This is a genomic window from Niallia sp. WK069_GA_01, from assembly GCF_983173855.1.
On sequence record NZ_OZ470138.1, the window covers coordinates 1211098 to 2133843 of the forward strand.

Annotated in this window: 836 protein-coding genes, 24 tRNA genes, 3 rRNA genes, 1 other RNA gene, 13 pseudogenes, 6 riboswitches and 9 other annotated features (1 of these 892 only partly in view); of the genes and pseudogenes, 691 read left to right on the forward strand and 186 right to left on the reverse strand. The window is 35.2% G+C overall.

The window, feature by feature from the left end:
* Positions 1 to 410: the 5' portion of a sensor histidine kinase gene (locus AC5LWL_RS05800; RefSeq protein ID WP_493433438.1), read on the reverse strand. It extends 970 nt beyond the left edge of the window; the window shows 410 of its 1380 coding nt (coding positions 1-410); the start codon lies at positions 408 to 410; the stop codon falls past the left edge of the window.
* Between the two features lie 346 nt (positions 411 to 756).
* Complete coding sequence (locus AC5LWL_RS05805; protein WP_493433439.1) at positions 757 to 1344, reverse strand: YdhK family protein; 588 nt, start codon at positions 1342 to 1344, stop codon at positions 757 to 759.
* Positions 1345 to 1877: 533 nt separating this feature from the next.
* Between AC5LWL_RS05805 and AC5LWL_RS05810 the strand changes: the two genes are divergently transcribed.
* Entirely contained in the window at positions 1878 to 3125 is a 1248-nt protein-coding gene (locus AC5LWL_RS05810; protein ID WP_493433440.1) for a murein hydrolase activator EnvC family protein, read from the forward strand.
* A 90-nt stretch (positions 3126 to 3215) separates the two neighbouring features.
* Positions 3216 to 3425 carry a DUF2933 domain-containing protein gene (locus AC5LWL_RS05815; RefSeq protein ID WP_493433441.1) on the forward strand — a complete coding sequence of 70 codons (210 nt, stop codon included), beginning with the start codon at positions 3216 to 3218 and terminating at the stop codon, positions 3423 to 3425.
* Between the two features lie 569 nt (positions 3426 to 3994).
* On the opposite strand, the gene AC5LWL_RS05820 is transcribed toward AC5LWL_RS05815, so the two are convergent.
* The 3 genes from AC5LWL_RS05820 to AC5LWL_RS05830 form a co-directional block, all read right to left on the reverse strand.
* Entirely contained in the window at positions 3995 to 5137 is a 1143-nt protein-coding gene (locus AC5LWL_RS05820) for an IS110 family RNA-guided transposase (protein WP_493432573.1), read from the reverse strand.
* A gap of 681 nt (positions 5138 to 5818) precedes the next feature.
* The gene (locus tag AC5LWL_RS05825; RefSeq protein ID WP_493432573.1) at positions 5819 to 6961 is read right to left on the reverse strand and encodes an IS110 family RNA-guided transposase; all 1143 of its coding nucleotides are present in this window, start codon (positions 6959 to 6961) and stop codon (positions 5819 to 5821) included.
* Positions 6962 to 7395: 434 nt separating this feature from the next.
* Positions 7396 to 7692, reverse strand: coding sequence for an AbrB/MazE/SpoVT family DNA-binding domain-containing protein (locus AC5LWL_RS05830; protein ID WP_493433442.1), 297 nt, complete (start codon positions 7690 to 7692; stop codon positions 7396 to 7398).
* Between the two features lie 237 nt (positions 7693 to 7929).
* Here AC5LWL_RS05830 and AC5LWL_RS05835 point away from each other — a divergent pair, with 237 nt between their 5' ends.
* The 8 genes and pseudogenes from AC5LWL_RS05835 to AC5LWL_RS05870 all read left to right on the forward strand — a co-directional run bounded on the left by AC5LWL_RS05835 (position 7930) and on the right by AC5LWL_RS05870 (position 14905).
* Complete coding sequence (locus tag AC5LWL_RS05835; RefSeq protein ID WP_493433443.1) at positions 7930 to 8784, forward strand: C39 family peptidase; 855 nt, start codon at positions 7930 to 7932, stop codon at positions 8782 to 8784.
* Between the two features lie 32 nt (positions 8785 to 8816).
* Positions 8817 to 9545, forward strand: coding sequence for a methyl-accepting chemotaxis protein (locus AC5LWL_RS05840; protein WP_493433444.1), 729 nt, complete (start codon positions 8817 to 8819; stop codon positions 9543 to 9545).
* Positions 9539 to 9721: a methyl-accepting chemotaxis protein gene (locus AC5LWL_RS05845; RefSeq protein WP_493433445.1), complete on the forward strand. Its 183-nt coding sequence runs from the start codon at positions 9539 to 9541 to the stop codon at positions 9719 to 9721. The genes AC5LWL_RS05840 and AC5LWL_RS05845 overlap by 7 nt, the downstream gene beginning before the upstream one ends.
* Positions 9722 to 10175: 454 nt before the next feature.
* On the forward strand, positions 10176 to 11504 hold the full coding sequence (locus tag AC5LWL_RS05850) for an MATE family efflux transporter (RefSeq protein ID WP_493433446.1): 1329 nt from the start codon (positions 10176 to 10178) through the stop codon (positions 11502 to 11504).
* 262 nt (positions 11505 to 11766) lie between these two features.
* A complete protein-coding gene (locus tag AC5LWL_RS05855) occupies positions 11767 to 12231 on the forward strand; it encodes a putative iron-sulfur cluster-binding metallochaperone (RefSeq protein ID WP_493433447.1) in 465 nt (154 codons plus the stop codon).
* A 78-nt stretch (positions 12232 to 12309) separates the two neighbouring features.
* A pseudogene (locus AC5LWL_RS05860) lies at positions 12310 to 12486 on the forward strand (YmaF family protein); the annotation flags it as partial.
* A 195-nt stretch (positions 12487 to 12681) separates the two neighbouring features.
* Positions 12682 to 13551: a cation diffusion facilitator family transporter gene (locus tag AC5LWL_RS05865; RefSeq protein ID WP_493433448.1), complete on the forward strand. Its 870-nt coding sequence runs from the start codon at positions 12682 to 12684 to the stop codon at positions 13549 to 13551.
* 166 nt (positions 13552 to 13717) lie between these two features.
* Complete coding sequence (locus AC5LWL_RS05870) at positions 13718 to 14905, forward strand: aminotransferase-like domain-containing protein (protein ID WP_493433449.1); 1188 nt, start codon at positions 13718 to 13720, stop codon at positions 14903 to 14905.
* A 370-nt stretch (positions 14906 to 15275) separates the two neighbouring features.
* Here AC5LWL_RS05870 and AC5LWL_RS05875 read toward each other — a convergent pair whose 3' ends face one another.
* Positions 15276 to 15740 carry a MarR family transcriptional regulator gene (locus tag AC5LWL_RS05875; RefSeq protein ID WP_493433450.1) on the reverse strand — a complete coding sequence of 155 codons (465 nt, stop codon included), beginning with the start codon at positions 15738 to 15740 and terminating at the stop codon, positions 15276 to 15278.
* A 39-nt stretch (positions 15741 to 15779) separates the two neighbouring features.
* A complete protein-coding gene (locus tag AC5LWL_RS05880; RefSeq protein ID WP_493436549.1) occupies positions 15780 to 16982 on the reverse strand; it encodes an MFS transporter in 1203 nt (400 codons plus the stop codon).
* A 338-nt stretch (positions 16983 to 17320) separates the two neighbouring features.
* Between AC5LWL_RS05880 and AC5LWL_RS05885 the strand changes: the two genes are divergently transcribed.
* From AC5LWL_RS05885 to AC5LWL_RS05895, 3 genes are read left to right on the forward strand one after another with little or no spacing between them, the layout of a single operon-like run.
* A complete protein-coding gene (locus tag AC5LWL_RS05885) occupies positions 17321 to 17650 on the forward strand; it encodes a PadR family transcriptional regulator (RefSeq protein ID WP_493433451.1) in 330 nt (109 codons plus the stop codon).
* Positions 17647 to 18051, forward strand: a complete 405-nt coding sequence (locus tag AC5LWL_RS05890) for a permease prefix domain 1-containing protein (protein WP_493433452.1) — start codon at positions 17647 to 17649, stop codon at positions 18049 to 18051. The genes AC5LWL_RS05885 and AC5LWL_RS05890 overlap by 4 nt, the downstream gene beginning before the upstream one ends.
* Before the next feature lie 15 nt (positions 18052 to 18066).
* Positions 18067 to 18705: a hypothetical protein gene (locus AC5LWL_RS05895; RefSeq protein ID WP_493433453.1), complete on the forward strand. Its 639-nt coding sequence runs from the start codon at positions 18067 to 18069 to the stop codon at positions 18703 to 18705.
* A gap of 120 nt (positions 18706 to 18825) precedes the next feature.
* Here AC5LWL_RS05895 and AC5LWL_RS05900 read toward each other — a convergent pair whose 3' ends face one another.
* Positions 18826 to 19677, reverse strand: a complete 852-nt coding sequence (locus tag AC5LWL_RS05900) for a dimethylarginine dimethylaminohydrolase family protein (protein ID WP_493433454.1) — start codon at positions 19675 to 19677, stop codon at positions 18826 to 18828.
* A 65-nt stretch (positions 19678 to 19742) separates the two neighbouring features.
* Positions 19743 to 21164, reverse strand: coding sequence for an amino acid permease (locus AC5LWL_RS05905; RefSeq protein WP_493433455.1), 1422 nt, complete (start codon positions 21162 to 21164; stop codon positions 19743 to 19745).
* Positions 21165 to 22078: 914 nt separating this feature from the next.
* Here AC5LWL_RS05905 and AC5LWL_RS05910 point away from each other — a divergent pair.
* From AC5LWL_RS05910 to AC5LWL_RS05965, 12 genes and pseudogenes are all read left to right on the forward strand, one after another.
* Positions 22079 to 22891: a basic amino acid ABC transporter substrate-binding protein gene (locus AC5LWL_RS05910; protein ID WP_493433456.1), complete on the forward strand. Its 813-nt coding sequence runs from the start codon at positions 22079 to 22081 to the stop codon at positions 22889 to 22891.
* Between the two features lie 295 nt (positions 22892 to 23186).
* Positions 23187 to 24464 (forward strand): IS110 family RNA-guided transposase, encoded by a 1278-nt coding sequence (locus tag AC5LWL_RS05915; RefSeq protein ID WP_493432641.1) that lies wholly within the window; start codon positions 23187 to 23189, stop codon positions 24462 to 24464.
* A 388-nt stretch (positions 24465 to 24852) separates the two neighbouring features.
* A complete protein-coding gene (locus AC5LWL_RS05920; protein WP_493433457.1) occupies positions 24853 to 25509 on the forward strand; it encodes an amino acid ABC transporter permease in 657 nt (218 codons plus the stop codon).
* On the forward strand, positions 25506 to 26228 hold the full coding sequence (locus AC5LWL_RS05925) for an amino acid ABC transporter ATP-binding protein (RefSeq protein ID WP_493433458.1): 723 nt from the start codon (positions 25506 to 25508) through the stop codon (positions 26226 to 26228). The genes AC5LWL_RS05920 and AC5LWL_RS05925 overlap by 4 nt, the downstream gene beginning before the upstream one ends.
* Positions 26229 to 26654: 426 nt before the next feature.
* The gene (locus AC5LWL_RS05930) at positions 26655 to 28085 is read left to right on the forward strand and encodes an NAD-dependent succinate-semialdehyde dehydrogenase (RefSeq protein WP_493433459.1); all 1431 of its coding nucleotides are present in this window, start codon (positions 26655 to 26657) and stop codon (positions 28083 to 28085) included.
* A gap of 265 nt (positions 28086 to 28350) precedes the next feature.
* Positions 28351 to 28989 carry a GntR family transcriptional regulator gene (locus tag AC5LWL_RS05935; protein ID WP_493433460.1) on the forward strand — a complete coding sequence of 213 codons (639 nt, stop codon included), beginning with the start codon at positions 28351 to 28353 and terminating at the stop codon, positions 28987 to 28989.
* A gap of 17 nt (positions 28990 to 29006) precedes the next feature.
* On the forward strand, positions 29007 to 29963 hold the full coding sequence (locus AC5LWL_RS05940) for a D-2-hydroxyacid dehydrogenase (protein ID WP_493433461.1): 957 nt from the start codon (positions 29007 to 29009) through the stop codon (positions 29961 to 29963).
* Between the two features lie 15 nt (positions 29964 to 29978).
* Positions 29979 to 31646: a M20/M25/M40 family metallo-hydrolase gene (locus AC5LWL_RS05945; RefSeq protein WP_493433462.1), complete on the forward strand. Its 1668-nt coding sequence runs from the start codon at positions 29979 to 29981 to the stop codon at positions 31644 to 31646.
* Positions 31647 to 31667: 21 nt separating this feature from the next.
* Complete coding sequence (locus AC5LWL_RS05950; RefSeq protein WP_493433463.1) at positions 31668 to 32948, forward strand: aspartate aminotransferase family protein; 1281 nt, start codon at positions 31668 to 31670, stop codon at positions 32946 to 32948.
* Between the two features lie 469 nt (positions 32949 to 33417).
* A complete protein-coding gene (locus AC5LWL_RS05955) occupies positions 33418 to 34605 on the forward strand; it encodes an aminotransferase A (RefSeq protein WP_493433464.1) in 1188 nt (395 codons plus the stop codon).
* A 72-nt stretch (positions 34606 to 34677) separates the two neighbouring features.
* Positions 34678 to 34860 (forward strand): annotated as a pseudogene (locus AC5LWL_RS05960) (hypothetical protein); the annotation flags it as partial.
* 290 nt (positions 34861 to 35150) lie between these two features.
* Positions 35151 to 36341, forward strand: a complete 1191-nt coding sequence (locus tag AC5LWL_RS05965; protein WP_493433465.1) for an aminotransferase-like domain-containing protein — start codon at positions 35151 to 35153, stop codon at positions 36339 to 36341.
* 152 nt (positions 36342 to 36493) lie between these two features.
* Here the strand turns inward: AC5LWL_RS05965 and AC5LWL_RS05970 are convergent, their stop codons facing one another.
* On the reverse strand, positions 36494 to 37336 hold the full coding sequence (locus AC5LWL_RS05970; protein WP_493433466.1) for a TIGR03943 family putative permease subunit: 843 nt from the start codon (positions 37334 to 37336) through the stop codon (positions 36494 to 36496).
* Between the two features lie 12 nt (positions 37337 to 37348).
* On the reverse strand, positions 37349 to 38215 hold the full coding sequence (locus tag AC5LWL_RS05975) for a permease (RefSeq protein WP_493433467.1): 867 nt from the start codon (positions 38213 to 38215) through the stop codon (positions 37349 to 37351).
* Positions 38216 to 38577: 362 nt separating this feature from the next.
* On the opposite strand from AC5LWL_RS05975, the gene AC5LWL_RS05980 reads away from it, so the two are divergent.
* The 5 genes and pseudogenes from AC5LWL_RS05980 (at position 38578) to AC5LWL_RS06000 (ending at position 43047) form a co-directional block, all read left to right on the forward strand.
* Positions 38578 to 38784: a TOBE domain-containing protein gene (locus AC5LWL_RS05980; protein WP_493433468.1), complete on the forward strand. Its 207-nt coding sequence runs from the start codon at positions 38578 to 38580 to the stop codon at positions 38782 to 38784.
* Positions 38785 to 39226: 442 nt separating this feature from the next.
* Complete coding sequence (locus AC5LWL_RS05985) at positions 39227 to 40126, forward strand: SDR family oxidoreductase (RefSeq protein ID WP_493433469.1); 900 nt, start codon at positions 39227 to 39229, stop codon at positions 40124 to 40126.
* Between the two features lie 281 nt (positions 40127 to 40407).
* Positions 40408 to 40828: pseudogene (locus tag AC5LWL_RS05990) on the forward strand (IS607 family transposase).
* Positions 40776 to 41933 (forward strand): RNA-guided endonuclease InsQ/TnpB family protein, encoded by a 1158-nt coding sequence (locus tag AC5LWL_RS05995; protein WP_493433470.1) that lies wholly within the window; start codon positions 40776 to 40778, stop codon positions 41931 to 41933. The pseudogene AC5LWL_RS05990 and the gene AC5LWL_RS05995 overlap by 53 nt, the downstream one beginning before the upstream one ends.
* Before the next feature lie 151 nt (positions 41934 to 42084).
* Positions 42085 to 43047, forward strand: coding sequence for a 2-hydroxyacid dehydrogenase (locus tag AC5LWL_RS06000; RefSeq protein ID WP_493433471.1), 963 nt, complete (start codon positions 42085 to 42087; stop codon positions 43045 to 43047).
* Between the two features lie 58 nt (positions 43048 to 43105).
* Here AC5LWL_RS06000 and AC5LWL_RS06005 read toward each other — a convergent pair whose 3' ends face one another.
* The gene (locus AC5LWL_RS06005) at positions 43106 to 43243 is read right to left on the reverse strand and encodes a bacitracin ABC transporter ATP-binding protein (RefSeq protein ID WP_493433472.1); all 138 of its coding nucleotides are present in this window, start codon (positions 43241 to 43243) and stop codon (positions 43106 to 43108) included.
* 421 nt (positions 43244 to 43664) lie between these two features.
* On the opposite strand from AC5LWL_RS06005, the gene AC5LWL_RS06010 reads away from it, so the two are divergent.
* The 5 genes from AC5LWL_RS06010 (at position 43665) to AC5LWL_RS06030 (ending at position 48016) form a co-directional block, all read left to right on the forward strand.
* The gene (locus tag AC5LWL_RS06010) at positions 43665 to 44429 is read left to right on the forward strand and encodes a MerR family transcriptional regulator (protein WP_493433473.1); all 765 of its coding nucleotides are present in this window, start codon (positions 43665 to 43667) and stop codon (positions 44427 to 44429) included.
* A gap of 197 nt (positions 44430 to 44626) precedes the next feature.
* Positions 44627 to 44965, forward strand: coding sequence for a metal-sensitive transcriptional regulator (locus AC5LWL_RS06015; protein WP_493433474.1), 339 nt, complete (start codon positions 44627 to 44629; stop codon positions 44963 to 44965).
* 13 nt (positions 44966 to 44978) lie between these two features.
* Entirely contained in the window at positions 44979 to 45185 is a 207-nt protein-coding gene (gene copZ, locus AC5LWL_RS06020) for a copper chaperone CopZ (RefSeq protein ID WP_493433475.1), read from the forward strand.
* A gap of 119 nt (positions 45186 to 45304) precedes the next feature.
* Positions 45305 to 47749, forward strand: coding sequence for a heavy metal translocating P-type ATPase (locus tag AC5LWL_RS06025; protein WP_493433476.1), 2445 nt, complete (start codon positions 45305 to 45307; stop codon positions 47747 to 47749).
* 129 nt (positions 47750 to 47878) lie between these two features.
* Positions 47879 to 48016 (forward strand): hypothetical protein, encoded by a 138-nt coding sequence (locus AC5LWL_RS06030; RefSeq protein ID WP_493433477.1) that lies wholly within the window; start codon positions 47879 to 47881, stop codon positions 48014 to 48016.
* A gap of 122 nt (positions 48017 to 48138) precedes the next feature.
* Here AC5LWL_RS06030 and katA read toward each other — a convergent pair whose 3' ends face one another.
* Positions 48139 to 49593, reverse strand: coding sequence for a catalase KatA (katA, locus tag AC5LWL_RS06035; RefSeq protein WP_493433478.1), 1455 nt, complete (start codon positions 49591 to 49593; stop codon positions 48139 to 48141).
* Between the two features lie 699 nt (positions 49594 to 50292).
* Between katA and AC5LWL_RS06040 the strand changes: the two genes are divergently transcribed.
* The 3 genes from AC5LWL_RS06040 (at position 50293) to AC5LWL_RS06050 (ending at position 54339) form a co-directional block, all read left to right on the forward strand.
* Entirely contained in the window at positions 50293 to 50460 is a 168-nt protein-coding gene (locus tag AC5LWL_RS06040; protein WP_493433479.1) for a hypothetical protein, read from the forward strand.
* Between the two features lie 1372 nt (positions 50461 to 51832).
* Positions 51833 to 52339, forward strand: a complete 507-nt coding sequence (locus tag AC5LWL_RS06045; RefSeq protein ID WP_493436550.1) for a shikimate kinase — start codon at positions 51833 to 51835, stop codon at positions 52337 to 52339.
* A gap of 683 nt (positions 52340 to 53022) precedes the next feature.
* The gene (locus tag AC5LWL_RS06050) at positions 53023 to 54339 is read left to right on the forward strand and encodes an MFS transporter (protein WP_493433480.1); all 1317 of its coding nucleotides are present in this window, start codon (positions 53023 to 53025) and stop codon (positions 54337 to 54339) included.
* Between the two features lie 123 nt (positions 54340 to 54462).
* Here AC5LWL_RS06050 and AC5LWL_RS06055 read toward each other — a convergent pair whose 3' ends face one another.
* Complete coding sequence (locus AC5LWL_RS06055; protein WP_493433481.1) at positions 54463 to 55374, reverse strand: LysR family transcriptional regulator; 912 nt, start codon at positions 55372 to 55374, stop codon at positions 54463 to 54465.
* A 264-nt stretch (positions 55375 to 55638) separates the two neighbouring features.
* Here AC5LWL_RS06055 and AC5LWL_RS06060 point away from each other — a divergent pair, with 264 nt between their 5' ends.
* The 6 genes from AC5LWL_RS06060 (at position 55639) to AC5LWL_RS06085 (ending at position 64242) form a co-directional block, all read left to right on the forward strand.
* Complete coding sequence (locus AC5LWL_RS06060; RefSeq protein ID WP_493433482.1) at positions 55639 to 57630, forward strand: oxidoreductase; 1992 nt, start codon at positions 55639 to 55641, stop codon at positions 57628 to 57630.
* Between the two features lie 209 nt (positions 57631 to 57839).
* Complete coding sequence (locus AC5LWL_RS06065; protein WP_493433483.1) at positions 57840 to 58703, forward strand: shikimate dehydrogenase; 864 nt, start codon at positions 57840 to 57842, stop codon at positions 58701 to 58703.
* Positions 58704 to 58960: 257 nt separating this feature from the next.
* A complete protein-coding gene (locus AC5LWL_RS06070; RefSeq protein ID WP_493433484.1) occupies positions 58961 to 60190 on the forward strand; it encodes an MFS transporter in 1230 nt (409 codons plus the stop codon).
* Positions 60191 to 60495: 305 nt separating this feature from the next.
* On the forward strand, positions 60496 to 61260 hold the full coding sequence (gene aroD / locus AC5LWL_RS06075) for a type I 3-dehydroquinate dehydratase (protein ID WP_493433485.1): 765 nt from the start codon (positions 60496 to 60498) through the stop codon (positions 61258 to 61260).
* A 422-nt stretch (positions 61261 to 61682) separates the two neighbouring features.
* Positions 61683 to 63080 carry an aldehyde dehydrogenase gene (locus tag AC5LWL_RS06080; RefSeq protein ID WP_493433486.1) on the forward strand — a complete coding sequence of 466 codons (1398 nt, stop codon included), beginning with the start codon at positions 61683 to 61685 and terminating at the stop codon, positions 63078 to 63080.
* Between the two features lie 76 nt (positions 63081 to 63156).
* Positions 63157 to 64242 carry a nitric oxide synthase oxygenase gene (locus tag AC5LWL_RS06085; protein WP_493433487.1) on the forward strand — a complete coding sequence of 362 codons (1086 nt, stop codon included), beginning with the start codon at positions 63157 to 63159 and terminating at the stop codon, positions 64240 to 64242.
* An 82-nt stretch (positions 64243 to 64324) separates the two neighbouring features.
* Here AC5LWL_RS06085 and AC5LWL_RS06090 read toward each other — a convergent pair whose 3' ends face one another.
* The 3 genes from AC5LWL_RS06090 to AC5LWL_RS06100 all read right to left on the reverse strand — a co-directional run bounded on the left by AC5LWL_RS06090 (position 64325) and on the right by AC5LWL_RS06100 (position 68178).
* A complete protein-coding gene (locus tag AC5LWL_RS06090) occupies positions 64325 to 64867 on the reverse strand; it encodes a hypothetical protein (protein WP_493433488.1) in 543 nt (180 codons plus the stop codon).
* A 772-nt stretch (positions 64868 to 65639) separates the two neighbouring features.
* Complete coding sequence (locus AC5LWL_RS06095; protein ID WP_493433489.1) at positions 65640 to 66968, reverse strand: glycoside hydrolase family 68 protein; 1329 nt, start codon at positions 66966 to 66968, stop codon at positions 65640 to 65642.
* 583 nt (positions 66969 to 67551) lie between these two features.
* Entirely contained in the window at positions 67552 to 68178 is a 627-nt protein-coding gene (locus AC5LWL_RS06100; protein ID WP_493433490.1) for a DUF421 domain-containing protein, read from the reverse strand.
* A 382-nt stretch (positions 68179 to 68560) separates the two neighbouring features.
* Here AC5LWL_RS06100 and rpoN point away from each other — a divergent pair, with 382 nt between their 5' ends.
* From rpoN to AC5LWL_RS06115, 3 genes are all read left to right on the forward strand, one after another.
* Positions 68561 to 69898, forward strand: coding sequence for an RNA polymerase factor sigma-54 (rpoN, locus tag AC5LWL_RS06105; protein WP_493433491.1), 1338 nt, complete (start codon positions 68561 to 68563; stop codon positions 69896 to 69898).
* 262 nt (positions 69899 to 70160) lie between these two features.
* Positions 70161 to 70916: a DeoR/GlpR family DNA-binding transcription regulator gene (locus AC5LWL_RS06110; protein WP_493433492.1), complete on the forward strand. Its 756-nt coding sequence runs from the start codon at positions 70161 to 70163 to the stop codon at positions 70914 to 70916.
* A 319-nt stretch (positions 70917 to 71235) separates the two neighbouring features.
* Positions 71236 to 72072, forward strand: coding sequence for a Cof-type HAD-IIB family hydrolase (locus AC5LWL_RS06115; RefSeq protein ID WP_493433493.1), 837 nt, complete (start codon positions 71236 to 71238; stop codon positions 72070 to 72072).
* Positions 72073 to 72384: 312 nt separating this feature from the next.
* Here AC5LWL_RS06115 and manZ read toward each other — a convergent pair whose 3' ends face one another.
* From manZ to AC5LWL_RS06140, 5 genes are all read right to left on the reverse strand, one after another.
* Positions 72385 to 73254, reverse strand: coding sequence for a PTS mannose transporter subunit IID (manZ, locus tag AC5LWL_RS06120; protein WP_493433494.1), 870 nt, complete (start codon positions 73252 to 73254; stop codon positions 72385 to 72387).
* A gap of 175 nt (positions 73255 to 73429) precedes the next feature.
* On the reverse strand, positions 73430 to 74245 hold the full coding sequence (locus tag AC5LWL_RS06125; RefSeq protein ID WP_493433495.1) for a PTS mannose/fructose/sorbose transporter subunit IIC: 816 nt from the start codon (positions 74243 to 74245) through the stop codon (positions 73430 to 73432).
* 64 nt (positions 74246 to 74309) lie between these two features.
* Entirely contained in the window at positions 74310 to 74783 is a 474-nt protein-coding gene (locus tag AC5LWL_RS06130) for a mannose/fructose/sorbose PTS transporter subunit IIB (protein ID WP_493433496.1), read from the reverse strand.
* Positions 74780 to 75211: a PTS sugar transporter subunit IIA gene (locus tag AC5LWL_RS06135; RefSeq protein ID WP_493433497.1), complete on the reverse strand. Its 432-nt coding sequence runs from the start codon at positions 75209 to 75211 to the stop codon at positions 74780 to 74782. The genes AC5LWL_RS06130 and AC5LWL_RS06135 overlap by 4 nt, the downstream gene beginning before the upstream one ends.
* A gap of 308 nt (positions 75212 to 75519) precedes the next feature.
* Positions 75520 to 78339, reverse strand: a complete 2820-nt coding sequence (locus AC5LWL_RS06140) for a sigma-54-dependent transcriptional regulator (protein WP_493433498.1) — start codon at positions 78337 to 78339, stop codon at positions 75520 to 75522.
* Between the two features lie 517 nt (positions 78340 to 78856).
* Between AC5LWL_RS06140 and AC5LWL_RS06145 the strand changes: the two genes are divergently transcribed.
* The 3 genes from AC5LWL_RS06145 to AC5LWL_RS06155 all read left to right on the forward strand — a co-directional run bounded on the left by AC5LWL_RS06145 (position 78857) and on the right by AC5LWL_RS06155 (position 83173).
* Positions 78857 to 79267: a YidH family protein gene (locus AC5LWL_RS06145; RefSeq protein WP_493433499.1), complete on the forward strand. Its 411-nt coding sequence runs from the start codon at positions 78857 to 78859 to the stop codon at positions 79265 to 79267.
* A gap of 1740 nt (positions 79268 to 81007) precedes the next feature.
* Positions 81008 to 82174 (forward strand): 3D domain-containing protein, encoded by a 1167-nt coding sequence (locus AC5LWL_RS06150; RefSeq protein ID WP_493433500.1) that lies wholly within the window; start codon positions 81008 to 81010, stop codon positions 82172 to 82174.
* A gap of 351 nt (positions 82175 to 82525) precedes the next feature.
* Positions 82526 to 83173 carry a pentapeptide repeat-containing protein gene (locus AC5LWL_RS06155; RefSeq protein ID WP_493433501.1) on the forward strand — a complete coding sequence of 216 codons (648 nt, stop codon included), beginning with the start codon at positions 82526 to 82528 and terminating at the stop codon, positions 83171 to 83173.
* Positions 83174 to 84055: 882 nt separating this feature from the next.
* Here AC5LWL_RS06155 and AC5LWL_RS06160 read toward each other — a convergent pair.
* Entirely contained in the window at positions 84056 to 84484 is a 429-nt protein-coding gene (locus AC5LWL_RS06160; RefSeq protein WP_493436551.1) for a MarR family winged helix-turn-helix transcriptional regulator, read from the reverse strand.
* 121 nt (positions 84485 to 84605) lie between these two features.
* Between AC5LWL_RS06160 and AC5LWL_RS06165 the strand changes: the two genes are divergently transcribed.
* Complete coding sequence (locus tag AC5LWL_RS06165; protein ID WP_493433502.1) at positions 84606 to 85193, forward strand: NAD(P)H-dependent oxidoreductase; 588 nt, start codon at positions 84606 to 84608, stop codon at positions 85191 to 85193.
* 81 nt (positions 85194 to 85274) lie between these two features.
* On the opposite strand, the gene AC5LWL_RS06170 is transcribed toward AC5LWL_RS06165, so the two are convergent.
* Complete coding sequence (locus tag AC5LWL_RS06170) at positions 85275 to 85679, reverse strand: nuclear transport factor 2 family protein (protein WP_493433503.1); 405 nt, start codon at positions 85677 to 85679, stop codon at positions 85275 to 85277.
* Positions 85680 to 86037: 358 nt separating this feature from the next.
* On the opposite strand from AC5LWL_RS06170, the gene AC5LWL_RS06175 reads away from it, so the two are divergent.
* Both AC5LWL_RS06175 and AC5LWL_RS06180 read left to right on the forward strand, forming a co-directional pair.
* Positions 86038 to 87105 carry an iron-containing alcohol dehydrogenase family protein gene (locus AC5LWL_RS06175; protein ID WP_493433504.1) on the forward strand — a complete coding sequence of 356 codons (1068 nt, stop codon included), beginning with the start codon at positions 86038 to 86040 and terminating at the stop codon, positions 87103 to 87105.
* 365 nt (positions 87106 to 87470) lie between these two features.
* On the forward strand, positions 87471 to 88478 hold the full coding sequence (locus AC5LWL_RS06180; RefSeq protein WP_493433505.1) for an NAD(P)H-dependent flavin oxidoreductase: 1008 nt from the start codon (positions 87471 to 87473) through the stop codon (positions 88476 to 88478).
* 96 nt (positions 88479 to 88574) lie between these two features.
* Here AC5LWL_RS06180 and AC5LWL_RS06185 read toward each other — a convergent pair whose 3' ends face one another.
* Positions 88575 to 89003, reverse strand: coding sequence for a VOC family protein (locus tag AC5LWL_RS06185; RefSeq protein WP_493433506.1), 429 nt, complete (start codon positions 89001 to 89003; stop codon positions 88575 to 88577).
* Between the two features lie 426 nt (positions 89004 to 89429).
* Between AC5LWL_RS06185 and AC5LWL_RS06190 the strand changes: the two genes are divergently transcribed.
* Positions 89430 to 94739 (forward strand): 5'-nucleotidase C-terminal domain-containing protein, encoded by a 5310-nt coding sequence (locus AC5LWL_RS06190; protein ID WP_493433507.1) that lies wholly within the window; start codon positions 89430 to 89432, stop codon positions 94737 to 94739.
* Between the two features lie 6 nt (positions 94740 to 94745).
* Positions 94746 to 95324: a class D sortase, LPxTATN-specific gene (srtD, locus tag AC5LWL_RS06195; protein ID WP_493433508.1), complete on the forward strand. Its 579-nt coding sequence runs from the start codon at positions 94746 to 94748 to the stop codon at positions 95322 to 95324.
* 334 nt (positions 95325 to 95658) lie between these two features.
* Here srtD and AC5LWL_RS06200 read toward each other — a convergent pair whose 3' ends face one another.
* Positions 95659 to 96375: a 3-ketoacyl-ACP reductase gene (locus AC5LWL_RS06200; RefSeq protein WP_493433509.1), complete on the reverse strand. Its 717-nt coding sequence runs from the start codon at positions 96373 to 96375 to the stop codon at positions 95659 to 95661.
* Between the two features lie 418 nt (positions 96376 to 96793).
* On the opposite strand from AC5LWL_RS06200, the gene AC5LWL_RS06205 reads away from it, so the two are divergent.
* Positions 96794 to 97822: a LacI family DNA-binding transcriptional regulator gene (locus tag AC5LWL_RS06205; protein WP_493433510.1), complete on the forward strand. Its 1029-nt coding sequence runs from the start codon at positions 96794 to 96796 to the stop codon at positions 97820 to 97822.
* A 46-nt stretch (positions 97823 to 97868) separates the two neighbouring features.
* On the forward strand, positions 97869 to 99536 hold the full coding sequence (locus AC5LWL_RS06210) for an alpha-glucosidase (protein ID WP_493433511.1): 1668 nt from the start codon (positions 97869 to 97871) through the stop codon (positions 99534 to 99536).
* A gap of 386 nt (positions 99537 to 99922) precedes the next feature.
* Here AC5LWL_RS06210 and AC5LWL_RS06215 read toward each other — a convergent pair whose 3' ends face one another.
* A complete protein-coding gene (locus AC5LWL_RS06215) occupies positions 99923 to 100321 on the reverse strand; it encodes a hotdog fold thioesterase (RefSeq protein ID WP_493433512.1) in 399 nt (132 codons plus the stop codon).
* 291 nt (positions 100322 to 100612) lie between these two features.
* Between AC5LWL_RS06215 and AC5LWL_RS06220 the strand changes: the two genes are divergently transcribed.
* From AC5LWL_RS06220 to AC5LWL_RS06245, 6 genes are all read left to right on the forward strand, one after another.
* The gene (locus AC5LWL_RS06220; protein ID WP_493433513.1) at positions 100613 to 101089 is read left to right on the forward strand and encodes a MarR family winged helix-turn-helix transcriptional regulator; all 477 of its coding nucleotides are present in this window, start codon (positions 100613 to 100615) and stop codon (positions 101087 to 101089) included.
* On the forward strand, positions 101086 to 104211 hold the full coding sequence (locus AC5LWL_RS06225; RefSeq protein ID WP_493433514.1) for an MMPL family transporter: 3126 nt from the start codon (positions 101086 to 101088) through the stop codon (positions 104209 to 104211). Before AC5LWL_RS06220 ends, AC5LWL_RS06225 begins: the two co-directional genes overlap by 4 nt.
* An 847-nt stretch (positions 104212 to 105058) precedes the next feature.
* On the forward strand, positions 105059 to 106048 hold the full coding sequence (locus tag AC5LWL_RS06230; protein WP_493433515.1) for a glycosyltransferase family 2 protein: 990 nt from the start codon (positions 105059 to 105061) through the stop codon (positions 106046 to 106048).
* Positions 106048 to 106476, forward strand: a complete 429-nt coding sequence (locus tag AC5LWL_RS06235; RefSeq protein WP_493433516.1) for a GtrA family protein — start codon at positions 106048 to 106050, stop codon at positions 106474 to 106476. Before AC5LWL_RS06230 ends, AC5LWL_RS06235 begins: the two co-directional genes overlap by 1 nt.
* Positions 106473 to 108161 carry a DUF6044 family protein gene (locus AC5LWL_RS06240; protein ID WP_493433517.1) on the forward strand — a complete coding sequence of 563 codons (1689 nt, stop codon included), beginning with the start codon at positions 106473 to 106475 and terminating at the stop codon, positions 108159 to 108161. Before AC5LWL_RS06235 ends, AC5LWL_RS06240 begins: the two co-directional genes overlap by 4 nt.
* Positions 108162 to 108493: 332 nt before the next feature.
* Positions 108494 to 109522, forward strand: coding sequence for an AI-2E family transporter (locus AC5LWL_RS06245; RefSeq protein ID WP_493433518.1), 1029 nt, complete (start codon positions 108494 to 108496; stop codon positions 109520 to 109522).
* A 352-nt stretch (positions 109523 to 109874) separates the two neighbouring features.
* On the opposite strand, the gene AC5LWL_RS06250 is transcribed toward AC5LWL_RS06245, so the two are convergent.
* From AC5LWL_RS06250 to AC5LWL_RS06260, 3 genes are all read right to left on the reverse strand, one after another.
* Complete coding sequence (locus AC5LWL_RS06250) at positions 109875 to 110057, reverse strand: Spo0E family sporulation regulatory protein-aspartic acid phosphatase (protein ID WP_493433519.1); 183 nt, start codon at positions 110055 to 110057, stop codon at positions 109875 to 109877.
* A 461-nt stretch (positions 110058 to 110518) separates the two neighbouring features.
* Positions 110519 to 111088, reverse strand: a complete 570-nt coding sequence (locus tag AC5LWL_RS06255; protein WP_493433520.1) for a hypothetical protein — start codon at positions 111086 to 111088, stop codon at positions 110519 to 110521.
* 312 nt (positions 111089 to 111400) lie between these two features.
* Entirely contained in the window at positions 111401 to 112237 is an 837-nt protein-coding gene (locus tag AC5LWL_RS06260; protein ID WP_493433521.1) for an undecaprenyl-diphosphate phosphatase, read from the reverse strand.
* 319 nt (positions 112238 to 112556) lie between these two features.
* On the opposite strand from AC5LWL_RS06260, the gene AC5LWL_RS06265 reads away from it, so the two are divergent.
* Complete coding sequence (locus AC5LWL_RS06265) at positions 112557 to 113492, forward strand: carbohydrate kinase family protein (protein WP_493433522.1); 936 nt, start codon at positions 112557 to 112559, stop codon at positions 113490 to 113492.
* A gap of 142 nt (positions 113493 to 113634) precedes the next feature.
* On the opposite strand, the gene AC5LWL_RS06270 is transcribed toward AC5LWL_RS06265, so the two are convergent.
* Positions 113635 to 115008, reverse strand: a complete 1374-nt coding sequence (locus tag AC5LWL_RS06270; protein ID WP_493433523.1) for a methyl-accepting chemotaxis protein — start codon at positions 115006 to 115008, stop codon at positions 113635 to 113637.
* Between the two features lie 398 nt (positions 115009 to 115406).
* Here AC5LWL_RS06270 and AC5LWL_RS06275 point away from each other — a divergent pair, with 398 nt between their 5' ends.
* From AC5LWL_RS06275 to AC5LWL_RS06310, 8 genes are all read left to right on the forward strand, one after another.
* Positions 115407 to 116345, forward strand: a complete 939-nt coding sequence (locus AC5LWL_RS06275) for a phosphoglycerate dehydrogenase (protein WP_493433524.1) — start codon at positions 115407 to 115409, stop codon at positions 116343 to 116345.
* Positions 116346 to 116492: 147 nt separating this feature from the next.
* Complete coding sequence (locus AC5LWL_RS06280) at positions 116493 to 118559, forward strand: methyl-accepting chemotaxis protein (RefSeq protein ID WP_493433525.1); 2067 nt, start codon at positions 116493 to 116495, stop codon at positions 118557 to 118559.
* Between the two features lie 859 nt (positions 118560 to 119418).
* Positions 119419 to 119868, forward strand: a complete 450-nt coding sequence (locus tag AC5LWL_RS06285; RefSeq protein WP_493433526.1) for a MarR family winged helix-turn-helix transcriptional regulator — start codon at positions 119419 to 119421, stop codon at positions 119866 to 119868.
* 35 nt (positions 119869 to 119903) lie between these two features.
* Positions 119904 to 121631: an ABC transporter ATP-binding protein gene (locus AC5LWL_RS06290; RefSeq protein WP_493433527.1), complete on the forward strand. Its 1728-nt coding sequence runs from the start codon at positions 119904 to 119906 to the stop codon at positions 121629 to 121631.
* Positions 121628 to 123496, forward strand: a complete 1869-nt coding sequence (locus AC5LWL_RS06295) for an ABC transporter ATP-binding protein (protein WP_493433528.1) — start codon at positions 121628 to 121630, stop codon at positions 123494 to 123496. Before AC5LWL_RS06290 ends, AC5LWL_RS06295 begins: the two co-directional genes overlap by 4 nt.
* A gap of 352 nt (positions 123497 to 123848) precedes the next feature.
* A complete protein-coding gene (locus tag AC5LWL_RS06300; RefSeq protein WP_493433529.1) occupies positions 123849 to 124664 on the forward strand; it encodes an amino acid ABC transporter substrate-binding protein in 816 nt (271 codons plus the stop codon).
* On the forward strand, positions 124651 to 125352 hold the full coding sequence (locus AC5LWL_RS06305) for an amino acid ABC transporter permease (RefSeq protein ID WP_493436552.1): 702 nt from the start codon (positions 124651 to 124653) through the stop codon (positions 125350 to 125352). The genes AC5LWL_RS06300 and AC5LWL_RS06305 overlap by 14 nt, the downstream gene beginning before the upstream one ends.
* 56 nt (positions 125353 to 125408) lie before the next feature.
* A complete protein-coding gene (locus AC5LWL_RS06310; RefSeq protein ID WP_493433530.1) occupies positions 125409 to 126143 on the forward strand; it encodes an amino acid ABC transporter ATP-binding protein in 735 nt (244 codons plus the stop codon).
* A gap of 198 nt (positions 126144 to 126341) precedes the next feature.
* Here AC5LWL_RS06310 and AC5LWL_RS06315 read toward each other — a convergent pair whose 3' ends face one another.
* Complete coding sequence (locus tag AC5LWL_RS06315; protein WP_493433531.1) at positions 126342 to 126533, reverse strand: hypothetical protein; 192 nt, start codon at positions 126531 to 126533, stop codon at positions 126342 to 126344.
* 577 nt (positions 126534 to 127110) lie between these two features.
* Here AC5LWL_RS06315 and AC5LWL_RS06320 point away from each other — a divergent pair.
* From AC5LWL_RS06320 to AC5LWL_RS06330, 3 genes are all read left to right on the forward strand, one after another.
* A complete protein-coding gene (locus tag AC5LWL_RS06320; RefSeq protein WP_493433532.1) occupies positions 127111 to 128352 on the forward strand; it encodes a methyl-accepting chemotaxis protein in 1242 nt (413 codons plus the stop codon).
* A gap of 481 nt (positions 128353 to 128833) precedes the next feature.
* A complete protein-coding gene (gene rodA, locus AC5LWL_RS06325) occupies positions 128834 to 130000 on the forward strand; it encodes a rod shape-determining protein RodA (RefSeq protein WP_493433533.1) in 1167 nt (388 codons plus the stop codon).
* Between the two features lie 301 nt (positions 130001 to 130301).
* Complete coding sequence (locus tag AC5LWL_RS06330) at positions 130302 to 130550, forward strand: DUF2573 family protein (protein ID WP_493433534.1); 249 nt, start codon at positions 130302 to 130304, stop codon at positions 130548 to 130550.
* A 74-nt stretch (positions 130551 to 130624) separates the two neighbouring features.
* On the opposite strand, the gene AC5LWL_RS06335 is transcribed toward AC5LWL_RS06330, so the two are convergent.
* From AC5LWL_RS06335 to AC5LWL_RS06345, 3 genes are read right to left on the reverse strand one after another with little or no spacing between them, the layout of a single operon-like run.
* Positions 130625 to 130960, reverse strand: a complete 336-nt coding sequence (locus tag AC5LWL_RS06335; protein WP_493433535.1) for a spore coat protein — start codon at positions 130958 to 130960, stop codon at positions 130625 to 130627.
* 38 nt (positions 130961 to 130998) lie between these two features.
* On the reverse strand, positions 130999 to 131274 hold the full coding sequence (locus AC5LWL_RS06340) for a hypothetical protein (RefSeq protein ID WP_493433536.1): 276 nt from the start codon (positions 131272 to 131274) through the stop codon (positions 130999 to 131001).
* Positions 131275 to 131312: 38 nt separating this feature from the next.
* The gene (locus AC5LWL_RS06345; RefSeq protein WP_493436553.1) at positions 131313 to 131444 is read right to left on the reverse strand and encodes a YuzL family protein; all 132 of its coding nucleotides are present in this window, start codon (positions 131442 to 131444) and stop codon (positions 131313 to 131315) included.
* Positions 131445 to 131731: 287 nt separating this feature from the next.
* Between AC5LWL_RS06345 and AC5LWL_RS06350 the strand changes: the two genes are divergently transcribed.
* From AC5LWL_RS06350 to sufB, 17 genes are all read left to right on the forward strand, one after another.
* Positions 131732 to 134098: a 3-hydroxyacyl-CoA dehydrogenase/enoyl-CoA hydratase family protein gene (locus tag AC5LWL_RS06350; RefSeq protein ID WP_493433537.1), complete on the forward strand. Its 2367-nt coding sequence runs from the start codon at positions 131732 to 131734 to the stop codon at positions 134096 to 134098.
* Positions 134098 to 135873: an acyl-CoA dehydrogenase FadE gene (locus AC5LWL_RS06355; protein ID WP_493436554.1), complete on the forward strand. Its 1776-nt coding sequence runs from the start codon at positions 134098 to 134100 to the stop codon at positions 135871 to 135873. The genes AC5LWL_RS06350 and AC5LWL_RS06355 overlap by 1 nt, the downstream gene beginning before the upstream one ends.
* A gap of 1238 nt (positions 135874 to 137111) precedes the next feature.
* Positions 137112 to 137468, forward strand: a complete 357-nt coding sequence (locus AC5LWL_RS06360; protein ID WP_493433538.1) for an arsenate reductase family protein — start codon at positions 137112 to 137114, stop codon at positions 137466 to 137468.
* A 207-nt stretch (positions 137469 to 137675) separates the two neighbouring features.
* Positions 137676 to 138059 carry a glycine cleavage system protein GcvH gene (gcvH, locus tag AC5LWL_RS06365; protein ID WP_493433539.1) on the forward strand — a complete coding sequence of 128 codons (384 nt, stop codon included), beginning with the start codon at positions 137676 to 137678 and terminating at the stop codon, positions 138057 to 138059.
* Positions 138060 to 138224: 165 nt separating this feature from the next.
* Positions 138225 to 138572: a toprim domain-containing protein gene (locus tag AC5LWL_RS06370; protein WP_493433540.1), complete on the forward strand. Its 348-nt coding sequence runs from the start codon at positions 138225 to 138227 to the stop codon at positions 138570 to 138572.
* Between the two features lie 2 nt (positions 138573 to 138574).
* Positions 138575 to 138892 (forward strand): thioredoxin family protein, encoded by a 318-nt coding sequence (locus tag AC5LWL_RS06375; protein WP_493433541.1) that lies wholly within the window; start codon positions 138575 to 138577, stop codon positions 138890 to 138892.
* A 544-nt stretch (positions 138893 to 139436) separates the two neighbouring features.
* Positions 139437 to 139778 carry a hypothetical protein gene (locus tag AC5LWL_RS06380; RefSeq protein ID WP_493433542.1) on the forward strand — a complete coding sequence of 114 codons (342 nt, stop codon included), beginning with the start codon at positions 139437 to 139439 and terminating at the stop codon, positions 139776 to 139778.
* 114 nt (positions 139779 to 139892) lie between these two features.
* A riboswitch (SAM riboswitch) is annotated at positions 139893 to 139997 on the forward strand.
* Positions 139998 to 140102: 105 nt separating this feature from the next.
* On the forward strand, positions 140103 to 141413 hold the full coding sequence (locus tag AC5LWL_RS06385; RefSeq protein WP_493433543.1) for an O-acetylhomoserine aminocarboxypropyltransferase/cysteine synthase family protein: 1311 nt from the start codon (positions 140103 to 140105) through the stop codon (positions 141411 to 141413).
* Between the two features lie 158 nt (positions 141414 to 141571).
* Positions 141572 to 141678: riboswitch (SAM riboswitch) on the forward strand.
* A gap of 162 nt (positions 141679 to 141840) precedes the next feature.
* A complete protein-coding gene (locus AC5LWL_RS06390; protein ID WP_493433544.1) occupies positions 141841 to 142863 on the forward strand; it encodes a methionine ABC transporter ATP-binding protein in 1023 nt (340 codons plus the stop codon).
* Entirely contained in the window at positions 142860 to 143528 is a 669-nt protein-coding gene (locus AC5LWL_RS06395) for a methionine ABC transporter permease (RefSeq protein WP_493433545.1), read from the forward strand. Before AC5LWL_RS06390 ends, AC5LWL_RS06395 begins: the two co-directional genes overlap by 4 nt.
* A gap of 14 nt (positions 143529 to 143542) precedes the next feature.
* Positions 143543 to 144379, forward strand: a complete 837-nt coding sequence (locus AC5LWL_RS06400) for a MetQ/NlpA family ABC transporter substrate-binding protein (RefSeq protein WP_493433546.1) — start codon at positions 143543 to 143545, stop codon at positions 144377 to 144379.
* Between the two features lie 249 nt (positions 144380 to 144628).
* Positions 144629 to 144994: a carboxymuconolactone decarboxylase family protein gene (locus tag AC5LWL_RS06405; protein ID WP_493433547.1), complete on the forward strand. Its 366-nt coding sequence runs from the start codon at positions 144629 to 144631 to the stop codon at positions 144992 to 144994.
* Positions 144995 to 145412: 418 nt separating this feature from the next.
* Complete coding sequence (gene sufC, locus AC5LWL_RS06410; RefSeq protein ID WP_493433548.1) at positions 145413 to 146198, forward strand: Fe-S cluster assembly ATPase SufC; 786 nt, start codon at positions 145413 to 145415, stop codon at positions 146196 to 146198.
* 17 nt (positions 146199 to 146215) lie between these two features.
* The gene (gene sufD, locus AC5LWL_RS06415; protein ID WP_493433549.1) at positions 146216 to 147523 is read left to right on the forward strand and encodes a Fe-S cluster assembly protein SufD; all 1308 of its coding nucleotides are present in this window, start codon (positions 146216 to 146218) and stop codon (positions 147521 to 147523) included.
* Positions 147523 to 148752 (forward strand): cysteine desulfurase, encoded by a 1230-nt coding sequence (locus AC5LWL_RS06420; RefSeq protein ID WP_493433550.1) that lies wholly within the window; start codon positions 147523 to 147525, stop codon positions 148750 to 148752. Before sufD ends, AC5LWL_RS06420 begins: the two co-directional genes overlap by 1 nt.
* Positions 148742 to 149173 carry a Fe-S cluster assembly sulfur transfer protein SufU gene (gene sufU, locus AC5LWL_RS06425; RefSeq protein ID WP_493433551.1) on the forward strand — a complete coding sequence of 144 codons (432 nt, stop codon included), beginning with the start codon at positions 148742 to 148744 and terminating at the stop codon, positions 149171 to 149173. The genes AC5LWL_RS06420 and sufU overlap by 11 nt, the downstream gene beginning before the upstream one ends.
* Positions 149174 to 149240: 67 nt before the next feature.
* The gene (gene sufB, locus AC5LWL_RS06430; protein ID WP_493433552.1) at positions 149241 to 150638 is read left to right on the forward strand and encodes a Fe-S cluster assembly protein SufB; all 1398 of its coding nucleotides are present in this window, start codon (positions 149241 to 149243) and stop codon (positions 150636 to 150638) included.
* A gap of 38 nt (positions 150639 to 150676) precedes the next feature.
* Here the strand turns inward: sufB and AC5LWL_RS06435 are convergent, their stop codons facing one another.
* Positions 150677 to 150844 (reverse strand): hypothetical protein, encoded by a 168-nt coding sequence (locus AC5LWL_RS06435; protein WP_493433553.1) that lies wholly within the window; start codon positions 150842 to 150844, stop codon positions 150677 to 150679.
* 299 nt (positions 150845 to 151143) lie between these two features.
* Between AC5LWL_RS06435 and AC5LWL_RS06440 the strand changes: the two genes are divergently transcribed.
* From AC5LWL_RS06440 to yunB, 7 genes and pseudogenes are all read left to right on the forward strand, one after another.
* Complete coding sequence (locus tag AC5LWL_RS06440) at positions 151144 to 151680, forward strand: GrpB family protein (protein WP_493433554.1); 537 nt, start codon at positions 151144 to 151146, stop codon at positions 151678 to 151680.
* Between the two features lie 392 nt (positions 151681 to 152072).
* Positions 152073 to 152852 (forward strand): annotated as a pseudogene (locus tag AC5LWL_RS06445) (AraC family transcriptional regulator); the annotation flags it as partial.
* A gap of 340 nt (positions 152853 to 153192) precedes the next feature.
* Entirely contained in the window at positions 153193 to 154038 is an 846-nt protein-coding gene (locus AC5LWL_RS06450) for a DUF72 domain-containing protein (protein ID WP_493436555.1), read from the forward strand.
* A gap of 128 nt (positions 154039 to 154166) precedes the next feature.
* The gene (locus tag AC5LWL_RS06455) at positions 154167 to 155513 is read left to right on the forward strand and encodes a bifunctional metallophosphatase/5'-nucleotidase (protein ID WP_493433555.1); all 1347 of its coding nucleotides are present in this window, start codon (positions 154167 to 154169) and stop codon (positions 155511 to 155513) included.
* A 70-nt stretch (positions 155514 to 155583) separates the two neighbouring features.
* A complete protein-coding gene (locus AC5LWL_RS06460; RefSeq protein WP_493436556.1) occupies positions 155584 to 155886 on the forward strand; it encodes a YunC family protein in 303 nt (100 codons plus the stop codon).
* Between the two features lie 688 nt (positions 155887 to 156574).
* Complete coding sequence (locus tag AC5LWL_RS06465) at positions 156575 to 157663, forward strand: HD-GYP domain-containing protein (protein ID WP_493433556.1); 1089 nt, start codon at positions 156575 to 156577, stop codon at positions 157661 to 157663.
* Positions 157664 to 157736: 73 nt separating this feature from the next.
* Positions 157737 to 158486 carry a sporulation protein YunB gene (gene yunB, locus AC5LWL_RS06470; protein ID WP_493433557.1) on the forward strand — a complete coding sequence of 250 codons (750 nt, stop codon included), beginning with the start codon at positions 157737 to 157739 and terminating at the stop codon, positions 158484 to 158486.
* 286 nt (positions 158487 to 158772) lie between these two features.
* Here yunB and AC5LWL_RS06475 read toward each other — a convergent pair whose 3' ends face one another.
* Complete coding sequence (locus AC5LWL_RS06475; RefSeq protein WP_493433558.1) at positions 158773 to 159765, reverse strand: M23 family metallopeptidase; 993 nt, start codon at positions 159763 to 159765, stop codon at positions 158773 to 158775.
* Between the two features lie 314 nt (positions 159766 to 160079).
* Here AC5LWL_RS06475 and lipA point away from each other — a divergent pair, with 314 nt between their 5' ends.
* From lipA to AC5LWL_RS06500, 5 genes are all read left to right on the forward strand, one after another.
* The gene (gene lipA / locus AC5LWL_RS06480) at positions 160080 to 160994 is read left to right on the forward strand and encodes a lipoyl synthase (RefSeq protein ID WP_493433559.1); all 915 of its coding nucleotides are present in this window, start codon (positions 160080 to 160082) and stop codon (positions 160992 to 160994) included.
* A gap of 321 nt (positions 160995 to 161315) precedes the next feature.
* The gene (locus AC5LWL_RS06485; RefSeq protein ID WP_493433560.1) at positions 161316 to 161594 is read left to right on the forward strand and encodes a YutD family protein; all 279 of its coding nucleotides are present in this window, start codon (positions 161316 to 161318) and stop codon (positions 161592 to 161594) included.
* A 173-nt stretch (positions 161595 to 161767) separates the two neighbouring features.
* Complete coding sequence (locus AC5LWL_RS06490; RefSeq protein WP_493433561.1) at positions 161768 to 163063, forward strand: EAL domain-containing protein; 1296 nt, start codon at positions 161768 to 161770, stop codon at positions 163061 to 163063.
* A 30-nt stretch (positions 163064 to 163093) separates the two neighbouring features.
* Positions 163094 to 163531: a DUF86 domain-containing protein gene (locus AC5LWL_RS06495; RefSeq protein ID WP_493433562.1), complete on the forward strand. Its 438-nt coding sequence runs from the start codon at positions 163094 to 163096 to the stop codon at positions 163529 to 163531.
* 53 nt (positions 163532 to 163584) lie between these two features.
* Entirely contained in the window at positions 163585 to 164361 is a 777-nt protein-coding gene (locus AC5LWL_RS06500) for a TIGR01457 family HAD-type hydrolase (RefSeq protein WP_493433563.1), read from the forward strand.
* 361 nt (positions 164362 to 164722) lie between these two features.
* Here the strand turns inward: AC5LWL_RS06500 and AC5LWL_RS06505 are convergent, their stop codons facing one another.
* Complete coding sequence (locus AC5LWL_RS06505) at positions 164723 to 165214, reverse strand: phosphatidylglycerophosphatase A family protein (protein ID WP_493433564.1); 492 nt, start codon at positions 165212 to 165214, stop codon at positions 164723 to 164725.
* Positions 165215 to 165704: 490 nt separating this feature from the next.
* Here AC5LWL_RS06505 and yutH point away from each other — a divergent pair, with 490 nt between their 5' ends.
* The 4 genes from yutH (at position 165705) to thrB (ending at position 170311) form a co-directional block, all read left to right on the forward strand.
* The gene (gene yutH, locus AC5LWL_RS06510) at positions 165705 to 166712 is read left to right on the forward strand and encodes a spore coat putative kinase YutH (RefSeq protein WP_493433565.1); all 1008 of its coding nucleotides are present in this window, start codon (positions 165705 to 165707) and stop codon (positions 166710 to 166712) included.
* Positions 166713 to 167040: 328 nt separating this feature from the next.
* Positions 167041 to 168330 (forward strand): homoserine dehydrogenase, encoded by a 1290-nt coding sequence (locus tag AC5LWL_RS06515; RefSeq protein ID WP_493433566.1) that lies wholly within the window; start codon positions 167041 to 167043, stop codon positions 168328 to 168330.
* A complete protein-coding gene (gene thrC, locus AC5LWL_RS06520) occupies positions 168330 to 169391 on the forward strand; it encodes a threonine synthase (protein ID WP_493433567.1) in 1062 nt (353 codons plus the stop codon). The genes AC5LWL_RS06515 and thrC overlap by 1 nt, the downstream gene beginning before the upstream one ends.
* The gene (gene thrB, locus AC5LWL_RS06525) at positions 169388 to 170311 is read left to right on the forward strand and encodes a homoserine kinase (RefSeq protein WP_493433568.1); all 924 of its coding nucleotides are present in this window, start codon (positions 169388 to 169390) and stop codon (positions 170309 to 170311) included. The genes thrC and thrB overlap by 4 nt, the downstream gene beginning before the upstream one ends.
* A gap of 345 nt (positions 170312 to 170656) precedes the next feature.
* Here thrB and AC5LWL_RS06530 read toward each other — a convergent pair whose 3' ends face one another.
* Entirely contained in the window at positions 170657 to 170893 is a 237-nt protein-coding gene (locus AC5LWL_RS06530) for a NifU family protein (RefSeq protein ID WP_493433569.1), read from the reverse strand.
* Between the two features lie 1063 nt (positions 170894 to 171956).
* On the opposite strand from AC5LWL_RS06530, the gene AC5LWL_RS06535 reads away from it, so the two are divergent.
* Entirely contained in the window at positions 171957 to 172283 is a 327-nt protein-coding gene (locus AC5LWL_RS06535) for a YuzD family protein (protein ID WP_493436557.1), read from the forward strand.
* A 67-nt stretch (positions 172284 to 172350) separates the two neighbouring features.
* Here the strand turns inward: AC5LWL_RS06535 and AC5LWL_RS06540 are convergent, their stop codons facing one another.
* Entirely contained in the window at positions 172351 to 173427 is a 1077-nt protein-coding gene (locus tag AC5LWL_RS06540; RefSeq protein ID WP_493433570.1) for an NAD(P)/FAD-dependent oxidoreductase, read from the reverse strand.
* Between the two features lie 215 nt (positions 173428 to 173642).
* Between AC5LWL_RS06540 and AC5LWL_RS06545 the strand changes: the two genes are divergently transcribed.
* Positions 173643 to 173882, forward strand: coding sequence for a YuzB family protein (locus AC5LWL_RS06545; RefSeq protein WP_493433571.1), 240 nt, complete (start codon positions 173643 to 173645; stop codon positions 173880 to 173882).
* A gap of 103 nt (positions 173883 to 173985) precedes the next feature.
* On the opposite strand, the gene AC5LWL_RS06550 is transcribed toward AC5LWL_RS06545, so the two are convergent.
* Positions 173986 to 174666 carry a DUF2225 domain-containing protein gene (locus AC5LWL_RS06550; RefSeq protein WP_493433572.1) on the reverse strand — a complete coding sequence of 227 codons (681 nt, stop codon included), beginning with the start codon at positions 174664 to 174666 and terminating at the stop codon, positions 173986 to 173988.
* 240 nt (positions 174667 to 174906) lie between these two features.
* Here AC5LWL_RS06550 and AC5LWL_RS06555 point away from each other — a divergent pair, with 240 nt between their 5' ends.
* Positions 174907 to 175272: a HesB/IscA family protein gene (locus AC5LWL_RS06555; RefSeq protein ID WP_493433573.1), complete on the forward strand. Its 366-nt coding sequence runs from the start codon at positions 174907 to 174909 to the stop codon at positions 175270 to 175272.
* Positions 175273 to 176137: 865 nt separating this feature from the next.
* Here the strand turns inward: AC5LWL_RS06555 and AC5LWL_RS06560 are convergent.
* Complete coding sequence (locus AC5LWL_RS06560) at positions 176138 to 177133, reverse strand: NAD(P)/FAD-dependent oxidoreductase (protein ID WP_493433574.1); 996 nt, start codon at positions 177131 to 177133, stop codon at positions 176138 to 176140.
* 112 nt (positions 177134 to 177245) lie between these two features.
* Here AC5LWL_RS06560 and AC5LWL_RS06565 point away from each other — a divergent pair, with 112 nt between their 5' ends.
* A complete protein-coding gene (locus AC5LWL_RS06565) occupies positions 177246 to 177389 on the forward strand; it encodes a hypothetical protein (protein ID WP_493433575.1) in 144 nt (47 codons plus the stop codon).
* 120 nt (positions 177390 to 177509) lie between these two features.
* Positions 177510 to 178214 carry a stationary phase survival protein SpsC gene (spsC, locus tag AC5LWL_RS06570; protein ID WP_493433576.1) on the forward strand — a complete coding sequence of 235 codons (705 nt, stop codon included), beginning with the start codon at positions 177510 to 177512 and terminating at the stop codon, positions 178212 to 178214.
* 218 nt (positions 178215 to 178432) lie between these two features.
* Here the strand turns inward: spsC and AC5LWL_RS06575 are convergent, their stop codons facing one another.
* On the reverse strand, positions 178433 to 178909 hold the full coding sequence (locus tag AC5LWL_RS06575; protein WP_493433577.1) for a divergent PAP2 family protein: 477 nt from the start codon (positions 178907 to 178909) through the stop codon (positions 178433 to 178435).
* 584 nt (positions 178910 to 179493) lie between these two features.
* Between AC5LWL_RS06575 and AC5LWL_RS06580 the strand changes: the two genes are divergently transcribed.
* Entirely contained in the window at positions 179494 to 180999 is a 1506-nt protein-coding gene (locus AC5LWL_RS06580) for a leucyl aminopeptidase (protein WP_493433578.1), read from the forward strand.
* 191 nt (positions 181000 to 181190) lie between these two features.
* Here AC5LWL_RS06580 and AC5LWL_RS06585 read toward each other — a convergent pair whose 3' ends face one another.
* From AC5LWL_RS06585 to AC5LWL_RS06595, 3 genes are all read right to left on the reverse strand, one after another.
* Positions 181191 to 182210, reverse strand: a complete 1020-nt coding sequence (locus tag AC5LWL_RS06585) for an alpha/beta fold hydrolase (protein ID WP_493433579.1) — start codon at positions 182208 to 182210, stop codon at positions 181191 to 181193.
* Positions 182211 to 182708, reverse strand: coding sequence for a hypothetical protein (locus AC5LWL_RS06590; RefSeq protein ID WP_493433580.1), 498 nt, complete (start codon positions 182706 to 182708; stop codon positions 182211 to 182213).
* Positions 182709 to 182784: 76 nt separating this feature from the next.
* Entirely contained in the window at positions 182785 to 183552 is a 768-nt protein-coding gene (locus AC5LWL_RS06595; protein WP_493433581.1) for an SDR family oxidoreductase, read from the reverse strand.
* A 225-nt stretch (positions 183553 to 183777) separates the two neighbouring features.
* On the opposite strand from AC5LWL_RS06595, the gene AC5LWL_RS06600 reads away from it, so the two are divergent.
* Positions 183778 to 183978 carry a hypothetical protein gene (locus tag AC5LWL_RS06600; RefSeq protein ID WP_493433582.1) on the forward strand — a complete coding sequence of 67 codons (201 nt, stop codon included), beginning with the start codon at positions 183778 to 183780 and terminating at the stop codon, positions 183976 to 183978.
* A 250-nt stretch (positions 183979 to 184228) separates the two neighbouring features.
* Here the strand turns inward: AC5LWL_RS06600 and AC5LWL_RS06605 are convergent, their stop codons facing one another.
* Positions 184229 to 184612 carry a YuzC family spore coat inner layer protein gene (locus tag AC5LWL_RS06605; protein WP_493433583.1) on the reverse strand — a complete coding sequence of 128 codons (384 nt, stop codon included), beginning with the start codon at positions 184610 to 184612 and terminating at the stop codon, positions 184229 to 184231.
* A 212-nt stretch (positions 184613 to 184824) separates the two neighbouring features.
* Entirely contained in the window at positions 184825 to 185007 is a 183-nt protein-coding gene (locus AC5LWL_RS06610; RefSeq protein WP_493433584.1) for an asparagine synthase, read from the reverse strand.
* Between the two features lie 246 nt (positions 185008 to 185253).
* Between AC5LWL_RS06610 and AC5LWL_RS06615 the strand changes: the two genes are divergently transcribed.
* Positions 185254 to 185748: a DUF5366 family protein gene (locus AC5LWL_RS06615; protein ID WP_493433585.1), complete on the forward strand. Its 495-nt coding sequence runs from the start codon at positions 185254 to 185256 to the stop codon at positions 185746 to 185748.
* Between the two features lie 116 nt (positions 185749 to 185864).
* Here the strand turns inward: AC5LWL_RS06615 and AC5LWL_RS06620 are convergent, their stop codons facing one another.
* Positions 185865 to 187721, reverse strand: coding sequence for a transglycosylase domain-containing protein (locus tag AC5LWL_RS06620; protein ID WP_493433586.1), 1857 nt, complete (start codon positions 187719 to 187721; stop codon positions 185865 to 185867).
* A 253-nt stretch (positions 187722 to 187974) separates the two neighbouring features.
* On the opposite strand from AC5LWL_RS06620, the gene kapD reads away from it, so the two are divergent.
* A complete protein-coding gene (gene kapD / locus AC5LWL_RS06625; RefSeq protein ID WP_493433587.1) occupies positions 187975 to 188592 on the forward strand; it encodes a 3'-5' exonuclease KapD in 618 nt (205 codons plus the stop codon).
* A 121-nt stretch (positions 188593 to 188713) separates the two neighbouring features.
* On the opposite strand, the gene kapB is transcribed toward kapD, so the two are convergent.
* Positions 188714 to 189097, reverse strand: a complete 384-nt coding sequence (gene kapB, locus AC5LWL_RS06630; RefSeq protein WP_493433588.1) for a kinase-associated lipoprotein KapB — start codon at positions 189095 to 189097, stop codon at positions 188714 to 188716.
* Between the two features lie 124 nt (positions 189098 to 189221).
* Between kapB and AC5LWL_RS06635 the strand changes: the two genes are divergently transcribed.
* Together AC5LWL_RS06635 and AC5LWL_RS06640 are read left to right on the forward strand one after the other, a co-directional pair.
* The gene (locus AC5LWL_RS06635) at positions 189222 to 189734 is read left to right on the forward strand and encodes a superoxide dismutase family protein (protein ID WP_493433589.1); all 513 of its coding nucleotides are present in this window, start codon (positions 189222 to 189224) and stop codon (positions 189732 to 189734) included.
* A 66-nt stretch (positions 189735 to 189800) separates the two neighbouring features.
* On the forward strand, positions 189801 to 190082 hold the full coding sequence (locus AC5LWL_RS06640) for a hypothetical protein (protein ID WP_493433590.1): 282 nt from the start codon (positions 189801 to 189803) through the stop codon (positions 190080 to 190082).
* A gap of 343 nt (positions 190083 to 190425) precedes the next feature.
* Here AC5LWL_RS06640 and AC5LWL_RS06645 read toward each other — a convergent pair whose 3' ends face one another.
* The 3 genes from AC5LWL_RS06645 to AC5LWL_RS06655 form a co-directional block, all read right to left on the reverse strand.
* On the reverse strand, positions 190426 to 191697 hold the full coding sequence (locus tag AC5LWL_RS06645) for an Nramp family divalent metal transporter (RefSeq protein ID WP_493433591.1): 1272 nt from the start codon (positions 191695 to 191697) through the stop codon (positions 190426 to 190428).
* 293 nt (positions 191698 to 191990) lie between these two features.
* Positions 191991 to 193289 carry an MFS transporter gene (locus tag AC5LWL_RS06650; protein WP_493433592.1) on the reverse strand — a complete coding sequence of 433 codons (1299 nt, stop codon included), beginning with the start codon at positions 193287 to 193289 and terminating at the stop codon, positions 191991 to 191993.
* Positions 193290 to 194474: 1185 nt separating this feature from the next.
* Entirely contained in the window at positions 194475 to 195560 is a 1086-nt protein-coding gene (locus tag AC5LWL_RS06655) for an iron-containing alcohol dehydrogenase family protein (RefSeq protein WP_493433593.1), read from the reverse strand.
* 407 nt (positions 195561 to 195967) lie between these two features.
* Here AC5LWL_RS06655 and AC5LWL_RS06660 point away from each other — a divergent pair, with 407 nt between their 5' ends.
* From AC5LWL_RS06660 to yugI, 4 genes are all read left to right on the forward strand, one after another.
* Positions 195968 to 196228, forward strand: a complete 261-nt coding sequence (locus AC5LWL_RS06660) for a DUF1871 family protein (RefSeq protein ID WP_493433594.1) — start codon at positions 195968 to 195970, stop codon at positions 196226 to 196228.
* A 351-nt stretch (positions 196229 to 196579) separates the two neighbouring features.
* Positions 196580 to 197080 carry an Lrp/AsnC family transcriptional regulator gene (locus tag AC5LWL_RS06665; RefSeq protein ID WP_493433595.1) on the forward strand — a complete coding sequence of 167 codons (501 nt, stop codon included), beginning with the start codon at positions 196580 to 196582 and terminating at the stop codon, positions 197078 to 197080.
* Positions 197080 to 198261, forward strand: coding sequence for an aminotransferase (locus AC5LWL_RS06670; protein ID WP_493433596.1), 1182 nt, complete (start codon positions 197080 to 197082; stop codon positions 198259 to 198261). Before AC5LWL_RS06665 ends, AC5LWL_RS06670 begins: the two co-directional genes overlap by 1 nt.
* Positions 198262 to 198467: 206 nt before the next feature.
* A complete protein-coding gene (gene yugI / locus AC5LWL_RS06675) occupies positions 198468 to 198878 on the forward strand; it encodes a S1 domain-containing post-transcriptional regulator GSP13 (RefSeq protein ID WP_493433597.1) in 411 nt (136 codons plus the stop codon).
* A gap of 130 nt (positions 198879 to 199008) precedes the next feature.
* On the opposite strand, the gene AC5LWL_RS06680 is transcribed toward yugI, so the two are convergent.
* Positions 199009 to 199242, reverse strand: coding sequence for a DUF378 domain-containing protein (locus AC5LWL_RS06680; RefSeq protein WP_493433598.1), 234 nt, complete (start codon positions 199240 to 199242; stop codon positions 199009 to 199011).
* Positions 199243 to 199718: 476 nt separating this feature from the next.
* Here AC5LWL_RS06680 and AC5LWL_RS06685 point away from each other — a divergent pair, with 476 nt between their 5' ends.
* The 4 genes from AC5LWL_RS06685 to AC5LWL_RS06700 all read left to right on the forward strand — a co-directional run bounded on the left by AC5LWL_RS06685 (position 199719) and on the right by AC5LWL_RS06700 (position 203391).
* The gene (locus tag AC5LWL_RS06685) at positions 199719 to 200882 is read left to right on the forward strand and encodes an iron-containing alcohol dehydrogenase (protein ID WP_493433599.1); all 1164 of its coding nucleotides are present in this window, start codon (positions 199719 to 199721) and stop codon (positions 200880 to 200882) included.
* Between the two features lie 293 nt (positions 200883 to 201175).
* Positions 201176 to 202522, forward strand: a complete 1347-nt coding sequence (locus AC5LWL_RS06690; protein WP_493433600.1) for a glucose-6-phosphate isomerase — start codon at positions 201176 to 201178, stop codon at positions 202520 to 202522.
* A 144-nt stretch (positions 202523 to 202666) separates the two neighbouring features.
* Positions 202667 to 202816, forward strand: coding sequence for a hypothetical protein (locus AC5LWL_RS06695; RefSeq protein ID WP_493433601.1), 150 nt, complete (start codon positions 202667 to 202669; stop codon positions 202814 to 202816).
* A 173-nt stretch (positions 202817 to 202989) separates the two neighbouring features.
* A complete protein-coding gene (locus AC5LWL_RS06700) occupies positions 202990 to 203391 on the forward strand; it encodes a hypothetical protein (RefSeq protein WP_493433602.1) in 402 nt (133 codons plus the stop codon).
* Positions 203392 to 203963: 572 nt separating this feature from the next.
* Here the strand turns inward: AC5LWL_RS06700 and AC5LWL_RS06705 are convergent.
* Together AC5LWL_RS06705 and AC5LWL_RS06710 are read right to left on the reverse strand one after the other, a co-directional pair.
* Complete coding sequence (locus tag AC5LWL_RS06705; RefSeq protein WP_493433603.1) at positions 203964 to 204545, reverse strand: Ltp family lipoprotein; 582 nt, start codon at positions 204543 to 204545, stop codon at positions 203964 to 203966.
* 95 nt (positions 204546 to 204640) lie between these two features.
* Positions 204641 to 204844: a helix-turn-helix domain-containing protein gene (locus AC5LWL_RS06710; RefSeq protein ID WP_493433604.1), complete on the reverse strand. Its 204-nt coding sequence runs from the start codon at positions 204842 to 204844 to the stop codon at positions 204641 to 204643.
* A gap of 77 nt (positions 204845 to 204921) precedes the next feature.
* On the opposite strand from AC5LWL_RS06710, the gene AC5LWL_RS06715 reads away from it, so the two are divergent.
* The 5 genes and pseudogenes from AC5LWL_RS06715 (at position 204922) to AC5LWL_RS06735 (ending at position 207884) form a co-directional block, all read left to right on the forward strand.
* Complete coding sequence (locus tag AC5LWL_RS06715; protein WP_493433605.1) at positions 204922 to 205404, forward strand: ParM/StbA family protein; 483 nt, start codon at positions 204922 to 204924, stop codon at positions 205402 to 205404.
* Positions 205405 to 205766: 362 nt separating this feature from the next.
* Positions 205767 to 206138: a hypothetical protein gene (locus tag AC5LWL_RS06720; protein WP_493433606.1), complete on the forward strand. Its 372-nt coding sequence runs from the start codon at positions 205767 to 205769 to the stop codon at positions 206136 to 206138.
* 54 nt (positions 206139 to 206192) lie between these two features.
* Positions 206193 to 206780, forward strand: coding sequence for a hypothetical protein (locus AC5LWL_RS06725; RefSeq protein ID WP_493433607.1), 588 nt, complete (start codon positions 206193 to 206195; stop codon positions 206778 to 206780).
* A 127-nt stretch (positions 206781 to 206907) separates the two neighbouring features.
* Positions 206908 to 206994: pseudogene (locus AC5LWL_RS06730) on the forward strand (hypothetical protein); the annotation flags it as partial.
* 560 nt (positions 206995 to 207554) lie between these two features.
* The gene (locus tag AC5LWL_RS06735) at positions 207555 to 207884 is read left to right on the forward strand and encodes a four-helix bundle copper-binding protein (protein WP_493433608.1); all 330 of its coding nucleotides are present in this window, start codon (positions 207555 to 207557) and stop codon (positions 207882 to 207884) included.
* A gap of 63 nt (positions 207885 to 207947) precedes the next feature.
* Here the strand turns inward: AC5LWL_RS06735 and AC5LWL_RS06740 are convergent, their stop codons facing one another.
* Both AC5LWL_RS06740 and AC5LWL_RS06745 read right to left on the reverse strand, forming a co-directional pair.
* The gene (locus AC5LWL_RS06740) at positions 207948 to 208949 is read right to left on the reverse strand and encodes a potassium channel family protein (RefSeq protein ID WP_493433609.1); all 1002 of its coding nucleotides are present in this window, start codon (positions 208947 to 208949) and stop codon (positions 207948 to 207950) included.
* A gap of 230 nt (positions 208950 to 209179) precedes the next feature.
* A complete protein-coding gene (locus AC5LWL_RS06745; RefSeq protein WP_493433610.1) occupies positions 209180 to 210052 on the reverse strand; it encodes a TetR/AcrR family transcriptional regulator in 873 nt (290 codons plus the stop codon).
* A gap of 676 nt (positions 210053 to 210728) precedes the next feature.
* Here AC5LWL_RS06745 and AC5LWL_RS06750 point away from each other — a divergent pair.
* From AC5LWL_RS06750 to AC5LWL_RS06765, 4 genes are read left to right on the forward strand one after another with little or no spacing between them, the layout of a single operon-like run.
* Positions 210729 to 211469 (forward strand): GTP cyclohydrolase II, encoded by a 741-nt coding sequence (locus AC5LWL_RS06750; RefSeq protein ID WP_493433611.1) that lies wholly within the window; start codon positions 210729 to 210731, stop codon positions 211467 to 211469.
* Between the two features lie 12 nt (positions 211470 to 211481).
* Complete coding sequence (ribD, locus tag AC5LWL_RS06755) at positions 211482 to 212576, forward strand: bifunctional diaminohydroxyphosphoribosylaminopyrimidine deaminase/5-amino-6-(5-phosphoribosylamino)uracil reductase RibD (protein ID WP_493433612.1); 1095 nt, start codon at positions 211482 to 211484, stop codon at positions 212574 to 212576.
* A gap of 40 nt (positions 212577 to 212616) precedes the next feature.
* Entirely contained in the window at positions 212617 to 213708 is a 1092-nt protein-coding gene (locus tag AC5LWL_RS06760; protein WP_493433613.1) for an FAD-dependent monooxygenase, read from the forward strand.
* A 53-nt stretch (positions 213709 to 213761) separates the two neighbouring features.
* Positions 213762 to 214337, forward strand: a complete 576-nt coding sequence (locus tag AC5LWL_RS06765) for a 5' nucleotidase, NT5C type (RefSeq protein ID WP_493433614.1) — start codon at positions 213762 to 213764, stop codon at positions 214335 to 214337.
* 73 nt (positions 214338 to 214410) lie between these two features.
* On the opposite strand, the gene chrS is transcribed toward AC5LWL_RS06765, so the two are convergent.
* The 3 genes from chrS to chrB form a co-directional block, all read right to left on the reverse strand.
* The gene (gene chrS, locus AC5LWL_RS06770) at positions 214411 to 214887 is read right to left on the reverse strand and encodes a chromate efflux transcriptional regulator ChrS (RefSeq protein ID WP_493433615.1); all 477 of its coding nucleotides are present in this window, start codon (positions 214885 to 214887) and stop codon (positions 214411 to 214413) included.
* 142 nt (positions 214888 to 215029) lie between these two features.
* Positions 215030 to 215569 (reverse strand): chromate efflux transporter ChrA, encoded by a 540-nt coding sequence (gene chrA, locus AC5LWL_RS06775; protein ID WP_493433616.1) that lies wholly within the window; start codon positions 215567 to 215569, stop codon positions 215030 to 215032.
* A 3-nt stretch (positions 215570 to 215572) separates the two neighbouring features.
* Complete coding sequence (chrB, locus tag AC5LWL_RS06780; RefSeq protein ID WP_493433617.1) at positions 215573 to 216142, reverse strand: chromate efflux transporter ChrB; 570 nt, start codon at positions 216140 to 216142, stop codon at positions 215573 to 215575.
* A gap of 428 nt (positions 216143 to 216570) precedes the next feature.
* Between chrB and ade the strand changes: the two genes are divergently transcribed.
* Positions 216571 to 218301: an adenine deaminase gene (gene ade / locus AC5LWL_RS06785; RefSeq protein WP_493433618.1), complete on the forward strand. Its 1731-nt coding sequence runs from the start codon at positions 216571 to 216573 to the stop codon at positions 218299 to 218301.
* A gap of 648 nt (positions 218302 to 218949) precedes the next feature.
* Here the strand turns inward: ade and AC5LWL_RS06790 are convergent.
* Both AC5LWL_RS06790 and AC5LWL_RS06795 read right to left on the reverse strand, forming a co-directional pair.
* Positions 218950 to 219270, reverse strand: a complete 321-nt coding sequence (locus tag AC5LWL_RS06790) for an 8-amino-7-oxononanoate synthase (protein ID WP_493433619.1) — start codon at positions 219268 to 219270, stop codon at positions 218950 to 218952.
* A gap of 21 nt (positions 219271 to 219291) precedes the next feature.
* Entirely contained in the window at positions 219292 to 220212 is a 921-nt protein-coding gene (locus AC5LWL_RS06795; RefSeq protein WP_493433620.1) for an HD-GYP domain-containing protein, read from the reverse strand.
* Positions 220213 to 220577: 365 nt separating this feature from the next.
* Between AC5LWL_RS06795 and AC5LWL_RS06800 the strand changes: the two genes are divergently transcribed.
* Positions 220578 to 221174: a nitroreductase family protein gene (locus tag AC5LWL_RS06800; protein WP_493433621.1), complete on the forward strand. Its 597-nt coding sequence runs from the start codon at positions 220578 to 220580 to the stop codon at positions 221172 to 221174.
* A gap of 263 nt (positions 221175 to 221437) precedes the next feature.
* Positions 221438 to 222046 carry an alpha/beta hydrolase gene (locus AC5LWL_RS06805; protein WP_493433622.1) on the forward strand — a complete coding sequence of 203 codons (609 nt, stop codon included), beginning with the start codon at positions 221438 to 221440 and terminating at the stop codon, positions 222044 to 222046.
* A gap of 136 nt (positions 222047 to 222182) precedes the next feature.
* Here AC5LWL_RS06805 and gsiB read toward each other — a convergent pair whose 3' ends face one another.
* Positions 222183 to 222548, reverse strand: a complete 366-nt coding sequence (gene gsiB / locus AC5LWL_RS06810; RefSeq protein ID WP_493433623.1) for a glucose starvation-inducible protein GsiB — start codon at positions 222546 to 222548, stop codon at positions 222183 to 222185.
* A gap of 206 nt (positions 222549 to 222754) precedes the next feature.
* Between gsiB and AC5LWL_RS06815 the strand changes: the two genes are divergently transcribed.
* On the forward strand, positions 222755 to 223120 hold the full coding sequence (locus AC5LWL_RS06815) for a hypothetical protein (protein WP_493433624.1): 366 nt from the start codon (positions 222755 to 222757) through the stop codon (positions 223118 to 223120).
* A 94-nt stretch (positions 223121 to 223214) separates the two neighbouring features.
* Here AC5LWL_RS06815 and AC5LWL_RS06820 read toward each other — a convergent pair.
* Positions 223215 to 223762, reverse strand: a pseudogene (locus tag AC5LWL_RS06820) (histidine phosphatase family protein).
* Positions 223763 to 224097: 335 nt separating this feature from the next.
* Between AC5LWL_RS06820 and AC5LWL_RS06825 the strand changes: the two are divergent.
* The 10 genes from AC5LWL_RS06825 (at position 224098) to AC5LWL_RS06870 (ending at position 236455) form a co-directional block, all read left to right on the forward strand.
* A complete protein-coding gene (locus AC5LWL_RS06825) occupies positions 224098 to 225066 on the forward strand; it encodes a glycosyltransferase family 2 protein (RefSeq protein ID WP_493433625.1) in 969 nt (322 codons plus the stop codon).
* The gene (locus AC5LWL_RS06830) at positions 225063 to 225479 is read left to right on the forward strand and encodes a GtrA family protein (RefSeq protein WP_493433626.1); all 417 of its coding nucleotides are present in this window, start codon (positions 225063 to 225065) and stop codon (positions 225477 to 225479) included. The genes AC5LWL_RS06825 and AC5LWL_RS06830 overlap by 4 nt, the downstream gene beginning before the upstream one ends.
* A 7-nt stretch (positions 225480 to 225486) precedes the next feature.
* Positions 225487 to 227691 carry a glycosyltransferase family 39 protein gene (locus tag AC5LWL_RS06835; RefSeq protein WP_493433627.1) on the forward strand — a complete coding sequence of 735 codons (2205 nt, stop codon included), beginning with the start codon at positions 225487 to 225489 and terminating at the stop codon, positions 227689 to 227691.
* 449 nt (positions 227692 to 228140) lie between these two features.
* Entirely contained in the window at positions 228141 to 228812 is a 672-nt protein-coding gene (locus tag AC5LWL_RS06840) for a response regulator transcription factor (RefSeq protein ID WP_493433628.1), read from the forward strand.
* 11 nt (positions 228813 to 228823) lie between these two features.
* The gene (locus tag AC5LWL_RS06845; RefSeq protein WP_493433629.1) at positions 228824 to 230053 is read left to right on the forward strand and encodes a sensor histidine kinase; all 1230 of its coding nucleotides are present in this window, start codon (positions 228824 to 228826) and stop codon (positions 230051 to 230053) included.
* An 861-nt stretch (positions 230054 to 230914) separates the two neighbouring features.
* Positions 230915 to 231772, forward strand: coding sequence for an HAD family hydrolase (locus tag AC5LWL_RS06850; RefSeq protein WP_493433630.1), 858 nt, complete (start codon positions 230915 to 230917; stop codon positions 231770 to 231772).
* 209 nt (positions 231773 to 231981) lie between these two features.
* Positions 231982 to 232884, forward strand: coding sequence for an N-acetylmuramic acid 6-phosphate etherase (murQ, locus tag AC5LWL_RS06855; protein WP_493433631.1), 903 nt, complete (start codon positions 231982 to 231984; stop codon positions 232882 to 232884).
* Between the two features lie 19 nt (positions 232885 to 232903).
* Positions 232904 to 233761 carry a MurR/RpiR family transcriptional regulator gene (locus tag AC5LWL_RS06860; protein WP_493433632.1) on the forward strand — a complete coding sequence of 286 codons (858 nt, stop codon included), beginning with the start codon at positions 232904 to 232906 and terminating at the stop codon, positions 233759 to 233761.
* Positions 233762 to 234089: 328 nt separating this feature from the next.
* On the forward strand, positions 234090 to 235445 hold the full coding sequence (locus AC5LWL_RS06865) for a PTS transporter subunit EIIC (protein ID WP_493433633.1): 1356 nt from the start codon (positions 234090 to 234092) through the stop codon (positions 235443 to 235445).
* A complete protein-coding gene (locus AC5LWL_RS06870) occupies positions 235442 to 236455 on the forward strand; it encodes a MupG family TIM beta-alpha barrel fold protein (RefSeq protein ID WP_493433634.1) in 1014 nt (337 codons plus the stop codon). The genes AC5LWL_RS06865 and AC5LWL_RS06870 overlap by 4 nt, the downstream gene beginning before the upstream one ends.
* A 229-nt stretch (positions 236456 to 236684) precedes the next feature.
* On the opposite strand, the gene AC5LWL_RS06875 is transcribed toward AC5LWL_RS06870, so the two are convergent.
* Positions 236685 to 237428, reverse strand: a complete 744-nt coding sequence (locus AC5LWL_RS06875; protein WP_493433635.1) for an NADPH-dependent oxidoreductase — start codon at positions 237426 to 237428, stop codon at positions 236685 to 236687.
* 168 nt (positions 237429 to 237596) lie between these two features.
* Positions 237597 to 238379: an SDR family oxidoreductase gene (locus AC5LWL_RS06880; RefSeq protein WP_493433636.1), complete on the reverse strand. Its 783-nt coding sequence runs from the start codon at positions 238377 to 238379 to the stop codon at positions 237597 to 237599.
* Between the two features lie 170 nt (positions 238380 to 238549).
* Between AC5LWL_RS06880 and AC5LWL_RS06885 the strand changes: the two genes are divergently transcribed.
* Together AC5LWL_RS06885 and AC5LWL_RS06890 are read left to right on the forward strand one after the other, a co-directional pair.
* Positions 238550 to 239905, forward strand: coding sequence for a transposase (locus AC5LWL_RS06885; RefSeq protein WP_493432662.1), 1356 nt, complete (start codon positions 238550 to 238552; stop codon positions 239903 to 239905).
* Positions 239906 to 240237: 332 nt separating this feature from the next.
* On the forward strand, positions 240238 to 241233 hold the full coding sequence (locus AC5LWL_RS06890) for a zinc-dependent alcohol dehydrogenase family protein (RefSeq protein WP_493433637.1): 996 nt from the start codon (positions 240238 to 240240) through the stop codon (positions 241231 to 241233).
* A gap of 47 nt (positions 241234 to 241280) precedes the next feature.
* On the opposite strand, the gene AC5LWL_RS06895 is transcribed toward AC5LWL_RS06890, so the two are convergent.
* Positions 241281 to 242960: an Ig-like domain-containing protein gene (locus tag AC5LWL_RS06895; protein WP_493433638.1), complete on the reverse strand. Its 1680-nt coding sequence runs from the start codon at positions 242958 to 242960 to the stop codon at positions 241281 to 241283.
* A gap of 134 nt (positions 242961 to 243094) precedes the next feature.
* Positions 243095 to 243430: a FlxA-like family protein gene (locus tag AC5LWL_RS06900; RefSeq protein WP_493433639.1), complete on the reverse strand. Its 336-nt coding sequence runs from the start codon at positions 243428 to 243430 to the stop codon at positions 243095 to 243097.
* 132 nt (positions 243431 to 243562) lie between these two features.
* On the opposite strand from AC5LWL_RS06900, the gene AC5LWL_RS06905 reads away from it, so the two are divergent.
* Both AC5LWL_RS06905 and AC5LWL_RS06910 read left to right on the forward strand, forming a co-directional pair.
* On the forward strand, positions 243563 to 243796 hold the full coding sequence (locus AC5LWL_RS06905) for a small acid-soluble spore protein Tlp (RefSeq protein ID WP_493433640.1): 234 nt from the start codon (positions 243563 to 243565) through the stop codon (positions 243794 to 243796).
* 320 nt (positions 243797 to 244116) lie between these two features.
* Positions 244117 to 244317 carry a ChaB family protein gene (locus AC5LWL_RS06910; RefSeq protein WP_493436558.1) on the forward strand — a complete coding sequence of 67 codons (201 nt, stop codon included), beginning with the start codon at positions 244117 to 244119 and terminating at the stop codon, positions 244315 to 244317.
* Between the two features lie 72 nt (positions 244318 to 244389).
* Here the strand turns inward: AC5LWL_RS06910 and AC5LWL_RS06915 are convergent, their stop codons facing one another.
* From AC5LWL_RS06915 to AC5LWL_RS06935, 5 genes are all read right to left on the reverse strand, one after another.
* On the reverse strand, positions 244390 to 245166 hold the full coding sequence (locus tag AC5LWL_RS06915) for an SDR family NAD(P)-dependent oxidoreductase (RefSeq protein WP_493436559.1): 777 nt from the start codon (positions 245164 to 245166) through the stop codon (positions 244390 to 244392).
* 208 nt (positions 245167 to 245374) lie between these two features.
* Positions 245375 to 246514, reverse strand: coding sequence for a carboxynorspermidine decarboxylase (nspC, locus tag AC5LWL_RS06920; protein WP_493433641.1), 1140 nt, complete (start codon positions 246512 to 246514; stop codon positions 245375 to 245377).
* 10 nt (positions 246515 to 246524) lie between these two features.
* On the reverse strand, positions 246525 to 247724 hold the full coding sequence (locus AC5LWL_RS06925; protein WP_493433642.1) for a saccharopine dehydrogenase family protein: 1200 nt from the start codon (positions 247722 to 247724) through the stop codon (positions 246525 to 246527).
* A gap of 347 nt (positions 247725 to 248071) precedes the next feature.
* Positions 248072 to 248147 (reverse strand) — tRNA-Ala (locus AC5LWL_RS06930).
* A 129-nt stretch (positions 248148 to 248276) separates the two neighbouring features.
* Complete coding sequence (locus AC5LWL_RS06935; RefSeq protein ID WP_493433643.1) at positions 248277 to 248969, reverse strand: MgtC/SapB family protein; 693 nt, start codon at positions 248967 to 248969, stop codon at positions 248277 to 248279.
* Between the two features lie 1435 nt (positions 248970 to 250404).
* Here AC5LWL_RS06935 and AC5LWL_RS06940 point away from each other — a divergent pair.
* The 24 genes from AC5LWL_RS06940 (at position 250405) to AC5LWL_RS07055 (ending at position 257777) form a co-directional block, all read left to right on the forward strand.
* Positions 250405 to 251954 (forward strand): 16S ribosomal RNA (locus AC5LWL_RS06940).
* A gap of 495 nt (positions 251955 to 252449) precedes the next feature.
* Positions 252450 to 255386, forward strand: a 23S ribosomal RNA gene (locus tag AC5LWL_RS06945).
* Between the two features lie 161 nt (positions 255387 to 255547).
* Positions 255548 to 255664: ribosomal RNA gene (gene rrf / locus AC5LWL_RS06950) — 5S ribosomal RNA — on the forward strand.
* The 16S, 23S and 5S rRNA genes sit together here with 21 tRNA genes alongside, the layout of an rRNA operon.
* 8 nt (positions 255665 to 255672) lie before the next feature.
* A tRNA-Val gene (locus tag AC5LWL_RS06955) sits at positions 255673 to 255748 on the forward strand.
* A gap of 34 nt (positions 255749 to 255782) precedes the next feature.
* Positions 255783 to 255858, forward strand: a tRNA-Thr gene (locus AC5LWL_RS06960).
* Between the two features lie 9 nt (positions 255859 to 255867).
* Positions 255868 to 255943 (forward strand) — tRNA-Lys (locus AC5LWL_RS06965).
* A 14-nt stretch (positions 255944 to 255957) separates the two neighbouring features.
* Positions 255958 to 256039: transfer RNA gene (locus AC5LWL_RS06970), tRNA-Leu, on the forward strand.
* A 21-nt stretch (positions 256040 to 256060) separates the two neighbouring features.
* Positions 256061 to 256135: transfer RNA gene (locus AC5LWL_RS06975), tRNA-Gly, on the forward strand.
* A 9-nt stretch (positions 256136 to 256144) separates the two neighbouring features.
* Positions 256145 to 256233 (forward strand) — tRNA-Leu (locus AC5LWL_RS06980).
* Positions 256234 to 256247: 14 nt separating this feature from the next.
* Positions 256248 to 256324: transfer RNA gene (locus AC5LWL_RS06985), tRNA-Arg, on the forward strand.
* Between the two features lie 5 nt (positions 256325 to 256329).
* A tRNA-Pro gene (locus AC5LWL_RS06990) sits at positions 256330 to 256406 on the forward strand.
* Positions 256407 to 256422: 16 nt separating this feature from the next.
* Positions 256423 to 256498: transfer RNA gene (locus AC5LWL_RS06995), tRNA-Ala, on the forward strand.
* A 24-nt stretch (positions 256499 to 256522) separates the two neighbouring features.
* Positions 256523 to 256599, forward strand: a tRNA-Met gene (locus AC5LWL_RS07000).
* A 9-nt stretch (positions 256600 to 256608) separates the two neighbouring features.
* Positions 256609 to 256685 (forward strand) — tRNA-Ile (locus AC5LWL_RS07005).
* 8 nt (positions 256686 to 256693) lie between these two features.
* Positions 256694 to 256786, forward strand: a tRNA-Ser gene (locus AC5LWL_RS07010).
* 23 nt (positions 256787 to 256809) lie between these two features.
* Positions 256810 to 256883 (forward strand) — tRNA-Met (locus AC5LWL_RS07015).
* 3 nt (positions 256884 to 256886) lie between these two features.
* Positions 256887 to 256963, forward strand: a tRNA-Asp gene (locus tag AC5LWL_RS07020).
* Between the two features lie 155 nt (positions 256964 to 257118).
* Positions 257119 to 257194: transfer RNA gene (locus tag AC5LWL_RS07025), tRNA-Phe, on the forward strand.
* A gap of 37 nt (positions 257195 to 257231) precedes the next feature.
* Positions 257232 to 257307: transfer RNA gene (locus AC5LWL_RS07030), tRNA-His, on the forward strand.
* 15 nt (positions 257308 to 257322) lie between these two features.
* Positions 257323 to 257396, forward strand: a tRNA-Gly gene (locus AC5LWL_RS07035).
* A 13-nt stretch (positions 257397 to 257409) separates the two neighbouring features.
* Positions 257410 to 257486, forward strand: a tRNA-Ile gene (locus AC5LWL_RS07040).
* A gap of 28 nt (positions 257487 to 257514) precedes the next feature.
* Positions 257515 to 257589, forward strand: a tRNA-Asn gene (locus tag AC5LWL_RS07045).
* A gap of 10 nt (positions 257590 to 257599) precedes the next feature.
* Positions 257600 to 257690 (forward strand) — tRNA-Ser (locus AC5LWL_RS07050).
* A gap of 15 nt (positions 257691 to 257705) precedes the next feature.
* Positions 257706 to 257777 (forward strand) — tRNA-Glu (locus AC5LWL_RS07055).
* 529 nt (positions 257778 to 258306) lie between these two features.
* On the opposite strand, the gene AC5LWL_RS07060 is transcribed toward AC5LWL_RS07055, so the two are convergent.
* The gene (locus AC5LWL_RS07060) at positions 258307 to 258873 is read right to left on the reverse strand and encodes a DJ-1/PfpI family protein (RefSeq protein WP_493433644.1); all 567 of its coding nucleotides are present in this window, start codon (positions 258871 to 258873) and stop codon (positions 258307 to 258309) included.
* A gap of 194 nt (positions 258874 to 259067) precedes the next feature.
* Positions 259068 to 259283 (reverse strand): hypothetical protein, encoded by a 216-nt coding sequence (locus AC5LWL_RS07065; RefSeq protein ID WP_493433645.1) that lies wholly within the window; start codon positions 259281 to 259283, stop codon positions 259068 to 259070.
* A 312-nt stretch (positions 259284 to 259595) separates the two neighbouring features.
* Between AC5LWL_RS07065 and glgB the strand changes: the two genes are divergently transcribed.
* From glgB to AC5LWL_RS07090, 5 genes are read left to right on the forward strand one after another with little or no spacing between them, the layout of a single operon-like run.
* Positions 259596 to 261533, forward strand: a complete 1938-nt coding sequence (gene glgB, locus AC5LWL_RS07070) for a 1,4-alpha-glucan branching protein GlgB (RefSeq protein ID WP_493433646.1) — start codon at positions 259596 to 259598, stop codon at positions 261531 to 261533.
* Entirely contained in the window at positions 261481 to 262626 is a 1146-nt protein-coding gene (locus AC5LWL_RS07075; protein WP_493433647.1) for a glucose-1-phosphate adenylyltransferase, read from the forward strand. The genes glgB and AC5LWL_RS07075 overlap by 53 nt, the downstream gene beginning before the upstream one ends.
* A gap of 21 nt (positions 262627 to 262647) precedes the next feature.
* Positions 262648 to 263679: a GlgC family sugar phosphate nucleotidyltransferase gene (locus tag AC5LWL_RS07080; protein ID WP_493433648.1), complete on the forward strand. Its 1032-nt coding sequence runs from the start codon at positions 262648 to 262650 to the stop codon at positions 263677 to 263679.
* Positions 263676 to 265127, forward strand: coding sequence for a glycogen synthase GlgA (glgA, locus tag AC5LWL_RS07085; protein WP_493433649.1), 1452 nt, complete (start codon positions 263676 to 263678; stop codon positions 265125 to 265127). Before AC5LWL_RS07080 ends, glgA begins: the two co-directional genes overlap by 4 nt.
* Positions 265117 to 267519, forward strand: coding sequence for a glycogen/starch/alpha-glucan phosphorylase (locus AC5LWL_RS07090; RefSeq protein ID WP_493433650.1), 2403 nt, complete (start codon positions 265117 to 265119; stop codon positions 267517 to 267519). Before glgA ends, AC5LWL_RS07090 begins: the two co-directional genes overlap by 11 nt.
* 83 nt (positions 267520 to 267602) lie before the next feature.
* Here AC5LWL_RS07090 and AC5LWL_RS07095 read toward each other — a convergent pair whose 3' ends face one another.
* Positions 267603 to 268343, reverse strand: coding sequence for a TraR/DksA C4-type zinc finger protein (locus AC5LWL_RS07095; protein WP_493433651.1), 741 nt, complete (start codon positions 268341 to 268343; stop codon positions 267603 to 267605).
* Between the two features lie 385 nt (positions 268344 to 268728).
* Here AC5LWL_RS07095 and AC5LWL_RS07100 point away from each other — a divergent pair, with 385 nt between their 5' ends.
* The 6 genes from AC5LWL_RS07100 to AC5LWL_RS07125 all read left to right on the forward strand — a co-directional run bounded on the left by AC5LWL_RS07100 (position 268729) and on the right by AC5LWL_RS07125 (position 276366).
* Positions 268729 to 270105 (forward strand): isochorismate synthase, encoded by a 1377-nt coding sequence (locus AC5LWL_RS07100; protein ID WP_493433652.1) that lies wholly within the window; start codon positions 268729 to 268731, stop codon positions 270103 to 270105.
* The gene (gene menD, locus AC5LWL_RS07105) at positions 270102 to 271856 is read left to right on the forward strand and encodes a 2-succinyl-5-enolpyruvyl-6-hydroxy-3-cyclohexene-1-carboxylic-acid synthase (RefSeq protein WP_493433653.1); all 1755 of its coding nucleotides are present in this window, start codon (positions 270102 to 270104) and stop codon (positions 271854 to 271856) included. Before AC5LWL_RS07100 ends, menD begins: the two co-directional genes overlap by 4 nt.
* The gene (gene menH, locus AC5LWL_RS07110) at positions 271853 to 272662 is read left to right on the forward strand and encodes a 2-succinyl-6-hydroxy-2,4-cyclohexadiene-1-carboxylate synthase (protein WP_493433654.1); all 810 of its coding nucleotides are present in this window, start codon (positions 271853 to 271855) and stop codon (positions 272660 to 272662) included. Before menD ends, menH begins: the two co-directional genes overlap by 4 nt.
* Before the next feature lie 29 nt (positions 272663 to 272691).
* The gene (menB, locus tag AC5LWL_RS07115) at positions 272692 to 273510 is read left to right on the forward strand and encodes a 1,4-dihydroxy-2-naphthoyl-CoA synthase (RefSeq protein WP_493433655.1); all 819 of its coding nucleotides are present in this window, start codon (positions 272692 to 272694) and stop codon (positions 273508 to 273510) included.
* Between the two features lie 126 nt (positions 273511 to 273636).
* Positions 273637 to 275124, forward strand: coding sequence for an o-succinylbenzoate--CoA ligase (locus AC5LWL_RS07120; protein WP_493433656.1), 1488 nt, complete (start codon positions 273637 to 273639; stop codon positions 275122 to 275124).
* A gap of 42 nt (positions 275125 to 275166) precedes the next feature.
* Positions 275167 to 276366: an NAD(P)/FAD-dependent oxidoreductase gene (locus AC5LWL_RS07125; protein ID WP_493433657.1), complete on the forward strand. Its 1200-nt coding sequence runs from the start codon at positions 275167 to 275169 to the stop codon at positions 276364 to 276366.
* Positions 276367 to 276495: 129 nt separating this feature from the next.
* On the opposite strand, the gene AC5LWL_RS07130 is transcribed toward AC5LWL_RS07125, so the two are convergent.
* The 3 genes from AC5LWL_RS07130 to AC5LWL_RS07140 all read right to left on the reverse strand — a co-directional run bounded on the left by AC5LWL_RS07130 (position 276496) and on the right by AC5LWL_RS07140 (position 279312).
* On the reverse strand, positions 276496 to 276654 hold the full coding sequence (locus AC5LWL_RS07130; RefSeq protein WP_493433658.1) for a DUF1540 domain-containing protein: 159 nt from the start codon (positions 276652 to 276654) through the stop codon (positions 276496 to 276498).
* Positions 276655 to 276894: 240 nt separating this feature from the next.
* A complete protein-coding gene (locus AC5LWL_RS07135; RefSeq protein WP_493433659.1) occupies positions 276895 to 277938 on the reverse strand; it encodes a cytochrome d ubiquinol oxidase subunit II in 1044 nt (347 codons plus the stop codon).
* Positions 277939 to 277950: 12 nt separating this feature from the next.
* Positions 277951 to 279312, reverse strand: coding sequence for a cytochrome ubiquinol oxidase subunit I (locus tag AC5LWL_RS07140; RefSeq protein WP_493433660.1), 1362 nt, complete (start codon positions 279310 to 279312; stop codon positions 277951 to 277953).
* A 289-nt stretch (positions 279313 to 279601) separates the two neighbouring features.
* On the opposite strand from AC5LWL_RS07140, the gene AC5LWL_RS07145 reads away from it, so the two are divergent.
* A complete protein-coding gene (locus tag AC5LWL_RS07145) occupies positions 279602 to 280171 on the forward strand; it encodes a beta-class carbonic anhydrase (protein WP_493433661.1) in 570 nt (189 codons plus the stop codon).
* Positions 280172 to 280177: 6 nt separating this feature from the next.
* On the opposite strand, the gene yidD is transcribed toward AC5LWL_RS07145, so the two are convergent.
* Positions 280178 to 280423 (reverse strand): membrane protein insertion efficiency factor YidD, encoded by a 246-nt coding sequence (gene yidD / locus AC5LWL_RS07150; protein WP_493433662.1) that lies wholly within the window; start codon positions 280421 to 280423, stop codon positions 280178 to 280180.
* 318 nt (positions 280424 to 280741) lie between these two features.
* Here yidD and AC5LWL_RS07155 point away from each other — a divergent pair, with 318 nt between their 5' ends.
* Positions 280742 to 281215 (forward strand): S-ribosylhomocysteine lyase, encoded by a 474-nt coding sequence (locus tag AC5LWL_RS07155; protein ID WP_493433663.1) that lies wholly within the window; start codon positions 280742 to 280744, stop codon positions 281213 to 281215.
* Positions 281216 to 281336: 121 nt separating this feature from the next.
* On the opposite strand, the gene cls is transcribed toward AC5LWL_RS07155, so the two are convergent.
* Positions 281337 to 282791 carry a cardiolipin synthase gene (cls, locus tag AC5LWL_RS07160; protein ID WP_493433664.1) on the reverse strand — a complete coding sequence of 485 codons (1455 nt, stop codon included), beginning with the start codon at positions 282789 to 282791 and terminating at the stop codon, positions 281337 to 281339.
* Positions 282792 to 282986: 195 nt separating this feature from the next.
* On the opposite strand from cls, the gene AC5LWL_RS07165 reads away from it, so the two are divergent.
* Positions 282987 to 283754 (forward strand): sulfite exporter TauE/SafE family protein, encoded by a 768-nt coding sequence (locus tag AC5LWL_RS07165; RefSeq protein WP_493433665.1) that lies wholly within the window; start codon positions 282987 to 282989, stop codon positions 283752 to 283754.
* Between the two features lie 388 nt (positions 283755 to 284142).
* Here the strand turns inward: AC5LWL_RS07165 and AC5LWL_RS07170 are convergent, their stop codons facing one another.
* Positions 284143 to 284400: a DUF6154 family protein gene (locus tag AC5LWL_RS07170; RefSeq protein ID WP_493433666.1), complete on the reverse strand. Its 258-nt coding sequence runs from the start codon at positions 284398 to 284400 to the stop codon at positions 284143 to 284145.
* 321 nt (positions 284401 to 284721) lie between these two features.
* Between AC5LWL_RS07170 and ytkD the strand changes: the two genes are divergently transcribed.
* The 5 genes from ytkD to asnB all read left to right on the forward strand — a co-directional run bounded on the left by ytkD (position 284722) and on the right by asnB (position 290603).
* Positions 284722 to 285198 carry an RNA deprotection pyrophosphohydrolase gene (gene ytkD / locus AC5LWL_RS07175; RefSeq protein ID WP_493433667.1) on the forward strand — a complete coding sequence of 159 codons (477 nt, stop codon included), beginning with the start codon at positions 284722 to 284724 and terminating at the stop codon, positions 285196 to 285198.
* A gap of 192 nt (positions 285199 to 285390) precedes the next feature.
* Positions 285391 to 286167, forward strand: a complete 777-nt coding sequence (locus tag AC5LWL_RS07180; RefSeq protein WP_493433668.1) for an alpha/beta hydrolase family protein — start codon at positions 285391 to 285393, stop codon at positions 286165 to 286167.
* A 123-nt stretch (positions 286168 to 286290) separates the two neighbouring features.
* Positions 286291 to 286533, forward strand: a complete 243-nt coding sequence (locus AC5LWL_RS07185) for a DUF2584 domain-containing protein (RefSeq protein ID WP_493433669.1) — start codon at positions 286291 to 286293, stop codon at positions 286531 to 286533.
* A gap of 69 nt (positions 286534 to 286602) precedes the next feature.
* Positions 286603 to 286767: riboswitch (SAM riboswitch) on the forward strand.
* Positions 286768 to 287063: 296 nt separating this feature from the next.
* Positions 287064 to 288257 carry a methionine adenosyltransferase gene (metK, locus tag AC5LWL_RS07190; protein ID WP_493433670.1) on the forward strand — a complete coding sequence of 398 codons (1194 nt, stop codon included), beginning with the start codon at positions 287064 to 287066 and terminating at the stop codon, positions 288255 to 288257.
* A 441-nt stretch (positions 288258 to 288698) separates the two neighbouring features.
* Entirely contained in the window at positions 288699 to 290603 is a 1905-nt protein-coding gene (asnB, locus tag AC5LWL_RS07195) for an asparagine synthase (glutamine-hydrolyzing) (protein WP_493433671.1), read from the forward strand.
* On the opposite strand, the gene AC5LWL_RS07200 is transcribed toward asnB, so the two are convergent.
* Complete coding sequence (locus AC5LWL_RS07200; RefSeq protein ID WP_493433672.1) at positions 290600 to 291454, reverse strand: C39 family peptidase; 855 nt, start codon at positions 291452 to 291454, stop codon at positions 290600 to 290602. The genes asnB and AC5LWL_RS07200 overlap by 4 nt on opposite strands.
* 454 nt (positions 291455 to 291908) lie before the next feature.
* Here AC5LWL_RS07200 and AC5LWL_RS07205 point away from each other — a divergent pair, with 454 nt between their 5' ends.
* Together AC5LWL_RS07205 and AC5LWL_RS07210 are read left to right on the forward strand one after the other, a co-directional pair.
* Complete coding sequence (locus AC5LWL_RS07205; protein ID WP_493433673.1) at positions 291909 to 292712, forward strand: alpha/beta fold hydrolase; 804 nt, start codon at positions 291909 to 291911, stop codon at positions 292710 to 292712.
* Between the two features lie 14 nt (positions 292713 to 292726).
* Positions 292727 to 293821 (forward strand): tetraprenyl-beta-curcumene synthase family protein, encoded by a 1095-nt coding sequence (locus tag AC5LWL_RS07210; RefSeq protein ID WP_493433674.1) that lies wholly within the window; start codon positions 292727 to 292729, stop codon positions 293819 to 293821.
* Between the two features lie 91 nt (positions 293822 to 293912).
* On the opposite strand, the gene mnmM is transcribed toward AC5LWL_RS07210, so the two are convergent.
* Together mnmM and mnmL are read right to left on the reverse strand one after the other, a co-directional pair.
* Positions 293913 to 294485, reverse strand: a complete 573-nt coding sequence (mnmM, locus tag AC5LWL_RS07215) for a tRNA 5-(aminomethyl)-2-thiouridylate-methyltransferase MnmM (protein ID WP_493433675.1) — start codon at positions 294483 to 294485, stop codon at positions 293913 to 293915.
* A complete protein-coding gene (mnmL, locus tag AC5LWL_RS07220; protein ID WP_493433676.1) occupies positions 294482 to 295447 on the reverse strand; it encodes a tRNA modification radical SAM protein MnmL/YtqA in 966 nt (321 codons plus the stop codon). The genes mnmM and mnmL overlap by 4 nt, the downstream gene beginning before the upstream one ends.
* Before the next feature lie 205 nt (positions 295448 to 295652).
* Here mnmL and AC5LWL_RS07225 point away from each other — a divergent pair, with 205 nt between their 5' ends.
* The 9 genes from AC5LWL_RS07225 to AC5LWL_RS07265 all read left to right on the forward strand — a co-directional run bounded on the left by AC5LWL_RS07225 (position 295653) and on the right by AC5LWL_RS07265 (position 303068).
* Entirely contained in the window at positions 295653 to 295916 is a 264-nt protein-coding gene (locus tag AC5LWL_RS07225) for a YtzC family protein (RefSeq protein WP_493433677.1), read from the forward strand.
* 15 nt (positions 295917 to 295931) lie between these two features.
* Positions 295932 to 296102 carry a glycogen biosynthesis protein GlgD gene (locus AC5LWL_RS07230; RefSeq protein ID WP_493433678.1) on the forward strand — a complete coding sequence of 57 codons (171 nt, stop codon included), beginning with the start codon at positions 295932 to 295934 and terminating at the stop codon, positions 296100 to 296102.
* A gap of 463 nt (positions 296103 to 296565) precedes the next feature.
* Entirely contained in the window at positions 296566 to 297135 is a 570-nt protein-coding gene (locus tag AC5LWL_RS07235) for a histidine phosphatase family protein (RefSeq protein ID WP_493433679.1), read from the forward strand.
* A gap of 32 nt (positions 297136 to 297167) precedes the next feature.
* A complete protein-coding gene (locus tag AC5LWL_RS07240; protein WP_493433680.1) occupies positions 297168 to 298331 on the forward strand; it encodes an amidase in 1164 nt (387 codons plus the stop codon).
* A 181-nt stretch (positions 298332 to 298512) separates the two neighbouring features.
* Positions 298513 to 298739, forward strand: a binding site (T-box leader).
* 65 nt (positions 298740 to 298804) lie between these two features.
* The gene (gene leuS / locus AC5LWL_RS07245) at positions 298805 to 301225 is read left to right on the forward strand and encodes a leucine--tRNA ligase (protein ID WP_493433681.1); all 2421 of its coding nucleotides are present in this window, start codon (positions 298805 to 298807) and stop codon (positions 301223 to 301225) included.
* A gap of 180 nt (positions 301226 to 301405) precedes the next feature.
* Positions 301406 to 301711 (forward strand): rhodanese-like domain-containing protein, encoded by a 306-nt coding sequence (locus AC5LWL_RS07250; RefSeq protein ID WP_493433682.1) that lies wholly within the window; start codon positions 301406 to 301408, stop codon positions 301709 to 301711.
* Between the two features lie 135 nt (positions 301712 to 301846).
* On the forward strand, positions 301847 to 302302 hold the full coding sequence (locus AC5LWL_RS07255) for a hypothetical protein (RefSeq protein WP_493433683.1): 456 nt from the start codon (positions 301847 to 301849) through the stop codon (positions 302300 to 302302).
* 121 nt (positions 302303 to 302423) lie between these two features.
* The gene (locus AC5LWL_RS07260; RefSeq protein WP_493433684.1) at positions 302424 to 302822 is read left to right on the forward strand and encodes a hypothetical protein; all 399 of its coding nucleotides are present in this window, start codon (positions 302424 to 302426) and stop codon (positions 302820 to 302822) included.
* 63 nt (positions 302823 to 302885) lie between these two features.
* Positions 302886 to 303068 (forward strand): sporulation protein Cse60, encoded by a 183-nt coding sequence (locus tag AC5LWL_RS07265; protein WP_493433685.1) that lies wholly within the window; start codon positions 302886 to 302888, stop codon positions 303066 to 303068.
* 41 nt (positions 303069 to 303109) lie between these two features.
* On the opposite strand, the gene AC5LWL_RS07270 is transcribed toward AC5LWL_RS07265, so the two are convergent.
* Positions 303110 to 304384, reverse strand: a complete 1275-nt coding sequence (locus AC5LWL_RS07270; RefSeq protein WP_493433686.1) for a BaiN/RdsA family NAD(P)/FAD-dependent oxidoreductase — start codon at positions 304382 to 304384, stop codon at positions 303110 to 303112.
* Between the two features lie 450 nt (positions 304385 to 304834).
* On the opposite strand from AC5LWL_RS07270, the gene AC5LWL_RS07275 reads away from it, so the two are divergent.
* The 4 genes from AC5LWL_RS07275 to AC5LWL_RS07290 all read left to right on the forward strand — a co-directional run bounded on the left by AC5LWL_RS07275 (position 304835) and on the right by AC5LWL_RS07290 (position 310989).
* Positions 304835 to 306460 carry a putative polysaccharide biosynthesis protein gene (locus AC5LWL_RS07275; protein WP_493433687.1) on the forward strand — a complete coding sequence of 542 codons (1626 nt, stop codon included), beginning with the start codon at positions 304835 to 304837 and terminating at the stop codon, positions 306458 to 306460.
* A gap of 275 nt (positions 306461 to 306735) precedes the next feature.
* Complete coding sequence (locus AC5LWL_RS07280) at positions 306736 to 307455, forward strand: pseudouridine synthase (RefSeq protein WP_493436560.1); 720 nt, start codon at positions 306736 to 306738, stop codon at positions 307453 to 307455.
* Between the two features lie 954 nt (positions 307456 to 308409).
* Positions 308410 to 309738, forward strand: coding sequence for a group II intron reverse transcriptase/maturase (gene ltrA, locus AC5LWL_RS07285; protein WP_493433688.1), 1329 nt, complete (start codon positions 308410 to 308412; stop codon positions 309736 to 309738).
* Positions 309739 to 310146: 408 nt separating this feature from the next.
* Positions 310147 to 310989: a polysaccharide deacetylase family protein gene (locus tag AC5LWL_RS07290; protein WP_493433689.1), complete on the forward strand. Its 843-nt coding sequence runs from the start codon at positions 310147 to 310149 to the stop codon at positions 310987 to 310989.
* 312 nt (positions 310990 to 311301) lie between these two features.
* Here the strand turns inward: AC5LWL_RS07290 and AC5LWL_RS07295 are convergent, their stop codons facing one another.
* Entirely contained in the window at positions 311302 to 311523 is a 222-nt protein-coding gene (locus AC5LWL_RS07295; protein WP_016202849.1) for a DeoR family transcriptional regulator, read from the reverse strand.
* A gap of 418 nt (positions 311524 to 311941) precedes the next feature.
* Between AC5LWL_RS07295 and AC5LWL_RS07300 the strand changes: the two genes are divergently transcribed.
* On the forward strand, positions 311942 to 313201 hold the full coding sequence (locus AC5LWL_RS07300) for a M48 family metallopeptidase (RefSeq protein ID WP_493433690.1): 1260 nt from the start codon (positions 311942 to 311944) through the stop codon (positions 313199 to 313201).
* 65 nt (positions 313202 to 313266) lie between these two features.
* Here AC5LWL_RS07300 and AC5LWL_RS07305 read toward each other — a convergent pair whose 3' ends face one another.
* Complete coding sequence (locus AC5LWL_RS07305) at positions 313267 to 313716, reverse strand: NUDIX hydrolase (protein WP_493433691.1); 450 nt, start codon at positions 313714 to 313716, stop codon at positions 313267 to 313269.
* A 164-nt stretch (positions 313717 to 313880) separates the two neighbouring features.
* On the opposite strand from AC5LWL_RS07305, the gene AC5LWL_RS07310 reads away from it, so the two are divergent.
* From AC5LWL_RS07310 to dat, 4 genes are all read left to right on the forward strand, one after another.
* On the forward strand, positions 313881 to 314594 hold the full coding sequence (locus tag AC5LWL_RS07310) for an ABC transporter ATP-binding protein (RefSeq protein ID WP_493433692.1): 714 nt from the start codon (positions 313881 to 313883) through the stop codon (positions 314592 to 314594).
* Positions 314587 to 315738 carry an ABC transporter permease gene (locus tag AC5LWL_RS07315; protein ID WP_493433693.1) on the forward strand — a complete coding sequence of 384 codons (1152 nt, stop codon included), beginning with the start codon at positions 314587 to 314589 and terminating at the stop codon, positions 315736 to 315738. The genes AC5LWL_RS07310 and AC5LWL_RS07315 overlap by 8 nt, the downstream gene beginning before the upstream one ends.
* Positions 315739 to 315887: 149 nt before the next feature.
* A complete protein-coding gene (gene pepV / locus AC5LWL_RS07320) occupies positions 315888 to 317303 on the forward strand; it encodes a dipeptidase PepV (RefSeq protein WP_493433694.1) in 1416 nt (471 codons plus the stop codon).
* Positions 317304 to 317379: 76 nt separating this feature from the next.
* Positions 317380 to 318237, forward strand: a complete 858-nt coding sequence (dat, locus tag AC5LWL_RS07325) for a D-amino-acid transaminase (RefSeq protein ID WP_493433695.1) — start codon at positions 317380 to 317382, stop codon at positions 318235 to 318237.
* A 396-nt stretch (positions 318238 to 318633) separates the two neighbouring features.
* On the opposite strand, the gene AC5LWL_RS07330 is transcribed toward dat, so the two are convergent.
* Entirely contained in the window at positions 318634 to 319299 is a 666-nt protein-coding gene (locus AC5LWL_RS07330) for a vWA domain-containing protein (RefSeq protein WP_493433696.1), read from the reverse strand.
* Between the two features lie 116 nt (positions 319300 to 319415).
* Here AC5LWL_RS07330 and tnpA (AC5LWL_RS07335) point away from each other — a divergent pair, with 116 nt between their 5' ends.
* Positions 319416 to 319847, forward strand: a complete 432-nt coding sequence (gene tnpA, locus AC5LWL_RS07335; protein WP_493433697.1) for an IS200/IS605 family transposase — start codon at positions 319416 to 319418, stop codon at positions 319845 to 319847.
* Positions 319848 to 320343: 496 nt separating this feature from the next.
* On the opposite strand, the gene cysK is transcribed toward tnpA (AC5LWL_RS07335), so the two are convergent.
* Positions 320344 to 321270 (reverse strand): cysteine synthase A, encoded by a 927-nt coding sequence (cysK, locus tag AC5LWL_RS07340; RefSeq protein WP_493433698.1) that lies wholly within the window; start codon positions 321268 to 321270, stop codon positions 320344 to 320346.
* Positions 321271 to 321855: 585 nt separating this feature from the next.
* On the opposite strand from cysK, the gene thpR reads away from it, so the two are divergent.
* The 4 genes from thpR (at position 321856) to AC5LWL_RS07360 (ending at position 326853) form a co-directional block, all read left to right on the forward strand.
* Positions 321856 to 322416, forward strand: coding sequence for an RNA 2',3'-cyclic phosphodiesterase (gene thpR, locus AC5LWL_RS07345; protein ID WP_493433699.1), 561 nt, complete (start codon positions 321856 to 321858; stop codon positions 322414 to 322416).
* 32 nt (positions 322417 to 322448) lie between these two features.
* The gene (locus AC5LWL_RS07350; protein ID WP_493433700.1) at positions 322449 to 323432 is read left to right on the forward strand and encodes a nuclease-related domain-containing protein; all 984 of its coding nucleotides are present in this window, start codon (positions 322449 to 322451) and stop codon (positions 323430 to 323432) included.
* Between the two features lie 80 nt (positions 323433 to 323512).
* Complete coding sequence (gene pulA / locus AC5LWL_RS07355; RefSeq protein ID WP_493433701.1) at positions 323513 to 325657, forward strand: type I pullulanase; 2145 nt, start codon at positions 323513 to 323515, stop codon at positions 325655 to 325657.
* 422 nt (positions 325658 to 326079) lie between these two features.
* Positions 326080 to 326853 (forward strand): phosphotransferase, encoded by a 774-nt coding sequence (locus AC5LWL_RS07360; RefSeq protein ID WP_493433702.1) that lies wholly within the window; start codon positions 326080 to 326082, stop codon positions 326851 to 326853.
* Here the strand turns inward: AC5LWL_RS07360 and AC5LWL_RS07365 are convergent, their stop codons facing one another.
* Entirely contained in the window at positions 326854 to 327132 is a 279-nt protein-coding gene (locus AC5LWL_RS07365; protein WP_493433703.1) for a YtzH-like family protein, read from the reverse strand.
* A gap of 276 nt (positions 327133 to 327408) precedes the next feature.
* Here AC5LWL_RS07365 and trmB point away from each other — a divergent pair, with 276 nt between their 5' ends.
* Positions 327409 to 328047, forward strand: coding sequence for a tRNA (guanosine(46)-N7)-methyltransferase TrmB (gene trmB / locus AC5LWL_RS07370; RefSeq protein WP_493433704.1), 639 nt, complete (start codon positions 327409 to 327411; stop codon positions 328045 to 328047).
* 248 nt (positions 328048 to 328295) lie between these two features.
* On the opposite strand, the gene AC5LWL_RS07375 is transcribed toward trmB, so the two are convergent.
* The gene (locus AC5LWL_RS07375) at positions 328296 to 328613 is read right to left on the reverse strand and encodes a hypothetical protein (protein ID WP_493433705.1); all 318 of its coding nucleotides are present in this window, start codon (positions 328611 to 328613) and stop codon (positions 328296 to 328298) included.
* Positions 328614 to 328901: 288 nt separating this feature from the next.
* Here AC5LWL_RS07375 and AC5LWL_RS07380 point away from each other — a divergent pair, with 288 nt between their 5' ends.
* Positions 328902 to 329972 carry a M42 family metallopeptidase gene (locus AC5LWL_RS07380; protein ID WP_493433706.1) on the forward strand — a complete coding sequence of 357 codons (1071 nt, stop codon included), beginning with the start codon at positions 328902 to 328904 and terminating at the stop codon, positions 329970 to 329972.
* A 52-nt stretch (positions 329973 to 330024) separates the two neighbouring features.
* Entirely contained in the window at positions 330025 to 330543 is a 519-nt protein-coding gene (locus AC5LWL_RS07385) for a DUF84 family protein (RefSeq protein ID WP_493433707.1), read from the forward strand.
* A gap of 315 nt (positions 330544 to 330858) precedes the next feature.
* Here the strand turns inward: AC5LWL_RS07385 and AC5LWL_RS07390 are convergent, their stop codons facing one another.
* The gene (locus AC5LWL_RS07390) at positions 330859 to 332955 is read right to left on the reverse strand and encodes a methyl-accepting chemotaxis protein (RefSeq protein WP_493433708.1); all 2097 of its coding nucleotides are present in this window, start codon (positions 332953 to 332955) and stop codon (positions 330859 to 330861) included.
* 304 nt (positions 332956 to 333259) lie between these two features.
* Between AC5LWL_RS07390 and AC5LWL_RS07395 the strand changes: the two genes are divergently transcribed.
* The 4 genes from AC5LWL_RS07395 to murC all read left to right on the forward strand — a co-directional run bounded on the left by AC5LWL_RS07395 (position 333260) and on the right by murC (position 339492).
* A complete protein-coding gene (locus AC5LWL_RS07395; RefSeq protein WP_493433709.1) occupies positions 333260 to 333577 on the forward strand; it encodes a thioredoxin family protein in 318 nt (105 codons plus the stop codon).
* A gap of 562 nt (positions 333578 to 334139) precedes the next feature.
* Positions 334140 to 334934, forward strand: coding sequence for a DUF1444 domain-containing protein (locus AC5LWL_RS07400; RefSeq protein ID WP_493436561.1), 795 nt, complete (start codon positions 334140 to 334142; stop codon positions 334932 to 334934).
* Positions 334935 to 335257: 323 nt separating this feature from the next.
* Complete coding sequence (locus AC5LWL_RS07405) at positions 335258 to 337828, forward strand: DNA translocase FtsK (protein ID WP_493433710.1); 2571 nt, start codon at positions 335258 to 335260, stop codon at positions 337826 to 337828.
* Positions 337829 to 338193: 365 nt separating this feature from the next.
* Positions 338194 to 339492 carry a UDP-N-acetylmuramate--L-alanine ligase gene (gene murC / locus AC5LWL_RS07410; RefSeq protein WP_493433711.1) on the forward strand — a complete coding sequence of 433 codons (1299 nt, stop codon included), beginning with the start codon at positions 338194 to 338196 and terminating at the stop codon, positions 339490 to 339492.
* Between the two features lie 90 nt (positions 339493 to 339582).
* Here the strand turns inward: murC and AC5LWL_RS07415 are convergent, their stop codons facing one another.
* Positions 339583 to 340698, reverse strand: coding sequence for an aminopeptidase (locus AC5LWL_RS07415; RefSeq protein ID WP_493433712.1), 1116 nt, complete (start codon positions 340696 to 340698; stop codon positions 339583 to 339585).
* Between the two features lie 369 nt (positions 340699 to 341067).
* Between AC5LWL_RS07415 and AC5LWL_RS07420 the strand changes: the two genes are divergently transcribed.
* The 3 genes from AC5LWL_RS07420 (at position 341068) to ytxJ (ending at position 343185) form a co-directional block, all read left to right on the forward strand.
* Positions 341068 to 341511 carry a DUF948 domain-containing protein gene (locus AC5LWL_RS07420; RefSeq protein ID WP_493433713.1) on the forward strand — a complete coding sequence of 148 codons (444 nt, stop codon included), beginning with the start codon at positions 341068 to 341070 and terminating at the stop codon, positions 341509 to 341511.
* Positions 341512 to 341529: 18 nt separating this feature from the next.
* On the forward strand, positions 341530 to 342015 hold the full coding sequence (locus AC5LWL_RS07425) for a YtxH domain-containing protein (protein ID WP_493433714.1): 486 nt from the start codon (positions 341530 to 341532) through the stop codon (positions 342013 to 342015).
* Positions 342016 to 342849: 834 nt separating this feature from the next.
* Positions 342850 to 343185, forward strand: coding sequence for a bacillithiol system redox-active protein YtxJ (gene ytxJ, locus AC5LWL_RS07430; protein WP_493433715.1), 336 nt, complete (start codon positions 342850 to 342852; stop codon positions 343183 to 343185).
* A gap of 474 nt (positions 343186 to 343659) precedes the next feature.
* Here ytxJ and AC5LWL_RS07435 read toward each other — a convergent pair whose 3' ends face one another.
* Together AC5LWL_RS07435 and AC5LWL_RS07440 are read right to left on the reverse strand one after the other, a co-directional pair.
* Entirely contained in the window at positions 343660 to 344802 is a 1143-nt protein-coding gene (locus tag AC5LWL_RS07435) for an IS110 family RNA-guided transposase (RefSeq protein ID WP_493432573.1), read from the reverse strand.
* Between the two features lie 285 nt (positions 344803 to 345087).
* Positions 345088 to 347244 carry a cell division protein FtsA gene (locus AC5LWL_RS07440; protein WP_493433716.1) on the reverse strand — a complete coding sequence of 719 codons (2157 nt, stop codon included), beginning with the start codon at positions 347242 to 347244 and terminating at the stop codon, positions 345088 to 345090.
* Between the two features lie 253 nt (positions 347245 to 347497).
* Between AC5LWL_RS07440 and AC5LWL_RS07445 the strand changes: the two genes are divergently transcribed.
* The 3 genes from AC5LWL_RS07445 to ccpA all read left to right on the forward strand — a co-directional run bounded on the left by AC5LWL_RS07445 (position 347498) and on the right by ccpA (position 350063).
* The gene (locus AC5LWL_RS07445; protein ID WP_493433717.1) at positions 347498 to 348574 is read left to right on the forward strand and encodes a bifunctional 3-deoxy-7-phosphoheptulonate synthase/chorismate mutase; all 1077 of its coding nucleotides are present in this window, start codon (positions 347498 to 347500) and stop codon (positions 348572 to 348574) included.
* A gap of 128 nt (positions 348575 to 348702) precedes the next feature.
* Complete coding sequence (locus AC5LWL_RS07450) at positions 348703 to 348897, forward strand: hypothetical protein (protein ID WP_493433718.1); 195 nt, start codon at positions 348703 to 348705, stop codon at positions 348895 to 348897.
* Positions 348898 to 349064: 167 nt separating this feature from the next.
* Positions 349065 to 350063, forward strand: coding sequence for a catabolite control protein A (ccpA, locus tag AC5LWL_RS07455; protein WP_493433719.1), 999 nt, complete (start codon positions 349065 to 349067; stop codon positions 350061 to 350063).
* Between the two features lie 601 nt (positions 350064 to 350664).
* Here ccpA and AC5LWL_RS07460 read toward each other — a convergent pair.
* Positions 350665 to 353631 (reverse strand): transglycosylase domain-containing protein, encoded by a 2967-nt coding sequence (locus tag AC5LWL_RS07460; RefSeq protein WP_493433720.1) that lies wholly within the window; start codon positions 353629 to 353631, stop codon positions 350665 to 350667.
* A 127-nt stretch (positions 353632 to 353758) separates the two neighbouring features.
* Positions 353759 to 353977, forward strand: a binding site (T-box leader).
* Positions 353978 to 354087: 110 nt separating this feature from the next.
* On the opposite strand from AC5LWL_RS07460, the gene tyrS reads away from it, so the two are divergent.
* Positions 354088 to 355344: a tyrosine--tRNA ligase gene (gene tyrS / locus AC5LWL_RS07465; RefSeq protein ID WP_493433721.1), complete on the forward strand. Its 1257-nt coding sequence runs from the start codon at positions 354088 to 354090 to the stop codon at positions 355342 to 355344.
* Positions 355345 to 355691: 347 nt separating this feature from the next.
* Positions 355692 to 356131 (forward strand): annotated as a pseudogene (locus AC5LWL_RS07470) (ASCH domain-containing protein).
* A gap of 220 nt (positions 356132 to 356351) precedes the next feature.
* Here AC5LWL_RS07470 and rpsD read toward each other — a convergent pair.
* Positions 356352 to 356954 carry a 30S ribosomal protein S4 gene (rpsD, locus tag AC5LWL_RS07475; protein ID WP_493433722.1) on the reverse strand — a complete coding sequence of 201 codons (603 nt, stop codon included), beginning with the start codon at positions 356952 to 356954 and terminating at the stop codon, positions 356352 to 356354.
* A gap of 992 nt (positions 356955 to 357946) precedes the next feature.
* On the opposite strand from rpsD, the gene AC5LWL_RS07480 reads away from it, so the two are divergent.
* Complete coding sequence (locus AC5LWL_RS07480) at positions 357947 to 359827, forward strand: sensor domain-containing diguanylate cyclase (RefSeq protein WP_493433723.1); 1881 nt, start codon at positions 357947 to 357949, stop codon at positions 359825 to 359827.
* Between the two features lie 668 nt (positions 359828 to 360495).
* Here AC5LWL_RS07480 and AC5LWL_RS07485 read toward each other — a convergent pair.
* Positions 360496 to 360978: a GAF domain-containing protein gene (locus AC5LWL_RS07485; protein WP_493433724.1), complete on the reverse strand. Its 483-nt coding sequence runs from the start codon at positions 360976 to 360978 to the stop codon at positions 360496 to 360498.
* 459 nt (positions 360979 to 361437) lie between these two features.
* Here AC5LWL_RS07485 and refZ point away from each other — a divergent pair, with 459 nt between their 5' ends.
* Positions 361438 to 362061 carry a forespore capture DNA-binding protein RefZ gene (refZ, locus tag AC5LWL_RS07490; RefSeq protein ID WP_493433725.1) on the forward strand — a complete coding sequence of 208 codons (624 nt, stop codon included), beginning with the start codon at positions 361438 to 361440 and terminating at the stop codon, positions 362059 to 362061.
* Here the strand turns inward: refZ and hisJ are convergent.
* Positions 362047 to 362847, reverse strand: a complete 801-nt coding sequence (gene hisJ, locus AC5LWL_RS07495) for a histidinol-phosphatase HisJ (RefSeq protein WP_493436562.1) — start codon at positions 362845 to 362847, stop codon at positions 362047 to 362049. The two genes, refZ and hisJ, sit on opposite strands and share 15 nt — an antisense overlap.
* A 503-nt stretch (positions 362848 to 363350) precedes the next feature.
* Between hisJ and ezrA the strand changes: the two genes are divergently transcribed.
* From ezrA to AC5LWL_RS07655, 32 genes are all read left to right on the forward strand, one after another.
* Complete coding sequence (ezrA, locus tag AC5LWL_RS07500) at positions 363351 to 365063, forward strand: septation ring formation regulator EzrA (protein WP_493433726.1); 1713 nt, start codon at positions 363351 to 363353, stop codon at positions 365061 to 365063.
* 245 nt (positions 365064 to 365308) lie between these two features.
* Positions 365309 to 366451 carry a cysteine desulfurase family protein gene (locus AC5LWL_RS07505; RefSeq protein ID WP_493433727.1) on the forward strand — a complete coding sequence of 381 codons (1143 nt, stop codon included), beginning with the start codon at positions 365309 to 365311 and terminating at the stop codon, positions 366449 to 366451.
* Complete coding sequence (gene thiI, locus AC5LWL_RS07510; RefSeq protein WP_493433728.1) at positions 366452 to 367663, forward strand: tRNA uracil 4-sulfurtransferase ThiI; 1212 nt, start codon at positions 366452 to 366454, stop codon at positions 367661 to 367663.
* Positions 367664 to 367919: 256 nt separating this feature from the next.
* Entirely contained in the window at positions 367920 to 368120 is a 201-nt protein-coding gene (locus AC5LWL_RS07515) for an alpha/beta-type small acid-soluble spore protein (RefSeq protein ID WP_493433729.1), read from the forward strand.
* Between the two features lie 210 nt (positions 368121 to 368330).
* The gene (gene mbcS / locus AC5LWL_RS07520) at positions 368331 to 369905 is read left to right on the forward strand and encodes an acyl-CoA synthetase MbcS (protein ID WP_493433730.1); all 1575 of its coding nucleotides are present in this window, start codon (positions 368331 to 368333) and stop codon (positions 369903 to 369905) included.
* Positions 369906 to 370038: 133 nt separating this feature from the next.
* A complete protein-coding gene (locus tag AC5LWL_RS07525) occupies positions 370039 to 371652 on the forward strand; it encodes an amidohydrolase (protein ID WP_493433731.1) in 1614 nt (537 codons plus the stop codon).
* A gap of 137 nt (positions 371653 to 371789) precedes the next feature.
* Positions 371790 to 372722, forward strand: a complete 933-nt coding sequence (gene rarD / locus AC5LWL_RS07530; RefSeq protein WP_493433732.1) for an EamA family transporter RarD — start codon at positions 371790 to 371792, stop codon at positions 372720 to 372722.
* Between the two features lie 337 nt (positions 372723 to 373059).
* On the forward strand, positions 373060 to 374076 hold the full coding sequence (gene sppA, locus AC5LWL_RS07535) for a signal peptide peptidase SppA (protein WP_493433733.1): 1017 nt from the start codon (positions 373060 to 373062) through the stop codon (positions 374074 to 374076).
* Between the two features lie 149 nt (positions 374077 to 374225).
* The gene (locus AC5LWL_RS07540) at positions 374226 to 374636 is read left to right on the forward strand and encodes an RDD family protein (protein ID WP_493436563.1); all 411 of its coding nucleotides are present in this window, start codon (positions 374226 to 374228) and stop codon (positions 374634 to 374636) included.
* A 229-nt stretch (positions 374637 to 374865) separates the two neighbouring features.
* Positions 374866 to 375546 (forward strand): DUF2953 domain-containing protein, encoded by a 681-nt coding sequence (locus tag AC5LWL_RS07545; protein ID WP_493433734.1) that lies wholly within the window; start codon positions 374866 to 374868, stop codon positions 375544 to 375546.
* A gap of 26 nt (positions 375547 to 375572) precedes the next feature.
* A complete protein-coding gene (gene ytfJ / locus AC5LWL_RS07550) occupies positions 375573 to 376019 on the forward strand; it encodes a GerW family sporulation protein (protein WP_493433735.1) in 447 nt (148 codons plus the stop codon).
* A 289-nt stretch (positions 376020 to 376308) separates the two neighbouring features.
* Positions 376309 to 376809, forward strand: coding sequence for a thiol peroxidase (gene tpx, locus AC5LWL_RS07555; protein ID WP_493433736.1), 501 nt, complete (start codon positions 376309 to 376311; stop codon positions 376807 to 376809).
* Between the two features lie 421 nt (positions 376810 to 377230).
* Complete coding sequence (locus tag AC5LWL_RS07560) at positions 377231 to 378208, forward strand: class I SAM-dependent methyltransferase (protein ID WP_493433737.1); 978 nt, start codon at positions 377231 to 377233, stop codon at positions 378206 to 378208.
* 259 nt (positions 378209 to 378467) lie between these two features.
* Entirely contained in the window at positions 378468 to 379655 is a 1188-nt protein-coding gene (locus AC5LWL_RS07565) for an acetate kinase (RefSeq protein WP_493433738.1), read from the forward strand.
* A gap of 133 nt (positions 379656 to 379788) precedes the next feature.
* Positions 379789 to 380799 (forward strand): tyrosine-type recombinase/integrase, encoded by a 1011-nt coding sequence (locus AC5LWL_RS07570; protein WP_493436564.1) that lies wholly within the window; start codon positions 379789 to 379791, stop codon positions 380797 to 380799.
* Positions 380796 to 381074 (forward strand): hypothetical protein, encoded by a 279-nt coding sequence (locus AC5LWL_RS07575; RefSeq protein ID WP_493433739.1) that lies wholly within the window; start codon positions 380796 to 380798, stop codon positions 381072 to 381074. The genes AC5LWL_RS07570 and AC5LWL_RS07575 overlap by 4 nt, the downstream gene beginning before the upstream one ends.
* A gap of 1276 nt (positions 381075 to 382350) precedes the next feature.
* Positions 382351 to 382566: a BhlA/UviB family holin-like peptide gene (locus AC5LWL_RS07580; RefSeq protein WP_254415677.1), complete on the forward strand. Its 216-nt coding sequence runs from the start codon at positions 382351 to 382353 to the stop codon at positions 382564 to 382566.
* Entirely contained in the window at positions 382566 to 382913 is a 348-nt protein-coding gene (locus tag AC5LWL_RS07585; RefSeq protein ID WP_493433740.1) for a hypothetical protein, read from the forward strand. Before AC5LWL_RS07580 ends, AC5LWL_RS07585 begins: the two co-directional genes overlap by 1 nt.
* Before the next feature lie 13 nt (positions 382914 to 382926).
* Positions 382927 to 384192 (forward strand): GLUG motif-containing protein, encoded by a 1266-nt coding sequence (locus tag AC5LWL_RS07590; protein WP_493433741.1) that lies wholly within the window; start codon positions 382927 to 382929, stop codon positions 384190 to 384192.
* Positions 384192 to 384473 carry a hypothetical protein gene (locus tag AC5LWL_RS07595; protein WP_493433742.1) on the forward strand — a complete coding sequence of 94 codons (282 nt, stop codon included), beginning with the start codon at positions 384192 to 384194 and terminating at the stop codon, positions 384471 to 384473. Before AC5LWL_RS07590 ends, AC5LWL_RS07595 begins: the two co-directional genes overlap by 1 nt.
* Positions 384474 to 384491: 18 nt before the next feature.
* A complete protein-coding gene (locus tag AC5LWL_RS07600) occupies positions 384492 to 384920 on the forward strand; it encodes a hypothetical protein (protein WP_493433743.1) in 429 nt (142 codons plus the stop codon).
* Positions 384921 to 384962: 42 nt separating this feature from the next.
* Positions 384963 to 385832, forward strand: coding sequence for an SU10 major capsid protein (locus AC5LWL_RS07605; RefSeq protein WP_493433744.1), 870 nt, complete (start codon positions 384963 to 384965; stop codon positions 385830 to 385832).
* A gap of 74 nt (positions 385833 to 385906) precedes the next feature.
* Positions 385907 to 386080 carry a helix-turn-helix domain-containing protein gene (locus AC5LWL_RS07610; protein WP_493433745.1) on the forward strand — a complete coding sequence of 58 codons (174 nt, stop codon included), beginning with the start codon at positions 385907 to 385909 and terminating at the stop codon, positions 386078 to 386080.
* A gap of 240 nt (positions 386081 to 386320) precedes the next feature.
* Positions 386321 to 387148, forward strand: coding sequence for a hypothetical protein (locus AC5LWL_RS07615; RefSeq protein ID WP_493433746.1), 828 nt, complete (start codon positions 386321 to 386323; stop codon positions 387146 to 387148).
* 80 nt (positions 387149 to 387228) lie between these two features.
* Entirely contained in the window at positions 387229 to 387399 is a 171-nt protein-coding gene (locus AC5LWL_RS07620) for a hypothetical protein (RefSeq protein ID WP_493433747.1), read from the forward strand.
* 75 nt (positions 387400 to 387474) lie between these two features.
* Positions 387475 to 388431, forward strand: coding sequence for a hypothetical protein (locus tag AC5LWL_RS07625; RefSeq protein WP_493433748.1), 957 nt, complete (start codon positions 387475 to 387477; stop codon positions 388429 to 388431).
* Between the two features lie 348 nt (positions 388432 to 388779).
* The gene (locus AC5LWL_RS07630; RefSeq protein WP_493433749.1) at positions 388780 to 389034 is read left to right on the forward strand and encodes a hypothetical protein; all 255 of its coding nucleotides are present in this window, start codon (positions 388780 to 388782) and stop codon (positions 389032 to 389034) included.
* Positions 389034 to 389435 carry a hypothetical protein gene (locus tag AC5LWL_RS07635; protein WP_493433750.1) on the forward strand — a complete coding sequence of 134 codons (402 nt, stop codon included), beginning with the start codon at positions 389034 to 389036 and terminating at the stop codon, positions 389433 to 389435. Before AC5LWL_RS07630 ends, AC5LWL_RS07635 begins: the two co-directional genes overlap by 1 nt.
* Before the next feature lie 236 nt (positions 389436 to 389671).
* Entirely contained in the window at positions 389672 to 391336 is a 1665-nt protein-coding gene (locus AC5LWL_RS07640; protein ID WP_493433751.1) for a terminase large subunit domain-containing protein, read from the forward strand.
* A 78-nt stretch (positions 391337 to 391414) separates the two neighbouring features.
* Entirely contained in the window at positions 391415 to 392755 is a 1341-nt protein-coding gene (locus tag AC5LWL_RS07645; protein WP_493433752.1) for a phage portal protein, read from the forward strand.
* Positions 392756 to 393628: 873 nt separating this feature from the next.
* Positions 393629 to 393973 (forward strand): hypothetical protein, encoded by a 345-nt coding sequence (locus AC5LWL_RS07650; protein WP_493433753.1) that lies wholly within the window; start codon positions 393629 to 393631, stop codon positions 393971 to 393973.
* A gap of 15 nt (positions 393974 to 393988) precedes the next feature.
* The gene (locus tag AC5LWL_RS07655; protein ID WP_493433754.1) at positions 393989 to 394561 is read left to right on the forward strand and encodes a hypothetical protein; all 573 of its coding nucleotides are present in this window, start codon (positions 393989 to 393991) and stop codon (positions 394559 to 394561) included.
* Between the two features lie 453 nt (positions 394562 to 395014).
* Here AC5LWL_RS07655 and AC5LWL_RS07660 read toward each other — a convergent pair whose 3' ends face one another.
* Positions 395015 to 396157, reverse strand: coding sequence for an IS110 family RNA-guided transposase (locus AC5LWL_RS07660; RefSeq protein ID WP_493432573.1), 1143 nt, complete (start codon positions 396155 to 396157; stop codon positions 395015 to 395017).
* A gap of 469 nt (positions 396158 to 396626) precedes the next feature.
* Here AC5LWL_RS07660 and AC5LWL_RS07665 point away from each other — a divergent pair, with 469 nt between their 5' ends.
* The 5 genes from AC5LWL_RS07665 (at position 396627) to argH (ending at position 403433) form a co-directional block, all read left to right on the forward strand.
* Positions 396627 to 397439 carry an EcsC family protein gene (locus tag AC5LWL_RS07665; RefSeq protein ID WP_493433755.1) on the forward strand — a complete coding sequence of 271 codons (813 nt, stop codon included), beginning with the start codon at positions 396627 to 396629 and terminating at the stop codon, positions 397437 to 397439.
* 61 nt (positions 397440 to 397500) lie between these two features.
* On the forward strand, positions 397501 to 399783 hold the full coding sequence (gene helD / locus AC5LWL_RS07670) for an RNA polymerase recycling motor HelD (RefSeq protein WP_493433756.1): 2283 nt from the start codon (positions 397501 to 397503) through the stop codon (positions 399781 to 399783).
* 262 nt (positions 399784 to 400045) lie between these two features.
* Positions 400046 to 400555 carry a MogA/MoaB family molybdenum cofactor biosynthesis protein gene (locus AC5LWL_RS07675; RefSeq protein ID WP_493433757.1) on the forward strand — a complete coding sequence of 170 codons (510 nt, stop codon included), beginning with the start codon at positions 400046 to 400048 and terminating at the stop codon, positions 400553 to 400555.
* Between the two features lie 281 nt (positions 400556 to 400836).
* Entirely contained in the window at positions 400837 to 402045 is a 1209-nt protein-coding gene (locus AC5LWL_RS07680; RefSeq protein ID WP_493433758.1) for an argininosuccinate synthase, read from the forward strand.
* The gene (gene argH / locus AC5LWL_RS07685; RefSeq protein WP_493433759.1) at positions 402042 to 403433 is read left to right on the forward strand and encodes an argininosuccinate lyase; all 1392 of its coding nucleotides are present in this window, start codon (positions 402042 to 402044) and stop codon (positions 403431 to 403433) included. The genes AC5LWL_RS07680 and argH overlap by 4 nt, the downstream gene beginning before the upstream one ends.
* Before the next feature lie 203 nt (positions 403434 to 403636).
* On the opposite strand, the gene AC5LWL_RS07690 is transcribed toward argH, so the two are convergent.
* Complete coding sequence (locus AC5LWL_RS07690) at positions 403637 to 404083, reverse strand: universal stress protein (RefSeq protein ID WP_493433760.1); 447 nt, start codon at positions 404081 to 404083, stop codon at positions 403637 to 403639.
* A gap of 108 nt (positions 404084 to 404191) precedes the next feature.
* Here AC5LWL_RS07690 and AC5LWL_RS07695 point away from each other — a divergent pair, with 108 nt between their 5' ends.
* Positions 404192 to 404341, forward strand: coding sequence for a hypothetical protein (locus tag AC5LWL_RS07695; RefSeq protein WP_493433761.1), 150 nt, complete (start codon positions 404192 to 404194; stop codon positions 404339 to 404341).
* 562 nt (positions 404342 to 404903) lie between these two features.
* Here the strand turns inward: AC5LWL_RS07695 and AC5LWL_RS07700 are convergent.
* The gene (locus AC5LWL_RS07700) at positions 404904 to 406001 is read right to left on the reverse strand and encodes a M24 family metallopeptidase (protein ID WP_493433762.1); all 1098 of its coding nucleotides are present in this window, start codon (positions 405999 to 406001) and stop codon (positions 404904 to 404906) included.
* A 285-nt stretch (positions 406002 to 406286) separates the two neighbouring features.
* On the opposite strand from AC5LWL_RS07700, the gene AC5LWL_RS07705 reads away from it, so the two are divergent.
* The 3 genes from AC5LWL_RS07705 (at position 406287) to AC5LWL_RS07715 (ending at position 409480) form a co-directional block, all read left to right on the forward strand.
* Positions 406287 to 406532 carry a hypothetical protein gene (locus AC5LWL_RS07705; RefSeq protein ID WP_493433763.1) on the forward strand — a complete coding sequence of 82 codons (246 nt, stop codon included), beginning with the start codon at positions 406287 to 406289 and terminating at the stop codon, positions 406530 to 406532.
* A 616-nt stretch (positions 406533 to 407148) separates the two neighbouring features.
* Entirely contained in the window at positions 407149 to 408468 is a 1320-nt protein-coding gene (locus tag AC5LWL_RS07710; RefSeq protein ID WP_493433764.1) for a DRTGG domain-containing protein, read from the forward strand.
* 76 nt (positions 408469 to 408544) lie between these two features.
* Positions 408545 to 409480: a DHH family phosphoesterase gene (locus AC5LWL_RS07715; protein WP_493433765.1), complete on the forward strand. Its 936-nt coding sequence runs from the start codon at positions 408545 to 408547 to the stop codon at positions 409478 to 409480.
* Between the two features lie 355 nt (positions 409481 to 409835).
* Here the strand turns inward: AC5LWL_RS07715 and ytrI are convergent, their stop codons facing one another.
* The gene (gene ytrI / locus AC5LWL_RS07720) at positions 409836 to 410345 is read right to left on the reverse strand and encodes a sporulation membrane protein YtrI (protein ID WP_493433766.1); all 510 of its coding nucleotides are present in this window, start codon (positions 410343 to 410345) and stop codon (positions 409836 to 409838) included.
* A complete protein-coding gene (gene ytrH, locus AC5LWL_RS07725) occupies positions 410346 to 410681 on the reverse strand; it encodes a sporulation membrane protein YtrH (protein ID WP_493436565.1) in 336 nt (111 codons plus the stop codon).
* Between the two features lie 730 nt (positions 410682 to 411411).
* Here ytrH and dnaE point away from each other — a divergent pair.
* From dnaE to AC5LWL_RS07760, 7 genes are all read left to right on the forward strand, one after another.
* Positions 411412 to 414771 carry a DNA polymerase III subunit alpha gene (gene dnaE, locus AC5LWL_RS07730; RefSeq protein WP_493433767.1) on the forward strand — a complete coding sequence of 1120 codons (3360 nt, stop codon included), beginning with the start codon at positions 411412 to 411414 and terminating at the stop codon, positions 414769 to 414771.
* An 84-nt stretch (positions 414772 to 414855) separates the two neighbouring features.
* The gene (locus AC5LWL_RS07735; RefSeq protein WP_493433768.1) at positions 414856 to 415584 is read left to right on the forward strand and encodes a FadR/GntR family transcriptional regulator; all 729 of its coding nucleotides are present in this window, start codon (positions 414856 to 414858) and stop codon (positions 415582 to 415584) included.
* A gap of 169 nt (positions 415585 to 415753) precedes the next feature.
* A complete protein-coding gene (gene accD / locus AC5LWL_RS07740) occupies positions 415754 to 416623 on the forward strand; it encodes an acetyl-CoA carboxylase, carboxyltransferase subunit beta (protein ID WP_493433769.1) in 870 nt (289 codons plus the stop codon).
* Complete coding sequence (gene accA, locus AC5LWL_RS07745; RefSeq protein ID WP_493433770.1) at positions 416617 to 417570, forward strand: acetyl-CoA carboxylase carboxyl transferase subunit alpha; 954 nt, start codon at positions 416617 to 416619, stop codon at positions 417568 to 417570. The genes accD and accA overlap by 7 nt, the downstream gene beginning before the upstream one ends.
* 1067 nt (positions 417571 to 418637) lie before the next feature.
* Positions 418638 to 419597 carry a 6-phosphofructokinase gene (gene pfkA / locus AC5LWL_RS07750; protein WP_493436566.1) on the forward strand — a complete coding sequence of 320 codons (960 nt, stop codon included), beginning with the start codon at positions 418638 to 418640 and terminating at the stop codon, positions 419595 to 419597.
* Positions 419598 to 419720: 123 nt separating this feature from the next.
* Positions 419721 to 421481 (forward strand): pyruvate kinase, encoded by a 1761-nt coding sequence (gene pyk / locus AC5LWL_RS07755; RefSeq protein WP_493433771.1) that lies wholly within the window; start codon positions 419721 to 419723, stop codon positions 421479 to 421481.
* 219 nt (positions 421482 to 421700) lie between these two features.
* A complete protein-coding gene (locus AC5LWL_RS07760; RefSeq protein ID WP_493433772.1) occupies positions 421701 to 422090 on the forward strand; it encodes an FxsA family protein in 390 nt (129 codons plus the stop codon).
* Positions 422091 to 422145: 55 nt separating this feature from the next.
* On the opposite strand, the gene ytvI is transcribed toward AC5LWL_RS07760, so the two are convergent.
* Positions 422146 to 423273 carry a sporulation integral membrane protein YtvI gene (gene ytvI, locus AC5LWL_RS07765; protein ID WP_493433773.1) on the reverse strand — a complete coding sequence of 376 codons (1128 nt, stop codon included), beginning with the start codon at positions 423271 to 423273 and terminating at the stop codon, positions 422146 to 422148.
* 164 nt (positions 423274 to 423437) lie between these two features.
* Here ytvI and AC5LWL_RS07770 point away from each other — a divergent pair, with 164 nt between their 5' ends.
* From AC5LWL_RS07770 to AC5LWL_RS07830, 13 genes are all read left to right on the forward strand, one after another.
* The gene (locus tag AC5LWL_RS07770) at positions 423438 to 423899 is read left to right on the forward strand and encodes a DUF441 domain-containing protein (RefSeq protein ID WP_493433774.1); all 462 of its coding nucleotides are present in this window, start codon (positions 423438 to 423440) and stop codon (positions 423897 to 423899) included.
* A gap of 1025 nt (positions 423900 to 424924) precedes the next feature.
* Positions 424925 to 426043, forward strand: coding sequence for a citrate synthase (citZ, locus tag AC5LWL_RS07775; protein ID WP_493433775.1), 1119 nt, complete (start codon positions 424925 to 424927; stop codon positions 426041 to 426043).
* 230 nt (positions 426044 to 426273) lie between these two features.
* On the forward strand, positions 426274 to 427542 hold the full coding sequence (icd, locus tag AC5LWL_RS07780) for an NADP-dependent isocitrate dehydrogenase (protein ID WP_493433776.1): 1269 nt from the start codon (positions 426274 to 426276) through the stop codon (positions 427540 to 427542).
* A 391-nt stretch (positions 427543 to 427933) separates the two neighbouring features.
* Positions 427934 to 428644 (forward strand): winged helix-turn-helix domain-containing protein, encoded by a 711-nt coding sequence (locus AC5LWL_RS07785; RefSeq protein WP_493433777.1) that lies wholly within the window; start codon positions 427934 to 427936, stop codon positions 428642 to 428644.
* On the forward strand, positions 428645 to 430417 hold the full coding sequence (pnpS, locus tag AC5LWL_RS07790; RefSeq protein WP_493433778.1) for a two-component system histidine kinase PnpS: 1773 nt from the start codon (positions 428645 to 428647) through the stop codon (positions 430415 to 430417).
* A gap of 772 nt (positions 430418 to 431189) precedes the next feature.
* Positions 431190 to 433814: a DNA polymerase I gene (polA, locus tag AC5LWL_RS07795; protein ID WP_493433779.1), complete on the forward strand. Its 2625-nt coding sequence runs from the start codon at positions 431190 to 431192 to the stop codon at positions 433812 to 433814.
* A 20-nt stretch (positions 433815 to 433834) separates the two neighbouring features.
* A complete protein-coding gene (gene mutM, locus AC5LWL_RS07800; protein ID WP_493433780.1) occupies positions 433835 to 434659 on the forward strand; it encodes a DNA-formamidopyrimidine glycosylase in 825 nt (274 codons plus the stop codon).
* 173 nt (positions 434660 to 434832) lie between these two features.
* Positions 434833 to 435468, forward strand: coding sequence for a sporulation membrane protein YtaF (ytaF, locus tag AC5LWL_RS07805; RefSeq protein WP_493433781.1), 636 nt, complete (start codon positions 434833 to 434835; stop codon positions 435466 to 435468).
* Between the two features lie 305 nt (positions 435469 to 435773).
* The gene (coaE, locus tag AC5LWL_RS07810) at positions 435774 to 436373 is read left to right on the forward strand and encodes a dephospho-CoA kinase (RefSeq protein ID WP_493433782.1); all 600 of its coding nucleotides are present in this window, start codon (positions 435774 to 435776) and stop codon (positions 436371 to 436373) included.
* A gap of 552 nt (positions 436374 to 436925) precedes the next feature.
* Positions 436926 to 437381: a transcriptional regulator NrdR gene (nrdR, locus tag AC5LWL_RS07815; protein WP_493433783.1), complete on the forward strand. Its 456-nt coding sequence runs from the start codon at positions 436926 to 436928 to the stop codon at positions 437379 to 437381.
* A 277-nt stretch (positions 437382 to 437658) separates the two neighbouring features.
* A complete protein-coding gene (locus tag AC5LWL_RS07820) occupies positions 437659 to 439068 on the forward strand; it encodes a replication initiation and membrane attachment family protein (protein ID WP_493433784.1) in 1410 nt (469 codons plus the stop codon).
* Positions 439069 to 439083: 15 nt separating this feature from the next.
* Positions 439084 to 440013: a primosomal protein DnaI gene (gene dnaI / locus AC5LWL_RS07825; RefSeq protein WP_493433785.1), complete on the forward strand. Its 930-nt coding sequence runs from the start codon at positions 439084 to 439086 to the stop codon at positions 440011 to 440013.
* A 160-nt stretch (positions 440014 to 440173) separates the two neighbouring features.
* Positions 440174 to 441043 carry a putative sporulation protein YtxC gene (locus AC5LWL_RS07830; protein WP_493433786.1) on the forward strand — a complete coding sequence of 290 codons (870 nt, stop codon included), beginning with the start codon at positions 440174 to 440176 and terminating at the stop codon, positions 441041 to 441043.
* A gap of 714 nt (positions 441044 to 441757) precedes the next feature.
* On the opposite strand, the gene AC5LWL_RS07835 is transcribed toward AC5LWL_RS07830, so the two are convergent.
* Entirely contained in the window at positions 441758 to 442900 is a 1143-nt protein-coding gene (locus AC5LWL_RS07835) for an IS110 family RNA-guided transposase (protein WP_493432573.1), read from the reverse strand.
* A gap of 328 nt (positions 442901 to 443228) precedes the next feature.
* Between AC5LWL_RS07835 and thrS the strand changes: the two genes are divergently transcribed.
* The 7 genes from thrS to AC5LWL_RS07870 all read left to right on the forward strand — a co-directional run bounded on the left by thrS (position 443229) and on the right by AC5LWL_RS07870 (position 448750).
* Positions 443229 to 445160: a threonine--tRNA ligase gene (gene thrS / locus AC5LWL_RS07840; RefSeq protein ID WP_493433787.1), complete on the forward strand. Its 1932-nt coding sequence runs from the start codon at positions 443229 to 443231 to the stop codon at positions 445158 to 445160.
* A gap of 224 nt (positions 445161 to 445384) precedes the next feature.
* Positions 445385 to 445529 (forward strand) — a sequence feature (ribosomal protein L20 leader region).
* A 232-nt stretch (positions 445530 to 445761) separates the two neighbouring features.
* Positions 445762 to 446265, forward strand: a complete 504-nt coding sequence (gene infC / locus AC5LWL_RS07845; protein WP_493436567.1) for a translation initiation factor IF-3 — start codon at positions 445762 to 445764, stop codon at positions 446263 to 446265.
* Positions 446266 to 446281: 16 nt separating this feature from the next.
* Positions 446282 to 446482 (forward strand): 50S ribosomal protein L35, encoded by a 201-nt coding sequence (gene rpmI, locus AC5LWL_RS07850; RefSeq protein WP_493433788.1) that lies wholly within the window; start codon positions 446282 to 446284, stop codon positions 446480 to 446482.
* Positions 446483 to 446510: 28 nt separating this feature from the next.
* The gene (gene rplT / locus AC5LWL_RS07855; protein WP_493433789.1) at positions 446511 to 446867 is read left to right on the forward strand and encodes a 50S ribosomal protein L20; all 357 of its coding nucleotides are present in this window, start codon (positions 446511 to 446513) and stop codon (positions 446865 to 446867) included.
* A gap of 393 nt (positions 446868 to 447260) precedes the next feature.
* Positions 447261 to 447608: a VOC family protein gene (locus AC5LWL_RS07860; protein WP_493433790.1), complete on the forward strand. Its 348-nt coding sequence runs from the start codon at positions 447261 to 447263 to the stop codon at positions 447606 to 447608.
* A 212-nt stretch (positions 447609 to 447820) separates the two neighbouring features.
* Positions 447821 to 448099: a DUF1294 domain-containing protein gene (locus AC5LWL_RS07865; protein WP_493433791.1), complete on the forward strand. Its 279-nt coding sequence runs from the start codon at positions 447821 to 447823 to the stop codon at positions 448097 to 448099.
* Positions 448100 to 448162: 63 nt separating this feature from the next.
* Positions 448163 to 448750, forward strand: a complete 588-nt coding sequence (locus AC5LWL_RS07870) for a TVP38/TMEM64 family protein (protein ID WP_493433792.1) — start codon at positions 448163 to 448165, stop codon at positions 448748 to 448750.
* 504 nt (positions 448751 to 449254) lie between these two features.
* Here the strand turns inward: AC5LWL_RS07870 and AC5LWL_RS07875 are convergent.
* Together AC5LWL_RS07875 and AC5LWL_RS07880 are read right to left on the reverse strand one after the other, a co-directional pair.
* A complete protein-coding gene (locus AC5LWL_RS07875; protein ID WP_493432573.1) occupies positions 449255 to 450397 on the reverse strand; it encodes an IS110 family RNA-guided transposase in 1143 nt (380 codons plus the stop codon).
* An 830-nt stretch (positions 450398 to 451227) separates the two neighbouring features.
* Positions 451228 to 451587: a sigma-w pathway protein ysdB gene (locus tag AC5LWL_RS07880; protein ID WP_493433793.1), complete on the reverse strand. Its 360-nt coding sequence runs from the start codon at positions 451585 to 451587 to the stop codon at positions 451228 to 451230.
* Between the two features lie 226 nt (positions 451588 to 451813).
* Here AC5LWL_RS07880 and AC5LWL_RS07885 point away from each other — a divergent pair, with 226 nt between their 5' ends.
* Entirely contained in the window at positions 451814 to 452899 is a 1086-nt protein-coding gene (locus AC5LWL_RS07885) for a M42 family metallopeptidase (RefSeq protein WP_493433794.1), read from the forward strand.
* A 140-nt stretch (positions 452900 to 453039) separates the two neighbouring features.
* Here the strand turns inward: AC5LWL_RS07885 and AC5LWL_RS07890 are convergent, their stop codons facing one another.
* Together AC5LWL_RS07890 and sspI are read right to left on the reverse strand one after the other, a co-directional pair.
* Positions 453040 to 454161 carry an AI-2E family transporter gene (locus tag AC5LWL_RS07890; RefSeq protein WP_493433795.1) on the reverse strand — a complete coding sequence of 374 codons (1122 nt, stop codon included), beginning with the start codon at positions 454159 to 454161 and terminating at the stop codon, positions 453040 to 453042.
* Between the two features lie 276 nt (positions 454162 to 454437).
* Positions 454438 to 454644: a small acid-soluble spore protein SspI gene (gene sspI, locus AC5LWL_RS07895; RefSeq protein ID WP_493433796.1), complete on the reverse strand. Its 207-nt coding sequence runs from the start codon at positions 454642 to 454644 to the stop codon at positions 454438 to 454440.
* A 278-nt stretch (positions 454645 to 454922) separates the two neighbouring features.
* Here sspI and AC5LWL_RS07900 point away from each other — a divergent pair, with 278 nt between their 5' ends.
* On the forward strand, positions 454923 to 455672 hold the full coding sequence (locus tag AC5LWL_RS07900; protein WP_493433797.1) for a TrmH family RNA methyltransferase: 750 nt from the start codon (positions 454923 to 454925) through the stop codon (positions 455670 to 455672).
* Positions 455673 to 456196: 524 nt separating this feature from the next.
* Here the strand turns inward: AC5LWL_RS07900 and AC5LWL_RS07905 are convergent.
* Positions 456197 to 457339 (reverse strand): IS110 family RNA-guided transposase, encoded by a 1143-nt coding sequence (locus AC5LWL_RS07905; RefSeq protein ID WP_493432573.1) that lies wholly within the window; start codon positions 457337 to 457339, stop codon positions 456197 to 456199.
* Positions 457340 to 458297: 958 nt separating this feature from the next.
* Positions 458298 to 458547: a binding site (T-box leader), on the forward strand.
* Between the two features lie 84 nt (positions 458548 to 458631).
* On the opposite strand from AC5LWL_RS07905, the gene pheS reads away from it, so the two are divergent.
* The 14 genes from pheS (at position 458632) to AC5LWL_RS07975 (ending at position 478310) form a co-directional block, all read left to right on the forward strand.
* Positions 458632 to 459672 carry a phenylalanine--tRNA ligase subunit alpha gene (pheS, locus tag AC5LWL_RS07910; RefSeq protein ID WP_493433798.1) on the forward strand — a complete coding sequence of 347 codons (1041 nt, stop codon included), beginning with the start codon at positions 458632 to 458634 and terminating at the stop codon, positions 459670 to 459672.
* Positions 459673 to 459689: 17 nt separating this feature from the next.
* Complete coding sequence (pheT, locus tag AC5LWL_RS07915; RefSeq protein ID WP_493433799.1) at positions 459690 to 462110, forward strand: phenylalanine--tRNA ligase subunit beta; 2421 nt, start codon at positions 459690 to 459692, stop codon at positions 462108 to 462110.
* 336 nt (positions 462111 to 462446) lie between these two features.
* The gene (gene zapA, locus AC5LWL_RS07920; protein WP_493433800.1) at positions 462447 to 462713 is read left to right on the forward strand and encodes a cell division protein ZapA; all 267 of its coding nucleotides are present in this window, start codon (positions 462447 to 462449) and stop codon (positions 462711 to 462713) included.
* Between the two features lie 7 nt (positions 462714 to 462720).
* Complete coding sequence (locus AC5LWL_RS07925; protein WP_493433801.1) at positions 462721 to 463263, forward strand: CvpA family protein; 543 nt, start codon at positions 462721 to 462723, stop codon at positions 463261 to 463263.
* Positions 463264 to 463414: 151 nt separating this feature from the next.
* Positions 463415 to 465136 carry a DNA polymerase/3'-5' exonuclease PolX gene (gene polX, locus AC5LWL_RS07930; RefSeq protein ID WP_493433802.1) on the forward strand — a complete coding sequence of 574 codons (1722 nt, stop codon included), beginning with the start codon at positions 463415 to 463417 and terminating at the stop codon, positions 465134 to 465136.
* Positions 465137 to 465271: 135 nt separating this feature from the next.
* Positions 465272 to 467623 (forward strand): endonuclease MutS2, encoded by a 2352-nt coding sequence (locus tag AC5LWL_RS07935; protein ID WP_493433803.1) that lies wholly within the window; start codon positions 465272 to 465274, stop codon positions 467621 to 467623.
* A 49-nt stretch (positions 467624 to 467672) separates the two neighbouring features.
* Entirely contained in the window at positions 467673 to 468080 is a 408-nt protein-coding gene (locus AC5LWL_RS07940) for a DUF350 domain-containing protein (protein WP_493433804.1), read from the forward strand.
* Between the two features lie 361 nt (positions 468081 to 468441).
* Positions 468442 to 470151, forward strand: a complete 1710-nt coding sequence (locus AC5LWL_RS07945) for a long-chain-fatty-acid--CoA ligase (protein ID WP_493433805.1) — start codon at positions 468442 to 468444, stop codon at positions 470149 to 470151.
* The gene (locus AC5LWL_RS07950; protein WP_493433806.1) at positions 470152 to 470892 is read left to right on the forward strand and encodes an electron transfer flavoprotein subunit beta/FixA family protein; all 741 of its coding nucleotides are present in this window, start codon (positions 470152 to 470154) and stop codon (positions 470890 to 470892) included. It abuts the gene before it with no gap.
* 24 nt (positions 470893 to 470916) lie between these two features.
* A complete protein-coding gene (locus AC5LWL_RS07955) occupies positions 470917 to 471885 on the forward strand; it encodes an electron transfer flavoprotein subunit alpha/FixB family protein (protein ID WP_493433807.1) in 969 nt (322 codons plus the stop codon).
* Between the two features lie 168 nt (positions 471886 to 472053).
* Complete coding sequence (gene trxA / locus AC5LWL_RS07960; protein WP_493433808.1) at positions 472054 to 472368, forward strand: thioredoxin; 315 nt, start codon at positions 472054 to 472056, stop codon at positions 472366 to 472368.
* A 460-nt stretch (positions 472369 to 472828) separates the two neighbouring features.
* Positions 472829 to 474601, forward strand: coding sequence for an excinuclease ABC subunit UvrC (gene uvrC / locus AC5LWL_RS07965; RefSeq protein ID WP_493433809.1), 1773 nt, complete (start codon positions 472829 to 472831; stop codon positions 474599 to 474601).
* Between the two features lie 171 nt (positions 474602 to 474772).
* A riboswitch (Lysine riboswitch) is annotated at positions 474773 to 474953 on the forward strand.
* Between the two features lie 560 nt (positions 474954 to 475513).
* Positions 475514 to 476803: a group II intron reverse transcriptase/maturase gene (gene ltrA, locus AC5LWL_RS07970; protein WP_493433353.1), complete on the forward strand. Its 1290-nt coding sequence runs from the start codon at positions 475514 to 475516 to the stop codon at positions 476801 to 476803.
* A gap of 274 nt (positions 476804 to 477077) precedes the next feature.
* Positions 477078 to 478310, forward strand: coding sequence for an aspartate kinase (locus AC5LWL_RS07975; RefSeq protein ID WP_493433810.1), 1233 nt, complete (start codon positions 477078 to 477080; stop codon positions 478308 to 478310).
* A gap of 613 nt (positions 478311 to 478923) precedes the next feature.
* On the opposite strand, the gene AC5LWL_RS07980 is transcribed toward AC5LWL_RS07975, so the two are convergent.
* On the reverse strand, positions 478924 to 479379 hold the full coding sequence (locus AC5LWL_RS07980) for a YslB family protein (RefSeq protein WP_493433811.1): 456 nt from the start codon (positions 479377 to 479379) through the stop codon (positions 478924 to 478926).
* A gap of 1449 nt (positions 479380 to 480828) precedes the next feature.
* Here AC5LWL_RS07980 and AC5LWL_RS07985 point away from each other — a divergent pair.
* Genes AC5LWL_RS07985 through sdhB form a run of 3 tightly spaced genes read left to right on the forward strand, consistent with a single transcriptional unit; the run spans position 480829 to position 484001 of the window.
* Positions 480829 to 481437: a succinate dehydrogenase cytochrome b558 subunit gene (locus AC5LWL_RS07985; protein WP_493433812.1), complete on the forward strand. Its 609-nt coding sequence runs from the start codon at positions 480829 to 480831 to the stop codon at positions 481435 to 481437.
* Between the two features lie 39 nt (positions 481438 to 481476).
* Entirely contained in the window at positions 481477 to 483240 is a 1764-nt protein-coding gene (sdhA, locus tag AC5LWL_RS07990) for a succinate dehydrogenase flavoprotein subunit (RefSeq protein ID WP_493433813.1), read from the forward strand.
* Between the two features lie 2 nt (positions 483241 to 483242).
* The gene (gene sdhB, locus AC5LWL_RS07995) at positions 483243 to 484001 is read left to right on the forward strand and encodes a succinate dehydrogenase iron-sulfur subunit (RefSeq protein WP_493433814.1); all 759 of its coding nucleotides are present in this window, start codon (positions 483243 to 483245) and stop codon (positions 483999 to 484001) included.
* Between the two features lie 222 nt (positions 484002 to 484223).
* Here sdhB and AC5LWL_RS08000 read toward each other — a convergent pair whose 3' ends face one another.
* Complete coding sequence (locus tag AC5LWL_RS08000; protein ID WP_493433815.1) at positions 484224 to 484850, reverse strand: hypothetical protein; 627 nt, start codon at positions 484848 to 484850, stop codon at positions 484224 to 484226.
* Positions 484851 to 485533: 683 nt separating this feature from the next.
* A complete protein-coding gene (locus tag AC5LWL_RS08005; protein WP_493433816.1) occupies positions 485534 to 485821 on the reverse strand; it encodes a hypothetical protein in 288 nt (95 codons plus the stop codon).
* 386 nt (positions 485822 to 486207) lie between these two features.
* Between AC5LWL_RS08005 and AC5LWL_RS08010 the strand changes: the two genes are divergently transcribed.
* Positions 486208 to 486921, forward strand: coding sequence for a hypothetical protein (locus AC5LWL_RS08010; RefSeq protein ID WP_493433817.1), 714 nt, complete (start codon positions 486208 to 486210; stop codon positions 486919 to 486921).
* A 378-nt stretch (positions 486922 to 487299) separates the two neighbouring features.
* On the opposite strand, the gene AC5LWL_RS08015 is transcribed toward AC5LWL_RS08010, so the two are convergent.
* Positions 487300 to 488346 (reverse strand): LacI family DNA-binding transcriptional regulator, encoded by a 1047-nt coding sequence (locus AC5LWL_RS08015; protein ID WP_493433818.1) that lies wholly within the window; start codon positions 488344 to 488346, stop codon positions 487300 to 487302.
* 424 nt (positions 488347 to 488770) lie between these two features.
* Here AC5LWL_RS08015 and AC5LWL_RS08020 point away from each other — a divergent pair, with 424 nt between their 5' ends.
* The 10 genes from AC5LWL_RS08020 to AC5LWL_RS08065 all read left to right on the forward strand — a co-directional run bounded on the left by AC5LWL_RS08020 (position 488771) and on the right by AC5LWL_RS08065 (position 501455).
* Positions 488771 to 492577, forward strand: a complete 3807-nt coding sequence (locus AC5LWL_RS08020) for a GH32 C-terminal domain-containing protein (protein ID WP_493436568.1) — start codon at positions 488771 to 488773, stop codon at positions 492575 to 492577.
* 1250 nt (positions 492578 to 493827) lie between these two features.
* Positions 493828 to 494052, forward strand: a complete 225-nt coding sequence (gene gerE / locus AC5LWL_RS08025; RefSeq protein WP_016201768.1) for a spore germination transcription factor GerE — start codon at positions 493828 to 493830, stop codon at positions 494050 to 494052.
* 1086 nt (positions 494053 to 495138) lie between these two features.
* Positions 495139 to 495711, forward strand: coding sequence for a DUF421 domain-containing protein (locus AC5LWL_RS08030; protein ID WP_493433819.1), 573 nt, complete (start codon positions 495139 to 495141; stop codon positions 495709 to 495711).
* Positions 495712 to 496027: 316 nt separating this feature from the next.
* Positions 496028 to 496486, forward strand: a complete 459-nt coding sequence (locus tag AC5LWL_RS08035; RefSeq protein ID WP_493436569.1) for a MarR family winged helix-turn-helix transcriptional regulator — start codon at positions 496028 to 496030, stop codon at positions 496484 to 496486.
* A 10-nt stretch (positions 496487 to 496496) separates the two neighbouring features.
* A complete protein-coding gene (racE, locus tag AC5LWL_RS08040) occupies positions 496497 to 497294 on the forward strand; it encodes a glutamate racemase (RefSeq protein WP_493433820.1) in 798 nt (265 codons plus the stop codon).
* Positions 497295 to 497463: 169 nt separating this feature from the next.
* Entirely contained in the window at positions 497464 to 498528 is a 1065-nt protein-coding gene (locus AC5LWL_RS08045; RefSeq protein WP_493433821.1) for a GerMN domain-containing protein, read from the forward strand.
* A gap of 826 nt (positions 498529 to 499354) precedes the next feature.
* Positions 499355 to 500101, forward strand: coding sequence for a ribonuclease PH (rph, locus tag AC5LWL_RS08050; RefSeq protein ID WP_493433822.1), 747 nt, complete (start codon positions 499355 to 499357; stop codon positions 500099 to 500101).
* Positions 500102 to 500122: 21 nt separating this feature from the next.
* Positions 500123 to 500716: an XTP/dITP diphosphatase gene (locus AC5LWL_RS08055; protein ID WP_493433823.1), complete on the forward strand. Its 594-nt coding sequence runs from the start codon at positions 500123 to 500125 to the stop codon at positions 500714 to 500716.
* A 13-nt stretch (positions 500717 to 500729) separates the two neighbouring features.
* Entirely contained in the window at positions 500730 to 501242 is a 513-nt protein-coding gene (locus tag AC5LWL_RS08060; protein ID WP_493433824.1) for a metallophosphoesterase, read from the forward strand.
* Positions 501243 to 501381: 139 nt separating this feature from the next.
* Positions 501382 to 501455: transfer RNA gene (locus AC5LWL_RS08065), tRNA-Arg, on the forward strand.
* A gap of 111 nt (positions 501456 to 501566) precedes the next feature.
* Here the strand turns inward: AC5LWL_RS08065 and AC5LWL_RS08070 are convergent.
* Complete coding sequence (locus AC5LWL_RS08070) at positions 501567 to 501977, reverse strand: hypothetical protein (RefSeq protein WP_493433825.1); 411 nt, start codon at positions 501975 to 501977, stop codon at positions 501567 to 501569.
* An 823-nt stretch (positions 501978 to 502800) separates the two neighbouring features.
* Between AC5LWL_RS08070 and AC5LWL_RS08075 the strand changes: the two genes are divergently transcribed.
* The 3 genes from AC5LWL_RS08075 to AC5LWL_RS08085 all read left to right on the forward strand — a co-directional run bounded on the left by AC5LWL_RS08075 (position 502801) and on the right by AC5LWL_RS08085 (position 505061).
* Positions 502801 to 503328: an RNA polymerase sigma factor gene (locus AC5LWL_RS08075; protein ID WP_493433826.1), complete on the forward strand. Its 528-nt coding sequence runs from the start codon at positions 502801 to 502803 to the stop codon at positions 503326 to 503328.
* The gene (locus AC5LWL_RS08080) at positions 503312 to 504388 is read left to right on the forward strand and encodes a hypothetical protein (protein WP_493433827.1); all 1077 of its coding nucleotides are present in this window, start codon (positions 503312 to 503314) and stop codon (positions 504386 to 504388) included. Before AC5LWL_RS08075 ends, AC5LWL_RS08080 begins: the two co-directional genes overlap by 17 nt.
* Positions 504389 to 504482: 94 nt before the next feature.
* Positions 504483 to 505061: a recombinase family protein gene (locus tag AC5LWL_RS08085; protein WP_493433828.1), complete on the forward strand. Its 579-nt coding sequence runs from the start codon at positions 504483 to 504485 to the stop codon at positions 505059 to 505061.
* A 510-nt stretch (positions 505062 to 505571) separates the two neighbouring features.
* Here the strand turns inward: AC5LWL_RS08085 and AC5LWL_RS08090 are convergent.
* A complete protein-coding gene (locus tag AC5LWL_RS08090) occupies positions 505572 to 506093 on the reverse strand; it encodes a YflT domain-containing protein (RefSeq protein WP_493433829.1) in 522 nt (173 codons plus the stop codon).
* A gap of 455 nt (positions 506094 to 506548) precedes the next feature.
* Positions 506549 to 506632: riboswitch (cyclic di-GMP riboswitch) on the reverse strand.
* 244 nt (positions 506633 to 506876) lie between these two features.
* Here AC5LWL_RS08090 and AC5LWL_RS08095 point away from each other — a divergent pair.
* From AC5LWL_RS08095 to yihA, 16 genes are all read left to right on the forward strand, one after another.
* Complete coding sequence (locus AC5LWL_RS08095) at positions 506877 to 507905, forward strand: agmatine deiminase family protein (protein ID WP_493433830.1); 1029 nt, start codon at positions 506877 to 506879, stop codon at positions 507903 to 507905.
* Positions 507906 to 507926: 21 nt separating this feature from the next.
* Complete coding sequence (gene aguB, locus AC5LWL_RS08100; protein ID WP_493433831.1) at positions 507927 to 508805, forward strand: N-carbamoylputrescine amidase; 879 nt, start codon at positions 507927 to 507929, stop codon at positions 508803 to 508805.
* Between the two features lie 425 nt (positions 508806 to 509230).
* Positions 509231 to 509425 (forward strand): YolD-like family protein, encoded by a 195-nt coding sequence (locus AC5LWL_RS08105; RefSeq protein ID WP_493433832.1) that lies wholly within the window; start codon positions 509231 to 509233, stop codon positions 509423 to 509425.
* A gap of 730 nt (positions 509426 to 510155) precedes the next feature.
* Positions 510156 to 510409, forward strand: a binding site (T-box leader).
* Positions 510410 to 510551: 142 nt separating this feature from the next.
* Positions 510552 to 512267, forward strand: coding sequence for an acetolactate synthase large subunit (ilvB, locus tag AC5LWL_RS08110; protein ID WP_493433833.1), 1716 nt, complete (start codon positions 510552 to 510554; stop codon positions 512265 to 512267).
* On the forward strand, positions 512264 to 512782 hold the full coding sequence (gene ilvN / locus AC5LWL_RS08115; protein WP_493433834.1) for an acetolactate synthase small subunit: 519 nt from the start codon (positions 512264 to 512266) through the stop codon (positions 512780 to 512782). The genes ilvB and ilvN overlap by 4 nt, the downstream gene beginning before the upstream one ends.
* 53 nt (positions 512783 to 512835) lie before the next feature.
* The gene (gene ilvC, locus AC5LWL_RS08120) at positions 512836 to 513858 is read left to right on the forward strand and encodes a ketol-acid reductoisomerase (RefSeq protein ID WP_493433835.1); all 1023 of its coding nucleotides are present in this window, start codon (positions 512836 to 512838) and stop codon (positions 513856 to 513858) included.
* Positions 513845 to 515383, forward strand: a complete 1539-nt coding sequence (locus AC5LWL_RS08125; RefSeq protein ID WP_493433836.1) for a 2-isopropylmalate synthase — start codon at positions 513845 to 513847, stop codon at positions 515381 to 515383. The genes ilvC and AC5LWL_RS08125 overlap by 14 nt, the downstream gene beginning before the upstream one ends.
* Before the next feature lie 146 nt (positions 515384 to 515529).
* Positions 515530 to 516630 (forward strand): 3-isopropylmalate dehydrogenase, encoded by a 1101-nt coding sequence (gene leuB / locus AC5LWL_RS08130; RefSeq protein WP_493433837.1) that lies wholly within the window; start codon positions 515530 to 515532, stop codon positions 516628 to 516630.
* Between the two features lie 121 nt (positions 516631 to 516751).
* Complete coding sequence (gene leuC, locus AC5LWL_RS08135; protein WP_493433838.1) at positions 516752 to 518158, forward strand: 3-isopropylmalate dehydratase large subunit; 1407 nt, start codon at positions 516752 to 516754, stop codon at positions 518156 to 518158.
* Positions 518159 to 518201: 43 nt separating this feature from the next.
* Positions 518202 to 518801, forward strand: coding sequence for a 3-isopropylmalate dehydratase small subunit (gene leuD, locus AC5LWL_RS08140; RefSeq protein ID WP_493433839.1), 600 nt, complete (start codon positions 518202 to 518204; stop codon positions 518799 to 518801).
* 198 nt (positions 518802 to 518999) lie between these two features.
* Positions 519000 to 520028 (forward strand): tetratricopeptide repeat protein, encoded by a 1029-nt coding sequence (locus AC5LWL_RS08145; RefSeq protein WP_493433840.1) that lies wholly within the window; start codon positions 519000 to 519002, stop codon positions 520026 to 520028.
* 228 nt (positions 520029 to 520256) lie between these two features.
* Positions 520257 to 521543: a trigger factor gene (gene tig, locus AC5LWL_RS08150; RefSeq protein WP_493433841.1), complete on the forward strand. Its 1287-nt coding sequence runs from the start codon at positions 520257 to 520259 to the stop codon at positions 521541 to 521543.
* A gap of 354 nt (positions 521544 to 521897) precedes the next feature.
* Positions 521898 to 523163, forward strand: coding sequence for an ATP-dependent protease ATP-binding subunit ClpX (clpX, locus tag AC5LWL_RS08155; protein WP_493433842.1), 1266 nt, complete (start codon positions 521898 to 521900; stop codon positions 523161 to 523163).
* Positions 523164 to 524529: 1366 nt separating this feature from the next.
* Entirely contained in the window at positions 524530 to 526197 is a 1668-nt protein-coding gene (lonB, locus tag AC5LWL_RS08160) for an ATP-dependent protease LonB (RefSeq protein ID WP_493433843.1), read from the forward strand.
* Positions 526198 to 526978: 781 nt separating this feature from the next.
* Entirely contained in the window at positions 526979 to 529306 is a 2328-nt protein-coding gene (gene lon, locus AC5LWL_RS08165) for an endopeptidase La (protein ID WP_493433844.1), read from the forward strand.
* On the forward strand, positions 529303 to 529887 hold the full coding sequence (gene yihA, locus AC5LWL_RS08170) for a ribosome biogenesis GTP-binding protein YihA/YsxC (protein ID WP_493433845.1): 585 nt from the start codon (positions 529303 to 529305) through the stop codon (positions 529885 to 529887). The genes lon and yihA overlap by 4 nt, the downstream gene beginning before the upstream one ends.
* Before the next feature lie 223 nt (positions 529888 to 530110).
* On the opposite strand, the gene AC5LWL_RS08175 is transcribed toward yihA, so the two are convergent.
* A complete protein-coding gene (locus AC5LWL_RS08175) occupies positions 530111 to 530596 on the reverse strand; it encodes a LiaI-LiaF-like domain-containing protein (protein WP_493433846.1) in 486 nt (161 codons plus the stop codon).
* Between the two features lie 472 nt (positions 530597 to 531068).
* Entirely contained in the window at positions 531069 to 532292 is a 1224-nt protein-coding gene (locus tag AC5LWL_RS08180; protein WP_493433847.1) for an MFS transporter, read from the reverse strand.
* 801 nt (positions 532293 to 533093) lie between these two features.
* Here AC5LWL_RS08180 and hemA point away from each other — a divergent pair.
* The 8 genes from hemA (at position 533094) to ysxE (ending at position 542532) form a co-directional block, all read left to right on the forward strand.
* Positions 533094 to 534434 carry a glutamyl-tRNA reductase gene (gene hemA / locus AC5LWL_RS08185; RefSeq protein WP_493433848.1) on the forward strand — a complete coding sequence of 447 codons (1341 nt, stop codon included), beginning with the start codon at positions 533094 to 533096 and terminating at the stop codon, positions 534432 to 534434.
* Between the two features lie 75 nt (positions 534435 to 534509).
* Positions 534510 to 535334: a cytochrome c biogenesis protein gene (locus AC5LWL_RS08190; RefSeq protein WP_493433849.1), complete on the forward strand. Its 825-nt coding sequence runs from the start codon at positions 534510 to 534512 to the stop codon at positions 535332 to 535334.
* 162 nt (positions 535335 to 535496) lie between these two features.
* On the forward strand, positions 535497 to 536432 hold the full coding sequence (hemC, locus tag AC5LWL_RS08195) for a hydroxymethylbilane synthase (protein WP_493433850.1): 936 nt from the start codon (positions 535497 to 535499) through the stop codon (positions 536430 to 536432).
* Positions 536425 to 537195, forward strand: a complete 771-nt coding sequence (locus AC5LWL_RS08200; protein WP_493433851.1) for a uroporphyrinogen-III synthase — start codon at positions 536425 to 536427, stop codon at positions 537193 to 537195. The genes hemC and AC5LWL_RS08200 overlap by 8 nt, the downstream gene beginning before the upstream one ends.
* Positions 537196 to 537212: 17 nt before the next feature.
* Positions 537213 to 538184 carry a porphobilinogen synthase gene (gene hemB / locus AC5LWL_RS08205; RefSeq protein WP_493433852.1) on the forward strand — a complete coding sequence of 324 codons (972 nt, stop codon included), beginning with the start codon at positions 537213 to 537215 and terminating at the stop codon, positions 538182 to 538184.
* A 17-nt stretch (positions 538185 to 538201) separates the two neighbouring features.
* The gene (hemL, locus tag AC5LWL_RS08210; RefSeq protein ID WP_493433853.1) at positions 538202 to 539491 is read left to right on the forward strand and encodes a glutamate-1-semialdehyde 2,1-aminomutase; all 1290 of its coding nucleotides are present in this window, start codon (positions 538202 to 538204) and stop codon (positions 539489 to 539491) included.
* Between the two features lie 314 nt (positions 539492 to 539805).
* Positions 539806 to 541137: a LysM peptidoglycan-binding domain-containing protein gene (locus tag AC5LWL_RS08215; RefSeq protein ID WP_493433854.1), complete on the forward strand. Its 1332-nt coding sequence runs from the start codon at positions 539806 to 539808 to the stop codon at positions 541135 to 541137.
* Positions 541138 to 541482: 345 nt separating this feature from the next.
* Complete coding sequence (ysxE, locus tag AC5LWL_RS08220; RefSeq protein WP_493433855.1) at positions 541483 to 542532, forward strand: spore coat protein YsxE; 1050 nt, start codon at positions 541483 to 541485, stop codon at positions 542530 to 542532.
* An 81-nt stretch (positions 542533 to 542613) separates the two neighbouring features.
* On the opposite strand, the gene AC5LWL_RS08225 is transcribed toward ysxE, so the two are convergent.
* Positions 542614 to 542805, reverse strand: coding sequence for a YszA family small membrane protein (locus tag AC5LWL_RS08225; protein WP_493433856.1), 192 nt, complete (start codon positions 542803 to 542805; stop codon positions 542614 to 542616).
* A gap of 851 nt (positions 542806 to 543656) precedes the next feature.
* Positions 543657 to 543884: a binding site (T-box leader), on the forward strand.
* A gap of 72 nt (positions 543885 to 543956) precedes the next feature.
* On the opposite strand from AC5LWL_RS08225, the gene AC5LWL_RS08230 reads away from it, so the two are divergent.
* The 4 genes from AC5LWL_RS08230 to AC5LWL_RS08245 all read left to right on the forward strand — a co-directional run bounded on the left by AC5LWL_RS08230 (position 543957) and on the right by AC5LWL_RS08245 (position 553193).
* Positions 543957 to 546608: a valine--tRNA ligase gene (locus AC5LWL_RS08230; protein WP_493433857.1), complete on the forward strand. Its 2652-nt coding sequence runs from the start codon at positions 543957 to 543959 to the stop codon at positions 546606 to 546608.
* Between the two features lie 302 nt (positions 546609 to 546910).
* Positions 546911 to 548224, forward strand: coding sequence for a bifunctional folylpolyglutamate synthase/dihydrofolate synthase (locus AC5LWL_RS08235; protein ID WP_493433858.1), 1314 nt, complete (start codon positions 546911 to 546913; stop codon positions 548222 to 548224).
* Between the two features lie 201 nt (positions 548225 to 548425).
* Entirely contained in the window at positions 548426 to 550144 is a 1719-nt protein-coding gene (locus AC5LWL_RS08240; RefSeq protein WP_493433859.1) for a sensor domain-containing diguanylate cyclase, read from the forward strand.
* Positions 550145 to 550400: 256 nt separating this feature from the next.
* A complete protein-coding gene (locus tag AC5LWL_RS08245; protein ID WP_493433860.1) occupies positions 550401 to 553193 on the forward strand; it encodes a VWA domain-containing protein in 2793 nt (930 codons plus the stop codon).
* Between the two features lie 105 nt (positions 553194 to 553298).
* Here AC5LWL_RS08245 and AC5LWL_RS08250 read toward each other — a convergent pair whose 3' ends face one another.
* From AC5LWL_RS08250 to AC5LWL_RS08260, 3 genes are read right to left on the reverse strand one after another with little or no spacing between them, the layout of a single operon-like run.
* Positions 553299 to 555347, reverse strand: coding sequence for a hypothetical protein (locus tag AC5LWL_RS08250; protein WP_493433861.1), 2049 nt, complete (start codon positions 555345 to 555347; stop codon positions 553299 to 553301).
* A 10-nt stretch (positions 555348 to 555357) separates the two neighbouring features.
* Positions 555358 to 555933 carry a PilW family protein gene (locus AC5LWL_RS08255; protein WP_493433862.1) on the reverse strand — a complete coding sequence of 192 codons (576 nt, stop codon included), beginning with the start codon at positions 555931 to 555933 and terminating at the stop codon, positions 555358 to 555360.
* Positions 555917 to 556402, reverse strand: coding sequence for a type IV pilus modification PilV family protein (locus tag AC5LWL_RS08260; RefSeq protein ID WP_493433863.1), 486 nt, complete (start codon positions 556400 to 556402; stop codon positions 555917 to 555919). Before AC5LWL_RS08260 ends, AC5LWL_RS08255 begins: the two co-directional genes overlap by 17 nt.
* 155 nt (positions 556403 to 556557) lie before the next feature.
* Here AC5LWL_RS08260 and AC5LWL_RS08265 point away from each other — a divergent pair, with 155 nt between their 5' ends.
* From AC5LWL_RS08265 to AC5LWL_RS08300, 8 genes and pseudogenes are all read left to right on the forward strand, one after another.
* A complete protein-coding gene (locus tag AC5LWL_RS08265; RefSeq protein WP_493433864.1) occupies positions 556558 to 557952 on the forward strand; it encodes a hypothetical protein in 1395 nt (464 codons plus the stop codon).
* Between the two features lie 27 nt (positions 557953 to 557979).
* Positions 557980 to 558741: a PRC-barrel domain-containing protein gene (locus tag AC5LWL_RS08270; RefSeq protein ID WP_493433865.1), complete on the forward strand. Its 762-nt coding sequence runs from the start codon at positions 557980 to 557982 to the stop codon at positions 558739 to 558741.
* Positions 558742 to 558761: 20 nt separating this feature from the next.
* The gene (locus AC5LWL_RS08275) at positions 558762 to 560192 is read left to right on the forward strand and encodes a VanW family protein (RefSeq protein ID WP_493433866.1); all 1431 of its coding nucleotides are present in this window, start codon (positions 558762 to 558764) and stop codon (positions 560190 to 560192) included.
* A 23-nt stretch (positions 560193 to 560215) separates the two neighbouring features.
* The gene (locus AC5LWL_RS08280) at positions 560216 to 561877 is read left to right on the forward strand and encodes a GspE/PulE family protein (RefSeq protein ID WP_493433867.1); all 1662 of its coding nucleotides are present in this window, start codon (positions 560216 to 560218) and stop codon (positions 561875 to 561877) included.
* A gap of 12 nt (positions 561878 to 561889) precedes the next feature.
* Entirely contained in the window at positions 561890 to 562930 is a 1041-nt protein-coding gene (locus tag AC5LWL_RS08285; RefSeq protein WP_493433868.1) for a type IV pilus twitching motility protein PilT, read from the forward strand.
* 4 nt (positions 562931 to 562934) lie between these two features.
* The gene (locus tag AC5LWL_RS08290) at positions 562935 to 564140 is read left to right on the forward strand and encodes a type II secretion system F family protein (RefSeq protein ID WP_493433869.1); all 1206 of its coding nucleotides are present in this window, start codon (positions 562935 to 562937) and stop codon (positions 564138 to 564140) included.
* Between the two features lie 102 nt (positions 564141 to 564242).
* A complete protein-coding gene (locus AC5LWL_RS08295; protein WP_493433870.1) occupies positions 564243 to 564677 on the forward strand; it encodes a prepilin-type N-terminal cleavage/methylation domain-containing protein in 435 nt (144 codons plus the stop codon).
* 38 nt (positions 564678 to 564715) lie between these two features.
* Positions 564716 to 565315: pseudogene (locus AC5LWL_RS08300) on the forward strand (prepilin peptidase); the annotation flags it as partial.
* A gap of 188 nt (positions 565316 to 565503) precedes the next feature.
* Here AC5LWL_RS08300 and AC5LWL_RS08305 read toward each other — a convergent pair.
* A complete protein-coding gene (locus AC5LWL_RS08305; protein ID WP_493432573.1) occupies positions 565504 to 566646 on the reverse strand; it encodes an IS110 family RNA-guided transposase in 1143 nt (380 codons plus the stop codon).
* 272 nt (positions 566647 to 566918) lie between these two features.
* Here AC5LWL_RS08305 and AC5LWL_RS08310 point away from each other — a divergent pair, with 272 nt between their 5' ends.
* From AC5LWL_RS08310 to AC5LWL_RS08390, 17 genes are all read left to right on the forward strand, one after another.
* On the forward strand, positions 566919 to 567092 hold the full coding sequence (locus AC5LWL_RS08310) for a hypothetical protein (RefSeq protein ID WP_493433871.1): 174 nt from the start codon (positions 566919 to 566921) through the stop codon (positions 567090 to 567092).
* Positions 567093 to 567114: 22 nt separating this feature from the next.
* The gene (gene pilM / locus AC5LWL_RS08315; protein ID WP_493433872.1) at positions 567115 to 568101 is read left to right on the forward strand and encodes a type IV pilus biogenesis protein PilM; all 987 of its coding nucleotides are present in this window, start codon (positions 567115 to 567117) and stop codon (positions 568099 to 568101) included.
* Positions 568102 to 568103: 2 nt separating this feature from the next.
* Positions 568104 to 568772, forward strand: coding sequence for a fimbrial assembly protein (locus tag AC5LWL_RS08320; RefSeq protein WP_493433873.1), 669 nt, complete (start codon positions 568104 to 568106; stop codon positions 568770 to 568772).
* Entirely contained in the window at positions 568769 to 569539 is a 771-nt protein-coding gene (locus AC5LWL_RS08325) for a pilus assembly protein PilO (protein WP_493433874.1), read from the forward strand. Before AC5LWL_RS08320 ends, AC5LWL_RS08325 begins: the two co-directional genes overlap by 4 nt.
* Before the next feature lie 245 nt (positions 569540 to 569784).
* Positions 569785 to 570246 carry a type II secretion system protein gene (locus tag AC5LWL_RS08330; RefSeq protein ID WP_493433875.1) on the forward strand — a complete coding sequence of 154 codons (462 nt, stop codon included), beginning with the start codon at positions 569785 to 569787 and terminating at the stop codon, positions 570244 to 570246.
* A 101-nt stretch (positions 570247 to 570347) separates the two neighbouring features.
* On the forward strand, positions 570348 to 571433 hold the full coding sequence (locus AC5LWL_RS08335) for an SPOR domain-containing protein (protein WP_493433876.1): 1086 nt from the start codon (positions 570348 to 570350) through the stop codon (positions 571431 to 571433).
* A gap of 263 nt (positions 571434 to 571696) precedes the next feature.
* Entirely contained in the window at positions 571697 to 572278 is a 582-nt protein-coding gene (locus tag AC5LWL_RS08340) for a Maf family protein (protein ID WP_493433877.1), read from the forward strand.
* Positions 572279 to 572341: 63 nt separating this feature from the next.
* Positions 572342 to 573025: a RadC family protein gene (gene radC, locus AC5LWL_RS08345; RefSeq protein ID WP_493433878.1), complete on the forward strand. Its 684-nt coding sequence runs from the start codon at positions 572342 to 572344 to the stop codon at positions 573023 to 573025.
* Between the two features lie 482 nt (positions 573026 to 573507).
* Positions 573508 to 574530, forward strand: coding sequence for a rod shape-determining protein (locus AC5LWL_RS08350; protein ID WP_493433879.1), 1023 nt, complete (start codon positions 573508 to 573510; stop codon positions 574528 to 574530).
* Positions 574531 to 574561: 31 nt separating this feature from the next.
* A complete protein-coding gene (gene mreC, locus AC5LWL_RS08355; RefSeq protein ID WP_493433880.1) occupies positions 574562 to 575443 on the forward strand; it encodes a rod shape-determining protein MreC in 882 nt (293 codons plus the stop codon).
* A complete protein-coding gene (mreD, locus tag AC5LWL_RS08360) occupies positions 575440 to 575955 on the forward strand; it encodes a rod shape-determining protein MreD (RefSeq protein WP_493433881.1) in 516 nt (171 codons plus the stop codon). The genes mreC and mreD overlap by 4 nt, the downstream gene beginning before the upstream one ends.
* A 750-nt stretch (positions 575956 to 576705) precedes the next feature.
* Complete coding sequence (minC, locus tag AC5LWL_RS08365) at positions 576706 to 577383, forward strand: septum site-determining protein MinC (protein WP_493433882.1); 678 nt, start codon at positions 576706 to 576708, stop codon at positions 577381 to 577383.
* A 1-nt stretch (position 577384) separates the two neighbouring features.
* Complete coding sequence (gene minD, locus AC5LWL_RS08370) at positions 577385 to 578188, forward strand: septum site-determining protein MinD (RefSeq protein ID WP_493433883.1); 804 nt, start codon at positions 577385 to 577387, stop codon at positions 578186 to 578188.
* A gap of 285 nt (positions 578189 to 578473) precedes the next feature.
* Complete coding sequence (locus AC5LWL_RS08375) at positions 578474 to 579586, forward strand: IS110 family RNA-guided transposase (RefSeq protein WP_493432749.1); 1113 nt, start codon at positions 578474 to 578476, stop codon at positions 579584 to 579586.
* 734 nt (positions 579587 to 580320) lie between these two features.
* Positions 580321 to 581097, forward strand: a complete 777-nt coding sequence (locus tag AC5LWL_RS08380) for a peptidoglycan DD-metalloendopeptidase family protein (RefSeq protein ID WP_493433884.1) — start codon at positions 580321 to 580323, stop codon at positions 581095 to 581097.
* Positions 581090 to 581956: a M50 family metallopeptidase gene (locus tag AC5LWL_RS08385; protein ID WP_493433885.1), complete on the forward strand. Its 867-nt coding sequence runs from the start codon at positions 581090 to 581092 to the stop codon at positions 581954 to 581956. Before AC5LWL_RS08380 ends, AC5LWL_RS08385 begins: the two co-directional genes overlap by 8 nt.
* 387 nt (positions 581957 to 582343) lie before the next feature.
* On the forward strand, positions 582344 to 582901 hold the full coding sequence (locus AC5LWL_RS08390) for a tyrosine-type recombinase/integrase (protein ID WP_493433886.1): 558 nt from the start codon (positions 582344 to 582346) through the stop codon (positions 582899 to 582901).
* A gap of 36 nt (positions 582902 to 582937) precedes the next feature.
* On the opposite strand, the gene AC5LWL_RS08395 is transcribed toward AC5LWL_RS08390, so the two are convergent.
* Entirely contained in the window at positions 582938 to 583636 is a 699-nt protein-coding gene (locus AC5LWL_RS08395; RefSeq protein WP_493433887.1) for a universal stress protein, read from the reverse strand.
* A 177-nt stretch (positions 583637 to 583813) separates the two neighbouring features.
* Between AC5LWL_RS08395 and AC5LWL_RS08400 the strand changes: the two genes are divergently transcribed.
* From AC5LWL_RS08400 to pheA, 16 genes are all read left to right on the forward strand, one after another.
* A complete protein-coding gene (locus tag AC5LWL_RS08400; protein ID WP_493433888.1) occupies positions 583814 to 586231 on the forward strand; it encodes a Na+/H+ antiporter subunit A in 2418 nt (805 codons plus the stop codon).
* Positions 586215 to 586640 carry a Na(+)/H(+) antiporter subunit B gene (locus tag AC5LWL_RS08405; RefSeq protein WP_493433889.1) on the forward strand — a complete coding sequence of 142 codons (426 nt, stop codon included), beginning with the start codon at positions 586215 to 586217 and terminating at the stop codon, positions 586638 to 586640. Before AC5LWL_RS08400 ends, AC5LWL_RS08405 begins: the two co-directional genes overlap by 17 nt.
* Positions 586640 to 586978, forward strand: a complete 339-nt coding sequence (locus tag AC5LWL_RS08410; RefSeq protein ID WP_493433890.1) for a Na(+)/H(+) antiporter subunit C — start codon at positions 586640 to 586642, stop codon at positions 586976 to 586978. Before AC5LWL_RS08405 ends, AC5LWL_RS08410 begins: the two co-directional genes overlap by 1 nt.
* Positions 586971 to 588449, forward strand: a complete 1479-nt coding sequence (locus tag AC5LWL_RS08415) for a Na+/H+ antiporter subunit D (protein WP_493433891.1) — start codon at positions 586971 to 586973, stop codon at positions 588447 to 588449. The genes AC5LWL_RS08410 and AC5LWL_RS08415 overlap by 8 nt, the downstream gene beginning before the upstream one ends.
* Before the next feature lie 39 nt (positions 588450 to 588488).
* Positions 588489 to 588968: a Na+/H+ antiporter subunit E gene (locus AC5LWL_RS08420; RefSeq protein WP_493433892.1), complete on the forward strand. Its 480-nt coding sequence runs from the start codon at positions 588489 to 588491 to the stop codon at positions 588966 to 588968.
* The gene (locus AC5LWL_RS08425) at positions 588965 to 589240 is read left to right on the forward strand and encodes a Na(+)/H(+) antiporter subunit F1 (RefSeq protein ID WP_493433893.1); all 276 of its coding nucleotides are present in this window, start codon (positions 588965 to 588967) and stop codon (positions 589238 to 589240) included. The genes AC5LWL_RS08420 and AC5LWL_RS08425 overlap by 4 nt, the downstream gene beginning before the upstream one ends.
* Positions 589227 to 589598, forward strand: coding sequence for a monovalent cation/H(+) antiporter subunit G (gene mnhG, locus AC5LWL_RS08430; protein WP_493433894.1), 372 nt, complete (start codon positions 589227 to 589229; stop codon positions 589596 to 589598). The genes AC5LWL_RS08425 and mnhG overlap by 14 nt, the downstream gene beginning before the upstream one ends.
* Positions 589599 to 589760: 162 nt before the next feature.
* Positions 589761 to 590015 (forward strand): hypothetical protein, encoded by a 255-nt coding sequence (locus AC5LWL_RS08435; RefSeq protein WP_493433895.1) that lies wholly within the window; start codon positions 589761 to 589763, stop codon positions 590013 to 590015.
* A 212-nt stretch (positions 590016 to 590227) separates the two neighbouring features.
* A complete protein-coding gene (locus AC5LWL_RS08440; protein WP_493436570.1) occupies positions 590228 to 591655 on the forward strand; it encodes an Rne/Rng family ribonuclease in 1428 nt (475 codons plus the stop codon).
* A gap of 76 nt (positions 591656 to 591731) precedes the next feature.
* Positions 591732 to 591812: a sequence feature (ribosomal protein L21 leader region), on the forward strand.
* A gap of 15 nt (positions 591813 to 591827) precedes the next feature.
* Complete coding sequence (gene rplU, locus AC5LWL_RS08445) at positions 591828 to 592136, forward strand: 50S ribosomal protein L21 (RefSeq protein WP_493433896.1); 309 nt, start codon at positions 591828 to 591830, stop codon at positions 592134 to 592136.
* A gap of 12 nt (positions 592137 to 592148) precedes the next feature.
* Entirely contained in the window at positions 592149 to 592481 is a 333-nt protein-coding gene (locus AC5LWL_RS08450) for a ribosomal-processing cysteine protease Prp (RefSeq protein ID WP_493433897.1), read from the forward strand.
* A 16-nt stretch (positions 592482 to 592497) separates the two neighbouring features.
* A complete protein-coding gene (rpmA, locus tag AC5LWL_RS08455) occupies positions 592498 to 592788 on the forward strand; it encodes a 50S ribosomal protein L27 (protein WP_445490145.1) in 291 nt (96 codons plus the stop codon).
* A gap of 902 nt (positions 592789 to 593690) precedes the next feature.
* Positions 593691 to 594242: a Spo0B C-terminal domain-containing protein gene (locus AC5LWL_RS08460; protein ID WP_493433898.1), complete on the forward strand. Its 552-nt coding sequence runs from the start codon at positions 593691 to 593693 to the stop codon at positions 594240 to 594242.
* Positions 594243 to 594295: 53 nt separating this feature from the next.
* Complete coding sequence (gene obgE / locus AC5LWL_RS08465) at positions 594296 to 595585, forward strand: GTPase ObgE (protein WP_493433899.1); 1290 nt, start codon at positions 594296 to 594298, stop codon at positions 595583 to 595585.
* A 27-nt stretch (positions 595586 to 595612) separates the two neighbouring features.
* Positions 595613 to 596068 (forward strand): ACT domain-containing protein, encoded by a 456-nt coding sequence (locus AC5LWL_RS08470; RefSeq protein WP_493433900.1) that lies wholly within the window; start codon positions 595613 to 595615, stop codon positions 596066 to 596068.
* Between the two features lie 184 nt (positions 596069 to 596252).
* On the forward strand, positions 596253 to 597104 hold the full coding sequence (gene pheA / locus AC5LWL_RS08475) for a prephenate dehydratase (RefSeq protein ID WP_493433901.1): 852 nt from the start codon (positions 596253 to 596255) through the stop codon (positions 597102 to 597104).
* A 1315-nt stretch (positions 597105 to 598419) separates the two neighbouring features.
* On the opposite strand, the gene AC5LWL_RS08480 is transcribed toward pheA, so the two are convergent.
* Entirely contained in the window at positions 598420 to 598956 is a 537-nt protein-coding gene (locus AC5LWL_RS08480) for a transcription repressor NadR (protein WP_493433902.1), read from the reverse strand.
* A gap of 507 nt (positions 598957 to 599463) precedes the next feature.
* Between AC5LWL_RS08480 and safA the strand changes: the two genes are divergently transcribed.
* The 14 genes and pseudogenes from safA to AC5LWL_RS08550 all read left to right on the forward strand — a co-directional run bounded on the left by safA (position 599464) and on the right by AC5LWL_RS08550 (position 611570).
* Positions 599464 to 601305 (forward strand): SafA/ExsA family spore coat assembly protein, encoded by a 1842-nt coding sequence (gene safA, locus AC5LWL_RS08485; protein WP_493433903.1) that lies wholly within the window; start codon positions 599464 to 599466, stop codon positions 601303 to 601305.
* Positions 601280 to 602275 carry a phosphotransferase gene (locus AC5LWL_RS08490; RefSeq protein ID WP_493433904.1) on the forward strand — a complete coding sequence of 332 codons (996 nt, stop codon included), beginning with the start codon at positions 601280 to 601282 and terminating at the stop codon, positions 602273 to 602275. The genes safA and AC5LWL_RS08490 overlap by 26 nt, the downstream gene beginning before the upstream one ends.
* Positions 602276 to 602381: 106 nt before the next feature.
* Positions 602382 to 603038: a YhcN/YlaJ family sporulation lipoprotein gene (locus tag AC5LWL_RS08495; RefSeq protein ID WP_493433905.1), complete on the forward strand. Its 657-nt coding sequence runs from the start codon at positions 602382 to 602384 to the stop codon at positions 603036 to 603038.
* Positions 603039 to 603290: 252 nt separating this feature from the next.
* A complete protein-coding gene (locus AC5LWL_RS08500; RefSeq protein ID WP_493433906.1) occupies positions 603291 to 604229 on the forward strand; it encodes an NAD-dependent epimerase/dehydratase family protein in 939 nt (312 codons plus the stop codon).
* Between the two features lie 305 nt (positions 604230 to 604534).
* Positions 604535 to 605065 (forward strand): BofC C-terminal domain-containing protein, encoded by a 531-nt coding sequence (locus tag AC5LWL_RS08505; RefSeq protein WP_493433907.1) that lies wholly within the window; start codon positions 604535 to 604537, stop codon positions 605063 to 605065.
* A 563-nt stretch (positions 605066 to 605628) separates the two neighbouring features.
* Positions 605629 to 606147 carry a hypothetical protein gene (locus tag AC5LWL_RS08510; protein WP_493433908.1) on the forward strand — a complete coding sequence of 173 codons (519 nt, stop codon included), beginning with the start codon at positions 605629 to 605631 and terminating at the stop codon, positions 606145 to 606147.
* Positions 606148 to 606336: 189 nt separating this feature from the next.
* Positions 606337 to 607323 carry a hypothetical protein gene (locus tag AC5LWL_RS08515; protein WP_493433909.1) on the forward strand — a complete coding sequence of 329 codons (987 nt, stop codon included), beginning with the start codon at positions 606337 to 606339 and terminating at the stop codon, positions 607321 to 607323.
* 308 nt (positions 607324 to 607631) lie between these two features.
* Positions 607632 to 608180 (forward strand): annotated as a pseudogene (locus AC5LWL_RS08520) (hypothetical protein); the annotation flags it as partial.
* Positions 608181 to 608286: 106 nt separating this feature from the next.
* Positions 608287 to 608769, forward strand: coding sequence for an IS200/IS605 family transposase (gene tnpA, locus AC5LWL_RS08525; RefSeq protein ID WP_493433910.1), 483 nt, complete (start codon positions 608287 to 608289; stop codon positions 608767 to 608769).
* A 238-nt stretch (positions 608770 to 609007) separates the two neighbouring features.
* Positions 609008 to 609822: pseudogene (locus tag AC5LWL_RS08530) on the forward strand (RHS repeat-associated core domain-containing protein).
* Positions 609823 to 610338, forward strand: coding sequence for a hypothetical protein (locus AC5LWL_RS08535; RefSeq protein WP_493433911.1), 516 nt, complete (start codon positions 609823 to 609825; stop codon positions 610336 to 610338). It begins immediately after the preceding pseudogene.
* 45 nt (positions 610339 to 610383) lie between these two features.
* Positions 610384 to 610728 (forward strand): hypothetical protein, encoded by a 345-nt coding sequence (locus AC5LWL_RS08540; protein WP_493433912.1) that lies wholly within the window; start codon positions 610384 to 610386, stop codon positions 610726 to 610728.
* 165 nt (positions 610729 to 610893) lie between these two features.
* Complete coding sequence (locus AC5LWL_RS08545; protein ID WP_493433913.1) at positions 610894 to 611130, forward strand: hypothetical protein; 237 nt, start codon at positions 610894 to 610896, stop codon at positions 611128 to 611130.
* A 281-nt stretch (positions 611131 to 611411) separates the two neighbouring features.
* Positions 611412 to 611570, forward strand: coding sequence for a hypothetical protein (locus AC5LWL_RS08550; protein WP_493433914.1), 159 nt, complete (start codon positions 611412 to 611414; stop codon positions 611568 to 611570).
* A 19-nt stretch (positions 611571 to 611589) separates the two neighbouring features.
* Here the strand turns inward: AC5LWL_RS08550 and AC5LWL_RS08555 are convergent, their stop codons facing one another.
* Positions 611590 to 612237 carry a hypothetical protein gene (locus tag AC5LWL_RS08555; protein WP_493433915.1) on the reverse strand — a complete coding sequence of 216 codons (648 nt, stop codon included), beginning with the start codon at positions 612235 to 612237 and terminating at the stop codon, positions 611590 to 611592.
* A complete protein-coding gene (locus AC5LWL_RS08560) occupies positions 612230 to 612586 on the reverse strand; it encodes a PadR family transcriptional regulator (RefSeq protein ID WP_493433916.1) in 357 nt (118 codons plus the stop codon). Before AC5LWL_RS08560 ends, AC5LWL_RS08555 begins: the two co-directional genes overlap by 8 nt.
* Positions 612587 to 612736: 150 nt before the next feature.
* Here AC5LWL_RS08560 and tnpA (AC5LWL_RS08565) point away from each other — a divergent pair, with 150 nt between their 5' ends.
* From tnpA (AC5LWL_RS08565) to AC5LWL_RS08590, 6 genes are all read left to right on the forward strand, one after another.
* The gene (tnpA, locus tag AC5LWL_RS08565; RefSeq protein WP_493433917.1) at positions 612737 to 613168 is read left to right on the forward strand and encodes an IS200/IS605 family transposase; all 432 of its coding nucleotides are present in this window, start codon (positions 612737 to 612739) and stop codon (positions 613166 to 613168) included.
* 82 nt (positions 613169 to 613250) lie between these two features.
* On the forward strand, positions 613251 to 613535 hold the full coding sequence (locus tag AC5LWL_RS08570) for a hypothetical protein (RefSeq protein WP_493433918.1): 285 nt from the start codon (positions 613251 to 613253) through the stop codon (positions 613533 to 613535).
* Positions 613536 to 613639: 104 nt separating this feature from the next.
* Entirely contained in the window at positions 613640 to 613762 is a 123-nt protein-coding gene (locus AC5LWL_RS08575) for a hypothetical protein (protein ID WP_493433919.1), read from the forward strand.
* Positions 613763 to 613824: 62 nt separating this feature from the next.
* The gene (locus AC5LWL_RS08580) at positions 613825 to 614439 is read left to right on the forward strand and encodes a hypothetical protein (RefSeq protein ID WP_493433920.1); all 615 of its coding nucleotides are present in this window, start codon (positions 613825 to 613827) and stop codon (positions 614437 to 614439) included.
* A 333-nt stretch (positions 614440 to 614772) separates the two neighbouring features.
* Positions 614773 to 615606, forward strand: a complete 834-nt coding sequence (locus AC5LWL_RS08585) for a leucine-rich repeat domain-containing protein (RefSeq protein WP_493433921.1) — start codon at positions 614773 to 614775, stop codon at positions 615604 to 615606.
* Positions 615607 to 615876: 270 nt separating this feature from the next.
* Complete coding sequence (locus AC5LWL_RS08590; protein WP_493433922.1) at positions 615877 to 616011, forward strand: hypothetical protein; 135 nt, start codon at positions 615877 to 615879, stop codon at positions 616009 to 616011.
* Positions 616012 to 617039: 1028 nt separating this feature from the next.
* On the opposite strand, the gene AC5LWL_RS08595 is transcribed toward AC5LWL_RS08590, so the two are convergent.
* Together AC5LWL_RS08595 and AC5LWL_RS08600 are read right to left on the reverse strand one after the other, a co-directional pair.
* Positions 617040 to 617429, reverse strand: coding sequence for a type II toxin-antitoxin system death-on-curing family toxin (locus tag AC5LWL_RS08595; protein ID WP_493433923.1), 390 nt, complete (start codon positions 617427 to 617429; stop codon positions 617040 to 617042).
* Complete coding sequence (locus AC5LWL_RS08600; protein WP_493433924.1) at positions 617426 to 617563, reverse strand: hypothetical protein; 138 nt, start codon at positions 617561 to 617563, stop codon at positions 617426 to 617428. The genes AC5LWL_RS08595 and AC5LWL_RS08600 overlap by 4 nt, the downstream gene beginning before the upstream one ends.
* Before the next feature lie 537 nt (positions 617564 to 618100).
* On the opposite strand from AC5LWL_RS08600, the gene AC5LWL_RS08605 reads away from it, so the two are divergent.
* Complete coding sequence (locus AC5LWL_RS08605) at positions 618101 to 618436, forward strand: transposase (RefSeq protein ID WP_493433925.1); 336 nt, start codon at positions 618101 to 618103, stop codon at positions 618434 to 618436.
* Positions 618437 to 618623: 187 nt separating this feature from the next.
* Here the strand turns inward: AC5LWL_RS08605 and AC5LWL_RS08610 are convergent, their stop codons facing one another.
* Positions 618624 to 618779 carry a hypothetical protein gene (locus tag AC5LWL_RS08610; RefSeq protein WP_493433926.1) on the reverse strand — a complete coding sequence of 52 codons (156 nt, stop codon included), beginning with the start codon at positions 618777 to 618779 and terminating at the stop codon, positions 618624 to 618626.
* On the opposite strand from AC5LWL_RS08610, the gene AC5LWL_RS08615 reads away from it, so the two are divergent.
* From AC5LWL_RS08615 to yajC, 6 genes are all read left to right on the forward strand, one after another.
* On the forward strand, positions 618774 to 618980 hold the full coding sequence (locus AC5LWL_RS08615) for an ATP-binding protein (RefSeq protein ID WP_493433927.1): 207 nt from the start codon (positions 618774 to 618776) through the stop codon (positions 618978 to 618980). The two genes, AC5LWL_RS08610 and AC5LWL_RS08615, sit on opposite strands and share 6 nt — an antisense overlap.
* Positions 618981 to 619119: 139 nt before the next feature.
* Positions 619120 to 619728, forward strand: coding sequence for a Holliday junction branch migration protein RuvA (gene ruvA / locus AC5LWL_RS08620; protein WP_493433928.1), 609 nt, complete (start codon positions 619120 to 619122; stop codon positions 619726 to 619728).
* Positions 619729 to 619791: 63 nt separating this feature from the next.
* Entirely contained in the window at positions 619792 to 620793 is a 1002-nt protein-coding gene (ruvB, locus tag AC5LWL_RS08625) for a Holliday junction branch migration DNA helicase RuvB (RefSeq protein WP_493433929.1), read from the forward strand.
* A gap of 26 nt (positions 620794 to 620819) precedes the next feature.
* On the forward strand, positions 620820 to 621848 hold the full coding sequence (gene queA, locus AC5LWL_RS08630; RefSeq protein ID WP_493433930.1) for a tRNA preQ1(34) S-adenosylmethionine ribosyltransferase-isomerase QueA: 1029 nt from the start codon (positions 620820 to 620822) through the stop codon (positions 621846 to 621848).
* Positions 621849 to 622089: 241 nt separating this feature from the next.
* Positions 622090 to 623229, forward strand: coding sequence for a tRNA guanosine(34) transglycosylase Tgt (gene tgt / locus AC5LWL_RS08635; protein WP_493433931.1), 1140 nt, complete (start codon positions 622090 to 622092; stop codon positions 623227 to 623229).
* Between the two features lie 31 nt (positions 623230 to 623260).
* Positions 623261 to 623545 (forward strand): preprotein translocase subunit YajC, encoded by a 285-nt coding sequence (gene yajC, locus AC5LWL_RS08640; RefSeq protein ID WP_493433932.1) that lies wholly within the window; start codon positions 623261 to 623263, stop codon positions 623543 to 623545.
* Between the two features lie 242 nt (positions 623546 to 623787).
* Here yajC and AC5LWL_RS08645 read toward each other — a convergent pair whose 3' ends face one another.
* Together AC5LWL_RS08645 and spoVB are read right to left on the reverse strand one after the other, a co-directional pair.
* Positions 623788 to 624141, reverse strand: a complete 354-nt coding sequence (locus AC5LWL_RS08645) for a TIGR04086 family membrane protein (RefSeq protein WP_493433933.1) — start codon at positions 624139 to 624141, stop codon at positions 623788 to 623790.
* A gap of 451 nt (positions 624142 to 624592) precedes the next feature.
* Positions 624593 to 626137 carry a stage V sporulation protein B gene (gene spoVB / locus AC5LWL_RS08650; protein WP_493433934.1) on the reverse strand — a complete coding sequence of 515 codons (1545 nt, stop codon included), beginning with the start codon at positions 626135 to 626137 and terminating at the stop codon, positions 624593 to 624595.
* A gap of 290 nt (positions 626138 to 626427) precedes the next feature.
* On the opposite strand from spoVB, the gene AC5LWL_RS08655 reads away from it, so the two are divergent.
* Positions 626428 to 626727, forward strand: a complete 300-nt coding sequence (locus AC5LWL_RS08655; protein ID WP_493433935.1) for a post-transcriptional regulator — start codon at positions 626428 to 626430, stop codon at positions 626725 to 626727.
* A gap of 379 nt (positions 626728 to 627106) precedes the next feature.
* The gene (gene secDF, locus AC5LWL_RS08660) at positions 627107 to 629356 is read left to right on the forward strand and encodes a protein translocase subunit SecDF (RefSeq protein WP_493433936.1); all 2250 of its coding nucleotides are present in this window, start codon (positions 627107 to 627109) and stop codon (positions 629354 to 629356) included.
* 359 nt (positions 629357 to 629715) lie between these two features.
* Here the strand turns inward: secDF and AC5LWL_RS08665 are convergent, their stop codons facing one another.
* Complete coding sequence (locus AC5LWL_RS08665) at positions 629716 to 630912, reverse strand: IS256 family transposase (protein WP_031540362.1); 1197 nt, start codon at positions 630910 to 630912, stop codon at positions 629716 to 629718.
* 138 nt (positions 630913 to 631050) lie between these two features.
* Between AC5LWL_RS08665 and AC5LWL_RS08670 the strand changes: the two genes are divergently transcribed.
* The 7 genes from AC5LWL_RS08670 (at position 631051) to dtd (ending at position 640974) form a co-directional block, all read left to right on the forward strand.
* On the forward strand, positions 631051 to 631353 hold the full coding sequence (locus AC5LWL_RS08670; RefSeq protein WP_493433937.1) for a LapA family protein: 303 nt from the start codon (positions 631051 to 631053) through the stop codon (positions 631351 to 631353).
* An 899-nt stretch (positions 631354 to 632252) separates the two neighbouring features.
* On the forward strand, positions 632253 to 632567 hold the full coding sequence (locus AC5LWL_RS08675) for a hypothetical protein (RefSeq protein ID WP_493433938.1): 315 nt from the start codon (positions 632253 to 632255) through the stop codon (positions 632565 to 632567).
* A 673-nt stretch (positions 632568 to 633240) separates the two neighbouring features.
* Positions 633241 to 635133, forward strand: a complete 1893-nt coding sequence (gene ltrA / locus AC5LWL_RS08680) for a group II intron reverse transcriptase/maturase (protein ID WP_493433939.1) — start codon at positions 633241 to 633243, stop codon at positions 635131 to 635133.
* A gap of 116 nt (positions 635134 to 635249) precedes the next feature.
* Entirely contained in the window at positions 635250 to 637388 is a 2139-nt protein-coding gene (gene recJ, locus AC5LWL_RS08685; RefSeq protein ID WP_493433940.1) for a single-stranded-DNA-specific exonuclease RecJ, read from the forward strand.
* Entirely contained in the window at positions 637379 to 637891 is a 513-nt protein-coding gene (locus tag AC5LWL_RS08690) for an adenine phosphoribosyltransferase (RefSeq protein WP_493433941.1), read from the forward strand. Before recJ ends, AC5LWL_RS08690 begins: the two co-directional genes overlap by 10 nt.
* Positions 637892 to 638326: 435 nt before the next feature.
* Positions 638327 to 640522 (forward strand): RelA/SpoT family protein, encoded by a 2196-nt coding sequence (locus AC5LWL_RS08695; protein ID WP_493433942.1) that lies wholly within the window; start codon positions 638327 to 638329, stop codon positions 640520 to 640522.
* Between the two features lie 11 nt (positions 640523 to 640533).
* Complete coding sequence (dtd, locus tag AC5LWL_RS08700) at positions 640534 to 640974, forward strand: D-aminoacyl-tRNA deacylase (RefSeq protein ID WP_493433943.1); 441 nt, start codon at positions 640534 to 640536, stop codon at positions 640972 to 640974.
* A gap of 242 nt (positions 640975 to 641216) precedes the next feature.
* On the opposite strand, the gene AC5LWL_RS08705 is transcribed toward dtd, so the two are convergent.
* Both AC5LWL_RS08705 and AC5LWL_RS08710 read right to left on the reverse strand, forming a co-directional pair.
* A complete protein-coding gene (locus AC5LWL_RS08705; protein WP_493433944.1) occupies positions 641217 to 642101 on the reverse strand; it encodes an aldo/keto reductase in 885 nt (294 codons plus the stop codon).
* A gap of 308 nt (positions 642102 to 642409) precedes the next feature.
* A complete protein-coding gene (locus AC5LWL_RS08710) occupies positions 642410 to 643930 on the reverse strand; it encodes an N-acetylmuramoyl-L-alanine amidase family protein (RefSeq protein WP_493433945.1) in 1521 nt (506 codons plus the stop codon).
* A gap of 213 nt (positions 643931 to 644143) precedes the next feature.
* Between AC5LWL_RS08710 and AC5LWL_RS08715 the strand changes: the two genes are divergently transcribed.
* The 4 genes from AC5LWL_RS08715 (at position 644144) to AC5LWL_RS08730 (ending at position 649284) form a co-directional block, all read left to right on the forward strand.
* The gene (locus tag AC5LWL_RS08715) at positions 644144 to 644329 is read left to right on the forward strand and encodes a hypothetical protein (RefSeq protein ID WP_493433946.1); all 186 of its coding nucleotides are present in this window, start codon (positions 644144 to 644146) and stop codon (positions 644327 to 644329) included.
* A gap of 64 nt (positions 644330 to 644393) precedes the next feature.
* Positions 644394 to 644629, forward strand: a binding site (T-box leader).
* A 128-nt stretch (positions 644630 to 644757) separates the two neighbouring features.
* Positions 644758 to 646032: a histidine--tRNA ligase gene (gene hisS, locus AC5LWL_RS08720; RefSeq protein WP_493433947.1), complete on the forward strand. Its 1275-nt coding sequence runs from the start codon at positions 644758 to 644760 to the stop codon at positions 646030 to 646032.
* Between the two features lie 155 nt (positions 646033 to 646187).
* Positions 646188 to 647957 (forward strand): aspartate--tRNA ligase, encoded by a 1770-nt coding sequence (aspS, locus tag AC5LWL_RS08725; RefSeq protein WP_493433948.1) that lies wholly within the window; start codon positions 646188 to 646190, stop codon positions 647955 to 647957.
* A 706-nt stretch (positions 647958 to 648663) separates the two neighbouring features.
* The gene (locus tag AC5LWL_RS08730) at positions 648664 to 649284 is read left to right on the forward strand and encodes a hypothetical protein (RefSeq protein ID WP_493433949.1); all 621 of its coding nucleotides are present in this window, start codon (positions 648664 to 648666) and stop codon (positions 649282 to 649284) included.
* 412 nt (positions 649285 to 649696) lie between these two features.
* On the opposite strand, the gene AC5LWL_RS08735 is transcribed toward AC5LWL_RS08730, so the two are convergent.
* The gene (locus AC5LWL_RS08735) at positions 649697 to 650953 is read right to left on the reverse strand and encodes an ATP-binding protein (protein WP_493433950.1); all 1257 of its coding nucleotides are present in this window, start codon (positions 650951 to 650953) and stop codon (positions 649697 to 649699) included.
* A gap of 293 nt (positions 650954 to 651246) precedes the next feature.
* On the opposite strand from AC5LWL_RS08735, the gene AC5LWL_RS08740 reads away from it, so the two are divergent.
* The 8 genes and pseudogenes from AC5LWL_RS08740 (at position 651247) to AC5LWL_RS08775 (ending at position 657387) form a co-directional block, all read left to right on the forward strand.
* A complete protein-coding gene (locus tag AC5LWL_RS08740) occupies positions 651247 to 652014 on the forward strand; it encodes a tRNA threonylcarbamoyladenosine dehydratase (protein WP_493433951.1) in 768 nt (255 codons plus the stop codon).
* A gap of 454 nt (positions 652015 to 652468) precedes the next feature.
* Positions 652469 to 653233, forward strand: a complete 765-nt coding sequence (locus tag AC5LWL_RS08745) for a hypothetical protein (protein WP_493433952.1) — start codon at positions 652469 to 652471, stop codon at positions 653231 to 653233.
* A gap of 5 nt (positions 653234 to 653238) precedes the next feature.
* The gene (locus AC5LWL_RS08750) at positions 653239 to 653613 is read left to right on the forward strand and encodes a GntR family transcriptional regulator (RefSeq protein WP_493433953.1); all 375 of its coding nucleotides are present in this window, start codon (positions 653239 to 653241) and stop codon (positions 653611 to 653613) included.
* A gap of 3 nt (positions 653614 to 653616) precedes the next feature.
* The gene (locus AC5LWL_RS08755; protein ID WP_493433954.1) at positions 653617 to 654315 is read left to right on the forward strand and encodes an ABC transporter ATP-binding protein; all 699 of its coding nucleotides are present in this window, start codon (positions 653617 to 653619) and stop codon (positions 654313 to 654315) included.
* Between the two features lie 20 nt (positions 654316 to 654335).
* Positions 654336 to 655253: an ABC transporter ATP-binding protein gene (locus tag AC5LWL_RS08760; RefSeq protein WP_493433955.1), complete on the forward strand. Its 918-nt coding sequence runs from the start codon at positions 654336 to 654338 to the stop codon at positions 655251 to 655253.
* Positions 655254 to 656207: an ABC transporter permease gene (locus AC5LWL_RS08765; RefSeq protein WP_493433956.1), complete on the forward strand. Its 954-nt coding sequence runs from the start codon at positions 655254 to 655256 to the stop codon at positions 656205 to 656207. It abuts the gene before it with no gap.
* A 314-nt stretch (positions 656208 to 656521) separates the two neighbouring features.
* Positions 656522 to 656860: pseudogene (locus AC5LWL_RS08770) on the forward strand (hypothetical protein); the annotation flags it as partial.
* A 365-nt stretch (positions 656861 to 657225) separates the two neighbouring features.
* A complete protein-coding gene (locus tag AC5LWL_RS08775; RefSeq protein ID WP_493433957.1) occupies positions 657226 to 657387 on the forward strand; it encodes a hypothetical protein in 162 nt (53 codons plus the stop codon).
* A gap of 362 nt (positions 657388 to 657749) precedes the next feature.
* Here the strand turns inward: AC5LWL_RS08775 and AC5LWL_RS08780 are convergent, their stop codons facing one another.
* On the reverse strand, positions 657750 to 657980 hold the full coding sequence (locus AC5LWL_RS08780) for a hypothetical protein (protein WP_493433958.1): 231 nt from the start codon (positions 657978 to 657980) through the stop codon (positions 657750 to 657752).
* Positions 657981 to 658307: 327 nt separating this feature from the next.
* On the opposite strand from AC5LWL_RS08780, the gene AC5LWL_RS08785 reads away from it, so the two are divergent.
* The 25 genes from AC5LWL_RS08785 to AC5LWL_RS08905 all read left to right on the forward strand — a co-directional run bounded on the left by AC5LWL_RS08785 (position 658308) and on the right by AC5LWL_RS08905 (position 686506).
* Positions 658308 to 659594, forward strand: a complete 1287-nt coding sequence (locus tag AC5LWL_RS08785; protein WP_493433959.1) for a replication-associated recombination protein A — start codon at positions 658308 to 658310, stop codon at positions 659592 to 659594.
* A gap of 562 nt (positions 659595 to 660156) precedes the next feature.
* On the forward strand, positions 660157 to 661269 hold the full coding sequence (gene menC, locus AC5LWL_RS08790) for an o-succinylbenzoate synthase (protein WP_493433960.1): 1113 nt from the start codon (positions 660157 to 660159) through the stop codon (positions 661267 to 661269).
* A 30-nt stretch (positions 661270 to 661299) separates the two neighbouring features.
* Positions 661300 to 662100 carry a GNAT family N-acetyltransferase gene (locus AC5LWL_RS08795; RefSeq protein ID WP_493433961.1) on the forward strand — a complete coding sequence of 267 codons (801 nt, stop codon included), beginning with the start codon at positions 661300 to 661302 and terminating at the stop codon, positions 662098 to 662100.
* Positions 662093 to 663238, forward strand: coding sequence for a M20 peptidase aminoacylase family protein (locus AC5LWL_RS08800; protein WP_493433962.1), 1146 nt, complete (start codon positions 662093 to 662095; stop codon positions 663236 to 663238). Before AC5LWL_RS08795 ends, AC5LWL_RS08800 begins: the two co-directional genes overlap by 8 nt.
* A gap of 205 nt (positions 663239 to 663443) precedes the next feature.
* Positions 663444 to 663665: a hypothetical protein gene (locus AC5LWL_RS08805; protein ID WP_493433963.1), complete on the forward strand. Its 222-nt coding sequence runs from the start codon at positions 663444 to 663446 to the stop codon at positions 663663 to 663665.
* Between the two features lie 278 nt (positions 663666 to 663943).
* Positions 663944 to 664363, forward strand: coding sequence for a cysteine metabolism transcriptional regulator CymR (gene cymR / locus AC5LWL_RS08810; protein ID WP_493433964.1), 420 nt, complete (start codon positions 663944 to 663946; stop codon positions 664361 to 664363).
* A gap of 282 nt (positions 664364 to 664645) precedes the next feature.
* Positions 664646 to 665791, forward strand: coding sequence for a cysteine desulfurase family protein (locus AC5LWL_RS08815; RefSeq protein WP_493433965.1), 1146 nt, complete (start codon positions 664646 to 664648; stop codon positions 665789 to 665791).
* 226 nt (positions 665792 to 666017) lie between these two features.
* On the forward strand, positions 666018 to 667133 hold the full coding sequence (gene mnmA / locus AC5LWL_RS08820) for a tRNA 2-thiouridine(34) synthase MnmA (RefSeq protein ID WP_493433966.1): 1116 nt from the start codon (positions 666018 to 666020) through the stop codon (positions 667131 to 667133).
* A gap of 375 nt (positions 667134 to 667508) precedes the next feature.
* The gene (locus AC5LWL_RS08825; RefSeq protein WP_493433967.1) at positions 667509 to 668156 is read left to right on the forward strand and encodes a tetratricopeptide repeat protein; all 648 of its coding nucleotides are present in this window, start codon (positions 667509 to 667511) and stop codon (positions 668154 to 668156) included.
* A 375-nt stretch (positions 668157 to 668531) separates the two neighbouring features.
* On the forward strand, positions 668532 to 670970 hold the full coding sequence (recD2, locus tag AC5LWL_RS08830; RefSeq protein WP_493433968.1) for an SF1B family DNA helicase RecD2: 2439 nt from the start codon (positions 668532 to 668534) through the stop codon (positions 670968 to 670970).
* A 726-nt stretch (positions 670971 to 671696) separates the two neighbouring features.
* On the forward strand, positions 671697 to 671888 hold the full coding sequence (locus tag AC5LWL_RS08835) for a YrzR-like zinc ribbon domain (protein ID WP_493433969.1): 192 nt from the start codon (positions 671697 to 671699) through the stop codon (positions 671886 to 671888).
* 209 nt (positions 671889 to 672097) lie between these two features.
* A complete protein-coding gene (locus tag AC5LWL_RS08840) occupies positions 672098 to 672229 on the forward strand; it encodes a YrzQ family protein (protein WP_493433970.1) in 132 nt (43 codons plus the stop codon).
* Positions 672230 to 672550: 321 nt separating this feature from the next.
* Positions 672551 to 673624, forward strand: coding sequence for an AI-2E family transporter (locus tag AC5LWL_RS08845; RefSeq protein WP_493433971.1), 1074 nt, complete (start codon positions 672551 to 672553; stop codon positions 673622 to 673624).
* A 397-nt stretch (positions 673625 to 674021) separates the two neighbouring features.
* The gene (gene alaS, locus AC5LWL_RS08850; protein WP_493433972.1) at positions 674022 to 676655 is read left to right on the forward strand and encodes an alanine--tRNA ligase; all 2634 of its coding nucleotides are present in this window, start codon (positions 674022 to 674024) and stop codon (positions 676653 to 676655) included.
* Between the two features lie 184 nt (positions 676656 to 676839).
* On the forward strand, positions 676840 to 677106 hold the full coding sequence (locus AC5LWL_RS08855) for an IreB family regulatory phosphoprotein (RefSeq protein ID WP_493433973.1): 267 nt from the start codon (positions 676840 to 676842) through the stop codon (positions 677104 to 677106).
* A 4-nt stretch (positions 677107 to 677110) separates the two neighbouring features.
* Positions 677111 to 677527, forward strand: coding sequence for a Holliday junction resolvase RuvX (gene ruvX, locus AC5LWL_RS08860; RefSeq protein ID WP_493433974.1), 417 nt, complete (start codon positions 677111 to 677113; stop codon positions 677525 to 677527).
* Positions 677528 to 677540: 13 nt separating this feature from the next.
* A complete protein-coding gene (locus AC5LWL_RS08865) occupies positions 677541 to 677831 on the forward strand; it encodes a DUF1292 domain-containing protein (protein WP_493433975.1) in 291 nt (96 codons plus the stop codon).
* Positions 677832 to 678229: 398 nt separating this feature from the next.
* Positions 678230 to 679315: an endolytic transglycosylase MltG gene (gene mltG / locus AC5LWL_RS08870; RefSeq protein WP_493436571.1), complete on the forward strand. Its 1086-nt coding sequence runs from the start codon at positions 678230 to 678232 to the stop codon at positions 679313 to 679315.
* Between the two features lie 290 nt (positions 679316 to 679605).
* Positions 679606 to 680253 carry an O-methyltransferase gene (locus AC5LWL_RS08875; protein WP_493433976.1) on the forward strand — a complete coding sequence of 216 codons (648 nt, stop codon included), beginning with the start codon at positions 679606 to 679608 and terminating at the stop codon, positions 680251 to 680253.
* Positions 680250 to 681179 (forward strand): peptidase U32 family protein, encoded by a 930-nt coding sequence (locus tag AC5LWL_RS08880; RefSeq protein ID WP_493433977.1) that lies wholly within the window; start codon positions 680250 to 680252, stop codon positions 681177 to 681179. Before AC5LWL_RS08875 ends, AC5LWL_RS08880 begins: the two co-directional genes overlap by 4 nt.
* Positions 681180 to 681200: 21 nt before the next feature.
* A complete protein-coding gene (locus AC5LWL_RS08885; protein ID WP_493433978.1) occupies positions 681201 to 682469 on the forward strand; it encodes a peptidase U32 family protein in 1269 nt (422 codons plus the stop codon).
* Between the two features lie 4 nt (positions 682470 to 682473).
* Positions 682474 to 683109, forward strand: coding sequence for a uridine kinase (udk, locus tag AC5LWL_RS08890; protein WP_493433979.1), 636 nt, complete (start codon positions 682474 to 682476; stop codon positions 683107 to 683109).
* Positions 683110 to 683442: 333 nt separating this feature from the next.
* On the forward strand, positions 683443 to 683913 hold the full coding sequence (gene greA, locus AC5LWL_RS08895; protein ID WP_493436572.1) for a transcription elongation factor GreA: 471 nt from the start codon (positions 683443 to 683445) through the stop codon (positions 683911 to 683913).
* A gap of 56 nt (positions 683914 to 683969) precedes the next feature.
* Positions 683970 to 685742, forward strand: coding sequence for a peptidoglycan D,D-transpeptidase FtsI family protein (locus AC5LWL_RS08900; protein WP_493433980.1), 1773 nt, complete (start codon positions 683970 to 683972; stop codon positions 685740 to 685742).
* 113 nt (positions 685743 to 685855) lie between these two features.
* A complete protein-coding gene (locus AC5LWL_RS08905; protein WP_493433981.1) occupies positions 685856 to 686506 on the forward strand; it encodes a DUF1510 family protein in 651 nt (216 codons plus the stop codon).
* Between the two features lie 83 nt (positions 686507 to 686589).
* Here the strand turns inward: AC5LWL_RS08905 and AC5LWL_RS08910 are convergent, their stop codons facing one another.
* Positions 686590 to 686796 carry a DUF2536 family protein gene (locus AC5LWL_RS08910; protein ID WP_493433982.1) on the reverse strand — a complete coding sequence of 69 codons (207 nt, stop codon included), beginning with the start codon at positions 686794 to 686796 and terminating at the stop codon, positions 686590 to 686592.
* Between the two features lie 188 nt (positions 686797 to 686984).
* On the opposite strand from AC5LWL_RS08910, the gene AC5LWL_RS08915 reads away from it, so the two are divergent.
* The 10 genes from AC5LWL_RS08915 to AC5LWL_RS08960 all read left to right on the forward strand — a co-directional run bounded on the left by AC5LWL_RS08915 (position 686985) and on the right by AC5LWL_RS08960 (position 695242).
* Positions 686985 to 687620 (forward strand): class I SAM-dependent DNA methyltransferase, encoded by a 636-nt coding sequence (locus AC5LWL_RS08915; RefSeq protein WP_493433983.1) that lies wholly within the window; start codon positions 686985 to 686987, stop codon positions 687618 to 687620.
* A gap of 14 nt (positions 687621 to 687634) precedes the next feature.
* Positions 687635 to 688333 (forward strand): 5'-methylthioadenosine/S-adenosylhomocysteine nucleosidase, encoded by a 699-nt coding sequence (mtnN, locus tag AC5LWL_RS08920; RefSeq protein ID WP_493433984.1) that lies wholly within the window; start codon positions 687635 to 687637, stop codon positions 688331 to 688333.
* Between the two features lie 479 nt (positions 688334 to 688812).
* The gene (locus tag AC5LWL_RS08925) at positions 688813 to 689736 is read left to right on the forward strand and encodes a PLP-dependent cysteine synthase family protein (protein ID WP_493433985.1); all 924 of its coding nucleotides are present in this window, start codon (positions 688813 to 688815) and stop codon (positions 689734 to 689736) included.
* Position 689737: 1 nt separating this feature from the next.
* A complete protein-coding gene (locus tag AC5LWL_RS08930) occupies positions 689738 to 690871 on the forward strand; it encodes a bifunctional cystathionine gamma-lyase/homocysteine desulfhydrase (protein WP_493433986.1) in 1134 nt (377 codons plus the stop codon).
* 1239 nt (positions 690872 to 692110) lie between these two features.
* Complete coding sequence (locus tag AC5LWL_RS08935; RefSeq protein WP_493433987.1) at positions 692111 to 692356, forward strand: YrhC family protein; 246 nt, start codon at positions 692111 to 692113, stop codon at positions 692354 to 692356.
* A 184-nt stretch (positions 692357 to 692540) separates the two neighbouring features.
* Positions 692541 to 693371: an AraC family ligand binding domain-containing protein gene (locus AC5LWL_RS08940; RefSeq protein WP_493433988.1), complete on the forward strand. Its 831-nt coding sequence runs from the start codon at positions 692541 to 692543 to the stop codon at positions 693369 to 693371.
* Positions 693368 to 693790: a DUF2000 domain-containing protein gene (locus tag AC5LWL_RS08945; protein WP_493433989.1), complete on the forward strand. Its 423-nt coding sequence runs from the start codon at positions 693368 to 693370 to the stop codon at positions 693788 to 693790. The genes AC5LWL_RS08940 and AC5LWL_RS08945 overlap by 4 nt, the downstream gene beginning before the upstream one ends.
* A gap of 110 nt (positions 693791 to 693900) precedes the next feature.
* Positions 693901 to 694506, forward strand: coding sequence for a LysE family transporter (locus AC5LWL_RS08950; RefSeq protein WP_493436573.1), 606 nt, complete (start codon positions 693901 to 693903; stop codon positions 694504 to 694506).
* Positions 694507 to 694918: 412 nt separating this feature from the next.
* Positions 694919 to 695068 carry a YrzI family small protein gene (locus AC5LWL_RS08955; RefSeq protein ID WP_493433990.1) on the forward strand — a complete coding sequence of 50 codons (150 nt, stop codon included), beginning with the start codon at positions 694919 to 694921 and terminating at the stop codon, positions 695066 to 695068.
* A gap of 33 nt (positions 695069 to 695101) precedes the next feature.
* Positions 695102 to 695242 carry a YrzI family small protein gene (locus AC5LWL_RS08960; RefSeq protein WP_493433991.1) on the forward strand — a complete coding sequence of 47 codons (141 nt, stop codon included), beginning with the start codon at positions 695102 to 695104 and terminating at the stop codon, positions 695240 to 695242.
* Positions 695243 to 695548: 306 nt separating this feature from the next.
* On the opposite strand, the gene AC5LWL_RS08965 is transcribed toward AC5LWL_RS08960, so the two are convergent.
* Positions 695549 to 697486 carry a fructose-1,6-bisphosphatase gene (locus AC5LWL_RS08965; protein WP_493433992.1) on the reverse strand — a complete coding sequence of 646 codons (1938 nt, stop codon included), beginning with the start codon at positions 697484 to 697486 and terminating at the stop codon, positions 695549 to 695551.
* Positions 697487 to 697841: 355 nt separating this feature from the next.
* Between AC5LWL_RS08965 and sigK the strand changes: the two genes are divergently transcribed.
* Positions 697842 to 698558 (forward strand): RNA polymerase sporulation sigma factor SigK, encoded by a 717-nt coding sequence (gene sigK, locus AC5LWL_RS08970; protein ID WP_493433993.1) that lies wholly within the window; start codon positions 697842 to 697844, stop codon positions 698556 to 698558.
* Between the two features lie 99 nt (positions 698559 to 698657).
* Here sigK and AC5LWL_RS08975 read toward each other — a convergent pair whose 3' ends face one another.
* Complete coding sequence (locus tag AC5LWL_RS08975; RefSeq protein ID WP_493433994.1) at positions 698658 to 698975, reverse strand: hypothetical protein; 318 nt, start codon at positions 698973 to 698975, stop codon at positions 698658 to 698660.
* A gap of 244 nt (positions 698976 to 699219) precedes the next feature.
* On the opposite strand from AC5LWL_RS08975, the gene AC5LWL_RS08980 reads away from it, so the two are divergent.
* Together AC5LWL_RS08980 and AC5LWL_RS08985 are read left to right on the forward strand one after the other, a co-directional pair.
* Complete coding sequence (locus AC5LWL_RS08980) at positions 699220 to 699993, forward strand: N-acetylmuramoyl-L-alanine amidase (RefSeq protein WP_493433995.1); 774 nt, start codon at positions 699220 to 699222, stop codon at positions 699991 to 699993.
* A 243-nt stretch (positions 699994 to 700236) separates the two neighbouring features.
* Entirely contained in the window at positions 700237 to 700452 is a 216-nt protein-coding gene (locus tag AC5LWL_RS08985; protein WP_493433996.1) for a hypothetical protein, read from the forward strand.
* 773 nt (positions 700453 to 701225) lie between these two features.
* Here AC5LWL_RS08985 and AC5LWL_RS08990 read toward each other — a convergent pair.
* Positions 701226 to 701432: a DUF5316 family protein gene (locus AC5LWL_RS08990; protein ID WP_493433997.1), complete on the reverse strand. Its 207-nt coding sequence runs from the start codon at positions 701430 to 701432 to the stop codon at positions 701226 to 701228.
* A 252-nt stretch (positions 701433 to 701684) separates the two neighbouring features.
* Between AC5LWL_RS08990 and AC5LWL_RS08995 the strand changes: the two genes are divergently transcribed.
* Complete coding sequence (locus tag AC5LWL_RS08995) at positions 701685 to 703478, forward strand: M3 family oligoendopeptidase (RefSeq protein ID WP_493433998.1); 1794 nt, start codon at positions 701685 to 701687, stop codon at positions 703476 to 703478.
* Between the two features lie 87 nt (positions 703479 to 703565).
* Here AC5LWL_RS08995 and pssA read toward each other — a convergent pair whose 3' ends face one another.
* Positions 703566 to 704105 carry a CDP-diacylglycerol--serine O-phosphatidyltransferase gene (pssA, locus tag AC5LWL_RS09000; RefSeq protein ID WP_493433999.1) on the reverse strand — a complete coding sequence of 180 codons (540 nt, stop codon included), beginning with the start codon at positions 704103 to 704105 and terminating at the stop codon, positions 703566 to 703568.
* Between the two features lie 122 nt (positions 704106 to 704227).
* On the opposite strand from pssA, the gene AC5LWL_RS09005 reads away from it, so the two are divergent.
* Positions 704228 to 705052, forward strand: a complete 825-nt coding sequence (locus tag AC5LWL_RS09005; protein ID WP_493434000.1) for a phosphatidylserine decarboxylase — start codon at positions 704228 to 704230, stop codon at positions 705050 to 705052.
* Positions 705053 to 705479: 427 nt separating this feature from the next.
* Here AC5LWL_RS09005 and AC5LWL_RS09010 read toward each other — a convergent pair whose 3' ends face one another.
* Positions 705480 to 705620: a sporulation histidine kinase inhibitor Sda gene (locus tag AC5LWL_RS09010; RefSeq protein ID WP_016202937.1), complete on the reverse strand. Its 141-nt coding sequence runs from the start codon at positions 705618 to 705620 to the stop codon at positions 705480 to 705482.
* 590 nt (positions 705621 to 706210) lie between these two features.
* Here AC5LWL_RS09010 and AC5LWL_RS09015 point away from each other — a divergent pair.
* From AC5LWL_RS09015 to AC5LWL_RS09050, 8 genes are all read left to right on the forward strand, one after another.
* Positions 706211 to 706729, forward strand: a complete 519-nt coding sequence (locus tag AC5LWL_RS09015) for a YqeG family HAD IIIA-type phosphatase (protein ID WP_493436574.1) — start codon at positions 706211 to 706213, stop codon at positions 706727 to 706729.
* Positions 706730 to 707833, forward strand: coding sequence for a ribosome biogenesis GTPase YqeH (gene yqeH, locus AC5LWL_RS09020; protein ID WP_493434001.1), 1104 nt, complete (start codon positions 706730 to 706732; stop codon positions 707831 to 707833). It begins immediately after the preceding gene.
* 326 nt (positions 707834 to 708159) lie between these two features.
* Complete coding sequence (aroE, locus tag AC5LWL_RS09025) at positions 708160 to 708990, forward strand: shikimate dehydrogenase (protein ID WP_493434002.1); 831 nt, start codon at positions 708160 to 708162, stop codon at positions 708988 to 708990.
* A complete protein-coding gene (yhbY, locus tag AC5LWL_RS09030; protein ID WP_493434003.1) occupies positions 708991 to 709284 on the forward strand; it encodes a ribosome assembly RNA-binding protein YhbY in 294 nt (97 codons plus the stop codon). It abuts the gene before it with no gap.
* Between the two features lie 21 nt (positions 709285 to 709305).
* A complete protein-coding gene (locus tag AC5LWL_RS09035) occupies positions 709306 to 709878 on the forward strand; it encodes a nicotinate-nucleotide adenylyltransferase (RefSeq protein ID WP_493434004.1) in 573 nt (190 codons plus the stop codon).
* Positions 709868 to 710434: a bis(5'-nucleosyl)-tetraphosphatase (symmetrical) YqeK gene (gene yqeK, locus AC5LWL_RS09040; protein WP_493434005.1), complete on the forward strand. Its 567-nt coding sequence runs from the start codon at positions 709868 to 709870 to the stop codon at positions 710432 to 710434. The genes AC5LWL_RS09035 and yqeK overlap by 11 nt, the downstream gene beginning before the upstream one ends.
* A 4-nt stretch (positions 710435 to 710438) precedes the next feature.
* Positions 710439 to 710795, forward strand: coding sequence for a ribosome silencing factor (rsfS, locus tag AC5LWL_RS09045; protein WP_493434006.1), 357 nt, complete (start codon positions 710439 to 710441; stop codon positions 710793 to 710795).
* Positions 710792 to 711541, forward strand: a complete 750-nt coding sequence (locus AC5LWL_RS09050; RefSeq protein WP_493434007.1) for a class I SAM-dependent DNA methyltransferase — start codon at positions 710792 to 710794, stop codon at positions 711539 to 711541. Before rsfS ends, AC5LWL_RS09050 begins: the two co-directional genes overlap by 4 nt.
* Positions 711542 to 711796: 255 nt before the next feature.
* Here AC5LWL_RS09050 and AC5LWL_RS09055 read toward each other — a convergent pair whose 3' ends face one another.
* On the reverse strand, positions 711797 to 713263 hold the full coding sequence (locus AC5LWL_RS09055; RefSeq protein ID WP_493434008.1) for an IS1182 family transposase: 1467 nt from the start codon (positions 713261 to 713263) through the stop codon (positions 711797 to 711799).
* 326 nt (positions 713264 to 713589) lie between these two features.
* Positions 713590 to 714423, reverse strand: coding sequence for a late competence protein ComER (gene comER / locus AC5LWL_RS09060; protein WP_493434009.1), 834 nt, complete (start codon positions 714421 to 714423; stop codon positions 713590 to 713592).
* A gap of 89 nt (positions 714424 to 714512) precedes the next feature.
* Here comER and AC5LWL_RS09065 point away from each other — a divergent pair, with 89 nt between their 5' ends.
* The 4 genes from AC5LWL_RS09065 to holA all read left to right on the forward strand — a co-directional run bounded on the left by AC5LWL_RS09065 (position 714513) and on the right by holA (position 720645).
* Positions 714513 to 715151 (forward strand): helix-hairpin-helix domain-containing protein, encoded by a 639-nt coding sequence (locus AC5LWL_RS09065; RefSeq protein WP_493434010.1) that lies wholly within the window; start codon positions 714513 to 714515, stop codon positions 715149 to 715151.
* 522 nt (positions 715152 to 715673) lie between these two features.
* Positions 715674 to 716258: a ComE operon protein 2 gene (locus AC5LWL_RS09070; RefSeq protein WP_493434011.1), complete on the forward strand. Its 585-nt coding sequence runs from the start codon at positions 715674 to 715676 to the stop codon at positions 716256 to 716258.
* Positions 716259 to 716433: 175 nt separating this feature from the next.
* On the forward strand, positions 716434 to 718779 hold the full coding sequence (locus AC5LWL_RS09075) for a DNA internalization-related competence protein ComEC/Rec2 (protein WP_493434012.1): 2346 nt from the start codon (positions 716434 to 716436) through the stop codon (positions 718777 to 718779).
* 834 nt (positions 718780 to 719613) lie between these two features.
* A complete protein-coding gene (gene holA / locus AC5LWL_RS09080; protein WP_493434013.1) occupies positions 719614 to 720645 on the forward strand; it encodes a DNA polymerase III subunit delta in 1032 nt (343 codons plus the stop codon).
* Between the two features lie 112 nt (positions 720646 to 720757).
* On the opposite strand, the gene rpsT is transcribed toward holA, so the two are convergent.
* Complete coding sequence (gene rpsT / locus AC5LWL_RS09085) at positions 720758 to 721024, reverse strand: 30S ribosomal protein S20 (protein ID WP_493434014.1); 267 nt, start codon at positions 721022 to 721024, stop codon at positions 720758 to 720760.
* 517 nt (positions 721025 to 721541) lie between these two features.
* On the opposite strand from rpsT, the gene gpr reads away from it, so the two are divergent.
* On the forward strand, positions 721542 to 722663 hold the full coding sequence (gene gpr / locus AC5LWL_RS09090; protein ID WP_493434015.1) for a GPR endopeptidase: 1122 nt from the start codon (positions 721542 to 721544) through the stop codon (positions 722661 to 722663).
* Between the two features lie 381 nt (positions 722664 to 723044).
* Positions 723045 to 723404: a DUF3679 domain-containing protein gene (locus AC5LWL_RS09095; RefSeq protein ID WP_493434016.1), complete on the forward strand. Its 360-nt coding sequence runs from the start codon at positions 723045 to 723047 to the stop codon at positions 723402 to 723404.
* A 656-nt stretch (positions 723405 to 724060) separates the two neighbouring features.
* On the opposite strand, the gene AC5LWL_RS09100 is transcribed toward AC5LWL_RS09095, so the two are convergent.
* Positions 724061 to 725527 carry an IS1182 family transposase gene (locus AC5LWL_RS09100; RefSeq protein ID WP_493434008.1) on the reverse strand — a complete coding sequence of 489 codons (1467 nt, stop codon included), beginning with the start codon at positions 725525 to 725527 and terminating at the stop codon, positions 724061 to 724063.
* 451 nt (positions 725528 to 725978) lie between these two features.
* Here AC5LWL_RS09100 and lepA point away from each other — a divergent pair, with 451 nt between their 5' ends.
* The 10 genes from lepA to deoC all read left to right on the forward strand — a co-directional run bounded on the left by lepA (position 725979) and on the right by deoC (position 738609).
* Positions 725979 to 727814 (forward strand): translation elongation factor 4, encoded by a 1836-nt coding sequence (gene lepA, locus AC5LWL_RS09105; RefSeq protein ID WP_493434017.1) that lies wholly within the window; start codon positions 725979 to 725981, stop codon positions 727812 to 727814.
* Positions 727815 to 728098: 284 nt separating this feature from the next.
* On the forward strand, positions 728099 to 729241 hold the full coding sequence (gene hemW / locus AC5LWL_RS09110) for a radical SAM family heme chaperone HemW (protein ID WP_493434018.1): 1143 nt from the start codon (positions 728099 to 728101) through the stop codon (positions 729239 to 729241).
* Between the two features lie 175 nt (positions 729242 to 729416).
* The gene (hrcA, locus tag AC5LWL_RS09115) at positions 729417 to 730445 is read left to right on the forward strand and encodes a heat-inducible transcriptional repressor HrcA (RefSeq protein ID WP_493434019.1); all 1029 of its coding nucleotides are present in this window, start codon (positions 729417 to 729419) and stop codon (positions 730443 to 730445) included.
* A gap of 103 nt (positions 730446 to 730548) precedes the next feature.
* The gene (gene grpE / locus AC5LWL_RS09120) at positions 730549 to 731139 is read left to right on the forward strand and encodes a nucleotide exchange factor GrpE (protein WP_493434020.1); all 591 of its coding nucleotides are present in this window, start codon (positions 730549 to 730551) and stop codon (positions 731137 to 731139) included.
* A 36-nt stretch (positions 731140 to 731175) separates the two neighbouring features.
* Positions 731176 to 733005, forward strand: a complete 1830-nt coding sequence (gene dnaK / locus AC5LWL_RS09125) for a molecular chaperone DnaK (RefSeq protein WP_493434021.1) — start codon at positions 731176 to 731178, stop codon at positions 733003 to 733005.
* Positions 733006 to 733415: 410 nt separating this feature from the next.
* Positions 733416 to 734549 (forward strand): molecular chaperone DnaJ, encoded by a 1134-nt coding sequence (gene dnaJ / locus AC5LWL_RS09130; RefSeq protein ID WP_493434022.1) that lies wholly within the window; start codon positions 733416 to 733418, stop codon positions 734547 to 734549.
* A gap of 19 nt (positions 734550 to 734568) precedes the next feature.
* Positions 734569 to 735510: a 50S ribosomal protein L11 methyltransferase gene (gene prmA / locus AC5LWL_RS09135; RefSeq protein WP_493434023.1), complete on the forward strand. Its 942-nt coding sequence runs from the start codon at positions 734569 to 734571 to the stop codon at positions 735508 to 735510.
* A 193-nt stretch (positions 735511 to 735703) separates the two neighbouring features.
* Positions 735704 to 736447: a 16S rRNA (uracil(1498)-N(3))-methyltransferase gene (locus tag AC5LWL_RS09140; RefSeq protein ID WP_493434024.1), complete on the forward strand. Its 744-nt coding sequence runs from the start codon at positions 735704 to 735706 to the stop codon at positions 736445 to 736447.
* A gap of 6 nt (positions 736448 to 736453) precedes the next feature.
* Positions 736454 to 737803, forward strand: coding sequence for a tRNA (N(6)-L-threonylcarbamoyladenosine(37)-C(2))-methylthiotransferase MtaB (gene mtaB / locus AC5LWL_RS09145; RefSeq protein ID WP_493434025.1), 1350 nt, complete (start codon positions 736454 to 736456; stop codon positions 737801 to 737803).
* A 134-nt stretch (positions 737804 to 737937) separates the two neighbouring features.
* On the forward strand, positions 737938 to 738609 hold the full coding sequence (gene deoC, locus AC5LWL_RS09150) for a deoxyribose-phosphate aldolase (RefSeq protein ID WP_493434026.1): 672 nt from the start codon (positions 737938 to 737940) through the stop codon (positions 738607 to 738609).
* Between the two features lie 230 nt (positions 738610 to 738839).
* Here deoC and AC5LWL_RS09155 read toward each other — a convergent pair whose 3' ends face one another.
* On the reverse strand, positions 738840 to 739757 hold the full coding sequence (locus tag AC5LWL_RS09155) for a Na/Pi symporter (RefSeq protein WP_493434027.1): 918 nt from the start codon (positions 739755 to 739757) through the stop codon (positions 738840 to 738842).
* Positions 739758 to 740316: 559 nt separating this feature from the next.
* On the opposite strand from AC5LWL_RS09155, the gene rpsU reads away from it, so the two are divergent.
* From rpsU to AC5LWL_RS09280, 25 genes are all read left to right on the forward strand, one after another.
* Positions 740317 to 740490 carry a 30S ribosomal protein S21 gene (gene rpsU / locus AC5LWL_RS09160; RefSeq protein WP_003152957.1) on the forward strand — a complete coding sequence of 58 codons (174 nt, stop codon included), beginning with the start codon at positions 740317 to 740319 and terminating at the stop codon, positions 740488 to 740490.
* 15 nt (positions 740491 to 740505) lie between these two features.
* Positions 740506 to 740949: a GatB/YqeY domain-containing protein gene (locus AC5LWL_RS09165; RefSeq protein WP_493434028.1), complete on the forward strand. Its 444-nt coding sequence runs from the start codon at positions 740506 to 740508 to the stop codon at positions 740947 to 740949.
* A 320-nt stretch (positions 740950 to 741269) separates the two neighbouring features.
* The gene (locus AC5LWL_RS09170; protein ID WP_493434029.1) at positions 741270 to 742607 is read left to right on the forward strand and encodes an NfeD family protein; all 1338 of its coding nucleotides are present in this window, start codon (positions 741270 to 741272) and stop codon (positions 742605 to 742607) included.
* The gene (gene floA, locus AC5LWL_RS09175; RefSeq protein WP_493434030.1) at positions 742604 to 743596 is read left to right on the forward strand and encodes a flotillin-like protein FloA; all 993 of its coding nucleotides are present in this window, start codon (positions 742604 to 742606) and stop codon (positions 743594 to 743596) included. The genes AC5LWL_RS09170 and floA overlap by 4 nt, the downstream gene beginning before the upstream one ends.
* Positions 743597 to 743626: 30 nt before the next feature.
* A complete protein-coding gene (locus AC5LWL_RS09180) occupies positions 743627 to 744028 on the forward strand; it encodes a YqfB family membrane protein (RefSeq protein ID WP_493434031.1) in 402 nt (133 codons plus the stop codon).
* A gap of 135 nt (positions 744029 to 744163) precedes the next feature.
* Positions 744164 to 744448, forward strand: coding sequence for a sporulation protein YqfC (gene yqfC, locus AC5LWL_RS09185; protein ID WP_493434032.1), 285 nt, complete (start codon positions 744164 to 744166; stop codon positions 744446 to 744448).
* Positions 744449 to 744464: 16 nt separating this feature from the next.
* The gene (yqfD, locus tag AC5LWL_RS09190) at positions 744465 to 745658 is read left to right on the forward strand and encodes a sporulation protein YqfD (RefSeq protein ID WP_493434033.1); all 1194 of its coding nucleotides are present in this window, start codon (positions 744465 to 744467) and stop codon (positions 745656 to 745658) included.
* Positions 745655 to 746620 (forward strand): PhoH family protein, encoded by a 966-nt coding sequence (locus AC5LWL_RS09195; protein WP_493434034.1) that lies wholly within the window; start codon positions 745655 to 745657, stop codon positions 746618 to 746620. The genes yqfD and AC5LWL_RS09195 overlap by 4 nt, the downstream gene beginning before the upstream one ends.
* Before the next feature lie 246 nt (positions 746621 to 746866).
* On the forward strand, positions 746867 to 749053 hold the full coding sequence (locus AC5LWL_RS09200; RefSeq protein ID WP_493434035.1) for an HD family phosphohydrolase: 2187 nt from the start codon (positions 746867 to 746869) through the stop codon (positions 749051 to 749053).
* Between the two features lie 2 nt (positions 749054 to 749055).
* Entirely contained in the window at positions 749056 to 749526 is a 471-nt protein-coding gene (ybeY, locus tag AC5LWL_RS09205) for an rRNA maturation RNase YbeY (protein WP_493434036.1), read from the forward strand.
* The gene (locus AC5LWL_RS09210) at positions 749504 to 749890 is read left to right on the forward strand and encodes a diacylglycerol kinase family protein (RefSeq protein WP_493434037.1); all 387 of its coding nucleotides are present in this window, start codon (positions 749504 to 749506) and stop codon (positions 749888 to 749890) included. Before ybeY ends, AC5LWL_RS09210 begins: the two co-directional genes overlap by 23 nt.
* A 1175-nt stretch (positions 749891 to 751065) precedes the next feature.
* Positions 751066 to 751461, forward strand: a complete 396-nt coding sequence (locus tag AC5LWL_RS09215) for a cytidine deaminase (protein ID WP_493436575.1) — start codon at positions 751066 to 751068, stop codon at positions 751459 to 751461.
* Complete coding sequence (gene era, locus AC5LWL_RS09220) at positions 751448 to 752362, forward strand: GTPase Era (protein ID WP_493434038.1); 915 nt, start codon at positions 751448 to 751450, stop codon at positions 752360 to 752362. The genes AC5LWL_RS09215 and era overlap by 14 nt, the downstream gene beginning before the upstream one ends.
* Before the next feature lie 570 nt (positions 752363 to 752932).
* Complete coding sequence (locus AC5LWL_RS09225) at positions 752933 to 753076, forward strand: YqzL family protein (RefSeq protein ID WP_493434039.1); 144 nt, start codon at positions 752933 to 752935, stop codon at positions 753074 to 753076.
* A 248-nt stretch (positions 753077 to 753324) separates the two neighbouring features.
* On the forward strand, positions 753325 to 754080 hold the full coding sequence (recO, locus tag AC5LWL_RS09230; protein ID WP_493434040.1) for a DNA repair protein RecO: 756 nt from the start codon (positions 753325 to 753327) through the stop codon (positions 754078 to 754080).
* A gap of 45 nt (positions 754081 to 754125) precedes the next feature.
* Positions 754126 to 754299 (forward strand) — a binding site (T-box leader).
* A gap of 109 nt (positions 754300 to 754408) precedes the next feature.
* Positions 754409 to 755290, forward strand: a complete 882-nt coding sequence (gene glyQ / locus AC5LWL_RS09235) for a glycine--tRNA ligase subunit alpha (RefSeq protein ID WP_493434041.1) — start codon at positions 754409 to 754411, stop codon at positions 755288 to 755290.
* Between the two features lies 1 nt (position 755291).
* Entirely contained in the window at positions 755292 to 757358 is a 2067-nt protein-coding gene (glyS, locus tag AC5LWL_RS09240) for a glycine--tRNA ligase subunit beta (protein ID WP_493434042.1), read from the forward strand.
* A gap of 231 nt (positions 757359 to 757589) precedes the next feature.
* Positions 757590 to 758216, forward strand: coding sequence for a transcriptional regulator CcpN (ccpN, locus tag AC5LWL_RS09245; protein ID WP_493436576.1), 627 nt, complete (start codon positions 757590 to 757592; stop codon positions 758214 to 758216).
* 18 nt (positions 758217 to 758234) lie between these two features.
* Positions 758235 to 759059, forward strand: a complete 825-nt coding sequence (locus AC5LWL_RS09250; RefSeq protein ID WP_493434043.1) for a pyruvate, water dikinase regulatory protein — start codon at positions 758235 to 758237, stop codon at positions 759057 to 759059.
* A 582-nt stretch (positions 759060 to 759641) separates the two neighbouring features.
* The gene (locus tag AC5LWL_RS09255; RefSeq protein ID WP_493436577.1) at positions 759642 to 760034 is read left to right on the forward strand and encodes a YaiI/YqxD family protein; all 393 of its coding nucleotides are present in this window, start codon (positions 759642 to 759644) and stop codon (positions 760032 to 760034) included.
* Positions 760035 to 760091: 57 nt separating this feature from the next.
* Entirely contained in the window at positions 760092 to 761906 is a 1815-nt protein-coding gene (dnaG, locus tag AC5LWL_RS09260) for a DNA primase (RefSeq protein ID WP_493434044.1), read from the forward strand.
* A gap of 42 nt (positions 761907 to 761948) precedes the next feature.
* Positions 761949 to 763073, forward strand: a complete 1125-nt coding sequence (gene rpoD, locus AC5LWL_RS09265) for an RNA polymerase sigma factor RpoD (protein ID WP_493434045.1) — start codon at positions 761949 to 761951, stop codon at positions 763071 to 763073.
* 405 nt (positions 763074 to 763478) lie between these two features.
* Positions 763479 to 764006, forward strand: a complete 528-nt coding sequence (locus AC5LWL_RS09270) for a hypothetical protein (protein WP_493434046.1) — start codon at positions 763479 to 763481, stop codon at positions 764004 to 764006.
* A gap of 98 nt (positions 764007 to 764104) precedes the next feature.
* Positions 764105 to 764812 carry a tRNA (adenine(22)-N(1))-methyltransferase gene (locus tag AC5LWL_RS09275; RefSeq protein WP_493434047.1) on the forward strand — a complete coding sequence of 236 codons (708 nt, stop codon included), beginning with the start codon at positions 764105 to 764107 and terminating at the stop codon, positions 764810 to 764812.
* Positions 764809 to 765924, forward strand: a complete 1116-nt coding sequence (locus AC5LWL_RS09280) for a Nif3-like dinuclear metal center hexameric protein (RefSeq protein WP_493434048.1) — start codon at positions 764809 to 764811, stop codon at positions 765922 to 765924. The genes AC5LWL_RS09275 and AC5LWL_RS09280 overlap by 4 nt, the downstream gene beginning before the upstream one ends.
* A gap of 133 nt (positions 765925 to 766057) precedes the next feature.
* Here AC5LWL_RS09280 and AC5LWL_RS09285 read toward each other — a convergent pair whose 3' ends face one another.
* Together AC5LWL_RS09285 and vrrA are read right to left on the reverse strand one after the other, a co-directional pair.
* On the reverse strand, positions 766058 to 766996 hold the full coding sequence (locus AC5LWL_RS09285; protein WP_493434049.1) for a 4-hydroxy-3-methylbut-2-enyl diphosphate reductase: 939 nt from the start codon (positions 766994 to 766996) through the stop codon (positions 766058 to 766060).
* A 430-nt stretch (positions 766997 to 767426) separates the two neighbouring features.
* Entirely contained in the window at positions 767427 to 768005 is a 579-nt protein-coding gene (gene vrrA, locus AC5LWL_RS09290) for a VrrA/YqfQ family protein (RefSeq protein WP_493434050.1), read from the reverse strand.
* A 468-nt stretch (positions 768006 to 768473) separates the two neighbouring features.
* On the opposite strand from vrrA, the gene AC5LWL_RS09295 reads away from it, so the two are divergent.
* Both AC5LWL_RS09295 and AC5LWL_RS09300 read left to right on the forward strand, forming a co-directional pair.
* Complete coding sequence (locus AC5LWL_RS09295; protein WP_493434051.1) at positions 768474 to 769784, forward strand: DEAD/DEAH box helicase; 1311 nt, start codon at positions 768474 to 768476, stop codon at positions 769782 to 769784.
* A 111-nt stretch (positions 769785 to 769895) separates the two neighbouring features.
* Positions 769896 to 770789: a deoxyribonuclease IV gene (locus AC5LWL_RS09300; protein ID WP_493434052.1), complete on the forward strand. Its 894-nt coding sequence runs from the start codon at positions 769896 to 769898 to the stop codon at positions 770787 to 770789.
* 300 nt (positions 770790 to 771089) lie between these two features.
* On the opposite strand, the gene AC5LWL_RS09305 is transcribed toward AC5LWL_RS09300, so the two are convergent.
* Positions 771090 to 771344 carry a DUF2624 domain-containing protein gene (locus tag AC5LWL_RS09305; protein ID WP_493434053.1) on the reverse strand — a complete coding sequence of 85 codons (255 nt, stop codon included), beginning with the start codon at positions 771342 to 771344 and terminating at the stop codon, positions 771090 to 771092.
* Positions 771345 to 771730: 386 nt separating this feature from the next.
* Between AC5LWL_RS09305 and zur the strand changes: the two genes are divergently transcribed.
* Entirely contained in the window at positions 771731 to 772153 is a 423-nt protein-coding gene (gene zur, locus AC5LWL_RS09310) for a zinc uptake transcriptional repressor Zur (protein ID WP_493434054.1), read from the forward strand.
* 559 nt (positions 772154 to 772712) lie between these two features.
* On the opposite strand, the gene AC5LWL_RS09315 is transcribed toward zur, so the two are convergent.
* The gene (locus tag AC5LWL_RS09315; protein ID WP_493434055.1) at positions 772713 to 773300 is read right to left on the reverse strand and encodes a 5' nucleotidase, NT5C type; all 588 of its coding nucleotides are present in this window, start codon (positions 773298 to 773300) and stop codon (positions 772713 to 772715) included.
* 795 nt (positions 773301 to 774095) lie between these two features.
* Here AC5LWL_RS09315 and AC5LWL_RS09320 point away from each other — a divergent pair.
* The gene (locus tag AC5LWL_RS09320) at positions 774096 to 774440 is read left to right on the forward strand and encodes a DUF4190 domain-containing protein (RefSeq protein ID WP_493434056.1); all 345 of its coding nucleotides are present in this window, start codon (positions 774096 to 774098) and stop codon (positions 774438 to 774440) included.
* Positions 774441 to 774673: 233 nt separating this feature from the next.
* On the opposite strand, the gene ispG is transcribed toward AC5LWL_RS09320, so the two are convergent.
* Positions 774674 to 775792, reverse strand: a complete 1119-nt coding sequence (gene ispG, locus AC5LWL_RS09325) for a flavodoxin-dependent (E)-4-hydroxy-3-methylbut-2-enyl-diphosphate synthase (RefSeq protein WP_493434057.1) — start codon at positions 775790 to 775792, stop codon at positions 774674 to 774676.
* 204 nt (positions 775793 to 775996) lie between these two features.
* A complete protein-coding gene (locus AC5LWL_RS09330; RefSeq protein ID WP_493434058.1) occupies positions 775997 to 776320 on the reverse strand; it encodes a hypothetical protein in 324 nt (107 codons plus the stop codon).
* Between the two features lie 215 nt (positions 776321 to 776535).
* Between AC5LWL_RS09330 and AC5LWL_RS09335 the strand changes: the two genes are divergently transcribed.
* On the forward strand, positions 776536 to 778221 hold the full coding sequence (locus tag AC5LWL_RS09335) for a methyl-accepting chemotaxis protein (RefSeq protein ID WP_493434059.1): 1686 nt from the start codon (positions 776536 to 776538) through the stop codon (positions 778219 to 778221).
* Positions 778222 to 778347: 126 nt separating this feature from the next.
* Here AC5LWL_RS09335 and AC5LWL_RS09340 read toward each other — a convergent pair whose 3' ends face one another.
* Together AC5LWL_RS09340 and AC5LWL_RS09345 are read right to left on the reverse strand one after the other, a co-directional pair.
* Positions 778348 to 779226, reverse strand: coding sequence for an AraC family transcriptional regulator (locus AC5LWL_RS09340; RefSeq protein WP_493434060.1), 879 nt, complete (start codon positions 779224 to 779226; stop codon positions 778348 to 778350).
* Positions 779227 to 779531: 305 nt separating this feature from the next.
* Entirely contained in the window at positions 779532 to 780311 is a 780-nt protein-coding gene (locus AC5LWL_RS09345; RefSeq protein WP_493434061.1) for a DUF1189 domain-containing protein, read from the reverse strand.
* Between the two features lie 163 nt (positions 780312 to 780474).
* Between AC5LWL_RS09345 and AC5LWL_RS09350 the strand changes: the two genes are divergently transcribed.
* Entirely contained in the window at positions 780475 to 780957 is a 483-nt protein-coding gene (locus tag AC5LWL_RS09350) for a DUF456 domain-containing protein (RefSeq protein ID WP_493436578.1), read from the forward strand.
* 234 nt (positions 780958 to 781191) lie between these two features.
* On the opposite strand, the gene AC5LWL_RS09355 is transcribed toward AC5LWL_RS09350, so the two are convergent.
* Positions 781192 to 781887, reverse strand: a complete 696-nt coding sequence (locus AC5LWL_RS09355) for a Crp/Fnr family transcriptional regulator (protein ID WP_493434062.1) — start codon at positions 781885 to 781887, stop codon at positions 781192 to 781194.
* Between the two features lie 481 nt (positions 781888 to 782368).
* Between AC5LWL_RS09355 and AC5LWL_RS09360 the strand changes: the two genes are divergently transcribed.
* The 9 genes from AC5LWL_RS09360 (at position 782369) to phoU (ending at position 794595) form a co-directional block, all read left to right on the forward strand.
* Positions 782369 to 782977 (forward strand): superoxide dismutase, encoded by a 609-nt coding sequence (locus AC5LWL_RS09360; protein ID WP_493434063.1) that lies wholly within the window; start codon positions 782369 to 782371, stop codon positions 782975 to 782977.
* 221 nt (positions 782978 to 783198) lie between these two features.
* On the forward strand, positions 783199 to 784416 hold the full coding sequence (locus AC5LWL_RS09365) for an MFS transporter (RefSeq protein WP_493434064.1): 1218 nt from the start codon (positions 783199 to 783201) through the stop codon (positions 784414 to 784416).
* A gap of 1159 nt (positions 784417 to 785575) precedes the next feature.
* The gene (locus AC5LWL_RS09370) at positions 785576 to 787678 is read left to right on the forward strand and encodes a peptidoglycan D,D-transpeptidase FtsI family protein (RefSeq protein WP_493434065.1); all 2103 of its coding nucleotides are present in this window, start codon (positions 785576 to 785578) and stop codon (positions 787676 to 787678) included.
* A 222-nt stretch (positions 787679 to 787900) separates the two neighbouring features.
* Positions 787901 to 790000 (forward strand): peptidoglycan D,D-transpeptidase FtsI family protein, encoded by a 2100-nt coding sequence (locus AC5LWL_RS09375; protein ID WP_493434066.1) that lies wholly within the window; start codon positions 787901 to 787903, stop codon positions 789998 to 790000.
* Between the two features lie 208 nt (positions 790001 to 790208).
* Entirely contained in the window at positions 790209 to 791168 is a 960-nt protein-coding gene (locus AC5LWL_RS09380) for a PstS family phosphate ABC transporter substrate-binding protein (protein ID WP_493434067.1), read from the forward strand.
* Positions 791169 to 791238: 70 nt separating this feature from the next.
* Complete coding sequence (pstC, locus tag AC5LWL_RS09385; RefSeq protein ID WP_493434068.1) at positions 791239 to 792189, forward strand: phosphate ABC transporter permease subunit PstC; 951 nt, start codon at positions 791239 to 791241, stop codon at positions 792187 to 792189.
* Positions 792189 to 793067 carry a phosphate ABC transporter permease PstA gene (pstA, locus tag AC5LWL_RS09390; RefSeq protein WP_493434069.1) on the forward strand — a complete coding sequence of 293 codons (879 nt, stop codon included), beginning with the start codon at positions 792189 to 792191 and terminating at the stop codon, positions 793065 to 793067. Before pstC ends, pstA begins: the two co-directional genes overlap by 1 nt.
* An 81-nt stretch (positions 793068 to 793148) precedes the next feature.
* Complete coding sequence (gene pstB, locus AC5LWL_RS09395; protein WP_493436579.1) at positions 793149 to 793913, forward strand: phosphate ABC transporter ATP-binding protein PstB; 765 nt, start codon at positions 793149 to 793151, stop codon at positions 793911 to 793913.
* A 28-nt stretch (positions 793914 to 793941) separates the two neighbouring features.
* Entirely contained in the window at positions 793942 to 794595 is a 654-nt protein-coding gene (gene phoU / locus AC5LWL_RS09400; RefSeq protein WP_493434070.1) for a phosphate signaling complex protein PhoU, read from the forward strand.
* 329 nt (positions 794596 to 794924) lie between these two features.
* On the opposite strand, the gene AC5LWL_RS09405 is transcribed toward phoU, so the two are convergent.
* On the reverse strand, positions 794925 to 795395 hold the full coding sequence (locus AC5LWL_RS09405) for an aminodeoxychorismate lyase (protein WP_493434071.1): 471 nt from the start codon (positions 795393 to 795395) through the stop codon (positions 794925 to 794927).
* Positions 795388 to 795783 (reverse strand): hypothetical protein, encoded by a 396-nt coding sequence (locus AC5LWL_RS09410; RefSeq protein WP_493434072.1) that lies wholly within the window; start codon positions 795781 to 795783, stop codon positions 795388 to 795390. The genes AC5LWL_RS09405 and AC5LWL_RS09410 overlap by 8 nt, the downstream gene beginning before the upstream one ends.
* A 422-nt stretch (positions 795784 to 796205) precedes the next feature.
* Between AC5LWL_RS09410 and AC5LWL_RS09415 the strand changes: the two genes are divergently transcribed.
* The 6 genes from AC5LWL_RS09415 (at position 796206) to yqgO (ending at position 801360) form a co-directional block, all read left to right on the forward strand.
* Positions 796206 to 796901: a DUF4912 domain-containing protein gene (locus AC5LWL_RS09415; protein WP_493434073.1), complete on the forward strand. Its 696-nt coding sequence runs from the start codon at positions 796206 to 796208 to the stop codon at positions 796899 to 796901.
* The gene (locus tag AC5LWL_RS09420; RefSeq protein ID WP_493434074.1) at positions 796898 to 799351 is read left to right on the forward strand and encodes a glycosyltransferase family 4 protein; all 2454 of its coding nucleotides are present in this window, start codon (positions 796898 to 796900) and stop codon (positions 799349 to 799351) included. Before AC5LWL_RS09415 ends, AC5LWL_RS09420 begins: the two co-directional genes overlap by 4 nt.
* 76 nt (positions 799352 to 799427) lie before the next feature.
* The gene (locus AC5LWL_RS09425; protein WP_493434075.1) at positions 799428 to 800045 is read left to right on the forward strand and encodes a hypothetical protein; all 618 of its coding nucleotides are present in this window, start codon (positions 799428 to 799430) and stop codon (positions 800043 to 800045) included.
* Positions 800046 to 800122: 77 nt separating this feature from the next.
* Positions 800123 to 800272 carry a 50S ribosomal protein L33 gene (gene rpmG / locus AC5LWL_RS09430; protein ID WP_101175018.1) on the forward strand — a complete coding sequence of 50 codons (150 nt, stop codon included), beginning with the start codon at positions 800123 to 800125 and terminating at the stop codon, positions 800270 to 800272.
* Positions 800273 to 800500: 228 nt separating this feature from the next.
* The gene (locus AC5LWL_RS09435) at positions 800501 to 801073 is read left to right on the forward strand and encodes a 5-formyltetrahydrofolate cyclo-ligase (protein WP_493434076.1); all 573 of its coding nucleotides are present in this window, start codon (positions 800501 to 800503) and stop codon (positions 801071 to 801073) included.
* Between the two features lie 95 nt (positions 801074 to 801168).
* Positions 801169 to 801360, forward strand: coding sequence for a protein YqgO (yqgO, locus tag AC5LWL_RS09440; RefSeq protein WP_493434077.1), 192 nt, complete (start codon positions 801169 to 801171; stop codon positions 801358 to 801360).
* 272 nt (positions 801361 to 801632) lie between these two features.
* Here the strand turns inward: yqgO and AC5LWL_RS09445 are convergent, their stop codons facing one another.
* The gene (locus tag AC5LWL_RS09445) at positions 801633 to 802502 is read right to left on the reverse strand and encodes a hypothetical protein (protein ID WP_493434078.1); all 870 of its coding nucleotides are present in this window, start codon (positions 802500 to 802502) and stop codon (positions 801633 to 801635) included.
* A 302-nt stretch (positions 802503 to 802804) separates the two neighbouring features.
* On the opposite strand from AC5LWL_RS09445, the gene AC5LWL_RS09450 reads away from it, so the two are divergent.
* The 7 genes from AC5LWL_RS09450 to AC5LWL_RS09480 all read left to right on the forward strand — a co-directional run bounded on the left by AC5LWL_RS09450 (position 802805) and on the right by AC5LWL_RS09480 (position 810055).
* On the forward strand, positions 802805 to 803011 hold the full coding sequence (locus AC5LWL_RS09450; protein WP_493434079.1) for a YqgQ family protein: 207 nt from the start codon (positions 802805 to 802807) through the stop codon (positions 803009 to 803011).
* A 15-nt stretch (positions 803012 to 803026) separates the two neighbouring features.
* Positions 803027 to 804013: an ROK family glucokinase gene (locus AC5LWL_RS09455; RefSeq protein WP_493434080.1), complete on the forward strand. Its 987-nt coding sequence runs from the start codon at positions 803027 to 803029 to the stop codon at positions 804011 to 804013.
* Positions 804014 to 804478: 465 nt separating this feature from the next.
* Complete coding sequence (locus AC5LWL_RS09460) at positions 804479 to 806371, forward strand: LTA synthase family protein (RefSeq protein WP_493434081.1); 1893 nt, start codon at positions 804479 to 804481, stop codon at positions 806369 to 806371.
* Positions 806372 to 806493: 122 nt separating this feature from the next.
* Complete coding sequence (locus tag AC5LWL_RS09465) at positions 806494 to 807681, forward strand: M14 family metallopeptidase (protein WP_493436580.1); 1188 nt, start codon at positions 806494 to 806496, stop codon at positions 807679 to 807681.
* Between the two features lie 161 nt (positions 807682 to 807842).
* A complete protein-coding gene (locus AC5LWL_RS09470) occupies positions 807843 to 808970 on the forward strand; it encodes a YqgU-like beta propeller domain-containing protein (protein WP_493434082.1) in 1128 nt (375 codons plus the stop codon).
* Positions 808971 to 809075: 105 nt separating this feature from the next.
* Positions 809076 to 809393, forward strand: a complete 318-nt coding sequence (locus AC5LWL_RS09475; protein ID WP_493434083.1) for an MTH1187 family thiamine-binding protein — start codon at positions 809076 to 809078, stop codon at positions 809391 to 809393.
* A gap of 26 nt (positions 809394 to 809419) precedes the next feature.
* Positions 809420 to 810055 carry an MBL fold metallo-hydrolase gene (locus tag AC5LWL_RS09480; RefSeq protein ID WP_493434084.1) on the forward strand — a complete coding sequence of 212 codons (636 nt, stop codon included), beginning with the start codon at positions 809420 to 809422 and terminating at the stop codon, positions 810053 to 810055.
* Positions 810056 to 810210: 155 nt separating this feature from the next.
* Here the strand turns inward: AC5LWL_RS09480 and AC5LWL_RS09485 are convergent, their stop codons facing one another.
* Positions 810211 to 810906 (reverse strand): helix-turn-helix transcriptional regulator, encoded by a 696-nt coding sequence (locus AC5LWL_RS09485; RefSeq protein ID WP_493434085.1) that lies wholly within the window; start codon positions 810904 to 810906, stop codon positions 810211 to 810213.
* A 526-nt stretch (positions 810907 to 811432) separates the two neighbouring features.
* Positions 811433 to 811504: transfer RNA gene (locus AC5LWL_RS09490), tRNA-Gln, on the reverse strand.
* A gap of 270 nt (positions 811505 to 811774) precedes the next feature.
* Between AC5LWL_RS09490 and AC5LWL_RS09495 the strand changes: the two genes are divergently transcribed.
* The 3 genes from AC5LWL_RS09495 (at position 811775) to AC5LWL_RS09505 (ending at position 813630) form a co-directional block, all read left to right on the forward strand.
* Positions 811775 to 812242 carry a hypothetical protein gene (locus AC5LWL_RS09495; protein ID WP_493434086.1) on the forward strand — a complete coding sequence of 156 codons (468 nt, stop codon included), beginning with the start codon at positions 811775 to 811777 and terminating at the stop codon, positions 812240 to 812242.
* A 9-nt stretch (positions 812243 to 812251) separates the two neighbouring features.
* Positions 812252 to 812761 carry a hypothetical protein gene (locus AC5LWL_RS09500; RefSeq protein WP_493434087.1) on the forward strand — a complete coding sequence of 170 codons (510 nt, stop codon included), beginning with the start codon at positions 812252 to 812254 and terminating at the stop codon, positions 812759 to 812761.
* Between the two features lie 221 nt (positions 812762 to 812982).
* On the forward strand, positions 812983 to 813630 hold the full coding sequence (locus AC5LWL_RS09505) for an ATPase, T2SS/T4P/T4SS family (protein WP_493434088.1): 648 nt from the start codon (positions 812983 to 812985) through the stop codon (positions 813628 to 813630).
* Positions 813631 to 813693: 63 nt separating this feature from the next.
* On the opposite strand, the gene AC5LWL_RS09510 is transcribed toward AC5LWL_RS09505, so the two are convergent.
* Both AC5LWL_RS09510 and AC5LWL_RS09515 read right to left on the reverse strand, forming a co-directional pair.
* Positions 813694 to 814815, reverse strand: a complete 1122-nt coding sequence (locus AC5LWL_RS09510) for a site-specific integrase (protein ID WP_493434089.1) — start codon at positions 814813 to 814815, stop codon at positions 813694 to 813696.
* A gap of 275 nt (positions 814816 to 815090) precedes the next feature.
* The gene (locus AC5LWL_RS09515) at positions 815091 to 815429 is read right to left on the reverse strand and encodes a helix-turn-helix domain-containing protein (RefSeq protein ID WP_493434090.1); all 339 of its coding nucleotides are present in this window, start codon (positions 815427 to 815429) and stop codon (positions 815091 to 815093) included.
* A 207-nt stretch (positions 815430 to 815636) separates the two neighbouring features.
* Here AC5LWL_RS09515 and AC5LWL_RS09520 point away from each other — a divergent pair, with 207 nt between their 5' ends.
* The 21 genes from AC5LWL_RS09520 to AC5LWL_RS09620 all read left to right on the forward strand — a co-directional run bounded on the left by AC5LWL_RS09520 (position 815637) and on the right by AC5LWL_RS09620 (position 823248).
* Complete coding sequence (locus AC5LWL_RS09520; RefSeq protein ID WP_493434091.1) at positions 815637 to 815828, forward strand: helix-turn-helix transcriptional regulator; 192 nt, start codon at positions 815637 to 815639, stop codon at positions 815826 to 815828.
* Positions 815829 to 815863: 35 nt separating this feature from the next.
* On the forward strand, positions 815864 to 816049 hold the full coding sequence (locus AC5LWL_RS09525; protein WP_493434092.1) for a helix-turn-helix domain-containing protein: 186 nt from the start codon (positions 815864 to 815866) through the stop codon (positions 816047 to 816049).
* 1 nt (position 816050) lies between these two features.
* On the forward strand, positions 816051 to 816470 hold the full coding sequence (locus tag AC5LWL_RS09530; RefSeq protein WP_493434093.1) for an HNH endonuclease: 420 nt from the start codon (positions 816051 to 816053) through the stop codon (positions 816468 to 816470).
* A gap of 13 nt (positions 816471 to 816483) precedes the next feature.
* Positions 816484 to 816615 (forward strand): hypothetical protein, encoded by a 132-nt coding sequence (locus tag AC5LWL_RS09535; protein ID WP_493434094.1) that lies wholly within the window; start codon positions 816484 to 816486, stop codon positions 816613 to 816615.
* Between the two features lies 1 nt (position 816616).
* Positions 816617 to 816904 carry a hypothetical protein gene (locus AC5LWL_RS09540; protein WP_493434095.1) on the forward strand — a complete coding sequence of 96 codons (288 nt, stop codon included), beginning with the start codon at positions 816617 to 816619 and terminating at the stop codon, positions 816902 to 816904.
* The gene (locus tag AC5LWL_RS09545; RefSeq protein ID WP_493434096.1) at positions 816891 to 817097 is read left to right on the forward strand and encodes a hypothetical protein; all 207 of its coding nucleotides are present in this window, start codon (positions 816891 to 816893) and stop codon (positions 817095 to 817097) included. The genes AC5LWL_RS09540 and AC5LWL_RS09545 overlap by 14 nt, the downstream gene beginning before the upstream one ends.
* Positions 817094 to 817669: a host-nuclease inhibitor Gam family protein gene (locus tag AC5LWL_RS09550; RefSeq protein ID WP_493434097.1), complete on the forward strand. Its 576-nt coding sequence runs from the start codon at positions 817094 to 817096 to the stop codon at positions 817667 to 817669. The genes AC5LWL_RS09545 and AC5LWL_RS09550 overlap by 4 nt, the downstream gene beginning before the upstream one ends.
* A 76-nt stretch (positions 817670 to 817745) precedes the next feature.
* Positions 817746 to 818423: an ERF family protein gene (locus AC5LWL_RS09555; RefSeq protein ID WP_493434098.1), complete on the forward strand. Its 678-nt coding sequence runs from the start codon at positions 817746 to 817748 to the stop codon at positions 818421 to 818423.
* Between the two features lie 8 nt (positions 818424 to 818431).
* Positions 818432 to 818614 carry a hypothetical protein gene (locus AC5LWL_RS09560; RefSeq protein ID WP_493436698.1) on the forward strand — a complete coding sequence of 61 codons (183 nt, stop codon included), beginning with the start codon at positions 818432 to 818434 and terminating at the stop codon, positions 818612 to 818614.
* 39 nt (positions 818615 to 818653) lie between these two features.
* Positions 818654 to 818812: a hypothetical protein gene (locus AC5LWL_RS09565; RefSeq protein WP_493434099.1), complete on the forward strand. Its 159-nt coding sequence runs from the start codon at positions 818654 to 818656 to the stop codon at positions 818810 to 818812.
* Complete coding sequence (locus AC5LWL_RS09570; protein ID WP_493434100.1) at positions 818809 to 819105, forward strand: IDEAL domain-containing protein; 297 nt, start codon at positions 818809 to 818811, stop codon at positions 819103 to 819105. Before AC5LWL_RS09565 ends, AC5LWL_RS09570 begins: the two co-directional genes overlap by 4 nt.
* A complete protein-coding gene (locus AC5LWL_RS09575; RefSeq protein ID WP_493434101.1) occupies positions 819098 to 819475 on the forward strand; it encodes a zinc-finger-containing protein in 378 nt (125 codons plus the stop codon). The genes AC5LWL_RS09570 and AC5LWL_RS09575 overlap by 8 nt, the downstream gene beginning before the upstream one ends.
* 41 nt (positions 819476 to 819516) lie before the next feature.
* A complete protein-coding gene (locus AC5LWL_RS09580) occupies positions 819517 to 820179 on the forward strand; it encodes a hypothetical protein (RefSeq protein WP_493434102.1) in 663 nt (220 codons plus the stop codon).
* A gap of 75 nt (positions 820180 to 820254) precedes the next feature.
* Complete coding sequence (locus AC5LWL_RS09585) at positions 820255 to 820674, forward strand: SAM-dependent methyltransferase (protein WP_493436581.1); 420 nt, start codon at positions 820255 to 820257, stop codon at positions 820672 to 820674.
* Entirely contained in the window at positions 820650 to 820985 is a 336-nt protein-coding gene (locus AC5LWL_RS09590; protein ID WP_493434103.1) for a hypothetical protein, read from the forward strand. Before AC5LWL_RS09585 ends, AC5LWL_RS09590 begins: the two co-directional genes overlap by 25 nt.
* 380 nt (positions 820986 to 821365) lie before the next feature.
* On the forward strand, positions 821366 to 821737 hold the full coding sequence (locus AC5LWL_RS09595; protein WP_493434104.1) for a hypothetical protein: 372 nt from the start codon (positions 821366 to 821368) through the stop codon (positions 821735 to 821737).
* A 47-nt stretch (positions 821738 to 821784) separates the two neighbouring features.
* Complete coding sequence (locus AC5LWL_RS09600; protein WP_493434105.1) at positions 821785 to 821949, forward strand: hypothetical protein; 165 nt, start codon at positions 821785 to 821787, stop codon at positions 821947 to 821949.
* A 121-nt stretch (positions 821950 to 822070) separates the two neighbouring features.
* The gene (locus tag AC5LWL_RS09605) at positions 822071 to 822445 is read left to right on the forward strand and encodes a hypothetical protein (RefSeq protein ID WP_493434106.1); all 375 of its coding nucleotides are present in this window, start codon (positions 822071 to 822073) and stop codon (positions 822443 to 822445) included.
* Positions 822446 to 822685, forward strand: coding sequence for an ASCH/PUA domain-containing protein (locus AC5LWL_RS09610; protein WP_493434107.1), 240 nt, complete (start codon positions 822446 to 822448; stop codon positions 822683 to 822685). It abuts the gene before it with no gap.
* A gap of 47 nt (positions 822686 to 822732) precedes the next feature.
* On the forward strand, positions 822733 to 822876 hold the full coding sequence (locus AC5LWL_RS09615) for a DUF1256 domain-containing protein (protein WP_493436582.1): 144 nt from the start codon (positions 822733 to 822735) through the stop codon (positions 822874 to 822876).
* 111 nt (positions 822877 to 822987) lie between these two features.
* Positions 822988 to 823248, forward strand: a complete 261-nt coding sequence (locus tag AC5LWL_RS09620; protein WP_493434108.1) for a hypothetical protein — start codon at positions 822988 to 822990, stop codon at positions 823246 to 823248.
* A gap of 23 nt (positions 823249 to 823271) precedes the next feature.
* Here the strand turns inward: AC5LWL_RS09620 and AC5LWL_RS09625 are convergent, their stop codons facing one another.
* A complete protein-coding gene (locus tag AC5LWL_RS09625; protein WP_493434109.1) occupies positions 823272 to 823475 on the reverse strand; it encodes a hypothetical protein in 204 nt (67 codons plus the stop codon).
* 66 nt (positions 823476 to 823541) lie between these two features.
* Positions 823542 to 823772, reverse strand: a complete 231-nt coding sequence (locus AC5LWL_RS09630; RefSeq protein WP_493434110.1) for a helix-turn-helix domain-containing protein — start codon at positions 823770 to 823772, stop codon at positions 823542 to 823544.
* A gap of 204 nt (positions 823773 to 823976) precedes the next feature.
* On the opposite strand from AC5LWL_RS09630, the gene AC5LWL_RS09635 reads away from it, so the two are divergent.
* The 41 genes and pseudogenes from AC5LWL_RS09635 (at position 823977) to AC5LWL_RS09835 (ending at position 853869) form a co-directional block, all read left to right on the forward strand.
* Positions 823977 to 824195 (forward strand): helix-turn-helix domain-containing protein, encoded by a 219-nt coding sequence (locus tag AC5LWL_RS09635; RefSeq protein ID WP_493434111.1) that lies wholly within the window; start codon positions 823977 to 823979, stop codon positions 824193 to 824195.
* A gap of 87 nt (positions 824196 to 824282) precedes the next feature.
* Positions 824283 to 825017 (forward strand): BRO family protein, encoded by a 735-nt coding sequence (locus tag AC5LWL_RS09640; protein ID WP_493434112.1) that lies wholly within the window; start codon positions 824283 to 824285, stop codon positions 825015 to 825017.
* 129 nt (positions 825018 to 825146) lie between these two features.
* Positions 825147 to 825878: a DUF4373 domain-containing protein gene (locus AC5LWL_RS09645; protein WP_493434113.1), complete on the forward strand. Its 732-nt coding sequence runs from the start codon at positions 825147 to 825149 to the stop codon at positions 825876 to 825878.
* Positions 825847 to 826632, forward strand: coding sequence for a DnaA ATPase domain-containing protein (locus AC5LWL_RS09650; protein ID WP_493434114.1), 786 nt, complete (start codon positions 825847 to 825849; stop codon positions 826630 to 826632). Before AC5LWL_RS09645 ends, AC5LWL_RS09650 begins: the two co-directional genes overlap by 32 nt.
* The gene (locus tag AC5LWL_RS09655; RefSeq protein ID WP_493434115.1) at positions 826629 to 826940 is read left to right on the forward strand and encodes a hypothetical protein; all 312 of its coding nucleotides are present in this window, start codon (positions 826629 to 826631) and stop codon (positions 826938 to 826940) included. The genes AC5LWL_RS09650 and AC5LWL_RS09655 overlap by 4 nt, the downstream gene beginning before the upstream one ends.
* Positions 826941 to 827276: a hypothetical protein gene (locus AC5LWL_RS09660; RefSeq protein WP_493434116.1), complete on the forward strand. Its 336-nt coding sequence runs from the start codon at positions 826941 to 826943 to the stop codon at positions 827274 to 827276.
* Positions 827276 to 828127, forward strand: a complete 852-nt coding sequence (locus tag AC5LWL_RS09665) for a zinc-finger domain-containing protein (protein WP_493434117.1) — start codon at positions 827276 to 827278, stop codon at positions 828125 to 828127. The genes AC5LWL_RS09660 and AC5LWL_RS09665 overlap by 1 nt, the downstream gene beginning before the upstream one ends.
* The gene (locus tag AC5LWL_RS09670; protein ID WP_493434118.1) at positions 828118 to 828618 is read left to right on the forward strand and encodes an HNH endonuclease; all 501 of its coding nucleotides are present in this window, start codon (positions 828118 to 828120) and stop codon (positions 828616 to 828618) included. Before AC5LWL_RS09665 ends, AC5LWL_RS09670 begins: the two co-directional genes overlap by 10 nt.
* On the forward strand, positions 828605 to 829180 hold the full coding sequence (locus tag AC5LWL_RS09675; RefSeq protein ID WP_493434119.1) for an HNH endonuclease: 576 nt from the start codon (positions 828605 to 828607) through the stop codon (positions 829178 to 829180). Before AC5LWL_RS09670 ends, AC5LWL_RS09675 begins: the two co-directional genes overlap by 14 nt.
* Positions 829173 to 829343: a hypothetical protein gene (locus AC5LWL_RS09680; RefSeq protein ID WP_493434120.1), complete on the forward strand. Its 171-nt coding sequence runs from the start codon at positions 829173 to 829175 to the stop codon at positions 829341 to 829343. The genes AC5LWL_RS09675 and AC5LWL_RS09680 overlap by 8 nt, the downstream gene beginning before the upstream one ends.
* Positions 829344 to 829417: 74 nt before the next feature.
* Complete coding sequence (locus AC5LWL_RS09685; RefSeq protein ID WP_493434121.1) at positions 829418 to 829600, forward strand: hypothetical protein; 183 nt, start codon at positions 829418 to 829420, stop codon at positions 829598 to 829600.
* A complete protein-coding gene (gene ssb / locus AC5LWL_RS09690) occupies positions 829597 to 830052 on the forward strand; it encodes a single-stranded DNA-binding protein (RefSeq protein ID WP_493434122.1) in 456 nt (151 codons plus the stop codon). The genes AC5LWL_RS09685 and ssb overlap by 4 nt, the downstream gene beginning before the upstream one ends.
* Before the next feature lie 120 nt (positions 830053 to 830172).
* Positions 830173 to 830535: a nucleoside triphosphate pyrophosphohydrolase family protein gene (locus AC5LWL_RS09695; protein ID WP_493434123.1), complete on the forward strand. Its 363-nt coding sequence runs from the start codon at positions 830173 to 830175 to the stop codon at positions 830533 to 830535.
* Positions 830536 to 830661: 126 nt separating this feature from the next.
* Positions 830662 to 831039, forward strand: coding sequence for a DUF1064 domain-containing protein (locus AC5LWL_RS09700; RefSeq protein WP_493436583.1), 378 nt, complete (start codon positions 830662 to 830664; stop codon positions 831037 to 831039).
* On the forward strand, positions 831036 to 831524 hold the full coding sequence (locus AC5LWL_RS09705) for a hypothetical protein (protein WP_493434124.1): 489 nt from the start codon (positions 831036 to 831038) through the stop codon (positions 831522 to 831524). The genes AC5LWL_RS09700 and AC5LWL_RS09705 overlap by 4 nt, the downstream gene beginning before the upstream one ends.
* The gene (locus AC5LWL_RS09710) at positions 831525 to 831902 is read left to right on the forward strand and encodes a sigma-70 family RNA polymerase sigma factor (protein WP_493434125.1); all 378 of its coding nucleotides are present in this window, start codon (positions 831525 to 831527) and stop codon (positions 831900 to 831902) included.
* Between the two features lie 284 nt (positions 831903 to 832186).
* Positions 832187 to 832399 (forward strand): hypothetical protein, encoded by a 213-nt coding sequence (locus AC5LWL_RS09715; RefSeq protein WP_493434126.1) that lies wholly within the window; start codon positions 832187 to 832189, stop codon positions 832397 to 832399.
* A 16-nt stretch (positions 832400 to 832415) separates the two neighbouring features.
* The gene (locus tag AC5LWL_RS09720; protein WP_493434127.1) at positions 832416 to 832898 is read left to right on the forward strand and encodes a hypothetical protein; all 483 of its coding nucleotides are present in this window, start codon (positions 832416 to 832418) and stop codon (positions 832896 to 832898) included.
* Between the two features lie 35 nt (positions 832899 to 832933).
* Positions 832934 to 833317 carry a terminase small subunit gene (locus AC5LWL_RS09725; protein ID WP_493434128.1) on the forward strand — a complete coding sequence of 128 codons (384 nt, stop codon included), beginning with the start codon at positions 832934 to 832936 and terminating at the stop codon, positions 833315 to 833317.
* On the forward strand, positions 833314 to 834747 hold the full coding sequence (locus tag AC5LWL_RS09730; protein WP_493434129.1) for a phage terminase large subunit: 1434 nt from the start codon (positions 833314 to 833316) through the stop codon (positions 834745 to 834747). The genes AC5LWL_RS09725 and AC5LWL_RS09730 overlap by 4 nt, the downstream gene beginning before the upstream one ends.
* Positions 834747 to 835019, forward strand: coding sequence for a DUF2829 domain-containing protein (locus AC5LWL_RS09735; protein WP_493434130.1), 273 nt, complete (start codon positions 834747 to 834749; stop codon positions 835017 to 835019). Before AC5LWL_RS09730 ends, AC5LWL_RS09735 begins: the two co-directional genes overlap by 1 nt.
* A 28-nt stretch (positions 835020 to 835047) precedes the next feature.
* Positions 835048 to 835281 (forward strand): hypothetical protein, encoded by a 234-nt coding sequence (locus AC5LWL_RS09740; RefSeq protein WP_493434131.1) that lies wholly within the window; start codon positions 835048 to 835050, stop codon positions 835279 to 835281.
* Between the two features lie 5 nt (positions 835282 to 835286).
* Positions 835287 to 835523 (forward strand): hypothetical protein, encoded by a 237-nt coding sequence (locus AC5LWL_RS09745; RefSeq protein WP_493434132.1) that lies wholly within the window; start codon positions 835287 to 835289, stop codon positions 835521 to 835523.
* A 210-nt stretch (positions 835524 to 835733) separates the two neighbouring features.
* A complete protein-coding gene (locus AC5LWL_RS09750; protein WP_493434133.1) occupies positions 835734 to 837497 on the forward strand; it encodes a portal protein in 1764 nt (587 codons plus the stop codon).
* Between the two features lie 61 nt (positions 837498 to 837558).
* Positions 837559 to 838383, forward strand: a complete 825-nt coding sequence (locus AC5LWL_RS09755; protein WP_493434134.1) for a hypothetical protein — start codon at positions 837559 to 837561, stop codon at positions 838381 to 838383.
* Positions 838384 to 838394: 11 nt separating this feature from the next.
* Positions 838395 to 839243 (forward strand): Mu-like prophage major head subunit gpT family protein, encoded by an 849-nt coding sequence (locus AC5LWL_RS09760; RefSeq protein ID WP_493434135.1) that lies wholly within the window; start codon positions 838395 to 838397, stop codon positions 839241 to 839243.
* A 368-nt stretch (positions 839244 to 839611) separates the two neighbouring features.
* The gene (locus AC5LWL_RS09765) at positions 839612 to 840142 is read left to right on the forward strand and encodes a hypothetical protein (RefSeq protein ID WP_493434136.1); all 531 of its coding nucleotides are present in this window, start codon (positions 839612 to 839614) and stop codon (positions 840140 to 840142) included.
* Positions 840143 to 840156: 14 nt separating this feature from the next.
* On the forward strand, positions 840157 to 840285 hold the full coding sequence (locus tag AC5LWL_RS09770) for a hypothetical protein (protein WP_493434137.1): 129 nt from the start codon (positions 840157 to 840159) through the stop codon (positions 840283 to 840285).
* A 38-nt stretch (positions 840286 to 840323) separates the two neighbouring features.
* Complete coding sequence (locus AC5LWL_RS09775; protein WP_493434138.1) at positions 840324 to 840875, forward strand: phage adaptor protein; 552 nt, start codon at positions 840324 to 840326, stop codon at positions 840873 to 840875.
* A gap of 12 nt (positions 840876 to 840887) precedes the next feature.
* Positions 840888 to 841142: a hypothetical protein gene (locus AC5LWL_RS09780; protein WP_493434139.1), complete on the forward strand. Its 255-nt coding sequence runs from the start codon at positions 840888 to 840890 to the stop codon at positions 841140 to 841142.
* A gap of 2 nt (positions 841143 to 841144) precedes the next feature.
* The gene (locus tag AC5LWL_RS09785) at positions 841145 to 842092 is read left to right on the forward strand and encodes a glycerophosphodiester phosphodiesterase (protein ID WP_493434140.1); all 948 of its coding nucleotides are present in this window, start codon (positions 841145 to 841147) and stop codon (positions 842090 to 842092) included.
* An 11-nt stretch (positions 842093 to 842103) separates the two neighbouring features.
* Entirely contained in the window at positions 842104 to 842898 is a 795-nt protein-coding gene (locus AC5LWL_RS09790; protein ID WP_493434141.1) for a hypothetical protein, read from the forward strand.
* 10 nt (positions 842899 to 842908) lie between these two features.
* The gene (locus AC5LWL_RS09795; protein ID WP_493434142.1) at positions 842909 to 844693 is read left to right on the forward strand and encodes a hypothetical protein; all 1785 of its coding nucleotides are present in this window, start codon (positions 842909 to 842911) and stop codon (positions 844691 to 844693) included.
* Positions 844694 to 844703: 10 nt separating this feature from the next.
* The gene (locus AC5LWL_RS09800) at positions 844704 to 846515 is read left to right on the forward strand and encodes a glycoside hydrolase family 32 protein (RefSeq protein WP_493434143.1); all 1812 of its coding nucleotides are present in this window, start codon (positions 844704 to 844706) and stop codon (positions 846513 to 846515) included.
* Positions 846516 to 846517: 2 nt separating this feature from the next.
* Positions 846518 to 846703: pseudogene (locus AC5LWL_RS09805) on the forward strand (glucosaminidase domain-containing protein); the annotation flags it as partial.
* A gap of 468 nt (positions 846704 to 847171) precedes the next feature.
* The gene (locus AC5LWL_RS09810; protein ID WP_493434144.1) at positions 847172 to 848056 is read left to right on the forward strand and encodes a hypothetical protein; all 885 of its coding nucleotides are present in this window, start codon (positions 847172 to 847174) and stop codon (positions 848054 to 848056) included.
* A gap of 101 nt (positions 848057 to 848157) precedes the next feature.
* Positions 848158 to 848430, forward strand: a complete 273-nt coding sequence (locus tag AC5LWL_RS09815) for an aggregation-promoting factor C-terminal-like domain-containing protein (RefSeq protein ID WP_493436584.1) — start codon at positions 848158 to 848160, stop codon at positions 848428 to 848430.
* A gap of 25 nt (positions 848431 to 848455) precedes the next feature.
* Positions 848456 to 852493: an LPD38 domain-containing protein gene (locus tag AC5LWL_RS09820; protein ID WP_493434145.1), complete on the forward strand. Its 4038-nt coding sequence runs from the start codon at positions 848456 to 848458 to the stop codon at positions 852491 to 852493.
* A 4-nt stretch (positions 852494 to 852497) separates the two neighbouring features.
* Complete coding sequence (locus AC5LWL_RS09825; RefSeq protein ID WP_493434146.1) at positions 852498 to 852680, forward strand: hypothetical protein; 183 nt, start codon at positions 852498 to 852500, stop codon at positions 852678 to 852680.
* A 44-nt stretch (positions 852681 to 852724) separates the two neighbouring features.
* Entirely contained in the window at positions 852725 to 853153 is a 429-nt protein-coding gene (locus AC5LWL_RS09830) for a phage holin family protein (protein WP_493434147.1), read from the forward strand.
* The gene (locus AC5LWL_RS09835) at positions 853150 to 853869 is read left to right on the forward strand and encodes an N-acetylmuramoyl-L-alanine amidase (protein WP_493434148.1); all 720 of its coding nucleotides are present in this window, start codon (positions 853150 to 853152) and stop codon (positions 853867 to 853869) included. The genes AC5LWL_RS09830 and AC5LWL_RS09835 overlap by 4 nt, the downstream gene beginning before the upstream one ends.
* Positions 853870 to 853947: 78 nt before the next feature.
* Here the strand turns inward: AC5LWL_RS09835 and AC5LWL_RS09840 are convergent, their stop codons facing one another.
* Positions 853948 to 854151 (reverse strand): helix-turn-helix transcriptional regulator, encoded by a 204-nt coding sequence (locus AC5LWL_RS09840; protein WP_493434149.1) that lies wholly within the window; start codon positions 854149 to 854151, stop codon positions 853948 to 853950.
* 273 nt (positions 854152 to 854424) lie between these two features.
* Here AC5LWL_RS09840 and AC5LWL_RS09845 point away from each other — a divergent pair, with 273 nt between their 5' ends.
* From AC5LWL_RS09845 to AC5LWL_RS09895, 11 genes are all read left to right on the forward strand, one after another.
* Positions 854425 to 855720 (forward strand): FtsK/SpoIIIE domain-containing protein, encoded by a 1296-nt coding sequence (locus tag AC5LWL_RS09845; protein WP_493434150.1) that lies wholly within the window; start codon positions 854425 to 854427, stop codon positions 855718 to 855720.
* A 10-nt stretch (positions 855721 to 855730) separates the two neighbouring features.
* Positions 855731 to 856249, forward strand: a complete 519-nt coding sequence (locus AC5LWL_RS09850) for a replication-relaxation family protein (protein ID WP_493436585.1) — start codon at positions 855731 to 855733, stop codon at positions 856247 to 856249.
* 13 nt (positions 856250 to 856262) lie between these two features.
* Positions 856263 to 856685 carry a hypothetical protein gene (locus AC5LWL_RS09855; RefSeq protein ID WP_493434151.1) on the forward strand — a complete coding sequence of 141 codons (423 nt, stop codon included), beginning with the start codon at positions 856263 to 856265 and terminating at the stop codon, positions 856683 to 856685.
* A 187-nt stretch (positions 856686 to 856872) separates the two neighbouring features.
* Complete coding sequence (locus AC5LWL_RS09860) at positions 856873 to 857310, forward strand: ATPase, T2SS/T4P/T4SS family (RefSeq protein ID WP_493434152.1); 438 nt, start codon at positions 856873 to 856875, stop codon at positions 857308 to 857310.
* Positions 857297 to 858328: a competence type IV pilus assembly protein ComGB gene (comGB, locus tag AC5LWL_RS09865; protein WP_493434153.1), complete on the forward strand. Its 1032-nt coding sequence runs from the start codon at positions 857297 to 857299 to the stop codon at positions 858326 to 858328. Before AC5LWL_RS09860 ends, comGB begins: the two co-directional genes overlap by 14 nt.
* Positions 858329 to 858340: 12 nt before the next feature.
* On the forward strand, positions 858341 to 858652 hold the full coding sequence (gene comGC, locus AC5LWL_RS09870) for a competence type IV pilus major pilin ComGC (protein WP_493434154.1): 312 nt from the start codon (positions 858341 to 858343) through the stop codon (positions 858650 to 858652).
* Entirely contained in the window at positions 858649 to 859089 is a 441-nt protein-coding gene (comGD, locus tag AC5LWL_RS09875; protein WP_493434155.1) for a competence type IV pilus minor pilin ComGD, read from the forward strand. Before comGC ends, comGD begins: the two co-directional genes overlap by 4 nt.
* Positions 859073 to 859393 (forward strand): hypothetical protein, encoded by a 321-nt coding sequence (locus AC5LWL_RS09880; RefSeq protein ID WP_493434156.1) that lies wholly within the window; start codon positions 859073 to 859075, stop codon positions 859391 to 859393. The genes comGD and AC5LWL_RS09880 overlap by 17 nt, the downstream gene beginning before the upstream one ends.
* On the forward strand, positions 859344 to 859823 hold the full coding sequence (gene comGF / locus AC5LWL_RS09885; RefSeq protein WP_493434157.1) for a competence type IV pilus minor pilin ComGF: 480 nt from the start codon (positions 859344 to 859346) through the stop codon (positions 859821 to 859823). Before AC5LWL_RS09880 ends, comGF begins: the two co-directional genes overlap by 50 nt.
* The gene (gene comGG, locus AC5LWL_RS09890) at positions 859813 to 860199 is read left to right on the forward strand and encodes a competence type IV pilus minor pilin ComGG (RefSeq protein ID WP_493434158.1); all 387 of its coding nucleotides are present in this window, start codon (positions 859813 to 859815) and stop codon (positions 860197 to 860199) included. Before comGF ends, comGG begins: the two co-directional genes overlap by 11 nt.
* A 70-nt stretch (positions 860200 to 860269) precedes the next feature.
* Positions 860270 to 860452: a YqzE family protein gene (locus AC5LWL_RS09895; RefSeq protein ID WP_493434159.1), complete on the forward strand. Its 183-nt coding sequence runs from the start codon at positions 860270 to 860272 to the stop codon at positions 860450 to 860452.
* Positions 860453 to 860502: 50 nt separating this feature from the next.
* Here the strand turns inward: AC5LWL_RS09895 and AC5LWL_RS09900 are convergent, their stop codons facing one another.
* Together AC5LWL_RS09900 and AC5LWL_RS09905 are read right to left on the reverse strand one after the other, a co-directional pair.
* Positions 860503 to 861297: a YqhG family protein gene (locus tag AC5LWL_RS09900; protein WP_493434160.1), complete on the reverse strand. Its 795-nt coding sequence runs from the start codon at positions 861295 to 861297 to the stop codon at positions 860503 to 860505.
* Positions 861266 to 862969, reverse strand: a complete 1704-nt coding sequence (locus tag AC5LWL_RS09905; RefSeq protein WP_493434161.1) for a DEAD/DEAH box helicase — start codon at positions 862967 to 862969, stop codon at positions 861266 to 861268. Before AC5LWL_RS09905 ends, AC5LWL_RS09900 begins: the two co-directional genes overlap by 32 nt.
* A 383-nt stretch (positions 862970 to 863352) precedes the next feature.
* A riboswitch (glycine riboswitch) is annotated at positions 863353 to 863444 on the forward strand.
* 199 nt (positions 863445 to 863643) lie between these two features.
* Here AC5LWL_RS09905 and gcvT point away from each other — a divergent pair.
* From gcvT to gcvPB, 3 genes are read left to right on the forward strand one after another with little or no spacing between them, the layout of a single operon-like run.
* Complete coding sequence (gcvT, locus tag AC5LWL_RS09910; protein ID WP_493434162.1) at positions 863644 to 864750, forward strand: glycine cleavage system aminomethyltransferase GcvT; 1107 nt, start codon at positions 863644 to 863646, stop codon at positions 864748 to 864750.
* Positions 864751 to 864770: 20 nt separating this feature from the next.
* Complete coding sequence (gene gcvPA, locus AC5LWL_RS09915) at positions 864771 to 866117, forward strand: aminomethyl-transferring glycine dehydrogenase subunit GcvPA (RefSeq protein ID WP_493434163.1); 1347 nt, start codon at positions 864771 to 864773, stop codon at positions 866115 to 866117.
* Positions 866110 to 867570, forward strand: a complete 1461-nt coding sequence (gcvPB, locus tag AC5LWL_RS09920) for an aminomethyl-transferring glycine dehydrogenase subunit GcvPB (RefSeq protein ID WP_493434164.1) — start codon at positions 866110 to 866112, stop codon at positions 867568 to 867570. Before gcvPA ends, gcvPB begins: the two co-directional genes overlap by 8 nt.
* Before the next feature lie 315 nt (positions 867571 to 867885).
* Here gcvPB and AC5LWL_RS09925 read toward each other — a convergent pair whose 3' ends face one another.
* Positions 867886 to 868269 (reverse strand): rhodanese-like domain-containing protein, encoded by a 384-nt coding sequence (locus AC5LWL_RS09925; RefSeq protein WP_493434165.1) that lies wholly within the window; start codon positions 868267 to 868269, stop codon positions 867886 to 867888.
* Positions 868270 to 868677: 408 nt separating this feature from the next.
* On the opposite strand from AC5LWL_RS09925, the gene AC5LWL_RS09930 reads away from it, so the two are divergent.
* Together AC5LWL_RS09930 and AC5LWL_RS09935 are read left to right on the forward strand one after the other, a co-directional pair.
* Entirely contained in the window at positions 868678 to 870018 is a 1341-nt protein-coding gene (locus tag AC5LWL_RS09930) for a transposase family protein (protein WP_493432582.1), read from the forward strand.
* Between the two features lie 293 nt (positions 870019 to 870311).
* Positions 870312 to 871148 (forward strand): lipoate--protein ligase family protein, encoded by an 837-nt coding sequence (locus AC5LWL_RS09935; protein WP_493434166.1) that lies wholly within the window; start codon positions 870312 to 870314, stop codon positions 871146 to 871148.
* 830 nt (positions 871149 to 871978) lie between these two features.
* Here AC5LWL_RS09935 and AC5LWL_RS09940 read toward each other — a convergent pair.
* From AC5LWL_RS09940 to AC5LWL_RS09960, 5 genes and pseudogenes are all read right to left on the reverse strand, one after another.
* Positions 871979 to 873091, reverse strand: a complete 1113-nt coding sequence (locus AC5LWL_RS09940) for an IS110 family RNA-guided transposase (RefSeq protein ID WP_493432749.1) — start codon at positions 873089 to 873091, stop codon at positions 871979 to 871981.
* Positions 873092 to 873391: 300 nt separating this feature from the next.
* A pseudogene (locus AC5LWL_RS09945) lies at positions 873392 to 873697 on the reverse strand (DUF4180 domain-containing protein).
* 110 nt (positions 873698 to 873807) lie between these two features.
* Entirely contained in the window at positions 873808 to 873993 is a 186-nt protein-coding gene (locus AC5LWL_RS09950) for a hypothetical protein (protein ID WP_493434167.1), read from the reverse strand.
* Positions 873994 to 874040: 47 nt separating this feature from the next.
* A complete protein-coding gene (locus AC5LWL_RS09955) occupies positions 874041 to 874472 on the reverse strand; it encodes a hypothetical protein (RefSeq protein ID WP_493434168.1) in 432 nt (143 codons plus the stop codon).
* A complete protein-coding gene (locus AC5LWL_RS09960; protein WP_402821001.1) occupies positions 874469 to 874675 on the reverse strand; it encodes a helix-turn-helix transcriptional regulator in 207 nt (68 codons plus the stop codon). The genes AC5LWL_RS09955 and AC5LWL_RS09960 overlap by 4 nt, the downstream gene beginning before the upstream one ends.
* A 621-nt stretch (positions 874676 to 875296) precedes the next feature.
* On the opposite strand from AC5LWL_RS09960, the gene splB reads away from it, so the two are divergent.
* On the forward strand, positions 875297 to 876322 hold the full coding sequence (gene splB, locus AC5LWL_RS09965) for a spore photoproduct lyase (RefSeq protein WP_493434169.1): 1026 nt from the start codon (positions 875297 to 875299) through the stop codon (positions 876320 to 876322).
* A gap of 70 nt (positions 876323 to 876392) precedes the next feature.
* On the opposite strand, the gene ymaG is transcribed toward splB, so the two are convergent.
* On the reverse strand, positions 876393 to 876656 hold the full coding sequence (ymaG, locus tag AC5LWL_RS09970; RefSeq protein WP_493434170.1) for an inner spore coat protein YmaG: 264 nt from the start codon (positions 876654 to 876656) through the stop codon (positions 876393 to 876395).
* 163 nt (positions 876657 to 876819) lie between these two features.
* Between ymaG and AC5LWL_RS09975 the strand changes: the two genes are divergently transcribed.
* Entirely contained in the window at positions 876820 to 877698 is an 879-nt protein-coding gene (locus tag AC5LWL_RS09975) for a patatin-like phospholipase family protein (protein WP_493434171.1), read from the forward strand.
* Positions 877699 to 878211: 513 nt separating this feature from the next.
* On the opposite strand, the gene AC5LWL_RS09980 is transcribed toward AC5LWL_RS09975, so the two are convergent.
* Both AC5LWL_RS09980 and AC5LWL_RS09985 read right to left on the reverse strand, forming a co-directional pair.
* Positions 878212 to 878601 (reverse strand): SA1362 family protein, encoded by a 390-nt coding sequence (locus AC5LWL_RS09980; protein WP_493434172.1) that lies wholly within the window; start codon positions 878599 to 878601, stop codon positions 878212 to 878214.
* Between the two features lie 225 nt (positions 878602 to 878826).
* The gene (locus tag AC5LWL_RS09985; RefSeq protein ID WP_493434173.1) at positions 878827 to 879747 is read right to left on the reverse strand and encodes a DUF1385 domain-containing protein; all 921 of its coding nucleotides are present in this window, start codon (positions 879745 to 879747) and stop codon (positions 878827 to 878829) included.
* 348 nt (positions 879748 to 880095) lie between these two features.
* Here AC5LWL_RS09985 and AC5LWL_RS09990 point away from each other — a divergent pair, with 348 nt between their 5' ends.
* The 5 genes from AC5LWL_RS09990 (at position 880096) to ssrS (ending at position 884341) form a co-directional block, all read left to right on the forward strand.
* Positions 880096 to 880644, forward strand: a complete 549-nt coding sequence (locus AC5LWL_RS09990) for a YqhR family membrane protein (protein WP_493434174.1) — start codon at positions 880096 to 880098, stop codon at positions 880642 to 880644.
* Between the two features lie 139 nt (positions 880645 to 880783).
* Positions 880784 to 881845 (forward strand): M24 family metallopeptidase, encoded by a 1062-nt coding sequence (locus AC5LWL_RS09995; RefSeq protein ID WP_493434175.1) that lies wholly within the window; start codon positions 880784 to 880786, stop codon positions 881843 to 881845.
* A gap of 21 nt (positions 881846 to 881866) precedes the next feature.
* Positions 881867 to 882424 carry an elongation factor P gene (gene efp, locus AC5LWL_RS10000; protein WP_493434176.1) on the forward strand — a complete coding sequence of 186 codons (558 nt, stop codon included), beginning with the start codon at positions 881867 to 881869 and terminating at the stop codon, positions 882422 to 882424.
* A gap of 139 nt (positions 882425 to 882563) precedes the next feature.
* Positions 882564 to 883904, forward strand: a complete 1341-nt coding sequence (locus tag AC5LWL_RS10005; protein WP_493432582.1) for a transposase family protein — start codon at positions 882564 to 882566, stop codon at positions 883902 to 883904.
* 248 nt (positions 883905 to 884152) lie between these two features.
* Positions 884153 to 884341: non-coding RNA, 6S RNA (ssrS, locus tag AC5LWL_RS10010), on the forward strand.
* Positions 884342 to 884714: 373 nt separating this feature from the next.
* On the opposite strand, the gene AC5LWL_RS10015 is transcribed toward ssrS, so the two are convergent.
* A complete protein-coding gene (locus tag AC5LWL_RS10015; protein WP_493434177.1) occupies positions 884715 to 885434 on the reverse strand; it encodes a M23 family metallopeptidase in 720 nt (239 codons plus the stop codon).
* 182 nt (positions 885435 to 885616) lie between these two features.
* A complete protein-coding gene (locus AC5LWL_RS10020) occupies positions 885617 to 886984 on the reverse strand; it encodes an alkaline phosphatase (protein ID WP_493434178.1) in 1368 nt (455 codons plus the stop codon).
* A gap of 272 nt (positions 886985 to 887256) precedes the next feature.
* Here AC5LWL_RS10020 and spoIIIAA point away from each other — a divergent pair, with 272 nt between their 5' ends.
* The 20 genes from spoIIIAA (at position 887257) to spoIVB (ending at position 907395) form a co-directional block, all read left to right on the forward strand.
* The gene (gene spoIIIAA / locus AC5LWL_RS10025; protein ID WP_493434179.1) at positions 887257 to 888192 is read left to right on the forward strand and encodes a stage III sporulation protein AA; all 936 of its coding nucleotides are present in this window, start codon (positions 887257 to 887259) and stop codon (positions 888190 to 888192) included.
* Positions 888186 to 888701 (forward strand): stage III sporulation protein SpoIIIAB, encoded by a 516-nt coding sequence (spoIIIAB, locus tag AC5LWL_RS10030; protein WP_493434180.1) that lies wholly within the window; start codon positions 888186 to 888188, stop codon positions 888699 to 888701. The genes spoIIIAA and spoIIIAB overlap by 7 nt, the downstream gene beginning before the upstream one ends.
* Before the next feature lie 17 nt (positions 888702 to 888718).
* Positions 888719 to 888925 (forward strand): stage III sporulation protein AC, encoded by a 207-nt coding sequence (spoIIIAC, locus tag AC5LWL_RS10035; RefSeq protein ID WP_493434181.1) that lies wholly within the window; start codon positions 888719 to 888721, stop codon positions 888923 to 888925.
* A gap of 8 nt (positions 888926 to 888933) precedes the next feature.
* Positions 888934 to 889329, forward strand: a complete 396-nt coding sequence (gene spoIIIAD / locus AC5LWL_RS10040) for a stage III sporulation protein AD (RefSeq protein WP_493436586.1) — start codon at positions 888934 to 888936, stop codon at positions 889327 to 889329.
* Positions 889330 to 889413: 84 nt separating this feature from the next.
* The gene (spoIIIAE, locus tag AC5LWL_RS10045) at positions 889414 to 890622 is read left to right on the forward strand and encodes a stage III sporulation protein AE (RefSeq protein ID WP_493434182.1); all 1209 of its coding nucleotides are present in this window, start codon (positions 889414 to 889416) and stop codon (positions 890620 to 890622) included.
* Between the two features lie 16 nt (positions 890623 to 890638).
* Positions 890639 to 891271: a stage III sporulation protein AF gene (spoIIIAF, locus tag AC5LWL_RS10050; RefSeq protein ID WP_493434183.1), complete on the forward strand. Its 633-nt coding sequence runs from the start codon at positions 890639 to 890641 to the stop codon at positions 891269 to 891271.
* Positions 891264 to 891923 carry a stage III sporulation protein AG gene (spoIIIAG, locus tag AC5LWL_RS10055; protein WP_493434184.1) on the forward strand — a complete coding sequence of 220 codons (660 nt, stop codon included), beginning with the start codon at positions 891264 to 891266 and terminating at the stop codon, positions 891921 to 891923. The genes spoIIIAF and spoIIIAG overlap by 8 nt, the downstream gene beginning before the upstream one ends.
* Positions 891924 to 891938: 15 nt before the next feature.
* Positions 891939 to 892526, forward strand: coding sequence for a SpoIIIAH-like family protein (locus AC5LWL_RS10060; RefSeq protein ID WP_493434185.1), 588 nt, complete (start codon positions 891939 to 891941; stop codon positions 892524 to 892526).
* 1390 nt (positions 892527 to 893916) lie between these two features.
* Entirely contained in the window at positions 893917 to 894393 is a 477-nt protein-coding gene (gene accB / locus AC5LWL_RS10065) for an acetyl-CoA carboxylase biotin carboxyl carrier protein (protein ID WP_493434186.1), read from the forward strand.
* Between the two features lie 15 nt (positions 894394 to 894408).
* Positions 894409 to 895767 (forward strand): acetyl-CoA carboxylase biotin carboxylase subunit, encoded by a 1359-nt coding sequence (gene accC / locus AC5LWL_RS10070; protein ID WP_493434187.1) that lies wholly within the window; start codon positions 894409 to 894411, stop codon positions 895765 to 895767.
* Positions 895768 to 895783: 16 nt separating this feature from the next.
* On the forward strand, positions 895784 to 896194 hold the full coding sequence (locus AC5LWL_RS10075) for an Asp23/Gls24 family envelope stress response protein (protein WP_493434188.1): 411 nt from the start codon (positions 895784 to 895786) through the stop codon (positions 896192 to 896194).
* Positions 896195 to 896826: 632 nt separating this feature from the next.
* Positions 896827 to 897216 (forward strand): transcription antitermination factor NusB, encoded by a 390-nt coding sequence (nusB, locus tag AC5LWL_RS10080; RefSeq protein ID WP_493434189.1) that lies wholly within the window; start codon positions 896827 to 896829, stop codon positions 897214 to 897216.
* Positions 897217 to 897447: 231 nt separating this feature from the next.
* The gene (gene xseA, locus AC5LWL_RS10085; RefSeq protein ID WP_493436587.1) at positions 897448 to 898794 is read left to right on the forward strand and encodes an exodeoxyribonuclease VII large subunit; all 1347 of its coding nucleotides are present in this window, start codon (positions 897448 to 897450) and stop codon (positions 898792 to 898794) included.
* Between the two features lie 6 nt (positions 898795 to 898800).
* Positions 898801 to 899034 (forward strand): exodeoxyribonuclease VII small subunit, encoded by a 234-nt coding sequence (xseB, locus tag AC5LWL_RS10090; protein ID WP_493434190.1) that lies wholly within the window; start codon positions 898801 to 898803, stop codon positions 899032 to 899034.
* A gap of 4 nt (positions 899035 to 899038) precedes the next feature.
* Complete coding sequence (locus tag AC5LWL_RS10095; protein ID WP_493434191.1) at positions 899039 to 899932, forward strand: polyprenyl synthetase family protein; 894 nt, start codon at positions 899039 to 899041, stop codon at positions 899930 to 899932.
* A gap of 655 nt (positions 899933 to 900587) precedes the next feature.
* A complete protein-coding gene (dxs, locus tag AC5LWL_RS10100) occupies positions 900588 to 902480 on the forward strand; it encodes a 1-deoxy-D-xylulose-5-phosphate synthase (RefSeq protein WP_493434192.1) in 1893 nt (630 codons plus the stop codon).
* A 6-nt stretch (positions 902481 to 902486) separates the two neighbouring features.
* The gene (locus AC5LWL_RS10105) at positions 902487 to 903323 is read left to right on the forward strand and encodes a TlyA family RNA methyltransferase (protein ID WP_493434193.1); all 837 of its coding nucleotides are present in this window, start codon (positions 902487 to 902489) and stop codon (positions 903321 to 903323) included.
* A 320-nt stretch (positions 903324 to 903643) separates the two neighbouring features.
* The gene (gene ahrC, locus AC5LWL_RS10110; RefSeq protein ID WP_493434194.1) at positions 903644 to 904093 is read left to right on the forward strand and encodes a transcriptional regulator AhrC/ArgR; all 450 of its coding nucleotides are present in this window, start codon (positions 903644 to 903646) and stop codon (positions 904091 to 904093) included.
* Between the two features lie 15 nt (positions 904094 to 904108).
* Complete coding sequence (gene recN / locus AC5LWL_RS10115; RefSeq protein WP_493434195.1) at positions 904109 to 905797, forward strand: DNA repair protein RecN; 1689 nt, start codon at positions 904109 to 904111, stop codon at positions 905795 to 905797.
* A 305-nt stretch (positions 905798 to 906102) separates the two neighbouring features.
* Entirely contained in the window at positions 906103 to 907395 is a 1293-nt protein-coding gene (gene spoIVB, locus AC5LWL_RS10120) for a SpoIVB peptidase (protein ID WP_493436588.1), read from the forward strand.
* Positions 907396 to 907520: 125 nt separating this feature from the next.
* Here the strand turns inward: spoIVB and AC5LWL_RS10125 are convergent, their stop codons facing one another.
* On the reverse strand, positions 907521 to 908432 hold the full coding sequence (locus tag AC5LWL_RS10125; protein WP_493434196.1) for a 1,4-dihydroxy-2-naphthoate polyprenyltransferase: 912 nt from the start codon (positions 908430 to 908432) through the stop codon (positions 907521 to 907523).
* A 610-nt stretch (positions 908433 to 909042) separates the two neighbouring features.
* On the opposite strand from AC5LWL_RS10125, the gene spo0A reads away from it, so the two are divergent.
* Positions 909043 to 909834 (forward strand): sporulation transcription factor Spo0A, encoded by a 792-nt coding sequence (spo0A, locus tag AC5LWL_RS10130; RefSeq protein ID WP_493434197.1) that lies wholly within the window; start codon positions 909043 to 909045, stop codon positions 909832 to 909834.
* 1131 nt (positions 909835 to 910965) lie between these two features.
* Here spo0A and AC5LWL_RS10135 read toward each other — a convergent pair.
* The gene (locus tag AC5LWL_RS10135) at positions 910966 to 911424 is read right to left on the reverse strand and encodes a DUF3888 domain-containing protein (protein ID WP_493434198.1); all 459 of its coding nucleotides are present in this window, start codon (positions 911422 to 911424) and stop codon (positions 910966 to 910968) included.
* A 431-nt stretch (positions 911425 to 911855) separates the two neighbouring features.
* Between AC5LWL_RS10135 and AC5LWL_RS10140 the strand changes: the two genes are divergently transcribed.
* On the forward strand, positions 911856 to 912056 hold the full coding sequence (locus AC5LWL_RS10140; protein WP_445493162.1) for a cold-shock protein: 201 nt from the start codon (positions 911856 to 911858) through the stop codon (positions 912054 to 912056).
* 227 nt (positions 912057 to 912283) lie between these two features.
* Here AC5LWL_RS10140 and AC5LWL_RS10145 read toward each other — a convergent pair whose 3' ends face one another.
* Complete coding sequence (locus AC5LWL_RS10145) at positions 912284 to 912424, reverse strand: YycC family protein (protein ID WP_493434199.1); 141 nt, start codon at positions 912422 to 912424, stop codon at positions 912284 to 912286.
* A gap of 40 nt (positions 912425 to 912464) precedes the next feature.
* Between AC5LWL_RS10145 and AC5LWL_RS10150 the strand changes: the two genes are divergently transcribed.
* The 7 genes from AC5LWL_RS10150 to AC5LWL_RS10180 all read left to right on the forward strand — a co-directional run bounded on the left by AC5LWL_RS10150 (position 912465) and on the right by AC5LWL_RS10180 (position 922505).
* Positions 912465 to 913199 carry a glycerophosphodiester phosphodiesterase gene (locus AC5LWL_RS10150; RefSeq protein ID WP_493434200.1) on the forward strand — a complete coding sequence of 245 codons (735 nt, stop codon included), beginning with the start codon at positions 912465 to 912467 and terminating at the stop codon, positions 913197 to 913199.
* Positions 913200 to 914702: 1503 nt separating this feature from the next.
* Entirely contained in the window at positions 914703 to 916361 is a 1659-nt protein-coding gene (locus tag AC5LWL_RS10155; RefSeq protein WP_493434201.1) for a sigma 54-interacting transcriptional regulator, read from the forward strand.
* A gap of 41 nt (positions 916362 to 916402) precedes the next feature.
* The gene (gene buk, locus AC5LWL_RS10160) at positions 916403 to 917488 is read left to right on the forward strand and encodes a butyrate kinase (RefSeq protein ID WP_493434202.1); all 1086 of its coding nucleotides are present in this window, start codon (positions 916403 to 916405) and stop codon (positions 917486 to 917488) included.
* Between the two features lie 22 nt (positions 917489 to 917510).
* Complete coding sequence (gene lpdA, locus AC5LWL_RS10165) at positions 917511 to 918932, forward strand: dihydrolipoyl dehydrogenase (RefSeq protein ID WP_493434203.1); 1422 nt, start codon at positions 917511 to 917513, stop codon at positions 918930 to 918932.
* Positions 918933 to 919237: 305 nt separating this feature from the next.
* Complete coding sequence (locus tag AC5LWL_RS10170) at positions 919238 to 920242, forward strand: thiamine pyrophosphate-dependent dehydrogenase E1 component subunit alpha (RefSeq protein WP_493436589.1); 1005 nt, start codon at positions 919238 to 919240, stop codon at positions 920240 to 920242.
* The gene (locus tag AC5LWL_RS10175) at positions 920243 to 921226 is read left to right on the forward strand and encodes an alpha-ketoacid dehydrogenase subunit beta (RefSeq protein WP_493434204.1); all 984 of its coding nucleotides are present in this window, start codon (positions 920243 to 920245) and stop codon (positions 921224 to 921226) included.
* A gap of 19 nt (positions 921227 to 921245) precedes the next feature.
* Positions 921246 to 922505 (forward strand): dihydrolipoamide acetyltransferase family protein, encoded by a 1260-nt coding sequence (locus AC5LWL_RS10180; RefSeq protein WP_493434205.1) that lies wholly within the window; start codon positions 921246 to 921248, stop codon positions 922503 to 922505.
* Positions 922506 to 922746 lie beyond the last annotated feature (241 nt).

Here is a 922746-nt window from a genome sequence, read left to right on the forward strand (position 1 = left end):
AGAATTTCTTTGTCAATTTTAATAGGACTTATGGTAATAATATAAGGTCTATTTTCCCAATCATCTTCTACTATTTGACCTTTCGCAGCAATCTTTGATTTGGGTTTTTTCAAATATTGTTGAATTAGATTACTTTTGAAAGAGGAACCTAATATTTTACCTGAAAAATCAGTAATAACCACATCAGTTATAGCCTCAGATTCCATTAATGTAACATGACCAATGGTTTCTTTATCAAAATGATTTTCGAGAATATCACGGTGAGAATTACCTCTTGCCTGTAAGGAAGATAATTCTTCCTCTATTCTCGACTTGACTATAGCATTATGCAGGAAGAAGAACATAAAAGTTTCAAGTCCAAAAATAATTAAAAAGAATACGATGCCTAATTTTATGGAGAGTTTTTTCAATCTTTATCACCCTAATTGGAATTTAATTAATTTAAGTAATAGTACATTAATAGTTTGAAGATTTTATGCAGAAAAGAAAACAATTTTGTTATTTAAGCTTGTCACACTCGTTTATAATACATCTAATTAGCTTGTGTCAATGTTATACAATTGATGTGAAGCGGTATAAGAGAATTTTAAAAATGAATTTCAGAAATTCTGCTTTTGGAGTTTCTTTAAATAGGGTGATTAAATTGATTTAATTAATAAACCTGACTGAACACTAAATCAAAAGAGCTTATTCCTTAAGTAGAATAAGCTCTTTTGGGAGTTGAAAATATAAATATCGTTCATTTTTTTAAAAACTTTATTTAGTAGCTGACAGTTCATTTTCTGTTAGCCATTTATGATTTTTAACTTTTTCTCCGCCGGAAGTCGGAGTGTAATCAACCATGTACAAAGTGCTTTTTTCGGCTGAATCAATTTCAGCGGTTGCTCCCTTCATACCTTTCATATGATCTGCCTCTAAAATAACTTCCGTTCCAGGTTCGAAAGATTCATCGCCTGCATCTTTAATATCTTCTTGAACCACCCATTTATGATTTTCCACTCTTTCTCCACCAGTTGTTGGAGTATAAGAAACAGCATAAATCGTCGTGTCATAAGCACCGACAATCGTTGCTTCAGCACCCTTCATACCTTCCATGTGTTCTGCATTGATTATCGCTTTACTCCCAACTTTATATGTTGGATTTTCTGCTACTTTCATACCTTCTGGAACTTCCTCAGGGTTAGATTGATTCATGTCCATATTACTATGATCCATGCCTTCCATGTTCTCTTTATTTTCTGAACTTTCCTTATTTTTATCATTAGTGTTGGAGCAGGCTCCCAATACTAAGAGAAGGCTCGCAATTAGTAATACTACTGATTTTTTCACTCTTTTTTTCAACATGTTAATAATTCCTCCTTTGTTATTTAACAATATACCAAGAAATTGTGCAGAAAATATGAAGTAAGCTAAACAAATGGAAAAAAAAGCACAATAGTCTATTTATCTCCATATTTTGAGATTTTTATAAATGTATCTTTTTTCCAAAAAAAGAATAGAAGAGTGGGAAAAACTCACTCTTAATGTGTTGTATAAAATAGATTCAAGTATAAAAAAATAAAAATTTAACTTAGCTTTAAACCAAATAGAAGAAAAAACATTAAAAGGTATAAAAATTTGATTTTGCTAAACTATTAAACTGTATATATTTCTGAATATAGAATAATACACTCAACTATTTTATGTTTTAAAAATATTACAATGAAACATAATTGTAAAAATTTTTAACTGCTATTTCGACAAAAAGTGATGTTATAATCTTGCTTGTTGGAATACAAATTAGCTTTAAGTTCCTTACCTATGGTATAAATATAAAATTTTTTTAAAAAAAAGGTAAATATAGAAACAAAATCGCTGGTCAGGAGAGGAAAGTAGAAATGAAGAAACTATCACTTAAGACATCTGCTATAACAATTGGAATTGCAGCTTCTTTTACCTTATTTATTAATGACTCCATTGCATTTGCATCTTCAGTTCAAGACTTACAAAGTAAAAAAGATATAATTCAAGAAGATCGTTCTGAACTAGAGTCTGGGATAAAAAAAGCGCAGCAAGAGTTAAATCAATTAAAGAGTGAACAAGATAAAATGGATTCGGAAATAAAACGCCTTGATATGTTAATCAGTGATATAAATCAAAGAATACGTGATAAGAGTGAAGAAATTTCTAATACAAAAATTAAAATTGATGAATTAAAAGAGGAGATTTCCGACTTGCAAGATCGTATACAAAAACGAGAAGACTTGTTAAAAGAACGTGTTCGTTCATATCAACAGACAGGTAATATAGGTTATTTAGACGTAATAATGGGTTCACAAACTTTTAGTGATTTTATAGATAGAGTAGGAGCAGTTGCAACTATAGTAAATGCAGATGGAGATTTAATTCGTGAGCATCTTGAGGATAAGGAACTTTTAGAAAAGAAAGAGGTTGAAGTAAAAGAAAAGTTGGAAAATTTGCAACAATTTCTAGATGATATGAAAACAATGAAGCAAGATTTAGATGTCCAAAAAAAGGAAAAAGATGATATCATGACTTCTTTAAAATCTGAAGAAGAAACGTTAGAGAACGAAACATTAAACTTAGAAGAGGAAAAATCTGTACTTACATCACAAGAAGATGCTATAGGAAAAGCTATAGATTTAGAAAACACACGAAAAAATGGTACGGAAAAAATGGGGCAAGCTGCTACTCAAAATAATGGTTTAAAAAGCTTCGACTCCAATTCTGGTGAATGGACGAAACCAGCTCAAGGTCGATTAACATCAAGTCTAGGAGAGAGATGGAATAAATTCCATGCCGGAATAGATATTGCAAACGGTGCTGATGTTCCTATAGTAGCTGCTGCTGACGGAGTTGTTAGTAGATCTTATTATTCAACAAGTTATGGGAATGTTATCTTTATTTCTCATTCCATTAATGGACAAATCTATACTACTGTCTATGCACATATGGATAGTAGAAGTGTTCAAGCAGGAGAAAGTGTTTCTAAGGGACAGCAGGTTGGTATCATGGGAAATACTGGTCAATCATTTGGGCAACACTTACATTTTGAAATGCATAAGGGCGAATGGAATGCATCAAAATCGAATGCTATTAATCCATTGGATTATATGTCTATATAATATTTGTGTATTTTCATAATATATACAAAGTTTCTCGAAAAAAAATCCATCATTTTATCTTATGATTAAAAAAAGATAGGAGTGATATAAATGGAATGGTTGTCGTATTTACTAGTGTTAGTTTGCCCGATTATGATGTTATTTATGATGAAGGGCCATGGAGGACATAAACATGGTCAAAATCATAATCAGGCTGCCCAAGATATAGAGTTGAAAATGACTAATTTAGAAGAGGAGAATAAAAAGCTTCATGAAAAATTGGAAAATCTTTCAGCTTTTGTGAAAAAAGAATCAAATTAAGAAAAGCGCAAGCGAGTTCGTGCTTGACTTATCGTTGGGAGAAGACCTGAAGTACGTTAGGCGATAGGCGCTGGAGCTAGACAGTTATCTAACTTGAAACATATAAATTCTGATATTAATAAAAAGCCATTGCTTATGCAATGGTTTTTTAAAAAGAAAGTATAAAATTTTTTAACCTAGATAAGTGTCTAGATCCGACGTACAGGATGTACTAGTGCCGGCGTTGGCCACAGGATGTGGCGTATTTAGCCGGCCGACGCCTAGCCCCTGTGAGTATTGCCTCTTGTCTCTAAAAGTAAAAAACACTTTTTGAGACAAGAGAACATTTTTCTTCGGGGCTGAGCAAGGCCCTTGCGCTTTTTCTGTGAAAATAAAACGGGCGAGTGGCTATTCTGGGTATCTGTATAATACAGTAACGTGTTCTATTTGATAGGGCGGGTACAGGATTTTGGTGTAAAGAAAATCTTGAAGCGTGGACTTCTAGAAAAAAGACAATAGTAAAGAAAGGGTGTGACCTCAATTTTTTAAAAAAATCACAACCTTAATAGAGTATTGTAATGGAAGGTCGTCTAACCAGCTAGACGTGGTTCAGAGAAGTGTTGCTTATTAATAAATAGGGTATATATAATTCTTAAAACTTTATGTGCAATAGCCTGTAAAGCTTTTTTCTTTCCTCTTCTTGCAGATAGAGACCAAAAAACATTTGACATTGAGGTATTTTTCGACCTTGATATAGCCCAAGCAACCTCACAAAGAGCAGCTTTTATATGTGGGTTTCCTTGAACGCTTTTGGAACTTTTCTTTTTACCAGCACTTTCATTATTGCCAGGTGATACACCAGCCCAAGAAGCTAAATGTCTTGATGAAGGGAATTGGCTCATATCTGTTCCGATTTCCGCAATAATAACAGCAGCTGTGTGTTCCTTTATACCTGGGATAGATAAAAGTATTTCTTTTTCTTCTTGATAGGAATGAAGCAGGGTATCTATCCTATTTTCAAGTTCTTGAATGGAAGTTTCCAAATACATGATATGATTCCAAGAGCTTTTAATCATAAACATTTGATGTTCATTTAATGTTCCGAAAAGAGAATCGGAAATGGTATCAGCCTTCTTGCGGAGAGAATGATGGATATTGGCATCAACATCAGCCTTATCAAGGTATCCATTATCGACTAACTGTTTCAAAAGTTTACGTCCAGAAACCCCAAAGATATCAGAAATAACTGAACCAAGCTTTATGTTTGAACATTCGAGGACCTTTGAAATTCTATTTTTTTCAGCTGTTAAGTTACCAACCCATTTCTTGCGTAAACGGTTCAAATCTCTTAATTCCCGAAGATCTTGGGAAGGGACAAAGCTTTTTTCAATCAATCCATGACGAAGAAGCTTGGCAATCCATTCTGCATCTGAAACATCGGTCTTACGACCAGGAACGTTTTTAATACGTTGGGCATTGGCCACAGTAATATCGAAATATCCTTCAAGGATGTTGTATACCGGCTTCCAATAGATTCCGGTACTTTCCAGAGCAATGTGTGTAATTTGTTTTTCTTCTAACCACTTTAATAAATCAAATAAACTTTTGGTTAAAGTGGAAAAAGTCTTGGTTTCTTTTTGAATGGATTCATTATTAGTGCCAGTTAGGGCACAAACTACAATCTCTTTTTGATGAACATCCATTCCGGCACAATGGGTTAATAAAATGTCCAAATAAAACAACCTCCAAAGTAGTGTCTATGGAAAGTGGAATAAGCTTGGTCAAACAGCATTTTTCTGTACGTGATCATCCTCAAAAATTGAAGAGTCAACAAAGGGGTGTACACAAGGCAAATTCCAAACAGTTTCTTATACAGGGTCGAACCACCACAAAAGCGCACGTAAAGATTACTTCCCATAGCATTAATCAGTATGGAAAAATGGACAAAAAAGTAAAACCCCGGCTTAGAAAAAATTTTCATGCCGGGGTGTGAGTGTGAAATCATGTGTGTTTCTTATAAGATAAGAAAGTATAAGTTTTCTGAAGTCTGACGGGTGTCTAGCTCCAGCGCCCTATCGACTTCAACGCTTCCCTCACCTCGTCTACGATAAGTCAACATCGAATCGCTAACTCTCTTCGTGTTTCGTTTATCTCACTCGATTCAGTCCAGCTTATTCTGTCGATGAGCAAGGGCGCTTGCGCTTTTTCTGTGAAAATAAAACGGGCGAGTGGCTATTCTGGGTATCTGTATAATACAGTAACGTGTTCTATTTGATAGGGCGGGTACAGGATTTTGGTGTAAAGAAAATCTTGAAGCGTGGACTTCTAGAAAAAAGACAATAGTAAAGAAAGGGTGTGACCTCAATTTTTTAAAAAAATCACAACCTTAATAGAGTATTGTAATGGAAGGTCGTCTAACCAGCTAGACGTGGTTCAGAGAAGTGTTGCTTATTAATAAATAGGGTATATATAATTCTTAAAACTTTATGTGCAATAGCCTGTAAAGCTTTTTTCTTTCCTCTTCTTGCAGATAGAGACCAAAAAACATTTGACATTGAGGTATTTTTCGACCTTGATATAGCCCAAGCAACCTCACAAAGAGCAGCTTTTATATGTGGGTTTCCTTGAACGCTTTTGGAACTTTTCTTTTTACCAGCACTTTCATTATTGCCAGGTGATACACCAGCCCAAGAAGCTAAATGTCTTGATGAAGGGAATTGGCTCATATCTGTTCCGATTTCCGCAATAATAACAGCAGCTGTGTGTTCCTTTATACCTGGGATAGATAAAAGTATTTCTTTTTCTTCTTGATAGGAATGAAGCAGGGTATCTATCCTATTTTCAAGTTCTTGAATGGAAGTTTCCAAATACATGATATGATTCCAAGAGCTTTTAATCATAAACATTTGATGTTCATTTAATGTTCCGAAAAGAGAATCGGAAATGGTATCAGCCTTCTTGCGGAGAGAATGATGGATATTGGCATCAACATCAGCCTTATCAAGGTATCCATTATCGACTAACTGTTTCAAAAGTTTACGTCCAGAAACCCCAAAGATATCAGAAATAACTGAACCAAGCTTTATGTTTGAACATTCGAGGACCTTTGAAATTCTATTTTTTTCAGCTGTTAAGTTACCAACCCATTTCTTGCGTAAACGGTTCAAATCTCTTAATTCCCGAAGATCTTGGGAAGGGACAAAGCTTTTTTCAATCAATCCATGACGAAGAAGCTTGGCAATCCATTCTGCATCTGAAACATCGGTCTTACGACCAGGAACGTTTTTAATACGTTGGGCATTGGCCACAGTAATATCGAAATATCCTTCAAGGATGTTGTATACCGGCTTCCAATAGATTCCGGTACTTTCCAGAGCAATGTGTGTAATTTGTTTTTCTTCTAACCACTTTAATAAATCAAATAAACTTTTGGTTAAAGTGGAAAAAGTCTTGGTTTCTTTTTGAATGGATTCATTATTAGTGCCAGTTAGGGCACAAACTACAATCTCTTTTTGATGAACATCCATTCCGGCACAATGGGTTAATAAAATGTCCAAATAAAACAACCTCCAAAGTAGTGTCTATGGAAAGTGGAATAAGCTTGGTCAAACAGCATTTTTCTGTACGTGATCATCCTCAAAAATTGAAGAGTCAACAAAGGGGTGTACACAAGGCAAATTCCAAACAGTTTCTTATACAGGGTCGAACCACCACAAAAGCGCACGTAAAGATTACTTCCCATAGCATTAATCAGTATGGAAAAATGGACAAAAAAGTAAAACCCCGGCTTAGAAAAAATTTTCATGCCGGGGTGTGAGTGTGAAATCATGTGTGTTTCTTATTTTGAAGTTTTCTACAAATGCATGATAAAAAAATCAAAGGGATTATTCGATAACAATTTTCACATCGACAATTTACCTATACCATTTATTATGAGGAGATAGAATTTGTCAAACCAAAAAGATTTACCATAGTCTAAAATTTAGGAAAATTAATCTTGTTCTTCATCAATATTAACATAAATTTTTCGTTTATCATCAGTAATTCCCATTACTAGGTGTGTTCTATTCGTAATGGTTAATAATCGTCTAATTTCCATTGGAATAGAAATACGCCCACCATTTATATAACATTGATTTAAGGTTTCATTATCATGTGTAGCTTGTATAATAATAGATTTATTTACTATATATACAAAGAGGAGATCTCCATTGGTTATTTTTAACTCTGTCTGTAGATGTTTAGGGATAGAAATTTGCCCGTTTTTATATATTCTTCTTTTAATCACATTTACCAACACCTTCTACATCTTTATAAAATAGATTAAGGCCAAATAATATTGACGTATTCTATTAACTAAATTAGTTTTTTTATTATATAAAATATTCGTGAAGAAATTATGCAGATTTTTTATTAATATTCTTGGTAATAAAAGTTATCTCGAAAAGTATAAAAAGTATTGCTCCATATTTTGTGCATAAATTTTTATTAAAATATAAAATATTATCTAAAATTGGAGAAAAGAATGCAGAATATCATTTTAATTATCTTTTTTTTATTGAGCATAACTTTATTAATCCCTATAATATTCAAAAAAATTAATATAGTAATACTCCTACTTTTATCTTTCTATATTTTGATTATTGGGGTACTGATATTTTCTGATCCAAAGGAAATAAAAGATTTCCTTCGTAGAGAAACTGAAACTCAAATTGCTCCAGTATCTTTAAAGAAAGATAAAAGAGAGAAAAAGAATGAAATTTTAAACCCTAAAGAGAAAATACTCATAGATGCTCCAGTAATTCAGCAATTCCCTGAGCTGCCGAGAGGATGTGAAGTAACTAGTCTTGGTATGTTTCTGCAATATTATGATGTTAAGGTAGATAAAATGGAATTAGCCAATAAAGTTAAAAAAGATAAAACACCAAGGTCTATAAAAAATGAGGAAATCTTTTGGGGAAATCCTAATGAAGGTTATATAGGAGATATGTATTCTTATAATAATCCTGGTTATGGTGTTTATCATAAACCAGTTATAGAGTTGGCTGAAAAGTATCTCCATGGAAAAATAGTGAATTTAACTGGAAGTAATTTTGAGAATTTAAAATTATATCTATCAAATAAAAGACCAATATGGATAATAACAAATACAACGTATAAAAAACTTGCTGATACTGCTTTTGAAAAATGGAAGACTCCAAGTGGCGAAGTAAATATTACGTATAAAGAGCATTCGGTATTAATAACAGGTTATGATCAGTCCTTTATTTATTTTAATGATCCAATAAGTGGAGATAAAAACAAGAAAGTACCTAAGGATGACTTTATAAAAGCTTGGCAGCAAATGGGTAGTCAAGCATTCTCATATAAATTAAATTAGTATCATTTGAAATTTAATTGAAATCAATACCAATGATAGAAGTATGCATTTTTTATGGAGTTTATATTTATACTTCCATCAGCCTCATCATTACTACTGTCATTTCGACAATATTTATTCGTTTGATTGTCATTTTACCACTTAAATCATTATTATCAGTTACAAGAAAAGTTGCTAATGGAGATTTAAATATTGTTATACCAAATAAGACTAACGATGAAATTGGTCAATTAATTAGTTCCTTTGAAAAAATGCTTGGAAATTTAGGAAACTTAGTAGGAAAAATGAATGAAACTTCGGCTGAAGTCGCATTGTCAGCAGATCAACTTGTAGACAGTGTAAACGAAACTACCAAGGTAACCGAACAAATCTCCAATTCAATTCATGAAGTTTCTATTGGAACGGAGGATCAAACTGTTAGCTTGGAGAAGTTAGCTCATTCAATTATAAATATGAAGAAGGAAATTAACGAAATAGCGGTTAACACAGAAAAAGTTTCCTGGCATTCCAAAGAAACAATAGGATATGCTGCAGCAGGTGAAGAGGCAGTAGAGAAAACGGTTCACCAAATGAAATTAATACAAGAATCAGTAAGTGGATCTAATAAGTCCATTCAACTACTTCAAGTACGCTCTCGTGAAATTGAACAAATTTTGAATGTGATATCAGATATAGCCAATCAGACTAACTTACTTGCTTTAAACGCGGCTATTGAGGCAGCCAGGGCAGGGCAAAAGCTGGAAAGAGATTTGCTGTGGTAGCTGACGAGGTAAAAAAGTTAGCTGAACAATCAAATCAATCTGCAGATCAAATCGCCTTATTAGTTAGTCAGATTCAACAGGCAACTGAAGAATCTGTATGGACTATGAGTACAGTTATGGAGGAAGTGAAAGAAGGGATTAATATAACACGTGATACAAAGAGAAATTCTCAGTAATCTCACAATCAACAAAAGATAATAATATCGAAATGAATGAGGTAATGTCGGCTTAAAAAAAAATAGCAGATAATGCAGAAGAAGTTTCAGAATCTATTGAACATTTATCTTCTATTGCAAGATATAATTATGAAAACTCAATTCTTGTCACTAGAGCAACGCAGGAACAATTGGAATCTTTTGAAGAAACCCACATGCTATCGAAATCATTATCTAAAATTGCTAATGAATTAAAAATGTTAACAATAAATATACATAATACTTGGTATAATTAAAGGATCAGAAGAAGCCCAATGCGAAAAGGTAGAGTAGCAACATTGTGAAAAACCTTTATTAAATAAATTGAAGTATATATAAAATCTTAATGAAAATAAAAAAGAGGTTTTTGGTTATTAATTGAAGTAATACTTGATTGCTAGGTTACTAATAAAAGTAAAGGAAGAAGGAAAAATTTATGCAAGTTCCTAGTAAAGCAAAAAAAGTATTTAATATCGCAATACCAGCAATTGGGGAATCCTATTTACAAAGTTTGCTTGGGGTCATAGATTCCCTTTTTATTGCAAAACTTGGATTAGTCGCTATCAATGCAGTAGGCGTAACAAATATATATAGCATGACTTATATTGGGGTTTTTACGGCTATATCTGCGACTCTTTCCGTCTATTTATCAAGGGCATTTGGTGCAAAGGATATTGAGAGAAGTAAATCTGTTATTTTTCATGGTCTTTTAATATCTATTTTAATTGGGCTCCTTTTTTCATTAGTGTCAATCATATTTTCTGAGCCTTTGTTAAATTTGGTAGGTGCAAATGATGCACTAAAAAACACAGCTTCCATTTACTTTAAAGTTGTTTTAGGCTTAACTCCATTCATTGCATTATTTACTGCTCAATCTGCTTCATTTCGTGCAATAGGCGATACGAGAACACCTTTTCGAGTTGGGATAGAAATGAATGTCGTGCATGTCATCCTTGATTATATCTTAATTTTCGGAATAGGTTCATTTGGTGGGTTAGGATTGACGGGTGCAGCTATAGCAATGATTTTAGCAAGAATATATGGTTTTCTACGTCTCTTAATAAAATCCCAACGCATACCTTCCATAGCATTAAAAATTAGTGATTTTAAACTAATAGTAACCTTGGCAGGAAGCATGATGAAATTTGCAGTACCTGCAACGTTAGAAAGATTGTCTATGAGATTAGGCCAAGTCATCTATTTTGGATTAATTGTACGAATGGGAACAGACGTGTATGCCACGCATAATATTGCTGGAACTTTAACTACATTTGCTTATACCATTGGTGGAGGATTTGCAGTTGCAGCCAGCACTCTTATCGGTCAGGCGATTGGGGAAAATAATTTGTCAGATGTTAAGGAATATAGGAGATGGAGTTATATTCAATCATCTATTTCTATGACTTTAATAACTGCAATATTAGCCTTTTCAAGCCCATGGGTAGGTAAATTGTTTACACAGGATGAAACGATGATTCATTTATTGATGATCATTTTATTTATTGATACAGTCTCACAACCGTTCTTAGCTTCCGTTTTAGTTGATACATCTGTGGTACAAGCAGGAGGAAACAGTTCTTTTCCTATGATCGTTACTATTGTAGGGATATGGGTAATTCGTACGTTAGGTGTATATGTATTTGCTTGGAAACTCGGTTTTGGTTTACCCGCAGTATGGGTATCAATTGCAGCAGATAATGCACTACGAGCAGGACTTTTTGTATGGTATCGCAAAAAGAAAAATGTTATCAAAGAGTTGATATAGCTTATTTTAACCTTGTGAATTTTTTGAGTGATCTAATTGATTATTGTGTCACAACTGCAAGGAGTAAATGCTTTGACTTACCAAGGAACGCTTTCATCTTAATAAGCAAAGTAAAGAATTAATATTTTTCGTTTTAATTTTTTCACCCAAGCCTTATTTCTTCTTATTATTGTAAGTTTTTTTATTGTTCTAATAAGGCAGTGTACTTGGAGTAGAAATTTTATATTTTCATATTAGTATTATTGAAAGGGAGGGAGTAAATATGTCTGATTGTTGTACTACAAAAGAACAAGTTTCTGAAAGTATTGGTTCTGAGTTGTGCCCGTCTTGTCATGTAAAAGGGAAAAAAGTAAAAATAATCACGTTAAAATCGATGTTAAAACCTACGATTTTAGATATTTTAAGTGTGAATTCTACTCATTATTTTTGTTCGTCAAAAGATTGTAATGTTGTGTATTTTGATACGAGTAAAAAAACGTATTTAACATCAGAAATTAAGGTGTCAATTCACCAAAAAGATAATTCCTCAGTTGTTCCTGTCTGTTATTGTTTCGGTTGGACAAAAGAAAAAATTAAACAATATGTTGAAAAAGAGCTGACTCCTAATCCAGTAGAACATATTCGTGAAAACATTAAAGAGAATCGATGCGGGTGTGAGGTAAACAACCCTCAAGGTAGTTGCTGCTTAGGTAATGTTATCGGCTATATAAATGAACTAAACGAATAATAAACAATCTATTCAATTAACAGGTGCTTGCTTTACTATGGATATGGAGCAATGCAATTTTCATCTTAAAGTAAAGCAAAGACAGGAAAAGATGATTTCGTAGACGGATTTGTCCCGCTTCATAATCATGGCTCTGTTGATTATACTTTAGTTGAAGCTTGGCATGTTCATTATTATGATTTTTATACGACTGAAAATGATGGACATCGACACTATATAAGAGGTGTATATCAGCCCGCTCCAGGGAGTAAATAGAACAGAAGCCAAACTAGCCAACCTATTGCCGGGTTGGTTTTTATTTTAACAAAAGGGAAAGATTAGTCAATTTTTCACCTTATGCAACTTACTTGTATATTGCTTACATATCTAAATCCATGCAAAAAGGTTTCTGTAGACCCACACCAGTTTTATTTGATACTATATTCAGGTGCTTAATAGGGGGTAGGTAGTATGGAAAAACAAAAGTATAACGATCTTAAACTAGGTGAACGTGGAGCAATTATAAGTATTATTGCTTACATATGTCTCTCTGTTTTAAAGTTATTAATTGGATATATGAGTGACTCTGCTGCTCTGAAAGCTGATGGACTAAATAATACAACCGACATCATTGCATCGATTGCTGTACTTATTGGACTTAAACTTTCACAAAGACCACCTGATAAAGATCATAGATATGGACATTGGAAAAGCGAAACTATCGCTTCTATGGTGGCCTCTTTTATTATGGCAGTAGTTGGTTTAGAAGTGTTAATGGGCGCTATCACTTCGATCTTTCATGGAGGAAAAGAATCACCTGATATTTTAGCTGGATATGTGGGGATTTTTTCAGCTCTTGCTATGTATTTTGTTTATCGATACAACAGAAAGTTAGCGATTAAAATTAAGAGCAAATCTGTTATGGCTGCAGCGAAAGATAATATATCTGATGCTTGGGTAAGTATAGGAACTGCAGTTGGCATATTTGGATCTCAGCTAAATATGCCTTGGCTTGATACAGTAACTGCTATCATTGTAGGATTATTAATAAGTAAAACAGCTTGGGAAATCTTTAGACAATCATCTCATGAACTTTCCGATGGATTTGATGAAGATAAAATTCAGCTTTATCAAGAAGTTATAAAAAAAGTAAATGGTGTTAAAGGGATAAAAGAAATTAAAGGGAGAAACTACGGGAATAATGAAGTAATTGATTGTGTTATTCTAGTAACATCAACTTTAGGTATTAAAGAAGCCCATGAAATAGCTACGTATGTTGAAAACATTATGATAAAAGATTATGGAGTATACGATGTTCATGTTCATGTGGAGCCAAACTAGAAAAAACAGCTACGATATGAAACAGAAGAGTAAATAGAATGAAGATCCAATTATTCGTATGTTCTAATGTAGGAGCTCAATGTATAAGAAGATTAAGCATATGAGGAATTTCATTATAAATAGAAGAAACGAAGTGTAAATTGAAATCGACAAGGAGGAAGTGCAGATGAAATATCAATACGCAAAAAGAATGGAAAAAGTAAAACCTTCAGCAATTCGTGAACTCTTAAAGTTAGGGGCAGATCCAGAGGTTATTTCATTTGGAGGAGGGTATCCTGACCCGACAATGTTTCCAATTGATAAATTGCAGCAAGTTTTTGATCGTGTGCTTCTGGAGGAAGGGCAGCAGGCATTGCAATATACAACTTCTGAAGGGCATTTAGGACTTCGCTTGAAGCTAGTGAAACGAATGGAAAAAATCGGGGTAAGATGCGACCTGGAAAATCTGTTTATTATTAATGGCGGACAACAGGGATTAGATCTTGTAGCGAAAATGTTTATAGATAGAGGAGATGTTATTCTTACAGAAGATCCTACCTTTTTAGGAGCATTGGTGGCCTTTCATCCATATGAACCAACATATGCAGGAGTATCAATGGATAAAGAAGGAATGAATATGGATCACCTTGAACAATTATTAAAAGCGAATCCTGCTGCGAAAATTATTTATACGGTACCAGATTTTCAAAATCCTACAGGTGTTACAATGAGCCTCGAACGCAGAAAACGTTTAGTGGAGCTTGCAAATGAATTTAATGTAATTATTATTGAAGACAGTCCTTATCGGGAAATCCGATTTGAAGGGGAAGATCTGCCTTCCATTAAGAGCTTTGATACTGAAGGTCGTGTAATTCATTTAGGAAGCTTTTCGAAAATACTTTGTCCTGGCATGCGTCTCGGTTGGTTGGTAGCAGAACGGGAACTCGCAGAAAAACTTTGTCTATTGAAGATGGCTGCAGATACACAAAGCTCCACATTAAATATGCATGCAGTCAATCGATTTATGGAGCTTTATAATTTGGACGAGCATATTAATGATCTAAAAAAGATATATAAGCATAAAAAGGACATTATGTTTAAAATGATGAAGAATACATTTCCAGAGAGTATTCAATATACCAATCCAGAAGGCGGGCTATTTACATGGTTAACCTTGCCGAAAAATATCGATACTGCTTCCCTTATGAAAGATCGATTATTGCCAGAAGCAAAAGTGGCATATGTTCCAGGCAGCAGCTTCTTTCCAGGAAAACAAGAACATAATCATTGCCGCCTTAATTATTCTTATATGCCGGAAGAAAAAATTGTGGTTGGCATGACAAGATTAGGGAAATTACTAACAGAACTTTGTTAATAAAAAATACAAAGGTTATTAACCAAATGCTAGTAATACTATGCAAGTTGTCTATATTTTTTATTCCATCATTGATTTTGTTATCGAAAACCATTACATAGATACAACTGGTTTACAGACGAAGTCTATATTTATTAGGGGAATAATTTGCATCTCTTTTACGCGATTTAGTCCTTTCTAGATTATACAGTAGGAATAACTGAAGTTTTAATAGGAGGATAAATCAACAAGAAGTAAAGTTATGGTCATTATCATATTGTTTTACGGCTAACTAATTCTTTCCGAGACCCTTAGCGTATGAAATTAAAGTATATAGCAAGTATGAGTTCTAACCAATACAGTTCTCAAACTTGCTATATTTTTTGAGCACTTAAATAATTTCTGTTACTTCTTTAAAGAATCTACGTATAGCCTTCAATTCATGTTCATCAAATTGTTTGAAAATTTCTATATAACGCATTCTTAATTTTTCGTGTAGTTCATCATGTACTAACGCTAACATCTCTCCCTCTTTAGATAAAGTGTAATAAATTTCTTTTTTGTTTTCAGCCTTTTGAACTGCGGCAATAACGTTTTCATCAAGTAATTCTTTTGTGGCTTTAGTAACAGCTGCTTTTGTTAAATTTAGTTTATCTGCTAAAAAGCGATTATTACTTTCTCCATTCTCTTTTAGAAGAGAAGCAATGTGTAATTGCGTAATTGTCCATTGTCTATTTAGTATTCCTTTTTGTTCAAAAGTATCACTAATTTTTTGACGTAGCTGTTGTTTTCTTTCTTTTTTTACTACAAATGTTTGTAAAGAATCCAATACTTCATCATATAGCTGATTATCCATTTTAATTCTCCTCTTATTAGAGTATATATTTATTTTGTACTATTTTTTTATCAAGGTTTGTACTTTTTTTAGATTGCCCCCAGTCCATATAATAAGAGCTAGTAATGCAAAGACTACTCCAAACATCCCAAATACTATTATAGAAGGAAATTTATTCAGGAGAAACCCTGATACAATGGGACCAACTGACATTCCTACGTATCTAATAAAATTAAACATCCCCATTGCACTAGCTCTATTATTTTTAAATTCGTTTGTTATGATTGTTCCATATAATGGTGTAATGAATCCTGTAGATAATCCATACAAAATTAAAGATAAAGATAAAGCAATTAAATGCCAATGACTAGTTATTGCAAACAATATAAGACTAAATACTAATAGAATATTTACAAATATAGATAACTTAATTAGTGGAATTTTCGATTGCATCTTTTTAAAAGTGAAGCTTCCAATTACCAAACTTAATGCGATAGGTAAATACAAAAAACCTACTAATTGTAAATTTAGCTGATAGTAGTCGGTTAATAAAACAGGAAGGTAGACAATAATTGCGAAATAAATAAAAAAGATAAAGAAACTTAGTATAAAAATAGAGTTTCCTATTTTATTTTTAAAAACTACCATGTAATGTCCGAAAATTTTATCTATGCTCATTGATTTTTTTTCGCTTTGAGTATCTTTTGGAAAATAAACAAAGTTTGTTAAAAATAAAACAACAGATATTCCTGTAATGAACCAAAAGATACCCTGATAATTATATTTTCCGCCTACCAACCCTCCAATTAAAGGGGCAACTGTAGGTGCTATAGATAATAAGGTTTGATAAGTTCCCATTGCACTACCACGTTTATCTCCTTCAAACATACTGCCGATGGTTGTTGCTGCAATAAGTGGTATCGCAGCAGTTCCTATTGCTTGTAAGGCCCTGCAAATAAAAAATACTGTGAAATTGTTTGTCATAGCACATCCTATACTAGCGAGTACGGTGAGTATAATTCCAGGAATTAAAACAAATCGATTACCTTTAAAATCAACTAATGCCCCAAGAATGATTTGCATAATAGCTGTGATGAAAATAAACATAGAAACAGATAAGTTTACTATGTTAATAGAAACATGAAAAGAATCCCTTAATAAAGGAATGATGGGTGCATAAATATTTTGGTTTAAAGAAGCAAAAAAAGCACTAATACAAATCAAGTATAAAACCAAAACAGAACTAGATTTAACTTGTTTCATCATAATGATCCCACCTTAATTAAATATATCAATATTTTTGTTAACTGGTTAACAAAAATATTGTACTAATGATACCTATAATTGTCAAATTTACGTATAAATTTCCACCTGTTAAATAAAGGCGATAGATACCTCCCCTCTATTTGACTAAGTGTTTACATAATCATGTTAAAAAGAACGTGGTGATAATAAAACTGGATTACACGCAAAATGACATGTCTCTTTTTTTGCATAGTGGGTAATAATGGTTTTGAAAATTACTTTGACAGGTAGAGTAATTTACAGTATGATTACTCTATCAGATAGAGCAGTTGATGAATAAGGAAGTGAAATACAAGATGATTAGAAGTGATATTATTCGAGGGCACTTGGATTCGATTATATTGTGCTTGCTCTTAGAGGAAGATCGATATGGATATGACATTTCAAAAGAAATCAGTCTGCGCACAAAGAATCGATTTCAAATAAAAGAAGCAACATTATATGCTGTTTTTCAAAGGCTGGAGAAAAAGGAGTTAATAGAGTCCTACATTGGCAGTGTTTCAATGGGGGGGAGAAGAAAATATTACAAAATTACAACGCTTGGAAAGGCTTTTCTAAGAGAAACTTCTGAAGAATGGCAGGAACTAAAAGGAATTATTGACCTATTTATGGAGGGATTAAAGTGAAGGAATTAAAACAGCATGTAGAGAAATTGTTTGCAAACATACCAGATAGTGAGCAAAAAGATGCTATTATGCAGGAAGTGTTGCAAAATCTTGAAGAGAAAGTCTGGGACTTAATGGAACAAGGAAAAGATGAGGAGGATGCAATTAATAAAGCGATAGTTGATTTTGGAGATATTGAAGATTTGAAACAAGAGCTAAATATACAAGAGCCAATCAGAAATAAAAATAATAGAATGAAATTAAATTTAGAATATTCCATATGGGGGTCAATCTTACTTATTGCGTTATTTGTTTTTATTAACTTTTATTATACACCGGATACTATTTGGTTTGTTTATCCTACATTTGGCGTACTTTGGTGGCCATTAAGCATGTATTTTAGCTGGCAGCGCACAAAGTAAAAGGGAGGAGGTATCATGAAAAAAGCGGACATTGGATTCGTTGCAGCAGGGAGTATCATGACATTAATCTTTTTAGTAATCGTTCATTTTATAACAGGTTCTCATTATCCATGGTTTATTTATCCGTTTTTTTTCATGCTATTATGGTCAGTAAGCTACATGTGCATGAAAACAAATGGGTACAAAATGCTTTCTCTTCTTGATAGTGTTATTTTATTCGTGTTTTTAATGATTATAAATAGGATAAACACCCCAGATTATCCATGGTTTTTATATGCAATCTATCCCATTTTATGCTGGCCAATACTTATTTATCTAGAAGAAAAAGCAAAATCATTATCTACTGCTCTGATAGGAAGTATAGGTGCTATTCTTTATTATTTTATTTTAAATATGATTTTTTCTCCTTCGTATCTATGGTTTATTTATCCGGCATTTTTGGTAATGTGGTGGCCATTATCGGTTTATCATGCAAAAAAACAAACCTATTTTAGATTCTCAGTGCATGGAAGTATATTGATTATTATTTTTTTTATTCTTGTCAATAGTATCTCTTCCCCCGATACCATTTGGGCAGTTTATCCAATTTTCGCAGTGTTGTGGTGGCCGTTAAGCATGTATTATTATGCATATAAACCAAAGAAGATTAATTGATAGTATCAAAAATCTTCATTTTAAAAATTTAGTATGCCAATCTAGAAGTAGAAATAGCCCCTAAATGAAGAAGCAATGCAACAGCTCAATTTAGGGGAGGAAGTTGAGTATGGAAAAATGTTACATACGAACAATTGGCAAGGAGCAGCATCGAAAAGAGCCGCCTGATTTAATGAGCTCAGAAAAATCGATCTCTATAATATGAAACCCTGCCTGACGTAGCTGCTCATTTATGCGCACATTTTGCGGAAGGCTTAGTATTTTTCCAGGTTCAATCGATAGTACATTTGGACCCATTGAAAATTGCTCTTCCTCATCTACTTCTATTATATGATAGTGTTTGCTTATTGATGCGAGTGCATCTTCTGAGAAAGCCGGTTTATAAATAATTGCTGTATGAGGAGCGATTATATTAAACACACAATCTAAATGAAGTATTTCTTTTTTTAATACTAACGGGAGTATATTATAAGCAGGAAATTTTATTTTTAATTCATCTATTGCCTCTTGAGAAGTTCGACCACTTAAACCAATCCAGATGTTTTTTTCTGCGACAATAACATCACCGCCTTCGATCGAACCTGATGTAATTTCATAATACGAAATATGTTGAGAATCCAACCAGGTTTTTAATACAGATTCTTCCCCTTCACGTATACTACTTTGCATCTTTCCAATACATAATGTATTACCTATACTAAAGCCTATATCTCTAGTGAAGACCTGTTCATTGTATTTTTGATCAGGGGTAAGCATATGAACTGCTATCCCATTTTTCTGAAGTGTCTGCACAAATTGATCATGTTGTTTCATAGCAAGTTCTTGGTTAATATTTTGTAATAAATATTGTTTTTGAGTCTCATTGATAGCTTCTTTAATTTGCATGAATTTTGGTGGACACACAATTACATCCTTCAGTTTATTATATTCATTAATGCAATTAACTGAGAAAAATTTTTTTGCTTTTATCATTAGTATTAGTTCCCCTCTTGAAAAATTTAATAATAAAATAGATATCGCTATTTAATGAACTAGTATTAGAGTGCTTTTTTATTTTTCTTCATGGTGTCTTGTTCTCTCATTTTTTGTTTTTTCTTTATAATAAAGTGATAATATATGTAGCAAAATAATATATATATTCCTCCTGCATATAACCCTATTCTTTGATCTGGAATAAAGAATAGACTAATTAAAACGAGTCCATTCAGTACGAATCCAAGTATAGGAACGAATGGATAAAATGGTACTCTGAATTTTAAATCCTTTACATTGCCTCCTTCCGAAATAAAACGTCTGCGAAAGAAAAATTGAGAAGCACAAATGCACATCCATGATACGATTGTTCCCACTCCCGCTATGGAGATTAACCACAAGTATACTGTGTCAGTTGAAAAGAAACTTGTCATTAGAGAAAAGGAAGCAACTACAAAGGTAATAAGTAAAGCATTTATAGGTACACCTTTTTTGGATAAATTTTTAAAACTAGTTGGCCCCATTTCATTTTTTGAAAGCGACCACAACATTCTAGCACCTGCATATAACCCAGAATTTGCAACAGATAACACAGCAGTTAAAATGACAAAATTCATGATATCTGCTGCATAAGGAATCCCTATTTTATCTAGTACTGCTACAAAAGGGCTTTCCGTAACACCTGCTGTCTGATAGGGAATAATAGCAGCTAGGATAAACATTGCTAATACAAAGAAAAATAATGTTCTCCAAATAATATTACGTATGGAATTTGGAATTGTTTTACCTGGGTTTTCACTTTCACCTGCTGCAATTCCAACAAGCTCTGTGCCTTGAAAGGAAAAACTCACCATCACTAATGTGAGAAGTACGGTCGTCATACCATTAGGAAATAAACCTAAATTAGTGGTGAAATTTGATAAAAAAGGAGCTGTTTCGTTTCCTTGAAATGGAATGATTCCGAATGTAGCACCTAAGCCGATAATAATAAATAAGACAACTGCTACTATTTTAATGCTTGAAAACCAGAATTCTGTTTCAGCAAAGCTTTTAGCAGATATTACATTAACTAATAAGGTAATACTTCCAAAGATAAAACACCAAACCCAAATAGGAATATCAGGAAACCACCTTTGCATTAAAATACCAGCAGAAGTAAATTCTAGTCCAACCGTGTTTGCCCAGCCAAACCAATAAATCCAGCCAATCATAAATCCTGTAGAAGGACCTATATATCTAGTTGTATATGTTTGAAATGATCCAGGTTCAGGCAGAACAACTGCTAATTCACCAAGGCATAACATGACTAAATACATTAAAAACCCACCAATTATGTATGCAAGAATAGAACCAAGAGGTCCAGCTTGACTAATAGTGAAGCCTGACCCTAAAAACAAACCAGTTCCAATGACTCCGCCTAGCGCAATCATAAAAAGATGTCTGCTTTTCATGGTACGCTGTAATTCATATTGCTTATAATTATTCATATCTTCTCCTTCATATAAAAATCTTTTTAATAGAACTTTATTTGAAAATTAATAACCTTCCATATTTCATAAAAATAAGGGAATGAATATTTATTAACTTTGATGAATTTTTATTCTTCGGAATTTTCTGAAAATTAAGCTGATAATGTAATGCTAAAAAAATAATTATCTTTTTTTAGCACGATTAGAAAAAACTTATTAAGATAAAAGTTCACTATTTTTTTGTTCTTAGTGGCAAGATAGTTCATGGTATTCTTTTAAGGATTTGTTTTTATCTTATATTTTTTTTCCAAAATTCGGAATCTAAAGATACAATATGAAAGTGTAAATCTTATTTTTAATGAATTATTAACATATGTCAATAGGTTTCTTTCATATTTCGAACACGAAATTATAATTTGAATATTCTTTAAATTTGCAAGTTGCCATATATTACGTGTTTTGCTGAATTTGTGGTAAGTAAAATATTCTGGATGGTATTAAAGGTAAATATGGTAGAGTCTATCAATCGAATGAAATATTGATTTATTTTAGCAGGAAATTATGAATAGAGAGATTTATCTGCATTAATTTTGAATCATTTTTATTTATAAGTTAAGAAAAAACGAAGTTAAGGACGTTTCTAACGCCTGACAAAAATAAAGGTATTAATTAAACGATAAAAAAAATCTAAAAAAAGTGTGTAAGAAAATATGACAATATTCGAGACGTTTTTTGAATTTTTCTATATTGTTTAAGAATACAGTATTCTGTATACAGGATTCAAAAGGAAGGGAGTTAATATAAATTAAGCTGAATAATAAAGATTCGTTAATTTAGACGATATAAATTTTTGGCACAGGAGTCTCATGTAAGAAGCAAACTTTTATTAAGTCAAATAATTTTAATATTTAAAAAAACGGGAGGGTTTACATATGAAAAAGTATTCTATTTTTACGCTAGTAATTGTTTTTACATTAATTTTATCTGCTTGCGGAACTAGTAAGGGGGAAAGTGAAGAGAATGGAACAGATTCTAAAAAAACATTAAGAATCGTCACAGATGCTGCCTATGCACCATTTGAGTATATGGATAAAGGAGAAATTGTTGGGTTTGATGCAGATTTTCTTAAAGCTGTCGCTAAAGAAGCAGGTTATAAGTATGAGCTTGTACATGTTGGTTTTGATCCATTGTTTGTAGAAATTAAAGATAAAAGAGCTGATTTTGCTATTGCAGCGATTGCTGTAACAAATGAAAGAAAGCAAACTTATGATTTCTCTATCCCTTACTTTATGTCAGCAAATGAAATTTTAGTAAACGAGGGAAGTGATATTAAGAGCACGAATGATTTAAAAGATAAAGTAATTGCTGTGCAAAATGGAACAACAGCTCAATTAGCAGTAGAAGGATTATTAGGTAAAAACAGTAAAAAAATTAAAAAATTTGATAATAACAACTTAGCAATCATGGAGTTACTTAATAATGGAGCAGATGCTGTAGTGGCTGAAGGTTTAGCTGTGCGTGAATATGCAAAGAAAAACCCAAATAAAAAAGTAGCAGTTATTCCGGATGAAGATTATTTTGAAATGAAGTATTTAGGACTAATGTTTCCTAAAAATAGTGAAATAAAGGCAGAATTTGATAAAGCCATCAATACGGTTTTAGACAATGGTACGTATGAAGAAATTTACACAAAATGGTTTGGAGAAAAGCCAAATGTCGAAAAGTTAAAAGCAGCACAGCAATAAAAAACTGGAAACAGTTAAGGTATACACTTTTTGTCCAAGATTTATGGAAAACAGGAGGAAAAACGTGCTTTCCTCCTGTTTTCCATAAAAATTATCCTAATTAAAGCTAAAAGAATGATAAAAAGAGAACAAATAATATAACAGTAAAAATAATAGAACTTATTATTTAAAGGAGCATTCCTGTTAGAAGGATTTTCGGGGACTTGAACAAAAAAGAGCCCTCTTGGTATGATACGGGGTGTCAAATCGTGGACCGAAATGACCCCTAACTTAGTTAACCAAGGAGGACTCCAAAATGGATTTTAAACAAAATCAGAAAATAAATCAAGTCACCGAAAAAACACTCGTAGTCGGAATCGATATTGCCAAGCGGACCCATTACGCTTGCTTTGTGGATGACCGTGGACGTGTGCTCCAAAAATCGTTCTCTGTTTCTCAAGCTAGAGACGGGTTCGAGCTTTTCTATCAACGTATTCTGGTAGCCATGAAAGAAAATGAAAAAACGGAAGTCATTGTCGGGATTGAACCTACGGGACACTACTGGCTCAATTTGGCCTACTACCTTGAGGACCGGGGCATTCCCTTGGCCATGGTTAACCCTATGCATGTTAAGCGTTCAAAAGAGTTGGACGACAATCTGCCAACCAAGCATGACAGAAAAGATGCACTTGTGATCGCTCGACTTTTAAAAGACGGACGGTTCAGTTATCCCCGTATCCTAAAAGGTATGGAGGCCGAACTTCGCGTTGGGTCAACGTTTAGAAGTAAATTGACTGAGGAACTAGGGTCTGTCAAAAACATGATTATTCGTTGGTTAGATCGCTATTTTCCAGAGTTTACTCAGGTGTTTCCGTCATTCGGAAAAATGGCTTTGGCAGTACTTGAATGTACCCCATTTCCGAATGATCTTCACCAAAAACAACCCGATGAAGTTTTATCTCTTTATCGGAAGGTTGAGGGGCTCAAATCCCCCCAAAGACCCAAAGCATTGCGTCTTATTGAAGTCGCAGCTAACTCTATCGGAGTAACAGAAGGACGTGAGATGGCCCGTATTGAAATTACCACGCTCGTTCGCCGTTACCATCAGTTAGAACAAGATATCGAAAGCCTTACTCAACATCTAGTTGACCTTGTAAAAACGTCTGTAGAGTACGAATGGCTATCAACGGTTCCGGGACTCGGAGATACAACGATTGTCGATCTATTAGCTGAAATCGGAAGCTTTTCACACTACGAAGATCCACGCCAACTAATTAAACTCGCGGGATTAACGTTACGTGAAAATTCCTCTGGTCAGCACAAGGGGCAAAAACGCATCTCCAAACGGGGGAGAAGAAAGCTTCGCGCCCTTCTGTTCCGAGTAATGATGCCGATGATCCGTCACAATGAAGCCTTTCGAAAGCTACATGAGTATTACACAAATCGTATGGTTAATCCATTACGCAAGAAGCAATCCATCGTGGTTCTATGCGGTAAGCTATTAAAAGTATTACATGGAATTAGCACTAAGCACAAAGCGTTTGACGCACAGCGAATGATGAGGGATATTCCTAGTCTCGTAGAGGCTGCATAAGACCCTTCATCCCCTTAAATAGACCTAGACAACAGGATGACACGGAGAAGCTGGCACTATTTTTTCCATTCGACCTTGAGTCCCTAAAGGAGCTTCGCTAGCCTCTGCCTTATGACTAGACCGAACGAAGGAATGTAGGCACTTAGATGCCCAGAGACATGGGAGGGTACGTCATCATAAGTTACGCAGAGATCCATTGTGCATCGCATAATTTCCTATCACTACTTTCCACCATTATCCAGTAGTGACCGCGTAGCGTACCCATGTATTGGAATAGTTTCACATATTTTAAAAATATTGTTAGGGATTGTGTCGAAAAATATTTTTTTGATACCCCAACAACGGGTCAAACCGTTGATAGATCAACATTTATAGAGGGAGGAAATACATGGACTTTCAAATAAGCATTATTGTTGAATACGCTCAGTTTTTTTTAAAGGGAGCTATGCTTACAATTGGTTTATCGTTAGCGGGGATATTAATAGGAACATGTTTAGGGCTGTTAATGGGGATAGGGAAAATAATGAGGAATAAAATACTTGCTTTTCCATTTATTTGTTATATTACATTTTTTCGTGGTACTCCACTACTAGTGCAAATATTAATTGTACATTTTGGATTGGTCCCATTATTTACTGGTGAAACGAATGGAATTGCAGCTGGAATTATTGCATTATCGTTAAACTCTGCAGCATATATAGCAGAGATTTTTAGAGCAGGAATTCAATCAATAGATCGAGGTCAGATGGAGGCAGCACGCTCACTTGGGATGAACCATATACAAGCAATGAGATATGTGATTTTACCTCAAGCTTTTAAACGAATGATTCCTCCACTTGGAAATGAATTTATTGTGTTATTAAAAGATTCTTCCTTGATATCGATTGTCGCAGCCCCAGAGCTTATGTATTGGGCTAGAGCAATGGGTGCTCAATACTTCCGTGTATGGGAACCGTATCTTACTGCTGCGTTTATTTATCTCATTTTAACACTTGTTATAAGCTTCTTGTTAAATCGACTTGAAAGAAGGTTGGAAACAGTATGATTAAAGTGGAAAATTTAAAGAAGTCATTTGGAGAAAATCAAGTATTAAAAGATATTAATACAGAAATACAACCGAAAGAGGTAGTCGTAGTACTCGGTCCTTCTGGTTCTGGAAAATCCACTTTTTTAAGGTGTATTAATCGTTTAGAAGAAATTACAGCTGGAAGAATCTTCATTGAAGGGGTAGATATTACGGATAAAAAAACAGATATTAATCAGATCCGCACAGATGTAGGAATGGTTTTTCAACAATTTAATCTTTTTCCTCATATGACAGTGATTGATAATATTGTTCTATCTCCTGCCAAGATTAAAAAAGTGGACAAACAGGCAGCTAAGAAAAAGGGGTTAGAGCTTTTACGCAAGGTAGGTCTAGAAGATAAGGCAAATGTATACCCTGATTCTTTATCAGGTGGACAAAAGCAACGGGTTGCGATTGCAAGAGCATTGGCAATGGAACCGAAGATTATGTTATTTGATGAGCCAACATCAGCATTAGATCCGGAAATGGTTGGAGAAGTACTTGAGGTAATGAAACAGCTGGCTAAAGAAGGAATGACGATGGTTGTAGTTACTCATGAAATGGGTTTTGCAAAAGAAGTAGGCGATCGAGTGATTTTTATGGATGGTGGATATATTGTAGAAGAGAATATTCCAAATGAGTTATTTGGGAATCCTAGTGAAGCTAGAACAAAATCCTTTTTAAGCAAGGTGCTATAATACATGAAATAATTATAAATTCACATTAACAAAAAATTTTATTAACAATTCAAAAATTAACTGAATAGGCTTGAAAAATCAATTTTATATAATTGGCAAGGAATTTTTTATGAAGTGTAAAGATGAAGAAATTTCGTCTCAGTTTAAGGATAGAGTTTTTTCATTAAATAAGAAGATAATAAATAATTTTCTTCTATATATTAAATATTTCTAATATGCTTCAAAGATGAAGGGGTTAATACGTGGAATTTTCTGAAAAATCATGTGAGAACTTTTCACAAAATCCTTTACAAAATTATAAGTTATTCGTAATATTTATATATAACGTATCCTGTATACAGGATACAATTTAAAATCCGATATAGTATAAATAATAAACGAACGCTTTAGTTTGCATAATTTATAAAAGGAAAAGGGGAGTGAATAATGCTTTATATTGATGGCGTATGGCAAGAATCAGAAAGCAAGGAAACTTTTAATGTTTTAAACCCTGCTACTGGAGAAGTGGTAGATTGTATTGCGAAAGGTGGAAAAAAAGAGGCACAGTTAGCAATTAATGCAGCGCAAAAAGCATTTTTGCCTTGGTCTAAGCTAACTGCAAATGAAAGATATGCTTATTTAAAAGCTGCTGCTGATATTTTAAGAGGAAGAGTGGATCGTTTAGCTGAATTAATTACAAAGGAAATGGGGAAACCTGTTTCAGAAGCAAAGGGTGAAATTGGTTTAGCAATTGATTATTTAGACTGGTACGCCGAGGAAGGAAAACGCATATATGGTGATACCATTCCAGCATCTTCTCCATCTAAACGTTTAATGGTAGTACGTCAACCAGTAGGGGTTATTGGAGCCATTACTCCTTGGAATTTTCCTATAGCCATGATCACTAGAAAGCTGGCACCGGCTTTAGCTGCAGGATGTACAGCCGTATTAAAACCATCCGAGGAAAGTCCATTATCTGCAATGGAAGTAGTTAAAGCACTGCATGAAGCAGGCATTCCTAATGGTGTTGTTAACTTAGTTCATGGACAACCGAAAGAAATTGGCGATGTGCTGATGAGCAGTCCAATTGTTAAGAAAATCACCTTTACGGGATCTACAGCAGTTGGAAAAGAACTTGTTCGAAAATCGGCGGATACGATGAAGAAAATATCGATGGAGTTAGGTGGACATGCACCATTTATTGTGTTTGAAGATGCTGATTTAGATCGAGCAGTAGACGGAGCAATTGCAAGCAAATTTCGAAATGCTGGTCAAACTTGTATTTGTACAAATCGTATATATGTTCAAAAGTCCATTTCCGTAGAATTTGCTAATCGATTAAAAGCAAAAATGGAGCAATTAATTGTCGGAAATGGATTACAAGAAGGAGTCAACATCGGTCCATTAATCAATGAACGTGCGATTGAAAAGACAGAAAGTCATGTATCTGATGCTGTATCTAAAGGAGCCAAGGTTATTTATGGAGGTTCTAAACCAGAGGGAAAATCGTTTAGTAAGGGATATTTCTTTAATCCAACACTTCTTTTAAATGCTACAAATGAAATGAAAATAGCTTATGAAGAAACATTTGGACCAGTAGCGCCAATCTTTGTATTTGAAACGGAAGAAGAAGTAATTGAAAAAGCAAATGACACCGTGTATGGTTTAGCATCCTATATTTTTACTCAAAATGGAGCTAGAATGTTCCGTGTCTCCGAAGCACTTGACTACGGAATTGTTGGAGTAAACGATGCGATGCCAACGGTAGCACAAGCACCGTTTGGTGGAGTAAAGGAATCTGGAATTGGTCGTGAAGGCGGCAGATATGGAATAGAAGACTATTTAGAAACTAAATTCGTCTCATTTGATTTTTCCTAATAAAGATAGCTAATCTATTATGAAAAGAAATGATGTTGAGTGAACGAGTGTATTATAGATGAAAACAGTAGAAAACTTGGAGAAAAGAACTATTTAAAAAGATAAAAATTTTAAAACATAGATAGTAATAATCAAAGATATTTTTCTAAAATGTGTTAGGAAATATAACAATAATATTGAATTGGTTTACCGCTTATGTATACTTATGACATAACATACAAGTATTCAGGATACGGAATACAAAAAAGAAAGAGGTTATGTTTAAGTGTTTAATAAAATTGTACAATCAGAAACATTGGCAGAACGTGCCTATAAAGAGATAAAAAAAGCGATTATTCGTGGAGATTTTAAGCCTGGTGATTCATTGGCTGAAGAAGAACTTGCTTCCATGCTGGGCATTAGCAGAACGCCCATTCGAAAAGCAATTGGAGAGCTAGCATATGAAGGGTTAGTTATATCTGAGAATGGAAAAAAAGCGCGAATATCTTTTCTTTCTAAAGAGGATGTCCAGCATTATATAAATTTAAGAAAAATATTAGAAGTGTTTTCGGCAGAAGAAGCGGCTCCGCTTGTAACAGACGATATGATTAATCATCTAGAGAAGCTAATGGTAAATCAGAAAAAAGCAATAGAAGAAAAAGATCTTTACGAGTATATTGATTTAGATTCTCAATTTCACCTTAGTATTGCGCAAATTTCAAAAAATAAAAAACTACAAGATTTTATAGAGCAAATTCATAACCAATTAACAAGATATCTTGTGCTTTCTGGCACACTTTCTGAAAGTGCGGAAGAAGCACATCAAGAGCATTTAAACATAATAGAAGCATTAAAGGAAAGAAACCCCAAAAAAGCTGCTGAAGCTGTTCAATATCATATAGAAAATGTGGAACGGCGTTCATAACTTGGAGGTATTATTGCATGATTGTGAGTGTTTGTGAGGAGATGTTGCCTTCACATCAAGAGAAAATAGGCAGGGAGACAGGGAAAGAAATACTTCTTTATCGTTCTGTGAAGGAGATTCCAAATCATATAAAGGAATCTCTTGAGATATTACTAGGATATGGACCTAGTTTTAATGATCAAGAAGTAGCTACTTTTGAACAGTTTCCGAACTTAAAATGGGTTCAGTGGTTCAGTGCTGGGATTGATGATTTAAAGATTGATGAACTAGACGAGCGAAGAATCATTTTGACAAATGTATCGGGTATTCATGTTAAACCGATGAGTGAATATGTACTTATGTGCATGCTGTATTTTGAAAAAGACATGGATCGCTATCAATCGTTAAAGCATCAAAAGCAATTTGACCGCAGTAAGCTAGTAGGAGAATTAACGGACCGAAAAGTTTTACTTTACGGGACTGGTGTGATTGGTCAAGCAATCGCCAAGACGTTATCCCTATTTAATATAACAGTTTATGGTGTTAATACATCTGGAAAATCACATCCCTATTTTCAAGCGACATATAAATTAGAGGAAGCAGAAAAGATAATTGGGTCGGTTGATTATGTAATTTCCCTTCTTCCTTCGACTGTAAAAACGAGAAATTTCTTTACAAAAACGTATTTGCAGAAGATGAATCCAAAATCTGTATTTATTAGTATTGGCCGTGGCGACGTAGTGGAAGAGCAGGCAGTAGTAGAGTTGATTCAAAATAAAATGTTAAGAGGAGCGGCGATGGACGTGTTTCATCAAGAACCCCTTCCAGCTGACAGCCCTCTATGGGAATGTGAAAATTTGATTGTAACACCACATATGTCAGCAAAATCAATTTATTATATTGACCGCTGTGTGGATATTTTTATTCACAATCTCAATGCTATAGAAAAGAATAAAGAAATGATAAATGTAATTAATACATGCAGAGAGTATTAAGAGAGAGGTGATTCTATGTATACCAAAATAAAAAATTTGCCATTATTTGATCAAGTAGAAGCCATTACGACCTCTCTTGTACAAACATTAAGTATAAATGGGACAGCTGGAGAAGTAGAGATTGCAGAAAAAATAGAACAATTTTTACGTAGCTTCCCTTATTTTCAAGAACGTCCTAATCAGGTATGGACACAAGATCTGCCGAATGATGAAATTGGCAGAAAAAATGTGTTCGCACATATTAAGGGAAATGGAAAGTCCAAAAAAACAGTCGTTTTTCATGGACATATTGATACGGTTGGAATTGAAGACTTTGGTGGACAACACTCTAATGCGAATGATCCAGAAGCACTCTTAGAATATTTTCAAACCTATTCAGATGAAGAGATCCGAACACAGGCTTTGTCAGAAGATTGGATGTTTGGCCGGGGAGCACTGGACATGAAGAGTGGGCTTGCAGTTCATTTAGCGAATGTTCTCTATTTTAGCAAGAACTTAGAAGCATGGGATGGAGATATCATCTTTATGGCAAACCCAGTAGAGGAAAATCAGCATTCAGGTGCGATTGCTGCCGTTGATGAGTTGTTGCGGTTACGGGCGGAAGAAGGCTTGGAGTATATAGTGGCGATAAATACTGACTATATTTCTGCCTTCTATCCTGGCGATACGAACAAGTATATTTACACGGGTGCAGGAGGAAAACTTCTGCCATGTTTTTATGTGTATGGCCGAGAAACTCATGTCGGACAAACGCTTAATGGTCTTGACCCAACACTAGTGACAGCAGAATTAAATAAACGAATTAATAATAATATGGAATTAACTGAGCAAATTGAAGGCGAATTGATTACCCCTCCTTCTGCTCTCTATCATCGGGATACGAAAGAGTTTTACAATGTACAAACAGCCGTAACTAGCCACTTATATTTTAACTTTATGGTTTTAGAAGCAACACCAAAAGAAATTATGGAGAAGTTAAAAGTCGTAGCGCAAGAGGCAGCTGCTGAAGTGACGGAATATTATGAAAAAAATTACGATACGTTTGCTAGTGTAAATAATTTTCCATCTAATCGACCAAATTGGGATATGGATGTCTATAGTTATTTGGAGTATTGTGAGAAGCTTGCTAAACAAGGAATAGATGTCAAGGCCGCTTCAGCACAGGTGCTTGAAGATAATCCTGCACTTGAGCTGCGCGAGCTTTGTTTCAAAATAGTTGATAGATTACGAGAGTTAGATCAAGAAGTAACACCATGTGTGATTGTTTTTTATGCACCACCATATTGCCCACATAATTATTTGACTGGAAATGGGGCAAGAGATCAAGCTATTTTACAAACAATTAAAAAGGCAACAGCAAGTACATCACAGCGTACGAATGAAATCTTTTCAGTAAAGAAATTCTTTCCTTATCTTTCTGACAGTAGTTATTTATCTCTCCATGACACAGATGAGGAAATTGACTACCTTGTCGATAACTTTCCTGAATGGAATAAAATCTATCCGGTGCCGATTAAAGATATTCGCAAATTAAATATCCCTTCCATTAACGTTGGAGTATATGGGTTTGATGCTCACCGTTGGACGGAGCGTGTATTCAAACCGTATTCTTTTGAAACAGTACCACAACTTATTCGAGATATGACAAAGTCTTGGCTAAAGGCTTCTGCAAAACAATTATAAGTAAAGGAAAAGGTGATAACTATGACAACAATATCCGAATCTTTAGCAGCACGCGCAAATAAAGTTTTTCCTCCTATTGCCCAAAGAGCAACTACTGTTGGCATTGTGAAAGGAGAAGGTTCTCATGTAACTTCAGAAGATGGTAAAAAATATTTAGATTTTGCGAGCGGAGTAGCCGTAACGAATGTTGGCCATAACCATCCACTTGTTGTAGAAAGAGCAAAGGCGCAAATCGATGAATTAATTCATGGAGGTCATAACGTCCTTTATTATCCAGTATATGTTGAGCTTGCTGAAAAGCTTAATGAATTAAACGGCGGCAACTGTAAGGTGTACTTCTCAAACAGTGGTGCAGAAGTGAATGAAGGAGCTATTAAATTAGCGAAACATGTAACCAAACGCCCTGGCATTATTTCATTTAAACGAAGCTTCCACGGACGTACACTAGCAACGACAACATTGACAGCATCCAACTCATTATATCGCAAGGGGTATGAAGGTCTTTTGCCTAGTGTTTATTATGCTGATTATCCTTATGCATTTAGAACTGGATTGTCTGAAGAGGAAGAAGTAAAACGCTGCTTGGATTCTTTGGAAGAAATCTTTAATTTCTTGATTGCACCAGATCAAGTAGCTGCAATTATTATGGAGCCAGTTCAAGGAGAAGGGGGATATATTGTTCCACCGGCATCTTTTATCAAAGAGGTTAGAAGAATTTGTGATCAACATGGAATTCTATTAATTTTCGATGAAATACAAACTGGTTTTGGACGTACAGGAAAAATGTTTGCTTGGCAGCATTTTGATGTGCAGCCAGATATTTTGACACTTGCAAAAGGAATTGCAAATGGATTTCCATTGAGTGCATTAGTAGGAAAAGCAGAATTAATGGATCAATGGACGGCTGGAACTCATGGAGGAACGTATGGAGGTAATCCTGTATCATGTGCGGCATCCCTTGCAGTAATTGAACTGTTAGAAAGTGGGCTGCTGGAGAAATCAGTTGAAATGGCAGAATACTTTACGGAGAAACTATCAAATCTTACTGCTACTTATCCTAATATTCGTGATATTCGTGGATTAGGATTAATGATTGGCATGGAATTCGTGCAAGCTGACGGTAAACCGGATGCACAAACAGTAGCAGAATTAAAAGAAAAAGCGTTAGAAAAGGGGTTGATTCTACTGACTTGTGGAACGGAAAAAAATGTTATTCGTTTTATCCCCCCTCTTACGGTTGCAAAAGAAGAAATTGATGAAGCATTCAGCATCATCAAAGGCTCTTTGGAGGAAATACAGTAATTGTAAAATTAAGCTTGTACATTACATTCTAATAGAAGCAAGAAAAAAAGCTTTCGTAAAGAGTTTCTTAGAATTTTTGATTAATATAAATAATTAAAATGTTAGACAACTGAACTAGCAATTGTTTCTCCTATCTTATGTAAATTAGAAACTTCCTAATTAGTGCGTGTTCAAAAAGGAGGATAAAACGGATCAAGAAGTTCAAGACCGCTTTACTTTGAGCATCGGCCTTCCACAGGATGTGGTGACTTCAACATTGCTAGCAGGACGTGAGTGTTTTTAATTAATATCTTCTAGTTAAATAGGGGAGAAGCGGAAGCTGAGCCAACGAGGAGATTGGACGTGTCATTTTTACCGGACTTTTGAACAATCTCTATTAGTTGTTTAGAAGTATTAAAAGAAGAATATACCATCTTTAGAAAGATGCATGAATAACAAACTTGACACCTAAAAAAGGGAGAAATATTTTGTGAAACATTTAATTAACCCAAAAGCAAAAAATATTGAAACTTCCATGATTAGAAAAATATCGGACAAAGTGGCTCAATATGAGAATGCAATCAATTTAACTGTTGGACAGCCTGATTTCCGTACACCTGATCATATTAAAAGTGCTGGCGTACAAGCGATTAAAGAAAATCAAACAAATTATACTAATAACGCTGGAATACCTGAATTAAGAACTGCTGCGAGTGAATTTATCCGGGAGAAATATCAGATTTCCTACAATTCTGAAACAGAAGTTCTTGTAACGGCAGGAGCAACTGGAGCTTTGGATATTGCTTTTAGAACAATACTGACAGAAGGAAGTGAAGTTCTTTTGCCAGCTCCTATCTATGTAGGGTATGAACCTTTAATCAAGTTGGCTGGTGGCGTTCCCATCTATATAGATACCACGGTTAATAACTTTGTCTTAACGGCTGATATGATCAAAGAAAATATTACAGATAAAACTCGTTGTATTGTACTATCTTATCCCTCGAATCCAACTGGGTGTATTCTAGAGAAAGAACAATTAGAAGAGATTGCGGAATTACTTAGGGATAAAGAAATTTTTATTTTATCTGATGAAATTTATAGTGAATTAACCTATGAAAAAAAGCATACTTCCATTGCATCACTAGAAGGAATGAAGGAAAAAACGATTATCGTGAATGGAGTATCCAAATCCCATTCTATGACAGGGTGGAGAATTGGGTTATTATTTGCTCCCGAATACCTTACATCTGAAATATTTAAGGTTCATCAATATAGCACTACATGTACTTGTTCTATTAGTCAATATGCAGCTGCTGAAGCCTTGTCTACTGGTATAAAAGATGCTTGTGAAATGAAAAAACAGTATATAAAGAGAATAAACTTTGTTTATAAGCGCCTAAAAGAGATGGGACTTCCTGTTCAGAAGCCTGAAGGTGCTTTTTATATCTTTCCTTCTATAAAAAGCTTAAATATGAGTTCGCAGGAATTTGTTGATTTGTTGCTTGAAGAAAAGAATGTTGCGGTCGTACCAGGTAATGCCTTTTCAAAATATGGAGAAGGATATATCCGAATTTCTTGTGCTGCTTCATTTGCACAGTTGCAAGAGGCAATGAATCGAATGGAATTATTTATAAAAGAGCTACTTATCCAAAAGAGGATTAAGTATATATCCATCTAATGCTAAAGTTATAAATATTTTTGTTGATAACTAGATCAGCCTACTTCTTAAATAGGAACGAAATGTTGTTGTGTCTCGATAATATTCTGCAGTGGCATGAGAAATATAAGTGCTGGCTCCGTATTAGCTGTCAATTTCTTTCCTGCTGATGCATTGCCAGTTGTTCTCGAAATGCTTTTTCAACAAGTATTCGCATCGATATTTGGACAAATACTTAATAAATATTACTTGAACAGGAAAGTATCATTATTTTAATTCAATTGGAAGGAAAGGCGAGGCGGCTAGTGCCTCGTTTTTCGTTGAAAGATGAGAAAGTATAAAATTTTTCAACTTAGATTAATGTCTAGCTCCAGCGCCTAGCCCCTGTGAAAGATAACCTCCATCCTCTAAAAGTAAAAAACACTTTTTGAGTCTGGAGAACATTTTTCTTCAGGGCTAAACAAGGCGCTTGCGCTTTTCTTAATGTAACTTTTCAAAAGGATAGGTAGTTAAAAAGATGTGTTATTATAGCTTCAGAAATATTGAAAAGAAAGGGATAGATCAAAGTGAATTATAATACTTTTTTTCCTGAAAATATAAAAACAGCAATGAAAAATAATCCACCTGGAGATTGGATGCCTAAACTGCCAAGTGAGTGCATAAGATTAAGCTCAGGCTTTCCAGCACCTTCACTTGTCCCTTCAGAAGAGATTAAGGAAGCGGTATACCACTTAATAGAAGAGGAACAGGATCAACCATTTCATTACGCTGGAAGCCTTCGATCAGCAAGTTTGCAGCAGTTGATTCAAAAAAAGTTGGAGAATCGTGGTATTAACGTTAGGAAAGGAGAGCTCTTAATAACTGCGGGGGCATGCCAAGCTATTGATTTGATTGCACGAGCATTTCTTGATGAAAATTCAGTAGTTGCGGTGGAATCTCCCACTTATATGGAGGCGCTTGAAATATTTCAAAATTACACGAATCAAATTATTACGATACCGATAGATGAACAAGGGATTCAAACAGATGTATTAGAAACTGTATTAAAAGAAAGAGAAGATGCTGGTCTCCATCTTCCTCGATTTCTATATACTATCCCATCATTTCATAATCCTACAGGAACAACAATGCCACTTGAAAGACGAAAACATTTACTAGAACTTTCTAAAGAATTTGAGTTTTTAATTGTAGAAGATGATGCATATGGAGAATTATCTTTTTTTGAAAATCCATTACCTTGTAAAGCCATTGATTTAGAAGGGAGAGTCCTGCATGTTGGCTCATTATCCAAGGTTGTTGCTCCAGGAATGAGAATAGGGTGGATTGTAGGGGAAAAGGAGTTAATATCTACTTTTGCATGGTTTAAAAAAGATTTAGACCATCCGTTTTCACATGCAACGATGGCAGTATATTTAGAAAATGTTGATATGGAGAAGAAGATTAAAATGGAAAGAGAAGAGTATCGTACTAGATGTGAGACGATGCTCCAAGCTCTTAAACAATTTTTCCCAAAATCGGCTACTTGGTATATACCAAAAGGAGGTTTTTTTGTGTGGATAAAAATTCCTGGTAGAGATACTGCTCACTTGCTAGCAGATGCTTTAGACATCGGTGTTTCATATGTTCCTGGAAAGCATTTTTTCTTTAATCAAGCTGAGGGAGCTGAGTTTCTTCGGGTTTCGTTCAGTTTTGAGAATGAGAAAGAAATAGTCAGAGGAATTAAAAAGCTTGGAGAGCTTTTTTCTGCTTCTAAATAAATAGTTAGCTATTTCTGTCCCTGCCTTTGAAAATGCTAAAACCTTGTGGTGGGAATCTTATTCGTTGTTAGAAGTAGGTTAATGACTGGAAAAATGGGTGATGGTTTAAATAGTTAAAGCCTTTCAAATAGATGAAAGGCTTTAACTATTTGTTAATTTTGTCTGTACACATAAGGGTCTTTCGGCTCTGCGACCTTTGTCCATTTTGTTACTTTTAAGACAGGTATTGTTTTTTTAAATGGTTGATAGTAGATGCTCTCCAACTTCCCGCTGACTTGGAACCATTCGTCGTTTTTGGTTGTTAAATCATCAGGAAGATCTAACAGAATCCCATATACGCCGGAATCGGCAATGCAATGAATAATTCCGAAGCGCAATAAGAAAACTTGGTTAGCAGCTAATTCGTTTTCATGATAAGCAAAGCCGGTAAGCGATACTTCTTTATCCATAAATTGACCAGGATAGTTATAAATTGTTTCTAAGTCATTTAACATGGTGTCTTCTTTTAAATCAATTTTATCTTTATTTATTAATTTTTTTAGCCCTTTATCCATCAATTCTGAATAACCATCCCGTCCATAATATCCTCTTGTATCTGGCTGGAGAAACTGGTGCTGGCTATATTGATCCCCTTCATCATAAACTGGAAAAAACAAGCCTTTTTTTGCGACAATATTCGAATCTAATGTAGCAACAGGCAAAAATAGACCGGTAATAATTGGGGTTAATAATACAAGGAACGTAAATCCTCTTTTCCACCAAGTGTTTTCTTCTTTGGCGTGATCATGTCCACAATGATCACCGCAGTCTTCATGGGGATGATTCTCTTTTTTTACATAAAAATAAATACAAATTAAGCTGAAAAGGATAAAAATATAGATAGCAGACTCTGATATATAAGCGTATTTCATATTAATATATTTTGAAATATTACCAGAGGCATGAAGGTGTAAAAATAAATAGGTGAAACCGATAAGAACTAATATACGAGCCATTTTCAAACCTCCTTATAAACCAATCGTTACTATTAAAACGGTGATGGTAATAAATCCTATCAATAGTAAAACAAATTTACTCTTAAAGGTACTTAAAAGCATAAACGTGTTTTTAATGTCCAGCATAGGTCCAAAAACTAAAAATGCAACAAGGGAGCCAGTGGAAAAGCTGCTTCTGAAACTTGCTGCTACAAAAGCATCTGCTTGGGAGCAAAGGCTTAGTACATAAGCTAACCCCATCATCACAAGATGAGAGGAAACTGGCCCGTTTCCAATAGAAACAAGTGTAGAAGTCTTAATAAATGTTTGTACAGCTGCAGCGATAAGAGAGCCGAGCACTAAGTATTTTCCAACCGAAAAAAATTCATCAATGGAATGTCTAAGCATAGCGGTAATGCGTTCTTTAAATGTTTGATAGTGAGAATGGCTGGATATTTCGTTCTTTAAAGGAGATTCCTTAATAAATATTTTCAGAAGAATTCCCACAATAATACTTACAAGTAAAGCAAAGCCACCACGATATAACACAAAGGTCCAACTGTTTCCAAAGGCAATATAGGTAGAAAACAGCACAATAGGATTAATGATTGGTCCAGTCATCATAAATGCTATAGCAGCAGGCAAAGACACTCCTTTTAAAAGCAACCTTCTTGTAATAGGAACAATCCCGCACTCACAAGCTGGAATAATACTTCCTAAGAATGAGGCAACGATAACAGCTAAAATTGTATTCTTTGGCATAAACTTTGCGATCATTTCTTCTGATACAAAGATTTGAATAATGCCTGATACAATTACTCCAATTAAAATAAAAGGCAGTGCCTCAATGATTATACTAATAAAAATGGTATTCATTTGATATAAAGTCTGAGTGTTCATAAGCAACTCCTATTTTCAATTAATACTTGTACATTTTAATAAGCCATTATGGCAGTTCTAAATATAGCATAATTAAATGAAGAAATTATGAGAAAAATGGGAGAGGTTAATTTTCTGAATGGATAAGAGGAAAAAGAAAGCAGCATAAAGAAGGAAGAGAACTTTTTTGGGTTGTAAAAGGGATTAATCATTAGAGCTAGACTGACATCACTTATTAAAAAATTTATCTTTTTTTGTAAAAAACAACAGAAAATTCGCATATATTATCTAAATGTTCAGAAAATTGTCAAATTTAATAAAGATTTACTAAGTTTCTTCCTGTATAATTTCCTTATATTAAAAAAATTTGGGAGGTAGTGGAAATGAGAATTAGTGCAAGAAATCAATTAGAAGGAAAAGTTATAGCAATAACAGAAGGGGCAGTAAACGCAAAAGTAGATGTTGATTTAGGAGAGGGGAAAATTATCACATCGATCGTTTCAATGGAAGCACTGAAAGAATTGGAGTTAGCAGAAGGATCATCAGTTACAACATTAATTAAAGCTTCTTCTGTCTTATTGATGGCATAAAAAAGCTCCTTATTTAAGGAGCACAGAATGTCAAATCTACGTACATAGTCGTTCACCCATTCTTGAGGTAAGACTCCTATGGGAATTGCGGGATAGGCTCGGCGCCCGCCCCATGGAAAGCAAAGTGTATACTGACTGCTGATTATTCGAGAAAGCCAAACCTATTTTTCAGGGTAGACACCCATGCACACAAAATTTGCAGTTTGATTAAGTTTGAAGATAGGTTGAAACTAGGAGTAGCCTGCATACATGAAGACTCCCGCGGGAATGCGAGAAGAAAGACGAGACCCCGCAGTGAAACGAGTAGGCTCGCATCCCGGAGGAAAGCGAAATGTATGCAGGCTGCGGATCCATTGAGAGTCCATTCCTTTTTCTAGTGCATTCACCTAATGAAGCATGTTGAATATACTAAGTTCAACATGTATTTAGGGAGGAAGCAAAGATGAATCAAAAAAAGCCTAATTACGGATACGAAAAAAAATGCGAGGAAGTGCCAATTACTTATCCTCCACAGCAGCAGTATAGACAGCCTGGATTAGAGTATTTAATGGTACCACGACCAATCTATGATAATCCCAATTATATAGGAACAGGAAAATTAAAAGACAGAGTAGCTATTATCAGCGGCGGAGACAGTGGAATAGGAAGAGCAGTAGCGGTAGCTTTTGCAAAAGAAGGAGCAACTATCATTATTGCTTATTTTGATGAACATCAGGATGCAACAGAAACAAAAGAAGCAGTAGAGAAGCTGGGAAGACCTTGTGTATTAATTCCAGGTGATTTAAGAAAAAAAGAGCATTGCAAATATGTCGTCCAGACGGCTGTTCAACTTTTTGGAAAAATAGATGTTCTGGTTAATAATATTGGGGTTCAATTTGTAGAAAATAACTTTGAAGATATGAAAGAAGAACACTTAAAAAACACATTTGCTACAAATATTATGTCTTTTTTCCATATAACCAAAGTTGCACTTCCCTTCATGTCAAGCGGCAGCAGCATTGTAAATACAACCTCTGTAAATGCCTATATTGGTAAGAAGAATTTAGTTGATTACTCTGCTACAAAGGGAGCAATTGTCAGCTTTACAAGAGCATTAGCGAATAATGTGGTTGATAAAGGTATTCGCGTAAATGCTGTAGCTCCAGGTCCAATATGGACACCACTACAGCCTGCAAGCCTTCCACCAGAAAGCATCAAACATTTTGGAACAGATGTACCGATGAAAAGAAGTGGTCAGCCGTATGAGTTAGCTCCAGTATACGTTCTTTTAGCTTCAGATGACGGCTCGTATATAACTGGTCAAACGATTCATGTGAATGGCGGGCAAATGGTAACAACATGAAGTGAAAAAAGTATATTAGAAAAAGTAGAAATGTTCGTAAAGAGCCCGAAAATGAGAAAAAATCCTTATGAATCCTTAACACATGCAAACCAGCATTGGAGAGTGCTATATCCGTTTCAAGATGGCCAAAATAGCCATCTATTTTTATGCACTAATTTATGACAAGTGATAAAATATTAGATGAAATGGATAAAAAAATATATAAAATTTGCTGTCTAAGGAGATTAAAAACCGTTAATAAAAATAGTAACATACGTAGACAAATGTGATGAAATATACTTATGAAACAATTTAAACCTAAGGAATTTGCAGAGTTGTTAAATGTATCCGTAAAGACATTACAAAGAAGGTGTATTAACAGCTTACCAAAACCCTAAAGGAAGAAGATAGTATACGGAAAATCAGTATAAAGAATAGATGGGAATCCAAGAGGATAATAAAGTAGGTAAAACAGTTATATACACTAGAGTCTCCAATCAAGGACAGAGAGAGGACCATGAAAACCAAATGGAGTTTCTAAAAACATTTGCAAATGCAAGAGCAATGAAAAAGAAATGATTCAAGATTTGATTTCTATTATTGATGTTTTTAGCTGTAGAATATACGGATTGAGAAAATACAAGAAAAAAATATCAGAGGAAAAATCAAAATGAAAAAAGCTTATCTAATAGAAATGAAACCAACGGCCGAACAAATAGTTAAGATACATCAAACCATTGGCGTGTGTAGATATGTTTATAATTTATATCTTAGTAAAAATAAAGAAATGTATGAAAAAGAAGGGAAGTTTATCAGTGGATACGATTTCTCTAAATGGTTAAATAATTTCCACACGAAAGAACAGGACCAATGGATTAAAGCAGTTTCCAGTAAGGCAGTGAAGCAAGCCATTATGAATGGAGATAGAGCTTTTAAAAGATTTTTTAAAGGATTATCCCAATTTCCTAGCTTCAAAAAGAAAAAGAATCAAGATGTAAAATGTTACTTTCCTAAAAATAATAAGACAGACTGGACAGTAGAAAGACATCGAGTGAAAATCCCTACGATTGGTTGGACAAGGCTAAAAGAATTTGGTTATATCCCAAAGGATACTATTGTGAAGAGTGGGACTTTATCTCGTAAAGCAGGAAGATATTATGTTTCTGTTTTATGTGAAGTGCCAGAAAAAATACAACTACCGTCAAGGAATCAAGGCGGTATAGGCATTGATTTAGGCATTAGTACATTTGCTATGTGTAGCAATGGTGATATTCACAAAAACATCAATAAAACAAGAAGAGTAAAAACGATAGAAAAGAAGCTCAAACGTGAACAACGCTCTCTATCACGAAAATATGAAAATCTAAAAAAGAAAAGAGGTGAATCTGCTACTAAAAGGAGAGCGAATATAAACAAGAATATCCTTAGAGTGCAAAAGCTACATGTTCGATTGGCTAATAGAAGATTAGAGCATGTAAAATCTGTTGTGAACGATGTGGTGAAAACCAAACCACGCTATATTACAGTAGAAGATTTGCACGTAAAAGGGATGATGAAAAATAGGCATTTATCTAAAGCAGTGGCACAGCAATGTTTTTATACTTTCCACACATGGTTGAAAGCTAAATGCAAGGAATATGGCATTGAATTACGTCAAGTAGACAGATTTTATCCTTCTTCTAAATTATGTTCCTGTTGTGGACAGAAGAAAGTGGATTTAAAATTGTCTGATCGAGTATATGAATGTAACTGTGGTCATGTAATGGACAGAGATGTAAATGCATCCATCAACCTTTTACAAGCAAAACAATATACAATATTAACTTAAATAGTATATATGTACGGTGGGCTACATCGGAATTTACGCCTGTGGAGAGCGATACAAACCAGAGTAGCGAGCAATTGGCTAAATGGCGTTCGTAGAAGCAGGAATACTCTAAGGATGTACGTTTGGGTATATTTTTAGTAGCAGTGTTGAAATGAAGCCTAAAGTATATATTACTAGAAAACTTCCGCATGAAATCATTGCAAAATTAGAATTGCATTGTGATATTCGAATGTGGGAAGAAGAGGATAAGCCTGTTCCTTATGAGGTTTTAGAAAAAGAAATAGCAACTATTGATGGTCTTTATTGTTTATTAACAGAGGCAATAGATCGGCCGTTATTGGAAAAAGCAAAACAGTTAAAAGTGATTAGTAATATGGCTGTAGGTTATAACAATATTGATATTGATGCAGCAAAGAAAAAAGGAATCACTGTGACCAACACGCCAGGAGTTTTAACCGAAACAACAGCGGATTTAACATTTGCCCTTCTTATGACAACAGCAAGAAGAATAGTAGAAGCAAGCGACCATTTAAAAGGTGGGAAATGGCAAGCTTGGTCACCGATGGAATTAACAGGACAAGATATATTTGGAGCAACGATCGGCATTATCGGTATGGGGAGAATTGCAGCTTCTTTAGCTAAAAGAGCAAAAGGATTTGACATGAATATCCTTTATTACAATCGCAGCCGCAAACCTTCTCTTGAAGAGGAACTTTCGATGAAATATGTCGAATTGAATGATTTATTAACACAATCTGATTATGTTTGCATTATGACACCATACACATCTGAAACAAAAAATATGATTGCAGCTAAAGAATTAGCTTTAATGAAAGAAACATCTATTCTAATTAATACAGCACGTGGTGGAATTGTAAATGAAGAGGATCTCTATCAAGCATTGGCAGAAAAAAGCATTTGGGCGGCAGGTCTTGATGTTTTTGAAGAGGAACCTATTTCATTGAACCATTCCCTGCTTACACTTGATAATGTTGTGGCAGTTCCCCATATCGGCAGTGCAAGCATCAAAACAAGAATGAAAATGGCAGAGCTTGCAGCAGATAATTTGCTCCTAGCATTACAAAATCAAACACCGAAGCATGTGGTTGTATAATGTATTCACTTTAAATTCTAAATAAAAAGGAAAATAAAATGCTCTTAGAAAGATGCATTTAATTTTCCTTCGCTGTTTTTTCATTTTCCTCTTTGTCTTCTAGAGAGTTTGGCTGCCATCCATAAAGCTCATTAATTTCTCTCACTACTTCATCTAAAAACTCATCTGTAATGATATCTTCTCTTTCCATATTCATAAAATCACCTCTATCTATTCTAGTATTTAATAGAAATTAAAATTATATACAAGTTATGCAGTGGAATATAATGAATTTGACAAGATAAACACATTTACTTTAGCACTTTACAGGGTATTTATAGACAAGATTGGAAACGGTTGTTATGTGTTTAAACGATTGAAAAGACTTAAAGTGCTAGTCTTTTTTGTTGAATAATTTATTGGGAGGCAATAATAATCAGGTAAACTTACGGGTAGGTTTAATAGGAACTCCTTACTAATAGTATACACTAAATTATCAAAAAATTCACAAATAAACAACAAAAAAAGTGATAAAAGATAAAGGGTATGTAGTAGGGAAATAATTTGAAAAATATAAATAGCCTATTTACATTCACGTTACGTTAAGGTTTATGATGAAATGGTTAGGAGGTTAGAAAATGGAGTACACCGTACAAAAGTTAGGAAAGTTAGCTGGGGTGAGTACAAGAACATTACGCTATTATGATGAAATTGGCATTCTCAAGCCAGCGAGAGTAAATTCTTCAGGCTATCGAATCTATGGACAAAATGAGGTCGATTTTTTGCAGCAGATTCTTTTTTACCGAGAATTGGGAGTAAGTTTAGACATCATAAAAAAAATGATGATGTCTCCAGCATTTAATAGGGAAAATGCGTTAAAAGAGCATCGGCAAAAACTTCTGGAGAAGCGAAAACAGTTAGATCTATTAATAAATAATGTAGAAAAAACGATTAATACAATAGATGGGGGAATAACAATGAGCAATAAAGAAAAATTTGCAGGCTTTAAACAAAAAATGATACAAGAAAATGAAGATAAGTTTGGAAAAGAAATTCGGGAAAAATATGGAGATAACTCCATTGATCAGTCTAATGCAAAACTAAAGAATAGGACGGAAGCAGAGTATGCACAAGTTGCCAAACTTGCCGAAGAGGTGAAGAGTACATTAGAAGAAGCTTTTAAAACTGGAGATCCAGCAAGTGACTTAGCACAAAAAGCAGCTGGTTTGCATAAACAATGGCTTTGTTTTTATTGGGCGGAATATAGTAAAGAAGCGCATGCAAGTCTTGCTCAAATGTATGTTGATGATGAAAGATTTACTAGCTATTATGATAAAGAACAGCCAGGAACAGCAAAGTTTTTAAAAGATGCTATTCACATCTATACAGGTATAAAGGCTTAAAGGAACTATTCGTATCTTTGTTTACAGGGAATGAAATGGATGAATTGAGAAAATTTAATGAGAGGCTTTCTTAAGGTTCCCTTTTTACACGATGACATAAATTTGTCATAAAAAAACAAGATAAAATAGTAGCTTTATATACCGTACAGGGGTATGATATATTTATTGAGAATAAGTATCATAAAGGAGTGCTTTTATTGGAAATAGATTGGAAAGAACACCATGATAATGAACATTCCTGTCATACAACAAGCAATCGAAAAAGTCATCATTCCGATAATGTCAAAAAAAATCTAGTAACAAGATTAAATCGTGTAGAAGGCCAAATAAGAGGTATAAAGGGCTTAATTGAAAAAGATACGTATTGTGACGACGTCATCACACAAATAGCGGCAACACAATCTGCATTAAACAGTGTGGCGAAGATTTTACTGGAAGGCCATTTGAAAAATTGTGTAGTGGATCGTATTCAAGAAGGCGATATGGAAGTATTGGATGAGGTATTAATAACGATTCAAAAATTAATGAAAAAATAAGGAGTGTATTAAAATGGAACAAATTACATTAAAAGTGGATGGCATGTCATGCGGTCATTGCGTAAAAGCAGTTGAAAGCAGTGTAGGGGAGCTTTCAGGAGTATCTACAGTTAAAGTGAATTTAGAAGAAGGACTTGTTGACGTAGCATTCGATGAAAAAGAAGTAAATTTAGATGCCATTAAAGAAACGATTGATGAGCAAGGATATGATGTAAAGTAACCACTTCATGGAATAATGTCAACCTAAAGGCAGTTGGAGGCTTAAGCTTATGAATGTAAATAAGCCTCTTTCTTTTTTTATCGAAAATATACCCCGTGTAGGTATAAGGAGGTTTAGAAATGAGCGAAGCATTACAAAGAAATAAACCAAAAGAGCAGCAAATAAAAGAAAATCATTTTCAAATTACTGGTATGACTTGTGCTGCCTGTGCTGCAAGAATTGAAAAAGGTTTAAAGAAAATCGATGGAGTACTGGATGCATCCGTTAATATAGCGTTAGAAAAAGCAACCGTTCAATATAAAGAGGATCAAGTAACGGCGAACGAGATTCAGACGAAAGTAGAAAGACTAGGCTATGGTATTTTGAAAGAAAGATCAGAGTTCGCAATAACTGGAATGACATGTGCAGCTTGTGCTAACCGTATTGAAAAAGGATTAAACAAAATCGATGGGGTTCAAGAGGCAACAGTAAATTTTGCACTTGAAAAAGCTTCTATTGAATATAATCCTTCCACCGTTTCCATTAAAGATATTACCGAAAAAGTAGGAAAATTAGGATATGGAGCAGCGATAAAAGATGAGAAAAATGAGAAAAAAGTAAAGAACTTTCGGGAAAATGAACTGAAAAATCAACAAAATAAATTCATTTTTTCTCTTCTTCTTTCTTTGCCGTTGTTATGGACCATGGTTGCCCATTTTCAGTTTATTTCTTTTCTGTATGTTCCAGAGGTTTTGATGAATCCATGGCTTCAATTTTTATTAGCAACGCCTGTTCAATTTATTATAGGGAAACAATTTTATGTAGGAGCATATAAAGCGCTGAAAAATTATAGTGCCAACATGGATGTGCTTGTTGCATTAGGAACATCGGCTGCTTATTTTTACAGCGTTTATTTAGCATTCCAATCAATAGGACATTCTGGTCATATAGAAGGTATGTATTTTGAAACAAGTGCTGTCTTAATAACATTGATTATTTTAGGGAAAGTTTTTGAAACAAAAGCAAAAGGAAGATCTTCTGAAGCAATTAAAAAACTAATGGGATTACAAGCCAAAACGGCTACTGTATGGCGAGATGGGAAAGAGGAGATCATTTCTCTTGAAGATGTGATAAAAGGTGATATTGTTTTAGTCAAACCAGGGGAAAAAATTCCGGTAGATGGGGAACTATTAGAAGGAACTTCCGCTATTGATGAATCGGTGATTACCGGAGAAAGCATTCCGGTAGATAAACAAGTGGGAGACAATGTGATAGGTGCAACTATTAATAAAAATGGCTTTATTAAAATAGAAGCAAAAAAGATCGGAAAAGAAACTGCGCTTTCACAAATTATAAAAGTAGTGGAAGACGCACAAGGATCGAAGGCACCAATTCAGCGGCTTGCTGATAAGATTTCTGGTATTTTTGTACCGATTGTAGTCGGAATAGCTGTGATTACATTTTTTATTTGGTTTTTTGCTGTGGTGCCTGGCGACTTTGCCGAGGCGCTGGAAAAGCTTATTTCTGTTTTAGTAATCGCCTGTCCTTGTGCACTTGGCCTTGCTACTCCAACTTCTATAATGGCAGGTTCCGGCAGAGCAGCAGAATTTGGTATTTTGTTTAAAGGTGGGGAACATTTGGAAATGACCCATACAATCGATACAGTCTTATTAGACAAGACGGGTACAGTCACAAATGGATCCCCCATATTGACGGATATTAAAACAATAATAGAGGAAAATCATTTTTTATCTCTTGTGGCTTCTGCCGAAAACCAATCAGAACATCCTCTAGCACAGGCAGTAGTAAGTGGTGTGAAAGAAAAAAATATTCGATTAAAAACAGTTTCTCATTTTGAAGCAATACCGGGATATGGTATTAAAGCATTGGTAGAATCAGAAGAAGTGCTGGTTGGTACTAGACGTTTAATGAACGAAAACAATATACAAATAGATGGAATTATTCAAGAAATGGAAGCTTTTGAAGCACAAGGAAAAACAGCAATGCTTGTTTCTGTGAACAGAAAGTTTGCAGGAATAGTCGCTGTAGCTGATACCATAAAGGATTCTTCTAAAGAAGCAGTTAAAAGAATAAAGGAGCTTGGTATCGATTGTATAATGATTACAGGGGATAATAAACATACAGCACAAGCGATTGCCAGTCAGGCTGGTATTGAGCGAGTAATTGCCGAAGTCTTGCCAGAAGGAAAAGCGGAAGAAGTGAAAAAACTACAAAACCAAGGGAAAAAGGTGGCGATGGTTGGCGACGGAATAAATGATGCACCAGCTCTTGCTTTGGCAAATATAGGAATGGCGATTGGAACAGGAACAGATGTTGCAATGGAAGCAGCCGATATTACGCTAATTAGAGGAGACTTAAACAGTATTGCTGATAGTATTATGATGAGTAAAAAGACAATTCGTAATATTAAACAAAACTTATTTTGGGCTTTTGCTTACAACATAATCGGCATCCCGATTGCGGCATTTGGTTTTTTGGCACCATGGTTGGCAGGAGCAGCAATGGCCTTCAGCTCAATATCCGTTGTTTTAAATGCGCTTCGTTTACAGCGAGTGAAATTGTAGTAGAGTGATCTGTTTTATAAAGTCGTTCTCTTTTCAGCAAAAGCAGGAAGAAATTTTCATAATTTCATCCAAATAGATCCATACTAACTCTGTACGTTTTAAAAAAGAGGATAGATGGAGGGAAAAATAATGGATAAAGCAAAAAAATCAGAAACAAATAACCAATGGGCATCAGCAAATGTTGAGGTAACAGCAGATTCAAAAGAAAATAAAAAAAGTGAAACAGATAATCAATGGGCATCTACAAACAAAAAATCAATCGAATAAGCAAATTTTACCTTAAGCTGTTAAATAGTCAGCGATAAGAAAATATTTGAGTAAATGAATTTCTTATTAAAAAAAAGTATCCAAAAGTCCATTGACTTTTGGATGCTTTTTTCACGTTTCGATTATTTCACAGATTTTGGCACGGATAAACCTAGTCCTTCTGCAATGCGAGTTCCGTATTCAGGATCCGCTTTATAGAAATGACCGATTTGGCGTAATTTAATTTCTTCTAATTCTACCGGCTTCATGGCTGCAACGATATTCTCAACTAACCTCTTACGTTCTTCTTCAGATAATAGACGGTATAAATCACCTGCTTGTGTATAGTGGTCATTATGATCGTATGCCACACTATCTGCCACTCCAGATACAGCAAATGCACTTGTTTTGTCTTCAGCAGATTCTGTCGGTCCACCAAAGCTGTTCGGTTCATAATAAACAGATCCTCCACCGTTATCATCAAATCGCATTTGCCCATCACGTTGATAATGATGAACGGGACATTTTGGGCGATTGATAGGTAATGCTTGATGATTCGCACCAACTCTGTAACGATGGGCATCACTGTATGCAAACAGGCGTCCTTGAAGCATTTTATCTGGAGAGACTTCGATGCCAGGCACTAAAGTTCCAGGAGAGAAGGTAGCTTGTTCTACTTCTGCAAAATAATTTTCAGGGTTGCGATCTAAAACCATACGTCCCACTTCCATTAATGGATAATCTTTTTGCGACCATACTTTTGTTACATCAAATGGATCAAAGCGATATGTGTCAGCATCTTCTATTGGCATAATTTGCACATAAAGTGTCCAAGCTGGGAAATCTCCGTTCTCAATACTGTTGAATAAATCTTCTATATGATAATCAGGATTTTCTCCAGCAATTTTAGAAGCAGCATCTACCGCTAAGTTTTTTACCCCTTGTTCGGTTTTAAAATGATATTTAATCCAAACAGCTTCTCCATTTTTATTCACCCACTTAAATGTATGGCTGCCGAATCCGTGCATATGCCTTAATGTAGCCGGAATCCCCCTGTCAGACATAAGAATGGATACTTGATGTAAGGATTCTGGAGAATGCGACCAGAAATCCCATACAGCAGTTGGGTTTTTCAAGTGTGTTTTTGGATCTCTTTTTTGTGTATGAATAAAATCAGGGAATTTTATAGCATCACGGATAAAGAATACAGGTGTATTATTTCCAACAATATCATAGTTCCCTTCTTCCGTATAAAACTTCACTGCAAATCCCCGAGGGTCACGAACAGTATCCGAAGAACCAAGTTCCCCTGCAACAGTTGAAAAACGAATAAACAATGACGTTCTCTTTCCAACTTCTGATAAAAAGTCAGCCTTTGTATATTTTGTTAAATCATTTGTTACTTCAAAATAGCCATGTGCACCGGCACCCTTAGCATGAACAACACGCTCTGGCACTCTTTCTCGATTAAAATGAGCTAATTTTTCTAATAAATGAACATCTTGTATCAATGTTGGACCACGGTATCCTGCAGTCATGGAGTTTTGATTATCAGCTACTGGTGCTCCCCATCCAGTTGTTAGTTTATTATTCGTCATCTAAAATCACCTCATCTATTTTTCTTGGTCTTTCGAGACCAGTTGAAAATAATAATATCATTTATCATTAAAAAATCAATACTATTTTATAATTATTATAATTAATTAAGGTTTTCTATTCCAACCCTGTAACATGGGCAAGATTCTGCAATCGTAATCGATATAAAAGACGAACTATCTAAGAAAGCAGCTCACAACCGACCAGGAAACGTTTTATTTTTAATCCTGAAAAGGGAGGACACAGCTACAACCCTTTAAAGAAAAACTTAAGATTCTACCGGTAAATCCCTATGAAGATAAAGATAAAATGAAAAAAGATCATTATTCTAGTTGACGAGAGTTTTACTATTTATAAAATTCTTTTTAGTAATAACAATAATTGTGTTAAGATAGGGTAAGGATTATTTACATTTAATATATATATTTACATATTTGGTTAATAAATCAAATATGTAAATTTTGCACTTCTATCTTTACGAGCATACCATGTTCCTTCTGTACCTAATGAAACTGAAAAACCAGCTTTTTCATATGTACCTTGTGCAGAACCCTTTATTGGCGTTTCGACAGTAGCTGGTTATTTAGGTACGAATATGGATTATGGTATTGAACTAAGAATTAATAAGACTTTCATATCGAATACAGTTAGATATATTCCAACGGAAGTAAAGGATCAAACTGATAAATGGAGATGATTTCATGAAGAGAATTGATGTTATTTTACTATTCATGGTTCTAGTAATCTCGGTATTGCTATTTCTTCTACTTCAAGGAAAAGTATCTAACGGCTATATAGTTCTAATAATATTAGGGTTAGGATTAGTTGTTGGATTCGTTAGACGCTTTTTTCTAAAAACAGAGACTTGATTAGTCAAAAAGAAATTAGAGATTTAAGGATAAATCGATTAGGATTATGAGAAAAGAAGCTGGGACATTAGTATACCAGCCGAAGATAAACCCGAACAATGATACGAAGATGTAAAAAATATTTCGTATTATGGTTTGGGTTTTTTATTCATGTAAAAAGAAGGTTTGTGGTAATTACCCGCAGCCTGCATACACTTCGCTTTTCATGGGGCTCGGCTTTAGCCGCTTCGACCCTGGACTGCAGGACCTCAGCTATCTCGCTAATCCCACAGGAGTCTACGTGTAGGCTGCTCCATTTTCCAATCCATTTCATTTTTTTTGGTAAAAGAATTAGGTTTTAGAAAATAGCATTTAAAAAACGAAGTGAAATGGAGCGGAAGACACTCGACTCCCGTGGAAAACGAGTGTTTGTAGCGCAATGGAACAACCTAGTTTTTATACTTAACTCAAACTTCGCAGTTATACATTCCTCTTCATGTTTCATGTATTAGCATAACTTGGTTTAGAGTAATTAGAAAAGGATGATTAATTCGTGTTTTTTTTGCAAACATGATTTCGTATAAATATGGGCAAGATTCTCGTTTCAGGATGCTCGCTTTCCGTGGGGCGTGCGATGAGCCTCCTCGGCGCAAGCGCCTGCTTAGGTCTCATCTAACCCGCTAATTCCACAGGAGTCTCGCACCTTACACTCCAATCAAGCCGTTTTGATTCAATAGTTGCTGTCGTTGAACTGGTGAAAACATCCATCTTATAGAAATAGACTAAAAGTGCACATTTTGGGAGAACAACGTTGAATAATAAACATAAAAAATCAACGCGCTACTAGTATTTAGTCATCATACCTTGTCATGAAATTCGAAGACAAGAACTTATTCTAAAACAGGTTGCTTGTAACGGAGGGTGCGAAGACTCCTGCGGGAAATGTGGGAAGGCTGAGACCCCGCAAGGCAACACCGAGGAGGCTCAAGCATAACCCCGCGGAAAGCGAAGCAACCCGTAGTGGAAAGCAACCCCCACAATAAAAAACAAGTCGCCCATTTTAATGTTGATTTTCATATATAAAGAGATATTAAGTAAAAAAAACTAGTATTAGTACCGTAAATTGAAGAGGATAAACAGGGATTGTATTCCATAAAAAAATAGTTCTTTTCTTGATGTTTACTTGTTAACAAATAAGCGGAGGACGATAAATTAGGACTTTTGCATGGAGGAAATAATCTTCTAGGATATAAGAAGTAGATGACGTATAATGTAAGAAGAAAAAAATTGATTATTGGAGAAATTTATTGTTTACTTGTCAGAATTAGGGGGCTTTAACGTGAATAAACGCAGTATTCCATTAAAAGAGAAGAATATTATTTTTATTGGTTTTATGGGAGTAGGTAAGACAACAATTGGAAAAACTGTTGCGAAGAAATTGTATCGTGATTTTCTTGATGTGGATCAGGTAATAGAGAACGAGTATAACATGCCTGTCCCTGAAATTTTTCATAAATTTGGTGAAAAAACATTTAGAGAAAAAGAAAAAGAAGTTATTATAGATCTTTGTGAAAATAAAAAACTTCATATTATTTCCTTAGGTGGAGGTTCTTTTTTACAGGAAGAGATAAAAAAAGTCTGTTTGGAAAATTGTATCGTGATTCATTTAGATTTATCTTGGGATTCTTGGAAAGAAAGAATCAACCTTATTATCGATAGCAGACCAGTTTTACAAGGAAAGTCAATGGAAGATATAGAGGAATTATTTAATAAAAGAAAAGAAGCATACGCTGATCATCATTCAAAAGTGTTGACAGATAGTAAAGAAATTGAGGAAGTGGCAGATTATATTGTGGAATCATTAAAATGGGCATGGGAATTGAATGAACCACTTTCTTAACCAGGGGAAAAGACACTATGATGAAGGATGTCTTTTTAAAAAGTAATAAAGACTTTAGTTAGTATCTCCCTCAAATATGCAAATATGATTGTTCTTAGAGAAGAAAATTACAGGAAGAAAAATTTGCTTAGCACTGTCTTCTTTTTTTTTCTACAAAATCCTGCAGGCATTCCGTCTAATCGAAGTTGTTATTTGTATTGCCTTGTAAGCCTTATGGGAAGTGGATTTCTATGTATAGTGGAGGGAGAAAAAACAAGAAGAAAAGTAGTCTTTTTTTAAAAGGTAAGAACGTATAAAATTTTTGAAATGTGAAATCTATCTAGCGCAAGCGCCTAACTCTAGTGAGTATTGCTCCATGCCTCTAAAAGTAAATGAGTCATGTGAACATTTTTCTTCAGAGTTATTCAAGGCGCTTGCGCTTTTCGTATTATTTGATGATATTTTTGCCGTTTTGATTAGATAATAAATTTGAACAATTCGTGACATTATGCGAAATTCATTGATAAAACAATTTTACCTCATTATGATGGGAGTATTCAGCTGAAGAAATAAAAGTGAATAGAGGATTGTTTTATTGTAATCATTTATGTGAAAACATTCACAAATTAAACGAAAGGAGTTTTCTGTAATTTTTAGAATGAGGTGTAACAAGTAGAGATAGGATTTTGAAGGTGGTTAGTGATTTGGAAAAAAATAAATATGTAACAACCTCAACGGGTTTGTATATTAACTATTTTCTGTATGGAATGGTTAATATTATGCTAGCATCTAATATGTCTTTTTTAACAGAACATTTTCATACAGATAATGCGGGAATTAGTTTTCTTATTTCAGCTGTTGGTTTCGGAAGATTATGTACTTTATATATTTCAGGTGTTCTATCGGATAAGTTTAACAGAAAAATATTTATAGTGATTGCTGGAATCATGATGTCCATCTTTTTAATTGGAATACCACTTAGTCCAAATTTTGCTTGGGCAATTACATTTGCTGTATTAGCTGGAGTAGCTAACTCTTGTTTAGATTCTGGAACATATCCAGCTTTAATGGAAATATTTCCAAAATCTGCGGGAGCAGCAACCGTTTTAGTACGTGGGGTTATTTCAATTGGTGCCATACTTTTGCCATATCTAATCATTTTTAATATGAATCATGGAATTTTTTATGGTGTTTCTTTTTTTATACCTGCTGGAATTTTTCTTCTTAATACTATTTTTAATATGAATCATGGAATTTTTTATGGTGTTTCTTTTTTTATACCTGCTGGAATTTTTCTTCTTAATACTATTTTTATCATGAATAATCATTTTCCGAAAAATACGTATCAAAAAAAAGAGAAGAAAAAGAAAGAAGAGAAAGAAGATGTTGTTGATGAAGGACAGCCGAAATTTTGGCAAGAAGGAATTGCGCTTATATTAATTGGTTTTACTGGACCCGCCTTGTTATATATTGTTCAGATTTGGCTGCCTACTTATGGGGAGCAGGTTCTCCTGTTTACGAAAACAGATGCTCTTAAATTAATCAGCTATTATAGCTTCGGCTCGTTATTATCTGTTGGCATATTAGTTGTTATTTTGCATCGTTTTGTCAAACCTGTAACAATTATTTTAGTATATCCAATTATATCGGTGATTTCATTAACAGCCTTGTTATTAGTACAATCACCAATTCTTGCTATTATTTGTGCTTTTATGATTGGCTTCTCTATTTCAGGGGTTTTACAATTGGCATTAACGGTAATGAGTGAATTTTTTAGTGGTAGAAAGGGAGAAATTACTGGGTTTGTTTATACAGCTACTTCCATTGCATATACTGTCATCCCTTTTTTAACGGGATTAATTCAAAGAAACGCTAACATGAAGTCTGTATTTATATTTGCGATTATTATTAATCTTGTTGGAATTGGATTAGCTGTATTTGTTTTGTTTAGATATGATAAAGTATTCGGAAGAAAGAAAATGAAGTCATTAAAGGGTTTAAGAAAACAAGAAGTATTGTAAGAACTAAAGATAAATAAAAAAAAGCAGCTTGATAAATCGAGTTGCTTTTTTTGTATTTATGGTAATAAATCTTATGTTCGGTGTACTAGATAAATCCTATTTTTGGGAAAAAAAGCATGAAAATTAGATGAGTTTTTTATATTTTAAATAGTATTCATTGCAATAATTAATGGCAAAGCTGCGAAATTGCAGTGTCGCTGGTGATAAATAGTGATTCTTTAAACTAGCAACATAAATAAAGCGCTGCAGTAAAGGCTCCTTAATCGAAATAACTTTCAGTTTATAATGCTGTAGCGCGTTTAGTTTTGGCATAATGGCAATACCGTAATTAATGGAAACTAATCCAGCCATCGCATGATCTTCTTCTACTTCACAAACAACATGTGGGGCAATATTGATTTTTTTAAACATATTGTCAATGATTGGCCGAATTCCGCTCGCCTCACTAAAGAAAATATAGGGATATTCTTCTGTATCTTTTAAATCAATGTGGTCAAGGGAAGCAAGTGGATGATCCTCTGAAACAACGAGAACCAACTCCTGCTCTACTAGTGGAACAAACTCTATATCTGGTTCATTTTCGATATAGGAACAGAAAGCTAAATCAATTTTTTGTTCTTTTATCGTCGAAATGATTTCATTTGTTGTGCTTTGATGTAATTTAAAAGACAAGTTTTCAAAGTTTTCTTTAGAAGAAAATTCTTTTAATAAATTTGGAACAAAATTTGCACCTAATGTATAAATAAAAGCAAGATCAATATGCCCATGTGATGGACTAGTAAGTTGTTTTAATTTTTTCTCTCCAAGCTCCAACTGATCTAAAGCAAGATTAACATATTCTAGAAAGAACTTTCCGTATTTTGTTAAACGGATATTTCTTCCTTGTTTTTCGAATAAATAGGTTTCAAGCTCCTTTTCCAATTCTGAAATAGCATGGCTTAAACTAGGTTGTGTAATCGATAACTTGGCAGCTGCTTGTGTATAATGCTCAAATTTTGCTAAAACCCGAAAATAGTGAAGATGTCGTAAATTCATCGGTACATATTCCTTTCTATTAAGTGTTTATTTGTTTTTTTTGTGGAGAAAAGGGATGATTCATAGAAAAAAACTATAAATAAAAAGAAGAAAATGCATTAGATTTATAAGTTTTTATCTAATATAATAAATTTTGTAAAAGTTATTAGTAGTCTTTGTTCAAAGTTTAACATATTTTTAATTGAATTTGTGAATAATTGAGCATAATATTGCTCAATTATTCACAAATAAAAAAGTCAGCCTTTGAAGTGGGAGGATTAGAAAATGGAAAAATATCAACATATCTTTAAACCAATTACAATTAATCGTTTAACGATTAAAAATCGTATTGTTATGCCGCCTATGGGAACGAATTATGCGGAGCCAAGTGGGGAATTTAATGAAGATCATATAAAGTATTATGAGCAAAGAGCAAAAGGGGGAACAGGATTAATCATTGTGGAAAATGCCTGTGTTTCCTTTCCATTAGGTGCAAATGGAACAACGCAAATTCGTATAGATCATGATCGATTTATTCCTGGTATGTATAAACTGACAGAAAGATTGCATCAACACGGTGCTGCAGTAGCAGTCCAAATAAACCATGCAGGAGCTTCAGCAGTTCCTGAAAGAATTGGAGGGCAGCCAGTTTCTGCATCTAATATTCCATCTAAAGTTGGTGGAGCGATACCAAGGCCATTAGATAAAGAGGAAATTTACAAAATAGTTGATGAGTACGGTAAAGCAGCAAAAAGAGTTGCAATGGCTGGTTTTGATGTTATTGAAATTCATGCGGGACATTCCTATCTATTGTGTCAGTTTTTATCGCCAATATATAACAAACGGACAGATGAATTTGGTGGAAGTTATGAAAACAGAGCTAGGTTTGCAAGATTAGTTATTGATCGAATTCGTCAAGAAGTTGGTCCATTATTCCCGATTTCTTTGCGGTTTAGTGCAGAGGACTTTGTGGAAGGCGGAAACAAACTTGAAGATATATTGGAAATTCTAGAGTACTTGCATGATGGAGTAGATATTTTAAATGTATCTGCAGCATTAAATCCTACTTTACAGTTTCAAATTGATCAAATGAGTTTGGCAGATGGTTGGAGATCTTATATGGCGAAAGCGGTAAAAGAGAAATTTAATAAACCAACTATAACAACAGGTAATATTCGCGATCCAAAAGTAGCAGATAAAATTTTGGAAAATGGGGAAGCGGACTTTATTGGAATGGGTAGACAAATGATTGCTGATCCATTCTATGTAGAGAAACTGTCAAAAGGAAACATCGATCAAATCAGAAAATGCATCTCTTGTAATATTGGATGTGCAGGACATAGAATCGCTTTAAACAGACCAATCAGATGTACTGTAAACCCAGATATTATTCATAATGAGGAATATAAAAATAAAAAAGTCAATCGACCGGTTAATGTGGTGGTTGTTGGTGGAGGTACGGCTGGATTAGAAGCCGCATGCACCGCTGCTGAGGTTGGATGTGCTACTTATCTATTTGAACAAAAGGATTATTTTGGGGGACTAGCAAGAGAAATTTCAAGACTTCCTGAGAAAAAAAGAATACAAGATCTTCCCAATTATTTAGTAAGAAGAAGTGAAGGGTTAAACAATCTAGTAACATTTAAAAATAAGAAAGCAGATATAGCAGCAATTGATACATTAAATCCAGATGTTGTGATAAATGCAACTGGTTCAAAACCATTGTTGCCGCCAATCCCTGGTCTATTAAATCATATTGATAAAGAGGGAGAAAATGTTTATTCTATTTTTGGATTATTAAATAGAATAAATGAATTCACTGAGTTTGAGGGGAAAAAAATTGCGGTTATTGGCGGAGGGGCTGTTGGATTGGATGTAGTTGAATTCTTTGCCGAAAGAGGAGCAACTGTTTCTATTATTGAAATGCAGCCGGAATTAGGAAAAGACTTGGATCTGATTACGAAAATTTCTATGATGACGATGTTAAAAGAAAGAAACGTCGATATTCATGTGAATACCGCTTTAACAGAGGTTGCAAGTAATCACTTTAAAGTGAAATATAATGGCGAAGAATCTTCTATCGATTTTGATTATGGATTTGTATGTCTTGGAATGAAACCAGAAAATCCAGGGCTAAGTAAGCTGCAAGAACATTATTTAAATACAAATGTAGAGGTTGTAAATATAGGAGATAGCTGGTCTACTAGAAAAATTATGGATGGCATGAGAGAAGGCAGAAATATATTGACAACCTTTGAAAAAATTGGAGCTAGATAAAAGATTTTTGTAAGGAGAAGAAAAAGGGTTGCTTACATTAATTAGTTTTTCTTCTCCCGTACCACTCAAATGGGGAAACAGCTTCTTCCCTATACCTAACAGATAGAAATGATTGCTTATCTTATTAATAATCTTCAGTAACTGGATAAAAAAAACGCTAGTTATGGGAAGAATTATATAAATTTTTAACTATGGAGAGGAAGAGAAACATGGCAGAACGTATTACTGGAAAAACGAAGTTAATTGGTTTACTAGGAACACCTATTTCACACAGCAAATCCCCAAAAATGCATAATGAAGCATTTGCTAAACTAGGATTAGATTATGTTTACTTAGCATTTGATGTAAACAATGAACAGCTCCCAAAAGTTATTGAAGGATATCGTGCATTAAATGTGAGAGGATCCAATGTAACAATGCCGAATAAAACCCTTGTGTGTAACTATTTAGATAAGTTATCACCAGCAGCTGAAATGATTGGAGCTGTAAATACGATTGTAAATGATGATGGAGTATTAACTGGTCATATTACAGATGGAACTGGCTATATGAGAGCACTTAAAGAAGCTGGAATTGATATCATCGGTAAAAAAATGACGATTGCAGGTGCTGGTGGAGCAGCGACAGCAATTTGTATTCAAGCAGCACTTGATGGAGTAAAAGAAATTTCGATTTTTAATAGAAAAGATGAAAACTATAGCAGAGCTGAAAAAACGGTTCAAGAGATTAATAGCAAAACAGATTGTAAAGCGTCATTATTTGATTTGGATCATACAGAAGCACTGCGAAATGAAATTGCTGATAGTGTTATTTTTACAAATGGAACTTCAGTTGGAATGAAACCATTAGAAGGACAGTCTGTTATTACAGATCCAAGTATGCTTCGTCCAGATTTAATCGTTTCAGATGTAGTCTATATGCCAGAGAAAACCAAATTATTAGAAATGGCTGAAGCACAAGGATGCCGGATCATTAATGGTTTAGGCATGATGTTATGGCAAGGAGCAAAAGCCTTCGAACTATGGACTGGAGAAGAAATGCCTGTTGGACATGTGAAGGAATTATTATTTTAATTTTTCTTAGGTTAGTATGTGAATGTTTGAACAAGGTGAGGATGTTCATATAAGAAACTCAAGTGGAGACTTGTTTCTCGTCTCCACTAATTGAAATAAAAAAAGCAGAAACAAATCTAAAAAGGGTAGGTAGCGAGCGGGAAATGATGAACATTTCTATGGAAGAAGAGACTAACAACAGAGCATCAAGTTTTTTTAACTCTCATAAAAGCAGGCTCATACCAGCCCCCTATAGACAACAAAAAGGAGAATGAAAGATGCGAAAGAATCAATATATGCCAACAGCAATCGCCTTATATATGAACTATTTCATACACGGTATGGGAGCTATTATTTTAGCTCAAAACATGGATTTTTTGACAAAGCAGCTTCATACAGATACTGCTGGTGTGTCTTACGTTATTTCAGCTTTGGGAATAGGGAGGCTTCTCGTTCTTTTTGCAACAGGTGTTTTATCTGATAAATTTGGAAGAAAACCATTTGTTCTTATTGGCATGGGGATTTATTCATTATTTTTCCTAGGAATCTTATTTAGTACAAATGTAACGGCGGCATTTATCTTTGCTTTACTTGCAGGTATTGCAAATTCTTCCCTTGATTCTGGAACATATCCAGCATTAATGGAATCTTTCCCTAAAACGGCAGGAACTGCAAGTGTTATTATTAAAGCATTTATTTCAGCAGGACAATTTACGATTCCATTTATTATTGGGTTTCTTATAAGCAATGATTTATATTTTGGCTATTCTTTTATTTTCTGTATTGTTATTTTCATTTTAAATGGATTATTGTTAATAAAACTTCCTTTTCCTGATCATACGCAAAAGCCGGAAGCCGCTGGGGAAGAGGCTGCGGTAAATAAGTTTGTTGGGAAGCCAAAGTTCTGGATAGAAGGATTATGCTTAATTATCATTGGATATACAGCAACAGCAACTTTTTATTTAATATCTGTTTGGCTGCCAACTTACGGAAGAGAAGTGGGAGAGATGACAAAAACGGCATCTTTAACACTTATTAGCTATTATAGTATTGGATCACTTATAGCTGTTTTTATTACATCTTATTTAGTAAAAAGCTTAATCAAGCCTGTAACTTTTGTATTGATATATCCACTTATATCCTTTATTGCTTTATTAATTTTATGGGCATTTCCAACTCCAACGGTTTGCATCATTGCCGGCACAGTAATTGGATTCTCAGCAGCAGGTGGTGTATTACAATTAGCATTGGCAACTATGTCTGAATTATTTCCAACCAGCAAAGGGAAAATCACAGGGATTGTGTATACAGCATCAAGCTTAGCAACATTTTCCATCCCTGTTATAACAGGAATTATGTCCAAAACAAGTATCAGCAATATTATTTTCTTTGATGCAATGATTACATTAGTTGGAGTTATTCTTGCAGTAGTTGTAAATATTCGTTATCGTAAAGTTATTCGTCCAATAAAAACAACCGAAATAACTGGAAATCCAATAACACAATAAGTATAAAGATAGCTTTTTATAACATTCGAAACAGAGAGCAGCTCTTTTCAGAGTAGACACCTATGCAACCAAATTCGCATCATAGCACATGAAAAGAAGCAGTTTTCTTAAATTTATAAGCAGGGAGCAGCCAGCATACACGAAGACTCCCGCGGGAATGCGAGAAAGCCGAGACCCCGCAGCGAGGAGGCTCGCCGCCCGCCCCATGGAAAGCGAAGTGTATTCTGACTGCGGACTTATCGAGAGCGCCTCTTTTCAAGGTAGCATTAAAAAAGTAGATTATGAACGAAACAGGAGTGAGGAATATGGAGAATATAGTAAAAGTTAGAGAAGTGAACATTGGGGAAGGTACTCCAAAAATATGTGTATCAATGATTGGAAAAACTGCCAACCTATTAAAAGAAGAAGCAGCCTTTCTTAAAACACTTCCACTAGATGTAATCGAGTGGCGAGTAGATTTCTATGAAGAAGTAGAAAATATAGACAGCGTAAAAGCAACATTACAAGAAATTCGAAATATAATAGGAAACACTCCATTAATCTTTACTTTCAGAAGCGCAAAAGAAGGAGGAGAAAAAGAAATAAATGCTTCAGCATACCTTGCATTAAATAAAGCAGTCAGTGAAACAGCTTTAACAGACATTATTGATGTAGAGCTATTTAATAAAGAAGAAGATGTAAGAGAGCTTGTAGAACATGCCCATAAGCATAAGGTAGCTGTTATTATTTCTAACCACGATTTTGCCAAAACTCCTCCGAAAGAAGAAATAATTGCACGTCTCAAGAAAGCACAAGAATTAGGAGCAGATTTACCGAAAATTGCATTAATGCCAAATAGTATTGCCGATGTTATTACCGTTTTAGATGCAACAAACACGATGAAAGAACAATATGCAGATAGACCAATAATAACGATGTCAATGGCTGGGAAAGGTGCAGTTAGTCGAATGGCAGGAGAACTATTTGGATCCGCATTAACATTTGCAGCAGCCAAAAAAGCATCAGCTCCAGGACAAATTCCCGTAGCAGAATTAAAAACAGTATTAAATATATTACACAGCGGATTGTAAAATAAGCAAAAGCAGATAAAGCCTGAATGAACTATTTTTTATAGTGCATCCAGGCTTTTTTCAATAGACACTCATGCAAACAAAATATATTCCATAACCCATGAAAAGAAGCAATTTTCATAAGTTTTATAAGTAGGGAGCAGTCAGAATACACGAAGACTCCCGTGGGAATGCGAGAAAGCCGAGACTCCGCAGGAAAGCGAAGTGTATGTGACCTGCGGACTTATTCGAGAGGGCCCAAAGCCACTTTTTCAGAATAGCTATAACGAAACGTATCAACATCAAAGATAGGAATTCAAAGAATAGAAAGAGAATAGAATTTCAGCAGGATGAAAGGAAAGACAAGATAACGCTTTTGTTTTTTTATTATTTTTGGTACTTTTGAATATACAAAGAAAAACAGAAAGCGTGGAGAAAAGAGAATGCCGAATATAGAAACAAATCCGATTGATGTAGAACAGCTGATTAGTGAACATCAACAATTTTTTGAAAAGACACAAACGCTGTCCGTAGATTTTCGAATCCTTCAATTAAAAAAATTAAAAGCAGGAATAGAGCAGTATGAACAAGAAATAGTCAACGCACTTCAAAAGGATTTAGGAAAACATGCTTTTGAATCCTATACCTATGAAGTGGGCTTTGTATTAAGAAGCATCAGGCATGCAATAAAAAATGTAAAGAAATGGGCGAAACGAAAAAAAGTAAAAAGTCCAGTTGCTTTGTTTCCATCGAAAAGCTATCTACAGTATGAACCATTTGGAACCGTTTTAATTATTGGTCCATTTAATTATCCTTTTCAGCTAGTGATGGAGCCATTAATTGGGGCAATTGCTGCTGGAAACTGTGTGGTAGTAAAGCATTCTGAACTGGTTCCTACCGTTTCTGCTGTTTTGACAAAAATGATTCAATCCACTTTTGATAAGCACTATATTCGTTCTGTTGAGGGCGGAGCTGCAATTAATATAGCTTTAATTCATGGTTCTTTTGATTATATCTTCTTTACAGGAAGTGTATCTATTGGAAAACGTGTCATGGAAGCAGCCGCCAAAAAACTTATACCTGTTACCTTGGAATTAGGAGGAAAAAGCCCAGTATTTGTTGATGAACATGCTAATATTCCCCTTGCTGCTCAGCGTATTATTTGGGGGAAAACAGTAAATGCCGGGCAAACATGTATTGCTCCAGATTATCTTGTTGTTCACGAATCAATAAAAGAACAATTAGTTCAAGAAATGAAAAAAGCTTTGCAAGCATTTTATGGAACAACTATTGAAAGCAGTAAAGATTTTGGCAGAATAGTGAATGACCAACATTTTAAACGTTTACAACAAATGATGGAGCAAGAGCAAAAGAAAATCATTGCTGGTGGGAAAAGCAATAGGAAGACACGCTATATAGAACCAACTTTATTGAATGCCACATGGAATTCTCCTTCAATGGCAGAGGAAATATTCGGACCAATTCTTCCTATCATTACATACGTTGATTTAGATGCTGCCATTCAGTCTGTCAAGAAACTTTCAAAGCCTCTTGCCTTATATATATTTACAACAAATAGAGAAATAGAGCAAAATATTTTAGGGAATATTTCTTCTGGTGGAGTATGTATTAATGATACGATCACACATGCTGCTAATCCGAATTTGCCTTTTGGTGGGGTAGGAAGTTCAGGAATGGGAATGTATCATGGCATTTATAGTTTCTTGACTTTTTCACATAAAAGGAGTGTTTATAAAAAAAATGATAAATGGAATATGCCATTTTTGTTTCCACCTTACACAAAAAAGAAGGAAAGGTTAATTCGTAAAGTATTAAAATAAGAAAGCGACTACGATAGTATTAATGAAGTTTTTTTCCATATGATAAAAATTGTATAGCTAACAAGGAGGAGTATGGTTGCAACAATCAGTAGACCTATTACAAGAAGCAGTAACATTTATCGAAACTTGTTATAAAGAATTAAAAAAAAGTGAACAGCAAATGGAGCAAAGAATAATCGAGATTAAAAAAGATATAGATGATTTAGGGTATTATACACATACAAAAGAAGAGTTAGAGCATGGAGCTAAGATGGCTTGGCGGAATAACAACCGTTGTATTGGAAGATTGTTCTGGGAAAGTCTGCATGTAATCGATCAAAGAATGGTAGATACGGAAGAAGGAATGCGAGATGCCTTATTTGAACACATTCAATACGCAACAAATGGCGGCCGCATCCGACCAACTATTACGATATTTCATCAGAAAACAAAAGACATGGAGATACGTATATGGAATCAGCAACTAATAAGATATGCTGGATATCAAACAAACCATGGTGTTATAGGAGATCCTGATTCATTTGCCTTTACAAAATGTTGTCAAGATTTAGGGTGGACAGACAATGAGACACATTTTGATGTTTTGCCATTAGTCGTGCAAATGAATGATAATCATCCTAAAATATTCCCTATACCAAAAGAGCTTATCTTAGAAGTGCCTATTCGCCATCCAGAATTTAATTGGTTTCATGATTTACAATTAAAATGGTATGCTGTTCCAATCATTTCAAATATGTGTTTAGAGATTGGCGGAATTCATTATACAGCTGCTCCATTTAATGGCTGGTATATGGGAACAGAAATTGGTGCTAGAAACTTAGCGGATGAGAATCGTTATAATATGCTGCCAAAAATAGGCTCATTAATGGAATTAAACCAGCAGAAAAATAGTTCATTATGGAAGGATAAGGCATTAGTTGAATTAAATATAGCAGTGTTGTCTTCTTTCCGTGAAGCGGATGTAACGATTGTGGATCATCATACAGCAGCACAGCAATTTAGAGCGTTTGAAAAGAAGGAGGCAGAGAAGGGAAGAGAATTAACTGGAAATTGGGCATGGCTGATACCGCCATTAGCACCAGCAACTACTCATATTTTTCATAAACGTTATAATAATGCTGTTATAAAACCAAACTATTTTAATCAAAAGAGTCCATACTAAGGGACTTTAATAAAAACATGACTTAGCTGAGTTTATTACAGGATGGATAGTATAAGAAGAAAACAAATGTAATAATAAAACATTATTTCCCGGTAAACTCAGTTATGCCAAATGTTTGACTATAGTCATAGCCATTAAAGAAAATGTCTAAATCATGAAAATAGCGATGAAGCTTGCGCATGGCCTCTCGGTTATCTCCATTGATGACTTGCTGTGCATTTTGTCTAATGCTGTCTAAATCATTTTCAATTTTCTTATTGGCAACAGATATATTCTCTAATTGCTCCAAGATAGCAGCTGCTGCTTCCTTTTGTTCCGTGTAACTGGCTGTATCGATTTTTCCCCAGCCAAGTGTAGTATTATAAAAATCATGCCAAGTAGAAATAAAGTCATGGCCATTTGTACCATCTGCTAGTGTTACCACGTCTTCGTTAACAGGCTTATGAACTGTTTTTCTATTTACATCTCCTGAATTATCTGAAGAAGCCTCTTGGTTAGTTTTAGTTGCTTGTTGTGTACTTTCTTTTTCTAAATACAATAATAGACCAAAAGTAATAGAAGCAATGAGTGCTCCTCCGCCAAAAATAATACCAATACTCCATAGAAGAATTTTTTTCCAGTGCATAAAAGTGAAATCAACTCCTTATTTGCAAGATTTCCTGTTTTATAGTCTATCATTCTATTATTAGTATTTCAATTTTTTACAAAGTTAGAAAAATTTAATAAGTAACTCATACTTCGCACCATCAAATTCGTTTGCAAGTCTTGATATTACTTGGTTTAAGAATAATAAAATTTGAGACTTGTTTTTTATTATGGGGGTTGCTTTCCACTACGGGTTGCTCGCTTTCCGCGGGGTGGGATCTGAGCCTCCTCGGCGTTGCCTTGCGGGGTCTTTAGCCTTCCCGCATTTCCCACAGGAGTCTTCGCACCCTCCGTTACAAGCAACCTGTTTTAGAATAAGTTCTTGTCTTCGAATTTCATGACAAGGTATGACTACTAAATACTAGTAGTGTTGATTTTTTATGTTATTATTCAACGTTTTTCTCCCAAAATGTGCACTTTTAGTCTATTTCTATAAGGTGGATGTTTTTACCACTTCAACGACAGCAACTAATGAATTAAAACGGCTTGATTGGAGTGTAAGGTGCGAGACTCCTGTGGGATTAGCGGGTTAGCTGAGACCTAAGCAGGCGCTTGCGCCGAGGAGGCTCATCGCACGCCCCACGGAAAGGGAGCATCCTGAAACGAGAATCTTGCCCCAATTTATAAGGAATAATAACTGTGAAGTTTGAGCAAGTACTATTAGTTTAGCGGAGTCCTGAATTGTTTTTTCACAAGAAAGGCTGTACCAAAAGAATAAAGACACTTGGTACAGCCAGAATTAGTAGATGCGGTTAAAGCTGAGAACTAGGCTGGAATGTTCCTAATAGACGGCCTACTCTAGTATTTTTGTTATTTATTAATAACTCTACAACTGGTGATGCCGATTTGATTTTTTGGGTGTTTCCTTCAGGTCCAGTAGAGAAATTACTATAAGCAATTACAACAAAACGTCCATTTTCAGCTGGAACAATAAGCCAAGAGTAGACATATTGCTCGTTATTCTCCTGTCCAACATAGGGATCTCCAGGAGATTTTTGGGTGATGACGATACCAGTTTGGTTAAGTGCTTCGTATTCCCCAAACAAAGAGTCAGCCATAAAGCCAATTAAAAAATCACGGTTAACTAAGTCGTTTCCGTCTACAGTCATTTTATTCCCATGTGTTGCTACAAACAAATAATAGTGATTTTCATAAACGATTACATTTATACGTTCAATTTCATCTGTTACAAGATTTGTTGTTAAGATCGGCGGAAGAAATGCTGCTTCTGTTTTATTATTGCTAAGTTTAAGTGCACCAACACAGCCATTTGCTTTTAAATCATCAGCAGAAGGTTGATATCCTTCAGAGAATGCTCCAATAAATTTTTCTTCTACCGTTCCTTCTGTATTCAAGGCTTGTCCGGTATTTGCTTCAAAGAGAAGATACTCTTGTCCATCTTTTGGGTCTTTAAAATAGTGGGGATCACGAAAAGTAAAGTTATTCACTTGATCACTGCCTAAATCACGACGATGTTGGGTAGGGAATCGTTGTTCCATCCAAACGGCTTCATCTACTTTTTGATAAAAATAGCCATCTGGTTCAATGAGGATTTCATGATAACTTGGAGCTGATAATTGGAAAGAGGAGGAATTAGCTAATACAGGAACTTTAGCTGTTGCAAACTGCTGTTGTGTTTGGTAAATTCCAGTTTCTGGATCTTGATAAGAGGAGGCAATTGTATAAAAAAACTGTAAATCTCCTTCAGAAGTCAATATAGTAGAACCGGACCATTCCTGCGTGTTTTCTATGAGACGATTGGTAAAAACATAGCCGCCAGGATGCCAATTATTTTCATTGATTTTTGAATAAAAATACATTAATTTTGCTTGGCTAAGGTCGCCAATCGGTGCTCCTAAAGCAATTAGAACATTATAGCCCCCAACATTAGCAACTTGTCCTTCTTCATTTAAAGCAAGCCAGTTATCCCATATATCTCGTTCAGGATCTAATGAACGCACCTGACTTACATCAAAAACAGGAAACGTATTTCTCTCATTGACAGCCATGGAATCAGCATGTTCTCTCTTCCAGCTTGTCACATTCCAGTTAGCTGGAACATTCGGTTGATCATAAAACATAATGTCTCCTTCTTTCTATTCAGTTGATAGATAATAGGGGGGATTCAAAAAAGTTCGGTGAAAATGACACATCTAATTTCTTTGGTCCTTTTATCCCCCCTTAATTATCTTCAACATACAATACGAAAAAAGACATCAACTCGTATGGACTGACACCTTTAAATAAGGAAAAGAAACGAATGCTCCTGATAAAACTCCCTAGTATTATGAAAAGCGCTAGTTTTAAATACTAGGAAGACAAAAAAAGACATGATAGAAAAGACATCATGTCTACGAATAATAGTTATCCTTTTGTTCTTCTTTAAGGAAGTAACTCCCAATGATGAAGAAGCTTCACTTAGAGAAAAAAACAGTAGGAATTAACTAATAGTGCGTGTTCAAAAAGGAGGATAAAAAGGACCGAGAAGTTCGAGGCGGTTTAGCTTGGAGCATCGGCCTTCCGCAGGATGTGGTGACTTCAACGTTGCTCACAGGACGTGAGCGTTTTTAGTTGAAGATCCTCTAGTTGAATACGTGAGAAGCGGAGAAGCAAACCAACGAAGAAATTCGATGTGTCATTTTTACCGGACTTTTTGAACAACCTCTAATATGTATAAAGCTTTAAATCATTTTGATAGTATTCAGCAAAAAATATATCTTCCATTTTAAAGCCTTTTTCTTCTAACATGGACAGCAGCCATTCCTCATCTCTGCCGATATCCTCTAGCCCTTCTTGATGAATATCGCCATCTGATATTAACATATAAGAATATTCTTCATCATCTTTATGAATAACGGTAAGCTGTCCATTCTGCTCAATTTGGGCTTTTTTTAACGAGCCAATATAGTTAATATCTTTTAATCGGAGCATCGTATAAAAGGTTTTGGTTGATAATTTTGCTTTTTTAAAATTATCAATAAGCAAAACCCCATCACGAACAATTACTACCCGTTCTCCTTCCACAAATTGTTTTACATAACGATTTTTTAATTTCAGAATACGAATAATATAACCTAATAACCCCCAAATAATTAAAACAATAAGAAATTGTGTAATGGTAATGGCAGGACTGTAAATAATCCCCCCTAGAATTCCACCTAACACATAGTTTTGAATTTGGTCAGCTGGAGTGAGTGGTGCTAAGTTTCCTTTTCCAGATAAGTTCATAAAAACAATAAGACAAAAAAAGCCTATTGTTAATTTTATTGCCACTTCAATATATGTACTCATATATTCGCACCTTTCTTTGTATAAGTTACTACTTTGTATAAGTTACTATATAGATTAAATGCGGATTTTTTCAAAAGACGTTAAGCTATAATCATGAAAAAAAAAGAGGAATTATATCCAATTTATATAGGCGATATATTCCCTTTTAGCATTACCAATTTTGTGTTTTGTATCCGTGTTCAATCGTTGAAATAGAATAAGAATCTATGGTAATAATGATTAAAATTCGGTATAATGAATATAAAGAAAACGGGAAAAACATGCATTAAAGGAAGAAAAAATTTTTACAATGAAAAGAAAGCGCATTCAATAAAAATTCAGAATTTTTATAAAATAATGGTCGTATTAATAATAGAAAGGGTATTAGTGAGGAGGAAACAAGGTGGATCTTCAGCCGAATATTTTGCAATATCAAAAGACATCAATGGTTTTAAATCACGAAATGCTTCAAGCAATCTCTTTATTAGCGTATTCCACTCATGATTTGCTTGATTTTATTCGTGAACAGGCATTGGAGAATCCGCTGATAGAATGTGATCAATGCTTTAAGGAAGTTGCGGCCAAGGTAGAAGGGTATGAACTACCGAGAAAAGAGAAAAAACAGCAGCAAAAGGATGATATAGATTCTTTCATGGAAAACGTAAAAGATACGTCTAATATAACCTTATCTGCTTTTCTATTAGAGCAAGCAGGACTTTTAAAATTAAGTGAAAAAGATGATAAATGCTTAACCTATTTTATACACAGTTTAGATGAAAATGGATATTTAACAGAGACAATAGAAGAAATTTGTTCCACATTATTTATTACAGTAGAGAAGGGAAGAGAATATGTTAAGCTATTGCAAAGCTTAGAACCAATTGGGGTTGGAGCAAGTAGTTTACAGGAATGTTTATTGCTGCAGTTAGAGAAGAAATATCCAGAAGATAAATTGTCCTATATAATTATAGCGGAATATTTTGTCACATTTGCAGACAAGAAATGGCCGTATATCTCAAAAAAGTTAGGCGTTTCCTTATCGGATATTCAAGAAGTGCAAAGGAAAATACTTGTGCTCCAGCCAAGACCAGGAGTAAGCTTTCAGCAAGATGTATCGCTGTATATTCGACCAGATGTTTCTGTTTATCCAGTCAACGACCAGTTGGAAATTCAATTAAATGATCCACTCTTTACAAAACTAACATTACATGAAGATTACCAGCTCTTGCTGCAAAATAAACAAGGGAATGAGTATGAGTATATACGGAAAAAATACGCAGAATTTCAATCTCTGCGAAATGGACTTAAACAGAGAGAGGCAATATTACTCGAAATCAGCGCTTGTATTGTAGAGCAGCAGAAAGAGTTCTTTTTTAAAGGGCCTAGCAAATTAAAACCGCTCACATTAAAACAAGTGGCAGATATACTTGGTGTTCATGAATCGACTGTGAGCCGAGTCGTTTCTAATAAATATATGGAAACATCTTTTGGGATTGTTGGATTAAAATCATTTTTCAGCCAAGGAATGAAGGGGGAGAATGAGACAGAGGTTTCTTCTGCTGCAATAAAAAAAATAATTATTGATTTAATAAAGGAAGAAGATAAACATAAACCGTTATCAGATGAAAAAATAAAAAAAATATTAGAAACGAACCATAATATATTTGTGTCTAGACGTGTTATAACAAAGTACCGGGAAGAATTGAATATTTCCTCTTCGACAAAAAGAAAGCAATTCTAGAATTTATATAAAACAACATGTATGAGCCTCCTTTCAATAGAAAGTTACCGGATGGATATTCCGGGAAACATCTATAAAAAGGAGTTTTTTTATTGTAGTTAATAAGTGTAAGGTTTCTAAGAGTTCTTATGAGTCTAGTTAACCGTCTTATTAACTTAAAAATCACTATAAGTAATTATCGTTATTTTTTTACTTGGTAATGTTATATTACTTGTAAATGAAGGTTATATAACTTATAATTACTTATATAAAGGAGGATATTATGTATCAAGAAGAAAGACTTGTAAAAATACTTGAAATTTTGAATGTGCAGCAAAGTATGTCTGTTAATGAAATTTGTAAACGTTTTACTATATCTAGAGATACTGCAAGAAGGGATATAGTAAAATTGGTAGAAAAAGGTGCCGCTATTAGAACGCATGGTGGAATTTCTTTGCCAGCTCTAAATGAGACGATTTTAGCCTATCGAGAGCGTGTGCAATCCTATTCATGTGAAAAAAGGAAAATTGGCAAGAGTGCGTCTGATTTTTTAGAAGACAAAGGAGTTTATTATTTTGATGTATCGACAACAGTTTGCTGTTTAGCAGAACAGTTAAATAAAAAGCTGCAAGTATATACTCATTCTTTAGATATTGCAGAAGTGCTTTCTGATCAATCGGAGGTTTCCCTTTTTCTTTTTGGAGGAAGCTTTCATAAACAAAATCGATTTTTCTTTGATGTGGAAAGTGTAAATCAAGTAGATAAAATGAAATTTGATACAGCCTTTTTAGGTGCGGCTGCGATTATGGAAGATGGAATTTATTTTGAAGATAAAGAAGATGCCTATATGAAAAGCATCATTGTACGTAGAAGTTCAAAAAATATTATTTTAGCGGATTTTAATAAGTTCTCCAAAACTAGTTATTATAAAGGAATGGATTGGGGGGACATCCATATTGTTATTACCGATCAATGTCCTCCACCAATTTTTTGTGAACGAATGAAAGCAAATAATATAACTCTTTGTATAGCTGAATAAGCTGCGTTTTCTCGCTATTAAAAGGTATAGGAGCGAGCACAAAACTTATAGAGGTTGTTCAAAAAGTCCGGTGAAAATGACACATCGAATTTCTTCGTTGGTTTGCTTCTCCGCTTCTCACGTATTAACGAGAGGTTCTTCCACTAAAAACGCTCACGTCCTGTGAGCAACGTGGAAGTCATCACATCCTGTGAAAGGGTGATGCTCGAAGCTAAACCGCCTCGAACTTCTCGGTCCTTTTTATCCTCCTTTTTGAACACGCACTTATAGAAAAGCTTTAATAGAAACGATTGATGTCATTGTTAGGGAGAGGAAAAAAGTGTATAAACTTATTTTCAGTGATATTGATGGGACCTTATTAAATTCTCAACATAAAATTAGTGAAGCGACAAAAGCATCGTTAGAACTACTACAGCAAATTGGCATTCCTTTTGTACTGGTTTCTGCTAGAATGCCAAAGGGAATTCTAGCACTTCAGGCATCTTCCAAGCTAAAGGAACCGATTATATGTTTTAGTGGAGCTCTTTTATTAGGCGGAGAACAAGAAAACGGAGAAAGAGAGATAGTGTATAAGTCTACAATGAAGGAGAAGGATATAAGCGGAATATATAAATTAATATCCGCACAATTTTCTTCTATATGTTATACCATATATAGTAAAGACGAGTGGCTTGTTGAATCGCTGGAAGATGAGTGGGTAGTTCAAGAGGAGAAAATAACGAGCATCAACCCGAAGCTTGTTGATTTTCAGTTAACATCTTGTTCGTCTGTTTACAAAATTTTATGTATGGGTGAACCGCTATCTATTGATTCACTAGAAAGAGAGTTAAAGAATCATTATCCTGAATTGTCTATTTATAAATCGAAGCCAACTTATCTAGAGATTATGGCTGAGAACGTCAAAAAATCTGTTGCTATTGCGATGCTTGCAAATCAATTAGGAATAAACCAACAGGAAATTATGGCATTTGGCGATAATTATAATGATATGGATATGCTGCAGTATGCCGGATTAGGTGTGGCAATGGGGAATGCACCACAAGCTGTAAAAGAAGCTGCGGACATTGTTACAAACAGTAATGATGATGATGGGATTATGCATGTAATTAATAAATATTTTATAGATAAAATAAGTTGTAAAGAAAGTTCCTTTTAGTAAGAAATACAGTAAGTAAAGCAGTGATTATTTAAAAGTAAAGGGATTCCATTTTCTCGCGGCAACGAAGTAAAATAGAACCCCTAGCTGTGTATCTATGCAGATGAATAGGCGTCTATGCAGTGACCCTATTAGAGATTTGTTCAAAAAGTCCGGTGAAAAATGCCCGTCGAATTACTTTGTTGGCTTATCCTTTGGCTTTTCGCGTATCCAACGAGAGGATCTTCAACTATAAACAATCACAACCTATGGAAGGACTATGTTAAAAGTGGAAGATGCCTCGAACTTCTTGTTCCTTTTGACCACAAACTTTTAAGCTAAGATTTTTGCCCAATAGCCTAAAATACCGATAACAAAGATAGATAAGATTAAAATTAATGGATTTACTTTTTTCTTTAACAGTTTTGCGACAAGGAATGTTAGCAATAATGGAACTAAGCCTGGCATTAATTGATCTAATACACTTTGAATCGTTGTAACTGTTGTATTGCCAGCTTGGTCCGTTAATTCTGCTATCTTAACCGGTATATTTATACTGGTCCACTTACATACTAGGGCGCCCATTACAAAGAGACCGAGAATAGAAGCACCTTCTGTTAATTTTTGCAGTCTGTTGCCTGCAAGGTCTGAGATAATTTCCATGCCTTTGGTGTAACCATAGCGAACTCCATACCATACAACGCCTAAACGAATAACATTAAAGATTAGAAAGAATACAAGTGGACCAATAATGCTTCCAGTCAATGCAATAGATGCCCCAAGTGCCCCAAGAACAGGGCGTAATGTACCCCAGAAAATAGGATCTCCCACACCAGCAAGGGGTCCCATTAGACCAACCTTTACACCAGCTATTGAACTATCCTCAATTTCAGCTCCATTTGCTTTTTTCTCTTCCATCGCAGCATTTACGCCGATAATCGGTGCTGCTAAAAATGGTTGTGTATTAAAAAACTCTAAACCGCGTTTTAATGCTTTGTTACGCTCATCGCCCTTTTTATACAATCTTTTAATTGCTGGAATCATAGAGTAGCAGTACCCGATAGCCTGCATTCTCTCAAAGTTAAAGGATCCTAATAATAGATTGGCACGAACGAACATTTTGGTTAAATCTTTTTTTGTTAATTTTAAGTCTTCCGTTTGTTTTTCAGGTTCAATATATGTTTTCTTTAATGACTCACCCATGTTTATTGCCTCCTTTTTTTAAAAAGATAAAGTTGATCAAAATAGATAATTGTCTAGATCCAACGCTATTGTACTTCAAGTCTTTTTCCTGCGATAAGCCAACATCGACGCTTTTGCTCTTCGTGTTTTCTAAGCTAAAGTCAAAGCCCCTCAGTCCAGACGCTTCCACTTTTTATTAACTATCTAAATCATCATCTAAATCATCATCAAATCTTGCATTTGTTCCGGAAACTGCCGCAAGTCCTGCTGGGTTTTTCGTAATATTATATTTTGGATGTAATTGAATATAGACAATAGCTGCGACCACACCGATTACACCAAAAGCAACTAAGTTAAAGTTTGAAAATGCTGCGAATACGAATCCAAGGAAGAAAAACGGCATTAAATATTTTGCGCCCATCATGTTAATAATCATGGCATAACCAACAATAACTACAATTCCTCCGCCAACTTGCAGTCCTTTTGTGATAACATCTGGAATGCCATTTAACATGGCTTCGAAAGAATGGACACTGATTAAACTCACAATTAATGTTGGAATAACAACACGCAATGCTTGTATGGCGAGACCAAAGTAATGCATTCGATCAATGCCATTGAAATCTCCATTTTCCGCATATTTATCAGCGCGGTGCTGTAAGCCAATTGTTAATGTTCTTGCAAAAATGGTTAGTACTTGACCTGCTGCTGCTAAGGCAACGGCCACTGCGATGCCTTTACCGATGCTTTGATCTGCTGTAATAACTAGAATAGTAGAAATAACACTGGCCATAGCCGTATCTGGGGCCATTGCAGCACCGATATTCATCCAGCCAAGAGCCATCATTTCTAATGTTCCACCTAGAATAATCCCTGTTTTAAGATCTCCTAGTACTAGACCGATTAATGTACAAGCAACGATTGGACGATGTGTTTGAAAGGCATCTAATACACTGCCCATCCCTGTTATCGCTGCGATAACTAGGATTAAAATGATTTGTAACGTTGTCATGATTATTCACCTCTCTAAATATAGTTTTTTATAAGTTTATAAAACTATTATTTCAATTTAGCGCTTACAATTTTGTCATTAAGTCAACTTTTGGATCGGTAATGGCATGTCTAATTTCCAATTTAATATTATAGCTATTCAGTTTTTGGAATGCCTCAATATCTTTGTCGTCTACATTAATGGCATTAGCCAGCTGTCTTTTTCCTTCTTTAAAGCACATGCCGCCTACATTGATTTTATCAATTTTGACGCCGGCTTCCACCACTCTTACAATGTCAGTTGGATTGGTAAAAAGTAATAATATTTTTACTCCCTCGTATTTTGGGTTATTATAAGCTCGAACCATTTTATCAATTGGTACAACGCTTGCTTTCATTCCTGGCGGGCATACGGAAATTAGCAATGTTTTTCTTAACGTGTCTTTTGCTACCTCATCTGAGACAACAATAATACGTTCACAGTTTGCTTCTTTTGACCAAGAAGTGGCAACCTGACCATGAATTAAACGATCATCAATTCGAACTAATGTAATATTCATAATAAATCATTCTCCTCACTAGCATTGCTGTATGCTAAACTTTGTTTGAATGATTTGACTCCATCTGCTGCTGTTTGACTGACAGATTGAATTAAATCATGAAAATCATTTCTTTGCCGTTTGTCGAAGCCTTCAATTAACATTGGCAAATTAACGCCAGCGATTACATCCATTTCCTCTTTGTCTGCAGCGATTAAGGCTGCCGCGTTATATGGACTTCCACCAAACAAATCAACCATAAAAAGTGTTCCGTTGCTTCCATCTAATTCTTGTAATGCTTTGTAATATTTTGTTTGTAGATCCTCGAGACCTTCTCCTGGAGAAAATGTAACAAATGCTACATTTTCTTGTTTGCCGAAAATCATTTCAGCAGATTTGATAATCTCCCGAGAGAATTCTCCATGTGTTGCGATAATAAATGCAACCATGTCTACACCTCCTTTATTTTTTTGCCTTACACTAATATATATTGCAAGAAGCGTGCCAACTTTTAAAAAGAGAAACGATTTTTTTGTAAAAAAAGAAAAAAACGCTTATATTAAAGCGTTTTCTTTACAAGGAGAAAATAAAATATTTTTTGTATCAATGATTTTGTTAGCCGTTTTTTTTGTTTTAATACACTAAAAAACAAAAAGAATTCAGGATAGTCCTAAATTCTTCTTGTTTTGATACACTATTTTAAAAAAAGGAATCTATTGATACACTATAGGAGGTGGAGGATTTTTTTATAAAACACTTATTTTTTCATCCACTTCTCTTTAAATTCTTCAGAAAGCAAATCAGCAATATAAAAAAGTTCATCATCTGACAGCACAATATTTAACTGATTTTTGATAATGTCAAAGCAGTTTTTTATTAGTTTTATCATATTTTTTTTGTCTTCTGTTATTTCGCCGCGATAAATAAGTTCATTTTTTACAATAGCCCGTTCCATTGCAAATGCGGTATGCAGAACGATGCGAATAGTGGTAGTATTTTTAAAATGCATGCCCCATTCTCTTTCCAACTGTTGACAAAAGGATAAGAGACTCGATGTAGCGCGATAAGGGTTTAAGTAAATTAATATTTTCTTCATGCCATCTTCACATAAACTACGCAGAATTACATCTGAATGACTGTTTTTTATTAAAATAGACTCATTTCTAATTACTTGTTCCATAATTCGTTCGCCTTTTCCTTCTATAAATTCTTCCAAAGAAATAAAAGGTGCATCAATACGTGGATTTTTAACGCCTATTGAAACAATAAGGCTGTATTTTTTTTGTAGTTCTTCTATAGATTCTTTTAAGCCTACCGTTGATATTGGAATAACTTCGATTGGTTCATCTGTTAGTTCTGTTACATAAGATTTCACCATTTCTTTTAAGCGAAGCGCGGTGCCTTCTCCAGTAGAGCAAATAGTAACAATCGCTTTATTTTTATCCGTTTTTTTAGGCGTAGTTTCTAAAACCACTTCATTCTCATTATTAGTATAACGAAGGGATGTATAGATGGTATTTAAGTCCATGTCTAAAAAATTTGCCTTTCTGACGGCATCAAGTACTAATGGTGTAGAAACCATATCAATTGTTTTTACGTTGATTCCAGATTTTTCAATTATTTTTTCTTCAAAATAATACAAAGATCCCATATCTACGAGCATTAACACACCTTCACCACGATTTGTTCCCTTTACCGCATCGACGATTTTATCGAATACATCGTGAAAACTGACATCAAGGGGCATATCGACAGCCATTATATTATGTTCCCCTAATAATTCCTGCGTTACGTTTACCATCGAACTTGCTGTCGATACACCATGCGCAGCGACAACAATGCCCACCTTGCCTTTATTATTCCATTCGTCTGTTGAGATAAGAAGCAATGCTAAATACATTACCTCTAGTTCAGGAAGAACAATGGCTAATGTTTCTTCAATGATTTCTTTCATTTTAAGCGCTACTTTATATTCGTTTTGATTTTGCCGCATTGTTTCATAGATGTCCTCAAGAACTGGCATATCTTTTTTTAATCTGTTTTTTCTATTTAATAATCCTTCGATATGCAAACTGATAAAATAAATAAATTTATCATTAAAGCTCCTTTTTAGCATTGCTTCTGATAAAGAACGCAGCTTTTCTGCTAGCTGTAATACTTTTTTATCCACTAAATTCGACAGTTTAGAGAAGTTTTGTTTTGTCGCTTGCTGATAAAAGCTTTTAATATGGATTTTAATATCAGTTGTTACAAACTTGTTTATTTCTTCTTTATCAATTCCTTCATCTTTTAAGAGCCTGGCTTTATCTTCAATAATTTTATACATATCAAAGGGAAGCTCATATACATCATTTTCTAATAAATCTTCATTTCCTTCGCCTGTAATAGTGATAATGGAGTCAATAGATTTGACGATTTCTTCATTTTCTTTACGGTTTCTGCTAAGAAGGCTTAATCCTTCCTTCATTTCTGGAGGGAGCGTTTTAGCATATAAGCTAACATAAGGCTCTTGAATACTTTCTAAAAAACCTTGTGCGCAAACAAGCTGAATATTGGATTTTAATTGGCCGATATTTCCAAATGTTACACTGCCGACTAGTGCTCGCATGACATCTTCATGTACACGAATATTTTTATGAATACGAGCAGCTTCTTTCCCCAGCAAATATTTCGTTAAGTCAATTTTTTCCTTTACTTGCCGTTCATGAAAGGACGGCATCGTAATCGTAATCGGAATTCTTCGTAAGAAAGTATTTAAAAAAGAAGAGGAAGGATCTTCAGTTGTGGCGCTAATAATTAATACCTTTGCTTTTCTATTTCTTTCTGTTTCCCCTAAACGATTAAAAAGGCCGTTATCCATAAAATAAAAAATCATTTCTTGTCCTTCTGGGGGAAGGCGATGCACTTCATCTAAAAATAAAATTCCTCCATCTGCTTTTTCTACCAAGCCTTGTTTTTCAGAGTTCGCACCAGTAAATGCACCTTTAATGTGCCCAAAGAGTTGAGAAAGAAGCAATTGAGGATTATTATAATAGTCCGCACAGTTAAAGACTACAAAGGCAGACTTTTCATCCATCGTTTCAGCATATTTGGCGTAATTATGCATCATATGGGCAAACAATGTTTTACCAGAACCAGTTGGTCCAAGAATTAATGTATGCAATCCCTTTGGTGGGTACACAATAGCTGCTTTAGCCTGCTCCACTTGTTTTTTTAAACTTCCATCGACGCCGATTAATAGCCGAAATGGATTTTGATCAAATGATTTTATTACCTTTTTTTTCTTTTCATATAAATCTTTTAATGATGGAATTTCTAAAATGCTTCGGTCAAGAATATTACCGTAATTTTGTTTTATAACGTCACGAGGGATATAGAGTACAGGGCGTCGTTTGATTTTAACAATCTTTCCAGATCGGACTAAATTATTTAACTCTAAACTTACATTATTTCTTAGCATCGCCAATTCTTCTACTAACTCATTGGCGGAGAAGCCTTCTTTATCAACAAGTTCTTCTTTCGATAATTTCTCACATTTATCCACTAATAATTGGTATATTCGTTCCATTCTTTTCATCGAATCACCTCATTTATCTCATCGTGTTTTAAGGGCTAAGATCTCCACCTCTAAGCGAAGGTGGAATCTTCCAATTCGGCGGAGTAGAGTCTCAGCCTGATTCCCTGAAGTATCAGCTAGCTGAAACGAGTTCACTGAAAAATAAGCTCTTATCAAATTGTTTGTAAACCTTTTCAAAAATGTTTTCACTAGAAATAGTCGATAGTCAGCTATCCTTCTTTTTATTTTAAGGGATATTAGTAAAAAAAGCTTTAGGAAATAATCCCCCCCCTGATTTTATTTGTTTTAGGTGTAGCAGCTTATATTTTTTGCAACGTTTTTCTATAAATGGAGAATGTATTAGAAAAAGAGGTGTTAGAATGAAAAGTAAAGTAAACCAATCTTTAGTACTTGTACTTATTTCGTCTAAAAAGAAAGGATTCGCAGTATAATGTTACTAGAAATTAGATTATTATCTCTTATCTCCTATTAAATTTAAAGATTCTCTCTAAAGTTTGAGGAGTTAGCAGGGGGGATAATGGTAAGAGAGAAGGGGGAAGACGTTGTGCAAAACATAGAGAAAGAAACGAATGATTCAAAATATATTCAGCAGCATTTAGCAAATGAACGCACCTATCTTGCTTGGATCAGAACAAGCATTGCGATTATTGGAGTTGGTTTTTTAATTACGAATCTACATTTTTCTACTCAACAAACGAAGCGAGAAGTCGCCAATGTGTTAGCAGAAACAATCGGATTGACATCTATCATTATAGGAATTGTCATTATTTTATTATCAACTTATTCTTATTTTCAAAAAGGAAAGGCTATTAATATGCAAACTTTTCAATTTCCAAGACATCTAATTATTATTTTATCCATTTTAGTTGTCATCATCTTTATTGTCTTTGCTGTTTATTACTTGTTTGTATGGGGAATGCTGGCTTAAATGAAAGTAAACTATCTCCTTTGATATAGCTGTAAAGGAGATTATTTACTATCCCGTACTCTCGATAAGTAAGTTTACATTACAAAATGCTCTTCAGTGAGTCTTTCCTCATCATCCTCTGTCACATTGTAATACCGAATATACAAGTACAATGGGGTGATTTCCACATATTCCGAAATATCCAGTTTTCGTCATTAAAAAGTTAACATTAACTTTCTTTCCGTAGTTTACTCAAACTTCGCAGTTATAAATTCCTCTTCATGTATTAGCATAGCTTGGTTTAGAGTAATTAGAATAGGCTGATTGATTAATCTTGTAAACATTATTCCTTATAAATAGGGGCAAGATTCTCGTTTCAGGATGCTCGCTTTCCGTGGGGCTCGCGCTGAGCCGCTTCGGCCCTTGGCCTGCAGGGTCTCAGCTGTCTCGCTAATCCCACAGGAGTCTCGCATATCCGCTCCAATCAAGCCGTTTTGATTCATTAGTTGTTGTCGTTGAACTGGTGAAAACATCCACATTATAGAAATAGACTGAAAGTGGAATATTTCGGTAAAACAACGTTGGATAATAACATAAAAAATCAAAGCTACTAGTGTTTAGTCATTATGCCTTGTCATGAAATTCGAAGACAAGAACTTATTCTAAAACAGGTTGCTTGTAATGGAGGGTGTGAAGACTCCTGCGGGAAATGTGGGAAGGCTGAGACCGAGCGACCGAGCCTAGGTTGCCATATATAGTGGGTGGAATTCCCACCGAGAAAGAACTAGCCATTCACTCGTAGCGAGTCTTGGAGGGCAAGGGGTAACTCTTGGTTTTAAGCGTAGACAGCGAGGTAATGGGCCGTAAGCCAAATGGTTGAAGGGATAGAGCTCCGAAATCTTCCTTTAAGAGGGCTGATGTGTTGGTCTCCACAGAAAGCAATATTTCTATTTTCGCAAAATGGCGAGAAAATGGAAACCTCTTCGGAGTCGGTGACCTCGGCACGTTATACATCGATATATGGTAGCAACTCGGGAGATCCTGTTTAGTCTTTCTATGTAAATAGAGAGTATGGCGAACCAAGCGATAAAAAGCAAGCAAGCCAAAAGCTGACAGGAAGTCGGATAGCTGTGTAGTACCAAAGAAATCGGGTAATTCTGATGGAGGAAAGGCAGCTACCCTATTACAGCCCTTATGGAGAAACATTTACTATACACGGAGATAGTGATGGAATGGAAACAAAACCAGTAAGGATAGCAGAATGAAACAGTATGAAACATTTTGTAAAAGGTGATAGGGAGGAGCCGTGTGCGATAATTCCGCACGCACGGTTCTTAGAGGGATAGCGGAGCACAATCCATTTCGGAGAGGCTCCCGTCTACTCGACCCGCAAGGCAACGCCGAGGAGGCTCAGCACCCACCCCGCGGAAAGCGAAGCAATCCGTAGTGGAAAGCAACCCCCACAATAAAAAACAAGCCTCCCATTTTATAGTTTTAAACCGAGTAATATCAAGACTTGCAAACGAATTTGATGGTGCGAAGTTTGAGTAGTTCATTATAGAAAAATAGTAAAATTTCAGAAAACAACATCTTTGTCTTGCATCTTTTGTCGTATTTTAGAAGAATTCTATCTAATATAATCATAATTTGTAGAACGAAGAACGATGTAAAATACTTTTAAGGGAATTGACTTCTTAATTTAATAGAACTGTAATTTATAGCTTCTTTTCTTATGTTATAACAATAGGAGAAAGGGGTTTTATGATGCGTTCCTTAAAAAAAATCTTGGTCATCACACTGACAAGTATTATTTTCTTGTCAACAGCAATAATGGCTCATGCAGAAACGAATCAAGAAACACTGAAAGATAGGTTGAAGCAAAACGAAGATATAATCAATAATAAAGAAGCAGAAAAACAAAAAGTTTTAAAAGAACTTGATGTGATACATAATGATTTAAAGCAATCTAATAGTGAATTAGAAAAAAATAAAGAAAATACAGCAGCTGTGGAACAAGATATTGACGATTCACAAAAAAAAATAGAAAAGAAGAAAGAAGAAATTGTGATATTAGAAGATAAAGTGCTTTCTAGAAAAAAAGTGATGAAAGATCGCCTTGTTTCGCTGCAGCATAATGATCAAACGAATGTAGTGATTGATGTGCTTCTTAACGCCAAAAGTCTTTCGGATTTATTAGACCGGGCAACAGCCGTTACTGTTATTTATAATATGGATAGAGATATTTTAGAGCAGCAAGAAACGGATTTAAAAGAAATTGAAAAAGAAAAGCAGGAAATTGCTCAAGAAGAAAAATTATTACAGCAGCAATATAAAACATTAGCTTCTAATCAAATAAAACTAGAAGAAAATCTGCAAAAAAGACAAGAAGTGCTGGCTTCCTCTCAGAAAAAAATAAGCGTGCTATCCAAGGATATTTCACTTGCTGAAAATGAAAAAACAGCGATTAAAAAAGAAGTCAATCAACAAGAAGAAAATTTGAAAAAGCAGCAGCAAGAAGCAAAAGCTAGACAAAAAGCGATAGTACAGCAGAAGGAAGTAACAAAAGCGAAGACAATCAATGTAGCAGCTGTTTCTACGGAAAAGAAACAAAGTGAAAACAGCAGTAAAGAGAATAAAAACAATACTGAAATTTATGTAACAGCAACAGCGTACAGTCACGAAAGTGTGAATTCTGAAAGAACCGCACTTGGCTATAATATAAAAAAGAATCCTAATATGAAATTAATAGCTGTTGATCCTTCTGTTATTCCATTGGGATCGAGAGTTTGGGTTGAAGGATATGGGGAAGCAGTTGCTGGTGATACAGGTGGAGCAATAAAAGGGCATATAATTGATGTGCTTATGCCAAATAACAGTAAAGCAAAGGCATGGGGAAGAAAAACAGTGAAAATTATAGTGTTAGAGTAGAGGTTATTCAAAAAGTCCGGTAAAAATGACACGTCGAATTTCTTCGTTGGTTTGCTTTTCCGCTTCTCACGTATTAACACCATACGCTCCGATGCTCAGGAGCAAACCGCCTCGAACTTCTTGGTCCTTTTTATCCTCCTTTTTGAACACGCACTGTTAGATTAATCGTTTTAAATGATGAAGCTCTTACAGGAGGAAGTCTCCGGTAAGAGCTTTTTTGATATAATTAATTGTCCAGAATTTATAACAGAGAAATTTAGGGATAGAAAGAGAAATAACTCCATTAATTGTGTTACAGTATTTTTAGCAGAGATGATTAGCGTATTAAATTCTTTTTTTGGAAGGTGTATGATGGCAAAAAATTTTAAAATGGAACACCCGAAAATTCCAGCGCATTTGCAAACAGGAGATTTTCACGATATCTATGAAGAGGAAGATCCATATCTTTCTACTAGTGTGATTGCGAATGCTACACTTGATGGAGTGGAAGTAGATAAATTAGTATTGTCGAAAGTGATTTTTAGACATGTAACATTTTTAAATGCTTCATTTCATAAGATCGATATGACAGATGTTATCTTTGAAAATTGTGATTTTTCTAATGCCAATATGACGGAGGGAATCATTCATCGGGTAGCGTTTAAAGATTGTAAACTGTTAGGAATAGATCTGACAAAAGCCAATCTCGGAAACGTTACGTTCGAAAATTGCAATGCGAATTTAAGCGATTTTATTGAAACAAGCTTAAAACAGGTCTTATTTGATCAGACAATGTTAAGAAGTGCTAACTATTATGATTGTCATTTGAAAAAGGTGAAGTTTGAAAGATGCGATATGAATGATGTGAATTTCACCGAAATGTCTTTAAATGGGGTAGATCTTAGTACAAGTACATTTGATCAGCTGCATGTTGAATTAGAAGCGTTAAGAGGCTGCGAAGTTTCAGCTGATCAGGCGATTGGATTTGCAAAATTAATCGGGTTGAAGGTTAAAGAATAGCATGGTTTTGGAAAAAGTATAGACGGCAAAAAAGCAGGAAGGAAGCTAATTTCATCCTGCTTTTTGGATTTGCTCTGAAGATTCAAGTATTGACTTAACTTGGTTTAGAGCAATTAGAAAAGGATGATTGATTAATCTTTTTAGATGTTTTTTTGCAAAAATTATTCCTTATAAATAGGGGCAAGATTCTCGTTTCAGGATGCTCGCTTTCCGTGGGGCGTGCGATGAGCCTCCTCGGCGCAAGTGCCTGCGGGGTCTCATCTAACCCGCAAATCCCACAGGAGTCTCGCACCTTACACTCCAATCAAGCCGTTTTGATTCATTAGTTGCTGTCGTTGAACTGGTGAAAACATCCATCTTATAGAAATAGACTAAAAGTGCACATTTTGGGAGAACAACGTTGAATAATAACATAAAAAATCAACGCTACTAGTGTTTAGCAATCATACCTTGTCATGAAATTCGAGGACAAGAACTTATTCTAAAACAGGTTGCTTGTAACGGAGGGTGCGAAGACTCCTGCGGGAAATGTGGGAAGGCTGAGACCCCGCAACGCCCCCACCCCGCGGAAAGCGACCCCCCACAATAAAAAACAAGCCTCCAATTTTATTATTCTTAAACCGAGTAATATCAAGACTTGCAAACGAATTTGAAGGTGCGAAGTTTGAGTTAACTAGATTAAAAAACATAAATAACCAGTATAGGCAAGTCATTTAAGTACTAAATTAGAGAATGTTCGTCTTTACCTAGTATGTATTTAGTTATGTCTCAGCCTCTTTGAAAAAACGCTTGTACATTCATAGATTGTGAAATAGAACGACGGATTGTGAAGGGAATTTTGTGAAAGAAAGAATGAGAGAATGAACGTTGTCTCTAACCATACTAAAAAAACACTTTTGTATGCAGAAGATCTAAAGCTCTGTCTATTTCCGCTAATTCTTCTTGTGAAGCATCTTGGATTCGCTGTAAAAAACGAGCTTCTATATGCATAAAGACGTGATTCATCATTGTTTCTCCACCTTTGGAGAGACGTATCAATTGCTTTCTGCGATCTTTCGTATCTTCGCCTTTTTCAATCAACTTTTTTTCCAATAATTTTTTTAGTTCACGACTTGTATTCGGCATGGACATATGCTGACAATCGCTTATCTCACTAATAGTAACAGGTTGATGTATATATATATGTTCAAGGATACTATATTGGACTGGCGTAACGGTATCTGATTTGGCATCTTTTGTTAATTCATGTGTTACTTGATGAACAGAAGTTGTAAATGCCACAAATTTTTGAAATAAATCTTTCTTGTTTATCCTAATCACCTCACAAGAATAAGATAACAAAATGATTATCAAAAAACAATTATCATTTGACAATAAAAAAATAACATATTATCATTTTGTTATCAAATGATAAATAAAAGGGGATCAATTTATGAAAATGCTTGTTATTTATACACATCCTAATCACAAAAGTTTAAGTTTTGCCTTTTTGCAAAAAGTGATGGAAGGAAGCAAAGAAAACCAAGCGATTAAAGAGATAAAAGTAAGCGATTTATATGAAGAGGGGTTTGATCCCCGATTAGTATTTAATGATAAAAAACGAAGACGAGATATGCACACGGACATAAACCTTGAAAACTATCGAAATCAAATTAGCTGGGCGGATAAGATAGTCTTTATTTATCCAATTTGGTGGGGAAGACCGCCAGCAATGCTTTTAGGATATATTGACCAACTATTTGCTGCTAATTTTGCTTATAGAGATAAAGGGGGCTTATTACCAGAAGGTTTATTAAAAGGAAAGTCTGTTATATGTGTTTCCAGCATGAAGGGACCAACAAATTATCCATTAATTTTTTTGAATAATGCTCATAAAATGTTAATGAAAAGAGCACTTTTCAATTTTGTTGGAATCAAAAAAGTGAAATTCTTTGAATTTGGCAATATGGAAAGTTCAAAAGGAAAACAAAAAAAGGACTTAGATAAAATCTATCGTTATTTTAAAACAATAAAATGGTAAGAAAATCGATTAAAAAAATAACAATTAATAAAGAGTTCTTCCAAATTATCTAATGATACATTATTATTCCTATAACACCCCTTAGTCCACTTCTATTACATACGAAGTTATTTCTTTTATTTTTGCTTTTTTGGATGCACTGCTGAAAGTATAGATATCACAAAAAGCATAACTTTTATTATTTTTTAATCGGAACATACCGTTAGCTGATCCTGTTTTACCATGTGTGATAATATTGCTGATATGCAGCTCTGTCATGTTAATTTGCGCTATTTGTTGCAACTCTGTTAAAAAATTCTCTTTCCCTAAAATACGTTTTTGACCGATTATATCCCAGGAAATGCTATCTGTGATATTATCCAAAATAAAGTCGCTATCGTTTCTGGCAAAAGCGATATGGAACGCTTTAAGCAAACTCATTTTAGGGGAGTTTCCACAATCCTCTACGCATGTAATTTTTACATCTTCATATTCTGATTGGTTCATTTTTTTGTCTCCTTTTAGGGGATGGCTATAAAAATAGGTTAAACAATTTTCTTTTTATAAAAAATAATTTTTATCAGACAGAATATGCGCGTTTCACTACGTCTTGTTCTAGTGAAAGGGGTTTGTAAAAGTATATAATAGAAGAAGTATAATAAGAAGAGTTCCATGTCATTAAAATAATATTTTGTGCAGCGCCTGACATGTTATCCATTCCGAATTTTCGTAATGGCAAGATTACTTAGAGTTAATGCCGCTGCTAAAGTTAATACTTTAAATAACATGATCGTTTAAATAAGTGATCGATGAGTGTTAGTTAGACTGAATAAAAATATCTTGTAGACAAAGGAATGATTTCGAAATGACAAGTCAAGGAAGAAGTTTTTATACGCCTACAATTCTAGAAATTGGTGAGGGAGTCATCCGCCAATTGGAGGATTTGTTAATAAAGCATGACCTTCATGATGTTGTTCTTTTTCTAGATGAATATACAAACGAAAAATTCGCACCGGGTATTGTTGAATCCTTTACTTCCATCAAGATTGAAACACAAGTACTGCCTGTGAAAAATGACATACATGACCTTATTTCCTTAGCATTTAAAATGAGAAATTATGATGCGGTTCTTTCATTAGGCGGTGGAGCAATTATCGATTTTGGAAAATATATTGCTTTTACAAGAAAGCTTCCGTTCATCAGCATTCCGACTTCTGCTTCCAATGATGGGTTCGCCAGCAGCAGTTGTTCATTGCAAGTAAATAACAAAAAAACAACGGTTCCGGCAAAGATTCCCTTTGGTATTATTGTGGACTTAGATATCATTCGAACAGCACCAAAACAATTGATTCTAGCAGGTGTAGGGGATTTGATGTCCAATATTACCGCATTGTATGACTGGAGCTTTGAAGAAAAACACGGAGTCGATAATCAAGATGCATTTGCTGTTATGCTTAGCAAAAAAGGCGTAAATAGTTTTGTACGAACTCCTATGTCTGATGTAAAAGACCCTATTTTTCTAAAGGAATTAGTAAGCTCTATGACGATGGGGGGAATTGCAACAGAAATAAGCGGAACCAGTGCACCAATAAGCGGTTCGGAGCATCTCATTTCCCATGCATTGGACAAGCTTTCAAAAAATCCGCAAATGCATGGTGTACAAGTGGGGATTGCTACCTATTTAATGGCACTTGTCCAAGATCATCGCTATGAAAGGCTTCGTAAGGTTTTTCAAAGAACCGGCTTTTTCGAGTATGTGAAAACACTGCGTTTAGATAAAGAAGAATATAAGCAAGCGATTGATCTAGCCCCGACTATCAAGCCTGCTCGTTATACCTATCTTCATGAAGAAGCGTACCGGGAAAAAGCAAAACGGAAGCTTGATGAAGATATGATTTTATGTGAGATATTTGGAAGGAAGAATCACGAATAACCTAACTAATGCTACCTGACATATATACATTTTACAAAGTGAATATTGCTTCTTATTCGATACTCTTATTGAAATTGATTCAGTGGGTTCGGTAGTTAACAGCAAGGCGATTCTCAGTGGAAGAATCGTCTATTTGTGTTACTAATTTCATTCTATTTAAAGAAGTTTAGTATAGTTTTCTAACAGGTTCCATATCTTTTTCAGCATCATACGTATAGTAGGCTTCATGAAGTGTTTTTCCTATTAATCATGTGTAAATAAGGTAAAATCCTTTTTAGTATTTATCTTCATAATTAATGACAAACGTAACTATTTGAACCATACATTTCGTGATAAGCTTCACAAGAGTTAAACTAAAATAAGCTTTGAAACGAGGAATGAATTTGAATTTTCCATCATTACAAATAGGACATATGACACCAAAAGTTCCAATCATGCAGGGGGGAATGGGTGTAGGAATTTCATTAAGCAAACTTGCTGCTGCAGTTGCAAATGCAGGAGGAATTGGCATTATTTCTGGCACAGGGATTTCTGTTGATGAAATGCGCCATCATATTAGAAAAGCTAAAAATGCTGTGCAGGGATCTGGATTCATTGGAGTCAATGTGTTATTTGCCATGAATGATTTTGCGGAAAAAATGAAAGCTGCTCTTGAAGAAAAAGTGGATTTCATTATCTCAGGTGCAGGGATTTCAAGAAATATGTATGCTTGGGGGAAACAAGCGGGTATACCGGTTATTTCTATTGTCTCTACTGCAAAATTAGCTAGAATTTCCGAAAAACTTGGAGCAGCAGCAGTAGTAGTAGAAGGATTTGAAGCTGGCGGACATCTAGGAACAGACAGACCGGTGTTTGATATTCTTCCAGAAGTTGTAGAAGCAGTTTCTATTCCAGTCATTGCTGCTGGTGGGATAATGAATGGCAACGATATTGCAAAAGCTTTTGAACTTGGTGCGTCTGGGGTACAAATGGGAACTAGATTTGTAGCAAGTGATGAGTGCGATGCTCCAATGGCATTTAAACAAAAATATGTAGATGCTGGGAAGGAAGACACACTTCTCGTAAAAACAACGGTAGGACTGCAAGGAAGAGTTATTGCTAATGCTTTTACTGATTTAATCACAAGTTCAACCAAGGTAAAAATAGATAAATGCCATAAATGCCTGAAAAACTGTTCCTATCGCTTTTGCACACTAGATTCTTTGTTCAAAATTATTCAAGGCGATGTGGAAAATGGACTAGTTTTTGCCGGTGCAAAAGTACATGAAATAAAAGAAATTCTACCTGTCCAACAAATTATTGATACACTTAGTGAAGAATATAGAAGAGCATTCAAACAAGGTCAAGCAGACCTAAATCTACTTTCATCCTAACTATTTTTACATTAGAAGTTTGGAATAAACTATATATAAAAAGGGTATAGAAATTTTCTTAAAAGAAAGTTTCCATATCCTTTAAAAATAGAAAAATTACATTTCCATTTCTCCGTTATCATAGTTAAACTGCCAATGAATGCCAAATTTATCTGTTACTTGACCGTAAAGCTTGCTCCAAGATGTCTCTTGAAGATCCATGTCTACCGTGCCATTTTCCTTCAATTTATCAAAAAATGAAATCATTTTATCGATGTTGTTATTTACATATGCAAGAGTAATGTTGTTTCCGGCAACAAAAGGCATTCCAGGAAAAACATCTGAGAACATTATGATATTTCCATCAATATTAAGCCTAGTGTGCATAATTAAATTTTTTGCTTCATTTGGAAGTGGGTAACCTTCGTGATCCGGTGCTTCCCCAAAAGTCATAAAATTTGTTGTTTCTACTTCAAAAACCTGTGCATAAAACTCCACTGCTTCTCGGCAATTTCCTTCAAAATTAATATAAGCATTAATAGACATTTTTTCACCCCTATGTAAGTTGTTGTGTAACAAGATAAACTACCTTTTCAACGATTGTATCATGAGAATAGGAATAATAGAAATTTTGCGAAGGTAAATATAAAGAGTTTTATTCACAAACAAAGATTAGAACGAAATTTTTTTCGATAGTATTTTTTGAAAATAATTTTTTGTGAAAGAACAATTATAATGGTTCTATATACTAATGAAAATCCTAAAATCATTTTAATTTCTATAAACTCAGTGGATCATTGTTTTAATAGGTATTTTTATGCAATTAACGTTATATAGAAATAGTTATATATATTCATTTTATACAAAATGTAACAAAAAACCTAAAATTTTTACAAAATAATAATGAGAATTTTACAATAGTGAGATATCTTTTAAAAGGGGGGAATAAAGCTAACATTAGGGAGGATTAGAATGAAGGGGAAACGCAGCAAAAGTTATATGTCTATATTTATTATTTTTTCGCTAGTATTTTCAAATTTTTTAGGGAATTTTGCAACAAACACTGTGCACGCTGCTGAAAAGACTTTGGCAAAGGATTTATTTATATCGGAGTACTTAGAAGGAAGTTCAAATAATAAAGCGATTGAACTCTTTAACGGCACAGGAAAAGCTGTAGATTTAGCAAGCTATAGCCTTGAGCTTTATTCTAACGGTGGAAGTACAGCTTCAAAATCTATTACTCTATCAGGAAAATTAAATGATGGAGAAGTATATGTCCTTGTACATAATAAAGCAAGTGATGCATTAAAAACACTTGCAAACATGGAAGATGGAAATGTCATTAATTTCAATGGCGATGATGCGATTGCCTTAAAGCATGAAGGGTACATAATTGATGTTTTTGGGAAAATTGGCGAAGATCCTGGTATAAACTGGGGAAGCGGTGATAATGCAACTCTTGATCATACGTTTATTAGAAAAAGCACAATCACATTTGGAAACACTGGTGATAATAGCTTTGATCCAGTTTCTGAGTGGGATGTATTTGCGAAAGATTATAGTGAGAATCTTGGGAAACATACAATGACGAAAGAAGAACAGGGAGAAACAGAGCCAATAGAATCAGCAGTACCTGAGAAATTTATTTCTATTTCGGATTCGAAAACAATGATTGGCAAGGAAGTTACGCTTAAAGGTGTAGTAACAGCAGATAATAAGAGCTTTGGAGGCGGAAGGATTTCCACCTATATACAAGATGAAACAGCAGGAATAAATGTTTTTTCCGCAAGTACAGAAGGATTTCCACAGCTGACAGAAGGACAGGAAATAAAGGTTAAAGGTGAAGTGAAGGAATATAATGGATTAATAGAAATTATTCCAACTGCAGATGGTTTGGAAGTAATTTCGGAAAATCATTCTTTACCAAAACCAATCGCATTTAGTTTAAGTGATATAAACAACGAAAGTGTAGCAGAGCCAAAAGAAGGTCAACTAATTACAATAAAAGGATATGTCAAATCTGTTCCGGAAACTCCTACAGGGGGAGGATATAATGTCAGTATTATCGATGAAACTTTTGACGGTACAACGATCCGAGTCATGGAAGGCACAAATGCCATCTCATCGATTGAGGTCGGAAAATGGTATCAATTCACAGGGATTCTAAGTCAATATAATGCTTATCAAGTGTTGCCAAGAAAAGCAGCAGATATTCAACTTTTATCTGAGCAGCCGCTACCACCAACTGCTTCAGGGGAATATGAATCAACTGTTGCCAGTGTGGTAGATGGTGATACAATTCATTTACAAACGCCAGTCCTAGGTGTAACAAAAGTTCGTTATGTAAATGTAGATACACCAGAAACGTATCATACTCCTAAAAATCAAGCTGATGAGAATCAAAAGGAATATGGAGAAAAAGCTAAAGCCTATTTAAACACATTGTTAAAACCAGGTGATAAAGTCATTGTAAAGGTCGGAGAAGAGGCAACAGATGACTATGGTCGTTTATTGGGACAAGTTATTCGGAAAAGTGATTCTTTAAATACTAATTTAGAATTAGTTAGAAAAGGATATGCTTCGACTTATTTTATTTGGCCAGTTGGAGATGAAGCTGATTATAATCAATTTCAGGAAGCTGTTAAAGAAGCACAAGCTGACAATCTAGGAATCTGGAATTTGGATCATCCGTTAATGGAATTGCCTTTTGAATTTCGGGCAAGAGAACAAGGAAAGGGATTAACGAGATATGTTGGCGACTCAAGTACGAAAAAATATGTAACACCAGAAAAATGGAAAGAAACCCCTGTTGAAAAGCGTGTTTTCTTTGCAAGCCCAAAAGAAGCAGAAGCAAATGGATATACAACAGCGAATAGTCCAGCAGAGCCAAAAGAAAATTTAAAACTACAGTTATTAAGTGTAAATGATTTACATGGAAAAGTAGATGTGGAAACAAAGGTTGATACAAATACGGTTGGAAAAATGGACTATTTAGCTGCTTATTTGAAACAAAGAGAAGCAACAAATCCGAATACATTATTAGTGCATGTAGGGGATATGGTTGGAGGAAGCTCCCCAGTTTCCGCCCTGTTACAAGATGAGCCAACAGTTGAAATGATGGAAGCATTGGGCTTTGATGTTGGTACAGTTGGAAACCATGAGTTTGATGAAGGCGTTGATGAAATGCTTCGTTTAATAAATGGTGGAAATCACACAAATGGAACAAAAAACTACGATGGCATTAATTTTCCAATGGTTGCAGCGAATGTTGAATACAAAGATACAGGAAAACTTGTTTTAAATCCATATACGATAAAGGAAGTGGATGGTGTAAAAGTTGGCTTTATTGGTGTAGCAACGACACAGACGCCAAATATGATTATTTCAAAGGGAAATGAACATATTCGCTTTACAGATGAGGCAGCTGCTATTAATAAATATGTTCCTGAATTGCAAAACCAAGGAGTAGAAGCAATTATAGTGTTAGCACACGTTCCAGGTAATCAATCAGGTGATGGTGTAACAGGTGAAATTGCAACACTTGCCAATAATGTAAATGATGCGGTTGATGTTATTTTTGCGGCACATAATCATGTGAAAATAAATGCAGTAGTAGATGATAAGCTAATCGTACAAGCATGGGAATATGGAAAAGCTTTTGCCGATGTAGATTTAGAAATAGATCGTGATACTGGCGATATTGTCAAAAAGTCGGCAGAAATAGTAGATGTAGTTCAAGAAGGAGTGACAGCAGATCCTGAAGTTCATTCTATTTTAGAAAAGTATCTTACAGAGGTTGGACCTAAATTAAATGAAGTAATAGGAAAAGCTGTCGCTCCAATGGCGGGAGGATATGCAATTAAAGGTGCTGTAGGGGATAATGCATTAGGTAATCTAATTGCAGATGGCATGCTGACTGCGATGGACAGTGATTTTGCTCTTATGAATGGCGGCGGGATTCGTGATGATTTAAATGAAGGAGATATTACTTGGAATGAACTATTTAATATCCAACCATTTAATAATACTTTAGTTAAGCTTGAAATAACGGGTTCTGATTTAGTCGAAATTATAAACAGTCAATTCAGCAGCTATGGTCCAGATGTTAGTGTGGGAGGATTTTCGTATTCTTGGGATAGTACGAAAGGAAAATATGGTCAAGTGGTTGATATCTTCCTGCCTGACGGCAAAAAAATAGATCCGAATGGAAAGTATACGGTAACAGTTAATAATTATATGTATCCCCATAGCAGTGATAAATATTTATTAGCTAAACTTGGAGAAAATCCAGTGCAAGGTGGAGAAGATTTACAAGCAACTGTGGATTATGTACAAAGTTTTGAAGGTCCAATTTCTTATAATACGGGCAGGATTTCAGAAGTGAATGCAGAAAAATTGAAAACCATTTCTGCTCAATTATTAAGCGTAAATGACCTGCATGGAAAAATAGATGTAACAGGAACGATTGACGGAAAAAAATATGGCAGAGCAGATTATTTAGCAGCTTATTTGCGTGCGCATGAAGCAACAAATCCGAATACCTTGTTAATTCATGCTGGAGATATGGTCGGCGGAAGCTCCCCGGTATCGGCATTGTTGCAAGATGAACCGACTGTTGAAATAATGGAATCACTTGGTTTTGATGTTGGTACAGTAGGTAACCATGAATTTGATGAAGGTGTAGAGGAAATGCTTCGTTTAATAAATGGCGGAGAGCATGAAAAAGGAACCAAAAATTATGATGGTATGGACTTCCCAGTTGTTGCAGCCAATGTAGAATACAAAGACACTGGAAAATTAGTTTTGGATCCTTACACAATTAAAGAAATCGCAGGTGTAAAAGTTGGTTTCATTGGTGTAGCAACAGTGGATACACCGGCTAATATTGTAGCAACCGGCAATGAAAATATTATTTTTACAGATGAAGCGAAAGCAATAAATAAGTATGTACCAGAATTGCAAAAACAGGGAATTGAAGCAATTGTAGTTGTATCACATGTTCCTGGTTCTCAAGATGGGGAAACGGCAACAGGAGATGTTGCAACTATTGCTAATAAAGTGAATGATGCAGTTGATATTATTTTTGCAGCGCATAATCATGTGAAAATAAATGCAGTAGTAGATAATAAGCTGATTGTACAAGCATGGGAGTATGGAAAAGCATTTTCAGATATCGATATAGAAATTGACCCAATTACAAAGGATATCGTGAAGAAGAGTGCTGAAATTGTCGATGTACTGCAAGAAGGAGTGACACCAGATCCAGCGGTAAAAGCAATTTTGGATAAATACTTGGAAAAAGTTGCACCTAAATTAAATGAAGTAGTCGGAACAGCTGCAACAGAACTTTTAGGCGGCTATGCCCAAAAAGGAGAAGTAGGAGACAATGCTTTAGGCAATTTAATTGCAGACGGTATGATTGCCGCTATGGATAGTGACTTTGCCTTGATGAACGGAGGAGGTATCCGGGATGATTTGGATGCTGGCGAAATCGCTTGGAAGGAATTATTTAATATCCAGCCTTTTAACAATACGTTAGTAAAACTCGAGATTACTGGCGCAGAATTAAAGGAAATACTAAATGCGCAGTTTAGTTCTTATGGTCCTGATGTGAGCGTTGGCGGCTTTAAATATACATGGGATTCTTCGTTAGGAAAATATGGACAAGTAGTTGATTTATTTTTACTAGATGGATCAAAGCTTGATTTGGAAAAAAACTATACAGTAACAGTAAATAGTTATATGTATCCACATAATACGGATGCCTATCGTTTAAATGAATTTGGCGAAAATCCAGTACAAGGTCCTGAAGACCTACAGGCAACTGTCGATTATATTAAGTCTTTTGAAGGTCCAATTATGTATAGTGCAGAAAAACGGATTTCGGAAGTTTCAGGAGAAGAAACGGAAACACCAGGAGAAGAAACGGAAACACCAGGAGAAGAAACGGAAACACCAGGAGAAGAAACGGAAACACCAGGAGAGGAAACGGAAACACCAGGAGAAGAAACGGAAACACCAGGAGAGGAAACGGTAACACCAGGAGAAGAAACGGAAACACCAGGAGAAGAAACGGAAACACCAGGAGAGGAAACGGAAACACCAGGAGAAGAAACAGAAACACCAGGAGAAGAAGCAGAAACACCGGTGAACCATGTAAATAATCAACATGTTAATCCCCTTCCAAATACAGCAACAAACCATTATAATTTCTTATTAATAGGTATAGTAATGATGATTTTTGGAGGATGCATATTTTATACCAAAAGAAGAAGGGCCTAAATAGAAATGAATAAAACTAAGTTTTTTTCCCTCCTGTTTATTGCAGGAGGAATGCTTTTTTGCAGCTATGGAATATGGGGGATTGGAGAGATAACAAAGCAAACAAATCATTCTTTAGCTGAAGCAAAGGAAGCGATTCAACAACCTAAAAAGGAATGGAAGGATAATCAGGAAAATCGTTTTGTTCCACCGATAGGAGAAGCGGTTGGAATGGTAGAAATCCCTAAAATTAATGGTGTTTTACCGATAGTGGAAGGAACAGAAGCAGATGATTTGGCAAAAGGAGTAGGTCATTATAGAGGCAGTTTTTTTCCAAAAGAAAAGGGTCAAATTGTTTTATCAGGTCATAGAGATACTGTTTTTAGACGGGCAGGCGAGTTAGAGACAGGAGACACAATAATGATTGTATTACCATATGGGAAATTTGAATATAAAATCACTTCCAGCAAAATTGTCGAAGCAGATGATACAAGCGTAATCACATTAGACAATAAGAAAGAAGAACTAGTTCTTACAACCTGCTATCCATTTTCCTATATAGGCAATGCACCACAGCGATATATTCTTTATGCCAAGCCCATTTAAGAAAAAACCTTTTCCAAAAGTTTGTTATTAAAAGAATTCGTAACACGGGCACATGAAAAGAAACAGGTTTCTTAGATTTATAAGCAGGGAGCAGTCAGAATACACGAAGACTCCTATGGGATTTGCGAGACAGGTAGAGACCGCAGGAGTTTACTCCGAGGAGGCTCAAGCGTAAGCCCTATGGAAAGCGAAGTGTATTCTGACTGCGGACTTATTGAGAGCGTTAGGAACCCTATTATCAGGGCAGCCAATCAAATAAGAGGGACATAAAGCATATCAGGAATAAATTTCCCCGACAAAATGCTTGTATGCCCCTCTTTTCTCGTATTACTTTTTAAGGATTCGTTGACCACATACCAGAAGTTTTAATAAAGACACGTGGATTCAATTTTAACTGTGCCACCATATATTCCGCTAAATCTTCCGGCTGCATTACTTTTTCTGGATTGCCATCCGTTAAGTTTGTATCAATAGCTAAATCAGTAGCAACTGTACTTGGCGTTAAGGCAGTTACACGGATATTATGCTTTCTCACTTCTAACATTAACGATTCAGTTAATCCTAATACAGCAAATTTAGATGCACTGTACGCGCTTGTCACAGGAGCTCCTCTTTGCCCAGCAGAAGAAGAAATATTAATGATATCTCCCGTTTTTCTTTCAATCATTCCTGGTAAAACTGCTTTTGTTACATAGTATGTACCCAAAACATTTACTTTGATTATATTTTCCCATTCTTCTGTAGAAAGGTCTAAGAAGCCGCCAAATTTTGCAATTCCAGCATTGTTGATTAAAATATCGATTTGTTTTAATTCAGAAGTAATATGATTGACAGCTTCGATAACCGAATGCTCATCAGCAACATCAGCCGTAGCAATTGAAACAGAAACCCCATATTGTTTGACTTCTTCAGCCACTTTTTCTAAATTGCTTACAGTTAGTCCAACTAAACCAAGATTTACTCCTTCTTGTGCAAGTGCAATAGCAGTTGCACGGCCAATCCCTCTGCCTGCCCCTGTTATTAATGCCGTTTTTCCTTTTAGTGATGCCATATAATACAACACTCCATTCTTCCTTTAGTATAACTAAAAATATAAATAAGTTTATCCAATAAGTCTACTATTATGTATTTTTTTAAAAAGGAAGACGAATACTGAGTGTCTTAAAGTGTTGAAAAAATTAAAAGGAAAAAAATTCCTTTTATGTTTGTATTAGTGCTAGTAGGAAGTATAAATGTGTGTTTTTTATATTGAAGAAAAACTCTATCTATATAAGGAAAAATCAACAGTGGTATATTGCTTCTTAATATTCATTGTGATATGATTTTTCAATATATAGTGCAATCGTTTGCACTATATCGCTTCGAAAAAATAATTAGCGTAATAAGCTAATTGAAATAGCCATGTTAAAATACTGCGTGTTAGAGTAACATTTTGTTGAAAATGTTTTATAAAAAGGAGAGGTAAGCTTTTGTCCGTTACGATCAAAGATGTTGGAAAAGAAGCAAATGTTTCTCCTTCAACTGTTTCAAGAGTAATTGCAAACCATCCGAAAATAAGTGAAGAAACAAAAATAAAAGTTCGGGAAGCAATGGAGAAACTGGGATATCACCCAAATTTGCAGGCAAGAAGCTTAGTTGTAAAAACGACCAATATTATTGGAATTGTAATGCCGCACTCGGCTGAATTATTGCTTGAAAATCCGTTTTTTCCAGAAGTTTTAAGGGGAATAAGTTTAAAAGCTCGGAAAAATAAATATGGACTTTATATAACAACGGCTGGAGCGGAGGAGGAAATATACCAAGAAGTTGTTCAGATGGTGCAAGGAAAAAGAGTAGATGGGATTATTCTGTTATATAGTAAAACGAATGATAAGGTAATGGATTATCTAGTTAACGTTTCATTTCCGTTTACAGTGATAGGCAGACCCTATACTAACTCAGAGAATATTACTTATGTGGATAATGATAATATTTCTATTACAAAACAAATTACTGAATATTTAATTAATCTTGGTCATCAACATATTGCATTTGTTGGAGCAAACAACGAAACAGTCTTTACAATCGACCGTTTAGAAGGATATAAGCAGGCTTTAAAGCAAGCAGATATTCCAATTGATGGAGCATTGATTATTCACGATCAAAAATTAAAAGAGAATAGCAAGATGGTATTTCAAGTGCTTATGCAGCAAGACATGCCGCCAACTGCCTTGGTAGTCGTTGACGACTTTGTTGCAATTCAACTAATTAGTTATGCAGAAGAGTGTAATATCAGCGTTCCAAATGATATTTCAATAGTTGGCTTTAATAATATAATGATTGCAAAATATATAAAGCCATCTTTAACATCAGTTGATATTAATATTTACCAGCTTGGGGTAGAAGCTGCTCAATGTTTAATGGAAATTATTAAATATCCTGATAATTTGCCAAAACAAATTACGATTCCAGCAAAAATGATTAAAAGAAAATCTTGTTGTTCGATGGAAAGAATATAAAAATGGAAATTCATTTTCTAGGATAAAATAAAGGGGGATTTAGTTAATGGAAGCTCAAAAATGGTGGAAAGAAGCAGTTGCTTATCAAATTTACCCAAGAAGTTTTATGGATTCAAATGGAGATGGTATTGGTGATTTGAAGGGGATCATTTCGAAATTAGATTATATAAAGGAACTCGGTATTGACTGTATTTGGATTTGTCCAATGTATAAATCACCCAATGATGATAACGGCTATGATATTAGCGATTATCAAGATATTATGGAGGAATTTGGGACGATGGCTGATTTTGATCGGTTATTGTATGAAGTGCATCAAAGAGGGATGAAACTGATTATTGATCTTGTTATTAATCATACAAGCGATGAACATCCATGGTTTATGGAATCTCGTTTGTCAAAAGATAGTGATAAAAGAGATTGGTATATTTGGAGAGACGGAAAAGATGGAAAAGAGCCAAACAACTGGGAAAGTATTTTTGGGGGATCTGCTTGGAAATATGATGATAAAACAGAACAATACTTTATGCATATTTTTTCAACAAAACAGCCTGATTTAAATTGGGAAAATAAAGAAGTACGCCAGGCATTATATACGATGGTAAATTGGTGGCTGGACAAAGGCATCGATGGATTTAGAATTGATGCCATTAGTCATATAAAAAAAGAAGAGGGACTTTTAGATATGGATAATCCAGATGAATTGGAGTATGTCCCTTCTTTTGATAAACATATGAATGTAGAGGGAATTCAGCAATTCCTGGGAGAATTTAAAGAGGAATCTCTTGCAAAGTATGACATCATGACAGTGGGAGAAGCAAATGGTGTTACTGTAGAAGAAGCTGAGCTATGGGTTGGTGAAAAGAAAGGGAAATTTAATATGATTTTCCAATTTGAGCATCTAAATTTATGGGCCGTGGATAAAAAGAAAAAAGTGGATGTTATTAAATTAAAAACAGTGTTAAATAAGTGGCAAAAAGGGCTTGAAAATAGGGGATGGAATGCATTATTTATAGAAAATCATGATCAGGCTCGAACCGTTTCCACATGGGGAGATGACAAAGACTATTGGGAGGAAAGTGCTAAAGCTTTAGCCACGATGTACTTTTTTATGCATGGGACTCCTTTTATTTATCAAGGGCAGGAGATTGGTATGACCAATGTCAAGTTCCCGACTATTGAGGAATACGATGATGTGGCTACTAAAAATTTATATCGTTTAAAGCTAGAAGAAGGAATGGAGCATAAAGATATAATGGAAATTATTTGGGCTTCCAGCCGTGATAATACACGTACGCCAATGCAATGGTCTAGTGAACCTTATGCTGGGTTCTCCACTGTTTCTCCGTGGTTGGGTATAAATCCTAATTATTTAGAGATAAATGTAGAAAATCAGAAAAAGGATCCTAATTCTATTTATCACTATTATAAAAAGATGATTGAATTAAAGAAAAATGGACCAATTTTAACATATGGAAGGTTTGATTTAATTGATAGAGAAAATGAGGATATCTTTGCTTATACAAGAACATTGGCAGATAAAAAAATTGTTGTAATTGTTAATATGACATCTTCTGAAGCAAATTTTCAAAATCGTGTAGTGGAGCTTCATTCGGATAATTTATTGCTTTCTAATTATGATATAGATGAACATGAATGTACGACGGGCTTAGAGTTGAAGCCATTTGAGGCTAGGGTATATACAAGTAAATGATTAAAACAGCTTGATTTGACGGTGGTTTTAAGAAGAGGAGGTACTGTTTGATTATTCTCTTAGGCGTTGGCTATTTCAATGAGTCCGCAGCCAGCATACACTCCGCTTTCCTGTGGGCGAGCGACGAGCCTCCTCGCTGCGCTGTGGGATCTCGTCTTTCTCGCATTCCCACGGGAGTCTTCGTGTATGCTGTCTGCTCCCTGCTTTTAATTTAAGAAAAATGCTTCTTTTCATGTGCCATGGTGCAAATTTGTTTGCATGGGTGTCTTATCTGGAAATAAAGGTTGTAGTGAGAGTTCTCTTTTGCTTTCCGCGTATAAGCCTTGTTATAGAAAATAGCCAAAGGATTAATGGCTGTAATCCTTTGGCTATTTTTTTCTCTTCATTCACTTTCGCTTAGTTACTACTGCAATCGTACAGCGGGAGATGCTGATTAGGTTTTTTTCCTCATCCACAATTTTGGTTTCATATACCATGCTTGTTCTTCCTTGATGAATAACAGATGCGATAGCCGTTACCATGCCGTCTTTTTTAGAGCGAATATGATTTGCATTAATTTCTTGTCCGAATACTGCTTGTGTTTCCAAATCGACAAGATTAGCAGCGCCTAGACTTGCAACTGTTTCTGCCAAGGCAACGGATGCTCCTCCATGTAAATAGCCAAAAGGTTGTTTTGTACGTGAATCAACCGGCATCGTGGCTATACATGTGCCGTCTGTTTTTACTGCAGTTATTTCAATACCTAAAGCTTCCATTAATGTGTTTTTCATATCAAATGTCTTCATAATTCCTCCAAATAATACGCCTATTTTTCCTATTATAGCATAGACATAATATTCTAGGGTGCAGCTAAATGCTTGCATTCTAAAGCTTCAACTTACAACTTACAACATACAACATACAACAGTTAAATAAATTCAAGCTTTCTTTTTATTAAACAAGTAATGTCGATTGGTATGCTGAGTCAAATTCCATATAAAATAATCGAAATAGATATAGTAATGATTGACAGGAAAAAACAATTAAAGTTAAACTGTTTAATAGTTAAGTGTTTGAACTAAAAAAAAGAATGTGAGGTGGATCCAATTAGTAAACAAAAAACGATAGATGTGGTGAATCGTTATGTCGATATTAATTTTTCTGTCAATAGGAAACTGGAAAATCTAATTAGATTAGAAATTGGCGATGTTCTAACATGTGAACAGCATTATACATTGCGCTACATAAATAGAGTAAACGTATGTACATCTTCAGAATTAGCCTCTGTTTTTGGAGTGAAAAAAAGTGCGATTACTTCTATTATTAATCGGTTGTATGAAAAAGAATATATTGAAAGAACCCGTGATGAAAAGGATAGAAGAGTGATTTATTTAACATTAACCGATAAGGGACACATTATTTTTACAAAAATGGAAGAAAGAATTCATCGATTAGTAGAATCCATTATTACTAAATTTGATGAAACAGAGATTAGTGCTTTTTTAACTACTTTTGAGAAATTAGACAAGTTAATTGTTGAAAGTAAAGAAATAGTAGTGGAGGAGACAGAGTGAATACATTATTAAAAGGAAAATGGTTTATTCCTATTGCCTGGGTAATCGTTATTGTAGGCTTATTTTTTCTTGCACCGAATATGGCAGATTTAGTGAGGGAAAAAGGACAAATCAGTCTGCCAGATGATGTTAGTTCTGCACAAGCTAGCAAAATAATAGAGGAGATACAAAAACAAGAGAATATTGGTGATCAATCTACGGTTGCTCTTGTTTTTCATGAAGACAAAAAGTTAACAACAAAAGAAATAGCAGAGGCAAAAGAGGCAGTACAAAAATTAGAAAAGAATAAGAAGCAATTAGGCATTACCAAGATTCTTTCACACTTTCTAGATAAAAATCTTGAAGATCAGCTAGTTTCGAAAGATGGCAAAACAATATTGGTTTCGCTGTCAGTGAGTTGGAATAACAGAGATGCAGAGGAAGTTAGTGATGCATTATATAATGAAGTAAAGGGCATCAAGGTGGATCATTATTATACAAGCAATTGGATGATTGATCAGGATTTAACCAAAAGCTCAGAAGAAGGGTTAAAGAAGACGGAAGGGATTACCGTTGTATTTATTTTAGCGGTGTTATTGATCGTTTTCCGCTCAATCATTGCTCCACTGATTCCGTTAATTACAGTTGGTGTTTCTTATTTAGCATCTCAATCTATTGTTTCCATACTTGTGGATAAATTTGATTTTCCGATTTCTAATTATACGCAAATATTTTTGGTAGCCGTATTATTTGGAATTGGAACAGATTATTGCATCTTGCTGCTATCCCGTTTTAAAGAAGAGTTTTCCCATCGAGAAAGTATAGTAGAGGCAATACTTGAAACGTATAAAAATGCAGGTCGAACGGTTCTTTTCAGCGGCATTGCCGTAATGATCGGTTTTGCAGCGATTGGATTTTCCCAATTTAAGCTATATCAGTCCGCTTCTGCTGTTGCAGTGGGGGCAGCATTATTATTAATCGCACTCTTTACATTAGTTCCGTTCTTTATGCTGGTTCTTGGTCAAAAAATATTTTGGCCATCGAAATCAACTGCAGAACATGGGGAAAGTAAAGTATGGGCAATTGCTGGGAAATTCTCGTTAAATAGACCGCTTATTGCTTTACTGATTGTGGCAATTGTTTGTGTCCCATTTCTCGTAACCTATGATGGAAAGTTATCTTTCAATTCTTTAGATGAAATTGGTGATGATGCTTCCTCCATTAAAGCTTTTAATGCCATTGCAGATAGCTTTGGTCCTGGGGAAGCATTGTCTTCTACTGTTGTTATTAAAAATGATGAAGAAATGAATTCAACTGAATATTTAGGAATAGCAGAAAATATAAGCAAGGAATTAGCAAAGGTATCATTAGTGGATAAAGTTCGATCAGTTACACGCCCAACTGGAGAACCTATTGATGATTTATATGTTCATAAACAGGCAGAAAGTTTAGAAGAAGGTTTAGGGGAAGGAAAACAAGGGTTGGACAAAATTAGTGATGGTCTTCATGATGCGGGTAGTGAACTTTCTAAGTCAAAACCAGAATTGAATAATGCATCAAAAGGCATCAATGATCTAATAAGCGGGACTTCTGGAATTCAGTCAGGTTTAAACGAGATTCAAACAAATTTAACCAAAATTGAAAATGGCATTCGTCAAGGCTCTGCTGGATCAGATCAGATTATTCAAGGATTAAAAGAAGCAGAAATTGGTGCAGAAAAATTATTAGCTGCTCATCAGAAGCTGCAGCCAGGTTATAAAGAAATAGAATCGAATTTATCCACCATTGTAAGTGAATATCAAAAAATTGAAGCAGGATTAAAAGAGCTGTCGAAGGGCATCAATCAAGTGCCAGATGAATCGTTTGCTTATTTAGAACAAAAGTATAATGGTTTAGGAGAAGAGGAAGCATATAAAGGAATCAAAGAGGGGTTTTTAACAACAAAAACTCAATTGTCACAATTGGCAGCTGGCATGAAGGAATTAAATACAGGTCTATCTGGTCTGCAAGGGGGATTACAACAGGCGAATAGCGGATATGCAGAAGCAGTGAAAAATCAGGCAGCGCTTGGAACTGGTCTGGAGCAATTAATTGCCGGCATTCAAGCACAGCAAAAAGGGTTAAATCAACTGGCAGATGGTCAAGGACAAATAATTTCCAATATGCCAAAATTAGCGAATGGTTTAAGTGGCATTAATGATGGACAGAAACAATTATTAACTGGATTTAGTAATATAGGTGACCAAATCGGACAATTATCTGACGGGCTGAATCAAAGTGCACAAGGCTTAGATAAAGTTTCGGGTGGATTAGGCTCAGCAACAGATTATTTATCCGGTTTATCGAAAAATGATAAAGACAGTTTTTATTTGCCAGAGGAAGTATTGGAAAGCAAAGATTTCGCACAATCAATAAAGACTTATTTATCGAAGGATCATAAAATTATGACGATGGATGTTGTCTTCTCTGCTAATCCCTATTCCAATGAAGCAATTAATCAGGTTGATGAATTAAAGGATTCAGTAAGCAGAGCAACAAAAGGAACAAAATTGGAAAATGCAGACATAGCAATTGGCGGAATAACAAGCACAAATGCTGATTTACGGACAATGTCCGATCAAGATTATTCTAGAACTGTTGTTTTTATGCTGTTAGGTATATCTATTATTCTTATCTTTTTATTCCGTTCCATTATTATGCCGGCTTATATAATTGGATCGTTGATTTTATCCTTTTATACGGCAATGGGAATAAACGAAGCGATTTATGTAAATTTATTAGGCTATACGGGAATTAGTTGGGCAGTACCCTTCTTTGGATTTGTTATATTAGTCGCATTAGGCGTTGATTATAGCATCTTTTTAATGGATCGTTTTAATGAATATCGTGATTTGACGATTGCTGAAGCGATGCTCGAGGCAATGAAAAAAATGGGAACTGTTATTATTTCTGCTGCGATTATTTTAGGCGGAACATTCGCAGCAATGATGCCTTCTGGTATGCTATCTCTACTGCAAATTGCCAGCATTGTGTTAGCAGGATTAGCATTATATGCATTTTTAATTCTACCGCTTTTTATCCCAGTAATGGTGAAAAATTTTGGAGAAGCGAATTGGTGGCCGTTCAAACGACCAAATAATTAAACATAAATAAAAACCAAATGCACATTTGAAAAAATTGTGTATTTGGTTTTTATTGTAAAAAGAAGGCTCGTAGCTATCTATGCCGATTCTCATGGCAGCAGAGAAAGAGGGGAATTTGTCCGATAAAAGAGCAATCAGACTCAAAACAGCAGAGAAAAGAGGAGAGTTTGTCCGATAAAGAGTGAATCAGGACCAAAAACCAAAATTCGGGAGCATATCATAGTGCACGAAATGCATTACCATGATGGGGGGCAGGCTCCAGAATTTAGGGAGTTATTGGTTAATCAACACGCTTGAAAACGATGTTATTAGTAGCAAGAGCGGAAAATAATAAATTTTTTACCTTTTCTTCACCATTTTTTCATATAAGATATGTTACAATGATGCCTTATCATGAAGAATATTCCAATTGTATATGGTTTTTCTTTAAACCTGTACAACGTCCATGGTTTTTGATTAGATTGACTAGACAAGAAACCGCTACAAGTGCTTAAAACAGAATCTATTTCAGAGAAGACATCTATGCAACCAAAATTGCACCATGACGCATGAAAAGAAGCAGCATTCCATTTTTTTATGGTATAAGTTTGAAACAGGAAGCGGCTTGCATATACGAAGACTCCCGCAGGAATGCAAGAAAGACGAGACCCCGCAGCACAGCGAAGTGTATGCAGGCTGCGGACTCATTGAGAGAGCAAAAGCCTTTTTTCATGGTAGCCCTTTATTTAAAAAAATGAAACTTTTTTTCTTTTTAATCGTCTTTACATGAGAATAACAATGATTATTTTTAGATTTCTGCGAAGAATAAAAAAAGATACCGTTAGTTTAAGAGAAGTGAGGATTTTTTATGAAAGAACCAATTTTAACGATAGCAGTACCATGCTATAACGAAGAAGAAGTTTTTGACAACACCTATTATCATTTAAAGGATGTTTTAAACAACTTAATCGATGATGAATTAATCAGCAAGAAAAGTCAGTTATTATTTATCGATGATGGAAGCAAAGATTCCACATGGTTCAAAATTGAAGAGGCATGCCGTCTTGATTCGTATGTAAGCGGGATAAAGCTTTCTAGGAATTTCGGACATCAAAAGGCTTTATTAGCAGGTTTAGAAGAAGCTGTGAAGTTTTCTGATTGTGTGATAAGCATTGATGCAGATCTACAAGATGACACCTCTGTAATAAGAGAATTTGTCATGCAATATCTAAATGGGTTTGATGTAGTATACGGAGTAAGAAGCAAACGGGATACAGACAGCTACTTCAAAAGAACAACAGCTGAAGGTTTTTACAAGCTGATGGGGAAATTAGGTTTATCTCTTGTTTATAATCATGCGGATTATCGATTATTAAGCAAGCGGGCTTTAAAAGAAATGCTGCGCTTTCAAGAAACGAATCTTTTTCTAAGAGGGGTAGTTCCTTTATTAGGGTTTAAATCAACAAAAGTATATTATGAGCGTAAAGCACGTGAGGCAGGGGAATCAAAATATCCATTGGCAAAAATGCTCGCTTTTGCATTAGATGGCATTACGTCATTCAGTGTTAAGCCAATTCGTTTTATTACATTGATTGGATTCTTATCTTTTTTTATTAGTATGATTGCTGGTGTTTATGTTCTCATAGAAAAATTTATGGGAGATACAGAAGCTGGCTGGGCATCGCTTATGATATCGATTTGGCTGATTGGCGGATTGTTATTAATGAGTATAGGCCTAATCGGAGAATATATTGGAAAAATATATGAAGAGGTAAAGCAGCGTCCCCGTTATATTATTGAGTCTAATTTATGCAATAAAAGCACAGAAGAAAATGCTAGAACAAAGGTACATATATAATGTTCAGACATCCTTTTATTAAGTTTCTTCTCATAGGTGTTATTAATACACTGATTGGACTAAGTATTACTTATACTTGTTTAAGCTTCTTGCAATTGAACTATTGGACGTCCACCTTTATAGGAAATTGTCTTGGAGCATGTGTTAGTTATTTTTTAAATAAACGATTTACGTTTGAAAGCAAGGCGCCGTTTATGGGGAGCAGTATTCGATTTGCGATTGTTATTATTGTATCGTATATTGCTGCTTATAAAATTGGATTAGAACTTGTTGGAGAAATAGTGAAAATGCTTGCTATTCCAGTTGGGTATACAGAAGAGATCGCAGTCCTTTTTGGTAGTGGACTCTATACAATTCTAAATTATATCGGACAAAAATATGTAGTGTTTCCACATAAATACAAGCAAGGGCCAAGGAGTTTACAATGATTCAGCAACAAAAAAAAATAAACAAAAAAAATCTTTATATGATTATTGCAATCATTATTATTTCAATATGGGTATCCCCCTATTTCTTATTAAATGAAAACGCGCATATGCGCATCCATGATAATGTAGATTCTAACTTGGGCTGGTATCAAGTGTTAAAGGATAGCGGCAAAGTTTTTGCACCATTGAATACACCGATGGAACAAATTATGAATGGCAACTTTTCGAGGGATACGTATTATTCCGAGTATTATGCGATGGTTTTTTTATTTCAGTTGTTTCCACCAGTCATTGCATATGGATTAAGTCAAGCGATTACAAGATTTATTGCTTTTTTAGGGATGTATTTACTTCTGAAAAAGTTTGTATTTAAGAGTAAGGAAAATTCCTTTATTTCTATTGGAACAGCACTGGCCTTTTCTTTAACCCCTTACTGGCCATCAGGGATGCTGAGTATACTTGGAATGCCACTGGCACTGTGGAGTTTCTTAAATATTCGCTCAGGGGATAAGCATTGGAAAAATTACATTGTATTAACGATTTTGCCTTTTTTCTCGACGTTTGTAATAGGCTTCTTTTATTTTCTTACCGCAATGGGATTTATCTGGATTTACGATGTAATTAAAACAAAAAAATGGAATATGCCGTTATTTTTATCGATTTTCTACATGCTGCTTATTTATTTATGCATTGATTATCGATTGGTAGCATCCATGATTGCACCAACGCATGAGCTGACAAATCGAGATGTGTTTTATCAATCAAAATTATCTTTTTGGCAAACAATTAGACTTGTTGGGAAAAATTATGTAATCAGCCATAATCAGGATAGAACCATTCATCAATTTATTATTCTGCCATTAACCCTTTTTTGTTTGTTTATGGTACTTTGGAAAAAAACATGGAAAGACCATAAATTATTTATTGGCCTTCATATATTGAATGTATTGCTATCCACTTGGTATGCCTTTTGGTTTTTTGAAGCATGGCAGCCATTAAAAGAGCGTATTAGTATTTTAACAACTTTCAACTTTGCTAGATTTCATTATTTAAGACCAATGATTATTTATGTTTTGTTTGCTCTATCCTTAAGCATGATTTGGAAAATGGGAAGCAAAGGAAAAAAAATCACGTATTTACTCATATCTCTACAATTGCTTGTTTTAGTGCCGAATAATGAAGAAGTTAAATACAATCATCAACCGAGCTATGGTCAGTATTTTGCAAAAGATGAATTTACACAAATAAAAAACTATATTAAGCTTCCGATGGATCAATACCGGGTAGTTAGTATTGGCATGCATCCAGATGTTGCTCAATATAATGGTTTTTACACGCTGGATTCTTATAGTAATATTTATCCTTTACGTTATAAGCAGGAGTTTCGAAAGATAATTGAACCAGAATTAAACAAAAATAAACCGCTCCGTGTATACTTTGATGACTGGGGTGGAAGATGTTATATTTTTGTAGATGAATTAGGAAAGCATTATCAATATTCTAAAAACACAAAGAAAGTAATTCATCATCTGAATTTAAATACAGAACAGCTTAAGAAAATGGGTGGACGATTTATTCTTTCAGCAGTACGTATTGAAAATCCTCAGGATAATAGTTTGGTTTTTCGCAAACAATTCGAAACAGATCAAGGCTATTGGAGAATTTATTTATATGAAGTGAAGTAACCAAAAAAGCATCAGCACCATTATTCGTTTAGTGGATGATGCTTTTTTGTAGATAAAGAGGGTTTATCAGAGCTACACGATTTTCAGAACATGGAAGAGATGTAAAAGTAAAACTAAAAATAACCACTGAGGTAGAAAATACTATAGAAATAGTTAACAAAACAAGCTTCTTATTGATAGTATAAGAATAGGAGAAATGTTTGGATTTAGCGAAATATTCCTTGTTATTTTTTACTTATTCGTAAATAATGATAAGGAAGGAGATTCGTGCCTTTTTAAGTAGAAAACAGTTAACATAATAAGTTATTCAACAATTGTCAGGAGTCTTTTAAATGGATTATTTTTCTAGATTTATTGTTAACAAGGATTTGAAACGATTTCTCATTCTTGTTTTATTTGCAGTTACTCTTTACTCAGTCCACAGTATGATAAATCTTATTTTGTTTACCTTTATTTTTTCTTTTCTAATGGAGAGATTTGTGAATGTTTTTGCAAGAAAAATTCCAATAAAACGTAATATTATCGTTATTCTTCTATACAGCCTGGTAATTGGAGCGTTGTGTTTTGGAATTAGTATGTATTTGCCGATTATTCTAGTGGAAATAACACAGCTGATCAAACAAATTATTGATTTTTATACACAGCCGCATAATAATGTTGTTTATAACTACTTTGTACATATTATTCAAAATTATCATATTTCTACTTACTTGCGACAAGGGGTTGCTTTATTGCTGCCTTACTTTACTAGTATAGGTAATATAGGCTTGCAGTTCTTTTTGGGAATTATATTAAGTTTGTTTTATTTATTAGAAAAGGAAAAGTTGAAAAAATTTTCACAACAGGTCAGCAAAAGTAAAATAGCAGCAATTTATGAAGAGTTTATGTATTTTGGACGAAAATTTGCTGGTACCTTTGGAAAAGTAATAGAGGCACAATTTATTATTGCTCTATTTAACAGTACTCTTACGACAGTGGCTTTATATTTTTTAGGATTTCCACAACTATTCGGAATAGGCATTATGATTTTTTTTCTTGGACTTATTCCAGTTGCAGGTGTTATTCTTTCCTTACTGCCCTTAGGCACCATTGCTTACACATTAGGTGGAATGCCACAGGTCATCACAATTGTTATTCTTATTATGGTTATTCATGCGATTGAAGCATATATATTAAATCCAAAACTCATGTCTTCTAAGACGGATTTACCAGTGTTTTTCACTTTTATAATCCTTATTTTTTCAGAGCATTTTTTTGGTGTATGGGGATTAATTGTTGGAATACCAATTTTCATTTTTTTGCTTGATATATTGGAAGTGAAAAATGGCAAGAAAAGAGTTTTAAGAAAACATATGGAATAGGTACTGTTTATCAGTGCCTATTTGTTTTGAAAAGTTTTAAAGGTAAAGGCATAAAACATTCTATGTTTGGAAGCGTTCTAGATGCGAGGTACAGGATGGCACCTAGTGCAAGAAACCATAAAGATAAAGAGTAAGGGGCGAGAGGTATAGGCAATCAATATTGTATAGTTAGTCGATTTTCCATCAGGTGCAAATTAGTTTAATAAGTTTTTAGACTGTTGTTTAGTAGCTAGTTTTTTGCAAAAGAAGCTTAAAATAACTTTCCTCTCCAGCCTTTATTATTGTTTCGTGCTACTACATTTTTTTAGACGGAGATGAAGAAAGAGTCCCCGATAGTATATAAAGATGTAAGTTATGATTGATTGTAAATAATTCTTTGATATTGATGAATATAATAATCTAATTTCTGACTTAATATAAGCGTTTCCTTGCTTGCTAATCCATGATTTAATCCAACTTCAATTAAATCCTGACGAAGTTTATTTATATAAAATAATAAATTATCCAAATCATTATTATCTAGTAAAACAGTCATTTTTACTAACTCCTCAAATTTTTGCTACTTTTAGGATATTACCAAAAATATGGTATAATGGAAAGGATTTTCTACGTTTTTTTTCATATCCGTTTTAAAATGAGCCTTTTTAACTAGGGGGGATTTAGTAAATCGAAAACGGTTTACTATTGGAAAAATATTATTCTAAACTCTTGTCAAAAAAATATGACTGGAGCATAGGGGAGATATAGTAATTTAAAGAAAATAGTAAGAATAGGATGCTTTTTGAATCCCCAATATGCTTTAAGTAAATAAATGAAAAAAGACAGGTGATTTCATTTTTGGAAACTTGTGTATAAAATTTTGCAGTCTTACTTTTTCTACACTCTAACGCTTGGTTTATGCTAAGCATTTATTAGAAATTAATCTTATTTTCATAATCAACTTAAGTGATGATATAGTTTAATGAAAATATTGGTGAATTTAACTTTGAATATTTTTTAAAATAATTCTGTATATTCAAGCTCTTTATTATTTTTATCAAATAATTCTAAATTGGAAAAAACTTGATGGTTTATATCTTTTGGGATTTTTTTATATCTAAAAAACCATTGATCCTCAGAAACTTTAAATGTAAAACTGAGTGCTTCATCTACTATTGGAGCTTTTATATGATTGATTTTTAAAGCAGGGTTTAATCCTAATACAATTCCAAACTTACCAATATTCGTATCAATTTCTTCAAAACGAACTTTCTCCGTTCCAAAATGGTAATTATCTGGCTTAAATTTACCGTTCCATCCTTTTAAGTAACGTGCGTAGCCTATCTGATTTTTATCTTTCGTCTCAAATAGAACTAGATAAGAATTTGATTTGTCTAATTGCCGAACATCTAAAATTTTTGGTTCATATTCTTTACTTTCATTTTTAAGCCATTCTTTAAAATGTGATTCTAGGGCAGACTGGTTATTGCTAATTGAATATTGATGAAAATAAAAAAGTAAATACATAATCAAACCACAACAACTTAGCGTTACAAATATTAATTTCAATTTCAGCATTTTATTCAATATAATCCCCCATTTAAAATTTTAGAACGTGCTACAGATATGCTTACGTTGGTTTGCGAACAGATATTCACATACCCTAGTGTCAGTTTAACATATTATTACAATGAATCCTCCTAGTTCATAGTAGATCACGTACCTTTTACCATACAAACATCACTACTTTCTAGAGTGTGATTCCATCGTTTAAAACCACGTAATCTTTTTGTGAAATTAATAAAAAAGACCAAATCAAAATGATTTAGTCTGCTAATTGGAAAACTACCATTACGGAACTGTGGTAGTGCTTTTTGCAATATATAGTTCAAAGTTGTTTTAGAAAAAGATTAATATTAATACAATAGCCAGTACAATTCGATAAATCGCAAATGGTACTAATTTAATTTTATCAATTAGTTTTAAGAAGAAACGAATTGAGATTACTGCAAAAATGAAGGCGCTGATAAAACCTGCGATAAAAAATGGAAGTGCGTCCATTGTGATATATTGCCAATTTTTAAGTAACGATAAAAAACTGGCTCCAGCCATAATAGGAACGGCCATAATAAAGGTAAAATCAGCAGCAGCACGGTGGCTTAATCCTAATATGACTCCCCCTGAAATGGTGGAACCAGAACGAGAAAACCCTGGCCATAAAGAAACACATTGGAAAAGGCCAATTAAAAAAGCTTGTTTATTTGTAATTTTATCAACTGATGCAACAGGTGTTTTTCGTCTTTTTTGGATAAAATCAGCGATAATCATTAAGATGGCCCCAGCGATTAAGGCATAAACAACGGTAGCCATTGTAAATAGATTTTCATCAATATAATCTTCAAATAATACACCTAGTATTCCAGCAGGAAGCAGGCCAATAAAAATTTGTACTAAGCTTAATTTATGTCCTCTTGTTTTTTGTCCGTTAATATCCTTTTTAAGTCCTAAAAGATTTAAAAAACGATCTTTAAATAAAATAACAACGGCTAAAATAGAACCTAGCTGAATAACAATTTTAAAGGTATTTGCCACTGGTTCATCAAAAATATCTTTTGATTTTAATAATAAATCATCGACAATAATCATATGGCCTGTAGAGGAAACGGGTGCAAACTCTGTCAGACCTTCTACTATTCCTAGAATAATAGCGACAATAATATTCCATAATTCGTTCAAGCTATTCACTCCTAATACTTTTCTTATAGTTTTTACTATGTATATTTATTATTTCATGCATATATGTCCTACCATATCATAACAAATTTCTTCCAAAAGCAACACTCCTAATTTTTCAATAAAGCAGGCTCAACTTTCTTAATGTTGAGCATAAATAGTGAATAAAAAAATGGTAAGTGAAGTGCATATGTAAAGACGTAAAAAAGGATAAAAAGGTTTCAACTATTAAAATAGAAATGTTGGAAAAAAGATAGTTTGGTAAATATACAAGAATCCTAGTATGATGATGATATCGAAACTTTTGTAAAGGAAGATGCAATTGGAAAAACGAGGGATTATTTCGATAGGAGATGCATTTATTGATTACATCTCTATGAATACAAATAATGATAAATTTGAACAAAAACTTGGAGGTGCGTCCGTTAACGTGGCTGTTCATTTAAGCCGTTTAAAAATTCCAAGTTATTATGTAACAAAATTGGGCAGGCGTGATGATAGTTTTTTTGTACGAAAAGAACTAGAAAAAGAGTTCATTCATTTAGATTATAGTATTTTTTCATCTGAGAAAAAAATAAGTGGTGTTTATGTTCATTTAGATAAAAAAGGAGAGCGGCATTTTCATTCTTATATCAATGATACACCAGATGATGTTATCTCAGAAAAAGATATTCTAATGGAGACAATTCAAGATAAAAAGATATTTTATTTTGGTTCAGGAACACTTTTTCATTTAACGGCGCGGAAAGCAACGGAAAAAGCAATGAAATTTGCAAAGGATAACCAACTTATTGTAAGTTTTGATGCAAATATACGCTTGCAAAGATGGACAAGTGAACAAGAATGCAGACATATTATAAGAAGCTTTTTTCCTCTTTTGGATGTATTAAAATTATCAGAAGAAGAATTATTATTTTTATTTGAAGTACAGTCAGTGGAAGCAGGATTAAAAATGTTGAAGCAATATAATATTCCGCTTGTTCTTCTTACAATGGGGGAACAAGGGGCGTATGGTTTGCTGTATCATACAGCAATAAAAGCAAGTGGAGATCCTATCGAAGTAAAAGATACTACCGGAGCTGGCGACGCCTTTATGGCGGCAATTCTTTATAATATATATAGAAAAGGAATGCCGACTTCTCTAGTGGAATTAGAAGATTATGTTCAAAAAGGGAATCTCTTAGGAGCAATGGTGGCAACAAAAATTGGAGCACTGCCAGCGATAGATTATAATAGTATTTTTTTATCCGATTTCTAACTTGGCGTAAACTCCTTTTAAAGATGCAAAAAAGAGAGACAAGCGCAGGTAAGTCTGATAAAGCATACAAACGAAGGCCGCCATATACATATGACGGCCTTCGTTTGTATGATCTGCTTCCCACGTTTTCTTATTTCACTATTTAAAACGAAATATCCACTCCAACTACGCCAACAACTTCTTGATCTTTTAAAATGGGAAAGGAAATGGTAATACAAGGTCGTTTGGTTAAAACAGATGTATAGGCACTTGTAATAAACGATTTTCCTTTGCATGCTTCGATAAACCATTTTCGTATACTTGCATTGATCAGCAGAGCTTTTGGTTTGCTGTAAAGGAAGCTGCCGTCTAGTCTGTTGGACCATATAGCATCTAACTCTGAATGCTCGGCTAAAATAGTATCCAACCAATTTTTATGATAAGCATCATTCATTTCAGAAAGAGATGAAAGGTTTATTTTATCTTGTAATTGCTTTTGAATAGTATAAATAAATTCTTTCTGTTCCGATGTTAACGAGATGGAATCTTTAACTGTGATAATCGTTTGCAATGCTTCAGAAGTTGTATGTAATAATTCATTGATCATGATTATTTCCTCAACGTTTTTGTGCTGTTGATCCATATCGTTAATTACTTGAGAAACATATTCTTTATTATAAATCGTCCTTTTGGAGATTTCCTCTAGAAGGTTGGCTATCTCTTTAACACTTGTAGATTGCGCATCCACCTCTTCACTAGAATTAGAAACCATGGAGGTAATTGTATTTAAATTATTTTTAAAGTTGTCTAATAAATTTCCAATATGCTGTAATTCGCCTGAACCAGATTCGATTTGTTCTGTTTCTGTTTGAACCATATTTGTAGTAATGGAAATTTCTTCTTGTACTTGTAAAATATTATTTCTTGTCTGTTCAACGGCAGTACTTGTTTGATTGGCAAGTTTGCCAACTTCGCTTGCAACTACAGCAAAACCTTTCCCATGTTCTCCGGCTCTTGCTGCCTCTATCGTAGCATTTAAAGAAAGAATACTCGTTTGTTGAGAAATAGATCCGATTGTTGAAAGAATCTTATTAATATTATGAGAGTGATTTACTAAACTTTCCATTTGTTTAAGCAATGAATAATGATTGGATAATAATGAATCGTATTTTTCTTGTAAGGCAGACAAAGAAGATAGAGAATGAATTAACTCGTTATAGGATGATTGGCTGTGTTCATGAATTTTTTTGGATACCATAGAAATTTCACTAGCAGATGATTCAATTGTCCGCATTTTGTCGGATACTTGAAGGGTATATTCTACGGTCCTTTCACTTTGCTTCATTAAGTCTAAAGTACTGTTTTTACTAGATTCAGAGGTGGTATTTAAGGAGCAGGCAGCGAGTTTCATTTGTTCCACCACACCGTTTAGTTGATCAGCAGCAACTTGAATCTGTCCATTCATTTCTTGTGTTTCTTGGTCATTTTCTTGTATAAGTACATTTTTAACTTTTCTTTTAACTTTCCATATAGACATATTATCTCTCCTTATGTCATTATTCCTGCCATCCATTTTAGCATAACAAATAGGAAAATAGTTTGTATTTTTCAGATTATCTAAAATACCATGAAGGATGAAAATAGGCAGTTTGGTTAAGTTTGTGATAATTAAAGCAAGGAGTAGCCTGCATACACGAAGACTCCCGCGGGAATGCGAGAAAGACGAGACCCCGCAGCGTAGCGAGGAGGCTCGACGCTCGCCCGCAGGAAAGCGAAGTGTATGCAGGCTGCGGACTCATTGAGAGTTGCAATGCATGGTAACCTACAAAAAAAGCATATTTTTCCCGAAAATTGATGATTAATGTTAGCTTTTATATCATAATAAATAAAAAAAGCATTTTTGAAATGACTAATCAATAGGAGAGAGGTGCAACGATGACAAAAGTTTTGTTATCCTTAAGTGAAGTGTTTGTAGCAGAAAATAAAAAAATAACTGAAGAATTAGAAAAAAATGGAGCAAAAGTCACGTCGATTGTAACAAAAAAAGAATCATTGCTTGATCATGTAAGTGATGCAGAAATAATTATAACAGGTGTAGAAAAAATCGATCGAACTATCATGGATGCTGCTCCAAAGTTGAAATATATCTCAAAGTTTGGCACAGGAGTTGACAGTATTGATTTAGAAGAAGCGGCAAAACGAAAGATATCCGTTACCAATACACCAGGACAAAATGCCTCGTCAGTAGCAGATTTAGCTTTTGGTTTACTTCTGTGCAGTTCAAGACATTTAGCACAATCAAATGAAATCGTGAAAAATGGTGGCTGGAATTTATTAATGGGAAATGATTTAGAAGGAAAAAGACTGGGGATTATTGGATTTGGGGAGATTGGTAAAAAAGTAGCGAAAAGAGCAACAGGATTTGATATGGATATCGTTGCATACGGAAATTATAAAGATGAAGTAGCAGCAGACAAACTAGGTGTTCAGTTCCTCGAGTTGGAAGAGCTTTTAAAGACAACAGATTATCTCGTAATATGCACCAGCTTGAAAAAGTCTACTTATCATTTATTAAACAAACAAAATCTGTCTCTTATGAAAAAAAGCGCTTATTTAATTAATATTTCCAGAGGAGATTTAATTGATGAAGCAGCACTTATACAATGTTTAAAAGAAAACAAAATAAAGGGGGCTGCCCTTGATGTGTTTAGCAAGGAGCCACCAAACCTCGAACTGGCACAACTAGATAATATTATCTGTTCTAGTCATATTGGCGGTGCAACAGAAGAGTGTGCAGAAAGAATAGGAGAAGTAGTTATCGCGAATATAAAAAATTATATGCAAAAGCTGCCATTAACACATGTTGTGGTTTAAAAAGAGGAAAAACAGGACTTTTTGAAGGGGATTTAAACAAAAAACTTTCTTTTTCTAAACTTTTTTCTGAAAAGTGGCTATTTTACTATAATAATTTGCTGAATTGTCGATAAAATTCATATCACTAGTTTTAAAGGAGCAATTTTAATGGGATTAAAATGGAGACGTATAAGAAAAAAGAAGGAGGGAGATGGCAAAGAAAAAAAAAGGAACAATGTATTTAGTAAAAAAAACGTATATAAAAAAGGAAACCGAGCAATGTCAATGAGAAAGAAATTGATCTTATCTTTTTTATCTATTTTGGTTATACCTAGTTTAATTATTGGTTCTATATCCTACATAAGTGCAAAACAAAAAATTGGAAAAAACATGATTATTTCTGCACATCAAAGCGTATCCTTCATCCATGAAGAAATTAGAAAAATTACTGATAAAAAAGAACAAGACACCACTTTTTTAGCAAATAATATTGAGGCAACAATGGTTGATGGCAACACAGATGAAATTCTAAATATGTTTACACAATATTTAGGTCAAAATCAAGATGTTTCCAATGTTTATTATGTTCGAGAAGATGGAGAAATGTTCTTAAATGCAAATCAAGAGGTTCCCAGTGACCTAGAACCAACGGCAGAGCCTTGGTATCAAGAGGCAATGAAAGCAAATGGCAAGATTGTAATGCTGCAGCCTCGGGAAGATGGAAGAACAGGGAATTCAATTGTAACGTTTGCAAAATCTACATATGATCAAAAAGGTGTTATAGGAATTGATTTGAAAATCAGCTCGCTAAAAGATATGATTCGCGGAAGCAAAATTGGCGAACAGGGCTATTTAGTCTTATTGGATAAAAACGAAAATTATATTTATCATCCTAATGAAAAATCAGGTACAAAACCGTCAGGGCAACCTAATTGGTTAAAAGAAATTTACGGAAATAAAAGTGGAGAATATAACTATATTGAGGAACAGAACAAAAAAATAGTGGTATATGAAACGGACGACAAAACTGGATGGAAAATTTCTGGAATAATGTTTGATTCGGAGATATCACAGGCATCTATGAGTATATTTGTCGTAACGGCTATTGTGTTAGTAGCCTCTATTTTAATTGGTAGTGGACTTGTTCTTTTTATTATTAGGTCTATTATTTCTCCATTAAAGAAATTAACAAATAGTGCCAATCGAATTAGCAACGGTGATTTAACGGAAACGATCAACGTGGAATCAAATGATGAAATTGGACAGCTTTCTAAAAGTTTTTCACAAATGCAGCTTTATTTAAGACAAATCGTTGATCAATTAAATAAAGCTATGGAACAAGTGACAGCGTCATCTGAACAATTAATGGCAAGTGCAGAGCAAACCTCAGCAGCATCTGATCAAGTAAGCACTTCTGTTCAGCAAATTGCTAGTGATGCTGAAAATATTACAAGCAAAATTGAAAATAATAGCCATTCATTAGAAGAAATTTTACAAGGAGTTCTACAAATAGCAGAACGATCTTCGACTGTATCAGCTTTATCAAAAGAAACATCAAAAGTTGCAGAAGAAGGTGGACTTTTTGTTGAAAAAAACTTAACACAAATGAAATTTATCTATGATTCTGTCAAACAGTCAAACCTAGTAATTGATTCTTTGCACCACCGCTCTAAAGAAATTGGCAAGATAATAGAAGTAATCAGTTCAATAGCAGATCAAACCAATTTATTAGCATTAAATGCGGCAATTGAATCTGCAAGAGCTGGTGAGCACGGAAAAGGATTTTCTGTTGTAGCAAATGAAGTAAGAAAGCTGGCAGAACAGTCGCAAACATCTGCAAAACATATTGCTTCTCTTATTGGAGAAGTTCAAATGGATACAGAACAGTCTGTTACTATTATGGGGAAAGTATCCAAAAATGCAGAAGATGGTTTAGAGATATCAGAAGCAACTTCTGATAAATTTGAACAAATAATCAAAAGCACAAGGGAAATGACCCCTGAGATTGAAGAAGTATCTGCAACCGTGCAAGAAATGTCAGCAGGTCTTCAGGAAGTAACTTCTTCTTCTGCTGATATATCATCCATTGCTGGACAAAATGCAAGTGGCGCGGAAGAGGTAGCAGCTGCTTCTGAAGAACAGCTTGCTTCAATGGAAGAGATTACAACCTCTGCAAAAGCGCTAACAGTAATGGCAGAAGAATTATTAGTTGTGGTAAATAAATTCAAAATTTAAGGAAAAAATTTCATTAAAAGGTCGTTTTTAGGAAGCTGGAACATAAGTATACCTGCCGAAGATAAACCCGAACCATGATACGAAGAGGTAAAAAATATTTCGTATCATGGTTTGGGTTTTTTATTCATGAAAAAAAGAAGGTTTGTGGTAATTACCCGCAGCCTGCATACACTTCGCTTTCCGTGGGGTTCGGCTTTAGCCGCTTCGGCCCTTGGCCTGCAGGGTCTCAGCTGTCTCGCTAATCCCACCGGAGTCTCGCACCTTCCACTTCAATCAAGTCGTTTGATCCATTAATTGCTGTCGTTGAACTGGAAAAACCCCCACCTTATAGAATAGACTAAAAGCGGCACATTTTTGTAAAACAACGTTGAATAATAACACAAAAAAACAACGCTACTATGGTTTAGGAATACTACCTTGTCATGAAATTCGAAGACAAGAACTTATTCTAAAACAGGTTGCTTGTAACGGAGGGTGCGAAGACTCCTGCGGGAAATGTGGGAAGGCTGAGACCCCGCAAGGCAACGCCGAGGAGGCTCAGCTCCCACCCCGCGGAAAGCGAAGCAACCCGTAGTGGAAAGTAACCTCCACAATAAAAAACAAGCCTCCCATTTTATTGTTCTTAAACCAAGTAATATCAAGACTTGCAAACGAATCTGATTTGAGTTAACTAGATGAAAAAACATAAATAAACAATATAGGGAACTAACCATTTACGTGCTAAATTAGAGAATGTTCGTCTTTACCTATTATCTACTTAGTTATGTCTCAGCTTCTTTTTTATTTGAAAAAAATTTTAATTCCATTATAATTAGGTAAGTTACCTATCTAGTTTATTTGTTTAAAAGGAGAGATTAATTTGTCAGATTTAGCACATCAATTATTGCATTCATTTAGACGGTTTCAAAAGTTAACCCATTCGAACCGCACAATTCATGGTTTTAAGAGAAGTGAGATGATGATGCTATTTGTCATCAACCGCAGAAACGAGCAAGGAGAAAAAGCAATTACTGTTTCAGAAATAAGTTCCTTGTTACAAATAACCTCCCCTTCTGTTACGCAGGTTATTAATGCTTTAGAAGGGGAAGGCTTTGTCAAAAGAATAAATGATGAAAAGGATGGCAGAATTGTTCGGATTATCCTTACAGAAAAAGGAGAATCTGTAACGAAAGAAATTCATCAAAAAATCGAAGACAAATATTTGCGGCTTGCTGAGCACCTAGGAGAAGAAAAAAGTGAATTATTAATAAGCTTATTAGAAGAAGTAAATGGATTTTTTTTGAAGGATAAATTAGAAGGAGAAAAATAACAAGATTATAAAAAAATAGACAGGAGTATGTGAGAATGAGTAAGTTATTACGAGAAATAAGCAAATATCGAATTGCTATTTTTATTGTGCTTGTATTTACTTTTTTTAGAGCTTTTTCAGAGCTATATCTGCCAAATATAATGTCAGATATTGTGGATGTCGGCATTGTCCAAGACAATAAAAGCTATATGCTTCAATTAGGGGGATGGATGTTGCTTGTAGCTGCATTTGGCGCATTATGTTCTGTGTTAACCAGCTATTACTCCGCAAAAATAGCGGCAGGTTTTGGCAGAGATATAAGAGGAAAAATGTTCAAAAAGGTAGAAAGCTTTGGACTGGAAGAAGTAAATAGTATTGGTACTGCCTCTCTTATCAATCGAACTACAAATGATATTAACCAAGTGCAGCAAGTTACGATTATGATGCTTCGAATGGTTATATTTGCACCAATGATGTGTATTGGCGGAATCATTATGGCTGTTTCTAAAAATGCGATATTGTCCTCTATTTTCTTAGTGGCAATACCTGTCCTTGCACTTGTTATAGTTTTGATAATAAAAAAAGGAATTCCGTTGTTTAAAGTATTACAAAAAAAATTAGATCAAGTGAATAGTGTATTTAGAGAGAATTTAACAGGTATGCGTGTAATTCGGTCCTTTAATAAGGAGAAGTTTGAGCAAGAACGCTTTTATCGTGCAAATAAAGATTTAACGGAAACAGCACTGCGAGTGAATAAAATCATGGCGGTCACAATGCCGATTATGATGGTTGTCTTGAATATCTCCACCATTGCAATTGTATGGTTTGGCGGTATACAAGTAGAGGAAGGAACGATGCAAGTAGGGGATATTATGGCTTTTATTCAATATGGCATGCAAATAATGTTCTCTTTAATGATGGTAAGCATGATTTTTGTCATGATGCCAAGAGCCTCGGCATCTGCTGATCGAATAAATGAAGTGCTGGAAATGCCTTTAAGTATCCAAGACTTGAAACAAGGAGTGCATAAAAAGCCAGTGAAAGGAGAAATCGAATTTCGAAATGTTGTCTTCTCCTATCCAGGAGCAGAGAAGCCTGTATTGCAAAATGTGTCTTTTCGGATAAAGGCAGGAGAAACAACGGCTATAATTGGTGGAACAGGTTCAGGGAAATCAACCATTTTACACTTAATGACGAGATTTTATGATGCAAACAGCGGAGAAATTTTTATAGATGGAAGGAATATTAAAGAGTATGCGCAAAGTGACTTAAGAAAAGAGATGGGTTTTGTCCCACAAAAAGCCGTTCTTTTTTCTGGGACAATTGCAGAAAATATTCGTTTTGGCAAAGAAGATGCTACTGAACTGGAAATAGAGGAAGCCTTACAAATAGCTCAAGCAAAGGAATTTGTAGAGAAACTTGATAAAGGCATACAAGCCCCTATTTCACAAGGAGGGAGCAATGTTTCCGGTGGTCAAAAGCAGCGTTTGTCTATTGCTAGAGCGTTGATAAGAAAACCACTGCTGTCTTTTTTTGATGATAGCTTTTCTGCGCTGGATTATAAAACGGATGCTGCCTTAAGAAAGGCATTAAAGCAGCATATGAAAGATAAAACAATGATAATTGTGGCCCAAAGAGTAAGTACGATAAAAGATGCTGATCAAATTATTGTACTGGAAGATGGCAAAATAACAGGAACTGGCACTCATCAGGAACTTGTAGAAACTTGTGATGTATATAAGGAAATTGTGTATTCACAAGGTGTAATGGAGGAGAGCGTATGAGCAGCAATAATACAAGAAATAAAGGCAACGCTGGATTCCCTTCAAGAGGACCTGGTGGACCCATGCAAATGCCTGTACAAAAAGCAAAGGATGCAAAAGGAACATTAAAACGCCTTTCTGCTTATTTAGGAAAATACAAAGTTCAGCTTTTCTTTGTCCTATTATCTGCAATTCTTAGTACCATTTTTTCCATCTTAAGTCCAAAAATATTAGCAAAAGCAATCGATCATTTATTTGATGGACTTATTGGAAAAATCAAAGGAGTGCCTGGTGCATCCATTGATTTTAGTGTTATCGGAAAAATATTGCTTCTTTTGATTGCGTTATATGTAATCAGTGCGGTATTTACCTATATTCAACAAATTATTATGATTAGCATTTCACAAAAAACTATTTTTGAGATGCGTGGAGATGTTCAAAAGAAATTAGAAAAAATGCCTTTAAAATATTTTGACCAAACTCCACATGGAGAAACATTAAGCAGAGCAATAAATGATATTGATAATATCAATAATACATTACAGCAAAGTGTTACCCAATTAATCACTTCGATTGTCACCTTTGTTGGTGTAATTATTATGATGTTAACCATTAGTCCGATATTAGCCTTAATTTGTTTTCTTACGATTCCCTTAAGCGTATTTGTGACAATTAAAATTGCAAAGCGCTCACAAGTTCAATTTAAAAATCAACAGAAAACCCTTGGGAAAATAAATGGACATGTGGAAGAAGTATTTACAGGACATAATATTGTTAAAGCATTCGGGCATGAACAGAAAGCAATTGAAGAATTTAGCAGCATGAACAGCAGCTTGTACGAATCAAGTTGGCGATCTCAATTTGTTTCAGGCCTTATTATGCCGCTGATGACTTTTATCAATAATTTAGGTTATGTTTTTGTAGTGGTAGTTGGTGCGATATTTGCATCTGCAGGCAGAATTACGGTTGGTGATGTGCAAGCATTTATACAGTATGCACGCCAATTTTCACAGCCACTTACTCAGCTATCTAATATATCAAATATCATTCAATCGACTTTGGCGTCAGCTGAGAGAGTATTTGAACTATTGGATGAAGAGGAAGAAACAGCTGCCGTATATAAAGAAAAAACGATTGCTAATCCTAAAGGCACTGTTCAATTTAATAAGGTGAATTTCCGCTATAAACCAGAAGAAAAATTGATCCATAATTTATCTATTAAAATTAATGAAGGTCAGAAAGTGGCAATTGTGGGTCCAACTGGAGCAGGCAAAACTACACTTGTGAATTTGTTAATGCGTTTTTACGAAATAGACAGTGGGGAGATTTCCATTGACGGTGTAGATATACGAGAAATGAGCAGAGGAAAATTAAGAAGCATGTTTGGCATGGTGCTGCAGGATACTTGGCTGTTTAAAGGTACAATACGGGATAATATTGCATATGGACGTGAGCACGCATCTGAACAAGAAATTGTGCAGGCAGCAGTATCTGCAAATGCGGATCACTTTATTCGAACCCTGCCAAACGGCTACGATACGATGATTAATGAAGAAGGCACCAATATTTCACAAGGACAGAAGCAATTGCTAACAATCGCCAGAGCCTTACTGGCAGATCCAGTTTTGTTAATCCTTGATGAAGCAACAAGCAGTGTTGATACGCGGACAGAATCGCAAATTCAGTCAGCGATGTCTGCTTTAATGAAAGATAGAACAAGCTTTGTTATTGCTCACCGTCTCTCAACTATAAAAGATGCAGATACTATTTTAGTTATGAAGGATGGCTCTGTTATTGAGCAAGGAAACCATGAACAATTGATAGGAAAACATGGTTTTTATGCAGATTTGTATAATAGTCAGTTTGCAGATGCTGCAGTAAATTAATGAAATTATGCAATGGATAGTATTCATCGGTTTGGAAAGAGTGGCTAATGGCCACTCTCAGGCTGTTGGAAAAATGCTTGCGATTTTCGGCTCTCCCGTTTTTCGCGGTACTCATTATCAAAAAAAGAGTAGCAGCATCGATTGACTAGAATCCTATTTGCCATGGTAGACAAACATTAATGAGACAACAATTTTTACGTTTATTGTCTTGAAAAAAATTAACCGATTTTTCTGTAAATATAAAACAGGTGTAGCAATTTTTTTTTTGGAGAAAATATCTTTGACAAATGATATTTTTGTATAATATGATAGCAATTGTTGACAAAACACATCGGAATTTGGAGGAAACATCATGAGAAAAATAGTTATCATGACTTTGTTGATTTTGAGCTTATCTATTATGTTAGCTGCATGCGGAACAAGTAAAGAATCAAATAAGTCTAATAGCAACGATGCAAATACAGAAACAGATTTATTGGCAAAAATCAAAAGTGACGGCAAAATAGTTGTTGGAACAGAAGGTACATACCCTCCTTTTACTTATCATGACGATAAAGGAGAGTTAACTGGATTTGATGTGGAGATTGCAAAAGAGGTAGCGAAACGACTAGGTGTAAAAGCAGAGTTTATGGAAACGCAATGGGATGCCATTTTTGCAGGGCTTGATGCAAAACGTTTTGATATGATAGCAAATCAAGTAGGAATCAATGCAGAAAGAAAAGAAAAATATTCTTTCTCTGATCCATACATTTCCTCTTCAGCTGTATTAATTACTAGAAATGATTCAAAGGTAAAAAGCTTTGAAGATATCAAAGGATTAAAATCAGCACAATCATTAACAAGCAATTATGGCAAATTGGCGAAAAATTATGGTGCAGAGCTTGTTGGAGTAGATGGGTTTAATCAGGCGGTAGAATTGTTAAATTCAAAACGAGTTGATGTAACGATTAACGATAAATTATCCTTCTTAGATTATAAAAAGCAGAAACCAAATGCGAAAATTGTTATTGCGGATACCGCTGATGATGTAGCACAAAGTGGATTAATGTTCCGGCAAAAAAATGACACATTGGTAGATGCTGTCAATAAAGCGTTAAAAGATATGATTGATGATGGAACGTATACGAAAATTTCGGAAAAATGGTTCGGTGAAGATGTACTTAAGTAATATATTTACAGATCCCGAGCAACTTCAAAGATATATTGAAATTGCACAAAGTTCCCTTCTGCCTTTGCTGAAGGGGGCGTTTTTATATACAATTCCATTATCAATTATTTCGTTTATTATTGGATTAATCTTAGCCATATTTACTGCACTTGCCAGAATATCCGGCGTTAAAATACTGCAGTATATTGCAAGAATTTATGTTTCTATTTTTAGAGGAACACCGTTGTTAGTACAGCTATTTATTATTTTTTATGGGTTGCCTAATTTAAATATAATTATTGATCCTTTTCCAGCAGCCGTGATTGGCTTTTCATTAAGTGTTGGTGCATATGCATCAGAAATAGTTCGTGCCGCTATTACAAGCATTCCGAAAGGGCAGTGGGAGGCAGGCTACTCCATTGGCATGAGCTATGGTCAAAACTTAAAAAGAATTATCCTGCCGCAGGCTGCAAGAGTTTCTTTACCGCCATTATCCAATACATTCATAAGCTTGATAAAGGATAGTTCTCTCGCTTCTGCTATTTTAGTAGCCGAAATGTTTCGAGTGGCGCAACAAATTGCAAGTACAAATTATGAATTTTTATTATTATATTCAGAAGTAGCCCTTATCTATTGGATTATTTGTTTTCCACTTTCTATTATCCAGCAAAATATAGAGGAGCGATTAAGCCGGCATTTACTTAAATAGGGTAAGTTATGCATTATTTTATTTAACTAAGAAGCAGCATAGAAGGGAGCGTATAAATGATATCAATACATGGTTTGTCAAAGCATTTTGGAACATTAGAGGTGTTAAAAGATATTAATTTACAAGTTGAGAAGGGAAAAGTAATTGTTGTTGTCGGTCCATCTGGTTCTGGAAAAACTACATTGCTTCGCTGTTTAAACCTTTTAGAAATACCAACAATGGGTGAACTAATGATTAAAGACCAAAAGGTTAATTTTTCTTCCCATGTGACAAAAAAACAAATCACATCCTTCCGAAAATTAACGGGAATGGTTTTTCAAAATTATAATTTATTTCCCCATAAAACGGCTTTAGAAAATGTTATGGAAGGCCCAATAACGGTAAAGAAACAAGAGAAAACAGCTGTTAAAAGAAAAGCAGAGCAACTTCTTTCTAAAGTAGGATTAGCAGATAAATTAGCTTTTTACCCTTTTCAGCTTTCGGGAGGACAACAGCAGCGTGTTGGAATCGCTAGAGCCTTAGCTATGGAACCTGAAGTAATGCTGTTTGATGAGCCAACTTCAGCACTAGACCCAGAATTAGTAGGAGAAGTGTTAAAAGTAATGAAGGAACTGGCAAATGAAGGCATGACAATGATTATTGTGACACATGAAATGAAATTTGCAAAAGAAGTGGCAGATGAAGTGATCTTTATGGATGGTGGTTACGTAGTCGAAAAAGGCAATCCTGAAACCATATTTACTTCACCGAAGGAAGAGAGAACAAAACGTTTTTTACAATTAATACAATAAAGTAGAGATTAGGGTTGAAATCCGCAAAACTCAGTCGACTTTTAAACAAAAAAAAGAGGCCGTTAGTCATTCTTTAGGGGGAATGTTTTCTAACGCCTCTTCAACAAAAGGGGGAATTACACTTTGTAGTTACATTGTGGCCCCCTATTTTCTTTTTTATACATAAAATAATAAAATATTTATTTTTCTTAAACATTCCTATTCATCACCATGGATATTCTGATGAATCACTTCATCTTCTAATAAATTTAAAAAGGAAATGGTAATACCGGCTGCTAATGCGGCAATCGTATAAATAGAAACCCCTGTTGCAAGGAAGCAGCAAAATGTGCTAATAAACGTCCAAAGCATACAATATTGTACGGCAGATAATTTGAAGATTTTCTCCATAAGGCACCTTCCTTCCCATTTTAGATCTCTAAACAGCTTTTCGCTATTGTAACCATATGCTAGAATGCTATAAATTAGAAGTTCTCTAGCTTAACCAAGTCTCTTGCCCTTTTTTAATGCTAAAAAGGGATAAGCCCTCACTAATCTCTATAAAATACATATCTTTAAAGTATAAAGGATAGCTTGTATTATCTTCCCAGAAGCTAATTACTAAGCTTCCCCTTTATACCGTAACCCCATAACCTCCTCTCATTTTAAGACATAGCATATTGCTATGTCTCTTTTTATTATGACTAATTATTATATGCTTATCGAAAAGGTATTTGTCTCTGCTTCCTCCTGTTCTAAGGGAAGAAAGTATAAATTTTTTGAAATGTGGAGGCTGTTTCGCAAGCTATGATAAATTTTTAAATAATTGTACTTCATAAAGCATAAATTATGCCGATAGTACTAATAGATTTAGAAAATGTATATGATTAAAACAAATAGTAGGTATAATATCCTGAAAAAATATAAAAATGTTAGGAAGGTACATAATATGATAAAAAGGCTTCGTTTTTGCAGCTTGAGAGCTAAAATGATTATGGTAATTATCATTGCAACGGTTATTAGTACACCAGTCTCCATTCAGTTGAATGATGTTATTAGGGAAGCGAATCTACTGCCGCCAGGATTTAGCATGATAATAAATACAGTGATTAATCTTCTCTTTACAACCCTTATCTCTGTTCTCTTTATTCGTTGGATTATTATAAGTCCCTTAAAATCATTATTAAAATCAACACAGGAAATTCGTAAAGGAAATTTAAATATCACAATTGAAAAAAAATCACATGATGAAATTGGTCTATTAACAGATGAATTCATTTTAATGAAAGATGCCATTAAAAATCTTGTCGTAAAAGTAAATGAAACATCTATACATATCACGTCCTCTGCTGAGGTATTAACAGCAAACACTATTGGAACAAGTCATGTATCTGAACAAATATCAAGCGCTATTCAAAGTGTAGCAGTAGGATCAGAAGAACAAACAAAAGGAATGGAAACGATTGTAGAATCAGTAGCAGTTGTAAATAGAGAAATAAAAGATATTGCAAAACATACAGAAGAAATGGCAAAATCCTCCGATAATACGATAGTAAAGGCATTAGAGGGGCAAGAGGTAGTTGGCAAAACAGTTAACCAAATGAGTTTAATACAAAATTCAGTAAAAGAATCTAATGACTCAATTGGATTATTACAGGAACGTTCCCAAGAGATTGGCCAATTTTTAAATGTTATAACGGAAATCGCCGATCAAACAAATTTATTAGCATTAAATGCTGCAATTGAAGCGGCGAGAGCAGGAGAAGCTGGGAAAGGTTTTGCTGTAGTAGCAGAAGAAGTCAGAAAACTGGCTGAACAATCTAATCAGTCTGCTAAACAAATAGCCGTGCTCGTGAATGAAATTCAAAAAGATACACTTACTTCTGTAAAAACGATGAGAAGAGTAACAGATGAAGTAAAAGAAGGAATTGATATCACCAATAATACAAAAGAAAAGTTTAATTTGATTTCTGATTCAATGTCTAATATGAGTAGTCAAATGCAGAGTGTGTTGGAAGCAGCTAATAATATAACAGCAAATATCTCAGAAGTGGCAGGATCTGTTAATCAAGTGACAAGTATTGCAAAAGAAAACAGTCAAAATTCAGTAAGTGTCTCTGCATCTGCTCAAGAACAATTAGCATCAATTGAAGAAATAACAAATTCAACAAGATCGCTGGCAAACATAGCAGATGATTTAGTTATGCTGACAAAAGATTTTGATGTTTAATATATGACAATTAGGAGAAGCCTTGATAAGGTTTCTTTTTTTTGCTCAGTTAAAACTACAATCAAATAGTAGCATCTACAGCGCCACCCCGAACTCCAACTTTATCCTTTGAAGCTTTTTAATAGGAGCCTCGAGTGCATTCCTATTTTCAAGATAGACCCCCATGCAACAAATCTGCACTATGGCGCATGAAAAGAAGCAGCTATCTTAGATTTATAAGCAGGTAGCAGCCACTTTTCAAGATAGCCTTTTAAAAAACGTACCATTATATAATAGATTATGTCTTACAATGGCCCAATTTGAATTAAATTTTCATAAAACCCTTGTCGGAAGTTGTTATTTATTGAAATTACAAATATAATGGAGAATTGTATGAACTATTTTTTTTGAAAATAACAATTCACCCATAATGATAAAAAACAAATAATCTCTTCTAAATATAGTCAACGTATCTTGAAGTTTAGCAAGGAGTAATGAATAGATGACACGAATGAAAAATACTTCTAAAATAGATTTTAGTCTTGTCCTTATCTTAATGTTGCTTTGTCTTGCCAGTTGTGTAGCGATATTTAGTGCACAAACTACAGGACAATATAATCAAAACTTTTTAGTGAAACAAATTTTTTGGTATGTAGTTGGAGTAGCGATAATTGCAGGTGTCATTACACTCGATTCAGATCAATTAAAGAAACTTTCCTGGTATTCATATGGCTTTGGAATACTATTGCTTTTATTACTAATTGTGGCACCTGAAAGCATTGCAAGAAAAGTGAACGGTGCTAAAAGCTGGTTTCAACTTCCGGGAATCTCGTTGCAGCCGTCTGAATTTGTTAAAATATTTATTGTTTTAACACTTTCAAGAATCATTGTTGAGCATCACGAAAAATTTATTGTGAAGACTATCCGTTCAGATATTTGGCTATTAATAAAAATTGGGTTAATCACCTTTTTACCGCTTATTTTAGTAATGCAACAGCCAGATTTGGGTACATCACTTGTTTTTATTGCGATTATGCTTGGCATGATTTTTATTTCAGGGATTTCCTGGAAAATACTAAGCCCTATTTTTCTATCTGGAATCAGCCTGGTTGTGGGGGTTCTCTATTTAGTATTATGGCATGCCGAGTGGCTGGAAAAATATCTTGGCGTACAAGAATACCAATTTGGGCGAATTTACTCATGGTTAGACCCTTATAATTACCAAAGTACGACTGGATATCATTTAACACAGTCATTGTTGGCAATTGGATCAGGAGAAACATCTGGAAAAGGCATGGGGATAAGAGATGTTTATTTACCGGAAAGCCATTCAGATTTTATTTTTAGTGTAGTAGGAGAAGAATTTGGATTTATAGGTGCTAGTGTGCTAATAAGTTTATTTTTCTTGCTTATTTACCATATAACGAAGGTTGCGCTTGAAACAAAAAATTCTTTCTATACATGTATTTGTGTAGGGATAATAAGTATTATTACCTTCCATGTGTTTCAAAATATCGGGATGACTATCGGAATTCTTCCTATCACAGGGATACCCTTGCCGTTTATAAGTTATGGTGGAAGTTCGTTAATGGGAAATATGCTTGCGATGGGATTAATCTTCTCTATTCGATATCATTACAAAAAATATATGTTTTCTACTGACGAATAAAAAAGCATAAATGCCTAAACGATGTTGAAAAAACATATGCTGACCGCTAAAACGTTTCATGGAATAAAATATGGATAACTAGAAAAAGAACCTGTTACGCATAACAGGTTCTTTTTCATCTATTCACTAGCTCCCTTTTGGATGAGGGGGAAAAGGAAACTGTGATAAGGTAAGATGGAAAGCGTTAATTATCAACCGATATTGATAATCATTATCAATTGATTTAATTTTATAATAAAATATAATAATCTTAATGTCAATATTTTGTTTGGAAAAAAATTATTTTTTAGGAGGAGAAAAGTTGGAAGAAGAATTTAAAGAAGAATTTGATTCATTGTTAAAAAAATACACAGAATTATTGTTAGGAGAACATAATGAAGATCTGCAAAATAAAGTAGAAATATGGATGCTTTATTCTCATATGGCTAAATCAATGCCTGGTTTAATAAAACATTGGAATGCAAAATTTCCTAGTGGAAAGAAAGAAATGGTAAAAATAGTCGCGGAAATAAAGAAAATAAACGAACTTCAAAAACAAAAACCAAAATAAAGCATATGCTATTAAGAGAGGCATGGACAACTTGTTTTAATGCCTCTCTTAAACTTAACCATTAATAAATATTATTATTGAAGAGTGGAACTTCCATAAGGAAACTGTGTATTATATCCTTTGAATTGTTGATAAGACTGTTGGAGTTTTTGTTGGTCAGCAGCCTCCAACTTGTACCAGCCGTTTTGAAACATAACAGTATACAATTCTCTTTGCATATTTTGTGTTTCATTAAAAATCGCTAATACATCTTGATACAATGCTTGATGACTAGCTTCATTTAAGGCAGTAGAATAAGAGTCAGTCATATATTTTTCTGTTGCTAATAAATCATTGATAAAATCTCTGTCATTCATTTGTGGTGTTTTCGGTACTTGTGTTTCTGGGTTTTGGATAGTTTGCTGATTCATTTTCGTTCCTCCTATTATAAACTGAAAAATCCAGATGATTATTGTTGATAATTATTCATTTGCTGAGCTGGTTGAGAATTCAAATGAGATAGTATTTTTTCATAATGTTTTTGGTGCATTTGTCCACATTTTTCTAGACAAGATTTAATTCCTTGATTTTGTGTTTGAGCAGCAAAAAAATGGGCCTTTTTCATAGCAAGTAAATTCCATGAAAGCATGTCTGTTAAATAAAGGGAATCCTTTACTGTAAGTGTAGCCGGGGGCTGCATCATTATATTTGTATTTTGCATATTCGTAATAGGTTGCTGTTGCATTGTTTATTCCTCCATTCATAAAATATAAATAGTCGTTATTATTTTTTATATTGATTATTTTGGCTATTAACTTTTCCTCCGCCATCCATTTCAACAGTCGGACCTGCATTTCCTTTGACGCTTGCTGCACTAACTCCAGCTTTAGAAGGATTCTTTTTTACTCTTGCCATCATCGTCACCCCCTCTTTTACGTATACCTAGTAGCGTTTCCTAAATGAATGGATTTAATGAATGATTGAACAAAAATCTCCCTGTTAAAATGGAGAACATGTCAGAAATGTGAACAGTGAAAACAGCTACAGTAAGCGATTTTTATGAATATCGACATAAAAAGACAAGAAAAACTGGGTGAAAATTCCGCTTTTGTTGATTGTACATCTAATTTATTTATTTTATTGTTAATAGAGCAACACACTAATTGGAAAAATATGAAATGTTATTAACAAGGAGGCATAAAATGACAAATAATATAAAGTACGCCGCAGTTATAGGTGCAGGAGTAATGGGGTCTGCCATTGCAGCACAATTAGCAAATGTGAATATTCCTACATTACTTCTTGATAGAGTCCCCAATCAATTACTACAGGAAGAACTTGATCAGCAATTAACCATACATCATCAACAAGTAAGAAATCGATATGTAAACAAGGCTAAAAAAAATTTATCAAACATTAAACCCAGCCCGCTTGTTTCTGTACAAAAGCTTTCTTTTATAGAAACAGGAAATACAGAGGATGATCTGCATTTATTAGCAAAGGCAGATTGGATTATTGAAGCCATTACAGAGGATTTAAAGGAAAAAAAATCACTCTATCTAAAAATAGACAAATGGAGAAAAAAGGGTTCTATTGTAAGCAGTAATACTTCTGGTATTTCTATTGAAAAAATGATGGAAGAGTGTTCAGAAGATTTTCAAACTCATTTTTTTGGCACTCATTTTTTTAATCCACCACGCTATATTCACCTTTTAGAACTAATTCCAAGTACAAAAACAGAACCCTTCATAATAAAACAATTCAAAGATTTTGCTGAAGAGACTTTAGGGAAAATCGTCGTTGAAGCAAAGGATACGCCAAATTTTATTGCCAATCGTCTTGGCGGATATGCGTTCTTAACCATTATAAATGAAATGATTCAATCAAAACGCAGCATTAAAGAGGTGGATCAATTGACTGGTCCATTAATTGGGCGGTCTAAAACAGCGACATTTCAAACATTGGATTTGGTAGGTTTGGATACATTTTCCTTCGTTATTGAAAATATACAAAATCGAAGTCAATTACAAGCTGAAAAAAATTTTTATACATGTCCTGCTTTATTAGAAAAAATGATAAACAAAAAGATGTTAGGAAGGAAAACAGGCAGTGGTTTTTATAAAAAAACAGAAGAAGGGTTAAAAGTCTTAGATTATAACAGCATGCAATATGTAGACGTAAACAAAGAAAAAATACATCAGCTAAAAATTAAAAACCTTAAAGAATGGATATATGATGATACTCCTGAATCCAACTTTATTTGGAAATGTATGTCGCCGTTTTTATTGTATGCTGCATCTTTAGTAGGCGAAATATCCGCGTCTATTTATGAAATAGATGAAGCTGTAAAATTGGGATTTAATTGGGAAAAAGGGCCGTTTGAAACATGGGATGCGTTGGATCTGTCCTTAGCTATAAAAAAACTAAAACAAGAAAACGCAGTTATTCCAAGTTGGATTTTTACTATGATCGATCATGACTTCACCACTTTTTATAAAGAAGAGAAAGGAATAGTTTATTACTATCATCAAGGAAAGTATATCCCAGTCCCGAAAGATAATAAAACTATTTCAGTAAGAGAAAAAAGGGAAGAAGGAGGAGTGCTTCTTTCTAATAAAGCTGCGACCCTTCTTGATATTGGCGATGATGTGGCATTGTTGGAATTGCATACTACAAATAATGCAATCGGTATGGATGCATTAGAAATGATAGAAACAGGAATAGAAAAAATAGAAAAAAATGAAAAGTTTAAGGGTCTTGTTATTGGAAGCACAGGGAGAAACTTTAGTGTAGGAGCAAATATTGCCATGCTCTTGTTAGAGGCACAAGCTGGCGATTATTTAGAGCTTGAATTAGTTGTAGACCGTTTCCAACAGGTGATGAAAAAAATCAAATACTGCAGCAAACCAATTGTTGCAGCGTCGTATAAAAAAACCTTTGGCGGTGGTGCAGAAATATGTTTAGCTGCTGCTCGAATTCAAGCTATGCAGGAAACGTATATTGGACTTGTGGAAACTGGGGTTGGCTTAATTCCTGGAGGTGGTGGTACAAAAGAGCTTTATTTAAATAAATTAGGAAAAAAACAAAGTGTTAGTGATAAAGAGTTGATGGAGATAGTTAAAAGCGTATTTTATACCATTTTAACAAGTAATGTATCAACATCTGCAGAAAATGGAAAAGAAATAGGTTTCTTAGAAAGTATAGATAACATAACAATGAATGAAAGACATTTATTATATGATGCGAAAAATCAAGTGTTACAGTTGGCAGAACAGCAGTATGTTCCACCCCAAAAAAATAAAATAGTGGTTGCGGGTAAGTCTGGTTATCAATTATTGATGAGTGAACTACAAGGCTTAGTCCAAAAAGGAAAGTTAACTTCTTATGATTTAGTTATTGCCGAAAAGCTGGCATTTGTATTGACGGGTGGAAATGTAGATTTTAAAACAGAGGTAGAAGAAGATTATTTATTAAAAATAGAAAAACAAGCATTTTTATCCTTGATTCAGCAAAAACAAACACAGGAAAGAATAGGTCATCTTTTACAAAAAGGAAAACTACAGAAATAATAAAGGAGAGACTAAGCATCGTGAAAAAAGGCGGAAGCTTTATTACAGAAGAGACGAAGTATAAAGAGGTTTTTACACCAGAAGATTTTGAAGAGGAACATAAGATGATTGCAGATATGACATCTGATTTTGTTCAAAATAATGTCTTGAAACATTTGTCCGTAATGGAACAGCATGATTTCAATAAAACGATTCAGCTTATGAAGGAAGCGGGTGAATTAGGGTTATTAAGTGCCGACATCCCAGAGGAGTATGGAGGATTAGGTTTGGATAAAATAAGCTCCTCTATCATTTCAGAGAAATTATCTATTGCAGGAGGGTTTTCGATTACACACGGAGCACATGTAGGCATCGGTTCTCTCCCTATTGTTCTATTTGGCAGTAAAGTTCAAAAAGAAAAATATTTGCCAGCATTAGCTACTGGTGAAAAAATAGCTGCATATGCATTAACAGAACCAGCAGCAGGTTCAGATGCATTAGCCATCCAAACAACAGCAACCTTAAATGAAGAAGGTACCCATTATATAATAAAAGGGGAAAAACAATGGATTACAAATGCAGGTATTGCTGATTTATTTACCGTTTATGCTAAAGTTGATGGAAAGAAATATTCCGCTTTTCTTGTTGAACGCAGTTTTGAAGGAGTATCCATCGGTAAAGAAGAAAATAAACTAGGAATTAAAAGCTCGTCCACCTGTTCTGTCCGATTGGATCATGTTGCAGTACCAATCGAAAATTTATTAGGCAAGGTTGGAAGAGGGCATATTATTGCATTGAATATTTTAAATATTGGTCGTTTCAAATTAGGAATTGGATCCATTGGGGTAAGCAAAGAAGCAATTAAACAAACCATTTCTTATACAAATAATCGCAAACAATTTCATTCTCCTATCTCTCATTTCCCTCTAACAAAAGAAAAACTAGCAACCATGTCTTCCCACCTGTATGCTGCTGAAAGTTCTGTTTACCGAACTGCTGGTTTGCTGGCAGATATTTTGAATCCATTGAAAACAGATGCAGATTTCAAAGATGTTGCTAAAGCAACAAATGAATATGCCATTGAGTGCAGTTTAAATAAAGTATTCGCTTCTGAAGTTCTCGATATGATTGTAGATGAATGTGTCCAATTACACGGAGGAAATGGCTTTATGGAAGAATACGATATTGTAAGAATGTATCGCGATTCCAGAATTAATCGCATATTTGAAGGGACAAATGAAATCAATCGTTTATTAGTTCCAGGTAATCTCTTGCGAAAAGGGATAAAAGGAGAACTTCCTATCCTTCAATCCATAAAGTTATTAGAGAAGCAATTACTTGCGATGATGCCATATGAACCAGATAAAACAGTATTATCACAAGAAAAAATGCTTCTTGCAAATGGGAAAAAAATTGCGTTGCTCCTGTTAGGATTAGCAGCCACACGGTATGAACATACATTAGAAAAAGAACAGGAATTGCTTGTGAATATATCTAATATTATTTCGGCAGTTTATGCAATGGAATCAGCTGTTTTAAGAACAGAAAAAGCGATTATCCATTCGAAAAAAGAACAGAAACAAAAAATAGTATATACAGAGATTTTCAGCCAAGAAGCCTTTCAGCAAATAGTTTTAGAAGCAACAGAATCATTAGCGTACATGGAAACTGGAGATGATTTACGAATGCTGCTTGCCAATTTAAAAAAATTAACAAGATATACACCAAAATCAATCATTCAACTAAAAAGGGAGGCAGCAGACCTAATACTAGCGGAAAATCAGTATATTGTTTAATGAACAGAAGCTGGAATATAAGTATTCCAGCCGAAGATAAACCCGAACCATGATACGAAGATGTAAAAAATATTTTGTATCATGGTTTGGTTTTTTTATGTAAAAAAGAAGGTTTGTGGTAAACACCCGCAACCTGCATACACTTCGCTTTCCGTGGGGATCGGCTTTAGCCGCTTCGGCCCTTGGCCTGCAGGGTCTCAGCTGTTTCGCTAATCCCACAGGAGTCTACGTGTATTCAGGCTGCTCCATTTTCCAATCTATTTCATTTTTTTCTTGGTAAAAGAATTAGGTTTTAGAAAATCACCTTTAAAAACGAAGTGGAACAACATAGTTTTTAATACTTAACTACTAAAACTTCGAAGTTATAAATTCTTCTTCATGTATTGTTATAACTTGGTTTAGAGCAATGAGAAAAGGATGATTGATTAATCTTGCAAACATTATTCCTTATAAATAGGGGCTTTCTTTCCGTTTCAGGATGCTCGCTTTCCGTGGGGCTCGCGCTGAGCCGCTTCGGCCCTTGGCCTGCAGGGTCTCAGCTGTCTCGCTAATCCCACAGGAGTCTCGCACCTTCCACTCCAATCAAGCCGTTTTGATTCATTAGTTGTTGTCGTTGAACTGGTGAAAACATCCAGATTATATAAATAGACTGGAAGTGGAATATTTAGGTAAAATAACGTTGGATAATAACATAAAAAATCAACGCTACTAGTGTTTAGTCATCATACCCTGTAATGAAATTCGAAGACAAGAACTTATTCTAGAACAGGTTGCTTGTAACGGAGGGTGCGAAGACTCCTGCGGGAAATGTGGGAAGGCTGAGACCCCGCAGGCATGCCGAGGAGGCTCAGCTCCCACCCCGCGGAAAGCGAAGCAACCCGTAGTGGAAAGCAACCTCCACAATAAAAAACAAGCCCCCATTTTATTGTTCTTAAACTAAGTAATATCAAGGACTTGCAAACGAATTTGATGGTGTGAATTTGAGTTAACTATATGAAAAAACATAAATAACCAGTATAGGGAAGTAACCATTTTCATGCTGAATTAGAGAATAGAGAATGTTCGTCTTTACCTATTAGCTATTTAGTTATGTCTCAGCCTCAATAATTTCTTCTTTATATACTAAGTATTTTAATAGAATAAATATTATTTTACCTATTAATTGTTATGATTTTAGGGAATGTTATGATAATATTCAAGTATATGCAAAAAATAATAAGAATAAATTAGGTGATGGAATGAAAGTTACTTTCTATTGGTATCCGAAATGCGGTACATGTCGTAAAGCCAAAAAGTGGCTTGATGAAAATCATGTTACATATGAAGAAGTACATATTGTAGAAAATCCTCCTTCGCGCTCGACGCTCGAAGATCTTTATCAAAAAAGTAATCTAGAATTAAAAAAATTCTTTAATACAAGTGGGCAAAAATATCGTGAACTTGGACTGAAGGACAAAATAAAGGACGCATCAGATGATGAATTATTAGATTTATTGGCATCTGATGGAATGTTAATTAAACGTCCTTTGACTACCGATGGAAATAAAGTAACAATCGGCTTTAAAGAAGAGGCGTTTAAAGAAACTTGGACATAAAAGTACCTGCTTTTTACATGTGCATGTGGTAATGAGCAAAGGCGCTTGCGCTTTTCTATTGTCTAGCTTCAGCGCCTAGCTCTAGTGAGTATTGCCCCATGCCTCTAAAAGTAAAAAACACTTTTTGAGTCATGTGAACATTTTTCTTCAGAGCTGAACAGGGCGCTTGCGCTTTTCTTAATATAATTTATTTGGAGGGAATTCGTAATGAGTATACCAAAAGATTTACGTTATTCAGAAGAACATGAGTGGGTAAAGATAGAAGGGGAAAATGCCCGTATCGGTATTACATATTTTGCACAATCCGAATTGGGAGATATTGTATTTGTTGAGCTGCCTGAAATTGGGGATGAAATAGTTGCAAACGAGCCATTTGGCAGTGTGGAATCTGTTAAAACAGTTTCTGAATTATATGCACCTATCAGTGGTAAAGTAGTGGAAATAAATGAAGAACTTAGCGATAGTCCTGAATTTGTAAATGAATCTCCATACGAAAAAGCATGGATGGTTGTAATTGAACCAAGCAATAAAGAGGATATTGATAAACTTATGACTGCAGAGCAGTATGAAGAAATGACAAAAGAAGATTAAACCCTGTAAGCGCCGGTAAGATTTCCCGGTGCTTATTTCCGTCTTGGAGTAAGTGTTTTTGTTACTAGTCGTTTTAATTGAAAATTCAGTTATTAAGTTTCGGCACTTTATCTCCACTATCGAATATGATAAAGTGGTATTTAAAACTTCCTTTAGGTGATCATGATGAAAAAAATAATCATTGTTGAAGGTAAATCAGATAAAATGAAAGTAAAGAAAGTTATTAGGGAACCAGTAGAAATCATCTGTACAAATGGTACAATTGGGTTATCAAAATTAGATGAATTAATTGAAGAGCTATTTGACAGAGATGTTTATATTTTAGTGGATGCAGATAATTCAGGAGAAAAACTAAGAAAGCAGTTTAGAAAAGAATTTCCTGAAGCCGAACATTTATATATAGACAAAATGTATAAAGAAGTTGCTTCGGCTCCAGAAAATCATTTAGCCACCGTATTATTGCATGCGAATATTGATATCTATCCCGAATATTTAGATTTAAGGATGAGTTAGTTATGAAGGATTGGACGTTGGAGGAAGTAGAAAAACGCTTAGTAGAAGAGATGGAAACGGGGTTTATGCTTTATTTATACACCCCGCTCTGCGGAACTTGTATGGTAGCTTCGAAAATGCTGAATGTTGTTCAAGCCATTATGAAAGAACAACAATTTGCAAAAATAGATTTAAATTATGCACCGCAATTAGCTGAAACATACAAAGTAGAAAGTGTACCATGCTTGTTGATTTTTAGACAAGGTAAATTAAAAGAAAAAATATATGCATTTCAGTCTGTACCTTATTTAGTAGATATAATTCAAAAAAAAATTTCATAATAGACATTGAATTTTAAGGGGTATCAATTAAAATTCTCCAGTTTTATTAATGGGAGGATTTTAATAAGATATCTTTTTTTGTGCTGTTTTGAAATCTCAGCTGCATTCAAACACATAGCTGATTTTCATTCAAGGAGTTTCTCCCCTACAATCCAATCAACCTGTTTAAAAACAAAACACCAAAACACCCTTTATTAAGTTGAACGGCTATATTGCCGTTTAACAGAGCTCCACCTACTAACAAAAATTTGCAACACAGAGCAGGTAGCATACACGAAGAATCCCGTGGAGAAACTGCTGGAAAGTGACCTGTATTCTGACTTCAGACCCATTTGAGAGCACGAGGGTAGCCATTATCTTAAAATAGTATTTACTGAAAAATTCTAAACATTATACAAAAACAAACGACAAAGATAGCTGAATTATGTCATTTCTCGGGAAATAATATCGAACGAAATTTTAAATCGTTTTTATTATTTTAAAGGTTTTTTTTGAAGAAGGAAGGAATACATAAAACAGACATAACAAGGAAGTAGGGAGTGAAATGAAGCAACTTGTAATGGATTGTTTAGAGGAATTAAATAAAAGCCGTATTATAAAGCCGCTAATTGAAGGGGAAATATTTATCATGCAACTAACATGTGAAAAAGAGAAATATTACATAGAACTAAAAGATAGTAATTTCAACCTTTTAACAAATATTGATGTAAATCCAGATATTTTTATGGAAGGAAATAAAAATTGCCTGCAGTCCATCCTCCTTGGAAAGGTGTTATTACGGAAATCTAAAGAAGACAAGAGTTTACAAATATCTTCCACTATCAGAAAATTATTGTTGCTAGAATCCCTATTTTATCTTATTAATATGAATAAAACAGCTGTATAAGGAATTTGTAATTTTAATATAATAATTGCGAAGCTTTTCAAAATAAAGATTGACTGTCAAACATTTACCATGTTACGATTCCTCTAGTGTTGAACTAACTGAAAATTAAATAAGTTCTTATCAAGAGTGGTGGAGGGACTGGCCCTTTGAAACCCGGCAACCGTATTTATACGGTGCTAATTCCAGCAGAGCTACTTAGTTGGCTTTGAAAGATAAGAAGAGTTGATATATGGCCCTCTTCTTATGAATGAGGGTTTTTTTACGTTGCAAACTTTGTGCAGTGTTAATCCCTCTTCTACATGATGAAAATAAAGGAGATTAAAAATGACAAACGAAAAAAAAACTTACCATTTTGAAACTTTAAGTGTTCATGGGGGATTACAGCCTGATCCGACAACGGGAGCAAGAGCAGTACCGATTTACCAAAATAATGCTTATCAGTTTAAAGATACTGAACATGCAGCTAATTTATTCGGGTTAAAAGAACCGGGATTTATTTATACAAGGATTCATAATCCGACTGTTACAGTATTTGAAGAAAGAGTAAATTTATTAGAAGGTGGAGTTGGTGCGTTAGCAGTAGCAAGCGGGCAAGCAGCGATTACTTTGGCAATATTAAATGTGGCGCAAGCAGGTGATGAAATTGTGGCTGCTTCCAATCTTTATGGAGGGACGTATAACTTATTTGCTAATACATTACCCAAATATGGAATTAGCGTTAAGTTTGTTGATCCAGATCATCCAGATAATTTTCGTTATGCGATAACGGAAAAAACGAAAGCTATTTTCACGGAAACAATCGGTAATCCTAGTTTAAAAGTATTAGACATTGAAAAAATCGCAGCTATCGCTCATGCAGCCGGCATCCCACTTATGATAGACAATACTTTTGCTACACCATATTTATGCAGACCAATTGAATTCGGAGCAGATATTGTTATTCATTCTGCCACAAAATGGTTGGTGGGAAATGGTACAACATTAGGTGGAGTAATAGTAGATGGAGGGAAGTTTGATTGGAATTCTCCAAAATTCCCAGGATTTATTGAACCAGACCCAAGCTATCATCATTTAGTTTATAGCGTCGCTCTTGGAAAAACCGCCTATATTACCAAAGCGAGAGTTCAATTACTTCGTGACTTTGGACCAGCGCTTAGTCCGCAGAATGCTTTTCAATTTATTTTAGGTTTAGAAACGCTTCATTTAAGAATGAAGGAGCATGTAGCAAATACGAAAAGAATCGTTGAATATTTACAGTCTCACCCTGCAGTAAAATGGGTGTTATACCCTGGAGAATCTACTCATCCTGATTACGAGTTGTCTCAGAAATATCTACCTAAAGGCGCAGGAGCGGTAATAGTTTTCGGCATAGAAGGAGAAAGAGCAAGTGGAGCGAAGTTTATTAACTCGCTGCAATTATGGGCACATGTTGCAAATGTTGGAGATGCAAAGAGTTTAGTTATTCATCCTGCAAGTACAACGCATCAACAATTAAATAAAGAAGAATTAAAAGAAGCAGGAGTTCCAGAAGATTTACTCCGTTTATCTGTTGGTATTGAACATGTGGATGACCTTATTGCCGATTTAGAGCAGGCCATTGAAAAGGCAATACAAAAAGATGGAAATTTCAATTGAATGTTTTTGTTAGATAATCTGACATAAAAGATTAAATATTCAGAAAAAACATTATTCTAAAAAAGATGTTTTAAAGCATTGACACTTACTTAATTACCATGTTACATTACGTCTATCAACTTATTAGCAAGACAATTATCAATTATTATAAATAGTTACTCTTATCAAGAGAGGTGGAGGGATGTGCCCGATGAAACCCGGCAACCGTTAGTTTTAACTGACATGGTGCCAATTCACACAAAGCATTCGCTTTGATAGATGAGAGGAAGGTTAAGGAAATCTTTCAGCCTTTCTGCTCATAAAATGCAGAAAGGCTTTTTTGTAATTAAAATAAGTATGAATCTAGTACATCACTCAAAAGATATAGAAGAATAATAAGCTAATTAGTTTATTGATAGAATAGTGGTGACAAAAGTAGGTGAAGAAAATGATCAGTATTAATAATGTACAAAAAAAATACCCTTCTAAAAAAGGGAAAATAACAGCAGTAGATAATGTCAATCTAAGCATTTCCCAAGGAGAAATATTTGGTGTGATTGGCTATAGTGGTGCAGGCAAAAGTACGTTAATTCGTATGTTAAATGGCTTGGAAATTCCTAGCGAAGGAAATGTAACCGTAGCTGGACATGAAGTATCCAAAATAAAGGGAAGTAAACTGAGAAAAGCTCGTCAAGAAATTAGTATGATTTTTCAACATTTCAACTTGCTTTGGTCAAGAACCGTGAAACAAAACATTAGTTTTCCGCTCGAAATAGCAGGAGTAAAAAAAGGAATAAGAGAAAAGAAAGTGGCAGAATTGGTCAAACTTGTTGGCTTAGAAGGAAGAGAACATGCTTATCCTTCCCAATTAAGCGGTGGACAAAAGCAAAGAGTGGGGATAGCAAGAGCACTTGCTAATGATCCAAAAGTGCTGCTTTGTGATGAAGCTACTTCTGCACTTGATCCACAAACAACGGATGCCATTCTTGAGTTATTAGTAGATATTAATAAACGCTTAGGTTTAACGATTGTATTGATAACTCATGAAATGCACGTTATTAGAAAAATAGCACATCGTGTTGCAGTAATGGAAAACGGGAAAGTGGTAGAGTCAGGACCAGTGATTGATGTGTTTAAAAATCCTCAGCAAGAGATAACGAAAAGATTTGTGCAGCAGGTCATTGAACCTGAAAACGCCAAAGATTCTATTGAACATATTACTTCACGGTATACTTCCGGAAAAGTAGTGGTGTTAGGATTTGTTGGAGAAAATGCGGAACAGCCTGTTATCACAAAGCTTATTCGTGCATTTAATATATCAGTAAATATTATACAAGGGAAAATTAGCCCAACGCAGAATGGCTCTTATGGAACATTATATATTCATATTGATGGTGAAAAAGAGGAGACAGAAAAGGCACTGCAATTTCTGCAAACCCAGGAAATTAGCGTGGAGGTGATTGAGTTATGATGACACGTTTTTTTCCAAATGTTGAATGGGATACTATGTGGCTGGCAACAAAGGAAACATTATATATGACAAGTTTTTCTATTATAGTTACCTTTATCTTAGGAATCATATTAGGGATTACCTTGTTTTTGACAGCTAAAGGAAATATGTGGGGAAATTCCTTTTTAAATACAATTATAAGTGCTATCGTGAATATTTTTCGTTCTATTCCTTTCATTATATTAATTGTGTTATTAATTCCTTTAACCACTCTTCTTGTTGGAAGTATGATTGGAGCAAAAGCCGCACTGCCAGCACTTATAATTGGAGCAGCTCCATTTTATGCTAGGTTGGTGGAAATAGGATTAAGAGAAGTAGATAAAGGTGTAATTGAAGCAGCAAAATCCATGGGGGCAAAACCACTCACTATTATCTTTAAGGTTTTATTGCCTGAATCCATGCCGGCATTAGTTTCAGGGATCACGGTAACCACGATTGCTTTAGTCGGTTCCACTGCAATGGCAGGAGTAATTGGTGCTGGAGGTCTTGGTAATTTAGCTTATTTAGAAGGTTTTCAACGCGGTCGTCCTGATGTCACGTTAATGGCAACGATTGTTATCCTTATTATAGTATTTATTATCCAATTTATTGGGGATTATATAACAGCAAAAATAGACAAAAGATAAAGGAGACGAATAATATGAAAAAATTATTATCATTATTACTAGCATTTACATTTGTATTTGTTCTTGCAGCTTGTGGAACATCTACTAAAGAAGGAACAAACGGAGACGGTAAAGAAAATACAAAATTAGTAATAGGTGCATCTAATGTACCACATGCTGAAATTTTAGAAAAAGCAAAACCAATTTTAGCTCAAAAAGGCATTGATTTAGAAATTAAAAAATTCCAAGATTATGTATTGCCAAATAAAGCTTTAGAATCAAAAGAATTAGATGCTAACTATTTTCAACATATTCCTTACTTAGAATTGCAAATTAAAGATAATGGGTATGATTTCGTTAATGCTGGAGCAGTTCATATTGAACCAATGGCTGTATTCTCTAAAAAATATAAAAGCTTAGATGAATTGCCAAAAGGAGCTACTATTATTTTCAGTAATTCAGTTTCTGAACATGGACGTATTCTTTCTTTATTAGAAAAAGGCGGACTTATTAAATTAAAAGATGGAGTTAATAAAGTGGATGCAACGGTAAAAGATATTGTTGAAAATCCTAAAAATATTAAATTTAAACCTGATTATGAGCCAGCATTATTACCGCAAATTTATAACAATAATGAGGGAGATGCTGTCGTAATTAATGCAAACTATGCATTGGATGCAGGACTAAAACCAGTAAAAGATTCGATTGAAATTGAAGGTAGCGAATCTCCTTATGCAAACATTATTGTTGTACGTAAAGAAGATGAAAACAAAGAATCCATTAAAACATTAGTAGAGGTATTACAGTCTAAAGAAATTCAAGACTTCATTACTTCAGAGTACAAAGGTGCAGTTCTACCTGTATCTAAATAATAGAAGATAAGCAGAAAGGGGTTGTCCAAAAAGTCGATACTTCGGCAGTTGGATGCCCCTTTTTTGGTTTCTTGTTATGATTTCAGTCCTTCATTTTCTCCGCCCCATTACCCTATTACAATAAAAGGAATGCTTCTCACAAAACTATTTCTTCTTTTACACCTATAGAGTAATTTCAAAAGAGAATAGAAAAAATGATAATAATAAATACTAGTAGAGATCTTTCTTAGAACAAAAGGAGTGGAAAATTTGGATTATCAAACGAGTCATTCAGTAGAAAATGCTTTACATCATTATAAACAGGGATTGGGTACTTTTACTGAAAAGATGCCTGAATTAACACAAGCTTTTAATGCATTTACTGAAATCTGTTTTCAAGAAGGGACAGTAACCCAAAAGCAAAAGCAATTGATAGCATTGGGGATTAGTGTGTATGCTCAGGATGAATATTGTATTATTTATCATGTGAAAGGCTGTCTAGATCAAGGCTGCTCGGAGCAGGAAATAATGGAAGCAATAGGAGTAACTGCTGCATTTGGCGGAGGTGCTACAATGAGTCAAGCAGTTACATTAGTCCAAGAGGCCATTGTAGAGTTAAATTCGTTCAAGCAATGATAGAAAGGAGAACCAGTTTTTCTCCTGGTTCTCAGACTGTTGAAAAACGCTGCTCTCTTCGTTCACTCCCCGTGTTCATCGAAAAAAAAGGAAAAACCACTAAGTACGGAATCAATAAGGGAATTGTCATAGGTTATGCACAATGGACTGTAAAATCATAGTAAATAATTAACGAAAATAAGAATATTCAGTTAATTTTGAAAGTTTTCCGAACAATTCAAGAAATACATATATATAACATAAAAATAGGCTACTATTAGGCTATAATCTTTTACAATGTTAATTGAAAGTTCAATATATGTTCCTATAGGTTGCTATGAGTTTTTATTTGTTATAAGATAAGAATGAGAATAAATTGATAATGAAGTTTTCGAAAATTTATAAACTAAACTTCTTTAATTATGGGGGTATAAAAATAATGAGTCAATCAAAATTGGTTATTAACGATTTGCATGTAGCAATAGAAGAAAAAGAAATTATAAAAGGTTTAAATCTTGAAATTAAGGGTGGAGAAATCCACGCAATCATGGGACCTAACGGAACTGGAAAGTCTACTCTTTCTTCCGCTATTATGGGACATCCAAAATATGAAGTAACAAGTGGAACTGTAACACTAGATGATGCAGATGTATTAGACATGGAAGTAGATGAGCGAGCTCGTGCAGGTCTTTTCCTTGCTATGCAATATCCAAGTGAAATAAGCGGTGTAACAAATGCTGACTTTCTTCGCTCTGCGATCAACAGTCGTCTTGAAGAAGGAAATGAAATTTCTCTAATGAAATTTATCCGTAAAATGGACAGCAACATGGAATTCCTTGAAATGGATCCAGACATGGCTCAAAGATATTTAAATGAAGGTTTCTCTGGCGGAGAGAAAAAACGAAATGAAATTCTGCAATTAATGATGCTGGAACCAAAAATCGCTATTCTTGATGAAATCGATTCTGGATTAGATATTGATGCATTAAAAGTCGTTTCAAAAGGGATTAACAAGATGCGCGGAGAAGACTTCGGCTGCCTGATTATTACACATTACCAAAGGTTGTTGAATTATATTAAGCCAGATTTTGTTCATGTAATGATGCAAGGTAAAATCGTTAAATCTGGTGGAGCAGAGCTTGCTCAACGTTTAGAAGCAGAAGGTTATGATTGGATTAAGCAAGAGCTTGGTATTGAAGACGAAACAGTTGGACAAGAAGCGTAAAGTTTAGGGGGATTGACATGACGACTGAAATTAAATTGCCTTTCGATAAGGAATATATAACATCCTTTTCAAAGGATATGGGCGAACCGGCTTGGTTAACGGCGTTACGTGTACAGGCGTTAGAAAATGCTGATACTCTTCCAATGCCAAGACCTGATAAAACCAAAATAACAAATTGGAATCTGACAAAAATTGAAAAACATATTGTGAGCAGTGAAGATTTTACGAATGTAAACGACTTTCCAGATGAAGTGAAAGCACTGATCGATTTAGAAAAAAATAAGACGCTTTACATCCAAAGGAATAACCGTCCTACTTTTTTAGCTGTATCAAATGAGTTAAAGGAAAAAGGCGTTATTTTTACAGATATATTTACAGCGGCAAGAGAATATAGTGATCTTGTACAAAAATATTTTATGAAAGACGCTGTAAAAGTAGATGAACACCGTCTAACAGCACTTCATGCGGCATTGCTGAATGGCGGCATATTCTTATATGTTCCAAAAAATGTGGAATTGGAAGAACCAATCCAAGCGATCTTTTTACATGATGATAAAGAAGCAAATTTATTTAATCACGTATTAGTGGTTGCAGAAGATAATAGCTCTGTTGTATATGTTGAAAACTATGTATCAACAGTGGAGCCGGAAAATGCTGTATTTAATATTGCTACAGAAGTGATTGCAAATGCAAATGCTAAAGTGCAATATGGTGCAGTTGATAATTTAGCTAAAGGAATTACAAGCTATATTAATAGACGTGGTATTGCCAATCGTGATGCGAAAATCGAATGGGCATTAGGATTTATGAATGATGGAAATACTATTTCAGAAAATACTACTAACTTGATTGGTGATGGATCATATGGTGATACAAAATCAGTTGTAGTCGGACGCGGAGAACAAAAGCAAAACTTTACAACAAAAGTTGTTCATTTTGGCAAAAACTCTGAAGGGTATATTCTAAAGCATGGTGTTATGAAAGACAGTGCTTCTTCAATCTTTAATGGTATTGGGAAAATTGAACATGGTGCAACAAAGGCTAACGCTGAGCAAGAATCACGAGTGTTGATGCTAAGTGAAAAAGCAAGAGGAGACGCCAATCCAATCTTACTTATCGATGAGGATGATGTAACAGCAGGTCATGCTGCATCTGTTGGAAGAGTAGATCCGTTGCAATTATATTACTTAATGAGCCGCGGGATTTCTAAACATGAAGCAGAAAGACTAGTTATTCATGGTTTCTTGGCACCTGTTGTGGAAAAACTTCCAATTGAAGGTGTTAAAAAGCAATTGGTTGAAATTATTGAAAGGAAAGTAAAATAATGAATATCCAAAATATTCGTCAATACTTTCCCATTTTAAATCAAGAAGTAAACGGTCATCCTTTGGTTTATTTAGACAGTGCTGCAACTTCTCAAAAGCCGGTTCAGGTTATTGAAGCTATAGATAAGTACTATCGAGAGTATAATTCGAATGTACACCGAGGTGTGCATACGCTAGGAACGAAAGCAACTGATGGGTATGAAGGTGCAAGAGAAAAGGTTAAAAATTTCCTAAATGCCAAATCAGTGGAAGAAATCATTTTTACTAGAGGTACAACGACTGCGTTAAATACAGTTGCACAAAGTTATGCTATGGCTAATCTGAAAGAGGGCGATGAAATTATCATTACCCCGATGGAGCACCATAGCAATATAATTCCTTGGCAGCAAGTGGCGAAGCGAACAGGTGCTACGTTAAAGTATTTTCCACTGCAAAACGATGGCACACTTTCTATAACAGATGTAGAAGCAACCATTACAAATTCGACTAAACTTGTATCTGTCACTTGCGTTTCTAATGTATTAGGCGTGATTAATCCAGTCAAGGAAATTGCTGCTATTGCTCATAAATATGGAGCAGTATTAGTTGTTGATGCAGCTCAGGGCGCTCCACATATGAAAATAGATGTTCAAGATATTGATTGTGACTTTCTTGGATTTTCTGGTCATAAAATGTGTGGTCCAACTGGAATTGGTGTATTATATGGGAAAAAACATCTTCTAGAAAAGATGGAACCTATTGAATTTGGTGGAGAAATGATTGATTTTGTAGGTTTATACGAATCTACTTGGAAAGAACTCCCATGGAAGTTTGAAGGGGGAACACCTATTATTGCAGGAGCAATTGGTTTAGGTGCGGCAATTGATTTTCTTCAAGAGATTGGTTTAGATACAATTATCGAACATGAACATAAGCTGGCAGCATATGCATTAGAAAAAATGTCTACGATAAACGGTTTAACTATTTATGGACCAAATAGTGCAGAGAATCGTGCAGGTGTAATTACCTTTAATATTGAAGATGTACATCCACATGATGTTGCTACTGTATTAGATGCGGAAGGAATTGCTGTTCGTGCAGGACATCATTGTGCACAACCATTAATGAAATGGCTCAATGTATCTGCAACTGCAAGAGCAAGTTTCTACCTGTATAACTCTGAAGATGAAATTGATAAACTTGTTGATGGAATAAGTAAAACAAAGGAGTATTTCAGCGATGTCTTTTAATAATTTAGATACACTTTATAGAAGTGTTATCATGGATCATTATAAAAAACCCCGAAATAAAGGGGTTTTGGAAGGCAGCCTAACGGTTAATATGAATAATCCTACATGTGGCGATCGCATTCTACTAACATTGCAGGTTGAAGATGGAATAGTGAAAGACGCAAAATTTGACGGTGAAGGCTGCTCCATCAGCATGTCTTCCGCTTCCATGATGACACAAGCCATTAAAGGGAAATCAGTCGAAGAAGCATTTAAGCTTTCCAAAACTTTTTCAGAGATGATGCAAGGAAAAGAATATAGTGATGAGATAGATTTAGGAGATATTGAAGCACTTCAGGGTGTTTGTAAATTTCCAGCAAGAATTAAATGTGCAACTTTAGCGTGGAAAGCAATGGAAAAGGGCTTTAATGACGGCTTGTAAGAGCAGCGATTATCAAACTTTTTGATTGAGTTGGCAACAACATGCACATAGAATGGAGGAAAATGAAATGGCAAAAAAAATGCCCGATATTGGGGATTATAAATATGGATTTTCGGATAAAGACGTTTCTATCTTTCGTTCGAAACGTGGTTTAACCAAAGAAATTGTTGAAGAAATTTCTAAATTGAAGGATGAGCCTCAATGGATGTTAGATTTTCGATTGAAGTCTCTTGAGCATTTCTATAATATGCCAATGCCACAATGGGGCGGAGATTTAGCATCTTTAAATTTTGATGAAATTACTTATTATGTAAAGCCATCAGAAAAAACAGAACGTTCATGGGATGAAGTTCCTGAGGAAATTAAACAAACATTTGATAAACTAGGTATCCCTGAAGCAGAGCAAAAGTATTTGGCTGGTGTGTCTGCACAATACGAATCTGAAGTTGTTTATCACAATATGCAAGAAGATTTAGAGGCAATGGGAATTGTATTTAAAGATACAGATTCAGCATTAAGAGAAAATGAGGATCTTTTCCGTGAACATTGGGCAACGGTTATTCCTCCAACAGATAATAAGTTTTCTGCATTAAACTCGGCTGTATGGTCTGGTGGATCGTTTATTTATGTACCAAAGGGTGTAAAGGTAGATACACCTTTACAAGCGTATTTCCGTATTAACTCGGAAAATATGGGACAGTTTGAGCGTACATTAATTATTGTGGATGAAGGAGCGAGTGTTCATTATGTTGAGGGTTGTACGGCACCGGTTTATACAACTAACTCTCTTCATAGTGCTGTCGTTGAAATCATCATTAAAAAGGATGCTTATTGTCGTTATACAACAATCCAAAACTGGGCAAACAATGTTTACAACCTAGTTACGAAACGTGCCGTTTGTGATGCAAATGCCACGATGGAATGGATTGATGGAAATATCGGTTCGAAACTAACGATGAAATATCCAGCGGTTATCTTAAAAGGAGAAGGCGCTAGAGGAATGACATTATCCATTGCCCTTGCAGGTAAGGGACAACATCAGGATGCAGGAGCAAAAATGATTCATTTAGCACCAAATACTTCTTCTACTATTGTTTCGAAATCTATTTCAAAACATGGTGGAAAGGTAACTTATCGTGGAATTGTTCATTTTGGACGCAAAGCAGACGGAGCGCGTGCTAATATTGAATGTGATACATTAATTATGGATAATAAATCCACATCTGATACGATTCCGTATAACGAAATATTAAATGACAATATTTCATTAGAACATGAAGCGAAAGTTTCTAAAGTATCAGAAGAGCAGCTGTTCTACTTAACGAGCAGAGGGATTTCAGAAGAAGAAGCAACAGAAATGATTGTAATGGGATTCATCGAACCATTTACAAAAGAGCTGCCTATGGAATATGCAGTAGAAATGAACCGTTTAATCAAGTTTGAGATGGAAGGTTCAATAGGATAATGTAGAAAAAACCCTTGGTATATCAAGGGTTTTTTTACTTATATAACAAGGGAAATAATCGGCGAGCCGATTTGTGCTGATGCAAATTTTCTTGTAGTGTAGAAGGCGAATTTTTGTAGTTCGTCTTTTTCTATTTTCTCCGTTATATCCAGTTCTGTATCAGCTGTTCTACTAATTGTTTTAGTCCTAATCGTTGTGCGATACAAATTTACTACTCGCTCCTGACCCCGATAGCAGTACAGCATGTGTCTGTCTAAATCCGTGGGATTCCTTTATATTCAATGCAATATTGTCATAATGAATTTCGTACAATAGAAGGTGTTAAATAATTTCCTAAAAAATTGTCAAAAATGATCCCATCCTCGTTCTTCTTAAAATACTCTTTACTAAGAATTAATTTATTTTGTTTCAACTTGAAGTTTTTCAATTCATGAAGGATTATTAATCAGGTAGATAAAATTAGAAAATATGGATTTGGATTTCTAAATTGAAAGGAGTAAATAGTATGCAGTTAGGTTTAGGGAAAAACGAAGTTAAAATCGTTCCATACAACAAAGAATGGAAAAAAGGATTTTTGAAAATTAAAGAGGAAATTCAACTTGCTACAGGGTTAGATTATGAGTGTATAGAACACATCGGTAGCACAGCAATTGTAAATATTGCTGCAAAACCTGTAATTGATATATTAGTAGGAGTAAGTAATCTAGATAAAATTAAACCTGATTTGTTTAAAGAATTTGAAAAAATAGGTTTTTACCGCTTGAGAGTTGGAAGAGAACAAGAAATAGTTTTAGCTAAATTTACAGATGGAACTTTTAAGGTTAAAACTCATTTTATTCATTTAGTTAAATATAAGGGAGACAAATGGTCTCAATTAGTTACCTTCCGAGATATATTAAATAAAAATAAAGGATTACGTGAAGAATACGAATTAATCAAACTGAATTTTACAAGTAAAAGCAATGAAGGCATCAATGAATACACGAATTTAAAGGAAGAATTTGTTCTAAATGTTATTAATAAGTTAGATGCGGATGAGTAAAATGGTGGAAAGAGAAAATCTTATTGACGATGAAATATTAAATCCTAGCGATATAATATATCCTGATACAGAGTACTAAATCACCTAAGAAGATGGGAATTTTATGATGTTTATCATCATTGGTCCGAAAAACGTATGTATGGTAGTGTAGAAAAAGTTGTTCGTCTGATTGTAATGATAAAAACGTTAATGAGTAACTTAAATTCGGGGGTGAAAACCTGCTTAACCTCACATATTCAAATCTCGTAGGAGGATTGGATTTTTTAAAGTTAAGGTGTATTAATCTTTTAATTATGTGTCCATTTGAGCGTAGAGGTGCTCATGAAATATAGAAGCATACAGGGAAGTTCCATTGAGAAACAAGCCAAAGGGCAAAGATTCTCCTGAACATCGTTCAAGCAATTGTTAACCTCACAATCAATATAGAGGAGGAAGAATATAAAATGAATATTTCTAGAAGCACTGAAGTTGAAAAGCTACAAAGTGAAAAGAGTGAGCTGTTTGACAAATGCGTGCTCCACATATTAAATGGCCAGGCTATGTATGAAGAATTTAAAGATAAAAAACTAATGGGAGCTTCTAGTTATGCTCCATTTAATGAAGCAATGTGTGTAAACTCGACTACTAAAAAGATTTTTGATAAAGACTTTATAAAAACACGGGCATCGGGACATCATGAGTCAGTAGAAAATTATATCAAAAAGGTTCTTGATCCATTAGACAATCTTTTTCATAAAGAATATAAATGTATCGTTTTATGGTTTGGTGAAGACATGTTTTGTCAAATGAACCTACTTACAATACTTTCCTATCTCGAACAGTCTAGATATGGAGGAAAAGTGTTTTTAAATAGCTTCAAAGAGGATGAATTTAAAGTAAGTCAGACTGAGCTTCAATTAGGCAACTATTATTCTGTTTACAAAAAAGTATTGGTAGATCATAAAAAACCTTCAAATGATCTACTTTCAGTAATGTATCAAGCAATAGACATATATTTAGAGATGCTAAAAGAAGATAATACTGTGGTAAAGTATATTTCCCAAAACAAAGATTTACCAACAACAGAATTAATTAATAAGCTATTCACGCTTTTTCCGACAGTTGGATATGGAGATTTGCAATACTTGGAGCTGATTAAAAAAACGAAACGAACGAGCTATGAAAGCTACTGAAATGAGGACAAATTTGAAAAACGAATGCTAAATTATTTATCCTTACGATTATTTCCAATAGTGAATGTCATACTAAAAATGTTCAATGGAAGATTCTATTGGGGAAAATCACCTCACAAAAATCGTATCCCACTCCGGAATGCGATTTTTTTATTGGCAAATCATTTAATACCTAGCTTTGAGTAAATAGTAGTTATTTATGCTGAATATTGTTATGATATTTAAAAGAAGAACCATTTATAGGAAAGAAAATAATGTTGTAGACAATAGAATTTTGTATGATAATCGCAAAAAGTACAAACAAATTATTGATGAATTTTATATTTTTAAAGGTGATAGAATGATTAATATAGGTTTAACTGGCTGGGGTGATCATGACAGTCTATATGGTACACACACTTCTTCCCGTAATAAATTGCTGGAATATGCGAGTTATTTTCCGGTAGTTGAATTAGATGCATCATTTTATGCGATTCAGTCCATAAAAAATGCAGAGAAGTGGGTGGCGGATACGCCAGATACTTTTCAATTTATCGTAAAAGCATATCAAGGAATGACGGGTCATCAACGAGAGGAATTGCCATCTGAATCGAAAGAACAGATGTTTTTATCCTTCAAGGCATCACTTGAGCCATTTGAAAAAGCAAATAAATTAAGCATGGTATTATTTCAGTTTCCTCCTTGGTTTGATTGTACAAAACCAAATGTTGACTATTTACGTTTCTGTAAGAAAATGATGGGAGAGATTCCTTGTGCATTGGAGTTTCGTCATCAATCATGGTTTAATTCGAAATTCCGTAATAAAACGTTAACGTTTATGGAGGAAGAAAGATGGATTCATAGCATATGTGATGAACCACAAGCAGGTAGTGGATCTGTTCCAACTGTTTTGAAGCCAACAACTAAAGAGAATGTATTAATTCGTTTTCATGGTAGGAATCTTCATGGCTGGCAGCAGAAAAATAATCCAAAGTGGAGAGAAGTCCGTTATCTTTACAAATATAATAAAAAAGAATTATTGGAATGGGCGGAAAATATTAACTATTTACATACTGTTTGCAGTAATATTTTTATAGTGTTTAATAATAATTCAGGTGGAGATGCAGCAGATAACGCAAAGCAGCTTCTTGATCTTTTGAAAATTGAATATACAGATTTAGCTCCAAGACAATTAGATTTATTTTAAAGTAAGAAGTAATGTGAACATTTTTCTTCAGAGCTGTTCAAGACGCTTCCGCTTTGCTAATCAGCTATTCCTAATTAGCATAGAAGGAACATATACTTTATTAATAATCGAAAAAGGAAGGCGAAATAATGGAAGTCATCCATATTTATCATACAAATGATTTGCATAGCCATTTTGAAAATTGGCCGAAAATCTTCAAGCTGCTAAGAGAAAGAAAAAAATGGCATGAAGATGCTGGGGATCCAGTTTATTTTTTTGATATTGGCGATCATTTGGATTTATGGCATCCGTATACAGAAGCTACAAAAGGAAAAATCAACTCCACTTTATTAGAAGAAGAAAATTATACCGCTGTGACGATTGGTAATAATGAGGGGATAACACTATCTTATGAAGCACTTGACTCTCTGTATCAAGAAGCATCATTTGATGTAATTCTAGCGAATTTATATAAAGCAAATGGAGAACGACCGGAATGGTTGATTCCTTATAAAATATATCAAACAAATACTGGTACAAAAATTGGAGTGGTAGGACTTACCGCTTTTTTTGAACATTTATATGAACTATTGGGCTGGAAATTAACGGATCCTTTTACTGAATTAGAGCAACAGCTTTCTCTGTTAAAAGAAAATGCAGATATCATTATTGTGTTATCTCATCTAGGCATTAATGAAGACGAGGAAATGGCAGCAAGATTTCCGGAAATTGATATTATATTAGGGGCGCATACACATCATATTTTGCATCAAGGAAAGCTTATTAATAACAGTTTGTTAGGAGCGGCAGGTAAATTTGGATATTTTGCTGGGCATATGGTGATAACAGTCGATCCAATAAGCAAAAGAATAATCGATAAACAGGCAGAGCTGTATGAAACGAAAAACCTGCCAGCTCCGCAAGAGGAAGAAGCTTTTATAGCAAATCTGTATGAGCAAGGAAAGCAAGCACTTTCCGAAGAAGTTTGCATTTTAACGGATACATGGTCAAAAGAATCAATCGCCAGCTATTTATGCAAAGAAATTCAATCTTGGTGTCAGGCTGACTGTGCCATTTTAAATGAAGGATTAATATTAAATAATCTACAAGCAGGCGTCGTGTCTTATTTTGATTTGCTTTCCATCTGTCCGCATCCTATTAATCCATGTAAAGTAGTATTAACTGGAGCTGAGTTAAAGGAAATTATATTAGACATGAAGGATAATAAGTGGGAGCACTACCACTTGAAAGGCCTTGGTTTTCGTGGAACGCTGATGGGGAAAATAATTTCTCATGGAATCACATCCGAAACAACGGGAAAACTGGTAACTTATTATATAGATGATAAAGAAATGGATGCAGAAAGCAAATATACGGTTGCGATACCAGATATGTTTACATTTGGAAATTTCTTTCCAGCGATTTATCGTGCCAAGGAAAAAGAGTACTTTCTTCCAGAATTCATGAGGAATATTCTTGCAGAAAAACTGAAATAGCTGTAGTTATAAAATACACGGTTCCTTCTTTTTCGAATATATTGTTAGAAAAAGAGGAGAGTGGTGTGTGATGGTAGATGTTTTTCCAATTACTATTGAAGACCAAACATTTATTGGAATCAGTGTGCAATTACCTAAAACAAATTTGCTCGTAATTAAAAGTGATAAAGGGTATATTATGTGTGGAGCATTAGATGTTGCTTTGCTGAATGAAAAATTAAAAGATCGGAAAATAATTGCTGGAAGAGCAGTAGGTGTAAAAACGATAGAGCAATTATTAGAGGCACCTTTGGAATCTGTAACGATAGAAGCACAAGAATATGGCATTTATAAAGGGATGGCAGGAAAAGATGCGTTATTAAAAATGGTTTAAAGCTGTTTGGTGCATGAACTTGTGTGGGAGAAACTGACATAGTATAAGATCGAAAACCAGATAGAGAAATTGCTAATATATTTCTATCTGGTTTTTTCCGTGGGGCTACGCTTGAGCCTCCTCGGCGTTGCCTTGCGGGGTCTTTAGCCTTCCCACATTTCCCGCAGGAGTCTTCGCACCCTCCGTTACAAGCAACCTGTTTTAGAATAAGTTCTTGTCATCGAATTTCATGACAAGGTATGATGACTAAACACTAGTAGCATTGATTTTTTATGTTATTATTCAACGTTGTTCTCTCAAAATGTGCACTGTTAGTCTATTTCTATCAGATGGATGTTTTCACCAGTTCAACGAAAGAAACTAATGCATCAAAACGGCTTGATTGGAGCGGATATGCGAGACTCCTGTGGGCTCAGCGCGAGCCCCACGGAAAGCGAGCATCCTGAAACGAGAATCTTGCCCCTATTTATAAGGAATAATATTTGCAAAAAAACACCCGAAAAGACGAATCAATCATCCTTTTCTAATTGCTCTAAACCAAGTTATGCTAATACATGAAGAGAAATTTATAACTGCGAAGTTTGAATTAATTTATTATTAAAAGAATTTTAAGAAAATAAAGAATTATCTTTTTAAAGTTTTTTTACGTTATAATATACATATATATAAACTGAAATGGGAGTTATTGATGCGATTAATAGGAACAAAGTATATTGCTGAAGGCGTAATATTAGCGAAACCAATTCTTAATGAAAGAGGCAAAATATTAATTAACAGTGGTGTAAAAATCGATAATAAAATGATTAAACGTTTAATGGAGTTAAGGATTTCGTATTTATATATTGAAGATGGAAGAACAAATGATATTTATCCAGAACCTTCTATATCGGATGATTTAAAAAAAGAAGCGATGAAAACAATCGAAACCAATTTTACAGAAATCAAAGAATCTGTAAATAAATCAAAATTTATTATGATGGAAAAAGCTACTTCTACTTTTAAAAAACTAATATCAAATGTACTCGAAGAACTTCAGGGGCATCGTGAATTATCTTCCATGATGTCAGATGTTTTTTTATATGATGATTATATATTTTCACATAGTTTAAATGTTACCATTTATTCTTTGGCATTAGGAATAGAGTTGAATTTAACAGCCAACCAATTGAAAATACTTGGTCTTGGTGCTATTTTGCATGATGTTGGAAAAATCAATATTCCATTAAAAATTTTATTAAAACCAGAAAAATTGACAAAGCAAGAATTTGGGATCATAAAAAGCCATGCAGAAACAGGCTATAAGATGTTGAAAGATATTCCTAATATGTCTCTTTTAGTAGCACATTGCGCATATCAGCACCATGAAAGGATAAACGGATCTGGTTATCCACGCGGCATAAAAGGCGAAGAAATACATTTATTTGGAAAAATCATTGCGGTTGCAGATGTATTTGATGCTATTACTTCAAACAGAGTGTATAAGCGAGCTTTATTGCCCCATGAAGCATTAGAAATATTATATGGGGGGATTGACAGTCTGTATGATGCGAAAATTGTCGAAGCATTTCGAAAAGCGATTATTTTATACCCTAATGGGCTCAGTGTCTCTTTAAGCAATGGAGAAAAGGGAGTAATTTGCAGGCAAAACAATGGATTAAACGAAAGACCTGTTGTTCGAGTGCTTGAGAAAGAAGATGGAACAGAGATTGCTCCTTATGAAATAGATTTAAAGGAAAGTCTGTCTATTGTGATTACGGAATGTGAATCAATCATTTAATTTATACATAAATATTATAGCTTCTACCTGTCCTGTTACATGCATATAAATGCATTAAAAGGAGGGGAAGACTTTGCGGAAATTTTATTTTCGTCGAATATTACCTCGCAAAGGTTCACTATCATTTCAACAGGTTTTCCTAATAACTGCTGTCTTTTTTATTATTTCTACTTTTTTCAGCTTATGGTTGATTAATAAAGGCTTAAAGCCAACACTTGTTCAGTATGCAGAATCTCAAACAAAGAAGATAGCATCTTTAGTAATTAACGATGCATTAAAAGATGAGAAGATAGAAGAAAGTGATAACTTAAATATAAGTGGTAACAACTTTGTTTTTAATACAGATCAGATGGTGAAAAAGCAACAGGAAATCGTCCATATTGTGCAGCAAAATCTTATGGAGATGGAAAAGGGAAACATTTCGGAAGCAGCTCTGCTTACAGATATACAGGTAAATAAAGAAAAAACAGCAGAACAGCACGGAATTGTGTATAGCATACCAGTTGGTCAAGCAACAAATAATGCAATATTAGGGAATATTGGTCCGAAAGTTCCGATTAAATTTAATGTTGTTGGAAGTGTAAAATCGGATCTGAAAACAAAGATGGAAAATGTCGGTATAAATTATGTTGTAGTGAAGGCATATGTAGAGTTAACAGTAGATATTCAGATTATCATTCCTTTTGCGACGGAAGTAACAACAGTAAAACAAAATATTTTAATTGCGATGGCAGGATTCGAAGGAGATGTTCCCCAATTTTATAATGGAGGAAGCAGCGGATCCGTGCCATCTGTAGAGCTACCAAAAGACAATAAAAAATAACCAAAAGGAAAATTCCCTAAATAATCCACGACCTGTGGCAGAGTCTAGCGACTAGCATCCTGCTAGCCCCAATCAGCCAGGAATTTTGTATTCCTGCTTTTTTTTGGATACTCTGAGAAAGATTCTTCTAATAAAGCAGAGAGCAGCCGGAATACACGAAGACTCCTATGGGATTAGCGGGAAAGGCGAGACCTGACAGGAGGATCGGCGCCTGCTCCATGGAAAGCGAAGTGTATTCCGGCTGCGGACTTATTGAGAGACCTAAACCCCTTTTTTCAGGGAAGCACTATTTACGAGCTTTTTGTCTTTCCTGCCGTTCCCATAATCGCAAATGAGCATAGGGATCAAAAGACCATTCAGTATTGCCATTATCTTTATACATTCCATAATGCAAATGTGGCGGGAATTTACCAGACGTGCCAGGAGGACCATATCCAGAACTTCCCACACCGCCAATCAGCATACCAGGCTCGACAATTTTACCGACTTTTAAATCTTTTGAAAATCCGCTTAAATGAGCAAAATAATGGTAATTATTGTTGATATCCCGAATTCCGATACGCCATCCCCCATAGCGATTCCACCCTTTCATTTCGACAATGCCATAAGAGGTTGCTCTTACTGGTACACTGTAATCTGCAAAGATATCGGTACCCTCATGTATTCTTTTACCACCCCATCCTCTAGCATCCCCCCATGTACTGCGATAACTAAAGTTGCTGCTTAAAGGAACGGGGAAAGCATGTGAATCAAGTTCCAATTTGCCGAAATGCTTATAAATGGCTGCTTTCCCCATGATGATTCCAACTGTTTTATCCCTTTTATAATAATTCCAGAGACCTATTTTAAAATTATCTTCATCAATGCCATATTGGAGAATATAATTAGTAAATGCATAAAGAACATCCTCGTCATTTACATTATCTGCTTTTCCATCCCCGTTTCCATCTACTCCATAACCTCCAAAAAGCTCTATCGTTATTGGGTTTGTATCCTTTGCATTAGGGTTAATAAGTCCTGCCCATTTTTCATTGGCAAAATAAATACCTGTTAATCCCTTTGCTTTTGGAAGGTCTCTTCTAGCAGAACGAATATTTCTTTCATATTGATCTACAGCAGCAATATAATACCAAGGAAGTTGAGAAATCCCTTCTATTTTTTTATATAATGCCATTCTCTGTGCATAGACAGTTTCTTGTGTGTTTTCTGCTGCATGAGCAGGTGTTGTATTTGCGGCGGCTATAATTAATATTAGTAGTAATACCATAATTTTACGCAAATGAAAATCATCCCTTCTAAAAAGCATTGTTCTCTTATTTTATGAGAAAAACGAGGAATCATTTATATCAATTAATGGTAAATTTAAGAGTATTCAACTTGTAGCTGGAAGTCCATTATGTTACAGTGACAATGAAGAATAGAGATTAGAATCCTTTGTATATGATACATGTTCTAAATTATTAACTGTGTTATAGAATAGTGATTTATATTTGCTAGGTTTAATGAAAAAATAACAAGACAATATTCTTATAACTACCATCCAATAAATAAACAGATAGTTAAAAATTTGTAGAAGCTAGGAGATGATTTTGCATGGCGGATAAGAAGCAAGAGTATATACGTAAACCTGAATGGTTAAAGATAAAGTTAAATACAAATGAAAACTATACAGGTTTAAAAAAAATGATGAAAGAAAAAAAACTTCATACGGTATGTGAAGAGGCAAAATGTCCAAACATTCATGAATGCTGGGCTGTAAGAAGAACAGCAACGTTTATGATACTTGGCGATACTTGTACAAGAGCATGCCGATTCTGTGCAGTAAAAACAGGATTGCCTACTGAGCTGGATTTACAAGAACCAGAACGAGTAGCTGACTCTGTCTTTAGTATGAATTTAAAGCATGCGGTTATTACAGCAGTTGCACGAGATGATCTAAAAGATGGCGGTGCTGCTGTTTTTGCTGAAACAGTTCGAGCAATACGCAGAAAGAGTCCTTTCACAAGCATCGAAGTGCTGCCTTCTGATATGGGTGGAGTAGAGAGCAATTTAAGAATGTTAATGGATGCAAAGCCAGATATCCTTAATCATAATATTGAAACTGTAGAACGATTAACCCCAAGAGTACGTGCAAGAGCAAAATACGACAGATCTTTAGAATTCCTAAAAAGAGCTAAAGAGATGTATCCACAAATCCCTACTAAATCTAGTCTGATGATTGGTTTAGGAGAAACAAAAGAAGAAATTATCGCTACAATGGATGATTTAAGAAAAAATAATGTAGACATTATGACCATTGGACAATACTTGCAGCCCACAAAAAAACATCTAAAGGTTCAAAAGTATTATCATCCCGATGAATTTAAAGAATTGAGAAAAATTGCTTTAAGCAAAGGATTTAGCCATTGTGAAGCTGGACCTTTAGTGCGTTCTTCCTACCATGCAGATGAACAAGTAAATGCAGCGAAAAAAAATCAGATGAATGGAGAACACGCACAAGAAGCATAATTATACATTCTAAAAAAGATGGAGAATAGCTAATGCTGTTTCTTCATCTTTTTTTAATTTAGGAAAATTATATACGAAATGGGAATGTGGATAATTTGACGGTTGTGTCCGTATCCGGGCTTCAACGTGCAAAAAATCTCTTTCAGAAGGATAATAAATCAATGTTTTTGTATAATCATACCTATGTAAATGGCCTTTAACAGGTTATAATGAAAAGGTATGGCAATGTAAGAAAGAGAAGGCTGGAATAGTATCGTAGTATGTCTCCATTACATCAAATAAATATAAAATAGATAATAATACAAAAAGGAGGTGTTCTATTTGGTTTGCATCAATAATTGTTGTTATGAGCTTCTTGAAGAGAGAAAAGCTGCTTTTAACGAGGAAGCATTTAAAAATAGATACAGTGATATTTTAACAAAATATGATTATATAGTGGGTGATTGGGGATATGGGCAATTGCGCCTGCGTGGCTTTTTTGACGATCAAAATCAAAAATCAAGTTTTGATACAAAAATAAGCACTCTAACAGAATATTTATACGAATACTGTAATTTTGGCTGTGCATATTTTGTTATAAAAAAAGTCAAAAAAATATAAATAAAACCTTTTGTCTTTTGAGTCGAATAGGTGTGGTATGAGTCTTTATATGAACAATTGCATCAAGATGAGAAAAGATAAATGAAACATTTTTAGGCAGCTTAAAGGAAAATAACAGCATGTACAAATATAATAACCTACTGTGATGTCGACTTGCTGAGAGGAATGGAGCTATGGAAAATTATTATTTCAAAAAAGTAAATGGATTGTTGAAATGGGGGAAAGTTTTTTTTCCTACAGCTTCCTTAAAGTACTATCCGCCAAAATTTGTTTTAAGAGACCCAATTAAGCAAGGGATCCATAAGGCTATTAGAAATGGATATGAAGTGGCTGTCATTGTTTATAATGTAGAAAATATCCATGAAATCCATCAGCAATTAGAACCTGATTCTTATCAACAATATATAAAGGAAGCAAAAGCAGTCTTTAAAAAAGTAATAAAAAAAAGCGAGCATGCAGACAATATTATCTTCTTACATGATTATTATCAAGATGGTGTGACACTGTTTTTGCGAATCGACCATAATTCAGAGTACGTATCGGAAATCGAAGCAATCATTAAATTAGTCTTACATAGTGTTCAAGCAGATATGATGAATCTACATCCTGGAGTGCAGTTAATCTTTAATACAGGATATATGTTTATGGAGAAAAAATATATTTCTATCCATGAATCCATTTATAAAGCACATCAACAAGCATTAACAATGGCAATGAAACGAAAAGAATCTGAATTTAATGAATTGGTCTATGCAGTAAGCAAGATTGTTGAAAACAAGGATATACGCTTATTAGCACAGCCAATCATGGATGTAGAAACAAATGAGGTACGAGCTTGTGAAATGTTGACAAGAGGACCAACAGGAACTTCATTAGAAAGTCCATTAAATCTATTTTCTGTTGCCAGGCAAACGAGGTTTTTATACGATTTAGAAATGATTGTACTGGAAAAAACGTTAGAACAAATAACATTAGCCATATGGCAGCAAGATATATTTATCAATTTTACACCGCTGACAATCGGCAATCCTCGATTTGTACAAGATTTAAAAAGATTAATGAGTAAATATAAAGATATTGCTCCAAATAAAATTATTATTGAAGTAACAGAAAGAGACGCTATTGAAGGATTGGAGTATTTTATTTCTAATTTAAAACTCCTTCGAACATTGGGGTTTCGGATTGCAGTAGATGATACAGGGGCTGGGTATGCAAGCTTAAATTCTATTAGTGAAATTATGCCGGATATTATAAAAATTGATCGTTCTGTTATTCAAAATATTGATAAAAATTCAGTAAAGGAATCTATGCTAAAAGGTCTTTTATTGATTGCAAAGGAAGTTGGCAGTATTGTAGTTGCAGAAGGAATTGAAAGTGCTGAAGAGGCATCTGTTCTTTCGCGTAATAAGGTAGATCTTGCACAAGGTTACTTTTATGCAAGACCGGCTAGTTTAAGTAATGGCCTATAGACTCTTTAGTAGAGAAAGGGAGCATGCAGCATGTATTTTGTTGATCGGAACAAAATCGGTTTGCAATTACACTATTTGCAAACGAATGTAGAACTACTGGAGAAACAATCAACATGGGAAACTCTCATAGAAAAGGCGGCATTAGAAAGAATTACCCATAGAATACTCGAATTAATTTTGGATATAGGCAATGGGATGATAGATGGGTTTATCATGAGGGATCCAGGCAGTTATGAAGATATTATTGATATCTTAACGGATGAAAAGGTGTATGCTGATAATATTGGTCATGATTTAAAAACACTTTTATTGTTCAGAAAAAAATTAGTTCATGATTACACACATATAGAACACGTAGAACTTTATCGTGCTTTTTTTGAAAAAATATCCTCTTTAAGAGAATTTAAAACAGCAATAGAAAATTACTTAATTCATGAACTAGGACCAGTTACTGCCTTTAAAAATTAACATTGTCCAAGGTCAACATGTTTCAAATACATAAAAGGAGTTACGTTATCATTATGAAAAAGTATAAAGGGTATTTAATTGATTTAGATGGAACGATGTATAGAGGAACAGAAGTGATTCAGGAAGCTGCTGAGTTTGTAAAAAGACTAACAGCAGAAAATATACCTTATTTATATGTTACAAATAATTCTACTAAAACACCGGAGCAGGTGGCACAAAAGTTAAGAGAATTTCACATACCAGCAAAAAAAGAAGATGTATTCACCTCTGCGATGGCAGCTGCCAATTATATTAGCACGGAAAAAGCAAAGGCAAACGTATTTATGATTGGAGAACAAGGATTAGAAGATGCATTAAGTGGTCAAAACTTACTCTTATCAGATGGAAAGGCTAAGGTAGATTATGTTGTAGTAGGAATGGATCAGCAAATAAATTATGAAAAATTAACGGTTGCCTGTCTAGCGGTGCGCAATGGCGCTTCTTATATTATTACAAATGGGGATACAGCACTGCCGACTGAAAGAGGTCTTCTTCCTGGAAATGGTGCATTATCTTCTGTTATTACTGTCTCAACACAAACAGAACCACTTGTAATTGGGAAACCAGCTTCCATTATTGTTGATCAAGCAATTAAAATTCTTGGAGTGGCAAAAGAAGAAGTAGCAATGGTTGGCGATAATTATCATACAGATATATTAGCAGGAATTCGTGCTAATATTGATACCATATTGGTACATACAGGTGTAACAACGAAAGAGCAATTAGCATTAATTGAACAAAAACCTACTTTTACTGTTGATAGTTTAAAGGATTGGGAATTAATCAAATAAAAAATCCGCCTAAATAAAAGGGGAATCACAAATAATTTACAGCATGTTGATGTGAAGCCACTGAAAAGGTGTTTTATAGAAGAATGATAAGTGAAATGCATGAATTAGTTTGGATGAAAGGGCTCTGAGGAGCTTGAAGCCGACACATAACGTATACGACTCCTGTTTTAGATTAGCGAGACAGGCGAGAAAGAGCAGGAGTGTAACGACAAAGTGTGCGATAAGTCTTGGAAACCTGATTGAGAACTCCCGGACTGCTTGATTGTCACATTTTATAAATTTCCTAGCATTCACTTTTTCAGTGGCCTCGGATGATGCTTTATTCTCCTTCTATTCTATATAGTATAGTAGGAGATATCGTTTATTCCTCTCCTTTTGTTCGATGTGCCAGTCTGCTTGATGCAGCTGCTGCAATGGCGCCGACGATATCATCTAAAAAGGTATGACATTCACCAGTTGATTTATCATTTAATCTTTTTAAGATGCCAGGTTTTAGTTTATCTACGTATCCATAATTAGTAAAACCAATGGAACCATAAACATTTACAATGGAAAACGCTAATACCTCATCCACCCCATATAAGCTTTCATCACTTTCTACAATGGATTGCAGTGGTGCTTCCAGTAAATTTTTTTCGGCAAGCATATCTAGTTGAATACCAGTTAGAATAGCATTTTGTACTTCTCTTTTGGAAAGAACACGCTCAACATTAGCTAAGCAATCGGACATTTTTAAATTTTGATGATATTTTTCCTGTAAGATGTAAACAAGATCAGCGATATCCTGAGTTTCTACGCCTCGATTTTTTAACCAATTTCTTGCTGTTTGTTCTGTGATATCCCTAAATGTCATACGCTTCACCTTTTCCTCTATTGTAAGCACTATATATACGCAGTGCTTATTATTTTATGCATAAAAATAATAAGTGCTATTTTTTTATTCTTTCCAAAGGAAAGTTCCAATATAGCTTACATTAATTGTTATTTTAAAATTCTCCTTGAAGATAGAAGAAAAAAACTATTTTTTTTAATCTCTTCATATACTTTATAAGTGCGTGTTCAAAAAGGAGGATAAAAAGGACCGAGAAGTTCGAGGCGGTTTGCTCCTGAGCATCACCCTTTCACAGGATGTGATGACTTCCACGTTGCTCCCAGGACGTGAGCGTTTTTAGTGGAAGAACCTCTAGTTAATACGTGAGAAGCGGAGAAGCAAACCAACGAAGAAATTCGATGTGTCATTTTTACCGGACTTTTTGAAAAACCTCTATAAGTGAACCTTCCATTAGTAGGGGTCTTACTTTCAGTGAAGAATGGGATAAGCGGAATCAATTAGGAGGGAGAATATGATTCGACATATTTTATTCAGTAAATATGGAATAGATATAAAAGAAGAAACTCGAATTGGCAATTATGAGGCATGTTTGGATAAAGGAAAATTATATACGTTAATTCCAATAGCTAATAAAGGAGAGGACGAATTAGCAGAATTAGAACAATTAACGGAGCATTTGGTCCATAACGGGGATCATCAAATAGCTGTATTTTTACCTTCAAAAGAAGGAGATACACGAATAGAAGTTGAAGAGCAGGCTTTTTGTGTGCTGGTTAACGATAATATAAGCAGTTTCAGCTCAAAGCAACTTGGTAGAAAGCTTGGGAAATTCCACTATCGAGGAAGAACTGTTCCATTTAATGTTGAAAAAATAAGCCGTATTGGACAATGGAAAGGATTGTGGGAAAAGCGTGTGGATCAAATAGAGGGTTTTTGGAACAGTATGCTTTACAAGCAGCCGGAAAGTGAATTCGATCGGATGTTTCTTGAATCCTTTCCCTACTATTTAGGTTTGGCAGAGAATGCGATACAATATTTGGTGGATACAGAACTAGATGATGAACCAGACTCAGTAGATAGTGGTACTATATGTCATAATCGTTTTAGGAAAGAAACTTGGATGGGCGATTATTATATCAAAAATCCATTCGACTGGGTGTTTGATCATTGCGGAAGAGACTTGGCAGAGTGGTCAAGAGAAAGGTACTTTCAAAATATAAAAACCTATCATCGGGATATGAAGAAATTTTTTGCAGACTATCAGAGTGTGATGCCACTAAGTTCATTCGCATGGCGATTAGTTTACTCTAGATTAATGTTTCCTATTCATTATGTAGAATGTATTGAGAACTATTATTCTTCTTCTCATGAAGCAGACCGCTTGTTTTTAGAAGATCGTATGAAAAAATATTTAAACCAATCAAAAGAATCCGAACAATTTTTACATCATTTTTTTGAAAATGTGGAAGTGCCAGTAAAAAAAATGAATATTCCATCCATTGATTGGCTTTCTAATTAAATTATTTTTTCTTTATTCATTTAGAGTGGATGAGAGAAAATGCAACATAAAGCTTCCTTCACACGAAATAGAAAAATAATTCACGGAAAAATCATATTAATAAGAAAATGATGGTTGAATTCAACTGCTATTCCTTTATAATGAAAAAACAAGCAGCAAGGTACTGTAGAAACCTTTGATTGTGAAAAATCATACTATTCAGGAAAACAAGGGGTAAAAGTAAAGAATATATAAATCACCCCTTGTAAAATAAGTAAACTAACACTATAATGTCTACTATAGATAGACAGTTGTTCGTTTATAGAGAACATCTTTAGGGGGAAAACAGATGGAAACAATCTCAATTGGATTACTAGGACTAGGAACAGTTGGATCTGGTGTTGTCAAAATCATTGAAAATCATCAAGATAAGATTATGCATCAAGTTGGCTGTCCCGTAGAAGTGAAAAAAATACTTGTGAAAAATGTAAATAAAGAAAGAGATATCTCACAAGAAATCTTAACAACCGATGTAAATGAAATATTAAACGATCCTGATATAGATGTAATTATAGAAGTAATGGGCGGCGTAGAAGAAACATATAAATGCTTGATTCAAGCATTAAATAATAAGAAGCATGTCGTAACAGCAAATAAGGATTTAATGGCCGTATATGGAGCTAGGTTATTACAGCTTGCCAGCAAAAATAATTGTGATTTATTTTATGAAGCGAGTGTTGCTGGGGGAATTCCTATTATAAGAGGGCTGGTAGATGGATTAGCATCTGATCATATTACGAAAATGATGGGAATTGTAAACGGTACAACAAATTTTATTCTAACGAAAATGAGCAAACAAGGCAGCGCATATGATGAGGTTTTAAAAGAAGCACAAGATTTGGGATACGCAGAAAGTGATCCTACATCAGATGTGGAAGGGTTAGATGCTGCCCGCAAAATGACTATTCTTGCGACATTAGGATTTTCTATGAATATTGGCCTTAATGACGTTAAAGTAGAAGGAATTTCGAAAGTAACAGAAGAAGATATTCAGTATGGAAAACAACTTGGGTATACAATGAAACTAATTGGAATTGCACAACGTCATGAAGGAAAAGTTGCAGTTAGTGTACAGCCTACTTTTCTTATTGACAGCCATCCACTTGCTGCTGTTAATGATGAGTTTAATGCAGTATATGTTTATGGCGAAGCAGTAGGAGAAACCATGTTTTACGGGCCGGGTGCAGGAAGCCTGCCAACAGCCACAGCTGTTGTTTCTGATGTAGTAAATGTACTTAAGAACATGAGACTTGGTGTAAACGGCAAAGGAGCTGTAGCACCGCAATATAAGAAAAAATTAAAAAGTGCAGACGAAATATTTTCAAAATACTTCCTTCGTTTACAGGTAAAAGATGAAGTTGGTGTGTTTGCCGAAATTACATCTATTTTCTCTGAGAATGGTGTGAGTTTTGAGAAAATCTTGCAGTTGCCTGTTAAAGAAAAAGGTTTAGCAGAAGTTGTATTAGTGACTCATGATGCATCCTTATTAAACTATGATAATATTTTGCTTCAATTAAGAGATTTACAATCTGTTCTAACAGTAAAAAGCTCGTATCGTGTAGAAGGAGGAACAAAGTAATGAGATGGAAAGGTCTTTTAGAGGAATATAAAGAATTTTTACCTATTAATGAATCAACACCAATGCTAACGTTAAATGAAGGAAATACACCTTTAATTAAATTAGACAAATTATCCGAAGAGTGGGGAGTAGAACTTTATGTGAAAACAGAAGGAACAAACCCTACAGGATCTTTTAAAGATAGAGGAATGGTAATGGCAGTAGCCAAAGCAAAGGAAGAAGGAAATTCTACTGTTATTTGTGCTTCAACTGGTAATACCTCTGCAGCAGCAGCAGCATATGCAACTCGTGCTGGAATGAATTGTATTGTTGTTATTCCAGAAGGGAAAATTGCGATGGGGAAATTGGCACAGGCAGTAATGTATGGCGCTGAAATTATTTCTATCGAAGGAAACTTTGATCAAGCATTGCAAATGGTGCGTAAGATTAGTGAAACAGAACCTGTTGCACTAGTGAATTCTGTTAATCCATATCGTTTAGAAGGCCAAAAGACAGCGGCCTTTGAGGTATGTGATCAGCTTGGAAGTGCACCAGACATTTTAGCTATTCCAGTTGGTAATGCCGGTAATATCAGCGCTTATTGGAAAGGGTTTAAAGAATATCATGAAGCAAAACAAACAGGTCTCCCTAAAATTCATGGATTTGAAGCAGCAGGAGCAGCAGCAATTGTGCATAATAGAGTTTTTGAAAATCCGGAAACAATTGCAACAGCTATTCGAATTGGAAATCCTGCAAGCTGGAAATTAGCGGTACAAGCACAAGAAGAGTCAAATGGTTACATCGATGAAGTAACAGATGAAGAAATCGTAGCAGCTTACCGGAAAATAGCTGCAACGGAAGGTGTTTTTGCAGAGCCAGGATCTTGTGCATCTATTGCTGGTTTATACAAGCATATTCAAAACGGAAAAATCCCAAAAGGAAGTAAAATAGTCGCTGTTTTAACAGGGAATGGTTTAAAAGATCCGAATACTGCTATTGATGTGAGTCCGATTAAACCAGTGCTGCTTCCTAATGATGAAAAAGCGGTAGCTGAACATATTAAAGGAGTAGTTCATATATGAACGAAAGTGATATGCTGCAAATAAAGGTGCCTGCGAGTTCTGCTAATTTAGGACCAGGCTTTGATAGTATTGGACTAGCACTTGATTTGTACTTAACACTTGAAGTTTCTCCTGCTGACAAATGGGAAATCATTCCTTTGTCAAAAGAACTTGAACAATTTCCAAAGGACGAAACAAATTTTATTGTACAAACCGCAGCTCAGGTTGCAGCAAAATATCATAAAAAGCTGCCGACTTGCAAAATAAAAGTTTCCAGTGATATTCCTTTAGCTAGAGGGCTTGGTTCAAGTGCCTCAGCAATTGTTGCTGGAATTGAGCTGGCAGATTCTTTATGTGAATTAAAACTTTCTAAAAATGAAAAATTTCACATTGCATCCAATATGGAAGGACATCCTGATAATGTAGGTGCAAGTATTTTTGGAGGATTAATAATCGGTTGTCAATTAGAGGATGATGTAGATGTAGAGGTGATTCATTCTATTGATTTAGAGCTGCTTGCCGTTGTTCCAACTGAAGAGTTGCTAACAAAATCATCTAGAAGTGTTTTGCCAGATACATTATCCTTCTCTGAAGCAGTTGCAGCAGGTGCTGTTTCCAATTTATTAATAGCCGCATTATTATCAGGAAACCATGAACTAGCGGGAAAAATGATGATAAAAGACAAATATCATCAACCATACCGGAAAGGCTTAGTTCCACATTTGCAAATAATTGAAGATCATGCGCTTTCCTTAGGTGCATATGGGGTAACATTAAGCGGGGCTGGCCCAACTGTATTATGCTTTATCAGAAATGGACAAACTTCTGCTGTTGTAAACGGTCTTAAAGAACTTCTTCCAAATATGGAATATCAGCCTTTGAAGGTTGATTTCACGGGTAGCAAAGTGACAAAAAATATTTTCTCAAATGTAGAAAAATAAGAGTTGTAACGTTCATTGTTCTCTCGAGAGATATTTTTTATGTGAACAGTTGAAATGGATTGCCTACGTTTTTCTATAATGATGACTTCCGCAGAAACAAACGTGGAAGTCATTTTTTTATAAAAAAATGCAGCGTTGTGCAGATTTTTTGGGGAATAAATAATACCTGGTGCTTTTATCCTCGTTTTTGAACACGCACGAATATAACATAGAGAATAACGAAAAAGAAGGTACCTAAAAAAATTAGATTTTAATGTATCCCTTTCGCTCCAGCATTGCTAGAATAAAGATGCCATTTCGATCTGATTCCTTTTAGGTGCCTTCTTTATTAGGAAAATATCCTACTTAAAATACTTGTTCTACTTCTACAACTCCAGGTACTTCTTCTAATAATGCTCGTTCAATACCTGCTTTTAAAGTGATAGTTGAACTTGGACAGCTGCCGCAAGCCCCTAGTAAACGTAATTTTACGATGCCATCTTCCACATCTACTAATTCGCAGTCTCCACCATCTCTTAATAGGAAGGGACGTAATTTATCTAATACTTCCTGTACTTGTTCTTTCATTTCTACACTAGTCATACATATCGACTCCTTTCCTATTATTTATTATAATCACAATAAGACAAAAAATCTATTCTAGAAATTCGAAAAACAATAAACAATAATTGGATAGTATAATAACTCAAACTTCGCACCTTCAAATTCGTTTGCAAATTTTGATAAAATTCGGTTAAGAACTATAAATTGAGAGGCATGTTTTTAAAAGGTGAAAAAGTATATACTTTTTGAAATGTGAAGGCTGTCTAGCTTCGCCGTACAGGATGTACAAGTGCCGGCCAAGACATAAGGACGTGGCGTATTTAGCCGGTCAGCGCCTAGCCCCAGTGAGTATTGCCTCCAGCCTCTAAAAGTAAAAAACACTTTTTGAGTCTGGAGAACATTTTTCTTCAGGGCTAAACAAGGCGCTTGCGCTTTTCTTATGGGGTTGCTTTCCACTACGGGTTGCTTCGCTTTCCGCGGGGTGGGAGCTCTGAGCCTCATCGGCGTTGCCTTGCGGGGTCTTTAGCCTTCCCACATTTCCCGCAGGAGTCTTCGCACCCTCCGTTACAAGCAACTTGTTTTAGAATACGTTCTTGTCTTCGAATTTCATTACAAGGTATGATGACTAAACACTAGTAGCGTTGATTTTTTATGTTTATTATTCAACGTTGTTCTCCCAAAATGTGCACTTTTAGTCTATTTTTATAAGATGGATGTTTTCACCAGTTCAACGACAGCAACTAATGAATTAAAACGGCTTGATTGGAGTGTAAGGTGCGAGACTCCTGAAACGAGAATCTTGCCCCTATTTATAAGGAATAATGTTTGCAAAAAAAACACCCAAAAAGATTAATCAAATTCTTTTCTAATTGCTCTAAACCAAGTTATGCTAATACATGAAGAGGAATTATAACTGCAAAGTTTTAGTAATAACTATTCGGTGTTTGTTGTAAAGAAATAAAGACCAAAATGAAAAGAATTTTTCTCTAAAAGTTTATCCATTGAATTAAATAATAAACATTCAAAGGTAGGAGCAGCACCTGCAATTTAAACAACAATTGATAAGCAAATGAAAAGAGTTTGAGGACTAAAGGGGAGAAGTATAGTGAAAAAAGAAGTAGAGGTTAGTATATATGGTGCAGACCAAATTTGTGCAAGCTGTGTTAATTTGCCTTCTTCAAAAGATACATATGAATGGCTGCAAGCAGCAATTGGCCGGAAATTTCCTGATCAGAAATTCGTGATTCAATATTATGATATTTTCCAGTCACATTCAGATGAAAAAAAAGATGAATTTTGCAAAAAAATAATAGAGGAAGAACTATTTTATCCAGTAGTAGTCATTGAAGGAGAAATAGTGGGGGAAGGAAACCCACGATTAAAAAAGATATATGCAGAATTTGAACGATATGGATATGTAAGTAGATAACTGGAAAACAGTGGGGGACGCATAAGAGTACCTTGAGAAACGTCCCCACTTGAAGGTTAGATTTTTTTTATTTAAAGAATTGTCTCTTTTTTGTTTTATCTTTCCAAAGAACACCTAGTTTTATCAATCTTGGAACTCTTCCTGTTAAAGGTTTGTTGGCAACTAATCCAAATCCATGCTTTTTTCCAAGTGATCCTAAAACGCCTTTTACTTTAATCGCTGGCAGTTTCTCAGGTGGTTTCTCTCCTTTCCAGCGAGCATTTAGTATGAGTGCAATCTGTTCAGCCTGTCCTTCAGCAAGTTGAGCACTTGAAGGTTCAGATAAACTGGCACAGTCTCCCACAACAAAAATATGTTCGTTATTCGCTAAATGATGATGCTTTGTTAAAAGAATTCGACCTTTTTTATCTTTTGCAACTTGTAAATCCTGCACTACTTTATTTGGTTTGACACCTGCTGTCCACACAATACAATCAAAATTGTTAGCTTCCCCATGGTTATATACTGTATTTTTTTCAATCGCAGTAATGTTACTGCTGTGAATAATCTGTACTCCACGTGATTCGAACCATTTTGTCACATAATTACTGACACGAATGGAATAGGAGGATAGTATTGTTTTTCCTCGATCAAATAAGGAAACGCTTAAATCTGGCCGACTTTCATTTAATTCAGCAGCAAGTTCTACCCCGCTGAGTCCAGCGCCAATAATGGCAACTCGTGAATGTAATGGTAATTCACGTATGCAGTTATAGGTTTGTATTGCTTTTTCTATCGTTTGAATGCTTTGTGTATATGTATCTGCTCCTTTTATATGATGGTAATTATCCTCACACCCAAGACCGATTATTAAATCATCGTAGTGAATGCTATCTTTGTTTTTTAATAAAATAAGGTTTTTGTCTAAATCAAGGGAAAGAACTTCTTCGTTTACTAACAAAACTTGTGGATGTGTTGGAAATGGAATGCGAATATGTTCATCTGAAACAGTTCCAGCAGCTAAAGCATAATATTCTGTTTTTAAACAATGGTCAGGAGACTTATCAATTATAGTGACAAGCAAATTGTATGGCAAATTAGGAATGATGCTTGAAAGGATTTTCATTCCTCCATATCCGCATCCAAGAATCACGAGATTTTTCATATTATTTCTCCTTTTATATTAAGAAGTAGGTAGTAATGTATTTAGGTGAGGATATTTAAATGGAAAAAGTGGATTCTTAACAGTATATTATACTTAAGATGCTCTTTATTCTTGATTATTAAAATGAAAAAAGATACTATAAGTTTTAAATGCATAAAAATTTAGAAAGCATTGGAGCTAGACACTGTTCTAACTTCAAGTTTGAGGTGAAAAACTTGTTTAAGCCGATTGTAGAGTTTTGCCTAAGCAACCTATCTTCTGGTTCAGAAGCTGCTAAAGAGGTACTGGAAAACGATGAGCAATTAGATGTTTTAGATTATGGCTGTTTAGGCTTATGTGGACAATGTGGAGAAAGTTTGTTTGCATTAGTAAATGGGGAAGTTGTTACAGGAGAAACTGCTGAAGAGCTTGTCAAAAATGTGTATCAGTTCATAGAAGAAGATTCGAATGTTTAAGGAGTCATACATCTGTTATAAAGTGTGGTAATTTATTGGCTAAAATTTTATTTTAAAACAGTAAAAAAGAAGCAGCAATAGAATTCTATTTGTTGCTTCTTTTTTAAATACTTTGAACTTCTCTTATTTTATGCCAGCTTTCTTTTGCTAATTCAATAATATTAGTCTCGTTTGTTCTGCTTTGCTTTTCAATCACTTTTGAAAAGTACTTGGTTGCTTGATTCATTTTGACTGTTCTTCTTGATAATTCACCAATTAAATATAATGTTTTTAATTCGGAAACTTTTGTCCCTAAGAAGTCTGCTGTCAGATAAGAAGCTTCGTACTCCTGCAGTGCCAGGTTCATAAAGCGAATTTCCTGTTCGTTCTCTTTTATTGAACGATAAAGCCAAGCTAAGCGAATATAAAGCCCAGCAACGATGATATGTTTTTCTTTTCTTAAAAGAGCGCAATATGCTGCCAGTTTATAACTAATCATTGCATCTCTTACTGAGCGGTTTCCTCCGAATGAACGAGGCGTCCAGCGATTGCAAACTTTCTCAATCAAAAGCATTTTTTCGTTTAATGACAAGTTTGCAGATGTTTCATCATGAAAGGAATAGCCACAGTCTGGACAAACATTTATATAATAGAGAAGGGGATTATGATCCGCATATGTTGGAAAAAAATCTGTATCTAAATTAGTCATTTTAATAAAACGTGTACGAATTTTTTTTGTAGTAAAGGAAGTATTGCATAATGGACATGTACATTTTTTATCATAAAGAGGTTTGACGGAGTTCATATGTTCACCTTCTATAATTAGGTAATATGGTTCATTGTTTTGTGTATTCATTATACAATAAATATATGTGTTTATACCTATTTTGTTGAAAATATATGAAAAAAGTTGTGCGTATAAACTAACAAGGCTTAAAAAAATCTAAATAAGTAAGTCGGAAAATATTTTCCAAATTCGATTCAGTTGAGTAGATATAATTCGAAGTATATACTATAGGTAACAAAGGTAGGGAGGAATAGTGAAATGACAGAAGAAATTGTGATTCTTACAGAAGCTGCGGCTCTTCAAGTAAAGGAAATGATGAAAGAAAGTGAAGAAGAGGCTACTTATTTAAGAGTTGCTGTCAGAGGTGGAGGATGCAGCGGTTTATCTTATGGAATGGGATTCGCAGCAGAAAAGGAAAAAAATGATATCGTCTCCGAACAGCATGGCATTCAGTTGATTGTGGATCAAAACGATACAGCTATACTAAAAGGGACAAAAGTCGATTATAAACAATCAATGATGGGCGGAGGATTCACCATCGACAATCCAAATGCGATTGCTTCATGTGGTTGTGGTTCTTCCTTTAAGACAGCTTCAAATGCTGGTACACCGGAAGAGTGCTAACTAAATAACAAAAGATAAAGAACTTGGAAACTATCCAAGTTCTTTATCTTTCACCATAAAAACTGAATTTATAAGCGGCGGTAAAAGTATGTTAGCTCATAAATTAAACAAGCTCACAGATTGTCAGGATGTCTATTGCAAGGGGAAGTCTAAGTACATTATTAAAGCATGCTTTGAAGTGTCTATTTAGTGTATTAGTGTAATACAGAACCACAGAAATCAAAATATATCGGAATTATGGATTTAATGAAGAAATGGGAAGCTGTATATGACCAGTGAATTCTAAGGTTCTTCTTCTGAAAATATTTAAAACGAAAAAGTATTCATTTTTTGAATTGGTAGGACACTTATGCAAACAAAAATTATAATATGGAATATTAAAAAAGCAGGGTGGTTCCAATATTTATAGTAGAGAGCAGTCAGAATATACGAAGACTCCCGCGGGAATGCGAGAAAGATGAGACCCCGCAGTGCAACGAGGAGGCTCGGCGCTCGCCCGCAGGAAAGCGAAGTGTATTCTGACTGCGGACTATTTGAGAGGCCACTTTTCATGCGAGCCTGTTGAAAAAATTGATCTGCCATTTCCAGCTAGAATCGTTTTTAAGTCAAGACGTTTACCTATTTGTTGAATGGCTTTTACATTCAAATAAAAAGACAAAGGATGAATCTAGAAAGAATACTCTTTCTAGATTCATCCTTTATTTCGAGATAAGAAAGCATAAGTTTTCTGAAGCCTGACCAGTATCTAGCTCCAGCGCCTAGCTCTAGTGAGTATTTCCCCATGCCTCTAAAAGTAAAAAGCCCTTTTTGAGTCATGTGAACATTTTTCTTCAGAGCTGTTCAAGGCGCCCCGCGCTTTTCTAAATTATTTAAACATTGATGTGCTATGCAGCGGTTGAACACGCGCTTTTGGATCTAAATAAGCTTTTGCGTTATTAACTGATGTCGGTGCTTCTCCAAATCCAGAGGCAATTAATTTTACTTTCCCATCATATGTGCAAATATCACCAGCTGCATAAATTCCTGGGATATTCGTTTCCATTTTGCTGTTTACAACAATGGAGTTTTTCTCAATATCTAATCCCCATGTTTTAATTGGGCCTAAAGAAGAAACAAAGCCGTAGTTTACAATAACCGCATCTACATCGACAACTTCTTTTTCTTGAGTGGATGCATTTTCTAAAACAACTTGTTTTATGCCATTTTCATCTCCTACGATTTCAGTAGGAACAAATGGTGTTTTAATCGTTACTTTTGAATTTTTTAAATTTTCAACACTATGCTCATGTGCACGGAATTTATCTCGTCTATGTGCCAAGTAAACAGTATCTGCAACTGGTTCTAGCATTAGAGACCAGTCAACTGCTGAATCACCGCCGCCAAATACAATAACTTTTTTTCCTGCAAACTGATTTAAATCATCGATAAAATAATGAAGATTTTTTCCTTCATAATTTTTTGCATCTTCTAATTCTAGCCTGCGAGGTTGGAAAGCTCCGTTTCCAGCTGTAATGATGATGGTCTTGGAAAAATGAACTTCTTTATCCGTTGTTAGTTTAAAGATACCATCGCCTTGTTTTTCCACTGTTTGAACAGCTTGTTCTAAAACAATGTTTTGTTCAAATTTAGACATTTGCTCTTTTAGATTATCCACCAATTCTTGTGCGCGAATTTTAGGAAATGCGGCAATGTCATATATATATTTTTCAGGATAAAGAGCTGAAAGCTGTCCACCTAATTGAGGAAGACTTTCAATTACTTTTACAGTAGCTTGTCTCATTCCACCATAAAAAGCAGTGAACATGCCAACAGGTCCGCCTCCAATAACGGTTATATCATAAATTGTTTGATCTTCTTTCAATTCCCATAAGCCCCCTACAAATTGTATTTATTACAATCTATCATATCACAGTATTAAAAACATGAAAATGTTAAAAACTTAGGTGTCTAAACATTAACGAAAGTGAAGACTAATGTTTATTATTTTTGCCAAATTTTTAAAAAAAACACCATTAGAAGCTTATATTATTCCCTCTAGTGAAAAAGAGGTGTTAGTACTTGCAGATTATAGATGTCTTTTAGAAGAAAGAGGAAAGTTTACTAATATAGAAGAATAAAACGTGGAACAATATTCTTTGATATGCCGTCTAATAATAGGTAAAAAGACCTCCTTTTTCTTTATTTATGAATAGTTTCATTGAAAATGGGAAATGAATAGTTTGGAGAGGAGTGAAGGAATGAATTTTTTAAAAAAATCTTTAAAAAGACTAGGAATGGTTCTGCTGTTTGTTGCAGCATTATTAACAACATTCCAATCTATTTCAGGGGTAAAAGCAAGTGCTTATTCTCAAGCTAATAATCAGGATACAATAGAACGTACAGAGGAATCACATATTAATCATAAACTAAAAACAATTGGTGTTGCTTTAAAAAATTTACAACATGTACTTACAGAAAAAACGCAGATTTCTTCTAGTAAGGAAGTGGCAGGAGAGCCACCATCATTAGAAAATAGGGATTGGTCCCAATATCAAAAAAAGACAGTAGTAGCGACGGGATATACAGCTGGCTATGAATCCACAGGAAAAAATCCAAATGATCCCCAGTTTGGAATTACATACTCCGGTGTAAAGGTAAAAAGGGATTTGTATAGTACGATTGCAGCAGACCCGAAAGTATTTCCAATTGGGACAATTTTATTTATCCCTGGCTATGGCTTTGGTGTTGTAGCGGATACAGGTTCGGCAATAAATGGTAACAAGCTAGATTTATATTATCAGACGGTTGCAGATGTATATAGCAAATGGGGGAAAAAAACATTAGATGTATACATAGTTGATAAGGGCAATGGAAAATTAACGGAAGAAACATTAAAGAATTTAAATGAAGCAAAATCCATGCAAGTTTTCCGCCAACAATACACAAAAGCAGAAAGTAAATAAGAAAAGCTCCGAAGAAAAATGTTCTCTTTCACAGGAGCTAGGAGCAGAAGCTAGACAAAGAAAAGCGTATGCGACTGAAAAGCTCCGAAGAAAAATGTTCTCTTTCACAGGAGCTAGGAGCAGAAGCTAGACAATGAAAAGCGTATGCAATCAATCGCTCATTTGAAAAAAGGGAGCAAACCATCCGTAGTAACGGTTGTGATAGGCTCCCTTTTTTATTAATTAATGATCATATCAAGAATAAGCGTAAGACCTATTCCAGTTAACCCTCCAAAAAATACTTCAATTGGTTTATGACCAAGTAATTCCTTTAATTCTTTTCTTTTTTGCTTTTCAGGTTTATTCTGCCATCCTTTTGCATCTGATATGAATTTATTGAAATCAGTTACTAACTGATTTAATACGATTGCTTGTTCACCAGCCTGTCGTCTTACACCAGTTGCATCAAACATCGTTATAATTGCAAATATTGCAGCAACAGCAAATAATGGAGTATTAATACCAGCTTCGAGCGCAACACCAGTGGATAAGGCGGTAACAGCTGCTGAGTGAGAGCTAGGCATGCCACCTGTGCTTGTCAACAAGGACCAATCTATTTTTTTTGTAATAAAAAATGTAATTGGCACTTTTACAAATTGCGCAAAGAAAATGGCAGCTAAACTGGCAAACAGGGGAAAATTAAAAAATAAATCCAATTAAATCACCTCAAGTTTCTATCGTTTAAACAGTAGTGTACTATCTAACTTTACCCTAATTTAGATAATAATAAATCATAAAAATTTAGGGAATGATGGATAACAAGAAAAACTTATGAAAGACAGCAAAAGTATAATCTAATGAATACAAGGGATAAATACTTATGCAGTAATTTGTGAATAAGCTTCAGTGGATAAGAAAAGAACCTAGATTTGAGTTCTTTCTTAATTATAACATAACCCATATAGCTATGTTTAACTACTAAATACACCTATTAAAATAAGGGAATTAAAAAATAATATTTATAGAGGTTGTGCAAAAGTCCGGTAAAAAGGACATGCGAAATTCTTCGTTAGTTTATCATTTGCTTCTCACGTATTAATATATAACGTTCCAATGTTCAACCGTTAAGTCTCATAGAGCTTTTTAGTGCACTTATATATATTGCTGTTTGAAATTGGAAGCAGTTCATCTGCTAATTACTCTGTTTCTATAATTATTTAGAAAAAAGCCTAAATAAATAATTAGTTATACGAAATAGTATTTTATTTCGGTATAATAATAGGGAAAGGTGGAGGTATATATGTTTAACTATAAATCAGAATGGGAATTTTCTAATCAACAAGAAAGTATTATTATTGGTCTTTTTGATAAATCGATTAAATTTGAAGGGAAATTGGCACAGCTGGATGAACTTTTTCAAGGAGAATTAACAAATTTAGTGAAAAGTGGAGATATCTCAGCTAAGAAAAAAAAGTTGGCTAAAATACATACATTTGGAAAAGTGGGAGCAAAAAGAATTATCTTTGTAGGATTAGGAAGAGAAAAAGAATTAACTTTTGATGAAGTTAAAGAAATTTTTGGCGGCGTATTTAAAGAATTTAAAAAAGAAAAATGGACCGATACATCTATTTATCTCGATTCTTTTGTAACGGAGAAAATGGATGCATTTGATGTCTCACATGCATTTAGCGAAGCTTTTGCTTTAGCAACTTATGAGTTTGTTGGCTACAAGCAAAAATCCAATGAACCAGAGAAAAAAATAGAAAATATTACGGTATACAGTCAAGCAGAACAACAGGAAGTGGAAGCTTCTTTACATGTTGGATATACGTATGGAAAAGGTACAAATTCCGCTCGTGACTTAGTTAATTTACCAGGAAATATGCTGAAAGCAGCGGATATGGCAGAATACGCTAAAAATCTAGCTGAAAAATATTCTTTAGAAGTAGAAATATTGGAAAAAGAAGATATGTTAAAGCTTGGCATGGGTGCCTTATTAGCAGTAAATCAAGGGTCTGTTGAACCTCCAAAAATGATTGTTCTGAAATACCAAGGAAAAGAAGCTTGGGAAGATGTAATTGGATTGGTAGGTAAAGGCATAACCTTTGATACAGGCGGCTATTCCATTAAAACAAAGGCTGGCATTGTTGGGATGAAAACAGACATGGGAGGAGCTGCTGCAGTTCTTGGCGCAATGGAAATTATCGGGGAATTAAAGCCGAAACAAAATGTTGTTGCCGTTATTCCTTCAACGGACAATATGATTAGCGGATCTGCGTTTAAACCAGATGATGTGATTACTTCATTGAGTGGGAAAACAATTGAGGTGCTTAATACAGATGCAGAAGGAAGGTTAGTTTTAGCTGATGCAGTAACATATGCAAAGCATCATGGAGCAAATTATTTAATTGATGTGGCAACATTAACTGGTGGCGTCATTGTTGCATTAGGAATGGAAACAACTGGTGCGATGACAAATAATGAAGTGCTTTTTGAACAAGTAGTAGAAGCTGCATACGAAGCTGGAGAGCAAATGTGGAGATTGCCGATTTTTGAAAGCCATAAGAAAAAAGTCAGAAGCAGTGCAATTGCTGATTTGAATAACTCTCCTGGAAGAGACGGCCATGCTATTATGGGCGGCGCTTTTGTTGGGGAGTTTGCAGAAGAAACACCATGGGTGCATCTTGATATCGCAGGGACTTCGACAACCACGAGCAGTTCGGAATTAGGCGAAGCAGGAGCAACCGGTGCGATGACAAGAACACTTGCATTACTAATAGAAAGATTTGAAACAATTGATAAGTAAGTTACTGTAGAAGATTTATTTTTATGTAAACTTCACGATAAGAAGGTAAAAATCCATCGTTGCAATGATGGATTTTTACCTTTTTTAAGTGGAAAAGTACGGTTTTTTTTGTGATAGATGAGTAGGGTAGTTAGCTCCGGTATACAAGTACGAATCTCGTGAAGACTTAATTGAACTTGTCGTTAATCTGCTTATAAAATAGTGGAATGATTATGGAGCCAATGATCCATTACTTCAGGTAAAATGCCTTTAGTAACTAAGGAAATATGACCTGCTTCAAGTATGGCATATGTTTTATCTTTACTTGATACAAGATTTATGATCGGGTCACATAAGCTACTTGGAACTAATGGATCATTTTTTGTAGAAAATACAAGTAAGTTGGAGGTAATATTAGTAAGCTTAATAAGCTCATCATTAATGGTTAGTTCACCGGTTAGTAATTTATTATCACGGACAAAGTCATTCATTATTTTTTTAAATGCTTCACCTGATAAAGGAATATGATCATTTGTCCATTCATTCATACGTGTCCATTTGTTCCGATATCTTGTATCAGTTGGATGTTTTAATAAAGATAAATAATGACTAAAAGCAATCGGGGCAACAAGCATTTTTGTTCCGTACTTAATGGAAAGAGGTGGAACAATTCCTATTCTATCAATTAATTCATTGATATTAATCCCATCATTTCGCAATGCATCAAGCCATTTATCATAATCTGGAAAGGCGGAAAAATCAATAGGAGTAACGGCTAAGATTAAATTTTTTATCCTTTCTTGTGCAAGTGCTGCGTAAATGGCTGCTAATGTTCCGCCTAAACAAAATCCGATGATAGTCATTTCGTCTACTTTAGCGTGTCTAAGGGCGCGTTGATATCCTTTTTGAATATATTTTGTTATATAATTATCGATTGTAATGGAACGATCTTCAAACCCCGGAATGCCGAAATCAATTAAATAAGCATCATATCCTGCATTAGAAAGTGCTTCAATTAAACTGAAGGAAGGACCTAAATCTAAAATAGACGGTTTATTTACTAAAGAATAAATAAGAAAAACAGGTTCTTTATAACGTTTTATTTGTGCTGGATAATACCATAGGGTTGCTTTATTTTTTTTCCAGACAGCATATCTAGAAGAGGAGCCAATAGGATAATTCGTTGATGTTATTGGCTGTAAGGAAATATGAGTTTGATCTGATCGCTTCATTTACTGCACCTTATCAGACTGATTATTTTGGAAGTATTGTTTTTGTTCAGAGATTTTTTCTTTTACATCCAGCACATCCTGTTGAATGGCAGTAATCCCTTCTTTTTGCTTTATAAGTTCAGTTGTCAGATTTGCATTGGTTAAATCGCTGTTTTCTATTGAGGATATTGTTTCTAGTTGTTGTTGAACTTCTTGCAGCATAACCGTTAATTCATAAAGCTGGTCATCTAAACGATCGATTTTTTCCTCTGATTGAAGAATAAGCTGGGTAGCATTAGATAAATCTGTTTTAGTAGGAAGATTAATAATAGAGGCAGTTCTTTCGACATATCCCTGAACCTGTTCGATTTTTTTTGTTAGTGCTTTACTGCGGTTATTTGCCAAAAAAATCATACTGGTTGTGTTTAATTGATTTTTTATTATATTATTGATGCGGTATTGCAGTAAGTCTCCACCTTTTTTTAGAATATCATAAACATCTAATGTAATTTGTGCCATTTTTGATTTCCTCTCTATGTGTTAATAGTAATTTTCATTTTCTTTATCGGACTTTTTGAACAAGCTTTAGATAGAGCTATAGCATAGACGATAAACCACCATCTACAGCAATAGTCTGTCCTGTAACATAATCAGAAGCATGTCCGGCTAGAAAGAGTGTAATTCCTTTTAAATCATCGGATGTCCCAAATCTATTAGCAGGAATTTTGGCAAGAATCGGTTTTTGAAATTTTTCTAGTGCTGTAGTAATTTTAGTTGGGAAAAATCCCGGAGCAATTGCATTCACTTGAATATTGTGTTCAGCAAGTTTTACTGCCAATTCTTTTGTTAATGTGATGATGGCACCTTTGCTTGTATTATAGGCAATGGCATTTAAATAAAGAGGATGTGTTCCATAATAGCCTGTAACGGATGAGATATTAATTATTTTACCGCTTTGCTGCATCGCCATTTTTTTGGCAACTGCTTGTGAGAATAAAAATGTGCCTTTAACATTTATATTCATCACTTTATCCCATTTGTCTTCCGGGTAGTCAAGTACAGGTGCTATCCATGAGGTGCCGCTGTTATTTATTAAAATATCGATTTGTCCAAATTTAGCTAATGTTTCTTGAATAACAAAATCAATGTCCGTTTGTTTAGATATGTCACAAGATAATGCTATTGCTGGTATGCCTTTTTCTTTTAATAAGTCAGCAGTTTCTTTACAATTGTCTAAATTTCTGGAGCAAATAACAATGTTTGCACCAGCTTCTCCTAATGCGATGGCCATCTGTTGTCCTAGTCCGCGTCCCCCGCCAGTAATGATGGCAGTTTTGTTTGTTAGCTTACAAAAGTCATTCATATCTGTAATTCCCTTCCCTCCTGTTCGTTCTCTGTTTTCTTTATAGTATAAACAAGCTATATAGGAAGGGTGATTAAATTAAGGAATTTGCCTTTGCCTAAATCTACGAGTGTTGTGTCAAAATCGAAAATTTGTACATGATAGTGACTTTTGCCCAGTCCAATATACGGGCATATGCATATGTAATAGAGTAGGGAATAAATAGAAGAGTGGAGGTAATCGCCAATGATGTATGGATATAGACAGCCACAAGATTCGAGAATTTGGTTTGCTGGTCCTTTTGTTGGAGGTTTATTAGGAGGGGTAGTTGGTTCTGCATTATTAAGACCAAGACCATATTATTATGGACCAGTACCGTACGGGCCAGGACCATATGGGCCGGGACCATATGGACCAGGGCCTTATGGACCGTATCCTTATTATTAATAAACTTTATTTGTAAAGGCTACCCTGAAAAAGGGGTTTGTCTTTCTCGATAAGTCTGCAGCCGGAATACACTTCGCTTTCCGCGGGACGGGCGGCGAGTCTCCTCGGAGTAAACTCCTGAGGGTCTCGCCTGTTCCACAGAAGTCTTCGTGTATTCCGGCTGCTCTCTGGTTATAAAGTTTAAGAAATCTGTTTCATTTCATGTGTTGTTGTTTTACAGAAAAAACTGATACATATGCAATTTGTGCTGTTAATTCTCTATCCATCTTAACTGGAAGGAGAGATAACAGCAGTGTGGGGCTTGGTTTTTGTGATCAAAATTAAAAGTAATTCCATCTGGGTTATAGGATATTTTGGGTATGTTTTTTGTTCCTAATGAGTGGATAAGCTGATTAACGGTTTGATTTTGGGATGCTTGTGCAGCGCTCATTAATTGAGTAGAGAATTCTTTTGATTGTGCAATTTTTGTCAGAATGGTTTCGGCATCTTTTAAAAGGGTTAATGAATCTTGAGCTGATTGAATAAATTGGTTTGGATTTACTGTCGGCAGTTTGCGGAATAGAAGTGGATAATGAAGAAATGGGTGGTAGATAAGAGAATGCTGCCGCATGTAAGGATAAAAACGTGGAAACATATAAAGCCAATCCTTTCGTTTACGAGTACATACTGTTAATTATCTTATTCGAAGGCGGATATAATAAGAACGATAAAAGAAAATGATTTGAATATTCTTTAAGTAATACGCTAAAAAAATCCTTTCCATAAAATGTAGTGTATTTTATGGAAAGGATTAGGGGAATGTTCGATTTTGTTAACGACTATTAGTTTCTTCCGCCAAAGTTTGTACTAAAATCTTTGACGATGTTCCACTAAGTCAATTGTTCCTAACACAATATGTGCAAGACCAAAACCGAATACAGTGTTTGAAATCATTGAGTCGATTTTTCGATTTTGTTTCATAACAAGACCAGCTGTTGTAACGGCAGTACCTAACACGGTAGGAATTAATCCTTCACGAATATGCTCCATTTAGCTTCACTCCTGTTATTTGTATTAGTCCACTTGAGGACTTTTTTAGTATAGCCAAATGAGCCGAATTCATTTATGCCATAGTATGGGGAAAGAGGGGCATATTGGTGTACATTTGAACTTGAATCTGCAAAACAAAGCAAAAAAGGAAGCATTTCTAATAGCTTCTTGGTGTTTACAGATTAGATGTTTTTCCTTAAAATGAAGGAATCATCTACGAGAAATGATTATTCAGGAGCAGTATTAATGAAAAATACGTATTTAACCAGTTATTTTCCGATTTTTTCTATTATATTTTTTAGTATTGCATTTGCCACACGAGTAGAATTTTCGCTTTTATCCCTTTTTAAATATGTTGGTATGTATAATGGTTTATTGGAGTTTTTTACAGAAACAGGGATTAAGTTAGCGTTATTAATTGTTCTATGCAGTATCTTCTTTATGATATTAGCTGCATTAAAGCTCATAACGGATACATTAAATCAACTATCTTTATTATTCTTTTCAAATGATTCAACCGGAGAAAGTCTTACAAAAGCAAGGAAGGGTAGCTTTATTTATTTTATTGGCAGTATTCTTTCTTTATTTGGTATTTACAGTTATTTAGTGCTTGTTATTATCTTTATTTTGACAACGCTTATTTATTTTGTGTATTTTGTAAATACTGCTAGTACAAGTTTAAGTATTTCGGGAATCGTGTTTTTTATTCTTTTTCAAGTATCAACTTGGGCTGTATATTAATTAGTTTTATTTACCTTTGCATCAAACTTTATAATGGAATGTTGGCAAGCCTGCCTGTTTAATAGCAGAGCTGAGTTTTTTAGAATCAGGTGGCTGGAATGGCTCACCTGATTCTTTTAATTTGATATGATTTTTTTCCAAATTTGCAAATGAGGTGCTTGTGATTCAATAGAATTCAAATTGCTTGGCTGATCTTTACCTATCCATACGCCTACGGTTTTTGTTTCAGATAAACCAATAATCCAATAATCTTTATAATCATTCGTTGTGCCTGTTTTTCCGCCAAGGTATGGAGAGGGGAAATAGGCTTTTTTTGCTGTTCCAGAAGAAACGGTTTGTTGAAGCAATTGGCGCATTTTATCATTGGTTTGTCTGCTCCAAACAACTTCATGCTTATTATCCCATTTATATAATTGCTTTTCTTCTGCGTCAGTGACTGAAACAATTGCTCGTGCTTTTTCAAACATTCCATTATTGCCAAAAGTCGTATAAGCATTTGTTAATTCTAATGGTGTGATTCCATACGTTAAACCGCCAACTGCCGCAGGTAAACGATAATCATTCGTCGTTATTTTTTGAAAACCAAATGGTGTTAGATAGGAAAATGCCGTATTTACACCAGTTTGTTTCAATATTCTTACAGCGGGTGTGTTATAGGAATGAATAAATGCGTTTTTTATTGTAACCATTCCATAATTTTTTCCACTGTAATTTTTAGGACAGTATGTTCTATTACAGTATGAATTAGCATTTACTTTACTTGTAAGCGGGCTATTTGTTTCTTCTAGATAAGGTGCATAAACAAGGAGAGGCTTTATGGCAGATCCAGGCTGACGGAATGCTTGATAACTTCGATTGAAATCGTATTTTTTATAGTTTTTTCCGCCAACCAAAGCGATCACTTGATGTGTTTTTTGATTAATTACGACAGCAGTCCCTTCCACATCTTTGTATGGCAACAAGTTGTTCACTGTCTTTTTAGCATTTTTTTGTTCTTTTTGATCAAGGGATGTATGAAGTGTAATTCCCTTTGCATATAATTGCTCTATTTCTTCTTCCAGCTGCTTATTGAGTTTTTGTTTTTCTTCCTTTGATGCTCTTTCTAATTTCACTGAATATCCTTTTTTATCAGCGATTAATTGTTTGAATTCTTCTTGTACATAGGTAGTGTAGTCAGGGTATAAATCGACGCTATTTTGCAATTTTAAGCTAATTTTTTCCCTTTTTAGTTGTTTTCCCTCTTTAGTAGAAATTTTCTCTTTTTGTACTAATAAGTCAATAAGCCGCTCTTGTCTTTTTTTCGTTTGATCGAAATGCTTTAGCGGGTTATAGATGGAAGGGTTATTAGGTATACTTGCTAAAAAAGCTAATTGTGCCTTTGTTAATTTACTGGTTTGTTGGCTGAAATAATAATTGGCAGCTCTTTCAATACCATACATATCATTTGCAAAATAAATCGCGTTGACATATTGAGTTAGAATTTCTTCTTTTGCCTGTTTTCTTTCCAATTGATAGGCATAAAGCAGCTCACGTAATTTTCGATTATACGTTTTATCATAGGATTGAAACATATTGCGGGCTAGCTGCTGTGTAATGGTGCTTGCCCCCTGCTCGATTTCATCTGAATCTATATTCGTTAAAAAAGCTCTTCCTATAGAGGGAATATCAAAGCCAATATGTTCATAAAAGTGCTGATCTTCTGAAAGGATAAACAATTGCTTTAGAAAGTCAGGGATTTCATCCGACTGAAGACTTTTTCTTTTGACGGATGTATTAATTTCAGTAATCAGTGCATCATCTTTGTCTGTTATATAACTTGTTTGATTAAGCTGCATTGATTGGACTTCTAAATTTTTATCAAGCCATTGATCGAAACGAAGTATTTTTCTTTTCTCATCAGCAACTTGTATAAGTGTCAAAATAAATAAGCAAAGCATCAAGAAAGTAAGCGAATATCCTAATTTATTTTTCATATTTTTTCCTTTGTTTTTTTCCTAGTTCTTTTTTATCTTATAAGATTTAACGATAAAATGCATGTCATGACGCTAAAAAAATATTCATCTTAAATATACAGAAAATTTCAAAGGTTAAAGAATATTCTGTTATAATAAAATTAAACATAAATCGTTTAACTGTTTTCATAATTTATAAAGAGGATTTTTTGAAATAAAAATATTTTTTGTTATTCTGATCGTCGACTATTGCTGGAAGAGAGAAGGTGAAAAGATGGAAAAAAACCAGCATTTATTTATTGACTTTGAATTCACCATGCCTGAAAAAAGTTTAAGATTTAAAGGTTTTTATCCTGAAATTATTGAAGTTGGTATTGTAGCAGTTGTAAATAATGCGATTAGAGAGCAATTTTCGTCCTATGTAATTCCTCGGCAGTTTCCAATTCTTTCTGAACGATGCAAATCCTTTTTACATATAACACAAGAACAAGTAGATAATGGCATATCATTTTACGATTTAGCAAAGAAGGTAGAGGAATTTAGCATTGGTTTTGAGAACACCATTGTGACATGGGGCAATATGGATATGAGGGTACTAAGAAATAATTATGGAAAAGCAGGTATACCATTTTCTCTTAGCTGTGTTGAAGTTGATTTATCGATGGAATACAAACGTTTTTTTGGAGATCAAAATCAAACAGGATTATGGAAAGCAGTAAAAGAATATGGAAGAGAAGGAACTGGAAAACATCATCGTGCATTAGACGATGCATTGACTACCTATCATATTTTTAAATTGGTTGAAAAAGATAAAAAATATCTAGAAAAACCAAAACCAACAACAATTGGTGATCTTATTGATGTATCAAAACTTTTTAATAAGTTAGCATAGAGGACTTCTGTTTCTATCAAAAAAAGAGGAAGGTCCTCTTTTTTTGATAGAAGGAACTATTTTAGGAGAAATGAAACGTTAACGTTTTTTAACAACTTCATTAGTACTTAATGGAAAACGTCTACTTGATAACATATTCTTTTTTTAATTCTTCGAGATTATGCAAACTTTGTTTTGCGAATTCCGAAGAATCTGCAAGAAGCTCCTTTTCTAACTTTTCTAAAGCTTGTTGAAGGGTATCTTTATAAGCTGGAATACTGCCTTCAAATACCTTTGTCATCTGTTTTGGAACGTTCATCTTTTCATTGTATCCCAGCGCCTTTCTCTCGTGAAAAAAAACTCCCTCTACTACTTTAGGATGATGTAAATCGCCTTGCATTGGATGTTTTAAAACGCCAAGAACCTTTACTAAATATCCTTGTGCTCGAATCTCCATAATTTCACCAATGTATTTTCCTGTTTTATAAAATGCGGTAACAGTTGAACCTGCCATTAATTCTGACATGAAAAAACCTCCCTTTATTTAGTTTCTATTATTATAATACTGTAAATACATAAACACGATAAAAAAGCATAATAATTTCCTTTCTACAAACAATATAAAAAAAGTTTGCGGAGGAATTAAAAGAATGAAAAAAATGGTCGGTGTTATTGCAATAATGTTTCTACTTACTGGTTGTACACAAGCGGAAGTCAGAAAAGTAGATGTGGACATGTTTAATGATGTGGGAGATTCATTAGGTACAATTACTTTAACGGAAAAAGCAGCGGGCGTTATGTTAACGATAAATTTAAAAGGTCTAACGCCAGGTGAGCATGGTATTCATATCCATGATGTTGGAAAATGCGATAAACCTGATTTCCAATCAGCAGGAAATCATTATAATCCAGATAATAAAGAGCATGGATTACTTCATCCAAAAGGGGCGCATGCAGGTGATCTGCCTAATATTATTGTTGAGGATGATGGAACCGTAAATGCTGAATTCATGGCTCCTCAAGTTACATTAAAAAATAAAAAAAATTCTTTGTTCACTAAAAATGGAACGTCTATTGTAATTACTGAAAATCCTGATGATGGCATGACACAGCCAGCAGGGGATTCAGGGATGAGGATTTCTTGTGGTGTGATTAAAAAGTAGCATCTGATCTAAATTATTTTATAGATATAAATATATGAAAAAACGATCATTCTTTTAGGGGGAATAATGTTGAAAAGATGGATTACCATTTTAACTATGTTCTCCTTTTTACTCGGTTGTGAAAATGAAGATGAAACATTAAGAGTTAATAAAGAAAAGTACGATAATGCAATTAATCAAGTAGTTATTCTTGAAAATAAACAGCTTCAACAAGATGGAGAACTATCTGTGAATAAAGTTCTTTTAAGAGAGCATCTTGGAATAGTTGTTTATTCTGAAGGACGATACATCAGATTGTTTTATCATTTAAATGGTTCCAAAGACTGGCCGAGAACTGAAAAAACATAGGAGCGTATATCAAAGAATAAATATCAATCTGTAGATGATCAGGAATTAAAGAAAAATAAAAATCAAAGGTACTTCGAAACTAATTCATATTCCGAGAGAGTGCCAAGTAAATAAAAAAATCCCTTCCATGAATGGTCGGAACTACTAGTAAAAACTTTTATTTCCATTTACATGAAGTAATAATTATTATGATTGATCTTTTCGTAGCAGTGTTTAAAATGGACTGATGATTTGAGAGTAGGGCATTCGTTCGCTGAAGAAAAGATAATACGATAAAGAAAAATATGAAAAAACCACGACATTTGCCGTGGTTTGAATGTTGAAAAAGCAGAGAACCAAACGCTTAAAATGATTCAATCAGTAAAAATATATTCAGAAAAATAATAAGAACAGCCATAAGCCATGAGATAATGGTAATTATTTTTGAGTTTGTTAAGGAACCCATAATTCTTCTGTTACTTGTAAACATAATTAAAGGAATTAAAGCAAAGCCGATTCCAAAAGAAAGAACAACTTGACTAAGTACTAATGCACTAGTTGGATTCACTCCCGATGCAATAATAATAATCGGCGGAATAATAGTGATAAGCCGTCTAACATAAAGAGGAATTCGATAATGAATAAAACCTTGCATAATCACGTCGCCTGACATCGTTCCAACAGAAGAACTGGAAAGACCTGCAATCAATAATCCAAGACCAAATAATAATGCAGATAACGGACTTACCAAATGTTCAAAATGGTGGAAAGCAACTTCTAAATCTTCTACAAAAATTCCATTCTTATGAAATAATGAACTTGATACAATCAGCATAGATGCATTGATAAATCCAGCTATAAGCATGGCGATAAGAATATCAATAAATTCAAATCGATAAATCAACTTTTTCTCTTTCATTGTTTTGCCGACAATTCTTTTTTGAGTTAATGCTGAATGAAGGTAAATGGCATGTGGCATAACGGTTGCACCTAAAATACCAGCGGCAAGCAATATGCTGTCAGTACCTTGAAATTGCGGTGTGAATAAGCCATGTAAAACAGAGCTTACATCTGGTTTTACAAAAAACATTTGGACGACAAAGGAAAGTACTACAATAAACAACATCGCTGTGATTCCTGCTTCTAACGACCGGAAACCTCTTCTTTGCAATTCTAAAATGGCAAATGATCCTATAGCTGCAATAATGCTTGCTTCAATTAATGGAATACCAAAGAGTAGATAAATACCAAGAGCCGCGCCTATAAATTCGGCTAAATCAGTTGCCATAATAACTAATTCTCCCTGAATCCATAAGCCGAAGGATACAGGTTTAGGAAATTCTTCTCTTGCTATTTCTGGTAAGTTTTTTCCTGTAGCAATTCCAAGTTTAGCTGACAAAGATTGGATGATAAGTGCCATTATATTCGAAAAAAAGATCACCCATAATAATAAATATCCATATTTAGATCCTGCTGCTATATTTGTCGCAAAATTTCCTGGATCAATATAAGCAATAGCTGCAATAAAGGCAGGACCTAAAAAAGGCAGAATTCTTTTGAGTCCTTTGATTCTTCCATCTAAAACGGCTTGTGCCGAAGAATGATTTTCTTTTGAAATGGAGTTTTCGTTATCCATGATGTCACCTTTTTTCTATTAAAATTTACCTCGTATTAAAAAGTTTCCTGCGTGCAACTTTATAATAAATCTTATTCTTAAATAGTGAAAATGTCAATGGATTCTCAAATTTTTTTAAATTTACTGATTATTAAATTTAACCTGTATGAACAGACTCTAATTCTAATTTAAATTCATAGTACTTCATGGAATGTGGGGATAAGTATCCGGACTTTTTAGAGATGATTTTCACCATTGTAATCTTTATATAAAAAAATCAGTGAGGATCCAATCCCCACTGATTGTAGAATATATTATGCAAGTTCTTTCCCTTTTGTTTCAGGAGCCCAACAAATAGAGACAATCGTCCCAAGTAATAGAACAGCTGCTAAAATAAGCATAGTATGAGATAAACCAAATTTAATAATTAAAGTAGGAAGCATGAAAGTACCAAGAGCTGAACCAATGCGGCTGCATGCTGTCGCAACACCGACCCCTGAAGCTCGTAATTCTGTTGGAAAACTTTCAGCTGGATAAATTCCAACTAAATTGTTGATTGCAGAAATGAATAGTGTAAAAACAACAAACGCTGCAATTAATAAAAAGCTCATGCTTTGTGGAATGATGCCAAGTAACGCGAGGGAAACAAAGCAAATGATAAAGGAACTGATTAAGAAGCTTCTTCGTGATAGCTTCACGGTTAAATACATTCCTACAAATGCACCAAGAAGCAGGAAAATATTTAATAGAATATCAGCAGTGTAGCCTTCTTTCATATCGAAATAATCCAAGATGGTCGGCAAGAATGTAAATACTGAGAAGTAAGGCAATACAATACAAGCATAGAATAAGCCATTGAACAATGTTAAGCGAATATATTTTTTGCTGAATAAATGGCCAATGCTTAATTGTTTTGTTTCCTTTTCTGTGGTTAACACGACATTTTCACCTAAATGCTTTGTAACAATTGCTTGTGCTTCGTCTACTCTGCCTTTACTAACCAAATATTTTGGAGATTCAGGTGTTCCAATCCGCAAAAAGAGTACAAGCAATGCTGGGATTCCAGATGAAGCGAGCATCCAACGCCATGAAACATCTGCATCCAATAAAATCATTCCAACGATACTTGAAACGACATATCCAATTGTAAAGAATACATTGAATGTTCCAAGCAATGTTCCTCTATGACGTCTTGGAGAGAATTCAGCCAACATTGCCTGCCCTACCGTATAATCTCCGCCTAAACCGAAGCCGATAGCAAACCGTAAAAAGAATAAAGTCCATACATTAGGAGCTATAAATTGTAAGAATGAAGCTAATGTAATTAAAATAAAACTAAATAGAAAGATTTTTTGACGGCCAATATAATCTGAAGCCCATCCTAGTAAAAAACTTCCGAAAAATAATCCGATTAAAACAGAGCTTCCTAATAAACCTAAATCAAAAGCACTTAAGTTCCATTGCGCTGCTAATGATAGTAAGGCAAAACTGATAATGCCAATAACATATCCATCAGTAAAATGTGCACCAAATGTTAAACTAGCTGTTTTAATATGGAATTTTGTTATTGGGGAATCATCCATGGTAATTTTTTTCTGTTTTTCTTTTCTCATCAAATCCACCTTTATAAAAATGTAATTTAACAAGTAACAGTCATCATTGCTATCATGATACATTTTCCTAGAATAAAAGCTAAAATACGATAAAGTGAGTTTCTAATCAGTGAGGGAACTGCGGGAATACATTCACTTTTCGAGTATCCTGTAATCCTGAAAGAAATAAATTCATCGGGAATGGTGCGGGCGTATTAGTTCACCCAAACCAGAAAATTTTTTTTTGGTTTGGGTGAACTAACTAGGGGTTTAATCTTTTTCTTTAAAATTAAACAACATTTCTTAAAAGATAAGGAAAAAAGTTAGTTATGTATCATCAATAGTAATTAGATAACTATTCTTGCTGAACAAGAGATTTATCCCCCTTGCTACGAACATTTAAACATGAATTGATTTATTATGCAAAAAATATTCAGTTAAGAAATCGCTGTATCCTATGCTATCAATGGGATAAAAAAAATTATTTTTTTTCTAAAAAAAAGTAATTTATTACGTTTATATGCTGATTTTCCTGACTATTTGAACAGGGGGTTTTGAGTATTTTTTTGTGAAGAAATTGTGAATATTTGGATATAGAAATGAAAAAAATGTATAATAAATGCATAGAGAAATTTCTTAATATTTCTTTGAAGTAATGATAGTTACTCAAACTTCGCACCATCAAATTCGTTTGCAAGTATTAATATTACTCGGTTTAGAACAATAAAATGGGAGGTTTGTTTTAAAAGGTGAGAAAGCATATATTTTTCTAGCTTCGCCGTACAGGATGTACAAGGGACGGTGAAGACATAAGGACGTGGCATATTTAGCCAGTCAGCGCCTAGCCTTAGTGAGTATTGCCTCCAGCTCTAAAAGTAAAAACACTTTTTGAGTCTGGAGAACATTTTTCTTCGGGTCTGAGCAAGGCGCTTGTGCTTTTCTTTTTCAACGTTGTTCTTAATGGATCAAACGGCTTGATTGAAGCGGATATGCGAGACTCCTGTGGGATTAGCGGGTTAGATGAGACCTAAGCAGGCGCAAGCGCCGAGGATCACCTGCACGCCACACGGAAAGCGAGCATCCTGAAACGAGAATCTTGCCCCTATTTATAAGGAATAATATTTGCAAAAAAACGAAAGAAAAAAGGGTTCAAAAGACTGAATGCTTTTGAACCTTTGTATGAAAACTTGCCATTTTTATTGGATACTACTGAAAAAATGCCTCTAAATCATAAATAGCCTGTAATACTTTATCTGCTGTTATTTCTTCCGGCAGTAAATGAATGGATTCTTTCTTTATCGTTGCTGCCTCTGCAACTCTTTTTAATTTATCTGTTTGATCGATAGTAATTCCCAAATCATTTAATGTTAGTGGTAAAGAAAGGGAACGATAGAAACTCTCTAAGCTTCTAATTTCCTCCCAGTTTTTTTCTAAAGCGAGCTGAATTAATATTCCATAAGCTACTTTTGCACCATGTAGCAAATGATGTGTTTCCTCTAAGGTAGTCAGTCCGTTATGAATAGAATGTGCCCCGGCAATCCGCCCGTACTTATCACCATAGCCACCTACCATTCCTCCAGCGACAATATTTGTTTCCATTACTTTTGTTAATGCAGAAGTAAGTTGTTTGTTTTTTTGAGCCTTTACTGCCTCCACACCGTATTGAAGCAATATATCACGGCATAATTGTGCTGTTTGATGGGCAATAGTTACGACAAGAGGTGGATCCTTTAATTCGCGAATAATCACATCTGCTTCATACCATTTTGCTAAAGTATCAGCAATTCCAGCGATAAAGAAATTAGTAGGTGATTGCAAAAGAACGCGTGGTTCAAATAAAATCATTAACGTGCTTTTGGGGTAAATTGTATAATGAGTAAAGATTCCATCATCTGTATAAATAACACTTAATGGTGTCCAAGCAGCACATGTGGATGCTAATGTTGGAATTAAAATAGCATCGACATTTGCATCATTTCCAGCTGCTTTTATTAAATCTAATACTTTACCGCCGCCGATTCCAATAATTGCATCAAAATTATTTTCCATTACAAGTGAGGCAATGCGATTTATTTCATTTAAGGAACATTCACCATTGTAGGGAATAAAGGTTAATGATGCGTATTGAAAAGTTTTTGGAAAAAATGGAGAGATTGCATCCCAAGATTTTTCTCCATGGACAACTAAACAGTTCTTTTTATTGTATCTTTGCAATAATTCATCCAGTTTATTTAAAATACCAGGTTCACAAGCGTAATAGACTGGTGCACCTCTTACTTCGATTTCCACCATTATGTCACGTCCTTTTCTCTTTTACTGCGTGTTCAAAAGAGAATAAAAAGCAAGCCAACGAAGAATTTTGACGTCTCCTTTTTACCAGACTTTTTGAACAACCCTTTAATAGTTTATTAGGTTAATTTTTTATAGGAAAACATGGGATTAACGTAAATAAAAAGCTCCTTTCGTTTGAAAGAAGCACATAATGCTGAACGAACACGATAAAAAACTGATTTTATAGAAGAATTAAATACTAACTGAATCTTAAAACTTGTCTGATAGAATGTCAATCATAACTTCTTATAACAAAAGAGAGAAGAAGGGGAGTCTGAATGAAAGGTCATTGCAAGTGGATAATGTGTATGTAAAGTTCAGATTTATGTTAAAATATATTCAGTGAAAACAGTTAAGGGTGAAGAAAAATGAACAATCAAGAAATGAATATAGAAATGGTAAAAACACTTAATAAATGGGATCCTTTTCAAATAGGGGAAGGAAATTATGAAACAGAAATTGCTGACTGTATTCAAGCAGTTCATGACACAGATAATACAAATGTATTAGCAGAGAAAATTCAATCTATTTATGAATTTTCGTTTGAAGAATATATAGCGATTGAACAGTGCATCGCTATATCCAAACAACTTCTCTTAATCAAAGATAGTGGCACTTGCTCTATTTAATAATCAAAAAAGAATCGATCTTTATTTGAAAAATATCGATTCTTTTTTCTATTCTTTGATATAATATACATATTTTAAAAAGCAAGAACAAAATAGGAGGAGATGGATTGGATCGTGCTTATTCTAAGAGAAAGTAAATGTAAATTTTTAACTTAGATGAGTTTTTATCCACAATCGAACTAGGCTTGCAAAGTGAGAGTCAATCGACGTTGCAGCAAGCAATTGCAAAGTTAGTCGATTATCCTTAATGGAGTACTTAGCCGGAACATTTAGTTCTTATGAAAAAATAATGGATTGATTCAGAACTAAACAAGGCGTTGATGCTCTTCTTAATAAACAGGAGGTTTTTTTATGAAATTTACGGAAAAAGAAATCGAAATTGCCGAAATATTAGAAAAAGACGCACGCGTTTCTGATGAAGATATTGCAAAAATGATAAATGAAAGTATCGATGCTACAAAAGAAATGATTACAAAATTGGAAGAACTGAATGTAGTTGTTCGTTATACTTCCATTGTTGATTGGTCAAAAGTAGAAGGCCATGAAGGGGTAACAGCAATGATTGATGTTAAAGTTACGCCAAAAAGAGGAGTAGGCTTTGATGAGGTTGCCCAAAGGATATATCGCTTTAAAGAAGTGAAGTCTCTTTATTTAATGTCAGGGGCATATGATTTGTCTGTCATCATTGAAGGAAAGTCTATGAATGATGTTGCGAGATTTGTGTCAGAAAAGCTATCGACCATTGATTCTGTTCTTTCGACCACCACTCATTTTATTTTAAAGCAGTACAAACATGATGGAACAATATTTACGCCAAATGATGAAGATAAACGAATTGTGGTGTCACCGTAATGAAACAAACAAAAAGTTATATAGCAAAAAAAGTAGATGAAATGAAGCCATCTGGGATTAGACGATTTTTTGATTTGGCTTCTGGAATGAAAGGTGTAATCTCTTTAGGAGTAGGAGAGCCAGATTTTGTTACTTCTTGGTCTGCACGAGAAGCAGCTATTCTTTCACTGGAGAAGGGATATACTTCTTATACTGCAAACCCTGGATTACTGGAGCTTCGAATGGAGATAGCCCATTATATGAAAAAAAGGTTCCAGGCATCCTACGAACCGAAATCAGAAATTATTGTTACAGTCGGAGCGAGCCAGGCTATTGATATTGCTTTAAGAGCAATTCTGAATCCAGGAGAAGAAGTGATTGTATTAGAACCAAGCTTTGTCTCTTATATCCCGCTTGTATCACTTGCTGGTGGTGTTCCAATTGCAGTACAGACATTAAAAGAAAATGATTTCAAAGTACTCCCGTCACAGTTGGAGGAAGTAATAACATCTAATACAAAAGCAATTATGATTTGTTCGCCTAATAATCCAACAGGCTCTACACTTTCAAAGGATGAACTTGCGGCAATAGCTGAGGTAGCAAAAAAACATGATTTGCTTGTCATTTCAGATGAGATTTATGCAGAACTTTGCTACGATGAGGATTATACCAGTATGGCTGCCATCGAAGGAATGAGAGATAGAACTATTTTAATTTCTGGTTTTTCAAAAGGCTTTGCCATGACAGGATGGCGCTTAGGGTTTGTATGTGCAGAAGAAGAATTGACTCAAGCTATGTTGAAAATTCACCAATACAGTTTAATGTGTGCTCCAACTATGGCTCAGTTTGCAGGTCTTGAGGCACTTCAAAGTGGGAGTGACGATGTAGAAGAAATGAAAAAAAGCTACCGCCGCAGACGGAACTTTATTGTAGAATCATTAAATGATATGGGATTGACATGTCATAATCCTGGCGGCGCTTTTTATGCTTTTCCATCTGTTGTTTCTACAGGCTACACATCGGAGGAATTTGCAGAAAGACTTTTAATGGAAGAAAAAGTGGCAGTTGTGCCAGGGAATGTATTTGGTGAAAGTGGGGAAGGACATATTCGTTGCTCTTATGCTGCATCATTAGAACAATTGCAGGAAGCCATGACAAGAATAAAAAGATTTGTTGCTAATTATTCCAAGGTAACGAGATAAGCCTTTACTGATAAATCAATAGCTCGACGCCGCCAACTGAAAGCGAAGTGTATTCAGTCTAAGAGTTTTAAAGCAACAAACAATACAGATAGATAAAAAAGAATTTATCACATAATCGAATAACACTTTGAATTAATTTGTTATTTATGATATAATTTTGTACTGCGTATAAAATTAAATTAATCATAAAAATTAGGAGTGTTCTCATGTCAGATAAAATCGAAGTTGGAAGTGTAATTACAGGAAAGGTCACGGGTATTCAACCGTATGGTGCGTTTGTATCTTTAGATGAAAATACACAAGGTCTTGTGCATATTTCAGAAGTAACACATGGCTTTGTAAAAGATATCAATGAGTTTTTAAAAGTTGGGGAAGAAGTAAAAGTTAAAGTTCTTTCTATTGATGAAAATGCTGGAAAAATTGGCTTATCCATCCGTGCAACGGAAGAAGCTCCAGCTCCACAACCGGAAGCTGAAAAAGCGAAAAAACCTCGTGCAAAGCGTCAAGCTGCACCAATTAAAACAGAAGCTGATAATGCTCAAGGTTTTAATACATTAAAAGATAAACTACAAGAGTGGATTGAGCAATCAAACCGCAACGACTTAATTAAAAAATAATATCTGTTAATGGATATTATGAAATGAATAAAGCTGATATAAAAGGTGTAATTACCAGAAGGTAGTTGCAGAGGATTTTTTCCTCTTCCTTTTTATATCAGCTTTTTTTCTTTTAAAATGGGTGATATCTTTAACGAGTTGTTCTAGGCTCTGGTTCTCGAACCACTTCACGGCTAGGTTTAAATAACAGTCCAAGATTAATTAGACCTGCAATTCCAACAAGACCGTAAATAATTCTAGAAAGTGCAGCTCCTTGACCGCCAAAAATAGCTGCTACTAGATCAAATTGGAAAAATCCAATTAATCCCCAATTTATTGCTCCAATAATTGTAAGAACTAGTGCAATTCTTTGGATAATGCTCATCATGTTTTCCTCCTTGTAATGGAATCCTTTATAGCTTGATTCAACCAACACTAATTTATGCATTCTTTACTACTTACTAAATTTTTCATTGATTGGAAAAGAACATACGATTAAGCAAATTTCTCTATGTGTAAATAATCATTTTTGGATAAATACTGATGCAGCAAAGCGGAATCTTTGCTTTTGTATTCGCTTTGATTAATAATAAGCAATAGGCTAATGCTGTCTGCTAGATTGTTTAAAATGCAGTCTGAAAATAGGCAGTTTGATTATATTCATTAGATATGTTGAACTAGGGAGCAGCTGGAATACACGAAGACTTCGTGGGATTAGCGACACAGGTGAAATCCTGCAGGAGTTTACTCCGAGGCGGCTCAAGCGTAGCCCTATGTAAAGTGAAGTGTATTCTAACTGCAGATCCCATTGAGAGAGCAAATCCACTTTTAAGGGTAGCTACAAAGTAAGGAGGAATAAGAATGGATAATTTTACATTTTGGAATCCAACAAAACTTATTTTTGGAAAAGGACAACTAGAACAACTAAATAATCAACTCGCTCCATTTGGCAGTAAAGTATTGCTAGTTTATGGAGGCGGAAGTATAAAACGAAATGGATTACATGATAAAGTATTGAGCATATTAAAAGGAAACGGGAAAGAAGTATTTGAACTTTCCGGTGTAGAGCCCAACCCCCGTCTAACAACCGTACAAAAAGGAGTAGACATTTGCAAAAAAGAAGGAATTGACTTTTTATTAGCAGTAGGTGGAGGAAGTGTAATTGACTGTACAAAGGCAATTTCAGTTAGTGCAAAATATGAAGGCAATCCATGGGATATCGTAACAAGAAAAGCAACACCGACAGAAAGTATTCCATTTGGAACAGTCTTAACACTTGCTGCAACAGGTTCAGAAATGAACGCAGGCTCCGTTATTACAAATTGGGAAACAAATGAAAAATATGGATGGGGTAGTCCATTGGCATTCCCTGTATTCTCTATTTTAGATCCAGAAAATACCTATTCGGTTCCGAAAGATCAGACAATTTATGGGATTGTTGATATGATGTCACATGTATTAGAGCATTATTTCCATTTAGAGGAGCATACAGAGTTTCAAGATTATATGTGTGAATCCCTTCTAAAAACAGTAATAGAATTTGGTCCAAAACTTGTAGATGATTTAGAAAACTACGAATACCGTTCTACCATTTTATATTGTGGAACAATGGCGTTAAACGGCATGGTAAACATGGGTTATCAAGGAGATTGGGCAACACATAATATTGAACATGCTGTATCTGCTGTATATGATATTCCACATGGAGGCGGTTTAGCGATTCTTTTCCCTAATTGGATGAAGCACAACTTATCTGTTAAGCCGGAGAGATTTAAGCAATTGGCTGTACGAGTATTCGATATAGATCCTAAAGGGAAAACAGATGAAGAAGCTGGATTAGAAGGAATTGAAAAATTAAGAGCGTTCTGGAATAGCATTGGTGCACCGTCTAGACTTGCTGATTATGATATCGATGACAGCAAATTGGAGCTTATGGTGGACAGAGCGATGGCAAGAGGAGAATTTGGTCGTTTTCAAGTATTAAAGGCAGAAGACGTATCAGCAATTTATAAAGCCTCTTTATAATAAACAACTTGTTTAACAGGGGACAGCCTTAACGGTCAAACCAGCTTCATCATTTTTTTGAAATGGCAGAAAAATGAATCCTTAAGAGCATGGAGGATGAATCGTTTACCATTATTTAGGGCTGTCCCTGCTTCTTGCTGTTTCTGTTTAGAAATTTTTATTCTTGTATAAAAAGTGAAATTATAAAAAAAGTCCGAATGAATACGTTTTCATTTGAATATCTTTCTTGATAAGTTTTCGTACATTCGTTAAAGTGAAATAGGAAGTAAAAATAATAAAATGGAGGATCATTTATGACACACGTTCGTTTTGATTACTCAAAGGCACTTAGTTTCTTTGGTGAACATGAAATTACATATTTAGAAGATGCAGTAAAAGTAGCCCATCATTCTTTACATGAAAAAACAGGGGCAGGAAATGATTATTTAGGATGGATTGACCTTCCAGTTAATTATGATAAAGAGGAATTCTCTCGTATCGTAAAAGCGGCTGAAAAAATTAAAAATGATTCAGATGTATTGCTTGTAATTGGTATCGGAGGATCTTATTTAGGAGCACGTGCTGCTATTGAAATGCTAAACCACAGTTTTTATAATGCATTATCAAAAGAAGAAAGAAAAACTCCACAAATTGTTTTCATCGGAAAAGATATCAGCTCTACATATATGAATGACGTAATAGAGTTTTTAGGAGATAAAGATTTTTCTATTAATGTTATTTCGAAATCTGGAACTACAACAGAACCTGCAATCGCTTTCCGTATTTTCCGTAAATTATTGGAACAAAAATATGGAAAAGAAGAAGCAAAAGGCAGAATCTATGCAACTACAGATAAAGCAAGAGGCGCTTTAAAAACATTAGCAACAGAAGAAGGATTTGAATCATTTGTTATTCCGGATGATGTAGGTGGACGTTATTCTGTTTTAACACCAGTTGGATTACTGCCGATTGCTGTTAGCGGTGCAGATATTGAAGCAATGATGAAGGGTGCTGCAGCTGCAAGAGACGATTTCAGTGTATCTGAATTGAAAGATAATATTGCTTATCAATATGCTGCTGTACGTAATGTTCTTTATAATAAAGGGAAAACAATTGAAATGCTAATCAACTATGAGCCAGGCTTACAATATTTCTCTGAGTGGTGGAAACAATTATTTGGAGAAAGTGAAGGGAAAGACCAAAAAGGAGTTTATCCTTCTTCAGCCAATTTCTCAACAGATTTACACTCATTAGGTCAGTATGTGCAAGAAGGACGTCGTGACCTTTTTGAAACAATTGTTAAAGTAGACAAACCTCGTCATGAACTAACAATTGAAGCAGAAGAAAACGACTTGGACGGATTAAACTATTTAGCTGGTAAAACAGTTGACTTTGTTAATAACAAAGCTTTTGAAGGTACATTACTAGCACATACAGATGGTGGAGTGCCAAACTTAATCGTTACAATTCCAGAAATGAATGAGTACACATTTGGATACTTAGTGTATTTCTTCGAAAAAGCATGTGCTATCAGCGGTTACTTATTAGGAGTTAACCCATTTGATCAACCAGGAGTAGAAGCATACAAAGTAAATATGTTTGCACTACTTGGCAAACCAGGATTTGAAGAGAAAAAGAAAGAACTTGAAGGCCGTTTATAATAAGTAAGGTTAAATGAAAAAGAAGTATATAGCCCGATTTTTCCTATTCTTAATCGAATGAGAAAAAACGGCTATATACTTTTTTTATGGAAAAGAAAACTCTAGGCATTATCACGGGTGGTTTTGATTTGAAAGGAGGTACCCATGCTAACAAATCTTGTGGCACCTGAAACAGAACCATCATATGAAATTCGAGAGAAATATAACTTGCTAGGATTAGAAGTCGAAGAAAATCCTATGGGAATTACAATCGAATCTACCCATTGGGTTATGGAGAAGGCGATAATCAGTTAACCATTAAAAAAGTGAACAATGGCATTCCTTACGTAGAAGATGCAACATCGATTGCTGAACATGGACTTCGTGAATATATTTGAGCAGATACTCGTTTTGAAGATCCAAATGGCCTTATGGCAAGCGCTAAAAGATTATTAAAGGAGTGATAGAAGCCGAAAGTAAGTTGGAAGGTGACAGCAGCGGAACTATCTAAGATAACTGGATTAGCAAAAGATAAATTTAAAGAAGGTAAAGTTGTTAGGGTTAATGCTGATGATTTCCCTACGCTAATCATTAAGGTAGAAGAAAGGAAGCAAATAGCAATGCTTAATAAAATTGAAGAGATTAAACAAGCTCTTAAGTGTGAGTGTTATCTCCCTGCTTTAGCTTTAGCATTGACACTTCCAGATATTTGTGGACAGATAGAATATCATCAGTTTGTGAATAAAAAAGGAAATAGATTATTTGGGAAACAATACAAAGCTGGGTTGACAATTGGGTTGATCACCGGTTTGCAGATTCTAATGGTTATACAAAAAAAGGTAATAGGGCGAATAACCCCTTTTTTACAGGTAAAATGTGTTATCAGTTAAGGTGCTCGTATTTACACTCGGGTAATTCGGATATTGAAGATTTTGGTGAAAAGGAAGACGGAAATAATCGATATTTATACTTCTCCGAGCTCTGTGTAAATGGTTGTAATAGTTTCGGTGAAATGTGGGGAAATCAACCAAAGACTGTTGGCAAAATAGAGAAGCTAAAACACATTAGTATTGATGTGGGTGAACTCTGTAATAACTTATGTTTATCTGCTGAAGAATACTACCAGCATAAAGTTAAAGAGGCCTTTAAAAATCATAAAATTAAGAAGGTAGATATACAGGCTTTTAATAATAAGTTTATAAGGTAGTATTGGATCTTTGCTCTTCTGAGTAGGGATTTTTTTATTTGCAGGATTTTAAATTTTGGTATAGAAATAATAACTATCAGCAGTAAAGGAGGGACGTGCTATGAAAGATCCAGGAGTGGGAGGAGTAAAAGTTTCACTAGATCCACCAGCAGGCGGTTATACCGACCCGATTGTCGGGGGAGGGTCGTTTCAATTCGACCCGCCTATAGGTTGGTAAAAAATAAGCCCTTCTCGTATGAGAAGGGCTTTTAGTATTTATTCTAAATTATCAACAGCATATTGTGCCTCGTCTGGAGTAAATTTTTCTCCAGCCTCTGAAATTAACTGATCGTAAATAGCGGAATTTGACATGTCCATAGTTTCGGCATATGTTTTTGCTTTTTCCAACGCATTTGCTTTCCAATCAAATTCAATGTTATCGATCGCGTATTGAGCAGCTTCTTTCGGAAAATTCTCTCCATACTCAGATGTTAATTGATCGTATATGCCTGCTTTCGACATATACATAGTTTTTGCATAGGTTTCTGCTTTTTTTAATGCGGATTTATATTCACGAGGTACACTATTTTCTTTCTCTTCAGCAGCTTTTTCCTTTTCGGCTTCTTCAGCAGCAGCCTTTTCTTCAGCTTCTTTCTTTTCAGTAGTTTCTTCTTTTTCAGCTTTTTCACTATTATCATTAGTTGATGCTACTACTTCACTTGTTTTTTTCTTCGTTGATGAAGCATCTTGATCAGAATCTTCCCCTCCACTTGCTGCTGCACCAATTATAATCACTGCTAGTAACCATACCCACCATTTTTTATAAAAAGGTTTTTTTACTTTTTCTTTCTTTGTCAAAATATTTCCCCCTAGATATGTAATTTATATCAGTACCATTTTAAACTTTACCCTACAAACATACTATAGTTTCGACAAAAATAGACAAAGATTTTTTATTCTTCATCACTCCATTCATATAAATCATCTAATTTACAGTTTAACAACCTTGATAACAATAATGCCTTCTCCATCGGGATAAATAATTCCTTTTTCTCATATTTACGTAGCTGCCTAGTACTTATATTAATTTCTTTTGCTATGTAATCTTTTCTATACCCACTAGTTTCGATTATTTCTTCGATATGACATATCCACATAATTATCACCTACTAAATTATTCTCTATTTCTGTAAAAAAACCTCATGTAAAAGAAGAAAAGGAAAAAATACAAGATATGTTGGGAGGCCGGCATGTTTTTGGAATCAATAGAGAGCAAAAAGAAATAATTATCCATGATGTAAAGGTAGCTGCAGAAGGAAGTATGGCATATTGGTCAGCGGATTTAGGAGATAATGCATTAATTGTTGATATCGGAAGCGGTACGGTAAATGCAGCACAGATAAGGGATAGAAAGCATATTAATAGATCTTCGGATACTTTCAATTTTGGTACGGATACTATAAATAGGAAAGACGATTATTATTCATTAGCACGAGGTGTTGCAGTAAATTTAACACAGCTTAAATGGGATAGAAAAGCTGTTGTTCACATATGTGGTGGGATAGCGAAAGAATTCGAGGAGACATTTAAACAATTTTTTCCTAATACGAGTATATTAATTCCGAAATACAGACAAAAAACAAAGATACAGCTACTGCATCCAGTGTACACCAATGCCGTTGGTGGATTCGAGTTAGCAAAGAGGGTGTATAAATAATGGCCAAAAGAACACTGGAAGAAAAAATAGAGAAGAAGCGGGAAGAGGCGTGAAGAGGGGAAAGATCGTATTGTTGTAAGTGTGTCCTTTAAGTATACCGATCCATACGAGCTGGGATTATTAGAACATCTATGGAGGTTTAGCAAAAGTCATTTTTTAAAGCGATTGGTCGATAGAGATAAAGAGGGTGTAATGGTAAGTCCAACTTTTGCTATGGAGTACCATGAGGAAGCAGAGGAAGAGGATGTTTCAAGTTTCTTATAGCCTCCCTCCTCCTCTTTTTCTACAATCCCTAAAGCCCTGAGACCCAAAAACCCTAAGTTATTTAATAAAAATGGTGTTTCAAGAAAGGAGAGGGGACCTTGGATAATTCAGACACTCTTTTCGGACGAAAAGACATGGTTGCTCGAGCAAAAAAGATTACTCCTTCTACACCTAAAAAAATTCGAAAGCAGCGCATCGATAAAAAGCACGATATTAAAATTCAGTTAAGTGCGGATGATAAGTTGCTGAAACAAGAAGCCAGGAAACGCAATCTAAAATTAACTCCTTTTCTTGAAATGATAGCGAAGCATGAACTTTCTAAAACATATTCATATAATCATAGCTTTCCTTACGATAGATACGGAAGCTTTGTGCATGTGAAGTTAGAAAAAATCTTTTTTGAAATGATCCAATTCGATGTCCGACGAAATGGACATAACTTACAGAGAAGTAGCACATCGAATAGTTAAGACTTATATAGAAAGAATTTCCGGCATTAAAATAAATTCCTGGGGTGAACGATAATGATTTTTAGCGCACTGGATGTTATCGGAAAAGAAAAAGTGATAATAGAAAACAGAAAAGGATTAAAAGAAGCAGGGATGTGGGAGAGATTGACCAATAGCTTTTTCTCCCCACGCAATCCAAAACACACGTTTACTTTTTATGTTCCGGAGTATTTATTTCTGCGATCCGTTTCATTCTGTGAGGATGTTTCTGATGAGATAGATGGTAAATTTGAAACAAATAAACTTGCGAAAATATTGTATGAGGATTTTCTGCAGCATTTCAGAAAAAAGAATGACCTTCATGAAATCTATAAAAAATTAACTATCCGTGATCTATCTCCTTCTATTATAAAACCATATCAAACAGAAGTAGCGTATGAGGGGGGGCTGTTTGAAGAACTGAGAGGGTTTCAAGAAGTGAGGGTTACTTTGTCGCACCAACAGGCATTAAAAGGAGAGTTTATCTTGAGTGCTCTGGATATTTATCCAGAGCACTCATTTACATTAGAAAATATTTTGGAAATAACGTACAGCAATTTTATCGACGATTATCGCAAGTCGTTAATTAAAAATCCCATTGAAAAAATCGTACAATATGTATAAAAAAAGTGACCACTTGACCAAACAAATGACCACATATTTTCTAAAATAATACGAGAACATACGAAAGTATATCTATTGAAAAAGTCGCTTTCCTTCTATATTATAAAGAAAATAAAAATATACGAAAGTGCAAGTTTATAAAGTAAATATGTTTGCACTACTTGGCAAACCAGGATTTGAAGAGAAAAAGAAAGAACTTGAAAGCCGTTTATAATAAGTAAGGTTAAATGAAAAAGAAGTATATAGCCCGATTTTTCCTATTCTTAATCGAATGAGAAAAAACGGCTATATACTTTTTTTATTTCTCAAAATAGAAAATTTGATTAAGTTCGTTGATATGCTGAAGCAGAGAGCAGGTAGAATACACGAAGACTCCTATGGGGAATTGCGAGACAAGTGAGACCCCGCAGCGCAGCGAGGAGGCTCGACGCCCGCGCGTGCCATTTGAGAGCACCTATTTTTCAGAGTAAAGACCCATGCTTATAAGGTTCGCACCATGGCACAAGAAAAGAAGAGTTTCTTAAGATTTAGAAGCAGGGAGCAGTCAGAATACACGAAGACTCCTATGGGAATTGCGAGACAGGTGAGACCCCGCAGTGCAACGAGGAGGCTCACCGCTCGCCCCATGGAAAGCGAAGTGTATTCTGACTGCGGACTTCATTTAGGGAGCTAAACCATATTTTCAGAGACTTTCTAAAAATAAAACTCCAATGTTTGAGGCGAGAATTTTAGGCTAAATAAATAATAGATACAACAAACAGAGGAGGATTTAGCATGTTAGATGAAAGAGAACAAGCATTGATGAAATCATTACAGGAATGCATGATTGCCTGTAATCATTGCTTAATGGAATGCTTGGCAGAAGATCATGAAGATATGATGATAGATTGCATTCGACTAGATCGAGAATGTGCAGAATTTTGCTCGTATTTAGAACAAGCCCTTATTCGAAAATCTCCCTATGCATTAGATTTGAATAAATTATGTTTATCAATTTGTGAAGCATGTGCAGTGGAATGTAGAAAACATGAGCATAAACACTGTCAATACTGTGCAGATATTTGTACACAATGTGCTGAAGCTTGTAAAAACTTTATGGAGTAAGGTGTAAAAACAGCTAGAAGATAAAAGGTGCCATGGAATCCATTTGATTTCCGGCACCTTTTATTAGGTAATCACAATTAATTCATCCGTGACCTCGATTATAAAAGAAGATTCAGGATTGAAAAATGTTTTTTCACCCCTTTTCACCCCTAAAAGAAGATTTCCTTTTCGTAATAATTGGGTACTTAACGCTGCAAATTCTTGTTTCGCTTGAATATTTAAATTTTGCAATGGTAAAATCTCTAGTTTCTTTTCTCTAAATTGAGTAAGTAAGTCAAGGAATGCAATCATCGTGTCCTGTGAACTTAAACTACTGTGCATAACAAAGCTAGTTAAACTATTTGTCTCGATAATTTCATCTGCCCCTGCTCTTTTCGCATTAGATACTTGTTCAGTTTTTAGGATTTCAACAATACAAGGAATCCTTGGATTTAATCCTTTTACAGCTAAAAGCGTTAGAATAGAACTCATATCTGCCTGAAGCTCATCTTTGCTTTGATCAGCAGTTATCATGACTTTATCTGCGTCAGTGACATTCGCCTGTAGCAAGGTGCTATCAAGGTTGGGGTTTCCATGAATAAAATGAATGGATTCTGACAATGGATTCGTCTTTAAGGATGCATCGATTAATGTAATAGCAGCTTGTGTTTGTTCATTTAAAAGCGAGTAGATAAGTGCTTTAGAACGCTCATTCCAACCAATGATTAGAATGTGATTTTTTCCTTTAAAAGTTGATCTGCCTTCCATAAAAGCATTTTGTTTGGAAACTGCAGCAGTAGCTAGTGCAACAAAATATGTAGAGATAAAACCAACTCCAGTAAAAATAAGGGCAATTCCAGTCAATTTGCCTAAAATAGTGCCAGGAACATAATCCCCATATCCAACTGTGGATGTTGTAATAATAGCCCACCAGATTCCATCGAAAAAAGTCGGAAATTTATTTGGTTCGATAAACGTAATAGCTAAACCAAATGAAGTAATAATAAGGATGGAAATAAACAAGATTCTTAATGTCATTGGTAAACGTAAAAAGGCAGTAAGTACATTATTAGGCAATCTATTCACCTCTTATAGTATGTATTCATTATATGAACATTTTTCTTCGGGGCTGAGCAAGGGCGCCCCGCGCTTTTCTCAGTATAGACAAATTAGCTAGCATTCAGACTATATTAACATGCTCGCTTACAGGGTTTCTCTGATGTACATTACCCTTTATCTAGCTACTCTATGCGTAAAAAAACCAGCAAATAAAAGGAGAAATCTTTTATTTGCTGGTTATACGGGAAGTATGTTAGTTAAGGTCGAGACAATTGATAGAAGGAAGCAAGTTCCTTTTGGTGCTTTTTTAAGTTCTCATACTCATTTAAATTAGAGAGCATTCCTTGAATGATAGGGGTCCGGGGGTTATCTTTCATCACTTCTGTTTCTAGAACCTCTAAAGTGATTTCTATTTCCTCTTTATTTGGATAATATTCTATTTCTTTTCTAATTTGATCAATAATTTCAAGCGCTTTTTTTGAATCAGATAATATAAAGTTTATCTTTGGTTTGATAAAAAATTTAGGTAAATAATTTTCAGTGATTAGTGGCTCTTCTTGATTTAGTTCCTTTACAATCGAATCCATTCTTCTTAGAAGATACTCTGCAATATTTCTAGTGTTAAATGGATTTTTTTCTATTATTAATAATTTTAAGAAGGACTGAGCAAATCCCTCATACATTATTACTAAATCAAATAAAAAATTCTTGTATTGCTCTCCGTAAATACGAAATAAACAATTTAGTGCAAATTCAATTAACTGTGATTGCATCTGAAACATAAGTGTTCGTATAGACTCATTTAACGGAATGGCTTGTTCTCTTGTTTGCATAATGATAAATTCTTTATGTTTTAATGCATTATCAAACATATATGTCGTTTGTTGAATCAACTTTTCTCTATCTGAAATATCTTTTTGGCTAATCGAATCAAACATTGTAATCATTTCATCGTAATAAAAATGAAATATAGCAAATAATAAAGAATCTTTTGATTTGAAATATAAATAAAAAGCACCTTTTGATATACCACAATCATTGGCAATTTCTTGTATAGAAGTAGAAGAGTAACCTTTTCTTGCAAATAATTTTAGTGCAGATTCAATAATAATTTTTTCCTTCTCTTTCAAATGAATGCCTCCTAATTTTTAAAAGATAAGAAACTCTAAGGAAAATTCTTCCTTGGAATCACCTTTAAAAACGATAGACTCCTTTCCTATACAAAACTCACACGAAAGAGAATCATTTTAATAATACAAAAAAACACATTAAATTTGAAGTGATTATCAAATTATATAACTTTTTGATTTAGATTGGCTTCGTTTGCAAGTTTTTCTTTCTATAATAGTGATGTAGTCAGTTGATAATTGAATATATGGATATAAATTTACAGAGGAAACCAATAAGATAGTTTTTTAGAGTGACAGTAAAATCATTACAATTTTCCCTTTTTTGTGTGAAAGAGGAGATAAATCTCTTCTTCTTTCAAATTACATGATAAAAAGAGGCAGATTTGCTAATTGGATTTTGGCTAATTTTCTGAAATACTTAATTGTATATTTCGACAGATTCCTATATGATAATTATTATCATCCTTACATTAATTTGTCGAATCTATTTTTTCGTAATAAAATTAATTACTTGACGTTAATTTATTATAAATATATACTTACTTACATATAGTAAGTGAAAGATGGTTAGGTTGTTTATATTTATAAATAGCAATATTATTGTATAACAGTGCTATGTTTTTAAACAAAATAACAGAAGAACTAACATTCCTAAGGGAAAAAGGAGATTATAGAAATGGAAAAAGAAGTCATCAATCTTCTTCAAAATAAAATGGAGTTAATCCAGTTAAATCATACAACTAATTTATGTCTTGTTGGCCCAATTAAGCTTCCGGTGCAGTTAGAGGATAACGTGATAACATTTCAATGGTATACATGGCTGCCAACGGAAAAGAATCAAACAAAGGAAGAAATATTAGAGATGCTTCCATCATTAAATTTAGCAGATCACCAGCAATCCTCTGTACTTGTATACGGTGATTTTAGTACAGCAGATGATGCCATTATCCGTATGCATAGTATATGTCATACAGGAGATATTTTCGGAAGCAAACGTTGTGATTGTGGCTTCCAATTGCGAGAAGCAATGAAAATGATTGTGGACAATGGCAGTGGAGCATTGTTTTATATTGCTAACCATGAAGGAAGAGGCATCGGTTTATTTTCTAAATCTTTAGCTTATCTTCTACAACAAGAAGGACTAGATACAGTAGAAGCAAACAATGCCCTTGATTTTCCAGATGATCTTCGTAGCTATGAAGAACCAATTAAAGTTCTGCAGTTTCTACGTCAAAAACAAGTAAAACTGATAACAAATAATCCGAAAAAATTAGAAGCATTAAAAGTAATGGGACTTGCTGCAGAAGAGAATATTCCAATTTGGGGAGATATCTCTGCATTTAATGAAAACTACTTGAATACAAAAGTTCAGAAATCAGGTCATATTCCGTTAAGTGAAAAAATCGTCAGAATATAAGGGAGAATAAGGATGAAAAAAGATCAGGATTTTATGAGAATGGCATTAGATCTTGCGGCAACGGCAAAAGGAAAAACAAATCCGAATCCAGTTGTCGGCGCAATCCTTGTGAAAGATGGTGTAATAGTGGGGTCAGGCATCCACCGCAAAGCAGGGGAACCGCATGCAGAGGTACATGCTTTTAACATGGCAGGAGAGCATGCAAAGGATGCCACTCTTTACGTCACACTGGAGCCTTGTTCTCATTACGGGAAAACACCTCCATGTGCAAAGCTTGTGAAAGAGTCTGATGTAAAGAGAGTGGTTATTGCAACAGAAGACCCTAACCCTGCAGTAGCAGGAAGAGGGATCAATATACTGAAAGAAGCAGGTATTGACGTAGAAGTGGGAATATTAAAGGAAGAGGCACAAAAATTAAATGAACGCTTTATTCATAATATGATACATCAAACTCCATTTGTTATTTCAAAAGTTGCCATGACATTAGACGGGAAAATTGCTGCGTATACGGGTCATAGTCAATGGATTACTGGGAAAGAAGCAAGGCAAGAGGTCCACTTTTTACGCAATGAAGTGGACGGTATTCTCGTGGGAGTAGGAACTGTATTAGCTGATAATCCTAAATTAACGACAAGGCTAGCTATTCCTTCTAAAAATCCAGTGCGAATTATAATGGATTCTCATCTTCGAACACCTGTTGATGCTAACGTAGCGGACTGTTCAGAGGCTGCTACTATTATTATTACAACCAAAAGTAAAAATGGTGAAAAAGCAAAAGCTTTAAAAGAAAAGGGCGTACAAATCATAACTGTTTCTGAATTGCATGGCAAGATTGATCTTAGTGAAGCATTGAAACAGTTATATAAAAATGGCATTACAGATATTTTATTAGAGGGCGGAAGTGAACTAAATACAAGCTTCCTGCGTGCAGGGCTTATTCAAAAATACATCGTTTATATGGCACCGAAAATTTTAGGTGGGAAAAATTCTTATACATCTTTTAGAGGCAATGATGTAGAGACAATAGATGAAGCCGTCCATTTACAATATGAAGAAGTGGAGAAAATAGGATCTGACTTAAGAATTATTGCCTATCCTATTCAATAAAAGATAACAGTAAAAGTTAATGAGAGAGAAGTTGAAAAAAATGACGGTACTACATGCAGATGTTTGTATAGTTGGTGCGGGGCCAGGTGGAGCATTATTAGCTTATCTATTGGCACAAGCAAATATTTCAACCTTGTTATTAGAACGTCATCAACATATTAATAAAGAGTTCAGAGGAGAACACTTAAATGAAGAAGGAGTAAAGGTCCTTCATCAAGCCGGCTTATATAAAAAGCTAGAGGATATTGGCTTATTGCATATGGAACGAGTCGAATTTGTGGAAAAGGGAAAAGTGTTTAAGACGATTTTACCTGATTCAAATAGCTCTCATACAGGCATACATGTTCCACAAAATCATTTATTAAAATTATTAGTGAAGGAAGCAAAACAATTTTCTTCTTTTCGACTGCAGATGAATAGTAGAGTAGTAGATGTTCAAAAAGATGTCCATTCTAATTATAACGGAGTCACAGCAATTATAAATAACGAAAAAACAACGATTAAAAGCAAAATTATTGTAGCAGCAGATGGCAGATTCTCCATTATAAGAAATAAAGCAGATTTTCCTGTTGAAATGATTCGGCATGGATATGATTTATTATGGGCAAAAGTACCTGCACCGTCTAATTGGGAGCCAACGATAAAAATGGCGCTTGTAAAGGACAGGCAAGTTTCTTTATTCACTCAATATGGAGGGTATATTCAAATTGGCTGGAATATTGAAGAAGGCACATTTCCACAAGTAAAAAAGGAGTCTTTTCAAGTTTTTATAAAAGGGCTCGTAGAAGCATTTCCTGAACTAGAACAAACAGTGACTGAACATATTCGCTCTTGGCAAGATTTTGTCCTATTAAAAGTACAAAGTTCAAAAAGCTCCTTATGGGTGAAAAATAATGTTGTGCTATTAGGGGATGCGGCACATACAATGAGTCCAACTGGGGCATTTGGTTTAAACAGCTCGTTAAAAGATGCAGAAGTGCTTGCACAGGTAATCAAAAAAGTTCTATTGAAAAATCAGCCCCCAACCTTTTTAAAAGACTATGAAAAGAGAAGAAAAGAAACAGTAGATGCTATTCAGCTAGAACAGCTAAAGCGAGAAACAAGCTTTAAAGATCATTTTGATATAAAGTGAAACTTCAAGCTTATTTGTCTATTATGAGCTGGTTTAATCAATGGAGGGAAAAGATGAAATATGGTTTTGATATTGATGACACGCTAATTAATTTAAGAGAGCATGCCTTCCGCTTGTATAATCAAAAATTGAATAAAAATCTTGATTTACGAGTATTTCAAGCAATAAAAACAGTAGAAATTCATGAGCCGTTTGGTTTGCTTGCACATGAAGGAAAAGCGTTGTGGAATTCCTTGCGGGAGGATATTTATTTCACGAATTGTCCGCCATTTCCTATGGCAGTAGAAATGCTGAATGAGCTAGTGAAAAACGGTCATGAAGTGTATTATATTACCGCGAGAAAGAAACAGTTTGCCGAGAAGACAATGGAATGGATGAAACAACAAGGATTTCCAATTCAAGAGGACCATTTCTATTGCGGCATGGAAGATCATGACAAGATACATATTATTAACAGTTTAGAATTGGACTATTATTTTGATGATAAGCCGGCAGTATTAGAAACACTTGCTGATACTACTATCAATGTGTATGTGAAAGATCATCCTTATAATAAGGAGTTAAACATTAATAGAATACAAGACTGGTCAGAGCTATCTATTCTATGGAATAAAAAAGAAGGAAAATAAAAAGGAAGTCAGCATTAAATAATGACTTCCTTTTTAAAGATAGTTTTCTGAATCAACTGAGTAGGGGGTGGAATTATAGTTTCATTCCCATTCTGCTTTTGTATCGTTTAATTAAAAGTTGACAGTCTACGCTTACAATTCCTTCAATTCCGTACAATTTATCGGTTAAGAAAGCTTCCATTTCTAAATTATCACGAAAGATGCCATGCATATGTAATTTACTTGGACCTGTCATATGATACAGACTCGAAACAGCTGGTTCATTTGATAATATTTCCGCCACATGTTCTAAATATTTCGGTTCAACGTCTACATTAAAAAAAGCTGACACACTCATACCAATTTTTGTTGGATTGATAACGGTTGTGAATTTTTCTATAATGCCTTGCTCCATTAATGTATTTATTCTCATTTGAACAGCTACACGGGAAATACCAACCGATTTTCCGATATCTGTATAGGAAAGGCGACTGTTTTCATGTAATAATGATAAAATTGATTGATCTGTTTTATCTAATTTAAAATTAGGAATTTGAAAGTCATTTGACATAAAATTCTCCTCCTATTGATAAGTTGAAGTAGATCATGAGCTTGAGCAGGTTGCCCAGCAAGGAATAAACTTTGCACTCGCTCTTAATGAGGAGTACAAGTTAGTCCAAATATAGTAAAGCAGTCGACTTCTTTTTTTTGCTTTAATGGATATGAGGAACAACAAGTCCACCATATAAAAAGGCAAGAATGATAACTAAAGCAGGGTGTATTTTTAATTTTTGTAATAATAATAAAGCGATAACAGCAATAATAACAGATTGAAAAAGTCCTAATGAATGATAAGAATCTTGAAACATTTCCCATGTAAGCATAATCATTAAAGCCGTGATAACTGGTTGGACCATGATAGTCATCCCTTTAACAATAAGAGAATCTTTATGTTTACTCATTATATTTATTAAAAAAATTAGGGCGAATGCAGAAGGAAGTACTGTAGCAATCAGTGCAACAAGAAAACCAAGCCATCCTCCCATTCCATAGCCAACATATGCAGCAATCTTTGTTGCTATAGGACCTGGTAAAGCATTTCCTAATGCAAGCATATTTGAAAACTCTGCATTAGAAAGCCAATTATAACGATTAACAATTTCTTCATACATTAATGGAATAGATGCAGGACCGCCTCCATAGCCAAGCATATTTGCTAAAAGGAAACTTAAGAAAAGGCTAATTAAGATCATGTATTATATACCTCTTTCTTTCTTATGAAGCACCTTTGCTTTAATCTTAAAGTGAAAGGCTCCATACAATAAAAATAAGAAAATAACAATCGCTGGATGAATGGAAATAGTTTGGATAAGAGTTAAACAAACAACAGTCAGTAAAATCCCAATATAAATTCCCAATCCTTTCACTGCTTTTTCACCAAACTCATACGCCATTATTCCTAGCATAACAGCAATTACCGGAAGTACTGCAGAAATCATGCCAGTAACGATAGTGGAATGACTTAATACATTAACAAAGGTAATTAATAACACCATTGCTAAGCAGGTAGGCAGAATATGAGCTAAAACCCCTATAATGGCACCAAGTGTACCCTTTAGCCGATACCCTAGATAGGCAGACATTTTTGTGGCAATTGGTCCAGGCAGTGTATTTGCAATGGCTAAAACCTCACCAAATTCATCATTATTAATCCATTTAAATCGATTAACCGCTTCGTGGCGAATAAGTGGAATGACGGAAGGACCTCCACCAAAACCAAAAATTCCCGAACGCATCATTCCAATAATCAGTTCTTTATAGATCATTTCTTTTTCCTCTCCTTTATGTTTTGTTCATACTGTAATTAAGTTGGAGTTATCCTTAACAATACGTAATAATAATAGCATATTTATTAAGGGTAAATGACATTAATAGAGAAAAATAATTACATATTGGTTTCCTGTTTTTGTAGAGTTTGCATAAAATAATAATTGAAAGTTAATAGAACATATAATACAATAATAAAAATAATTTCAAAATGATTACCAGTAGTTGTAAGAATTATTATGTTTTGTAATAAGCGTAATTATATTACTTTTCTCCATTATCATATAGGATATTTATCTATATGCTGCTATACGAACACAAACGCCTCTGCTTACTATCTTCAAACTTATCTAAAATGTTATCCTTTTACGTAATCATTCGTAATTTTTACCCTTACCATAAAAAACTACTAATCAGGAGGATATGTATGAATATAAATACATATAAAAAGAGTATTCGTGTCGCTGCTAAAACAGAAAAAGCAGAATTAGTCATTAAAAATGCCAAAATTGTAAATGTTTTCACTGCGGAATTAATGGAAGGAAATATCGCAATAGCAGATGGAGTGATTGCTGGCATTGGAGATTATGAAGGAGAAAATACGATAGATGCAACAGGTAAATTTATTATTCCTGGACTAATTGATGGGCATGTTCATATTGAAAGCAGTATGCTCACACCACAGGAATTTGCCAAAGTACTATTGCTTCATGGGGTAACAACAGTTGTAACAGATCCCCATGAAATAGCAAATGTTGCCGGAATAAGGGGGATACAATATATGTTGGATAAATCAGAAGGTCTGCCATTAGATATTCGTATTATGCTTCCTTCCTGTGTTCCAGCAGTCCCTATGGACAGCAATGGAGCAACATTATATGCAGATGATTTAGCACCATTTTTCACCCATAAAAGAGTGCTTGGCCTAGCAGAGGTAATGGATTTTCCGTCTGTTTATCATACAAACCCAGATATGGTTAATAAGCTGTTCTTAACAAAACAAAATCATGCATTAATGGATGGGCATGCTGCTGGGATTGAACGCGAAAAATTAAATGTATATAGTACTGCCGGTATTCGCAATGATCATGAAGCGACAACCGCTAAAGAAGCAAAAGACCGTTTGGATTTGGGAATGTATTTAATGATAAGAGAGGGTACTGTCGCAAAGGACTTAAAAGCGTTGCTTCCTGTTGTCACAACAAACAATTCCCGTCGCTGTTTATTTGTTACAGATGATAAGCTAATAGATGATCTATTAGAAGAAGGCAGTGTTGATCACTGTATTCGACTAGCAATAAATCAGGGGCTAGACCCGATAACGGCGATTCAAATGGCAACAATTAATACGGCAGAATGCTTTAAACAAGATGATATTGGTGCTGTTTCACCAGGTTTTAAGGCGGATTTTCTTTTAGTGGATGATCTAGAAGAATTATCTATCCGAATGGTATTTAAAGGGGGAAAATGCATTGTTGAAGATGGAGTATTGAATGAGGAACATTTTACAAAACATAATTATCTAGATGATCAATTGTCAAGTATAAACGCTGCTGATTTGTCAAAAGCACAATTAGCTTTACCCCTATCAAATGATTACTGTCATATCATTGAAATAATACCGAACAGTATTGTGACGAAACATATAAAAGAAAAAGTAATAGTAGATAAAAGCGTATTTAAGCCTGATATAGTAAAAGATCAATTAAAACTAGTCGTAGTTGAAAGGCATCATAAGACCGGAAATATAGGACATGCGATTGTAAAAGGATTTGGCTTGAAGAAGGGAGCAATTGCTACGACCATTTCTCATGATTCACATAATATTGTAGCAGTTGGCACAAATGACGAAGATATATTAGTGGCGATTGACCAACTTAAAAAGATAAAAGGTGGTATTGTGGCTATAGCAGAGGGCAAAACAATTGCAACATTGCCTCTTCCCATTGCCGGTTTGATTTCGGATCAATGCTACGAAACAGTAAATAAACAAATGCGTATTTTAAATCAAGAAGTGAAGCAACTAGGAGGCAGTCAGTCTTTTAATCCTTTTTTAACATTATCTTTTTTATCATTATCCGTTATTCCTACATTAAAGGTAACAGATAAAGGATTGTTTCATTTTGAATCCTTTTCCTATATTTCAGTAGAAGCATAAAAAATAACCCAAAAAATCTTTTTTTGATCTTTTGGGTTATTTTTTATGGTTAATATTTCCTTTTCATAAAAAAGGGTTGTCCTGAATAAAGGACAACCAAGAAAAAATATATTTTAAGAGGGGAAACTCTTAACATGATTTTATATTAAAGCATAATTATGAAAAAATAATGAACAAATCATTAATTTAATAATAAAATTTACTAAACGATTTTTTAGGGAAGCAATTAAGCGTTCAAAATACCTTCATAAATTGATCTGAAATTTTGTTATAGTTTCGTCAGTATGAAAATAAAGTGGAATGGGATGTTTAAAAAAATAAAAAAAGCTAATAATAAAAATAAATACTATCACAATGAAAGCGTTTTCGTTTATAATAAATATAAACGATTCATTAGCTGATCTACTTACTAATAAGGAGTGGATATAATGGAAGAGCAAAATTTTTTAAAAGGATTAAAATGGGGATTTGTAATAAGTGTACCGCTTTGGATTTCCTTTTTCGGTTGGATAAAAATTATATATCACTTTGTTTGATTATAGATAAACAGTCCAATTAAGGGCTGTTTTTTTAATATATAATTTTTAGTGAAATATATGATTGAAAATAAAACAATCCCTCTTTACTTTTGTAAAGAGGGAACAAAAATTATACCAATGGAATTGGAGGGTCAATGCCTAATACAGGAACACCATTCACTGTTAGCCAAATATAGTAGTGATCAATATCTTTACCGATAATTTTTTCAATTTTTGCAATGACTTTTTCTTGTGTATTAAATGAAAGTTTTGCTGTTTTTTCCCCAAGTGGAACATCTTTTAAGCCAACTAAATCTGCAATTTGACGTGCTTGATCATAAGATACTTCTACATATTTATCATATTGCGGTAAATATGCTGCTTCTGCAGGTTTAACCTGAAATGCTACGATTAATAAAGCTGCTAAAAAGCCCCAAACTAATTTTTTCACATTATTCTCTCCCTTAGACTATTAGTTTTCTATTTTTTCTTTTAAGGATAAAAATGTATCCACAATTAAAGGGTGGTACATTGTTCCTCGATTTATTTTTATTTCTTCAAAAGCTTCTTCGTTTGATTTTCCTTTTTTGTAGACTCTATCTGTTGTCATTGCATCAAAGGAATCAACTACAGCAATAATGGAAGCTTCTATAGAAATTTCATCTTCTTTTAAACCTTTAGGGTAGCCTTTTCCATCATATCTTTCATGATGTTGTTCTACAATTTCTCCTACTGCTATTAAAGCAGGATTATTTGTTTTTAATAAAACTTCTTTACCATACGTAGTATGCTGTTTCATTACCTTCCATTCTTCATCTGTTAATTTACCTGGTTTTTGAAGAATACGTAATGGAACTTTAATTTTTCCTATATCATGGTAAAAAGAAGCATAATTTAAGTTAATTAACTGATTAGGAGTAAGGTTTAAAGCTTCTCCTACCAACATTGAATAATTTTTAATTCGTTCACAATGGTCTACAGTATAACCATCTTTTTCTTCAATAGAGATGGCAAGTTCCATTAATTTTTTGGAAACATGGCTATATTGATGAAAAACAGGTTGACTTGAAACATATAAGAATTCAGCTTCTTCTTCAGCATGAAAAATACTATGCGTTTTAATCGGTGCTCCGCATACTGCCTGTCCCTTTGTAAGCAACTGTATCTCTGGATTGTTTTTTTCATCAACATGGCTTTGCATGACGATTTTTCCTGAAAGAATATATATATATTCCAATCCATTCCAACCATCAACTGGCCCCATGGCCCATCTAGAACCAGATTGCATCTTATGGTAGATAACTTCCGTACCATCACCGGCAGCAATTAATGAAATTTGAAGTCCTTTTATATGTACCGTCTCTATAAACTCACCTGCATTAATAATGCCCACAGTCAATTCCCTCTCTCTTTAAAACACTAATAAGTATCTATATGAAGTAATCTTTATAATTGAAGAATAGATACAGTAATTTTAATAGATAAAAGAGTCAATTGTAATAGGTATTTATTATTAAATTAATAGTTTGCAACTGGTAAGAAACCCATTAATTACTAATGTTGTGAGCATCTCAATTATATCAAAAGATTACAAAAAAAAATAGAGGGAATAGTGAATAAAAAAGGCGAATTAGGGAAATTTTTTGAGAACGAAACTTAATTATTTGACATTATAATGTTATTAAATTAAAGTTAATTACAAATAGTAAGTTATAACCTTTTTAGTCAGATCAATTACATAAAATGGAGGAATGAAAAATGAGTAAAATCTTAGAAGCTATTAAAAATCGTCGTTCTTATTATGCCATTAGTAAGGAGCAAGTAATTTCAGATGAAAAGATTCAAGAAATTGTAAATGAAGCAGTACTTCATACCCCATCTGCGTTTAATTCTCAAAGTGCACGTGTTGTCGTATTACTTGGTGAACAGCATGATAAAGTTTGGGATATTACTGCTGATGCTCTTCGGAAAATTGTTCCAGCTGAAAAATTTGGGCCAACAGAAGAAAAAATTAACTCTTTTAAAGCAGGTTATGGAACAATTTTATTTTTGGAAGATCAAGAAGTTATTGAAGGATTGCAAAAATCGTTTGCTTCTTATGCAGATAATTTCCCAATTTGGTCTCACCATACGTCAGCTATGCATCAATTAGTGATTTGGACTGCATTAGAAGAAGTTGGTTTTGGTGCATCTTTGCAGCATTACAACGAGCTAATTGATAAGGCAGTGGAAGCAGAGTGGAGTCTTCCTACAACATGGAAGCTAGTTGCGCAAATGCCTTTTGGAAAACCAACTGCTGAACCTGGTGAAAAAGAATTCCAATCATTAGAAGAACGAGTAAAAGTATTTAAATAATGAGGGGTACAATTTTGTCTATACTTTAAGACTCATGATTATATTCATGGGTCTTTTAAATGGGTAAGTATAAGCAGAGTTTCTTGACATGTGAATGATAAAATAGTTAAATTATCTTTAATTCGAGATAAGATAAAGGTTAATAGATAAACATCTTTTATGACCCTATATTATACTTAATTTGCTGTAAAACTGTTCAGAAATAATCATAGTAGATCGGCTGGGAAAAACAATAAAAAGTACAATAGAAAAGGAAGGACAGAATGAAGCATTTATTTAAAAAAGGAACAGGTTCAACAAGACCAACTATTTTATTATTACATGGAACAGGTGGAAATGAACATGATTTGCTTTCACTTGCAGACATAGTAGATCCAGAAGCTTCTGTGTTAAGTGTTCGTGGGAATGTTTTAGAAAATGGAATGCCTCGTTTTTTCCGTCGTTTAGCTGAGGGAGTATTTGATGAAGAGGACTTATTTTTTCGTACAAAAGAGTTGAATGAATTTTTGGATGAAAGTGCAGAAAAATATCGTTTTAATCGAAATAATATGATAGCTATTGGTTATTCTAACGGAGCAAATATTGCAGCAAGCATTTTGTTTCATCATAAAGGTAGCCTAAAAGGAGCAATTCTTCACCATCCAATGGTACCCCGACGTGGAATTCAACTGCCTAATTTAAAAAATCTTCCCGTATTTATAACGGCAGGCAAAAATGATCCTATCTGTTCGAAGAAAGAGTCTGAAGAGCTAAAGGGTTTGTTGGAAAATGCTGGAGCAAATATAGAGTTGCATTGGGAGAATAATGGACATCAGTTAACAAGAACAGAAGTGGAAGCAGCAGCAACTTGGTATAATAACCAGTTTCTGTAGAATATAATCATAATAGGTTGTATTTCTTAAATGGGTAAAATAGTATATAATATAATGAAAAATTGAATACCCGGTACATAGCATGTACCGGGTATTCAATTTATTCTAATATTCATTTTTTATTTGAAAGTCTCAATTAATCGTTACCGCGGGATTTTCCGCCTTTGCTGCCGATATCTTGATAAAATTCTTTGTCGTGGTTTTTGGAGGTAGCTTCTCCACCTTTTTCACCAATTTCTTGGTAAAATTCTTTATCATGGTTTTTGGAGGTAGCTTCTCCGCCTTTTTCACCAATTTCTTGGTAATATTCTTTGTCATGGTTTTTGGAGGTAGCTTCTCCACCCTTTTCACCAATTTCTTGGTAAAATTCTTTATCGTGGTTATCAGCTGTAGCCTCTCCACCTTTTTGTCCAATTTCTTGATAAAAATCCTTGTCGTGATTTTTGGAGGTAGCTTTTCCGCCCATTTTTCCTGCTTCTTCTCTACTCATTTTGTCTGCCATGTTTATCACTCCTTAAAAGATTTTAATAACAAGTTGTACATAGGTTATATAGCCGGTATGGAATTAGATAAACATAAATACAGTCAAAATAAATGAGGTAATCATTGGTAATTTTTTTGAGAGGTCAGATTGAAAGGCAATACAAGAACATGGAATAAATATAAATGCTTTATTTTAGATCATAAAACGAAAGGGGAATGAGAATATTGATTTCATCTGATAAGTTTCTACAAGTGGTCGCTAAAGCAGAAGAACTTGGCTGTAGAGTAGTTTATGATTCTTCCAAAAAAATCAGCTTTAATGCCAAAATGTATATTACCATTCCATATTTAATCACTTTAGAAAATACTTTTGCACTTGCTCATGAAATTGGTCATGTGATGGATTATGTGAATGGGGAGCTGGATTATGATAAATGGTTAAATGATTGGTCATATCGAGTCCATGCGGAAATGAGTGCATGGGTGCATGCCTATAAGCTGTTAAGTGAACTCGATGTTCCGCTGGATGGCTGGAAAAACCATGTGAACAGTAAATTGACAAACTATTTTTCATTGTCAGAAGTCATTTGAAAAATAAAAACGACCTAGAAGTAAATTTTGATCTTGAAAAAGTATGCCTGCAAAATTGCAGGCAAGATACATAGCATATAACTTAACATTCTCTCTACAATCTTTTAACCTCTACCAAGTTCTGACCTTTGAATTCCATTCTGTATATATCTGGTTTAGATGTATGCAGTAAAAAATTCAAATCGTAGCATTTATCAAAAAAACTTATCAATCATCAATGACAATACTGCTCCGTGAGTCCCTAATTATATGTCCAATAATTTTTTAGAACGGTTGTAGGTCGATTTTGACAATCTGTATTGGACTCTTCTCCAGTTAAAGCGAAGTTTGGATTGAAAAACGACTTCCCCAGCAAGGGGGAACAATTCTTTATTGCTTAATGGATCTTCTTCATTCGAAAAAATTCTTTCTTTAAGATCTCAAAAACTAAAATGTTTCTCCCTGAATGCATAGCCAAACCCTGTATAGTCAGGATTGCTCGTTTGTATGGACTTGAAATAAAAACCTCGATGTCCTCTCCTTATAATATATTCCTTACTCTCTTAGCATAGGATTCCCTTTATCAGTTAGCTCTCTTGTTCTCTCATTTCCGTTGGTTTTTGGTGATTCACCATGTCTTACCATATAAATATATGTTTTCAGTGTACCTCCTGAAAATATTTAATTAAGTGTATTAAAAAGCATCTGTCGTTCAAATAAATTAGTATTAGCAAGACTCTTTTGTGTTATAACTCTTTGTTTTTGTATATGTCTGATTGCATTTTGTACTAATTAAATATTGAATTTTACATCTATCTCCGTACTAAACTAACAATTTTAGCTATTTATGATAGGGCTATAAACTTTTTAGCCGATGCTTACCATATGCTGTTAATAAAGTTAAGGATTAATTAAGTTTTGTTCGATAGAATCACATTATTCCATTCGAAGCAGCAAGTATTAGTTGTTGCGAACAAATTGAAAGGAAGGGTGAGTACATGGAAAACAGAACGAAATATTCGATTGTTATACCAGTTTATAATGAGGAACAAGTTATAAAGCATACGTATGAACGGTTAAAAACGGTGATGGATGCTACTGCTGAAAAGTATGAACTATTATTTATCAATGATGGTAGCAGTGATCAAACAGTGGATATTCTCAAGATATTAGGTGAATCAGATAAAAGCATAAAGATTATTGATTTTTCGAGAAATTTTGGTCATCAAATTGCGATTACAGCAGGAATGGATTATGCAGCAGGGGATGCCATTATAATTATCGATGCTGATTTGCAGGATCCTCCCGAGCTAATACTTGAGATGATTACGGAATGGAAAAATGGTTATGAGGTTGTTTATGCAAAACGGACGGCAAGAAAAGGCGAAACCTTTTTTAAAAAACAAACTGCTGCTATGTTTTACCGAACATTAAGATCGATGACAGATATCGATATCCCGATTGATACGGGGGATTTTCGCTTAATGGATCGCAAAGTTTGTGATCAAATGAAAAATATACATGAAAAAAATAGATTTGTCAGAGGACTTGTAAGTTGGGTAGGATTCAAGCAAACTGCCGTAGAATACGAACGGGATGAACGGTTGGCAGGTGAAACAAAGTACCCATTAAAAAGAATGCTTAAATTATCGATGGATGGCATTACATCCTTTTCCTATAAACCACTGAAACTGGCGAACTATTTAGGGGCATCATTATCTATTATTGGGTTTATTTATATGATAATCGTGTTGTATCAAAAACTGTTTACTTCCACAACTATTACTGGATGGTCGTCGATCATTGTGATTCAACTCTTCTTTAGTGGAATAGTGTTAATGATGTTAGGGGTCATTGGAGAATATATTGGACGTATTTACGATGAAGCTAAAAACCGTCCGTTATATATTGTCAGAGATGTCTACAGCAAAGAATCGGCTATAAAAACACCAGCATCTACAAAATGAAACAGAAATTAGCAGTGTTTATTAAGTTTGGAGCAGTTGGTGGTATCAATACATCAATTGACTTAGTTGTTTATAGCATTCTTGCTGGTTTACATGTACATTATTTATTTGCTCAATGTATTTCCTATATTTGTGGACTTCTAAATAGTTATTTTATGAATAGAAAGTGGACATTTAAACGGGTAAATAAGGCGAATTGGAAAGAATTCGGACGATTTGCTGCTATAAACATTATAACTTTGCTTCTGACTATTTTTACTCTTCAATTTTTATTTAAACAACAAAGCTGGAGTTTGTTTTCCAGTAAAATTACGGCCACTTTTCTTGGTGTGTGTATAAATTTTATTGGTACTAAATTATTTGTATTTACAACAGCAACCAATAAAGACAAAAATACTAGAAAGAAAGTATGAGGGATTTATGAAAAAATGGACTAAAGGTAGAGTAGATATCCTATTAATTATTATTTTATTAGTATCTGCAGTTTTTAATTTTTATAATTTGCAAAATGCTGGGACAAATTCCTATTATACAGTCGCGATTAAGAGTATGTTAACTAGTTTTCATAATTTTTTCTTTGTATCGTTTGACCCAGCAGGCTTTATTACGGTCGATAAGCCGCCAGTAGCACTATGGGTTCAAGCAATATTTGCATATGTTTTTGGATTTAATGATTTTGTTTTGTTATTGCCTGAAGCATTGGCTGGTGTCCTGTCTGTTTGGTTATTATATCTCATTGTAAAACCTAAATTTGGCAGAACAGCTGCTTTGATTTCTAGTTCGGTGTTAGCATGCTCTCCAATATTTGTTGCAGTAGTTCGCACAAATAATGTCGACAGTATTTTAATTTTAACCTTGATGTTTGCTACTTGGACTTTAATGAAAGCAGTGGAAAAACAAAAAGTCGGTTGGTTAATCTTAAGTTTTGCACTTGTAGGTGTTGGTTTTAATGTCAAGATGCTTCAAGCATTTATGGTTTTACCAGCTTTCTACTTCTATTACTTATTTGCAACAAGAGAAATAAAATTAGTGAAAAAAATAGTGAATTTAATTGTTTCTACGGTAGTTCTGGCAGTTGTGTCCCTTTCATGGGCTATTGCAGTAGATTTAACTCCTGCAAGTGATCGTCCATATATGGGAGGAAGTGAGACAAATTCTGTTTTAGAGCTTGCGCTTGGCTATAATGGTTTATCCCGTTTGACAGGGAATGATTCAAGTGTTGGCGGCAGCGGTTCTGGAAGAGAAATGTCACAAAGTGGGACTGTAGATCAGAATCAAACAGCAACAGATGATCAGTCAACTAACTCATCCACTCAAAATTCCTCAGGTTTTCCTAATAATGAGGACATGAATGATGATGGTGGGCGAATGGACGGAAATTCTAGTTCTGGTCAACAATCAGGAATGTTTAATACTGGAGACGCCGGTGCCCTTCGACTATTCCAAAGTGAATTATCTGGTCAAATTAGCTGGCTGCTGCCATTCGTTTTGTTTGCAGTTATTGGTTTGGTTGTTTCCTTTATGAAAAGAAGAAAATATACTATGCAGCATCATTTTGCCTTATTCTGGTTGGCATGGTTAGTACCAATGTTTATATTTTTTAGTATTGCATTATTCTATCATCATTATTATCTAAGTATGATGGGACCAGCTATTGCATCATTAGTTGGAATTGGATTTGTAACCTTGTGGAATTTTTATAAAGAAGAGAATGGTTGGGAAAGCTGGTTATTACCAGTTGGAATAATAGTAACAAGTCTATTTGAAGCGCTGATTGTCTATCAAAATAGTGCATCTGTATCGCTTGTTTGGATGTGGATTGGCATTGTTTTAGGTGTTGTGCTGTTTATTCTTTTAATCGCAGCAAAATCCAATGAGGCAATAAAACAAACAATTGCTGTTTCTAGTATTGTAGCCTTGTTGATTCTTCCAATCTACTGGACTACTATCACTATTGCAAAAACAGGAAATGAATCGACTCCAACCGCTGGTCCGACAAGCGGAATGGGAGGCGGCCGTGGAGGAAATAATGGCAATATGCCAGGAAGACCAGATGGAAGCGCTCAAGGAGGAGGACCCGGTGGCAATATGCAAGGTAATTACAACTCACCTAATTCTTCTAATCAAATGGAAAGACCTCCTGGGAATTCAGATATGGAAACAGGAAATCCGCCGACAAATGGTGAACAGTCAATGGGACGCCAGGGTGGTGGTGGAATGGAAAGTATAGACAGTGAATTAATGTCTTATCTTGAAGAGAACTATAATGGAGAAAAATTCTTCTTAGCTGTTCAAAGAGCCCAATCCGCTTATTCTATTATGTTAAATACAGATTATGCGGTAATGGCAATGGGTGGTTTCTCTGGAACAGATCCTGCTCCTTCCGTGGAAGATTTAGAAGAAATGGCGAAAAACGAAGAAATAAAATATTTCCTAATTTCCAGTCAAGGAATGGGAAGCGGGAATAGTGAAGTCACAGAATGGATTCAGGAAAACTGCGTAGAAGTGCCAAGTAATGAGTATTCTGCAGATACTACTACTGAAGACAATAATGAAGATAGCGGTCAGACTACGAACCAAGGTCAACGTAATAGTGGTCAAGCTTTATATGAATATCAAGGATGATAGACAAAATGATTGCTTGAGGCAGTCAGAAGAAGTTTTCTGCTGATGCTTTATACACGGAAAAGCGATTCGCCATGGCGATCGCTTTTCTTTTTTCATCATCTAAGAAATTATAAACGAAAGGGAATAGTGGATAACTTTTGCGGCGGTTATGTTCTCATCCAACGTCTAGCTCTCGTGAAAAATATTCAAGAAGCCCCGCGCTTTTGCTCGGAAAATGAGTATGTGCTGAAATGGAGTGGAGAATTATGCAAACAATCGTTTTAACAGACAGCTTTAGTTCAAATAAATGATGGTGCAGCTTTCCTTATACTTTTTAAAGAAGCAGGGACTTTACATGTATGCAAGTGATAACCCACGATTATTTCATTTGATATAATAAGCATAAATAACGATATAATACCAAAGAAATCATGGTAAGAATGGCACCATACAGGAGGAAATCGAAAATGAAAATACTAGTGGTAGAAGACAATATTTCATTACTAGAATCAATAAAAGGAATCATAGAAAGTGAATATGAAGTAGACACAGCAGATAATGGAGAAGATGGATTATTTTTTGCAGAGCAGAATATTTACGACTTAATTGTACTAGATGTTATGCTGCCCTTTATGAATGGATTTGAAATTGTAAAGGAAATAAGAAAAGAAAAAATAAATACGCCGGTTTTATTTTTGACAGCAAAAGACGCTTTAGAGGATAGAGTGAAGGGACTTGAATATGGAGGGGATGATTATTTAGTAAAACCATTTCAAGCACCTGAGCTTATGGCAAGAATAAAAGCACTATTAAGAAGAAGCGGTGCACTTGATTTAGATGAAGGTATTAAGTATGGAGAAATTATTTTAAAAGGCAAAGAGCATGATGTTTTAGTAAAAGGTATACCCATTAAATTAACGATTAAACAATATGATTTATTAGAATATTTAATTCAAAATACAGGGAAAATTGTAACAAAAGAACAAATTTTCGATCGAATATGGGGATTTGACTCTGATACAACGATTGCGATTGTTGAGGTGTTTATTCATCAATTGCGTAAGAAGCTAGAAGCGTTTTCTTATCATAAAGATATTCAAACTGTCCGTGGAGTCGGCTATATTTTAAAGCAGCAATAAGGAGAGAAAAAATGTTTCAAAAAACGAGAATCAAGTTAACGATATTAAATTCCCTTGTTTTTATCCTGTTAATGATTGTGCTTGGAACAATGATTTATCAATATACAGAAAAGCAAATATATCATGATGCGAATAAGTCTCTAATGCGAGCAATGGACTTTATTAAACAACCGCAAAAAGCAGATGGACCCATGCCAGGGCTTGATCCTCAGGTTAATTATATTATGTGGGGAGAAGATAAGAGTATTGAAAGTATGTCGAAAAATGCCATGATTGATTATAGCAGTCAATCAGATGCTTTTTATCCAAATGTATTGGATAAAATTGTAGAAAAGCAATCAACAGATGGGGATAGCTTTAATACGATTGCAATGAAAGTAGAAATAGATGGTGGGCAAGGGGTCCTTCAATTTATAAGAAATATCGATGCTGAAAAAATGATGTTGAACCGACTTATAATTATTATGACAATTGGTGTTGTCATAGGCAGTATACTCGCTATTATTGCAGGATATTTTCTTGCGGGAAAAGCATTGGTGCCTATTCAAAAATCATGGGAAGCACAGCAGCAGTTTGTTTCTGATGCTTCTCATGAATTAAGGACACCACTTGCTGTTATTCAGTCACGAACGGATTTGCTATTTCAAGAACCGGAGGCAACCGTACAAGAGAAAGCAGTGGATATCTCGGTTATTTCGAAAGAGACAAGGAGGCTGATTAAGCTAGTAACAAATTTATTAACTTTAGCGAGATCTGATTCCAATCAAATGGAAATCAAAAAAGCAACCTTTTCAATAACCAATTTGCTGACAGAAATAATAGAGCAGTATGCGGATATAGCGGAATTCCAAGGGAAAAGAATATATTCCAGCGTAAAAGAGCCTATTCTTTTAATGGGAGATAAAGAGAGGATTCACCAGCTGCTTGTTATTTTAGTGGACAATAGCATGAAATTTACTCAAGAAGGCGGAGAAATACAACTTAACGCCATTGTAAAAACACATACTGTCACACTGCTAGTAAAAGATAATGGAATCGGCATCCCAAAAGAAGAAATTCCTAAAATATTTAATCGTTTTTACCAAGTGGAGCAGTCAAGAACATATGCAGAAGGAACAGGTTTAGGTTTGTCCATTGCGAAATGGATTATTGGTAAACATGATGGAACGATTAAAGTAGAAAGCAGCCTTGGAGAAGGAACAACCTTTGAAATAATATTTCCAAAACGAGATGAAAAATAAAACGCTATTATTAATTGCAAAACTGCTGAAAAATACAATTTTTAAGATAATCAATATGTTTATCCATATCCACATAATCAAAGAAACTAAAAGCCATAAAACAGCCTAGTTTCTTTTTTTTACAATCTTTTTAAGTGATCAAGAAATCAAGCGTGCATAAAAAAACGAGCATTTCCAATATATTGTTATATATTATACTTATTACTCAAACTTCGCACCATCAAATTTGTTTGCAAGTCCTTGATATTACTCGATTTAGAATAATAAAATGGAAGGCTTGTTTTTTAAAAGGTGAAAAAGTATATACTTTTTGAAATGTGAAGGCTGTCTAGCTTCGCCGTACAGGATGTACAAGTGCCGGCCAAGACATAAGGACGTGGCGTATTTAGCCGGTCAGCGCCTAGCCCCAGTGAGTATTGCCTCCAGCCTCTAAAAGTAAAAAACACTTTTTGAGTCTGGAGAACATTTTTCTTCGGGGCTAAACAAGGCGCTTCCGCTTTTCTTATGGGGGGTGCTTTCCACTACGGGTTGCTTCGCTTTCCACGAGGCTACGCTTGAGCCTCCTCGGCGTTGCCTTGCGGGGTCTTTACTTCCCACATTTCCCGCAGGAGTCTTTGCGCACCCTCCGTTACAAGCAATCTGTTTTAGAATAAGTTTCTTGTCTTCGAATTTCATGACAAGCTATGATTGCTAAACCATAGTAGTGTTGATTTTTTAAGAAAATAAGAAAGATAAAATTTGTGAACTTAGATAAGTGTCTAGCTTCATCGTACAGGAAAGCGAAGTGTATTCCACCTGCGGAACCCTTTTTTTCAGAGCAGCCAATATAATAAAGGAAAATACTAATAGGAGATGACAAATATGAAGTATAAATTATTAGCAATTGACCTAGACGGAACACTATTAAATAGCCATAAAGAAATAGAACCAGAAACAATAGCTGCTATTCAAGAATTCAGAAACAAAGGAGGAAAAGTAGTAATTTGCAGTGGCCGAACACCCTTATCAACAAAATGGATAGCAGAAACAGTCGGACTAAAAGAACCGATCATTGCTTATAATGGAGCAATTATTATGGACGAAAATGGGACCATTCAACAAGTGCAATCTTTCCAACAAAAAGATCTAGAAGTCTTTATGAACCTAATATCAGAGCAACAAATATACGCTCAATTTTATGAAGGAGATACATTGCTAATACCAATAAAAAACGACTGGAATAAAAATTGGATTGAAAATAATATTCCTAGTCTATCTGAAACCGGTGGAAATTTAACAAGATGTGAAATATATCGTAAAAATTGTCAAATAAAATTAGTAGAGAATTTATTAGAATATCTACAAAAAAATACACCAGCTATTTCAAAAATTGCTGTTTTTCATGGAGAGGATAATTTGGAAAATTTCACAGAAATAGTAAGAGAACAATGTTATGGCATGGAAATCAGCACAAGTTTAAATTATAAAAATTTAGAAATAACACCTATTAATATAACAAAGGCATTTTCTTTAACCGCTTTAGCAAAACAACTAAACATTCCACTCTTTGAGGTAGCAGCAATAGGTGACAATTATAATGATATGCAAATGCTTAAAGTTGCTGGACTAGGAATAGCTATGGGAAATGCCCCAAAAGAAGTTCAGCTTTCGGCAGACAAAGTGACAGAGACAAATGATAATAACGGGATTGCAAAAGCTATTCATCAATTTATTTTTTAATAAAAAAGGAATAAAACCATTAATTTTGAAATAAAATTTTAAAAATATAGATAAAAGTATTGAAATTATATTTCAAACTATTTATACTCTTATTTAATAAGTTTTATTTTTTTATAAGTTTTTATCTAAAAATTCAGTTAATTGGAATAAGTTTTTAGAATTTGCTCTCAGATACTTACATAAGAGCTATTCAACAGGAGGCTAAGATTATGGGGCAAGAACTGTCTAGTTTAACAACAGAATCGCGAAATGAACGAAGCATCGATATTGATGTTGCAGAGCCAATGGATATCTTAACTATTATGAATCAAGAAGACCAAAACATAGCTCTTGCAGTTCAACAAGTTTTAAATGAAGTGGAAATTGCCGTAAAGTTTACTGTGAATTCTTTTCGAAAAGGTGGTCGTCTTATTTATATAGGAGCAGGAACCAGCGGGAGGCTTGGAGTGTTGGATGCCGTAGAATGTCCTCCAACATTTAGTACAAATCCAGGCATGGTACAGGGAATTATGGCAGGTGGACAAAATGCATTTATTAAGGCAGTAGAAGGAGCGGAGGATAATCCTTCATGGGGGGAAAAGGATCTGAAAGAAATAGAACTTACTGCAAAGGATACCGTTATTGGAATTGCAGCTAGTGGTCGTACCCCTTACGTTATTGGTGCTTTAAAATACGCTAGAAGTATTGGAGCAAAAACGGTCTCTCTTACTTGTAACAAAAATAGTTTAGTAAGCAAAGAAGCTGAACAAAGTATTGAAGTAATTGTTGGTCCTGAAGTACTGACTGGTTCAACGAGATTAAAAGCGGCAACTGCTCACAAAATGGTATTAAATATGATTTCCACTTCTTCCATGATTCTTTTAGGAAAAGCATATGAAAACTTAATGGTAGATGTGCATGTGAGCAACCATAAATTAAAGGAACGTGGGATTGGCATTATTATGAAGGTAACAAAAGTTCCGTATGAAATCGCCAAAGAAAATCTTGAAGCAGCAAATAATCAAGTGAAACTAGCCATTGTGATGATTAAAGCAAATATAACAAAGGAGGAAGCAATCAAACGTTTAGAAGTAGCAAATGGGTATGTAAGGAAGGCGATTCTTCCAAAATAAAGCATAGGTGGTAGTAAGTATGGCGGCAGGCGGCTTAAAAATGATAAAAAAAGTAATAAGCGAACTTCCTGCATCCGAACGAAAGATTGCAGAATATATATTGGAGCATCCACATGACATTGTGAAAAGCACTGTAAGTGAATTGGGGAATTTAGCCAACACTAGTGGAGCGGCTGTAGTTAGACTTTGTAAATCATTAGGTTTAAATGGTTTCCAAGATTTAAAGGTTCGAATAGCTGGAGATCTTATAAAAACAGAAGTGAATGGTTACCGTGATATAGATCAAGGTGAATCGATTTACTCTATCGTTGAGAAAACAACAAACAATAGCATACAGAGTTTAAAGGATACAGAAGAAATCATTAATTATGAAGAATTAACGCTGGCCATCAAGCAATTAATGGAAGCAGATACGATTCATTTTTTTGGAATTGGTGCCTCTCATATTATTGCATTGGATGCTTCACAGAAATTTCTTCGCATTAATAAGAATGCAACAGCCTTTTTAGATACACATCTTGTTGCAACATTAATTGCAAATGCAAAAGATACAGATATTGTATTTGGCATATCACATTCTGGCGAAACAAGTGAAGTAATCAAAATCATGTCACTTGCTAAAAATCGGGGCATAAAAACGATTAGTCTGACAAAATACGGACAATCGACTGTTGCATCATTAGGAGATATCAAGCTGTACACGTCTTATTCAGCAGAAGCAACATTTAGAAGTGCAGCAACATCATCCCGATTAGCACAGCTCCATATGTTAGATATCTTATTTCTTAACATAGCAACTGCACAATATGATAAATCAATCGACTATATTGATAACACAAGAGAAGCGATACAATTTCTAAAATCCGAGCATAAATAGAAAGACACTCATGTAACAAATCTGCACCATAAAAAATGAAAATAGAAAGTTTGATTTATGTTTGTTGTTATGGTGAAGCAGGGAGCAGCCGGAATATGCGAAGACTCCTATGGGAATTGCAGGAAAGAAGAGATCCCCATGGAAAGCAAAGTGTATACCGGTTGCGGACTAATGGAGAGAGCATTTTCAGGCTAGCTTATACGTAGTTTTCTTTTTAAAATAAAATGTCCGAAAATTCCCAATTATATATATAATTGCCGAATAATAAATGCCTTGAATTTTTAAAGAAAGCAATAATGAAAAAAATCATTTAATGGGGGAATGAGAGATGACTTCAGATAATAAAATACTGGCAGAAAAACTCTTAGAGCAACTAGGCGGTTCAGAGAATATTCATTCATTTACAAGCTGTATGACAAGACTACGAGTTACACCAAACAATGAGGAATATGTAAATAAAGAAGCAATAAAAAAAATGGAAGGTGTATTGGGGTTTGTAGAAGAAGAAACATTGCAAATAATACTTGGCCCTGGGAAAGTGACAAAAGTAGCTGAAGAATTTGGTCAGTTAATAGATTCAGATGAGGTTAACTTAAAGGAAAAAGCAAAAATAAAAAAATCAGAGATCAATAAAAAAAATTCGACACCTTTTAAATTATTTTTACGTAAAATTTCGAGTATCTTTATTCCTTTAATTCCAGCTCTTGTAGCATCAGGGTTAATTACAGGTATTACAAAAGGACTGACTCAAGCTGGCTTGCTGGCAGTAGACTCACAAATTGCTATTATATTATCTGTTATTGGCGGAGGGTTATTTGCTTATTTAGGAGTTTTAGTGGGAATAAATGCGGCAAAAGAATTTGGCGGTTCGCCGGCACTTGGAGGGGTTGCAGGTATTCTGATCATTAATCCAGCAGTCGCAGGTATTACTTTATTCGGTGATGCCTTGCTTCCTGGGAGAGGCGGATTAATCGGTGTACTATTAGCTGCAATCTTTATTGCTTTGGTGGAAAAAAAGATTCGTCAATATGTTCCTGCTGCAATAGACATTATTGTCACTCCAACTATTGCTTTACTAGTAACAGGAATTGTCACTTATTTTGTTTTTATGCCAGTAGGCGGTTTGATATCTGATGGAATTACAAAAGGTTTACTTGCTATATTGGACTATGGCGGTATTGTAGCAGGGTTTGTTCTTGGAGCAACATTCCTTCCACTTGTTGTCACAGGTTTGCATCAAGGTTTAACCCCGATTCATTTAGAACTTATTAATTCCATTGGCGATGATCCACTTCTTCCTATCCTAGCAATGGGTGGTGCTGGCCAAGTAGGTGCTGCATTTGCCATCTTTATGAAAACAAAAAAGAAACGTTTAAAAAGAGCAATTGGAGGATCTCTTCCATCTGGTATATTAGGCATTGGTGAGCCACTGATTTTTGGTGTCACATTACCTTTAGGCCGTCCATTTATTACCGCATGTCTCGGAGCCGGCATTGGCGGTGCATTTCAGGCGCACTTCCATATTGCAACGGTTGCAGTCGGAGTTTCCGGCTTGCCATTATCGTTCTTAATCCATAAAGGAGTGCTATTATACTTAATTGGTGTTCTTCTTGCTTATATTGCTGGCTTTATATTTACGTATTTATTCGGTTTTAAAGACGAAATGGCTGGTGAGTTTGATTGATTGGTATTTCCTTTTATTTAAATGATGTACTTGCAGAAGACAGAATCATAAAGGCAGCGGAGAAAGGAGTGAAAAATGCATTTACTTCCCTTCATATCCCAGAAGAATCTGGAGATCTTGTTAATCGGGCAAAGCATTTGCTGCAAATAGCCAAAAAGCATGGAATCGATGTATATGCGGATGTTTCTTATTATACACCACAGCATCTAGGGTTAAGCTCTTTATATGAATTGCAATCATTAGGAGTTGTCGGTTTAAGATTGGATGATTTTTTTGAAAAGGAAACAATTGTGGAGTTGGCTCAATCTTTTAAAATTGCTCTAAACGCCAGCATCCTTTTGGAGAATGAATTAAAGGAGCTTTTGGATAAAGGACTAGAGCCTAATCAATTGATTGCATGGCATAACTTTTATCCCCGATACGAAACGGGGCTGGATGAACATTTCTTTAATGAGCAGAATAAGCTCTACACTAAATATAATATTCCAATATGTGCATTTGTTCCGGGAAATGGAGAAAAACGCGGCCCATTATTTGCTGGACTGCCAACATTAGAAAAGCATAGAAATGCTAACTCCTTTCATGCAGCAATGGAGCTTTTGCATGAGGGAGTGGAGCATATTTATATTGGTGACCCAGAAGCAGGTGAAGACTTGTTAGGAGCATTAATGCAATATGAAAAAGATAATATATTGCCGATTCGAATAGAAAGTGAAATTCTTAAAGAAAAGGTATATAAAACTAGACCAGATTTATCTCGGGATGTCATTCGTTTAATGGATACAAGAAGCAAGGAGGAGATTGCTCCTGTTCACCAAGCGAGACGAACGAAAGGAAGCATCACGATGGACAACATATTATATGGACGTTATCAAGGAGAAATTCAGCTAGTGAAAACAGACCTTCCTATGGATGAGAAAGTGAATGTAATTGGTCACGTTGCAAAAGAAGATTGTATCTTGCTTCATTATGTAAAACCAGGACAGTCTATCTGGCTGTATTTAAAGTAGATATTAACAACCCATCTACTTTTCCAGCACAATAAAGCTGCCATAAGGATAGGCAGCTTTATTGCTTATTTTCAGGTAAGAAAGCATAAATTCTTGGGAAGTCTGAGAAGTGTCTAGTTCCAGCGTCTAGCCCCTGTGAAAGATAACCTCTTGACTCTAAAAGTAAAAAGCACTTTTTGATTCAAGAGAACATTTTTCTTCGGGGCTAAACAAGACGCTTGCACTTTTCTTATTTTCGTAAATCTTTTGCTGTAAACCCTTGCTTTATCAGCAATTCAGCATTACTTGGATAATAAGATTGATCATAGAAGGAAGCAATGCGTTCTGTCCAATTCGCTTCATTGTCTCCACGATTTAGCAGATACTTTTTAAACGTTTCATTATAATTATGTAAAAAAGGAAGCTGCTCTTTGTTATAATTTTCTTTATGTAGGATGCTTTCTTTCGGCAAACGCGGTTTTACTCCTGGATCTTCTGCAGGATAACCAATGCAAAGACCAGAAATTGGAATTACATACTTAGGTAATTGAAGAAGGTCAACTACTTCTGAGGCGTTTCTTCTAATTCCGCCAATTGCTACTGTACCTAAACCCACTGATTCAGCAGCAGTTATTGTATTTGCCATTGCAAGGCCAACATCTGTTGCGCCGACTAACAATGCATCTACATCGTCTACTGCCTGCATTCTTTTATTTTCTTCCTCACTCGCAAGTTTTGCCCGATAAAAATCTGCACAAAAGACAAGAAATAATGGTGCATTATTAATATGCTGCTGATTTCCACATAATTCGGCCAGCCGCTCTTTTCGTTTTGTATCCTCTATTGCGATAATAGATACTTGCTGTCCATTAATCCACGATGGTGCTGCTTGAGCGGTTGTAATAACTGCATCTAACAAGTCAGAAGGTACTGGTTTTTCTTCATATTTTCGATAAGAACGATGCTTTTTTAATGCATTAATTATAGGGTTCATTAGTAACTCTCCTTCTTTTAAAATTCTCACTAGTATTGTACCATACTCTGTTTTTGGTGGAATTTCTATAAAAAATGGAATAGAAAAGTTTTTAAGACTCTCCATTCCATTTGTAGTTATAAATGAGTGGCTGGACCTTTTTTCTTATGCACCGATAGCAATTTCACCTTATAAAAGAGATTCAGCGCCATCCACATAAATTTCAGTTCCGGTAATATGGCTGGAAGCTTTGGAGCTTAAGAAGCAGACAAGATCTGCAACTTGTTCCGCATCACCTGGTTCATTTTCAAGAGGTTGGTTGCCTTCAGGGTAGTCCACTGGTATTCTAATTTCTTTTAATGTATCTTCATCCGGAAACGTATTTTCATCAATATTTGTTTTAATGCTTCCTGGACAAATCATATTTACCCGAATCTTATATCTAGCTAGTTCTAGTGCAGCCATTTTTCCAAAGGCAACCTGCCCAGCTTTTGATGTACTGTACGCAGACATCCCGAAATTAGAAAAAGTTCTGTTTCCATTAATGCTGCTTGTAATGACAATGCTGCCACCGCTTTTTTTCATATGGGGAACACAATAATGAACAGTTAAAAAGGTACTTTTTAAATTTGTTTCGATTGTCGTATCCCAATCTAGCGGGGTTAATACTTCAATTGGAGCAACTCGTCCATTGATACCAGCATTTACAAACACAATATCAATTCGTTCCCATTTCGCAATCGTCTGTTCTATTGCATTTTTAACAGAATTAGGATCTGAAACATTGGTTTCGAAAGCAAGTGCTTCCCCGCCGCTATGTAAAATTTCCTCTTGCACTTCTTTTAATTCATTAACGTCTAAATCGACAAGAGAGACTTTCACTCCTTGGGAGGCTAATGAAAGCGCAGATGCTCGCCCGATACCTGATGCAGCACCTGTAATAACAGCCACCTTGTTTGCTAAATCTTTCATATTTATTCCTCCTAAAACAATTTAATAGATTTTTTAATAAGTTGAATCAATTTCATAAATTAAACCCTTAGAGCCGCAAGCTATCTGAGGCACAAAAAAAGGAGTACCTCCCCAAAATGTCGAAATAAGTAAGCACCACACAAACTTATGAGACTGGAGGAAGACTCCCTATGACTATTATACGACAAGGAAGCCTGTTTGGCCTACAAGAATTATATGATTTAGAACCTACCCAACGTTTTGAAGCTATTTTTTCTTCTATTGACATGGAACCAATCTTCGCTGTGGTAACGAAGAAATCACGTTTTGGAAGACCCGTTGAGTTGAATTATGTAGCGATGATTTGTTCACTCGTTGCTAGAATCACAGAGCGTATTCCATTTATTAAAGATTTAGTGAAAAGATTACAGAATGACATGATTTTTCGCCTCGATTGTGGCTTTTTAGTGTCCGATACTATTCCGTCAGAAGCAGCTTATTCCAGAATGGTCACCATCCTCAGTGAATCGAATGTACTTGAAAAAGTCCAAGGAACCTTGCTTCATCAAGCGATTTCAGAAGGCTTTATTTCCGATGATACAGTAGCCATTGACGCTACTCACTTTCTCGCAAAAGATGCAGCACCACCAAAGGAAGAACAACCGAAAAGTGAACCAAAAAAGCGTGGGCGTAAACCAAAAGAAGAACAGGAAAAATGGCTCATCGAAAAAGCGGAATGGAAAGCCAATCTGCCTCTTTTTGATAAAAAAATCGAAGATCAGTTAGCCATTCCTTTAGCCGAACTTCGAGCTGAAATTCCTCAAGATCCACAGTGGGGTGTGAAGAAAAACAGCGAAGGAAAAAACGTTTTTTGGTATGGATTTAAAGCTCATTTGGCTGTTGGAACATCCAGTCAATATATTCTTCAATCCCTTCTTTCATCGGCTAACTTGAATGACGGAAAGGCTGCGATTCCTTTATTAAAAGGAATTCACGAACGACTATCACTTTCTTCTTTACTCTATGAAACAATGGACGCTGGTTACGATTTTGAAGCCATTTATACGCAGATACATCGAATGGGTCATCGAGCTGTGATTGCTTATAATAAACGCAATGAACCAGAACCAATTGGTTTTGATAAGCATTTCGCTCCTACTTGTGTCCGTGAACATTCCTATCGTTATGATAGCTTTGATGGTAAATATGAAACACTAAAATACACACGTCCAAACGAATGTATGGACTGTCCATTAGCCAATGATGGTCTATGTCAAAAGGTGTATAAAGTAAAAATCACTACCGATTTAAGAAAATATACAGCGCCAGCACGTGGATCTCAAATATGGAATAAGATCTTCAAAAGACGCACGGCGGTAGAACGTGTGAATGCTTATCTTAAGGGATATTTTCAATTAAACAATGTTCGTTATCGTACAGGAAAAAAGGCTAAAGTCCATTTTGACCTCGTTACGTTAGTTTATAATGCTTCAAAATTAGCTGCAGATCGTCTGAATCAAATGTCCAATCAACACCAAGTTGCTTAATCAAAGTAAAAAAAATTAAAAGCATTTAAATTCTGCAAGTTTTTGATTTTTTAAAAGTTGGACTTATGAAATTGACTCAGTTTATTAGAAAAATTGGAAAGGTCCTATTTCATAACTAAGATAATCTTGCTCATAAAATAGCTGTACTATTCTATATCCAAAATAAGCGGTGGAGAAACCAACTAATAGTAGTAAAATAACAAAATGGAAGGACAAACTTCTATTTAACCAAATTGATGACAAAATAGAATACCATTTGATGATAGAGTTTCTAAAAGCTTTACGTTGGTAAAATTAACGGTAAAATAATAGGAGAGAGGAGTGAATAAAGAATGAAAGCACAAATCATTCAAGAGTTTGGAGATTCATCTGTATTTCAATTAACCGAGGTAGAAAAACCAAAAGCAATCTCAGGGCATGTAGTAATTAAAGTAGCAGCAACAAGTGTAAATCCAATTGATACAAAGGTAAGAAGTGGTGCTGTTCCTGCAGCTTCACCAAAGCTTCCAGCAGTAATTCATGGTGATGTAGCTGGCATAGTAGAGGAAGTGGGAGAAGGCGTTACAGCATTTAAAATGGGGGATGAAGTATTTGGCTGTGCAGGAGGATTTAAAGGGACGAGCGGAGCACTAGCTGAATATATGCTTGCTGATGAACGAATGCTTGCACATAAACCAAAAAATAGTACGATGGAAGAAGCAGCTGCTATTCCACTGGTGGCTATTACTGCCTGGGAAGCGTTATTTGAAAAAGGGAATTTAGCGGCAGGTCAGGATATATTAATTCATGGAGCAACTGGCGGTGTTGGGCATATGGCCATTCAGTTGGCAAAATCTGCTGGAGCAAAGGTTTATACAACTGCTTCTTCACATAAAAAAATGGAGCTTGCAAATGAATTAGGAGCAGATGCTGTCATTAATTATAAGGAACAATCTGTTCAAGAATATGTAGAAAAGTATACAGATGGTAAAGGATTTTCGGTTGTATTTGATACGGTGGGAGGAAAAAATTTAGATAACTCTTTCGAAGCAGCTGCAATAAATGGCAATGTTTTAGCGATTGCAGCAAGATCAACTCATGATTTATCTCCATTACATAGTAAAGGGTTATCTTTACATGTGGAGTTTATGCTGTTGAAAATTTTAAATGAGGATCTTCGTGCAGACCTTGGTGCAGCATTAGCTCAAATAGCCCAGTTAGTAGAAGAGGGAAAACTTCGACCACTTATTGATGAAAAAGTATTTTCGTTTGATGAAGTGTCGCAGGCTCATGATTATTTAGAATCTGGAAAAGCGATAGGGAAGATTGTTTTAAAAAATACGTGGTGAATAGAAAAGAGACATCCATAATTTTATGGATGTCTCTTTTGTGATCGTTATTTTACTACTGTAATAGAACTCGCTTTGCTTTTGTTTTTGCTGACATCTGTTGCCGTTGCATAGATTTTTGTTTTCACTTTTTGCGGTGTAATTGTAATCTTAAATTTCCCGGCTTTATCGGTTTTACCTGTGCCAATTGTTTTATTAGCTACTTTTAATATGATGGAAGAGGAGGCTTCTGCTTTACCGGTAATCATTTTCGCTTTGCTTGTCACTTTATTTAAGTTTGGAGCAGAGGGTGCAGTTTTATCGATTACTTTTGTGTAGCTGGCTTTACTTGTATTTTTAGCAGCATCTGTTGCAGTCGCATAAATTTTTGTATTCGCTTTTTGTTGTTTGATTTTTATTTTATATTTCCCGGTCTTATCTGCTTTGCCTTTACCAATCGATTTATTATTTACTTTCAGTGTGACGGTAGAAGCAGCCTCTGCTTTTCCAGTAACTGTTGTTGTAATGGATGTAACCTTATCTAGTTTAGGAGCAGAAGGAGCAGTTTTATCTGTTACGACTACTGTTTTTGCTTCACTTAAGGCATGTAAATAGTTGGTATACGTAATGACTAATTTTGTCCCAGTTTTTTGAAGTGGAATTTTGCTTGCGAATTTCCCATTATCATCCGAAACAGTAGTAGCAAGTATAGAAGCTCCTTTTTTTATTGTAACGGTAACATTTGCAGGTGCTTTTCCTGAAATAGTTTTAGAATTATCAGCAATTGTATTAACTGAAGGTGCATCCACTTTTTTTGTAATATATGCAGATGAAATAAATCCTGTTAGTTTTTTATCTACCGTTGTAACAGGATACCAGACAAATTGGTTAGCACTGTTTGGATCAGCATCGTAAACAAGATTCCCATCTATTATAAGTGTCGTATTTTTTGCTAGGTCAGTGATAAAGGTAGAATTATCTACATATGGATTTTTTCTAAGGCTAACTTTATCTAAAGTAACAACTTTATCTCCTTTTTTTATGGTATAGATAGATTCATGCAATTCTGAAGGGACAGCATAATGTAAAATATTAAAAATAATATTTTCATTTGAATCTGGATTGTATTGAAAATCTTCTTTTTTAAATGGAATAGAAGAAAGGGAGCGGACTCCTAAAAAGCTGTTATCCATTAGCTTTCGAAATACAATTTCTTGATAAGCTGTTGTATTTATCTCACCAGTGCTTTGAACAGTAGGGCTATTCTGTGGTTTGGTTCCGTTATAAGCCAAAAGTGGAAAATACCAATTTTCTAGTATCTGATTATTTGCACCATCAATTTTAGGTAAGTCAGTTCGGGCGTACATGCTTTTTAACACGTTAATACCAGCAGTAATATTGTATAGGATATCCGTTTTTAATTTTTCTTGATCGTAGTTTGATTGATTGGTGATTTGCATAATGCCAATCCCTATGCCGTCTGCAGATATAATAGGTTCACCATTTTCAGTAAATTGCTTTAATCCACTTTCCTGTGTAGCAATTGCCTTCACAATTTCTGGTGGAACGCCCTCAGTTAATGCTGCAGTTGTTAATAAACAATTTGTTGTTTGCTGGGAAGGATTTTTGCCTGGAGTGATAATGCCACACGCAGTGTTTTCTTCTGCTGATGCTACAGAAATAGAATGAGTGAACAAAAAACCTCCTACTAGCAGACAAAAGCTAGCTTTTATCATCTGTTTCAACAAATATATATCCCCCTATTTTTATAGTAGATTATTCTTCTACTAGTTTACTATATTTGGATAGAAATAAAAAATAGAGGGACTGAAATTTTTTATGCCATGCTGACGATTCTCAAAGATAGCATAAAACTAACCAATTAGTCTGTCGAAGATTCTTTTAACAGGGAGAGAGCTTCAGCGCTTATCGAAACAGAATCCAATTCAATTTGTGGATTCATCATTTCCGAAGATGAGCGTTGATTATTCGCTGTATTCGTTGATTTTAACATCTGAATTTGTTTCTCAATGGCTTCCATTTGTTTGTTTAACTGTTCTATTTGCTCTTCTTTTTCTTTTTCCTTTATATTTTTGTTTTGTTCTACTTGTGTCAGCTGATTTTGAAGCTGCTGTTTTTGGTTTTCTAATGTTTTTATTTCTGTGGTCGTATTAGAGGAAATAGTTGTATTTGTATTAATGGCTGAAATATTCATCAATTTGTATGCTCCTTATTTTGTATTTCTTAAAATTATAGAAGGCTTTCCTTAAGATTCTCTTAAAGAGACGCATAAAAACTAGCAGGATAATACAAAATACAATCGTAATGACTCATTTAGGAGGTAACAATAATGGAACAAAATAAAGCAAATTCAGATAATCGTTTAGATAATGTGGAAAAATTACAAGATATGATTCAAAACACAAATGAAAATATCGAAAAGGCGGAGCAATCTTCATTATTAGCAAATGAAGTAGAAAAAGCACAAATTGAAGAAAAAAATAAAAATCGTGAACAATCATTACAAGCTTTTAAAGAAGAGATAAAGGAAGAAAAATCTGATCGGGAAAATGGATATCATTAAATCATGGTTTTAGGAAGAGATAAATGGTTGTGTTCTCAACCGAAAAAGAAAACGTTAATTTAATTGATAAAGAAAATAGCATATCCGTAAAGGTTATATAAATGTATTAAAAAAGTAAATCAATGAGTGTTATTTGATAATCCACCTGTTCGCCACTTTATTTGGAATAAGGTGGTCTTTTTTTTGACCAGAACATTTTTTCAGCAGGGGATATCACGGTTTCCCGTACTTTATTATGAGTGGGACTATTTAATTAGAAAGTTTAAGAAAAGGATATCTGGATATACATACTGTATACAGTAATGAAGGAGGAAGAAATGATGCCATATAATACATTAAATGACTTGCCTGAATCAGTAAAAGATCACTTGCCTCACCATGCTCAAGAGATATTTAAAGAAGCTTTTAACGCTGCAAATGATGAGTATAAGGAAGAGGAGCGAGCCTTTAAAGTAGCTTGGAGTGCAGTGAAGCATAAATATGAAAAAAGTGATAATGGGAAATGGGTAAAAAAAGAATAAAGTTTTTATGCATAAAAAAGGTTGTCCTGAAAAGAATGATGTCATTCTTTAGGACAACCTTTTTGATTAATACTAGCCTTTTACTAATGTTTCAGCACCATCAACAAATACTTCTGTTCCTGTTATATGAGAGGCTTCATCAGAAGAAAGGAATAATAGCAGATTTGCTACTTCTTCAGGGTGACCAGGCTCCATTTTAAGTGGAACAGCATTATCTGGAATATTAATTGGAAATTGAATTTCATCTAATTTATCAGATTGCTTCATTGAGTCGAAAATATTAGTATCTGTTATTCCAGGGCAAATGGCATTTACTCTTATTTTATGTTGAGCAAGCTCTAAAGCTGCCATTTTGGCAAAAGTAGCAATGGCTGCCTTTGATGTACTATATGCGGAAAATCCTTGTTGAGCAAACTGACGATTACCACTTACAGAACTAGTAACAGTAATGGATCCCCCTTTTTCCTTCATATAAGGAATAGCGTGCTTAACGGTCTCAAATACACCAATTAAGTTATTTTGAATAGTCTTTGCCCATTCTTGGCTAGGAAAATATTCAATTGGAGAAATCATGCCAAGAATACCTGCATTAGCAAATACGACATCTGTTTTCCCCCATTTTTTATTAGAATCCTTTATTGCACGGCTAATTTGTTCTTCTTGTGAAACATCTGCTGCAAAATATGCTGCTTGTCCACCGTTTTGTTTAATTTCCTCTACAGTTTCCTTTGCACGATCTTCATTTAAATCAATGATGCTTACTTTTGCACCTTCATTTGCTAATCGAACAGCAGAAGCTTTCCCAATGCCCGAACCTCCACCAGTTACAATTGCAACTTTGTTTTTCATACGATTCAATTTGATCAACTCCTAGGTATATAGAAATTTAACAAATAGTCATTTTAATATGACTATTTAATAATCTCTTGTTTATTTACCCGAAGTATCATGCTTTAATCATTAAGATCTCATTTAATGAACGAAAGCAATATTCTTATGTGAGAAAATAATGCATAACAAAAAAGTACACCTATTATTAGGTGCACTTTTTCCTATTTTAAGATAGACGGTTGCTGTAATCTTCGAACTTAAATTGTCTAACGACTTTTATGCCTTCTTTATCATTATAAGAAGCAATAGAAGGTAGGTTCACACCATTAAACATATGGTTTTTCACCATAGTGTAATGAGCCATGTCGCAGAATATCACTTTATCTCCAGGCTTTAAAGGCTGTTTAAATGAATAGTCGCCAATAACATCACCCGCTAAGCAAGTCATACCGCCAAGTCTGTAGGTGTATTCATTATCTCCAGGCATTTCGGCATCAATAATATTAGGTCTATACGGCATTTCAAGTACATCTGGCATATGACAAGTTGCAGATGTGTCTAGAATAGCAATATCCATGCCATTATTGACAATATCTAGAACAGTTGCTACTAAGTAGCCAGTATTTAAAGCAATTGCTTCACCTGGTTCTAAATATACATCTATTCCATATTTGTTTTTTATAAATAAAATAGATTCAACAAGTGTTTCAATATCATAATCAGGTCTTGTAATATGATGTCCGCCACCAAAGTTTATCCATTTCATTTTTTTGATATGCTCGCCAAATTTTTCATCGACTACCTTAATAGTCCGTTTTAGTGTGTCAGAATTTTGTTCACACATTGTGTGAAAATGAAGGCCGTCAATGCCATCTAATTCTTCAGGTTTAAAGTTGTCCAATGTCACACCAAAACGTGAATAAGGAGCACATGGATTATACAGCTGTGTTTCAATTTCTGAGTACTCTGGATTAATACGAAGACCTGTTTCGATTTTTTTGCCAGCGTTTTTCACTTTGTCTTTAAAACGATTCCACTGATCGAATGAATTAAAGACAATATGATCTGTATATTGGAGTAATTCGTCGAATTCACTTTCCACGTAAGCTGGTGCATATGCATGAACTTCCTTGCCCATTTTTTCAAAGCCTAGTCTTGCTTCAAATAGGGAACTAGATGTAACTCCTGCTAAATATTTCCCAACTAATGGGAAGGTAGAATGCATGGAAAATCCTTTTAATGCTAAAAGAATTTTTGCTCCAGTTCGTTCTTGAACCGAATTTAACACTTCTAAATTTTTCTGTAAAAGTCGTTCATCAACAACATAGCAAGGTGAAGGTACTTGATTAAAATCAATTTTTTTCATCTCTGTCCTCTCAATCTAAAAGAGTTGGAGAGAAATTCTCCTGCCAAGGCAATCCGTATTTATTTAAAGCTTCCATAAATGGATCTGGATTGAACTCTTCCACGTTGTAAACGCCTGGTTTTTTCCAAGCACCTTTCATAATAAGCATTGCGCCAATCATAGCTGGTACTCCAGTAGTATAAGAGATAGCTTGAGAGCCGACTTCTTTATAGCATTCTTGGTGGTCGCAAATATTATATACGTAATAAGATTTTGGCTTCCCGTCTTTTATACCTTGAATAATACAACCGATATTTGTTTTTCCTTTTGTTCTAGGTCCTAATGAAGCTGGATCTGGAAGGATTTCTTTTAAAAATTGCAGTGGAATGATTTCTTTTCCTTCATACATTATAGGTTCAATAGAAGTCATACCAACGTTTTCAAGCACTTTTAAATGATTTATATAGTTGTCAGAGAAAGTCATCCAAAATCTTATTTGTTTAACGCCCTTGATGTTTACGGCTAAAGATTCTAATTCTTCATGATAAAGAAGATAGATATTCTTAGGCCCAACTTCTGCTAAATCATATTCTCTTTTTTCAGATAGAGGTGCTGTTTCAATCCATTCACCGTTAGCGAAATATCGACCGTTTGCAGTAATTTCACGAATATTAATTTCTGGATTGAAGTTTGTAGCGAATGGATATCCATGATCTCCGCCATTTGCATCGACAATATCAATATAGTGAATTTCATCGAAGTGATGTTTTTGTGCATAGGCAGTAAATACACCAGTTACACCTGGATCAAAACCACTTCCTAATAATGCAGTTAAACCAGCTTCTTCAAACTTTTGTTTGTACTCCCATTGCCATTTATATTCAAACTTTGCTGTTTCTGGTGGCTCATAGTTTGCTGTATCCAAATAATGAACTCCAGTAGCAAGACATGCGTCCATAATCGTTAAATCCTGGTATGGAAGAGCTACATTTATTACTACCTCAGGTTTGAAAGAATTAATTAGTTCAATTACTTCTTCCGTTTGATCGGCATCAACTTGGGCAACAGAAACTTTTGTTTTGCCACCGTCTAATTTATTTTTAAGCGCTTCACATTTAGAAAGCGTTCTGCTTGCAATACAAATTTCTTCAAATACGTCAGGCACTTGGCAACATTTATGTGCAACAACACTTGCAACTCCGCCAGCACCAATGATTAATGCTCTTCCCAAAATGAAAAACCTCCTTGAAATCGTTTTGAAAATTCAATAAGGCTGATTATACAGAAAGTGTGTCAAATAATCCATAAAATCCGACAAAATATAATAATTTTTTTTTGAATATATTATTTGGCATAAAAGATAGAGGGAAAAGTTTTTATAGAATAATGAAAAAGGATTGTTTAGATGGAAAAGTTAGGAGAAAATGAATGAAAATATTATGGATAGAAAATATTTTAGAGGAGTTATAAGAGAAAGGAAACAATAAAAAAAGCCACTTAGCGCATCAATAAATGTGGATAACCTTATGTAAAGGAAATGTCCCCATTAGAACGTCTAGTGTCTTCAGAGTTTTTTATTGGTGGAGACTATCGGGATCGAACCGACGACCTCTTGCATGCCATGCAAGCGCTCTCCCAGCTGAGCTAAGCCCCCAAAAAAATCACTAATGCTTAATCACACTTTTTATTATACAGATTGCTGTAAATTTAGCAATATATTTAATTATATTTCGTTTTGATTAGAAAAGGACAAGAAGAGAGGCTCTCTTGTCCCTGAACATATTTAATGCAAACTATCGATTTCGATTTGCTCTACACCATGCAGTTCTGAGATTTGTTGATAAACATCTGTTATTTCTCTTTTATGATCCACAATTAATTTAAGTAAAATCGAATGATCCCCTGTTTCCAAATCTTTAATGCGAACATGTTTAATTTCTAATTCTAGTTTAGCAATGGATTTAATAATGGAAGATACATTTTGTTTTTCATGTGCTTTAAGTTTTACTCTAATTTCTTTTTCCCGTAATTGTCTTGGCCCAATTAGACTCATTAAAAATGGAATGAATTTAACACTGACTATTAAAAGCAGAACACCAATAATGGCCTCCATATAATAACCTGCCCCTACAACTATCCCTATTCCGCCTGCTCCCCAGATGAGGGCAGCTGTAGTAAGTCCTGAAATACTGTCATTTCCTCTTCTTAAGATGACACCTGCTCCAATAAAACCAATTCCTGAAACAATTTGCGCTGGTAAACGTAAAGGATCCATTTGAATATTTACTTCCTGGCTGCCCGGGAATTTATAAGCAGCCTCGATAGAAATAATTGTTAATAAACAGCTGACAATACTTATAACAAGACTGGTCTTTAGTCCCACGGGTTTTTTTTTGATTTCTCTTTCCAAACCAATAATTATCCCTAGTCCAGTTGATACTGCTAATTTGATAAAAAAATCAATTTCTAAATGCATAATACCTCCAACCTTTTTTAGTAATCTTTTATGTACAAATCAATCAGAGTTAAAGTACATGACTATCATTATATTTATATTATAGACAATGTATTATCCTTCATCTATAAAAACTAAACGAAAAAAATAATATGTATTAACAAAAAAACGTTCTGAAGTTGCGTTATATAGATTGTCTCTTTCCATGAGCGCTTGTTTGTCGGTACACTTTGCTTCCGTTTTTCCTGTCTCAAAAGTAGGAGCCCAGAGGAACCAACACTCAGAATAAAAATGGTTTTTTAGCATCAGTTAAGTAAGAAACTAAAACGTCGCACCATCAAATTCGTTTGCAAGTCTTGATATTACTCGGTTTAGAACAATAAAATGGGAGGTTTCGTTTTTTAGTGTGGTGGTTGCTTTCCACTACGGGTTGCTTCGCTTTCCGCGGGGATAAGCTTGAGCCTCCTCGGCGTTGCCTTGCGGGGTCTTTAGCCTTCCCACATTTCCCGCAGGAGTCTTCGCACCCTCCGTTACAAGCAACCTGTTTTAGAATATGTTCATGTCTTCGAATTTCATGACAAGGTATGGTTACTAACACTAGTAGTGTTGTTGTTATTTTTTGCCAAAATGTTCCGCTTTTAGTCTATTCTATAAGATGGATGTTTTTCACCAGTTCAACGACAGCAACTAATGAATCAAACGGCTTGATTGGAGTGGAAGGTGCGAGACTCCTGTGGGATTAGCTGGTTAGATGAGACCTAAGCAGGCGCTTGCGCCGAGGGGGCTCATCACACGCCCCACGGAAAGCGAGCATCCTGAAACGAGAATCTTGCCCCTATTTATAAGGAATTCTTAAGATTGTATGATGATATGTTATAAAGTATGGAGAGAGTTTATCTTGAAATAGAAGGAGTTTTCGTAAAACTTTATTGTTGTCGAACAAGTAAGTTGATTTCCGAGCATGTTTGCTTTCTACAGGATTACACTCTAATTAGCTTGTTCTAACAAATGTAAAAGGTTCTATTTACAAAAACTTTTATAAACAAGCTTCTTTAAGTAAAGAACCAAATATAAAGTTCAAATAAAGACAGAAGTTAATTAATGAATCTAATCAAAATAAAAAATTTATATAGATATAGGAAGGTTTTTGATTTATTGAAATAAAAAACAGAAGTTATTTAATTAAATATAAAAAAAGTATTGCAGTGTAATTAGATACATGGTATATTAAATCTCGTCCTCAACGAGAGAATGGAAAAATAAAATTTCTTGAAAAGTTGTTGACAGATAAAAAAGATTTATGTTATATTGGTTGAGTCGCTTCTGAAGCGAACGAAACAAATTGCTCTTTGAAAACTGAACAAACAAAACGTCAACAATAAACGTTTATAACTAAGTTATAAACACAACAAGTAACAAAAAAGCTAGAGTTTAGCTTCGGAGCTAATCTTACTCTTATATGGAGAGTTTGATCCTGGCTCAGGACGAACGCTGGCGGCGTGCCTAATACATGCAAGTCGAGCGGACTTAAAAAGCTTGCTTTTTAAGTTAGCGGCGGACGGGTGAGTAACACGTGGGCAACCTGCCTGTAAGACTGGGATAACTTCGGGAAACCGGAGCTAATACCGGATAATCCTTTTCTACTCATGTAGGAAAGCTGAAAGACGGTTTACGCTGTCACTTACAGATGGGCCCGCGGCGCATTAGCTAGTTGGTGAGGTAACGGCTCACCAAGGCAACGATGCGTAGCCGACCTGAGAGGGTGATCGGCCACACTGGGACTGAGACACGGCCCAGACTCCTACGGGAGGCAGCAGTAGGGAATCTTCCGCAATGGACGAAAGTCTGACGGAGCAACGCCGCGTGAGTGATGAAGGTTTTCGGATCGTAAAACTCTGTTGTTAGGGAAGAACAAGTACGAGAGTAACTGCTCGTACCTTGACGGTACCTAACCAGAAAGCCACGGCTAACTACGTGCCAGCAGCCGCGGTAATACGTAGGTGGCAAGCGTTGTCCGGAATTATTGGGCGTAAAGCGCGCGCAGGCGGTCCTTTAAGTCTGATGTGAAAGCCCACGGCTCAACCGTGGAGGGTCATTGGAAACTGGGGGACTTGAGTGCAGAAGAGAAGAGTGGAATTCCACGTGTAGCGGTGAAATGCGTAGAGATGTGGAGGAACACCAGTGGCGAAGGCGACTCTTTGGTCTGTAACTGACGCTGAGGCGCGAAAGCGTGGGGAGCAAACAGGATTAGATACCCTGGTAGTCCACGCCGTAAACGATGAGTGCTAAGTGTTAGAGGGTTTCCGCCCTTTAGTGCTGCAGCAAACGCATTAAGCACTCCGCCTGGGGAGTACGGCCGCAAGGCTGAAACTCAAAGGAATTGACGGGGGCCCGCACAAGCGGTGGAGCATGTGGTTTAATTCGAAGCAACGCGAAGAACCTTACCAGGTCTTGACATCCTCTGACACTCCTAGAGATAGGACGTTCCCCTTCGGGGGACAGAGTGACAGGTGGTGCATGGTTGTCGTCAGCTCGTGTCGTGAGATGTTGGGTTAAGTCCCGCAACGAGCGCAACCCTTGATCTTAGTTGCCAGCATTTAGTTGGGCACTCTAAGGTGACTGCCGGTGACAAACCGGAGGAAGGTGGGGATGACGTCAAATCATCATGCCCCTTATGACCTGGGCTACACACGTGCTACAATGGATGGTACAAAGGGCAGCAAAACCGCGAGGTCAAGCCAATCCCATAAAACCATTCTCAGTTCGGATTGTAGGCTGCAACTCGCCTACATGAAGCTGGAATCGCTAGTAATCGCGGATCAGCATGCCGCGGTGAATACGTTCCCGGGCCTTGTACACACCGCCCGTCACACCACGAGAGTTTGTAACACCCGAAGTCGGTGGGGTAACACTTATGTGAGCCAGCCGCCTAAGGTGGGATAGATGATTGGGGTGAAGTCGTAACAAGGTAGCCGTATCGGAAGGTGCGGCTGGATCACCTCCTTTCTAAGGAAAATGGAATTTACATTCCATCACAGATTGTTGACGTATTTGTTGTTCAGTTTTGAGGGAGCAATTCCTCAAGAATAAAGAAAAAACTTCTTTATTCACTATATTAGGGTAAAAAGAAACGAACAGATCGAGGAAGCGCCAGAGCGAGCACCAGAACGTACTATGTACGTGAGGAGCAGAGCAAAGAAGCTGACGAAGAGATGTGAAGTTTATTTTTAGCCGTAAATTGTTCCTTGAAAACTAGATTATGTATAGTAAGAACCAAGAAAGAAACCGAGCAATCGCCATCTTAGATTCTCTATTTATAGAGTATCAAATTGAGATATAGTGAATCTGTTAAAAGTGAAACTATTATCAAAAACTTGAGGGTAAAGAGAAACGAGCAGGTCAAGGAAGCGCCAGAGCGAGCACCGGAACGTACTTTGTACGTGAGGAGCAGAGCGAAGAAGCTGACGAAGAGATGTGAAGTTTATCTTTAGCCGAAACCAAAGTTAAGTTAGAAAGGGCGCACGGTGAATGCCTTGGCACTAGGAGCCGATGAAGGACGGGACTAACACCGATATGCTTCGGGGAGCTGTAAGTAAGCTTTGATCCGGAGATTTCCGAATGGGGAAACCCTCTATCCGTAATGGGATAGAATCTTTACCTGAATACATAGGGTACTGAAGGCAGACCCGGGGAACTGAAACATCTAAGTACCCGGAGGAAGAGAAAGCAAACGCGATTCCCTGAGTAGCGGCGAGCGAAACGGGATTAGCCCAAACCAAGAGGCTTGCCTCTTGGGGTTGTAGGACACTCAACATGGAGTTACAAAGGAACGGGGTAGATGAATAGGTCTGGAAAGGCCAGTCATAGAAGGTAAAAACCCTGTAGTTGAAACTTCGTTCCCTCCTGAGTGGATCCTGAGTACGGCGGGACACGAGAAATCCCGTCGGAAGCAGGGAGGACCATCTCCCAAGGCTAAATACTCCCTAGTGACCGATAGTGAACCAGTACCGTGAGGGAAAGGTGAAAAGCACCCCGGAAGGGGAGTGAAATAGATCCTGAAACCGTGTGCCTACAAGTAGTTAGAGCCCATTAATGGGTGATAGCGTGCCTTTTGTAGAATGAACCGGCGAGTTACGATTACATGCGAGGTTAAGTTGAGAAGACGGAGCCGCAGCGAAAGCGAGTCTGAATAGGGCGAATAAGTATGTGGTCGTAGACCCGAAACCAGGTGATCTACCCATGTCCAGGGTGAAGTCCAGGTAACACTGGATGGAGGCCCGAACCCACGCACGTTGAAAAGTGCGGGGATGAGGTGTGGGTAGCGGAGAAATTCCAATCGAACTTGGAGATAGCTGGTTCTCTCCGAAATAGCTTTAGGGCTAGCCTCAAGGTAAGAGTATTGGAGGTAGAGCACTGTTTGGACTAGGGGCCCCCATCGGGTTACCGAATTCAGACAAACTCCGAATGCCAAATACTTATCCTTGGGAGTCAGACTGCGAGTGATAAGATCCGTAGTCAAGAGGGAAACAGCCCAGACCACCAGCTAAGGTCCCAAAGTATACGTTAAGTGGAAAAGGATGTGGAGTTGCTTAGACAACCAGGATGTTGGCTTAGAAGCAGCCACCATTTAAAGAGTGCGTAATAGCTCACTGGTCGAGTGACTCTGCGCCGAAAATGTACCGGGGCTAAACGTATCACCGAAGCTGTGGATTGACATCTATTGATGTCAGTGGTAGGAGAGCGTTCTAAGGGCGTTGAAGCTAGACCGTAAGGACTGGTGGAGCGCTTAGAAGTGAGAATGCCGGTATGAGTAGCGAAAGATGAGTGAGAATCTCATCCACCGAATGCCTAAGGTTTCCTGAGGAAGGCTCGTCCACTCAGGGTTAGTCGGGACCTAAGCCGAGGCTGAAGAGCGTAGGCGATGGACAACAGGTTGATATTCCTGTACCACCTTATGAACCGTTTGAGTAATGGGGGGACGCAGGAGGATAGGGTAAGCGTGCTGTTGGATTAGCACGTCCAAGCAGTTAGGCTGGTAATGAGGAAAATCCCGTTACCATAAAGGCTGAGCTGTGACGGCGAGGGAAATATAGTACCGAAGTTCCTGATTCCACACTGCCAAGAAAAGCCTCTAGCGAGGTTCAAGGTGCCCGTACCGCAAACCGACACAGGTAGGCGAGGAGAGAATCCTAAGGTGAGCGAGAGAACTCTCGTTAAGGAACTCGGCAAAATGACCCCGTAACTTCGGGAGAAGGGGTGCTCTTTTGGGTGTTAAAGCCCGAGAGAGCCGCAGTGAATAGGCCCAGGCGACTGTTTAGCAAAAACACAGGTCTCTGCGAAGCCGTAAGGCGAAGTATAGGGGCTGACACCTGCCCGGTGCTGGAAGGTTAAGAGGAGGGGTTAGCAGCAATGCGAAGCTCTGAATTGAAGCCCCAGTAAACGGCGGCCGTAACTATAACGGTCCTAAGGTAGCGAAATTCCTTGTCGGGTAAGTTCCGACCCGCACGAAAGGTGTAACGATCTGGGCACTGTCTCAACGAGAGACTCGGTGAAATTATAGTACCTGTGAAGATGCAGGTTACCCGCGACAGGACGGAAAGACCCCGTGGAGCTTTACTGTAGCCTGATATTGAATTTTGGTACAGCTTGTACAGGATAGGTAGGAGCCTTGGAAGCCGGAGCGCTAGCTTCGGTGGAGGCATTGGTGGGATACTACCCTGGCTGTATTGACATTCTAACCCGCACCCCTTATCGGGGTGGGAGACAGTGTCAGGTGGGCAGTTTGACTGGGGCGGTCGCCTCCTAAAAAGTAACGGAGGCGCCCAAAGGTTCCCTCAGAATGGTTGGAAATCATTCGTAGAGTGTAAAGGCACAAGGGAGCTTGACTGCGAGACCTACAAGTCGAGCAGGGACGAAAGTCGGGCTTAGTGATCCGGTGGTTCCGCATGGAAGGGCCATCGCTCAACGGATAAAAGCTACCCCGGGGATAACAGGCTTATCTCCCCCAAGAGTCCACATCGACGGGGAGGTTTGGCACCTCGATGTCGGCTCATCGCATCCTGGGGCTGTAGTCGGTCCCAAGGGTTGGGCTGTTCGCCCATTAAAGCGGTACGCGAGCTGGGTTCAGAACGTCGTGAGACAGTTCGGTCCCTATCCGTCGTGGGCGTAGGAAATTTGAGAGGAGCTGTCCTTAGTACGAGAGGACCGGGATGGACGCACCGCTGGTGTACCAGTTGTCTTGCCAAAGGCATAGCTGGGTAGCTATGTGCGGAAGGGATAAGTGCTGAAAGCATCTAAGCATGAAGCCCCCCTCGAGATGAGATTTCCCATAGCGCAAGCTAGTAAGATCCCTGAAAGATGATCAGGTTGATAGGTTTGAGGTGGAAGCATGGCGACATGTGGAGCTGACAAATACTAATAGATCGAGGACTTAACTAAAAATGAAAAGCGAAAAACGCCTGTTTATAGACGTTGTAGCTAGATAAAAATGATTAATTCGGTTCTTTCTTCTTACACATAATCTAGTTTTCAGGGAATAATTTTTTCAAAAAACCTTGAAAAATTTTAAAAAGACGTTATAATAAAATATGTCTTTAAAGTCTGGTGGCGATAGCGAGAAGGTCACACCCGTTCCCATACCGAACACGGAAGTTAAGCTTCTCAGCGCCAATGGTAGTTGGAGGTTCTCCTCCTGTGAGAGTAGGACGTCGCCAGGCATAATATTGGAGGATTAGCTCAGCTGGGAGAGCATCTGCCTTACAAGCAGAGGGTCGGCGGTTCGATCCCGTCATCCTCCACCATACTTTAATTAACAAAAGACAAGCTGTTTAAGATGCCGGGGTAGCTCAATTGGTAGAGCAACTGACTTGTAATCAGTAGGTTGGGGGTTCAAGTCCTCTCGCCGGCACCATCTTATGTTGAGCCATTAGCTCAGTTGGTAGAGCATCTGACTTTTAATCAGAGGGTCGGAGGTTCGAATCCTCCATGGCTCACCATTTTTTCTAAATACGCGGGTGTGGCGGAATTGGCAGACGCACTAGACTTAGGATCTAGCGCCGCAAGGCGTGGGGGTTCGACTCCCTTCACCCGCATCCTTTAAACATTTAATAAACGCGGAAGTAGTTCAGTGGTAGAACATCACCTTGCCAAGGTGGGGGTCGCGGGTTCGAATCCCGTCTTCCGCTCCAAAAAACAATGCCGGGGTGGCGGAACTGGCAGACGCACAGGACTTAAAATCCTGCGGTAGGTGACTACCGTACCGGTTCGATTCCGGTCCTCGGCACCATTGTTTTTTAATTAGCGCCCGTAGCTCAATTGGATAGAGCGTCTGACTACGGATCAGAAGGTTATGGGTTCGACTCCTTTCGGGCGCGCCATATTTCGGGAAGTAGCTCAGCTTGGTAGAGCACTTGGTTTGGGACCAAGGGGTCGCAGGTTCGAATCCTGTCTTCCCGACCAGGAAGAGCATAAAAATGGGGCCTTAGCTCAGCTGGGAGAGCGCCTGCCTTGCACGCAGGAGGTCAGCGGTTCGATCCCGCTAGGCTCCACCAATCAAAATTATCAATATTTATTATGGCGGCGTAGCTCAGCTGGCTAGAGCGTACGGTTCATACCCGTGAGGTCGGGGGTTCGATCCCCTCTGCCGCTACCATATAAATTTGGACCTTTAGCTCAGTTGGTTAGAGCAGACGGCTCATAACCGTCCGGTCGTAGGTTCGAGTCCTACAAGGTCCACCATTTATCGTGGAGGAATACCCAAGTTCGGCTGAAGGGATCGGTCTTGAAAACCGACAGGCGGGTCAAACCGCGCGGGGGTTCGAATCCCCCTTCCTCCTCCATTTACATTTAATACTATTATCGTCGCGGGGTGGAGCAGTCTGGTAGCTCGTCGGGCTCATAACCCGAAGGTCGCAGGTTCAAATCCTGTCCCCGCAATCTGGTCCGGTAGTTCAGTTGGTTAGAATGCCTGCCTGTCACGCAGGAGGTCGCGGGTTCGAGTCCCGTCCGGACCGCCATTATTGATTAAATAAAAACTTAAAATAATAGGGTTTCAAAAAGCGAAAAGTTCAAGGAAGCGATTGAATGAACACTGGAGTGTATATAAACACGCTAGAATGTGAGTGAAAGAGCTGACGAAGAAATTTGAAGCTTAGCGAAAGCCATCTATTAAGGCTCAGTAGCTCAGTCGGTAGAGCAAAGGACTGAAAATCCTTGTGTCGGCGGTTCGATTCCGTCCTGAGCCACCATTATTGCTGTTGAAGAAATATTAATAATAGCATGATGGCGGTTGTGGCGAAGTGGTTAACGCATCGGATTGTGGCTCCGACATTCGTGGGTTCGATTCCCATCAATCGCCCCATTTCCAATAAATATTGCGGGTGTAGTTTAATGGTAAAACCTCAGCCTTCCAAGCTGATGTCGTGGGTTCGATTCCCATCACCCGCTCCAAATAAATTATAATGGGCCTATAGCTCAGCTGGTTAGAGCGCACGCCTGATAAGCGTGAGGTCGATGGTTCGAGTCCATTTAGGCCCACCATAGAATCTATAAAAAACAAACTAATTATTCCGCAGTAGCTCAGTGGTAGAGCATTCGGCTGTTAACCGAACGGTCGTAGGTTCGAGTCCTACCTGCGGAGCCATTTGTTTTTTGGGGAAGTACTCAAGAGGCTGAAGAGGCGCCCCTGCTAAGGGTGTAGGTCGCGTAAGCGGCGCGAGGGTTCAAATCCCTCCTTCTCCGCCATAAAATTACTATAAAGGCCCATTGGTCAAGCGGTTAAGACACCGCCCTTTCACGGCGGTAACACGGGTTCGAATCCCGTATGGGTCATTAAATAGAGCTATTAGCGAAATGCTAATGGCTTTTCGTTTTGGAAAAATGCTTAATAACCTGTGGATAACTTTAATGAACGATGAATTCTTCATTGAATCTAGAGATTATTTTGTAACACCAAAAGAAGCTCACTGTTCGGTGCAAAGAAACTTTTCTCCTTTTAAGTTTAAAATGAAATATAAAATTAAGTATTTATCTTTCAAAATGGATACACTGAACTAAAAGTATTTTTCAATATATAAACTTTTGAAGGAGTTTTTTAAAAGGCAAGAAAGTATAAATTTTTCGAAGCTTGGCAAGTTTCTCTCCATTGCTCTAAAAGTAAAAAACACTTTTGGAGGCAGGATAACATTTTTCTTATTTTTTTAAAGGTAATTCATATACAAGGTATGAAATTATTTCCAAATATATAGGAAAAATTAATTCACCAGCGATTATTGTAAAATAAACGAGTAAGGTAAGAACTGTTAAATACTAATTAACATAGTATCAAGGGTAACGTAATTTAAATAAATGATAAAGTTTATTAAGAGCTTATTCCTCTGCAGAAATTGAAGAATCTATTATATTCTTTTTGATCTTGTAACAATCCTACTTGCCGACAAACAGAGACCGCAAACTTAGCAAAAGCTGTACCTTTAGCAGTTATTATAGAACCAGCTATTTCTATATCATTACCAGTGTAACGCGAATGTCGAAATAAGTTTTGATTATTTTCATATGTATGTAAAAGGCAGGTGATTTTTTTGTCAATAAGTATGCCAGCTTTTGCTAATAATAGTGCCGATGCACAGATAGAGGCTATCGGAATATTTAACTGAAAAGCATTTTCCAAAAGATTTTTAACAGATTCATTATAAAGGATCTCTTGAACACCATCTCCGCCAGCTATAAGAATTACTTCGAACTCAGCTACATTTATATCTTTGATTGAAGTACTTTGTGTTTGTATTCCTCCAATGCTTTCGACCACCTTACCGTCAATCGTTACTGTAGTAATCGTAAAATTACCGATTTTCTTTAATAAGAATAGTGCATGTGCTATTTCAAAGTCGGCATATTGGGGGTAGGCTAAAAATAAAGCATTTCTCATACTGTTTTACCTGCTTTCCACATTTATTTACATATATTGTAGCATAGGTAATTTAGCTTACATATCCCATCAAATCGAAAAAAAAGGCAGAAAAAAATTTCCGCCTTTTTTTGTCTAAAAATATTCTGATGGGCATATAAATTAAAATAGTGATTACAGTTATTAGCTTTCTGAAAAAACGGTTAGAGTTGCTGCTATAATCTTCCTTGTTTAAGATCTTCTTCTAGTTTATCTTCAGTTGTCATTAATTTTTTTCCAGGATTGTTTAAATCAATATCAGAAGTTATTCCAGTATTTGGTCCCCTAAATAAGTCCCCAGTAGCTAAGATTTTTTTGTCGGGTGCTTCAAAAAATGGATTAATTTCTTCTTTCTTTTGTTCTAATAAATATTCTTCTTCACTTTTACTCATGATTCTCCACCTTTCTTTTCTAGTCTGTTTTATTTTTTCTTAAGAAAGAAAAAGTATGTTAAAAATTCAACAATAGTTTTTAGAGGATCAAACATAAAAAGTTTATCATTATCATAAAATTTTAAAAAACAAAAAAGGATTTCTGTTACTTTGGATAGAATATTATTTTAATCTCCATTTTTTATTTTTTCTGAAATTAATCCGTTTTCATTTTTTTTGGAGAGTTAGTTTTATTTGTAGAAAAAAGGGGAAAACATTACTTGTACAGCTGTAGTGGTTATATGTATTGGAATATTTGAATTAGAGAGTAGGATGCAAGTGGAAACAGTATATCCAACAGAATTTCAACTACATTTATTTCATGAAGGGAATCTATTTGAAAGCTATAAATTGTTGGGATCTCATGTTTATCAACAAAATGAAGGGGTTTGCACAGTTTTTTGTGTATGGGCGCCACATGCACAATATGTCCATTTAGTAGGAGATTTTAATAATTGGAAAGCTGAAAAATACTCCCTTGAGCGAATAAATAACGAAGGAATATGGCTTATCAAAATCGACAAGGATTTGACTGGAGCATTGTATAAATATGAAATAACAGCTTCAGATGGAAAAAAGTTTTTAAAAGCAGATCCTTATGCATTTTATTCGGAAACGAGACCCAACACTGCATCAATTGTTTACTCTTTGGACGGATACAAATGGAAGGATGCGAAATGGAAACAAAAAAAAGCAAAAAAGAATTGTTTAGAGGAGCCAATGGCCATTTATGAAGTACATCTTGGTTCTTGGAAGATACATGAAGATGGATCGCTTTATACTTATAAGGAACTAGCAGAATCACTAATTCCTTATTGTTTAGAACAAGGATTTACTCATTTGGAGCTATTGCCATTAGTGGAGCATCCACTTGATATTTCATGGGGATATCAAGGGACAGGTTATTATTCTGCTACTAGTAGATTCGGTGAACCAGTAGACTTTATGTATTTTATTGATCAATGTCATCAGCATGGACTGGGTGTTATTTTAGATTGGGTTCCAGGTCATTTTTGCAAAGATGCACATGGACTCTATCAATTTGATGGAACAAGTCAATTTGATTATGTAAACCCTAAAGATAGAGAAAATCTAGTATGGGGAACAGCTAATTTTGATTTAGGAAAGATGGAAGTTCATAGTTTTCTTATCTCGAATGCCTTATACTGGATGGAATATTTTCATATTGATGGATTTAGGGTAGATGCCGTATCTAATATTATTTACTGGCCCAATTCACAGGATAGTATTAATCCATTTGGAATTGAATTTCTAAAGAAATTGAATCAAACAGTAAGAGAGTATGATACAACAGTATTAATGTTTGCGGAAGATTCTACTGATTTGCCTCAAGTGACTGCGCCAGTACATTATGGTGGGTTAGGTTTTCATTATAAATGGAATATGGGGTGGATGAACGATCTATTATCATATATGGAAACAGAGTCTGATAATCGGCGTCATGTTCATGATAAGATAACCTTTTCTTTACACTATGCTTTTTCAGAGAATTTCATATTGCCACTCTCTCATGATGAAGTAGTTCATGGGAAAAAATCTCTCCTCAATAAAATGCCTGGTGACTATTGGCAGCAATTTGCTCAATTCAGATTGCTAATAGGTTTTATGATCGCCCATCCTGGTAAAAAACTATTATTTATGGGAGCTGAATTTGCCCAGTTCGCAGAATGGAAAGATAAAGAACAGCTAGATTGGATGCTCTATGATTTTGAAATGCATCAAAAGGCAAATGAATATACAAAGGAACTATTAAAAATCTATAAGCGCTCAAAACCTCTTTATCAACTAGATCATGTATATGAAGGTTTTGAATGGATAGATGTTAATAATAAAGATCAATCAATTTTCTCCTTTATACGAAAAGGGATAAAGCCTGAAGAATTTCTTATTGTTATTTGTAATTTTATGTATCGAACATATGAAAATTATTTAGTAGGTGTACCAAATAGTGGATCTTACCGAGAAATACTTAATAGTGATGCTGATAGATTTGGTGGAGCCGATTATATAAACAAAAAAGTAATAAAAGCACAAGAAATCCCGTTTCATGGAAGACCATTTTCTGTTCAATTAACAATACCAGCTTTTAGTATTATCATTTTACGACCAGTACAACATCGGAAGGAGAGAAAAGGAAATGGGAAAGAAAAGATGCGTCGCAATGCTATTAGCAGGAGGAAAGGGGAGTAGACTATACTCTTTGACCAAAAGTTTAGCGAAACCAGCTATCCCTTTTGGAGGGAAGTATAGAATCATAGATTTTACTCTTAGCAATTGCTCCAACTCTGGAATTGAAACAGTTGGTGTGTTAACACAGTATCAGCCGCTTGTTTTAAATTCTTATATTGGTATTGGAAGTGCTTGGGATTTGGATCGTGTAAATGGCGGTGTAACGGTCTTGCCACCATATAGTGAATCTTCTGAAGTTAAATGGTATACAGGGACTGCAAGTGCAATCTATCAGAATGAGAATTATTTATCTCAATACGATCCAGAATATGTATTAATTCTTTCAGGTGACCATATTTATAAAATGAATTATGAATTAATGCTGGAGTATCATATCGAAAAACAAGCAGACGCATCTATTTCTGTAATTGAGGTACCATGGAATGAGGCAAGCAGATTCGGCATAATGAATACTAATGATGAAATGGATATTGTAGAATTTGAAGAAAAACCTGCCAATCCTAAAAATAATTTAGCATCTATGGGGATTTATATCTTTAAGTGGAGTGTTCTTAAGGAATTGTTGGAAGAAGATAATGTAAACAAACAGTCATCCCATGATTTTGGCAAAGATATAATTCCTTTATTAATAAAAAAACAAAAAAAAGTTGTTGCGTATCCTTTTAAAGGGTATTGGAAGGATGTAGGTACTGTTCAAAGTTTATGGGAAGCTAATATGGATTTATTAGATGATGAAAGCGAACTGGATATCTATGATTATAACTGGAGAATTTATACGGTTAACCCTAATCATCCCCCACAATATATTTCCAGTGAAGCGATTGTAAAAGAATCGATGATAAATGAAGGGTGCACAATCAGCGGAGAAATTGAAAAATCTATTGTATTTCAAGGGGTTCATGTTGGAACAGGATCAATAATTCGTAGTTCTGTGATTATGCCAGATGCTAAAATTGGCGAGAATGCTTATATTGAAAAAGCGATCGTCCCTTCTAACATAAGTATTCCAGATGGAATGGTCATTAAACCAAATAAAAAGACAAACGAAGTGGTTTTAGTTACAGAAGAAATGGTTAATGAGTTGATTTCCTAACAAACTAGACAGGAGGGGATTATGTTGTTGAAAACAATGCTGGGTGTTATTGATGCAACTACGTATCAGGATGACTTAGAGGAATTAATTGCACACCGTTCGCTGGCTGCATTACCTATTGGAGGCAGATATCGACTAATTGATTTTGTTTTATCTAATATGGTTAATTCGGGGATAGGAAGTGTTGCCATTTTTCCTAAGTATCAATATCGTTCGTTAATGGATCATCTAGGTTCAGGGAAAAATTGGGATTTGGATAGAAAAAGAGACGGGCTGTTTTTCTTCCCAGCCTCTATAACGGATGGAACGAGCAAAGGAATTGGTTCATTTAACCAATTTGCAGCAAATATTGATTATTTCTTTAGAAGCAAACAGGAATATGCACTAGTAGCAAATTGTTTTACTGTATTTAATATGGATTTTAATCCTGTACTTGAGCGTCATTTGAAGTCAGGATGTGACATAACAGAGATTAGAAACAATGGAAACTCTTTAGAACTTTATTTAATTAAAAAATCAATATTGATTGATCTTATTCAAACACGTGATATAACTGGATACACTTGTATGAAAGATGTATTAATGGATATTCATCATCAGTATAAAATTTGTGATTACGAATATAGCGGCTATGCCGAAAAAATAGATTCGATCTCTACTTATTTTCGAGTAAGCAAGGAGATTTTAAATCCGAGTGTATGGAGTCAGTTATTTATAAAGAAACGTCCAATCTTTACAAAGGTTAAAGATGAGCCTCCTACTCGGTATACAAATACTGGGAAAGTGAAAAATTCAATGATTGCCAATGGCTGTGTTATTGAAGGAGATATAGAAAATAGTGTTGTTGCCAGAGCAGCTAAGATTGGCAAAGGCTCTGTTTTAAAGAATTGCATTATTATGCAAAAATGCACAATCGGAGAAAATTGTATCCTTGATTCTGTTATTTTAGATAAAGATGTGACAGTAGAAAACGGAGCGGTTATGACTGGTACTATAAATTCCCCTTTTGTCGTAAGAAAAGGGACCGTACAAGGGGCGTTGATGAATTCGTGAAAGTACTATTTGCTGTATCAGAGTGTGTACCATTTATTAAATCAGGAGGACTGGCAGATGTTGCCGGTTCTCTTCCAATAGAATTAAAAAAACAAGGTACTGAAGTTACTGTGATGATGCCTAAATATGGAGATATTCCAGAAGAACTTTTAGGATCATTAAAAAAGAAACTGCATTTTACTATTAATGTTGGGTGGAGAAAGCAATATTGCGGCATTGAGGAGCTCAAATATGAAGGGATTACCTTTTATTTTATAGATAATGAATATTATTTTAAGCGTCAAGGTTTATACGGTTATATAGATGATGGGGAACGCTTTTCCTTTTTTAATCGAGCAGTTTTGGCAAGTTTGGAAGTTCTTAATGAATATCCTGATATTATCCATTGCCATGATTGGCATACAGCTATGATCCCTTTTTTATTAAAGACTGATTATCAATGGAAGAGTGAATATAAGTCAATTAAAACTATATTTACCATACATAATCTGCAGTTCCAAGGTATTATGCCTAAAAACGTTTTAGATAATTTATTAAATGTTAGTGATAAGTATTTTACGACGGAAAACTTGGAGTTTTATGGAAATGTGAATTTTATGAAAGCTGCGCTTGTTTCGGCTGATAAGATAACAACCGTTAGCCCAACATATAAAAATGAAATACAAACAGATTATTATGGAGAAAAGCTTAACCATTTATTAAGTTACAGACAAAATGATTTATATGGGATAATCAATGGAATCGATGAAAGAACCTATAATCCGGAAACAGACGAGGAAATAGTGAAAAAGTATACTCTTTCTTCCATTGAGGATAAGGTGAAAAATAAACAGTTTATTCAACAAAAATTCGGATTAAAAGAAGATGCAGCTATTCCGATTATTTGTATGATTACTAGACTGACAAAGCAAAAAGGCTTGGAGCTAGTTAGACATGTATTTCATGAAATCATGCAAGAAGATATCCAATTTATTGTTTTAGGCACTGGCGATCCAGTATTTGAACAATTTTTTAGAGAGATGGAAAATCAATATCCAGAAAAGTGCAAAGCTTATGTAGGTTTTGATGAGGGTCTAGCACATCAATTGTATGCAGGGGCAGATATGTTTTTAATGCCATCTAAGTTCGAGCCATGTGGTTTAGGTCAATTAATCTCATTAAAATACGGCAATATTCCGATTGTTAGAGAAACAGGCGGATTAAATGATACCGTATTTTCGTATGACAGCAGAACGGGAATGGGCAATGGGTTTAGCTTCACTAATTTTAATGCTCATGATATGTTGTATACCATTCAAAGAGCATTGCGGTATTATCATGAAAAAGATGTTTGGTTAAGCATTATAAAAAGCGCCATGATGATGGATAATAGCTGGGCACAATCTGCATTTAAGTATAATCAGCTTTATGCAGAGCTGATCTCAAGGAGTGAGACGCATGTTTACTAACAAAGAAGCCTTTAAAACGTATTTTTTGCAGAAGCTTGAGATGACGTATGGAAAACCATTTAAAGATAGCACCAGCAGTGACCATTTTCAAACATTAGGCCATATGATAAGAGAATATGTAAGTTCGAATTGGATTAATACAAATGAAAATTATCGGAAGAATAAAGGAAAACAAGTATATTATTTATCGATTGAATTTTTATTAGGACGATTGCTTTATCATAATTTAATTAACCTGGGCATTGAAAAAGTTGTTTGCGAAGGATTGAAAGATTTAGGAATAAACTTGCATGATATAGAAGAAATCGAACATGATGCAGGACTTGGCAATGGTGGATTAGGAAGATTAGCAGCATGTTTTTTAGATTCTCTAGCCACCTTAAATTTACCAGGACATGGTTTTGGCATACGATATAAACATGGATTATTTGAGCAGCGCATTGTGGATGGCTATCAAATCGAACTTCCAGAACAATGGTTAAAGCATGGTCAAGTATGGGAAGTAAGAAAAGAAGATTTAGCAGTCGACATTCCGTTTTGGGGAACGATAGATATGTTTAAACAGGACGGGAAATTACAGTTTCGGCATTTAAATGCTGAAACTGTAACGGCTGTTCCTCACGATATTCCGGTCATTGGATATAAAACAACAACCGTCAATACATTAAGGCTTTGGAATGCAGAACCAACTTCCTTGCTTGCAAAAGATGTGAAAGATATTATGAAATATAAAAGAGAAACGGAAAAAATATCTGAATTTCTTTATCCCGATGATGCAAATGATGATGGCAAAATCCTTCGTTTAAAACAACAGTATTTCTTAGTATCATCAAGTCTGCAATCCATACTTAAAAATTATAAACAGCAATATAAAGATATAAAAGAATTCCACCATCATATTAGTATTCATATTAATGATACGCACCCTGTTCTTGCTATTCCTGAGTTGATGAGGATTCTGTTGGATAAGGAAGGGTTAAGTTGGAATGAAGCCTGGAAAATAACAACAAATACTATTTCTTATACGAACCATACCACTTTGTCTGAAGCATTAGAAAAATGGCCAATTTACATTTTTCAGCCATTGTTGCCGCGAATTTATATGATAATTAATGAAATTAACGAACGTTTCTGCAAAGATTTATGGGAAAAATATCCGAATGACTTTCAACGAATCGAGAATATGGCAATTATTGCGCATGGGATGGTTAAGATGGCTCATTTGGCATTAGCAGGAAGCTACAGTGTTAATGGGGTTGCGGAAATCCATACAGAGATATTAAAGAAAAGAGAAATGAATCAGTTTTATCAATATTTTCCTGAAAAATTTAATAATAAAACAAATGGTATAACCCATAGAAGATGGTTAATTAAAGCAAACCCTAACCTTACTCAATTAGTAACGGAAACGATTGGAAACGAATGGATTCAGCGTCCAGAACAATTGAATAATTTGCTTTCTTATCAGAATGACAAAGGTTTTTTAGAAAAACTTGCAGCGATCAAACAAGCAAATAAAAATCGTCTTACCAACATAATTGAAGAAAATAATGGAATTATTATTGATCCCACTTCCATTTTTGATGTACAAGTAAAAAGATTGCATGCATACAAACGGCAATTATTAAATGTTTTGCATATTATGCATATATATAACTTATTAAAAGCAAACCCAGGTTTAGATATAACACCAAGAACGTTTATCTTTGGTGCAAAAGCATCGCCTGGCTATTATTATGCGAAAAAAATCATTAAGTTAATCAATACCGTAGCGGATAAAGTAAACCAAGATAAGCATATTCAAGATAAATTAAAAGTAGTTTTTCTTGAAAATTATCGTGTCTCTTTAGCAGAACATATTTTTCCGGCTGCAGATGTGAGTGAACAAATTTCAACTGCGAGCAAGGAAGCTTCTGGAACGGGAAACATGAAATTTATGATGAATGGGGCATTAACAGTTGGTACGTTAGATGGTGCTAATATTGAAATGAAAGATTTAGTTGGAGAAGATAATATCTTTATATTTGGTATGAATGCAGATGAAGTATTAGATTTGTATCAAAATGGAGGATATAGATCTACTGAATATTTTCATCATGATAAACGAATTCAAGAGGTGGTTAATCAATTAAAAAATGGTTTTTTTGAACATGGAACGAATGAATTTGATCCTATTTTTGATTCCCTTCTAATTGAAAATGATCAATATTTTGTGCTGAAGGATTTTCATTCTTATACAAATGTTCATAATGAGGTAGATAAAACGTATAAAAATCAGCATAAATGGTTACAAATGTGTACCGTTAATATAGCGAAATCCGGTCACTTTTCCAGTGATCGAACCATCCAAGAATATGCAGATGATATTTGGAAAATAAGACCTCAGATATAATAGATGTAAACGCAAAGGGAACTCAACATAAAACAAAGAAAAATAATTTGTTTTATGCTGAAAAATCTCTTTGCGCTTTTTATTTATTTATCTTTATCATTAACATATCCGTCCGTTTTGTGATAGGGAACATCCCCATACGGTGCCTCTGTTTGTTCATCATCAAGAGCCTGTTCGTATTTTTCATGGTTCTTGCTAGGATATACGGTTTGTTCTTTTCCCTCGATATCAGAAGCAACAAATGATTCATAATCCTCTGTAAATCCTTCATCATCTGAATCGCGATCATACAAACTGTCATAATCTTCATGATCACCTCTTAAATCAGAAGGAGTCTCTGAAGTGCCAAATCTGGCAACTTCTTGAAAGCTGTCTTCATAATCTCTAACATCACCAGTATCATAATGGCGGTATTCGTTGCCATGTGCAGGTTCCAACACATCCTCTTCTACCGGTCTATCTTTAGCAAGTGATTGTTCGGAACTGTATTCTTTTAATGTTAATGCAGTAGGTATTGCTTCAAGACGCTCAAAAGGAATTTCTTTTCCTGAAACTTTACAGGTTCCATATGATCCGTCTTTAATAGCTGCAAGGGCTTCATTAATTTTATTTAATTCTGATTGATCATGCTCTTCTAATGCATAGTCTTTTTCCCGTTCATATAATTCTGTCCCCATATCAGCAGGGTGGTTGTCATATCCGGAAAGTTCACCTACTGATTCTCGTTCGTTATCATCTACATAACGTTCTTCTCGATTTTTGATTTCCGATTTTCTATTTAATAATTCTTGTTTTAAGGTTGTTAATTGTTCTTTCGTTAACATAGTTACCACATCCTTATTTAAAACTTAATCAGTACTTGTAGTATGAACGATAATAATAAAAATCATCCAGTATCGCTCTATTATTAAACTTCCCCACATTGGTTTCCATAAAACATGGATAGAAGTTTTTGCATAAATTAATGAGGAATTAATCTAATTTTGTAACGAAAAGAGAGCGTTAACAGTTTGCTTTGGAATTTTTCTAATTTGTTTCCCTAAAATAGTTTCGGTTTATGAATTTTAAAGAGGGTGGAACATTGACATAATATTAGTCACAGGTGTATCTTAAAATAAGTCAAAAAGATGAACACGAAAGCTAAAACAGTGGAAAAGGTATAAAAAACGAAGTGATTTTTTACTCGTTTTAGGGGGATATACACATAGAATGAAAACTAAAGAATTATTAGTAGAAAATAATAAGATAAATGACGCTTCTTCTATTTTAGTTAGTGATGTTAGAAAGATAGAAAAAAAAATCGATTATCTTGCTTTTTTTTCAGAAAATGCTTCTTTTAAAGGAAATCGATTTTTTTGGAAAGATCCATCAACAGAAAATATTTTTATTGGATTAGGCATATGCAAAAAAATATTTTCAACGCAGCCTAACAATTTATATGCTTCTATAGAAAAAGAATGGCAGAATATATTAAAAAAAAGCCGAATTTATAATGAATTTGAGGATATTGGAGTTGGTCCTATTTTATTTGGAGGATTTTCTTTTGATCCACTAAAACCAAAAACAAAGCTTTGGAAACATTATGCTGATGGACATTTTTTTGTTCCGTCTTTTATGTTTAGCGAGATAAACGGTACACAATACGTTACAACCAATAGACTGTTTGATAATCGGGAGGCTATTTCTCTTCAAGAGATGCAGATTACTACTTCTTCCTTATTAACGAAGACTAGAGCATACGGATGCAAACATAGTAATCGATTTTTACATGCGGTTGAAAAAGACGGAGAACAATGGAAAAATACTGTTCAAAATATAGTAAATGATCTAAATGCTACCTTAAAAAAGGTTGTTTTAGCAAGAGAATGCAGATTAACCTTTGAAAAAGAAATCGCTGTTGAAACAGTTTTAGAGAGATTGTTATTGGAACAAGAAAATAGTTATATATTTGCTCTGGAATCTGGAGATAATTGTTTTATTGGTGCGTCGCCAGAAAGATTGGTGAAGAAATTGGAGAATAACGTATTTTCGACATGCTTAGCAGGATCGATTGCAAGAGGCTTAAGTCAAGAAAGTGATGAACATTTAGGAGAACAGCTGCTTCGCGATCGTAAAAATAGAACAGAACATCAATATGTCGTAAATATGATTAAATCTGCAATGGACAAAGTTTGTAAAACGATTGAGCTTCCATCTCATCCAGCCCTTATGAAAATGAGAGATATTCAACATCTTTATACTCCAGTGAAGGGAATATTAAAGGAATCCGAATCACTTTTCTCTTTAATAGAGCTTCTTCATCCAACTCCAGCTTTAGGTGGATATCCTCAAAAGAAAGCAGTCGAAAAAATAAGACAAGAAGAGCAGTTAGATCGTGGTTTGTATGGTGCTCCACTCGGTTGGCTTGATTATAAAGGGAATGGGGAATTCGCTGTTAGCATCCGTTCGGGGTTGATTCAGAAAAACGAAGCATCTATTTTTGCAGGATGTGGAATTGTAGCTAATTCTGATGCTGAATCGGAATATATGGAAACGGCGATTAAATTTAAACCAATGCTTTCAGCTTTAGGAGGGGATACAAAATGAACCATCAACAACAGTTAACAGCCTACGTATATGCCTTTGTTCATGAATTGGTACATAACGGGATTGAAAACGTCGTCATAAGTCCAGGGTCCCGTTCTACTCCTATTGCGTTAATCATGGCAGAGCAAAAGAATATAAATTTACATGTTCATGTGGATGAAAGAGCTGCTGCTTTTTTTGCTTTAGGTATAGCAAAAGCAAGCAAAAAACCAACCGTATTAGTTTGTACATCTGGAACGGCCGCTGCTAATTATTTTCCAGCTATAATAGAAGCAATGATATCACGTATACCTTTACTAGTGTTGACAGCAGATCGTCCACATGAATTAAGAGATGTGGGTGCTCCACAAGCTATTAATCAAATTGACTTATATGGCAGACAAGTAAAGTGGTTTATGGAAATGTCTCCACCTGATGGTTCAGAAGAGATGATTCGTTATGTGAAGACGGTTAGCGCCAGAGCAGTTACTACTGCACTTCAAGAACCTAAAGGTCCCGTTCATTTAAACTTACCCTTTCGTGAACCGCTGATTCCAGATCTGGGGAATTTACCAACATACCATATAGAAAACGGCAGCAGTAAATATATTCATATGGAAAAAGGGGATTTGACGCTTTCTGATGATTATTTTCAACAATTAGCTAATAAATTAAGCAAGTATACGAACGGCATTATTATTTGTGGCGAAATAGATAAAGAACATTTACCTTCATCGATTATACAGTTAGCCAAAATAATGAAGTTTCCTATTTTAGCGGATCCCTTATCTCAATTAAGAACCGTTGATGATGGACAGGAATATATCATTGATACGTACGATACTTTTTTACGTAATGAAATGGCTCAAAAGACGTTAAAGCCAGATATTGTTATTCGTTTTGGCAGCATGCCAGTTTCCAAGGCTTTAACACTCTTTCTAAAGGAACAAAAGGGGATAGAGCAGATTGTTATTGATGGTGGAGCTGGATTCCGAGACCCCAATCAACTTACTTCTGAAATGATTTATTGTGATGAAGTTCTATTCTGTCATAAAATAATGCTCTATCTGAAAAAATGCTCAACTAATCACGTATTGGTTTCCTGGCAAAATATAAACATGCTGACTAAAAAGGCATTGCAGAGAATAAAAGAAAACAATCAAATGAGTGAAGCAAAGTTATTTTCTGTATTAGGGGAATTGCTACCAGAGGACGCCGCGCTTTTTGTAGGAAACAGTATGCCAATTAGAGATCTAGATACTTTTTTTCATGCACAGCAAAAAAAAATAACTATGTATGCGAACAGAGGGGCAAATGGAATTGATGGTACCGTTTCTACTGCACTTGGTGTAGGAGTTATAAAGCAACCACTATTTTTAGTATTAGGTGATTTAACTTTTTTTCATGATGCAAACGGATTAATTGCAGCAAAACAATTTAATATTCCGATCACGATATTTTTAATAAATAATAATGGAGGAGGAATTTTTTCCTTTTTACCACAAGCAAATCATAAAAAACATTTTGAGGTATTATTCGGCACCCCGTTGGATTTGGATTTTAAACATATAATCACTATGTATAAAGGGGAATACGATCTAATAAAGGAATGGCCACAATTAACAGAAATAATACAAAAGCAGATTGAAGCACCTAAATTACGTGTGATTGAAATCCAAACAAATAGAGAAAAAAATGTAGAAGAGCACCGCGAATTAATAAAAAGCGTTTCCCAGGAAATAGATTTGTATTTTAAGGGAGAAAAGGGATGAAAATTGTTGTCGATGATGTTTCCTATCATGTCGAAGTTTATGGACAAGGGGTGCCTCTATTGCTTTTACACGGATTTACTGGTGAAAGTAGTACATGGCATCCGTTTATTCCTATGTGGAAAAAGGATTTTCAGTTAATAATGATTGATATTATTGGTCATGGAAAAACTGCTTCTCCTTTAAATGAAAGTAAATATAATATTGTAGTTGCTGCAAAACATCTAGTTGAAATTCTGCAAGCTTTACAAATCAACAGTATTTATTTATTAGGTTATAGCATGGGAGGAAGACTCGCATTAACATTTTCCATTCTTTATCCCCATTATGTGCAAAAATTAATTCTTGAAAGTGCTTCACCAGGATTAAAAACGACTGAACAGCAACAAGAAAGAAGAATACAAGATAAGAAACTCGGAGAATCTATCTTAGTAGAAGGAATCGGGCAATTTGTAGAAAAATGGGAAGAAATTCCTTTGTTTCAAACGCAGAAAAAATTGAATCAAAAGCAACGGGATAAAATTAGAACACAGCGTCTTCAAAATAATGCTGCTGGCCTAGCCAATAGTTTAATTGGGATGGGAACGGGTGTTCAACCATCATGGTGGGAGCATTTACATGAAGTTCCATTTAGAACATTGTTAATTACTGGAGAATTAGATAATAAATTTTGTTTAATAGCAAAAGAAATGGTAAATAAAAATACTGGATTTACATGGAAAATGGTTGAAGATGCAGGTCATGCAATTCATGTGGAGAAACCTGAAATTTTTGGTACAATAGTAAGTGGGTTTTTGTCGAATCATTGAATTGGACGAAAATAAAAGGAGGAAGAAGAATGACAGTTGAATGGGTAGCAGTACGTCAATATGATGAAATATTATATGAAACATATAACGGGATTGCAAAGATCACTATTAATAGACCGCATGTACATAATGCTTTTACTCCAAAAACAGTAAGCGAGCTAATAGATGCGTTTGCTAGAGCGCGGGATGACAGCAATGTAGGCGTCATTGTATTAACCGGTGCAGGTGAAAAAGCGTTTTGTTCTGGTGGAGATCAAAAAGTCAGAGGCCATGGTGGTTATGTAGGGGATGATCAGATCCCTCGATTAAATGTACTAGACTTGCAGCGATTAATTCGAGTTATTCCAAAACCAGTAATTGCAATGGTTAGAGGATATGCAATCGGAGGAGGTCACGTTCTTCATATCGTTTGTGACTTAACCATTGCAGCGGATAATGCTATATTTGGACAAACTGGACCGAATGTTGGCAGCTTTGATGCTGGTTATGGGTCAGGTTATTTAGCTCGTATTGTTGGGCATAAAAAAGCTAGAGAAATTTGGTTTCTATGCAGACAATACAATGCACAGGAAGCATTGGATATGGGCTTAGTAAATACGGTTGTACCATTGGAAAAAGTGGAAGAGGAAACGATTAAATGGTGTGAAGAAATTTTAGAAAAAAGTCCAACAGCACTACGTTTCTTAAAAGCAGCATTTAATGCAGATACAGATGGATTAGCAGGGATTCAGCAATTTGCTGGTGATGCAACTCTTTTATATTACACAACAGACGAAGCAAAAGAAGGAAGAGATTCGTTTAAAGAAAAACGCAAACCGGATTTTGGGCAATTCCCTCGTTTTCCATAATGTAGAGATGTATTATATGAGTGAAATAATTTAATAATAATAAGGTGACTTATGATTTAGTCTGATAGTAAGATAATATCAGATCATATTGAGTCACCTTTGTTTATTTAAGGAAAGGTGAGAAAATTGACGGCAGAGTGTGTTCCTAACTTTCTTAAAAATAGGGCAAGCTTAACACCAAATAGAGAAGCGATTGTTTATAAAAAGCAGCGTTTAACATTTCAAGAACTTTATGAAAAGGCTTATTATACGGCTGGAGTTTTAACGTCTCAAGGAATAAAGAGTGAACATTATATCGGCATTTTAGTGAAAAATGATTTGCAAACGGTTATTACACTATTATCTCTTCACATTATTGGTGCAAAAGCTGTGCTGTTAAATAATCGTTTAACAGCAGAAGAACTAATCTTTCAACTGAAAGATGCACAAGCGACATTTCTCCTGACTGAAAAAACATTCGCCAACACCGTTGAACAAATAGAAGCCGAAATGTCTGGAACTCTACTTATTTTGAATAAGGAAGATATTCCTTTTTATCCTTATGAAAAACCGATAGAAAAAATAGAAGTATCCCTCGACGAAACATGTACGATTATGTATACCTCTGGAACAACAGGCTTTCCAAAAGGCGTTATTCAAAGTTATGGGAATCATTGGTGGAGTGCTGTTGGCAGTGTATTAAATCTTGGATTGCATGAAAAAGATGTTTGGTTATGTGCTATGCCATTATTTCATATTAGTGGCTATTCTATTTTAATGAGAAGTTTATTATATGGAATAAAAGTGGTTCTTCATGACCATTTTTCTGTTGAAACGGTCATCGATGATATAGAAAAAGAAAAGGTGACGATGATGTCTGCCGTCACCCTGATGCTGCAAAAAATTGAAAAAGCAACAATGGAGTCTTTTCCACCTCATTTTCGCTGTATGCTGCTTGGTGGCGGACCAGCTTCTGTTGAGATATTAAAAAGCTGTCTGCAAAAGGGGATACCAGTATATTATTCTTATGGAATGACGGAAACTTCTTCTCAAATTGTCACATTGTCAGCAACGGACAGTGTTAGAAAAATTGGTTCTGCAGGCAAACCGCTGTTTCCTGCCCAAATAAAAATTATAAATGAAACTGGAGACGAATTGCCTCCACATACAGCAGGAGAAATTATTGTTAAGGGGCCAAATGTTTCCATTGGTTATTTAAATAAAGAAAAACGTCCCATTGATCGCTGGTTTCATACAGGGGATATCGGGTATAAAGATGCTGAGGGTTTTCTGTTTGTACTGGATAGACGCTCTGATTTAATTATTTCAGGTGGGGAAAATATATATCCCGCTGAAGTAGAAGCAATATTAACGTCAATGGAAGGCGTATTAGATGCTGGAGTGATTGGAGAAGCTCATGAAAAATGGGGACAAGTACCAATTGCATTTATTGTTAAAGAGGAAGCTTCCGCTCTTACAGAAGAAACACTCCTTACTGAATGTAATAAAAGATTAGCAAAATACAAAATCCCAAAAAAGATCTTGTTTATTGAAAAAATTCCTAGAAATGCTTCAAAAAAGATTCTTCGCAGAGAGTTGCGTAATCGCTTAAACAATATAGTTAGTACCGAATAAATTATTGTTACATAATGATTATTAGAAGCAGCGGAGGTATTTATGGACTTATACAACGGTTCTTTATATTGGCCAACTACATTAACTACAGCATCAAATTATCCATCCTTAACAAAAGATATAATATGTGATGTTCTTATTATTGGTGGAGGAATGTCTGGTGCCTTATGCTCGTATTTATTATCAGAAGAAGCATTAGATATCGTACTCGTAGATAAAAGAAATGTTGCTACTGGCAGTACATCTGCCAATACAGGACTGCTTCAGTATTCTAATGATAAAATGCTCCATGAATTTGCAGAAAGCATAGGAGAAGATCAGGCGGTGCGATTTTATCGTTTATGTTTTGAAGCAATGGAAAATTTAAGATCAGTTGCAGACTCTTTAACAAAAGATGTTCAGTTTAAAGCAAGAAAAAGCCTCTATTATGCGAGTGATGAAAAGGATGTTAAAAAAATAAAAAAAGAGTATGACATGCTAAAAAAATATGATTTTCCAGTTGAATTTTTAGAAGAAAAGGAAATAGAGACAATATACGGTTTTAAAAAGCCAGCAGCAATATTAACGAATGGAGATGCAGAAGTTAATCCGCAAAAGTTTGTAACAGAACTTATAAAGGAAGCATCCAAACGGAATGTAAAAGTGTACGAACATACGGAAGTAAAAGAAGCAGGTTCTGATAAGGGATATTGGAAATTTGAAAGCGAAAAAGGAAGTATTCATGCTAAAAAAGTTATTTATGCGACAGGGTATGAAGAAATTTCATTTGCTAAAAAAGAAGGTGGAGAGTTAAATAGAACCTATGCAATCGCGACTTCTCCCCTTTCTTCCTATCCTAACTGGAAGGATCAATGTCTTATTTGGGAAACAAAAAGACCGTATTTTTATATGCGGACTACTTTTGATGGAAGAATAGTTGCTGGTGGCTTGGATGAAGACCGAGTTGAAGCGCCGTCAGATCCAGAAGTGCTAAGAAAATATGGACAGAACCTATTAAGTAGGATAAAAGAGCATTTTCCATATGAAAAACTGGAAACAGAGTATGTGTACGGTGCAACATTTGGAGAATCTGCAGATGGAATGCCGTTTATTGGAGAGCACCCTGATAAAAAGAATCGTTATTATTGTTTAGGATACGGGGGAAATGGAACGGTGTATAGCATGTTTGGAGCAACTATTTTGAAAGAATTGATAATAAATGGATACCATCCTGATGCTGATTTAGTTCGAATAGAGCGTTAAATGCTTAAAGGCTGCCCATTGTATTCTTCACACGTCTTATTCTATAGGTAGAATATTACCTAGAGAAGTGACATGGAAGGATATTATGGCGCAGCCTTTATTTACATTGAAATCGAAGAATAGAGTAACTTAAGACAATGTTGGTTCAAATGTTTTGCAATCTGTTTCTTTACTGTTGTCAGCTTGCTTACCAGTATGACTTACCACGTAAATTTTTTCCGCTCCACATTGATTTCCGTGTTCCCAGAATGAACAGTTATTTACTTCACATAAAACATCTTTTGCCAAAATAATCATCTCCTTCGTTTTTGATGGATTAATTTTTTCATCATTAGTGGTTGTTCATAAAGGCAGGTAAAAAGGACACAGCGAATTTCTTGCTCCTCGTTAGCCTCCTTTTTGAACACGCACTATTAGTATGGGTAGGCAGGACAAAATACATACCACAAATAATGGAGAGAATTGTCTATTTTTCGACACCTCTTTTTTTTATCAACGCATACTCAACGTAAACACCAAGTATTCCTTTTATTTTTTTGCGCCTTTTTGCTGCAAATATTTTTTGTCATGCATAAATAGCTTCCAAAAAAAATAAAAGCCAGGAAATAGTATGATAAATCCAACGATATAAGTAACAAATAATGCATGAAATGATTTAGGATCTGTAAAGGCGGATGTAATTGTCACTTCTGGATAAACAATAAAGGGGAGATGCGCTTTTCCATAAACATAGCTGGCAAGCAGATATTGCAAAGTGATTGAAATAATTGCAAGTCTTGGCCGTCCCTTTCCACCTGGGTTTTTATGGGAAGGAATAAATAAAGCAGCCCCTCCAATGACAAAAAGAAGCAATGATACTACTAATAATGGAGAATTTTGCATCATTTTGCTGTAAATCCAATGGGCATCTTGCCTTAACGTAACCATAATCATAACAGCCATTAACAAAGAAATTGGGCCAAGGATAATAGCATCCCTCCGATATACACGATAAGCCTCTGCTTCAGAAGAAACATTCGAATAATCCGCTAATAAAAGAGAGGATAAAAATAAGGTGCTGCTTAAGGCAAAACCAAAAAAGGCATACTCATTCCAGCTAGTAAATAAACCAACTAAATCAAGGGATTGTTTATCTGCAGAGAAATGAACGAATCCTCCATGTGTGATAGGCAAAATACTTAATAAAATACCTGGAATCAGCATTCCTGAAATACCAGATATAATGGTGAGCGGCTTTCGAAACTTTGGGACAACATTGGAAAAAACAAGAAAAGCACTTCTAATAGCTAAAAGAAGCAAAATAGCACTACCAGGAATAAGAAGAACCGTTCCTAATGTAAAAGCGGCTGTTGGGAACATACAATAAACGGCGACAACAATGGCTACAATAAATGTGTTTGTTACCTCCCAAGTTGGAGAGAGGTAACGGTTAGCGATATTCGTAGCTTGTGTTTTTTCTTTGTTCATATATATCATGGACCAGAATCCTGCTCCAAAATCCATGGTCGCCATGATGGCATAAATAAATACAAATCCCCACAGGACAGTTATTGCTAATAATGAATCTGTCATAAATATCACTCCTTAACTATTGGATCCAAAAAGCGGTATATCTTTTTCTTTTGCTGCATGCAAATCATTTAGTACCGTATTTTTCCGGAAATAATAAATTAATACAAAGGAAACAGAGATGGCTAATATGACATAAACCACTATAAATAAAATAAATAATAAGGCTAAATTTCCAGATGAAGTAACGGAATTTGCTGTTGATAAAATACGATAAATTGTCCAAGGCTGACGACCTGTGCAAGCGAATAGCCATCCACATTCTATTGCCATGAGAGCTAAAGGGCCGGATGCAACAAATATCCATAATAAAAATTTAGGGAATTTTTGTTTTTTTAATAGAAATCTCCATGCTAGGGATGCTAAGGCAAGAAAGATTAAGAAAGAACCTATTCCAACCATCGCATTAAAAAGGGTGTGAACGTATAATGGTGGCCAAAATTCTTCAGGGAAATCATTTAACCCGGTCACTACCGTATCGAAGCTATTACCCGCCAAAAAACTTAGTGCCCAAGGAATTTCAATGGCTCCTTTTATTTCACGATTTTCTTTATCGGTAATGCCGCCAATTGCTAAAGGAGCATGTGATTGTGTTTCAAAAAGCCCCTCTGCCGCAGCCAATTTTTCTGGCTGATATTCATAAAGCTTTTGGGCAGATGCATGACCGTTCATTGCCGTTAATAGAGAAAATATCCCGCCGATTATCAGGCTCAAGAGTAATGCTTTTTGATGAAATTGAAAGACACGCGAACGAAAAGGGTGTCTCATCATTTTAAAGGCAGAAACTGAAGCAACTGCAAAGGCGCCAGTTGTGTAGGCACTCATTGCTACATGTCCAGCAGATACAAAAAAAGACGGATTAAAAAATGCCTTCCATGGATTTACATCGGTAATCTCTCTTCCATCCAAACGAAAACCTTGTGGAGTTCCTTCAAATGCATGTACATTTGTAATGAGAACGGCAGAAGCAAGTGCTCCAATTGCAACTAAAGTTAAACTAATAATCCTTGCCCATGGAGGAATCCTTTCTGCTGCATAAACATAGATGGACATAAATAGAGCTTCGATAAAAAAAGCGTATATCTCGATCTGAAATGGCAGTGCCATCACCTTTCCGATTACTTCCATAAATCCTGGCCATAATAAGGATAACTGCAATCCAGCAATTGTTCCGGTTGGAATTCCAACACCTAATAATATCCCAAAGGTTTTTGTCCACCTTTTTGCCATAATGACATAATCCAAATCTTTTGTTTTTTGATACAACAATTCAGCAGTCAACATCATAAGTGGCAATCCAACACCTATTGTTGCAAAGATAATATGAAACCCCATTGTGGTGCCAAACATACTTCTTGCTAAAACTAAATGATCCATTCCTATCTTCCCTTCATCTGTCTATATCATATTTGTTAGTATTTTCAAGTATTTAATTAAATATGTAATCTTTTCCTTTCTATTGGAAAATAAGGGAAGGTATATTCGCTTTAAATTGTAAATTTTAAAAAAAAATACGATGTAAGCTATTTCAAATTTGTGTAATAGTAATTTTTTTTTTACTATAAAATTAGATTGTTTTCCATTCCTCGTTTTATAGAGAAATCAAGCAATCAAAAAGTACGAACAATGTGATGGAGAAATAGTTTGATAAAAGGGGCGGAATAAGATGAGTATTTTAAATGAGATTTTAGCGCATAATGAAGGATTTGTTCGTGAAAATAAATACGAACAATATATCACGACAAAATTTCCAAATAAACGAATGGTTATTTTAACTTGTATGGACACAAGATTGCTGGAATTATTGCCACAAGCGTTAAATCTTGCAAATGGGGACGTTAAAATAATCAAAAATGCTGGTGCAGTTGTCGTACATCCATTAGGAAGTATTATGAGAAGTATTCTTGTTGCTGTATACGAATTAAAAGCAGATGAAGTATTAGTGATTGGTCATCATGATTGCGGGATGAGTGCATTAAATGCAGATGATATGATAGGCAAGATGAAAGAAAGAGGGATATCAGAAGAAATATTAAATACGCTTCAACACTCAGGAGTAAACCTGAAAAAATGGTTAACAGGTTTTGATTCTGTTTCAGAGAGTGTGTCTCATAGTGTCAATATGATAAAAAATCATCCGCTTCTTCCAACAGAGGTTCCGGTGCATGGTTTAGTTATAGATCCGAAAACTGGGAAATTAGATTTAGTAGTAAATGGATATGGAGATAAAAATTAACGCTAATTAATGAGTATGTTTATGTTTTTTACATGGCCATTCTTCTGGTACCGGATCTATTCCGCCTGGGTGAAAAGGATGGCATTTTAGTATTCGTTTTATGGTTAAATAACCGCCTCTTAAAGCGCCGTATTTTTTTATTGCTTCTAATCCATAGGAAGAGCAAGTTGGATAAAAACGGCATGTAGGTGGTGTAAGTGGGGAAATTGCTTTTTGATAAAAATGAATGATAAAGATAAAGAATTTTTTCATTGTTTTTTTTCCTTTCTTACTATAGGGTATGTGTGTAAGTAAAATCCAGAAGGATAAAGCAAAACCTTAAAAATGGCAGTATTATAACTAAGTATTTACGGTCAATTTGAGTATAGCATGACGAGAACTATCAAGAAAATAATAAGCAAATCTTTATCAACCTGAAGATTATTCCATCTGATCAAGCAAGTCAAATAAGAGCATATGTTATCTTTGGAACTATTAAGGGCTAAAAATATATAATAGTAATTAAGTTGATGTTATTACTTGGATTTTACGTTATAATGAAGTATCGAAATAAAAAGGAGTTGTATCTTAATGCCTTCAGTAGAAAGTTTTGAATTGGATCATAACGCGGTGAAAGCACCGTATGTAAGACATTGTGGCGTACATAAAGTAGGCAGCGATGGATTAGTAAATAAATTTGATATTCGTTTTTGCCAGCCTAATAAGCAGGCGATGAAACCGGATGTTATTCATACATTGGAGCATCTATTAGCATTTAATATTCGTGACCATGCTGAAAAGTATAATCATTTTGACATCATTGATATTTCACCAATGGGCTGTCAGACAGGATATTATTTAGTTGTTAGTGGTGAACCGACAGTAGAGGAAATCATTGATCTATTAGAAGGAACAATGACTTCAGCATTAGAAATTACCGAAATTCCTGCTGCTAACGAAAAGCAATGCGGGCAAGCAAAACTTCACGACCTTGAAGGTGCAAAAAAATTAATGCAGTTTTGGTTAAAACAAAATAAAGAAGATTTGAAGCAAGTTTTTGCATAAAAACATGGTATAAATGAATGGACATTTAGGATGTCTTATTAATAAAAAGGACTGCAACAGTTGTTTAAAACAATCATTGCAGTCCTTTTTGATCACGTTATTAAATAACAATGAAACATATTTATAAAATGGGACCTAATAAGCGTGAAAAGGATTCTTTAAAGCGGATAAACAAAGACCGCTTATTATATTTTTCTAGTGTAAGCTGAGTAGACAGCTGCAGATCCTCTAAAAATCCATCCGTTAAAAGATTGGCGAATGCTTCACTATAAATAAATGCATTTACTTCAAAGTTCAGCCGAAAACTGCGCATATCAATATTTGCTGTACCAACAGATGTAATTTTTCGATCCACCATCAATGTTTTCGCATGAATAAATCCGTTTTCATAAATATAAATTTTTGCGCCAGCCTTTAACATCTCTCCAATATAAGAGTACGTAGCCCAGTACACAAACATATGATCAGGTTTATTTGGTATCATTATTTTTACATCAATGCCAGACAAGGCAGCAATTCTAAGTGTGTCAAGTAAGCTGGTATCTGGAATGAAATAAGGAGTTTGAATAAAAACGGATTCCTTCGCTGCGGTAATCATTTTAATATAACCATTTTTTATTTGCTCCCATTCAGAATCAGGTCCACTTGAAACAATTTGCATACCAATATTACCTATAATTTCATCCGTTCTATCTGGGAAGTATTCTGGTGAATAACTGATTCCTTGTAGATGGGAAGCTTGATTCCAATCAAGAATAAATCGTGTCTGTATTGCGTAAACCGCTGTTCCAATAATTCGCAAGTGGGTGTCTCGCCAGTATCCATATTTAGGGTTTAATCCTAAATATTCATCTCCAACATTAAAACCGCCAATATAACCAATATGACCGTCAATAATAGCTAATTTTCGATGATTTCGATAGTTAAGTCGTAAATTAATAAGGTGAAGCTTGCTTGGGAAAAATACCTCTACTTGTCCACCGGCCGCTTTTAATGTTTTAAAGATTCTTCTTCGCAAGGTTCTAGAACCAAGTTCATCATATAATAATCGAACTTCAACCCCTTCTTTAGCTTTTTCAACTAAAAGATTGATCAATCTTGAGCCGATTCCGTCATTTTTGAAAATATAATATTGCAGATGCACAGATTTTTTTGCCTGCTTAATGTCTTTCAGTAATTGCTCGAATTTTTTATGCCCATCTGTAAAAACATCAACCGCATTATTTTCTGTTAAAACCGCATCGTTATTAAATAAATTCATATAAATAAGATCTTGATTTGCTTTTATCACCGAATTTGTTGTTCTAAGCTGATTGGAGCTGATTTGAAGCAACTGGGAAGCCAATATTGGTTCAACTCCGAGTTTTTTTCTCTCTTCCCATTGAAACATTTTTCTTTTACTTAAGTTTTGTCCAAAAAGTAAATAAAGAATGAAACCTAAAATAGGAATAAATGTTAATACCATAATCCATGCCCATGTTGTACTAGCATCGCGTCTTTCTAAAAAAATAACAAGAAATGCGAATATTATATTAAGTAAAATGATTGTACTAACTAACACGGTATATATATGCATCGTTTCTAGTCCTTTCAAACAGCAGTCTTAACCTAAATCTAGAGCAGTATTATATCATGTTGAGGTGAATGATTTCTGTATCATTATAGGCGAAATTAAACTAGCAGGGAACTATTTTGCCCTAATTTTCCCTTTTATTTGATAAAATAATAGAATAATATGGAAACATACATAAAAAGATAGGGGAATTTGATTATGGAAGAGATACATATTGGAATGCTGCTTTTTTTAATTATTGCTGGATTTACTGCGGCATTTATTGATTCAGTTGTTGGAGGTGGTGGATTAATTTCATTGCCAGCTCTATTATTTACTGGTTTACCGCCGCAAATGGCATTAGGAACAAATAAATTGGCTTCTGCAATGGGTTCGTTGACGAGCTCTATTTCATTTCTTCGCCATGGGAAAATTAATAAAGCATTAATGGCAAAATTATTGCCTTTATCTATTATTGGTTCAGCGATAGGAGTATATGTAGTACAAAAAATTCCTTCTGACAAGCTGAAGCCATTGATTTTAATCATTTTAATTATCGTAACCATTTATACGTTAACAAAAAAAGAGTGGGGCTTAACTTCTACATTTAAAGGGATGACCAAAAAAAAGGCTATATTTGCTGTTGGAATTGTTGCATTAATTGGATTTTATGATGGTTTTCTTGGAGGAGGTACTGGTTCTTTTTTTCTGTTTGCTTTTTTGTTAATGGGTTTTGATTTTATTGAATCTGCTGGAAATGCCAAGGTATTGAATTTTGGAAGTAATATTACAGCGTTGATCGTATTTATGTATTATGATTCGATTTATTATCAGTATGGAATACCGATGGGAATTGCAATGGTTGCTGGTGCTTTAATTGGGTCAAGGGTAGCAATTAAAAAGGGTTCTTCTTATGTGAAGGTATTGTTTGTGCTTGTATCTGTTGTGTTGATTGGTAAAAATATTTATGATCACTTTTTTTCTTAGGCTATTATTTGTTTAGGAAGTGTAGGGTTGACTCGTTTTAAATCCTGCAGGAGTCTTCGTGTTTAGGAAAAAGGTGCTCTCGATAAGTCCGCAGTCAGAATACACTTCGCTTTCCATGGGCAGGGCGGCGAGCCTCATCGGAGCTTTGCTTCTTTGATGTCTCTTCTTTCCCGCGAATCCCATAGGAATCTTCGTATATTCTGACTGCTCTTTGCTTATAAATGAAAGAAACCTGCTTCTTTTCATGTGCTATGGTGCGGGTCTTATTAGCATAGATACCTACCTTGAAAAAAGGCTTGCTCTCTCAATTAGTCCGCAGTGTGCATACACTTTGCTTTCCTGAGGAAGATTGATGAGCTTTCTTATTGCAATGCTGTTGTCCTGATGATTAATGTAAATTCCTTTGAGGGAAAACGGTGCTTCTTTGTTGGCGATAATCTTCTTTTGCAAATTTTCCTTTTAAACTTTCTATTAAGTATAATCCCATTAAATCATATAGTTCTTGTTCGTTTAATTCTTGAATGATATGTAATAAATCTTCTCTTGTCATTTCTTCTAAAAAAGCAAATGCAAGCATATCAATATCTTCTTCATCCCCGGTTAATTTATTTTTATATAAATTATAAAGTTCATCCACTAATTTCATTTTTATAACCTCCAGCAGGAAATGTATCCTGAATAATTAGCTGTTTTTGTAATCGTTTTAATTATTGTATCATGTGAACATTAAATAAAACATTGTACGATGAAAAGATTTCTATTTATTATACCCTTTTTTTCTTTATTGGTTACATACCCTTTGGATTGAAATATATTCCATTTTATTTCCTTTTGTTTTAATTTTAACAGTTTACGTACGAGAAATCTTATAGAAAAAAAGATGGAATCGTGTGAAAATAGAACAAATAATAGTTACGTCCAAATTTCTTGATAAAAGAATAACCGATAGAAGAATGTGAGGAACTACATGGATACATTTTATGATTTTTATGGTTCAAAGGTGCGTTTTTCATTTCAAAAAGAAGAATTCTCCACAAGCGCTGAACATGTTCTGGTCATTTGCTTTATGGAAGGGAAATGGTTATTAACCCAGCATAAAAAAAGAGGCTTAGAATTTCCTGGAGGCAAAGTAGAAAGCGGAGAGAGTATAGAAACAGCAGCTAGAAGGGAAGTTTATGAAGAAACAGGAGCAATAATAACAAAAGTGCATTGGGTTGCACAGTACCAAGTACATTTGGAAAATACCTGTTTTCTAAAAGCCGTTTATTTTGCAATGGTCAATCAACTCACAAAAAAAGAGGATTATTTAGAAACGAATGGGCCAATCTTAATAGAAGATTCTATCTTAGAACAAAGGTGTAATGATAGATTTAGCTTTATTATGAAAGATAACGTAATGAAAAAATGTCTTAATAGAATCAAACAGGATTTCTGTTTGCCATAAATAAAGAGTGTTTTGAATTTGGATAGAAGAGGAAAGTAAAAATATAGTTCGTAAAAAAATTATAAACTTCTTAGCTTATTTACAGAGAAGGCACCCACGCAAAAAATGGCATTCCACCTGCGGAAACTTTTTTTTTAGGGTAGCTTAAAAGAAACTATTTTATCTAAAAAAATTGAAAGGAGGTACTATTTTATGAATGGAGAAATTTTAGAAAAAGTAAAATTCCCTTCGCCACATCCTTCCATTGCTTTATTTATTGTTACGTATTATGCAGACGGACTGAAAATAAAAGGGTTACTAGCAGAACCAACAGATGGGAAATCATATGACGGCTTTCTTTACTTAAGAGGAGGAATTAAAAATGTTGGCAAAGTAAGGCCGGGAAGAATCGTTCAATTCGCGACAGAAGGTTTTATTGTATTTGCTCCATTCTATCGTGGCAATCAAGGAGGGGATGGCAATGAAGATTTTGCAGGAGAGGATCGAATAGATGCAATTGCTGCCTTTGATTTATTAACAAAGCATAAACGGGTTAAACAGGTTCATGTTTTTGGGTTTTCAAGAGGTGGTGTAATGGCTCTTCATGTAGGTTTGCATTGTCCTGTCGCTTCAATTGTTACATGGGGTGGAGTCAGTGATATGGTACTTACCTATCAAGAAAGGCAAGATTTGCGAAGAATGATGAAAAGAGTAATTGGTGGGACACCAAACAAATATCCAGAAAGATATCGCGAGCGTACTCCTTTATTTTATTTAGAGAAAATAAGTGCTCCAACATTAATTATTCATGGTATGTTGGACAAGAATGTTTCAATCAAACATAGTTATCAGTTAGAGAAGGGATTATTAAAAGCAGGGAAGGAAGTAGAAACATGGTATTTCCCTGAATATACGCATTATTTTCCGCCTTTTATAAACAGAAAAGTTGTATCAAATTTAAGCGTTTGGATGAAGAAACATACATATTAGGTGATAAAATAAGAACAGCGAGGAGGCTCAAGCGTAGCCCCATGGAAAGCGAAGTGTATTCTGGCTGCGGACTTATTAAGAGTGTACGGAACCATTTTTTCAAAATAGAAGGGAGTAATTTTGATGGGAATGCCTTTAGAATTAAATACGATGATTGTTACAAAGGGAAAGGAACAAAGGGTTAAAGAAAATTTATTTACGTTGCAAAAAGAGGAATATCGTCTATATCCTCTGCATATCCCTTTAGAAGTTAGAAAAACAAAATCTGGTGAAGTAATCGGAACAGCATCAATAGATAAATTAGAGTGGGAAAATGGAAAAACAAAAATTTCCTATCGACTGATAGCATTAAACTCAACGAATTAAAAGAAAATTTAATAAAATGATTGACATGGAATGAATGAGTACGATATTATTTTAATTTGAACGGATACTCTCTTATCCTGAGCTGGTGGAGGGACTGGCCCGATGAAACCCAGCAACCTACTATGTGAAGAAAATAGCCTAAAGCATAAACATTTATTATGTTCATGCGATAGACATTCTCTTAGGAAAGGTGCTAACCTGAAGCAAGGATCCTATTTCCTTGAACGATAAGAGTGAAAGGTGCGAATCGATTTGCTTTGAACCTTTTCACTATGAAAAGGTTTTTTGTATTGCAATCTGATAAACTATCTTTTATAAAATGTATATTTTTGATGTGTGTTTTTAGGAAAGAGAAAGGTGATAGAGCTTTGTCATTTGATGATTTTACAATGTCAATCTCGGATAAAAACAGCATGTTTACTTCATACTATCTAGGGAATGAGTACCGTCTCAAACAGAGGTTTGTAGGGAAGGATTCTCCAAACGAAACGACCTCGCTTTTATTTTTCAATAAATAAGGAGGAAACCAGATGTCAACAAAACGTCGCTTGTTCACTTCTGAATCGGTAACTGAAGGTCATCCTGATAAAATTTGTGACCAAATTTCAGATGCTATTTTAGACGCGATTCTCGCAAAGGATGCGAACGCTCGTGTAGCTGCAGAAACATCTGTTACAACCGGATTAGTTCTGGTTGCAGGAGAAATTACAACATCCACTTATGTAGATATCCCAAAAATCGTACGAGAAACAGTGAAAGAAATTGGCTATACTCGTGCAAAATATGGTTTTGATGCAGAAACTAGTGCAGTTTTAACATCTATTGATGAGCAATCTGCTGATATTGCATTAGGGGTAGATCAGGCTCTAGAAGCACGTGAAGGAAAAATGACGGATGAAGAAATTGAAGCAATTGGTGCAGGTGACCAAGGGTTAATGTTCGGCTTTGCATGTAATGAAACAAAAGAACTAATGCCGCTGCCTATTTCATTAGCACATAAACTATCAAGAAGATTAGCAGAGGTACGCAAAGAAGAAATACTTCCATATCTTCGTCCAGATGGAAAAACACAAGTTACAGTAGAATACGATGAAAATAATCATCCAGTTCGAATTGACACGATTGTAATCAGTACACAGCATCATCCGGAAATTACATTAGAACAAATTCAACGTAATATAAAAGAATATGTTATTAATCCTGTTGTGCCAGCAGAATTAATAGATGAAAATACAAAGTATTTTATTAACCCAACTGGCCGTTTCGTTATTGGTGGTCCTCAAGGTGATGCAGGTCTAACTGGTCGAAAAATTATTGTCGATACATACGGCGGGTATGCACGTCATGGTGGAGGAGCTTTTTCTGGAAAAGATCCAACAAAGGTGGATCGATCTGCAGCATATGCAGCTCGTTATGTGGCGAAAAATATTGTTGCAGCAGGTTTAGCAGATAAAGTAGAAGTACAGCTTGCATATGCTATCGGAGTAGCTCAGCCTGTATCGATTGCAATTGAAGCATTTGGTACAGAAAAAGTTTCAGAAGAAAGACTGGTTGAAGCAGTTCGGGAACATTTTGATTTGCGTCCAGCTGGAATTATTAAAATGCTTGATCTGCGTCGCCCGATTTATCGACAAACGGCTGCTTACGGTCATTTTGGTCGTAATGATCTTGACTTGCCATGGGAGCGTACAGATAAAGCAGATATTCTAAAAAAGCTATTATAGAGAACTAAATAAAAAGAAGGGAGCAAGGTTTGTAAAAGAACATTGTATACCTTCTGAAGAGACTGATTTCAAATTGGAGTCAGTCTTTCTTTTTGTCGAATTATAGGGCTAAGTTAAGTTAATCAATGAAGGAATTCAAGTTAGATTCTCCCCTTTAAAGAACCCCATCTTTGATACAGAAAAATAAAATAATGTAACCCTAATTTTTATTTTTCGTCTAATAGGTATGCTGCTTAATTTATGATACAATAGAAAACTAGATGGTATCATCTATAGTAAAATATTTACACATTGTTTCTACTATTAAGTGAAAATAAGAGTAGAAAAAAGCAATTCTTTTATTGCTTTTTGAGACTTATAGAGTACTTATTCTGACAACCTTAAAAGCCGGGAGTATCCTATAAAAACAACAATAACAAGAGAATGGAGAAGGTGAGCCGTATGTGTGGTTTTGTAGGCTGCGTACATGATAAAGCACAAAACTTTCAAGCTGAGCAAAAAGAACAATTTGCAGAAATGAATCGAATTATTACTCATCGTGGACCTGATGATGAAGGGTATTATTATGATAATCATATTCAATTTGGCTTTAGAAGATTAAGTATTATTGACATTGAAAGTGGGCATCAGCCTTTAACATATGAAAATGAGCGCTATTGGATAATATTTAATGGAGAAGTTTATAACTACTTAGAAATCAGAGAAGAGTTGATAAAAGCTGGTTTAACTTTCCAAACAAATTCAGATACGGAAGTAATTATTGCATTATACAGCCATGAAAAAGAAAAGGCTGTAGAAAAATTACGCGGAATGTTCTCTTTTGTGATTTGGGACAAACAAGAAGAGACTTTATATGGAGCGCGTGATCCATTTGGCATTAAACCTTTCTTTTACATGGAAGATGGAGAGAAAACGTATTTTGCATCAGAAAAGAAAAGCATTTTAATGGCATTAGAAAGCGATGTATTAAACTATGAATCCCTTCAACATTATTTAACTTACCAGTTTGTACCTGAACCTTATACAATGTCAGAAGGAATTAAAAAGTTGGAGCCAGGTCATTATTTCACAAAGAAAATGGGTTCTCCAATGGAAATTAAACGCTACTGGAGAGCTTCCTTCCAACCTGTAAACAAAACAGAAAATGAATTTGCCAAAGAAATCAAAGATGTTTTGTTTGATAGTGTGAAAATGCATATGAGAAGTGATGTACCTGTGGGATCTTTCCTGTCAGGAGGAATTGATTCGTCTATCATTGCTAGTATTGCAAAAGAGTTTCACCCATCAATTAAAACTTTTTCAGTTGGATTTGAGCATAATGGCTTTAGTGAAATAGATGTAGCCAAAGAAACCGCAGATAAATTAGGACTGGAAAATATTAATTATGTTATCTCTCCAGAAGAATATATGAATGAAATTCCAAAAATTATGTGGCATATGGATGATCCATTAGCAGACCCTGCATGTGTACCATTATATTTTGTTGCTAGAGAAGCTCGTAAACATGTAACCGTTGTTCTTTCAGGAGAAGGAGCAGATGAGCTGTTTGGCGGGTATAATATTTACCGTGAGCCACAATCATTGGAAGTGTTTAATAAGATTCCGAGAGTCGGAAAGTCCTTATTGCGTACTATTGCAGGGATGCTTCCAGAAGGCGTAAGGGGTAAGAGCTTTATTGAACGTGGTGTAACGCCGATGGAAGAGCGATATATTGGAAATGCAAAAATGTTTTTAGAAGAAGAGAAGCAGAAGTTATTATCTGTTTATAATAATAATTTACATTATACAAATATCACAAATCCTCTTTATAATGAAAGCAAAGGCTACGATCCTGTTGATAGAATGCAATTTATTGATATTCATACATGGATGCGCGGGGATATATTATTAAAAGCGGATAAAATGACAATGGCACATTCTTTAGAATTGCGTGTACCATTCTTAGATAAAGCTGTATTCGATGTGGCATCTAAAATTCCAACAAGCTTAAAAACGGCAAATGGAACAACCAAATACATTTTGCGTAAAGCGGCAGAATCGTTTGTACCGGAACATGTATTAAATCGTAAAAAATTAGGCTTTCCTGTACCGATTCGTCATTGGTTAAAAGCGGAAATGAACGAATGGGCAAAAACGATTATTAAAGAAAGTGATACAGACCATTTGCTAAATAAAGCAGTTATTTTACAGTTGTTAGAAGATCATTGCCAAGGAAAAGCGGATAATAGCCGTAAAATTTGGACTGTTTTAATGTTTATGGTATGGCATAGTATCTATATTGAAAAAAAATATTCCTTCGAAAAGGAATGTTTAAAAGGGAAAGAAGTCCAAGCTGTTAGGAATTAGTTATAAGTTATTGCTTGGCTTCCCATTTGCACCCATCCTTCAATAAATTGTTGTATGGGTGCCTTTTTATTTTTTTCACCAGTTAGTGGATCATTAAAAAAGACATAGTCATCATTATAGCCTGTTATTAATACAGAGTGTTCAGAATAAGTAACTTGGATAGTACCACTCGGAGTAATCCATGTTCTAAAATTATCATCTGATAATTTGTTAAATGTCGAGGTGGTTACAATCCAAACTGGTCGGTTATCTGCAAGCACCGTTTTTATTTTTTCAAAATCAGAACCAGTCAAATCAACAATAGCATTGGGCAAATATTTTTCTGCTAATTTAGCTATCGGTTTATGATAAACTCCTAGTCCTGGACCTTTAAGAGAATACATATCACCTATAAAGCCATCGTTTGGATTACCGTAATAAATTTTTCCGTTTTTATTTTTATAGGGAGTAGTATCTTTGATGACTTCTTCTGCTAAAGTCATTTTATCCACGTTAATTCCAGCGTATTGAAGAAGCATGGCTAAGCTCGTTACTTCACAACCGCGGGGAAGTTCAGGCAATTGACTAATAATTGGCGCGTCTAGCTGTATGCTTTCCTTTCTGTTTACGGAGACTGTTGTTTTCTTTTCAAGGTTTGTAATGGTTTTCATTACTTGTTCGGTCGCTTTTTTAGCTAAGGCTATTTCCCCTCCATTTCTAAAATGAAGAAGATAAGCTCCAAGTACTCCTGATATAATAATGAGAGTAAAGAAAATAACTCTTATGAAGTTGGTCAAATTTCGTTGTACCCAAAAAAATAAAAGGGATAATACGCCGATTATCGAATATAAAATAATTCCGTTTGTTTCCATATTGCCACCCGTTAATAAGTATAGTTTTTATATCGTACGTTTTTTAAATTATTTTAGTGTATATGATAACTGTTTATTTTCCCCATTCAGTTAAATTAAACTAACCTCCTCATTTTGCTCTTGTATTGATTATTGTGACTAATAATTATAAGGGACTGTTAACTTACTGCTATAATTTATCTGCATTACGGATAGACTAAAAGTGCGTGTTTAAAAAGGATACTCTATACTCCGTTTTGTTAGTATAAGCAGATAGTCTTTATTTTTCCTTAATACGGACTAGATGGTCTAATCACCATCTTAATTAGTGTCTAATATTAAGGTAACATAATTAATGCAATAAAAATGAGTAAATTTAATGTGATATCGTTGATGCTTCTATCCATTTATTTGTCAAAGCAAGAAATCTGCTACATAATAAAGTATATTGGTTTTGGAGTGGGGGGAATTAATTATGTGGAAATGGGAAGCAGAGGGTGAAGCAAAGGCAGTCATTGTTATTGTTCATGGTGCAATGGAGCATCATCGAAGATACGGCTGGCTTATTGAAATGTTTCGATTATCTGGCTTTCATGTTGTGATGGGAGATCTCCCAGGCCAAGGAATGACAACAAGATCCAGCAGAGGACATATTGAATCCTTTGATGAATATACAATAGAGATTAAGGACTGGATTCAAGCAGCATATCAATTTGAATTGCCAGTTTTTTTATTGGGGCATAGTTTAGGAGGATTAGCATCCGTACGTTTGATTCAGCAGGAAAAATTAAAAATTGCCGGGTTAATTTTATCTTCCCCTTGTCTTGGCTTAATCAATTATCCAAATAAACTATTAGGTGTTCTTTCTATACTTTTAAATAAAATAGTTCCTAAACTACGTATGAAGTCTGGTTTAACCATTGATTTAGCAACTAGAAGTGATGCCATTCGGGAAATTGACAGTAACGATACATTATATATAACAAAGGTTTCTGTTAGATGGTATCGAGAATTACTTGCAGCAATTAAGAGTGCATTTACAGATGTAACGAAAACACAAGATCTTCCTTTATTATTGATGCAAGGTGGAGATGACTTAGTAGTAGATAAAAAAATGGTGAAGAGCTGGTTTAATATGGTACCATTATCAGAGAAGAGATATAAAGAATGGCCGAAATGCTATCATGAAATCTTTAACGAACCAGAAAGAGAAGAAATATTTGAGTATGCAAAGGATTTTATTATAAGTAGACTAAAATCTGTTGGATATATTGTATAAGTGAGGTTTTTAATATGTCAGTACCAATTATGCCGCTATCCTTAATGTCAAAAGTTTATTTAAAAGTATTCCCGATTGTCCATAAGGAATTAAAATATTGGACAGAAAGAGCAAATGCTATACCGAATAAAGAGCTTCGGAAACAAGCGTTAGCAAGCATTGAACAAAAGACCTTTCATTGTGAAGGCGGATCTATTATGGCGTTAATAGCAAAAAATAAATACAAAGATGCCATAAAATTTATTGTTGCTTATCAGACAATCAGTGATTATTTAGATAATTTGTGTGACCGAAGCACTTCCCTAGATCCAGAAGATTTTTCTGCCTTGCATGAGTCTATGATGCATGCATTAACATTGGATGCAGCGCCAACTAACTATTATCGATTAAGAGAAGATCAGGATGATGGGGGATATTTATACGATTTAGCCAAAACTTGTCGTGAAGCTCTTGCCACTCTAGATAATTATGTACATATTAAGGATTATTTATTGGAACTTTGCGGATTTTATTGTGATCTGCAAATTCACAAGCATGTTAATGTAGAAGATAGAATTCCAAGATTGCGCTCTTGGTTTGATGATCACAAACATCTTATTCCTGAAATGGAATGGTATGAATTCTCCGCATGTTCAGGATCAACTTTAGGTATATTCTGTTTAATTTCCTACGCTTTTCGAAAGGATTTTGAACCAGCATATGCTTTAACTATTCGGGATGGATATTTTCCGTATATTCAGGGGCTGCATATATTATTGGATTATTTTATTGATCAAGAAGAAGACAGGATAGGCGGAGATTTAAACTTTTGTTTTTATTATAAAGATGAAAAAGAACTTTTTAATCGTCTGAAATATTTTGTCGTGGAAGCAGATAAACATACAAAAACACTGCCGCATCAACAATTTCATAAATTAATAAATAGAGGTTTATTAGGTGTTTATTTATCTGATGAAAAAGTAAGTAAACAGCAGGATATTCGGAAATTGGCAAAAGAAATGATTAAAACATCTGGTCCAATTGGCTACTTTTTTTATTTAAATGGAAGAGCCTACCGCAAATTTCAAAAAATAGTTCCTGCAAGCATTGCAAGAGCCATGATAAAGTAGTAATTGAAAAACTTAATACTGTCTAGTCAAAAAGGTGTTACCCTTTATCATAAAAAAGTACGGATAAAGGAGAATACCTTTTTGACTTATTTTATCTTTTTTCAATAGCGATAATAAATGGCGGATTGTTTACTTGATTCATAAATCGATACTGTAATACATGTGCCGATTGCTGGTCAATTGTTTCTACATAAGATAAGATCTCATCACGCTCTAACTGTCCTTCTGGATGGCCATGATAGATAACTAAAACAATAATGCCTTCAACTGCCATTATGTCTAATAACTGTTCAATCGCTAGAATCGTGGTTTGGGCTGTTGTGACAATGTTTTTGTCTCCGCCAGGCAAATAACCAAGATTAAAAATCGCAGCCGTTATTTTTCCATAATAACTTTCTGGTATAATTGCTTTTATTTGTTCATGCCCATTTAAAGAAAGTACCGCCACATCATTTAACTTATGTTCGGTTAATTTGTTTTCCGTTGCAATAAGTGCCTCTTGCTGAATATCAAAACTAAAAACTTTTCCCGTTTCTCCTACAAGTTTTGCTAAAAATAAAGTGTCATGTCCATTTCCCATCGTCGCATCAACTGCAATATCGCCTGTTGTTACACTTTTTTTCAGTAAACTTCGTGCGAAGGGAAGAATTCTTTCTAACTTCATATGGAAACCTTCTTCGTTGATTTGTAATATTTCCCTTGCCAGCTGTTTCTTCTTTTTAACTCTGCATCAATACTATTTAATACTTCCCATTTATTTACACTCCACATCGGGCCAACCATTAATTCAATTGGTCCATCTCCAGTTATTCGGTGAATAATCATCTCTGGTGGTAAAATTTCTAATTGATCACATACTAATGAAACATATTCTTCAAACGACATAAATTCTAGCATGCCTTTTTCATACTGCTTCACCATAGGTGTTCCTTTTAATAAATGGAGTAAATGGATTTTGATTCCTTGAACATCGAGTTGACTAACTGCATGAGCTGTTTCCATCATCATTTCATTTGTTTCTAAGGGCAGTCCGTTAATAATATGAGAGCATATTCGAATATTATGCTTTCTTAATTTAGCAACCCCTTCTTTATAACAAGAAAAGTCATGGGCACGATTGATGAGATCGCCTGTTTTATCATGGACCGTCTGCAAGCCTAGTTCAACCCATAAATATGTGCGTTTGTTCAGCTCAGCTAAGTATTCCACAACTTCATCTGGAAGACAGTCTGGCCTTGTAGCGATAGAAAGACCAATAACATTCTCTTGATGAAGCACGGTTTCAAACTTTTCGCGAAGTTCCTCAACAGGAGCATGGGTATTGGTATAGGCTTGAAAATAAGCCATGTATTTGCCATCTTTCCATTTTGTATGCATTTTATTTCGTATTTCATGAAATTGCTTTTCTAAACTGTCTACCCGGTTCCCGGCAAAATCACCAGAACCTGCTGCACTGCAGAATGTACAGCCGCCATGAGCAACCGTGCCATCTCTATTTGGGCAATCAAATCCTCCGTCTAATGCAATTTTAAATACTTTATGTCCAAATTCTTTTCGTAAATGATAATTCCAAGTATGATAACGTTTATTATCTGAAGCATATGGGAAAGGGTTAATCTGATTCATATCAGTAACCTCCTTATATGAAGTTAAATTTTTTCCATAAGAAAAATTTTAACATGAGTTACGAACATCTCCAAATAGATTTTAAAAACATCTAAGGTGGATTGTAGATATAGTTAAGAAAAGGAAGTAATAAGAATGCAGAACTGACTAATACTAGGATAGAAGCACTTCGCTTCTATAGGTGATAAAGAGGAGGTCTATACAAATGGCAACTCGACAATCCGTGGATGAGCTTTTGCAAAGATGCAATGAAGTCATAAGTGATGCTCAAGAGCAATATAAAATTGGAAGCATACAGGAGCATTATAATAGCGAGGAATATACAGACGCGCAAATGAAATTGGAGAATGTATTTAACGATTTACATGTTATGGACCACAGTGCCAATCAGCAGCAGAGAGAAGAACTTCATCGAATGAGATTATTAGTTGAAAAAATGCAAAATCAAATGACAACTAAATTGCAATAAGGGGGAAATACAAGAATGAAGAAGCGTTCGAAACAAAATAATCCAGAACAAAAAACTCGTAATGGAATTAATAATCAGGATATTGAGCTTGGTGCGGAGTTTGATTCTGTTAAATTATCGAAAAAGAAATATGAAAAATCTGGAGGGCAGCCACAGAAATCAAAGACTAGAGTGGAGTCGGAATAAAATAGAAGATTTCATTTATTTCTAAATGATGATGTGGTTAAATTTCTTGGTTCTATCGATTGTTCGTTAAATTTTTTTTAATAAGTGGTGGGGGCGGAATTGGGCTCTCACCGCTTTTTTTTAAGCTACTTTGAAAAAAGGCTTTGGCTCTTTCAATTAGTCCGCATCCGGCATACACTTCGCTTTGCTGCGGGCTGCTCCCTGATAAATTTAAGAACCGTGCTTCTTTTCATGTTCAAGCTAAATTGAGGTGGTCAATTAGCTATTCATAGCGTTAAAGTAAGTAAATTCTTTGTTTCCTCCTTGATTTGATTGAAAAATAAGACTTTTTCGTCTACATTAATAGAAAGGAATATGTTTTAGTGCGAGTTCAAAAAGGAGAATAAAAAGGACCAAGAAGTTCAAGGCGTCATTTTTACCGGCTTTTTTTTGAACAACCTCTTTTAGGAAGGAAATTTAGATTATGACCAATATATGTTTAATAAGACATGGTGAAACAGACTGGAATTCATTAGGAAAGATACAAGGAAAAACTGATATACCATTAAATGAAAATGGTATAAAGCAAGCAAAGAACTGCCGTGATCATTTAAAAGGTACAGATTGGGACTTAATTGTGACAAGTCCATTAAAAAGAGCCAAAAAAACAGCAACAATTATTAACGAAGCGTTGGAACTGCCTCTTGTGGAAATGGAAGAGTTTATGGAAAGAAGCTTTGGGGATGCTGAAGGGAAAACGAGAGAAGAAAGAGAAAGACTATATCCTGATTTACAATATCCTAATCAAGAGTCTCGTTCTGATTTAATTAATCGAATAATGTGTGGACTAGAAAAGGTAGTAGAGGAGTATCCTGAAAAAAATGTATTATTAGTTGCCCATGGAGCAGTTATTCATACACTTCTTAATACGTTATCCGAAAACCAAATAACACTGGATAATACGTATTTAATGAATGCTTGTCTTAGTAATATCCATTATAAGGATAGCAAATGGACAGTTAGTGATTATAATTTAGTGGACCACCTTTCGTAAAAAAAGATACATAACAATGGGGGATGAGGCAAATGGCAAAGAACTATGGTGCATATATGGATCAAGAATTAAGAATGGGAGCAATAGGCGAGGGGAAATTAAATAAACTGCGCTTTGCTGTAAAAGATGTGTTCGATCTTGAAGGACATATTTCTTCAGCAGGAAATCCTGATTGGCTGAAAACACATGAAGCCGCTACTAAAACGGCTCCGGCTGTTATTAGGCTATTGCAAAATGGTGCGAATTTAGAAGGCACTACAATAACAGATGAACTAATGTATAGTTTAAATGGGGAAAACTATCATTATGGAACGCCAGTAAATCCAAAGGATCCTCGAAGAATTCCAGGTGGTTCTTCATGTGGATCTGCTGTCACTGCTGCAGCTGGATTATCTGATTTTTCTATTGGAACAGATACAGGTGGTTCTGTACGAATTCCGTCATCCTATTGCGGATTATTTGGCATTCGTCCTACGCACGGGTTGGTACCAATAGACGGCGTTATTCCACTTGCAAAAAGTTTTGATACTGTTGGATGGATGGCGAAAAAAGCAGAAGTTCTTCTGGAAGTTGGGAATGTACTAATTGATAAAAAAGAAAAGGAGCAAAAGCCTTTTTCTCATTTTTTGCTTCCAAAAGATGCTTGGGAATTAACGGATGAAAAAGTGAAGGAAGTGTTAGAAGCACATCTAAAAGGTGTAATAGAAAATCCAACTTCGATTCTCCTTGCAGAAGAAGGCTTGCAAGAATGGAAAGAAATCTTCCGTGTTATTCAGGCAAATGAAATATGGGAAGAGCATGGTGAATGGATTAAAAAGGAAAATCCTGCATTTGGACCTGGTATTGCAGAGCGTTTTGACATGGCAAGTAAGGTAACAATCGAAGAAGTCGAGGCGTCTAGTAAAAAAAGAAGCATTATTCGAAATAAAATGGAAGAGCTGCTGCAAGATAATGGCATACTTGTTATTCCAACAGCACCTGATGTGGCACCTCTGTTAAATTTACCTACAGAAGATTTAGAAGTTCGTAGAAGCCAAACATTACAATTATGTTGTATCGCAGGTCTTTCGGGATTACCACAAGTAAATGTTCCAATTGCAGAATTGGAAGGAGCACCTATTGGATTATCCTTTATAGCAGGAAAAAACCAAGATTTAAAACTCTTACAATGGATTGCTGGTCAATTCAAAGGTTAGATGAAAGGATATTTGTAAAAAAGGCTAAAACACATTCATATGATATACGCATATAGTAAAGTATCCGTTAACTGCATTCGTGCTTAATTGGCCGGTCATACAGCGATTGTTCTTTTTTAATCATTTCTGTTAGCCTACTTGCATCCTTACAAGAAATACAATACAATAGGAAAAGATATAGGGAAAAACATGGAGAAGGAATAGTAAAGATGATTTTTTGCAATAGAGAGCTGACGGTTGGTGAAAGTCATGCCAAAAACATCTTGAACTCACCTTTGAGTTGTAAGTGTGAACTTAAAGTAATACTTGCCGTCCACCGCGTTAAGGTTAATGAAGCGAGTGAACTCAATTGTTCACTAATGTGGGTGGTACCGCGGGAGATCATACATAATACCTCTCGTCCCTATTTGGGATGAGAGGTTTTTTATTTTTGCAAAAAACATACGATACCTTTAAATATAGGAGGAAATAAGATGAGTTTTAATCATCAAGAAATAGAGAAAAAGTGGCAGAATCATTGGGAAAATAATAAAACATTTAAAACGAGTGAAGATAAAGGAAAGAAAAAGTTTTATGCATTAGATATGTTTCCATATCCATCAGGAGCAGGATTGCACGTTGGACATCCAGAGGGATATACTGCAACAGATATCCTTTCTCGTATGAAAAGAATGCAGGATTTTAATGTATTACATCCAATGGGATGGGATGCATTTGGACTGCCAGCTGAGCAATATGCTTTAGATACAGGTAATCATCCAGCTGCTTTTACAGAAAAGAATATTAATACGTTTAGACGCCAAATTAAATTTTTAGGGTTTTCTTATGATTGGGATCGTGAAATTAATACAACGGATCCAGAATATTATAAATGGACACAATGGATTTTCTTGCAGTTATTTGAAAAAGGATTGGCTTATGTTGATGAAGTGGCAGTAAACTGGTGTCCTGCATTAGGAACGGTACTTGCAAATGAAGAAGTAATAGATGGAAAAAGTGAACGCGGAGGACATCCTGTTGAAAGACGTCCAATGAAACAATGGATGTTAAAAATTACAGCGTATGCTGACCGTTTAATTGAAGATTTAAATGAGGTAGACTGGCCGGAAAGCATCAAAGAAATGCAAAGAAACTGGATTGGCCGTTCAGAAGGTGCTGAAGTTGCTTTCCAAATCGACAATCATGCAGAAACATTTACGGTTTTTACGACAAGACCAGATACACTATTTGGGGCAACATATGCTGTTTTAGCTCCTGAACATGCTCTTGTGGAGAAAATTACGACAGAGCAGCAAAAAAATGCGGTAGATGATTATTTAGAAAAAATTAAAAGCAAAAGTGACTTGGAAAGAACAGATCTTGCAAAAGAAAAAACAGGTGTTTTCACAGGTGCTTATGCCATTAATCCAGTAAATGGGGAGAAATTGCCAATTTGGATTGCAGATTATGTACTAGTCAGTTACGGAACTGGCAGTATTATGGCAGTTCCTGCACACGATGAAAGAGACTATGAATTTGCCAAAACATTTGATCTTCCAATAAAAGAAGTAGTAGCAGGCGGAAATATAGAAAAAGAAGCCTTTACTGGTGAGGGAGAACATGTTAACTCTGATTTCTTGAATGGACTGAATAAAGAAGAAGCAATTACAAAGATGATTGCATGGTTAGAAGAAAAAGAAATTGGAACAAAAAAAGTGACGTACAGACTGCGCGATTGGTTATTTAGCCGTCAACGTTATTGGGGTGAGCCAATTCCAATTATCCACTGGGAAGATGGCACAATGACAGGTGTTCCAGTGGAAGAATTGCCATTAACACTTCCGGAAACATCAGAAATTAAACCATCTGGTACAGGTGAATCACCTCTTGCTAATATTACAGACTGGATAAATGTAGTTGATCCAGAGACAGGCAGAAAAGGCAGACGGGAAACAAATACAATGCCACAATGGGCTGGAAGCAGCTGGTATTATTTACGTTATATTGACCCAAATAACAGCGAAAAGATTGCAGACCCTGACAAAATTAAGGAATGGCTGCCTGTTGATATGTATATTGGTGGTGTCGAACATGCTGTGCTTCATTTACTGTATGCTCGTTTCTGGCATAAAGTACTTTATGATATAGGTGTTGTTCCAACAAAAGAACCTTTCCAAAAATTATTTAATCAAGGAATGATTTTAGGAGAGAACAATGAAAAAATGAGTAAATCAAAAGGAAATGTAGTTAATCCTGATGAGATTGTTGCTAGCCATGGTGCAGATACACTTCGTTTATATGAAATGTTCATGGGGCCACTTGATGCAGCTATTGCATGGTCAACAAATGGTCTTGATGGAGCAAGACGTTTCCTTGACCGCATTTGGCGATTAGTTATGAATGATGATGGAACATTGTCAGCTAAAATTGCTAATGTGGAAGAAGACAAAGCATTAGACAAAATCTATCATCAAACCGTAAAAAAAGTGACAGATGATTTCGAAGCACTAAGATTTAATACGGCTATTTCTCAATTAATGGTCTTTATTAATGAATGTTATAAAGCAAATACCTTGCCAAAAGTATATATGGAAGGATTTGTGAAATTACTTTCACCAATTTGTCCTCATATTGCAGAAGAACTTTGGGAGAAGTTAACAGGGGTGTCTGCTACTATTGCGTATGAAGCTTGGCCAGCATATGATGAAGCAAAATTAGTCGATGATGAAGTTGAAATTGTCATCCAAATCAACGGAAAAGTTAAAGCAAAATTAATGGTTCCAGCTGACGCAAATAAAGAAGTGTTAGAACAAATTGCAATGGAAGATGTGCAAGTAAAGGAACAAATTGATGGTAAAACGGTTCGTAAGGTCATTACAGTTCCTGGAAAATTAGTGAATATAGTAGCAAACTAATATTTTTTTTAAAGGAAAGGTTCAACATGGGTAGAGATACCATTGTTGAACCTTTTTTCCGTTTTTTGTGCAGGAATCGTTCCATTTGCATCTTCTAACGGTTTGCTCTATATTACAAGTGAATAGAATATTTACACAATGAAAATGAAACTTATTATGATAAATAGATGGGGGAATAAGATGTTAGAAATAAAAGAACTAACCACAGAAGAATTAGAGCAGAAATTAAAAAACGAAGAAAAAGTGGAGCTAGTAGACGTTCGAGAAGATGAGGAAGTAGCAGAAGGAATCATTCCAGGTGCAAAACATATTAGAATGAATGATATTCCAACAAACTTAGACTATTTTTCTAAAGAGAAAGAATATATTTTTATTTGCCGATCAGGAAAAAGAAGTGAAAATGTATGTTATTATTTGCAAGAACAAGGCTTTCAAGTGGTGAATTTACTTGGTGGCATGCTTGACTGGAAAGGGAATACGATATAAATAGCGAGTAGCTCTTCTTTGTGAAATCAAAGGAGGGCTTTTTTTTATTTGTAAAGCAAATCTTCTCTCCTTATAAATAAGGAGGATTAGGCAATAATAACATTACTAACTAATAGTGAGGATCGAGGATCTTATATGCTGCTAGTATTATTTATTCTTCTCATTACGATTTATATTTGGGTGAAAATAAAAAAAGAGGGAAATATTGCGGAGATAGAAATTTCTTTACTTTGTTTGTTTACTATCGTTCTTCTGTTGCAGTCCACTATTATATTTAGTGAGAATTTGCATTATCTAAGATTATCTAAGAAATGGCCAGCAGTTATTAGTTTTTCTTTAGTAGAATTTATGACAATCCCGCTTTTTTTTGTTTATTTTTTACGAGTGAAGAAAGGTCATGCACATATTTTAATCATGGTTATCTTGTGTCTTGGAGGACAATTTCTATTTCATTATATGGCTATTTTTACATTAAAAGAAGGAATTATCTTAGAATCTATTTTTTATTGGATTCTGTTTATTGTTCTTTTTAAAGGCTGGGCAAAGCTAATAGAAAGAATCTTAAAAAAGGAGCTGAAAAACTCTGCTTAGATTACCGGAGAATTTCAATTTAAATGAGTGGTTTATTTTGACTACAGGAATTCTGTTGCTTTTTTTCTATTTCAAGTTGAAAAATCCATTTCCATTAAGCATAAGGATTTGTATTTTTTTATTGTTTACGTTATTAGGTTCAGGAGCAGACTGGTTTTTAGCATCCGGTTATATTATCGATCTTTATGATACAGTTGATCATAGTGAATTTGAGTTAAGCGATATAATAATTTATGCTCTTCATTATCCTCTTTTTGGTTACTTTTTTATTCGATATATATGTTTACACCGTCTAGAAGGAAAAAGAATTGTTTTATTTATTATAAATTGGTCGGTTCTTAGTGCTGTTATAGAGTTTTTAGCTCATTTAGCTGGAATTTTTCATTATAAAGGCTGGAATGCAGTATATTCTTTTTTCGCCTATTTACTTGTTTTTTCTTTTGCTTATCTATTTTTAAAAAATAGGATGATTTCGTATCGATCAGAAATAAATTCAGATTGGAAGATGAATAGTGATTGAATAGTCTGAAGTTTGTCTATGCTTGTACTAAATAATCATTTTCTCAAAGGGAGCAGGATAAAAATGATCAAAGTAAAACTATTCGATCAAGAGCATGAGAAGGATTTAGAATTAGAAATGAACAAGTTTTTAGCGAAGATAGAGGAAAAGAAATTAATTGATATTAAGTATAATGTTGCAGCAATGCAGGAGGAAGAGGATGATCAGATCTATTGTTTTTCTTCAATGGTAATATATAGAAGCTGAGCGTAAAAATGTCGCTCGAGCTTCTATACGATGAATCACGATCATTTCCTAGTTGCTGCTGCGAATAAGGCTGCATTAACACCAGCTAATCGTCCTGTGACAAAAGCAGAGGTAATATTATATCCACCGGTGTATCCATGAATATCTAATATTTCTCCACAAAAATATAATCCCTCTCTTAGCTTGGATTCCATTGTTTTAGGGTGTATTTCTTTAATTGAAACGCCTCCACCAGTAACAAATGCTTTTTCTAATGGCAGTGTACCATTTACATTAAAGGAGAATGCTTTGCAATAGGAAGCGAATTGTTTTAATTTTTCTAAAGAGATGGTAGCTCCTTGTGCGGAAGGATCAATTTGTGCTAGTTCGAACAAATATAATAAATATCGTTCTGCCAAAAAGCCTTTTAACGTATTTTTTATCGCTTTTTTGGAATCAGTTGTAATCATCTTTTTAATCATTTCCAAAAGTTGATCTTCCTTTATATCTGGAAAGGAATCAATAGACACAGTTGCCTCTGATAAATTCCATTTTTTTAATGCCTTTACAACAAATTGACTGCAGCGCAGCACGGCAGGTCCGCTTATGCCAAAATGGGTAAAAATCATATCCATTTGATGAGTAATAATAGCTTTGCCTTTTGGATTTAATACACTTAATGCAACATTTCTCAACGATAAACCTTGAAGAATTTTTTTCTTTATAAATGGTTCATTGGACGTTAACGGAACTTCAGTTGGAAATAAATCAGTAATCGTATGCCCAGCTTTTTTTGCCCAAGCATAACCATCACCTGTTGAGCCCGTATGAGGAACTGATTTTCCACCAACGGCAATGATTAACGAGGTACATGTTTCTGTACTTCCATTTTCTAAGACAACTGTTTTTATAAAATCCTCCTGAAAATGAATTGTTTTAACCGGAGTATTTGTTTTTTTAGTAACTTGAAGTCGATTCAGTTCATTTAATAACGCATCAACAACAGATTGTGCTTTATTGGATACAGGAAACATTCTTCCATGATCTTCTTCTTTCAGTTCTATGCCAAGATTTTCAAAAAAGGCAATGATATCTTCGTTATTAAAAAGCGAGAAGCCACTATAAAGAAATCTGCCGTTCCCAGGAATATGCTTAATAATATCTTCAACTGGCAAGCGGTTCGTAACATTACATCTGCCGCCACCGGAAATAGCAAGCTTTCTGCCAAGCTTGTCCCCTTTATCAATTAGTAACACTTTTTTTTTCTTTTCAGCTGCTCCAATCGCGGCCATCAATCCAGATGGACCACCGCCGATTACAATTACATCGTAATGCATTTATTATTCAACTCTCTTTTTTATGATTTTCTATTATACAAAGTAGCGTTTCTTAACAAGAAAGAGTACACTACTAATAGTGTGTCAACTTGTCCAAAAAACGTTTAACCACTTCAACATGAAGTGCCCTATTCTTAATTTGTCTAAAAAGATTCATGAAATCTTCTTAAAATTAGGTGTGTAATAGTGTCTTTTCATGTTAAAATACTTTGTTATGTTAGCAATTATTAGCAGTTTTACTATATTTAGCAGTTCATTATAAACGAAACATCTATTCTTAGTAAAGTTTGATTTATAAAAATAAGTAAGCATAGCTGTTGAGCTTAGATCAGCTTTTATGCCTGTATAAAAAAATCTTGCTTCTTTTAGAACAAGGAAACCATTTTTCTTCAGGTTTATTAGCAAAAGGCTTGCGCTTACTTTTAGAGATCCATTTAAGGAAGGGATTTTATGTCATCAAAATTGTTAAGAGGTACATTTATTCTAACATTAGGAACGATTATATCAAAAGCGCTGGGATTATTTTATGTTATCCCATTTAATATGATTGTCGGTACACAAGGTACAGCTTTATATCAATATTCTTATGTAGTTTATTCTATTGTAATTAGTATTGCAACAGCAGGTATTCCATTGGCTATCAGCAAATTTATCTCAAAATATAATGCAATGGGGGAATATGCTCTAGGAAGACGGTTGTTTAAATCTGGTTTGCTTGTTATGTCATGCACTGGTTTTTGTGCTTTTTTACTAGTCTATTTTATAGCACCATATTTGGCAGATATTATTATCCCAGATGATGATATAGTTTCTACTGTGGAAGAAGTCACTACCGTTATTCGAGCTGTTAGTTTTGCATTAATTGTAGTTCCGTTTATGAGCTTAATTAGAGGTTTCTTTCAAGGACATGAATCCATGGGGCCTTCTGCAGTTTCGCAAGTGGTAGAACAAATTGTTAGAATCATCTTTTTGTTAGGTGGCGCAGCAATTGTTATCTATGTTTTAAAAGGAAAATTGCTCACCGCCGTAAGTATTGCAACATTTGCGGCATTTGTAGGTGCTCTTGGCGGATTAGCAGTTCTTTTATGGTATTGGAAAAAACGAAAAGGAAATTTAGATCAGCTATTATTACAAGACAAGGGACAATTAGCAGATGTTTCTTTGCCGTCTATGTATAAGGAAATTCTAATTTCAGCAGCTCCTTTTGTTTTTGTCGGAATAGCTAATCCTCTATTTCAGCTAGTTGATACTACTACTTTTAATTTAGCAATGGCTAAAGTTGGATTGAGCACTATTTCAGAAACGGCGTTAACTATTTTTAATTACCAAACACATAAAATCGTGATTATTCCTGTCTCGTTGGCAACTGCTTTTTCATTAGCTTTAGTGCCGATGATTACGAAAGCATTTGTTAAGGAAGATCAATTGAATGTTAACTATAATTTGGATCAAACATTTCAAGTATTATTATTTATTACACTTCCAGCAGTCATCGGATTATCTGTGTTAGCAGAGCCAGTTTACCGATTATTTTATGGAACAGCTAACTTGCAACTAGGGACTGAAATATTAAGAATGTATTCACCGGTGGCTATTTTATTTTCCCTTTATGCAGTAACAGCTGCCATTTTACAAGGTATTAATGAACAACGATTTACTATTCTTAGTTTATTAGTAGGTATATTAGTCAAGCTAAGCTTAAATATTCCACTTATTGAAAAATGGGAAGCAATGGGTGCTATCACAGCAACTGCATTAGGCTATACAGTATCCATTATCATTAATCTAGCTGTTATTAAAGTGTATGCTAATTATTCTTTTAAATTAGTGTTTAGAAGATGTGTACTTATTCTAGGGTTTACCGTAATTATGCTTATTGGATCAGAATTGGTTTATAAGCTGTTAACACTGTTTTTATCAACTAAATCGGTTGCCGCCTCTTTTATCATTGTGATTATAACAGGGGTCATCGGAGCAATTTTATATGCTTATTTAGCATATCGGACAAAATTAATTTATATTCTATTTGGAGATCGAGCAGTACGCATTAAACAAAAATTGAGACTTCCCTTTTAAAAGTGAGACCACCATAAATAAAAATTCGTACCATGGCACATGAAAAGAAGCAGTTTCTCTAAGTTTATGGTTAGTTGAAGCAGGGAGAAGCCGGAATACACGAAGACTCCTATGGGATTTGCGGGATAGGCGAGAAGATAGCAGGAGTTTACTCCGAGGAGGCTCAAGCGTAGCCCCATGGAAAGCCAAGTGTATTCCGGCTGCGGACCCATTGAAAGAAATAAACCCTTTTTTCAAAGTAGTCTTTATGGAAAATAAGTTAGGTTGTGAAAATGATGAGAATTGATAAAATGTTAGCAAATCTTGGTTATGGCAGCAGAAAAGAAGCAAAGATGCTGCTGAAAAGCAAAGCAGTGAAGATAAATGATGTAATCGTAAAAGATGCTAAGCAACAAGTGGACCCTTCCAAAGATGTTGTTACCCTATACGGGGACATAGTAGAATATAAAGAATTTATCTATTTAATGATGAATAAACCACCTGGCGTCATCTCCGCTACAGAAGATACAAGAGAAGAGACGGTTATTGATCTTCTACAAATAGAAGATGCTGTGTATAACCCTTTTCCGGTCGGACGATTAGATAAAGATACAGAGGGACTTTTACTAATTACCAACGATGGAAAGTTGTCACATCGGCTTTTGTCTCCCAAAAAACATGTCCCTAAAACATATTTTGCCGTTATTAAAGGAGAAGTAACAGAAGCAGATATAATCGATTTTAAAAAAGGCGTTGTATTAGATGATGGCTATGTGACTAAACCAGGAGAGTTAAAAATTGTAAAAGCTGGAGAAACATCCGATATTGAATTGACCATTTCAGAAGGGAAATTTCATCAAGTGAAAAGAATGTTTGAAAGTGTTGACAAAAAAGTAATGTACTTAAAAAGAATCTCGATGGGACCTTTGCCTCTAGATGAATCATTAGAATTAGGAGAATATAGGGAACTAACAGATGAAGAAATTCTTCTTTTACAAACATATGAAGTAAACTAAAACGTCTCATTTTTTATGAGCGTTTTTTTAAAAAGGTAAGAAAGATAAATTTCATGTGAACATTTTTCTTCAGAGCGGTTCAAGGCGCTTGCGTTTTTCTTTTGAAGGAAAGTGTAATTTTTCTGCTGGAGGCTGAGACATAATTAAATAGATAATAGGTAAAAGCGAACATTCTCTAATTTAGCACGTTAATGGTTGCTTCCCTCTACTGGTTATTTATTTTTTTCATATAGTTAAGTATATAAACTATGTTGTTTCATTGCGCTACAGACACTCGCTTTCCTCTATTTCCCGTAGGAGTCGAGTGTCCTTCGCTCCATTCCACTTCGTTTTTAAAGACTATTTTCTAAAAACCTAATTCTTTTACCAAGAAAAAAATGAAAAGATCGAAAAATGGAGCAGCCTGCATACACATAGACTCCTGTGGGATTAGCGAGACAGCTGAGACCGAGCGACCGAGCCTAGGTTGCCATATATAGTGGGTGGAATTCCCACCGAGAAAGAACTAGCCATTCACTCGTAGCGAGTCTTGGAGGGCAAGGGGAAACCCTTGCTTTTAAGCGTAGACAGCGAGGTAATGGGCCGTAAGCCAAATGGTTGAAGGGATGGAGCTCCGAAATCTGCATACAAGAGGGCTGATGTGCTGGTCTCTACAGAAAGCAATATTTCTATTTTCGTAAAATGGCGAGAAAACAGAAACCTCTTCGGAGTCGGTGACCTCGGCACGTTATACATCGATATATGGTAGCAACTCGGGAGATCCTGTTTAGTCTTTCTAGATGAATAGAGAGTATGGCGAACCAAGCGATAAAAAGCAAGCAAGCCAAACGCTGACAGGAAGTCGGATAGCTGCGTAGTACCAATGAAATCGGGTAATTCTGATGGAGGAAAGGCAGCTACCCTATTATTGCCCTTTTGGGGAAACATTTACTATACACAGAGATAGGTGAAGAAATGGAAACAAAACTAATAAGGATAGCAGAAGTAGCGAAATCTCAACCAAAAATGAAGTTTACATCACTCACACACTTATTGAACGAGTCGTCACTGAAACAGTGTCATAATGAATTACCAAACAGAAAAGCACCTGGCATACACCAGACCACCAAAGAAGAATACGAGCTAGAGTTGGAAACAAACATTTCTGATTTAGTAAGACGTATGAAGCAGAAAAGTTATCGACCAGTTCCAGTTCGGAGAACCTATATAGGCAAACCAGGAACAAACAAGAAAAGACCATTAGGTATTCCTGAACATGAAGATAAAATAGTGCAACGTGGATTAGCGAAAATCTTAAATGCCATCTATGAACAGGATTTCTTGGATAGTTCCTTTGGTTTTCGTCCAAAACGTAACTGTCATGATGCGCTGAAAATACTGAATGTGTATATCAATGATAGATATACCAACTATATTGTCGACGCCGATATCAAAGGGTTCTTTGATAATGTGGATCATGCATGGATGATGGAGTTTCTGAAACACCGAATAAATGATCCGAATCTTTTGAGACTGATAGCTAGGTTCTTAAAAGGTGGATATATGGAAGAGGGAAAGCAGTATAAAACGGAGACAGGAACGCCACAGGGTGGCATTATTTCTCCTATCCTAGCCAATATATACCTCCATTATGTGCTGGATTTATGGTTTGAGAAGGTGGTAAGAAAACAATGTAAGGGGCAAGCGTATATCGTTAGATACGCAGATGACTTTGTCTGTTGTTTTCAAGTAAAAGAAGACGCGCAAGCATTCTATCAAGCATTGATTCAACGCTTGAAGAAGTTCCATCTCGAAGTAGCAGAGGATAAAACGAAAATCATTCCATTTGGTCGGTTTGCGGAAAAAGACTGCAAAAGAAACGGAGGAGGAAAACCTCCTACGTTCGATTTCCTAGGATTTACACACTATTGTAGCAAAAGTAAATCAGGAAAATTTCGAGTGAAACTCAAATCAAGCAGGAAGAAAATGCGAGCCAAGCTCAAGGAAAAGAAAGAATGGTTGAAAGCGAATCGAACCACTAATATCCATGAAATAAAAAGTAGACTAGACCGTTCCTTAGTTGGCTACTACAACTATTATGGTGTAACGGACAACATAAGGCAAGTGAGTAATTTCAAAGATAGAGTGAGAAGACTATTCTACAAATGGATGAATAGACGAAGTCAAAAGAAGTCATTCAACTGGGAGAAGTTTACTCTCTTTCTAGAGAGATTCCCATTTCCAGAGCCAAGAATAAAGGTCAATATATTCGAACGTAAAAAAGAGATTTCTTACATTCTGTAAAAGATAATAGGGAAGAGCCGTGTGCGGTAGTTCCGCACGCACGGTTCGTGGAGGGGCAGCGGAGCACAATCCAACATGGAGAGGCTCCCGTCTACTCGACCTGCAGGCCAAGGGCCGAAGCGGCTCAGTGCGAGCCCCACGGAAAGCGAAGTGTATGCAGGCTGCGGGTGATTACCACAAACCTTCTTTTTTACATGAATAAAAAACCCAAACCATGATACGGAATTTTTTTTACATCCTCGTATCATGGTTCGAGTTTATCTTCGGCTAGAATACTTATGTCCCAGCTTCTCGTACTTTTTAGTCTTTTGACATGTTTTTTTAATAATTGTCATTTTTTTGTAACCATTTTTCTTTTCTATCCTTTATACTTAAATAAAGAATAGTTATAGAAAGTGTGGCAGCAAGATGAAAAACCCAAAAAAAAGAACAGAAAGACTGCAAATCTATAGTATTAGCATTCTATTTATCACTTTAGTAAGTGTTTTCTTATGGAATATAATGGCAGAAAGAACAGCGGGAAGTACAAGAAAACAAGTGAGTATATTACAGGAAAAACAAATATATCATCCCCCCTTGCAAAAAGATAATCCTCTGATTCAAAAAAAGAAGCAAGAGAGAGAAGAACAATTGAAAGCGAAGCAAGAAGCAGAAGACATGGGGAAAAAAATCGTTTATTTAACATTTGATGATGGTCCGAGTGGTGCATCATCTTCCATATTAGAACAACTTCAAAATTATGATGCGAAAGCAACCTTTTTTTATTTAGAGCCAAATATGGAAAAATATAAAACTATTGTAAAAGAAGCATATAAGCATGGTCATTCTATTGGACTGCATGGTGTTACGCATGATGTGAAACAAGTATATGCTACGAGTAGTTCTGTCGTAAATGAAATGGAAAAAACAAATGAAGAATTGGAGCAAATTATTCATCAAAAAAGCATGCTTATTCGAACACCTTATGGAAGTAAACCATACATGAATGAAGAATATCTAAATAAAGTGAAAAAAGCTGGTTATATTTTATGGGATTGGAATATAGATAGCCGCGATTGGTATTATGGAGATAAAAGATATGTAACGGATACAATTAATCAATTAAAACATGTTAATCACAGTAAAGTTGTTATTTTATTGCATGATCGCCAAACGACAGCTCAATACTTAGGGTTGCTGCTGCAATATTTACAAAAAGAAGACTATGAGTTTAGAGCGATAAACGAAGAATTGATACCAGTGCATTTTTAAAAACGAAATTCAAAAAAGTCATTTATCACTTTCTATAGGAAAAAAACTTATGAATGATAAAAGTAAAGAAAAAGTTTTACTTTAAAGTCCAGGCTGAACGAATGTTTTTCCTTACAGCATGTATAGTGTTTGTTTACTATGTGAAAATGAATCTGTCTCTGCCAGTTTCCCACAAAAAAAACGCCCATCCATCTCATTGGGCGTTTTTTTGTGGGAAATTGTATACATTATTTGTTAATAAGAATCAAAATTCATTTTCTTCTAAACAGAAGTTTTTACTACTAAATGGTCTAACATGTTCATATCACTATTTCAGGAAGTCATTTTAACTTTTTTTCTAGTTGTTGTCCATTTTCCACGACTAGGGCTTTGCACTAAGTCATTATAAGCTAATACATTCAAATCTCTTTGAATCGTTCGAGGAGTAATACCAAATTCCTCTACTAGCTCTTGTGTTGTTACAGTTCCACGCTTACTAATAAACATGTAGACGGATTTGATACGGTTTAACATCCGGTTAGTTGAAGGTTTCAATAAACCACTCCCTATCCTTTTTTCAAACCTTTGGCAAATTCCTACGACCGACAGCTTATTTGAAGATTAATCTCCAAGCGTATGTAATTTTCTTTTCCACAGACAACTCCTTCTCAACTGTTTAATAGTGAACAATATAGTATGAAGTCAAACCTCTTATAAATATTGTACCCCTATTTTACGATTAATTCTACAACAATTGCTGAAATTTACAAAATATTTGATTTATATTGTCTATATATACCACCTCCTGTTTGTTTCTTAACATTCTTATGGTACATACTATGGGATTTAGAGTGGATTTATGCAAATAGTCGGAAATTTTGTATATTGTTCTGGAAAGTATGTTTAAAAATTCCTTTAATTGAAAAGTTGTTTCCTATATAATCAGAATGACTTAACAGAGGGGGATTATTTTTTGGATACATTTAGAAAAGATGATTTGGTTTATAAGAAGGAAAATATATATTTCGCTATTATTCTATTAATTAGTATAACTGGCTATATTTTTCTTTTGATTTCCATTATCGGAATCGTGATAATCCTGCTATTAGCAGCATTATCTTTGTTCCTTCATGGAATTATGATGGGTGGAATTAGAAGAAACGGAGTAAAATTAAGTGAAAATCAATTTCCGAATCTTTATGGAAAGGCAGTTAAGACGGCAAATGATTTAGGTTTAAAAAAAATGCCGGATATTTATATATTAGAATCTGAAGGGCTTCTAAATGCTTTTGCTACAAAATTTTTCAGGAGAAATATGGTAGTCTTATATTCCTCTATCTTTGACTGTATAGAAAAAGATGCAGAGGAGGAGGTATTGTTTGTTCTTGCGCATGAGTTTACGCATTTAAAGAGAAAGCATGTTCAAATGGGCTTTTTTGTTTTACCTGCTTTATGGATACCCTTTTTAGGAAATGCTTATTTGCGTGCGTGTGAATATACTTGTGACCGAACTGCTGCCTATTATATACAATCATATGAGGCAGCAAAAAACGCGTTAACGATGCTTGCAATTGGCCCTAACATGTATAAAAAGGTAAATAAGCAAGTATATATGGAGCAATTAGAGAAAGAAACCGGCTTTTTTGTATGGTTTCATGAAAAGCTATCGACTCATCCTCATTTACCTAAACGGATATATAGCATAGAAAGCTTTTATAATCATGAACAAGGACAAGTATTAAAAGAGTCGAAGAAAGGGGTTTGGAGAGGCATTATTATCCTAGTGATCGTTTTGCTTCTATTTATTGCTATAGTGGCTGGTGCTTTACAGCAGATAGAGAAATTACATGCTTTTTCTTGGTTTAATGATAATGAAGCTTTCGTTGAGGAGACAGAAACTCCAGATTATCATGAAATTGTAGAAAGTGGAGCGGTAAATGAACTAGATATAGACGGAGCTACCCCATTGCATTATGCGGTAAATTCATTTGATGCAGATGCTGTTCAGTATCTACTAGAAAATGGTGCAAACCCTAATATACAAGATGAATATTTGGACAGTACACCATTACATGATGCTGTATATAATTATGACGGGGATACAGAGATTATTAGTCTTTTATTAGAAAATGGTGCGGATATAAAGGTAGAAGATGTCGATGGCTTCAGTGCACTTGATTATGCAAAAGAAACTGGGGACAGCAAATTAATACAATTATTAAACAGTAAGTAGATAAAAATTTATAAAAGAAAAGCTGCCAAACAGAGTTTTCTCTCTATTAGGCAGCTTTTCTCTTCCTATTTATTAAAATAATCTTCTATAAATTTTCGATGGCTTTGAACCATTTTATGAGGCATATTATCAAAAGAAAAATATGCTAAGTCAGTTGCTTCCTCTTTATTTATCTGGATGGAACCTTCGTATTTAGTAGTGTAATAGGCTGTGGTCACAGAATAAAATGGGTCTCCATTTGCAGCGACACTATAATATTGTTTCCCAGAGTAAACGTTGATTAATTGTAAGTCGGATACAGTCAACCCTGTTTCTTCATAAACCTCTCTTACTGCTGTTTCCTCTGTTGACTCCCCAGGCTCCATCAATCCTCCAGGAAGACCCCAAACTCCTTCTGGATGTGTTCGCTGCTGTAAGAGGATGTTCTTTTTTGCATCTAATAGAATAACAACAGAACCGACAAGAATAACGGGCATTTTCCCGATTAAGTTCCTTAATTGTTTAATATAATCCAATATAGTCATCCTTTCTTCTCTCTTTTCATATTTTACATGAAAAGCAACAAGAAGACTCGTACATAGTTGAGAATTCTGAAAGGTTCAAGCTCTTTATTATAAAAATTGGAAAATATAAAAACTTTTTCAAGCGTGATTCGTATAAAAGTAAGGGAGGGGAAAATATGGATGTACTTAAAGTGGAACTAAAGAACGCAGGCTACGAAGGAAATAAAAATATTATTCATACGATAGAGTTTACGCTGAAAAAAGGAGAACTAATAGGATTAATCGGATCCAATGGTGCTGGAAAAAGTACAACAATTAAAGGCATACTTGGCATATTGCCAAATAGGAAAGGAGACGTAAAAATAACAGAAGGCCATACATATAGCTATATTCCAGAAAGACCGGTATTCTATGATGAACTAACATTATGGGAGCATTTAGATTTTATTGCAGCAGTTGAACGATTAGAGGAAAAGCAATATCGAATAGATGCAGAACGATTGGTAAAAAAGTTTTCTCTCCATGAACATATTCATCAGTTTCCGCAGACTTTTTCAAAAGGGATGCAGCAAAAAGCGATGCTCGTACTTGCATTTATCAGCAAGCCGGATATTTATATTATTGACGAACCTTTTATGGGATTAGATCCAATGGCAATGAAGTTATTATTGAATTATATTCAGGAGGAAAAAACCAGGGGAGCTGGCATTATTATGTCTACACATGAGCTGGACACAGCTGAGAAAATCTGTGATCGTTTTCTGGTGATGCACCATGGCACATTGGTTGCAAAGGGAACAATAGAGGATTTTAGAGAAGAGTGCGGCTGGAACGAGGCTTCGTTATTTGATTGTTTTCATCATATTGTAGGAGAACTGGATAATGAATAGTTTTACGCTTTTTTCTACTCGTCTTATCCAAAACTGCCGTTATCAATACAATGTGATAAAAAAGGTTTTGGATTGGACAGTTCTCGTATATCTTGTTCTTCCTGCGGTTGTTATTTTTTCTTTTATCTACAGAGGCTGGTGGCATACTCCGCCTTTATGGATGGAAAGTATTTCGTTCTCTTTCGTTTCTTTGTTTTTTTATTGTTTTTGTTGGATAGGTCGAATTCATACATTTGTACTAGAGGCAGATAAAGTCTTTTTAATAAAAAAATATTCTCTTTTTAATAGGATGAAAAAATGGGGTTATCTTTATTCGATTTTTAAGCATATAAGTGGAATAGCAGTCTTAACGAGTTTAGCTCTCCCTTATTTATTTCTTGTTTGTCATTGGAGTGTGGGACAAATTGTTCAACTTTTTTTCGCTTTGTATAGCTTAAAGTTATGGATCATTCTCTTTAAGTTTTTTCTTTTAGAATGGAACAATAAATTTTTGAAAAGCGGCTGTCGAGTTGTTTTATTTTGTATCGGGATCTTTATTTGGTTTTTGCTGCTTTCAGATAAGCCATTTATTCCTCTTCTCCTATTAATGATGTTCATTTTTCATCCAATGGTGTATTTTTATAAAATAAAAACAAGAAGTTCCTTTGATCAAATGATGATAGAGGAGAAAAAAGCGAAATTATCCTCTACTTCCCTGATTTTACAGCTTTCCATGCAGGTGGAGAAGCCTTCGTACTCTATGAGGGAAAAACCTTTATTTAATCGAAAATCTAGAAGGATCTTTCATAAAAGAACAGGAGTAACTGGGTTTTTAGAATTGTTTATAAAAGTATTTATTCGCAATTCTTCTTATTGGAGCAGTTATATTCGAATAATCGCTGTGACCACAACTGCCATCATTTTTCTTCCAACAATGTGGTTGAAATTCATACTATTTATAATATTAGCAGTTTTTTTATCGATTTGGTCTCATGCCGTTTGGGTAAAGATAATGAATACAACGCATATTTTTGATTTATATAAAAAAGACGTTAGTTATAACCAGGCTAAAAAATGGGCAATAAATTTATTAACTGGTTTGGCAATAGGTATTGTGTGCTTTAATTTTTATCTTCATCTTTTCTTTTTCCCATTCAGTCGTTAGCATTTTAGTGAAAGAAATAATATGGGAATTCTTGTACGTTTGAGTCGATTGACTCTTGAATTGGCTTTTATTTTTCTTAGGAAACGTTTTGTGGTATGTTTTTTATGTTGATGCTATTTTTAGGAAGATAGCCTTTAGAGGAGGATACAATGGATACAATCGATTGGTCACAAGAAGTGTTAAACCGCAAAGATCATTTAATAAAAGACCTACAAGGATTATTACAAATAAAAAGTGTTTTGGACGAAGAAAATGGATCAGAAGATGCACCACTAGGAATCGGAGTAAAAGAAGCACTCACCTATATGCTTTCATTAGGTGAAAAAGATGGGTTTGAAGTAAAAAATGTGAAAAATCTTGCTGGGCATTTGCAATTTGGAGCAGGAGAAGAAAGCATTGGGATTCTTTGTCATGTTGATGTTGTTCCAGAAGGAGATGGGTGGACAAGTGATCCATTTGGCGCTGAAATAAGGGATGGTAAAATATTCGCTAGAGGTGCATTGGATGATAAGGGACCAACAATGGCAGCATATTATGCAATGAAAATTGTAAAAGAAATGAATATTCCATTAAACAAAGAAGTACGAATGATTATTGGAACAGATGAAGAAAGTGAATGGCGCTGTGTAGATACATATTTTCAAGAGGAAAAAATGCCAACAATGGGATTTGCACCAGATGCAGATTTCCCTATTATTTATGCTGAAAAGGGAATTTCAGATTTTGATATTGTTCAAGTTCGGGAAAAGGGAAATTTGGAAAAGGAAGCATTGGTAGAAATAGTTTCCTTTCGTGCTGGCCGAAGATATAATATGGTTCCAGATTATGCGAAAGCTGTTCTGCAAGTGAAAAGTGAACAGGAAGTTATCCAGCGTTTTCATGATTACTTAGCGCAAGCGAATGTAACAGGGCGTTATATCATAGATAAAGGCAATTTAGTATTGGAGCTAGATGGAATTTCCGCACATGGTTTAGAGCCTGATAATGGAGTAAATGCAGGCTTAAAACTAGCATCATTTCTAGCGCAATTATCCCTTGATGAAAAGGCGATCCCATTTTTCACTCTTTTATCTGATTATTTTACACAAGAATCAAGAGGAAGAAAATTAGGAATTGCATATAAGGACGATATTACTGGTGACCTGACTATAAATGTTGGAAAAATGTTTTACACTAGTGAAGATGGTGGAAGGTTAGGTCTGACATTACGTTATCCAGTAACAAATGATATGGACAAAACAAAACAGCAATTAGATGAACTATTAGGAACCCATGGGTTTTTAATTGAAAACTTTTCGAATTCCAACCCTCACTATGTGGAGAAAGAATCGTCATTAATTCAAACATTAAGCAAAGTTTATATGGAGCAGACGGGTGAAAAAGCGGAGTTAATTTCGATTGGCGGAGGTACTTATGCCCGTTCATTAGAAAAAGGGGTGGCATTTGGTCCACTTTTTCCAGGGAGAGATGATATTGCTCATCAAAAAGATGAGTATATGTTTATTGATGATCTATTAAAAGCAACTGCTATTTACGCACAAGCGATATACGAATTAGCAAAATAAGAAGGAATACCAATATCCATCCTATTCAGGGGAAACAGTGAGAGATATAGATAGAAAGGTTTAGGGGGGGAAGAGAATGAGTACGGTATTAATGAATGGAGTATTTGTTCCTAGAGAAGATGCGAAAGTAGATATTGAAGATAGAGGTTATCAATTTGGTGATGGAATCTACGAAGTAATTCGTGTTTATAATGGCAAGATGTTTATGGGAAATGAGCATTTACAACGATTGGAAGCAAGTAGTGAAAAAATAAATATTCGTATACCTTATTCAGTGCAAGAATTAACTGTGTTGCTAGAAGAACTAATTCGTAGAAATCTTTTAGGAAATGGGATTGTTTATATGCAATTTACAAGAGGAACAAGCCCAAGGAATCATGCCTATCCATTGGAAGAGATTACTCCAACATTTGTTGCATATACGAAAGCGATAGAACGTCCAGTTGCTCATTTAACAAATGGGGTATCAGCTATTACGGTGGAAGATATTAGATGGGCTCGTTGTGATATTAAAAGTCTGAATTTGCTTGGAAATATAATGGCAAAACAAAAAGCAGCAGAGGCTAACTGTTATGAAAGTATTCAGTACCGTGATTTAACTGTAACAGAAGGAAGTTCTTCAAATATATGGATTATAAAAGATCAAGAAATTCGAACACATGAAGCAAATCAATATATACTAAATGGAATTACAAGACAGAAAATTATTGAGTTATGTAATAAGCAGGAGTTGGAGGTAAAGGAAGAAGCTTTTTCTATTGAAGATTTAATTGATGCTGATGAAGTATTTCTTTCTAGCACGACTGCTGAAGTTACTCCAATAGTATCTATTAATAATGTTCCTGTTGCAACTGGTGTTGTTGGAGAGTATACCAAAAAATTGCAAGGTTATTTTAAGGAAGCAATTATGGAAAGCTGTGGGGAAATAGAGTGAATAACTAGGAAAAGGGATTTGATTTTATTATAAGAGGTTGTTCAAAAAGTCCGGTAAAAATGACACATCGAATTTCTTCGTTGGTTTGCTTCTCCGCTTCTCACGTATTAACACCATACGCTGTGATGCTCGGGAGCAAACCGCCTCGAACTTCTCGGTCCTTTTTATCCTCCTTTTTGAACATGCATTATAAGAGGAACTAAATTACATTCTTTATAATTCGGTTATTCTCAGAGGCAACAAGGGGAGCGTATGTAGCAGGCTGTAATAAGCTGCTGAAGTACGCTCTTTTTCTTTAAGATAAGGAGAGGCATGAATGGATCAGTTTCTGACAGATCGGTGTCTACTGCTTCTGGAGTCATGAGAACAAGCATTTCAAAGCATCCCGCATTTTTCTTATACAAGTATATTCTTTTCTTTTGCTTCTTCTAACCATTGTGGAAATTCATTTAATAATTGATCATATAGTTCATGATCATGAATTTTTTCTATATTTTCAATAGGAAAAAAATTTGCGTTATCTACATAGCGTCCTTCCATTGTATCCAGTTTTTCTAATACTTCAAAATTGCTTTGTCCTATGCCGACGAATTGCCAAAAAATAGCTTTGTCAGAAGAAGAAACAACTGGTTTTTTAATGGTTCGTTTACATCCCCCATCATTAATAAATACAATAAAAGCAGGGTCTTTGCTTGGATCTTCTATTGTGTATTTTGCAATAACATCTTCCATTACGGGAGGTTCATCATTGCGTCCAAATTTATGTATAAGTGGATTATTTAATATGTAAGTATTTACATAGTTGGGGAAATCTAATTCAGTAACAGGTTTTAAACGGGAAAATTCATTATCATAGACCCATACATCAAGGGAACCATCATCGTCAAATTGACTTGCTACTGCTAAGATTCGTTCTACAACTTTTTGAACGGTTCCATTCTTATAAAGGGAGCGCATGGAACCAGAAATGTCCAATATTAGACCAACTCTTGCTTTAACATGCTGCAACTTCTTTTTTTCCAAAACAATAGTGGCTGATTTTTTTAATAATTGAATACTCATGTATTTAACACTCCTTATTTAATTTACAAATGTGTGGTCTAACTCCACCGTCTTTAGACGGTATAAGCTTTTAGCCTTGCCTTTCGATGTCCATACTAAAAAGGTGAGGTGAAAGTATGGACGGATATCGAAAAAATGGTCATGCAGTGTATGATATTAAATTTCATGTGATATGGGTGACAAAATATAGATATAAGGTATTACATGGTCCGATTGCAGTAAGAACACGAGAATTAATCAGGCAAGGATATGAAGCAAGAGGAATCACCATCTTGCAAGGAAGTGTTGGAAAAGATCACATCCACTTATTGTTATCTTGTCCACCGAGCATGGCCCCAAGTAAAATCATGCAGTACCTCAAAGGGAGATCATCAAGGCTTCTTCAAGACCAGTTCCCTGAGTTGAAAAAGAAATATTGGGGTCAACACTTATGGGCAAGGGGCTATTTTTGTGCCACTGTAGGAACAGTGGATGAAGAAACGATAAGAAATTATATTGCTAATCAATTTAATGAAGGGAAGGACGATATATTCAGGATTGAAGAATGAGTTTAGTCATGGTGAGTACGCTTTAGCTTAAGGTCTTTCAGAAGACTTCAGTCTTAGTTTACGACTTTAGTCGTCGACATTTATGTCCAAATCCACCTACTTTAGTAGGTGGTCGTTTAAACATTCAATCATCATGAAGAATTTCTTTTTTACTAGGTTGATAATAATAGTTTACTATTTTTTTTTGTAAATAAAAAGGGTATAATTCTGAAAATTCAAATAGTAAATGAATAGATGTGTATGATAAATGGTTTTACTGTGTTCGTTCTATCTTTTTGTCCACTCTGAAAATAGGCGGTCTTAATTAAGTCCGCAGTCATCATACACTTCGCTTTCCTGCAGGCTACGCTTGATCCGTCTTGTTGCTACTTACGGAGGCTTCCCACAGGAGCCTTCGCGTATTCCGGCTGCTCCTTGCTTATAGACTTAAGAAAGCTACTTTTAAGTGTCATGGTGTTAAATTTAATTGTATAGTTGTCTCTGAGTTAGATTGTTTTTAACAAAATACATCACTCGACAAATATCTTTCGCCTGTATCACATACTATAAAAATGACAATATCTTCACTTGATAATGTTTTAGCAACTTCTGCTGCGGCAAAGCAAGCTGCCCCTGAAGAAGGACCTGCTAAAATCCCTTCCTCTCTTGCCAGTCTTTTTGTATATTCATACGCCTCTTCATCTTTAATTAAATGAATCTTATCATATACGTTTTGATTTAAGATTTCTGGAATAAACCCTGGGCTCGTACCAACTAGTTTATGCTTTCCTGGTTTTCCACCGGATAATACAGGCGATCCAGCAGGCTCCACCACATGCACGGCAAGTTCTGGATAAGCGGCCTTTAACACTTCTCCAGTTCCTGTTATTGTCCCACCCGTCCCTGCTGTTGCAACAAAGGCTGCCAACGGTTTCTTTAATTGCTTCATTGCGTCAATAATTTCTACGGCAGTTGTATGCCGATGTGCATCTGGATTGTGGATATTATTAAACTGCATAGGAACAAAACTGTTTGGAATCGATTCAGCTAGCTGTAAAGCTTTTTTGATAGAACCTGGCATTTTTTCTTCACCAGGAGTTAGAACAACCTCAGCACCATATGCTTTTAAAATATTTATTCTTTCCTTTGTCATCGTATCAGGCATAACAAGAATAGCCCGATAGCCTTTAACGGCAGCATTCATAGCGAGGCCAATACCGGTATTGCCGCTTGTTGGTTCAATAATTGTTGCACCAGGACTTAATTTGCCAGTTTTTTCAGCTTCAGCAATCATATAATAGGCAGCACGATCTTTGACGCTTCTGCTTGGATTAAAATATTCGAGCTTCGCATAAATAGTTGCCCCTTCATTCTTTCCAATGGAGTTTAGCTTTACTAACGGTGTATTGCCGATAAGCTGTGAAATATTTTCAAAAATTTTCATCAGAAGCTCCTTTTCTTTTACAAGATTATTTTTAATATAAAGGATATTTCGGAAAATTGAATGATAACTAAAAAATATCCAAAAATGGACGAATAGCAGAAAAACAACTAAAATTAAAATCAAATTACTCATATAAATGGACTAAATACACGCCAGATACTTTTTTTCCAAAACGACAATTCTATAGAAAACAGCTTAAAAAAATAAAGCAGTCTAAAAGGATTAAAATAGTGGATAAAGGATATATAATAGCATTATAGCGAAAAAAGTGCTTACCTTAATAGTCATATAACTATTTTTATCATACAAATGGAATTATCATGCAATCATATATGTTAAAAATATCTTTTTATAATCTCATAATTTTTGCATTACCACACATGAAAAGAGGCAGCTCTCTTGAATTTATTGGTGTTGAAGCAGGGAGCAGGAGGAATACACGAAGACTGCCGTGGGAATGCGAGAAAGACGAGACCCCGCAGTGAAACGAGGAGGCTCGACGCTCGCCAACAGGAAAGCGAAGTGTATGCAGGCTGTGGGACTCATCGGGAGAGCCAAAAACCTAAAAAAAGAAAAGGTGTTTATATGTCGATACAACCTCACTATTTTATCGCAGTGAATTTACCAGCAGAATTGAAAGGAATAATAAAAGAAGAAAAAGAAAGACTACAATCTTCTTTTTCCTTTCAAAAATGGGTTCATCCATTAGATTATCACTTGACCCTTGCTTTCTTAGGATCTTCTTCCCTAGAACAACTGCATACTTTAATCCATCTGTTAACCAAACAAATACAGTCAGAACAACCATTTAAGCTTCAAATAGATAAATTAGGCATTTTTGGAAATGTTGCAAAACCAAAAATATTTTGGCTAGGTTTAAAGAAAGCAAACCATTTACATACGCTTAGAAATCATGTATTTGAGGAATGTAAAAAGGCAGGATATCAGTTAGAAACAAGAAGCTTTCATCCTCATATTACTTTAGCAAGAAAATGGGAAGGAAGCGATTTTCGGGAGTATATGAAAGAGTCAGAGACCCTATTTTTAGAGAGAAAAATAGAATTTGAAGTGAAAACTATTCAATTATTCCAAACACATCTAGAGAAAGAACCGAAATACGAGGCAATTTATACCTTCCACTTTTAAAAAAGGAAGGTGGCTAAAAAGGGGGATACGGTTTGGCACAGTTAGTCAAATTAAAAGATTATATCTCACGTTATGAACAGAATATTATTCTCTATCCATCAAGATTTGTCCGCTTAAAAAAGCAAAAATGGGAAGGAATAAAAAAAGCATTTGAGATGGGACAACATTCACCTTCCTTTTTGGAAGAGGAAGGTCTACATGAAGAAGAATGGCTGGAAGAAAAATCTTCTTTTTTTACAAAATTAAAGGGAATAATGCAAAAAAATAAAAAAGACGATGAGTTAGAAGCGCATTTAGAAATAAAAAAAGAATCAATAGAGATAGTAGAAGAAGATGAACTTGCATTTGATTATAAACCAAATTATTATTTAACTCCAAAAAATATAGAAGAATTAAAAGTTCAATTTTTGAATCAACTTTTACAATTTCAAATGAAATGGGCAAGCTCTACCTTAACTGAAAAATCCGTTGTGAAAAAAGCATTCTACTATGATGAAGTATTAAAATATTATTTGCAGCGATTTCCAGATACATATTTGGTGCTTTATCAACCAGTTTTTTTGCTGCAAAATGCTCCTATTGAATTAGATACCATTATTATTACACCGACGGAAGTATGGTGCATAACATTATTGGAGGCGGAAGAATCCTCTGTCTTTGTCGGCTCAAATGAAAAATTTTGGACGAAAAAAAGAAAAGATAAAGAAAAAAAAATCCTGAGTCCAGTCATATCAATTAATCGAACAGAAAAAGTGATTAAAAAAATAATGAAGATGCATGAAATTGATTTCCCTATAAAAAAGGCAATTTTGACTAGAAATGGCTACATTGATTACCCAATGGCACCTTATGATTTAAAAATTATCGAAAAACGCAATTACGAGGATTGGTTCCAAACAATGCGCAATAATCGCTCGCCATTAAAAGCGATTCAGTTAAAAACAGCCGAAAGCCTGTTGCGGCATTGCTTAACCACTTGCATGAGACGATATGAATGGGATACAAAGGAAGAGTAAGGTAGAGATGGAGCTGCTCCTGTTGAAACAGAAGGATTATCATACAAGTTGTTTGTTAAATTTGAAGGAGTTGAAGGCTGTTGTTATCGATAAAGCGTGAATTTTTTGCTTATTTAGATGAATTAACGATTATTACAATCTTGCTTCCCGATACCTATCACCATGGTGAATCAAATTATTTTTTTCTTGTGAATGATAAGAAAAAAATATCATTATCTATCGAATCGAAAGAAAGTATAAAAGACTTTATTAAATATATATGTAAAGTCCCTGTTCCTGTTGAAATAGGGAAAGGATATATAGTAGAAGATGAATATAATGGAAAAACAGACTTGCAAATAGGAGCGGTTATACGAACAAAAGAATTTGATAAGCTGTTTTATTATTCTGGTTCATTAGGTGTAAATTATACTGTGGATAAAGCCGATTTCTCTTTATGGGCCCCAACTGCACAGCAAGTTAAATTAATAATCCAAGATCCTGAAAAAACAGTTGATAAAAGAAAAGAAATAGAAATGATACGAAAAGAAAAAGGGGTATGGGTAACTTCCATTTCAGAAAATCTGGAAGGTTATTATTACAGTTATCTTGTTCTAATAAATTTAGAATGGAGAGAAGCGGTTGATCCATACGCAGTTGCAGTTAGTGCTAATGGCTTGAGAGGTGCAATTGTTGATATAAAAAAAACAAAATGTATAAAGCCCAACCTGCCTCCATTGGCACATGCAGTGGATAGTATTATTTATGAAACACATATAAGAGATTTTACCATTCATGCAAATAGCGGGGTGGAGAAAAAGGGAACATATGTGGGAGCGGCTGAACTTCATACATCGACAGACACTGGAGAAAAAACAGGACTTTCCTATGTAAAAGAACTGGGTGTGACACATCTTGAACTTCTTCCTGTACATGATTTTGAAGAGGTAGATGAATTAGAAGAAGTAAAAAAATATAATTGGGGATATAATCCATCCCATTATAATGTACCAGACGGCAGCTATTCTTTAGATCCACATAATCCTTATACGAGAATTAGTGAATTAAAAACTTTGATTCAGGCAGTTCAACGGCAAGGGATAAGAGTCATTATAGATGTAGTATATAACCATGTTTACAAAAAGGAAGAATCTTCTTTTGAGAAAATAGTTCCTGGATACTTTTTTCGTTATGATTCCTTTGGTATTCCTTCAAACGGAACAGGAGTAGGAAATGATATTGCTTCAGAACGATTGATGGTAAGACGGTTTATTGTGGATTCTGTGCGTTTTTGGTTACAAGAATATCAGGTTGACGGCCTGCGGTTTGATCTAATGGGTATTTTAGATATTGAAACAATGAAACAAGTTCGAAAGCTTTGTGCCGAGTATGATCCTAATTTCTTAATAATTGGGGAAGGATGGAACCTGCAAACCGCCTTGCCAGAAAAGCAAAAGGCAATTATCCTTAACCAAAAAGAGCTGCCTCACATTGGCCAATTTAATGATCAATTTCGAGATAAGATAAAAGGGAGCACGTTTCAATTAGATCATAAAGGATATGCATTAGGTGGAAACGAACAAAATATACCTGAATTATTAGCAGGAAGCATAGGGTTGCTGCATGCTGATGATGGTCTATTTAATGAACCGGATCAATCGGTTAATTATGTAGAGTCACATGACAATCATACACTATGGGATAAAATTACTGTTTGCTTTCCTGAAATGAGGGAAGAAATCAAGCAAAAAAAACATCGGTTAGCGACCACACTTGTACTTCTTAGCCAGGGAATTCCCTTTTTACATAGTGGGCAAGAATTTTTTCGAACAAAACAAGGAGTGGAAAATAGTTATCAATCACCAGATGAGATAAATCAGTTAGATTGGGATCGTATGGTGAATTACAATAAAAATGTAGAATATATAAAAAAAATTATTGCACTTAGAAAAACGAATAGCGCATTTCGTATGCAAACAGCAGTACAGATACGGAAGCATATAAAAATGCAGTATCTCTCGGAAGGGATCATTGAATACAGATTAGAAAATATAGAGAAGTTTGGCTTATGGAAAACACTGATTATTTATATTAATGCAACTGATAAACAAATCCATTGTCCTTTGCCATCTGGAACGTGGAAGAAACTAATAGAAGATGACATGGTTTACCAAGATAATGGTTTGGAAATGGATGAACAAATAACAATATTTCCTATCAGTGTTACATTAATTGGAAAATTATAAACTTCTTCTTACTTTTTATAAGATTTAGTGGATATAAATAAAAGAAATTTTTGAAAAATAATATTAAATGTCAGATTCACTTGACTATAAAATGAAATAAGAGATAATATTTAAAGTGATAGCTATTGTTGTCAGTTACTGATTGGAATAGCTATTTTTACTTTTATAAATGAATGAATCAAATTTTTTCTATAATTATTATTTTTACTATTTGATTTACTTAAAAATCTGTTTATTATTTAATTGGAAATTATTTTTATAAAAGATAGTTTAGAATGTAGAAAATTTCTAGACTTTCATGGTTTTTAATATTAGATACGCCATTTTTGTTTGTTCTTCCTACAACATAGGGTACAAAAGATTCAAACAGGGATTCCTTAACCTATCAATTAGGGAGCATAATATATAGTAGGTGAACAATTTTGGAACATTTATTAGGACAAGATTGGGAAATAACCCCTGCAGGCGGAGAAACAGGTGAAGCTTTTTTTGCTCAAAACAAAGGGCAAAAATTATTTTTAAAGCGAAACTCATCTCCTTTCTTAGCCGTATTGTCTGCAGAAGGAATTGTCCCAAAACTTGTTTGGACAAAGAGATTTGAAAATGGAGATGTATTTACAGCTCAACAGTGGCTTATTGGCAGAGAGTATGGTCATTCTGATATGACAGATGATCGGGTAGCGATGCTGTTAAAAAAAATTCACACATCTAAACCTTTATTAGAAATGTTAAAAAGACTTGGCAAAACGTCTCTACTTCCAAGTATGATTTTTGCAGTAATTAAAGCAGAGTTAGATGAAGAACTTTTAAAATACGCTATCATTAGCGAATCAATCCGTTATTTAGAAGAGAATATACCTTCTACTAATAACGATGAACATGTTGTTTGTCACTGTGATGTAAATCATAACAACTGGTTGCTGTCTGAAGACAACCAGTTGTATTTAATTGATTGGGATGGTGCCATGATTGCAGATCCTGCCATTGATCTAGGCATGCTGCTGTATTGGTATATTCCAAAGGAAAATTGGAAAGATTGGTTAACTAAATATGGATATGAACTTAATGAGCAATTACTGCTAAGAATGAAATGGTATGTTGTTGCCCAAACACTAAATTCCATCCAATGGTACAAAAAGAAAGCACGCTATACAGAAATGGAAAAATGGATTCAGTTTTTAAAGGATATGGATTGATTAAGACAATCCATTAATATTATCAACCCATTGTGATAGCTGCTCTTGATGGGAGCCAATATGATTATTAATATTGGCAGATTGAATTCCTTTTTGACTGTACTGATGAATTTCTTCCAGAATTGGAAGGATGTTTTGGTCGATATTTCCATTTACTTTTAAAGAAGTAATGAGTCTTTCTAGTTGTTCACATTCAGAAACAGATCCACAACAATCAGATTGGTGATTATTTAATATATCCGTTAATAAATTTAGTTGATCTTCATGATTGATTGGCATGCTTTAACACCCTTTCTGCAGGTCATATAAGACGGGTTGCAATTTCAAATACCAGTTAAGGAATTCACTTATAGGTTGTGAATTCTTTTTTTCTTTATACTTCTTTTATTGTTTGTAATTTTATCCTTTCCTCAAAAATCGGAAATTATTGTGAATTTATTATTATTTGTATTTTGAGTTGATGATTATAAAGGAATAATCGTATGAAAAAAGAGACTTGCATGAAAAGTTGAAGCATGTTATTGTTTGAACGATAAGTGAAGAAGGAGTGTCAAAATGCGATTAAGACATAAGCCATGGGCGAAAGACAAGTTAAGTTCATATCCTCAGTATGTTGTCCAATCTCCTGAAGAAAATAAAGGGAAATGGCATCATATTTTTGAACAAGACGGGCCCATTCATATAGAGATTGGAACAGGAAAAGGCCGTTTTATCAGTGAAATGGCTAAAGCAAATCCATCGATTAATTATATTGGGATTGAATTACAGGAAAGTGTCATTGTATCGGCATTGGATCAGCTAATTGAAGCGAATGTTCCGAATGTTAAACTAATGAATAGCAATGCAGCTGATTTAACAACATTTTTTGCTGCTGGAGAAGTAAATCGAGTTTATTTGAATTTCTCTGATCCGTGGCCAAAAACGAGACATGAAAAAAGAAGGTTAACGTATAAAACATTTCTAAACACATATGAAGAAATATTAATGGAAAATGGAGAAATTCATTTTAAAACAGATAATCAAGGTTTATTTGAGTACTCATTAAGAAGTTTTTCTGAATATGGCTTGTTGTTGAAATATATTAGCTTGGATCTTCATCAAAGTGATTATGAAGGCAATATTATGACAGAATACGAAGAGAAATTTTCCAATAAAGGTAACAGAATTTATCGTTGTGAAGTTCAATTTCGCTAAATAAAGAGAATGGAAAATGTTCACTAGACGGGCGGGTATCTACTTAAAGATACCTGCTTTTTTTACAAAGGAGAGGAGCATACATGGAATAAAAATGGGGAATTTGAAAAAAATAATGGTGACAAATAGCAGCTATAATTGATTGGGAATATTTAGAGAAAGTATGTGAAGGCATAAATAGGAAAATCAGGAGGAGATATCAAATGAGATATCTCTTTTAGCGCTGCATGTGATAATTTTAAAAAATGCTAAATGTTTATTAGATTAGAATCAAGAATTTTTCCCGTTTTACTGTCGGCAATAAATTCAACCAGTTCCTTTTTTTCTTGTTTTTCGGTTGTAATGCCTCCTTTATATATATAGTAGATGGCATTTTCATACTCAAATTTTTCTTTTTGCATATTAATCCAAGACCCAGTAATGGATCCTTGCTTTTTGAATTGTTTTTTTACAATATTTAATACATGATCACTAGAAAGTGCATGATTTTTTGCAGCAGTGTCTGTTGCCATAAAAGCAGTCACCGCTCCCACGCCAATTCCTGCTAAAAATAACTTCCAATTCATCGAATTCCCTCCATTTCCCTTCTGTCATTATAGCCAAACTAATGGAACAAGTAAAAATAATCCGACTAGTTTTTATATGTTTTTCTTGAGAACATGTAATTAGCTTAGTTTTATATCAGGAAAAGCAGATGAATTATAATTGAAAAAGGAAATGGTGGCATGCTTTTTAATATTTCGGTAAAATAAAGTATAACTTAATTAGGGACACTAAAAAATAGTACCTTTTTAGTAAACCAAAGGTTTAACTGACTACATAATAAAAATTGTTAGGAAAGAAGGAAGAGAAAAATGAATGAAGAGACGTTAAATTTATTTCGAACATTAACAGAATTGCCTGGTGCCGCTGGGAATGAGCATGCTGTTCGTAAATTTATGCGCGAACAATTAAGTCAATATAGTGATGAAATTATTCAAGATAAACTTGGTAGTATTTTTGGAGTTAAAAAAGGGAAATCAGAGGATCCAACGGTAATGGTTGCAGGTCATATGGATGAAGTTGGATTTATGATAACTTCTATAACAGATAATGGCATGCTTCGATTTCAGCCATTAGGCGGATGGTGGAATCAAGTTTTATTAGCACAACGAGTACAAATAATGACTGAAAAAGGCCCGATTATTGGTGTGATTGCATCCATACCTCCTCATCTTTTGGATGAAGAGCAGCGAAATAAACCAATGGAAATTAAAAATATGTTAATTGATATTGGTGCAGACGATAAAGAGGATGCTTTATCAATTGGAATTAAACCTGGGCAAGCCATTTTGCCAATCTGTCCTTTTACTCCGTTGGCGAATAAAAAGAAAATTATGGCAAAAGCATGGGATAACCGTTATGGATGTGGACTTGCGATTGAACTACTGAAAGAACTTCAAGGGATAGAAGTACCGAATAATTTATACTCAGGAGCAACTGTTCAAGAAGAGGTAGGACTTCGTGGTGCTCAAACTGCGGCAAATATGATTAAACCAGATATATTTTATGCTTTAGATGCTAGCCCTGCAAATGATACATCAGGAGATAAAAATCAGTTTGGCCAGCTTGGAAAAGGTGCACTCTTACGCATATATGACCGCACGATGGTAACTCATAAAGGAATAAGGGAATTTGTTTTAGATACAGCAGAAACCAATAATATCGCCTATCAGTATTTTGTTTCTCCAGGTGGCACTGACGCAGGAAGAGTCCACATTTCCAATGAAGGGGTACCAAGTACTGTAATTGGAATTTGCTCTAGATATGTGCATACAAGTGCTTCTATTATTCATATTGATGATTATGCAGCTGCAAAAGAATTAGTAGTGAACCTTGTGAAATCAACAGATAAGACAACGGTTAATTCTATTTTATCGATGTGAAAATTTTCTATCAGCGAGTAGACAGATAATAAAGAGATGATGAGGTAAGGAAATGAAAATATGTATTGGAACAAAAAATCCTGCAAAAATAGCTGCTGTTAAGGAAGGATTTCAATTCAATAAGGAAGCTGAGTTTCTTCCACTCGATATATCTTCCTGTGTAAGTGACCAGCCTTTTTCTGATGAAGAAACGATTCGTGGAGCGGTGAATCGGGCAAAAGGAGCAGTAATGGAAGGGCATGGAGATATTGGAATTGGTCTAGAAGGCGGAGTGCAGCCTGCAAAAGAAGGCATTTACTTATGCAATTGGGGAGCTCTTGCTACAAAGGAAGGGCATATTTTTACAGGTGGAGGAGCAAGATTGCTATTGCCAAAGGAATTGGAAAGTGATTTATTGGCAGGTGGAGAGTTAGGGGATATAATTGATCGATATGCTAAAAAGCTTAATGTTCGGCATAATGAAGGTGCTATTGGCATTTTGACGAATGGCAAAGTATCTAGGAGTGCGATGTTTTTACATGTTCTTCATGTATTGATTGGGCAGTATGAATATAATGAACAAAGGATATGAATAAAAGATGTGCGGGTAAGTGGAAGGGGAATGATCTCTTATGCTTACTCGCTTTATTTGTATTTGTCGCTGGACTACCCTGAAAAGAGGTACTCTCGAATAGTCCGCAGCCAGCATACACTTCGCTTTCCTGCGGGCTCATCTACGAGCCTCCTCGCTACGCTGTGGGGTCTCGTCTTTCTCGCATTCCCGCGGGAGTCTTCGTGTATTCTGACTGCTCCCTGATTCAAACTTAGTTCATAAAACAAAATAGAAAGCTGCTTTTTTTCATGTGTCATGATGCGAATTTGTTTATGTGGTTGTCTACTTTATTTGTTACTTTTCTGATATGGTCTTGTTCTTGTTAGAAATCGCTTGTTTTATATTTGATAAGAGGCGCGGCTTCTTTTTTGGGATTGGTGCAACTTTTGTTTTTTCAGAGATGGTGGAATTTGTTTTTAACTGAAATTGGTTTACTTCGTTATGCAGCTCATTGGCAATTTGGTGAAGATCTGTTGCTGCAATGGTTACTTTAGAGATTGCGTCTAATTGTGTGTCGCTAGAAGCAGAAACTTCTTCTGTAGCTGCAGCAGCAGTTTGGGAAACTTCATGTACTTCATTCATGCTTTCTGTTAATGAAATATTGGAATTTTCCACTTTTGAAACAGCGCTATTTATAGTGACGATTTTGTGATTGATATTGGCGATTAATTCTGCAATGTTTTCAAATGCCTGTTTTGTAGAAAACACAGAATTACTTTGTTGATCTTTATACTGATTAATTGTTACAGCATCTTGTTTCAGTTCTTCCATTTGAACTTGCATTTCCTGCACTAGTAAATGAATCTGTTGTGCTTCCTGTTTTGATCTTTCAGCTAATTTTCTTACCTCGGCTGCTACAACAGAAAAGCCTTTTCCATTTTCACCTGCTCTTGCAGCTTCAATTGCAGCATTTAATGCGAGTAAATTTGTATTTTCGGCAATGTTTTGAATGGTATCAACAATACTTGAAATATTTTGAGATTGTTTTGTAGAGATTGTTACTTTTTCTGTTAAATTATTTGCTAATAACAAAAATTGATCAGACACAGTTTGAAGGTCTTTAATGGTTTTTAATCCATTTATACTCTCTTTTTCTGTTAGATTGGCATGTGCAGCTATTTCTTTGCTCCATGCTCCGGTTTGTGATATAGCAAGATTTACCTCTTGTAGAATATTCAACGATTTGTCTAATTGATGTGCTTGTTCGGTTGCGCCTACGGCTACTTGTTGAATCGCAGAATTTACTTCATTTGCTTGCGCAGTTGTTTCTTCTGAGATAGCTGCTAAATGTTGAGAAGATTCCTGCAGTTTATCTCCAGTATTTAATATAAAAAGAAAGCTTTTTTGAACTTTTTCTGCCATAAGATTAAATGTTTTGGCGAGATTGCCCATTTCGTCGGCTGTAACAATTGGAACACGATAAGAAAAATTTCCTGCACCAATTTTTTTTGCTCCTGATTCTAACAAACTGATTGATTTTGTGATATTTTTTAATAGTAAAAAGCCAATGATAGATAAGGTGAAGATAAGAACAACGCTCACAGTTATGATTATTGATAGGTATATAGTATTTTGTTTTTTTACTTGAGCAAGCAGTGTCTCTTTTTCGGTTGACGCCGTTTTATCCAGTGTCATAATTACGGTTTCAATTGCTCCGGATTGAGCATCAAAAGAAGTTAAGTAAGATTCTGTTTGAATATAGGAAGTATGAATAACGCTTATATAATTTTGATATTTTTTTAAACCATTACTAATGGAAGTTTTCATATTTTCATTTAATTGATCATTTGTAGTAACATTATTTGTTAATTTGTTGCTGCTTTTTAAAAAGTCGTTATAAAACACTTCCATTCTCGTGGTGATATATAGATCTTTTAATTTATTTATCTGTTCTAATTCATTCTGTATATTTTGATTTTTAGAAAAATTAGAGATGGAGGAAAGTTCTTTGACGGAGTTTTCTATATCTCCTCTAAGTCCTTCGTAAGAATCATAGCCGATTGCTTCATACATATCTGATAACTCGATAAAACTTTTTTGGTAAGCATTTGTTAGGTCAGCTATTTCCTTAAATTGATTATTCATTTTTGTGGATACAATCTCACTTTTGTCATTATCCCTTGTTAATTCCAATATTCGGGAAACATTTGTATTGACTAATTCAACATTTGTATAATCGGGATGAAGTAAATAATCCTTTTCATATAATCTTGTCTGTAAAATGAGCGTTTTAATTTCATCGCTTTTATCTACTAGGGATTGTAGTACTGACTCCTTTTGTCTATTATTTGATTGAAGCTTATTAAGGATAAAAGTGAATGATAACAATAAGAGAAGACCAACAATTGTCATACTTAAAATAAAATATAATTTTCTTTTTATCGTGTGCATCCTGTCCTCCCTCTAAAATGTTTTTTAAATAAAAAGAATAGTTAATTAATTATAAATAGAAAAAATCATTAGTACAATAGTCTTGTTGGAAAAAATTGAAATATTGTGTCAAATTAACTAACATTAATTGTTAGATAGTTTTAAAAAATAGAATAAAACGGGAAGAATATACTAGATAGTACAAGGGTGATTTGGTAGGTAAATGAGCAAGGCAGGATTAAGCATTTTATTAGGATAACGGAAATAAATTTGTTACTATCAAACTACACGCACTAATAATTAGATGCACAGGGAGGAAATGAAATTGAAGGAGTTGCAATCGCAAGAAGAGTTAAAGGAATTACAAAACAGCAAACAAAAACATATTTTTCTATTTTCAGCTAACTGGTGTGGAGACTGTCGTTTTATTGAACCAATTATACCGGAGATTGAACAAAAGTATAGCGATTATGAGTTTATCTATATTGATCGAGATAAATTTATTGATACATGTATAGAGCTAGATGTTTTTGGAATTCCAAGTTTTATTGCTTATGAAAATGGTAAAGAGTTAGGCCGCTTCGTAAGCAAGGATAGAAAAACACAAGAAGAGATAGAAAAATTTATTGATTCATTATCGTAAAACGCTTCTCTTTGTCATTCTATAAAATAGAGGATGTCTGAGGTTTATAAGACTTGAGGTTGATTGGCTATCTGTGCTTTATACGGATAAAAGAGCAGTACGTAATCGTATTGCTTTTTTTTATTGACTAGTATTGATAAACTTATGCCGCTTGCGCTTTTAAAATGTCTAGCTCCAGCGCCTAGCCCCTGTGAGTATTGCCTCTTGCCTCTAAAAGTAAAGAACACTTTTTGAGTCAAGAGAACATTTTTCTTCGGGGCTAAACAAGGCGCTTGCGCTTTTCTAATGTCTAGCTCCAGCGCCTAGCCTCTGTGAGTCTTGCCTCTAAAAGTAAAGAACACTTTTTGAGTCAAGAGAACATTTTTCTTCGGGGCTAAACAAGGCGCTTGCGCTTTTCTAATTTCCTTCTCTTTGAAAACAAATGATATAGCCATTATAATAAGCAAGAGCTTTTAATAAATATAGGCAAGAATTATTCTAATAATGGTGCAAATGAATGGAAAATCTTAAAACTAAGATTATTAGACACCAACTTATAAAGGGGAATGGTGCATAGATGAAAATGAATAGTAGTAAAATGAAGGATTTATTAAAAACAAGGTTGCAATCAGATGATAGGATTTTTCGGTTTGATTCGAAAAAAGATCAAATTCGCATTGAGAGTAAAGTATCCGGAAAGGGTGTAACAGTAACGCTTCCTGGGATTATCGCAAAATGGGAAGTAGAAAAAGAAAAGGCTATTGATGAAGTTGTTTATTATATTGAGCAAGGTCTAACGGCAATCGAAAAGGATATCGAATTAAAAGGAAAGGAAAAGAATATTTTTCCGGTCATTCGTTCGACGTCTTTCCCTGTTCATTCAAATGAAGAAATCCCTTTTGTGACTGATGAACACACAGCAGAGACGAGGATTTTTTATGCATTAGATATGGGTACAACATACAGGCTGCTTGATGAACAGATAATGCAAAAAGAAGGATGGGAACATCATCGAATGAAGGAAATCGCGTTATTTAACGTGCGCTCATTACCGACTGTATTAAAAGAAGATACTGTTGCAGGCAATACTTTTTATTTTCTTAATAGCCATGATGGATATGATGCAAGTAGAATACTAAATGATGCTTTTTTAAAGGGAATGAGTGAAAAAGTAGAAGGAACGATGGCATTGGCTGTCCCTCACCAGGATGTATTGATTATTGCTGATATTAAAAATGAAACAGGCTACGATATTTTAGCCCAAATGAACATGAGCTTTTTTGCTAGTGGAAGGGTTCCGATAACCGCCTTATCCTTTTTATATGAGGAAGGAAATCTTGAACCAATATTTATTCTTGGGAAAAATAAAAAAAAATAAAATGTCTATAAATTTTAATGAAAAAGATGCTTAAAATACTTCGGAATGAAAACAGAATGCAATAAAAAAGAACTAAAATGAGGGTGACTTACGATATTTGTTTAACAAAATTAGTTGTGTTTCATGGAGAGCAGTATTCTATGAAAGAGGCATACTAGTTTTTTGTTATTCTTATGGTAAGTTACCTTTTTTGTATTTTTATGAGGATTGAAAAAAAACGCATAAAAATATGGTAGGATAAAGAAAGAAGGCAAAACCAATAGTTAATTGCCTAGTAATATTGGTAAAATAGGAAAGAGAATGTAAAGAAAGAGTGATATTAAGTGAATTGGTTCAAGAAAGTAGTAAAGCAGATATTAAAAGATAATCAGAATGAAATGGACCAAGTGGAATCTTTTACAGAAGAACATAAACCAAATGTTTCTAATGATCGGAAGAAAGAGATGGATTCAAAGGTTATTTATCAATACCCAAAAGGCAAGTTTCGGTTTCCAGTTATCCCAGATAATGAAAAACAGGAAGCAAGAAGAGAAAAAAAACAAAGAGAATATACAATAGAACCGAACAAAGAAATATATCGAGCATCAAAGCAGCTAAACCAATCAAATCTGGTTCAAACAAAACAAGATAAAGAGGAAAATCAACAATATACTGCTCCACAAGAGAGTGTTACGAAAGCGAAAAAGCCATTTCGCCTCACAGAAACACCATCTCCAATATATGGGTATAATAGACCGGTTAAAAAAGAAAATAAAGAATTAGACCTGCATATAAAAAACATTGTTTCTACTACCGAAGATCGACAAATAGAGAAAATAGATAAAACGAAACGAGAAGAAAATCTGCTGTTATTTGATGAGAGAACATCTGAAGGATTAGAAATGGAAGATAGAGTGTCACTTAATCAGCAAGAAGAAAATAAGCCATATGAAGCTGATGCTGATGATGAACAGAAAAACTTAGAATGGACTGCAGCTGATTATCAAGAAGAATGGAAAGCAGCAGAGGGAATACAAGATACTTTCTTCATAGAAGAAACCGAATTACTGCAAGATGCTGTAGAGAGCCAAAAGGAATCTGCATCTATTATAGAAGAGAACCAAAAGGAAACTGCAGCTGTTGTAGAAGAGAACCAAAAGGAAATCTCCGCGTTAGAAGATGTTTCAGAAGAAATATGCAAGCAAGAACAAATAGAAGTGGAGATAATAGGGGACGGAGAACAGGAGTATCCTTTGGAAACAAAAGATAAGGTTCACTCTTCCCATAATGAAGAGGAAGAGAGTGATCCAATTGGTGAGGAGTCAAAACCGAAACAAGCTTCTTCTAAACGAGGCCCTTTGCCATTTAATGTTCTTATGTTAAATAAAGACAGACAATACATAAAAAAGAAGTCAGAGCAGAGTAAAGAAACTTCTCTAGAACAAAAAGCCCCAATTGCAGAAAACAAGATAGCAGAGAAGGAAGAGAAGGATATTCCTTATTATGCTTTTCCATCTATGGATTTGTTGCAGCCGCCAATTCTGGATGTGGAGAACGCAGATTGGATACAGGAACAGAAGAAAGTTCTAAATGTTACTTTAACCAATTTTAATGTACAAGCCAAAGTAGTGAATGTAACACAAGGACCTTCTGTTACAAGATATGAAGTGCAGCCTGAACCTGGGGTGAAAGTAAGTAAAATTACCAATCTATCAGATGATTTAAAACTTAGTTTAGCTGCTAAAGATATTCGGATAGAGGCGCCTATTCCTGGAAAACACACAATTGGTATCGAAGTTCCTAATCATTCGAGCAGACCAGTATTAATTAGTGAAATTATAAAGAGTGAGGAATTTAAAGAATCAGCGTCCCCTTTAACCGTTGCGTTAGGGTTGGATATTTCGGGTAAGCCGATTGTTACTGATTTAAGAAAAATGCCTCATGGACTTATCGCAGGAGCAACAGGTTCTGGAAAAAGTGTATGTATTAATACAATGCTTGTTAGTTTGTTATATAAATCAAAGCCAGAAGAATTAAAACTCTTATTGATTGATCCAAAAATGGTAGAACTTGCTCCCTTTAATCATATTCCTCATTTAGCAAGTCCGGTTATTACGGATGTTAAGGCTGCGACTGCTGCGCTAAAATGGGCGGTTGAAGAAATGGAGCGTAGATATGAACTTCTAGCACATTCAGGCGTTCGGGATATAACGAAATTCAATCAATTGGCAGAAGACCATAAGCGTTATGCTAATAAACTCCCTTATATTGTGATTGTTATTGATGAGTTAGCGGATTTAATGATGATGGCTCCAGCAGATGTGGAAGAGGCGATCAGCAGGATTGCACAAAAGGCAAGGGCCTGCGGCATCCATTTACTTATTGCCACACAAAGACCTTCTGTAGATGTTATTACGGGTTTAATTAAAGCGAATGTACCAACTCGTATTGCTTTCTCTGTTTCTTCTCAAATTGATTCAAGAACGGTTATTGATATAAGCGGAGCAGAGAAACTATTAGGTAAGGGGGATATGCTGTTTTTAGAAAATGGCACATCGAAACCTGTTCGATTACAAGGAACGTTTGTCTCTGATGAAGAAATTGATGATGTCGTTCACCATGTTCGCAACGAACAAAAACCTGAGTTTTTATTTGAACAAGAAGAACTTCTGAAAAAAGTACAAATGACAGAAGAAGAAGATGAATTATTTTATGAAGCATGTGAATTTATTATCGAGCAAGGCGGAGCTTCCACTTCCAGCCTGCAGAGAAGATTTAAAATCGGATATAATCGTGCAGCCAGACTAATCGATATGATGGAAAAACAAGCGTTTATTTCGGAAGCAAAAGGAACGAAACCTCGTGATGTTTTAATTACCGAAGTAGAGTTAATCCATTTTCAAGAAAATGCTTAATGAAAATATTTACAAGACTATTCATTCCATTATAAGATATTTGGATTAGGATCTTAATAAATGGATAATCATCTCAGCATATTGACTGGATTAGGAAAAGCTTGTAAAGTGTCAGAATAAATACCGTATATATAGGAGCAGCTTTGGCATTAAAGTAAATTCAATTAGGAATATCATTGTTACATAGTTTTTCTTAATAAAAGATGGTATAATGAATAAATGTGAATGCAGAAGGAAAAAAAAGTTAAATATTCTCTTGTTGCAAGCAACGAGTAGAGGAACATAGCGAGTTGGATGCTATGAGCAAAATAAAGTTTGGTGTCATATACTGTTTAAAAGATATACGATAGTTGGAGGTTCTTTAAATGACTATTTACCACTTCGTAGGTATAAAAGGGTCAGGAATGAGTGCTTTAGCACAAATTCTGCATGATATGGGTTTACAAGTACAGGGGTCTGATGTGGAAAAGACTTTTTTTACACAAGTAGCTTTAGAACAATCTGGGATAACCATACTTCCATTTCAAAAAGAAAATATAAAACCAGGCATGAATGTAATAGTGGGAAATGCTTTTCCAGATACGCATGAAGAAGTAGAGGAGGCAATGAAATTAGGCCTTCCTGTTATTCGTTATCACCGTTTTTTAGGGGATTTTATGAAGCAGTTTACAAGTATTGCTGTAACTGGTGCACATGGGAAGACATCTACAACCGGATTACTTTCACATGTAATTAAAGGTGCAAAGCCAACTGCTTATTTAATTGGAGATGGCACGGGAAAAGGCATAGAGGGTGCAGAATATTTTGCATTTGAAGCATGTGAATACAGAAGGCATTTTCTTTCCTATTTTCCGGACTATGCAATTATGACCAATATTGACTTTGATCATCCAGATTACTTCGCGAATGTTGATGATGTTTTTTCGGCATTTCAAGAGATGGCATGGCAAGTAAATAAAGGTATTTTTGCATGTGGAGATGATGAGCAGCTTCAAAAGATTCAAGCAAAAGTTCCAGTTGTTTTTTATGGATTTGATGATGAAAATGATTTTCAGGCAAGAAATGTAGTGAAAACGACTGAAGGTACAACATTTGAAGTGTACGTACGCAATACGTATTATAATACTTTTTCTATTCCATCTTTCGGAGACCATAATATATTAAATGCACTTTCTGTTATTGCATTAAGTCATTATGAAAACTTGGATGCCGACATTGTGAAAGAAAGATTATTGTCCTTCGAGGGTGTTAAACGCAGATTCTCGGAAAAAGTCATAGGATCACAAGTTGTAATTGATGATTACGCCCATCATCCTACAGAAATAAAGGCAACGATAGAGGCGGCAAGACAAAAGTATCCTGAACGGGAAATCGTGGCGGTATTTCAACCACACACATTTTCAAGAACACAAACCTTTTTAAATGAGTTTGCCAATAGCTTAAATTTAGCAGATTCCGTTTATTTATGTGAAATATTTGGTTCTGCCAGAGAAAATCATGGGAAATTAAGCATTCAAGATTTAGCTGGGAAAATTCCAGGAAGCAATATTATTTCTGAAAATACGATTGAGTCGTTAAAAACACATGAAGATGGAGTTGTTATCTTTATGGGGGCTGGAGATATACAAAAATTTCAAGAAGCCTATGAAAAGTCTCTTGTATAAAGAAACGATATATTCATTTGCATAAAAAATCCACAGGAATATAGTTCCTGTGGATTTCTTTTTATCTAATGGTAATTCTGTTTTTGATTCTTATTTTAAATTTTCTGGGTTAAGGGATGCCAATTCTGGAAGAACAAATCTTCCGTCTTTTCTAATTAGCACATCATCAAAATAGATTTCACCCCCGCCATAATCTGGTCTCTGGATATTTACCATATCCCAATGAATATTTGAATGATTACCATTAAATGCATCATCATAACACTGACCTGGTGTAAAGTGAAAGCTTCCATCAATTTTTTCATCAAATAGTATATCCTGCATTGGATGAAGAATATATGGATTGACGCCGATAGCGAATTCACCAATATATCTTGCTCCTTCATCTGTGTCTAAAATCTCGTTTAATCGATCTGTATTATTTGATGTGGCTTTAATAATTTTTCCATTTTCGAAAGTTAATGAAACATTTTCGAATGTAAAACCTTGATATGGAGAAGGAGTATTATACGTTAACACGCCATTAACAGAGTCGCGTACTGGTGCAGTATAAACCTCTCCATCTGGAATATTCATTTGGCCAGAGCATTTAATTGCAGGAATATTTTTTATAGAAAACGTTAAATCTGTGCCTTGTCCTGTTAATTTAACTTTATCTGTTTTATTCATTAAATCAACTAAATTGTCCATAGCCTGATCCATTTTGCCATAATCAAGATTACAAACATCAAAATAAAAATCTTCAAAGGCTTCCGTACTCATTTTAGCCAGTTGTGCCATAGAAGAATTTGGGTAACGCAATACTACCCAGCGCGTTTTTGGCACACGAATCTCCCGATGAACCTTTTTGCCAATGGACGCCCCTTCGATTTTTAATTTATCAGCAGGAACATCTGCAAGTTCGTTTATATTGTCACCTGAACGTAATCCGATATATGCATCCATTTGGCTCATCACATTTGCCTCAAAACTCGCAATCATGTCATATTGTTCTGTTTGTGCTCCTAATAAAAGGCTTCGATTCACTTCATTATCCTTTAAAGATACAAATGGATACCCGCCAACTGCATATGCTTCTTTTATAAGTGCTTTAACTAATTCCTTTTGTAATCCAAAGTTTTCAATTAAAACTTTTTCCCCTTTTTGCAGTCTGATAGAATAATTAATAAGATTTTTGGCTAATTGTTCGATTCTTTGATCTTTCATATGTACCTCCACTTGTAAAAATAGTTGTTCAAAGTATTATTGTACCCGAAAAAATATTTTTCTTAAATAATAATGACGAATATGTTTATGGATATTTTATTTTCGGAAGAAAAAATAAATGGTTAAAATATGTGGAATTAGGGTAAAGCAAAATAACAGAATTGAAATAACAAAAACGAAAAAGATTATCATAACTTTTATTGTCACCTGTAAGTATTTAGGAAAGGGAGAAATCAGGATAGCGTTCAGCGTGTGGAAAATGATTTTGAATTGTTTATTTGTTTCTCTTTTCTTTTCCCTCTATAATAAAGAGGTGGTTTAATAAAAGAAAAAATTGGGTATTAAATTATTAATGGAGGTGCAATTATTATGATTGATATTTTATATTGGAGTGTTGCTTTAATAGCAATCGCATTTGCCGTTTTAGTTATCTATCTGGCAAAAACATTAAAATCTCTACATATTACTTTGGATAGTGTTTCAACGACATTATCTGGATTGGAAAGACAGTTGGATGGTGTAACAAGAGAAACTACTGTCCTACTTGAAAAAACCAATCTTTTAGCAGCAGATATACAACAAAAATCAGAAAGCTTAAATGGTGTGGTAGATGCTGTAAAAGGTGTAGGAGAATCTGTTAAGGGATTTAATCATTCGGTTCAATCTATTACAAACAATGTGGAAACAAAATTGGAAAAAAACCAAGATAAAATTGCTCAAATAGTTCAATGGAGCAATATTGCAATGAATATTAAAGAGCAGTGGAGTACTCGCAAAGTAAAGACAAAACGCAGAAATAACCAAACAATTTAAATACTGGGAGGTAAACTTATGAAGAATGAATATGAAGTAGTTAATACGAGAGAAAGTGAACATACAGGCTCAAAGGACTTTTTATTAGGTGCAATTGTAGGAGGCGTTGTTGGTGCAGCCACCGCTTTATTCCTTGCTCCTAAACCTGGAAAAGAATTAATGAATGATGTAAATGAGCAAGCAACAAAATTAAAAGGAAAAGGAATTGAACTTTCTGGTACTGTTAAGGATAAGGGTACTGAGTTTATTAGTATTGCAAAAGATAAGACAGATCAATTAAGTACTGCTGTTTCGAAGCATTCAAATGAATTAATCGATAAGGTGAAATCGTCGAGCGAGAATGAAAAAGCGCCTGTAAGTGATGAAATAGAAAGTGATAAAAAGGAAGTGGCAGGTGCAGTTGAAGCTGCGAAAGAGCCGCTTCAAAAGGGCTATGATGAAATTCAGCAAAAGCTAGAAGAAACAAAAAAAGCGTTCGATGAAACGGAAAGCAAGTATAATTAATAATATCTAGTAAGATGAACAGACAGAAAACTCCGACTGTATCTTTTAGAACAAAAAGATACAGTGGAGTTTTTTTACCCTTTTATTGATGATTAACTCAAACTTCGCAGTTATAAATTCCTCTTCATGTATTAGCATAACTTGGTTTAGAGCAATGAGAAAAGGGTGATTGATTAATCTAGCAAACATTATTTCTTATAAATAGGGGCTTTCTTTCCGTTTCAGGATGCTCGCTTTCCGTGGGGCTCGCGCTGAGCCGCTTCGGCCCTTGGCCTGCAGGGTCTCAGCTGTCTCGCTAATCCCACAGGAGTCTCGCACCTTCCACTCCAATCAAGCCGTTTTGATTCATTAGTTGTTGTCTTTGAACTGGTGAAAACATCCACATTATCAAATAGACTAAAAGCGACACATTTTAGTAAAATAACGTTGAATAATAACATAAAAAAACAACGCTACTAGTGTTTAGTCATCATACCCTGTAATGAAATTCGAAGACAAGAACTTATTCTAAAACAGGTTGCTTGTAACGGAGGGTGCGAAGACTCCTGCGGGAAATGTGGGAAGGCTAAAGACCCCGCAAGGCAACGCCGAGGAGGCTCAGCACCCACCCCGCGGAAAGCGAAGCAACCCCCACACTAAAAAACAAGCCTCCCATTTTATTGTTCTTAAACTGAGTAATATCAAGACTTGCAAACGAATTTGATGGTGCGAAGTTTGAGTGATTAAGAATAAAAGAATTAAAGCATGAGTTCAAACATTTCCCAATACGATAAACACTATGGTATTGTAACTTATATCAATAATTATTGTATTTTCCTATGAGGAGGATTAAAAGTGAAAAAAATTGAATCAATTGAAGCGTTTAATAATGTGGTGCAAAATAATGCATCTGTTTTACTATTAAAGCATAGTGTAACATGCCCGATTAGCCAAGCTGCTTTTGATGAATATCAGCGGTTTGCAACAGCAAATGATGATGTGAATGCCTATTATTTAGTTGTCCAAGATTCAAGACCATTATCCAATCATATTGCTGAATCCTATCAAATTAAGCATGAATCACCACAGGCTTTATTATTTACTGATAATGCTGTTGTTTGGAATGCTTCTCATCGAAAAATTACGGTTGATGCGTTAACAGATGTGGTAAAAACTGCAATAAACAAATAAAAAACGCTGATTCTCAAAGGTAGAAAAACAATTTTGAGAATCAGCGTTTTTTAAAAGGTAGGATAGTATAAGTTTTTTGAAGTCTGATAAGTGTCTAGCTTCCCCGTACAGGATGTACAAGTGCTGACAAAGACATAAGGACATGGCGCATTTAGCCGGCCAGCGCCTAGCCCCACTGAGTATAACCTCTAGCCTTTAAAAGTAAAAAACACTTTTGAGTCAGGAGAACATTTTTCTTCGGGGCTAAACAAGGCGCTTGCGCTTTTTCTGTGAAAATAAAACGGGCGAGTGGCTATTCTGGGTATCTGTATAATACAGTAACGTGTTCTATTTGATAGGGCGGGTACAGGATTTTGGTGTAAAGAAAATCTTGAAGCGTGGACTTCTAGAAAAAAGACAATAGTAAAGAAAGGGTGTGACCTCAATTTTTTAAAAAAATCACAACCTTAATAGAGTATTGTAATGGAAGGTCGTCTAACCAGCTAGACGTGGTTCAGAGAAGTGTTGCTTATTAATAAATAGGGTATATATAATTCTTAAAACTTTATGTGCAATAGCCTGTAAAGCTTTTTTCTTTCCTCTTCTTGCAGATAGAGACCAAAAAACATTTGACATTGAGGTATTTTTCGACCTTGATATAGCCCAAGCAACCTCACAAAGAGCAGCTTTTATATGTGGGTTTCCTTGAACGCTTTTGGAACTTTTCTTTTTACCAGCACTTTCATTATTGCCAGGTGATACACCAGCCCAAGAAGCTAAATGTCTTGATGAAGGGAATTGGCTCATATCTGTTCCGATTTCCGCAATAATAACAGCAGCTGTGTGTTCCTTTATACCTGGGATAGATAAAAGTATTTCTTTTTCTTCTTGATAGGAATGAAGCAGGGTATCTATCCTATTTTCAAGTTCTTGAATGGAAGTTTCCAAATACATGATATGATTCCAAGAGCTTTTAATCATAAACATTTGATGTTCATTTAATGTTCCGAAAAGAGAATCGGAAATGGTATCAGCCTTCTTGCGGAGAGAATGATGGATATTGGCATCAACATCAGCCTTATCAAGGTATCCATTATCGACTAACTGTTTCAAAAGTTTACGTCCAGAAACCCCAAAGATATCAGAAATAACTGAACCAAGCTTTATGTTTGAACATTCGAGGACCTTTGAAATTCTATTTTTTTCAGCTGTTAAGTTACCAACCCATTTCTTGCGTAAACGGTTCAAATCTCTTAATTCCCGAAGATCTTGGGAAGGGACAAAGCTTTTTTCAATCAATCCATGACGAAGAAGCTTGGCAATCCATTCTGCATCTGAAACATCGGTCTTACGACCAGGAACGTTTTTAATACGTTGGGCATTGGCCACAGTAATATCGAAATATCCTTCAAGGATGTTGTATACCGGCTTCCAATAGATTCCGGTACTTTCCAGAGCAATGTGTGTAATTTGTTTTTCTTCTAACCACTTTAATAAATCAAATAAACTTTTGGTTAAAGTGGAAAAAGTCTTGGTTTCTTTTTGAATGGATTCATTATTAGTGCCAGTTAGGGCACAAACTACAATCTCTTTTTGATGAACATCCATTCCGGCACAATGGGTTAATAAAATGTCCAAATAAAACAACCTCCAAAGTAGTGTCTATGGAAAGTGGAATAAGCTTGGTCAAACAGCATTTTTCTGTACGTGATCATCCTCAAAAATTGAAGAGTCAACAAAGGGGTGTACACAAGGCAAATTCCAAACAGTTTCTTATACAGGGTCGAACCACCACAAAAGCGCACGTAAAGATTACTTCCCATAGCATTAATCAGTATGGAAAAATGGACAAAAAAGTAAAACCCCGGCTTAGAAAAAATTTTCATGCCGGGGTGTGAGTGTGAAATCATGTGTGTTTCTTAATTAGTGTACAGTAATTGGCCATTTAATCTCGAGACGATCTCCTTTTTTAATTGGCGTTAAAAAGGTTGCTGGTTCGCCGTTTCTTTTTAATTCAAATTTACCGCTATTTGTTTTTGGTAAATCAATTTTTACATACGCAAATAGATCTTGGAATAAAAATCCATCAAAATTTTTCTGTTCTATTGTTAATTCGTCCCCATCAAATAGCTCATCCTCCATCGCTAGAAGCTGTTCTTTCCTTTTAAATTGTGCTAATTGCTTTGATAATGTTAATTTTTTGTCGTTAAAAGTTATCGGGATAACTTGGTACAATAATACTTGTTTTATTTCTGCCAGCTCTTGTACAGTAGGTTTTTTTCTAGTATTTATGGTTATTTTATCATGAAAATCAAATGTATTAGATAATTTAGCAATTATACCGTTGCGAAGTATATTTCCTGAAAAGGAAGGAATCACGGTTTCTTTATCATTCAATTTTACTTTAAATGGTCTTAATTCTGCGAGATAGTCATGTAACTTCAAGGAATGCAGCAATTCTTGAAGAGTAGACGCAATTGTATATTCTATTGCATCTTTATCATGAATCCATGTTTCTTGTGATGCTGGTTCGCCATTACAGCGTATCGTTGCTTTCAGCATATGCTCTTCCCCATTAATTTGAATGCTTCTTTCCGTTATATCATCTAATAAATCTTTAACTTGTATGTATGCTTGCTGCCCGTCCTTTCCTTTATAAACAGTTAGTGATTCTCCATTTTCAATCGTATCATCTAATGAACATTCTCTTCCGTTTCTAATAATAACAGGGGCTTGCCCATGGGTACCTGGAATGGTTAATTTTTGATTGTTTAAAGAGATAATCATGGCATTTCCTGGTTTTCCGTATAATTTATTTAATTTTAACCCGGAGGCAAGAAGGCAATCACCCACAGTTAATTTATTTACCTCAAATAACCGGACAGGCTGGTCGTTGACATACACAGTTTTATATTGAACTGGAGATTTTCCAGCAGTTATCGCAATCCCTATAGGAGTAACTAATTCAGGGCCTTTTTGTGTAGAATCCTTAAAAGATAAATTAGAAATAGCATCAATTCCTCTAATAGCAACTCGATTCGTTGCTAAATCTAGCATTTCCGCAATTTTTTGCTGTAATGCAGGTGTTTGGCTTCCACCGCCAACAAGCATAACTGCTTTAGGTGGTTTATGATTGTTAAGAGCAAGAATTTCTCGACAGATACTGTCTGCAAGTTTATCCAGCGCAATCGAGATTTTCTTGATGACCTCGTCTTTTTTTAATTCTGCTGTAAAACCCAATATATCTGTAACGGTAATGATATCACGATTGGATAGTTCTTTTTTAGCTGTTTCAGCAAGCGGAAAGTCTAATAAAAACTGATCGCTGATTGCTTCTGTAATTTCATCTCCTGCGATTGGCACCATTCCATATGCAATAACTGTTCCTAAATCAGTAATAGCAATATCAGATGTACCTGCGCCAATATCGACTAAGGCAACATTTAATCTGCGCATAGATGGAGGAATAAGGACATTAATTGCAGCAATCGGCTCTAATGTTAAAGCATCCATTTCTAAATTTGCCCGATGTAATGCAGCAATTAATGATTCCACTACTACTTTTGGAAGAAAAGTAGCAATTATTTCAACTGTGGCAGTATTTCCTTGCTGATCAATTAAATTTCCTAATTCCTGCTCATCTAATATATAGCGCAATACAGAATAGCCCACGCAATAATAAAATTGACTTTTTTCGCGATTGTTTTTTTCTGCGACAGAACTTTGAGCATTTTGAACGGCTGTAAGTTCCATATGCATAATATCTTGTTTTGTAATCATTGGTTTTCCTTCAATTTTGACAGAATAGGAGGCAGTTTCTGTTTTTAGTGCACGTCCGGCAGCTGCAACGCAGACTTTATGTAAAGGACCATGATTTTGCTCTAATTTTGCTTTGACTTCTTGAATGATTTTTGCAACAGCTATTACATCATGTATTTGACCATCAAGCATTGCTCGTTCTGTATGTTCCTGGGCAAGAATTTCCACGACATGGTAGTTTTCATTTTCTTTTTCTAATATAATGCCGACAACAGAGCGAGTACCAATATCTAAAGCGAATAATTTTTCTTTATTCTGCATAGAAAACACCTTCTTTGTTATTTGAGAATAGTAAAAAAGTATAAAAAAATTTGTTGTATAATTACTTTAGTGCTTAAAAGCGTTTAATTATTAAAGAAAGTTAGTGACAAGGAAAAAAAGATGTTTTATAATTAACCCAATTACAAGAAATGTAACATATTTTTTTATGTCAATAAAGAATATTGAAAATTTGGCTAAATAGAACGACTAAAAGGTCTTCTGTTAGGGCATGAGAAAAAAGGATGGGATAGTAGTGAGCAATACAGATTTAGAAGAATTGCGTAATCGAGTAGATCAATTAAATTTAGAAATTTTAGAAAAAATAAATGAAAGAGCTGCACTCGTACAAGAAATTGCACAAACGAAAGTAACCCATGGTGCACATCGCTACGATCCGGTACGAGAACGAAAAATGCTTGATCATATTCTAGAAAAAAATAATGGTCCATTTGATAATGTAACAGTTGCTCATTTATTTAAACAAATCTTTAAAGCTGGATTACAATTGCAGCAAGATGATGATAGCAAAGCATTGTTGGTTTCTCGTAAAAAGAAACCAGAAGATACAATAATTGATTTAAAAGGAACAAAAATTGGAGATGGTGTTCCAAAGTTTGTATTTGGTCCATGTTCTGTTGAGTCGTATGAACAGGTTGCTAAAGTAGCGGAATCTGTAAAAGCGAAAGGATTGACTTTATTACGTGGAGGAGCATTTAAGCCGAGAACATCACCATATGATTTCCAAGGTCTTGGTGTAGAAGGACTAAAAATATTAAAGCGGGTTGCCGATGAGTACGACTTATCTGTTATAAGTGAAATTGTAAGTCCTGCTCATATTGAAGAAGCATTAGATTATATTGATGTTATTCAAATTGGTGCACGTAATATGCAGAATTTCGAATTATTAAAGGCAGCAGGAAATGTAAAAAAACCAATTCTCTTAAAAAGAGGCTTGGCTGCCACAATTGAAGAATTTATCAATGCTGCTGAATATATTATTTCGCAGGGAAATGATCAAATTATGCTTTGTGAACGTGGTATTCGTACGTATGAACGAGCGACTAGAAATACTTTAGATATTTCAGCTGTGCCGATACTTAAACAAGAAACACATCTTCCTGTTTTTGTTGATGTGACACATTCCACAGGGAGAAAAGATTTACTGCTTCCATGTGCAAAAGCTGCATTAGCTATAGGGGCAGATGGTGTGATGGCAGAAGTGCACCCAGATCCTGCAGTAGCGTTATCTGATTCTGCACAACAAATGGATTTGAAGCAATTTGATGAATTTTATCATGCTATTAAAGCAACACCATTTGTAAAAGCATAATGATAATGGTTAAGCAAAAGCTTAGGTATTTGATTCTCCAAACAGCTGGAGAATCGGCCTATGCTTTTTTTTCTTAGTGAAAAGGCATCTTTCCTTAAAAATATGTTAGAATTTTTAGTGGGAGTACAATGCTTGCATTAATTGTATTTAATATGATAAAAAAGATAACAAAAGTAGTTGTAGAGAATTGTAGAAAAATAGTACAAGCCATTATTTTTTTTATTTGTGTTACCGGTTCTATTTTGTTTTATGCCTTTTTTAATGAAAAAACAGTTAATTTGAAGAAAATCATCTTAAAAAGTAAAAAAAAGAGTGATTTTTGAAAAAAAATGAAAGCTTGTCATTGCGGCATTTGTAACGTTATCGTATGATTAAATACATAATTAGACAAGATTAGCTAAATGAAGACAATATAAAGTGATTAGTTTTTGGCTACTTGCTGCAAAATAAACAGACAGTATGGACGAATAAAAGGAGTGTTTAAAAAATTATGAATATAACGATATATGATGTTGCGAGAGAAGCGAGTGTATCAATGGCTACGGTTTCAAGAGTAGTAAATGGAAATCCCAATGTAAAACCTGCAACGAGAAAAAAGGTGTTAGAAGTAATAGAAAGATTAGGTTATCGACCAAATGCGGTTGCTAGAGGTTTAGCAAGTAAAAAAACGACTACTGTCGGTGTGGTTATTCCTGATATTTCCAGCACTTTTTATGCCGAGTTGGCTAGAGGTATTGAAGATATTGCGACAATGTATAAATACAATATTATATTGAGTAACTCTGATCAAAATACAGAGAAAGAGCTTCATTTATTAAATACAATGTTAGGAAAGCAAGTAGATGGCATTGTATTTATGGGAGCGAATATTACAGAAGAGCATGTGCAGGAATTTGAAAAATCGCCAGTTCCAATTGTATTGGCAGCAAGTATAGAAGAAAGCGGTAAAATTTCTTCAGTAAATATCGATTATGCTCAAGCAACATACGATGCAGTAAATTCCTTTATTGAAAAGGGACATAAAGTTATTGCACTTGTGCTTGGAGATTTAGAAGAGCCAATCAATGGACATGAGAAGCTTGCTGGATATAAAAGAGCATTAGAAGATGCAGGTATTGCCTTTGATGAGAATTTAGTAGTTGAAGGGGATTGTACGTATGAATCTGGTTTAGAATCTTTTGATAAATTAATGGAACAAACAGACAAGCCAACTGCTATTTATGTTGGTTCAGATGAAATGGCAATTGGTGTTATTCATGGTGCTGAAGATAAGGGGTATAATGTGCCAGAAGATTTTGAAATTATCAGCTCTGATAATACAAAGCTTACGTTAATGGTAAGACCACAGCTTACAACTATTGTTCAACCTTTATATGATATTGGTGCTGTAGCAATGAGGCTATTAACAAAATATATGAATAAAGAAACAGTGGAAGATCATATTGTTGTACTTCCACACCGAATAGAAAAAAGAGCATCAACGAAATAAGAAAAGCGAAAGCGCCTTGAAAGGCCCGAAGAAAAATGTTCTCTTGTCTCCAAAAGTGTCCTTTACTTTTAGAGACAAGAGGTTATCTTTCACTGGGGCTAGGCGGTGTAGCTAGACAAAGAAAAGCGAAAGCGCCTTGAAAGACCCGAAGAAAAATGTTCTCTTGTCTCCAAAAGTGTTCTTTACTTTTAGAGGCATGAGGTTATCTTTCACAGGGGCTAGGCGGTGTAGCTAGACAAAGAAAAGCGAAAGCGCCTTGAAAGACCCGAAGAAAAATGTTCTCTTGTCTCCAAAAGTGTTCTTTACTTTTAGAGGCATGAGGTTATCTTTCACTGGGGCTAGACGGCAACTGTAAGACGTTCAATACTAGCTTACAGTAAAAAAGGGAATGGCCATTTGTTATAGTGGCTATTCCTTTTTTAGTGGTATAGAAAAAGGCGGGTTCTATGTATGAACCCGCCAGAATGCCATAAACAATGGTTCTGCTTATTTTTACTTCTTTCTATATATATAATCCAATAATTCATTAAACCCCTTAAAAAGGCTTTAAAAGCCGCTGTATACCCACCAGTTTTTAGCAGGGAACAGGAAGAAAAAGTAATTAAGGATTGCTTTCCTCATTGTTACTATTTGGATTCTGATTTTGATTGTCCTGATTTTGGTTTTCAGGTTGTTGATTATCCTGATTTTGATTTTCCTCAGGTTTCTTTTCTTCTTGCTCTTTTTGATTATTTTCAGGTGATGTAGATTCTTTATTTTCGCTGTTTTCTTCTTCTTTTTTCTCATCTGGTTTAGCTGCAGATTCTTCTTTTTTCTTTTCTTCTTTCTTTTCTTCTTTTTCTTTACCGATAGTAACTACATTAGAAGAGGAAGATTCTCTTCCGGCAATATCCACTGCCTTTACGGTATAGGAACCATTGCCATCTTTAAATTCCAGTGATTCACCAGCTTTAATACTAGCAATTTTTTTGCCGTCTTTGTAAACTCTGTAGCCTACAATATCATTTTCGCTATGCTGCGACCAGGAAACTCCGTCACCATTTTGAACGATTTTTAAGGCGCTAGGTGTTTTTCCATTATCGGTTATTTTATCTGTAGGAATAGCTACTTTATTCCATTTCGGATTATTCTGCACAAGATTGCTAGGATCAGAAACGGTAATGCCGAATAGTTTTTCGATATAGTCAGGATTCAGCATTAACCCAGATTCGGCAAATTCGCTTGGAGTAGAATCTAATGCCATGTACTTTTTGTCTCTGATTTGAACTATTTTTCCATCAACTAAACTGTCGTCCGTTTTGTTTGGAACACTTCCAGATTTAAATAAATCTGTTGTAACAAGTCCTGCTTTGGAGCAACCGGCAGAAGGCAGTAAACCAGATACAGAACAGATAGATCTTCTGACGATTCCGCCAGGCATTTGGAAGCGAGTAGATGGATCAACTAAATTAGAATCAACATCATAGGCCGCGTTCATTAAATCCGCCCATAGATAAATATTTCTCATTCCGTAGGATAAACCTTTATAGGTTAAATCTAGTGCTTTAGGAGTGTCATAGCCTATCCATACGCCAAATGAAACATTTGGATTTGTTGCGACAAACCAGGAATCATTATAATCTTGACCGGTTCCTGTTTTTCCCGCCCAATCAGATTGGAATTTTAAACGATTTCTTAATGACGTTGCAGTACCTTGGCTAATAACATCTCTCATCATATCAATAGCTAAATAGGCAGTTTGTGGACTAAATACTTTTACTGGATCTACTTTATGTTTATATATAGTCTTCCCGTTTTTATCCACTATTTTGTCAATCATATACGCATCTATAAAATCACCGCTGTTAGCAAATGTTCCAAATGCATTTGTGTTTTCTTCCACTGTTACACCCTGTTCTAATGCGCCTAATGCAGTTGATCTGTTGGTGTAGTCTTCTTTTGCAAGCGAACTAAAGCCCATTTTCTCCAAGTATGCTGCTGGTCTTTGCGGAAGTATATCCGTATAGGCTTTAACAGCAGGAACATTATATGATTTAGTTAATGCGTATCTTGCTGTAACTAAACCATGATATTGTTTATCATAATTTAATGGCCATGGTCTGCTGCTTCCAGGATTTAAACTTAAAGGAACATCAGGTAAGACAGATCCAGGTGATAATGTCCCTAATTCAATGGCAGGTGCATAAACAAGTAAAGGTTTCATTGTCGAGCCGTTTGGACGTTTTGAACTTGTTGCATGATTCGTTTGTTCCCGATCGTGGTCGCGTCCTCCAACGAAACTAATAATTTTTCCTGTTTTATTTTCAATTAAGACAGCTCCTGTTTCAACAGGTTGTGATACGGTTACTATTTTTCCTGTTACAGGATCTTTTATTTTTTGGGCTTTGTTTGTGCCATAGTAAGGGAAGTCTTGAGCTACCTTTTGCATCTTATCAAAGATTTTTTTATTGATGGTACTATGAATTTCATAACCATTTTGATGAATTTGACGATCTGCAAGAGTGGTATATTGTTCTCGTAATATATCATCTTTTTCTAAATCTTTTTTCTCATATCCATCTTCTTTTGCAAGCATCTCTGCAATTATTTCTATCGATCTTTTTTGTATTTCATATGTTAACCAAGGATATTTTTGAATAGGACTTTCTTTAGCTGAAATAAAATCTTTTGTAATATCATATTTGATTGCTTTTTCGTAGTCTTTTTTTGATATTTTTTCTTGGTCATACATTCTTTTTAAAACGGTTTTCATTCTAGATAAACCTGGATCTAAGTTTTCTTTTATTTTTCCTTCCTGTGTAAATGGTGTGTATCCGAATGGACTTTGCGGCAACCCAGCAATAAATGCAGCTTGCGGCAAGCTGAGTTTTTTCGCATCAACACCAAATAACCCATTTGCTGCCGATTGGACTCCCGCAATATTGCGACCAGATGAATTTCTTCCAAAAGTGGAGACGTTTAAGTAGGCTTCTAGAATTTCTTCTTTATCAAAAAACTTCTCTAGCCTGAGTGCTAGTAAAATCTCTTTTGCTTTTCTTTCAAAGGAGACTTCATTTGTAAGTATTTGGTTTTTAATCAGCTGCTGTGTTAATGTGCTTCCTCCAGATTGACTGGAAGTATTCGCAACTTCTTGAAACAAAGCACGCATAATAGATTTAGGAACTACTCCATCATGTTCATAAAAATACTGATCTTCTGTGGAAACAACTGCATCAATTAAATATGGAGAAACATCCTTTATTTTTACTTCTTCTCGTTCTAAATCTGTTGGTAATTTTCCTAAATATACATTATTAGCAAAATATAATTCAGATGTTTCTTCATAATTATAAATATCTTTTTTCATTGTGTTATATGAGCGGATAGGTTCATCTTTTACTAAAGAGGCAAAATATCCTGCACCAATTCCTGCAGCAAATCCTCCTCCAATTAATAGAACAACAATAAATAGTAAAACGATATTCCAAGTTACTTCATATGTAACACGGGCTCCTTTAACCGTTTTTTTATTGGTAAAGAAGTTTAAGAATAATTCCTTGAAATTATTCCACTCCTGCTTTTTATTCATTCCTATCATTCCCCCTAAAATCACATACATTATAGCATAAAGGGAAGGCAGAATTCGATTTTTTTCGCGAAAGCATTTGACATTTATCTTGTTTCTATGATAAAAATAACTCAACTATATATGGATCGTTATTGTGTTGATAGGAATAAGTAGTTCTTTTATCACTATTTTTTAGAGAGTCATTGGTTGGTGAGAAATGACATAAATAAAAGAATGAATTACCTCCTTGAGCATTCACTGGGAACATGTTGGATTAGTAGCAGTGAACGGGATATGCCGTTATCTTTTTAAAGTGGAGAATTTTTTCTCAATTAGGGTGGTACCGCGCTTATTTTGCGTCCCTGCATATAAATGCAGGGATTTTTTGTTGTCTATAGACAGTGTTTTTTAGTTGAACACAACGATAAATATAGGAATGTACAAACAAAGCTATGTGAATAGATGGAGGATAAAAACATGAATTTATTAGAGGATTTACAGTGGAGAGGTATTATTTACCAACAAACAGATGAAGTAGGCTTAAAGGATGTTCTAAAGGAAAACATGACGTCTCTATACTGTGGAGTAGATCCCACTGCTGACAGTATGCATATTGGACATCTTTTACCGTTCTTAACGTTAAGACGTTTCCAAAATGCTGGTCATCGTCCTATTGTACTTGTAGGTGGTGCTACGGGCTTGATTGGTGATCCAAGCGGGAAAAGTGAAGAAAGAAAATTGCAGACTCTTGATGTTATTGATCACAATGTGAAATGCCTGCAAAGCCAATTAGAAAGAATTTTTGATTTTAACGGAGAAAATGGGGCCGTAATGGTGAACAACTATGACTGGGCAGGTTCCATGGATATTGTGACTTTTTTACGTGATTATGGAAAGCATATTGGAATCAACTATATGCTTGCGAAGGATACAATTGCTTCCCGTTTAGAAACTGGAATTTCCTTTACTGAGTTTACTTATACTATTTTACAGGCTTTGGACTTTTTGCATTTATACGAAAACCATGATTGCAAGCTGCAAATCGGTGGAAGCGATCAATGGGGAAATATTACAACTGGTTTAGAGTTGATAAGAAAAAATATGCCTGAAGGAGCAAAGGCGTTTGGTCTAACCATACCTTTAGTAACGAAAGCAGATGGTACAAAATTCGGCAAAACAGAAAGTGGAGCAATTTGGTTGGATCCAGAAAAAACGACACCATACGAATTTTACCAATTTTGGGTTAATACTGCAGATGCGGATGTTATAAAGTATTTAAAATTCTTTACCTTTTTATCAAAAGAAGTGATTGAAGAATTAGAAGCTGCAGTGAAAGAAGAACCGCATTTACGCAAAGCTCAAAAAAGATTAGCAGAGGAAATGACCAAATTAATTCATGGTGAAGCATCATTAGAACAAGCCCTTAAAATTACAGAGGCTTTATTCAGTGGCGATATCAAAAAATTAACTGCAAATGAAATAAAGCAAGGGTTTAAAGATGTTCCAACATATGAGCATAAAGAAGGGGAAGCTGTCTTAGTTGATTTACTTGTAACAGCAGGTATTGTTTCTTCTAAGCGTCAAGCAAGAGAAGATATTACAAATGGGGCTGTTTATATCAATGGAGAGCGCAAAAACGAGCTTGATTATATTCTATCAGAAGAAGATCGAATCGAAGGGCAGTATACAGTGATTCGGCGCGGCAAGAAGAAATATTTCTTAATTAAATTTTAAAGAAAAAAACCTTCATAGGATAAACTTAAGTAGTTTAGATAACATAGAGAAACAGTATAAATGGCAGGGGAAAATCGAGCATAAAATCGTAGAGGTTTTATGCTCGATTTTTTTAGTGATATGTAAGGGATTTCTAATTTATATCCGTATTAAAATGTGAAATAGCATCTATCAACGGGATGACAATAACCATTTTTTGATGTGATTTAGTTTGTTATTCGAAACTGTTAAAAAACGAAATATATGATAGGTGATTATGTTAAAATTTATTTAAAATATTTCTTGTTCCATTAGCGATGCAGTTTAGTGAAACAAAGAAATAACTTTAGATTAAAGGATGATTCTGTTTGAATAAAGTACAACAATTTTGGAACGAATTTTGTCTGGTAAATCATAAGGAAGGGCACGAATATAAAGATGCTTTTCAATTTGGAGCTTCCGCTGATTGGTTAGCCGTTTAGTTGTTGAGGGAAAGAAGACAGCGACAACTTCAGGTTTTGTGTTTTATGAATTAGAAAGAGAAGTAATACCTAAAGCTGGTGAGTATTATATTGTATTAAGTGCTCAAGAAGAGACGGTCGCAGTCATACAAATTCAATCCATTGAAGTTATTCCAATGAATGAGGTGACGGAGGAATTCGCTTTAGCAGAAGGTGAAGGAGATTATCGGTTTTGGTGGGATGCACACGAAAGGTTCTTTACCGAGTTATTAAAAGAATATAATATAGAATTTTCTCCAAATATGTTAGTTGTATGTGAACGATTTAAAAAAGTATATCCATATTAAATAACTAAGTTCAGCTCTGTATAACAAAAGTGGGTGTGAAATTGTTATGCCTTGTTCAAACCAATAGAAAGTGCAGTTTAAATGGTTGAATAAGAATCACGATTAAACTTTGTTCCTAAAAAATAAGTAGTGAAGAATACCTAAATATACATAGGCTAAATTAAAAAGAGCCTGGAATCCTTGATGTAACAAGGTTTCCAGGCTCTTTTTTACGATTCTATTAACGAGAGTAGAACTCAACGATAAGAGCTTCGTTAATTTCAGCAGGTAATTCAGAACGTTCAGGTACACGAGTAAATGAACCTTCTAATTTATCAGCATCAAATGTTAAGAAATCAGGTACGAAGTTATTAACTTCTACTGCTTCTTTAACAACATCAAGGTTAAGAGATTTTTCACGTAAAGTGATTGTTTGACCAGCTTTTAGACGGTAAGATGGAATATCAACACGAGATCCATCTACTAAAATATGACCATGGTTTACAAGCTGACGTGCTTGACGACGTGTACGAGCTAAACCTAAACGGTAAACAACGTTATCAAGACGAGTTTCTAAAAGTGCCATGAAATTTTCACCATGTTTACCAGGCATTTTGCCAGCGATATCAAATAAATTACGGAATTGGCGCTCGTTCACACCATACATATGACGTAATTTTTGTTTTTCTTGTAATTGTAAACCGTATTCAGATAATTTTTTGCGTTGGTTTGGACCATGTTGTCCAGGTGCGTAAGGGCGTTTTTCTAACTCCTTACCAGTACCAGTTAATGATATGCCTAAACGGCGAGACAGTTTCCAGCTTGGACCTGTATATCGAGCCATAATTGACTCCTCCTTCATGTTTTTATTTGGTAAAATAAAAACAGATGCAACAGCATTTATGATTATTTTGTCTTCATGTACCTTCGCCCTAGCAGCCAAGGGTTACACAATACACCATCAATAACATGTATTGAGGAACAAAATAAAACACAAAGCCTTTAACATATGCTGCAATATTTTACACAAAGAATATTATATGGTTTTTTATAGTGGGAAGTCAAGTATATTTTTTTCCAATTATTCGATTCTTTGTAAAAAAACAAAGGTTTTTATGAAAAAAGAATTATTTTTTTAACCCGATTATTATACCATATGCTATAATTAATAATAATAATTTTCTTAAAAGGTACAGTTAATTTTTGTTTTATACATAACATCTAGATGTAAGTACAGATAATGCGAATTATAGATTGTGGAGCCTCTATTATAGGAGGTTATTCCTAATTACTCCTTCCGTGCATATGACAGACAAATTCCCTTTCGATTAGATGATAGACAGATCAGATTGGTTAAGTTATATGAAATTAACTTTTTGTTCTTTGAAAAAAAACGTATAAGTAAATGGGGTTAAGTACATTAGAAGATCACGTAGTCGAAAGAAAAACAGAGCTGTCACCTTAATGAAATGGAACACTTCATTTATTTACCTTTTTCAAAAAGTACCAATGGCTCTACTTCGTTACGAAGCTACTTAGTTATATTATTCACTGTTATGCACAAGACAGATTTGTAATAATGAAAAAAATACATATTATTATAGTAGAAACTTGCTTTATAACGAAATAAGAAGGGGAATTTATAGGTTTTCATTATTATTTATATGATATAAATAACTTTTGATGCAAGTAGAAGGAAAGTTGGACGTTAAGATAGAAGAGAGTAAGTGCGTACTTTTTTACTCTTTATTCCATAAAAAGGGGAAACTTGTTTTCTATAAAAAGAATTCGATAAAAAAATGATTGAAATAGTAAGGTGAATTAGGTGATGAATAGATGGACATGCTTGGCCACCAAATAATATTAAAAATTAAAAGTCGCTTTTTCGATATTGTTGATACAGAAAGCCATAATCTAAATAATGAACAATTGCTTTCTGAAATGTTATCTATTATAAAAAATGTATTAGATGTAAATGAGGTTGCTTTATTTAGTTGTAAAGAGTGGAATGATCATTGGCTGGTGGAAGCATCAACGGTTGATTCTAATCATTATCCTATACTGCCGAATACAGCGAAAATAAAACAAATGCTGGAAAGTCAGAAGGTTCATCGGAAGCCAAATCCTATAGAGGAACTTAATAATTACGATTTAGTAATACCATTAAAATATCACGACTGTTTTCACCATTTTTTCGTGATAAAAACAAAAAAAGAACCTCTACTTCACTATGGATATAGTGATACGTTATTGGAAGTATTAAGTCGAGAAACTAGTTTTTTTCTCCATAAAGTGGAAAGTTTAATAAAAATTGTCACAGAGGAAAAAAGGTATAAACAATTATTTCGAGTTACAGAAAAATTCCATTCATCGATGAATATGGAAGGTGTTCTTGGAGAAATTATCTTAACTTTACAGGAAGTTTATCCGACTTTTACCTATCATCTGTTATTATCTCATGACAATAACAGTCATGGAGATCTGCCGATAAAGGATTTAGAATATGATAGTGAAAATATCGCAGCAATGCAAGCGTATGTCACAGGAGAAATTCAATTTGAAAACTCCAGAGAAGAACGAAGATCGATTTTGTATGCTCCATTAAAAGGGAAACAAGGGGTTTATGGTGTGTTGCAGGTTATCGCACCAAATACATTAAATTTTCCAAAAAATGAAGTGGAGTTTATTACTTTATTAGCAAATACAGCGGGTGGAGCATTGGAAAATGCCCAATTATATCAACAGTCTAAGAAATTAGTTTCTGATTTACAATTAATTAATGAGACATCACATCGCTTAAATTCTAATTTACGTTTAATTGAGATGATGACATATATGTCTGAACGAATTTCTTCTAGTTTTGATGCGAAAGAAGTCGGTTTTGTTCTTTTCTCTTTTGAGTCAAGTACAATAACAGTTTTAAATGGAAGTACTCAATTTTTTCATACAAAAGATGCAGAAAAATATATTCAATATTTTAAAGAAAAAATCAAAATGGAACAAGATGCATTGTTTTTAGGTGATTTTTTTATGGAAGAACAAGAAGATGCAAAATATAAATCGATAATGGTTGTACCCATGATCCAAACTGGCACGTTAAAAGGTTTTTCAATCGTTATGCATCCAGAGCCATATCACTTTTCATTTGACATCTTCAAATTATTACAATCGTTGATACACCACTCTACTCTTGCATTGACTAATTCCATGCTAAGAGAAGAATTAGAAAAATTAGTTGTTACGGATCATCTTACAAAATTATTCTCTAGGAATTTCCTTGACGAAAAAATCAATCATTCTTTACAAGAAGATAAGGAAGGAACATTCATTCTTATTGATATCGATGATTTTAAGGCAGTAAATGATACATATGGTCATCAAGTTGGGGATGAAATAATCGTTCAAGTTGCTAATATAATTATGGAGAATATACGGGGTACAGACATTGGTGCCAGATGGGGTGGAGAAGAGTTGGCTGTCTATTTGCCCAAGGTTCCTCTTTCGGCAGGAATTATTATTGCAGAAAGACTTGTTTCGAAAGTGAGAGAAACGTCTTCACCTTCTGTTACAATTTCATGCGGCGTATCCTATTGGAATAAGGAACAAGAAGATAATTATAATGCTATTTTTAAGCGGGCAGATAAAGCACTTTATGTAGCAAAGGAAACTGGAAAAGATAGAATTGTTATTCAGGATACGTATCTTGTAAGTGAATAACAATAGACATGCTGTTATCCATATTTTTTATAAGTAAGAAAAAGAAGCTGGGACATAATTATTCCAGCCGAAGATAAACCCGAACAATGATACGAAGATGTAAAAATATTTCGTTCCATTGTTTGGGTTTTTTATTCATGTAAAAAAGAAGGTTTGTGGTAATCACCTGTAGCCTCAATACACTTCGCTTTCCGTGGGGCTGGCTCGCGCTGAGTCGCTTCGGAGTCTACGTATTTTCCAATCTATTTCGTTTTTATCTTGGTAAAAGAATTAGGTTTTAGAAAATATCCTTTAAAAACGAAGTGGAATGGAGCGGAAGACATTCGACTCCTGCGGGAAGTAGAGGAAAGGCTGAGACACCGCAAGTAGCACGAGGAGGCTCAACTTCCTCCCCGCGGAAAGCGAGTGTCTGTAGCGCAATGGAACAACTTAGTATTAAACTTAACCATATTAAAAAACATAAATAACCAGTATAAGGAAGTAACCATTTGCGTGCTAAATTAGAGAATGTTCGTCTTTACCTATTATCTACTTAGTTATGTCTCAGCCTCTTTTGAAAGATAAGAACATATAAAATTTTTGAAATGTGAAGTAACATAAAAATATTAAATAAGTATTTAGTAAAGGTTTCCTAGCCCTAGTAATAATTGACTTTATACTTTTCTTATTTATAGAAACTTGATTAAACTGTTTACAAATTGTTGTAAATACTTTTGATCTATCTCATCAAAACGTCCTTTTTCAGGTGAATCGATATCTAATAAACCAAGTAAAGTCCCATCTTCTTTTAGCAATGGCACAACTATTTCAGATTGGGATGCCGCATCGCAGGCGATATGCCCGGGAAATTGATGAACATCTTCTACACAGACAGTTTCTTTCTTTTCGGCAGCAGTACCACAAACACCTCTGCCAAAAGGAATACGAACACATGCAGGCAGTCCTTGGAATGGACCAAGGACTAGCTCTTCATTTTCTACTAAATAAAATCCTACCCAGTTAATACGGTCTAAAAATAGATTCAGTAATGCAGATGCATTTGAAAGGTTGGCAATGATATTCTTTTCCCCTTCAAGAAGGGCCATTAATTGCTTTATCACTAATTGATATTTTTCTTCACGATTCCCTTTATATGATTCGACGTTAAACATAAATTTACACCTAACTTTCTTTATTAATTAAACATATTTTAGCAAAAAAAACAGAAAAACAGGATACTTTGTCGAGATTCTTTTAAAGGATTGTTTGAAGTTTCCAAGAAGTTAATAGAAAGGCTATTTTTATTCTAAAAAATCATTAAATAGCATTCAAGCAAACAACCATGCCCAGAAAAGAACTAGTTTTCTTAAACTTGTAAGCAGGGAGCAGCCGGAATACACGAAGACTCCTATGGGATTAGCGGGACAGGCGAGACCCCGCAGGAGCAAAGCTCCGGGGAGGCTTGGCGCCCGCCCCATGGAAAGCGAAGTGTATACCGGCTGCGGACTTATTGAGAGAGCGGAACCATTTTCAAGGTAGCCTATCAAATTATTATTTTCTCGATATAAAAAAGATTTGCTTTATTTAATTATACATTTAAATTAATAGCAAGAGAAAAGAGGCGATCAAATATGAAAAAAAATCCAAAAGAAACAATAATAGAATCCGCTATTATCTTGTTTAATCGAAATGGATATGATGGTACCTCAATTAGGGATATTGCAGGGCATGCAAAAGTCAATGTAGCGAATATCTCCTATTATTTTAATGGAAAACACGGCTTATTGGAATATTGCTTTACAAGCTATTTTGAAAACTATTTAGAAGTTATGGAACAAGTGTATTTTTCTGTTGTCAGTAACGCAAAGGATAAACTAAAACAAGTAGTAGAAGCCATCATTCAATTTCAATGCCAGCATCCACATTTAACAAGGTTTGTACTAAGAGAAGTTTCTATTGATTCACAAGTAGTCCGAGAAATCATGTCGACCTATTATGTAAAAGAACGTTTTTATTTATCGAAAATTTTGGAAGATGGCATAAAGAATAAAGAGTTTAAAAATCAGACCATTTCATATAGCATTATTCAATTGAAAAGCTTTTTGTCAATGCCATTCCTTAATACGTATTATTTAACGGAAGTACTGCATGTTTTTTTACATGAATCGTATTTCATGAAAAAATATTTAGAAGAAATTAATAAATGGATTGATGAAGTGATCTGTTTAGATACAGCATCTTTACCAATTTCCTAATGTTTGCTGTAAGCCTTGTCCTAAATCCTTTATTTGATGAGCATCTGATCCGTAAATTAATGGGATTTGCAGATCTTTTGCTTTTTGAGCAATCCATTTAGGTGGATAAGGTTCCTTGCATAGAGGTTTATTAACGCCTGCACCATTATAATCGAGCTCTAAATTTTGCTCTTTTATGATATTCAATAAATCGCTAATGGTGTGAAGATACTCATAATTAACTGGAAATTTTTTTTGGAATTTATGTACAAGTGTTATATGGCCGATTCTTTTTGGTTTAAATGGTCCTAAATTTGCTTTTATTGATTTTTTGACTGTATTAAAATAACAATCATATATTGCTTCCACACTTCCATATCGTTTAATCATATCTGCAAATAAGTCAGGGCTATAATCCACACAATCATAAGCAGTATCTTTTTTTAGAAAATGGACACTAAGTATACTGTCGTCCAGTTTTTTACCCCAAACGGACAAGAAATCATAAATTTCTTTTTCAAAGCCTTCGATATAATCAACCTCTAAACCTATATTCACTTTAATTTCTTTTTGATAAAGCGCTTTTACTACATTTACTTCCTCTATGTAATATGGCAGTTCTTCCAACGACATGCTGCTGTCTTTAGTAGGAGTAGTATCTGTAAATCCTTTAGGCAGGGGGGCATGTTCGGTGAAAGTGATTTCTTTAAAACCTAAGGAAATTGCTTTATTAATATAATCTGTTAATGAATCTTTTGTTCCATGAGGACAAAAGGCAGTATGGATGTGGCCGTCTTTTTTTAACATAATATCAATCGTCCTTTCCGTATTAAAAAATGGAAGATACCCATGCAAACAAATTTTCACCATGACGCATGAAAAGAAGCAGTTTTCTTAAATTTCAGACGGAACACACGAAGACTCCTATAGGAACTGCGGGATAGGAGAGACCCCACAGGAGCAGTTCGGCTCCGCCCCATGGAAAGGCGAAGTGTATTCCGTCTGCGGACTTATCGAGAGTGCCTCTTTTCAGGGTAGATAAAAAGAAAAATTCAATGGGAAATAAAATTACCTTACGTTATTTCTTCTTATTTTACTAAAAAAAAAGGTGTTATACTGCTTTTTTCAAGATAAAAAAGAAAATTGTATCATTATAATGAAAAAATTATGGGAAATCTTTTAAAAAAAAGAAATTTAATAGTCAAAAAATGTCGGTTACATGGTATCATAAAAACAAATGAAAATAACCTTACATACTATTAATATAAATGAATAATAAAAATGGTCGGTGTTAGAACAGGGGGCTTCAAATGTATTACATAATTGGTGGAGTAGTCATTCTTTTATGCCTATTCGTATGTGGATATTTTATCAAGCGAAAATACTATGGAATGGTAGATGAATTAGAATCTTGGAAGATTGATATTATGAATCGGCCGGTTCTAGAAGAGCTCTCTAAAGTAAAACAACTGAATATGATCGGACAAACAGAAGAATTGTTTGAGCGCTGGAGAGCAAAATGGGATGACATTGTTACCGTTCAATTGCCAGATGTAGAAGAATTGCTTTTTGATACAGAAGAGTATATTGATAATTACAAATTAAAAAAGGCAAAGCAGGCGCAAAGTAATGCTCGACAGAAAATGGAGCAAATGGAAAAATCTATTGAAATAATGCTGGAAGAATTAAATAATCTTGTCGGAAGTGAAGAGAAAAATCGTACAGAGATAGAAACACTTCAGCAAGCCTATCGAGAAAGCAAAAAAACATTATTGGCACACAGACATACCTTTGGTGAGACAGAAAAAAAATTAGAAGCAATGTTAAAAGACGTCGCAGCATCCTTAAGTGTCTTTGAGGAGAAAACGAATAATGGAGATTATTTGGAAGCAAGAGAAATTGTGCTGCAAACCGAAGATCTTATTTCGCATATTCGTTATTTAATCGAACATATTCCACCTTTGCTAATTGAATGCGAGACAAAATTGCCAGAGCATATTAATGAGTTAAAAGATGGTTATCAAGATATGCTTCTACAAGGTTTTATTCTTGAGCATATTCAATTAGAAACAGAAGTGGAGCAAATGGAAAAAGATTTAGCTGCATGTGATCTGTTCCTTCGAGAGGGACAGGTAGAAAAAATCCAATCAACTGTAGCAGAAATACAGGAAAAGCTGGATGTTTTGTACGATTTATTAGAAAAAGAAGTGCTAGCGAAGAACTATTGGAATAAAAATTTAGAGCCTGCTAAAAAAATTCTTGGAGATATAAATGAAGCCAACGACCGATTACAAACAGAACTAGGATTGTTGCAAAGAAGTTATCATTTAAATGATGAAGATATTGAATTGCAATTTAAATTAGAAAATAAAATTAAGCATTTATACAAACAATATGAGATCCTAGAGCACAAGTTGCTTAATGAGACAGCTGCCCATACTGTTTTAAGTGAAGAACTAAAACAGTTAAAAGAACAGCTAGAAAATATAGCAGATGAACAAACCAGTTTGTTTGAGAAACTTCATGCACTAAGAAAAGATGAAGTTGCAGCACATGAAAAAATCAAAAAATTAAGCAAAGATGTCGCGTATTCTATAAGAATGGTCACAAATAGCAATGTTCCAGGTGTTACAAACGAATATAATGATTTAATAAATGCTGCAAAAGAAAGTATAACGAAAGTGAAAAATGTTTTAGAAGAAGCTCCACTGGATATTCCTGCAGTACATACCTTGTTAGATGAAGCAGAAAATAGTGTATCTATCATAATTGATGCAACAAATGAATTAGTAGAAACCGTTTTATTAGCAGAAAAAATCATTCAATATGGTAATAGATATCGCAGTAAATATCCGAGAGTAGAAAAAGGTTTAAAGGAAGCAGAGGATGCCTTTAGACATTTCCAGTATAAAGAAGCATTAGAACAGGCTGTTACCGCTATTGAAGAAGTAGATCCAGGAAGTACCAAGCGTTTAGAAACATGGATTATGGAACAAACAGAAAGACAGAATCAATATAGTTGAATGTGTTATTGAAAAAAGCTTTAATGGATGGCAAATCCGAATAAATAATTATTTTTCTCTATTGGTAAAATAAGCTCATTGTATTTGTCAGAGAAACGAATAGAAGCGTTGTTTTGAAGAAGGAAGGGAGATACTACGGAAGTAGACACTCTCTTTTTTTGATGGAATCTTTACATGTTATTTTCAAATGCAGTGTACTATGCTAAGATTTAAAGTTGGCAAGTATACAGGAAAGGGGGCGGCTTATGATATATTTAGATAATAGTGCGACAACTAAGCCATTTCCGGAAGTATTAAAGTCATATACAACCGTTGCCGCTGAATATTTTGGGAATCCTTCTTCCTTGCATTCAATAGGAGGACAAGCAGAAAATCTTCTTTTACAAGCTAGAAAGCAAATAGCTGATCTGTTGCAAGTAAAGAGCAGTGAAATATATTTTACATCTGGTGGTACGGAAGGTAATAATTTTGCATTAAAAGGGATTGCTCATTCTTATAAAGGTAGAGGAAAGCATATTATAACAACAGCGATAGAGCATGATTCCATTCATAATGCTCTCGAACAATTACAGAATGAAGGATTCTCCATTACGTATATCCCAGTTGATGAAGAAGGGATTGTATCTGTTGAGGAAGTGAAAAGACACATTCAAAAAGATACCATCCTTGTTTCTATCATGCATGTGAATAATGAAATAGGTTCGATTCAACCGGTACTGCAAATCGGACAAATGTTAAAAAAGCATGATTCTAAGATAATTTTTCACGTAGATGGTGTACAAGGCGTAGGAAAAATACCATTATCAATAAAAGAGGCTGAAATCGATTTATATACCATTTCTGCTCATAAATTTCATGGGTTAAAAGGAAATGGAGTTTTATACATTCGCCAAGGCTTAAAGCTTTCTCCTCTATTGGCTGGTGGAGGGCAAGAAGGAAATCTGAGAAGTGGAACGGAAAATGTTCCTGGAGCAGTATCCACTGCTAAAGCACTTAGATTACAACTGCAAAACCAACAAGAAAAATTAGAGAAACTAATCCAGTTAAATCAATTTTTGCGAGAACAATTGCAAGGAATAGACGATGTAATCATACATTCTCCATCAAATAGTGTTCCTCATATTATTAATTTCTCTATTTTAGGTATAAAAGCAGAGGTATTTATCCATGCATTAGAAGAAGAGGAACTATTTATATCTACTACTAGTGCATGCTCTTCTAAAAAGAATAAAGTAAGCAAAACATTGGTCAGCATGGGAGTCTCCAAGCAAGCTGCAGAAAGTTCCTTTAGAATGAGCTTATGTTATGACAATACACTAGAAGAAATGCAAAACACAATAAATATAATAGCTGAAACAACAAAATGGTTAAGAGGTGTAATGAAATAAATGACTTATGATCGTATACTTATTCGCTATGGTGAACTATCTACAAAAGGGAGAAACAGAAAAGTATTTGTAGATAAATTAAGAAGAACAATTGAAAAAGCATTGAGTAAATATCCTCTTGTAAAAGTGGAAGCAAAAAGAGAAAGAATGTATGTGATCTTAAATGGTGAAAATCCAGATAAAATTACAGATGTATTAAAAAATATATTTGGTATTCAGTCTTTTAGTCCTGCAATAAAACTGGAGAGGGATATTGATCTTATTAAAAATGCAGCATTACAAATCGTTTCTTCTATTTATAAAGAAGGAAATACATTTAAGGTTAGTGCTAGAAGAGCAGACAAATCATTTTCTCTTGATACAGGAGAAATCAATCACTTATTTGGCTCCCATTTATTGAAAAATATTTCTGGATTAAAAGTGGATGTAAAAAATCCAGATATAAATGTGCAGATAGAAGTTAGAAGTGAAGCTGTATACTTATCATGTGAAAATATAGCTGGGGCAGGAGGACTGCCAACAGGAACAAGCGGCAAAGCAATGCTGATGCTTTCTGGCGGCTTAGATAGTCCGGTTGCTGGATATTTATTGATGAAGCGTGGTTTGGAATTGGAAGGTGTACACTTTTTTAGTCCACCATTCACAAGTGAAAGAGCCAAGCAAAAAGTAATAGATCTTTCGAGAAAATTAGCTAATAGGAATGGTCATTTCGTTTTGCATATTGTTCCATTTACTGAAATTCAGCAGTTAATTCATAAACAAATTCCAGAAAATTACACGATGACAGCTACAAGAAGACTGATGCTTCGGATTACAGATGAACTAGGAAAAAGACAAGAAGCACTTGCTATTGCAACAGGAGAAAGCTTAGGACAAGTTGCCAGTCAAACAATTGAAAGTATGCATGCGATAAATGCTGTAACCAATACACCAATTTTAAGACCGCTTATTGCAGTAGATAAAACAGAAATTATTGATATTGCAAAAAAAATTGAGACTCATGATATATCGATTAGACCATATGAAGATTGCTGTACAGTATTTGTTCCGTCTTCACCAAAAACAAAACCGAAAAAAGAAAAAGTTCAATTCTATGAAAGTTTTGTTGATTTTGAGCCGATGATTCAGCAAGCTGTAGAGAAAATCGAAACCATTATTCTAAAAAGAGAAGATCAAATAGATTCAGCAGAAACAATGGAAACCCTCTTTTAACCAAGAAGCCTCCATGTGAAAATTTGCACCATAGCACACAGAAAGCGAAGTGTATTCCGGCTGCGGACTAATTTGAGAGAGCCGGATTGTCTTTTCATGGTAGCTTATTTTTTTAAAATATAATTAATTTATTGGTGTTCATCAACAATAAAACACTGGATATAATTCCCTTTATTTTTGTGAACAATTACCAGTAAAAAAAATGAATGAAGGTCATGTGTTATACACATTCTATTATCACAAGGAGGTGATACACATGGCTAACAACAGTTCAAATCAATTAGTAGTACCTGGTGTTTCTCAAGCTTTAGATCAAATGAAATATGAAATCGCTACTGAATTCGGAGTAAGTCTTGGTGCTGAAACAACTTCTCGCGCTAACGGTTCCGTAGGTGGTGAAATCACTAAACGTTTAGTTCAAATGGCTGAACAACAACTTGGTGGTTACTCAAAATAATTTTATATGATGGCTATAAGGAGCGGGACAATTGTCCCGCTCCTTTTCCTTATGTCAATATCTCCTCCTGCTGCTCCCTTTTTCAGGGTAGCTTAAAACCAAAAAATGACCTAATCCTAATAAAGAAAGAAATAAATATTTTTAAAATTTTCTAGTAAATAGTATAATGACTAAAGTGAATTTTAAAACCTATTTATAGGGGGAGAATAAATGAGTCGAGAAGAATTGCTAGCTCCACAAAAATATAATTTTGTTTCGGAGATAGAAAAGTTTGCCCAAAATGCCGATAAAGTAGCATTAAAATGGGAAAATGAAGAAGGACAAGCAAAAGAAATTACGTATTCCAGCCTATTAAAACTTGCCAATCAAATGGGAAATGTTTTAAAAGCATCTGGTTTACAAAAAGGGGATGTTGTTCTAGTAATCGTTCCACGATTAGTAGAAGCATATCAAGTGTATATAGCTGCGCTTAAATTGGGATTAACCATTCTCCCAAGTTCTGAAATGCTCCGCGCAAAAGATCTGCAATATCGGATTAAGCATGGAGAAGTAAAGGCGGTTATTAGTTATTATCCGTACATAGAAGAGCTTACGAAGATAGAAGATGTGCATTCTATTAAACGTTTTGTTTTAGGAAATGCTGTAGATGGATGGACTTATTTAGATAAAGAGGCTGAATCTGCTTCCGAAGAATTAGCTCTTTGCGAGACAGAAAAAACAGATACAGCATTTATCTCTTATACATCTGGAACGACCGGCAATCCAAAAGGAGTAGTCCATACACATGGATGGGCATATGCTCATTTACGAACAGCAGCACCAAACTGGTTATGTATTGAAGAAGGAGATATCGTTTGGGCAACAGCAGGTCCTGGATGGCAAAAATGGGTGTGGAGTCCGCTTTTATCTGTATTAGGCTCCGGTGCTACTGGATTAGTTTATCATGGGAAATTTAATCCTTCCAAGTATTTACAATTATTAGAAAAATATAAAGTGAATGTTCTGTGCTGTACACCAACAGAATATCGTCTTATGGCTAAAGTAGAAAATATAGGATCTTTCCGATTGGAAAATTTAAGAAGTGCTGTTTCAGCAGGTGAACCATTAAATAGAGAAGTAATGGATATTTTTAAGAAATACTTTAACTTAGATGTTCGAGATGGATATGGACAAACCGAAAATACGCTTTTATTGGGAATAACAAAAGGGGTTGATCTTCGTCCAGGTTCTATGGGGAAACCTACTCCAGGCAATATAGTAGAAATTATTAATGAAGATGGAGAAATTTGTGCTGTAGGAGAAGTCGGAGAAATCGCCGTACATAAAACGACACCAGCTTTATTTAAAGAATATTTTAAAGATATGGAAAGAACCAAAAATCAGTATAGAGGCGATTATTATATCACTGGTGACAGAGCCAAAAAGGATGAAGATGGATATTTTTGGTTTGAAGGACGCAGTGATGATATAATCATTAGTTCTGGCTATACGATTGGACCGTTCGAGGTAGAAGATGCGCTTGTAAAGCACGCAGCTGTTAAAGAGTGTGCAGTAGTTGCAAGTCCAGATCCAATCAGGGGAAATATTGTTAAAGCATTTGTTGTATTAATAGATGGAATAGACGGAACAGATGAATTGATTAAAGAATTGCAGACACATGCTAAAGAATTAACAGCTCCATATAAGTACCCAAGAAAAATAGAGTTTATGAAGGAGCTTCCAAAAACAACTTCTGGTAAAACTCGTCGGGTAGAATTAAGGGATAATGAACAAAAAAATGGTTAAAACAAAATTTTATTTTTAGAAAAAGATAGGAAGAAATAAAGGAATAAGCAGGATGTATCAATAATATATACATACCTGCTTATTTTTTATGTTAAATGGATTGGATTGTTTATTTAAATGTAGGAGGATTTTGATGGGAACGTTATTATACGGTGGAAATATATATACATTACAAGAGGAGGGCCATAAAGTAGAAGCCCTTTATTTTGAAGAATCCTCTATTCTAGATTACGGAGAAAAATCATCATTAGAAAAAAAATATCAGACTAGCATTGAAGATACTATTAATTTACAGGGTGATACATTACTGCCGGGTTTTGTTGATAGTCATATGCATCTTATTGGTTATGGAGAAAAGCTGTTAAGATTAGATCTTTCCGAATGCACATCAAAGGAAGAAGCACTTCTGAAGGTTGCTGATTTGGCTGAAAAAATTTCAGAAGGAGAATGGATAATTGGAGATGGCTGGAATGAAAATTTATGGAAGGAGAAATCTCCGTTATCAAGACAGGAATTAGATGCATATGTACCTAATCATCCAGTGTTGTTAAGTCGAATATGTAAACATGCGATTGCGGTAAATTCCAAGGCATTACAGCTTTCAGGAATACAGGAAAACGCTTCAGCACCATTTGGTGGGGTAATAGAACGAGATGCAAATGGGATGTTGAATGGCATATTAAAGGATCAGGCACAAGAACTAGTTAAAAAGCATTTGCCGAAAGTAACAGATGAATATGTTGAAAATGCTTTAAGAACAGCCATAAAGGATTGTTATCAATTAGGATTAACGGGTGTACATACAGAGGATTTATACTATTACCATGGGTATGAAGGAACATTGCGTGCATTTAAAAAAGTAGTGGAAGATGAAAGCTATTTCTTTCGGACTCATTTATTGGTTCATCATGAAGTGTTTTCAGAAATGGTTCAAGGTGGTGGAAAGTATTTAAGTGGTAGTGAATGGGTAGAACTGGGAGCAATGAAGATTTTTGCAGACGGTGCTTTTGGTGGAAGAACAGCACTATTAAGCAGGCCGTACCAAGATGATCCTACTACAAACGGAGTAAGTATTTTTACACAAGAAGAGTTAAACCATCTGGTCAAATCTGCACGGGAAAAAGAAATTCCTGTCGCAGTACACGCAATCGGTGATGCAGCATTTGAGATGGTGTTAAATGCTATTGAGGAGCATCCTTTGCAAGGATTTGGGAGAGACCGTTTAATTCATGCAACCATGCTTCGCAAAGATTTGCTTGAACGTGTTAAAAAATTACCGATTATCTTAGATATTCAACCGTGTTTTGTCACCTCTGATTTCCCATGGATTATAGACCGCCTTGGAGAAGATAATATGAAGTACTGTTATGCATGGAAAACATTAATAAAGGAAGGCTTGCATTGTGCTGGTGGTTCAGATGCTCCGATTGAAACGGCAAATCCTTTAGTAGGGATACAAGCTGCAGTAACAAGAACAAATAAATTTGATACGAGTGGAAAAGGATATAGAATGGAAGAAGCTTTATCTTTATATGAAGCAGTTTGTTTATATACAAAAGAAAGTGCCTATGCTATTTGCCGCGAAACGGAACGAGGCATGATTAAAGAAAACTATACGGCAGATTTTACGGTTCTTGATCAAGATATTTTTAAAATAAATAAAAAGAACATAGAAACAGTTAAAGTAACAAAAACAATTATTGGCGGACAGGTTGTTTATGATAGTGATTTCATCTCCGAAAATTAAAGCATAAAGAAAAATATACAGTAAAAAGATTAGTGCATGTTAAATAGCTAATCTTTTTTTATGTTGATTTGGCTTGTTTTCCGCTTATTTTAGCATTATAATTGGAAATATTTCGAAAATAGAAAGAAGCGATATAAATGTCAAAATATGATGTGAAGTTAGGAGCAGTTTTTGCAGCAATAGCTTATTTGATATGGGGATTATTTCCTATATATTGGAAATATCTTCAAAAGGTAGGCGCTGATGAAATATTGGCAAATAGAATTGTTTGGTCGTTTGTTTTTATGCTAATTCTTATAATGGTGACAAAAAAATGGAGAAAAGTTATTGCTACTTTAAAATCATTTAAAGAAAATAAAAAACAGGCATTTCTTTTATTTATTGCATCTATTCTAGTTAGTGGCAATTGGTTTATTTATATTTGGGCAGTAAATGCAGACAAAGTGATTGAAACAAGTCTTGGTTATTATATTAATCCTTTAGTCAGTGTATTATTAGGCATGATTGTGCTAAAAGAAAAACTAACAAAAATTCAATATCTTTCTTTTGTGTTAGCAGCAATAGGGGTCCTGATTTTGACGATTTCTCATGGTTCGTTTCCATGGATTGCTTTATCGTTAGCCTTTACCTTTGGATTATACGGGCTGATTAAAAAAATGCTTATTTTAGATTCGGAAATTGGATTAACTATCGAAACAATGTTTATTACACCATTTGCACTTGTTTATATCGTTCTTTTGTTTGTAAATGGAAACAATGCATTTTTAGCTATTTCTATAAATAAAGATGTATTATTAATGTTATCTGGTGTATTAACAGCAGTCCCATTGTTGTTTTTTGCAAAAGGCGCGCAAAGAATTCCTCTTTCCATGTTAGGATTTATTCAATATGTAACGCCTACTTTAACGTTAATACTAGGAGTATTTCTATTTCACGAAGCATTTACTTCCACTCATTTAATCGCATTTATTTTTATTTGGACAGCACTTGCCATATATTCCTTATCAAAAACAAAATTAGTTCATTTATTCAGCAAGTCAAAAAAACAACCAGAGGTGTACAGCGAATAAAGGAAGCGTTTTTAATAAGAGTTTCATATTCTTGAATAGTATGATGGATAGAGAATTTACAACCCCACAGCGTAACGAGAAGGACAGGAGATGTGCCCACAGAAAAGCGAAAAGCGCTATGCTGACTGCGGACTATTCGAGAGAGCCAAATTCTCCGTTCAGGTAAGTATAAACTTTTAATAAGATAAGATAAAATTCGGAAACATAAAGGAACATCTAAAAAAAACATAAGTTTTATCAAAAAAAGATAATTTCCAGTAAATTTACCTTTTTTTGAAACATTTTTACAAAAGCATCGTATTAACTGATGGAAGTTAATTTAGGAGGGTATATATACATGAATGGAAAAAGATGGGCAGCTTTAGGGATTGCTGCAGTTATATTTGTTTTTTCAATTATTACAAGTTTAGTTTCCATAACAGCAACAACAAATATGGAAAGTGTATTAGAAGGATTTCTAGGTGAAAGCAACGAAACATTTGCTGAAGATATAATTCAAGATGGTAACGATATGCAAAAAATCGCTGTATTAGATGTAAATGGAACAATCCAGGATACAGGGGAAGCAGGATCTTTATTATCAGCATCAGGCTACAATCATCAATCCTTTATGGAAAAATTAAATTACATAAAAGAAGATAGCAATGTTAAAGGGGTTATTATTAAAGTAAACTCTCCAGGTGGTGGAGTAGTAGAAAGTGCAGAAATACATGATAAAATCGTTGAAATAGAAAAAGAAACGAAGAAGCCGGTATATATTTCAATGGGATCAATGGCAGCTTCTGGTGGCTACTATATATCTGCCGCAGCTAACAAAATATTTGCCAGCCCTGAAACATTAACCGGTTCGTTAGGTGTTATCATGCATGGTTATAATTATAAAGGCCTTGCAGAGAAGTATGGTGTTGATTTTGTTACAATTAAAAGTGGCCCATATAAAGATATTATGAGCCCATCAAGAGAGATGACAAAAGAAGAGAAAGAAATTCTTCAAACGATGATTAATAACTCCTACGAAGGGTTCGTTAAAGTAATTGCGGATGGTCGCGGAATGTCTGAATCGGACGTGAAAAAAATTGCGGATGGAAGAATTTATGATGGAAGACAAGCAAAGGAATTAAATTTAATTGATGATTTTGGCTACTTTAATGACGTGGTTGAGCAAATGAAGAAAGACTACAAATTAAAAGATCCTCAGGTAGTAAGCTATACAGATAGTACAGGAATTGCTTCTATTCTAGGAATGAGTGCCAATAAATTAAAATTAATGGGTGAGGATAAAGAGTTAACAAACATCTTGAAACTTGTAGCTAACACAAATTCACCTCGTCTTATGTACTTATATGCAGAATAGGAGGGGTAGAAATGAATAATAATTCTGATCATAATGAAACAACTGTGCAAAGTGAACAAACAGAAAAAATAGATACTACAGCCATTGAAAAAGAGGAAACTGTTTTAGTGAACAGTGAAAATTCTATTGTAGATTCAAATGAACTAGAAATGCATTATGCAGGTTTTTGGATGAGATTTTGGGCCTATTTGGCAGATTTAGTGATTATCGGGAGTCTTAATCGAATTATTATCTATCCAATTTTTCGTTGGCTTGACCTTCCTTTACATGAGGGAGGCATATTTACACCAATTAATATTTTTACAGCGGTTATCTTTTATTTATATTTTGTGCTGATGACAAAATATTGGAAACAAACCTTAGGGAAAATGATTTTTGGGTTAAAAGTAATATCATTAAAAAAAGCGAATTTATCATGGGATACGGTTCTTTTCCGTGAATGGATTGGACGCTTTATCTCTGCAAGTATTTTAATTCTGTATATAATAGTGGCGTTTTTACCGAAAAAACAAGGCTTGCATGATTTATTTGCAGATACTGCAGTTATCCATTCAAGGTAAAACCATCGGAATATAAAAACTTTATTTTAAAGGAGAGGTCATTTATCGGTCAGAAACCTGACTGATAAATGACCTCTTTTTCTTTATAAAATTAGAATTGGAAGAAGAGTGATTGTTGAATAGCGGCAGGTGAGAGTATATTACTAGATCAAATAAAACCCATAAACTGTAATCATGTTTATTTTTTGGGGTTATTACCAATAATAAAATGTTGAAAGGTGTGGAGTGGATGAACGTATTAATAATTATTGGAATTATATTTTTTCTTTTACTTTTGCTGTTTATTTTAATCTGTTTCATCAAGCTTACCGTAAGTGTGCAATATTATCATGCTAAAGATAATGATGATGTATCAATTGAAATCAAAGCATTAGGTTTAATTAAATATAAAAAGAAAATTCCGTTAATAAAGGTGGATGATAATTCACCTACACTTGTGGTGAAAGAAGAGACAGAGATAAATGATTCAGCAGAAAATAAAAAAACAAAGCAATTTTCTGCTGAAGATTTATTAGATACTTTTTCTAATACAAGGGAACTTTTAAAGCATGTAATTAGTTTTCATCGTATTATGCGCTATTTTCTGTCTAAAGTAACAATTAAACAAATCGAATGGTATACGATTGTTGGATTAGGTGATGCGGCCCATACAGGAACAATTTCTGGTGCAATATGGGCGGTTAAGGGCGCAATAATAGGTTTGATAAGCAGTTACATGAAAATGAAGGACTTACCTAAAATAAATATTTACCCGCAATTTCAGCGAATACAATCGGAAACTTTATTTAAGTGTATGATTCAATTTCGTATAGGGAATGCTATGTTGGCAGGAATTAAAATCGTGAAATTTTGGAAAGGTGGATTTCCTAAATTTAAATCCAATTCGAAACTTACGCCTATCCAAAAATAAAAGTATAGATATGGAGGAATAAGAAGATGACAGATCATCCAATTCAAGGCTTAATGACTACAGCGATGGAAAACCTAAAAGAAATGATTGATGTAAATACTATAATAGGGGATCCAGTGGAGACTCCAGATGGAAGTGTTATTCTTACAGTGTCGAAAGTAGGATTTGGATTTGCAGCAGGTGGAAGTGAATTCACGCTGGAAAATCATTCATTACATGAAAATGCTGGTACACAGCACCCTTTTGGTGGAGGTAGTGGTGGAGGAGTTTCTATTACACCAATCGCCTTTTTAATTGTAAACGGACAAGGAGTAAAAATGGTTCATTTAGATGAAAGTACACATCTCTATGAAAAATTATTGGATATTGCACCTCAAGCAGTTGATAAAATTCAACAGATGCTTTCGAAAAATAACCAAAAATCTTCATCCGCTCAAGAAGCCCCTAGACCAAAAGAAGATATTGAATTTTAATTAATCGAAAAGTGAAATGAAAGATAAGATATAATATTCCGCTTATCATTTGGGTAAGGGAGTAAAGGTCTGACGAACAAGAGCTTGTATCGATGGAAGAGAAAATTCTTTTGTACAAGTGTAACTTGGATGTCAGACTTTTTTTATTTCAGTCAAGAGAACATTTTTCTTCGTGGCTGATCAAAGCGCTTCTGCTTTTCAGTTTTCAAATCGTTTTCTTTGCAATTAGGTTGTTTAGAGGATATGATAAAATTACTATACATACTGAACAAAATGGGGGAAAATAATAATGGCTTCAATTACTTTTAAAAACCAACCAGTAACATTACTAGGAGAAGAAGTGAAGGCTGGCGATACAGCACCTAACTTTTCTGTTTTAGCAAATGATATGTCAGAAGTAACATTAGATAGTTCGAAGGGGAAAGTTCGTTTATTTAGTGTTATTCCTTCGATTGATACTGGAGTTTGTGATGCACAAACTCGTCGTTTTAATGAAGAAGCGGCAAAATTAGAAAACGTACAAATCATAACAGTAAGTGTAGATTTGCCTTTTGCTCAGAGAAGATGGTGTGCTGCAGCAGGCATTGACAAGGTTATAACTGTTTCTGATCATAAAGAGCTTTCTTTTGGAAAAGCATATGGGGTTGCAATAGAGGAGCTGCGTTTATTAGCAAGAGCTATTTTTGTTGTAGATTCTAACGATAAAGTAACATATGCAGAATATGTTGCAGAAGCAAGCAGTCATCCTAATTATGAAGCGGCAATAGAGGCTGTAAAACTGGCGAAATAATTAATGGTTTACAAATGAATGTGCACCGTTAATAATAGGAAGAGTCTCGGAATTATTTTCGGGACTTTTTCTTTGTGGTATCAAGATTTGTGTATTTTTCATTGGTCTACCCTGAAAATAAGTATTAATTAAGTCCACAGGTGGAATACACTTTGTTTTCCTGTGGGGTACGCCTGTCCCACTAATCCTACAGGAGTCTCCATGTATTCCGGCTTCTCTCTGCTTCAGCATACAATAAACAAAATTAAAGCCTATTAGCTTAGCATGGGTGTTTACCCTGAAATAAGCGCTCTTGTATGGTCCGCAGTTTGTATATACTTCGCTTTTCATGTATTCTCTTGAAAGTCTACATTTTAGTATAATAAACCCTTGTATAATCAGTTGAAAATGAAGGGGTAATAATAATTAGGTGGTAGAAAAGATGGTTCCTGTAGAAAAATTATTTGCTGTTTTTAACGAAACAGCAACAATAGTAAAAGAAGAATTAGATTGTACTTATTTAGAAGCATTGGCTATCACTGGAGAAAATATGTTTCAAGAAGCTATATTGCAAGAAAACATAAGTGAATACAGTGCCAAAAAATTAAAAAAAAGCTATGAATCCATTTCATTAAACGAGTATAGCAAAGAAGAAATACGTAAAAGCTTCCAGTTGGCTATATTAAAGGGCATGCAAGAAAATGTACAAGCAAATCATCAAATGACACCAGACTCTATTGGAATGCTAATCGGTTATTTAGTGCAAAAGTTCTATAGGCAGCCATCCATGCAACTTCTTGATTTAGCGGTTGGAACAGGAAATCTATTAACAACGGTTATCAATCATCAACCGGATAAAACAATAAAAGCATTTGGTGTGGAGATTGATGAACTGCTCTTACAACTTGCTTATATTAATGCCAATTTGCAAGAACAGCCTGTTGAATTTTATAATCAAGATAGTTTGGAAAAGCTATTTATCGATCCAGTCGATATTGTTGTCGGAGACCTGCCGGTAGGATATTATCCTAATGATATAGGTGCAAGTGAATATATGCTTCAAGCAGATAATGGCCATTCCTATGCCCATCATCTTTTTTTAGAGCAAAGCATTAATCACCTGAAAGATGGGGGATATGCATTATGTATGGTTCCGAATGGTTTATTTGAAAGTGAACAAGCAGCTAAATTGCATCATTTTTTTAAGGAAAAAGTATATATTCAAAGTATTCTTCAATTGCCTCTTTCTTTATTTAAAAATAAACAGGCAGCAAAAAGTATTTTAGTGCTTCAAAAAAAGGGTGATGGCATAAAAGCACCAAAACAAGTGCTGCTTGCTAATGTACCAAAGCTTTCAAATATCAATCAAATGGAAAAACTACTCTCTCAAATCGATTTGTGGATAAAGGAAAATAAATAATTTTAATGTTGTAGGACAGACTTCTTCTATTATATAGTAGATCATCTGTTTGATAGGGAAAATTAACAATTTTATAAAAAAAATCGACAAAATTATAGAAAAATGTCGAACTGTTAATTAAGTGCTTGAAATGTTTCTATTACAATGTTTAAATGGTGAATTGAGAGATATTAATTATGTCTGTTGTACAAAATAAGACTGTTCCATGTCAGACATTAAATAAAAATTGATGTTATATAAAAGGGGCGTAAACTATTTTATGGCAAAAATCATTGCAATTAACGCAGGAAGTTCTTCATTAAAATTTCAACTTTTTGAGATGCCAAGTGAAGAAGTAATAACAAAAGGCTTAATCGAGCGTATTGGGTTAAATGATGCTGTCTTTAATATTTCTGCGAATGGAGAAAAAATTAAAGAAGTGACAGAAATCCCTGATCATGAGGTAGCTGTTAAAATTTTATTAAGTAAATTAACAGAACTTGGCATTATTGCTTCATTAGATGAAATCGAAGGAATTGGACATCGTGTTGTTCATGGTGGAGAGGAATTTGCTGATTCTGTATTAATAACAAAAGATGTACTTGAAAAAATTGAAGTATTGTCAGAATTAGCGCCACTTCATAACCCGGCAAACCTTACAGGTATTCGTGCATTCCAACAAGTTTTACCGAATGTTCCTGCTATTGCTGTGTTTGATACAGCTTTTCATCAAACAATGCCTGAAAGCTCATATCTATATAGTCTTCCTTATGAGTATTATGAAAAATATGGCATCCGTAAATATGGTTTCCATGGAACATCACACAAATATGTTTCACAGCGTGCAGCTGAACTATTGGATCGTCCTATTGACCAACTGCGTTTAATTTCTTGCCATTTAGGTAATGGTGCGAGTATTGCAGCAATTGAAGGTGGAAAATCGATTGATACATCTATGGGGTTCACACCGCTTGCTGGGGTAACAATGGGTACTCGTTCTGGTAATATTGATCCGGCTCTTATTCCATTTATTATGGATAAAACAAATAGTACAGCTGATGAAGTGTTACAAGTATTAAACAAAAAGAGTGGCTTGTTAGGTATATCTGGTTTCTCTAGTGATTTACGAGATATAACAGAAGCTGCTAATGAGGGCAATGATAGAGCAGAGCTTGCTTTAACAGTGTTTGCAGACCATATTCATAAATATATTGGCTCTTATGCTGCTGGTATGAACGGTGTTGACGCAATTATTTTTACAGCTGGTATTGGTGAAAATAGTGAAATCGTTCGTGCTCGCGTGCTTAAAGGCCTTGAGTTTATGGGAGTTTATTGGGATCCGGCATTAAATAAATTATCAGGAAGCGAATCGTTTGTTAACTATCCGCATTCCCCAGTAAAAGTAATTATTATCCCAACAAATGAAGAGGTAATGATTGCTCGTGATGTAGTAAGACTAGCAAAATAATGCTGTCATATCAACGTTTCTGATGAATTGAAATTGAATAATGAGTGGATTTTATAACCACGACCATTTTTTTACCCTAACCTTCTTTTATGCTTAGTTATTAAGTGTGAAAGGAGGTTTTTTTGTGGCTAAAATGAAACGAAAATCAGAAACTCAAAAGGGAATGAGCATTGAAAAAGCAAGGGAAGTTGTTATACGAATTAAACAATTGGAAGGATTAAGTGTTCATTCGATTAGCAACTACAATAAGCTATTTAATGATTTCGAGCGTTTTTTTAATAAACGAAAACATATCAATAATTTGACTACGGATGATGCAAGGGCATTTATTGAATGGCAACTACATGACAAATTACAATTTAAAGAAGCACGTTTCAGAAAAAATAAAAAGAAAGGTGTCTCTATTAGTTCTTGTAATACTTATTTGCAATATGCAAAAGCCACTTTTTCTGCTTTGTTATCAGAAGGATTAGTCGATAAAAATATTTTTGACGTAATAAAGAATATTAAGCAGCAAGAAAAGCAAATTGACATCCTTACAGAACAAGAAATTAAAAAGATACTCAATTCATTGGATAAAAGTTGGTATGCAGATTTTAGAGCATTTGTTTTAATTTACACATTAATAGATACATTTGGAAGAATATCAGAAGTTTTAGCATTAAAAAAGCAAGATATTGACTTTGAGAAAGAATGTGTAACGTTTAATGAAACTAAAAATAATAAATTTCGCATTGTGCCTATTACTAAAAAGACAATGTATTTATTAGATGAGTTAATTGAAGAAACAAAGGGGTTTGAAAGTGAATATATCTTTTTGACAAATGCAGGGAAACGTTTACCGTCTGATACTTTTAGAAAACAGTTGAGAGAGATTGTACAAAAAGCAGGTATTGAACGAAGAGTACATCCCCATATATTTCGTCATACATCTGCCATGTTATTTCTTAAAAATAATGGCTCATTACGTGTATTGCAAAAAATTCTTGGACATCGTGATATTCAAACTACAATGATTTACAGTCATGTTTTAGATGACACAATAAAACTACAACATGATATGTATTCTCCCGTTAAACTAATCGAACAATCAGAGGGATATAAGACGAAAACTAATCAAAAAGGTAGGAGAAATAAAAAATGACCACACTTTCACACGCAATTCACATGATAGATGCTTACTTAATGCAACGCCAATATGGAACATTAGTTGTAGATGATGGACAAGCTTATTTAGAGTTAGCAGTAGGCGAATTAATCACACTAAATAATAAACATGATATTGAAGTTTTAAATGATGGAGAATATTTATCTATCACATTTGAACAAGCAGTTAACACAATGTCTACTGATGGATGGAGTTTATTTGCAGGATTACAAGCAAGAGTCAAACAATGTCCAAGTTTAGAAAAACGCTGAAACACGCATGAACACTAGGTTTCTAGCACTCTAAGTAAAATTGTACTATATGAAAGAAAAATAGGGCTAGATGGTTGCCTCCACCTAACCCCGATTCAAAATTGAATCCCATAACTAAAAAATATGGATAATTTCCCTACAATTTAATATGGAATTTCCCTGCCTTCATTCTACGAAAAAAAATCGTAGTTTGCAAGGTCTAGTTTCCTATTGTCAAAAATAGGGGAATTCCGGTCATGGTTGCCCAATAACATGACTATAATCAAAACTGGAAAGGTAGTGACTCAGCCGATGCGATAAAATGAGGATAGATAGCAATAAACAGTTCCCTATTTCTGTTTGCTATCGAATGGTGAAAGCCACCATTAAACGCTGATCGAAGGAAGGGTAGTGTGTCATTTAGGCACAGTAGGACAAGTCATAAGTAACTATATTCTTTTCTAGTCCACAAAATAACGTGGTGTCGAATTAATTAACTGAAAAGCCAAAGCGTAAAGTTATAGAAATAGTGAAACTGTGAGGGCTACTTGTAACAGTAGACTTGTCGGAGTAATCCACAACAAATAGGGTTCATACAAACGGATACCTTAACATGATATGCCATTTGAAGTTGTCTATCTTGTTGCATTGATTATTTTTTTTAATCTTTGTAACTAGGTAGTCAACCTTTCGCCAGCCGTTTTCCTGTCAATCAATCCATTTGATAAAAAGATTAAAACAAAGTCAAGAGAAAAATGACGAAATAGAGGTTTATATATCAGTATAGGGGGACAAGGGGAAATGTTAAGGGTTTAGAAAATGATGTAATGGTACGAAAAACCCTTGGGAACATTGATGTTTAAAGGGATTGTGAAAAAATGAGTCTATTTTTGTATAAGGAATAGAATAGAAAAAGAAAAGTGTTTGAAATAGAAAAACGCTGTAACCATTGATGTATATAGGTTTCTAAGGTGTTCGGAAATTCTGTACTATTTGAATAGGAAAAAAGTTAATAAAAATAAAATGTTTGAAGTTTGAGATTGCTGAAACCCTTGATATATCTAGGTTTCTAGCACATTGAGTTTTTCTGTACCTAATGAATAGGAATACAATAAGACATTTCATTGATTACCATTCTATCATGATAATGAATGAAGTATCTTACTTCAAAGTCACTTTTTGACTTTTACCTTCCTTTTTTATTGAGGGGGTGCTTATAAACACATAGGCACTCTCTCCTTTTTTTTACTCATAATTTTAACTATTTATATAAAAACCTTGTAAGGAGGTGTTGACAATGGACTTAACATCTATTCCAATTGACCAATTGGTTTCTAATGGGATATTTGCAGTATTGTTTATTTGGCTATTAGTAAATCAACAAAAAGACAGCCGAGAAAGAGAAAGCAGATTAACTACACAAATCGAAAAACAAAATGAAGCACAAGACCGAATAGTACAATCACTAGAACGATTGGAAACTCAAATATCACAATTAAAGGAGGTTAAATAATGGCTGAAATAACAAGTGCAGCATATCAAAATTTAAGAGACTATATCCAAACAAATTGGAAGTATATCGAATTACAAGATGATACTGGAGTAGCTATTATTAGGTTATCACCTTCTGACAGCAGAGTAGCTTATACAGCAGAGGGACAGACATTGAAATTACAAGTAGTTGTAAAGGGTTCTGATGCAGATATTAATACTCCTACAACATTTGCTAAGAGTGCTATATTTGATGTCGCTAGTGGAGGGACACCATATTCTTCTGAAACTTTTACTTCTTTTACAATTGAATCAGATCAAGACGAATTAACGGTTATCCATTCTATCCAAGTACCGCAAGTTGTTTAGGAGTTGATGTTTCATGTTAGGAGCAGGAACACAAAGTAATCCTTTCATCATCTCCACTCCACAAGATTTAAACGATATTAGAAATAACCTTACAGCATACTATGAGTTAGCAAATGATATTGATATGTCAAGTTTTGGAAATTTCGTTCCCGTTGGTAAAGTATCACCATTTTTTAAAGGGTTCTTTGATGGAAAAGGTTATAAGATTAAAAATTTAACTATCAATGAAACAACTGGATATATAGGTTTGTTTGGAAGCATTGCAAATGACTCATCATATATTAAAAATTTAGGTTTAGAGGATTGTAATATTTCAGGTGGAACAGTTTCAAATTGGTGTGGCTCTATAAGTGGAGTATTAAATCATGGAACAATAGAAAATTGCTATGTCACTGGTGCGGTTACAGGAAAATACATGGTTGGTGGATTAGTCGGGCAATTTCCATATGGAAAAATTAAAAACTCATATGCAAATGTAAATGTAACAGGTTTTGCAAGGGTAGGAGGATTAGTAGGTTATTCGACAAGTGTAAATTGTATAGTTGAAAATTGCTATGCCAATGGAATAACTGTCCATACAGAAGTAGGAACACCATATCCAGCAGGAGGATTAATTGGGGATGCAGTAGCTATTACAGTTACTAATTCTTATTGGGATATACAATCTAGTGGATTGACTTATAGTGAAGGCGGTATAGGAAAGACTACCGCAGAAATGAAAACTCAATCAACTTATAGTGGATGGGATTTTACTTCTACATGGGGATTTAATAATGATTATCCATATCTACAAGTTTTTGGATTACCAGTAGCACCGCCAAATGTCGTAAGTATTTCTCTTACTTCTCATATTTTACCTATTATTTCTACTGTTAATACGAATAAGAAGGTTTACAAGGTCACAGAATCGATTCTAAGCCGAGTAAACGCCTATTTGAGTAAGGAAAAACGAACAGAAAGAAATGTATCGACTTATTCCTTATCGTTGCATACAAGTGTCTTAAAATCCAATAGAACAGTTAGAAATAGCACTCAAAATGTAAATACATATATTTTACCAATTCATTCTAATGTGTACAGACATTCCAAAAAGATAGAAGAATTACTATCCTATATAAAGCCTATACAAGCCCGTATAGACGTTTTATATCCACTAAATACAAATGTATACAATGCTTATTTAAACGTCATAGAGAATCGTTCTATGGCTTCTTATACGGTTGATATGACAAGTGTAAATACAATTGAGAATCCTTTCATTAGTGAGGTGATAGAATAATGGCATTTGTAGGGGATACAATTAGATTGAGAGTCCAATTTAGGACATTTACAGGACAAGTAGTTAATCCCAATGATATTAAATTAACAATCTATGATAAGCAAAACAATCAAATACAAGAAATACCAATCACAGACAGCGATAAAGAATCAATCGGTGTCTTTTTTTATGACTACATTATACCCGATGAAATTTTGGATTACTTTGTTTTCCAATTTGGAGGGTTACATAACGATAAGCCAATCCTTGCAAGGGGAAAGGTTAATGTCAAATTTAATTAATTTTAAGGAGGTGAAAGTATGGCAGAAGAGACTACATATACACAAGAGCAATTAAACGAAGCTTTAGAAACAGCAAAGAATGATTGGAAAGAGAAAGAATTGAATCCAATTGTAAGTGAAAGAGATGAATTGCTTCAATATAAGCCTAAAGAAGTATCTGACACTGAAAAAGCATTAGCAACAAAACAGGAAGAATTGTGGAATAAAGAAGTTTCTCTTTCATTAAAGGAACATGGATTAGAAAGTTTTGCTTCTATTGTGAAAGTTAGCAATGAAGAAGAATTAACAGGAGTTATCACAACTCTAAACACATTTGTAAATGATTTAAAAGTGTCAATTGGTTATGTGCCTAGTGAACACAACAAGCAAACAGAATACAGTGCTGCTGAATCCAAAAAGGATACAAAAGGCATGATTGCTTCAAAATTTAGCAAACTATTTAACTAAAAAAATATTGGGTAGTGACCAACACTAGAGGAGACTTATTTTATGTTTAAATCATCTAATTTTACAAACGCTGAACAAATTTCACTTTCTAAAGAACTCGCAATTTTGGGAGTACAAGCAACTCCTTTAACTTCTATGTTAATGGCAAAAGGTAACATCGAGAAAGCATTAAGCACAGTTTACACATGGAGAGCAAAAACACTTGACAATGCAGAAGATTTATCAGCGGTTGAAGGTTCTGATGACATTGTTTTTTACGAGACAAGTCGAGCAGAATTAAACAATGTTTTGCAAATTTTCAAGAAGGGTGCTTCTATTTCTGGAACAGCAGTTGCAATGAAATCTACTCAATTCGCCGAAGAAGTAAATGACCGTCTTTTAGAGTTAAAAATTAATATGGAGAAAAAATTCATTAACGGTCTTAAAGCGGATGGCAGCCAAGCACCATTCAAACGTCAATTATCTGGATTAATCGAATTTGCTGATGCTTCTAATGCTGTATCGGCTACTGGTGCTGTAACAGAAGATACAGTAAAAGACGTTATGCGAAAACTTTGGAATCAAGATTTGGCAGAAGGTACAGTATATGCTTTTGTCAATGCTGATATTAAAGAGCAAATTGATGCTATCTATAAAGACCGTTATGGATACTCTCACGTAACTACTAACTTTGGTCTATTAGTAGATTCCATCAACACAAATTACGGTACAGTACACTTCGTACTATCTAAACATGTACCTGCTGACAAAATGGTAGTATTTAACGATGCTTACGTTGATCTTGCTTATTTACGTAGTCCGCATTTTGAACCACTTGCTAAGAGCGGAGATAATATCAAAGGTCAAGTTATCGCTGAAGCAACTCTTAAAGTAGGTTCACCTAAAGGTGTAGCAGTCGTAACAGTAGGATAATCATACATAGTTAGGGGCGTTCCTTCAAATAGAAGGAGCGTTCTTTTTATTTAATCAAAAGGGAGAAAATAAAAATGAACATTAAGGAAGTGTATTTTTTAAAACGCAGACAAAAGAAAATATCCATGCAAAAGTTAGCAAAATATATAGGTTGTTCCCAGTCACTGATAAGCAGATATGAGACAGGAGATTGTGGAATGGTGCAAAAAAAGATTGACTTATACAGAGAATATATAGATAAAAACTAATCACATAAAAAATTCGAGAAGGAAAGTAGAGGTGAAAAAGTGAGAGTTATAGTTATTCGATATGACTACTCCTTCTTTTAGTTTCAGTATATTAATTAAAACAATTAATAAAATTTTTACTGAGGATTAAAAGGAGGAATCTGAGTGTACTTTTTGTACATTCGGAGGGTCATATACGACACACGTTGTATATAGAATGAGAGGGTAGTAGGAGAGTTTCACAACTTTTGCTATTACAAAATGAATGAATATTACAGAAATTTATGTCCGGAATGGGCAAAGGAAATCCAATTACAACATGATTTAGTGCTAGGTGATGATGCTGATAGCTTATTATCTTGTAATTTGCTTGAAGAAATAACAAATGGATTATGGAAAGTAAACTATTTTTATGACTTTGAGGACATATACAGAGCAAATAAGACCAGTGAACGCATAATTGGTGTGGATATGGCATTTACTAAACAAGGTGCAAGATGTTTTGATAACCACGTTAGTAGAGCCTATCCGAATGATACATACAACAAAAATTGCATGAATCTTAACTTTTACAAAGATTATATCAGTGCGACAAAAAATTATTATAAAAAATATCCATTTTCGACTTTAATGTTAATTATGGCTTATTATGACATTCCACTTCCTAAAAGTGATGCCGGTAAAGCTATTATATTAGCTATTGATTCATCACATAAAGGACATTACACGAATAATTCTTATTTTAAACAAATACATACAGATTGGCTAGAATTACTTGGATTTGGTAGTTTAGTAGACATATTAAATAAAAGAGATATGGCATTTTTTAAAAAAGTACAAGAGTATTTCGGACTAAGTGAAAAAGTGTATCTGAATGAAGATGGATTACTAAAAACGGACATAAAATTAGAATTAATACAACCATATTTAGATTGGGATCTAGGTTTATCTGATAAAAAATTTAAGCTAATCAAACAATTTGAAAGAGAAGGTCATAGTGTAGGTGAAAAGAGACTTCCCAATAAAGAGGATATTATCTCATTAGCATTTACTGGTAAGGAATACATATCATATACGCATAGAGGGTGATTATTCACCTTCTATGTTTGACTTTCTTTGACTATTTGACCAAAATTGACTATAATTAATCTTATTAGGAGGAAAAATTTATGAAAAAATCATTCTTTTTTTGCTACAACAAACACGTATCGGAGTTTTTATCAAGTAAATATATTCCATTTATTACAGTGGCAAAAGATGTGAAAACAGGGAAAATTTTTAGTTTATATCAAATTGACGAACACTTACAGGCAGCACTTGACGAGTATAAAAATAGATAATCTTGGAGTTCAACAGTTGAACTTCGGTCTTTGACAAATAACTAATCTTAAACATAATCGGAGGATATATAATCTATGACATATGAAGAACTAGAAAACTACTTAAAATATGATGAACAAGAAAGCAAAATCTTTATGCCTAATGAAATATTTGAGGACTTGCAGAACAATATCAAAAATGGTACGCACATTGCAGTAGCATATTCCTTTTATTATTTAATCTCATGGTTGTACAGATATACCAAATATCTTGATGTAATTGAAAGTGTTAAAGATATAAAGAAAATACTTGGTTATAATCCGAATGCTAAAACAATAGACTACATAATTAAAAAGAATGGAATATTGGATATAATGGGATATACTTCCACTGAAAGAGATTTTCCGATTATATGGCATTTTAAAGATGATATATACGATTTTGAAGAATTATCATTTACTATGTTTAGTGAAGATAGAGAACTATTACCAACGGATTTTTTAAATAAAGTAACCAATAGATTTGTGATTAAAGAGCCGATCAAAGGATTATATAGAACTCAAGAAGATTATGAGGACGGACATCAAAATGGAACATTCTTTGAAGTAGATAATACTCATTTAATTCCGTTTGAAGTATTTATGTATTGTATGACAAATAAAAATATCGGCTGCACAGGGTTCTATTTATACAGTTACATTAAGATGATGAATCAAAAGTATAAAGGTGCATATGATTGTCCTATGTTGACATTAGCAGAGGATACAGGATTAGCCAACAGAACAATGAAGGATTACTTGTCAAAGTTAAGACAATATAAACTTGTCGAAGGTATCCATAATCAAGAATTTTTCTGTACAGCATTGGATAAAGGAAAACGGAAAGCAAACTCATACATAGCGAATGATTGGGTAGTATTCTCCGGTAAGCCTATTTCATATGAGAAAATAAAGGTGATGGAAGCGAAAGAATATTTTCAAATGTTGGAGGATAAACGGAAGAAAGAGGAAGGGGAAACGGAATCATTCCCACTCGATATGCTACCCTTCTAATGCGAAATCCAAAAGGTACGTTTTTCGCCCTACATATAATATAGGTGATTAACCTAGTCAGATTATGTTATATGTGATTATTTAAAAGGTTACTTATTTGCCCTACATATTATATATATTAATAGACTAATAGTTAAATATGAAAAGTAAAAAGTATATCTATATTAAGTATAGGGCGAATATCGTACCTTTTGAAAATATTAATTAAATTTAAAATTAATAGTAAATTATAAGCATATTAAAAATGAGGAATCAAAAGTTTACAACTTATATTAAGTATAGGGCAAAAAAGCAACCTTTTGACATTTCAATTGTGGGGGAGGGTATCACAAATATGTGATGCTCTTTTTGTCGTGTACGAAATTTAGTGTTCCAAAATATGGGGGATGGGAAACTGTCCTCCTTTTTTATATTCATATTAAATTAATCGAATGGAGAATGATAAAAATGAAAAAATCATATGAACAAATTAGAATGGAAATGGAAGCAGAATTTAAACAACTACATAAATCTATTGACAAAGTGATTGATAGCACAAATAAGCAAGTTGAAAGTTTCGAGAATCTACGTAAATTATTAGGCTATACGGACGGTGATAAATAATGAACATTTACGAAGCAATGGATCAATTACCAAACGAAAAAAAGCTATATTTTAGTTGGAAGCATGATATTCGTTTTAAACGAGATATTAAAAAGAAATCAGCAGATGACTTTTTGAAGGAAGTAAACAGGAAAACACTTGATGGGTTTGTCAAATGGGAAAAATCAACCGAATACAAGCAATTGTTAATGTTGTTATTGGACAGTAAGATTGCTAATGACTTTGAGGAAATATATCAAATTGTAACGGCTAAGGCTAAAGATGGTGACGATAAAACTATTCGTCTATTTTTTACGATGTATAAGGAAGTACAAGCAAATGCTAAACTTGCAGCCAAAACATTTGAACCTGTACATGATGAAGAAAAAGAACAGGAAGAAGATGGCTTAGTGTTGGATTAAAAACGAGTATGTACTCGTATTTTGCTAGGTCATGGGTGTAAGTAATAATCTGACTCCCCAAAGAGTTGGCGGTTGAAAATTATAGGAGGAAATTAAAATGAAAAAAGATATTTTAACAATTAAAAGTAATATAGATTGGTTATTGATAATTGCTATTTGTGGATTTATTGTTGAATCGGTTGTATTAATAATGGGATAGTGAGTCCATGAGAAGGACTTGTTTTGAGGGGTACTGAATGGTACGGGGGAGTGTACTTTTTGGTATGCTCTCTTTTTTTATGCTTGGAGGTGAGAAAATGGCAATAATAAAAGGTAAAAATAATAGACTACAAAAAGTATTAGGTGATTTTCGACTATTTGCTAAAAATTTTATCAAGATTATTGATAATAATGGTGATAGTGTACCGTTTGTATTGAATCCCGAACAGGAACAGTTTACCAATGAAATGACTAAGTATAATGTGATTCTCAAAGGACGCCAAATTGGAATGACAACACTTTCATTGGCATATATGATTTTTTCAGCATGTACAAAGTCCGATACGAGTTACTTAATGATGACTCACCATAATAAAGTAACACAATCATTGTTGCGTAAGTTGAAGAAAATGTATAAATCCCTTCCACACGACAAGTATCCTAACCTATTTCCTACTCTTGAAATATCCAATAGGGATGAAATATACATGTCAAATGGCTCTAGGATACAAGTTGCTACTGCTGGTGGTGAGGATAGTATCAGTGGTAATACATTTGAATTAATCCATTTGTCCGAGATGGCAAAGTATCCAAACGAAGCACAAGAGGAAATCATAGCAACGAGTATTCCTGCATTGGCTAAAAACCCTAACAGTAAAATTATTATTGAATCAACGGCAATGGGCTACAATACATATCAAGAAATGTTCATGAAAGCATTTAGAGGTAAAGAATCTGTATGGAAAGCACACTTTTATTCATGGCTTGCAAAGGCTTATAGTAGCCAATTTAAGCATAGTTTTGATGAAGCCGAAGAATGGTTCAAGGTACATAATAAAGGGGCTAGAATGGCTTCTAAGGACTTAGAACATGATGAAATAGAACTAAGAGAAAAGCATGGTGCTTCATTTAGACAGTTAATGTTTAGACGGTATTACATAGAAACAAACAGTATTGATAAGTTTCATCGTGAATTTCCTACTACACCTGATGAAGCTTTTGCGGAAAGTAATATGTCTGTATTTGATACAAAGATAATTATTGAACGATTGCAGAATGTAATGAATCCGTTATCCATGAAAGAGATAACAGTCGATATACCTAACTTATTAAAGCCATATCTCAATAAAAGTTTATTCCTATATCATCTACCTAAGAAGGGTATTAAACATTATGGTGGGGTGGACGTTGCTTCTGGTACTGGTGGAGATAATGATAACTCAACTTGCACGATATATAGTGCAGAAGGGCAGCAAATGGCTTCCTTCTATGCAAATGATGTTCCTGTCTATGAGTTTGCTAAAATAGTGAACAGTTTAGGCAGGTTTTTTAATTATGCCTATATATGTGTAGAACGCAATAGTTATGGATTGCCATTGCTAGAAAAGTTACGGAAAGAATATGGATACATGAATCTATTGAAACAAAAAGTATTCGATCAAAAGGGTAAAAAGAAATTGCAACTAGGATTCATGACTACTACCACAACTAAGCCTATTTTAATCAATGATTATAAAGAAAACTTTGAACTAGGCATGATAAATATAGAATGTGTTCAGACATTGGAAGAGATGAAAATATTCCAAGAAATTAAAGGGAAAATGGGTAATAAAAAGGGTGCTAATTTACATGATGACTTGGTAATAGCTAATGCAATGGCTTGTCAGGCAATGAAACAAAGTAAATATTATGTGGATATTTAATATCTGATGCAAACAATCCTTCTATGTGAAGGAGAGGTTCATTGTGAACCTGTTATATATATAGAAAGGGGAAAGAGAATGGATAAATTAGAAAAGTATATCAAAGAGAAGTATGATAATGATACTAATTGGTTCGTTGAAGAAGTGGAAAATATCGACAATCAACAACGAGTAAATGATATATTAGAAAAGAAATATTACCTAAATGGTAATCATAAAATATTACATAGACAGTCGTACAAATACAATGGGAAAGAGTTTACTCCACGTAAAATTGTATTGCAATATGCTAAAACGTTATTAAACTTTCAGAAGGCTTATTTATTGCAGAATCCATTAACATTAACTGGGACTGAAAATATCGTAAAAGAGTATCAAAAAGTCAATAAAAAGGCGAAATATGACCGTTTAAACATGAAAATACTGGACAAAGTGCTTAAATATGGACAAGTTGCTGAATATGTGTATATAGAAAATGGGGTTATTAAATCAAAGTTGATAGATGCAGGTGAAGGGTATCCTGTTTATGATGAGGAGAATAATCTTATTGCGTTTATACAGGCATATGTAAATGATGGCATTAGCTACTATACAGTGTTCAAAAATGATATTGTAGAAAAGTATAATAACAAGGGTGGAGAGTCTATTCAATTAACGGATAGATATGTCAATCTAAGTGGATTGCCAATTGTTTATAACAATGAAAATGAATTGAGTGATACTGAGGGCAGAAGTGAATTAGATGATTGGATTAGTATATTGGATTCGATGGAGGATTTAATCAGTAAATATACGGATAGTTTCTATAAGTTTATGAATCCTATTCCAGTAGCCATTGGACAACAATTGAAGGGTGAGGGGCTACCTTCTGATGTAATAGGGGGAGGAATAAGCCTAGATGATGGTGCGGAGTTTAAAATGGTGGGGAATCAATTAGATTATCATTCCTTTGAAACTATCTATAAGACATTGTTACAATCATTGCTAGATGTATCACAGACACCTGCGGTTAGTTTAAATAAGACGGATATTAGTAATCTTAGTGAGGTTAGTATCAAGTTGCTATTCCAATTGGCTAACATTAAAGCAGGAATGAATGAACAGTTTATGCGTGATAGTATAGAGCAACGATTCGATAAGATTAGAGTATTGTTAGGATACTTAGGTAAACAGTACAGTGAGGATGAATATGAGACATTAGATATAGTATTCCAATATGCTACACCTTCTAATGATAAAGAGATTATTGAGAATCTTAAAGCATTAAGAGAGATGGGAGCAATTAGTTTAGAAGGAATATTAGAGGACAGTCCGTATACTACTGATGTACAGTTTGAGTTGAATCGAATAGTTAAAGAAGGAAATAGTGTACATAATGATGATAAGGATAAGGAAGAGAATAAAGAGGTAACGATATAATAAGAATGTAGGAGTGTCAAGGGATTGGACTTTATGAGTATATATTGCCCTGCGCTTACATGTTATACGGTGGGGGGGTATATAATATATATAGGGTTCTAAAATGGAACGAAATTTTTATTTTTTGTAAAGTTAATCTACTTGACACTTCCATTTCTATAATATATCGAATAATCCTTATGCAGTATTTTATGCATTATTTTGTATGTGTATAGGGAAATAATAAGAAACTAAATCTACTGCTTGTCTATTGATTATACAGTCATAAATGGCTACAAATAAGCGTTTTGGTACTGTTTTGTATATTATTTCCATAATAACGATGGAATGGTTATTCTATCGTCTTTTTTAGGTGGTTTAGAAACGTTGATTTATCAATATGTCTATATTTTCCTTGTTAACATAATGTATGCTATAGGAAGCAAAAATTACAGTATTTTCCAATATTAATAAATGGTCATGTATATATATGCAACTGTATTCTATAGGATGATTGATAATACGATACCCCTAATCGAGAAAATGAAGTCGCTAACTTACCATTTTACACACCCAAGGAAAAATATAGAAAATTATCCAACTCGATATTATTGGATACTGCATGATATTCTTAGATATTTATCTATATTGTTCGATATTCATCTATATTCTTAGATATTATTAGAAAAGCCCAATTTTTCAACTTTCCAATTGTAGGAAAATAAAATAACTAATATTTTTTCATTACCCGCATGTTACCCGTTCATTACCGAAGCTTAAAATTTCGTTACCTGACTACGTTACCGCCCGTTGGGTAACGAAAAAGCCATCGGTAACTAGAAAATGGGTAATGTGAAATTCGGGTAACGAACTTTAAACAAAGGAGGTCACAAAATGAACAACTTACAAAGGTTACAATTAGAAACAAAAGGTATCAACTTGTCACAAGAGGAATTAATCATCTATTTACAAGAGAACAACTTGCAGCCATTTGATGAATATAATCCTCAATCAGCCACAAGCAAAAAAAATATTTATTCTTCTGCATTATCTATACTTGAATCCATTGCTAATAATCCTGGTGGTATGAAGTCCTATAAATTGGATGATATGACAGTTTCCGACTTTCACGATAATTTAATGGCACGTATAGACCAATTGGAGCGTAAAATTAGAACGCTAAAAACGGATGAACAGTTACAGAATGAATCAAGTTTCTTTATGTTATTTAGTGAATAGAAAGGAGGTAACGTTTTGTTTAGTCCTAATATAGAAGATTTAGAGTTTCTTTTTGAATCAGCAGGACAAAGTATTTCTATTAATAATGTAGCCACACAAGCCATTATCACGAATACTACACTTGCTGAACATGAAAAGAAGCATATACATACAATCAATCCTATTCATATGGGGGATTTAGTTGCTATAGATGATGAAAATTATTTAATTACAAGTGATACAGCCATGAAGCGATACGGAAAGTATAAAGCTATTATGACACATTGTAATTTTTCAATACAAGTCCCAGGAGAAACAACACAAGTATTGCTCGGGTATGATGACGAACAGAGACCAATTTATCAAACGGTTGAGGGTGAGCCTATAGTAGTTCCTTCTATTATAGATCAGCAATCATTTACTATTGAAGGTGGATATTTTAGAATGGCAAATAATCAAATATTGGCTACTGTACAAGATAATCCGACAAATAGGGATAAATTGAAAGTAAATAATACTTTTACATTTGTGGATGGATATAAAGTGCTGAATCACGATTATACGAAACGAGGGTTAATAATCTTAACGGTAGAGAGGACTACTTCGTAATAATATTTCCATAATATAGTTGTAAAACAAAGAACATTTTGCTATTATTTAATTAATAGTATAAAAGAACGGCAGAGTATCAATAGTTTCGATTCAATTCATCAGAATTATTATCCCAACAAATGAAGAGGTAATGATTGCTCGTGATGTTGTAAGACTAGCAAAATAATAAGAAAAAGTAACTTTTAGCAAACAACCCGAATTCTGTACACAAAAAGTGGAGAATCCGGGTTGTTTGTGCTTTTTCTGTGAAAATAAAACGGGCGAGTGGCTATTCTGGGTATCTGTATAATACAGTAACGTGTTCTATTTGATAGGGCGGGTACAGGATTTTGGTGTAAAGAAAATCTTGAAGCGTGGACTTCTAGAAAAAAGACAATAGTAAAGAAAGGGTGTGACCTCAATTTTTTAAAAAAATCACAACCTTAATAGAGTATTGTAATGGAAGGTCGTCTAACCAGCTAGACGTGGTTCAGAGAAGTGTTGCTTATTAATAAATAGGGTATATATAATTCTTAAAACTTTATGTGCAATAGCCTGTAAAGCTTTTTTCTTTCCTCTTCTTGCAGATAGAGACCAAAAAACATTTGACATTGAGGTATTTTTCGACCTTGATATAGCCCAAGCAACCTCACAAAGAGCAGCTTTTATATGTGGGTTTCCTTGAACGCTTTTGGAACTTTTCTTTTTACCAGCACTTTCATTATTGCCAGGTGATACACCAGCCCAAGAAGCTAAATGTCTTGATGAAGGGAATTGGCTCATATCTGTTCCGATTTCCGCAATAATAACAGCAGCTGTGTGTTCCTTTATACCTGGGATAGATAAAAGTATTTCTTTTTCTTCTTGATAGGAATGAAGCAGGGTATCTATCCTATTTTCAAGTTCTTGAATGGAAGTTTCCAAATACATGATATGATTCCAAGAGCTTTTAATCATAAACATTTGATGTTCATTTAATGTTCCGAAAAGAGAATCGGAAATGGTATCAGCCTTCTTGCGGAGAGAATGATGGATATTGGCATCAACATCAGCCTTATCAAGGTATCCATTATCGACTAACTGTTTCAAAAGTTTACGTCCAGAAACCCCAAAGATATCAGAAATAACTGAACCAAGCTTTATGTTTGAACATTCGAGGACCTTTGAAATTCTATTTTTTTCAGCTGTTAAGTTACCAACCCATTTCTTGCGTAAACGGTTCAAATCTCTTAATTCCCGAAGATCTTGGGAAGGGACAAAGCTTTTTTCAATCAATCCATGACGAAGAAGCTTGGCAATCCATTCTGCATCTGAAACATCGGTCTTACGACCAGGAACGTTTTTAATACGTTGGGCATTGGCCACAGTAATATCGAAATATCCTTCAAGGATGTTGTATACCGGCTTCCAATAGATTCCGGTACTTTCCAGAGCAATGTGTGTAATTTGTTTTTCTTCTAACCACTTTAATAAATCAAATAAACTTTTGGTTAAAGTGGAAAAAGTCTTGGTTTCTTTTTGAATGGATTCATTATTAGTGCCAGTTAGGGCACAAACTACAATCTCTTTTTGATGAACATCCATTCCGGCACAATGGGTTAATAAAATGTCCAAATAAAACAACCTCCAAAGTAGTGTCTATGGAAAGTGGAATAAGCTTGGTCAAACAGCATTTTTCTGTACGTGATCATCCTCAAAAATTGAAGAGTCAACAAAGGGGTGTACACAAGGCAAATTCCAAACAGTTTCTTATACAGGGTCGAACCACCACAAAAGCGCACGTAAAGATTACTTCCCATAGCATTAATCAGTATGGAAAAATGGACAAAAAAGTAAAACCCCGGCTTAGAAAAAATTTTCATGCCGGGGTGTGAGTGTGAAATCATGTGTGTTTCTTATAAGGGAAGAAAGGGGGAAATTTTTGAAATGTGAAGGCTGTCTAGCTCCGACGTACAGGATATGGTGCATTTATCCGGCCAGCGCCTCACATTGTTCTTATTAAAATTTCGGTTGTGGGCAATGATATGATATTCTACAATATATATAAATGGAAGAAATATGTATTGTTGGAGGAGAGATAAGGATGCTAACAAACAGTGAGATATATTATTTACATACAATAGAGACATGGGAACAACAATTAAATGACTATAGACTAACAAATGAAGCAAAACGATATAAAAAGTATCTAGAAATGGGAGTCAAATTGCTTCCAGATACAACAAAAAGTTCTTTATTTATGCTAATGGACCGTTCTCTTTTTGAATTGCAATCTGTATTATTTAATTCCTCCGCTCAAAAAAAAGCTACAGATAAAATATTGCAAACAGCAAGAGTCTTTCATAATAACATCTTCCGTTTAGAAGATATGAATAAGCTGACTATAGATCAATTAAACTTACTTGCACAGCAGCATATCGCTCATTATCGAATGTTGGCATTTAGTCAAGGTGCATTAACAGGAAGCGGAAAATCGTCTTTGTTATTAACAGATATTTTAGCTGCTTTAGTCATTAATCTTCGTTCTATTCAAGTCATTGCTTCTATATATGGACGCCCAGCCAATACCCCTTATGAAATTATGACTGTTTTAAAAGTTTTTTATGCAGCATGCCTCCCTAAAGAACTGCAAGGAAATGCATGGAATGAATTAATGGAGGAGCTAGTATATAAAGAAGAATTTTTTTATAAAGGAAAAGAAGAAATAGTCGACGAAAGCAACTTTGAGCTTTTAGTAAAACAGTGTGTAAAACTACTTTTCATTACAATGTACAGCAAAAGTTCACCTTTGGTTAGTATGTTAATTGGTGGTGGAACAAACTATCATTTTACTAGAAAAGTAACTGAGTTTGCACATAATTATTATCAAAAAAGCCATTTGCTTATAAAAAAATAGGCAATAATACTCCGCCTATTACGTTTTTTGATTCAGCCTATTTACTCGAAAGGAGATAATAATGGATCAGAAGGATTTGGAATTTCAAGCTGAAAAGGAACGCCTTGCTTATACAAAAAATTATATGGAACAAGTGATGGAAGAAGCCTTACAAAGCAAGGGAAATTTGGAAGTAGATATGAAACAGGCAAGTTCCGATCTTGACTATTCGGATAGCAGCTTAAACTATATTCAATTATTAACAAATAGCAGATTTTTGCATATTGCTACAACGGAATTAAATACATTAAAAAGATTAATGAATGCCCCTTATTTTGCTCGGATTGATTATCAAATGAAAGGCAAAAAAAACAAAAGAAGTTACTATATTGGTAAAACATCCCTTTATGAAAAAGATACACAGAAACCGATAATAGTAGATTGGCGCTCACCGGTTGCAAATGTATATTATGATGGAAGACTAGGGAATGTTTCTTATACAGCAAATGAGGAAGAAATAGAAGGGTATCTCTCCTTAAAAAGGCAATTTAAAATGGAAGAAGGAAAGCTCCTTCATTATCAGGATATTGATTTAACAACCACAGATGAATTGCTGCAGGAATCATTAGCTGGTAAAGCAGATCAGCGTTTAACAGAGATAATTTCCACTATTCAGGAAGAGCAAAATCAGGTTATTCGTGCGGATCTAAATCGCCCGATCATTGTTCAAGGGGCAGCTGGAAGTGGGAAAACAACCATTGCCTTGCATAGAATTTCTTATTTTATTTATCATTATGCAAAGTACTTTAAACCAGAACAGCTAATGATATTGGCACCAAATAATATGTTTATCGGTTATATCTCGGAAGCTCTCCCTGATTTAGGAGTGGAAAAAATAAGACAAACAACGTATATTGACTATGTTCGTTTATGCCTTGGGAAGAAAATTAAAATTGTAAAACCAAATGAGAAGCTTATTGGTTTGCTTCAACATCAATATAAAAATGAAAAGATGATAAAATGGTTGGCCTACTTTAAAGGATCCTTACTCTATAAGGAAGTCTTGGATCGATATTTAAACCAAATTCTCCAGAATATGAGCCCGAAAGAGGATTTCAAAATAGAAAAATTCCCTTTATATGGTGCCAAAAAATTGCAAAGATTATTTACAGAAGAGTATCATTATCTCCCTTTTCTAAAAAGAAAACAAAAAATTAAAGGGATATTACAAGCAGATTTAAAGCGTAAAAAAACAATCATTTTATCTAAGTTGACCGAAAAGTACGAAAATGCACTAGATTATGCTCTAGCAATTGACGATCCTGTAAAAAGAAAAGAACGAGTTGTGTATTTTTTAGATAAAAAAGAGGAACGAATAAACCAAGTAAAAAAAGAATCAAAGACTGCAATAAAAAAATTTATGGATAAAATGCCCACAGATACGCTTTATGGATATTATCAAAAGCTTTTTGCTAGTGAACAAATATGGAAGGAACTTGCCTCAGGTATTTTATCAGAAGAGCAAATCAGTTTTTTTGTTGCTTTTCAGCAAAATCTTTTGAATAAGAAACAAGTAGAAATAGAAGATTTAGGTGCTCTTTTCTATATGCAGCATAAAATTTTTGGAATTGACAAAGAGTTAAAAGCAAAAAATATTGTGATAGATGAAGTACAAGATTATAGTGAGTTTCAGCTATATGCTTTGAAGATAGGGTTAGAAACAGATATGTTCACACTAGTAGGTGATTTAGCTCAAGGTATTCACTCTTACCGCGGTCTAAAAAGCTGGCAAACATTAAGAGAAGAAGTATTCCCGCGGGCAAACTATTTAACTTTGCAAAAAAGTTACCGGACGACTATTGATATTATGAAAGTCGCTAATGATATTTTAGATTTAGTGAACGAGAACCTTCCTAAAGTAAAGCCTGTAGTTCGACACGGAGCTAAACCAGTTTTTCATTCTTATGAGAAGAAAATGGAGTTGATAGAGCATGTAACAGTGACAATAAAAGATATTCACAATAATGGATATCGCTCCATTGCTATTATTGGCAAAACAGATCAAGAATGTAAAAATATTTATATGCTTTTGAAAAAGAAAACGAATCTTCCTATACAACTTCTTCGTGAAAATGAGGATATGGAGAAAAATCATATTCTTATTGTTCCTTCTTATTTATCAAAAGGTTTAGAATTTGATGCGGTATTAATTGTTGCTTTGCAAGAAGTGTTTAGCCTAGAGGAAATAGATGTGAAATTACTTTATGTTGCCATGACAAGGCCAATGCATATACTGCATTTATTTGCAAAGCATAGAAGAGATTTGTTATTACATAAAGTAGACGAGAAAAATCTTCAGTTATAAATGAATGATAGAAGGGAAGAAGCATTTTTATTTAAAGGTAAGAAGATCCATACAAACAAATTTGCACAAGGAACGATGAAAATAGGCAGTTTGATTAAGGGAGCACTCAGATTATACGAAGACTCCTATGGGAATTAGACCCCACAGGAGCACGTTCACAGGAGGTTCAAGCGTAGCTCCAAGGAAAGCGAAACGGAAGTGTATTCTGACTGTGAACTTATCGACAGGGTATCTTTATTTTTACAGCTGTGGAGGAGAAAACGTGGTTCAAAACAATCATATAAAAAAAGAATTTACAAAAGTAAATTGCAAGGTTATTACGATTAGTGATACAAGAACACTCGAAACAGATACAAGCGGTAAGTTAATGATAGAACTTTTAAAAGAAAAAAATCACGATGCCGCTGATCATACAATTATTAAAGATGATGTAAATGAGATAAGAAAAGAAGTGCTCCTTGGCGTGCAGTCACCGAGCATAGAGGCTATTCTTTTAAATGGAGGAACTGGAATCTCTCCTAGAGATGTTACGATTGAAGCGGTCAAACCATTATTGACAAAAGAGCTGGATGGTTTTGGTGAGATTTTCCGAATGCTAAGCTTTACGGAAGATATCGGTTCCGCTGCTATCCTCTCAAGGGCAATAGCTGGAACGATTAATCAAAAAATAGTTATTTGCACACCTGGATCAACAGGTGCAGTCCGTTTGGCGATGAAAAGAATGATACTTCCAGAGCTTAGTCATATGGTAAGTGAAATTCATAAAATATGAATAAGTTTATGCATAAAAAAGAAAGCAACTGGCTTTCTTTTTTTAAATCTTTTTTAAATAATAGGTACGTTTCAGTATATCCACAGCTTCTTTTTTTGAAGCTTTTAAGCATGAAAATGCGTGTGTAACTGCCTGTTAATAAGGAAATTTAATTTTTTTTATATTTTTATAGAATAAGTATTGAATTTCCCTGTAAAAGTTGTTAAAGTGATTAGTATAGTTTTTGAATAAAAATATAAAACAATGAATATTTATTCGTATATATAGGAGGAACACAAAAAATGGCAAATCAAAAGGTAGTTTTAGCGTATTCAGGCGGCTTAGATACATCGGTAGCAATTAAATGGCTTCAAGATCAAGGGTATGATGTAGTAGCATGTTGCCTTGATGTAGGCGAAGGAAAAGATTTAAACTTTGTTCAGCAAAAAGCGTTAACTGTTGGTGCAGTTTCATCACATGTAATTGACGCAAAAGAAGAATTTGCTCAAGACTTTGCGCTAGTATCCTTGCAAGCACATACTATGTATGAAGGAAAATATCCTTTAGTATCTGCATTATCAAGACCTTTAATTGCAAAAAAATTAGTAGAAGTGGCAGAAAAAGAAAATGCAGTAGCAGTTGCACACGGATGTACAGGAAAAGGAAACGACCAAGTACGTTTTGAAGTATCTATTCAAGCTTTAAATCCAAACTTGCAAGTATTAGCTCCAGTACGTGAGTGGGGTTGGTCGCGTGAAGAAGAAATTGAATATGCAAAAGAAAAAAATATTCCTATTCCTATTAACTTAGACAGCCCATTCTCAATCGATCAAAATTTATGGGGACGTGCTAATGAATGTGGAATATTAGAAGACCCTTGGGCAGCTCCTCCAGAAGAAGCTTATGATTTAACTGCAAGCTTGGAGAATGCACCAGATACAGCAGATATTATTGAGATTGATTTTAAAGAAGGCGTACCAGTTAGTCTTGATGGTATTCCGTATAAATTATCAAATTTAATTTTAGAATTAAATAAAATCGCTGGGAAACATGGCATAGGAAGAATTGACCATGTAGAGAATCGTCTTGTAGGAATTAAATCTCGTGAAGTATACGAGTGCCCAGCTGCTTTAACATTAATTAAAGCACATAAAGAATTAGAAGATATTACATTGGTAAAAGAAGTAGCACACTTCAAACCAGTGATTGAAAAGAAATTAACAGAAATCATTTATGATGGACTTTGGTTCTCACCAATTACAAAAGCATTACAAGCATTCTTAAAAGAAACGCAAAAAAATGTAACAGGAACAGTTCGGGTGAAATTGTTCAAAGGTCATGCAATTGTAGAAGGAAGAAAATCTCCTTATTCATTATATGATGAGAAACTAGCAACATACAGCAAAGAGGATGAGTTTGACCATTCAGCAGCAGTTGGATTCGTTCAATTATGGGGACTTCCAACAAAAGTTCAAAGTATTGTGGAAAACAACAAGAAGGTGACAGTGTGAAGAAATTGTGGGGCGGCAGATTTACAAAATCTGCAGAGGAATGGGTAGATGAATTCGGCGCATCCATTCCTTTTGATCAAGAATTAGTGCTAGAAGATATTGAAGGGAGCATTGCTCATGTGACAATGCTTTCTAAAACTGGCATTTTAACAGCAGAAGAAGCCGAAAAAATCAAAGAAGGTTTGCTTTCATTAAAAGAAAAAGCAGAAAAAGAGGAATTGTCTTTTTCTGTTAAACTGGAAGACATCCATTTGAATTTAGAAAGTCAGTTAACAGATCTAGTAGGTTCTGTTGGTGGAAAGCTGCATACAGGCAGAAGCCGAAACGATCAGGTTGCGACAGATATGCATCTTTATTTGCGTAGCCAAGTAAAGACAATTCTTTCTTATATAGAAGAACTTCAAAATGCATTGATTAAAAAAGCGGAAGAAAATATTGAAACAATTATGCCTGGCTACACTCATCTGCAAAGAGCACAGCCTATTTCCTTTGCCCATCATTTAATGGCGTACTTTTGGATGTTTGAAAGAGATAAGAATCGTTTGCAGGAAAATTTAAAAAGAATTAATGTTTCTCCACTTGGAGCAGGTGCGTTAGCTGGGACAACTTTCCCGATTGATCGTCATTACAGTGCAGAATTAATGGGTTTTGACTTCATTTATGAAAACAGTATGGACGCAGTCAGCGACCGCGATTTTATTTTGGAGTTTTTATCGACAAGCTCTATCCTAATGATGCATTTATCCCGTTTTAGTGAAGAAATTATTTTATGGTCCAGCCAGGAATTTAAGTTCATTGAACTAGATGACAGCTTTTCAACTGGAAGCAGCATTATGCCGCAAAAAAAGAATCCAGATATGGCAGAGCTTATTCGTGGAAAAACCGGTCGTGTATACGGGAATTTAATGGGACTTTTAACCGTTTTAAAGGGGCTGCCACTTGCGTATAACAAAGATATGCAAGAGGATAAAGAAGGCATGTTTGACACGGTTAAAACGGTAACTGGTTCATTAAAAATCTTTGCAGGCATGGTTGATACAATGAAAGTAAATACGGAAGTAATGGAACAGTCTACTAAAAATGACTTCTCCAATGCAACGGAATTAGCTGATTATTTATCAGATAAAGGCATGCCTTTCCGTGAAGCCCATGAGGTAGTTGGAAAACTTGTTTTATACTGTGTCAATAAAAGTTGTTATTTAAGTGACTTATCAATGACAGAATTCCGTGATGCTAGTGAGCTGTTTGAAGATGATATTTATCACGTGTTAAATCCAGCAACAGCTGTTCAACGCAGAAACAGCGCAGGTGGTACTGGTTTTGAACAGATCAAACAGGCTCTTGAGAAAGCAAAAGCTTGTGTCAACGAAACAGTTAATAGCAAATAACGTTGAAAAAAGGGTATCTCTATGCTTATCCACTTACATTTCTTTTAAAAAGCAATGTGGTGCTAAAGCATATTGATACCCTAATTTGTATATATGTCCGATTTAAAGATAAGGCTCACTCGTAAAAGTGGAGTGTATGGAGACTGCGAGTTCAAAAGCAACATTCCATAAATAAAAAATAAAAAAATAGATTGCTTTTGGAGCTATTCGATATTGCCGCGAACAACAAGAACATCACATGGTGCATTTCTTGTAATGCCCTCTGAAACGCTTCCAATAAAAAATCGTTCTACTGCATTTAATCCGGTAGCACCGCAAACTATTAAATCAGCATTAAATTTTTTAGTAATATCTTTAGGTATTACCGCTTTAGGGGATCCGAACTCAATGATTTTTTTGACATTTGAAACACCTGCTTCTGCAGCTGCTCGGGTGTATTTATCCATTAATTCATTGGCAAATTCATCCGTTTTTGTGGCGATGGATTGATCATACGCAGCAACAGTTGCAAAGGAACGCGTATCGATAACATGTGCAATCACAAGAATTGCTTCATTATCCTTTGCTAAAACAACCGCTTTTTTAAACGCTAAATCCGCTTCCACTGACCCATCAACTGCAACAATAATGCTTTTATAATGTAAGCTCATTTCCAAAACCTCCTTATCTTCTCATTATTATTATATACCCTAATATGCATAACATTAACTTGTACTTGAGACAATAATAAAGAATTTATCATAGAAGGGACAGATTATATGAATAAAGAGAAAAGCAAAACAAACGAATGCACCTTTGAAGAAAAGGGTACAGAAGAGGTAATAGCTCAAGTGATGGATGTATATAACGACGGAGCAATTGATCAAGCAATTCAAAATAATGAAGTTGAGGGAGAAAAAAGAGGCTGAGACATAAGTATTCCAGTTGAAGATAAACCCGAACCATGATACGAAGATGTAAAAAATATTTTCGTATCATAGTTTTGGTTTTTTATTCATGTAAAAAAGAAGGTTTGTGGTTATCACCCGTAGCCTGCATACACTTCGCTTTCCGTGGGGCTCGGCTTTAGCCGCTTCGGCCCTTGGCCTGCAGGGTCTCAGCTGTCTCGCTAATCCCACAGGAGTCTACGTGTATTCAGGCTGCTCCATTTTCCAATCTATTTCATTTTTTTCTTGCTGAAAGAATTAGGTTTTAGAAAATCGTTTTTAAAAACGAAGTGGAATGGAGCGGAAGAAACTCGACTCCTGCGGGAAGTAGAGGAAAGGCTGAGACCCCGAAAGTAGCAACGAGGAGGCTTCAACTTTCTCCCCGCGGAAAGCGAGTGTCTGTAGCGCAATGGAACAACACATTTTTTTTACTTAACTAGATAAAAAAACATAAATTTAACCGGTATAAGGAAGTAACCATTTACGTGCTAAATTAGAGAATGTTCGTTATCTATTCAGTTATATTCCAGCTTCGTTTTTTATACTATAGTATTTGCAGTTCTTTTGGAAACTTTGTTAGAATTTCTACGCCATCTTTAGTCACGTATACATCGTCTTCGATTCTAACACCAGCAATATTTGGAACATAAATTCCTGGTTCAATCGTAAAGACCATGCCTTCTTGAAGAACGAGCGAATTTGTTTCTGTTAAAGAAGGAAATTCATGTACACTTATACCAAGACCATGTCCTAATCGATGTGGGAAATATTCACCATATCCAGCATTCCGAATAGTATTTCGTGCGGCAAGATCAATAGTTAAGCATGTTGTACCAGGTTTAGAAGCTTCGATTGCAGCAAGCTGTGCTTGAAGTACAGTATCATATATATGTTTCTGCTGCTCATTGATTTCTCCAAAAGCAACCGTTCTTGTAATATCTGAACAATAACCGTCTACAACAACACCTAAGTCAAATAGGACCAAATCTCCTTTTTGAATAGCAGTGTCTCCAGGATTGCCATGAGGAGAGGCTCCATTTTTTCCAGTCAGCACCATTGTGGAGAAAGACATTTTTGCAATTCCTTTTTTCTTTAATTCATATTCAATGGCTGCAAGGATTTGCATTTCGGTTTTTCCTTCTGCAATCTCACTGCAACCAACTTCAATAGCATAATCTGCCCATTTGCATGCTTCGCGTAAAATAGACAGCTCTTTTTCTGTTTTCACCATACGAAGTTGATTTATTTTTTCTTCAGCAGGGGCAAATAGCTCTAAAGAAGGAAAAATACTGCGAAGTGATTCGTATCTGTTTACATTCATATGGTCTTTTTCCACTGCGACTTTTTTTACGATTTTTCCTTTTGCAGTAAGCTTCTTTTGAATTGCTTCCCAAGGATTTTCTATATCGCTATAACCGATGATATCATAATTCCATCCAGCATTTTTCGCATCTGCTTTTTCCATGGCAGGACAGATTAGAATTGGCTCATCTTGGGGAAATAAAATCAGCGCTAATAACCGTTCGTGTGGATCACTGTAGAAGCCGCTGAAATAAAAAATATTATCTGTGGACGTCAAAAAAGTGAAATCTATTTCCTGTTCCACCATCCAATTTCCTATTTGATCAAATTGTTTTCCCATTTAAATTACCTCCCAAAAAAACGTAGTCACCTTATATCAGAATCCTTATTTGATGTTTTAAGGAGACATTAAAAGGATAAACTCTATTTTATATGATAGTACAATAGCAAAAAATATTTTTAATATATTATTTCTTGTTGTATCTTTTTAGATTATCAATATATCCTGCACATGTAAACATTTAGAGCAACGAAATAGTAAAGAATGAAAAAATCCTGCTATACCTAGACTTTTTCCATACTTGTCCGCATAGAATGGAATAGTAAAGGAAAGGGGGAAGGATGAATGAACAAAAACAGATATTTATTATGTTTGTTGTTGTGTGGAGTGCTTCTTTATTATGGAGTTCCGCGATTAGCTCCTTATAACGCTGGTATGGCAGGTATTTTCTCTATTAGTTGGCTTTCATTTGCGCTTATGGTGATTGCGGGGAATTTAACAGCCATTTTATATACGCCAAAACAGAAGAAACAAAAGAATAAAAAGATTAATAAGTTGCAAAAAAGAAACAAGGTTCGTTATTTTCAGTAAATACCGAGTGAATATCTATTTAGTTTTTTAGAAAACTTACTAAAGCCTAATCCAAAAGCTATGTATTGATATTTAATATTTTGTAAAAGAAATATTAAATGGAAAACAATGCTTTTGGTGGGCTTTTTTGTATGAAAATAAGTGTTTAGAAGGGATAAATGCATAATGAGGGGCAAAAAGAAGTAGTGAAGATCCATTCATTATGTGAATATTTTGAGTAAAGAAAATGTCTGTTTCATATTTTGATTTCTATTTTCTAGTACAATGGGGAAGTAATTGAATCCAGCAGGTAGACAAATTATAATAAGATTAATAAATGTGTTTTATTTTTTTCTTATGAAAAAGAAACAGATATACATGATACAATTAGGTATAATTAATAAGAGAAACACAGAATTTTCAGTTTTGATTTTCAAAAAGATAGGAAAGCGAGTTGGAGGAAGCCTGATTCTGACTTAAAAAACGATAAAGGTTCTAGATATTTATTTTAACGGGTTAATCAGTCAGTCAACAACTATATTTTTATAACGGATGTTTGCGCTTTTCTTATAATATCAGAATGTATATATTCAAAATAACTGCTTTTGTACGGGAAATAAAAATGAGGGTGAACATTTTGGCAACTAAACATGAACAAATATTAAGTTACATCGATAAATTACAAGTCGGTGAAAAGATTTCTGTCAGACAAATAGCAAAGGCATTAAGTGTCAGTGAGGGAACTGCATATCGAGCCATTAAAGAAGCTGAAAACAAAGGGTATGTAAGTACAATTGAACGAGTCGGAACTATTCGTATTGAAAGGAAAAAGAAAGAAAACATTGAGAAGCTAACATATGCAGAGGTTGTTAATATTGTGGATGGACAAGTACTTGGAGGCAAAGCGGGGTTGCATAAAACATTAAACCGTTTTGTAATTGGTGCAATGAAACTAGATGCTATGATGCGTTATACTGGTCCAGGAAACTTATTGATTATTGGCAATCGTGTTCGTGCCCATGAATTAGTATTAAAAGCAGGGGCTGCAGTATTGATTACTGGTGGTTTTGATACGGAAGACCATGTAAAGCGGTTGGCTGATGACTTACAGCTTCCTATTATTTCAACTAGTTATGATACATTTACGGTCGCGACAATGATTAATCGGGCGATTTTTGATCAATTAATAAAAAAAGAAATTGTTTTAGTTGAAGATATACTTACATCGCTAGAGGATACAATTTATTTAAAAACGACGGATACTGTAGCTGATTGGCATAAACATAATCAGGATACATTGCATGGCAGGTTTCCAGTTGTCGATCAAAATATGAAAGTTCAAGGAATGATCACTGCGAAAGATATTATTGGGAAATCATTTGATATTACGATAGATAAGATGATGACAAGACAACCGATGACAGTGAGCGGAAAAACGAGTGTGGCTTCTTGTTCTCATATGATGGTATGGGAAGGGATTGAAGTGCTCCCGGTGGTAGATGAAACAAATCGATTAGAAGGTATTATAAGCAGACAAGATGTGTTGAAAGCCTTGCAGATGAATCAGAGACAGCCGCAAACTGGGGAAACAATTGATGATATTGTTACAAACCAGCTTGTTTTAACGAAAGGAAAAACGAAGGGTGAAAATTCGTTTACATGTCAAGTTACACCGCAAATGACCAATCATATTGGAACAATTTCTTATGGAGTATTTACAACTATAGTAGCAGACGCAGCAAACAGGATATTAAGAGGATTTAAAAAGGGTGATCTTGTTGTGGAAAACATGACCATCTATTTTATTAAGCCTGTTCAAATTGACAGTGTAATTGAAATACTACCAAGGATTTTGGAAGTTGGAAGGAAATTTGGAAAAGTAGATGTAGAAGTGTTTAATCAAGGCGTGCTCGTAGGTAAAGCAATGATGATGTGTCAGTTGATTGACAGAAATTAAGTGAAGCGTATTGAGTTTAACATGTAAAAGAGTAACAATCCATACAAAAAACAGTTAAAAATGATAGGAGAAAAAAATGAAACAAACTATACTGGAAGCAATAAAAAAATACGAAACGATTATTATTCATAGACATATACGTCCAGATCCAGATGCATATGGATCACAAGGTGGATTAGCGGAAATCATTAAAGCGTCTTTTCCTGCTAAAAAGGTGTATACAGTTGGCAAGGAAGAACAATCATTACATTTTTTAAGAAGGCTAGATGTTATAGAAGATAGCGAATATGAAAATGCTCTAGTTATTGTTTGTGATACTGCTAATCAAGACAGAATATGCGATAGAAGATATACGACAGGAGAAATGCTGATTAAAATAGATCATCATCCAAACGATGATGTTTATGGGGACATTGTCTGGGTGGATACCTCCGCAAGCTCCGTTAGTGAAATGATTTATGGTTTTTATTTATTTGGAAAAGACAAGGGATTAAAGTTAAATGAAGAAGCTGCACGACTATTATATGCTGGAATTGTTGGCGATACGGGGAGATTTCTATTTCCAAGTACAACAGAAAAGACATTCAGTTATGCAGGAGATCTTATTAACTTTCCGTTTTCCAGAACAGATATTTATAATCAATTATACGAACTAGAACCAAATATTATTAAATTAAGCGGCTATGTATTGCAAAATTTTGTGATGCAGGATAGCGGAGTTGCTTATATGGTCATAAAAAGAGATATACTTGAACAATTTAATGCTTCTGCTTCACAAGCTTCCATGCTTGTCGGCAACTTAGGGAATATAAAAGGGGTCAAAGTCTGGGTATTTTTTATCGAAGAAGCAGAAAAGGAAATTAGAGTAAGGTTCCGGTCGAAAGGTCCTATTATTAATACTATTGCAAAAAAATATAATGGAGGCGGTCATCCGCTGGCATCAGGTGCAAGTATAACCAATTGGGATACAGTTCCTTTTATCATTAGTGATTTAGAAAAAATTTGCAAATAAGGTTAATGTTATAAATCGTTTTACGGAATTAAGTGGAGCGAGTTGAATTGTTGAGAAGAGCGCGGAATTATTGGAAAGAACGCGGAATAATCAAGGGAAATGCGGAATTACTAGAGAGAAATGCCAAAAGAGCAATAGGAATATAGAACGCGCTTAATAGTCGAAGGAAGATCGTCAAACAAAAAGAAAAGAAAGTCTTTTTTTGGTTGGCATTTTCCATCCGCTTTTCACAATGTCTAGCTTCAGCGCCTAGTCCCTGTGAAAGATAATCTCTTGCCTCTGAAAGTAAAAAGCACTTTCTGAGCCAAGAGAACATTTTTCTTTGAGGCTGACCAAGGAGTTATCCACTTTTCATCTAATCTGCGTATGTTATGCTGATTTCGATGTAGATGGTTGTGTAAATAAATAATTCAGAGACTTTAAATTTGTAACGTTTGCCGTCTGAAAGAATTACTTTATTTTCAATAGATTTTTTAAATAATTCCCTGCTTTTAAATACTAGATCCATATCTCTGGCAATAACGCTGTCAAGGTCATCTTTAATGGTTGCTTCCATTTCATGTACACTAACAGGATTAATGTCATATTTTTTTATGTCCCTAGTGTTTATTTTAACGACTAGGTTTTGAATGGTTAACTTGTCCTCAGTTGATTTATTTAAATTAGAAAACTCCTTTTGCCAAATATCTTTTTCATCTTCCAGTTCTGCAATGGTATCTTTTTGTGCTTTAATTTCTTTGCTGTATCGTTCTTGCCAAACACCAAAGATAAATAAAAAAATGCACCAGCTAATCAAACCGCCAATTACCATTCCAGCAAAAAAACGTTGAACAGCTGGGTGTCTATACAATGGTGGAACCCTCATTTATATATACTCCTGTGTAATCCACTTAATAAGAGTCGCACCTGTTTGAGCCCCTCCAAATGCGGAAACAATCAATAAAACTTGTTTGAAAAGATCCTTTGTCGCAGCATCAAGCAATCCTTTCTCAAAGCTATAGATGGCATCAAACGTACCGCCTATTGCTGCAACAATTGCCCATATTCTTATCATATCTGAGATGCGGTGAACTTCTGTAAGCAGTGGTTTTCCAGTAAGAAAAGCAGCTAAGCCACCACCTACAAGTGCTCCTCCCAACAATACCCCAAGAGCTATGCAATAACTTTCAATGAAGGAGGAAAAAAAAGGTTGTTGATTCATCATATTAACCTCACATTTTGTAAAAGGATTTTAATACATCATATGGACAAACCTTCATAAATATGAATTATTTCCTGCCTGAATTAAAGAAAAAATCAGGTGAAACTTTTACATATCGCAACATACACTTAGTCATCATCCTCGTTCATCCCATTTGGAGTAAAGAACCCCACAAAAACAGGAAGAGACCAAGAGAACAAACATTTACGTTTAGACACCTATGCTAATAAAAATTTGCATCATGACGCAAGAAAAGAAGCAGCTTTTTAATATTTATTTATAAGCAGGAAGCAGCCGGAATACACGAAGACTCCTATGGGATTAGCGGGACAGGCGAGACCCCGCAGGAGTTTACTCCGAGGAGGCTCGGCGCCCGCCCCATGGAAAGCGAAGTGTATACCGGCTGCGGACTTATCGAGAGCGCTATACCCTCTTTCAGGGTAGCCTGTATAGAATAAAAAAAGAGAACGTATTTTCCTTTTTTATTTAAACCTACTATAATAGTAAGAAAACGAATGTTATTCTAATAGAAAGCAAAAATAACAATTAGGAGTTTATCCAAAAGCTTTTTCTTTAGGCATACGCTGAGCTAAACCATTCTGCCGACCAGGAAAAAATGCTTGCAAAACCGATTTTATTAACCAAATCTCAGCACAGTATACACTCCGAAAAGCGAGTAATCTATAAATGATAAATATGAGAAAAAATAGGTAAAGGGTGGTGAAAATAAATGTCATTCGTTCATTTACAAGTTTGCAGTGCTTTTAGTCTTTTATCCAGTACAGCATCCATTCAACAATTAGTAAGTAATGCGAAAAACAGAGGCTATAGGGCGCTTGCGATAACAGATCGTAATGTGATGTATGGAGCAGCATCCTTCTATAAAGAATGTATAAAACAAGAAATAAAACCGATCATTGGGTTGACGGTAGATATAATCAGCGAAAAAAAGGAGCAGGCATATCCACTAGTACTATTAGCTGAAAATAATTTTGGTTTTCAACAGCTTTTGAAAATTTCCAGTGCTATTCAAACAAAAAACCAAAAAGGAATTCCTGTTAAATGGTTAAAACATTATGCTAAAGGATTATTCGCTATAACTCCTGGAAGAGAAGGAGAAATTGAACAATCATTATTAGCAGAGGATGAAATTCATGCAAAAGATACGCTCCATTTATATAAAAGCATTTTTGAAAAAGATCACTTTTTTTTAACCATACAAAAGCATGGAATCACAAAGGAAGACGCATTAAATGACCGAATAATGAAACTGGCAGAACAGGAACAAGTTAAAAGAGTTGCGGCAAATAATGTGCTTTACGTAAATCAAGAAGATCATTTTGCTCATCATTGTTTAGAGGCAATAAAACATGGTGTGAAATTATCAGATATACATAGAGATGAGTGGGATCTGGATCAGTATTATTTAAAAGGAAAAAATGAAATGCTTGAATTGTTCTCTAATGATCCAGATGTGTTGGAGACTACGTGGAATCTTGCAGACAGCTGTCATATAGAATTGGATATACAAAGAACAGGATTACCAAAATACCCTATATCAGAAGAACAATCTGCACAAAAGTATTTAGAAGATTTATGCAAAGAAGGTTTAATTAATAGGTATGGACAACCGAAGAAAGAGCATATAGAACGTCTTCAATATGAATTGGAAATCATCAATAAGATGAATTATAGTGATTATTTTCTGATAGTGTGGGATTTTATGAAATATGCAAGAGAAAGTGGAATCCTCACAGGACCAGGAAGGGGATCAGCTGCCGGTTCTATTGTTGCATATGTTTTGTATATTACAGACGTAGATCCAATCAAATATCATCTATTATTCGAGCGGTTTTTAAACCCCGAACGTATTACGATGCCTGATATTGATATTGACTTCCCTGATGTTAAACGAGAACAAGTAATCGATTATGTAAAAGATAAATATGGACAATTGCATGTTGCCCAGATCATTACATTTGGGACGCTTGCGGCGAAAGCATCATTAAGGGATGTTGGAAGAGTTTTTGGTTTAACGATGAAAGAATTGGAAGGGTTATCTCGTTCTATCCCTTCTAAAATAGGAATTACATTACAGCAAAGCATCCAAGAATCAAAAAGTTTACAAAGTTTTGTTTCGGAGTCTCCAAGGAATAAAAAGATTTTTGAAACAGCTTGCAAGCTCGAAGGTTTACCACGTCATACCTCTACACACGCTGCTGGAGTTGTTTTAAGTGAGCAGCCGTTGGTTGATATCATTCCTATACAATCCGGGGCTGAAAACACTTTCTTAACACAATATAGTATGGAGTATTTAGAGGAGCTCGGGCTATTAAAAATGGATTTTTTAGGTTTGAGAAATCTTTCTTTAATTGAAATAATCGTTGATACAATCGCTCGGGTGACAAACAAAAAAGTATCGATTAAAGAAATTCCATTTGATGATCCAGATGTTTTCCAATTGTTAAGCAGGGGAGAAACGACAGGAATCTTTCAGTTAGAGTCAGATGGAATGCGCAATGTGTTAAAGAAATTAAAACCTACAGAATTTGAAGATATTATTGCTGTCAATGCTCTTTATCGACCAGGTCCAATGGAAAATATTCCTCTCTATATAAATAGAAAGCATAGAAAAGAAGCGATTCACTATTATCATGATGATTTAAAAGACATTTTGGAAAGTACATATGGGGTCATTGTGTACCAAGAACAAATTATTCAAATTGCATCCAAGATGGCTGGTTTTTCTCTTGGGGAAGCAGATCTCTTAAGAAGAGCAGTCAGCAAAAAACAAAAAATGGTCTTGGATAAAGAAAGAGTGCATTTTGTAAAAGGCGCCAAAACAAAAGGGTATAAAGAAGAAACCGCCAATGAAATATATGAATTAATAGTCCGGTTTGCCGATTACGGTTTTAATAGAAGTCATGCAGTAGCGTACAGTATGATAGCATATCAGCTGGCATATTTAAAAGCAAAGTATCCACTTATTTTTATGGCATCATTATTAACTACTGCGATTGGCAATGAACGAAAAATATTGCAGTATATACAAGAAATGAAACAAATGGGAATGGAGCTTTCCCTTCCTTCTATAAATAAAAGCGGCTATTCCTTTTTAGTGAATAAAAATTCAATATTATACAGTTTGGCAGCCATAAAAGGGATTGGCAATAATGTCTTAAAAGAGATTGTAAAGGTGCGAAAACAACGAAAATTTGAAGACATATTTGATTTTTGTTTGCGTGTGTCACCAAAAATCATTAATAGAAAAATACTGGAAACACTTATTTATTCCGGAAGTTTTGATGAGTTTGGCATCGATCGGGCAACGATGCTGTCAACCATTGATGTTGCCATTCAGCACGCGCAGCTTGTTCATCCAGAAGAGTTGAACGAGGAAGATTTATTTAGCGAAGATGATTTCTCCTTTAAACCCAAATATGTGGAAGGAGAAAAAATGACTCCGGAGAACAAGCTGTTTCATGAGAAAGATGTTTTAGGCTTGTATTTATCTGATCATCCAGTCTCTATTTATCAAGAATATTTTGCTGCTTTAAACAGCACCTCTATTAATAAAATGAAAATAGGACCAAAGCAGCGGGGAATTGTCTATGTGACAGAAGTGAAAGTGATACGTACGAAAAAAGGAGAAGAAATGATGTTCCTTTCCATTTCCGATCAAAGTGGAGAGATGCAAGCAGTAGTTTTCCCAGTAGTCTATAAAAAATTTAAATGGATACTAAAAAAGGGAGAAACTGTATTAATAGAAGGGAAATTGGAAGAAAGAAATGCAAATAAACAATTTATCATACAAGAAGCTTGGCAAATAGAGGAAGCTGTCCAATCACTTCCCAAAAACACACATAAGTTATTCATAAAGATAAATGGTGAAGCAGAGACAGACAGCATAAAAAATCAATTGTTAAAAATTATCAAGCAACATCCTGGGAATTGTCCCGTGATTATTCATAATGTCCAATCGTTAAAAACGATTCAGCTGCACTATGAATTTAATATCTCTTCTACAAAAGAATGTCTGGAAGAATTAACGAATCTATTAGGAGAAAAAAATGTTATCTTATCTGATTAACTTTACATCTTAGAAAAGTTGTTATATTGTTTAATAAGTCTAATGGTCTGACCACTTTAAATGAAAAAAAACTATTGCAGACTAATGAATAATTCAGCAAAAGATATTTTGTATAACGTTTCATTATTTTTAAAAGGTCGCGTATTAGAAAATGGAAAAAGAAGTGAGTGTGGCAAAAAAGTGAATCAACCTTCTATAATGAATGGATCGAAATACATTGGTGTTGTTAATCATTTGCGTGAAATGATTGAAAGAAATGGTCTAAAACCAGGAGATAAACTGCCTTCTGAGCGTTCATTATGCGAAACTTTGGATGCAGGAAGATCTTCCATTCGAGAAGCGTTAAGAGCTTTAGAACTTTTAGGTCTAATTGAGACTCGAAAAGGAGAAGGCACATTTTTACGTGACTTTCAGGGTCATCAGCTAGTTCAGTTGATCAGTACCTTTGTTTTGCAGGATAATAAAGCGAAAAGAGATATCTTAGAAACCCGGGATTATATTCAATTAAATGGTTTATTTATTGCTGTGGAAAAAATGTCAGCTGAACAAAGAGCTGATTTATCAGAATGGGTAGCAGAGAAAAAAATTAGTGAAAGTGAATTTTTTTTGCGCATATTAAAAATTGCCGACAATTATTTGCATGTTCGATTATGGACTATTTTAGATGATTATTATCATGCATTAGGCTTTTCCAAAATATATTGGACAACAGAAGAGTATGTATTATTAATTAATACTTTCGCAACAAAAGATGAATTGGAAATAATGAAAGTGTACAAAAAGTTTAAAAAAAAATATAATGAAAGATTATAAATAGTGAAAATAGATGAAGATGTTTCAATAAGATTGATTATGCTGCAATGTACAATAGCATCCGCTTAGTAAATAGGCAGGCTGAAAAATATATGTTTATAGCCTGAAACACTATCAATGAAAAACGATTCCTAGAATGGATTGCAAAAAAAACGGGGAGGCTTCCACATTGATTAAGGAAATTTTTTCGAAATCGAAAAAAAAGAAATATGCAACAATTCCATCTGAAGTAGCAAGAAATGAAGTGCCAGAAGGGATTATGACAAAGTGTACAAAATGTAATAAAATTATGTATACGAAAGAATTACAAAAAACTCATAAAGTTTGTTTAAACTGTGGGTATCATCTTCCTATGACAAGTTCAGAGAGACTTCATAGTATTTTAGACGAAGCTACCTTTCAAGAAATAAACAGCTCAATAAAAACAGGTAATCCTTTACAATTTCCAGGCTATGAAGAAAAAATAGCTGGAGATCAAAAAAAGACAAAATTAAACGAAGCGGTTGTGACAGGAACAGGACAAATTAATGGCATACCTGTTGTAATAGCTGTTATGGATTCTTCTTTTCGGATGGGTAGTATGGGGTCGGTTGTTGGAGAAAAAATCACATTAGCGATTGAAAAAGCAAATGAACTTTCCCAGCCTTTTATCATTTTTACCGCTTCTGGAGGAGCAAGAATGCAAGAAGGAGTGCTTAGTTTAATGCAAATGGCCAAGACAAGCGTCGCTTTAAAGAAATTTAGCGATAATGGCAATTTGTATATTACTGTTATGACCCATCCAACAACTGGTGGGGTTTCTGCAAGCTTTGCCTCATTAGGAGATTATAACTTTGCAGAACCAGGTGCATTAATCGGATTTGCCGGTAGAAGAATTATTGAACAGACGATTAAGGAAGAACTTCCAGAAGATTTTCAAACTGCTGAATTTTTGTTAAAGCATGGGCAACTAGATGCAGTCATTCCAAGACAGGAAATGAAGGAACAGCTATATACTGTATTAGATATGCATCAAACAGGTGGTGAATTAGAGTGGTAGGACTAGATTTTGACAAGCCAATTGTTGAATTAAAGGAAAAAATTAAAGAGTTAAATGACTTTTCATTAAAAGCAGATGTGGACTTGTCATCAGAAATAGAGAAATTAGAAACGCGTCTTGTAAAATTAGAAAATGAAATTTATGAAAATATAAAACCATGGGATAGGGTGCAAATCGCCAGACATCCTAATAGACCAACAACACTCGATTATATTTCACTTTTGTTTACTGACTTTTTTGAAGTGCATGGAGACCGCACTTTTGGTGACGATGAAGCAATTGTTGGTGGAATTGCTAAGTTTAAGGGACTGCCAATAACGATTGTTGGACACCAGAGAGGGAAGGATACAAAAGAAAATATTCGCAGAAACTTTGGAATGCCGCATCCAGAAGGATATCGTAAAGCACTGCGACTAATGAAGCAGGCAGATAAATTTAACCGACCGATTATTTGTTTTATAGATACAAAGGGAGCATATCCAGGAAAAGCGGCAGAAGAGCGTGGACAAAGTGAAGCAATTGCTAGAAATTTATTTGAAATGGCTTCATTACAGGTTCCAATTGTGTGTATTGTTATTGGTGAAGGAGGAAGTGGTGGAGCGCTGGCACTTGGTGTTGGCAACCATATTCATATGCTGGAAAATTCTACTTTTTCGGTTATTTCACCAGAAGGGGCGGCTTCTATTCTTTGGAAAGATTCTAACCAAGCAAAACAAGCTGCAGAGAAAATGAAGATTACTGCAGCCGATTTAAAAGAACTTGGCATTATTGATGAGATTATTCCAGAAGTAAAAGGAGGAGCTCATCATAATGTAAAAGAACAAGCAGATGAAATGGAAAAAGTATTGTTAAGCTCTTTAAAATTATTACGAAGCAAAACTTCAAAAGAACTAGTGGAAGAACGTTATAATAAGTTTAAAAATATGGGTAAGTATATGCATGAATAGCAGCCAGCAATTATTTTTTTTATAAAAAGTTGAGAGGCTTTTTAAATGAGGACATGTTAAAAAGAACGTATTCATTCCATTTTTAATAAGGTTAGAAAGTATAAGCTTTCTGAAATCTGGCAAGCGCCTAGCTCTAGTGAGTATTGCCCCCTGCCTCTAAAAGTAATAAACACTTTTTGAGTCAGGAGAACATTTTTCCTCAGAGCTGTTCAAGGCGCTTACGCTTTTCTATTGTCTAGCTTCAGCGCCTAGCTCTAGTGAGTATACCCCCTGCCTCTAAAAGTAAAAAAGCACTTTTTGAGTCAGGAGAACATTTTTCTTCAGAGCTGTTCAAGGCGCTTACGCTTTTCTATTGTCTAGCTTCAGCGCCTAGCTCTTGTGAAAAATAACCCCCTGCCTCTAAAAGTAAAAAAGCACTTTTTGAGTCAGGAGAACATTTTTCTTCAGAGCTGTTCAAGGCGCTTACGCTTTTCTATTGTCTAGCTTCAGCGCCTAGCTCTTGTGAAAAATAACCCCCTGTCTCTAAAAGTAAAAAAGCACTTTTTGAGTCAGGAGAACATTTTTCCTCAGAGCTGTCAAGGCGCTTACGCTTTTCTTATAAAACGGTTCTTTGAAACATTATTTAAAAACCTCTTTTTCATGTTCCGTCCATGAAGAGTTTTAGAAAATTATTATTGGATACATAATATAGTTTTAAAAGTATATGTTAAATATGTTTAGTTAGGAAAAATACGGTTAAAAGTATTAACAAAACATATGTGAAAATTTAAAAACGGTTGCATTATCCTGACTATTCCGTATTTTATTTTTTTTTTATATTAAGTTGAGATAGATTTCTCTTCGTGATATGTTAGAATTGTTATGGGGAAAAGGGAACTGTAGATGGAGATATTTAGGAGTATCAGCTAATTTTACGGTTTTCATTAACATTTATTGGGTATTATTATTTTTTATATGTAATATTTGTGACAAATGTTGCAGAAAGATAGTTTGTTATATAATTTAGTATATGTATATTAATTACATAGCTGCTGTGCATTAAATTGTATGAGGTGATTTCAATGAGTTTGAAAAGAATTGGCGTATTAACAAGTGGTGGAGATGCACCAGGAATGAATGCTGCAATTAGAGCAGTAGTTCGTAAAGCGATTTACCATAATATTGAAGTTTATGGAGTGGTTGGAGGTTACGCTGGATTAATTAGCGGTAATTTCAAAAAGTTAGAGGTTGGTTCAGTAGGTGATATTATTCATCGAGGCGGGACATTCCTATTTTCTGCAAGATGCGAAGAATTTAAAACAAAAGAAGGACAGAAAAAAGGGATCGAACAACTTAAAAAGCACGAAATTGATGGACTTGTAGTAATTGGCGGAGACGGATCCTATATGGGTGCAAAAGCTCTTACAGAACAAGGTTTTCCATGTGTAGGTGTTCCTGGAACAATTGACAATGACATTCCTGGAACGGAACTGACAATTGGTTTTGATACTGCTCTTAACACGGTAATTGACGCAATTGACAAGATTCGTGACACTGCAACTTCACATGAAAGAACATTCATCATCGAAGTTATGGGAAGAAATGCTGGAGATATAGCATTATGGTCAGGACTTGCTGGCGGTGCTGAAACGATTTTAATTCCAGAAGAAGAATATAACTTGGAAGAAATTATTGCGCGTTTGAAAAAAGGGCAAGAAAGAGGCAAAAAACACAGTATTATCGTTGTAGCGGAAGGCGTAAACAGCGGAGTGGAAATTGGAAAACAAATTGAAGAAAATACTGATTTTGATACTCGAGTATCTGTTTTAGGCCATATGCAACGTGGTGGATCACCAACTGCTGCAGACAGAGTGCTTGCAAGTCGACTAGGTGCTTATGCTGTTGAACTTCTTGTTGAAGGCAAAGGTGGACGTGCAGTAGGTATGGAAAAAAGTGAATTAGTGGACTATGATATTATCGAAGCGCTTGGTCGCAAACATACAATTGATAATAATTTATACCGTCTATCAAAAGAACTTTCAATCTAAACATTTTATTTAATCAGAGGTACTCAAATTGGAGGGGCTGATTATGCAAAAGTAGCTTTCTAATTTGAGTTCTTAATATGGTAAGATAGGAAAGAAATTATTTAATAAATGGAGGCATTATAAATGCGTAAGACAAAAATAGTTTGTACAATTGGTCCTGCTAGTGAAAGTATTGAAAAATTAACAAATTTAATGGAATCAGGAATGAACGTTGCACGTTTAAACTTCTCTCATGGTGATTATGAAGAACATGGTGCAAGAATTAAAAATATCCGTGAAGCAGCAGAAATCGCAGGCAAAAATATTGCCATCTTATTAGATACAAAAGGTCCGGAAATTCGTACTAACAATATGAAAGATGGCGCAATTGAATTAAAAACTGGAAACAATGTTATTATTTCCATGAAAGAAGTAGAAGGCACAACAGAAAAGTTCTCTGTAACTTATACTGAACTTATTGACGATGTAGAAGTAGGAAGCAAAATTCTGTTAGATGATGGTTTAATCGGCTTAGAAGTAACGGAAATTGATAAAGCAGCTGGAGAACTACATACAAAAGTCTTGAATTCTGGTGTTTTAAAGAATAAAAAAGGTGTTAACGTTCCTGGAGTTTCTGTAAATTTACCAGGTATTACAGAAAAAGATGCAAATGATATTCGTTTCGGAATTGAGCAAGGAATTGACTTTATCGCAGCATCTTTCGTACGCCGTGCATCAGATGTTTTAGAAATTAAACAATTATTAGAAGACAATAATGCATCTCATATCCATATCATTCCTAAAATTGAAAACCAAGAAGGTGTGGATAATATTAATGAAATTTTGGAAATTTCAGATGGATTAATGGTTGCTCGTGGAGACCTTGGTGTTGAAATCCCAGCTGAAGAAGTTCCATTAGTACAAAAATCTTTAATTGAAAAATGTAATATCCTAGGGAAACCAGTTATTACTGCTACACAAATGTTAGATTCCATGCAACGCAATCCTCGTCCAACACGTGCAGAAGCTAGTGATGTTGCCAATGCAATTTTTGATGGTACTGATGCAATTATGCTTTCAGGAGAAACAGCTGCAGGTTCGTATCCAGTTGAAGCTGTTCAAACAATGCATAATATTGCTTCAAGAGCAGAGCAAGCTTTAGATCATAAAGAAATTCTTTCAAAAAGAAGCAGAGAAGTGGAACATAATATTACGGATTCTATTGGTCAATCAGTTGCACATACAGCATTAAACTTAGAAGTTAAAGCTGTTATCACACCAACTGGAAGCGGACATACAGCAAGAATGATCTCGAAATACCGTCCGGAAGCACCAATTGTAGCTGTAACTTATGATGCACATATTTTAAGACAGCTTGCATTAGTATGGGGCGTATACCCAAAATTAAGCCATAAATCTGAGTCTACTGATGAAATGCTTGATATTGCTGTACAAGAAAGTGTAAACAGCTCAATCGTAACACATGGTGATCTAGTTGTTATCACAGCAGGTCTTCCAGTTGGTGAAGCTGGTACAACAAACATTATGAAAATTCATGTTGTTGGTGATGTACTTGCAAAAGGTCAAGGAATTGGCCGCAAAACAGCTTTTGGTAAAGTTGTAGTTGCGAACACTGCTGCTGAAGCACTAGAAAAAGTTACACCAGGATCTATTCTAGTAACAACTGGAACAGATCGTGATATGGTTCCTGCACTTGAACAATGCAGTGCGTTAATTACAGAAGAAGGCGGCTTAACTAGTCATGCTGCTGTTGTTGGATTAAACATTGGAATACCTGTAATCGTAGGTGTTGAGAATGCGACAACTGTATTAACGGAAGGGCAAGATATTACGGTAGATTCACGAATAGGTACAATCTATAGCGGACATGCAAGTGTACTTTAATTAAATAAAAAGAAAGGGTGTTGCTTCTCACTATCCTCTACATTATCTTACTTTGATAATGCATTGATGGACAATGAGGGGGAACACCCTTTTTTATGGAAAAAAGCTGTGTTGCAGGTGATACCAATTTGTTTTTCTCTTAAACCTCGGCTATTATTTCTCAAATTAGTGAACAAAGGGTATAATAAAGAAGCAGGTTGTAATTTAGGAGGGACTTTTTTGCGGTATATTATTATGGCGTTATTAAGCTTACCAGTAATAGAAATAGCTGTATTCCTTGTTTTAGGAAAATTCATGGGAATCCCAGAAACCATATTTTTTATTTTTGCAACAGGCTTAATTGGTGCAGTTTTATTAAAGAAGCAAGGATTAAAAGCATATAAAAATGTTCAAGAAAAGCTTCGTATGGGCGAAATGCCGGGAGATGCTATTTTAGATGGGTTATGTGTATTAGCAGGAGGGATTTTATTGCTTCTACCAGGATTTTTATCCGATATTTTAGGAGCGATTATTTTATTTCCACCAACTAAAAAAGTGATAAAACAGCTGCTAATTAGATCTATGCAGCGAAAAATTCAAAAGAAAAATCGAGTTACGATTATACATTAAAAAAACTAGCGGACGCTTTTTTGGACCGCTAGTTTTTTGTATGGAAGAAAAAAGTTTACGGTTTGCTAAATTTATCCCTTCCGATAATAAATTCCCAAATATCTTTGAAAATATTGCTTCGATGCAGTGTGCTAATAATCACTAATGTAACAGGTCCGATGATTAGACCTAAAAAACCAATTAATTTAAAGCCAACAAAAAGGGAGATTAAAGTAGCTAATGGATCCAAGCCAATACTGGAAGAAAGGATTTTTGGCTCCATTATCTGCCGTTGTACAAGGACGACAATATAAAGTACTGCTAAACCAATTGCAAGTCCCATTTGTCCTGAAATCACTTCATAAATAATCCAAGGTACAAAAATTAATCCGGTTCCTAAATAAGGGATAATATCAACAATACCAGTGATTAGAGCAATCGTGATAGCATAATCGATCCGTAAAATCAACAAGCCAATCAGAATAATAATGGTCGTAATGGAAACAAGTGTCAATTGTGCTTTTATAAAACCCAATAACGCTCTTTTTAAATCAGAGAAAACGGTTTTGCTGCTTGTATGTATACGTTTAGGAAGTAGTCTTCCAAAAGTTCTAGATAACCGAGCCCAATCCTTACTAATAAAAAAGGTAGCAAGCAAAGAAAAAACGATAACACTCGCAGCGTTTGGAAACCAAGATAAAATAGTAGGTATACTTTGGAAAAATGTTTGAATAAAATCACCAATCTTTGTTCCAACTTGTTCGCCGACATTTTTAATGTTAGCGATTATGGTATCCTGCTGTCCTGATCCTAAATTATTAAAGAGACTTGCAATTCGATTATAAAATGGAATAATTTGCGCTGTAAAAGTATTTTCCAAGTATTCAATAATCGTATCAATATGATTTGGAACAACATTTGCCAAATAGGCAGCACCAGCAACAATTTCTGCAATTAATAAGGTGATTAATCCAGCAAAGAAGGATAAGATAATAATGATACTAATTAATACAGCAAGTGATCTTGGCATTTTACATTTGAATTGAAAAAAATTAACGAGCGGATTCATAAAAAACGCAATTAAAAAGCCAATGATAAATGGATATGTAATTTTGGATAAATAGAAGATGCTGATGAATAATAAAGCAGCAAGTCCAATTACTAATAAAAATCGCAATGATCGATATAAGTATGTTGGATTCAAATGAAATCCTCCTTTTATTGATATGAGTTGATAATAAACAGTAAAATATCTTTATATATACAGTATAGTAGAGATCGTATAAAAATACGAAAATTATTCATTTATTTTACATTTGACTGTGTATCTTCTATATTTGTATTAATAGTGTAGAAAGGAGTTTTTTAGTGTTTTCACAATCGTATTTATTTCTATATCTTTTAGTTGGAATTGCATTTATTGCTAAAAATAATTCCTTGCTTATTGCCGTACTATTTTTATTATGCCTGAAAATAATTGGCCTAGATGTTAAGGCCTTTTCTTACATTCAGTCAAAAGGAATTAATTGGGGTGTAACCATTATTACAATAGCTGTTCTTGTTCCCATTGCTACTGGTGATATTGGGTTTAAAGACTTGACTGCCACATTTAAATCTCCTTTTGCTTGGATTGCTTTAATCTCAGGTATACTAGTAGCGCTTTTAGCAAAAGGTGGAATTACACTTTTAGCGGAGGATCCTCAGATTACAACTGCATTAGTTCTAGGCACAATATTTGCAGTATCTGTTTTTAACGGAGTTGCTGTTGGTCCCCTTATTGGAGCTGGAATTGCTTATATTGCAATAAGAGCGATGGAATGGATTAAGTAAATAGAAGGGTAAGGCTTCTCTTAGTTGCACCAAGGTTATGAACTGTGAAGAACTTGTAGCTGATGAACTGTCAATTCTCCCACCCGGCGAAAGCCTTAAAAAATGAAAGGAATCCCCTCTTGGTCACTTGGATGTCATTTCCTAATGTGTAATTTTCCGTTTTTTACAATCAAATCCTACTTTAAAGCAGGATTCATCTATCTAAAAACAACATTAAATTGAACAAAGCAATTATATTAGGAAAATATTTTTCCATAATACATTTGCTTTGTTTAGAAATTAACTAAAAAATTGTATCCGTTTAATTGGGAATATTTTTAGGGTTATGGAATAAAATGCTAAGGGGGAGTATTTCTATATGATGTTTTAACTATTGGAATCGTAAAAAAGTGCTAAAAAGGAGACAGTATAAAAAAAATTGTATATAATAAATTTGTAGTAAAGAACTTCCAGCTGAAGCTAGTTATTTTTTTAAAATTAAATGTAAGCATTTACAAAATGTGAATAATCTAATTAAATCATTCTGTTTTAATAGGTTTCTCTTCCTTTTAGGTGAAAATCCGCTACACATGTTATTTCATATTATCATACAAGTAATGGTGATTAATTTAAGAGATTGGGTTGGTGATAAAGCATCTGTTATTTTTTATACGCTTAAGGGTTTTTCATCTAAATCAATGTCATAAGTTTAGCTTATGATAAATGATAAGATTATTATTATTTACTTATTAAAGGGGTTGTATTAAAATTATAAACGGTAAATAGTGCGTATAGAATGAAAAAAGAGAATTATTCGACTATTGCCCTATTTTTGTTATATGATTAAAAGAGAGGGCAATACATAAAGGGAAAAGAATATATAACGTTTTTATAATTGAATGAGGGAGCAAGTATTTTTATCTATTAGAAATACTTTTAAAAGCCCAATTAGCTGAGAATTCGTAATGTAACAATAATGATGAAGACGGTAAAAGCAAGCCAGTTAAAATATAGCAAAGGAAGTAATGGGTAAAGGAGAGAAAAGTATGGCAGTTACAAGAGGTCTTGAAGGAATAATAGCAACAACTTCTTCTATTAGCTCCATTATTGATGATTCACTAGCATATGTTGGTTATGATATTGATTCTTTAGCAGAACATGCTAGCTTCGAAGAAATTGTATTTTTATTATGGAACAGAAAGTTGCCAACAGCAATTGAGTTAAGACAATTTCAGCAGGAGTTGGCAGAGAATGCAACACTTCCAGCTTCCTTAATCGAACAGCTTAAAATGATTCCATTACAGCAGGTGCACCCAATGGCAGCTCTTCGTTCAGCAGTTTCCTTGCTGGGCGTTTATGATCAAAATGCTGAATTTATGGATGATCAATCGAATTATTTAAAAGCAGTGAAACTACAGGCGAAGCTTCCGACAATTGTAACGGCATTTTCCCGCTTAAGAAAAGGGTTAGAACCAATCGGTCCTAGAAAAGATCTTAACTTCGCTGCAAACTTTTTATATATGCTATCAGGAGAAGAACCAGAGCCAATTGCAATTGAGGCATTTAACAAAGCCTTAGTATTGCATGCAGATCATGAGTTAAACGCTTCTACTTTTACTGCCCGTGTTTGTGTAGCAACATTATCTGATATATATTCGGGTATTACTTCTGCAATAGGTGCATTAAAAGGACCGTTGCATGGCGGAGCGAATGAAGCAGTAATGAAAATGCTGACTGAGATCGGAAGCTTGGATCATGTTGATGCATATATAAAAGATAAAATGGCTAAAAAAGAAAAGATTATGGGTTTTGGTCATCGTGTTTATCGAAAGGGAGATCCACGGGCAAAACATTTAAAAGAGATGGCAAAAAAATTAACCGACTTAACTGGTGAAAGTCATCTTTATGATATGAGCATTAAAATAGAAGCAAAATTAAAAGAAGAAAAAAATCTTGTGCCAAATGTAGATTTCTTTTCTGCTTCTGTTTATCATAGTCTCGGAATTGATCATGATTTATTTACTCCAATCTTTGCTGTCAGCAGGGTATCAGGCTGGACTGCTCATATTTTGGAACAATATGAAAACAATCGATTAATTAGACCGAGAGCAGATTATATTGGTCCTGAAAGGTTAACGTATATTCCTGTAGATAAACGGGAATAGAGTAGTAGATGGGTGGGGGTAGCTCCTATCTGTCTCCTCGATTTCTTAGAATCTTAAGGCGGGGGCTACTGGCAGTTAAGAGTGGGGTAAATATCAACTATGATATTATACTAAAAGATAAATCACATATTTAATTGTGTATTCAGCTTTATCTATGTGTTTATTTCTTCTTTATAAAAGAAGGGGAAAATTTATATAAAGAACATACTTTTCTAAACGGAGGGATTTATATGCAAGGTGAAAAAATTACAGTAGTTGATGGCGTATTAAATGTACCAGCAAATCCGATTGTACCTTACATTGAAGGAGATGGAATTGGTCCTGATATTTGGGCGGCATCATCTAGAGTATTAGATGCAGCAGTAGAAAAAGCGTATGATGGATCAAGAAAAATCGTTTGGAAAGAAGTTCTTGCAGGAGAAAAAGCTTTCAATGAAACAGGTGAATGGCTGCCTAGTGAAACTTTGGATGCAATTAAAGAATACTTAATTGCTATTAAGGGACCTTTAACAACACCAGTTGGCGGGGGAATTCGTTCTTTGAATGTTGCATTACGACAAGAATTGGATCTTTTTGTTTGTTTACGTCCTGTAAGATGGTTTGAAGGTGTTCCTTCTCCAGTCAAAAGACCACAAGATACGGATATGGTTATTTTCCGTGAAAATACAGAAGATATTTATGCTGGAATTGAATATGAGTCTGGCTCGGAAGCTGCTGAAAAGCTTATTCAGTATCTTCAAGAAGAGATGGGAGTAAATAAAATTCGCTTTCCTGAAACATCTGGAATTGGGATTAAGCCAGTTTCACAAGAGGGAACTAGCCGTCTGGTTCGCGGAGCTATCAATTATGCTATTAAAGAGGGCAGAAAATCAGTTACACTTGTACATAAGGGTAATATTATGAAATATACAGAAGGTGCTTTTAAAAACTGGGGCTATGAATTAGCAGAAAAAGAATTCGGGGATAAAGTGTTTACATGGGCACAATACGATCGAATTAAAGCAGAACAAGGAACAGAAGCAGCAAATAAGGCTCAGTCGGAAGCGGAAGCCTTAGGAAAAATAATTGTAAAAGATTCGATTGCTGATATCTTCTTACAACAAATATTAACGAGACCACTAGAGTTTGATGTTGTTGCAACAATGAACTTAAATGGTGATTATATCTCAGATGCACTTGCAGCACAGGTTGGTGGAATTGGAATTGCACCTGGAGCAAATATAAATTATGAAACAGGTCATGCCATCTTTGAAGCAACACATGGCACTGCACCAAAATATGCTGGCCTTGATAAAGTAAATCCTTCATCTGTTATTCTATCAGGTGTCCTTTTATTAGAACATTTAGGCTGGTTGGAAGCTGCACAATTAGTTATTCAGTCTGTAGAAGAAACGATTGCTTCTAAAGTAGTCACATATGATTTTGCTCGCTTAATGGATGGAGCAACAGAAGTGAAATGTTCTGAATTTGGTGATGAATTGATTAAAAATATGAAGTAATGCATGTATAAAAGCAGGGAAGAGAATGGTTTAGCTGGACTCTTCCTTGCTTTTTTTTACTGTAAATATAAAAGGGGAGTAAAAAAAGAGTGGATAAATGCTAATTCGTGTTTGCTATTAATTATCAATTATTTTATTTGGTTGATAATTGGAGAGACAAGAGTTGGCTTTTTTATTTTTGGCTATCCTAAAAAAGGCGTTGGCGCTCTCAATAAGTCCGCAGCCTGCATACACTTTGCTTTGTGCTTAATAAGATAAACTAGTAAACTGTCTAAAAATGTGTGGAGTTTGGTAATGGTGTAAGGAGGTTTCCCTTTATGAATGGTATATATTATAATAAAAGGGGAATATGGGGGAATTATAGGGGAATTTGATTATTTGGAGGCAATTTATGAAGAAGAAAGTTCTTGTCGTTGATGACGAGCAATCTATTTTAACATTATTACAGTACAACCTCCAGCAAGCTGGTTATGATGTAATAACCGCGATGGATGGGGAAGAAGGCATGAATCTCGCTTTATCATCTAACCCGGATGTTATTTTATTAGATTTGATGTTGCCGAAGCTGGATGGGATGGAAGTATGCAAACAGCTTCGTCTTCAACGAATAAATACGCCGATTCTTATGTTAACTGCAAAAGATGATGAATTAGATAAAATACTTGGATTAGAACTTGGTGCAGATGATTATATGACAAAACCTTTCAGCCCAAGAGAAGTAATTGCTAGAATAAAAGCTGTTTTAAGAAGATCCCAATATCAGACAGAAGCACCTGAAAGAGAAATAGAGGAAAAAGATAGTATAAAAATTGCTGAATTAAAGATATTCCCTAGTTTTTATGAAGCTTATTTTAAAGAAGAATTATTAGAACTTACTCCTAAAGAATTTGAGTTATTGCTTTATTTGGCAAAGCATAAAGGGCGTGTTCTAACAAGGGACCAGTTGTTGAGTGCAGTCTGGAACTATGATTTTGTTGGAGATACACGAATTGTAGACGTACATATTAGTCATTTAAGAGAAAAGATGGAGAATAATACAAAAAAGCCTGTTTATATAAAAACAATTCGTGGGTTAGGATATAAACTTGAGGAACCAAAATAAATGAGAAAATTTAAATCCAGATTACTTTCTAGTATTGTATTTATTGTGTTTATTGTTTTCCTGCTAATTGGTTTAATTCTCGGGCAGCTTAACAAAAAATCGTATTTACAGTCATTTGATCAAAGAATGGAAAGAGAAAGTTTGCTAGTCGCAAAAGAAATTGAAAATATTGGTGGAATAAATGTTTTACAGGCATCTACCATTAAAGAGTACAGTGAATTATTAGACTTGCAAATTACGGTTACTGATGATAGGGGAACGATTCTTTTTGATGAAGGAAAAATGGGCAATCGTTTAAATAATGAAAATGATTATGTAACAAAAATTGAATCCATTATAAAAAAAGGGAAAAACAACGAAAAAAATGTAGAAGTTGGTGGAAATGCTGACTTTCATTATTATTCTATGCACATATCAGCTGAAAATCAAAAGCAAGGATATTTATTTTTAAGTGTAAATCTGAAGGATATTCAACATGACTACCATCAGATAAATTGGATTGTCAGTATTGCATTGGCCATTGCTTTCATTCTAGTATTCCTAATAGGCTTTAAACTTATTTACCGTTATGCAAGACCAATTGAATCAGCTACAAAAGCAGCAGAGGAACTTGCTAATGGGAATTATCATGCGCGTACATATGAAGAGCGTGTAGATGAGACTGGTGTACTCAGCTCCTCCATTAATACTGTTGCAAAAAATATTCAAGATATGGTAAAGGCACAAGAAATTCAACAGGATCGCCTTGGGACATTAATTGAAAGTATTGGAAGCGGTTTGTTGTTGATTGATAGCAGAGGATATATAAATTTAATGAACAAAGCATATAAAGATTTGTTTACTGTTCATTCTTCTGACTATTTATATAAACTATATTATAAAGTTTTAGAACATAGAGAACTCACTGATTTGGTAGAAGAAATATTTATGACAGAACATAAAGTGGTCAGAGAGCTGGTTCTGCAAGTGAATGACGATAAAAAAACCTTTCAAGTATATGGAGTGCCAATTATAGGCGCAAACGATGTATGGATGGGAATATTATTAGTCTTCCACGATATAACAGAATTAAAAAAGTTAGAACAAATCAGGAAAGACTTTGTTGCAAATGTATCACATGAATTAAAAACACCAATTACGTCCATTAAAGGATTTTCAGAAACCCTATTAGATGGTGCAATGGAAAACAAAGAGACGTTAGAAGAGTTTTTACGAATTATCTTAAAAGAAAGTGATCGTCTACAGCAGTTGATTCAAGATTTGCTGGAATTAACAAAGCTAGAGCAGCATGGATTCTCTTTAAAACGTGAACGGTTAAATATTCTAGATATATTAGATGAAGTTATTAAGATTTTATCGAAAAAAGCGCAAACAAAAGAGCTGAAAATAAGCTTTGAACAAGAAAAAGATAGTATATGGATTGAAGGGGACAGGGGCAGGCTGACACAAGTATTCCTTAATCTAATCTCAAATGCCATTTCCTATACTCCAAATGGTGGAAATATTACCGTGTCTGTTTTGGAAAGAAGCAAAGATGTAATTATTATAGTAAAAGATACCGGAATTGGGATTGAAAACAGCGAAATACCAAGGATTTTTGAACGGTTTTATCGAGTGGATAAAGCTAGAAGCAGAAATTCTGGAGGTACAGGTTTAGGATTGGCAATTGTGAAGCATTTAATTGAATTGCATAAGGGAATGATTAAAGTAGAGAGCAAGGTCGGGAAAGGAACAACCTTTCAAATTAAATTAAAAAAGGAATTTCCCTACTAAAAATGATTTGTACAAGTTTACATAGTATTTACATTCTATTTATAATTGATTAACACTTTCTTGCTACAATACTTTATGAAGACCCCCTTATCCATATAAGGCTAAGCCGAAAGCCGAAAGCTACCCCGCTTTCGGCTTTCACCCAATTAATCACCGTTTTGTTTTTCCACTAATGAACAAAAATCTTCTCCCTCCTATCACTCAAACATGATTCCATAGACTTCTGACCAACAAATTCTAACATTACCCCAACTTTTCAGTCACTTTCCTAATTTTAAAAGTTAAATTTGATGACATTGCGTATAACCTCATTGGAAAAACCCCTCAGAAATCAAGAAAAAAGGTAGAGAAACCCATCTTAAAAAACCAATTGCTCCAACTAACCACAAGTTGATAGAAGACCACTGGATGGAAATTTGAAATATAGAGCAGCCAACCATCCAACAAAATTCACACCATAAAGAATGAAAATAGGCGAGTGTGATTGATTTTGTTATTATGTTGAAGAAGGGAGCAGCTGGAATACACGAAGACTCCTATGGGAATTGCGGGACAAGCGAGACCCCGCAGCAAAGCTCCGAGGAGGCTCAGGTGTAGCCCTATGGAAAGTGGAGTGTATTCTGACTGCGGACTAATTGAGAGAGCAACTCTTTTTTCAGAGTAGCCGATTTCTTACAATCTTTACTCTCTCATGGTAAAATAAAGTGAACAAGATAATAATACTAATTAGAACAAATACATAACGCTACATAACCAAGGAGGAACCATTACTTTGACAAAAAAATTAATTTTAATAGATGGAAACAGCATCGCATATCGTGCATTTTTTGCACTTCCGCTTCTAAATAACGATAAAGGGGTGCATACAAACGCAGTTTATGGCTTTACTATGATGCTAATGAAAATATTAGAAGATGAAAAACCAAGCAATGTACTTGTTGCATTTGATGCAGGAAAAACAACTTTTCGCCATAAAACATTCAGTGAATATAAAGGAGGACGCCAAAAAACCCCTCCTGAATTATCAGAACAATTTCCTTATATAAGAGAATTATTGAATTCCTTTGGTATCCGCCATTACGAGTTAGAGAATTATGAAGCAGACGATATAATCGGTACACTATCTCTTCAAGGGGAAAAAGATGGATATGAAGTAATTGTTATATCTGGTGACAAAGATTTAACACAATTAAGCTCTGAAAAAACAACGGTATATATTACAAAAAAAGGAATTACCGATATAGAGTCTTATACCCCGAGTCATATCCAAGAAAAGTATGGGTTAGTACCAGAACAAATTATTGATATGAAAGGTTTGATGGGTGATAGCTCAGATAATATTCCTGGCGTTCCTGGAGTTGGGGAAAAAACTGCTATTAAGCTCCTTAAAGAATTTCAAACACTTGAAAACCTTCTCGAGTCTATTGATCAAGTCAGTGGGAAAAAGTTAAAAGAAAAATTGGAAGAATTTAAAGATCAAGCAGTCATGAGTAAAGAGCTTGCTACAATTACAAGGGAAGCTCCATTGACAATTGGAATAGATGAAATGGTGTATCCTGGTATGCAAACAGATAAGTTGAAAGGATTTTTTAAAGAACTTGGATTTAATTCCTTATTGACTAAACTTGGAGACGAGGTAGTAGAAGAGGAAGTAAGCCTTGAAAACATAGAGTATGAGCAAGTGAAGGAAATAAAGAAAGAGATTTTTGCAGATCAAAATGTATTGTACGTAGAAGTTTTAGAAGATAATTATCATTATGCGCCTATTCTTGGTTTATCATTAGTAAATGAAAAAGGGGCATTCTTTCTTCCAATCGAATTGGCCTTACAATCCGACGTATTTAAAGAATGGGCAGAAGACGAATCAAGTAAAAAGATTGTTTATGATGCAAAACGATCAGAGGTTTCTTTGAGGCATAAAGGAATTCATTTAAAAGGAATTACGTTTGATGTTTTGATTGCAGCATATTTAGCGGATCCTTCCGTTACGATTGAGGATGTAACCTCTGTTGCCAAAAAATACGGATATATAAATATCCAATCAGATGAAGCGTTTTATGGAAAAGGAGCAAAACGAAAAGTACCAGAGGAGAATATCCTTTCAGAGCATCTTGTTCGTAAAACATTAGCACTTTCAGCCATTTTAGATAAGATGGAAGAAGAATTGCAAAAAAATGGTCAAGAAGCATTGTTTTATGATTTAGAAATGCCTTTAAGTCTTGTACTGGCAGATATGGAGTTCACTGGTATTACAGTGGATTTAGAAAGATTACAAACAATGGGTGCAGAAATAAATGAACGATTAAAAGATATTGAAAGCCGTATTTATACATTAGCTGGAGAAACTTTTAATATTAATTCTCCGAAACAGCTCGGTGTCATTCTGTTTGAGAAGCTTGGTTTGCCTGTTATTAAAAAAACAAAAACAGGTTATTCTACTTCAGCAGATGTGCTAGATCAGTTAGCAAGTTCTCATGAAGTTATTGAAGAAATCTTAAACTATAGACAATTAGGCAAGCTTCAATCAACTTATGTGGAAGGACTGCAAAAGGTAGTGCACAACAGCAAAATACACACACGTTTTAACCAAGCACTAACTCAAACGGGGAGGTTAAGCTCTACTGATCCAAACTTGCAAAATATTCCTATCCGCCTAGAAGAAGGAAGGAAAATCAGACAAGCCTTTGTACCATCAGAAAAAGATTGGGTTATCTTTGCTGCTGATTATAGTCAAATTGAGCTTAGAGTACTTGCTGATATTGCGAATGATGAAAAATTAATTGAAGCATTTAAGGAAGATCATGATATTCATACGGAAACAGCCATGTCTGTTTTTCATGTAGAAGCGAATGAAGTAACCTCCAATATGCGCAGACATGCAAAAGCAGTTAATTTTGGGATTGTTTATGGGATAAGTGATTACGGCCTGTCTCAAAGTCTGCATATAACAAGAAAAGAAGCGGCGAAATTTATTGAACGGTATTTAGACAGTTATCCAGGTGTAAGAAACTATATGGAAGAAATTGTGGCTGATGCAAAACAACAAGGATTTGTATCCACCTTGCTTCATAGAAGACGGTATTTACCAGAAATTACAAGTAGAAACTTCAATCTAAGAAGTTTTGCAGAAAGAACGGCGATGAATACACCAATTCAAGGAAGTGCTGCAGATATTATCAAAAAAGCGATGATTGAAATGGCACTGCGTTTAGAAAAAGAAGGATTAAAATCAAGATTATTATTACAAGTGCATGATGAATTGATTTTTGAAGCTCCTAAAGAGGAAATAGAAAAATTAAAAGAGATTGTTCCTGATGTTATGGAGCACGCCGTGGAATTAAAAGTACCTTTGAAAGTAGATTATTCCTATGGAGACACATGGTTTGATGCAAAGTAATAGAAATGGAGAGAGAGCAATTGCCAGAATTACCAGAAGTGGAAACAGTAAGACGAACACTAAAAGAATTGACACAGCATAAAGTAATAAAAGAAGTTGTGGTTACTTGGGCGAAAATGATCAAAAAGCCAGAAAATGTGGAAGAGTTTTCAGATGCACTTGCAGGTCAAAAAATAGAAGATGTCCAAAGAAGAGGGAAATTTTTACTAATTGCTACAACGGACTTCACTATTGTTTCACATTTGCGAATGGAAGGCAGGTATGGATTATTTTCGAAAGTAGATCCTGTCGATAAGCATACACATGTTATTTTTTATTTTGAGGATGGAACAGAGCTTCGTTATAAAGATGTACGCAAATTTGGAACGATGCATTTATTTAAAAAAGGGGAAGAGCATCAATCATTGCCACTTTCTCAACTTGGACCAGAGCCGTTTGATGGTTCCTTTACCATTTTGAATTTTAAAAAAAGACTTTCGAAAACAACAAGAAGCATCAAAACTGCTTTATTAGATCAAAAAATAGTCGTTGGCTTAGGTAATATCTACGTCGATGAAGCATTGTTTAGAAGTCGTATTCATCCAGAAAGAATAGCTAATACACTTACTGAACAAGAGATTGAATATTTATTTAAAGAAATTATTGCAACACTTTCGGAAGCGGTGGAAAAAGGCGGAAGTACAATTCGCTCCTATGTAAATACACAGGGACAAATTGGCATGTTCCAGCTAGAATTATACGTTTACGGCAGAAAGGGAGAGGCATGCAAAAACTGCGGAGCTACCCTAGAAAGAATTATTGTCGGCGGAAGAGGAACCGTGTTTTGTCCTACCTGCCAAAGGTGAAGCAGAGAGAAGTGAGAACCCTATTTTCAGCGTAGCTTAAAAAATGAAAAGAAGTGTTATGCCCTCCCCAACTTTCAGAAGCAGCTAAAAGAGAAAATAGAATACATGTTTAACATTGGATGGGCTCCTTCCATATAGTATAGTACTATTGATTAGGAAGGGGCTTTTCTCATATGGCACAAGTATTTTCTCTCATCTTGCTAGCGCTAGCTGTAAGTATTGACAACTTTAGTGTAGGCTTCACTTATGGTCTGCGAAAAATGAAGATACCTTTTAAATCGACTTTCATTATTGCTTGCTGCTCAGGTTTCACACTATCTGTTGGAATGTTTTTTGGTCATGTCATTTCACGAATATTTTCACCAGCCTTTGCAGAAAGTATTGGTGGCATTATATTAATACTATTAGGTGCTTGGATTTTATTTCAATTTTTTCAGCCTACAAAAGAAAAAGAAGTATTGCTTCATGAAAAAAATATAGTTAACTTTGAAATTAAGTCCCTTGGGATTGTTATAAATATATTAAAAAAACCAATGTCTGCTGATTTCGATAATTCTGGTGCCATAACAGGAATGGAAGCAGTTGTATTAGGGCTGGCGTTATCTTTAGATGCATTTGGTGCAGGAATTGGCGCCTCCATGTTAGGTTTTTCCCCATTATATTTGACGATTGCCGTTATTTGCATGAGCGCTTCGTTTGTATCCTTAGGAATAGTAGGAGGATCCTTTTTTTCGAAAAAGAGCTTTATGGAGAAATTCGCTTTTATTCCTGGGGTTATATTAATTATTATTGGGATTTTTAAATTATAAAGTTCAATCCCCTTTATAAGCCCCATTGCCAATAAAGACTTGCACCGTGAATGAAGAAAGAAAATAGAAAGCTTGATTAAGTTTTTATTATGTTCAAGCAGGGAGCAGCCGGAAGACACGAAGACTCCTATGGGATTAGCAGGAAAGAAGAGAGCAAAGCTTCGAGAAGGCTCAAGCGTACCCCCGTGGAAAGCGAAGTGTATTCCGGCTGCGGACTTATTGAGAGAGCCAAAGCCATTTTTTTAGGGTATCCTTAAAAAAATAGACGTTAAAAACAGTCAAATTAGAAAAAGGCAGGAAAAATAATGACTTTAATTGTTGGATTGACAGGTGGTATTGCCAGCGGAAAAAGTACGATTTCAGCTTATTATCAATCGTTAAATGTTCCTATTATTGATGCAGACTTAGAAGCAAGACTTGCAGTTGAAGCAGGTGAGCCGGCATATCATAAAATTATCGCCTATTTTGGAACTGAGATACTACAAAAGGATGGCCAGCTTAATCGAAAAAAGCTTGGTGAAATTGTTTTTGTCGATGAAGAAGAAAGAAAAGTATTAAATAGTATTGTCCATCCAGAAGTGAGAAAAAGAATGAATAAAAAGCAAAAAGAGGCAATAGACGATGGAGCAAAGGTCGTTATTTTAGACATACCGCTATTATTTGAAAATAAACTACATGAGAATTGTGATAAGACGATCCTTGTATATGTAGATGAAGAAATTCAACTACAGCGGCTAATGAAAAGAAACCTTCTTTCTGAGAAAGATGCATGGATAAGAATTCAAGCACAAATGCCGTTAATCAAAAAACGCTTGTTAGCAGATGAAATAATCAATAATAACGGAACGATGGAAGAAGCAAAAACACAAGCAAAAAACCTTTTGAGAAAATGGAGTGTTTTGTAAATTGGCGTAGAGGCAAATTTAATGCTTATTATAAGTGCGTGTTCAAAAACAAGGATAAAAAGGACCGAGAAGTTCGAGGCGGTTTGCTCCCGAGCAGCGGCCTTTCACAGGATGTGGTGACTTCCGCGTTGCTCACAGGACGTGAGCGCTTTTAGTGGAAGATCCTTTCGTTGAATACGTGAGAAGCGGAGAAGCAAACCAACGAAGAAATTCGATGTGTCCTTTTTATCGGGCTTTTTGAACAACTTCTATAAACAAAAAGAAGAAGCTTTCTATTTGTTTTATAGCCCAAGTTTGAAGCAGAGAGCAGGTGGAATACACGAAGACTCCCGTGGGAATGCGAGGAGGCTCGTCACTCGCCCACAGGAAAGCGAAGTGTATTCCGGCTGCGGAACCACTTTACAGGGTAGCTCCCAATAAATAACAGAGCCTAATTCAATAAAGAGATTAGTATAAAGAATTATTCACAATGACTTGTACAACGAATTACTTTTCTATAAGATGATAGTATGTATCAATACATTGCGAAACAATGAATTCGGAGCTGATAAAATGAGATGTCCTTCATGTCAAGATAATAATTCCCGTGTTCTTGATTCACGACCTGTTGATGATAGTCGCTCGATCCGAAGAAGAAGAGAGTGTGAAGTTTGTGGATATCGCTTTACTACTTTTGAAAAAGTAGAAGAAATCCCTTTGATAGTTGTGAAAAAAGAAGGAACACGGGAAGAGTTTAGCCGTGATAAAATATTACGTGGTTTAATAAGAGCTTGTGAGAAAAGACCGGTTGCATTAAAACAATTGGAAGATATAACAGCAGAAGTAGAAAAAGAACTTCGCAGCAATGCTGTTTCTGAAATCAAAAGCGATATAATCGGCGAAATGGTGATGGACCGACTCGCAGAAGTAGATGAAGTAGCATATGTTCGTTTTGCCTCTGTTTATCGCCAATTTAAAGATATTAATGTGTTTATTGAAGAACTAAAGGAGTTAATCAAAAAGGATTAGTTCCAGATGAGAGTTGAAAAGGTATAATGGATCTTGTTAAATGAAAAGAAAGATTCACTCCATTCCCTCAAAAAGGAGCTAAAGGATTCTTTGGCTCTTTTTTGAATTGCTTCTTTAAAGATAAAATAGAAAATGGGTTAAAATCCCCACCTCAAACACAAGCAGGTGGGATTTTTCCATCAACCGGATAAATTCCGATACTTGCTTCTTTAAAAGCTAGTGTACATTGGAATAAAGATACAAAATGAAATGGAAAGAAAAGGAGGACAAGTTAGAGATGGCAAAACATTGGCAAGACTTGCTTCCAGTTGACAGATACTATGCAGCAGTAAATGGATTATTAAGTGATTATGACCGCAAAATCATTACTTTTCTTTATCAACCGTTAATCGGCACTTATTGCATCAGTTTATATATGACCTTGTGGGCAGAAGTGGAAGAAAACCGTCTTTGGTCTTCTTCTAATTCGCATCATAGCTTAATGAATTTTATGAATTGCGGTTTAAAAGAAATTTATGAAGCAAGATTAAAGTTAGAAGGCATTGGTTTACTGAAATCCTTTAAGAAAAAAGAAGATGGAAATCGTTCCTTTATCTATGAATTACAGCCTCCTTTAACACCAGAACAGTTTTTTTTAGATGGAATGTTAAATGTTTATCTTTATCGAAAAATAGGAAAAGCACAGTATGGAAGATTAAAACGTTTCTTTTCCGATCAAAAGCTTCCGGATGCTATGGAAGAATATGAACCGATAACAAAAGCATTTCCAGAGGTGTTTACATCCGATCATAGTCATACCAGCACGATTCGCTCCAATTATGAATTAGAAAAAGAGGATAAACTAGAAGAAGAAGCTGTTTATTTAGGAAGACAGGAACAAAACAGCATTCAAATACAAAATGAATCATTTGATTTTGATCTTCTTTTTGCAGGAATACACGATTCGTTAATTTCTAAAAAAGCTTTTACGAAAAAGGTGCTTGAAGCAATTCAAAACCTCGCTTTCTTATATGGAATTGATGCCATTCAAATGAAAAATATTGTCATTAGTGCAATCAATCAAAAAGATGAAATTGACATAGAAGAATTAAGGATTGCTGCTAGGGACTGGTATCAATTTCAGCATAATGATTTGCTGCCTATGCTTGTTGATCGAACGCAGCCGCAAATCGATCAAATGCAAATAGAAAAACCAACAACAAAAGAAGAAGAGTTACTCTACTATTTAGATCATACCTCTCCAAGACAGCTCTTAAAGGATATATCTGGTGGTGCAGAACCATCAAAAGCTGATTTGCAAATTATTGAGGAAATTATGTTCTCCCAAAAATTATTACCTGGTGTAATAAATGTACTGATTCAATATGTTATGCTGAAAACAGATATGAAGCTGACCAAAGGGTATGTGGAGAAAATTTCCAGTCAATGGGTAAGAAAGAATATTCGTACTGTAAAAGAGGCAATGGATCTTGCCAAAAAAGAACATCAACAGTATTTAGAATGGGCTCAAGGGAAAAAAAATAACCCAGCAAAATCAACGCGAAAAGCAATTCGTAAGGAAAAAATTCCTGAATGGTTTGGCAAAGAGCAAACAACAATAAAAAATAAGCAGGAACAGCCAGTAAATGAAGATTTTTTAAAGGTAAAGCAGGAACTGGAAGAAGAAATAAAAAATCTAAGAAAATAGGTGGTGAAATGTATTGTGGAAAAAATAAATGATACACTTCGTAAACTAGGAGCCAATTCAAGCTTTCAAGAAAGATACAAAGCTATGAAACAAGAGGTTCTTAATCATCCAGAAGTGAGAGCATTTCTTCGAGAGCATGAAGAAGAATTAACTTCGCAAATAGTGGAAGTCGGCATGAGTAAGCTGTATGAATATGCAAACCAAAGCAAAGAGTGCAACAAATGTCCGAATCTACATTCATGTATAAATATGATGAAGGGCTATCATCCGAAGCTTGTCATGATAAGAGGGGTCATTGATATTCAATATGATCGTTGTCCAAGAAAAATCATGGAAGATGCTCAAAAGAAAAAAGAAAAATTGATTCAAAGCTTATATGTTCCGAAAGATATTTTAGAAGCTTCTTTTTCCAATATGGATATTGGAGAGGAGCGTACAGAAGCAGTTCGGGCAGCTATTAATTTTGTTAAACAGTATGAGCCAGGCAAAAGGCAAAAGGGCATTTATTTTTATGGTGAATTTGGCGTTGGGAAATCATTTATTTTAGGGGCGATTGCCAATGAATTGTCCCAGCATCAAATTTCCTCCACGATTGTATATGTGCCAGAACTTTTCAGAGAAATGAAGAGCTCTATCGGGGACAGCACTTTAAATGAAAAGCTAGAAAGAATAAAACGTGAACCGATTTTGATGTTAGATGATATCGGTGCAGAGACAATGTCCAGTTGGATAAGAGATGAAGTACTAGGGCCGATTCTTCAGTTTAGAATGTTGGAGAATCTGCCGACCTTATTCACTTCTAATTTTGATTTTAGTGGCTTAGAACATCATTTAACCTATTCGCAAAGAGGGGAAGAGGAAAAAATGAAAGCGATGAGAGTCATGGAAAGAATAAGATATTTAGCAAATCCGATTCATGTAAAAGGTTCAAATAAAAGAATATAATAAAAAACGGGCGTTATCCAACAATCGCTATTGGGAGTGAACAATAGTGATTCAGGAAAACGTTTGTTTTTTTTTCTAATACTACGTACAATTACTTCTATTTTTTCTATTTCCCCCATATACATGCTATCAGGGATTTCTTCATAAAGGGGGGATAGGATTGATTGAGATTATTTTTCAATATATAGAGGATGCAAAAAAACTGAAAAAATTAATGTGTCATAAATTATATCATTTGGAATGGAAGATAAAGGATGTTCAAAAAGAAAATGAGCATATTTTAATTATTGATTGGGATAAATCAGCAAATGTTTATAAAAGTTTGGACAAATTGAAAAAGGTGTTTTATCAATTTATTTTTCAATATAAATGTGATGGATGGGCAAAAGGAATAATAGAAAATCAATATCTATTTAAAGATGAAACAGAGCAGCGGCATATATTAGAAATCACCCATTCTTTAATAGAAGGGGAAAGAGAAGAACTGGCAAATTTAGTTCCGAATGTTAATATGGAGGCATGCTTAAAAGATGCTATTGCCGAAATGTTGAAAGAAGATGTTTCGTTTTCATTTGACTCCTTTGTGACTTTTCGTTTGCAGAGGTTTATGGAATTATTAAAAAATTATATTGAAATCTCTATTGATGAATATAAATTAGAGCAGGAATACCAAGTGTTTATTCATACATTAAGAGACTTTCTATCCAAGAGGTCTCCCAAAAAACAAACGATTCACCTTTTAGTTGATTTGGAAATTCAATTTTATGATGAAAAATATCAAGAAATTACCCAACAAGATTTATTGATGATAATAGATAAGAAATTATTTACCCATTCCTCCGTATATATTGATCCTTTCTCGATTGGACCACTTTTATCATTAGCTCCTAACAAGGTTTATCTATACACAGAGGATCGAGAGCAGCCAATCGTGCGGACAATTGTTAATATTTTTGAGGAAAGAGTACATATTTTGGAAAAAGAAGACTTTTTTCAAGGTATAGGCATCCTTTCTCAACGGTTTGAATAGAAATAGTCGAATGCCCTTGATTTTCTATTCTTTTAAGCATATAATAACGTACATAAATTAACTATATTTTTTGTTACATGTTATGATGAGGACAATAGTTTTCTTGTACGGTTCAAAGAGAGGGAAGATAGAGCTGGGAGCTTCCTAACACGATAAGATTTCTTACCACCTTTAAACTTCAGCCAAGAACGGGTGTAAACCTTATTAATGGTTGGCGGCTAGCAGCCGTTATCTGTTTTTTTCTAAGCCGTTTAAAGTTTTGTTTTAAACGGGAATTAGGGTGGAACCACGTGTTTATAATGGATAATATAACTCGTCCCTTTCTTTTAAGGGACGGGTTTTTTGTGCGAAGATTAAGAAAGTATAAGTTTTCTGAAGTCTGGCAAGTGTCTAGCTCCAGCGCCTAGCTCTTGTGAAAAATAACCCCCTGCCTCTAAAAGTAAAAAGCACTTTTTGAGGCATGTGAACATTTTTCTTCAGAGCTGTTCAAGGACGCTTGCGCTTTTTCTGTGAAAATAAAACGGGCGAGTGGCTATTCTGGGTATCTGTATAATACAGTAACGTGTTCTATTTGATAGGGCGGGTACAGGATTTTGGTGTAAAGAAAATCTTGAAGCGTGGACTTCTAGAAAAAAGACAATAGTAAAGAAAGGGTGTGACCTCAATTTTTTAAAAAAATCACAACCTTAATAGAGTATTGTAATGGAAGGTCGTCTAACCAGCTAGACGTGGTTCAGAGAAGTGTTGCTTATTAATAAATAGGGTATATATAATTCTTAAAACTTTATGTGCAATAGCCTGTAAAGCTTTTTTCTTTCCTCTTCTTGCAGATAGAGACCAAAAAACATTTGACATTGAGGTATTTTTCGACCTTGATATAGCCCAAGCAACCTCACAAAGAGCAGCTTTTATATGTGGGTTTCCTTGAACGCTTTTGGAACTTTTCTTTTTACCAGCACTTTCATTATTGCCAGGTGATACACCAGCCCAAGAAGCTAAATGTCTTGATGAAGGGAATTGGCTCATATCTGTTCCGATTTCCGCAATAATAACAGCAGCTGTGTGTTCCTTTATACCTGGGATAGATAAAAGTATTTCTTTTTCTTCTTGATAGGAATGAAGCAGGGTATCTATCCTATTTTCAAGTTCTTGAATGGAAGTTTCCAAATACATGATATGATTCCAAGAGCTTTTAATCATAAACATTTGATGTTCATTTAATGTTCCGAAAAGAGAATCGGAAATGGTATCAGCCTTCTTGCGGAGAGAATGATGGATATTGGCATCAACATCAGCCTTATCAAGGTATCCATTATCGACTAACTGTTTCAAAAGTTTACGTCCAGAAACCCCAAAGATATCAGAAATAACTGAACCAAGCTTTATGTTTGAACATTCGAGGACCTTTGAAATTCTATTTTTTTCAGCTGTTAAGTTACCAACCCATTTCTTGCGTAAACGGTTCAAATCTCTTAATTCCCGAAGATCTTGGGAAGGGACAAAGCTTTTTTCAATCAATCCATGACGAAGAAGCTTGGCAATCCATTCTGCATCTGAAACATCGGTCTTACGACCAGGAACGTTTTTAATACGTTGGGCATTGGCCACAGTAATATCGAAATATCCTTCAAGGATGTTGTATACCGGCTTCCAATAGATTCCGGTACTTTCCAGAGCAATGTGTGTAATTTGTTTTTCTTCTAACCACTTTAATAAATCAAATAAACTTTTGGTTAAAGTGGAAAAAGTCTTGGTTTCTTTTTGAATGGATTCATTATTAGTGCCAGTTAGGGCACAAACTACAATCTCTTTTTGATGAACATCCATTCCGGCACAATGGGTTAATAAAATGTCCAAATAAAACAACCTCCAAAGTAGTGTCTATGGAAAGTGGAATAAGCTTGGTCAAACAGCATTTTTCTGTACGTGATCATCCTCAAAAATTGAAGAGTCAACAAAGGGGTGTACACAAGGCAAATTCCAAACAGTTTCTTATACAGGGTCGAACCACCACAAAAGCGCACGTAAAGATTACTTCCCATAGCATTAATCAGTATGGAAAAATGGACAAAAAAGTAAAACCCCGGCTTAGAAAAAATTTTCATGCCGGGGTGTGAGTGTGAAATCATGTGTGTTTCTTATTTAAACACCTTTTCAACATGTGAACGAAAAAGGAGGAAATATTATGTCAGAATTAATAAAAATATCGTTTCCAGATGGAGCTGTTAAGGAATTTCCACTTGGAACAACAACAGAAGAAATTGCTGCTTCTATAAGTCCAGGATTAAGAAAAAAAGCGATTGCTGGAAAAATTAATGGTGCTTTATATGATGTGAAAAGACCAATCAACGAAGATAGTTCTTTTGAGATTATTACTCCGGAAAGAGAAGAAGCACTGGAGATTTTAAGACATAGTACAGCGCATTTAATGGCTCAAGCGATTAAACGATTATATAAAAATGTAAAACTTGGTGTCGGTCCAGTTATAGAAGGTGGATTTTATTATGATATCGATATCGAAGAATCACTAACGCCGGAAGATCTTCCATTAATTGAAAAAGAAATGACAAAAATCATTAATGAAAACATAGAAATTGTCCGTAAAGAAGTAAGCCGAGAAGAAGCAATTCAATTGTTTAAGGAAATGGACGATGAATATAAATTAGAGCTAATCGATGCAATACCTGCAGATGAAGCAGTTACATTATACGAACAAGGCGATTTTATTGACCTATGCAGAGGCGTTCATATGCCTTCTACTGGCAAATTAAAAGAGTTTAAATTATTAAGCATTGCTGGAGCGTATTGGCGCGGAAATAGTGATAATAAAATGCTGCAGCGTATATATGGTACTGCTTTCTTTAAAAAAGCAGAATTAAGTGAACATCTTCGTTTATTAGAAGAAGCAAAAGAAAGAGACCACCGTAAAATCGGAAAAGAATTAGACCTGTTTATGACATCGCAAAAAGTTGGACAAGGTCTCCCTTTATGGCTGCCAAAGGGTGCAACAGTTCGCCGTATTGTAGAACGCTATATTGTAGATAAAGAAGAGAAATTAGGATATGACCATGTTTATACTCCTATTATGGGAAGTGTCGATTTATATAAAACATCTGGTCACTGGGATCATTATCAAGAGGATATGTTTCCGCCTATGGAAATGGATAATGAACAATTGGTCCTTCGTCCAATGAATTGTCCTCACCATATGGTTGTATACAAAAATGCTATCCATAGCTACAGAGAGCTTCCAATCCGTATTGCAGAGCTAGGAATGATGCATCGTTATGAAATGTCAGGCGCTTTATCAGGACTTCAGCGCGTGCGTGGAATGACATTAAATGATGCGCATATCTTTGTTCGTCCAGATCAAATCAAGGATGAATTTAAACGTGTAGTAAATCTTGTTTTAGATGTATATAAAGATTTTGATATTACCGATTATTCTTTCCGCTTATCTTATCGTGATCCAGCAGATACAGAAAAGTATTTTGATGATGATGAAATGTGGAATAAAGCGCAAAGTATGTTAAAAGCTGCGATGGATGATCTTGGATTAGACTACTTTGAAGCAGAAGGAGAAGCTGCTTTCTATGGTCCTAAGCTGGACGTTCAAGTGAAAACAGCATTAGGCAAGGAAGAGACTCTTTCTACTGTGCAATTAGACTTTTTACTTCCTGAACGTTTTGATTTAACGTATGTTGGAGAAGATGGAAAACCACATCGTCCCGTTGTTATTCATCGCGGGGTAGTATCGACAATGGAAAGATTTATTGCCTTTCTTATTGAAGAGTACAAAGGTGCATTCCCTACATGGCTAGCACCAGTTCAAGTTCAAGTTATTCCTGTTTCGCCGTCTGTTCATTTTGACTACGCAAAACAAGTGCAAGAAGAACTGCAAATGCAGGGATTCCGTGTGGACATAGATGAACGTGAGGAGAAAATCGGCTATAAAATTCGCGAAGCACAAATGCAGAAAACTCCGTACATGTTAGTTGTTGGAGATAAAGAAGTGGAAGAGAACGCCGTTAATGTTCGTAAATATGGAGAGCAAAAATCAGAAACTATCGCTTTTGATGCTTTTCTAAGCGATTTAAAAGCAGAAGTAAGCCATTAATTAATTCTTATAGTGTTTTTACTGGACTTCTTTTCAAGAAGAAAAATGCACATGTATAAAGGCAAGAATATTAGGAGAAAATAAACGCTTGTTTGAAAAAAATGATGAAAAGTATTGCATTGTATAAATAATTTTGATAAAATTTTTCTCGTTGTGATATTTCTTTCGTTGACTTTTGTATATCTACTGTGATATAGTTACTAAGGTAAATTGAATACGAGTTTGAGGAAAAGAAGGAGCACCCGCTTCTCACCTGATTGACACAAGATTCCAACAAGTAGTTAACAGGTATTACGTGAACATTTTTGAGTCTTATTATGTTTGTTATCGTAAGTGTGGGTGGTTTTCCATCCACACTTTTTTATTGTTTAGCACCATTCAAAGGATGCTGCCCTTTGGTGCATATACATTGGATGGATGCCTATAAATAGAAACTGTGTACTATTTTTTCGAACGATTCAACTTGGAGGTCAAGTGTCAATTAGTGTATGAACGTGAGATAGAGACTTGAAAAATTTCTCGTTGTTAAGGATAGAAATTCTTGACCCGAACGTTGTATTCGTTAATTAACCTTGGAGGTGTATTAACTATTAGCAAAGATATGATTTTAAATGAAGGTATTCGTGCTAGAGAACTTCGACTAATTGACCAAAATGGAGAACAGCTTGGTATCAAAACAAAATTCGAAGCTCTTGAAATCGCAACACGCGTAAATCTGGATGTTGTTCTTGTTGCACCAAATGCAAAACCACCTGTAGCTCGTATTATGGACTATGGTAAGTATAAGTTTGAGCAACAGAAAAAGGAAAAAGAAGCACGAAAAAATCAAAAAATTATTAATATTAAAGAGGTTCGCCTAAGTCCGACTATAGATGAGCATGACTTTAATACAAAGCTTCGTAATGCGATTAAGTTCTTAGAAAAAGGCGATAAAGTAAAAGCATCCATCCGTTTTAAAGGACGTGCTATTACACATAAAGAAATTGGTCAACGTGTACTTGTTCGATTTGCACAATCTTGCACAGAAGTTGCCACAGTGGAATCTCATCCAAAAATGGACGGCCGAAGCATGTTCATGACTTTAGCGCCTAAAAACGACAAGTAAAGAGGAGGAATTCGAAATGCCAAAAATGAAAACTCACCGCGGAGCTGCTAAGCGTTTCAAGAAAACTGGCTCTGGTAAACTAAAACGTTCACATGCTTATACAAGCCATTTATTCGCTAACAAATCTACAAAACAAAAACGTAAACTTCGCAAAGCTGGTCTAGTATCTTCTGGAGATTACAAACGCATTCGTCATTTATTAGATAACATTAAGTAATACTTAGGGAAAATAGGAGGGAAACAATATGCCACGTGTTAAAGGCGGTACAGTTACACGCAAACGTCGTAAAAAAGTTCTTAAATTAGCTAAAGGTTATTACGGTTCCAAACATACATTATACAAAGTTGCCAACCAACAAGTAATGAAATCATTAATGTATGCATACCGCGATCGTCGTCAGAAAAAACGCGACTTCCGCAAATTATGGATTACTCGCATCAATGCAGCTGCACGTATTAACGGTTTATCTTATAGCCGTTTAATGCACGGATTAAAAGTTGCTGGTATCGAAGTAAACCGCAAAATGCTTGCTGAACTTGCTGTAAGTGATGAAAAAGCATTTGCTGAATTAGCTTCTGTTGCAAAACAAAACTTAAAATAATTCACTTAATGAGAAAGAAGGTAGTTACTGCCTTCTTTTTTTTGTGCATTTTTTTGGCTATCAAATATAATTAAAGAGATGGGAAATTACCAGACAGGGAAGCAGAGAAATGAAGATTAGTGCCGCTAACAATGTAGATAAATCAGTAAGAAAAACCAAGGGAACTCACCATAGAGAACAGTATTTCCAAACTGTTCTCAAATCTATATGGCTTTTTAGTAAAAATCTTAAGTGAAATAAAATTTTTTAGTCAATACATTCGTTTAATAAATAATAAAGTTGTTTAAAAATATCAGTCTTGTTATTCCGTTGCGAAGGATTATACTTAAACTAATGAAGCAGCTTAGTTAAAGAAGGAATCTACTAATAAAAAACAGATAGGAGCTAGATGAGATGATAAAAGGTTTTGGAGGAATATTTTGGAGAACTAAGAATCTTGATGTTATAAAAAAATGGTACAGTGAAGTGTTGAAGATGGAGATAGAAAATTGGAATGGGACTGTGATTAAACCACAGTTAGGAAATGAGACGGTTTTTTCTTTCTTCACCGAAGATGATAGTTATTTTCCAACAGAACAGCAAGTGATGTTAAATTTCCAAGTAGATAATTTAAACGAGACTATTATGCATCTTGAACATATTGGTGTACCTCTTGCAAAGAAAAAAGAGGTTAGTGAATTTGGAAAGTTTATTTGGATTAAAGATCCTGAAGGTCGACTAATCGAGCTTTGGGAGAAATAACAAGTTATAATGATTTTCCATTAAGGATTAGTTCCACACGGAATTAAATCAATTATATTATCCGTTTTAGTTTTAGAGGAAAAGCGGAACATAATTCTTTTGAAGGAGATATTGCCATTTAAGTAATGTCTCCTTTTAGAAGTGATTTTATTGCTATTCAAAAAATGATCATTGATGATAAACAATCTTAATAAGCTTAAAAAGGAGAAAAAATGAATTACATAGCAGCAATTTTAATCTATCTAATCTGTATAAATAGTATTGGGTATTTTATTATGAAAGTAGATAAAAACCGTGCCAGAAAACATCAATATCGAATAAGCGAAAAAACCTTATGGAATATCGCTTTTCTTTTAGGTGCAGTTGGCTTAACAGTGGGAATGAATACTTTTCGACATAAAACAAAGCATAATAGCTTTAAAATAGGGTTGCCTCTCCTATCCGTGATTGAATTAGGGATAATCGCTTATATTCTATTTACATTGGCATAAAAAACAACTAATCACTATACAATGAAGTAACAGCTAGATTTTACAGAACTGAAGGTGATTATAGTGAATGAGCAATTATCGATATTATTTGTGATGATTGAATTAGGAGGAATCTTTGCGCCAATCGCATTTATTTTTTTTCATACATTAAGGCAAGTACTGTTTATTCCTCCTATGATTGTATGTATTGCAGGAGGCATCTTGTTTGGCGTTACATTGGGAACCATTTACTCTATCATTGGCTTAACTCTAAATTGTGTGTTTTTTTATCTTATTATTAAAAAAATGCCTAAAATGCATCATAGACTTTCTTTATTAAAAAAACGCTGGTTTGGTGAATACCGAAATTTAACAGTCGGCCAAATTTCGGTGCTGCGGCTTATTCCATTTGTTCATTATCATTTATTGAATTTTTGTTTGCTGGAAAGAAGACGGAGTTTAAAAGAATATATAAAATATGCTTGTATAACTAATATTCCATTAGCTTTTTTTTATACAATTTTTGGGCAGTTTATAAAACAGTTTTCACCGACAATGATGCTGATTATATTATTCTCACTAGGTATTTTAGTGTATGTATTAAGAGAAAAAATGACAATCATAAAGTGGAAAGAATTTTTTAAAGGAGAGCATAAAATGCAAAAAAGCTAAAACAAAATTGTTTTAGCTTTAGCTCGTTGATAAAAATTCTCTCCTGTTTACTTATTAACTCAAACTTCGCACCATCAAATTCGTTTGCAAGTCCTTGATATTACTCAGTTTAGAACAATAAAATGTGAGGCTTGTTTTTTAAAAGGTGAGAAAGTATATATTTTTTGAAATGTGAAGGCTGTCTAGCTCCAGCGCCTATCCCCAGTGAGTATTGCCTCCAGCCTCTAAAAGTAAAAAACACTTTTTGAGTCTGGAGAACATTTTTCTTCGGGGCTAAACAAGGCGATTGCGCTTTTTCTGTGAAAATAAAACGGGCGAGTGGCTATTCTGGGTATCTGTATAATACAGTAACGTGTTCTATTTGATAGGGCGGGTACAGGATTTTGGTGTAAAGAAAATCTTGAAGCGTGGACTTCTAGAAAAAAGACAATAGTAAAGAAAGGGTGTGACCTCAATTTTTTAAAAAAATCACAACCTTAATAGAGTATTGTAATGGAAGGTCGTCTAACCAGCTAGACGTGGTTCAGAGAAGTGTTGCTTATTAATAAATAGGGTATATATAATTCTTAAAACTTTATGTGCAATAGCCTGTAAAGCTTTTTTCTTTCCTCTTCTTGCAGATAGAGACCAAAAAACATTTGACATTGAGGTATTTTTCGACCTTGATATAGCCCAAGCAACCTCACAAAGAGCAGCTTTTATATGTGGGTTTCCTTGAACGCTTTTGGAACTTTTCTTTTTACCAGCACTTTCATTATTGCCAGGTGATACACCAGCCCAAGAAGCTAAATGTCTTGATGAAGGGAATTGGCTCATATCTGTTCCGATTTCCGCAATAATAACAGCAGCTGTGTGTTCCTTTATACCTGGGATAGATAAAAGTATTTCTTTTTCTTCTTGATAGGAATGAAGCAGGGTATCTATCCTATTTTCAAGTTCTTGAATGGAAGTTTCCAAATACATGATATGATTCCAAGAGCTTTTAATCATAAACATTTGATGTTCATTTAATGTTCCGAAAAGAGAATCGGAAATGGTATCAGCCTTCTTGCGGAGAGAATGATGGATATTGGCATCAACATCAGCCTTATCAAGGTATCCATTATCGACTAACTGTTTCAAAAGTTTACGTCCAGAAACCCCAAAGATATCAGAAATAACTGAACCAAGCTTTATGTTTGAACATTCGAGGACCTTTGAAATTCTATTTTTTTCAGCTGTTAAGTTACCAACCCATTTCTTGCGTAAACGGTTCAAATCTCTTAATTCCCGAAGATCTTGGGAAGGGACAAAGCTTTTTTCAATCAATCCATGACGAAGAAGCTTGGCAATCCATTCTGCATCTGAAACATCGGTCTTACGACCAGGAACGTTTTTAATACGTTGGGCATTGGCCACAGTAATATCGAAATATCCTTCAAGGATGTTGTATACCGGCTTCCAATAGATTCCGGTACTTTCCAGAGCAATGTGTGTAATTTGTTTTTCTTCTAACCACTTTAATAAATCAAATAAACTTTTGGTTAAAGTGGAAAAAGTCTTGGTTTCTTTTTGAATGGATTCATTATTAGTGCCAGTTAGGGCACAAACTACAATCTCTTTTTGATGAACATCCATTCCGGCACAATGGGTTAATAAAATGTCCAAATAAAACAACCTCCAAAGTAGTGTCTATGGAAAGTGGAATAAGCTTGGTCAAACAGCATTTTTCTGTACGTGATCATCCTCAAAAATTGAAGAGTCAACAAAGGGGTGTACACAAGGCAAATTCCAAACAGTTTCTTATACAGGGTCGAACCACCACAAAAGCGCACGTAAAGATTACTTCCCATAGCATTAATCAGTATGGAAAAATGGACAAAAAAGTAAAACCCCGGCTTAGAAAAAATTTTCATGCCGGGGTGTGAGTGTGAAATCATGTGTGTTTCTTATGGGGTTGCTTTCCACTACGGGTTGTTTCGCTTTCCGCGGGGTGGGATCTGAGCCTCCTCGGCGTTGCCTTGCGGGGTCTTTAGCCTTCCCACCCTCCGTTACAAGCAACCTGATTTAGAATAAGTTCTTGTCTTCGAATTCATGACAAGGTAGTATTCCTAAACCATAGTATCGTTGTTTTTTGTGTTATTATTCAACGTTGTTTTACAAAAATGTGCCGCTTTTAGTCTATTCTATAAGGTGGGGGTTTTTCCAGTTCAAAGACAGCAACTAATGGATCAAAACGGCTTGATTGGAGTGAAAGGTGCGAGACTCCTGTGGGATTAGCGGGTTAGATGAGACCTAAGCAGGCGCTTGCGCCGAGGAGGCTCATCGCACGCCCCACGGAAAGCGAGCATCCTGAAACGAGAATCTTGCCCCTATTTATAAGAATAATGTTTGCAAAAAAACATCCAAAAAGACGAATCAATCATCCTTTTCTAATTGCTCTAAACCAAGTTATGCTAATACATGAAGAAGAATTTATAACTGCGAAGTTTGAGTTATTAATTTCTCGCTAATTTCCACACTATTTTTGCATGCGGATAAGCCGTCTGAATAGAATTTACTATAAATTGTGTTTCTTTTTCAGAAATTTTTGTATCATAGGGTTCTGTTGGCCAGATTAATATGCTAACGACTTTGCTGGACGCAGGATTATCAACATACTTTTCGCCCTCAAATAAAAATCCTTTATAGGTTAAAAGAAAATTCATTCGCGCATTTTTAGAATCGTCCAATAAATAAAATTTGTTTCGCATACGGAAAAAAGCCAGTTTTCTCTTTGGATTAAGGAAAAAAGTACAAATACGATATAGGATAAAAAGGATAAGTACAAGCAATAATAAACGCAATATCCACATCATGAAAAAGCCTCCAATGTAGTTAATGGTAATAAAAATTAGATTTAGCTAATTGTATACGTTCCATAAACAAAAAGGTTTCATTTTTTTAAAAATTTATTTTTAAAAAAATTTTTTGGAAGAGGAGAAGGGAAAATTTAATAAAGAATGAAGGATATACTAGGAACATAATTAATTTCCTAGTATAATAGTATTTATTTGAATAACTAATATTGAGGGAGTCGAAATAATGAAAAAAATGGATGAAACATTGTTTATGTTAAAAGAGCTAACAGATGCTAAAGGTATTGCTGGAAATGAACAGGAACCGAGAGACGTAATGAAAAAATACATAACCCCTTTTGCAGATGAAATTACTACAGATAATTTAGGCAGTTTAATTGCCAAAAAAGTCGGTAATGAGAAAGGTCCGAAAATTATGGTAGCCGGACATTTAGACGAAGTAGGCTTTATGATTACCCGTATTGATGAGAAGGGCTTTCTTTCCTTTCAAACGGTAGGAGGCTGGTGGTCACAAGTCATGCTGGCACAGCGTGTTACTATTGTGACAAAAAGCGGAGAGTTGACTGGTGTGATTGGCTCAAAGCCGCCTCATATTCTGCCGCCTGAAGCACGTAAAAAACCAGTTGAAATAAAAGATATGTTTATTGATATTGGTGCATCATCAAAAGAAGAAGCCAAGGAATGGGGAGTAAGACCAGGTGATATGGTTGTCCCATATTTTGAATTCACTGTGATGAATAATGAAAAAATGCTGCTTGCAAAAGCATGGGATAATCGTATTGGCTGTGCGATTGCTATTGATGTATTAAAAGGGTTAAAGAATGAAACGCATGATAATATTGTTTACGGTGTTGGAACCGTTCAGGAAGAAGTAGGATTGCGTGGCGCTAAAACAGCCGCTCAAAAAATTAATCCGGACATTGCGTTTGGAGTGGATGTCGGCATTGCAGGCGATACGCCGGGTATAACAGAAAAAGAGGCATTAAGCAAAATGGGGAAAGGTCCGCAAATTATTCTTTATGATGCTTCAATGGTTTCCCATAAAGGATTAAGGGATTTAGTAACAGATACTGCAGATGCCTTTGAAATTCCTTATCAATTCGACAGTGTACCTGGAGGAGGAACAGATTCTGGTGCCATTCATTTAACACATGATGGAGTTCCAGCCCTTTCCATTACGATTGCAACACGTTATATTCATTCACATGCAGCGATGCTTCATCGTGATGATTATGAGAATGCGGTTAAATTAATTATCGAAGTGATTAAAAAGTTAGATCGTGAAACAGTTGAGAAGCTGACTTTCTCCTAAAAATCAGACAATGTGATCATTTTAGAAAAGAAGAGAGAATCGCTGATATTTCGCGAAAAGCGTAACTCCTCACTCTATTTTTTACCAAATCTAATAATAAAAATGAGCAGAACCATAAAAGATTCCTGCTCATTTTTTTATTAGAGTAAATTCGTATCCCTCGGTTCTTCCCCAACAGATATGGCTGCTTTTCTTGCCCGCAGCAAACGCACAATATTAGAAAAAATCGTTTTAGCAACAGCGTAAGTTGGAATAGCTAAAATCATGCCAAGCACGCCAGCTAAATTTCCAGCCACTAATAATAAAATAATAATTGTTGCTGGGTGTGTGTCCAATCTTTTTCCTAAAATAAGGGGCGATAATACATTTCCTTCAATCTGCTGAGCAATGGTAATAACTACAATAACAAGCAGAGCCTGTGTTGGCGATGTAAATAATGCAATAATAACGGCAGGTGCACCGCCAATTAAAGGACCAACATAAGGAATAATATTAGTAACAGCTACAATAATAGCCATGACAAGCGCATAATCCAAGTCGATAATCCAATAACCGATAAATGCCAATGTACCAACAAATGATGCAACCATTACTTGTCCCTGAATATAGGCAGCCAGTGTTTCGCTTGTTTCTTTAAGAATCTTTACACCTTCATTACGATAGGACGAAGGGAAAAATTTAGATAGGGCAGAAGGGAATTTACTCCCATCCTTGAAAAAATAAAACAATAAAAACGGAACGGTTACAATCGTTACGGTTATATTTGTCATCGTGCTGATAATAACGGAAAGGCTGTTTGTTAGATTGCTAGGAATGGTCTGAGCAAAATCATTTAGTTTATCTCCAATGTCCTCTAATGTAACGTAGTTTTGATTCAACATCCATTGATACTGCTTTGTATCGTTTAAATAATGGAAGTATTTAATCGTTTGATCTGCATAAATAGGAATATTATTGAACAACTCGGATATCTGTTTTGAAATTAATGGGAAAATACTTCCAATAGCCAAAATCACTAATCCAATTATGACAGCGTAAATAATGAGAATCGCCAATGTTTTAGGGATTTTATATTTTTGTAAAAAAGTAACAATCGGATTAAGTAGAAAATATAAAAATCCGGTGATAATGATAGGAGCAAACAGTGTAGAGAAAAGCACTCCTACTGGTTGAAATAAAAACGAGATTTTTGTACAAATATAAATGATGGCAACAATTAATAGAATCTGCAGTAGCCAATAATGAAACTTCTTTTTCGTCAACATCTTCACCTTTTCTAATTATGTCTTGTATAGTAAACGTAGTATAGCATAGAAAACGATTCCTTTTATACCCATAAGGTAAAAGGAATACAAATGCCCGGATAAGAAAAGATACGAAAAGGTAGGAAAGATAGTTTCAAAAAAAGCAAAAATTTATTAAGAATATGAAAAAAATAGGAGTAAATAAAGGAATGGCAATAATATTAAGGGGCCTTGAGAGGTTGGAAAATAAATGTGCAAGTGAAGAGAATAATTCTTCACTTGCACTCATAATGCTTATTTTAATCCAGATTCTAGTGTTTGCAGCATGTCTACTTTTTCTGTTTCAGAGGAATTTTGCCAAATGATTTCAAACAGAACACCTAGACCAGGAAGCATTTTTTCTTCCCCGTTTTGTATTGCATCAACAATGGTATTCTTTAACTCATCTTGTGAATTCCCAGAAACGTTATGAACAATTGCATTACGTAAATTTAAATTCATTGCTGCGAACTCCCTTCATTATAAAATTTTGTCATGAATGCTTAAAGAGATGAAGAGCAGAAATGATAACATGAGTAATCGACTTTTCATGCCATCATATTTAAAAGGTTTCCATGGGATTTCCCAAGCTCGACCTACGCCTCTTTTTCATTCTCTTATAAAAAACATCCTATTATAGCATTTCTCCTTTAGCATTTATTATGTATTTCGATTGAGCTATAATAAATATTAGTGTAAAAATTGTAGTAAAAGTGCATGGCAAAAGTGAGGAGAAAAAGTTGAAGCATATACATTCTGTTAAAAACCCTCAAGTAAAAGAGTGGAAAAAGTTATTAAGCAAAAAGGACAGAGATAAAACAGGAACATTTCTTGTCGAAGGATTTCATCTGGTAGAAGAGGCATTCAAAGCGGAGGCAATTCTTGATTTAATTATATCCGAAGAAGTGGATTTGCCTGGATGGGACTATGGAGATTTACCAGTCAAGATAGTAACAAAAGAAATTATGGCACAGCTGACAGAGACGGAGACACCACAAGGGATTGTGGCTGTTTGTAAACAAATGGAGGATGCATCGATTGTTTATTCAGGTAAAACATTTGTTGTATTAGACAAAGTCCAAGATCCTGGCAATCTAGGAACGATTATCCGCACAGCAGATGCTGCTGGAATAGATGCCGTGGTTATCGGCGAAGGAACTGTTGATATATATAATCCAAAAGTTGTTCGCTCCGCCCAAGGAAGTCATTTCCATTTGCCGATTATTAAACAAAAGATTCCTTCTTTTATTGATGCTTTAAAAGAAAAAAACATTCCGGTTTTTGGAACTTCCCTTGAGAATGGAAAAGATTATCGAGAGATGAAACGTGAGCAGGAAGGTTTTTGTTTAATTGTTGGAAATGAAGGCAGTGGCGTTAGCAAGGAAGTACTTGTTAAAACAGATGCCAACCTGTATATACCTATATATGGGAAAAGTGAGTCGTTGAATGTAGCAGTAGCTGCTGGAATTTTGTTATATCATTTTAACTAATAGGACAAACTAGTTACTAACTCAAACTTCGCACCATCAAATTCGTTTGCAAGTCTTGATGCTACTCGTTTTAAGAACAATAAAATGGAAGGCTTGTTTTTTAAAGGTGAGAAAGTATATATTTTTTGAAATGTGAAGGCTGTCTAGCTTCGCCGTACAGGATGTACAAGTGCCGGCCAAGACATAAGGACGTGGCGTATTTAGCCGGTCAGCGCCTAGCACCAGTGAGTATTGCCTCCAGCCTCTAAAAGTAAAAAACACTTTTTGAGTCTGGAGAACATTTTTCTTCGGGGCTAAACAAGGCGCTTCCGCTTTTTCTGTGAAAATAAAACGGGCGAGTGGCTATTCTGGGTATCTGTATAATACAGTAACGTGTTCTATTTGATAGGGCGGGTACAGGATTTTGGTGTAAAGAAAATCTTGAAGCGTGGACTTCTAGAAAAAAGACAATAGTAAAGAAAGGGTGTGACCTCAATTTTTTAAAAAAATCACAACCTTAATAGAGTATTGTAATGGAAGGTCGTCTAACCAGCTAGACGTGGTTCAGAGAAGTGTTGCTTATTAATAAATAGGGTATATATAATTCTTAAAACTTTATGTGCAATAGCCTGTAAAGCTTTTTTCTTTCCTCTTCTTGCAGATAGAGACCAAAAAACATTTGACATTGAGGTATTTTTCGACCTTGATATAGCCCAAGCAACCTCACAAAGAGCAGCTTTTATATGTGGGTTTCCTTGAACGCTTTTGGAACTTTTCTTTTTACCAGCACTTTCATTATTGCCAGGTGATACACCAGCCCAAGAAGCTAAATGTCTTGATGAAGGGAATTGGCTCATATCTGTTCCGATTTCCGCAATAATAACAGCAGCTGTGTGTTCCTTTATACCTGGGATAGATAAAAGTATTTCTTTTTCTTCTTGATAGGAATGAAGCAGGGTATCTATCCTATTTTCAAGTTCTTGAATGGAAGTTTCCAAATACATGATATGATTCCAAGAGCTTTTAATCATAAACATTTGATGTTCATTTAATGTTCCGAAAAGAGAATCGGAAATGGTATCAGCCTTCTTGCGGAGAGAATGATGGATATTGGCATCAACATCAGCCTTATCAAGGTATCCATTATCGACTAACTGTTTCAAAAGTTTACGTCCAGAAACCCCAAAGATATCAGAAATAACTGAACCAAGCTTTATGTTTGAACATTCGAGGACCTTTGAAATTCTATTTTTTTCAGCTGTTAAGTTACCAACCCATTTCTTGCGTAAACGGTTCAAATCTCTTAATTCCCGAAGATCTTGGGAAGGGACAAAGCTTTTTTCAATCAATCCATGACGAAGAAGCTTGGCAATCCATTCTGCATCTGAAACATCGGTCTTACGACCAGGAACGTTTTTAATACGTTGGGCATTGGCCACAGTAATATCGAAATATCCTTCAAGGATGTTGTATACCGGCTTCCAATAGATTCCGGTACTTTCCAGAGCAATGTGTGTAATTTGTTTTTCTTCTAACCACTTTAATAAATCAAATAAACTTTTGGTTAAAGTGGAAAAAGTCTTGGTTTCTTTTTGAATGGATTCATTATTAGTGCCAGTTAGGGCACAAACTACAATCTCTTTTTGATGAACATCCATTCCGGCACAATGGGTTAATAAAATGTCCAAATAAAACAACCTCCAAAGTAGTGTCTATGGAAAGTGGAATAAGCTTGGTCAAACAGCATTTTTCTGTACGTGATCATCCTCAAAAATTGAAGAGTCAACAAAGGGGTGTACACAAGGCAAATTCCAAACAGTTTCTTATACAGGGTCGAACCACCACAAAAGCGCACGTAAAGATTACTTCCCATAGCATTAATCAGTATGGAAAAATGGACAAAAAAGTAAAACCCCGGCTTAGAAAAAATTTTCATGCCGGGGTGTGAGTGTGAAATCATGTGTGTTTCTTATGGAGTTGCTTTCCACTACGGGTTGCTTCGCTTTCCGCGGGGTGGGAGCTCTGAGCCTCCTCAGCGTTGCCTTGCGGGGTCTTTAGCCTTCCCACCCTCCGTTACAAGCAACCTGTTTTAGAATAAGTTCTGGTCTTCGAATTTCATTACAAGGTAGTATTGTAAAACCATAGTAGCGTTGTTTTTATGTTATTATTTAACGTTATTCCACTAAAATGTGTCGCTTTTAGTCTATTCAATAAGGTGGGTGTTTTTACCAGTTCAATGACAGCAACTAATGAATCAAAACGGAAAGAAAGCCCCTATTTATAAGGAATAATGTTTGCAAAAAACACCATAAAAGATTAATCAATCATCCTTTTCTAATTGCTCTAAACCAAGTTAAGTCAATACATGAAGAAGGCTTTATAACTGCGAAATTTGATTTTTTAATTATTAAAATACACATTCAGACAAACAAATTTCGCACCATGAACGATGAAAATAGGCCGCTTGCTTGATTAAGTTCGTTGATAATTTGAAGCAGAGAGCAGGTGGAATACACGTCGATCGCCCACAGGAAAGCGATGTGTATTCCACCTGCGAAACCCTTTTTTCAGGATAGCATAACCAACTAAAAAAATGCATTTGAAAATTGCGGGGAAATATACTATAATAAATAGCAAATTGCATGAATAAAAACAAAGACGGAGAAAAGTAATTTATTGCTTTGATAAAGGGAGAAAATGCCTAAGACTGCAAGCATTTTTATCAAAAAGATAAATGAAGTTCACCTCCTGAGTTGGCATCGGGACCATTTCAACTTGAAGAAATGTAAAGATGTGCCGGTTTAATAGACCGTTATCCAAATGAAGTGAACTTGATGCTTTTTTTTATTGAGTTAATTAGGGTGGTAACGCGAATATACAAAACCTCGTCCCTTTATTGGGAGGGGTTTTTTTTATTGCCAAAAAACGCTTTTTAGCAAATTTGCTGCTATTACATGCAAATCGTGAAGGAGGAAACAATGTGGAAGCAAAATTAAAAGAACTGCAGGCAGAAGCTTTACAAGCGATTGCAACAGCAGAAAATGTGAAACAACTAAATGATATTCGAATTGCTTATCTTGGAAAAAAAGGACCAATCACAGAAGTGCTAAAAGGAATGGGCAAACTTTCAGCTGAAGAGCGCCCGAAAATGGGAGCATTAGTAAATGTTATCCGGGATGAAATTACAAGCCAAATAGAAGAAAAACAGCAAGTTTTAGAAGAAGCAGAAGTACAGAAGAAAATTGAGGCAGAAACAATTGATATTAGCTTGCCTGGCCGGCCGATTGCTGTAGGAAATCACCATTCTTTAACAAGAGTGATTGAAGAAGTAGAAGATTTATTTATCGGCATGGGATATACAGTAGAAGAAGGCCCAGAAGTAGAAGTAGATTATTACAATTTTGAAGCATTGAATTTGCCAAAAAATCATCCAGCACGTGATATGCAGGATTCATTCTATATTACAGAAGAACTGTTATTGCGTACACATACTTCTCCTGTACAAGCTCGTACAATGGAAAAGCATAAAGGAAAAGGTCCTGTAAAAATCATCTGTCCTGGTAAAGTATATCGTCGTGACAACGATGATGCTACGCATTCCCATCAATTTATGCAGATTGAAGGACTTGTAGTAGATGAAAATATCCGTATGAGTGATTTAAAAGGAACATTGGAAGTTTTTGCGAAGAAAATGTTTGGTGAAGATCGAGAAATCCGTTTGCGCCCAAGCTTCTTCCCATTTACAGAACCGTCTGTTGAAGTGGATATTTCGTGCAGCATCTGTAAAGGAAGCGGTTGTAGTGTATGTAAAGGAACAGGTTGGATAGAGGTATTAGGTGCAGGTATGGTGCATCCAAATGTGTTGGAAATGGCTGGCTTTGATTCGAAGAAATATTCTGGATTCGCTTTTGGAATCGGTGCAGAGCGCATCGCGATGTTAAAATACGGAGTGGATGATATCCGACATTTCTATACAAATGACATTCGTTTCTTAAAGCAGTTTTCAGTACCGGAATATTAAGTTGGAGGAGAAGAATAATGTTAGTATCCTATAAATGGTTAAGTGAATATGTAGATATTAAAGATGTAAGTCCACAAGAGCTGGCAGATAAAATTACTAAGGGCGGCATTGAAGTCGAAGGGGTAGATGTTTTAAACGAAGGCATAAAAAATGTCGTAGTCGGATATGTTCTAGAAAGAGAACAGCATCCAAATGCAGATAAATTAAATAAATGTTTAGTGGACATTGGCGAAGACGAACCAACTCAAATTATTTGTGGTGCAAAAAATGTAGATAAAGGCCAAAAGGTTGCAGTAGCAAAAGTGGGTGCTGTTCTACCAGGAAATTTTAAAATTAAAAAAGCAAAGCTGCGCGGTGAAGAATCCAATGGAATGATTTGTTCCTTGCAAGAGCTTGGTATTGAAAGCAAGCTAATCGCTAAAGATTATGCAGAAGGTATTTTCGTTTTTCCGAGTGATGTAGAAGTCGGGAAAGATGCACTAGAATACTTAGAGCGTGATGATTCTGTGTTGGAATTAGGGCTGACGCCTAACCGTTCAGACTGCTTAAGCATGCTTGGAGTTGCTTATGAAGTAGCTGCAGTTCTTGGAAAAGAAGTTCTGCTACCAGAAGTTGACTATGCTAAGGCTGGGGGGAAAGCATCTGATTATGTGCAAGTAAAGGTAGAAAACAAAGAAGATGCTCACAGTTATACAGCAAAAATCATTAAAAATGTAAAAATTGCTCCATCCCCACTTTGGATGCAAGGAAGATTAATGGCAGCAGGTATTCGTCCTCATAATAATGTTGTTGATATTACCAATTATATTTTATTAGAATACGGCCAGCCGCTGCATGCATTCGATTACGACCGTTTAGGGTCAAAAGAAATTCTTGTGAGAAGAGCAAAAAAAGATGAAACTATCGTAACATTGGATGAGGCGAAGCGGGTGCTTTCAGAAGATAATTTAGTCATTACAAACGGTGAAACAACAGTAGCAGTTGCCGGTGTAATGGGTGGAGCAAACTCGGAAGTGCAGTCTGATACAACAACTGTTTTATTAGAAGCAGCTTATTTTAACAGCAATGTAATCCGCAAGTCTTCAAAAGTGTTGAATTTACGAAGTGAAGCAAGTGCACGATATGAAAAAGGCATTGATCCAAATCGTGTTCGTGCTGCAGCAGAAAGAGCAGTGCAGCTTCTTCATTTATATGCAGGAGGAGAAATAGTAGAAGGGGAAGTAGTTGTTGATAATGTAACAGCTGAACCAAAAACTGTTTCGATTTCCATAGAGAAAATCAATAAAGTACTAGGTACTTCTTTACAAGTTGAAGAAGTAAATGATATTTTTGCAAGACTTCAATTTGAAACAGCTGTGGAAGATGCTGTGTTTACTGTAACGGTGCCAACAAGAAGAAATGATATTACAATTGAAGAGGACTTGGTAGAAGAAGTAGCACGCCTTTATGGATATGATGAAATTCCAACAACATTGCCAATCGGGGAAAGTGTGCCTGGTGCTTTATCTCCTTATCAGAAGAAACGCCGTACGGTTCGCAAATATTTAGAAGGTGCTGGGCTGTTCCAAGCGATCACATATGCTTTAACAAGTGAAAAGAAAGTGCAGCAGTTTGCATTAGAAACAAGAAAACCAGTTCGTTTAAGCATGCCAATGAGTGAAGAGCGCAGTTTATTGCGCCAAAGCATTATTCCACAATTATTGGAAGTAGTAAAATACAATAGTGCACGTCAAAATGATAGTCTGGCTGTTTATGAAACTGGTGTTGTTTTCTTGGCAAATGAAGGTGCGGAGAATGAACTTCCAGAAGAACGAGAGCATGTAGCCGGAGCAATTACTGGTTTATGGCATGCAAATCCTTGGCAAGGCGAGAAAAAAGCAGTTGATTTCTTTGTGATGAAAGGTGTGCTGGAAGGCTTGTTCCAAAAGCTTGGTGTTGCAGAGCAAATTTCTTTTGCAAGAGGAGCAATGGATAGTTTGCATCCAGGCAGAACAGCAACTATTCTTTTTAACAACGAAGTTATAGGCTTTGTCGGCCAAGTGCATCCACAAGTTCAAAATGATTTAGATATTAAAGAAACGTATTGCTTTGAATTAAACTTAAGCAAGCTTTTAGCTGCAGATGTAGAGGAACTTCAATATTCGATTATCCCTCGTTTCCCTTCTGTAACGCGAGATATAGCTTTAGTAGTCGATAAGACAATCTTAGCTGGGGATATTCAAACTATCATCGTAGAAGCCGGCGGTAAGTTATTAAAAGAAGTGCAAGTATTTGACTTGTATGAAGGCGATAAAATGGAAGAAGGCAAAAAATCAATTGCTTATACGTTAAAATATTTTGATCCAGAACAAACATTAACGGACGAAATGATTACAAAAGCCCATGATAAAGTATTAACAGCAGTCAAAGAAAAAGCTGGGGCTGTTTTAAGAGGGTAAAGTAGTATAGAAGCCTGAAATTTTGCAGTTATACTATTTTAATACGCTGGCTGTCTCTTATGGAGGCAGTCTTTTTTTGTGTGGAAAATAGGAGATTTTGTCGAAAAGTCGATAAGTGGAGAAAAAAAGAAGATAAACGAAAAAAAGCGATAATAAATGATGAAAAAAACAAGATAAAGTGAAAAGAATGAATACATACTCCTGATAAAACGGATGAATGACAAAAAATAGAGCAAATTGTAAAACCATGACTTATTTTGAAAGGGTTTGACTTCCCACTCTAGAACGGTCATGTTATGATATAGAATAGGATTCTTATGATTGGAGGCATAAAATGTGACAGATACACCAAAAAACCGCACCAGTGTTGAAATATACGGTACACAATATGTAATAATAGGTGAAGAATCGTCAAGCCATGTTCGCTTGGTTGCCTCTATAGTGGATAAAAAAATGCGGGAGCTTTATGCAAAGAATCCATCACTTGCCCTTGATTTAAATAAATTAGCCGTACTGACTACTGTTAATATAGTGAATGATTATATAAAATTATTAGATCGAGTGGAACAGCTGGAAAATGAATTAAAAAAAGAAAAGGACTGAAAAGGTCATGTTGGATTTTATTATCATTATTTTATTGGTATTTGGTCTAGTAAGGGGACTAAAAAGAGGCTTTATTTTACAAATGGTCCATTTAACTGGATTTATTGTTGCCTTTATTGTGGCAAATAAATATTACATACCTTTATCTACAAAGTTGACCCTATGGGTACCTTATCCAAATGTAGGAGAAAATAGTCTTGTTACGACCCTATTTGGCAATGCAAATCTGGAAGATGTATTTTATCGTGCCATTGCATTTGTGCTGATTTTTTTTGCTGTGAAAATTGTATGGCAAATAATTGGCAGTATGATAGATTTTGTTGCTAGTTTACCGGTATTAAAGCAGCTTAATACATGGGCTGGTGCAATTCTAGGTTTTATTGAGGTTTATTTGGTTTTATTTATACTTTTATATATTGCAGCACTTCTGCCGATTGAAATGATCCAAAATAATTTGAATAAATCGAGCATTGCAGCGGGCATTATAGAAAATACCCCTTATTTTTCTGGGAAAATAAAAGCACTTTGGTTTGATTATATGGCTTCTTAAATGAGCATAAAACTCTTCTAGCAATGTATATGATGCCAGAAGAGTTTTTGCTGTTCTTATAACTGAAGGTATGCGCCTATTACCTGAAAACGTACAGAACATGTTATGATACTATTATTGTGAAAGAATGGATAGAAGCAGGTGATAAACGATGAATTTGACAAAAAAAGAAGTAGTCCGTCTATTAGAACAGATAGCTGTTTATATGGAATTAAAAGGTGAAAATACATTTAAAGTCTCAGCCTTTCGAAAAGCTGCGGCAAGCTTAGAAAGTGATGAAAAAAACTTAACAGAAATAACGGATTATACAGCACTTCCCGGCATAGGAAAAGGTACAGCGGCAGTCATAGAGGAATATGTTTCAACAGGAAAATCTTCCGTGTTGCAAGAGCTTAAGGAAGAAGTACCAAAGGGATTAATTCCACTGCTGCAGCTTCCAGGTTTGGGAGGGAAAAAAATCGCCAAGCTATACAAAGAGCTTTCCGTGAAAAATGCAGAGGATTTACAAGCTGCTTGTACAGAAGGAAAAGTTCAAAAACTAAGTGGCTTTGGAAAAAAATCTGAAGAAAAAATAATGGAAGCATTACAAAATGTTGGGGCAAGACCAGACAGACTGCCAATTGCTTATATGTTGTCTGTTGCAGACTCCATTGAACAGGAATTAAAACAGATAGAAGAAATCAGCCGATATTCTCGAGCAGGAAGTTTAAGAAGAGTGCGGGAAACAATAAAAGATTTAGATTTCATTATTGCAGCAGATAATCCATCTGCTGTTAAAAATAAATTAATCATGCTTCCGTCGATTAAAGAAATAACGGGTGCTGGCAATACGAAAGTAAGCATCGTATTAGACTTAAAATACGATGTTTCCGTAGATTTCCGCATCGTGTCAGAAGCCGAATTCGCGACAACGCTCCATCATTTTACTGGATCAAAGGAACATAATGTAAGAATGAGACAGCTAGCAAAGGAACGGGGCGAAAAAATCAGTGAGTATGGCGTCGAAAAGGTAGAAACAGGCGAAATACTAACATTTACAACAGAAGAAGATTTTTATCATCATTTTCAGCTGCCTTTTATTCCACCGGAGATGAGAGAGGACGGCAAAGAAGTAGAAGCATATAAAAAGGACAGTACGATTATATCGATTGAAGATATTAAAGGCGATTTACATATGCATTCCACTTGGAGCGATGGTGCATTTTCTATTGAGGAAATGGTAGAGGCAAACAGAGCTCGCGGTTATCAGTATATGGCAATCACTGATCACTCTCACTATTTAAAAGTGGCAAACGGGCTAACACCAGAGCGTCTACGCGAACAGATTCAAGTAATAAGACAATTAAATGAAAAATATGATGATATTACGATACTGGCTGGTATCGAAATGGATATTCTTCCAGATGGTTCATTAGACTATGAAGATAGTTTATTGGCTGAACTCGATATTGTCATTGCATCGATTCATTCTGCCTTCTCTCAACCAAAGGACAAAATAATGGAACGATTAACAAAAGCGATGCAAAATAAATATGTCGATATAATCGCGCATCCAACAGGCAGAAAAATTGGCATAAGAGACGGTTATGAAGTAGACATCGAACAGTTAATCTTAATGGCAAAAGAAACAAATACATTATTAGAATTGAATAGTAATCCGAATCGTTTGGATTTACAGGCGAAATACGTGAAAATGGCCCAAGATAAAGGGGTAAAGATTATTATTAATACAGATGCACATCATACAAAAGAGTTAAATAATATGATCATTGGCGTATCTACTGCCAAAAAAGGCTGGATACAAAAAGATACTGTAATAAATACGATGGAAAAAAGAGATTTTCTGGAATTTTTACAAAAAAAGAAACAGTAATCGGTATTTAAATGGAAGACTAAAATGGGAAGAAGCTTATAGTGTAAGTGAGACCTTCTTTGGGAAGTAATTATTTCTCTGCCATTTAATAAACAACCATTACTAGAAGAGAAAAGTAGCAAAGGAGAAACCTCCATGCAGGAAAGAGTATTAAAAACTTTAGAGTTTGATAAAATCAAAAAACAATTAGCTGAACATGTATCCTCTTCTTTAGGACAATGGAAAGCTGAACAACTAGTTCCTTCCACAGAGTTTGATGAAGTAGTTCGCTGGCAGGAAGAAACAGATGAGGCTGCAAAAATATTTCGAATGCGCGGTAATATACCGTTAAATGGGATTTATGATATTCGTCCACACGTAAAGCGATCCTCAATCGGCGGAATGCTGAGTCCTTTAGAACTAATTCAGATCGCAAATACCGTACATGCAAGCAGACAAATAAAAAGGTTTATCGAAGAATTCCACGAAGAAGATGCTGTACCAATTCTTGCGGAACTTGTAGAAGAAATGATGGTATTAGTTGAAGTGGAAGAAGAAATTACCATGGCAATAGATGAGCAAGGTGTAGTGATGGACAGTGCAAGTGAAGCATTAAGAAGTCTCAGAGCTCAGCTGCGGAGGAATGAATCAAAGGTAAGAGAAAAGCTAGAAAGTATGATTCGCTCATCGAATGCACAAAAGATGCTTTCGGATGCAATTATTACGATTCGTAATGACCGTTTTGTTATTCCAGTTAAACAAGAGTACAGAGGAAATTACGGCGGCATCATTCATGATCAAAGTGCATCTGGTCAAACTCTTTTTATTGAGCCCCAATCTGTTGTTACACTCAACAATGAGCTTGCTGCCATTCGGGTGAAGGAACAACAAGAAATCGATCGTATTTTAACGCAATTAACTGCCATTGTTTCAGGATACAGTACAGAGCTTTTAGATATTGTTGCTGTATTAACGGAAGTGGATTTTATGTTTGCGAAAGCAAAATATGGACATCGATTAAAAGGCACAAAACCAACAATAAATAATAAAAGGAAGATTTCGCTTTTTAAAGCAAGACATCCTTTAATTCCTATCGAGCAAGTGGTCGCAAATGATGTGACACTTGGAGGCGATTTTTCGACGATTGTTATTACAGGGCCAAATACAGGGGGGAAAACCGTTACTTTAAAAACGGTTGGACTATGTACGCTGATGGCACAAGCAGGATTGCAAATACCGGCACTAGATGGTTCGGAAATGGGTGTTTTTGAAGCAGTATATGCAGATATTGGCGATGAGCAGTCCATTGAACAATCGCTAAGTACATTCTCCTCTCATATGGTTAATATTGTAAGTATCCTAGATAAAGTGGATGATAATAGCCTTGTGTTATTTGATGAATTAGGTGCAGGAACGGATCCACAAGAAGGAGCGGCACTCGCAATTTCCATATTAGATGAAGTGAACAGTCGTGGCGCTCGTGTTATCGCCACAACCCATTATCCTGAGCTAAAAGCGTATGGCTACAATCGGGATGGGGTTATAAATGCGAGCGTTGAATTTGATATTGAAACATTAAGCCCTACTTATAAATTATTAATTGGCGTACCAGGTAGAAGTAATGCCTTTGAAATAAGCAAGCGCCTTGGACTGCAAGAACATGTTATTGCTACTGCCAGAGCTCATGTTAGTGATGAAAGCAATAAAATAGAGAACATGATTGCGTCATTAGAAGAAAGCAGGAAAAATACAGAAGAAGAATATAAGGATGCACAAGATTTATTAAAGCAGGCAGAAATGCTTCACCATGATTTGCAAAAGCAAGTAATGGACTATTATGAGAAAAAAGAAACCCTTCAAGAAAAGGCAAAAAAACAAGCGGCAGAAATCATTGAAAATGCGAAACTAGAAGCAGAAACCGTTATCTCTGAGTTACGAAAAATGCAGCTAGAAAAACGAGCGGAAATAAAAGAACATGAACTAATTGATGCAAGAAAACGATTAAGTGATGCTGCTCCAAAAACATCCGTTAAACGAAATCAAACCTCCACCAAAACTGATCATGTATTTCAGCCAGGTGAAGAGGTAAAAGTGTTAACATTTGGTCAAAAAGGGCAATTGTTAGAAAAAACTTCTGATAAAGAATGGCAAGTTCAGATCGGCATAATGAAAATGAAAGTAAAAGAAAAAGATCTAGAATTTATTAAAGCGCCAAAAATAGTAGAAACGAAACCGCTGGCAACTATTAGAGGGAAAGATTATCATGTGAGCCTAGAGTTGGATTTACGTGGAGAAAGATTTGAAAATGCTTTATCCAGGGTCGAAAAATACATCGATGACAGCTTGCTGGCAGGATATCCAAGAGTATCAATTATTCATGGAAAAGGAACAGGTGCATTAAGAACAGGAGTGCAAGAATACTTGAAAAATCATCGATCTGTGAAAAGTATTCGCTTTGGTGAAGCGGGAGAAGGCGGAAGTGGTGTTACGGTCGTTGAATTAAAATAATTCGTCATGAGAGAGGGATTAGATAGAAAACGAATAGAGGAGAAAGTGCATGAATCAATTTTGGAATAATGAATATGTAAAAACTGCTGGTGATTATAGTGTTGTTATTTTAAGCATGGTTGTCTTTTTATCTGTTTTTGAATTGGTGACAAAATATAATAATTGGGAAGAAATAAAAAGAGGGAATATTGCTGTGGCGATGGCGACAGGTGGAAAAATATTTGGGATAGCCAATATATTTAGACACTCGATTATGCAGAATGATTCTTTACTAACCATGATTGTATGGGGAGTGTATGGATTCTTTTTATTACTGGTTGGTTATTTTATCTTTGAATTTTTAACACCTAAATTTAAAATAGATGAAGAAATAAAAAATGATAATAGAGCAGTTGGATTAATTTCCATGATTATCTCCATTGGTTTATCCTATGTAATTGGCTCAGGAATTTCCTGAAATTAGACTTATTAATGTGATTGCTATTCAGACAAAAGCTCCACTGATTTATCGGAAAAATACGTGATTTCTTTGTAGACATTATACAAAGAAAACGCGTGTTTTTTTTGTGTGAAAAGACAAAGAAGACCTCCCTGCAATAAATTTTGCACCATGGCGCATAAAAGAAGCAGGTTTCTATTTTGTTATATGGCCTAAGTTTGAAGAAGAGAGCAGGCTGCGGACTATTCGAGAGAGTTAAAGCCGCTTTTCAGCGTAGCCCTTTTTTAATAAGGGCGTATTTTAATTAACTGAAGTGAGTTCCTCAACATATAATAAGCTAGTACAAGAGACAAGCAGATTATCAAAAGGAGGAAGAAATATGCATCGGGAAAAACCATGGTTGGACCTTTATCCAAAACAAACAGCAAAAAACGTTTATTATCGGGCAGATACTCTACAGCAACTATTAAAAAATGCTGCAAAAGAATATCCAAAACATAAAGCCATTCACTTTATGGGAAAAGAATGGACATTTCAATATATATATAATAAAGCACAGACCTTAGCAGCTTACCTACAAAAGCTTGGATTAAAGAAAGGAGACAGGGTAGCCATTATGCTGCCAAATACTCCGCAAACTGTTATAAGCTTTTATGCCGTTCTTTTAGCAGGAGGAATTGCTGTACCGACAAATCCCCTTTATAAAGAAAGAGAAGTACAGTTTATGTTAAAAGATTCTGGAGCACAAATGATCATCACATTAGACCTTCTCTATGATCGAATACAACAAGCAAAAGTCGATACGGAGCTTAAACATATTATTGTAACAAAAATCCAAGATTTTCTACCATTCCCTAAAAACTTCCTCTATTCAATCATGCAAAAAAAACAACAAGGAAAATCCTCTCCTATTAATGAAAATGAATTCACGCATAAGTTATCCAATATATTAAAAAAACCATCCGCAGAAGTAGTGGAATATCCAACTGATTTTGAAGAAGATATCGCTATTCTCCAATACACTGGTGGAACAACCGGTTTCCCGAAAGGTGTTATGTTGACACATCAAAATTTAATTGCGAACACATCGATGTGTCGTCAATGGCTGTACCGTATGAAAAAAGGGGAGGAACGAATGCTTGGCATTATGCCTCTCTTTCATGTATATGGTTTGATGACTGTCATGGTATTATCTGTGATGGAAATATACAAAATGATCTTAGTTCCTAAATTTGATGCAACGACCACGCTAAAAACAATTCATAAGCAAAAGCCAACAATCTTCCCTGGTGCGCCTACTATTTATATCGGACTTCTAAACCATCCACAAATAGAAAAATATGATCTTTCCTCCATTACCGGTGCGATAAGCGGATCTGCGCCATTACCAGTTGAAATAATAGAAAGATTTCAGAAGAAAACGGGTGGTAAATTAGTGGAAGGTTACGGACTAACCGAAACCTCTCCAGTAACACATGTTAATTTCCTTTGGGACCATGAAATTGTAAAAGGGAGCATTGGAGTGCCGTGGCCAGGAACGGATGCAGCGATTTTTTCACCAGAAACAGGACAGAAACTTCCTGCAGGAGAAATTGGAGAATTAGGAATTAAAGGGCCACAAGTCATGAAAGGGTACTGGAATAATCCCGAAGAAACAGAAAAGGTACTAAAGGATGGATGGCTGTTAACAGGTGATGTAAGTTATATGGATGAAAAAGGATATTTTTACATCGTTGACCGAAAAAAAGATATGATTATTGCGAGCGGATTTAATATCTATCCAAGGGAAGTAGAAGAAGTATTATATGAGCATCCAGATGTAGAAGAGGCAGCAGTTGTTGGTGTACAAGACCCGTATCGTGGGGAAACAGTAAAAGCATTTATTGTATTAAAAAAAGGAGCTGAAGTGTCAGCAGAAGATCTAAATAACTTTATGAGAAAACGAATTGCATCATTTAAAGTACCACGCTTATATGAATTTCGAACAGAATTGCCAAAATCAGCAATTGGAAAAATCTTGCGTAGAGAATTAAGGAAGGAAAACAATCCGGATCAAAATAATATGGACAATGAAAGAAGTGATTCCTAATTGAATATTATTGTACTGCTTTCAAGAACGATTGATTCTGAACAAAAAATTACGGTACAAGACGATATGATCCAGACGGAAGATGTAGAATATGTAATTAACCCTCTGGATGAAGTTGCGTTGGAAGAAGCTATTCGTTTAAAAGAGAAACATGGCGGATCCATACTAGCGATAACAGCAGGAGAAGTGAATGCGGAAAAACAGCTGCGGCTTGCACTTGCAATCGGTGCGGATAAAGGGGCACTGTTAGTGGTGAATGATAGGAAAGAAGAACCCGCTAATATTGCATCTATATTGTCCTCCTATATTAAAACAATTCCATTCGATATTATTTTGGCAGGTTCCTTTACCATTGATGGAGGATCTGCACAAGTAGGACCACGTGTTGCAACAGCATTGAAAATTCCGTATATAAACAATATAGCAAAGTTGACGATAGAGAAAGACAAAGCAATCATTGAAAAACATTCATCCGAAGAGATCGAAACATACAGTGGCTCATTGCCTTTATTAGTAACAGTACCACAAGGTTTAAATGAACCAAGACTTCCTGCGCTTGCTGGAATTATGAAAGCAAAAAGAAAGCCATTAGAAAAAATCACTCCATTATTGAAACAATCGGAGTTAATAAAAACAAATCACTATCAATTTCCAACAGTGGAGAGACAAAATTTGTTTATTCAAGGAGATAGTGTGGAACAAGCTGCCCGATTGGCAAAACTGATAAAGAAAATTCAGTAGCTTTTTAGGAAGGGAGGGGTAAAAATGACAGAGAAAATAATGATTATTGGGGAAATGAACAAAGGCAAAATATGTTCCTTTACACTTGAATGCATAGCGGCAGCTGAGACAATAGCGGATGATGCAGAAATAGTTGTTGTATTATATGGAGAAGTGAAGGCAGCGTCTATAGTGGAAGAGCTGACTTATTATCATGTTGATAAAGTTATATGGGTAAAAGAGGAACCAGGTGCATTTACAGAAGAAGCATATGGACAATGTATATTAGCTATATTACAAAAGGAAAAACCGTCAAAAATAATAACGTCCCAAACTGATTTCGGAAAAAATATTGCTCCCTATATAAGTGAAGTAACAGCGATTCCACTTATCTCTAACGTAAAGGATATAAAAAAAGAAGTACATTCATTTTTAGTAACACGATCTATTTTTTCCGGAAAGCTAGATGAAATCATTCGATTGGAAACCGATGTTTTTATTGTTGCAATAAAACCAAACAGCTGGGATATGCCAGTGAAACGAGACAGAAAAGCAATTGCCGTAGAAGAGTACGTAATGACTGACACAAAACCAGTATTTTCTGTCGTAAAAGTGAAAAAAGAACAAGAAAATACGATTGATCTACTGGATGCTAAAGTAATTGTTGCAGGTGGAAGAGGAATAAAAAATAAAGAGGGAATGGAATTAGTAAAAAAATTGGCAACTACTCTTGGCGGTACGGTAGGCGTATCAAGAGGTGCTGTTGAATTAGGTCTTAGTGACTCATCCTTGCAAATTGGTCAAACGGGAAAAGCTGTCGCACCAGATATTTATATTGCTTGTGGAATTTCAGGAGCAATCCAACATATAGTCGGGATGAATGGAGCCAAGGTGGTTATTGCGATTAATAATGATCCAGACGCTCCCATATTTCAAGAAGCAGACTATTGCATTGTAGGAGATGTCTTTCAAGTTGTGCCATTGCTAATACAGCAGCTGGAGGATAGAGAATAATTATCGTCCCAAAGAGAAATGATGATTGATGCCTTCTATTATTTCTATATCGAATAGAACGTTTGATGGTTGGGGAAATTATGAACGAAACAAATTATTAGCATCACAACAAAAACGATGGTATACTTTCGATATTATAAGTTTAACACTTTGAGGAGGCAATATTTAATGGCTATATCACATGCAACAGATCAAAACTTTCAAACAGAAACAGGTACAGGGGTAGTACTTGCAGACTTTTGGGCACCTTGGTGCGGACCTTGTAAAATGATTGCACCAGTTTTAGAAGAATTAGACGCTGAAATTGGCGATAAAGTAAAAATTGTTAAAATCGATGTTGATGAAAACCAAGAATCAGCTTCTAAATTCGGTGTAATGAGCATCCCAACACTATTGGTTTTTAAAGATGGAGAAGTTGTGGATAAAGTAGTTGGCTTCCAACCAAAAGAAGCACTTGCTGAATTATTATCTAAACATGCTTAAAAATGTCGTGAAGAGCAAATTGTTCTTCACGTTTTTTCTTTTTCTAGAAAGTTAAAAACAAAATAGGATAAGTGATAACTTGACAGTTGTGTCCGTATCCAGGCTTTAACACTAGGACGCACTAATGCCAATAAAAACATAAGGACGTGGCGCTTTTAATAAGGAAGTATCTGCTTTTCGTGCTTTTTTGATAAGAAAAGTAGTGATTCTATTTCTCCATTTTTTCTGCTTAATCCCCTTTTATTTTCCATTCCTATCTTTTTTCTTGCTGAAACCCGCCTCCTCCACGTATCATAGATAATAGCATATAATGAACTGAACTCGGCAGTTAGACAAGTAGATTTATGCTCATTAACAGCAATGACACAATCACACAAAGCCTTATTTATACAAAGTGATGTAAAAAAGGCGAGAATTTGTCGACAGCCTGACCATTCAGGGAGGGAAGACTAGGAAGACTATGAATAATACAATAAAAAATAAACTGATGCTCTTACCTGATCAGCCTGGATGTTACTTAATGAAAGATAGACAAGGAACCGTGATATATGTAGGAAAAGCAAAGGTGCTAAAAAATCGAGTGCGTTCCTATTTTACTGGTTCCCATGATGGGAAAACATTAAGGCTTGTAAATGAAATCGAGGATTTTGAATATATTATTACATCATCTAATATGGAAGCATTACTATTAGAGATTAATTTAATTAAAAAATACGATCCAAAATATAATATCATGCTAAAAGATGACAAAAGCTATCCTTTCATCAAGCTGACAGCGGAAAAGCATCCTCGTTTAATTACAACAAGAAAAGTAAAAAAAGATAAAGGCAAATATTTTGGGCCATATCCGAATGTACAAGCAGCAAACGAAACAAAAAAACTGCTTGATCGTATTTATCCATTAAGAAAATGTTCTACTTTGCCTGACAGAGTATGCTTATATTATCATCTTGGTCAATGCCTGGCACCATGTATAAAAGATATTCAGCAACAAGAATATCGACAAATGGTCGATGAAATCACGAAATTTCTTAACGGCGGCTATAAAGAGATAAAAAAAGAATTAACAATGAAAATGACTGCTGCTGCAGAAGAATTGGATTTCGAAAGGGCTAAAGAATTTCGGGATCAAATCGCTCATATTGAAGCAACAATGGAAAAACAGAAAATGATGATGACTGATTTAGTTGATCGGGATGTATTTGGATTTTCGTATGATAAGGGCTGGATGTGTGTGCAAGTCTTTTTTATTCGTCAAGGAAAATTGATTGAACGGGATGTTAGCATGTTTCCGATTTATCAAGAGCCAGAAGAAGAAATGCTCACCTATTTTGGCCAGTTTTATGCAAAAGATAATCATTTTAAACCGAAAGAAATATTAATTCCGAATAGTATTCAAGGGGAAATGGTAGAAGAACTTTTGAATGTGAAGGTGTTAAAGCCGCAAAAAGGGCAAAAGAAAGAACTTGTTTTGTTAGCTAATAAAAATGCCAAAAATGCATTAAATGAAAAGTTTGCGTTAATTGATCGAGATGAAGAAAGAACGATTAAAGCAGTTGAAAATTTAGGGCAGCAGATGGGCATTTATACGCCCCATCGAATAGAGTCATTTGATAACAGTAATATACAAGGCACAGACCCGGTATCTGCGATGATTGTATTTATAGATGGAAAACCGGCAAGAAAAGAATATCGGAAATACAAAATAAGAACCGTTCAAGGCCCAGACGACTACGAGTCCATGCGAGAAGTAGTAAGACGAAGATATCAGCGTGTGTTAAAAGAAGGATTGCCTCTTCCTGATCTAATCGTAATTGATGGAGGAAAAGGCCAAATAGAAGCAGTCAAAGAAATACTATTATTCGAATTAGGTTTGGACATACCTGTTGCCGGATTGGCAAAAGATGAAAAACATCGAACTTCTCAATTATTGTATGGAAATCCATTGGAAATCATTTCATTGGCTAGAAATAGTCAAGAATTTTATTTGCTGCAACGTATCCAAGATGAAGTTCACCGATTTGCAATTACCTTTCATCGTCAAATTCGCGGGAAAAACGCCTTCCAATCATTACTAGATGATATTCCAGGAATTGGGGAGAAGCGACGAAAGCTACTATTAAAAACATTCGGCTCGGTAAAAAAAATGAAAGAAGCAACAATCGAAGAATTCAGGGAAATCGGCATACCTGCAAACGTAGCAGAAGAGTTATTGACAAAATTGAAGGAATAAGAGGAAAACTAAATACAGCACAAGCGTTTCAAGGCTCCTAAAGAGCCAAAACAATGTGAATTTCTGCTGTGGTTTAACTTACAGCAATCTATACGAAAAGTGTCGGAATAAAAAACAATGTTGTATGATGAAAAACTCTATGCTATAATGATGGCAACTTATAACTTAATAAGTGAAGGTAGAGGTGCGAACTTCAAAAGTAATAATCCAGAGAAGGATGAGCTTCAAAGAAGGATTATGAAAGGGACAGTTTGCCGAAGTAAAGAAAAGCTCATTTTTTCTTTGCTGGTTTTGCATTGAATAAATGCAAGACTGTCAAAACAAGGAACTGTTTTGGAGGGCTATCTCACTGTTTGTGCACATTTTAATGGATTTTTCTGCACAGCAATGAGACGTTCTTCTCATTGCTTTTTTTAGTGTGCCGGGCATGTTCACTAGCTAGGCGGTGCAAGTCCGCTATGGGCGTTGGGATATGCGAACCATTAGTCGAAGGCAAGGGTGTCCGTGGTGACGCGGAATCTGAAGGAAGCCCTAGACAAATCCTTGGTCTGAGGTATACGAATCACATTAGAGGTTTTCATTTCAGGACGAGTTTGCTAAACAAAATGAAGTCCTAAATATCCCCGGATGAAATGAGAATAAATGTGGCAGATAGATGAGGAGAAAGCGAGTGAACTTACCCCGGGAGGTCTCTTGAATATCCTATTGGGAACCTATCTAGTGATAGATAGCTGAATCAAGAGAAGTCAGCCGAAGTCATAGTATCAAATCTAGGATTTGAGAAGGACGGAACGAAAGGAGCGACCGTGCTAGAGTTATTGATAAGGAAACGAGGAAACAGAAACAAAATGACTATACGAGAAAAGAAGGTTCGGAAAACCGGAGTTTCTCGGATAGAGTGGAGTTAGCCTTATGCAACCTCAACAGCATGGGAACAATATGAAATCAACGGTAAGTCTAATTATAAAGATAACAGAACTAGATAATTTGAACCATGCTTTCAAGAAGGTGGAAAGGAATAAAGGAGCAGCAGGAGTCGATGCGAAAGATATAGAAGCTACTCGCCTTTATTTGAAAGAAGAAGGTCAACAAATTAGAGAACTTATTAGAGAAGGAAAGTATAAACCAAAAGCAGTAAGAAGGGTGGATATCCCCAAACCGAACGGGGGAACAAGGAAACTTGGAATCCCTACCGTGACAGACAGAGTCATTCAACAAGCAATTGTGCAGAAACTTACCCCCATCTTTGAAAAACAATTTAGTTCGTATAGTTATGGATTTAGACCAAATAGAAGCGCACATCAAGCGATAGAACAAGCAAGACAATATATCGAAGATGGCTACAATTTTGTCGTAGACATAGACCTAGAGAAATTCTTCGACCGTGTTAACCATGACAAACTCATGTCGCTTATCGCGAAAACGATCACTGATAAACCAACCTTGAAACTAATCAGAAGATATCTCCAAGCAGGAGTGATGGACAATGGGTTAATTAAACCGAATACAGAAGGAACACCACAGGGTGGCCCATTAAGTCCGTTACTGAGCAACATCATGCTTCACGAATTAGATAAAGAATTAGAGAAGCGTGGGCACAAATTTGTGAGGTATGCAGATGATTGTAATATTTTCGTTAAAAGCAGGAAAGCAGGAGAACGAATAAAAGAAAGCATCACTCAATTTATCGAGAGAAAATTGAAGTTGAAGGTGAATCAGGAGAAAAGTGCGGTGGGAAAGCCGATAGCACGGATATTCTTAGGAGTAAGCTTCTACCAAAGAGGAAGGAAAACTAGAGTATTTGTGCCAAAAGAGCGGAAGAAAAGGTTCGAAGAAAAATTAAAGAAATGGACCAACCGAAATTGGGGAGTAAGCATGGAATTCCGTGTGAAGAAAATAAACCAACTGATACAAGGTTGGGGAAATTACTTTAAAATCGCGGATATCAAGCAATACGCACATAAAATCGATAGTCATACGAGACGTAGGTTAAGAGCGTGTAGGTGGAAAGAGTGGAAGAAGGTTAAAACGAAATATAAGAACCTTGTAAAACTTGGGATATATAAGGAAGAAGCTAAAAAGAACGCCAACTCCCGTAAGGGATATTGGCGCCTATCAAACAACCCTATATTACATCTTGCATTAAATAATCAATATTGGCAAGATCAAGGTTTAAAATCCTTATCGAAGGTGATTTCATAAACTTTCGAACCGCCGTATACCGAACGGTACGTACGGTGGTGTGAGAGGTCGGCACGGAAATGTGCCTCCTACTCGATTTGCCTAAAAAAGAGATTAATAGAGATGTTCTTTTTATTGATAAAAAAAGTGGCTAATTGGAATAGAACGAACAGAAAATACTTCTAAGAGTGCGTGTTCAAAAAGGAGGATAAAAAGGACCAACGAAGAAATTCGACGTGCCATGTTTATCGGAGTTTTTGAACAACCTTTAAGAGAAAAGAAAGTAGGGAATGCTGTGGGTTTAGTAGTACAAAAGTTCGGCGGAACATCAGTTGGAAGTGCAGAACGAATTAAAAATGTTGCCGAGCGAGTAATGGAAGAGAAAAATAGAGGAAATGAAGTGGTTGTTGTTGTTTCTGCAATGGGGAAAACAACGGATGAGCTAGTAAAACTTGCTGGTGAATTAACAGATCGTCCTTCGAAAAGAGAAATGGACGTATTACTTTCAACTGGTGAACAAATGACCATCAGTTTATTATCAATGGCATTAAATGCAAAACAAGTAGATGCGATTTCTTATACCGGCTGGCAAGCAGGAATTCAAACGGAAGCGGTTCATGGGAATGCACGCATTCTAAATATCGAAACAGAAAAGATGCACGCTCAATTAAAGGAAGGAAAAGTTGTCATTGTGGCAGGTTTTCAAGGGGTAACAGAAGATGGGGATATTACAACATTAGGGCGTGGTGGTTCAGATACAACGGCAGTAGCATTAGCAGCCGCTCTTAAGGCAGAAAAATGTGATATTTATACAGATGTAACTGGTGTGTATACAACAGACCCCCGTTATATTAAAAATGCAAGAAAATTATTGGCCGTATCTTATGACGAAATGCTAGAATTGGCGAATTTAGGTGCAGGCGTCCTACATCCAAGGGCTGTCGAATATGCAAAAAATTATCAAGTGCCACTTGTAGTACGCTCAAGTATGGAAAAAGAAGAAGGAACAATCATCGAGGAGGAAGTATCAATGGAGCAAAACTTGGTCGTAAGAGGTGTAGCGTTTGAAGATAATATTACTAGCGTAACGGTGTTTGGATTAAAAGATCCTTTAACAAGCCTTTCCACCATTTTTACGACATTAGCATCCCATCATATCAATGTGGATATTATTATTCAGAGCTTAACGGATCAACAAACACTAAATGTTTCATTTTCTATTAAAGACAGTGATCTAGCAGAAACATTACAAGTATTAGAAGAGAATCAATCTGTATTATCCTATGAAAAAGTAACTTCTGAACAAGGACTTGCAAAAGTATCTATTGTTGGATCTGGTATGATTTCTAATCCAGGTGTAGCGGCAGATATGTTTAAAGTATTGGCTTCAGAAGATATTGTCATCAAAATGGTAAGTACTTCTGAAATTAAAGTATCAACCGTTATTGAAAAAGAAAAAATGGTTCATGCAGTGGAAGCATTGCATGATGCGTTTGAATTAAGCAAAGTAGCTGTTGTCAACGCATAAAAAAGTGTGGATTTTTCTTTGTAGGCAATGAACGCCTTTAGAGGTGAAAATATAATGCGATATAGCAACGTACAAGAGATCTCATATGGGGTAACTCTTGTACGTTTTTTTGTAATTTTTTATAGAGTGAAAAGCAAAAGAATGTTTGTGGTAAACACCCGCAGCCTGTATACACTTCGCTTTCCGTGGGGCTCGCGCTGAGCCGCTTCGGCCCTTGGCCTGCAGGGTCTCAGCTGTCTCGCTAATCCCACAGGAGTCTACGTGTATTCAGGCTGCTCCATTTTCCAATCTATTTCATTTTTTTCTTGGTAAAAGAATTAGGTTTTAGAAAATCACCTTTAAAACAAAGTGAAATGGAGCGGAAGACACTCGACTCCTGCGGGAAGTAGAGGAAAGGCTTTAAACCCCGCAAGTAGCAACGAGGAGGCTCAAGCATAGCCCCGCGGAAAGCGAGTGCCTGTAGCGCAATGGAACAACATAGTTTTTATACTTAACTCTATTAAAAAACATAAATAACCAGTATAGGGAAGTAACCATTTACGTGCTAAATTAGAGAATGTTCGTCTTTACCTATTATCTATTTAGTTATGACTCAGCCTCTTCTTTTTTCGTATTAAATAGGGTCTTTGCTGTCCCAACGAACGGTAATCGTTATTTTTTTTCCGCGTCTTTTTGGATCTTCAAATGCTTCTGCCATTACCTTTTTTAGATGCTCATGCTGTTGTGCTAAATAACCTGCTTCTAGCTGAAAAGTACATTTTCCTTTTTCTTTTAATCTTTTTTCAATTAGGGGGCTTGTTAGGGTATACTCCATCTCATGCTTTGACTGCTTGCTAACTTCCAGTGTCCCCCAACCAGCTTTTTCAAAAAAGAGTCTAGCTTCTTCTATATTTTCAAGTGGAAACATTCTTGCCATTCTTTTCCCAGCCCAGTACAGCAATTCAGGAGTATCTCTTCCTAATAAATCTGGTATTAGTATTTCCCGAATTAATTCATAGCCATAAGCAGGAACTGTAAGAGGTTCTCCATCCACTCTTGATTTTCCTTCTACAGATGTTAAATCACTCAATAGTCTCTCCTCTTTCTATTATTCTATTATATATATTTCTAAAAATTATAAGATAAAGGGAATTAACAGAAATTAAAAAAATATATATTGCTTTAATAGGTTGTTTAAAAAGTCCGGTAAAAATGACACGTCGAATTTCTTCGTTGGTTTGCTTTTCCGCTTCTCACGTATTAACACCATACGCTCCGATGCTCGGGAGCAAACCGCCTCGAACTTCTTGGTCCTTTTTATCCTCTTTTTTGAACACGCACTTTAATAGTATACTGTAAATCCTTGAAAAAAACATAATAAAAATAGGGAGTTTGTATTTATGATTATGATAATGCAAATAAGCGACTTTTTAAAGGGGGAACTTTATAAATGCACTCTGAAAAAAAGGTTTCGTACACTCTCAATAAGTCCGCAGGTGGAATACACTTCGCTTTCCTGTGGGCGAGCGTCGAGCCTCCTCGCTCATGCGCTGCGGGGTCTCGCCTTTCTCGCATTCCCACGGGAGTCTTCGTGTATTCCACCTGCTCTCTGCTTCAAACTTAGTTCATAAAAAAAATAGAAAGATGATTCTTTTCATGGGCCAAGGTGCGAATCTTTATTAGCAAGGGTGTTTACTCTGAAAAAAGTTCCATACACTCTCAATAAGTCCGCAGTCAAAATACACTTCGCTTTCCATGGGGCGGGCGACGAGCCTCCTCGGAGTAACTCCTACGGGATCTCGTCTGTCCCGCAAATCCCATAGGAGTCTTCGTGTATTCTGACAGCTCCCTGTTTATAAATTTAAGAAACCTGCTTCTTTTCATGGGCCAAGGTGCGAATTTTTATTAGTAAGGGTGTCTACTCTGAAAAAGGGTTTTGTACACTCTCAATAAGTTCGTCTTGTTTTCTCGGGGAGTGAGTCTTCGTGTATGCGGGCTGCGGACTAATGGAGAGAGCCAATTCCTTTTTTTAGGGTAGCCTTTTCATAAAAATAAATTAGAAATTTTTTTTCGGAGTATTTCATATACATCTTATAGAGAGGTTTAAATGGGCTTGAAAAAAAGATGTGGTGATAATGTATCCGTTTTCTTGACCTTGTTTTTTTTTGAGAGTACAATTAAGTTGTCACATAATTGTAAGAATTTTTGTCACGAGGTAAGGAAGTATAAGGTTTTGAAGTCTGATGGCTGTCTAGCTCCAGCGCCTAGCCCCTGTGAAAGATAACCTCTTGCCTCTAAAAGTAAAGAGCACTTTTTGAGTCAAGAGAACATTTTTCTTCGGGGCTGAACAAGGCGCTTGCGCTTTTCTTATTGTAATCGCTTTATTTTCAAAGTGGTAACTTTTCTCAAAACCATTGGATAGCTAATTTTAAGGACAGAAGTTTTTTTTTTTATTAAAAGTTAAGAAAGCAAATGGAGAAGATCATTGAGGTTGGACTGGTGTCTAGCGTAAGCGCTTTTCTAATTAGGGGGGAATTAAATGACAACAAATCGTGAATTTATTTATAGAAGAATTCATTCATTGCTTGGTGTAATTCCAGTTGGAGTCTTTCTTATTCAACATTTAGTCGTTAATCATTTTGCGACAAAGGGAGCAGCGTCTTTTAATAAGGCAGCAGGCTTTATGGAACATCTGCCATTTCGTTATTTTTTAGAGATTTTTGTGATTTTTCTACCTATTATTTATCATGCTTTTTATGGAATTTATATCGCTTTTACAGCTAAAAATAATACAAAAAATTATGGTTATTTCCGTAATTGGATGTTTTACTTACAACGAATAACAGGTGTTGTTACCTTGATTTTTATAGTTTGGCATATTTGGGAAACAAGAGTCGCAGCAGCAATGGGACAAGAAGTGAATTATGAGATGATGCAGGAGAATTTAGCAAACCCTTGGATGTTTGCCTTTTATCTAGTTGGTGTGCTATCGACTATTTTTCATTTTTCCAATGGTTTATGGTCATTTTGTGTAAGCTGGGGTATTACGGTTTCACCACGTTCTCAATTAATTTCTACATATATTACAATCGGAATATTTGTTGCATTGTCGATTATAGGTGTTCGGGCATTGTTCGCATTTATTTAAAAGTAGTTTAGCAGTGTACTAGATAGGGAGTGATTTAGAATGAAAAAGAGCAAAGTTATTATAGTAGGCGGCGGTTTGGCTGGATTAATGGCAGCGATCAAAGTCGCTGAAACAGGTACGGCTGTAGAACTTTTTTCCCTTGTGCCAGTGAAAAGGTCCCACTCTGTTTGCGCACAAGGAGGCATAAATGGTGCGGTAAATACAAAAGGGGAAGGCGATTCGCCGTGGGAGCATTTTGATGACACGGTATATGGCGGTGATTTTTTAGCAAATCAACCACCTGTTAAGGCAATGGCAGAGGCAGCGCCTGGTATTATTCATTTATTGGATCGTATGGGTGTAATGTTTAATAGAACACCAGAAGGATTACTGGATTTTCGCCGTTTTGGAGGTACACAATATCACCGGACAGCATTTGCTGGAGCTACGACAGGACAACAATTATTATATGCATTAGATGAACAAGTACGAAGATTTGAAGTAGATGGACTTGTTGTTAAATATGAAGGATGGGAATTTTTAGGTGTTGTTTTGGATGATGAAGGGATATGCAGAGGGATTAAAGCACAAAACCTGAAAACAATGGAAATTAAAGCATTCCCATCGGATGCAGTAGTGATGGCAACAGGAGGACCTGGCATTATTTTTGGAAAATCGACCAATTCGGTTATTAATACAGGGTCTGCTGCTTCCATTGTGTATCAACAAGGAGCCTATTATGCAAATGGAGAGTTTATTCAAATTCATCCAACGGCTATTCCGGGAGATGATAAGCTGCGTTTAATGAGTGAATCAGCCCGTGGGGAAGGGGGCAGGGTTTGGACCTATAAAGATGGGAAGCCATGGTACTTTTTGGAAGAAAAGTTTCCTGCCTATGGGAACCTTGTGCCAAGAGATATAGCGACAAGGGAAATTTTCCATGTATGTGTTGATCAAAAGCTTGGTATAAACGGCGAGAATATGGTGTATCTTGATCTCTCTCATAAAAATCCAAAAGAACTTGATATTAAATTAGGCGGCATTATTGAAATTTACGAGAAATTTATGGGAGAAGATCCCCGGAAATTGCCAATGAAAATATTTCCAGCTGTGCATTATTCCATGGGCGGATTATGGGTGGATTATGATCAAATGACTAATATCCCAGGATTATTTGCGGCAGGAGAATGCGATTATTCCCAGCATGGAGCCAATCGTTTAGGAGCAAACAGCTTGTTGTCTGCTATTTACGGCGGAATGGTTGTTGGACCAAATGCCGTAAAATATATTGGCGGATTGAAAAAAAGTGCAGAAGATGTATCCTCGATTTTATATGAGCAAGCAGTAGCAGAAGAACAAGCAAAATGGGATCAAATTATGAAGCTGGATGGTACGGAAAATGCTTATATTCTTCATAAAGAATTAGGAGAATGGATGACGGACAATGTAACGGTTGTCCGTTATAACGATAAGCTGCTTGCAACAGATAATAAGATTCAAGAATTGTTGGAGCGATTTGAAAAAATTAATATTAATGATACTGCAAAATGGAGCAATCAAGGAGCCGTGTTTACGAGGCAGCTGCAAAATATGCTGCAGCTTGCCCGTGTCGTTGCGATCGGAGCGTATAATCGAAATGAAAGCAGGGGAGCTCACTACAAACCAGATTTTCCAGATAGAAATGATGAAGAATTTTTAAAAACAACAATGGCGGCATTCGTTTCGAATAAAGAAGCGCCGCATTTTCACTATGATGAGGTAGATACTTCTCTTATTAAGCCTAGAAAACGTGATTATTCGAAGCAAAAAGAAGGAGTGAATTAAAAATGGGAGAGGCGAAAACAGTAATATTTCAGATTACTAGACAGGATGATCCCGAATCAAGTTCTTATGTGGAAGAATTTGCACTACCCTATCGGCCAAATATGAATGTGATTTCCGCGTTAATGGAAATCAGGAGAAATCCGGTAAATAGTAAGGGAGAACAGACAATACCTGTTGTCTGGGAGATGAACTGTTTGGAAGAGGTTTGCGGTGCTTGCTCGATGGTTATCAATGGAAAACCAAGACAATCATGTACAGCGCTTGTCGATCAGCTGGAGCAGCCAATCCGCTTAGAGCCAATGGCTACATTTCCGGTTGTTCGTGATTTGCAAATTGACCGCAGTAGAATGTTTGACTCGTTAAAAAAAGTAAAAGCGTGGATTCCAATTGATGGTACTTATGATTTAGGACCAGGTCCAAGAATGCCAGAAAAAAAACGACAGTGGGCATATGAATTATCAAAATGCATGACTTGTGGAGTTTGTTTAGAAGCATGTCCCAATGTCAACAGCAAATCAGATTTTATGGGCCCAGCTCCATTATCACAAGTTCGTCTCTTTAACGCCCATCCAACCGGAAGTATGAACAAATCAGAAAGACTAGCGGAAATAATGGGAGACGGCGGATTGGCTAATTGCGGAAATTCACAAAACTGTGTTCAATCCTGTCCGAAAGGAATTCCATTAACAACATCTATCGCTGTATTAAATCGGGATACGACTTTACAAGCATTTAAGAATTTTTTTGGCAGTGATCATTAAAAATTACAGGCAGATGATGAATCATAATTAGTTGGACAATTTAGGATAAAAAGAGGCTTTTATGACCGTTGTTTTTCTGGTCATAAAAGCCTCTATATTAATTAGATAAGAAAGATTTTTCAACTTAGATTAGTGTCTAGCTCCAGCGCCTAGCTCTTGTGAAAAATAACCCCATGCCTCTAAAAGTAAAAAACACTTTTTGAGTCATGTGAACATTTTTCTTCAGAGCTGTTCAAGGACGCTTGCGCTTTTCTTATTAGAAAAAGTATCTTTTTTGTATTGAAGAGCTGTTAGAAGGTTTAATCCTCTTAATGAGGCAATCTTGTTTTCGAGCATTTTTAATGCTTCTTCCTTTTCTCCACTTTTTCTTTTTTGCTCTATTTCTAGAAAGGAAAGCAAAAGTGAATCTTTCAGAAGGCTTTTATTTTCAGCATATGTCTGCATATCTCCTTCTTCTAATGCAATGCCAGCTTTATAGTACCATTTATATTTTGTTTCCTTTAACATAGGCAGAAGCTTCTTTGCTTCTTCATAGTTCTTTTGCTTTGAGAGCAAAAGAAGTTGTGAAACAACCTTATGCTCTTTGTGTTTGATTTGATTGATCTCTTCTTTTGCCTTTTCTTCCTCATCCATCAGGAGGAAATATAAAAAACGCATGGAAGGCCGTTTTGATTTTTTTAAGAATGCTACGATTTTTTTTTCGTCTTTTTCTAAGAATAATGGATAGAAAGAGAGATAAAAGATGGCCCCTATAAATAGAATGGCAGCAATAAAAATGATAAAACTAGGTAATTGAAAGAAACCAACAATAAATGCAGTAAAAAAGAATAAAATGTATATCCAGATCATGTTAATTGCTCCTAAATAATAATTTTGATTGTATTTCCAAAAGAGGAGTGAACAGGTAGACGTGTAAAACTTAAAGTATAGGGGAAAATAGAGCAGCATGCCAACCTATTAGAAACGGTTTATATAACTATTGATTTTTTTAGACTGCCATACATACAATTCGCTCGAAGACCCACGCTCAAATTAGTTTTCAGCCGGAAAACATTTCGTTTTCCATGGTCCGTGTGCCGAGCCTTCTCAGAGCTTTTCTCCTAATATTCCGACGAAAAAACATCTCCAACACTACCAGCTCCTAATAGTGCGTGTTCAAAAAGGAGGATAAAAAGGACGAAGAAATTCGATGCGTCATTTTTACCAGAATTTTCGAACAACCTCAAATACTAAAACACACAAAAAATTTCCTTTCTTTTGCTTAATTTTCTATTATTGTAGCATATTTCCGCTCTGAAAAAGATCGTTGTATGACAATCATTTATATTATTTTTAACATGATTGTTATTGGAAAATAGGGATGACTTTCTGCACAAACTATAATTAAAATAAAGCATATTTTCTTCTCTTTGTGCCGATTAAGCTATTGCTATGAGTAGCACCAGCACCAAGGGGAATATGAGAAATCAAAAAGGACGGAATGTGCGGTGACACCTCCCGTCCTTTTAGGCAGCTATTTTTACTCATTATGTTCAATATGGAGCAGGCAAAGGAGTTCCTGGTGGTCTCCACCATGATTCAACTGTCCGCCAAGCGGTATGATAATCATATCCTTTTCCCATCAGATAGCCAATAGCAACTGCTTCTTTTAATGCATGATGATAACCGAGATGCTGAGCCTCTCTTATTCCATGTTGTATAGCAGGATTAATAATCTGAAGAGTTTGTTGTTCAGCAAGATTATTCCTTGGATAAAACGGATCATATAAATTTCCTTGTTGATAATAGGGATAGTTTACTTGATAAGGAAAATTATTCATCTTCTACTTGCTCCTTTTTATGAATTTTTACTTTTTCTACTTATAAAGGAGATGGCAGTGTGAATAAGGGGGAAAAGGTAAATATAGTGGGATAATAAATGTTTGAAATAATTACCAATGAGCGGAGGAACATATGGATTCATTCCTGCTGTAAAATCTCCTTTATGCCTCTTTTCATCATATGTTCAAGTGAATAGGTCTATTCAGAATTTTGTTTTAAAAGTCTATAAGGCAAAATCGGCACATTTTCTTTACTAAATTTAAATGTCGATTTACTAACATCCGGTTCTATAGTATTTTGTCGGAATGTAATAGATAATAACCGCAAATTTTGTTATAATTTAACAAAATTGCGGTTAGAAAAAACACACTAGGGGGAAAAAGGGTTGCAAAGAAAAAAGACAGCGGGTTTAATCATTTTTGTGTTAGCGGCATTAACGTTTTCCTATTTTTTGTATCAAAACGATGACAATCAAAAGGAAAAAAGAACAATAAAAAAAGATGTGATGGAGAGCTATTATGGAATGAGTAGAACGCTAGAAGGAAATCCAGCAAGAACGGTTGTTTTAAGTAAACAGGATGGCGAGTATGTAGTTGGAAAAAAGGGAAAGGATCTTCAGCCTGGTTTTTATGATGTAAGAGTATTAAATAGTGATAAAGCTAATTTTGCTGGCTGGAATCTAAATGAAAAAGATAAACTTCATGCTATTCATTTTTCAAACAATAACAAATTTGGCATATTTGAAGGACAAGTAGAATTGACGCCTTCAACATTTCAGAAGCTAGAAAAGGTGGATGACTATTATACTATTTCTCATTCAGGGTATTATGTGGTAGGCGCTGAAATTCCTGTAGGAAAATATGAATTTATTTTAGATGGAAATACAGTTCCATTAAATACCTTTATTGATGTAGAATTTCAAGGGAAAGAAACGAGACAATCTATACAATGGGATAATAAAAAAAATGCTCGAGCTAATAGTATCAACTTAAAAAAAGATGCAATTATCTATGTTGATAAAAAGGATACAAAAGATAATCAAAGAGATGAAATCGTTTTGAAGGTAAAAAAAGTAAATAAAGATACGTATTATAATTAATGTAAAAAAGAAGGTTTGTGGTAATCAACCGCAGCCTGCATACACTTCGCTTTCTGTGGGGATCGGCTTTAGCCGCTTCGGCCCTTGGCCTTCAGGGGTCTCAGCTGTCTCGCTAATCCCACAGGAGTCTACGTGTATTCAGGCTGCTCCATTTTCCAATCTATTTCATTTTTTTCTTGGTAAAAGAATGAGGTTTTAGAATTAGCCTTTAAAAACGCAATGGAACAACATAGTTTTTCTACTTAACTCTATTAAAAAACATAAATAACAATATAGGGAAGTTAACCATTTACGTGCTAGATTAGAGCATGTTCGTCTTTACCTATTATCTATTGAGTTATATCTCAGCCTCTTTTTTCAATAGGATTATTATCTGGATTATTTGCGGATTAAGGGTGTAGAATCCCGAATAATTGGTTCTGTAAAGATATGAGAAACCTGGTATGCCTGATTCGGATTATTCATTCTTGAAAAGAGCATGTCTGCTGCTTTTATCCCCATCTCTTTACTGTAAATATGAACGGTCGTTAAACGGGGCTCAACTATGCTTGCTTCTGGTCCATCATCAAATCCGCAAATAGCGACATCCTCGGGGATAGAGAAGTTCATGTTTTTTAATGCTTTCATAAAATTTACGGCAATAAAATCATTGGCACAGACAAATGCAGAAGGGAGTGATGGAAACTTCTGCAGACGATTCTCCATCCAGCCAGGTTCAGGTTTGAAGAAGAGGGAATCATCATCAATAATACATTGAGAAAGATTGAGTGTGATTTCAGCCTCTGTTAAAGCTTGATGAAAGCCAATCCATCTCTCGTTAAAGCTAAGACAATGAGTATAATCTCCAATAAATCCGAAGCTTGTGTATCCACTTTCAATCAGTTTTTTTGTGAGCAGATACGTACTGTGCTGATTTTCCATTAAGAGCACATCTGCTTTAAAGCTAGGATAACAAGTAGTTGCAGCACAATCTACAAAAATCGTTGGTATCCCAAGACTTGTAATAAGCTTGCTGTATTCAAGATCAAACAACTCTATACAAACAATCCCGTCTACCTTCTTTACATCGAAATTATTAGGCAGCGTTAACGACGTTTGATCCCTCTCTCTAACTATATGAAAGGAGAGATTATATCCTTGCGTGCTAATCTCCTTCTCAAGACCGCTTATTAATTCGGAGCCAAAGTGAGAAGTGTTAGGCAAAGCAGCTGTGAATAATGCGATATTTCCAGTTTTTTTAGAAAGGTAAATGTCGCCATCCATATGTGCAAATTGTTTATATTTTAACTCAATTGCTTTTTTTATGACTTTATTTCGTGTTTCCTCAGGAATATTCTTATTATCATTTAGCGCTTTGGAAGCTGTATTTCTTGAAATCCCGAGGGCATCGGCGATATATTGAATGGTAATTTTTTCTTTCGCCATATGTAAATTCACCCTTGCTATACATAATCTATTTTATTAATATCCATTTATTTCATTAAGTCAAATGTATAATAGAAGCTGGAAAATAGCAATGTTGGCAGTGCGAATGCTCATTATGTTTAGAAAATGTAAAAATAATTATGAGAAACGACTATTTATGAATAAAAGTGATTTTACAAATGCACAAAATATATTTTACAAAAATATTGACGTATATTGGTCATTTTGATAAATTGTATGTGTAGCAAGTAAAAAGAAGAATGTAAGCCCTTTCTTTTTTATGATTCTAGATTCAGAATCACGGATTTTAAAACAGAAGATATATGATGGTTTAAAGGAACAAGGAAATCCGTTGATCTTCTTCTATTTAGGAAGTTTGCTGCGACCATTTTGATTAAATCTATTTTAGAAGAGAGGGCAAATGATGAAATCAATTTCGAAAAAATGGACATCTGTATTTTTGTCAACCGTACTTATCACTACCACTATTGGCATAACTTCTGTTCATCCTATAGAAGGAAGGGCAGCTGCTTCTGATGAAATGTTAATCAAACAAAATAGGGAGGGTTCGACTATTTTTGAAAACGCATCCAAAATAAATACTAATCTAACAAACTGGAAGATAAAAGGGGAAGGAACACTGAAAGAGACAGAACAAGGACTTTTACTTGCATCAGAAGCGAAAAAAAATGCAATAGCATTATCTGATGTTACGTCAAAAGACTTTATTTATGAAGCAGATGTGAAAGTCATAGATAAGCAAGCGGAAGCAGCTTTGGTATTCCGTTCCAATAAAGATGGTTTGGAATCTTATATGCTGCAAATCATTCCAAAAGCTGGGGTTATTCGTCTTAAAGATGCCCGTGATAATCATAAATTAATTGAAGAACGTCAAGTGGCACTGAAAGAGGGTGGGATTTACCATCTAAAGGTAAAGGTAGTAGGGGATAACATGAAAGTATATTGGGGTAATCAGTATGCTCCTATTATCGATGTGCGTGATCATTCATACGAAAAGGGTTTGTTAGGGCTTAACGTAGGGGATGGATCGGCGTTGTTTCAAAATATAAAAGTTAGTGAACTTTCAACGAATTTAGGTATATCTATAAATAAAAAGGGCAACTGGGAACCGGCAATTAACGGTCAAAAGGGGACAGGGATTCAAGGTGTGAAATCTCAACAAATATTTAGTGAAAATGCAAGTGACTTTACGCTGGAGGGTAATATTACCTTTGAAAAAAACACTTCGGAAGCTGCACTAGCATTCCGCATGAATAAACAGGGAACTACTGGTTATTATGCTGCATTGATTAAAGAAGGAAACATAGTCAAAGCACAATTCAAAAAGGCAAATGGTACTGTTAATAAAACATCAACCCACAAATACAAGACACAAGAAGGCTCCAAGCATCATCTAGAAATCAAAGTAAAAGGCAATCAAATGGAACTTTATGTGGATGGCTATTCTGAAGCTGTGGTAAAGGCAACGGATCGAAGTTATAACGAAGGTTTTGCTGGCTTTACCGTAGCAAAGGGAACTGCTTCTTTCCAAGACGTTTATCTTATTGACGATTCTAACTATTACACAGAAAAGTATAGACCAGATTATCATTATACTCCGGCTCGTGGTTCGGTTAGTGATCCAAATGGTATGATTTATTATGAAGGTGAATACCATTTATTTCATCAAGATGGTGGGACATGGGCACATGCAGTTAGTAAGGATATGATAAATTGGAAGCGCCTTCCGATTGCTTTGCCATGGAATGATCAAGGTCATGTATGGTCTGGTTCTGCTATAGCAGATGTGAAAAATGCTTCCGGTTTATTTACTCAATCAGGAGGGAAAGGCATTATTGCCTACTACACTTCCTATAATCCAGATAAATTAAATGGTAATCAGCGCATTGGCCTTGCCTATAGTACGGATAATGGTCGTACTTGGAAGTATTCGGCTGAACATCCAATTGTAATAGAAAATCCGGGCAAGAATGGAAACGATCCGGGCGGCTGGGATTTCCGTGATCCAAAAGTAGTTCGAGATGAAGCAAATAATCGCTGGGTTATGGTTGTATCCGGTGGTGATCATATTCGGTTCTTTACTTCCACCAATCTAATTGATTGGAAACTTACAGATAATTTTGGCTACGGAGACTATGTTCGCGGCGGCGTCTGGGAATGCCCAGATCTTTTTGAACTGAAGATAGACGGAACAGAAGAGAAAAAGTGGGTACTGATGATTAGTACAGGGGCCAATCCGAAAACACAAGGATCAGATGCTGAATATTTTGTAGGACAGCTAACAGCTGAAGGTAAATTTGTTAATGATAATAAAGCGGGGGAAGTGTTAAAAACAGATAACGGGAAAGAATTTTATGCTTCTATGTCTTTTGCGAATATGCCAGATAATCGCCGAGTAATGATGGCATGGATGACGAACTGGGATTATCCATTTGCTTTTCCAACTATAGGTTGGAAGGGCGAGTTAACCATTCCAAGAGAAGTACGTTTAGTGAAAACAGAGGAAGGGATAAGACTTGCACAAGCACCAATTAAGGAACTACAGTCGATTCGAAACACCATATTCCAGACGCATAACAAAAAAGTAAATCCGAAAAATGCTTCGAGCTTGTTAAAAGGAATTTCTTCAGGATCCTATGAAATAGAAGCGGAGGTAGAAATTCCATCTGACAGCAAAACAACTGAATTTGGCTTTTATGTTCGTGAAGGAGAAGAACAAAAAACAGTTGTTGGTTATAAAACAGCAAAAAACCAACTATTTATAAATCGTGCTGAATCAGGAGAGACAGACTTCTCCAACCTATTTTCGACTATGCATGAAGCAACTTTGAAGCCGAAGAATAAACGAATCAAAATGAATATATTTGTAGATGATTCGTCTGTTGAAGTATTTGGAAACGATGGGGAAGCTGTTTTTTCTAATGTTATTTTCCCGGATCCTGCAAGCCGTAGAATGAATTTCTATGCCGAAGGAGGCGATGTGAAAGTAATTTCTCTTAAAGTACATTCGCTTTCAAATACTTGGAATCAAGATAGTAATAAAAAAACAAGAGTGGAAATGGATTCAACGGATCGTGAGTTGAATGTAGGAGAAGCTCTGACATTGTTTGCGACTGCAGAGGATGGAAAAGGAAAAGGAACGGAGCCGATTAAATGGAAATCAAGCAATTCAAAAGTAGTCAAAATTGACTCTTCTTCTAACTCCAAAGCGGTGCTTAAAGCGGGAAGCAAAGGGGAAGCAATAATTACAGCGTCAACACCAAATGGCAAAGCAGCTGCATCTGTTAGTATAAGGGTCTATGACGGAGAATTCCATACGAATCTGACGGGATGGAAATCGGATCTTTCTGCATCCAAATGGACAATTACGGAAAATGGAATTCGCGGAACGCATACAAGCGATGCAAACTATATAGCGAAGGAAACTGCCGGAAACTTTACCTATCAGGCAGACATGAAGCTGGGGCAATCTGGAGGGGCAGGCTCTATTCTGTTTCGGGCAAGTGAAGATGGAAGAAGCGGCTATTACTTCAATCTTGATCCGAATATGAAAGCATTCCGACTCTTCTACAAAATCGACGGCGGTTTTGAGGAGCGTATGGTAATCAGCAATGTTCCTGCATTTATTCAAGCGGATAAAACATACAAAGTGAAAATGGAAGCAAATGGCCCTCACATCCAAATTTATGTAGATGGACAGAAAATCATGGATGTACAAGATGGAACGTTTGCAGATGGCCATTTTGGATTAAATGTATTTGGCGGGCAGGCTTCCTATCAGAATGTTATGGTTAGTAATAAGGAAGAAGCAAACTTAACTGTAACAAGCTTTACAAATAAATCAGCTGGAAAAGCGCTTTATACGGCGAAGTCCCAAAACGGTGAGCCAGTAACAATAGCAGAAGCAGCTCTAGCAACGAAGTGGGTGCTGATTCCAACAGGTGATGAATATGGATCATATTCGATTCGTACACAGGGAGGAAAAGCGCTGGATTTGAATACAGCAGAAAATAAAATTCAACTGTACAACTATCTTGGTTATAACAATCAACGCTGGAACATAAGCAAAAATGATAACGGAACCGTAAGTATTACTTCTGTTCACCACGGCAAGGCACTTGAAATGGCAGAAGACGGAAGCCTGACATTAAATGATTCAGAACCCAGCCTTGATCGTCAGCAGTGGATACTTTCAGAAAATATAAAATAAAGCAAAAAAGCACGCTATAAATGTCTCGAAAAAATAGGAAAAAATAAAACATCTCTTGAATCGTATGTATCACTTAGACGATTTTGGAGATGTTTTTCTTTTTTATATTTTAATTGTTCGTACAAGACAAAACGACGAAAGAAGTAGCAAGTGATTTATTTATTTATTTATAAACAAAAAATTTCTTATAAAAATTATAGCTGAAAATAGCAATATTGTAGCAAAAAAGGCACCTAATACAAGAGATAAGTAATTAAAAATAGAGGCGAAATGATAACCTGTTTGCACACTTGAAAAATAAAGAAAAGCTAAAACTATAACAAATACAATAAGAAAGTTTTTAGATAAAAAGAAATTTTTCATTGTAGTCCCCTTTATTTTAGTATGGATATAATTGGACTATTAACAAAAACGTGAATAATCCCATAGGTTAAAGTTTTGGTCTCAGTTGAAAAGTTATACCATAGTACGTAATAACAAAGAGCTAACTTAAAAACCTGGATATTTTATGTAAGTAATTACTTGAAATACCTATCATGTAAAAACGTTATTTAATAATCGATATAGCCAAGAGTAACATCAATCAAGTTCGTGTATTACGAATCGAATAAACACCAATGTATAGAAAACGAAAAATATGATTATTTGTTTATAGTTCTTAAGTACCTTTTTTCTAAATTATACCATAGGTAAATAATGTAATAAATACCTGGTTTCAGATATTGAGCGGAATGGTAAAAAGATAAAAGAATATGAATTTATCTTGTTAGGGTTAGAACCTAGTACAGATAAAAATTATAAAATTGTTCTCACGTGGAAAGATCAAGATGCTGAAAAAGCGAAAGAAAGCACTATTATTTTTACAAGAGGATAAACGTTCATTAAAAAATTTTTTATTTTGGTTTTTCTAGAATGATGTAACTATGAGTCTTATTATATAGAATGAAAAACGGAAAAAGACAGTTTGTATAGTATACATAAGATCACTTCAGGAGATTTATTGATTGCTAACTGCAGCACTTATTTGCTCGATTTGTCAAATGTCTATTTATTTCAGGGTGTAGATTAATTGTCTAAACTTTTCATTAGACTAACTTTATCTAATCTAATGATGGAAGGAAAATAAAAAAAGCTGTCCAAATTTCTTCAAATGTAGTCACTCCAATGCTTCTCCCGACATAATATATCCAGACTATGATAATACCCATCCCAAAGTTCATAGCTGGCGTAGGCAAGGAGGGTTATACTACTTGAAGGAAAATGAATTCACTCACAAGCCATTATTAACGAAAAGAGAAAGAGAAGTATTTGAACTGTTAGTACAAGACAAAACGACGAAAGAAATAGCAAGTGATTTATTCATAAGCGAAAAAACAGTTCGAAATCATATTTCAAATGCGATGCAAAAGCTGGGCGTTAAGGGGCGTTCACAGGCTGTTGTAGAGCTCCTTAGAATGGGAGAACTAGAACTTTAATCCAAGAAGATGATTCAATTCAATAAGGGAAAAGATCCATCATCAATTCGTTGTGGGACTTTAGAACCTTATGTTGAATCATCTTCTTTTAATTACGAAAGCAAACGTATCATGATGGAAGCTAAAATTTTTATCAGTAAAATACATAGCTTAAAAAAGGGTTTCTTTAGCACAGAGCAGCCTGCGGAACTTATTTTTAGAGTAGAATAATAAATATTAACTTATAGATAATAAACAAATATACATAATCCAAAAAAATAGTGTTAACTTAAATTAAAATTACGTAATTCTATTCTAATCACATCTCAGAATTCAACAAGTTTATTATAATGAAAGCAGTATGTTGTGTTGATTTTAAAAACAGTGGAATCTTTGAGGAGAAGGAATAGATGAAGTTTGAGCAATTTGCAGTTTCCCCTTTATTTATTATGGTTATATTAATGGCAGTAGGCTATTTATTTTTCTTAAAAGATGATAAAGGCTTTTGGGTGAAATTTTTTAGATTTTTTTCCATATATAATTGTTTATATCGTAGCAGTTTCCTTTTACTTTTTTAGCTAAATGAATTTGTATATTTGCAGTTGATTTTGTTAATTTGAACTGTGAATTAATAGGCACGTTCTCTGATGCGATGTGAAAGTTTAGTTAGGTGAAATCGTTCGGAGTTTATTAAAGAATGAAACAAATTAAAATGTAAAACGTATAGAGGTAAATAATGGATGGGAGTGGTTAGGTTTGATACGAAAAGCCGGGAAATATATATACTTCATCTTTGCGATACCCTTTGTATTTTTATGGACTATCTTTTTCGATCCAAGCGCAAATATGGCATTGTTCATTCAGGATGTACTAAAGGATAAGTAATAGCTTTCAAAAAAAATCCAGGCAGTCGAGAAACGCTGGATTTTTTTGTTCTTCGTGTTGCTCTCAAATAACCATCACTAGTAAAAAAGAGCGATTATTCAAGCGCTACAGATATATATGTTTTTTGCGAATAAAGTCCATAACGTAAAGTGTAAAGAAAGGATAAATAACATTTGATTGCTTACACTACTCTTATAAATTTAAGATTTGGAGGAAGTGCTGGTGGCTTTTATTTGGCATAGTTTTATTTTAATAGTATCTGGTATTATTTTATTGAGGATTGCTGGCAGAAAATCGATAGCACAAATGACTCATACACAAACAATTGTGATGATATCCATTGGAACCATTATTGTACAGCCTATAGTAGAATCTAGTGTGACAAAAGCAATTATAAGTGCATTCATTTTTGTTTTGACGATTCTAATAGTTGAATACCTTCAATTGAAATGGGAATTCTTTGAGACTTGTATTACCGGCAAGTCAAAAATTGTTATTGACGAAGGGGTATTGCAAAGACATACACTGAAAAAACTTCGCTTGACAGTGGATCAGTTAGAAATGCGATTACGAAACAGTGGAATCGCAAAAATAGAAGATGTAAAAACGGCAACTATTGAGGCGAATGGAGATGTAGGATATGAATTACAGGATGACGCTAAGCCATTAACAGTAGGTGAATTTAAACACTTAATGCAACAGTACTTTCCAGATAACCTACATAGTAACAATGCAGAAATATCATCTTTTGAAAAAAATAAAGAGAAATCAAATCTATTCAGCGAACTACATTAGCCTTTATTTTGCTGAAAAAATAAAAGGTCCGAAAGTACAAGTTTTCTGAAGTCTGGCAAGTGTCTAGTCTCAGCGAGTATCACCTCCTGTCTCTAAAAGGAAAAACACTTTTTTAGTCAAGAGAACATTTTTCTTCGGAGCTAAACAAGGTGCCCCGCACTTTTCTTATGATAAATTTTTAACTAGCTGAAAACGGAAATCAGTCCTTTTTATAAACGATTTACGAGGAAGGAAATGTAGCTTATAATTATATTGTTAGACAAAAGAATATAAAAATAGGATAATTTTATCTGGATATATATTAGGAGATGTAATGATGAATGTAGAAGAAAAAAACTCAAAAGAGTATATTGATATTATCGCAACAGTTGAAAAGGATATGAGGTATATATCCGGTATTATAAAACAAAAGGGTCGGGAAATCTTAAGCAATTATACGATTACTCCGCCACAATTTGTTGCATTACAATGGCTATTTGAAGATGGGGACATGACAATTGGAGAACTTTCTAATAAAATGTATCTGGCATTTAGTACGACAACAGATTTAGTGGATAGAATGGAGAAAAATGAATTAGTGCAGCGTGTAAAAGATCCGAATGACCGTCGTGTTGTCCGAATTCATCTATTGGATGAAGGAAAAAGATTAATTGATGAAGTGATTAAAAAAAGACAACTATATTTAGAAGAGGTTTTGGGTGATTTTTCCTTTAAAGAAGTAGAACAATTAAAGGATAACTTTATGCGATTACATCAAGAAATGCGAGAAAAATGAGGCGGTTTTTTTGGAAAGAGCGATAGGGGTTATAGATTCTGGAGTTGGTGGTTTAACAGTAGCAAAAGAAATTATGCGCCAGCTTCCCTATGAAAACATTATTTACTTAGGCGATACAGCAAGATGTCCATATGGCCCCAGAACTGGTGAAGAAGTGAAATTATTCACATGGGAAATGACGAGGTTTTTATTACAACGAGATATTAAAATGCTTGTAATTGCTTGTAACACAGCAACAGCAGTGGCATTAGAAGAAATAAAAGCACAGTTGCCAATACCTGTTATTGGGGTTATTATTCCAGGAGCTCGTACGGCGATTAAAGTTACAAAAAATAATAATATCGGCATAATTGGGACGTTTGGAACAGTCAAAAGTCGTGCGTATGAAAAAGCATTAAAACAAATTAATTTTCGTGTAAAAACAGAAAGCCTTGCATGTCCAAAGTTTGTTCCATTAGTGGAAAGTGGTGAATATGAAGGACCTGTTGCGAAAAAAATCGTGGCAGAAACATTGCAACCATTAAAAAATACGTTGATTGATACACTTATTTTAGGGTGTACTCATTATCCATTGCTTGAAAAGGTAATTCGAAAAGAGATGGGATCCGCTGTAAAGGTAATCAGTTCTGGTGAAGAAACTGCAAGAGAAGTGAGTACCATTCTTTCTCATAACAATAAGCTTGCTTCTTGTAAAAATGAAACAAACCATCTTTTCTTTACGACAGGATCAAAAGACATTTTTGCAAGGATAGCATCCAATTGGCTAGAACAGAAAATTGAAACAGTAGAAACCATTAAATTAACGTAAAAAATTGCAAAATAGTTTGTATGTATGCTGAAACGAGGTGAATCGCCTCGTTTTTTTGTCTGCAAAAATACAATTCTTTGGAAAAAAGAATTTTTTCACTCATAAGCGGTCTAAATTTAAAAATAGCTCGTATATATATTAGTACAAACTGTCTTAGGAGTGATTAATGATGTCTAGGAATAAAAAAACAGTCATCGTTTCAGCAGTATTTCTTTCTTCAATCATGCTTTCCGGATGTAGTTTATTTGGCGGGGACAACAAAGTAAATGATGATCCGCCTAAAACTATATATAGTAACAATGCGGCGAAGGAAAATGGAGATACGGCTAAAGAAACGACAAGTAAAGCAACTGCTGAAAATTCGATTTCAACTGAATTGTATTTAGTAGACAAGGATGGCTATGTTGTACCGCAAACGGTCAATCTGCCAAAGACAAAAAGTATCGCTACAGAGAGCTTGCAATATTTAGTGAAGAATGGCCCAGTAACAGATTTGCTTCCAAATGGTTTTCAAGCAGTAATTCCGCAAGATACTAAAGTAAGCGTGAATATTAAAGAAAAGGTCGCTACTGTTGACTTTTCAAAAGAATTTAAAGAATATAAAGCAGAGGAAGAAGCAGGAATTCTTCAATCGATTACTTGGACCTTAACGCAATTTAATTCGATTGATTCCGTAAAGCTGCAAATCAATGGTAAAGAATTGACAGAGATGCCAGTGGATGGAACACCAATTCAAGGTGCTTTAACACGATCAGTTGGCATTAATATTGATACTTCTGACGTAACAGACATTACGAATACGAAGCCATTAACTGTTTATTATATTGGCGGCGAGGCAGGAGCATACTATTATGTGCCTGTAACAAAACGGGTTAACAATTCAGAGATCAATAATATTGCTGCTGTTGTTGAGGAAATGGTTCAAGGCCCTGGTGAAAGTTCTCCATTATCAACTATGATGGCTCCAGATGTTGCATTGCTTAATACCCCGACTGTGGAAGATGGCAAAGTAACACTAAACTTTAATGATTCCATCTATAGCAGTTTTAAAGAGGAAGACAAAACAGTTTCAGATGACGTATTAAATTCTTTAGTATTATCGCTAACCGACCAACCAGGAATTGACAGTGTGGCAGTTACGGTGAATGGCAAAGCAGATTTAAAAAATGAAGAAGGAAAAAGCATATCAGAACCCGTATCTCGTCCACAAAAAGTGAATACTGGTAGTTATTAATAAATCTTTGATATAATAAATACTAATAGAGGTTGTTCAAAAAGTCCGGTAAAAATGACACGTCGAATTTCTTCGTTGGTTTGCTTTTCCGCTTCTCACGTATTAATACCATACGCTGTGATGCTCGGGAGCAAACCGCCTCGAACTTCTCGGTCCTTTTTATCCTCCTTTTGAACACGCACTAATAGAAAAAGGGTTGCATATCAATGCAGCTCTATTCTTTATGAGGTAAGAAAGTATGACTTTTCTGAAGCCTGATAACTGTCTAGCTCCAGCACCTAACCCCTGTGAGTATTGCCCTTGCCTCTAAAAGTAAAGAACACTTTTTGAGTCAAGAGAACATTTTTATTCGGGACTGAACAAGGTGCTTGCGCTTTTCTTTTGAAAGACTATTGCTTAAAAGATACTTGTGCTATGAGAAGAATTTAAAACAATCCAGTTATAAAACTGCTACAGCAAGACAAGAATAAAAAAATCATGCAACTCCACCCCAAAGGAAGGCAAAGTGTATACCGGATGTGGATCCTTTTTTTAGGGTAGACACCTATGAAACAAAATTTGCACCATGAGCGATAAAAAAAGGCGGTTTGATTTAGCTCGTTGTTTGTTGAAGCAGGGAGCAGCCAGCATACACGAAGACTCCCGCGGGAATGCGAGAAAGACGAGACCCCGCAGCGCAGCGAGGAGGCTCGACGCTCGCCCGCAGGAAAGCGAAGTATATGCTGGCTGCGGACTATTCGAGAGAGCCAAAGCCTCTTTTCAGGATAGCTTTATAAAAAAACACTAGAATGAAGTCCTTATTATTAGGAGGTTTAAGGAAATAAAAATGCGACAAGACGGACGAGAAAACGTACAATTAAGACCAATACATATAGAAACAAATTATTTAAAGCATCCAGAAGGCTCTGTTTTAATTACAGTTGGAGATACAAAAGTAATTTGCACAGCAACAATAGAAAATCGAGTTCCTCCATTTATAAGAGGAACCGGAAAAGGCTGGATAGCAGCAGAATACAGCATGCTGCCTAGAGCGACAGAAAAACGAACTATTCGGGAAGCAGCAAAAGGAAAAATTACAGGAAGAACGATGGAAATTCAACGATTAATCGGACGAGCATTACGAGCAGTAGTAAATCTAGAAGCGATAGGAGAACGTACGGTATGGATCGATTGTGATGTCATACAAGCAGATGGCGGGACAAGGACGGCTTCGATTACTGGCGCGTTTGTGGCAATGACAATTGCATTGGACAAGCTATTTCAAGAGAAAAAACTAGCTAACTATCCCATTACGGCATTTTTAGCTGCCACAAGCGTTGGCATATTAAGCAATAAAGAAGTGGTTCTTGATTTAAATTACATAGAAGATTCCAAAGCGGAAGTAGATATGAATATTGTGATGACAAGTGAAAAGGAATTTGTAGAACTGCAAGGAACAGGAGAAGAAGCGACATTTTCCTATGTGCAGCTTCAAAGTTTATTACAAATTGCCCAAGAAGGAATAGAGCAATTAATTCAAGTTCAACGAGATGCAATTGGCGAAACTATTTCCAATAAAATTAATAAAAAATAACGTAATTAACAGGAGGAAAAAATGAAAGAAATTATTGTGGCAACAAAAAATGCTGGTAAAGCAAAAGAATTTGTGCAGATGTTTGCACCTCTTGGCTATTCTGTGAAAACATTACTGGATTATCCAGAAATAGAAGATGTAGAAGAAACGGGAAGTACCTTTGAAGAAAATGCGATACTAAAAGCAGAAACAGTTTCTAAAATTATAGGAAAAACGGTTATTTCCGATGACTCTGGTCTAATAATAGATACTTTAAATGGAGAACCAGGGGTATATTCTGCACGATATGCAGGAGAACAAAAGGATGATCAAGCAAATATGGATAAAGTGCTTAAAAAGCTTGATGGAGTACCGGCAGATAAAAGAACGGCTCGTTTTAGCTGCACATTAGCGGTTAGCATCCCTGAAAAAGAAGCATTAACCTTTACGGGAACATGTGAAGGGATTATATTAGAAGAGAAAAAAGGAGAATTTGGCTTTGGCTATGATCCGATTTTTTATGTAGTGGAAGAAGGAAAAGCAATGGCTGAATTACCAGCGGAAAAGAAAAATAAAATAAGTCATCGTGCTAATGCATTGCAGAAATTAAAACAACAGCTACATTCTGTTTTTTAGGAAGGAGAGAAGAATGAAGGTTCTTATTGTAAGTGATAGTCATAGTCTAGTAGAGGAAGTAGGAGAATTAAAAGCAAGGCATAAGGGAGAAGTAGATGTATTTCTGCATTGTGGTGACTCTGAACTTCCAGCCAATGAAAAAGTAATGGAAGGCTATGCAACTGTTCGGGGAAATTGCGATTATGATGAAAACTATCCAAATGAACTTGTGAAAGAAGTAAATGATACAAAAATTTTTATTACACATGGTCATTTATATGGAGTAAAATCATCTATCACCAAGCTTTCCTATCGTGCTAAAGAATTAGGTGCTCAAATTGCCTGTTTCGGGCACTCCCATTTTCTTGGCATGGAAATGGTTGATAATATCTTGTTTATTAATCCTGGAAGTTTGCGATTGCCAAGGGGAAGAATGGAAAAGACCTATGTTATTTTAACCATTGATCAAAATAAATACACAACAGAAGTATATGATTATACAAAAGGAAAACTGCCTGATTTAACAACACAATTCTCCCTGAAATAAGATACATGCATTATTTCCTCATAAGGAAAGAAAATATTTCCTTGTGAGGAAATAAAAATTCATAAAATGGTTGACTTTAATCGAAGAAACACATATAATAAACATTGTCCTGATGAGGAACAAATGAAAATAAAAACATGTCCCAGTAGCTCAGCTGGATAGAGCAACGGCCTTCTAAGCCGTCGGTCGGGAGTTCGAATCTCTCCTGGGACGTACGAAGTAAAAGCGATCAACTTTGATTAATAAGGTTGATCGCTTTTTTTATCTTAGTAATAACTTAGTTTTAGTACCTAGAATAAGGTTAGAAGACTAGTGCCACTCCTTTTATATTCCTAAGATGGATACATACTCATACCTTTTTAATTTCTCAGCAATCCAAGATTGAAATTCAGTTATTACCTTAATTAACTCTTTAATATTTCGATGTAAATTCTCCGTGAAATTCTTCTGTGTTGTTTCAAATAGATAACCAATCTGGTTCTTAAAATTCTCTGCTTTTGGATTGTTTATTAGAAATAATTTTATCCTTTCTAACTCAGCTATTATCTGGCTCCAAGTTTGTCTATTAATTTCACTCATCCCCCATAAGCTGTACCTTTTATAATGCTTTATAATTGCAGGAGTTAGATAAGTAAATGTTTCATCCGTAAAATAGATGGATTCTTTGTTCCAGTGTTTACTAGTATATTTTCCTGGTTTTATTTCTACATAACAAGAATCTTTTAACAAATCCACATCATAAATAATCTCTATAGGTTCAATTATAAAACACCCCTCCAACCCTTTTCGCTATATCTATTTAAATAATATCATTCATTTGATTATGTAGTAAGTTCAATTTAATCTTTGTCAAAGGGTATGTTTAATGCTTTATTTATACTGTATCCATATAAGAAAGGATGTTGCAAGAATAAAGCGGACTATTCCTTTATTTGAAGGGAGAGAAATTTATTGGGTAATAATTCAGAAGGACGGTACTTCGCTGCCTTAATGAAGGGAAGTACTGTCCTTCTGTTTTCATCTTCTAAGTCCAAATTTTTCAATTTACTAGAGAGAAATCAAATTTTCTGTGCTCGCACCCGAGCGTTAGTATCTTTTATTTATTCTCTTGTGTCTTCTCTATTACGGTACCAATCGGAGATGATAATCGTTTCGTTTTTTTCCTGTCTCCGAAAACTGAGACGATAATTGTCTCGTTTTTCTTTTTGGTCTTTCAAAGGGTAACTTTCATTTTTATCACTTCTTTGCATATTGCAACAGACTATATTTGTATAGCTCTAGTTGTTTGATGTAGCAAACCAAATTGGCTTAGCTGGGACTAATGATTAAGCAAAATAAAGCTAAAAAAAAGATGTTAGTTAATCAAGCCTTAATTCGAAGCTTACCTTCTTGCGTTTACGTGGGGTTTACGGATTATCAAAGTGCATATAACAAAAAGTCAATAATATCTGCTTTAAGAAAAGGAATAGATGTTTTAATAAATTTTAATACAATAATCACAACTTTTATCTCACTCATACGTCTAAGTATTGAACATTCAAGAAAGGAGGGATGATATTTGTTAGAACATAAGGAGGAAGAAATTGCAGATTGGTATGACCAACATAGTAAGTCTGTACTAAGTTTTATTTTACTCATGGTAAAGGATTATCAGCAAGCGGAAGATTTAACACATGATACCTTTGTAAAGGCATATTTATACTCTGATTCATTTAAACATCATTCCAGTGAAAAAACATGGCTCTTTAGTATCGCTCACAATCTGACAGTAGATTTTTTAAGGAAGCGTAAACCTGCAAAGTTTTTTAAAGAAATTTTTCTTTTGCAAAAAGACCACGTTCCCCTGCCTGAAGAAGTTTTTCGAATAAAAGAGGAATCTTACGAACTTTATAAGGCATTAGGAGAAATAAAAGATACATATAGGAAGGTAATAGTTTTAAGAAAAATCAAAGGTTTTTCTATAGAGGATACAGCAAAGATATTAGATTGGTCTGAGAGTAAAGTCAAATCGTCACTTTTCAGAGCCATCCCTGCTCTGAAAAAACAATTATTAAAGGAGGGGTATTGGAATGAAAAGGAAATTTGAAGATGCTGATTTTGACAGCTCCTTAAAGGATTTGGATTCTCATTTTATATGGAAGAAAAAGCAAATGCTAGAATTGAAAAACCGAATTCTAACAGATATAGAAACTTTGGAGATTAATAGGAGTAATAAGAACCTAATCAAATTAAAAAATAACAATAAAAAAAGTGTGACTGATAGGTTGGTTTATTCTGGATTTGCTTTGGTTTTATTATTTAGTTTATTTATTGGTTCTGCTTTTGTTTCTCCTGCAATGGCTGAGGTTGTTTCAAAAATTCCTTATTTAAGTAAATTATTTGAATCTGAACCTATAAATAGGGTTATATGGATGGAACTAGAAGAGAAAGGTTATATGATTGTTGGCGTAAGTGGGAATCCTAATCACATATTGATTTCGATAGATGGTTCTGAACAATACTTTCAAAATGTACGAGGAGAAGTAAAAGAGATTGCTGCTAAGATATTAAAATCAAATGATTATGATACTTATACAATAAAAGTAAATAGACAGATAGATAAAGTTCCATCAGTTTCCGAAAGAGACAAGTACATGGGAGAATCGTTGAATGAGATACATGAGGAATTAATTAAATTACAGTTCAACGTGATTTCTCAGGCGTATTCCTATTCTTCTCCTGATTCCCCAAATGTGATAATTGAAATTGATGTTCCTAATACCGAAAATAGGATAGAAGAAATTAAAGAAATCTACAGCAAAAAGCTAGAGGCAAAAAATATTGACTCATACTCTATAAAAATCAATAAAATTGATACAGTTCAAAAAGAAAAAGAATTGGAATGGGAAAATATTGTTCATGTAATTTATAGTGGGTTAACGGCAAAAGAGGAATACAAAGTAACAGGAGTTTCATATCAAAGTTCACCACGTCAAATTATTATTAATACGGCAATAGATGGTTCTGAAAAGGATGCACCTAAAAAGGTTATTCATATAGAACAAACCATTAAGGAATTTTTAAACTCTAAAGAAATTAAAGAAAAAATTAACGGAGAACCCTATAAAATAATTATTAAAAGTAAAGATAATCAGAAAATAAATTGATGCGATTTTTTAAAGTGATTTCTAGGTAAACCCTGCTATAATAAGGATACTAATGTATCATTTACATGTATCGAAAATAATGTGGGGGATATGGATGAAATATGGATATGCAAGAGTATCATCAACAGGGCAGGATTTAACTGCACAAGTTAATGCACTTAAGGACGCAGGGTGCGAGAAGATATTCAAGAAAAAAGTTAGTGGCAGAGACAAAAACAAAAGACCACAATTTCAAAAGCTATTGGAAACAGTTCAAGAAGGAGACACCATTGTTGTATCAAAGTTAGACAGGTTTGCCAGAAGCACTAAGGATGCTCTTGCCACCATTGACCAACTTAAAGAAAAGAGTGTTGGTCTTATTGTGCTAAATGTTAGCGGTGAGAAGTTAGACACAACAACATCAACAGGAAAGCTTATGGTCACAGTATTATCAGCAGTAGCAGAGTTTGAAGCGGACATGATTAGAGAGAGACAGCTTGAAGGTATTGAATTAGCGAAGCAAAGAGGTGTTTATAAAGGAAGACCTCACACTTACACAGACAAACACAAAGGCTTACAGCATGCTTTAGAACTATATAGAGACAGAGATAATAACGGTCTTACTGTTAACGCTATTGCAGAGATAACTAAGATAAGTAGGGCAACCATATACAGAGCAGTAAGGGATATGTAGGGAAACACTGATTAGCTTCTTCCAACAGCAATATGAAAGGTATAATGGAATCCAAATTAACTAAATCATTATAGAATTGAAGTTTATAAGAATTTAATTACAATGTACAGTGCAACAGAAAACAACAGTAAACTAGTAAGAGGGGTAACCCTCTTTTTTGTTTGTGACAGATAACGGGCGGGATATTTTCCACAAAATACGGTACTTTTTAAGGCGGAAATAGCATGGGTTGGTGTATTCCCGCCTCACGATTTTTTACGATTCCATCCATTCGAATATTCTCTATTATTTCTACATTTTCATTAGGGGCATGTATAGGATACCCCGTATTTCCACAGACCATGGATTAAACGATAGTCGGGAGTTCGAATCTCTCCTGGGACGTACGAAGTAAAAGCGATCAACTTTGATTAACAAGGTTGATCGCTTTTTTTATGCAAAAGAATGATTCTTTGATTCTTTAATCCAGCAAAAAATCATTCTTTTGTTTTCCTTGCTATATGTTTTTTATTACGGAAGTTTGTTTCCCTTATCTCCTGAACTTCCATCAAAATAAATATCGTCTTGTTTAGCTGGTGCGTCTATATATACTTTTTGATTGGTGGTTTCGGTGTCAATTGGTCTTTCATTTGTTTTGGAGTCTGCGAGATTTGAGTTGGTAGATACATCTGAACGAATGCTTTCCTCCCCGATTTTTTCCATTATTTTCTTATCTACTGCCAATAAAAATTTTCCAGCATCTAATTGTTCCGTGTATTCATCGAGTTTGTCATTTGGAACGTCAAGTTGGGATAATTTACTGCTTGCCTTCCAAAGATCATCCATTGTGAAAAATTGTTTTAGTTTCTCGAATAATGTTTCATTCGAATGATGATTGACATTTGCGTCTGTCTGGGATTCTAAATAATCTGTATCTTTTCTATTTGTTAGGACAGATAAATCGTTTTCGTTATATCCCTTATTAGTTAAACGTTCAATTGCTGTAATCGTTTCTATGGGAGTTTCATAAATGCCTATGACGCTTTTAGTCATTTCAATCTTCCTCCTTTAAAAAATTTGATTAAGCCGTTCATATTCTCTTTATTCCCGCAGTTATCCCAATTAAACAAAATCAGTTTAATGAAAGTCCAAACTGAATTTTAGGCGCACCAAAAAATGACTACAGAAAAAGTAGTCATTTTGATGATTTGGGAATAGTTATAGTTGCTTGTTTAATCAGCAAATCAAATTGCTGTAGCTAATTACATAATAGTTGGATATAAATTTGAAAGGATACAAATGAATATTACTAATGTAAGGGGGATATTTAGTATAAAAAATTAAGGTCCTGCTAAAACAAATAATACTTTTATTATAGTTTATTTCTTTTTGCCGCATCTTACGCAAAAATCACTATAATAACTGTATTTATGATTTCTTTTAAAAAAACAAATAATATTTTTAAATTTGAACATTCCTATGTTTAACCTCCCAAAATATAAAATATTTCAGGCAGCACAGCCATCCTAGTTTAGCACCTTAGATCTGTTGCTTTGCGTGCAACTCTTTCGAGAAGCTTGCCATTGACTGTAAAAAAATGAATACATTGAAGTATACTATTACTCTCTAATGGAATAAAGAAATATCATTCGACAATATTATACAAAAAATGCGCAAATCTTTATTATTGTAATAGAATCTACTCCGAACGAGCTATTCCCCATCCTAAATTATTCTATTGAATTTTTACTTCTATTTATGTGATAATGTTCTACAGATTGATTTTTTTCAATACGACAATTTTTAATAGTAAATATCATATAAAGAGGTAAATAGATGCTTCCAAATAAATTAGACTATAAAATGCCGGCAGAATGGACAAAACATGAGCGTACATTCGTTGCCTGGCCTGTTCAGGATTCCATGTGTTATCCAGAAGATTACGAACAAGTAGTGAAGGGATATTACGTCGAACTAGTTAAAGCGATTGCAGAATTTGAATCAGTTACTGTAATAGTGAATTCTAATGAATTAGAACAAGTGAAACATTATTTTTCAGAAGATAATATTGAGTTGCTTCCTATTGCACATAATGATGCATGGATCCGGGATAACGGCCCAACCTTTTTAATCAATGACGAAGGACAAGTCGCTGGGATAAATTGGAAATTTAATGCGTGGGGAGGAAAGTATGCTCCTTGGGATTTAGATGATCAAGTTGCACCAACCATTCTCGATCATTTAGGGGTAAAACGTTTTGATGCACCGCTTGTTATGGAGGGTGGTTCTATCCATGTAGATGGAGAAGGCACGGTTATAACAACGGAAGAATGTCTACTAAATCCAAACCGTAATAAAGACATGACCAAAAGGGAAATTGAAGATAATTTAAAGCAATACTTAAATATAGAAAAAGTCATTTGGCTAAAACAAGGTCTAAGTGGTGACGAAACAGATGGACATGTTGATAATATTGCTTGCTTTGCAGCTCCTGGAAAAGTATTAATTCAAGTTTGTGATGATCCGAATGATGAAAATTATGCAATCACACAAGAGAATCTGGAAATATTAAAAAATACGACAGATGCAAAAGGAAGAAAGCTGGACATTATACCGATTGAGCAGCCTCCATTTGCTGAGTTTGATGGCAGCCGATTAACATTAAGCTATTTAAACTTCTATTTTGTAAACGGTGGAATTATTTTGCCTATTTTTGGAGGACATGCGGAAAAAACGGATCAAATGGCTGAGAAGGTATTAAGTTCTGTTTATCCTGAAAGAAAAATTCGTAAAATTAATGGGATGTCTATCATTAAAGAGGGCGGAAATGTTCATTGTACGACTCAGCAGATGCCTAAAATCTAGTTGAAAAAGAGGGGGAAAATAATGAGAAATGTTAAAGTTGCAGCAACCCAAATGAGCTGTACGAATAATATAGAAGAAAATATTCAAAGAGCAGAGTCCCTTGTAAGACAAGCGGCAGAAAAAGGAGCACAAATAATTTTACTCCAAGAACTTTTTGAAACACCTTATTTTTGTCAAAAAGAAAAAGCTGATTATTATGCTTATGCAACCGAATTAGAGCAAAATAAGGCTGTAAACCATTTTAAACAGATTGCTAAAGAGCTTCAAGTTGTTCTGCCGATTAGCTTTTATGAAAAGAAAAATAATGCTCGCTACAATTCATTAGCTGTTATTGACGCAAATGGAGAAGTACTTGGGTTATATCGTAAAAGTCATATTCCAGATGGACCGGGTTACGAAGAAAAATTTTATTTTAATCCAGGGGATACCGGATTTAAAGTCTGGAATACTCGTTATGGGAAAATTGGAATTGGAGTATGCTGGGATCAATGGTATCCAGAAGCAGCTCGATGCATGGCTTTAATGGGAGCAGAAATCCTTTTTTATCCGACTGCAATCGGTTCGGAGCCGCAAGATGGAGATATCGATTCTAAAGATCATTGGCAGATGTGCATGTTAGGACATGCTGCAGCTAATCTAGTTCCAGTAATTGCGTCAAACCGTATTGGGGTAGAAAAAGATGAAGATTCAAGCATTACTTTTTATGGTTCTTCCTTTATCGCAGGACCTCAAGGGAATAAAGTCACAGAATCAAGCCGTGATAAGGAAGAGGTAATCATTGCGGAGTTTGATTTGGATCAGTTGGAAATTCAGCGTATTGAATGGGGAATCTTTAGAGACAGACGCCCTGATTTATACAAAACGATTGCTACGTATGATGGGGAACTGATCATCAAATAGGTTGATTTAAACAAAAATACAGGATATAAGTTAAGAGCATGGATACTATTCCATGCTCTTTTTTTGCAAAGATTGATGGGGAAATTCATTCTGATTTTATTTTAAAATAATAAATTTGTTGAAGTGGATTTTTTAAAATAAATGTACACGATGAACACTTAGTTCAATGGATAGTAAGCTTACAATTGTTTGTAAGGTTCTATCTCATTTAGTACATTTTATTTGTTAAAAATATGTTTAAAAAACATTTAATTTAGAAAAGATGTGAGTAGAGTCTATTTACATATGAAAAATTCGTGAATTTGTCACAATTCATTGTAAACGCTTACTGTAATTCGTGTATACTATAGTTATAGCAATAAAACGAATGATAATATGTGAATAGATGATCAAAAAGTAAATACTAAATTAAAGGAGAATGAAAAATGGTCCTAAAAGAACTAGGTAGAAATCGATTGATCGTAATTAATTATTATAAAAATGGATTCTTAGAAACATGTAAAGGCTATATTCAAAAACTTAACTTAAATGATCAAACAATCTTTTTAAAAGATGAAAAACAAAATGTATTAAATATCCGTTTATCATGGATCCATGATATCAACACAGCAACTAATTAGTTTCCCGATAAATGCAACCGTTTTCTAATACGGAAGCATTTATTTTTTATGGTCTAAGTTTGTAGTAGCAGGGAGCAGACAGAATACACAAAGACTCCTATGAGAATTGCGGGACAGACCGAGACCCTGCAGCGCAGCGAGGAGGCTCGGCGCCCGCCACATGGAAAGCGAAGTGTATTCTGCTGCGGACTAATTGAGAGAATATTTTCTGTCAACCTATTTTCTCCTTACTAATAATAGAAGAATTTAAAAACCGTGTTAGAAAATGTAACAAGTTGATGTACGAATGAATAATTATTGTATTATAATTCACTTTGAGATTAAAGCATTTCATATAACTAATAAGAAGAAAAAAATACATAGTATACATATAAGCATTCATTGATTATAAATGAACGAAAATAACCTGCCTTTTGTGGTTTTTTATAGCAAGAAAACATTAAAATATTGGAAAAAAAAACGATCTTTAAAAAATTTTTTCGAAAAATTTCAAGTTCTAAGTTTATTTATTTATCAGTATTGTAAGCGGTTACTATATACAATAACTTGTTTTAATTATCTAACAATTCTCAAAAATACTGTTGACTCTTTTTTCAATTCGGCGTAAGATTACTTCAACAAAAGCAAAACAGAAACACAGACAAACGAGATAAGCTTTTGTTGAATAGACACAGAAAATTTTTGACGCATAATAAAAAACACCTAAAAACTATAATTTTATAAAGATATTGAAAATACGATGATGAGGATAAGTAGTTTCAAACATGGTATTCTACAGAGAGCCGGTGGTGCTGAGAACCGGTGAAACCAATTGAAATGAACTCACCTCTGAGTGTTAGCTTGAAAGATTTTTCGATTAGAGCTAACCGAGTGATGCCCACTCGTTACCAAAAATAGAACGTAACTGTTCGCTGAGTGCATACACAATTGCTGTGTATGAATGAGGGTGGTACCGTGGAAAGCAAAAGCCTTTTCATCCCTTTGTCTACTAAAAGTAGTTAGTAAACAATGGGGGTGAAAGGGCTTTTTTTATTAATATTTGCTTATAGGTAGTTAAAAAGCATCATATTTTTAGATTCCTTTAATAAATTGGTGTAGTTATTTACTTTTATGAGGGGGGCAACAAATGTTACAGGAAACTGCCTTTGGAAATGCAAAGGCTAATACAAAGCCGTTGACTGGTGCTGATCTTTTATTGCAGGCGTTAGAAAAGGAAAATGTAGAATTTATTTTTGGATATCCTGGTGGTGCAGTGCTGCCAATTTACGATAAAATTTATGATTCAAAAATATTTCATGTTTTACCAAGACACGAACAAGGCGGTATACATGCTGCTGAAGGATATGCAAGAATTTCCGGAAAACCTGGTGTTGTAATTGCGACAAGCGGACCTGGTGCTACCAACATAGTGACAGGGCTTGCAGATGCGATGATGGATTCCTTGCCATTAGTTGTTTTTACAGGGCAGGTTGCAACAGGTGTTATTGGAACAGACGCTTTTCAGGAAGCAGATATCTTAGGAATCACAACTCCAATAACAAAGTACAATTGTCAAATTAGAAGTTTGGAAGAAATTCCAAAAATAATTAAAGAAGCATTTTACATCGCAACAAGCGGAAGACCAGGTCCTGTTTTGATCGATGTTCCAAAAGATATCGCAGCAATGATCACAGAAGTGCCAGAAGAAAAGGAAATTGATTTACCAGGTTATCAGCCAACTACACAACCAAACTACTTGCAAATACGCAAATTAACAGAAGCAGTTAGTGCAGCAAAAAAACCTGTTATTTTAGCAGGTGCTGGAGTTATTTTTGCAAATGCAAGCAATGAACTAAAACAATATGCTGAACAGCAGCAAATTCCGGTTGTTCATACATTATTAGGTTTAGGAGGCTTCCCTTCAGATAATAATCTATTTGTTGGAATGGCAGGTATGCACGGTTGTTATGCGGCTAATATGGCTTTATACGAATCTGATTTGCTAATAAACGTTGGAGCAAGATTTGACGATCGATTAACAGGAAATTTAGCGCATTTTGCACCAAATGCAATCAAGGCACATATCGATATCGATCCTGCTGAAATCGGCAAGGTGATTCCAACAAAAATTCCAGTTGTTGCAGATGCGAAAGAGGCTTTAAGTGAATTAACCAAACAAAATGGCAAAAAGTCAGAACATAGCGAATGGGTAGAAAAGATAGAAAATTGGAAGAAAGAATATCCTTATTATTATGAAAATTCCGATTCGTTAAAACCACAGCAAGTGTTAGAACTTTTACATCAAAAAACAGATGGAAATGCAATTGTTACAACAGACGTTGGTCAACATCAAATGTGGACAGCACAATATTATCCATTCAAAAAGGCAAATAGATGGGTTACATCTGGAGGACTTGGAACAATGGGATTCGGTTTACCCTCCAGTATTGGAGCACAATTAGCCGACCCTGATGCAACGGTTTTAGCAATCAGCGGTGATGGTGGATTCCAAATGTGCAGCCAAGAGTTAGGCCTTATTAAAGAATTAAATTTACCTATTAAAATTATCGTCTTTAATAATCATGCTTTAGGAATGGTAAGACAATGGCAGGAATTCTTCTATGATTCTCGTTTCTCTCATAGTAAGGAATCGGTTCAGCCGTCATTTGTAAAACTTGCAGATGCATATGGAATAAAAGGATATCAAATCTCTACGAAAGAAGATGCGGAAACAATTCTTGATGAAGCATTAAAAGTAAGAGAGCCGATATTGCTGGAATTCTGTTTAGATCCAAATGAAAATGTTACTCCAATGGTTGCACCTGGCAAAGGATTACATGAAATGGTAGGGATCAAACCATGAAGAAAATAATCAGTTTAACCGTTGTAAACAAATCAGGCGTACTTAATCGTATTACGAATTTGTTTTCAAAAAGACATTACAATATCGAAAGCATCTCTGTAGGACATACAGAAAATGAGGGGATTTCTCGAATTACTTGTGTCGTCCATGTAGAAAACGATAGTGATGTTGAGCAAATTACAAAACAATTAAATAAGCAAGTGGATATTTTGAAAGTAGTTGACATTACAGATCAATCAATTGTTGCCCGAGAGCTTGCATTGATTAAGGTTCTTGCAGCTCCACATACTAGGCATGAATTGTATTCCTTAATTGAGCCTTTTAGAGCATCTGTCATTGATGTCAGCAAAGAAAGTATTGTTATTCAGATCACGGGTGAATCGAATAAAGTAGATGCTTTTATCGAACTTATCCGCCCATATGGCATTAAAGAATTAGCAAGAACAGGAACAACTGCTTTCCCTCGTGGATCACAAAAAAGCACAAGTTCTAAAAATACTTTTTCAATTGTTTAAGCAATAAAATAAAAAATAAAAATAAAACTTGAATTCGAAAGGGAGAATAAAAAATGGCTAAAATGTATTATAACGGAGACGCAAACTTAGGATACTTAGAAGGAAAAACTGTAGCAGTAATTGGATATGGATCACAAGGTCATGCACATGCTTTAAATATGAAAGACAGTGGCGTAAATGTAATCATCGGTTTAAGAGAAGGTAAATCTTGGGATAAAGCGGTAGAAGATGGACTTACTGTATATTCTGTTGGAGAAGCAACTGCAAAAGCGGATATCGTTATGATCTTAGTACCAGATGAGCTTCAAACAAAAGTATATAATGAAGAAATTAAACCAAACCTTACAAATCAAGCATTAATGTTTGCACATGGATTCAATATTCATTTCAATCAAATTGTAGCTCCAGAAGCTTGTGATGTATTATTAGTAGCTCCTAAAGGCCCAGGACACTTGGTTCGTAGAACATATGAGCAAGAAGCAGGCGTTCCAGCATTGTTCGCTATTTTCCAAGATGTTAGTGGAGAAGCAAGAGACTTAGCTTTAGCATATGCAAAAGCAATTGGTGCGTTGCGTGCAGGTGCATTAGAAACAACATTTAAAGAAGAAACAGAAACAGATTTATTTGGTGAACAAGCTGTACTTTGCGGTGGTTTAACAGCACTTGTTAAAGCTGGTTTTGAAACATTAGTGGAAGCTGGTTATCAGCCTGAACTTGCATACTTCGAGTGTTTGCACGAAATGAAATTAATCGTTGACTTAATGTATGAAGATGGAATCGCTGGAATGAGATATTCTATTTCTGATACTGCACAATGGGGTGACTTTGTTACTGGACCAAGAATCGTAACAGAAGATGTGAAGAAAGAAATGAAAGCTGTATTAACAGATATCCAACAAGGTAAATTTGCTAAAGGCTGGATTTTAGAAAATCAAGCAAACAGACCTGAATTTACTGCAATCAATACAAGTGAAAATGAACATTTAATTGAAAAAGTAGGAAAAGAACTACGCGCAATGATGCCTTTTGTTAAGAGCTCTAAAAAGAAAGAAGTGGTAGGCAGTGGCAAAAATTAAGATTTTTGATACAACATTAAGAGATGGGGAACAATCACCAGGAGTAAATCTAAATCTTGCTGAAAAAATATTAATTGCCGAACAATTAGAGAGATTAAATGTAGATATCATAGAGGCAGGCTTTCCAGCTGCTTCTAAAGGAGATTTTACGTCTGTGCAAAAAATTGCACAGACGATTAAAAATAGTTCTGTTACAGGACTTGCAAGAGCAGTGCAATCAGATATAGATGCTGCATGGGGAGCTTTAAAGGATGGAGCGGAGCCAAGAATTCATGTGTTTTTAGCAACATCTCCCATTCACCGTCAATATAAATTAAAAATGTCCAAAGAACAAGTAGTGGAAAAAGCGGTATCAGCAGTTAAATATGCAGCGCAAAAGTTTCCAATCATTCAATGGAGTGCGGAAGATGCATGTAGAACGGAACTTCCATTTTTAGCAGAAATTATTGAAGAAGTGATTCAGGCAGGCGCGGATGTTATTAATATTCCCGATACCGTTGGATACATAAATCCATACGAGTACAGCAAAGTCTTTCAATATTTAAAGGATAATGTTCCTTCTTTTGATAAAGTTTCCTTTTCAACTCATTGTCATGATGATTTAGGAATGGCAACAGCTAATTCATTAGCTGCAATTGAACATGGTGCCACTCAAGTAGAATGTACGATTAACGGAATAGGGGAAAGAGCAGGAAATGCATCCCTTGAGGAAATTGCGGTAGCGCTTCATATTCGTAATGATCATTATAAAAAGAGTACAAGAATTAACTTAAAAGAAATCAGTAGAACTTCTAGCCTTGTTAGTGAGTTAACAGGAATGGTTGTACCAGGCAATAAAGCAATCGTAGGACGTAATGCTTTTGCACATGAATCAGGGATTCACCAAGATGGTGTGTTGAAGGAAAAAACAACATATGAAATTATTTCACCTGAATTGGTTGGTTATCAATCGAATAATATGGTATTAGGAAAACATTCCGGCAGTCATGCCTTTAAAACTCGTCTAGCAGAATTAGGATTACAAATAGACGATCGTGATATTAAAGATTTATTTGTAGCATTCAAAGAATTGACAGATCATAAAAAAGAAATAACAGATGAAGATATTATTGCGATTGTATTAGAAAAGAAACTATCAAAAGAAGAAAAGTATTATGAACTTGTTGATGTTAAGGTTAAACATAATGAGGATAATACTCCAGAAGCTTCTGTTAAGTTATCGGGTGCGAAAAATGAATTGATTGAACAAACTGGCACGGGTTCTGGAAGTGTCGAGGCACTTTACAATACATTGGAAAAATCGGTGAACGGGGATGCTAATCTATTAGATTATCGAATCCAATCCATTGGTGGCGGAAGAGACGCACTTGCCCAAGTATTTGTAAATGTTCGATATGAAAATACAGAATCGAATGGAAGAGGACTTGACCAAGACGTTTTAGTCGCTTCTGCAAAAGCATACCTAAATGCTATTAATAGAGTGATATTAGCAAAAGAACAAACAGTTGAAATTGTAAATAGCTAGTTGTTAAGTTGTTTAACAGGCAGTATCTCCATCTTGATTAGATGGAAAACAATATGCCCGTAATACCTGATTTGTACAACTATTCATCAGTGGAGACGAAAGCTTCACTGATGGCAGTTTCACTTTTATGGAAAGGGCGAACTGAGATGAAGAAAAAAATTGCTGTATTAGCGGGAGATGGAATAGGACCGGAAATCGTACAAGGTGCTATAGAGATATTACAAGTAATTGAAGAGCAATTTCAGCATGAATTTGACTTTAAATTTGGAAATATCGGTGGAAGTGCGGTTGATATCGAGGGAAGTCCATTGCCGGATACAACTATAGAACTTTGTAAAGAAAGTGATGCTGTTCTATTAGGAGCTGTTGGCGGACCAAAATGGGAGTCATTGCCTGTTCCTCTACGTCCAGAACAAGGATTACTGAAAATAAGAAAAGAATTAAATCTGTTCGCAAATTTAAGACCAACCACTTATTATGCAAGTTTAGCAGATTCCTCTCCATTACGAAAAGAAATTATTGAAGATGTAGATCTTCTTGTCGTAAGAGAACTGACAGGTGGAATTTACTTTGGAAAACCGAGTGAAAGAACAGAAGTAAATGGCAAGTCAGGTGCTGTAGATACTTTAGTATACACTAGAGAAGAAATTACAAGGGTAATCGAAAAAGCATTTCAAATGGCTGTAACTCGTTCTAAGAGAGTAACTTCAGTAGATAAGGCAAATGTATTGGAATCGAGCAGGTTATGGCGAGAATGTGCAAATGAAATCGCAGCGAAATATCCAGATGTAACGTTAGACCATATGCTAGTGGACAATGCAGCCATGCAGCTTGTTAGAAACCCGAAACAATTTGATGTAGTGGTTACTGAAAATATGTTTGGAGATATATTAAGTGACGAAGCATCTGTACTAACAGGTTCGTTGGGGATGCTGCCTTCTGCTAGTATTTCTGAAAATGGTCCATTCTTATTTGAACCAATACATGGCTCAGCACCAGATATTGCCGGCCAAAACATTGCCAATCCACTTGCTACAATTCTCTCAGCAGCAATGCTTCTACGTGTTTCTTTTCAATTGGAGGAAGAAGCTTCTTTAATCGAAAATGCAGTGAATCATGTGTTGGATAATGGATTCCGTACAAGAGATATTATCTCACCAAACACAAAAGCAGTTTCAACAACAGAAATGGTTGAAGAAGTGAAAAAAGAAATTTTATCTCAACTAGTCGCTAAATTAAAAGCTTAATATATAGGAATAAATAGAGAAAGCCAGCTTTTTTGGAAAAAAGCAGAAAATGGCATGATAAAAGGATTTTCATAATACAAAAGTAAAGATAGAAGATACAGCAAGAAAGTGAGGGATGATGATGGGAAAATCAATTATTGAAAAAATATGGGAAAAACATATTGTCCATCAAGAAGAAGGGAAACCAGATTTATTATATATTGATCTACATCTTGTACATGAAGTAACATCACCACAAGCCTTTTCTGGTTTAAGAATGAAAAATCGTACAGTGAGAAGACCCGATCGTACATTTGCAACAATGGATCATAATGTTCCCACTGTTAATCGTTTTAAAATAGATGATGAAGTCGCATTAAATCAAATAACTACGTTGGAAAAAAACTGTTTGGAATTTAATGTACCATTAGCAAATCTTGAGAGTCCAGAACAAGGCATCGTTCATGTAATTGGACCAGAACTAGGATTAACACAGCCTGGTAAAACAATTGTTTGCGGAGATAGCCACACCTCAACACATGGTGCTTTTGGAGCGCTTGCTTTTGGAATCGGTACAAGTGAGGTAGAGCATGTACTTGCGACACAAAGTTTATGGCAAACGAAACCTAAAACATTAAAAATAGATGTAAATGGCGAACTCTCAAAAGGTGTTACCGCAAAAGATGTTATTCTTTATGTTTTGTCTAAATATGGCGTTAACTTCGGAACAGGTTATGTTATTGAATATACAGGGGAAGTAATTAACAAGCTTTCCATGGAAGAAAGAATGACAATCTGTAATATGTCAATTGAAGGTGGAGCAAGAGCTGGGTTAGTAAATCCGGATGAAATCACGTTTGAATATTTAACAGGCAGAAAGTATGCACCTGAAGATATGGATGCTGCTATACAAGAGTGGAAGGAATTAGTTTCTGATAGCGATGCAGCATATGACAAAGTGATTGAAATTGATGGAAATGATATTGCTCCAATGGTCAGCTGGGGTACAAATCCTGCTATGACAGCAAAAGTAGACGAAACGATTCCAACATCTTCTGAGTATAATGACGAAACCGATCGTCGTGCATTACAAAGTGCACTTCAATATATGAATTTAAACGAGGGGCAGTCCATAACAGATATTAAAATCCAGCATGTGTTTATCGGATCCTGTACTAATTCTCGAATAGAAGATCTGCGTCAGGCGGCAAGTGTTATTAATGGACGTAAAGTACAAGAAGGCGTACGTGCATTAGTAGTTCCTGGATCGCAAAAAGTGAAAAAACAAGCAGAGCAAGAAGGTCTAAATGAAATATTTACAGAGGCTGGATTCGAGTGGAGAGAATCGGGCTGCAGTATGTGTTTAAGTATGAATAATGATGTTGTTCCAAGCGGTGAACATTGCGCTTCCACTTCAAACCGTAACTTTGAAGGAAGACAAGGTGCGGGAGCTAGAACACATTTAGTAAGTCCGGCAATGGCTGCAGCTGCTGCGATAAATGGCCGCTTTGTAGATGTAAGAAATGAACAAGTGATGGAATTAGTTTAAAGCTGTTAAGTGAGCAGCAGTACAATAGCAAGGAGGCGAAAAAATGAGCGGATTTAAGAAGTTGGTTGGCAAGGCGGCTGCAATGGACCGCGTTAATGTCGATACCGATCAGATTATTCCAAAACAATTTTTAAAAAGAACAGAAAAAACAGGGTTTGGTCAATTTGTTTTTTTTGATTGGCGTTTTAAGAAGAATGGGGAAGCAAATCCAGAGTTTGAATTGAATTTCCCTGAAAATCAAGGTGCCACTATACTTGTTGCAAATAAAAACTTTGGTTGTGGTTCTTCTCGTGAACATGCACCGTGGGCTTTGCAGGATTATGGCTTTCAAGTGGTAATTGCACCTTCTTTCGCTGATATCTTCTATCAAAACTGTTTAAAAAACGGTATGCTTCCTATTCAATTGGATAATGAAAAGGTAGAATATTTGTTACAAGCAGCAAAAGACCAACCTTATTCTTTGCAAATTAATTTAGAAGAAGAGACAGTAGAGGATGAAAGAGGGTTTAAAGAATCTTTCTCTATCCATCCCTATTGGAAAAAGATGTTACTTAACGGATGGGATGAAATTGAAATAACCCTTCAATATGATCAGGAAATTGAAGCATATGAACAACATAAATCGAAAGTGTCTGTATTATGAGGTGCTGATAAAAGAGTTTGTCCATCGGGCAGATTCTTTTTTTTGTTGAAATGTGAACTGCTAGTGTTCGGGATAAACTAGTGAAGCATGGGATTTGTTTTAAAAAGTATTTTTTTCTTCGCAGATGAAAGAGTGGTTGCAAGAAAGAGAACAAAAATGCTAAACTAGCTAAAAATAGAGACATTAGGCGGTAAAAAAATGAAAAAGCGGGATTTGAAAAAGAAAGATAATATCGTACTTTTCCCCGATTTAGATCAGCGATTATTAGAAAAAGGTCTTGATTCCGTACAGGAAAAAAACTATTACGAAGCGATCTCCTATTTTAAAGAAGCAATGGAGTTAAATGCCGAAAATAGTGAAATACAAATCGGACTAATTATATCTTATTATGAATTAGGCTCTTTGCATCAAGCAAAAGATATTGCAAAAAATATGCTGGATCAGGGAATGGGTGATTATATTCATGTACTTGATTTGTATCTAATGATTTTAGTTCAACTACATGAATATGAAGAAATTGTTACAACCATAGAGGTTTTATTAGAAGACCATCAAATTCCAGTGAATAAAATAGAACATTTTTCAAAGATGCTTGATTTCAGCAGACGGATGGCTCTAAGTGTCAATAATAAAGAGGAAGAAAATGAAATGGAAAATGTTCATCCAATAGGGAGAAAATTGGAATTAACCTCCCTTCAAGATGCAAATGAACAAATGGTGCTTATTTCAAAATTGGCTAATCAAAATATTCGTCCCTATATAGATGAAATAAAAGAGTATTTAGTGTCAGAGGATGGCAGTCCATTTTTAAAAACCTTGTTGCTAAATATTTTAAAAGAGCAGGAATATGATAAAGAATTGTCGGTATATAAATTTAAGAGAACGATAAACATTATTCCAAGTATGCTTGAAGATATGCAGTCACAATCTCAATTTATAGAAATTAAAAATATAGTAAGAGAAACATTGGAGAATGAAGATCCAGTTTTGTTTGAAAACATCAAGGTTCTGCTAGAACGTCAATTTTTTCTATTATACCCGTTGAAATTAGAATTATTTACTGCGAAGACATGGGCAGCTGCCTATCATTTTATAATTAATGAGTATTATGGACAAGAAGAGAAAATATCTTTATACAGTAGTATTTATGGAGTTAATGAAGCAGAAATAGAAGAAGCAAATTGCTTCATAAAGAGCTTGGAGGAAATTTCTTATTCTAATATTTAGGCTAGAATGTTGAAACAACAAGAACCTATGATATAATGTAGTGGTTGCATTTAGAAAATGTGAATGATATTTTGACTGATAGATTGCTGCTTTTCCTATTATTTAGGCTAGTAATTAGCGATGTAACTAAATGATAGTAGTTTGATTTTTTAAAAATAATATAAAGTAGTATCTAAACAAAAGTTAAAAGTAATGAAAAGTAGAATAGATGTTGGAGGGAAATAGAGTATGTCAGCTAAATGGGAAGTATTAGAAGGGAACCGCGGTGTCTTAACAATTGAAGTAGACGCTGAAAAAGTAAACGAAGGTTTAGAATTAGCATTTAAAAAAGTAGTGAAAAAGGTAAATATTCCTGGATTCCGTAAAGGGAAAATTCCACGTGGAATGTTCGAACAACGTTTTGGAGTAGAATCTCTTTACCAAGATGCTATCGATATTTTATTGCCAGAAGCGTATGCAGGTGCAATCGAAGAAACAGGCATTGAGCCAGTTGATCGTCCTGAAATCGATGTAGAACAAATCGAAAAAGGAAAAGCACTTATTTTCAAAGCAACTGTTATTGTAAAACCAGAAGTAACATTAGGCGAATACAAAGGTCTTGAAGTTGAAGCAGTAAACACTGAAGTTACAGCAGAAGACGTTGATGCTGAAATTAAAGCTTTGCAAGAAAAACAAGCTGAATTAGTAGTGAAAGAAGAAGGCGCTGCTGAGTTAGGCGATACAGTAGTAATGGATTTTGAAGGCTTCCAAAACGGAGTTGCTTTCGAAGGCGGAACTGCTGAAAACTTCTCTCTTGAATTAGGTTCAGGACAATTCATTCCAGGATTCGAAGAAAAAGTTGTTGGCATGGCTACAGGAGATGTGAAAGATATCGAAGTTTCTTTCCCAGAAGAGTATCATGCAGCAGAATTAGCTGGAAAACCTGCTACATTCAAAGTAACGATTCATGAAATTAAAGGAAAAGAACTTCCTGCATTAGATGATGAGTTTGCGAAAGATGTAGATGAAGAAGCTGAAACGTTAGAAGCTTTAAAAGAAAAAATTAAAGCACGTTTAGAAGGCGAGAAAAAACATCAAGCAGAGCATGCAGTACGTGATACAGTAGTAGAAAAAGCTGCTGAAAATGCAACTATTGATATCCCAGAAGCAATGGTTAACACAGAGATTGACCGTATGATGAGTGAATTTGAACAACGCCTTCAACAACAAGGCATGAACCTTGAATTATACTTCCAATTCTCTGGTCAAGATGAAGATGCACTTAAAGGCCAAATGAAAGAAGATGCTGAAAAACGTGTTCGTGTTAACTTGACATTAGAAGCTATTGTTAATGCTGAAAACTTAGAAGTAGCTGAAGAAGAAGCTACAGCTGAATTAGAAAAAATGGCAGAAATGTACAAAATGCCTGTAGACGCGATTACACAAGCACTTGGCGGCTTAGAAAACTTAAAAATGGATATAAAAATGAGAAAAGCAATCGATTTTCTTGTGGAAAACAGTAAAACTGTTGCATAATAGAAGTAAGTAAAAAAACTAAGGCGCGAATGAATCGTGCCTTAGTTTTATATTAGTAAGTTGGAACATAGAATAAAATGAAGCAATAAGATTCCTTTTAACCTTGTATGTACAGGGAGCATATATACTTTTATTCGTTTTCATTATTTCCAGGCTTAAGATTGATAAATCTGGTTATGCTGAAAAGAAGTACATAAGTTTTATTTCCTCGGATTAATTAGAACCGCAAGCTGTATCATTTCCTGTACATAGGCCATTGTGTTACAATGCAATACATAACTGTTGTGAAATTTGTTTAAAAAAAATTAATCCGAGGGATAAACATATACAAAGAAGTTTTTAAGGGGTGAAGACATGTTTAAATTTAATGATGAAAAGGGACAATTAAAATGTTCATTTTGTGGCAAAACACAAGATCAAGTTCGCAAGCTAGTGGCTGGACCAGGTGTGTATATTTGTGATGAATGTATTGAATTGTGCACGGAAATTGTTGAAGAAGAACTTGGAACAGATGAAGAAGTAGAATTTAAAGATGTACCAAAACCTAATGAAATTCGTGATATTTTAGACGAATATGTAATAGGGCAGGATCAAGCAAAAAAAGCCCTTTCAGTAGCAGTGTACAATCATTATAAACGTATAAATTCTAACAGCAAAATTGATGATGTAGAACTGTCAAAAAGTAATATTGCGATGATTGGTCCTACAGGAAGCGGGAAAACACTTCTTGCGCAGACGCTTGCAAGAATTCTGAATGTACCGTTTGCCATTGCAGATGCGACTTCTTTAACAGAAGCTGGTTATGTTGGAGAAGATGTTGAAAATATTCTTCTTAAACTGATCCAATCAGCAGATTATGATGTGGAAAAAGCAGAAAAGGGTATTATTTATATTGATGAAATTGATAAAGTAGCCCGTAAATCTGAAAACCCGTCTATTACAAGAGATGTTTCTGGTGAAGGTGTGCAGCAAGCCCTATTAAAAATATTAGAAGGTACTGTTGCAAGTGTTCCTCCACAAGGTGGAAGAAAACATCCTCATCAAGAATTTATTCAAATCGATACTACAAATATTTTATTTATTTGTGGTGGAGCTTTTGATGGAATTGAACCGATTATTAAAAGACGTCTTGGTCAAAAAGTAATTGGATTTGGTTCAGATACAAAAGAAGCTGAAATTGAAGACAAAGATCTTTTATCAAAAGTGTTGCCAGAAGACTTACTTCGTTTTGGACTAATCCCAGAATTTATTGGTCGTTTACCAGTTATTGCTAGTCTTGGCCAATTAGATGAAGAGGCGTTAGTAGAAATTCTAACAAAACCGAAAAATGCTTTAGCAAAACAATACAAAAAAATGCTTGAGTTAGATAATGTGGAGTTAGATTTTGAAGAGGGAGCACTTCAAGAAATCGCGAAAAAAGCAATCGAAAGAAAAACGGGAGCTCGTGGGTTAAGATCGATTATTGAAGGCATTATGCTGGATGTAATGTTTGATTTGCCTTCTCGTGATGATATTGTGAAATGTATTATTACAAAAGAAACCGTATCAGAAAATGCTACTCCAAAACTTGTTTTGGAAGATGGAACGGTAATCGAAAAAGAAACAAAAACATCTGCATAACAACAGTTATAACAAATTGGAGCCTTCCAATAAGTCGAGAAAATCGACTTATTGGAAGGCTTTTTTTCGCAAGATTAGAAAGTACAGAATTTACGAAATTTGATAAGTGTTTAGCTCTAGTGAGTTTGGGAGGAACGCGGAATAATCGAGAGGAGCGCGGAATAATCGAGAGGAGCGCGGAATAATCGAGAGGAACGCGGAATAATCGAGAGGAACGCGGAATTATTGGGAGGAACGCGGAATAATCGGGAGGAACGCGGAATTATTGAGAGGAACGCGGAATAATCGGGAGGAACGCGGAATTATTGAGAGGAACGCGGAATTATTGAGAGGAACGCGGAATAATCGAGAGGAACGCGGAATAATTGGGAGAAACGCGGAATAATCGAGGGGAGCGCGGAATAATCGAGAGGAACGCGGAATAATTGGGAGGAGCGCGGAATAATTGGGAGAAACGCGGAATAATTGGGAGGAACGCGGAATAATTGAGAGGAACGCGGAATTATTGAGAGAAACGCGGAATTATTGAGAGGAACGCGGAATAATCGAGAGAACCGCGGAATAATCGAGAGAAACGCGAAATAATCGGGAGGAACGCGGAATAATTGAGAGAAACGCGGAATAATCGGGAGGAACGCGGAATAATTGAGAGAACCGCGGAATAAATGGGAGGAACGCGGAATAATCGAGAGGAACGCGGAATAATCGAGAGGAATGCGGAATAATCGAGAGGAATGCGGAATAATTGAGAGAAATGTGGAATAATTGGGAGAACCGCGGAATAATCGCAAAATAGTTTTGCTTCAAACAAAAGTTTATGTTTTCTGAAGTCAGTTAGCCATCTTATGTAAGCGTTTTATCTATTTTAACGCTTCCCTCACCTCGTCTACTATAAGATGACTCCCGTGGAAAAGTGAAAAAGACGAGGCCATGCAGTAAAACGAGGATGAGCCGCGCCAGCCCCATGGAAAGCGAAATGTATTCGACTACGGACTACTTAAGTGCGCGCCGCTTTTTAAAGATTGTTCAAAAAGTCCGGTAAAAATAACGCGTCGAATTTCTTCGTTAACTTCCCTTTTCGGCTTCTCACGTATCCAACGAGAGGATCTTCAACAAAAAAAAAGCTCACGTCCTGTGAGCAACGTTGAAGTCACCACATCCCTTGGAAGGGCGATGCTCAAAGTAAAGCCGCCTTGAACTTCTTGGTCCTTTTTATTCTCCTTTGAACACGCACATTTAGGTGAATTGTCTAAAAAAATAAAGTCTTATTTAAACTTCTTCTATTTTTCAAGAAAACTTGTTTATTCCAACTCATGGAAGGAGATACTAATTTTTAGCAGCATGATAATATTCGGGAGGTATTTATATGAGTTGGACGGAGATAGCTTTATTTGTCCAATTATTTTTTGGAATAATAATTGGACTGTATTTTTGGAATTTGCTGAAAAACCAAAGAACACAAAAAGTATCGATTGATCGAGAATCAAGAAAGGAAATGGACCAATTGCGGAAAATGCGAGCCATTTCCCTGACAGAACCTTTGTCTGAGAAGGTTCGTCCTACAAGCTTTGCCGATATTGTAGGGCAGGAAGATGGGATAAAAGCATTGAAGGCAGCTCTTTGTGGTCCTAATCCTCAACATGTTATTATCTACGGGCCGCCTGGAGTAGGAAAAACAGCTGCCGCAAGACTGGTTTTAGAAGAATCAAAAAAGAATCAGAAGTCTCCTTTTAAAACAAATTCTGTCTTTGTAGAATTGGATGCAACGACAGCAAGGTTCGATGAAAGAGGAATAGCTGATCCATTGATTGGATCTGTTCATGACCCCATTTATCAAGGTGCTGGGGCAATGGGACAAGCAGGAATACCTCAGCCAAAGCAAGGTGCTGTCACAAATGCACATGGTGGAGTATTGTTTATTGATGAAATCGGTGAACTTCATCCAACGCAAATGAACAAGCTGTTGAAAGTGCTGGAAGACCGAAAAGTTTTTCTTGAAAGTGCCTACTATAATGAAGAAAATACGCAGATACCAACCCATATTCACGATATTTTTCAAAATGGTCTTCCTGCTGATTTTCGTTTAGTTGGGGCAACAACAAGAACACCTAATGAAATACCGCCAGCTATTCGTTCGCGCTGTATGGAAGTATTTTTCCGAGAATTAACAAAAGAGGAAGTAGTGAAAATTGGCAAAAAAGCTGCTGATAAAGTAAGATTGGGAATTAGTGATCAATCATTAGAAATATTAGCAGAATATGCAAGAAACGGCAGGGAAGCAGTAAATATGATTCAAATCTCTGCTGGATTGGCAATCGGAGAAGATAGAACCTTTATTAAAGAGGAAGAATTAGAATGGGTTATTAATTCTAGTCAGCTCATTCCTCGTATGGAAAGAAAAATAAACAAAGAGTCTTCTATTGGTTCTGTAAATGGTCTCGCTGTATATGGTACGAATATTGGTGCATTGTTAGAAATAGAGGTTACCGTTATACCAGCCAAGGAGAAGGGATCCATTAATATAACAGGTATAGTGGAAGAAGAGAGCATTAATGGACAAGGGAAATCAATAAGAAGAAAAAGTATGGCTAGAGGATCCATCGAAAATGTCATTACGGTTCTTCGTTCGATGAATGTACCGGCAGACCAATACGATATTCATGTAAACTTCCCAGGTGGAATACCCATAGATGGTCCTTCTGCTGGAATATCAATGGCTTCCGGGATATACTCAGCAATTTATAAATTTCCAATTGACCATAAAGTAGCAATGACAGGTGAAATAAGTATTCATGGAAAAGTGAAGCCTGTCGGCGGGGTGCTTGCAAAAGTAAAAGCAGCGCAAAAGGCAGGCGTAAACAAAGTAATTATTCCACAAGAAAATATGCAATCTGTATTACAGGAAGTACAAGGTATTACATTAATTCCGGTTACCACATTAAAAGAAGTACTAGATCATGCTTTAATTAAAGAGCATATAAAAGACGAGATAATTCCAGCTGCAATTGATATAACAAAGAAAAAAAGCATGTAAGAAGTTGTTCAAAAAGTCCGGTAAAAATGACACATCGAATTTCTTCGTTGGTTTGCTTTTCTGCTTCTCACGTATTTAACGAAAGGATCTTCCACTAAAAGCGCTCACGTCCTGTGAGCAACGCGGAAGTCACCACATCCTGTGAAAGGCCGATGCTCGGGAGCAAACCGCCTCGAACTTTTCGATCCTTTTTATCCTCCTTTTTGAACACGCACTGTAAGTAAACAAGCTTTAATTTTCCTGCGATGGTGAAAATTAAAGCTTGTTTTCGTTTATGCCTTTATAACCATTAAAAATAGAAAGGAACGTTTTCCTAACAGAGCAAATGCTTTATAATGGAGTAGGGTAAAATGTAGGTTAGTTAAGCTTTTATTAAAAAGAAACCGCTTTTTTATCTGTATAATAAAAATTATTTGTTACATTATGTCCTTTTCACTTGTCTAATTAAGTACAATCTTATGTATCCCCTTTATTTATTCGTTATTTTAGCGGAAAATTTTTTTGTTCACAAGACATATTACTGACCGTTTGTTAAGATACTAATATTAGTTATAAGCTAAAATGTTGAAACTGAAAAGTCGTCCAATAAAAAACATGATTGGCTACCTTTAGATTGTAAGGATATTTTTTGATAACAGATGTCGTATTTAGAAAAGAAAAAGTTCTAATCAGTATAAACGGATAATAACTCTAGTTAATAGACACTTTTTCATAAATAAGATAGAATTGTACAAAGTATTAGAAATGTAAAGGAACTTTTTATTGCTGGAGGTGCAACGTTATGGAGAAAACGAATAATACAATTGTCCCCCTCCTGCCGCTTCGAGGTTTGCTTGTTTATCCAACGATGGTTTTACATCTAGATGTTGGTCGTGAAAAATCGGTGCAGGCACTTGAAAAAGCAATGGTAGATGACCATCTAATTTTTTTAACCATGCAAAAGGATATGGATATGGATGATCCCTCTGAAGAGGATCTATACAAATTAGGTACACTAACGAAAGTGAAGCAAATGTTAAAGCTGCCAAATGGTACAATTCGAGTATTAGTGGAGGGGCTTAAAAGAGCAGAAATTCAAGAAATAATAGAAGAAGACGGATATTTTGCGGCGAGCTTAAATGTATATGAAGAAGATACTTCCAAGGATGTGGAAGACGAAGCATTAATGCGCACATTGCTTCAATACTTTGAGCAATACATAAAAATTTCAAAGAAAATATCAAATGAAACATATTCTACAGTTGCAGATATGGAAGAGCCAGGAAGAATGGCCGATATTATTTCTTCTCACTTACCAATTAAGTTGAAAGAAAAACAGCATATTTTAGAAACACTAGAAAACAAAAAAAGAATTAATTATGTGATTGATATTATTCACAATGAAAAAGAAGTCCTGAACTTAGAAAAGAAAATTGGACAGCGTGTGAAAAAATCAATGGAAAGAACACAAAAGGAATATTATTTACGAGAACAAATGAAAGCCATTCAAAAAGAGCTTGGTGATAAAGACGGCAAGAGTGGAGAAGTAAGCACACTTACGGAAAAAATAGAAGCTGCTGGGATGCCAGAACATATCAAAACAACTGCTTTAAAAGAACTGGATCGTTATGAAAAAATCCCGTCAACTTCTGCGGAGAGCTCGGTTATTCGAAATTATATTGAATGGTTAATTGCATTGCCTTGGTCAAAAGAAACAGAGGATGATCTAAATATTGTCAAAGCGGAAAAAGTATTAGATAAAGACCATTACGGGCTTGAAAAGGTAAAAGAACGAGTATTAGAGTATTTAGCGGTACAAAGTTTAACGAAATCCTTAAAAGGACCAATTTTATGCTTAGCAGGTCCTCCAGGTGTCGGGAAAACTAGTTTGGCTCGTTCCATTGCAAAGTCTCTTAATCGTCATTTTGTTCGCATTTCCCTTGGAGGCGTTCGGGATGAGTCTGAAATACGAGGGCATCGCAGAACGTATGTAGGAGCTATGCCTGGCAGAATCATTCAAGGAATGAAAAAAGCTGGAACAATCAATCCAGTATTTTTATTAGATGAAATTGACAAAATGTCTAATGATTTTCGTGGAGATCCTTCAGCAGCTATGCTGGAAGTATTGGACCCGGAACAAAATCATAGCTTTAGTGATCATTATATTGAAGAAACGTATGATCTTTCCAAAGTAATGTTTATTGCTACAGCCAATAATTTAGCTACCATTCCTGCTCCTCTAAGAGATAGAATGGAAATCATTTCGATTGCTGGTTATACAGAGATTGAAAAAATACACATTGCAAAAGATCATCTACTCACCAAACAAATTAAAGATCACGGTTTAACAAAAGGGCAGCTTCAAATTAGAGAAGATGCCATTCAAAAAATTGTCCGATTATATACGCGTGAAGCAGGCGTACGAAGCTTGGAAAGACAACTTGCCACGATTTGCCGAAAAACTGCGAAAATAATTGTGACAGGAGACAAGAAAAAAATTATTCTTACAAGCAAAAATGTAGAAGAGTTTCTGGGTAAACCGAAATTCCGATTTGGCCAGGCTGAATCAGAGGATCAAGTGGGCGTTGCAACTGGGCTTGCTTACACTACTGTTGGTGGTGACACACTTCAAATAGAAGTATCATTAGCGCCTGGGAAAGGCAAGTTGGTTTTAACAGGAAAACTTGGCGATGTGATGAAAGAATCTGCTCAAGCAGCATTTAGTTATATTCGTTCTAAATCAGAGGAGCTTGGCATTGATCCGAAATTTCACGAAAAAAATGATATTCATATCCATGTTCCAGAAGGTGCAGTACCAAAAGATGGACCTTCAGCAGGGATTACCATGGTTACTGCACTTGTCTCCGCCTTATCGGGTCAATCGATTAGAAAAGAGGTTGGAATGACAGGGGAAGTAACATTAAGAGGCAGAGTGCTGCCGATCGGAGGGCTAAAGGAAAAATCATTAGGCGCCCATCGAGCAGGTTTAACGACCATTATTTTGCCAAAAGACAATGAAAAAGATATAGAAGATATTCCAGAAAGTGTACGTGAGGATCTTGAGTTTATCCTTGTATCTCATGTAGACGAAGTATTAAAACATGCTCTGAACGGAAGTGTAAATTCTTGAAAGTAAATAGTGCAGAAATCGTAATTAGTGCTGTAAAGCCACATCAATATCCTGAAACAAATATACCAGAATTTGCGTTGGCAGGTAGATCAAATGTAGGGAAATCCTCCTTTATTAATAAAATGCTTGGAAGAAAAGCGTTAGCGCGTATTTCGTCTAAGCCTGGTAAAACACAGACATTAAATTTTTATTTAATTAATGAAATTCTTCATTTTGTGGATGTGCCAGGATATGGCTACGCAAAAGTTTCAAAGAAGGAACGAGAAGCATGGGGAAAGATGCTGGAAACGTATTTCACATCAAGAGAACAGCTGAGAGCGGTTATATTAATTACCGACCTTAGACATGCTCCATCAAAAGATGATGTTTTAATGTATGACTTTTTAAAGCATTATGATATTCCTTGTGTCATTATTGCGACAAAAGCGGATAAAATATCAAAGTCACAATGGCAAAAGCATTTAAAAGTTACAAAAGAAACATTCGATTTAAGTGAGAAGGATTACCTTATTTTATTCTCTTCAGAAACGGGCGAAGGAAAAGATAAAGTGTGGTCTTTGCTTCAACATCTGGCTAAATAAGTGCATATGTAGATAGTGAGTGCTGAAAAACGGCACTCACTATTTTTATTGTTTTGGTTTTGGGGGCGATATGTGCACTGTTTTTGATTAAAGCAGGGATGTAGGAGTTCTGCAAAAAAAGCAATAAAGGCAACGAGGATACTCTGGCGCAGTCCAGCAGGAATATTGACAGAGTAATATAAGAATCCATTCCGATTAAAAGCGTATGCTTAATTCTTAGTTATCACTTTTTCCTAGAAACTAAATAATATCCTCCAACAAGCAGGAATAAGATAGGGATGATTTTTCTCATGGCTGCAGGACTGAGTTTTAAAAAGCCAACTGTTTTAAGGATGTCTTGGTAAAACAACAGTAGAAATGCTAATAGCAGAAATAATAAGCCATTTACCATTCCTTTCCCTGTTTTTTGATGCTGAAGAATAAATCCTAATGCAATAATTAATACAAAGGTGCCAGCATGATCTGGCCATATCGATAGTTTATGAACTAAATGAAAATGAAGACCAAATCCTGTTAAAATTATGCCAGGTAAAATGAAACTAAAATCTTTTCCTCCATATCCTTGAAATAAAAAAGCAATGCCGATGATGAATAGCAAGGTCGGCCAAACTAACAGAAAAGAAATGGATGGAATAGGATACTCTTTTAAAAGAAAATATAAGCCAAACCCAATTAAAATAATGCCAGAGAATAATTTTTGTGTTTTCATAAGTCCTCCTGTTTGTCTTTCTTTAGCAGCAATCTTATAAATATATTGGTGAAACTGGTCTCTTTTGTGCTGTGTATATGCATTCAATACGTATGCGAGGTTTTTTTGACAGATGAAGCTGTCCAATAAGTTATTCTAACAAAGCTATCAAAAGATTCAACTAAATAAAGCAGAAACGTGTTGCTTGTTTTATCTTTTTGTTAGGAAATGTATAGCTGATTTTGGTCATTATTCATTTCGACATAAAAGGGAGGTACTCCTTTATAAAATGTAAAAACCTTTTTTGTTGTTTTACATTATGGCTACCCTGAAAAAAGGTTCCGCAGGTGGAATACCCTTCGCTACGCTGCGGGGTCTCGTTCGTCTCGCAATCCCATAGGAGTCTTCGTGTATTCCGGCTGCTTGGTATTGTCTTTCTTTTTAGTGTCTATATAAAAAATCGCTGTCACATAGGGGGCAGCGATTTAAAAATTTAAGATGCGGATATTTGTATTTTATTTTCTGATTTAGTTTTTACTATTTTCCTATATCGATAGTTAACGAAAGCTGCAGCAGCAACTCCAACAATCGATAGAGCTGAGTCAAATATAAAGATAATGGAAATATGCCCGGTTTTTGACATGATTCCAGTAGCGATTGGCAATAGAACGGAAGCTAACCCGGCTGCTGTTGCAACAAGTCCAGTTACGGAACCCTTCTTTTTCCAAAATAATTCTGTCATGATTGTGATGGTTAATTGGAAAACGCCAGCTGTGGAAAATCCTAAGAAAAAGGAAGCAAGAATAGCGATGCTTGGTGCTTTAATGGATAATAACACGAGCACTGAAAAAAAGGTAATGATCGGATAAACAACTACAACAGTAATCGGTTTTATTATTTTCTTTAATAGAATGGATAATGCTAAAACAGAAAGCAAGGCACCAATGCTGTAAAAACTTAATAGCTTAACAGAACTTTCCGCGCTCATGCCAATTACTTCTTGTCCAAAGGTTGGAAGCCAAATTTGCGAAACGGTAAACAGCGAAGTAGAAGTAAAGCCCATGATAATAAGAGCAATCCCTTCCTTCCAGAACCGTGGTTCCGATTGGAATTTCCCCACTTCAGTTGTAGTATCGAGTAACGGAGCATCTTCTACCTTATGATTAGGAAATGATCTTTTAAATAAGAACAGCGTGTTTAAAAGATAAATGGCTGCAGGCACAAAAAACGCATAACCATAAAAAAATTCATGGTTTGCAAAAAAGGCAATCATGATTGGAAGCAGAGCAGCTCCGGCTGACATAAATGCTTTTATTAATACACTGGCAGACCCTGTTGCTTTAGGGAATATTTCAATAAGTGCTGGATATGTTCCAGCGTCCATAGCGGAATTAGCAACTCCGGCAAGTATGGCAAACAAAAATGCTATTTGATAGGTTGGAGCTAGTGGAATGCCTACTAAAAATATGGCCATTATCAGCCCGGAAATCAGGACAAGCGGTTTTCTTCCAAATTTGTCTGATAAGATGCCAGAAAGAGAATAAGAAAGTAATTTGCCAATTCCAATCGCCGAAATAATATAACTAATTCCTGCATGATCTGTATTTAGCTGTTTCATTAAATAAGACATATTTGATGCAAGCATAATATTGACCATGCCAAGCAATAAATAGTTTATATAAAGGCTTGAGGCAGTGTTTATATAGTTGTTTTTCATCGCGTAATCTCCTTGTTGCAAATAATGTCTGACATCTTCACATTTTATTGGTATATAAAAAGAATTGCAACCTTAGATTTTTAATTGGATAGTGATTCAAACTAAAGAAATAAACTAAAAGCATGTGTAAAAAGAAGAGGAATATCAAAAATTCTCAGAATAAAAGGAGTAAGAAAAGGGAAAAAAAGGTATGATATTATTAGGTTATTTTTCGAAAAGATAGTTGCTGTTAGACTAGCAGGAAACTAAGTACTTTTCTATTATTTTTGGTAAAAACAACAGCTTTGATAAAACAGCCTATCATTCATAATTTTAGGGTGAAGAAAAAGTGCCATTTACTGGATGCAGGGCTTTGTATGGATGCAGAAACGGCAGAATTTCTATAGCGTTGAATCATCTGGCTGGAAATAAATCGTTGCGGAAAATGGAAGCTACTTATGATAAAATGTAATAGATTTGGTTTTATCATAAGTAGAAAAAGAGCAAGGTTAAATATTGTTTTTATCGACTTTGCAAAAGAGGATAGAAATGTTATCTTTTCATTCCTTTCAGACATTCATGCTAAGAAAGATTTACACCATGGTGATGAAAAGAAGTAATTTACAGCACAAAGTAGCTTGCGGGTTAATCGAGAGTGCAGTGCTATTTTCAAATTCTTGTACAAGATTTCACAATTTGTTCACAAATAAGGAAGACTTTATCCATACATTCATAATCAAAATCTGCTATAATAAATCCATATTTAGAATTATTATAAATAACTTACTGTTTATTTGAATTGTTAGGGGTGTCATTTAGCTTATGCATATAATGGTTGTTGGACTTAATTATAAAACGGCCCCAGTAGAAATACGCGAGCGTTTAACGTTTGATTCATCCAAAATAGGGGAAGCGATGAATCAATTGCAAAATAAAAAGAGTTTATTAGAGAATGTCATTTTATCTACATGCAATAGAACAGAAATATATGCGGTAGTCGATCAATTACACACTGGTCGTTACTATATAAAAGAATTTTTATCAGAATGGTTTGGGATGGAGCAAAATGAATTTGTTCCATATTTATTTGTGTATGAACAAGAAGGTGCAATTAACCATCTATTTCAAGTAGCATGCGGATTAAACTCTATGATTGTAGGAGAAACGCAAATACTTGGTCAAGTACGAACTAGTTTTTTGGAAGCCCAAAAAATCAGTGCTGTTGGAACGGTTTTTAATCAGCTTTTCAAACAAGCTATTACATTAGCAAAAAGAGCGCATACGGAAACAGAAATCGGTGGAAATGCAGTCTCTGTTAGTTATGCAGCAGTGGAATTGGCAAAAAAAATCTTTGGAACGATTGAAAATAAAAATGTGCTTATTTTAGGCGCCGGAAAAATGGGTGAATTAGCTATTGAGAACCTATATAGTAATGGCGCGAAAAATGTGACGGTGATAAATCGCACATTTGAAAAAGCACAAGGATTGGCTGATCGTTTTGAAGGGCAGGCAAAACCGCTGAATGAGCTGCAATGTGCTTTGATTGATGCAGATATCGTTATCAGTTCAACAGGATCCAATACTTTTGTTATTACAAAAACGATGATGCAAAATATTGAAAAAATCCGCAAAGGAATGCCGCTTTTTATGGTGGATATTGCTGTTCCAAGAGATTTAGATCCGGATATAGCTGAATTCGAAAGCGTGTTTCTTTATGATATTGATGATTTGGAAGGTATTGTGGAAGCAAATATGCAGGAGCGTAAAAAGGAAGCTGCCAAGATTATGCTGATGATTGAAGAGGAAATAGTAGAATTTAATCAATGGCTGCATTTATTGGGAATTGTACCAGTTATATCTTCTTTGCGCGAAAAAGCATTATCGATTCAATCTGAAACAATGAAAAGCATGGAAAGAAAGCTGCCGCATCTAAGTGAACGGGATAAAAAAGTGTTAAACAAGCATACAAAAAGTATTATTAATCAACTATTGAAAGACCCGATTCTCCAAGTCAAGGAGCTAGCATCAACAGAGGATGCGGAAAAATCGTTAGCGTTATTTGTGAAAATCTTTCAATTGCAAGATATGTTACAAGAAGATCAGCCATCGAAAGTAGAAAAGGAAGTATATAGATCTTCTGTTCAAACAACTTTACAACCCTAAGCGGTCTGCTTCTTTTAAATTGTATTGTTGTTCGTTTCATTTCATTTGAATTGTGTTGTTAAAGGGGAAGCAAATATGCAGGATATGTACATGACAAGGCTTCATGAATTTATGCTTATTTTATATGCATTTTCTGTTTTGTTTTATTTTTTTGATTTTATGCATAATAACCAGAAAGCAAACAAAACGGCTTTCTGGTTACTTTCATTTGTTTGGGCATTGCAAACCTCGTTTTTGGGGTTGTATATGATGGAGACTGGGCGATTCCCTGTACTAAGCATTATGGAAGGATTATATTTTTATACATGGGTATTGATTTCCTTATCCCTTGCGATAAACCGTTTGTTAAAAGTGGACTTTTTTGCTTTTTTTACGAATGTTTTAGGTTTTATCGTTATGGCCATTCATACGTTTGCTCCTATTCGGGAGCAAAGTGAAAAGCTTGCTGCACAAGCCGTTTCTGAACTGCTTTTTATTCATATTACTGCAGCTATTTTATCTTATGGTGCTTTTTCCTTGTCTTTTATTTTTTCCCTTCTATATTGTATTCAATTTGATCTGCTAAAAAAGAAGCGATGGGGAAAAAGATTAAAAAGAATACCAGATTTGGCGAGGCTTGAGCATATTTCTTATGTTCTAAATGTTATAAGTGTTCCGATTCTTTTAATCGCTCTAATTCTAGGCATTCAATGGGCAATTATTCAAAAACCTGACTTTTTTTGGTATGATCCAAAAATCATTGGCTCATTTATCGTATTATTAATATACAGTAGCTACTTATATTTACGTGTATCTAAAAAGCTAAGAGGGAAAAATATCGCTCAATTAAATATTGTTAGTTTTTTGATTGTATTAATCAATTTTTTTTTAATCGGCAATTTTTCTGCTTTTCACTTTTAAATGGAATAAAGAGGTGTGAGAACAGCTATTACATATGTTCATAAAAGCGGGCGTACTTTACTACTTTTCTTATACAAAGAAACTTTTATGCTAATACCAACAGCAAAGGGAAGAAAGTATTGTTAGGAAAAGCTATGGTTCAAATTTTTTTGGAGGTGTTTTATGAGGAAAATCATTGTTGGTTCAAGAAGAAGCAAATTAGCGATTACACAAACAAATTGGGTGATTGAACAACTCAAAAAACTAGATCCGTCTTTTGAGTTTGAAGTAAAAGAAGTGGTGACAAAAGGGGATGTTATTTTAGATGTAACCCTTTCGAAAGTTGGCGGAAAAGGATTGTTTGTGAAAGAAATAGAGCAGTCCATGTTAAATAAAGAAATTGATATCGCCGTACATAGCATGAAAGATATGCCTGCAATTTTGCCAATTGGGTTGATTATAGGTTGCATTCCACCGAGGGAAGATCACCGAGATGCTCTAATTAGTAAAAATCATATTCCTTTAAAAGAGTTGAAAAAAGGGGCTGTTATTGGAACAAGCAGCTTAAGAAGAGGGGCACAGCTTCTAGCAGAACGACCAGATTTGCAAATTAAATGGATTCGTGGGAATATCGACACTCGCCTGAAGAAGCTAGAAACAGAAGATTATGACGCGATTATTTTGGCTGCTGCTGGTTTAGCGAGAATGGGTTGGACAAGTGATGTGGTAACTGAATTTTTAGATCCGGAAGTGTGTCTGCCGGCTGTCGGTCAAGGAGCACTTGCTATTGAATGCAGAGAAGATGATAAGGAAGTATTAGAGCTATTAAGCAAACTATCTAGTGAAGAGACAACAAGGACCGTTTATGCGGAAAGAGCCTTTCTGAATAAAATGGATGGAGGATGCCAAGTTCCGATAGCTGGATTTGCAGAATTAGATGGTAAGGAAGTTGTTTTAACAGCACTTGTGACATCGCCAGACGGAAAAACGGTTTATAAAGAGAAAATAAGTGGAAATAATCCAGTGGATGTCGGAGAGCTTGCTGCATCTGTTTTAACAAAAAAAGGGGCGAAAAAATTAATTGATCAGTTAAAAGAGGAGAATATTATTGATGGCTGATCCGCTTTTTGGAAAAACAGTGCTGATTCCACGTTCCAAAAAACAAGCAGCATCTCTTTCTGAAAAAGTTGCCTCATTAGGCGGCAGAGCAGTAGAAATTCCTTTACTAGAATTTAGCGAATGTCCACTTTCTGCCGAAATAATAACAAGATGCGTCAAGGGAAGCTATTATGATTGGTTTGTTTTTACAAGCAGCAATGGGGTGCAGGCATTTTTTCATCAGCTGGATCGTTTTGAAGGAAAAATCCCTAAAATAGCCGTAATTGGTGAGAAAACAACGAAGACACTGTTATCATTCGGGTACAAACCTGATTTTGTCCCAAGTGAATATGTGGCTGAAACCTTTGTAGAAGAATTTAGTTTGATTGTAAGAAATAATGAAAAAGTGCTAATTGTAAAAGGAAATTTAGCAAGAGATTATCTTGTTATCAATCTAAAAAAAAGAAGTGCTTGTATAGATGAAGCGATTGTATACCATACGTATTTTCCAAAGGAAAGTGAAAAATTGCTCGCTAATGCGTTAAGTGCAAAAGAACTTGATATTCTTTTTTTTACTAGCACATCAACGGTCGATCATTTTATGTCTGTTGTGGAAAAATATGATTTGCACAGCAAAATAGACGATTTAATGGTTGTTTGTATTGGTCCTGTTACAAAAGAAAGGTTAGACTATTATCATATCAACGTCCATGTGATGCCGGAAGTTTTTACGGTTGAAAGCATGATGGAAGATTTAGTTCACTATTTAACAATCAACAGATAGAGGAGAGATTGAAGACAATGGAATTTAAACGCCACCGCAGACTTAGACAATCTGCAAGCATGAGAGCACTTGTAAGAGAAACATATTTACATACGGAAGATTTAATTTACCCTATTTTTGTAGCGGAAGGAGAGAATATTAAGCGGGAAATTTCCTCGATGCCCGGTATATTTAATCATTCTTTAGATCGTCTAGGAGAGGAAATGGATGAAGTACAACAGCTTGGAATAAAGTCCGTTCTTTTATTTGGCATCCCATTGGAAAAAGATGAATGTGGCACACAAGCCTTTCATGATCATGGAATTGTCCAGGAAGCAATTCGTTTTATCAAAAAGAATTATCCCGAAATCGTAGTTATTGCAGATACTTGTTTATGTGAATACACAAGTCATGGACATTGCGGCATTGTTGAAGAAGGAAAAGTGTTAAATGATGAATCGCTTGAACTGCTTGTGAAAACGGCAGTAAGCCAAGCGGAAGCGGGTGCAGATATTATTGCACCATCCAATATGATGGATGGTTTTGTTGCAGAAATCCGTAAAGGCTTAGATAAAGCAGGCTATTTAGATATACCAATAATGTCTTACGGAGTAAAATATTCTTCTGCTTTTTATGGTCCATTCCGCGAGGCGGCGGATAGCACGCCACAATTTGGAGATCGAAAAGCATATCAAATGGATCCTGCCAACCGTTTAGAGGCGCTAAGAGAAGCAGAATCAGATGTAGCAGAGGGAGCAGATTTCCTTATTGTTAAGCCTGGTCTGCCATATTTAGATATTGTTCGCGATATGAAAAATGAGTTGCATCTTCCAATCGTTGTCTATAACGTAAGCGGTGAGTACAGCATGGTAAAAGCGGCAGCGCAAAATGGCTGGATTGATGAACAACGAATTGTAATGGAAATGCTTGTTGGAATGAAACGTGCAGGAGCAGATTTGATTATGACTTATTTTGCAAAAGATGCTGCGCGCTGGTTAAAAGAACAATAAAGAAATGAGGGGTATATATGCGTTCCTATCAAAAGTCACAAGAAGCCTTTAAAGAAGCGGTTCAGTTAATGCCAGGTGGTGTAAACAGTCCGGTACGTGCTTTTAAATCAGTAAAAAGAGATCCTGTATTTATTCAATCAGGAAAAGGGTCTAAAATTTATGATTTAGACGAAAATGAATATATTGATTATGTATTGTCTTGGGGACCACTAATTTTAGGACATGCTAATGATCAAGTAGTAGAAGGGATAAAAAAGGTTGCAGAACTTGGCACAAGCTTTGGTGCACCGACCTTAATAGAAAACAAACTTGCTGCACTTGTAAAAGAGCGAGTACCATCGATTGAAATCATCCGTATGGTTTCATCTGGTACAGAAGCAACAATGAGTGCCATACGTTTAGCTCGTGGATATACAGGCAGAAATAAAATAATTAAATTTGAGGGCTGCTACCATGGACACGGCGATTCTTTGCTGATAAAAGCTGGTTCAGGTGTTGCTACACTAGGGTTGCCTGACAGCCCAGGAGTTCCAGAAGGTGTTGCTGCCAATACAATTACAGTTGCTTACAATGACCTTGAAAGCATCCGTTATGCTTTTGAAACATTTGGAGACGATATCGCTGGTATTATTGTCGAACCAGTTGCAGGGAATATGGGAGTTGTGCCGCCAAAACCAGGATTTTTACAAGGGCTGCGTGATATTACGACCCAATATGGAGCATTGCTTATATTTGATGAAGTAATGACTGGTTTCCGAGTAGACTATGGCTGTGCACAAGGCTATTTTGGCATTACCCCAGACTTAACCTGCTTAGGAAAAGTAATTGGTGGCGGACTTCCTGTAGGAGCATACGGTGGTAAAGCAGAAATTATGAATCAGATTGCACCAAGCGGTCCAATTTATCAAGCAGGTACATTATCAGGTAATCCATTGGCAATGACGGCAGGGTATGAAACATTATCTCAACTGTCAGAAGAGACATATACGATGTTTGTTCACAAAGCGGATAAACTGGAAGCTGGTTTATATGCTGCAGCCAAAAAATATGATATTCCATTTACCGTTAATCGGGCAGGATCAATGATTGGCTTCTTCTTTACCAATGAAGATGTGAAAGACTATGAGAGTGCGAAAACATCTAATTTAGATTATTTTGCCCAATTTTACAACGCCATGCTCGAACAGGGCATATTCCTGCCCCCGAGCCAGTTTGAAGGAATGTTCTTATCCACAACCTTAACAGATGAAGAAATCGAAAAAACAATAACAGCAGCAGAAACAGCATTTTCACAATTGAGAAAATAAGAGGGGAATTTCCCCTCTTATTTTTTTTGTTAGACATCCATGCAACTAAATTTACAATATGGTACATGAAAAAAGCAGGTTTCTTAGATTTACAAGCAGGAGCAGTCAGAATACCCGAAGACTCTTAAGGAAATTGTGGGACAGGCTCACACAGCGAGGAGGTCGGCGCCCGCGCCATGGAAAGCGCCTTTTTTCAGGGAAGACTCATGAAAATTAACTAATTAGAAGAAGATTCTAACATAAATTGAACTTTTCATTCATAAATTGTAATTGACATAGTGATAAACGTAAAAGGAATGAAGGGAGGAGTCGCTTTGTCTCAAGAAAATTCGTCTACTTTACGGTTTTCATTGGAAGAGTCAGTCTGGTTTCAAAAAGGACAGGAAGTAGAAGATTTGCTTTCTATTTCACTTGACCCGAATATAACAATCCAAGAAAACGATCAGTATATTACCATTCAAGGTTCATTAGAATTAACAGGAGAATACACTCGGTCTCAAGAAAATCAATTAGAAGATGAGGAAGTTTTTAAGGCTCCGAAATTAATGCATTCCGTTATGGAGAGAGAAGAAGGTGTTTGTGAATTTTTACATCATTTTCCTGTCGATATAACAATTCCGATCACAAGAATTACTAGCCTGGATGATATGGAAGTACAAGTGGAAACATTTGATTATGTATTTCCAGAAAGAAGCTGCTTGAATTTAACAGCAGATTTATCTATTACAGGATTAACCAATGATGCACAGCAAGAAATTCAGGAAGACAATGAAATAGAAGAAGAAACGGAACTGGCTTATAGAGAGCAGGAAGAAGCAGAAGAAGATGTAGAACTTGCTTATAGAGAGCAGGAAGATATAGAAGAAGTAGAACTGGCTTATAGGGAGCAAGAAGATACAGAAGAAGTGGAACTTGCGTACAGAGGGCAAGAAGATACAGAAGAAGATGAGGAGTTTTATGAGGAAGAGCCGATTGAGATTGCGGTTAGCCCTTTTCAAGCAGTAAGTCCGCTTTTGGAGGAAGAAGTTCGCCATGCTGGTGAAGAAACAGAAGATGGAAACGAGTTATATGAACCATTTGAAGTGGAAGTGCGAAAGTCACCAGAGGCCGAGGAAGATTTTGGAGTTGCAGAGGAAACAGAAGACAATATTGTTCCGTTTTTTTCTGAATCAGTAAAGGATGAACAAGAGATTCCAACATATAAAGTAAATAAAGAAGAACAAGAAATGAAAGTGGCATTATTCCGAAATCAAAAAGATACGTACCCTGCTGATGAGGTTTTTCAAAAGCCGCCACAAGATTCTTCTGAATTAAAATTAGAAGAATCCTCTTATCAAGGTGATTTGGAAGATGCAGAAGAGATAGAAGAATCATCTTCTCATAATGATAAGGATGCTAAAAAGAAAAAGGGCATTTTCAAAAAAACAAAATCGTTAACCTTTACAGAGTTTTTTGCTAGAAAAGAGGAAGAAACTCATACAAAAATAAAAGTTTGCATTGTGCAAACTGGAGAAACACTGGAAAAATTAAGTGAGCGCTATAATATTCAAGTTCATAGCATTTTAAAGGAAAATCAAATGGAAGCAAATCAGGATATTTATGAAGGTCAGGTGCTATATATTCCTGTTAAATATGCTGAAAAGTAATAATAGTGCGTGTTCAAAAAGGAGGATAAAAAGGACCAAGAAGTTCGAGGCGTCTTCACTTTGAGCATCGGCCTTCCGCAGGATGTGGTGACTTCAACGTTGCTCACAGGACGTGAGCGTTTTTAGTGGAAGATCCTCTAGTTAATACGTGAGAAGCGGAAAAGTAAGACAACGAAGAAATTCGCCGTGTCATTTTTACCGGACTTTTTAAACAACCTCTAAAAAAACAGGCAAGTATGGCTGCCATCCCTGCTTGGCTGTTTTTCTTTTGTTCTTCTCTCAGGACGTAAAATGTTAGGTTAATAGTGGAAAATAGTGTTCGTTTTTTAGAAAGAGTGGGAGCGTATGAGTGAAAAAAACACAATAAAAAAATATACCCCCATTTTAAAGCCTTATGCAGTAGAGCCGCATTTCGTAGAGGAGTTTGGTCATATAACAAAAATCTACTGTAGTAAAGGAACCTTTGCTTTAAAGGGGATTGATCCACATAATGGATCTGATTTTATTAGGCATGTTAGAACATTATATCAAAAAGGCTATAACCGGATTGTTCCGATCTTTCCAACGGTGGATGGAAGATATGCTATTCTGTATGAGCAAAAACTTTATTATTTAATGCCATGGCTGCCAAATGAGGATCGGGAGAATTATTTTAAAAAGCAGCAGCAGATGTTTCGAGAATTAGCAAGACTTCATATATTATCGTCAAAGGAAGTTACCATAGAAAAAGAAGATAGACAAGAACATTATGAAAATGCATTATTAGAGTTGGAAAAAGAACAAGAATTTTTAGATGGATTTATTGAGCAATGTGAAAGTACAGAATATATGTCGCCATTTGAATTAATGTTTTGCATGTATTATCACGATATTAGGCAAGCTTTAAAATACTCAGAAAACAAATTAAAAGAATGGTATGAACAAACAAAAGAGGATGAAAAAGCTAGAGTATCTATTATTCATGGAAAAGTTTCTCCAGAGCATTTCCTTTATGATGAAAAAGGCTATGGTTATTTCGCCAATTTTGAACATGCTAAATATGGTCCCCCAAGTCATGATTTATTGCCATTTTTAGCCCGCTCCTTAAAAACAACTCCAAAACAAAATGAAGATTGTATGGATTGGCTATATACGTATTTTAATTATTATCCACTTCGCTCAGATGAAATGTTATTATTTTTAAGTTATTTAGCCCACCCGGGTCCTGTTATTAAAGTTTGTGAACGATATATGAAAGAAGATTATATGAACAATGAACGCAAATTTACTCAAAAGCTGTTAAGGAATTATTGGCTGTTAAAGAATACGGAATATATTGTAATGAGGGTAGAAGAAATAGAGAAGCAGAAAAAAGCGCAGCAGGAAGCTCAAGCAGAAGGAGAGACTCAAGATTAACAAGCATCTTGGGTCTTTAGTTTATGTTCAATATAGTAAAGTGGGAAATTAGAAAACCCAAGTGCGCGAAAGCCTTGGGTTTTAAATAATATCTAAGTATATAGATAATGCAAGTACGATGAGCAGGGAAAGAAATAGGACATCGAATGTGGTTGGCAGCAGCATGGTGCGGATTCCTTGGAAGATGCAAAATGGAATAATAAACTTTGCGCTGGCATTTCGAACTGTTCTCAACCATGGCGGCAGTGAGTATGGATTAAATCTTTTTTTCAAAAGAATACCTCCTTAAACGCTTTTACATCTAGTATATGTGAGGGTAGCCTATAAAGTACCTTTTAGAGTTTCTTTTCTAGATGCTATCTTGAAAAGAGGGTTTGGTTCTCTCGATGGTTCCGCAGGTGGAATACACTTCGCTTTCCTGTGGGCTCATCTACGAGCCTCCTCACTGCGCTGCGGGGTCTCGTCTTTCTCGCATTCCCACGGGAGTCTGCGTGTATTCCATCTGCTCTGTACTAAAAATTACTTCTTTTCATGCGTGGTGGTGCGAACTTGTTTGCATGGGTGTCTATTCTGAAGAGGCTTTGGTTCTCACAAACGGGTCCGCAGTCAGAATACACTTCGCTTTCCATGGGGCGGGCAGTGAGCCTCCTCGGAGTAAACTCCTGCGGGTCTCGCCTGTCTCGCAAATCCCATAGGAGTCTGCCTGTATTCTGGTTGCTCTCTGCTTTAAACTCAAGCCATAAAACAAATAGAAAGCTGCTTCTTTTCATGTACTATGGTGCGAATTTGTTTGCATGGGTGTGTCTAAGGAGGGGGTGTGTTGGGTTTTCTTGAGAAAAATGGCACTTTTTAATCGTAGGTTCATATACTTAAAATAAATAAATGAATAATTTTTAAAAATAACGGGTATCCTTATTGACGAAAATAACTTTTTTTCGGTAGTATATCTTATATAGGTTGTTCAAAAAGTCCGGTAAAAATGACACGTCGAATTTCTTCGTTGGCTTCACTTTTCCGCTTCTCACGTATCAATACCATACGCTACGATGCTCAAAGTGAAGCCGCCTTGAACTTCTTGGTCCTTTTTATCCTCCTTTTTGAACACGCACTTATATACATATATGTTGATAGCGATGACAGGGAGAAGTACAATGGTTAGTTGTTTTAAAGAGAGGAAATCGGTTGCTGAAAGATTTCCATTCAACCTATTGGAAGGTAGCCCTAGAGCTTCTTTTGCGAACGGTAGCACTTATTAGTGAGAGACGGAGAGAATCCGATATCATCTTGAAAGAGCCAATGATTTTTATTGGAAAAAAGGTGGTACCGCGAACAAAACTCCATTCGTCCTTTTATGACGACTGGAGTTTTTTTATTTGCAAAAAAATCCTTTTGAACAGGAAAAATAGATGGTAGGAGGAAAAAGAATGGAAACAAATGAAATTTCAATGCCAACAAAATATGACCCGAAGGAAATTGAAAAAGGACGATATGACTGGTGGGTAAAAGGCAAGTTTTTTGAGGCGAAGCCGGATGCTGGAAAAGAGCCGTATACGATTGTTATTCCACCGCCAAATGTAACAGGAAAATTGCATTTAGGACATGCTTGGGATACGACATTGCAAGATATATTAACAAGAATGAAAAGAATGCAGGGGTATGATGTATTATGGCTTCCTGGAATGGATCATGCAGGTATTGCAACACAGGCAAAAGTAGAAGAAAAGCTGCGCAGCCAAAATATCAGCAGGTATGATCTTGGAAGAGAAAAATTTGTTGAAGAGACATGGAAATGGAAAGAAGAATATGCAAGCCATATTCGCGAACAGTGGTCAAAATTAGGATTAGGTTTAGATTATTCAAGAGAGCGTTTTACTTTAGATGAAGGCTTGTCAAAAGCTGTTCGCGAAGTGTTTGTTTCTTTATATAAAAAAGACTTGATCTACCGCGGGGAATATATTATCAACTGGGATCCGTCTACAAAAACGGCTTTATCGGACATTGAGGTTATTTATAAAGACGTACAAGGTGCTTTTTATCATATGAAATATCCTTTGACAGATGGTTCTGGCTATATTGAAGTGGCAACAACTCGTCCGGAAACAATGCTTGGAGATTCAGGCGTTGCTGTACATCCTAAAGATGAGCGCTACCAGCATTTAATCGGCAAAAAAGTTACTCTGCCAATCGTAGGAAGAGAAATTCCAATCGTAGCAGATGATTATGTAGAAATAGATTTTGGTTCTGGAGCAGTAAAAATGACACCTGCACATGATCCGAATGACTTTGAAGTGGGTAACCGTCATAACTTGGAACGTATTCTAGTAATGAATGAAGACGGAACAATGAATGAACGTGCAGGAAAATATAACGGAATGGATCGTTTTGAATGCCGCAAACAAATTGTAAAGGATTTACAAGAAGCAGGCGTACTATTCAAAATCGAAGAGCATATCCATTCGGTTGGCCATTCGGAAAGAAGTGGTGCAGTTGTTGAACCATATCTTTCTACTCAATGGTTCGTAAAAATGCAGCCACTAGCAGATGAAGCAATCGCTTTACAAAAGCAAGAAGAAGAGAAAGTGAATTTTGTGCCAGAGCGCTTTGAAAATACGTATCTGCGCTGGATGGAAAATATTCGCGACTGGTGTATTTCCCGTCAATTATGGTGGGGACATAGAATTCCTGCTTGGTATCATAAAGAAACAGGAGAAGTATATGTGAACGAAGAAGCACCAGAAGATATAGAAAACTGGGAGCAGGATACGGACGTACTAGATACATGGTTCAGTTCCGCACTTTGGCCGTTTTCAACAATGGGCTGGCCAGATACAGAAGCTGCAGACTTTAAACGCTACTATCCAACAGCAGCACTTGTAACTGGATACGACATTATATTCTTCTGGGTATCCCGTATGATTTTCCAAGGACTTGAATTTACAGAAGAAAGACCATTTAAAGATGTTTTAATTCATGGACTTGTTCGTGATGAGCAAGGACGCAAAATGAGTAAATCATTAGGAAACGGCGTTGATCCAATGGATGTTATTGCCCAATATGGAGCAGACTCTTTACGCTACTTCTTATCAACAGGAAGTTCTCCAGGCCAGGATTTGCGTTTCAGCATGGAGAAAGTAGAGTCTACTTGGAACTTTGCTAATAAAATCTGGAATGCATCCCGTTTTGCTTTAATGAATATGAACGGCTTAAAATTTGAAGAAATTGATTTATCTGGAGAAAAATCAGTTGCAGATAAATGGATTTTAACAAGATTAAATGAAACAATTGAAACAGTAACTAGACTTTCTGACCGCTACGAGTTTGGAGAAGTAGGACGTGTGCTTTACAACTTCATTTGGGATGATTTTTGCGATTGGTATATTGAAATGGCGAAGCTTCCTTTATATGGCGAGGATGAAGCAGCGAAACTTACAACAAGGTCTATTCTTGCTTATGTATTAGATAATACAATGCGCCTATTGCATCCATTTATGCCGTTTATTACAGAAGAAATCTGGCAGAATCTTCCGCACAATGGTGAAACTATTACGGAAGCGAAATGGCCGGAAGTAAATCCTAGCTGGACAGATGAAAAAGCAGCAAATGATATGAAGTTATTAGTAGAAATTATTCGTTCTGTTCGTAACAGCCGTGCCGAAGTAAATACACCAATGAGCAAAAAAATCAATATTCTGTTAAAAGCAAAAGAGGAAGAAATTCAACGAACATTAGAAGAAAATAAAGCATATATCGAACGCTTCTGTAATCCAGAAACGCTTGAGATTGCTACAGATCTTTCTATCCCAGATAAAGCGACGACATCTGTTGTAACCGGAGTAGAAATCATTCTCCCATTAGAAGGATTAATTAATATGGAAGAAGAAATTGCAAGACTGTCAAAAGAATTAGACAAATGGAATAAAGAAGTGGAACGTGTTCAGAAAAAATTAAGCAATGAAGGCTTTGTGAAAAAAGCGCCTGAGAAAGTAATTAATGAAGAAAAAGCAAAAGAACAAGATTACTTAGAAAAACGTGCAACAGTGGAAGCACGGATAAAAGAATTAAAAGGGGAAGCTTAATAAAGTTTAAGTCTTTCCATAAAAAACGAGGCGAATCCTATTCTGGGTTCGTCTTCGATTATCAAAAAAATAGTTTGGATGAAAGGCCCTTTTCCAAAGATTGTTGTTTTAAACAGGTTGGTTGATTTGTTATTTGATAGGACTTACTTTTTCTGGATGTCTCAGAAACACCAATGAGGCTTAAGTGGCAACTCAATGGAAAGCGCCGAGCATCTTGAGCGAAAAATCAACTTGCTTGTTTCATTTCACTAGCAACAAAGTCAATGAAAACAGCCTAATTAACTTAAAAGCAGGTGTTTAGCATGTTCCCAACATATGAGGAAGCATTAAATTGGATTCATTCTCGATTAAGATTAGGTATAAAGCCGGGATTAACAAGAATGAACATGATGATGGAGAAATTGAATTTTCCAGAAAAACAAATAAAAACAGTACATGTAGGCGGAACCAATGGGAAGGGATCAACGGTTACCTATTTACGCTGTATATTAGAAGAAGCTGGTTTAACAGTTGGCACATTTACTTCACCCTATATCGAGCAGTTTAATGAAAGAATTAGTGTAAACGGTATCCCCATTGCGGATGAGGAAATAAGAGAGCTTGCGAACAGAATGTATCCTATCGTGAAAGAAATGGATCAATTAGAAATAGGAGGACCGACTGAATTTGAAATTATCACGGCTATGTCGCTTTACTATTTTGCTTATGTTCATAAAGTAGATATTGTTCTCTATGAAGTAGGCTTAGGTGGTCGTTTTGATTCAACGAATATTATTTCACCACTTTTATCTATAATTACGAGTATTGGTTTAGATCACACTGCTATTTTAGGCAATACGTACGCAGAAATTGCCTTTGAAAAAGCGGGAATTATTAAGAAAAATACACCGATTATAACTGCAGTAAAGCAAAAGGAAGCGGAAGAAGTTATTATTAAAAAAGCAACAGACGAAACTGCACCGATCTATTTGCTAAATAAACATTTTATGATAGAAAATCATCAATCGATTCTTAAAGGAGAGCGCTTTTCTTTTAAAACGGCTGCAACAAAAATGCAGGATTTACATATAAGCATGATGGGGGTGCATCAGACAGAAAATGCCTCATTAGCTATATTGGCAGCCCTTTTATTAAAACAAGAAAGCTTTCCGCAAATAAAGGAGGAAGCGATTCGTGCTGGGGTAATGGAAGCAAAATGGCCAGGACGATTTGAAATCATTTCAGACAATCCTTTGATTATATTGGATGGCGCTCATAATGAAGAAGGAGTACAAGCTTTAACAGAGGAACTAACGAAAAGATACCCTAATCGCAAAAAAAGGATCTTATTTGCCGCACTTAAAGACAAAAAAACAGATAAAATGATTCAGCAATTAGATAGAATTGCAGAACGAATCGTATTTGTTTCCTTTGATTATCCACGGGCTGCTACTTGCTACGAACTTTATGAAGAAAGTAATCATCCACATAAATCGTATGCTGAGGAATGGAAGCAAGCGATAAATGAGCAAGTAGAAAATATAGGAAATGATGAAATATTTGTGATAACGGGTTCACTTTACTTTTTATCGGAAGTGAAAGCATATTGGAAGCAGAAAAAAAGGGAAGATAAATAAGTTTCCCTTTTATAAATGGGATATATTTCAAAAATATAATATAGAGAAAAAATTTTTATGGAGTATACGGAATTACCAGAATAATAGAAAAAAAGATAGATTATTAGAGAAGAAAGGTTTAGTATAAATATAATGGGTGAAGATGAATGATAGAAGTAATCTCCCGGAAAAATTATCATGATATATCAATTTGGAAATTAGGTGAAGTATTTGGTTAAATCATCTATCAAAAAAACAATATGGGCCATTTGGATTGTACTTATTCCTGCTGGATTATGGTTTGTTCACCATGAATTCCCACCTGATTTAGCTGGGCATACGTGGAATGTTGTAGCGTTTCTGTTATTTATGTCTATCGTTGCATTTATGCCAATGATTATAAATGGACGTCCTGTATTCTTCTTGCAATGGGCAACCCTTTCTGTTTTTTTAATCTTTGGTTTATTTATTGAAACAGTACTTGTACAGATTGCTCTAATCGCACTGCTTTTTCAAGTGAAACTGACTAAGAAAAGCTTATTCCGTTTTCCTATGAATTCCATTATGTTTTTTCTTGTATCATTATGCAGCGGTCTTATTTATTATAGCTTGGGCGGTAAACATGCTGCTGATATTCTAGGAGACTTGCAATCATTTTCATTAGTTATTCTTTATCCTTTTTCTTATTTTTTATTAAATTCTTTTTTCATCTATTTAATTAATCGTTATGTTTATCACAATAAAGATAAATTTATAACGATAGATTTAGTGTGGGAATTTATTACGACAGTTATTACATATCCAGTTGGCATTGCCCTTTATATTATGTATGAAGATATTGGTTTAGTGGCTCTTGTATTAATTGGTATTCCTTTTATTTCTCTTTCTGTCATTTTGCGGTTATATCATTCCAGCAAATCGGTAAATGATTATTTAACAAAGATTGCCGAAATTGGCCATCAATTATCTCAAAATTTATATGTAAAAGAAGTGATTGATTTTTTTACTGAAAAATTAATTGAATTATTTCCAGTAGATTATGTTTTTATTCAGGAGGTAAATGACAAAAAGGAACTAAAGTTAATTGCAAGAGTTGAACTGAATGAGCGGCTCCCTTTATTTGAAAGTACTCTTCACGAAAAGGAAGGGTTAAGCGGTAATGTATTAGCAGCTAAAGAAACGCTTATTTATCATAAGCAAGAAGATTGGAAAAGTTTAAACAAAGGATATATGCCAGCAGAAATGGAAAGTGCTTTATGTATGCCTCTTGTAAAAAACAGCAAGGTTATTGGTGTTTTATTATTAGGAAGCAAAAAGAAAAAAGCATTCGCCCATATAAATTTAATGATTGTGGATCTGCTTTCTACTCAATTTGCAATTGCATTGGAAAATGCTAAATATTTTGAAAAAACAAAAGAATTCAGCGAAAGATGTGCTCTGACAGGATTATATAACTATCGTTTTTTTGATAAAATTTTGGCAGAAAAATTTATGGAATTAAAGCATCAACAAATAAATAACTTAGGGTTGATTATGTTAGATATCGATCACTTTAAATCTGTTAACGATACTTACGGCCATCAGGCTGGAAACGAAATATTAGTGGAGTTCTCCGTTAGAATTAAAAAATTAATTGGTGAACACGGCATCGTTGCCAGGTATGGTGGAGAAGAATTTGTTGTTTTATTAACAAACACAGAGGCAAAGGAAGCATGGAATTTAGCAGAATTTATTCGTAAAATGATGGAAACCAGACCATTTATCATGAAGCAAAGTATGAACGGAAAAGAAAAACAGGTTCATATAACAGCATCATTAGGGCTTGCCATGGCCCCGCAAGATGCTGATGACCCAATAGCATTAATAAGACATGCAGATAGAGCCCTGTATGTAGGAGCAAAACGGGAAGGAAGAAATCGTGTTGCTTGTTATATGAGGTAAAACTGTATGCAATTACAATTTCATGGAAGTATTTTGGAACTTCGAAAGTGGAAGTTCTTTTTTTTTCTAAAAAAAGATGTCAGGACCTATAATATTCTTTGAAATAGGTATATTGGGAATGATACAATCACTAGGATATTAGATTCATAATATATAAAGAAAAAACTATCTTAGTAAAAAAGTACTTGATATAATGATGTTAGATAAAAAACGTAATTTGCTAATAGGGCAAGAGTAATGGAGTGGAGTGAAAACCATGAGGAAAATGCGTGTTTGTAGTAAATATATCGTGTTTTTTGTTTTATTAATATTAATGGTCCCGACGATAACAGCTGCAGCGACAATCGCTCCAGCTGTTAATTTTACGGTGACGCCTTCACAAAGTGAAATTGTGAAGCCGAGCAATAGCGATGCACAGGGCAGTTTAGATATTCGCTTAACACCAGAGGGAAAAGCAACTAATGCTAATCGACCTCCAATTGATGTAGCGTTTGTGTTTGATAAGTCGGGGTCGATGGTCATACCCAATGATTTAAAGTTTAAGAGTGCAAAAAATGCATTATCAGAAGCAGTGAAATACTTTAGCATGGATCCTAATAAAAATGATCGATTTGCATTTATTTCTTTTGATAGTGATGTAAAAATAAATGAACCCTTTCCTATCTATACAACACCATCAACCTATAAAGTTATAGAAAAGTTGGGGAAAATTGATTCTGCTGCGCAAGGGCTCGCAGCTGATGGAGGAACTAATTATACTCAATCTTTTCAGCAAGCAGCAAGCATGTTAACAACAGGAAATAATAGTAATTCAGCGAAATATATTTTCTTTATGACAGATGGACAGCCGACAGTCTCGGAAGTTGTAGAAAATGGAAAAAATGTAACATATATGATTGCTTCTTATGTCAATCAATCTAAATTAAGGGGATTTAGAATAGTATCAAACAAAACTGAAGAGATTTCCTTGAGTGAGGCAAAGAAAAAAATAGATGCTCATATTCAGAGTGAAGTAAATAATCTTGCTAATAAGGACATAAAACTATATTCTATCGGTTTTGGAAATAATGATGATGTAGATATGAACTATTTGAGCAGACTTTCTGAAACGACTGGAGTTACAGCACAACAGGCTTCTACAGATACAATCGCTAAAATATTCCAGGATATTTCTGGCAAGATTGCAACACCAACCATTACAGCAACAGTGAAAATTAATATTTCAAAATTTGGTGGTAAAGTGAAATTAGCGGATGGTGCTAGTGCAACAACTGACAGTGCTGGCAATATTATTGTGAAAAAGGATATTTTATTTCCAATTAATCAAGATACACCAGGACCAATCGATGTATCCTTACCAGTGACATTCAGCAGTACGGGAACATATAATTTTGATAATATTAAGCTGGAGTATCGGGATTTAGACGGTGTGTCTCGTGAAAAGACAACAAGCGCAACAATCACGGTAAAAGATGATGCACCAGCAGGTTTTATTAATATTATGACATTGGAAAAACAAGTGAATGAATTAAATAACTTAGTCAAAACAACTGGTTCAAATGACCGAACAAACTATTTTAATGTGAAATACTCTTTAAAACCTACCAATCTCGTAAATAATGCGGTTAGTGGACAACTGAAAAACTTAGTAATTGAACAGCCGATACCAGATAGTGTTTCTTTAATTCCGAGTACAAATGTAACCGAACAGTTAAGGGATGGAAAACGGTATGCAGTTATTTCACTAAAGAATAATGATATAAATTATTCAAGAGGGAGTTTTTCTCCTGCAGAAGTAACTACAAGTATTCCTTTTAAAGTGGATTATGCAGTAACAAACCTTACAATGCCAAGTGCAAGCTTAAAGTTTACTGATACACGTTTTTCCGGCAGTAGCACAACAAGTATTCCAGCATCCTCCCAAGCAATTAATATGAAGGTACAGCTAAAAGAGCAAAATATTAATAAGTATGAAGGCGATTCAGCAGGTGTTATTGAAAAAAGGGAACTCGCAACAAATATTAAGCTTGCACAAACAGATGCATCTGCTAATGTTGATCTAGCAAATAAAGCAGTCAAGGATATGGTATATAAAACTGGCTCCAACAATCAGATAGTAGAAATAACTTATTTAGATGAAAGTAAAGCTTATTTATATTTAGTTCCAAATTATGAGTTAATTGGGAACACAACAAAAAATAAATATAACAGCGGTGAAACGGCTAATGAATCAATCGATATGAAACTATCAAATAAAGTTGCTGGTAATGATGTGCTGTATTATTATCAAATAAAAAATGGCAGTCAAACGAGCAGCTGGACAGCATTTACTCCCACTGACGTGATACCAATAACAAAAACGGGATTAAATGAGATCAAAGTAAAAGCGACAGGCGGATTCTCCAATAATGTAGAGGTATCAAAAAATATTACGATTACGAAAAAAGTTCAAAGTATTACAGTTAATCCAAATCCAATCAACTTAACTGTTAATTCAGCAGACAGTGTAAAAAGTTTTACGGTAACAGTGGAACCAAGTGATGCTACAATTAAAAATTTTGCTATATCGATAGAAAATCCAACTATTGCGACTCTCATACCAGGTCAAAATACAATTAGTGCTAAAACAACTGGAACAACGACTCTAGTTGTCAAAGCACAAGATGGATCAAATGTTGAAGTAAGGGTACCTGTTACGGTTATTGATCCATATATTGCATTGGATTCTATCAAGTTCAGCGAACCAGTCTATAAGGTTGAAATCAATGAGAAATTGGCAATCAAGGATTTATTAACATTTACTCCTTCTAACGCAACAAATAAGGAGTTGGAACAAGTAATTTCCAGTATGCCTGACAGAGTAGAAGTAGTGAAAATAGGGAATGAATATTACGTAAAAGGAAATAAAATTGGCTACTCAACAGTCACAGCCACTGCGGAGAAACAAAAAAATGGCAGTCAAACATCGGATTCCGCTCTTTTTGAAGTCGTAAAGGACAATGACGGCGGCGGTAATGGAGATGGAAATGAAGGAGACGGACGTTGGTAAAGAAGGGCGAGTAAACCTGACAACACCGTATTAATTTAAATGTTACTAATAGAAAAGGTGAATGTTCCGCATTTCGGAACATCCACCTTTTTATGTTTTCACCTATTACTGAATGACAAATTCGTCAGGAATCATTTGCAAGTGATCAACTACAGGCAATGCATCGATACCTTCTAATAATACATCCTTATCATAATCTACGATAAATCGGGACAAATAATCCTCTGATGATCGAGGAATGTTTAGGATGCTTTTTATATTGCTATTTGGGCGGATGGCATTAATTTCTAAGGAGCGTCTTGCAAAGATACCACCTTTTATATAAAACAAGGATCCAACACCATAAAGCTCTGCGTTTTCTTCTGTATAAAAAAATGCTTGCAAAGGCTTGATTGTATCCTCTTTTTCAGGAAGATAGGGAGATCCCTTTTCTCGGAGATGCGAAAAGTTAGTAAACTCATTCATTCTTGTTATTGTCAACTTCTTTTTTGCTAATAGTACAAGCTGTCCTGTTTGACTGGTGCCGTCATGTGCAATATAAGGCTCACCGATGATATTAGCATTGGATACAAACGCTTCATTAGCAGAATAGACGACAGAATTAAAAGAGATTGCGTCATTTTCGCCATTTTCTTCTCCGGATTCATCTCCTCTAATCGTAAATGTGCCAACACTGAAAATATTTTTTAGAAGGTGGATGGTTGTGTTATTAGGACGAATAGTAGTTGTTCCTCCTGCTAATAAGGAGCCATTCATCTTAATCCCGCTGTCTGGTTTAAGTGTTTGATTTGCTTCCGAGTCTAAAATAATATTCCCTGCGGCAAAAATATCTTGATAAAAAGTTGCAGATCCACTGAAATTAATAATATGAATATCTCCTGATACAAATATATTTTTATTAAATATCAAGTTATCATTTCCAACAAGATAGAGATCACCATCGACGACTAATTGATTATTGAAGGTGATAGGTCTATTTGCAGTACTTGTTACAACAACATTTCCTTTTAGTATAATAGGAGCATCAAGGGTTAATTGGTTGTTATTGCTTTCAATTCTATAGCTTTCACCCAGCTTCTCAATGGAATTTCCAATAACGCTTAACGGAGTTTCTTGTTGAGTAACTTTTTTGATTACACCATTTGTATTCGTTGTGTCAGTTATCGTCATCCCAGCTATTGCCGTTTGCAGGATAGATGGAATGGTATTGATTGATGATACAGTTTGTAGATTATTTTTCTGTAAGGTACTGTTTACTCTTTGCAAAAAGGTGGAGACAAAGTCGATATTAATAAATTGACTGTCATTTTTTAAAGCAGGCACCTCTTTTTTATAAAAATTATCGCCTTTTAAAATAGGGATTACGCCAGTTTGATTGCTGTAAACATCACCTATAATGGAAGGCATTAAAGATTTTTCCTTTTTGGCAGTCCCGTCTTTTAGCTCATAGTTTGCTTGATTGGCGATATGAAGCTGGTTAGCATAAATATTGCCGTTTATATTAGGCGATCCATTTAAAAATAAGCCTTCCTTATCATCAGAAGAATCAGAACCGACAGCATATTTTAAAAAGCTGGGAAGTGGTGAAAGAATAATGCGTTTTTTTAATGTTCGTGTAACGCTTCCTTCTGTTTCATTAGGATTATTGGTAACCAAGGTGATTTCCAGAACCCTCGTAAAATCACTGCTTTTATTAATCGAAAACGTGCTTTGTTTGGTTAGTTTATCTTCCCCGCAGCTTTGGTCTGATTGCACAACATCATCAGCACCAACTGTCCCGTCGCTTAAATCAGCAATGCTTAAGCAGGAAATGGAAGATGCATAAGATGGATTATCCAATATTTTATGTAAACTTGCAGTCAACACCTTTGTTCTTAGATCTACATCAAAGGAAGAGTTGACCGCTATTTGATTCAGACTGCTATACAGATAGCTTTTAATTGGCAGCAAATTTAATGTTTGGGCAATATCCGATGTTATTTCTTCTAAAACCTTTTTGCTTTGAAACGTAATATCAATATCCGTTTCACGTGTTTCCACTCTTTTGGTGCCGCTGATGGAAGAAGCAACAATCGCCAGTCCAATAGTTGTAAACACTAATGAGATTAATAGAACAGTAACGAGTGCATTGCCCTTTTCGTTTATTCTTTTCATAAAATTCTCCTTAAAAACCAAATTGGCTTTCTAATGTAAGAGGTTTTTTTAGTCTTTTTTGATCAATGATAAATGTAACATGGATGATTCCGTGAAGGCATTTGTTAGTATCTTTTTCATCTGTTTTCGAGCAGGTTAAATTTAAGATAGAATGATTAAAATCTCCATTTCCTTCTAAAATCTTTCCATTAATCGCAACAGATTTAATGGTGTTTCCATCCATTTTTTGATCAACTAATTCAATGCTTCTAACGGTTGCATTCGAATAATCTTCTTTTTTAGGTGTATAAAAAGAAGAATTTTCTTTATCCGTTTTTTCAAATACTGTCTGTTCGGAATCGTATAAATCGATTCGGTTTGCAGATGTAGATTGAACATAATCAAAAGGTAAGCTATTAAATGCATTCATCATCATAGAAACTGCATAGTCAGCATCATCTCGAAGCTGCCCTTCAATCTGAATTTTATTATATAAGGAAAGGCCAGATTGAAAGACACCATAAATGACAGGCATGACAATTGCTAGAATCGTAATCGTTGCTAACAGCTCATACAGAGTTATGCCTCTTTCATCGAAGATCCTCACTTTTTACCGCTCCTTTTACTGTTGTATCATATGCATGGTTGTTTACATTCCAAGTTACCCTAACACTGATCGGGATAAAATAAGAAGTATAGTTATTATCTAAAGTTGGATTAACTTCTACATGGTAATCAATATTATTTATTTTAATAGGGTGACAGCTTCCTGAACTTGAGTTGTTTGACCACTGAATGGTATAGCTGTCATTACATACTACTAAACTTCCTTTAGCAGAAGAATCTTTTTCTAGCATACTTTTAATTTCCATAAAAGAAGACTGTTCCATAAATGTTAAAGCATTTCTAGCGACATTTACTCCAGCTGTTTTTTTTTGATTTAAGTTTGTATAAGAATAGGCTTGTGTAAAAAAGTTCATTATACCTAGCAAAACAATACTAAGGATTGTTAAAGAAACAAGCACTTCTATTAATGTTAAACCTTTTGAACTAGAAAGACACTTTGAAAATTTCATGTTATACCCTGCTTTCAAAATTACTAATCTTATTATACAATACTTATTAGTTGTCAAATAACTAAAATCGTCAAAAACATGATTCAAAAGTTTAATTGAATTGACAATAAATGTTATTAATATGAAGAAAAACCTATTTCAAAAGGTGGTGTACAATGATTTTGTATATTTTAGCACTTTTTTCCTTATTATTGGTTATTCCAATTATGTATTTATTACCATTGGATTTATCAAACCGTGGAAAAGTGCTTATTGTTGGATTAGCATTATTTACAGCAATTAGCGGAATAGCTGCAGAAAATATCCTACAGAGCTGGCAATCAATATTACTTATGCTTTTGTGCGTCATCATTATTACATATTTTCTTATGAAAAAATCGCCGAATTTATTATTTATCTCCAATCAAGAAGAGGAAGAGATGGGCGATATACAGGAAGAGTTTTCATTTGCACAAGAAAAAAAAGATGATGGGAAAAGCAATAAACCAAATGAAGAAAATTCTGTTTTATTACAAGAAGATTATATAGAGGAAGCAGATATGTCCCATGAATCAGAAATTGCAATAAATGAGACAATCAAGCTTGAATCTATTGAAGAGGATCTTTCTGAAAAGATAGTTGTAGAAGCAGAGGAAGAAGAGGGATATTGGCTCTTAGATACTGAAGGCTCTGAATTGCATGAAAAAGAACCTGTGACAGAGAAAAATGAGGAAACAGCTTTAAACTACATGGAAGAAATAGAAAGCATGATGGAGCAAGGCGATTCTTGGAATGCCGCTGCTGCTAGTCAGGAACAGGGTGGAAAATCGAATACAAATAATCATCCTTCCGAACAGGAAGAATCAGCTCTTCCTTTTGAAGTGGATGAGTCTTTATTAGAGGAAATAGAACGACCTAACATAATGGAAAAGAGTCCATCCATACAACAAGAAGAGGAAGAATCTAACCTTCTTAGCGTGGAAGATTTGATAGAGGAAATCCATGATTTGCAGGAAGAGCTGTTAGTTGAAGAGCAAATGGAAATTATAGAAACAGAGAATACTTCTACCGAAGAGCTTGAACTGGATATAGTTGAATTTGATGCTGAGAACAGCAAGTCAGAAGAAAAAATTGATTTCTATGATGAAAAATTAGAAGAGATCAATAACCAGTTTGAGGAAAAAGAATCTGAGGAACAGGATATAGATATACCTTTTGACAATTCCTATGAAGTGGAAGGGAATGAATCTCCTTCGCTAAAGGAAGAGGAGAAACCAGTTGTAAATGAATTATCAAATAAAGTTATTGATAATACAATGATGCAGTTAACCATTATGAAAAAAATGGTGTCAAAAGAAGAGTATGAAACAGCGGTATTCTATTGTTTAAATGAAACGATAGGATTACAAGCATATTTTGCTTTTGCGAGCCTTTTGATTGAACAGTATGTGCATTATAAGGAAAAAGAAAAATTAGCAAACTTGCTAGATATGTTGAAAGACAAATTCCATTCAGAGCCGATTTTAATGGAACAGCTATTATTTATGGAACAAAGTTATTTACACAATTAAATAAGAAAGCATAGGTGAGATAGTAAAATGAAAAATAGTTCACAAATCAAAGGATTGCCAATAATTAGCATTTTAGATGGAAAACAAGAAGGAAATGTAAAATCTCTTATTATTAATCCGGAAAAGGGATCGGTTGATTTTTTAACATTAGAGCAGGAAGAATGGCAGGAAAGCATTCAGGCAATTCCATTTAAAAAAGTTATTGGTGTTGGGGAATACGCTGTTACCGTTGAAAGTGCCAATTCTATTATTGATTTAAATGAAATCCCAATTGCACAAGAATTAGTCAATAAAAAAATTACGATTGCTGGTACAAATGTGATGACAAGAAAAGGAGAGCTTCTTGGTAAAGTAGTCGAATATTATGTAAATGATGAAAACGGGGATATTATCGGACTCGGTACAGAAATCAAAGAACAAGAAAGCATTATTTTAGCGGAGTATGTAATAACTTATGGAAAAGACATTATTATTGTAAAAGAAGAAGCAGCAAATAATTTGCAACCTTCACTTTTTGAAAAGGAAGCAGAAGTGGAAACGGCTGAACTTGTATGGACTGATGATACAGCTGAGCTGGAAACAGCAAAGGAAGAAGAAGAGCGCCTTCAATCATTAAAAGAAAAACAATTGGAGCTGCTGACAGGTAAAAAAGTAGTAAAAGATATCTACACAAATGATGGAGAACAATTATTTGCAGAAGGAACGATTTTAACAGCAGAGGATATTCAAAAAGCGCAGAGCAACGGTCTTAATGTAGTGATTGAGTTATCTATGAGTGTAGAAGCCTAATATAAAGGAGTAAACACTACATGAAAAACGTTCAAGGCACAAAGCTGTTTTTAGCACTCCTGCTTACTACTTCGTTTATTTTTTCTTTTTCTCAGTTTGGTGCTAAAGCGTTTCAGCATTTTTTTCATCAAACAGATGGCTATGAGCCAAATACACAAATAGCTTCCATCCATGCAGCTGGAATGAATGATGAAGAAGTAGGAAAAGCAGTAGTGTCTAAACAAGCAGATTGGGAAAAAGGGACAGTCATTACGATTAAATATAAAGAAAAAACAAAAGTAGTCGACACAAAACTGTTTGATTTTCGCTTGCAGGATTCTGTTGCTCAGATGAAGCAGGGGATAAACAATCAAGTACTCGTTTCCATTGATGAAGAGAAATGGAAATCATTTTTGATGTCAATCTCCTCTGAAATCGTTGAGGAAGATGCCTTCTATTTAAATAAATTAAATGATAGTTTACTAGCAATCGCAGCAAACCTGCAAACAGGTAATATTTTACTGGATGTGAATGACTATCGAATAAGCAAAAAACAAGAAGAGCAAATGCTCTCAGAAACCGTTTTATCGGTGGAAGATAATCAAACAAATATCGAAAAATGGGTAAAAACATTCCCTTCCTTTACTGTTGCTCCACAATCGTCTTTTTCCTTATTGAAGACAATGGAGGATAGTGGAGGAAATTTATACAGTGATGAGACGTTGAGTATGGTTGCAACGGCCATGCATAGTATGATTCTTTCTACTAATTTTCCAATTGTAGAAAGATATTTAAGCAGTGAGCTGCCAAAGTATGCAACATTAGGATACGAAGCGAGGGTGAATAAAGACAAAGGAATGGATTACGCATTCAGTAATCCGAATGATGAATCCTTTATCCTCCATTTTAAAATGGTTGATCAAAAACTATATGTATCCTTAACAGGTGAACCTTTCCTTTATCAGTACAAAGTGCTTCTTTCAGGGAAAGAAAGCTTTAAACCGAAAACGGTTATTCAATTTGATCCAAAGCTTTCGTTTGGCCAATATAAAATTGCTTCAGAAGGAAAAGATGGTCAATTGGTGAAGGTGTATCGAAATATATTGGATAATAAAGGAGAGTCTGTAAAAAAAGAATTTGTTAGTGAAGACTTTTATGCGCCTGTTAAAGGAGTACTAGTTTATAGTTTGTTAGAAAAAGAGAGAATTACCACATCAAATGGTAATTCGCAAACAAATGACAACTCGGCAAATTCAAATGGAAATGATTCTAGTTCCACAGAAAATAAAGACAATAACGATTCAGACGGAACGGCAGCAGGAGATAAAAACAGTTCGGAATCTACGGATACAGATAAGAATCAAAACAAAGAAGATCAAACCAATACACAAGATAATCAAACAAATAACAAAGACAACCAAACAGATACACAAGAAGATCAAGCTAACCAATTGCCAGAAGGGGAAAAATAATTGCGATACGTAGGAGAATGACGATGAAATATACGCGAAAAAGATTAGGAGATTTATTAGTAGAAGCGGGACTGCTTACGGAAGAACAGCTTCAGCTCGCACTTAACGAAAAACATCCTGATCAACGACTTGGCGACAGTTTGCTGCAAAAAGGGTTTATTACAGAGCAGCAGCTTATTGAAGTATTGGAATTTCAGCTAGGAATTCCGCATGTCAGTTTATATCGATATCCATTTGATCCTAAATTATTCCATATTGTCTCAAAAGATATGGCGAAAAGGCAGTTGATTATCCCATTAAAAAAAGATGGCGATAAGCTGTTTGTCGCAATGGCAGATCCGATGGACTTCTATACTATTGATGATTTACGCCTTGCTACTGGGTTTCAAATCGAAACGGCCATTGCAACAAAAGATGATATTTTACGAGCCATTAATAAATATTATGACATGGATGAAGGTTTTGAAGAATTATTGCTGGAAAATGGTTCCGTAACGGATACAAAGGATGATTCATTAGCAGAACAAGATTCACCGATTGTTCGGCTTGTCAATCAAATTCTGCAAAATGCTGCAACCCTTAAAGCAAGTGATATTCATATTGATCCACAGGAGACAAAAGTTGTTATTCGTTATCGTGTAGATGGTGTTTTACGGACAGAACGAGTATTGCCAAAGCATATGCAAAGTGTTTTAATTGCCAGACTAAAGATTATGGCAAACCTGGACATAACGGAGCATCGTATTCCCCAGGATGGAAGAATTAAGATTAATGTAGACTTTCATCCGATTGATTTACGTGTTTCGACCTTGCCAACTGTTTATGGCGAAAAAGTGGTTATGCGTATATTGGACCTTGGAAGTGCTTTGAATGATTTAAACAAGCTGGGATTTAATAAGGTTAATTTAAATCGTTTTACGGATATGATTGAAAAACCAACAGGCATTGTGTTAATAACGGGTCCAACTGGGTCTGGTAAGTCGTCTACATTATATGCTGCGCTCAATCGCTTAAACAGTGAAGCAGTCAATATTATCACAGTAGAAGATCCTGTTGAATATCAGTTAGAGGGCGTCAATCAAATTCAAGTCAATACGAATGTTGGCATGACCTTTGCAACAGGACTTCGTGCTATCTTAAGACAAGATCCAAACGTCATTATGGTCGGAGAAATACGGGATAAAGAAACAGCTGAGGTAGCAGTCAGAGCCTCTCTTACAGGTCATTTAGTATTAAGCACATTACATACAAATGATTCATTAGGATCGGTAACAAGACTGCTTGATATGGGAGTGGAGCCATTTTTGGTTGCATCATCGATCAGCGGGATCGTTGCCCAAAGATTAGTTAGAAAAGTTTGCCGAGATTGCGGAAAGATTCATCCGGCAAGTGTGCGGGAAAAAGAGATTTTTGCTAAAAGAGGATTGTCGATTGAAAAAGTAGCCAGAGGAAAAGGATGCGCATCCTGTAATATGACTGGATACAAAGGCCGTGTCGCTATTCATGAGGTTTTAGTTATGAATGATGACATGAAACAGGTCATCATGAACGGAGAATCTTTTTCTACATTGCGGGAACTGGCAATTAAAGCAAAAACCATTTTTCTCATTGATGATGGATTGCTAAAAGTAAAGCAAGGTATTACAACGACAGAAGAAGTCCTCCGGGTAGCCATCCCTGATTAGGAGTGATGTTTGATGACTAGCAATATTGATTATTTATTACGAGTTGGTTTTGAATTAAAGGCATCTGATATCCATTTAACCGTTGGTGTCCCACCAGTTATGCGAATAAATGGGGAGTTGAAGCGGTATGGGAAAGAAAGTTTAAAGCCGGCAGATACAGAAGCGATGGCAAAAGCAATGATACCAGCCAATATGTGGAGCACCTTTGAGGAAAAGGGAGAGTTGGACTTTTCCTATAGTGTAAAAGGAATTTCCAGATTTCGTGTTAATACGTATAAGCAGCGTGCGTGTATTGCTTTAGCAATACGTGTTGTACCAACTTCTATCCCAAGTTTAGATAAATTAAATTTGCCGCAAATCTTAAAAAAAATCAGTGCCAAACCACAAGGATTGATTCTGATTACAGGTCCAACAGGAAGCGGGAAATCTACGACACTTGCAGCCATGATTGCCTATATGAATGAAACGATGAGAAAGCATATTATTACATTGGAAGATCCGATTGAATATTTGCATAAGCATGGGAATTGTATTATTGACCAACGGGAAGTTGGATTTGATACGAATAATTTTGCCAATGGATTAAGAGCATCGTTAAGACAGGACCCAGATGTTATATTAGTCGGAGAAATGCGGGATTTAGAAACAATTCAAACGGCGATTACTGCTGCTGAAACAGGGCATTTAGTGCTAGGCACTCTGCATACATCAAGTGCACCGGCGACGATTAACCGGATCATCGATGTGTTTCCTTCCTCACAGCAGGATCAAATACGCATTCAGCTTGCATCGGTTTTGGTCAGCATTGTTTCTCAGCGTCTGTTTCCAACAGCAGACAAATCAGGCAGAGTATCTGCGACAGAAATATTAATCAATAATGCGGCTGTTGCAAATCTCATCCGAAATGAGAAAATATATCAAATCCTTAATATTATGCAAACTTCAAGAGCGGCAGGCATGCATACTTTGGAGACAAATGTGAAGGAGCTAGTAAAACATGGCTCCATTTTAAAGGAAGCAGCACTTCCTTATTTACAAGAGAAGGAGCAATAGGGAGATGGCCCGCTACAAATACGAAGGCAGGGACAGAAAAGGCAAAAAAACAGGCATCGTCTCTGCCTTATCCAAAAGAGAAGCGATGCTGCAGCTAAAGGAAAAAGGAATCAAAGTCATCGAAATGAATGAAGTTCCTGAAACACTGCTGACAAAGGAAATAACATTGGGAAGCGCCGTGAAGCTGCAAGATTTTGTTATCTACTTACGGCAGTTTGCGACATTGCTGAAAGCAGGGGTTTCTGTTGTAGAAGCAACCGTTATTTTAGCCGAACAGACAGAAAGCAAAAGCTTAAAAAAAGCGCTGTTAGTTGTAGAGCAGGACTTGCGGGATGGAAATCCGCTCTCAGCAGCTGCCGCAAAGCATCGAAAAGTGTTTACAAGTATGTTTGTTAATATGATCAGAGCCGGTGAAGCAAGCGGGAATATGGATGAAACCCTTGAACGGCTTGCCGTCCATTTTGAAAAGCAGCATTTTACGAAGCAGAAAATAATCTCTGCCCTAACGTATCCGATTGCGATTGCAATTATCGCTGTTATTGTTGTTATTTTTCTTCTCGTCAAAATCGTACCGACATTTGTTGATATGTTTAAAGATTTTGGAGGAGAGCTGCCGAAAATCACCCAATTTGTATTAGGAGCAAGCGACTTTATGCAAAAGTTTTGGTGGCTGATTGTTTTATTGATGATTGCATTTGCTGTTAGCATTGTGTTGATTCGCAATAATAAAGCATCAAAATATTATTTAGACTATTTTTTGCTGAGAATGCCAATCTTCGGAAAAATTCTGCAAAAAGCAGCACTGGCAAGAATGACCAGAACATTAAGTTCTTTGTTTACAAGCTCTGTACCTATTCTGCAGGCATTATCGATTGTGGAAAGCATTATCGAAAATGAGGTTATTGCAAAAGTGCTGCAAAAATCGCGTAACTCATTGGAGCAGGGGCAGTCGCTAACGGAGCCGATGAAAGCACATTGGGTATTTCCACCCCTTGTTACACAAATGATTGCAATAGGGGAAGAAACTGGTTCACTCGATACCATGCTTTCAAAAGTCGCCGATTTTTACGAACGAGAAGTGGAAAGTGCAACAGATCGGCTTAAGTCGCTGATCGAGCCAATCATGATCGTTTTCCTAGCAAGCATTGTCGGCACAATCGTGACTTCTATCATGGTACCAATGTTTGAGATATTTAACCATGTACAATAATTTTATTTATTTTTAGAAAAATAATGATGTGAATCAAACTATGTATCTAGTATAATAGGTACATGTTGGAAGTAAAAAAAACAAAACAAAGGGGACTAAAAAATGCGTCAACTAATACAAAAGAAATTAAAAAATGAAAAAGGGTTAACGTTAATCGAGTTATTAGCAGTTATTGTTATTTTGGGGATTATTGCGGCAATTGCGATTCCGAGTATCTCTGGGATTATTCAGAAGTCACGTGAAGATGCAGTGAAAGCAGATGCAATTACAATTTTGAATGCTGCTAAAAACTATGTAGCTGCAAATGGTGTTACAGAAGAAGGAACTGCTAACATTACTAAAGGTCAATTAGGTTCCTATGTTGGGAATGTGAAATTTACAGGTGATTATTCAGTAGCAGTAGATGGAACGACATTTAAATTTTCAGCAGCTGAGTTACCGGTTGGGAAAGCAAAACTCACATTTACTAATGCTACAATTGAACAGATAAATAATGATAAAAATAAAACTGGTGAAGATAGAACTATTGGTAATTAATCAACATCAAAAGTAACACTTAAGTGAGGTTCTAACCAATGATCTACCTACTAATCTTCCTATACGGAATCACCCTCGGTTCGTTCTACAATGTAGTTGGGCTTAGGGTGCCGAAAAAAGAATCGATAGTAAGGCCTAGGTCTCATTGCACAAGCTGCGGTCATACATTGACGGCAATGGAATTAATACCAGTTTTAAGCTATATACTCGTAAGGGGGAAATGCAGGTGCTGCAAGGCATCGATTTCCCCCTTCTATCCTATATTCGAGCTTTTAACAGGTCTGCTGTTTGTGGTTTGTCCGTTTATACTTGGCTGGAGCTCTGAGCTTTTTGTTGCATGGACACTTATTTCATTGTTTATGATTATTACCGTTTCGGATCTTGTTTATATGATTATTCCAGATAAAGTGCTACTGTTTTTTTCTGGATTGTTGGTGATAGAAAGATTTTTTATTCCGCTGTCAGCATGGTGGGATTCTTTAGCAGGCGCGGCAGTAGCTTTTACTTTATTGCTTGTTATCGCCATTGTCAGCAAAGGCGGCATGGGCGGCGGTGATATTAAATTATTTGCTGTCATCGGTTTTGTAGTGGGAATAAAGCTTGTTTTAGTAGCTTTTTTCTGTGAAAATAAAACGGGCGAGTGGCTATTCTGGGTATCTGTATAATACAGTAACGTGTTCTATTTGATAGGGCGGGTACAGGATTTTGGTGTAAAGAAAATCTTGAAGCGTGGACTTCTAGAAAAAAGACAATAGTAAAGAAAGGGTGTGACCTCAATTTTTTAAAAAAATCACAACCTTAATAGAGTATTGTAATGGAAGGTCGTCTAACCAGCTAGACGTGGTTCAGAGAAGTGTTGCTTATTAATAAATAGGGTATATATAATTCTTAAAACTTTATGTGCAATAGCCTGTAAAGCTTTTTTCTTTCCTCTTCTTGCAGATAGAGACCAAAAAACATTTGACATTGAGGTATTTTTCGACCTTGATATAGCCCAAGCAACCTCACAAAGAGCAGCTTTTATATGTGGGTTTCCTTGAACGCTTTTGGAACTTTTCTTTTTACCAGCACTTTCATTATTGCCAGGTGATACACCAGCCCAAGAAGCTAAATGTCTTGATGAAGGGAATTGGCTCATATCTGTTCCGATTTCCGCAATAATAACAGCAGCTGTGTGTTCCTTTATACCTGGGATAGATAAAAGTATTTCTTTTTCTTCTTGATAGGAATGAAGCAGGGTATCTATCCTATTTTCAAGTTCTTGAATGGAAGTTTCCAAATACATGATATGATTCCAAGAGCTTTTAATCATAAACATTTGATGTTCATTTAATGTTCCGAAAAGAGAATCGGAAATGGTATCAGCCTTCTTGCGGAGAGAATGATGGATATTGGCATCAACATCAGCCTTATCAAGGTATCCATTATCGACTAACTGTTTCAAAAGTTTACGTCCAGAAACCCCAAAGATATCAGAAATAACTGAACCAAGCTTTATGTTTGAACATTCGAGGACCTTTGAAATTCTATTTTTTTCAGCTGTTAAGTTACCAACCCATTTCTTGCGTAAACGGTTCAAATCTCTTAATTCCCGAAGATCTTGGGAAGGGACAAAGCTTTTTTCAATCAATCCATGACGAAGAAGCTTGGCAATCCATTCTGCATCTGAAACATCGGTCTTACGACCAGGAACGTTTTTAATACGTTGGGCATTGGCCACAGTAATATCGAAATATCCTTCAAGGATGTTGTATACCGGCTTCCAATAGATTCCGGTACTTTCCAGAGCAATGTGTGTAATTTGTTTTTCTTCTAACCACTTTAATAAATCAAATAAACTTTTGGTTAAAGTGGAAAAAGTCTTGGTTTCTTTTTGAATGGATTCATTATTAGTGCCAGTTAGGGCACAAACTACAATCTCTTTTTGATGAACATCCATTCCGGCACAATGGGTTAATAAAATGTCCAAATAAAACAACCTCCAAAGTAGTGTCTATGGAAAGTGGAATAAGCTTGGTCAAACAGCATTTTTCTGTACGTGATCATCCTCAAAAATTGAAGAGTCAACAAAGGGGTGTACACAAGGCAAATTCCAAACAGTTTCTTATACAGGGTCGAACCACCACAAAAGCGCACGTAAAGATTACTTCCCATAGCATTAATCAGTATGGAAAAATGGACAAAAAAGTAAAACCCCGGCTTAGAAAAAATTTTCATGCCGGGGTGTGAGTGTGAAATCATGTGTGTTTCTTATCGACCTTATTAGGCACAGTCGGTGGACTGATTGGCATGCTGTTTGGCAAAGTAAAAAAAAGAAAGCCGATTCCGTTTGGCCCTTTTATTGTTTTAGGCACATTAATCAGCTATTTTTATGGAAATGAATTGATTGGCTGGTATGTAACATTCTTTCTTTGAAATATAGTAAGGAGTATTCATCATGGCATTATTTAGCTTTGGAAAAAATAAAATAGTCAATTTAATCATTAAAGATTATGTCATTCGTTTTGTGGAATTAAAGCAGCCAGAAGATCTTATTGTGCATAATTGGGGAGAGCGCTATCTTCCGGCAGGTTTAATCCATGAAGGGGTGATTCAAGATATCGAGACATTAACGATGATTTTGGAAGAATGCATCCAAGATTGGAAAATTGCCAAAAAACAAGTGCGTTTTCTTGTTCCTGATTCGTCTGTCGTAATTCGAAAGCTGCCAATTCCTGAAGATGTAAGTGCTGATGAAATAAAAGGGTATTTGTATATGGAATTAGGCACATCCATTCATTTGCCATTTGAAGATCCTGTTTTTGATTTTTATTTATTAGAGGAACGGGAAAACAAAAAGCAGCAGATTCTATTATTTGCAGCACCTGAACAAAATATTTCTGCCTTTGCAGATTTACTGGAGGATGTTAAGCTTTCGCCGATTGCGGCAGATATTTCTGCAATTGCTTTGTATCGCTATTATTTTCAAACGAGTGAACCAGCAAAAGAGGAAGTAGCAATGCTTGTCCAAATGGATGTTAAAACAGTAAATGTCAGCATCTTTGAACAACATTATCCCTTATTTATGCGGCATCTCCCTATGGAAGTAGATGAAGCAAAATGGGAAATTTCCCGCACTAATGAAGATAGAGAAGAATTTCAATATACTGGTGATAATCAAGAAGTCTATAATGGACTGGAAGATATTTATAAAGAGCTGGACAAGGTGTTAAGTTTTTACCGCTACACCCTTAATAAGGGAGAAAAGCAAGTAAATAAAATGATTGTAGTAGGAGATCATCCTTGGCTATCCAGCGTAATCGAGCAAATGAATGAACGATTTGACTACCCTGTCATGCAGTTAACAAGCAAAAGTATAATAAGCGATGACCCTATTCCAACATCCATGCTGGTTACTATTGGATTAGGTTTGAAAGAGGTGTAAAGATGTTAGTTGAAATTAACCTCCTTCCTAAAAAAGAAACCAAAAGTACTGCCTTTATTGTTTGGATTATTGCTGCAGCTTTTTTCGCCGTCCTACTGGCTGCTTTGTTTTTTTGGCAAATGTCCGTGAAAAAAGAAGCTATCGATACAACGCAAACAAGCATAAATGCTGCAGAAGAGTTGGCTGAAGCACAACGGCAAAAGCTGCTTAACTATGAAAATTCTCAATCTGTTAAAAAGCTGGATAATGCCATTTCTTGGGCTGGCAGTCAAAAAATTGACACCGTCTATATTCTTAAGAAGCTTGCGAACAATCTTCCAAACAGAGGATTTATCCAAGAGCTTGAACTAGAAGATCGACAAAAATTGGATTTGACGATTCAATTTGATACAAAAAGGGAAGCAACGTATTATTTAAATTCGTTGCTTGAGATAAAATGGGTCGAAGAAGCAATCCTGACAGATTCTAAATCTACGGATATTCTAGAAAATCAGGTAAGTGAAAAAATTGATCAAGATATAAAAGCGATGAAAAAATGGAATCTGGAGCCGCGGTATTTCGCTCAATATGAAGTCGTCTTAAACCTATCTGTACTAAAAGCAGAAGTAGCAGAAAAGAAAAAAGAGGATGAAAATAGCCCAGATGTAGATGAAGGGGAGGATTCCCCATGAGAATAACCGAAAATAAATCACTGATTCTGTTTGTATTTAGTATTATTGTGCTTATTATGCTGGCGGCTGGTGCTTATTATTTTTATTTAATGCCTCTCAATCAGGAAGCTGAAAGGAAACAGTCGGAACTTCAATCTGTCCAACAGCAAATTGCCATCCTTCAGTCTAAAATCAAATCCTCTAATAAAAAAGCAACAACTACTTCATTGGATTTGCAGAAAAAGGTTCCCGTTAAGCGGTTATTGGAACAAGCTTTGCTGGATATTGAAAAAGCAGAAATTGTGTCTGGTTCTAATCTTATTGAAATTAAGCTGAATGGAACGGAATCAGATGAAGAAGTAAAGAGTGAAGAGTTAACAACGGCAGATAAAGCGATTAAAGAGACAAACAAAACAGAAGAAAATAACACCGAATCCCAAGAAAATGCGGAATCAAGCGATCCTGCATTGCCAAGCGGCATAAAAAAAACATCGATTCATATTACTGGAGAATCAGATACTTATAATGAATTGGAGAAGCTAATTGATTCCATTCAATCTTCGGTAAGAATAATGGATATTGAATCCCTAAATGTAACAGGGCCGAAAGAAATCATAGCCGTAGAAGATAATGAACAAAAAATAGAGTTTGAAATGAGTGTATCCATTTATTATTATCCTGAACTCAATGATTTGATAAAGGATATACCTCCTTTAGAAAGTCCGAAAACATCAGATAAGAATAATCCGTTTGCTGATGTTTCCATAGAGGAAGATGCGGACAATTAAAATCCGTAAAAGAGGTTGTTCAAAAAGTTCTATAAAAATGACACATCGAATTTCTTTGTTGACTTGCTTTTCCGCTTCTCACGTATTAACTAGTGGATCTTCAACTAAAAACGCTCACGTCTTGTGAGCAACATGGAAGTCACCACATCCTGCGGAAGGCTGATGCTCAAAGCTAAGTCGCCTCGAACTTCTTGGTCTTTTTATCCTCCTTTTTGAACACGTACTAAAAGGAAAGAGGTCTAGAGATGATCAAAAAAACTAGACTAATAAACAATGAAAAGGGGTTAACCCTTGTTGAGCTGCTTGCAGTAATTGTTATTTTAGGCATCGTGGCGGCAATTGCTGTTCCTTCTGTTTTAAAAGTGATTCATGATATGAGGGATCGTGCTTTTATTGCAAATGCCTGGAATATGAAAGAAGCAACAGATTTTTATATTAAGCAGGAAACTACGAGTGGTACAGGTGCAAAAGAAAAAATCACGTATAAAGAGCTTGTTGATAATGGTTTTATGGGCTCCTTTCAAGATCCTGATACAGATAAAGAACTTGAATTATCCGACAATAGTTACGTTATTATTCAAAATAATACTGCTACTGCTGTATGTGTAAAAGGAGAGAAACGAAACCTTTGCACAAACGAAGGTGTAGAAGCGCCTATTCGATACAGCGACTTGAAGCCAAGTCTAATTGTGGAGAATCCTAACTGAATTTGACGAAATCATTCTATAACAAGACGACAAAAGTCTTGTTATTTTTTTTTGCTAGTATGATAGGATGGACAAAACTAGTGAAATTGGGGGTAGGACGAGTGAGCGAAAACCCGGGGAACCGCAAAACAATTACGATAAAAATCAACGGTCAAGAGCGTCCATTCCATGATAAAGAAAAGGGAAATAAAGTCATGGGGGCGGATTCATCCTCTCAAATAGAAGAAAAAAAGGAAAGGAACAATCAAGTCTTTCAAGAAGAAGCAGCAGCTGGCAGCGAAGTAATCGGAGAAGAAAGTTTTGATTGGATTCTGCCGACAGATGAACAGATGGAGGAAGTAAATGAGTTTCAAATAACGGAACAAACGTCAAAAGAGAAACTTAATTTTTTTAATCGGGAAAAAACAATAACCAAAAATAAAACATTGCCAAATGTGGTTCCATCAATATTTTTTGCAGTGCTTTTTGCGGTGATTTTAGGGACAGGCTTTGGATTCGTCCTTTTGAAAATGGTTAGCACCGATCAGCAAGCTGCTGCCCCAACAACAACAGGAACAGCTGCAGTGGCACCAACAAAAACAACAGAAAAACCAGGAAAAACGACTAGTACTGCTGTTGCGGAAAAAAAAGAGATTTCAACGTATATTGTGCAGCATATTATTTTATCAAAAGAAACTGCTGTTAAGCAGGAACAAACAAAACTGTTAAAAAAAGGATACATTAGTCAAAGGATAGATGGAGATGGAAAGATAGGTATTTATTTAGGTGTGGCCAGCGATATAGAAAGCGCAAAAAAAATGCAAAAAGAAATCAAAAAAAATGATGTTGAGGCTTTTGCAAAGGAAATTACATTTGGAAGTGGAAAAATAAAAAATATTAGCCAAAATGAAAAAAGCTTTATTGAACATGCACCAGAAATGTATGCTATTCTGACAAATGCTGTTACAGCCGCACAATATAATCAAGGGATTTCAGATGAGATGAAAACAAATCTTAATAAACAAAAAGCAGTAATAGATAAATTAAATACCAAGGATTTTAAAAATGAAAAAATAAAAACGATGGCAGCAGAATTGACGAATGGTTTAACAACTGGAATAGCATTGTCACAAAACAGCGGTCAAAAAGAAATTCAAACCATTCAAAAAGGATTGTTAACATTTTTAGGAGAGTATTCTGCATTATAAGAGGTTCCTTTGTGAACATGTAAAATGTACAATGATTACCTGGGAAATAATATCTTTTTAAAAGAGAACGAATAGAGTTCTCTTTTTTGCTGTAAAGCAGAAATATTGTCAAAACTATTCGATAAATTTCTACAAGATGCAACATATTACAGTTTATTTACTATTTAATAAAAAATTGATTTTCAAAATTGTTAAATAGTCCATTCTTTGATACGATAAATAGGTATCTCCCATATTGAATTGAAACTAGGCAGGTGGAAAAAATGAAACAAGCACAAACCCTCATATTAGCCTCATCTTCTCCTCGACGAAAAGAACTCCTTGAAGATCTTCGTCTATCTTTTGAAGTTTCCAGTAGTAATGTGGATGAAAGTTTTGATTGTTCGCTGGCACCAGAAGAAGTTGTCATGAGTTTGGCAGAAAAAAAGGCAAGATCAATCACTTCTTATCATGACAACCCATTTATTATCGGTGCAGACACAATTGTTTTTTACCAAGGAAATATATTAGGAAAACCGGAAACGAGAGAACAAGCTTTTTCGATGCTGAAAACCTTGTCAGGTTCGACTCACTCTGTGTATACAGGGGTGGCAATTGCAGCTAATGGTGACTGTTCAACGTTTTACGAAAAAACAGATGTATTATTTTGGGAATTGACAGATGAAGAGATAAACAGTTATTTAGACACCGGGGAACCATTTGATAAAGCGGGTGCATATGGAATTCAAGGAGTTGGCAGAATTCTTGTGAAAAAAATTAATGGAGACTATTTTACAGTAGTTGGACTTCCTATTTCCCGGTTAATTCGAGAATTAAAAGCTATTGGATTTTCCATTCCTTTTTAAACTTTATCACTCCCCCATCTTTTCTTTTTGAAATAGTGAAATGAAAGAAAGGGGCAAAAGCAAATGGACTCTTTATTGATTCGTGATTTTCCTGATGATGAACGTCCACGAGAACGTTTTATTAAGTATGGACCTGAAAGCTTATCGAATCATGAGCTGATTGCAATCCTTATTCAGACAGGCTCGAAAAATGAATCTGTATTAACATTAGCAAACAGATTATTAGTTCATTTTGATGGATTGCGCTTGTTGAAAGATGCTAGTTTGGATGAATTAATGTCATTAAAGGGAATTGGAACTGCAAAAGCAATTCAGCTTTTAGCAGCAATAGAATTAGGGAGAAGAGTCTCCAATTTAGCGTACAGCGATCGTTATTGTATTCGTTCGCCTGAAGATGCAGCGAAATACATGATGAATGAAATGCGGTTTCTTACACAGGAGCATTTTGTCTGTTTATACCTAAACACTAAAAATCAAGTGATGCATAAACAAACCGTTTTTATTGGCAGTCTAAATGCATCGATAGTGCACCCACGCGAGGTGTACAAAGAGGCATTCAGAAGGTCTGCTGCATCCATTATTTGTCTTCATAATCATCCTTCCGGGGATCCCTCACCGAGCCGTGAAGATATTGAAGTAACCAAAAGATTAGTGGAATGCGGAAAAATTATTGGCATTGAGTTGCTAGATCATCTTATAATTGGGGAAAATAAATTTGTCAGTTTAAAGGAAAAAGGGTATGTATGATACTGTTCTTTTTTCAATTTATAGGATATAATAATGTTTATGATTTTTTTGACTAAATATGTCTTTTTTTATGGAAAAGAGGTAAGAGTTACGCATACATTGTTGGAAATAATCGAATAATTGTGCTCTGTATTTTGTGTATAATCATATTGAAGGATAGAGTGAGTGGAGTCGCTCGCATCAACCGTTTTTTGAGTGCCTAACTCCAGCGCTTTTTTTATGATAAGGCCTATGTTAAGCGATTATGTAGTTTATGGAAAAGGAATCTTTGTGACTCCTCCTTAAAAAACGGGCTGGCAATTATGTACGAACGAGGGAAAGAATAGCTGCGAAAAGGGAGAAGATTCCCCAGTCTTTTGAAAAAGTAACATCAAAGTTTAACGAAGTTTATGACAAAAAAACAAACACACTATTTTATATATGAGGAAAAATAAATCTACTTGTAAAAAATAGCATTTAGTTTCAGAAAGGGAGATACAGCTATGTTTGGAATTGGAACAAGAGACCTTGGAATTGATTTAGGGACTGCAAATACATTAGTTTATGTGAAAGGGAAGGGGATTGTTGTAAGAGAACCTTCTGTTGTGGCACTGCAAACAGATACAAAAAGCATTGTAGCAGTTGGTAATGATGCAAAAAATATGATCGGAAGAACCCCAGGAAACGTGGTTGCACTACGCCCGATGAAAGATGGAGTAATCGCTGATTATGAAACAACAGCTACGATGATGAAATATTATATTAAACAAGCCATGAAAAATAAAAGCTATTTTTCTGGCAAACCATATGTAATGGTTTGCGTACCATCTGGAATAACAGCTGTAGAAGAAAGAGCTGTTATTGATGCAACACGTCAAGCTGGAGCACGAGATGCTTATACAATTGAAGAACCATTTGCAGCAGCAATTGGAGCGAATCTTCCTGTTTGGGAGCCTACGGGAAGCATGGTTGTAGACATCGGAGGCGGAACAACAGAAGTTGCCATTATTTCATTAGGTGGTATTGTAACAAGCCAGTCTATTCGTATTGCCGGTGATGAAATGGATGATGCGATTGTCAACTATATTCGCAAAACATACAATCTAATGATTGGGGAACGTACATCGGAAGCAATTAAGATGGAAATCGGATCTGCTGGGAATCCAGAGGATATAGAAAATATGGATATCCGCGGAAGAGACTTATTAACAGGTCTTCCAAAAACGATTAAAATCAGTGCAGATGAAATCGCAAAAGCATTAAGCGATACGGTGTCTGCAATTGTAGATGCTGTAAAAGTTACGCTTGAAAAAACACCTCCAGAATTAGCAGCTGATATTATGGATAGAGGAATTGTTTTGACTGGTGGCGGTGCATTACTTCGCAACCTTGATAAAATTATCAGCGATGAAACGAAAATGCCTGTAGTGATTGCAGAGGATCCATTGGATTGTGTCGCAGCTGGAACAGGAAAAGCACTTGACCATATCCATTTATTTAAAAACAAGGCAAAAGATTCACGATAATATTGTTAAGAAGATTGAGGGGTAAAAAAGCATGCCACAGTTTTTTATGAATAAAAGATTGATTATATTGCTTGTCAGTATTATTATTCTCGTGGCATTAATAGGGTTTTCGATTAGAAGTCGGGATAAATTAACCTGGCCGGAGCAATTTATTAAAGATACCACCGGCTGGGTGCAAACCCTAGTATCAAGACCTGCTCATTATGTAGCAGGCTTTGTTGATAATGTCCGCGATTTGCAGAATACATATGAAGAGAATAAAGAGTTGAAATCTAAGTTGGAAGACTTAGGGAAATTAGAATATCAAGTGCAAGGCTTGCAAAAAGATAAAGACGAACTTCAGAAAATATTGAAGGAAAAAGAAAGTTTAAGTGATTATGAACTAATGAATGCGACCGTGATTAGAAGAAATCCTGATCGCTGGAATGAACTGCTAACCATTAATAAAGGGACAAGCAGCGGTGTAACAAAAAATATGCCGGTTATGACAGCTTCTGGATTAATAGGAAAAGTGAAATCGGTTAGTTCTGGTACAGCAACTGTTCAGCTGCTAAGTTCGGAAGATCCGACAAATCGTATTTCGGCTGTTATTCAAGAAGACAAAAAGAAGAAGTTAAGCAGAATTTTTGGCTTAATTATTGATTATGATAAAGATTCCAAATATTTGATTTTGCAATGGACAGAAGAACCGAAAAAAGCAAAAGTAGCTAAAGGTCAATTAGTGACAACATCTGGAATGGGTGGAGTATTTCCTGAAGGGCTTCCAATTGGAAAAGTCGTAAAGGTAGAACCAAATGAAGATGGATTAACCAAAAAAGCATATATTGAACCTGCTGCTGATTACTATGACATTGTACACCTTATGATAGTGAAAAGAACCGCAACACAGGTTGAGGAAGAGGACGGGCTATGAGAAAGTATGGAGTAGGCGGTTTATTAGCAATAATGTTTATATTGGAAAGCATTTTTGTAGAACTGCTGCCAGCTGAGCTTTTTCATAGCAACCGAATATTAGTTCCCCATTTTCTCGTGCTGACGATTCTTTTTCTTTCCATTTATGGAAGTCGGAATATAGGGATTATTTATGCTTTTGCTTTTGGGTTATTATTTGATATTGTCTATACAGAAATACTCGGTATTTACTTCTTTGTCTTCCCTTTTATCGTGTATATTTGCAGTAAAATTATGAAGCTTTTCCATAATAATATGCTGGTTGTATCAGTCGTATCATTGATAGGAATGAGTATATTAGAAATAGTTGTATATGAAATGATTTTTATTATTCATCGAACTAGTATGGATTTTAATAGCTTTATTAATTTACGCCTACTTCCTACATTAATACTAAATACTGCCTTTCTAATCATTGTTGCATATCCTTATAAACGTTTTTTTGAAAAATATGCAGAGGAAAGAAGAGAATAGAAAGCTTAGCTAGGAAAAATGATATAGATTATAGATTGCTTAAAAAGTCTCAACAAATAACCCTTTCGCAAAAAGTGAAGTTTATCTTTTTGGAAAGGGATTTTCTAGTAATAAAATCATGCATAATAATCAACAACAGTTTTTCTCCAACGCTAGTATAAAAGATACTGTGTTTTATACTAGTTTCAGGGTAGATACACCCATACAAATCATTCATACCATGGCGCATGAAGAGCAGCAGCTTTCTATATTGTTTTATGAACTAATTTTGTTTTTGAAGCACAGAGCAGCTAGAATACACGAAGACTCCCGTGGGAATGCGAGAAAGACGAGACCCCGCAGCGCAGCGAGGAGGCTCGCCGCTCGCCCACAGGAAAGCGAAGTGTATGCTAGCTGCGGACTTATAGAGAGTGCAAAACCCTTTTTTCAGGGTAGCAAGATAAAATAAAAAATCATTTTGTAAATGTGCTATTAACTAGAGAGGATTTTTCCTTGTTTTTGTCGAATGTAATATGGAATCGTTTAAATCTAATATCATTTAGATAATCGCGATCAATCCATTCGTATAAATAGAAAAAGATATATATCCAAATTTTTTATGCAAATTGAAAAATTTATTCATATAACTATTTCTCACTCCATATAGGCAAAGAGTTTGAAGTAAGTTAACGTAAGATAAGGATAAAAAAAGTATTAATAAAAGGTTTGAGAAATGTATTCCTTTTTCCTAGCAGAGGTGAACATCTTGAAATGAAGAAAAAGCATTTAGTAACAATTAAAGGAACAAAAAATGGACTAAGCCTTCACCTGAATGATAATTGTTCATTTGAAGAACTAAAACATGAGCTGGATGTAAAACTAAGCGAAAGCTCCAGCATTCACGAAGAAAGACCTGATATTACAGTTAATGTGGAACTTGGCAATAGATATTTAACAGAAATGCAAAAAGAGGATATTACAGAATTAATACAGTCCAAAAAAAATCTTTCCGTTCATGCAATTAATAGCAATATTGTTACAAAAAAAGAAGCGGAAAAATGGGTAAGCGAAAATGAATTAATTTCTGTTACAAGTATTATTCGTTCTGGACAAATTTTGGAAGTTCCTGGAGATTTATTGTTAATAGGAGATGTTAATCCTGGCGGAAAAGTTATTGCCGGTGGAAATATATTTATAATGGGGCAATTAAAAGGTGTTGCACATGCCGGATGCAATGGAAACAATCAAGCCATTGTTGCTGCTTCTGTTATGCGACCAACTCAGCTGCGGATTAGCAGTTTAATTAATAGAGCACCAGATCAATACCCTGATAAAGAAAAGCGCGATATGGAATGCGCCTATGTAGATAATAGCGTGATTTTAATTGATAGATTGCAAGTTTTGACACATTTAAGACCGAACTTAACAAAATTGGAAGGGGGACTTTAGGATGGGAGAAGCAATTGTTATAACATCCGGTAAAGGTGGAGTAGGTAAAACAACAACTAGTGCAAATATTGGTACTGCTCTTGCCCTGCAAGGTAAAAAAGTATGTTTAATAGATACAGATATAGGTCTTCGAAATCTGGATGTCGTAATGGGGTTGGAAAATAGAATTATTTACGATCTAGTAGATGTAGTGGAAGAAAGATGTAAAATACATCAAGCTTTAGTAAAAGATAAACGATTTGATGATTTATTATACTTACTGCCTGCAGCTCAAACAAGTGATAAAACAGCGGTTCATCCAAGTCAGATGAAAGAATTAGTCCTGCGATTAAAACAAGACTATGATTATATTATTATCGATTGCCCTGCTGGCATTGAACAAGGCTATAAAAATGCGGTGGCAGGTGCAGATAAGGCGATAGTGGTTACAACACCAGAAGTATCTTCTGTACGAGATGCTGACCGAGTAATCGGTTTATTGGAAAAAGAAGAAAATATAGAACCTCCTATGCTTGTTATTAACCGGATTCGCAGTCACATGATGAAGAATGGGGATATGCTGGATATTGATGAAGTAACAACCCATCTTTCCATTGATTTATTAGGCATCGTAGCAGATGATGATGAAGTGATTCGTGCTTCCAATAATGGGGAGCCAATTGCTTTAAATCCAAACAGCAAATCATCAATCGCCTACCGCAATATTGCTCGAAGAATACTTGGAGAGTCCGTTCCGCTTCAACACCTTGAAGATGAATCAAAAGGCGTATTCGCAAAAATTAAAATGTTTTTTGGAGCAAAATAAAGAAGAAAACGGTTTCCTTTACGGATCCGTTTTTTTATTTAAGGCTGCTTTTGGGTGCGAGTGTGATTGAGATTGTTGTTATGTTGAAGCAGGGAGCAGCCGGAATACACGAAGACTCCTATGGGATTAGCGAGACAGCTGAGACCCTGCAGCAAAGCTCCGAGTTATAATGAACGAAACTAGCCCCATACTCGTAATTTCGTAGGTTAATTTGGCAATAATGTTTATGAACTAAAAACAAAAAAACCAAATCAGTGCTACATTACGGAAGGAGCTAGTTCTATTATGAAGGATACCACAAAATTTGTAGGTTTAGACGTATCAAAAGAAAAAATTGCCGTTGCTATTGCAGAAGAAGGTAGAGAAGAACCAAGATATTATGGAATGATTGTTCATACACCTGAAGCGATTAAAAAGTTAATGAAAAAACTAGGAGAGCCAAGTACTTTAAGAGTTTGTTATGAAGCGGGTCCAACGGGATATCCATTATATCGATTACTAACTGCTTTAGGTATTCATTGTGAAGTGATTGCTCCATCTTTAATACCACAAAGACCGGGAGAACGTATTAAAACAGACCGTAGAGACTCTATTCGTCTTGCCCAGTTATATCGTGCAGGAGAATTAACTTCTGTTTATGTTCCGACTCCAGAAGATGAAGCACTTCGAGATCTAGTGCGAGCACGAGAAGATGCGAAAGAAGACGAGCTGAGAACCAAGCATCGTTTAAGTAAGTTTTTATTACGGAATAATATTTATCCACCTGTTGGAGTGAATAAATGGACAAGAAAATATCGAGATTGGCTAGATACGTTAAAGTTTTCCAATTCCAATTTACAATTAGTTTTTCAAGAATATTATCATCAATTAAAGGAGTTGGAACAGCGGGTAAAAAGATTCGAAGAGGAAATGCAAATACAGGCATTGGAAGGAGTTCATGCCCCTATTATTCAAACTTTACAAGGACTAAGAGGCGTTGCACTGGTTACAGCGACAAGTCTTGCGGCGGAAATTGGATCGTTTAAACGTTTCCCAAATCCTAAGCAAATGATGGCTTATGTAGGATTGATTCCAAGTGAATTCTCAAGTGGAGAAAGACGTCGACAAGGAGCTATTACCAAATCAGGAAATCGTCACGTTCGCCGATTGTTAATCGAGTCGGCTTGGAGTTATCTTCGTCAGCCGGCCGTAAAAGGAAATTTAAAAAAACGACTAGAACCTTTATCACCGTCTATTCAAGCAATATCCTGGAAAGCGCAAAATCGTCTGCATAAAAAATATTATCGATTAGTATCTAGAGGAAAAGAAAGTAATAAAGCAATTGTTGCCGTTGCTAGAGAATTAGCTGGCTTTATCTGGGCTATTACGCAAGAAGTAGAAGAAATTCCAAAACATTAATGTTACCAAACGAAAGAAAGTAGAGGAAGAGAAAGAAAAATAGATACATGAGAATAGGGCTCGAAGGCAAAGAGAAATACCGGAAAGGATAACCCACGTGCCTCCTCTGTGCTATATCATTCGTTGATTAACGCACGTCCCGAGTTAGTGGAAAGACCTTTATACGGAAAGATAAAATGTGAAAACCCACGAATATCAGAATGCTAACCGCAGGATGAAATTTTTGCCTTCGTGCCGTGTCCTTACTATCTATTCTAATCAATCAGAAAGGAGGAAGTATAAGTATATCACGATTTCTTCTTTAGCTTAAAAAAGTATCTCCTATCTTAGAATGGCAGTCAAGGAAAGCACTTGACAGCCATTCTAAGATAGGAAGTTCGGTTGGTAAGCTAAAAAAGGAAACTTGTAGCCACTAAGGCTCATCGATACACGAACAGTCAAGAAGCCTAAAATCGCTTCTCTTCTTAAAGTTACCCAAAAATAACCTATCTAGTAGTGGAGAGTGGGAGACTTGACAGTTTCGTTCATATCAGGAGGCTCGGCGCCCGCCCCATGGAAAGCGAAGTGTATTCCGGCTGCGGATTATTTGAGAGAGCCAAAGCCACTTTCCAGGTTATCATCTACAAAAAAACAAATAGAAACAAAAATTTTGTTTTCCTAATCAATCAGTCATACTCTTACCTTCTTGTTCATAGACTTGTACAAATCAGGTGAATTGCAAGGAGGGGTGTGTGATGAATACCAGAAAAGACGATATTCGCAAAAGAATTGAAAAAAGAAAACGAGAGCAATCTAAAATAAAGCAGAATCTGGATAGTAGAATATTATGGGAAGATGAGGAAGAACCCTCTATTTATCAAAATAATAAGCCATATAATGACGATATCCATCCAATCCATCCGCTTTTTCGCAAAGAATTATTTTTATTAAAAATATTAGGTGCTGCCATTCTCTTTTTGACCGTTGCCATTATATCAAAACAACAATCAGAAACCTTTGCTCCAGCTGAGAAGGTAATCAGACAGTCAATGAATCAAGAATTTAACTTTGCTGGCGTTTCTAAATGGTATGAAGATCAATTTGGCAAACCGCTTGCATTTTTACCGATAGATAAAAAAGATCAAACCAATCAAGAAAATAACCAGCTGCAGCACTATGCTTTGTCTGCTTCTGGAAAAATTCTTGAAGACTTTAAGGACAATGGACAAAGAATAGCCATTGAAACAGGCAGCGATACAACCGTTCAGGCAATGAATGAAGGAACGGTTGTATTTGCAGGCGAAAAAGAAGGGTTTGGCAACACGGTGATTTTGCAGCATAGTGATAAAAGCGAATCCTGGTATGGCAACTTAAAAACAATTGATGTGAAAATATATAGTCTTGTTAAAAAGGGAGATAAAGTAGGTATTGCGTCGGGATATGAACATAATGATTCATTAGGGTTATTCTACTTTGCCATAAAAAAGGGCAATGATTTTATCAATCCAATCCAGGTGATTGATTTTGAATAAATTTTTTCGAGTATTTACTTATTTATATATTCATCCATTATTATGGGTTGTCATTGCGATTGGTGTGATGACTGCCCATTTTTATGAATTATGTCTGCTTTTATTTATTATTATGATTCATGAGTTAGGGCATGGAGTAGCAGCTTCCTTTTTTTCTTGGAGAATAAAACGGATTGCTCTATTGCCCTTTGGCGGTGTTGCAGAAATGGATGAACACGGAAACCGTCCCTTAAAGGAAGAAGCGATTGTTATTATGGCAGGCCCAGTGCAGCATATATGGATGTATGGTCTTGCCTATTTTCTTTATATCAATGGATTCCTCTCTGCATCGCTTTATGAAGCCTTTTGGCAATATAACAGTATGATTCTTCTGTTTAATCTGCTGCCGATTTGGCCGTTGGATGGCGGGAAATTTATTTTTCTCTGTTTATCATTAAAAAAATCTTTCCCAGTTGCCCATAAATTATCTTTATTTTTCTCTTTAATCGGTGTTTTCCTTTTTATGGGTATGGTGATAAATTGGATCCCCACAAATATAAATGCATGGATTATTATTTGCTTTTTAGCTTTTTCTCTCTATTTTGAGTGGAAACAAAGCAAATATGTTTTTATGCGTTTTTTGTTAGAACGACACTATGGAAAATCGAAAGAGCTTCGAGCATTAAAGCCGATTCTAGTCGATGAAGAAGAGGCCATTTACCATGTACTCGAACATTTCCATCGCGGCTGTAAACACCCTATTATCGTCACAGCAAAAGGAAAAGAAAAAAGAATGCTTGATGAAAATGAAGTGCTACATGCCTATTTTACGGATAAAATGGTATCTGTGAAGATTGGGGATCTGATTTATCCTCTGTGAAATAAGAAAACATCATACTTGAATAAAAAGAAAACTGTATTCTAAACTCAGTATTAAAGAGTTTGAATACAGTTTTTTGTTTTTGAACCTACAGCCAAAATAACTTCGGTTTCCATAAGCTACACAATGTTTTCCTGTATTCTTCTAATCTGCCTCGCATTCCTATGTTTTAGGAAGATAAGAACACTTCATCTTTTAAATCAACAAAAATTTGCGTAAACAGCCTTTGTATTTAGTGGGTTTCGGTTACATTAAAAGAAAGTACTTATTCCACATGGAGCGAATAAAACAATAACTGAGAAGTCTTAATTAAAACTAATATAGTTGTAATGTTACTTAATTAAGGTTATTATAGTATTATGTAACTTTACTAGGAGGAGTAATTCGGTGGAATACGTCGAACCTATAAAAGATGTGGAAAGCATTGATGCAATAAAAGAGGTTTTAAAGAAAAAATCACAAAGGGATCTTTTGCTTTTTGTATTTGGAATTAATACAGGAATCAGGGGACACGATCTTTTATCACTTAAAGTTGGAGATGTACGAGATGAAACAGGTCAGAAAGAGTTTTTGTGTATAAAAGATGAACAAGAAATATTTATGTATTATTTAAATAGTCGAATTCAAACAGAGTTGGGAGCCTATTTAGCCAAACATCCATTGGAGGATGATGACTATCTTTTTATGTCGAAAAAAAAGGGGCATCCGATCACAAGGCAGCAAGCATATCGAATTATTAATACAGCAGCGAAAGAAGTAGGGATATGTGGGAAAATCGGCATGCATACATTGCGAAAGACTTTTGGCTACCATGCCTATCGAAAAGGGATTGCCATTTCTATTTTAATGGAAACCTATAAGCATAGTTCTCCCTCTGAGACACTTAAATATATAGGTATTAAGGAAGAAGATAAGCGATTAGTAAAGGTAGATGTGAATTTATAAAAAAATTCCACCTATTAAAATAAGTGGAATAAAGGCTTATAGAAAATCATCTTCGTCGTCATTTGTTATTGTTGCGATTTCAACATGTATTAAGTCTTTGACAACATTATCATCGACATGAACTTGTAGTGTTTCTCGATCTCTCATAAATTTGAATACGCCATTGTTAAAGTCTGTCCCAAAATCTTTAAAAAATATCCCTTCAAATTCAACAGATTTGGAGTGACTAAACACAAGTCGATAATGATTTTCTTCTTGTACTAAATATGCGCGAACTCCTTTTTCGAACTGACCTTCTGGATTATTTTTTAAATAACGGGATACGGAGATAATATGAAGGTCTACAAAAGGAATTTCACGTAATAGGAAATTAATGATAGAACCTTTCGCGATTTGTTCCCATCTGCTTTGAGCAGTTTGCCCTAAAATAATTTGTGTAATGTTTTTTTCTCTTGCTACTTCTGCGATGACTTTTGATATAGGTCTCTTTTCATTATCGCGAATAATAAAGGAGCTTGTGTTATGTTCGTCAGCTAACTCTTTCCATCTAGCAATATAAGCTGATTTCTCTGAATCTAAATCATCAAGCGGCTTAGGGTCAACAGTGAGTATATAAAGTGGACAATTCAACATATTTGCAATCTTACAGCCTCTTTTTATTAGACGTTCACCATTTGGACCATAATATACACATACGAGTATACACTCGTCCATACGTTCCAGATTATTTTTCATTCGTTTTTCACCTCATAAATTTGATGTGAATGTGTACACCATTAATAATAAACTATGTATGAATATAACGCATGCTACAAAAACAGTCAATTAGTTTAATAATTTTTTCCTATTGAAGGATAGTAAGTTTTAATTGTAGCTAGTTTTATGATAAAAAAAACAAAGGAGGGGACTTAGATGCCTTGGTTGCATATTTTTATTTTAATGCCATTTCTCTTCGCTATATTTGTCCCAATACTTTATAAAAAATTTGTTTCTCGCATTCACACAGGTTGGTTCGTATTCATCATACCGTTTGCTATATTTGTTTATTTAGTAACATTAATTCCCGAAATAGCAGATGGACATACATGGATTCAAACAGTAAGTTGGATTCCAGCATATGATATAAACTTTTCTGTCATGGTGGATGGTTTAAGCATTATATTCGGATTGTTGATTGCTGGTATTGGTTCTTTAGTTATTATTTATTCCATCTTCTATTTATCAAAGGAACGGGAAGCACTTCATAACTTTTATGTGTATTTATTGTTATTTATGGGTGCGATGCTTGGTTTAGTTTTTTCAGATAATCTTTTTGTTTTCTATGTTTTCTGGGAAATTACGAGTGTTTCTTCCTTCTTGCTGATTGCTTATTGGTATGAAAGAGATCGATCTCGTTATGGTGCGCAAAAAGCGATGCTGATTACTGTTTTTGGTGGACTCTGTATGTTAGCTGGATTTATTATGTTATCCATTATGGGAGATACAAATAGTATTCGTGCGTTAATTAATCAAGCAGATGTTTTGCCGGCTCATTCATTATTTGTTCCGGCACTCGTTCTCGTATTACTTGGAGCATTTACGAAATCTGCACAGTTTCCATTTAGTCTTTGGCTGCCAGATGCAATGGAGGCGCCAACACCAATTAGTGCTTATTTACACTCTGCCACAATGGTCAAAGCAGGGATCTATTTAGTAGCACGTTTAACGACTGTTTTTGGAGGGTCCTCTGAGTGGTTTTGGATTGTTTCTGGAATTGGATTGATTACCTTATTATATGGATCCGTAAATGCTGTCCGGCAAACCGATCTAAAAGCATTATTGGCTTATTCAACGATTAGTCAGTTAGGATTAATTATGAGTTTGCTTGGGTTAGGATCTGCTGCCCTTTATCCTGGTTATGAAGGACAAGAAGCCTCCTACTATGCAGCTGCGATTTTTGCAGGGATTTTTCACTTAGTGAATCATTCTACATTTAAAGGGTGTTTATTTATGGTTGTTGGTATTATTGACCATGAAACAGGTACAAGAGATATTAGGCGGCTTGGTGGATTAATGAGTATTATGCCTATCTCTTTTACGTTAACGCTGATTGGTAGTTTCTCTATGGCAGGTTTGCCGCCATTTAACGGCTTTTTAAGTAAGGAAATGTTTTTTACCGCAGTAAAAAATGCGGCAGAAATGAATATTTATCAAATGGACTCCATCGGAATTCTAATTCCAATCGTTGCATGGGTGGCAAGTGTATTCACCTTCATTTATTGTATGATTCTTGTTTTTAAAACATTTCGAGGGAAAAATAAAAGAGAGAAAATCGATAAAGATGTTCATGAAGGGTCATTTGGTTTATTGTTTTCTCCAATAGTCTTAGGAATATTGGTTATTCTCTTTTTCTTCTTCCCTAATGCTGTAGCGAAGTATGTATTAAAACCTGCTTTTGATGCTGTACTTCCAACGATTACAGATACGATAGAGTTAAAGAAAATAAGTGCATGGCATGGATTTAATGTAGAGCTCTTTATGACGATGGGAGTAGTTGCTTTTGGAATACTTCTATATGTGATACTACGAAAATGGTACAAATTGTATCGTCTATATCCACAAGTAATAACCTTTAATCATATATACAACGTTGGATTGGAATTCGGAGAAAAATCATCCAAAAAGATCACGGATTTTTATATGAACGGAATGATTCGAAACTATATTCTTTATATTTTTGCTTTTGTTTTGGTCGTGTTGGGTGGGTCGCTTTGGATGTTTGGAGGAGTAACGATTGATACTTCTCAAGATGCTCCGGTAAGCATCTATGAGATAGGTTTTTTACTTGTTATGGTGGTTACTGCTGTAACCGTGTTGCTTTCAAAATCTAGACTCACGTCAATTATTGCCGTAGGGGCATTAGGATATGTTATTTCGTTTTTCTTTGTATTATTCCGTGCTCCGGATTTAGCGTTAACACAGTTGGTAGTTGAAACGGTGACGACCGTATTGTTTTTATTATGCTTCTACCATTTACCACAGTTGAAAAAAGAAATTACTCGAATTCCATTTAAAGTAACAAATGCGATTATATCCATTGGCATTGGTGTACTTGTTACGATTATAGCGTTATCAGCAAATGGAACGAGGTTATTTGATTCTATTTCAGGATTTTATGAAAATTCGTACGATTTAGCAGGAGCAAAAAATATTGTAAATGCCATTCTCGTGGATTTCCGAGGAATTGATACGATGTTAGAAATTTTAGTTTTAAGTATGGCTGGATTAGGTGTGTATACACTTATTAAGTTAAAGGTATCAAAGGAGGATAAGAATGAAGAAGCCGAATGATTTATTGATTCGAAGTGTGGCGAAGATAGCTGTCGTGATTATCTTTACCTTTGCCATCAACCTTTTTGTTTCGGGTCACCATTATCCTGGTGGTGGTTTTATCGGAGGATTGGCATTTGCCTCCGGTGTAGTCCTCCTTTTTGTTGCTTATGATATTGAATCAGTACGCAAAAATATGCCAGTCGATTTTAAAGTGTTAGCTGCTGTAGGTGTATTAATTGCTGTTTTAACAGGAGTAGGGGGAATGGTGCTAAATAAAGCCTTTTTATTTCAGGCATATGGTTATTTTAATATCCCTATATTTGGGAAAACAGAGCTTGCCACAGCGGTGATTTTTGATATTGGAGTTGCTTTAGCTGTAATTGGAACAGCTTTAACGATTATTATGAGTATAGGTGATGATCGCTAATGGAAACATTAATGTCTATTGTAGTTGGGATACTTTTCGCCATTGGGATTTATTTAATTTTAACGAAAACACTTTTAAGAATTATTTTAGGAACTTCTATTCTAGGACACGGGGTAAACCTCCTCATTATTACAATGGGTGGCTTGAAAAAAGGTGGTCCTCCTTTATTAGGTCTTGCGGATGTTTCGTATGCAGATTCTTTGCCACAAGCACTATTATTAACGGCTATCGTTATTAATTTTGCAACAACCGCCCTTTTCTTAGTGCTGAGTTACCGTGCTTATAAGGTGTTGGGTACGGATAATACAGAGCAAATGAGAGGTGATGAGAATGAATAATATGTTAATCCTGCTCATTATTATACCGGTGATTGCCGGCTTATTAATGGTGATATTTAGAAACAAGATTCTTTTGCAAAGAGTACTTGGCATAGCAGCATTAGCAGCAGTTGGTGTTATTTCCGCTATGTTAATGGTTCAAATTAAAGCAGAAGGGATTCAAACCTTGCAGTTAGGTGGATGGCAGGCTCCTTTTGGGGTAAGCATGGTCGGTGATATGCTTTCGATTCTCCTTATTTTTGTGACAAGTATTGTTGCGATTTGCTGCTTATTATACAGCTTTTCTACGATTGGGGAAGAAAGGGAACGGAATTATTTTTATCCGTTATTTCTTTTTCTAATAACAGGAGTGAATGGTTCCTTTCTTACAGGTGATATTTTTAATTTATTCGTATGTTTTGAAGTAATGTTAGTAGCTTCTTATGTTCTTATCTCTTTAGGCGGTACGAGGGTACAACTAAGAGAGTCCGTTAAATATATACTTATTAATATTATTTCTTCCTTTTTATTTTTGGTTGCTATCGCTTTCCTGTATGCGATGACGGGTACCCTTAATTTTGCTCATTTATCGCTAAGGATTGCGGAGGTTGGCCAGGATGGATTAATGACGACGGTCGCTATCTTATTTTTAATGGTGTTTAGTTTAAAGGCAGGCTTGTTTCTTTTCTATTGGCTGCCAGGTTCTTATAGTGCACCGCCAACAGCGGTTGCGGCCATATTTGCTGCGCTTTTAACAAAGGTTGGCATCTATGCAATAATGCGTTTATTTACGTTGGTGTTTTACCATGACCCAGAGCACACACATTTATTTATTGGGATATTGGCGGCTGCAACGATGGTGTTAGGTGCAGTCGGTGCGGTGGCTTATCGTGATATTAAGAAAATTATGACATATAATGTCGTTATTGGCGTTGGATTAATATTAGCCGGGGTTGCCTCCTTTACAACTGTAGGGTTAACAGGTGCTGTGTACTATTTAATTCATGACATGATTATTAAAGCACTTATTTTCTTAGTAGGCGGAACGATTATCCATCTGACGGGTACAAGTAATTTAAAGGAAATTCATGGCTTAATAAGGCTTCACCCACAACTTGGATGGATGTTTTTTATTGCCGCTTTATCATTATCCGGAATTCCGCCATTTAGTGGATTTATCGGAAAAATATTTATTACAGAGGGAACTTTTCACGCAGGCTATTATTGGCTCGGCGCCATTGGCCTCTTTACAAGTCTAATGGTTCTGTATTCCATTATGAAAGTCTTTATGAATGCATTTTGGGGATATACGGATATAACATTGGAGCAGGAAAAAGGAACAACGAAAGGATTAATGCTTCCTATTACACTCCTTACGATATTAACGACTGTGTTAGGAGTAGGAACAGAATTTATTCATGAGTATGTTGATTTAGCAGTGGTAGATTTAATGAATCCAATCAATTATATAAAAGCGGTTTTAGGCGAGTGATAAAAATGCTTTTCGCAGATAGAAAGGGGTGGAAAGTCAATGCCCATGCAGGTTTTAATTAATTTGTTAATTGGTGTTGTGTGGATGTTTTTGCAGGATAATTGGAGTGTGCTTACCTTCTTTAGTGGATATTTATTCGGGCTATTAGTATTCTTTATTTTAAGAAGGTTTCTTCCAACTCCATTTTATATCTTAACATTGTTTAATGTGTTGAAACTTATGGTCGTTTTTATTCTAGAATTATTTACATCGAGTATCGTTGTCGTCCGCCAGATTATTCGTGCAAGAATAAATATAGCTCCTGGCATATTTACGGTAGAAACAGATCTTGAGGGGGATTTAGAGGTTTCTTTGTTGGCGCTTCTATTAAATCTTACACCTGGTTCTGTCATCATGGAAATTTCTCCTGATAGTAAAAAATTTTATATACATGCAATGGATGTGCCAACATCCAAAAACTCTGTTGCTCGTTCCATGCAGAGATTTGAACGAGCCATTAAGAAGGTGACAAGAGGATGATTGATACCATTTTATTTTGTTCGCTGTTATTTCTTACGTTATCTGTTTTAGGAACAGTTTACCGATTAATAAAGGGACCAACTGCCTCAGATCGTGTGCAAGCATTAGATTGTTTAGGAATTAATCTTATTGCTGGGGTAGCTATATTCTCTGTTTTATTAAGAAATACAGGATTTTTTGAAGTTATTTTATTAATTGGAATCCTTTCGTTTATTGGAACGATTGCCTTCGCAAGATTTTTGGAGAGGGGTTTTGTCATTGAACGTAAGTAGTCTGATTGAATTCATTGCCGTTATTTTAATCCTGATTGGAACAATCTTTTGCTTCCTTAGTGCCATAGGTTTAATAAGGCTACCTGATGTATACACCCGCTCACATGCTGCTTCAAAAAGTGCAACAATTGGTGTTTTGTTTACACTTGTAGGAACATTTACTTTTTTTATAGTCGAAGGGTATTTTAGTATCCGATTATTTTTAGGTATTTTCTTTGTGTTTTTAACAGCACCAGTTGCCTCTCACGTTATTGTTCGTTCTGCTTATCGTTCTAATGTGAAGTTGGCAGATATAAGTGTGCAAGATGATTTAAAAGAAGCAATGAAGAAAGACGAAAAAATCAATTCAAGTGAATGAAAAAAGGAAAAAAGTCGAAAGCAAAGCGTAGCAACTATCTTTGGAAAAAGTAAGATAAACAAATTTGTACCATTTTAAAAGGCAGAGGATGAAAGAAGAGGACTCCTTTTAGGTGATTATAACCTAAAAGGAGTCCTCTTTTTATAAGGTAACAAGTATAAAATGTTGAAATGTGAAGAGTGTCTAGCTTTAGTGAGTATTTCCCATGCCTCTAACAGTAAAAAGCGTTTTTTTAAGTCATGTAAATATTTTTCTTCAGAGCTGTTCAAAGGATCCAATGTCGCACCGAATGATCCGGAGAAACGCGGGATTATTGTGGGGAAACGCGGAATTATGAGTAGAAACGCGGAATTATCTCGAGAAGCGCGGAATTATGAGGAGAAACGCGGAATTATCTCGAGAAGCGCGGAATTATGAGTAGGAACGCGGGATTATTTTGAGAAACGCGGAATTATCACGAGAAACGCGGAATTATGAGTAGGAACGCGGAATTATCTCGAGGAACGCGGAATTATCTCGAGAACGCGGAATTATTCATCACAGCCCCTCATTTGTCGTTCTGTTCAAAATAGTATACTATCGAAGAAAAACAGGAGTCTTTAGAAAAAAGGGTGAGTGCATTGGACCAAGTGTTAGTTAATATGAAAACAGCAGAAAAGCGTTTTGCATATATAAAGGATAAAAGATTAGAGCAGCTGTATATTCAGCAGCCTCAGCAAGTTTCTACGGTTGGGAATATTTATTTAGGACAAGTCACTAAAGTGATTCCAGGAATGAATGCGGCATTTGTGGAAATTGGAGAAGGCAAAGGAGGCTATTTGCAGAAAGAAAAGCTTGCTTCTTATTCTGCTGATCAACGAAAGATAGAACAGAAGAAAAACGTTAGCATTTCTGCTTTTGTCAAGCAGGGGGAACGCATTCTTGTGCAAGTCGTTAAAGATGCGGCTGGAACGAAGGGGCCAAAATTAACCGGAATTTTGGAGTTGTCGGGGGAACATCTTGTTTATATGCCATATGGTCGTTATATTGCCGTTAGTAAAAAAATAGCGAACACAGAAAAAACGCATTTTCTACGAGCATTAGGAAAGGAATTAACGACAGAGCAGGAAGGTGTTATTTTTCGCACATCTGCTGCAAATAGTGTAAAGGAGCAATTGAAGGTAGAATTTGAAAGTTTGCAAGCGGAGTTTCAAGGGATAATAAAGCAAGCAGCAAATGGGAAGAAGGTTAAGACATTAGTAGAACAAGATGATTTTGAAAAAGAATTAGGAAAATTGCTGGAAAAACTTCAAGAAGCAGAAATAATGGTAGATGATTTAGAGGAAACAAAAAAATGGAGTCAACGCTACCCCCATTTAAACATACAATTTTATCAACAAAAAAACGCACTTTTTTCTTTTTATGATATGGAAAAAGAAGTAGATAAGGCGTTAAAGAGAATTGTTTGGCTCGACAATAGTGCTTATTTAATTATAGATGAAACAGAAGCATTAACGACAATTGATGTAAATACTGGGAAATATACAGGGAAACAACAAGTAAAAGAAACCGTTTTTCAAACAAATAAACTTGCGGCAATGGAAGTGGTACGACAGTTAAAAATTCGGGATATTTCAGGTATTATTTTAATTGACTTTATTGATATGCCAGCATCGGATCAAGATAAGATAGAAAAGCAAATGATTACTTATCTACACCATGATAGCAGGCAGACCAAAGTACTTGGTTTTACATCCCTTGGTATTTTACAAATAACAAGAAAAAAAACGGTTAAGGCACTAACAGAAGTTTTACATACTAAATGTGCTGTCTGTGATGGAACGGGAACCGTATTAAGTGCAGAAAGTGTTGCTTTTCGATTAGAAAGAGAGCTGTGGGAATATCAATACTCAGACTATGAAAAAATAACAATAGAAGCAACGAATGATGTAGCTCGCGTATTTTCAGGAGAAAAAGACAAGCATAAGATGAGACTAGAAGAACTATTAGGCTTGAAGCTGGAATTTCAATACTCCAATATGTCAAAGCCTTATTATTCGATTATTTATGCGCATTGAGGAAATGAAAACTCATGGACTGCTTGTTGACAGTGGCAAAGAAACATGATAGTATTTTACTGTTGTTTGTAGCACCCGTGCTCTACAACCGCTCAGAACAGGTAAGTAAGCTTTTGCACCTGCAAAACGCCTGTGATTGGCGAGTCTTAGTCTAACAAGGAGGTGCAGTTTAATGTACGCAATTATTGAAACAGGCGGTAAGCAAATTAAAGTTGAAGAAGGTCAAGCTATCTACATTGAAAAATTAAATGCAGAAGCAGGCGAAACTTTTACTTTTGACAAAGTTCTTTTCGTTGGTGGAGAAAATGTAAAAGTAGGAAGCCCAGTTGTTGAAGGCGCTACTGTTACAGCTAAAGTTGAGAAACAAGGCCGTCAAAAGAAAATCATCGTTTTCAAATATAAAGCGAAGAAAAATTACCGTAAAAAACAAGGTCATCGTCAACCGTATACAAAAGTTGTTATCGAAAAAATCAACGCGTAAGGTTGAGCTTGTATGATCGATATTACGATTAACAAAGCAGACTCTGGTCTTATTGAATCGTTTTCCATTAGCGGTCATGCCTTATTTGCAAATAAAGGAAATGATATTGTATGTGCAGGAGTTACAGCGGTTTCCTTTGGAGCTATTAATGCTGTTATCGCCCTTACAGGTATTACGCCCATTATTAAGCAAGGAGAAGATGGTGGTTTTTTAAGTTGCAAGATTCCAAAAGAAATGGCGGATGAAAGCAGGCAAAAAATACAGCTTCTTTTAGAAGGTATGATTGTTTCACTGGAAACGATTGAAAGAGACTATGGAAAATACGTGGCTATCACTTATAATTAAATAGGAGGTGGAACGAATGTTAAGATTAGATCTTCAGTTTTTCGCATCGAAAAAAGGGGTTGGTTCTACAAAGAACGGACGCGACTCCATTTCAAAACGTTTAGGTGCTAAACGCGCAGATGGTCAATTAGTAACTGGTGGAAGCATTCTTTACCGTCAACGCGGTACAAAAATCTATCCAGGAGTAAACGTTGGTCGTGGCGGTGATGATACACTATTCGCAAAAGTTGACGGAATCGTTAAATTTGAGCGTCTTGGTCGTGATCGCAAGCAAGTTAGCGTATACCCAGCAGCACAAGAAGCTTAAGCTTCATACGATAGGCTGACTCAATTTTTGAGTCAGCCTATCGATTTGTATAGAGCAATAAAACGATGATAGATAAGGTTTGTCGTTTATCCCACTCTTAACGGGCAGTAAGACCTCCGTCTCAAGATTTCGAGAAATCGAGGAAGATAGGCATTGAAACTCGCCCGTAAAGGTCCGATAAGTGTAACTAACCATCAATGGGGGGATGAGAACCCCTTCTCTGATGGAAGTTTACTTTATATGAGGGCTATCCACCATAAAGCTCCCTTCCCCATTTCTAGGTGTATCAGCAGCTTAATAGAAATGGCTTTCTTTTAGGGAAGGGCTAATGGGGACAGCCCTTTTATATTGATTTTAGAAGCTTCATTGGATAAAGGATCCTATATAAGTGCGTGTTCAAAAGGAGAATAAAAGGATCAAGAGTTCGCGGGGACTTCACTTTTAGCATCGTCCTTCACAGGATGTGAGCGTTTTTAGCGGGATCCTCTAGTTAGGTTAGCTATGTGAGAAAGTGAAAGTTAAGCCGAAGAAAAAATTCGACGTGTCCCTTTTTACCGGACTTTTTGAACAATCTCTATAAAGTTCATGTTGCCTTCAACTCTTAGACAGAAAGCAGTGTGTCTTGCTCTCTGTCTAAGAGTTGAATCATTTTCATGTATCCCATCATCAGTTGCATCTTGCAGCTACTGATGGAATAATAAAAAGGGCTAATATTTGCGCAGCCTTTCCCTGAGTGAGACTCTGACTATAGGAAATTCTTTATGTAGGGGTATAATTGAAAAGTTATTCGAAATGGGAATTTTTCATTTTTTATCCTATTATTTTTTACGCTATGTTTACTTTTTTGTTATACTAACTTCAAGCAGTCTTCTGACACTTAATAACCGTGTAGGAGTACAGAGATGAATAAAGACTGGAATACAATAGATTTTTTAAGGCATGTACGTCATGATTGGTTAAATAAAATTCAATTAATAAAAGGTAATTTAGCATTAAATAAAGAGGAACGTGTGAAAGAAATTATAGAAGTTATTATAATGGAAGCGCAGAATGAAGCAAGATTATCCAATTTGGACATTCCTCAATTTGCGACATTGCTGTTAACATGCAATTGGGAAAGTTATGCTTTTCAATTAGAGTATGAAGTATTAAACGAAGAAAAGTGTCTATTTATAGAAGACGCCGCAATTACGGAATGGACAGCCAAGTTTTTTGGGATGTTACATGAGAGTGTTAAGACATTTTCAGAAAATCATTTATCCGTATCTATTGATCCACAATTGACAAGTGTTCGTTTGTATTTTGATTTTAGCGGAATAATAGAAGATAAAGCAGCTATCCATCATTTTTTGAAAACAGAAGCTTCTGAGCATATGAAGGTGGAGCTTCAAGAATTAACAGAAAAAGAATTAACACTTGAGTTGTTAATATACCCGAAAAGCACTAAAAATTAAAAATGTTTTCATTTTTAGTTTTTAGTTCGGTCGTTTACAGGAGGAAAAAAGATATGTTTGTCGATCAGGTCAAGATTTATGTTAAAGGCGGAGACGGTGGCAATGGAATGGTTGCTTTCCGCAGAGAAAAGTATGTACCAAAGGGCGGACCAGCTGGTGGAGATGGCGGTAAAGGGGCAAATGTCATTTTTGAAGTGGAAGAAGGATTGCGAACATTAATGGATTTCCGCTATCAACGTCATTTTAAAGCACCTCGTGGTGAACATGGAATGTCCAAAAATCAGCATGGAAGAAATTCAAAAGACATGATTGTAAAAGTTCCACCAGGGACGATTGTTTCAGATGCTGAAACGAAGGAAGTAATAGCAGATTTGACAGAGCATGGTCAACAAGCAGTTATTGCTCGTGGCGGCAGAGGAGGACGTGGAAACTCAAGGTTTGCTAGTCCATCCAATCCAGCTCCAGAACTTTCCGAGAATGGAGAGCCAGGACAAGAAAAAGAAGTGGTACTAGAATTAAAAGTATTAGCAGATGTAGGGTTAGTTGGATTCCCAAGTGTTGGGAAATCAACCTTGCTTTCTGTTGTATCTGCTGCTAAACCAAAAATTGCGGATTACCACTTTACAACAATTGCTCCGAATTTAGGAATGGTAGAAACGGAAGACAGCCGAAGTTTTGTTATGGCAGATTTACCTGGACTAATTGAAGGTGCTCATACTGGTGTCGGTTTAGGGCATCAATTCCTTCGTCATATCGAAAGAACAAGAGTAATTGTTCATGTGATTGATATGGCATCAATCGAAGGAAGAGATCCATATGAGGATTTTATAACAATTAATAAAGAACTGCAGGAATATAATATGCGTTTGTTGGAACGTCCACAAATTATTGTTGCCAACAAGATGGACATGCCAGACGCAGAAGAAAATTTGAATACCTTTAAAGAGCAGTTAACAGAGGATTATCCTATTTTCCCAGTATCTGCGGTAACTAGATTAGGATTAAGGGATCTTTTATTTGCTATTGCGGATAAATTAGAACATACACCTGAATTCCCATTAGAAGAAGTGGAAGAAGAAGCAGGTATTCACCGAGTTGTTTATAAACATGAAGCAGATGAACGAGAATTTTATATTTCAAGAGATTCTGATGGAAGTTATATTTTAACTGGTGATGGAATTGAAAAGCTCTTTAAAATGACTGATTTCTCACGTGATGAGTCTGTAAGAAGATTTGCTCGTCAGATGCGTGGAATGGGTGTCGATGAGGAGTTAAGACAACGTGGTGCAAAAGATGGGGATATTGTGAAGCTAATGGATTATGAATTCGAGTTTATTGATTAATGTCGCTAGTCCTTATGAGGTGAGGAAATGAAACAGTATAATTTCGATCAGAAATTTTTTCTAATTCAGGAAAGTGTGCTGCCTGAAGCAATGAAAAAAACGCTCGATGCTAAAGAGTTATTGGAAAGAGGAAAAGCGGAATCTGTTGCTGATGCTGTTCAACAGGTGGACTTAAGCAGGAGCGCTTTTTATAAATACAGAGATACCATTTTTCCTTTTCATACGATCGTTAAAGAGCGTTTAATTACACTGTTTTTCTATATAGAAGACCGTTCAGGAACACTTTCCAAATTGCTTGGTGTAGTTGCTTCTGGTGGATGCAATGTTTTAACGATCCATCAGACAATTCCTCTTCAAGGCAGGGCAAATGTTACCCTTTCTTTAAATACAGCAGGGATGGAAATTTCCATTGATGCATTATTAGAAAGATTGAGGGAATTAGAGTTTGTCGAGAAAGTGGAAGTATTAAGCTCAGGCGCATAAATGTATTCGATAAAAAATGGAAGAGGCGAACAAAGAATCAAAATACTCTTTGTTTGCTTATTCCTTTATTTTGTTCGCCCCTTTTTATCCGTTCATAAATCAAAGGAATATTTAAAGGGTTATTTTTTACATAGAGAAAATTCAGAATAAAAACAAGAGTGGGAAAATGTGGAGGAGAATAGAAGTGAAAGTAGGTTATTTAGGACCAAAAGCAACATTTACAAATATAGCAGTGAATAATATGTTTCCAAATGAAGAGGCAATTCCCTATTTAACAATTCCTAATTGTTTCGACGCTGTAATGTTAAATAATGTGGATGTTGCTTTCGTGCCTATTGAAAATACGCTTGAAGGCTCTGTTAATATTACATTAGACTATTTAATACATGAAGTGAATATCCCGATAAAAGGGGAGGTCACTGTTCCGATTAAACAACAATTAATGGTTCATCCAAAATATAAGGAGCAGTGGAAGGAAATAGAGGTGGTGTATAGTCATTCTCATGCAATTGCGCAATGCCATAAATTCCTTCATTCACAATGGAAGGGCATTCGTTGTGAGAATACAACTTCTACAGCTGCGGCTGCGCAGTATATTAAGGAGCACCCGGAAATAAAAGGGGCGGCAATTGGAAATGAACTGACAGCTGCAGAATATGGATTAACCATTGTAAAAAAGGATATCCATGATTTTGCTAATAATCATACTCGTTTTTTAATTCTTTCAAAAGACGAAATCGATTTTGCGTCGCCATATTGCATACATAAAGGGGATAAAACAAGTTTAATGGTGACTTTGCCGGCAGATAGGTTTGGCGCATTACATCAAGTTTTATCTGCATTTGCATGGAGAAAGCTTAATTTAATAAAAATTGAATCGAGGCCAACAAAAACTGGGCTTGGAAATTACTTTTTTATTATTGATCTTGATCGGAAAATGGATGATGTGTTAATTCCTGGTGCTATTGGAGAACTTGAGGCGATTGGGTGTAATGTACAATTATTGGGAAGTTATCCTTTTTATACGATTAGATAAAGGGTTAGTGAATATATTCGTTTTTGTTTTTAGGGTGAGGCTTTGGCGCTCTCGAATAGTCCGTAGCCTGCATACACTTCGCTTTCCTGTGGGCGAGCGATGAGCCTCCTCGCTGTGCTGCGGGGTCTCGTCTTTCTCGCATTCCCACGGGAGTCTTCGTGTATGCAGGCTGCTCCCTGCTGATAAACTTAAGAAGTCTGCTTCTTTTTATGCGCATGGTGCAAATTTGATTTGTATGGGTGTTTATTCTGAAACGAGGATTTGTCTGTCTCGAATAGTCCGCATCCTGCATACACTTCGCTTTCCTGTGGGCGAGTGTCGAGCCTCCTCGCTGTGCTGCGGGGTCTCGTCTTTTTCGCAATCCCACGGGAGTCTTCGTGTATGCAAGCTGCTCCCTTACTAAGATAAATACAAAGAGGCTGAGATATAACTAAATAGTTAATAGGTAAAGACGAACATTCTCTAATTTAGCACGTAAATGGTTACTTCCCTATACTGGTTATTTATGTTTTTTCATCTAGTTAACTCAAACTTCGCACCATCAAATTCGTTTGCAAGTCTTGATATTACTTGGTTTAAGAACAATAAAATGGGAGGCTTGTTTTTTATTGTGGGGGTTGCTTTTCACTACGGGTTGCTTCGCTTTCCGCGGGGTGGGAGCTGAGCCTCCTCGGCGTTGCCTTGCGGGGTCTCAGTCTTCCCACCCTCCGTTACAAGCACCTGTTTTAGAATAAGTTCTTGTCTTCGAATTTCATGACAAGGTATCATTGCTAAACCATAGTATCGATGGAACAAGCGTCACTCACCTCCCTTTTATTAGGTTTCATTTTTTTATTGCCCCGTGAATAGCTCCCCTTTTAACCACTCATTTTTTTACTGCTGTTATTTTTCTTTTAAGAATAAACATTAGCTTACTGGAGCCTTAAATTGATTCTGCGACCCGTGCTTTTCGTTTTGTGAAAGGATATCATTTTAGATGGAAGCATATTAAGTCAATACATGAAGAAGGATTTATAACTGCGAAGTTTTTGTTCCATTGCGCTACAAACACTCGTTTTCCTCTACTTCTCGTAGGAGTCGAGTGTCTTCCGCTCCATTTCACTTTGTTTTAAAGGTGATTTTCTAAAACCAAATTCTTTTACCAAGAAAAAAATGAAATAGATTGGAAAATGGAGCAGCCTGAATACACGTAGACTCCTGTGGGATTAGCGAGACAGCTGAGACCCTGCAGGCCAAGGGCCGAAGCGGCTCAGCGCGAGCCCCACGGAAAGCGAAGTGTATACAGGCTGCGGGTGTTTACCACAAACATTCTTTTTTAATCTTCCATTAAGAATTTTGCTTCTCGTAAGGCGTCTTCTGCTTCTTCCAAAGTTTCCATGGATGCGGCGCTTATTGTATGGAGATGGATGCCTCCAGTTAGTTGCGACAAATAAGTAGCATTTGTATTTTTAATTTTTTTCATGAATTTTTTTACTTCGTTTCGGTTGGATACAAGGATTGAGGCTGTTAAATCGCCATAAACTGGATGTTCAATCTTCACGTCTTTTACCGTAACCCCATTGTCGACTAATAAATTTAATTCTTCTTCTGTTCTTTCAGGTCCATGATTGCAAGCAACGATTTTTTCATAAAGAACTGGCTTTGATTGTTGTAAGTATAAATATCCTTGACTTGTAGCAATAATGGGTTCATTTTTTGCTTTTAGCAATGTAATATCTCCGACAATAATTTGTCTGCTGACATTTGTCCGCCTTGCCAGTTCACTTCCCGTAAAAGGACGTGCATTATCTTGTAATAAGGAAAGAATAAAGGAGCGTCTTTCGTCACCTAAAAGTTTTTTTGAATCTGTCATCGAATTTCTCCTTTTGTTAAATGGTTTATTTTAAATAGCGAAAAGTTGATTTATGTATTAATAGAACGTTTCGAAAAAAACTTGCTGTTTAATAAGGCATGTGAACATTTTTCTTCAGAGCTGTTCAAGGCGCCCTGCGGTTTTCTTATTGTTCAATACCAAGTTATGAAACAAGTGAAGAGGAATTTATAACTGCGAAGTTTGAGTTAGTAGGTTAAATCCTCATAGTTCTTCTTATTCTAGAATATACATAACTAGAATAAACCAAACTACTTGTTCTATTTTATCAAAATGAGTAATAATTCCGCTATTAAAATTATTTTTTACATGGAAAAGAAAAATTTCGGAAGAGATAGAAGAGTGGTCAGAAGCGTCAGGAAAGAAAACAAACTTTCAATATGAAGAACATAATTTTTTGTGAAATGGCATAGATTTTTGTGTAGAACAATAACAATTTCAACTTACTAACATAGACTATATGGACATATGCATAGGAGGGAATCTATAGTGAAAATCCATATCGTACAGAAAGGGGATACTCTTTGGAAAATCGCGAAAAAATATGGCGTGAGTTTCGAAGAGCTTAAGATGTTAAATTCCCAGCTCAGTAATCCAGATATGATTATGCCCGGTACAAAGATTAAAGTTCCGACAACTGGAGGACATGTAATTAAAGAAGCTCCAATTGCGGGGATAAAAAAAGAAATGCCAATACAGCATCCTCATGTAAAGGAGATGCCGAAAGCAGAACATCCTTTTGTAAAAGAAAAACCAAAAACATTGCCGATCAAGGAAATTCCGAAAAAAGAGATGCCAAAAAAAGAAGTGCCAAAAAAAGAAAAACCATACACTCCTAAAATGCCAACACCAATTATTCCAGAGATTGATATTAATAATTATTATTCCATGAACATGACAAATGTGGATGTAGATGTGGACATAGAAGAAAAACCGCAGCCTGCACCAAAACCGATTGTAAAAGAAAAACCACCAAAAATGCATGTAGAAGCACCAGTTCAGCAAGAAGTATGTCCACCAATTATTCCATATCAACCGTATTGCTATGATGTATCACCAATGATGCCAGGATCTGGATTTCCACCAGGAGTTTGTCCACCGGAGCCTATAGCGTCGGAACAAATCCCAATTCAATACGAAACATTGCCTGGTGTAGCACCGACAAATTATCAGCCATGGCAGGATGAGTCATCTTCTTGCAACGATGTGTCTTATCCATCTCAATATGGAGAGGTAGCTGGTGCTTATAATCAAAATCCATATGGCATACAGCCTGCACCAGCTTATCCAGAGGCAGGAAATATTCCACAAGAGTATTACCAACAGCCATTGGTGACTTACGGGCAAATGCCTGCTGAAAATGGTCATGTTATTTCTCAACAGTATAAACAGGAATCTTCTGATTATATAGGAACACCGAGTACGCCTGCAGCACCGTTCCAAATGCCATACACGGCTCCAGCAGCGGATGATTGTGGATGTGGTGCTCCATTTACGCCACAACCAGGCTATGCTTATCCTGAACAGGGATTCAGCCCGCAGATGGGAGCCTATCCATTTCCAGAAAATTATGGAGCAGGAGCACCACAAGGTCAACCAGGATTTAATCCACAGGCAGGAGGCTATCCATTCCCGGAAAATTATGGAGCAGGAGCACCACAAGGTCAACCAGGATTTAATCCGCAGATGGGGGGCTATCCATTTCCGGAAAATTACGGAGCAGGAGCACCACAAGGTCAACCAGGATTTAATCCGCAGGCAGGAGGCTATCCATTCCCGGAAAATTACGGAGCAGGAGCATCACAAGGTCAACCAGGATTTAATCCGCAGGCAGGAGGCTATCCATTCCCGGAAAATTATGGAGCAGGGGCACCACAAGGTCAACCAGGATTTAATCCACAGGCAGGAGGCTATCCATTCCCGGAAAATTATGGAGCAGGAATTCCACAAGGACCTCAAGGATTTAGACCAGAATTGTCCGTGCCACAACCGTTTCCAGGCGTATTTAATCCGATTCATCCATTTGCACCGGGAGCACCAGCAATGATGCAAAGTCCATATCCTCCAGGTTCTATTGGCAACACACCGGTATCTGGATACCCTGGGGAAGAAGAGATCAATCAGCAAAATGGTCATCATATACCGCAGCAAATACCAGGAGAGGTGACACCGCCAATTCTCGGTCCAGGTGGAACAGCACCCGTTTATATGCCTCCATACAATGGGAATTATGCTCAGCCACCATTAATAAACCCATATGGCGTAGATGCAAGAACACCGTTTGGAATGCCATATTATCAGGACGATGAAAGCAGCGATTATGGAAATTAACAAAATGGGAGACGATGATTTTTTATATCGTCTCCTCTCTTTATTAAAAAAACAAATTCCTTATTCGATAAACGGAATAGGGAGAATTAGAGCAGATGTATATTTAGTTAAAACAGATCAAGTTTGGTTTATTTTAAAACGGTATAGCAGCTATCAGAAGTTAAAAATACAAGAAACGTTCACACATTCTTTATATATGGAAGGGTTTACAAATACATACCGTTTTTATTTATTTAATGAGGAACCACTTATAGTGGATCGAAACCTTTATGGATGTATAGAATACATTCTTCCAAATAACCAAGCATTCTCTTATGCTAATAAAGCAAACAGACAGGAAGCATTAGATGTTTTAAATAAATATTATGAAACAACTACAAAATTAGTGGACAGTTATAAATATATCCTTCCTAAACATCAAATGATGGAGAAATGGCTGGAAAGGTATAGTCAGTTTAAACGAAATAGATCAATTATCCGATATTTTTTAGACGAGCAGCTAATTAATCAATTAATGTATTGGGCAGAATGGTCATTAGAACACTTAGAAAGAGAACGACATTTTTTTGAAAACGGAAATAATGTTATTTTACATGGCGATGTTGCGCACCATAATTTTTTGCGTGGAAAAAATGATTTATTATATTTAATTGACTTTGATTTGATTAGTATTGGTCCAACAAGTGTTGATTATGTACAGTTTGCAACAAGAATTTTACCTCTTATAAATTGGTCTTTTTATCAATTAGAGAAAATAGATGTGTTTCAGCCGTTGCTTAAAAAGAAACAATTTCTGATTGCTTTGGTTTACCCAACAGATATCCTTCGAGAGTGGAATCGTTTGATTCGCCAGAATAAACAGACAGATAAGCGGAGCATTCAACAATTGTTGCAATTAACAACCAATCAATTTGCCAAAAGGAAAAAATTTATCCAAAAGATAATAAAAATTGTAGGAAAAATGGAATAATAAAATAGAAGAACTGCCTATACTTAACAGGATGAAAGTTCCCCTTTGTACAGAAAATATAAAAGAGCAAGGATAAGCTCTTATATTAAAAAGGGGGACAATAGCTTTGAAGAAAATAAAACAGACTTCCTTCCTTCTTGGCCTTTCTATTTGCCTAACAGGATGTGGCATACAGGATGAAGAGGCGAATAATAAAAAATTAAATGCAGCACAACCTCTTGGCTATTATTCGAATGAACATCATGAAGACAACAATAATGGCGTAAATGCCAGAATTTTAGACGGAGAAGATAATGATGGGCCAGTTACGGAAATCATGGATCATACCTTTGGTGAAGAAGGAGAACAGCGTGATTCAATCGTCCGTAATATAAATAATAATCGAACAAGAAATCAGGATAATTGGCAAAATAACCAAGTTGAGAAAGAAAACAGCTATGATGCAGCTTTAGCAAACAAAATAGATGCTGCAGCAGGGAAAGTGGCAAATGTACAAGAAGTTCAATCTGTTGTTTATGGAAATCGAGTGCTTGTTGCAATACAAGTAAAAAATAGTGAAAATATAGAGACGACAAAAAATAAAACACAAAGAGAAATTAATTCCTATACAGATAATAAAGATGTATCGATTGTAACCGATAAAGGAATATTTAGCGGAATTGAAGACATTAATAAAAAAATTAGAGACGGACAACCAGAAAGAACCATATCTGAATCGATTGAAAATATGTTTAAAACAGTGGACCGGGAAGTGAGTAGGTAATTCCCCGAAGTTTCAGCTTGCTGTAACGAGTTCATTTATAATTGTTTCTAATAAAAAGAGCGAAGACAACGGTTCTTCGCTCTTTTATTAGTTCAAGTACACGAATTATGCTGCATCGCCTAGTTATGGTGAGTGAATTCTACAAGATTTGTTCTATATAAAGAAATAATTATTGTTATTAAAGCAATAATTACGGTATAATAAAATAAATATTCGTTATAAAGAACAAATTGAGCGTTAAGTGGAGGGAAGATGGTGAAAGTTTTAATAACAGGTGGTGCGAGTAGCTGCATTGGACCGGAATTAATAAAAATATTAGCGGAAAAACAAATACAAATCGTTGTGGCCGATGAACCGACAGAAGAAAGTAATTCATATCCTGCTTCTGTAGCAACCTATTATGGAATAGTATTAGAAAAAGATGCACTTATACATATAATGAGAAAAGAACAAATTGATTATGTGATCCATTTAAAAACGATACTAATCGGTTCGAACAGTATAAAAGATTCCTTCCATTTGTCCGAAAGAAATATTGCAACAACCATTCAAGTATTAGAAGCTTGTGCCGCCAAAAAAGTTAAAAAGATCATTTTTCCTTCCACTGTAGCTGTTTATGGACAACTGGAAGAACCGATAACAGAATCTGCTCCGTTGTATCCAAATTTATTCGCAGGGGTATCGAAAAAAATTGAAGAACAATATGTAAAAAATTATCACAGTCTTTATGGATTGCCTTATAGTATATTGCGATTTTCTACTATTTATGGACCCTTATCTACTTATAGTGGCGACAAGGCAGCTGTTTTATCGACTATTAAACCGTATATAAAAAATGAATTAGTAGTGACAACAAAAAAAGAAGAACTGAAAACAGATTTTATTTATATAAAGGATGCAGTAAGCGCTATTTTTGCAAGTTTAGAAGCTGGGGATAATGAGGTTATTAATATTGCTTCCGGAAACGCAACTTCTTTGCAAGAGATAACAGACATGATGCAAAAGATAAGCGGTCAAGCATCGGTTCCAGTGACTAAACAAGAGCAAGGAATGAATAAAAATGATGGTCCATTTTCAATAAAAAAAGCACACTATTCTTTACGATGGCACCCAAAGAGAAACTTGGAGGACGGAATAAAAGATATGATTTCCTGTGTTGTTTCTGGCGCTTTTTCCAAAAAAACTTTGTAAAGCATAAGATTTTTAGAGGATATTTTTTTAACGGGAGTAAGACCCCTCCTCAAGATTATAAGGTGTCAAGATCAGTGGGGGATGAAAAAACTACTGATGGAAGTTTACTTTATTATTTTGATTCATTGATTCTTCTTTTTTTAGAATGAAAAATAATAATTTGGTGAGAATAATAGCGAATAGAACAAAATAAACAAATTGATATGCAGCTAGTATCGTAAAACAGTTTTGTTTTGTGTGAAAGTTCCCGAAAAAACGATCCAATAAACATCGTTTTTTTCTAGTAATTAAAGAGGTGGTTATTCATGAAAACCAGATTCCTTTTATTCTCAACTATGTTTCTTTTTCTGCTATTAGCTTCTTTTTTAAGTTTGGAAAATAAGTTAAGTTATGCGAGCAGCATTCATGTAGACGAAGAACACCCTTCCAAAATAGATGTAGTGTTAAAGAGAATCTATTTGGACGGAGAAATAAGCGAAGAATGTCTAGAGGAAACGGTTTGGTCGATGGAAGATTTCTGGTCGAAATATGATAGATGGCAGCTGGAAAATATGGAAAAGAATAAGCTTGTATTTAAACAAGAAGTGGATGATATTTCCCCTTTGCTAAAAACGAACGGTTATTTTGGGATTACAGATGAAGGGATATTAACCATTTATAATGGGAAACCCGAATATTCCCATATTATTCAATCTTTTTTTCAAATAGACTTAAAAAAACTAGAGTCAACGGAGCAAAAGAATTTACAAAATGGAATCCCTATCAAAACAAAAACTCGTTATGTAAACGTATTAGAAAGCTTTAAACAGTACACAACGAAAAATCAAGCAAATTAATAATCGAGACCTCAATCAATAAGGTGTATAATGCCCGCTAAGAGTGGGAGAAAGACACTTTTTGCAAACCAGTTATAAAGAAAGCATAAAAAATCCTGTAGGGCAAAAAGACTTTATCTTTTGTCTGATAGGATTTTTTTGTATGGATTATAACATTTGCATTTCGGTAAGAACCAAGGCGCTTCTTCTTTACTTTGGATGGTAATTATATACAAATTGGTTTTTATGCTTAGCGTGCATATAAAGTCTATAAGTATTATAATACCTACAAAAAAGCTAAAAAGAGTAGAGATGCAGTAGTTTATCCTTGGAAAATAAAAGAAATGAAATTAGGCCTAAAAGATGAAAGAAATATAATGTTTAAACTTATATGAGGTGTATATTAAACATGAGAGAAACAAAATTAGATGTGGTAGAAATAACAAGATTTTGTATCAATTTTTAATGTAGAGACAAATGATGATGCATTAAAGCTTATAAAACGTATATTACGAGATAGCCTAGAAGAAAAGCTTTATAAACGAATTAGTTTTGATTGCGAAGGAGATGAGGTTATCATTAGTGTGAATAAAGCAGACCTCATGCTGAAGGTTGCTTTAATGATCAATCAGTTGGCAAAGGAAGAAATTTCTGAAACGACCAAAAAAGAAGCTGAAATGCTTCTAACTACATATAAGAGACCCAAAAAACAAAAATGGCAAAAAGGCAGTGTATTTACTGTACCAATGAAGAATAATTCATTGGTACTTGCTCAAGTGCTAGTAAAATTTAGTGCTTATTCCGTACTCTGTGCATTATATGAAAAACCATATATGGATATAACTAATGTTAAAGAAGAACTTGAATTCTCAAAACCAAAATTTATACTTACAATTTCAACTATTAATTTAGATGATTACACTTACAAAGTAATTGGAAAGTTCCTGATTTTTTGTGGAATTTCGGATGTGGAAATATCTGAAGAACTACAATATTCCACTTTTTATAGTCCTATTTTAATTGAGTTGGCGGAAGCTACTAATGGCATTTCTAGTTTTCGAGATTCTCATCAGGAAGTATTGGAATTACAAAAAACTCTCTAAAAAGCCCTTGAATAAAGGTACCATACTTTCATGTAGGACTTTGTTATATATTAATTAAAAGTATAGAACTTTTTTATGGATATTAGTTTTTCAATTTTAAAAATTATGCTGGTAAGTAAGTTATTGTAAGAAGACTTCACCAATTCCTTTAATATATCTAAGCAGGTTCTGCTGTGTTAGGTTTTGTTGGTGGTGCTAGATTTAAGGCTGCAAAAAAGGCTAACCATGCTATATACTCCATCTAAAGGAAGTAAAGTTGTTTATATAGGCAGAACGAAAAACATTGCTGCTAGAAAATCAGCAGCACATAAAAAAGTTCATAAAGATGCTAGTTTTAGATTAGAAAAAAGGAGTTTACGTTATGCCCAAGCAAGAGGTTTAGAACATAGGGTATACTTGAAAAATGGTGGGAAGAAAAATTTAAGAAATAACATTAGACCAATTAGTAAAAAAATAAAAAATACAAACACAAACACTATATGTCTGTTTCAAGAAGTTTTTATAGATAAGGAGGAAAAGATGGACAAGGAAGCAATAATTAAACAACTTAAATTGAATATTAATAGTACTAATAATTTACAAAAAATATCTGTTATTCAAGATATTTTAATTGAACTATTTAATTATGATGTTCGATTACTTGATGGAATAGTATCCGAAGTGAAAATAAAGCAACAAAAAAAAACTAAGTATTTTAAACAAATAAAAATGGGACAAATCTTCGAAATTTTTCTTGAGGATGTTCAAAAATATAATTACGGTGTTGTTATTAGTGGAGATTTAGTTCTCAATAAAAATGATGATGTTATCATTGCATATATAGATGTTTTCTCAGAAATACCTTTAGAAGTATGCGAAATATTTTCATATATTAGGAAGCATAAGTTTTTAATGATTGCTAATACCGGATACGCATCAATAATGAACTATGATTGGAAGTTGACTAGTCAATATACAGAAGTTATTCTTTCTGATAAAGAATTACAAAACATTGAATATGTTGCTTCTATGGAAGGAAAATATTACAAAAGTATAGGAATTAGTGATAGGGAGATATTTGACTGTGAAATAATTGAAGAAAAAGAGGCTAAAAAGATAGCCAATCCACTGGGGATAGTTGGAGATTTGGAAATTAAGAGAATTTTAAGAGATAAATATTATCTCTGGTCACAGTGACTACCCGAAATAGATCAAAATTTGTCGAAGTCTGATAGGTTAGAAGAATCTTAATTTGTGCTCCTGTCCTCTGTTAGGGTAGTAGTTTAACAGGAGGTATGATCCATTTTCTGTAGGAAGAGAAAAGCGAATAAATAGTAAGTGAAAAAAACGAAGGCTCCTTAAAAGAGGAGTCTTTCTTTGGGTATTAATGAATCGGGTATCTTAACTTTGAGTCACAGTAACGAGCCAAATCAAACAATACGAAAAAACCTTCCTTGTAGTGGAAGAATAAGTATGAATTAAAACAAAATAAAGCAGCCGTTAGCTTCCAAAACGGATTAACAAAGAATAATTTTGCTTATGACAGGAGCAATAACTTAAGCACCATCGACTATACAAAAGGAAGCGAAACATCGCCAGCTTTATCTTTTGGTTACACATATGACAAATCTGGCAATATTAAAACAGAAATCAGTCGAAATGGTACCGCACAATACGTTTATGATGCGAATAATCAATTAATCAAAGAAACATTGCCAAATGGTTCTACGAATGAGTTTCAATACGATAAAGTGGGTAATCGAACCAAGCTGATTCAAAATGGAACAGAAACGAATTATACGTATAATCATGGGAATCAGATTGCAACGAAAGATGGTGTTCCTTCATTTGTGTATGATGTAGATGGCAACTTAAAAACGGATGATAAGTTTCAATATGAATATAATGATCTTGGCGCTCGAACAAGCGTAACGACTTTAGCCGATAAAACGGAAGTGGCTAAATATGAGTACGATGAAGAAGGATTACGAACGAAAAAATCATTGGCACAAAAACGTATGAATATTATTATGGAAAAGAAAACCCTAGGCTAGGCCTAGGGTTCTAAAAAGCTTATAGCGTGGTATTAAAAAAACTCTTCCGAGATGCTAAAATATTTTTGGTTCGCCAACCAAAATATCAGCATACGGAGGAGTTTTTATGTCAAAAGACAATAATAGTTTAGCACACACAACATGGAATTGTAAGTACCACATAGTGTTTGCCCCGAAATATAGAAGACAAGTAATTTATGGGAAAATCAAAAAGGATATCGGGGAAATATTGCGTAGGTTATGTGAAAGAAAAGGTGTAGAGATTATCGAAGCAACAGCATGTAAAGATCATGTGCATATATTAGTAAGTATTCCACCGAAGTTAAGTGTGTCAGCATTTGTAGGATATTTAAAAGGAAAAAGTAGTTTGATGATATTCGATCGTCACGCAAATTTGAAATACAAATATGGAAACCGAAAATTTTGGTGTACGGGATATTATGTGGATACAGTTGGAAGAAACAAAAAGGTAATAGAAGAATATATACGAAATCAAATTCAAGATGATATAGTCGCAGAACAATTAACGATGATGGAATACATGGATCCATTCACAGGCGAAGAGGTAAAGAAAAAGAGACGAAAGTAAGCAGAAGGCCTTTGAGGTCTGGCCAGTAGAAGTAGTACACTTGGCGAACCATTCAGTAGCCCTTTAGGGTTTGGTCAGTAACAAAGGCTTTCAGCCGTAGAGCAAACCACCCGTTATCACGGGTGGTTTTGATTATGACGGAGAAGAGGACCATCTTGCGTTAGAAGTAACAAAAGATAATAATCAAATCCATAGATATCGCTATTACCAATGGGATAATACAGGAAAAGTAGTTGGAATGGTAATAAAAGATAAAAACCAATCCGGCACATGGCAAACGAAGACCTACTATTTCTGGACAAATCAACGTGGTGATGTAACGAGTATTGTCGATAACAAAGGTACAGAAGTAGGTTTCTATACTTATGATGCATTTGGGAATGTGTTAAGTGAAAGTGGAACGATTGCGAAAGAGAATTCGATTCGATATGCTAGTTATTATTATGATCAGGAAACCAAGCATTATTATTTAAAAGCTAGGTATTATGATCCGCAAAATGGGAATTTCTTAGCGTTAAATCCGCATCCTGGGGATGAGGATGATCCGATTTCCCAAAATGGATATATGTATGCAGGGAATAATCCGGTATTGCAGGTAGATCCAGATGGAGATTTTTTCTGGTTAACAGTTAATGTTGGTTTTGCAGCTTATGATGGTTATAAAGCATATAGAGCTGGAGGTTCAGCTGCGAAAATTGCAGGAGCTGCTGCATTAGGACTTGCTGGTGGTTCGAGATATAAAGCAGCAAAAAAAGTAGTTTCTATTGCATACCAAAGAAGAAGTGCTGTTAAAAAAGATTGGGCAGCTGAAAGAGCGATGATAGCTAGGACAGGTAAAGGAACAAGAAATTGGTCTAATAAGAGAAAACAACAAATATTAGAAAAAAGTAAAGCAAAGGGTTTCATGGACATCATATCAATAGTGTAAAGGCATATCCTCAATACGCTGCAAACCCTAACAATATTAGATTTGTTACAAGAAAAGAACATTTACGATTACACGGAGGGAACTGGAGAAACCCTACTAGAGGCAAATTTATAAGGAGGAACTAAATGTATTTGAAATTACTATTAAATCATTTGGATAAATATAAAGAGTTAGGCTATAAAAAAACTCCTTATTCGTATCAGTATAATTTAAAAAGGGAAATATTAGGTGATAAAATTTACGATCATTACATTTATAGAGGACTAAATTCAAGTGAAATAGAAAACTTAAGTTCAAAACTAGTTATTCCAAACGGATATCAAGAGTTTTTACAAGAAGTTAATGGGGTTATTTTTTTTGAAGGGGAGATATCCTTATTTGGTAGAAATCATCTTGTAAAAGGTATGTCGAGAGATGAACAAACGCAACAACCTAAAAATATTATTGAAGAAAATGAATATGCTACTTTTAATAAAGGTGAATATTTACTGATTGGTGAATCTTATGAAGAAGAAATTTATTTGATAGATAAAAAAAGCAACAATACTTTAGCTGTATCATTAAATACTCAGGAAGTCATTGGTGAGTTTTATAACTTTCCATCTTTCTTGGAATATCTGTTAAACAAATTTTTATTATAAGATAATTATATTACATCAATTTAGTCTTATTTGAGGTGACATAAAATGGAAAATATATTAGACTCTTTATTTTTTAAGATAGAAGCCTACGGAAATGAACAAATTGAAATAAGCATTGATGAACTAAATGTAATTTTTTTGACCCGTTCTGAATTCGAGGAAGGACAAACTGGATTTAGGTTTGATTTAGAGGGAAACTCATTAATTGGTGATTCAGATGGTTCATGGAAAAAGAACTGGTATGTAATAGGGTTTGAGGAAGATATAGGTGATCCTATTATTATAGATATCACTAGTGAAGATTCTCCAATTATGATTGCGGAACATGGTACTGGAGAGTGGCAACCAAAAAATAATCTCTCAAAGTTTAACGGCCTTTTTAAAGAATAAAATTTAAATTGTTTAGCCATCCAAATACGTAACTTTGGATGGCTTTTTAATAATTTTTCATTATTGATTTTGAAATGCAATTTAAATAAATTTGAAGATTTTAACAAATGTAACTTATAATATATAGTAGATATAGATTGGAGGAGTTGTAATGAAGAAAGTATTATGGGAGAGAAAAATGTTAAAAAATTCGGATGGCATATGGACGTTATACTAGCAAAAGAATACGATAATATTCATGCCAATTATCATACAAACGGGGTAAAAGAGAATTTTAATCATATGGATTTCCAAATTGTCCTTAGTATAGATCCAGAAGTGGCTAATAATATATTTTTCACATTAGTTGATGAAATTAATAAAGGGGGGATTTTGAGGAAGGGAAAATATATTCACAAATAATTGAGGGTTATAATGTGACATTTAAAAAGTTTAAGGAACTAGATAGGTATGTGCTAAGATTACTTTTGCCTGATGAAAATGGAATTCTTCCAATTGAAAGTAATTGCGATAAATACTACAAAGCTCAATTAGATGTTTTTTGAATTTAAAAAGTTAACTGTAAACAGTCACTTTATTTCCTCTCAAAAACTATTATTTTTTTAAAATTCCTCCAGAAAGTTCCTTATACTTATCTGATTTAATATGCTAAATTTTTTTCAGATTAGTGAGAGAGGGTTTTTATGATTATTTTTCATGATTTTGGTATTGATTTGATAGGGGTTATTGCTTGTGCAGCTGCATTTGGTGGTTTAGCGTTTTACTTCCCTATGGTTGGTGCAGTACTAGACTTAGGCTGTGTTATAGCATTTAATGCAGGTTGTTCTACTTCTATTCATTAGTTATAAGTAAAAAACAGGCTTATGCCTGTTTTTTTTTCAATAAAGACTTCAAAAGCATTATATAAATAAGTGAAATCAATATATAACACAATAAATAATACAAAGAAAATTTGTCAATATCATTTTTTATTATTGTACGTATAGAAAAAAAAGCTAGTGATAGTGATAATAAAACAGTTCGGCAAACTATTATCATTTTTTTTAAATAAGTTAACATTTTATCATCCCAAATTATTTTATTGTTATTATATATAAATACCAAATTACTTACAATAAAACATATTATGAATGGCAAAGAAGATGAAATATTAATATTTCCAAATAAAATCGGTATAGAAAGTGCTCCTAAAGGTCCTATAGAAAAAGCTGTATAGGATTGAATTGTTGTTTTATTTGTCGGATGAGCAGTTTTAATTTCTTCACTATATTCAGATTGTATAGCAGTTGCTATACTTTTGGGAGAAAGATAGTCTTTTAATACTTCCTGTGGAATATCCTCATCTTTTTTTCCTTGTTTCGATAGTTCTATTGCATTTGCATATAGATCTGACTCTATTTCAGAAATATGCTGTTCCCTTAATTCAAAAGGTAAGCTGATTAGATTTTTGCTTAAATCATTGAGAAAAGATTTAATAAGACTGTTTGAAAAAAATAAATTTTTATCCATGATTGTTATTTTTACGTTCCCTTCTGTTCAAAGTAGTTAAAGCTTTGTAGACAACTTCATAGTCCTTTAAACGATTATGCAAAATTTCATTCCCCTCATTTGTAATTTGATAATATTTTCTTTTTGGTCCATCTTGTGACTCTTCCCAATAAGTAATCGCCCAATTTTTTTTAGTTATTCTACTCAATATTGGATAGATAGTTCCAGAAGGGATAGAAAATATTGGTATTTTTTTTAGAGCGTTGGTTATTTCATATCCATACATAGATTTTTGACTTATAAGGGAAAGAATTGCTATTTCGAAAACACCTTTACGTAACTGAATTATCCAATTATCATTATTTTCCATATTTTTTATTATAAATTAACCATCACTATATTTCAATCAAATATAGTGGGATTTAATTTACAAATGCGTGGTCTAATTCCACCGTCTTTAGACGGTATAAGCTTTTAGCCTTGCCGTTCGATGTCCATACTAAAAAGGTGAGGTGAAAGTATGGACGGATATCGAAAAAATGGTCATGCAGTGTATGATATTAAATTTCATGTGATATGGGTAACGAAATACAGAGATAAGGTATTATATGGTCCGATTGCCGTAAGAACACGAGAATTAATCAGGCAAGGATGTGAAGCAAGAGGAATCACCATCTTGCAAGGAAGTGTTGGAAAAGATCACATCCATTTATTATTATCCTGTCCACTGAGCATGGCCCCAAGTAAAATCATGCAGTACCTAAAAGGGAGATCATCAAGGCTTCTTCAAGATCAGTTCCCTGAGTTAAAAAAGAAATATTGGGGTCAACACTTATGGGCAAGGGGCTATTTTTGTGCCACTGTAGGAACAGTGGATGAAGAAACGATAAGAAATTATATTGCTAACCAATTTAATGAAGGAAAGAACGATATATTCAGGATTGAAGAATGAGTTTAGTCATGGTGAGTATGCTTTAGCTTAAGGTCTTTCCGAAAACTTCAGTCTTAGTTTACGACTTTAGTCGTCGACATTTATGTCCAAATCCACCTACTTTAGTAGGTGGTCGTTTAAGTACGATCCCGATGGAAACTTAACGAATGATGATCATTTTAATTATGAATATAATGATCTTGGTGCTCAAACAAGCGTAACGACTTTAGCCGCTAAAACGGAAGTAGCAAAATATGAGTACGATGAAGAAGGCTTACGAACGAAAAAAATCATTGGCACAAAAACGTATGAGTATTACTACGATGGCGAAGAGGATAATCTTGCGTTAGAAGTAACAAAAGATAATAAATACCTCTGGTCACAGTGACTACCCGAAATAGATCAAAATTTGTCGAAGTCTGTTAGATTAGAAGAATAACGAATAAATAGCAAGTGGAAAAAACAAAGGCTCCTTAAAACAGGAGTCTTTCTTTGACTATACAAAAGGAAGCGAAACATCGCCAGCTTTATCTTTTAATTACACATATGATAAATCTGGCAATATTAAAACAGAAACCAGTCGAAATGGTACCGCATAATACGTTTATGATGTAAATAATCAATTAATCAAAGAAACATTGTCTAACCGTTCTACGAATGAGTTTCAATACAATAAAGTGGGCAATCGAACTAAGCTGATTCAAAATGGCACAGAAACGAATTATACGTATAATGATGGGAATCAGAATGCAACGAAAAATGGTGCTTCTTCATTTAAGTATGATCCAGATGGCAACGTAACGAATGATGATCATTTTAATTATGAATATAATGATCTTGTTGCTCAAACAAGCGTAACGACTTTAGCCGATAAAACGGAAGTGGCTAAATATGAGTACGATGAAGGAGGATTACGAACGAAAAAAATCATTGGCACCAAAACATATGAATATTATTATGACGGAGAAGAGGACAATCTTGCGTTAGAAGTAACAAAAGAGAATAATCAAATCCAAAGATATCGCTATTACCAATGGAACGATGCTGGAAAAGTAGTCGGAATGGTCGTCAAAGATAAAAATGGATCTGGAGCATGGCAAACGAAGACCTACTATTTCTGGACAAATCAACGTGGTGATGAGGATGATTCCTTAACTCAAAATGGATATACTTATGTTAGTAATAATCCAGTTAGGTATGTCGATCCTGATGAGGACTATATACAATTAATTGTATATGGTGGGATTGCGGCATATAGGGGATATAAGCTTTATAAGGGATATAAGACATAAAAAAAATTAAAAATGTCACAAAAATTACTAAAGCAGCGAAAGGAACAGGGTCGTATAACATTAAATTTGGAAATGGTTATAGATATATTGGGAAAGGGATGCTTAAAAGATCAAAAGTATTTGCGAAATCTAGAGAAAAAAAGGGAGAGGAATAAAATCTATTGTATGGAGACCTTCTAATAGCCATAGAGAAGCTTTTAAAAATGAGTATCTTGATATGAGAAAATATAAGTTTAAAAAGGGTGGAAAATTGTATAATAAAATTCACAGTCCAGGAAGAAAATATTATTGGCAAGATCATGGGAGATAGATATTAGAAAGGAGAATTTGTTATTGAAGAATAAGATAATAAAAAGTGGATCGTCTATCTATATATCTAATGAAAATTTGGAAGAGTGCCTTTATTATATAAAAGATCATTCTATAAAAAATATTATAGTTAGTGATCAATATTATACAGGTGATAATTTAGATTTTTTACTTCAATGCAAAAAGATTGAAACAATTGGTATTGATGCAGGTCTTTTAAAAAATATAGATGGTATATATAACTTAGATAACTTGAAAGAATTGTCAATGATTGAGAACGATAATAAAATTCCCATACAATTAGAACAATTTCCTCATCTAGAAATATTAAGATTGGAATGGATCCCTAAAATGAGGGGATTATCTTCTTTAAAATCATTAGAAAGGTTAGAGTTATATGGGTACAAACCAGAAAAAAAGAATTTAACTGAACTATCTGATTTACGACAATTAAAGCAACTTGTTTTAACACAGGGAAATATAAGTTCATTACATGGAATAGGCAATTTGATAAATTTGCGAGAATTACAGTTAAATTATATTCGTGCTTTAAAAGATGTAAAAGATATAAAGAGCCTTAAGTATATTAGAAAGTTAGAGATAGAATCGTGTAAAAATATTCGGAATATTTCAGAGTGCAGATATTTGAACAACTTGGAAACCCTGGATCTATTTAAGTGCGGAGATATTGAAACAATTGATTTTGTACAGAATATGGAAAACTTATCTGAATTTTTCTTTAAAGAGACAAATATTATAGATGGAAATCTGAATGCTTGTAAAAACATTAAAAGTGTTTCTTTTACAAATAAAAAACATTATTCGCATAAGGAAAAAGATTTTGAAGTTATATCATAATATAATTTCTTTACTTATATAAAGGAAGTGTGTTAAATGAAGTTTCCAAACGATGAAGATGGACAAGTGTTAAAAGAACTTTACCAATTTGGCTTGGATTTTAGTATATCGCATTTAGTTGATTTCTTTATCAGTATTCCGAATCAAGGTTACCTGGTCACAGTGACTACCCGAAATAGATCAAAATTTGTCGAAGTCTGATAGATTAGAAGAATAACGAATAAATAGCAAGTGGAAAAAACAAAGGCTCCTTAAAACAGGAGTCTTTCTTTGACTATACAAAAGGAAGCGAAACACCGCCAGCCTTATCTTTTGGTTACACCTATGACAAAGCTGGCAATATTAAAACAGAAACCAGTCGAAATGGTACCGCATAATACGTTTATGATGCGAATAATCAATTAATCAAAGAAACATTGCCAAATGGTTCTACGAATGAGTATCAATACGATAAAGTGGGTAATCGAAATGATAATGAAAGGGTTATCATTTTATTGTTTGCTTATTTTGAGGATTTATCTTTTATTTTCTGATGTTTATCCTCTTTTTTTTGATTTATCCACTTTTTTTCCTAGTTTCTCGATTATTCGACAAAATTCGCTCTTTTTCCCTGTTTTTGGATACCTGGTCACAGTGACGACCTGAAATATATCAAAATTTGTCGAAGTTTGATAGGCTAGAAGAATTTTAATTTCTGCGCCAGTACTATGTTAGGGTAGTAGTTTAATATGAGGCAGGATCCATATGCTGTAAAAGAAGAATAACGAATAAATAGCAAGTGGAAAAAACGAAGGCTCTTGAAAACAGGAGTCTTTCTTTGACTATACAAAAGGAAGCGAAACATCGCCAGCCTTATCTAGAATTTTTGGTTTTTGAGCAACCTTTTAAGAATGTTAAAGTGTGGAAGGGTTATTTTTATATTGTATATGCCTTTCCCCGCCTTGTTCTACGCTTCTTCTATTCGTTAAATTACTTTACGATATAACAGATATTGTGGGTGGCGAAATTAGAATGATATACCGGATAAATTGAGTTCTTGCCATTCGAATGAATAGACCATTAATAGAAAGGATAGCTTTGTGGCATTTAGGTATTTGGTGAAATATGTAGCGGACTAGTAAAACAAAAAGGGATAGAAGTAGATGCCTTCTTTTAGGGAAAAGTTCCTGAAAGAGGGACCTTTGTATGAGTTTGGAAGGATAGTTAGTCATCTTTATTGGCAGATTTAATTATTATTTTCGCTCTTTTTTTACTTGATCTAATACTTTTTGGGCATTTAAATGGAGTGCTTCACATAATTTATGGAATGTTGTGCCAACGATCGGTCTTTTATTTTTAACTTCAATATCTCGAATATGATTGGTGCTTATGCAACATGTTCGGCGAGATTTTCTATTGTTAGGTTTTTCACTTGTCTTGCTTGATTTTTCTCACTATTTATGATAAGAATGTTTTCTAATGATTCTTACTATCTCATCAAATGTAATTTTTCCCACTACGAAATTTACTGTTAAATCCGCTGCATCTTTTTCGTTCATTACACAAACATGTCCGTTGATGAATAAAAAATATGCCATACATGCAAATGCTGTTCTCTTATTTGCATTGTGGAATACATGATTTTTGGCAAGTGATTCAAATAAGGCCACAGCTTTTTCAAATATATCTTTATATAAGGATTCCCCAAACATAGTTTGAAAAGGGCGATTGATAGCACTATCTAACAAGTTTGGGTCTTTTACACCAATTATTTCTCCATTACTATATTTTTTTATTAGATTCTTATTGATTTTTGTTGCGATTTCAGCAGAAATATACTTCATCTTTCTACCAAATCCCTAAAGGTTTTGTCATATAATCGAAAAATAACATCTAATGCCTCTTGGTCAACTTCTTTTTCTAAATGAACATCTTGTTCTTTTGGAACCTTTTCTTCATTATTTTCATGATTACTCATTTTATCGCCCCATCATTACGAAATGTTAATTACTCTCTACCCTCAGTATAGCAAACAAAGAGGGGAATTGAAAATTCTTACTCGGGAGTAAAAATTGATGGAGTAGGTGGAGTATGGGGTCAGGTCCCTCAAAAGGACGTTTGTCTTTTGAGAGAGGACGAGCTTAGGGAGAGAACTGTCTTTCTGTTATAGCCTGATGGTTTCTTCTTTTTATTAAAGTAAAAATAAAAAGAAGGATTTTAATGTTTTTTGTAGAAAATATGTAGTGTTGTTGTTTATTCACTATGATTTCTCTGTTATAGTCCGTTTGATCCTCAGAAATTTTCCATTTCTATTTACTTTTCCCTGTAAAATGAGGTATTCATTCATCGTCATTTAAAATTCGTGTTCGTAATGATTGGAGGTAATACGTTGCCAAGAAAAAGGCGTATCTGGTTTCCAGGAGCCAGATTTCACATTACTAGTCGAGGGATTCGAAGGACTTCTTTATTTCGTGATGAGGAAGACGCGAGAGAATATCTTAGACTTTAAGAAGAGATGAAATGTTTAAAACCATTTGTTCTTCCATCTTATTGTCTTATGACAAACCACATCCATCTCCAAATAGAGACCATTCACCATCCAACTGGATCGATTATGAAATATCTCCACTCTCAATATGCCACTTACTTTAATAAAAAATATCATTTTACCGGTCATGTTTTTGAAAGTCGTTATGGTTCGGAATTAATTACTTCTTTGGAGTATGAGTTAAAAGTAAATAGATATATCCATCTAAATCCAATTCGAGTAAAAGTGGTTGCGGTTTTAGAGGATTATAAGTGGAGTAGTTATTTCTATATATATTCGTCCTCAAAAGGACCATTTAGTTAGTCCGGAAAGAATTCTCACTTATTTTCCTAAACCTCAAGTGGAAAATTATCTGAATTTTTTACATGCTAAAGAAAAAGATACGAATGTATAACCAAGCATTGTCTTACAACACAGGATGGAGAAAAGTAAATCTGCCAAAATATTTGTTTCAGAAGAAAGAAATAAAAAACGAGGAGAAATATAATGGTTATAAAAATAATGAATATTGGCTTAAAAGGGGTAGTTTATCACTATCTACAATGAAATGAAGAACAACCGTCACCCATTCTTTCACCGATGCGTCCAGCAAACCAACAATCACAAAAATGTCTATTCCCTCAAGCGTTTGCACCTCCACTTGCACACGATAATCTTCTTAGCAGGGCAGCAACTTCTCCCTGTTCATTTTCCAAAAAAATCATTAGAGAAAGAAATAACGTATGATAAAGATTTTTCTCCTATTATTGGACATGAGTTTGCCAAACTGGCATTAAAAATAGCAGCAGCGGAAGAACATCATGTTTTTATGACTGGTCCACCTGGTTGTGGAAAAAGCACTTTTTGAGCCAAGAGAACATGTTTCTTCGGGGTTATCAAGGCACTTTTTCTTTTCATTGAATATTATGAAAATGATTTTGGTGGGTCGATTTTCTTTATTATATGATAAAATAAGCAATAGGATTTAAAAGGGGAGCGAAACAAATTTGTATGAGTATATAAAAGGTAAAATAGATTTTGTTAGTCCAGAATACATAGTAATTGAGAATAATGGAATTGGCTATCAAATAAAGACGCCAAATCCCTTTTCTTTTTCTACCTTAGATAATAAAGAGATCGTTGTGTTTACATATCATTATGTAAGAGAAGATATAATCAGCTTGTATGGTTTTCGATCAAGAGAGGAGAAAGCGTTGTTTACAAAGCTGCTGAATGTCTCTGGAATTGGTCCGAAGGGTGCGCTTGCTATATTGGCATCAGGAGAGCCAGTGCAAGTAATAACCGCCATAGAGAATGAAGATGAAGCCTTTTTAGTAAAATTTCCTGGTGTGGGGAAAAAAACAGCCCGGCAAATGATTCTTGATTTAAAAGGCAAACTTCCGGATATACTGCCAGATTTCTTTCCAAATCTTTTCACTGCAGAAGAAGTGGAACAAAAGCAAAATCGCACTGCATTATTAGATGAAGCACTGCTGGCATTATCAGCGCTTGGGTATTCAGACAAAGAAATTAAAAAGATTACACCAAGTTTAAAGAAAGAACAGCTTACAACAGATCAATATATTAAATTGGCTTTACAATTACTTTTGAAATAAAACGTAAATTAGTAGACAATCATTCGTTTTATTTAAATCTTTGGATGGGAGGGAAAAAGTGATATGGAAGAGCGAATTATTTCTGGTGAGGCAGATGGGCAGGATACATCTTTTGAACAAAGCTTACGACCAGTTCTTTTAAAGGAATATATTGGACAGGATAAAGTAAAACAAAATCTAGAAATATTTATAGAAGCTGCAAGACAGCGAGCAGAATCCTTGGACCATGTCCTTTTATATGGCCCTCCAGGTCTAGGGAAAACAACATTAGCTGCTATTATTGCCAATGAAATGGGTGTTAATATTCGTACGACGGCAGGTCCCGCAATAGAGCGGCCTGGCGATTTGGCTGCAATATTAACAGCATTAGAACCAGGAGATGTTCTTTTTATTGATGAAATTCATCGACTGCCTAGATCGATTGAAGAGGTGCTGTATCCAGCAATGGAGGACTTTTGTTTAGATATCGTGATTGGTAAAGGGCCAGAGGCACGATCTGTGCGCATTGATTTACCTCCATTTACACTGGTTGGTGCAACAACTCGAGCTGGTTCCATTTCTGCCCCTTTACGAGATCGATTCGGTGTTTTAAGCAGACTAGAGTATTATAAGGAAGAGCAGTTAAAAGATATTGTGGAGCGAACAGCAGAAGTGCTGCAAACAGACATAAATAAGGATGCAGCATGGGAAATTGCCAGACGGTCCAGAGGCACACCGAGAATAGCCAATCGACTTTTGCGAAGAGTGCGGGATTTCGCACAGGTTAAAGGAGATGGCAGCATAACAAAAGAAATTTCCCATCTATCTTTAGAACTATTGCAAGTAGACCGTTTAGGTTTGGATCATATTGACCATAAATTATTAATGGGGATGATTCATAAATTTAAAGGCGGTCCTGTTGGCCTAGAAACAATAGCAGCGACAATTGGAGAAGAAGCACATACGATTGAAGATGTGTACGAACCATACCTACTGCAAATTGGTTTTATACAAAGAACTCCTAGAGGAAGGGTTGTTACCCATCTTGTATATGATCATTTTCAGTTAAATGAACCAGAAGAATAACAAGAAAAAGAAAACAGGTGACAAAATTGAAAGTAGAATTATTTGATTTTCATCTGCCGGAAGAACTAATTGCTCAAACTCCATTAGAGGATAGAACGAGCAGCAGGCTGATGGTAGTAAACAAAACAACAGGAAATATAAACAATCATACATTTAAAGATATTATTGACTTTATAAACCCGGGAGATTGTCTCGTTTTAAATGATACGAGAGTACTTCCAGCAAGGCTCCATGGGGAAAAAGAAGATACTGGAGCTCATATTGAAGTCCTTCTGTTAAAGCAGCAGGAAGGAGATCAATGGGAGACATTAGTAAAGCCCGCAAAACGAGTGAAAACTGGTACGGTCATTTCCTTTGGGGATGGTAAATTAAAAGCGGTTTGTGTAAAAGAATTAGAACATGGTGGCAGAATTCTTGATTTTCAATATGATGGAATCTTTTATGAAATATTAGAGGAACTTGGCGAAATGCCGTTGCCTCCATATATAAAAGAAGTGCTAGACGATCAAGACAGATATCAAACCGTTTATGCGAAAGAAAGAGGCTCTGCTGCTGCACCAACGGCGGGTTTGCATTTTACCGAAGAGCTATTAGAGGCATTAAAAGCAAAGGGTGTCCATATTGCTTTTATTACCCTTCATGTTGGTTTAGGTACATTTCGACCAGTAAGCGTGGAGGACGTGGATCATCATGAAATGCATGCTGAATTTTACCAAATAACAGCTGGTACGGCTTCGTTGTTGAATACAGTTAAGGAAAAGGGAGGCAGAATTATTTCTGTAGGCACCACTTCCACGAGAACATTAGAAACGATTGCGACTGCTAATAATGGAAGATTTGAAGCAAGCAGTGGGTGGACAAGTATTTTTATTTATCCAGGTTATGAATTTAAAGGAATTGATGGAATGATTACTAACTTCCATCTCCCAAAATCCACACTTATTATGCTAGTAAGCGCACTAGCCGGCAGAGAAAATATTCTGCATGCATACGAAACAGCAGTAAACGAAAGATATCGCTTCTTTAGCTTTGGGGATGCAATGTTCATACAATAAAGCCAACATAGCACATGAAAAGAAGCAAATTTCTTACGTTTCTAAGCAGAGAGTAGCCTGTATACACGAAGACTCCCGTGGGAATGCGAGAAAGACGAGAAGATAGCAGCGCAGCGAGGAGGCTCAGGCGTAGACCCATGGAAAGCGAAGTGATTCCGGCTGTGGACTCATTGAGCGTGTAAGCAACCCTTTTTTTTAGGGTAGCCTAATGAAAAGATGATAACTAAAGGAGAACAATAAATTGACAGCAATTCGTTACGAATTTATTAAAACATGTAAACAAACAGGAGCAAGATTAGGAATCGTACATACCCCCCACGGCTCCTTTGAAACACCAGCATTTATGCCAGTTGGAACATTGGCAACTGTAAAAACAATGGCACCAGAAGACTTAAAAACAATGGGCGCTAATATCATTCTAAGCAACACCTATCATCTATGGCTCCGACCAGGACACGAAATTGTAAAAGAAGCAGGCGGCCTTCATAAATTTATGAACTGGGACAAAGCCATTTTAACAGACTCAGGCGGATTCCAAGTCTTCAGCTTAAGCGACTTTCGTAAAATTGAAGAAGAAGGCGTACACTTCCGAAACCATTTAAATGGCGACAAGCTATTTCTGTCACCTGAAAAAGCAATGGATATCCAAAATGCATTAGGCTCAGATATTATGATGGCATTTGATGAGTGTCCACCATATCCAGCCGAATATGAGTATATGAAAAGATCGGTCGAAAGAACATCCAGATGGGCAGAACGCTGTTTAAAAGCACATAATAGACCACAAGACCAAGGCTTGTTTGGCATTATTCAAGGTGGAGAATATGAAGAGCTAAGAAAACAGAGTGCAAGAGATTTAGTTTCTTTAGATTTCCCAGGGTATGCTGTTGGAGGTTTATCAGTTGGAGAACCAAAAGATGTAATGAATCGTGTATTAGAATTTACGACACCGTTAATGCCAGATAACAAACCACGTTATCTAATGGGTGTTGGTTCACCAGATTCATTGATTGATGGTGCTATTCGCGGCATTGATATGTTTGATTGTGTACTGCCGACCCGAATTGCAAGAAATGGAACATGCATGACGAGCGAAGGCAGACTTGTCGTGAAAAATGCTAAATATGCAAGAGACTTTAGCCCATTAGATCCAAATTGTGACTGCTATACTTGCAAAAATTACAGCCGTGCATACATTCGTCATCTTATACGATGTGACGAAACATTCGGAATTCGACTTACATCTTACCATAATCTTTATTTTCTGTTAAACTTAATGGTGAATGTTCGTCAAGCGATCCGTGAAGATCGCTTAGGTGACTTCAAAGAAGAATTTTTTGAACGTTATGGATTTAATAAACCGAACGCTAAAAACTTCTAAATAGAGAACATTTTGAAAGGAGGGGAAATATATGCAACAAATTATGGGTTTACTTCCATTTATTTTAATGTTTGTCCTATTTTACTTTTTGTTAATTCGTCCACAGCAAAAACGCCAAAAAGCGGTGAGACAAATGCAAAGTGATTTGAAAAAAGGGGACAAGGTTGTAACAATCGGTGGTCTTCATGGCACTGTTGATGCAATTGATGATGGTACAGTCGTAATCAAATGCGGCGATGGAAGCCGTCTCACTTTCGATCGTAATGCCGTTCGTGATGTGACACCGTCTTCAAGTCCTGTTTTAGATAAGGCATAATAATTAAAACGTAGAAAAAGCAGCAGGTATCCCTTGCTGTTCAGACTAATTAAAAACGTTTGCTCTCTTCGTCACTTCCCGTTTTTTGCGGTGCTCATTACCCAATAACGGTAACTCCGCTCCTCAAAAAGGGTCGTTCCTCGATAGACAAACGTTTTCAATCAATCTGAAATTTTACAGTCACATTTTTCTGCACACTAAGCAGCAAGTATCCCTTGCTGCTTTTCTTATTCAAAAAAAGCTTAAGCTGTACTCCCTTTTGAAAGGTTTACTCCTAAAATACCGCCCATCATGCATATTAATGTATAGCAAATATGGTAGATAAACTGTTCTGCTGTAAAGAGCTGATCCAACCCTAAATAAGTGAATAAAAACACAATAAGAGAATAAATCAATCCCGTTAATCCGCCAAGAAACCAGCCTTTTTGCCTTCCTTTTCCACCTGAGATAAATCCCCCGGAAAATAAAGTAATAAAAGATACAGCCGTAATAATGTATTGTAAAGAAGATTCCTGTAGGGATGTAAATCTTAATAGTAAGGAAAAAACAATACTGCTTGTGATTAAAAGAATAAAAATGGAAATTAAGCCATACAAAACGGCGCTTCCAACATGTTTGCTTTCTTCGATTTTAAACCTCTCCCTTCAAAGCTTTATGTCTGTTTAAATTTACATTCTAGTACAAGCATATTCATCATCTTAAAAAATAGAATCAATAAAATAAATAACTTTTATTTATGTAGAAGTGCGTGTTCAAAAAGGACCAAGAAGTTCGAGGCGGCTTTACTTTGAGCATCGGCCTTCCACGGGATGTGGTGACTTCAACGTTGCTCACAGAACGTGAGCGATTTTAGTTGAAGAACCTCTAGTTGATACGTGAGAAGCGGAAAAGTGAAGCCAACGAAGAAATTCGACGTGTCATTTTTACCGGACTTTTTGAACAACCTCTAGAAGAGAATTTAATAAAAATAAGGAACATCCAATAGGACAGAGTAACTGCTAATGGACGTTCCTTATTTCCTTTCTGGTAAAGTGGTCAACTAAGCTTCTATAAAAAACGAGAACCAACCCATGGAATTTTTTGTAGATCTTCTTTTTTAATTAATTTTAAGACAAACAAAAGCAGAAGATAAATAATGCTTATGAAACAAGCCAACATCATCACTTTTATCGGCAAGGACCAGAAGGAAATCAATTTTGTTAACTTTGTCCCAATATAGCCAGTAATAAAGATAACAACAATCATTTTTATGTAATCACGCACATAGATGGAAAAGCTAATTGTTTTGATTACTGTGACAAAATGAAGCATGGTTACAAGTACAAATCCAACAATTAAAGCAATGGCAACCCCGTAAATTCCAAATTCAGAACGGCTTGCTAAAAAGAAGATAACAGCGGTTTTCACTGCGGCTCCAATAAAACTATTAATCATTGCAGCCCTGGCTAGATTAAGTGCTTGAAGTGTCGCCTGAAGTGGACCTTGATAATAATTTAAAATAAAAAAAGGCGCCATTAGCTGAATAAAAGTGGTCCCTCTTGAGCTATGATACATAACAGACATGAGCGGTTCAGCGAGTACATATAAAACAACTACTGCAAGACCTCCTGTCATAAAAGTAAATCGAAGCGCCTGCTGCAATAAATATTCAATTTTTTTATACTGATTATTTGCGTTTGCTTCACTGATTGCAGGCACAAGAGAAGTGGAAAGGGACTGAGTAAAAAAAGATGGCAGCATGAGAAGCGGAAGAGCAAATCCTGTTAAGACACCATATTGTTTTGTTGCATTAACGGCTGTTAAACCGGCAATCGATAAACTATGCGCCACAACAATTGGTTCAATAAACCAGGCTATGCTGCCAATCATTCTGCTTCCTGTTGTCGGCAGAGCCACTTGCATTAATTCTTTAAAAGTACTCTTTCCGCCGCGAACATAGCGGAAGAATTTTTTTCGTAATGGAAACGTTTTTTTCCATTTAAAGGACGCTAATAAAAACAGCAAGGATGCTAACTCGCCTAGTACAGATGCTAACATAGCACCCGCAGCAGCATATTCAATACCAAACGGCAAAAACGCTTTTGTTAAGGTAGCAATAAGCGTGATGCGAACAACTTGTTCAATGACCTGTGATGTAGCGGCAGGCCGCATGTTTTGACGTCCTTGGAAATACCCTCTTAAAACCGAAGAAACTGCAATAACCGGAATAATGGGAGTGATGGCTACCAGCGGCTGCAATGTTCTCGGATCGGTAAATAAAGTGTTGGATAAATAGGGTGTTAATAGGAATAAAGCAGGGGTAAACAAAATAGTAAGCGTTAATGTTGTCGCTAAAGAAACAACCAATATCGATTTAACTTTTTGGTTATTTCCTTCTGCCTCTGCTTCTGCAACATTTTTGGATATGGCAACAGGTAGTCCAAGTTGGATAATGGTTACAACTAGAATAAGTGTAGGGTATACCATCATATATAAACCAACGCCATCTTCCCCAATAAATCTTGCAATAACGATGCGATTAATAAATCCTAATACTCTTGTAATCAATCCTGCTACTAATAAAATCATCGTTCCTTTTAAAAACTTAGACATTTAATTCCCTGCCTTCTCAAATTGCAAATAATACTATACAATTAACTATATGCAAAACAATGGACAAAGCATGACAAGGAATCATGATTTTTTGTAGCTTTATAATCCCTAATGGAAATAAAATAGTAAATTTTTTAATGAACACAATCGTTTGTACACTTTTCAGATTGTTAAAAAAATGGATCTTTTTCGTTTCTCTAAATGGTTCGGTTGTTTTTACTCTAGCGAAAAACGTGGAAAGTGAACATTTTTTGACAGTTTGATTAAATGAAAAGGGAGCTGTTTTAAGCATGGTATCAGCGCATGTATATGATCATTATCGACAGAAGGTACAGCCTGCGTTAAAAAGTAAATTAGAAGAATTTCATTTACTGGGATATGATACAATCACTGAAGAGGAATTATGGGGTTACTTAACAAAGAAAAAATGGAAAAAAGCTTCAGGAAGCAGTAGAATGTTTATATTAGTGCAAGATATCTTAAATGTGAAAATTGGAGAATATATGAATTTCGCTACAATGGAAGCATATAAGGCAGATGATTTTTTCACCGTTTTATCGGAAGAAGAAAAAAAGGAATTATTGAAGTAATATTATTTTATGATATTTTTTTGAACAAATTGACAGCCAACTTAATCTGTTTCATAATGAGTTTATTCTATTAACAAAAAAGGACAAGATGTATTTGGATAGTACAGAATAGATAAAGTGCAATCCAGTCTGTTAAGTTGACGAATCTTAAGTGGAATTATTAAAACAAACGGTTATCGTATATTCTGCTAACATTATATGTAGCGTCATCCTGTATACAAAGAGAGTTTCTCTTTTCATAGGATGGCTTATATTTGTGATGACATTAACGTACTTCTATTCGTTAATTAGTAGTAGAAATATTCAAAAGTACATAGTTGTTGTTTAACTGTAAGAAAGAAGTCATCTTTTGTTTATCTTTGAGGAGGATCAATACATAATGGTAAAAAGAAGTAGAATTATTGCTTTCTTGTTAATCATCCTACTTTGTGCCGGTTTACTTGGCGGTACAACAAAAAATATTTTGCATCATATTAATTTAGGATTAGATCTTCAAGGGGGATTTGAAGTACTTTATGAGGTAACACCAATTGAAGGCGGAAAAAAAATCACACCAGATGTTCTAAAGAGTACGGCACAGGCCCTTGATAGACGGGTTAACGTGTTAGGGGTAAGTGAACCGAGTATTCAAATTGAAGGAAATGATCGTATTCGTGTGCAGCTTGCTGGTGTTACAGACCAAAACAAAGCAAGAGAAATTCTATCGACAGAAGCAAATCTGTCTTTTCGTGATGTAAACGATAAGAAATTAATGGATGGATCGGATCTTGTGGAAGGCGGGGCTTCTCAAGGCTTTGATCAAAATGGAAAACCGAGTGTATCGCTTAAATTAAAAAGCGCAAGCAAGTTTAAAAATGTAACGGAGCAAGTATTAGGAAGTGCTCTTGTAATTTGGCTGGATTATGAGGATGGAGATTCGTACAAGAAAGAAGCAACAAAAGAGAATCCAAAATTTTTATCCGCTCCAGGAGTTAGCCAAGTGTTTAATCAAGATTCTGTACAAATTACAGGAAACTTTACCGTTCAGGAAGCAAAAAGCTTAGCAGATTTATTGAATGCAGGTGCACTGCCTGTAAAGCTTGATGAAAAATATTCAACAAGCGTTGGAGCGCAATTTGGCGACCAGGCATTAAAAGATACGATATTTGCTGGTATAGTTGGTGTCGGACTTGTCTTTATCTTTATGATGCTATACTATCGACTGCCAGGTATTGTTGCTGTAATTACATTGACAGTATATGTGTATTTAAATCTGCTTGTACTCGACTTAATGAATGGTGTTTTAACATTGCCGGGGATAGCAGCGTTGATTCTTGGTGTCGGTATGGCAGTGGATGCCAATATTATCACCTATGAACGAATTAAGGATGAACTGCGTGTCGGCAAGTCGCTCCGAGCAGCATTTCATGCAGGAAACAAAAATTCTATATCTACTATTTTTGACGCCAACCTTACTACAGTATTAGCGGCAGTTGTCCTATTTGTTTATGGGACAAGTTCTGTTAAAGGATTTGCGACATTATTAATCGTCAGCATCCTTGTCAGCTTTATAACAGCGGTATACGGATCAAGATTAATGCTTGGATTATTAGTTCATAGCAAGGCATTTAATAAGAAGCCAACATGGTTTGGTGTAAACCGCAAAGATATAAAAGATATTAATGAAAACTATGATACATTAACATTGCCAACGAAATTTGACCGTATTGATTTTGTGAAATATAAAAACATCTTTTTCGCGATTTCAGGTGTGCTGATTGCGGCAGGAATTATTATCCTATTTGTATTTAAATTAAATTTAGGTATTGATTTCTCCAGCGGATCCCGTGTGGAAATTATGGCGGAAAAATCGCTAAAAACAGAAGAATTACAGCAAGAAATGGAAAAAGTAGGTATTGCTGCAGACGATATCGTAATATCTGGAGAAAATCAGGAAATTGGCGCTATTCGCATTAAAGGTGACCTTAGTAAAGAAAAGATTGCTGAATTAAAAACGGAATTAAAAAACACATACGGACATGAGCCGAATATTAGCACGGTTTCCTCTACTATCGGAAAAGAACTGGCTAAAAATGCTTTTTATGCTGTGTTAATTGCATCTATTGGCATTATCATTTATGTGACCATTCGTTTTGAAATTTATATGGCCCTTGCCGCTGTATTGGCACTGCTTCATGATGCATTCTTTATTATCGTTATATTCAGCATCACACGACTTGAAGTGGATATTACCTTTATTGCCGCTGTATTAACGATTGTAGGTTATTCTATTAATGATACGATTGTTACATTTGACCGAATAAGAGAAAACTTAGCGAAGAAAGAACGTATTAAAACAGCACAGGAAATTAAAGAAATTATTAATCGAAGCTTAAGACAAACATTTGCCCGTTCGATTAACACGGTAGTTACAGTAGTAATTTGTGTGGTTGCCTTATTAATCTTCGGCAGTGATTCGATTAAAAACTTCTCTACTGCTTTGTTAATTGGTTTAGTTGGTGGAGCTTATTCTTCCATCTTTATTGCCTCTCAATTATGGTATGTATGGAAGAAAAAAGAATTGAAGAAAAAAGGTGTACTTATTACGGTAAAAGAAAAACGAAAAAGCACAGACCAGCCTCAAGTGTAAGCATGCATAGAAAAACGCAGAGTCTCATTCTTATTTTGGAAAAGAAAATACTTCTTTTATCATAATAAGAATGGGATTTTGCTTTTTTAATATTATCAATCCAAACAAGGAAACCCCTTTTTTATTTTGATGTTTTACTTAGTTGAAAAGAAGGGAATAGGAAAATAAATACATTGACTGTTTTGGAAGTTAATTTCACTTGGGGTACTGTCAATATTTTTGTGTAAATGACTTTTCAACTTCTCAAGGTAGATGATCACCTTCGTATTCAAATAGATTTGTTCGAAGTGTTGATTTGGGTGTCTAGGAAAGGGCTAGCCCTTTCCTAGACACCCAAATTTCGCGCTGGCACGTCCCGGTTAGTTTGTCGGTTCATGTAGCTGCTCAAACATCTCTTCCAACTCTGCACGTGCCTGATTGAAGCCGATGTGACAGCGTGAGGCGAAACGTTGATTGTAGTCCTCGAACTGCGTCACTAAAAAACGTTCCAGTGATTCTTCGTTCGGAAACTGTTCCTTGCGCTTTGTATATTTTTTGATTTGCTTATTGAACGACTCAATTAAATTGGTCGAGTAGATGCTTCGCCAAATTGCTTTTGGAAACTGATAAAACGTCAGTAAATACGGGTTATTTAGTAAGCCTTGTGTAACTTTTTTGTACGATTTGCTCCATTTCTCGCAGAACTGCCCAAGTGCTAGCTCAGCTGCTTCGGCGTCCTTTGCCTGGTGAATCATTTTAAAATCTTCGCAGACTTCCTTGCGATCCTCTACGCGTACTTTATGCATAATATTGCGACCGACATGAACTAAACAGACTTGATATTTTGCTTTTGGAAACACAGTGAAAACAGCGTCTGCCATGCCTTTTAAGCCGTCTGATACGAATAATAAGACGTCTTCTACACCACGGTCTTTCAGCTCTTCTAGTAGCTCTTGCCAGTTGTAAGCAGACTCTGTTGGGGCAATCGTATAAGCGAGTACCTCTTTAGAGCCGTCTTCGCGAATACCAACAGCGATATAGACAGCTTCTTTGGACACCGTATCACGACGCACGGCAATATACGTCGCATCTAAATACACGCATACGTAACGATTATGCAACGAACGGTTGTTAAATGCATCGACTGTTTCTGAAACCGCTTTTGTCATATTCGAAATCGTTTGAGGCGTATAGTGATGGCCGTACATTTTTTCGATTAACTGGGCAATTTCAGCCATCGTAATGCCTTTTTTAAACAGGTGAATCACCGTATCTTCAAGCGTATCATTCGAACGCTTATACGGAGCCACGGTCTGTTGTTTGAACTCACCATTGCGATCACGTGGAATTTGAATGGCTAAATCGCCGTACTCTGTGTGAAGCGTACGCGAATAAGACCCATTGCGTGAGTTGCCTGAATTAAAGCCAATACGGTCATATTTTTCATAATCTAGAAATTCCGTTAACTCTGTCACAAGTAGCGAGTTGATCGCCATTTCCAAGTGCGAACGAAAAACCTCGGTAATATCTTGTTTTTTTACTAGTGCATCGATAATTTCTGTTGTAAACTGATTCATAGGGAAGACCTCTTTTCTAGGATTGGTTGTGGTGACTTAATTCTACCAAGAGAAGGTCTTCCTTTTTACATGGAAATTTTCATTTACACAAAATATTTTATACTCTCTCACTTGGCATGAAATAAAGGGGGAAACACGATGAAAAGACAATGGAGTTTATTATTAGGTATACTATTTGCACTTATCGTAGCTGTATTTGCAGTAATTAACGTAGAACCGGTTACAGTAAACTATTTATTTGGAAAAGGCGAATGGCCATTAGTTTTAGTTATTTTAATTTCTGTTCTTCTTGGCGGATTGATGATTGGTTCTGCCGGCATATTAAAAATATATTCTTTGCAGAAAAAATTAAAAACTAGCACAAAAGAAAAAACAGAGCTGGAAGAAAAACTAGAAAAGTATGAATTGCAGCAGCCAGAAGTAGAAGGAGAAAGTTTGTAATAGTTGAAGCTGAATTCAAAGGTCGTTCCTTATCGATTTTTGGATTCAGCTTTTTTTAAAATCCCGCGTATCTCAGGATAATTCCGCGTATCTCGGGATAATCCCGCGTATCTCGGGATAATCCCGCGTTCCTCGAGGGAATTCCGCGTATCTCGAGATAATTCTGCGCTTCTCGGAATATTCCCGCGTTCCTCGAGGGAATTCCGCGTATCTCGAGATAATTCCGCGCTTCTCGGAATATTCCCGCGTTCCTCGAGATAATTCCGCGTATCTCAGGATAATCCCGCGTTCCTCGAGATAATTCCGCGTATCTCAGGATAATTCCGCGTATCTCGAGATAATTCCGTGTTCCTTCAGTTAATTCCGCGTATCTCGAGATAATTCCGCGTATCTCGAGATAATTCCGCGTTCCTCAAGATAAATCCGCGTATCTCGAGATAATTCCGCGCTTCTCAAGATAATTCCGCGTATCTCGGGATAATTCCGCGTATCTCGAGATAATTCCGCGTATCTCGAGATAATTCCGCGTATCTCAAGATAATTCCGCGTATCTCAAGATAATCCCGCGTATCTCAGGATAAATCCGCGTATCTCGAGATAATTCCGTGTTCCTTGAGTTAATTCCGCGTTCCTCGAAATAATCCCACACTCCTCGAGAAAATTCACCTCCCCTCTCAATAATCATGCGTTCACAAGTGTCATTTTCATCATCACAGCTTTTTAATGATATTTTGATTTCACAAAGAGAAGGGGATACACAGGCTGAGCGTTTAGAAGCAACAATATGCGAAAAGATTCTTTTGTTTTAATAGGTAAATAGTATGAAATTATCGAAACGATTTCTTTCATTGAAAAGCAATAGACACAGCTTGTATAATGAATAGATTGGGGTGATAAATATGTTACATTCAAAAACAAGGTGGATAACACAAAATAATAATTCAGAAGCACTTATTTCTGAGTTGGCAGACCAATTAAAAATAACGCCTCTTGTTGCTTCCCTGCTTGTAAATCGAGGATATCGAACGGCTGCGGAAGTACAAGAGTTTTTATATGATGAAAATCAAGATTTTCACGATCCATATTTACTTTTAAATATGGAAACTGCTATAGAAAGAATTCGCAAAGCAATAAGTAAAGAAGAGCAGATTTTAATATTTGGAGATTATGATGCGGGTGCGACACGTTTCCTAACTGAAAAGGTTAGGCACTAGGGAAATCCCTAGGAGAACTAATTTCTCGATAGGTAGAATGAGAGGGTAACGCCTTGAAATGCCTACTCTGATACTCCGACATGCCTTTTCTAAGGTTAAATAGGAAGGTATGAAGCTCGGTGAAGTCGGCAGAGAGATACCGTAAATCGGTTAATTATAATTGATACGAAAGCTGTCCAGAGGTGGATGGTGTATCCCATATGCCGGGAGTCCATAAAATATCTATGGTTAGAATGTATTGTGAAATACTGACGAATCTCTGAATGTACGGGACTAGACGTAGATGTTGTAGAAATGCAACAGGTGGCAAAGCCATCGTATGTGTGGATGAGTAAAAATCTGGCGTTATGAAAATCCATATCTTGTTACAGGCAAGTTTAAGCATACAGGACCATAGGAGAGACCTACGGATATATGTAAGGATAGGGAAATTGGAACGTGGAAAACATGAGATGTAGAGGTATTAACCTACCAGCGAAGCAGTTCGGTATATAAAGGGGTCTACCTATTAAAACCAATTTACTCATGTGAGAGTGGAGTCACAGTACCTATGAAGCCATGATAACAAGTGGTGGAGGGATAGGCTCTAGTCGGTTACCTTAAAGACTTATAAATGCATAACAGACACAGATTCGATTATGACTAAGAGAATCACCGCTTGAGAAAGGGGTTGATGTCTGTGGCAAATTCACAAATCGTAAAACATGTTATAAAGTCTAAACTGCGTAATGCTGAATACTACAGTATGCAAAACACTTTTGACATACTGTATGAGCAAAGTAAATCAGGAAGCAAATTTAGCAATCTTATAAACATCATTAGCTCACCTGATAATATTAAATTAGCATATCGTAACATCAAGAAAAACACTGGTAGTAAAACTGCTGGAGTAGATGGACGAACAATTGAGCATGTAGCCAAACTAAGTAATCAACAGTTTATTGAGTATGTTAGAAACAAATTAAGAGATTATCATCCAAAAGCTGTCAGACGAGTAGAGATACCAAAATCCAATGGTAAAACCAGACCTTTAGGAATACCAGCAATTTGGGACAGAATAGTTCAACAATGTATTTTACAAGTACTTGATCCCATTGTAGAGGCTAAGTTTTCAAATAACAGTTACGGATTCAGACCTAATCGCTCTGTTGAGAATGCAATAGCTCAGAGCTATAAACTAATGCAACAAGCAAAGATGAGTTTCGTAATTGATATTGATATCAAAGGTTTCTTCAATAATGTGAGTCATGGAAAGTTATTAAAACAAATGTGGACTTTAGGTATCAGAGACAAAAGTTTACTATCCATTGTGTCTAAAATGTTGAAAGCCAAAATTAAGCTGCCAAATGGACAAATCATTGATAATAACAAGGGCACTCCCCAAGGTGGAATACTATCTCCCTTACTGTCAAATATAGTATTAAATGAATTAGACAGGTGGGTAGAGAGCCAATGGCAGGATAATCCCGTATTCAATGAATTAACATATGCAAGGAAGGATAGAAAGGGAAGTATCGAAAAAGGATACAAATACAGAAAATTAAGGAACAAAACAAAGTTAAAAGAATGCTACATCGTAAGATATGCAGATGACTTTAAGATTTTCTGTAGCAATCCCAATCATGCCAAAAGATTATACCTTGCATTGAAAATGTGGCTAAAGGATAGGCTGGAACTTGACATAAGTGAAGAGAAATCTCAAATAGTAAATTTGAAATCGGATTACTCCGAATTTCTCGGCATCAAAATGAAGTTAATCCCTAAAGGAAACAAATGGATTGTTAAAAGTCATATGTGCGAAAAGGCACTACAAAGAACAAAAGACAATCTCAAAGCAATCATCCATGATATTCGATACGATAAGGGAATTAACGACCAGCAGAGAAAAGTCTCACTCTACAACTCAACAGTTATTGGACTTCATCAATATTTCCGTATTGCTACCTTGATTGCAGAAGATATGGGTGATATCGCATATGAGATTAACGCCTGTTTGAAGGACCACCGCATGAAAAGGAGAATTAAGAAAAGTGGACATATTAGTTCAGACTTTATAAAAAAGGAATACGGAAAAAGCAAACAAATGAGGTTTATATCAAAGGACCCACTACTACCTATTGGGTATATAAAACATAAAAACCCAATGATGAAAAGAAACATTGTCAATGCCTACACTAAGGAGGGACGAGAAGCAATTCATCTCAACCTTTCAAAAATTAACATAGCGGTTTTAAGATATATTATGGAGCATCCTGTGAGAAATCGTAGTGTAGAGTATAATGATAATCGAATTGCACTATATAGTGGACAAGGTGGAAAATGTAGTGTTACAGGGAAATTACTGAATCCCTTATTTATACATTGTCACCACAAAGTCCCTAGGTACAAGGGTGGGACAGACGAATATAAAAATCTATGTTTAGTGGATAAAGATATTCATATTCTTATCTATGCTAAGGATGAAGTAACAATCTCTAAATATAAACATCTCATAACAAACACAAAAAGTTTGGTGAAACTCAATACGCTAAGAATAAAACTTGAGCTAGCCGATTTAGCAATATAAAGGACAAACAAACATGTAATTAAATTGTGAATTCTGTAAAGTTATGTAGATTACCAAAGTTTTGAGGTTAGTCGATGGAACGCCGTATGAGGTGAAAATCTCACGTACGGTGTGAAGTGGGGGAAAAGTTAGAGATAATATCAAAGGCTTACCTATCACTATACGGAGTTACGAGCACAACCGTTATGATGAAAACATTGGAAGAATTAGGCGCAAATGTGCAATTTTATATTCCCAATCGTTTTACAGAAGGTTATGGTCCAAATGAAGCTGCTTTTCGTTATGCAAAAACGATTGGTATTGATTTAATAATAACAGTAGATACAGGGATTGCAGCAGTGCATGAAGCAGAGGTTGCAAAAGAATTAGAAATCGATTTGATTATTACTGATCACCATGAGCCTGGACCGACATTGCCGGATGCTTATGCCATTATTCATCCGAGAATTCCTGGCAGCGAGTATCCGTTTCATGAACTGGCAGGCGTAGGAGTTGCCTTTAAAGTCGCGCATGCATTATACGAAAAAGTGCCAGAACATTTGCTGCAATTTGCTGCAATCGGTACGATAGCCGATTTAGTCTCATTAACAGGGGAAAACAGATTAATCGCTAAAAAAGGGATAAAGAAACTGCGTCAAACGAATAATGTTGGTTTAAAAGCACTATTAAAGCAAATGAATGTCGAAACAAACGCTATCGATGAAGAAACAATTGGTTTTATGATAGCCCCTAGAATTAATGCGGTAGGACGTCTTGATAGTGCAGATCCTGCAGTAGAGCTGTTATTAACAGATGATGAAGAGATGGCACAAGCTTTAGCAGCGGAAATGGAAGATACGAACAAGGAGCGCCAGTCGATTGTTAATAAGATTACAGATGAAGCGGTAAAACAAGTAGAAGAACAGTATCCATTAGCAGAAAATCGTGTATTGATTGTGGGGAAAGAAGGCTGGAATCCTGGTGTAGTAGGAATTGTAGCATCACGATTAGTAGAAAAATTTTACCGTCCGACGATTGTTCTGGGATTTGATGAAGAGAAAGGCATTGCAAAAGGGTCAGCAAGAAGTATCGCAGGATTTGATTTATATAAGAATTTATCTACTTGCAGGGATATTCTGCCACATTTTGGAGGACATCCGATGGCAGCCGGAATGACCTTGCAGCTAGATGATGTTGCTCTTTTACGGGAAAAATTAAATTTGCTTGCTTTTGAAGAATTGCAGGAGGACGATCTAATTCCGTTAACAACGGTAGATGGCTCTTTTACATTAGAAGAGCTGAGCCTTGAATCGATACAAGAAATGCAGTTGTTGGCTCCATTTGGAGTTGATAATGCAAAACCAAAAGTGATTTTAAGCAATACAGAAATAGACAGCATCCGAAAAATAGGTGCCAATCAAAATCATCTGAAAATATTGTTAAAACAAGGACAAGCTACTTTAGATGGTATTGGTTTCGGCATAGGTGAATTGTATGATCATATTTCACCATCAGCCAAATTAGATCTACTAGGACAACTGTCTATTAATGAATGGAATAATATAAAAAAACCGCAAATCTTTATTCAAGATATCATGGTGAAAACATGGCAGCTTTTTGACTATCGCGGCGTATTGCAAGTGGAGAAACTAGTGGAAAAAATCCCGAAAGATAATGTCATATGGATCTTTTTTCAACAAGAATCAATTACTCCAGTCATTGAAAAGCAAGTGTCGAATTATAGGCTTGTCGAATCATTAGAGCAGGCGGAAGCCTTTGATTGTACAGAAAAAGTGATTGTTTTAGCAGATTTTCCAAAAAATAAAGAAGTTGTTAACTTGCTATTATCGAAAGTAGAGCCAGAAAGAATTTATGCCAGCTTTTATAAGCAGCAAAGTGATTATTTCAGCACGATGCCAACGAGAGAGCATTTTAAATGGTTTTATGGATTTTTAGCAAAACAAGGAAAATTTCATTTTAAAAAGTACAGTAATGAATTGGCAAAAAGACAGGGCTGGAGTAATGAAACAATTGTTTTTATGACAAAGGTGTTTTTTGAATTAAATTTTGTTACAATGGAGGATGGATTTGTTTTGTTGAATAAGGCAGCAGAGAAAAGAGATTTGACAGAGTCACCATCTTTTTTACAGAAACAAGCACAATTTACGCTCGAACAAGAATTAATCTATTCATCTTATGAGCAATTAAAAAATTGGTTTGATCTTATTCTAAAAAAATCCGTTAACAATGAGGAGGAAGTAAAAGAATGGATTTGAAGCAGTTTGTAACAATTGTTGAAGATTGGCCAAAACCTGGTATTAGATTTAAAGATATTACAACATTAATGGATAATGGTGAAGCATATAGATACGCTACAGACCAAATTGTTTCCTATGCAAAGGAAAAAGAAATTGATCTTGTAGTAGGACCAGAAGCAAGAGGATTTATTATTGGATGTCCAGTTGCTTACTCTTTAGGTGTTGGTTTTGCACCAGTACGTAAGGAAGGAAAACTTCCTCGTGAAACAATCAAAGTGGAATATGGTTTGGAATATGGCAAGGATGTGCTAACCATTCATAAAGACGCTATTAAACCAGGTCAAAGAGTGTTAATCACGGATGACTTGCTGGCTACTGGCGGAACAATTGAAGCAACGATCAAGCTTGTAGAAGACCTTGGTGGCATAGTTGCAGGAATAGCTTTCTTAATTGAATTATCGTATTTAGAAGGACGCAAAAACCTTCATGGTTATGAGCTATTAACTTTAATGCAATATTAATTTTCTGGTATATCAAGATAGAGCGCTGTGAAAAGCGCTCTTTTTGAATAGAAAAAATCCCAAATTAATAAACGTAACGACTTTTTTCGACATTATTTTTAATTTTTTCAAGAAATTTACCAGTATTCTCTTTACAAGCCTCTTTATTTTAATAATAATAGAAATAATGATTCTAAAATTATCAACACTTTATTGTAGCAAATGATGGTAAATCAAAGGAAAACTTCCTGCTTCAATAGAAAAAATGTTGATTTTATGATAAATTTTAATAATAGTACAAGTTCAAAAAGGGGCAAAAATTAGAGCGGAAAGTGTCGAAGCGAGTAAGTCACAGGGCTGGTATAAAAAGCGAGTGTTTGTTAAGGACTGAAGCAAAAGGCAATAGTTCCGAACTTTTTGACAATCTCTAATAATCGGAATACGAAAGGTGATTACATGGCGAATGATCAAGTCTTAACCGCCGAACAAGTCATCGACAAGACAAAAGGATATTTAAACGAAGAGCATACTGCTTTTATTCAGAAAGCATATGATTATACGAAAGAAGCTCATCGTGAACAATATAGAAAATCAGGGGAACCTTATATTATCCACCCAATTCAAGTTGCAGGAATTCTGGCCGATTTAGAAATGGATCCAGCTACTGTTGCTGCAGGTTTTCTCCATGATGTTGTTGAAGATACAGATATCACATTGAATGATATTAGTAATAACTTTAGCAAAGAAGTGGCCATGCTTGTTGACGGCGTTACAAAGCTCGGGAAAATTAAGTATAAATCCCATGAAGAACAGCAAGCAGAAAATCATCGTAAAATGTTTGTTGCTATGGCACAGGACATACGTGTTATCTTGATAAAACTTGCTGATAGACTTCACAATATGCGGACGTTAAAACATCTACCAGCAGAAAAACAGCGTCGTATTTCTAATGAAACATTAGAAATATTTGCTCCGTTGGCACATCGTCTCGGAATCTCTACTATTAAGTGGGAGCTAGAAGACACTGCTTTGCGTTATATGAATCCACAGCAATATTATCGTATCGTAAATTTAATGAAGAAAAAGCGGGAAGAACGCGAACAATATTTAGATGAAGTCGTTTCTGAAATTCGTCAAGGAACGAAAGAAGTAAAAATTGTTTCTGATATTTCTGGCCGTCCTAAGCATATTTACAGCATTTATCGAAAAATGGTTCTTCAAAATAAACAATTTAATGAAATTTACGATCTTCTTGCAGTTCGAATTATCGTAAACAGCATTAAAGATTGCTATGCGGTACTTGGAATTATTCATACGCACTGGAAACCAATGCCAGGGCGCTTTAAAGATTATATTGCCATGCCAAAAGCTAATATGTATCAGTCTCTGCATACAACGGTAATCGGTCCAAAAGGGGATCCGCTGGAAGTGCAAATTCGTACAGCTGACATGCATCGTATTGCTGAGTTCGGGATTGCTGCACACTGGGCATATAAAGAAGGAAAAACAGCAGATGAAGGATCATCGCTTGATGAGAAATTGTCATGGTTTAGAGAAATATTAGATTTCCAAGAAGATACGATCAATGCAGAAGAATTTATGGAAAACTTAAAGATTGATTTATTTTCTGATATGGTGTTTGTTTTTACTCCAAAAGGCGATGTATTTGAACTTCCTTCTGGTTCTGTGCCAATTGATTTTGCTTATCGAATTCATTCTGAAATTGGGAATAAAACAATTGGAGCAAAAGTAAATGGGAAAATGGTAACCTTGGATTATCGATTAAAAACCGGGGATATTGTCGAAATACACACAAGCAAGCACTCATATGGACCGAGTCAAGACTGGCTTAAAATTACACAAACATCCCAAGCGAAAAATAAAATCAGACAATTCTTTAAAAAGCAGCGTAAAGAAGAAAATGTAGAAAAAGGCAAAGAGTTCGTTGAAAAAGAAATTCGAAATATGGATTTTGATTTAAAGGAAATTCTAACACCTGAAAACATTAAAGTTGTTATGGAAAAGTTTAACTTTATGAACGAAGAAGATATGTATGCTGCAGTTGGCTACAATGGAATTACTGCTTTGCAAGTTGCCAATCGCTTAACAGAGAAGTGGCGTAAAAAACGTGATGCGGAACAAACTGCCACCATTTCTAATGCGGTAGCTGAGCTTAAATCTTTTCCAAATAATAAAAAAAGAGCATCTGGAGTTCGAGTTGCCGGCATTGATAACTTATTAATTCGCCTTTCTCGCTGTTGTAATCCTGTTCCAGGAGATGATATTGTTGGGTTCATTACAAAAGGTAGAGGAGTATCTGTACACCGTGCAGATTGTACAAATATAGATACGGAAGATGCTAAAGCAAGACTGATTCCAGTTGAATGGGAAACAGCATTAAATGATCGGAAAGAATATAATGTTGAAATTGAGATAAGTGGCTATGACCGTAGAGGATTATTAAATGAAGTGCTTCAAGCGGTAAATGAATCGAAAACAAATATTTCTGCCGTTTCTGGTAAATCCGATCGTAATAAAATGGCAACCATCTCGATGTCAATCTTTATTCATAATGTGAATCACTTGCAAAAAGTGGTTGATCGTATTAAACAAATTCCAGATGTTTACTCTGTCCGAAGAATAATGAATTAAGGAGCAAAACTGTGCGTGTTGTTTTACAAAGAGCAAAAGAAGCAAAAGTAGAAGTGAATGAAGAAATTATCGGCAGCATTCAAAAGGGCTATGTATTGCTAGTTGGCATCACACATGAAGATACATTTGAAGATGTTCAGTATTTAGCTGAGAAAATAGCACGTTTACGTGTTTTTGAAGATGAGTCAGGTAAAATGAATACAAGTATTCTCGATGTGGATGGGTCTATTCTATCTATTTCTCAATTTACATTATATGGTGATACGCGTAAAGGCAGAAGACCGAACTTTATGAATGCCGCAAAACCGGAATATGCAGAACATTTATATAATCAATTTAATATCGCTTTACGAAATAAAGGACTAGTGGTAGAAACAGGTCAATTTGGAAGCATGATGGACGTTTCATTAATCAATGACGGACCAGTCACACTAATCTTAGAAAGTAAATAGAAAAGCGGAGGCGGCTGTTTAGCCCCGAAGAAAAATGTTCTCCAGCCTCAAAAAGTGTATTTTTACTTTTAGAGGAAGGAGGTTATCTTTCACAGGGGCTAGCCGCAGGAGCTAGACAATAGAAAAGCGGAGGCGGCTGTTTAGCCCCGAAGAAAAATGTTCTCCTTTAATAAAAAAATCGTTATTTTGGATAGAGAAGCCATCAAGCTGTCTATCCAAAAATAACGATTTTTTATTTGAATTTAGATAATATCTAAAGGCATTTTTCTAACAGGTTTTGGAAATATCTTATCAATCATTCGCAATTCTTCCTCTGTTAAATGGATGGAAGCTGCTTTTGCATTTTGTACAATATGTTTTTCTTGTCCAGCTTTTGGAATGGCGATAACCTGTCCAGAACGAATGGTCCAGGCAAGTGCAATTTGTAGAGGTTCCACATGATGTTGCTCGGCAATCTTTTTAATCATTTCATCTTTCAATAATTCTTTGCGCAGACTTCCTCCTTGTGCAAGCGGACTGTAAACCATTATTGGCATCGAATGTTCTTTTTGCCATGCTGTCAAATCAAACTCAATTCCTCTTGAGCCCAAATGATATAATACTTGGTTCGTTACACAATTGCTTCCGTTGGTGCTATTCCATAATTCGTCCATATCGCTTGTATCAAAATTAGAAACACCCCATCTTTTGATTTTACCTTCTTTACATAGCTTTTCCAATCCAATAATGGTTTCTTCTAGGGGCACGGAACCTCTCCAATGCAATAGATATAAATCAAGATAATCTGTTTTTAGCCGTTTTAAGCTGTTTTCACATGCTGAATGTATAGATTTAAGTCCTGCATTATGGGGATACACCTTGCTTACTAAAAAAACATCCTCTCTTCTTCCATGTATGGCCTCCCCAACTACCTTTTCTGATTCTCCCTCTCCATACATTTCCGCAGTATCGATTAAGGACATACCTAACTCAATACCGTGCTGAATGGATTTAATTTCATTCTTTCTATTAAGAGAATCCTCTCCCATATTCCAAGTGCCTTGTCCAATGCAAGGAACTGTTGTACCATCACGTAATGTAACGTGTCGACTGGTTAAACTGGATTTAATTTTTTCATTTGAAATCATTAAACTAATCATCCTTTCAGTTATAAAGGGTAGAGTTGCTACTTCAAGAAACTGCTCTTTTTAAAAAGGTAAGAAAGTATAAAATTTTTTAACTTAGATTAGTGTCTAGCGCAAGCAGCCAGCCCCTGTGAAAGATAACCTCCTGCCTCGAAAGTAAAAATCACTTTTTGAGTCAGGAGAACATTTTTCTTCGGGGCTCTTCAAGGCGCTTGCGCTTTTTTTAATCATAGCCTCTTTTTGGGGGGTTAAACCATATCTAAAGAAAAAACTGCCTCAAATTAAACGAAGGCAGCTTTTTGATCATTGTTTTATTTGAAATAATTGGTTAAACCTTTGTAAATGGCAGTTGAAACGGTCTCTTGATATTGTTGAGTTGATACGAACATTTCCTCTGCTGCGTTGCTTAAATAACCTAGCTCTAAAAGAGTAGCAGGCTGACTGTTTTCTCTAAGAACAAAATAGTTATTTTTCCTAATGCCGCGGTCAGTTAAATTTGTCGCCTCAATGATGCTTTCATGCAGTTCGTTCGCCAGTTCTTTTTGAGATGACGTATAGTAGTAGCTTGTCATTCCCTTAATGGTTGGATCTTTCACACTATCATAATGAATGCTAATAAATGCGTCAGCATGCAAACTGCTGCTTAAATTTACTCTGTTTTGCAAGGAAAGAAATTGATCATTCGATCTGGTTAAGATAACTTGACTGCCTGCAGCTTTTAGTTTATCTGCTAGTAAATTGGCAGTGCGAATCGTTAAATTTTTTTCTAATGTACCTAAAATACCTATCGTACCACTATCTTTTCCACCATGACCGGGATCTATAACAATGATTTTATTTTTTAAGTCCCCTTTTTTTGATGTGACATTGGCTGCATGTAATGTCTTGGCATTAGAGCTTTCCTTGACGATCCAATTTGCTACATATCCTATGTCGCCATTTGTTAATTCTATTTTGTACCAATCACCGATTTCTGCTATTGTTTGAAAAATATCGCCTTCATTAGCAATTAATTTAACAGTAGAATGGACGGTAGCGTTACTTCTTATATTGGTCCCATTATATAGAATGGAAATTTTTTTCTTTATTTTTTTTTCTTTATTTTCTTCATTTTTGTTTTCACTGAGAAGATAATCACTATTTACCCATGCTTCATTTCCGGAATATTGGATTTTTGACCAATTTCCTTGCTGAGAAACAATATGGACTATCGTATCTTTTGCTAATTTGCCAATAATGTCTGCAGTAGTAGAAGGACTATTTCGAACATTGATTTCACTCTCAGAAACAGTTGCAATATTGTTACTAGCTGTATTGTCTGCTTCTGATGAATTCTTGTCGTTAGCTTCTACAAATTCTTGATGCACCCAACCTGTCCCAATATTTGTTTCGATTTCAATCCAATCTCCATTTTCGGAAAGAATGGTAACAGAAGTACCCTTAGTAAGTGTGTTGATGACTTGAAAGTTTGATCCAGGACCGCTGCGGAGCCGAAGTCCATTTTCGGTAACTGCTCCCGTTTTTGATTGGATATTGCTTGTTGCATTGTTATTGCTGTTGTTTTTGGAAACAAGCCAACTTGCGACCCAGCCTGTTTTTCCTGTATGTAATGTAATTTCAATCCAATCTGATTGTTCCTGGATAATCGGGTAATCAGTATTTATGTCCATTTGATCGACAATAGGTGCATTGGTGTTTGGACTTTCTCTAATATTGACAACACTTGTTGAACTGACAGTTTGGCTGCTTTCAGCCACTGCATTCATTGTCGGCAAAATAAGAATCAACAAAAAAGACAGAAGAAAATAAATAAAATATTTACGTTTTTTCAATCAATAAAAACCTCCTTTCCTTAATAGTAGAAATAAACACGCAAAAAGACAATAATATTTTTGTCCTACTTTTACTTAACTTTCGAGCATTATCCCATTTTCTCCTTTAATTCCAACCACGTATTTATTTTCAAATTTAGACAAGAATAAAAGAAATGATGCAATTTTTTTATGGAATTCGGGAAAAGTAAAGAGAAAAATTAAGAATAAAGGGTGATTTACTTGAGATTTGGTGAAAAAAGTTTATCTGCAAATCAGATCAATGCGAAATTATTAGGGGTTAACTTTCATGATTTTATGGAAAAAGAATCTAATACAAATGCAGTTGAATTAGCTGCTGAATTCGGTTTATCACTTGGCGATGTTAAAGTGCTGAAGAAGCAACTAGGAAAAAACTAAAAAGTCTATTGACAATAGATTATTTCCTCTTTATTATTAATTAAATAATGGATAAGATATGCTGTAATAACCAATGATAGAGAAAAGTAATTAAGAGACACATGACAAGAGAGGAAATGCCTTTGGCTGCAAGCATTTCTGCATGATGACTTAACGAAAGAACACTCTGTAGGTTTTCTTCTGAACATGTACTTAAAAGGCATCAGTAGGAATGAAACGTTAGCAGGCGTTAACTGCAAAGTGGAAGAATAATTTCTTCAATTAGGGTGGTACCACGGGATAAAAACTCTCGTCCCTTGTATGTAATAATACAAGGGACGAGGGTTTTTTTGTATAAAAACAATCGGATTTTGGAAACACAGACTGATAAGAAGAAATTTTGCTAGAATGGATACGTTTAAGGGTTTTATAAAGGAGGATACATATAAATGCAAATTAAAATACCTAGAGGTACACAGGATATCTTACCTGGTGAGGTAGAAAAATGGCAGTTTATTGAAAAAAAATTAAAAGAGATATGTGAAAGATTTCAGTATAACGAAATTCGTACACCTATCTTTGAACATACAGAACTATTTTTAAGAAGCGTTGGAGATACAACCGATATTGTCCAAAAAGAGATGTATACATTTGAAGACAGAGGAGAAAGAAGCCTTACATTACGTCCTGAAGGAACCGCTTCTGTTGTCCGTTCTTTTGTGGAAAATAAAATGCATGGTTATGCAAGCCAGCCAATTAAGCTTTATTATCTAGGACCGATGTTTCGTTATGAGCGTCCGCAAGCCGGCCGATTCCGCCAATTTGTGCAATTTGGAGTAGAAGCAATTGGAAGCAATGATCCTGCTATCGACGCAGAAGTAATGGCACTTGCTTATACTGTGTACGAAAATATGGGATTATCTAAACTGAAATTAGTAGTTAACAGCCTAGGTGATAAGGAAAGCAGAATTGCTCATAGAGAAGCATTAATTGCTCATTTTAAACCAAGAATCGGCGAATTTTGTCAAGATTGTCAAATGCGTTTAGAGAAAAACCCAATGAGAATATTAGATTGTAAAAAAGACCGTGAGCACCCATTAATGAAAACAGCACCATCTATTCTTGAGTATTTAAATGAGGAATCTCGCAAGTATTTTGAAAAAGTACAAAAGTATTTAACTGCATTAAATATTCCTTTCGAAGTGGATTCCAACTTAGTTCGCGGTTTGGATTATTATAAACATACTGCATTTGAAATTATGAGCGAAGCAGAAGGGTTCGGAGCAATCACAACACTTTGCGGCGGCGGCAGATACGATGGTTTAACAGAAGACCTGGGCGGACCGGCAGCACCGGGAATTGGATTCGCTATGAGTATTGAACGATTGATTTCCTCATTAAATGCGGAAAATATTGAATTGCCTATTGAAAAACAGGTGGATGTTTATCTCGTTTCTTTAGGAGAGGAAGCGAAAGATTATACAGTTGGTCTTTTGAATACATTACGACAAGCCGGTTTATCAGCTGAAAGAGATTATTTAAATCGGAAAATCAAAGCTCAGTTTAAAGCGGCAGACCGCCTTCATGCAAAATATGTAGCAGTGCTTGGAGAAGATGAATTAAAGAACAATAAAATTAATGTAAAGTGCTTAGAAACAGGAGAACAAAAAGAAGTCGAAATAACAAAACTAGTGGATGCAGTAAAAGATTTTTCTTCATTTTAAGGCACTACGTCATACGTTTTGATACAGGATACAGACCAAATATCCCGCCTAAGCCAAAAGCGAAGTGCATGCAGGCTGTGGGACTTATCGAAAGAGTCAAAGACAATTTTCAGGGCAGCAAAAGAATATAGAGGTTTTTAGGAGGAAATAGAATCATGTTTGGAAGAACGTATTATTGTGGAGAAGTACCAGAATCAGCAGTTGGGGAAAATATCGTATTAAAAGGTTGGGTGCAAAGAAGACGTGATCTTGGTGGACTAATCTTTATCGATTTAAGAGATCGCACAGGCATTGTACAAATTGTTTTTAACCCAGAAGTAAACAAAGAAGCACTTGAAATAGCAGAAAGCGTTCGTAATGAATATGTGCTTGATATTAAAGGAACAGTAGTTGCAAGAGAAGAAGGCACTTACAACGACAACTTAAAAACGGGGAAAATCGAAATTAGTGTTGCTGAAATCACCATTATAAATGAAGCGAAAACACCGCCATTTATGATTGAAGATAAAACAGAAGTAGCGGAAGAGACGCGTTTAAAGCATCGCTATTTAGATTTAAGACGTCCAGCTATGTTTGAAACATTTAAAATGCGTCATCAAGTAACAAAAGTAATGCGTGACTTCTTAGATGAAGCTGGCTTTTTAGATATTGAAACACCAATTTTAACAAAAAGCACACCAGAAGGAGCAAGAGACTATCTTGTACCAAGCCGTGTCCATGAAGGTGAATTTTATGCCCTTCCACAATCTCCGCAAATTTTTAAACAATTGTTAATGGTTGGTGGAATTGATCGTTATTATCAAATTGCTCGCTGCTTCCGTGATGAAGATTTGCGTGCAGACCGTCAGCCGGAGTTTACACAGCTCGATATAGAGACAAGCTTTACGAGCCAAGAAGACATTATGGAAATGATGGAACAAATGATGGCGGAAATTATGCTAAAAGTAAAAGGAATCGAAGTGGCACTGCCGTTCCCAAGAATGCCTTATGATGAAGCAATGGGCAGATATGGTTCGGATAAACCAGATACACGCTTTGAAATGGAATTAGTTGACCTTTCGGAAATCCTGAAAGATTCTAGCCTGAAAGTATTTGCTCAAGCTGTTCGATCTGGCGGTCAAGTAAAAGCGATTAACGTAAAAAATGCGAGTGACAAATATTCTCGTAAAGATCTTGATGCATTAACAGAGTTTGCGAAAGTATACGGTGCAAAAGGATTAGCGTGGTTAAAGGCAGAAGATGAGGGATTAAAAGGACCAATTGCGAAATTTATTTCAGAAGAAGAGCAAAAAGCAATGGAAACAGCACTTTCCGTTGAAAAAGGCGATATTTTATTATTTGTTGCCGATAAAAAGAATATTGTTGCGGATACGTTAGGGGCTGTTCGTTTAAAACTTGCAAAAGAGTTGGATTTAATTGATGAATCGAAATTTAACTTCCTTTGGGTAACTGATTGGCCATTATTTGAATATGCCGAAGATGAAGGTCGCTACTATGCTGCCCATCATCCATTTACGATGCCACAACGACAAGATATTGACTTGTTAGATACAAACCCAGAGCAAGTAAAAGCACAAGCATATGATATTGTCTTAAATGGATATGAACTTGGCGGAGGATCATTACGTATTTTTGAAAAAGACATTCAAGAAAAAATGTTTGAAAAACTAGGCTTTACAAAGGAAGAAGCATACGCACAGTTTGGTTTCTTATTAGAAGCATTTGAATATGGGACACCGCCACATGGTGGAATTGCCATCGGGTTGGATCGTTTAATCATGCTGTTAGCTGGAAGAACTAATTTACGTGATACGATTGCCTTCCCAAAAACAGCAAGTGCAAGCTGTGTCTTAACAAATGCACCAAGTGAAGTAAGTGAAAATCAATTAAATGATTTGCATCTTGCATTAAAAGTATATAAATAAAATTGATAAAAAAAAGGGACTGCGTGGTAGTAGACATTATTTCTACCTGCAATCCCTTTTTTGTATTCCACTTGTTTTGATACTACCTTGTGTAAAACGGAGAGAAAAATGTTTTCAAATCAATTTTTTTGTTAAAATACAATTGTTGTTAAATAACTCTTAGCTACTACATAATTTCACAGATGTTTCAGGTCTTGATATTACTCGGTTTAGAACAATAAAATGGGAGGTTTGTTTTTTATTGTGGGGGTTGCTTTCCACTACGGGTTGCTTCGCTTTCCGCGGGGTGGGATCTGAGCCTCCTCGGCGTTGCCTTGCGGGGTCTCAGCCTTCCCACATTTCCCGCAGGAGTCTTCGCACCCTCCGTTACAAGCAACTTGTTTTAGAATAAGTTCTTGTCTTCGAATTTCATTACAAGGTATTATTGCAAACATAGTAGCGTTGATTTTTTTATGTTGTTATTAAGCGTTGTTCTACCAAAATGTGCCGCTTGAGTCTATTTCTATAAAGTGGGTTTTTTTACCAGTTCAACGACAGCAACTAATGGATCAAAAACTGCTTGATTGGAGTGTAAGGTGCGAGACTCCTGTGGGATTAGCGGGTTAGATGAGACCTAAGCAGGCGCTTGCGCCGAGGGGGCTCATCGCACGCCCCATGGAAAGCGAGCATCCTGAAACGAGAATCTTGCCCCTATTTATAAGTAATAATGTTTACAAAAAAACATCCTAAAAGATTAAGTAATCACCCTATTCTAATTACTCTAAATCAAGTTATGCTAATACATGAAGAGAAATTTATAGCTGCGAAGTTTGAGTTGAATATTAGCAAAAAAAGAAAAATATTCAGGTTTTTTGATTTTTTTAGTTTCATTCTAATGGTTCTTGGGGGATGTAAACAAACTGAACTAAAAAAAACAACAAAACCAGAATTAATGATAAAATATGTTACTCAAGATTTAACTGAAAAAGAGTTTCGAAACTATTCACCAAATTTATTAAGAAGTTCTGATAGGAAAGATTATAAAGTATTTATTTTACATATTGAATTTCTCGGGGATGAAGATGTAATGAATCCTAATATTGATGTCCCTGATGCGAAGAAAATTTTAAATTCTTTTGACTATAAAAGGTATGTTGAAGGGGATGAAACATCGGAAAACAAATTAAATGCTGCTTCATATAATTCTAAGCAAACAATATATATGAAAGATTTATCTATTGATAGGTTAAAAGAAAAACTTAACCAAGATCCTGTCGTCATAACTTGGAAATCGAAAGATGGTAAAGCATATCAGGAGGATTATAAACTAGGGGAGTATTTAAATTAAACGAAATAGGGAAGAAATACTTCTAATTACAATAAGTATTAGGAAGCTATTTTAAAAGTGAAAAAAGCGACAATTCGTAGATTTTCTACGTATTGTCGCTTTTTTTATTAGGACAGTAAGAAAGTATGAAAAATATAGGGGGCAGTCCTGAATAATGAAGGGAGTAGTAACAAGAAAAAGAGTCAAAGAGATCATTACTCTCGTTACAACCGGATTGTATAAGGAACTCTTATTATAAATGTAAGATTATGCAATTAAATGGATTAAATATGATATCTTACAAATTCAATCAGTACTCAATTCTAGGCTACTATTAAAAAGAAAAGTAGGAACTTAAAGTAAATTTGAATTTCACCACATTATTTGAATAATTCAAGGGTCGATCAGATTATTTCTACCTGCAATCCCTTTTTTATTCCTCATTGGTAATTGGAAATTGAATTTTAAAGGTTGAACCGATATGAAGTTTGCTTGAAATATGGAGCTTGCCATGCAGGCTATTAATGATTTGAATTGCTGCCATCATGCCTAAGCCAGTTCCTTCCCTTCCTTTGGTTGTAAAATAGGGTTCTCCGATTCTTGATAGCTGCTCTTTTGTCATTCCTGTTCCAGTATCGGTAATGGTCAAAATAAGTTTATTATTTTCAGTTCGTGTAACAATCGTAAGCGTTCCACTATCAGGCATTGCTTCAATACAATTTTTGCAAATATTCAACAAGCACTGTTTTATTAACTGGGATTCCCCTTTTATGAAAACAGAGTGAATACTTGTTTTAACTGTGACATTATTCATCGTAGCAAGTGGACTAATTATATCCACAATTTTAATTAATTCCTCTTTTATATTCAGCAATTCTATATTTTGAGGAGAGGGTTTAGCAAAGGTTAAATAGTCACGGATGATTTTATCAGCACGGTCTATTTCACCGATAGAAATAGATAAGTATTCTTTTCTTTTTGCCTCATCAACATCCATTTGGTTCATCAATTGTAAAAAACCTTTTACTACAGCTAAAGGGTTTCTTACTTCATGGGAAATGGAGGAAGCTAGATGGCTAACCATTTCTATTTTTTCGGAGCGTATTATTTTTTGGTTAATATAAATGCTTTCATGAAATACTTCAAATAGATAAACGATTAGTAAACTGGCAATAAGGGTAATCATTAGATAATAAATAATAAACATTTCTTCTATGGAAATATGAAAATAATAAATGGATAACAATACAGAAAAAATAGAACTAAAGAACGAGATTAAGGTGATAGAGGCTATTCTTTTCTTTTTTGAATAAACGTAAAACTTTTTTGTAAGAAAAAGCAATAAAACCAAAGTGGACAGAACTACTATCGCAGTTGCTACTGATCCCACTCCACCATATAAAGATCGATAAAGAATGGTGATGATTGCTAAACAGATACTTGTTACCGTCCCTCTATATAAGCTTCCCATGACAAGTGCAATTAAACGAAGATCAAAAAAATAATTGGTTAAAATAGTTATCGGAAAGGTAATGCAGCTAACAATAGCTAAGGAGAAGGTAAGAACATTAAGGAAATCCTTTGTAGATTTAGATAAATGGTTTAATTTTAATTCAATAATTAATGGGATAAATAATGTAAATACAATTAAAAAAAGTACATTTAATAATAATTCACGCAAACCAAACATACGATGGATCTTCCTCCTAGATAGTCGCAACTCTTTGCATCCATTCATTGAAAATAGTAAAAAGCAATGAATTCTCTTGAAATAAGTTTTTTCCGATAAGTATACTAAAGATAATGGTAGTACACTTTAAAAAATTATGGTATATTACAACATGTATTTTTAAAGAATTATTTAGGTTAGAATGACATACTAACTAATAGAGTGTGAACGCGCACTTTAATAAAAAAATAATCTATCCTCTTATTTTTATAATAGTATGTTAGTGAAAAAAAGTATATGGAGTTGAAAAATAAATGTTGCATCAATTCTCAAGAAATGAATTAGCGATTGGAAAAGAAGGATTAAACATTGTAAAAAACAGTACGGTTGCTGTTTTAGGTATAGGTGGAGTTGGTTCTTTTGCGGCAGAAGCGCTTGCTAGATCTGGTGTTGGAAAGTTAATCTTAATTGATAAAGATGATGTTGATATAACCAATGTAAACCGACAAGTAATCGCATTATTATCCACGGTAGGTCGTCCAAAAGTAGAAATTATGCAAGAAAGAATTGCCGATATAAATCCTGAATGTGAAGTTATAGCATTAAAGATGTTTTATACCGAAGAAACATATGAAGAAATTTTTGCATATGGTCTAGATTATGTAGTGGATGCTTCTGATACGATAAGCTACAAAATTCATTTAATGAAAGAATGTTTGAACCGTAATATTCCGATTATTTCTAGCATGGGTGCTGCTAATAAAATGGATCCGACTCGTTTTCAAATAGCGGATATAAGTAAAACGCACACAGATCCAATCGCAAAAGTAGTTCGAACTCGTTTAAGAAAAGAAGGAATTCGTAAGGGAATCCCTGTTGTGTTTTCAGATGAGAGTCCTATTATTATTCGAGAAGATATTCGAAAAGTGGTTGGAAAGGATGATGCGGCAATACGAAAAGCAAAAATGCCTCCGTCTTCCAATGCTTTTGTGCCATCTGTTGCTGGTTTAATTATGGCAAGCCATGTAATGAAAGAGCTATTAAGTGATATTAAAATTACAAGAGTAAAAGATGAGAAATAATCTGAGATCCCTCCTTGGCTAAGGAGGTTTTTTTTCGTTATAAAAATTAGAGGCGTGAAGGTGTTTTCTATAATGTTAGGCTACCTTGAAAAGAGACTTTGGCTCTCTCAATAAGTCCGCAGCCGGAATACACTTCGCTTTCCTGTGGGCGAGCGTCGAGCCTCCTCGCTGCGCTGTGGGGTCTCGTCTTTCTCGCATTCCCACGGGAGTCTTCGTGTATTCTGACTGCTCCCTGCTTATAAATTTAAGAAAACAGCTTTTACTCATATTTCATGGTGTGAATTTTTATTAGCGAGTTGTCTACTCTGCTTGAAATCAAGATCTGTATTGTGTAGTAGTGGTTACAATGGATAATGAGAAAATAAAAAGAAAGTTGATTTTTTATTGACGTATCAGAATGTATTAGTGTACTATTTATATAGTACACTAATACATTCGTTTGCGAGGGGAAATTATGAATGCTTTTAAAGGATTATTAAAAAAAGATTTAAAGTTATCTAAAACGGTTTTTTATACGTTTTTGATTATGATGGCAATTGTTATTGCGGCTGGGATTGGATTTTCTGGATATTATAAAAGCTTTGATATTGTTGCAGCTATATCATTAGGTTTGGTAATGGTACAATTCATGTATTTTCCAATTTCTATTTTCACTACTTTACGAATCGAAGGCAAAACACAATTATGGCTTCATAACCCAAACAGCAGTACCCTTTTGCTTTTTTCAAAACTTCTGTCTAGTTTGATATTTGCTGTCCTTTCGCTTGTTATCACTATCATTATTGCAAGCATCTGTCTACCAATGACAGAACAATTGAAACTATCTATTACAAGTGCTGACATACTGTGTATGGGAATTGTTTTCCTTTGGTTCTCTACTTATATCAGTATATGGGTTGTTTTTTATTGGGTCGTTTATCATTCTTTAGCAAAAATCACATGGATGAAAAAAATCAGATGGTTGCTGTTAATTATCTTTTGGAATGTTTGGAGTGGATTCACGTATTTGCTTGATAAATTATCATTTATAAAAGAGCTCAAACAAATGAGTATCATTAAATTAGGGAAGGCATTTCAGTTTCAAACGAGTAATTCTTCTTTTAGTGCTGGAATGGAATCGACAGAAATATCTCTTGCAGTAATTGGAGGCTATCTTTGTGTAGCCATCATTCTATTCCTTATCTCTTCTTGGTTATTGGATAGAAAAGTGGAGGTGTGATGTAAATGGCAGATGACTATCAGGCAGCAAGACCGATCTACATGCAAATTGTCGATAAAGTTCTACTGCAAGTGGCACGAAAAGAATTAATGCCTGGACAGAAGCTGCCCTCAGTCAGAGAGATGGCGATTGACTCAGGGGTTAATCCAAATACAATTCAAAGGACGTATAGTGAATTAGAAAGAATGCAATTGGTTGAAACCAAAAGAGGGCAAGGAACGTTTATTACGGTAGAGAAGGAAATAATAGCAGAATTGAGAGAAAGACTTCAATTTGAAGTAGTCGATCAATTTATAAAGAAAATGAAGGACTTAGGCTTGACAGAAAAGGAAATAACACATCAGTTAACTGCATATTTAAAAGAAAAGGAAGGGGAGTAATCCGTGATTTTATTCAGGGAGGTTACGAAAACATACGGGAAAGAAGTAGCATTGGATCATGTGAATTTACAATTGGAAAAAGGCAAAATCTACGGATTGGTCGGGGCGAATGGGAGCGGGAAATCTACAACATTAAAAATGATAGCAGGGTTGGTTCAGCCGACTTCAGGCCAAGTAGTAGTGAACAAAAAAATTGCAACCCGCAAAATAGCAAGCGATGTTGCCTACTTAACAGAATTAGATATGTTTTATGATGGATTTACGGTAAAAGATATGATAGCATTTTCTGCATCTCAGTTCCCTGATTTTCAGCAAGACAAAGCAGCTGAATTAGTCAAATTTATGAATCTCGACTCTACTAAAAAGATAAAAAATCTTTCAAAAGGAAACAGGGGAAGATTAAAGCTAGTTATCTGTTTAAGCCGAAATGTGCCGGTTCTTTTATTAGATGAACCATTCTCTGGACTTGATCCAATGGTAAGAGAATCAATCGTAAAAGGGATCTTAACCTATATCAATTTTGAAGAGCAGACTGTTATTATTGCTACACATGAAATAACAGAAATGGAGCCTCTTTTGGATGAAATGATCGCCATAAATAATGGCAAGGTTATTGGGCAATATCCAGTAGATCAGCTACGAGAAGAAAAAGGTCTAACTGTATTAGACTGGATAAAAGAAAATATTAAACATTCATATTAAATGACAGGAAGGTGAAAAGGTTGGCAAGTTTAGTTGAAATAAAAAATGTTTCCAAAGTTATCAAAGGAAAAAAGATTATTGACTCGTTAAGCTTTAATGTAGAAGCAGGAGAAGTGTTTGGCTTTTTAGGTCCAAATGGTGCAGGGAAAACGACAACCATTCGTATGATTGTTGGGTTAATCAGCATGAGTGAAGGCGATATTTATATTAACAAGGAAAGTGTTCGCAAAAACTTCGAGAAGGCTGTTCAACATGTAGGAGCAATCGTTGAGAACCCGGAAATGTATAAGTTTTTAACTGGTTATCAGAATCTAATTCATTATGCTCGTATGATAAAAGGGATTTCAAAAGAAAAAATTATGGAAGTAGTCGAATTAGTCGGATTAAAGAGTCGCATCCATGATAAGGTTAGAACCTATTCACTTGGAATGCGGCAAAGACTCGGACTCGCACAAAGCCTGCTTCATGATCCGAAAGTTCTTATACTGGATGAACCGACAAACGGATTAGATCCTGCTGGAATTCATGAAATAAGAGATCATTTACGAATGCTTGCAAGAGATCGGAATATGGCAGTTATTGTTTCAAGTCATTTATTATCAGAAATGGAAATGATGTGTGACCGTATTGGTATTATTCAAAAAGGACAATTAGTCGATGTGCAGTTAGTAAAAGATTTTGTTCATGTAAAAGAGAAGATGTATCAGATAGAAGTGGACCAACCGGAGCGAGCGTTAGAATTGATTGAAACGAGCTTTCCGGAAGTAAAATGGAAACAAAATGAAAAGGGATTGGAAGCTGTATTAACAAGAGAAGAATTGCCAACAATTATTAAACAGCTTGCGGTCAATGATATTCCGATTTATGGAATCAGCGAAATGGCAAAAACATTAGAAGAGCGCTTCTTAGAAGTAACAAACGCACAGGGGGGAGAATAGATGGTACAGCTTATACGTAATGAATGGATGAAAATTTGGAAACGTCCAGCAACCATTGTCATGGTGATTATCTTGCTGCTTATCGTTGCTGTTGTCGGTGCATTTATGAAACATCAGGAAAGTGGTTTAAAGGTTCCTGATAATGATAATTGGAAACATGGATTAGAGATGGAGAATAAAGGATATAAAGAACAGTTAGAAAATGGCAGCCTGCCACCGGAATCAGAGAATTATTATAAAAAGGAAATAGCCGTTAATGAGTATCGTATCGCACATAATATCTCTACTAATGTTGATTACTCCGTTTGGGATTTTGTTCAAGATGGTTCGCAGCTGATTGTGCTGGCAGGATTGTTTACCATTATTATTGCAGCGGGAATTGTTGCAAATGAATTTAATTGGGGAACTGTAAAGTTATTATTGATTCGCCCTATTAGCAGAACGAAACTGCTGTTATCAAAGTATATTACAGTAGTACTATTTGGTTTTCTTATGCTTATAGTGTTATTCGTTTTCTCGTTCATTCTAGGAGCAGTGCTATTTGGATTTCCAGAACATTCTTATCCATATTTAGCCTACTATAACGGTTCCGTTAAAGAGCAGAGCATGATTATTCATTTAATCATCTATTATGGACTAAATTCAATCAGTGTTCTTATGCTGACAACGATGGCATTTATGATTTCGTCTGTGTTTAGAAACAGTTCACTTGCTATTGGTGCTTCCATCTTCTTAATGTTTATGGGTAGTACACTCACAATGATTTTAGCAGGGAAATTTGAATGGGCAAAATATATACTATTTGCTAACACGAATTTGACTTTATATTTTGATGGAGCTCCAATGGTTAGTGGAATGACGTTAACTTTTTCCATAGTTATGCTGATTATCTACTTCCTATTGTTTCATCTTCTTGCATTTTATGTGTTTAAGAAAAGAGATGTAGCAGCTTAGTTTGGGTCACAGTGACTACCCGAAATAGATTAAAACTTGTCGAATTCTGACAGGCTAGAAGAATCTTAATTTCTGCGCCTGTCCTATGTTAGGGTAGTAGTTTAGTAGAAGGTAAGATCCATTTTCTGTAAGAGGAGAAAAGCGAAGAAATAGTAAGTGGAAAAAACGAAGGCTCCTTAAAAGAGGAGTCTTTCTTTGGGTATTAATGAATCGGGTATCTTAACTTTGAGTCACAGTAACGAGCCAAATCAAACAATACGAAAAAACCTTCCTTGTAGTGGAAGAATAAGTATGAATTAAAACAAAATAAAGCAGCGGTTAGCTTCCAAAACGGATTAATAAAGAATAATTTTGCCTATGACAGCAGCAATAACTTAAGCACCATCGACTATACAAAAGGAAGCGAAACAGCGCCAACCTTATCTTTTGGTTACACCTACGACAAATCTGGCAATATTAAAACAGAAACAAGTCGAAATGGTACCGCACAATACGTTTATGATGCGAATAATCAATTAATCAAAGAAACATTGCCAAACGGTTCTACGAATGAGTTTCAATACGATAAAGTGGGCAATCGAACCAAGCTTATTCAAAATGGCACAGAAACGAATTATACGTATAATCATGGGAATCAGGTTGTAACGATTTAGCGAAATCAGAGAATAATTTATGTTTTTATGAGATTGGAATTGATAAGGTAAATGAAGATTTATACAATAAATTTTTACTAGATATCATTAAAAACTTGAATCCACCTACTATCTATATAATTTTTAGTGAAATGGAATACAATGTACAAATAGTAAAGGGGAATTTAAAATCGTTAGGTTAGGTTTGAATAAATTTCTAATTTTAGAAAAAGATAATACATTCATTATTGAATCAAATAATCTTGAAAAATTAAATGATATAATAAAGGACTTTTTAGAGTCGGTTATGATTGGTTTATCTGCTTATAATATTAGGAGGAAATCCTGGGTTAAAGAAGAGTTTTTTAGAAAAAAAAGTAGATATAATGAACTTAGATGATGTTATTAGTCTTTCAAAGACATTGTTAATTGTCCATGAACAAGGGGTGTCTTTAATTACAAAAGAAAAATCTTTAGTAAATACAAAGGACATTATTGAAATAATACCATTAGATGTGGTAATAGATTATTTAAGTACGGATAGTTAAAATTTGAAATCCGGAATGCTGGTAGTAAGTGGACTTCGGAGAGTCTTAAATAAAGAGAGGTATTCTATTCAAGCGATTTCTGATGGGGGTGGCGAATTAAAAAGATTTCAATTTGATTCATTGTTATTTTGTAAAAAACTTTATAAGGGTCTAATTTGCCTATAGAATTTAGTACCATTCGTAAGTCAACAGGCATTTTTTGAATAAGAACATGACGACCAGGAGTATAAATTGAAAAATCATGTTTTTTGAAATAAAATTGAATTGTTTCCTTTAGGGAAGAGGCTATTGCGGGGAGCTCAATGCTATCTCTCCAACAATCTAAAGCTAATAGCTGATTTTCTCCATACTATTTTCATACGTTAGCTTTCTAACATTTTTTTTATTTCTTTCTCTGTTAGTATCGGATTATTTTCATCTAAAGCATTCATTAATTGCTTTTCCTCTTCGGGGTCAGTAACTTCATAACAATCATCATTACTAATGTCTTCTACTTCCATCAATAAAAACTTTCTTTTACCGAATTGGATGTATGAATGACCAGATTGAATTGCTTTTTTTATGTCATCTTGTTCAACTATTATAGGTTTCATTTATATCACCAACTTTCATTTGTTTATCCTCATTATAAATCATTTGTTTGAAAGAATAAAGTTATCTAAGAATCGGGCAGTGACCCTCCTGAGTAAAACCCCTGCTACCTTTTCGTCTGTCCCGCAATTCCCATAGGAGTCGAGCAGACGCCTCTCCAAACCAATAATTTTCATTTTGTTACAATTTATATAACTTAAGTTGATGACATGGGGACAGGCACCCGACTTAGCAGCAATAAATCTATTTCGTTTTAAGCTGCCTTTTTCTTTTCTATCCTATTTTGCGATATAATAGTAGAAAGATGTTGTATTAAGAAGGTGTTATAAATGAAAAATGAACCACTTGCCTTTCGAATGAGGCCAACTACTATTGAAGAAGTGGTCGGACAGAAAGAGGTAATCGGAGAAAAGACGAGTTTATATAAAATGATAAAAAATGGCTATGTGCCATCTATGTTATTATATGGAGAACCTGGAATCGGGAAAACATCGATTGCATTTGCAATTGCTGGGACAACGAATCTTCCCTTTATCGCTTTAAATGCAACAACTGCCGGTAAAAAAGATGTAGAGGCTGTTGTTGATGAGGCAAGATTAACAGGGAAAGTAATTTTATTTTTAGATGAAATACATCGGTTTAATAAGGCACAGCAAGATTATCTCTTACCACATGTAGAACGTGGAGATATTATTTTGATAGGAGCGACAACGGAAAATCCTTATCATGATGTGAATCCGGCAATTAGGAGTCGTTGTGGACAAATTAAGCAATTAACCCGATTAACAGCAGAAGATATCGAGGAATTATTGCATCGTGCCATTAAGGATAAAGAAAAAGGGTTGGGCAGCCTCCAAATTGTCATTAAAGAGGAGCAAATTGCCAAGCTTGCATTAGGGACAAATGGGGATGCAAGAAAATCATTAACCTTATTAGAATCGATTGTTTATTCTTCTGATAAAAAAGAAGATACATATATCGTAGAGGATGAAACGGTTACGAAAATGCTGGATAAAGTCGGTGTATATGGAGATAAAAAAGGCTCACACTTTTACAATCTTTTATCAAGCCTGCAAAAAAGTATAAGAGGCAGTGATGTAGATGCTGCATTATATTATTTAGCTCATTTGGTAGAAACAGGTGATTTAGTAGCGCTTAACCGCAGATTATTAGTTATTGCCTATGAAGATATAGGTCTTGCGAAAACTTCGGTCGGCAATAATGTGTTAGCAGCGGTAACAGCAAGTGAAAGACTAGGGTTTCCAGAAGCGAGGATTCCTCTCTCTGTAGCGGTTGTAGAAATGTGCTTATCTTCTAAATCGAATGCTGCTTATAAAGCATTGGATCAAGCTATTGCTTCTATTCATGAAGGCAAGGTTGGCGATATTCCGATGCATCTAAGAGATGGTCATTATGCTGGTTCAAAAGCATTGGGGCATATTGGATACGTCTATCCCCATGATTTTCCCATCGGTACATTTGGAGGTTGGGTCGATCAAGATTATTTGCCGGCAAATTTAAAGGGCACACAATTTTATCATCCAACAGAAGCAGGGGAAGAGAAGAAGCTTGGCGCTATTTATGAGAAGCTAACAGGATTTCGAAAACAAAAATAGAGTATAAGTGCGTGTTCAAAAAGGAGGATAAAAAGGACCGAGAAATTCGAGGCGTCGTAACTTTGAGCATCGGAACGTATGGTATGGATACGTGAGAAGCGGAAAAGTAAGACAACGAAGAAATTCGATGTGTCATTTTTATCGGACTTTTTGAACAACCTCTATAAGAAGACTTAAGATAGATTGGCTAATTTTCAATCTATCTTTTTTGTTTTGTCTGGAACCTGTGAACATTTTTCTGCAGAGCTAAACAAGGCGCTTGCGCTTTTCTATTGTCTAGCTTCAGCGCCTAGCTCTTGTGAAAAATAATCCCATGCCTCTAAAAGTAAAAAGCACTTTTTGAGTCATGTGAACATTTTTCTTCAGAGCTGAACAAGGCGCTTACGCTTTTCTTGTTATACAGTTAAATAGGGGATGATTATTTCGAAAAGTAAAATAAATGATAGACAAAGAATTTAATAAGACTTTAAAATGGAAGAATACGATAAAGTGAACCTTCCATCAGCGGAAGGCTTACTGCCCATTCAGAGTGGGGTAAATAGATTGAAAGGAAGTGCTCTATTTGCATATTAATAAAATAGAGATATCACATTTGAAAATGCCGTTGCTCCATCCTTTTGAAACGAGTTTTGGAAGGCTGCTAGAAAAAGATTTTCTTCTTATTAAAATGTTCGGCGGAGATCATATTGGCTACGGCGAGTCGGTTGCACTTCCAAATCCGACTTATAGTGAAGAAACAACCGGAACCATTCAATATATGCTGGATGAGTTTTTAATTCCGTCTATTTTTAGCAAAGAGATTATCCATCCTGATGATGTTTCCAAAGTTTTTGCACCGATTCGCAGAAACAATATGGCAAAAGCAGCATTAGAAGGAGCTGTATGGGATCTTTATAGCAAACAGCAAGGAATTTCTCTTGCGAAGGCTCTTGGAGGTACTCATACAGCCATTGATGTTGGTGTCAGCATCGGCATCGAAAAGTCGATTGATGATTTACTTGCAAAGGTGGAACGATTTTTAGCAGAAGGATATAAAAAAATCAAAGTAAAAATTAAACCGGGATACGATATCGAACCATTATCCCGTATCAGACAGCAGTTTGGATATGATATTCCTTTAATGGCAGATGCTAATTCCGCTTATACCTTAGAGGATATACAGCAATTAAAAACATTAGATTCATTAAAACTAATGATGATTGAACAACCGCTTAGCTATGATGATATTATCGATCATGCAAAGCTGCAAAAACAGATTGCTACGCCGATCTGTTTAGATGAAAGTATTCATTCTGTAGAAGATGCTAGAAAAGCGATTGAACTGGGAAGCTGCAAAATTATTAATATAAAAATTGGCCGTGTCGGTGGACTTACGGAAGCAAAAAAAATCCATGATATCTGTCAGCAGCATCATATACCGGTATGGTGCGGGGGCATGCTAGAAGCGGGAATTGGAAGAGCACATAATATTGCCATTACCTCGCTCTCGAATTTTACCATTGCAGGGGATACTTCGGCATCTAATCGATATTGGCAAGAAGATATTATTACCCCAGAGGTTGAATTATCAGCACCTGGAAAAATAAATGTACCGAATATAGCTGGTGTGGGTTATGAGCTAAATGAAGCAGTAATTGATAAATATTTATTAAAGAAAAAAATCTACGAAAAATAAAGTGGTGGGCTAGTAAAAGGAGAGATACGATTGCATCCTTATACAATAAAAGTAGTGACAAAAAAGGAAGAAATTCAAAAGGTAGTAGAATTTCAAGAAAAGATATGGGGAACTAAAAATGTAACACCGTTTCCTTTTTTAGTTGCATCCATCCATAACGGAGGCGTATTAATCGGTGCTTTTCAAGGGAAGTCTTTAGTTGCTTTTTGTTACGGATTTCCAGGCATGGATAAAGGAAATGTTTTTCTTGTATCACATATGATGGCTGTTTCTTCTGCCTTGCGAAATAGCGGGATAGGAAACGACTTGAAAATGACCCAAAAAGAATGGGCGCTTGAACAAGGGTATGAAAAAATCAGGTGGACGTTTGATCCGTTAGAATCAAGAAATGCTTATTTAAATATCCGGAAGCTTGGCGGCTATAGTAAAACATTTTTACCGAATCATTATGGGGATATGGAGGATGAGTTAAACGGAGGTTTACCTTCTGATCGTTTATTATTGGAATGGGATTTAAAGCAAACAATAAGGGAAAGAGAAATGATTCCAGCTAATACAGAATGTTTAATTCGACTCTCGAACACAACAAGAATTCCCTTGAGAGTAGAGAATAATGTCAAATGGGATGCTGGTTATTATAAGGTTCCTGTTCCAAAAGATATACATAAGATAAAACAACAAGACTTTGCTATTGCAAAAAAATGGCGACTATTTATTGGATATTGTTTTCAGACATTATTTGAGCTTGGCTATGAAATAGTAGACTTTCTACAAACAGAAGAGCCAGTTAATTATTATATTGTGAAGAAAATGGAGGGGGAAAATGACTGATATTGATAAGGTGCTAAGCTGTGTAGAGAAAAAAGAAAAAGATATAAAAGCGATGTATCACTTTCTGCATCAAAATGCGGAAATAAGCTGGGAAGAATATCAGACAACAGACTTTATCTCAAATGAATTAGAAAAGCTAGCGATTCCGTATAAAAGATTTGAAGACCAAACAGGCGTTGTCGGTCTATGGGGAAAAGGAAAAGGCGGCCCAGTTATTGGAATACGATCGGATATGGATGCATTATGGCAAAATGTAGGCGGGGAATGGAAGGCTAATCATTCTTGCGGACATGATGCACATATGACGATCCTGCTTTATACTTTAATCTGTTTAAAAGAATTAGGAGTGGAGCCAGAAGGGATGATTAAATGCATCTTCCAGCCAGCAGAGGAAACGGGAGATGGTGCGTTATCCTTTATACAAAAAGGAATCATAGACGATATAGATTATTTACTAGGAATGCATGTTAGGCCGATTCAAGAAATGCCTTTTGGAAAAGCGTCTCCTGCTATTTATCATGGTGCTGCCACTATTTTAAAAGGAAAAATACACGGGGTGCAGGCGCATGCAGCAAGACATCATTTAGGCGTAAATGTATTGGACAGTTTAACATCCATCAATCTGGCCATTCGATCGATTCCTTTGAATCCAGTTCTGCCATCCTCGATAAAAATGACGTACGCACAGGCAGGCGGCAAGAATTTTAACATAATTCCCGATTATGCAGAGTTTGCGATAGACATTCGAGCACAAACAAATGAAGAGATGGAACAATTGCTGAAAAAAGTTAATAAAAGCATCCAAGAAGCAGGTGAAGCGAATGGTGCTAAAGTGGAACTGGAGATTCTTTCAGAAATGGTTGCAGCAGAACCAAATAGGTTTATGGAAGAAGTCGTAGGTGATAGCATTAAAGAGGCACTTGGATCGGAAAATATCGTATTGCCCCCAGTAACACCAGGAGGAGAAGATTTTCATTTCTATCCGCGGAAAAATAACAGAACGCAAGCAACCATGATTGGTTTAGGGACGGACTTACAGCCAGGACTCCATCATCCAGAAATGAACTTTCAACTAGACAGTCTATTAAATGGAGTAAAAATTATGGTGATGGCTACATTAAAATTATTAAAGAAATGACTATTTTGTGAAAAATTGATGCTGTCCTTTGGATGGCTTTTCTTATTGTTTGTTTTCGTATCGATTATTCTATAGAAGTTGCATTTGAAAAGATAATCTTTTATTCGTTTTTTCTGGATAAAGATAACAAATAAAGATCTAAAAAATAACCAAAAAATAAGAAATATGATATCCTATTGAATAGATAGGATATAAAGTATTTATAATGAAGATAAAAGTGTATTGTAAAAAAGCAAAGAACACGGCAAACAAGAAAGAAATATGCTATAATCTTTTCTGTCTATCTGATGACTTATCGTATAAAAAGGTATATTTTAATAAAATCATGATTGATTTCGATAAAGTGAAACCTCTTTTAGTGGTATTTCCTTCCTTGAAAATAAAAGGACTTATTAGGCAAGGATTTCTATTAAAAGAACTGGACTAATGGAAACGAGCTGTATTTAGCAATTAAAGCTTTAGCTCCAAAATATATAATATGCATCGCATAATTATTTTACTAATTTGGTCTTACAATGGGGAGCTGGATGATTTACCGGCTTTTTTTGTTCTTATTACGATATGTGTCAATGAAGAGAAGAATACATTTTTCATTATTCATTTTAAAAATAGGCTCTTTGCTAAAATAATGTGGTTATATCCACTTACTTGTTTCATAGCAAAGGTTACGAAAAGCCTAAAATAATTATAATAGGAGGCATTTTTATGAAGATATCGACAAAGGGACGTTATGGACTGACAATTATGATGGAATTGGCAAAAAAACACGGGGAGGGACCAATTTCTCTTAAATCAATCGCCCAAACGAATGACTTATCTGAACATTATTTAGAGCAATTGGTTGCACCATTAAGAAATGCTGGTTATGTACGAAGCATACGTGGAGCTTATGGCGGCTATGTTTTAGGAAATGATCCGAATAACATAACAGCAGGAGATATTATCCGAACATTGGAGGGACCAATCAGTCCAGTAGAAGGAATTGAGGATGAAGAGCCTGCAAAAAAAGCTTTATGGATGAAAATAAGAGATGCTGTAAAGGATGTTTTAGACGGCACAACGATTGAAGATTTGGCAAATTATCAGGAAGATGGAGATTCAGAAGCATATATGTTTTATATATAAAATGGAATGCATTTGTTTTTGAGCCCGTTCATTTCCGATAGACATTCATGTAAACTAATTTGCATGATGACAAATGAAAAGACCCATTTCTTAAGTTTATTAGCAGCCAAAACTCTTGTGGGATCAGCATAGCTCCACAGGAGTTTGCTTTGAGGAAGCTCTGCCGAATCAAAATCGAAGTTCATTCAAACAGCGGACTATTTAAAAGTGATTCTTTTAAGAAAAGAAGTTTATTGGTGCAATAAAAGCAAATGAAAAAACTTATAATAGTAGGTGAAAGAATTGGAACGAATTTATGTGGATCATGCGGCAACTGCCCCAATGCATCCTAAGGTTATAGAAAGAGTCTGCCAAGTGATGAGTGAAGACTATGGAAATCCTTCAAGCATTCATTCATTTGGAAGAGATGCTAGAAATATTATGGACAATGCTAGAGCTTCTTTAGCAGCAAGTATTGGAGCAAGGGATTCAGAAATTGTCTTCACAAGTGGTGGAACGGAGGCGGATAATTACGCGATCTTTGGAGCAACGGAAAGTTATCGTCAGAATGGCAAGCATATTATTACGACACAAATTGAGCACCATGCTGTTTTGCATGCCTGTCAACAGCTAGAGAAAAATGGATTTGAAGTTACCTATCTACCTGTCGATGAATTTGGTGTGATTGACCTAGATGATCTAAAAAAAGCACTAAGAGATGATACCATTCTTGTCACAATCATGTACGGAAATAATGAGGTCGGCACTATTCAGCCAATCAAGGAAATAGGGGAACTTCTAAAAGATCATCAAGCGATTTTTCATACAGATGCTGTTCAAGCATATGGGTTAGAAGAAATAGATGTAAAAGAACAGCATATCAATTTATTATCTGTTTCTTCCCATAAAATCAATGGACCAAAAGGAATTGGCTTTTTATATATAGAAAATGGGCTAAGTCTTTCTCCACGTTTTTTTGGAGGAGAACAAGAACGCAAAAGAAGAGCAGGGACTGAAAATGTACCTTCTGTCGCAGGGTTCCAGCTGGCTGTTGAAATTGCCCAAATGGAAAGACAGCAGAAAAGGGAACAATTTGCAAAATTTAAAGAAATACTTTTACAGCAATTATCGGATCATAAAATAGGTTATGAACAAAACGGATTAGTTGCTCAATCTCTACCACATGTTTTAAACTTAAGCTTTCCTGGTACAAATGTAGAAGCAATGTTGGTTAATTTAGATTTAGCTGGAATTGCAGTATCAAGCGGGTCTGCTTGTACGGCAGGGTCCATTGATCCATCCCATGTATTGGTAAGCATGTTTGGTCAAAATGCTGAAAGAACACGAAACTCCATTCGTTTTAGTTTTGGATTACACAATACAGAGAAACAAATAGAAAAAGTTGGTCAGGAATTGGCAAAGATTGTGCAACGATTAACAAGACAATAAAACGGTCTTTTGCAGTATAGAAAATTAGACTCGAGTTTTGCCAGCGAAAAAGCGAAATATGATGTATTTTTGCGGGTTAAAAAGCAACAATCTATAAGAAAACAGTTTTATGAAAAAACGCAAATAAACTTTCTGACTTTATGAGCAGAGAGAGAAGTGCTTTATAAATAGAGGGAGTTTCTTTATCTATAATGGCGATACAATGGCGTAGGGGGATAGTAGAAAAATGGAAAAAGCACCAAAAGATACACGAGTAGTGGTAGGAATGTCAGGGGGAGTCGATTCTTCTGTTGCAGCACTGCTTTTAAAAGAGCAAGGATACGATGTCATCGGTATTTTTATGAAAAACTGGGATGATACAGATGAATTTGGTGTATGTACGGCGACAGAAGATTATGAAGATGTTATTCGTGTCTGTAACCAAATCGGTATTCCTTATTACGCTGTCAATTTTGAAAAACAGTATTGGGATAAAGTATTTACCTATTTTCTCGAAGAATATAAAGCAGGAAGAACACCTAATCCAGACGTTATGTGCAACAAGGAAATTAAATTTAAAGCGTTTCTTGAGCATGCAATGAATTTAGGTGCTGATTTTGTAGCGACAGGACATTATGCACAAGTAGTAAGAGAAAACGGCAATGTTCGTATGCTTCGAGGAAAAGATGAGAATAAGGATCAAACGTATTTTTTAAATCAATTAACACAACAACAATTAAGTAAAGTGATGTTTCCGATTGGAGATATTGAAAAATCCAAAGTTCGTGAAATAGCAGTGAACGCCAATTTGGCAACAGCTACAAAAAAAGACAGCACGGGTATATGTTTTATCGGTGAACGGAATTTTAAAGAATTTTTAGGTGGGTATCTTCCTGCACAAAAAGGCGATATGGAAACCTTTGATGGAAAAGTAGTTGGTCGTCATGACGGTTTAATGCATTATACGATTGGGCAAAGGCATGGCTTGGGAATTGGCGGAAGCGGAGATCCTTGGTTTGTTATTGGGAAAGATTTGGAAAGAAATGTACTATTTGTTGGACAAGGATTTCACCATGAATTATTATACTCTGACAGCATTATTGCGACAGATGTCAGCTGGATTTCAACTGAAACCACTTCAAAGTCTTTTGAATGTACAGCTAAATTCAGATACAGGCAGCCGGATAATAAAGTCACGGTAGAATTGTTGGAAAATAACAAAGTGAAAGTTAGTTTTCATGAATCTATTCGTGCGATTACACCAGGACAGGCAGTGGTGTTTTATCAAGGAGAAGAATGTCTTGGCGGCGGAACGATTGATACAGTGTTTAGAAAAAATGAAAAATTAACATATGTAGGTTAATCATGCAGGGAAATATTAAAGGGTTATTTCTAGTCTTTTTCGAAGAAGCAAGAGGTTTCTACGAATGGAATGGGGATTGCGTTTAATGTTTCTCTTTTTTTGATGTCTACCCTGAAAAAGGCGTTGACTCTCTCAATGAGTCCGCAGCCGGAATACACTTCGCTTTCCTGCGGGCTCTGTGGATCCCGCGGCTGCTCTCTGCTTCTTTTCAGGCGTCATGATGCAAATGCTGTCTTAGGTATTAATATTTTTAAATAAATACATCTTTTAGACAGACTGTTTGTACGAAACTAAGACATGAATGGATAAAAGGCGAGTTTGCTTGAAATATGCTATACTTTGTACATAAAGTTAGAGAGTAATGGAGTGTTAAAAATGGAAAATAATCAATTAGGAATACAATATATGCAAGAAGGAAAATGGGAAGAAGCAGCAAAGGTTTTTATGGAGGAAATAGAAAAAAATCCCCAAGATCCCGTTTCTTATATAAACTTTGGGAATGTATTATCGGCATTAGGAGACCAAGAAAGAGCTTTGACATTTTATCAAAAAGCGATTGAAATAGATGAAAATGCAGCAGCTGCTTATTATAGTGCAGGTAATGTTTATTTTGAAAATGAAAAGTTAGAAGAAGCAAAAACGATGTTTGAAGCGGCAATAAAAAAAGGCCTCGACAATAGCGATCCGTTTTTCATGTTGGGCCTTACTTTTATTAGTTTAGAAAAACCTACCATGGCCATTCCTTATTTACAAAGAGCGGTTGAATTGAATAATCAAGATGCCGAAGCCTATTTTCAATTAGGTTTATGCCTAGCACAAACAGAATATATTGAAGAAGCCATAAAGCAGTTTGATCAATGTATTCAACTAGATCCTGATCATGCAGACGCATATTATAATTTAGGAGTAGCCTATGGTTTTAAAGAGGAAAGCGATAAAGCCATGGAAATGTTTAATAAAGCATTATCCATCCAACCAGATCATATGCTTGCAGGCTACGGAAAAAAAATCCTAGAAGCATAAGCTCAATTTATTCTGAACACAGACAACACTCCTAAGACGAAAAGTGTATTCTAACACCCCGATTTATAGTAGAGGACAAGTTTCAGAATAAACACCCATACAACAAATCTTACACGATGGAGTATGAAAATAAGTAGCATTCCATGTTTTCTGATCTAAGTTTTGAAGCAGGGAGCAGTCAAAATACACGAAGACTCCTATGGGATTAGCGAGACAGCTGAGACCCTGCTGGCCAAGGGCCGAAGCGGCTAAAGCCGAGCCCCATGGAAAGCGAAGTGTATTCTGACTGCGGACTATTTGAGAGAGTCAAAGCCACTTTTTCAGAATAACTTAAAACACTAAATGCTAAGGAAAGCAGAAAGGGGGAGAGCCCAAATGGTTGAACAAAATTCAATGGACCTTTTTGCTGAACAAAAGAAATTTATAAAAGGACGCCATCTAGTTACCATTTTTCATAACGAACAAAACTTATATACCGTTATGAGAATCCGTGTTGATGAAACAAACGATAGCTATGATGAAAAAGAAGCTGTAATTACAGGGTACTTACCGAAAATTCATGAAGATGAAACATATTGTTTTTTTGGCCAATTCAAAGAGCACCCAAAATTCGGCAAACAATTTCATGTTGACGCTTTTCGCAAAGAGATGCCACAAACAAAACAAGGCATTATTACCTATCTATCCAGCGATTTGTTTAAAGGAATAGGGCAGAAAACAGCTGAAAATATTGTAGAAACATTAGGAGAAAATGCTATATCACAAATTTTAAACAAACCATCCTTGCTCGATACAGTGCCAAAACTTCCGCCAGATAAAGCGAAATCAGTGTATGATACGTTGATGAAACATCAAGGTCTGGAACAAGCGATGATTGCTTTAAATCAATATGGATTTGGTCCTCAGCTTTCGATGAAAATTTATCAAGCCTATAAAGAAAACACTTTGGATATCGTGCAGACGAATCCTTATAAATTAGTAGAAGATATTGAAGGGATTGGCTTTGGACGTGCAGATGACTTAGGATCACAATTAGGTCTTACTGGCAATCACCCCGACCGATTAAAAGCAGGTTGTTTTTATATTCTTGAATCAGCAAGCTTACAAGATGGTCATGTTTATTTACAAGCAGAATATTTATTAGAAAAAGTAAAAGACCTTCTTGAGGAAAATAAACAGGAAACAATTGAATTTGCCAGTATTGCAGAACAGCTTATTCAATTAGAAGAAGAAGGAAAGATTATTGCCGAAGATAAAAAAATCTATTTGCCGTCCCTTTATTTTTCTGAAAAGGGGCTTGTTCGCAATATAAAAAAGGTTTTAGAACAAACTGAATATGCAGAGCAATTTCCAGAATCGGAGTTTCTATTAGCGCTGGGAAAGTTAGAGGACAGAATCGGAGTGCAATATGCTCCCTCACAAAAAGAAGCAATTCAAACAGCCTTAATGTCTCCGATGCTTATGTTAACTGGTGGACCGGGAACTGGAAAAACTACGGTTATTAAGGGAATAGTGGAATTATACGGTGAGCTGCATGGTTGTTCTTTAGATCCTAAAGAATATAAAAAAGAAGAAGTATTTCCCTTTATATTAGCTGCGCCAACTGGAAGAGCAGCCAAACGGATGACAGAGTCTACAGGACTTCCTGCTGTTACGATACATCGGCTTTTAGGATGGAATGGTACGGGAGAATTTGATCGTGATGAAGAAAATCCATTAGCAGGAAAAATATTAATTGTCGATGAAACATCAATGGTAGATATATGGCTTGCAAATCAATTATTTAAGGCGTTGCCGGATCATATACAAGTAATCCTTGTAGGGGATGAGGATCAGCTGCCATCTGTTGGACCAGGACAAGTATTAAAAGATCTCCTTGCATCAAAATGCATTCCAACCGTCCGATTAATTGATATTTACCGCCAGGCAGAAGGATCATCTATTATCGAACTTGCTCATGAAATGAAAAAAGGCAAATTGCCAGGCAATATTACGATGCAGCAAAAAGATCGTTCTTTTATTAAATGCATGCCAGGCCAAATTGGAGAAGCAATCAAAAAAGTAGTCTTAAATGCAAGGAATAAAGGATATGTACCAATGGATATTCAAGTGCTTGCACCAATGTATCGAGGCCCTGCAGGAATTGACCGATTGAATGTTATTCTACAGGAAATTCTAAATCCCAATCCAGATGGAAAGAGAAAAGAACTGCAGTTTGGTGAAGTTAAATATCGTATAGGAGATAAGGTGCTTCAGCTTGTCAATCAGCCAGAAAACCATGTATACAATGGGGATATGGGGGAGATTGTTTCTATTTTCTATGCGAAAGAGAATACGGAAAAGCAGGATATGGTTGTTGTGTCATTTGATGGAATTGAGGCAACATATACCCGTCAGGATCTCAATCAAATTACTCATGCTTTCTGTTGTTCTGTTCATAAATCGCAGGGAAGTGAATTTCCAATTGTCATTATGCCCATTGTAAAAAGCTATTATCGTATGTTAAGGCGAAATTTGCTGTATACGGGTATAACAAGAAGCAAGCAATTTTTAATTCTTTGTGGGGAAGTAGAAGCAATGGAAATAGGTGTTAGTAGAAATGATGAGCTCTCACGGCAAACCACACTGCAGGAAAAATTAAAAGAAATCTTAGTGGATTCAATGGATACCACGAGTCAAAAAGAAGATACATCCGAAGCGAATTCCCTTCATTTATTATATAGTGATCAAATAAACGAAATAGATCCATTGATTGGTATGGAGAATATTTCTCCTTATGATTTTATGGAAGAAAAGGCAGCTGCTAAAACATAAAGAATCTTTATGTAGAAGAGCTGCCTTTTTTCTATCCTCACAGGATTTAACTACTCAAGCAGCCTTTGTTAAATATAATAGCTCTATCCTTATTGGATATGCACTATAAGGAATGGCAAAGATTGCTTAACATGTTTTCCTCCTATTTAACGAAAAATAATATTGTTATTCCTAAAGCATGGTTAAACGAACCACTCTAACAAAGCAGGATTTTAGGATAACAAACATAAAGCGCACTTATTGAAAGCAAACTGTATTCCCCCTGCGGAATCTTTTTTCAGGGGATATAACCATGTAACTAAATTTGTATCATCAAGAATGAAAATGGGCAGTTTGCTTTATGTGTGTTTGTTCTTATGTTGAAGCAGGGAGCAGTCAGAATACATGAAGACTCCTATGGGATTAGCGAGACAGCTGAGACCCTGCAGGCCAAGGGCCGAAGCGGCTAAAGCCGAGCCCCATGGAAAGCGAAGTGTATTCTGACTGCGGACTATTTAAAAAAGCGCACCGACACACTCTGGCAACTCCTTTTTTACTCAATATCTCTATACTAGAATTTTAAAAAATAAACGCCGACTCCTGATAGAAATAGAATTCTGGTATAAAAAGGCAGGTTTATGGACAAAATGGGAAGACTTAACGACGAACGTATTTCCTAAATGAAAAATTAGTTTTAATAAACGGGAAAGATTCTGTCGTTTATAAAATTGATTAAGAGGTGTTTCCATGTTAAAATGTCCAAACTGCCAAAGTAAAGATATTGGTAAAATAGGTATAAGTCAATATTATTGCTGGAGCTGTTATATAGAATTATCGCTAGTAGATGGCGTAATTCATACACATCAAGTAGAAGAAGACGGCAGTTTAAGTTCACTTGATGACTTATTTGAAGAAAATGATCGGCGTTTTATTTTATAAGGTAGGAAAGCATAAGTTTTCTGAAATCTGATAAGTGTCTAGCCCCTTTTGTCTCTAAAAGTAAGAGCGCTTTTTGAGTCGAGAGAACATTTTTCTTCGAGGCTGAACAAGACGCCTCGCGCTTTTCTAATAGCAACAATATTTTTTTTCTTTAAGTATGTAATCCGCTCGTTTTTCGGACGATTAATTTATGGAGAGGTGCGATTTTAATGGGCAAAACAGTAAATACACTACTCATATTTGGAGCAGGAATGGCAGCCTTCAATTATTTACAAAAAAACAATATGATGAGCAGCAAACAAATGAAAAAAATTCAAAAACGTGTAATGAAAGCAATATAAAGAGTTTATAAAAAGAGGCCCCTGCGCCTCTTTTTTTTTTTGCTACTGTTGTATCACTATCCTTTTTTAGAAAGAAAATTAACACTATGGCCCATGAAAAGAAGCAGCTTCCTATTTTGTTTAATTTGAATCAGGGAGCAGTCAGAATACACGAAGACTCCTATGGGCTCAGCGCGAGCCCCATGGAAAGCGAAGTGTATTCTGACTGCGGACTCATTGAGAGCCTGCATTTCCTTTTTTCAGGACAGCCTATCCTAACACTTATAAGAAACTTGCATAAAATCACCGCTTCTCACTCAAAATAGAAATGGAGGGGATTTTATGGAAATAAGAATAAAGTGGTATTATCGCTTAGGCTTCACATTATTGCTATTTATCGTATTATTTGTTTTTGTTAAATTAACTCCTATTTGGCTCCCATTATTAGGCATTGCCGTAAAAGTGATCTCCCCATTCATTCTAGGAGCATTTATTACCTACTTATTACATCCAGTCATCGAACGACTGCACAAAAAAGGCTTGCACAGAGGATTGGCAGTTGCTCTAATCTATATATTATTTTTTGGTGGTATTGGATATGGACTATACAAAGGAATTCCAGTGTTTATCAATCAATTAAAGGAATTAACCGAAAGTGCACCAGAGCTAGCCAGCCAATATCGTGATTGGACACAATATATTCAAGAAAAAACAAAAGCTTGGCCAGAAAATATGCAGCAAAAAGTCGATAATGGAATACAATCATTTGAAGTGAAAATGGACGGATTATTAACAAAGGTGCTAAAAGGAGCAATGGAGATTGTGAACTCTTTTGTTCTTATCATGTTGATTCCATTTATTTCTTTTTATATGTTAAAAGATATTAACGCAGTAAAAAAAGCTGCTTGGTTTATCACGCCAAGGAAATGGAGAAATAATGGCACTGCTTTTTTAAAAGATGTTAACTTGTCTTTAGGCAGCTATATAAGAGGACAATTATTTGTCTGCTTTATTATTGGTGCGATTTCTACGATGTTATTTTGGATATTTCACATGAAGTATCCACTCGTACTAGGAATTATTATTGGCATCACAAATGTCATTCCGTATTTTGGACCGATTATCGGAGCAGTTCCAGCAGTAATCATTGCAAGTACCATTTCCATAAAAATGCTGATTATTATTATCGTCATCATTATTGTATTGCAATTCTTAGAAGGGAATATTCTAGCACCGTTTATTGTTGGAAAAAGCTTGCATATGCATCCACTCTTTATTATGTTTGCCTTATTAGTAGGAGAAGAAATAGGCGGTATTGTAGGGATGATTGTTTCTGTACCGATTTTATCTGTTCTAAAAGTGGCCATTATTCATCTGAGAAAACATTTTGGGAAAACAGACATTCATCATGTATAAAGAGAACGATATTGACAATACTGCATGATAATCAGTATAATTCGAAATGTACAATAAAATTATGATAATATGTTGATAGATTGAAGTAGATTATAGCCCACTTTATGCGTAAGCAAACTAGAGAGGAATTTCCATAGGCTGAAAGAAATTCTAAGTGAAGGATAATCGAAAGCTATTTCTTGAATGCAGCTAATCCCTGCCGTTTTCCGCGTTAAGGATAATTGAGAGATGGTAGTTTTTATTTTTACCGTAATCAGGGTGGTACCGCGAGTGATACTTTCGTCCCTGTCCAGGGATGGAAGTTTTTTTTATGCGAAAAAATATCATATTTTGCTTATCAAACATAAAAATTGTCATTTGATAAGTGCGTTTTTTTACATATAAGGAGGGCTTTATAGTGAAAGTATTAACAGGAGCGCAAATTAGAAGCAAATTTTTAGAATTTTTCCAAGAAAAAGGACATGCGATAGAACCAAGTGCATCATTAGTTCCCCATGATGATCCATCTTTACTTTGGATAAATAGTGGGGTTGCCACATTAAAAAAATATTTTGATGGGCGTGTAATTCCAGAAAATCCAAGAATTACGAATGCGCAAAAATCTATTCGTACAAATGATATTGAAAATGTAGGGAAAACGGCTAGGCATCAAACTTTTTTCGAAATGCTTGGGAATTTTTCCATTGGCGATTATTTTAAAGAAGAAGCGATTGAATGGGCTTGGGAATTCTTAACAGATGAAAAATGGATTGCTTTTGATAAAGAAAAATTATCAGTAACCATTCATCCTGAAGATGAAGAAGCTTATACTATTTGGAAAGAGAAAATCGGCATACCGGAAAGTCGAATTATTCGTTTGGAAGGGAATTTCTGGGATATTGGTGAAGGTCCAAGTGGTCCGAATACAGAGATATTTTATGACCGTGGTCCAGAATACGGAAATGATGAAAATGATTCAGAGTTATACCCAGGTGGAGAAAATGATCGATATTTAGAAGTCTGGAATCTTGTATTTTCTGAATTCAACCATAATCCTGATGGCACCTATACCCCACTTCCTAAGAAAAACATTGATACAGGGATGGGACTAGAGCGTATGGCTTCTGTTGTACAAAATGTTCCAACTAATTTTGATACAGATTTATTTATGCCAATTATTCAAGCTACTGAACAAATTGCTGATGTTAAATACGGACAGGAAAAGCAGTTTGATGAAGCGTTTAAAGTAATTGCAGATCATATTCGTACTGTTGCGTTTGCTATTGGAGATGGAGCGCTACCTTCCAATGAAGGCAGAGGCTATGTTATGAGAAGATTATTGCGTCGTGCAGTTCGATATGCAAAAACAATCCATATCAACCGTCCATTTATGTTTGAATTGGTACCAGTTGTCGGTGAAATTATGGTCGATTATTATCCTGAAGTTAAAGAAAAAGAAGCATTTATTCAAAAGGTAATGAAAAGTGAAGAAGAACGATTCCATGAAACACTTCATGAAGGATTGACTATTCTTGAAGCGGTAATAGCAAAAGCGAAATCGGAAGCTAGTGAAGTCATTTCAGGTGAAGATGTTTTCCGTTTATATGACACATATGGTTTTCCAGTTGAATTAACTGAAGAGTATGCAGAAGAGCAAGGCATGAAATTGGATCATGATGGTTTCGAAAAAGAAATGGAAAGCCAAAGAGACCGTGCCCGCAAAGCAAGACAAGAAGTGGACAGCATGCAAGTTCAAAGCGGTGTATTAGGAAATATTAAAGCAGAGAGTGAATTTGTCGGTTATGATGTCTGGACAACTGAGTCAAAAGTAATTGCTCTATTAAAAAATGGGGAGCTTGCTGACAAAGCAGAAGCTGGCGATGAGATTCAATTTCTTTTGGATAAAACACCATTTTATGCAGAAAGCGGCGGCCAAATTGCAGATATTGGTACATTAAAGTCTGAAACAGCTTTTGTTGTAGTAAAAGATGTGCAAAAAGCACCAAATGGACAAAATCTTCATAGTGGAGTAGTGAAAGAAGGCACTCTTACATTAGATAGCACACTGCTTTCAACGGTTGATGCAGCCAACCGCTCCCAAATTATTAAAAATCATACGGCAACACATCTTTTGCATCAAGCGTTAAAGGATGTGCTTGGTACACATGTAAATCAAGCAGGTTCTTTCGTTCAAAGTGAACGCCTTCGTTTTGACTTTTCTCATTTTGGTCAAATTACAGCAGAAGAGCTAGAACAAATTGAAAGAATCGTAAATGAAAAAATCTGGGCTAGCATCGCTGTACAAACGGATTACAAAAATATTGAAGAAGCAAAAGCGATGGGTGCAATGGCTTTATTTGGTGAAAAGTACGGCAAAATTGTCCGTGTTGTTCAAGTGGGAGATTTCAGTTTAGAACTTTGCGGCGGCTGTCATGTTGAAAACACATCAGCAATTGGTTTATTTAAAATTGTGTCAGAAGCTGGAATTGGTGCTGGTACAAGAAGAATAGAAGCGGTAACGGGACAAGCTGCTTATCAACAGTTAACAGATCAAATCGCTTTATTAAAAGAAGCGTCAACAAAATTAAAAGCAAATCCAAAAGATATAGCTTTACGTATTGATGGCTTATTAACGGAAGTAAAGCAGCTACAGCGTGAAAATGAGTCTCTTTCTGCAAAAATCAGCAATATTGAAGCAGGAAACTTGGTTAATAATGTGAAAGAAATCAATGGTGTAAAGGTGCTAGTTGCCAATATTCAAGGTGTGGATATGAATAATCTTCGCACAATGGCAGATGATTTGAAACAAAAATTAGGCTCTGCTGTGGTAGTTCTTGGCAGTGTAAATGAAGGAAAAGTAAATTTAATTGCTGGCGTAACAAAAGATTTAATTGAAAAAGGCTACCATGCTGGAAAAATAATTAAAGAAGTAGCAACACGTTGCGGCGGTGGCGGTGGAGGCCGTCCTGACATGGCGCAAGCTGGAGGAAAAGATCCTTCCAAATTGCAGGATGCCCTGCATTTTGTAGAAGAATGGGTAAAATCCGTTTGATATTATGAATAAGTAGTGTAAAATGTAGGTAACTATCAACAGAAATCGTTCTAATAGAAGTTATTCAAAAGCTAGAGAAAATCTGAGACGTCTTTTCTATACTGTCTAGCACCAGCTCTTGTGCTTTTCTTAACTTCTCGGAGCCTTTTGATTAAGTATTAATAGAAAAATGAGGTGTTGTATTATGAGCTCATTCGACAAAACAATGAGATTCAATTTTCCTGAAGAACCATATGAACATGATATAAAAGAGGTTTTATATCAAGTATATGAAGCACTTCAAGAAAAAGGTTATAACCCTATTAATCAAATAGTTGGTTATCTACTTTCAGGAGATCCTGCTTATATTCCTAGACATATGGATGCACGTAATATCATACGTAAGCTTGAGCGTGATGAAATTATTGAAGAGTTGGTTAAGTCTTACTTAAAACAGCAGCGAGAGGAATAACGAAATGCGAATAATGGGCTTGGATGTAGGCTCAAAAACTGTGGGTGTGTCCATAAGTGATGCATTTGGTTGGACAGCACAAGGTATAGAAACAATAAAGATTGATGAAGAGAAAAATGAATTAGGATTTAGTCGAATAGAAGCATTGATTGTTGAGCATGATGTGAGTAAAATAGTTGTTGGACTTCCTAAGAACATGAATGGCAGTATTGGATTTCGTGGAGAAGCCAGCATCCATTTTGCAAAGCAGCTAGAAGAAGCGTTTGGAATTCCAGTTGTTTTGTGGGACGAGCGTTTAACAACAATGGCAGCGGAAAGAATTCTTTTGGAAGCAGATGTCAGCAGAAAAAAGAGAAAAAAAGTAATAGATAAAATGGCGGCATCGATGATTTTACAAGGCTACTTAGATAGCCAGAAATAATGAGGTGAAAGAAATGGAACATGGTGAAACAAATACAATTACAGTAGTGGATGAGGAAGGAAACGAGCAGTTATGTGAAATCCTTTTTACATTTGAATCAGAAGAATTTGGAAAGTCTTATGTGCTCTATTACCCAATGGGAGAAAATGACGATGAGGATGACGAAATTGATATCCATGCATCTTCTTTTATTCCAAATGAAGAGACTGGTGATGGTGAACTTTCTCCAATCGAATCAGATGAAGAGTGGGATTTAGTAGAAGAAATGTTAAATACATTCCTTGAAAAGCAAGACGAGGAATAATAACGCTGAAAGTAGCAGCTATACTTTTTCGAAACTCTGAGACGATCTATAAAAGATCGTCTCTTTTTAATGGAGAAAAGAGGATAATGATAGAGGACGAGTGGTTAAATTTAGAAAATACACAATGAAATTCCCGATAAACAAGAATGGATGGCAGATGTCCAGTCTCCTCGTTTTTACTGCATGCATTATGGAATTCAAAGCAAATCGAATTTTTACTATATTTCCCTCTTTTCGCTATTTTTTGCGACTTCCCATCAATAATATAGTATAATGAGTCGAGATATGAGTTTTTTTGCAGGTAGATTTACGTCCTGTAGCAAGGAGGGAAATAATTGTTTTTTAATAAAGAGGGGAAGAAAGAAGAAAAAAATAAGAAAGAGTTGTTTTTAGAGAAAATGGCTGAAAGACAAAATGAAGCAAAAATAGTGAGGAAAATTGTAGGCATTACTGCAATTGCATTAATCTTAGTCATTGGGATTGTGGCAACGACTGGCTATTTGTATATTAAATCTGCTTTGAAGCCTGTTGATCCTGGCAGTAAAAAAGAAATAATAGTTGATATTCCAATCGGGTCAAGCGTATCAGGCATTGCTCAAGCACTAGAAGATAAAGGGTTAGTAAAAAATGCTAGAGTGTTTAAGTATTATGTGAAATTTAAAAATGAATCCAATTTTATGGCTGGAGAATATCATATGAATCCTTCCATGACATTTACCCAAATAGTCGACAGTTTAAAAACAGGAAAAATTCTACAAAAGCCAATATTCTCATTAACGATTCCAGAAGGAAAGCAATTAGATGAAATTGCGGCGTTAATTGCCAAAAAAACGAATCAAAAAGAAAAAGATATTACGAAGCAACTGAACGATGAAAGCTTTATTCAAACGCTAATGAATAAATATCCGGATATGTTAACAACGGAAATTTTAGCGAAAAATGTGAAGCATCCTTTAGAAGGATACCTTTTCCCTGCCACGTATTCATTTTATAAAAAAGATCCTTCTCTCGCGGATATTGTAACAGTAATGTTAGATAAAACGGAAAGCATTGTACTAAATTATCAAGGAGAGATGGAAAGTAATGAATTGACCGTACATCAATTTCTGACCATGTCCTCTCTTATAGAGAAAGAAGCAACACAAAAAGCGGATCGTGATAAAATCGCAAGTGTATTTTATAATCGGATTAAAGAAGGAATGCCGCTGCAAACGGATCCTACTGTTTTATATGCACAAGGAAAACATAAAGCAAAAGTTACGTATAAAGATTTGGAAGTGAAGTCCCCATATAATACGTATAAAAACAAAGGAATGCCGCCAGGACCGATCGCCAATTCTGGTACTATGTCTATGGAAGCAGCACTACATCCAGATCAAACAGACTTTTTATACTTTTTAGCTTCAAAAGATGGAAAAGTATATTTTTCGAAAACATTAAAAGAACATAATAAATTAAAAGAAAAATATATAACAAACCAATAATATAAATTTAAGAAGGGAAAGCAGATTCGTTCGCTTTCCCTCTCATTTTGTGTTAAAATAGTACAAGTGTTTTTAAGTGCGTTGTTTTTTATAAGATATGGAAGCTATCTGTCATAAATCGCTTCTTCGTTTGTCTTTGTTAGGTTCTTTTTTAAAAGAAGCTAACTATTTTCAGGTGGAGAGATATTTTTTAAGAAAATACTTAGACTATAATGAACAATCTTTTAAAGATAAAAACGTATAAAAGCTGTAGCGCTTGCGCTTTTCTTAATAGGGGTGTGTTGATTAATATGCAAGGAAATAAAATAAACGCATATTTGGAAAATTTAATTCCAAACAGAAGTGAGCAATTCACAGAAATAGAACAATACGCTCATGAAAATGATGTGCCGATTATGGAGCTTGTTGGAATAGAATCCTTATTGCAGCTATTACGTATTCAGCAACCCAAAAAAATTCTCGAAATTGGCACTGCTATTGGTTATTCTGCATTAAGAATGGCGGATGCTCTGCCTGGCAGCAAAATAGTTTCTGTCGAAAGAGATGAAGATCGCTACAAGCTAGCGAAACAAAACGTGAGTAAATTCCAAAAAGAAGAGCAGATTGTTTTAATCCAAGGTGATGCTCTCGATTTACCAGAAAAAATAGAACAATACGGACCTTTTGATGCATTGTTTATTGATGCAGCAAAAAGCCAGTATCGAAAGTTCTTTGATATATATACAAAAATGTTAACAAAAGAATGTATTGTGTTTACAGATAATGTATTATTTCACGGTTTAGTAGCGAGTGAAAATATTGAGAGCAGAAATGTAAGACAATTAGTAAGAAAAATAAATAACTATAATCAATGGCTAATGAATCATCCAGAATACGATACCGTTATCTTGCCTGTAGGGGATGGAATAGCTATTAGCAAAAGAAGGAGAGAATCATGAAAAAACCTGAATTACTCGTTACCCCAAATTGTATCGATGACATTAAACCACTGATAGAGTGTGGAGCAGATGCTTTTGTTATTGGAGAGCAGAAGTATGGGTTGCGTTTAGCTGGTGAATTTAAACGACAAGATGTTAAAAAGGCGTTAGAATTGGCACATGCAAATGATAAAAAAGTATATGTAGCCTTAAATGCAATCTTTCATAATGATAAAATTGATGAGTTGTATGATTATATTGCGTTCTTAAAAGAAGTACAAGCAGATGCGCTTATCTATGGTGATCCTGCAGTATTAATGGTTGCACGTGAAGTAGCTCCAGACATGAAATTACATTGGAGTACGGAGACAACAGGAACGAATTGGTATACATGTAATTACTGGGGAAAAAGAGGGGCTAAACGTTCCGTGCTAGCAAGAGAAATTAGCATGGACAGCATCATTGATATAAAAGAAAATGCAGAAGTAGAAATAGAAATTCAAGTACATGGAATGACAACGATGTTCCAATCAAAACGTTCTTTACTTGGTCATTATTTTCAATATCAAGGAAAAGAAGCAGAAATGGAAGAACAAAGATTGGAAAAAGATCTTTTTCTTCATGATAACGAACGTAATAATAAATATCCAATATTTGAAGATGAAAATGGCACCCACATAATGAGTCCAAATGATATTTGTATAGTGGATGAATTGCAAGATTTAATCGATGCTGGTATTGATTCTTTTAAAATTGATGGTTTATTAAAAGATTCAGCTTATATCCAAGCAGTAACAAGCATTTACCGTAAAGCTATTGATTTATACTGTCAAGATGCAGACAAATATGAAGAAGAAAAAGAAGTGTTTTTTTCAGAAATTGAAAAAATTCAACCGGTAAACAGACCGCTTGATACAGGATTTTTCTTTAAAGAAACAGTCTATTAAGAAGAAAAGGGGGAAGGCAATATGGCAATCGTAAAAACGCCGATATCCGAAATAAGAGACGGAAAAAGAGTGATCGTAAAGAAACCGGAATTACTTGCGCCAGCAGGGAACTTAGAAAAACTAAAAATCGCAGTAGCATATGGAGCAGATGCTGTATTTATTGGTGGTCAAGAATACGGCCTTCGTTCAAATGCAGGGAATTTCACTTTTGAAGAAATGAAAGAAGGAGTGGAGTTTGCTAAAAAATATCATGCGAAAATTTATGTAACAACCAATATTTTCGCTCATAATGAAAACATAGATGGCTTAGAAGATTATTTATTGGGCTTAAAAGATGCAGGAATACATGGAATCATTGTGGCAGACCCATTAATTATCGAGACATGCCGAAAAGTTGCTCCAGAAATTGAAGTACACTTAAGCACGCAGCAATCTCTTTCCAATTGGAAGGCGGTTCAATATTGGAAAGAAGAGGGTTTGGAGCGAGTAGTGTTGGCTCGTGAAACAAGCGCGGATGAAATCGAAGAAATGAAAGAAAAGGTAGATATCGAAATTGAAACATTTATTCATGGTGCTATGTGTATTGCTTATTCTGGCAGATGTACATTAAGCAATCATATGACTGCAAGAGACTCTAATCGTGGGGGATGCTGTCAGTCATGCCGCTGGGACTATGATTTGTTTAAATTGGAAGATAAAAAGGAAAACCCTTTATTTTCTGAAGAAGATGCTCCTTTTGCGATGAGTCCCAAAGATTTAAAACTAATTGAATCGATTCCTCGAATGATTGAGCTTGGTATTGACAGCTTAAAAATTGAGGGAAGAATGAAATCGATCCATTATATTGCGACAGTAGTCAGTGTGTACCGAAAAGTAATTGATGCATATTGTGCAGATCCAGATCATTTTGTTATAAGTGAGGAATGGCTGCAGGAATTAGATAAATGTGCAAACAGAGAGACAGCACCAGCGTTTTTTGAAGGACAGCCTGGGTATAAAGAGCAAATGTTTGGAAATCATAGCAAAAAGACTGCCTTTGATTTTGCTGGTTTAGTGCTTGATTATAATAAAGAAACGCAAATCGTAACATTACAGCAGCGAAATCATTTTAAACCAGGTCAAGAAATTGAGTTTTTTGGTCCGGAAATAGATAATTTTACAATGATTGTTGACGAATTATGGGATGAAAAAGGAAACGTTCTTGATGCAGCAAGACATCCGCTTCAAATTGTTCAATTTAAAGTAGACCATCCTGTATACCCTAACAATATGATGCGGAAGGAGCTCTAATCTCATGTTACGAAAACCGGTTGTAATTGGTGTCGCTGGTGGATCTGGATCAGGAAAAACAAGTGTATCCAAAGCAGTCTTTGAAAGTTTTAATGATCATTCGATTTTAATGATAGAACAAGATTTTTATTATAAAGATCAATCTCATTTACCTTTTGAAGAAAGATTAAAAACAAATTATGATCATCCACTTGCCTTTGATACAGAGCTGCTTATTGAGCATATTGAAAGATTATTACAGTATGAAACAATAAATAAGCCGGTATATGATTATGCTATTCATACGAGATCGGAAGAGACTATTACAGTAGAACCTAAAGATGTTATTATTATTGAAGGAATTCTTATTCTAGAAGATGAAAGACTTCGCGATTTGATGGATATTAAACTATTTGTTGATACAGATGCTGATCTTCGAATTATTAGAAGACTGCTGCGTGATATTCAAGATCGCGGGAGAACAATGGATTCAGTTATCGATCAATATGTTAATGTAGTTCGGCCAATGCATAATCAATTTATTGAACCAACGAAAAGATATGCAGACATTATTATTCCTGAGGGTGGACATAATCATGTTGCCATTGATTTAATGGTAACAAAAATACAAACAATCCTTGAACAAAAATCACTTTTATGAAACAATAGCAAATAAAGATTATTTGTTCAGAATGAAGAAAACCTCATTTTGCAGGAACTTCAGGCTTTGGTTTATTTTCTACTTTTGCAGCAGAATAAACAGTTTTTGCTATTTTAATTAGCGAGGGAATGATTCTTTATTCGTATATATATGGGAAAGAATGTATATCATTACTATTACAAAATAGAAAAAATGCTTTCTTTTTTTCGTAATACGTATTAAACTCTTCCTATTAGCATAAAAAGCGCGTCTTTATTAGGCGCGCTAAATCTCTTATACATACAAAAACATTCTATAAACAAAGATGGTTATGGAAACTTGAAGGAGTGGAAAATTACGATGGAAAAAGTATTTCCTATGACATTAGCTGGTAAAGAAAAGTTAGAACAAGAATTAGAGCAATTAAAAACGGTAAAAAGAAAAGAAGTAGTAGAACGGATTAAAATAGCAAGAAGCTTCGGAGACTTATCAGAGAATTCGGAGTATGATTCTGCAAAGGAAGAGCAGGCATTTGTGGAAGGCCGTATTACTACTATTGAGAACATGATTCGTAATGCTAAGATCATTGCTGAAATTAATACAGATGCTGTGTCTTTAGGAAGCTCTGTAACGTTTGTTGAACTTCCAGATGGAGATGAAGAAACGTATTCGATTGTAGGGAGTGCTGAAGCTGATCCATTTGAAGGAAAAATTTCAAATGATTCACCAATCGCAAAAAGCCTTATCGGCAGAAAAGTTGGCGATAAAGTAGTAGTACAAACTCCTGGTGGAGAAATGAATGTACAGATTGTCACAATTAAATAATAATATTGGTTTGAAATGCAGACACCTCGTCAACACTTTTGATGAGGTGTTTTTTTATGTGGAGAAAAAGAGCGATTAGCATCACGGTATTATTTTTACTCTTATTAGGAGCATTACTTGCGCGTTTAGTTCAAGTTCAGCTTGTGCAAACAGAACATTTTACTAAACATCATATTAATTTAGTAGAAGCAAGTGTAAAACAACGATCACAAGAGATGATTTTAGATAATGGCAGAGGCGGATTTTTAGATAAAAACGGGAACTCGATTACACAGCGTACACAAAAAGTGTTAATCCTGTTTCCTTTTTTACAAAATATGGAGTGGAATCATAGAAGAATAGCGGATATTATAGGCGTTTCTGAATACAATTTAATAAACGCAGTTAAAAATGCTAAAGAACCAGTTGTATTTGGCGGAAATACGCCAAATACACTTACAGCAAAGCAATGTGAAGAGATAAACAAATTAGCAATTCCAGGTGTGTTTGCAGTTGATAAAAAATATAATTTAAAAAATAATCTTGCTCAGCAATTAATTGGAATTACCGGGCAAAATGAAGCGCTGCTAGCCAAAAGGTATCCAGATAAAAAGCTGTCCTATGATACATTAGTTGGCGTTACCGGTCTGGAAAAAAGCTTTGATGAGTTTTTACTCCCTGACGGTGAGGCGAAATTAGTTTATCATGTTGATGCAACTGGCGGTCCATTGTTTGGTATTAATGTAAAATATGTAGAACCTGGAAATCCTTTTTATCCTGTGAATATAAAAACAACAATGGATAAAGAGCTCCAAGAAACTGCTGAAAAATTAGTAGACGAACAGGGAATTAAAAAAGGCGGATTAGTTTTGTTGGATTTAGAAACGAATTCTATAGCAGCGATGGTATCAAGACCACATCTTAATAGCAGCAATCCTTTTGAAACGGAAGGAATAAACAATTATATGTTAAAACAGCAAATCGTTGGTTCTGTTTTTAAAACGGTTGTAGCAGCTGCAGCGATTGATCATAAGCTTGATGATGATAAACGTACATATGACTGCAGCAGAAAAATTAATGGAGAACCTGATACGACCTATCAGCATGGAATGTTAAATTTCACAAATAGTTTTGCTGTAAGCTGTAATAATACTTTTGCTACAATTGCGAAAGAATTGAAGGATATTGATGAGAATTTACTGGAGGAATATGCGGAGAAGCTAGCATTGACATCAACTGTTGGCTGGGAAGGGGACGTATATCACACAACGGATTTTAAACAGCTGCCAGAAGAAGAAAAGGGTAGAGTGTTTTTATCAGAAGATGCCAAAAAGGATAAAAACTATGTAGCTTTAACAGGCATTGGACAAAATGAGGTGAGGGTAACCCCTCTTGAAATCGCTAATATGATGGCTACGATTGCTAGAGGAGGAGAAAAACAAAGCGTCAGAGTTGCTTCAGAAATAGATTATAAGAATGGCAGTACGCTGCTGAAATTTAAACAAGAGAATTTGCCAGGAGATACTATATCTTCTCCTACAGCAGAAAAATTACAAAAACTGCTGAGAGAAGTGGTGATAAATGATAAAGGAACGGGAAGGTGGTTTCAAGATTTACCATATGAAGTAGCAGGAAAATCAGGAACGGCAGAAACGGGAGTAATGAAAGAGGGAAAACAATTGCATAATAAATGGTTCGCAGGATATTTTCCTTATAAAAATCCGAAATATGCATTAGTCACCGTAAATTTAGGGGTTTATTCAGATGAAGGGGGAGTTAATCCATTATTTGCTGAAATGGTAAAGGCAACGTATGAGCATGATCATAAGTTGGAGGAAATGGAAAAATAGTTGCTGAATTATCATAATACTTTTCACTCGTGCTTTCTCATGATAGAATATGTACAGCCTTGCTAAACAATAAATGGAACAGGTAATTGGTAATTATAGGGAGGAGAAACACTTTGAGCAGTGAAGCTAACAACAATAGTCAAAGCCGTTCTGAACAGCGCTCTAAAAGGAAGAAAACCAATCTTATATTAAATAGTTTAATCGTGTTTGTGATTTTACTGATTGTGTTCGTTTCCTATTCTATCTTTAGTAATAATGATCATAAAAATGCAGATAAATCAAATAAAAATAGTGCAAAAACAGAACAGACAAATAAAGATACAGATAAGGCGGCAGCCGTTAATGGCGCTTCTAACGAGAAGGATAGTACCGAAGAAGATGAAATAGCCGATGAAGAAGCAGGCAAAACAGATGGGGATGCAATTGTAACAGAAGGTGGCAGTGATTCTAATGTCGTGAAAACAATTGAAAATCCTGCTTGGGAGCCTGTTGGTACGACACAGACTGGAGAGCATGCTGCTTCCTATCAAGGAGGAGTAGACTGGAATGAACAAGAAAAAGCGCTTGCTTATGGAACTGGTCTTGATGAATCCGATATGGTTATCTGGTTTTTAGGTAATAATAATAAAGATCCGCAAAAATCAATTGGAACAGTTTCTTCTAAAGATAAATCGAAAAAATTTCGAGTATATATAGAGTGGGTTGACGGTAAAGGCTGGAAACCTACAAAAGTTGAAGAAGTCAAAGATCTTAATATCAGATAAAGTGAAACTACCAGTGAGAGAAAGTTCTCCCGCTGGTAGTTCACAATATCATTTAAAAAGCTCGAATCATACAATAAAGGGCTCTACTTTTTCACTTTAAAATGGACGACTGCTGTATAATAAGGTCTTCCGTTTTCAAGGATAACAGTGTGATGGTTGACGGAATGAACAGACAAAAGAATATTTTTATTTATCTCAACTTGTTCATTTATCCTTTTTTCGATAGCTTTTAAATTATCTCCCTCAAAAAACTCAATTTTATCCTCCATTATATCCAGCTGAATATTCATTTTTTATCCTTCCTTCCTCAAAACAATCACTATTGTATCATAAGTTTCATTTTCCTGTTAACAAAGAGTGAAAGTGTTTCCTGAAAAAATTTTAAACAGAAACTTATGGTAAATGAAGAACACGTCATCACCTAATTCATAGTATATTCATAAGAATTATACACTATATAATTAGGATGTGGTTATTTGTGGGGAAAGAATTTATTGAGCTCTTTGAACAGTGGGCTGATACTTATGATGAAAGTTTAACAAACGACAGGGAATATAAAGAGGTTTTTCGACATTATGAAGAGATTCTGCAAGAAGTGGCTGACCGCTCATTTGGCCATATTGTAGAATTCGGCCCTGGTACAGGAAACTTAACCTTAAAGTTGATTGATAAAGGATTTTCTGTAACGGCAATAGAGCCATCTCCAGCTATGCGTAAATTGGCAAAAGAAAAGATTGGCGATAAGACAATAATAAAAGATGGTGATTTTCTTCAATTTGAGTTAAATGAGACGCCAGATACGTTTGTAAGTACGTATGCCTTCCATCATTTAACGGACAAAGAAAAAAAAGATGCCATTATTCAATATAGTAATTACTTGCCGATTGATGGTAAAATAGTTTTTGCAGATACCATGTTTGAATCAAAAGAGGATTATCATCAAGCAATTGACAATGCTGTCAAACTTGGCTTTCATCATTTAGCAGAAGATTTAAAGCGTGAATACTATACTACGATTCCTGTTTTAACGAATATTTTGCAGGAACAAGGATTTACTGTTGCATTTAAACGATTTAATGATTTTGTTTGGATTATGGAAGGGGTAAAAAAGTAGAAAGAGGTTAAAAAATGAAAATAGCAATCATCGGAGCAATGGAAGAAGAAGTTGCGTTACTACGAGAAGAAATAACAACTAAACAAGAGCATACAATTGCAGGTTTTTCATTTATAGAAGGAACTTTATTTGGTAAAGAAGTAGTATTATTGCAATCTGGAATTGGAAAAGTGAATGCTGCTATGAGCACAACGATTCTTTTGCAAACATTTAAACCAGATTATCTGATTAATACTGGTTCTGCCGGCGGGTTAAATCCTGATCTACATGTCGGCGATGTAGTTATTTCAACAGAGGTTCGCCATCATGATGTTGATGCAACAATCTTTGGTTATGAATATGGTCAGGTGCCGCAAATGCCGCCAAGCTTTCAAGCGCAAGAGACGCTTATTAAGATAGCAGAGGAAAGTGCAAAAGAGATTGGTGATCATGCGGTTGTAAAAGGATTAATTACCACGGGAGATTCCTTTATAAATGATCCAGAAAGAGCTGCTTTTATTAAAAGTAAATTTACAGGTTTGCAAGCAGTAGAAATGGAAGCAGCAGCCATCGCACAAGTTGCTTATCAGTATGAACTCCCATTTGTGATTATTCGCTCTTTATCCGATATTGCTGGGAAAGAATCAAATATTTCTTTTGATCAATATTTAGAAAAAGCAGCAGTTCATTCAGCAAATTTAGTATTGAAAATTATTTCTAGAATAGAAAAATGATACGTATAGTTCACCTAGGACACTTATACTAATAAAGATTCGTATGTCCCACGAAAAGCAGCAGATCTCCATTTCGGTTTATTGTCTATGTTTGAAGCAATACTCCTACGAGATTTGCGGGACATGCGAGATCCCGCCAGAGCACCTGCATGGATGGGCATCCGATAGCCCCACAAAAAGCGAAGTACATTCTGATTGCAGATTTATCGAGAGCATAAAAAAGGTTGAAAGTTATCATGAGTTTGTAAAGCATGGGTAACCTTCTGCTTTTTTTATATAAAACCAACTATTCCTCTAAGAAAAATAAATTATAACCTCTAATTTTGCTGAATAACTGTTCAGTTACTTCGGAAAGTTGTCTAGGATACAAAAGGCAGCTCTAAATCAATTTACTTGTTGATCGCAATAAAATTCACGAAATTAGCTTGGATAACAATCTCTTATATTTGATAAAAAATAAGGGAAAAGGAGGAAAAGCAGTGAAGGTGTACCAAAACATTCATCAATTAATTGGCAAAACACCAATGATGGAATTAACACAATTTCCTTTGCCAGCAGAAGTCCGTTTATTTGCAAAGCTAGAATATTTTAATCCTGGTGGCAGTATTAAAGACAGACTGGGGTATGAACTGATTAATAATGCTCTAGAAAGCGGCGAATTGCAAGCTGGTGGGACAGTAATCGAACCGACTGCTGGAAACACAGGAATAGGTCTTGCATTAGCAGCTCTAAATAAAAACATACAAGTCATTGTATGTGTACCGGAAAAATTCAGTATGGAAAAGCAACAAATTATGATGGCTTTAGGGGCAGAGGTTGTAAATACTCCTACTCATTTAGGAATGCAGGGAGCTATCCAAAAAGCGAAAGAGCTGCAAAGACAAATTCCGCTTTCCTATATTCCAGGTCAGTTTGAAAATGAGGCAAATCCAAATACTTATTATAAAACGTTAGGTCCTGAAGTTTGGGAACAATTAGATCATCATGTTGATGTTTTTGTGGCAGGGGCAGGAACTGGTGGAACTTTTATGGGAGCGTCCCGCTACTTAAAAGAACAAAATAAAAAGATAAAGACGGTGATTGTGGAACCAGAAGGCTCTATTTTAAATGGAGGAAAAGCTGGTACTCATAAGACAGAAGGAATTGGCATGGAATTTTTACCAACATATATGGATCCAGGTTACTTTGATCAAATTCATACAATTGCAGATATAAATGCTTTTGAGAATGTAAAGGAACTGGCAAAAAGAGAAGGGTTGCTTGTTGGAAGTTCGTCTGGTGCTGCGTTGCATGCTGCTTTATTAGAAGCAAAAATGGCTGAAAAAGGTTCAAATATTGTTGTGATTTTCCCCGATGGAAGCGATCGCTATATAAGCAAAAAAATTTATGAAGGGGGTATTTAAGATGAAAAGAAAAACAAAACTAATTCATGGCGGAATAGCGGGAGATCCACATACAGGAGCAGTAAATGTGCCAATATATCAGGTTAGTACGTACAAACAGGACGGCGTAGGCAATCATAAAGGCTATGAATATTCCCGAACAGGCAATCCAACACGTCATGCATTAGAAGAGCTCATTAAAGATTTAGAGGAAGGTACAAGAGGATTTGCTTTTAGCTCAGGCATGGCAGCTATAACAGCAGTAATGCTGCTCTTTAAAAAGGGAGATCATATTCTATTGACTGATGATGTATACGGGGGAACATTCCGCGTCATGACGAAAGTGCTTAATAAATTCGGGATTGAAGCAACATTTATTGATACAAGTAATGTCGACAATATTAAAGGAGCAGTCCAAAAAAATACGGTTGCCATATACATTGAAACACCAACAAACCCTTTATTAAAAATTACCGATATAAAAGCTGCATCTGCTATAGCGAAAGAATTGGGATTATTAACGATTGTTGACAATACTTTTTCCACTCCTTATTGGCAGACACCTATACCATTAGGGGCTGATATTGTGCTGCATAGCGCCACAAAATATTTAGGCGGACATAGTGATGTTGTCTCTGGACTAATCGTTGTAAATGATGAAAAATTAGGAGAAGACTTGCATTTTATACAAAATTCAACAGGTGGTGTTCTTGGTCCCAATGATTCTTGGCTGCTTATTAGAGGCATCAAAACACTTGGGATTCGTATGGAAGAACATGAAAGCAGTACGAAGGAAATCGTAGCATTTTTAGAAGAGCATCCAGCTGTAGAAAAGGTATATTATCCCGGCTTGGCAACACATCCAAATCATGATTTAAGTAAAAAACAAGCTTTAGGATTTGGAGGAATGGTTAGTTTTGATGTAGGAACGGAAGAAAATGCCGATAAATTATTAAGCAAATTAAAGTATTTTACGTTAGCTGAAAGCCTTGGTGCAGTAGAGAGTTTAATTTCGGTTCCAGCTAAAATGACCCATGCGTCTATTCCGAAAGAAAGAAGAGAAGAACTTGGCATCACCGATGGATTGGTGCGCATCTCCGTTGGATTAGAAGATGTGGAAGATTTAATAGATGACTTAAAACAGGCATTAGAATAAATGAAGGATTTATTTCCGGCAAAGAAGCTGGGACATAATTATTCCAGCCGAAAAAAAACCCGAACCATGATACGAAGATGTAGGAAAATATTTCTTATCATGGTTTCGGGTTTTTTTTATGTAAAAAAGAAGGTTTGTGATAATCACCCGCAGCCTGAATACACTCGCTTTCCGTGAGGCTCGAGCTGAGCCGCTTCGGCCCTTGGCTTGCAGGGTCTCATCTAACCTGCTAATCCCATAGGAGTCTACGTGTATACAGGCTACTTCATTTTCCAATTTATTTCATTTTTTTCTTGGTAAAAGAATTAGGATTTAGAAAATAGCCTTTAAAAACGATGTGGAATGGAGCGGAAGACACTCGACTCCTCTCCTACGGGAAGTAGAGGAAAGCGAGTGTCTGTAGCGCAATGCAACAACATAGTTTTTATACTTAACTACTCAAACTTCGCAGTTATAAATTCCTCTTCATGTATTAGCATAACTTGGTTTAGAGTAATTAGAAAAGGGTGATTGATTCGTCTTTTTGGGTGTTTTTTTGCAAACATTATTCCTTATAAATTGGGGCAAGATTCTCGTTTCAGGATGCTCGCTTTCCGTGGGGCGTGCGATGAGCCTCCTCGGCGCAAGCCTGCGGGGTCTCATCTAACCCGCTAATCCCACAGGAGTCTCGCACCTTACACTCCAATCAAGCCGTTTTGATCCATTAGTTGTTGTCGTTAAACTGGTAAAAACACCCACTTTATAGAAATAGACTAAAAGTGCACATTTTGGGAGAACAACGTTGAATAATAAACATAAAAAATCAACGCGCTACTAGTATTTAGTCATCATACCTTGTCATGAAATTCGAAGACAAGAACTTATTCTAAAACAGGTTGCTTGTAACGGAGGGTGCGAAGACTCCTGCGGGAAATGTGGGAAGGCTGAGACCCCGCAAGGCAACGCCGAGGAGGCTCAGCTCCCACCCCGCGGAAAGCGAAGCAACCCGTAGTGGAAAGCAACCTCCACAATAAAAAACAAGCCTCCCATTTTATTGTTCTAAACCGAGTAACATCAAGACTTGCAAACGAATTTGAAGGTGCGAAGTTTGGGTTAACTATATGAAAAAACATAAATAACCAGTATAGGGAAGTTTAGAAAAAAGGTTGTTGCCAATATTGTTAGTAATTTCATAAGGATATTGATAAAGTTATATGATAAAGTAGTCATATAGTTTGGTAGAGTGAAAGGTGGGATTAGATGGAGAATATGATAAAATACTTAACAGAAAAAATGGTAGATTATAAAAGGTTTGCGACTGTTTTATTGGCTGTAGGTGTCTTTTTTTATTTAGGTGTCATCATTCCTGCTATTGAAAAATCTCAAATGAATACTGAAATTATGATGTTGATGACAATGCTCTGCTTAGGAGCTTCGATTTTCTTTTTTGCTAAAGCAAAGAAATTCCAGCAACATATTAATGAAATAAAAGATGAAGAAAATTAATAGTTATTTGGTGAAGAAAGGAGAATTAGTTTCCTTTCTTTTTTTGACGATAAGAAAGTGTGAATTTTTTTGGGTATGTTAAAGACAAACTTATATATAGACTTAAGTCAATATCGTACAAGAAAAAGTGTATAAAAACTGCTATTTTTAAATAGGTCATTACAGTATAGGAGGATAGCTGTGTATGGTAAAGGAAGTCCGAACTGTTTATGTTGATTCTGATTTACATATTGAAGCGTATCGATTTAAGGGAATCATGCAAAAGTTTCCTGCTCATTTTCATGAATATTATGTGATTGGTTTTATTGAAGAAGGTCAGCGTTATTTGGTGTGCAAGGGAGAAGAGTACATTATTAATCCAGGCGATTTAGTATTGTTTAATCCTTATGATACCCATAGCTGTGAGCAGATTGATGGTAAAACACTGGATTATCGCTGCATCAATGTGAAACCGGAAGTTATGAAAAAGATGCTGCTGGAAATCAAGGGAGAAGAACAGCTTCCATGTTTTAATAAAAGTGTTTTATTCCATAGTGAGCTTGTATCTAACTTGAAAGAACTACATCTGAATATTTTTCAGGAAGAGAGTGAGTTTAAAAAAGAGGAGTTATTTTTATCCTTATTAGAAGTGCTTGTTCGGAAGTATTCTGATCTTACACACTTTCCACAGGTATCTGAAACTGCTCGTGAAATTCAAATAGTATGTAATTATTTAGAAACGAATTATAGAAAAACGATTACGCTTAATGAATTGGCAAACTTAACAGGATGGAGCAAATATCATTTAGTTCGATCTTTTACAAGACAAAAGGGAATCACTCCTTATAACTATTTGGAAACAATTCGGGTGAATCATGCAAAAAATTTTTTGGAACAGGGAGTAAAGCCAGTTGAAGTGACTTTTTTAACAGGATTTAGTGATCAAAGCCACTTGACTAAATTTTTTAAAAGACAGGTTGGCTTAACACCAAAACAATATATGAAAGTATTTGAAAGTGGTGGAGAAATAGGATGAAGAATATGGAAACAAAATGTGTACTAGTTATTGACGAGAAATTACCTATAGGAATAATTGGCAACATAGCGGCTATCCTTGGCATAACACTTGGAAAGCATGCTCCTGAACTGGTAGGTCCAAGTGTAGCAGACAGTTGTGGAATTGAACATTTAGGGATTGTGAAAAAACCGGTTCCTATCCTGAGCGGGAGTAAGGAAACCCTACTTTCACTAAGAGAGAAGTCCATGACAGCACTTTATTCAGATTTGCTTGTTGTGGGTTTTTCAGATGCTGCGCAAAAGTGTAAAACATATGAGGAATACATAGCGAACATGCAGAAACGATCAAAAACGGACTATCTTTACTTTGGAGTCGGAATTTATGGAGATAAGAAAAAAGTAAACCGTTTAACTGGCGGTTTCTCTTTGCTAAGGTAAATTGAGCCGAAACGTTCAGTCACTTTATCATTTAGGAATATATAACAGTAGAATAGAACAACGATAGAACGAGGAGGATTTAAGTGGATAACTTAATAGCATTCATTCTAATGGCTGTCATGATGTCAATGCTTCCTGGTACGGATACAGTCCTTATTATGAAGAATACACTCAAGCATGGAGCAAAGGCAGGACGTTTCACGATACTTGGTATGGCAACTGGTCTTACTTTTTGGACTATTATTGCTGTTTTTGGGCTAGCCTTAGTTATTGCCCAGTCCGTACTCCTATTTAATACTATTAAGTATTTAGGAGCGGCATACTTATTTTATTTAGGTGTAAGATCATTTTTTACTAAAAGTACCCTTTCATTAGAGGATGTTCAAGGAGATAATCAGTGCGCTGCAAATAAGTTAGCATACCAACATTGTAAAGAAGCTTATTTACAGGGAGTAATCAGTAATATGCTTAACCCGAAGACTATCTTGGTTTACATAACTTTTATGCCCCAATTCATTGATCTTAATGAAAATATAAATCAACAGTTGATTGGATTAGGGTTGATTCTTACTCTTATTGCGGTAACTTGGTTTTTAATTGTTGTTTATTTATTAAATCATGTGAAGAAATGGCTAAAAAAACCTGGTTTTCAAACGAAATTTCAAAAATCTACTGGAATTATGCTTATAGGATTTGGTGTAAAAACGGTTATATGAATTTTATTGGTAATGGATTTAGCATTTTAAAAAACAATTGACCCATTTTTCTGAAAAGGGGTTTACAAAATTGGTAATGGAGGATATACTTACCAATGTAAATAATATTTCTTAAAGGAGGTTGAATGATATGCAAAAAGTTTTAAGATTAGTAGCTGGATTAATGGGAAGAAACAACACTACAACTTTATATGCAAGAAGCACGAATTCAACCACTAAGGAATGGAAGAACTAGTTTAAACAATCATAGTCTATCCAACCGCAGGTGAGTCGTGTCCTGCGGTTTTTTATATGCTTTTTTAAGTATGGCCGCAGGAGCATTAGTCTCTTTGCGGTTTTTTTGCGCTTTTTTAATTAAAATTTTACATTTTAGTTAAAATTAGTAAAAGAGGTAGAGGCAGGAGGTGATAATATGACATTAAATTTATTGTTTTTTACAATCATAATAAAAAAGCAGGAATTAACGACAGAAGAAGTGCTGCATGAACAACGCATTAATAAAATTATGGAAGAAAATAAAGAAAGGCAAATTTTATTAGGCGGTTTTTCTCGGCATCTATAAGAATTTTTAAAAATTTATAGGGAGGTGAAAAGTATGACACTGAATATCTTATTCTTTACGATTACCATTAAAAAGGCACAACAGACAACAGAAGAAATTCTTCATGAGAAGCAGATTGAAAAAATAATGGAAGAAAATAAAGTGAAAGCAATATCTATGTATCGTGGATTTTAAAAATTAGAAAAAGAAAGGTGTGAGGTATTATGATTATTATTTTACAAAGACGTCAAGCAATCCTGTGGGTGGAGAAAGATTCTACCTAACGAAACGGTATAAAGGAGAATGATTATGAATCTTTATGTTTTATTATTAACGGTAGAATGGAAAAGGAAAAAAGAAAAAAAGGGGAAAACTGTTCATTAATTTGAAGTGGGAAGTATAAAAGAATGCAGTGAATCTCCATGCTTTCTGCCTGTGAAATCAGCCATCAAGAGAAAAATTATTCTCCCTTGATGGCTGTTATTTTACAAATAGAAATTATTAGTGTTTCACATATCTATATTCTAAAAGATGTTTTAAATCGTTTATTTGTTCTAATAATTTTTCGCCAACATTTGTTTCTAAAACTTTTTTTCTTTCAAGTTCTCGATCTACAACCCTTTTTACGGATAATACATCGGTGCCATGATGCAGTACATCCTCTTTTGAAGTAAATTGTTTATGTGCAACTAACTGCATTCCATATGAGTTGTATAATAATGTATATCCGGCAATTCCTGTTTTAGATTGATAGGCCTTTGAAAAACCACCGTCTATAACGATCATTTTTCCATTTGCTTTAATTGGATTCTCCCCATTTATCTCTTCTACTGGTGTATGTCCATTGATAATGCGTCCTTGCTCTATGTTTAAATCGAATTCCTCTAAAATTTTTTGACAGATGATTTCTTGTTCACGCAATTTGTAATATGGATTTTTTCGTTCCTTATGTGTTTCTTTTTCTTTAATAAAATAGCGTTCAAATGTGGTCATGTTTTGTTTGCCAAATAAAGAAGAGTTTTCACCAGACCATAGGTACCATATCATATCGGTCGCCAAATCATCTGATATTTCTGGATGAGAAAAACCGTATCTCAAATAGTATTCAAAGGTATCCAGCAATCGTTTTCCACTATATTCCCTTTCGTTTATTACCATTGTTTTCATACTGCCATCCTGATTCAACGGAATACAGCCATGAATTAATAGATTGCCATTATATTTAAGATATAGACTGCCTTTTTTCATCAAAAAATTCATATGTCTAGATAGTTTTTCTGAATGCTGAATCGAAAATAAAAGCTTATCGATGACTTGTTCTTCTTCTTTCAAAAGTAGTCCAGGGTTTTTGGGATCAATGGTTGCAAAGCATGTGTTTTCCAATGAATACGTATTGCCATCCAGCTCAATCGTATGATGCGTATAATCAATTTTCTCTAGCAATTTCCTGTGATTCATATGAAAATCAGGTCGTCTTTTAATGATCTCTATTTCCAATTTAAATTGAATGATGGAAATGGCTTGATGAATTTTTGTGATTTGTAAAATTCCTTCGTCAGATACATTTTCCTCTTTGGAACTTAATTTAGGACGAAAAGCAGGATTGTCTGTGTAATGCTTTTCTGCAAGATTTAAAAGGGGGCGTAAATTGATTCCGTAGACATCTTCAATAATATCTAAGTTATCATATCTTGCGCAGATTCGAATAATATTTGCTAGACATACTTTTGATCCAGCAAAAGCTCCAATCCATAACACATCATGATTTCCCCATTGAATATCAACAGAGTGATACTTCATTAGCCGATCCATGATCTTATCTGGAGCGGGTCCACGGTCATAAATATCCCCAACAACATGAAGATGATCTACAACGAGCTCTTGGATTGTATAGGCTAGTCCACTTATTAGCTTGCTTGCTTGGCCGAGGGAGATGATTTTTTCAATGATACCGGAATAATAATCTTTTTTATTATCGAGTTCATCCTTTTTATATAACAGCTCTTCAATAATATAGACAAATTGGTTCGGCAATGCTTTTCGAACTTTAGAACGCGTATACTTAGAAGAAGCAAAAGAAACCAATCTTATCATTTGCTCGATTGTATCTGTATACCATTGATATAATTGTTCTTTCTGTTGAAAAGAGTTTTTAACAAGATATAGTTTATCTTCTGGATAGTAAACGAGTGTTGCTAATTCATTGACTTCCTTTTTTGAAAGTTCCTCTTTAAATAGGTCTTTTATTTTTTCTTTTACATTACCAGAGCCATTTCTTAAGACATGTTGAAAGGCGTTATATTCTCCATGTAAGTCACTGACAAAATGTTCCGTTCCTTTTGGTAAATTTAAAATGGATTCTAAATTGATTAATTCAGTGACAACTTTTTCTTCACAGTCATATTTTTCCGTTAACAGGTCCAAATATTTCGTATCCATCTGCATCCCCTCGCATCGATCTGTTCTTATGATTAAGCATGTTAAAATTTCGATAGAAAATGAAAAAACCTTAAATCTATTATACAAGTATTAGGAAAGAAAACGTTATATTTTTACTCGGAGATAAAGGAACCATTATCTAGTTAACAGTTTTTAACAGATAGTAAAGTCAGCAGAATAGGGTCTGTTGTTTAACGAAAACAAGAAATAAAAGTAATTACCCCCTTCATAAAGTAAATAAACCTGAAAAATAAATATTTTCTCTAGATTATTATCTGCAGGACAGGCAAAACCATCTTCCGTTTCACATAGTAATAAAGTATAGGCAAATGTCCTTGAATGTGGAGGTGGAGCAATGTCTGGAATTTTATATTCGCTCGGGATTTTTCTAAAAGAATTAGTATTTCTTGTCTCCTATGTTAAAAATAATGCGTTCCCTCAGCCGTTATCAGCAGCTGACGAAAAAAAATATTTACGACTGATGGCTGAAGGGGATTCACATGCTCGCAATATGTTAATTGAACATAATTTACGCCTTGTTGCACATATTGTAAAGAAGTTTGAGAATACAGGAGAGGATTCAGAAGATCTCATTTCAATTGGAACCATTGGATTGATAAAAGGGATTGAAAGTTTTTCAGAAGGGAAAGGAACAAAACTTGCTACTTATGCGGCTCGCTGTATTGAAAATGAAATATTAATGCATTTACGCGCATTAAAGAAAACCAAAAAAGATGTATCCCTTCATGATCCAATTGGTCAAGATAAAGAGGGAAATGAAATTAGTTTGATCGATGTATTAAAGTCTGAGTCGGAAGATGTTGTTAATACAATCCAATTAAATATGGAATTAGAAAAAGTTAAGGAATATATAGATGTATTAGATGACAGAGAAAAAGAAGTAATTGTCGGACGGTTTGGTTTGGATTTGCAGAAAGAAAAGACCCAAAGGGAAATAGCTAAAGAGCTGGGGATTTCCAGAAGTTATGTATCAAGAATTGAAAAAAGGGCGTTAATGAAAATGTTTCATGAATTTTATCGGGCGGAAAAAGAAAAAAGAAGAAATAATTAATTAGAAGACAAAGCTTATAAGAAAAAATAAACATTTTTATAGAACAAGGATGCTTTAAAATGGAGCACCTTGTTCTTTTTTTACTTTGCTTAAAAATAATTATTCTCCTTCTGCATATTTTATTGACTGTGTATGATTAGTTGCTATTGTTTTTACCACTTCTCCATTGTCATTTTTGTAGATTTCATATTCTCTGTACGTTTCTACTAGATAACCATCCTCTTTCATCGTTGAATCTAATTTATATTCTAGCTCAGGAGCCCCCGTAGATTCTTCTGCTGTATTTACTTCTTGTGTTTCATCTGTATCTCCATAAAAATAAACATAATCTTTATTTATACTAGCTGTTGGTGTCTCCACATAGGCAGCAAAAGCCAATAAAATTAGAACAATAATCGCTGCAAGTCCTTTTTTCATTTCCAGTTCCTCCTCGCATTAACCGGCTTAGACAGCCGGAAGTGTCCCTTTATATATTTTATGCTCGTCTTATTAGAGTATGCCGAACATTGAGAATACGTTTGGAAGAAGGAAGGTGGACACAAATACATGCTATCGTGAAAATATGGAGAAGAAATGGAGGATAATCGTATAATATTTACAAAAATGTCCAGTCATTTTTCCTGTCCAAGCTATACACTATTTAGTAAGGAGGTGAATGATATTGGTGAGAATATTTATTGATCCAGGACATGGTGGTTCTGATTCAGGAGCAACTGGATACGGTATTCAAGAAAAAAATATTACGCTGCAGATTGCAACAAAGATCCGCGATATTTTACAAAATGAATATAAAGGTATTTCCTTACGTATGAGTCGTACAAATGACAGTACGGTGAGTTTGTCGGAACGAACGGATGCTGCTAACGCATGGGGAGCCGATTATTATCTGTCTGTTCATATTAACGCTGGAGGTGGAACTGGATTTGAAAGTTATGTGTTCACTGGTACAGGAACACCCACTACCACTTATCAAACAACGATACACAATGAAGTGATAAAAAGTACAAAATTCACTGATCGAGGAAGAAAAAAAGCAAACTTTCATGTATTAAGAGAAACAACTATGCCAGCTATATTAACAGAGAATGGCTTTATTGATACTCCTTCTGATGCAGCCAAACTAAAGGATACTGCTTTTATTACCACTATTGCACGTGGACATGTTAATGGTCTAGCGCTTGCTCTTAAATTGAAAAAAAAGGAGAATACAGTCAATAAAGATCTATACAAGGTGCAAATAGGAGCATTTAAAAATAAAAAAAATGCTGATACCCTTTCTTCCCAAGCAAAAGAAAAGGGCTTTGATTCCATTGTTATAGCCAATGAAGGATTGTATAAAGTTCAAATAGGCGCTTTTTCACAAAGAAACAATGCAAATCAACTTGTTTCTAAAGCGGAAAAAGCTGGATTCGATGCGATTCTTGTGAAGAATTAGTAATGAAATATTTGTAAACGGTTGATAAAAATTAACATTATGTATTCCACAGCCTGAATTCACTTCACTTTCTATCATGTCTCCTCCAAGGTCTTCCCATATAAGTCTTAGCGGATTCAGGCTGTGTTATTTATATAATTGAGGTTATTAAGAAGCAGCCTAAATAAAAATGTACATAGTAGTAAAATTGCCTAAACAATATCCAAAAAACTGAATAGCTTAGTATAGAGAGGAGGAGTGTAAATGGTGACATATGGTAATCCTTATCAAGCTATACCAAGCGGGCCAATGGTCCCTGGGGGATATCCACCAGCAGGAGCAGGATTTGGAGCACCTTCACCCTATGGAGCACCTTATGGAACAGGCTATGGTGGTGCATGGTATGCTTTGCTGATTATTTTATTTATTGTCATTCTAGTGTTCGGAAGTTTTTGGTATATAGGGAACCAATTTTATTAAAAAATGAAAAAGAGATGAAGATAGAAGAAATAACGCAAATAAAAAAATTAACCAGGATCGCTTTACAAGTGATTCTGTTTTTGTTTTAGACTAGGATTAATAATAACGTTAACTCAAACTTCGCACCATCAAATTCGTTTGCAAGTCTTGATATTACTCGGTTTAAGAACAATAAAATGGGAGGCTTGTTTTTTAGTGTGGGGTTTGCTTTCCACTGCGGGTTGCTTCGCTTTCCGCGGGGCTAAGCTTGAGCCTCCTCGGCGTTGCCTTGCGGGGTCTCAGCCTTCCCATATTTCCCGCAGGAGTCTTCGCACTCTCCGTTACAAGCACCCTGTTTTAGTATAAGTTCTTGGCTTCGAATTTCATGGCAAGGCATGATTGCTAAACCATAGTAGCGTTGTTTTTTATGTTATTATTCAACGTTATTCTACTAAAATGTGTCGCTTTTAGTCTATTCAATAAAGTGGGTGTTTTTACCAATTCAACGACAGCAACTAATGGAGCAAAACGGCTTGATTGGAGTGGAAGGTGCGAGACTCCTGTGGGCTCAGCGCGAGCCCCACGGAAAGCGAGCATCCTGAAACGAGAATCTTGCCCCTATTTATAAGGAATAATGTTTGCAAACAAACACTCAAAAAGACGAATCAATCATCCTTTTCTACTTGCTCTAAACCAAGTTATGCTAATACATGAAGAGGAATTTATAACTGCGAAGTTTGAGAAGTTAATATTTATATGAAATAAGAGCCCTTTTTTAAAAGGCTCATTTTTATCTATAAAAAGTATATTAATCCAGTAATTCCTAAAGAAGATAATCCAATCAAACCAAAAATTATTGCTATTTTTGTTCTGAAATTACGATGCTCTGCAGTTTCAGAATGAAAAGTAGCTCTTTGTTGTTGTCCATCCGACAAAACTCCAATAAAAATGCCTGAAATAATAATTCCAATTATACCAACAATAAGAAATAATTTTAACATGTATGTTCCTCCTCTTCACTCATTGATTAATATACGTATCCAAGCATAAATACGTTTCATGAAATTTTACAGATTTTACGTTGGTGATTGTTAGGCTATTATTTATGAAAGCGATTAGGTATAAGCAACTATCAATGATTATTTTTACTTACATAGTAATCAGTGTAATGATGCAAGTAAGCAGAGTTAATAGAAATTTAGAAATAATATAACTATAATAATAGAAGTATATAAAAAAAGGGAGAGATTTATTTGACATCAAAAGCATACTCAACCGTTTGGGACTTAGATGTATTTTTCGAAGGAGGAAGCAATTCGCAAGCCTTTACAAAGCATCTTCAAACAATAAAGGAAAGCATTACATTATTCGCCGATACAGTACAAAGCTATCATCCGAAAGATGGAAAAAAAGATCAAGTAATCGTCAAAGAAATCATTGGACTATTCGAAAAGACTGTAAAAAAAATAAGACAAGCTGGAGCTTTTGTCAGCTGCTTACAAGCACAAAATATGAAAGACAAAAATGCAGATGCATTAAGAGGTCAGGTTACAGAACTAAGTGCTGCATTTCAAAATGTATTAACCACATTTGATGGAAAGATATCCTCTTACGAAGAAAACCAATGGAATATCCTTTTAGAAGGAGAAGACCTATCAGAGTTGGCATTTGTTTTATCAGAGAGACGAAAAAATGCCAAAGAAAAGCTTTCAGAAGAAGAGGAAACGCTTATTAATAAATTGAGTATTGACGGGTATCATGGATGGGGACAAATGTACGATACTATTGTCGGGACAGTGCAAATTCCTCTTCAAGAAAATAATCAAACAAAATTACTATCCGTAGGACAGGCGGCGAATAAATTTTCCAACCCTAATCGCAATGTTCGAAAGGAAGTATTCTCTGAATGGGAAAAAGCTTGGGATGAGAAAGGGGCACTTCTTGCTAAAACATTAAACCATCTGGCAGGGTTTCGTTTAAATGTTTATGAAAAAAGAGGCTGGAATAATGTTTTAAAAGAGCCATTGAGTATTAATCGAATGCAGGAAAAAACGTTGCAAACGATGTGGCAGGTTATTTCTAAAAATAAAAAGCCATTTGTACAATTTTTAGAGCGAAAAGCCCAACTGCTCGGTGTAGATAAACTAAGCTGGTATGACTTAGATGCTCCGTTAGGTAAAGTAGAGTCGAAAATGGACTATCAAGAAGGAGCAGCTTTTATTTTAAATCATTTCTCTCAATTTGGAGAAAAGATGACGTCATTTTCTAAAAAAGCGTTTGAGGATAAATGGATTGAAGCGGAGGATAGAGAAGGAAAGAGACCTGGTGGTTTTCATACCTATTTTCCAGAGAGCAGTCAATCCCGCATCTTTATGACCTATTCTGGTACGACATCTAATGTATCAACATTGGCTCATGAACTGGGACATGGCTTCCACACATATGCAATGAAGGATATGCACACATTAAATCGTAATTATGCGATGAATGTAGCAGAAACTGCTTCTACCTTTGCGGAAATGATTGTATCAGATGCAGCTGTAAAAAATGCCACAAATGCGGAAGAAAAGCTAAGTTTACTTGAAGATAAAATTCAGCGTTCTATTGCGTTGTTGATGAATATTCATGCACGTTTTCTTTTTGAAACAAAATTTTATGAAGAGCGTAAAAAAGGAATAGTGAGTAAAGAAAGATTAGATGAACTAATGCTAGAAGCACAAAAAACAGCATATGGAGAGGCGTTAGAGGAGTATCATCCATCTTTTTGGTCATCGAAGCTACATTTTTATATTACTGGCGTTCCGTTTTATAATTTTCCGTATACATTTGGCTATTTATTTTCTCTTGGCATTTATGCCAAAGCATTACAAGAAGGAACAGGTTACGAAGAAAAATATATTGCTTTATTAAAGGATACAGCAAGTATGACAGTAGAAGAACTAGCGAAAAAGCATCTAGGTGTTGATTTAACGGAAGAATCATTTTGGGAAAGTGCTGTTCAATTATGTATAGATGATGTAGAAGAGTTCTTGGCATTAACGAAATAAAGAGTCATCCAGTTTAGAGAATGAATAAAAAAAATCCTTCTGCAGCGAGCATTGGCAGAAGGATCTTCTTTTTTATTAAAGTGTTGTTTACACTTTTCTCCATTTGAAATTACCAATCATCAAGATAGACATGATTAGCATTAAAAACAAATAAATATGTGGAGGAATAAAATTAATCCATAAACTGAAAAAGGTAATAATACAACCTGCAGCAGTGATTGGCAGTCCAGTGAAATAACCATTATTTTCGGTAATATTAAATCGTGCTAAACGAAAAGCTCCACAGCAAATATATAACACAGTAAAAAAAGAACCAGGAGCTCCCAACTCATTTAATATGCCTTGATAGATTAACAGGGCTGGTGCTACTCCAAATGAAACAATATCACTCATAGAGTCTAATTGCTTTCCTAGTTCTGATTCAATGTTAAATTTTCTTGCAGTCATGCCATCTAATCTATCTGTAAGGGCAGCAATGAAGATTAATAGCAGACTTAATTGAATATGTCCTTTTAAACTGAAAATAATAGAAAATCCACCTAAGAATAAATTTGTTAATGTAAGGCAATTTGCTATTTGTGTTTTTAATTTTTTAACCGTTTGGTCTAAAAAATCCAATAAAAACATTTCATTCACTCCTAGTATGAATAAATTCATACAAGTATTTTATTATATAATAATATATAATTTTAATGTACTATATGATTGTTCGTAAAGAAAAATCTATAAATTATTGGGGGATCATTTTATTGAAATCATTTTTTTATCGTTTTTTAATAGAATTAACGAATGGGAAATGGAGCTCTTATTTGATTAAAAAGTTTGCGTATTCTAGGATTAGTTCCATTATTATTCCGTCTTTTGCAAAGCTATACCAAATAAATATAAAAGAGATGGAAAAAAATATAAAGGAATATAAAAACCTGCATGAATTTTTTATTAGGAAATTAAAACCTGGAGTAAGAACCAGCAAGGCAGATGTGGAAGAGGTTATCAGCCCTGTAGATGCTATCATTGAAGAGATGGGAATAATTAGTGGGGAACATACAATCACTGTTAAAGATAAAAGGTATTCGATCTCAGAAATGTTGGGAAGTGAAAAAAGCGTACAGAAATATGCAGGTGGTACATACATAATCTTTTATTTAAGTCCAAGTCATTACCACCGGATACATAGTCCTGTTGAAGGAGAGATAGTAAAACAATGGACGTTAGGATCGAAGTCTTATCCTGTTAATAAATGGGGAATAAAATATGGAAGGGATACACTTGCGAAAAACTACCGCACCATTACGGAAGTGAAAACAGCGGATAATCAATTTGCTGCAATTATAAAAGTTGGTGCTATGTTCATTAACTCCATTGTTTTGTCACATAAAGGGGAAAAGCTAAAAAAAGGGGAAGAAATGGCTTACTTTTCTTTTGGATCAACGGTTATTTTATTATTTGAAGAAGGAACATTTATAAGCAAAGACTTCCTTTCTACCCCATATCCAGTTAAAATAGGTGAAGTAATTGGTAATTTAACGAGGGAAAACATGGATAAAAAAATAAACCTAGGCAGTAATAACTAGGTTTTGGAATGAATGATAACGAGCGTATAGTCGTTATTTTATGACCATTCTCAACCACACAAGCCTTATGGCGCCCGTGCTGTTGAGAATTGTTTGTTCACTGCTTATTACTAAGGCTGTTGCTTTTAAACCCGCACTTATTCTTTTTTCTAGAGGTTGTTCAAAAAGTCCGGTAAAAATGACACATCGAATTTCTTCGTTGGTTTGCTTCTCCGCTTCTCACGTATTAACACCGTACGCTGTGATGCTCGAAGCTAAACCGCCTCGAACTTCTCGGTCCTTTTTATCCTTCTTTTTGAACACGCACTTCTATTAAAAACAAAAAGTCTTATCGATAATTAATAACTCGGTATTTCACAACGATTCGTTCCATAATAGAGCTGAGTCAGCTGTTAGATATGATTAACTCAAGGGTTGGGCATTTTTATTAAGAAGAAACTTTTATTTTATTACTTAATGAACGTCGGTGAATCTCTGTTTCAATGAGACGTATAAACTCTGGGCTAAGGTTCAGCTCTCTGGCTTTATGATATGACTCAATTAACAATTCATCTGACAGTTTACGCATGTCAGAACACCTCCATTCATTAAAGTAGTATGTACAAAAAACAGCTTGTCCTTTCTTCAAAATCAATAAGAAAGAAGAAACTTTTGTTTATAGTTGACAGCTGGTTGCAGGGAATGATTGACTTATCTATTCGATTAGAAACATTTCCGTTTTGCTTATAGTCTTACTTTAACAAAAATAAACAGTTAGAACAACTGTTCTGATATCCACAATAACAAGTGGATAACCTGTGATTAACATGTTAAAAAGTGGAAGGGTTGTTTTAATAACAGTGTGTAATATGTGTATAATGTTATCCACATATGTTGAAAAATGCGTATTTTGTCGAAAAGTATTTTGATATTTTTAAAAAAAATTATCATATCTACTTTTTCAGGAGAGGAAAAGGTATAATATAACTTTGTTCTTCATGAAAAAGGAATTGCTATTGCGTGGCAGCTTGACCCTCTCCTGTGCAGAAAGCGAGAGATAAGGTAAGCCTCGGCAGTTCGTTTACTGCAATTTTACGGATTCTTGTGAATATCAAAATGGTAATGGAACAGAATCGATATTTTTTAAATGATGCAATTACGATAAAGAGGTGTTCTAAATTGTTAAATCACTTTCTACCAGATCAGCATGTAAAAAGCATTTCTGAGATAACTCCTGATCTTTTAAAAGAAAAAGGCATAAAAGGGATAATAACGGATCTTGATAATACGTTAGTAGAATGGGATCGCCCCCTTGCTACCCCTAAGATTATGGAATGGTTTGCAGAAATGAAAAGAAATAAGATAAAAGTAACAATTGTTTCAAATAATAAAGAAGGAAGAGTGAAAGCTTTTTCCGATCCTTTAAATATACCGTTTATATTTAAAGCAAGAAAACCAATGGGAAGAGCATTTCGAAAAGCGATACTGCAAATGGGCATAAAAAAAGAAGAAGCAGTAGTGATTGGGGACCAATTATTAACGGATGTACTTGGTGGAAATCGAAACGGGTTTCATACGATTTTAGTTGTGCCAGTTGCCCAAACCGATGGCTTTATGACTAAAATAAATCGCAGAATTGAACGAAGAATATTAAATTGGTTTCGAAAAAAAGGAAAAATAACTTGGGAGGATCAATAAGTGTCAGAAAAAATACATTGTATAGGCTGCGGAGTCGAGATACAAACAGATAATCCAGAACAATTAGGGTATACTCCACCTTCAGCATTAGAAAAGGAAGTAATTATTTGTCAACGCTGCTTTCGTTTAAAACATTATAATGAAGTTCAAGATGTATCGTTAACAGACAGCGATTTCTTAAAAATATTAAACGAGATTGGAAAACGAGACAGTCTTATTGTAAAAATTGTCGATATTTTTGATTTTAATGGAAGTTGGCTGCCAGGACTTCATCGATTTATAGGAAAAAATAAATTATTGCTTGTTGGCAACAAGGTTGATCTTTTGCCAAAATCGGTAAAGAAGCAAAAAGTCATCAATTGGATGAAAAAAGAGGCTAAAGATCTTGGATTAAGACCTGAGGATGTGTTTTTAGTAAGTGCAGAGAAAGGGCAAATGATCCAAGAGGTGTTAGAAGCAATTGAATATTACCGACAAGGGAAAGATGTCTACGTTGTAGGGTGTACAAATGTTGGGAAATCAACCTTTATTAATCGGATTGTAAAAGAAGTGTCTGGGGAAGAGGATATTATTACAACCTCTCATTTTCCAGGAACCACATTGGATATTATTGAAATTCCATTAGCTGATGAAAAGGCCTTAGTAGATACTCCTGGAATTATTAATCATCATCAGATGGCACATTATGTAGATAAAAAAGACCTGAAATATATTACACCAAAAAAAGAAATTAAAGCAAAAATCTATCAGCTTGAAGATGGACAAACATTATTTTTTGGGGGATTAGCACGATTTGATTTTGTGAAAGGTGAAAAACAGGCTTTTGTCTGCTATTTCTCAAATGAAATAAACATCCATCGCACAAAAACAGAAAATGCAGATGAATTGTATGAAAAACATGTTGGAGAAATGTTGGCGCCACCTCGAAAAGATCAGTTAGATGAATTTCCACAGCTGGTTAGGCATGATTTTATAATAAAAGAAGCAAAAACAGATGTTGTCTTTTCAGGATTAGGGTGGATTACTGTAAATGAGGCGAATGTAAAAGTATCTGTATATGTTCCAAAAGGGGTTCATGCTTTAGTTAGAAAATCTTTAATATAGAGATTGTTCAAAAAGTCCGGTAAAAATGACACGTCGAATTTCTTCATTGGTTTGATTTTCCGCTTCTTACGTATTAACTAGAGGATCTTCAACTAAAGACGCTCACGTCATGTGAGCAACGTTGAAGTCACCACATTCTGCGGAATATCGATACAGAAAGCTAATCCGTCTCGGACTTCTTGGTCCTTTTTATCCTCCTTTTTGAACACGCACTTATAGAGAGAGAAGGTTGTTCGAAAAGTCCGCAAAGGAGAGAATGGAATGTCTGCGTTCCATTTTAGGCTTTTTGAACAAGTATTATAAACAGAAACTGGGGAGAGTTAAAAATGAAGAAATATGTGGTTATTGGAGATCCTATTCAACATTCTATGTCACCTGTTATGCATAATGATCTATTTCAATTTTATGGTATGGATGCTGTTTTTGAGCCGATTCATATTAAAAAAGGGATGTTGAAAGAAGGTTTACAGCAGTTAAGGGAAATGAATGTGGAAGGATTTAATATAACAGTACCACATAAAACAGATCTCATTCCATTTTTAGATGAACTTGATCCATTAAGTGAAGCCATTGGAGCAGTAAATACAGTCGTAAATGAAGCTGGCAAGTGGATTGGCTATAATACAGATGGAAGTGGCTATTTACGAGGATTATTAGCTGAATTAACAACTCTTCATGATAAGAAAATCTTGATGGTTGGAGCCGGCGGAGCAGCAAGAGGCATCTATTTAACATTAGCCCACCACGGTGTAGGACAAATGGATATAACTAATCGATCATTAGACAAAGCGTATCAACTAAAAAAGAATTGTCCATATACGGTTGAAACAGAAATAGTAGACAAAAAAGCTGCAGAAGAAAATTGTGGGAAATATGATTTAATCATTCAAACAACCTCTATTGGGATGTCCCCAAATGTCGAGGAAGTGCCGCTAGATATTTCAAATATAAACAATAATGCTTTTGTTAGTGATATAATATATAATCCATTAAACACAAAGATATTACAAGCTGCTAAAAACAAAGGAGCAAAAACCCAAAATGGAGTAGATATGTTTGTGCTTCAAGGAGCATTGGCTTTTGAAAAATGGACAGGTATTTTTCCTGATATAGAACGTATGAAAAGAAATGTGTTAAAACAATTAGGAGGCAAATAAATGCTAAAAGGGAAACAAAAACGTTTTTTACGTGCTAAAGCACATCACTTAAATCCAATCTTCCAAGTAGGGAAGGGCGGAGTAAACGACAATATGATTATTCAAATTGGAGAAGCTTTGGAAATAAGAGAGTTACTAAAGGTAAGCATTTTGCAAAACTGTGACGAAGATAAACAAACAATAGCCGAAGAGCTTGCAGCTGGAACAAAAGCAGAGTTAGTACAACTTATCGGTTCTACTATTGTTTTATACAAAGAATCATCTGAAAATAAAACGATTAACTTACCATCTTAATGATCAGAAGAGGGGATTTTGTTGAAAAAAAAGATAGGAATATTAGGAGGTACTTTTGATCCTCCTCATATTGGGCATCTCATCATTGCAAATGAAGTATTGCATCATGAAAAATTAGATGAGATATGGTTTATGCCAAATCAAGAACCTCCGCATAAAATAAAAACAGGAACGGTATCTAATGAAAATCGTTTGCAAATGCTAAAGCTGGCGATAAAAGGTCATTCCCAGTTTCAAATTCAGCCGATAGAGCTTATGCGCAAAGGAAAGTCTTACACATATGAAACGATGAAAATTTTAAAAGAAGCTCATCCAGATTTAGCGTTTCATTTTATCATCGGTGCTGATATGGTTGAATATTTACCGAAATGGTATAAAATAGAAGAATTAATACAAATGGTTCAATTTATTAGTGTAAATCGACCGGATTATAAACTGGAAACAGACTATGCAATTCGGTATGTGGAAGTTCCATCCGTTCATATTTCTTCTAATTTAATTCGGAATCGTTTAAAAAACGGAGAGACCATTCAGTATTTGGTAAAAGAGGAAGTAAAGAGCTATATTGAGGAGAATCACCTTTATGAAACGTGAACAAGCACTTGCTATTGTAAAGGAACAATTGACTGAGCAGCGATATTTGCACACGGTAGGAGTAATGGATACAGCAATAAAGTTAGCTGAAAAGACTGGTGAAAATGTGGAGAAAGCGGAACTTGCTGCAATATTTCATGATTATGCAAAATTTCGTCCAAAAGAGGAAATGCAGCAAATAATCATGGAGCAAAAAATGGACCCACAATTATTAACATTTCATCCTGAATTATGGCATGCACCTGTTGGAGCTTATCTTGTAGAAAAAGAAGCAGGCATAAAAGACAAACAAGTACTTGATGCAATAAAATATCATACTTCTGGAAGACCAGGTATAAGTATGTTGGAAAAAATCGTTTATTTAGCTGATTATATAGAGCCAGGGAGAAAATTTCCTGGTGTAGAGGAAGTAAGAGAACTAACAGCTGCTAATTTTGAAAAAGGATTTATAACGTCTGTGAAAAACACGATGAATTTTTTAATAACAAATAATCGTCCAGTTTTTCCTTTAACTTTTCAAATGTACAATAGCATCGTAATGAATATGGAGGATTGATGGAATGGAAGAACGTAAATTGCTTTTAACTGCTGTGAAGGCAGCTGATGATAAGAGAGCGGAAAATATTATTGCTTTAGATATGAAAGGTATTTCACTTGTTTCTGATTATTTTATTATTTGCCATGGAAATTCAGATAAACAAGTACAGGCGATTGCTGGTGAGATTAAAGACAAATGCGCTGAGATTGGTGTAAACGTTAAACGTTTAGAAGGATATCAAGAAGCAAAGTGGATTCTTGTCGATTTAGGGGATATTGTTGTTCATGTATTCCATCGTGATGAAAGATCCTATTATAATTTAGAGCGATTATGGGGAGACGCACCTGCTGAAAATATCCAAAGTGAGATTAGTCAATGACATACGGAAAGTTTGCTTATCTTTATGATAAGTTAATGAGTGACGTACCATATGACAAGTGGGTGCAGCTGGTCTTACAAGCACATCAGGACTTTCAGCCATCAGGGAAAAAATTATTGGATTTGGCATGTGGTACTGGAGAGCTCTCCATTAAATTTTCAGAAGCCGGTTTTCAAGTTGCTGGTGTTGATCTCTCTGAGGATATGTTAAGTGTTGCTCAAGGAAAAACAGATGATGCAGGACAATCTATTTTCTATTTGGAACAAGATATGTCCGCATTAGAAGGGCTTCCTCTTTTTGATATCATTGGGATTTTCTGTGATTCATTAAATTATTTAGAAACAGAAGAAGAAATACTGGCAACATTTGCTGGTGTTCACCGCTATTTAGAGGATGATGGATTATTTGTATTTGATATTCATTCCGTATACAAAATGAATACCCTTTTTAATAACCAAACATATGCGTTAAATGATGATGATTTAAGTTTAATTTGGCAATGTTATGAAGGGGAATATGCAGATAGCGTAGAGCATGAGCTTACTTTCTTTGAGTTGGATCCTGCTACTGAAAAGTATAATCGCTATGATGAAGTGCATTTTCAGCGAACTTTCTCGATAGATCAGTATAAAAATTGGTTGTCAGAATCTGGATTTACTATTCTGAAAATAGCGGCAGACTTTGATAAAGAAGAAGTAAAAGAAAAGGCAGAAAGAATCTTCTTCTTTTGCAAAAAATCACAATAACATACTCAGGTAAATAAATTAATTCACACCTTGGTACATGAAAAGAAGCAGTTTTCTTAAATTTATAAGCAGACGGAATACACGAAGACTCCTATGGGAATTACGGGACAGGCGAGACCCCGCAGGAGTTTACGAGGCCACTGAAAAACCTATTGTTTTTCTTTTAGTAATTTACGATAGAAAAAAAAGAAAGCTTTTTGTCAAAAATTTGACAGAAAACTTTCTTTTTTTGCCTATTTTCTTTCGTATTCTTTTCTATTTGTTGTCTTTTTCTTGCATTAATTTGATTATTCGTTTGAGATTGGTAGCGAATATCGCTGTCGCTCCTTGAATTTGCATACCAAATAAACCCGAGGAGGAGGCTGTTTCATACCCGTGTCTGTGTTTTAGTTCACTATTTTTCGCTTCAATCTTATAGCGAGTTTTCGCTAGTTCTTTGAATTTTTCCGTACCTTGAAATTCCTCCTGTTCTTTATGTTCCGTTGATTTGATGGTCACAGAATAGGACTTACTTTTCGCTCCTTCTTTATAACATCCTTCACGAAAAGGACAAACTTTACATTTTTCAATATCAAAAAGGTACTTGATTCGAGGGTTTTTATCTTGATTCTTTCGCTCATCATATTTTTTTTGAATAGCCATATGACCTGCATTGCAGACATACATTCCCGCATCTTTGTTAAAGGAAAATTTTTCTTCTTTTGTCCTTGCTCCATGGGTAATATGAGGATGTAATTTAGAAACAAGTTCCAGCTCATTTTCTTTCGTATAGCGAATATTATCTTTCTCGGAGTAAGCTGCATCCCCGATAACTGTATCTATTTTCATTCCTGTCTCTTTACTTTTCTTTATTAACTCTTGAAGATATTTTCCATCGCTTTTTTCGCCTGTTGTCACTACTGCCGCTGTTATAATTCGCTCATCACTCATCGCGATATGTGTTTTATATCCAAAGAAAGAAGAATCCTCTGATTTATGCCCCACACGTGCATCTGGATCCGTTGAAAAATGTAGTTGTTCTGTATAATCTTCCACCACTTCTTTTAGCACATTCAGTTTCTCTTTAACGGCAGGGATGGAAGCGACTTGTGGTTCGGATTCCACAACAGAAATGATGTCTTTACAGTAATCCAACTCCTCTTTTACTTCATTAGAAGTTGTTTTCTGCGGGAATTTTTCTTTGATGGATTCGTCTATTTGATAGACGGCTTTTCGGACATTTTTGGATTTTTCTTGTAAAAATTCTTTCGGTGACTTTTGATTATAACGCGCTTTTGTATGGGTAGCATCTACAATAATGGTTTTACTTTTCATGATTTCTTTCTCCAATGCAATCTCCACTGTCTTGCCGATTAGCATATCTAATAAACTCACGTCTTGAAGACGGAGTTTACGAAATTTCGTTAACGAGCTTGGATCAATGACGGCATCTTCTGGTGCCATATCGAGAAAGAATTTAAACGACATATCGTACCGAGAACGTTCCACTACATCTACATCTGACAAATCAAAAATTGATTTTAGAAGGAGATACTTGAACATACGGATCGGCGGCTCGGCATGGCGACCATTTACCAGACAATATTTTGTCTTTAATTCTTCGAGAACGAATGAGAAATCCACTAGCTCATTTATTTGGCGAAGCATATTATCCTTTGGAACAACGAAATCATAAATAGATAAAAACGGACTAAGTGTGAAAGATTCTTGATTGGAAATCATTTTATATACCACCTACATACATTTGATCTCTTCATTATAAAACAAAAGGCAGTCAAAAGGTCATTTAGAATGAACTTTCGACTTCCTAAGTAAAAAAAAGGACTTTTTCAGTGGCCTCGAGTTTACTCCGAGGAGGCTCGGCGCCCGCCCCATGGAAAGCGAAGTGTATTCCGGCTGCGGACTCATTGAGAGAGCAAACAACACTAATAAAAAGATGACACGGATTTATTTTTCCGGTCATCTTTTTTCTTTTGAAAAAATATAGAATAAAAGAAGGAATTCCCCATAAAACTATCGAAATAAACAGTAGATCAAAAGCGAAAAAATCAGCAATCTTTTTGGTTCTCCAGCGAAAGCTTCACTTTCTGTAAATCTTCTTCAAATTTATGATGCGTAGCTTGAAATAATTGATTGAACGTATTACCAAGTTGTTGATCAAGTATATTGATTCCTTCCCCTGTTATTCCGCCTTTAACGCAAACTTTCTCTTGTAATGTTGGCAATGTATAATATCCCTTTTTTAATAACTCGCCTAGCCCAATTAACATCTCACTCGCTAATTTTGTTGCAGTAATGTTATCGATTTCCGTTTCCTCTACTGCTCCATCAATAAACCTCTGTGTCAAATAGCTGAAGAATGCAGGACCACAGCTAACAATATCGGATGCGACTCTCGTAACATTATTTTCAATTATCAATGGTGTAGAAAATGAATCAAACACGGTTGTTAACGTTTTTTTCCATTCTTCGGTACACTGATTTCCAAAGGAAAATAATGATACACCAGCAAGTGCTCTATTAGTAATACTAGGTATAATTCTAGCAACTGAGCAATCGAAAAAAAGCTCCAGCAGTTCTGGATTAATAGGACTTGTGATAGTAACTACACACATATCCTTTGTAATATATGGGGCAATTTGTTTTGATACATGAAAAGTATCATGTGGTTTTATACACAAAAATACAAGGTTAGCTTCTTTTACTAACTCTATACAATCATCATAAACAACAATGTCGGAAAAAGTCTCTTTTAATTTTAATGCTTTGTTTTTTGTTCGATTATGAATAAGCATTGATTTGGGAGAGATGACCTTTCCGTCAATCATTGCTTCAATAAGAATACTCCCCATGTTCCCTGTTCCAATTATTCCGATTTTCATCTTTCCTTCCCCCCCTATAATGAGCGGTTTCTCATATAACGATATGAATCGTTTGAAAAGAATATACCAAGAAAGGAAGATTTATTGTCATGAATTGGATAAAGAATAATAAATCTGCTGCATTATGTTGTGTGGTTATTGCGGTAATCCTCTTGATTTTTTTGTATCCATTTATCAAAAATAATCAACAAGAGAAAAAAATAACCATTCAAAGTAGTGAAGGAAATGAAGCATTACCTGAAAATGATTCTGCAGTTGAAGAGGATAATAAACATATGGAAGAAACAATCATTGTCGATGTAAAAGGTGCTGTAAAATATCCTGGCGTTTATGAAGCGAAGAAAGAAGAACGAGTCGTTGATGTTATTAAAAGGGCTGGAGGTATAACAGAAAAAGGAGAAGAAAAAAGTATAAACCTTGCATTAAAAGTAGCAGATGAAATGGTCATATATGTTCCTTTTAAAGGAGAGGAAGATATACAGGGTATTTCAAATGCTGGAGCAGAAGGAGTAAATGGGAAGCAAGATGATTTGATTGAATTAAATAAGGCTACTGCAGCAGATTTAGAGACATTACCGGGAATTGGTCCGGCTAAAGCAGAAACAATCATCCAATATAGAGAAGAAAATGGTGGCTTTTCAACAAAAGAAGATTTAAAAAAAATCAGTGGGATCGGCGAAAAAACATATGAAAAATTAGCCGATTTAATAAAGGTGAATGAAAAATAATCAGAAGAATTTCATTACAGTGCGTGTTTAAAAAGGAGGGTAAAACGAAGAAATTCGACGCGGCATTTTTACCGGACTTTTTGAACAACCTCTTACAGATTAAAAGATAAAATGTGCTGTCCTAACAGCTTATTTTCTAACGATAGTATAATAAATGTAAAAAGTTTACTACCTTTAAAAAAAGTAACACGTTATAATGAGCTATAGAACTTTTACTTGAAGGCTAGAATAAAAAAGTTCAGTTATAAGAATGAAACCGGATATCCATGCAAACAAATTTGCACAATAGAACATAAAAAGAAGCAGTTTTCTTCAGTATATAAACAGGGTGCAGCCGAAGTACACGAAGACTCCTATGGAATTAGCGGGACATGCGAGAAGATAGCAGGGGCATACTCTGAAGAAGATCGGCAAAAAATACCGGCTGAGGACTAAATGAGGGTGTGTATTACCTTTTTTTTAGGTAAAACGATTGTTGAAAAACGATATAATGTTTAATTGAAGTTTATAGAGGTGATAGTAATGAATAGAATTTCTTGGGATAAGTATTTTATGGCACAAAGTGAGCTTCTTGCACTGCGAAGCACTTGTACGAGATTAGCTGTTGGTGCCACGATAGTAAGAGACAAACGCATTATTGCAGGTGGATATAACGGAAGCATTGCAGGTGGAGTGCATTGTATTGATGAAGGATGTTATGTAATTGATAATCATTGTGTTCGTACCATTCATGCAGAAATGAATGCATTATTACAATGTGCTAAATTTGGTGTGGCATCAGAAGGAGCTGACATCTATGTTACGCATTTTCCATGTTTGCAATGCTGTAAAGCGCTCATTCAAGCAGGCATAAAAACAGTTTATTATGCAGAAGACTATAAAAATCATCCTTATGCTGTCGAGCTATTTAAACAGGCTGGAGTATTAACAAAGCAAGTGGAAAATAAAGATGTTATTTTAGACGCAAAGCATGATGAAAAGCAACAATTCGTTCAATCTATGATGAATAAGCTCAATGCGACAACAGATAACACAGAAATGGAAGATATCCAAAAAAAAGCGCAGGAATTATTTTTTATAAAGATGACGGACACCTCTTCTGTATAAAAAAGAGGCAACAGAAAAATGGAATACTAGAAATATCCATAGTGACAATTAAGACAAGCAGTGGGTATACATTTCGGTCTTCGCTCGCCCTGCGGAAACCGAAATGTATACCCACTGCGGACTTATGGAGAGAGCCAAAGCCTTTTTTCTGAGTAGACATAGGGGGAATTAGAAAATGAAACAAACTATTTTTTTCTTTAAAAACAGACTGCTCTATTATGGGGTAGCAGGCTTGTTTGCTGTGCTTTCCGTATATATTCATACCGCCATATTCTTTTTGCTTTTTCTTTTGTATATAACATGGTTAAAAACATGGAGAAGGCTCTCTTTTCGTTCCACATATATGATTATACTCCTCTTCTTTGTTCTCTTTTTAAGAGCCGAATCGGAAAAACGGCTTTCTCATACAAATATTCCTCCTTTGAAAACAAATTTCACTATTATAATAACGGACGTACCAATGATAAATGGGGATAAATGGAGTGTCGTTGGAAAAGAAACTACAAATAATGAAAAATTAATTTTGTCCTATAAGCTAAAAACCGAATCGGAAAAAGGTTTTTATCAAAAACAAAAAATGATAGGAAAGACATGTAATGTAACAGGAGCTTTAGAAGAACCAGCTGTTGCAAGAAATGAAAATGGTTTTGATTATCAAAAATATTTGCAGAATCAATCGATTTATTGGCAATTAAAAGTAGACGATCTTTCTATTAAGAAGTGTTCTGAGACGAAACCAACTATTTTAATGGAATTGAAAAAAGCAAGACAAGCAGGAAGTAATTGGATTGAAGAATATTTTACAGATAATACAAAGGCAATGGCGATTGCTCTTATATTTGGTGACCGGCAATGGATAGAGTATGAAGTGCAAACAGCTTATCAAAAATTAGGTATCATTCATTTACTTGCTATTTCCGGTTCTCATATTATCGTGATTGTTGGCATAATATATTTTCTTCTCATACGTTTAGGTGCTACAAAAGAAAAAGCCGTTACCATTTTACTGCTTATTTTGCCGATGTATGCAGTTTTAACTGGATTAAGTCCTAGTGTGAACCGGGCAGTTTCCATGTCTATGCTAATTCTCGTGAAAAGAAAATCGAAACTTTTCGCTTCTTTTTCCTCTGTTGACATACTAAGTTTTGTTTTCCTTTTATACCTTTTTTACGAACCAAAAGTATTATTTGATGTTGGTTTTTTATTATCTTTTACGGTATGTATTTTTTTATTAGTGTCTTCCTCCATGTTGATTCAGTCTTCCTCTCCCCCGATAAAAACCTTGTTATTTACTACTTTCATCTCCGAATTTTCTGTACTGCCAATTATTTTGTTTTATTTTTATGAACTCCCAACATTATCTCTCTTCGCCAACATTATCTTTATCCCGTTTTATTCTGTAATTGTGCTACCGTACTTTCTTGTTGTTTTTGCTATTTCCTTGTTAACTCCGACTATTATTTCTTCCTTATTATTTCCAATCGATATGCTGTTGCGATTATCGGATAATATGGTGCAAAGAGTATCCGCCCTTCCGTTTAGTACTGTTATTTTTGGAAAACCTTCTCTTTTTCTAATCGTATTATTTATGATTGGACTCCCTCTATTTTTCTTTTTATATGAAAATACACTATACAAGCGATGGCGTCTATATTGTATTCCTTTTATTTTATTAGGAATGCTGTATATGGAAAGTGTATATTCTCCATTTGGAGAAGTAACCTTTATAGACATTGGGCAAGGAGATAGCATTCTTATAAAGGAGCCCTATCGAAAGGGGATATATTTAATAGATACTGGAGGAACAATTGTATGGGATCAAGAAAAATGGCAAATGAAAAAGAATCCATTTGAAGTAGGGAAGGATATAGTTGTCCCGTATTTAAAAAGTAAAGGAGTTAGCATAATCGATAAGTTAATTCTTACACATGGTGATGTAGATCACATTGGTGGAGCGATGGCGGTGTTAAAATCGCTAAAAGTGAAAGAAATTGTCTTTCCAGATACGGTGATGGAGCCTAGCCAGGAAGAGCAAGCTATTTTAGGTATCGCAAACAAAAAAGGTATACCTATTACTTATGTAAAAGCTGGTCAAGGTTGGACAAGCAGTAACGCTTCTTTTGATATATTATCACCCATTGATCGTTACGCCGAAAATAAAAATGCGAGTTCTATTGTAATAAAGGGAAACATTGGTGGATTGAACTGGTTATTTGCTGGAGATTTAGAAGAAGAAGGAGAGAAAAAACTTTTGCAAAAATACCCTATGTTAACTGTAGATATTTTAAAAGCTGGTCATCATGGCAGTAAAACGTCTACATCTGCACAGCTCTTACACGCGATAAAACCAAAAGCTGCTGTTATATCTGCTGGAAAAAATAATCGTTATGGCCACCCACATAAAGATGTATTAGAACGATTACAAGCAGAAAATATTTTGATCTGGAGAACAGATGAAAATGGAGCTATTACTTATAAATATCATCAAAAAGAAGGCACATTTTCTATGCAGCTACCATAAACTATACAGAAGCAAATGTTAGTACCGCTTTTTCCTCCTGATAGATAAGTTTAAGCTGCTTTCGAAAGCATGAAAAAACGGTCTTTCCTGATGTTTTCTTCTTGCTAATTCAAAAGTAATAAAGGAATACAAAAACAGAAAGAATCTAATTCCCCATATATTCTTTCTGTTTTTCGGTTTTTAGGTAGACGTCCATGCTGATAAAAATTTGCATCATGGACAGAGAATTATATTTTCTATTTAAATTATCAGGTAATCATTTTTCTTCGGGGCTAAATAAGGCGCCACGCGCTTTTCTTCGTTCTATTGATGTCACTTTCATTACCTTAACTGACAAGACTTGACACCAATATTTTGATGTTATAAGGAAATGCTAAGAAGGATTAAGTAGTAGAAAAGCTTTAAATCTTGAATCGGCGCCTAACTGCTTTAAGGATAAAGTGTACCGTTGCTTGATAAGTATCCTAGGCCTTATTAAGTAATGTTCATTATAGATCAAAAGAGGAAACCGAAAAAGAATCGAACCTGTATGCGATAAGTTATAATGGAATTAAACAATTTCATTGTAATACAGCAGGAAAGATTCCCGTTTGGTTTTCTCTTTCTGTTTTTGTGACTTGTAAAAATTGCGCAGCTTATTTAGGATAATAGAAGAAAGAAATATTGATGAAGCAACATTGGCTTATTAAGCTTTTGGACAAATGGAAAACAATTTGCGCATTCTAGACCAGAGTCTGCTGCTAGAAAGTATGATTTTAATAAAGATAACTAGTTGATTGAAGGCGTAAATTAACCGTTTTTATTGTCCGATATAGATAGAACGGAGAGGGAAAATTGATACAAAATTTATGGAAAAATATAAAGAAAAAAGAGTTTGCATCCATTTATTTGCTTTATGGAACAGAAGCCTTTTTAATAAATGAAACGAAGCAATTATTAATTCAAACGGCTGTTGATATAGATGAAGAAGATTTTAACTTATCGTCTTATGATTTAGAAGAAACACCTATTGAAGTAGCACTAGAGGATGCGGAAACTATTCCTTTTTTTGGTGAAAGAAAGGTCCTTTTATTACATAATCCATTCTTTTTAACGGCAGAAAAGACTAAATCAAAAGTAGAGCATAATGTAAAAAAACTAGAAGCTTATATAAAGGAACCATCACCGTATACTATTTTAGTATTTATCGGTAATTATGAAAAGTTGGATGAGCGTAAAAAAATTACAAAAGAATTAAAAAAAAATTCTTCTGTTTTAGAAGCGAAAAAATTAACGGAAGCAGAATTAAAAAACTGGATGAAGCAGCGAGCTTCCTATAATAAAGTGGAAATGGATGAAGCTGCGCTAGAAACGATGCTTCAGCTTGCTGGAACTAATTTATTTTTATTAACGAGTGAAGTGGATAAAATGGCATTATATGTTCAAGACTCTAGATTAATTACGAAGGAAATCGTGGAAGAGCTTGTAGCAAAGTCATTAGAGCAGAATATTTTCACATTAGTGGATAAGATTATTTCGCGGCAAATAGACCAAGCATTAAGAATTTATTATGATCTGCTAAAACAAAATGAAGAACCATTAAAAATATTGGCTATTATTACAAATCAATTTCGCTTAATTTATCAAGTGAAAGGATTGGCACAAACAGGATATGGACAACAGCAAATTGCTTCAGTATTAAAGGTGCATCCTTTTCGTGTGAAGTTAGCAGCAGGTCAAGCCCAAAAGTTTACGGAAGAACAACTAAAGAAATGTATTGGTTTATTTGCAGAGGCAGATTATCAGATGAAAACAGGGGGAATGAACAAAAATATGATTATTGAAATGATTTTGTTCCAATTAAATGAGGATTTAAAAAGGAATTGATTATGCGATGTGATTAGAAATGCGAGAAGGCTATGATAAGCTTGCCAATTAGGGCAGGCTTTTTTGTGCATAACAAAAGGCTATCATAAGATGATAGCCTGTGTTTAACTCATTAAGCGTTTAAAGAATTTTTTCTTTTAGCTAAACGAGATTTTTTACGTGCAGCAGCATTTTTATGAATAAGACCTTTTGCAGCAGCTTTGTCTAAATGACTAGCAGCGTCTACAAAACTTTCATTTGCAGCAGTTGCGTCGTTAAGAGCAATAGCAGCTTCAGCCTTTTTAACAGAAGTACGCATTGCAGATTTAACTGTAGTGTTTTGAGCATTACGAGCAGTACTAGTTTTCACACGTTTAATAGCAGATTTAATATTTGGCATTTACGTTCACCTCCTAAAAAGAAGCATCGGGTTTTGTTCATTACCCGATTTTACATTCCTAAAAAAAACTTAAAGAACAAAAGATATTTTATCAAATGAGAAGTAATAATGCAATACTATCCACTTAATTTGAATAAAACATCAAACAATAGAATGACATGTTCTTTCAGTTTATACGTAAACAGCAGAAAAAGCTATCTTTTTTTGCTGTTTTAATATAGATAGATTTTTACTTTGAACAAAGCAGACACCCGCACAAACAAAATTTACACTATGGCGCATGGAAAGAAGTAGCTTACTATTTTGTTTTTTGAACTAAGTTGAAGCAGAGAGCATCCTGCAAACACGAAGGTCACGCGGGAATGCGAGAAAGACGAGGCCCTGCAGGAAAGCGAAGTGTATGCAGGCTGCGGACTATTCGAGAAAGACTATTTATACTTTCATGATGACATGAATGTTTTTTGTTTTACTAGGAAAAGCTAAGAATAAAATCACTGAAGCTTCGGAGGAGACAACAATGAAAAAAGATTTAGATTTAAGCATGTATTCGGTAAGAACCGATTTAGCTATTGAGGCGAAAGATATCGCACTGCAAACACAAAGCAAAATGCAACAGCAGCCCAACCAGTCCAAACTAGATGGAGTTATCATTAAAGAAAAAGATGAAAATGGAATCAAAATTTCCTATTTGGAAGTAACAAAAAAAGGGGAACAGCTAATAGGCAAAAAAACAGGGATGTACTTAACGATTGAAGTACTTGGAATTAGACAGCAGGACAGCAAGCTGCAAAGCGAAGTTGAAAAGGTATTTGCAGCTGAATTCTCCCAATTTCTTAAGCAGAAGAATATTAAAGAAAATGCTTCTTGCTTATTGGTAGGGTTAGGAAATTGGAATGTAACTCCAGACGCTTTAGGACCTTTAGTTTGTGAAAATATTCTAGTAACAAGACATTTATATGAATTGCAGCCAGAAAATGTGGAAGAAGGCTATCGTCCAGTTAGTGCGATTTCACCAGGAGTAATGGGACTTACTGGAATAGAAACGAGCGATATTATAAAAGGAGTAGTGGAAAAAACAAATCCTGATTTTGTTATTGTAGTCGACGCATTAGCATCTAGATCGATTGAAAGAGTGAATGCAACGATTCAAATTTCGGATACAGGAATCCATCCGGGATCTGGTGTTGGCAATAAACGAAAAGAAATTAGTGAAAACACATTGGGAAGACCGGTTATAGCAATCGGAGTTCCAACTGTTGTGGATGCTGTTTCCATTACAAGCGATACAATCGACTATATTTTAAAACATTTTGGAAAAGAACTGAAAGAAGGAAATAAACCTTCTAGGGCATTAGCTCCTGCTGGGTTAAACTTTGGTGAAAAGAAGGTATTGAAAGAAGAAGATTTGCCAGCAGAAGAACAACGAAAAACATTTCTTGGCATTATCGGAACGCTTCCTGAAGAGGAAAAAAGAAAGTTGATTTATGAAGTATTATCGCCAATTGGTCATAATTTAATGGTTACACCTAAAGAGGTTGATGTCTTTATAGAAGACATGTCTAACCTTCTGGCAAATGGCTTGAACGCTTCCCTGCATAAAGCAATTAACCAAGAAAATGTAGGGTTTAATACACATTAAATTCGGATAATCACTAGGGAAAAATAGCATTTGGTTCTATCTTTCCTAGTAAGTACATATTATTTAGTAGAAACCCATGTAAACAAATTTGCACAATGAACGCTTGAAACAAGCGATTTGATTTAGCTCGTAGTTTGTTAAAGCAGGGAGCAGTCAGAATACACGAAGACTCTCGCGGGAATGCGATAAAGACGAGACCCTGCAGTGCAGCGAGGAAGCTTAAGCGCAGCCCCATGGAAAGCGAAGTGTATTCTGACTGCGGACTTATTGAGAGTGTACGGAACCTTTTTTTCCTAGTATCGATACTAGAAGAAATAGTAGTGTTGAAAATAGATACTAGTAAAAAAATTCATTCTAGATAGAAACATGAGGTGAAATTAGGTGAAAATCTTTACGATGCGTGCAATTTTCATTGCCCTTCTTATGTTTATATGTGTGTTATTTGGAATGCAACAGGCACACAGCGGCATTCAAAATATGAAAGGGTATGAAGATAAAAATTTCTCCAGCGCCATATCGATTGAAAAAAAAGATGGAAATGTAGAAGCTTCTATGCTCGGACAAGATGTATCTAGCCATGATTTACAAAAAAAGAAAGAAAAACTAGAAGAAATCAACGCATTTAATTTATTTTCAGGTATTGGAAAAGGGGTTGCAGACAGTATGTCCTCTCTTGCTCAAAAAGGAGTGGATCTCTTCGGAGGAGTTTTGGATGACAAAGATAAGGAAAAGGGGAATTAGTGTACTAGGCGGATGAGGAAGCATCTGCATTTTACACCAGTTTCTTTTTTTATGAATTTAAATAAATCAAACTTCGCAGTTATAAATTCTTTTTCATGTATTGCTATAACTTGGTTAAGAGCAATGAGAAAAGGGTGATTGATTAATCTTGCAAACATTATTCCTTATAAATAGGGGCAAGATTCTCGTTTCAGGATGCTCGCTTTCCGTGGGGCGTGCGATGAGCCTCCTCGGCACGCCTGTGGGGTCTCATCTAACCCGCTAATCCCACAGGAGTCTCGCACCTTTCACTCCAATCAAGCCGTTTTGATTCGTTAGTTGCTGTCCCACTTTATAGAATAGACTAAAAGCGGCACATTTTGGTAGAACAACGTTGAATAACAACATAAAAAAATCAACGCTAATATGTTTGCAATCATACCTTGTCATGAAATTCGAAGACAAGAACTTATTCTAAAACAGGTTGCTTGTAACGGGGGGTGCGAAGACTCCTGCGGGAAATGTGGGAAGGCTAAAGACCCCGCGAGGCAACGCGAGGCCACTGAAAAACCTATTGTTTTTCTTTTAGTAATTTACGATAGAAAAAAAAGAAAGCTTTTTGTCAAAAATTTGACAGAAAACTTTCTTTTTTTGCCTATTTTCTTTCGTATTCTTTTCTATTTGTTGTCTTTTTCTTGCATTAATTTGATTATTCGTTTGAGATTGGTAGCGAATATCGCTGTCGCTCCTTGAATTTGCATACCAAATAAACCCGAGGAGGAGGCTGTTTCATACCCGTGTCTGTGTTTTAGTTCACTATTTTTCGCTTCAATCTTATAGCGAGTTTTCGCTAGTTCTTTGAATTTTTCCGTACCTTGAAATTCCTCCTGTTCTTTATGTTCCGTTGATTTGATGGTCACAGAATAGGACTTACTTTTCGCTCCTTCTTTATAACATCCTTCACGAAAAGGACAAACTTTACATTTTTCAATATCAAAAAGGTACTTGATTCGAGGGTTTTTATCTTGATTCTTTCGCTCATCATATTTTTTTTGAATAGCCATATGACCTGCATTGCAGACATACATTCCCGCATCTTTGTTAAAGGAAAATTTTTCTTCTTTTGTCCTTGCTCCATGGGTAATATGAGGATGTAATTTAGAAACAAGTTCCAGCTCATTTTCTTTCGTATAGCGAATATTATCTTTCTCGGAGTAAGCTGCATCCCCGATAACTGTATCTATTTTCATTCCTGTCTCTTTACTTTTCTTTATTAACTCTTGAAGATATTTTCCATCGCTTTTTTCGCCTGTTGTCACTACTGCCGCTGTTATAATTCGCTCATCACTCATCGCGATATGTGTTTTATATCCAAAGAAAGAAGAATCCTCTGATTTATGCCCCACACGTGCATCTGGATCCGTTGAAAAATGTAGTTGTTCTGTATAATCTTCCACCACTTCTTTTAGCACATTCAGTTTCTCTTTAACGGCAGGGATGGAAGCGACTTGTGGTTCGGATTCCACAACAGAAATGATGTCTTTACAGTAATCCAACTCCTCTTTTACTTCATTAGAAGTTGTTTTCTGCGGGAATTTTTCTTTGATGGATTCGTCTATTTGATAGACGGCTTTTCGGACATTTTTGGATTTTTCTTGTAAAAATTCTTTCGGTGACTTTTGATTATAACGCGCTTTTGTATGGGTAGCATCTACAATAATGGTTTTACTTTTCATGATTTCTTTCTCCAATGCAATCTCCACTGTCTTGCCGATTAGCATATCTAATAAACTCACGTCTTGAAGACGGAGTTTACGAAATTTCGTTAACGAGCTTGGATCAATGACGGCATCTTCTGGTGCCATATCGAGAAAGAATTTAAACGACATATCGTACCGAGAACGTTCCACTACATCTACATCTGACAAATCAAAAATTGATTTTAGAAGGAGATACTTGAACATACGGATCGGCGGCTCGGCATGGCGACCATTTACCAGACAATATTTTGTCTTTAATTCTTCGAGAACGAATGAGAAATCCACTAGCTCATTTATTTGGCGAAGCATATTATCCTTTGGAACAACGAAATCATAAATAGATAAAAACGGACTAAGTGTGAAAGATTCTTGATTGGAAATCATTTTATATACCACCTACATACATTTGATCTCTTCATTATAAAACAAAAGGCAGTCAAAAGGTCATTTAGAATGAACTTTCGACTTCCTAAGTAAAAAAAAGGACTTTTTCAGTGGCCTCGGCAACGCCGAGGGGGCTCAAGCTTAGCCCCGCGGAAAGCAACCTCCACAATAAAAAACAAGCCTCCCATTTTATTGTTCTAAACCGAGTACTATCAAGACTTACAAACGAATTTGATGGTATGAAGTTTGAGTAAATAAAAATAGTTTTTCTGTTAAAATAGATGCTGCTGCAGGTTTTTAGCAGGATGAATAAATATAGAGGTTATCTCTTTATAAACAATCATAAAAAGTTGGATTTGTTTTTTCCTATCTAGTTTTGATTGAATCTTGTTAATCACACTGCTATAATCAAAAATAGTGTACATGTGCGATTATTGTGGGAGTGAACAAAATGAACAGAGAAGAAATGCTAAAAAGACAATCAAAAATACGTAATTTTTCGATTATTGCTCATATAGATCATGGAAAATCAACATTAGCTGATAGAATCTTAGAAAAAACGAATGCACTCACTTCACGTGAAATGAAAAATCAGCTTCTTGATTCTATGGATTTAGAAAGAGAACGTGGAATTACGATCAAATTAAATTCAGTTCAATTAAAATACTTGGCAAAAGACGGAGAAATTTATACATTTCATTTAATTGATACTCCTGGACATGTCGATTTTACATACGAGGTATCTCGTAGTTTAGCAGCATGCGAAGGAGCAGTATTGGTAGTGGATGCTGCACAGGGAATTGAAGCACAGACCTTGGCGAATGTTTATTTAGCCATTGACAATGATTTGGAAATTATGCCTGTTATTAACAAAATTGATTTACCAAGTGCTGATCCTGAACGAGTACGAAATGAAATTGAAGAGGTAATAGGTTTGGATGCCCAAGATGCAGTATTGGCTTCTGCAAAAGCTGGAATCGGGATTGAAGAAATTCTAGAGCAGATTGTGGAAAAGGTGCCAGCACCAGAGGGAGATCCAGAGGGTCCATTAAAAGCACTTATATTTGACAGCTTATATGATGCATATAGAGGGGTTGTTACATACATTCGTGTGGTTGAAGGTACTGTAAAACCTGGTGATAAAATTAAAATGATGGCAACAGGAAAAGAATTTGAAGTAATTGAAGTAGGAGTATATAATCCAAAACCAGTTATTATGGATCAACTTTCTGTTGGAGACGTTGGGTTTTTGACTGCAGCTATTAAAAATGTAGGAGATACCCGTGTTGGGGATACAATTACAAGTGCAAAAAATGGTGCAACAGAAGCATTGCCAGGCTATAGAAAATTAAATCCAATGGTATATTGCGGATTATATCCAATTGACAGTGCTAAGTTTAATGATTTGCGTGAAGCACTGGAAAAATTAGAATTAAATGACTCTGCTCTTCAATTTGAGCCAGAAACATCTCAGGCATTAGGTTTTGGTTTCCGTTGTGGGTTCTTAGGACTTCTGCACATGGAAATCATTCAAGAACGGATTGAACGTGAATTTAAAATTGATTTAATTACTACAGCACCAAGTGTTATTTATCATGTTATTTTGACAGATGGTTCTGAATTGAACGTTGACAACCCATCAGCGATGCCAGATCCACAAAAAATCGATCGAGTAGAGGAACCATATGTCAAAGCGACAATGATGGCTCCAAATGAATATGTTGGTGCTATCATGGAATTATGCCAACTAAAACGCGGTGTGTTTATTGATATGCAGTATATGGACGAAACTCGCGTGAAAATAGTGTACGAAATTCCATTAGCTGAAATTGTATATGACTTCTTCGATCAGTTAAAATCAAATACAAGAGGTTACGCTTCTTTTGATTATGAATTAATTGGCTATCAACCATCTACACTTGTGAAAATGGATATCTTATTAAATAGTGAACAAGTGGATGCACTGAGCTTTATTGTGCATAAAGATTTTGCTTATGAACGTGGGAAAATTATTGTGGAAAAATTAAAAGAATTAATTCCACGCCAACACTTTGAGGTGCCAATACAAGCAGCAGTCGGCCAAAAAATTGTTGCACGTTCAACAATTAAGGCGATGCGTAAAAACGTACTTGCTAAATGTTATGGCGGAGATATATCACGTAAACGTAAATTGTTAGAAAAGCAAAAAGAAGGTAAAAAGCGAATGAAACAAGTAGGATCTGTTGAGGTACCGCAAGAAGCGTTCATGGCTGTTTTAAAAATGGATGACAACAATACGAAAAAATAACATAAATAATGGGGTTAGGTTGCTAATAAGCTGCTAACCTCTTTTCTTGTTTTGCCCCTCCGTTGTTTTTTTGGATAGAAAATGTATTCATGAATATAATTTATTATAGATGAGAGTAATAAAAATTTTAAAAATAGATGAGTGACTAGCTTCAGCACCCTATCGCCTTTTGTGGAATAAGCTGTCCGATTAAAAAGTAAAAAAACACTTTTTATCGGCCGGAGCATTTGCATTCTGGCGTGGAAGAAATGGTGCATGCACTTTTCTAAGAAGGTTGTGAGGAATTGATAAAAGCAGCATATATCCATATCCCTTTTTGTGAACATATCTGTCATTATTGTGACTTTAATAAAGTGTTTTTAAAAGGTCAGCCGGTAAACGAGTATTTGGATGCTTTAGAAAAGGAAATAAAGATGACCGTTTCGCAATTCGGAAAAAATCCTCTCTCGACTATATTTGTTGGTGGAGGGACACCAACGGCTTTAAGTGCAACTCAGTTAGAAAGACTTTGCGGAATGATAAACGAGCAATTAACGATGGATAAAAAGGTTGAGTATACATTTGAGGCGAATCCAGGAGACCTTTCTGAAGACAAACTAAAAGCATTATATAATGGCGGTGTTAATCGATTAAGTTTTGGCGTTCAATCCTTTAATAATGACTTGCTTAAACGTATTGGCAGAACACATAAAGCGGAAGATGTATTTACATCGATTGAGGCAGCGAAAAAGATTGGCTTTACTAATATTAGTGTCGATTTAATTTATAGTTTACCTGGCCAAACAATAGCAGATTTTAAGCAAACATTAGAAACTGCATTTACACTGGATATTGAACATTTTTCTGGTTATTCCTTAATTATTGAGCCGAAAACGGTTTTTTATAACTTGCAAAGAAAAGGAAAACTGCTGACACCAGGAGAGGATGCGGAAGCCTCGATGTATGGTTTGTTACTGGAAGAAATGAGCAAACATGGATTTCAACAGTATGAAATCAGCAACTTTGCCAAACCTGGATATCAAAGCATTCATAATTTAACTTATTGGAATAACGAACAATATTTTGGTTTTGGTGCTGGAGCACATGGCTATGTTGGAGGAAATAGACGTTCTAACCATGGACCCTTAAAAAAATACATCGAACCATTAATGCAAAATGAGTTTCCTTTATTCGAAAATCATCCAGTAACAAAAATGGAAAAAATGGAAGAAGAAATGTTTTTAGGATTAAGAAAAAATAACGGAGTAAATATTTGTTTATTTGCGGAAAAATATAACGAAGATCCATTAATTCTTTTTAAAAATGAAATAGAAGTACTAGTGAACAGAGAGCTAATCACAATAGAAAATAAGTTCATTAAACTGACAGAACGGGGACGCTTTTTAGGAAATGAAGTGTTTCAATCCTTTATTGGAACCAAAGCATAAATGGTTAAAATACAGTTGAGTGCTTAAAAAATTGTAAATGTCTGCAAATAATGAAAGAAAAAATGATTTTTCTTAGAGAAAAAGAACCAAATTATTGACATGATCCCCGTTTATTTGATAATTTATAAATAGAATTAGCACTCAATGAATGAGAGTGCTAACAGAGGTGATGAATGTGTTAACAAATCGTCAATTATTAATTTTACAAGCAATTGTTGATGATTTTATTTTATCCGCACAACCTGTTGGCTCAAGAAGTTTGTCGAAGAAAACAGAGATTTCTTTCAGTTCAGCGACCATAAGAAACGAAATGGCCGATTTGGAAGAGCTTGGGTATATAGAGAAAACACATTCTTCTTCCGGTAGAGTTCCATCGGAAAAGGGATATCGTTTTTATGTTGATCATCTTTTAGCACCACAAAAACTGCATAAAACAGATATAGTAACCATTAACTCTGTATTTGCAGAAAAAATTTATGAATTAGAAAAAATTGTGCAAAGATCAGCAAAAATATTGTCTGATTTAACCAATTATACTACTATAGTTCTTGGGCCGGCTATGAAAGAGAATAAATTAAGAAGAATCCAGATTATTCCTTTAAATGAGCATACAGCCACTGCCATTATTGTTACAGATACGGGACATGTAGAGAATAGAATGTTCCATTTACCTGGATCAGTTGATGCAAGTGAGATAGAAAAAATAGTAAATATATTAAATGATAGACTGCTTGGTGTCCCTCTCGATAAATTGCATAATAAAATTTACAAAGAAGTGGCGACTATTCTTCAGCAGCATATTAGTCATTATGATTATTTTCTCCATTCTCTGTCAGAAACAATGAAGGTGGATTCCCATGAAAAATTGTTTTTTGGAGGCAAAACGAATATTTTAAGTCAGCCGGAATTTCATGATATTGATAAAATCAGAAATTTGTTGAATTTGATCGATAAGGAAGAAGGAATTCATGATTTAATTCGCAACAATTCGACTGAAATTAATATTAAAATTGGAAGAGAAAATAATAATAGTGCAATGGAAAATTGCAGCTTGATTTCTGCCTCTTACAGTATGGGGGAGGAACAAATAGGTTCTATTGCTATTTTAGGGCCAACGAGAATGGAATACTCAAGGGTTATTAGTTTATTAGGATTTTTGTCACATGATTTAACAAAAGTACTAACTAAATTGTATCAAAAATAGTAGTGCTGGAAATAGTGGTTAAATGAAGAATGACCAATTTATTTTCATGGTTTATTCAGGATACTTGTATAAAAAATAATCTCATTTAAGGGAGGTGAACATTTTGGCAGAAGAAAAGACAACAAACAATGAAGAAGTAGAACAACCAGTGAATACTCAAGAAGAGATTGTGGAAGAAGTATTAGGAGAAGTAGAAACTCCTTCCAACGAAGAAACTAATCTTGAAGAAAACTTGAAAGCAGCAGAAGCTAAAATTGCTGAATTAGAAACAAAATTGGAGAATGAAGAGAATCGCTACCTTCGACTTCAAGCTGATTTCGATAATTCCCGTCGCAGAGCAAGGCTTGATTTAGAAGCGGCGCAAACATATAGAGCACAAAGCTTAGCAGTTGATTTATTACCAGCAATTGATAATTTCGAAAGAGCATTAAAAATGGAAGCAACTGGAGAACAATCCCAAAGTTTGTACACAGGAGTGGAAATGGTTTACAGAGGCTTGTTAGATGCTCTTAAGAAAGAAGGCGTGGAACCAATTGAGTCAGTTGGGAAAGAGTTTGATCCACATCTTCATCAAGCAGTAATGCAGGAGGAAGTGGAAGGAACAGAACCGAATATAGTGGTTGATGAGTTCCAAAAAGGGTATATGTTAAAAGACAGAGTTATTCGCCCTGCGATGGTAAAAGTAAGTCAGTAAAAGCACTACATATAAAAAAATTGGAGGGAATTTTCCATGAGCAAAATTATTGGTATTGATTTAGGTACAACAAATTCATGTGTTGCTGTGCTGGAAGGCGGAGAACCAAAAGTTATTCCAAATCCAGAAGGCAACCGTACAGCTCCATCTGTTGTTGCATTTAAAAACGGGGAAAGACAAGTTGGGGAAGTAGCAAAACGTCAATCTATTACAAACCCAAATACGATTATGTCTATTAAACGTCATATGGGAACAGACTACAAAGTAGAAGTGGAAGGCAAAAGCTATTCTCCACAAGAGGTTTCTGCGATTATCCTTCAATATTTAAAAGGTTATGCAGAAGAATATTTAGGTGAAAAAGTAACAAAAGCGGTTATCACAGTTCCTGCATATTTTAATGATGCAGAACGTCAAGCAACTAAAGATGCTGGTAAAATTGCTGGTCTTGAAGTAGAACGTATTATTAACGAACCAACAGCAGCTGCACTTGCTTATGGTCTTGATAAAACAGAAGAGGATCAAACAATTTTAGTTTATGACCTTGGCGGCGGTACATTTGACGTTTCTATTCTTGAATTAGGCGACGGTGTGTTTGAAGTAAAATCAACTGCTGGAGACAATCGTCTTGGTGGAGATGATTTTGACCAAGTAATCATCGACTATTTAGTAGAGCAATTTAAAAAAGAAAACGGTATTGATTTAAGTAAAGATAAAATGGCTTTACAACGTTTAAAAGATGCAGCTGAAAAAGCGAAAAAAGATTTATCAGGTGTAGCTTCTACACAAATCTCTTTACCATTTATCACTGCTGGAGAAGCTGGACCTCTTCACTTAGAAGTATCCCTTTCTCGTGCTAAATTTGAAGAAATTTCAGCTGATTTAGTTGAGCGTACAATGGGGCCTACTCGCCAAGCTCTAAAAGATGCAGGTTTAAGTGCTTCTGAATTAGATAAAGTTATTTTAGTTGGTGGTTCTACACGTATTCCTGCTGTTCAAGAAGCAATCAAAAAAGAAACTGGCAAAGAACCACATAAAGGTGTAAACCCAGATGAAGTAGTAGCAATGGGTGCTGCTATCCAAGGTGGAGTTATCACTGGTGACGTAAAAGATGTTGTATTGCTTGATGTTACACCACTTTCTTTAGGTATCGAAACAATGGGTAGTGTATTTACTAAATTAATTGAGCGTAATACAACTATTCCAACATCAAAATCACAAGTGTTCTCAACAGCGGCTGATAGCCAAACTGCAGTTGATATTCATGTGCTTCAAGGGGAGCGCCCGATGGCTGCAGACAATAAAACATTAGGAAGATTCCAATTAACGGATATTCCTCCTGCACCACGTGGAGTTCCACAAATCGAAGTTTCTTTTGATATCGATAAAAACGGAATTGTAAATGTTCGTGCGAAAGATCTTGGTACAAACAAAGAACAAACCATTACGATTAAATCTTCTACTGGATTATCTGACGATGAAATCGATAAAATGGTAAGAGAAGCAGAAGAAAATGCAGAAGCTGATAAATTGCGTAAAGAAGAAGTAGAACTTCGCAATGAAGCAGATCAACTTGTTTTCACTACAGAGAAAACGTTGAAAGACCTTGAAGGAAAAGTAGAAGAAAGCGAAGTAGCGAAAGCAAACGAAGCGAAAGATGAATTAAAAGCTGCAATTGAAAAAGGCGAATTAGAAGAGATTAAAACGAAAAAAGATGCTCTTCAAGAAATCGTGCAAAATCTTTCTATGAAGCTTTATGAAGAAGCAGCTAAACAGGCGCAAGAAGCTCAAGGAGCAGAAGGCCAAGGTTCAGGAAAAGACGATAATGTAGTAGATGCTGAATTTGAAGAAGTAAAAGACGACAAATAAACATCTTACAGTGCGTGTTCAAAAAGAGGATAAAAAGGACCGAGAAGTTCGAGGCGGTTTAGCTTTGAGCATCACCCTTTCACAGGATGTGATGACTTCCACGTTGCTCACAGGACGTGAGCGTTTTTAGTGGAAGAACCTCTAAGTTATACGTGAGAAGCGGATAAGCAAACCAACGAAGAAATTCGACGTGTCATTTTTACCGGACTTTTTGAACAACATCTTACAGTCTGAAAAGTCAAAGTCAGGTTATCTTGGCTTTGGCTTTTCTTTTTGTCAGCATAATCCAAAAAAACAGCTGCGGAATGCAGTGAACAGAAGTTTTATTAAAAAATAGGAAAACTATTGTACTTTAGAATAGCGTAATGTTAAAATAGCATTTATGTGAAAAGAATCGGGGAGTGGTAATCATGAATAAAAGAGATTACTATGAAGTTCTTGGGGTAAGTAATTCAGCCTCTAAGGATGAATTAAAAAAAGCATATCGAAAGCTATCTAAAAAATATCATCCAGATATTAATAAAGAAGCAGATGCAGATGAGAAATTTAAAGAAGTGAAAGAAGCTTATGAAATATTAAGTGATGACCAAAAACGAGCACATTATGACCAATTTGGACATACAGATCCTAATCAAGGATTTGGCGGAGGCGGCGCTGATTTTGGTGGCGGCTTCGGTGGATTTGAAGATATTTTTAACAGCTTCTTTGGTGGAGGCGGAGGCGGAAGAAGACGCGATCCGAATGCCCCAAGACAGGGAGCAGATTTACAATATACGATGACATTATCTTTTGAAGAAGCAGCATTTGGCAAAGATACAGAAATTGAAATTCCACGAGAAGAAACATGTGAAACTTGTAAAGGATCTGGTGCTAAACCGGGAACTAAGCCAGTTACATGTAAGCACTGTAGTGGAACAGGGCAATTGAATGTGGAGCAAAATACGCCATTTGGAAAAATCGTAAATAGAAGAACATGTAATTACTGTAATGGAACTGGAAAAGAAATCAAGCATAAATGTTCTACATGTGGTGGAGCAGGCAAGGTGAAAAAACGCAGTAAAATTTCTATCAAAATTCCTGCAGGTATAGATGATGGTCAACAGCTTCGTGTAAGTGCTCAAGGAGAACCAGGAGTAAATGGCGGACCAGCTGGTGATTTATATGTTGTATTCCATATTCGTTCACATGAGTTTTTCGAACGTGATGGAGAAGATGTTTATTGTGAAATGCCAATAACCTTCGTTCAAGCAGCACTTGGAGATGAAGTAGAAGTTCCAACACTGCATGGGAAAGTAAAACTGAAGGTTCCAGCAGGAACACAAACAGGTACAAAATTCCGTCTTAGAGCAAAAGGAATCCCAAATGTTCGTGGATATGGAGTAGGAGATCAACATGTGATTGTTCGCTTAATTACACCTACGAAATTGACAGATGAGCAAAAACAAGTGTTGCAAGAATTTGCAGAAGTTACAGGAGTTTCTCCACAAGGGGAAGAAGAAGAAAGCTTTTTCTCCAAAGTAAAAAGAGCCTTTAAAGGTGAATAATGATAGGAGTTGGTAGAAAATGAAATGGTCTGAAATCACTATTCATACAACAAATGAAGCGATTGAACCTATTTCTAATATTTTGCACGAAGCTGGGGCAAGCGGGGTCGTTATTGAAGATCCCTTTGAATTGATTAAAGAAAGAGAATACCGCTTCGGCGAAATCTACCAATTAAATCCTGATGATTATCCTGAAGAAGGTGTACTTGTAAAAGCATATTTGCCAATTAACAGTTTTCTCGGCGAAACAGTGGAGGAAATTAAAGAATCGATAAATAATCTTATTCTTTATAATATTGATATTGGCTTGAATAAAGTTTCTATCATGGAAGTAAATGAAGAAGAGTGGGCAACCGCTTGGAAAAAGTACTATCATCCTGTTAAAATTTCTGAAAAATTTACGATTGTGCCAACATGGGAAGATTATACACCTGTAAATAGCGATGAGTTAATCATTGAATTGGATCCTGGTATGGCATTTGGAACAGGAACTCATCCGACAACTGTATTATGTATCCAAGCGTTGGAAAGAATAGTAAATAAAGAAGATGTTGTTATTGATGTTGGAACAGGTTCAGGTGTATTGAGCATTGCTGGAGCGATGCTTGGTGCGAAGTCCGTGCTTTCACTTGATTTGGATGAAGTAGCAGTAAATTCAGCAAAGATTAACCTTAAGTTAAATAAGGTCCATGAAGTAGCAACGGTTAAACAAAATAATTTACTTGAAGGCATTGATATGCAAGCAGAAGTGATTGTGGCCAATATTCTCGCCGAAATTATTATTCGTTTTACAGATGATGTATATCGTTTGCTGAAGAAGGACGGTTTCTTTATTGCTTCTGGTATTATTTCACAGAAAAAAGAAGAAGTGAAAAAGGCTATTATTGATTCAGGATTAGAAATTGTTGAAACCGTACAAATGGAAGACTGGGTTAGTATCACAGCAAAAAAAATAAATTAACAACAGAGGGAGTTTCATACATCATTTAAAATGATGTACGAAAACTTCCTCTACTAAGTTAATAGAAAAAAATTCGTTCAAATAAAATTTGTAGTTTTTTTCAGAAAATATATACGGCAAGCTTACATGCTGCTCGAAACATTAGTCGCCTCGCTAGCAAAGCCAGTTTATATGAAAAAGGTAGGTAAGTCTATTGCAACGATATTTTGCGGACAATGTGGACAATAATTTTATCATAGAAGAAGATGATTATCATCATATTGCAAGAGTAATGAGAATGAAATCTGGCGATGAAATTTTCTGTGTAAATAACAAGCAGCAAACAGCCTGTTGTTGTATAGAAAAAATTACCGAAAACCAAATTATTGCGAAAGTGATACAATGGTTGGAGGAGGATACAGAACTTCCGGTTTTTGTTACGATTGTGAGCGGACTGCCAAAAGGGGATAAGCTGGAATGGATTATTCAAAAAGGAACGGAACTAGGTGCATATCAGTTTATTCCTTTTATTGCAACTCGCTCCGTTGTGAAATGGGATGAAAAAAAAGCGGATAAAAAGCTTGTCCGCTGGAATAAAATCACAAAAGAAGCAGCAGAACAATCCCATCGCAAAAGGGTTCCAGAGGTTTCTGCACCATTGAAACTGAAGCAACTAGCTGAATTGGGCAAGAATTATGATTTGAAATTAATTGCCTATGAAGAAGTGGCTAAAGTAGGAGAATCCTCCATTCTTGCACAAAATTTAACTTCTTTGGAAAAAGGACAATCGATATTGGTTGTATTTGGTCCAGAAGGCGGACTGACAGAAACAGAAGTAGCAGTACTAAAAGAAAATGGGTTTCAGACTTGTGGATTGGGGCCAAGAATTTTAAGAACAGAAACAGCACCTTTGTATTTATTATCTGCTGTTTCCTATCATTTTGAATTATTGAGGTGAATAATCATGCCAACTGTTGCTTTTCACACATTAGGCTGTAAAGTAAATCATTATGAAACAGAAGCTATATGGCAATTATTTAAACAACAAGGATATGATCGAGTCGAATATGAAAATATTTCCGATGTATATGTTATCAATACATGCACGGTTACCAATACAGGTGACAAAAAAAGCCGACAAGTTATCCGTCGTGCTGTTCGAAAAAATCCAGATGCTGTTATTTGTGTAACAGGCTGTTATGCTCAAACATCTCCTGCTGAAATTATGGCAATTCCAGGTGTGGATATTGTGGTAGGTACGCAAGATAGAGTAAAAATGATGGAGTATATTGAACAATATAAACAAGAAAGACAACCAATCAATGCAGTTGGAAATATTATGAAAAATCGTGTTTATGAAGAACTAGATGTGCCTGCTTTTACAGATAGAACAAGAGCTTCTTTGAAAATTCAAGAGGGATGTAATAATTTTTGTACTTTCTGTATTATTCCATGGGCAAGAGGTCTAATGCGTTCAAGAAATCCAGAAGAAGTAATTAGACAAGCACAGCAGCTAGTGGAAGCTGGTTATAAAGAAATTGTCTTAACTGGCATTCATACAGGCGGCTACGGAGAAGATATGAAAGATTATAATCTGGCAAGTCTCCTTCGTGATTTGGAAGCTCAAGTAAAAGGTTTGAAACGACTCCGTATTTCTTCTATTGAGGCGAGTCAAATTACTGATGAAGTAATAGAAGTATTAGATCAATCTAATATTGTTGTTAATCATCTGCATATTCCAATTCAATCTGGTTCAAATACGGTTTTAAAAAGAATGAGAAGAAAATACACAATGGAGTTTTTTGCAGAACGAATTACTCGATTGAAAAAAGCATTGCCAGGTTTAGCGATAACTTCTGATGTAATTGTTGGGTTTCCTGGTGAAACAGAAGAAGAGTTTTTGGAGACTTATCATTTTATTAAAGAACATAAATTCTCAGAATTACATGTTTTTCCTTATTCCAAACGTACAGGTACACCTGCTGCAAGAATGGACGATCAAATAGACGAAGAAGTTAAAAATGAACGTGTTCATCGTTTAATAGAATTGTCAGATCAATTGGCAAAAGAGTATGCTTCTCAATATGAAGGCGAAGTAGTTGAGGTTATTCCAGAAGAAGTGTATAAAGATACTAGAATCAGCAATTTATATGTTGGATATACAGATAATTATCTAAAAGTAGTATTCCCTGCTAATGAAGAAATGGTTGGACAAATTGTTAAAGTGAAAATAACGAAGGCTGGATATCCGGTAAATGAAGGCCAATTTGTTCGTGTACTGGATGCAGTAGATCAACAAAAAGTAATTGTTTAAAGTGAATAATTAGAACAATATAAGTGAACGGTATGTAGCTTTTACACGGCACTTATATTGTTCATTATTTTAGTAAACGATTGCAATAAGATTTTATAATAATCGTACATAACTGCTGAAAAGGAGCAAAAACAATGAGCAAAAATATAGCAAAAATGATTGATCATACTTTATTAAAAGCGGATGCACAAGAAAATCAAATCAATACATTATGTGAAGAAGCAAAACAATATGAATTTGCCTCTGTTTGTGTGAATCCTACATGGGTAAAAACTGCTAGCGCATTATTAGCTGGTACAAATGTTAAGGTTTGTACAGTAATCGGTTTTCCTTTAGGTGCGACTACATCTGCTGTAAAAGCATTTGAAACAAAGGATGCTATTGAAAATGGTGCAACGGAAGTAGATATGGTTATTAATATTGGTGCTCTAAAAGATAAAAATTTTGATCTGGTAAAAGAAGATATTAAAGCAGTAGTGCAAGCGGCAAAAGGAAAGGCTTTAACGAAGGTCATTATTGAAACTTCTTTGTTGACTGATGAAGAAAAAGAAGCTGCATGTCGTTTGGCAGTAGAAGCAGGAACTGATTTTGTTAAAACGTCCACAGGGTTTTCTACAGGTGGAGCAACAGTGGCTGATATTCAATTAATGCGTAAAACAGTTGGTCCGGATATCGGTGTAAAGGCTTCTGGTGGGGTTAGAAGCAGTGAAGATACAGAAGCAATGGTAACGGCAGGGGCTACACGAATTGGTGCAAGCTCAGGCGTTTCAATCGTTAATGGCCTAACTAGCAATAGTGATTATTAATCCGTCATGTGATAAAAAGCTGTTTCAAAGTCGCTAACTGACTTTTGAGACAGCTTTTTTGCTTGGACTACTTTGAAAAATGGGGCTGGCTCTCTGAGCCTTGAAAATTAAATTGCTTTCGTTGTGCAAATTTGGCGGCATGGCTATCTCAGTTGAATAGTCTTCAAAAAAGAAAAGAAGCGGAGAAAATGCAGTATTTAACTGGTGCTCTCTTGCAACAAATGTTCTCCTTATTTATGAATTTTCATGATCCACCTTCCGAATGTTTGGGCAAAAGGAAGGACTAAAAGAGAGGTAATGACATTAAATAACAAACTTGCGTGGGCAAGTTGAACATCTTTTATGGGGGTTAGTGCTTCAACGATTTCCTTTAACGGGATAATAAATGGGTAGAATAGGGCAACTCCGCCAATATTTAACCAAATATGAGCATAGGCAGATAGTCTTGCTTCTCTTTGTGCACCCACGGAAGCTAGATAGGACGTAATGCATGTGCCAATATTTGAACCTAGCATAACAGCAATGCCGGTTTCAATTGGAAGCATTCCAGCGGTTAGAAACCCCATTATAATCCCTACTGTTGCCGTGCTTGATTGAATCAAAGCGGTAATGATTATTCCAACAAATACGGCTAGAAGCGTGCGGTCAGCAAGATAGAGCAGAAAATGTTCAATATATGCTTGATGCTGCAAAATGCTCGCGAAATATTTAAATCCTCTCATCGTTGTAAATACAATGGATATTCCTAATAATACAAATCCAATACTTCTCATTTTCATTTTATTTACTAAAATAAAGAGTACGCCTATTATTGCTAAGGGCAAGAGGAAACGGTCTATATTAAAGGTGATAAATTCTGTAGTTAAAGTAGTGCCGATATTGGTACCAAGGATAATGCCAATGGATTGGGGAAATGTCAGAATTCTTGCTGAAATAAGTCCGATTGTTAAGACCATTACGGCGGAACTGCTTTGCAGAATAGCTGTAATGATTATGGATATAATCATGCCTTTCCAGGGTTTGTCTGTTAGTCGTTCCAACCATATCTTTAATGAGTGGGATGATAGATTAAAAAGGCCTGTACGCAATAATGTCATTCCGAATATAAAGAAAAGGATAAAGAGAATAAATAGTCCAATATATATCAATGTTTTCACTCCTTCGAGAAACTATATGTGTGAAAGGAGACGGACATGCCATTCTAGTCGGTTTTATCTGCTTTATTTTTAAGCTACCCTGTAAAAGGCTTGCTCTCTCAATGAGTCCGCAGCCGGAATACACTTCGCTTTCCATGGGGCGGGCGTCGAGCCTCCTCGGAGTAACTCCTGCGGGGTCTCGCCTGTCCCGCTAATCCCATAGGAGTCTTCGTGTTTTCCGGCTGCTCCCTGCTTCAACAAACAAACAACTTAATCAGAAGACCTATTTTCATTGTTCATGGTACACTTTTTCAGTGGTTAAGAAACGCTTGTGCTGATCTTTTGTATTTAGGTTGCTATGAACATGTCTCCTTTTGTGTTAAATACATCATAAAGTTCGTGAAAACAGTCTTAAAAAAATGAAGATAATAAATTTTTTTACTTTTTTCTAAAAAAATTACAAGTACTATGCGAAATACAGTTGACCTTGTTTCGTTCATATAATATAATGTCAAGGTACATGGAAACCATGTTGATGTTAGTGTGTTGTGTTCGGAGGGAGGGAAAGAGAATGTCTAAAACCGTCGTTCGTAAAAACGAATCGCTTGAAGATGCTCTTCGTCGCTTCAAACGTTCAGTATCAAAAACTGGTACTTTGCAGGAAGCTAGAAAGCGCGAATTCTACGAAAAACCTAGTGTTAAACGTAAGAAAAAATCAGAAGCAGCAAGAAAACGTAAGTTCTAAGAGAGGGTGTATTAATTGAGTCTTCTCGAACGTTTAAATACCGATATGAAGCAAGCGATGAAAAACAAAGAAAAAGATAAACTAACTGTTATTAGAGGGATAAAAGCAGCTATTCAAAATGAGAGCATTAAGAATGGCAGTGAACTTTCAGATGCAGACGAATTATCTGTCCTTTCTCGCGAAGTAAAACAACGCAAGGACTCCCTCCATGAGTTTGAAAAAGCAGGTCGTCAAGATCTTGTTGACAAAGTACGTGCGGAGTTACAGCATGTTGAATTATATATGCCTGAACAACTTTCTGAAGAGGAGCTAGCAGGTATTATTGCTGCTGTTATTACAGAAACAGGTGCTTCTTCTAAGAAAGAAATGGGAAAAGTGATGGCTGCTTTAATGCCAAAGGTTAAAGGTAAAGCAGATGGTTCACTAGTAAATAAACTTGTACAACAACACCTTTCATAAATTAATTTTGTTTTAAAGGCTGCAGTGAAAACTGCAGCTTTTTTACATCTTGAAAAGAAAAAGGAGAAACACTAAATTTATCTATAGTATTTTGGTTTAGTAAAGATATTCAGGATCAAAAATCGAGTATAAGAGAGAAAGTGTCCGATAAAGAGTGCATTACCTATCCCTTGTATTTGCAAGACAATCTTCGTGTGTAACATCATGTTGATTTTGGCAATTTAAGGGCGCCTGCACTTTTCTTAATAAAAATGAAACCTTTTTCATTTTGAATCGTAAGTATACATAAAGTAAAGTATAAAGAGGGAAGGAGGGAAAACTTGAAAGGAAAAAAGCTTTTATTTGGACTACTATTATTTAGTTTTTTATTATCTATCATTCCCAGTGTTAGTTCTGCAAATGATGGGCAAATTGTATATATTGTTCCGTTAAAGAAAACGGTTGAAAAAGGCTTAGGGGCATTTATTGATCGAGCTATATCCGTTGCAGAAGAAAACAATGCATCAGCGATTATTTTTGAAATTGATACACCAGGCGGCGAAGTGGAAGCTGCAGTTGAAATGGGAAAACAAATCTCTGGTACAAAAATAAAAACAATCAGTTATATTAACCAGGATGCTATTTCTGCCGGTTCTTTCATCGCATTAAATACAGATAAAATATACATGACCGAAGGAAGTCGAATAGGTGCTGCTGGAGTGATTGATGGAAAAGGCAATGCTGCAGGAGAAAAAGCGCAGTCTTATTGGCTGTCCGCAATGAGAGGGGCCGCTGAAAAAAAAGGCAGAGATCCCATCTACGCAATGGCCATGGCAGATAAAACTATTTCCGTGCCAAATATGGATGCAACAAAAGGGAAGTTTTTAACGCTTACTGCCTCCGAAAGTTTAGAAGTGGGTTATTCAGAAGGAACGGTGAAAAATTTAGATCAGTTATTGCAGAAGCTGGAATTTAGTAATGCAGAAATCATTCATGTAAATGAAAGTTTTGCAGATAAAATAGCTCGATTTATTACGAATCCTTACGTTGTTCCTTTTTTAATAACAATTGGATGCTTAGGTTTAATTATCGAATTATTTACTCCAGGATTTAGTTTGCCGGGACTAGTAGGCATCTCCTCATTTCTTCTATTTTTTTATGGGCATTTAGTATCTGGTTTTGCCGGATACGAAACTATTTTATTATTTGTGATCGGAATTATTTTGATATTATTGGAGTTTTTCCTACCAGGAGGAATTGCTGGTATTTTAGGTGGAATTGCCATTGTGACTAGTTTGTTTCTTGCCAGCGGTAATTTTCTTCAAATGGGAATAAGCATATTGATTGCAATAGGAGTTTCCATCCTTGCATCGATTATAATGGTAAAGGTGTTGGGGAAAAAAATGAGGTTTTTTAAAAAAATTATTTTAACAGATTCTACTAATACAGAGGGTGGATATGTTACAAATCCAAACCGAACAGATTTACTTGGAAAAATAGGCACTACTTTAACAGCACTTCGCCCGGCTGGAACCGTTGTAATTGGCGATGAGCGTGTAGATGTCGTGAGTGAAGGGATTTTTATCGAAAAAAATGCAAAAGTAAAAGTTGTAAGAGCAGAAGGCTCAAGAATTGTTGTTAGAGAAGTGCTAGATATTCAAAAGGAGGATGAAAAATGATAGGATTTGATCTTTTTTGGGTTGCTATAATCGTATTGGCGGTTATTTTATTAGGGGTATTATTAACATTTGTACCTATAATGCTGTGGGTTTCAGCATTAGCTGCAGGGGTAAGAATTAGCATATTTACATTAATTGGAATGCGTTTAAGAAGGGTTATACCAAGCCGAGTTGTGAATCCGCTTATTAAGGCGCATAAAGCAGGCATTCAAGTTACCATCAATCAGCTGGAAAGTCATTATTTAGCTGGAGGGAATGTAGACAGAGTAGTTAATGCATTAATTGCTGCTCACCGTGCTAATATTGAACTAACATTTGAAAGATGTGCTGCGATTGATTTAGCAGGTCGTGATGTTTTAGAAGCAGTGCAAATGAGTGTTAATCCAAAAGTAATTGAAACACCATTTATTGCAGGTGTGGCAATGGACGGAATTGAAATGAAAGCAAAAGCGAGAATTACGGTTCGCGCAAATATTGAAAGACTTGTTGGGGGAGCAGGAGAAGAAACAATCGTTGCTCGTGTTGGAGAAGGGGTTGTATCCACAATCGGTTCGTCTGATAGTCATAAAAAAGTATTGGAAAATCCAGATCTTATTTCTCAAACGGTTTTATCTAAAGGTTTAGATGCAGGAACAGCATTTGAAATTCTGTCGATTGATATTGCCGATGTAGATATAGGTAAAAATATCGGGGCGGAATTACAAACTGAACAGGCGGAAGCGGATAAAAAGATAGCGCAGGCAAAAGCAGAGGAACGCAGAGCAATGGCTGTTGCGCAAGAACAAGAGATGAAAGCAAAAGTAGAGGAAATGCGGGCAAAAGTAGTAGAAGCTGAAGCAACTGTGCCTATGGCAATGGCTGATGCACTTCGTTCGGGTAATATGGGGGTTATGGATTATATGAACTTGCAGAATATTACCGCAGATACAGAAATGAGAGGCTCTATAGGTAAATTATCAAATAAAGATAAAGATAATAATGAAAATTAATTTTAGGAAATCTAGAGAGGAGTAATCCTTTTGGAGTATATATCCATCGTTGCTATTGTAGTAGGTTTTATCTTCTCTTTGTTGAAAAAAGAGAAAACATCTAGATCTAATAATCCTTCTACACAGCAAAAGGACATTCATGCACCGGCAAGAAAAATGGTTGTAGCAGAGATCCCTGCTGTTGTGCAGACACAAGAAAACTTAATAGAGCGAGAGTTGACGGAATTAGAGAAACTAAAAAAAGAAAAAGCACTACTGGAGAAAAAACTGCGAAGCCTAGAAATGTACACTAAAAATGCACAAAATCCTAGTTCAGCATCTGCAAAACATCCAAATGGATTGTTTTCAAAGGAAAATGTAGTGGATGCTGTTATTTTCTCAGAAGTATTATCGCCTCCTCGAGCTAAAAGAGGACTTCGCAGTTATAATTAGAACGCTCGAATGATACAATCGAGTATTGGCTGTATCTAAATAATTTTTTAAACAAAAGACTAATTTTTACATGAAAATATGTGCTAGAATCCCCTTTTTTCTCATACATATGAGATGAAAGGGGGTTCTTTTTTTATGGCGAAAAAATGGGGACTTTCATTGCGGAACTGGATGGTAAAAAACTTAGAGCTTCCTCAAGATGTCATGATGGACTTACCTAGAATAACAATGATCGGCCAAATTCATATTTATATTGAGAACCACCGTGGATTGATTACGTTTTCGGATAAGGAGTTAAGACTGCTGCTTAAACAAGGGCAGCTTTTAATAAAAGGAAAAGGATTTGTTATTAAAACAATTATGACAGAAGAAATATTGTTAGAAGGAAAAATTGATCAGGTAATGTACATAAATGATTAATCTTTGGGAGGAAGCTATGAAAAATCACTGGATAGAATTTTTTACAGGTATTGTGACAGTAAAGGCAACTGGCAAAGGGTTGGAGCGATTTCTAAATCAATTGATGAGAAATAATATTTCCGTCTGGAATGTCAAAAAACATGGCTCCAAATCCATCACATTCCAAATGAGTCTACGAAAAGTAAAATCTGTACGTCATGTTGTTCGCGGAAGCGGATGTAAATTAGAGTTCCAGCGCAGAGCTGGGGCTCCCTTTCTTTATAAAAGATTGATGAAAAACAGCGGTTTTGTTATTGGAATTTTCCTTTTTTTTGGACTAGTCTTTGCTTTGTCTAATATGGTATGGGGAATTGAGATTAAGGGAGCAAATCCAGCAACTGAATATAAAATTCGTAAGCAACTTGATAAAATGGATATTAAAATTGGTGAATTTCAATTCTTTTCAAAAGAATTAGATGCCATTCAGGCAGAACTTACGAATAGTATTAATGACATTACCTGGATAGGTGTGGAATTAAAAGGGACAACTTATCATTTTCAGGTTGTGGAAAAAAATGAACCCAAAAAAGTGGAAACAACAAGTCCGCAAAATTTAATCGCTACAAAAAAAGCAACGATTGTAAATTACTTTGTTGAAGAGGGAGAAAGGATTGTTGAAAAAAATGATGTAGTAAAAAAGGGGCAGCTCCTCGTTACTGGAACAATAGGCAAAGAGAAAAACACACGCATTGTAGCAGCAAAAGGTGAAATATGGGGAGAGACATGGTTTAATTCGACTGTTACAGTTCCTTTAAACAGCACTTTTCAAGTTTTTAATGGAAAGGAGAAACAAAAGCATTATATAAAAATAGCGAATGTACATATTCCTATCTGGGGATTCGGCAAGGTGAAATATAAGCAGTATGAGCTTGAGAAAAACGAACAAAAAATGAAGTTTCTAAAATGGGAACTGCCAGTTTTTATGGTCAACAAAACATTTAGAGAAAAGGAAGAAGTAACTAGAATCTATACGCAAAAGGAAGCGGTAAACAAAGGGAAAGAAATGGCAAGAAAAGATGTTTTAACTAAAATAGGAGAAGATGGAAAAATAAAGGAAGAGAAAATTTTGCGCCAAACGATAAAGAATGGTAAAGTAATAGTAACTATAGACTACACAACAATAGAAAACATAGCGAAAGTACAACCTATAACTCAAGGAGACTTGGAATGACAGAAGATTTAAAAACGATGAACGTTAAATTAAATGATCCTAATGAAGCCATTGCCTTGCTAGGAAATGGGGACAGCAATCTAGAAGTGTTAGAAAAAGAATTGGATTGTAACATCGTAACAAGAGGAGAGACATTGCATGTGTCGTCCACAAAACCTGACAGCATCGAGCTTGTTGGGGATATAGTGGAAAAGCTATTGCAGGTTATCCGAAAAGGCATATCGATCAGTCAGAGAGATGTTATTTATGCAATCTCGCTAGCGAAAAAAGGAACACTAGAATATTTCGGTTCTTTATATGATGAAGAGATTGCTAAAACAATAAAAGGTAAATCGATTCGAGTAAAAACGATTGGTCAAAGTGATTATATTCGGGCAATTAAACGAAATGATCTCGTATTTGGCATCGGTCCTGCTGGGACGGGGAAAACTTATTTAGCTGTTGTGATGGCCGTTAATGCATTAAAAAATGGAAAAGTAAATAAAATTATTTTAACAAGACCTGCTGTAGAGGCTGGAGAAAGTTTAGGTTTTTTACCAGGTGACCTAAAAGAAAAGGTTGATCCATACTTAAGACCTCTTTATGACGCCCTTCATGATGTTTTAGGAACAGAACATACAGCACGTTTAATTGAACGGAATACGATTGAAGTAGCGCCTTTAGCTTATATGAGAGGAAGAACGCTTGAAGATGCATTTATCATTTTAGATGAGGCACAAAACACAACACAAGCTCAAATGAAGATGTTCCTAACTAGGCTTGGTTTCGGATCGAAAATGGTAATTACTGGTGATCAAACACAAATTGATTTGCCAAAAGGAGTGAAATCTGGACTTGTTGTAGCGGAAAGAATATTGCATAAAGTACCAGATATTACCTTTGTGCATTTGCAAGAAAGTGATGTAGTGCGTCACCCTCTAGTAGGGAAAATAGTATTAGCCTATAAAGAACAAGAAAGCTAAAATACAAAAAGCCGATCATCTCATTAAAATAGGAGAATCGGCTTTTTTCGGTGATAAAATATAAAGAGATTGGTCTTGCTTTTTGAAAAAATTTTTTCGTTTTTGGGTGGGAAAGATTCACTTTATAAATATGCATGAAAATAGGAAAAAAAGATGAAAACAATCGTGAAAACTGTTATGATTTTACATATTACGTCAAAATGTCGTTAATTTTTGTTTAACTAATACGAAAGATAGGAGGTTATTATGAATTTCTTTCGTAACTTTATTCAAGTTGTAAAAAATTTAATAAGTGCAAGTATTATGAGGATCATCTTGTTTTTGCTAATTGGCATCGTGTTATTTTTTACGATGTTTAACAATGTGAAACCAGAAAAATTAAATGTAAGTTTATTTGCAGTAGCCGATCAAATAATTCGATCTCCGATTACCGTGGAGGATAAGGTTAGCACAGAAAAGAAAAAAGAAGATAGCAAAAATCAAGTGCAGGATGTTTATGTTGTCAATAAAGAAATTGCCCAAAACAGAGTTGATTTAGTTTCTTCTATTTTTGATTCGGTAACAGAAGTGAATAATGAGGTGGAAAAAAGCTTAGAAGAGCAAAGAAAAAAAAATGCTGAAAAAGATGGAAAACCAGCAAAAATTTCAGAACCATCAATTAATGATAAATTAACAGAGCTAAAAAAGAAATTAACAGAAAACGTATCAAAAGAAGTAATGGACACTTCGTTAAAAGCACTTCTTATGTATTCAGAAGAGGATTTAGACATAGCGAAGGATATTACAGTAACTGCCATAAATACAGTAATGAATAATAAAATTCCCTCTGATGAAGTAGAAAATGCTAAAAAACGTTTAGAAGAAGGATTAAAGAATAATTATAGTTTAAATTCGGATTTAAAAAGTGCTTCTATTGATTTGGGAAGATTTGCTATTATTCAAAACGAATTTTACGATCCTTCTGCAACGGAAGAGTTAAGGCAACAAGCGGTGGATAATGTAGACCCTGTTAAAATATTACAAGGGCAAATTATCGTAGAAGAAGGGCAGTTGATAAGCAGAGAAGTCTATCGACAATTAGAATTAGTTGGATTATTAGCAAGTGAAAAGTCGAGTCAGCCATTTATAGGACTTGGAATCATTATTTTAGCCATTTTGTCACTTCTTTATTATTATTTATTGGTAACTAATAGCAAAAAAGAGACAAAGATAAAACAGAATCATACGATTATATTTAGCGTTATTTTTTTAATAAGTATTCTCGTAATGAAAACAATTAGCATATTTCAACAGTTTGAATACACAGAAATCAGCTATATTTTTCCTGCTGGAATGGCAGTTATGCTAATAAAGATTCTGATTGAAGAGAAGTTTGCCATTCTTGTGACGGTAGCACTTGGAGTATGTGGGATGATTATGTTTAATGAAGGAGTTTCGGGTACATTTAATGTGTCAATGGGAGTTTATATTATTGCCGGCGGGCTAGCGGCTATTCTTTTTCTTAAAAAGCATAATCAGCGCTCTAATATCCTGCAAGCTGGCTTATTCGTATCCTGTGTAAATATGATTGCCCTCCTTTCGATGCTTTACTTGCAAAATGGACAATATGATGCAAAAGAATATGGTTTTTATATTTTAACTGCTTTTATTTCTGGGATTTCCTCAGCTGTGTTAACAATTGGTTTATTACCTTTTTTTGAAGCGGGATTTGGCATCATTTCTTCCATGAAGTTAATTGAATTGTCCAATCCTAACCATCCATTGTTAAAGAAAATATTAACGGAAACACCAGGTACTTATCATCATAGTGTGATGGTCGCAAATTTAGCCGAATCCGCTTGTGAGGCGATTGGTGCAAATGGATTACTAGCTAGAGTTGGCTGTTACTATCATGATATAGGTAAAACAAAAAGACCGCATTTTTTTATTGAAAATCAAATGAATATGGGAAATCCACATGACCGTCTCCCGCCGCAGGCTAGTAAAAACATTATTATAGCCCATGCAACAGACGGAGCTGAATTATTAAGAAAACATAAAATGCCAAAAGAAATTATCGATATTGCTGAGCAGCATCATGGCACGACGCTTTTAAAATATTTTTATTTTAAAGCAAAAGAAAAAGGCTTGGATATTAAAGAAGAGGATTTTCGCTACCATGGACCAAAAGCGAAAACAAAAGAAGTGGCAATTATCGGAATTGCTGATAGTGTAGAAGCAGCAGTCAGAAGTTTGAATTCTCCAACAACAGATCAAATTGATGGATTAATAAAGAATATTATTTCTGATCGACTGCAAGATGGTCAATTAGATGATTGTGATTTAACATTAAAAGAATTGCATGTAGTTAGAAATACGCTTAGTGAAACATTAAAAGGAATATTTCATTCTAGGATTGAATATCCGGATATGAAAAAAGTAAAGGACGAATGAATATGAATATGGAAATTGATTTTATTGATGAAACAGATGAAGTGAAAGAAACAGAGAGAAGCACTGTTCAAGAGCTGTTGCATTTTGCTGCTGTAAAGCAGGGATTAGAAGGAAATATAGAATTGTCTGTTACATTTGTTGATAATCAACGAATTCAAGAAATAAATAAAGAGTATCGAGAAAAAAATCAGCCAACGGATGTTATTTCTTTTGCGATGGAAGAGCTTGGTGAAGGAGAAATACAGTTAGTTGGCGGCGATATGCCAAGAATGTTAGGAGATATTATTATTTCAATAGACAAAGCTCATGAGCAAGCATTAGAATATGGTCATTCCTATAAGCGGGAACTTGGTTTTTTATCTGTACATGGGTTTCTCCATTTACTGGGATATGATCATCTTACAAAAGAGGAGGAAGATGTCATGTTCTCACTTCAAAAGGAAATTTTAGATGAGTTTGGGCTCAAAAGATAAACGTATTATAAAGAACAGTCAATTATCCTCTTTTCGCTTGGCTTTGTCAGGAATTGTAATGGCGATAAAAAAAGAAAGAAACTTAAAAATTCATCTGTTTATTTCGATTCTTGTCTTCTTTTTTGGCATCTATTATAAGGTATCTGTAACGGAATGGCTTTTTCTCTCTGTTGCGATCGGCATTGTAATTGCGATGGAAATGATAAATACGGCTCTTGAGCGTGTGGTTGATTTAGTAACGAAGGAATATCATCCGCTCGCTAAGGAAGCGAAAGATATTGCTGCTGGCGCTGTCTTTATAGCTGCTTTATTATCAGCGGTAATTGGTTTTATTATTTTTATTCCGAAAATATTTATGGGTTGATTAAACGTAGGTGAATATTGGTTTAATAAGAAGAAATTTGTTTTGGTTTAGTCGTTAGCTAGCCATTACAAATTTCTTTTTTAGGGTACCGAAAAGAGGCTTTGGCTCTCTCGAATAGTCCGCAGCCAGAATACACTTCGCTTTCCATGGGGCGGGCGGCGAGCCTCCTCGGAGTAAACTCTTGGCACTGAAAAAGTCCGTAACGAAAGAAAAAGATGCGACTCACCTACTATATATAGAATTATAAAGATATTTATCATCTGTATATAGACAATGATTCGATATTTTTTCAAAAACAATCAGTTTTTCAGTGGCCTCGTAAACTCCTGCGGGGTCTCTCCTTTCCCGCAAATTCCATAGGAGTCTTCGTGTATTCCGTCTGCTCCTTGCATCAACAGAACAACAAGCTCAATCACACTCGCCTATTTTCATTCTTCATGGTGTGAATTTGTTTCTATCCTGAAAAGAGGTTTTGGCTCTCTCAAATAGTCCACAGTCGGAATACCCTTCGCTTTCCATGGGTATTATGGAGTGAAATTCAACTCACTTATTCGATAGAAATAATGGTTATGAAAACAATGTAAAAGAAAAAGGAAGGCTGGAAAAGTCTAGGTGGAGAAACTGGTTTCTTATAAGGTAAGAAAGTATAAAGTTTTCAAACTAGATTAGTGTCTAGCTCCAGCGCCTAGCCCCAGTGAGTATTGCCTCCTGCCTCTAAAAGTAAAGAACACTTTTTGAGGCAGGAGAACATTTTTCTTCGGGGCTGAGCAAGGGCGCTTGCGCTTTTCTTATAAGAAATAGTAGCCCATTTTTCTTTCGGTGCTTTATTGATGGTAAGATATAGTATATAATTTTTATATAGTATTTTTAGTAAACGAAACAGATTTTTCCTGACAGGTATAGTTAAAACTAGGTGTTAAAAGATAATCAAAGTAAAAAAATAGTTGGCTCATTGAAATCACTATATGATTTACGATAAAATATTTTTCAATTCCCATTATGATTTGCGTGATAAATTCTGAACAGTTCTTAAAAAACTAAAAATAACTTTTGTATAGTGTGTATTCAAAAAGAGGGATTAAAAAGGATCAAGAAATTCTGACGTTCCTTTTTTACCGGACTTTTTGAACAACTTCTATTCGTAAAATAAAGGGAGGATTAAAGAGTTGAATGAGATGGATCTAATAGATCATGCGAAAAAAGCAAGAGAAAAAGCTTATGTCCCTTATTCGAAATTTAAAGTTGGTGCTGCTCTTTTAACATCAAATGGTAAAGTATATCATGGATGCAATATAGAAAATGCATCGTATAGTGTAACGAATTGTGCGGAAAGAACGGCACTTTTTAAAGCCGTTTCAGAAGGAGATACTAGTTTTACTATGTTAGCTGTAGTAGCAGATACAAATGGACCAGTATCACCTTGTGGGGCTTGCAGACAGGTTATTTCAGAGCTTTGCCCAGAAGATATGACTGTGGTTTTAACCAACCTGCATGGAGATATTCAAAAAACAACAGTAGGAAAATTACTGCCAGGAGCATTTTCACCGGAGGATTTAAATGAACATAAATAATACGAATGAACATAAATCAGGATTTATAAGCATTATCGGAAGACCAAATGTAGGGAAATCAACTTTTTTAAATCGAGTTATTGGTCAAAAAATTGCCATTATGAGTGATAAACCACAAACCACACGGAATAAAGTACAAGGTGTTTTAACAACAGACGATTCACAGCTTATCTTTATCGATACACCTGGTATTCATAAACCGAAGCATCGACTGGGAGACTTTATGATGAAGGTTGCCCAGAATACGTTAAAAGAAGTAGATCTTATTTTGTTTATGGTAAACGCAGAAGAAGGGTTTGGAAAAGGGGAAGAATTCATTCTCGAGAAATTCGAAAATATCAAAACTCCTATTTTTCTTGTTATAAATAAAATTGATACGATTCATCCAGATAAATTATTTACGGTTATTGATTCCTATCGACAAAAATATCCTTTCAAAGAGATTGTGCCTATTTCTGCTTTAGAGGGAAATAATGTAGAGACATTATTAGAGCAAATTAAATTTTATATGCCTGAAGGTCCACAGTTTTATCCTGCAGACCAAGTAACAGACCATCCAGAACGATTTATTGTATCGGAGTTAATCAGAGAAAAAGTGCTGCATTTAACAAGGGAAGAAATTCCTCATTCTTTAGCTGTTGTAGTAGATAAAATGGAAAAAAAGCCGAATGATATCGTACATGTGATGGCAACCATTGTTGTAGAGAGAGATTCACAAAAAGGGATCGTAATCGGAAAACAAGGCAGCATGTTAAAAGAAGTTGGTAAACGAGCAAGAACCGATATTGAAAATCTTCTTGGCACAAAAGTTTTCTTAGAACTTTGGGTGAAAGTCCAAAAAGATTGGCGCAATAAGATGACGCAATTAAGAGATTTTGGCTTTAGAGAAGACGAATATTAATTTTTCAGCCAACTTGCAAGAAAAAATCAATAGGTGAGTCAGGAGAACATATTTCTTCGGGGCTGAACAAGGCGCCTCCGCTTTTCTAATTGTCTAGCTCCAGCGCCTAGCCCCAGTGAGTATTGCCTCCTGACTCTAAAAGTAAAAAGCACTTTTTGAATCAGGAGAACATATTTCTTCGGGGCTGAACAAGGCGCCTCCGCTTTTCTAATTGTCTAGCTCCAGCGCCTAGCCCCTGTGAAAGATAACCTCCTGCCTCTAAAAGTAAAAAGCACTTTTTGAGTCAGGAGAACATATTTCTTCGGGGCTGAACAAGGCGCTTCCGCTTTTCTAATTGTCTAGCTCTAGCGCCTAGCCCCTGTGAAAGATAACCTCCTGCCTCTAAAAGTAAAAAGCACTTTTTGAGTCAGGAGAACATTTTTCTTCGGGGCTAAACAAGGCGCTTCCGCTTTTCTATTTTATACATGTTTTTAATTAGTAAATTTTTCGTCTCATGTTTTTTAAAAGACAGGCTATGATAAGGTTAGAGCTTTAAAATGCTAGTTTTCAAAATTGAAAGGTGGGTTTATTATGTTAGACTTTACCTGGAAAGTTTTTTCTCAAACAGGTAATATTGATACTTATCTACTCTTTAAAGAATTAGAAAAGGATAATCATGAAATACCAGGTACTCAAGATGAGGAACTAGCAAATATTGATTTCCCCATCTCATAGAACTGTCTCTTATTCGAGGTTGTTCAAAAAAACTTTGGGAAAAATAGCTGTCGGATTTTTCGTCCGTTTCGTTTAGCAGATCTATAGTGATTAAAGTATCTCTAGCTAAGCTAAGTACGTTCGATTTTTGTGTAATGCTGGATGCGTTGTACTTGGAGAACATCCAGTTTCGAAGCGGACAATTTCTTTGATTTCTCAAGTTTATGCCCTCTTTTTTGAACAAGCGTAAATAGGGATGGTGAGCTTTGATGCTAGAAAAATGTGAAGGCATCGTATTAAAAACAATTAATTATAGCGAAACAAATAAAATTGTCACATTATATACCCGCGAATGGGGGAAGGTTGGCGTAATGGCTAGAGGCGCTAAGAAAACGAATAGCAGGCTTTCTGCTGTTACGCAGCCTTTTACATATGGATCCTATTTAATACAAAGGAGCAGCGGTCTAGGACTGATGCAGCAAGGTGAAATGATTACTAGCATGCGCTCGTTAAAAGAAGATATTTTTTTAACGGCATATGCTAGTTTTATTGTAGAGATTACTGATAAATGTGTGGATGAAAAAAAACCTAATCCGTATCAATTCGAATTGCTGTTACAAACATTGCAATATATGAACGAGGGATATGATGCAGAGGTATTAGCATTTATCTATGAAATGAAAATGTTGAATGTCCTTGGTTTATATCCGATTCTGGATAAATGCAGTGTATGTGGAGCAGTGGATGGTCATTTTTCTTTTTCCATCCGAGAAGGCGGCTTAATTTGTCACCGATGTTTAGAAAAAGATCCTTACCATTTTAAGATTTCTCAGTCAACAGTAAAATTATTGCGGATTTTTTATTATTTTGATTTGGCAAGACTCGGCAATATTTCGATTAAGGAAGATACAAAAAAAGAGTTGAATATGATAATATCAGCATATTATGAAGAGTATTCAGGCTTATATTTAAAAACGAAGAAATTTCTTAACTCGATAAAAGATTTTGGAAAGCAATTTGAGTAAGAGGTTGACAATAGATTTTTTTTTCGTTACTATTCAGTTAATAAAATAGTTGTGTTGAAAAGAAAGTAGTACTTAATCCCCTTTTGTTTAAGCGAGCCTAGGATAGTGAAAGCTAGGTGCAAGAGCATTAAGGAAGGCGTTCATGGAGCAACTTAACGGAAAGTGGCTGTAATTTTGCAGCAAATAGGGTGGAACCGCGGGTTAACTCTCGTCCCTATGCTATAAAAGCATAGGGGCGGGAGTTTTTTGTTTTTTCATCTTATTTGATAAGAAAAAGAAGCCCTTATGCTAGTAATAATGTACCTATTTTTGGAGGTGGAGTTAAGCAATGAATATTCAAAATATGATTTTAACGTTGCAAAAACATTGGTCGGAATACGGATGTATTCTTATGCAAGCATACGATGTGGAAAAAGGCGCCGGAACGATGAGTCCTTATACTTTCTTAAGGGCAATAGGGCCAGAACCTTGGAATGTTGCTTATGTAGAGCCATCTAGAAGACCGGCAGATGGAAGATACGGAGAGAACCCAAACCGCTTATATCAGCATCATCAATTTCAAGTGATCATGAAGCCATCACCGGATAATATTCAGGAATTATATTTGGACTCTTTAAAAGCATTAGGAATCAATCCGTTGGAACATGATATTCGTTTTGTAGAAGATAATTGGGAAAATCCTTCATTAGGCTGTGCAGGTCTTGGTTGGGAAGTTTGGTTAGATGGAATGGAAATTACTCAATTCACTTATTTTCAACAAGTTGGCGGGTTAGAATGCAAACCTGTTTCAGTTGAAATAACGTACGGAATTGAAAGACTTGCATCCTATATTCAAGATAAAGAAAACGTTTTTGAATTAGAATGGACAGATGGTTTTACAGTAAAGGATATTTTTTATCAGCCGGAATATGAACATAGTAAATATACATTTGAAACTTCAGATCCTGATATGCTTTTTAACTTATTTTCCATTTATGAAAAAGAAGCACATCGACAAATGGATGAAGGACTGGTTCATCCTGCCTATGATTATGTATTAAAATGCTCTCATGTTTTTAATCTTCTTGATGCTAGAGGTGCAATTTCTGTAACGGAAAGAACAGGGTATATTGGAAGATGCCGTAATTTGGCTCGCAAGGTTGCGAAAACATTTTATGAAGAACGAGAGAAGCTAGGTTTCCCAATTTTAAAAAGCAAGGAGGTTAAATAACATGAGCAAACGAGACTTGTTATTAGAAATTGGTTTAGAAGAAATGCCAGCGCGTTTTGTGACTAGCAGTATGAATGCATTAAAAGATAAAGTCGAAGCATGGCTGAATGAAAAGCAATTAGCATACAAAGCTATTCAAGCTTTTTCGACACCAAGAAGATTGGCTGTGCTTGTTAGTGAGTTGGAAGAAGCACAAAAAGATGTGGAAGAAGAAGCAAAAGGACCAGCAAAAAAAATTGCTCTGAATGAAAAAGGCGAGTGGTCAAAAGCAGCTGCTGGATTTACAAGAGGCCAGCAAATGACAGTAGAAGATATTTTCTTTAAAGAAATTAACGGCGTTGAATATGCACATGTCAAAAAATTTATTAAAGGGCAAGCAACAAAAGAGCTGTTAGTAGAATTAAAGGAAATTATTTTAAGCTTGAACTTTCCAAAAAATATGCGATGGGCAAATAATGATCTGCGCTACATTCGTCCAATCAAATGGCTTGTTGCATTATTTGGAGAAGAGATCATTCCGTTTAGCATTACCAATGTTACTACTGGGAATACTTCATTAGGGCATCGGTTCCTTGGAGGAGAAATTACATTTGAGCATCCAAGTGATTATGAAAAAATATTATTGAGCCAATTTGTTGTGGCAAATGCAGCAGAACGAAAAAAGGCGATTGTTTCCCAGATTAAAAAATTAGAAGAAGAAAATAACTGGGTTATTCCAGTAGATGAAGATTTATTGGAAGAAGTAACAAATCTTGTAGAATACCCAACTGCGTTATTTGGGAAGTTTGAAGAATCATTTCTAGACTTGCCGAACGAAGTGCTTATTACCAGCATGAAGGAGCATCAACGTTATTTTCCAGTGAAATCTTCTCAAGGTGAATTGCTGCCGTTTTTTGTAACGGTGAGAAATGGCGATCATCAGCATTTAGAAAAAGTAGCAAAAGGAAACGAAAAAGTGTTGCGTGCACGACTTGCTGATGCTGCATTTTTCTATAAAGAGGACCAAAAATTACAGATTGAAACATTATTAGAGAAACTCCAATTCATTGTTTATCACGAGGAAATTGGTACGTTGGCAGAGAAAGTGGATCGGGTTCGTTCATTAACAAATAAATTAACAGTGATGCTGCAATTTAATGAAGAAGAAAAGCGAAATGCATCAAGGGCAGCACAAATTGCCAAGTTCGACCTTGTTACAAATATGGTCTATGAATTCCCAGAATTACAAGGATTAATGGGAGAAAAATATGCCCTTCAAAAAGGGGAAAAAACTGAAGTTGCTAAAGCAATAAACGAACATTATATGCCTCGTCATGCAGATGATCATACAGCGCCAAGCAAGGAAGGAGCAGTACTTTCCATTGCAGAAAAGTTAGATACAATTGTTTCGTTCTTCAGTATCGGTCTTATTCCAACAGGTTCTCAAGATCCTTATGCATTAAGAAGACAGGCTACAGGCATTGTGCAAACATTAAGGGATAAAGATTGGAACTTGCTATTAGAAGAGCTTGTAAAGCTGACAATCAGCAACTGTACAAATTCCTTTAAAGTTTCTGAAGAAGAGCTATATCAAAATATTATTGCTTTCTTTAAACTGCGTATTAAACATATTCTGCAAGAAGAAGGAATTCGTTATGATCTAATCGAAGCAGTTCTTGGAAATGAAGTCGGGAATATTGCCAGTTTAATAAGAAGAGCGCAAGTACTAGAAGCACATAAAGAAGAAAAAGATTTTAAAGAAGGCATGGAAGCGTTAAGCCGTGTTATAAATATTTCTAATAAAGCAGTTGTAGCAGGGGAAGTGGAACAAAGCTTGTTTGAAAATGAACAAGAATCTTCGTTATATGATAGCTACTTATCTGTAAAAGAACAATTAGAGAAAACCAATAATGAAGAAGATGCTTTCCAGCTGCTATTCTCTTTAAAAGAAAATATTACACATTATTTTGATCATACGATGGTAATGGCAAAAGAGGAAAAACTGAAAGAAAATCGTTTGAATCAAATGGTGAAGTTGGCGGAAATAATAAAGTCGTTTGCTAATGTAAATGAAGTAATTGTCAAGTAGTGCAGGAAAATAACCCATAACTAGGAAAATACTCTCTTGAACAAAGCTTTCACTAAATAATATATTTTTAGTGAAAGCTTTCAGCATGCCATCTTTATTTTTTTATAATAGGCAGCATACTAGAGTGTAAAATACTCCTCTTAATTTTTTATTACCGTTTTTCTTTTTTTGTGATGGCTCATGCTACTTGTACAGCAGTCATTCCTTTATGATGAAGGTGGTGAATAAAAAATAGAACTAAATAATAGGCAAAACGAGATTTTAAAAATTGTAAAAGAAAATGGCCCAATAACGGGTGAACAGATTGCTGATAAATTATCTTTAACGAGAGCAACCTTACGTCCTGATCTTGCCATTTTAACAATGGCGGGTTTTTTAGATGCAAGACCTAGAGTTGGTTATTTTTATACTGGAAAAACTTCGGCGCAATTATTAACGGAAAATATTCAAAAGTTATTAGTGAAGGATTATTATTCCAAACCTGTAGTGGTGAAAGAGAATACATCTGTTTATGATGCGATTGTTACCATGTTTACAGAAGATGTTGGAACTGTGTTTGTAGTAGATAATCAGGACATTTTAGTGGGAGTTGTCTCACGAAAGGATTTTTTACGTGCAAGCATTGGAAAACAAGATTTAACAGCCCTGCCTGTTACTATTATGATGACAAGGATGCCAAATATTACATTTTGTTGCTTAGAGGACTTATTAGTGAATGTTGGCAAAAAATTAATCGAAAGAGAAATTGACGCCCTTCCTGTTGTGAAAAAATCAGAAAAAGGTCTTGTTGTAATAGGAAGAGTGACAAAAACAAATCTTACAAAAGCATTAGTTGTCCTTGCAGAAAAACGATTGTAGAAGAGGGGGAAGCAATAGATGGAAGAAAAACAAATTATTTATGTTGTGTCTGATTCCGTAGGGGAGACGGCAGAACTAGTTACGAAAGCAGCAATCAGCCAATTTTCAGGCATTAATGTAAATGTCCTGATAAAAAGATTTCCATTCGTAGAAGATTTATCCAATATTCATGAGGTTGTTCTCCAAGCTAAATTAGAAAATGGAATGATTGCATATACGCTTGTTAAGCCTGAAATGAGAGAATATATGAGTGAATTGGCAAGAGACGCTGGAGTATATGCTTGTGATATTATTGGTCCAATTATTGATCAGTTTCAAATGCTTTGGGGCAAAACACCTTTATTTCAACCAGGACTTGTACGAAAACTAGATGATGATTATTATAAAAAAGTTGAGGCAATTGAATTTGCAGTTAAATACGATGATGGAAGAGATCCGAGAGGTTTGGAAAAAGCAGATATTATATTGATTGGTGTATCAAGAACATCCAAAACACCACTTTCGCAGTTTCTTGCGCATAAAAGGCTGAAGGTTGCCAATGTTCCTATTGTCCCAGAAGTAGATCCTCCAAGAGAACTTTTTCAGCTGCCTGCAAGCAAATGCTTCGGTCTAAAAATCAGTCCGAAAAAATTGAATAATATTCGAAAAGAACGTTTAATTTCTTTAGGTTTAAGTGATAGTGCAAGCTATGCTAAAATCGAACGGATTCAGGATGAAATTAAATACTTCGATCGAATTGTTAATCGTATTGGCTGTCCTGTTATTGATGTGACCAACAAAGCAGTAGAAGAAACGGCTAATATTATTTTTAATTTATACCATCGAACAAAACATAATTCTTAATTTTTTATTAAAGTGCGTGTTCAAAAAAGAGGATAAAAAGGACCAAGAAGTTCGAGGCGGCTTAACTTTGAGTATCGGAACGTATGCTGTTAATACGTGAGAAGCGGAAAAGTAAGCTAACGAAGAAATTCGATGTGTCATTTTTACCGGACTTTTTGAACAACCTATCAAAGATAAAAAATATGACTTTGTCTAACAGGACAAGGTCTTTCTATTGTCGCAGGTATTCTTTGGACTTATTTTTTTTACTATTTTTATAAAATGTGCGTATAATTATGAAGTCTAGATGTAGTAAGTATCTTTTTAGAGAGAAAATGATGGAAATTCTTATGTTTATGCACTATAATAAAAAATTGTGATAAAAAATATCATATTTAGGTTTAGAGTTGATTAATTACGAATAAACTATTTATTGTTAGAAGTCAAGAAAATGAGATAAAAAAAATTCGACAATACTTCTTTTATTGAAAAAAAATTTGGAAGAAGGAATATGTGGAGTGATGTAGAATAAGTAGTACAATAGGGAAACATACCATCTATGTTGACGCCGATTCCTGTCCAGTTAAGCAGGAAATTGTCGAAATTACTAAAAGTTATTGTTTCGAACTATTATTTATTGCCTCTTATGCTCATATGAAAAGTGAACAAGATGGTGCAAATTGGAAATTTGTAGATAGTAGCAAAGAAGCAGTTGATTTATTTATTATGAATAAAGTAAAACAACAGGATGTTGTTATCACACAGGATATTGGTTTAGCTTCTACTCTTTTGGTAAAAGGGGTGTATGTTCTATCTCCAAGGGGAAAGGTTATAGAAGAGAAGGACATCCATACTGCTTTAGATTTGCGCTATTTATCTGCTAAAGCGAGAAGAAGAGGTATTTATGGGAAAGGGCCAAAACCATTTACTGATGACGATCGCCAACGATTCAAGAGAAATTTAATGAGGATTTTGTCGAAAATTGAAGGAGAATAACAATTCATGTCGAATACCTCTATATAGGCAAGTTTAGTTTATAGGGAGATGGCTTAAATGGCAGGGCTAATTCCTGAAGAAAAAATAAATGAAATAAAACAAGCAATTGACATTGTGGATGTTATTGGTGAGCATGTTCAATTAACAAAACAAGGACGTAATTTTTTAGGATTATGTCCGTTTCATGGGGAAAAAACTCCATCATTTTCTGTTTCACCGGAAAAACAAATATTTCACTGTTTTGGTTGTCATGCTGGTGGAAATGTATTCTCGTTTTTGATGGATTTAGAAGGCTATTCTTTTCAAGAAGTCACCGCTAAATTAGCAAAAAGAGCAAATGTTGATCTTGGTATGGAATTAACTGATGTTGAACAGAAAAAAAGTATACCAGATGATTTACAGCAGATGTTGGATGCTCATGATTTGTTAACTAAATTTTATCATCATTTATTAGTAAATACAAAGGATGGTCAACATGCTTTAGAATATTTACTGAATCGAGGCTTTACCATCCCTATTATTGAGAAGTTCCAAATTGGCTGCTCACTGCAAACTTGGGATTTGGCAGTAAAGTTTTTAGGGAAAAGAAAATATGATGTTACATGGATGGAAAAAGCAGGGTTAATCATTAAAAGCGAAAAGGAAAATAAGTATTTTGATCGTTTTAGAGATCGAATTATCTTTCCTATAATGGATCGCAATGGTCGTACAATTGCTTTTTCAGGGCGAGCATTAGGGGATGCACATCCCAAATACCTTAACAGTCCTGAAACACCAATTTTTAATAAAAGCAGTACACTTTATAATTTTCATATGGCGAGGCAGAACATTCGAAAGCATCAACATGCCGTTCTTTTTGAAGGGTTTGCCGATTGTATTGCTGCTTCGAGGTCAGGAATAGAAAATGGTGTCGCAACTATGGGTACTTCTTTAACAGATGAGCACATAGGTCTTTTAAAGAGGAATGCCCAAACAGTTACGATTTGTTATGATTCAGATTCTGCTGGAATTGAAGCAGCATATCGTGCAGGGCAGCTTTTAACGAAAGCAAATTGCTCTGTTAAAGTAGTTTTATTACCAGATGGAATGGACCCTGATGATTTTGTCAATAAATTTGGGGAACAAAAATTACAGCATGAAATTTTTCATAATAGTATTTCTTATATGAGTTTTAAGCTAATTTATTATCGGAGAGGTAAAAATCTTCAAAATGAAGGAGATAAGCTCAAGTATATAGAAGAAGTACTAGGAGAAATTGCTAAACTTGATAAGGCTGTTGAAAAAGACATTTATATAAGACAGCTTGCCTCTGAGTTTTCGATCTCTTTAGAAGCACTTATACAGCAGGAGAAGCAGCTTGCTGATTCTTTACAAAGAAATAATTCAAATAAAAGCATTAGTGCACCTGTAAAGCAATATAGTGTAAGAAAACCAGTAAAAAATTTATTGCCTGCGTTTCATACTGCAGAAAGAAGACTGCTTGCGCATATGCTGAAAAGTGAAGATATTGCTTTTAAAGTGCAGGAGTTTCTGCAGGGGAAAACATTTAATATTGATGAACATCAAGCAATATTTACGTATCTGCTAGCTTATTATGAAAAAGGGCAGAGCTCAGATACAAGTTCATTTATTAACTTCATTACGGATAATGAATTAAAGCGAATGGTAGTAGACATTGAGATGATGAACCTCAATGAAGAAATAAATGATCAAGAATTAATGGATTACATGAAACAAATGTTGAATTATGAAAAGATCATGCAAATAAAAGAAAAAAAGACATTGCAAAAAGAAGCTGAACGGCAGCAGGACTATGTGAAAGCCGCTCAAATTGGCATGGAAGTTCTGCAGTTGGAAAAAGCACTAAAATAATAGATATGGATTAGTCTTGATTTTTTGGAAGGAGGGGGACATATGGCTGAAAAGTCAGCCCGTTCAAAAACGGTTGAAACGGAATTGACCCTTGATCAGGTAAAGGAACAGATAACAGCGGTCGGTAAAAAAACAGGTGTATTAGCATATGATGATATTGCTGAAAAATTAGCTAGCTTTGAATTAGATTCCCATCAAATGGATGAGTTTTATGAGTTTTTAGGAGATCAAGGTGTCGACTTAATTGGAGATACGGAAGATGAAGCTCCTAATGTACAAGAACTTGCTAAAGGGGAAGAAGAATTCGATTTAAATGATTTAAGTGTTCCTCCGGGTGTGAAAATAAACGATCCGGTCAGAATGTATTTAAAAGAAATCGGCAGAGTTGATTTATTATCTGCAGCAGAAGAAATCAATTTGGCGAAACGTATTGAAAAAGGGGACGAAGAAGCAAAACGCCGCCTTGCAGAAGCCAATTTACGTTTAGTTGTCAGTATTGCCAAAAGGTATGTAGGACGCGGAATGATGTTCCTAGATCTTATTCAAGAAGGTAATATGGGCTTAATAAAAGCTGTTGAAAAATTTGATTACATCAAAGGATATAAATTTAGTACGTATGCTACTTGGTGGATTCGCCAAGCAATTACACGAGCAATAGCAGACCAAGCAAGAACGATTCGTATACCCGTTCATATGGTTGAAACGATAAATAAATTAATTCGTGTTCAACGTCAACTGCTTCAGGATTTAGGCCGTGAACCTACGCCTGAAGAAATTGGAGAAGATATGGATTTAACTCCAGATAAAGTAAGAGAAATTCTTAAAATTGCTCAAGAGCCAGTATCTTTGGAAACACCAATTGGGGAAGAAGACGATTCGCATTTAGGTGACTTCATTGAAGACCAAGATGCTACCTCTCCTTCAGAGCATGCTGCTTATGAATTATTAAAAGAACAGCTAGAGGATGTTTTGGATACCTTAACTGATCGCGAAGAAAATGTATTACGACTTCGTTTTGGCCTAGATGATGGCCGTACACGCACACTTGAAGAAGTCGGCAAAGTATTTGGCGTAACACGAGAGCGAATTCGTCAAATTGAAGCAAAAGCTTTAAGAAAGCTAAGACATCCAAGCAGAAGTAAACGATTAAAAGATTTCTTAGAGTAAGAAATCGTAGTACCTTGTTCAGTCCGTAAGAAAAATATATTTTTGCTTCCGAATGCGTTTGACACTTTCAGAAGCCCAATATGTTTTTTTAAAGGGCTGGGAGCTGGCCGATAAGCAGATAAAAAGGAAAATCGACTCTAAGCGCGTTCATTTCATTTTATCGAAGCTTATCGGTCGCTAGTAATCCGTCAAGCTTCAGAAAAATTCATCATTCTTAATTGTAGGAATATTTTTCGCAACGTTAAAGAGACGGATTGTATAGAAATAGTTTACTTCTTACAATAGAAGTAGCTATTTCTTTTTTTTATGAAAAAGGAAATCTTCTCAAAAATCATGTCTGCTTTTTTGAAAAAATAGTACATACTATCTTGCCATTGCCTTCATCATAATTCAGGACGTGAAAAAATGGATGATAATAGAAAAAAAGTGATTATTAAAGAAATTGTTTATTGGAAAGAAAATCGTATGCTCCCAGAACATTATTGTGATTATTTATTATCCCTATATACAGAAGGAAATCAACCAATACAAGAAGGAACGAAAAAAGCGAAGCATAAATACAGCGGACTTTTTTTATTATTCATTCCTGCAACAATAGTTTTATTATATTTTACTGAATTGTCTTTCATTTTGCAAATAGCTATTTCCCTAATTTTTCTAACTTTTTGTATAGCGGGCATTTATTTTTATAGGCATAAAAACAGTGCGGTTGATATACCTGCCGCTGTGGCGGCATTGATTGTATTACTAGCAAGTGTATATGTGATTTTCTATTTTTTTTCACATAATTTTAATTATGTATCGATTGTTTTATGTATTAATTGTGTTATTTGGTTTGTTTTTGGGAAAAAATATAAATTATTATATTTTACGATTTCTTCCATAATAGGATTTGTAATAATAGGTTGTTTGTTTCTAATCAAAATAGTATAACTTGTATAAATCCTTTCGCTAGTTTGCTGTGCAATAAGAACTTTTTCTAGTAGAAGCAAGCTATAATATAAGAGATAAAGATGAAATGTGGGGATAAAATGAATACAGATAAATTATCACAGCGTTTAGAAACAGTGGCAGAATATATACCAAATGGAGCAAAGTTTGCAGATATAGGATCAGATCATGCTTATTTGCCTTGTTATATGTTGAAAAAAAAGAAAGCTGTCTTTGCGATTGCGGGTGAAGTGGTAGAAGGTCCCTTTCAATCAGCTTGTAAACAAGTTAGGCAAGAGGGCTTAGAATCAGTTATTTCCGTTAGAAAGGGAAATGGATTAGAAGTGATTGAAGCTGGAGAAGTAGATTGTATTACTATTGCAGGAATGGGAGGCTCTCTAATTGCTACAATCCTTGAGCAAGGAAAACACAAACTTTCTAAAGTAAAACGTTTAGTTCTGCAACCAAATATACATGCCTATTCCATCCGCATTTGGCTGCTTGAAAATGGTTGGGAATTAGTGGATGAAGAAATACTAGAAGAAGATGGAAAGATATATGAAGTATTAATTGCAGAACAGGGAATACCGAATAAACCTTATTCTTCCAATTTGAATAATGAATTAGTATTGGGACCAATACTTATGAAAGAAAAAAATCAAGCCTTTCAAAAAAAATGGTCTGCTGAATGGAAAAACTGGGAGAGAGTTCTTGGACAACTTTCAACAGCATCTAATTCAGATGAAAATAGAACAAAAATGCAGGAATTAGAGTGGAAAATAAACATGGTGAAGGAGATATTAAGATGAAACAAATAAACGGGTTTGAAATAATTTCTTTATTTGAACAATATTCTCCAAAGGCATATGCAGTAGAAGGAGATAAGATTGGATTGCAAGTTGGGGATCTTAGCAAACCGGTTCAAAATGTTATGATTGCTTTAGATGTGTTGGATAGTGTCGTAGACGAGGCCATTGCCAAAAAGGTGAATTTAATCATTGCCCATCATCCGCCAATATTCCGCCCTTTAAACAAAATTACAAGTGATAACCCTTCAGGACGATTAATGCAAAAATTAATTAAGCATGATATATCTGTATATGCTGCTCACACCAATTTAGATGTTGCAATAGGTGGAGTAAATGACTTATTGAGTGAAGCACTTGGGGTGAAAGATACAAAAGTCCTTGTACCTACTTATGAGGATAAGTTAAAAAAATTAGTTGTTTATGTACCAAAAAATAGTGCAGAGGAAGTAAAAACTGCTTTGGGAAATGCAGGAGCTGGAGCAATTGGAAACTACTCGCATTGTCTTTTTGAGACAGAAGGAAAAGGTCAATTCAAACCAGGAAAAGAAACAAACCCATTTATTGGAGAACAAGATAAACTAGAGATCGTAGAGGAAATAAAAGTAGAAACTATTTTTCCTGCCTCATTAGAAAAACATATAATAAAATTGATGATAAAGGCACATCCATATGAAGAGGTTGCCTATGATATTTATGATCTTCAAATAAAGGGAGAACAATTTGGGTTAGGAAGAATTGGTACGATAGAAGAAATGACACTTTCTGATTTTGCCAACCATGTGAAAAAGGCGTTGGAAGTAGATGGTGTTCGTGTAGTTGGGGATTTACAGGCAAAAGTCAAAAAGGTTGCTGTTTTAGGTGGAGATGGGAATAAGTATTATTCTCAAGCCCTGTTTAAAGGAGCAGATGTGTATGTTACTGGAGATATGTATTATCATGTCGCCCATGATGCACAGGCTTTAGGTTTGAATATTATAGATCCTGGACATAATGTGGAAAAAGTAATGAAAAAAGGCGTTACACATGTATTAACCAACATGTGTAGGGATAAAGGGTATGATGTTCATATTTTCCCTTCTGAAATTGATACAGATCCATTTCAGTTTGTATAATATTTTTTTACCGGTTTAAATAAAAAGCAGAAAATATCCTTTGATAGAGGACATTTTCTGCTTTTTTTGTTTTTATAAAAGATAACTTGCCTATGTCACTCAAATTGCTGTACGGTCATTTTTGCATTTTATTTTATCTTTTTACTTTTGGCAGTATTTTATGCAAAGGAACTTTTTTCTCGCGATTCCATGTGTTTTCATCTGCAGGATCATATTGGTCAAGAAAGTTTATTACTTCCTTTGTAATGGGAGTAGGAGTCGAAGCACCAGCAGTAACTGCTACAACCTTAGCATCCTTAATCCAATCCAGCTGAAGTTCAGAAATATCAGCAATACGATAAGCGGTTGTATTGGCAATTTCCATTGATACCTGTGCCAGTCGATTAGAGTTATTGCTTTTTGGATCGCCTACAACAATTAGAACATCAGCCTCACCAGCTTGTTGTGCAACCGCTTCTTGGCGAACTTGAGTTGCTAAACAAATTTCTTTATGGAACTGAGCATCTGGAAATTTCGTTTTGATCGCTTCCATTAAGTCAGCAACATCCCATTGGCTCATCGTTGTTTGGTTGGTTACGAGAATTTTCTCTTGGCTAATTTCTAACTTTTCTACATCTCCAATTGTTTCAACTAATGCTACTGCATGCGGGGCAACGCCAACCGCACCCTCAGGCTCTGGATGCCCTTTTTTTCCTATATATATAATAAAATATCCTTCTTTTTCTTTTTCTCTAATTAAATCATGTGTTTTTGTCACATCGGGGCATGTTGCATCCAATGTTACAAGACCTCTTTGTTTGGCAATTTCTCTTATTTCAGGAGAGACACCGTGTGCTGTAAATATAACCGTGCCTTTATCTACTTTTTCCATTATTTCTTTTCGGTTTTGCCCATCTAATGTAATGATGCCATCTTCTTCAAATGCATCCGTTACATGTTTGTTGTGAACAATCATGCCAAGAATATATATTGGTCGTGGCAATGTTTTATCTAAAGCCGCATTTCGGGCTATTACCATCGCATCAACCACACCATAACAATAACCCCTTGGGGCAATCTTAATTACTTTCATTTTTTAATTCCTCCCGCCAGGCACTTCTATTTATCATTCTTTTGTCTGCTGGAAATTTTCAGCATCAAATAATACGAGTTACAATATGCAACATTTCTATTATATAGAACTTATGTATAGATGACAAAGTATTAAAATTATAAAAGCTTGAAGGAGATAAACGTTTTTAAAAGTAAATGAAGACTTGTCTTTTTTGTGGGTGCACAAATACAATAGACAAAATCAAAGGAGGAGAGAGGGAGAACCTGAATGTTGCCAACCAAATTGTCTTATGAAGGACAATACAAGGTGAAAAACTTAGGTACTGTCCGTCATAGATGGCAAACAATTCGCGTTTATTCTTTAAATAAGAAAAAACAATTCAGGCTGTCGATGGGGAAACGTACTTTCGAACAGCCTGGGATGTATGAAAGTAAGTATGAAGCATTTCTCAAATATACAATTTTGGCAGAGAAGGACCTTTTGGTTTTTCAGGTGTATCTGCTGTTTCCCATTCCTCTATACCAGTAGAGTCAATAGACACCTCTTTTGATGCAGATTTAGCTGGAATGCTTTTTTTCTTTTCAATAGGTTTTTCAGTTGTACCAGCTGTATCATCATCGGAAGACGCAGTATTTTTTAACCCTCTATATAATTTCCACATGGCTGGAATATTACGAACCATAGGGCCATATTGATTGATCATTGGACCGAACTGGCTTGCTGTATTAAGGAATTTTTGCGAATTGGCAAGGAATCCATTGATGGAAGCGGGATTAGTGATTGCTTTCAGTATCCCACCGCCAGAGCTTGCACTTCTAGCTCCAGCATTTGCAATATTTCCTGTAGCTGTAGAAGCACTGCTGTTTCCGCCGCCAATTAATTTAGAAAGAATACCGCCCCCGCCTCCATTTCTAGCAGGAGGTCCTCCTCCCATCATCGGATTACGGAAATTAGCTGGTCCAGGCTGTTGCATCATTCGTCCACCCATCATGCCTCGTTGGTACGGATTACGTGGTCTTGGTGGCATATCTTTGCCTCCTTTCACTTTTACTACTTTATAGAGTATGCAAGAATGAAGTTTTTGTTTAGGATTTATGCGGAACATATGGCGAAATAAATAGGCATTTTTTATTAAAAATTTTCATCAAACCATTCAATATGAAGATATTGATTTAAATGTGTGTCCTTTTTACTTTCCTTTTTGAACCACCTCTAAAAAACGTACAACAGTTTCAAATGTTATATTGTTATTAAGTAAGGAAATCCCGACCATTTTCATACTAAAAAAATGTTAAAATGTCAAAACTAAAAAATATAAAAGTGGTCTTTTGTGCAAAACTTTATTATAATAACATGATGAACAAGTGAGCAAAAAAGAACAAATTAAATAATAGGCTCAGATAGTTTTTATGCCAATAACCCTCTTAACGGCATTAGCCTTCTGAAAATAAGACTTGTTTTCGTTTTTTTTGCATTGCTATGAAGGAGTTTAAAAATGAGTGAAACAAAATTTAATCGATATCAATTAAAACCGTTTATTATAAAAGCTATAGATGAATTAGGGTTTTATGAACCAACAGAAATACAAGAGAAAGTAATACCATTAATTCTTAAAGGAGAAAGTGCAATTGGGCAGTCGCAAACAGGTACTGGAAAAACCCATTCCTATCTATTGCCGATTCTCCAAAGAGTTAACCCAGAAAAACAAGAAGTACAAGCAGTAATTACAGCGCCAACAAGAGAGTTAGCGACTCAAATTCATCAAGAAATTTTGAAAATAACAAAACATGCTGATTCAACCATTACATCCCGCTTATTTATTGGGGGAACAGATAAACAAAGAACAATTGAAAAATTAAAAGCGCAGCCGCATATCGTGGTTGGAACTCCAGGAAGAATTAATGACTTAGTAAAAGAACAAGCATTATTGGTATTTACAGCATCCATTTTAATTGTTGATGAAGCTGATTTAATGCTGGACATGGGTTTCATTGAAGATGTAGATCAAATTGCTGCAAAAATGCCAAAGAATTTAAGTATGTTTGTTTTTTCAGCAACCATTCCTGAAAAATTGAAACCATTTTTAAAAAAATATTTAGAAAATCCAACTTTTGTTCATGTTGAACCAAAGCAATTGACTGCAGCTAACATTGAACATGTGTTAATTCCCTCTAGGCATCGAGATAAAATAACAACCGTTTATGATGCTTTGACAAGTTACAACCCATATTTGGCTATTTGTTTTACGAATACGAAGCAAATGTGTGAACAAGTTGCGGCTGGTCTTGCAAATAAAGGTTTAAAAGTGGCAAGACTGCATGGCGGTTTAAGCCCGAGAGAAAGAAAAAAAGTAATGAAACAAATATTGGATTTGGAGTTCCAGTATATTATCGCTACAGATTTAGCTGCAAGGGGAATCGATATTAAAGGAATAAGCCATGTTATTAATTATGAGCTTCCAACGGACTTGGATTTTTATGTCCATCGTGTAGGAAGAACGGCTCGTGCAGGATATTCTGGTATTGCATTAACAATTTATGAAACTTCAGATGAGGATGCATTAAACCAACTTGAAAAACAAGGCATAGAATTTAAGAATATGGATTTAAAAAATGGAGAATGGATTTCCATTGATGATAGAAATCGTCGAAAAAAACGTCAAAAACAAACAGATGACGTAGATGCTAAAGCAAAATCATTAGTACAAAAACCCAAAAAAGTAAAACCAGGCTACAAAAAGAAAATGCAGAGGGAAGTAGAAAGCATTAAAAAGAGAGAAAGACGGATGAAAAGTAAACGAAAATAATAAACTGTCAGCACAGATAGCATCTTTATCTGTGTTTCTCTAATTAAGTGTTTTTAACTTCTTTTATGAGATAAAGCATTTGATAGAATAAACAGTAGAGGAGAGGTTAGATTGCTGAAAATTGGTTCACATGTTTCCATGAGCGGTAAAAAAATGCTTTTAGCATCTAGTGAAGAAGCCGTTTCATATGGTGCCAATACATTTATGATTTATACTGGTGCACCACAAAATACTAGAAGAAAAAAAATCGAGGATTTAAATATAGAAGCTGGTCATCGTCATATGCTGGAACATGGAATTACAGATATTATTGTTCATGCTCCGTATATTATAAATATTGCGAATAAAACCAATCCAGCAACCTTTGAACTTGGCGTGAATTTTTTGCGTTCCGAGATTGAAAGAACGGAAAGTTTAGGGGCGAAACAAATTGTCTTACATCCAGGAGCCCATGTTGGAGCTGGAACGGAGATTGGGATAAAAAGAATTATTGAGGGCTTGAATGAAGTGTTAACTGGCAAAGAGAACCTTCAAATAGCGTTAGAAACAATGGCGGGAAAAGGATCAGAATGTGGGAAGACGTTTGAAGAGCTAGCAATGATTATGGATGGGGTTACTTATAATGATAAACTGTCCGTATGCTTTGATACATGTCATACACATGATGCCGGTTATAATATTGTCGAAGATTTTGACGGGGTATTAGCTGAGTTTGATCAAGTTCTCGGTATAGAAAAACTGAAAGTATTGCATATTAATGACAGTAAAAATGCTCAAGGCATGAGGAAAGACCGCCATGAAAACATTGGATATGGTCATATTGGCTTTGATGCACTAAATAAAATTGTTCATCATCCACAACTGATGGAGATTGTAAAGATTTTAGAAACTCCTTATGTTGGAGAAGATAAAAAAAATAAAAAAGCACCATATAAACATGAAATTGACATGTTAAAAAAACAAGTATTTAATTCCAATTTATTGGATGAGATTTTGATCGGATAAGATAAGGAGGCTTCAAACTGTTGGGTTTTACTCGATCTGTGCGAAGCCTCCGCAAATAAAATATGTCTACAAGTACCTTCTATGTTGGAAGGTTTCTTTTTTGGGGCTACCCTGAAAAGTGGCACAGTCCGCAGTCAGAATACACTTCGCTTTCCTGTGGGCTACGCCTGAGCCTCCTCGTTTCATTCACTGCGGGGTCTCGCTTTCCCACGGGAGTCTTCGTGTACTCTGACTGCTCTATGCTAAAAATTACTTTGCTATGTCTACATGTAATTTGTTCTTATGTAGCAAGCAAAAGCATTACTTGGCAAAAAGGTTAAATAATTGGTTAACTTCTTTCGCTGTTGCTGGACTAGTAAGTTTGGCTATGTCTCTGATTAGTTTAGATCGTTCAGTTGGGTTGAAAATATTTATTTTTTTTCCATTTAAATGGTTGGCTAACGTTACTGCTTCATCATCAGAAATCGCAATTTTAAATTGTTTGCTATATTTTAATAGCTCTGTCGAAGTTATATTGCTGATCTTATGGTTGATAATATTTTCAAAAATTTTCATGTCATCACTCCCCATTCTAACATATGAACTAAATGGGTGAATTGTGCCTATTTTTTTTGAAAAGTTCATGGTGTGATGAAAATCAACAGCCTAAATATACTTCAATTTCTACTGAGCCGCTTCGTAACTATATTATTGAAATCTTGTCTATTGTTGGAGTGCTGCTTTGTGCTGGAAGGTAGACAACGAGGTTTTTAAAGAATGGTCTTGTGAAAGGAAAGTGTTACTTGCTTTATACAAGCGCTTCTTGTATACTGTTTTAGATAAATCGTAACCATTACAATATGGGATAATGGAAATAAAACGATTATATTCTAGATATGTATGGACTACGTTAATAACAAATTATTTCGAGAAAAATATAGATACAAATGGAGATGGGAGAATTGAATGTACAATTTGCTTTAGAATTATTGAAGGAACAAGGGTACAAACATACAGATAAACGCGAAGATATGCTTGAATTATTTGCAACAAGCAACAAATATTTAACAGCAAAAGAAGTGCTGGATGCATTGAAAAAGGATTACCCTGGATTAAGTTTTGATACGATTTACCGTAATTTGTCTTTATTTGTTGAAATGAATATTTTTGAAATGACAGAATTAAGCGGAGAAAAGCACTTTCGTTTCACTTGCTCCCATCAAGAACATCATCATCATTTTATCTGTTTAGAGTGTGGGAAAACAAAAGAAATTATAACATGTCCGATGGAAGAATTAACAGATAGTTTAAAAGGCTATGATGTTTCTGGACACAAATTCGAAATATACGGGAAATGTCCTAATTGTAAAGAAGCTGGGGCATAAGTATTCCAGCTGAAGATAAACCCGAACCATGATACGAAGATGAAAAAATATTTCGTATCATGGTTGGGTTTTTTATTTATGTAAGGTTTGTGGTAATCACCCGCAGCCTGCATACACTTCGCTTTCCGTGGGGTTCGCGCTGAAAATCAACGCTACTAGTGTTTAGTCATCATACCTTGTAATGAAATTCGAAGACAAGAACGTATTCTAAAACAGGTTGCTTGTAACGGAGGGTGCGAAGACTCCTGCGGGAAATGTGGGAAGGCTGAGACCCCGCAAGGCAACGCCGAGGAGGCTCAGCTCCCACCCCGCGGAAAGCGAAGCAACCCGTAGTGGAAAGCACCCCCCACAATAAAAAACAAGCCTCCCATTTTATTGTTCTTAAACCGAGTAATATCAAGACTTGCAGACGAATTTGAAGGTGCAAGGTTTGGGTTAACTATATGAAAAAACATGAGTAACCAGTATAGGGAAGTAACCATTTAAGTGCTAAATTAGAGAATGTTCGTCTCTACCTATTATCTATTTAGTTATGTCTCAGCCTCTTTTTTTGTGACTCTTAAGTATTTACGGAAGATTTAGATTTTGCCCAATTTGTTACCCATTCGTAAGCTTCATTCCAGCTTGCTACTCTAATTACTCCTTCAGGGATAGGATCTCTATTGTATGGAGTGTCAAATAAAATAACTGGAATGCCGCACTCTTCATGTATCATAACTGCATTATCATGTTTATCCTCAAAGAATATATCTACTTCGTATTTTTGTGCAGCGGCAATTTTGTGATGTGTACCAATTAAATCGATATGATCAAATGAAAGCTGATTTGTTAAAAACCATTTTTTTGTTATTTCTAAGAGATGGGAACTTCTTGCACTAATAAAATATAGTTCAAATTCTTCTGCCCATTTACGCAAAACGTAACTAGCACCTTCAGCGAGAGGGGAATCTGCATAAATACGGGGTTCATTGTCTATAAACCATTGATTAAATTCTTCTTTTGGTATATTTACAAGTGGATATAAATCATATTCTTTAATATGATCTAAGGTAATATTTAATTGAAAGCTTTCGTTTAGATAGGGTACGAAGGTGGAGGGGCTTGTCACCGTACCATCAATATCAATTCCAAATCGTAATTTTTTCATTATGTACTCCTTTGTTTACAGTAAAATTGAATGTTTGTAAGATTATCCTATTTTGATAAAAATTTTATTGTTTCCTTCTATAAGCTTAACAAAATAAAGTGGATATCGAAAGGTTTTCTCTTCTTAATAGAGAGGAGAGTTCTTTGTATTGGTTTTTTTGACTGATTTTAGGCTACCCTGAAAAGAGGAGTGCACTCTCAATGAGTCCGCAGCTATATATAATTCGTTTTCCTGCGGGCGTCCTCGATTTCCGCGGTCGTCTTCGTGTATTCTGGCAGATCTGTGCTTCAAATTTGCTATTTGGTTTCTCCACAAGTGTTTTGCTGATTTTCTTATAGGATCCTTCAACAACTTTTAAGCAACTTTTTTTCTTGTCTTATTATTGACGTAATGGAATCTTATCATGTCAAGGGTGCTGATTATCTGAAATTAGACAGACTTATCCTGTGAAACGTTAAGTATTTTTTTTACTGGTGAATTTTACCTGATTAAATTCGAGAATTATGAATCAGGACCAAAACAACTGAGAAATGAGGGAAGTTTGTCCGATAAAGGGTGAATCCAGATCAAAAACCAAAATTCTGGATCCTGTCCCATATTACACGAAAGCATTACCATAGTGGGACCGGTTCCAGAATTTAAAGAACTTTTTTATGGAGTTACTCGTTAATTAACACGCCAGTTATCATGTATTAGTAAAACAGCTGTTAATAGAGTAAATCATTAACAGCTATAAAAAAGACGAAATGGGCGATGATAATAAATGCTCCTATTAATGAAAGCGAGGGATTCATCATGGCAGACTATAACAGCAATGAAGAATATGATCGTCGGGATAGAGAGCAACATGGTATATCAGATGAAGATTTTTTAGAAGAAACTTCTGCTGAATTTGCAGCCCCTATCACGTATAATAATGATCGCGATACGGAAAGAGAAAAAGGAGGCAAAGGGGTAGGAATAACAGCGTTAATCTTATCCATTATATCCTTATTTGTATGGCCGATTGTTTTAGGAGCAGTAGGAATAGTTTTAGGGTTTGTTGCAAGAAGAAGGGGAGCGTTAAGCCTTGGAACATGGGCAATCTCTTTAGGAGCAATCTCCATTATCATTGGAATATTTCTTGCTCCCTTCTTTTAAATAATGAAAAAACCGCTCAAAACATTGGCTTTTGAGCGGTTTTTTATTATCTTATTTTTGTATGGGCTGTTGCTTTAACTGACAGATGGATACATTTTAGTTTCCATGTATTTAGGATAGGATACCCTGAAAAGTGCTTTTGGGCGTCCGCAGTCAGAATATACAGGTTGCTTTCCTGCTGGCAAGCGAAGAGCCTCCTCGCTGCTCCTTGTACTTTAAGGAAGCGTCCGTTTTTATTTTATTTCTACTTGTGCTGCTTCTTCAGCAGCTTTTTTTGCAAAATATTCTTCGGCGATAATGTCAATTTCTTTTTTTAATTCTTCGACCATGATTTCTTCAGGAACTTTGCGGACGATTTTTCCTTTACGGAATAGTAATCCTTCTCCGCGAGCACCGGCAATGCCGATATCTGCTTCTCTTGCCTCACCTGGTCCGTTGACTGCACAGCCAAGTACTGCTACTTTAATAGGTGCTTTTATCGTTGAGATATATTCTTCTACTTCGTTTGCGATGGAAATTAAATCAATTTCAATTCTTCCGCAAGTTGGACAAGAAATAAGGGTTGCTGCATTAGACGATAGTCCAAATGATTTTAGCAATTCGCGGGCTACTTTCACTTCTTCTACTGGATCAGCACTTAAAGAAATACGAAGTGTATTTCCAATTCCTTTGCTAAGAATTGCCCCTAATCCTGCAGCACTTTTTACGGTGCCGGCAAATAGTGTCCCGGATTCCGTAATCCCAAGATGCAATGGGTAGTCAAAAGCTTGAGCAGCCTTTTCATATGCCTCTATAGCTAAGTTTACATCGGAAGCTTTCATGGATACGATAATATCATGGAAGTCTAAATCCTCTAATATTTTTATATGATGGAGAGCACTTTCCACCATACCATCTGCAGTTGGATAACCGTATTTTTCGAGAATTCTTTTTTCAAGGGAACCGGCATTTACACCAATTCGAATAGGAATTCCTTTTGCTTTTGCTGCTTTTACAACTGCTTCTACTTTTTCCCTTTTGCCGATATTCCCTGGATTAATTCTGATTTTATCCGCGCCGCCTTCAATAGCCTTTAGAGCTAGACGGTAATCGAAATGAATATCAACAACAAGCGGTATATTAATTTGTTTTTTAATGTCTGCAATCGCATCTGCTGCACGTTCATCTGGACAAGCCACACGGACAATTTGACAGCCAGCTTCTTCTAAACGCTTTATTTCTGCAACAGTTGCTTCGACATCATGTGTTTTTGTTGTTGTCATACTTTGGATAAAAAGCTCGTTGCTTCCCCCAATTGTTAAATTACCAACTTTAATTGGACGGGTTTTAGTACGATGTATTAATTCACTCAATGGTGATTCGCTCCTTTAAACATTGGACACGCCAAATATATAGTATTACAGTATTTTATCATTTAAATCACTTTCCTATTGTAACAATGAAACACAAAGATTGACAAGGAACTTGCTGATTTTTACAGCCTGTTTTATTTTATAGCTGCAATATTGCTGTAATTGGTGGACGAAAAGGAAACGAATCAGAAGAAAGATAAATTTTTATTGAACATTTTGATAATCTGGAAAATAGTATAGTTTACCGACCTGAATGTCTTCAGGAGAAAGATTATGATTTAGTTGTTTAAAATCTTTAATTAATTGATCGATGCTGACAGGTAAGCTTTTATTTAATTTATCTTCCGCAATGAGAAGCACTGTATCTCCTGTCTGTACTTTATGTTGAAAGGAAGGTATGGAAGTGTTTGGAGAAGCTTGGACTTCGATTGCAGGCTCTTGGGTGGGGGAAAGAGTGCCATGATTTAAGTCAAAATAAATAACATAAACTGTAATAAGAATAAGAGCAGTAATTACGAGCCGTTTCATGATTTGCCTCCCATTAATGTATTGTTAAGCTATAAACCATGAATATGCTTGTCCAGTAAAAAATATTACAAATAATAAATTGCGTTCATTTATAATCAATGTAATAGGAAATAAAGTATAGGTGAAAAGGACTGGTTTAATAAAAAATTTACTTTCTCTTTACATTGGCTTTATATATTTTTGCCAAAATGAAAAAGGAGAGTGGGGGGGTTTGAATGAAAATAAAAAAGTATATACGAAATGAATTTACGATTCAAAAGAGGCTGTTGGTGCTGATGATGACATTACTAATTGCAACAGTGGGAGTTGTTTCAATTGTTGCGGTCAATAAATCGAAAGAAATGGCAGTAGAGTTAATGCAGCAGCGATTAGAGCAGGAAGTGAAAGCAACATATGTAATGGCACAAAATATGAAGCTTACTTATATAAGTGATGAAGCAAAGTTTCATAAAAAAATGGAACAAGTTGTACGTGATCAAGATGCAAATTTTTTAAAGGATAATATAAATGGCAGCTATTATTTAATTACTAATCAAGAAGCGGATCCATTTAATGTAAATAAAAAAACGAGTTTAAAATTACCTGATGATGTGATGAAGGAAATTATCCAGCAGGAAACGGGAGTGCTGCAAAAACGTATTAAGGGGAAAAAGTATTCTATTGCTTTTCAAAGGATACAAGAAATGAAAGGCATCTATGTTATTATCCTTCCGCAAGAAGAGTATTTGCAAAAGGTAAATGACATAAAAAAAATAGTTTTGTTGGTATCTATTCTAAGTATTTGTATTACGATGGTTATTATTGTTTATTTTGTAAGAAGTATTGTAAAACCATTGACCATTTTACGAAACTGGATGAGGGAAGTACGTGAAGGGAATTTATTGGTTCACCCCAATATAAAGACATCGATTCCAGAGATTAAATCTTTAGTAAATAGCTATACAACCATGATTGACAGAATGAAATTAGTATTATCAGAAATGAAATCAACAAGCAGCCAGCTATCTAATACTGGCAATATGATTCAAGAACAATCTACTTTTATGAAGGAAAAGAATGTAACTCTTTCTGAAATAATCTCTATTGTAAAACAAGGGGCAAATGAAACGGCAGTAAGTTCAGAAGCAACGATAGGTATATTTCAAGAGATGAAGGATAAGATGGAACAAGTGGTGTTGAGAATGAATGATATGAATAAAAAAACAACGGTTATGAATGAAGCTGCACAAATAGGAGAGCAAAATATAAAGGATTTATTTCATTCTTTTGATTCTTTGCAAAATCAGTTTTTATCTATAACAAATACGATACTAAAAGTGAAAAAGCATTCGCAATCTATAGGTACCATTATTCATTCTATTCGGGGGTTGGCTGAACAAACAAAACTTTTAGCTTTAAATGCATCTTTAGAAGCTGCAAGAGCTGGACAAAATGGACTTGGGTTTGCTGTAGTTGCAAACGAAGTAAGAAATTTAGCAATATTATCTTCCAATGCTAGTGAAGAGATAAAAACATTTACGAACGAGATGGATTTAATTGCTGATGATGCGACAGAAGATATAGAGAAAATAACAACAGAATTTGCACATTGTGAAAAGCATTCGAAAAAAAGCAGTAAGTCTTTTGATCAGCTATTACAAGGAATAGATTCTGTTAACAATGGGCTAGTCGAAAATCAAGATCAGCTTTTTGAATTGCAAACACTCTTGCCGAAAATGGAAAATTCTTCGCTGTACTTAACATCTATAAGCCAACAAACGTTAGCGAGTTCCGATGAAATGGCAGCAATTGCAGAAATGCAACAGGAAGAAGTCCAAATAAATGCAGATATCAGCGTTAAATTGGCGCAACTAGTGGAATCACTGGAAAATTGTGCGAATCAATATAAGTTACATACATAAAAATAAAGGCTCTGTTAGCGATAAGTGTTGATTTTTCATCAAATTCAAAATGACCAGTCAATATCTACTGACTGGTCTAATATGGTAAATGAGGATTTTAAGGAGTAACATTTCTGTAAATATTAATCATCCAAGTTTATCGCTAACTTTTCTCTTTACGGGCATCCAAATTTCGCTATATACATTTTCTGATGTACCATTGTGCTTTGTAAAAGAAATTCCAGGTAAATCTGCAACTTCATAATCTGAAGAAGGCAACCATTCAGAATAAATTTTTGCGGTAGTTTCTTGAAGCGTAGCAGGAAATGGTCCTTGATTAGGGAAAATTGCCCATAAACTTTCTTCAATAGAAATTTGCTCTAAATCATCAACTGGATTTTCTTTTGTAGTTGCAAAACCAATCATATGAGTTAAGTATCCTTTTTCTTCCAAAAAACCATCATCAAAATCAAAAGATACATTCAAAACTTGATGAGGAGATAAATCAGCTAATTGATGCATGTCATTTCTTTGTTGTTCGGTAATTGACCTGGCTAGTTCTAAGATAGCATTATTTTCACCTTCGAATTGAATTGGCACTCTTTTCGATACACCTACTATATTAAACTTCTCTTTTTTTTCAATTTTGAATTCCATGGATATTCCTCCTCTTATATCTATAAAGAATGAAAATTTGGGAAATGATTTTTGAATTTTGTTTATAGTTACTTCTGAAGGTAAAAAACCGCTCCATCCACGAAAGGCTCTTGAAAATCCTTCTAAGGATTGATAGCCATATTTATAGGCAATATCTGTAACTTTTGCTCCGTTTATTAATTCAACATTCGCAACTGATAATCTCCTATTTTTGATATACTCATTCAATGACATTCCAGCCATATACGAAAACATTCTTTTAAAATGATAATCAGATAATCCTACAATTTTTGCTATATCTTTTCCAGAGATTTCTTCCATTAAATGTGTTTCGATGTAATCCATTAAATTATTGAATTCTTGTAACATTTATTTCCCTCCTTTACAAATACATATTATCGTTAAAATTTATTATTTACTTGATATTTTTTATACGGAATTTATCGGAACCTGTCTGCCATGCAGCGGATCCTTTATAAGCTTTTCATTCATTTACTTTATGAAAGAGGGATTTTGATTCGAATAATGGTGGAAGGGGAGTCTTTAACCACGCAAATACCCCCTCCTTACCAAATTGGCCTAAACGTTCTATATCACTAACAGAGTCAAAATAAAAAAGATTGTCCTAATTGTTAGAACCAACAATGGACAATCTTTTTTTGTTTTATATAAAGCTACAGAGCTTTAGGTTTTTTATCTAAAGGAATTTCTTTTATAGCTAAAAATACGATAAAGAGACTGATAAACCAATTTAGCAGCGATCCATTAGGTACAATTGTCTGAAGTGTATCCATTATGATAAAAAACACAGAAGGCAATGTGATACTGTAGGCAGTTATTTTCCAAACTTGCGAATAAGATAAGGAACGACCTAGTATTTTTGAAAATAAATTTCCGAAAATAGCAAGGATTAAGGTGAGAATTACCTTGGAAATCATTGTTACAATAAAATAAATAACAGCAAAGACGCTAATAATAATGGGAAGCATTGATTCCGTTGTTTGTAAAAAATCAAGAATATCATTATTTGTAATATTTACATCACCAAAATTAGCATATTCCATTGCTTGTGATTGCCCTGCTGTTGAAAAAACAAATTCATTTTTTAGAAAGGCAACAGTAGTTCCGGAAGAGCTGATGGAACTAGTGTTATATGTACCTGTAGAGTCAACAATAATGGTTAAATCATCTTTGTTAATAATCATTGGCTCTTTCTCATTCGATTGAAGCTCATTATTACTTATGGAAAAGGAAAAAGCTTCATCCTCCATCGCATTCGATAAGGATTGAACACCATCACTCATTCCTTTACTTAAATAGTAAAGTGTTGGAATGGATACCAACAAGGACAAAAGAAGAAGATAAAGAATCGTTTTACCATTTTTCTGCGAACGATAGGCAGCTATATCTTTAGGAGAATAGATGCTTTTAATAAATTGCTTAAAAATATTCATTTTGACACACCCTTTTAAATATTCATACCTATTTTATCGTCCAATCCGTTTAGATACAAGTTTCATGAGTAAATGAGTGTATAATGAATACATATTGAATGGTTGTTTCTCTAAAGAATAGGGTAAATTTTGTAGTAAATAAATAAAAAAAGGGGGATTGATGGTGGAATATATTTATTGGATTATTATTACAGTGCTTTTTCTTATTGCATATATTGGATTAGTTTATCCTATTATTCCAGGTGTTTTATTTTTAGTAGCAGGTTTTTTTGCGTATGGATTTTTATTTACTTTTGCGCATTTTTCCATTCTTTTTTGGATTATTCAGGCGATGTTTACTCTCCTATTGTTTTGTGCCGATTATTTGGCTAACTTAATTGGAGTTAAGAAATATGGAGGTTCAAAAGCTGGAGCTTGGGGGAGTACAATTGGGCTGCTTGTTGGTCCTTTTGTTATTCCAGTAATGGGAATATTAATTGGTCCGTTTTTAGGTGCAGTGATTGCAGAGCTTGTTGTAAACAGAACAAATTGGAAAACAGCCTTAAAAGTCGGGGTAGGATCCGTAATAGGTTTTCTCAGCAGTGTAATTACAAAGGGAGTTATTCAAGCGATTATGATTATTTATTTTTTAATTGTGGTGCTTTAATCTGCACAAGCATTAACCGGAAAGAGTTGTCTTTTTTATGTATACTCTGAAAAAGGGTTTGGGCTCTCTCTATGGGCGCACAAGTACAGGCAGATGCTGGAGCCTTAAATCGGCCAGCATCTGCCTGTACTTGGTGTATTGCCCCATGCCTCTAAAAGTAAAAAGCACTTTTTGAGTCATGTGAATATTTTTCTTCAGAGCTGTTCAAGGCGTTTGCGCTTTTGTTTTTACCTATTAATTTAATCCGCAAACATCGGCAGGGCAATTTTGACAATCTACGCCTTTTTTTAAATAGGCTAAATCTTTTATTGTGAATTTTTGATTAGAATAAGAGATAATATCAGCTTCACGTAATTCTTTTAGAATTCTTTGCATTACTTCTCGTGTGCCAAATGTTAAATTAGCAAGTTCTTGGTGAGTAAGGGGAAAATCAATTAAGATTCCTTCGTCTGTTTTTTTTCCGAAAGAGTGACATAATCGAATTAAAATACTGTATAAACCGCCTTTTTTACCATTCATAATTAAATCCTGGCATTTCATATGTGCTTTTAAGTAACCTGTACTTAACCAGCTAGTTAAGGCAGTTAATAAAATGGGATCTTTTAAAACAGCTTCTTCAAATTCTTCTCGATCAATGGTTAATATTTCACAATCAGTTATTGTTCTAGAGAAAAAATGATATTTAGGAGAACGTTTAAATAATTGATATTCAAGAAGGGCTTCCTCATCGTGAAGTATTTTTAAAATAAATTCTTTTCCTTTTTCATGTACTCGTCCTAATGATAAGGTGCCGCGTAATAAGATATAAATTTTATTAACGGGATCTTTTTCTTGAAAAAGCAGGGATCCTTTTTTTACATTTATTATTTTATTTATATCAAAAAAATTTTGAATTAATAAACTGTATAAGGACAATTGAATTTCAGTCATAATATTGCACTCCTCCTTATGTTCTTACCTATTGATTAAAGGATATTGTGAAAAGATTGTCAATCTTTTTTTGGGATTTATTGGGTTTAATGGAACGTTTAGTCGTTCTTAATATGTGTGCAAACATTGGTATGGTAGGGGGGAAATTAATAATGACAATTTTTCGAACTTATCAAAACGATAAAGGCTATCGTTTTCAAGTATTTTTTATAGAAGATTTCTTCAGATTTCATTTTTGTGATATTCATCACCAAAAACGAAATGTTTAAAATATGAATTTAAAAATAAAAGGGTTTAACTAAGTATTGTATAGGGTAATTTAAAGATGTGAAAAGAAGAGCAGATTGTTTGAAAGAATATAGTTTATTTGATATTGTTTAGATAAAGCACTTCTCATATTAATAGTGTAGCTATAGGTAAATCACTATTAATAAGAAGTAATTTTTAAAAAATACAACCCAATACATAGGAGGAACAAAAAATGCCTTTTACATTACCACAATTACCGTATGCTTATGACGCACTAGAACCACATATCGATAAAGAAACAATGAACATTCACCATACAAAGCACCATAACACATATGTAACAAATTTAAATAATGCTTTAGAAGGAAATACAGAGTTACTTTCTAAAACAGTCGAAGAAATTGTTTCTAATTTAGATGCAGTTCCTGAAGCAGCACGCACGGCAGTTCGCAACAATGGTGGCGGACATGCAAATCATTCTTTATTTTGGGAAGTTATTTCTCCAGAAGGTGGAGGCGAACCAACTGGCGATTTAGCATCTGCTATCGAGAGCAAATTCGGAAACTTTGAAAACTTTAAAGAAGAGTTTTCTAAAGCAGCTACAACTCGTTTTGGTTCAGGCTGGGCTTGGCTAGTTGTAAATAATGGAGAGTTAGAAGTAACTAGTACACCAAACCAAGATTCACCTTTAATGGAAGGTAAAACGCCTGTTCTTGGCTTAGATGTTTGGGAGCATGCTTACTACTTAAATTATCAAAACCGTCGTCCTGAATATATTAATGCATTTTTTAATGTAATTAATTGGACAGAAGTTGCAAAACGCTACGAATCAGCAAAATAATCGTTTAAAACTCACTGATCAAATTGATTAGTGAGTTTTATTTTTATTTCTCATTCTGTATAGAGTGTTGTTAAGCAAATTGTTATTCCTTTTGCTCTCTAAAATCTCTCTCCTATCCAGCTTTTAAAAAAGTTTCCCCTTCCCAATTTTTTTAGTCCCTTTTTTATGTATAACGAACATGTTTTTGATAGAAACTACCCTAGAACAAAGGGGAGTTTTTTATGATGAAAACAAATAAACTACTTGGCAATGTGGAATTAACAAAGGATTTAAATTTATTATTGCTTATTGGCGGCTTATATTCATTAAGTATTGCCCTTTCCAATACTTTCGTAAATATATTTTTGTGGAAGCAGTCGGGAGAATTTAAAGATTTAGGGTTATATAATATGGCCATCATTATTCTTCAGCTTGTAACGTTTATACTGGCAGGAAGATGGGCGAAGAAAGTGGACAGAGTAATTGTTCTTCGTTTAGGGGTCATATTTTTAGCATTATTTTATTTATCTGTACTGCTAATTGGCGATAAAGCTTCCTCTTATTTGATCTTATTAGGATGCTTGTTGGGAATTGGCTACGGTTTTTATTGGTTAGCTTTTAATGTGCTTACATTCGAGGTGACAGAACCGGAGACACGAGATTTTTTTAATGGATTTTTAGGTGTTTTAACCTCGGTTGGAGGCATGATCGGCCCGATTTTAGCAGGTTACATTATTTCTGCCCTCTCTAAGTCATCAGGATATATGGTTGTATTCGGTATTTCTTTAGGGTTATTTTCTCTTGCTGTAGTATTGAGCTTCTTCTTAAAGAGAAGACCTGCAAGTGGACAATTTTTATTTAGACGAATTATCGAAGAACGGAAAAATAGCCAAAATTGGCGTTTAATCACAAAAGCGCATTTTTTCCAGGGATTACGAGAAGGAACCTTTGCTTTTGTCATCACAGTATTTGTGTTTATTGCGACAGGGAGTGAGATGGCCTTAGGGAAATTTGGCTTAATCAATTCCGGAATTTCTTTTGTAGCCTACTATATTGTTTCGAGAACAATCAAAAATGGTAATCGAAATAAAGCAATCTTAACTGGAGGAATTCTGTTATTTCTATCCATGTTTATTATCATCTTTGATTTTTCCTATACGAAATTATTGATATATGCCGGCGTAATTGCTATCGCTTATCCATTAATACTGATTCCTTATACAAGCTTAACGTTTGATGTAATCGGGAGAAGCTGGAATGCTAGAGAAATGAGAATTGAATATATTGTTGTTCGAGAAATGTTTCTAAATTTAGGTCGTTTATTTTCTATTCTTGTGTTTTTTGTAGGCGTCCTATTTTTTCAACCAGATAAAATTCTACCATACGTATTATTCCTATTAGGTACTGGTCATTCGTTTATTTACTTTTGTACAAGAAAAATTAGATTGGATTCAAAATAGTAGAAATTATCGAAGTGGTACGGTAAAGTTTTTAACTCAAACTTTTCAGTTATAAATTCCTCTTCATGTATTACGATAACTTGGTTTAGAGCAATGAGAAAAGGGTGATTGATTCGTCTTTTTGGGTGTTTTTTGCAAACATTATTCCTTATAAATAGGGGCAAGATTCTCGTTTCAGGATGCTCGCTTTCCGTGGGGCGTTAGATGAGACTCCTGTGGGGTCTCATCTAACTCGCTAATCCCACAGGAGTCTCGCATATCCGCTCCAATCAAGCAGTTTTTATCCATTAGTTGCTGTCGATGAACTGGAAAAACACCCACCTTATAGAAATAGACTAAATGTGCACATTTTGGGAGAACAACGTTGAATAAGAAAAGCACAAACGCTTTGCTCAGCCCCGAAGAAAAATGTTCACATGACTCAGGAAAGTGCTTTTTACTTTTAGAGGAATGAGGAAATACTCACCGGGGCTAGGCGCTGACCGGCTAAATACGCCACGTCCTTATGTCTTCGCCGACGCTTGTACATCCTGGACGGCGAAGCTAGACACTCATCTAAGTTCACAAATTTTATCCTTTCTTATTTTCTTAAAAAAATCAATGCTCCATTGTTTAGCAATCCTACCTTGTCATGAAATTCGAAGACAAGAACTTATTCTAAAACAGGTTGCTTGTAACGGAGGGTGCGAAGACTCCTGCGGGAAATGTGGGAAGGCTAAAGACCCCGCAAGGCAACGCCGAGGAGGCTCAGCACCCACCCCGCGGAAAGCAACCCCATAAGAAAAGCGCAAGCGCCTTGTTTAGCCCCGAAGAAAAATGTTCTCCAGACTCAAAAAGTGTTTTTTTCTTTTAGAGGCTGGAGGTTATCTTTCACAGGGGCTAGGCGCTGGAGCTAGACAGCCTTCACATTTCAAAAAGTATATACTTTTTCACCTTTTAAAAAACAAGCCTCCCATTTTATTGTTCTTAAACCGAGTAATATCAAGATTTGCAGACGAATTTGAAGGTGCGAAGTTTGAGTTTTTAACTTTTTCCGCACCGCTTTTTTTTGTTTCTTTTTATTTTAGAGAAGAAATTGGTATAAAATGACGATTTAACCTAGATATAACCAAAAGTATCCTTTAGAATAAAGAATGTGGGGAAAGAGTGGTGTTTTAAAATGGGGAATAAGAAAAAAAAGAAAAAAAGTCAATTTCCACTTCGATTAAATCTATTATTTTTTACTGTGTTTCTTTTATTTTCCGCTTTAATTATGCGTTTAGGCTTCGTACAAATTGTTTACGGAGATGAATATAAGCGTGAGTTAGAAAAAAAGGAAGATATTATTATAAGTACACAAGTTCCGCGTGGACAAATGTATGATAGAAACGGAAATACTATAGTAGGGAATGCCGCCAAAAATGCGATTACGTATACGAACTGGGGCGTGAAACCGGAAGTAATGCGGGAAACGGCAGAAAAGCTGGCAGGTCTTATTACGATGGATACAAAAGATGACCTGAAAAAAATAACAGAAACTGATAAAAAAGATTATTGGGCTTTGCTGAATGATGAAGCTGCCAAAAAGAAAATTTCTAAAGAAGAAGATGCTGCACTGCAAGAAAAGTATTCAAATGACAAAAAGAAATACCAAAGAGCCTATAATGAATTGCTGCGTTCTAAAATTACAAAAAAAGAATTAAATAGCTTTTCAAAATTTGAGCTTGAGACATTAGCAATTTATCGTGTTTTTAATAGTGGCTATTATTACACACCACAAATGGTGAAAAATACTGGAGTGACAGATAAAGAGTTTGCTAAAGTTAGTGAAAATTTATCCGAACTGCCTGGGGTAGACACGATAAAAGACTGGGACCGCACTTATGCATATGATGGCACACTAAAAACCGTGCTTGGCAAAATCAGTACGTCACAAAGAGGGGTTCCAGCTGAACAAAAGGATCAATATCTCGCAAAAGGATACAGCATGAATGATCGTGTTGGTCTTAGTTACTTGGAAAACCAATACGAAGATGTTTTGAAAGGGCAAAAAAAGAAAGTAAAATACATAAAAGATAAAAGCGGGGAAATCGTTGATTCCACAACTATATCTAATGGAGAACCAGGTAAAGATCTTGTTCTGACCATTGATATGAAATTACAGCAAGAAGTGGATAAGATTATAGAAGAAGAATTAAGAGCAACGAAAAGAAGTTATGTTGGCACCCATTTACTAGATCGTGCCTTTGTTGTCTTAATGAAGCCAAAAACCGGAGAAGTATTAACCATGTCCGGAAAAATGCTTGGCAAAGACGAAAATGGCAATACGGAAATGCAGGATTTTGCTTTAGGGAATATTACGACATCTTATAATGTTGGTTCTGCTGTTAAAGGAGCGATGGTTTTAGCCGGATATAAAGAAGGAGTTATTCATCCTTATACGCCTATTAAGGATGAAATTATGCAAATACCAGGTTCTCGTCCATTTAAATCTTGGAAGGTAATGGGAACTATTAATGATTTGACAGCATTACAGCAATCTTCCAATGTATATATGGCTAAAACAGCTATTATGATTGGTAAAGGACATTATGTGTATAATAATCCATTAGACATTGATCCTGCAGCATTTTCAAAAATTCGCAACTCTTTTAGTGAATTTGGTTTAGGTGTAAGAACAGGGATTGATTTGCCAAATGAAATGGCGGGGTTCAGAGGAACGGAATTAACACCTTACCAATTAATGGCTTTATCCATTGGACAATATGATACATATACAAATATGCAGCTAGCACAATATGTATCTACGATTGCCAATGGGGGCTACCGCATTCAGCCCCACATGGTAAAGGAAATAAGAACTTCGTCAAAAGGCGAAGAGGGACTAGGTTCCATGGTTCAGGAAATTCAGCCGAAAGTTTTAAATAAATTAGATTTACAGCCTAGTTGGCTTTCACAAGTACAAAGAGGATTTCGAATGGTAATGAGTACGTCAAATGGAACAGGTGCTAGATATTTTGGTAATGCTTCTTACCAGCCAGCTGGAAAAACAGGAACTGCGCAGGCTTTTTATGATGGTCCTTTACGCAGTAATTATAATGAGCCTCCGCAAGTCATGAACGTAAGTCTAGTTACCTATGCACCATACGACAATCCGGAAGTAGCGATGGCGGTACTGGTTCCTTGGGTATATACCACGAATAATGGCCCTTCTCCAAATATGACGATTGGTAAAAGAGTCTTGGACAAATATTTTGAGTTAAAAAAAGAAGAAAATAAATAGTTTATAATCGACAACTCCATCTATTAGAAGGAGTTGTTGTTTTTTTTTGCATAAAATTGAAACGAATCATCTGTGCAGTACGACTTATACTATAGATACCAAAGAAAAACTAACTCTTAAATTGTCGAAATGGTATATTATTCAAAAAGGTTTTTAATAGAATTATGTCATGTTTTCGATTACAATAGACAAAGAATTGATAAAAGAAAGTGTGGTTTAACGGTGGGAAAAAAGAAAAAGAAATCGCTCCCTATTCGTCTTAATATTATTTTCTTTGGAGTATTTTTATTGTTCTCTGCTCTAATACTCCGTTTAGGGTTTGTTCAAATTGTATATGGCGAAGATTATAAAAGGGAATTAGAAAAGACAGAAGAAATAACGGTAAATACATCCGTGCCACGTGGAAAAATTTATGATACAACGGGAAAAACAATTGTTGATAATATTCCTAAAAATGCCATTACCTATACGAATACCGGGGCTAAACAGGAAGAAATGATTAAAACTGCTAAATTATTGGCTCAGTATATAAAAAAAGACACAAAAAAGGTAACGGAGCGTGACCAAAAAGATTATTGGATTATGCAGAATCCAGAAGAAGCGGCAAAAAAAGTATCAAGTGAAGAAAAAAAGAAGCTGCAGGAAAAATATACAGATAAAGATGAGTATAATAAACAAGTATATAAATTACAGCTGGAAAGAATAACGGAAAAAGAGCTTCAAACATTAACAAAAAATGATTTAGAAGTTATTGCTATTTATCGGGAATTTACAAGCGGCTATAAATTAACCCCGCAAATTGTAAAAAATGAAGATGTAACAGATAAAGAACTGGCAACGGTCAGTGAAAACTTAGAAATGTTTCCTGGCGTTGACACAAAAACAGACTGGGATAGAATGTACGAATTTAAAGATACATTAAAATCAGTATTGGGCAATGTAAGCTCGTCTGAAAGGGGATTGCCTGAAGATAAACTTGCTTATTATGAAGCAAGAGGATACAGCCGCAACGATCGAGTTGGTACAAGCTATATTGAAATGGAATATGAAGATGTACTAAAAGGGCAAAAGGAAAAGGTTCGTAAAAACACAGATAAAAGCGGAAATATTACGAGTACAGAAGTGATTACAGAAGGAAAAAGAGGAAATGATCTAATTCTATCTGTTGATATGGAATTACAGCTAAAAGTAGAAAAAATAATTGAAGAAGAATTAAAAAGAGCAAAGCAATCAGCAGGCACAAAGCTATTAGATCGTGCCTATGTTGTGTTAATGGATCCTAATACGGGCGAAGTTTTATCCATGGCAGGCAAACGATTAGTAAAAAATGACAAAACGGGTAAAACAGAATTGCAAGATGATGCTCTTGGCAATATTACAACAACCTATAATGTCGGCTCTGTTGTAAAGGGTGCTACTGTTTTAGCAGGATATAAAACAGGGGCCATTTCACCAGGTACCGTTCAAAGTGATACCGGGATTAAAATAGCAGGAACGCCTTTGAAAAAATCTTGGACATATATGGGGGACATAAATGATTTAACGGCACTGCAAAGATCCTCAAATGTATATATGTTTAGAACGGCTATAAAAATAGGCGGAGGAAATTATGTATATAATCAACCACTAAGTGTGGATCCAGCTGCGTTTTCTACGATGCGAAATTATTATGCTCAATTTGGATTGGGCGTACGGACAGGAATTGATCTTCCAAATGAACAAAGTGGATTTAAAGGCTCCAATACAGCGTTGCCAGGGTTTTTACTTGATTTATCTATAGGACAATATGATACGTATTCTACCATGCAGCTTGCTCAATATATTTCAACAATCGCCAATGGCGGTAATCGAATGGAGCCGCATATTGTCAAAGAGATTCGGGAGCCTGTTTCAGATCAGGATGAACTTGGACCAGTGATCGAAACCATTAAACCGAAAGTATTAAATACGGTAGATGCGAAAGCTGAATGGATTAAAAGAGTACAGCAAGGATTTAAAATGGTAGCACAAACACCAAAAGGGACAGCTTATTCTTCATTTGGAGGAAAATCATATTCTCCTGCAGCAAAAACAGGAACAGCCCAGGCTTTTTATGATGGTCCGTCTAGAAGTGAATATGATGAGCCGCCAGAAGTATATAATTTAAGCTTAATCAGTTATGCTCCTTCCGAAAATCCAGAAGTGGCTATGGCTGTAATGGTTCCATGGGCATATCAAGGCAGTGTTGATAATGGCGCCAATAAAAAAATTGGAGAAAGAGTATTCGATGCTTATTTTGATCTAAAAAAGGAACGTCAGCAAAAAAGCATAGAAAAAGAATAAGCAAGAAAAAAGAGGCAAAACTATACACAAATAGTTTTGCCTCTTTTTGATTAGGGAAAGGGTTAAACAGTATTACCGGTTGTATGATATTTATACCATTTATTCTAGTAAATTTACATAACCTTTACATTACGTTAAAACAGTATTAATACAAAAGACTTATAGTTAATTTGTAAACAAAACAACCATCCTTAGGGGGAATAAAGAAATGAAGAGCTTTAAACGATTAGGATTTACTGCACTATTAGGAGCTGTGCTCACACTGACTGCTTGTGGTAGCGGAGGAGCATCTAACAACACAAATAATGCCGATAATGGTGACTCAAAGCAACTTCAAGGTCAAATTAAAATAGACGGTTCTTCTACTGTTTATCCTATTATGGAGGCTGTTGTGGAAGAATATCAAGCGGAACAGCCGAATGTAAAAGTATCTGTAGCTTCATCTGGTACAGGTGGCGGATTTAAATCATTTATTGCTGGGGAAACAGACTTAAGTAATGCTTCACGTCCAATTAAGGATGAAGAAAAAACACAATTACAAGATAAAAGTATCGATTATACAGAATTAAGATTAGCATATGACGGATTATCCGTTGTTGTGAATAAAGAAAATACATGGGTAGATCATTTAACATTAGATGAATTAAAGAAAATTTGGTTAGAAGATGGAAAAACGAAAAAATGGTCAGATATACGTAAAGGTTGGCCGGAAGAAGAAATTAAATTATATTCTCCTGGAACAGATTCTGGTACATTTGACTACTTTGATGAAGTGATTTTAGAAGGAAAACCGCTTGTTGAAAAAGCTACTTTATCGGAAGACGATAACATATTAGTACAAGGCGTAACTGGTGATAAAAATTCTATTGGCTACTTTGGTTATGCTTACTATGCGGAAAATAAAGATAAATTGAAAGTAGTTCCGATAGATGGTGGAAATGGGCCAGTTGAGCCAACCAATGAAACAGTTAAAAGTGGAGAATATGCACCATTATCAAGACCATTATTCACTTATGTGAAAAATGATTCCTTGAAAAAAGAAGAAGTGAAAAACTTTGTTGAATTCATCGTCGACAATGCAGGCGATTTATCTGAAGAAGTTGGCTACGTTAGACTTCCAGATGAAGAGTATCAAAAAGATTTAGAAATACTTAAAGCAGTTAAGTAAAAAAAGTTTGATGGAAAGCTTTGTACTTAAGCTTTCCATCTTGGCATGTGGATAAAGGGGGTCTTTCATTATGAGTGTACAAAAAACTTCACAACATTCATTATCCGTACAGCAGATGATTGAAGAAAGGAAAAAAAAGGTCAGTGTAAATAAAATGATGGAAAAAGCAATGCCAAAAGTTTTATTAATAACAGCAGTTCTTTCAGTATTAACTACATTAGGCATTTTATTTACATTATTGGTTGAGACCTTTACGTTTTTTGAACGAGTGTCTGTAGTAGAATATTTAACAGCAAAAAAATGGTATCCATTCTCAAATCCAGGATTATTTGGAATTATGCCATTAATTTCTGGGACGTTAAAGGTAACAGGCATCGCTGCAGTTGTAGCTGTTCCTATCGGCTTAGCGTCTGCCATTTTCTTAAGTGAATACGCTTCTGACAGAACAAGAAGAATTATTAAACCGATATTAGAAGTTCTTGCAGGAATTCCAACCATTGTTTATGGATTTTTTGCCTTGACATTTGTAACACCTCTATTACGAGGATTTATTCCTTCCCTTGAAATGTTTAATGCTTTAAGTCCAGGGATTGTTATTGGCATCATGATTACGCCGATGATCGCCTCTCTTTCAGAAGATGCTATGAGTTCTGTTCCCCGTTCTATGCGTGAAGGAGCATTAGCATTAGGTTCTACCAAACTGGAAGTCGCAATTAAAGTAGTATTGCCAGCCGCTGTATCAGGAATTGTTGCATCGATTGTTTTGGCTTTATCAAGAGCAATTGGTGAAACAATGATTGTTGCTGTAGCAGGGGGCAGTACGCCAAACTTAAGCTTAAACGTAACAGGATCAATTCAGACGATGACTGCTTATATTGTACAAGTAAGTCAGGGAGATGCTGGATATGGTACAACTATCTATTACAGTATTTATGCTGTAGGATTTACGTTGTTCTTATTTACATTGCTGATGAATTTACTTGCACAGTTTATCTCTCGTCGGTTTAGGGAGGAATACTGATGAAACTAATAGATCATTCAAAAGTTCTCAAAAGAATGAAACCAAGAAGAACAAAAAATATCATTTTACGAGCAATGTTTTTTTGTGCCACAATGGTTGGTTTAGTTGTACTAGGAATACTTTTTTATCGGGTATTGACTCAAGGAATTGGTTATTTGGATTTACAGTTCCTGCAAAGTTTGCCATCACGTAAACCGGAGCAGGCAGGTGTCTACACGGCTCTTATAGGAACCGTTTGGCTAATGGCTGTCGTTGCACCTGTGTCATTATTGATTGGTGTTGGAACTGCCATTTATTTAGAAGAATATGCAAGTAAAAATAAATTTACAGCCTTTATTAAATTGAATATATCAAATCTTGCAGGAGTACCATCCATTGTCTTCGGACTATTAGGTTTAACTCTATTTGTTCGGGCGATGTCTTTAGGCACTAGTGTACTTGCAGCAGGATTAACAATGAGTTTATTAGTGCTTCCCGTAATTATTGTTGCATCACAAGAAGCGATTAGATCGGTGCCAAATGAATTGAGAGAAGCTTCCCTCGGAATGGGGGCAACAAAATGGCAGACAATTGTACGCGTTGTAATGCCAGCTGCCATACCTGGGATTTTAACAGGAGGAATATTGGCCCTTTCCCGTGCAATTGGAGAAACAGCGCCACTAGTTGTATTGGGTTTACCATTATTTTTAGCATTCCTTCCAAAAACTGTTTTTGATATGTTTACCGTTTTGCCAATGCAAATTTACAATTGGACAGGAAGACCACAAGAAGCTTTTCAAGATTTAGCTGCAGCAGGAATTATTGTTTTATTAGCATTATTAATTATCATGAATTCAGTTGCTGTTCTTATTCGTAATAAATTTCAGAAACGTTATTAGTCTTTCATATGGATAAAAGGGGGATTCAAAATGAATAGTACAATTATTGAAAAGCAGGTTAGAGAAGGAAAGATAGCCAATATGGAACAAAAAAGCATCGTGTATAAAACAAATCAGTTAAATTTATGGTATGGAGATAATCATGCGCTGAAAAACATTGATTTGGACATTATGGAAAATGAAGTGACATCTATTATTGGGCCATCTGGTTGTGGGAAATCTACCTATATTAAAACATTAAATCGAATGATCGAACTTGTTCCAGGTGTGAAAACTTCTGGAGAAATAAATTATCGCGGACGTAATATTTTTGATAAAGAGTATGGGGTGGAAGAGCTTCGTACAAAGGTTGGCATGGTATTCCAAAAACCAAATCCATTTCCAAAGTCTATCTATGAAAATGTGGCATATGGACCAAAAATTCATGGAATACGAGATAAAAAAATATTGAATGAAATTGTGGAAAAAAGTTTGCGCGGTGCTGCAATTTGGGATGAAGTAAAAGACCGTTTAAACCAAAATGCGTTTGGATTATCTGGCGGTCAACAGCAGCGTCTTTGTATAGCAAGATGTCTAGCAATTGAACCGGATGTTATTTTAATGGATGAACCAACATCAGCGCTTGATCCTATCTCGACATTAAAAGTAGAAGAGCTGGTTCAAGAAATTAAAGAGAAGTACAGTATTATTATTGTGACACATAATATGCAGCAAGCGGCGCGTATTTCAGATAAAACAGCCTTTTTCTTAAGTGGAGAAGTAATAGAGTTTGATCATACTGATAAAATTTTCTCTAATCCGAAAGATCAGCGTACAGAAGATTATATTACAGGACGTTTTGGATAATAAATGATGGTAGAAGGAGAGACAATTTATGCCAGTTAGAGAAAATTTTGAACTAGGTTTAAAAGAGTTGCAACTTAAATTAACAGAAATTGGCGAGTTTTCGATAGAGGCACTTCACCGATCACTAGAAGCATTAGAAACAAAAAATATTGAGCTAGCACTAGAGATTATTGATGATGATTCAAAGGCAGACATGATGTATGAAGAGATTAATGATTTTGCGATACTGTTAATTGCCAAACAGCAGCCAGTTGCCATTGATTTAAGAAGAATCATTGTGGGGATTAAGATTGCAACAGATATCGAACGAATTGCTGATTTTGCCGTAAATATTGCAAAAGCAACCATAAGAATCGGCGACCAAGAGTTGGTAAAGCCAATTGTTCATGTGAAAAAGATGTTGGAAATTACGAGCCATATGCTTAATCTTGCCATTAAAGCATTTAATGAAGAAGATGCAAAACTAGCAAAAAAGATAGCAGAAATGGATGATGAAGTCGATCATTTAAATGGTCATACCATCAGCGAGTTGATAGAAATTAGCAGACAAAAGCCTGAGTACATGCAACAAGTTTCTCATCTTACATTTGTTTGCCGTTATCTAGAACGAGCAGCAGATCACACTACCAATATTGCTGAAAGCGTGTTTTACCTAGTAAAAGGAAGACACTACGATTGGTAACGAAAAGCGGAAACGCCTTGAACAGCCCCGAAGAAAAATGTTCTTTTGACTCAAAAAGTGCCCTATACTTTTAGAGACAAAAGGTTATCTTTCACAGGGGATAGGCGTAGGAGCTAGACAAACGAAAAGCGGAAACGCCTTGAACAGCCCCGAAGAAAAATGTTCTTTTGACTCAAAGCATGTGCTAGGTGAATAGTGAGCTTGGTCGGTACAAATAAAACTTCATCATTCAATCAGAAAACTCTCTTGTTAAATAGTTGGATAAAAAGGCCAATCTATTGAACCAAGAGAGTTTTTTAGCAATACAGTTGTTTTTAATATAGGTTTTCTTATTTTGTCATAATTTCGGCTATTTCTTTATAGTTCATTTTATTTGTTAAAGCAAATTTGCCGATTTGTACTTTTGTATGGTAATTATTTTTTATTAAATAATTTTCAAAGCCTTCTTTATTATCGATGATGTTTTTGTTAGCAAGCTGTTCGGCAATTTGTGAGATTGTCATCCCTTTTACAATATAAAGTTCATAGAAGTTGGTTTCTTCTTGTGTTGTTTTCTTTTCTTGTGCTGTTTCTTTTTTCTTTTCCTTTAATTGTTCTTCCGCCTGTTTTAGTTGTGTTTGCAGCTGTTCAAACTCTTCTTTTTTTATAATAGTATATCCATTATTGGATAATTGTTTTTCTGCTTCCTTTGTATCTGGAACTGCTGTATGATTCTTTTCAATGAAGCTATAATAGGAGCCGATTAAGCTTACTGAAAAGAAAACACCTAATGCAAAAGAGCGTATGCTTCGCTTATTCATAAATAGCACCCTGTTGTTTGCCTTCCTTTATAATATCCTGTACATCATGAATAGATAAAGAGGATTGAGCAGCGATTCTATGAACGGATACACCTTGAGCGGCTAAAGCCCAGACTTGGTTTTTGATAATTGCATGAATATTTTTATTGTCTGGAGAAGTTTTTATCTTGCTTCCTTGTTTAGGAGATAAATCAAGATCCATTTCCTCTATTAATAACTCCTCTTCTAGTAGTTTTAATTTTTTCTTCACTTTATAAAATTCTTGATATTGCTGGATAGACAGTTGATCTAAATCATCCTGTAATGTTTTATAAGGATCTTTAGCAAAAAAAGACAGAACAAAAAGAATAAGTGAAAAACATAATAAACAAATCATTAATATAAACATATAGTCACCTCTTTACAATTACTAAAAAATACGGCTATGTATATAGGCATATACTTTTATTTTACCATTTAAGCAACGTTTCTGCGGCAATTTTCGTGATATAAGCGAAAATTGCCGCAGAAGCAAAAAAATGTCGTTTAAAACCTATATTTTTCGCTTTCTATTGTCGAAAGAAAGCCGTTTAAATGAATAAAAAGAGGTGGAAAAAATTTTTTCTATCGGTTCAGTCTAATGGTTAATAACACTAGCAAGTTACGACAAAATCTGTTCATTGTTACATCTACCAATCGGTGATAACATTAATGTATAAATAAATAGTCAATTAACAAGAAGTAACGGAATACATTTTTATTTCTTTGGCAAACAACAAAGCTTATTCATACAGGAAAACGAAACTTTAGAGGAAAGAGGTGCTACTTCAAGTGTTGGATCAAATCATAAAGTTAAGAAGAAAAGGACTTTCTTTTCGGAAGATTGCTAATGAATTAGAATCAACTGTCGGTAAAGTTCAATATCAATGGAATAAATACATGAAGAACAAAACAGAAGAACCGGAGGAATTAAAACACTCCTCTATATACAGTGAACAAAAGCAGCTATATATTCCCTCCATTGCTTGGACAAGCATTCAGACCATGCAGCGGAATAACGGAATGGAAGCTTGGCTAACATCAGCAGCCAGTGCTTTTGTGTTTTGGAAAATTCCACAAGGAAAATGGAAGCTGCTGTCTTCCTATTATGGAATAAATAGTCAGGAATGTATGCTTGTCCTAAAAATAAATGACATAACAAGTATTATATACAATGGAAGTAATGCCCATGCTTCTAGACAGATGGAATTAAGCAATGGTCTTGAATATTGTGTTGTAAATGATCTAGCCCCTAATTGTAGTTATTGTTTTGAAATAGGAGTATATGATTACTACCGAACCTTTTTGCCGGTTCTACAATCAAATCCTATCCAATTACCAAGAACTTCAAAAGATCAAAGTGGAGCATTGACTAAAGAGATGGAGAGATGGGTAAAAGGAGCAGTAACAGCTCCAAATTGGATTGAACATGTCAGTACCTACAGCTACTATGAAATGGATGATAGAGAGGATGTTAAAAAGAAATGAATTATTCCTATTTTCAAACAGTTGTATATGCTGATATTCCATTTATCCAAATGTTTTCCCCTAACAAAGAGGAAAGAAACGAATTGTATTTAGCATCCATTCATTTTATTCGTTTTTTACAATCTTTAGAACAACAAAATCAATATTATACCGTGCAATTAGCAATTGCTCCCATTTATTATGAGATAGTAGAGCAACCTGTTTTTCAAGAGGAAATGACTGAATTTTTAGAAAAAAACAAACTTGACTATGAAGGGGAATACAAATATTGGCTACAGCAGCATAAACAATTAAATTTAACGATAAAAGAATTAATTAGCCATAATAAACTAGAACTTCTAGCAAGCCCGGTAACCTTTAGCACATTGCCGAATATATCTACTCAAATAGGATTTTACTTGCAAATTAAAACAGGGTTATCTATTTTGCAAAATCTGTTTTCCTATGAAGCGAAAGGCTTTTGGTTTCCAAAAGGCCGTTATGCTCCTGGTTTAGATTTATATCTGAAAAGAGCAGGAATTGAATTCAGCTTTATTGGAAATGAAACGATTAATTTCAGTGATCCTGCACCGATAGAAGAAGGAACAGGAGTTGTATCCCCACACGATATAATATTTTTTCCGATTCAGGAAAATCTGTTTCAATTGTTAAATGATTCAAAAAATCAACTAGTAAATATAGAAAAGGAAATATTGACCTTATTAGATCAATATAATCATTATCGGCATCAATCGGTTATTACCCTCACAATGGAATTAGCCGAATTTAATCATCGAAAAAAAGAATTAGATAAACGCCTAACGTATTTAATGGATGAAGGATTTGTTGTAAATATATCTCCTAGCATGTATAGGAAGCAATTCAGTGAAGGCCTAGATAAGGTTCATTTAAGTGCAAGCTTTTTAGAAAAGGTAAATGCTGCTGATTTAGATAAGTTTGGAACATATTTTACTGCAAGCTCTTTTCTCGAAAAAGAATTGCAGCAGTGGGAAAAATTACAGCTTCCATCAGAAGCAAACCGGATAATAAAACAGCTTGAAAAAGAATGGATTTTTCTTACAGGACTACTTTCCTCCGTTAAGGAAAATAACATTCATAAAATCGAAAATCATCTCGAGGCTGCCGCTCAACTATCTGCCTTTTTTTATCAGCAATATGATAAAAAGTGGTTGCAAGCGAGAGAAATGCAGTTTCCTGTATTAAATAATTCGTTTGAAAAAAGGAACAAAAGCGATATAGTAGTAGAACATACTGCAAAAAAAAGAGTTCTGCTATTATCTTGGGAATATCCACCTCATGTAGTTGGCGGCCTTGGCACACATGTTGCGGGATTATGTGAAAGTCTAATAAAAAAAGGTTATGAAGTTCATTTAATCACTACACAGAATAGGAACGAAGAAATAAAGGATCGGGAAGAAAAAGTCGGATTATTTGTTTATAGAGTAAAACCAATATACAGTGTGGAAGCAAATTTCATCCATTGGATTGGCGGATTAAACATGAGTATGTGGGATAAAGCGATGGAGTTGGCTGCTTATTATCCATTTGATTTAATTCAGGCCCATGATTGGCTTGTTGGAGCTGCCGCAATCTCTTTACAAGAAACGCTGCAGATTCCACTAATTTCAACCATACATGCAACAGAGTATGGAAGAAACGGCGGAATCTTTACGGAAATGCAAAAGTTTATTTATGAAAAGGAAAAACAACTTATTGCATCCTCTCAATCTATTATTGTATGCAGTGAATTTATGAAAGAAGAAGTGATGAATGTTTTTCAAACAGAACGTAATAAATTGAACATCATTCCTAATGGAATTGAGGTACAAGACAAAAAAGAAATTTCTTATACTTGTTTGGAAGACTTCCCGATTAATAAGGAAAAGAGAGTAGTTTTTGCTATCGGCAGACTCGTAAAAGAAAAAGGGTTTGGTACATTGCTAGAAGCAGTCAAAACGTTTAAGCAAAAAAATTCAAATTTGTTTTTTGTACTAGCTGGAGTTGGACCGATGTTTGATGAATATAAAAATTATATTGAAAAAAATGATTTGAATTCTTCTGTTTTTTTAACAGGCTATTTACAGGAAGAGAAAAAAAGAGCGCTTTATCAAAGGGCTGAAATTGTAGTAATACCGAGTCATTATGAGCCATTTGGCATCGTAGCATTAGAATCGCTTGTTTTTGCTAAACCAACGATTGTTTCAAAAACAGGAGGATTAACTGGATTGGTTGATCATAAAAAAACAGGCATGCTGACCGAACCAGGCAATGTAGAAAATCTTGTTCATGAAATTCAGTATTTATTAGATCATGAAATAGAAGCAAAAGAAATTGGCAAGAATGGCAGGAAACTCGTAGAACAATTGTTCAGTTGGAATCGAGTTGCAGATGAAACGAAAAGAGTATTTGATGAAGTTGTGATGAAAAACAAAATGCAGGAAAATATATAAGAAGACAGGATATTCTAAAATTCCGGTAATAATATGCTCGATGAAATAAAAATAAATATAAAAAGGTGAAATGAGGATGAAAACAGAGGCTTATTTGCAATCAGATTATCAAAGTATTCAAAAAGAAGCCGTTAGTGGAAGGTTGGTTAGCACCATTGGTCTTTGGATAGAGGGAAAAACATATTGGATTCAGAATGGATACGAGAAGTTGATTCCTGAACAAGCTATTTCCGTGCATATAAAACATGTTCCTAAACACTCGAAAATTCAATATAGTGAGATATATGTAAGAAATCACTCCTTTATCGTTAAACAGATGAAAGTGCTAATGCTTAATTATTATTCAAAACCTTTCAAAGAGCATTTAACCTTTGTTTCTCCAACAGATAATGTCATTTTTCATTCTGTAAACGAAGAATTATTTTTAGTGAATGGAGAAAGCAATGGCAGCAGGATAGAACAGAGAACGGTGCAGCCCATTTGGAATGTCCATACAGAATTAATTTGGAGCAACAATGACAATGGAATTCTAAAATATCAGCCAATGGGAAAAGGAGCGTCTGTTAGTATATTTTCTTTAAATGTAGAAGTACAGCCACAAACATCAACCAATTGTAAAACATGGACGATTCATGGCAAAGAAAAAAAAGACTTGATGGATTTGAATCAACTCTTAATTAAAAAATCATACTAGCATTTCCTAATAAAAAGTGTTATTATATATAAGTCGTATGCACGAACTAGTATAGCAATAGTTTGGAGGGAAATAACATGCGTGTAAACATTACACTAGCTTGCACTGAATGTGGAGATCGTAACTACATTTCTAAAAAAAATAAACGTAATAATCCAGATCGTCTTGAGCTAAAAAAATATTGTTCAAGAGAAAAACGTACTACAACTCATCGCGAAACAAAATAAGCAGAGGGGATATCCCTTCTGCTTTTTTTCATGCTCTAGATGGAGACAGCCTGTATAAACGAAAAGAAGAGGCTGCAGGACAGCCTGAGAATCCCGCCGCAGAAGCAAATCTCCGAGGAGGATCAAGCGTAGCCCCATGAAAAGCGAAGAGTATTCCGGCTGCGGACCCCATCGAAAGAGCCAAAGCCATTTTTCAAGGTAGATAATAACAAAACAGGAGGATTTTATTTGAAATCGGAGAAAATGGAACTTCGCAAACAATTAAAAAAAGAATTATATACCATCGATGAAAAAACACATAAACAGCTTTCCCAGCAAATCGCAGCAAATTTATATCATGATATAAGTTTTAAACAGGCGAAAAGCATAGGCATCACTATTTCAAATTATCCGGAAGTAGATACATCGGCCATTATCCGAACATGTTGGAAACTAGGGAAAAAAGTAAGCGTTCCAAAATGTTTGCCGAAAACAAAAGAAATGATATTTCGAGAATTGCACACATTTGAGCAATTAGAAAAAGTATATAGCGATCTTTATGAGCCAATAGAGAAACTAACAGAAGAAACGAAGAGCAATGAGATGGATTTGCTAATTGTTCCTGGCCTGGCATTTACGAAAAACGGCTATCGAATAGGGTTTGGCGGAGGATATTATGATCGCTATTTATCTCTATACAAAGGGCAAACGATAGCATTAGCTTTTCAAAAACAAATAGCAAAGCAGCTCCCAATAGAACTACATGATCAGCCTGTCTGTAAAATTATTACAGATGGTTATATAGTCGATTCGCTACAATAATCACAAGGTAACGCCACAGAAGGAATAAACGAAAGGAAAAAAAGTGGATAAAAAACAAATTAATTTCTCAAACTACTTAGTAGGAGGGATAAAAAATGCCGAAGATTTTGTCCGTTTTATTAATAGGTTTAAGTGGTTATTTTCTTTTGAAAAAAAGATACCGTATTCTGAATGTTATTCTTAGTAATAGAGTAATAAGACAATATTTAATTAAGTTTGTTATGAACTTGCCAGGACTTCGCAATAAAATGATAGGGTCTGTTTTTTCCGGATCAAGAAGCTATTAGAAGACAGAGTGCCAACAAAACTTCTTTCTTCAACACTTCGAAACGCTTGTAAGCAAGAAGAAGGACGTTCATACTCAGATACTCAATAGTGTCAGTGCCCAGCCCCAAAAGTAATACTTCTGGCTATTAAAAATTTAAGTCAAGAGAACATTCTTCGGGGCTGACAAAGGGTGCTTTGGTTTTATTATCTTCTACAAATAATAAAAGAACTAGATTTGTGGATAAGTTAGTGGTTTGAGTTGAGTCCAGCTTTCATGTACAAGGATAAGTTATTAAATAGGAATTTGTTGACGCAGAATAATGGATTCTCCGTCTTTTGTTGTAAATAAAATAAGAAGATGATCCTTATTTATTAAAATAGAAGGAATGGTGCTTCCAATTGGATCAGTGATGGTTCCATCTTGTTTCCTAATTCCCAGGAAATAATTTTTATATAAGCCTTCCGTTAATTGACCAATGATTTGAGCAGTTTTTTCCTTCGTAAATCCTTTAAATGGAGTATGATGATAGGTACTTAAATCAGTTAATAGAAGATGAATTGGATATTGATCCAGCGACAGACCATTTTTCTTAAAACTTTCATTAAAATAGTAGTCTACATAATGTTTTGTTTCAGAATCCAGTACTCTTTTCCATTGTTTTTCTTCCATTGTTTGAGGAATTTTGAATGCTTTTGCTGTAGAATCAAAACGAGAATTAATTACGTAAAGAAAAGCATCTGTTATTTTTTGAGAACTAAAAATCCGATCATTAACATCATGGATTTCAGCATAATGGAAGGATATCGATTGGAATAACCTGCTCTCTTTTTCGACAAGCGTTTTTTGTTCTGTTAATTCCATTGTATTCTGTTTCCACTCCCCCATTGTGCTTACAAGTTTCCCATTTGCATATAATAAGCTCATATTTTGCCTTAAATAAGCTACTTTATTTAAATTGGATGTTGTTTCCCATTGAATACTGTAAGCATCATTTTTTTGTTTCGCCAAAGTAATAGAGGTTTCTGCTTTAGGAAAGGAGACATTTGGATCAATAGGGAAGTAGGTAATACTCTCTTTCGCAATTTGATTTTGTTGAAAAATATAAAAAATAGAAATAATTAATGCAAGGGAGAAACTTAGTAAGAGAAAATCTCGTTTCATTTTTTTCACCACTATTTTTTAGTATAGAAAAGGAAAAGGAGTATGAGCTACGCCGTACAGGATGTACAAGTGCCCTGGGCTTTTCTTGTGAAATATACATTACACATTATATGGTGGAAAAGCTTAAAACATGTCCGAATATTGTTAAAAATAAAAGGTTTAAAAGAGTAGAAAAGTTCGTTAAAATATAATAAAACATTCTTGAGGAATATAAAAAAGTACATTATACTTAAAATGAAAACGATTTAAAATTGAATTTTATAACGAATTATTAAAAAATCGAATAAAAACAGAGGGTTAAAATGAAAAGTATTTATGATGTTCAACAATATTTGAAAACGTATGGAACGATTATTTATACCGGTGATCGAATCGGTGATTTAGAATTAATGAAATCAGAGCTGCAAGAAATATATCAATCTCAACTGATTGAAAAGAAAGACTTAGAGTCTGCGGTCTTTATATTAAATCAAAAAATTCAAGATTTAAAAGAAGAAAGAGAGAAGTAAGGGGAGAGAATAAGAATGACAGAAAACTGGGTTGTTGGTGTCGATTTAGGTGGTACCACGGTAAAAATTGCTTTATTAACATTAAATGGAGAAATAATCGAAAATTGGGAAATTCCTACAGATAACAGTGATGAAGGAAAAAATATTACCAAAGATATAGCCAAATCAGTTGATGAGCATTTAGAAAAATGGAATCATGCTAAATCAGATGTTTTGGGAGTGGGAATGGGTGCTCCAGGTCCTTTTGATTACGAAACTGGTATTATTTATAACACGGTAAATCTGGGATGGCCAGATAATTTTCCATTAAAAGAACGATTGGAAACGGAACTCGGTTTGCCAGTATCTATTGATAATGATGCAAATTGTGCTGCATTAGGGGAAATGTGGAAAGGTGCAGGAGCAGGATGTAAAGATTTAGTGTGCGTAACATTAGGTACCGGTGTAGGAGGAGGCGTTATTGTAAATGGCCAAATTGTTCAAGGCGCTAAAGGAGCAGCTGGAGAAATCGGTCATTTAACTGCAGTTGTGGAAAATGGTGCACTTTGTAATTGTGGAAAAACCGGTTGTTTAGAAACGATAGCTTCTGCTACTGGCATTGTAAGATTGGCCAAGGAAATGCTTATAGAAGAAATGATCGATAGTGAACTCCAAATTTTATTAAAAAAAGAAGGAACGTTTACAGCAAAAGATGTATTTGATGCAGCGAAAAACAATGACAAAGTAGCACAAGATGTTATTGCATTTGTAGCATCTCATTTAGGTTTAGTATTAGCTAATATTGCCAATACACTTAATCCGCAAAAGATCGTTTTAGGAGGAGGAGTATCCAAGGCTGGGGATGTTTTATTAACACCTGTAAAAGAAGACTTCCAAAAATACTCTTTTAAAAGTGTAGCTGAATCGACTGTGATTGATGTTGCAACGCTTGGAAATGCAGCAGGAGTAATTGGGGCTGCTTGGTTGGCTAAAAGCAAAAAGTTAAATTCATCCGTTTTATAAAAAAGATAATCATCTCGTTAAAGAAACAGGATGCCATTTAGAAAGTTTAGTTGCGAATACTTTTAAAGAAAAGTGCAGCTGAATTTTTGAATGGCATCCTTTTTTAGATAAGAATGTATATTATTTTAGAAGCCAGATGAGTTTCGGGCTTTTACGCACAGGTCAGTTCGTATCAGTGGTAGTGGCCGCATTGCCAATGGACGTACTGAACTTGGCAAGTTATTGCTTAGCCTCAAAAAAAATCACCTCTTATTTTTTTTCGTTTAAACAGGGTGAAATTTCCTGCTATTTCTTTGAAACTTTTTCGATTCAAATCCGTCTATATACTAGTAACAAAATATCATATCGTATAAAAATGAAAAACAGATGAAAAAATAATAAAAAATATGAAAAAAATTGCTTTTATCATTTATTTTTGTGTGGAAAATAAATGTCATAATATGGAGGCAGAGGAGGGTATACCATTTGTTTAGCAGAAAATTAGAATGGTCCAAATTTTCTTTTTTAACAATCGCAGTAATTTTACTTTGGATAAAAACAAACATTGTTTATCTAACAAGTTTTGACATTAAAATAGAAAATTGGACACAGCAGTTTATTTTATGGATCAATCCATTAAGTTCGTTATTATTTGTTTTTGGTATCAGCATGTTTTTAACCGTAAAAAATCAAAAAAAGTATATATGGATGGCAAGTTTGCTATTATCACTTATTTTATATGCAAATATAGTCTTTTATCGTATATTCACAGACTTTTTAACACTGCCTTTACTTTTTCAAACAAGTAATATGAGTGACTTAGGAAGCAGTGTAAAAGAGCTTATTCATCCGACTGATTTTCTCTACTTTATTGATCTGCTATTATTAGCTTTTCTAATGAGAAAAAAGCCAAGCTTTATTAAGTATCCAACTTATACGAAAAATGGCAGACGCTTATTTTATTTACTGGCAGCAAGCTTTGCCTTTTTTAATTTGAGTTTGGCTGAAACACAAAGAACCCAGCTGTTGACAAGAACATTTGATAGAGAAATACTAGTGAAAAACATTGGAGCTTATAATTATCAGCTCTATGATTTATTCTTACAAACAAAGTCAACTGCACAAAGAGCATTAGCTGATGGTAGTCAATTAACAGATATTACTAATTATAATAGTGCCAATTATGCCGCCCCTAATCCAGACATGTATGGTGCAGCGAAGGGGAAAAATATTATATTGGTCAGCCTTGAGTCAACACAGAGTTTTCTAGTAAATCGAGAAGTGAATGGAGAAGAAATAACTCCCTTTTTAAATGATTTTATTAAGGAGAGTTATTATTTTGATAATTTTTATCATCAAACGGGACAAGGGAAAACATCCGATTCTGAATTTATTGTGGAGAATTCCTTATATCCGTTAAGCAGAGGAGCCGTTTTCTTTACCCATTCTGGAAACGATTATCGTGCAACACCTGAAGTATTAAATGAAAATGGCTATTATACAGCAAGCTTGCATGCTAATAATAAAAGCTTTTGGAACAGAGATATCATGTACCAAAGCTTAGGTTATCAACGTTTTTACGAAATTGGAGATTATGATGTAAACGAAGAAAATTCTGTAGGATGGGGTTTGAAGGATGTAGAATTTTTTGAACAGTCTATTCATCATTTGAAAGAAATGCCTCAGCCGTTTTATAGTAAGTTCATTACATTAACAAACCATTTCCCATTTGTATTAGAGGAAGAGGATAAATTAATAGAGCCACTAACAACGGGAAGCAAAACCCTTAATAATTATATTCCAACTGTCCGCTATCAAGATGAAGCGTTAAAGCGGTTTATTGAATTATTAAAACAAGAGAATTTATATGAAAATAGCATCATTATTTTGTACGGAGATCATAACGGAATTTCTGAAAACCATAATAAAGCTATGGAAGAATTATTAGGTGAAGAAGTTACTCCACTTGTCAGTACACAACTGCAAAGGGTGCCCCTCGTTATTCATATACCGGGAGAAGCAGGTAAAACAATTTCTACCGTATCTGGTCAGGTCGATATCAAGCCTACGATACTGCATCTTCTAGGCATAGAAAGCAAAAATGAAATACAGTTTGGAAAAGATTTATTCTCAAAAGATAAAAAGGAATTTACCGTACTACGAGATGGAAGCTTCATCACGAAAGATTATGTTTATACAAAAGATACATGTTATCAGAAAAAAACAGGAGAGCCTGTGGAAAGAAATGCTTGTGAAGCGTATATAAATATGGCAAATGAGGAGTTAGGCTTTTCTGATTCCATTATTTATGGAGATTTGCTTCGATTTTACAAGATAAAAGATGGAAAACTTCTGATGGAAGAAATTAACGAACAATAATAATAAAGTGAAACTTATCAGAGGGAGGATGAGGAAAATCTCCACGGATGAAGTTTCACTTTATTTATGTATTTTTTTCGCTTTAAAATCATAAATATGAAGGGATGGAAGGAGTGGATATGTTGGAAATAAAAGCTAGACTTGGCGACACCTTTTGGTATTATAGCCGGCTCTTTATGATACCATTAAACATAATGGTTGACAGCAATCCGTCAATAAATCCCAATAACATAACAAATGGGCAAAAAGTTAATATTCCTGGTTTTACGACACAAAGAATTGTCCTTAAAAAAGGGGATACTTTATGGAAGATAGCTGGTGCAAGAAATATTTCAGTAGATAGTATTTTATTATTAAATCAGCAAATAAATCCGAATCAATTAAAAATCGGTGATCATATATTGGTGCCAACAAGAATTATTGCAAAATTGGTGAACGGAAAAAAACAATATGATTATCGAACATTACAGGAAGATATCAATAAGCTACAAGCCAATTATCCTTTTATAAAAATAAATACAATTGGCGAAAGTGTATTAGGTCATGCTATTCAGGAAATCCGCTTAGGAAGGGGGAATAAAAAGGTTCATATTAATGCCTCCTTTCATGCAAATGAGTGGATAACTACCCCGATTCTTATGTCTTATCTTAACGATTATTTATTAGCTTTAACTAATAATACGAATATAAAAGGAGTTAAAATAGCACCTCTTTATCAATCGATAGACCTTTCTATTGTGCCTATGGTGAATCCAGATGGAGTAAATCTTGTTTTAAACGGTCCGCCAGAAAGTGAACGTGAAAGGGTATTGGCGATTAATGGTGGAAGTACTGATTTTACAGGCTGGAAAGCAAATATTAGGGGAGTCGATTTAAATAATCAATTTCCTGCAAAATGGGAAGTCGAAAAGGAGCGAAAGAAACCAAAATCGCCTGCTCCAAGAGATTATCCTGGAGAAGCCCCTTTATCAGAACCAGAATCGAAAATAATGGCACAGCTTGCTAAAAGAGAAAATTTTCAGCGAATGCTCGCTTTTCACACGCAAGGAAAAGAATTTTATTGGGGATATGAAGGACTGGAGCCAAAAGAATCACAAGCAATTGCTAATGAATTTGCAAGGGTAAGCGGCTATGAGGCTATACAATATGTTGACAGCTATGCAGGCTATAAAGATTGGTTTATTCAGGACTTTAGAAAACCAGGATTTACAATTGAATTAGGCAAAGGAATAAATCCGCTTCCACTGTCCCAATTTGATGAAATATACCGAGATGTTTTGGGCATCTTTTTAGCATCTTTATATATGTAAAAATAAATGGTAATAAGGGGATTAGCAGGTGTGGTAAGATTTATTCAACGTGAAAAGAAAAGAAGCAAAAAAGATTTTAACAAAGCCGGAAATATTCGGCTTTTTTGTGTTACTATTCAATATAGTAAACAAATCAAAATGAAGTAAAAGGGTGTGGAAAAATGTTTGATCATTTAAAAAGAAAAGCGGAAGTTGTTTTTCTTCTTATTCTTCTTTTCACACTTGTACTATCTGGATGTTATCCTAAACAGAAAGAAATAACGGGTGAAGAAGATGAAAAGGATGTACCGAAAAAAGAACAGAAAGAAAAGTCACTTCTTCCTCCGATAAAGAAAATAGTTGGAGAGTTTGTTCAAATTGCAGGATGGTTGGATGATGATAAAATAGCCTATATTTCAAAGACAGAAAAAGGTTATCAACTTTATTCCTATAACCTTTTTGCTGGTACATATACAAAGCTTTTTCAATCAAAATCAGAAATGGTGAATGTGAAAATAAGCCCCAATTTGAATCAGATTCTTATTTACACAGCGGCATCTGATGATACGGGAGAAATAACGATAATCGATAAGAACGGAAATGCTCTTTTTACTACATCGCTTGCAAGCTATGATGCTGATTTTTTATGGAATCCTTTTAATGAGAATGAATTATTAGTTTCTGCTTTTACGGATGAATGGAAAAGTAAAGTATCTTTATTATCCATTCATCAAAAACAACTCCTTCCATTGAAGAATATCAATCCCTTTTCGCAATGGTTAAATAAGGAGGAGCTCGCCTATTTAGATTGGGAAAAGGATGATGCTTCCTTTGAAGCTCCTATAAAAGCAAAAAATGTACAAACAAATCATGAAGTGGATTACAATCTATCCAATGTTTTTTCGATGCATGTTTTTAAAGAGGCAGTCGTGGCCATTTCAACCGATTCGAATGATATTGATACGGCAGTTTATTCCTTTTATCAGCATGATTTTCGTAAAAATAGCAGTTTTTCGGCACCACATTTATCGAAATACACAGATTGGCTTATCCCGTATTTTGATTTGCATAATACAAGTTTCTATACATTTATACCAAAGGAAAGCGGCAGTGCAGATACATATAATAGTGGATTTGATTTTATGTCAATCAATACAAAAACGGGAACAAAAAAACAAGTTGTTAAACAGCCATTAGAAAATCAGCCAATACAGCTATCGCCAAAAAGTGATTGGTGTTTATATGGGTATTATTTGGAGCAAATTATAAATGTAAAAACAGGAGAAATTTTTTCTTTGACAAGTGTCTAATGAACGGTGAAAAAATCATCTTTCATAAGAGAAAGTATAGATAGTTGAGAAACTTCTTGAACTATGACAAGATAAAGGAAAACAGATTTTAAGGAGAGATGAAAGTTGGCTATTGTTGATGTAACGGTAATCCCAATTGGAACAGAAACGCCTAGTGTTAGTAAATATGTAGCGGATATCCATAAAATTCTGCAAAGCTATGAAGAAAAGGGAGAAATTCGCTATCAGCTTACGCCGATGAATACGATCATCGAAGGGGAGCTACCGAAATTATTTGAAGTAATCCAGGCAATGCATGAAGCTCCTTTTTCAAAAGGATTAGTACGAGTGGCAACAAATATCCGTATTGATGACCGCAGAGATATTGAAAGAAAAATGGAAGATAAAGTGGAGCGGGTTATGAGCCATTTATCAACAAAATAATAAACGCTAACAAGAGGTGCAGGTAGATGGAATATAAACAAATTCCCCTAGGTCCAATTCAAACAAATTGTTATTTAGTCTGGGATGATGACAAAAATTGTTTAGTTATAGATCCAGGGGCAAATGGAGATAAATTAATAGCCATTATTTCGAAATTAGAATTGACACCAGTTGCCATTCTACTAACACATGCTCATTTCGATCATATTGGGGCAGTGGAATCGGTTAGAACAGAGTACAGCATTCCAGTGTATGTTCATAATAAAGAAGATGAGTGGTTAATCAATCCAAAGTTAAACGGCAGTGCTGCGTTTAAACTGCCAACTCCAATTGTCGCAAAGCCGGCAGATTATTTCCTTGATGAGAACCCTTCTATGACTGTCGGAGATTTTACATTTGCGGTATTGGAAACTCCTGGACATTCTCCAGGTGGTGTGACGTTCTATTTTAAAAAAGAAGGCGTGGCATTTGTTGGTGATGCATTATTTCATGAGAGTGTTGGACGAACCGATTTGATTGGGGGCAATTCACGAACTCTTCTTGCAAGCATTCATGATAAGCTGCTTGTATTGCCTGAAGATACGTTGATTTTATCTGGACATGGCAGAAGTACTACTATTGCACATGAAATGGATCATAATCCATACTTAAATGGTTTCTAAAGGAACTGGTTTTTTCGAATAGGAAGGGGGTATCCAAATGTCGAAGAATCGACTTATTGGATACCCCCTCTTTTTTCATGTATTATATAGAAAAGCTAGGTTTTTATGCTTTTAGATACCTTATTTTCGCAGGTGCTTTTTGTTTCTCTCATCTATTAAACAGAAACTTTATAAGCACATTGATGGCATCCTGAAATAATATTTTGTTTCTCAACTAACTGTACATCTTGGAAAAGGGCTTCAAACATGCCAACAAAAAAATGTTGATGCATGTTGCATACTTTTTCTTTATGGTCCATAGCCACCTCTTTATATGGACAATTAAAAATTTCAAAATAAAGAGAGGTTTGATCTTCATTCCATTCTAAAGCTGGCATTTGTCCAGTTATTAAACTGGCATTTTGCAATAGTCGAATTTTATCATCATTTGTAAGGGTAGTTGCATTACTAGTGAATCGAACAATTTCCTGTTCCATCATTTCTTTTCCAAATTGTTTGCCAGATTCAAAAAGAGCTTTGCGGCCTTCTGGTCCAATTTTATCCATAGACTTTAATAAAATTTTGCTTAATAATTGATAATCCCTAAATGGAAAGCTCAATTGAATTACTTCATTTGATAATCGATACAATCTGCTTGGACGTCCGCCTTTACCCGTTTTTTTTGTCTCTGAATAAAGCATTCGAACATCTTCTAATTTAGATAAATGCAGTCTTGCAACATTGGGATGTATGGCAAATTCATCGGCAATTTCCTGAACTGTGACATCTTGATGACGGTTTGTTATATATTGATAAATATAAAAACGAGTTGGATCAGACAATACATTGGTAACTTTTAACGTATTTTCCATCGCTTTTTTCCCCTCCGTATTCTATTTTCTTCATTATAGTATAGCAATCTACCATAAACACCGTAAAAACTATAAGTTTATAAAATGTTCACATCTTTGCAATAAATATGTTCATAAAATATACATATTCATTATTGATAAAGTAAACAAGTTGATAAACGTGTATATTAGACGAGAATAAGCCTGCTCATTTTAAATAGATGGGCAGGCTTTTCTTTGGTTGTAGTATAAAATGTTTGCAAGAGTGTTTATTATCCAAAATTATCCATAAATATCCGGTGAAACATGAAGCATCTTTATTAACTGGCGGATTTTCCTGTTTAGATTCGGAAAGGATGAATCAGGATCAAAACAGCAAAGAAAAGAGGAGAGTTTGTCCGGAAAAAGGGCAATCAGGATCAAAACAGCAGAGAAAAGAGGGGAGCCTGTCCCTTAGTGGGAGGCAGGCTCCAGAATTTAAAAAACTTTTTTTAGGGAGTTACTTGTTAATCAACAAGCCTGAAATGTTTGCTTGTTTTTTGGTTGACTGGGCTAGCTGGATTCGAACCAACGAGTGACGGAGTCAAAGTCCGTTGCCTTACCACTTGGCTATAGCCCAATAGTGAGTACTTTTGCTTCCATGTAAAAACTAGTATAGGAAGAATGGAAAGCTTTTATACATTTTTTTATTAAATAGTGTTGCATTCTCAATAAGTCCGCAGCCGGAATACACTTCGCTTTCCGTGGGGAGGGCATTGAAAAAATAAATGACAATATTAACAGAGTCTTTAATAAAAATAAAATAATAGTGTATTTCCGTAAAATTCACATAAATAACCTTTTCGAGGAAATAGTAAAAATAAATAAAATTCCTCTGAAAGGTTGAAGAATGGATATAAACATATTTACATTTATATTAATATATTTACTCCTTTTTATCGTTTATTGGATAATACCTAAAGTTTTAACACCGATTGAACGGACGGGCTGCTACTTAATTAGCGTGATTATAGTACATGATTGGGTAAATATTGCAACCGTAAATTTACATATACTAGAGCTTTCTCAACAATTTTATAAAAGTATGATCTTTTCAATAAATAAAATTTTCTTATTCCCGATAACCTTACTTCTTTTTTTAGAAGTGTTTTTGTTTGTAAATAATAGGACAAAAAAAATAGTAGTGATGATTTTAGGAATCAGCACCATTTTATTTTTAGATTTTTCCAATAAAAGACTTGGAATTATTACCTACACAAATTGGACAAGCTGGAATACTCTTTTGTTTTGGCTGTCTTTTTCTATTCTTTTATACAGTGTATTTCGGTTGTTTCATTATCTTCAAAAAGAAAGGTGAGTGATGAGGATGTTTTTATACTTGCCAGAAAAGTTTGATGAAAACGAATGGTTTATAGTGATATCGACCTTAATCGCACTAATTATTGTGAAAATATTGCCGAAGCGTTTTCCAATTATCATTACCATATTGCTTTGTCTTTTTATTAGTGCAGTTTCCAAGATAGTGGATCATCTACTCTCAGGCTCCACATTAGTGAATTTATATGATTTTAATGATTCAACTAAATATGAATATTTCGACCTATTTTTACAATGGATTTTGTATCCAATAATCGGTTATTTATTTGTTTATTGGTATGATTATTGGAAGGAAAAAAGAAGAAATACTCTTTTATTAATAGTCGTTATTATTGTTATATCCACTATCTATGAAGCAATATCTGTGAAATTTAAAGTGTTTGATTTCAGAGAATGGTACAGTTACTTATCCGCCGCCTTTTACAGCTTTGCTTTTCCCATTACTATTTTTTATTATCATGTATTAAAAAAATGGTATGAAAAGATAAACAGAATTTAAATGGTTACTAGTGGGGAGAATTGGAGCTATATTTCGTTTTTGACAAAACAATGGAATACAATTAGAAGCTGAAGAGCTTTATGAAAAAAGTGAGTAAGGAGATAAGGCAGCCTCCTTAGTACTAGATAAAATAAATAAAAAAATAAAAGAGGAAAGAAGGATAAACGAAAAAAATGTCGAAATAAATTAATAAAATAACGAAAGGTGGTGCTTTATGCATCGTGATATCGATTGAAGCATTAGCAAACCGTATTGTTAGAGAGGCGGTTGAAGATGAAGCGACAGATATACATATTATCCCGAAACAAAAAGAATCTCATCTCCAGTTCCGCATCTCTAATAAACTCCACACTAGACATATCCTTCCCTCAAAAGATTGTGACAAATTAATTTCCCATTTTAAATTCACGGCATCTATGGACATTGGCGAACGAAGGCGACCTCAAAATGGATCGTATTCGACAACGATAAAAGGACAGCATATTGGACTGCGTCTTTCCACACTCCCGTCTATTCCACATGAAAGCTTAGTTATTCGCATTTTACAAGAAAAAAATGATATCCCCATTTCTAAAATCAGTTTGTTTCCAGACGCTTCACGAAAATTAATTGCTTTATTAAAGCATGCTCACGGGCTTGTGATTTTCACTGGTCCGACCGGCTCAGGTAAAACGACAACCTTATATTCTCTTCTTAACGAAAATGCGCATCTGTATCATCGAAATGTTATTAGCTTAGAAGATCCAATTGAGAAAACACAAGAAAACGTTCTGCAGATTCAGGTGAATGAAAAAGCAGGCATTACGTATTCGACTGGACTAAAAGCAATCCTGCGCCATGATCCTGATATGATTATGGTCAAAGCTTAGTAATCCCTATAAAACTAGCATTCTGGGGGATTAATCATTAGGCTCGACCACATTTTGACCACGTTACTTTTCATTTACCTTTTTAGAGAACACATTTGCAACATCTGACTGCAATCCTATAGAAGCATGACTATAAGTATCCAACGTTATTTTTACAGAAGAATGACCTAAACGGTCAGCCACTATTTTAGGATTTGTGTTAAGTTCCAAAAGCAAAGTAGCATGAGTGTGTCTCATATCATGAAATCTAATTTTAGGAACGCCAGCAATATTTATATATTTTCTAAATGGTCTATTTAAACTGGTTGGTCTAAATGGTTTTCCATCCGGATGACAGAAAATCAATCCGTTGTCCTGATATTCTGGACCGAACTTCAACCTGTAGGCATTGTTTTTGTTAATCCGTTCCTTTAAAATAGAGGAGACAAAAGAATCTATGGCAACTTTCCTATATGAAGAAGGTGTTTTCAGTAATCCAATCTGAACACCTTTTTTTGTTTCTGTAATACTCTGACGTATATTGATAATATTCTTGGAGAAGTCTGGGTCTATTCGTCTTAACCCCATAACTTCTCCTTTTCTTAATCCAGTAAAGGCAGCAACTGTGAAAACATCATAATAAAATTCATCGTATTTTTTTGTAATGTTTAAAAAATGATTTAACTCTTCGAAGGACCAGGTATTTTTTTTCTTATTCTTAGGGTTGCTAATCGTAATGTTTTCTAAAGGACTTTTAGAAATTATTTCTAAATGTACAGCATGTTTAAAAATCATTTTAGCAACGGATAATACCTTATGGGCTGTATCTGGTTGTAAACTATCTAACAATTTACTAACAAAAGCTTGTCCATGAACAGGTTTGATTTCCTGGATTTTATTGTTCCCAAAAAAAGGATTGATCCACTTATTAATCTTGATTGAATATTGTTCTGATGTTGTTTCTTTCAATTTATATTTGTAGCTTTCATACCAATCAAGAGAAAACTCTTTGAATGTTAATTCTTTTGGTGCAATCCAAGAACCATTATTCACTTCATAGACAAGTTCGTTCAATGCAGTTTCAGCTTCTTTTTTCGTCTTGAAACCACTCTTTGTTTTTTGCTTCCGTTTCCCCGTAATCGGATCTTTTCCTATATCAACAGTATAACTCCATTTATCGCCCCTTTTGCGAACATAACCTTTCATTGAGAAATCTCTCCCTTTTTTCGGCTTGTCCCTACAAGAAGGCAATCTTTCACTTTGATAATAACGTCAGCTGGCAACTCTTCAACATAGATGATCTTCACAATAATCTACTCCTCACCCCAATATCAGAACAAAACAGAACGTACGTTTCTATTTTTGTTAATTCTAATATATCATGGTTCATGGTAGTGAAGGTGATTATTTTGTCGAAAAAAAATAGGTATATGATGACATATTTCGACAATTCAATATGAACGCTTATATATCAAGGGATTTTACTCACTAATTTTTGTCATATTTTTGACTATTTCAGCCCATTGCTTGACTTGTTCTGGAGTAATCCCTTCTTTTTCTAATTGTTCACCTAAAACCATCCATTCGCCGCCAGCATCTTTTATTTCTTGAGGTACATCTTTTTTGTTATCGATTAAATCACCAATATCTACTTCTAAAACGTTTGCAATCTTAACCAACATTTCAAGACTTGGTTTTGCTGCTTCATTTTCGAGTTTAGATATAAACGACTTGGTGACATCTACTTTTTCACCTAGTTGTTCTTGGTTTAATTTCATTAATTTTCTATATTTTTTAATATTTTCTCCATAACCCTTCACAATAACACCACCTTGAATACAAAATAACTCATTTATATTATGCCTTAAAACTTATGTAAATTGAATGGTTTATCAACATTTTATAAACCGCACTCAAATTAATTCGAATTATTTTCTATAAACTTGTTGACTAATAATTCAACTTAAATGTATAATGAAATAGAAGTTGAGTGATAATGAAACTAAACAGAAAGTGAGGTGGAATTATTGGTCAACAACATTAGAGATATCAGAATAAAAAGAGGATTAACTCAAAAGGAATTTGCTTCCATGTTAAATATTTCCTACGATTATTTGAATAAACTTGAAAGGGGGAAAAAAACTCCAAGTCTAACTTTAGCTGTAAGAATGGCTAGATCATTGGATTGTAAACTAGATGATATTTTTTTTATCGATTAAGTTGAATTATAAGTAAACTTTGAGGGGGTAGTTGAATGGAAAAAAAAGATTTTCCGTTAATGATGACAGCTAATGAAATTTCGCAAATTTTAGGTGTTAGCAAACGAGTAGCATATGAAATCATGGATGAGAAAGATTTTCCGTTAATTCGTGTAAGAAGAACTAAACGTGTTAACCGTGATGATTTCTTTAAATGGTTAGATAAAAAGAAGGTGTCCTAAATTGCCAGTTTCTCACATGCATTTATTTGAAAGAGTAAAAGGAAATAAAATCAGATATGAGATTTTGGAAAGAGATAATTACCAATGTGTATTATGTGGCAGCACTGAAGAATTAGAAGTTCATCATATGTTAGCACTTTACTTAGGAGGGAAATCAGTCACAGATAATTTAATAACTTTATGTTCATTCTGTCATCTATATGCACCAGAGACAGGAACAGAAGCAAATAAAAGGTATCTAAAGCAAAGAAATAAAGTTGCTTATGAACAATTAATGCAAATTCCTGATTTAAACGCAATGGTTGTTGTTGCTTGTGTTGAATTCATCAAATCAAGGTTCAATGAATATATCGAGAAAGGATTCATAAACAAGGAGCAAGCAGAAGAAATACTTTTTTATGAATCAGAAAAATTATTTTGAGGAGTGAGTATAGGTGAAAGTGACAATTATTAAAGGTCCGATGTTTGAGAAGGCAGAAAAGAAAGCTCACGCTTTATTGTATCAGATCATCAGACAAAAAATGATTGAAGATGAAATGAAAAAATCCCAAAAGGAGGATAAGTAATATGAACAAACAAAAATTCATGGAGTTTGTATCTAAAGCTTATGACAAAGGTTTTTACATCACAATAGCTGATTACTCTCCTCAGACAACAAAAGCAGAAGCAATGGAAGTAGCTGCAGAGTTAAGTGAAGTTTTAGAACTTCCAGTTCACAAAGAAGATTATAAATCCACTCATTCTTACGAAGTGGGTAGCGTTAACGAAAAAATCAGAGGGCATTTCTTTTATGGTCCAGTTAATTTTCTTGATGAAGATGTCGATCTGAGTGGCGGTGAGGATGTTGCAGTCTGAAATATTCTCTTATATCAATGCTCGTTATGAAAATGACGGTGTCCTCGTTGATGCAGATGAAGTGTACGAATCGTTTCAGACTGATTTTGATAATGGTGTCCCAATCACACTAATTGATGAAGTTATGGAAGATTTCTTATCTATCCATTCTATAGAAAATATCCAAATTAAATGGGAGGGTAAAATCGCATGAAAAATTTAGAAACAGTGTTAGAAGAATTAGAAGTATTGGAGCAAGTGGAGGAACAAAAGAATTTCATCGTTAACAACTTGGATTCTGCAACAGAAGCAAGCAGACGCATCGCTTATTTCGAAGAAAAGAAACAGGAGATCGACGCAATCATCGAAAACCAAGTTGCTCCTTTTCTTGCAAAAATCGAAAAAATCAAAGAGTGGGGGGAGGAAGCCAAGAAAGAGTTTATTGATAAGCAATCGTATTACACCACTACATTAGAAGTGTATTTACGTGAAGAAGTTGCTCAACAAGAAGAAGCTGGTAAGAAAGCGAAGAAATCAATCAAACTCCCTTATGGAAAAATCTCATTAAAGAAACAGCAGCCGGAGTTTAAAAAGGATGAAGATACATTACTGGAGTTCGCTATCAGTCAAGGATATGCAAAAAACAAATGGTCAACAGAATGGGCAGAGTTGAAGAAACAATGTGTTGTCCATGAAGGTAAATTGGTGTTCAAAGATACTGGAGAATTTGTTCCTGGTGTAGAAGTTGTGGAGAAAGATGAAAAATTCGAGTTCAAACTAACATAAGGCAAATAAGTACGCCAACTTATTTGCCCCATTGGAAAATATGTCACGGTAATTATAACACAAGGAGATGGATAGTGTGTCTGAAACTAATAAATCTTTAGTAAAAAAATTATCCGAAGTAATGCGCCAAGTTAAATACATCGAGAAAAAGGGTTTTAATAAATTCCATAAATATAAATATGCTACTGAATCCGATGTTGCGGAAAAGGTTCGTGAAGTCCTTGCTGATCAAAACGTCATGATGGTACCTAATTTACTGAATCATACTACCAGAGAACATACAACAGCTGCAGGGAAAACGGAATACATTGTATCAGTTGATATGGAGTTTAATTTCTATGATGGAGATAGCGGGGAACATATTGCATTTCGTATGAGTGGAGACGGTCAGGATGCTGGAGACAAAGCAATTTACAAAGCCATTACAGGTGCTCAAAAGTATGCCCTTATGAAAGTATTTATGATTCCAACTGGAGACGATCCAGAAGCTGATAGCGGCACTGACGATAAAAATGAATCTCCTAATTCAAACAATAATCAATCACCTAGCAAAAATGCTCCTATGGCTTCTGATAAGCAATTGAATTTCGTTAATAAGCTTCTAAAAGATGTTTCAACTGCCAAAAACATTACAGAAGATGAAGCTTATAAAACGCTGAAAAAACATATGAAAAAAGATATGGAATGGTTTACTGCCGATGATGCCAGCGACGCAATACAACTTCTATCTAATTCATTAAAAAAAGGAGCTTAATTGCTCCTTTGACAACTATGGAGACAAAGGAAGGTGAGAAATTGATTAAATTCATTAAACGACTTATCTGTAAGTACAGAGGTCATGATTGGGAGACTTATACCATTAGTACAGGTTATTGGAGTAACGATATTGAACAATCAGGATACTGCAAACGTTGTAAATTGGATACTCATGGCGAGTATGAGTAATGTCGCCATACGATCATTAAACGAAACAGGAGTGGTTGCATGGAAGCTGTCAAATACAAGCAGCCAGAAGCTACATACATCGAAGAACAGGAAGAATGTATCTTATTGGAGGATAAACATTGGATATGGCCCGTAATCTTTTGGGCTGTATTCCTTATCATAACGATTCTAATGGGGATGGGGGTTGTTGAAGGATGAAAAAAGGCGATTCTGTTACTGATTTTAACGGTCATTCCTATTTTATACACGATATTAATGGCCCTTTAGTAAAAATAGCTCATTACTTCAAATACAAAGTAAAAGGCATCTATGAATTTAAAATTGATTTGGCCTATAGAATGGATTTAATCCAAGCAGATTTGGAAGGATACAGCGAGGAAGAGATCAATTTCCTTATCAATCTAGCATTAGATACAAACGATAAGGAATGGTTCCAGGAGCTTATGAGAAAGCGAGAATCATTGAAAGGTAAGGAAATAATGAATGAGTAATCAAATCATAGTAATCTGTCCATATTGTAACACTCCGAGTATTTTTATGAGCAGCAAAGAATTTTATGCAAACGATTATAAAACTAATTTATACGTATGCAGTCCATGTGATGCTTATGTCGGAACACATGGAAACACCAGACAACCATTAGGAACCTTGGCTAATAGGAATCTCCGTGAAATGAGAAAAAGAGCTCATTCTTTATTTGATCCATTATGGAAAAAGAGAAAAATGAGTCGTTCAGCAGCCTATAGTTGGATGCAACAAGTAATGGATTTACCACCTGAGAAAGCACATATAGGTATGTTTAACATAGAGCAATGCGAGAAGTTAATAAGCCTTGTGAAGCAATATAGAAATATCAAGTAATCAAAATTTGTATTGCGTTTCATTAAAAAGGGGGATTTAAAGTGATTAATAAAAATCTGGAATTTGAATTTGTCCATAAAGATTTATATGGAGTAGCGATAGAAGTAGTTAAAAAATTTGTTGGAGATGGTCTTTCTCGTCCTATTCTTAGCTATGCATTACACACCAAAGAAGGCGATATATTAGCAACAAATTCACACAAAGCAATTCATATTAGGGAGATACATGGATTTAATGAAGATTACCTAGTAAACCCTAAAAATTACATGTTTGCAAAAGGAACTTATCCGGATCTCTACAATGTAATTGGAAGTGATTCACATAAAAAATCAATTACATTAAATAAAGAACAAATAAAATTATGGCTCCAACTTTTTAAGTCTATTAACAATACTCTAAAAATGATGAAAAGCAATATTATAAACAAAGCTGTAAAAATGAGTTTTTTAGAAAACTCTGTGACTATTGAAGTCATGGTTGATTCGGAAAACAGCTTTAAAACGATATTGCCGACTACAGAATTAGTTAAACCTGATTTCGATAAGATTACCTTTTCAGTTGAGATGATGAGGGATGCACTAGAGGCGCATTTTAAGTTAAACTCCGAGCTGATTAATATATATTTCCATGGTCAAATGAGACCAATAATCATGAATGATGAATCTATTGTTAAGACAATAATTTTGCCAGTAAGAACTTATTAACACAAGAATTATTAAGTTTCATAGAAAGGAGGGAAAGACTTGCAACGTATTTTAGATGCATGCTGCGGCAGTCGGATGTTCTGGTTCGACAAGCAGCATGAAGATGTTGTGTACATGGATAATCGCCAATTAAGCGACACGTTATGTGATGGAAGACAGTTAATTGTAGCGCCAGATATAATTGCAGATTTTAGAAATATGCCATTTGAAGATAACTCCTTTTATCTCGTCGTATTCGATCCACCACATTTATTAAAGGCTGGCGAAGATTCTTGGTTGGCCAAAAAGTACGGAAAACTTGGCCAAGATTGGCAGAGAGATATTGCAGCTGGATTTAATGAATGCATGCGAGTGCTTAAACCGAATGGAACACTTATTTTTAAGTGGAATGAGGATCAAATAAGATTACCAGCAATCCTTAAAGCTATTGATGCAAAACCGTTGTTTGGAAATCGCAGAAGCAAAACGCATTGGCTAGTATTTATGAAAAATTAAGTTTCATAGGCGGTGAACAAATGTATAACAGCCAGGTACACCTATTCGCACCGACATTGGAGCAACTGATTGAAGAACTGATCAGTGAGCGAGTCGAAAAGTATTTCATCGAAAGAACAATCAAGCTCGGAGATACACCTTTCCATTACTGCAAAGTGCTTACGAAAAACCATGTGTATGACGTATCAGTAACAGAAGGTTATGAGCATGAATCGGAAGTTAACCACGTTGTTAGTAGAAAAAATTTGAGTAAAAGGTTTATAAAAGGATATTTCAACGATTGGAAACTAAAGAGTAAAGGAGTCAACTAAAGAGGTGAGTAAGACAATAATCAAGGATTTACGTCGTATTGAATTTTTTACAAGAAAATCAAAGGAGCTGGAGGCGATCCATCCATCCAAGATGGACGCTCGCTGGCGCAGGCGCTGTATCCGGTTGATGAATTATAAGGCTGCTATGCATAAGTGGATTAAGTGATAGTAGACAACTTATATAAGGAGTTGGAGTAATGAAATGTTATTACTGCCATCAAGTATGTGAAGGTTTAGTTTTTGAGCAGGGGAATTTTTCTATTGTTGCTCATAGAGATTGCGCAGTTAAGAAGCTAGAAAAAGATTGCGATTTAATTATACGAAGTAAATAGATAGTGCGTAGTAGATAACTATTATGCGTTGGAAAGGGAGAGACGAATATGAAAACAGAACACGAAATTCAACAAAATAACATTACGGAATTGCTAAAATTGATTGACCAGAATCCCGAATTGCCAATTGTGCCTATGGTTGATGGTCAACTTTGCGGTGATGATTGGAGTTACTATATGGGCAAGTGGGGACAGGCGGAAATTGACGAAGTTTACCAGGGAGATGAACGAGTTTACTTTAAATCTTCCGATGAAGAAGAGTTAATTGGAGAACGTGGAGAGTTTATTTTTGATAACGAATATCCAAGCCGAAAATCCTTAACTGATGAAGAAGAAAAAATAGTCGAAAAGAAGGCTGAAGAATACGTAGAAAGTCTTCCTTGGAAAAAAGTCATAGTAGTTTCAATTGAATTACCATAATGGATAGTACGAAACTTATGCGTGACATAAAAGAAGGAGATATTTGTATGGGTTTTATTATCAAGTGTACTAATTGTGGGCAATTATCAGAATTAGAAGACGGGTTTTTCAAAAAGGCAAATGAAATCCAAGTTTATGATTCTGGTGAATTTTTAGTATCGATTAAGTGTACTGGATGTGGGAATGAAGTTGTTAGTAATTATGAAGAATAATTTGCATTACGAAAATATGGCCCGAGATTTGTCCGATTCTTGGGCCGAACTGGACCGAGAAAACAATTCGTAAACTGGGAAACAAAATGATAGTTCTGTTGATTAAGAAAGGGTGGAGAACATGGAGATTACAGTAAATGAACAACCTCAACGTTTTTATTTAGCTATTAATAATAAATGGGAGCCTGCAGTTGGTCATGAAATTAAAGTGGGGGAATACAGATTTTGCGCTATACCATTGAGCAATAGGATTAACATTTCGGAAGTGACGTCTGGTGCAAGGGTGCTAAATATTCCGATGACTTTAGAAATTACAATGGCAACAGCATCAAAAGAGGGTTCAGTTAAGTTTTTTTATAAAGTCGGCGAATCGTTAAAGCGAATTATTGGGCGTGCATTTGATTTTAATGAACAACTTGCAAATATGAAGAAAACAGCATTTGAACGTTTGGGTGAAATGCCACCAATTGAAAATGTTGATGTGGAGGCGATCTGATTGGCTAATAAGGTCCACAAATTAAAGTTATGGCCAGAATACTTTGCTGCTGTTGCAGATGGTACAAAGCCATTTGAAATCAGAAAAAATGACCGTGATTTTCAAGTAGACGATACATTGTTATTACAAGAATTTTTACCAGAAAGACAAGCGTTCACTGGTAGGTTCGTATCGAAGAAAATTATCTACATTACAGATTTTGCTCAGCAGGACGGCTATGTTGTTATGGGGATTAAATAAGGGAGGGATCATTAAGGCCAGGTACAGGGGTTAGAAAAGTTTTACCTATAGTAGGAGACATTCACATAACTGGCATAGTCAATGTAAGTGGATATATGGAGTTCTTAGTATTGCAGAGTACTAAACTATCGCTGGTACTTAAAATGGCAAATAGCATTGTTCTAGCGGTGGAGGAAGTGTTAAGAGAATGATTGTTTATTCTTGCAAGGAATGTGATCAAATACAGATTGATTACAAGGTCATACCTAAATTAAAGTGTCCCTGCTGTGGCAAATACATGGATGCGGAAGAGGAGGAATAAGGTGAGTTTTATTTTTGAAAAGCATTATACAGAGAAGTTCGAAGTTACACTTGTATGGAAAAATTTCATGAGTTATAAAGCATTCAGTAGCGTTAGAAAGGATAAACCAAAATGCGAATTATGTAATTCTTCATTCAATGAAAGTCATACAGTACATTTAGCTTTTGTTAAAGGAAAGGCTAATAAATTAATTTGTACCAATTGTGCAGATAAAGCAGTAGCTGGTGGAGCTGAAGAAAGAGTGAGAGAAAAATTTGTTTAACAAAAAAAGAGGATGCACGAATATTATCCTTGCATCCTCCCCGGATCACGTTGTTTCTTTTTCTCAACAAGTTCTAAATATCTAAGACCATAACGGACAAGTTCATCAACAGCTATGCTGCGGTTATTCTTTCTTTTGTTAAAACGGTAATCTTCTACCAAATTTAATGTATCAGGGTTCCAGGATATAGTAGTAGTCGGTTTAGATGAATCAATTCTTACATGCATATTTGTGTACACTCCTTTTATTTTGGATTTACGTAATACGGTAATAAGTTATTGCAATGGTTTTGTTTAATCGGTTTCATCTACTAGAACGAAAAGATCACCAATATCACATTCAAGAATTTCGCAAATGGCAGCAATTGTATCGTAATGGATTTGGTTATTATCGTTCTTGTGTAATCGATCTAAAGTTTTTCGTGCAGTAGGGTGGCCGGCGTTTTTTAACATACGTTCTAGCTCAGCGATAGAGCGAATTTCCCTTTCTGCCATCAAAATAGCTAATCTATTTTTTACTTTCATGATATATAACATCCTTTCACTTTTTTATACTTTGTTATTATATATACTTAACAATATACTAAAAAGTTTCATTTTATGTCAATTAAATTTTACCAAATTATGAAGATATGATAGGATGTGTTAATTTTTGCTTGTCAAAATTGGTAAGAAGTTATAATATTATTATATGAAGTTATAATATTTGCCTTCGGGGGAGGTGATTCGATGAAGGTGAAACATCAATTAAAAGTTCTTATGGCGAAGCACAACATCAATTCGGTAAAGGAATTAAGCAGGCAAACAGGGATATTTTATGGAACCTTACTTAACTTCTATCATCAACGCTACGAAGCTTTTAATGCACCGTTGATTGCTACATTATGTGAGTTTTTCGGATGCAGGATTCAAGATTTACTTGTTTTAGAAAAAGAAAAAGTTTCTTAAAAGGAGATGATATTGCGAAAGGTTTGGTGGAAGTTCACTTCAAGAACCTTTACATTAGTGTTATCAAAATGAATTGGAGGAAAGTGAATGGATCAATTGCAAAAGGTTTTCAATTATGGACAAAGTCTTATTCGTACAGTCATAAAGGATAATGAGGTCTGGTTTGTTGCAAAGGATATTTGTGAAGTATTAGAAATTAATAATCCCAGTCAAGCTCTTTCAAGGTTAGATGAGGATGAAAAGAATACCATCATTTTAAATGAGGGTATTGGTAACCCAGAAAAATCTATAGTTAATGAATCTGGATTATATAGTCTAATACTTGGAAGTCGAAAAACTGAAGCGAAAGTCTTTAAGAGATGGGTAACTCATGATGTTCTTCCTACAATACGAAAGACTGGTGGTTATGTAGCAAATGATGATTTATTCGTGGATACTTATCTAAAACATGCGGATGAATCCACAAAACTTTTATTTAAAGTTACTCTTGAAACTGTCAGAAAACAAAATGAAGAAATAGCTGTTATGTCACCAAAAGCAGAATATTTCGATGCTCTTGTTGATCGCAATCTTTTAACTAACTTTAGAGATACTGCTAAAGAACTACATGTAAAACAAGGTTTTTTTATAAATTGGCTTCTTGATAATAAGTATGTTTATCGAGATCAAAGAAAGAAATTAAAACCATATATGCAATATGTTCCAAATCTCTTTGAATTAAAAGATTGGGAGAAAAACGGAAAAGCGGATGCACAAACACTTATTACTCCTAAAGGGAAAGAAACATTTCGTTTGCTACTCCAAGAAAAGAAAAAAGCCTAACGTTGGCAGACGTTAGACAAGTATTTCGATCAGTTTATAAATATTATGCTCTTGTAGCCCATTATATACCAAAAATACCTTGTTGGCTACAGGAGCGTACGTTCTAAATAACACATAGAAGGTGGTTTTATGGCTAGGCCTCAAAAAGAAGGATTAGACTACTTTCCTTTGGATGTTGATATAGATCAAGACGATAAGGTTGCATTAATAGAGGCGCAGCACGGAGTTACTGGCTTTGCCATTGTAATCAAACTTCTTATGAAAATATATAAGAATGGCTATTATTACAACTGGACTGAAAAGGAACAATTACTCTTTTCTAGGTCTATTAATGTAGACATTAACTCGATTAATGATGTCATAAACGATTGCTTAAAGTGGGAATTGTTTTCTAAAACTGTTTTTGAAAAACAAGCTATCCTTACATCTAAAGGCATTCAGCTTAGATATTTAGAGGCTGTTTCTAGGAGGCAGGAAGTGAAAATACCAAAAAGTCACTTACTTATTTGTGGTGATAAGGTTAATGACTACAAAAACTTAGTTATTGATAACATTAACGATGAAAATGACGACATTAATCCCCAAAGTAAAGTAAAGAAAAGAATAGTAAAGAAGAGAAAAGAAGAGAAACATAAATATGCTGAATTTGTCTCGATGCTTCCTTCAGAACATAAAAAACTTTTAGATCAATTCGGACAAGCAGGGACTGATGATCGAATTGAACGTCTGAATCTTTACAAAGGATCAACAGGCAAAAAGTATAAGAGTGATTACTTAACTATCTTGAATTGGGAACGGAAGAATTCTAACGACAAGGGAGGAAGTAAGGTTGAAACCGATCAATACTCTAATCTCTTCTAAGATTCAATTTGCAGGAGAGAGAACGTGTGAAATCTGTGGCTGTATAGTGCCTATCATCATTCGTGCAGGAAAAGAATATAGCCATTGTCTGGCTTGTGATAATAAGGTTTTAGAAAAAGAAATGGAGGATTTCCGCAAGAAGTCAGAAGCGGAAGCCTTCTTCTGGAATAACAGCCTGGTACCAAGTGATACGGAAAAGGCAGTATTTGATAATTACGAACCTAAGAACCAAACACAAGAGGATGCCTATTTTAAAGCGAAATGGTATGCGGAGCACTTTCATAAGCTGATTGCCGAAAAAGGCTTTAATTCACTCTTATTTCAAGGCTCATACGGTATAGGAAAATCTCATTTATCTCACTCGATAGCAATGCAATTGAAACAAAAACAATGCAAAGTGATCTTCGCAGACGTTCCAATGCTTATGAAGAAGATACAGAGCACATATGGAAGCTATAAAGATTCACAGATTACTATTTTTGAAAATATAGCAAAGGCTGATTTAGTTATATTAGATGATCTTGGAGCTGAGTATGTAAAAAGCAAAAATGGTGAAGAGTCATGGGCGGTAGATACGCTCTTCTCCATCATCGGTTCAAGAGTAGAAAAGCCGAACATCTTCACCACGAATTATGATGCGAACGGATTAATTAACAAATATGGAACTCATGGTGGAAGAATTGTTTCTAGAATGTTTAAAGGCACCAAATCAATCAAAATGACTGGTGACGATTATCGGGTGACTGGCTTATGATAGCAGCACAAACCGAAGAAGGAAAAGATAAAAGAGCTATTAATCAGATTGAAAAACAATATATGACGGAAGAAAGAAAAAAGGTATACATTGCCTTGGAATTAGAGAATTTTATTTGGGATAAAGAAGATGTAAAAGAGCTGGACTTGATGTATAAGAACGGAAAAAGCGACCTGGAAATAGCAGCATATTTCCAACGTCCTTGGGTTGATATACATGTATTGATATTGGATAGGTTGCTCAAAGGGAAAATCAAAGAAAGAACAAACGCAGTCTTGCTAAAGCCGGCAAAGAAAGTGGTGAGCTGAATGGATATAAAGGTGCTTAAAAAGATGGATGATCTGCTGGAACAGTGTAAATCCTGCGAAAAGAGCCAACAGTATTTCACACCGGAATTATGCGAAGGTTGCAACATCTATAAACAGTTACGGGAAATCGGTGATTCTCTTGGGAAAATTGATACAGCTAAACCAAAACCACTCAAAATAACGATTGAAGAGTTTGTTCAACATCGATATATCGGCAAGTTAAAATACAAAGAAATCGCAAGCTTGTATGGGTTGAACTATTTTCAGATTAACGGATTTTATCAACGTCACAAAAAGAAAATAAATAAGTATCTGGAAGAGAAGGGGATTAATTAATGAACCTTAAGCGGAAAGGGATACTTAATCAAATAGACCATTTAACTGATAACTATTGCGATCCGTGTCATCTGGAATTAAAAGATAAACACATTTATTGTCGCAAAGAATGCAGTGTAGGAAAGAATCTACAGAAACTTGGTCGCTGGTTGGATGAAGAGGCAAAGGAACGAAGAATACAAAATATCTTATCTAAAGGTCAAAACATAAAGAAGTCAGATATAAAAAAACTAAAAGAATACGGTGTATCAGATTCTAAAATCCAACAAGCATTAAGAAAGGGAGTTGAAGTAGTGGGGAAATCGAAAATAAATATGACGGTGGAAGAATTCGTACAATGGAAACATGTTAAAAAATTCTCATATGTGGAGATTGGTAAAAAATTCGGTGTAGGAGATGCAGCGATTCACATGTGGAAAAGCAAAAGAGCAAAAGAAATTGAAGCAGCTGTAAAGGCGCTGGATTCATGTGAAACGCAAACAGATAAGATTCCCCCTAAACAAGATAAAAAGCCTGAATATGACCATGCTATGAAGGAATTAGCTACTAAACTAACAAACAGGGAAACTGCATTAGTAGAAAAAGATAAATTGATTGCAAGTCTAAAAGCGAAAGTAGAGGAATTAGAATCTATTTCTGAAGCCTGCGGTGATGTGGAAGAAGAAACAGCTGGTTTAAGAGAAGAAGTAACTTCCTTGCAAGATTCTTTATCAAAAGAAATTGAATTAACACGCGAATTAACAGCTAGATTGGAAGAATTGACACTTAGATTAGAGCAAAAACAATCTACTCCTGATTTATATGCAGAAGAAAACAAGGCACTAAGAAACTTGGTGAGATTATGGATCTAGGATTTCATCCATATTCCAAACAACAGCAGCTGGCAGGACATCAGAAAAGTAAAGATAAACCCAAACATAAAGAAAAGCGTCCAAAGAAGAAAAAAAATCCATATTTATACAGAGGGAGAATTATCCCATCAAGAAAAGAGCGAACAAAAATTATAAAAAAAGACTATGATCGCATGATTGAAGAGTTTGGAGATTATTGTATGATGTGTGGTCATACGCCGATTTTTGCTCATCATCTAGTATTTCGGAGTCATATAGGTACAGGGAATTGGCGAAACCTAGCGCCGTTGTGTAAAAAGTGTCATGATCGAGCTCACGAGGATTTTGATTTTGCTGAGTATTTAAGACAAATGAGGTCAGAGCGCTTTGGAGAGCATTTCGGAAAAGATAAATATTCCTTGTTCATGGAAGGTCTTATACCTAATACAGATGACGGAACATATGAGACATTTATGATTAAGGAGGAAATTAAAGCTAATGGTAAAAATTAAATGTTGCTGTTGCGAAAAAGAATTTGCAGAATTTCCTTCAAGGATAAAACAGGGTAAAAGGAATTTTTGTTCACCGGAATGCTCAAAGATTTATCGTAGGCATTATAATATTCGGAAATTCGCAATTGATTATGAAGTAGACAAAAATGGTTGTTTCATTTGTACATCCCACAAACCGGGTAAACGAGGATATCCAAGGATGCATGAAAAACTAATATTTAGACACGTGTATGAGCAGATGTTTGAACCGTTAGAAAAAGGAGATTTGATTAGACATTTGTGTGATAACAAAATGTGTATTAATCCAGAGCATCTCAGAAAAGGGTCACAACTAGAAAATATGCAGGATGCTATTAGAAATGGAAAATTCAAAGTAGGTTCACATAACAAAAAAGCTAAACATGATGAGCTTGAAATATATGGCGTGAAAGTATTGATTTATTATACGGATTTAACAAATGCAGAAATTGAACACATTACAAAAATACCAAAATCAATAATATCTTCTGTTAGATCAGGTAATCATTGGAAGCATGTTAAGGTAAGTGGTTTCAATGATTAGAAGAGTGACTCAACATGGTGCCCGAACAAAGGACAATGAAGAGTTGGTAATCATTACAGTATTTGAACCAAACATAAATAAACAAGCAGTAAGGAAGCTTATACCATACAGCAAGAAGCACCAAGTACTTATACAGACGGGCGATTCTTACGAATTTAAGTAAAAATGCATAAATAAACCCATTATCCATTGTAGTAAATAGTAATAAGAACATGCAACCGAACAGGAGGAAAAAGTTTGACAAAGAAAATGGAAGATTCCAAATTAGGTACGTCATTTGTTGTTACTGGTTTAGCCAATATGGTTGAAGAGGAAGGATTAACCCCTCGTGAATCGTTTGAAATTCTGGAAGATATCAAAAGGCAAACATTTCATGCCCTTAGTGAGATGTATAGCGAGAAGTGGGGGAATAAGGCATGATGAATCGCGTTGTCCTTGTAGGGCGGTTAACAAAAGATCCAGAGCTTCGCTACACTGCAAATGGTGTAGCAGTAGGAAGTTTCACATTAGCAGTGAACCGTACTTTTACGAATCAGCAAGGTGAAAGAGAAGCAGATTTCATTAACTGTGTAGTTTGGAAAAAGGCTGCTGAAAATGTAGCTAACTTCCTGAAAAAAGGCTCCCTAGCTGGAGTAGATGGCAGAGTCCAAACTCGTAACTATGAGGGTCAGGATGGCAAACGAGTATTTGTCGTGGAAGTTGTGGCCGAATCAGTGCAGTTTTTAGATACAAGAAGCAATAACGATCAATCTGCAGATAGAAGAAATCAAAATCAATCAAACCAACAAAATAACAATCAAAGAAGATATGTGGAAGATTCGTTTGCACCAGGTGGACAAATAGATATTTCGGATGATGATTTACCATTCTAGAAGGCGGTAGGAAACCTATGAATCTTAAAAAAGCAAATTTGGGACAATTACTATTCTTGTCCCGGATCCCTAAATATAGATATGCAGCCATTAAAGAATTGGACAGGAGAGTGCCGAGAAATGAAATTAAATGAATACCAAGAAATGAGCAAAAGAACGATGCCTACAGTTGGAGACGTTATTATCCAAGATGGCTGTGAAGTAGTACTAACTGAATCACTAATAAAAGCCAATTATGCAATGGGCATATCAGGGGAAGCAGGCGAAGTTACAGATTTATTGAAAAAGCAACTCTTCCATGGGCATGCGATAGATCCTAAAAAGGTCAAAAAAGAATTAGGAGACGTAATGCATTATGCAGCTGGACTTGCTACTTTGTACGGTTTTACTTTAGAGGAAGTTACGACAGAAAACATAGATAAACTTATGAAACGTTATCCTGAAGGCTTTTCATCTGAACGGAGCGTGAACAGAGTTGAGTAGCGACGAAATGATCTCCATCCTCGATATGTTAACAGGCTATTCTTACGAATACTTAAAGAGTCTTTCTCCAGAACAACTAACCAAACTATACGAAGAAAAGACTGGTACCAAATGAGCAAATAGAAAATAGATGGTCATCAATTCGATAGCAAAATAGAAGCTAAGTATTATGAGCAGTTAAAGTGGTTAAAGGCGAATAAGCAGATTAAAAGCTTTCGCCTTCAACCAAGGTACTTGCTGCAGGATAAGTTTAAGAAGAATGGCAAGACATACAGAAAAACTGAGTATATAGCAGACTTTGAAATTATTAATTTGGACGGAAGCATAGAAGTGATTGACGTAAAAGGGGTAGTTACGCCGGTTTTCCTTTTAAAAAGAAAATTATTCGAACGGTTATACATGTGCAGATTAACAGTGCTGGTCCACAAAGTAAAATATGGTGGATTTATTGAACTGGATGAATATTACCGATTGAAAAGGAAAGAGAAGAAGGTGAATAGATGAACCAACCTATTCAGGAAGAGATTTTATCACCGCAAGAAATAAAGGTAGCAATGAAGAACGAACTTCCAAAAGGAGCTAGTCTTGCTATTACTACCCATAACGATTTATTAAAATCCATAAATGCTATGGAAGATCACTTAGATGCCCTTACACCTTTTCAAATTGCCAAATTAGAACATTATTATAACCGAGCAGAAAGAGAAGCGTGGAAGATCGCAGGCTATTATAAAAGCCAATATCAGTTTTACTTCGGAAGAGCATCAACAGAGCGTGGACAAAGTTATGTGTATGAGAGAGAAACAAACAAGCGTGCCATCAATGACTCCAACTATGCCAGCCGGATTGTAGAGGGGATTAACTTAGAAAAGTCAGGCATCTATGAAGGATACTATGTAACATGGAAAGGCATAGCGGTTAGTTATCAGGGAATGCAGAACACGTTAAAAGATATGATAAAAGCCATTGCAAAAGAGGGTGGGGAATAGATGTTAGATACCTTTATTCTATATAACGATTTATGTTTAGAAATAGAAGTGCTGCAGGAGCAATTACAACTAACGGAATCAGAAAGAGAACAATGGTGGATGGGTGGCAGGCTGTTTCACACGGTACCAATGGATAATGCTGCTGAACGATTCGATAACCTGACAATCAAGTTTGAGAAGATCAGCAGTTTATTAGAAAAGAAAACAGAAGCAAAGCGTAAGATGGAAGAAGCAATGCGTAAGTTTGAAGGGCTCCCAAGAAAGATTGCTTATATGAGGTATATACAAGGGAAAACATTAAAAGAAATATCATTGGAATTAGATTACAGTTATGACTATGTAAGAGAGGTAATGAGCAAGCTGAAAAAGGCAATGTAAAACCCACAAACTACCCACAGACTTATTGATTTATCAGTGTTATGATAGTAGTATAAAAAATTATATCTGATTGAAATGCTCACTCGCAGTATGGACTTAGTCCACTGTTTCATCGCAGGGGCGAGTGGATGAAGCAGAATAGACAAGAAGACATCCACTAGGGTGTCTTTTTTTGTTGTCTGTAAACTAGATATTAAGTAAACCTATAAGTCTTACTAAAGGGTCGCAACCTTACTTGTAGTATTAATATCTGGTTTAGAAACAACAAGCAAGGAGTTGAGTAAATGGCATTAGTAATCATAACAGTTCTCATCCTAATAACATTCGTGACATACGTAAAGCTAAGTATGGACCATCAACAAAAACTAATAAATAAAATAATCGCAGGCAGCTACAAAGAATACAAATTAGAGCAAAGAGCAGATGAAGCACATACAGCCAATATAGAGTTAGTAAAGAAACAGCAGGAAGAAGAGATAGATCCAGATTATTTATAAGGATGAGGTTGGTATCATGGATATTTCTTATAAACAAAGTGTTGAAATATTAAAAGAACCTATATTGCATGAATTCATCGGAAATGAAAAAGCGTTTGAGCTATATGTAAAAGAATGTTTACCGGAAATATTCAAAAACATGAAATTGCCGGAAATAAGAAGTATTAAACAGCAACATCAAATTAAAGTAGATGGCATTCAAATAAGGTTAGATTTAATAGTTCAGCATATAGATGAATCAATGAGCGTGATAGAAGTTAAATGTCCTAATAAGAAGCATCCAGCTACTTCGACAGTTGAACAAATGAAAGCGATAGGGCAGGTATTGTTATATAAGAGTATTATCAAAAGTGTATATGGCCACGAACCTAGATTGTTCCTTGTAGATAATAAAATACACTATAGAACGATGTTGGCTTTCAGTGAAATGAAACTGCCTATAACATTAATTGAATTGCAAAGAAATAGAGTTTTTATTCCTTATAACGTTAATAATTAAAGATTAGTTTTTTATTGGGGGCGAGGTGTTATGTAATGAACGAGCAACAAAAGAGATTTGCGGATTATTATATTCAATTAGGGAATGCGAGTGAAGCTTACCGTAAAGCTGGTTACAAAGCGAAAACAGTTAGCTCCATTACAACTAATGCGAATAGATTGCTGACAAATGCTGACATAGTAAAATACATTGAAGAAAGAAATAAACTACTTACGAGTGACAGAATAGCTGATATGGAAGAAGTAAAACAATTTTGGACTGATACTATGCGTAATGATAACAACGAGATGAAAGACCGTTTAAAGGCTTCTGAATATATATCGAAAACAAACGGAGCTTTCTTGGAGAAGGTACAGCACAGCGGCGGTTTAGATAACAGCCTTACGGTTGTATTTGATCCTGGGATGGATGATGAATGAAAATAGTCATTCCATACAAACCACAGCCAAGGCAGATTATTTATCATAAAGCTAAAGCTGATGAAATATTATACGGTGGTGCAGCTGGTGGAGGTAAGTCGGAAGCTACGATTATGGATACTCTCAAATACGGTATGAAGTATGAGGGCAGCAGACAAATTATATTCCGTCGTACATTCCCCGATTTACAGCGTTCCATTATCAGCAGAAGCTTACAAGTATATCCAAAAGAGATAGCCAAATATAATTCTTCCAAGCATGAATGGACATTGATTAACGGTTCTATCATCGAGTTAGCGTATTGGGATAATGATTCCAACTACATGAACTATCAAGGTGCAGAGTATGACGTTATCAGATGGGAAGAATTAACGCAGTTTGAAGAGAAATGGTATAAATATATGCTTTCCCGTTTGCGTGGCTCTAAGCCATATCCTAGAAGCGTGAGAAGCACTACAAACCCCGGGGGTGTTGGTCACTCGTGGGTTAAAAAGCGTTTTATTGATGTGGGACCACCTGAAACAGTACATTCCATTCCGGTTACTGACGAAAATGATAATGCTATTATGCATCCATTAACAGGGGAACCAGTAATCAATAAGGTGATGTTTATCCCTGCGACTGTACATGACAATCAAGAGTTGATTAAAAATGATCCTGGTTATCTCATTCGTTTAATGAGTCTCGATGACAAAGAACGTAAGCAGTTATTAGAAGGGGATTGGGATACATTCTCCGGACAATATTTCAGCGAGTTTACCCGTTCTATTCATGTGGTGGAGCCATTTACCATACCAAACGATTGGAAAAGGTTCTGCATGCTGGATGAAGGGTATAACGATCCTTTTGTTTGTTTATGGGGAGCGATCGATCCTGACGCAAACATTTATATATATCGTGAGTTTATTAAATCAAAGTTGCTATCAAGTGAGCAGGCAACGAAAGTAAAAGGGTTATCAGAAGGTGAGAGGATTGATTACCGGGTGGCTGATACATCTTTCTGGAACAAAGGGAAAGCAAGTGGTAAGAGTCCAGCGGAAGTATTTGCGGAACTTAGCGTTCCTTTAATTCAAGCGACAAAGGAAAGAGTCAATGGCTGGAAGCGTGTAAGAGAATGGCTGCATGTATATGACGATGTAGACCAGGTAAGCGGTGAGAAATATAAGAATGCCAAGTTGAAGATATTCAATAACTGCTTGGGATTAATCGAAGCATTACCTTCTATGATTGTAGATGAAAAGAATCCCGAAGATATAGCAGCACATTCATTAGATCATGCACCTGACGCTTTAAGGTACGGTTTAATGAGCAGGCCACATCCTAATATACCGGATAACACAGTGCCTGATGTACGACAATTTGACCACCCAAGCGAATGGGAAGATGCCACAGGCGAAACTTATTATGAAGATGATGGAGGGTATTTATAATGAAATTTGGAAAAGCGATTGAAGCAGTAAAAACAGGTGAGAAAATATTTAGACTAGGATGGAATGGAAAAGGAATGTTTGTGGTTTATCAAAAAGGCTATCCTCAAGGAATTCCATGTAATAAACAGACAGCGGAAGCGTGGGGATTGAATGAAGGGGATTTATTCAAAGTAGAACCATATCTTCAAATCAAAACAGCGCAAGGATCTCATGCTATGTGGGTACCGTCAATTGGTGACATTTTAGCAGAAGATTGGGAAGTTATTAAGTAATGTCAGAGCGGTGAAAGGGTTGATATGAATGGATTTGATTTGTTTAATCAGAGGTGCACTTTCTAGTATTAAATCGTTCTTTTGTACTGGTGATAGTACTCCTATAAGCGGTCATGTATTCGTAGTTGAAGAAATTCATGAAAATGTAACTGTAGTAATTAGTAAATGTGAAATATGTGAAAAACAAGATATTTCTTGGGGTAGAGGAAAATCAATCGAAAAGATTAAAGAATTTAATTCTCATATACACGAAAAGGTGTGACAAATATGATTAACTTTTTGGAAAAGAAAGCAGAAAAAGAAGGAGTTATCACTCCGAAGGCGATTGTTGAAGATACGTTAGAGAATATTGACAGGATAGAACAGATATTTATTGCTGTAAGAACAAAAAATGGAGAATATTTGCATGCTGTTAATACAACATGCTTTCAAGAAACATTAGGGTTAATTGAAATAAGCAAGCATAACTTTATTCAAGGATATGTAGATGAGCAAGAGGGTTAGACCGAATGAAAGGGGTGATACCCATTGATTAGTTTTAAACGTAGTGATAATGATAATTACATTTATATTGTATATAGAATAAACCGTTTCGGTGAAAAAGAGCTATGGAGAGTGTTCGGCACTTTACGGGAAGCGGCTAAATATTGTAAGAAAACAAAATGGGATAAGTTTGTTTATGACAAACACTTAGTAGGATAGGGGTGATACCCATTGGAATTAGAAAAGATAGATCCTAATCAGCAATTAGATGAGCAGAAGCTAATACAGCGGATTACAGCGCATTTTAACGAAGCTAGGATGATTAAAGCTGCAGAAGAAAAGAAATGGCGGCAGCAGGAAGATTATTATCAAGGTGATCAGTGGAAGAGTAAGCCTGCATACAAAGGGCAAATACAACCCGTTACAAATCATTGCTTTTCTATCGTAGAGAGCATTGTTCCCCAGCTGACAGATAACCGTCCACAAATAATGTGTCTGCCGCAGGAGCAAGATGACGAGCAAAGCGCAGATGTTTTGTCAGAGGTTATTGATTACATTTGGGATAGAACAGATATGGATTATAAGTTGCAGTTAAACGAACGTACACGCATTAAGCATGGTATGGCGATATACAAAGTGTTTTGGGATCCGGAAGCGATGAACAAACTTGGTGATGTAGATATTATCAATGTTCCTATCGATCAATTTTTTATCTCTCCACGTGCCAAGAGCGTACAGGATAGCGATTATGTAATCTATGCTACGCAAAAGTCTACGGAATATATTGAGAAGCGCTACAAAAAAAAGGTGCAGTCTGATAAGAAGTATGATGAAATTGCCGTATTTGACCAACAAGAAGAGACAGGCAAACAAGATAATAAAGTATTGCTTATCGAGTATTGGACGAAAGAAAACGGTCAATTAAGGCTTATAACGATTGCTGGTGAAACAGTATTAAGGGATGAGTTAGGATTTTATGACCATGGCTTATATCCGTTTGTAGCTGTACCTGCATTCCCGGTTGAAAAGAAATTCTGGGCAATGGGTGTTCTATCACAGATTATTTCCCCTCAGCAGGTGGTTAACATACTAGATCAACAGATTATAGACAATGCTCGTTTAGGTGGCAATGGAACAATCTATAATCAGATGGGTTCGGGGCTAAACTCAAATGCTGTTACTAATCTTCCTTATAAAATATTAAATGTAAATGATATTAACATGGTTAGGGTGGAACCAGGCAGAGAAATGCCAGGCTTCATCCAAAACCATTTAGAAGTGAAGAAAAGGGATGCTGAAAGTGTCAGCGGTATTCACGATGTATCCCAAGGGAAAGCACCAAGCGGAATTACGGCAGCTAGTGCTATTTTGGCGTTACAAGAAAGTGCGAACCAACGTATAAGATTACTTGGTCGTACGTTAGAAGCTGGATTAAAAGAGATTGGCGAGTTGATTATTGCTCTTGTTAAGGAGTTTTATACAGAGGATAGAACAATCCGTATTCTTGGTGATGACAAGAAAGTTACTTTTAAAACGTTCAATGCTAATAGTATTAAACGGGAACGTGAATACACTGAATTCCTTCCAGAAGGTGGACAACAAAAAGTAGTAATTGAAATAGATCCTGACTTTGATATTCGTGTGGAAGTCGGTTCATCCATGCAGTATTCAAAAGCATTCATGTATGAGCAAGCAAAAGAGTTATTCCAAATGGGTGTTATCGATGATCAAGCGCTGTTAGAAACGGTTAAATTTCCAAAAGCAGAGGACGTATTACAGCGGAAACAGCAAATGATACAGCAACAACAAATGATGGAACAACAGGCTGCTATGGCTCAACAAGGAGCAATGCCTCCTGCGCCACCACAAGAACAGCCGGTTCCAACGATGGAAGAGCTTATAGCTTCACTGTCACCAGAAGATAAGGAAATATTTGATAATGCTTCACCAGAAGAACAACGAAATATGATGCACGAAATTATGGGCCAAGGATGAGAGTTCTTTGGCCTTTTATAATACAAAAATTCGCCAACCATAGCGAAGGAGGATTCATTTTATGTCAATTATCGCCAACCATAGCGACTTATTAAGATTGGATTTACAAGAGTTTAGTGAGGATTTAGCGCCTGCTGATCCAGTTGATACGACACCTGTTGATACACCTGATCCAGTAGATACGGAACCAAGTGATCCTGCTGCCATACAGGAGACTATTCCACAAGCATTTAAGGTTAAATACAACAAAGAAGAAATGGAAATACCTTATGATCAAGCGCCAGATTATATCCAAAAAGGACTTAATTATGATAAGGTGCAGCAACGTTCTACAGAGTATGAACAACATTTAACTAAACTGGCTAATTTGTCTGGCTATACATCTACAGATGAAATGATTCAGGCATTACAAGAGCTAGAACAGCAACAGCAAGTGCAGCAACAAGCACAGCAAATGGGAATTGACGAGGAAACATACAGTAAATATTTCTCTCCTGTTAACGATGAACTATCCCAGCTTAAATCACAGCTGCAGGAGTTTGAAACGAAAGAGATTCAACGCCAAATTGATGCTGATCTAAATGAATTGAGACAACAAGAGGATTTTTCACAGCACGAACAATCTATGTATGAGATAGCCACACAATATGGCATGCCGTTAAAAGAAGCTTATGAGTTTGCTAGTCTTAGAGCGTTAAAAAGCCAATTACCGACTATTCAGCAACAGTCTGAACAAAAGGTATTAGATCAAATAAAAGCACGCCAAGGAAAGCACGTGGAGACTTCTGATAACAATGTAGCTATTGGGTTAGATTTAACACCACAAGAAATAGAGATAGCAAGTAAAATGGGCATTTCGCCTGAAGAATATGCTAAATACAAATAGGAGTGATATAAATGTCATTAGGTAGAGCAGATAGCCCACAATGGGGTAGATTATTAGAACCAGGTTTAAGAAAGATTTTCTTCGAAAACTATCCGGAGAAATCAGAGCAATTTAATCAGATTTTCCAAGTGAATAATTCCAAGAAACAAAAGGAATATGACTTAATCTTAGGAGGATTCACACCATGGGCAAGCAAAGCGGAAAAAGATCCACTTACTTATCAAGATCCAGCAAACGGATATGAAATCACGTACACTCATGATGCGTTTGCAAGTGGATTTAAAGTAACTCGTGAAATGAATGATGATGAACAATACAATGTAATCAATAAACTGCCGAAAGCATTGGCACATTCCGGACGTACAAAAGTTGATACAGACGCTGCTAAAGTATTAAATTCCGGTTTTGACGGTGTTACTCGCCCGATATATGATGGGAAAGCATTATTTGCAGCAGATCATCCATTAAAAGGTGGCGGCACTGCATCCAATCTAATAACTGGTGCTCTTACTGATGCAAACTTAAAGATTGCTATTCAAGCAATGCACAGTGCTCCTGATGAAACAGGAAATAAAATTCAGTACAAACCATCTAAATTAATTGTGCCAAGATCATTAGAGTTCGTCGCACGTGAAATTGTTGGTTCAGAGCGTAAAAGCGGTACTGACTTCAACGACATGAACACATTGAAAGGTTCTCTTGAAGTTGTAGTTTATGACTACTTAACTGACAGTGACGCTTGGTTCATCCAAGATCCAAATGTAAGTGAGTTAAACTTCTTCTGGAGGGTGAAACCGGAGTTCAAGCATGAAGAGGACTTCGATACACTAGAAGCGAAATATCGCGGGTTAACTGCATAGCCCCTATAATCAGTGATGGTTATAGCAAACCGTGAATATGCTGGAAACTCCTTAGAGCCTTCAATACGAGCGCAAGCCGTGACAATTTGAAGGATTGGACAATCAGCAGGGACAGCCATTTAGGAAGCCCTCAACGACTACCAAGCGGCATCTTATGAAGATGATGGTATAGTCTACTCCCTATAAAATATGGCGAAAGCCAGGGTATTAAGGACATGCGTTACAGTTATGGAGTATCGAACTTCAGAGGAATTGTAGGAAGCACAGGAGCATAATATTTATCCCTTTAACGTAGCGGATAATGAGCTTCAAATGGTATAATATAGGTAGAATAAATCACTGCCTATATTATATCTGAGGTGAAAATATTGGGGCGTTATGAAGCTAATCATTCATGGATTCAAAATATTGATGAAGAATACATCATTACTCTGTATACAAAAGATAATATGAGTCTTACAGCTATTTCAAAACTATTAGGTTACGACAGGGGTACTGTTAAAAGACGTCTTGAAAAGAATGGTGTTGACATTGTTAGAAAGCCCCGTTCTGACAAATCGAAAGATAATAGTCCTGCTATTAGGAAAGTCTACTATAAATATGGACTTCAAGCTGAAAGACGAGGATATAATTTCGATATTCCTTATGAATTTTTCACCTATTTAACTTCACAAAAATGTCATTATTGTGGAAATAAGCCATTATCAAAAGAAATCACTAGAAGTGGACATGTTTATGTGTTTAATGGTTTAGATCGAATTGATAATAACAAACATTATACTTTGGACAATGTGATTCCATGTTGTAAGATTTGTAATCAAATGAAAAGTAATTTGGAACATCATGTCTTTATAGAACAAGTAAGGAAAATATATTTGAAGTATCAACAAGAACTTTAAAGGAGCTGGATCATATGGCTAAATTACCTACTAGCGAAGATGGGAAGTTATTAGCGCAATATATTAATGAAAAACTTTCTGAGATGAAAGAAGAGATCATTAAAGAAATTAAAGAATCTAAAAAAGAGACAAAAACAAAGTAGGCAGGGAAATTCCCTGTCTTTTTTTATGAGGTGATGGAATGAACCTTCGAGACATGATTAATGAGGTATTGAAAGATATTGATGATTACCTTTCTGATTCAGATATTACCGGCTGGATTAACAGAGCATTGGATGACCTGACACCAGTAGCAAAATATCAAAAAATGAGCGTAGTTTCATTGGTTGCAACAGATAAAAGTATCTTATTACCGGATGATGTAGAAGAAATCGTTTTGTTAACGGACGATGAACAGGACTATAACGAAATTAATTTGAAAGATAAAACAGGATGCGGCTATAAAAAGTGGGGAAACGTTTTAAGTTTTCAGCCTGTTTTTGATATAGATAAAGACTTCACCTTATATTATTATGCGAAATTACCGCACCTTGCAGCTGATACAGATATACCGGTCATACGATCTGATTTCCATGATTTATTAGTCTTGTATGCTACTGCAAAAGCCAAGTACAAAGACGAGGTTATGGAAATGCATCAAGGTACCATGCAGGAATACTTGGAGAGAAAACGCCAGTATATTGCTGCAGTGTCGAGTGATAATAACGAAGCATACCAAGTGAAGCTTCTGTAAGGGGGTAAATAGATGGCTAGAGGAAATATGCGCCCACAACCATGGGTGAAGAATATAGAAGTATATACGGACTTCTCGGGCGGTTTAAATTCTGTTACAGACCATACAAAAATGGCTGATAAAGAGGTAGCTGAATTGGTTAATATGGATATTTCTCCAAGAGGAACATTGCGGAGGCGGTCAGGAATGATTTTTCACCAGCGCAGAGCCAATTGGGGAGACATCAAAGGGAAAACATGGGGAGAATTGAATGAAATGGAGGTGTGACGATGGCAGAATATACAGATAATCTTAATTTGTTCGAGCCAGGTTCTGATGACAACATTGGAATCGAATCTTCGCTAAAGGATAATTTCGATAAGATAGATTCTAAACTTGGAGATGGATTAAAAGATGCATCCGGTCAAGTGCATACATCACTAGGGACGAGATTAAACAGCGAACAAACAGATTATGAAACAACAAAATCAATCGTTACAGACCTATCCCAAAAGGAATACAACGTCATAAAAGACGATTTTACGAATCAAACACTTGCTAATAGGGGAAATGTATTGGTTGCTCCTGAAAACACGATGGCAGCCTTCCAACATGCTCTAGAAGCTGGATATTGGGGCATTAAAACTGATTTACGTAAATCATCCGATAATAAATGGGTATTAATCACAGATGAAACAGTAGATCGTACTTCAAATGGGTTCGGTGCGGTATCAGGAAAGAATTTAACGCAGCTGAAAGCACTTGATTTTGGTAATAAATTTGATTCGTTTTATACGGATGAAAAGATACCGACACTAGAAGAATTCCTTTGGTTCTGTAGAAAAAATAACATCGTTGCTTATATCGAGTTACGGATTGATATAACAAACGGTGAAGCATCTGAACTAGCCACTATAATTGATAACTACTTTATGACCAATCGAACATGTATCATTTCCAATAATTCAACCAATCTAACCAAATTTAGAGCTTACTCACAGTTATTGCCATTAGGACTAGCTACTGGTACAGTGACTCAAACATATGTCAATTACGCAAAAGATATTAAAAACTGTTTACTCTTTGTAAGAGCATCTGATTTGACAATCGATTCTGTTAAATTAGCAACTGCAGCCAAGATAAGTGTGGATGCTTGGTACGCATACTCTTACGATGACGTAGAAACAGCATTTAAAAACGGAGCTCGAAGGGTTGCTAGCTCCAATGTAAATTATTAAGGAGTGATGATATGCAGCCGAATGCAACGTGCACTTATACATTTAAGCCTGGCCACCATGATTTATTAAAGATGGTCGCGAGAGACAAACGATTAGATGGAAACGGATCATTAAGCGTTTCTAACGGAATATTAAAATGTAAGTCTAATAGTATCACAGAACGTGCTTATGTATTTTGGAACACTTACTTACCATTAGGTGGATGGATGGAAGTACAGTTCGTAGCAAAAGCCGTATCTGGTTCAGGAAATGTCTCTGGGGATGTGTATGAAGAGAACGATTTCGTGGTAGAAGGTGACATAGATCCTATATCAAGCAATGTTGATATTACAGGAGATTGGAAGCCGTATCGATTTATCATACAAGGAGGCATGAGCAACCGTTATGCCCGTTTGGTCTTTGGGCTATGGAAGAGTGTTGTTGGAGAAGTATGGTTCCGAAATATTAATATTAAAGTGTATAACTCTAATATTGTTCCAGAGCAACGATTTGCTGTTATAAAGGGATATAAAAACAATTGGTACTTAGATGATAAAGTGGGACGTTTCGGAAATCAAGGTGTATCAAGTGTAGAAGTAGAGGATGATCGTTTGGTTGTTACGATAGCGGGACCACGAACATGGGGAATGCCTGTTATGACAGCGCACCTGCAACATCGAAATAATCCAGGATATAGAGCAGAAGTTTATACATGGGATAGCTTTACTCAATGCAGGATTTACATTGTAAATAAGGATGGAAACGTTGTTTCTCCAACATCGATCCAAGAAGAATTAACCATATCCTTTATGGCTTACGCTAGATAGGGGTGAATACATGGCAACATGGGGAATTTTAAAAAAGAATACATCTATTCCTAGTAATCGTAACGGTTATGGACAAGGGTATTTCCGTTTTTACAAAGAAGATAGCAGCTACGAAGCTATTATCGCTGTAAATGGACGTTTAATAAGAGAAGGTGGCGATTTACCTATTGAGGGGTTGCCTGATGGTTTTCAAACGGAACGTATGATTGAAGCGGTGCAGTGGAATGGAATACTTTACATTGCAACTGGAACAAAATTAGTTGAATATAACGGTGTTACAGCAAAGGTAGTTGATCCATACAAGGTGCTGCCGTTAGAAGCTCTTTATGTTGGGACCAATGCATTAGCTGATGATCCTGAAAATTACATGCAAGACGGACAAGAAACGTATTTACGAGTGGACGGAGCAGTTCCATCGTTGCAAAAAGGGGTTGCTAATACAAAAACAACCTTTACAGCATTTGTTTCTAAACCTGAAGGGGTAACAATCGAATATAAATGGCAGTATCGTTTATCTAATAGCGATACTTTTTTATTGGGTAAAAATTGGAGCACAGATAAAACTTGGGATTTCACTCCTAAAAACGTTGGTAATTACACCATTCAGGTTTCTGCAAGAGTGCAGGGAACAGCAGAAGAACCAAATGTTGATGCACCAGAAGTTTATCAAATTCCTATTTATACTGTCACTTCTTATGATGAAAACGAAAAAGCAGACACTTCGCAAATTCATACATGCAATCGCATCCTACTTCATTGGAGTAGGCTAATCGTTTATGGAGACACGAAGAACGCAAGAAACATCTATATTTCGCATTTAAACAATTCAAGGTATTTTCCTACCAATCACACTTTAGAATTCGAAAGCGGAGAACAAGAAGCGTTACAAAAGATTGTGAGATATAGAGATTATCTTGTAGCATTTTTACCAACTTCTATACAAGCTTTATACGGACAATCTCCTGAAGATTTTAAACGTGTGGTTGTGCACACGGGATTGGGCTGTGTTGCTCCCGAAACACCTAAAGTAATGGGTAATTACATTGCTTTTTTATCGAAGCAAGGAGTGCAAATTTTAAAGTCTGCGGGTTTAACAGAAGAGAAAATAAACGTTGAAAAAATAGATAGCAATATTGATAACTTAATACCTGTTGATAGTACTGCATGTGCTGTTGTTTACAATAATCAGTATCATATTTGCTTCCCTAAAAATAAAACAAGGTTTCGTTTTTATTATGAACTTGGAGTTTGGACAAAAGATGAATCACCACATATGGACTTTTCTCGTTTGTTTGAATGGGATGGAGATTTAGTAGGACAGTCGACGGAAACAGGGAATATTGTTATGTTTATTGGTTCTGTTTTTAATGATTTAGGATTTGTATATGAAGATCGAGTCATAACAAAATCTTTCGATTTTAACGAACATCATAACCACAAAAAATATAAAGAGCTTCAATTGATGTTAGGAAGAGGAAATAGTGATGTGGATTTATCAGTGCTGGTTAATGTAGATGATAATCCCGTTTTTAACACGATAGAAGGTAAATCCGAGATTGTAGAAGGAACCGTACGTTGGAAAGAAGTTTTATTGACTAACATTTCATTAGATGCTGGAACAGTATTTGGAGCATGGGAACTAGGAGTATCTGCTTTTGATAATACAAAGCAAAGCAAAGTTAGTATTCCATTATCTGCTAAAGGATACGTTACGTCCATTGATATAAGACATACCGGAGATGGACCAAATGTTATTTTAAGTTTGGGGATAATATTTAAAATTAAAAAACCGTAGGTGATAAAATATGGCTCGAATAGAAGAAGGTATTTTTCGTAATTGGGCAAATGGAGATCGAATGTCCCCCGATGATTATAAAAGAGAAAGAGAAATATTACGTGTAGCAATTAATGATATTGATGCAAACGTTGGAATATTGCAGCCAGTAAGTATAGAAGGAATAAAAAATGAAATTAATACGGCTAAAGGGGACGAACTTTCTTTAGATGCTCGTTTTACAAAAACAGAAACAAATATAGGTGATATATCTCAAATTGAACAATCTAATATTATTGATGCGTTGAAAGATAAAGAACAAAAATTAGTAACAGTTAATGAACAGTTGGCGACTATTGGTAATCAAATGAAAGAACAAGAAAATTTATTAGATACTGTTAAATCAAAATTTTTGCCAAATAAAGTATCTAAATTCCAGCAAAACTTTCATTTGAATCCAGTGGACGGGTTTATGAATGATATTCAGTCCGCTTTCTTCCGTAATGGAGAATGGCATTTCTATTTCCTTTTCAATAAAGATTTTAAACATGGTGGGAATGGGACAGAATGGTATCATGTTACGACAAAAGATTGGGTAAGCTTTGAAAATCATGGGGTTGCTATTCCTAAATACACTACCCCACAAGGGGACGTAGCTTCCGGAACCATTTATGAGGACTATGATAATACCTTAGGGTTTGGGATGAATGCGGTTATCGCCTACCTAACATCGTACGGAAATGCGGGTCAAACAACAAACATATGGTACTCAAACGATAACGGTTTTACTTTTAAACCCTATAAGTTTAACCCAATTCAAAATAACCCTACTGGAAGTGCAGACTTCCGTGACCCGTATGTTTTTAGAATAGATGGTATTTTTTACATGTATCTAGCAGAAGGCGGCAAGTTTGGTATTTACAAGTCAACGAACGGTATTAATTTCTCTTATTTACATTCTATCATGATAGGAGGACTAGGATTATTAGAATGTCCTAATTTATTTTTAATGGATGTAGATGGCGACCCTAACCATAAAAGGTGGGTATTGTTCTTTGGTGCGAATGGTGGCGATGAGGTTTCGACTGGTACATACTATATATCCGGTATGACTACTAATGGTGTATTTACTCCCGAAACACCAGCGAAACGATTAGACAGCGGACCCGATTATTACGGTGCTAAAATATTCACAAAAGAAGATGATAACCCGAATGATGTCTTATTATCCACAGCATGGATAGGGAATTGGGGATATACAACAAAAGTACCGTTTGAAGGGTTCGGCGGTAGCATGAGCTTATGCCGTGAATTACGATTAAAATCACACGACGGATATACGATAGAAACCAAATTACTTCCTTCTTTTCGAGATTATTTAAGTAATGCGGTAACAGGTTATGCGATAGATATTAATAATGATAGACGTATACTACCTTTCCTAAATGGGGAAAAATTTTACTTAAAAGCGATATTTAGAAAAAAAGATAATCCTATTACTAGTAAGTTCGGTGTGGTAATAAGAGGTGAAAACTATACGACTACATGGACGTATAACCCACCAAACCAACAATATGATGTGTCACGAGAATGTAATGATTTCCCTAACAATAGTATTTTTGATAAAAAAAGGTTTGTAAATTTACCTTTTAACGGGGAATGGATGGAAGTACATTTTGTTGTGGATTCTACATCAGTAGAAATAGTGTTACCCGACGATACCATTTATACGATGGCTAAATATGGGACGGTAGGAAAAGAGGATATACTTTTATATTGTGACGGGGAATGTATAGTGGACTATGAATATTATGATATTTTAAAAACAGCACAGGGGGAATAAAAATGAGTTTTATTAAAGAAGTTGCAACAGCAGCCGTAAGAATAGGAAAGAAGTATAACATCCTTCCCTCTCTTATTCTAGCACAAGCCTGTTTAGAATCGAATTTTGGAAGAAGTGGTTTAGCTGTACAAGGAAAGAATTTATTCGGAGTGAAAGGAACGTATGAGGGGCAAGGGGTCACTATGTTTAAAAATACTGTAGGATCTATGATTGCCGGGAAAGCATTTGGCTTTCCTATTGGGATTAGTGGAGCTTTAGGATTTGCTTCTTCTTTTATAAAATTCAGTTCGGAATTTTCGATTAAACCGAAAGAAATTCCAGATGGATTAAAAGACTATGCCTATCTTTATTATGCACATAATGAACTTGTATAAGTCGAGGAGGAAATTTAGATGAAAAAAATCCACGCCCCATCTAAATTCTTTAATTGGGGCATATTTTCTTTTAAAACTATTGATATTTTTTTATTTGTACTATTTATATCAACAATTAAATTTTTTGTAGATAACAAAATAGAGTATGCGATTTTTTGTGTCTCATTAATGATATGGAACGAGATTCACAAAAATAATCGTATTAATGATGTTGCATAGGATACTACTGCGACGTAAGCACTTCTTTATGAAGTGCTATTTTTTATGCAAGGAGGAAAGAAAATGGCATGGAAAAAACCGAAAGCTATTGATATAAATGGCTATAAAACAAAAGCAACTTCCATTAATGACCTATCTAAAAACTATGGCATGGACTATTCCCGTGGATATGCCCAACAACAAGCACAAGCGGTGGCAGATGCTAAAAGAACTGGATTAAACAATCAAATGCGACAAGTGGATGATGGTGTAAAAACATCTAACGATGCCTTATCTAGAGATTACTTCCAGAAATATTTACAGCAAGCACAAGGACAAGCGGGCGCAGGTTTAAACAGCGGTATTCAAGCTGATCAGAACCTGCGTTTAAATATGAACAGACAAGCATCATTAGCGGATGTTTATCGTAATGCTGCCACGCAAAAAGCTGGTTTAAGTTCACAACTTGCAGCTGTAGGTAATGAACAGGCTGCCAATGAAAATCAAATTTATAATGATCGATTACAGCAGGCTTATCAGAATGCTATGAGTGATACATCTCGCAGACAAAGTGAAAATCAATCCTTATTAAATGCAGAACAGCAACAAAGAGGTCAGGACATTAATAGTGACCAATGGGCGCAATCTTTCGATAAGTCGAACGAACAATGGGACAAGAATTTTAAAAACCAAAACAGCCAGTGGCAGAAATCATTTGATACACAGAATAGCCAATGGCAAAAATCATTTGATCAACAAGCGAAAGAATACAAAGACAATAAAGCATGGCGTGAATACACTTTCAACAATATGAGCGCTTCAGATAAGGCTCAATTTGAGTGGACAAAGAAAACATATGGTGAAGATGCTGCGTGGAGAATGTACGAGCTAGAGTACAACGGAGAATTACAAAAGTCACAGAATAATGCTCAATTAGAATATTACAAGAGTTTGGGTTTAACGGAGTAACGGGAGGGGGTGATAGCACTTATAAAAACAACTATAAAACACAGCAACAATCCAATAAGAGCGGTTCTTTTAAAACATATCAATCACATTTACAGCAAGCTATCCAAAAAGGCGTTCCGTCTAATTGGGCAACTGCCCTTACAGAGTTAGTTGGAAGAGAATCTTCATGGAATCCTAGTGCGAAGAATCCAACTAGCACAGCGCATGGATATGGACAATTTTTAAATTCTACCGTTGCTAATTACCAAAAGAAAATGGGATTGAATTATGGAAACCCTGTTGATCAGTTAGTAATGATGGCACAGTATGTTAAAGATAGATACAAGACGCCTGAAAAAGCATTGCAATTTTGGGACAAGAATCACTGGTATTAGTTCTAATTGAAAAGGCGGTGCCATGATGGCATATAACTTCAACCGAGAAAAATATAAAAAAATATTAGATAACATGTACGGGGCCGGATCTTTTGATTCCGGTCTTTCTAATGCTCGAGAGATAGGGAGATCAAAAGCACAAGCAGAGATTGGGCAGGCAAATTTTAATTCTTATTTAAAACAAAAGCAAAAAGACCAAGAAGAAAACGACTATGATTTACAACGTGAAAAAGCAACAGATAGCTTAGTAGATAGCGATCTAAAAAAATATATTAAAGACAGACTAAAATCAGGGCAAGGCTACCCAACAGAAGATGAAATCAACGCTTTCAGAAGCGATAAAACCACTAAATATGAGCATCCACGTGATTATGCATTAAACAAACCAACATTAGCAGAAGACATCAGCATGTCTGATTTAAATAAAGAAGTAAAGAAAAATCAAGCGAAAAAGCAAGAACAGAAAAAGGCTGATACTAGCGGATTGGTCAACTTCTTCAAGAAGATGGGAAAAGATACGGACGGTAACGGTCATTCCCAAGGTGTTGATAAATTAATGGGAGCTTTAGAAATACTGGATAGACCAGGTGATGCAGTCCGTACAGGTATTAAGGAAAAAACAGAGGGAAAAAGTTTTTGGAAAGGTGCTGCAGCCGGACTAACAGGAAAAAAAAACACATCAGGGAAAGAATTAAATAAATCATTAGGCTTTGATCCTGATACAGATAACAAGGATAAGGTTCTTTCCAACATATTAGGGAATCAATTGATTAAAAAGCTTCCACTTGGTGATATTGCCGCACCCTTTGTTAGCAAGAAAGCAAAAAACAAAATAGGGAAAGAAGCAGCGGGCGTTGGTTCTGAATTAGCATTGGACCCGTTAAATTTAATTGGTTCAGGCGCTATTGGTAAAGGTGCGGAGATATTAGGTAAATTCGGTAAAGGTGTAAGAACAGCAGAAAGAGTAGCAGAAGAAGCGCGTCCAGTGGAAGAAATTTTAGATATTCCTAGTTCTATAAAAACAGCCACCAATAATGTAGCAGATGTTCCGAAACCTAAGGCATTAAGCCAATATGATATGGATTTTAATAACGCTGTAGATGAACAATATCAATACCTTAAAAATTCTATGGGTAAAGGTGTTCAACCAGGCGGATTGGTTCGAGATCAAGAAGGATATGTAACAGGAGCGTTTGGTCGAGTTTCTAACAATCCTAAATGGTATCAAGATTTCTATAAGGTGAATAATCGTAAACCAAACAATACTGAATTACGTGAATTAGCTGAACAACATGTGAGAGATGGTTTTAGTGATGAAGTGGGGGATGTTCCTGCTTGGAAACCGAAACAGATACAAGAAATCGATGACCAAATAGATGAATTGAATAAATTGTTAATTGAATCTCCTGACCAAGAGCCAGCAATTAGACCGATATTAGAAGCTTTAAAGGAAGATAAGGATGGTATTTTCCAACAATTAAAAACACCTATAAAACAAGGTGGATCTAAAGATTTTGAAGCTATTAGTCCATCAGAAAGAGATGGTGGATCGTTAATTAGAATTAATGAATCTAATATCGATCATTCTCTAGGTGATGCTTCAACATTTAGTGCGAAAGTAAATAGAACTAAACAAAAGAATAATAAGGGATTATTAAGCGATTTACGAACACAATTTATTGATGATTTAGCACCATTAGAAAAATTAGAAAAGAAAATAACAGGTAAACTACCAAGTGCGGAGAATAGTTTATATAAACAGGCTAGATTATTTAAAGGTAGTCCAGAAAAAGCGCACCAAATAGTAAAAGATCAACTTAATCCAATTATCAATAATATTAAGAGCAAGGGGATTAATCCAAAAGATTTAGGTGATTATGCTTTAGCTGTACATGCAAAAGATGTTAACGCAAAAGGAATTAATTCTGGTTTTACTAATGCGGAAATTGATGATGTTATTAATCGTTTAGGTTCCAACGATATGGAAGCAGCAAGAAACGAACTATTGAAAGTAAATAACAATACCCTTGATACATTGTCAAAAGGTGATAATCCAGTAATAAGCAAAGAATCTGTTCAGGCAATGAATGAAAAGTGGCCAAATTACATGTCGTTATTCCGTGCTTTTGATGATGATAAAATTGAATTTAGCAATGGATTAAGCAAAGCATTAACCAATGGCAGCAGCCCTATAAAAAAATTAGAGGGATCCAGCAGAGAAGTGATCGATCCATTAGAGAGCATGATAAAAAATATTTTCAAAGCTACTAATGTTGCTGATAAGAATAATGTCGTTTCGAAATTAGGTGTTCTAGCAAAACAAGATACGGAAGGTAATTTCATTCGTCAAATACCTGACAATGAAGATACTGGACGTTTGAATGTTATAAGCGCCATGGATAATGGAAAAAAAGTAAAATATGAAGTTCCGCCAGATGTTTATAGAGCCATGATGAATCTGGACAAGGAGTCTACGAATACATTAATAAAAATATTACAAAAGCCTGCATCTACTTTAAGAGCCGGCGCCACATTAACACCTGAATTTAGTTTGCGTAACCCATTACGTGACGTTCCGCAAGCGTTCATTGTTTCTAAATCAGGTTTTAACCCTATTGTCGACTTTCCGGTAGGATTATGGCAGTCAATTTGGAAAGGCCGCACGATAAAAATAGGGAACAAAGAATTTAAAACCGCTGGGGATTTATACAAACAATTTATCAAAGAAAACGGCGGATATGGTAACATAGTATCAATGGATAGAAAATTACACCAAGAAACCCTTAAAAAGGCATTATCTGAGTCCAATACGCATTATGTAGATGTACTAAATCCAAATACGTTTAAATCTCTTTTAAAGAGCCTTTCTAACCCTTTAAACACATTGAGAAATGTAGCAGATATAAGTGAATCAGCTACAAAAGTTGGTGAATTTAGAGCGGCATTACGTTCTGGAGCATCACCACAAGAAGCAGCCTATAGAGCTAGGGACATTATGGACTTTGCAAGAGCAGGAGTTAGTGTAAGGGAAGCTAATAAAGTTGTAGCTTTCTTAAATGCTAATATCCAAGGTAAAAGTAAACTATGGAGAGCATTTCAGGAGAATCCAAGTAAAGTGATTGGCAAATCGATCGCTTCTGTTACTTTACCCACAATAGCAGCTATAGTTGCTCAAAATACCATGGCTAATGAAAGGCAAAGAGAAGTTCTAGATGATGCACCACAATATCTAAAAGATACCTTTTATTTAGTTCCAATTCCGGGTACTGATCAAATTGCACGGATCCCTAAACCATTTGATTTAGCTTTTGCTTTTTCTAATACGTTTGAACGAGCAATGGATTATGCAATGAAAAATGATAAAGAAGCATTTGACGGATTCTTAAAACAAGGCTTTTCTGCAATGTCTGTACCAACTATGCTTACGGGAATAGCGCCGATTGTAGAAGGAATGGCAAACTATTCTTTCTTCAGACAAGGTCCTATCATCCCGCAACGAGAACAGAATATGGATTATCCTGATCAATATGATATTAACTCATCTGAGACAGCAAAATTTGTTGGCAAACAGATAAATAGGCTTACTGGAGGTGATGGTGCATTCAAAAATTTCGGTTCTCCAAGAGTAATTGACAATACAATCCAAGGGTTTACTGGTGGTTTAGGTACTTATGCAACAAACGTCGTGGATTTATTACTTGATAGTGCCAATCTTACAGATAATCCCGAACGTCCATCGAAAGGTATTGATCAAAAAGCTGTAACAAAAGCATTTTTAGTTAATCAGTCGGGTTCAGGTGCTTCCTTAGATAAGCTATATACATTAAGGGAGAAACTTAACAAAGCAAAAGGATCTGCAAAAGAAAATGATTCACGCTTTGATGATACGACTAAATTAAAAATGATTAATGATGCAGCAAAGGAAATCAGCGATATTAATAAACAAATACGTTCAATTCAAAATTCTTATGATTATACTGCCGATCAAAAGAAGAAAGCGCTGGATGAACTTATTCAGCAACGAAATGAAATTGCCCGTCAAACAGTAAAAAGTATGGAGTGATGTCATGGCTTGGTATCATTGGATTGCAGTTTATGCTATAATAATAGCAGGGATATTATTTACAATAATTCCTGATAAATCCATTTGGATATGGTTGGTTATTATTATACTAGGCATAAGTGGCGCCTTATTAGGATTGCTGCTTCCACATAAAGAAGATAAATATGCGATGAAGAAAGAGGACTAATTTTAGTCTTCTTTTTTTATTGACAAAATTAGGAGGTAATTAATTTGAAACACAACACAGATACATTATGGGTAGTTATGACAGGCGGCACTATATCTAGTGCGGCTTATTTGTTTGGGGGGATAGATAAGTTGTTAATTGCATTTGTCATTTTAATGTCGTTGGATTACATCACTGGAATTATGGCTGCTTTTTATGACAAGAAAGTTTCGTCTAAAACAGCTTTTAAGGGGTTGATGAAAAAAGGAGCTATGTTTTCACTCATCATTGTAGCAACTCAGTTAGACATCATTTTAGGTAACCAAGGGTTGTTTATCAGATATGCAATTCTGATGTTTTTAATCGGTACTGAGGGAATAAGCTTAGTTGAAAATCTCGGCCGTCTTGATGTTAAGGTTCCAAAAGTTTTATCCAATGCGTTTATCCAATTAAAAGATAAAAATAACGAGAATGAAAAAGGAGAGGATCAATGATGAAAATTATGTTAGATGCAGGACATGGAAAAAACACGCCAGGTAAACGTACGCCGGATGGAATGCGCGAGTGGGAATTTAATGCTAAGACGGCTCAATATGTAAAAGATTATCTTGGAGATTATCAAGGAATTGAAACAAAATTTGCTCATGATACTACTGGTAAAGTCGATATACCTTTAACATCTCGTACAAATGCAGCTAACGCTTGGAAAGCAGATGTCTACGTATCGATCCATGCTAATGCTGCAGGAAGCGGATGGAGTTCGGCGCATGGGATTGAAACATTTACGTATACAACTAAACCTAAAGAAGCTGTTGCGCTTGCAAAAAAAGTGCAAAATGCGATTGTAAAAGCTACAGGCCTTACTAATCGTGGTGTAAAAGCAGCAGACCTACATGTTGTTAGGGAAACACACATGACAGCCATACTTATCGAATGCGGTTTTATGACAAATAAGGCAGAAGCAGCATTATTAAAATCAGATGCATATCGTAAAAAAGTTGCTCGTGCTGTTGTGGATGGTTTAGCAGATCAGTACAACTTAAAGAAAAAAAATAAACCAAAACCAGCACCAAAAAAAGACGAGCCTAAAAAAGATTCTAAGAGCATTCATAAAGTACAAGTTGGTGCTTTTGCAGATGAACAAAACGCAGAGAAATTAGCTGCAGAACTAAAGAAAAAAGGATATCCAGTGCATATTGTAGAAGAATAAGCAAATACTATTCTTACAGCATGATACCTTCGCAAAGACCCTTCTCATAAAGAGAGGGGTTATTTTTGTTTAACTGCATTATTCATCTATCACCTCATACAAATCATCTACTCTACAATTGAATAATTTGGCTAGAATATAGGCTTTATCTATAGGGATGTAACTATGCCCAGTTTCGTAATTTCGATATTGTTTGACGCTAACACTTACTTGTTCAGCTAAAAAAGCTTTTTTATAACCACTCTTTTCACCAAGAATCTTGATGTTACTTTTTATTTTCATTCTTAATCACCTGTTTTATGTATTCCACTCTTTTGGCATATTTCCTTTTGGAAATTTAATTAGCTTATTCGTGTAAATTTAATTAGCATAATAGACATGCTAACCTTCATACCATTTACTATACCAAATTTATTACCACCCTAGTAGCTTGATCGAGCATATGCCAGATCTCTTTATATCAGTATCTAAAGCTATCATTTTTCCATGCTAGATGAGTGGGATAGATTATAAATAATCTATAAAGAGGTGGCGTAGGAAAGGAGGAAAAACGGGTTGATCTTTGAAGCAGTCACAACAGCACTCATGGGAGGGCTTGCTCTACAAGCTCACCTGTCCAAAAGTGGAATGGGTAATGACTCTAAAAAATTAAACAAAATATTTGCTCTCACAGGATTAAATGTAAAAGACGGCAAACAAACATTGACCACTCAACTTGTAAAGAAAAGAAATTATGAATGGGGGACAGAATATCGCTATCGAATACCTTTAGGAAGGAGTTTCGAGGATTATGTATCTAAACAAAAATCAATTGAAGCTGGGATAAATTCACGTACAGTAAAGATACTGATAGGAGATCTAAAACAGCTAAAATTAGACTCTAAAATCATTTCGAATATAAGAAGTCTATATAAGAAGAAACTAACGGAGAGGAAGGAAATAGAACTATCATACGACGGAATGTTAGTTATACGAGTTTACAATGAACCGATGCCAACGCTGGTAGAAATGTTTGAAGGGAAAGAGTGGTCAGTGCCGATTGGAATTATGAGAGAAAAGAATAAATCCATACTGCATGACTTTGAAAGAATCCCACATTTTGCACTAGGAGGAGCAACAAGATATGGTAAATCTAACTTAATAAATGGAATCATCATTTCCCTTATCATACAGCAGCCAAACAATGTTAAATTGCATCTCATTGACTTAAAAGGTGGAGTGGAGTTATGCGACTATGAAAACATCAAGCAGACAGTATCAATTGCATATGAGCCTGATCAAGCAAAAGAAGTGCTTGAAAATGCTTATAACAAAATGAGGGAGATGCAGCAGAGAGTAAGAAAATTAGGGAAGAAGAATGTCCAGGAAGCGGGAATAAAAGAAAGGCATTTTATTTTTATCGATGAGGTAGGCGAATTAAATCCTGACGAAGCGGTAGATCGTGATGAAAGGGACCTGAAAAAAGATTGTCAGAGATATATGAGTCAAATATCAAGACTAGGAGCGGGGTTAGGATTCCGATTGATTCTTGCTACACAATATCCGACTGGTGATGTTATACCTCGCCAATGTAAACAAAATAGCGATGCAAAGCTGTGCTTTCGAGTCCAGTCTTCCACAGCATCAAGAGTGGTATTAGATGGAGAGGGAGCAGAAAAACTTCCAGAAATAAAAGGTCGTGCCATTTACCAAACAGCTGATAAAAAAGTCATTGTTCAAACCCCACTAATCACTTCTGAAATTATTCATTCCATTATTGATACCCATGTAAGAGAGGTGAATCCAGTTGAAGCAGCTAAGCAAGCGCCAAGAAGCAATCCTATTGTCATTGAAAAAACTGGACTTTCTTAATAGGAATCAGTTGCAAACCATCCACAAACTGGGAAAAGTTCGTAATGCAAATAGAATCCTAAAAGAACTGTCTCCATACTTAGAAAGTTATAGGGAAGAGTATTCATCTATTTACTACTTAAATGCCGAGGGAAGGGCATATGTGAACTCTAATAAGGTGAGAAGAAAGAATCCATTTGTTAATCACACAATTTTGAGAAATAACTTCTATATTTTCGCGAAATATCCAACAGAATGGACAAATGAAGTCAAAATAAGCGATGGAATTACAAATTTAGTGACAGATACCTGGTTTAAAGTGAGCGGTAAATATCATTTTTTAGAAGTGGACTCATTACAAAAGATGAAAGAAAATCGTGCCAAAGTGAATAATTATGTCGCCTTATTTAAAGCAGGACATTTAGCAAAACATTTTGGATATTTTCCACCATTGATATGGATCACAACTACTGATTTGAGAAAAAAACAGCTTAAAGAACTGTGTAAGGAAATACCTTGTGCTGTATATACAAATGATGAAATTAAATAGGAGGATGGTTCATATGCAAACAATAGCATTTAATCAATTTATGGATAGCAGTTATAAGATGAAAGAAAAGAAGAAATCAAATGTAGGTAAGATAGCTAGAAGGGTCGGAACTACTATAGCAGTACCTTTATTTTTAGCGAAACCTGTGTTTGCTGCATCAACTACAAACGACGTTGTGCCAGTAGGCGCAAAAGAATGGATGGGAGAACAAACCTTATCTATGTTGGCGCATGCTTTGGATCCATTGGTGGACGTGTTAGTCGCTTTATCTTTCCCGATAGCTTCAGTAATTATTGTTGGCGGCTGTTTCTTTTTTATGCTAGGCAATTCAGAAAAAGCATGGTCCACAATTCAAAATGCAGGATTAGGATATGTATTGATACAAATTTCCCCATTAATATTAAGTGTGTTGAAACAGATTGGAAATGCAGTATAAAAAATAAAGGTCAATCGGTGACCACATGACCACACGATTGACCACACACTAATATGAATTAGCGTTAATTACTATAAGTTAATTAGGAAGGGGGCAATAGATTTTACTGTTGATATTACTGTATTTTGAGTTATTTTGTTCATTGGGGTGAACTATCGTGAATTATTGATATAGTCCTGATATTATAATGGTTGGAGAGATAAGAGATGCAGAAACAGCGCATATTGCTATTCGAGCAGCTTTAACTGGACATTTAGTTATTACCACCATGCATACAAGAGATGCAAAAGGAGGGGTTCATCGTTTGATGGAATTCGGAATAAATAAACTGGAAATTAAACAAACGTTGATTGCTGTGACAGCACAGAGGTTAGTAGAGTTAGTATGTCCATTTTGCATGGATGATTGTTCATCATATTGTTTCAGCCTAAATGGTCAGAAAAAAAGGGCGAGTGTTTTTGAAATCATTACAGGAAAAACCATTCTCCAAATTCTTGAAGATAAGGATATGGAAGCAAAAAAGAAGGTTAAAACATTAGCGCAAAATATTAATAAAGGAATTGCCTTAGGTTTTATTAAAGCAACGGAATATGAGCGTTGGGTATATGTTGATGAAAAAGAATAAATGGTCCCTTACAGAACAGGCACTGCTATTAAAAAATATTGGAGAATTATTAGAACAAGGCTACTCCTTGGCAGAAGCGGCACATTCTACTCTTTATTATTTGCCACATCATAAGCGCGAAGAAATTCGTTCCTGTATAGGGGCATTAAAAGGAGGTGAATCTTTTTATGAAAACTTAAAAAAGCTGAATTTTAATCAACAGTTAATCAGTTATGTCTTTTTTGCTGAAAAACATGGTGGTTTTGCAAAAGCCTTTCAAGATGCTAGCAGAATGATAATAAGCAGGCAGGAAACGATAACAAAATTAAAGAAAATCCTCTATTACCCACTTTTTCTGATATCCTTCACCTTGATCCTTTTCTTTTTTGTACAGCAAATCCTTCTACCGAAATTTACAAGTCTTTTTCTATCCATGGATTTAAAAAAGAATCTATTTATGGTTATCGTTATTGGGGCTGAGAAAGTGATTCCAATTGTTTTTACACTTGTTATTGGATGTTTTCTTCTGTTGTTTCTTTATTATCATTTCTATTTTAAAAAGCAGGACAAGATTGCTCAGTTGAATCGACTGGTTCGGATGCCCTTAATTGGGCGCTACTTTTCTTTGTATTATACGCATGTTATTTCCCTCCAATTAAGCTATTTATTATCAAGTGGCTTCTCCATCTATGAAAGTCTTCAATTTTTTCAACAAAATAAACAGCAGCAATTATATTCGGAAATTGGAATAATCGTAATAGATCATTTGCGAAGTGGTGAGCGATTAGAGAAAGCTTTTAACGCCATAGATTTTTTGCAAAAAGAATTACAGCGAATTTTGCAACATGGTCAGGAAAACGGAAGATTAGATCAAGAACTACACTATTTTAGCAGCTATTGCATTCGTACATTTCAAGATGGTATGAACAAAACAATAAAAATCATCCAGCCAAGTTTATATGCCTTTGTTGGCATATTAATTGTTTCTTTATATTTAGCGGTATTGTTACCGATGTTTCAGCTTTTAGATGGATTTTGAAAGGAGAAAAAAATGAAAAATGAAAAGGGCTTTACGCTAATAGAAATGATGATTGTTCTTCTCGTAATTTCCATATTGCTTCTTATTACCATTCCTAATGTTACAAAACATAATTCTAAAATTAACAAAACGGGTTGTGAAGCTTTTATAAAAATGGTGCAAGCGGAAGTGCAGTCCTATTATATGGATGAAAAAAAGTATCCAGAGGATATGGAAGACTTAGCGGATGCTGGCTATATTATGGAAAATCAAACAACTTGTCCGAATGGAAACGCTGTTGCAATTAGCAGTAATGGAGAAGTTTCCGTTGTTAGTGATCCATGATAAAAAATGAAAAAGGCTTCACATTAATCGAAATGTTCGTATCACTATCGATATTTTTGATTCTTATCTCTTTATCGCTTTTATTATTTAGACCACAGCAAGCAGCCGTTAAAGAAAAGATGTTTTTTGCCACCTTACAGTCGGATTTGTTTTATGCACAAAGCTATGCTTTATCACATCAAATGAAACTTAATGTTTATATCTACCCAAAGGAGAAGCGTTATTATATTAGAGGTGATCAGCAGACAGGGATAATTGTAGATCGTTATTATGATGAAAGCGTGATAATAAATAAAGATTTAACTACTATTTCCTTTTCAATAGTAGCGAGTGGAAATGTAACAAAATTTGCTACTTATTATCTTTCAATAGAGGATAGACAGTATACTTTTACTGTTCAAATAGGCAAGGGAAGATTTTATGTTACGAAATTGTAAAGGCTTTTTATTACCAGAAATCTTTTTATCTCTATCTGTATGGTTTCTTTTAACACTTTTCTTTTTTCCTGCTTATACCCATTTATTAAAACAATTCCAACAATTAGACCAAGAACAGCTATCTAATCAGGTTTTATATGAATATTTACAAGGATTTCTTATAGAAGAAAAGGAAAAAGAGACAATAGAAGTGGAAAAGGAAGGAGTAAGCTATACAATACAATGGACGAATGGGCAGGAGGTCTGTTTATATTATGAAAATGTATTTCGAAAAAAACAGCAAATTTGTGAAAATTACGAATAAAGGATTTATCTTGTTAGATATGCTGTTTGCGTTATCTCTTTTCTTAGTAATAGTCTCCTTTATACCACCTACATTGAAAATAATCGGTAATAATCAAATAGTAGCTATTCAATTGAAAGAGATGGAATGGCAATTATTTGTCAGCCAATTAAAAAAAGAAGTGAGGATGTCTGAAAACATCTATGTCGAAAATAATAAGCTGTTTATGTATATTGATGGAGAAAATATTCAATATGAATTATATACAGATAAAATACGAAGAAGAGTGAACGCTGCTGGACATGAGGTAACATTACAAGATGTAGCGGCGGTTCAATTTTCTGAAATACAAAATGGAGTTAAGGTGAAAGTGAAAAATAAGTATAATCAGCAAAAGGAAGTGTTGATTTGGAATTATTTACAGCATGAAGGAGGTAATAATGGTACGTGATGAAAAAGGGTTCATTTATCCGATAACATTTTGTGTATTTACCATCTTTATTCTCTTTTTTCTTGTGATGGTTCAATTATATATAACAAAAAAACAAATGACGCAAGAAATAAAAGCAATGTATAGTCAAGATTATTATTTAATGAGTTCGTTAAAGAATATAGAAAAAAAACGGTCAAATGAAGAAGAACTTCCAAATACTGGCCAATACATCTATAAACATGCAACGGTTTCTTATAAGATTACCGACTATTCATCTTCAGTAGAAAAAATAGAATATTCCTTAATTGCACCGTCTAATTACCGAATCTGGGCTTTAAGTTATTATGATAAAGAACAGAAAAAAATGACAAAATGGGTGGAGGTAGTCAAATAAATAGCTATTAAAATGAATAGTTACGAGAAGAGCTGGTTATTCTATAAGTAAAAGTATGTAGGTGATAAAAATGAATACCAATGATTATGTTAAATTTTTAACACAAACATTTGTGCAGTATATGGATCAGCCAAAAGATCAACGCCAAAAATTAAGAGCGGAACGGAAAAATCAGAAAGAACCTTTTATGCTGCGTTGGTTCGGCATCTTGCCATATGCAATTGCGGCGAGTGTCAAAAGAAGACGGAAATAACTTAAAAAACTGCTAATTAGAATTTGATAACTTCTGATTAGCAGTTTTTCTTATATCGCTTCAGTTGCTAAATAAAAGAATCCACCATTGATAATCGATATGTTTATTTTCGGTTCATACTGTTCTTGCAAAGCCAGTCTTTCTGTATCTAGACTTTCGGATTTCTCCTCTAAATCTTCATAAAAATGCTCTAACAACTTTAAGTCTTTTTCCCATCTTTTTTTTGCTTCTTCTGCCCAAGTATGGTCTTCTTGCAATAAGGATTGATTAATTGTATTTTCTATCCTGGTTATCCCACTCTTCGGCATAATAAGAGGGGATAAAGTAAAGGCGAAATCAGGGATTTTCGCAGATAAAGCCAGTTTTTTGATTCTTTTTTGAAAATCACTCACGATTTGCCCATTAATAAGCTGAAGACCGATGGACTGATAAACATCCCTTTTTCGATCACATTGATAGGAGATTTTCATATTAATATTGAGCCATGGCTTTAAAGCAGTGTGCTGTTGAAGCTTGCCTTCCATATTTTCATATAATCGAATATATCCAGATAGTTTTTTGGAACAAGCAAATAATTGGTGAAGCCTTGGTGAACCAAAATGAATTAATTCTCCTTTTACCTCTTTTGGAGCAACGTTCGGATTTGTTATTAAGGTTAGCTTAGCGGGATTGGGTGTACCACCCGTTTTCTCAAGATAATGCCAATAAAATGGTCGGTTCATCAGTTCCTTATCTAAATCAATCGTTAATTGCACTATCATATAACCTTGATTATTTTCTATTATTTCACAATCATTTGCTTGAAAAAAACGCTCAAGAAATTGATGTATTTCCTGTTGCTTCATATTGCTCACCATCCTTCAGGTTTTGAGCAAATTCAATCATGCTCGTTAAGTTCTCCATTTTTATCTTCATTTCCCCTTCAGAAAGAGAGTTAGAGAAGATATCAACCATATAGTCATCCATATTGCCAAAATCTAATTTTGTTAATATATCATCTAAATCACCGATGACTTTTTCAAATAAATGAATTTTTTCATATAATAGTTTTAAAATATGGTCCTCAACTGTATTTTTAACAGCAAAATTATAAATCATTACATCCTTTTCTTGACCTAAACGATGTATTCTCCCAATACGCTGTTCGAGCCGCATCGGATTCCATGGCAAATCAAAGTTTATAATATGATTACAGAATTGCAGGTTGATTCCTTCTCCGCCTGCTTCTGTCGCAATTAATACTTGCGCATGATTTTGAAATAAATCTTTCATCCAATCCTTTTTCCCTCGTTTAAAGCCGCCTCTGAATGGAACAGAAGTAATGCCATGCTGTTTTAAAAACCATTGCAAATACAGCTGTGTAGCTCGGTACTCTGTAAAAATAATCACTTTATCATTTATTTTTTGTATGAGCTCCAACGCTTTTTCCGCTTTAGAATTCGATTTTATCGCTTCCACTTTGCTCATTAGCAATTGTACATTCTCTGTTAACAAAGCAGAGGGCGCTTCTGCTTTTTTTAGCATATTCTGCAGGGTATAATAGACTGCTTCTCTGCTGCTGCATGCCTCCCGCTGTAATGTAATCATTGAAAATGGATTTCTGCCTGTGTTTTCTTCGTGATAATGGCTCTTTAAATGCTCAATCGCATCATAAAGCTCTTTTTCTTCAGGAGAAAAATCAATCGTTACTCCTTCAACGATGCGTTTTGTCCATTCAATTCCAGTGTCATGTCTTCGATTTCGAACCATGACTTTATTGACTAGCTCTTTTAAATGTTCATCATCGCTAACAGAACGGGCATCTTTTTTATATTTTTCATAAAAACTAGATTCATTCCCTAAATGACCAGGTTTAAGCAAAGAAACAAGGTTAAAGATTTCACTGACACGGTTTTGAATAGGAGTTGCAGTTAATAAAAGGCAAAACTTCTTTTTTAGATTTTGAACAAATTCATAGTTTTTTGTTTTATTATTCTTTAATTTATGTGCTTCATCGATAATAACTAAATCATAATCTTGATTATAAATAATGTCACGATGCGGTTCTCTTTTTGCAGTATCAATAGAAGATACGACAATATCACATTGATCCCAAACATAACTTTTTCTTTGGATTACAGCTGGAATAAAAAATTTTGAATTTAATTCGACTGCCCATTGTGTGACAAGGGAAGCTGGCACTAATATAAGGACTTTTTTTACGAGTCCACGAATCATATATTCTTTTAAAATTAGACCTGCTTCAATGGTTTTGCCAAGTCCCACTTCATCTGCTAAAATAGCTTTTCCGTTCATATCTTCAATAACTTTTTTTGCCACTTCTAATTGGTGGGGAAGTGGGGTTAAATCAGATAAATGATTAGGTGCCTGAAGGCCTTCAAACTCATGAATAATGGTATGTTGCTCCACTTCGAGGGAAAGTTTAAATAATTCCCAATTTGCCCATGGACCATCATCTGTCATTCGTTTTAATAATTCGTCATTCCATGAATGATCAAAATTAATCTGAATCGTCATGTATTGTCATCCTTTCTATCTCTTTTACCCGTTCTTGCCTAGTTGAAATAATCAAGCTGAACGTAAGGGAGTAATTATTGAAAAATAATATATAGAAATATTCACATAAATTTATGATTTAAAATGAAAAAAATATTGCCTCATTTTTATCAAGATGTTAGGATGAAGAGGTGAAAAGTTTTGAAAATTGTCACAAAATAATGCTTTTTATCGTAAAACATGAACAAAATCTATAAAAGCAGTTCTAATCAATCGTTTTTTCTTGTTAATAGAAATAGTATAAAACGAGAAAGCGAAACAAAAATAAAGATAATACAAACAAACTATATTTTCAGGTAATAGTTAGTACTAGTATGACCAATAGAAATAATTTTATAATGCGGATGAGAAATAGGGGAGAGACTACTTTTGTAGCGCCGAAGGAGCAAACAATCTATTTTGTGAATCTCTCAGGCAAAAGAACTCTATTTTGACGCAGCTCTGGAGAGTGCTGTTTGAAAATATTTTACAGCCACCAAAGGGGACAGCCGATTTCGGTAAACTTTCAGGTGCAAGGACAGAGACCTTACTTAATGTATTAAGGGAGGTCTCTGTCCTTTTTTGTGGGAATTTTTCGAAAATAGGAAACCTCTCGATTGTAAAACAAATATCTCAAGGAAGAGGAGCTGGTGAGAATGACTGTACAAAAGCGTACACCTTTGTATGATCTCTATAAACAATATGGAGGGAAAATTATTGATTTTGGTGGATGGGATTTGCCTGTTCAATTTTCTAGTATAAAAGAAGAACATGAAGCAGTTCGTACAAAGGTTGGTTTATTTGATGTTTCTCATATGGGAGAAATAGAAGTAAAAGGAAAGAGAAGCTTAGCCTACCTGCAAAAAATTTTAACGAATGACGTGTCCAAAATAAATGATGGCGGTGCTCAATATTCTGCTATGTGTTATGAAAATGGCGGAACAGTCGATGATTTACTAACATATAAATTAGCTGATAATCACTATTTATTAATTGTAAATGCATCTAATATCGAGAAGGACTTTGCATGGATGAAAAAACATGTAATCGATCAAGTAGAATTGGTTAATTTGTCAGAAGATTATGCCCAATTAGCACTTCAAGGTCCGCTTGCAGAGGCAGTGATCAAAAAAATGAATGATCAAATTGACACTGCAGCTATTGGTTATTTTCAATTTCAACAAAAACAATTACTTGCAGGCAAAGAAGTACTGTTATCACGTACAGGTTATACAGGAGAAGATGGATTTGAGGTTTATTGCAATAGCGAAGATGCAGCTTTTTTATGGAAAGAAATAGTAGCAGCCGGTAAAGAATTTGGTTTGCTTCCATGTGGCTTAGGAGCACGAGATACATTGCGATTTGAAGCGACACTTGCATTGTATGGCCAGGAATTATCAGCTGATATCTCTCCGTTAGAAGCAGGAATTGCTTTTGCGGTTAAATTGAATAAAGAAGCAGACTTTATTGGGAAAGCAACACTAAAAGAACAGAAGGAAAACGGTGTTCCTCGCAAACTTGCAGGTATTGAGATGCTGGATAGAGGCATTCCAAGACATGGCTATAAAGTTTATGCAAATGGTGAAGAGATAGGAGAAGTGACAACTGGAACCCAATCGCCGACATTAAAGAAAAATATAGGGCTTGCATTATTAAAGAAAGAATATGCAGTGCTTGATCAAGAGATAGATGTGGAAATAAGAGGGAAATTGGTGAAAGCAAAAGTTGTAGCAACCCCATTTTATAAGAGAAAAAAGGCTTAATATTAGGAGGAGTTAAACAGATGAAGCATCGCTACTTACCAATGACAGAAGAAAATAAAAAAGCTATGTTAGAAAGTATTGGAGTAGACTCTGTGGATGAGCTTTTTACAGATATTCCAGAAAAGGTCCGTTTTCAAGGAGAATACAAGATCAAGCCTGCTAAAAGTGAATCTGCCTTATTAAAAGAGTTAAGCAGACTTGCTCAAAAAAATGCTGACTCTAAATCAAATGTGTCATTCTTAGGGGCAGGTGTATATGATCACTATACTCCTGTAATAGTTGACCATGTTATTTCTCGATCAGAATTTTATACTGCGTATACTCCTTATCAGCCGGAAATCTCACAAGGAGAGCTACAGGCAATTTTTGAATTTCAAACAATGATTTGTGAATTAACTGGAATGGATGTGGCCAATTCTTCTATGTATGATGGAGCTACAGCCCTTGCAGAAGCTGGAATGCTTAGTGCTGGTGCGACTAGAAGAAAAAAAATTCTTGTTTCCAGTACGGTCCATCCTGAAGCAAAGGAAGTTGTAAAAACATATGCAAAAGGCCAATACATTGAAGTAGTAGAAGTTCCATACAAAGATGGAATCACAGATATGGATGCATTAGAGGAATTAATGGATGACACGGTGGCAGCTGTCATGATTCAATACCCTAATTTTTTTGGCAGAATAGAGCCATTAAAAGAGTTGGAAGAAGTAATTCATGCTCATAAAGCAATGTTTGTTGTGTCAAGCAACCCGCTCGCTTTAGGTATATTAGCGCCTCCTGGCAATTTCAACGCAGATATAGTAGTTGGGGATGCTCAAGTATTTGGAATTCCAGCAGCATTTGGGGGGCCGCATTGTGGCTATTTTGCGGTTACATCTAAATTAATGCGCAAAGTGCCAGGAAGACTGGTTGGGCAAACGGTCGATGAAGAAGGCAAAAGAGGATTTGTACTTACATTACAGGCTAGGGAACAGCATATACGTCGTGATAAAGCAACATCTAATATCTGCTCCAATCAGGCTCTTAATGCTTTAGCTGCGTCTGTAGCAATGACAGCACTTGGTAAAAATGGGGTAAAAGAAATGGCGGCTGCTAATTTGCAAAAAGCTCATTATGCGAAAACGAAATTAAAAGAAGCTGGTTTTTCTATTGCTTTAGACGGACACTCCTTTAATGAATTTATTGTACATTGTAATGCACCAGTTGCCGCTATCAATAAAGAGCTTCTAAAAAAAGGCATAATTGGCGGGTATGATTTAGGAAGAGACTATTCGGAATTAGAAAACCATATGCTTGTTGCGGTAACGGAACTAAGAACAAAAGAGGAAATAGATGAATTTGTAAAAGAATTGGAGGATTACCATGCATAATCAACATCAAGCACTAATATTTGAAAGCAGTACACCTGGACGTATTGGCTACAGTCTGCCAGAAATGGATATTCCTGAAGTCGAATTATCTGATTTATTGCCAATTGATTATGTACGAAAAACGAATCCTGAATTGCCAGAGGCTTCTGAATTAGATATTATGCGTCATTACACAGCTTTATCAAAAAGAAACCATGGCCTTGATTCTGGTTTTTATCCTCTAGGATCTTGTACGATGAAATATAATCCGAAAATGAATGAGAATGTTGCCCGTTTTAGTGGCTTTGCTCATATTCATCCATTACAAGACGAGAGTTCTATACAAGGTGCATTAGAGCTTATGTATGACCTGCAGCAGCATTTGGTAGAGATTACTGGTATGGATGAAGTTACTCTTCAGCCAGCAGCAGGCGCTCATGGTGAATGGACTGGATTAATGATGATTCGTGCCTTTCATGAAGCAAATGGTGATAGCAATCGTACAAAGGTAATTGTTCCAGATTCTGCACATGGCACAAATCCAGCATCTGCTACTGTTGCCGGATTTGAAACAATCACCGTTAAGTCAAATGAAAATGGATTAGTAGATTTAGAGGATCTAAAAAGAGTAGTTGGAGATGATACTGCTGCTCTGATGCTGACAAATCCGAACACGCTTGGATTATTTGAAGAAAATATTCTTGAAATGGCGGATATTGTTCACAATGCCGGCGGGAAATTGTATTATGACGGTGCCAATTTAAATGCCGTATTATCGAAAGCCAGACCTGGAGATATGGGATTTGATGTGGTGCATTTAAATTTGCATAAAACCTTTACAGGTCCTCATGGCGGCGGCGGACCAGGGTCAGGACCAGTTGGAGTAAAAGCAGATTTAATTCCATTTTTACCAAAACCGATTATTACAAAAGCGGGAGAAGAATATGTTTTTGATTATAATCGCCCTCAATCGATTGGAAGGGTAAAACCTTTTTATGGAAACTTTGGAATTAATGTTCGTGCCTATACGTATATCCGTTCCATGGGTCCAGATGGATTAAAAGCCGTTACAGAAAATGCGGTTTTAAATGCAAATTATATGATGAGAAGATTGGCAGCATTTTATGATCTTCCATTTGATCGACATTGTAAACATGAATTTGTATTAAGTGGAAGACGTCAAAAGAAACTAGGAGTTCGTACACTTGATATTGCCAAAAGGCTCCTCGATTTCGGTTATCATCCGCCAACCATTTATTTCCCTCTTAATGTAGAAGAGTGTATTATGATTGAGCCAACGGAAACCGAGTCTAAAGAAACATTAGATCAGTTTATTGATGCAATGATACAAATTGCAAAAGAAGCGGAAGATACTCCTGAAGTAGTGCAAGAAGCACCTCATACAACAATAATAGGCAGATTAGATGAAACGTTGGCTGCCAGAAAACCAGTGTTGCGCTATGTAAAAGGATAAGGGGAAAAGTCGGCAATAAAGCTATTCTTACTGGGGCTGCACGAAAAATATCCCACTTCGTTTCTCCTCATTTTTGCGGTGCTCATTACCCAAAAACGGGGAGAAGCGACTAAAGGAATATCGACTAAGTTCACTACGTTCTTATGTTTTTTTCGATTGACTAGCATCCTGCCAGCCTCGATGGATAGACCTTTTCAATCAGCCTGTATTTATGCAGTCATACTTCAGTTTTAAACATAATATAATGCAAACGAAAAGAGGGATTCCAACTGGATTTCCCTCTACTTGTTCTATATAGAATAACCACTGTGGCTATTATTTTTTCGTTTTTACTTTTCCAGACCATTTTTTAAAGCCGCCCTGTAATTGTGTAAGCTGCTTATAGCCTTTTCGGTGTAGGAACTCTGCGGCTCTACCGCTGCGCATACCGTTTTGACAATATAAATAGACTGGTTTATCCGAACGTATTTCTCCTTTTCTCATCTTTAATTGAGATAAAGGAATATTTCTAGCACCAAGAACGTGACCAGCTTCAAACTCATTAGGTTCTCTTACGTCTATTAATTGTGCCTTTCTGTATCCTTGGCGAAACTCTTCTTCTGTTATTGTTTTTACTATTCTACGTTGATAAAGCCATTTAGTTACCGAATAAACGATAACGGCTGCTACTACTACTAGAAGCGTATAAATCGGTTGCAATGCTCATTTCTCCTTTCCTTATCTTGCACTTCTTCTATTATATAAGTGAACCCTTCCAGTAGTAAAGAAAATACTTTTCTTTTGAGAAGGAAAGTTTACATACAACTAGAAAACGCTAGCATCTTTATCTTATTGTTTGGTCATGTTTTTATATAAACAGGTTATAGAACGGAAATAAAGACAGTGCAAGGCTCGTTTGCCTATTAAAACAGAAACTATTAGCAAATAAATCAACCGTTTACTCCTTATGAACAGCTGCTGATTTCGTTTTTCTTTCAATAATAGAGTAAGGGAAACAGCTCTGAAGAGTAAAAGTTTTTCGAGATAATTCCACCTAACACTCGCCAAATATAGGATAATTAGGATATACAAAACCCTATTATATTGATATTTGGGAGGATTTTTTTTATGATAACTAGAAAAGACAAACGTGATAAAGAAAAAGGGATAAACTTTTTATTCGAGTTTCTGAAAACGCAGAAACACTTTTTTAAAGATTTTAATAAGTTGCTTAAAAAAGTAAAGGATCCAAGACACCAGGGCTATACCATTTATGACCCAGAAGTCCTTTTGATGATGGTTATTTTAAAAAACACCTGTAATCTAAAAAGCATGCGTGAAATGACGAATGAATTCAACAAGGACGAGTGCATTGAAAATATAGGAAAAATTTTAGGGATTGAACATTTGGAAGAATTACCCCACTATGACACAATCAATAATTTTCTTTCTCGGTTGAAACCAGCAGAACTTGAACATATCCGAACGTACATGATCAAAGAATTATTGAAAAAGAGGTGCTTTGATTCTTATCGGATTGAGGGGAAATATTGGGGCGTTATCATTGATGGTACAGGCATTTTCACGTTTAATGAAAAGCATTGTGACCACTGCTTGAGACGAAATTACAAGGAAAAGGATAAGGAAACGGGTGAAGAAAAAACAAAGACCATCTATATGCATCACGTCCTAGAAGCTAAATTGGTTGTTGGAGATATGGTGCTGAGTGTTGACTCAGAATTTATTGAAAATGAATCGGAAGACGTGGAGAAACAAGATTGTGAACTAAATGCTTTTTATCGATTGGCTACAAGACTTAAAGACACATTCAAACGGCTGCCCATCTGTATCATTGCCGATAGTCTTTATGCGTGTGAAAAGGTCTTTAACCAATGCAAGAAATATAAGTGGAACTATTTATTTCGATTCAAGGAAGATCGCATCAAAAGTATTGCCAGTGAGTTTCAGGTATTAAAAAATATGGAAGACAATGTCTTGAATATAAATGAAGATAGCCAACAAGGAAGAATTACTTGGGTGAACGGAATTGTTTATAGGGAACATCAACAAAGTGTGCTGGAATACGAAATGGAGACGAAAAAGGGAAAACAAAAGTTTCTTTTCCTTACCAACATAAAAATCACAAAAAAGAATGCCAAAAGGCTCGTTAACACTGGACGAAGCCGTTGGAAAATAGAAAACGAGGGATTTAACAGACAAAAAAACCTACGCTATCACATTCAACACGCAAGCAGTAAAAATTACAATGCCATGAAAAATCATTATTTATTGGCCCAGATTACAGAAATCATAATGGTGCTTCATGAGCAAGGGTCGAAAGCATTGAAGCGCGTCAAAAAAACGGTAAAAGAAATATCCTCGCGACTGTTAGAAGCCTTGCGCGGGCAAACACTAACAAACGAGGATATAGTACAACTGGGAAAACCAATGCAAATTAGATTTACCTAGTGCCATAATTATAACAAAAGGATGTGGTGTTGGGAAAGAGAAAAGTAGTTATCCACAATTTCACAATGGAAATGACGAAATTGGCTTGTCTTTTTTGGTAAAAAGGACGAAAATGACAATGGTAAATTTTTACATGTGAATAAGTTACTTTAACATCTTTCACATTTTTTTATCAAAGTTTACTCCTCGGAGCTGTAAGGGAAAAAGTCGACTTGCTTTTCAACTAATCTCCTTTTTGATAAACTTAAATCCTGTTTAGCATACATACTATGTAAAGTGAAGAAGGGGTAAAAATGGCAAAAGAAATATGGAGATTTATTGATACAGGGAATCGTTCGGCTTCTTTTAATATGGCTTTAGATGAAGCATTGCTAGAATGGCATTCTACCAGAGATTTTCCACCTGTCATTCGTTTTTATGGATGGAACCCTGCAACACTTTCTATTGGGTATTTTCAAAAAGTTGAAAAAGAAATTAATTTGGATGCAGTAAGAGATTTGAATCTTGGTTTTGTCAGAAGACCTACGGGTGGCAGAGGGGTTCTTCACGAACATGAATTAACGTATAGTGTTATCGTGTCAGAAGATCATCCTGAAATGCCTAAAACCGTTACGGAAGCATATAGGGTAATATCGGAAGGGATCTTGAAAGGGTTTCATCTGTTAGGGTTGGAAGCTTACTTCTCTGTACCAAAAACGGAGGAACAAAAAAATAGTTTGAAAAATCCTAGATCTGCTGTTTGTTTTGATGCGCCGAGCTGGTATGAACTTGTTGTCGAAGGAAGAAAAGTTGCAGGAAGTGCACAGACTCGACAAAAAGGGGTTATTTTGCAGCATGGCTCTATCCTTTTGGATTTAGATGAAGACAAGTTATTTCAATTGTTTAAATATCCGAATGATCGTGTGAAAGAAAGAATGCAAAGAGCTTTTAAAGAAAAAGCGGTTGCTATTAACAATTTAACAACAAAAAATATTACGATTGATATGGCAAAAGTGGCTTTTAAGCAAGGTTTTGAAGAGGGGCTTCATATTGATTTGGAGCCTTATGAGCTTACGAAAGAACAAGTAGATTATGTGGAGAAATTGGCGAAAGAGAGATATGAAAGTGATGAATGGAATTTCCGCAGATAAGGTTGTTTTGTAAAATGCTATCCTGAAAAAAAGGTTCCGCAGGTGGAATACACTACGCTTTCCTGTGGGCGAGTGCCGAGCCGCTTCGTCGCTATGCTCCTGCAGGGTCTCGTCTTTCTCGCATTCCCACGGGAGTCTTCGTGTATGCCACCTGCTCTCTGCTTTAAACTTAGGTCATATAACAAAATAGGAAGCTGTTTCTTTTCATGGGTGTCTACCCTGAAAATAGGGTTGCTTTTTCAATGGGGTCCGCAGCCTGCATACACTTCGCTTTCCATGGGGCGGGCGCCGAGCCTCCTGATATGAACGAAACTGTCAAGTCTCCCACTCTCCACTACTAGATAGGTTATTTTTGGGTAACTTTAAGAAGAGAAGCGATTTTAGGCTTCTTGACTGTTCGTGTATCGATGAGCCTTAGTGGCTACAAGTTTCCTTTTTTAGCTTACCAACCGAACTTCCTATCTTAGAATGGCTGTCAAGTGCTTTCCTTGACTGCCATTCTAAGATAGGAGATACTTTTTTAAGCTAAAGAAGAAATCGTGATATACTTATACTTCCTCCTTTCTGATTGATTAGAATAGATAGTAAGGACACGGCACGAAGGCAAAAATTTCATCCTGCGGTTAGCATTCTGATATTCGTGGGTTTTCACATTTTATCTTTCCGTATAAAGGTCTTTCCACTAACTCGGGACGTGCGTTAATCAACGAATGATATAGCACAGAGGAGGCACGTGGGTTATCCTTTCCGGTATTTCTCTTTGCCTTCGAGCCCTATTCTCATGTATCTATTTTTCTTTCTCTTCCTCTACTTTCTTTCGTTTGGTAACATTAATGTTTTGGAATTTCTTCTACTTCTTGCGTAATAGCCCAGATAAAGCCAGCTAATTCTCTAGCAACGGCAACAATTGCTTTATTACTTTCTTTTCCTCTAGATACTAATCGATAATATTTTTTATGCAGACGATTTTGCGCTTTCCAGGATATTGCTTGAATAGACGGTGATAAAGGTTCTAGTCGTTTTTTTAAATTTCCTTTTACGGCCGGCTGACGAAGATAACTCCAAGCCGACTCGATTAACAATCGGCGAACGTGACGATTTCCTGATTTGGTAATAGCTCCTTGTCGACGTCTTTCTCCACTTGAGAATTCACTTGGAATCAATCCTACATAAGCCATCATTTGCTTAGGATTTGGGAAACGTTTAAACGATCCAATTTCCGCCGCAAGACTTGTCGCTGTAACCAGTGCAACGCCTCTTAGTCCTTGTAAAGTTTGAATAATAGGGGCATGAACTCCTTCCAATGCCTGTATTTGCATTTCCTCTTCGAATCTTTTTACCCGCTGTTCCAACTCCTTTAATTGATGATAATATTCTTGAAAAACTAATTGTAAATTGGAATTGGAAAACTTTAACGTATCTAGCCAATCTCGATATTTTCTTGTCCATTTATTCACTCCAACAGGTGGATAAATATTATTCCGTAATAAAAACTTACTTAAACGATGCTTGGTTCTCAGCTCGTCTTCTTTCGCATCTTCTCGTGCTCGCACTAGATCTCGAAGTGCTTCATCTTCTGGAGTCGGAACATAAACAGAAGTTAATTCTCCTGCACGATATAACTGGGCAAGACGAATAGAGTCTCTACGGTCTGTTTTAATACGTTCTCCCGGTCTTTGTGGTATTAAAGATGGAGCAATCACTTCACAATGAATACCTAAAGCAGTTAGTAATCGATATAATGGATATCCCGTTGGACCCGCTTCATAACAAACTCTTAAAGTACTTGGCTCTCCTAGTTTTTTCATTAACTTTTTAATCGCTTCAGGTGTATGAACAATCATTCCATAATATCTTGGTTCTTCTCTACCTTCTTCTGCAATAGCAACGGCAATTTTTTCTTTTGATACGTCTAAACCTACAAATTTTGTGGTATCCTTCATAATAGAACTAGCTCCTTCCGTAATGTAGCACTGATTTGGTTTTTTTGTTTTTAGTTCATAAACATTATTGCCAAATTAACCTACGAAATTACGAGTATGGGGCTAGTTTCGTTCATTATAACTCGGAGCATGCTCCTGCGGGGTCTCGCCTGTCCCGCAAATCCCATAGGAGTCTTCGTGTATTCCGGCTGCTCCCTGCTCGTATACTAACAACAATCTTATTAAACTGCCTATTTTGATTCTTCATGGTGCAAATTTGTTTGCATGGGTGTCTTACCCTGAAAATAGGCTTTGGCTCACTCAATGGGGTCCGCAGCCTGCATACACTTCGCTTTCCATGGGCGGGCGTCTAAGAATTTTAAAAAATATAACCTTATTTAGTGGAATATAAATGAAAGCTTTAAGTGATTTACTAGTATAAGAAGAAAAATCCTCAAAGATTGCAAATTTAATTTTGTAGTTAATGAATTTTTAAAGGATACCGCCTGCGAGTTTTGTATGGAGATTAAAGAATTCTTCTGAAATTCCATCTTTGTTTCGTGTAATTCGGTTACTGCCGGTTTCGCTACTAAGAGTCATTAAAAAAATCCAACGCACTTTGTTCATCAGATAAAACAATTGAATCTGCACGAGCAATTATAATAATATGTCCATTCATTTCTGTCATTGTTATATTCTGAATAAGCTAGAGGCTATGCGCTTGAACTAATGATGGACTATTGATTCGTCATAATACCTGCTTCTTGGAGCTTTACTAATAGCTTGTTAAAGTCTGCTACTAACTCAGGTAATGTAGTTGCAGTAGAATTAGCTTGGTGTTCTATCTGAAAACTAACCTCGTCGGGTTGTATCTTAACTAGAGAGCCTAATCCGGGTATTAACTTTTTAGCCTCGTGTGTCATAGTTATCACCTCTTTTGCATTACTCCTAAAAAAGTACATGAATTTCATTACATCTCTTTATCGTACTTGAAGCGGTAATAAGTGCAATATGCAACAATAAACAGATAAGAAAAAAACAATAGCAATACCACTATTAAATCTGTACCCATCAAGGCAATTGAAAAGAATAACGCTCCAAACACAAAAACCATCATGTCATATGCTTTCGCTTTTGCCTGATTTGCGATTGCTAAATTACGCTCATCTTTCGTGTCTATCTCCAGTTGTTTTGCTGCGGCAGGAGCACTTTTCATAGCGTGTTGAAGGATTATTTCTCCTATACCGTGACCAAAAATAACACAGCCCACCCCAACACAGATATAAGGCATTGCTACTAGCATACCTTGTGGATCTTCAATTGTTTTGATGAAGTACAGACCACCTATTAGTAGTCCGACACCTATAGCGGTAAGAATATAAGCGGAAATAGATTTTTTCATACCTTTTCGTCCTCCTCATAAATAAAGATTTCTTCAATAGTCATACCAAAAAAACGTGCAATCTTGAATGCTAAAAGAATCGATGGGTTATAACGTCCGTTTTCCAGTGAACCGATAGTTTGCCTTGATACTTCAAGAGCCTTTGCTAATTCTTCTTGATTAATTCCGCGTTGTTTACGGATTTTTTCTAAACGGTTTTTCACCTGTTCACCCTCCTTATGGAAAGTTTGCTTTACATAAGGGGAGTATATCCAGTAACGCAATAAATGTCAAGTTTACTTTCCATCTTGAAAATGCATTTTATTTTTCAGAGGGGATAATAATGTCATTCGTCCAGATAATATTCGGCTTTTCAATACCTATAAACCGATAAAACACTAGAAAAATTTGTATGAGGTGAAATGGAGCGTCAAGGAAATGACCGCGGATATATATATTGTGCTTTATGGATGTTAAAAGGTACTAATGTTGAATAAGCACGACGAAAATCAACAGATTAATTTATTACACAGTACAACGTTACTAAGGAAAAAAACTAATATTCCACAAACGGAAGCAATTGTTGAAAATTACAGCTAGAAAATCATCAAACTTTTTTTCAAAATATGTGTAAGGTTTCACAAATAAAGTCCCCGTTTTGATCAATCTTTTGTTCAAAACGGGGACTTTTCATTTAAGGTGAATTGTGGGTTTGTAAGATGTTTTTGAATAAACTTTATGATAAAGCTAAAGATGGGGATATTTCCCTGTCCTCTTTTTTTATTTTTAGCTCACATTAATAATACATAGTTGTAAATTAGAAATGATGAAAGGGGCTAACTTCTATGAAACCATTTGTACCCCAATTAGTTTATATAGAACCGAAAGCGTTAGAATATTCCTTAGGAAGAGAATTAAAAGAGAAATTTGAAAAAATGGGTTTGGAGATTAGAGAAACCACCTCCCATAATCAAGTACGGGGCATCCCCGGGGATAATGAATTGCAGCAATATCGTAATGCAAAATCAACTTTAGTTGTTGGAATAAGAAAAACGTTAAAATTTGAAACATCAAAACCTTCTGCTGAATATGCTATTCCGTTAGCGACCGGCTGCATGGGCCATTGTCATTATTGTTATTTACAAACGACATTAGGAAGCAAGCCATATATACGAACATATGTGAATTTAGAAGAAATATTTGATCAGGCAGATGCTTATATGAAAGAACGTGGTGATCAGATTACTCGTTTTGAAGCAGCATGTACCTCAGATATTGTAGGATTGGATCATTTAACACATTCTTTAAAGAAGACAATTGAGCATTTTGGAAAATCAGAAACAGGTCAGCTGCGTTTTGTAACAAAATATCATCATGTGGACCATTTATTAGATGCAAAACATAATGGAAAAACAAGATTTCGTTTTAGTGTTAACTCGCGATATGTAATAAAAAACTTTGAACCAGGAACTTCTTCTTTTGATGAACGATTAGAAGCAGCAAGAAAGGTTGCGAATGCAGGTTACCCATTAGGTTTTATTGTTGCACCGATTTATTTGCATGAAAACTGGCGAGAAGGATATTACGAATTGTTTCAGCGTTTGGCTCTTAGTTTAAAGGATACAAAGATAAACGATTTAACTTTTGAATTAATTCAGCATCGTTTTACGAAACCTGCAAAAAAGGTAATTGCAAAACGCTATCCAAAAACAAAGCTAGAAATGGATGAAGAAAAGCGAAAATATAAATGGGGAAGATATGGAATTGGAAAATATGTGTATAAAGATGATGAAGCAAATGACTTAGAATCAACGATACGTCAATATGCGGCTGAATTTTTCCCTGAAGCAGAAGTTTCTTATTTTACGTAACGAAAGAAAGGACAGAAGGAAAATAGTTGCTTCCTGCTGTCCTTTTATTTTATCGAAAAAGTAGCATTGCTTAATAATAATAGCCGCCTGGATATCCATAACCGTAAGGATAGCCATATGGAGGATATCCACCACCATAAACATTTGGGCTTAATAGTGCTGCTGTTGCTAAGCCTCCAAGAAATGCTCCACCTAATCCTATTCCAAACCCAGGTCCTCCAAAACCAAACCCAGGCCGGCCGAATCCAGGTCTTCCAAACCCAGGTCTTCCAAATCCGGGACCTCCGAATCCAGGTCTTCTCAGATCTTGTTGAAATAATACTTGTTGATTCATTTTGTAGCCCTCCTCTATAGTCATTTATCTTTTCTTGTTAGCATATGTACATAATCTGGAGTTGGACTGAGGAAATCGTCTAGAAAAAAGTAGGATAAATTTGTACTATTTTACAGCACTTCTGCTTAAAGTGTAACAATGCACTAAATAAGGGGGAGTGACTATGTACATAGACGGAGTGTTTTCAGGTGGTGGCATTAAAGGGCTTGCGTTGATAGGCGCATATGAAGTTGTGGAACAGAAGGGTTTTCAGTTCACAAGGCTTGCGGGCACAAGTGCAGGAAGCATCGTTGCAGCCTTTATTGCCGCAAAATACACTAGTGAAGAAATCAAGAGTTTATTAGAGAATTTGGATTTACGGTCTTTTATGGATGAGCGAAAGTTACTCATCCCTTTTCCTATTGCAAAGTGGATATTTATCTATTGGAAGCTCGGGTTGTATAAAGGAAATGAGTTGGAAAAATGGCTGGAGGAAAAATTAGCAGCAAAAGGTTTGCGCACATTTGCCGATGTGCCTCTACAATCTTTAAGGTTTATTGCTTCTGACATATCAAATGGTGTGTTGGTTGTATTGCCGGATGATCTTCCTAAGTATGGAATCGATCCACGCTATTTCTCAATCGCCAAGGCTATTCGAATGAGCTGCAGTCTTCCTTATTTTTTTGAACCAGTTAAATTAGGAGCGGGGAAAAGTATTATTGTTGATGGAGGAGTATTAAGCAACTTTCCGATGTGGTTATTTGATCAAGAAAATGTAATGAAAACTAGACCAGTATTAGGAGTTAAATTAAGTCATCACATTTCTGAACATCCAGAGCATATTATAAAAAACGCAGTTCAATTATTTGGCGCAATGTTTGAAACAATGAAAGATGCACATGACTCCCGATATATATCTAGAAAACATGCGAAAAATATTATCTTTATTCCCACTGAAGGAGTTGTGTCAACAGAGTTTTCCTTAACAAAAGAAAAAAAAGAAGAATTAATTCAATTAGGAAGAGATTGTGCCAATACTTTTTTTAAAAAATGGACGTATTAACAAAAAGTAGGAAAAAAGTTATTATAAAAATTTTAGTTCCTTTTGGTTAGAAAAAAATAATAAGCAGTCTGCTATCATAAAGTTAAGCACTAAAAATAAGCAAGTGAATGAAAAGTAATAAAAAATCAGTTCAGACATACATCAATGCAACTAAATTTGTAGCAGGGAGCAGCCAGCATACACGAAGACTCCCGCGGGAATGCGAGAAAGACGAGACCCCGCAGCGTATAGCGAGGAGGCTCGACGCTCGCCCGCAGGAAAGCGAAGTGTGTGCTGGCTGCGGACTAATCGAGAGTCTGCAATTATGTGGCGTTCTATAAAAAAATCACGAAGAAAATTTCTCTTCGTGATTTTTTCATTTAAAGAAGCGCCTAGCCCCTGTGAGTATTGCCTCCTAAAAGTTTAAAAAAACTTTTTGAGTCAGGAGAAAATTTTTCTTCGAGGCTGACAAGGAACTTACGCTTTTCTTACTTACAACGATGTTTAAAAGGATAAAATCATTCTAAGTATTTCTTATAAAGAAGCTCGATTCTTCTTTTTTCCTTTTTTTCCTTCTATGACTGTTAAATGTGCAGCACTTGTATTTCGCTTATGCTTTTTGGCTTTACCAGTATTTATGCTTTTACCGCTTACTTGTCTAAGTGAAGATTTTTCTTTAAACTGCCATCTTTTTTTAGATTTTTTAGCAGCTTTTACAAATGCCCGTTGTTCTTTCTTTTCAGGATTAGCTTTATAAGAGCTTCGAAAAATCAACCAAAGGGCAAATCCAATTACTAAAAATACAGCAAGATTCTTTAACAATCCTATTGGGTTCTCAGCAATCCATGATACTAATCCAAAGAAAGCAAATAAAACCAGAATACTGATGACTACTAATGAAATTCGATTCTTCAAAAAAGCCACCTCCCTAAGAGCATGATGAGCATTTTTTTAAACTTTTAAACGGTAATTACAAAAAGTTTATTCATTTTTAAATAAATTGCTAATAATAAATGACAATTAAAAAAATAAAAGAAGATAACTATAGCCTATGAACCGAAGACTCCTACGGGAATTGCAAAACAGATGAGACCTCGCAGGAGTTTACTCCGAGAAGACTTAAGTATTGCCCCATAGAAAGCATATATCTTAAGCGATTGTTTCTTTTTCATGGCGCAATAGCTCATTAAAAGAAAGAATGGCTACCTCAACCTGGTCATCATTTGGCTCTTTTGTAGTCAAAAGCTGCAGCCATAACCCTGGCAATCCTAAATATTTTAATACAGGTACATTTCTTAATTTATTTGTTACTTGAAGCACTTCAAAAGAAATCCCTAGCACAACTGGAATTAACGCGATTCTGCTTAGCATTCTTTCCACTAGAGAATCAGTTGGGAATAATAAATATAAAAACAGTCCAACAAAAACAGTAAATAAAATAAAACTACTGCCGCATCGATAATGAAGGCGAGACTGCTTTTGAACATTGTCAACGGTTAATTCTAATCCATTTTCATAACAATTAATAACTTTATGTTCCGCACCATGATATTGAAATACTCGTTTTATAAGTGGGGTGAGTGAAACAAAATAGATATAGCCGATAAGCAGGACTAATTTAAATAAGCTTTCTAATAAGATTTGCGCAAAGTGTCCGCTAATAATTGGCTGCAGCATAGCAGCTAAAAAAGCAGGAACTAGTGTGAAAATAAATTTTCCAAATAAGAAGGAAAGAATTCCGATTGCAGCGACGCCAAGTATCATAGATAATTTTGATGGTTCTTTTTCTTCTATTTTATAATCCTCTGCAGGATCTACATCATAACGATCTGTTGAAAAATTCAAATGTTTTGTTCCATTTCCGCTTGCTTCAAATATGGCAACAATACCTCGTACAAAGGGGATTTTTTTTAATTTTGCCAGTTTTTCATTATGCTTTCTTGGAAGATGAAAATAATCAATTGTTTGATCTTTGCGCCTAATAGCAGTTACATAATGATTTTTTCCTCCAAACATTACGCCTTCTACTACGGCTTGCCCTCCAAAAATAGGTTTTTGCTCGTTTGCCATGAATACTTACACCAGCCTCAGGTTAAATTAGGTGGAAACAGCGAAATAATCCTCAAAAATTCTTAATGAATCTGTGCAGAATAAGAAGAAGTTTTCTATTGCTGTGCGATACCCTATTTCTATATTACTAAAAATATGGCAAAACAACTAGCATAACACGCTAATTCCTTTCACTGTCTTGCTTGTAATAGGAATGAACACAATAAAAACGGTGATACTAAGACTAATATTCTGCCGAAATCAAATAAACTTTAAGGAAGAATACATAAAAATTTTCCTGTTTTTTATTTTTATTCGAAACTAAAGAATAAATGACTGGAGACTTAATATTTATGGAGGTGCGAGAAGATGAGTAAGGAAAATCATGATATGGAAAAGAAGGATAACAATGAAGATAAACCAATGTCTTTTATCTCCCTTGTTATTTGGACAGGCATGTTTGGTGGGATTTTTTGGACATTGATTGGTTATTTGGGCTATTTTTTGAATTTTACAGATATTCAACCTAATTTTATATTAGAACCGTGGGCTCTTGGCGATTGGAAAAGAAGGGCGCTAGGAACTATTATTAGTATAGTGATTATCGGCTTTTTTTCTACAGGAGCTGCATTTGCCTATTATCTTACTTTAAAGAAATTTAAGACAATATGGGCAGGCATCGGATTTGGGATTGCCTTGTTTGCGCTTGTGTATATCGTTTTAAATCCAATCTTTCCAAGCATGGATCCTTTCTTAAAATTGAAAAGAGATACAATGATTACTTCTATATGTCTTTATATTTTATATGGGGTGTTTGTTGGCTACACGATTTCCTATGAAGAAAATGAGATTCGAACAAAAAAAATTAAACAAAATAAAAATAAATCATCTTCAGATCTTTCGAGTAGTGAAGGATAATTTTAATTATGGTAGAATGTTCTAGATAGGCTTTCATTTTGCTTATATTCAAAAAATATTATTTTGAGGGAATACTATTTCTGAATATAATTACATAAGAAAAAGAAATAAATAAGAAGTTTAAGGGAGAGGTAGAACAATGGTGAAACTACAAAAATTAAGAGAAGCATTATCAGAAGCAGATGTAGATGGAATAGTTATTACAAGTAAATATAATCGTCGCTACATAAGTAATTTTACTGGTTCAGCTGGTGTTGTATTAATTAGTGGAGAAAGTGCGAAATTCATTACAGATTTCCGCTATATGGAACAAGCAGCAAAGCAGTGTGACGGTTTTGAAATTATACAACATAAAGGTCCTATTTATAAAGAGGTAGCAGAGCAAGCTGAAAAATTAGGAATAAAAAAACTGGCATTTGAACAAGATCATATGACTTTTACGGACTATAAAATATATGAAAATTTAGTAAAAGCAGAATTAGTTCCTGTTTCAGGTCTTATTGAAAAGTTACGCTTGATTAAGAGTGCAGCAGAGATTAAGATATTAAAGGAAGCTGCGCAAATTGCTGATGCAGCTTTTACACATATTCTTGATTTCATTAAAGTCGGGAAGACAGAATTAGAAGTTTCGAATGAATTAGAGTTTTTTATGAGAAAAGCGGGTGCAACTTCATCTTCCTTTGATACTATTGTGGCGTCAGGAAAAAGATCAGCATTACCCCATGGTGTTGCAACAGACAAAGTGATTGAATCTGGTGATTTTGTTACAATGGACTATGGTGCATACTATAATGGGTATGTTTCAGATATTACTAGAACGGTTGCAGTAGGCAATCCAAATGAGAAATTAAAAGAAATATATAATGTTGTTCTAAATGCACAGTTAAAGGGAATGGATGGAATGAAACCAGGTCTTACTGGAATTCAGGCAGATGCTTTAACAAGAGACCATATCAGTGCAAAAGGGTATGGAGAATACTTTGGACATTCAACTGGCCATGGTATCGGGTTAGAAGTACATGAAGGACCTGGTCTATCTTCTAAATCGGAAACGGTTTTAGAAACAGGTATGGTAGTGACAGTAGAGCCTGGCATTTATATTCCAGGACTTGGTGGAGTTCGTATCGAAGATGATACATTAATAACAGATGATCATAATGAAGCTTTAACACATTCAACTAAAGAATTGATTATTTTATAGGGAAAATAGGAGGATTACTGTATGATTTCAGTAAATGATTTTAAAACAGGCTTAACAATTGAAGTGGATAACGGAATCTGGCGTGTATTGGATTTCCAACATGTTAAACCTGGTAAAGGTGCTGCATTTGTTCGTTCTAAATTAAAAAACCTGCGTACAGGTGCTGTACAAGAGAAAACATTTAGAGCTGGAGAAAAAGTAGCTAAAGCTCAAATTGATAACCGAAAAATGCAATACTTATATGCTAGCGGTGATCAACATGTATTTATGGATAGTGAATCATATGATCAAATCGAATTATCATCTTCAGCAATTGAATATGAATTAAAGTTTTTACAAGAAAATATGGAAGTTCAAATTATCATGTATCAATCAGAAACACTTGGAGTAGAACTTCCGAATACTGTTGTATTAGAAGTAACAGAAACAGAACCAGGCATTAAAGGGGATACAGCATCTGGCGGTACAAAGCCAGCTACTTTAGAAACAGGCTTGACAGTTCAAGTTCCTTTCTTCATTAACCAAGGTGATAAGTTAATTATTAACACTTCAGAAGCTAGTTACGTTTCTCGCGCATAAAAAGTTAGTAAAAGGAAATTTACAAGTCAGCTCTGAAGAGTAAAAGTTTTTCGAGATAATTCCACCTAACACTCGCCAAATATAGGATAATTAGGATATACAAAACCCTATTATATTGATATTTGGGAGGATTTTTTTTATGATAACTAGAAAAGACAAACGTGATAAAGAAAAAGGGATAAACTTTTTATTCGAGTTTCTGAAAACGCAGAAACACTTTTTTAAAGATTTTAATAAGTTGCTTAAAAAAGTAAAGGATCCAAGACACCAGGGCTATACCATTTATGACCCAGAAGTCCTTTTGATGATGGTTATTTTAAAAAACACCTGTAATCTAAAAAGCATGCGTGAAATGACGAATGAATTCAACAAGGACGAGTGCATTGAAAATATAGGAAAAATTTTAGGGATTGAACATTTGGAAGAATTACCCCACTATGACACAATCAATAATTTTCTTTCTCGGTTGAAACCAGCAGAACTTGAACATATCCGAACGTACATGATCAAAGAATTATTGAAAAAGAGGTGCTTTGATTCTTATCGGATTGAGGGGAAATATTGGGGCGTTATCATTGATGGTACAGGCATTTTCACGTTTAATGAAAAGCATTGTGACCACTGCTTGAGACGAAATTACAAGGAAAAGGATAAGGAAACGGGTGAAGAAAAAACAAAGACCATCTATATGCATCACGTCCTAGAAGCTAAATTGGTTGTTGGAGATATGGTGCTGAGTGTTGACTCAGAATTTATTGAAAATGAATCGGAAGACGTGGAGAAACAAGATTGTGAACTAAATGCTTTTTATCGATTGGCTACAAGACTTAAAGACACATTCAAACGGCTGCCCATCTGTATCATTGCCGATAGTCTTTATGCGTGTGAAAAGGTCTTTAACCAATGCAAGAAATATAAGTGGAACTATTTATTTCGATTCAAGGAAGATCGCATCAAAAGTATTGCCAGTGAGTTTCAGGTATTAAAAAATATGGAAGACAATGTCTTGAATATAAATGAAGATAGCCAACAAGGAAGAATTACTTGGGTGAACGGAATTGTTTATAGGGAACATCAACAAAGTGTGCTGGAATACGAAATGGAGACGAAAAAGGGAAAACAAAAGTTTCTTTTCCTTACCAACATAAAAATCACAAAAAAGAATGCCAAAAGGCTCGTTAACACTGGACGAAGCCGTTGGAAAATAGAAAACGAGGGATTTAACAGACAAAAAAACCTACGCTATCACATTCAACACGCAAGCAGTAAAAATTACAATGCCATGAAAAATCATTATTTATTGGCCCAGATTACAGAAATCATAATGGTGCTTCATGAGCAAGGGTCGAAAGCATTGAAGCGCGTCAAAAAAACGGTAAAAGAAATATCCTCGCGACTGTTAGAAGCCTTGCGCGGGCAAACACTAACAAACGAGGATATAGTACAACTGGGAAAACCAATGCAAATTAGATTTACCTAGTGCCATAATTATAACAAAAGGATGTGGTGTTGGGAAAGAGAAAAGTAGTTATCCACAATTTCACAATGGAAATGACGAAATTGGCTTGTCTTTTTTGGTAAAAAGGACGAAAATGACAATGGTAAATTTTTACATGTGAATAAGTTACTTTAACATCTTTCACATTTTTTTATCAAAGTTTACTCCTCGGAGCTGTTTACAAGTATTCACATTTGCGTTTAATTGTTTTTTCCTGTATTATATAAATATAAACGCTGCGTTGTACGTTATCGTATGAAGTTTCAACCTTTATCGTTAATTAGGGAGTTCTATATTAAAGACGGATCAGCAGGCTTTATGTATATCATAAAGACATATGAAGAAATCTTTTGCGAGCACCCACCTGGTGGAGCAGGTTTTGAAACTCCATACATCAAAGCGGCAAATGCGGCTAAAAAAAGGTAACCATTTTGGTTACCTTTTTTTTGTTTTTTTTACTAAAAAAAACAAAAAACACTTACATAAACAAACAAAATGAACAATCACATACATACTGACTACAAATCCCCTTTTTCAAGCTAGATATCTATGCAACAAATTTGCACCATGAAAAATGAAAATAGGCGAGTGTGGTTAAGTTTGTTGTTATATTAGAGCAGGGAGCAGCCAGCATACACGAAGACTCCCGCGGGAATGCGAGAAAGACGAGACCCCGCAGTGCAGCGAGGAGGCTCGACGCTCGCCCGCAGGAAAGCGAAGTGTATGCTGGCTGCGGATTATTCGAGAGAGTCCAAACAACGAACACAAAGAAAAAGAAAAGCAGCATCGCTATTATTTAACACGCAGACGCTGACCAGGAAAAATTTTATTAATATCTTTTAATTGATTCCATTGTTTTATTACTGCTTCCGAGCTGTTATACTTTTTTGCAATGGCAGAAACAGTATCTCCTTTTTTAACAACATGGTAGCTAAAAGAGGACGGAATCTTTAATTTCTGACCAATTGTAATAAGATTGCTGTTCTTAAGTTTATTAGCAGAAACAATTTTTGCAACAGTCGTTTTGTATTGTTGGCTAATTTTTGTTAATGTATCCCCTTTTTTTACTGTATAGATAGTTGAATTTGGAGAACTAGACGTTTGTGGAGTTTTTATATGAAAATAATTCATTGGATTAACAGCATTTGACTTAGTTCCATTCCATCTTCCTCTATGAAGTTCAAAGTGTAAATGTTGTCCAGTAGAATCTCCTGTACTCCCCATAATACCGATTACTTGGCCTTGCTTTACTTTTTGGCCAGTCGTCACTTTGCGTGAATCTTTCCGTAAATGAGCATACACTGTTTCAAAAACTTGCCCATTTAAATAATGAAGAATCATAATACATTCCCCATAACTGCTGGAATAATACGATTTTGAAACGGTACCATCAGCACTTGCAACTATTTGAATTGTTCCTGCCTTAGCAAAATCCACGCCAAAATGTTTATTTCTTCCTAATATTTGAAAAGGATTCGTAATAGTTGTTCCCTTTGCTGGCATCATAAACATCTATAAATCACCTCTATTTACTATATGCAAAAGAATAATAGAGGCTTGGACTAATTTCCCGTTTTTTTCAGACACCCATCAAACAAGTAAAACACAAAGCAGCCGGAATACATAGAGAGCGAAGTGTATTCCGGCTGCAAACTTAGAGAGCTTCTTTTTCAAATAACGAAGCTTTCTTACATTTAAAATGTGAAGCCCATGGTTTCTGCAAGCTTTTTCGGGATATCTGTATTATCAAGTACGCCATGAAAGGTTTCCGCACCTTTTCCGTATGCAAATACAGGGATCATATTACTTGTATGGCCACCTGTTGAGCTCAATTCTTCTATGGTTCGATTCAAAACTCCTGCGTGATTATGTTTAGCAATCATATTGCCAATTTCCCAAGCTACATGCTGTTCTGGATAAACTTGTCCTTTCTTAGGATTAATTTGAGAATTAAATAAAGCAGTATCCTCATCTGTTACTGTCATATTGGCATATTGATGAAAAACCTGTTTAATACTTTTATTCGTATAGCCAATACCGTTTGCATTTTTTTGCAAGTGTTTTGCCATAAAATGAGGAGTGACGGTTATTTTTTTTAAAGCCTTCTTATTCATTGGTTCTGTTGCTGATACGCCCATCGTTTCATGATCAGCAGCTACCACCACTAATGTATCCTGATGGGTTTCTGCCCACTTTACACAATATTTTACTGCATCATCAAATTCAATCGTTTCCTTCCATATGCTTGTTATATCACCAGCATGGGATGCTTGGTCAATCCTTGCGCCTTCTATCATAGTAAAAAAACCTTTATTGTCTTTTGATAAGGTTTCCAATGCTTTAGCAGTCATATCTGTTAATGTAGGCTCCTGACTGTTTACATTATCCCTATCCAGTTTAAAGTTTAAGTGTTTTGGCCCAAACAGACCTAAGAGCTTCCGGCTGTTTGCTTTTTGAAGTTCTTTATCTGTTGTTACATATTGATACCCGGCTTGCTGGTACTGATCGAGAAGTTTCACTCCATGTGCATTCTGGGAAGTAAAATATTTCTCACCCCCACCAAGAATGACATCAACATCGTTTTGCAATTGCTGTTTGGCAATCTCCATCTGTCCTGTCCATCTATTTTTTACACTTGCAGTAAAACTTGCTGGTGTTGCATCTGTAACGGAATTCGTTGTAACAATTCCAGTACTTAATCCATTTTTTTTAAACAAGTCTAAAATACTATCAGCAGGTTTACCGTCTGCTGTAACACCGATCATGCCATTATTTGTTTTTTTCCCAATCGCAAGAGCGGTGCCGCCAGCTGCAGAGTCCGTTACTTGGTTGTTGGCAGAATACGTATGAGCAAGTGCGGTATAAGGAAGGGTTTCAAGAAATAATCTGCCTTTTTTTCCGTATTCAAAGGTTCTGGCTATTTCCATTTGTCCTAATCCCATTCCATCTCCTATTAAAAAGATAATATTCTTAGGACGATTTGTTTCTATAGGTGCTGCATAACTAGTTTGAATAAAAAAAAGTTGAATAAATAAAAAGCTAATGATTATTTTTTTCATCATTCATTCCTCCAATAACTGTTGCATTTCCTTTTCTAGTTTTTGATGGAAGACAACATTTTAAACTGCCAATTTTAACGGGGTGATTATTTGAGAAGTAGAATAAAGATAGGTGGAATAAACCAATATGGCATGCATACATTTTAATAAGGATTAATGAATAAAATGATTGATATAAATCGTACAAGCCTCAGTAAGCAACTTTTATGCTGCTGGATAATCGGCTGATTTCAGAAAGTTGATAGGCTTTATTCGTTGAAAAGGAGGAAAAATTTGTGAATACCATCTATTCATTTTTGCCAAAAACGATTACTGACCAAGTCCTCACAATCCCTCCACAACAAAGAGAAGACATAGAAGAAATAAGAATTCGGGTTGATCGACCATTAGAGGTATGTATAAAAGGCGACCCTTATTTTTTTCCGTTATGCATCACAAGAGAAGACGCTTTACATCTTTTAAACAAAATCAGCCAGTATTCTGTTTATACGATGGAGGAAGAATTAAAACGGGGTTATATAACAGTTGAAGGGGGCCACAGAGTTGGACTCGCTGGAAAAGTTGTTTTAGAAGACAGCAAGGTAAAAGCAATTAGCGATGTAGCTTCCTTCAATATTCGGATTGCAAAAGAAAAAATCGGGATTGCAGAATCCTTTATTCCTTTTTTACATGATAAAAATAAATGGTTTCATACCATGATTATCGGCCCGCCGCAGACAGGGAAGACAACTTTATTACGTGATATTGCCCGGATTATCTCGACTGGAAACAAAAAATATAAAACAAAAGCAATAAAAGTAGGAGTTGTCGATGAAAGGTCGGAAATTGCCGGCTGTATAAATGGTATCCCGCAAATGACATTTGGTCCTAGATTGGATTGTTTAGATGCATGCCCTAAAGCAGAAGGTATGATGATGATGATTCGTTCCATGAGTCCTGATGTGCTTATTGTAGATGAAATAGGAAGAAAAGAAGATGAAGCAGCTATTTTGGAAGCAGTAAATGCAGGCATTCAGCTTATTATGACAACACATGGAAGAACAGTAGAAGAAATCCAAAATAGACCCATCTTAAAGAAAATTATGGAAATGGGTATATTTGAACGTTTTATCGAATTAAATAGACTGCATGGCCCTGGAACAGTAGGGGCGATTAAAGACAACAATCGAAAAGTATTGGTGCAAGAACTGAAGGTGACGACATCATGTTAAAGATAATAGGTGCAATTCTTATTTTTGCTTCAACAAGCTGGGCAGGGATGGAATTTTCCAAAGTGTTAAGTGAAAGACCAAAACAATTGAGGCAATTAAAATCAGCGCTGCAGTCTTTAGAAGCAGAAATTATGTATGGACATACCCCTTTGCATGAAGCATCTAGGAGGCTGGCAGAACAATTAAGTGATCCGCTGGCTGCTTTTTTCACTGATTTCTCTAATAAATTAACGTATGAAGAAACAACGGTTAAGAGTGCTTGGGCAACAAGTTTGGAAAATATTTGGAAAAAAACGGCGATGAAGCAGCCGGAATTAGAAATCATGAAGCAATTCGGGGAAACATTAGGACGACATGATCGATTTTCTCAACAGAAGCAAATTATGTTAACACTTTCCCATCTAGAGAGAGAAGAAGAGGAAGCAAGAGATATACAGTCAAAATATGGAAAAATGGTGAAAAGCTTAGGAATTCTTACAGGCTTATTAATTATTATTTTATTGATGTAGTTTTAGGAGGAGACAGGATGGGTTTAGAGGTCGATATTATTTTCAAAATAGCAGGTGTAGGAATCGTTGTAGCTTTTTTACACACTATCCTCGAACAAGTCGGTAAAAAAGAGTATGCACAATGGGTAACACTATTTGGATTTATTTATATTTTGTTTATGGTGGCGAATATAGTGGATGACCTGTTTCAAAAAATTAAATCTGTGTTCTTATTTCAAGGTTAAAGGAGGATATCATCATTGAAATTCTTCAAATTGTAGGGATTGCCCTTATTTCTACATTTCTAGCCCTAATTATAAAAGAACAAAAGCCAAATATTGCATTTTTACTTGTTGTATTTGTAGGTTGCACCATTTTTCTTTTTTTAGTAGATCAGATTGCTTCTATTATAAATATGATTGAAAAAATCGCCTTAAGTGCAAAGGTTAATACGGTTTATGTAGAAACAATACTAAAAATTATCGGGATTGCTTATATTGCAGAATTTGCAGTCCAAATAACGAAAGATGCTGGACAAGGTGCTATTGCTTCTAAAATAGAACTTGCGGGAAAAATTTTGATTCTTGCTATGGCGGTGCCTATATTAACTGTACTAGTAGAAACCATTATTAAAATGATACCCAATTAACAAAGTTAGCGTTCTCTTTTCTTCCAGGTTAGAAAAGAGAACCTTTGAATAAAAGATGTCTATCGCTTTAAACGAGGTGAAAAAATGAAAGGGAAACTTAAAATCGTCCTATTATTTATGGTCATCATCTTTTTTTTGTTTATTCCAACTGTACAAGCCTCGCCTCAAGATGAAGAAACAAATACGAACAACTCACTGCTTGACCCCCAGGATATGGTCGATTCACAAGTAGAAAAGTTGAATTTAGATGATTTAAAAGGTTTTTGGGAAGATATTTCTCGAGAATATGGGGGGTTTTTGCCAGAAAGCCAAAAGGGAAGCTTATATGATTTTATTAAAGGTGATAAATCCATTAATTTAGAAGGGGTATTTTCAGGAATGTTAAAATTCGCCTTTCATGAAATCATTGTAAATGGAAAATTACTAGGGTCGCTTATTCTATTAACGGTTTTTAGTATGTTTTTACAAATGCTACAAAATTCTTTTGAGAAAAACTCGATCAGCAAAGTAGCATATTCTATTGTTTTTATGGTCTTAATCATTATCGCATTAAACAGCTTTCATGTTGCGATAACATTTGCGAGTGATGCTATATCCACGATGACAGGGTTTATTTTAGCACTAGTACCATTGCTGCTTGCGTTAATGGCCGCTTCTGGTGGTATGGTGTCAGCGGCATTTTTTCATCCTGTCATTATTTTTTTGATGAATACTAGTGGAATGTTAATTGAATATATTGTTCTGCCATTGTTATTTTTATCTACTTTGCTTCATATTGTCAGCAGCTTATCTGAGCAATATAAAGTCACTCAATTAGCCAATTTATTACGAAACATCAGTATAGGTGTGCTGGCTATGTTTTTAACCATATTTCTCGGAGTCATATCCGTACAGGGAGCATCAACGGCCGTAACCGATGGTATAACCATTAAGACTGCTAAGTTTGTAACAGGTAATTTCATCCCAGTAATCGGCAGAATGTTTACCGATGCAGCAGATACAGTTATTAATGCAAGCCTGCTTTTAAAAAATTCAGTCGGCATTGCAGGGGTTGCAATATTGCTTCTAATTGTAGCGTTTCCTGCCATAAAGATATTAATGATTTCCTTTATTTACAAATTTGCTGCCGCATTATTACAGCCATTGGGAGGAGGACCTGTTATCACATGCTTGGATATTATTAGCAAAAGTGTTCTATATGTGTTTGCAGCTCTTGCAATTGTGTCGCTTATGTTCTTTTTAAGTATCACTGTCATTGTTGTCGCTGGAAATTTAACCATGATGGTGAAGTAGGAAAGGTGGCAGGAATATGAGCTTTATTACCGAGTGGGTAACTAATATTATTTTATTTGTATTATTGGCTACAGTTGTTGATATGCTTTTGCCAAACTCTACGTTTCAAAAATATGCAAAATTGGTTGCAGGCTTATTATTGATTAGCGTGATCTTAACACCAGTGTTTAAATTGGTAACAAATGATTTTGAAAATGTACTTGCATCAGCTGCTTGGAAAGCGCCAGAAGAAAAAAATATAAAAAATTCAATAGAATTTCAGAAAAAAGAAATACAAGCATCATTAGATGAATATACATTAAATAAAATGGCTGTCCAAATGAAAGAGGAAGCTAACAAGGAGTTGATAGAAAAGTACGGGATGGAGATTGATAATGTCCATATAGCAGTTGATAAAAACGATACGAAAAGCTTTCCAGATAATTTAGATAGGCTGGTCATTTCATTAAAAAAAAGTGAGAAATCACAAAGTACCGTGGAAGTTATAGAGAATGTAGACATTAACACCCAGGAACCTCTTCCATCTAATCAAGAACAAGTACAAGCTGATACTAAGGATATAACCTCATTTCTTGCAAAAAAATGGGATGTTGCAAGCGATAATATCAACATCCTTGTTGAAGGAGGGGAGAACAGCACAGATGGATAAAGATAAAGGTCCAATCAGTTGGTTGAAAAAGTGGCTCGCGAATGAAGAATCAGAGGAGAAAAAAAAAGGAAAAGTACAATATTTAATTATTGTTGTCTTGTTTGGAGCAGCAATTATGATAGTGAGCAATATGTTTTTTAAAGGGAGCTCTAATGCTGATGTAGCTGCATTCAGCAATACGAATGGAACATCATCAGATCAAGCGGCTGAAGAAACATTTGGGCAGAAATCAGGTGGAGGCAGCAGCGGAATAACAGATTATGAAGAAGTGTATAAAGAGCAGATTAAAGAGGCGATCAATCATATTGTCGGTGTAAAAGATGCAACTGTATATGTCAATGTAGATGCTACCGAAAAAAAAGTTTATGAAAAAAATTCGACCTCTCAGACGCAAACAACAGAAGAAACGGATCCACAAGGCGGAAAAAGACAGGTAGAGGATTCATCATCGGAGCAACAACTCGTTATTGTGCAAAATGGCGATAAACAAGTTCCGGTAGTAATAGAAACGAAAAAACCTGCGATTAGAGGCGTTCTAATTGTGGCAAAAGGTGCAGAGAATATAAAAATTAAAAGCATGATAATTGAAGCGGTAACAAGGGCATTGGACGTACCAAGCCATCGAGTATCGGTTATGCCAAAACAAAATTAAGGGGGATTTATTCTTATGTTATTAAAAAAACAAACAGTTTGGTTGTTAACGATGTTAAGTCTAGTTGTTGTATTGTCTGTGTATTATATTACCTCACCGGAACAAAAAAATGAATTTGCTGCAGTAGACGATCAAAACAAAGCAACAGAAAATGTAAAAGAAAATGCAAATGAAACGAAAACGGACAGTAAACAAGACGCGAAGACAGAAGCCGAAGAAGATGGCAGTACGGTTTCTACCATTGATTCAGATGAAGTGTTTGAACAAATGAGATTAGATTTGCAAGATAAAAGAAGTCTTGATGAAGAAAAACTTACAGAAGTAATGGGTTCAGCTGAATCCACTGCAGAAGAAAAAAGCGATGCTCAAGATAAAATAGAAAAATTAAGAGATTTAGCCGATCAAGAAAAAGTATTGGAAACAATGATAAAAGCAGAAAATTATGATGATGTGCTTGTCCGATCAATTGATGGAGTGGTAAATGTAACGGTTAAAGCAGATAAACTTTCTCCAGAAGCTGCTAATGATATTATTCAATTAGTTCGAAAAAATTTAGAAGAGCCAGGAGCTTATGTAGCAGTTAAATTTGATCCAGCTAAATAAAAATCATTGTAGGAGAGAGAAGCTGGGACATAAGTATTCCAGCCGAAGATAAACCCGGGCCATCATACGAAGATGTAAAAAATATTTCGTATCATGGTTTGGGTTTTTTATTTATGTAAAAAAGAAGGTTTGTGGTAATTACCCGCAGCCTGAATACACTTCGCTTTCCACGGGCTCGCGCTGAGCCGCTTCGGCCCTCTTGCCTGCAGGGTCTCAGCTATCTCGCTAATCCCACAGGAGTCAACGTGTATACAGGCTAATTTATTTTCCGGTTTATTTCGATTTTTTCTTGGTAAAAGAATTAGGTTTTAGAAAATAGCCTTTAAAACGAAGTGGAACAACATAGTTTTTAATACTTAACCACTCAAATTTCGCAGTTATAAATTCTTCTTCATGTATTGCCAAAATTGGTTTAGAGCAATGAGAAAAGTGTGATTGATTAATCTTGCAAACATTATTCCTTATAAATAGGGCAAGATTCTCGTTTCAGGATGCTCGCTTTCCGTGGGGCGTGCGATGAGCCTCCTCGGCGCTGCGCCTGCTTAGGTCTCATCCTAACCCGCTAATCCCACAGGAGTCTCGCACCTTCCACTCCAATCAAGCCGTTTGGTCCATTAGTTGCTGTCGTTGAACTGGTAAAAATACCACCTTATAAAAATAGACTAAAAGTGCACATTTTAGGAAAACAGCGTTGAATAAGAAAAGCGCAAGTGCCTTGCTAAGCCCCGAAGAAGATGTTCACATGACTTGCTAGACAATCATCTAAGTTCAAAAATTAGATCCTTTCTTCCCTTCTAAAAAAAATCATCGCTCCATTGTTTAGCAATAATACCTTGTCATGAAATTCGAAGACCAGAACTTATTCTAAAACAGGTTGCCTGTAACGGAGGGTGCGAAGACTCCTGCGGGAATGTGGGAAGGCTGAGACCCCGCAAGGCAACGCCGAGGAGGCTCAAGCGTAACCCCGCGGAAAGCGAAGCAACCCCCACAATAAAAAACAAGCCTCTCATTTTATTGTTCTTAAACCAAGTAATATCAAGACTTGCAAATGAATTTGAAGGTTTTACCTATTATCTATTTCGTTATGTCTCTGCCCTTTTTTCTTCTGTTTTCATTGTTAAATAAAAAAATACTAAAAAATCGTCAAAATGGATAAAATAAAAAAATCAATTAAAAAAAAGCAAAGGGCATTTCTATGCAATAATTAGTTATTTTAAAGGGAAAATGGTATGATAGAGTGGCAGATAGGGAAGGTGTTATACATAAAACAGAAAAATCAGAAAAAATGGAATACGACTGTTATTTTAAGAAGAATGTTGAACAAGTATAAGGTCTTATCGTATGATATTAGTATCTAGTCATAATGAATTGTTTAAGGGGAGTTTATATTATGTTTAAAATACAAGAAATAAAAGAATTAATAAAATTAATAGATGAATCTAATATCAATGATTTTTCGTATGAACAAGATGGTACGAAAATAGAAATTAAAAAGAATTATGGAGAAGTTGTAATGGCTTCACCTGTTCAGAGTACAAGCATTCAAGCTCAAGCGCCGACTCCTAAATCGGTAGAGAGTGCACCAGTTTCCACTATTGCTGAAGAAGCAGCTGCACCAGCTGAAGAAAACTTACATAAAATCACTTCACCGATGGTAGGGACTTTTTACCAATCATCATCACCAGATACGGACGTTTTTGTAAAAGTAGGAGATAAGGTTTCAAAAGATTCCGTTGTATGTATAGTGGAAGCAATGAAACTATTTAATGAAATTACAGCAGAAGTTGATGGGGAAATTGTAGAAGTTCTTGTGAAAGACGGAGAACTCGTTGAATATGGTGAACCATTATTTTTAGTAAAGGCATAAAGAGAGGATTAACCAATGATTAAGAAATTGTTAATTGCAAATAGAGGAGAAATTGCGGTTCGGATTATTCGAGCATGTCGTGAATTAGAGATAGAAACCGTTGCAGTGTATTCCGAAGCGGATAAAGAATCACTTCATGTGCAGCTGGCAGATGAAGCATATTGTATAGGACCAACTGCTTCAAAAGATAGTTATTTAAATTTTACCAACATTATTAGTGTAGCAACATTAACAGGCAGTGATGCTATTCATCCAGGATATGGATTTTTAGCTGAAAATGCTGATTTTGCTGAATTATGCAGAGACTGTAACATTACATTTGTTGGTCCAAGCCCAGAAGCCATCAATAAGATGGGAACAAAAGATATTGCCAGGGAAACAATGAGAGAAGCTGGCGTACCAATTGTTCCAGGATCTCAAGGGATCATTAAGGATACAGAAGATGGGATGGCATTGGCTGATAAAATCGGCTACCCCGTTATAATTAAAGCTACTGCTGGGGGCGGTGGAAAAGGAATTCGTGTTGCAAAAACGGAAGAAGAGCTTGTTAAAGGGATTAACATTACCCAACAGGAAGCTTTAACTGCATTCGGCAACGCAGGTGTTTATCTCGAGAAATTTATTGAAGATTTTCGTCATGTTGAAGTGCAAGTTCTTGCAGATAACTATGGCCATGTTATACATTTAGGTGAGAGAGATTGCTCTATCCAAAGAAGGTTGCAAAAGCTGTTGGAAGAAACACCGTCACCCGTGATTTCAGAACAAATGCGTAGTAAATTGGGGGATGCTGCAGTAAAAGCAGCGGCAGCAGTTAATTATACTGGTGCCGGTACAGTAGAATTTATTTATGATTATCGTAATCAAGAATTTTACTTTATGGAGATGAATACACGCATTCAGGTAGAGCATCCTGTAACAGAAATGGTAACAGGAATCGATCTGATCAAAGAACAAATAATGGTTGCATCAGGCAAACCGCTTGAAATAACACAAAAGGATGTTACATTTACCGGTTGGGCTATTGAATGCCGGATAAATGCTGAAAATCCGGCGAAAAACTTTATGCCGTCAGCAGGAAAAATCAATATGTATCTTCCTCCGGGGGGATTAGGGGTTAGAATTGATTCTGCAGCTTATCCAGGTTATTCTATTCCTCCATATTATGATAGTATGATTGCAAAGGTTATAACGTATGGCAATACGAGAAAAGAAGCTATATCACGTATGAAACGGGCTCTTAGTGAATTTGTAATTGAAGGTGTTCATACAACCATTCCATTTCATTTGAAACTCCTTAATCATGAAAAATTTGTGGAAGGTAATTTCAACACAAAGTTTTTAGAAATGTATGATTTGATGAAATCAGAGGATTAAAAGGAGGAAAAAAATCATGACAGAAACAACTATTTTAGAAATGAATCAAGAACATAATGGTTTAGGAAAAGTAGAAATTGCGCCAGAAGTAATTGAAGTAATTGCTGGCATTGCTGCTTCCGAAGTAGAAGGCGTTGCACAAATGAGAGGCAATTTTGCATCCGGAGTTGTTGAGAAATTAGGGAAGAAACTTCATAGCAAAGGTGTAAAAGTAGAATTAACAGAAGAGGGCATCAAGGTGGATGTATATTGTGTGATGAATTTTGGAGTATCGATTCCTCAAGTTGCGCAACAAATACAAGATAATATTCGCCAAACACTTATTAATATGACTGCTTTAGTTGCAGAAGAAGTAAATATTCATATAGTCGGCATACAATTTGAAACGGCAAAAGCAGCAGAATCTGAATACGATCAAGAAATTTAATAAATAGGAACAAAAGACTGCTCAACGGATAGGTCTATGTTGGAACAAACTTCTTAACGAAGTTTGTTCCATTGAACAGGAGCCTTTTTCCATGAGTCAGTCTTTTATTTATGTAATCAGTTATACTAATGGCAAAGAAAAAGGATAGAGAGTACATAGAAGTTTCCCGCTATTTATGCTATTATCTTTTTATAAAGTCAAACATAACATCAATGTGGAAACCAAAGAGTATTCCGGATGCGGACACATTGAGACAGACAAATCCTATTTTCAGGGTAGACATCCATGCTAATAAAGATTTGCACCATGGCACCTGAGAAGAAGCAATTTTCTTAAGTTTTCTAAGCAGGGAGCAGTAAGAATACACGAAGATTCCTGTGGGAATTGCGAGAAAGGTGAGACCCTGCAATGCAACGAGGAGGCTCACCGCTCGCCCCACGGAAAGAGAAGCTGCGGAATTATTGAGAGCGCCTTTTTTCATGGGAGCCTTGTTTTTAAATAGTATGTTTGAAAAAGTGACATAGTAAGCATAAGCAAATTATTAAAAAGCAGTTTACAGACCTTCTGCTTTTTGATAACCTGATTTGATGATATACAAATGGTTAAGATTTTAAAGGAGCTAAAGATAAGAAATGAAAAGAAGAACGGCTAGAGAAAAGGCATTGCAAGCATTATTTCAAATCGACCTTAGCAAAACAGACAAAGAAGAAGCAATCCAACATGTTTTAGAAGGCGAAAAAAGAGATGCTTATTTAGTAAAGCTTGTAGATGGCGTTATGGAGCATCAGCAAGAAATTGATGTACTGATTAAAAAGTACTTAGAAAATTGGACAATCGAAAGAATCGCCAATGTGGATAGAAATTTATTAAGATTAGCTGCATTTGAATTATTATACAATGCAGAGGACGTACCGGCAAATGTTGTCATGGATGAAGCAGTCGAAATTGCAAAGCTTTACGGAGACGATCAATCCAGCAAATTCATCAATGGCGTATTATCCAAAATGAAAAAAAATCAATAATTTAGATAATAATGTCCACATCTTTAGTTAAGCAGAAGGAAGATAAACGAGATTTCAGCAAAAGTTTTGCTAATTCATACGTCTATAATGAGATCATTTCGCTTCTCAAGACATTGCTGCGGCGCCAATTGCCTCAAGTCAAATACCTGTCCCTTTTACAGGACAGAATATTTGAATCTTAGCGTGAGCAAGGCGCTTCTGCTTTTTTTAATCCTGTTTAAGGAGAGTTCTATAATGGAGTCAAAGTATTTATCTGTACAAGCATTAACGAAATACATAAAAAGGAAGTTTGATGCCGACCCTCATTTGCATCATTTGTATGTTAAAGGAGAAATATCAAATTTTAAACAACATAGCAGTGGCCATATGTACTTTACTTTAAAAGATGATAAAGCAAGAATATTGGCTGTTATGTTTGCACGAAATAACCAAAGTATGAAATTTAATCCTGAAAATGGCATGAAAGTATTGGTAAAAGCAAGTGTTACCGTTTACGAGCCTAGCGGACAATATCAAATGTATGTGCAAGAAATGAAACCAGATGGAATTGGTGATTTATACTTAGCATATGAACAACTAAAGGCAAAATTAGAACAAGAAGGTTTATTTTTACCTGACTACAAGAAACCCATTCCTAAATACCCGAGAACAATTGCTGTAATTACATCACCTACAGGCGCAGCTATTAGAGATATACTTACAACGATAAAAAGAAGGTATCCGATAGCAAAAGTCATCCTTTTTCCTGCCCTCGTACAAGGAGAAACAGCAGCTCCTTCCATAGTAAATGCTATAAAAAAAGCAAATGTAATGCAAGAACCTTCTATTGATATATTGATTGTTGGTAGAGGTGGCGGCTCTATTGAAGAACTTTGGGCTTTTAATGAAGAAGTGGTAGCAAGAGAGATTTTTTCTTCCGCTATCCCGATTATTTCAGCCGTGGGACATGAAACGGATTTTACGATTGCAGATTTTGTCGCAGATTTACGAGCGCCTACACCAACAGCTGCAGCTGAATTAGCAGCACCTAATTTAGAAGATATAGTAGAACGGATTGAAACAAGAAAAACAAGATTAATACGTGCAATGAAAGAAAAAATAGAACATCGTAATTTACGATTAAACCGTCTTAAAAAGTCGTATGCTTTTCGTTATCCAAAAGTGCTGTTTGAACAAAAGATGGAGCAATTGGACAAACAAAAGGAACAGCTATTACGCCAAATGAAAAAATTAACGGATAAAAAAAGTGAAAATGTTGGTAATTTAATAAAGCAATTGGAACGAAATCATCCACAGGAACTCTTACATAAAGCAGATAAAGAATTATTGCTGCAGGAAAAGAATTTAAAAAGAAATATGACCGTTATTTATCAACAGAAGCAGCAGGCATTTCAATCCATTATTGGAAAAATGGATGCTTTAAGCCCGTTGAAAATTATGGAACGAGGCTATAATTTAGCTTATTCAAAAAATGGGCAGTTAATTAGCAGTATTAAGCAAGTGAAACCGAATGATATAGTGGAAGTAAAATTGGCAGACGGTTCAGTAGATACAAAGATAATATCGATTAAGGAGTGATCTAGTATGACGAAAAAAACAAGTCTTTCTTTTGAAGAAGCAATGGATGAACTAGAAAAAATAGTAGATAAACTAGAAGAAGGAGATGTTCCACTCGAAGAAGCGATTAATACATATAAAAAAGGGATGGAGCTCTCAAAATTTTGTCATGATAAATTGAAAAATGTGGAAGAGCAGCTCGCTGAAATTGTATTGGAAAATGGGCAAAAAGAGATCTTTTCCATTTCAGAGGAGGAATAATATTTTGCAGCATATTTCCTTAGACTCTTTTTCAGCAAAATATAAATTGTTATTAGAACAGCAGCTGATAACCAGCGTTGAAAAGCTTGCTGCTCCTTCTATTATAAAAGAATCGATGCAATATTCTCTAAACGCTGGAGGTAAGCGCATACGACCATTATTGTTATTTGCTACTATGCATGCATTCGGTGAAAATCCGGAAAAGGGACTATATCCAGCAGCTGCAATTGAAATGATTCATACTTATTCTCTTATTCATGATGACCTTCCAAGCATGGACGATGATGATTTAAGACGAGGATTGCCTACAAATCATAAAGTGTTTGGTGAAGCAACTGCCATACTAGCTGGTGATGCGCTTTTAACCTATAGCTTTCAATTAATAGCACAAATGGAACCTAATCTTTTTTTAGCTGATATAAAACTAAACGTGTTGGAGTTAATTGCAAAAGCGGCAGGTCCTGAAGGTATGGTAGGTGGACAGGTAGCCGATATGCAAGGCGAAGAGAAGCAGCTTAATCTTCAAGAATTAGAATATATTCATGTCCATAAAACAGGCAAGCTGCTTATTGCAAGTGTATTAACTGGTGCCATTCTATGTAAGGCGGATAAGGAGCAAATAGAGCGGTTAGGTAATTTTGCCCAACATTTAGGGTTAGCATTTCAAATAAGAGATGATATTTTAGATTTGGAAGGCGACGAAGCAGTTATTGGCAAACCAGTTGGAAGTGATGAATATAATCAGAAGAGTACGTATCCGGCATTATTAACATTGCAAGGAGCAAAAGATGAGCTGGATAACCATATTGGGAAAGCAAAAGATATTTTAAAAGAGCTTGCTTTGCAAACAGAATTATTAGAACTTATTACTGATTTAGTAGCGAATCGTAATAACTAATCTTTATCAACATTAGGTTTGTGAGTGGATTATATGGGGAAAAAGATGTAAGTGAAGTAATATTTTTAGTTGCTTGCATCAAAACGGATAAACGTATCTATCACTACAATTAAATATCGATCACATAACTGAATACTCTCCACAAAAAAGCTGAAAGCTCGTTAACTTGTGGAGAGGTTTTAATTACTGACTTAAAAAGCTAGCAATTCTTTTTTTGGAAGCGTTATAATTATCATGATTGCTGTTAGATATTGGAGACAAGTCATGGTTATCTTTTCAGGTTTAGGCAATAATCTATTAACAACAAAACTGCAAAATAAAAGGCAATACTTTTCTATTTCATTCTTTTTCTGGTGATTCATAAGGAAATGACTTACTGTTACGTGAATACAATGGTATAATACATATTTAATGAATAAAATTAGGGTTTTTCTAATGGATAAGGTATTGTTATCATACGATTGCTATTTCGACTATTAAAATAATTAATAAAAGAGGTTGATCAAAAAGTCCGGTGAAAAGGACATGTTAAATTTCTTCGTTGGCTTGTTTTTTCGCCTCGAACTTCATCCTCTTTTTTAAACTAATGAAAAGTATGCTGAATAAATTTTTATATGTGGACGGTATATTATAAAATGAAAGCGAGTTGTTAAAAATGGATTTATTGTCTATAAAGAATCCATCTTTTTTAAAAAAATTATCAATTGAGGAGCTAGAAGACCTTAGTCAAGATGTTCGTCATTTTCTAATCAATCAGCTATCAGAGACTGGAGGCCATATCGGTCCTAATCTTGGTGTAGTCGAATTGACGATCGCTTTGCATAAATGTTTTGACAGTCCTAAAGATAAAATGATTTGGGATGTAGGTCATCAATCCTATGTGCATAAAATATTAACAGGCAGAGCAAAGGACTTTGATACGTTAAGACAATATAAAGGGTTATCTGGATTCCCGAAAATGAATGAAAGTGAACATGATGTGTGGGAAACAGGGCATAGCTCTACCTCCTTATCTGCAGCAATGGGAATGGCTGTCGCAAGAGATTTAAAAAAAGAAGATTCATACATCATCCCGATTATTGGGGATGGTGCGTTAACTGGTGGAATGGCACTAGAGGCGCTAAACCATATCGGTGATGAGAAAAAGAATATGATTGTCATTCTAAATGATAATGAAATGTCGATTGCTCCAAATGTTGGAGCGATGCATCAAATTTTAGGAAGATTAAGAACCGCAGGTAAATATCAATGGGTAAAAGATGAATTAGAAATGCTCATGAAAAAAATCCCGGCTGTTGGTGGCAAACTTGCGGCAACAGCAGAAAGAATAAAAGACAGCTTAAAATATTTGCTTGTTTCCGGTGTGTTTTTTGAAGAATTAGGCTTTACTTATTTTGGCCCTATAGATGGCCATAATTATGAGGATTTAATCGAACAATTAAATTATGCAAAAAAAACAGAAGGACCAGTTTTATTGCATATTCTCACCAAAAAGGGAAAAGGGTTTTCTCCTGCTGAAAAGGATAGAATTGGAACCTGGCATGGTACTGGACCTTATAAAATTGAGACTGGTGATTTAATCAAACCAGTGAATACACCTCCTGCTTGGAGTAAATTAGTAAGTGATACGGTATTACGATTAGCTCGCACTGATGAAAGAATTGTTGCAATTACGCCAGCAATGCCAGTCGGTTCCAAATTAGAGAGCTTTGCAAAAGAATTTCCCGACCGTATGTTGGATGTAGGAATTGCCGAACAGCATGCTGTAACATTGGCTGCAGGGCTTGCAACACAAAAAATGAAGCCATTTCTGGCCATTTATTCTACCTTTCTTCAGCGGGCATATGACCAAATGCTTCACGATGTCTGCCGTCAAAACTTAAATGTGTTTATTGGTATTGACAGAGCTGGCCTAGTTGGGGCCGATGGAGAAACACATCAAGGTGTATATGATATTTCTTTTTTACGTCATATGCCTAATTTAGTCTTAATGATGCCAAAGGATGAAAATGAAGGTCAGCATATGGTTAATACTGCTATTCAGTATAATGATGGTCCTATTGCCATGCGTTTTCCACGCGGTAATGGTTTAGGTGTTAAAATGGATGCTACATTAAAGACGATTCCTATTGGATCATGGGAAGTACTAAAAGAGGGAACAGATGCGGCTATTTTAACATTTGGCACCACCATTGAAATGGCCATGAAAGCAAGTGCCATTTTAGAAAAACAAGGAACTTCCGTAAAAGTAATAAATGCAAGGTTTATTAAACCGCTGGATGAAAACATGCTACTGGATCTATTTAATTTGCAAATGCCAATACTAACAATTGAGGAAGCTGCACTGCAAGGCGGATTTGGCAGTTATGTATTAGAATTTGCTCATGATCATGGCTTCCATGGCAACGTGATTGACCGAATGGGAATACCAGATGAATTTATTGAACATGGTGATGTGAATTCTCTTTTAAATGAAATTAAGTTAAACACAGAAGAAGCAGTGAAAAGAATAGCTTCTATTGCAAGAAAAAAACAAAAAAGGGCCTAAAATCGTATGAAGAAAGAAAGAGTAGATGTTTTATTAGTAGAGCAAGGATTATTTGAAACAAGAGAAAAAGCAAAAAGAGCGATTATGGCAGGAATTGTTTATAGTCAAGAAACTCGGCTGGATAAGCCTGGCGAAAAAATTAATCATGATTCCATTCTTACTGTTAAAGGAAAATCATTAAAATATGTTAGTCGCGGCGGATTAAAATTGGAGAAAGCATTACAAGAATTTGATGTCACGATGGAAAATAAGGTTCTCCTTGATATCGGTTCTTCTACAGGCGGATTTACCGATTGCGCTCTGCAAAATGGAGCGAAAATGTCTTATGCAGTAGATGTGGGCTATAATCAGCTTGCATGGAAGTTAAGGCAGGATAAGCGGGTTGTCGTAATGGAAAGAACAAATTTCCGCTATGTTACGCCTGCAGACTTAGATGGTGAAATGCCTACTATTGCTTCCATTGATGTTTCCTTTATTTCGCTAAAATTAATACTGCCTGTTTTAAAAACATTGCTAGTACCAAATAGTGATGTAATTGCTTTGGTAAAACCTCAGTTTGAGGCTGGGAGAGACCAAGTTGGCAAAAAAGGCATAGTAAGAGAGAAGAAAATTCATGAAGCAGTTGTAGAAAAAATGGTGAATTTTGCGTTAAAAGAAGGTTATGAGGTGAGAAATATTTCGTTTTCTCCAATAACCGGAGGAGATGGAAATATTGAGTTCTTGCTTCATTTACATTGGGATATCGATCAGTCTTTCAATCAAATAGAAAAAGTCTATCCAATTAAAGAAGTAGTAGAACAAGCACATAACGAGTTAAAGTCTAAAAAGACAAAAGAAGAGTAATTTCTTTTGAAGAAAAGTGCCTAAAAACGTATATTCTGCTTGATACAAGTTATCCCTTCTTTCAACGGGTGAATCAAACATAAGTTTGCGAAGAGGAGAAAAATGAAACGATTTTTCATATAATCGTTAGCTGAAGGAATAAGATTCACTTATTCCTTTTTGCAATGCAAAAAAATAATGTGAAAAAGTGTATAATATTCGATAATAAATATACAATGAGAAAGAAGAATAAAGAGGATTTTTGTCAAAAAAAAGCGAAATAAAGAAAGAGTAGAAAAAATAATAGATTATTTTGCAATTATTATTAAAGGGTGAATTTAATGAATAAAGGTCAAAGGCATATAAAGATACGAGATATTATTACAAATAATGAAATTGAAACACAAGATGATTTAGTAGATGAATTAAAAAATGCAGGTTTTAATGTAACACAAGCTACTGTTTCACGTGATATTAAAGAGTTGCATTTAGTAAAAGTTCCGATGACGGATGGAAGATATAAATATAGTCTGCCAGCAGATCAGCGTTTTAATCCATTACAAAAATTAAAAAGAATCATGGTAGATTCTTTTGTGAAAATAGATTCTGCAGATAATTTATTAGTATTAAAGTCACTGCCAGGAAATGCGCAGGCAATCGGAGCATTAATTGATAATTTGGATTGGGAAGAAATTTTAGGGACGATTTGTGGAGATGATACATGTTTAATTATTTGTCGGACCAAAGAAGATGGAAAAACGATAACTGAACGTTTTCTTGAAATGCTTTAAAAGAGGTGACAGTATTTGTTAAGTGAATTATCCATAAAAAACTTTGCTATTATTGAAAGCTTGGCTGTTTCTTTTACAAAAGGTTTAACGGTTTTAACAGGTGAAACAGGAGCAGGAAAATCGATTATTATTGATGCCATCAATCTTTTAGTCGGTGGAAGAGGTTCGTATGAATTTGTCCGCCACGGCGAAGAAAAAGCGGAGATTGAAGGGTTGTTTTATATAGAAGATGGACATCCATGCTTTCGCAGGCTGCAGGAATTCGGAATTGATATTGAAGAAGGAACGATTATATTAAGAAGAGATATTTCCATTTCTGGAAAAAGTGTATGCAGAATTAATGGGAAGATGATTACTATATCCGTATTAAGGGAAATTGGTTCTAGTTTGATTGATATACATGGTCAGCATGAGCATCAGGAGCTTATGGACGAAACAAGACATCTAAACCTTTTAGACACATTTGCAACAGAGGAATTAACCGAAGTATTAAAAGAGTATGAACAAATTTATCGTTCTTATAATCAAATAAATAAAAAATTATTGAATTTAACAGAAAGTGAACAGCAAATGGCTCAGCGTTTAGACTTATTGCAATTTCAACATGAGGAGATAATAAACGCTGATCTACAATTAAATGAAGATGAAGAATTGCAGGAAGAAAGAAAAAGACTGTTAAATTTTGAACGAATTTTTGATAGCATCCAAACGGGGTATACAGCGTTAAGAGGAGAACAGAAGGGCTTAGACTGGATTGGCGAAGTAATGGGGCATTTAGAAGAAGCTGCAAGCTTAGATAATGAATATAAAGAGATGGCTGAATCGGTGTCAAATAGTTATTATATTTTAGAAGATGTTTCCAGCAAATTGCGAAACAGTTTAGATTTTCTTGAATATGATCCCGAACGTTTAAATCAAATTGAAGCAAGGTTAAATGAAATTAATGGCTTAAAACGAAAATATGGGATAACAGTGGAAGAAATTTTGGAATATGCGGCAAAAATTGAAGAAGAATTAGAAACATTACAAAATAAAGAGACCCATATTGATAAATTAGAGAAAGAGTTAGCAGGCCTTCATAAAGATTTAATAGTGGAAGCGCATGAATTAACTGTATTGAGAAAAAGAGCCGCGGAGCGTTTAACAGAAGACATCCATCAAGAGTTAAAAGAACTTTATATGGAAAAAACCGTTTTTGAAGTAAGATTCCGTTCGGACGAAGAGAAAGTAACAAAAAATGGTATTGATGAAGTGGAGTTCTATATTTCAACAAACCCAGGGGAGCCATTAAAGCCTTTATCTAAAATTGTTTCTGGTGGAGAGTTATCAAGAATGATGCTTGCGTTAAAAAGTATTTTCTCTAAGCATCAAGGCATTACTTCTATTATATTTGATGAAGTCGATACTGGAGTAAGTGGTAGAGTAGCACAAGCGATAGCTGAAAAAATTGCCAATGTATCATTTGATTCACAAGTACTTTGCATCTCCCATTTACCGCAAGTAGCAGCAATGGCAGATACGCATTTATTTATCGCTAAATCCATTCAAGAGGGCAGGACATCTGCAACAGTAAGCCCATTAACAAAACAAGATAAGATTAAAGAAATTGCTCGAATGATTTCAGGAACAGAAATAACCGAATTAACAAAAAAACATGCAAAAGAACTGTTAAAATTGGCACAAAAAGCGAAGTATAAGCAATAAGAAAAAAACCTCTGTAATAGAGGTTTTTTTTATTTTGAAAAAAAGATAATGCAAAAAAGAATCAATAAGATTTATCATCCAAATCATTCATGTTTTTATGAAATTTTGGAAATAATAAAAAGGAATAAGCGAACGAATTGAGTGAATCACGCATTTTACAATATACACGTATTTGAAAATTACTATTACTATCCAAAGTGGGTAGGTTTTTTATAGTTTTGACAGTAATAATTGACCTCCATGCAGGTAAAGTTATATATGTAGCCGATAATCGTGGTGAACAAGAAGCGAGGAGAGTGAATGGTTTGAAAATAGAGTTCCTTAGAAAAATAATTGGTGGAATTCTCCTTGTTTCATTAATTTCTTTAAGCTTTAATAAATCATTTCAAGAATATATTCATATACCAAAAAACATTACCATATTTGAAGGACAGGAAGCAAAGGTTGACACAAATGCAATTCCTGCTACAGCAACGTTAACGCAAGATAATTCTGTTGTTGCTTTAAGTCAGGATGAACAGAAATTCTCGTTGCATGGTGAAGAAAATGGCAAGAATGAAATGGTATTAGAGCTCGCAGGCTTTCCAATCAAGAAAGTTGATGTGAACGTATTAAAAGATTTTAAAGTTATTCCTGGCGGACAATCCATCGGTGTAAAACTAAATACAGTTGGCGTATTAGTTGTAGGACATCATCAAGTGAATACAGAAAATGGCAAAGAGTCACCTGGAGAAAAAGCAGGTATTAAAGTTGGCGATTTGATTACAGAAATCAATGGGAAAAAAATAGAAAAAATGTCGGATGTTGCTCCATTTGTACAAAGTGCTGGAAATTCAGGAGATGCTTTAAATATATCCATTACAAGAGATACAGAAAAAATAAAAACAAAGCTTACTCCCTTAAAAGAAAAAGGAGAAAATTCCTTTAAATTAGGATTATATATTAGGGATTCAGCAGCTGGTATAGGCACCATGACATTTTATCATCCAGAGACAAGGAAATATGGAGCTTTAGGACATGTTATATCAGATATGGATACGAAAAAACCGATTGTGGTAGACGATGGTGAAATTGTACGTTCTACTGTAACGAGTATAGAAAAAGGCAGCAATGGAAATCCTGGTGAAAAATTAGCTCGCTTTTCTTCAGATAAAGAAGTAATAGGAAATATAACTACGAATAGTCCTTTTGGGATTTTTGGTGAACTTAATAAAGAAATGTCTAATGGAATAATGGATACTCCCATGCCAATTACTTTATCAGATCAAGTGAAAGAGGGTCCAGCCCAAATATTAACGGTAGTCGATGATGATAAAGTGAAATTATTTGATATTGAAGTGGTTAGTTCCGTTCCACAAAAATTCCCAGCAACAAAGGGATTAGTCATTAAGGTAACAGATAAAGAATTACTGAAAAAAACAGGTGGAATTGTGCAAGGAATGAGTGGGAGTCCTATCATTCAAGATGGAAAAGTGATAGGAGCCGTAACTCATGTTTTTGTAAATGATCCAACGAGCGGATATGGTGTTCATATTGAATGGATGTTAAATGAAGCTGGTATTAATATTTATGAGAATGGACAACAAAAGGCTTCTTAAAATAGGAAAAAGCGCTGAAATTTCAGCGCTTTTCTTATCGTTCTAGAAACTATAAAAGGGTTGAGTTGGTGGATAACTTATATCCAACTTCAGAGCTGTTCAAGGCCGCACCGCAGATTTGCATATTATAAAGTCAAATATTGAATAATTAAACCAATCGATAGAAAAAAACCAAATAAAGTATTGGTTAAAGCGGTTGATTTCATGGCAATAGGAGTTTGGCTTCGTTCTCCTTTAAAGCCTTTGATCGCTTGTAGTGGTTTTTTTATGCTGCATAATACAACCAAAAGCCAAGGACTTAAAAAGCCAAATAATATAAACGCAATGATCCAAATATAAGATAAAGCAAATAGACTAGCTAATAATATAACTGACTTATCAAAACCAAGTAGGATAGCAATCGTTTTACGTCCACCCAACGTATCTTCCTCAATATCACGAATATTATTCGCTAAATTAATCGAACCTACCAAAAAGGCAATAGGTACGGAAATAAGGACGCTTTGCAGATTAATCATATTCGTTTGAATGTAAAAGGAAACCAATATAAAAATAGATCCCATGCAAACACCAGAAAATACTTCTCCAAAAGGAGTATAGGCAATAGGAAGTGGGCCGCCAGTGTATAGATAACCGATAGCCATTCCAAATAATCCGACTAAGGCAATCCACCAGCTGCTGCTCATGCAAATATAAATGCCTAGCAATAAAGAAATGCTATATAAAAGTAAGGCAATCTGTAGCACACTTTTTGGTTTCATTCCGTGCCGAACAATTGCTCCCCCGATGCCAACAGAATCAGCTGTATCTAAACCTCTTTTAAAATCGTAATATTCATTAAATAAATTGGTGGCTATTTGAATAAATAAGCATGCTGATAACATGGCTAAAAACAAAGTTACATTAATAGGCAGATATTGCATAGCTAAAACGGTGCCGATTAATACAGGTATAAAGGAAGCAGTTAAAGTATGTGGTCTTGTAAGCTGCCAAAGTATTTTATGTGTAGGCTGTAGTTCTTTTGTAACATTTTCCATAAAAAAATCCTTTCTATAATAACAACTAATATAATATGACAAAAATTTATTCTGTTTAACAGGAAGAAACTTCCGCAGGTGGAGTTTTACTTTATAGATAAAGTCCAACTCTTATAATAACGTAAGAATCTATTTTACAACAAGAAATTATTCATAATTTCGTCATATTTTTTATGAAAATTGTATTTTTAAATATTGGCTGCCTTGAAATCAGGCTTGGGCTCTCTCGGATAAGTCCGCAGTCAGAATATACTTCGCTTCTGTGGGTGACTTGTTGGCAATTTGTGTGTGGATCTTCATGAATATCAGCCTTTATTATTAAAAAGTGCTAAATTAAATAAAAATTTTGTGGTTTATTTGCTTATTGTATGATAATAAAAGGTATATTAGTATTAATCTATCAAGATTTTTCGACAAAAAGAAAAACAAAAAGAAATAAATATCGAATATGGTCGAAAAGTTGAGAAAACAAGAGAAAAATAGGGTTTTTCTTTATTTTTTAAGATTTTTTTATAAATTCAAAGGAATTTTAGTTACTTTGTCGAACTTGTCATTTAGAATAAAGATAAAGATATAAAAAAGAGATATTGGATTGAGGAGGAAATAATAATTGAAGAAAATAAAAGTCTGTATTGTGGATGATAATAGAGAGTTAGTTGGCCTATTAGAAGAATATATAGATTCTCAAGATGACATGGAAGTGGTTGGAGTTGCTCACAATGGGCAAGAATGTTTAGATTTGATTGAAGAAATTGAACCTGATGTGATGGTCTTAGACATTATTATGCCACATCTTGATGGTTTAGCAGTATTAGAAAGAATGAGAGCAATGAAATTGAACAGTACACCAAATGTTATTATGCTAACAGCTTTTGGGCAAGAGGATGTAACGAAAAAGGCAGTTGAATTAGGTGCTTCTTATTTTATTCTAAAGCCATTTGATATGGATTATTTAGCAAGTCATATTCGTCAGGTGAGCGGGAAATCAAACGGTTTCATAAGAAAAAATCAAACTTCATACAGATCACATCATCAAGAATCCAAGCCTCGTAACCTGGATGCCAGTATTACAAGCATCATCCATGAAATAGGCGTACCAGCACATATTAAAGGATACTTATATTTAAGAGAAGCGATTTCGATGGTATATAATGATATTGAATTATTAGGATCCATCACAAAGGTTTTATATCCGGATATTGCGAAAAAGTACAATACAACGGCTAGTCGTGTCGAACGTGCTATTCGCCATGCTATTGAAGTTGCTTGGAGCAGAGGGAATATCGATTCCATCTCCACCCTTTTCGGCTACACAGTCAGCATGTCCAAAGCTAAACCAACGAACTCAGAATTTATCGCGATTGTTGCAGATAAATTAAGGTTGGAACATAAAGCTTCTTGAGAGGGTTAGTTTAAAAGGGCTTTAGCTATTGCTGATTCAACCAATTCTTCAGAAATTAACTTTTTTCACGGTTTTAAGCCAATAAACACTTAGCATCTCACCCAATAAATCATTTGATTTGTTGGGTTTTGTATTTGTTGGGGATGCAAGTGTAGAGAGTAAAGTTAATTGAATTAGAATTTTATCTTGAGCAGTCATCAAAGCTATTCCTAGCGTGTTTAAAAGGTGAACATGATTTTGATATATGTTTAATGAGTTAAAGCAGGTCATATACGCCAATATGTGGCTTATATGCAAGAATGAGGAGTAAACTGTATAATCGAGAAATCTCTAAAGCAATTAATCACCTGTATAATAGAAGGAATTTCAAGAAAAACGAGTAATAATTACTCAAACTTCGCACCATCAAATTCGTTTGCAAGTCCTTGATATTGCTCGGTTTAAGAACAATAAATGGGAGGCTTGTTTTTTATTGTGTGGGTTGCTTTCCACTACGGGTTGCTTCGCTTTCCGCGGGGCTAAGCTTGAGCCTTCTCGGCGTTGCCTTGCGGGGTCTTTAGCCTTCCCACATTTCCCGCAGGAGTCTTCGCACCTCCGTTACAAGCAACCTGTTTTTAGAATAAGTTCTTGTTTTCGAATTTCATGACAAGGTATTATTGCTAAACTATAGTAGCGTTGATTTTTATATGTTATTATTCAACCCTGTTCTACCAAAATGTGCCGTTTGAGTCTATTTTTATAAGGTGGGTGTCTTTACCAGTTCAACGACAGCAACTAATGAATCAAAACGGCTTGATCGAAGTGGAAGGTGCGAGACTCCTGTGGGATTAGCGTGTTAGATGAGACCCTGTGTAGGCGCAAGCGCCGAGGAGGCTCGTCGCACGCCCCATGGAAAGCGAGCATCCTGAAACGAGAATCTTGCCCCTATTTATAAGGAATAATGTTTGCAAGATTAATCAATCAGCCTTTTCGCATTGCTCTAAACCAAGTTTGGCGATACATGAAGAAGAATTTATAACTGCGAAGTTTGAATAATTATATAAGAATATAAAGGTGTTCTTCAATTACTTCTTTTAGTCATGAGCGGTTTATTAAAAATTTAAGTTCATGTAGAGAAAAAAGGAGAGGCAATCATTGCCCCTCCATCGTTTTCTCATGGATATTTTTTACATCTTTTTTGTAATCTAATAAATCAAAGGAAATGTCCCTTAAATTCTTCATAAAATTCTTATCATAATTATAATGATGTTCATCAAATCTAATAGTTAGAGCATCAAACTTAGTTTGTGAATTTTCTTCAACTGCTATTACTACTTTTACCTCAAACCAATCTTTAGGTTCTTTAGTAAGAGCAATACCCTTTATCTCATTTACCTTAACAAAACTCCAAGGCATTCTTTGTCCATATTCCTTTTGAACAATTTCATGGACCTTTGGTTGGATAAAGCTTAATAACAACTCATCTGCTGAATAGTAATGAACCATTTGTTCTTTATTACTGTTTTTGACTTTTGCCTCTACATTAGCAGTATTTAAAGTAGATAAAATCATTATAACTATTACAAAAACCATTATTAATGCTTTTTTCATCATAATCACCTCAAAATTATTGTGTCTAATGGTGGCAAAGATATGCAACTAGTTTACGAGTTGAAAAACTATGTATGTGTTCGAAAAAATTTGTATCAAAAAATTATTTGGGGTAAAAAAATTAGAAGTTAAATGTATATCCACCATAAATTTGTTTATACTTTATTCAGAGTATGTAATAATATCGTCTAAAAAGCATAAATCAACTTAATGAGGATTAGAACAGGTGAAAAAGTTTAAATGAGCTTAATTAACTAGTATATTTTAAAAAAATATAAAACATTTATTGTAATGATTTGCTTTCCGCTCATTAAACTGTTACTATTAAATAGTATTATTTTTGTTCAAAAAAAAGAGAAGATATACTTTTCTACATACGAACAAAGGTAGTTTTATTATTTGTGTTTAAAGCACATAGGAGGAAAATAAACATGGCTACAGGTAAAGTTAAATGGTTTAACGCAGAAAAAGGTTTCGGATTTATCGAATCTTCAGAAGGAAACGATGTATTTGTACATTTCAGCGCTATTCAAACAGAAGGATTCAAAACATTAGAAGAAGGTCAAGAAGTTTCTTTTGATATAGAAGAAGGTCAACGTGGCCCTCAAGCAGCTAACGTTGTTAAAGCTTAATCAACTGATCTGAATAAAAAAGCAGACTCTAATCTTAAGGTTAGAGTCTCTTTTTTTTAGAATCTGTTCCTTTTTAATTGTTTTTAAAGAGATAAATTCTTCTAAATAGAACACAATAAAGCAACATGTGAGAATTACGAGAAAGAGGAGGCTCAAGTGTAGCCCCAAGGAAAGCGAAGTATATTTCACCTGCGGACTTATTGAGCACGCCTCTTTTCATCCGATTTTTATGCTTCTTCGTCTTGTTGTAAAAGCATTAGTTTTTGAATTAATATATGCTGTGGCATATGCATAAGCTGCTCTAAAGGAACATTTAGTTTCTCCGCAAGTTTTAATGCTGTTTCTGGTGATAATTGCAATGGTTTCATTATTATTTCCCCCAATAATTAAATGTTAGGATGTGTCTTCATGTCACTCGTTTTTGCTCATCGTGGATATTCTGCTCAATTTCCTGAAAATACGATGATGTCATTTCAAGAAGCCGAAAAAGCTTATACAGACGGAATTGAATTAGATATTCAAATGACAAAAGATGGAGAACTGGTTATTATTCATGATGAAAAAGTGGATCGAACTACAAATGGATCTGGATATGTGCAAGATTTCCTGTTTAAAGATATCCGTACACTAAATGCTGCCTATAAATATAAAGGAAGAATGACCAATGTGCAAATTCCTGCACTAGAGGAGTTTTTCGAATGGATGCAGCATACAAACTTAACTTGTAACATTGAATTTAAAAATAATCGACTTTCCTATGCAGGAATGGAAGAAAAAGCAATTGCATTGGTTAGACGTTACGGATTAGCTGATAGAATTATTTTCTCCTCTTTTAACCACTATAGCATTGTACACAGCTATCGACTAGCTCCTGAAATAGAGACAGCACCGTTATTTTCAGATGGTATTTATCAACCATGGATTTATGCGGATGCAATCAAAGCGAGCGGCATTCACCCTAACCATCGCTTATTAAATAAACATAGTATTAAAACATCAGAAGAATTTGGAATAAAAGTGAGAGCCTATACTGTTAATAACGAAAAAAGATTGCAGTTCCTTGCTGAAAATGGAATTTCTGCTGTTATAACAGATAATCCACTCCTTGCAAAGCAAGTGATAGATAGAATAACAAATACTTAAACAAAGACTCTGCTATGAAGCTGGGACATAAGTATTCCAGTCGAAGATAAACCCAAACCATGATACGAAGATGTAAAAAACATTTCGTATTAAGGTTTGGGTTTTTTATTTATGTAAAAAGGAGGTTTATGGTAATCACCCGCAGCCTGCATACACTTCGCTTTCCGTGGGGCTCGACTTTAGCCGCTTCGGCCCTTGGCCTGCAGGGTCTCAGCTGTTTCGCTAATCCAACAGGAGTCTTCGTGTATTCAGGCTGCTCCATTTTTCAATCTATTTCATTTTTTCTTGGTAAAAGAATTAGGTTTTAGAAAATAGCCTTTAAAAACGAAGTGGAATGGAGCGGAAGACACTCGACTCCTGAGAGAGGTAGAGAAAAGCCTGAGACCCCGCAGAAACGAGAATCTGTAGCGCAATGGAACAACATAGTTTTTATACTTAACTACTCAAACTTCTCGCCATCAAATTCTTTTGCAAGTCTTGATATTACTCGGTTTAGAACAATAAAATGGGAGGCTAGTTTTTTATTGTGGGGTTTGCTTTCCACTACGGGTTGCTTCGCTTTCCGCGGGGTTATGCTTGAGCCTCCTCGGCATGCCTTGCGGGGTCTTTAGCCTTCCCACATTTCCCGCAGGAGTCTTCGCACCCTCCGTTACAAGCAACCTGTTTTAGAATAAGTTCTTGTCTTCGAATTTCATTACAAGGTAAGACTACTAAATACTAGTAGCCTTGATTTTTTATGTTATTGTTCAACGACAGCAACTAATTGATCAAACGGCTTGATTGGAGTGTAAGGTGCGAGACTCCTGTGGGATTAGCGGGTTAGATGAGACCCCGCAGGCAAAGTGCCGAGGAGGCTCATCGCACGCCCCACGGAAAGCGAGCATCCTGAAACGAGAATCTTGCCCCTATTTAATAAGGAATAATATTTGCAAAAAACACCTAAAAAGACGAATCAATCATCCTTTTCCAATAGCTCTAAACCAAGTTATCGCAATACATGAAGAATAATTTATAACTGCGAAGTTTGAGTTAACTAGATTAAAAAACATAAATAACCAGTATAAGGAAGTTATCATTTACGTGCTAAATTAGAGCATGTTCGTCTTTACCTATTATCTATTTAGTTATGTCTCAGCTTCTTTTTAAGGTAAGAAAGGATAAAATTTTTCAACTTAGAGTAGTGTCTAGCTTCGCCGTACAGGATGTACAAGTGCCGGCGAAGACATAAGGACGTGGCGTATTTAGCCGGCCAGCGCCTAGCCCCAGTGAGTATAACCTCCAGCCTCTAAAAGTAAAAAACACTTTCCTGAGTCAGGAGAACATTTTTCTTCGGGGCTAAACAAGGCGCTTGTGCTTTTCTTGTGAAAAATGATTATTCGAAAAATTATGTAATCGAGAAAAAAATTGCATAATATAATGGGAATGATTATAGTATAAGTATGAAATAAATTGCACGGTTGTTAGTGAACGGAAAATCTATGCAAAAAGAGAGGCTTTTGCAATATGCAATATTCTTTACCTATAGATTGTATTTTTAATGAAATAAAGCAAGGTGTTATTATTGTTGATCAAAATGGCATCATTATTTTCTTAAATGAAGAAGCGACGAAATTGGCTGGTGCAACGAAAAGCAATGCGCTAGGCAAACATATTTCAGAGCTAGTGCCAAATAGTGAATTGCCCCGCGTGATAAGAAGTGGAAAAAAAGAAACGGGAAAAAGATTTGTATTGGCACCCAATTGCAATGTGCGCATCTCGAGAATCCCGTTAATTAACAAAAAAGAACAAACAATTGGCGCAATCGCTTATTTCTCGAATGCTTCTGATTATAAAGAAGACTGGTACGAAAAGGATAATTTGCAAGCAATAGTAGAATTGCTTGTTCAAAATAATGAAGCGGCCATTTCAATAGTAGATGAAAAAGGCAGTATTAAGATGAAAAATTTTGCATACTGCAGCTGGATTGAATCATTGAACAAAGATAGCAATTATAAACAAGCAATCATAAGTAAAGACCTTTCAGAAACGGTCCATCAGAAAGTGTTGCAAACACGAAGAGTTCAACAACATATAGAAAATAATAATAAGCGTTCGCTCAAAATAGATGCCTCTCCAATTATTATTGACGGTAAATTAAAAGGAAGCGTGCAAATTGTTCAAGATCTTTCAAAAAGTCTGGAATGGCAAAAAGAACTTAAAATGGCTCGGAGCATTATCCGTGGTTTAGAGGAAAAATACCTATTTGAAGATATAGTAAGCAGTTCACCAGCAATGCAAATTCCAATTCAACAAGGAAAGCTTGCTAGTAATACGGATTGTCCAGTTTTTATTAGAGGTGCTCTTGGTACAGGGAAAAAAATGTTTGCTAATGCAATCCATAATGAGAGTAAACGAAAATATAATCAATTTGCGGCTATTTCCTGTATGAATACTTCTGAAAAAGAACTGGATACAATACTAGCAAGAATAAATATTGGTAATGATAAGAATGAGGACAATGCTGCTTTTCAACAAAAATGGCATGGTACGGTTTATTTAGATGAAATTAGTTTTCTTCCATTTGAATTACAGCAAAAATTACTGGATTTTTTACAAAACAAAAAGGACAATATCAGAATAATTGCCGGATCTTCTGAGAATATGGAAAAAACTTTAATAAATGGTCAATTTTTAGAAGGTTTATATTATGAATTAACGAGAATAAGCATTCATTTGCCTTTATTAACAGAAAGAAAAGAGGATATTCCGCTGTTAACCAAAAGGTTTGTACAGCAGATTAACCATAATAATGGGCGTTTCGTAACAGTCCATCAGGAAGTCATGAAGCTGCTTAAAGATTATCCTTTTACAGGGAATATAAAAGAGCTGAAGGCTATTCTTGAATTATCGTTAACAAAGATGGCAAAAACGGAAGTGGTATTAACCAAAAACAATCTTTGTTTTGCTGATTATACGGGTGCAGAAAAAAAAGAAAGCCTTCATATAAAAGAGGAACATGAAATAGAAGATAAACCGCTGTCGTTATTAGTAGAAGAATACGAAAAAGTGATTATCGAAAAAGCGTTGAAAAAAAACGAGGGCAATAAAACATTAACAGCAAAATCATTAGGCCTGTCTGTTCGTAATTTATATTATAAATTAGAGAAATACGGACTTGGTTAAGCGAACTTTTTTTGAGTAATAAAAGGAAGGGAGGAAATAGGGTGATGGCAAATACATTTCGAGTTTTAGTGATAAACCCGAAATCTTCTTCAACCATTATAGCTTTATATCAAAATGAAATGCCATTATTAATCGATACAATTCATCATAGGCTTGAAACATGGAAGTCATCTCCTTCTATTGCTGTACAATCCAAAGATAGAGAAGCCGACATACTGCATTCTTTATTTGAAAAAGAAATCAATTTATCGAAAATGGATGCTGTCTGTGGCAGAGGCGGATTGTTAAGTGCAATGGAAGGAGGCACTTATGTGATAAATCAACAAATGCTAGACGATTTGAAGTCTGGATGTAGAGGAGAGCATCCTTCTAATTTAGGAGGAATCCTTGCCTTTGGGATTGCTTCTGGGCTGAATGTTCCTTCTTATATTGTCGATCCTGTCGTGGTAGATGAGCTGCATGACGTGGCACGAATATCTGGCTATTCACATATTGAAAGAAGAAGTGTTTTTCATGCTTTGAATCATAAAGCATGCGGCAGGCGTGCTGCATCAGAACTAGGAAAACGATATGAAGAATCGAACATAATAGTGGCCCATCTAGGAGAAGGCATTACGGTAGGTGCCCATCGAAATGGCAAGGTGATTGATGTAAATAATGGTTTAAACGGAGAAGGTTCTTTTTCATTAGAACGTGCTGGAACCATTCCTCCCGGTGATTTAATTGATTTATGTTATTCAGGAACCTTTACTTATGAAGAAATGAAAAAGGAACTTCAATTTCATGGAGGAGTTCAAGGTTATTTACATATAAATGATTTAGCAGAAGTTGAAAAAGCAATGAACGCTGGAAATCAAAAAGCAGCAAGTATACTTCATGCATTAGCTTATCAAATTGCAAAGGAAATTGGCAGCATCAGCACCGTTTTATCTGGGAAAGTAGATGCCATTGTTTTAACAGGAGATTTGGCAAACAGTGCACCATTAGTGAAAGAGATCATGGAGAAAGTGATGTGGATTGCCGATATTTTTGTTTATCCAGGAGAGAATGAGCTGCAATCTCTAGCGGAAGGGGTTTTAAGAGTATTAAGAAAAGTCGAGCACCCCAAAATATATAGCAATCATTAAAAGGGAAAAGAGAGTGAAAAAAATGGCAAATGAATATGATGTAGTCGTATTAGGTGGTGGAACAGGAGGATATGTTGCCGCCATACGAGCAGCACAATTAGGATTAAAAACAGCGCTCGTTGAGAAAGGAAAGCTGGGTGGAACTTGTCTGCATAATGGCTGTATTCCTAGTAAAGCGCTGCTTCGTAGTGCAGAGGTGTACCGCACAGCTAAAAAGAGCGCTGATTACGGGGTGTTAACTTCAGAAGTAAGCGTGAATTTCACGAAAGTACAAGAACGTAAAAATGCGATTGTTCAACAATTGTTTAATGGTGTTCAGTATTTAATGAAAAAAGGCAAAATTGATGTATATGAAGGAACAGGAAGAATATTAGGCCCATCCATATTTTCTCCTATGCCTGGAACGATTTCAGTTGAAATGAACAATGGGGACGAAAATGAAATGCTTGTTCCTAAAAATGTTATCATCGCAACAGGTTCTAGACCAAAGTCATTACCCGGTCTAAAAATAGATGGTGAAAATGTGGTTAGTTCAGAAGAAGCACTGCGAATGGAATCATTGCCTAAATCGATTATTATTGTTGGCGGCGGCGTAATTGGGGTAGAGTGGGCGTCGATGCTTTCTGACTTTGATGTAGAAGTGACTTTATTAGAATATAGCAATAGACTTATTCCAACAGAAGATAAAGAAATTTCGAAAGAGCTTCAGAAGTTGTTGGAGAAAAAAGGAGTAAAAGTGGTAACCGAAGCAAATGTTCTTCCGGAAACTTTGACTATAAACGGAACAGTTTCTATTAAAGCAGAACAAAAAGAAGTACAGCAAACCTATATAGGAGAGAAACTGCTTGTTTCTGTTGGACGCTCTGCTAATACGGAAGGCATTGGACTAGAGAACACGGAGATTGTCGTAGATAAAAACGTGATTCAAACGAATAAATTCTATCAAACAAAAGAAAGCCATATCTATGCAATAGGAGATGTTATTGGCGGCCTGCAGCTTGCTCATGTTGCTTCCCATGAGGCAATAAAGGCAATTGAACATATCGCTGGGTTGAATCCAGAAGCATTGGATACGAAAAAAATTCCTAAATGCATTTATACTAGTCCGGAAATCGCCAGCATTGGCTTAACAGAAGAAGAAGCGATTGCAAAAGGCTATAGTGTCAAAAAAGGGAAATTTTCATTCAAAGCGATCGGAAAAGCATTAGTATATGGGGAACATGATGGATTTGTTAAGATTATTTCTGACAGTAAAACAGATGATTTACTTGGAGTGCACATTATCGGGCCTCACGCGACAGATATGATTGGTGAAGCAGCATTGGCAAGTGTACTCGATGCAACCGCATGGGAAATTGGTTCAACTATACACGCCCATCCAACGTTATCAGAAGCGATTGGTGAAGCAGCGCTAGCCGTGGATGGAAATGCCATTCATGGATAAAGTGGAGCTCGTTTTTTCGAGTAAACAGCCGATGAAGCCAGGATGTTCTTCATAAGGCGTTCAAGATCACGTAAGCTTTTATAAGGTGAGAAAGTATAAAATTTTCTAACTTAGATTAGTGTCTAGCTCCAGCGCCTAGCCCCAGTGAGTATTGCCTCCTGCCTCTAAAAGTAAAAACACTTTTTGAGTCAGGAGAACATTTTTCTTCGGGGCTTAACAAGGCACTTGCGCTTTTCTTATAAAAATCTTATGTGGTCATATAAACAAGAGAATAGTAGTGGAAAATAGGAGGTACCGTTATGGTCATGGTTGAAAATCGCCATAAAGAAGTTGGATTAACAGACGAGCAAGTATTAGCAATGTATGAAAATATGCTGCTTGCCCGCAGAATAGATGAAAGAATGTGGTTATTAAACCGCTCAGGGAAAATTCCATTTGTTATTTCCTGTCAAGGTCAGGAAGCAGCACAAGCTGGGACAGCCTTTGCTTTTGATAACAGTAAAGATTATATTCTGCCATATTACAGGGATTTAGGCGTTGTTTTAGCATTTGGAATGACAACAAAAGATATTATGTTATCTGGATTTGCAAAAGCAGAAGATCCAAATTCAGGCGGAAGACAAATGCCAGGTCATTTTGGACAAAAAAGCAATCGCATCGTAACAGGATCTTCCCCGGTAACAACGCAGGTGCCACATGCAGTCGGCATCGCTCTTGCAGGAAAAATAGAGAAAAAAGATTTTGTTACATATGTAAGTTTTGGAGAAGGTTCATCCAATCAAGGGGATTTTCATGAAGGAGCAAATTTTGCAGGTGTTCATAAACTGCCGGTTATTTTTGTTTGTGAAAACAATAAGTATGCCATTTCTGTGCCAATCGAGAAGCAGTTAGCATGTGAAAAAGTATCAGATAGAGCAATTGGTTATGGCATGCCTGGATTTACTGTAGATGGAAATGATCCAATTGAGGTATATCGTGTAACAAAAGAAGCCGTTGATAGAGCAAGAAGAGGAGAAGGTCCCACTCTAATAGAAACTGTATCTTACCGCTTGACTCCACATTCCTCCGATGATGATGATAGAAGCTATCGCGGTCGAGAAGAAGTAGCAGAAGCAAAAGCGAAGGATCCAGTTATTAAGTTTAGAGAGTATTTAATGCAAACAAATGTATTAACAGAAGAGAAGGATAAAGAACTAAATAATCAGATTATGCAAGTTATTAATGAAGCAACGGATTATGCAGAAAGTGCACCATATGCACTTCCGGAAGATACACTTAAATATGTTTATGGCGAGGAAGGGGAAGCTTAAATGGCAGTAATTTCATATATTGATGCCATCACAATGGCAATCCATGAAGAGATGGAAAGAGATGAAAAAGTATTTATTTTAGGGGAAGATGTTGGTGTGAAAGGCGGCGTCTTTAAAGCGACTGCCGGTTTATACGAAAAATTTGGCGAAGCAAGGGTCATCGATGCCCCTCTGGCTGAATCAGCAATTGCAGGCGTAGGAATTGGTGCAGCGATGTATGGGCTTAAGCCAATCGCTGAAATGCAGTTTGCCGACTTTATCATGCCGGCTGTAAACCAAATTGTTTCAGAAGCAGCGAAAGTCCGCTATCGAAGCAATAATGATTGGACATGTCCGATTGTTATTCGAGCTCCTTACGGCGGAGGAGTTCACGGAGCATTGTATCATTCACAATCTGTGGAAGCGATGTTTGCAAACACTCCAGGGTTAAAGATAGTGATGCCATCCACTCCTTATGATGTGAAAGGCTTATTAAAAGCAGCTGTCCGTGATCCAGATCCAGTTTTATTTTTTGAACATAAACGTGCTTACCGCTTGATAAAAGGGGAAGTTCCAGAAGATGATTATGTTTTGCCTATTGGAAAAGCGGATGTTAAACGCAACGGAGAAGATATTACGGTTATTACATATGGTTTATGTGTTCATTTTGCTCTTCAAGCAGCAGAGAAATTAGCAGAAGATGGAATTTCTGTACATGTAGTAGATTTAAGAACGGTATATCCCCTTGATAAAGAAGCAATTATAGAAGCAGCATCCAAAACGGGGAAAGTCTTATTAATAACAGAAGATAATAAGGAAGGCAGTATAATTAGTGAAGTTGCCGCTATTATTGCTGAAAATTGTTTATTTGATTTAGATGCACCAGTTATGCGTCTTGCTGGGGATGAAGTGCCTGCAATGCCGTATGCTCCAACAATGGAAAAATATTTCCTAGTGAACCCAGAAAGAGTCGAACAGGCTATGAGAAAATTAGCAGAATTTTAAATATAAAGGAGGGAAAAAGGTGTCGATTGAAAAAATTAACATGCCCCAGTTAGGCGAAAGTGTTACAGAAGGTACTATTAGCAAATGGTTGGTATCCGTAGGGGATAAAGTCAATAAGTATGATCCTTTGGCAGAAGTAATGACAGATAAAGTAACCGCAGAAATTCCATCCTCATTTACGGGGGTCATTTCAGAGATAACCGCAAAAGAAGAGGAAACACTGCAAATTGGAGAAGTTATTTGTACAATAGAGGTAGGAGAAGAAACAACGGCTTCTACAAAACAGGTGAAAACAGAAGAAGCTCCAAAGGAAGAAAAGACAGCCCAAACGTCGGATAATAAACTTAGATATTCTCCTGCTGTTTTACGGTTATCTCAACAAGAGGGTATTGACTTGGCTACATTAATAGGAACTGGTGCGGGAGGAAGAATTACGCGCAAGGATGTTTTAAAAGCGATAGAAAGCGGATCTTCTCAACCAGCTGTTCAACCAATACAAGAAGCAGTGGCGAAGGATACATCCACAACGCTGGAAATGTCGTCACATAAAGAAGAGGGAACTCAATCGCCGCTAAATACGGGAGATACGGAAATTCCTGTAACAGGTGTGCGTAAAGCAATTGCAGCAAATATGCTGAAAAGCAAACATGATATTCCACATGCTTGGACGATGGTAGAGGTGGATGTTACAAGTCTCGTTAATTACCGGAATAAAATAAAAGATTCATTCAAAGCATCTGAAGGGTTTAATTTAACATTTTTTGCTTTCTTCGTGAAAGCTGTTGCCCAAAGTTTAAAAGAATTTCCAGAAGTAAACGCAACTTGGGCTGGAGATAAGATCATTCGCAAAAAAGAAGTTAATATTTCGATTGCCGTTGCAACCGAGGACGCTTTATTTGTCCCAGTCATTAAAAATGCAGATGAAAAATCGTTAAAAGGCATTGCAAAAGAAATTGCAACGCTTGCTAAAAAAGCTAGAACAGGCAAACTCTCTTTAGCTGAAATGCAAGATGGAACATTCACAGTCAATAATACAGGATCTTTTGGTTCTATACAGTCGATGGGTATTATCAATCATCCTCAGGCAGCGATACTTCAAGTAGAATCTATTGTGAAAAGACCTGTTATCAAAAATGGCATGATTGCGATTAGCGACATGGTAAATTTATGTCTTTCATTGGATCATCGCGTATTAGATGGTTTAGTATGCGGAAGATTTCTGCAAAGAGTAAAAGAAATTTTAGAAAATACGGATGAAAAAAATACATCGATTTATTAACAAAGGTAAAGCTCGAATAGATCTTATTTTTTAATATAAGTCCGTGTTCAAAAAGGAGGATAAAAAGGACCAAGAAGTTCGAGGCGGCTTTACTTTGAGCACTGGCCTTCCACGGGAAGTGTTGACTTCAACGTTGCTCACAGGACGTGAGCGATTTTAGTTGAAGAACCTCAAGTTGATACGTGAGAAGCGGAAAAGTGATGCCAACGAAGAAATTCGACGTGTCATTTTTACCGGACTT

Bases quoted from the DNA above. Each gene is read 5' to 3' on its own strand.
- AC5LWL_RS05805 (WP_493433439.1), bottom strand. From the start codon at position 1,344: ATGTTGAAAAAAAGAGTGAAAAAATCAGTAGTATTACTAATTGCGAGC.
- AC5LWL_RS05810 (WP_493433440.1), top strand. From the start codon at position 1,878: ATGAAGAAACTATCACTTAAGACATCTGCTATAACAATTGGAATTGCA.
- AC5LWL_RS05815 (WP_493433441.1), top strand. From the start codon at position 3,216: ATGGAATGGTTGTCGTATTTACTAGTGTTAGTTTGCCCGATTATGATG.
- AC5LWL_RS05835 (WP_493433443.1), top strand. From the start codon at position 7,930: ATGCAGAATATCATTTTAATTATCTTTTTTTTATTGAGCATAACTTTA.
- AC5LWL_RS05840 (WP_493433444.1), top strand. From the start codon at position 8,817: ATGATAGAAGTATGCATTTTTTATGGAGTTTATATTTATACTTCCATC.
- AC5LWL_RS05850 (WP_493433446.1), top strand. From the start codon at position 10,176: ATGCAAGTTCCTAGTAAAGCAAAAAAAGTATTTAATATCGCAATACCA.
- AC5LWL_RS05855 (WP_493433447.1), top strand. From the start codon at position 11,767: ATGTCTGATTGTTGTACTACAAAAGAACAAGTTTCTGAAAGTATTGGT.
- AC5LWL_RS05865 (WP_493433448.1), top strand. From the start codon at position 12,682: ATGGAAAAACAAAAGTATAACGATCTTAAACTAGGTGAACGTGGAGCA.
- AC5LWL_RS05870 (WP_493433449.1), top strand. From the start codon at position 13,718: ATGAAATATCAATACGCAAAAAGAATGGAAAAAGTAAAACCTTCAGCA.
- AC5LWL_RS05875 (WP_493433450.1), bottom strand. From the start codon at position 15,740: ATGGATAATCAGCTATATGATGAAGTATTGGATTCTTTACAAACATTT.
- AC5LWL_RS05880 (WP_493436549.1), bottom strand. From the start codon at position 16,982: ATGAAACAAGTTAAATCTAGTTCTGTTTTGGTTTTATACTTGATTTGT.
- AC5LWL_RS05885 (WP_493433451.1), top strand. From the start codon at position 17,321: ATGATTAGAAGTGATATTATTCGAGGGCACTTGGATTCGATTATATTG.
- AC5LWL_RS05895 (WP_493433453.1), top strand. From the start codon at position 18,067: ATGAAAAAAGCGGACATTGGATTCGTTGCAGCAGGGAGTATCATGACA.
- AC5LWL_RS05900 (WP_493433454.1), bottom strand. From the start codon at position 19,677: ATGATAAAAGCAAAAAAATTTTTCTCAGTTAATTGCATTAATGAATAT.
- AC5LWL_RS05905 (WP_493433455.1), bottom strand. From the start codon at position 21,164: ATGAATAATTATAAGCAATATGAATTACAGCGTACCATGAAAAGCAGA.
- AC5LWL_RS05910 (WP_493433456.1), top strand. From the start codon at position 22,079: ATGAAAAAGTATTCTATTTTTACGCTAGTAATTGTTTTTACATTAATT.
- AC5LWL_RS05915 (WP_493432641.1), top strand. From the start codon at position 23,187: ATGGATTTTAAACAAAATCAGAAAATAAATCAAGTCACCGAAAAAACA.
- AC5LWL_RS05920 (WP_493433457.1), top strand. From the start codon at position 24,853: ATGGACTTTCAAATAAGCATTATTGTTGAATACGCTCAGTTTTTTTTA.
- AC5LWL_RS05925 (WP_493433458.1), top strand. From the start codon at position 25,506: ATGATTAAAGTGGAAAATTTAAAGAAGTCATTTGGAGAAAATCAAGTA.
- AC5LWL_RS05930 (WP_493433459.1), top strand. From the start codon at position 26,655: ATGCTTTATATTGATGGCGTATGGCAAGAATCAGAAAGCAAGGAAACT.
- AC5LWL_RS05940 (WP_493433461.1), top strand. From the start codon at position 29,007: ATGATTGTGAGTGTTTGTGAGGAGATGTTGCCTTCACATCAAGAGAAA.
- AC5LWL_RS05945 (WP_493433462.1), top strand. From the start codon at position 29,979: ATGTATACCAAAATAAAAAATTTGCCATTATTTGATCAAGTAGAAGCC.
- AC5LWL_RS05950 (WP_493433463.1), top strand. From the start codon at position 31,668: ATGACAACAATATCCGAATCTTTAGCAGCACGCGCAAATAAAGTTTTT.
- AC5LWL_RS05970 (WP_493433466.1), bottom strand. From the start codon at position 37,336: ATGGCTCGTATATTAGTTCTTATCGGTTTCACCTATTTATTTTTACAC.
- AC5LWL_RS05975 (WP_493433467.1), bottom strand. From the start codon at position 38,215: ATGAACACTCAGACTTTATATCAAATGAATACCATTTTTATTAGTATA.
- AC5LWL_RS05980 (WP_493433468.1), top strand. From the start codon at position 38,578: ATGAGAATTAGTGCAAGAAATCAATTAGAAGGAAAAGTTATAGCAATA.
- AC5LWL_RS05985 (WP_493433469.1), top strand. From the start codon at position 39,227: ATGAATCAAAAAAAGCCTAATTACGGATACGAAAAAAAATGCGAGGAA.
- AC5LWL_RS05995 (WP_493433470.1), top strand. From the start codon at position 40,776: ATGAAAAAAGCTTATCTAATAGAAATGAAACCAACGGCCGAACAAATA.
- AC5LWL_RS06000 (WP_493433471.1), top strand. From the start codon at position 42,085: ATGAAGCCTAAAGTATATATTACTAGAAAACTTCCGCATGAAATCATT.
- AC5LWL_RS06005 (WP_493433472.1), bottom strand. From the start codon at position 43,243: ATGAATATGGAAAGAGAAGATATCATTACAGATGAGTTTTTAGATGAA.
- AC5LWL_RS06010 (WP_493433473.1), top strand. From the start codon at position 43,665: ATGGAGTACACCGTACAAAAGTTAGGAAAGTTAGCTGGGGTGAGTACA.
- copZ (WP_493433475.1), top strand. From the start codon at position 44,979: ATGGAACAAATTACATTAAAAGTGGATGGCATGTCATGCGGTCATTGC.
- AC5LWL_RS06025 (WP_493433476.1), top strand. From the start codon at position 45,305: ATGAGCGAAGCATTACAAAGAAATAAACCAAAAGAGCAGCAAATAAAA.
- AC5LWL_RS06030 (WP_493433477.1), top strand. From the start codon at position 47,879: ATGGATAAAGCAAAAAAATCAGAAACAAATAACCAATGGGCATCAGCA.
- katA (WP_493433478.1), bottom strand. From the start codon at position 49,593: ATGACGAATAATAAACTAACAACTGGATGGGGAGCACCAGTAGCTGAT.
- AC5LWL_RS06040 (WP_493433479.1), top strand. From the start codon at position 50,293: ATGAAGAGAATTGATGTTATTTTACTATTCATGGTTCTAGTAATCTCG.
- AC5LWL_RS06045 (WP_493436550.1), top strand. From the start codon at position 51,833: ATGGGAGTAGGTAAGACAACAATTGGAAAAACTGTTGCGAAGAAATTG.
- AC5LWL_RS06055 (WP_493433481.1), bottom strand. From the start codon at position 55,374: ATGAATTTACGACATCTTCACTATTTTCGGGTTTTAGCAAAATTTGAG.
- AC5LWL_RS06060 (WP_493433482.1), top strand. From the start codon at position 55,639: ATGGAAAAATATCAACATATCTTTAAACCAATTACAATTAATCGTTTA.
- AC5LWL_RS06065 (WP_493433483.1), top strand. From the start codon at position 57,840: ATGGCAGAACGTATTACTGGAAAAACGAAGTTAATTGGTTTACTAGGA.
- AC5LWL_RS06070 (WP_493433484.1), top strand. From the start codon at position 58,961: ATGCGAAAGAATCAATATATGCCAACAGCAATCGCCTTATATATGAAC.
- aroD (WP_493433485.1), top strand. From the start codon at position 60,496: ATGGAGAATATAGTAAAAGTTAGAGAAGTGAACATTGGGGAAGGTACT.
- AC5LWL_RS06080 (WP_493433486.1), top strand. From the start codon at position 61,683: ATGCCGAATATAGAAACAAATCCGATTGATGTAGAACAGCTGATTAGT.
- AC5LWL_RS06090 (WP_493433488.1), bottom strand. From the start codon at position 64,867: ATGCACTGGAAAAAAATTCTTCTATGGAGTATTGGTATTATTTTTGGC.
- AC5LWL_RS06095 (WP_493433489.1), bottom strand. From the start codon at position 66,968: ATGTTTTATGATCAACCGAATGTTCCAGCTAACTGGAATGTGACAAGC.
- AC5LWL_RS06100 (WP_493433490.1), bottom strand. From the start codon at position 68,178: ATGAGTACATATATTGAAGTGGCAATAAAATTAACAATAGGCTTTTTT.
- AC5LWL_RS06110 (WP_493433492.1), top strand. From the start codon at position 70,161: ATGTATCAAGAAGAAAGACTTGTAAAAATACTTGAAATTTTGAATGTG.
- manZ (WP_493433494.1), bottom strand. From the start codon at position 73,254: ATGGGTGAGTCATTAAAGAAAACATATATTGAACCTGAAAAACAAACG.
- AC5LWL_RS06125 (WP_493433495.1), bottom strand. From the start codon at position 74,245: ATGACAACGTTACAAATCATTTTAATCCTAGTTATCGCAGCGATAACA.
- AC5LWL_RS06130 (WP_493433496.1), bottom strand. From the start codon at position 74,783: ATGAATATTACATTAGTTCGAATTGATGATCGTTTAATTCATGGTCAG.
- AC5LWL_RS06135 (WP_493433497.1), bottom strand. From the start codon at position 75,211: ATGGTTGCATTTATTATCGCAACACATGGAGAATTCTCTCGGGAGATT.
- AC5LWL_RS06140 (WP_493433498.1), bottom strand. From the start codon at position 78,339: ATGAAAAGAATGGAACGAATATACCAATTATTAGTGGATAAATGTGAG.
- AC5LWL_RS06145 (WP_493433499.1), top strand. From the start codon at position 78,857: ATGGTAAGAGAGAAGGGGGAAGACGTTGTGCAAAACATAGAGAAAGAA.
- AC5LWL_RS06150 (WP_493433500.1), top strand. From the start codon at position 81,008: ATGATGCGTTCCTTAAAAAAAATCTTGGTCATCACACTGACAAGTATT.
- AC5LWL_RS06155 (WP_493433501.1), top strand. From the start codon at position 82,526: ATGGCAAAAAATTTTAAAATGGAACACCCGAAAATTCCAGCGCATTTG.
- AC5LWL_RS06165 (WP_493433502.1), top strand. From the start codon at position 84,606: ATGAAAATGCTTGTTATTTATACACATCCTAATCACAAAAGTTTAAGT.
- AC5LWL_RS06170 (WP_493433503.1), bottom strand. From the start codon at position 85,679: ATGAACCAATCAGAATATGAAGATGTAAAAATTACATGCGTAGAGGAT.
- AC5LWL_RS06175 (WP_493433504.1), top strand. From the start codon at position 86,038: ATGACAAGTCAAGGAAGAAGTTTTTATACGCCTACAATTCTAGAAATT.
- AC5LWL_RS06185 (WP_493433506.1), bottom strand. From the start codon at position 89,003: ATGTCTATTAATGCTTATATTAATTTTGAAGGAAATTGCCGAGAAGCA.
- AC5LWL_RS06190 (WP_493433507.1), top strand. From the start codon at position 89,430: ATGAAGGGGAAACGCAGCAAAAGTTATATGTCTATATTTATTATTTTT.
- srtD (WP_493433508.1), top strand. From the start codon at position 94,746: ATGAATAAAACTAAGTTTTTTTCCCTCCTGTTTATTGCAGGAGGAATG.
- AC5LWL_RS06200 (WP_493433509.1), bottom strand. From the start codon at position 96,375: ATGGCATCACTAAAAGGAAAAACGGCATTAATAACAGGGGCAGGCAGA.
- AC5LWL_RS06210 (WP_493433511.1), top strand. From the start codon at position 97,869: ATGGAAGCTCAAAAATGGTGGAAAGAAGCAGTTGCTTATCAAATTTAC.
- AC5LWL_RS06215 (WP_493433512.1), bottom strand. From the start codon at position 100,321: ATGAAGACATTTGATATGAAAAACACATTAATGGAAGCTTTAGGTATT.
- AC5LWL_RS06230 (WP_493433515.1), top strand. From the start codon at position 105,059: ATGAAAGAACCAATTTTAACGATAGCAGTACCATGCTATAACGAAGAA.
- AC5LWL_RS06235 (WP_493433516.1), top strand. From the start codon at position 106,048: ATGTTCAGACATCCTTTTATTAAGTTTCTTCTCATAGGTGTTATTAAT.
- AC5LWL_RS06240 (WP_493433517.1), top strand. From the start codon at position 106,473: ATGATTCAGCAACAAAAAAAAATAAACAAAAAAAATCTTTATATGATT.
- AC5LWL_RS06245 (WP_493433518.1), top strand. From the start codon at position 108,494: ATGGATTATTTTTCTAGATTTATTGTTAACAAGGATTTGAAACGATTT.
- AC5LWL_RS06250 (WP_493433519.1), bottom strand. From the start codon at position 110,057: ATGACTGTTTTACTAGATAATAATGATTTGGATAATTTATTATTTTAT.
- AC5LWL_RS06270 (WP_493433523.1), bottom strand. From the start codon at position 115,008: ATGTCTATATGGAAAGTTAAAAGAAAAGTTAAAAATGTACTTATACAA.
- AC5LWL_RS06275 (WP_493433524.1), top strand. From the start codon at position 115,407: ATGACAAAAGTTTTGTTATCCTTAAGTGAAGTGTTTGTAGCAGAAAAT.
- AC5LWL_RS06280 (WP_493433525.1), top strand. From the start codon at position 116,493: ATGGGATTAAAATGGAGACGTATAAGAAAAAAGAAGGAGGGAGATGGC.
- AC5LWL_RS06290 (WP_493433527.1), top strand. From the start codon at position 119,904: ATGAGTAAGTTATTACGAGAAATAAGCAAATATCGAATTGCTATTTTT.
- AC5LWL_RS06295 (WP_493433528.1), top strand. From the start codon at position 121,628: ATGAGCAGCAATAATACAAGAAATAAAGGCAACGCTGGATTCCCTTCA.
- AC5LWL_RS06300 (WP_493433529.1), top strand. From the start codon at position 123,849: ATGAGAAAAATAGTTATCATGACTTTGTTGATTTTGAGCTTATCTATT.
- AC5LWL_RS06305 (WP_493436552.1), top strand. From the start codon at position 124,651: ATGTACTTAAGTAATATATTTACAGATCCCGAGCAACTTCAAAGATAT.
- AC5LWL_RS06310 (WP_493433530.1), top strand. From the start codon at position 125,409: ATGATATCAATACATGGTTTGTCAAAGCATTTTGGAACATTAGAGGTG.
- AC5LWL_RS06315 (WP_493433531.1), bottom strand. From the start codon at position 126,533: ATGGAGAAAATCTTCAAATTATCTGCCGTACAATATTGTATGCTTTGG.
- AC5LWL_RS06320 (WP_493433532.1), top strand. From the start codon at position 127,111: ATGATTATGGTAATTATCATTGCAACGGTTATTAGTACACCAGTCTCC.
- rodA (WP_493433533.1), top strand. From the start codon at position 128,834: ATGACACGAATGAAAAATACTTCTAAAATAGATTTTAGTCTTGTCCTT.
- AC5LWL_RS06335 (WP_493433535.1), bottom strand. From the start codon at position 130,960: ATGAATCAGCAAACTATCCAAAACCCAGAAACACAAGTACCGAAAACA.
- AC5LWL_RS06340 (WP_493433536.1), bottom strand. From the start codon at position 131,274: ATGCAACAGCAACCTATTACGAATATGCAAAATACAAATATAATGATG.
- AC5LWL_RS06345 (WP_493436553.1), bottom strand. From the start codon at position 131,444: ATGGCAAGAGTAAAAAAGAATCCTTCTAAAGCTGGAGTTAGTGCAGCA.
- AC5LWL_RS06350 (WP_493433537.1), top strand. From the start codon at position 131,732: ATGACAAATAATATAAAGTACGCCGCAGTTATAGGTGCAGGAGTAATG.
- AC5LWL_RS06360 (WP_493433538.1), top strand. From the start codon at position 137,112: ATGAAAGTTACTTTCTATTGGTATCCGAAATGCGGTACATGTCGTAAA.
- gcvH (WP_493433539.1), top strand. From the start codon at position 137,676: ATGAGTATACCAAAAGATTTACGTTATTCAGAAGAACATGAGTGGGTA.
- AC5LWL_RS06370 (WP_493433540.1), top strand. From the start codon at position 138,225: ATGAAAAAAATAATCATTGTTGAAGGTAAATCAGATAAAATGAAAGTA.
- AC5LWL_RS06375 (WP_493433541.1), top strand. From the start codon at position 138,575: ATGAAGGATTGGACGTTGGAGGAAGTAGAAAAACGCTTAGTAGAAGAG.
- AC5LWL_RS06380 (WP_493433542.1), top strand. From the start codon at position 139,437: ATGAAGCAACTTGTAATGGATTGTTTAGAGGAATTAAATAAAAGCCGT.
- AC5LWL_RS06385 (WP_493433543.1), top strand. From the start codon at position 140,103: ATGACAAACGAAAAAAAAACTTACCATTTTGAAACTTTAAGTGTTCAT.
- AC5LWL_RS06390 (WP_493433544.1), top strand. From the start codon at position 141,841: ATGATCAGTATTAATAATGTACAAAAAAAATACCCTTCTAAAAAAGGG.
- AC5LWL_RS06395 (WP_493433545.1), top strand. From the start codon at position 142,860: ATGATGACACGTTTTTTTCCAAATGTTGAATGGGATACTATGTGGCTG.
- AC5LWL_RS06400 (WP_493433546.1), top strand. From the start codon at position 143,543: ATGAAAAAATTATTATCATTATTACTAGCATTTACATTTGTATTTGTT.
- sufC (WP_493433548.1), top strand. From the start codon at position 145,413: ATGAGTCAATCAAAATTGGTTATTAACGATTTGCATGTAGCAATAGAA.
- sufD (WP_493433549.1), top strand. From the start codon at position 146,216: ATGACGACTGAAATTAAATTGCCTTTCGATAAGGAATATATAACATCC.
- AC5LWL_RS06420 (WP_493433550.1), top strand. From the start codon at position 147,523: ATGAATATCCAAAATATTCGTCAATACTTTCCCATTTTAAATCAAGAA.
- sufU (WP_493433551.1), top strand. From the start codon at position 148,742: ATGTCTTTTAATAATTTAGATACACTTTATAGAAGTGTTATCATGGAT.
- sufB (WP_493433552.1), top strand. From the start codon at position 149,241: ATGGCAAAAAAAATGCCCGATATTGGGGATTATAAATATGGATTTTCG.
- AC5LWL_RS06440 (WP_493433554.1), top strand. From the start codon at position 151,144: ATGCAGTTAGGTTTAGGGAAAAACGAAGTTAAAATCGTTCCATACAAC.
- AC5LWL_RS06450 (WP_493436555.1), top strand. From the start codon at position 153,193: ATGATTAATATAGGTTTAACTGGCTGGGGTGATCATGACAGTCTATAT.
- AC5LWL_RS06455 (WP_493433555.1), top strand. From the start codon at position 154,167: ATGGAAGTCATCCATATTTATCATACAAATGATTTGCATAGCCATTTT.
- AC5LWL_RS06460 (WP_493436556.1), top strand. From the start codon at position 155,584: ATGGTAGATGTTTTTCCAATTACTATTGAAGACCAAACATTTATTGGA.
- AC5LWL_RS06465 (WP_493433556.1), top strand. From the start codon at position 156,575: ATGCGATTAATAGGAACAAAGTATATTGCTGAAGGCGTAATATTAGCG.
- lipA (WP_493433559.1), top strand. From the start codon at position 160,080: ATGGCGGATAAGAAGCAAGAGTATATACGTAAACCTGAATGGTTAAAG.
- AC5LWL_RS06490 (WP_493433561.1), top strand. From the start codon at position 161,768: ATGGAAAATTATTATTTCAAAAAAGTAAATGGATTGTTGAAATGGGGG.
- AC5LWL_RS06495 (WP_493433562.1), top strand. From the start codon at position 163,094: ATGTATTTTGTTGATCGGAACAAAATCGGTTTGCAATTACACTATTTG.
- AC5LWL_RS06500 (WP_493433563.1), top strand. From the start codon at position 163,585: ATGAAAAAGTATAAAGGGTATTTAATTGATTTAGATGGAACGATGTAT.
- AC5LWL_RS06505 (WP_493433564.1), bottom strand. From the start codon at position 165,214: ATGACATTTAGGGATATCACAGAACAAACAGCAAGAAATTGGTTAAAA.
- yutH (WP_493433565.1), top strand. From the start codon at position 165,705: ATGATTCGACATATTTTATTCAGTAAATATGGAATAGATATAAAAGAA.
- AC5LWL_RS06515 (WP_493433566.1), top strand. From the start codon at position 167,041: ATGGAAACAATCTCAATTGGATTACTAGGACTAGGAACAGTTGGATCT.
- thrC (WP_493433567.1), top strand. From the start codon at position 168,330: ATGAGATGGAAAGGTCTTTTAGAGGAATATAAAGAATTTTTACCTATT.
- thrB (WP_493433568.1), top strand. From the start codon at position 169,388: ATGAACGAAAGTGATATGCTGCAAATAAAGGTGCCTGCGAGTTCTGCT.
- AC5LWL_RS06530 (WP_493433569.1), bottom strand. From the start codon at position 170,893: ATGACTAGTGTAGAAATGAAAGAACAAGTACAGGAAGTATTAGATAAA.
- AC5LWL_RS06540 (WP_493433570.1), bottom strand. From the start codon at position 173,427: ATGAAAAATCTCGTGATTCTTGGATGCGGATATGGAGGAATGAAAATC.
- AC5LWL_RS06550 (WP_493433572.1), bottom strand. From the start codon at position 174,666: ATGAACTCCGTCAAACCTCTTTATGATAAAAAATGTACATGTCCATTA.
- AC5LWL_RS06555 (WP_493433573.1), top strand. From the start codon at position 174,907: ATGACAGAAGAAATTGTGATTCTTACAGAAGCTGCGGCTCTTCAAGTA.
- AC5LWL_RS06565 (WP_493433575.1), top strand. From the start codon at position 177,246: ATGTTTATTATTTTTGCCAAATTTTTAAAAAAAACACCATTAGAAGCT.
- spsC (WP_493433576.1), top strand. From the start codon at position 177,510: ATGAATTTTTTAAAAAAATCTTTAAAAAGACTAGGAATGGTTCTGCTG.
- AC5LWL_RS06580 (WP_493433578.1), top strand. From the start codon at position 179,494: ATGTTTAACTATAAATCAGAATGGGAATTTTCTAATCAACAAGAAAGT.
- AC5LWL_RS06585 (WP_493433579.1), bottom strand. From the start codon at position 182,210: ATGAAGCGATCAGATCAAACTCATATTTCCTTACAGCCAATAACATCA.
- AC5LWL_RS06590 (WP_493433580.1), bottom strand. From the start codon at position 182,708: ATGGCACAAATTACATTAGATGTTTATGATATTCTAAAAAAAGGTGGA.
- AC5LWL_RS06595 (WP_493433581.1), bottom strand. From the start codon at position 183,552: ATGAATGACTTTTGTAAGCTAACAAACAAAACTGCCATCATTACTGGC.
- AC5LWL_RS06600 (WP_493433582.1), top strand. From the start codon at position 183,778: ATGATGTATGGATATAGACAGCCACAAGATTCGAGAATTTGGTTTGCT.
- AC5LWL_RS06605 (WP_493433583.1), bottom strand. From the start codon at position 184,612: ATGTTTCCACGTTTTTATCCTTACATGCGGCAGCATTCTCTTATCTAC.
- AC5LWL_RS06610 (WP_493433584.1), bottom strand. From the start codon at position 185,007: ATGGAGCATATTCGTGAAGGATTAATTCCTACCGTGTTAGGTACTGCC.
- AC5LWL_RS06615 (WP_493433585.1), top strand. From the start codon at position 185,254: ATGAAAAATACGTATTTAACCAGTTATTTTCCGATTTTTTCTATTATA.
- AC5LWL_RS06620 (WP_493433586.1), bottom strand. From the start codon at position 187,721: ATGAAAAATAAATTAGGATATTCGCTTACTTTCTTGATGCTTTGCTTA.
- kapD (WP_493433587.1), top strand. From the start codon at position 187,975: ATGGAAAAAAACCAGCATTTATTTATTGACTTTGAATTCACCATGCCT.
- kapB (WP_493433588.1), bottom strand. From the start codon at position 189,097: ATGTCAGAATTAATGGCAGGTTCAACTGTTACCGCATTTTATAAAACA.
- AC5LWL_RS06635 (WP_493433589.1), top strand. From the start codon at position 189,222: ATGAAAAAAATGGTCGGTGTTATTGCAATAATGTTTCTACTTACTGGT.
- AC5LWL_RS06640 (WP_493433590.1), top strand. From the start codon at position 189,801: ATGTTGAAAAGATGGATTACCATTTTAACTATGTTCTCCTTTTTACTC.
- AC5LWL_RS06645 (WP_493433591.1), bottom strand. From the start codon at position 191,697: ATGGATAACGAAAACTCCATTTCAAAAGAAAATCATTCTTCGGCACAA.
- AC5LWL_RS06650 (WP_493433592.1), bottom strand. From the start codon at position 193,289: ATGAGAAAAGAAAAACAGAAAAAAATTACCATGGATGATTCCCCAATA.
- AC5LWL_RS06655 (WP_493433593.1), bottom strand. From the start codon at position 195,560: ATGGTGGAAATCGAAGTAAGAGGTGCACCAGTCTATTACGCTTGTGAA.
- AC5LWL_RS06660 (WP_493433594.1), top strand. From the start codon at position 195,968: ATGAACAATCAAGAAATGAATATAGAAATGGTAAAAACACTTAATAAA.
- AC5LWL_RS06665 (WP_493433595.1), top strand. From the start codon at position 196,580: ATGAAATTTACGGAAAAAGAAATCGAAATTGCCGAAATATTAGAAAAA.
- AC5LWL_RS06670 (WP_493433596.1), top strand. From the start codon at position 197,080: ATGAAACAAACAAAAAGTTATATAGCAAAAAAAGTAGATGAAATGAAG.
- yugI (WP_493433597.1), top strand. From the start codon at position 198,468: ATGTCAGATAAAATCGAAGTTGGAAGTGTAATTACAGGAAAGGTCACG.
- AC5LWL_RS06680 (WP_493433598.1), bottom strand. From the start codon at position 199,242: ATGAGCATTATCCAAAGAATTGCACTAGTTCTTACAATTATTGGAGCA.
- AC5LWL_RS06685 (WP_493433599.1), top strand. From the start codon at position 199,719: ATGGATAATTTTACATTTTGGAATCCAACAAAACTTATTTTTGGAAAA.
- AC5LWL_RS06690 (WP_493433600.1), top strand. From the start codon at position 201,176: ATGACACACGTTCGTTTTGATTACTCAAAGGCACTTAGTTTCTTTGGT.
- AC5LWL_RS06695 (WP_493433601.1), top strand. From the start codon at position 202,667: ATGCTAACAAATCTTGTGGCACCTGAAACAGAACCATCATATGAAATT.
- AC5LWL_RS06710 (WP_493433604.1), bottom strand. From the start codon at position 204,844: ATGTGGATATGTCATATCGAAGAAATAATCGAAACTAGTGGGTATAGA.
- AC5LWL_RS06715 (WP_493433605.1), top strand. From the start codon at position 204,922: ATGTTGGGAGGCCGGCATGTTTTTGGAATCAATAGAGAGCAAAAAGAA.
- AC5LWL_RS06725 (WP_493433607.1), top strand. From the start codon at position 206,193: ATGATTTTTAGCGCACTGGATGTTATCGGAAAAGAAAAAGTGATAATA.
- AC5LWL_RS06735 (WP_493433608.1), top strand. From the start codon at position 207,555: ATGTTAGATGAAAGAGAACAAGCATTGATGAAATCATTACAGGAATGC.
- AC5LWL_RS06750 (WP_493433611.1), top strand. From the start codon at position 210,729: ATGGAAAAAGAAGTCATCAATCTTCTTCAAAATAAAATGGAGTTAATC.
- ribD (WP_493433612.1), top strand. From the start codon at position 211,482: ATGAAAAAAGATCAGGATTTTATGAGAATGGCATTAGATCTTGCGGCA.
- AC5LWL_RS06760 (WP_493433613.1), top strand. From the start codon at position 212,617: ATGACGGTACTACATGCAGATGTTTGTATAGTTGGTGCGGGGCCAGGT.
- AC5LWL_RS06765 (WP_493433614.1), top strand. From the start codon at position 213,762: ATGAAATATGGTTTTGATATTGATGACACGCTAATTAATTTAAGAGAG.
- chrS (WP_493433615.1), bottom strand. From the start codon at position 214,887: ATGTCAAATGACTTTCAAATTCCTAATTTTAAATTAGATAAAACAGAT.
- chrA (WP_493433616.1), bottom strand. From the start codon at position 215,569: ATGATCTTAATTAGCCTTTTCTTAAGTTTCCTTTTAGCAAATATGCTT.
- chrB (WP_493433617.1), bottom strand. From the start codon at position 216,142: ATGATCTATAAAGAACTGATTATTGGAATGATGCGTTCGGGAATTTTT.
- ade (WP_493433618.1), top strand. From the start codon at position 216,571: ATGAATATAAATACATATAAAAAGAGTATTCGTGTCGCTGCTAAAACA.
- AC5LWL_RS06800 (WP_493433621.1), top strand. From the start codon at position 220,578: ATGAGTAAAATCTTAGAAGCTATTAAAAATCGTCGTTCTTATTATGCC.
- AC5LWL_RS06805 (WP_493433622.1), top strand. From the start codon at position 221,438: ATGAAGCATTTATTTAAAAAAGGAACAGGTTCAACAAGACCAACTATT.
- gsiB (WP_493433623.1), bottom strand. From the start codon at position 222,548: ATGGCAGACAAAATGAGTAGAGAAGAAGCAGGAAAAATGGGCGGAAAA.
- AC5LWL_RS06825 (WP_493433625.1), top strand. From the start codon at position 224,098: ATGGAAAACAGAACGAAATATTCGATTGTTATACCAGTTTATAATGAG.
- AC5LWL_RS06830 (WP_493433626.1), top strand. From the start codon at position 225,063: ATGAAACAGAAATTAGCAGTGTTTATTAAGTTTGGAGCAGTTGGTGGT.
- AC5LWL_RS06835 (WP_493433627.1), top strand. From the start codon at position 225,487: ATGAAAAAATGGACTAAAGGTAGAGTAGATATCCTATTAATTATTATT.
- AC5LWL_RS06840 (WP_493433628.1), top strand. From the start codon at position 228,141: ATGAAAATACTAGTGGTAGAAGACAATATTTCATTACTAGAATCAATA.
- AC5LWL_RS06845 (WP_493433629.1), top strand. From the start codon at position 228,824: ATGTTTCAAAAAACGAGAATCAAGTTAACGATATTAAATTCCCTTGTT.
- AC5LWL_RS06850 (WP_493433630.1), top strand. From the start codon at position 230,915: ATGAAGTATAAATTATTAGCAATTGACCTAGACGGAACACTATTAAAT.
- murQ (WP_493433631.1), top strand. From the start codon at position 231,982: ATGGGGCAAGAACTGTCTAGTTTAACAACAGAATCGCGAAATGAACGA.
- AC5LWL_RS06860 (WP_493433632.1), top strand. From the start codon at position 232,904: ATGGCGGCAGGCGGCTTAAAAATGATAAAAAAAGTAATAAGCGAACTT.
- AC5LWL_RS06865 (WP_493433633.1), top strand. From the start codon at position 234,090: ATGACTTCAGATAATAAAATACTGGCAGAAAAACTCTTAGAGCAACTA.
- AC5LWL_RS06875 (WP_493433635.1), bottom strand. From the start codon at position 237,428: ATGAACCCTATAATTAATGCATTAAAAAAGCATCGTTCTTATCGAAAA.
- AC5LWL_RS06880 (WP_493433636.1), bottom strand. From the start codon at position 238,379: ATGAAAGATTTAGCAAACAAGGTGGCTGTTATTACAGGTGCTGCATCA.
- AC5LWL_RS06885 (WP_493432662.1), top strand. From the start codon at position 238,550: ATGACTATTATACGACAAGGAAGCCTGTTTGGCCTACAAGAATTATAT.
- AC5LWL_RS06890 (WP_493433637.1), top strand. From the start codon at position 240,238: ATGAAAGCACAAATCATTCAAGAGTTTGGAGATTCATCTGTATTTCAA.
- AC5LWL_RS06905 (WP_493433640.1), top strand. From the start codon at position 243,563: ATGGAACAAAATAAAGCAAATTCAGATAATCGTTTAGATAATGTGGAA.
- AC5LWL_RS06910 (WP_493436558.1), top strand. From the start codon at position 244,117: ATGCCATATAATACATTAAATGACTTGCCTGAATCAGTAAAAGATCAC.
- AC5LWL_RS06915 (WP_493436559.1), bottom strand. From the start codon at position 245,166: ATGAAAAACAAAGTTGCAATTGTAACTGGTGGAGGTTCGGGCATTGGG.
- nspC (WP_493433641.1), bottom strand. From the start codon at position 246,514: ATGAAAAAAATTGATTTTAATCAAGTACCTTCACCTTGCTATGTTGTT.
- AC5LWL_RS06935 (WP_493433643.1), bottom strand. From the start codon at position 248,969: ATGCATTTAGAAATTGATTTTTTTATCAAATTAGCAGTATCAACTGGA.
- AC5LWL_RS07060 (WP_493433644.1), bottom strand. From the start codon at position 258,873: ATGAGAAATGCTTTATTTTTAGCCTACCCCCAATATGCCGACTTTGAA.
- AC5LWL_RS07065 (WP_493433645.1), bottom strand. From the start codon at position 259,283: ATGAGTAAAAGTGAAGAAGAATATTTATTAGAACAAAAGAAAGAAGAA.
- glgB (WP_493433646.1), top strand. From the start codon at position 259,596: ATGCAAGTGGAAACAGTATATCCAACAGAATTTCAACTACATTTATTT.
- AC5LWL_RS07075 (WP_493433647.1), top strand. From the start codon at position 261,481: ATGGGAAAGAAAAGATGCGTCGCAATGCTATTAGCAGGAGGAAAGGGG.
- AC5LWL_RS07080 (WP_493433648.1), top strand. From the start codon at position 262,648: ATGTTGTTGAAAACAATGCTGGGTGTTATTGATGCAACTACGTATCAG.
- AC5LWL_RS07090 (WP_493433650.1), top strand. From the start codon at position 265,117: ATGTTTACTAACAAAGAAGCCTTTAAAACGTATTTTTTGCAGAAGCTT.
- AC5LWL_RS07095 (WP_493433651.1), bottom strand. From the start codon at position 268,343: ATGTTAACGAAAGAACAATTAACAACCTTAAAACAAGAATTATTAAAT.
- AC5LWL_RS07100 (WP_493433652.1), top strand. From the start codon at position 268,729: ATGAAAACTAAAGAATTATTAGTAGAAAATAATAAGATAAATGACGCT.
- menD (WP_493433653.1), top strand. From the start codon at position 270,102: ATGAACCATCAACAACAGTTAACAGCCTACGTATATGCCTTTGTTCAT.
- menH (WP_493433654.1), top strand. From the start codon at position 271,853: ATGAAAATTGTTGTCGATGATGTTTCCTATCATGTCGAAGTTTATGGA.
- menB (WP_493433655.1), top strand. From the start codon at position 272,692: ATGACAGTTGAATGGGTAGCAGTACGTCAATATGATGAAATATTATAT.
- AC5LWL_RS07125 (WP_493433657.1), top strand. From the start codon at position 275,167: ATGGACTTATACAACGGTTCTTTATATTGGCCAACTACATTAACTACA.
- AC5LWL_RS07135 (WP_493433659.1), bottom strand. From the start codon at position 277,938: ATGACAGATTCATTATTAGCAATAACTGTCCTGTGGGGATTTGTATTT.
- AC5LWL_RS07140 (WP_493433660.1), bottom strand. From the start codon at position 279,312: ATGGATCATTTAGTTTTAGCAAGAAGTATGTTTGGCACCACAATGGGG.
- AC5LWL_RS07145 (WP_493433661.1), top strand. From the start codon at position 279,602: ATGAGTATTTTAAATGAGATTTTAGCGCATAATGAAGGATTTGTTCGT.
- yidD (WP_493433662.1), bottom strand. From the start codon at position 280,423: ATGAAAAAATTCTTTATCTTTATCATTCATTTTTATCAAAAAGCAATT.
- AC5LWL_RS07155 (WP_493433663.1), top strand. From the start codon at position 280,742: ATGCCTTCAGTAGAAAGTTTTGAATTGGATCATAACGCGGTGAAAGCA.
- cls (WP_493433664.1), bottom strand. From the start codon at position 282,791: ATGCATATATATACCGTGTTAGTTAGTACAATCATTTTACTTAATATA.
- AC5LWL_RS07165 (WP_493433665.1), top strand. From the start codon at position 282,987: ATGGAAGAGATACATATTGGAATGCTGCTTTTTTTAATTATTGCTGGA.
- AC5LWL_RS07170 (WP_493433666.1), bottom strand. From the start codon at position 284,400: ATGAAATTAGTGGATGAACTTTATAATTTATATAAAAATAAATTAACC.
- ytkD (WP_493433667.1), top strand. From the start codon at position 284,722: ATGGATACATTTTATGATTTTTATGGTTCAAAGGTGCGTTTTTCATTT.
- AC5LWL_RS07180 (WP_493433668.1), top strand. From the start codon at position 285,391: ATGAATGGAGAAATTTTAGAAAAAGTAAAATTCCCTTCGCCACATCCT.
- AC5LWL_RS07185 (WP_493433669.1), top strand. From the start codon at position 286,291: ATGGGAATGCCTTTAGAATTAAATACGATGATTGTTACAAAGGGAAAG.
- metK (WP_493433670.1), top strand. From the start codon at position 287,064: ATGTCAACAAAACGTCGCTTGTTCACTTCTGAATCGGTAACTGAAGGT.
- asnB (WP_493433671.1), top strand. From the start codon at position 288,699: ATGTGTGGTTTTGTAGGCTGCGTACATGATAAAGCACAAAACTTTCAA.
- AC5LWL_RS07200 (WP_493433672.1), bottom strand. From the start codon at position 291,454: ATGGAAACAAACGGAATTATTTTATATTCGATAATCGGCGTATTATCC.
- AC5LWL_RS07205 (WP_493433673.1), top strand. From the start codon at position 291,909: ATGTGGAAATGGGAAGCAGAGGGTGAAGCAAAGGCAGTCATTGTTATT.
- AC5LWL_RS07210 (WP_493433674.1), top strand. From the start codon at position 292,727: ATGTCAGTACCAATTATGCCGCTATCCTTAATGTCAAAAGTTTATTTA.
- mnmM (WP_493433675.1), bottom strand. From the start codon at position 294,485: ATGAAGTTAGAAAGAATTCTTCCCTTCGCACGAAGTTTACTGAAAAAA.
- mnmL (WP_493433676.1), bottom strand. From the start codon at position 295,447: ATGAATCAGATTAACCCTTTCCCATATGCTTCAGATAATAAACGTTAT.
- AC5LWL_RS07225 (WP_493433677.1), top strand. From the start codon at position 295,653: ATGGCAACTCGACAATCCGTGGATGAGCTTTTGCAAAGATGCAATGAA.
- AC5LWL_RS07230 (WP_493433678.1), top strand. From the start codon at position 295,932: ATGAAGAAGCGTTCGAAACAAAATAATCCAGAACAAAAAACTCGTAAT.
- AC5LWL_RS07235 (WP_493433679.1), top strand. From the start codon at position 296,566: ATGACCAATATATGTTTAATAAGACATGGTGAAACAGACTGGAATTCA.
- AC5LWL_RS07240 (WP_493433680.1), top strand. From the start codon at position 297,168: ATGGCAAAGAACTATGGTGCATATATGGATCAAGAATTAAGAATGGGA.
- leuS (WP_493433681.1), top strand. From the start codon at position 298,805: ATGAGTTTTAATCATCAAGAAATAGAGAAAAAGTGGCAGAATCATTGG.
- AC5LWL_RS07250 (WP_493433682.1), top strand. From the start codon at position 301,406: ATGTTAGAAATAAAAGAACTAACCACAGAAGAATTAGAGCAGAAATTA.
- AC5LWL_RS07255 (WP_493433683.1), top strand. From the start codon at position 301,847: ATGCTGCTAGTATTATTTATTCTTCTCATTACGATTTATATTTGGGTG.
- AC5LWL_RS07265 (WP_493433685.1), top strand. From the start codon at position 302,886: ATGATCAAAGTAAAACTATTCGATCAAGAGCATGAGAAGGATTTAGAA.
- AC5LWL_RS07270 (WP_493433686.1), bottom strand. From the start codon at position 304,384: ATGCATTACGATGTAATTGTAATCGGCGGTGGTCCATCTGGATTGATG.
- AC5LWL_RS07275 (WP_493433687.1), top strand. From the start codon at position 304,835: ATGTCATCAAAATTGTTAAGAGGTACATTTATTCTAACATTAGGAACG.
- AC5LWL_RS07280 (WP_493436560.1), top strand. From the start codon at position 306,736: ATGAGAATTGATAAAATGTTAGCAAATCTTGGTTATGGCAGCAGAAAA.
- ltrA (WP_493433688.1), top strand. From the start codon at position 308,410: ATGGAAACAAAACTAATAAGGATAGCAGAAGTAGCGAAATCTCAACCA.
- AC5LWL_RS07290 (WP_493433689.1), top strand. From the start codon at position 310,147: ATGAAAAACCCAAAAAAAAGAACAGAAAGACTGCAAATCTATAGTATT.
- AC5LWL_RS07310 (WP_493433692.1), top strand. From the start codon at position 313,881: ATGGATGTACTTAAAGTGGAACTAAAGAACGCAGGCTACGAAGGAAAT.
- AC5LWL_RS07315 (WP_493433693.1), top strand. From the start codon at position 314,587: ATGAATAGTTTTACGCTTTTTTCTACTCGTCTTATCCAAAACTGCCGT.
- pepV (WP_493433694.1), top strand. From the start codon at position 315,888: ATGGATACAATCGATTGGTCACAAGAAGTGTTAAACCGCAAAGATCAT.
- dat (WP_493433695.1), top strand. From the start codon at position 317,380: ATGAGTACGGTATTAATGAATGGAGTATTTGTTCCTAGAGAAGATGCG.
- AC5LWL_RS07330 (WP_493433696.1), bottom strand. From the start codon at position 319,299: ATGAGTATTCAATTATTAAAAAAATCAGCCACTATTGTTTTGGAAAAA.
- tnpA (WP_493433697.1), top strand. From the start codon at position 319,416: ATGGACGGATATCGAAAAAATGGTCATGCAGTGTATGATATTAAATTT.
- cysK (WP_493433698.1), bottom strand. From the start codon at position 321,270: ATGAAAATTTTTGAAAATATTTCACAGCTTATCGGCAATACACCGTTA.
- thpR (WP_493433699.1), top strand. From the start codon at position 321,856: ATGTCGATACAACCTCACTATTTTATCGCAGTGAATTTACCAGCAGAA.
- AC5LWL_RS07365 (WP_493433703.1), bottom strand. From the start codon at position 327,132: ATGCCAATCAATCATGAAGATCAACTAAATTTATTAACGGATATATTA.
- trmB (WP_493433704.1), top strand. From the start codon at position 327,409: ATGCGATTAAGACATAAGCCATGGGCGAAAGACAAGTTAAGTTCATAT.
- AC5LWL_RS07375 (WP_493433705.1), bottom strand. From the start codon at position 328,613: ATGAATTGGAAGTTATTTTTAGCAGGAATTGGCGTGGGAGCGGTGACT.
- AC5LWL_RS07380 (WP_493433706.1), top strand. From the start codon at position 328,902: ATGAATGAAGAGACGTTAAATTTATTTCGAACATTAACAGAATTGCCT.
- AC5LWL_RS07385 (WP_493433707.1), top strand. From the start codon at position 330,025: ATGAAAATATGTATTGGAACAAAAAATCCTGCAAAAATAGCTGCTGTT.
- AC5LWL_RS07390 (WP_493433708.1), bottom strand. From the start codon at position 332,955: ATGCACACGATAAAAAGAAAATTATATTTTATTTTAAGTATGACAATT.
- AC5LWL_RS07400 (WP_493436561.1), top strand. From the start codon at position 334,140: ATGAATAGTAGTAAAATGAAGGATTTATTAAAAACAAGGTTGCAATCA.
- murC (WP_493433711.1), top strand. From the start codon at position 338,194: ATGACTATTTACCACTTCGTAGGTATAAAAGGGTCAGGAATGAGTGCT.
- AC5LWL_RS07415 (WP_493433712.1), bottom strand. From the start codon at position 340,698: ATGAAAGATCAAAGAATCGAACAATTAGCCAAAAATCTTATTAATTAT.
- AC5LWL_RS07420 (WP_493433713.1), top strand. From the start codon at position 341,068: ATGATTGATATTTTATATTGGAGTGTTGCTTTAATAGCAATCGCATTT.
- AC5LWL_RS07425 (WP_493433714.1), top strand. From the start codon at position 341,530: ATGAAGAATGAATATGAAGTAGTTAATACGAGAGAAAGTGAACATACA.
- AC5LWL_RS07440 (WP_493433716.1), bottom strand. From the start codon at position 347,244: ATGCAGAATAAAGAAAAATTATTCGCTTTAGATATTGGTACTCGCTCT.
- AC5LWL_RS07450 (WP_493433718.1), top strand. From the start codon at position 348,703: ATGCTTGCATTAATTGTATTTAATATGATAAAAAAGATAACAAAAGTA.
- ccpA (WP_493433719.1), top strand. From the start codon at position 349,065: ATGAATATAACGATATATGATGTTGCGAGAGAAGCGAGTGTATCAATG.
- AC5LWL_RS07460 (WP_493433720.1), bottom strand. From the start codon at position 353,631: ATGAATAAAAAGCAGGAGTGGAATAATTTCAAGGAATTATTCTTAAAC.
- tyrS (WP_493433721.1), top strand. From the start codon at position 354,088: ATGAATTTATTAGAGGATTTACAGTGGAGAGGTATTATTTACCAACAA.
- rpsD (WP_493433722.1), bottom strand. From the start codon at position 356,954: ATGGCTCGATATACAGGTCCAAGCTGGAAACTGTCTCGCCGTTTAGGC.
- AC5LWL_RS07480 (WP_493433723.1), top strand. From the start codon at position 357,947: ATGGACATGCTTGGCCACCAAATAATATTAAAAATTAAAAGTCGCTTT.
- AC5LWL_RS07485 (WP_493433724.1), bottom strand. From the start codon at position 360,978: ATGTTTAACGTCGAATCATATAAAGGGAATCGTGAAGAAAAATATCAA.
- refZ (WP_493433725.1), top strand. From the start codon at position 361,438: ATGAAAAAAAATCCAAAAGAAACAATAATAGAATCCGCTATTATCTTG.
- hisJ (WP_493436562.1), bottom strand. From the start codon at position 362,847: ATGTTAAAAAAAGACGGCCACATCCATACTGCCTTTTGTCCTCATGGA.
- ezrA (WP_493433726.1), top strand. From the start codon at position 363,351: ATGTATTACATAATTGGTGGAGTAGTCATTCTTTTATGCCTATTCGTA.
- AC5LWL_RS07505 (WP_493433727.1), top strand. From the start codon at position 365,309: ATGATATATTTAGATAATAGTGCGACAACTAAGCCATTTCCGGAAGTA.
- thiI (WP_493433728.1), top strand. From the start codon at position 366,452: ATGACTTATGATCGTATACTTATTCGCTATGGTGAACTATCTACAAAA.
- AC5LWL_RS07515 (WP_493433729.1), top strand. From the start codon at position 367,920: ATGGCTAACAACAGTTCAAATCAATTAGTAGTACCTGGTGTTTCTCAA.
- mbcS (WP_493433730.1), top strand. From the start codon at position 368,331: ATGAGTCGAGAAGAATTGCTAGCTCCACAAAAATATAATTTTGTTTCG.
- AC5LWL_RS07525 (WP_493433731.1), top strand. From the start codon at position 370,039: ATGGGAACGTTATTATACGGTGGAAATATATATACATTACAAGAGGAG.
- rarD (WP_493433732.1), top strand. From the start codon at position 371,790: ATGTCAAAATATGATGTGAAGTTAGGAGCAGTTTTTGCAGCAATAGCT.
- sppA (WP_493433733.1), top strand. From the start codon at position 373,060: ATGAATGGAAAAAGATGGGCAGCTTTAGGGATTGCTGCAGTTATATTT.
- AC5LWL_RS07540 (WP_493436563.1), top strand. From the start codon at position 374,226: ATGCATTATGCAGGTTTTTGGATGAGATTTTGGGCCTATTTGGCAGAT.
- AC5LWL_RS07545 (WP_493433734.1), top strand. From the start codon at position 374,866: ATGAACGTATTAATAATTATTGGAATTATATTTTTTCTTTTACTTTTG.
- ytfJ (WP_493433735.1), top strand. From the start codon at position 375,573: ATGACAGATCATCCAATTCAAGGCTTAATGACTACAGCGATGGAAAAC.
- tpx (WP_493433736.1), top strand. From the start codon at position 376,309: ATGGCTTCAATTACTTTTAAAAACCAACCAGTAACATTACTAGGAGAA.
- AC5LWL_RS07560 (WP_493433737.1), top strand. From the start codon at position 377,231: ATGGTTCCTGTAGAAAAATTATTTGCTGTTTTTAACGAAACAGCAACA.
- AC5LWL_RS07565 (WP_493433738.1), top strand. From the start codon at position 378,468: ATGGCAAAAATCATTGCAATTAACGCAGGAAGTTCTTCATTAAAATTT.
- AC5LWL_RS07570 (WP_493436564.1), top strand. From the start codon at position 379,789: ATGAAACGAAAATCAGAAACTCAAAAGGGAATGAGCATTGAAAAAGCA.
- AC5LWL_RS07575 (WP_493433739.1), top strand. From the start codon at position 380,796: ATGACCACACTTTCACACGCAATTCACATGATAGATGCTTACTTAATG.
- AC5LWL_RS07580 (WP_254415677.1), top strand. From the start codon at position 382,351: ATGGACTTAACATCTATTCCAATTGACCAATTGGTTTCTAATGGGATA.
- AC5LWL_RS07585 (WP_493433740.1), top strand. From the start codon at position 382,566: ATGGCTGAAATAACAAGTGCAGCATATCAAAATTTAAGAGACTATATC.
- AC5LWL_RS07590 (WP_493433741.1), top strand. From the start codon at position 382,927: ATGTTAGGAGCAGGAACACAAAGTAATCCTTTCATCATCTCCACTCCA.
- AC5LWL_RS07595 (WP_493433742.1), top strand. From the start codon at position 384,192: ATGGCATTTGTAGGGGATACAATTAGATTGAGAGTCCAATTTAGGACA.
- AC5LWL_RS07600 (WP_493433743.1), top strand. From the start codon at position 384,492: ATGGCAGAAGAGACTACATATACACAAGAGCAATTAAACGAAGCTTTA.
- AC5LWL_RS07605 (WP_493433744.1), top strand. From the start codon at position 384,963: ATGTTTAAATCATCTAATTTTACAAACGCTGAACAAATTTCACTTTCT.
- AC5LWL_RS07610 (WP_493433745.1), top strand. From the start codon at position 385,907: ATGAACATTAAGGAAGTGTATTTTTTAAAACGCAGACAAAAGAAAATA.
- AC5LWL_RS07615 (WP_493433746.1), top strand. From the start codon at position 386,321: ATGAATGAATATTACAGAAATTTATGTCCGGAATGGGCAAAGGAAATC.
- AC5LWL_RS07620 (WP_493433747.1), top strand. From the start codon at position 387,229: ATGAAAAAATCATTCTTTTTTTGCTACAACAAACACGTATCGGAGTTT.
- AC5LWL_RS07625 (WP_493433748.1), top strand. From the start codon at position 387,475: ATGACATATGAAGAACTAGAAAACTACTTAAAATATGATGAACAAGAA.
- AC5LWL_RS07635 (WP_493433750.1), top strand. From the start codon at position 389,034: ATGAACATTTACGAAGCAATGGATCAATTACCAAACGAAAAAAAGCTA.
- AC5LWL_RS07640 (WP_493433751.1), top strand. From the start codon at position 389,672: ATGGTACGGGGGAGTGTACTTTTTGGTATGCTCTCTTTTTTTATGCTT.
- AC5LWL_RS07645 (WP_493433752.1), top strand. From the start codon at position 391,415: ATGGATAAATTAGAAAAGTATATCAAAGAGAAGTATGATAATGATACT.
- AC5LWL_RS07650 (WP_493433753.1), top strand. From the start codon at position 393,629: ATGAACAACTTACAAAGGTTACAATTAGAAACAAAAGGTATCAACTTG.
- AC5LWL_RS07665 (WP_493433755.1), top strand. From the start codon at position 396,627: ATGCTAACAAACAGTGAGATATATTATTTACATACAATAGAGACATGG.
- helD (WP_493433756.1), top strand. From the start codon at position 397,501: ATGGATCAGAAGGATTTGGAATTTCAAGCTGAAAAGGAACGCCTTGCT.
- AC5LWL_RS07680 (WP_493433758.1), top strand. From the start codon at position 400,837: ATGGCAAATCAAAAGGTAGTTTTAGCGTATTCAGGCGGCTTAGATACA.
- AC5LWL_RS07690 (WP_493433760.1), bottom strand. From the start codon at position 404,083: ATGAGCTTACATTATAAAAGCATTATTGTTGCAGTTGATGGGTCAGTG.
- AC5LWL_RS07695 (WP_493433761.1), top strand. From the start codon at position 404,192: ATGAATAAAGAGAAAAGCAAAACAAACGAATGCACCTTTGAAGAAAAG.
- AC5LWL_RS07700 (WP_493433762.1), bottom strand. From the start codon at position 406,001: ATGGGAAAACAATTTGATCAAATAGGAAATTGGATGGTGGAACAGGAA.
- AC5LWL_RS07705 (WP_493433763.1), top strand. From the start codon at position 406,287: ATGAACAAAAACAGATATTTATTATGTTTGTTGTTGTGTGGAGTGCTT.
- AC5LWL_RS07715 (WP_493433765.1), top strand. From the start codon at position 408,545: ATGAAACAAACTATACTGGAAGCAATAAAAAAATACGAAACGATTATT.
- ytrI (WP_493433766.1), bottom strand. From the start codon at position 410,345: ATGAGGGTTCCACCATTGTATAGACACCCAGCTGTTCAACGTTTTTTT.
- ytrH (WP_493436565.1), bottom strand. From the start codon at position 410,681: ATGAATCAACAACCTTTTTTTTCCTCCTTCATTGAAAGTTATTGCATA.
- dnaE (WP_493433767.1), top strand. From the start codon at position 411,412: ATGTCATTCGTTCATTTACAAGTTTGCAGTGCTTTTAGTCTTTTATCC.
- AC5LWL_RS07735 (WP_493433768.1), top strand. From the start codon at position 414,856: ATGAATAATTCAGCAAAAGATATTTTGTATAACGTTTCATTATTTTTA.
- pyk (WP_493433771.1), top strand. From the start codon at position 419,721: ATGCGTAAGACAAAAATAGTTTGTACAATTGGTCCTGCTAGTGAAAGT.
- citZ (WP_493433775.1), top strand. From the start codon at position 424,925: ATGGCAGTTACAAGAGGTCTTGAAGGAATAATAGCAACAACTTCTTCT.
- icd (WP_493433776.1), top strand. From the start codon at position 426,274: ATGCAAGGTGAAAAAATTACAGTAGTTGATGGCGTATTAAATGTACCA.
- AC5LWL_RS07785 (WP_493433777.1), top strand. From the start codon at position 427,934: ATGAAGAAGAAAGTTCTTGTCGTTGATGACGAGCAATCTATTTTAACA.
- pnpS (WP_493433778.1), top strand. From the start codon at position 428,645: ATGAGAAAATTTAAATCCAGATTACTTTCTAGTATTGTATTTATTGTG.
- ytaF (WP_493433781.1), top strand. From the start codon at position 434,833: ATGGCACAAGTATTTTCTCTCATCTTGCTAGCGCTAGCTGTAAGTATT.
- coaE (WP_493433782.1), top strand. From the start codon at position 435,774: ATGACTTTAATTGTTGGATTGACAGGTGGTATTGCCAGCGGAAAAAGT.
- nrdR (WP_493433783.1), top strand. From the start codon at position 436,926: ATGAGATGTCCTTCATGTCAAGATAATAATTCCCGTGTTCTTGATTCA.
- AC5LWL_RS07820 (WP_493433784.1), top strand. From the start codon at position 437,659: ATGGCAAAACATTGGCAAGACTTGCTTCCAGTTGACAGATACTATGCA.
- thrS (WP_493433787.1), top strand. From the start codon at position 443,229: ATGTCAGAATTAATAAAAATATCGTTTCCAGATGGAGCTGTTAAGGAA.
- infC (WP_493436567.1), top strand. From the start codon at position 445,762: ATGATTTTAAATGAAGGTATTCGTGCTAGAGAACTTCGACTAATTGAC.
- rpmI (WP_493433788.1), top strand. From the start codon at position 446,282: ATGCCAAAAATGAAAACTCACCGCGGAGCTGCTAAGCGTTTCAAGAAA.
- rplT (WP_493433789.1), top strand. From the start codon at position 446,511: ATGCCACGTGTTAAAGGCGGTACAGTTACACGCAAACGTCGTAAAAAA.
- AC5LWL_RS07860 (WP_493433790.1), top strand. From the start codon at position 447,261: ATGATAAAAGGTTTTGGAGGAATATTTTGGAGAACTAAGAATCTTGAT.
- AC5LWL_RS07865 (WP_493433791.1), top strand. From the start codon at position 447,821: ATGAATTACATAGCAGCAATTTTAATCTATCTAATCTGTATAAATAGT.
- AC5LWL_RS07880 (WP_493433793.1), bottom strand. From the start codon at position 451,587: ATGATGTGGATATTGCGTTTATTATTGCTTGTACTTATCCTTTTTATC.
- AC5LWL_RS07885 (WP_493433794.1), top strand. From the start codon at position 451,814: ATGAAAAAAATGGATGAAACATTGTTTATGTTAAAAGAGCTAACAGAT.
- sspI (WP_493433796.1), bottom strand. From the start codon at position 454,644: ATGAATTTAAATTTACGTAATGCAATTGTTCATAACGTTTCTGGGAAT.
- pheT (WP_493433799.1), top strand. From the start codon at position 459,690: ATGTTAGTATCCTATAAATGGTTAAGTGAATATGTAGATATTAAAGAT.
- AC5LWL_RS07925 (WP_493433801.1), top strand. From the start codon at position 462,721: ATGTTGGATTTTATTATCATTATTTTATTGGTATTTGGTCTAGTAAGG.
- polX (WP_493433802.1), top strand. From the start codon at position 463,415: ATGAATTTGACAAAAAAAGAAGTAGTCCGTCTATTAGAACAGATAGCT.
- AC5LWL_RS07935 (WP_493433803.1), top strand. From the start codon at position 465,272: ATGCAGGAAAGAGTATTAAAAACTTTAGAGTTTGATAAAATCAAAAAA.
- AC5LWL_RS07940 (WP_493433804.1), top strand. From the start codon at position 467,673: ATGAATCAATTTTGGAATAATGAATATGTAAAAACTGCTGGTGATTAT.
- AC5LWL_RS07945 (WP_493433805.1), top strand. From the start codon at position 468,442: ATGCATCGGGAAAAACCATGGTTGGACCTTTATCCAAAACAAACAGCA.
- AC5LWL_RS07955 (WP_493433807.1), top strand. From the start codon at position 470,917: ATGACAGAGAAAATAATGATTATTGGGGAAATGAACAAAGGCAAAATA.
- trxA (WP_493433808.1), top strand. From the start codon at position 472,054: ATGGCTATATCACATGCAACAGATCAAAACTTTCAAACAGAAACAGGT.
- uvrC (WP_493433809.1), top strand. From the start codon at position 472,829: ATGAATAATACAATAAAAAATAAACTGATGCTCTTACCTGATCAGCCT.
- ltrA (WP_493433353.1), top strand. From the start codon at position 475,514: ATGCAACCTCAACAGCATGGGAACAATATGAAATCAACGGTAAGTCTA.
- AC5LWL_RS07985 (WP_493433812.1), top strand. From the start codon at position 480,829: ATGACAACAAATCGTGAATTTATTTATAGAAGAATTCATTCATTGCTT.
- sdhA (WP_493433813.1), top strand. From the start codon at position 481,477: ATGAAAAAGAGCAAAGTTATTATAGTAGGCGGCGGTTTGGCTGGATTA.
- sdhB (WP_493433814.1), top strand. From the start codon at position 483,243: ATGGGAGAGGCGAAAACAGTAATATTTCAGATTACTAGACAGGATGAT.
- AC5LWL_RS08000 (WP_493433815.1), bottom strand. From the start codon at position 484,850: ATGATCTGGATATACATTTTATTCTTTTTTACTGCATTTATTGTTGGT.
- AC5LWL_RS08005 (WP_493433816.1), bottom strand. From the start codon at position 485,821: ATGAATAATTTTCCTTATCAAGTAAACTATCCCTATTATCAACAAGGA.
- AC5LWL_RS08015 (WP_493433818.1), bottom strand. From the start codon at position 488,346: ATGGCGAAAGAAAAAATTACCATTCAATATATCGCCGATGCCCTCGGG.
- AC5LWL_RS08020 (WP_493436568.1), top strand. From the start codon at position 488,771: ATGAAATCAATTTCGAAAAAATGGACATCTGTATTTTTGTCAACCGTA.
- AC5LWL_RS08035 (WP_493436569.1), top strand. From the start codon at position 496,028: ATGAATGTAGAAGAAAAAAACTCAAAAGAGTATATTGATATTATCGCA.
- AC5LWL_RS08045 (WP_493433821.1), top strand. From the start codon at position 497,464: ATGTCTAGGAATAAAAAAACAGTCATCGTTTCAGCAGTATTTCTTTCT.
- rph (WP_493433822.1), top strand. From the start codon at position 499,355: ATGCGACAAGACGGACGAGAAAACGTACAATTAAGACCAATACATATA.
- AC5LWL_RS08055 (WP_493433823.1), top strand. From the start codon at position 500,123: ATGAAAGAAATTATTGTGGCAACAAAAAATGCTGGTAAAGCAAAAGAA.
- AC5LWL_RS08060 (WP_493433824.1), top strand. From the start codon at position 500,730: ATGAAGGTTCTTATTGTAAGTGATAGTCATAGTCTAGTAGAGGAAGTA.
- AC5LWL_RS08080 (WP_493433827.1), top strand. From the start codon at position 503,312: ATGAAAAGGAAATTTGAAGATGCTGATTTTGACAGCTCCTTAAAGGAT.
- AC5LWL_RS08085 (WP_493433828.1), top strand. From the start codon at position 504,483: ATGAAATATGGATATGCAAGAGTATCATCAACAGGGCAGGATTTAACT.
- AC5LWL_RS08090 (WP_493433829.1), bottom strand. From the start codon at position 506,093: ATGACTAAAAGCGTCATAGGCATTTATGAAACTCCCATAGAAACGATT.
- AC5LWL_RS08095 (WP_493433830.1), top strand. From the start codon at position 506,877: ATGCTTCCAAATAAATTAGACTATAAAATGCCGGCAGAATGGACAAAA.
- aguB (WP_493433831.1), top strand. From the start codon at position 507,927: ATGAGAAATGTTAAAGTTGCAGCAACCCAAATGAGCTGTACGAATAAT.
- AC5LWL_RS08105 (WP_493433832.1), top strand. From the start codon at position 509,231: ATGGTCCTAAAAGAACTAGGTAGAAATCGATTGATCGTAATTAATTAT.
- ilvB (WP_493433833.1), top strand. From the start codon at position 510,552: ATGTTACAGGAAACTGCCTTTGGAAATGCAAAGGCTAATACAAAGCCG.
- ilvN (WP_493433834.1), top strand. From the start codon at position 512,264: ATGAAGAAAATAATCAGTTTAACCGTTGTAAACAAATCAGGCGTACTT.
- ilvC (WP_493433835.1), top strand. From the start codon at position 512,836: ATGGCTAAAATGTATTATAACGGAGACGCAAACTTAGGATACTTAGAA.
- leuB (WP_493433837.1), top strand. From the start codon at position 515,530: ATGAAGAAAAAAATTGCTGTATTAGCGGGAGATGGAATAGGACCGGAA.
- leuC (WP_493433838.1), top strand. From the start codon at position 516,752: ATGGGAAAATCAATTATTGAAAAAATATGGGAAAAACATATTGTCCAT.
- leuD (WP_493433839.1), top strand. From the start codon at position 518,202: ATGAGCGGATTTAAGAAGTTGGTTGGCAAGGCGGCTGCAATGGACCGC.
- AC5LWL_RS08145 (WP_493433840.1), top strand. From the start codon at position 519,000: ATGAAAAAGCGGGATTTGAAAAAGAAAGATAATATCGTACTTTTCCCC.
- tig (WP_493433841.1), top strand. From the start codon at position 520,257: ATGTCAGCTAAATGGGAAGTATTAGAAGGGAACCGCGGTGTCTTAACA.
- clpX (WP_493433842.1), top strand. From the start codon at position 521,898: ATGTTTAAATTTAATGATGAAAAGGGACAATTAAAATGTTCATTTTGT.
- lonB (WP_493433843.1), top strand. From the start codon at position 524,530: ATGAGTTGGACGGAGATAGCTTTATTTGTCCAATTATTTTTTGGAATA.
- lon (WP_493433844.1), top strand. From the start codon at position 526,979: ATGGAGAAAACGAATAATACAATTGTCCCCCTCCTGCCGCTTCGAGGT.
- AC5LWL_RS08175 (WP_493433846.1), bottom strand. From the start codon at position 530,596: ATGAAAACACAAAAATTATTCTCTGGCATTATTTTAATTGGGTTTGGC.
- AC5LWL_RS08180 (WP_493433847.1), bottom strand. From the start codon at position 532,292: ATGAAAAACAACTATATAAACACTGCCTCAAGCCTTTATATAAACTAT.
- hemA (WP_493433848.1), top strand. From the start codon at position 533,094: ATGCATATAATGGTTGTTGGACTTAATTATAAAACGGCCCCAGTAGAA.
- AC5LWL_RS08190 (WP_493433849.1), top strand. From the start codon at position 534,510: ATGCAGGATATGTACATGACAAGGCTTCATGAATTTATGCTTATTTTA.
- hemC (WP_493433850.1), top strand. From the start codon at position 535,497: ATGAGGAAAATCATTGTTGGTTCAAGAAGAAGCAAATTAGCGATTACA.
- AC5LWL_RS08200 (WP_493433851.1), top strand. From the start codon at position 536,425: ATGGCTGATCCGCTTTTTGGAAAAACAGTGCTGATTCCACGTTCCAAA.
- hemB (WP_493433852.1), top strand. From the start codon at position 537,213: ATGGAATTTAAACGCCACCGCAGACTTAGACAATCTGCAAGCATGAGA.
- hemL (WP_493433853.1), top strand. From the start codon at position 538,202: ATGCGTTCCTATCAAAAGTCACAAGAAGCCTTTAAAGAAGCGGTTCAG.
- ysxE (WP_493433855.1), top strand. From the start codon at position 541,483: ATGAGTGAAAAAAACACAATAAAAAAATATACCCCCATTTTAAAGCCT.
- AC5LWL_RS08230 (WP_493433857.1), top strand. From the start codon at position 543,957: ATGGAAACAAATGAAATTTCAATGCCAACAAAATATGACCCGAAGGAA.
- AC5LWL_RS08235 (WP_493433858.1), top strand. From the start codon at position 546,911: ATGTTCCCAACATATGAGGAAGCATTAAATTGGATTCATTCTCGATTA.
- AC5LWL_RS08245 (WP_493433860.1), top strand. From the start codon at position 550,401: ATGAGGAAAATGCGTGTTTGTAGTAAATATATCGTGTTTTTTGTTTTA.
- AC5LWL_RS08250 (WP_493433861.1), bottom strand. From the start codon at position 555,347: ATGAAAAGAATAAACGAAAAGGGCAATGCACTCGTTACTGTTCTATTA.
- AC5LWL_RS08260 (WP_493433863.1), bottom strand. From the start codon at position 556,402: ATGAAATTTTCAAAGTGTCTTTCTAGTTCAAAAGGTTTAACATTAATA.
- AC5LWL_RS08265 (WP_493433864.1), top strand. From the start codon at position 556,558: ATGATTTTGTATATTTTAGCACTTTTTTCCTTATTATTGGTTATTCCA.
- AC5LWL_RS08270 (WP_493433865.1), top strand. From the start codon at position 557,980: ATGAAAAATAGTTCACAAATCAAAGGATTGCCAATAATTAGCATTTTA.
- AC5LWL_RS08275 (WP_493433866.1), top strand. From the start codon at position 558,762: ATGAAAAACGTTCAAGGCACAAAGCTGTTTTTAGCACTCCTGCTTACT.
- AC5LWL_RS08280 (WP_493433867.1), top strand. From the start codon at position 560,216: ATGAAATATACGCGAAAAAGATTAGGAGATTTATTAGTAGAAGCGGGA.
- AC5LWL_RS08285 (WP_493433868.1), top strand. From the start codon at position 561,890: ATGACTAGCAATATTGATTATTTATTACGAGTTGGTTTTGAATTAAAG.
- AC5LWL_RS08290 (WP_493433869.1), top strand. From the start codon at position 562,935: ATGGCCCGCTACAAATACGAAGGCAGGGACAGAAAAGGCAAAAAAACA.
- AC5LWL_RS08295 (WP_493433870.1), top strand. From the start codon at position 564,243: ATGCGTCAACTAATACAAAAGAAATTAAAAAATGAAAAAGGGTTAACG.
- pilM (WP_493433872.1), top strand. From the start codon at position 567,115: ATGGCATTATTTAGCTTTGGAAAAAATAAAATAGTCAATTTAATCATT.
- AC5LWL_RS08320 (WP_493433873.1), top strand. From the start codon at position 568,104: ATGTTAGTTGAAATTAACCTCCTTCCTAAAAAAGAAACCAAAAGTACT.
- AC5LWL_RS08325 (WP_493433874.1), top strand. From the start codon at position 568,769: ATGAGAATAACCGAAAATAAATCACTGATTCTGTTTGTATTTAGTATT.
- AC5LWL_RS08330 (WP_493433875.1), top strand. From the start codon at position 569,785: ATGATCAAAAAAACTAGACTAATAAACAATGAAAAGGGGTTAACCCTT.
- AC5LWL_RS08340 (WP_493433877.1), top strand. From the start codon at position 571,697: ATGAAACAAGCACAAACCCTCATATTAGCCTCATCTTCTCCTCGACGA.
- radC (WP_493433878.1), top strand. From the start codon at position 572,342: ATGGACTCTTTATTGATTCGTGATTTTCCTGATGATGAACGTCCACGA.
- AC5LWL_RS08350 (WP_493433879.1), top strand. From the start codon at position 573,508: ATGTTTGGAATTGGAACAAGAGACCTTGGAATTGATTTAGGGACTGCA.
- mreC (WP_493433880.1), top strand. From the start codon at position 574,562: ATGCCACAGTTTTTTATGAATAAAAGATTGATTATATTGCTTGTCAGT.
- mreD (WP_493433881.1), top strand. From the start codon at position 575,440: ATGAGAAAGTATGGAGTAGGCGGTTTATTAGCAATAATGTTTATATTG.
- minC (WP_493433882.1), top strand. From the start codon at position 576,706: ATGAAGAAAAAGCATTTAGTAACAATTAAAGGAACAAAAAATGGACTA.
- minD (WP_493433883.1), top strand. From the start codon at position 577,385: ATGGGAGAAGCAATTGTTATAACATCCGGTAAAGGTGGAGTAGGTAAA.
- AC5LWL_RS08375 (WP_493432749.1), top strand. From the start codon at position 578,474: ATGAAGGATACCACAAAATTTGTAGGTTTAGACGTATCAAAAGAAAAA.
- AC5LWL_RS08380 (WP_493433884.1), top strand. From the start codon at position 580,321: ATGAATACCAGAAAAGACGATATTCGCAAAAGAATTGAAAAAAGAAAA.
- AC5LWL_RS08395 (WP_493433887.1), bottom strand. From the start codon at position 583,636: ATGAAAAATAATCTGGAACGTATGGACGAGTGTATACTCGTATGTGTA.
- AC5LWL_RS08400 (WP_493433888.1), top strand. From the start codon at position 583,814: ATGCCTTGGTTGCATATTTTTATTTTAATGCCATTTCTCTTCGCTATA.
- AC5LWL_RS08405 (WP_493433889.1), top strand. From the start codon at position 586,215: ATGAAGAAGCCGAATGATTTATTGATTCGAAGTGTGGCGAAGATAGCT.
- AC5LWL_RS08410 (WP_493433890.1), top strand. From the start codon at position 586,640: ATGGAAACATTAATGTCTATTGTAGTTGGGATACTTTTCGCCATTGGG.
- AC5LWL_RS08415 (WP_493433891.1), top strand. From the start codon at position 586,971: ATGAATAATATGTTAATCCTGCTCATTATTATACCGGTGATTGCCGGC.
- AC5LWL_RS08420 (WP_493433892.1), top strand. From the start codon at position 588,489: ATGCCCATGCAGGTTTTAATTAATTTGTTAATTGGTGTTGTGTGGATG.
- AC5LWL_RS08425 (WP_493433893.1), top strand. From the start codon at position 588,965: ATGATTGATACCATTTTATTTTGTTCGCTGTTATTTCTTACGTTATCT.
- AC5LWL_RS08435 (WP_493433895.1), top strand. From the start codon at position 589,761: ATGTTGAAATGTGAAGAGTGTCTAGCTTTAGTGAGTATTTCCCATGCC.
- rplU (WP_493433896.1), top strand. From the start codon at position 591,828: ATGTACGCAATTATTGAAACAGGCGGTAAGCAAATTAAAGTTGAAGAA.
- AC5LWL_RS08450 (WP_493433897.1), top strand. From the start codon at position 592,149: ATGATCGATATTACGATTAACAAAGCAGACTCTGGTCTTATTGAATCG.
- rpmA (WP_445490145.1), top strand. From the start codon at position 592,498: ATGTTAAGATTAGATCTTCAGTTTTTCGCATCGAAAAAAGGGGTTGGT.
- AC5LWL_RS08460 (WP_493433898.1), top strand. From the start codon at position 593,691: ATGAATAAAGACTGGAATACAATAGATTTTTTAAGGCATGTACGTCAT.
- obgE (WP_493433899.1), top strand. From the start codon at position 594,296: ATGTTTGTCGATCAGGTCAAGATTTATGTTAAAGGCGGAGACGGTGGC.
- AC5LWL_RS08470 (WP_493433900.1), top strand. From the start codon at position 595,613: ATGAAACAGTATAATTTCGATCAGAAATTTTTTCTAATTCAGGAAAGT.
- AC5LWL_RS08480 (WP_493433902.1), bottom strand. From the start codon at position 598,956: ATGACAGATTCAAAAAAACTTTTAGGTGACGAAAGACGCTCCTTTATT.
- AC5LWL_RS08490 (WP_493433904.1), top strand. From the start codon at position 601,280: ATGAAAGCAGCGATTATGGAAATTAACAAAATGGGAGACGATGATTTT.
- AC5LWL_RS08500 (WP_493433906.1), top strand. From the start codon at position 603,291: ATGGTGAAAGTTTTAATAACAGGTGGTGCGAGTAGCTGCATTGGACCG.
- AC5LWL_RS08505 (WP_493433907.1), top strand. From the start codon at position 604,535: ATGAAAACCAGATTCCTTTTATTCTCAACTATGTTTCTTTTTCTGCTA.
- tnpA (WP_493433910.1), top strand. From the start codon at position 608,287: ATGTCAAAAGACAATAATAGTTTAGCACACACAACATGGAATTGTAAG.
- AC5LWL_RS08535 (WP_493433911.1), top strand. From the start codon at position 609,823: ATGTATTTGAAATTACTATTAAATCATTTGGATAAATATAAAGAGTTA.
- AC5LWL_RS08540 (WP_493433912.1), top strand. From the start codon at position 610,384: ATGGAAAATATATTAGACTCTTTATTTTTTAAGATAGAAGCCTACGGA.
- AC5LWL_RS08545 (WP_493433913.1), top strand. From the start codon at position 610,894: ATGGGAGAGAAAAATGTTAAAAAATTCGGATGGCATATGGACGTTATA.
- AC5LWL_RS08550 (WP_493433914.1), top strand. From the start codon at position 611,412: ATGATTATTTTTCATGATTTTGGTATTGATTTGATAGGGGTTATTGCT.
- AC5LWL_RS08555 (WP_493433915.1), bottom strand. From the start codon at position 612,237: ATGGATAAAAATTTATTTTTTTCAAACAGTCTTATTAAATCTTTTCTC.
- AC5LWL_RS08560 (WP_493433916.1), bottom strand. From the start codon at position 612,586: ATGGAAAATAATGATAATTGGATAATTCAGTTACGTAAAGGTGTTTTC.
- tnpA (WP_493433917.1), top strand. From the start codon at position 612,737: ATGGACGGATATCGAAAAAATGGTCATGCAGTGTATGATATTAAATTT.
- AC5LWL_RS08570 (WP_493433918.1), top strand. From the start codon at position 613,251: ATGTCCAAATCCACCTACTTTAGTAGGTGGTCGTTTAAGTACGATCCC.
- AC5LWL_RS08595 (WP_493433923.1), bottom strand. From the start codon at position 617,429: ATGAAGTATATTTCTGCTGAAATCGCAACAAAAATCAATAAGAATCTA.
- AC5LWL_RS08600 (WP_493433924.1), bottom strand. From the start codon at position 617,563: ATGAGTAATCATGAAAATAATGAAGAAAAGGTTCCAAAAGAACAAGAT.
- AC5LWL_RS08605 (WP_493433925.1), top strand. From the start codon at position 618,101: ATGAAATGTTTAAAACCATTTGTTCTTCCATCTTATTGTCTTATGACA.
- ruvB (WP_493433929.1), top strand. From the start codon at position 619,792: ATGGAAGAGCGAATTATTTCTGGTGAGGCAGATGGGCAGGATACATCT.
- yajC (WP_493433932.1), top strand. From the start codon at position 623,261: ATGCAACAAATTATGGGTTTACTTCCATTTATTTTAATGTTTGTCCTA.
- spoVB (WP_493433934.1), bottom strand. From the start codon at position 626,137: ATGTCTAAGTTTTTAAAAGGAACGATGATTTTATTAGTAGCAGGATTG.
- AC5LWL_RS08655 (WP_493433935.1), top strand. From the start codon at position 626,428: ATGGTATCAGCGCATGTATATGATCATTATCGACAGAAGGTACAGCCT.
- secDF (WP_493433936.1), top strand. From the start codon at position 627,107: ATGGTAAAAAGAAGTAGAATTATTGCTTTCTTGTTAATCATCCTACTT.
- AC5LWL_RS08665 (WP_031540362.1), bottom strand. From the start codon at position 630,912: ATGAATCAGTTTACAACAGAAATTATCGATGCACTAGTAAAAAAACAA.
- AC5LWL_RS08670 (WP_493433937.1), top strand. From the start codon at position 631,051: ATGAAAAGACAATGGAGTTTATTATTAGGTATACTATTTGCACTTATC.
- AC5LWL_RS08675 (WP_493433938.1), top strand. From the start codon at position 632,253: ATGTTACATTCAAAAACAAGGTGGATAACACAAAATAATAATTCAGAA.
- ltrA (WP_493433939.1), top strand. From the start codon at position 633,241: ATGTCTGTGGCAAATTCACAAATCGTAAAACATGTTATAAAGTCTAAA.
- AC5LWL_RS08690 (WP_493433941.1), top strand. From the start codon at position 637,379: ATGGATTTGAAGCAGTTTGTAACAATTGTTGAAGATTGGCCAAAACCT.
- AC5LWL_RS08695 (WP_493433942.1), top strand. From the start codon at position 638,327: ATGGCGAATGATCAAGTCTTAACCGCCGAACAAGTCATCGACAAGACA.
- AC5LWL_RS08705 (WP_493433944.1), bottom strand. From the start codon at position 642,101: ATGATTTCAAATGAAAAAATTAAATCCAGTTTAACCAGTCGACACGTT.
- hisS (WP_493433947.1), top strand. From the start codon at position 644,758: ATGCAAATTAAAATACCTAGAGGTACACAGGATATCTTACCTGGTGAG.
- aspS (WP_493433948.1), top strand. From the start codon at position 646,188: ATGTTTGGAAGAACGTATTATTGTGGAGAAGTACCAGAATCAGCAGTT.
- AC5LWL_RS08730 (WP_493433949.1), top strand. From the start codon at position 648,664: ATGTTTACAAAAAAACATCCTAAAAGATTAAGTAATCACCCTATTCTA.
- AC5LWL_RS08735 (WP_493433950.1), bottom strand. From the start codon at position 650,953: ATGTTTGGTTTGCGTGAATTATTATTAAATGTACTTTTTTTAATTGTA.
- AC5LWL_RS08740 (WP_493433951.1), top strand. From the start codon at position 651,247: ATGTTGCATCAATTCTCAAGAAATGAATTAGCGATTGGAAAAGAAGGA.
- AC5LWL_RS08745 (WP_493433952.1), top strand. From the start codon at position 652,469: ATGAATGCTTTTAAAGGATTATTAAAAAAAGATTTAAAGTTATCTAAA.
- AC5LWL_RS08750 (WP_493433953.1), top strand. From the start codon at position 653,239: ATGGCAGATGACTATCAGGCAGCAAGACCGATCTACATGCAAATTGTC.
- AC5LWL_RS08765 (WP_493433956.1), top strand. From the start codon at position 655,254: ATGGTACAGCTTATACGTAATGAATGGATGAAAATTTGGAAACGTCCA.
- AC5LWL_RS08775 (WP_493433957.1), top strand. From the start codon at position 657,226: ATGAACTTAGATGATGTTATTAGTCTTTCAAAGACATTGTTAATTGTC.
- AC5LWL_RS08780 (WP_493433958.1), bottom strand. From the start codon at position 657,980: ATGAAACCTATAATAGTTGAACAAGATGACATAAAAAAAGCAATTCAA.
- AC5LWL_RS08785 (WP_493433959.1), top strand. From the start codon at position 658,308: ATGAAAAATGAACCACTTGCCTTTCGAATGAGGCCAACTACTATTGAA.
- AC5LWL_RS08800 (WP_493433962.1), top strand. From the start codon at position 662,093: ATGACTGATATTGATAAGGTGCTAAGCTGTGTAGAGAAAAAAGAAAAA.
- AC5LWL_RS08805 (WP_493433963.1), top strand. From the start codon at position 663,444: ATGAAGATAAAAGTGTATTGTAAAAAAGCAAAGAACACGGCAAACAAG.
- cymR (WP_493433964.1), top strand. From the start codon at position 663,944: ATGAAGATATCGACAAAGGGACGTTATGGACTGACAATTATGATGGAA.
- mnmA (WP_493433966.1), top strand. From the start codon at position 666,018: ATGGAAAAAGCACCAAAAGATACACGAGTAGTGGTAGGAATGTCAGGG.
- AC5LWL_RS08825 (WP_493433967.1), top strand. From the start codon at position 667,509: ATGGAAAATAATCAATTAGGAATACAATATATGCAAGAAGGAAAATGG.
- recD2 (WP_493433968.1), top strand. From the start codon at position 668,532: ATGGTTGAACAAAATTCAATGGACCTTTTTGCTGAACAAAAGAAATTT.
- AC5LWL_RS08835 (WP_493433969.1), top strand. From the start codon at position 671,697: ATGTTAAAATGTCCAAACTGCCAAAGTAAAGATATTGGTAAAATAGGT.
- AC5LWL_RS08840 (WP_493433970.1), top strand. From the start codon at position 672,098: ATGGGCAAAACAGTAAATACACTACTCATATTTGGAGCAGGAATGGCA.
- AC5LWL_RS08845 (WP_493433971.1), top strand. From the start codon at position 672,551: ATGGAAATAAGAATAAAGTGGTATTATCGCTTAGGCTTCACATTATTG.
- AC5LWL_RS08855 (WP_493433973.1), top strand. From the start codon at position 676,840: ATGAGCTCATTCGACAAAACAATGAGATTCAATTTTCCTGAAGAACCA.
- ruvX (WP_493433974.1), top strand. From the start codon at position 677,111: ATGCGAATAATGGGCTTGGATGTAGGCTCAAAAACTGTGGGTGTGTCC.
- AC5LWL_RS08865 (WP_493433975.1), top strand. From the start codon at position 677,541: ATGGAACATGGTGAAACAAATACAATTACAGTAGTGGATGAGGAAGGA.
- mltG (WP_493436571.1), top strand. From the start codon at position 678,230: ATGGCTGAAAGACAAAATGAAGCAAAAATAGTGAGGAAAATTGTAGGC.
- AC5LWL_RS08875 (WP_493433976.1), top strand. From the start codon at position 679,606: ATGCAAGGAAATAAAATAAACGCATATTTGGAAAATTTAATTCCAAAC.
- AC5LWL_RS08880 (WP_493433977.1), top strand. From the start codon at position 680,250: ATGAAAAAACCTGAATTACTCGTTACCCCAAATTGTATCGATGACATT.
- AC5LWL_RS08885 (WP_493433978.1), top strand. From the start codon at position 681,201: ATGGCAATCGTAAAAACGCCGATATCCGAAATAAGAGACGGAAAAAGA.
- udk (WP_493433979.1), top strand. From the start codon at position 682,474: ATGTTACGAAAACCGGTTGTAATTGGTGTCGCTGGTGGATCTGGATCA.
- AC5LWL_RS08900 (WP_493433980.1), top strand. From the start codon at position 683,970: ATGTGGAGAAAAAGAGCGATTAGCATCACGGTATTATTTTTACTCTTA.
- AC5LWL_RS08910 (WP_493433982.1), bottom strand. From the start codon at position 686,796: ATGAATATTCAGCTGGATATAATGGAGGATAAAATTGAGTTTTTTGAG.
- mtnN (WP_493433984.1), top strand. From the start codon at position 687,635: ATGAAAATAGCAATCATCGGAGCAATGGAAGAAGAAGTTGCGTTACTA.
- AC5LWL_RS08930 (WP_493433986.1), top strand. From the start codon at position 689,738: ATGAAAAGAAAAACAAAACTAATTCATGGCGGAATAGCGGGAGATCCA.
- AC5LWL_RS08935 (WP_493433987.1), top strand. From the start codon at position 692,111: ATGGAGAATATGATAAAATACTTAACAGAAAAAATGGTAGATTATAAA.
- AC5LWL_RS08940 (WP_493433988.1), top strand. From the start codon at position 692,541: ATGGTAAAGGAAGTCCGAACTGTTTATGTTGATTCTGATTTACATATT.
- AC5LWL_RS08945 (WP_493433989.1), top strand. From the start codon at position 693,368: ATGAAGAATATGGAAACAAAATGTGTACTAGTTATTGACGAGAAATTA.
- AC5LWL_RS08950 (WP_493436573.1), top strand. From the start codon at position 693,901: ATGGCTGTCATGATGTCAATGCTTCCTGGTACGGATACAGTCCTTATT.
- AC5LWL_RS08955 (WP_493433990.1), top strand. From the start codon at position 694,919: ATGACATTAAATTTATTGTTTTTTACAATCATAATAAAAAAGCAGGAA.
- AC5LWL_RS08960 (WP_493433991.1), top strand. From the start codon at position 695,102: ATGACACTGAATATCTTATTCTTTACGATTACCATTAAAAAGGCACAA.
- AC5LWL_RS08965 (WP_493433992.1), bottom strand. From the start codon at position 697,486: ATGGATACGAAATATTTGGACCTGTTAACGGAAAAATATGACTGTGAA.
- sigK (WP_493433993.1), top strand. From the start codon at position 697,842: ATGTCTGGAATTTTATATTCGCTCGGGATTTTTCTAAAAGAATTAGTA.
- AC5LWL_RS08975 (WP_493433994.1), bottom strand. From the start codon at position 698,975: ATGAAAAAAGGACTTGCAGCGATTATTGTTCTAATTTTATTGGCTTTT.
- AC5LWL_RS08985 (WP_493433996.1), top strand. From the start codon at position 700,237: ATGGTGACATATGGTAATCCTTATCAAGCTATACCAAGCGGGCCAATG.
- AC5LWL_RS08990 (WP_493433997.1), bottom strand. From the start codon at position 701,432: ATGTTAAAATTATTTCTTATTGTTGGTATAATTGGAATTATTATTTCA.
- pssA (WP_493433999.1), bottom strand. From the start codon at position 704,105: ATGTTTTTATTGGATTTTTTAGACCAAACGGTTAAAAAATTAAAAACA.
- AC5LWL_RS09010 (WP_016202937.1), bottom strand. From the start codon at position 705,620: ATGCGTAAACTGTCAGATGAATTGTTAATTGAGTCATATCATAAAGCC.
- aroE (WP_493434002.1), top strand. From the start codon at position 708,160: ATGAAGAAATATGTGGTTATTGGAGATCCTATTCAACATTCTATGTCA.
- yhbY (WP_493434003.1), top strand. From the start codon at position 708,991: ATGCTAAAAGGGAAACAAAAACGTTTTTTACGTGCTAAAGCACATCAC.
- yqeK (WP_493434005.1), top strand. From the start codon at position 709,868: ATGAAACGTGAACAAGCACTTGCTATTGTAAAGGAACAATTGACTGAG.
- rsfS (WP_493434006.1), top strand. From the start codon at position 710,439: ATGGAAGAACGTAAATTGCTTTTAACTGCTGTGAAGGCAGCTGATGAT.
- AC5LWL_RS09050 (WP_493434007.1), top strand. From the start codon at position 710,792: ATGACATACGGAAAGTTTGCTTATCTTTATGATAAGTTAATGAGTGAC.
- AC5LWL_RS09055 (WP_493434008.1), bottom strand. From the start codon at position 713,263: ATGATTTCCAATCAAGAATCTTTCACACTTAGTCCGTTTTTATCTATT.
- comER (WP_493434009.1), bottom strand. From the start codon at position 714,423: ATGAAAATCGGAATAATTGGAACAGGGAACATGGGGAGTATTCTTATT.
- AC5LWL_RS09065 (WP_493434010.1), top strand. From the start codon at position 714,513: ATGAATTGGATAAAGAATAATAAATCTGCTGCATTATGTTGTGTGGTT.
- AC5LWL_RS09070 (WP_493434011.1), top strand. From the start codon at position 715,674: ATGAATAGAATTTCTTGGGATAAGTATTTTATGGCACAAAGTGAGCTT.
- AC5LWL_RS09075 (WP_493434012.1), top strand. From the start codon at position 716,434: ATGAAACAAACTATTTTTTTCTTTAAAAACAGACTGCTCTATTATGGG.
- rpsT (WP_493434014.1), bottom strand. From the start codon at position 721,024: ATGCCAAATATTAAATCTGCTATTAAACGTGTGAAAACTAGTACTGCT.
- gpr (WP_493434015.1), top strand. From the start codon at position 721,542: ATGAAAAAAGATTTAGATTTAAGCATGTATTCGGTAAGAACCGATTTA.
- AC5LWL_RS09100 (WP_493434008.1), bottom strand. From the start codon at position 725,527: ATGATTTCCAATCAAGAATCTTTCACACTTAGTCCGTTTTTATCTATT.
- lepA (WP_493434017.1), top strand. From the start codon at position 725,979: ATGAACAGAGAAGAAATGCTAAAAAGACAATCAAAAATACGTAATTTT.
- dnaK (WP_493434021.1), top strand. From the start codon at position 731,176: ATGAGCAAAATTATTGGTATTGATTTAGGTACAACAAATTCATGTGTT.
- dnaJ (WP_493434022.1), top strand. From the start codon at position 733,416: ATGAATAAAAGAGATTACTATGAAGTTCTTGGGGTAAGTAATTCAGCC.
- prmA (WP_493434023.1), top strand. From the start codon at position 734,569: ATGAAATGGTCTGAAATCACTATTCATACAACAAATGAAGCGATTGAA.
- mtaB (WP_493434025.1), top strand. From the start codon at position 736,454: ATGCCAACTGTTGCTTTTCACACATTAGGCTGTAAAGTAAATCATTAT.
- deoC (WP_493434026.1), top strand. From the start codon at position 737,938: ATGAGCAAAAATATAGCAAAAATGATTGATCATACTTTATTAAAAGCG.
- rpsU (WP_003152957.1), top strand. From the start codon at position 740,317: ATGTCTAAAACCGTCGTTCGTAAAAACGAATCGCTTGAAGATGCTCTT.
- floA (WP_493434030.1), top strand. From the start codon at position 742,604: ATGATAGGATTTGATCTTTTTTGGGTTGCTATAATCGTATTGGCGGTT.
- yqfC (WP_493434032.1), top strand. From the start codon at position 744,164: ATGGCGAAAAAATGGGGACTTTCATTGCGGAACTGGATGGTAAAAAAC.
- yqfD (WP_493434033.1), top strand. From the start codon at position 744,465: ATGAAAAATCACTGGATAGAATTTTTTACAGGTATTGTGACAGTAAAG.
- AC5LWL_RS09195 (WP_493434034.1), top strand. From the start codon at position 745,655: ATGACAGAAGATTTAAAAACGATGAACGTTAAATTAAATGATCCTAAT.
- AC5LWL_RS09200 (WP_493434035.1), top strand. From the start codon at position 746,867: ATGAATTTCTTTCGTAACTTTATTCAAGTTGTAAAAAATTTAATAAGT.
- ybeY (WP_493434036.1), top strand. From the start codon at position 749,056: ATGAATATGGAAATTGATTTTATTGATGAAACAGATGAAGTGAAAGAA.
- AC5LWL_RS09210 (WP_493434037.1), top strand. From the start codon at position 749,504: ATGAGTTTGGGCTCAAAAGATAAACGTATTATAAAGAACAGTCAATTA.
- AC5LWL_RS09215 (WP_493436575.1), top strand. From the start codon at position 751,066: ATGGATCTAATAGATCATGCGAAAAAAGCAAGAGAAAAAGCTTATGTC.
- era (WP_493434038.1), top strand. From the start codon at position 751,448: ATGAACATAAATAATACGAATGAACATAAATCAGGATTTATAAGCATT.
- AC5LWL_RS09225 (WP_493434039.1), top strand. From the start codon at position 752,933: ATGTTAGACTTTACCTGGAAAGTTTTTTCTCAAACAGGTAATATTGAT.
- recO (WP_493434040.1), top strand. From the start codon at position 753,325: ATGCTAGAAAAATGTGAAGGCATCGTATTAAAAACAATTAATTATAGC.
- glyQ (WP_493434041.1), top strand. From the start codon at position 754,409: ATGAATATTCAAAATATGATTTTAACGTTGCAAAAACATTGGTCGGAA.
- glyS (WP_493434042.1), top strand. From the start codon at position 755,292: ATGAGCAAACGAGACTTGTTATTAGAAATTGGTTTAGAAGAAATGCCA.
- AC5LWL_RS09250 (WP_493434043.1), top strand. From the start codon at position 758,235: ATGGAAGAAAAACAAATTATTTATGTTGTGTCTGATTCCGTAGGGGAG.
- dnaG (WP_493434044.1), top strand. From the start codon at position 760,092: ATGGCAGGGCTAATTCCTGAAGAAAAAATAAATGAAATAAAACAAGCA.
- rpoD (WP_493434045.1), top strand. From the start codon at position 761,949: ATGGCTGAAAAGTCAGCCCGTTCAAAAACGGTTGAAACGGAATTGACC.
- AC5LWL_RS09270 (WP_493434046.1), top strand. From the start codon at position 763,479: ATGGATGATAATAGAAAAAAAGTGATTATTAAAGAAATTGTTTATTGG.
- AC5LWL_RS09275 (WP_493434047.1), top strand. From the start codon at position 764,105: ATGAATACAGATAAATTATCACAGCGTTTAGAAACAGTGGCAGAATAT.
- AC5LWL_RS09280 (WP_493434048.1), top strand. From the start codon at position 764,809: ATGAAACAAATAAACGGGTTTGAAATAATTTCTTTATTTGAACAATAT.
- AC5LWL_RS09285 (WP_493434049.1), bottom strand. From the start codon at position 766,996: ATGAAAGTAATTAAGATTGCCCCAAGGGGTTATTGTTATGGTGTGGTT.
- vrrA (WP_493434050.1), bottom strand. From the start codon at position 768,005: ATGCCACCAAGACCACGTAATCCGTACCAACGAGGCATGATGGGTGGA.
- AC5LWL_RS09295 (WP_493434051.1), top strand. From the start codon at position 768,474: ATGAGTGAAACAAAATTTAATCGATATCAATTAAAACCGTTTATTATA.
- AC5LWL_RS09305 (WP_493434053.1), bottom strand. From the start codon at position 771,344: ATGAAAATTTTTGAAAATATTATCAACCATAAGATCAGCAATATAACT.
- AC5LWL_RS09315 (WP_493434055.1), bottom strand. From the start codon at position 773,300: ATGAAAAAATTACGATTTGGAATTGATATTGATGGTACGGTGACAAGC.
- AC5LWL_RS09320 (WP_493434056.1), top strand. From the start codon at position 774,096: ATGGCAGACTATAACAGCAATGAAGAATATGATCGTCGGGATAGAGAG.
- AC5LWL_RS09330 (WP_493434058.1), bottom strand. From the start codon at position 776,320: ATGAAACGGCTCGTAATTACTGCTCTTATTCTTATTACAGTTTATGTT.
- AC5LWL_RS09335 (WP_493434059.1), top strand. From the start codon at position 776,536: ATGAAAATAAAAAAGTATATACGAAATGAATTTACGATTCAAAAGAGG.
- AC5LWL_RS09340 (WP_493434060.1), bottom strand. From the start codon at position 779,226: ATGTTACAAGAATTCAATAATTTAATGGATTACATCGAAACACATTTA.
- AC5LWL_RS09345 (WP_493434061.1), bottom strand. From the start codon at position 780,311: ATGAATATTTTTAAGCAATTTATTAAAAGCATCTATTCTCCTAAAGAT.
- AC5LWL_RS09355 (WP_493434062.1), bottom strand. From the start codon at position 781,887: ATGACTGAAATTCAATTGTCCTTATACAGTTTATTAATTCAAAATTTT.
- AC5LWL_RS09360 (WP_493434063.1), top strand. From the start codon at position 782,369: ATGCCTTTTACATTACCACAATTACCGTATGCTTATGACGCACTAGAA.
- AC5LWL_RS09365 (WP_493434064.1), top strand. From the start codon at position 783,199: ATGATGAAAACAAATAAACTACTTGGCAATGTGGAATTAACAAAGGAT.
- AC5LWL_RS09370 (WP_493434065.1), top strand. From the start codon at position 785,576: ATGGGGAATAAGAAAAAAAAGAAAAAAAGTCAATTTCCACTTCGATTA.
- AC5LWL_RS09380 (WP_493434067.1), top strand. From the start codon at position 790,209: ATGAAGAGCTTTAAACGATTAGGATTTACTGCACTATTAGGAGCTGTG.
- pstC (WP_493434068.1), top strand. From the start codon at position 791,239: ATGAGTGTACAAAAAACTTCACAACATTCATTATCCGTACAGCAGATG.
- pstA (WP_493434069.1), top strand. From the start codon at position 792,189: ATGAAACTAATAGATCATTCAAAAGTTCTCAAAAGAATGAAACCAAGA.
- pstB (WP_493436579.1), top strand. From the start codon at position 793,149: ATGGAACAAAAAAGCATCGTGTATAAAACAAATCAGTTAAATTTATGG.
- phoU (WP_493434070.1), top strand. From the start codon at position 793,942: ATGCCAGTTAGAGAAAATTTTGAACTAGGTTTAAAAGAGTTGCAACTT.
- AC5LWL_RS09405 (WP_493434071.1), bottom strand. From the start codon at position 795,395: ATGAATAAGCGAAGCATACGCTCTTTTGCATTAGGTGTTTTCTTTTCA.
- AC5LWL_RS09410 (WP_493434072.1), bottom strand. From the start codon at position 795,783: ATGTTTATATTAATGATTTGTTTATTATGTTTTTCACTTATTCTTTTT.
- AC5LWL_RS09420 (WP_493434074.1), top strand. From the start codon at position 796,898: ATGAATTATTCCTATTTTCAAACAGTTGTATATGCTGATATTCCATTT.
- AC5LWL_RS09425 (WP_493434075.1), top strand. From the start codon at position 799,428: ATGAAAACAGAGGCTTATTTGCAATCAGATTATCAAAGTATTCAAAAA.
- rpmG (WP_101175018.1), top strand. From the start codon at position 800,123: ATGCGTGTAAACATTACACTAGCTTGCACTGAATGTGGAGATCGTAAC.
- yqgO (WP_493434077.1), top strand. From the start codon at position 801,169: ATGCCGAAGATTTTGTCCGTTTTATTAATAGGTTTAAGTGGTTATTTT.
- AC5LWL_RS09445 (WP_493434078.1), bottom strand. From the start codon at position 802,502: ATGAAACGAGATTTTCTCTTACTAAGTTTCTCCCTTGCATTAATTATT.
- AC5LWL_RS09450 (WP_493434079.1), top strand. From the start codon at position 802,805: ATGAAAAGTATTTATGATGTTCAACAATATTTGAAAACGTATGGAACG.
- AC5LWL_RS09455 (WP_493434080.1), top strand. From the start codon at position 803,027: ATGACAGAAAACTGGGTTGTTGGTGTCGATTTAGGTGGTACCACGGTA.
- AC5LWL_RS09470 (WP_493434082.1), top strand. From the start codon at position 807,843: ATGTTTGATCATTTAAAAAGAAAAGCGGAAGTTGTTTTTCTTCTTATT.
- AC5LWL_RS09480 (WP_493434084.1), top strand. From the start codon at position 809,420: ATGGAATATAAACAAATTCCCCTAGGTCCAATTCAAACAAATTGTTAT.
- AC5LWL_RS09485 (WP_493434085.1), bottom strand. From the start codon at position 810,906: ATGGAAAATACGTTAAAAGTTACCAATGTATTGTCTGATCCAACTCGT.
- AC5LWL_RS09495 (WP_493434086.1), top strand. From the start codon at position 811,775: ATGGATATAAACATATTTACATTTATATTAATATATTTACTCCTTTTT.
- AC5LWL_RS09500 (WP_493434087.1), top strand. From the start codon at position 812,252: ATGTTTTTATACTTGCCAGAAAAGTTTGATGAAAACGAATGGTTTATA.
- AC5LWL_RS09510 (WP_493434089.1), bottom strand. From the start codon at position 814,815: ATGAAAGGTTATGTTCGCAAAAGGGGCGATAAATGGAGTTATACTGTT.
- AC5LWL_RS09525 (WP_493434092.1), top strand. From the start codon at position 815,864: ATGGAAAAAAAAGATTTTCCGTTAATGATGACAGCTAATGAAATTTCG.
- AC5LWL_RS09540 (WP_493434095.1), top strand. From the start codon at position 816,617: ATGAACAAACAAAAATTCATGGAGTTTGTATCTAAAGCTTATGACAAA.
- AC5LWL_RS09545 (WP_493434096.1), top strand. From the start codon at position 816,891: ATGTTGCAGTCTGAAATATTCTCTTATATCAATGCTCGTTATGAAAAT.
- AC5LWL_RS09550 (WP_493434097.1), top strand. From the start codon at position 817,094: ATGAAAAATTTAGAAACAGTGTTAGAAGAATTAGAAGTATTGGAGCAA.
- AC5LWL_RS09565 (WP_493434099.1), top strand. From the start codon at position 818,654: ATGGAAGCTGTCAAATACAAGCAGCCAGAAGCTACATACATCGAAGAA.
- AC5LWL_RS09570 (WP_493434100.1), top strand. From the start codon at position 818,809: ATGAAAAAAGGCGATTCTGTTACTGATTTTAACGGTCATTCCTATTTT.
- AC5LWL_RS09575 (WP_493434101.1), top strand. From the start codon at position 819,098: ATGAGTAATCAAATCATAGTAATCTGTCCATATTGTAACACTCCGAGT.
- AC5LWL_RS09585 (WP_493436581.1), top strand. From the start codon at position 820,255: ATGTTCTGGTTCGACAAGCAGCATGAAGATGTTGTGTACATGGATAAT.
- AC5LWL_RS09595 (WP_493434104.1), top strand. From the start codon at position 821,366: ATGAAAACAGAACACGAAATTCAACAAAATAACATTACGGAATTGCTA.
- AC5LWL_RS09600 (WP_493434105.1), top strand. From the start codon at position 821,785: ATGGGTTTTATTATCAAGTGTACTAATTGTGGGCAATTATCAGAATTA.
- AC5LWL_RS09605 (WP_493434106.1), top strand. From the start codon at position 822,071: ATGGAGATTACAGTAAATGAACAACCTCAACGTTTTTATTTAGCTATT.
- AC5LWL_RS09625 (WP_493434109.1), bottom strand. From the start codon at position 823,475: ATGCATGTAAGAATTGATTCATCTAAACCGACTACTACTATATCCTGG.
- AC5LWL_RS09630 (WP_493434110.1), bottom strand. From the start codon at position 823,772: ATGAAAGTAAAAAATAGATTAGCTATTTTGATGGCAGAAAGGGAAATT.
- AC5LWL_RS09635 (WP_493434111.1), top strand. From the start codon at position 823,977: ATGAAGGTGAAACATCAATTAAAAGTTCTTATGGCGAAGCACAACATC.
- AC5LWL_RS09640 (WP_493434112.1), top strand. From the start codon at position 824,283: ATGGATCAATTGCAAAAGGTTTTCAATTATGGACAAAGTCTTATTCGT.
- AC5LWL_RS09645 (WP_493434113.1), top strand. From the start codon at position 825,147: ATGGCTAGGCCTCAAAAAGAAGGATTAGACTACTTTCCTTTGGATGTT.
- AC5LWL_RS09655 (WP_493434115.1), top strand. From the start codon at position 826,629: ATGATAGCAGCACAAACCGAAGAAGGAAAAGATAAAAGAGCTATTAAT.
- AC5LWL_RS09660 (WP_493434116.1), top strand. From the start codon at position 826,941: ATGGATATAAAGGTGCTTAAAAAGATGGATGATCTGCTGGAACAGTGT.
- AC5LWL_RS09665 (WP_493434117.1), top strand. From the start codon at position 827,276: ATGAACCTTAAGCGGAAAGGGATACTTAATCAAATAGACCATTTAACT.
- AC5LWL_RS09670 (WP_493434118.1), top strand. From the start codon at position 828,118: ATGGATCTAGGATTTCATCCATATTCCAAACAACAGCAGCTGGCAGGA.
- AC5LWL_RS09675 (WP_493434119.1), top strand. From the start codon at position 828,605: ATGGTAAAAATTAAATGTTGCTGTTGCGAAAAAGAATTTGCAGAATTT.
- AC5LWL_RS09680 (WP_493434120.1), top strand. From the start codon at position 829,173: ATGATTAGAAGAGTGACTCAACATGGTGCCCGAACAAAGGACAATGAA.
- ssb (WP_493434122.1), top strand. From the start codon at position 829,597: ATGATGAATCGCGTTGTCCTTGTAGGGCGGTTAACAAAAGATCCAGAG.
- AC5LWL_RS09695 (WP_493434123.1), top strand. From the start codon at position 830,173: ATGAAATTAAATGAATACCAAGAAATGAGCAAAAGAACGATGCCTACA.
- AC5LWL_RS09705 (WP_493434124.1), top strand. From the start codon at position 831,036: ATGAACCAACCTATTCAGGAAGAGATTTTATCACCGCAAGAAATAAAG.
- AC5LWL_RS09710 (WP_493434125.1), top strand. From the start codon at position 831,525: ATGTTAGATACCTTTATTCTATATAACGATTTATGTTTAGAAATAGAA.
- AC5LWL_RS09715 (WP_493434126.1), top strand. From the start codon at position 832,187: ATGGCATTAGTAATCATAACAGTTCTCATCCTAATAACATTCGTGACA.
- AC5LWL_RS09720 (WP_493434127.1), top strand. From the start codon at position 832,416: ATGGATATTTCTTATAAACAAAGTGTTGAAATATTAAAAGAACCTATA.
- AC5LWL_RS09725 (WP_493434128.1), top strand. From the start codon at position 832,934: ATGAACGAGCAACAAAAGAGATTTGCGGATTATTATATTCAATTAGGG.
- AC5LWL_RS09730 (WP_493434129.1), top strand. From the start codon at position 833,314: ATGAAAATAGTCATTCCATACAAACCACAGCCAAGGCAGATTATTTAT.
- AC5LWL_RS09735 (WP_493434130.1), top strand. From the start codon at position 834,747: ATGAAATTTGGAAAAGCGATTGAAGCAGTAAAAACAGGTGAGAAAATA.
- AC5LWL_RS09740 (WP_493434131.1), top strand. From the start codon at position 835,048: ATGGATTTGATTTGTTTAATCAGAGGTGCACTTTCTAGTATTAAATCG.
- AC5LWL_RS09745 (WP_493434132.1), top strand. From the start codon at position 835,287: ATGATTAACTTTTTGGAAAAGAAAGCAGAAAAAGAAGGAGTTATCACT.
- AC5LWL_RS09755 (WP_493434134.1), top strand. From the start codon at position 837,559: ATGTCAATTATCGCCAACCATAGCGACTTATTAAGATTGGATTTACAA.
- AC5LWL_RS09760 (WP_493434135.1), top strand. From the start codon at position 838,395: ATGTCATTAGGTAGAGCAGATAGCCCACAATGGGGTAGATTATTAGAA.
- AC5LWL_RS09770 (WP_493434137.1), top strand. From the start codon at position 840,157: ATGGCTAAATTACCTACTAGCGAAGATGGGAAGTTATTAGCGCAATAT.
- AC5LWL_RS09775 (WP_493434138.1), top strand. From the start codon at position 840,324: ATGAACCTTCGAGACATGATTAATGAGGTATTGAAAGATATTGATGAT.
- AC5LWL_RS09780 (WP_493434139.1), top strand. From the start codon at position 840,888: ATGGCTAGAGGAAATATGCGCCCACAACCATGGGTGAAGAATATAGAA.
- AC5LWL_RS09785 (WP_493434140.1), top strand. From the start codon at position 841,145: ATGGCAGAATATACAGATAATCTTAATTTGTTCGAGCCAGGTTCTGAT.
- AC5LWL_RS09790 (WP_493434141.1), top strand. From the start codon at position 842,104: ATGCAGCCGAATGCAACGTGCACTTATACATTTAAGCCTGGCCACCAT.
- AC5LWL_RS09795 (WP_493434142.1), top strand. From the start codon at position 842,909: ATGGCAACATGGGGAATTTTAAAAAAGAATACATCTATTCCTAGTAAT.
- AC5LWL_RS09800 (WP_493434143.1), top strand. From the start codon at position 844,704: ATGGCTCGAATAGAAGAAGGTATTTTTCGTAATTGGGCAAATGGAGAT.
- AC5LWL_RS09810 (WP_493434144.1), top strand. From the start codon at position 847,172: ATGGCATGGAAAAAACCGAAAGCTATTGATATAAATGGCTATAAAACA.
- AC5LWL_RS09820 (WP_493434145.1), top strand. From the start codon at position 848,456: ATGGCATATAACTTCAACCGAGAAAAATATAAAAAAATATTAGATAAC.
- AC5LWL_RS09825 (WP_493434146.1), top strand. From the start codon at position 852,498: ATGGCTTGGTATCATTGGATTGCAGTTTATGCTATAATAATAGCAGGG.
- AC5LWL_RS09835 (WP_493434148.1), top strand. From the start codon at position 853,150: ATGATGAAAATTATGTTAGATGCAGGACATGGAAAAAACACGCCAGGT.
- AC5LWL_RS09840 (WP_493434149.1), bottom strand. From the start codon at position 854,151: ATGAAAATAAAAAGTAACATCAAGATTCTTGGTGAAAAGAGTGGTTAT.
- AC5LWL_RS09855 (WP_493434151.1), top strand. From the start codon at position 856,263: ATGCAAACAATAGCATTTAATCAATTTATGGATAGCAGTTATAAGATG.
- AC5LWL_RS09860 (WP_493434152.1), top strand. From the start codon at position 856,873: ATGGTTGGAGAGATAAGAGATGCAGAAACAGCGCATATTGCTATTCGA.
- comGB (WP_493434153.1), top strand. From the start codon at position 857,297: ATGAAAAAGAATAAATGGTCCCTTACAGAACAGGCACTGCTATTAAAA.
- comGC (WP_493434154.1), top strand. From the start codon at position 858,341: ATGAAAAATGAAAAGGGCTTTACGCTAATAGAAATGATGATTGTTCTT.
- comGD (WP_493434155.1), top strand. From the start codon at position 858,649: ATGATAAAAAATGAAAAAGGCTTCACATTAATCGAAATGTTCGTATCA.
- AC5LWL_RS09880 (WP_493434156.1), top strand. From the start codon at position 859,073: ATGTTACGAAATTGTAAAGGCTTTTTATTACCAGAAATCTTTTTATCT.
- comGF (WP_493434157.1), top strand. From the start codon at position 859,344: ATGAAAATGTATTTCGAAAAAAACAGCAAATTTGTGAAAATTACGAAT.
- comGG (WP_493434158.1), top strand. From the start codon at position 859,813: ATGGTACGTGATGAAAAAGGGTTCATTTATCCGATAACATTTTGTGTA.
- AC5LWL_RS09895 (WP_493434159.1), top strand. From the start codon at position 860,270: ATGAATACCAATGATTATGTTAAATTTTTAACACAAACATTTGTGCAG.
- AC5LWL_RS09900 (WP_493434160.1), bottom strand. From the start codon at position 861,297: ATGAAGCAACAGGAAATACATCAATTTCTTGAGCGTTTTTTTCAAGCA.
- AC5LWL_RS09905 (WP_493434161.1), bottom strand. From the start codon at position 862,969: ATGACGATTCAGATTAATTTTGATCATTCATGGAATGACGAATTATTA.
- gcvT (WP_493434162.1), top strand. From the start codon at position 863,644: ATGACTGTACAAAAGCGTACACCTTTGTATGATCTCTATAAACAATAT.
- gcvPA (WP_493434163.1), top strand. From the start codon at position 864,771: ATGAAGCATCGCTACTTACCAATGACAGAAGAAAATAAAAAAGCTATG.
- gcvPB (WP_493434164.1), top strand. From the start codon at position 866,110: ATGCATAATCAACATCAAGCACTAATATTTGAAAGCAGTACACCTGGA.
- AC5LWL_RS09930 (WP_493432582.1), top strand. From the start codon at position 868,678: ATGATAACTAGAAAAGACAAACGTGATAAAGAAAAAGGGATAAACTTT.
- AC5LWL_RS09935 (WP_493434166.1), top strand. From the start codon at position 870,312: ATGGCAAAAGAAATATGGAGATTTATTGATACAGGGAATCGTTCGGCT.
- AC5LWL_RS09940 (WP_493432749.1), bottom strand. From the start codon at position 873,091: ATGAAGGATACCACAAAATTTGTAGGTTTAGACGTATCAAAAGAAAAA.
- AC5LWL_RS09950 (WP_493434167.1), bottom strand. From the start codon at position 873,993: ATGACACACGAGGCTAAAAAGTTAATACCCGGATTAGGCTCTCTAGTT.
- AC5LWL_RS09955 (WP_493434168.1), bottom strand. From the start codon at position 874,472: ATGAAAAAATCTATTTCCGCTTATATTCTTACCGCTATAGGTGTCGGA.
- splB (WP_493434169.1), top strand. From the start codon at position 875,297: ATGAAACCATTTGTACCCCAATTAGTTTATATAGAACCGAAAGCGTTA.
- ymaG (WP_493434170.1), bottom strand. From the start codon at position 876,656: ATGAATCAACAAGTATTATTTCAACAAGATCTGAGAAGACCTGGATTC.
- AC5LWL_RS09975 (WP_493434171.1), top strand. From the start codon at position 876,820: ATGTACATAGACGGAGTGTTTTCAGGTGGTGGCATTAAAGGGCTTGCG.
- AC5LWL_RS09985 (WP_493434173.1), bottom strand. From the start codon at position 879,747: ATGGCAAACGAGCAAAAACCTATTTTTGGAGGGCAAGCCGTAGTAGAA.
- AC5LWL_RS09990 (WP_493434174.1), top strand. From the start codon at position 880,096: ATGAGTAAGGAAAATCATGATATGGAAAAGAAGGATAACAATGAAGAT.
- AC5LWL_RS09995 (WP_493434175.1), top strand. From the start codon at position 880,784: ATGGTGAAACTACAAAAATTAAGAGAAGCATTATCAGAAGCAGATGTA.
- efp (WP_493434176.1), top strand. From the start codon at position 881,867: ATGATTTCAGTAAATGATTTTAAAACAGGCTTAACAATTGAAGTGGAT.
- AC5LWL_RS10005 (WP_493432582.1), top strand. From the start codon at position 882,564: ATGATAACTAGAAAAGACAAACGTGATAAAGAAAAAGGGATAAACTTT.
- AC5LWL_RS10015 (WP_493434177.1), bottom strand. From the start codon at position 885,434: ATGTTTATGATGCCAGCAAAGGGAACAACTATTACGAATCCTTTTCAA.
- AC5LWL_RS10020 (WP_493434178.1), bottom strand. From the start codon at position 886,984: ATGATGAAAAAAATAATCATTAGCTTTTTATTTATTCAACTTTTTTTT.
- spoIIIAB (WP_493434180.1), top strand. From the start codon at position 888,186: ATGTTAAAGATAATAGGTGCAATTCTTATTTTTGCTTCAACAAGCTGG.
- spoIIIAC (WP_493434181.1), top strand. From the start codon at position 888,719: ATGGGTTTAGAGGTCGATATTATTTTCAAAATAGCAGGTGTAGGAATC.
- spoIIIAE (WP_493434182.1), top strand. From the start codon at position 889,414: ATGAAAGGGAAACTTAAAATCGTCCTATTATTTATGGTCATCATCTTT.
- spoIIIAF (WP_493434183.1), top strand. From the start codon at position 890,639: ATGAGCTTTATTACCGAGTGGGTAACTAATATTATTTTATTTGTATTA.
- spoIIIAG (WP_493434184.1), top strand. From the start codon at position 891,264: ATGGATAAAGATAAAGGTCCAATCAGTTGGTTGAAAAAGTGGCTCGCG.
- AC5LWL_RS10060 (WP_493434185.1), top strand. From the start codon at position 891,939: ATGTTATTAAAAAAACAAACAGTTTGGTTGTTAACGATGTTAAGTCTA.
- accB (WP_493434186.1), top strand. From the start codon at position 893,917: ATGTTTAAAATACAAGAAATAAAAGAATTAATAAAATTAATAGATGAA.
- accC (WP_493434187.1), top strand. From the start codon at position 894,409: ATGATTAAGAAATTGTTAATTGCAAATAGAGGAGAAATTGCGGTTCGG.
- AC5LWL_RS10075 (WP_493434188.1), top strand. From the start codon at position 895,784: ATGACAGAAACAACTATTTTAGAAATGAATCAAGAACATAATGGTTTA.
- nusB (WP_493434189.1), top strand. From the start codon at position 896,827: ATGAAAAGAAGAACGGCTAGAGAAAAGGCATTGCAAGCATTATTTCAA.
- xseB (WP_493434190.1), top strand. From the start codon at position 898,801: ATGACGAAAAAAACAAGTCTTTCTTTTGAAGAAGCAATGGATGAACTA.
- dxs (WP_493434192.1), top strand. From the start codon at position 900,588: ATGGATTTATTGTCTATAAAGAATCCATCTTTTTTAAAAAAATTATCA.
- AC5LWL_RS10105 (WP_493434193.1), top strand. From the start codon at position 902,487: ATGAAGAAAGAAAGAGTAGATGTTTTATTAGTAGAGCAAGGATTATTT.
- ahrC (WP_493434194.1), top strand. From the start codon at position 903,644: ATGAATAAAGGTCAAAGGCATATAAAGATACGAGATATTATTACAAAT.
- AC5LWL_RS10125 (WP_493434196.1), bottom strand. From the start codon at position 908,432: ATGGAAAATGTTACAAAAGAACTACAGCCTACACATAAAATACTTTGG.
- AC5LWL_RS10135 (WP_493434198.1), bottom strand. From the start codon at position 911,424: ATGAAAAAAGCATTAATAATGGTTTTTGTAATAGTTATAATGATTTTA.
- AC5LWL_RS10140 (WP_445493162.1), top strand. From the start codon at position 911,856: ATGGCTACAGGTAAAGTTAAATGGTTTAACGCAGAAAAAGGTTTCGGA.
- AC5LWL_RS10145 (WP_493434199.1), bottom strand. From the start codon at position 912,424: ATGAAACCATTGCAATTATCACCAGAAACAGCATTAAAACTTGCGGAG.
- AC5LWL_RS10150 (WP_493434200.1), top strand. From the start codon at position 912,465: ATGTCACTCGTTTTTGCTCATCGTGGATATTCTGCTCAATTTCCTGAA.
- AC5LWL_RS10155 (WP_493434201.1), top strand. From the start codon at position 914,703: ATGCAATATTCTTTACCTATAGATTGTATTTTTAATGAAATAAAGCAA.
- lpdA (WP_493434203.1), top strand. From the start codon at position 917,511: ATGGCAAATGAATATGATGTAGTCGTATTAGGTGGTGGAACAGGAGGA.
- AC5LWL_RS10170 (WP_493436589.1), top strand. From the start codon at position 919,238: ATGGTTGAAAATCGCCATAAAGAAGTTGGATTAACAGACGAGCAAGTA.
- AC5LWL_RS10175 (WP_493434204.1), top strand. From the start codon at position 920,243: ATGGCAGTAATTTCATATATTGATGCCATCACAATGGCAATCCATGAA.